The organism is Paraburkholderia sp. DD10, assembly GCF_049177125.1.
Classification (GTDB): domain Bacteria; phylum Pseudomonadota; class Gammaproteobacteria; order Burkholderiales; family Burkholderiaceae; genus Paraburkholderia; species Paraburkholderia terricola.
The window spans coordinates 2278304-3201049 of the sequence record NZ_CP185392.1; the positions used below are offsets into that span (position 1 = coordinate 2278304).

Sequence of the window (922746 nt, forward strand, 5' to 3'; positions counted from 1 at the left end):
AACGCCTCGACGCCCGCCGCCACGCCGCCCGGATGACCGAAGATGCCGCCGCCCGCCGTATGAATCAGATCCGCGCAGCCGATCGCGGCGTAGGTGTCCGCGGCCTGCAAGCCGGTCTGCCCCGAACTGAACACCGGCATCGCGGACATCGGCGCTTCGGGCATCACCGGCGCGAGCACCGCGCGCGCGGCGGCGATCACGCTGTCGTCGGGCTCGCTGAACTTGTTGCGCAGCCCGTTCACATGCAGATGATCGGCGCCCGCAAGACGCCAGATCATTTGCCACGGCGCGTAGTCCCAACCCAATTCGGCGCAGCGCGACAGATAACCCCAGCCGGCGCGATGCGCGTGAATCGGCAACTGCGCGTGTCGCCGCAATTCATGCATGCCGACCAGACCGATCGAGTTGAGCACCGCCATCACGCAGGTGCCGCCCTCGGCCAGCACGAGATCATGACGACGACGCATCTGATCGAGATCGCCCGTCAGGTTGAACGCGACCATCGCCTTCTTGCCGGTGCGATCCGCTTCCGCGTTGACCACGCGCATCACGGCCCGCACCCGTTCGTCGAACGGACAATGCGGACCGTCGGCCTGCAATTCATCGTCCTTGATGAAGTCGATGCCGCCCGCGACGAGTTCACGCACCTGCTGCGCCGTCTGCTCCGGCGACAAGCCGACGCTCGGTTTGATGATCGTGCCGATCAACGGGCCGCGCGTGACCCCGCTCAGCCGCCGCGTGCCTTCGATACCGAACGCGGGCCCCGGATACGCGGAGGCGAACGACGGCGGCAATGTCAGCCCGGTCAGGCGCAAGCCCGACACCTGCCGCAGTTCGAACAGATTGCCCGCGATGGTCGACAGCAGATTCGGCAAGGACGCACCGAGGTTTTCGATCGGCCACGACAGTTCGAGCGTGCAACGCGTATAGCGCTCCGACACGATTCCGCCGGCGAGGCTCGGCCGGCCGACCGTCTCCAGCACCGTCAAACCTTCGACGCGCGCGCCCGAGCGCGCCTTCAGTTCGGGCGTTTCGTTGGGCAACGCGACAAAGGTGCCGCTCGACTGCTCACCCGCGATCACGTCGGCGGCGCGTTGCGGATCGTCGCCGGTTTCGAGCCAGTAAGTGGCGTGGATGCGTTCGCTCACGATATCAATCCCTGTTTGGCAATCGGCAAGAAGGCACACGTTTTCATGTCAGGTGATCCGGCGAATGCTCTCGGCGATTTCCGCGCGGTCGAACACGTTCTTCCAGTCGTCGCGCATCAGCCGCGGCTTGCCGAATTCGATCGCCTTGTTGCACGCATCGGAGAACGCGCCGGGAATTTCGTTGAAGATTACCGCGCTCAGGATGTTCATGTGCCCGAGCAGAAAATCGCGCGCCGCCTCTTTCGGCACGCCCCGTTTCACGGTCTCGTCCATCGCTTCGCGCATCACGTACAGCAGCGTCGCGCAAATCGTTTCCGACAGGCCGGGTTCGAGCAGCGCCATCTGGTCGACGCTCAAACGATACGAGCGCAGGATCGGCGCGTAGATCACCTTGGCCACGTCTTCACCGAGGTCGAACGCTTCTTCCGGGCCTTGCATCAGCGCGCTGGTGATCGACTGCTTCGCGTATGCGCCGCCGAAGAAATCGCGCCGCGCCTTCGGATCGGCTTCGTCGTTGAAAATCAGCGGATGACACGGATGCGCGACGAAATACGTGAGGTCGTCGCGCTTGGGCAGGTGGCCGGCGAACGGCGCGGCGGCGTCCAGCGTCATCACCATCGTGCCGGCCGGCAGCCTCGGCGCGATCTCGTGACTGAGCTTGCCGATCAGCGTGTCGGGCACCGCGAGGATCACCACCTGCGCGCCGTCGAGCGCGGCATCCGTTGACACGCAGTCGACGTTCAGTTCTTCCTTGAGACGCTTTTGCCCCGCCTCGCTCACCTCGACGTGCGCGACGCGGTAGTCGGACTTCAGCAGATTGCTGGTGAGGCGAAAGCCCATCTTTCCGCCGGCGCCGAACAGTGCGATCTTTTCTTTCATGGTGCGAACTCCTTGCATGGATTCATTGAAAAATTGGTGGCGATCAGCTCGAATGCGATTGCGGCTCGAGCGTGACGGGCGCGATGCCGTCGCCGGGTTTAGGCAGGCGCGCTCTGCTGCAGAACGCGAAGGCAAGCCCTGCGCTCATCAGCATCAGCACGCCGACCACGAACATCGGCGCGTGATACGAGCCGGTCGCATCCTTGACGGCGCCCGTGACATACGGCGCCATGAAGCCGGCCAGATTGCCGATGGTGTTGATCAGCGCGATACCGGCCGCAGCGGCCGCGCCCGAGAGAAAACGCGCGGGCAGCGCCCAGAAATTCGGCAGCGCGGAAAAGATCGCGCATGCGGTGACGGTGATCACGGCGACGGTCGCGGCGGGCGATTGCATGTACAGCGCGACGGGAATGCTCGCCGCGCCGATCAGTGCGGGCACGCCGATGTGCCACGCGCGCACGCCGTGCTTCGTCGCATTGCGGCTCCACAGATACAGTGCAAGCGCGGCGGGCAGATACGGAATCGCGGTGATCAAACCCTTCTGGAACACGTTGAAGTGCGTGCCGAACTGGCCTTCGAAGCCGCCGATGATCGTCGGCAGGAAAAAGGCGAGCGCGTAGAGTCCATAGATCAGGCCGAAGTACATCAGCGCGAACATCCACACGCGGCCGCTTCTGAATGCGGCTCGCGCATGCATCGAATGCTGTGTCGACGCATTGGCGCGGGCCCGTTCTTCCGCTTCGAGTTCGGCGGTGAGCCAGGTTTTCTCGGCGGCGGTCAGCCAGCGCGCCTGTGAGGGCCGGTCGGCGAGATAGAACCACGCCACCACGCCGACCACGATTGCGGGCACCGCGACGCCGAAGAACATCACGCGCCAGCCGGCCAGCCCGAAGAGGCCATGCGCCTCGATCAGCAACGCGGCCACGGGTGCGCCGATCACGATGGTCAGCGGCTGCGCGAGATAGAACAGCGCGAGAATATGGCTGCGATAGCGCGACGGCACCCACATGCTGAGGAACAGAATCGCGCCCGGGAAAAAGCCCGCCTCCGTCACGCCGAGCAGAAAGCGCAGCGTGTACAGGCCGGGAATGCTGCTAACCCACGTGAACAGCAACGCGACGATGCCCCACGACACCATGATGCGAGCGAGCCAACGACGCGCGCCGAACTTGTGCAACGCGAGATTGCTCGGAATCTCCAGCACGATGTAGCCGATGAAGAACACGCCGGCCGCGAGACCGAATTGCGCGGCGCTCAGCGCGAGGTCCTTCGTCATGCCGTTCGGGCCGGCAAACGAGATTGCCGTGCGGTCGAGAAAATTGATGAAGAACATCAGCGCGACGAACGGCACGAGGCGGATCGACACCTTGCGGATAGCCGATCGTTCGATGGGGTCCACGGTTACGGTTTGCATCTCACATCTCCTATCGGTCGCGGGCGGCAGGCATCGGCTGCCCGAAAGGTGTCGGCCCGGAAGCTATCTGCATGCAGGCGAAGGGTTTGAGCGACAACACGCTGTCGCTCACGAGGCTCAGCCGGTCCACTGGAATTCGCCCGCCTTGCGCCGCGTCGAACGACGCTTCGTCGAGCGTGGATAGGCTCATGTCAGCCGCCACGCTGCCGCCGCTGAACGTCAAGCACACCGTGCGTTGATCCGCGGTGAGGTTGGCGACGATCAGGCGCATGCGTCCCTGCGCATCCCGCGCGCCGAAACACGCGACCTCACGAGGACTCGCCGCGCGGCATGGCAAGCGGGTCGCTCCGGCCATCCGCGCCATCGCGGCGGCGACATGAAACATCGGATAGCGCGCTGGAGCGGACGCGGCATCCACCAGGCCGCGCGGCCCCGTCAGCGCGCCGAGGGTCAGGCATTCGAGCGCCGCGCCTTCGAGCGCCGTTGCGTAACCGGCCAGCCACGCTGCGCCGAACAGACCGCGCTGACGCGGGTCGTCGCCGGCCATCGCCACGCGCTCGCCGCGCGGATTCGGCATCACGCGCGAACCGTACGGGTTCTGCCGCATGCCGATCGAGACCGGGCCGATCGCATACGGCTGCGCGCCGATCAGCGCGCGACAGGAACGCGTGATGTGCGGAATCGCTTCGAGCGTTTGCATGACGCTGCGGTCGTCGGCTGCGTGAACGATGGGACAGGTTGCATGCGTGACCCAATCGACCCGTTCCAGCGGCGGGCGCTTGCGATTGAGTTCCGTGAAGTAGCTCAGCATGCCGCCGCCTAGACGCAAGCCGGGAAACGCGCGGCGTGCGGCGCGGTAAACCTCGTCGAGCGGCGGGCACGGCGGGCTGATGCTCCCCGGCGGGTTCGACTGCCGGTGCACGGACGGACTAACGACAATGCCTGTCAACTCGAGTCCGGCTTCCTGAATCCGCGCCGCGATCCATTGCAATTCCTCTTCGGGCGCGGCCACGCCGGGCAGCGCGCATTCGAGCACCGCGGGGAGCGCGGCGCGGCGTTGCAGTTGCGCGAACCGCGCGAGTTCCGCAGGACCGTGACCGGCGACGGGATCGAAGTGCAGCGTCAGACGCTGCGGCGCGAGTTCGGCCAGCAATGACAGATTGGCAAGCGTCGCGTCGATCTCGTCGGGCGCGATCGTCACGCCGAGTTTGGGCATCGGCTCGTCGATGCCGCGCAAGTCGATCAGGATTTCGCCGTGGCGTGGCGACAGCGCCGCTACCGCGTTCAATTCGGGCGGCGCACCGTCCACTTCGACACGTATCGACTGCTCGCTCGTCGAGCCCTTTTCGATCGTGTAGGGCCACGGCAGTTCGAGCGGACGCGAGTAGGTCTTGAACGATGCATCCGACCAGTTGCGTTGGTCCTCCATCTCGAACACGTCGCCGGTGAAAGCGCAGCGCACCGTTGCGCCGGACGCAAGCGCATGCTCGATCGCGCGGATGTGCTTGAACGGTTGCCACGGATCGATCGACGCCGGGAACGACGATGTCTCGATCGTGCCGTCGTCGTGCGTGACGCGCGCCGCCGCGCCCGCGATGCCCTCGATCGGATGCAGAACCACGAAGCCGCAGCGCGCCGCGAGAAAGTCCGTTTGCGCGGTGGCCCGGGCGCTGCATTCGAACGCACCGTCGGCGTCGCATGCGATCAGGACCGTGTAGGTCAGTACATGGCCCTCGGGATTCACGCAGCGCGCGGCGTACGAGACATGGAAGCCCCGCGCACGCGGCTCGATTTCGACGTCGCGAATCTCCGGCCGGCAAGTGCCCCAATCCCGATCGCGCACGAGCCAGCTAATCGCACGAACGACTTCGGTGCCGCCGTGGCGAATCTCGCGCAACGCGCCGTCGATGAAAAGCGCCGACCACGGGCCGGCCGTCAGCGTCTGCGCTGTTGGCTCGATCTGCGAGGTGCCGTAGTAAATATTCGCAAGCGTGCGATCACGGCTATTCATCGCGGCACCGCATCGGAGGAACTGAACGTGAGCGCATGCGCTGCCTCGTCGAGCGAATTCAACGCGACCGTTCGGCCTTCACGCGCGGAAAGGTATGCAGCCTCGACGAGCGCAAGCGTCTTCAGATTGTCGCGGCCGCTCGTTTGCGGTTCGCTTCCGTTGTTAAGGCAAGCGATCCAGTGACGCTGAATGTTCAGCACGCTGCCCTGAATCGCCCCCCACGGCGCGCTGGCCCAGGCCAACGGCGGCGGCGCCACCGTTTCGGTGCGCGTGCCGTCGCGGTTGTGAATGTCCAGCCGGTAGTCCGCCGACAGGCGCAGCGTGCCGTCCGCGCCATCCACTTCGATCAAGGTCTGTGGGAACAGCTCGCGCGCCTGGCGCGACGCGTAGCTGCAATCCACCACGCTCGTCACGCCGCTTTCGTGTGTGAGCAGCATGGTCGCGACGTCTTCACCGGCAATCGCCGGGTTCACGCGCGAGGTCGCCGCGGTGAGACGTGTTGCATCGCCGAACAGAAAGCGCGCGATGTCGAGAATATGAATGCCCAGGTCTTCCACGATGAAGCGTTCGTTTCGCGCGAGATACGGTTGCCCGCTGAATACGTCGAACGCTGAACGAAACGACACCCGGCCCCAGAACGGCGCGCCGATCGCACCGTCGCGCAGCGCGCGGCCCACGGCCTGAATCGCCGGCTGCCAGCGAAAATTTTCGTGGACCATCAGCGGCACGCTAGCGCGCTCGCATGCGGCGACCATCGCGCGGGCATCGGCGAGCGTCAATGCGAACGGCTTCTGGCAGATCGCCGCGACGCCCGCTTGCGCAGCCAACTCGACCAGCGAACGATGACTCGGCGCGGTCGTCGCGATGTCGACGAAATCCAGTTGCTCGGCGCTAAGCATCGCCGCGGCGTCCGTGTATAGACGCTCGATACCGAACGCTTGTCCTGCCGTGTTCAGCCGCTCGCTATCGGCATCGCACAGCGCGACGATCTCCACGCCGTCGATGTCCCGCCATGCATGCAGATGATTGCGCGAGAAGAAGCCGCATCCGATCACCGCCCCTTTGAAGCGCTGTGCCGTTTTGTTCGTTGCGTCCGTTGCACTCATCGCTCACGCTCCCGTCGCCGCCTGCTTCTGCAACGCGAAGCGCTGCTGCACCCGCCGCTGTATCTGATCGACCACCACCGCCGCGACGATCACCACGCCCTTGATGACGGTCTGCCAGAACGAGCTGACGCCCATCATCACGAGCCCGTCGGACAAAATGCCGATCACGAACGCGCCGATAATCGTGCCGCCGATCCTGCCGCGCCCGCCCGACATCGACGTGCCGCCCAGCACGGCGGCGGCGATCGCGTTGAGCTCGAACGTCTCGCCGCTCAACGGATGCGACGCGACCAGTTCCGACGAAATGATCAGCCCGACAATCGCCGCGCAAAAACCCGAGAACATATAGACGAACATCTTCACGCGATTCACGCGCACGCCGGAGAGTTGGGCCGCGCGCTCGTTGCTGCCGATCGCGTAGATCTGCCGCCCGAGCGGCGTGCGTGCCGCGAGATAGGCCGCGAATGCGCCGACCACGACGAGCAGCCAGATCGTGAGAGGCATGCCGAGAAGGGATGAACTGCCGAGAAGCGGAAAGCCGGTGGTGCCGTAATCGGGGTTGCCGGTCAGGTTGGGGAACGTCTCGCCGCCCGACGACAACAAGGCCGCGCCGCGCGCGATATACAACGTGCCGAGTGTGGCGATGAACGGCGCAACGTTCAGCCGCGTAATCAGCAAGCCGTTCACCGCACCGACCGCGACGCCCGACAACAGCGCGACGCCGATCACCTCGGGCACGCTCAGATAGAGCGTGTAGCTGCTGCCGAGCGGAATGCCGTTGAGAATCAGCCCGCCCGCGATCATTCCCGACAGGCCGACGATCGAGCCGACCGACAGATCGATGCCGCCCGCCACGATGACGAAGGTCATGCCGATCGCGAGAAACGCGTTCAGCGCAACGTGACGCGACATGATCAGCAGATTCTCGATGCTCAGAAAGTTGTGCGCCGCGAACGAAAAGAAAATGACGACGGCAAAGAGCGCGATGAACGTGCGCAGCTTGAGCAGCAGTAAAAGCGGCGCTTCACCGAGGGTCGCGCCGGGCGCGGCGCTTTTGATCGCTACGGTCATGAAAAAGGTCTCCAGTCGTTCGGTCGGGCCTGCGTGTCTGGTTTGCATCATCTGCGTCACAATTCGCGTCATGCAGCGGCCAGTTGTCCGCTTGCATGCGCGTCGACGCGGTGTCCAATCGCCGATGCCGCGACGAGCGCATCCTGCGTGGCTTCGCTTGCATCGAATTCGGCCGTGATGCGCCCGTTCGACATCACCAGAATGCGATCGGACAGCGCCATCACTTCTTCGAGGTCGGACGTGACGAACAGAATGCCGAGCCCCTTCACGGCGAGATCGCGCATCACCTTGAAGATGTCCGCCTTCGCACCCACGTCGATGCCGCGGCTCGGCTCGTCCATCAGCAAGACCTTCGGCGCCGTCATCAACGCGCGCGCGATGACGACCTTTTGCTGATTGCCGCCGGAGAGCGAACTGACCGGCAGATGCCAGTCGGCCACCTTGATCGCCAGATCGCGGATGAAACGCGTGACGGCGTTGTGCTCGCGCTGCCGCTCGATGTGAAAACCCCGCGCGAAATCGGCGAGGCTCGACAGCGTCATGTTGCTGCCGATCGACAGGATCGGCAGCAACGCATCGGCCTTGCGGTCCTCGGGAATCAGCGCGAGACCCTGCGCCACGCGCCTGGCTATCGGCTTGCCGTTCAGCGGCTTGCCGGCGAGCACGACATCGCCCGTTGCATGCGGATGACAGCCGAGAATGCATTCGAAGAGTTCGGAGCGCCCCGCCCCCATCAGCCCGTAAATGCCGACGATCTCGCCCGTGTGCAGCGACAGCGAGACGTGATCCACGAGCAGGCCGGCTCCCTTGCGCGGCAGCGATACGTCATGCACGCGCAGCACTTCGGCGCCGCGTTCGTGTCCGATGGGGCGCGAAAAATCCTTCGTCTCGCGGCCGACCATCTGCCGCACGATCCACGGCACGTCCACCTCGTTCATCGGTTGATGACCGGTAATGCGGCCATCGCGCAACACGGTGATGTAGTCGCCGATACGGATCAGCTCTTCGAGCCGGTGCGAGATATAAACAATCGCGACGCCATGCGATTTCAGATCGGCGATCACCTGAAACAGCACCTCGACCTCGGCCGCGCTCAACGCCGAGGTCGGCTCGTCGAGAATCAGAATGCGCGCGTCGTGCGCCAGCGCCTTGGCGATTTCGACGAGCTGCTGCTGACCGATGCGCAGATCCTCGACCAGCGTGTCGGGGCTCACGTCGAGTTCGAGGCGCTCGAGCAGTTCGCTCACTTTGCGGCGCTGCGCGCCGGCGTCGATGTCGATGCCCGCACGCGTGATTTCGTGCGCAATGAAGACGTTCTCCGCGATCGACAGATTCGGGAACAGGTTGAGTTCCTGAAACACGATGCCGATGCCGTGACGCAGCGCATCCGAACTGCTCGCCAGTTCGATCGGCTGGCCGTCGAGAAGCAAGCGCCCCGTGCTGGGTTGCTCCGCGCCGGCAATGATCTTCATCATGGTCGACTTGCCCGCGCCGTTTTCTCCGACGAGCACGTTGACCGCGCCGCGCCGCACGCTGAAGCTCGCTTCCTTCAACGCGACCGTGCCGGGATACACCTTCGTCACTGCCTCGACCTGAAGGATCACGTCGTTGTCCACGGCGGCCGCGCTCATGGCTTGCTCCCGAGCGCGACGGCCAGCGGCACCACTTCCGGCTGCTCGCTCGCGCCGTCGTAGGAGAACGCGCCGGTGACCGTGATCGGCTGCCCTTTCAGGTCGGCGCGCGGCAACGGCTTCATCACATGCGCCGCCGCGTAGGCATTCAGCGCGGTGCCGAACCGCGCGTATTCGATCTGGTTGCGAAAATCCGCGAACGAGACGAAGTCGAGCGAATCGCGCAGCGTCGTACCCAGCACCGTCGGGCCGATATCGACGATCACGTCGGCCTTGCCGTCGCCGTCCGTATCGACGCCCACCGTGCCCTGACTCGAATCCGTATCGACCGACACGATGGTGCCCTGCACCCTGGTCGGGAAATTCCAGGGCGCGCTATCGTCCTTGCCCCGGTAGCCATATTTTTTGCCGGCCGCGTCGGGGTCGGCCTTGATCGCGTCGAGCAGCACCTTGATATCGGTCGCGCGCTTCTCGACGCTCGGCACCACTTTCGTGCTCCACATGGAGGCCACCATCGCGTTCGGATCGTAGCCCGCCGACGCGTAGGCATCGCGCGGCGCCTTCGATGCCTGGGCATCGTGCTTGACGAGTTTGCAGCCGGACAGCGCACCGCCCGCGACCAGCAGAATGGCCGCGTATACAGAAGCTCTCATGGGTGTCCTCATTCCACGCCGGAGGAAAACCGGGGGACGTGTCGCCCCCGGCAACAGGCTTTAGCGCAGCGCGAACATGTCGAGCTTGCCGGCGTTCGCCTTGGTAATCAGCGAGCAGTTGATCAACTGTTTTTCGGGCTTGCCGGTCGAACCGGTCTTCATGAATTTGTCGGCCTGCTCGACGGCTTCCGTCGCGGCCAGCGCCGCCGGTTGCAGCACCGTCGCGCGAATGTCGTTGCGCATGATCGCGTCGCGCACGTCGTTGCTGCCGTCGAAGCCGACCACGATCACGTCGCTGCGTTTGGCCGCCTTCAATGCCGCCGAGGCGCCCATCGCCATCGTATCGTTGCCCGCGATCACGCCTTTGATATCGGGGTGGCTCTGCAAGATGGTCTCCATCACGCGATACGCCTCGGTCTGACTCCAGTTCGCCGACTGCCGCTCGACCATCTTCATGTTCGGGAACTGGTCGATCACATCGTGATAGCCCTTCGAGCGGATGCCCGCGTTGATGTCGGCTTCACGTCCAACGAGTTCGACATAGTTGCCCTTCTCGCCGAGCGCCTTGACGAACGCGCGGCCGCCGAGCTGCGCGCCCTGGTAGTTGTTCGACACGATTTGCGACACGGCGATACCCGTCGCGTTGATTTCGCGGTCGATCAGGAAAGACGGAATGCCCGCGGCCTTCGCCTTGCGCACCGCCGCGATCGACGCCTCTGAACCGGCGTTGTCGAGAATGATCGCCTTCGCGCCGCGGGCGATCGCGGTGTCGATGAGATTGGATTGCTTGTTGGCGTCGTCGTCGTGCACCAGCACGATCGTGTCGTAGCCGAGCGCCTTGGCGCGCGCGTTGGCGGTGTCCGCTTCGGCCTTGAAAAATGGATTGTCGTGCGAGGGGGTAATGATCGCGATCAGGTTGGCCGCGTGTGCGGCGCCCGTCGCGGTGAAGAGCGTAATCGCGGCAGCGGCGAGCGCGACCCAGCGTTTTGAGGCCTTCATCGTCTGTCTCCTTTTATGAACGTCTGTGCACTGCAAAACCAGTCGCGGACGAGGCGTTCTTATCTTTTTCGCGCTCGTCACTTATGCCGTCATGAGGTCATCATACCAGTTAGATTTGCCGATGGAACGATGATCTCGCCAGGGGTTTTCGCCAGGATTTGGGGGGCTTGCGGGGCATGCCGGATCGGGCCGCGGGCGTCCCGGTATGCCGGTGTTTACCCGCTAAACATGCGCGAAGGCTTGCATCTCTTCGTCGGCGCGACTAAAAATGTAAGCGCTATCATTTGTGAATTGGCTCAAAATTCGGCTGCTTAGCGCAGGAAGCAAGCTGCAATCGAGGGCCAAATGTAAGCGCTACCGGCCTGTGCCTCGCCACCGCTTGCGCACACCCGACACCCAGGCAACTTCCCCCGCCCGGCAACGCATCGGCGCGGTCCGCCCTACTTCAACCGAAGACATGAAACGGAGACAAACGGTCATGAGCACACCCCCGAGCCTCGAGCAGGCGCCGCCGACAATCCGCCGCGCGCAGATCGTGGCGCTCACGCTGCTGATGGTGAGCGGCATCGTCAACTATCTGGACCGTGGCACGCTCGCGGTCGCCAATCCGCTGATCCGGCACGACCTCGGTCTCTCGCTCGGACAGATGGGGCTGCTGCTCTCCGCGTTCTCGTGGAGCTATGCGCTGTTCCAGTTGCCGGTGGGCGGTCTGGTCGACCGGATCGGACCGCGCAAGCTGCTCGGCATCGGGCTGATCGTCTGGTCGCTCGCGCAGGCGGCCGGCGGCTTCGTCTCGACCTTCGGCTGGTTCATCCTCGCGCGGATCGCGCTCGGCATCGGCGAGGCGCCGCAGTTTCCGTCGGCGGCACGCGTGGTCAGCAACTGGTTCCCGCTGCGCGCGCGCGGCAAGCCGACCGGCATCTTCAACTCGGCGTCGCCGCTCGGCACGGCGCTCGCGCCGCTCTGCCTGTCGATCCTCGTGGTGCATCTGAACTGGCGTTGGGCCTTCATCGTGACGGGCGTGGCGGGTCTGATCGTGGCGGCCGTATGGCTCGCGGTGTATCGCGACCCGGTCAAGGCCACGATGACCGAAGCCGAACGCCACTACCTCGAAGGCGACGACGCGGACCTCGAACCGGCGCCCGCGCTCACGTTCGCCGACTGGCGCTCGTTGTTCTCGCACGGCACCACGTGGGGCATGCTGATCGGCTTCTTCGGCTCGGTGTATCTGAACTGGGTGTACCTCACATGGCTGCCCGGCTATCTGACGATGGAGCGCCACATGAGCCTGATGCATACGGGCGTCGCGGCATCCATACCGTTTTTCTGCGGCTTTCTGGGCGCGCTCACGGCCGGCTGGTTTTCCGATCTCATCACGAGCCGCAGCGCGAGCCCGGTCGCGAGCCGCCGCAATGCGGTGGTGATCGCGATGCTCGGCATGGTCGCGTTCACCATTCCGGCGGCGCTCGTGCAGAGCAACACCATCGCGATCGTGTGCATCTCGGTGGTGATCTTCCTCGCGAACGCGGCCTCCGCGAGTTCCTGGGCGCTAGCCACCGCCGCCGCGCCGCCCAACCGCGTCGGCTCGCTCGGCGCGATCCAGAATTTCGGCGGCTTTCTGGGCGGCGCGCTCGCGCCGATCCTGACCGGCTACATCGCGCAGACGTGGTCGTTCGTGCCCGCGCTGCTGACCGCCGCCGGCATCGCGTTTATCGGCGCGATGAGCTATCTGCTGTTCGTGCGCAAGCCGATCGAGGACCAGCCCGCTGCCGGCGAAGCCGTGCAAGCGCCTGCATGAACGCGCCTGCCGCTGCCGCTGTCGTTGCCGCTGTCGTTGCCGAATAACCGAATTCTTTCCTGGAGATCAACAGCATGACCAACATCAAGCAGACCACCGCTTCAGTCGAAGGCATCGTCCCCGTGATGCTGACGCCGTTCGACGACGCCGGCGCAATCGACTACACCGGGCTCGAACGTCTGATCGAGTGGTACATCGCGCACGGCTCGGACGCGCTGTTCGCCGTCGCGCAGTCGAGCGAGATGCAGTTTCTGACGCTCGCGGAACGCGGCGCGCTGGGACGCTTCGTCGTCGAGAAAGTCGCGGGCCGCATGCCTGTCGTCGTGTCCGGCCACATCAGCGACGACCCCGACGCGCAGGCCGAGGAACTGAGCGTCGCCGCCTCGACCGGCGCGCAAGGCGTCGTGCTCGTGACGAACCGGCTCGATCCCGATCGCGAGGGAACCCACGCGTTCGCCGCGAACCTCGAACGGCTCCTCGCGCGCCTGCCGTCCGATATGCCGCTCGGTCTGTACGAATGTCCGGCGCCGTATCGGCGTCTGCTTTCCGACGACGAGTTGAAGATGTGCATCGACACCGGCCGCTTCATCATGCTGAAGGACGTGAGCTGCGATCTCGCGACCGTGAAGCGCCGCGTCGCGCTTGCGCAGGGTTCGCCGCTGAAGATCCTGAACGCGAACGCGGCCATCGCATGGGACGCGATGAAGGCGGGCTCCGCGGGTTTCAACGGCGTCTTCACGAACTTTCATCCCGATCTGTACAACTGGCTGCGCAACGATGCGGCGCGAGACCCGGCGCTCGCCGAGGAACTGGCAACGTTTCTCGTACTCGCCGCCGTATCCGAATCGCTCGGCTATCCCGCGCTCGCGAAGATGTACCACCAGCGCATCGGCACCTTCGATTCGATTCGCTGCCGCGTGATCGACTACGACGTGCGCGAACGCTTCTGGGCGCTCGATGCGGTGCTCGACAAGATCGTCGCCGGCACCGAGCATTTCCGTCAGCGGATCGCGGCGCTCAACGAGGGCGAGGTTCGTGGGCTCTAGCCGGCGGAGGTTGCGCAGAACCGCTCGTCATTCCCGGCCACGCTCGCGCACACGCGGCGGTAAGATAGCGCGCGCGCCGACTCACCGTTTTCGATAACCCGATGCCCGACTCCCTCGACTCCCCGACCACCGCCCGCACCCAGACGAACCGCGCCCGCCGCAACACCGGCCGCACGGTGCTGTCCGACGTCGCGAAGCTCGCGGGCGTATCGACGGCGACCGTATCGCGGGTCTACAACGAGCCGGACAAAGTGTCGGCGAACGTGCGCGAACGCGTCGAGCAAGCCGCGCTCGCGCTGAACTGGTTTCCGAACGCGGCGGGCCGCGCGCTTGCGTCCACGCGCAGCCACATTGCCGGCATCATCATTCCGACGCTGGACGATCAGGTGTTCGCCTCGCAGGTGAGCGGCATGCAGGCCGCGTTCGCCGCGCGCGGCATCACGCTCGTGCTCGGCTGCTCGAACTACGATCCCGCGCAGGCGCTCGTGCAGGTGCGCGCGATGCTCGCGCGCGGCGTGGAGGCGATGGCGGTGGTGGGCGAGGCGCATCCGCCGGAACTGTTCGATGCGTTGCGCCTCTACCGCGTGCCGTATGCGGTCACGTATGCGTATCGCGGGGACAGTCCGCACACCTGCATCGGCTTCGACAATCACGCGGCCTACGTGGAGATCGCCGAACATCTGATCGGCCTCGGGCACCGCTCGTTCGCGGTCTGCATTCAGCCGACGCGCGACAACGATCGCGTGCAGGCGCGCGTCGCGGGCATTCGCGCGACGCTCGAACGCCACGGCCTCGCGGTGCGGCCGGAGCACATGCTCGAAGGCGAATCGACGATCGGTTTTGGACGGCGCTGTCTGCGCGCGATCTGGCAAGCGCCCGGCGAACGCCCGAGCGCGATCATCTGCGGCAACGATCACATCGCGATCGGCGTGCTGCGCGAAGCGGAAGACCTGGGCATCGCGATTCCCGATGAATTGTCCGTGACCGGCTTCGACGATCTGGAGATCGCGAAAGAACTGCGCCCCGCGCTCACGACCATGCGTGTCGATACCTACGCGATCGGGCGGCTCACCGCGCAACATCTGCTCGACGTGCTCGACGGCAAGCATCCGCGACACGAACACGCCGGACATGAGGTGCATGCCGAATTGCAGCTTAGGCAGTCGACGGGACCGTGCAGGAGGTAGCCGCGATGCTTCACGATCTCTGCGCGCCGCCTCTCACACTTGCGTCTCCAGCCGCTTCCTGATCACGTCGATCAACGCGCGGACCTTGGCCGTCGGGTAACGGGTGGGCGGAAACACCGCATGGATGCCCTTCGGCCTGCCGGCCCAAGCTGGCAGCAGACGAACCAGCCGGCCCGCCGCCACATCCGCCGTGATGGAAAAGTCGGTCAGCAAGCCAAAGCCGCCGCCCGCGAGCGTCGCCGCGCGCGCGGCATCGGCCGTGTTCACCAGCAGCGCGTTCTCGCAGCGCACGCTTTGCCTCGCGCCGTTCGCGCGCTGCAAATCGAGTGTCAACGGATGCGGCAGCACGGAAAGTGCGACGTGAGGCAAGGCCGCGAGCGCGGCCGGCGTTTTCGGCTTGCCCCATTTCTCGATGAATGCGGGACTGGCGACGACCCATTTGACGAACCCGCCGATCTTCACCGCCCGGTAGCCCGAATCCGCCAATTGCCCCAGACGGATGGCGACGTCGATGCCCTCCGCGATCAGATCGACGTAATGGTCGCTGCACACGAGTTCGATGTCGAGTTGCGGATACGCCGCGCGCATCTCGACCAGCGCGGGCGTCACCACCAATGACCCGTAATCGATCGGCGCGCTCACGCGCAAGGTGCCGCGCAGCGGCGCCGATTCGCCCGACACGGCCGACAGCGCTTCCTCCGCCGCCTGCAGGATCTTGCAGCTCGCATCGTAGAACGCGCGCCCGCTCTCGGTCACGCTGAGCCGCCTCGTCGTGCGGATCAACAGGCCCGCGCCGATCTCGCGTTCGAGCCGCTGTATATGCGTGCTGACCATCGTCTTCGTGAGCCCGAGACGCGCCGCGGCCGCGGTCAAGGAACCCGCCTCGACCACCGCGACGAAAACCGCCAGCCGGTTCAGATTGACATCTCTTAGATCCGCCATGTCGCCGATTGTCCATCTTCGATTGATTATGTTTCCCAGCTTAGCAGTCTTCTGCCCGACGCCGCATGCGGCTAAGCTTGCCTCATTCCCGCCGAACGCCATCGGCCCTTCCGATCAAGGAGCATTGCAATGCCCGCCGACAGACCCGTCCAGCCGATCCGCCTTCACACCACGCAGCGCTCCGGGCACGGGCACCGCGTCAAACTGTTCCTCACACTGCTCGATCTGCCTTTCGAAACGATCGAACTGAACATGCGCGCGGGCGACAATCGCCGTCCTGAGTATCTGCAACTCAACCCGTTCGGCCAGGTGCCGACGATCGAGGACGGCGACACCGTGTTGTTCGATTCGAACGCCATTCTCGTGTACCTGGCGAAACGCTATGGCGACCCGTCATGGCTGCCCGACGACGCCCTCGGCGCCGCGGCGGTGCAACGATGGCTCTCGCTGGCAGCCGGACAGATCGCGTATGGACCGTGCGCGGCCCGGCTCGTCACGGTATTCGGCGCGCCGCTCGATCTGGAAACCGCGCAGAAGATCGCCGTCAAGCTGTTCGACGTGCTCGACGCGGAACTGGCCGGCAAACGCTTCGCGGCGGGAGACAACGTGACCATCGCGGACATCGCCGCCTACACCTACATCGCGCATGCGCCTGAAGGCGGCATATCGCTCGAACCGTATCCGAACCTACGCGGCTGGCTTTCCCGTATCGAAGCGCTGCCGCGCTTCATCGCGATGCCGGCGACGAAAGCCGGCCTGCTCGCCGGCTGAGCGAAAAAACCGCAGGCGCGACCACCACCGGAGTCCGATATGTCCGACGTTTCTTCCCATGCACAGCCAGGGCTGGATCTCGTCGATCCGCCTTTCCATTCCGGCGAACTGGCGGTGCAACGCCGCGCCGGCGTCGCAACGGAGGCGCAAGCGCTCGGCCGTCGCGGCATCCGCCGCTACATGCCGGACCAGCACCGGCAGTTCTTTTCGGCGCAGCCCTTCATGGTGTTCGGCGGTCTCGACGCCGACGGCCAGCCCTGGGCGACGGTGCGCGCGGCGGCGCCGGGCTTCGTGTCGTCGCCCGATGCGCGCACGTTGAGAATCGAGGGCGGGGTGCTATCCGGCGATCCGCTCGCCGGGCGCTGGCAAGCCGGCACGATGATCGGCGGCCTCGCTCTGCAGCCGCAGACGCGGCGGCGTAACCGCGTCAACGGCATCGTGACTTCGGTGACGGGCGATACGGTCATGCTCGAAGTCATGCAGAGCTTCGGCAATTGCGCAAAGTACATTCAGAGCCGCGCGCCGACCTTCGTCGCGCGCGGCGCAGCGGGCGCGGACACTGCCGCGCAGATTGCGACGCAACTGAGCGACGCGGACCGCGCGCTGCTGGCTAACGCGGACACCTTTTTTATCGCCAGCGCGAACGTGGCTGAAGAAGCGGGCCCGGCGCGCGGTGTCGACGTTTCGCATCGCGGCGGCATGCCGGGTTTCGTGCGCGTCGACGACGCCGTCACGCTCACCACGCCCGACTTCAGCGGCAATCGCTTCTTCAATACGCTGGGCAATCTGAGTCACGACCCGCGCGCCGGCTTGCTGTTCATCGACTTCGCGAGCGGCGATTTGCTGTACGTCGCGGCGCGCGCGGAGATCGTCTGGGACGGTTCGGAACTGGCCGATTTTCCGCTCGCGCAACGCCTCGTCCGCTTTCGCATTACCGAGGTGCGGCGCAGTCGCGAGGCGTTGCCGTTTCGCTGGTCGGAGGTCGCGTATGCGCCGCAGTTCCGATCGTCTACTCCCTCCCTGTGATGAGCTTGCGCGAACTCGCAATGGCCGAAGCGGGTTTAGGCAGCGCTTCTCCAAAAGGAACGGTCGAATATCGGGGAGAAGACAAAGACGATTACCAAGCTTGCGGGATAAAAACACCTGCCGCTTTCTATTCGTCGCTGTGAGGGACTTAACCATTTCACCGTGAATGCCGGTTTTCCAACATACCGAAAAACTGACGGCTTGTTATCCTGACCATCCAGGCGTGCAGCGGGAGAACGCTATGTCGGTCTATGTCGATGAAGGATTCAGGCCTTGTGTCACCGAACGCGCAACCGTCGCATTCCGGGTGTGCCGCGACGATCGCGCGCAAGTCTTCGAGATCAGCGCGGAGGCACTGATGGCTTTTTGCGGGGCTGCGAGCAGTCGAAGGAAAGACCTGCTCGTCGCATTCGAACACGCGCAAGGGGAAATCCTGACGGTCGCGGCGCGCAAATGGACGTTCAAGCCAACGGAGCCGGTGCGGCTCGGCCTCGACGAATTCCGAATGATTAGACATTAGCCGTGTCAGAATCGCGCCCATGACCTGGATCGCCGCCCTGCCGATGTACGACGTCACGCCCGCTCTCGCCACCGAATGGCGCGCGTGGCTCGCCGACGTGCTGCGCATGGTCAAGCCGGCGTGCCGCATCGTCGAGCCGGACGAGGAGTTGCACGGCTTCTGGCGGCGTCCCAACCTGCTGATCTCGCAGACCTGCGGCTATCCGCTGATGCACGGCTTGCATGAGCAGGTGCAATTGATCGCGACACCGCGTTTCGACGCACCCGGCTGCGAGGGCGCGCATTATTCGAGCGTGCTGGTAACGCGAGCGGACGCCCAATTCGACACGCTCGCGAATTGCCGCGGTGCGCGCGCCGCCTACAATCAGGACGATTCCAATAGCGGCATGAACGTGTTTCGCCACGCGGTGGCGCCGCTTGCGCGCGACGGCGCGTTTTTCAGCACGGTGATACGCACCGGTTCGCACCTCGGTTCGTTGCGGGCGGTGGCGGAGCATCGCGCGGACGTCGCCGCGATCGACTGCGTGACGTTCGCTTTCGTCTGCGATGAAATGCCGGAGCTTGCCCGGCAGGTTCGCCGGATCGGCATGACGGCGGCAGCGCCGGGTTTGCCGCTGATCGCAGCGGATACCGTGCCGCAAGCCACCATCGAAGCATTGCGCGAGGCGCTGAACGAAGCGCTCACCACGCAGCCCGAGCGCGCGAAACGTCTGCGTTTGCAGGGCTTTTCCGCGCTACCGCTCACGGATTACGAACGGATCGAGCAACTGGAAAACGAAGCGCGCGCCGTCGGCTATACGCGCCTCGCCTGATCCGCTCCACGAGGTCATTGCATGTCGAGAACCAGAAGCTGCGCGCCGTCGGCTACCTGGTCGCCGACCGCATACAACACTTCCGACACCGTACCCGCCGCCGGCGCGCCGATCGTGTGCTCCATTTTCATCGCCTCCATCACGATCAGCGGCGTGCCCTTCTCCACCACCGTGCCCGGTTCCACCAGCACCGCGATCACCTTGCCCGGCATCGGCGCGGTCAAACGGCCTTCGTGGCCTTCGGCGTCCGCGGCATGCGCGAGCAGATTCTGCCACTCGAATGCCAGGGCTTCGCCCAGGCAAAATACATGGAACGTATCGCCGTCGATGAACACGCGGCCCGTCACGCGCGCATCGCCGAGGGTCGCGCGGAACTCGTGCCGGCCCGCACCGCTCGACCATGTGAAGTCTTCACGCACGCCGTCGTGTTCGAGCGTTTGCGTGCCGCCGTTGCGCGCAAAAGTGACGGTGAATGCGCTTTCGTTATCGACATCGCGCCAGCCGAGCGTTTGCGTATAGCCGCCGTTCAGGCGCCAATGCGATAACGCGTCCCACGGCGACGCGCCGTGCGCGGTGCCGCCCTCGCGCGTGAGCAACGCGGCGCAGGCGAGCGCGAGCGCCTCCTTGAACGGCTTTCGCACCGGCGCGAACAACGCATCGTGATGACGCTCGATCAAACCCGTGTCGAGGTCGCCGGTTGCAAACGGCTCGCTCGTGACGATGCGTTGCAGGAACTCGACGTTGGTATGCGGGCCGACCACCTCGCATGCACGCAGCGCGCGATTCAGACGCGCGAGCGCGTCCTCGCGCGTGGCGCCGTGGACGATCAGCTTGGCGATCATCGGATCGTAGAACGGCGTGATGGTGTCGCCTTCGCGCACGCCGCTGTCGATGCGCACCGGCGCCTTGCGGTCCGCTTCGCCCAGCGTGAATTCCACGGCCTCGGGCATGCGCAGATGCTTGAGCGTACCCGTCGACGGCAAGAAGCCGCGCGCCGGATGCTCGGCGTAGATGCGCGCCTCGATTGCGTGACCGTCGATTGTCAACTGCCGCTGCGTGAGCGGCAGCGCTTCGCCGGCGGCAACGCGCAGTTGCCATTCCACGAGATCTTGCCCCGTCACCATCTCCGTGACCGGATGCTCGACCTGTAGGCGCGTGTTCATTTCCATGAAGTAGAAATCGCCCGTGCAGGTCATGATGAACTCGACCGTGCCCGCGCCGACGTAATTCACCGCGCGCGCCGCGGCCACCGCCGCCTCGCCCATTGCGCGCCTCGTTTCAGCGGGCAAGCCGGGCGCGGGCGCTTCTTCCAGCACCTTCTGGTGACGCCGCTGCACCGAACAGTCGCGGTCGAACAGATACACCGCGCCGCCGTGGCGATCGGCGAACACTTGCACTTCCACGTGACGCGGCCGCGTCAGATACTTTTCGATCAGCACGCGATCGTTGCCGAAGCTGCTCGCCGCCTCGCGCTTGCACGAGGCCAGCGCGGCGGCGAAATCCTCGCTGCGCTCGACCACGCGCATGCCCTTGCCGCCACCGCCCGCGCTCGCCTTCAGCAGCACCGGATAACCGATCGCATCCGCCTCGCGATGCAGCAACTGCGCGTCCTGATCGTCGCCGTGATAACCGGGCACGAGCGGCACCGCGGCTGCGTGCATCAGCGCCTTCGCCGCCGCCTTCGAACCCATCGCGGCGATGGCCTCGACCGGCGGGCCGATGAAGACGATGCCGGCTTTTTCGCATGCATAGGCGAAGTCTTCGTTCTCTGAGAGGAAGCCGTAGCCCGGATGCACCGCTTGCGCACCGGTTGCGCGCGCGGCCTCGATGATGCGCTCGATGCGCAGATAGCTCTCCGCCGCCGTCGCGCCGCCGATGTGCACCGCCTCGTCGCACGCGGCCACGTGTTTGGCGTCGGCGTCGGCATCGGAATACACGGCCACGCTCGCGATGCCGAGCCGCTTGCAGGTCGCGGCGACGCGGCACGCAATCTCGCCGCGGTTGGTAATCAGGATCTTGTTGAACATGAAGTGTCTCGATGAAGTGTCGGGTTCGGGGCTGTTGTCGTGATGAACGCCTGCGTTTGCGCCTGGGTGCGTTGCGCTCCGGTTGCGCATTCAGTCACGCCACGCGGGCGAGCGTTTTTCGAGGAACGACGCGACACCTTCGCGGCCCTCCGCGCCGGCGCGAATGCGGGCGATGCGCGTCGCCGTGTCCTCGATCATCGCCTCGTTCAACTCCTGCCCGGCAATGTCCTGCACGAGCTGCTTGCAGGCTCGCACCGCTTGCGGGCCGTTCGCGCAGAGCGTTGCCGCGATTTGCTCGACGGTTGCGTCGAGTTGCTCCGCGCTCACCGCTTCGCTGACGAGACCCAGACGCCACGCCGTCGCGCAATCGAACTGCTCGGCCGTCGTGAAGTAGCGGCGCGACGCCTGCTCGCCCAACGCGCGGATCACATACGGCGCGATGGTCGCCGGAATCAGACCTAGCCGTGCCTCGGACAGACAAAAGCGCGCACTGTCCACCGCCACGACGATATCGCACGCCGCGATCAGCCCCATGCCGCCCGCGTACGCGTCGCCGTTCACCCGCGCGATCACCGGCTTGTTGCAGCGATAGATGGACGACAGCATGTGCGCGAGCCGCATCGCATCGGCGCGGTTCTCGTCGTCCGAGTAGCCGGCCATCTTCTTCATCCAGTTCAGGTCCGCGCCCGCGCAGAACGCCTTGCCGTTCGCGGCGAGCACGACCGCGCGCACGTCGTCGCGATCGTTCAGCGCGGTGAAGGCCGAGGTCAGATCGGCGATCATCGTTTCGTTGAACGCGTTGCGCACGTCCGGGCGATTCAGCGTGACCGTGGCGACCCGGCCGTCGATCCCGAGGTTCAGCGTTTCGTATTGCATCGTTGCCGCTCCCGCGCGTGCCGCGCTATTACATTCTGAACACGCCGAAGCGCGTGTCTTCGATCGGCGCGTTCATCGCGGCCGACAAGCCGAGACCGAGCACGTCGCGCGTTTGCGCCGGATCGATCACGCCGTCGTCCCACAGGCGCGCGCTCGCGTAGTACGGATGACCTTGATGTTCGTATTGCTCGCGGATCGGCTGCTTGAACGCTTCTTCCTCTTCGGCGCTCCACGCGCCGCCCTTGCCTTCGATCCCGTCGCGCTTGACCGTGGCCAGCACCGATGCCGCCTGTTCGCCGCCCATCACCGAAATGCGCGCGTTCGGCCACAACCATAGAAAGCGCGGCGAATAGGCACGGCCGCACATGCCGTAATTGCCCGCACCGAACGAGCCGCCGATGATCACGGTGAACTTCGGCACCTTTGCGGTTGCCACCGCCGTCACCATCTTCGCGCCGTTGCGCGCGATGCCTTCGTTTTCGTACTTGCGGCCCACCATGAAGCCCGTGATGTTCTGCAGGAACACCAGCGGAATCTTGCGCTGGCAGCACAGTTCGATGAAGTGCGTGCCCTTGAGCGCCGACTCCGAAAACAGAATGCCGTTGTTCGCGATGATGCCGACCGGATGCCCCCAGATATGCGCGAAGCCCGTGACGAGCGTGGCGCCGTAACGCGCCTTGAATTCGTCGAACGCGGAATCGTCGACGATGCGCGCGATCACCTCGCGGATATCGAAAGGCTTGCGCGTATCCACCGGAATCACGCCGTACATGCTCTTCACGTCGTAGCGCGGCGGCTTCGGCTCCTGCAACGCGAGCGGCACCTGCTTCGAGCGATTCAGATTGCCGACGATGCTGCGCGCGATCGCCAGCGCATGCGCGTCGTTTTGCGCGAGATGATCCACCACGCCGGAAAGGCGCGTATGCACGTCGCCGCCGCCCAGGTCTTCCGCGCTCACCACTTCGCCGGTTGCCGCTTTCACGAGCGGCGGGCCGCCGAGAAAAATCGTCCCCTGATTCTTGACGATGATCGACTCGTCGCTCATGGCCGGCACGTAGGCGCCGCCCGCCGTGCATGAGCCCATCACGACGGCGATCTGCGGAATGTCCGCCGCCGACAGATTCGCCTGGTTGTAGAAGATGCGGCCGAAGTGATCGCGATCGGGGAACACCTCGTCCTGATTCGGCAGGTTCGCGCCGCCCGAGTCGACGAGATACACGCACGGCAAGCGGTTTTCCGCGGCGATTTCCTGCGCGCGCACATGCTTTTTCACGGTGACCGGATAGTACGTGCCGCCCTTGACCGTCGCGTCGTTGCAGACGATCACGCACTCCTGCCCCGCGATCCGGCCGATGCCGGTGATGACGCCCGCGCCCGGCGCGTCGTCGTTATACATGCCATAGGCCGCGAGTTGCGAGAACTCGAGAAACGGCGTGCCCGGATCGAGCAGTTTTTCGATGCGCTCGCGCGGCAGCAGTTTGCCGCGTCCCGTGTGTTTGTCGCGCGCAGCTTGCCCGCCGCCCAGCGCGAGCGCCTCGATTTTCGCGCGAAGGTCGGCGACCAGCGCTTCGAGCGCCGCCGCGTTGGCGCGAAAGTCGTCCGAGCGCGGATTCAGCTTTGATTCGATGATCGGCATTGCGTGGCTTCTCCCCATGCGAGGTGGTTGCTGTCGCCGCTTTTTTCAGGCGCGCGCTCAATGAGCGGCGCGGTACTTTGGATCAAGCCGTTTCGGCGAACAGTTCGCGGCCGATCAGCATGCGACGGATTTCGCTCGTGCCCGCGCCGATTTCATAGAGCTTCGCATCGCGCCACAAACGGCCGACCGGATATTCGTTGATGTAGCCGTTGCCGCCGAGAATCTGGATCGCTTCGCCGGCCATCCACGTAGCCTTTTCGGCGGTGTAGAGAATGACGCCGGCGCAGTCTTTACGCACCTGGCGAACGTGCTCCTTGCCGAGCGTGTCGAGTTGCCGGCCCACCGCGTACAGATACGCGCGGCACGCTTGCAGCGTGGTGTACATATCGGCGACCTTGCCTTGAATCAGCTGGAATTCACCGATCGGCTGACCGAACTGCTTGCGGTCATGGATATACGGCACGACCGCGTCCATAACCGCGACCATGATGCCAGTGGGGCCGCCCGCGAGTACCGCGCGCTCGTAATCGAGGCCGCTCATCAGCACCTTCGCGCCGCCGTTCAACTGACCGAGGATGTTTTCCTCCGGCACCTCGACGTTCTCGAACACCAGTTCGCCGGTATGCGAGCCGCGCATGCCGAGCTTGTCGAGCTTTTGCGCCACCGAGAAACCCTTCATGCCTTTCTCGACGATAAACGCGGTAATGCCGCGCGAATTCGCTTCGAGATCCGTCTTGGCATAGACAACCAGCGTGTCGCAATCGGGGCCGTTGGTGATCCACATCTTCGTGCCATTGAGCACGTAGTGATCGCCCTTTTTGTCCGCGCGCAGTTTCATGCTGACCACGTCGGAGCCCGCGTTCGGCTCGCTCATCGCGAGTGCGCCGATGTGTTCGCCGGAAACCAGCTTGGGCAGATACTTTTGTTTTTGTGCTTCCGTGCCGTTGCGATGAATCTGGTTGACGCACAGATTCGAATGCGCGCCGTAAGAGAGACCGACCGAAGCCGACGCGCGCGAGATCTCTTCCATCGCGATCATGTGCGCGGTGTAGCCCATGTTCGCGCCGCCGTATTCCTCGGCGACCGTCATGCCGAGCACGCCCAGATCGCCGAACTTGCGCCACAGGTCCATGGGGAATTGATCGGTGCGATCGATTTCCGCCGCGCGTGGGGCGATTTCCTTGGCAGCGAATCCCGCGATGCTGTCGCGCAGCATTTCGATTTCCTCGCCGAGCGGGAATCGCAAACCGGGCAGGTTGCTCATTGCGTTGTCTCCAGAGTTCGTTGGCGGCCGGCCTGCCACGATGGGCGCCGGCGGGTACGAGTGCGGCCCGGCGGAGGGCGATGGCCTTGCGGCCCGCCGTCTCGCCACGCACGAGGCGCGAAACGTTCAAGGCGCATTTCACGCCAGATTTACGTAAGCGTCAATAGGTATTTTTGAGTGTCACTCAGAAATTGAGTTTCGTGGTTTTCGCTCGTGTTCGACGTGATAGGATCGCGGTTATCGGGGCTTGCCGCCTCATCAATCTGAACTTGACTCATATGACGGTTGCCCTGAAGGCCGAGTTACCCGCCTCGCGCCGCCAGCCGGCCGGGCGCAAGTCGCAGCAGCGCGTGAAGGAGATTCTTCAGGCGGGCCGCGACGTGTTCGCCGAGAAAGGCTACGAGCGCGCGACGACGGCGGAGATCGCGCAGCGCCTCGGCATCTCCGAGGCGACGGTGTTCAGTTATTTCCGCGGCAAGCGCGAGCTATGCGCGCGCGTGATCGGCGATTGGTACGACGAGATCATCGAGGCGATCGAGTCGGGCTTGCCGCGCGACGGCACTGTGCGGCAACAGTTTGCGTTCATCGTGCGCACGCATTTGCGCTTGATGCTGGTGAACGGCACCGACCTGTGCGCGCTGGTGCTGTCAGAAGGACGCGCGCGGCATCACGAACTGAGCGAGGCGCTGACGGACCTGCAACGCCGCTATACCGCGCCGTTGATGCGCGTGCTGGCGCAAGGCCAGAAGAGCGGGCAGATTCGCACGGATATGCCGTTGCGGCTATTGCGTTCGATGGTGTTCGGGCCGATGGAACACGTGCTGTGGGATGCCACGCTGGCGAAACGCCGTATCGATATCGACGCGACCGCGGATCAGTTGATCGATGTTCTGTGGGCCGCGCTTACGCCGCCGGATCTGGCGGTTAGTGCGTTGCAGCGGTTCAGGGTGGAGGTGGCCGAGGCTAATCGGCGGTTTGAGGAGGCGGCGGGGGGTGCGGGGGGCGGGCAATAGGATTTTGTGGCGAGTGGCCGACGTTTCTGATCGGCGTCGGCAGCCGCAGTTCGACTGAAGGAGGCTCCCTCGCCTCTGCAAAATGGCTAGAACTTCGTGTCCGATGCTGAGAAGACTGCCTCCCTAGCGCCGAAAAACAGTGTGCGCGGACGCAGATACTGGACCGTAGCCGCCCTGTTTTCGTCTTCAACTGCCGAGCAGTATTTCGCGGCCACCTGGGTGAAATAGTGTCCGCAGGTTTGCGCGGCACCGATCTGGTTCATGGCGACGATTGCCGCATCGGTCGAGTGGTTCCACGCTGCCTGACTGTCATGAATATAGTTGTCGAAGAACGCGGCGACTTCTGGCGCAAGTGGGCTCGGGTCGTTCCATGCCTCCCACACCGCCTTTTCCCACGCAGATGCATAGCCACCAGATACCGTGCGGGACAACGCCTTTGCCTCACCCAATAACGTGCTGTCGGCCTCCTTCGACTGCAGCCTGTCCGTGTCGAGCTGGTTGTTGGTGGCAATCTGCTGGTTCAGCGACGCTTCCTGTGAGGCGTTGGTGTTACGTTGACTGACCGGGTCTCGCGTCAGAGGCAACTCTTCAGCCCGGAATCTGGCCGCCCGAAAATCCTGGTTCCTGAGTGAAGTCAGTCGCTGATACAGTGACGAATTTTCCTGCTTCGCTTGCTGCGACAACGCGGAAAGATGCTGGGCGACCGGTGCCTGCGCGTTGTTCATGCGTAGCTTGCGCCACCGCCAGTAAAGCTTCAGATGGCCGAACATCTGTTCCTCGACCGACGAGCCCGTGGCTTCGAAAGCGCTCATATAGGCTCGGAAGAAAGGCAGTACGTTTGCGTCTACCCTCAGTTGTTCCTTCGCGGCCGTTGGCAACCTATCTACGGGAACAAGCGGCACGCCCGCCATTTGCGCTTCGCGGTACATCATGTTTAACGGCAACTTCGCATAGGCGTTCGACCGTCCTTGTTCGTTTGCCGCGTAACCGCCACCCACGTCCGAGTGGACGCCGGGGTATACATATTCAACCGTGTTCGACGGATAGTGTGCGTCCCGACGAACCGAGTCCAACGGGAAGGCAAACCGCAGTTCGTGTGCTGCCACCATATGCACACACCGCTCGACGATTGCCGGAATACCGAGCTCCTTCGCATAGGTGTTGTGCTCGCGCGGCATGCCCACCGACGCGACCGTATCGAAAACGCCGACGAAGTAAATCCGGAACCGTGCGCCGTCTCGAGTCCATTGGCCGTTCTGTTGTTTTGCCTGCTTCGCGAGGCGATTGACGAACGCCCGCGCGAGCGTCGCACCGCGTGAGAAGCCGAATACTGCGACGTGTACTGTGTTGATCTTCAGGCCATGTGATCTTTGCGTATCGATGGCAAATTTCAGACGCTTTTCGGCCCAATCGATACGTTCCATCCCCATGTAACCCGTCGCGGCGCCTCTGACACCGCCTGCATCACCGATCTGCGGGAATTGGGTGCCGACGCCCTGGAGATATTCCCGGGTAACGCCTTGTGAAGCGCTGGATGGCGTGTGGGCCATAAATAGCCTCGCCACGTTCGAATAGGCTTGTTGGTCGTGCGGTCGCGACTCTTCATCGTACAGGCTGTTGCTTGTTCCGTCGAAGAATGCGCTGAACCACACATCAGTGATGCACGACGCCTGCTTGTGAGGCGGATCTATCGCCGCAGGCGCGATCTGGGCGGCTCGCTTTATCAGGTCCGACGGCGACAGCTTGTCGATCAGCGCGACATCTGGACGAAGTGCGGCGTCGCTCATGGCTGCTCCGTGCGGCCTTCCGGCAGCTTGGTGCGCGGCGGAGACGACCAATGCGTCACGGCTGCCTCGACGTGTCCGTCGGCATAGAAGTGGACCTCGAAGTTTTGCGGGTCAGCAGGAAACGGAGGGTTCACCGATACCCACGCCTGCTTTCGGAGCCCCGGCGCAATGGTGTGTCCGCTTTCGTCGTCAATCCGTCCGATGGTCCAGTCGATCCGTAGCCTGACGGGCTTTTTCATGCTCGGGTCTAACAGGACGCAGCACGTTCCCCCACCCCCTCCCGACGTTGGGGTGCTAAGGAACACGTTTCCTCCCCACGCTCCATTACCTTGCTCATCCGTGACGGTGAAGCTGTCGATGTACCGGGTCGTATAGTTATAGCCTTCGATGGCCAGACTGATCGGCTTCGCCCGGGAGCATCCCGTCGTTGCGACAAGCAGTGAGGCAACGAGAAAGACTTGAAGTAAAAGACGCATAACGTTTCAGGACACCTGTTGTTGGTTCAAACGTTCGTCGATCGCTGTGGCAACGCGATTTAGCGATGCTGCACCGGACATCACCGACTGAAGCAGCGGGACGACCGCTTCGGAGTCGATCCATTGCGCGCCGTGAGCGTAGGAAAGCGTGGCGATGATGAGCAGATCGGCCATCGAGTCGGTGCTCAAGCGAGCGCCGATCTTTATCTGGTCGTCACAGAAGATCTTGCGTTCTGCGACGGACAGCGAGTCGAACACCACCGGTGCGTGCGACTCGATATACCCTTCGAGCGCAATCCGATTGGCCAGATGTTCAAGCCGCTGCTGCTCGCCGCGACTCAGCTTGATCGCCTCCGTCACGCCCATCGGCGATGGTTGTCCAAATGGCCGCGGCAGCCGCTTCAACGCCTCATCGCCGTCGAAATACGCCCACGCTTCAACCGGTGCCATCAGGGCCGCCTGTCGCGCCGGGTCGAAACACGCGATCGTGTCGGCCATGATGCGCGGGTCGTACGGCCGCAGCATTACCGCGGTACCGCCGAACTCCGCGCGGATGAATGCCGCAAGATGCCTTGCAAGATCATCCATGGAAAGAGGCGACCACAACCAGCTAGCGAGGCTGTACCTATCGGCCAGCGCAACAAGCCTGCCTGTCAGTTCGCCGTCCAGATCGGGAAGAGAGACGAGTAGCGGCGAGGCCTCCGTTCGCGTGTCGTCGAACGCGTGAGCGAACAGTGAAGCCATCCTCGCGCCCGGCAACTGCGCTGCCAGATTGCCGTAGAGTCCAACGCCGTCGCTGGCCGTCGCGCCGGCATAGATTGCACTATCGAGCAGCGCATACATCGCATGCCCTTCTGGCTGGCTGGCGGCCAGCGCGCGAAGTTGCGAAAAAAGCTCGTCTGGCGTCGTCATGAACTGCTCGCTGCAAAGGGCATCTTCGCCTGCGCCGCGCGGATCATGCATTCGACGCAGATGCTTTTCGGAAGCTGGGGGATCGGGTAAGGCATCTGTGCAGGTCCGGAGAATGCATGCTGAGCGCCCTTGATATCGATCTTGCCAGGCGCATGAATCTCGATGTTGCCGCCCTTGATGCGGATATAGGCACCGCCCGATGTCAGAAGAATTTCCTGTTTCGCGGCCGCCTCGATCTTCTCTGTTGCCGACAGCAGCTTCATCGTCTTCTGCGCCGTCAGTTCGATGTTGTCCGAGTGCGCCTGAACTTCGACCTTACCCCTGGCCGCGAACAACTTCATCCCCGCGTTCTGCACGAACAGGCTGAGTTTTCCGGCCACGCTCGCGATCAGCGATTTGCCGGTCGCGATGTGCGTGCCCTGACCGCTTACGAAGTTGATGTGTTCGTCCGCCGATACATGGGCCGATTTCTGCGTGGACAACGCGATGCCCGACGGGCTGGCGAACAGCATGACCGGCTCCCTGAACGCATTGGCACTGCCCGTTCCACCGCCCGCCGTCCTGCCACCCGACGACGAACCCGAAACATTGTTCCGCGTAGCATCGGTGAACGACTTCAGTGCCGCGTGTCCGTCCCCGAGGCTTTCAGCCTGATGCGTGGTGCTCGCCGCGGACAGCGCTTCCAGCACGCTTTCCGCATTCACCAGTTGCGAGTTCGCCTCGCGCACGTCGAGTTGCTGGCCCGCTGCCGGTTTCGCATGCGTGGAAACGTACAGGCCCTGGCCGGCGCGCACCGCGCCGTAGGCGTCGGACTTCAGGTCGAAACCGCTGCCCAGATACGCGCCGCGTGTGTTGCCGGTCTGGGCGATCAGGTATCCCAGGTGCAGATGCGCATTCGTGCTGCTGCTATGGAGGTGAACGCGGTTCTGGCCGGTCGCATCGTCCATCACCATCTGGTTGTAGCCGCTGCCCTGATATTCCTTCGACCTGTAGCCCGACAGCAGACCGTTCGAATGCCAGGGCGGTTGCGTCGCGCCGTTATACACCCGGCCCGTGACGAGCGGCCTGTCGCAGTCGCCATCTGTCCAGTTGATCAGCACTTCCTCGCCGATCCTCGGCACATGCACGCCGCCATAGCCGCCGCCCGTATCCGACATCGCGACCCGCAGCCAGCATGATGCCTTCTCGTCGCCGTCGTTGAGCCGGTCCCAGTGGAAGCGCACCTTGATGCGGTTGAGTGCGTCGGTGTAGACCTCCTCGTTCGCCGGGCCGACGACGATTGCCGACTGCAGATGCATCTCCGGCTTGTGATGTTCGAACGGACTGCGGTAGGGCACGGCCTTGCGTTGCGCCTCGATCTCAACGAGGAAGAAGCCTTCGCTGCCATCGGCGTGGGCGACCGTCAACGCACTGGCCATGCCTCCATGATTCGCCCGGACCATCGCCAGTCCGCCTTTCAGGCTATGCGGAAAATCGGCGGCCTGACTCGAAACCGGCAGGTTGTTTTCAATGAACCACGACGTTGCGATCATGGCGAACTGCCGGTTCTGCTCACTGTCGGTAGCGTGCCCGGGGTGATCGTCCAGTTCGAACCAGCGGCCCGCATCGGCCTGTCTCACGCCGCCTGAACCGAAGAAGCGCTTCGCCCGCGACTCCCATTCCTCCATGCGGATCTTCGACAGATGATCGCCCCGGTCCTGGCTGCCGTAGGTGTACGCGCCGGTGTATTCGTAGACTTCGGCCTGCTGGGGCAGGTCGCCCTGTGTGGCAAGCGTCGGCACGGTCGTGCCCTTCGGACTGGCCGACGAACCGGGTGCCTTGTAATCGAAGGTGCGCGTCGTGAGCGTGGTGCTCTGAAGCGTTCTTGTGCCCGACCACTGAACCAGTGCATCGGTTTCGCTGTTCGTACCCGCTCGATAGAACCGGACCGTCTGCGGTGAGAGCGGCCGGAATGTATCCAGGTTGTCTGTCACGACAAGGGTATGTGACTGGCCATCGCCAGCCTGCTCGAAACAGCCGAACAGCCCTTCGCTTTCCATCAGGCGATGCACGAAATTCCAGTCGTCCTCGTATTGCATGCAGAACGAACGCGGGGGCAGGGGCCGGCTCAGCGCAAAGCGGAATGCGCCCTGGGCCTGTGGATGCAGGTTGAAGACATCGGTGAGAATTTCATCGACCGGTTTGTCCTGCCAGATCCGCGCGTCCTTGCGAAAGCGCAGGAAGTGCATCCACGAGGCAAAGCCGAGCTGATAGCTCGTGAGTCCGTTATCCGAGCCGAGGCGTCGCGCGGTATGCACATAGCCGTGATGAGGCAGATAGGATTTGTCGGTCTGCTGGATCCACAGCGTGACGGGCTGGGCGATCAGCGTCTTCAGTTCAATGGCACCGGAAGTGGAAACGACATCGACCGTGAATTCGTAATGGCGGCCAATCCGCGAATGGCCGATAACCCGCTGCGGCAGAAGAACATTACCGCCCAGCGGACTATCCAGTTTCAGCAGACGGTCGCTCTGAGCGAGTCCGCCATTTATTGCCCCGATTATGTCCTGCGCTCCCATACCGCCTCGTCTTGTTGGATCGAGCGACCGCGCTCCGCGCGATTCTACGAAACTTCAGATCAATCAGCCAGTCAACGAACATCAACAATTGCAAACAAGCATTGACTTCCCTGGCTTGCTCATGCACTCCGCATATCAGCAAAACTCGCTTAAGCGGTCTTTCTAATATTTTTCCAACCAGCAATAGCCGCCTTTAGGCAGAACGGTGTATGCGAGCAACGGGCGCGTCAGCAGATAGCCGATTCGGACCCAGCGCAATCAACCGTTGCATAGGCCACCCCAAAAAACCACAATGCGCTAACCTACCCCTCCAACGCGAACTCACCACCGAGGCACCCCCAATGCCATCCTCCAAAAGCAACCGAATCCGAATCGGCATCGGCGGCTGGACCTACGCGCCGTGGCGAGGCGCCTTCTACCCGTCCGACCTCACGCAAAGCCGTGAACTCGAATACGCGAGCCAACATCTCACATCGATAGAAATCAACGGCACGTTCTACGGTTTGCAAAAACCGTCGAGCTACGAGAAGTGGTATCAGGAAACCCCCGACGATTTCGTCTTCTCGCTGAAAGCCCCGCGCTACTCAACCAACCGGAAAGTTCTCGCGGACGCCAACGAAACGATCGAGCGCTTTTTCGCAAGCGGCGTGCTGCTGCTCAAACAGAAGCTCGGGCCGATCAACTGGCAATTCGCGCCGACCAAGAAATTCGACAAGGAAGATTTCGAAGCCTTCCTGAAACTGCTGCCGGCCAGTATCGAAGGCCAGAAGCTGAGGCACGCAATCGAAGTCCGCAACGACACCTTCAAAACGCCGGAATTCATCGCGCTCGCGAGAAAATACAAAGTCGCGGTCGTGCTGGCCGGCGACAGCTATTACCCGCAAATCGCCGACATCACCGCGCCATTCGTGTACGCCCGCATCATGGGCACGACCGACAAACAGGCCAAAGGCTATTCCACCAAGGCGCTCGATGCGTGGGCCGAACGCGCCCGTCAATTCGCGGCGGGCACGACCCCGGACGACCTGGAAACGAGCGCCGCGCCGCCCGCGAAAACCGCGGCACGCGACGTCTATCTGTATGTGATCAGCGGCTTCAAGGAACGCAATCCGGCTGCGGCCATGGCGTTGATCGAACGTCTGTGAGGCGCAGGTAACCCTGGTCCCGGAGCGCGGATGTCATAATCGCGGCAGCTGAAAACGCAGCGACATTCCAACATTCAGGCCGCAAGGCCACTTCATCACCCAGGTTCCGGGAGAACACTTTGAGCGCCATCGACAATCCTTTGCACGATCAGGAAGTCGGCTCGGCCGACGCCACCCAGGACACCACGCGCATCGACGACGTTCGGATCGGCGCGGTGCGTCCGCTGATTTCCCCCGCGCTGCTGCAAGACGAGTTGCCCGTGCCGCTTTCGGTGCAGACGCTCGTCGAGAAAACCCGCGCGGAAATCGCCGACATTCTCCACGGCCGTGACGACCGGCTCGTGATGATCGTCGGCCCGTGTTCGATTCATGACCACGACCAGGCGATCGAATACGCGCGCAAGCTGAAAGTCGCGGCCGACACCTACAGGAACGATCTGCTGATCGTGATGCGGGTCTACTTCGAAAAGCCGCGCACCACCGTGGGCTGGAAGGGCTATATCAACGATCCGCGCCTCGACGGCAGCTACCGCATCAACGAGGGTCTGCGCCTCGCGCGGCAACTGCTGCTCGACATCAACGGTCTGGGCTTGCCCACGGCCACGGAATTTCTCGATCTGCTGAGCCCGCAATACATCGCCGATCTGATCGCGTGGGGCGCGATCGGCGCGCGCACGACCGAGAGCCAGAGTCATCGGCAACTGGCGTCGGGGCTGAGTTGCCCGATCGGTTTCAAGAACGGCACGGACGGCGGCGTGCAAATCGCGGCCGACGCCATCGTCGCCGCGCGCGCGAGCCATGCGTTCATGGGCATGACCAAGATGGGCATGGCCGCGATCTTCGAAACGCGCGGCAACGACGACGCGCACGTGATCCTGCGCGGCGGCAAGCAAGGGCCGAATTACGACAGCGCGTCGGTGGAGGCAAGCTGCGCGGCGCTCAGATCAGCGGGCTTGCGAGAGCAGGTCATGGTCGACTGTTCGCACGCGAACTCGGGCAAATCGCATTTGCGTCAACTGGACGTGGTGCAGGATCTGGCGCGGCAACTCTCGCAGCGCGAGCGCCGCATCATCGGCGTCATGCTGGAAAGTCATCTGAAAGAAGGCCGTCAGGACCTGAAGGCCGGTGTGCCGCTACGTTACGGCGTATCGATCACGGATGCCTGCGTGAGCTGGACGCAGACGGAACCGGTGCTCGACACCCTCGCCGAAGCAAGCCGCAAACGCCGCGCGGGCTGATCTCGCGCCGGCAAATTGCAACCGGGTTGACGACCCGGGTTCGCAACACAGCTTGCAAGCGAAACACACGCGCCGCGCCAGCCGCCGATCCGGCTACATCATCGGGGATGGGCAGCGCGTGATTCCTTACGCCCGAGACATCGTCCGCCGCGCGCTATCGCAGCGCGCGTGGATGCTCCGGCGCGAGGCGCGTTGCATTACGACGCGTTGACGGCTTCCTTGAATGCCTTGCCGGCGGTGAACTTCACCGTCTTGGCTGCGGCGATCTGGATTTCGGCGCCCGTCGACGGATTGCGGCCCACGCGTGCCGCGCGCGCGCCGGTCGAGAAAGAACCGAAACCGACCAGTTGCACCGTATCGCCGCCCACCACTGCCTTGGTTACCGCTTCGACGATCGCGTCGATGGTTTGGCCCGTGGCCGCTTTGCTTTCGCCCGTCGCTGCAGCGACTGCATCAATCAGTTCCTGTTTGTTCATAGCACTTCCCGTATGGTAATCATGGAACCGGCGCCACATCTGTCGCGCCGGGACCGACACACTAACGCATAGGCGCGCATTCGCGCAAACCTTGGTGTAAGCCTTGTATCACCCGCCCAGCGGGAATTTGACGATTTTTTCCCGCAAAGTGCCATAAGAATCGAGCGCTTACGTTTTTCCGGCGCTTCACGGCGGCCCGCGCCATATCACAATCCGTTGCAATTTCAGTGCTTTAGCGCAAGCCTGCGCGGTGCGGACAGGCTTTTTTGCCATGTTATGTTGCACCTCGCGATTTGACGTTCCAGTGGCGCCGCGCCCGGCAATAAAGAATCGGAGAGAAATAAAAAAACGCCGGGTTTCGCCATATTGCAACAGGCGCGGCGCTCGCCGGATCGCCGTAAGCCGCCTCCGCTTGCAACATCACGCGGCACAAATGACGCCAACCGATGGCCGGGAGGTCGTACTTACCGCCCTGCGCCGAGCCCGATCTCAGGCCCGATCTCGAACCCGAAATGCTCTCAAGGTCCCACCGGCACTGCCGATATATAAAGCTGCGTGTGCGGCGCAAACACTAAAGGATGGGAATGGTTCGGCTAGCCAGATTGAAAGAAGCGCTGTCTGTCGCGGAAGGCGACCCCGAACTGGTGCGTTCGCAGCTTCAGGCGTTCGGCCATCAGATACCGTTGCTGTACTTCATGCTGCTCGTCAACACGGTGGCCGTCGCCGTCACGCATCTGAGAAGCGCGCCCGCCTGGTTGTCCATCTACATTCCCGTGTTGCTCTGCGCGGTCTGCGTCATCCGTTGCGTTCGATGGTGGCGCGTGCGGCGCCGGGTTCTCACGCACGACAAGGCCGTGCCTGAACTGCGCAGGCTGATCTGGCTCGCCGGCATCTTCGGCATCGCGTTCAGCGCCTGGTCGCTGCTGCTGTTCCCCTACGGCACCGCTTACGAACAAGCCCAGGTCGCGTTCTATATGGCGACCACCGTGGTGGGCTGCGTGTTCTGCCTGATGCACCTGCGCGCGGCCGCGCTGCTTCTGCTGTCGATCGTCATCCTGAGCTTCGCGACCTTTCTGGTTTTCACCGGCTACCCCGTGTTCATTGCGATGGCGGTCGACATGACGCTGGTCGGCCTCGCGCTCGCCTTCATCATCGAACTGTATTACCGGACCTTCGCCGGCGTGGTTCACGCGCAGCGCGAATTGCAGGCGAGCCAGCAGAATACGCAGCGGCTCAGCGACGACAACTTCCGCCTCGCGAGCATCGACAGCCTCACCGACCTGCCCAACCGGCGCAGCTTCTTCGCGTCGTTGCGCGCGCTGTCCGAACAGGCGCTCGGCAGCGGCGGCGGCTTCAACGTCGGGCTGATCGATCTGGACGGATTCAAGCAGGTCAACGACATCTACGGACACGCGAGCGGCGACCTCGTCCTCCAGGAAGTCGGCTTGCGGCTGCTCGCGCTTGCCGAGCCGGGCATCTTCTTCGCGCGCCTCGGCGGCGACGAATTCGGCGTGCTCGCGCAACACCAGCTTTCGAACGAGACGCTGGTGGCGTTGGGGCAGCGCATCTGCGACGCGCTCAGTCAGCCGTACCAGGTGGCCGGCAATGTCGCCGAATTGTCGGGAACGATCGGCTGGGCCGCGTTTCCCGAGGCGGGCACGACCGTCGCGCAGGTATTCGAACGGGCCGACGCCGCGCTGTACGTGGGCAAGGAAAGCCGCCGCGGCACGCCGGTGATCTTCTCGACCGAACACGAAACGCGGATTCGCCGCTCGAGTCTCGTGACCCAGGAACTGCGCCACGCCGATCTCGAGTCGGAGCTGTTCCTCGAATTCCAGCCGATCCACGACGTGCTCACGCAGCGCACCATCGGCATGGAAGCGCTCGGGCGATGGCATAACGCGCGGCTCGGCGCGGTCAGGCCGGAAGAATTCATTCGGATCGCGGAGCGCACCGAACTGATTCTGCGCATCACTGAAGTGCTGCTGCGCAAGGCGCTCGATGAAGTGTCACGCTGGCCGTCCGAACTGTATCTGTCGTTCAATCTGTCCGCGATCGATATCTCCACCTCGGCGCGCGCCCGCCGCCTGATCGATATCGTGCTGGCGAGCGGCGTGCCGCCGCATCGCGTGTCGTTCGAGATTACGGAGACCGCCGTGACGCGCGACTTCGAGCAGGCCCACAGTGCGCTCACGATGATCAAGCAGGCCGGCTGCCGCGTGTCGCTCGACGACTTCGGCACCGGCTATTCGAGCCTGAGCTACGTGCATCGCCTGCCCTTCGATACCATCAAGATCGACCGCAGCTTCATGACCGACGTCGATTCCAACAGCGCGTCGAAGAAGATCGTCAAGTCGGTGCTCGACCTGTGCGGAAATCTCGGGCTCGAATGCGTCGTGGAAGGGCTCGAAACGTCATCGCAGGCCGAGGTGGTCAAGGCGCTGGGCGCTCGCGCGGTGCAGGGCTATCTGTTCGGCAGACCGATGCGGGCCAGCGCCGTCCGCGCTTATCTGCAAACGGCGCTGGGGCAAAGCTATGCGCTCGGCGCGCGGCCGTAGCGCGAGCGCGCCGCCGCGAAAGCCCGACTAACGCGGCGCGGTTTCGTATTCCAGCTTCGGATACCAGTCCTTGCCGCGGCCCCCGGGCGTCATGTCGAGCACGGTCCAGATCGGCATCACATCAGGAGCGCCGCGCGGGTCCTGGCCGGGGTCCGCTGTCGACGGCCCCATCTCCTCGGCCCAGAAGTGCCGAATCGTGCCGCCGGAACGCGTGAAAACGTTGAACGCGGGATTATCGTCGCCATCGGGATCTTCGGCCGCGTAATCGCGATTGAAGGTATTGCCGGCCGACGAATACAAGCGCAGATGCCGCCAGCCGCGCTCTTTCTTGAACGCGACCAGCTTCTCGATCGGCGAGCGGCCGATCACGGCGAACGCCACGCGTTGCAGGATATCGGGCATTTCGCCGTCGTATGCGCTCAGCAGCGACGTGCACATCGGACAGGGCCGTGCCCGCTTCGGGCCGAACATCCAGTTGTAGGTAACGAGCGTGTCATGCGCGCCGAACATCGCGGATAACGTCACCGGACCTTCCTCGCCCTCGAAGCGATAGTCCTCGGGCACGACGCCGCCGGGCGGCAGCGCGCGGCGCTGCGCGGCGACGCGTTCGATATGGCGGCGCAACTCGATTTCCTCGGCCAGCAACGCGTTGCGCGCGCGGCGATATTCGGTGCTCTCGCCGGGAAAGCGCGGAGGGGAATCGGCCAGCAGGCGGGCCGGCTTCAGTGTCTGTGCGGATGCGTTGGGGTCGGTCATCAGCCATCTCCTCGTATGAAAAGGGATCAAGGGCGACAGCGGCGCGCCGCGACGGCGAGCGATTTGGTGCCCTTCTACGGCTACGACGAATGGCGCGCCGTCAAATCGACAGCGCCGATCAAAAAGTTTATTGCCGCCGTATGCGGTCGCGCTTACTGCGCCGCGCCTTTCGGTACGCGGCCCATCAGATGGAACTCGTCGTTCGGCCGCATTGAAATGACGTTGGCGATCCGGTTCGACAAACCGAAAAACGCGGTAATCGCCGCAATGTCCCAGATGTCCTCGTCGGAAAAACCATGTTTCCGCAGGGTTTGAAAATCGGCGTCATCCACCGTGCCTGATTCGCGGCAGACCTTCAGCGCGAAATCGAGCATCGCCTTCTGACGCGCGGTGATATCCGCCTTGCGATGATTGACGGCCACCTGATCGGCGAGCAACGGCGCCTTTTCGTAAATGCGCAGAATCGCGCCGTGCGCCACCACGCAATACAGGCAATCGTTCACCGCACTCGTGGCGACGACGATCATCTCGCGCTCGCCTTTGGTGAGGCCGCCCTCTTTCAGCATCAACGCATCGTGGTAAGCGAAGAACGCGCGAAATTCATCCGGGCGGTGCGCGAGCGTGAGGAATACATTCGGCACAAAACCGGCTTTCTGCTGGACTTCGAGAATGCGCGCGCGGATGTCGTCCGGCCATTCGCTCGGCTCAGGCACGGGGTAGCGGCTGATCGGCTGAAGGTTTGCCATGCGATGTCTCCGTTGTTTCTACAGGAAGGCCCGTCGGAAAGTCGGCGGCGAACCGGCCGACACGATCTCGCAGACACGCTCCGCACTGGGGTTGTGAAAACGATGCGGCAAACGGCTTTCGAAATAAAAGCTGTCGCCTGGATCGAGCAGCCACGTGGCGCCGTTCACGGTCAACTCGATTTGCCCGCTGACCACCACGCCGCCCTCGTGCCCTTCGTGTTCGAGCATCCGCGACCCGGTATCCGACAGAGGCTGATAAACCTCGCGCCGAATGTCCATGCTGCGGTTTTTCACGCTGGAGCCGGCGAGATAGCACTCGATCGACTGATTGCCGAGATTCGCCATGTCGGCCCGGCGCGACACCACCGAACGCTCCGCGTCCACCTCGAAGGTAAAGAACTCCGCGAGACTCATCGGAATGCATTCGAGCAGTTTCTTCAATGAACCGACCGAAGGACTCACGCGATTCTGCTCGATGAGCGAGATCGTGCCGTTGGTCACGCCCGCCCTTTTTGCCAGTTCACGCTGGGACAAGCCGTGCTTCTTGCGGATGTACTGCAAGCGGGTTGCCACTTCGATGGACATCGCGGTGTTCTCTGGCATTGAAGGCGGAGTGTCGAGAAATGAACTCGGGCAGCGTCTGCTTCCGAGTGTTGAATATTCTAATCATTTTGCGCGTTGCGCCGCCGGGGGAAACCCTGAAGGAACCCGGAAATGCGTGTTACGCAATGAGCATTGGCAGCCATTGCGATCGCATTCCTACCCTCGGGAAAGCCCTTATCAAGCTTTAATAAAAATCAATTGACGGCGTTATTGACTCGTATATGCTGGTTCTCAGGCGATCGCCGCAGCAGCGTCACGAGGCGCTTAAACGTGTTTTGCGGCGCAGCGAATTCACTTCGCATGGGTTCAACGGCGATCATCCCAACGTCCTGCTTCTTTAAACGCCCCGTGCGGATTTCGAGCAGGCCGTTCAATACTTTCAACGTTGCCAGTCGAGTGTAATCGTGAGAGTCCGATGCCCTTTGGTGAGATGGAATCGCAGTCAGCCGAGTTGTCCTCGCGCTGACGGCGCCATCGCCGACGGCAGCAACGGCAGGCTTGCGTTCCGCCGCTTTCTGTCCGTCTTCACGATCCTGTCGCGTCGTTCAGTTCGACGTCACAACTCCATCTCCGCGCGCGCCTTCATTGCAGTGCGCACGGACGAAGTCGCCTCGCTGCTGCCCTAGCGCCTCCCTCCTTTTCGCCATTCGATTCGTCCGTTTGCGTGAGCGCGCTGTTTCGAGCCGCGTGTTTCCGCACGTGCGGTGCCGTCTGTCGCCTGTGCGTTTCATGCACTTCATGCAAGGCAAATCCGTTGCGCGGCGCAGCGAACCGAATCGAACCGCCTACCTGATCGCGACGCGCGGCGCGTTCCGTTGACGACGACCGCCCGCACCCTGCCAGCGGCCGCGCGCCTTGCGCCCGGCAGCGGAATCGTGCCGCGTTGAAGGTTGTTCACGCCGCGTCCGTTGGGTTCGTCGGTCAACGCCCCGAAAGAAGTTCCCTGGGAACACATACGCGTATCAATCATGCAAACGAAGCCACTAGTCGGCATCAGCGCCGACAGAACGATGATCGGAGCGCATCCGTCGCACGTTGCCGGCGAGAAGTACATTGCCGCGATCGTTGACGGCTCGCAGGCGCTGGCAATGTTGCTGCCGGCGCTCGGCGAACGTCAGTCCGTCGATGACGTGTTCGCCACTGTCGACGGCCTGCTGTTTACCGGCAGCTATTCGAACGTCGAGCCGCGGCACTACGGCGGCCATGCCAGCGCGCCGGGCACGCTCCACGACGCCGCACGCGATGCAACCACGCTGCCGCTCCTGCGCGCGGCGATCGCGGCGGGCGTGCCGGTGCTGGCCGTATGCCGGGGCTTTCAGGAAATGAACGTGGCGTTCGGCGGCACGTTGCATCAATGCGTTCACGCGGTGGCGGGTTTGAACGACCACCGCGAGAACAAGCAAGACGAACTCGACGTGCAATACGCACCGTCGCATTCGATCACGCTCACACGAGGCGGCTTGTTGCAGCGCCTCGCGGGCGGCGCGAACGAGGCGCGTGTGAATTCGTTGCACGGCCAGGGCGTCGAGCGGTTGGGCGCGGGCCTCATGACCGAGGCCACCGCGCCGGACGGCTTGATCGAAGCGGCGAGCGTGAAGGACGCGCGCGCTTTCGCGCTGGGCGTGCAGTGGCACCCGGAGTGGCGGCACGCGAGCGACGCGCTTTCCACCGCGATCTTTCGTGCGTTCGGCGAAGCCTGCCGCGATCGAATGCGCACCAGGGCCGGCTATGGCGCGGCATCCGCCGCGACGCAAACCTGAGCCGGCCGCGCACTCAAACAGAGAGAAAAATCATGCATGACATCGACGATTTTCTGAAGAAGAACCACGTCACCGAAATCGAGGCGATCATTCCCGATATGGCCGGAATCGCGCGCGGCAAGATCATTCCGCGCAGCAAGTTCGAATCCGGCGAGTCCATGCGCTTGCCGCAGGCGGTGATGATCCAGACCGTCACAGGCGACTATCCTGACGACGGCACGCTCACCGGCGTCACCGACCCCGACATGGTGTGCGTTCCCGACGCCAGCACCATTCGCATGATTCCGTGGGCCGTCGATCCGACCGCCCAGGTGATTCACGATTGCGTTCACTTCGACGGCACGCCCGTCGCCATCTCGCCGCGCCGCGTGTTGCGCCGCGTGCTCGAACTGTACAAGGCCAAAGGCTGGACCCCCGTGATCGCGCCCGAGCTGGAGTTCTATCTGGTCGACATGAACAAGGACCCGGACTTGCCGCTGCAACCGCCAATCGGCCGTACTGGCCGTCCGGAAACCGGCCGCCAGTCCTATTCGATCGAGGCCGTCAACGAATTCGATCCGCTCTTCGAGGACATCTACGAGTACTGCGAGGTGCAAGAACTCGAAGTGGATACGCTGATTCACGAAGTGGGCGCGGCGCAGATGGAAATCAACTTCATGCACGGCGATCCGTTGAAACTCGCGGACAGCGTGTTCCTGTTCAAGCGCACGGTGCGCGAGGCCGCATTGCGCCACAAGATGTACGCCACGTTCATGGCGAAGCCGATGGAAAGCGAGCCGGGCTCGGCCATGCATATGCACCAAAGCCTCGTCGACGCGGAAAGCGGCCACAACATGTTCACGGGTGCGGACGGCAAGCCGACCTCGCTTTTCACCAGCTATATCGCCGGCTTGCAGAAGTACACGCCCGCGCTGATGCCGATCTTCGCGCCGTACATCAACTCGTATCGGCGTCTGTCGCGCTTCATGGCCGCGCCGATCAATGTGGCGTGGGGTTACGACAACCGCACGGTGGGCTTCCGCATTCCGCATTCGGGCCCCGCTGCGCGCCGCATTGAGAACCGCATTCCCGGCGTGGACTGCAATCCGTATCTGGCGATTGCCGCAACGCTCGCTGCCGGCTATCTCGGCATGACGCAAAAGCTCGAAGCCACGGAGCCGCTTCTTAGCGACGGCTATGAATTGCCGTACCAGTTGCCGCGCAATCTCGAAGAAGGCCTGACGTTGATGGGCGCGTGCGAGCCGATTGCCGAAGTACTCGGCGAGAAGTTCGTCAATGCTTACCTGGCTTTGAAGGAAACCGAATACGAAGCGTTCTTCCGCGTGATCAGTTCGTGGGAACGCCGGCATTTGCTGCTGCACGTCTGAAGCTGTCGCAGAGGTAATGCAAACGCAAAACTACTGGAGTCTGTATGAGCTATAGAACAGAAGAAATCGCTTATGTGCAACCGGCAGTGCAGGCCACACAAGCCACGCAAGCCGCGCAGCGCAGCACCGCCGACTATCGCGCCCTCGACGCCGCGCATCACATCCATCCGTTTTCGGATATGGGAGCGTTGAATCGCAGCGGCAGCCGCGTGATCGTCAAGGCTCACGGCGTGTACCTATGGGATTCGGAAGGCAATAAGATCATCGACGGCATGGCCGGCTTGTGGTGCGTCAACGTCGGTTATGGCCGCAAGGAACTGGCGGATGCGGCGTACAGGCAAATGCTGGAACTGCCCTACTACAACACCTTCTTCAAGACCACGCACCCACCTGTCATCGAACTGTCGGCATTGCTCGCGGAACTGGCGCCCGAACCGTTCAATCACTTCTTCTATTGCAACAGCGGCTCGGAAGGCAACGACACGGTATTGCGCATCGTCCATCAGTATTGGGCGGTGCAAGGCAAGCACGCGAAGAAGTTCGTGATCTCGCGCAAGAACGGTTATCACGGTTCGACGATCGCGGGCGGCACGCTCGGCGGCATGGGCTATATGCACGAGCAGATGCCCTCGAAGGTCGAGAATATCGTGCATATCGACCAGCCGTATTTCTTCGGCGAAGCGCAAGCCGATGTGACGCCGGAGGAATTCGCGCTCGCGCGCGCGCGGCAACTCGAAGCGAAGATCCTCGAAATCGGCGCGGACAAGGTGGCCGCGTTTATCGGTGAGCCTTTCCAGGGAGCGGGCGGCGTGATTTTCCCGGCCTCGACTTATTGGCCGGAAATTCAGCGCATTTGCCGCAAGTACGACATTCTGCTCGTCGCCGACGAAGTGATCGGCGGCTTTGGGCGAACGGGCGAATGGTTCGCGCACCAGCACTTCGGCTTCGAACCGGATGTCATCACGCTGGCCAAGGGCCTCACCAGCGGCTATGTACCGATGGGCGCGGTGGGCCTGCATGACCGCGTGGCGACAGCGATCATCGAGAACGGCGACTTCAATCACGGGCTCACGTACTCGGGGCATCCGGTGGCCGCCGCGGTCGCCGTTGCCAACCTCAAGCTGCTGCGCGACGAGAAGATCGTCGAACGCGTGAAGCGCGAGTCGGGTCCGTATTTCCAGAAGCAATTGCGCGACGCCTTCGCGAATCACCCGATCATCGGCGAGATTTCCGGCGCGGGTCTCGTGGCCGGTTTGCAACTCGCGGAACAGCCGGCAACGCGCAAACGCTTCGCCAACGGCGGCGACGTGGGCACCCTGTGCCGCGATTTCTGCTTCAACGGCAATCTGATCATGCGCGCCACCGGCGACCGGATGTTGCTGTCGCCGCCGCTCGTCATCGACAAGCACGAGATCGACGAAATCGTTTCGAAGGCGAAAAACGCCATCGACGCGACGGCGCAGCAACTCGGCATGGCGTAGCGGGTGTTCGTTCCGGCAAGGGATGATTTGCGGAGATGCCCTCGGCGGTTCATCTCATCTCGTCTCCACCGACACGAAACGGCGCGCGTTATTGCGCTGGATCAGCACCGCAATGGGTTTGCCCGCCTTGACTTCCAGCGTCGCCACTTGCTCCGGCGATTCGAGCAGCGTGCCATTGAACGACAGAACGACATCGCCGGGCTGGATGCCCGCGGCCGCGGCGGGCCCGCGAACCTCGTCCACCATCAGACCGACGCCGAGTCCGCTCGCGCGCCGCTCGCCCTCGCTCAGCGGATGCATGACCAGACCCAGGCGCTCGGTCAAGCTGACATCGTTTTGTCGCGCTTCGTTGGGTCGAACGCTCGGGCTTTCCCCCGCTGCGCCGATCATGACCGCCATGGTCATCGGCCTTCGATTGCGGATCAGCCGGAGTGTGGTTTTCGTGCCGGGCGGCAGCGCGGCGGCGGCATCGAGGAGTTCGGCGGAGCGCTCGATCGGCTTGTCGCCGAATTGCACGATGACGTCGCCGGGCTTGATGCCGATCGCGGCCGCCGTCGTGCCGGGCTCGACCGCATTGACCAACGCGCCTGCCGGCCGCTGCAGGCCGAAGGCCCCCGCCAGCCCCGCGCCGACGTCCTGCACCTCCACGCCCAGACCGCCCGAAGGCGTCTTGCGCTGGGTTTGCAACTGCGATCGCAGCTTGGCCGTCAGATTGATCGGGATCGCAAACGTCAGGCCGGACCGGTCCTGGTCCGGATACACCTGCACGGCGATGCCGACCACCTCGCCCGCACGGTTGAACAGCGGGCCGCCCGAATTGTCCGGGTTGACGGACACGTCCGTCTGAAAGAACGGAAAATTGCTGCCGTCCGGCAGCGTGCGGGACGTGGCGCTGACAATGCCCGCGGTAACGGTATTCTGGAAGCGGTCGGGCGAGCCGATCGTCAGCACGGGTTCGCCGGCGCGCACGCGCGACGAGTCGCCGAGTTTGACCGTCGGCAGCTTGGCGGCGTCGATCTGGATCAAGGCGACGTCGCTCTGGGCGTCGACAAGCAGCACCCTGGCCTTGAACTCGCGCCGGTCGATCAGCGTGACCGTCACTTCGTCGACTTGATCCACCACATGTGCCGTGGTCAGAATGAGGCCGTCGGCGCTAATGATGAACCCGGAACCGACACCCGATATCGCGCTCGGCGGACTGCCCTGAGACTCCTGCGCTTGCAACGGACGCTTGAAGAACGAAGCGAGCGGATCGTCGGGACCAAGCGCGGCGAAGGCCGGCGCCAGCGCTGGTTGGGCCGTCGCGCTGACCGAGCTGATATTCACGACGGCGGGCCCGTACCGCTCCACGAGCGCGGGAAAGTCGAGCGGCGCGGCGGCATTGGCCGGCGCAACCCGCCTCTCCTTCGCGAGCGGCGGCGCCGCGCCCGCGGCCATCGCCGTCGACTTCAGCCCCGGATAGCCGACGAGACACGCGGCTACCACGGCAACGCGGAATACGGTGCGGACAAGGGTCGGGTTAAACACAGCGCATCTCCCAGACGGCCGTCATGCCGGGCGCGTGAAACGCCGTTGGCTAACTGGCTTCGTGGACCCATTATTTCGTCAGCGGCAACCGGCAACTGTGATACAGCGCACCGATGAAATCGAAAACGGGAAAAGCCCAATGGCCGGCGCGCGAGCCGCGGCCACCGCCACGGCCGCGCGGCCTGCGCATGCGGTGCGAATGCCGATTCGCGGCACGCACCGCCACTTTCGAATCAAGCCGCGTGCCTGGTCGCTTCACTCGATCCCTTTACTATTGGCGACCGCCGACACCATACTGTCTTACTTATTCGATTCCGCTTTTGCAGAGGCGCCGATGAACGTCCAACTCACTCCCGACCTTGCGTCCAGATTCGCCAATGTCGCGCTCGCCCACCTCACGCGCGAATACCCCAACAAGCTCACTCATGCGCTGGCCGGTCCGCAAGACGTGCAGAGCCCACGTGCGCTGCATCCGATCTTTTACGGCAGCTACGACTGGCATTCGTGCGTGCACGGCTACTGGCTGATCCTGCATCTGCTCGACCGTTTTCCCGACCTGCCCGAAGCCACGCGCATCGTCGCGGTGGTCGACGAGCACTTCACCGAGGCGAACGTGGCCGGTGAGCTCGCGTATCTCACGCTGCCGCACAACCGCGGTTTCGAGCGGCCGTATGGCTGGGCCTGGCTGCTTGCGCTGAGCGCGCAACTGCACTCGCTGAAGCTCTCCGAAGCCGCGCGCTGGTCCAAGGCCTTCGCGCCGCTCACCCAACTCTTTGTCGAACGCTTCGAGGAGTTTCTGCCGAAAGCGACCTACCCGTTGCGCGTCGGCACGCATTTCAACATGGCGTTCGCGCTGGCGCTCACGCTGGATTTCGCGCGGCAAACCTCGCGTGATTCGCTTGAGGCATTGCTGGTCAATACGGCCGAGCGCTGGTTTCTGAACGATGTCGGCTGCCAGGCATGGGAGCCCGCCGGCGATGAATTTCTGTCGCCTTCGCTGATGGAAGCGGAGTTGATGCGGCGCATCTTGCCGCCCGCGCAATTCGTCGACTGGTTCAGTCGCTTTCTGCCGAACCTCGGCGCAAAGAAGCCCGCGACCTTATTCGAGCCCGTCACCGTGACGGATCGCAGCGACGGCAAGATTGCCCACCTCGACGGCCTCAATCTGAGCCGCGCGTGGTGCCAGCGCTCGCTGGCCCGCGCGCTGCCCGCCGGCGACATACGCCGCACGATCCTGTTCGATGCCGCCGAGCGTCATCTGCAAAGCGCGCTGCCGCACGTAGCCGGCGACTACATGGGTGAGCATTGGCTCGGCACATTCGCCACGCTGGCTTTGGAGGCTTGATCCCGGCCGGCTTCAACAGCCGGAATGATTCACGGTGAATGCAAAAGCGAGCGGCGCTTGCAGCGCGCAAATCGGGTTGCCTACTTGCCGATTCGCGCCGCAAGCGCCGCTTTTCCACTACCGCCTGAACCGCGAGCCGGTCATTCCAGAGGCTCGATGCGTTACTCCCCCGTCAGCTTTTTAGGCTTCGGCGGCGCCTTGACCTTGTTGTACTGGAAGGCGGGCGTGGCCTTCAAAGCGTCTTTGCTCGCGCCGGCCAGATAGAAGTTTCCCGAGCGGATATCGAGCGCGGCGATCGGCACGGCGACGTCATGCGAGGCCACACCGAGGAAGCCGCCAGCGGCGACGATCGCGGCGGACAGTGAGCCATCGGGTGCGACCACCAGATCGCGGATCGAGCCAATCTTCTCGTTCTGATCGTTGTACACCGCCTTGCCGAGAATGCTCTTCTTCACGCTCCAGCCGCTCAACAGCGCGGTGGATTGTTCGACCGTCACGCTCAACGGTTGCGTGCCGGCGACTTGCGCCTGTGCACTCAGGCTGGTTGCCGCCACCGCGACCACAACAACAAGTTTGCTCAACGTCATAGTGTTCTCTCCGTTCTTAATAGACTTGAAGACTTGACCGGCGCAACGATGTGCGCCGAAGGAACCGCTGCAAACGATCATACAGATTACGCAGCGCGCCTGCACCCAGCGTGGCCGAGCATGAACGCCCCGCCGAGCGCGCCATGCCCCGACACGCATGGCGGTAAAATTGCGCAAGGCGATAACGCCCGTTTAGAGGTGGCGGTTTGACTGAGCTTGAACAGGGTTTCATCTTGACCCGGCATTGGCGGGACACGCCCGCCGGCACCGAAGTGGATTTCTGGCTGGCAACGGACGGCGGGCCTCGTCACATCCGCTTGCGCCCGCAGCCTTCGGTGGCGTTCATTCCGGTTGAACATCGCGAGCGCGCGGAAACGGTCCTGCGCCGCGAAGCGCCGCTCGATCTGCGTCCACTCGACTTGCGCGACTTCCAGCATCGGCCGGTCATGGGCCTGTACTGCCCGCAGTATCGGCAATTGACCGGCTTCGAGAAACGCCTGAAGCAAGGCGGCGTCGACGTGTATGAAGCCGACATCTTTCCGCCCGAGCGCTACATGATGGAGCGCTTCATCACCGCGCCGGTATCGTTCGGCGGCGATTCGCAAGCTGGCGGGCTGCTCGTGAACGGCGAATTGAAGCCGGCTACCGGTTATCGCCCGTCCTTGAAGCTGGTCTCGCTCGACATCGAAACCAGTGCGCACGCCGAGCTTTATTCGATCGCGCTCGAAGGTTGCGGGCAGCGCCAGGTGTATATGCTCGGCCCGCCGAACGGCGACGCGAGCGCACTCGACTTCGAACTCGAATACTGCGAAACCCGCGCCCAGTTGCTCGAAAAGCTGAACCTGTGGCTGGAACGGCATGACCCCGATGCGATCATCGGCTGGAACCTCGTGCAGTTCGATCTGCGTGTGTTGCGGCAGCATGCCGAGCAATATGGCGTGCCGCTGCGGCTCGGACGCGGCGGCGCGGTGATGGAATGGCGCGAGCATGGCCTCAGACAAAACCATTTCTTTGCCGGCGCCGCGGGGCGCCTGATCATTGACGGCATCGAGGCGCTGCGCTCCGCAACATGGAGTTTTCCTTCGTTCAGCCTCGAATACGTCGCGCGTTCGGTGCTGGGCGAAGGTAAATCGATCGACAATCCGTATCAGCGCATGGATGAAATCCAGCGCCGTTTCGACGAGGACAAGCCCGCCCTCGCGCGGTACAACCTCAAGGATTGCGAGCTCGTCACGCGCATCTTCGCAAAGACCGAGTTGTTGCCGTTTCTGCTGGAACGGGCAACCGTGACCGGCTTGCCGGCGGATCGCAGCGGCGGATCGGTCGCGGCATTCACGCATCTGTACATGCCGCGCATGCATCGGCAAGGCTATGTCGCGCCGAATCTCGGCGACGTGGCCGGCGCCGCGAGTCCAGGCGGCTTCGTGATGGATTCGCGGCCCGGTCTCTACGATTCGGTGCTGGTGCTCGACTACAAGAGCCTGTATCCGTCCATCATCCGCACGTTTCTGATCGACCCCGTGGGCCTCGTGGAAGGCATGCTCGATCCCGGCGACGATCGCTCGGTGCCGGGCTTTCTCGGTGCGCGTTTTTCGCGCACTCGCCATTGCTTGCCGTCGATCGTCGGTCAAGTCTGGCAAGGGCGCGAAGCCGCCAAGCGCGAGCAGAACAAACCGCTTTCGCAGGCGCTGAAGATCATCATGAACGCCTTTTATGGCGTGCTCGGCTCCACCGGTTGCCGCTTCTTCGATCCGCGCCTCGCGTCGTCGATCACCATGCGCGGCCATGAAATCATGCACGCCACGCGCGAGCTGATTCAGGCCCAAGGCTACGAGGTGATTTACGGCGACACCGATTCCACTTTCGTGTGGTTGAAACACGCGCACAGCGAGGAAGACGCCGGCCGCATCGGCCGCGCGATCGTCGAGCATGTCAACGCGTGGTGGCGGCAGACTCTGCGGGAACGCTTCGGGCTCGACAGCGCGCTCGAACTGCAATTCGAGCGGCACTACAAGCGCTTCTTCATGCCGACGATTCGCGGCGCCGAGGAAGGCAGCAAGAAACGCTATGCGGGGCTGACCGTTGCGCCGGACGGCAGCGAGGACATCGTCTACAAAGGACTCGAAACCGTGCGCACCGACTGGACGCCGCTCGCGCAGCGGTTTCAGCAGGAGCTCTATCGGCGCATTTTCACGCAACAGCCGTATCAGGATTACGTACGCGACTACGTGCGCGATACGCTCGAAGGCAAACTCGACGACCAGCTCGTGTATCGCAAGCAGGTGCGCCGGCCGCTCGGCGATTACGAGCGCAACGTGCCGCCGCACGTGCGCGCGGCGCGCGTGGCCGACGAGTTCAATCGGCGCCAGGGGCGGCCGCTGCAATATCAGAACGGCGGCTGGATCAGCTACGTGATGACGATCGCCGGGCCGGAGCCGCTCGAAACGCTGCGCTCCGCGATCGATTACGAACACTATCTGACGCGGCAATTGCAACCCGTCGCCGATGCGATTCTGCCCCTGCTGCGCGACAACTTCATCACGCTGATGAGCGGTCAGAAACAACTGTTCTGACGTCGAGCTTCACGAAGCCGAATACCCGGGCTCATAAGCGATCGCCATCCTGTCCGGACGCGCCCGTGCACCCGGCGTAGAATCCATGCGGGACTCGTCACCGCTCCAGGCGGCGGCGAGCCCGAACCCCATCAACCACGCATGATCCCCGCGACCCGCGGTTCAAAGCGCGAGGCGTTCATGCTGGCGCGCGCCAGTTCGACTGGTGCGCCAGGAGACATGACCATGGCAAAGCTCGTCGCGCTCTATAAAACTCCGGCCAACGCGGAAGCGTTCGACGCTCACTATTACTCGACCCACGTGCCGCTCGCGAAACAGTTGCCCGGCTTGCGGCGCTATGAAGTCAGCACCGGACCGGTCGGCACGCCGCAGGGCGCTTCGCCCTATCATCTCGCCGCGATCCTGAGCTTCGATTCGCTCGAAGCGTTGAAGCAAGGACTCGGTTCTCCGCAAGGCCAGGCGACGGCGGGAGACCTGGCGAATTTTGCTCAAGCCGGCGTCGAACTGCTGCTTTTCGATACCAAAGAGGTCTGATCCCGCCGCGCGGCACGCGTCGCGCTACGGTCGCGTCCGATTGCTTCAGGTCACTTCGCTTGAGGGAAGCCGAGCGCGTCGGCCTTCGTTCTCAGTTCCGAGAAGCGGCCGCCCGCGGGACTCATTGCCGTATCAGGAGCCGTGCTGGCGCCCGGCGTGACCTGGCTCCTGTCCAGTTGCGCGATGCCCGTCGTGCCCGAACTCGCAATATTCGCGCAAGCCGCGCCGAATGTGCCTTGCGTCACCGCGATCGCCGGCGCGTCGGTGCGCGCCGCGTCCGTCAGATTCAATGCATAAGCGAGGTTGAACGTCGTGGCGTCGCTCGCTCGCACGCCGAGCGGATCGAGGCCGAAGCGCCAGGCGAGCAACTGGTGAATGGAGCTGGGATCGAACGGATAGCGCGAGACGTTGTTCGCGCGCACGCGCGGTCCGAGCAGCATGCACGGCACGCGAAAGCCGAGACGGCCGTCGTTGCCGAGCGCGCGCTCCGCCGCCGACACCGGCTTGACGGGCGGCGCCACATGCTCCATGAAACCGCCCCACTCGTCATAGACGATGATCATGAGCGTCCTGCTCCAGTTCGGGCTCGTGCGCAGCGCGTCGTAGATCTGGCCCAGCAGCACCTGGCCGTTGCGCACGTCGGCATGCGGATGGTCGTCGTTCGAGGTGCCCTGCGCTTCGCCGCCGAACCTCGGATCGACCATGCAGAACGACGGCAACGTGCCCGCGGCGGCGTCGGAGAGAAAGTCGGCGATCAGCTTCGAGCGGCCGACGTAGCGCGTGCCGTACAGCGCGGTGAACGGCACGTCGTGGAAATAGTAGGTGGATGAAACGTTCTTCGCGTCGAGGCGGTCCCAGATGGTCGGCAAGGTTGACGTGTCCTGCGTGTCCGAAAGACGGTCCGTTTCGCCGCTGTGCAGATAGAGGCGGTTCGGAAAGGTATCGCTGAGAATGCCGCTCATGTAGTAGTCGCACACGGTGTATTGCGTCACCGCGCCGCGATAGAAGTCGAGATCCGCCGACTGGAAATAGCCGATCGGCAACAGGTCGCCGCGCGTGAGGCTGGTTGCCGGCGTCAGCAGAAAGCCGTTCATCGCGCCGTTGGCGAGATGCACGCGCCCGGCGTCGTAGGCGTGATTCGGGTCCGCGAATGCGCAGCCCTGGAAGCCATACGCCGGGTTCGCGGTAAGCGCGAACGGCGCATGCGCTTCGCCGAATGCATCGACGAAGGTGCGCCCGGTCTGCGCGCTTTCGGCATTCGGCACCCAACCCATCAGATGGTCGAACGAGCGGTTTTCCATGGTGACGAGCACGACGTGATCGATGCCCGACGTCGCCGGATCCGGCAACGCGGGGCGCGGCAGATTCGCGCGATCCGGCGGAATCGCGCCCACCACGGGAGGGGTTCCCGATCCGGAGCCGCCGCCATGACTGCCCCCTCCGCACGCCGATAGCGCGATGGAACCGGCCAGCGCGGCGAGCATTCTCCGACGCGCCAGGTCGGGCGGATTCGTAGGATGATGAGCCATGATCTTGTCTCCGTTGGTTATTGGAACGAATCCGCCGGGGTCTTGTGCCGCCTGGCGATTCATGCCCCAAGGGAGCAATTAGTGTTCCCCGCCTCGTTCAGCGGCGACGGCGCGGATGCGGCAGCGCGTCGAGCTGACGCAAGATGCGCCCGGGCGCACTCGCGACGCTCCGCATTTGCTGGGGGAAGAAACGGTTTTCTGCTACAACGTCAAAGCACTTTCGCACCGTTCCTGACCAACGCAAATGAACAAACGTCAATTTCTAGCCGGCGCCGCCGTGCTTGGCGCAAGCGCCGCGCCCGCGTTCGGCAACCAGCATGTCCATGACGAAGCATCCGCGGCGTCGCCCGTCATCCTGACGATCAGCGGCGCGATCAAGCGCCACAATCGCGGCGCGCTCGATCCCGCATTCGATCAGTTGCTGGCGAAGCATCAGGTGAAGTTTTCGCAAGCGTACAACGTCGATCTTCCTCTGTTGGCGAGCATGCCGGCCGTGACGATCCAGCCCACCACCGAATACGATGCCCGGCCGCATAGGTTGAGCGGTCCGTTGTTGACCACGTTGCTGGAACACGTCGGCGCGCCCGGCGCGGGTGGAACGCAAATCCTGTTGCATGCGGTGGACGGCTACGCCGTGATGACGACGCTCGATAAAGTGCGCGCTTATCGCTTCGTCGTGGCGACGCATATGGACGGGAAGCCGCTGCCGCTCGGCGGCATGGGGCCGCTCTGGGCCGCCTATGATGCGGATCACATTCCCGAGTTGTCCGGCAAGCCGCTGAAGGAGCGCTTCGAGTTGTCGCCCTGGGGGCTTTATCACGTGCAGGTGATTGCGGGGTGAGGTTCGATTGGGGGATACGGAATCAATCCGCTCGTGCTTTATCGGAACGTTAGCGGAAATATCGAGCTTGGCCGCTATCCCCCATCGGTCTGGACTTCGATCACCCCGCGAGCTAATCACCGAGTGTTGTCCTCGATGGGCGCGTTCGTCCATATCATGCAAAATAGCCGCATTCTAAAATGCTGAGGATGGCTCGTGGGCGTCAACTTCGATCTGAACGATTTGCAGGCGTTTCGAGCCGTCGTGGAGTTGGGCAGCTTCCGCAAGGCAGCGGAGGCGGTCAACATATCGCAGCCGGCGCTGAGCCGGCGCATCGAGAAGCTCGAAGCGGCGCTCGGCGTGCGGCTCTTCGAGCGGACCACTCGCAGCGTGACGCTCACCACCGTAGGTCGCGTGTTCGCCCCAAGCGCGGAACAGCTTCTCGACGATCTCGACGTCGCGTTGCTCGGCATCCGCGACGTGTCTACCAGCCGCCTCGGTCACGTGACCATCGCGTGCGTGCCGTCGGTTGCCTACTATTTCCTGCCGAGCGTCATTGCCGCCTATCACAGCCGCTATCCGCGAATCCGGGTCAAACTGCTCGACTCGAGCGCCAACGAAGTGCTCGGCTCGGTCATCAGCGGTGAAGCCGATTTCGGCGTGAGCTTCATGGGCAGCCAGGAATCCGAGGTCGAGTTCAAGGTCCTGCTGCAGGAACGGTTCGTCGCCGCATGCCGCCGCGATCATCCGCTGGCCCGAAAGACACGTGTGTCCTGGAGCGAGCTTTATGAGCACGAATACGTTTCCGTCGACAAGACTTCCGGCAACCGCCTGCTGCTCGATCAGGCGTTGACCAACGTGGCGCCGGCCGTGCCGAGCGTCTGCGAGACTCGCCACGTCACCACCCTGCTCGGCCTGATCGAAGCGGGACTCGGGGTGGCGGCCGTGCCTTCAATGGCGATGCCCATGCGCGACCATCCGATTCTCACCAGCGTCCCGCTCGTCGATCCGGTCGTGACGAGGCGAGTCGGCATCGTCAGGCGCCGGGGACGCCCCCTCGCGCCGGCCGCGCAGCAGTTCTACCAGACGATCCTCGACACGAAGCGCAGCGGCACGGCCGGTGCGGCGAAGAAGACCCCGAAATGACACTGCCAAGGCCCTTCAGGCTGCTTTATGTTCAGGTTCTGCTTGGAATGGCGCTCGGCATGACTGTCGGCCACTTCTGGCCGCAGGTCGGCGCGTCGCTGAAACCGCTCAGCGACGCGTTCGTCGCGCTGGTGCGCATGATGATCGCGCCAATCGTCTTCTGCACGATCGTCACCGGCATCACGTCGCTTGCGAGCGGCTCGAAGATCGGCCGGACCATCCTGAAAGCGCTGGCGTTGTTCTACTTTCTCACCATCGTTGCACTCGTCCTGGGGCTCGCGACCGCGTTCGCGCTGCGTCCGGGCGCGGGACTGCATATCGACCCACATCATCTGGACACCGCCATCCTCGCGCAATATTCGACTCGCACGCAGTCGCACGGACTCGTCGAATTCGCGCTGCAGGTGATTCCGGAGACGCTCGTCGGCGCCTTCGAGAAAGGCGAGGTGCTGCCGGTCTTGCTGCTCGCCCTTCTGTTCGGCTTCGCATTGAACGCCAGCGGAGACGGCGGCCGACGGGTACAGGAATTCATCGACGGCATCGCCCATGCGCTGTTCCGCATCCTCGCGCTGATCATGCGGCTCGCGCCGGCCGGGGCATTCGGCGCGATGGCGTTCACGGTGGGCCGTTTCGGCATCCGTTCGATTGGCTCGCTCGGCATGCTGATGGTGTCGTTCTATGCGGCGTGCCTGCTGTTCGTCGTGTGCGTGCTCGGTCCGCTCGCACGCCTGCACGGCTTCTCGCTTTGGCGGCTGCTGCGCTACATTCGCGAGGAACTCGTCATCGTGCTCGCGACGTCGTCGACCGAACCGGTGCTGCCGCGCCTCATCGTCAAGCTCGAAGCGCTTGGCTGCAACAAGGGCATCGTGGGTCTCGTGCTGCCGGCCGGCTATTCCTTCAATCTCGACGGCACGGCGATCTACCTGACGCTCGCCTCGATGTTCATCGCGCAAGCGTGCGATGTGCACCTCTCGGGCGGCCAGATCGCGACGATGCTCGCGGTCATGCTGCTCACGTCGAAGGGCGCGGCGGGCGTATCGGGCAGCGGCCTGGTTGCGCTCGTCGCGACGCTCGCCGTCATTCCCGATCTGCCGGTTGCAAGCGTCGCGCTGCTGGTCGGCATCGATCGCTTCATGTCCGAGGCGCGCGCCCTGACGAGCGTGATCAGCAACGCCTGCGCGGTGATCTTCGTATCGATGTGGGAGCGCGCCTGCGACCGAACGCGCCTGAAGAACGCCTTGAGCCTGGCCCATGAGCCAGAAGAACCCTTCGATCAGCCCGCCGACCTGCCGGTTTGAATCGTTGCCTGGGTCTCAATGCGTGGCGACGGAATCGAGCCCGGTCGATGTCACTTCCGGCTGCACGGCGGGCGACGCCAGATAGTCGAGCAGCGCTTTCGCCTCCTTCGGATGCTGCGCGCCGACCGGTATGCCCGCGGCAAAGCGCGTGACGGACTGCATCGACTCCGGAATCTTGCCGACGTACGCCGCGCCCTTCACCGGCAGCAACTCGCTAACCTGCTGAAGACCCACTTCGTAGTCGCCGGTCGCAACCACGGACGCCACCGGAATCTTCGGGATCATCCTCGCCCTGGTTTTCACCTGTTCCTCGATGCCGAGCCGCTTGAACAACTCGCGCTCGACATAGACGCCGCTCGCGCTATCCGAATACGCGATCGACCGGGCATGCAGCAGGGTTTGCCTGAGCGCCGCCCGGACGCATGACCGACCGCACGCGTGAGGCGGCTCTTGCACCGGCCCACCGCACAGGCGTTACGCAAACGGGGCCACGCGAAAAGTGCATTTTTTCCAAGTATTGATGTTCCACCGTTATCAATGCACATGGATGAAAACGTGGCATCACCGGCCACGTTCCTCGCGGCTGCCTGTCGGGGCAATCGAGTCAGCGGTCAAAGCTATGAAGTGACTTCAGTTGATGGTCCGCTGCGGGCGAATCAAGGGACATTCGACGTTTGCCGAAGACCGTCCGTTCAGGGTCGATCGGAATTTTTTTGTATATCGCCTCGATATTGCTTCCAGCTTTTGCCGAACTCGATAGCGCGCATAAGCTGCTCTGGTGGAAGGGTCATAGCGTCTTGGCGATGGGTTGGCTGGGCATATTCAATTTTCAGTTCGCGTGGTTTGGCGATCGGGTAATCGCACCTGGAATTTCGGGCCGCGATGCTTCAGGCTCACAAAACGTGGTGTGCCGTTATTTCGTTCTTGCTTTCCATGACTCCTTACCTTAAAGTAAGGATTATTGGAGGTGTCACCATGACAACAGCAACTCTCACTTCGAAGGGCCAGGTTACGATCCCCGTGGACGTCCGCAATCAGCTTGGCCTGCAGTCGGGAGACCGGATCGAATTCAGCTTCAACGAGGCGACCGGCCGGTACGAGGTCTATCCGGCCACGCGCTCGCTTGCGTCGCTCAAGGGCATCGTGAAGAAGCCTGCTAAACCGGTGTCGGTCGAAGACATGAACCGGGCCATCGCGGAACAGGGAGCATCCGCGCGATGATTGGACTGGATACGAACGTGCTGGTCCGCTACTTCGCCCAGGACGACGCCGTGCACTCGAAGAAGGCGACGGCGCTGATGGAGTCCCTATCGGCCGAGAGGCCGGGGTACGTTTCGCAGGTCGCGCTGGTCGAAGTCGTGTGGGTGCTCGGACGTTGCTACGGCGTCGAGCGCGAGCAGATGAAGGACATCATTGACTCGATGATCGGCACCAAGGAACTGGTCGTTGAAGGCGCTGACACGGTGCGAAAGGCACTTCGCGTTTTCGCCGCATCTGCAAAGTCGGACTTCGCGGACTGCCTGATCGAGCGCTCGGGGTATGTAGCCGGATGCGAATACACGGCTACTTTCGACGTGGCGGCCTCGAAGGTCGCGGGGATGCAGTTGATCAAGTAATCACGGCGCGAACTGATAAACGGGAAAACGTGACGATGGAGCTTCTTGACTTACGCGCGTCGTCGTGAGCTTCGTTGTCGGCTCAAAGACGACTGTTGAGCGCGATTCGTTGGACCTGTCTGCACCCGGCGACTCATACATCATGAGTAAGGAAAAGCCGTCAATGCTCGCAGAACAACGTCAATTCCTTTCTCTCTCATTCATCGAAGGCCTGCGCCGACCATGCGATTGGATGCCAAGGCCGCGCATACAGCGTTCCGCCGCATCGCGCACGGGACGCTATCAAGCCAGCGCCGGATCACGCTCAAGACGCCGTTTCCGCCGCGAGCGCCCGCCCCGATACGCATCGCAAATGCGCTGATCGCCGAGCAGTTCTTTCATGGTGGCGGACACCACCACACGGCCCGTCACAACTAGCGCCGCGCTCGTTTCGTGCGCGCTGTAGTTCGACGTACTTTTTGTGCAGGTTCGCTTCGAGCCGGCTCCACCGGATTCTGCGCCGCGGCCGCCATGATCCACTTTCTGAATGCGATGACTGCGGCATCGTCCGCGCGATCGGTGTTCACGACCAACGTGTAATCGGGTCCGCGCCAGGCCGGCTCTGATATCGGACACACTAGACGCCCTGTTGCGATCTCGCGCTCGATGAGCGGCAGCGACGCCAACGTCACGCCGAGGCCTTCGGCGGCGGCGCCCAGTTGAAGAAAAACATGATCGAAGTCGAGATGGCGGGCGCCGCGCAGGCCCGGTGCGCCGGCCTCCCGCAACCAGTCGGACCAGGCCGTGCGAGTGCTGGTGGAATGAAGGAGCGTGTGATGTCGCAAATCGGCGACCGTCCTGATCGGATGGCTTAGCAGCATCGCCGGGCTACAGGCGGGCAGACGCAAGTCGGGCATCAGCGTCGTTGACACGAGGCCCGCCGCGTCCTCGGGTCCCGAGCGCACGCCGACGTCGAATGCATCACCGACGTAGCGCAACTTGCGTGAGGTTGTAGAGAGCCGCACATCGATGTCCGGGTAGCGGGCCTGAAAATCCGCCAGGCGCGGTATGAGCCAGCACAAAGCGAAGCTCGCCAGCGCATTCACGCGCACGACCCCCGTTATACGACGCGTAATGGATTTGTGACGCAGCCGGGTGACCGAGCTGCCCAGGCGCGCAAATGCACCTTCGACATCATTGAGCAGAGCAGCGCCCTCGTCCGTAGGCACGACGCCACGCGAGCGACGCTCGAAGAGCGGAACGCCGAACCAGTCTTCCAGCAATCGAATCTGTTTGCCGACCGCCCAGTGCGTGACGTGCAGATCGCTCGCCGCAGCCGCGAAACTCCCGAGGCGGGCGACCGCCTCGAAGTGCCGCAACGCATTCAACGGGGGCAACTTGTCCACGTCTTTCCTTGTGCGTTTGTCTGTGTCCATAAGGTGACTTTTTCTCCCGTCTGACTCAATTTTACGTCAGTTGTGGCACGTTCTAGGCGAACCTAGACTATGGGGTGCCCTGTAACAAAACGCTCGAGTTGTCGCCGAGACTCGCGCTTCCGAATTTCGGTTGAACCGTGAGACTTTTCTCTTTCTCCACTCCAACGACGCGCGTCGCCGACGGACCCGATCAATCGACCTCCGTGTCACGCACGCGCGTGTTATGGCTCTCGTGCATGGCGCACGCGCTGCACGACGGGTACACCGACATGATCTACGCCTTGCTGCCTGTCTGGCAGGCGGACTTTGGACTCAATTACGGTGCCCTGGCGATGTTGCGCGCCATCTATGCGGGCACGATGGCAACGCTGCAATTGCCCGCCGGACGCCTGGCGCGCACATTGGGCACCCGCGCGACGCTTGCGTTCGGCACGTTGCTGGCCGCGTTGGGCTATGCCGTCGCAGGCATGTCCGGCACCCTGCTGGGCTTATGCGTCGCGCTCGCCATCTCGGGAAGCGGTTCGAGCACACAGCATCCGCTGGCTTCGGGAGCCGTCTCGCGCGTGTATGGACGCAACGCTCGACGGCCGCTCAGCGTCTACAATTTTTCAGGCGACCTCGGAAAATCCGCGCTTCCGGCGGCTATCTCGCTTCTGATTACCATCATGCCGTGGCGCCATGCGCTTTGGGCCATGTCGACCGTTGGCGTTTTAGTCGCGGCAGTGATTGCACTTTTTCTCCCATCGGTTCCTCGGGACGAGTCTTCCATCGAGGAAGCGTCGAGCCACAACAACAACGGTTCGCGAGCGGGCTTCTCACTGCTGTTCACGATCGGCGTGCTCGACACCGCCGTGCGCATGGGGCTATTGACCTTCCTGCCCTTTCTCCTGAAAACGAAAGGCATCTCGCAACCGATGATGGGCACGGCGCTCGCGCTCGTCTTCATCGGTGGCGCCGCCGGCAAGTTCGTGTGCGGCTGGCTCGGCGCGCGCGTGGGCGTCATCGGAACCGTGCTCGCAACCGAAGGCGGTACGGCGGCGTTGATCCTTGCCGTGATTTGCCTGCCACTGGCGCCCGCTCTGATCGTACTGCCGCTGCTCGGCGTGATGCTCAACGGCACATCGTCCGTGCTTTACGGAACGGTGCCCGAACTGACGTCGGTCGAGCGTACCGAGCGAGCGTTCGCGCTCTTTTACACCGGCACCATCGCTTCGGGGGCACTCGCTCCGGTTGCCTACGGTCTTCTGGGCGACCGCATCGGCGTACTCGGCGCCACGCTTGCGACTGCGGCCACGGCGCTGGCCGTCTTCCCACTGGCGCTTGCGCTTCGTCCGCATCTGCGCAAGACGTGAGCTCGCTCGGGACGCGCTCGTCGGTCATTTAGCCCAGTCAGCACGCATTTCGATAGAGGTCGCCACACGAGTGAAAGCATCGCGCAAGCATCATTGCAGCCTGAATCATCATTTCACCATCACGTGGAGGTTCGCCGGATGAATACTGTTTCGCAGGCCCCGTTGATTCTGATAACCGGGGGAGGCCGTGGCGTGGGCGCGGCGACCGCGCGGCTTGCCGCCGCACACGGTTACGATGTGGCGATAAGCTTCGTCTCCAACGAGTCTGCCGCCCTTGCGGTGGCGGCCGATGTGGAAGCGCTCGGGCGACGGGCTTTACCCATGCGCGCCGACAGCGCGGACCCAGAACAGGTCGCTCAGCTTTTCGCCGCGATCGACCGAACGTTCGGCCGGATCGATGTGCTGGTGAACAACGCCGCGATCATTGCGCGGCAGTCCCGGCTAGAGGATCTCGAATTCGAGCGGATGCAGCGTATCTTCGCGGTCAACTCGATCGGCCCCATTCTCTGTGCGCAGCAGGCGGCAAAGCGCATGTCGTATCGTCACAATGGGCGGGGCGGCTCCGTCATCAACATCTCATCGGCATCGGCCCGGCTCGGTAGCCCGAACGAATACGTCGACTACGCTGCGTCGAAGGGTGCCGTCGAAACCTTCACCACCGGTTTTGCAAAAGAAGTCGCGCGGGATGGGATACGCGTCAACTGCATTCGCCCTGGGCACATCTACACCGACATGCATGCCAGCGGCGGCGAGCCGGGACGGGTGGAGCGCGTCAAGGACTCGATCCCCATGGGAAGAGGCGGTCAACCCGAAGAGGTCGCGCGGGCGATCCTATGGCTGGCAAGCGCCGAGGCTTCCTTCATCACCGGCACGTTCCTCGATGTCACTGGCGGCAAGTGAGCAACAGGGTGCGGCGCCGGGCGCTTCCCTCGGCGAACCGCATGACGCAAATAAAGACAGGCCCGGATAAATCGCCGCGGCTGAACCTGCTAACCTGATTGCCCTGGCCGCGAACCGATAGGCGTCTATGCCCCGTGGCCCTGTCAACCGAACTACCGATGCCGCCACTGTTTCGCCGTCTATTGCTGCTGTTGCACGCGTTGCGTTACGGCGCGCGCCTGCTCTGGCTGGCCGCGCCGTCCGGGCACAAACTGCACTGGCTGATCCAGTTGATCGTCCGCATGCAGGCCTCCGGGCGCCGCGTCGAACGCCTGCACGACGTGCTGCCGGCTCTCGGACCGCTCGCGAGCCGCTTCGCGCGGACGCTGGCCGAACGGCCCGAACTCGCAACGAGCACCTTGCACGACGCCATCGACGCAATCGATCACCTCGAAGCGCCGCTGCCGCCGCCCGAATCGGAACAGGCTTTGACGCGCGCATTCGGCCGTCCGCTCGCCACGCTGTTCAGCGCCGTGGATCTGGTGCCGGTGCGCGGCGGCTTCGCCGAACAGACTCACTTCGCGCGGCTCCTCGCGCCGATCAACGGCCATCGCGAAGTGGCGATCAAGCTGGTGCGCGCCGATCAACTGCAACAGATCGTCGACGAACTCGCGCTGTTGCGCTGGGTCGCGCGCTGGCTGGAGAAGATTTCAGGCAGCGCGCGCCGCCTGCAATTGCGCGCGCTGGCGCAGACGTTCACCGACGACATCCTGCGCCGCTTCGATCTGCGCGCCGAAGCCGCCAATCTGAGTCAGACCGGCCATCATTTCGACGGCGACGCGCGCATCGTCGTGCCGAGCGTCATCTGGGATCTGTGCACGAGCCACACGCTGACGATGCAGCGCATCAGCAGCTTGCCGGCCAGCGACCTGACCGCCCTGCGCGCGCATCACGTCAAGCTCGCGCCGCTGGCCGCGCATATCGTCGAGGTGGTGACGGAGCAGGCGTTCGAGCACGGCTTCTTTCACGCGACGCTCGATGCGCGCCGGGTGCGTGTGAGCATCGAACCGGACACGCTCGGGCGTCTCGTGCTCGCGGAGTTTTCGATCATGTCGAGTCTATCGACCGGTGAGCGCGAGTTCTTCGTGCACGGCGCGACCGCCCTGTTCGACCAGGACTATGGCCGGCTGGCCGAACTGCATCGCGACGCCGGGCACGTTCCCCACGACACGCGCGCGGACCTGCTCGAGGCCGAGTTGCGCACGCGCGCCGAAGCGCATTTCGCCGCCGCGCCGGCAGACCGCTCGGCGGGTTCGCTGTTTCAGCATCTGCTGCACGTCGTACAGCCGTTCGACGGCGTCGTGCCCACGCGTCTCGCCACCGCGCAGCGCTCCTTTCAGCAGGCGGAGACGTTGGCGCGCGCGCTGCATCCGGGCGTCGATAGCTGGAACATCGCACGCGGCGTACTCGCGGACATTGCGCGGCGCGACGTCGATCATCGCGGCTGGATCAAGCGCATCTCGCGCGAGTTGCCGCACCTCGCGCATATGCTGCCGCGCGTGCCGCAACTGGCGGTGCGCTATTTGCAGCATGAACACGACCGCGCGCGCACGCCACGGCAGAACGCTCAATTGATGGCGGATATCGGGCGGGAGTACCGTCGCACGCGGCTGCTGTTGTGGGCGTGTGTGTTGTGCGGCGCCGTGCTCGGCGCGGGCACGGCGTTGCTGGCGTGGTGGTGACGAGGTCGATGTAGATGGGATGAATGTGAGGGGCTGGGGCGGTTGGTGTTCTTCGTGCTTTTCGTGCTGTCGGTGCTGTCGGTGCTGTCGGTGCTGTCGGTGCTGTCGGTGCTGTCGGTGCTGTCGGTGCTGTCGGTGCTGTCGGTGCTGTCGGCGCTGTCGGCGCTGTCGGTGCTCTCGGTGCTCTCGATGCTCCCAGTGCTCGCCGTGCTCCTAGTGTCGCAAGAACCCTGGCCGCCGCGATTGGCGCGAGCGTGGCGAACGCGACCGGTCCCGTAGCGGCTGCCGGTGCTGCAAAAGCTCACCCGCCGTCGAGACGAACAACCGATTGCAGCTTCGAACAAGACACGCGTCACGCATCCCGCGAAGATGGCGGTTTTTCACATCAAGCTTTCCGATGCTCGCTTCCCTGATCGCCGCCGTCTTCGTCGTATTGTGGTCGACCGGTTTCGTGGTCGCGCGGGCGATCACGCCCTACGCCGATCCCAATCTTTTCCTGCTGGCGCGCTTCGGCGGCACCGCGCTGATCTTCGCGCTTGCCGCCGTGGTAGCGCGCGCCGCCTGGCCGACCGGCCGCGATTTCGGCAAGCACCTGGTGGCGGGCGCGCTGCTGCAAGGCGTCTACCTCGGCGCCGGCTACTGGGCCGTCGCGCAGGGTTTGAGCGCCGGCGTGATGGCCTTGCTCGGCGCGCTGCAGCCGCTCGCGACCGCCGCCGTCGCGGCGCCGCTGTTCGGCGAGCGGCTTTCGCGGCGTGGCTGGGCCGGCATGGCGCTCGGTCTTGCCGGGGTGGCGCTGGTTCTCGAACCGAAGCTCGCATCGGCCGCGCCGCCCTCGCCTCATGGCGACGCGCCGCCGTGGCTGGTGGTGCTCATCTCGATCGGCGCGGTCGGCGCGATCACGGCGGGCACCTTGTTTCAGAAGACTTCGCTTGCCAGGGCCGATATTCGCAGTGCGAGCGCGGTGCAGAATTTCGGCGCGGCGCTCGTCGCGGTCGTGCTCGCGCTGACACTCGGCGAGCATCGGTGGATCGCGTCGCCCGTGTTGTGGACCTCGCTCGCCTGGGGGATCGTGATGCTCTCGGGCGTCAGCGTCACTTTGCTGGTGTGGATGGTGAGGCGTGGCGATGCGGCACGCGCCACCGCGCTGCTGTTTCTCGCCCCGCCGCTTGCCGCGCTCGAAGGTTATGCCGGCTTCGGCGAAACGCTGCTGCCGGTGCAGATCGCGGGTTTCGCGGTGGCGTTGCTGGGTGTGTTGCTGGCGCGGTCGTGAGGCGTCGGCTGAGTGCTAGCCGCCGCCGGGGCCGGGGCGCTCGTGAGAGGTCGGACGGAGCGCTCGTCGCGCCAATGCGAGCATGAGTGCGGGTTGCCGCCAGTCGCGTCGACGCGGGCTAAAGCAAAGCGCTAGCCGCAAAGCGAAGCGATCGTGAAAATTCGAGTGGAGCGCCAACGGCACTCGCCCTATCGAGAGAATGCCCGCAGCCTCTTGCCACGCTGACGCGCTGACGAAAGTTCAGGCGCAGCAATGGCCGAAGTTCGAGCGAAGCGCTGGCCGCGCCGTCGCCGGGCACGGGCCAACAATCGTTCAGCGCCTGGCCCGGTTCCAGCCGCCCACGAATATCAATCCGCCGAACTCGCCCCCGCCGGCACCTTGGCGAGTGCCTTGCCGCCCGGCGCCGGCGCCCACGCGGGACGGCTCTCGCGCTGCGAATCCACCACGACGATGTACCGCCCCGCCCACGGCGTCATCTGCCGATTGCTTTTCAGCACCCACAGCGATTTGCCGGATTCGGCCAACGCCGCATATTCGGCGTCGAGAATGCCGTAGTGGTCGAGAAACGTATTGAGCGACGCGGGGATCCGCACGCAACCCTTCGAGTGGCGAATGCCGAGCACCGGCTCGAGCCAGTCGGGGTCGGTGGCGTGCATCTGCAGCCGCATCTCCGAGATGCCGCCCTTGCCCCAGCCGCGCTGGCCCTGCGCCCAGCCGAAGTCGAAAATCCGCATGTCGCGCTGGCCGTAGCCGCGAATATGGTTGTCGTTCTGCGTGCCTTCTGAACGGAAATCCATGTTGGCGGGCGTATGTTCGAACACGCCGAGCGGCGTGATGAAGTGGTCATACTCGCCGGGCCGTCCAGTCGAAACCGGCGACGCACCGATCATCTGCCAGGTGTCGGACGGCGTCGCGCGGAAATAGATGAACAGCGCCTGCACGTTGGCATTGCGATCGACCAGCACGACATACTCGCCCGACAGGCCGCCCAATGTCTGCCCATCGAGCGCCGCTTGCAGACGATCGGCGTAGGCGCGTTGCTCGACGGCCGGCACTTTGAGCCGGCGCGTCACCTGTTGCGCGAACGCGTCCCGCAAGGCAAACGCGCGACGCGGATCGACCACGCCGCCGGCATCGGGCGCCGTGACCGCCGACGCGTCGAAGCGAGGCGCGGGCCGGCTCGCCGGGAGCGGTTTCGATGCGGGCTTGGATCGTGGCGCGGGTGCCGATACGGATACCGGAGCGGACGCCGATGCCGAAGCCGAAGCCGATGCCGATGCCGATGCGGATGCCGATGCCGATGTGGACGCGGACGCGGATGCCGATGCCGATGCCGCGATCGCGACGCCGCACGACAGCGCGCACGCGGTGCACAAACCGGCGACCGACGCACGCGCCAGGCAACGAAGCAAACGACCCGCGCGCATCGCATGCAACACAGACCACAAAGACGCCATACGCCACACTTCACGCCGACGAGCCACCGATACGAAAGTCATGCGGCCGAGTAGAGGCTGGCCAGGCCGATGCGGGTAGTTCATCGCGCAGTTGAGAAAAGCTGATTATTATTGACCGCCCAGTCGTCCACCGGATGGCCGGGTCGCCGGCTCACGCGGCGCCTGCACTTCCACGACGACACGCGGCATGCGCGGGCGTTGCCGTACACGCCGTTCGACTGGCCGACGCAGGCAAGCGGGAAGTGACAGAGGATAGGAAATGCGAGGAAAGAATGTGTGCGCGGACACGCTGATCGAACCGGCGTCTTGCCATGAACCGCATTCGGGAAATTCGCTTTCAGCCGCTCGATGGGCAACCGAATGAGCAACCGAATGAGCAACCGCGTGATCGACTCATTGAGCGGCCGGCGGTTCGTCGGTGAACAGATCCGCGCTGGCTTCGAGCGCCACGCCGCCCAACTGCTTGCCGTGAATCTGCCGCGCGATCACCTCGCCGACATAAGGCACTTGCGCGTCCAGCTCCACCGTGGCGTACGCGCCGGGCTTGCCGGCGTCGACCACCTCGATGTGTTTCGCGTAATGCCCCAACTCGTGCTTGAGGAATTCCCGCACTTCCTGCTCGCTGCACGATTCGGCAATGTTGCGCACGATCAGGTTCATGCAGTTTACCCTCGGCGTGCGCCGCGGCCTGCGCCGCGATCCGCGGTTTGCACGCGCACTGGGCGCAACGCGGCGCGCTGTTTCGCCTGAGCGGCGGCAAGTTCGCGGATCATTGCAGCACCAGCGGCGCCCAAAGCGGCCAATGACAAGTAGAAGGCAATCATGGAAATCTCCCCTGCGAAATTCGTCCTGTTTTCTCAGGATAGCCACAAGCGACCGCAAAAGCGATGCGACGCAGTGTCTGAAACGGACCTGACCATCCCGTCAATGCACTGTACCTGAATAAGCCGCGTCGAAAATAGCAAAACAGCTGTTCATTTAGCGGTCCAGGCGCGGCAAACGCATCGGATGCGACGCTCGACGCCACACCGGTCCGCGGCGCGCATCACGGCGGCATCACTGCGGCATCCGGCGGGACATGCGCGAGAGGCCGCTGACCGTCGAGGTCAGTCCACCGCTTGCACGTTGGCCGCGCTCACCCACCAGGCGTTCTTGCCCTGCGGCAAGCGAACCAGAACCGCGGACGGATCGTCGACGCCGTCGTCGGCGATTTCGCACACCGCGAGGCCGTCGGGCAGACGCTTCACTTCGCCCGCGGCCTGCAACAGCGCGACGCGCTGCGCGGTCAGCGGCAGCAGTTGCGCACGCAGTTGCCGATACACGTCGAAGCTGATTGCCGCGGGCACATCGCCGCGAATTTGCAGCGCGTCGGCGCTGCCGCAGCGGGCGGGCTCCGCGGCAAGCGCGGCAGTGCCAGCGAACAGGCAACCGAATGCAAACGCCACGGCGGCAAAGCGTGAATGGGTCATGATGATTCTCCGGGAATAAGTTGTGGCAGCGGAGCGCGAAGCACGCGAGCCATCGGTTGCGTGAGACGTGGGCATGGGCAGCGAACGGCGCGGGAGAACACGCGCGAACGAACACCCACGACGATGCGGATGAAAGCGCCCGGCTTCATGGCGAGCGGTCGCGCGCGGCGTCCCGCCCATTGTCGCCGCCGGTGGCGACATCGAGCCGGCTCACGTCGCAAGAGGTTTGGCTGAAGCCCGAATAAACCACCGACCACTTGCCGACGATCGCGGCTTGCGCTTCCGCGAGACTCAGTTTGCCTTCGCAGACGCAGCGCTTGAGCATCACCGCCGCGCGCGCCTTGCGGCGCTCACCCTCACGGCCCGCCCACGGCAGGAGATCGAGATTGGCGGGCGCGTCCGGCGAGCCGCCGAGGACGATGGGCACACGTCTGTCGAGTGCGAAATCGGCGCCGTCGTCCGCATCGATACCTCGCGCGGCGAGCATGCGGTCCTTGTGCGCCAGCATTGCTTCGAACGGCGGTGCGACCGTGTGCGCATAGCCGGGCCGGCAGATCGTCTCGCCTACCGATTCCTGCGTGACCCGCTCGTCGAGCATGCCGGCGTCCTGCGCGCGGGCCGCGCCCACGTGCAAGGCGAGCACCGTGGTCAAGCCAAGCAGGAGCGCGACGCGCGTCTTGCGAACGGAATGGGCGGCTTCACGCCGGCGCGCGAGGGTGCGCGCAATCGCCCCGTTTGTGTTCGTCCTATTGGTCAAGTCGCGGAACCGGTTGCCGCGACGTATGTCTGCAATGCCTGGGTTCATTCGTGCACGCGCCGGCAGCGGCGCGCAATAGTTCAATTCGCGGGGCAATTAAAACACATTCAATAGGCAGGCGTGGAAAAGGCCGCGCCTGCGGCGAGGCGCGCGGCACGCCGCCGCATGCCGCCGACGCCACCGCGCCCCCGGCCAGGCGCTACTTCGCCACACGCGCCTGCAACGCGCGAATCCGTCCGAGCGCCTGCGTGTCGGACACCGTCGCCTCGTACATGTTTGCGAGGTCGGCCTTGAGCGCGGTGCGAGAGCCGCCGTCGAGATAGATCATGTGCCCCGACGGATAAAACCGCGCCGACAGATTCTGCCGGACCTGCTGGCTGAGAAGCGGCATTTGCTGTAAATCGAGCACGGTCTGATAGAACGGCGTGACGTAGTCGTAGAAGCCGTTCGCCGACAACACCTTCAAATCGGGGTTGAGCGCCATCACGGCGGCGAGGTCGCCGGCGGTGTAAAGAACGACGTTGCCCTTGGCGTCGACGCCCTTCTGTTCGCCGGTGGGGTCGATGTGACCGAAGTCCCAGTACTGGAAGGCCTGATCGTTCAGGTCGGTGAACGACGAATTCGACGTGTATTTCAACTGCTCGTTCAGATACACGTTCCACATGGTCGTATAGACGCCGCTGACCGCCGTCATGGTCGGATCGTTGCCGCCGGAATTCGGGTCGACCTTGCCGGCAATGCCGGTGTCGATCGCGGTCACGCGGCCGTCGTATGCGCCGAGCGCGAGGCCTTGCGATTTCAGCAGCGTGGTGAGGAAAAGAGAATTGCCGCGGCTGTCGTACGACGTGATGTCGAGGCTCCAGGCCAGCAAGGTGGTTTTGTCGATGCCGGTGTATTCGCTCAGCTTTTCGACGATCGTCGAATCGGTGGTCGGAAATTTGCGCAAGGCCGCCAGATAATCGGTGCGCGCGAATTGCGCCACCTCTTCGGCGAACGCGCCGAGATCGGTCGGCCGTGGCGCGATGCCGAGCTTCTTGTGATACCACGCGTCCGCGGCGGCCGTGGGCAGCGTGCCAACAGGATTGCCGGATTGCGTGTAATCGAGGATCGACGATTGCAGCGTGATGCCGTTCAGGTCGACGCCGTCTTCGTGCAACCGGTAAGCCAGCACGCAACTGCGCGCCGTGCCGTAAGACTCGCCGAACAGATACTTCGGCGAATTCCAGCGGTTGTGCTTGGTGAGAAAACGCTTGATGAACTGCTTGATCGAGTCGGCGTCCTGGTCGACACCCCAAAAGTCGCGGTTCTTCTTCGGCGCGATCGCGGCCGAATAACCGGTGCCGACGGGGTTGATGAACACGAGGTCGCTCTTGTCGAGCAGGCTGTCGGGATTGTCCTCCATCGAGTACGGCGCGGGCGGCGTGAAGCCCGGCATCGACGTCCTGATGCGGCGCGGCGCGAACGATCCGAGCAGCACGAACACCGAGGACGAACCCGGCCCGCCGTTATAGAAGAAAGTCACCGGGCGGGTTTCTTCCTTCTGGTTGTCCTGCGTGAACGCAACGTGGAACATTCTGGCGACGGGCTGCGAGCTGCTCGGGTCGACGATCACCAGGTGCCCCGCCGTTGCCGTGTACTTGATCGTGTTGCCGCCGATGGTGACCGAATGGTGCGTGACAGCCGCGGTCTCGGCGGTTTCGGTGACGGCGTCGTCCGGCCCGTTGCCGTAAGCGATCGGATCGAAGAATGGCTGGTCGCCGCTTTTACGCGACACGCCGGCGGCCGCCGGCGTGCTCAGGCCAAGAGAATCGTGCGACGACTGCGGACTAACGGAAGCCGGCTCGGTATTCGTCATGATCGCTCCAAGGGTTCGTTCACGCTGGTGTCTCGTGTGCTGCTGACTATAGTGCGCCCGCCACCTTCTGACCATTGGGGCTGCCGAGTCCGGTGCAGGCATCCCACCCCTCTGACGCCGCGAAACTGCCGTTGTTGCCTTGCGTGATGTCGTTGCACACGTGCGGCGCCTTGTACAGCTTCGGGTTGATGAAACCGGCCGGCTCGCCCTTCGCCGCATTGATGCGCGCGATCAGCGCCGCCCACAGCGGCGCGACCGCGCTGGTGCCGCCGATCACGGTCTGCTCGCCGCCGATCAGCACCGTATAGCCGGTGATGGGCGATGCGTCGCCGGCCACGTCGGGCACGCCGCGCCCGCCGAGGGCCGTCTTGCCGCCACTCGACAAAGCGGCGGACAAGCCCTTTTGCCATGCCGGCACGGGGAAGGCCCGGCTCACCCCGCCACCGCCCGCGCCACCCTGCGCGCCGTCGTTCCACACCACCTCGCGCGAAATCGACGTGCCCGATGCGGTCAGACTCGTGCCGCCGCACGCCAGCACGTAGGGACTCGACGCGGGAAAGTCCACCTGATCGCCGCCGTTCACGCCATCGCTCGAACCGCTATCGCCCGACGCCGCGCAAACCGTCACGCCGAGCGCCGCCGCCGTCTCCAGCACGCTATTGAACGCCTGCAGCGACTGGCTGGTCCAGCTCGATTCCGGCGCGCCCCAGCTGATCGAAATCACCGAGGGCTTGTTGGCCGTGTCGTGCACCGCGCGGCTTAATGCGTCGATGAAACCGGCGTCGCTGTTCGGCGTGAAATACACCGCGATCGTCGCGCCGGGCGCGATGGCGCCGACCACTTCGATGTCGAGCGTAACCTCGCCGTCCGGGCCGTTCGGGTCGCCGGTCGGCTCATTGCGGGCCTGGTCGACGCTGACCGGCTTCACCGTGGGCGACGCGACACCCAGGCTCGCGAAGTACGCATCGAGATCGCTGCGGGTGTATCCGCCCCCGAGTTCGAGGATGCCGACGCATTGCCCGCTGCCGTCGCCTTGCGGGAACTGGTAGAGCGCCGCGAGTTGCGGAGGGGTGAAGGAAACCTGACGCGCCTTCGCCGGCCTGAAAGGCGGCCGGATGCGAAAGTGCGGCCGCGCCTGGGGCCGGTTGTCGAGCCCGAGCACCGCTTCCACGACGCCGTGCAGATCGTCCGGCACGTTGACCGGGCCGGTGCGGCCGCGGAACTCGCCGGCCGTGCGATGCTGGTAATGCTCGAGCTTGACTCCGAACGCGCCCTGAAACTGCGCGATCGTGCCGCTCAGCAAGACCGAACGCGCCGCCGGGTCCTCGCGCACCACCGTCAAGCCGTGCGCCGCGGCGAAGGCCTTGACCTTGGCGATGTCGTCGGGCGCAGCGCCGTAATCTTTTGCCAGTTCGTCGCGCGACAGCGGTTTCACGTTCGGGTCGCCCGCCTGGATTCTGCTCATCAGCGCATCGAACTGCGCCTGCCGTTGACGGCGCAGCATGACGAAAACCTCGATCCGTTCCGCCGGATCGCATTGACCGACCACTTTCGAACCTTGTTCCACCGTTCGCTCGCTTCCCGGCAGCGGATGCTTTGTGACCATGTGTCGACTCTCCTGTTAGCGCGACGGCGCAGGCCGCAAGCTGAAGCCAGGGCACGGCGCGCATCTGCACAACCTCATCGCCTTACGAGCGCGACAGGTTGCTGTTTTCAAGGACTTCGCCAAATCGTCCGACCCATGCATTCGACCACAGTTCCGGCGCGCGCGGCAGTTGTCCGGATGGCTAACGCCGCACTGTCTCAAGCGCGTCATGCACGGCACGCGCTATGATGCTGCAGCGGCAATCCAGCCGCTACATTGCCTGGCGCGCCGTGCGCGCACGATCAAAGAATCAGAGGAACCCCATGCCAATTTCGATGTATCAAGCATCACTGCCCGTACTGATTCGCGGCCTGACCAATCTGCAAGCCATCCTCGGCAAGGCGCAGGCGCATGCCGCCGCGAAGCAGATCGAGCCGTCGGTGTTCACGAACGCGCGGCTCGCGCCGGACATGCTGCCGCTGGTGCGCCAGATCTATATCGCGAGCGATACCGCGAAGGGATGCGCCGCGCGTCTGGCCGGCGTCGAAGCGCCGAAATTCGAAGACGTCGAACAGACCTTCGACGAACTGCACGCGCGCCTGCAAAAGACGATCGATTATCTGAAGGAGTTCAGCGCGGAGCAGATCGACGGCTCGGAAGAGCGCGCCATCACGCTGAAAATGCGCACCGGCCCGATCGAGTTCACGGGCCTGTCGTATCTGCTCGGTTTCGTGCTGCCCAACTTTTATTTTCACGTCACGACGGCGTACGACATTCTGCGTCACAACGGCGTCGAACTCGGCAAGCTCGACTACCTGGGCGGCATCAGGTAAAGGCGCGCTGCAACGCTTCGCTTGCGTGAGCGTTGCACGAACGACGACGCGCGGCGCGTCGCCCAACGCTTCAAACACGCGGCTGGAAGGCAATGATCGCCATGCCGGCCAGCGTGAAGGCAACGCCCGCCGCATCCCACGGCGTGGGGCGCAGTTTGTCGACGCACCATAGCCAAGCGATCGCCACCGCCACGTACACACCGCCGTAAGCCGCATACACGCGGCCCGCGGCGGTGCCGTGCAGTGTCAGCAGCCAGGCGAACAGCGCGAGGCTGAGCGCGCCGGGCACCAGCAGCCAGATCGAGCCGCCCTGCTTCAGCCAGCGCCACGGCAAGTAGCAACCGACGATCTCGGCAAGGGCGGTCACGACATAAAGCACAAAAGTTTTCATCGACAGAGGGAAGCAAGAGGTTGTGTCGGTTGTGTCGCCGCCTGGTTGTACGCGGCGCGCTATCGGTTCTATTAACACAATCGTTTGGCGCACGGGCAACGCGCGTGCGACAGTCGCCGTTCCTGGTCTCTATCCCTATCCGTCATGAGCATCGCGTCACCCTGCATCGACATCTGCAAATTCGACAGCAAAACCGGCTTTTGCATCGGCTGTTTGCGCACCCGCGACGAATGCAAGAGCTGGAAGAAGATGAAAGACAAGCAGCGCCGGAGAATCGTCGAGGACCGCTCGCATCGCGAGCGCAAACTGGGCAAGTAGGCCGCTTGTGCGGCTAGCTATCCATCGCTAGACCCGTTACGAAGCGGAGCTAAACGCGGAGGTGCGGGATCGCCACCGGACTGCCAACCAGCGCGGCGGCTCGCCCCATCGCGTCAATCGAGCGAGAGCCGCAATGCAAAGCCGATCAGCGCTGCCGAGAACGTCCAGCGCTGCAAGGTTTGCGCAAGCGGATGAGCCCGCATCCAGCCGGCGATCCGCGCGGCGCCGATCGCGTACATCGCGTCGAAACATACGCCGATGGCGAGCAGCACCACACCCAGTTCGACCATCTGCAACGCCACCGGACCCGCCTCCGGGCGCACGAACTGCGGCAATAGCACCGAGCAGAACAGCAGCGCTTTCGGGTTCAGCAGATTGGTGAGCAAGCCTTTGACGAAAGCGGTCCGCAACGGACGCGAGCCGGCTCCCGCCTTGTTTCCGGCACCGATGCCCTCGGTGCCGTCCGCCGCGCCGCGCGCGTCATGTCCGCCGGGCAACGCGAACACCGGCGAACGGAAAATCTGAATGCCGACCCACGCGAGATACACCGCGCCGCCATAACGCACGATGTCGTAGAGCCAGGGCGCGCCGCGCAACAGCGCCGCCGCCCCGCATGCCGAGAGCGTGACGTGGGTCGCACGCGCCACGCCGAGGCCGGCGGCTGCCGCGAAACCGTGGCGCATGCCGCGTCCGATACTGGTTTGCAGAATCAGCGCCATGTCGGGTCCGGGCACGGCATAGACGACGAACAGCGCAGCGATATAGACGGCCAGCAAGTGTGCGGAAATCAAGGAAGCCTCCGGTTTTCAATGGCTCTATGTTGCTATCGTCAGCGGAGGGTTTGCTGGCGAATTTCCGGTCTTCATGGTTACGATTTGGAGGAATACGCTAACATTCCGCCTTCTCTCCATGTTTTCCGCCAACCCGCGGAGATCTCCCGAACCATGACAACCGACCTCGATAAGACAGACCGCGCGATCCTCGCCGCGCTGCAGAAAGACGGCCGCATGTCGAACGCGCGGCTGGCCGAGATGGTCGGCCTCAGCGAAACGCCCTGCGCGCGCCGTCTCAAACGCCTCGAAAATGACGGCTATATCGACCACTACCGCGCGATGCTGTCGCGCTCCGCTCTCGGTTTCGGCGTGGTGGCGTTCGTCTATGTGCGCTTTGCCGTGCATGACCGCGCGGTGGCGACGCGCTTCGAGCGCGAGGTGCAGGCGATTCCGAGAATCCTGTCGTGCCACAACGTGTCGGGCAGCGCCGACTACATCCTGCAAGTGGTGGCGCGCGACCTCGACGACTACGGCACGTTCATGCGCGACGAGATGCGCAGCCTGCCGGGCGTGACGTCGGTGGAATCGGCGCTCTCGCTGCGCGAAGTGAAAGCCAACGGCGGCTTGCCGGTCGCCTGAACGCCAACGTGGCATAGTCACGCATTTGATTCGGCGCGAGCCGAGCGGACGAGTACGGAGATGTCATGGATCAACTGAATCAGGAACAGGCGCGAGCCGAGGAAACGGCCGCGATGGAGCGTGTATTGACCGCCACGCAACGGGTGCAGGCGGCCTTCGCGTCGCTGCAATCGCAGTTTCCGCCGGCGGGCAGCGGCAAGCCTTCGCAGTTCGCGCTGCAAACCTTCGACGCCGCGTTGCAGGAACTCGAAGACGCGCAGGCGGCGTTCGACGAAATGCTCGGCGATCTGCTCGACGGCAATCGTTGAGCGGCCGGCGCGCCGGATTTGCCGAATCGACGAATCGCCGCTGCGCCGCTGCTGCGGAGTCGCGCGGCCGCTGCGTCGTTCGCTAGCGGCAGCGGCCGCATGCGGTTACCGGGCGCTCGTTGAGCCGCTCTCACAGGCTCGACTGAATTCGCGGAACCAGTGAAGCTTTCACCCGGCCCGCGTCTCGATCACCGGCTCGCAGGCAATCGGAAAGTTGACCGAGTTCGCGATATAGCACTTCTCGTGCGCCACGTGATGCAAGCGCTTCGCCAACTCCGCATCGCCGCCCGCGCGAATCACCACGCGCGGGCGCAAAACGATCTCTGAAAAACGTCCCTGCTCCGGGCTGTCGAGCATCGTTCCCTCTGCTTCGTCGCGATACTCGAGCACGACGATGCCGGCGTCCGCGCAAAGATGCAGATACCAGAGCTTGTGGCAGGCGGAAGCCGAGGCGACCAGCAGATCCTCGGGGTTCCAGCGACCGGCGTCGCCGAGAAACGCGGCATCCGACGAACCGGCAATGTCCGGCTTGTTCCCCGCGGCGATGACATGATCGCGGCCGTAATCGCGATACCCCGAGGTGCCGCTGCCGCGGTTGCCCGTCCACCGCACCGATACCTTGTATTTGTGCTCGCCGTATGCCATGCCGATCTCCTTGTCGTTTGAACCCGTCCGAATGGGCGGGATTCGTATTTTAGGGCGCACCGTCGTTCACCCGCGCTGCGAACGTGGCGTTTCGAATGCCAGCGCCGTTGGTTTCTCATTGCCGCTGCTGCTCGCGGAGAACCGGAGCCCACGGCGTCGGCGAGCATGCCTTATCGCGTTGGCGGCACGCGTCCGGTCACGTTCGGCGCTCGCGGATCGGGATTCATGTTCAGGCTCGTGCCGTTTGCCCGCATGTTGTTGAGCAGCGGGCCCGAGCGTGCGCTGGCGGTGCCGCCAATCGCCGCTGAGTTGCCGGGCGTTCTCACGCCAGTCGTCGGTGCTGGACCGACTGCCGTCCCACGACTCGTTCCCGCAGCGCCGCCCGCACTGTCGCCCCGGCCAGCCGACTCGCCGTTCAAACCGCCACTGAGTTGCGTTGACTGCGCATAGGCCGACCCCGCAAACGCGATCACGAATGCGGATAGCACGAACCTGCCTGCGATGACTTTCATAGCCTGCTCCGTCACATTGTCGAATTGCCCGACGCCGCGCCCGCGTTGCGAACCGGTCAAAAAGTATGAGTGCGAGCGGCCCGCTTTGTTCACCACCGAGCCGTCAGAGCCCGCAACATCACGACAGCAGTCGTACAAATGCTTACAAAGGAGCAAGCGTTGTGCGTGCACCGCGCGCCGCCGTGCGGCGTTATTGCTGGGAACCTACCCGCGGAGTCCGCAATGAACACGAACCTCACTTCCAGCAATCCGCAGCGCAGCCGCATTCACCCGTTGGTCGCCGGTGCGGCGGTGTGCGTGATCCTCGCGAGCGCCACCGGCATTGCCGCGATGACCGGCCTGTTGCCGACCTCGCGCGCCGTGACCGGACCCGCCGCGCCGGCCCCGGCAATCGTCGCGACGCAAGCCGCCAGCGCGCCGCTCGCGGCTCCGGTTCAGCAGACCGCGCAGCAAGCCGCGCCCGCCCGCCCGCGCGTGCATCACACGCCGAGCGCCACCGCGACGGACGCACCGAGGTACGCGAACAATCAAGGGGCCCAGGCGGGTTACCAATCGCCGCCGGCGAAACCCGTTGCCGCAGACCCGTATGCAGGCGAAGTCGTCGCCATCAACACGGTGCAAACGCCCGAGCCCACGACGGGGCTCGGCGCGCTCGGCGGAGCGGTCGCGGGCGGCCTCGTCGGCAACCAGATCGGCGGCGGACGCGGCAAGATCCTGACGACCATCGCGGGCGCGGCCGCCGGCGGTCTCGCCGGCAACGGCATCGAGCATGCGGTGCGCAAGCAGACCTCGTATCAGGTGCAGGTGCGCATGCAGGACGGCAGCTACCGCAACTTCAACTATGAGACGCAACCGTCCGTGCAAGTCGGCGAACGCGTGCACGTCTCCGGCGATTCGCTGACGGCTTCGTAACCTTCCCTGCCCGTTGTCACGCCGGGCGGGCTTCGGAAAGGAATGGCGCTCCCGTGCGCGTTATGATCAACCGTTACTCCACAACGGCTGATCGCGCACGATGGAGCATGCCTACGTCCACTTTTTGCACCTGCTGTCCGGTCACCCGGAGTGGATGCTCACGGTTGTGTTCCTTGCGGCTTTTCTCGAAGCCGTTGCCGTCATCGGCACCTTCATTCCTGGCAGCACCGCGATGTTTCTCGCCGGTGCGCTGGCCGGCACCGGCTCGCTGAGTCTCGGCTGGGTGTTCGCCTGGGCGATCATCGGCGCCATCGCCGGGGACGGCATGAGCTTCTGGATCGGCAGCCGTTACCAGCAACGGATCGTTCGGCTCTGGCCGTTCTCGCGGCATCCCGAAGTGCTGGAAGCAGGCTACCGTTTCTTCGACAGGCATGGCGCGAAGAGCGTCGTGCTCGCGCGCTTCATCGGCCCCTTGCGAGCGATCGTGCCGGTGGTGGCCGGCATGTTGCACATGACGCCGGCGCGCTTCTACGCGATGAACGTGCTATCGGCGCTGCTCTGGGCGCCCGCTCACATTCTGCCGGGCGTGGTGTTCGGCGCCTCGGTGCTGCTGGCGGGCGCCGTGTCGTTTCGCCTCGTCGTGATCATCGCGCTGCTCGCCGTCATTCTGTGGCTGAGCTTTCGCGCCGCGGCGTTCCTGCTCTCGCATGCCAATGCGTGGTCGAGCGCGGCCGGCCGCCATCTCGGCAGTTGGGCGTGCCGGCATCCGGGGCCGCTCGGCCGTCTCGCGCGAAAACTGCTCGATCCCGCGCAGCCGGACGCCAGCAGCGTCGTCGTGACGTCGCTGTTCGTGCTGGCCTGCGGGGCGCTCTTTTTCGGGGTGCTCGAAGACGTCGTGAGCGGCGATCCGCTGACGCGCGTCGATCTATCCGTCTATCACTTTCTGCAATCGGTGCGCACGCCCTGGGGCGATACGGTCCTCGCGGGGCTGGCCACGCTCGGCAGCGTCGCCACGCTGACGGCGCTGGTCGTGACGGTCGCCGTGTGGATGCTGTGGGAACGGCGTTGGCGCGCGATCGGCTACTGGCTGGCGGCGGTCGTGTTTTCGCAATTGCTGATCTTCGCGATGCAGTTCGCGATGCACCGCGCGCCGCCCGATCAACTCATGTCGGGCAGCTACGTGTTTCCGAGCGATCACGTCGCCGCGGCCGTCGTCGTGTACGGTTTTCTCGCGTTTCTGCTGGCGCGCCGGGTCGGCATGGTCGAGAGCCTGCTGGTGGCGGCGGCGAGCATGGCCGTGGTGATCGTGGTCGCGCTGGCCGGCCTCTACTTCGGCAGATTCTGGGTCTCCGATGCGATTGGCGGCGCGGCGCTCGCCTATGTCTGGGTGGCGATCGTCGCGTTGACGGCGATGCTGCGGCATCCGCAAACACCGCCGCAGCGCAGGTTCATGCCCGCCGTGGTGCTGGTGGTGATACTCGCGAGCGTGGGCGTGCAATTGCGCATGAGGCCGCCCGCGCCGCCGCCGGACCGCGCGCCGCGCCCGCAGCCCGTGCTGATCACGCAATCGCAATGGACGGCGTCCGTGTGGGAACGGCTGCCGTGTTATCGCTCGGACATGGGGGGCGACCGCAAGGAGCCGCTCACGCTGCAATGGGCGTCGAGTATCGATTCGATCAAGGGACATCTGCGCGCGCAGGGATGGGTCGAGGGCACGGACCTGTCCGCGCGCAGCCTGCTCTCGCTCGCCTCGCCGAACGTCGCGGCGGTGTCGCTGCCGGTGTTGCCGAAGCTCAACGACGGCGTGCCTTCGGCGCTCGTCTTCATGCGTCCCGGCGACACGCGCGACGAACGCGATGTGTTGCGTTTCTGGCCGAGCGGGTATGCGGTGGAGAACGGCACGTCCGCGACGCCGCTGTGGGTCGGCGCTTTCGTGCGCGAACGGCTTTCCCGGCCGTCGTGGCCGCTCAACATTCTGCGGGTCGAGAAACGGGCGGCGTCGTTCCAGGCGCGCGATGCAGCCGATGCCGGTCTCGGCGCGGCGCTTGTTGCGACGGTGAGTTGTCATGGCGTGCCGGTGGCGCTGCTTGCTTCGCCGGTGGAGTGAGCGGTCATAAAATCGAGCGCGGGGACGAGCGGGTGCCCTCGTTGCATCGATTGCGGAAATCGCCATGCGATCAGGTAGTTGGAGAGCATGGCCAGGAGTTGTCCACAAGGATATGAACAATTTCTGTGGGTAACTCTCGAGGCAGATAGCCCAGCGGGCAATCCGCGAGACCTTGCAGATCGACTCGACTCGTCACGCTCGGCGCATCAGCTTCTTCACCCAATCCAGGGCGGTTCAGCCCGATTTTTCAGATGCCGCGATTTTTCTCTTGCGCTGTCCCTTGGGGCCGGCTTTAGAGTCGGCGTATCGGAAACAAATTAAAGGCGGCCCATGAACACCATTCCTGGCACGCTGGCCATTTTGTTGTGATTTTAAACAATGGAGTTTACGACATGAAACTAACGAACCTTGGCAAAAGCGCTCTCAGATCTAAACCGAGTTCTGAAGAGTAACGGGATGGCACGTTCGAATTCGATAAAGCGCGGATAAAATATACCCATCCAGTCTGCAAGACGTAAAGAAAGCCGTCAGTCTGAAAAATTTTCTTTAGAGTGACAGTTTTAATTTACCCAACTTCAAGCGAAAAGGATTAAATCATGAAAAGCACTCCGGATGCACTGTGGACTCTTTCACGAGATGAACTCTCAATGGCGCTGGAGCCGCATTACTTGAACATGCGCGAATTGCTGTCTGATTCAGAAAGAAAGCAAATCACGTTTGACCAGGCAGTGGACAGCGCATATGATCGGCTACGACATGCAGCCGCGCGTAATTTTACCTTCACGCAGGCCTCAGCCCTCGTTAGGAATGACCTCTCGCCATGTGCATTCGCCGTCGCAGTGGTGGTTGCCGACAGTTTTATTATCCTTTTCCAGTTCTGCGGAATCAACCAGGCACAGGCTCGCGCCGCCACCAGAGCGCTGTTGCAAGAGTTGGGAGAGGAGACTCTGCGTGGGCTAAGAGCAAATATCCATGACATTGTGAATGCAACGTCGTCTTACCAGCAAGCAGTTGAAATCTGGAAACTGCTTTCGTCCGTATCTAATGTGATCGGAATTAGCTCTATCGTGACTGCTCTGACTCGCACCATGCATTGGTATGACTGGACAATCTCAGCGATTATTGTTGCGGCACAGTTGACGGCCTGGTTCGCTAGTGACGGCGCCGCCCTTATAGCTGAATTGGCTCTGGAAAGCGTTTACGTCGGGCAACTGGTAGCGGATGCCATTACCGCAGCGGAACAATGCGGCTAGCCTACCGCTTATTCGCACTGCTGTTAGCCCGCATACCGATCTCGAGTATGAGCGAATGCGCGACGGGAAAAATAAGCTGGCTATTTCGTGCGCGATTAAAAACGTCAACGCGTCTGCGCTTTTGACCGTGATTGCTGGGCAGAGGCGAGGACAAACTCATTCCGATCGACATCGGGCGACACCAGACTCATCGTGAGAGCCTCGTAACCCGGCGATCCCGGCTGAGACAACACGCAAATGGGCGAGCTATGGTTGGACGGGCAAAAAATAATCTTCTCATTCGGCCCAACCGCCGCAAGATCAACGATCACCGACGAACACGTGACGAGGAATAAACACGGCCCCCCGCTCTTCGTTAGCGCCAGAAAATGGCGGCGCAACGCCCGTTGAGTGGGCAAATCCAGATCATTCTCCACATCGTCGATGAACACGGGATCGTATCGTGCTTCTATTGCGCGCTCGATACTCTGTACTCGCCTTCGAAGGGCTTCCGATTCCGTGGCACCGTCGGCAATAAGGTTCGCTACGACCGTATCAACGCGCGATTCACTAGGCAGGCAGATCGCCGACGACTCCGGACTCGAGTCGTCATAGCGATAATGCATTGCATGCGAGGCATCTATGAAACAGGCGCGTCCAGATATGCTTAAAAACAATCGACGCGCCAGTTGCGTTTTACCGCTCTCCAGCGAGCCTGTGATGTAATTCAACAACTGAATATCCCGCAGATCGAACCGTTCTCCCTTCCAGGGGCGCGGCAAATTGATGATCGCAGCGTTGGCCGACTGGCTGGTTTTATCCTGACCCCGCCATGAAGTCGGAGCGTCCGAATAAAAATCGAGTGAAGCGAGAGTCTCGTCCATGCGATTGAAAACCCGGCTTATTTGTTTCTCGAGCTTTTCTTTATGTTGCGCATAGATCGACGAGAGATCTTTATATAGTGAAGCGATTGGCGTGTCATCCGGGATTCTATTTTCCGATTCAAGCCGCTCAAAGACCGAGAAATACGATTTAACGCTGTCAAGCGAAAAACCGATTGACTGAAGGTGCCAGGTTTCGAATGCGCGCAGAAGATCGTCTTCCGTATAGACGCGATATCCGGACGCGTTCCGGCCGGGATGCACGAGCCCATGGTCCTCCCACACGCGCAAAGCTTTACGGGTCACCCCTAGCAGTTTGACGACATCCGATACGCTAAAGCATGCGCCCACGAATTCCCCCAGTGCTCGGTTAAAGCGTTGAGTGTCGGGGCGACCCCAGGGGACAAGTCAAGGATCGCTCGCGTTACAGCCTGCGGATTCGCGCAGTCACCAATCCGCCACCTTTTGACGGCGCACGTCCCAAGCAACTCGCCATCGAAGGCGTAACAGGCTCTCGGCCTTGTCAGAGGGAAGGCTCCCGCGCACGGTATCCGCATCCATTGCAAGTCACACGCAACTGTCGTCGTTCCCACACTCGCAAAAACATCGTTTGACAAACTATCTTTAGATATATATCGTACGACACATCTTAAGACACAAAACGGAGTATCCCAAGATGCGTCATCACCGCCGTTTTTCGCGTTGGCCAGGCGCCGACGACTCTTTCCCTGCCGGGCATGGCCGCCCTTCGCTCCACGCGCTCTGGCATGCGTTCGCGCGTCATGACGGCGAGCGCCCCGGCTTCTACGACGGCGAACGCCAAAACCGCCACGGCCACGACCGCTTCTCGCTGCATGCGCTGTGGCATGCGATCGGCCGTCATCACGACCATCGCGGCGGCGGGCGCGGTGGGCGTTTCGGCGGCGGTCCCGGCGGTCCCGGCGGCTTCGGCGGCGATGGCGACGGTTTTCCGCGCGGCCGCAAATTCAGCTCCGAGGATCTGCAACTGCTGCTGCTATCGATGATCGACGCGCAGCCGAGCCACGGCTACGAGCTGATCAAGGCGCTCGAAACGCGCTCGAACGGCTTCTATAGCCCGAGCCCCGGCATGGTTTATCCGGCGCTCACGTATCTGGAAGAGCTCGGCTACGTGACCGTGCAACTCGAAGGCAACCGCAAGCGTTACGAATTATCGGAAACGGGCCGCGAATATCTGAACGCCAATCGCGACCGCGTCGAGTTGATGCTGGCGAAGCTGAACCATATCGCCCGCAAGATGGATTCCGTGCGCCGCGCGTTTGCCGGCGAGGAACCGGCCGACATCAGCGAAGGCGGCTGGCTGCCCGAACTGAACGAAGCGCGCCGCGCGCTGAAGCATGCGCTTTTACGCCGCGATAACGCGCCGGCTGCCGAGCAACGCCGCATCGCCGCGATCCTGATGCGCGCGGCGAAGGAAATCGAAAACGAAAGTGAAGGCAAGCCCGGCGGCGAGCCTGCTGCGTGATCGCGCGCCGTCCCGACCTTGGCCCTGGCGCACCGTTGCGCGCCTGGCTGCGCGACGCGCGCGCCCGCGCGTCAACCGAACCAACAGGAGTGGCATCCCTATGCTGACAAACGACAAACAAGCCGACAAACAAGCCGACAGACCCGATCTGGCAGTGCATCGCGTGCGGCATCCGCTGAAGTTCCGGCTGCTGCAAGTCAAGAAGGTGCATGCGCTGACCCCGCACCTGATCCGCGTCACCTTCACGGGCGAGGATCTGCACGACTTCGTGTCCGCGTCGTTCGACGACCACATCAAGGTGTTCTTCTCCGAACCCGGCGCGGACCAACCCGCGCTGCCGGAAGCCGGCCCCGAGGGTCCGGTGTTTCCCGCCGGCCGGCCGCGTCCGACGGCGCGCGACTTCACGCCGCGCCGCTTCGACCGCGAGGCGCGCGAGCTCGACATCGAATTCGCGTTGCACGAGGCCGGTCCCGCCGCGGCATGGGCCGCGCAAGCCAAGGTCGGCCAGTATCTCGGCGTGGGCGGGCCGCGCGGCTCGCTCGTGATCCCGACCGCGTTCGACTGGCATCTGCTGATCGGCGACGACACCGCGCTGCCGGCGATCGCCCGCCGTCTCGAGGAACTGCCGGCCGGCGCGCGCGCCGCCGCGGTGATCGAGGTAGCCGACCCGTCGGCGCATATCGAGTTCACGACGCGGGCCGAACTGCACCTCGTCTGGTGCTATCGCAGCGAAGCGGCCTATCGCGGCGAAGCCTTGCTGCAAGCCGTCCGCGACACGTATTTGCCCGAGGACGGCGAAGGCTATGTCTGGGCCGCCGGCGAATCCGCGACGATGCGCGCGGTGCGCTACCACCTCTGCACCGAACGTGGCGTCGACAAGTCGCGCATTCGCGCGGCGAGCTACTGGAAACAGGGCGCCGCAGCGGTGCATGAGACGCTCGACGATTGAGCGTTCCCGATCCGCGGTCCTGGCGCGTGCGAATCGCAAGCGCGCGTCGCGCTGGACTGCGTGACTCATGCAAGCAGCGGCGAACTTCGAACAACAATAAGGAATCGACCAATGTACTCAATCAGTACGAAGCACGAGCGCCGTTTGCTATGGCTGCTCGCGCTGACGCAATTCACCGTCATCATGGACTTCATGGTCATGATGCCGCTCGGCCCGCAGATCATGCACGCGTTCAGCATCACGCCGGCGGCGTTCGCCACCGCCGTGTCGGCGTATTCGTGGTGCTCCGGGCTTTCCGGCCTGTTCGCGGCAACCTATATCGACCGCTTCAACCGGCGCCGTCTGCTGCTGACCGTGTATGCGCTGTTCGCGCTATCGAATCTCGCGTGCGCGCTGGCTGACAGCTTCGCGCTGCTGCTGGCCGCGCGCGCTTTCGCGGGCATCACGGGCGGCGTGTTGGGCTCGGTGATCATGGCAATCGTCAGCGACGTGATTCCGGTTGAGCGGCGCGGCGCCGCGACGGGCACCATCATGACCGCTTTCTCCCTCGCGGCGATCGCGGGCGTGCCGGCCGGCGTCATGCTGGGCGCGCATTTCAGTTGGGCCGCGCCGTTCTTCCTGCTGGTGGCGCTGTCGCTCATCGTGTGGTTCGCGGGCCGGCAACTGGTGCCGTCGCTCGCCGAACATTTGAACCGCCGTCAGCCGGCGCTCGGCGAAGTGCTGCCTGATTTGTGGGGGCTCCTCAGCAACCCGCGGCATCTGAATGCCTTCGCGCTGACCTTCATGATGATGGTCGCGAACATGCTGGTGATTCCGTTCATTTCGCCGGTGCTGGTCGCCAACCACGGCGTCGCGCCCGCGCAGCTTTCGTGGCTGTACATGGCCGGCGGCGCGGCGACGTTCTTCACGTCGCGCCGGGTCGGCAGGCTTGCCGATCAGTTCGGCACGCGGCGGGTGTTTCGCATCGCAGTCGTGCTTTCGTTTCTGCCCGTGCTGCTCATGACGCATCTGCCCGACCTGCCGTTTTATGGGCTGCTGCTGCTGTTTCCGTTTTTCATGGTGCTCGTGTCATCGCGGATGGTGCCGATGCAGGCGCTGCTCACCACCGTGCCCGAACCCGCCCATCGAGGCGCGTTTCTCAGCGCGAACAGCGCGCTCCAGGCATTGGGCACGGGATGCGGGGCGTGGCTCGGCGGGCTCATGCTCGGCAGTTCGCCTGGCGGGCAGGTCATCGGATACGGGACCGCCGGATGGGCCGCGGTCGGCGTCGCGTCGTTGGGCGTGTTCTGGATTTCGCGCGTGCGAGGCGTGCAAGGCGATGCGCCGGCCTCGCCCGTGTTGACGTCCGACGCCGTCAGCGAAGCTTGAGCGGCGCCTCGCATTCCTACAAATAAAAAACTAACATTACGTTTATCTTTCACCTATAAAGGCAAGGCAGGCGCGAACAGCCTTGTCCGCCTCATGCCCTCGCCCGCTGGCCTTGCCTGCGGGCTTTTTTTATCGTGGACGCCGATCCGGCTGCGGTCCTTCATTTGTCTTTCATCTGGCAAATGACGTGGTGAAAACCCCAGCCATTCTTTCGCTTGACTTACTTGATATATCACATACTGTATGGGGTAGATCATCGCGCGATTGATCGGCGGGGGAAGAAGCCACTTTGGCGCCCGCAAACATGAGGCAGCCATGCCAAGGAGACAGTAATGGACACGGATCACCAGGGAGGGGCGTCGTCGTGGAGAGCGTCACCGTGGGTGCAACTCGTATTCGGCGTGATTTGCATGGCGATGATTGCCAACATGCAGTACGGCTGGACGTTGTTCGTCAACCCGATCAACGAGAAGTATCAGTGGGGCCGGGCCGCCATTCAGGTGGCATTCACGATCTTCGTGGTGACTGAAACGTGGCTCGTGCCGGTGGAAGGCTATCTCGTCGACAAGTACGGGCCGCGTCCCGTGGTGGTCGCGGGCGGCCTGCTCTGCGGCGTGGCGTGGGCGCTGAACTCGGTGGCGTCGTCGCTGCCGGTGCTGTATATCGCGGCGGCGATAGGCGGCGTCGGCGCGGGCGCGGTGTACGGCACCTGCGTGGGCAATGCGCTGAAGTGGTTCCCCACGCGTCGCGGACTCGCTGCCGGCATCACCGCGGCGGGGTTCGGCGCGGGGTCGGCGGCCACCGTCGTGCCGATTGCCAGCATGATCAAGAGCAGCGGTTACGAAGCCACGTTCCTGTGGTTCGGCCTCGGTCAGGGGATCATCGTTTTCCTGCTCGGTCTCGCGCTGCTCGCGCCGCCGACCAAGCTGCTCGCGACGGCGAAAAGCACCGTGCAGCGCGTGGTCTACAACGCGACGCCACGCGAAGTGGTCAGCTCGCCGGTGTTCTGGGTCATGTACCTGATGTTCATCATGATGGCCGCGGGCGGCTTGATGGCGACCGCGCAGCTCGGACCGATCGCGAAAGACTTCGGTCTGCACGATTCGCCGGTTTCGCTGCTTGGCCTGACCTTGCCCGCACTGACCTTCGCGCTGACCATCGACCGCGTGCTGAACGGTCTGACGCGGCCGTTCTTCGGCTGGATCTCGGATCGTATCGGCCGGGAAAATACGATGTTCATGGCGTTCGCGATCGAAGCGGTCGGCATTCTGGCGCTGTCGAAGTACGGCCACAGTCCGGTCGCGTTTGTCGTGCTGACCGGCATCGTGTTCTTTGCATGGGGCGAAATCTACAGCCTGTTCCCCGCGACCTGCGGCGACACGTACGGACCGAAATACGCCGCCACCAACGCCGGCCTGTTGTACACGGCGAAGGGAACGGCTGCGCTGCTGGTGCCGTTCACGAGCGTCGTCACGGCGATGACGGGCAGTTGGCACGCGGTCTTCATGCTCGCCTCCGGCATGGCCGCGGTGGCCGCCCTGCTCGCGCTGTTCGTGCTGAAGCCGATGCGCCGCGCGTACGCCGAACGGCACGCCGCGCCGGTGCTCGATATGCCGTATAGCCCCGCGTCGCCCTTCGTCAGCGAGTCCGCGCGAATTTCGGCGGACGGCGGTTGATCGGCGCTCAGTGCGTTGACTCGGCCGTTGCGTCGGGTCGAGCGGTTCGGCCGATGGTAAGCGCAAGAAGCGGGGCCGCCATCGCCCCGCTCCTCGTGACGAAGTAGAACAGCACGACGCACAGCCGTTGAACGCGTAGGTGTGGCGAGCGCCATGAACGAACCACGGGGCGCTCGCCGACGCGTTGCATGTCGGGGCAAAACCCATGCTCTCTCGCCCCTGCCGCGCGCTCGCCTCTCTAGCTCTGCTCCCCGGTTCCCGCCTGCGTCACCTGCCAGCGCGGCGCGCGTTTCTCCAGGAACGCGTTCACCCCTTCGCGCTGATCCACACCGTCGAACAGATCGACAAAGCGCTCGCGCTCCACCGCCAACGCCGCCGCACGCGGCACACCGTTGCGGGCCTGATGAATCAGCGTCTTGCTGAAGCCGACCGCTTGCGGACTCAGCGTCGCGACACGCGCCGCCATCGTCAATGCGGCCTCGCGCGCGGCGCCCTTTTCCACCACTTCCTCGACCAGACCGATGCGCAACGCGGTGGCCGCGTCGACGCGCTCGCCGGTGAGAATCATCCGCTTGGCCCAGCCTTCGCCGACCAGCCACGGCAGCGTCTGCGTTCCGCAGCCGCACGGCAGCAGACCGACTGCGGTTTCGGGCAAGGCCAGCAACGCATGCTGCTCGGCGATGCGGATATCGCAGGCCAGCGCGCATTCGAGGCCGCCGCCCATCGCATAGCCGTTGATCGCCGCGATCACCACGGGGCGCGCATTCTGCAACGCCTCGAACGCCGCGCCGAAACGCATGGCCGCCGTGCGCGCGACTTCGCGGTTGCCGTCGGCGAAGGTGTTCAGGTCGGCGCCCGCGCTGAAGAACTTCGGCCCATCTCCGGTGACGACGATGGCCCGCACTTGCGCCTCGCCGTTCAGACGCTCGACCGTTCGTTGCAACAGCAGCAAGCCCTCGGGCGTGAAAGCGTTCGCGGGCGGCCGCTTCAACGTGAGCAGCGCGACGGCGCCCTCGTGCGCGTAGTCGAGTTCGATCATCGCGCGTCTCCGTTCTTGCCGTCGCCAGCGTCGCCGCGATAAAGCTTGATGACGGCGGAAAAGTCGAGACGTCCCGCGCCTTTCGTGCTCATCGTCTGATAAAGCTGTTGAGCCAATGCGCCGAGATACAGCGGTTGACGCGCGGCTTTCGCGGCGTCGGTGGCGAGGCCCAGGTCCTTCAGCATCAGGTCGGTGCCGAAGCCACCGGTATAGCCGCGCGTGGACGGCGCGGTCTCGATCACGCCGGGCATCGGGTTATACGTGTCCGAACTCCAGCAACGCCCCGTCGACGTATTGATGATGCCGCCCAGCACTTTGGTGTCGATGCCGAGCGCCTCGCCCAGCGACATCGCTTCGGCCACGCCCGCCATCGTGATGCCGAGCACGAGGTTGTTGCAGATCTTCGCGACCTGGCCCGTGCCGGTGTCGCCGCAATGGACGATGTTCTTGCCCATCGCCGAAAGCACCGGCTTGACCGCTTCATAGGCGCTTGCGCTGCCGCCGACCATGAAGGTCAGCGTGCCCGCCGCCGCGCCGCCCGTGCCGCCCGAGACGGGCGCGTCGACGAAGGTGTTGCCGCGCTGCTTCGCGAGTTCGGCGAATGCCCTGACGCTGTGCGGGTCGATCGTGCTCGAATCGATGATCGTCACGCCCCTGGCGATGCCGGCGAACACGCCGTCGTCCGCGGTCAGCACGCTGCGCACGTGCGCGGCGGCCGGCAGCATCGTGATCACGCATTCCACGTCCGTCACCGCGTCTTTCGGCGAGCCGGCCGCCTTGGCGCCCGCGTCGACGAGTGCGTGCACGGCTTGCGCATTCAGGTCGAACACGTTGACCGCGTGACCCGCCTTGAGCAGGTTGAGCGCCATCGGCGCGCCCATGTTGCCGAGTCCGATAAAGCCTATTTTCATGATGCCGTCTCCTGTCCCATGCAAAGCAATGAACCCGAGCGATCAGCGCAGGCTGATGGTCGTGTTCACGCCGTCGTTGACCGTGTCGTCGTCGAACCAACGCGCTGTGACGGTCTTGGTCTGCGTATAGAACTGCACGACCTGTTTGCCGTAGGGACCGAGGTCGCCGAGCTTCGAACCGCGCGAGCCGGTAAAGCTGAAGAACGGCACCGGCACGGGAATCGGAATGTTGATGCCGACCTGGCCGACATCGATCTCGCTCTGAAACTTGCGCGCCGCCGCGCCGCTTTGCGTAAAGAGGCCGACGCCGTTGCCGAACGGATTGCGGTTGACGAGTTCGATTGCGTCGTCGAGCGTGGCGGCGTTCAGCACGAGCAGCACCGGCCCGAAAATTTCCGTGCGATAGATTTCCATTGCGGTCGTGACGCCGGTAAAAACCGTCGGGCCGATGAAATTGCCTTCCTCGTAGCCGGGCACCTTCACGCCGCGGCCGTCGAGCGCGAGCGTCGCGCCTTCGTTCACGCCCGCTTCGATCAGGCCGAGAATGCGCTGCTTCGCCGCGCGCGAGACCACCGGGCCGATGTCCGTATTCGGCTCGCTGCCCGCGTTGATCCTGAGCGCTTTCGCCCTGGCGATCAGATCGGGCAACCACTGCTGCGCCGCGCCGACCAGCACCACCACCGAGGTCGCCATGCAGCGCTGCCCCGCCGCGCCGAAGCCCGCGCCGGCCAGCGCATTCAAGGTTTGCTCGCGGTTCGCATCGGGCAGGACGACGGCGTGGTTCTTCGCGCCCATCATCGATTGCACGCGTTTGCCGTGTTCGCTGCCGAGGCGATAGACGTGCGTGCCGACCGCCGTCGAACCGACGAAGGAAATCGCCTTCACCGCTTCGTGCGTGCAGAGCGCGTCGACCACCTCCTTGCCGCCGTGCACGACGTTCAGCACGCCCTTCGGCACGCCCGCTGCGAGCGCGAGTTCAACCAGTTGCATCGTCGACAACGGGTCCTGCTCGGACGGCTTCAGCACGAAGGTATTGCCGCAGACGATCGCCATCGGGAACATCCACAGCGGGATCATCGCGGGGAAGTTGAACGGCGTGATGCCGACGCAGACGCCGAGCGGCTGACGCAACGTGTACGTATCCACGCCGCCCGCCACGTTCTCCGCGAATTCGCCCTGCTGCAAGCTGCCGATCGAGCACGCATGCTCGACCACTTCGAGACCGCGGAAGATATCGCCCTCGGCATCGGGAATCGTCTTGCCCTGCTCGGCGCTCAAGGTCCTGGCGATGCGCGGCATGTGCTCGCGAATCAGCGCCTGGTACTTCAGCATGATGCGCATGCGTGCGCCGATCGGCGTGTCCTTCCAGGTCTTGAACGCGGCATGCGCGGAGCGGATCGCTTCGTTCACTTCGTCGGCGGTGGCGAACGGCACGCGCGCCAGCACTTCTTGCGTGGCGGGATTGACGATGTCGCGCCATTCGATGGTTTTCGATTCGACGAACTCGCCGTTGATCAACAGCTTGACGGTGGCGATGGCGGTTGCGGCGGCATTGGCGGCAACCGCGCGCCCGGCGTTGTTCGAAGCAATTGCGCTCATGCTGGAACTCCTGTGCGATGGCCGCGCGGCGGCCGGACAGTGACTCGATGGAAATGAAAAATCAACGCAGATCCGGGAAGTCTTCTTCCCAGTACTCGCCTGGCAGGCGCGCGGGCTCGGCCTCGCGTTCCATTTCGCGGCGCCGCAATTCGACGCGGCGAATCTTGCCGGAAATGGTTTTCGGCAGTTCGCTGAATTGCAGTCGGCGAATCCGCTTGTATGGCGCGAGCTTTTCGCGCGAGAACGCGAACACGGCGCGCGCCAGTTCGGGCCCGGCTTCGTAGCCCTGGCGCACGGTGACGAACGCTTTGGGCACCGCCAGGCGCAGCGCGTCGGCGCTCGGCACCACCGCGGCTTCACCGATCGCCTCGTGTTCGATCAGCACGCTTTCGAGTTCGAACGGGCTCAGCCGGTAGTCGGACGATTTGAAGACGTCGTCGGCGCGGCCCACGTACACGTAATAACCGTCGTCGCGGCGCAGCGCCACATCGGAGGTGCGATAGAAGCCGTTGCGCATCGCTTGCGCGGTGGCGTTCGCGTTATTCGCGTAGCCCGTCATCAAACCCAGCGGACGCTCGGCCAGCGGCAACGCGATTTCGCCTTCGGTGACGGGTTGATCGTCGGCGTCGAGAAGTTCGATCCTGTAGCCCGGCAGCGGACGTCCCATCGACCCCGGCACGACTGGTTGCCCCGGCGAATTGCCGATCTGGCAGGTGGTTTCGGTCTGGCCGAAGCCGTCACGAATCGTGATGCCCCACGCGTGCCTGACCCGTTCGATGACCTCGGGATTCAACGGCTCGCCCGCGCCGACGATCTCGCGCAGCTTGACCGGATAGTCGGCGAGCGGCTCCTGAACGAGCATGCGCCATACAGTTGGCGGCGCGCACAGCGTGGTGACGTTGAAACGCACCAGCGCGTCGAGCGTATCTTTCGGCACGAAGCGCGCGAAGTTGAACACGAACACGCAAGCCTGCGCATTCCACGGCGCGAAGAAGCAGCTCCACGCGTGCTTGGCCCAGCCCGGCGAACTGATATTCCAATGGACGTCGTTCGGTTGCAGACCGATCCAGTACATCGTCGACAGATGCCCGACGGGATAGCTCTCGTGCGTATGCTCGACCAGCTTGGGCTTCGACGTGGTGCCCGAGGTGAAGTACAGCAGCATCGGATCGCTCGCCCGCGTGACGCCGTCGGGCGTGAATTGCGGCGATGCGTCATAGGCCGCGGCCAGATCGATCCAGCCGTCGCGCGGCGTGCCGACTGAAATGCGCGTGAGCGGCACGTCGAGCGCGTCGAATTTCGCCGACTCGGCGCTATCGACCACCGCGAAATTCGCGCCGCCGATCTGCACGCGGTCGCGCACGTCGTCGGCGGAAAGCTGGGTGGTGGCGGGCAGCACGATTGCGCCGAGCTTCATCGCCGCGAGCATCACGTCCCATAGCTCGACGCGGTTCGGCAGCATCAGCAGCAGACGATCGCCGCGCGCGACACCCACGCCGCGCAGAAAGTTCGCCATGCGCGCGGAACGCTCGGACATCTGCGCGTAGGACAATCGCAGACCGTCGCCGGTGGGATCGTCGACGATCCACAGCGCGGGGTTGTGGTTGTCGCGGGCGATTACGTCGAAGTAATCGAGCGCCCAGTTGAACTCGCCTAATGCGGGCCACGCGAATTCGCGGTATGCGCGGTCGTAGTCGGTTCGATGGCGCAATAGCAGATCGCGCGCGTCGAAAAAGGGTTGCGCCGTGGTCATCGTTGTCTCCTGTCGATCGGAGTTAGCGCTTCAGCGCTTACTCCGGTCCCATGCACCGCTGTCGACCGGAGTTAGCGCTTTAGCGCTTATGTCGATCCGGAGTTAGTGCTTCAGCACTTACTCCGGTCCCACGCAGCGCGCTCCGGTCCCATGAATATGGCGTTAGGTGGCGCGGTATGCGTCCGCTTCTACTTCGCCCCACACTCTCCATCCGCAGCCTATTCTGCTCTCAAACTCCGCCACGATCGCGCTAAACATGCCGCGCGATCACCATGCGCTGCACTTCGCTGGTCCCTTCGTAAATCTGCGTGATGCGGGCGTCGCGGTAGTGGCGCTCCACCGCGTAGTCCTCGAGATAGCCATAGCCGCCGTGAATCTGTATCGCGTTCGAGCAGACCTCCTCGGCCAGTTCCGACGCGAACAGCTTGGCCTGCGACGCCTCCGACAAACACGGCTTGCCCGCCGAGCGCAGCCGCGCCGCGTGATGCACGAGCAGCCGCGCGGCGTTCAGGCGCGTGGCCATGTCGGCGAGCATGTTGGCGATGGTCTGATGATCCTTCAGCGCCTTGCCGAACTGCACGCGCTCGCTCGCATAGCGGCGCGCGGCGTCGAACGCGGCCCGCGCGATGCCGACCGCCTGCGCGGCGATGCCGATGCGCCCGCCTTCCAGATTCGATAGCGCGATGCGCAAGCCTTCGCCCGGTTCGCCGAGCAGATTGGCTTCGGGCACGGCGCAATCGTCGAGGGAAATCGGACAGGTGTCGGAAGCGCGAATGCCGAGCTTGTGCTCCGGCTTGCCGACGTTGAAGCCCGGCGTATCGGTCGGCACGATGAAGGCGGACAGGCCGCGTTTGCCGCGATCGGGATCGGTGACGGCGAACACGATCGCGAGGTCCGCGCGCGCGCCGTTGGTCACGAACTGCTTGCTGCCGTTGAGCAGCCATTTGCCGTCCCGCAGCACGGCGCGCGTGCGCAGATTGTTCGCCTCGGACCCGGCTTGCGGCTCGGTCAGGCAGAACGCGCCGATGCACCGGCCGGTGGCGAGGTCTTGCAGATAGCGGTCTTTTTGCGCGTCGCTGCCGAAGTTGAGGATCGGCCCGCAGCCCACCGAGTTGTGCACGCTCATCAGCGTCGCGCAGGCGGCGCAACCGGCGGCGATCTCTTCGAGCGCGAGCGCATAAGCCACGTAGTCGGTGTACGAGCCGCCCCACTCGGCCGGCACGATCATGCCGAGAAAGCCGAGTTCGCCCATCTGCGTGACGACGTCGGCGGGCAATCGCGCGTCGCGGTCCCACTGCGCCGCGTGTGGCGCGAGGCGCTCGGTCGCGAAGTCGCGAGCGGCGTCGCGGATCATCCGTTGCTCGTCGGTGTAGAAGCTGTCCATGAGGCGCGTGTCCTGTCCTGTGCGGCCGATCGCGTTGCGTGCGGTCGGCTCAGGGCCAGTGTAGGGAAGCCGACAGGCGGGTTCGATGCTCAGCCCGCTCAATCTGGCTGAGCGCATTTGCCATGCTGGTACGATGCCACGAAGATTCGCGCCGTCTTTCAAGGGCTTCTCGAATCGCCACCAGCCAAACGTTGAGCGCATTTGCCAGATACGCATGAAACACCCAAAAAACGATAAAGGCACGATTTCGGTCAGCCTGGTAGAGGAAACCCTGGCACTGGCGCGCGCACGCGGTCTGGATACGCTGCCGCTCGCCGAAGCGGCCGGCATCGCGGCGCCGATGCTCGCATCGCCGAAAAGCCGCGTATCGTCGGCGCAATACGGCGCGCTGTGGGCCGGCATCGCGCGCGCGCTCGACGACGAATTCCTCGGCCAGGATTCACATCGCATGAAAAGCGGCAGCTTCATCGCGATGACGCAAACCGCGCTGACCGCCCGCAACGGCGCGCAAGCGCTCGCGCGCGCGGTCGGCTTCATGCGGCTGGTGCTGGACGACCTCGGCGTGCTGATCGAAACGGACGCCCAACGGGTGCGGCTGCGCTTCACGGAGCGCGAAGGCACGAAGCCGCCGACCATGTTCGCCTATGCAACGTGGTTCATCCTCGTCTACGGCCTGCTGTGCTGGCTGGTCGGGCGGCGCATTCCCTTGATCGAGGCGCGCTTTCGCTGCGCCGAGCCGCCCGCCGCGCACGAATACCGGCTCATGTTCTGCGATCACATGACGTTCGGCCAAGGCGAGTCGTATGTGGACCTCTCGCCCGCGTTTCTCGATCTGCCGGTGATCCAGACGGGCAAGTCGGTCAAACCGTTCCTGCGCGACGCGCCCGGCAGTTTTGTCGTCAAGTACCGCAATCCCGGCTCGCTCGCGGCGCGCGTGCGCAAGCTGCTGCGCGCGCTGCCGATGGCCGGCTGGCCCGCCGCCGACCAGATGGCCGCGCGCCTGCACGTCGCCGAGGCGACCATGCGGCGGCGTCTGAAGCAGGAAGGCTATACGTATCAATCGATCAAGGACGACTTGCGGCGCGACATCGCAATCGGCGAGTTGCAGGATACCGACCGCACCATTGCCGACATCGCCGCCGCGGTGGGTTTCGCGGAACCGAGCGCGTTCCATCGCGCGTTTCGCAAATGGACCGGCATGCGGCCGACCGATTACCGGTTGGCGCGCGCGGACCTCACGCGGCGCGCGGAATCGGACTAAGCTGTTAAAAGCAGGCCAGCCTTCTTCTGGAGGTATCGGCCCGCGCCGGTCGATCGGCCTCGAACATCCTCGATCAGTCTCGACAGACCCGGCGCGGCAGCCGTCAGCGATGAGCACGTATCCGCGTCTCCCGTTCCGGCAATCCGGTCCGCGTCCTTCGCTTATCCGTGGCGGAGCCGTGGGCCGCTTGATGCGCGGCATGACCGCGCTAGCCGCGCTTTTGGCCTTTGGCTTCGCGTCGTTCGAAAGCGCCGCGCCGCCGCTGCGGGCCGCGGCCGCGCCTCATGGCGTCGTGGTGATTCCGGTGAGCGGCGCGATCGGTCCGGCCAGCGCCGACTTCATCGTGCGCAGCCTGCAACGCGCCGCCGACGAGCACGCGCAACTCGCCGTGCTGCAACTCGATACGCCCGGCGGCCTGGATACGTCGATGCGGCAGATCATCAAGGCGATTCTCGGCTCGCCGGTGCCGGTCGCCACCTTCATCGCGCCGAGCGGCGCGCGCGCCGCGAGCGCCGGCACCTACATCGTTTATGCCAGCCACATCGCGGCGATGGCGCCGGGCACCAATCTCGGCGCGGCGACGCCGATCCAGGTAGGCATCGGCGGCACGGAGCCGCCGGGGGGCCGCGGCGCACCGGGCCTGCCCGGCATCGGGGGCGGCGACGGCGCGTCGAAACCCTCGGCGGCGGCCCCTGCCAGCGCCACCAGCGCCGCCAGCGCGGCCAGCGCCGCACTGCCGCTCGACACGCAGTCCACCGAACTGCGCAAGCAGGTCCACGACGCCGCCGCGTACATTCGCGGTCTCGCGCAAATGCGCGGGCGCAACGCCGACTGGGCCGAGCGCGCGGTGCGCGAAGCCGTGAGCCTGTCGGCCGCCGATGCGCTCGCGCAGCACGTGGTCGATCTCAACGCGCGCGACGTACCGGACCTGCTGCGCCAACTGAACGGCCGCACGCTCGTCACGAGCGCCGGCAACGTCACGCTCAGCACCGCCAACGCCGCCGTCGCGACGCTCGAAGCCGACTGGCGCAGCCACTTTCTCGCGGTCATCACCGATCCGAACGTCGCGCTGGTGCTGCTGATGCTCGGCATGTACGGGCTCTTCTTCGAATTCGCCAATCCGGGCTTCGTGCTGCCGGGTGTGGTCGGCGCGATCAGTCTGCTGCTCGGCCTCTTCGCGATGCAGATGCTGCCGGTCAACTACGTCGGCCTGGGCCTGATCTTTCTCGGCATCGCGTTCCTGATCGGCGAGGCATTTCTGCCGACCTTCGGCTCGCTCGGCTTCGGCGGCATCGTCGCGTTCGTGATCGGCGCGCTGATGCTGATCGACACCGACGTGCCCGGCTACGGCATCCCGCTGCCGATGATCGCGGCGGTCGCCGTGTTCAGCCTGCTGTTCGTGCTGGGCGTGTCGCGGCTCGCGTTGCACGCGCGGCGGCGGCCCGTGGTGAGCGGTTCGGAGGCGCTGATCGGCAATATCGGCGTGGTGCTCGACGAGGGTCTGCTGGCGGAGCCCGGCGCGACGCCCGGGACAGGCGGCACGCCGGCCGGTTGGGCGCGCGTGCATGGCGAGCGCTGGCGGGTGTCCAGCACGGCCCCGCTTGCGGCAGGGCAAATGGTGCGCGTCACCGCGCGGCGCGGACTGACGCTGACGGTCGAGCCCGTTGAAACGCTACAACAAGGAGAACGCTCATGATCGGTTTCACATTCGGCTTCAGCAGCATTCTGATTCTGCTGGCGGCCGCGCTGATTGCTTCGTCGATACGGATTTTTCGGGAGTATGAACGCGGCGTCGTGTTCATGCTCGGGCGCTTCTGGAAGGTCAAGGGGCCGGGGCTGGTGCTGATCATTCCGGTGGTGCAGCAGGTGGTGCGCATCGATCTGCGCACCGTCGTGTTCGACGTGCCGCCGCAGGACGTCATCACGCGCGACAACGTCTCGGTGAAGGTCAACGCGGTGGTGTATTTCCGCGTGGTCGATCCCGAGAAAGCGGTGATTCAGGTGGCGCGTTTCTTCGAGGCGACCAGCCAGTTGTCGCAGACCACGCTGCGCGCGGTGCTCGGCAAGCATGAACTCGACGAACTGCTCGCGGAGCGTGAGCAACTGAACACCGACATCCAGAAAGTGCTCGACGCCCAGACCGACGCGTGGGGCATCAAGGTGTCGATCGTCGAAATCAAGCACGTGGATATCAACGAAACGATGATCCGCGCAATTGCCCGCCAGGCGGAAGCCGAGCGTGAGCGGCGCGCCAAGGTGATTCACGCGCAAGGCGAGTTGCAGGCGTCGCAGCATCTGCTGGAGGCGGCGCAGACGCTGTCGCGGCAACCGCAGGCAATGCAGTTGCGCTATCTGCAAACGCTCACGACGATCGCCGCGGATAAGAATTCGACCATTGTGTTTCCGCTGCCGATCGATTTGTTGAGCGCGGTGATGGAGCGGTTTGGGAAGCCGCCGGCGTGATGCCGCGGCTTGCCTTCGAGTATGCGTTGCCGGGCTCCATGACAGCGACAGGCTACGAATCAAATCCGCCGTGGACATGGCGAACGTCTGCTCCGCCAACGCGTCTGTTGCTGTTCACGATCATCGATGAGTCGCCCGCTTCCGGGTAGGTGACAAGAGGTTCGCCGTCGAGACGGTCAACGGAAAAGATGTCCGGCACGCATCCCTCGTCCGCCTCTATGAGGACCGACACACCCTCGTCCATGCCGGCGAGTTCATATCCCAGCCCGCAGTTGCATCCTTCGGGTTTGAGGGCTGCGTTCGCATGACTGAATCGCTATTCGCATCGGCCAGGTGCGAACCCAACGCCTGAAAGTGCTCAGGGCGTAGGCACAAATTCCCCAACCCATCTTCCTGCACGACCTCGCAGCGACCTGCTCGATGAATTCCGAGCAAAAGCGATTTGTTGACAAATATGTCCAACATGTGTTCTTTTTCGCCCGTCATTTAATTTCGACCCATCAGGTGGCGTCGTTGCGACTAAGCTTTTGGGGACTCGTGGGGGAATGCAAGCAATGAACAAGATCGACCGTTACTTTGGCATTACGGAATCCGGCTCGGCCTTACGCACCGAAGTGCTCGCCGGCGTGACCACCTTCCTGACGATGGCCTACATCATCTTCGTCAATCCGGCCATTCTCGGCGACGCCGGCATGCCGAAAGACTCGGTGTTCGTCGCGACCTGCCTCGTGGCCGCGCTCGCCTCGCTGATCATGGGTCTCTACGCGAATTACCCGATCGCGCTCGCGCCCGGCATGGGCCTGAACGCGTACTTCGCGTACACCGTCGTCAAGGGCATGGGCTTTACGTGGCAGGCCGCGCTCGGCGCGGTGTTCATTTCCGGCTGCCTGTTTCTGGTCGTCACGCTGTTTCGCGTGCGCGAAGCGATCGTCACCGGCATTCCGCATTCGATACGCATAGCGATCACCGGCGGCATCGGCCTGTTCCTCGCGATCATTTCGCTGAAGACGGCGGGCGTCGTGGTGGGCAACCCGGCCACGCTCGTCACGCTCGGCGATCTGCACAACCCGCACGTGATTCTCGCGACGGTCGGCTTCTTCGCGATCGTCGCGCTCGACTATCTGCGGGTGCGCGGCGCGATCCTGATCGGCATTGTGGGCGTGACAGTGCTGAGTTTTTTCTTCGGCGGCAACGCGTTCCACGGCATCGTCTCCACGCCGCCGTCCATTTCACCGACGCTGTTCCAGCTCGACATACGCGCCGCGCTCTCCACCGGCGTGCTGAACGTGATCCTGGTGTTCTTCCTTGTCGAACTGTTCGACGCGACCGGCACGCTGATGGGGGTCGCCAACCGCGCGGGGCTGCTCGTGGAAGGCAAGATGCACCGGCTGAACCGCGCGCTGCTCGCGGACAGCACGGCGATTCTGGCTGGCTCGATGCTGGGCACGTCTTCGACCACGGCGTACATCGAAAGCGCGTCGGGCGTGCAAGCGGGCGGCCGCACGGGTGTGACCGCGATCACCGTCGCCGTGCTGTTTCTCGCGGCGTTGTTTTTCGCGCCGCTGGCGAGCGTGGTGCCCGGCTACGCGACCGCACCGGCGTTGCTGTACGTGTCGTGCCTGATGTTGCGGGAAATGCTCGACCTGCCGTGGGACGACGCCACCGAAGTCGTGCCGGCCTCGCTGACTGCGCTGTTGATGCCGTTCACCTATTCGATCGCCAACGGCGTCGCGTTCGGATTCATTTCCTACGCCGGACTGAAACTGCTGACGGGCCAGGCACGCAAGGTAAAGCTGGTGGTGTGGATCATCGCGGCGATTTTTCTGTTCCGCTATTTTTATCTCGGCAGCGAATAAGCGCGCGGTCGGCGAGCGCCGCACGCGCCAACGCCACATCACGAAAGCTGATGACGTGCCGCGCGCCTCGCCATGCCATCAAATCACTGGCGCCTCGCCGAACCAACGGCGAACGCAACGACGCGCCAAGCTCCAGCGCCGAGGCGAAGCGGAGAACCCGCGTCACAAAGCGAAGCCCTGGGTTTTAAGCAGACCGTTCCGGCAAGCACGCAGTGCGAGACGGGAAGCACGACTGCCTTGTCACGAGCGTGGAGTGTGCGAGAGCACCGATTCCAGCGCCGCGCCGAGGCGAAGCGGAGAACCCGCGTCACAAAGCGAAGCCCTGGGTTTTAAGCAGACCGTTCCGGCAAGCACGCAGTGCGAGACGGGAAGCACGACTGCCTTGTCAGAAGCGCGGAGTGTGCGAGAGCACCGATTCCAGCGCCGCGCCGAAGCGGAAAACCCGCGTCACAAAGCGAAGCCCTGGGTTTTAAGCAGACCGTTCCGGCGAGCACGCAGTGCGAGGCGGGAAGCATGACTGCCTTGTCACGCGCGCGGAGTGTGCGAGAACACGGATTCCAGATGCACCACGATCCCCTCCAAGCCAGGAGACCCGCTTAAGAATTAGCGGTGTGAGCCGCTTTCTTTGCCTACTTTCTTTGCGGCGGCAAAGAAAGTAGGTGCCGCCCCGCACAGGGGCAACGCCAATAGACCACTAACAAACCAAGGAAAGGCCAACCCAGCAACGCCACGACTAAAAGCGCCGCGCAGGCAAAAAAACCACCCCAACCCGCCAGCCAAATGAAAGCCAGCCCACGAACTGCAACAATGTTTTGCTCCAGCCAGCCTGCGTCAACAGCCCCGCTTCTGCGATACTGAATCCGTGTTTTGCTTCCCCTGCAAACACATCGCTGTCTTTGGCCCGCCGTCCTGCGGCGGGCTTTTTTAATCAGCCAGAAGAACAGGAAAACCACATGAACGCCTCTCTCGAAACGCTGTTTCCCGATCACGTCCATAGCGACGACAGCATCGTCACCGCGCTGAATCATCAGGACATCGTCGTCGCGTTGTCGGCGGCGCTGAAGACGCAAGACGTGGCGGTGTTGCACATGCTTTATCCGCGCACGGACGCGCGCACCCACCGCAGTCTCGATGCGCTCGTGAACGTGTTGCACGGCCACGGTCTGCATGAAGTGGCGGATCTCATCTCGCAGGAAGCGCACTATCTGCTGTTCAAGGATCCGGTGAAGGCATGGAAAGCCTTCCACGAAATTCGCAACGACTCGCTCGCGATCGGCGTGCACCTGTATTACCACGGGCTCGTCGGCGAAGCAGCGGAAGTGGCGCTCGACAAGGACGCGCATCGCAAGGCTTGAGGTTCGTCAGGAAAGCGCCGAATGTGCTGAGACTCATGGGAAGGTTTCCGCCGCGCCAGCGCGAACCCCGGGCTCCCCCGGCGACATACCTCTCTGTCACCTCCCGCTCATCGCGCGAATGAACTCGTCGACGTAGCGATTGAACGCCGACGGATGCGCGAGGTTCATGCCGTGCGACGCCCCGCGCACTGTTTCGCGACGGGCATCGGGCAGCCAGGATTGCAGCGCGGTCGCGGTACGGCGGAACATGTCGGGACTCTTTTCGCCGTCGATCAGCAGAACCGGGCAGCGCACTTCGGCCGCTTCCTCGGGCACGTAGGCAGGCAACGGATCGCGGAATTGCCGTGCCAGCGTGTGCGCGTTGTCGGTCGCCATGCGGCGAAAGCCCGGCGTGCTCATGGCCCAGAAACCCGGCCGGCTCACCGAGTCGACAAACAGTTGCAAGCCCGCGTCCACCTCGCCCGCGTCGATCAGTTGCGCCGCTTTCGCACGCAATGCGTTGACCGTTTCCGGCAAGCGCGCGGGCGGCCGTCCCGCGATCTGCAGCGGCCCACCAGGATCGGCGAGCGTCAGCGTGCGCACGTGCCGAGCATGCCGCCGCGCGAAATGAAACGCGACGCAGCCGCCGCGCGAATGTCCGACGACGTGCGCCGGTCCCGCGCCGAAACGGTCGATGAACTCGGCCACTTCGTCGGCATGCTCGCTCCAACTGAACGGCAGATCGGGCCCGGTGTCGGTCACCGGCCAGTAATGCGTGAGACTCACCGCGATGCAGCGGTAATGCTTCGACAGTCCCGCGAGTTGCGGCTGCCAGTAGCGGTAGTCGCACAGCGAGCCGTGCACGAACAGCAGCGGTTCGCCCTCGCCGGCTTCCACGTAAGGCATGCGCAAGCCGCTTCGCAGTTCGACGAAAGACGACGATGACGCCGGGGACGAAGCGGGAACAGATGGATTCACGGATGGTTCGCGGACGGCGCGGCAGCGCCTGATTACAGCCGCGCCGACTGGACATGATCTGGAAAGAAAGCGCGCGCGCATTCCTGAAGATGGACGCGACGCGTATTGTCACACGGCCATTAATCCCGGTGGCGGCTCATATCGCGCGCGGATTCCCGCGTTCATGGCTCCTGGCGCCCGTGACGTGAAATGCGCCGCGCCGAATCATTCGTAAGCAAGCTCGTCGAGCAAACCCGCGGCCACCGCCGTGCCGGCGCCGCGCACCGCGCAGGTCAGCGGTTCATCGGCCACGCGCACCTCCAGTCCGATTTCATTGCTCAGGCGACGGCTCAGGTTGCCGAGCAGCGCGCCGCCGCCGGTCAACACGATGCCGTTGTGCGCGATGTCGGTCACCAGTTCGGCCGGCGTCATTTCCAGCCCGCGCTTCACCGCGCCGATCACCTGGCGCAGCGGCCCTTCGATTGCATCGGCGATATCGTGGTTGCTCAACTGGACCGTGCGCGGCAGGCCGTCGTCGACGCTGCGGCCCGTCGCATTCATGTGCTCGAGCCGCACGTCGCGCACGGCCGAACCGATGCTCTTCTTCACGTGCTCCGCCGTCTGCTCGCCGAGCAGCACGCCGTACAGATTGCGCACGTAACTGACGATCGCCATGTCGAAGCTGTCGCCTCCCACGCGAATCGATCCGCTATAGGCCATGCCGCCGAGCGCAATCACGCCGACCTCGGTGGTGCCGCCGCCGATGTCGACCACCATCGACCCGGTCGCCTCCGACACCGGCAAGCCCGCGCCGAGCGCCGACGCGAGCGACTCGCCGATCAGGCTCACCTTCCACGCGCCGGCCGCGACGGCCGCTTCCTTGATCGCGCGCCGCTCGACCTGGGTCGCGCCCGCCGGCACGCACAACGTGAACGCGGCGCGGCGGCTGAAGAGCGGCCGCGGGCGCGCCATGTCGACGAATTGCCGGATCATGTGCTCGGCGGCGGAAAAGTTGGCGATCACGCCGTGGCGCATCGGCCGCACGGCTTCGAGATTGCGCGGCGCGCGGCCGAGTAGCTGGCGCGCCTCGACGCCCACGGCCGCCACGCGCTTTTGCCCGGCAGCGGCCTCTTTCTGAAAACACACGACGGACGGCTGATTCAGCACGATGCCCCCGTCGTCGGTATAGATGAGGGTGTTGGCCGTACCGAGGTCCACCGCCACGGAATGACGGAACAGTCGATCGAAAAGCGGGTAATGCGGCGTCGGTCTGGCCATAGGAAGGCTCTGTTGTGTCGTTATCCGCCCTTGCCGGGCAGTCTGGAAAAATGCGCCCCCGGTCACCCGAGCCGCGTGGCGCCGCGTGGGCGTTGCGCGGTCCGCGCGGCGGGGGTGATTTTCATGCTAATGAGCAGTTAACGACAAGCAGATAAATATCTTGAGGCCTTCTTTCATTCAGGGCCGTGTCAGTCCCGCGACAAAGCGCCCACCGTATGCGCCAGCGCCGCCTGGCCGAGCGCGACACCGTCCGCGTTGATCGTGTGGCCGATGCCGGGCAACGCGTAGGCGTCGACCGTGTAGCCGGCGCCGTGGAATGCGTCGGCGGCGGATTCCAGTTCCTGCACCGGAATCACTTCGTCTTCCTCGCCGTGGATCAGCGTGAGCGGCGTGCCGTTCTGCGCGACGATCACCGAGGCGAGCCGCCCCGAATACGCGACGACGCCGGCCGCGCCCTCGGCGCTGGTCGCCACGTGATGCATCGCCATGATCGAACCTTGCGAAAAGCCGACGAGCGCAAGCCGTCCGAAAGGCAACTGCCAGTGCGCGAGTTCGGCTTCGAGCATGCGGCGCAATGCCGGATAGGCGGCCGCGACGCGCGTCTCGCGATTGCCCTCGTTGATGTCGCGCAGACTGAACCACTGGCGTCCGCCGAAGCCGCCGTCGAACGCGTCGGTGCCGTCGAGCGACGTGAATGCGACATCGGGCAGGCTCTCGCTCCAGATGTCCGCGAGCGGCATCAGATCGCGCGCATTGCTGCCGACGCCGTGCATCAGCACCACCAACGCCTTGGCAGGCGCAGCCGCCGGCGCGCGCCGCCAGCCGTGTTCGAATTGCTCCCAGCTCATATCCGCTCCCTGTTCGTGTCGATTCGTGGTTCGTGATGGTTCTTCGTGTCGCGGCATGCAGCCGCGCGTGCCCGCTTCATGCGGCCCAACCCGCGAGCATACGCTGCCGCGCCGGGTTCCGCCCTCCGGCCTGCCCGCGCCGACGACGCCAAAACCTGAATACAGGTATGCTTTTGCGAGCATTCGACGGACCCGCCGACCGCGCATGCAGCATGCCGTGAGCGGTGAACGGCCCAGTCACGCAGAACATTCGCAGCGTCCCGATCGGAGAAACCGTTTGAGCCAGCCGACTTCCGTGCCCGCCTCCCCACCCCCTGCGCCACCCGCGCCACCGCCGCCGCTCAAGGGCGGGCAACTGGTTCTGGCGACCATCGCCGTGGCGCTCGCCACCTTCATGAACGTGCTCGACACGTCGATCGCGAACGTCGCGATCCCGACCATTTCGGGCAATCTCGGCGTCTCGGTCGACGAAGGCACTTGGGTCATCACCGTGTTCGCCGCCGCCAACGCCGTGTCGATTCCGCTGACCGGCTGGCTCACGCAGCGCGTCGGCCAGGTGAAGCTGTTCGTCGGCGCGATCCTGATGTTCGTGCTGGCTTCGTGGCTGTGCGGCATCGCGCCCACGCTGCCGATCCTGCTGGTCGCGCGGGTATTCCAGGGCGCGGTGGCCGGTCCGCTGATTCCGCTGTCGCAAGCGATTCTGCTCGGCTCGTATCCGAAGGAGAAAGCGTCGACCGCGCTCTCGCTGTGGGCGATGACGGCGACCGTCGGCCCGATCGCTGGGCCCGGCGCTCGGCGGCTGGATCACGGATAGTTATAGCTGGTCGTGGATCTTCTACATCAACATCCCGGTCGGACTGTTCGCGGCGGGCGTCACGTGGATGATCTATCGCACCCGCGAGTCGCCCACCCGCAAGCCGCCCATCGACGTGGTCGGGCTCGGCCTGTTGATTACCTGGGTGGCGTCGCTGCAGATCATGCTCGACAAGGGCAAGGATCTCGACTGGTTCTCGTCGCCGGTAATCGTGATTCTCGGCATCACCGCGCTGATCAGCTTCTCGTTCTTCCTCGTGTGGGAGCTGACCGAGGACCATCCGATCGTCGATTTGCGGCTCTTTCAGCAGCGCAATTTCCTCGGCGGCACGATTGCGATTTCGGTGGCTTACGGCGTGTTCTTCGGCAACCTGGTGCTGCTGCCGCAATGGATGCAGGAGTATCTGAACTACCGGTCGGTGGATGCGGGTCTCGTCACCGCGCCGCTCGGCATCTTCGCGGTGCTGCTCGCGCCGGTGCTGGGCCGCGTGCTGCCGCGCTCGGACGCGCGCGTGATCGCGACGCTCGCGTTCGTCGGTTTCGCGATCGTGTTTTACATGCGCTCGAAGTACGTGATCGAGATCGACACATGGCACCTCGTGATTCCCACGCTGCTGCAAGGCATTCCGATGGCGCTGTTCTTCGTGCCGCTGACCGCGATCATTCTGTCCGGCCAGCCGCCGCACAAGATTCCGGCGGCGGCGGGTCTGTCGAATTTCGTGCGTGTGTTTTGCGGCGCGGTGGGCACCTCGATCGCCGGCAACGAATGGAACAACCGCACGGTGCTGCATCACGCGCGACTCACGGAGCGCGCCACGATCGACAACCCGCTGTTCAACCAGCAGATCGACTCGACGCAGTCGCTGCTGCATCTGAACCCGCAATCGGCGCATGCGCTGTTCGATTTCACCGTGAATACGCAAGCCGCGATGATGGGGCTGAACGACATTTTCTATGTGTCGGCGATCATCTTCATTCTGATCATTCCGCTGATCTGGATCACGCGGCCGGCCAAGGGCGGCGGCGGACCGGATGCGGCGGGCGCGCATTGATGTCGAAGTGTCCGCTCGGGCTCATTTGCGTCGCGTCACCGCTCGCGTGCGGCGTTAAGGGCGTGGTCGCGCTGCGTCAGCGTCAGCGTCAGCGGAAATAGCGCGCGGGTGTGTCGCCGAACGCATCGCGGAACACCGCGATAAACGACGACACGTCGTTGTAGCCGACGTCGAGCGCGACCCGCGTGACGCTCGCGCCCGCGCCGAGGTGCTCCAGCGCAACCAGCAGCCGCAATTGCTGACGCCATTGGCCGAAGGTCTGCCCCGTCTCCTTGACGAACAGACGCGCCGCCGTGCGAGCCGTCACGCCCGCCGCCGCGGCCAGGTCCTCGAGAATCGCGGGCTCGGCCGGGTTGGCGCTCAGCGCATCGGCAATCCGCTGGGTGCGCGGATCGCTCGGCCAGTTCAATCTCAGCGGCGCGGCGCGCAAACGCGGCAGGCGGTCCAGCAACACTTGCACGAGACGCGCGGCCGCTTCGTCGAAGGGTTGATCGTGCGGCAGATCGGCGGCGGCGATCAGCAAGGCTTCCACCAGCCGGTCGGGTACGACCGCATCGCTTTGCGCGGGCAGCGGCGCCGCCTCGGCGTCCGCGTACAGCGAATAGAGCCGCACGGGTCCGACGGCGGACAGGCGGTGCAGCACATTCGCCGCCACCCAGACCGCGTGCCCCGGCGGCACCACCCATCGCCCGGTTTCTGTGTGCGCGGTCAGCACGCCCGCGTTCACATGGATCAGCCGCGCGCGGCGATAGGCGCGCCACGGCTCGTCCAGCGTGTCGTGATTCTGGTCGATCACGAATACCGGATGCTCGACGCCGTCCGGATCAAAAGCTTCCATCATGGTGTCTGTTTTGCCGTGTTGTTGCAGGAAAGGCAGCAAGATTAGCATAGCCGGGGGAACCGCTGCCCGATCCCGCCAAGGCGACGCGAGTCGAACCCTACGCCGCGGCTTGCCAGTAGAATCGCGGCTTCAACGAGCCGAGCCCCATGAACTACGCATCCATCCTCGAACAGATCCACGGCGATCTGCAGCCTTATCTCGGCACCGGCAAGGTCGCCGACTACATTCCCGAACTGGCCAACGTGCCCGCCGACAGTTTCGGCATGGCGATCGTCACCGCGTCGGGCGAAGTATTTCGCACCGGCCAGGCCGACACGCGCTTTTCGATTCAGAGCATTTCGAAGCTGTTCGCCTGCACGATGGCGTTCCGGCTGCTCGGCGACGCGCTATGGCAGCGCGTGGGGCGCGAGCCGTCCGGCAACGCCTTCAATTCGCTGGTCCAGCTCGAAGCCGAACAGGGCAAGCCGCGCAATCCGTTCATCAACGCTGGCGCGCTCGTCGTCACCGACGTGCTGTGCCGCCGCTTCGTGCAAGCCGAGACGGCGCTGGTTGAATTCATGCGGCGGCTGACGGGCGAAACCGGCATCGACTACGACTCGCGCGTCGCGCAGTCGGAGTTGCAGCACGCGCACCGCAACCGCGCGATGGCGCACTTCATGGCGAGCTTCGGCAACATGGAAATGCCGCCGGAAGTGGTCGTCGATGCCTATTGCCGCCAGTGCGCGATCTCGATGAGTTGCGTCGAACTGGCAAAGGCGGCGCTGTTTCTCACCAATCACGGCGTGGTGCCCGCGAGCGGCGAGCGGATTCTCGACACCAGTTCCGCCAAGCGCCTGTCCGCGCTGATGTTGACCTGCGGCACGTATGACGCGGCAGGCGATTTCGTCTACCGCGTGGGCTTGCCCGCGAAAAGCGGCGTGGGCGGCGGGATCGTCGCGGTGCTGCCCGGCGAGATGGCGGTGTGCGTGTGGTCGCCGGGATTGGATAGCAACGGCAATTCGCTGGCGGGAGTGTTGGCGCTGGAGTGGCTGACGACTTATACGGGGCAGTCGATTTTTTGACGGCGAACCGCGCGCGGGGCGCGGATGCGTTGGCGCCCGCAGCCGCGAACCCTTGGCGATGCCGCAAGGCGAGCGCCTTTCCACCGCGCCGCCGAACGTCGGCTCATCCCTCGCTCACTGCGCGCGCTTGACCAGTTCCGCCAGCACGGTCTGATACGCGGTGGTGCCGATCACCCGCTCGTTCACGCCGTCCTCGAAATCGATCCACCCTGAATTGAAGCCGTCGAGCATTTCGATGCGCGGCGCGGGCCACGCCGTGCCCTGCGCCTGGAAGCGCGCTTCCCACTGATCGCGCGGCACCGCCTGAGACTTGACCGAGCGCCCGAGCACGCCGCCCAGCAGCGCGGCGATCTCAAGCTGCGTGTAGCGCTGCGGCCCTTCGATCTCGATCACGCGACGGCCCTGCCACGGCTGCGCGAGCGTATCGGCGATCACGCGGCCGATATCGGCGGTGGCGACCATCGGATACGGGCGATCGAGCGGTTGCAAAAAGCTCGGCATCACGCCCGTTTCGCGCGCCGGCGCGAAGTCCCACAGCGAGTTTTCCATGAACCATGCCGGTCGCAAGATCGCGGTCGGAATCGGCAGATCCGCGAGCGCTTGCTCGAGAATATGGACTTGCGTGATGAGGCCGAGGCCCGACTCGCGCTGCCCGCCAACCGACGACAGCGCTGCGATACGCTGTGGCCGTGCCTTCGTCAGCGCTTCGATCAGCACGGCTGCGGCCGCATGGGCGCTCGGGTAACCCGGCTGCGGCGCGAAGTTGGGCGCCATCATGGCGAAGACGCCCGCCGTACCGCTGAATGCATCGGCGAGCGCGTCGGCGTCCTCGAATGAGGCGATCGCTACTTCGGCGCCTCGCTCCGTCCACTGCGCCGCTTTGTTTTTGTCGCGCAGAACGGCGCGCACCGGATGCCCCGCGTCTAATAAAGCGCGCGCCGCCGCGCCGCCGACTTGCCCTGTTACACCGGTAATTGCAAACATGCTCGCTCTCCTTGAATACGGCTCGATGCCGTCATGGGAGGCATTCTCGGTGTTTTGAACTGGTTTCACGAGAGCATGGGTGTCATTTGTTTAATGCTGTTTTGGCATGGGTTTGTTGGCGGTTTTGGGGTAGGCGTGTGCTGGCGCCGACGTAAACCTGACCTACCCGGGAGACGATGGCGGCTTTTGCCGCCACTGCTGACTCAGGAGCAGGCAGTGAAATCAAGGTATTGGCCAGGCGCGGGACAGCGGTGCGTGAAATAGCGAGTCAAACAGGCTTATCGCGCAACACTCACTATCTGAGGAACAAGCAGGCTAGCCGTTACAGCCAGCGTGAGCCGCGAGCAACGAAGCTCGCCCCGTTCAACGACTATCTGCTGGAGCGCGTCGCCGCCGCGCGGCCGCACTGGATTCCGGCAACGAGTCATGCGCCGTGAGGCAGCTTACGGCGCCAACGAAAAGACAGCATCAACCTACCCCGGCCGGTCCTCGTCATACTCGGTGCGCACGCCTTTGGGCAACCACGGTTCCTTGTGGCAACACCACAATTCATACGTAGGTTCGTAGATACCCACATTGTCGAATGCGCCCAGCGGAAGGTCGAGTTCATCGTGGCCCACATATTCCATGAAGGCCACCGAGCCGCAGACCGGGCAAAAATATCGCCGCCCCAGCTCGGAGCTTTGCCAGGCCTGGGTCTGTCCGGTGAACCGCACGGCGTCGCGCGCAAAAATCGCGTAAGCGCCGAACGCGCTGCCGTGCACGCGCCGGCAGGTCATGCAATGACAGAGGGAAACGCGCGTCGGCGCGGCGCTCACACGAAAACGCACGGCGCCGCACGCGCAGCCGCCGGTTTGTTCCACGGGTTCGGTATCGGCATTCATCGCTCATCCTCGGTTGATCGTTCACACGACAACGCATGACGGCATGCGTCGCCGTCGACGATCGAAGCATGGCACGTTCCCGCACCGCCATGTCGCCGGGCGCGCTAAAGCCCCGCGTCGGAAGCGGAGCTGGCCTTGGCCCCGAGCCGCTCACTGGCCGCCGCCCGCGTGGGAAACGTCGCGAACGCCGAATACTCGCGATCCAGATACGCGGCTGCCTGTTCGAGCAGGAATTGCCGGAACACCTTGCAAGTCGGCGACAACTGCTTGGCCCGCAGATGCACGATCTGCCAGGTGCGTTCGATCGGCGTGCCGTTCACATCCAGCAACGCGATTTCTCCGGTGCGCAATTCCAGCAGCAGCGTGTGCAGCGAAATCAGGCTCACGCCCATCCCCGCCATGACCGCCTGCTTGATGGTTTCGTTGCTGCCGAGCGTGACGACCTTGGCGGGCGTGAACAGATGCTGCCTGAACATTTCCTCCGCGGCCATGCGCGTGCCCGAGCCGGGCTCGCGCAACAGGAACGTGTCGCCGCGCAGTTCCTGCAGATCGAAGCGCCGCGCGCCGCACAGCGGATGCGTCAACGGCGCGATCACCACTTGCGGATGGTAGGCGAGCGGTTCGGTGGTGGTGTCGAGTTCCGGGGGCGGGCGCCCCATGATGGCGAGGTCGATCGCGTTGTCCTGCAACATGCGCAGCAGCGCGTCGCGGTTGCCGACCGAAAAATGCACGTCGACCTTCGGATACAGGTGCGAATACAGCGCCAGCAGCTTCGGCGCGAAGTACGTCGCCGAACTGACGATGCCGACCGCGATCGAGCCGGTGTCGGCCTGCTTCAACGAGGTCATCGCATCCTCGGCATCCTTGATCTCGCCGAGAATCCGGCTCGCGTGATGCGACAGTTTTTCGCCCGCCTCGGTCAGCGTGAGTTTGCGCGCGATGCGCTCGAACAGGCGCATGCCGACCGCTTCCTCCAACTGATGAATCTGCATCGACACCGCCGGCTGCGTCAGATGCAGTTCCTCCGCCGCGCGCGCAAAGCTCGTATAACGGCTCGCGACGACGAAGATCTGCAACTGACGCAAGGTGAGCGAGCGGATGAAATTCACGTTGGCGGGACTCGCTGTGAAATGCGTTGAACGCCGTGCGCAATGCGCCGATGGCAAGGACTAAACCCGAGAACAACCCGAGAACAACGCGCTAGCGGCTCGCCCGCGGCGCGTTGGACGGATTCACCGGCGCGGCCGGCGCACCGGGCGCATGAGGCGCATTGGGCGGCGGTGACAGTTTGCGCAACACCGCCTGAAAGCTCAGCGTCTCCGTCCGCAACGGGTGCGTGAAGTCGTTGTTCGCGCCGGGAATGTCGGTGCGAATCAACGCCACCTGCCCCGGCAGCGAATCGGCGATCAGGAACGTGTAGCGCTTGCCGACGTACTGAGCGAAGCGTTCCGCATTGGGGTCGCCGAGATACGGCTGCACGACGATCTGCTGCGCCTTCACGGGCTTGCCACCGATCTGGCTCGTCACCGTCTCGATGCGCGGGCCCGCCGCGAGCGCGAGCCGCAAACGCTGCTGGAAGTAGCGCCGCTGGCCGCCCGTCAGATGCTGCATCTCGGTGATGTCGCGCTCCAGGAAATAGATGATCACCGGGTTGCACTGCAAGCCGGCGTTCGGCAGCGGCACGCCGCCGCTTTTGTCCGAGACCTGCGCGTCCCCTTTCGCGTTGTCCTTGCTGACCACCAGCACCTTCACGACGTTCGCGCTCTGCGCCGGCTGGTCCGAAGTCAGCACCGTATAGTCGAGCTCGGTCTGCGCCTCGATGCCGCGCAGATGATCCGTCGTGAAGATGAGCTTTTCGGCGGGCGTGATGTCGTCGGTGCCGGCCGCGCGAGCGCCGGCCGGCAGCATGCAGACAACGCACGCGGCGACCATCACGCGTGCCGCGATCGCCCAGGGCCGTGCGCGGCGCAACGGCCGCGGCGCGCCCCTCATGGCGACGCATCCGCGGGCTTGCCCGCGGGCGCGTCGATGGGCTTCAGAAGCGGCACCTGGTAGCTGGTGAGGATCTTGTCGATCTTGTCGTGGTTCGCGCCGATCCATTGATCGACCTTGTCCTTCCACGCCTTCTCGCCATAGCGCACGCCCATCGAGATCGCATAGTCGAAGCGGATGCCGGGCGAGGCCGGGAACGGCACCAGTTTCACCGTGTCGCCGGAGCGCGTCGCGAAGTAGCCCGCGATCGGCCCCCACAGGAACACGACGTCGACATTGCCCGCCTTCAGATCATGTTCGATCATCTGGCCGGGATACTCCTGCGGGTCCCCGCTTTGCACCTTGTAGGAGACCGCCTGATCGATCAGGTTGTGCGCGAGCAGCCAGTCCACCGCGGGTGTCTGCGAGAAAATGCCGAAGCGCAGCTTGTGCAGTTGCTCGGGCGGCAGCTTGAGCAGATCGTCCGGCGTATTGATGCCGGCCAGCTCGGGCCGCTTGGTGAACACCATCGCATACGTGGAGCGCAGATAAGGCTGGGTCGTCGAGGTCATGTCGTAGCCTTTCGGCACGCCGATGATCAGGTCGCATTTGTATTGCTCGGTGTTCGGCACCTTGTCGCGCAGCGTGTGGCGCACGAAACCCATGCGCTGCGGAAAATACGTGTACTCCAGCTTGTAGCCGAAGTCGCTCGCCATCTGGCTCGCGATCCGGTTCTCGTAGCCCTCGCCCTTGCTGTTGGACAGCGGCATGTTGTTGGGGTCCGCGCAGACCCTCAGCACGCCGTCGGCGCCGTCGTTATTGGGTAGCGCGCCGCCCTGCGCCTGCACCGCGGCGCTCGCCAGCGCGGCGGTGCAGAGCGTGGCGGCCGCGAGCACGACGTGAGCGGGCATTCGTTTGCCATGACGCATCGAAAACCTCCGAAGGAATTGCGGCACGGGCATTACTTCGCGTCGATGGCCTGCAGATCGCCCGGCTTGATCTGGCCGTCGGAGCGCCCTTTCAGATAGGCGTAGAGATTCTCCCAATTCTTTTGCATCATCTGGCTGGTACTGAAGTCGGGCATACCCTTGTCCACCCGGCCGCCAAATACAGTGCGATGAAATTCGTTCTTGTCGATGGTCTTGAGCCCCTCGATCAGCGACGGACCCACCATCCCCTCCTGCTTCGCGCCGTGACAGCGTTCACAGGCGAGCGCACGCCACGTCTTCCATCCTTGCAGCGTGTTGCTGTCGACCTTGCTGCCGTCGACCACCTTGTACGCCACCTGGGCAATCGCGGGATTGGTCTGGGCGTACGTCACAGGCAGCACGACGAATAAGGCGGGCACTGCCGCCCGCAACAAGATTGATCGGCCTTTCATGCACATGTCTCCTTGAATAATGGCCGCGCCCCGATGCGTTTCATCGACGCATCCGCGAATGGGCGCGGCTCAGGTCACTCGTAAGACCGAAGCCGCCGCGGTCCGCGCCCTCGTTGCGAGGGCGCGCCGGCCGCGCGCTTCGGTTTGATGCGGCGCGTCAGCCGTTGCCGCCCGGAATGGCGAACACGAACAGCGTGCCGCCCAGCGCCGTGTACTTCGCGAGGTCGCGATAGCCGCCGACCGCGCCCAGCCCTTCGGTGGACTTCTCGAGGCCCGCCGCCATGCCGATGCCGGCCCAGCCGCCAATGCCCGAGTAGACGCCGACGAACTGCTTGCCTTGATACTCGTAGGTGAACACGTTGCCGATGATCCCCGACGGGGTCTTGAAGCGCCACAGTTCCTTGCCGTCCTTGATGCGAACCGCCTTGATGTAGCCTTCGAGCGTGCCGTAGAAGGCAATCCCGCCGGCCGTGGCGAGCGCGCCGGACCACACCGAGAAGCGCTCCGGCTTGGACCAGACGATCTTGCCCTTCGCCGCGTCCCATGCGATGAAGTTGCCCATCGTGTTGCTGCCCTTCGTGCCGGGGTACATCGAGAGCGTGGCGCCCACATACGGCTGACCGGACACGTAGTCCACGTCGAACGGCTCGTAGTCCATGCAGACGTGATTGGTCGGCACGAGGAACAGGCTGGTCGCCGGATCGAACGCCGCGGGTTGCTGGTCCTTCGAGCCGAGCGCCGCCGGGCAGATGCCCTTCACGTTATGATCGGAACCCGCCGCCTGCGTCGAATACGCCGCTGCGCGGATCGGCAGACCGCTCTTGATGTCGACGCGTTCCGCCCAGTTCACCGCCGGGTCGAACTTCTCGGCCACGAGCAGTTGTCCGGTCTCACGGTTCAACGTATAGCCGAAGCCGTTGCGGTCGAAGTGAACGATGGCGGGCACCTTCTTGCCGCCGATCGTCAGATCGGACAGGATCATTTCGTTGACGCCGTCATAGTCCCACTCGTCGTGGGGCGTCATCTGATAGACCCATTTGGCTTCGCCGGTATTCAGGTCGCGCGCGAAGATCGACAGCGACCATTTGTTGTCGCCCGGTCGTTGCGTCGGATTCCACGTGCCCGGATTGCCGGTGCCGTAGTAGACAAGATTGAGCTTCGGGTCCCACGCATACCAGCCCCACGTGGTGCCGCCGCCCAGCTTCCACTGATCCCCCTTCCACGATTTCAGCGACGAGTCCGCGCCCACCGGCACCATCTTGCCGTCGGCATAGGTCATCGTCTTGTCGGGGTTCAGCAGCATTTCCTTGTCGGGACCCGTGCTGTATGCGGTCCAGACCATCTTGCCGCTCTTGATGTCGTAGGCGATCAAACGCCCGCGCACGCCGAACTCGCCGCCCGAAATGCCGGTCAGCACCTTGTCGCCGAATACGTGCGGCGCGTTGGTGTTGGTTTCACCCGCCTTCGGATTGCCGTTCTGCGCGGTCCACACCACGTCGCCGGTCTTGGCGTTCAGCGCGACGAGCTTGGTGTCGGCCTGTTGCAGGAAGATCTTGCCGTCGCCATACGCCAGCCCGCGGTTGACCGTGTCGCAACACATCACGGACACCACCGATTCGTCCTGCTTCGGCTGGTATTGCCAAATGAATGTCTGATCCTTCAGGTTGATTGCGATGACCTTGTTGGGAAACGGCGAATGGATATACATCGTGTCGCCGATGACGAGCGGCGCGCCTTCATGGCCGCGCAGCACGCCGGTGGACATGGTCCATGCGACCTGTAGCTTGCCGACGTTGCTTTCGTTGATCTGCTTGAGCGGACTGTAGCGGTGATTCGAATAATCGCCCGCCTGGGCAGCCCAGTTAGATGGATTTTTGATGAGCCCGTCCAGTTGCGGATCGGCGTGTGCAACGATAGAGCTGAAGGCTGCCGATGCGAGGATCGAGAGCCCAAGAACCATGGTGCGTAAGTTCATGTCTCCTCCAGAATTGTCTTGCTGTTCAACTCACGAATGACCCACGCTACCTCGTCGCACTGCGCGCGCCTTCCTCAATGCGGGTAACGATCAAGCGCCCTTTCCCGATTCGACGTCGGGCTTTGCGGCGCATGAAGCCCCAACGCATATTCCATGCCGGAAGAAAGCGCGCTTCACGGTATTCGCGGCCACAAGCTCGTTGGCATACGCCGCGCGGCGCGCGGGGCTCCTTCGGCGCGCTCGCGGTCACACGCGTCGCGATGCCGCGGTGTCACGGCGTGACCGCCTGTGCCGAACGACGCGGAACATACTGTGTCACTTCCGGGATAGCCGTCGCATGCGTCACCTGCCTGGCGCGCGAATGCGCGGTGAATCGGCCGCGCGCATTTGCCTTGCACGTCTTGCATTGCCGCGCCTGTGCCGTCTTGCGATGGCAACGCGGACGGCAAGGCGAAGCTGGCGCGCAGCTTGCGGCGCTGACTGGTTCCATCACGCGCGGAGCAACGGTCATGGCAAACACGGAAAAGGTCTATTCCGACGACGAGATCCAGCAGCGCCTCGTCGGTCCGCTACAGCACTGGTATCTGGAGGACGGCTGGCTGCGGCGCAAGTATCGGACGGAAGGCTGGAAGGGAACGTTGATGGTGGTGAACGCGGTCGGCCACCTCGCGGAAGCCGCCTGGCATCACCCGGATCTGACGGTTTCCTATGCGTTCGTCATCGTGAAGCTCAAGACCCACTCCGCGAAGGGCATCACGGACAAGGACTTCACACTCGCCGAAAAAATGGAATCGTTCATTCAGTGGCAGCCGCGTCTGGAGGGCGGTGCGCTGGAAGGCACGCCCACCGACGACCAGCGCTTCCGCTATATCAAGTACGACGCGCCGAAACCCGCGCAAGGCGGTTGAGCGCGGCACCCGGCAGCGATGCCACGCGTCGTGCGCCGCCACGGTGACACTGTGCCCCTGTGGCGGCGCAAAGCGCGGCACCTCCCGCCCGGGAAAGGCCGCGCCGTTCTCTCCATGCTTGCGGCGCAAGGCCCGCAGTGAACCTCGTATGCAGCCTTGCCGCCGGCCACCGCATTCGCCTGGTACGGCTTCTGCTTGACGTCACCCGGCACGCCCCGTTCGCCCTATTCGCCTGGTTGCGCGGCCGTCCGCAAGACGGCCACGCAACCAGATCCGCTCAAGCACACACGAGGACATCCGCGATGCAGCTTCAGTTTCGCCGCCTTCCGCCGCAGGCCGTCGTGACGGTCGATGCTCCCGCGCGCCTGCATCTCGGCTTTCTCGATCCGAACGCGTCGCTCGGGCGCGCGTTCGGCAGCGTCGGCCTCGTCATCGACGGACATGGCACGCGGCTCGAAGCGCGCGTCGCGGACCGCGACCGCATCGACGGCGCGGTGACCGAAGCGGAGCGCGAGCGCATCGCGACCTGTCTTGCGCGGCTGCACGCGGCCTACGATCCCACCCCCGTCGCCATCGACGTCGCGCATATTCCGCGCGCGCACACCGGCCTCGGCTCGGGCACCCAACTCGCGATGGCGGTCGGCACGGCCTTCGTTCGCCTGCTCGGCCACAGCGCGACCAGCACCGAGCTCGCGAGCCTGCTCGGGCGCGGCGCGCGCTCCGGCATCGGCATTCTCGGATTCGATTCGGGCGGCCTGCTGGTGGACGGCGGCCCCGCCGGCGAACTGCGCTCCGGTGTGCCGCCGCTGCTCGCGCGCCAGCCGTTTCCCGAGAACTGGCGCGTGCTGCTCGTGAGCGACAACTCGCGCGAAGGTTTGCACGGCGCGGAAGAACGCCGCGGCCTCGCCGCGCTCGCGCCGTTTCCGCAAGAACTCGCCGCGCATCTTTGCCACCTCGTTCTGATGAAGATTCTGCCCGGCGCCGCCGAGCGCAATATCGTGCCGTTCGCGCATGGGCTGACCGAGATGCAGCAGACCATCGGCGAATATTTCGCGCCGGTGCAAGGCGGCGTGTTCGCGAGTCCCGAGGTCGAGCGCGCGTTGCGCGCGGTGGCCGCGCAGCGGACCGCGGGTATCGGTCAGACATCCTGGGGACCGACGGGATTCGCCATCGTCGCGAGCGCGGACGACGCCGAACGCGCGCTCGCCACCGCGCGCGAGGCGACGCGCGGCATGCCGCACATCGAATGCACGATCGTCGCGGGACGCAATCGCGGCGCGACGATCCGCTCCGCCGAAGCGCGCCAGCCGCGCAGCGACGCCGCATGACGCCGCGCGGCCCGATCCGGCTAGCCGCGGCGCGGCTCACTGCAACGCGGCTCACGGCGGCGTGGCCGACCGCGAAGCCCGCGGCGTCCATCGTCTTCGCGCAAGCGACGCCAGGTGACGCTCGATTGCCAGGCCGCATTTGCCCCGCCGCGCTCGCCCCGCCGCAGCGCCACTCACTTATCGACGTCCGCGCAAGTGCCCGCACTGTCGCCTTGCGCCGTCCACGAGATCGCCACTAAAACGAGCCTTCCGCCATGTCCGACACCACCGAAAAGCCCGCAGAAAGGCCCTATATCCTGCACATGTTCACGGCCACGCCGCAGATGAGTCCGTTCGACGTGAACATGGCCGCCGACGCCGGCTACCAGGTCATCGTCCCGTATTGCAGCGTCGATCAGGGGATGATCGCGAACCTCACGCAAGACGCGATCTTTTCGCGCGGCCCGAAGGGCGTGTCGCGCACCGGCATCTTCATCGGCGGGCGCGACGTGATGCTCGCCGCCGACATGCTCGACACCGCGCGCCGCGCGATGGTCCCGCCGTTCGAGGTGTCGGTGTTCGCCGACCCGAGCGGTTCGTACACGACCGCGGCCGCGCTCGTCGCGCTCGTCGAGCGGCATTTGAGCAAGGCCTATGGGATGGAGCTAGGCGGCAAGCGCGTGCTGATTCTCGGCGGCACCGGCGCGGTCGGGCGCGTGGCGGCGGCGATGGCCGCCTCGCTCGGCGCCGACGTGTCGATTGCGAGCCATGCCGAGCAGGCGCGCGCCGTGCGGGTCAGCGACGAAATCAACCAGCGCTTCGGCATCGTCACCAAGGGCATCAGCACGGCCACGCCGGACCAGTTGCACGCGGCGCTGGGCGAGGCCGAGATCGTGCTCGCCACCGCCATCGCGGGCGTTCAGGTGGTGAGCGCCGCCGACCTGGCCCACGCGAAACATCTGCTGATCGCCGCCGACGTGAACGCCGTGCCGCCGGAAGGCATCGCGGGCGTCAACGTGATGAACGACGGCAAGCCGATCGAGGGCGTGCCGAACGCGGACGCCATCGGCATCGGCGCGCTCGCGATCGGCAACGTCAAGTATCAGGTCGAGCACCGGCTCTTCATGCGGATGCGCGCGGGCGGCAAGCCGGTCTACCTGGGTTTCCCCCAAGCGTTCGACGAGGCCCGCGCCGTCGCGGCCGGCCTCGAATGAGCGCGCGCGATGTCACGCCCGGCACGCCGCTCTGCGCCATCATGAACGCGCGCCCGACGCTTGCGCATGCGCCCTTCGTCGCGGTGGCCGGGCTGTCCGCGCGAATGCTCGCGCAGTCCGCCGCGCGCGCGGGGCTGCGCGTCGTCGCGCTCGACGTATTCGGCGACCGCGACACGCGCGAGGCGTCCGAGTTGTGGTTCGACATCGGCGGCGGCCCGCTCACGATCGACGGCGCCAAGCTCGTCGACGCGCTCGTGCGCGTCGCGCGCCTGCCGCACATGCTCGGCTGGATCGACGGCAGCGGACTCGAACCGTTCGTCGCGCAACTGAGCCGCGCGCCCGGCTTGCCCCGCTTCATCGGCAACCCGCTGGAGGCCAGCGTCGCGGTGCGCGAGCCGCAACGGTTCTTCCCGCTGCTCGACGCGCTGCATATTCCGCATCCCGAGGTCTCGTCCACGCGACCGGCCGTCGCGCAAGGCTGGCTGCTCAAGCGCGCGGACGGCTGCGGCGGCACGCACATCGAACCGGCCACGGCCTCGCGCGATGCGCCGGTGCCCGCGCAAGCCTACTTCCAGCGGCGGCGCAACGGCCGCTCGCTGTCGGCGCTGTTCATCGGCGCTCGCGGCGGCGCACGCCTGCTCGGCTTCGCCGAACAATTGACCTGCACGATGGGCGATCTGCCGTTCGTGCATGCGGGCTCGATCGGTCCGATCGATCTGCCGCCGCGCGTCGCGGCGCGCGTGCGCGAAGCCATCGAGGCGCTGTGCGAGCGCACCGGCCTGACGGGCATCAATAGCTGCGATTTCCTGCTCGACGGCGACACCTTCGAACTCCTGGAAATCAACGCCCGCCCCTCGTCCACGATGACGCTGTACGAAACCGCGTCGCCTCACGCGTGGCCGCGCGGGCTGCTCGCCTGTCATATCGACGCCTGCCGCTACGGCCGCCTGCCGCCCGAACCGCTCGCGCCGGCCTCGTGGCGCGCCGGTCAGCAGGTGCTGTTCGCGCCGCATCCGTTCACCGTCTCGCAGGCGTTCAGCGATGCGTGCCTGCACGATCCCGCCTGCCGCGACGTGCCGATGCCCGGCACCTGGATGGAAGCCGGCCAGCCGGTCTGCACACTGCTCGTGCGCGCGGCATCCGTGAGTGGGGTGCGGCAAGCGCTGGAGCGGCAGCGCGCGCTGGTCCTCGAACGAATCGAAACCTGCCATGAACCCGACTATGCCTTCATCCAGTGCCATTCCTGATGCATCGTCGCAGCCCTCCGGCGCGACGGCCGCGCCATTGAGCGTCAACGCGCTGAGCGAGCGGCTCGTCGCACGGCTGGTCGGCGATGCGGCGCGCCTCGGCGTGGCGCTCACGCGTACCGACGACGGCACCGTGCTCGCGGACGCGGGCATCGCCGCGCCGGGCAGCGTCGCCGCGGGCGTGCTGATCGCGCGCATCTGCATGGGCGGTCTCGGGCACGTCGCGGTACGCACGAATTTCGACGCGCATCCGCTCTGGCCCAGCATGATCGACGTGCGCACCTCGTCGCCGGTGCTCGCGTGCCTCGGCAGCCAGTACGCCGGCTGGAGCCTTTCCGCGACCAAGGAGCAGACCGGCGGCAAGAAGTTCTTCTCGCTCGGTTCGGGTCCGGCGCGCGCACTCGCCGTCAAGGAGCCGCTGTTCGCCGAACTCGGCTACAAGGACGCCCACGAGCGCGGCGTGCTGGTGCTCGAAGTCGATCGCTTGCCGCCGCAAGTCGTGATCGACAAGGTGTTGCGCGACTGCGGCCTCGCCCCCGACCGGCTGACGCTCGTCATGACGCCGACCCACTCTGTCGCCGGAACGGTACAGGTGGTGGCGCGCGTGGTGGAGGTTGCATTGCACAAAACGCACGTGCTCGGCGTGCCGCTGGATGAGGTGGTCGAGGCCGGCGGCTCGGCGCCCTTGCCGCCGCCCGCACCGGACGGCATTCAGGCGATGGGCCGCACCAACGACGCGATTCTCTATGGCGGCCGCGTCCATCTGACCGTCAAGCACGATGCGGCGGCGCAGCAGCTCGCCGCCGAATTGCCGGCTTCGAACTCGCGCGATTACGGACGGCCCTTCGCGGACATCTTCACGTCGTTCAACTACGACTTCTATCAGATCGATCCCGCGCTGTTCGCGCCGGCCGAAGTGTGGGTCAGCAGCCTCGAAAGCGGCGCGACGTATCACGGCGGCGCGCTCAACAGCGCGTTGCTGCACGAACAATGGGACGGCCAACCATGACGCTGGCGCTGCCCGATCCGAATCCGGTCAACGCGCACGCGAACCTGCGCATCGCGATCATGTGCGACGAAACGGGCTGGCACACCGGGCGTCTGAAGAAGGCTTTCCGCGCGCGCGGCGCCGAAGCGCGCTGCATCGACCTCGCGGATTGCCGGATCGACACGACGTGGGAGCCGCATGGGCTGGTGCTGCCGGGCTTCGGCCGCACGCTGCCGGATGCGGTGTTCGTGCGCGGCATCGCCGGCGGCACGTTCGAGCAGGTGACGCTGCGTCTCGGCATCCTGCACGCGCTGCGCGAATCGGGCGTGCCCGTCTACAACGACGCGCGCGCGATCGAGCGCAGCGTCGACAAGTCGATGACCAGTTTTCTGCTGCATCGCAACGGCGTGCCGACACCCGCGACATGGGCCGGCGAATCGGCTGCGTTCGCGCAGCGCGTGTTGATGCGCGAAGCGGCCGCGGGCCGCCAGGTCGTGTTGAAGCCGCTGTTCGGCTCGCAGGGCCACGGACTGAAGCGCCTGGGCGCAAGCCGCGCGCGCGGCGGCGCGTTGGCGCCGCTGCCCTCGCTCAAGCCGTATCAGCAGGTGGCTTACCTGCAACGCTACGTCGACGGCGGCCGCAGCGGTTTCGATTGGCGCGTGCTGGTGATCGGCGGGCGCGCGGTGGCGGCGATGCGCCGTATCGGCGGCAAGGGCTGGATTCATAACTTCGCGCAAGGGGCCGAGTGCCAACCCGCCGAACTCGATTTGCCGCTTGCGCAAACGGCGATCCGCGCGACGCATGCGCTGGGGCTCGACTACGCCGGCGTCGACCTGATTCCCGATCCGCGCGATCCGGCCCGGCCGCTCGTGCTCGAAGTCAATGGCGTGGCGGCGTGGCGCGGCTTGCAGTCGGTCACGCCGGTCGACATCGCGGCGGCGCTCGTCGACGATCTGCTCGACCGCAAACTCGCCGACGCGCGCCGCGAGCTGGCGCAAGGCGGCGATTCCGCCGTCGCGACGCTGCCCGGACGCCATGCCTGAGCCGCTTTCCGCGATTCCGCCCGCACGCGTTCGCGCGGCTTTTCTCGCGGCATGCCGGCTCGACGTGGAGACGCCCAAGCCCGGCAACGTCAGCATGCAAAGCGAGGGACATGGGATGAGCGCGGCGCAGTTTCTCACCAGCGCCGAGGTGGCCGCCGACGCGCTGCTCGCGCCGGGCGCGCGAGTCGGCTCGCGCATTCTCGATGCGGTGACGCGCACGCGCGAGGCGGTCGGCTGCAATACGAATCTCGGCATTCTGCTGCTCGTGGCGCCGCTTGCCGCCGCGCTAGAGGAAACCCCGCTGCCGTTGTCCGCGGATGCCTGGCGCGCTGCCACCGAGCGCGTGCTCGCCCGGCTCGATCTCGACGACACACGCCTCGCGTACCGCGCGATCTCGCTCGCCAATCCCGGGGGCCTGGGCGACGCGCCCGAGCAATCGGTTCATGCCGCGCCCACGGTCGGCCTGCGCGACGCGATGGCGCTCGCCGCCGGGCGCGACAGCATCGCGCGTCAGTACGCGAACGGCTTTTGCGACATCTTCGAGACCGGCCTTGCGGCGTGGCGCGACGCGCACGTCGCCAGTGAGACCACCACCCGAACCCCCGCGCAAACCGCCACCCTCAACGTATTCCTCGCCTTCCTCGGCGGCTGGCCCGACTCACACATTGTGCGCAAGCACGGTGTCGCACTGGCGCAGAGTGTCACGCGCGCCGCCCGCGAACGACACACCGAATGGCGGCGAACGCTCGCCCTATCACCGCAAAAAGCGCCCACCCCATCGCTCGATACGTGGGATGCCGAACTGAAGGCCCGAGGAATCAACCCCGGCACCAGCGCGGACCTGACGGTGGCCACGCTCTTCGTCGCCGGCTGCCTCGAAGCTCACCGTGACGCGCCTATCGAGCCGCGCGGACCTCGCACTGGCACGGAACATGTTAGTTAGTGCCACCGTGCATCAACACGCCGCTCGGCGATCGCGGACCAGGATCGTTGCGGCGGCGGACTTCAGCAAGCCCTACCCCACTCATCGGAGGAATAGAATGGCCAAGATCAACCGCGTCCTGATAGGCGAGTCGCTCGTCGGCGATGGCAACGAGGTCGCGCACATAGACTTGCTGATCGGACCGCGAGGTTCGGCTGCAGAAACCGCGTTCTGCAACGCGCTCACCAACAATAAGGATGGCTTCACTTCGCTTCTGGCCGTCGTCGCGCCTAACCTGCTCACCAAACCGAACACGATCCTCTTCAACAAGGTGACGATCAAGGGCGCCAAGCAGGCGGTGCAGATGTTCGGCCCCGCGCAGCACGGCGTCGCGCTCGCGGTCGCGGACAGCGTCGAGGACGGCACGATCCCGCAGGACGAGGCCGACGACCTGTTCCTGTGCGTCGGCGTCTTCATTCACTGGGAGGCGGACGACGACAAGAAGATCCAGCAGTTCAACTACGAGGCGACGCGCGAGGCGATCAAGCGCGCCGTCAACGGCGAACCCAACGCCGCCGAGGTGGTGGCGAAGAAGAGCACCGTCGCGCACCCGTTCGCACCTAACTGAGAATGCGCGGCAGGTTTTGTGTGGAGAGAGCGAAGGCCCGCCCCGCGGGTCTTCGTCACGTTGGAAGGTTCTACCCGAGGCATGAGATGAGCAAACGATGTCGTGCGCTGGTGGCCGGCGCCTGTCTCGCACTCGCGGGACCGCTCGCCTGGGGCGCCGGCGATGCGCCGGGCGCGGCGGCTCCGGCAGGCGGCTTCAATTACCCGACGCAGGGCCGCGTCGAATACGTGCTGAGTTGCATGGACGACAACGGACACGACTTCGCGAACGTCTACAAATGCTCGTGCGTGATCGACAAGATGGCCGCGGCGCTGCCTTACGACGATTTTGTCGATCAGTCCACGTTCTCGAAGTACGCGACGCTGGGCGGCGAAGGCGGTTCGGAGTTTCGCGTCGACCACGCCAAGGCGCAAACGAAGAAATTCCGCGCGCTGCAAGCAGAGGCGTATCGAAGCTGCGGGTTGGCGTCCGACAAGACGGCGGCGTCGAAGTGACGTGAAGGCGTGAGGTCGATGGGCAAGGTCGATGCATGACGTCGATGCGTGACGTCGATGGGCGAGATCAACGCGTGATGTCGATGCGCGAGGTCAACGCGCGAGGTCGATGCGCAACCTCAACGCGTGACGTGACGTGCATAACGCCAACGCCCGACGCGAGCGAATGACGCCCTGTCCGCCAACGCCCTGACCAGCGGCGCACCTACCCGCCCCCTAGACGGCGGCCACGCGATCCGCGCCGCGCGCCGTGCCGCCGCGCCAGCCGTTCAATTCGGAATCAGCCCTTTCCCCAGCGACGCGTAGCTGTCGAGCCCGGAACCCGTCGTCGCCAGATCGCTGCGTTGCCGTTCGATCCGCACGCCGACCGCCGCCACGTCGTCGAACTTCGCCGGCTTGGCGAGCGACACGCGCACCCAGTGCGCGCCGAAGTCGGTAATCAGCAATCGCGCGACCGCTTCGGCAAGCGCCTCCAGCAAGCGCACGCCGTGCGCCGCGAGCAGCGCATGCAGCGCCTCGCGCACCGCCGCGTAATTGATCGTATCTTCGATGCGATCGGTCGTGCAGGCGCGAATGGACGGCACCCCGATCGCGAGATCCATGCGGATCGGCTGCAACACATGCTGCTCGCTGCTGTCGATACCGATGATCGTCTGTCCCACGAAATTTTCGATGAACACGATGTCCATGCGCCCGGACGACGCGCCCGCCGAGGGCGCGTCGCGCCGCGCGGCCGGGCTTGACGCGTCGGCGTCGGCGCGGGCGCCGGAGAAACGGGCGAGACGAACGGTGTCGATACGATCCATGATGTGCTCCGCCGCGGCGCGGCAAGTGGTGGAACAGGTGAAGTCAGGTGTAATGGAACGGAATGCGGGACAGTTCAGCCACGGCGCGAAGCAATCTGCGCCGCGCCTGCAACACGCTCCCGCGTTCGGCTCCGGACGCGGCGCATGAAAAGCGCATGAACGAACGCATAGGCGAACGCACATTCGAACGCATAAGCGAACGCACAGGCACGCCACAAGCAGCCGCACCGAAGCCCTCCCCCGATAAAAGCAAAAATCGGGCGCGCCGTGCACAAGTAATGCGACTCCGTATTGATCGCAAACGTCATCGAGCGTAGAGTTTTAAGACAGCCTGACATCAGGACCGGTTTTCAGTGCGCATGCGGACGTCAGAATTCGCGGCGCAGGGGATGACAGTATCGATAAAAGCGGCGCTCGCGGCACGCTTAGCAAAGTGCCCGAATTGACGCAACGGAGACAAACCCCATGTCGTTGCTTGCTGATAGCAGTCTGCACGTCCGAGAAGTTCTGAACGTAGTCAATCATCAATTGGCGACGCGTCCAACGAGCGAACCCGTCGCTCAATCGTGGGCGCGCTGCATGAACGAGTTTCAGCTCGACCCTTCACGCTTTGTCACGCCCCCCATTCTCACCGAGTACGAACTGAGTGAACGCCGCGAGGCGCTCGGCGATCTGATCGCGTGCTCGAAGCTCGAGATGACCACGCTCTATCAGCAACTGGCCGATCCCGAACTCGCGGTGGTCCTCGTCGACGCCGGCGGCGTGATCGTCCATCAGGTTTCGTCGGTGCCGTTCGCCGAAGCGGTCGCGCCCGACGGCTTTCGCGTGGGCGCCCTGTGGAGCGAGCGCGAGGCGGGCACCAACGGCATGGGCACCTGTCTCGCCGAACGCGACTGCATCGCCGTCTGCCAGCACGAGCATTTCTATCCGCGCTATACGTCGCTCACCTGCTCGGCCGCGCCGATCTTCGACGATAGCGGCGAGATTGCCGGCGTGCTCGACGTGACGAGCCGCTCCAAGCTGTTGCAGCAGCACTCGCTGGTGCTGGTGGGCATGTCGCGGCAAATGATCGAAAACCGCTTGCTGGACTCGCGTTACCGGCATGCCAACATGATTCACTTCCATAGCCGCCCGGAATTCGTCGGCACGCTGCACGGCGGCAAGCTCGCCGTCGCGGACGACAGCACCGTGCTCGCCGCGAACCGCAGCGCGCTGTTCCAGCTCGGCTTTCGCAGCTTGAGCGAATTGCGCGGACGGCGCATCGAGGAAGCCTTCAACGCCTCGCTCGAAGACATGATCGCGCGCAGCATTCGCGGCTCGTTCCATCCGGTCACCGTCTACAGCGCGAACGCGACCAACCGTTTCTTTCTCGTCGCGCAGACGCCGCAGAACCGCGCCGGGCGCGCCACCCGCGTGGCGCTCGCCAGTCCCGTGCCGCGCGCCGCGCCGCCCGAAAAGCGCCCGCCGCCCGCCCGGCTCGACGAAATCGCGCATCTGGAATTCGGCGACCCGCGCATGGCCTCGCAAATCCAGCTGGCCGCGCGCGTCATTCAGCGCAAGATCCCGATCGTGATCAGAGGCCAAACGGGCACCGGCAAGGAAGTGTTCGCCCAGGCATTGCACAGCATCAGCCCGCACTCGGCCGGCCCGTTCGTGCCGGTGAATTGCGCATCGTTGCCGGAGAATCTGATCGAAAGCGAGTTGTTCGGCTATCGCGCCGGCGCGTTTACCGGCGCGCAACGCGAAGGGCGTCGCGGCAAGATCGTGCAGGCGAATACCGGCACGCTGTTTCTCGATGAAATCGGCGACATGCCGCTCGCGTTGCAAGCGCGGCTCTTGCGCGTGATCGAGGAACACGAGGTGACGCCGCTCGGCGCGGAAACGACCGTCAAGGTCAATTTTCAGCTCATCAGCGCGAGTCACCGCAATCTGCTCGAACTCGTGCATGGCGGGCAGTTCCGCGAGGATCTGTATTACCGGCTCAAGGGCGTCGAACTGAACCTGCCGCCGCTTTGCGAGCGGCTCGACAAACTTGCGCTGATCCACCATCTGCTCGAAAACGAATCCGGCGACGACGAACCGCCCGAGTTGACCGCCGAGGCCGAACACGCGCTCCTGACCTATGCGTGGCCCGGCAACATTCGCCAGTTGCGGCACGTGTTGCAAATGGCGATCGCGCTCAGTGACGGACAACCGATCCGCTGCGAGGACCTGCCCGTCGAAATCACGCAGCGCGCGCCGAGCGTCGGCATGCCGTCGGCGCCGAACGTTGCCGCCGCGGAGTTCGAAGCGCACCTGACCGACGACGCGGACCTCTCCGCGCTCAACGCGATCCAGTTGAACGAGCGCGAAACCGTGCTGTCGCTGCTCGACGAGCACCGCTGGAACGTCAGCAACGTCGCGAAGGCGCTCGGCATCAGCCGCAACACCCTGTACCGGAAGATGCGCCGGCTGCATATCCGGCTGTCGCACGACGGCACGCCGCTCGATGGCGCGCCGCCCGACGGGTCGCCCGACGATCCGTCCGATGGCATGCCGTACAACGGATCGTCGCCCGCCGCTGCCGCATGACCCAGGCACCCGCGCGTCACCTCAACGAGTTCAAGCCCGATGCGCGTTTTGCGTGGTGCGTGACCGGCTCCGGCCATATGATCGAGGAGTCCATCGCGCTCGCGCTCGAACTGCCGCGCGTGGACCTCTTTCTGTCCGCGGCCGGCGAGGAAGTGCTACCGCTTTACGGTTGGCCGCTGCCGAAGCTGCGCAAGCATTTCCGCGTGCTGCGCGACAACAGCGCGAGCGGCGTGCCGGTCGGCATGCTGTATCACGGCGTCTATCACACGGTGGTGATCGCGCCCGCCACCAGCAACACCGTCGCCAAATGCGCGTTCGGCATCTCCGATACGCTGCCCACCAACATGTTCGCGCAGGCGGGCAAGCAATGCATTCCGGGCATTGTGTTTGCATGCGACACCGAACCGACCGTGATCACGCAAAGCCCGAACGAATGGGTGGAACTGCGTCCGCGGGCGATCGAACTCGACAACGTCGAGCGCCTGTCGCGCTTCGAATATACGACCCTCGTTCGCTCGCTGGATGAGCTGAAAGCGGCGCTCGGTGAACGCTTGTCGACGCTCGATCTGGTATGAGACGAACCCCACGCTCCCTGCGGTCGCTGCCCGGCGCGTACTTGAAACGACCCCCATGCTCCCTGCGGTCGCTGCCCCCCGAAGGGGCGTCAGCACGCTTGGGGCGGCCCGGCGCGTACTGACCTGACCGACATGGACCACATCGTCTTCCTGACTGGCCGGCTCGCCGAGAAGAGCCTCGCACGCGTGCTCGACAGCATGGCGCCGACGCCGTTCAGTTGGGAGATCCGCGAAATCGGGCTACAGGTGGCCGCGTTGATGACGGCGGACATGATTCGCCGCCGCGTGGCCGCGCCGCTCGCGGCGCAGCGGGTGATCGTGCCGGGACGCTGCCGCGGCGATCTCGACGCGTTGAGCGCGCACTACGGCGTGCCGGTGGAGCGCGGTCCCGAAGAGGTCAAGGATCTGCCGCAGTTCTTCGGCCGCGAGGCCAAGCCGATGGATCTGACGCACTACGAGACCGAGATTTTCGCGGAGATCGTCGATGCGCCGCGCCTCGATCTGGAAGGCATCGCGAAGCGCGCACGCGATTATGCCGCCCAGGGCGCCGACGTGATCGACATCGGCTGCCTGCCCGAAACACCGTTTCCTCATCTCGAAGACGCGGTTCGTCTGCTGAAGGCCGAAGGCTATCGCGTGAGCGTCGATTCGATGCGCAGCGAGGAACTGCTGCGCGGCGGCCGCGCGGGCGCCGACTATCTGATGAGCCTGAACCTCGACACGCTGTGGATCGCCGACGAAGTCCCGTCGACGCCGATTCTGGTCGCGCGCGATCAGCGCGAGCCGGCCTCGCTCGACGCCGCGATCGACCTGCTGTCCGCGCGCGGACGCGCGTTTCTCGCCGACCCGATTCTCGATCCGATCCCGTTCGGGCTCGCCGCGTCGATAGCGCGTTATGTCGGGCTGCGCGAGCGCTATCCCGACATCGCGATCATGATGGGCATCGGCAACGTAACCGAGTTGACCGAAGCCGATACGAGCGGCATCAACGCGGTGCTGCTCGGCATGGCCGCGGAGCTTCGCGTGAGCGCGGTGCTCACGACCGCCGTGAGCCTGCATGCGCGGCGCGCCGTGCGCGAGGCCGACGTCGCGCGCCGCGTGATGCATGCCGCACGCGAAGCGCAAGTGCTGCCGAAAGGCATCAACGGCGATCTCGCCACGGTTCACGCGAAACGCCCGTTTCCCTACAGCGCCGCGGAAATCGACGACTTCGCCCGCGAGGTGCGCGATCCGAATTTCCGCGTACAAGTCAGCGACGACGGCATCCACGTCTACAACCGCGACGGCCATCGCGTGGCGGACGACCCCTTCGCGCTCTATCCGCAACTGAATCTGGAGAGCGACGGCGGCCACGCGTTCTACATGGGCGTGCAACTCGCCCGCGCGGAAATCGCCTGGCGCCTCGGCAAGCGCTTCGACCAGGACCAGCCGCTCGACTGGGGCTGCGCGGTCGACCGGCCCGAACAGGATCTCGCCGCATGGTGCGCACCCGGCGAGACCATGAAGAAACGCTAGCGCCTGCGAGTTGCAGGTAGTCGTGTGAAGTGGCCGCGTGAAGTGCCAGCCTCGACTACCCGCTTCAGTGCGTCACGGCGAGGCCCGCCGCATCGTTCAGATCAACACCCAAGTTGACATTGCCAAGCGCCAGTTCGGCGCGCATCCCGCCGATCGCCTGCGCATAGTTATCCGCGCCGAACACAGCCGAACCCGCAACGAACACATCCGCGCCCGCGGCCGCGATCGCCGCGATGTTCGACGCCTTCACGCCGCCATCCACTTCGATCAGCAACGGCCGTCCGGTGCGCTGCATCGTCGCGTCGACCGACTTGCGCAGGCTGCGCAGCTTCTCCAGCGTTTCGGGAATGAAGGCCTGCCCGCCGAACCCCGGATTCACCGACATCACCACCACCACGTCAAGCATTTCCATCACATGATCGAGCACCGCGAGCGGCGTGGCCGGATTGAGCGCCAGTCCCGCGCGCGCGCCGTTGGCCTTGATCAGTTCGATGGTGCGGTGCACGTGTAGCGACGCTTCGGGATGAAAGCTGATCGTGTTCGCGCCCGCCTCCGCGAACGCGAGCACGAGCGGATCGACGGGCATCGTCATCAGATGCACGTCGATCGGCACCGGCGTATGCGGGCGGATCGCCGCGCACACGAGCGGCCCGACCGTGAGGTTCGGCACGTAGTGGTTGTCCATCACGTCCAGATGGATCCAGTCCGCGCCGGCCGCGCTCACGTCGCGGATCTCGTCGGCGAGACGGGCGAAATCCGCCGACAGCAGCGACGGGGCAATCAGGAAGTCGCGCATGGCCGTTTCCTCTCGATGTGGGTTCAGTGGTAGCGGCGCGCCATCGCCTCGAGCGGCAGCGGCTTGATGCGCGGCGCCTGCCCCGCGCAGCCGAACGCCTCGAAGCGCTCGACGCACACGGCGCTCGCCGCCGCGGTCGCGGCCTTCAACGCGGCGCGCGGATCGAACTCGGAACGCGCATTCGCCATCGACTTGCGCATCGCGCCGCTCATTGCGAGGCGGATGTCCGTGTCGATGTTCACCTTGCGCACGCCATGCGCGATGCCGCGCCGGATCTCCTCGACCGGCACGCCGTAAGTCACCGGAATCTCGCCGCCGTATTCGCGGATGATCGCGAGCCATTCCTGCGGCACCGACGACGAGCCGTGCATCACCAGATGCGTGTTCGGAATCCGCTCATGAATCTCGACGATGCGGTCGATCGCCAGAATGTCGCCGGTCGGCTGGCGGCTGAACTTGTACGCGCCGTGCGAGGTGCCAATCGCAATCGCCAACGCATCGACGCCGGTGGCTTCGACGAAAATCTGCGCCTCGTGCGGATCGGTGAGCAGATCGTCGCGCGAGAGTTTGCCTTGCGCGCCGACGCCGTCCTCCTCGCCCGCCTCGCCGGTTTCGAGCGAACCGAGACAACCCAGCTCGCCCTCCACGGAAACGCCCACCGCATGCGCGGACTCCACCACGCGGCGGCTCACGTCGACGTTGTAGTCGTAGCCGGCCGGCGTTTTCTGGTCGGGCAGCAGCGAGCCGTCCATCATCACCGACGTGAAGCCCGAACGGATCGCCTGCTGGCACACCGCCGGGCTCGCGCCATGATCCTGATGCAGCACGAGCGGAATATCGGGGTGCGCCTCCAGCGCAGCCAGGACGAGATGCCGCAAATACGGTTCGCCCGCATATTTGCGCGCCCCCGCCGACGCCTGCAGGATCACCGGGCTCGCGGTGGCCTCGGCGGCCTGCATGATCGCGTGAATCTGCTCCATGTTGTTGACGTTGAACGCCGGCACGCCGTAGCCGTGCTCGGCCGCGTGGTCCAGTAGTTGCCGCAGTGCTATGAAGGCCATCGCAAACTCCTTGAGCTCTTATCGAATGAAACGGATCATGGCGCGCCATGCGCGACGCGGCGGGCTTCGTCCACCACCGCCTGCGCCGTCAGATTGAAGTGCGTGAACAGCGCGGCGGCGGGCGCCGATTCGCCGAACGAATCGATGCCGACCACGCCGCCCTCCAGCCCGACGTATTGCCGCCAGAACGCGGTCACGCCCGCTTCCACCGCGACCCGCGGCACACCCGGCGGCAACACCGCATCGCGCCATGCGCGCGGCTGCCGGTCGAACACGCTGGTGGACGGCATCGAGACGACCCGCGCGGCGATGCCGGCTTCGGCAAGCGGCGCGACGGCGTCGAGCGCGAGCGCGACTTCCGAACCGGTCGCGATCAGCACGACGCGCGGCTGCGACGCGGACTCGTCCGGCCAGTCGCGCAGCACATAACCGCCTTGCTCGACGGCGTCGATCTGTTCGCCGCTACGCGCCGCGAACGGCAGGTTCTGCCGGCTCAGCAGCAGGCACGACGGCCCGTCGCGTTCGACCGCTTGCGCCCAGGCCTGCGCCGTTTCGACCGTGTCGCACGGACGCCAGATGTCGAGCCCCGGAATCAGTCTGAGGCTCGCCGCATGTTCCACCGCCTGGTGTGTCGGCCCGTCCTCGCCGAGACCGATCGAATCGTGCGTGAACACGAAGATCGCGCGCGTTTTCATCAGCGAGGCCATGCGCAAAGCGTTGCGCGAGTAGTCGGAAAACGTGAGGAACGTGCCGCCGAACGGAACATGCCCGCGATGCAGCGCAATGCCGTTCATCAGCGCGCTCATGCCGAATTCGCGCACGCCGTAGTGCAGATAGTTGCCGCCTTGCAGGCCGCCGTCGTCGGCATGCACGTCGACGGCGCTTTTCCAGTTGGTGAGATTGGAGCCGGTCAGGTCGGCCGAGCCGCCCAGAAACTCGGGGAGGACGCGCGCGAGCACGGCGATGGTCTGCTGCGAGGCCTTGCGCGTCGCAATCGATTCCGCCGCGCAGTCGACGTCGCGCACCATCGCGCGGACCGCGTCGCGCCATTGCGCGGGCAGCGTGCCCTGGGTCCGGCGTTCGAATTCGGCCGCCTCGGCGGGGTAATGCCTGCGATAGGCGTCGAAGCGCTGCGTCCACTCCGCTTGCGCGGCGGCGCCGCGCTCGCTTGCGTCCCATAGCGTGCGGACCTCGCCCGGCATCACGAAGGGCGGATGCGGCCAGCCGAGCGCGCGCCGGGTCGCGCCGATCTCGTCCGCGCCGAGCGGCGCGCCGTGCACGTCGTGGGTGCCGGCTTTCGACGGCGAACCCTTGCCGATCACCGTCTTGCAGCAGATCAGCGTCGGCTTGCCCGCCGCGCGCGCGTCCTGCAAGGCGCGATCGACCGCGTCGACGTCATGGCCGTCCACCGCGCGCACCACGTGCCAGCCATACGCGGCGAAGCGCGCCGGCGTGTCGTCGGCGAACCACTGCTGAACGTGGCCGTCGATCGAAATGCCGTTGTCGTCGTACAGCACCGTGAGCTTGTCGAGCTTCAGCGTGCCCGCGAGCGACGCGGCCTCGTGCGAGATGCCTTCCATCAGACAGCCGTCGCCGGTGAACACGTAGGTGCGGTGATCGACGATCGCATGGCCGGGCCGGTTGAACTCGCGCGCGAGCAGCGCCTCGGCGAGCGCCATGCCGACCGCGTTCGCGAGACCTTGCCCGAGCGGACCCGTGGTGGTTTCGACGCCGGGCGTCACGCCCACTTCGGGATGCCCCGGCGTCTTGCTGTGCAACTGACGAAAGCGCTTCAACTCGTCGATCGGCAAGTCATAGCCGCTCAGATGCAGCAAGCCGTACAACAGCATCGAGCCGTGTCCGTTCGACAACACGAAGCGATCGCGGTCGGGCCACGCCGGATCGCGCGGATTGTGCTTCAGATGCCGGTCCCACAACGCGACGGCAATCTCCGCCATGCCGAGCGGCATGCCCGGATGGCCGGACTTCGCCGCTTCCACCGCATCGATCGCGAGCATGCGCAGCGCGTCGGCCATGAGCCGGGTCGCGGGCGCACCAACAGATTCTGCAACGGCACTCATGAAAGTGTCTCCTTGCACGAAATAGAAAAACGGGTCCCGCCGTGGCTTGCCGATCGCCCCGCGCTCAGGCGCGCGCCTGCCGGTCGATCAGTTGCAGAATCATCGGCGTGAAAATCAGTTGCATCGCGAGGCCCATCTTGCCGCCCGGAACGACGATCACATTGGGGCGCGACATGAACGAGTCGTGCAGCATCGTCAGCAGGTACTGGAAGTCGATGCCCTTCGGCCGCGCGAAACGGATCACGACGAAGCTCTCGTCCGGCGCCGGAATCTCGCGGGCGGTGAAGGGATTCGAGGTATCCACGGTCGGCACGCGCTGAAAGTTGACATGCGTGCGGGAGAATTGCGGACAGATGTAGTTCACGTAATCGGGCATGCGCCGCAGGATCGTATCGACCACCGCTTCGTGCGAGTAACCGCGCATGTTCTGATCGCGGTGCAGCTTCTGAATCCATTCGAGGTTGATGATCGGCACCACGCCGATCAGCAGATCCGCATGCCGCGCGACGTCGATCCTGTCGGTCACCGCCGCGCCGTGCAGCCCCTCGTAGAACATCAGATCGGTGCCGGGCGTCACGTCCTCCCACGGCGTGAAGGTGCCGGCGTCCTGCTTGTAGACCCGCGATTCGCCTTCGTCGTGCACGTAGTGGCGCAACTTGCCCGAGCCGCTTTCGCCGTAACTGGCGAACAGCGTCTCCAGTTCTTCGAGCAGATTCGCCTCGGGTCCGAAATGGCTGAAGTTCGGCGCGCCGTCGCGCTCGTGCTCCTTCATCGCCTCGCGCATGCCGTTGCGGTCGTAACGGTGAAAGGCGTCGCCCTCGACGATCTGCGCGTTGATCTTCTCGCGCCGAAAGATGTGGGTGAAGCTTTTCATGACGGTCGTGGTGCCGGCGCCGCTCGAACCGGTTACCGCGATGATCGGGTGTTTGAGTGACATACGCTTGTCTCCGGAAGGTGATGTTCTTTTCGGCTGCTGGGCTGCGCCGCTGCCGCGCGGATTACGCGCGCACGCGGGTTGCCCGGGTCATGCGAGTCACGCGTGTCACGCCGTGAAGTCGGGCAAAAACAGCGAGCGCCGGTTGAAGAGCGGCGACGAGAACGGCTTGTCCTCGCCACGGTCGTATTCGCCGTGATACCGGCCGATGCGCTCCACCTCGTTCTTCGAACCGAGGATCACGGGCACGCGCCCATGCAGCGTGGCCGGCACGACATCGAGTATCCGTTCGCGTCCGGTGATCGACAGGCCGCCCGCCTGCTCGATCAGAAAACTCATCGGGTTCGCTTCGTAGAGCAGGCGCAGGCGTCCTTCCATCGCCGGCGTCTTGGAGTCGCGCGGGTACATGAACACGCCGCCGCGCATCAGGATCCGATGCACTTCCGCGACCATCGACGCGATCCAGCGCATGTTGAAGTCGCTCGCGCGGCAGCCGCTGCGGCCGTCCTTGCACTCCTGCACGTAGCGGCGCACGGGCGGCTCCCAGAAGCGCTCGTTCGACGCGTTGATCGCGAACTCCACGGTGTCCTCGGGAATGCGGATGTTCGAATGCGTGAGCACGAAATTGCCGATGTCGCGCTCCAGCGTGAAGCCATGCGTGCCGTTGCCGACCGACAGCACGAGCATGGTCGACGGACCATAGACGGCGTAGCCCGCCGCGACCTGCTCGCAACCGGGCCGCAGGAACGCGGCCTCGCCGACCGGCGCGTCCTTGTCGCCGTGATTGCGCAGCACCGAGAAAATCGAGCCCACCACGCCGTTGATGTCGATGTTCGACGAGCCGTCGAGCGGATCGAAGGCGAGCAGATAGTCGCCGCGCGGATAGCCCGGCGGAATCGCGTAGACGGTCTCCATTTCCTCCGACGCCATCGCGGCGAGCAAACCGTCCCACTCGCATTGCTGCACGAAAATCTCGTTGGTCGCGACGTCGAGCTTCTTCTGCTCCTCGCCATGCGTGTTGATGCTTTGCGCCGAACCGTAATTGCCGCCGAGCGCGCCCTTGGTGAGCATCGCCGAGATCGACTTGATCGCCGCGGCCACGTCGATGAGCAGCGCCGAGAGCCCCGCCGTCTCCGTCGTCCCCGCAGGAGAGGGCTGGCGGTCGAGCGTGTCGATCAGGAACTTCGAAAGGGTCGTACGTCCGTCTTGCATGGCGATCTCCTGAAGGATTGTTGTCGTTCAGCCTGGCGGCGCCTGAAAGGCGCGCGGCGCTGGCGGGGATGCGGACGCGGACGCACAAGCGGCGTCGCTCCCGGCCTCGGCGGACGGCTCGTCGAATACGCGGCTCGCGCGCACGTCGGCGGCGCCGATCAACGTGAGCGCGGCGGCGTCGATCGGCGCGCCGCCCTTCATCGCGTTGGCGAACAGGCGGTTCGCCTGGCGCAGCCGCGCGCGGTCGAGCGCATTGCGCACCGAACGGGCGTTGGCGAAATTCGGCTGACGGATCCGCAGCGCGAGGTACTCGGCGAAAGCGCGCCGCGAGTCGGCGTCGAAGCGGTAGTGCATCGTCGCGAGCATGCGCTCGGCGATGTCGAGCAGTTCCGCTTCCTCGTAATCGGGGAACGTGATGTGATGCGCGATCCGGGAACGGAAACCCGGATTGCTTTCGAAGAAGATTTCCATCCGCGACGCGTAGCCCGCGAGAATCACCACCAGATCGTCGCGCTGGTTTTCCATTGTCTGCAGCAGGATTTCGATCGCTTCCTGGCCGTAGTCGCGCTCGTTCTCGGGGCGATACAGGTAATACGCTTCGTCGATGAACAGCACGCCGCCCATCGCGCGCTTCAGCACATCGCGCGTTTTCGGCGCGGTATGGCCGATGTATTGACCGACGAGGTCGTCGCGCGTCACCGAAACCAGATGATTGCGGCGAATGTAGCCGAGCCGGTGCAGCACTTCGGCCATGCGCAGCGCGACCGTGGTCTTGCCCGTGCCGGGATTGCCGGAGAAACACATGTGCAGGGTCGGCGCGCCGCTCGCGAGGCCGAGCGAATCGCGGGCGCGCTCCACCAGCAGATGAGCGGCGACCTCGCGGATGCGGGTCTTGACCGGCACGAGTCCGACCAGGTCGCGGTCGAGTTCGGCGAGCACGTCGCCGATGCCGGAGTCGCGATACAGCGCCGCGAGATCGATATGCGGCGGCTCCTGACGCGAATCCTGCGCGCCGGCTCGTGCAACGGACGGCGCATGCGTGTCCACTACGGCAGCTTCGGTCATTGCATCTCCTTGTTCATACCATTCGCGCGGTGATCGACGCGGTAAGCGATGCGGTGAGCGATACAGCGATTCATGCACCGCACCGCATCCAATTACCGTGCCGGGCCGTAGCGCTCACCCGCGGGCCGGTCGCCCGCATAGCTCGACAGTCCATAGCGCTGCACGCGCCCCGCGCCATCCTGCCGCGTGAGACGGAAACCCGGCTCGTCGTCCGGCCGGTTGACGATGAACGACAGGCGCATCGTCTCGAAGGTGCGCTCCGAATCGAACGCATTGACCTTGATGTAGTGCTGCGGCCACGCCGCGCGGCATGCCCTCACCTCCTGCAACACGCCGGCCGCATCGCGCAGATCGAACATGGGCAAGCCCCACATTTCCCAGTACGTATTGCGCGGATGCGGATCGTCGGTGTATTCCACCGAGCAGGCCCAGCCCTGGCTCAACGCATAGTCGATCTGCAAGCCGATCTCCTCGTCGGTCAATTCCGGCAAGAAGGAAAATGTGCCTTGTGTAATGCGCATGGCGAACCTCGTTGATTGATGTGACGGCCTGAATCGGGTCGACAGTTGTCCAACGCAGTGCGGCGGCACTGCTGTCGTTCCCGCGATAACGATTGCCGTGAATGCGGCGTTTTACGCGACGCTCGGCGTGGCGGCGAAGTCGGGCGTGTCGGTCGATGCGTAGTTGAAGCTCACGTCCCGCCATGTATCGAGCGCCTGCTTGAGCGGCGTGCACCAGCGCGCGGCGGCTTCGAGAATCTCGGGCCCCTCGTTCACGATGTCGCGGCCCTCGTTGCGCGCCTTCACCATCGATTCGAGCGCGACGCGGTTCGCCACGGCGCCCGCCTGAATGCCGGCCGGATGCCCGATCGTGCCGCCGCCGAATTGCAGGATCGCGTCGTCGCCGAACAGATCGAGCAGTTGATGCATCTGTCCCGCGTGAATCCCGCCCGAGGCGACCGGCATGATCTTGCGCAAGCCGGCCCACGGCTGATCGAAGAAAATACCGCGCGACAGGTCCACTTCGTTGTGCGCGTCGCGGCACACGTTGTAATACCCCTGTACCGACAATGGATCACCTTCGAGCTTGCCGACCGCCGTGCCCGCATGCGCATGATCGACGCCCGCCATGCGCAGCCATTTGGCGATCACGCGGAATGAAATGCCGTGATTGCGTTGCCGTGTGTACGTGCTGTGCCCGGCGCGATGCAGATGCAGGATCATGTCGTTCTTGCGCGCCCAACGCGACATCGATTGAATCGCGGTCCAACCGATCACGAGGTCGATCATCACGATGCACGAGCCGAGCTCCTTCGCGAATTCGGCGCGCTCGTACATGTCCTCCATCGTGCCGGCCGTGACGTTCAGATAATGGCCCTTCACCTCCCCCGTTTCCGCTTGCGCGCGGTTCACCGCTTCCATCGAAAACAGAAAGCGGTCGCGCCAGTGCATGAAGGCCTGCGAGTTGATGTTCTCGTCGTCTTTCAGGAAATCGAGTCCGCCTCTGAGCCCCTCGTACACCACGCGGCCATAGTTCTTGCCCGACAAGCCGAGCTTCGGCTTGACCGTCGCGCCGAGCAGCGGCCGACCGTATTTGTCGAGCCGTTCGCGTTCGACGACGATGCCGGTCGGCGGCCCCTGAAAGGTCTTCAGATACGCCACCGGTATGCGCATGTCCTCGAGACGCAGCGCCTTGAGCGGCTTGAAACCGAACACGTTGCCGATGATCGACGCCGTGAGGTTGGCGACCGAGCCCTCCTCGAACAGATCGAGTTCATAGGCGATGTACGCGAAGTACTGCGGTTCGCCGGAGGACGACGACGGCACCGGATCGACGCGGTAAGCCTTGGCGCGATACATGTCGCAAGCGGTGAGGCGGTCGGTCCACACCACGGTCCACGTTGCCGTGGACGATTCGCCGGCCACGGCGGCCGCCGCTTCCTCCGGCTCGACGCCGGGTTGCGGCGTAATGCGAAAGAGCGCGATCACGTCGGTGTCTTTCGGTATGTAATCCGGCTGCCAGTAACCCATTTCGCGGTATTTCATGACACCCGCGGCGTAGCGTTCGCGCGGCTTGCCCGAACTGCCAGGATTGCCCGGTTTTTGCGAATCAAGTGCTGTCTCGATCACCGGTTGACTGAAATCGTTCATGACGTATCCTCGATTGTGGCAAGCGCGCTGCCGGGAGAACGAAGCGCTTGAGTTGCACTGTAGACAAGGGCGTCATCATTGGGAATTCACGATTTAATTTGGCAGAGTTAACCGATCCATTATCAACTGCGCATCACGAAACACGTTTTCATGAAATGCGTTTTCAACCCACGCCGATATTCCACGCGACGATTTCAAATGGCGTGACAGGAGGACAGAAACCTTCGAATCGTAATGGAACACTTTGCTTCGGGATCGGGACACTGCGCGGCCGGCGATTTGCGAACCCGCACGAGCGGCATGCCGATGCAATTCGGCGTATGCTGTATTTCGCGCGAACCGCCTGCCGCCCGCGCGTTGCAGTACAGCGCCCGGCATGGAGTTTGCGTAGTCAGCAACGCCGATGCAGCCCGGCATCACGCTCGGTTCACGGCGCAACGATGTGTCAACCACATGGAGGAACACATATGCAATGGACGACACCTAGCTACACCGATATGCGCTTTGGTTTTGAAATCACGATGTATATCGCGACGCGTTAAGCCCGCACGGGCCGCATGCGCGGCCCTTTCGCGGATCACTTTTTCTTTAGCTGAATCGGCCGGCCTTTCGGCGCTGTCACGACTCACGTTCCCATCATGATCCACGAAACGATCGTCACCACGGCAGCGTGCGATGGCCGTCCTCACATAGCGCCGATGGGGGCGCGTTACGAGGGCGAGTTCGTCATTCTTTCCCCGTTTCGCCCGTCGACCACACTCGACAATATCGTCGCGTCGCGCGCGGCGGTTCTGAATTTCACCACCGACGTCCGCGTTTTCGCGGGCTGCGTCACGCATTGCGCGACCGATTGGCCCACTGTCGCCGCCACTCGCGTCGCGAGTATCCGGCTGGCGGAGTCGCTCGCGCATGCCGAACTCGAACTCGATGAACTGCGCGACGACAACCAGCGCCCGGTGCTGCGCATGAAGTGCGTGCACCGCGAGAATCACGCGCCGTTCGCCGGTTTCAACCGCGCTCAGGCGGCGGTGATCGAAGGCGCGGTGCTGGTGAGCCGGCTCTTCATGCTGCCGGCCGACAAGGTCGACCGCGAAATGGCTTACCTGCAGATCGCCATCGACAAAACCGCGGGCGATGCCGAGCGCACCGCCTGGGGCTGGCTCACCTCCGCGATCGCGCGGCACCGCGCGAGCCTCGATTCCGCCGGCGGTTCGTCCGCCGAACTCGTGTCCCACTAGTCTTTCGGAGAACCCGATGACCGCATTGCTCGCGAGCGTCCGCTCGCACGAGGAGGCGTTCGACGCCGCCCAGGCCGGCGCCGAGCTGATCGACCTGAAGGAACCGAACGCGGGCGCGCTCGGCGGCCTGTCGATCGGCGACATCACGAATATCGCGCGTCATCTACGCGCCCGTTACCCGGTCAAGCCGATCAGCGCGACGATAGGCGACGTGCCGGCCGAAGCGCTCGACGAGATCGCCGCGCGCGTCATCGAGGTCAGCGAGGCGGGCGTCGATTATGTGAAAGTGGGCGTGGCGCCGGGACCGGCCGCGCGGCGTTGCCTCGAACACCTCGCGAATCTGCCGGCGACCGTCGTGCCGGTGCTGCTGTGCGACGGCGGCATGGACGGCGAACTGGTCGCCTACGCGGCCACGCTCGGGTTCGTGGGCGTGATGTTCGACACCGAGGGCAAGGACGGCAACACGCTGTTCGATCACGTGGACAGCGAATCGCTGGGGCAATGGCTGCGGCTGATCCGCGAGCAGGGCGCGATGAGCGGCATCGCCGGTTCGCTCGGCTGGGCGCAGCTCGCGCAGATCAGGGCGCTGGCGCCGGATTTCGCGGGCTTTCGCACGGCCTTGTGCGTGGATGGGCGCCGCTCGCGGCTCGATCCGCAACGGGTCGCCGACCTGGCCGGCGCGCTACACAGTGCAAGCGGTGATAGGGGTCTTGCGGGCGCTACTTCGGGCTCGGGCGTTTCTTCGGACGCGGCCCGTTTGTAGGATTCTTCTCCCGGCGCATGGTGCGGCGCTCGTGCCGCCCATGCTGCTCATCCACGGATGTCAGCTTGCCGACTACGTCACCGGCATGTTCAGCAGCCGGTCGCGCATCAACGCCACGTTGTCCTTGTTAAGCAACTCCACCACGTAATTCGCGTCGTTCACATAGTCGACGAAACGGCGGTCCACCACGCCCGTTGCCGCCAGCGTTTCAAGCCGTTCGTCCTCGAAGATCGGACATGACTTCACCACGATCAGCCGCTCGGCGTTGAGCATCGTCGAGAGCCAGGCGGCGAGGCTGTCGGAGGTCGTGTCCCAGTTGCTCATCGCGTCGGGCGTGTCGCGCATCAGCGCGGTCGGCACCCATACGGCGACATGGCCGTCGCGCAACGCGCGGCGAATCTTGGCCTCGCTCGACGCAAGCACGAGTTCGGGCCGCACGCCTTGCATCATGATTGCGTACTGCGTCATCGCGAGCAGACACATGTTGTGCGCGACGAGATCGTCGAAACGCCACTCGCTCTGATATTGCCGCACCTTGTCGGCGAAATCGCCGCCGCCCGGCACGATCACGACGCGCCCGCCCCCCACCTCGCATAGCTCGTCGAGCCAGTTGCGCAGCGTCGGCTCGTGACTCAGGCTGCCCCCGATCTTGACCACCCACATGACCGTTGTCCTCGTTTCCGATTAACTGCGTTGGTGTGTTCGCTGCATGTTCGTTGCGGGTGCCTTCACCTGCTGATTGGCTCGCGCGTTCGAGCGCTGTCTGACCAAAGCTCGCGTCGTCTTGCTGCTTGTGCCGACGCGCGGCTCATTGCGCTTCGGCTCATGCCGCCTGCGATATCGCGCCCTACCTGTCACACCCAAAAGCTCACGCCGTGCCGTTCCGCGTGCCGTCCATCGCGCGGCTCATCGCGCTTCGGCTCATGCCGCCCGCGATACCGCGCCCTACCTGTCACACCCAAAAGCTCACGCCGTGCCGTTCCGTGTGCCGTCCATCGCGCGGCTCATCGCGCTTCGGCTCATGCCGCCCGCGATACCGCGCCCGCGCCGTCGCGGCCCGCATGCCGGTCGTGCGCGGCCGCGAGCAGCGCCACCGCCACGCTCGGCGCGCAAGTCGCGGCCCACTCCGAGCATGCGTCGGGAACGCCCGCCAGCGCGCCGAAATCGACATAGCCGCGCGCCTCCTCACGCGCCAGCGCCGCCACGAGGAAGCGTCCGCAGCCCGCGCCCACCAGCGGCGCGGCGGCCAGCTCGGGATGCGCCGCCGTCACGCGCGCGAGGTTCACGCCGATCTCGCGCAATTGCAGTTCGCGCCAGCGCAGCGCGAACCGGCGCCATTCGGCGGGCTCCGTTTCGTAGGCGTCGCGGCCGATCATCCGCGCGATCCGCGCACGGCTCGCGGCTTCCGTCTTCGGTCCCTGGTCGGCGCTCGGATAGAGGTCGTAGTGCGGCTCCAGTTCGCCGGTCAGCCGATAGACGTCCGCGCTCGTCGCGAACCATTCGTTCATCACGTTGACGGCCGCGCCCGCGAATTCGATGCGGTGCGCGATCCCGCACAACGGCGTGCGCACGACACCCTGGTAGACCAGTTCGCCGGTCGCGAGCCGCCCGGCATCGGTCGCGGCGCGCGCGACGACGCGCCCGCCAGCGATCGGAATGATGTCGGTGGTCGTGCTGCCGATGTCGATGAGCACCGCGTCGGCTGCGCGCGTGGCGACCCAGTGCGCGGTGGCGAGCCAGTTCGCGGAGGCAACGTCACGCCAGTTGGCGGCGCAGTCTTGCGGCGCGAGCCAGCCGGTTTCGCCTGCATAAAAACGCAACTGTGCGCCCGCTTGTGAGCCTGCTTGTGGGCCTGCCTGTGCGCCTGCCTGTGCGCCTGCTCGTGCATCTGATCGCGAGCCCAACCGCGCGTGCGTTTGCGACTGCAACGGCGCATGCGAGCGCGTCGCGAGCCGCTGCGCGAGCGTGCCGGCAATCGCCCGCACGCCTGCGGCGCGATCGGGGAACAGGTCGACCATTTCGCCCGTCATCGTCACGGCGTGCCGCGCGGCGGCCGTGTTCGCGGCCGGCCAGCGCTCGAACACGAGGTCGATCGTCCGCTCCAGATGTTCGAGTCCCTGCCACAGCGGACACGCCCATTGCGCGACGTCGAGCACCGCGCCGCCGGCATCGGCCATCGACACCTTCACGTGCGCGCCGCCCACATCCCAGCCGAAAATCGCGCCATCGACGCCCGCGTGGCTCGCATGCGCTGCCTGCGCCGCGCTCACGGCCGCGCTCCACAGGCCGTCTCGGAGCCGTGCGGGCGCGCCGCCGCGCTTCTGTCGATGCGCGCCCCATGCGCCGCCAGCAACGCGCGCGCGAGATTGCCGCCGAGCGACGCGGACAGCCCCGCATACGCGACGGTCAACCGCGGATTGACCTCGATCACCACCGGGCCGCGCTCGGGATGCCACACCACGTCGATGCCGGCAAAGCCGCGCAAGCCGGGCAGCGCCGCATACACGCGCTGCGCGAGGTCGCCGAGCACACGGCCCTGGTCGCCGAGACGATCGATCTGGTTCACCATCACGCCGTCGAATTCGACGATCCGCGGTTGCGGTCCGCTTGCGTCGGCTCCGCTCAAACCGATCTGCTGCCGGTTGATGCTGATGAGCTCGGCGCGGTCCTCGTGACAGATCAGCGAGAGACTGAGCGGCTCGCCGTCGACCCATTCCTGAAGCACCGGATTGCGTCCGGCGGCGGCACGTGCATCGTATTCCGCGCAGGCGTCGGCGAAACGGTCGAACACGAACGTGTCGAGACCGCCCGCGCCGTCGTCCGGTTTCACGACCCAGCGGCCGGCGGACGGATGACGCTCCGAACGCGCATCGGCCTGCCCCGGTTCGAGCGCGGGCGTCGTCGCGATGCCATGCGCCGCGAGACACGCGGCGGTCACGCTCTTGCTCGATGCCGCGCGAATCGCTTCCTTCGCGCAACCGAGCCAGCGCGCCGTGCCGACCGCATCGTAAAGATGCAGCAGCAAGCCGTCGCATTCGGGCGCGATGATCCACGCGTAATCGTGTTCGCGCGCCACCCTTGCGACGAAGGCCGTCATCGATTCACCCGGCGCGGCCCTACAATGGGCCAGCGCCGGGTCGACGGTTTCGAAGCGCGAACTGGCGAACGTCACCTGCACGCCGTCGAGTTCGCGCAGATCCGCGACCAGCGCGTCGCGCATCACCCGCCCCTCGACGATCAACGCGCTCAGATCGGCGAGACTACCCGCGCCGGCCAGCGCCGGGTCGATGCCGCCGCCGGTGAGATACTCATAGACAAAGATCTTGGTCAAAGGAGCACGCCCCCAATGCAGGTGATACCGGTTCTCGATCTGCTCGACGGCCACGTGGTGCGCGCGGTGCGCGGCGAGCGGACCGCTTATCTGCCGATCCAGTCGCCGCTCGCCGCCACCAGCGAGCCGCTTCACATCGCCCGTGCGCTCATTGCCGCAAGCGGCGCGCGCACGCTCTATATCGCCGACCTCGGCGCCATCCTTCAACGCGGCGCCCATGTCGCGACGCTCGCCATGCTGCGTGCCGCCCTCCCCGGCATCGACATCTGGCTCGATGCGGGCTATGCCGACTTTGCGTCGATGCGCGCGCTATTCGACAGCATCGAGCGCCTCAATCACATTCAGCACATCGAGCAGAGCGGCCCGGCCCACTCGCACACCGGCGAGCGCAACGCCCCCAACGACCGCACGACTCACGATCTCGCGCCCCTCGTGCCCGTGTTCGGCACCGAGTCGCTGCGCGACCTTCACGCGCTGCAAGCGGCCGAGGCTGCCGGCCTCTCGCCCATTCTTTCGCTCGATCATCGCGCCGGCCAGTTGCTTGCCGACCCTGCGTTCGAACCCACATCGTCATGGTGGCCCGGCCGGGTGATCGCCATGACGCTCGACCAGGTCGGCAGCTACGACGGTCCCGACTTGCGCAGCGTCGAGCGCATCCGCTCGAATGCGCCCGCGGGCACCGCCGTGATCGGCGCGGGCGGCATTCGCGATCGAGCCGATCTGAGCGCGGCGGCGCGGACTGGCGCCACCGCATGGCTGGTGGCGTCCGCACTGCATGATCGCCAGATCGGCCTCCCGCTCTTCGAATCCACGTAGCAGCCTATACAAAATCCATGCCAATCGCGGGACAACGCACGGCGGTAAACAAACAGAAAGCAATGCGGCCGCGTGTGACACTCTGCTCCAGATCGGCACACAACCTGTGCGGCGCACCGGGGTTTCGGCGCCGCCGATGCCACAGCCGCCGACGCACGCAAGCCGCATGCAATGCGAGTGCCACGACCGTCCGATCCTTTTAAGCACACGGCCACATTAGCGGTGCGCGATTCGATCCGCGCGAGCGTCGTTGCACTACCGCGGCCATCGGCATGGAGCTTGCTAAAACGAAGCCATGCACCTTCCACCGACCGATCCGTCGAACACGAGCCCCTCGGGCGCGGCCAACGTGCCCGCCTTGTCGACCACGCGCGACTGGACCTGTCCGTTCTGCCCGCTGCTGTGCGACGACCTGGTCGTCAATGCGCACGACGACGCCACGCTCAGCGTGCCCGACACCGATTGCCCGCGGCTCGCCGGCGCGCTCACGTGCTACGGCGCGAGCGACGCGCAGTGCGCGAGCAGCATCGACGGACAGGACGCCAATCTCGACGACGCGCTCACTCATGCGGCGCGGATGCTGTCGAACGCGCGCCGTCCGCTGTTCGGCGCGCTCGCCACCGACGTCGCCGGCGCACGCGCGTTGTACACGCTCGCGGCCGGTTGCGGCGCGATCCTCGATCATTTGCACGGCGACGCGATGAGCGCCGCGACACTCGCGCTGCAGGACCGCGGCTCGTTCTTCACGACGCTCTCCGAAGTGCGCAGCCGCGCCGACCTGCTGGTGTTTTTCGGCTGCCAGCCGTCGCGGCGCTATCCGCGCTTTTACGCGCGCACGCTGGAGGGCACCGAAGGCGCGCGCGACCTGGTGTTCGTCGGTTGCGAGCCGGACCCTGCCGCGAGCGCGTTCGCGCAAGCGCGCGTCGAAGCGATCCTGCCGGACGCCGATCCGTATCACACGCTCGCGCAATGGTCCGCGTTGAGCGTGGGACGCGAGCCCGGCGCGTTGCCCGATAACGGAACGGGCACGTCGGAGACGCTGGCGACGCTAGCCGCGCTGCAAGCGCGCATTGCCGCCGCGCGCTATACGGTGTTCGTTTATGAGCCCGCCGCGCTGCCCGGTCCGCACGCGGCGCTGTTGATCGAAGCATTGAACCGCATCGTCAAGACGACGAACCTCACGGCTCGCGCGGGCTGTCTCGCGCTCGGCGGCGACGACGGCGCGCTCACGGTCAACCAGACGGTGACGTGGCTCTCGGGCCTGCCGCTGCGCACCCATGTCTCGAAGCCAGGGCGGCTCGCCGGCACCGCGCCGCTCGATCATGATCCGTATCGCTATCGCACCAGCAGGCTGCTCGCCGAGGGTGAAGTCGACGCGCTGTTATGGGTCGCGAGTTTCGGGCCGCACGCGTGGCCGGCCTCGCTCAATCCGGCCGTGCCCGCGGTGGTGCTCGGTCATCCCGCTCTCGCCGAAGCGGCCAGGTCGCGCGGCGCCGCGACGGTTTTCATCCCGGTTGCGACGCCCGGCATCGACAGCGGCGGCCATCTGTTCCGGGTCGACAGTTCGGTCGTGATGCCGCTCGCCGCCGCACGCGGCGCCGCGCTGCCCTCGGTCGAGGCGATCGCCACGCAACTGGCCGCGCGGCTTCATGCGCCCGATGCGCGCCCCGCCGTTCAGGAGCAGCCATGAGCCTCGTCCGGCTGAAAGGCGGCACGATCTACGATCCCACCAACGGCGTGAACGGCGAGCGCCGCGATCTGACGATTCGCGACGGCCGCATCGTCGACGTTGCGGCGAACACGCCGGTCGATCACGAATACGACGCCACCGGCATGATCGTGATGGCGGGCGGCATCGACATGCATTCGCACATCGGCGGCGGCAAGACGAATCTGTCGCGCCTGCTGCTGCCCGAGGATCACCGCGCCGATCCCGTGCGCGATGCGGCCTACGAATCGGTGCAGGACGGCGCGGGGCGTTACTTGCGTCTGCCGTCTTGCGGCGTCTGCGCGCCGGGCACGCTTGCGACCGGCTACCGCTACGCCGAGATGGGCTACACGGCCGCGTTCGAGCCTGCGATGATGCCGTCCAACGCGCGCCATACGCACCTCGAAATGGGCGACACGCCGATCATCGATCACGGCGCCTATGTGATGCTCGGCAACGACGAACTGTTCCTGCAGATGCTCGCCGCGCGCCACGACTTCGAGCGGCTGCGCGATTACGTCGGCTGGACGATTCACGCGAGCAAGGCGCTCGGCGTGAAGGTGGTCAATCCCGGCGGCATCTCCGCGTTCAAGTTCAACCAGCGTTCGCTCAACGTGGACGAGCAGCACAAGCACTACGGCATCACGCCGCGCGAGGTGCTGCATACGCTGTCGCGCGCGTTGACCGAACTGCGCGTGCCGCATCCGCTGCATGTGCACGCGAGCAATCTCGGCGTGCCCGGCAACATCGATTCGACCATCGCGACGATGGACGCCGCCGACGGCCTGCCGATCCATCTCACGCATATCCAGTTTCACAGCTACGGCGTCGAAGGTCCGCAGAAGTTTTCGTCGGGCGCGCGCCATATCGCCGAAGCGGTGAACGCGCGGCCGAACGTGTCGATCGACGTGGGCCAGATCATCTTCGGGCAAACCGTCACCGCCTCGGGTGACACGATGATGCAGTTCCGCAACGCGCCGATGGCGCGGCCGCACAAGTGGGTGGTGGGCGACATCGAATGCGACGCGGGCTGCGGCGTGGTGCCGTTCCGCTATCGCGAGCAAAGCTTCGTGAATGCGCTGCAATGGATCATCGGACTCGAAATCTTTTTGCTGGTCGACGATCCCTGGCGTGTCTCGATGACCACCGATCATCCGAACGGCGGCCCGTTCACCAGCTATCCGCATCTGATCCGCCTGCTGATGGACAAATCGTTTCGCGACGAGCAGATCGCGAAGCTGCATCCCGAAGCGCAAGTGGCGAGCGCGCTGCCGCATTTGAAACGCGAATTCTCGCTGTACGAGATCGCCATCATCACGCGCGCCGGGCCCGCACGCCTGCTCGGCCTGCGCGACCGCGGCCATCTGGGCGAGGGTGCCGCGGCCGACATCGCCGTGTATCGCGACGAGCCGGATCGCGAGCGGATGTTCACCTCGCCCGCGTATGTGTTCAAGGACGGCGAACTGGTCGCGCGCGACGGCACGCTCGTCGCCACGCCCACGGGCGGCATCCATTTCGTGTCGCCCGATTTCGACCGCGGCATCGAAAAAACGCTGCGCGCCTATAGCGACGCCAATCTCGCGAACAACTTCGCGCATGCGGCGATCAGCGACGACGAGATCTGCAATTGCTGCCGCGGCGGCAGGCTGCTGCCGGTCGAATGTTTCTCCAATAATTGATGAACGCGGCCGACAAGCACGGTTGACCAGAACGGTTGATTCACGCCAACACGAACCCCAGACGATGAGCGACCCGGCACCTCTTCAGATCAACGGCACCACGATCGACGCAACCTTCGCGGAAGCCTTTCCGATGAAGGCGACCCGGCTCGTCATCACCGCGCACACGCCGACGTGGGCGCTCAACGCCGCCAACGCGATGACGGGCTTCGCGACCTCGGTGATCGGCTGCGGTTGCGAGGCCGGCATCGAGCGCGAACTCGCGCCGGGCGACACGCCGGATGGGCGGCCCGGGGTCGCGGTCCTGCTGTTCGCGGTGTCGTCGAAGGAATTGGCCAAGCAGATCGAACGGCGCGTGGGCCAATGCGTGCTTACCTGCCCGACCACCGCGATCTATGGCGGCATCGATCCGGCGACGAGCCGCGCGCCGCTCTCCGACGTCGCCTCGCTCGGCCGTGGCTTGCGCTTTTTCGGCGACGGCTGGCAAATCTCGAAGGTGCTCGCCGGCACGCGTTACTGGCGCGTGCCGGTGATGGACGGCGAGTTCGTCTGCGAAGAAACCACGGCGACGGTGAAGGCCGTCGGCGGCGGCAATCTGCTGCTGCTCGCGCGCGACATCGACGCCGCGCTGGCCGCCTCCGAAGCCGCGGTCGCGGCAATGCGCAAGCTGCCGAACGTGATCATGCCGTTTCCTGGCGGCGTCGTCCGCTCGGGATCGAAGGTCGGTTCGAAGTACAAAGGCGCGACCGCGTCGAGCAACGACGCGTTCTGCCCGACGCTGGTCGGCCTCTCGCCGCGCAGCGAACTGGGCGCGGAAGTCGGCTGCGTGCTGGAGATCGTGATCGACGGCCTCACCGACGCGGACGTCGGCCTTGCGATGACGGCGGGCATCGTGGCGGCCACCGCGCGCGGACGCGCGGCGGGCATGCTGCGGATTTCGGCGGGCAACTACGGCGGCAAGCTGGGGCCGTACCACTTCCATTTGCACGAACTGGCCGCCGGCCTCGACGGGAGCCGCGCATGAGCACGACGACCACCTTGCGCGTGAAAGCGCCGCCCGGTTTCCGCGTGGATGCGGGCGCGCTGTTGCCCGCGCCGCTCGCCGAACTGAGCTTGAACGAAATCGAGCGCATCGTGCTGCCCGCGGGCAACGAGCGCTGCGCGGTGGGCGACGTGTTCGAGGTGTCGCGTAGCGAAACAGCGGCGGCGCGTGCGGCGGCGGATGCGCCTCATACACCTCACACGCCTCACGCGCCTCACATCGAGCACGCCGACGCGACGCTCGTGATCGACGGCGCCGAGCCGTGGCTCGACCGCGTGGGCGCGCATATGACGGCGGGCCACCTCGTCGTCCACGGTTCGACGGGCGACTATAGCGGCTTGCACATGGCGGGCGGCGTGCTGCGCATCGACGGCGATGCGGGACACTTCACCGCCTGTGAAATGCGCGGCGGACGCCTGAGCGTGGCCGGCAATAGCGGCGACTTCGCCGCCGGCGCGCTCACCGGCGACATGGAAGGCATGACCGGCGGCACGCTGACGATTCACGGCGACGCGGGCGCGCGGCTCGCCGATCGCATGCGCCGCGGCCTCGTGCTCGTCGGCGGCGATGCGGGCGAATTCGCCGCGTCGCGGCTCGTCGCGGGCACCGTCTGCGTGGCGGGGGAACTCGGCCCGCATTATGCGTACGGTATGAGGCGCGGCACGCTGCTGCTCGCGCAGCGGCCCGTGCAATTGCCGCCGACCTTCACCGAGGGCGGCCGCGGTTTCGACGTATTCTGGGCGCTGCTGGTGCGCAGTCTCGCGCGCGAAATCACGCCCTTCTCGCAGTGGCGCACGATGAAGCTGCCGGCGCGCTACGCCGGCGATCTCGCGGTCGACGGACGGGGCGAAATCCTGATCGCCGGGTAACACCCGAGTGGTGCGCACGCGAGGCTGTATTAGTGTGTTCGATGGACACATCAAACGAAAGGAGACGGAGTGACGACGGTGCATTCGCCTCACGCCACGAAGCCACGCGCCGACGCCAAAGCCGGCGCGCGCGAGCCGCGCTATGCCGGCTCGCTGATCGTGCTGCACTGGGTGATCGCGTTCGGCATCATCGGTCTGCTTGCGCTCGGGCTGTACATGGTCGGGTTGCCGAAGGGGCTGCCTCTCAAGGCGTCGTTGATCACCTTCCACAAGTCACTCGGACTGACGGTTTTCCTGCTGGTGCTTCTCCGTATCATGGTGCGCGCGGTCGTTGGTCGGCCGCCGCTACCGCCGATGCGACCGTGGCAACGCGCCGCCGCGCGCACTACGCAGGGTCTTTTATACGTGGCAATGGTCGTGATGCCGCTCTCCGGCTATCTCGGCTCGTCGTTCAACACGTATGGCACGCGTTTCTGGGGCATCCTGCTGCCGAAGTGGGGCTGGGACGACAAGGAACTGCGCTCGCTGTTCTTCGGCATTCACGAAGCGGCAGCGTATGTGCTGATCGCGCTGATCGTGCTGCATGTGGCGGGGGCGATCAAGCATCAGTTGATCGACCGCGACAACCTGCTGGCGAGGATGCTGCCATGACTAGGCGGGCTGCGCGGGGTGGTTCGTCGCATGGGCCGCAGGTGCTTGAGACGCTTCAGGCGCTTCAGGCGCTTCAAGCGACGAACGCGCTTCATGCACCTCATGCGCCTACCGCCTCGCCGCGCATGATGCGCGGCGCGCTGCCGACGCGTGACGGGCATCGCGTGGCGTATGCGGTGGCGGGCGCTCCCGATGGCGTGCCGGTCGTCGTGTTGCATGGCGGACCGGGCAGCGGCAGCCAGCCGGGCGCGCTGCAATTGTTCGATTTGACGCGTTTCAGAGTCGTGCTGGTCGATCAGCGCGGCACCGGCGCATCGACGCCGCATGGCAGCGTGCGCCATAACCGCACCGCTCATCTGATCGACGATCTCGAAGCGGTGCGCGAGCGGCTCGGCGTCGAGCGCTGGGGCGTGTTCGGCGGATCGTGGGGCGCGGCGCTCGCGCTCGCGTATGCGGGAACGCATCCGCGGTCGGTGACGGGCGTGGTGATGCGCGGGCTGTTTCTCACTTCGGCGCGTGAAGTGCGCGGGCTGTTCGTGTCGTCGCGTGGGCGCGCGCCTCGGGCATGGACGCGGTTGCGGGATGCGGCGCGCGGTGATGAGCGCGGCATGGGCGGCTGCGGCGATGTTAGCGGACACAGCCGCGATGGCGAATACAGCGGCATTGCGAGACACAGCGACGTTGGCGAACACAGCCGCATTGGCAACCACAGCAGCCTTAGCAAGCACCGCAGCGCTAACGAACCCCACACCTTCAGCAACCTCGCCAACCGCCCCGCCGCGCTACTCGCGCGCTGTCACATAACGCTCCACCGCGGAGGTGCCAACGAAGCCCAGCAACATGCCCTCGCGCTGGCATGGCGCGGCTATGAAGACGCGGTGCTCGCAAGCGCCTCGACGCGCCGCGCGCGTTCCACCACCGCACGCGTCTCACGCCGAAACACCCGCAAGCTGATCGGCAAATACCGCATTCAAGCGCACTATCTGATGCATCGCTGCTGGCTCGGCGAAACGCGTCTGCTGTCGCTCGCGCGCCGCGCCGCCGCAGCGGGCGTGCCGCTTGCCGCGGTGCACGGCTCACGCGATCCGGTGTGTCCGCGCGGCAACTTGCGGCGTCTCGCGCGAGCCGTGCCCACGGCGCGCGTCGAATGCGTGCGCGCCGGTCATCTGGCGAGCGATCCCGCGCTGCGCGACAGCGTCATGCGCGCGCTCACCGCCATGTTCATTCCACCCGCTCACGAGGGGCGCGGCATGCGCCACGCGGCATGAAAATCAAGGTACTCGGTTCATCGGCGGGCGGCGGTTTTCCGCAATGGAACTGCAATTGCCGTAATTGCGACGGCGTGCGGCGCGGCACGCTGAAGGCGACGCGCCGCACGCAGTCATCGATCGCGGTCAGCGCGAACGGCGAGGACTGGCTGCTCGTCAACGCGTCGCCCGATCTGCTCGCGCAGATCGCCGCCAACCCGGAGTTGCAGCCGGCCCGCCGCGCGCGCGACAGCGGCATTGCCGCGGTGCTCGTGATCGACGCGCAGATCGACCACGTCACCGGCCTGCTGATGCTGCGCGAACGCGACGCGCCGCTGCCGCTCTACGCGACCGACGCCGTATGGCAAGACCTGTGCACCGGTTTTCCGGTCGGGCCGATCCTCTCGCACTATTGCGGCGTCGAGCACCATCGCATCGCGCTCGACGGCGCGCCGCTCGCGGTGGATGCGCTGCGCGACGTGCGGATCGACGCGCTGCCGCTGTCCAGCAAGGCGCCGCCCTACTCGCCGCATCGCAATGCGCCGGAACGCGGCGACAACATCGGACTGGTGTTCACCAATCTTCAGTCGGGCAAGCGCGTGTTCTACGCGCCGGGACTCGGCGCGATCGAGCCGCACGTGCTCGCCGCGATGCGCGACGCGGATCTGCTGCTGGTCGACGGCACGCTATGGACGGGCGACGAGATGATCCGCCTCGGCTTGTCGAAGAAAACCTCCGCCGATATGGGCCATCTGCAGCAGTCCGGCGAAGGTGGCATGATGGAAGTGCTCGACTCGCTCGACGCCGGCGAGGCACGCGGCGCGCGCAAGGTGCTGATCCACATCAACAACACGAACCCGATCCTCGTCGACGATGGTCCCGAGCGCCGCATCCTGAGCGAACATGGGATCGAAGTGGCGTACGACGGCATGACGTTCGACCTGTGAAGCGCAGGCACGAGCACGAACCACGGAGAAGGCATGAACGCGAACGACACCTTCGGCACGGCGCCGTCCAGCGCGACAGACGCGAACCAACCGGCGTGGACCCGCGAGGAATTCGAGGCGCGGTTGCGCGCCAAAGGCACGGCCTATCACATCCATCATCCGTTCAATGTGAAGATGAATAGCGGCGGCTGCTCGCGCGAACAGATTCGCGGCTGGGTCGCGAACCGCTTCTACTATCAGATCAATATTCCGCTGAAGGATGCGGCGGTGCTGTCGAACTGCCCCGATCGCGACACGCGCCGCCGCTGGGTGCAGCGCATTCTCGATCACGACGGTTATGGCGACCAGGAAGGCGGCATCGAAACGTGGGCGCGCCTGGCCGACGCGGTCGGTCTCTCGCGCGACGATCTGTGGTCGCAGAAAATGGTGACACCCGGCGTGCGCTTCGCCGTCGATGCTTATGTGAATTTCGCGCGCCGCGCGCCGTGGCAGGAAGCGGTGTGTTCGTCGCTCACCGAGATGTTCGCGCCGCAGATTCACCGCGACCGGCTCGCGGGTTGGCCCGAACACTATCCGTGGATCGAGTCCGCCGGCCTCGCCTATTTCCGCTCGCGCATCACGCTCGCGCAGCGCGACGTGCTGCACGGACTCGAAGTCACGCTGAATCATTTCACGCGGCGCGAGCAGCAGGACCGCGCGCTGGATATCCTGCAGTTCAAGCTCGACATTCTGTGGACGATGCTGGATTCGATCGAAAAGGCTTTCCCCCAATGAACGACGCGCCAGGCGCCGGCGGCGCCATGCCAACCGCCGATCGACCGACGATCAACAAGCTGTTTCGCCTGCAATGGGAACCGGCGCAGAACGCTCATGTGCTGCTCTATCCCGAGGGCATGGTGAAGCTCAATCAGAGCGCGGCGGAAATCCTCAAGCGCTGCGACGGCACGCGCGACGTCGACGCGCTCATCGCCGATCTGGAACAGGCGTTCAACACCAGCGGGCTCGGTCCCGAAGTGCGCGCCTTCATCGCCGACGCGCGGGCACGCGGCTGGCTGGGATAGCGTCATGACCGATCTCTCGCAACCCGTTACCGATGCCGAGGCGCATGCCGCCGGAGGCGGCGTCGCGCCGCCGCTGTGGCTGCTCGCGGAACTCACGTACCGTTGTCCGCTGCATTGCGCGTTCTGCTACAACCCGGTCGACTATACGGACCACAGCCGCGAACTGAGCACCGAGCAATGGCTCGGCGTGCTGCGCGAGGCGCGCGCGCTCGGCGCCGCGCAACTCGGTTTTTCGGGCGGCGAACCGCTCATGCGCGACGATCTCGAAGTGCTGGTGGAAGAAGCGCGCAAGCTCGGCTTCTATACGAACCTGATCACCTCCGGCATCGGTCTCACCGACAAACGGCTCGGCGACCTGAAGGCGGCCGGGCTCGATCACATCCAGTTATCGTTCCAGGATTCGACGCAGGAACTGAACGATTTCCTGAGCAGCACGCGCACCTTCGATCTGAAACAGCGCGTGGCCACGTCGATCAAACGGCATGGCTTTCCGATGGTGCTCAACTGCGTGCTGCATCGCTACAACCTGCCGCACGTCGATAAGATCATCGACATGGCACTCGCGATGGGCGCCGAATATCTGGAGCTCGCGAACACGCAGTATTACGGCTGGGCGCATACGAACCAGGCGCAGCTCATGCCGACGCGCGAGCAACTGGAAGAAGCCGAAGCCGTGGTCGAGCGTTACCGCCGCACGCACGGCGAGCGCTGCAAGATCTTCTTCGTCGTGCCGGACTATTTCGAGCGTCGGCCCAAGCGCTGCATGAACGGCTGGGGCGCGGTGTTTCTCGGCGTCGCGCCGGACGGCGCGGCGCTGCCGTGCCACGCCGCGCGCGGCCTGCCCGGCCTCGTGCTGCCGAACGTGAAGGACACGCCGCTGCGCGAGATCTGGTACGAGAGCGATGCGTTCACGCGCTTTCGCGGCCTCGACTGGATGAAAGAGCCCTGCCGCAGTTGCGACGAGAAGGAACACGATCTGGGCGGCTGCCGCTGCCAGGCCTACCTGCTCACCGGCGACGCGGCCAATGCCGATCCCGTCTGCGACAAGTCGCCGTTTCACGAAGCCGTGGTGAAGGTGGTGCGGCGCGCGGCGACGCCCGCAGCACATGAAGCGCCCGAGCCACGCGAGCAGCCCATCCTGTTTCGCAACGACGCGAACTCGCGCAAGCTCGCGGCCGCCGCCTTCGTTGCACCTGATGAGCAAGGCGGTCCCGGAGGCCGCGCATGACAGCCGGCGGCATCTCCGTTCTGCTCGTCGACGATCACGCGGTGGTGCGCGAAGGTTATCGCCGCCTGCTCGAATTGAATGCCGACGTGCACGTGTGCGGAGAAGCGGCGGATGCGGCGCAGGCCTATCAGCGCTTTTGCGCGCTGCGGCCCGACGTGGTGGTGATGGACGTGTCATTGCCGGGCGCGAGCGGCGTCGAGGCAATGCGACGGATGCTCGCCCGCGTGCCCGATGCCCGCGTGCTGATTTTCAGCGTGCACGAAGAAGCGATTTTCGTGCGCCGCGCGCTGGACGCCGGCGCGCTCGGCTACGTGACCAAGGCGAGCGCGCCCGACGTGCTGGTGGAAGCGGTGCGCACGGTCGCGCGGCGCGCGGGCTATCTGAGCCCCGACATCTCGCAGGCGCTCGCGCTGCGCACCGCGTTCAGCGAAGGGCCGCCGGGGCGGCAATTGTCCGCGCGTGAATTCGAGGTGCTGCGCTTGCTGGTGCAGGGTTATACGCTGCCGAGCATCGCCGAGAAACTGGGCTTGAGCCAGAAGACCGTCGCCAACCATCAATCGGTGATCCGGCAAAAATTCGGCGCCGACAACGGCGTGCAGCTCGCGCAAATGGCGAGCCGGCTCGGGCTTCAGTTCACCGGCTCGGGCTCGTCGGCCAGCCCGGCTTGAGCCGGCACGCGCGCGCAGAACAGAAAGCCGCCGTCGGGCTTGCTCGCCACGTGAAATTCGCCGCCTAGCGCCTCGACGCGCTCGCGCATGCCGATCAGCCCGAGTCCGCCGCGCGGCTTCGCGAGGTCGGCGCCGGGGCCGTCGTCGGCCATCGTCACGACGATCTCGTCGATCACCTCATCCTCCTGTCCGGGCCGCCTCTCGCGTGGCGCGCGCACCATGAACACCTCCACGCGCGAGCCGCGGGCGAACTTCGAAACATTGGTGAGCCCTTCCTGCACGAGCCGATAGAGCGTGATGGTCAGCGCGTCGCTCAAACCCGTGAAATCCCCTTCGATCGTCAACGAGAACGAGGCCTCCGGCAAACGCTCGCGCCAGCCGTCGACGCAATGTTCGAGCGCGCTCGGCAAGCCGAATTCGTCGAGGCCGATGGGCCGCAGACGCCGGATCATTCCGCCGATCTGGCGGTACACGTGGCTCGCGCTCTGAATCAAACCGAGCGACACGCGATGAATCTCCGGCTCGCGCGCCGCGGACAGATCGCGGATGCGCGCCGCGTCGAGCGCGATGGCGTTCAGGTACTGGCCGAGTTCGTCGTGCAGTTCGCGTGCGAGATGACGGCGCTCGAACTCCTGCGCCTGCAGGGCCTGGTTGGCGAGACGACGGTTCTCCGCGAGCAGGCGCTCGGCCTGTTCCTCGAGCACGCGGCGGCGGTTCAGTTCGCCACGCGCCTCGCGATAGCGGCGCCAGGCGAACCACGCAAGGCCGACCGAGAGCACGCAGAGCGTGCCCGGCAATTCGTCGAGCTGAAAGCGTTCCACGCCGCGCGTCCAGCGATAGGCGCGTTCGCTGACATCCAGCAGCGCGCCGCATGCGGCCGCCGCGACCGTCACGACGAACACCCATGCAAGGTCGCGCGCCACTGTCGAATGCGGCGAAGCGCGGCGCGTGGGATGCGTGCGATGCGTGGAATCGGAATTCGAGGGATCGTTTGACATCACGTTTGCATTTTACGCAGCCCGCTTGCGCGCGGAGGATTCCGGCGACGCATTTGGGAACGCTTCCCCGCCAGATCGGGAAAAGCTCCCGGGCCCGCGTTGCCCCGGTATGCGAAGCTTTTCTCCACACCATGAGAAAGCGCTACGTGCCCGACGCATCGCCCGCATGAGCGACGCCAATCACGATAGCGCATCGACCCGGCAGGAGACAAATCATGAACATGCCGTTCCATTCGCGCCGCACGGTCCGCTTGCGACGACGCATCGGCCTGACCCTGGGTTTCGGCGGCGCGCTCGCCGGTCTGAGCGTCACCGCGTGGGCGCAGGCGGAGCCTGCCGTGGCGGCCTCCGCCGCCGCGGCCAAGCCGGACCAGGCGAGCGCCGACGTCACGCTCGCGCCTGTGGTCGTGGTGGGCACCACGCCGCTTCTCGGCATCGGCACGCCGCTCTCGCAGGTGCCCGCCAACGTGCAGACGGTCCGCGCGCAGGAGCTCGACCAGCAGCATCGCAGCACGCTCACCGATTACTTCGCGAAGAATCTGCCGAGCGTCGATATCGCGGACGCGCAAGGCAATCCGTATCAGGTGAACATCAACTATCGTGGCTTCACCGCGTCGCCGCTGCTCGGCACGCCGCAGGGTCTCTCTGTGTTCGTCGACGGCGTGCGCGTGAACGAGCCGTTCGGCGACGTGGTGAACTGGGACCTGATTCCGCAGCAGGCGATCGATACGATTCAACTGATTCCCGGCTCGAATCCCACCTATGGATTCAATACGCTCGGCGGCGCCATTTCGATCAGCACGAAGAACGGCAAGACCAGCCCCGGCGGCGAGGCCGAAGTGGCGTTGGGCTCATGGGGCCGCAAGACCGCGCAGATCGAACAGGGCGGCACCCTCGGCGCCAACCTGGACTACTACGTGACGGGCAGCGTGGCGAACGACAACGGCTGGGCCGAACAGAACGCGAGCCGCGTGCGCCAGGCGTTCGGCAAGCTGCGCTACACCGACGCCGACACGACCCTGTCGTTCTCCGCCGGCGGCGCGGACAACGATCTGCACGGCGCGCAAACCATTCCGCGCTCCTTTCTCGGCAACCCGAAGCAGCCTTATACCTACCCCGACCAGAACGTGAACGAGGTCGGCTACGTGACGCTTTCGGGCGATCATTACTTCAACGATCACGTGGAGTTGAGCGGCAACCTCTATTACCGGCACTTCCGCAACAGCAACCTTAGCAGCAACGTGAATAGCGGCTTCGGCTCGGTGGATGACGACGGCAATATCGACACCGTGCAGGCGACCAACGACAAATCATCGGTCACGACGGAAAGCTATGGCGCGAGCCTGCAACTCACGCTGCTCGGCAAGCTGGGCGGCATGGAAAACCAGTTCGTCGCGGGCGTCTCGGCCGATCTTGCCAACTCGCGCTACGTCGCCGCGTCGCAAGAGGCCGCCTTCACCGATTCACGCGCGACGCTCGGCCTCGGCGATTTCACGCAGGAAACCGCGGCGAAAACCCACAACGGCAACTATGGGATCTATCTGCAAGATACGTTGTCGCTGACCAGGCAGTGGTCGCTGACGCTCGCCGGCCGCTATAACTGGGCCGACGCCACCATCGGCGATTCGAGCGGCACGCAGCCGCAACTGAACGGCCACCATACGTTTTCGCGCTTCAATCCGGCCGTGGGCATCAACTGGAATCCGAGCTCCGCGTTCACCGCGTATGCGACCTACAACGAAGGCATGCGCTCGCCCACCGCCATCGAACTGGCCTGCGCCGATCCGGCCGCGCCCTGCTCGCTGCCGAACGACTTCGTGTCGGACCCGTCGCTCGAACCGGTGATCTCCAGGACCTTCGAGATCGGCGCGCGAGGGCGCGTGGGCCAGGCGACGACCTGGAGCGCCGCCGTCTACAGCACCACGCTCGACAACGATATCCAGTTCATCAGCAGCAACGGCGCGTCGAGTACCGAGGGATTTTTTCAGAACGTGGGCCGCACGCGCCGGCAAGGGGCCGAGCTTTCGGGGCACAGCAAGTTCGGGCCGCTCGCCGTTACCGCGAGCTACAGCTACGTCGATGCGACCTACCGGTCGACGTGGACCGAACACAGCCCGAGCAATTCCAGCGCGGACGCGAACGGCAACATCACGGTCAAGTCCGGCAATCACATTCCGGGCATTCCCGCGAACACGATCAAGCTGCAACTCGACTACGCGGCCACGTCCAAATGGAACGTCGGCGCGAACCTGACCTGGCGCGGCGGCATCTATGCGCAGGGCGACGAGAACAATCAGGATGTGAACGGCAAGATCGCGGGCTACCTGCTGATCGATTTGGACACGTCTTACCAGGTGACCAAACAGTTGCAGGTTTTCGCGAGCATCACGAACCTGCTCGACAAGCGCTATGCGAGCTTCGGCACGCTCGGCGAAAATTTCTTCAACGGACCGAACCATACGTTCGACGGCGCGAGCGCGGTCAACGAGCAGTTCGTCGGGCCGGGCGCGCCGCGCGGCGTGTGGATGGGTTTGCGGTATGCGTGGAAATAGCGCTGAGAAATGAGCGTCCGCCGGACGCTCATTGCAGGATTAGCGCTCGCTCATTTCGATTCGATCGAGCCGTCGCCATGCGGATAGGTGACGATACCCCATGCCAGAGGCAACTCGCCGATCTGCTTGATCGGCTGGTAGCTCTGCGCATCGAGCACATAGACCGAATCCGAACGGCCGCACGCCAGCAGCAGTTTCGCGCCGTCGGGCGTGAAGCTGAAATGCCAGCAGCGCTGGCCGACCGGCACGTCGGCCACATGCTCGTAGCTGTGCCCGTCGAAAACCTGCAAGGTCTTGTCGCGCGACGCGGCGACGAAGAGCCGCTTGCCCTCGGGGCCGAACGCCACGCCGTAAGGCCCAAGCTTCGTATCGACCGTCTTGATCACCTTCAGCGTGCGCGCATCGATCACCACCAGCTTGCTCAGCGATTCCAGCGTGACCACGTAGTCCTTGCCGTCAGGCGACAAACGGATGCCGCGCGGACGCCCGCCCGCGGCGAGCTTCACGGTCTTGATCGGCGCGCCGGTGCGGGCGTGGTACACCGATACCGTATCGTCGCCTTCGTTGGTGACGAGTATCGTCTTGCCGTCGCGCGAAAACTCGATGCCCTCGGTTTCGTGGCCGCTCGTCACCGAGCGCACCATGCGCCATGTCTTCATATCGATGATCGCGATTTGCGCGGGCGGCTTGTTGGCGTCGTCGTCGTCGTCGGCGGCGGGCTTGCCTGACGGCTTTTCGCCTGGCGTGCCGGCCGATTTGTCGGCGGGCTTTTCGGCGGGCTTTTCACCCGCCTTGTCGGCCGGCTTCCCGCCTGCCGGCGGGCCGCCCTCTTCGCCCGGCTCATAGGTCACGTACGCATAGCCGTTGTGCACGCGGACGAACTCGGGATTTTTGCCGATCTTCACGCGCCGCACCACCTCGCCCGAGGCCGTGTCGATCACCGCCAGATCGCCGGTGTTCTTGTTGGCCACCAGAAGCCGTGTGCCGTCCGCGTTCAGGCTCAGCCCGCGCGGGCCGTCCGCGCCTACCGGAAAGGTTCGGGTCAGCGTCATCTGGTCCAGATCGATCACGCCGACGCCCGCCTTCTCGCTCGTCACATAGGCGAGCGGCGCGGCATGCGCGATGCTCGCGGCCGCGAGCGCGGCGATGAGAACGAGCGAACGGCGTCGTGGCGTTGTGATGGCAAACCGTGTCTCCAGCATTGTTGTGCTCCGTGGTGAAAGCGCTGCGCCGCGAAAGCCCGCGTCATCCAGGCAAAGTAGCCCATTGTGGGATCGTTTGACAACGGACAAGGGCGGGAGAATTTCCCGAATTGACGCGACGCGGGCGGCGACCCCGCGAAAAGCGCCGCGCGCGTCCACCCAAAGCATGAGTTATCGGAGTTCAAAGAATCTCTGAATTCAAATCGGCATTCGGCTCCGCTATCGTGGTGCGTGTTTCAACGGACTGACGCAGCGGCGCGCTCGGCATGGCACACCGCTGCGCCGGCCCTCGCCCCTCGCTTTCTTCCTCGCGTGATCGGCCGGGCAGTGTCATCGCTGCGCGGTCGCCGGACAAGGACTGAACCATGCAAGCGCTCATCTTCGACGTGGACGGCACGCTCGCCGATACCGAAACCGTTCATCTGCAGGCATTCAATGCGGCGTTCGCGGAGGTGGGTCTCGGCTGGTACTGGGACAAGGCGCTCTATACGCGGCTTCTGCGCGTGGCGGGCGGCAAGGAGCGCCTGATGCACTACTGGCGCGTCGCCGACCTGGAGGAAGCCGACGGCGCCAGGGTGAGGGAAGTGATCGACGCCGTGCACGCGATCAAGACGCGCCATTACGCCGAGCGGGTACGCGACGGCGCGGTGCCGCTGCGGCCGGGCATTGCGCGCCTGATCGACGAGGCCGGCACGGCCGGCATCCCGCTGGCGATCGCGACGACCACCACGTCGGCCAACCTGGACGCGCTGCTGCGCGCGCCCCTGGGAACGGACTGGCGCGCGCGCTTTGCCGCGATTGGCGACGCCGGCACCACGCGGGTGAAGAAGCCCTCGCCCGATGTCTATTTCGACGTGCTGCGGCGCCTTGGTCTGAAGGGCGCGGACTGTATCGCGTTCGAGGACTCCGTCAACGGCCTCACCGCCGCGCGCGCCGCGGGCGTCCCCACCGTGGTGACGCCGAGCGAATACACGTCGCATGAATGCTTCGACGGGGCGCTGACCGTGCTGCCTCATCTGGGCGACCCGCATGCGCCGATTCCGCATCTCGCGCCGGATGAAACGCCGGGCTGGGTCGACCTCGCCACGTTGCGACGCTGGCATCGTCACGCCGTGTCCGAGGCGGCGTGAGATGAGTCCGAGACCTCCGCTGCCGTACATGCCGCTCGGCATGCCAGCGAGCCGCGACGTTTCTTTCCTTGCGCCGACCGCTGCTCAGGCATCGAACACGCTCCATTCACCGCGAGGCGCATAGCGATGACGAACCTGCAACGCAAGGCCGTGCTGGTCGATCTGGACGGCACGATGATCGACACCGCGCCGGACATCGTCGAGGCCGTCAGCCGCATGCTCGGCGAACTCGGCACCGCGCCGTTGCCGTTCGCGACGGTCGTCGGGTTTATCGGCAAGGGCGTGCCCAACCTGGTTCGGCGTTCGCTCGAAGCGGCCGCGTTGGATCAGCGAGTCGCCATCGAGCGGGCGCTTGCGGTATTCCATCGGCACTACGCCGACACCAACGGACGGCACGGCGACGTTTTCCCCGGCGTGGCAGCCGGGCTCCGCGCATTGCGGCAACGCGGCTACCGGCTCGCGTGCGTCACCAACAAGCCGGAAGCGCTCGCTGCGCCGCTGCTGGAGATGACCGGCCTCGCCGGCTATCTGGATGCGCTCGTCGCGGGCGACTCGATCGCGCAGATGAAGCCCGCACCCGAACCGCTGTGGCACGCCTGCCGGCTGCTCGGCGTCGAGCCCGAAGGCGGCGTGCTGATCGGCGATTCGCCTGTCGATGTCGCGGCCGCGCGGGCGGCGGCTCTGCCGGTGTTCATCGTGCGCTACGGATATGCGGGTGCGCAGGGTGTCGGGGCGCTCGCATGCGATGGCTTGATCGATTCGCTGGAAGAAGCGCCCGCGCTGCTTGCCGGCCGAAGCGTGGAGGCAAAGACGGACGCGATCGCATCGCCGTTGCCGTTGCCGTTGCCGGACTCGGCCAACGCGACGTAGCCCGCTAGCCAGCGTTAAAGAAGCGCTTTCCGGCGTGACGCGCGCGAGCAACCGCAAGTCATCGCTAGCGGATACGCTTGCCCGAAGCCTGGTCGAAGAAATAAACCCGCTCGCGGTTCGCGCGCAAGCCGACCTCGGTGCCGATTTCGCCGGCAAACATGTTCGACACCTTCACGACGACCTGTTGCTCGCCCACGTTGACCGTGACGAGCGAATGGTCGCCGATCAACTCGACCGAATAGATGCGGCCACGGAACTCGCCCTCGCCCGCGGCGACGAGCGCGCAGTCTTCCGCGCGCACGCCGAGCACCGCCTCCCCCTGATGGTTCACGTCCGCCGCGATGGCGAGCCCTTCCGACTCGAAGCGGTTGTTCGCCAGCGTGCCGCGCAAGAAGTTCATCGGCGGCGAGCCGATGAAACCCGCCACGAACAGATTGGCCGGGTCCGAATAGATCCGCGCCGGGGCGTCCAGTTGTTGCAGCACGCCCTTGTCGATCAGCGCGACACGGTGTGCCAGCGTCATCGCCTCGATCTGGTCATGCGTGACGTAGATCGTGGTGACGCCGAGTTCGTGCTGCATGTGCTTCAGTTCGGCGCGCATATGGCCGCGCAGTTTCGCATCGAGATTCGACAACGGTTCGTCCATCAGAAACGCCGCCGGGCGGCGCACAATGGCGCGCGCGAGCGCCACGCGCTGGCGCTGCCCGCCCGAGAGCTGGCGCGGATAGCGGTCGAGCTGCGGTTCGAGATGCACGCTCGCCGCGACTTCGCGCACGGCCGCGTCGATCTCGGCCTTCGCGCGCTTTCGCACGATCAGCGGATACGCGATGTTCTCGAACACCGTCTTATGCGGATACAGCGCGTAGGACTGAAACACCATCGCGACGTCGCGATCTCGCGGCAATTGCTGCGACACGTCGTTCTCGCCGACGTAAATGCTCCCCTCGCTCGCCGATTCGAGTCCCGCGACGATGCGCAGCGCCGTCGTCTTGCCGCAGCCGGACTCGCCGAGCAAGACCAGAAACTCGCCGGCGCGCACGTCGAGCGACAAGTCGTGCAGCACGCGCGTGTCGCCGAAAAACTTGCTGACGTTGCGCAGCGAGACGCTTTTCGAATGCTGCCCCGCCGGGTTCGCGTGTTGTGGCGAGCGTGACGCCTGCGTCTGCATATCGTTCATCCTTTCACGGCCCCCACGAGAATGCCTTTGACGATAAAGCGCTGCAGCGTGAGCGTGAGCAGCATCACCGGCAGGATCATGATCAGGATCAGCACCGACATGTTCCACCATTGCGGCCCGCGCGTGGCGTTCTGCGCGGCGACGAGAAGCGGCAGCGTCTGCGCGTTGGCCGTCGAGAGGAAAAGTGCGAACAGGTACTCGTTCCACGAAAGAATCAGCACCAGCAGGCCGGTCGCCACGATGCCCGGCGCGACGAGCGGCACCACGATGCCGAACAGAATGGCGAAGCGCGTCGCGCCGTCGATCTGCGCGCTCTCCTCGATTTCCTTCGGCACGCTGGCGAAAAAATCGAACATCAGCCAGACGACGATCGGCAGATTCGCCGTTGCGTACGTGATGATCAACGCGGTGCGCGTGTCGAGCAGGCCCGCGCTCTTGAAGGTCAGGTAGATCGGAATCACCGTGACGACCGGCGGCAGAATGCGTTGCGAGATCATCCAGAAGATGATGTCGTCGTTGGCGAGATGACGCCTTGCGCGCCGGACAATCGGGCGCAGCAGCAGGAAGAACAGCGCGCCGCACACGGCCACCGCGATACGCAGGTCCACCCCGCCCCAGCCGACGGCGGCCACCACCAGCGCCAGCATGAGAACGGCGAGCCCCACCGCCGCCACCGGCGGTTTGTACTCGATGCGCGCGAGCGCGTAAGCCGCCATCGAGCCGAGAAACACCGCGGCGACCGTGGAAAGCGTGGCGATGACGAGCGAGTTCATGTACGGACGATACGTGTCCGGCCCGAGATCGACAAAGATGTAATGCCACGCATCGAGACTCGGCTTGAAGTCGACGAACGGCACGTAGGCCGGCCCGTTGGAGACGTCGATGGGCAGCTTGAACGACGTGATCGCCATCCAGTACAACGGAAACAATACGACCAGCGTCCATAGACCCAGCAGGCCATAGGCGATCACCCGCGTGCCGATCGGGATTTCATCGAGCCTGGTGGGCACGAACAGGCGCTTGATCATGATTGCCGCCCCCGCGCGCGCCGCACGACGAGTTGAAAGAACGACACGCACGCGATCGTCGACACGAAGAACAACATGTAGGCGACCGCCGACGCGCTGCCGAGATTCAGCGTGCGCCACTCGATGAAAGCGTGCAACGTCATCGATTCCGTCGCGATGCCGGGGCCGCCGTTGGTCAGCACGTTCGGCAGGTCCACCACCTTGAACGCCTCGATCAGGCGAATCAGCACCGCGCTCGCGGCGACCGGCGCGATCGACGGCCAGATCACGTCGCGAAAGATGCGCCAGCTCGACGCGCCGTCGAGTTGCGCGGCCTCGATCTGATCGCGCGACGTGCCTTCCAGCGCGGCCAGCAACACGAGAAACATGAACGGCACCCACTGCCACGTATCGCCGATCACGACCACGATGCGCGCGAGCCACGGGTCCGCCGCCCACGCGATCTGCCCGAGGCCGAGCCATGCCCAGAGCGGCGCGAGCGGGCCGACCGCGGTGTCGGCCATCATGCGGAACATGTAGGCGATGCCGACGGGCGTCACCATCAGCGGCAGAAAGAACAGGATGCGGAAAAACCGGCCGCCCTTGAGCGGCAGCGTGCACAGGTAGGCGAGGCCGAGGCCGAGCAGGAATTGCAGCGCCACGCCGAACACCACGTAAAAGAGCGTCACCATCAAACTGCCCAGCGCGCCGCCGTCGCCAGTGGTATTGGCGGCAAGCCACACGACGGCCAGCAGCGACGCCGCGGCGATCAGCCGGCCAATGCCGCCGATCACCGAGCGCTGCCCGCCGCGCAGATAGCGGACCAGCCACCAGCCGATCGCCAGCGCGGCGGCGGCCATTACCGCGATGCTGATGACGCCCGGCGGCCTGAATACGCCGACGAAGTGAAACTGCTGGCTGCCGCTAAACAGCCTCACGTAGTTGCGCATGCCGACGAACTTCAGTTCGTAGCCGCCCTCGCCGAGCGCGAAGCGCATCAACGACAGATACGCGGACGTGACGAGCGGGAAGATCGAAAAGCCGAGAATCAGCAGCACGGCCGGCAGCACGAATACATAAGGCGCCTGGCGGTCGAGCCAGTTGGCCGCGACCGACCTGCGCGACCCGCGTCGCGATGCAGCCGATGACGAAACGCGCGACGAGGATTGCATGAGTCAATGGGCGCCGATCGACGCCTTGTAGGCTTTCAGTTGGGCGTCCTTGCCGGCGTCGTCGGTGATTTCGTCCCAGCCTGTCTGGATCGCCTTCATGGTGGCGTCGGCGTCGAGTTCGCCCGCGAGAAAACGCGCCACCGCCGTGTCCAGCACCACTTGCTCATAGCGCTGATTCTGCGGAATACGCAGATCGATGACCATGTTCGGGCTTTGCAGGCTGGCCTTGATCGCGCCGAGATAAGAGGCCGCCGCCGCGTCGCTCATGCCCGACTTCTTCCAGATCGACATATCCGTGAACTGCGAACGGCGATACGGATTGAAGCCGGTCGCGCCGATCGTCACATCCACATTGGCTTGCGCGGGCTGGCTCATGTACGAGAGAAACGCGTAGGCGGCGTCCTTCACCTTGGGGCTCGCTTTCGCGTTGATGCCGCCGGACCAGCCGCCGAATGCCGCAAACGGCGCGTGGTTCACGCCCTCCACCGCATACGGGCAGGTGTTCTTGTCGCACGCCACGAGCTTGCCGGTGTCACGGTTCAATACCTTCGTCGAGCCCGGCAGCATGACCGCGCCGACCTTGTCGATCACCTTCGACTGCTTCGGGTCGATCGCCAGCACGCCGATGTCGCCCCAGTCGAGCGTCAGCGCGCAGTGGCCGGAAATGAACGCGCTGCGCGTGTCGCCGACGTCGAGATTGATTTCGTTCGGCGGCCCGTATTGCGTCGATTGCTTATAGACGTTGAGCGCGGCCTTGAATGCGTCGTTGTTGACGAGCGGCTTGAAGTCGCGCGGATCGAAGAACGCCCCTTGCGCCGTGCCTTTCGACTGAATGTAGCCGCCCGCGATCGAGATGATCGCCCAGTACGCCTGCGCGTTGCGCTTCTTCGAAATGCAGGAGCCCGCCACCGGTTTGCCGTCGCCGCCGAATACCTTGCCGTTCGCCGCCTTCGCGATGTCGAGGTACTCGTCCCACGTTTTCGGCGGCTGTTTGCCGAGTTGTTTGAGAATGTCGGTGCGGTAGTAGACCATCTGGAAGTCGCCGTCGAGCGCGATCAGATAGGTCTTGCCGTTGAAGCGCTGCGAAAAATCGCGGAAGAACGGCATGACGTCGTCTTCCTGCAATGCCGAATCGCGAGCGACGCGCGCGGACAGGTCTTCGAGGAAACCGCCCTTCGTGTAGTCGACCATCCACTGCGGCGCGAATACCGCGGCGTTCACCGAGTTCGTACCGGAGGCCCAGTCGGTCAGCAGCTTCTGATACAGGTCGGAGAACGGCACGGTCAGAATGTTGATCTTGGCGCCCGTGAGCTTTTCGAACTCAGGCGCGCGGCGTTGCAGCGGTTCCGCGATTTGCGGCCCCACGAACGTCATGACGTTGACGGTGACGCCCTGGAATTCCCCGGCGGCGAGCGCATGCCCTGCCGCCATGAACCCCGCGACCGCGAAAGCCACGGCCACGCTTGCACGTTTGATGCATTTCATTTTTCGTCTCCTCCATACCGAGTTGACTACGCCACGGCCAAGGTCCGACTAACCGCACACCCCGGCGCGTGCGGACCGCGGCGCTCCGGTGGGCTCTGCGAAATCCGCGCAAGGGCCCGGCTTACGCCTCGAACAAACCGGGGCGTTCGCCGGCAAAGCGCTGCAACTCCGCCACCACTTGATCCAGATGACCGTGCATCGCGCGGGCCGCCGCTTCGGCGTCGCGCGCCGCGATGGCTTCGAAGATGCGCACATGCTCCGCGAGCGTTTGAATCTGACGTTCGGGGCTTCCCAGCAACTGGCGCGCGCGATCGAGCGCGCCGCGCGACGTGGCGACGATTTCCTTGACGCGCGGCAGGTCGATGGCGTCGAGCAGAATCTCGTGGAACGCCAGGTCGAGCAGGTGAAATTCATGGCGCAAGCCGCCGGTCACCGCCTCGCGCTGCTTCTCCAGGTTGGCGGCGAGCGCCGCGAGCGTTGCCTCGGAACAGGTGGACGCGAGGCCGCGCACGGCTTCGACTTCGAGCGCGCTGCGAATGAACAGATGCTGGCGAATATCGTGAATCACGATCGGCTTCACGCGCGTGCCGCGCTGCGGCAATACCTCGACGAGACCGGCGGTTGCCAGCCTGGCGAGCGCCGCCGAAACCGGAAAACGCGACACGCCCATTCGTTCGCAGATCGCCTGCTTGTCGATCATCATTCCCGGCTCCAAAGCCAGCGTGACGATAGCCTCGCGCAATGCCGCCGCCACTGCATCGGTCAAGCTGCTGCGCTCCCCACCCTGCAGTTTTTGCAGTGCGCCATAGGGGTCGGCAGCCGCTGACTTCATGGATCGAAAGGCTCACGGAGGTCGTGATTTGTGACTAACATGCTAGCATGCTAGGAGCCGAAACCGGTGCTGTCAACGCGTGCTAACGCTTGGTATAACCTGGTATGCACCCTGGTCATCGGCATGTCGGCGGCGCTGCGCCGCCAAGGTCTCGCATGCCGTCCAGGCTATCGCACCCGTCACCTTTTTTGGGGGCGTTGAGATGACCACGATCACGAATCTGTCCGTTAGGGATATTCGTTTCCCGACCTCCCGCTCGCTCGACGGCTCCGACGCGATGAATGCCGCGCCCGATTATTCGGCTGCCTACGTCGTGCTCGAAACCGATTCGCCGGAACAGTTCGCGGGGCACGGCCTCACCTTCACTATCGGCCGCGGCAATGAAATTTGCGTGACCGCGGTGAACGCGCTGGCGCCGCTCGTCGTCGGCAAGACACTCGAAGCGATCGTCGCGGACATGGGTTCGTTCTGGCGCGCCTTCACGTCCGATAGTCAATTGCGCTGGATCGGCCCGGACAAAGGCGCGATTCATCTCGCGACCGCCGCGGTCGTGAACGCCGTGTGGGACTTGTGGGCCAAAACGGAACGCAAACCGGTGTGGAAGCTTCTGGTGGACATGAGCCCCGAGGCGCTGGTGCGGTGCCTCGATTTCCGCTATGTGACCGACGCGCTCACGCCGCACGAAGCGCTGGCGATCCTGCGCCGCCATGCGGCCACCAGGGGCGAGCGCGAAGCGCAGATGCTCGCGCACGGCTATCCGGCTTACACCACGTCGGCGGGCTGGCTCGGTTACGACGACGAGAAAATCCGCCGCCTCGCTCGCGAAGGCGTCGCGCAGGGATGGACGCATTTCAAGCAGAAGGTGGGCGGCAATCTCGACGAGGACGTGCGGCGCGCGCGCATTCTGCGCGACGAAATCGGCGCGGATCGCAAGCTGATGATGGACGCGAACCAGGTATGGGAAGTCGACGAAGCGATCGCCAACATGCGCCGTCTCGCGGAGTTCGACCCGTGGTGGATCGAAGAACCGACGAGCCCCGACGATATCCTCGGCCACGCGGCGATCCGCCGCCGCGTCGCGCCGATCGGCGTGGCGACCGGCGAGCACTGCCATAACCGCGTGATGTTCAAGCAGCTATTGCAGGCACAGGCGATCGATTTTTGCCAGGTGGACAGTTGCCGGCTGGGCGGGCTCAACGAGGTGCTCGTGGTGTTGCTGATGGCGGCGAAGTTCGGCGTGCCGGTCTGTCCGCACGCGGGTGGCGTCGGACTATGCGAGTACGTGCAGCACATCTCGCTGTTCGACTACATCTGCGTGTCGGCGTCGCTCGAGAATCGCGTGCTCGAATACGTGGACCATCTGCACGAGCACTTTGTCGATCCCGTCGTGATTCGCAACGGACGCTATATGCCGCCGCAACAACCCGGCTACAGCATCGAGATGCGAGCCGAGTCGCTCGAACAGTTTCACTTTCCGCAGGGCGCCGCGTGGCGGGTCTGATCTTGTCCCTCTTCCTGCGACTCGCAATCTTCCAGCGCCCGCAGAAACGTCGAACTCCACCAGTGCACGTCGAACTTGCGGATTCGCCGAAGCAGGGCTTCATGCCGGTTGATCCGCTCGTCGAGCGACATGGTTAGCGCGCGCTGAATGGCCTGCGCCGTGCCTTGCGTGTCGTACGGATTGACCAGCAGCGCTTCCTTCAATTGCTCCGCGGCGCCGGCAAAGCGCGAGAGCACGAGCATGCCGGGATCGGCGGCGTCTTGCGCGGCGATGAACTCTTTCGCGACCAGATTCATGCCGTCCCGCAACGGCGTGACGAGCGCCACGCGACTCGCGCGATAAAGGCCCGGCAGACGCTTGCGGGCCACGTTGCGATGAATGTAGCGCACCGGCATCCAGTCCAGTTCGCCGAAGTCGCCATTGATCGCGCCGCACAGGCTGTCCATTTGACGCCGCAGATCGTCGTACGCGCCGACGTCCTCGCGGCTCGGCGAAGCGATCTGGATCAGCGTGGCGCTGTCGCGGTTTTCCGGGTAGAAGGTCAGCAGTTCGCGGAAAGCATGAACGCGTTGCGGCAAGCCCTTCGAATAATCCAGGCGGTCGACGCCCACCAGCAGACGACGCCGCGAGTACTCCTCGCGCATGCGCGCGAACATGTCGCGCCCTTCCTTCGAATCGGCGAGACGAATGAAGTCGTCGACGTCGATGCCGATGGGGTACGCGCCGACCCGCAGCGTTCGGCCGAACGCCCGCAGGCGATCGGGACTCAACCGTTGCGCTTGCGCTTCCGATTCGACGTAGTGAGAAAAATGCGTGAGGTCCGCTTCGCTCTGGAAACCCACCAGATCGTAGGCAAACAGCGAACGCATCAGCCATTCGTGCTCGGGAATCGCGGCCATGATCAGCGGCGGCGGCATCGGGATATGCAGGAAAAAGCCGATACGGTTGGTGCATCCCATCGCGCGCAACTCGGCCGCGAGCGGGATCAACTGATAGTCGTGAACCCAGATCAGGTCGTCCGGTTTCAGGAGCGGCAACAACTTCCGCGCGAACAACTGGTTGACCCTGCGATAGCCCGCGGCGAAGCGCGTGTCGAAATTCGCGAGGTCGAGCCGGTAGTGAAACACCGGCCACAACACGTCGTTGGCGTAACCGAGGTAATACGTGTCGTGGTCTTCGCGGCTCAGATCGAGCGTGGCAAGCGTGACGTTGCCGGCCGTTTGAACATGAACGTCGCCCTGCCCCGTTGTCGCGACGTCCGCCGCTTCGTGAATCTTGCCGCTCCAGCCGAACCAGAGTCCGCCCGTTTGTTGCAGGCTCTCCCGTACCGCTACGGCAAGGCCGCCGGCCGCGGGCTTGCGCGGATCGGCGGTGCGATTCGAAACGACGACTAGTCGACTCATGAGGTCCTTATGTTGTTGGGTTCAAATGGCACCCGCCGCCCGCAAGCGAGGGCGCGCCGTCGGTCGATCATGCTGACTGGTCTGCTACGACTCGCCAATGCGGCCTCGGGTTCAACGCTTGGGGCCCTTCATGCCCTCGGTTTCCATCGCGGCATGTCGTTCCTCGCTCGCTTCGATCGGGTCCATCGACTCGTCGATGGAAGCCGTCGCGCGTTCGGTGGCGGCCAACGCTTCATCGACGGTGGTATCGAGTGTTTCGTCCTCGTCTTCGTCGCCCGGCGGCTCCAGCATGTCTCGAAGCATGGCGGCCAGTTCCGGTGTGTCCCACGGCGCCCCATGCTGCTTCTTTTTCTTTATGTAATGCCTGACTTCGGCGTCTTGCTCGGGAGTCAAGGGGAGGCCGCGAAAAGTACTTTTGGGGTCGGCATTGATCATGATTTGCTCCGGGAATTTATCCCGTTTCGAGTTTAGCCCCATTTGGACCGACGATGGGCCGGCAATGGGCCTGCGAGGCCTAAACGCCTTACCCTTCAATTCGCCGACGGCTCGCACCGCCCCACGGTTGTGCGAATCGCATGAAGCTGGGGCAGGCTTCGCTGAAAAGACGCCGGAAAGCGCCCTTCACCACGCCGTTTGATGGGCTCGGAATTTGCTTTGCAATGGCTAGCGTTCTATGAGGGGTCGCAATGAACAGTTGGAGCTTGTGCACGTCCGCCTATGCCACCGAACACCGGGAGCAGATCTGGCGAGATGCGCTGCAAAGGGTATATCTGTCGATGTCCAGCGAAACATTGAGGGACGGCCTGCGCGGCGAGGTGAGCTACAACCGGTCCCCGCTCGGCATGCAGTTCGTCAAACTGGCCGGCTCTCCGCAAGCGATCGCCGGAGATTACCCCGCAAGCGGGACGACCTCCGCCAACCTCTGGATTGCCTTGATCCTGGAAGGAAACGCGGCCTTGCGGATCGGCGGCGAAACGCACGCGCTGGAAGTCGGCGACATCCTGTACGGCGCCGGCGGCGGGGACCGCGTGGAGTTGCTGTTGAGCAGCGACTTCGAGATTCTTACCGTCGAGATGCCTCATGAGGTGTTCTACAAGCGGCTGCTCAATCCGCTCGCGATCCAGGCCGGAACCATTTCCCGCCAGGAAGGCATCAATCACGTCCTGTCCGATTTTCTGTCTTCAGTGGCGGCGCAAATGGAGAGTCTGACGGAGACGTCGTTCCATCCGGTGGAAATGGCGCTCTCCGAATTGCTCACTTACTGCCTCGCAAGACGGCCCGCGCTCAACGGCTTCAAGGATCTCGGTCATGCCAGGCATTTCCAGGAACTCTGCCATTCGATCGATCTGCATCTGGGCGATTGCGATCTGAGTCTCGACAAGGTGGCGCGTCGCAACAACGTATCGCCGCGCTACGTCCAGAAGATTTTCTCGCAGGCCAATTCGAGCTTCAGCCAGTTCGTCCGCAAGCGCAGGCTGGAACAGTGCAGGAAGGATTTGTCGAGCAGGGCGAATGCGTCGCTGTCGATTTCGGAAATCTGCTTTCGTTGGGGGTTCAACGATCTCGCTTACTTCAGCCGGGCGTTTAGCGCCGAATACGGCTGTTCACCCCGCGCATACCGGACACAATTGCTGGAAGAGCAACCGGTATAAAGGCGCCGGTCATGCGGAGAAAGACGCACCGGGCGGCTTTCTCCGTCAACGCCATTCGGCTATGCCCTGAATGCGCCGCGATGGTAGACGAGCGGCGAGCGCGTCGGCTCACGCACGATCCGCTCGGGCTGCCCTGTCAGGATCGCGTGATCGCCCTCGATATAGCTCGCGCCGAGACGGCATTCGATGTTCACGCAGCAATCCGTCAGCAAAGGGCAACCCATGTCCCCTATCTCGTAGTCCACATCCGAGAACTTGTCGCCGTCTTTCGCCCCGAACTTCAGTGCCAGAGACTGCGCACGATCGGAAAGAATATTGACTGCGAACGCGTGCGACTTATTGATCGCCGCGAGCGTATGGCTGCGAAGGTCCATGCATACGAGTAACAGACGCGGACGAAGCGACAGGCTGCAAAACGCGCTCACGGTGCTGCCTAGCGGCCGTCCGTTTTCCATCGCGGTCACGATCGTGACGCCGCTCGGGAAGTCCGCCATGGTCTCGCGCCACTCGGCACTCTGCTCTTTCGAGTTGAACGCGCCTTGCGGCAGGGCGAGCACACTCGACTGGGTCGATGAGTCTTTCATTGTCAGGGTTTCTTACTTTGGATGAGGTGCTATTCCATGCGTCCGCAGATGGCGAGTGCGGCAAGCGCGTAAATCTGCGCGCTTCGGGCGAGGTCCTCGGGTGTGGGCAACACGCGCGGAATGCCGCACGTGACCGCGGGAATCCGGTGCATGTTGAAGACATTGTGGTCGCGCCACATGCTCGAATAGATCGGGTCCGCCCGCGCCAGGGGCTGCCCGCGGACCATCTCGGTCGCGCAGCCAAGCGCGCCGACGAGTGGCGCGACGGCCTCGTCGTCGGCCCGATACCCGTGGCGCACAACGAGGGGACTGATCTCGAACTCGCCGAGATGCAGGGAGCGCAGCAAGCGCTCCAATTCCCGCTGCACTGGCGCGACGGTTTGCCTGGCGGTCAGTCCGACTTCCAGATAGAGCGCGCATACCTCGCTTCCGCTTCCGAACGTATGCGGTACGCCGGCTCGAATCGAATCGATCTGGACCTTGGGAACCGATAGGCCGCCCTCCGTTTCATACCGGTTGCGCACTTCGTAGTCCGCCGTCCATGCGTGCAAGGCTTCGATCAGCTTGCCGGTTCGATAGATGGGGTTCGGATGCGACGCGCAATCCGGGTTGTACGTCAGCGCGGGCGTGAACGCGCTCTCGCCCAGCAAGCGGATACGGAACAACACATAGCCGCAACCCTGCCACGTGATGCCGTAGTCGGTCCCTTCAGCGGCAATCGCATAGTCGGCCGCAACGCCGCCATGATGGAACAGGTAATGCGCGCCGATATCCTTGCCGAGGTAGTCGATACCCTGATATTCCTCGATCGGCTCGGGACCGATCTCACCGGGACAGGCAGTCAGGTAAAGCCTGCCGGACAGTTCGATGCCGGCCTTGCGCAGTGCCTTGGCGGCAATGAGAAAGCAGCTCATCGGCCCGCGGTCGTTCGTGATGGGGTAACCGTGCAGGCGATTGTCCTGCAGCCAGCACTGCGTCCATTCCTTGCGTTGAACGGTTTCCTGACGGTACTTGTAGCCGTCGAGCGCGGCCGAGCCCGCCGGGCTTTCGGTATCCAGATGCGCGGTAAACAGCAGATTGGGCGCATCGCCGCGACCGCCATACTCGCCGACGATGTTCGGACGCGCGGGCGTGGCCCCGACGGCGCGAGGCTTGAGCCCTTCCCGTTGCATCCAGTCGAATACATAGCCCGCCGCCGCGGCCTCCTCGCCGGAACGGCTCGGAATATTGCCGAGTTCGAGCGCCAGTTCGGTCAGTTCAACGGGATCGATGGCGTCCTCGATGCGCGCTTTGTCCTCGGCGGAAATCGGGTGCAACGTTGAAGCGGGCCGCTTGATCATTTTCGAGGTCACACTACGATCCTTTCGTGACGCGGCCGTTCCACATACCGACGATATCGTCCGTATCGAGAACGACCGCAAAGTTCTCCGCCAGCACCTCGAGGGTGTTGTGGTGGAAGTCATCGCGGTAAGCGCCGCAGGCGTCGCCCGCGACAACCACCAGCCAGTCTCGCTGAAACGCATCCCGCACCGTCGAGTCGACGCAACATTCCGTGGTCAACCCGCATATCACCAGCGTGTCGATGCCTTGGGCTCGAAGCCGGCTGTCGAGATCGGTCCCGACAAACGCGCTATAGCGCTGCTTCCATACAATCTGGTCGCCCGCCTCCGGCACGACCTGGTAGAAGGCTTCGCCACCGGAGCCGTCGCGGCATACGGCATAAGCACAAGCGGGATCGACGTTGCGATAGCGCATCCATTTGATCCAGGCTGGCGAATCGGTCGCGGGGTCCGTTTTCAGGCCCGCGAAGATCACCGGGATGCCTGCCTGGCGCGCAAGCGTGGCCAGGCGGCCGGCGTTTTCAATGGCCGGCGCGACGTCCGCGACCGGCACGCCCATCTGCGCGAGCGCACCTTCCGGCGAGCCGAAATCAACCTGGATATCGATGATGCAGAGCGCCACACCGCCTGGCGCCAGCCATTCGTTCATGGAAGGAGCGGTCATGAGAACTCGGCGCGCAAATGCGGAAGAATGTCCTGACCAAAGCGCGTCAGCCCAGTGACGTAATCGGGGAAAATCAACATCACGCCATCCAGTTCGCAATCCCGCAGCAATGCGGATAACTGTGCGTGGCAAGCGGCCGGATTGCCGATCGTCGTATGGGTCATGAATGCATTGCTCGCCCGCTCGACCATTGCGTTGTTCTTGCCGCTGACATCCACGCCGAAGCTGCGCATCATGCCCGTCACGGCCTCGACATCGAGACCCTCCCGATACTGTTGGGCGAGCGCCTCCGCCCGCGCATTCGTGTCCGCGCAAATCACCGTGGACATGCAGTACGTCTTGATCGTGGTGCCGAACTCCTCGGCCAGCGCCTTGGCACGCCGGCTGATAGCGCCGGTCTCGGCGTCGTCCTTGCCACCGATAAAGCAGGCATCGGTGTTGCGAACGCTGAACCGGAGTCCTCGTTCGGACTGTCCGGCACATACCAGGAAAGGACGCGGATTCGCGATGGGCTTGGGCTCCGAGATGCAATCCTTGATGGTGAAGAACTGCCCCTCGTAATCGACGCGTTGATCAGACCATAGCGATTTGATGATGTCGGTCCATTCAGCCGTCATCGCGTAGCGCTGGTCGTGATCGAGCGAGGCGTCCCAGGCGCCCATCTGCTCGAATTCCTCCTTGAACGAGCCCGAGACGATATTGAGTCCGGCTCGCCCTCCGCTGATCTGGTCGAGCGTCGTGATCATCTTCGCGACAACCGCGGGATTGTGCAGGCCGGCATGCATCGTGGCGATAATGCGCGCGCGACGCGTTGCCTCTGCAATCCCCGCCATCATCGTGACCGATTCGAGCGAGACGTCCCAGTGTTGCGTGGCGCCGCCGAAACCTCGCCATTTCGCCATCGACATAATGAAATCCAGACCGATCTCGTCGGCGAGGATGGCGGCCTCGCGATTTTGCCGGTACGAGGCATCCAGCACCGGCGTGCTGCGCGAAATGATCCATCCGCCTTTCGCGATTGGCAGAAAAACGCCGAACTCTTTAGAACATGTCATTAGGCACCTATGATCCACAACTAATAAAACAGCTTCTTCGCTTTACCGACAAACAGCGCCTCAAATACCGGAAGAGGCTTTACGGCTGAATAGCTGCCCCTTCACGGGCGGTCGCATGAGCGTGACCGCGAACGCGATAATTAACGGAATGATCGCGACCAGCAAAAACGCGCCGGTGAAGCTTCCGAGTTCATCTTTCACGCGGCCGGCAACCAACGGACCAAAACAGGCGAGTGTCGAAATAAGATTCGCCACGGAGAAAATCTCCAGGTACGGAAGCCGTCCGTAATAGTTGGACAGAAGAACGCTCGTGGCGAGAAAGGTCATGCCATAGCCCGCGCCGATTCCGATCGAGAAGACGATCAGCATCGGCAATGAAGTCGCCGCGCTGAGCGCGAGTGTGCCGATGACCATCAACAACAGGCTCGCAATCAGCATCTTCTTCGGTTCGATCTTTTCGCCGAACAGGCCCGCGATAAAACGGGAGAAAGAATTGATCAGCGCCTCGGCGCTCAGCAGCGCGGCCGCGGTCTGCGCGCTGAATCCGTGATCCGTGATATGCGCGACGGCAAAGCTATTGGTGGTAATGCCGACCAGCAGGAACGTGGTGTAGGCGGCAGCGATCGCGTAAAACTGCCACGTGCCCATTGCCTCACGCGCCGTCCATGCCTGCTCGGTGTGATAAACCGAGCTGTTCTCTTCCTGACGATGCGCGTTGCCCAACTGTTCGGCGTGCTCGCGCTCCCGGACACCCGAAGGCAGCAATACGGTCGCGAGGAGCCCGAGTACCACCAGGAAGAAGCCGGACAACGCCCAATGCATGCGCCAGTTCCCCAGCACATTCACGGCCAGAACCACGAGCCACGGACCCACGACGCCGCCGAGTCCGCCGACCGTGAAATAGAAGCCAAACGCGAACGCCTGATTCTTGTACATCCGGCCGATAACGTAAGTCCCCGGCACGGTGGCGACGAAGCTGAAGCCGACGCCCAGCAGAATCGCGCCGGCGAAATACAGTGCGAGGCCGTGACAATGCGCGAGAAGCGCGAAAGCCGCGGCGAGGATGACGGTGCCGGCCAGAAACGTCGGCCGCACGCCAACTCGGCGGATGAAGATGGCCGGCAGATAACTCGACAGGCCGCAGGCCAAACCCAGTAACGTGAACCCCAGTCCGGCGCTAGACCAGCTCCATTGCATTTCCTTGATCATGTCCGGCAGTACCACGCCCAACGACGTGAAGGTGGCCGCTGTGATCATGAAATAGATCGCGCTCAATAGCGCAAGTATGGCCCACTGATAACCTCTGCTATAGCTATTCATGCAATGCCTCGCAAGCTGATATTTAATTAAGACCGTTCCGAATCATTCGGGCTTCAATTGAAGCTGTATCTGATCAGCGCGCCATAGCTGAATTGATCGGTGGGGAAGTACTCCGTGCTCTGGATCTTGTACTTGTTCCTGATCGGATTCAGAACGATACCCAGCCACAAATGCCCGCCGGGCTGGCCCAATTCCTTGCCGAGGTCGTAGTGGAGTTCCGGTTTGAAATCGGTCGTCTCGGCCTGGCCGTGCAAACCGAAGGTATGGTCGAAAGTCCCGACAATCCGGAAATCGCCCAGTTTCGTCGAAAACGGGAAACCATAATCTATGTGAAGTCGCCGGTCATTCCAGCCCAGGCCGGGATTTCTTTCCCAGTAATAGATCGTGCGCAGCCAGCCGATCCAAGGAGCCTGCCAATCGATGCCGATGCCGGGAAAGTAGTTATAGCCCTGGTGCTCTGTCTTGGAGATCCATTGGGCAAACGTAATATCCTTGAACGGTCCCAGAGAGATATCCTTGCCCAACAGCTTGCCCAGGCTCAATCTCGGAACGAGCTTGTAATAGTAGGTCGTGGCGCCGCCGGCATAGTCGTTCTGCAGCGAGGTTTCGAAAATAGAATAGGTGTAGAGATCACCAAAGCGATAGTCACCGAACGATTCAAAAATCGGCGAGAAGGTGGTTTTAGGATCGACCTTGTTGCCCCCCTGCAGATAGCCGCTCACGTCGAACGACTGGTAATTCACAAATCCCCCGGAATACGCAAACACAGACTGAGACGAGCCGATCGCCGCGAGAAGCAGACATGCGGTTGCAATAGTTTTAAACATGATAATTAGATCCGTGAAATTCGGATTTATAAGAGATCTTTTCTCAATGATTTGATTAAAGCGAATCCGTGAGAAACATCTGACAAGAACCGCCGGCCCGTTAGTTATTAGTGGTTATGCTCAACACGGCGCAAATGTACCGAGACATAAAAAACCACGCTTGCAAAAATCCGCATAAGGACTTGGACTGGTCACCCGGACCGGTGCGACGCGACACGCCTTTTTTACTTTTTTTGTTGGCGCAATCGGTGGCGCGATCGATTACGTGCAGGCGGGCTGCGCCGGGCGATTTCAGCGCCGCTGTGTGGGCGCCTGCGCGGCTCTGTTCGAATTGGCGTCCGTCAGACGCGCGAAGATCGGCGCGGGCGCGATCATCCGGCCTCGCGCCCGTGTTCCATTGCAATGCCTAACCCTTGACCGCCCCCGCAGTCAATCCGGTGATGATCTGGCGCGCGGCGACGAGCGTGAAAATGAGCGGGGGAATCGCAATCAGGCTTCCGAGCGCCATGATCTTTCCCCAGTCGACGCCTATGTCCGTGATGTAAAGCGACGTTGCAACGGGCAACGTGCGCGTTCCGCGGTCGGTCAGCACGAGTGCAAGGATGAATTCATTCCACGCGATGCGGAAAGTAAAAATGGCGGCGGCGGCAAGACCTGGCCGGATCAGCGGGAGAAATACCTTGTAGAAGACCCCAATCGGCCCGCAACCATCGAGCGCGGCGGCTTCCTCCAGTTCAATCGGAATCTGAATGACGAAACCGTACAGCAGCCAGATAGTGAACGGCAGGTTCACCGCCACATACAACAGGATCAGACCTGAAAGGCTGTTCACCATGTTCCACCGGCTCCAGATCATGAACACCGGCAGTGCCAGTACCGCTAGCGGCACCGTGCGCAGCATCAGCGTCGCGTAGGCAACGGCGGTACGCCCCGGGAAACGGAAACGCGCCAGTCCATAAGCCGCCATGCAGCCGAGCAGAAGCGTAAGCGCCGTCGACACGACACCCACGATCAGGCTGTTTCCGAGGTAACGGGCGAAATTGTCCTCGCCGAGCACCGCGCGGTAGTTCTCCAGCGTCGGCGTGAACAGCAGATTCAAAGGCTCGCCAAATATCTGCGTCTGATTGCGCAGCGACGTGACGAAGATGAGTGCGATCGGCGCCACGCACAGACAGGCCAGGATCACCAGCGCGGTGTAGTGCAGGCCGATGAGCAACGGGGAGCGGCGCATTACATCTTCTCCTGTTTCAGTGGATTCGAAAAGCGCAGCGCCACGCACGACAGGAGTGCGACGACCGCCAGCAACAGCACGGAAATCGCCGCGGCGGAGCCCAGGTTCTGGCTGACGAACGCGGCCTTGTAGATGTGCAGGGAAAGAATTTCCGTCGCATCACCCGGCCCGCCGAAGGTGAGAATGTAGATAACCTCGAGCACACGAAATGCGTCGATCACGCGCATCAACAGCGTGATCGCAATCACGTGAGCGACCATCGGCAGCTTGACCCGCCAGGTCATTTGCCACCACGTGGCGCCGTCGATACGCGACGCTTCGAGTACCGATCCATCGACACTGGCGAGGGCCGCAAGCATCATGATCAACACGAATGGCGTCCATTGCCAGATATCCGACACGACGATTGCAATGAAGGAAAGGCTGGGATCGGCCAGCCACGCATGAGGCGCCATGCCGAAGTGCTGCAGGATCGCATTGACGAAGCCGAACTGCGCGTCGAACAGATATCGCCACGTCAGACCCACGGCAATCGGCGCAATCATCATGGGAAGAATGAACATGCTGCGGAAGAACGCCATTGCGCGCGCGGGCGCTTCGAGCAACAGCGCCAATGCGATGCCGAGGCTCATTTCGGCGGTGACGCAAACAAACGCGAACAGCAGCGTAACCCGCAACGAACTCCAGACGGCAGGGTCCGCAAAGGCTGTCCTGAAGTGACGAAGTCCGACCCAGTGGGCGTCGGCCCACGGCGTTCCCATCGACCAGTCGAAGAAACCTAGCTGAATGCCGGAGATCAAGGGATATAGACAGGCGGCGGCCATGACGGCCGCCGCCGGGCCCACGTAAACCAACGGGACCCAGGAGGGCGTTCTCATGAAAGGAAATTCCGGTGACAGCGGCGCCGGTGATCGCATCCGATCGAAGGCTGCCTCTTGTATGGGATATCTACGTGCTCAGACCTTGTAGCCGGCGCTTCGCATGATCTCCAGTACTTTGGCGATCTCACCGTTCAATGCCGCAGCTGGTGACGAAGCGCCAATCAGCGCGTTCGAAATGCCCACGCCGAGAGCCTGATCGACAATGGCGTCCCAAACGGGAATCATTGGCCGCCAGTCCGGATCGATGTATTTGATCTGTTCCCGCAATACGGCAAATTCGGGAAACTGCCGGGTCATCGCGGGGTCGGCTATCGTCGAGACCCGGCTGGGGCTACCGCCCGCACGGCAAACGGCTTTGTCCTGTTCTTTCGATGTGAGCCATTGAAGAAGAAGGAACGCCGCCTCGGCATTCCTCGAATTTCGCGGGATCGCGAGGCCAAGCCCGCCTGCTTCGCTCGAGTAACGGCTGCCTTTGGGGTGAACCGCATACCCCACCTTGTCGCTGATTCTGGAGCGAGTCTTGTCCCGCACCGGACCGAAAATAGCGGTCGCGTCCAGGTACATCGCCGCCTGCCCTTCCAGGAAAGCGGTCATCATTTCCCCCTGACCGTAGCTCGGGATGCCCACCGGTCCTGTTTGCACGACATCCTGCAGAAACCTCAACGCCTTCACGCCGTTATCGTCGTTGAAGACCGGCGAAAAAACGCCGGAGTTATAGTCAAACACTTTTCCGCCCAGCGGATTGAGGTGCAGCAGCCATGCTTGCAGACATTGGTGTCCAGCCTGTCCGCGCGAGGTCAATGCGCCGATCCGCGCCTTGTCCTTGATGACGTAAAGCAGTTTGTGAAGCTCGTCGTAGGTTTGCGGCACCTTCAGATCATATTGGCTGAAAACGTCACGCCGATAAGCCAAAATGGACGTCTCCGCGCCATAGGGGACGCCGTATAACCTGGCGCCAGGGCCGGACAGATATCCCTTCTCCCCGCCCACGAGTCCGATGTTCTCCACATAGGCCGGCACCATGTCCGCCATGTCGTAACCTGCGTCCGACAACTGTGGGTTCTTGAAGAACGGCGCAAGCTCGCGCAGCAGGTTCTTGTTGACGTACTCGGTTTTCCACGTGGCAATGTAGCTGATCAGATCGTAATCGCCTTGAGGCTTCGACATTTCCAGCAACTGCTTGTCGCGCATGCGCAGCATCTGCATCTTGTCCAGTTCGACCTTGATGCCGGTCAGCGCGGTGAATTGAGGCAACAGCCTGATCATCGCCTCGTAGTGCGGATGCGACGGAATGCTCAGAACGAGCGACGTTCCCTTGTACTTCGCGAACCGATCCTGCGCGTGACTGCTGGAGATCGGAAGCCCTGCCGCGAACACCGAAAGTCCCGCGAGTTTTACGAATTCCCTGCGTTGCACGATTGTCTCCTGAATGGTGCTGGATGCGTTGCCGTCAATGTCCCAGGCGTTGCGTGGTGGCCGTGTCGAATAGATGCAGTGCCTGCGGATCGAAACCGATGCCGACGGTCTGGTGCGCGAGCGCGTGACAATCGCCGGGGGCGACCACGGTGAGCCGCACGCGCGGATCGGTCGCGAGACGGCCAACCAGCACGCTTTCCGTGCCGAGGTACTCGACGACGTCGACGATCAGTCTCAACGAATGCGCGCCACCCGTGAGTTGCAGCGCTTGTGGCCGCAACCCGAGCGTGATGTCGCGCCCCGCTTCCAATGCGGTTTGCAGCCGCGCGGCGGGTACATGAAACTGGAACCCCGTCCCGGCCAGCGTGAGCGCACCGTCATGAACTTCCACGCGCGCGGGAATCAGATTCATCGTCGGCGTGCCGATAAAGCTCGCCACGAACAGATTGGCCGGCTTTGAAAAGACTTCGGCGGGTGTGCCGATCTGCTGAATCCTTCCCTTGTCGAAGATGACGATGCGTGAAGCGAGCGTCATCGCTTCGACCTGGTCGTGCGTCACGTAGACCGTCGTCTTTCCGAGGCGCTCATGCAACAGCGCGAGTTCCGCGCGCATATGGCCGCGCAACTTGGCGTCGAGATTCGAGAGCGGCTCATCGAAGAGAAATACTTCCGGCTCGCGCACGATGGCCCGACCGATCGCCACACGCTGTCGCTGGCCGCCCGATAGCTCCCTGGGTTTGCGTGACAGCAGCTTTTCGATATTCAGTGTTTTGGCAGCGGCATTGACCAGGGTTTCGATGTCCGAGTCGGACCGCCCCGCAAGGCGCAATGCAAACGACAGGTTTTGCGCGACGTCCATGTGCGGGTACAACGCATAGTTCTGAAACACCATGGCAATGTCGCGCTTCGCTGGTGCAACCCGCGTCACATCACGGCCAGCAATGTGGATCTGGCCTTCGGTCACCGACTCGAGACCCGCGATCATGCGCAATGTGGTGGATTTCCCGCAGCCGGATTCGCCCAGCAGCACGACGAACTCGCCTTCGTCGATCCGCAGATCCAGATGCTCGACCACCGTTGTCGCACCAAAGCGCTTGACGACCTGGCGCAGTTCAAGTCCTGACATGAAGTCTCCGTATGTTGATGTCGTTCGGTTCAATCGTGTCGCGGCGTGCGCCAGCGGCGCTCCCATGACCGCGCCGAATAGCGGCGTATGCCCCATCCGATCGATCGGCGCCTGTTTCCTGGATGAATCTCGTCGGGTCCCCAGATCGCCTGGTAGGTATCGATGCATCGGCCTTGCCGCTGCCAGCGAACCGCAAGCGCGCCGAGCAGGCACAACCATGACGCGAGCACGACCGCCATCCAGCGCGGCGCGTCCGCCGCATACAGACCTGTCGCCACCGCGAAGAGCGCAGCCAGAATCGCGCTCGTGCCGAGTATCTTGTGAAGGAGTTCGAACGCGACGCGGCGCGGCGTCATGTCGTAGTGATCGCCTCGAAAGGAATCGCCGGAACGCTGGTTTCCGCGACGCGGATCGTTGGGACCGCCCTTGGTTCCGCGCACTATCCCGCCGGCAATCTGCAGCCAGCCCGCCGCACCGATGCACCATCCCAAGGTTCCATGCGCCCTCGCCAGCCATGAAGCGCCGGGCGCGTTGCGCCATGCGAGGGCGAGGCCAGCGCTCATCAGCAGCACGCCTGCCCACTGAAGCGTCTGGTGCGCGCGCCACCATGTCTTGTTGTCGAGTTCGGCGGGCCACGACTGATGTGGCAGGACTTTGAAATATCGCGCCGCGAGGACACCGGCAGGCAGCAACACCGCCCAACTAAGCACCATCAGTCGTCCATGCCAGGCGAGCCAGGTCGCGACGTGATGTTCGCCGGCGCCTGATAGCGGCATGAGAAGCCAGGTAAAGACACTGTGCATGCTATGCCCTGTAGGCGGGTGCGATGGGTGCGAACGGATTCGCCGTCACCTGCGGCCCTTGCGCGGTTCGCAGAAGTCGTAGCGAGACCGTTCCTTCAAACAGACGGCGCCGACACCGGTTCAATTCCGCAAAGACGCATTCTTGTTCTTGGTTCACGCTCGACGTTCTTCTCTTTATCGTCGCGGCGTGGTCTCGATTGGGTGCAGATTATGGGCACCCACTCGATTGCCAACTATTGAAAGTTATGAATAGGGTGATTGCCGGCGGTTATACGAAGGAAAATGAGAGGTGAAGCGTGTGCAGTTGTAATAAAGCTGAAGCGGCGCGCCGCCTGTTTTCAGTCATTGGAAGCGAACGCGCGCTCGTCGAACCTCACGCCAGATCGCGCCGCATGAACACGCGTTTCGATTCGTCGAGTCCGCGCGCGATATGCGCTTCGCGCCGCGCGATCAGCGCCGCGTCGAGTTCGGCTGACTCGATGTCGCGAAAGCCGAGCCGCCGATAGTACGGCGCATTCCACGGCACCTCGCGATACGTCGACAGCGTGAGTTGCATCGCCCCTCGCGCACGCGCGAGTTGCGCGACCTGCTCGATCAGCGCCGCGCCGATGCGCCGCCCGGCATGCGTGGTGAGCACGTCCAACTCCTGCACGTAGAAGCGCGCGGGCTGCGGCTCGAACATCACGAATCCGACGCATGTTTGATCGGCTTCCACGGCGACGATGATTTCGCGCGCGGCGATCTTGCGCTCGACGAGTTCCAGCGGCATGGGCGGCGCATCGGCAATACCCGTCATGCCGACGCTGACGAAACGCAGACCCGCTTCGAATTCGATCGCACGGATCACGGCCGCATCGTGCGGTTCGGCAAAACGGAAAGTGACGGCGTGGGCGCGTTGCATGAGCGTTTCCTACGTTCGTTTATTCCAGGGCATGCCGCGATATTGACATTGGCCACGCGAAATAAACAAGCGCCCAACGCCGCCACGGCACTAAACTCCTGAGCATCGGTATTTCCCTTTCGAGCCACGATGGACCTGACGCATTTTCTGCAGATCGCCCTGCACTTCGACCAGCACCTGAGCGGCCTGACCGCCGAATACGGCGCCGTCGTTTACGCGATGCTGTTTCTCGTCGTATTCGTGGAGATCGGTTTTCTGCCGCTCTTTTTCCTGCCTGGCGATCCGCTGATTTTCATCTGCGGCGCGCTCGCCGCCACCGGCGCGCTGAACGTCTGGTTCGTGGTTCCGGTGCTGTTCGCCGCCACGGTGGCCGGCAGCATCGTCGACTATGCAATCGGCCGCGCGATCGGCGAAAAGGTCTATACCGCCGACTATCGCTGGCTCGACAAGAATGCGCTGCGCAAGGCGCACGCGTTTTACGAAGCGCGTGGCGGCCTGACGTTTCTGCTGTCGCCGTTCATCGCCGTGGTGCGAACCTTCGCGCCGTTCGTCGCCGGCGTTTCACGCATGACGTTCGCGCGTTTCGTGTCGTTCGTCACCGCCGGAGCGGCGCTGTGGATCGTCTCGCTGGTCGCGGCGGGTTATCTGTTCGGCAACGTGCCGCTGGTGCGCGATCACATGAGTTCGATCGTGCTGCTGGGCGTCTCGCTCGGCGTCGGTTCGTTGCTCGTCAGCGCCGTGTGGCGCTTCGTCAACCGGCGCATGCGCGCTCACTGATTCGCAGGGTCATGACAGCGTTATCCGCCTTGCGGGCTTTCGCGCCGGCGCTGATCGTCGCGGTCGGCACACCCGTCCCCGCATCGCCGCGCGGGTCGCGCGCGTGCTGACCAACGCCACGCCGCGATAAGCCGGGCCGCGCCGTGTCATCGGCGCATGACCGGCTCACCTCTGCTTACACCCAGCCTTCGATCTTCAGGCCGCTCGCGCGCTCGGCTTCCTCGCGCGACACGCTGCGCACCGTTTGGCCGAAGCTCCAGATGTGCCCTTCAGGATCGCGGGCGGCGTAGACGCGGTCGCCGTAAAACTGATCGGCCGGCTCACGCGTAATGATCGCGCCCGCGGCGCGCGCGCTCGCGCAGTGTTCGTCGATGCCCTCGCGCAATTGCACGTGTACCGACTGCGTGTTCTTGCCGCCGATCGAAGCGGGACTGGCCGAGTCGTCGGACCATTCGCCGGCGATCATCACGTAGCTGTCGCCAAAGCGCATCTCCGAATGGGCCAATCGGCCGTCGCTATCCGTGATGACCATCCGGCGCTCGAAGCCGAATGCTTTTTCGAGCCAGTCGAGCGCGGCGAACGGGTCCCGGTAGTACACCGCCGAACCCAGCGACGGACGATGAAGCGAATCGCTCATGCTTGTCTCCTTTGTAAGCCTTCACGTCGATATTTAACACCGCGGTTAAGCGGATCGACAAGGCGGAATGATGTGGCCGCGGCGGCCCCGTTCGGTCCGATCGTTCATCCGCGTACCCACGCAGCCAGGAAGCTGTTTGTCGGCACGACGTTTGCGTAATGAAAGCAACGCGGCATGCCGGCGCTCGGCGCGCGGTGTCGCGGCAGCCTATCGTTCGCATCGGGAGCGCGACATGGACGCATCAGCGGCTTCTGCATTACCCGCGCCACCGCCGGTCCCCATCGTGCTGGTGTACAGCCAGGGCCGCAAAGCGGCGGGCGGCGGTCACGAACTCGACACCCAATGGGAGCTTGCCCGGCAGATCGCCGAACTGAAAGGCGCGCAACTTGCTGGCAACGTCGATGACGCGTGCATCGTTTCGGCGGACCGCTACCTGGTCCCCGACGACACGTTGACCGTGGATGAAGCGCGCAAGCTGGGCGTCGCGTCGGAGCGCGATCTGTACGGCGGCGTGGTGCCGTATCCGTTCGTCGCGACGAAGCTGATCGCGCACGAATTGCCGCCGGGCGCGCGGCATGCGCCGCAAGGCTGGTCGCGTGAATTCAGCGAGCAGGTTCGCGGACTCGTGCTGCCGGGCTACGCGGCGTTCTCGCGGGACGACGCGCTCGACGCCGCCGCGTTGCTGTGGCCGGGCGGGCGGGTGCGCATCAAGCGGCCTTACGGCATCGGCGGCGCGGGGCAAGCGCTCGTGGAAACCGGCGAGCAGCTCGCCGCCGAACTCGACGACATCGGCGACGCTGCGTTGCGGGCCGAGGGCGTCGTCGTCGAACGGCATCTGGAGAACATCGAGACGCTGAGTGTCGGCCGCGTCACGCTCGACGGCCTGGTGGCGAGCTATCACGGCGTGCAGAGACTGACGGTCAACAACCACGGTCATCATGTGTACGGCGGCTCGGACCTCGTCGTCGTGCGCGGCGATTTCGACGCGCTCGCGCGTCTCGACATGGCGGACGACGTTCGAGAGGCCATTGCCCGGGCGCGCGCGTTCGATGCCTGCGTGCAAAAGTACTACGCCGGCTTCTACGCGTCGCGGCGCAACTATGACGTGGGCTGGGGCGCCGACGCGAACGGCACGCACTATTGCGGCGTGCTCGAACAGTCGTGGCGGCTGGGCGGCGCGAGCGGCGCGGAAATCGGCGCGCTGCGCGTGCTCCAGGCGGACCGCAACGCGCACACGGTGCGGGCGTCGACGTGGGAAATCTATGGCGCGCACGCCGAGGTGCCCGCGGACGCGTGCCTGATCTATCACGGCACCGATCCGCAGGCGGGCGAAATCACGAAGTTTTATACGGTAGACGGGAGTAGCGAAACATGACGGCGGACAGATACCGCGTGCAAATACCCATCGAAACCGGTCATCTCGACGCGACCATCCTCGCGCCGAAGACGACCGTGCCAGGCGTGCTCTTCGTGCATGGCTGGGGCGGCAATCAGGACCAGTATCTGGAACGCGCGCGGCAGGCCGCGGCGCTCGGCTGCGTGTGCCTCACGTTCGACCTGACCGGGCACGCGCGCACACGCAGCGAGCAGGAGACGGTCACGCGCGAAACCAACCTCAACGATCTGCTGGCCGCCTACGACACGTTGGCGAAGCATCCGCTGATCGACCGCAATTCGATCGCGGTGATCGGCAGCAGTTACGGCGGCTACCTCGCGAGCATTCTTACCTCGCTGCGGCCGGTGCGCTGGCTCGGCATGCGCGTGCCCGCCCTGTATCTCGACGAAGGCTGGAACATTCCGAAGCGCGCGCTGCACGTCAAGCATGACATCGTCGCTTATAGAAAGCGCATCGTGGCCTCCGGCGAGAATCGCGCGTTGCGCGCCGCGGCGGCATTCAAGGGCGACGTGCTGCTGGTCGAGTCGGAGCGCGATCAGTTCGTGCCGCACACGGTAATCGCCAGCTATCTGCAGGCGTTCCTGAGCGCGCATTCGTTGACCTACCGGATCATCGACGGCGCCGATCATGGACTGAGCGACGAAGGCAGTCAGCGTGCGTACACGGCGCTCGTCGTGACGTGGCTCGGCGAGATGATCGGCGGCTTGCGAGCGGGCAGCCGGGGCGAAGCAGCGAACCCGCCGATTCGGTGAGGCGGCTCGGGCGGCATCGACTTGCCGCGCGGCGAGCCGCTGGCCGCTGGTTCGGTACAGCGCTATGGGCCACTCCAGGCCGCCATGAGTCCGCTATACGCCGCCTTACTTCGCCACCGGCATTGTGAATTCGGCGCCCTTCGCGATGCTGTCCGGCCAGCGCTGCATGATGCTCTTGTAGCGCGTGTAGAAGCGGATGCCTTCTTCGCCGTAAGCGTGGTGGTCGCCGAACAGCGAGCGCTTCCAGCCGCCGAACGAGTGCCAGGCCATCGGCACCGGAATCGGCACGTTGATGCCGACCATGCCCACCTGGATCTGCCGGCCGAACGCACGCGCCACGCCGCCGTCCGACGTGAAAAGCGACACGCCGTTGCCGAACTCGTGCGCGTTGATCAACTCCACCGCGCTCGCGAAATCGGGCACCCGCACCACCGCCAGCACCGGGCCGAAAATCTCTTCCTTGTAGATCTTCATGTGCGTGCCGACCTGGTCGAACAGCGTGCCGCCGATGAAGAAGCCCTCTTCGCTCGCCACCGGATGCGCGCGGCCGTCGACGATCAGCTTCGCCCCTTCGGCCACGCCCGACGCGATATAACCGGCCACCTTGGCCTTATGTTCGGCGGTCACCAACGGCCCCATCTCGGCGTCGAGGTGTTCGCCGTTCTTGATCACCAGCGATTCGACGCGCGGCACCAGCTTCTCGATCAACCGATCGGCGACGTTGCCGACCGCCACCGCCACCGAGATCGCCATGCAGCGCTCGCCCGCCGAACCGTAGGCCGCGCCGATCAACGCATCGACGGCCTGGTCCAGATCGGCGTCCGGCATCACCACCAGATGATTCTTCGCGCCGCCGAGCGCCTGCACGCGCTTGCCGCGCTTCGACGCTTCCGTATGAATATATTCGGCGATCGGCGTCGAGCCGACGAACGACAGCGCGGCGACGTCGGGATGATCGATCAGCGCATCGACGGCCACCTTGTCGCCGTTCACGACGTTGAACACGCCGTCCGGCAAGCCGGCTTCCTTGAGCAATTCGGCGAGGCGCAGCGACGCGGACGGATCGCGCTCCGACGGCTTCAACACGAAGGTGTTGCCGCAGGCGAGCGCGACCGGGAACATCCACATCGGCACCATCACCGGGAAATTGAACGGCGTGATGCCCGCGACCACGCCGAGCGGCTGACGCAGATTCCAGTTGTCGATGCCGCCGCCGATCTGGTCGGTGAAGTCGGTCTTGAGCAGATTCGGAACGCCGCACGCGAACTCGACCACTTCGATGCCGCGCACCACTTCGCCTTGCGCGTCCGTGAACACCTTGCCGTGTTCGCGCGTGATCAGCATCGCCAGTTCGTCGTGATGCTGATTGAGCAATTCCTTGAACCTGAACAGAATGCGGGCGCGCTTGAGCGGCGCGGTTTCGCTCCAGGCCGGAAACGCCGCCCTGGCGGCCTTGACCGCCGCGTCCACTTCCTCGACCGACGCGAGCGCGACCGAGCCGCTCACCTGGCCGGTGGCGGGATTGAACACGTCCTTGAAGCGGCCGCTCGCCGGTGCGGCGGGCGCGCCGCCGATGTAGTGGCCCAACTGCTGCACAGTCAGCTTCGCTTGTTCATTCGCTACATTCATTTCCTTACCTCGTTCGGGATCGACGCGTCAGCACCGCGCCGTAAGCAGGAAGATCGGGCCGCGCCGCACGGCGCGGTATGCAAGGCCGCGCGCTCGCCGGCAGGCTCCGTCAAGACCCGCCAACTGTATCGACGGTGCCGGTCATATTCCCGATACAGCGCAATAAAACCGCGCCTCGCTGTATTGTTTTTCGCCTGACAACTGTATTGGTCGGTGAACCTGGCGCGGCCCGCCTACTCCCCGTAAGTCCTGGCTTGCAAAGTTTCGCTTTAAGGACGCCAATGAAGTCGCCTTGAAAGCTGCTCGAAAACAGTTCCGTTCAGGAGGCAATGATGGAAACGAACGCATCGGCAGACGGCCGCGAGCATCGCTCGCAGACCCGCAAAGCCACCGCCAGCGGCTGGATCGGCTCGGCGCTCGAATACTACGATTTCTTCATCTACGCGCAAGCGGCCGCTCTCATCTTTCCGCAGTTGTTCTTTCCGTCGGGCAATCCAAAGATCGCGATCGTCGCGTCGCTCGCCACCTATGGCGTCGGCTACGTCGCGCGGCCGATCGGCGCGTTCGTGCTCGGGCACTGGGGCGATACCCACGGCCGCAAGAACGTGCTGCTGCTTTGCATGTTCATGATGGGGTTTTCGACCATGGCGGCCGGCCTGCTGCCCACCTATCAGCAGGCCGGCCTGCTGGCGCCCGCGATGCTGGTGGTGCTTCGTCTGATCCAGGGCTTTGCCGTCGCGGGCGAAATCTCCGGCGCGAGTTCGATGATTCTCGAACACGCGCCGTTCGGACGACGCGGCTATTACGCCAGCTTCACGCTGCAGGGCGTGCAGGCCGGCCAGATTCTCGCCGCGGCCGTGTTCCTGCCGCTCGCCTATTACATGGAGGAAAGCTCGTTCAATTCGTGGGGCTGGCGCGTGCCGTTCCTGCTGAGCGCACTGGTGCTGGTTGCCGGCTACATCATTCGCCGCGAGGTGCAGGAAACGCCGGTCTTCAGGAAAGAAGACGCCACCGGCGCCGTGCCCAAGTCGCCGATCGCGGAGGCCTTCCGCTACAACCTGCCGGATATGCTGCGGGTGGTCGGCTGCTCGCTGATGAACGTGATTCCCGTGGTCGCCACCATTTTCGGCGCGGCGTATGCGGTGCAGGCGTCGTACGGCATCGGCTTTTCGAAGAGCGTGTATCTGTGGATTCCGGTGATCGGCAACATCGTCGCGGTGCTGGTGATTCCGTTCGTGGGCAATCTGTCGGACCGGATCGGCCGGCGCTTGCCGATCATCGTCGGGGCGCTCGGCGCCGGACTGCTCTCGTTCGCTTACCTGTACGCGATCAGCATTCGCAACGTGCCGCTGGCGATCGTGATATCGATCCTCATGTGGGGCGTCATTTACCAGGGTTATAACGCCACGTTTCCGAGCTTCTATCCCGAACTGTTCCCGAGCCGTTCACGCGTCTCCGCGATGGCGATCGGCCAGAACATCGGCACGACCATCACCGCGCTGCTGCCGGCGTTGTTCGCTTACGTCGCGCCGCCCGGATCGCACAACATTCCGCTGACCGTCGGCGCGATTACCTTCGGCATCACCATTCTCGCGGCGGCGACGGCATGGAGCGCGCGGGAAAATTATCGCGTCAGGCTGAGCGACCTGGGCGAACCCAACGCGGTGCCGATCGACAAGGAAAGCTATGAACTGCAGCGCGCCCAGACCATCGCCGAAGCGAAGAAAGCGGTTGCCTGACGGCAGCGGGCGGCGATGCATCGCGATGGCCGTCGATGCGTTCGCCGCCTTCGCAGTGTTCGCGGCAAGCAGCTAGCGCCATTGCTCGGTCAGTTCGTTGGCGAGCACCATCTTCTCGCGGATCAGTTCGGCAAAGGGCGTGTCCGCGCCGCCGTGCGTCTTGAGGAATTTCAGCGCGGCGGAGTGCACGGCGCGCATCGAGCGACCGTCGATGCCGGCCATGCGCGGCGCGCTGCGTTTGGTCTCCTCGACCAGATCGCGGGCGCTCGCGAAGTCCGGCGACAAGCCCGTGTGCGCATCGAATTCGGCGCGCAAAGCAGCCGCGTAGTCGCGCGACTGCCCAAGCCGGTCGACGTCGATCAGCAGATCGACACCCTCGGCCATGCGCAGCGCGCAGAGAATCCATAGCGCAATGAAAGCCCGATACGCGTTGTTGCCTTCGGCCGTGCGGGCATATTGCTCGCATGCCATCGCGTAGGCGTCCTCCGATGAGGGCGCGACCGGTGGCAAGCTCACGCCGCAAACCGCGATAGCCTGCCTGACCAACGGCTCCGACTGGTTCAAGCCCAGCACGCGAAACGGCGCGGCCACGAAGAACGGATTGCTCCACTGCTGGTTGAGCAGCCACCCCGAAGCGAACTGCGACGCGGGATTTCGCAACACGCTCACATGGAGCGCCTCGGGAAACGCGCGCTTGAGCCACGGCAAGCGGCCCGATGAACGGCAAAACTTCAAGACCGGCACCTTGCCCTGCTCGACGGAGCGCTCACACAGATTGCGCAAATAGCCTTGCAACGCGGGAAATTCCGCATCCGGCTCGCGGCCGAAACGATCGGTGCCGAAGCGCTTTCTGTATCCGGCGACACCGCGCGCGCCCTCTTGCAGATACGGGCGGTACTCGTCGAAGTATGGCGCGGCGAGCGGCGGATGCCCCGAGGTCAGCGTGGGACGAACAGCGGAAACATCGGCGAAGCTCAGGTCGGCGAGCACATTGCTCAACGGTTCGTAGAAGCCGGTCACCGTCTCGAGCGCGCGCAGACGCGACCAGATCCACGTGCCGGCGCTGCGCCAGCCGGTATGCAGAAATACGCCCTGTTTCAGGGCACTTTCGCTTGCGGTGTCATCCTGGCGTTGCGATGGATCATTCGACATACGGGTCACCTTTTTGCGCGACCGAGAGGCCGCGCAACGGTCGATTTGAAAACGGCATGGGACTTCTCTTCAAGTTAAAGCAACGACTGCCCGCCTCGATGCAGAAGCCCACACTCTAGCGGTTCAGGCTGTCGACTGCGTTACAAAAGCCATCACTTTACCTTGCACCGACGCACCGCATTCATCGACGCGAGCGAGGTGACATACGGTGGACTGGAACCGCGCACCCAAACGCTTTAAGCTCCCAGACTCACGAACTCAAACGCCGCTGACATGAACGATTCGGCTGATATCCGCTTCCTGCTGACGATCCGCGAAAGCGGCAGCCTGATCGCCGCGGCGAGAAAACTGGGGCTGTCGCCCTCGGCGGTGACCCAGCGCCTTCAGCAACTCGAAAAGAAGCTGGGCGCGCAACTCGTGAATCGCACGGCACGCCGCTTGCAGTTCACGGAAGAAGGCGCGCTGCTATGCGAGCGCGGCGCCGAACTCGTCCAGCAGTTCGATTCATTGTTCGAAGACGTGCAGACGCGCCGTGGCGGCCTGGTCGGCACGTTGAAAATCAATGGCCCGCTGGGCTTCGGACGGCGCCACCTCGCACCGGCCATTGCCGACTTCCAGCAGCAGAACCCGGATATCGACGTGGCGCTCACGCTGTCCGATCAGCCTTTGACGGACACCATGGATCGCTTCGACATCGTCGTGCATATCGGCGAGTTGCCGGCCTCCAACCGCGTCGGTTACGCGATTGCCCCGAATGCGCGATTCGTCTGCGCGGCGCCGGCGCTCGTCAAGCGCCTTGGCGCACCGGAATCGCCGGATGAATTGAGCAAGCTGCCCTGCATCGTGCTGCGCGAGAACAACGAGGACGTCTCGCTGTGGCAATTCAGCAAGGGCAGAACGCGCCGCAGCGTGCGCGTGTCCGCGCATTTGAGTTGCAACGACGGCGACGTGATCCGCCAGTGGGCGTGCGAAGGCCGCGGCGTGATTCTGCGCTCGGAATGGGATGTCGCCGACGACATCGCGCGGGGCCGGCTGGTGCGCTTGTTGCCCGGATGGAAGGCGCCGGACGCCAACGTCATGGCGCTCACGCATCAACGGGCGGGGCTGCCGGCGCGTACCCGTCACTTCATGCAGTATTTGCAGGCCAGATTCAGACCGCTGCCGCCGTGGCGGCGATGATATTCATGGGGCACCTCGCATGCAAATTGCTCTATTCAGTTCGATTGAATCTATGAATCAGGCTGGCTGAACGCCGTATCGGCGGTGAAACCCTATAATCGAAGCACCGTCCACCGCCGGTCCAGATCATGACTTCCGCCGCCGTCCCCGCTGCCTATCCCAAGGCTGTCCTGTTCGACCTGCTGACCGCCCTGCTCGATTCATGGTCGTCATGGAATCGCGCCGCGGGTTCCGAGCAGGCGGGTCGCGCGTGGCGCGCGGCGTATTTGCGCCTGACCTATGGCTGCGGCCGCTACATTGCGTATGAACAATTGGTGCGCAACGCGGCCGAAAAAGTCGGCCTGCCGGAATCCGCCGCGTTCGCGCTCGAAGCGGACTGGCTGGAACTCGCGCCGTGGCCTCGCGCCCTGGAAACACTGCAGGCGCTCAAGCCGCATTGCAAACTGGCGGTCGTCACCAACTGCTCCGCGCGCCTCGGCAAGCAGGCGGCCGATCTCTTGCCGATCGGCTGGGACGCAATCGTTACCGCCGAAGAAGCCGGCGTGTACAAACCGAACCCCTTGCCGTACCGGCTCGCGCTCGAAAAACTCGGCGTGCAAGCCCACGAAGCCGCGTTCGTGGCCGGCTCCAGCTACGACATGTTCGGCACCGCCGCCATCGGCTTGCGGACGTATTGGCATAACCACGTCGGTCTGCCGCTCGTGACGGGCGCGCAGTCGCCGGAAATCGAGTCGCCGACGCTCGACTCGCTGGTGCCGTGGCTCAGTCGCTTCGGCGCGCTCTGAAACCCTTCCGTTCTCCGCGAAAGCATGAAACTCGACCATATCGATACCCCAGCCGCGCTAATCGACATCGCCCGCATGCAGAAGAACATTGCGCGGATGCAGGGGCGCATGAACGCCTTGGGCGTCGCGTTCCGTCCGCATGTGAAAACCACCAAATGTATCGACGTGGTGCGCGCGCAGATCGCCGCCGGCGCGCGCGGCATCACGGTCTCGACGCTGAAGGAAGCGGAGGCGTTCTTCGCCGCGGGCGTGGACGACATTCTCTACGCGGTCAGCATCGTCCCTGCAAAGTTGCCGCGAGCGTTGGCGCTGCGTCGCCAGGGCTGCGACCTCAAGCTGGTGGTGGACAACCCCACCGCCGCGGCGGCCGTCGCCGCATTCGGCGACCAGCACGGCGAAACCTTCGAGGTGTGGATCGAGGTGGACACCGACGGGCACCGCTCGGGCATCACGCCGGAACAGGACACGTTGCTCGAAGTCGGCCGGATTCTGCATGACAACGGCGTAACTGTTGGCGGCGTGATGACTCACGCGGGCTCCAGCTACGAACTGCATACGCCGCAGGCGCTCGCCGCGCTCGCGGAGCAGGAACGCGCCGGCTGCGTGCGCGCGGCGCAACGCTTGCGCGATGCGGGCATTCCGTGCCCGGCCGTCAGTGTCGGCTCGACGCCCACCGCGCTCGCGGTCGGGCAACTGGAAGGTGTCACCGAAGTGCGGGCGGGCGTGTACGTGTTCTTCGATCTGGTCATGCACAACGTGGGCGTGTGCGCGCTCGAAGACATCGCGCTCAGCGTGCTCGCCACCGTGATCGGCCACCAGGCGGATAAAGGCTGGGCGATTCTCGACGCGGGCTGGATGGCGATGAGCCGCGATCGCGGCACGTCGAGGCAATCGCACGATTTCGGCTACGGCCAGCCGTGTTTGCTGAATGGCACGCCGCTTGCCGGTTACGTGGTGAGCGGCGCCAATCAGGAGCATGGGATTCTTTCATTAACGTGGGCGACGGGTGACGAAGGCGGCCATGCCGACGACATCGCGCAACGCTTTCCCATCGGCATGAAACTGCGCATTCTGCCGAATCACGCCTGCGCCACCGGCGCGCAATTTCCCGAGTATCACGCCGTTTCGCCGGAAGGCAACAGCGTGGAATGGCGGCGCTTTCAGGGCTGGTGAGCGGCTTCGCCGCCAGGGAACACGCGCTTCCTTAATCCTCTGCCTCCAGGCCGGCCAGCAGATCGTCGACCGCGCGGTACACGCGCTCGACGACCTCCGGCCCGACCTTGCGCTCCAGCGCGCGATAGTGCGCTTCGAGATCCTTCGAAATCACGCGCACCAGGTCCACGCTCGTATCGGTGAGCGACACCAGCACGCGGCGCTGGTCTTCCGCGAAACGCTCCTTCGTGACCAGATCCATGCTCTCCATGCGCGCGAGCACGCCGGCCATGCTCGGGCTCGAAATCGTGCAGATATCGGAAATATGACGCGGCTCCATCGGGCCGTGTTCGTTGAGCGCGCGAATCACGCGCCATTGCTGCTCGGTGAGTCCGTGCGCGGTAATCAATGGACGGAACCGCTCCATCATTTTTTCCCGGGCGCGCAACAGCAGCATCGGCAGATTGCGGTGCAAAACTCGTTTGGAGGCGTGAGCGGACATATCGGAAGATAAGTAAAAGGCAACCGTCGAAGCGCAAGGGAAAACCCGCGATCAGCCGACAGACTATTGACCGTGGATGATATCAAGCGCAATACTACTAGCATGTTAGTAGTTTATCAAAGAGACAGCCGAGTCATGTTCGCACTTGCCGATCATCTGCTGCATCCCGAGGGCACCGCCTTGCCGCGCGACGTGGATGCGAACGCCGTGGCCGCGCTGCTCGCACGCGGCATTGCCTGCCGCGCGCCGGTGAACGGCGCTGTCTACGGAACCTTGCTGAACGACCGTGCCGCGCTGAACGCACTAGGCGACGCGCTGCACGCGCCGCCATATAAAGCGCCGCCGCAAGCGCCCGTTCTGTATCTGAAGCCGCGCAACACGCTCGCCGGGCATCGCGCGCGCGTCGTCGTGCCGGACGATGCACTCGGCGTGGAAGTCGGCGCTTCGCTGGGCATCGTGATCGGCCGCACTGCAACGAGGCTGAGCGTGGAGCGTGCGTTCGATTACATCGCGGGCTATACGCTGGTCGCCGATCTGAGTGTGCCGCATGCCAGCGTGTATCGTCCTTCGGTGCGATTCCGCGCACGCGACGGCTTTTGCGTGATCGGGCCGGCGTTGGTTGCCGCGCGTCATGTTCCCGCGCCCGACGATCTCGCGATCAAGGTTTCGCTCAATGGACGCGAGATCTTCGCGGCGAGCACGGCGTCGTCGGTGCGCAACGTGGCGCAATTGCTCGCGGACGTGACCGATTTCATGACCCTTGGCGCAGGCGATGTCATCACGCTGGGCGTGCCGTATGGATCGCCCGTCGCCCATATCGGCGACACGGCCACGCTGTCCATTGGTACATGGCCGCCCCTCGACGTGTCGTTTATCGACGCACGGGAACAAGCCGGAGAACAGCCATGATGCGCGGCCGCGTCGCATATGCCGGCGCGATTCACGAAGCCTCGCCCGACGCCAACGGCGTGCGCCTCGCCGACGGCCGCGTGCGTCGCGAGGATGAGCTCGTGTGGCTCGCGCCGATCGAAGTCGGCACGATCTTCGCGCTCGGCCTGAACTACGCCGAGCACGCGAAGGAATTGCAGTTCACGAAGCAGGAAGAGCCGCTGGTGTTCCTCAAGGGACCGGGCACGGTGATCGGTCACCGCGGCATCACGCGCCGCCCCGCCGATGTCGCCTTCATGCATTACGAGTGCGAACTCGCCGTCGTGATCGGCCGAACCGCGCAGCACGTCAAGCGCGAAAACGCCATGCGGCACGTGGCCGGCTACATGACCGCGAACGACTACGCGATCCGCGACTACCTGGAAAACTACTACCGCCCCAACCTTCGCGTGAAGAATCGTGACGGCGGCACGGTGCTGGGCCCCTGGTTCGTGGATGCGGCGGATGTCGAGGACGTCACGCAACTGGAATTGCGCACCTTCGTGAACGGCACATTGCAGCAGCGCGGCAATACGCGCGATCTCGTCACGGATATCCCGGCGCTGATCGAATACCTGAGCAGCTTCATGACGCTCGCGCCCGGCGACGTGATCCTGACCGGCACGCCGGAAGGCATCGTCAACGTGAATGCGGGCGATGAAGTGGTCTGCGAGATCGACGGACTGGGCCGTCTCGTCAATACGATTGCATCCGACGCGGACTTCGGCCGCGTTTGATCAAGGCTGAAAAAAGGACAAGGCAATGCGAATCGAACATCTGATCAACGGCAAATCGAGCGTTGCGCGTGACTACTTCGAGACCGTCGATCCGGCCACGCAAGAGGTGCTTGCCGAAGTCGCGCGCGCCGGCGCGGCAGAAGTGGACGCCGCGGTGCGCGCGGCCAAGGATGCGTTTCCCGCGTGGGCCGGCAAGCCCGCGGTTGAGCGCGCCAAGCTGGTGCGCAAGCTCGGCGAACTGATCGCGAAGAACGTGCCGGAGATCTCGGAGACTGAAACGAAGGACACCGGCCAGACCATCTCGCAGACCCGCAAGCAACTCGTGCCGCGCGCCGCCGACAACTTCAGCTACTTCGCCGAGATGTGCACGCGCGTCGACGGCCACACGTATCCCACCGATACGCATCTGAACTACACGCTGTTTCATCCGGTCGGCGTGTGCGCGCTGATTTCGCCGTGGAACGTGCCGTTCATGACGGCCACGTGGAAGGTCGCGCCCTGCCTCGCGTTCGGCAATACGGCCGTGTTGAAGATGAGCGAGCTGTCGCCGCTCACCGCGTCGATGCTCGGCAATCTCGCGCTCGAAGCGGGCATTCCGGCGGGCGTGCTGAATGTCGTGCACGGCTTCGGCAAGGAAACCGGCGAGCCGCTGGTGGCGCATCCCGATGTGCATGCGGTGTCGTTCACCGGATCCACCGCCACCGGCAACCGCATCGTGCAAAGCGCGGGCCTGAAGAAGTTTTCGATGGAACTCGGCGGCAAGTCGCCGTTCGTGATTTTCGACGACGCCGATTTTGAACGCGCGCTCGACGCCGCCGTGTTCATGATCTTCTCGAACAACGGCGAACGCTGCACGGCGGGCTCGCGCATTCTGGTGCAGCGCTCGATTTACGCACGCTTTGCCGCGCGTTTCATCGAACGCGCGAAGCGCCTGGCGGTGGGCGATCCGCTCGCCGACGGCACCATCATCGGACCGATGATCAGCCAGGGGCATCTGGCGAAAGTGCGCAGCTATATCGAACTGGGTCCCAAAGAAGGCGCGACGCTCGCCTGTGGCGGCCTCGATATGCCGGACTTGCCCGAAGCCATGCGCAAGGGCAACTTCGTTGCGCCAACTGTATTCGTCGACGTCGACAACCGCATGCGAATCGCGCAGGAAGAAATCTTCGGCCCGGTCGCCTGCCTGATTCCATTCGACGACGAAGCCGATGCGATCAGGCTCGCCAACGACATCGCCTACGGCCTGTCGAGCTACATCTGGACCGAGAACACGGGCCGCGCGCATCGCGTCGCCGCCGCCGTCGAAGCGGGCATGTGTTTCGTCAACAGTCAGAACGTGCGCGATCTGCGTCAGCCGTTCGGCGGCACGAAGGCATCGGGCGTGGGCCGCGAAGGCGGCACGTGGAGCTACGAAGTGTTCCTCGAACCGAAGAACGTATGCGTGTCGCTCGGCTCGCATCACATTCCGCGTTGGGGCGTCTGAACCGCTGTTCGACGCGCGAGCGCATCTCGCCTCGCGCCACACAAAGAAGGAGACCGCGATGGGCAAACTCGCGTTGGCAGCAAAAGTGACTCACGTCCCGTCGCTGTATCTTTCCGAACTCGACGGTCCGCACCGAGGTTGCCGCCAGGCCGCGATCGACGGTCATCATGAAATCGGCCGGCGTTGCCGCGAACTGGGTGTGGATACGATCGTCGTATTCGACGTGCACTGGCTGGTGAACAGCGAATACCACATCAATTGCGCACCGAAGTTCGAAGGCGTCTACACGAGCAATGAATTGCCGCACTTCATCAAGAACATGGCCTACGCGTATCCCGGCAATGTCGAACTCGGCAATCTGATCGCGGAAGTCGCCAACGAAATCGGCGTGAAAAGCCGCGCGCACAGCGAGACCACGCTCGATCTGGAGTACGGCACGCTGGTGCCGATGCGCTATATGAATGGCGACCAGCACTTCAAGGCAGTCTCGGTGGCGGGCTGGTGCATGTGGCACGACCTCGCGACTAGCGCGCGTTTCGGTCTCGCGGTGCGCAAGGCGATCGAGGAGCGTTACGACGGCACCGTGGCGATTCTGGCGAGCGGTTCGTTGAGCCACCATTTCGCCGACAACGGCACGGCCGAGCAGTTCATGCACAAGGTCTGGAGCCCGTTCCTCGAATTGATGGATCGCAAGGTGGTCGATCTCTGGGAAGCCGGCGACTGGAAGACCTTCTGCGAGATGCTGCCGCTCTACAACGAGAAATGCTGGGGCGAAGGCGGCATGCACGACACCGCGATGCTGCTCGGCGCACTCGGCTGGGACCGTTACGACGGCAAGGTGGAAGTCGTCACGCCGTATTTCGGCAGTTCGGGCACCGGCCAGATCAACGCGATCTTTCCGGTTACGCCCCTGCCCGTCTGAGTTTTGAGGAGTTCAACGTGCCGCATTTGACCTTGGAATACAGCGCCAATCTTGCCGGCGAGGAAAGCATCGGCGAATTATGCAAGACGCTGGCTCACTGCCTGGGCGCCCAGCGCGAGAATGAGCAGCATGTTTATCCGCTCGGCGGTATCCGCGTGCGCGCGTTGCGCTGCGCGCAGTACTGCATCGCCGACGGCCGGCCCGACGCCGCGTTCCTGCACGCGAACCTGAAGATCGCCGCGGGCCGCTCGCAAGCCGTTAAAAAATCGACCGGCGACGCGTTATTCGCGTTGATCAAACAGCACTTCGCCGCCGACTTCGAACAACGGGGCCTCGCGTTATCGCTCGAACTCAATGAATTCAGCGAAGCCGGCACGTGGAAGCACAACAATCTGCACGCGCGGCTCAAGCCATAGCGCCCAGCCCAGCCGATGCAGCGGCTCATGGAGACCTCAACATGCTAGACGAACAGACCATCCGCGAGCTTGCGGCGCAACTCGACAACGCCGAGAAAACCCGCACGCAACTGCGTCACTTCTCCGCCGCGTACCCGCACATGACCGTCGAGGACGGCTACGCGATTCAGCGCGAATGGGTCAAGCTCAAGCTGGCCGAGGGTCACGTAATCAAGGGCCGCAAGATCGGCCTCACGTCGCGCGCCATGCAGCGTTCGTCGCAGATCGACGAACCCGACTATGCGCCGCTGCTCGACAGCATGTTCATCGAAAGCGGCCAGGACATTCGCGCGGACCGCTTCATCGCGCCGCGCGTGGAAGTGGAACTCGCGTTCATCTTGAGCAAGCCGCTGAAGGGCCCCGGCGTCACGCTGTTCGACGTGCTCGACGCCACGGCTTACGTCAGCCCCGCCGTGGAGATCATCGACGCGCGCATCGAACAGTTCGACCGCGAAACGAAAGCGCCGCGCAAGGTCTACGACACGATCTCGGACTTCGCGGCCAATGCGGGCATCGTTCTGGGCGGCCGTCCAGTGCGGCCGCTCGACGTCGATCTGCGCTGGGTCGGCGCGCTGCTGTACAAGAACGGCGCGGTGGAGGAAAGCGGTCTCGCAGCCGCGGTGCTGAATCATCCCGCAACCGGCGTCGCCTGGCTCGCCAACAAGATCGCCCGATACGACGAAGCGCTGAACGCGAACGACGTGATCCTGAGCGGCTCGTTCACGAGCCCGATCCCCGCGCGAGCCGGCGACACGTTTCATGTCGACTACGGTCCATTGGGCGGCATCGGTTTGAATTTCATTTGAGTTGGCCGACATGTCACTTCCGCACAACACCTTCAAACGCGCGTTGATCGAAGGCAAGCCGCAGTTCGGTTTATGGGCCGCGCTCGCCGACGCCTACGTCACCGAGTTGCTCGCCACCGCGGGTTTCGACTGGCTGCTGATCGACAACGAGCATGCGCCGAACGACATACGCAGCACGCTCGCGCAATTGCAGGCGGTCGCCGCGTATGCGTCGCATCCGGTGGTGCGTCCGGTGCGCAGCGACAGCGCGTTGATCAAACAGTTGCTCGACATCGGCGCGCAGACCTTGCTGCTGCCGATGATCGATACCGCCGACCAGGCAATCGATGCCGTCGCGGCGACACGCTATCCGCCGCAAGGAATTCGCGGCGTAGGCAGTGCGTTGGCGCGCGCATCGCGTTGGAACCGGATACCGGATTATCTGCACACAGCGGCACGGGAATTGTGCGTGCTGGTGCAGGTGGAAACGCTGCAAGGCATGCAAAATCTGCCGGCAATCGCGGGCGTGGAAGGGGTCGACGGCGTGTTTTTCGGTCCTGCGGATTTGAGCGCGTCGATGGGCTTGCTTGGCAAGCCGGGCGACGCGCGCGTGCGCGAAGCGATTTGCAACGGCATCGAGACGGTACGCAGCGCCGGCAAGGCGGCGGGCGTATTGGCGCCCGATTCCGCGATTGCCGCTGAGTATCTCGCGGCGGGCGCCACGTTCGTGGCGGTCGGCACGGATACGGGCTTGCTGAGCCGCGCGGCGGCGGACCTGGCCGCGTCGTATAAGCAGACAGCGGAAGCGGCGATGCCGGCGAGAGGCGGGTATTGATCGAACCCGCAAACCGGAAACAGCGAACCGTACACCGCGCTAAACAGGCGGCGCACTCCGCGCCGCCCTTCGTGCATACCGTCGCCGTTCAGCGAAAGCCCCGCCTCCAGTAACGGCAAAAGCGGCTAGAACGCGTGCCGCAACCCCACCATGCCGACGAACTGCGACGGCCCGGACGAAGGCGTGGCGTTCTGCGAGTCGCCGACCACCGCCACCGCGTCGACAATGCTGGTTCCGGTGGAGCCCGCCGCGATCAACGACTTGCCGCGCGCCAGTTGATACGCCTGGATTGCATAAAGCGTGGTGCGGGTTGTCAGGTTGTAGGTCTGTTCGAGCGAAATCTGGTGATAGCGCGCCGGATCGCTCACGCCGTTCGCCTTGCTCGCGCGCGTATAGCTATACCCCGCGCCGACGGTCACCGCCGGCGAGAAGCGATACGTCGAAATCAAACCATACGTGTTGAACACCGCCTCGCTCGCGAACAGCGATCGGGAGCCCGGCGCATATTGCACGTTCGAGTAGTTCACGCCGACCATCAGGTCGTCGTGCGTATAGCGGGCCGCGGCCGCGAGGAGTTGCGCGCTGTGCGCAGTCGCGTAGCCGCTGTTGACCGGCGAATTGATCGCGAAGCTGCCCAACGATTGGCTCGTCGCGATGTCGCGCAGCTTGAGGTAGCCCACGGCGACGGCGAACGGCTTGTAGTCGTAGCGGAACGCCGCGCTGAAATTGCTGCCGCTCGCAACGCTGCCGGGCACGCCGCCCAGCCCGTATTGCGCGCTGAATGCGAGGCCCGCAATAGTGGGCGACGTGTAGGTGACCGAGTTGTTGAAGCGCAGCGTGGTATCGAGCGCATCGAGGTCGCCCGGGTGCGCGCCGGTCGCGCCGGTCAGCACGCCCGTCGGTCCGAGCGCGCCGACCATCTGGAAGTACGGCGTGTACTGGCGGCCGAGCGTCAGCGTGCCGTACCGGTCGTTGCTCAGGCCGGCGTAGGCCTGCCGGTTGAAGATGAGGCCCGCGCTGCTTTGCGCGCCAGTGAGCGAATTGAAGCCGCTTTCCAGCCGGAAAATCGCCTTGGTGCCGCCGCCGATGTCTTCCGCGCCGAGCAGGCCGAACTTGCTCGCCTGCAGATTGCCCTGGCTCATATAAAAGTTCGAATGGCCACGCTGGTTGCTCACGTAGGCGAACGCGTTATCGACAACGCCGTACAACGTCACGCTGCTTTGCGCCGCCGCCTGGGTCGATAGCGCCATGCTCGCGAACGGTACGCATGACAGGGTGAAAACACGGGCGCCGATGCGCTTCATCTGGTTCATTGCTGGTGAGTCTCCGTATGTATGTGTGTGTTCAAGCAAGGCCGTTGATGCCTGCGCTCTCAACCGTGCAGTCGCACCGTCAGATGACGCCAACCGCCTGCCGTCTCGTCGGCGACGAGTGCGCCACTCGTGCAGGTAGCCGCGCGCGTCTCGCTTGCGGGCACCAGCACCTGGACCTCCGTTTGCGCGCGCGGCATGTGGCCTTCGCGCGCTATCGAGACGCGCAGCGCGTCGGTGTCGCTGTCGATCGTGACGCGCCAACGCCCTTGCTCGCCGTTGCGCCACGCCTCGCTCTCGCCGTCGTCTTCCACGCAAGCGCCGCATGCCGTTCCGACGCTCGCGAACGGCAAGGCAATGAACGCACGCGTATCGGCAGGGCGCCCGAAGTGCTGTTCCGCGACGTTCAGCGGAATCACGCCGCCCTCGCGCAGGAGCATCACCGGCTGCTCGAACGGCGCGGGCAAGCTGACCGACTGGCCGCCTTCGAACACCTCGCCGCTCCAGTACGACGCCCAGCGCGCGCCGGCCGGCAGATACACGTCGCGCGTACTCTGCCCCGCTTCCACCACGGGCGCGACGAGCAGCGAAGCGCCGAGCATCATGTCGTCGCCGTCGACGTAGCAGCGCGGATCGTGCGGAAACTCCGCGAACATCGGACGCAGCACCGGCTCGTATGCAGCATGCGATTGCCACAGCAGTTCGTACAGGTAGGGAATCAGCCGGTAGCGCAGCTTGATTAGCGCGGCGATTCGCGGCGTGAGTTCGGCATGCATCCACGGTTCGTTGACGGTGCCGTCGTCGTTCCACGAATGAATGCTGAAACGCGGCAGGAAGATGCCGAACGCGACCCAGCGTGCGAACAGTTCCGGCTCCGGCGCGGGGCCGGAAAAACCGCCGATGTCGTGCCCGCTGTTCGACACGCCCGACATCGCGAGACCGAGGCCCATCTTCAGGTTGTAGCGCAGCGTTTCCCACGACGTGTAGTTGTCGCCCGACCACGTCTGCACATAGCGATGCATGCCGACGCCGCCCGCGCGCGAAACGAGAAAGGGCCGGCGCCCGGGCGCATATTCGCGTTGGGCGTCGCGTGACGCGCGCATCATCAGTTGCGTTTGCAAAACCTTTGCCTGCCACGCCGGAAACGGTTCGCCGAAACCCTGCGCAATCGCGTCAGGCGTCCAGATTTCGAATTCGTTGTTGTCGTTCCACGTGGCGGCCACGCCGTAACGCAACAGGCTGTCCGTCACGCGCGCCTTCCACCAGTCGAGCGTGGCCGGATTCGTGAAGTCCAGATAGGCGCCGACTTCGTCCCAGAACTGCACCCACGCCGGCTCGCCGTCGCGCGACTCGATCAGCAGACCGGCGCGCGCCGCCTCCTCGAACGCGGGATGATCTCGCAGCAAGCAAGGCTTGATGTTCGCGCACAGGCGCACGCCTTCGTCGAGATAGCTTCGGACGAAGCCGTCGATGTCGGGAAACTTCTCGCGGTTCCAGTTGAACACATAACGCTTCGCGCCAATCGACGTATAGCCCGACGACAGATGAAACGAATCGCACAGCACGTCGTGCGCCTTGCATTGGTCGATGAATTCGGCCATGCGGTGCTGCGCATCGGGCGCGTCGGTGTAGCTCATCGTCGAACCGGAATAGCCGAGGCCCCATTTGGGCATCCATGCCGGGCGGCCGGTGAGCCACGTGAAGCGGCGCACCGCATGCAACGGCGTGCCCGCCGACGCGATGAAGTAGTAATCCAGATCGCCGTGTTCCGCGACGAAATGCCGGTAGTGCCCGTGATAGTTATCGAGCTCGCGGCCCATGTCGAAACGGCAATCGGCCAGCGTGTCGTAGAACAGGCCGAAGCCGGTCGCCGTTTCCGGCTGCCACGTCACGTAAAAGGGAATGTGCTTGTACAGGGGGTCGGTGCCGCGCGCGCTATAGCCCATCGCGTCGATGTTGCGCATCTCGTAGCGCTGCCCCGCGCGATCGAGCGAGCCGGCCCGTTCGCCGAGGCCCACGTACATCTCGCCGCGCTGCCGTTCGACGTAGTGATACACGCGCGAATCCCACCAGCCGAAGTTGTACGCCTGGGTCTTGCGATCGCTCATGACGTGGCGCCATGCGCCGTCTTGCCCGCCGTCCCGGATCGCCCACGAGCAGAAGCCGCCGTCGCGCGCCACCGTCAAGCGGATGCAAGCGGTCTCGATCACGACACTGCGCCCGTCGTCGGACACGCTGTGCGGCGTGGCGGCGAAGCCGCTCAGGTCGCGCCGCTCGCGCCCTTCGAGCGGCACGTCCTCCATGCCGGGCGCGATCGCCCACGAGCGCGGGCCATGCAGTTCGCCATCGGGCAAGACGAGCACGCGGACGATGTCGTCGGCGAGCACGAACAGCTCGATCCGGCAGTTGTGCGCCGCCGTCAGAACGATCGTGTTGCCGGTGCGAGCGGATAGCGAGAAATGCGGACGATTTTTCAACGAAGCCATGATGTGTCTTTATCCAAGGTCAGGCGGACGCGCTCGCGCTTTGATCGGTGGGATGCGGCTGCGCGTCGCGCGACACGCCGCGCATCAGGACGATGAGCAAGGTCGCGCCGATCAGGTCGAACGCGCCGAGGGCGGCGAACAGCGGCGTATAGCCGATCGAGCCGGCAAGCTGGCCGACCAGCAGCGAAAAGCCGAGGCCGCCGATCCACGCCGCCATGCCGGCGAAGCCGCTCGCCGTGCCGACCTCGCCGGGTTCGAACACGTCGGCGGCGAGCGTGTTGACGAGCGCCGAGATCATCTGGTGCGCGAAGCCGCCGACGCAGAAGAGCGCGATCGCCTCATACGGCGACGCCACGAGTCCGATGCAGGCCGGCCCGAGCATCATGAACGCGCCGAGCACCACGCCGGCGATGCGCGAGGCGATCATCGGCATGCGGAACCGTTTCATCAGGAACGGTGAGAGATAACCGCCGAACAGGCCGCCCAGGTCGGCGGCGAGAAACGGCAGCCACGCGAACATGGCGATGTGCTTCAGATCCATGTGGCGTTCGGTGGCGAGATAGAGCGGAATCCAGAAACTGAAGGTCTGCCATGCCGGCTCGGCGAAGAAACGCGCCTGCGCGATGGCCCAGAAACGCCGCGTGCCGAGCACCTTGCGCACGCGATGCCCGCCCTCGCCCGACAACGCAACCGGCGGCTGGCCGTCGAGAATCTTGTCGCGTTCTTTCGGCGAAATACGCGGATGATCGGCCGGCGAGCGATACAGCGCGAACCAGACCGCCGCCCACACGAAACCCAACGCACCCGTCACGGCGAAAGCGCTCTGCCAGCCGTAGCGCAACGAGAGGAACACGACGAGCGGCGGTGCGAACAACGAACCCAGCGACGTGCCCGCATTGAAGTAGCCGACCGCCACCGAGCGCTCGCGATTCGGAAACCACTCGGCCACCACTTTCATGCCCGCGGGAATGGCGACCGCTTCCGACAGCCCCATCAGGCCGCGCAGCGCCGCCAGCGACACCCAGCCGGTCGCGAAGCCATGCAGACAGCCGACCAGCGACCACAGACACGCGAACAGCGCGAAGCCGAGCCGCAGACCGATCAGGTCGATGATCAAACCGCACACCGGCTGCATGATCGTGTAGCCGACCTGGAATGCGCCGACGACATACGAGTACTGTTTGGTGTCCATGTGCAGCAGCGTCATCAACTGCGGCGCCATCACGCCGAGCGCGTTGCGCGACAGGTAGTTGACGATCGTGCCGAGGCAAACCAGCGCGATGATCCACCAGCGTAGACCGACGATTTTTCGCAAGATGCTCCTCCATTTGTCTCGGTGCCAAGCAGCGCGCAGCGCGCCGGCAGTGATGTCCTTGTTCGCAAACGAACAATTTTTGTCCTTTTATGGTCGGACATCATATCAATTTGTTCGATCGTTGATACTCGGGTAAACCATGTTTTTCGAACGAAATATGCGGTTTTCAGCGCGTAATACCATATGAGAGCGAGCATTCTGCCTATGTCATCTGACGACTTACGTTAATGTCATCCGCACGCGCATGTTCATTCGAACAAAGGCGTGATCATTGACGAGCGTGGTGGAGGGGAACAACAGAAAAACGGGAGGAAGTCGGGACGCGGCGCTTGAAGCAGCCGGTAGAACGAAGCAGCGGACGGCTCAGTCGCCGGCGGGCCAGGGCAAGCCGAGCGCCGACCAATCCAGTTCCACTCCAATGACGGAGCGCCCGGCGGCGAACTGCACCGCCAGCGTCACCGCGATACACGGCCTGCCGCTCGCGAGGGAAAGATACGGGTTGCTCGCCACGGCAACGCCAGGCAACAGAACCGCATTCCGAAAGTAAGGCCGATGATCCCACCGGGCATCGCGAGGATTGGCCACCGGATGCAGCGAGGCGACCTCGCTACGCCACGCCGGCCCCGGCAGTTCGCGCCCGATCTGCCGGCCGGCATCGTCGAGAATGAAACAGCTCACGCAACGCTCGAACGTGGCGAGCGACGCAAACGCCTCCTCCATCGCGACGCCGCGCAGCAACGCGTCGGCGGCGAGGCGCAACGCGGACCGGTAAGGCTCGACCTCCGACTCGAACAACGCATGCTGATGCGCCCGCCCCTGCGCGATCACGTTGAACGCGTCATCGATGCGCCGGCGCACCGACTCCGGCGGCGCGATCTCCGCGGCCGGCCGGCCGAGCAGGTAGCCTTGCGCGAAATCGACGTTCGACTCCACCGCGAGAATCAGTTCCTCCGTGGTCTCCACGCCCTCGACCACCACCAGCATCCCGGCATGATGCAGCAGCGACACGAGCTTCGGCAGGATCGGCTGCTCGATGCCGTGTCCCGTCGCGCGAATCAGTTCGCCGTCGAGCTTGACGAGGTCCGGCCGGATACGGAACAGACGGTCGAGATTCGATTGACCCGCGCCGAAATCGTCGACGGCGATCAGGAAGCCGTGCGCGCGATACAAGGCCGCCGCCCGCGACATATCGTCGACGCTGCCGCCGTGCGACTCGAGAATCTCGAGAATCACCCGTTCCGGTTCCAGGCCGACCGCGCACACCATTGCCGCGAGCTTGTCGGCATAGCCATCCGCGACGAACGTGGCCGGCAGGATGTTGAGGAAGAGCCACGCCTCGGCGGGCAATCGGGTGCGCGCGTGGGCGAGATGCACCGCGTGGCTCGCGCGGTCGAGCGCGCCTTCGTCGCTGGACGGTCTCGGTGCGAACAGCACCATCGGCGGGACGAGCGTGCCGTCGTCCTGCTCGCCGCGCAGCAACGCCTCGAAGCCCACCTGCTTCTGATGCGACAAGCTATAGAGCGGCTGAAAATGCGAGGCGAGATAGTAATCCTCCCACCGGTAGCGCGCCGCCGCGCCGCCTTGCGCGGATGCCTCGCCGGCAAGCAGTTGCAACGGCTCGAACGGCGGCGCGCGTTCGGCGCACACGCGGTTTCTGCCGGAGTGCTTGGCGCGCAGCAAGGCTTCGTCGGCGCGATCGAGCAGCGCCATGATGGTCTCGCCGCTGCGATGCTCGGCCACGCCGAAGCTCGCGGTCAGATAGCCGTCCGGCCGCTCGATCGCGGCAATCGCGCCGCGCAGCCGCTCGGCCGTCTGGAGCGCGCCCGTGAGACCGTCCTGCAGCAGCACCGCGAACTCCTCGCCGCCGACCCGGCTCACGCTGTCTTCGGCGGCGGTTTCCTCCATCAGCGCCTGGGCGACCTGGTACAGCACCTGGTCGCCGGCAGCATGGCCGAAACGGTCATTCAGCGATTTGAAGTTGTCGATGTCCAGAAAGATCGCGCTAACCCGCGCGCCCGGCTGCGAATTGTCGAGGCGACGCTCGGCCTGCTTGACGAACGAGCGGCGGTTTTGCAAGCCGGTGAGCGGATCGGTCGCGGCGAGCTGCGCGAGCTGGCTCTCGAGCAAGAAGTGATTGCGCCGGAACCGGTAAAAGCCGAAGTGATACACGGCCGACGTCGGCATGCCGATCGCCGCGATCCACATCCACGCGACCACGTCGAGGTCGTGCGTGCGCGGCTCGCCGGACAGCAAGGCGAACGCGGCGGCATAGAACAGCGCGCTGCCGACGAAGTAATGCGTTGGCGTGAGCCACAAAGGCGCGGCGCAGATGGGTATGACCACCATCGCGGGCAGCGCCCATAACAGCGGCTGCTGGACCCCGACGATATTAAGCGCAATGCCCGCCGTCAGCACCAGTGAATACGCGACGCCGATCGCGCCGAACAACCACGTCGACTTTGCGCGCGGGATCGCCAGCACCAGCAGCGCGAGCACCGGCGCGCACGTCAGCCGGTAGGCCAGCGGCACGGCCGGACCGTCGACGAGGTCGCGCGCCGCCACGAAGCAAAGGAACGCGACAACCGTGAAGGCCATCGTCACGGTCGAGAGCGGACGCTGGTGCTCCAGCGATCGCCGGTGAAAGCGTTCGCGCAAGCCTGAATCGGGCGGTTTCTGCGTTGAGGTAAAAGGCATATTGATGAATATCAGGCGGGTCCAGGTCACTCTGCCACTGTATATCGGCAATCGTATGACCAATATTTATGCCTTCACGCAAAAAAAGAACCGGCAGGTTTCGGCAACGACTGGCGAGATTGTTAAAAACGCCGCTTTGTCCGAAGTAGTCGCATGCATGCGCGGGGCGATTCAACAATTCGGTCGCGAAAGTCTTTATGCCATCGAATGAAAAAATTCAAGCCCAATCCGGCCAATAATCTTCATAGCCCTGTACGCACCAATTCCATTTCTCGGTTTTACTTTTCCCTTTGAAATTGATTCTCCATTCACTCTATAGACTATCTCAATAAAATCCCCTGTCGTGCGATAACCAAGCCAAACATAAGAGCATGACAATGAGTGAATTTCAATCTGAATTTTTTAATCGCACCGCACAATAAAAGATGCCATGCCATAGAACGTTTTTTATTACCGATACCCTCTTCCTGTCGTAAATAATTTGGAGTATTTTCGTTTCTTGTCTGCCAAGGACATCCAGTCAGGAGGTATTAAAATGATGAAGTCCCCCCTGCAAGTCACCAAGGTTTTTAGGGCCGTTCTTCCGTGCGGGAAGCAATTCGAGGAATACGTCAACGAAATCGGGCGTCCGCGCTTCGCAATCAGTTGCGCGGGAGACGATCCGGGGGAATCTCGAACCCAACCGGGCGAATGGCTTTTCTCCAACGACATCGAATGCCTGATGCGCGTCTTCCTCGGCTGGGATGAACGCGGTATGCGCATGGAGTTCGGCATGCCCGCCATGCACGAGTCGGAACGAAGCGCCAGTTGGTACGTCGTGGGATTGCCGGAGCATTTCAATCGCGCGGCGGCCAATCTGAACAGCGACCTGCTCGGCGCGATGTGCAAGGCGATGGGCGCCGACGGAGCGCGCCGGGCCTTTCTCGAAGGCGTCTTCAACGACGCGCTCGCTTACGATTTCGTCTCCTTGCGCGCGAGCCGCTACGACAGCTTCATCGAGGAATGGAAAGCCGACGACGACAAGAACGCCCGGCCCGACCACTATCGGGCCGAGAAACACGTGGGCATCATCCTCAACGCGGGCGAGATCGACGTCGGCAGTCAGCCGCTGCAATACTGGGTCTATATCGGCCATACGAGCGGCGGGCTCAGTGCGCAACAACTCAGGGGTGCGGGGCTGAACTACGATGTGCTGCTCGGTCAGGCATGCGTGATCAATGGGCTCGGAGAAGTGGAGCAGATCGGCCAGATCAGGATTCCGCGCCTCGTGCATTGAATCGGCGGCGCTGGCTCACACCCTGCAATCACGTGATGCCGCTTTCCGGCGCGCTGCCTCGACGGTAGCGGCATCACGTGGCGCGTATAACGCGGCGAGTCGCATCTGCAAGCCGCCGTTCACGATCCTCGCCTCAATGCCTTTCGCCATCGAGTCCACCACCGGCAGTTGAAACGCGGCGCGTTGATCGAAGCATTCACGGTGTCCATCGCCGTGGTGAACGGCGACGTGCAATTGAAGATGCCGTCAGCGAGTCCACGAACTCCACGAAAGCGCCGCTAAAACTCGCGACAACGTTCTTCGCACGCTCCATCGATTCAATCCTCGCCTCAACCCCCGGCGCACGGGCCGTGCGCGTCACGAGCCGGGCGTTGTGGCCTACAATTGACGCTGCCGGCAGCGTCGCGCCGGCCCGCTGCCCACGGCGGAAGATTCGCCCCGCTTCCGCTGGGAAGTCGAGCGCATGATGCGCAGCGGTGGAGCGGGCCTCTCATCGACGTGACCTCTGTGGAGCGCAGCATGCCCTTTCCGGCACAAGACCACGGTTGCCCCGGCTGGCGAGGGGAGATGGCGCAGCGCATCAGCGCATTCGACTGGGCCGCCACCGGCCTCGGCGCGATCGAACACTGGCCGCGCAGTCTGACCGCCACCGTTCAACTGCTGCTCGCCTCGCCCGTTCCGCTCGTCCTGCTGTGGGGCAAGCCGGGCTACATGATCTACAACGACGCCTACGCGGTCTTCGCGGGCGGGCGGCATCCGTATCTGCTCGGCTGTCCGGTCGAAATCGGCTGGCCCGAGGTCGCCGAGTTCAATCGTCATGTCATGAGCACCTGTCTCGCGGGCGGCACGCTGTCGTATCGCGACAAGGAACTCGTGCTGCTGCGCGACGGCAACCCCGAAGACGTCTGGATGGACCTCTACTACAGCCCGGTCGCCGACGACAGCGGCGCGCCGGCCGGCGTGCTGGCGGTGGTGGTCGAAACCACCGCGCGGGTGCTCACCGAACGCTGGCGGCAACGCGCCGAGGCCGAACTGCACGAGACCAACGAGCGGCTGCAACTCGCGCTCAACACCGGCGCCGTGCTCGGCACCTGGGTGCTCGACGTGCGCACGGGCAAAGTCACCGGCGACGAACGTTTCGCGCGCACCTTTTCGTTTTCCGTCGAGGAAGCCGTGCAGGGCGTCGAACGCGGGTCCGCCACGCAGGTGATCCATCCCGACGACCAGCCGCTCAACGATCGCCTCACCATCGAGGCGATCCGCACGGGCGAGCCGTTTCGCGCCGAGTACCGGATTCGCCGGCCCGATGGCGAGTACATGTGGGTGCAGGCGAACGGCCAGTGCCAGTTCGACGAGCACGGCCAACCCACGCGTTTTCCCGGCGTGCTGATCGACGTTCACGAGCGCAAGATCGCCGAACAGTCGCTGCGTCAGTTGACGGAAACGCTCGAACAGCGCGTCGCCGATGAAGTCGCGGCGCGCGCGCTGGCCGAGGACCAGTTGCGCCAGGCGCAGAAGATGGAAGCGATCGGCAGCCTCACGGGCGGCGTCGCGCACGACTTCAACAACGTGCTGCAAGTGATCAACGGCAATCTGCAGATGCTTGCCGCCGACGCCGGCGACAATCCGGCCACGCAGCGCCGCTTGTCCGCCGCGACCGAAGCGGTGAAACGCGGCGCGAAACTGGCCGCGCATCTGCTCGCCTTCGCGCGTCGCCAGCCGCTCTCGCCTACCGTGCTGAACCCGCGCCGGCTGCTCGCCGGCATGAGCGAAATGCTGCACCGCGCGCTCGGCGAGACCGTCAAGATCGAAACGGTATTGAGCGACGATCTGTGGCACGTGCAGGCCGACCGCAATCAGCTGGAGAATGCGCTGCTGAATCTCGCGATCAACGCGCGCGACGCGATGCAGGCGGACGGCACGCTCACCGTGCGCGCCGCGAATCGCGTGCTGAACCCCGCGTTTTGCCGCGACAAGCCGGATCTCTCGCCGGGCGAATACGTGGTGTTTTCGGTAACCGATACAGGCGCCGGCATGTCGCCCGACGTGCTGCAACGCGTGTTCGAACCGTTCTTCACGACCAAGCCCGACGGCCACGGCACCGGCCTCGGCCTGAGCATGGTGTTCGGCTTCGTCAGACAAAGCGGCGGGCACACGGTGATCGAGAGCGAGGTGGGAAGCGGCACCACCGTCTCGCTGTTTTTCCCGCGCTGCCGCGAGCCCGAAACAGTCGAAACGGTCGATCAAACGACGGCGCCGGCCGGCGGCGGCGAAACGATTCTGGTGGTCGAGGACGATGCCGACGTGCGTCTCACCGCCGTCGAAATGCTCGCGCAACTCGGCTATAAAGTGCTGACCGCGTCGAGCGGCGACGCGGCGATCGAGTTCATCGAGAGCGACGTGCCGATCGATCTGCTGTTCACCGACGTGGTCATGCCGGGCATCGTGAAAAGCGTGGAACTGGCGCAGCGCGCCGCCGCGCGCAAGCCGCCGGTGCCGACGCTGTTCACCTCCGGCTACACGCGCGACGAAATCGTTCATCACGGCAAGCTCGACGCCGGCATCACGCTGCTGTCCAAACCCTACCGGCGCGACGACCTCGCCCGCAAGGTGCGCCACGTGTTGCGCGCGGGCGTGGCCGGCGCGGCCGCCGCGGCCAGCGTCGCGGATGGTCAGATCGCCGCCTGCGTGCCGCCCGCCGTGTACGGCTGCGGCACACAGTCCAAGGTGGAAACGCATCGGCGTGCGGTCGCGCCGGCTGGCGCCTCGACGCGCGCTGCCCGTTCCACGAGGCACACGGCTCGCGTGCTGCTGGTGGAGGACGACGCGGACTCGCGCGACGCGCTTCGCGAGCTGCTCGCCGCGCTCGGTCTCCACTGCACCGCCGTCGCGAGCGCGGAAGAAGCGCTGACGCTTCTGCCCACGCAACGTTACGAGGTGCTGTTCACCGATCTCACGCTGCCCGGCATGTCCGGCGACAACCTCGCGCGTGCCGTGCTGCGCGAGCAGCCGGAGATTCGCGTGCTGCTGGTGTCGGGGTATGGCGACAGCGCGGAGATCGGCGACACGATCCCCGGCGCGCGTCTGCTCGGCAAACCGGTCGACATCATGCAGTTGCGGCGCGAACTCGCGGAGTGGCTCGATCATACGGCGGCGGCGTCCTAGCGGTCTCGCCGATGTCGCCGCGAGGTCGCCGCGATGTCGTCTCGATGGCGCGCGGCGCGGTATAAAGTGTTAGAAGCCGGCGCGCCCTGGTATGATGCCGGTCGCGCGCCGGGACCGCCGTTCGTTCCGGCGTTGCGCTCTTGCCATTGCTGATCGCCATTGCTGATCGCCGTCGCTTTTGGCGTCGCTTTTGGCGTCGCTTTCGCCATTGCTCATTACCACCGCTTTCGCCGGACTTGCGGCCGTATCTTCCCCGTCACGAGAACCATCATGCCCGCCCAACACGACGACGCCCCCACTGCCAGCACCACGGGCAAGGCAAAGCGCAAGTCCCTCTCCATCGTGGCGCGCAATCTGCTGATGGTTGTCGTCGGCGTGCTGGTCTTCGCGGTCGTCGCGGGTGTCGTGCTGTATGGTCCGATCACCTACGGCGACCCGATCCCGAACTTCGGCATCATCCTCATGCTGACCGTGCCGGTGATCGCGGGCGTGGCTTTCCGCGTGGGCCTGGATGCGTGGCTGGACCGAAGCTGAGCGGCACGGCCAACGCGTAACCGGCGCCGCTTTCTCAAGCGGCCTGGCCGGATAACCGCGGCAACGCCACCCACATTCCAGCCCTCCGCCCGCGCGCGGATGAAACGGCAGCCGCCGCCATGCGCGCGAGCATTGCGCCCGCGCTGAAACGGCGCCTTCAGTTGCTCCGGTTCCTCTGCCGAAAGAACCACGCTGGCGAGCAACTTTTTCATGACTGACTCCCTGGATCGAGCTGTCGAGCGTCGCCTGCTTGTCCCGCGATCCGTTCGATGACAGGCCGGGTTCTTATGGATGCGCTGCCCGAAGGCCATTCCGGAATCGTGTCGCCTATGTCATGGCGCGCTGGGTGCTCTGCGGTCCCGGCGTGGCGGATGCCGCAAAAGCCGTTGCAGCAGCATAGAGCAAGCCGGCGGGCAACACGCCCGGTGGATTTCCCTTGTGCTGAAGAATGCCGCGACGCGCCAGTGGCGGGGCGCAACGGGTCAAGGCCAAATCTCGGGGGAAATCGCGGATCAACAAGGCACGTCAACCCGCGCGCGACCCGCGAACCGCGGAACGCTCCTTGCTGAATCCTCATACCGGCGGGCATGTCCACGGGTCGACCACGTCGGATATGCGCGCCCGACCGCGGGCTTACGCGCCCGCAACCCAGCAATCCAGCCAGCACCAAGGGAGCCGAAACGATGGACCAGGACCTCGAAGCACGAATCCGCACGCGGGCCTACGAGTTGTGGGAACAGGATGCGTCGCCCGAAGGCAAGGCGGACGAATACTGGGAGAAAGCGCTGCGTCAGCTGGAAGCCGAGGGACAGCTCGGCGAGAGTGCGCCGCCGCCCGTGGATCAGTCGGCCAAGCGGCGCACCGCCGATCCGCTGCCAGAGGATGCCCAGGAGGGCGGCCAGCGGGCGCGCTCGTAAGCGAGCCTGTCGATGGCCGCGCCTTCACCGTGACGGACAAGCGCGCAGCGGCGGCGTCGGCACGACGACGCACCGCTTGCCGCATTGCCCAGCCACCTCTTCTTCCGGAACGCCAGATGAGCTATCAGAACGTCGACCAGGAGATCGCCCATCTCGAACACGTATTTGGGCTTATTTCCGCGCAGGACCGCATTCCGCTGTCTTACTGGCGCAATCGCCTGCGCATGTTTGACCAGTCGTCGCTGATGCCCACGCAACGCGCCCGCGTTGCACGGCTAGAGGCGACGCTGCGCGCGATCGAGACGTCGGCGGCGCAAACCGCCCACGCCGAGCCCGTGTTGCGTACGGCGGGCACGCGCTCATGACGCATGGCGCCGCCCTCGCGCAACGCGTGGGCGGCGGTCGCTGAATCGCGGAAACGCTGAATCGCGGAAACGCTGAAACGCTGAAACGCTGAAACGCAGAAACGCAGAAACGCAAAATCGCCGGGCTGCCCGGCGCGCGGCGCTCACCCATGAACCGCCGCGCGCCCCGCCAGCCGCTCAACCCATCAGGATGCGCGCGGCCAGCGCCAGCACGAGCGCCGGCGCCATCACCACCGCGCCCACTTTCAGAAACTTCATGAAGCTCACGTCCTCGCCTTCGCGGCGGATCGCGTTGAGCCAGAGGATCGTCGCGAGCGAGCCGGTGATCGACAGGTTCGGGCCGAGATCGACGCCGATCAGCAGCGCGTCGATCACGCGCTCGGGACTGTGCGCCTGCATCACCGTCGAACTGGCGATCAGGCCCGCCGGCAGATTGTTCATCAGATTGCTGCCGAACGCGATCGCGGCGCCGGCCCAACCGGCTGTCGTCACTTCGTTATGCAGCGCACCCTGCTGCGTGAGCGCGGCCAGCATCGCGATGACGCCGGTGTGATCGAGCATCTCGACCAGCACGAACAAGGCCGCGACGAGCGGCAGCACGCTCCACGAGATTTCGCGGATCATCGGCAGCGGCGACTTGCGCTCCTGAATCAGCACGACCAGCGCCGTCAGCGCGCCGAGGATCGCGGTGGGCAAGCCGAGCGGCACGTCGAACGCGGAGACCGTCAGCAGCACGGCGGCCGTCACCGCGATGCCCGCCAGCGCGACACGCCCGCTCGACGACAATTCGAGCGGTTCGAGATTCGTCTCGCAGATGCCGGCGAGCGCCTTGCGCTGAGTCCAGCGCAACAGCGCGTAAGTCGCGGCGATCGACAACAGCGAGGGCAGCGTGAAGCGCATCAGCCAGGCGCCGAGCGCGGGCGTGTGATTGCCGTACAGCACGATGTTGGCCGGATTCGAGATCGGCAGCACGAAGCTGGCCGCGTTGGCGATGAACGCGCAGACGAACAGCAAGGGCAGCGGATCCGTCTTCGCCTTTTTCGCGGCGGCGAACACGGCGGGGGTGAGGACGACCGCCGTGGCGTCGTTCGAAAGGAAGGCGGTGATGACCACGCCGACCAGATAGACCAGCAGGAACAGCTTACGCGGCGAGCCTTGCGCATGGTTGACCGCGAGCACGGCGACCCAGTCGAACAGCCCCTCGCGGCGGCCGACTTCCGACAGCAGCATCATGCCGAACAGGAACAGGTAGACGTCGGCGCCCTTGCCGACCGCCTCGATCGCCAGATGGGCGGGCAACAGCCCGAGCGACACCAGCAGCAGCGCGCCGGCGACGGCCCACACGGCTTCGGGCCATTTGAACGGCCGGGCGATGACGCCGGCCGTGGCGGCGGCGGCGATACCCCATGAGAGAAAAATAGCGGTCACGACACAGGTCCTGAATTCTTGTTGATCGGCGCGCGAGCGCGGCGTGGCTGCGCGGCATGACCCGCGATCCGGCCCCTGGCTTCGCCGCTACCCGGCCCGGTTCACCGCCGCGATGCAGTCGCGTCCGTTGTCCTTCGCGAGATACAACTGCGAATCCACCAGGTTGACGAAGGCAATCGGATCGGCCGCTTCAGACGGAATCATGGTTCCGACGCCGAAGCTCGCGGTGACGGTTTGCCGGAAGGGCGAGCGCTCGTGCGCGATGTCCGCGGCCGAGATCCGGTCGCGGCAGCGCTCGGCCACCTGCCGCGCGGCCTCGGCGCCGGTGTTCGGCAACACCAGCACGAACTCTTCCCCGCCGAAGCGGCCGACGAAATCCCCCGGCCGCACCGCCGCGCTCAAGACGGCGGCGATCCGCTTCAGGCACGCGTCGCCTTGCACGTGTCCGTAATAGTCGTTGTAGGACTTGAAGAAATCGACGTCGACCATGACCAGCGACAGCGGCGCGCCATGATGCTTGGCCGCGCTCCATTCGCGGTGCAGGACGGCGTCGAACTGGCGGCGGTTGCCCACGCCGGTCAGACCGTCCTGGAACGACAGCGCTTCCAGTTCCCGTTGCAACTCGGCGAGTTTCTCCTCGGTCTTCTTGCGCTCGCTGATGTCGAACATGAAGCCGACCAGCGACTCGACCTCGCCGCGCGCGTCGCGCACCACGTGCACGACGTCGCGCAACCACACGTATTCGCCCTTGCTGGTCAGCGCGCGATAGTCCGCTTCGTGATCGGTGCCCGCCTTCGATTGCGCGACGCAGAAATTCACCACCTTGTCGCGATCGTCGGGATGCATGCGCGCGGCCCAGTCCTGCACGGTCTTCCAGCTCGCGGGCGTCCAGCCCAGCAAGGCTTCGATCTGCGGACCGATATAGGCGAACTGCATCGTCGCCCAATCGATCTTCCACGGAATCGCCTTGGTCGATTCGAGCAAGGTCCGGTAGACCGCCGCATCGTGTTCCAGATAGCCTTCCACGGCAGCCGTGGCCGGCGCCGTGTCGTGCTGCAGAAAGTCCGGGCCTGGCGCGGCGCTGTTTTCGTCGGTGCTGTTCATGGCTTGAAAGTCCTCATGGGGGCTGTCGTGGTGCTTGTGCTTGTGCGGCGCCTGACGTGGCGCGCTGATGGCACGCTGGTGTCACGCGGGTGTCATTTAGCCGGCAAATTAACACAGTGCCCGGTCGCCCCCGCCGGTTCCGGGCCGCCGCACCGCTCGATTCATCCGTATTAGCGTCACGGCTACAACGATCTGTTCCCTTCCGCCCGCCTATTCAGTTTTCGTTGAGATCCCTACTATCCGCATTCACTCGCGACCGTTACGACCATGAGCATCAACGAATGAAATCGCTTTCCTCCGATCCCGTCCGTTACAACGGACCCGCCGTTGCGTTGCACTGGCTGATCGCGGTATGGATCGTCTGCGGCTTTTATCTCGGCTGGATCATGACCGATATCCCCGGCTTCACGCCCGCCAAGCTGAAGTACTTCTCCTGGCACAAGTGGATCGGCGTGACCGTCTTCATGCTCGCCGTCGCCCGCGTGCTGTGGCGCGCCACGCATCGCGCGCCGGCGCTCGACAGCGCCACGCCCGCCTGGCAGAAGGCCGCGGCCCATCTCGTGCACGGCGTGCTCTACCTGCTGATGCTGGCGATTCCGCTCTCCGGCTACTTCTACAGTTCCGCCGCCGGCATTCAGGTGGTGTACCTCGGCATCGTGCCGCTGCCCACCTTCATCGGCCCGGACCAGGCGCTGAAGGCAACGCTGCGCACGGTGCATGTGCTGCTCAATTACACGTTGCTCGCGCTCGTCGCCATGCATGTTCTCGCGGCGCTCAAGCATCAGTTCGTCGATCGCGACGGCTTGCTCGCCCGCATGATTCCGTTTATCAGGTAACAGGCGATTGGCCACGGCCTGTTGGCAATTTAATTCCCGACGGTGTGCAATCAACGCACGCGGGTTCGATAGGATGCGTACCACCATGAAAACCAACTTCTCTCGCCCATTCTTGCGCCCGGCAGTCGCGGTCATCGCCGGCCTTTCCCTTTTCGGCGCGAGCCTCGCGCATGCCGATGTCGACACCAGCAAAAGCAGCGTGATTGCAACGACGAAGCAGATGAACGTGCCGGTCGACGGCAAGTTCAGGAAGTTCTCCGCGCAACTGAATTTCGATCCGGCCAAGCCGACCGCCGGCAGCGCCAACGTGTCGATCGACACCGGCAGCTACGACCTCGGCGCCGACGACTACAACAAGCAGGCCCAAGGCAAGGAATGGTTCGACAGCGCCGCCTATCCGGCCGCGACCTTCGTTTCCAGCGCCATCGCGCCGGCCGGCGGCAACCAGTACAAGATCACCGGCAAGCTCACCATCAAGGGCAAGTCGCAAACCGTGGTGGTGCCGGTCACCATCGCGAGCCAGGGCGCCACGCAGACCTTCGACGGCGCGTTGCCGATCAGGCGCACGCAGTTCGACGTGGGCACCGGCGAATGGAAAGACACGTCGGTGGTCGCGGACGAAGTCGTCATCAAGTTTCACATCGTCGCCTCGAAGAAGTAATTCCAACCCGAATCAAACCCGAAGCATCGCCGTACTTCCCGAAATCTGGAGAACAACTTGAAGAAACAATTTTTGCTCGCCGCGGGCGCGCTCGCCGCAGCCATGTCGTTCAACGCAATGGCTATCGACACGTATCAGCTCGACCCGACGCACACCTACCCGAGCTTCGAAACCGATCACTTCGGCGGCGTGTCGACCTGGCGCGGCAAGTTCACGAAAAGCAGCGGCACCGTGGTGCTGGACCGCGCGGCGAAGACCGGCACGGTGAACGTGACGATCGACATGAGCTCGGCGGACATCGGCAACGACAAGCTCGACGCGGAACTGGCCACCGACAAATTCTTCGACGCCGCGAAGTATCCGACCGCCACCTACAAGGGCACCCAGGTCCGCTTCGACGGCGACAAGCCGGTGGAAGTGATCGGCACGCTGACGATGCACGGCATCACGAAGCCGGTGAATCTGAAGATCGAATCGTTCAAGTGCTTCGTGAACCCGATGCTCAAGCGTGAAGTGTGCGGCACCGAAGCGGCCGCGACGTTCAATCGCGACGATTTCGGCGTCGACTTCGGCAAGGCGTACGGCTTCAAGATGCAGACCGCGCTGCATATCCAGGCCGAAGGCATCAAGCAGTAAGCGTCACGGCAAGCCCTTGCGGCTTGCGTAAAACGGTAGCGGCGGCGGTGGCGGATCGCCCGCGCGCGGCACCTTGCCCAGGCGGAGCAAGGTACTATTACGGCTTGGCATCCGGCGCGCCGCGCGTTCATTGCGCGGCGCGTATCCAGACGCCCGACGCGGCAAGCCACTTCACAGGCAGCACGGCAAGCGCATCGAATCAAACCGGGCCTGCCGCCGTTGCCGTCGTTTCTTGCCGTCTCTTGCCGTCATCCCTTGCCGTCATTCGTTTCCGCCATCCATCCATGAGTTCTGCAAGCCGCCGCATCGCGCACCTGGACATGGACGCGTTCTACGCGTCCGTCGAACTCCTGCGCTATCCGGAACTGCGCGGCAAGGCGGTGGTGATCGGCGGCGGCCGCAACGGCGCGCCGCAAACACTCGAGGACGGCAGCCGGCGCTTCGCGAAGCTGCGCGATTACGCGGGCCGCGGCGTCGTCACCACCTCCACTTACGAAGCCCGCGCGCTCGGCGTGTTCTCCGCGATGGGCATGATGAAGGCCGCCGTGCTCGCGCCCGACGCGGTTCTGCTGCCCACCGACTTCGACTCGTATCGGCACTACTCGCGCCTCTTCAAGTCGGCGGTCGCCACGTTTACCGATCGGATCGAGGACCGCGGCATCGACGAAATCTATATCGATCTGACCGAGGTGCCGGGCGAGCCGCGCGAGATCGCCGCGCGCATCAAGCAGGCGGTCAATCAGGCGACCGGCCTCACCTGCTCCATTTGCGTGGCGCCGAACAAGCTGCTCGCGAAAATCGGCTCGGAACTCGACAAGCCGGACGGCCTCACGATTCTCACGCCGGCGGACGTGCCGTTGCGCGTGTGGCCGTTGCCGGTGCGCAAGGTCAACGGCATCGGGCCGAAGGCGGCGGAAAAACTGACGGCGCTCGGTCTCGCGACGGTCGGCGATCTGGCGGCGGCGGACGCGGGATTGTTGCAGGACCACTTCGGGCGCAGCTACTCCGCGTGGCTGATGCAGATCGCGCAAGGCCACGATGAGCGGCCGGTGGTGGTGGAGTCGGAGCCCAAGTCGATCAGCCGCGAAACGACCTTCGAGCGCGATCTGCATCCGCGTCATGACCGGCCGGCGCTCTCCAGTTCGTTTACCGGCCTGTGCGTGCGGGTCGCGGAAGACCTCGTGCGCAAGGGCTACGTGGGCCGGACGATCGGCATCAAGCTGCGCTACGACGACTTCCGCACGGTCACGCGCGATCTGACGCTGGACGAGCCGACCGCCGACGCCGCCGAGATACGCCGCGCGGCCACCGAATGTCTGCGGCGCGTAGAGTTGAACCGCAAGCTGCGGCTCCTGGGCGTGCGCGTGAGCGCGTTGACGCCGGCCAACGCGCAACCGGTCAGGCAGCGCCGTCCGGTTCAGGCCGACTTGCCCTTTACCAGCGACGAATAAGCGGCCGCCTCGGCAGGCACGCCGGCATTCGCGCGCGCCGCCTGTGGCTCCGTTTCCCTGCGCGCGGCGGCGACCGAGAACGCGAACGTATTGACGCCGCCCGCGCTGTGCGCCGACACGGTGCCGCGATGCATTTCCGCAATCGCCTTCACGATCGCAAGACCGAGTCCGTGGTTTTCGCGGCTATTGGTGCGCGAGACTTCCGCGCGATAGAAGCGGTCGAACAGATGCTCCAGCACGGCCGGCTCGATCGGCTCGCCGGGGTTCGCCACCGCCACGCGCACGTGGTCTTCTTCACGCGCGATCGTCACGCTGATCGCATCGCCCGGCGCGCAGTGCTGGATCGCGTTCATCAACAGATTCGCGCAGGCGCGGCCGAACAGCGAGCGGTTCACGCGCGCCATCGCGTCGCCGTGCAATTGCGCATGCACGCGCGCCTCTTCGAGCGGAATCTCCAGGAACTCCAGCGTATGCGCGACTTCCGCGGCGAGCGACACTTCCACGAGACCCGTCGCGCGCTCGCCCTGATCGGCGCGGGCGAGAAACAGCATGTCGTTGATGATCGCGCGCATGCGCTCGTATTCCTCCAGATTCGATTGCAGCGTATGGCGCAGATCTTCCACGGAACGATTGCGCGTCAACGCCACTTCGGTCTGGCCGATCAGGATCGTGACCGGCGTGCGCAGTTCATGGGCCACGTCCGCGTTGAACGATTCGAGGCGCCCATAGGCGCCGTCGAGGCGTTCCAGCGCGCCGTTGAACGAGTTGGCGAGATCGCTCAGTTCGAGCGGCAGCGACGCGGTGTTCAGCCGCTGCGAGCGGTTGTTCGGGCTCACGGCGGACGCCTCCCGCGTCAAACGCCTGAGCGGCGCGAGGCCGAGCCGCGTCACCGAGTAACTGAGCAGCAGCACGGCGAGACTGCCCAGCGCCGACAGCGCCGCGAGCGCCGCGCCGAAGGCGCGCATCGTGCGGTCGTTGGGAGAACAACTGGCGGCCACCTGCAATTGCACGGGCGGACGCGCGGCATTGGCCGGGATCGCCAGCGTGGCGATGAGCATGTCGTCGCCGCCGCCGGCGGGGGACACGCGCGCGTAGCCCTCGGGCCAGCTTTTCACCACCGTGCCCGCGACCGGCGTGCCGTAGTGGAAATACGGATCGGCGCTCGACACCGCGTACATCGTGCTGCGGTCGTGCGGCATCATGTTGGTGAGTTTTTCACGGGTCATGCGCCACTTTTCCGGCGTCACCGCGTGGTACACCATGAGGCGCGCGACCTGGGCGCGGTCGTCGAGCGACTCGCGCAGGTGGTGTTCGAGCTGCGTGCGCAACACCAGAAACAGGCCCGTGCCGACCAGCGTGAACACCGAGAGCGCGACGAGCGCGAACATCAGCGCGAGGCGGCGGGCGATCGAACGGTTCATGACGGCTCCGCCTCTTCGCGCACTTCGAGCACGTAGCCCATGCCGCGCACGGTGTGCAGCAGCTTCGACGGAAACGGTCCGTCGAGCTTGGCGCGCAAGCGTTTGATCGCGGTTTCGACCACGTTCGTATGGCTGTCGAAATTGACGTCCCACACGAGTTCGGTAATCGCCGTCTTGGAGAGAATGTCGCCTTGACGGCGGGCCAGCACGCTGAGCAGTTGAAACTCTTTCGCGGTCAGGTCGAGACGCACGCCGTCGCGGGTCGCGCGCCGGCCAATCAGATCGACGAACAGATCGCCGATGGCGATCATCGTCGACTCCTGCGAACGCGTGCGGCGCGCGAGCGCATGCAGCCGCTCGACCAGTTCGAGGAAGGAAAACGGTTTGGTGAGGTAGTCGTCGGCGCCTTCGCGCAGGCCGCGCACGCGGTCGTTCACGTGATCGCGCGCGGTGAGCATGATGACCGGCGTGGACTTGCGCATGCGCAGCGCCTTCAGCACGCTGAAACCATCGCGCTTGGGCAGCATCACGTCGAGCACGATCACGTCGTAATCGAATTCGGTGGCCAGATGCATGCCTTCCTCGCCGTCGAGCGCGACGTCGACGACCCAGCCCTGCTCCGTCAAGCCGGAGCGCAGGTAGTCCACCACCTTGTGCTCGTCTTCAACGATCAGCAATTTCATGCGCGTCCCCTTGTGTCGGCATTATACGAAACGCTTTCGCCACGCTCTTGCGTGTCCTGCTGCATCATGGCCGGGCGGCTCATCGCGCGGGAGCCAGCGCCTGCTTCGAATCCGCCTGCTTCGAATCCGCCTGCTTCGAATCCTGTTGCTTCGAATCCTGTCGCGTCGCGTCCTTCGGCGATGACAGGCCCGCCACGTCCGCGCCGGCGTCCCAGCCGCCGCCCAGCGCCTTCACCAGCGACACCGCCAGCGTCATCTGCTGGCCGCGAATCTGCACGTCCTGGCGCTCGCTGTTGAGCAGCGATTGCTGCGCGGTGATCACGTCCAGATAGGCGACGAGGCCGCCCGAATAACGGTCGTTGGCGAGCGCCAGCAGATGCTGCGCGTCGGCCACCGCCGCGTGTGACTCCTTCGCCGCGCCGTCGAGCACCGAGAGTCCGGTGATGCCGTCCTGCACCTGCTGGAATGCGTTGAGCACGGTCTGCCGGTAGGTCGCCTGGGTGGCCTTGTAGCCTTCGCTCGCAAACTGAACGTTGGCCGCGCGCCGGCCGCCGTCGAACAGCACCTGGCCGGCCGCCGCGCCGAGCGTCCACATCAGCGTGGGCGCGCTCAGCAGGCTCGCGAACTGCGTGCTTTCCCAGCCGATGCTGGGCGTGAGCGTCAAGCTCGGAAAAAACGCCGCCGTGGCGACGCCGATCTGCGCATTCGCCGCCGCCATTGCGCGCTCGGCGGACGCCACGTCGGGACGGCGTTGCAGGACGTCGCTGGGCACGCCGAGCGCGATCGCCGGCAGCTTCGCGTCGAGCGCCCTGGGTGCGATCGCGAACTGCGGCGCGGGCACGCCGACCAGCGCGGCGATCGCATGCTCGAACTGCGCGCGCTGGTTCAGCAGCAGTTGCGCCTGCACGCGGGTCGAATCGAGCAGCGACTTCTGCTGCAACACGTCGAGGCCCGACACCGCGCCCAGATCGTGCTGCGATGTCACGTAGTCGAGCGCCTTCTGCTGGAGCTTCACCGACTGATTCAGCACGTCGATCTCGGCGTCGAGTTCGCGCAGCGAGAAATAGCTGGTGGCGAGGTCGGTGGTGAGCACGAGGCGCGCGTTGGCGAGGTCGTCCGCCGATTGCTGCGCGGACGCCGCCGCGCCTTCCACTTGCCGCCGTATCCGGCCGAACAGATCGGTGTCGTAGTTGATCGACGGACCGAGCTGCAGATTGTTCTGCACCGTCGACATCGTCGGCGTGGCGTAATTGGTCTGTGGACGGCTGCGCGAAATCCTGAAACGCGACGCCGATGCATTCAAATCCACTTCGGGCGTCTGCTGCGCGCGGGTAGTCGCGAGCGTCGCCTTGGCCTGCTCGTAGTGCGCGCTGGCGGCGGCGAGCGTCTGATTCTGCGCGAGCGCCTGGGTTTCCAGCGTGTCGAGCGTGGTATCGCCGAACGCCTGCCACCAGTCCGGCGAAATCGGCGCGTGCGAGGGCACCCCCACGCGCCAGTACGAATCGGTTTGCCAGGTGGGCGGCACGTCGGCTTGCGGCCGCTGATAGTCCGGCCCGACCGTGCAGGCGGCGAGCCACGCGGCGCTCGCGGTGACGGCGAGCGCCGCCAGGGTGCGGGAGAGAGTGTGGCAAACGAACGCCCGCCTCACGACGCCCCCTCGCCGTCCTTGCCCGGCTGCGCGATCTGCACGTGATCGCCGTCGGCGATCGAATCGCTCGGGTTGATGATGACCTTGTCGCCCGCCTCGATCCCGCTTTCGATTTCCAACGACTGCCCGAGGTCGCGCGCGATCACGATCTTGCGCAACTGCACGTTGCCCTTCGCGTCCACCACCGCAAGCCGCGGACCTTCCGCGCGAAACAGCAGCGTGTTGCCCGGCACCATCAATTGCGCATGCGCGACGGTCGGCACGGCGACCTGCACATACGCGCCGGGGCGCAGCGTGTCGTCGGGGTTGGGCAGCGTCACTTCCACCTGCAGCGAACGGGTGGGCACGTCGATCGCGCCGGACATGTGCGTGATCGTGCCGTGAAACTGCTGGCCCGGCAGTTCCGCCTGCGTGACCACCACGTTCTGTCCGATCGAAACGTTTTGCGCATACGCCTGCGGCAATTGCACATACACGCGCAGCGGGTCCGACTGCGCGAGCGCGAAGAGCGCGCGGCTCGTGCCGCTACCGGCGTCGATCAGATCGCCGACGTCGACGTTGCGCTGCGTGACCACGCCCGCGAACGGCGCGACGATGCGCTTGAACGATTCGAGCTGGCGCAAGCGCTGCACGTTCGCGTCCGCGGCGGCGAGGTTGGCGAGACCTTGCGTGTAGGTGCTTTGCCGTTCGTCGAGTTCCTGTTGCGAGACCGCATCGCGTTGACGCAATTGCTGCCAGCGTTCCAGCGAGCTTTTGGCGAGGCCGAGGCTCGCGCTGGTTTGCTGGCGCTGCGCCAATGCCTGCGCGAGTTCCTGATCGATTTCGGGCGTGTCCAGATCGGCGAGCAATTGCCCCTGCTTCACGCGCGCGCCGATATCGACGTCCCAGTGCAGCAGATAACCGGTGGCGCGCGCGTAGATCGGCGATTCGACGCTGCCGCGCAAGGTGCCGGGCAACAAGGTGTGGCCGCCGCCGTCGGCCCGCGTCGGGCTCACCACGTGCACGTACTGCACCGCGTTCTGCTTCGTCGTTTCGGCGATCGAGCGGCTTTCCATTACGTTTGCGATCACAGTGCGCAGCGCGCCCACGGCGAGCAGCGCCAGCACGATCCACAGCGTGATTTTGGCGCGCTTCCATTCGCGATGGCGCGGCGGCAACGCGTGGCCGTCTTCGGTCTCGCGCGCGGGAATCGCCAGCGATGCATGAGTTTTTTCGGTCATTTGAGTCAGCTATCTGGTTCAGCCGTCGTTAAGCCTGTCGTTAAACGCTACGCGTGCTTGCCGGCGCCGCCGTGTTCCGGCGCGGGGCCGTCGTCGCTGCCGTTATCTTCGTGGCCCGCGCCGTCGTTACGATGGCGCCGCGCGAGGCGCGTATGAATGCCCGCGAACACCAGCGGCACGAAAAACAGCGTGGACACCGTGGCGAACAGCAAGCCGCCGATCACCGAACGGCCGAGCGGCGCATTCTGCTCGGCGCCTTCGCCCAGACCGAGCGCCATCGGAATCATGCCGATGATCATCGCGAACGCGGTCATCAGCACCGGCCTGATCCGGCTTGCACCGGCTTCGAGCGCGGCGGTGAGCGGCGGTGCGCCGGCCGAGAGCCGCTGGCGCGCGAACGACACCATCAGAATGCTGTTGGCGGTGGCGACGCCCATCGTCATGATCGCGCCGGTCAGCGCGGGCACGCTCAAATGGGTGCCCGTGAGAAACAGCATCCACACGATGCCCGCCAGCGCCGCGGGCAACGCGCTGACGATGATCAGCGGATCGACCCACGACTGGAAATTCACCACGATCAGCAGATACACCAGCACGATCGCCATCGCCACGCCGAGCCCGAGACCGAGGAACGAACTGCGCATGGTCTGCACCTGGCCGCGCACCGTAATCTGACTGCCGCGCGGCAGTTGCGCGCGCGCGTCGTTCACGAGCTTGTCGACCTGATCCGCGACGCTGCCGAGATCGCGCTTGTCCACGCTCACGTACAGGTCGATCACCGGCCTGATGTTGTAGTGCGAGACGATCGCGAACTGGTTCTGCGGCGAGACCCGCACCAGATTGCCGAGCAGTTGCGTCGGACCGGTCGCCGAGCCCGACACCGGCGTGCGCAACAACTCGTCGATGGACGAGATCCGATACTGCGGCGTTTGCACCGCGACGTTGTACTCGACACCGTTGCTGTTGTTGTACCAGAACCCCGGCGAAGTCTGCGAACTGCCCGACAGCGAAATCAGCACGTTCTGCGCGACGTTCGCCGCGCTCAGATTGAGCTGCTGCAAGCGGGTGCGATCCATTTGCAGATTGAGCGCCGGTGCGTCGAGTTTCTGCTGAATGTGCGTGTCGACGGTGCCCGGAATCATGCGCACCTGTTTCAGCAGCTTGCGCGCGACCTCGAAGTTGCCCTGCTGGTCCGCGCCGGCAATCTGCACGTCCACCGCGGCGGGCAGGCCGAAGTTGAGAATCTGCGTGACGATGTCGGCGGGCTGAAAGAAGAACTCGACGCCCGGAAAACGCTGCGGCAGGATCGCGCGCAATCGCTCGATATAGGTTTGCGTCGGCTCGTGGCCGGCCTTCAAAGCCACCTGAATCTCGCCGTCGAGCGTGCCGATCGTGCCCGCGTTGCTGTACGAGAGATTGATGCCGCTATACGGCAAGCCGAGGTTGTCGAGGATCGTGCCGAGTTGTTTCGCCGGCACGACTTCGCGGATCACCTTTTCGACTTCGTCGGCGAGGCGCGCGGTTTCCTCGATGCGCGTGCCGGTCGGCGCGCGCATGTGCAGGCGGATGTTGCCCGCGTCGACGCTCGGAAAAAAATCTTCGCCGAGCACGAAAACGAGGCTCATCGAGAGCACGCAGAAACCGAGGAACAGGCTGCCGAAGCGCGCGCGGCGCACCAGCAGGCTGCTGAGAATCACGATGTAGGCGGCCCGCATGCGCTCGAAGCCGCGATCGAACCGATGATGGAGGCGCATGAACAGATTCGGCGCGGCGCCGGCGCCGGGCTTGTGCGCGTGGCCCATCAGCAGCAACGCCAGGGTCGGCACCAGCGTGCGCGACAGAACGTAGGAGGCGAGCATCGCGAACACCACGGCTTCGGCAAGCGGCACGAACAGGTAACGCGCGACGCCGGTCAGGAAGAACATCGGCACGAACACGATGCAGATGCACAGCGTCGAGACGAGCGCGGGAATCGCGATTTCGCCGGCGCCTTCGAGAATCGCATCGTGCAGATTCGTGCCCATATGCAGATGCCGTTCGATGTTTTCGATCGTCACCGTGGCGTCGTCGACGAGAATCCCGACCGCCAGCGCGAGGCCGCCGAGCGTCATGATGTTGATGGTTTCCCCGAGCGCATGCAGCGCGATCAGCGAGGACAGAATCGACAGCGGAATCGAGATCGCGATGATGCAGGTGCTGCGCCAGTTGCCGAGAAACAGCAGGATCATCGCGGCGGTGAGCGCCGCGGCCACCAGCGCCTCGTGCATCACGCCCTGCACCGCCGCCTTCACGAAGATCGACTGATCGAACAGGGCGGTGATGTTCAGATCGGGCGGCAGCGCCGCGCGCGCGGCCGGCAGCAAGCGATGCAGCGTATCGACGATCGACAGCGTCGACGCGTTGCCGTTCTTCAGCACCGAGATCAGCACGCCGCGGCGGCCGTCCTGCCGCACGACGTTGGTTTGCGGCGAAAAACCGTCGCGCACGTGCGCGACTTCGCGCAGATAGGTCGTCGCGCCATTCACCGTGCGCACCGGAATGTCGTTGAGACCGTCCAGCGTGGCGGGCGAACCGTTCATGTTGATCGTGTATTCCTTCGGCCCGATCTTCGCCGTGCCGGTCGGCAGAATCAGGTTTTGCGCGTTGAACGCGCTCACCACGTCGGAGGGCGTCAGCCCCTTGGCGAGCAACGCGCGCGTGTCGAGATCGACTGAAATCAGGCGCGACTTGCCGCCGTAGGGATACGGCACGGCCGCGCCCGGAATCGTCACGAGTTGCGGGCGCAGGAAATTCAGCGCGGTGTCGTTGAGCGCCTGCTCGGACAGCTTCGGGCTCGACAAGCCGAGTTGAATCACCGGAATGCTGGAAGCGGAGTAGCTGATCACCAGCGGCGGCGTCGCGCCCGGCGGCATCTGCTTGAGTTGCGCCTGTTCGACGGCCACGGTCTGCGCGATCGCGGTCTGGATGTTCGCGTTCGGCTGCAAAAACACCTTCAGGATCGTGATGCCCGCGAGCGATTGCGATTCGATGTGTTCGATGTCGTTGACCGTGGTGGTCAAGCTACGCTCGTTGACCGACGCGATCCGATGGGCCATGTCTTCCGCCGACAAGCCGTTGTAAGTCCAGATGATGCTGACCACCGGAATGTTGATTTCCGGCAGCACGTCGACCGGCGTGGTGAACAGCACGAACGGCGTCGCCAGCACGATCATGATGGCCATCACGATGAACGTGTACGGCCGCTTAAGCGCAACGTTGACGATCCACATGAAACGCGCCTGGGGGATACCTGGTGAGGGATGGAGGGAGAGATCAGCGCTTATGCTAGATCGGTCGCACCAACGCCTGCATGGCGCCAAAATGGCCGGAATGTCAGCAAGGTAAACGTAAGGCTAGACGTGCAGACGTATGCCGCTTCGAAGCAACAAAAAAACCGGCCGACCATCACGGTCGACCGGCTTTCCATTTCCAGCACGCGGGGCTTCGATCGCCGGCTTACTTCGCAAACAGCGACGACATATCCGCGAACGCCTTGAACTCCAGCGCATTGCCCGAGGGATCGAGGAAGAACATCGTCGCCTGTTCGCCGACTTCGCCCTTGAAGCGCACATGCGGCTCGATGATGAAGTCGATGCCGGCTTGTTGCAGCTTGTCGGCCGCGGCCTGCCATTGCTGCATCGACAGCACCGCGCCGAAGTGACGGACCGGCACCGCATCGCCGTCGACCTTGCTGGTGTGACGGTGGCCGATTTCGTCCGGCGCGAGGTGCGCGACGATCTGGTGGCCGTAGAAGTTGAAGTCGACCCACGCTTCGGAACTGCGCCCTTCGGGGCAGCCCAGCAGTTCGCCGTAAAACGCGCGCGCGGCGGCGAGGCTATGGACAGGAAACGCCAGATGAAACGGCGGCAAAACGGTTTCGGCAACGCTCATGATGTAAAAACTCGCTGACTGGAAATGGGAGCCAGTTTAACCATGACTAAAAATGGTGAAAAACGATATATATTTGACCTGACCACCACCAAAATCGATTGATCGACTGATGCTCAGCGAACTCAAAACCTTTATCGCCGTCAGCCAGTACGGCACGTTTTCCGCCGCGGGCGCGCGCATCGGCCTCACGCAGTCGGCGGTGAGCGCGCAGATGCAGCGGCTCGAAGCGGAACTCGGCTTCGCGCTGTTCGACCGCACCGGCCGCTCCGCGACGCTCAACGATGCCGGCCGCGAAACCCTCGCGCTCGCGGAGGAAATGATGACGCTCTACGCGCGGCTCTCCGAACGCGGCGCGGTCGCGGCGGAAAGCGGCATGCTGCGGGTAGGCGCGATCGCGTCCGCGCAAGTGTCGTTTCTCGCCGACGCCCTCGCCCGCTTTCGCGTCGACCGGCCGGGCTGGCGAATTCGCGTCGTGCCCGGCGTGTCGCTGGGTTTGTTGGGCCAGGTGGATTCCGGCGAACTGGATCTCGCCGTCATCATCAAGCCGCCGTTCGCGCTGCCCTCGGAACTCGAATGGCGCACGCTCGTCACCGAGCCGTTCGTGCTGCTCGCGCCCAAGGCGCTGGCGCGCGGCAAGCGGTCCTGGCGCGAACTGCTCAAAAGCGAGCCGTTCATCCGCTACGACCGCACGTCGTTCGGCGGCCGGCTGGTCGATCGGTTTCTGAGGCGCTCGCGCCTGAACGTGCACGACGTGATCGAACTGGATGAGTTGCAGGGGATCATGCAACTGGTGGCGCGCGGCATCGGCGTGGCGCTGATTCCGAATACGGCGGGGCTCGGCAAATGGCCCGCCAACGTCGCCGCGCTCGAACTCGGCGACGCGACGTTTCACCGTGAAATCGGTCTCGTGCAGCGGCCGCGGCATAGCCGGCAGGCGGTGGCGGAAGCGCTGGCCGATTGCATCGGCGCGGCGGCGGGTCACTGAGCCGCGCGGCGCACGCTCGATTGTGCTGTCGCGATGGCCGTCAACTGTACCTGTGAGCTTCGCATGGCGGCGTGCAGAATCGGCGCATGCGCCTTCATTCGCGCTTTTCGGCCCGCCGCCAAGGATCAAGTCCCATGACCGCCAGCACCTTCCTCACCGCCGACGTCCTGATCGCCTATAGCGCCTACTTCGTCGGCACGGCGAGTCCGGGGCCGAGCAATCTCGCGATCATGTCGCTGGCAATGAGCGCCGGCCGCAAATCCGCGCTGACCTTCGCGCTCGGCGTCGTATCCGGCTCGTTCTTCTGGGCGCTGCTGGCTTCGCTGGGTTTGTCGGCGGTGCTCGCCAGCTACTCGGAATGTCTCGTCGCGATCAAGATTGCCGGCGGGCTTTATCTGCTGTGGCTCGGGTTCAAGTCCGCGCGTTCGGCATTCAGCGCCGGCGCGTTGCCTGCGAATACCGTCCGGCAAGATGAACCGCTCGGGCGTCTGTATCTGCGCGGCCTGCTGTTGCATCTCACCAACCCGAAAGCGATCCTCGTCTGGCTGTCGATCGTTTCGCTGGCCATGGCGCCGGGCGACGGCGCATCGCACGTTTCGCATACCGCGCCTGTGGTGCTCGGCTGCATGTGCATCGGGGTATCGGTGTTCAGCAGTTATGCCGTGCTGTTTTCCACCGCGTCCGCACGGCGCGTCTATGTGGCGATCCGGCGCTGGCTCGACGGGTCGCTCGCGATCATGTTCGGCATTGCCGGCATCAAGTTGCTGACGTCGAAAAACTAGCCGCTATTCGCCAACCGCAAACGCTTGCTTGACGTCTTCCAATAGCGTTGGCGTGCGAGCAAAACCGCCGCGCCGCTACGAAGCATCTTTCACGTGCTTGTGCGGCTCCTCCACGCCCGCCGAGCGCAGCGCCTCATGCAGCGTGCCGAAAATACAGCTCGCGCCGACGATCGGCGTGATGCCATGCCGGTCCATATCCGAGCGCAAATAACGGTTCACGCGCGCGAAAATCACGCCGATGCCGCCGTGTTTCAAGCTCTCGCACAATTCGCCCACCGAGCGCGCCGCTGAATAATCGACATCGGTAATCGCGCTCGCGTCGATCACGAACCAGCGCACGGGGCTCGGCGCATCGGCGATCAGGCGACGGGTATCGTCGACGAAAAAGTGATCGTTCGCGTAGAACAGATCGGCGCCGAAGCGATAGACGATCAACCCCGGCGCGGTCTCGATACCGGGCACGGCGGGCACCGGAATCCACACGCCGTCCTGGCCGGGGGCGAGGATCATGGTGTGCGGCCGGTAGCTGTGCCGCACGTGACGCAGCAGCGATAGCGCCACCGCCACGAGAATGCCGTGCTCGACGCCGATCAGCACCACGGCCGCCGCCGTGAACACGGCGAGCGCGAATTCGCCGGGACTTTCGCGGCGAATCGCAAACAGCGTCTTGAGATCGATCAGGCCGATGGCGATCGTCAACACGATGCTGGCGAGAATGCAGTGCGGCAGATACTGCAAAAAGCGGCTGAAAAACAGCAGCACGAGCACCACCACCGCCGCGAACACGAGTTGCGCGACCTGGCTGCGCGTGCCGGCGCGATCGGCCATCGCGGTCTGCGTGGGACTGCCGTTGACCACGAACGCGCCCGACAACGCCGCCGCCGCGTTGGCCGCGGCGATGCCCAGCAAGTCGGCATTGACATTCACGGGCTCGTGATACCGCTCGGCGAACACGCGGCTCGCAGCGGCGCTTTGCGCGACGATCATCACGAAGCAGGACGCCGCGACCGGGAAGAGATCGAGCATCTGCTGCCATGTGACCGACGGCATCGACAGCCCCGGCAATCCGCCCGCTACCGGACCGAGCACGGCGATGCCGTGGGCGGCGAACCCGTAGACGTCGCTCGCCGCGATGCCCGCGACGACCGCGATCAACGGCACGGGCACGCGTGGCAGAAAGCGCTTGCACGCCAGAATGGACACGACCACCAGCAGCGAAATCGCCAGCGTCGGCCAATGGATTTGCGTCGACTCGCGCACTACCAGCGCGAGCTGATCGACGCTGCGCGCGGCATGCCCCGGCACGCCCGACATATCGCCCAGCATGGCGATGCCGACTTGCACGCCGACGCCGGCGAGAAAGCCGACCAGCACCGTGCGCGACAGGAAATCGGCGAGAAAGCCCAGTTTGAAAATGCGCGCGACGAACAGCAAGGCGGCGGTCAGCAACGCGACCATCGCGGCGAGCGACGCATATTCCGCGCTCGAAGCCGGCGCCATCGTGGAGAGCTGGCTCGCGAAAATGGTGGCGGTGGCCGAATCGGCGGCCACGACGAGATGCCGCGATGCGCCGAAAAACGCAAACGCCACAAGCGGCAGAAAGACGGTGTAAAGACCCGCGACGGCCGGCATGCCGGCGATGCGCGCGTAGCCGAGCACTTGCGGAATATCCATCGACGCAAGCTGCACACCGGCTAGCGCGTCGCGGGCGGCGCCGGCGCGGCTCAACGGAAGCACACCTTTCAACACGCCGACGCGGGCGTTGATATACCCCAGAAAATCTCGCATGCGCGATGCTGCCCCGTACTTAGGTTATCGCGCATCGTGCCGTGACTCGGCACTTAAAGGCAAGGTCCGGGTAGCGTCGGACTTCGCGGGTTCAACGCCTGAACTGCCCCGTCAGCGGATCCACATGCCGCGCGAACCCGAACAGCGCGGCGATACAGATTGGACAGGCGATGATAAACACGGTCAACATCTCACACCCCGTAGCAGTAACGTTTTGTTACCGGCAAGTCTAGGCGATCGGCCAGCAAATTAAAGGGAGGAAAACGCAATGCAGTGTTGCCAGTTATTACGCCAGTAAGGAATCTTGGGGGCGGTACTTGCCGTGGTCCGGCGTCCAATATTCCTGACGAAGAGACGGGTTTTGTCTGAAATATCGGACGTCGTCACTTCTCTCCTTATAGACCCCGACCGCTCTCGTCGACGCTAGATGTCCGATATTTTTGACAAAATATGAGTGTTTGCCTAATATATCGGACATGCCTCGCACCTTTCCGCGCCCCTTTCCGTCAGTCGAAAGGCAAATCCATTCGCTCGGCGAACGGCTCAAGCTCGCACGTCTGCGGCGTGAACTCCCAACGGCACTGTTCGCCGAACGGCTGGGCATCTCACGCGATACGCTGAACCGCCTTGAGAAAGGCGATCCGAATATCGCGCTCGGCACCTATATGAGAGCGCTTCGCGTGTTGGGCCTCGACAAGGACATGGATGCCGTCGCCCGCGACGACGAACTTGGTCGCAAGCTCCAGGATCTCAAGCTGCCGGGTCAGCGAAAGCCGCGCCCCAAAGCGCCCGGCGCCGTCCAGATCAAGGCGGAGCGTACAGCAACCCAGAAAACTTCCAAGAAGTCCGATGGTCAGCAATAAGCCCCGTGACACGTACCATGTGTTTCTCGACACGGCCGAACTGGGCAACCTTCAACACGTCGGCACGTTGTATCGCCAGGCTGCGCGCAGCGATTTGCCCGTATCGTTTGCTTATACGAAGAACTGGGTAGAGAGCCGCCATGCGTTCATGCTCGATCCGCGTCTCGAGTTGTGGACCGACGAGCAATACCCGCCCGCCAAGTCCGCGGCATTCGGCGTTTTCATGGACTCAGCGCCGGATCGTTGGGGCCGTGTCCTCATGGAGCGCCGCGAGGCTGGCGCAGCCGATCGCGAAAACCGGCCAATGCGTAATCTGCGGGAGATCGATTTCCTGCTTGGCGTGCACGATCTGACACGCGTCGGTGCGCTGCGCTTCCAGGACATGGACGGCAATTTTCTCGACAACAGCGCCAATGCCGCTCCACCCGTCACCGATCTTGCGACCCTGGCCTATGTCAGCCTGCGTATCGAAGAAGCCGGTGTCGAAAAACTGCCGGAATACGATCAATGGCTTGCGATGCTGATCGCCCCTGGCACATCGCTCGGCGGCGCTCGTCCCAAGGCCAACTTCAGCAGTCTCGGCGACGCTCTCTGGATCGCGAAATTCCCCGCGAAAGACGATCGCTACGACATCGGCGCGTGGGAGTACATCGTTCATCGCCTGGCAAGGAAAGCGGGTATCGAGGTGCCTGCATCCGAACTCAAGTATGTCGGCGCACGTTATGGCACCTTCTGCGTCGAACGGTTCGATCGCAGCGCGGGCAGCCGGCGCATGTACGCATCCGCCATGACCTTGCTTGAACGTCGGGACGGGGATTCGGATGCAAGCTATCTGGACATCGCCGAGTATCTTGCGAGCAACGGCGCGCAAAGCCATATCGACGAAGATCTTGCTCAGCTTTTCAAAAGAGTGGCCTTCAATGTCATTGCAGGAAATCGCGACGATCATCCACGCAATCACGGCTTCATCCGCGAAGCGTCGGGCTGGCGGCTGTCGCCAGCGTTCGATATGAATCCAAACCCGGCCAAGCGCGAACATGCACTTACGCTGGACGGCATGAGCGCATTGCCGGATCTCGAAACAGTGATCGAGACCGCCGGGTTTTATCGGCTGGATCACGCGCAAGCGAGCCGCGTGATAGAGGAGGTAAAAGACGCCGTCAGCACGTGGCGGCAAGAAGCCTCCGCCCTCGATCTGTCCCGCCCCGAGATACAGCGGATGGAGAACGTGTTTCAGGTTTGACGGGCTATCGCGGTGACCGGGCGCACAGCGGCGCGCAGCATTAAAGGCAAGCCCAGCAGACTCCCTTATAATCCGGCATGACCCGAACCCCGCTCCTCCCGCCGCCCACGCGCGCCCACCCAGCCGCAATACGCCGCCGCGCCGCCCACCGCTTCACGGTGGCCGCATGAAAACCCCTAAACGCCTGCTGCCGCTCGTCGAAGAGGGCCTGATCGACGAGGTCATTTCGCAATTGATGAGCGGCAAGGAAGCCACCGTCTACGTGGTGCGCAGCGGCGACTCCACGCGCTGCGCGAAGGTCTATAAAGACGCCAAACAGCGCAGTTTCCGCCAGGCCGCGTCCTATCGCGAAGGCCGCAAGGTCAAGAACAGCCGTCAGCAGCGCGCGATGGAAAAAGGCAGCCGCTACGGCCGCGAAGTGCAGGAACAGGCCTGGCAGAACGCCGAAGTGGATGCGCTGTTCCAGCTCGCCAATGCCGGCGTGCGCGTGCCGCAGCCGTTCATCTGCACCGACGGCGTATTGCTGATGGAACTCGTGACCGACGCCGACGGCAACGTCGCGCCGCGTCTGAACGACGTCGACATGACCGAGGAACGCGCGCTCGAATTGCACGCGCTGCTGCTCGATCAGGTGGTGCGCATGCTGTGCGCCGGCGTGATTCACGGCGACCTGTCCGAATACAACATCCTGCTTGCCGCGGACGGCCCGGTAATCATCGACTTGCCGCAAGCCGTGGATGCCGCCGGTAATCTCGAGGCGCCGGCCATGCTGGAGCGCGACGTGAACAACCTCGCCACCTATTTCGGCCGCTTTGCGCCGGCGTTGCTCGACGCCAGCTACGGCAAGGAAATCTGGGCGCTGTTCGAAGCCGGCGCGCTGCATGTCGACGCGAAGCTGACCGGCCGCGTCGAACTGGACACCACGCCGATCGACCTCGAAGCCGTGCTGCAAGAGCTCGAAGATACGCGGCTCGACGAAGAAGCGCGCCTGCGCTACGAACAGTCGCTGCGCAGCGGCACATGAGCCGTTCGCGCGGCGGCATGTAAACGCCGCCTGAATGCCGTATGAACGCGGCATCAACGTCGCGCCGAATCGGGGCTACGACGCGTTATCGCGGCTAGTCACCTTGCCGCAGCCGGAAGAACCCATAACGCCCGGCGCCGGCCCCACCGATTCGCGCATCGTCACGCTCACCGGAAACTCGCGGAATATCTCCCACGTGGTTCGGTAGCATTGATTGACGAGCCAGCGCACCGCGTTCTGGGTCAATTCCGCCGTCGGAATCCGCACCGAGGTGAGTCCCGGCGCGGCGTAGGCCGCCGAGTAATCGTCGTCATAGCCGATCACCGAGACTTCGTCCGGCACCGAAATGCCGACCTGATGAAAGCGCGCGAGCACGCTCACCGCCATCGTGTCGTTCGCGCAGAACAGGCCGGTGAAACGCCGCTTCGAATCGAGCAGCCTGATGGCGGCGGCGTAGCCGCCTTCCGGCGAGAAGTCCGATTCGATCAGCGTGACGTCGTCGCGCGCGATGCCCGCCCGCGCCAGTTCGGCGAAGAAGCCTTCGAGCCGGATCAGGTTGTCCGACGCGGTGAAAGGCCCCGAAATCACCGCGATGTCCCGATGCCCGTGATCGAGCAGCGTGCGCGCCGCCAGTTCGCCGCCGCGCCGGTGGTCGGCGCAGAACGACGCCTCCGGCAATTGATCGAACGCGCGGTTCAGGAACACCATTTTCGGATGCATCCGGTGCAGCATGATCAGGTCCTCGTCGTGCAGATCGTGGCTGATCACCACCACGCCGTCGCAATCGCGGCCAATCAGAAAACGCACCGCCTCGATGGCCTGTTCGCGCGGCGACACATCTCCGCAGCCGGTCGCCACCACCACGTGACGGTGCACCGCGCGCAGTTCGGTATCCGTCTGCTTGAGGATCGTGCCGTAGTAGGAGCCGAAGAACGTCGGCACGAAAATGCCGATCATGCCGAGCGATTGCGCCGCCATCGCGCGGCCGATCGACGACGGACGGAAGTTCAGCGCTTCGATCGCCGCCTGCACGCGCGCGGCGGCGTCGGCCGAGACGGGCCCCTTGCCGGAAATGGCGCGCGAGGCGGTCGACATGCCCACGCCGGCCAGTGCCGCGACATCCTTGAGTGTTGCCACGCGGTTCTCCGTCGAGCGAGGTGGTTTTCGATGTGGCGTTTAGCGCACCGCGCGCCGGCGCTACAGGCGGGTGCCGTCCGCTTCGTCGAACAGCGAAACATGCGCGCCGTCGAATGAAAACGCCGCGGTGTCGCCGACCGCAACCGGCGTTTTGGTCTGGTCGATCGACGCAATCTGCGCTCCATGATAGTCGAGCCAAATCACGCGGTGGTTGCCCATCGGCTCCACGAGCGAAACTTTTGCGCGCTCGCTCGCGGCCTCGCCCATCCGCACCCGCACGTCCTCGGCGCGCACGCCGAGCACGCACGGCAGCGAATCCGCCGGCGCACTTTTGAACGGATACGCCGACACGTCGAGCCATAAATGCGCGGAGCGGAAATGCGGCGCGCCGTCGCGCGACTCGAGCGTGCCCTTGAGCAGGTTCATCGCCGGCGATCCCAGGAAGGTCGCGACGAACAGATTGCCGGGCCGCGCGTAGACCTCGGCCGGCGTGCCGAACTGCTGGATCACGCCGCCGCGCATCACCGCCATGCGCGTGGCGAGCGTCATCGCTTCGACCTGATCGTGGGTCACGTAGATCATCGTCGCGCCGAGACGCTGATGCAGTTGCTTGAGTTCGCGGCGCAGTTCGGTGCGCAGCTTGGCGTCGAGATTCGACAGCGGCTCGTCGAACAGGAATACGTCGGCCTCACGCACGATCGCCCGCCCGATCGCCACGCGCTGCCGCTGCCCGCCCGAGAGCTGCGCGGGTTTGCGCTTGAGCAGCGGCCCGAGTTGCAGCATCTCGGAAGCGCGCGCCACGCGCCGCGCGATTTCCGCTTTCGGCGTGCCGTTGATGCGCAACGCGAACGACAGGTTGCGCTCCACGCTCATGGTCGGATACAACGCGTACGACTGAAACACCAGCGCGATGCGGCGGTCTTTCGGATCGGCCCACGTCATGTCCTCGCCGGCGATCTCGATGCTGCCGTCCGTCACGTCGATCAAGCCGGCAATGCTGTGCAGCAAGGTGGACTTGCCGCAGCCCGACGGTCCGAGCAGCACGACGAACTCGCCCGCGCGCACGTCGAGGTCGAGATTCTCGATCACGGTATTCGCGCCCAACCGGATCGTCAGATTGCGCACCGCCACGTTGGCCGGATGCGTCAGGCTCGCCGCGTCCGCGACCTCAGGGGCGTTCGCCACGCCCGCCGCCTCGGCCACCGCTGTCATATTTGCCAGGTTCGTCATCGCCTTATCCCTTGACCGCGCCGGACGCAATGCCGCGCACGAACCAGCGGCCTGAAATGAAGTAGACCGCGAGCGGCACCATCGAAGTCAGAATCGTCGCCGCCATGTTCACGTTATAGAGCCGCTCGCCGGTCGTCGTGTTGATGATGTTGTTCAGTTGCACGGTCATCGGCAGGTTTTTCGTGCCGGCGAATACCAGCCCGAGAATGAAGTCGTTCCAGATGCCGGTCACCTGCATGATGATCGCGACGACGATGATCGGCGTGGACATGGGCAGCATCAGTTGCACGAAGATGCGCCAGAAACCGCCGCCGTCCACGCGCGCCGCCTTGAACAGCTCCTGCGGAATCGACGCGTAGTAGTTGCGAAACAGCAGCGTCATCACCGGCATGCCGAAGATCGTGTGAATCACGACGATGCCCGGCAGCGAACTGAACAGATGCACGCTCGCCAGCACGCGCACGAGCGGATACACCATCACCTGCACCGGAATGAACGCGCCCATCAGCAGCACGCCGAACAGCAGGCCCGCGCCGCGCGGCCGCCAGAACGACAGCGCATAGCCGTTCACCGCGCCGATCGCGATCGAGAGCACCGTGCTCGGCACGACGATACGCACCGAGTTCCAGAAGCCGACCTGAATGCCGTTGCAATCGAGGCCCGTGCACGCGGATTGCCATGCGGCGCCCCATGCGTCGAGCGTGAAATGCGCGGGGAGAGCCAGAAGATTGCCGAGACGGATCTCGCTCATCGGTTTGACCGACGTGACGAGCATCACGTAAAGCGGCAGCAGAAAGAACAAGGCGGCCGTCAAGAGAAACGCGTAGACGCCGAGACGCGCCGGTGTGAAGGTCGACCGGCGGCGACGCTGCGTGCCGCCCTTCAGCGTGGAGCCGAGCGCGTTCATCACACCTCCTTGCGCAACGCCGCCCGGCTGCGGGCATAGAAGAACGGCGCGAGAATCGCCAGCACCGTCGTCAGCAACACGATCGAGGCCGCGGATGCCAGGCCGATATTGGCGCGGCCGAACAGGTAGTCCATGATGAACTTCGCCGGCACTTCGCTCGCCGTGCCGGGGCCGCCTTGCGTCATCGCGACCACCGCGTCGTAAAGCTTCACGACCATCACGAACAGCAGCACGAAAGCGGTGGAGATCGAAGGGCCGAGCATCGGCACGACGATGCTCGCATAAACGCGCCAACGCGGAATGCCGTCGATGCGCGCGGCTTTCCACAGTTCGTCGTCGATGCCGCGCAAGCCCGCGAGCAACAAGGCCATCACCAGACCCGACGCCTGCCACACGGTGGCGATGACGATCGTATAGATCACCCGATCCTGATCGACGATCCAGTCGAAGCGCGCATGCGCGAAGCCGAGCGTGTGCAACACGGCCTGCGCGCCGAGCTGCGGATTCAGAATCCATTGCCAGACGAGGCCCGTCGCCACGAACGACATCGCATACGGATACAGAAACACCGTGCGCAACGCGCCCTCGCCGACCACCCGCTGATCGATGAAAATCGCCAGCAGCAAACCGATCACCATGCACGCGACGATGAAGCACGCGCCGTAGATCACGATGTTTTGCAGCGACAGCAGCCAGCGGTCGTTGTTGAAGAGCCGCACGTATTGCGTGAAGCCCGCGAAGTCGCCGGATGGAAAGGTGCGCGAATTGCTGAGCGACACGCGCGCGGTCCAGATCATCGTGCCGAGATAGGCGAACACGACGGTCGCCACCATCGGCAGCAACGCAAGCCACGCCGCGATCGGCCAACGCTTTTTCAGCGGTTTCGTGCGCGGCTTGGCCCGATGCTTCGAACCGGCGGTTTGCAGCTTGAGCGCGTGCATCGCGAGCACCTAGCTCTTCAGCGCATTGGCAAACGCTTTTTGTGCATCGTCGACCGACTGGTTCTTGTTCCAGAAGTTCGTGACGACGTCGATCAACGCGCCCTGCATGTCGGGCGACAGCAGCATCTCGGGATTCGGCAACTGACGCGACTTGTCCTTCATGATCGCCATGCCCTCCTTCGCGCAGATGTCGAGACTGCTCGCATCCGCGTCGGGACGAATCGGAATGGAGCCTTTCCTCGCGCTGAATGCGACTTGCGCGGACGGCGAGGTCATGACCGTCGCGAGCAGGTTCTGCGCCTTGATCGCGCTGGCGTTGTCCGTTTTCGGGAACACGAAGACGTCGCCCGCGACCAGATACGGCGAATGCGGACCGAAGCCGGGGAAGCAGCCGAAGTCTTTTCCGGCGCTTTGCTTCGCAGCCGAGAATTCGCCCTTGGCCCAGTCGCCCATGATCTGCACGCCCGCCTTGCCGGAAATCACGAGCGCGGTCGCATCGTTCCAGTTACGCCCCGGCGAGCCTGGATCGACGAAATCATGCAGGCGCTTGAAGGAAGCGAGCACCTTCCTGAACGCATCGGACTTCACCGCGTTCATGTCGTGATCGCGGTACACCTTCAGATAGAGATCGGGACCGCCCACGTCGGCCAGCACCGCGTCGAAGGTGATTTTTTCCTGCCACGGCTGGCCGCCGAAGGCGAGCGGGATCACGCCCGCGGCTTTCAGCTTGCCCAGATTGGCGATGAATTCATCGAAGCTCTTCGGCTCGGCGGTAATGCCGGCCTTCTGGAACACCGGCTTCGAATAGAAGAACCACGCGGGCATGTGAATGTCGACGGGCGCCGCATAGTAATGGCCCTTCACCTTGATGCTGTCGATGATCGACTGCGGGAACACGCCGTTCCAGTTCTCTTTCGCGGCGACGTCGTCGACATTGTTCAGCAGGCCCTGATCGATCAGGTCGTGAAACTGCTTCGACGTGTTGAACTGCGCGGCCGTGGGCGGATCGCCGCCGACGATCCGGTTGATCGCGGTGGAGCGCGCCTGGTCGGCGCCGGCCACCGCGTTGTCGACCCATTGGCCGCCGGCCTTGTTGTACGCATCGGCGAACTGGCGGATCGCGGCGGACTCGCCGCCCGAGGTCCACCAGTGAATCACGTTGGCTTTCAGGGGCTCCGCGTGCGCGGCCACGCCATATAACGCCAGCGCCGCCACTACATTCGCCACGGCCATTTTTCTGCTGTTCATTCCGTCTTCTCCTGGCTCGACGCCCTGTTTCGGGTCGATATGCGGACCGGCTTCATCCGCTTTATAGACGCGTTTTATAGGCCCGCGTTGTTGACGTGCGCTCGCTCCTTCAGGAACCTGGACACCAGCTCGGCGCTACGTTTAACGGTGCGTTTCTGCGTGGCGTAATCGACGTGCACGATACCGAAGCGCCGCTCGTATCCGAACGCCCATTCGAAGTTGTCCATCAGCGACCACAGAAAATAGCCGCGAATGTCCACGCCGGCCTTGATCGCTTCATCGACCGCGGCGAGATGGCGCTTGAGGAACGAGACGCGCTGCGTGTCATCGACGCGGCCGTCGATCACCTTGTCGTCCGAGGCCATGCCGTTTTCGGTGATGTAGATCGGCGGCAGATTCCGATACGTGCGCCTGAAACCGGTCAGCAGATCGCGCAAGCCGTCGGGATACACCTCCCAGCCCATCTGCGTGCGCTCGACGCCTTCGAGCGGCACCTCCTTGAACCCATGCGCGCCGTCGCTCGCGACATTGGTGCGGAAGTAATAGTTGATGCCGAGAAAATCCAGCGGCGCGGCGATGGTCCGCATGTCGCGGTCCAGCACCAGCGGCTCGGTGCCCGGCCACAACTCGAACAGGTCTTGCGGATACGCGCCCTTGAGCAGCGGATCGAGAATCCAGGCGTTGTGCTGCACTTCGAACAGATGCGCGGCGCGCTGATCGGCGGCGCGCTCGCTGTTGGCCGTGCCTCGTCCGATGTTCGCGACAATGCCCTTTTGCGAGGCCGGATCGTTGACGCGCAGCACAGGTATCGCAAGACCGTGCGCAAGCAGCAGATGATGCATCGCCTGGGTCGCGAAGCGCGGGTTCGCGAGACCCGGCGCGTGGTGGCCGTTGCCGTAGCCGAGATAGGCCGAGCACCACGGCTCGTTGAGCGTTGCCCACGCGTCGACCGTGCCGGCGAGTTCGCGGCTCATCAGGTTGGCGTAATCGGCGAAACGGTAGGCGGTATCGCGATTGAGCCAGCCGCCGCGATCTTCCAGATGCTGCGGCAAGTCCCAGTGATACAGCGTGACGAAGGTCTTGATGCCCTTCTCTTTCAAGCGCCCGAGCAGGCGTTTGTAGAAGTCGAGTCCCTTGCGGTTCGGCGCGCCTGCCGCGTCCATCACGCGCGGCCAGGCAATCGAGAGCCGATAAGCTTCGAGGCCCAGGCTCGCCAGCAGGTCGACATCCGCTTCCCAGCGATGATAGTGATCGCAGGCCACGGCGCCGGTATCGCCCGCGAGCACCTTGCCGGGCGTGGCCGAAAACGTGTCCCAGATGGATGGCAAGCGGCCGTCCTCGTTCACCGCGCCCTCGATCTGATACGACGCGGTGGCGGCGCCGAGCAGAAAATTCTTGCGCCATAGCGACGAGTCCGCAGGCGGCGTAAAGGGATCGGCGAGAGATTGAGGGGAGCGTGCGTCGGATACAGCGAATGCGTCGTTATCCACGGATCCTCCTGATAGGAGTGGAAGCGCTTCCACAAGGACCAGCGAACGATAGCAGCGGCGGATTCCACGCAGCAATCAGGGTATGTCTGGAGCGATGCTGGCATGCGCGGCGCCGGGATGCGCCGTGCATTGCGAGAGGCTTGAACGACGCGCGAATGCGCGAGCGGAACGTGATTCGCCGCCCAGTCGAAAGGCCGCGCGCCGCGTCAGGCGAACAGCGTTGCTGATGAAGTTCAGGCCTTTACCGGCAAGTCGAAAACGCCGCGATCGTAGGCTTCGCTATACGTTTTCCAGTCGGCGGCCACCTGCGCCGCGCATTGCGTCGCAAGTTCGATCAGCGGCGCTTGCCAGTCCCGGCGATTGCCGAAGGCGATCAGGTCATCGGCGATCGACGACTTCTGCCGGCCGCCGCTGCGCAGATGCGCCCACGCGCTCAGTTCGGCCATGCTGTTGATCACCGCCTCCAGCCTGGACAACTTGCCGTCCCAGTCGCTCAAGGCAACGCGGTCCTCGGACGGTTGCAGGCTGCGCAACACATACGATCGCTGATTGAAGTCCACCGCGTGCAGGAACGCCTGCGAAACCGCCTGATTGCGCCGCTGAATGTCGACGACGCGTTCCGCCTCGCTCCGCCACTTCGGCTGCGGCGTGCCCACGTGCGGCGCCACCGAGGAAGGCAGCGCCTCCTTCAGATCGATCAGATAGTTGCCGTCCGGCGAGCCCTTGCCCTCGACGAGAATCACGTAGCGATCCACGCCGAGGCTTCCCGTCCCCGCGATTCGCCGCGCCACGTCGAGAATGCGATAGAAGTCGGGATTGGCCTCACTCGCCGCGAACCGGTTCATGAACCCGGTGACAGCGGCGCGCCGCTCGTCGCTCACCGGCAGCGCTTTCTTGCCGTCCACTTTCAGCATGCGGGCTTTGCTTTTGAGCGTGGTGCGCCGGTCCAGATGCGCGATGCGCGTGCGGCCTGCCAGCCCGTCGAACAGATCGCGCACCATGCCGACCGCGGTTTCGGTTTCGATCCAGCGAGCTTTGCCGAAGGCGAGCGCCGCGCCGTAAGCATCCACCGCGGTGTGGCAAAGCGCGAGCGCCTGCGCGCGGCTCAGCTTCAGAGCGCTTGCGCCGACCAGCACGCTCGTCAACAGTCGCACCAGTTCGTAAAGGCCCGGCGCGAGGCAGGCTTCGTCGAAATCGTTGTTGTCGAAATAGATCAGGCGGTTGTCGGCCTTGTAACTGCCGAAATTTTCCAGATGCATGTCGCCGCAAATCCAAACCGGCGGCGCGTCGTCGAGCACCTTGTCGCGCGGCAGGCGTTCGTAAAACAGATGACAGGTGCCACGCAGAAACACGAACGGCGAGCCGCGCATGGCTTTGTATTTCATCGCGAGTCGTTCGGGGTCGCGGCCGGCATTGAAGGCGGAGATGATCTGCGCGACATCTGGCATAAGTTGTTTCCCCAAAAAAAGGCGGCGTGTCGGCGCTCAGGAACCGGTCGTCCGATAGTCATCCGATAGTAACGCCCGTTGGCGCTCACGTTGAAGCCGAAACCGCATAGCCTCACGGGATCATGCGCGAGCACGTCGATCGTTTCGGGCGCGCTGAGCCGCGATTCGCGCAGGCGCTTGTCGTCGTGTTTGCAAACGGCGACGCGCGCCTGCCGCCCGTGTTTGCGCCGATGCGTTTCTACGCCGGCTCCTGCACGCCGAACTTCTTGCGATATGCACCGGGGCTCGTCAGCGCGATGCGCCGGAAATGCCGCCGCAGCGATTCCTCGGAGCCGAAGCCGGCGAGTTCGGCCACACGCGACATCGCCAACGGGGCCGGTGCTTCGAGCAGTTCGCGGGCCATCGCCACGCGCTCGCGCAGCAGCCATTCGTACGGCGCCATGCCGGTGGCGTCGCGAAACTGCCGTTGCAATGTACGCGGGCTCATCGCGGCCCGTTCTGCCAGCGAGCGCAGTGTATGCGGCAAGGCGGGATGACTGCGCACCCAGTCCATCAGTTTGGCGAGACGTCCGCTTTCGTCTTGCGGCATCGGCCGCGGCACGAACTGCGCCTGGCCGCCCTCGCGATGCGGCGGCACCACGAGCCGCTGCGCGACCCGGTTCGCCACCGCGCTGCCGTGATCGCGCCGCACCAGATGCAGCAGCATGTCGAGTCCGGCCGCCGATCCCGCCGACGTGATGATTTGCCCTTCGTCGACATAGAGCGCGTCCGGCTGCACACGCAGTTGCGGATAGCGCTGCTGCAATCGTTCAGCGTAGCGCCAGTGTGTCGTGACGGTCTTGCCATCGAGCACGCCCGCCGCCGCCAGCACGAACACGCCGGAGCAGATCGAGCAGAGGCGCGCGCCGCGTCGATACGCGGCGCGAATCTTCTTGAGGAGCGGTTCGGGCGGCACTTCGTCCGCATCGCGCCAGCCCGGAATGACGATCGTGTCGGCGCGATCCAGCAACCTGAGCGTGTACGGCGCGGCGATGGTGATGCCGCCCGCCGCGCGAATCGGGCCGGGTTCGCTCGCGCATGCCGCGAAGCGATACCAGTCGACGCCGAGCTCGGGGCGCTCGAGCGCGAACAGCTCGGTCACGCAGCCGAATTCGAATGTGCAAAGCCGGTCGTAAGCCAGCGCGACGACGAGATGATTGTGCATGGCGCGATGTTACCGAAGATCGGCGATTACGCCAGTTATCCAGCGCACCGGATGGAGACACCGCTGTTTCCCGCTCACGATAAAAGACCCGTGGTAATAAGCCGCGCACGACGTGATCAGGTTCCCGTGACAGCGAACCCCTCGTCGAGCCAGCCTGTCATGCCGCCGATCATGATCTTGACCGGGCGGCCGAGCTGGGCGAGCCGGATTGCGGCGCGCGTTGCTCCATTGCAGTGAGGGCCCGCGCAATAGGTGACGAAGAGCGTATCGGGCGGATATCCGGCAAGCTTCGACGCCACGATCTTGCCGTGCGGCAGATTCACTGCGCCTGGCACATGTCCGCGCGAGAAATGCGCGGGACTGCGCACGTCGAGCAGCACGAAATCGACCGACCGCGGGTCATCGCTGCCGAGTGCCGCGTGGACGTCGGCGCAATCGGTTTCGAATGTCAGCGACGCGCTGAAGTGGACGAGCGCCGCGGCGCTGTCGGCAAAGGGAATGGATGAGACAGCGGACATATCAGGCTCCTCGTGCGTGGATCGTTGCAACGCATTGTCCCGTTCCCATGCACGATCGACCAGTGGCGCAATTGACAGATTCCGGTAACATCCCGCCACGCTGCCATGACCGGTTTTGCCGGCAATACGCTCAGAAGCCCTTCTTCCGAATCCGCGCCCAATGTCGCCCGGTGCAATCTCGAGTTCGCCGCCGTCCTTGCGCAGCCAGGCTCGCGTCTCCCCATGCTCCCGCTGCTCACCACTTCTCCGCGAACGGTCGAATCGTATAGTCGAAGGACCATGCGGACGGATGCTGATGCGCGATGTGAAACACCTCGTCCGCAATGGCGTCGGGATGCGCGAAATATTCGTCGCGCGAAAAGGCCCAGTCCGGCGGCGGCTCACCCCATGCGGGCCGCACGCGCCCGTCTTCGCCGAGCCACGCCGCGTCGATTACCGCGTCGATCATCAGGTAACCGACATGCACCCGCTTCGGTCCGAGTTCGCGTGCGAGCGCTTCGGCGAGCACGCGCTGCGCGGCCTTGCTGGGCGCGAACAGCGCGTAGTTCGGCTTGCCGCGCAGCGCCGCCGTATTGCCCGTCACGACGATCGCTCCGCCGCCCGCCAGCACCATGTCCGGCGCGCACGCGCGCGCCAGATGCAGCAGCGCGGTCGTGTTCACGCGAAAGTTGCGCTCGAGCGCTGCCGGGTCGCCGTCGAGAAACGTGGCGAACGTTTCCGAGACCGCATTGTGCACAACGACCGACGGCTTGCCGAGCGTCTCGCGCACCGCCTCGAGCGTGCGCGCCAGCGCGTCGAGATCCGCCACATCGCAGACGAAGGCCGCGCTGTGCGCAATCTCGTGCTCGAGGCGCCGCAGCCGCTCGCCATTGCGCGCCAGCATCGCGATGCGGTAGCCCGCACGGGCAAACCGGCGCGCGATCGACGCGCCGGTTGCCGCTCCCACTCCCGTAATCAGGCATACCGGTTCGCTCATGCCGTCCTCCGTCTGCCGGTTGGGCGTCGCTCGCGTCATGCGGCGAGCGCGACTGTCAAAGCGTGAATCTGGCCGAACTGCGTGCGGATGTCGACCTTCTGCCCGGACTCGAAATCGCCGCGCAGCCGCGCCCGAATGTCCTCGCGCAGCACGTTCGGCCACGCGATGGTCAACTGGTTGACGCCATCGTTCACGATCTCGGCCGGCACCGCCACGCGCAGCGAGAGCCATTCGTCGTTGAGCAACGCGTCGCCCACGCGCCGGCCATTGAGTTCGACCGCGATCGTGCCCGCATCCCGCGCGCCCGGAATGCGCGCGGTCAGTTCTATGGACAGATCGCGCGGCGCATTGCATGAAAACGCATACGCGCTCGTGAGCCCGTAGACGGCGGAGTACGCGCGGCGATACCAGCGGTTGCGGTCGGTGAGTTCGGCCCAATGCGACTCCAGCAGATCGATCCGCGCGACCTCGCCGAGCGAGAGGTCGGGGTCGACCGACTGCGCCGCGAACTCGGGAAACACCGACGCGATCGCGCCCAGCAGCGCCTGCTCCTTGATGATCCCGCGTGCGAGCGGGCTATAACCGACCAGACAGACTTCGGCGATGTCGTTCTTCACGAGCTGGTCGAACGCGGGCAACAGGACGGGCGGCGTCTTGTGCCGGTATGCCTCGTGGACAAGCGCCACGCCGGTGGTCGCGATCGACGGGTCGTATTGCTTCGCGCGTTCGAGGTGATACTTGCAGATCTCGTCGTCCTGGCCCCAGTGCGCGTTGTGAATGCCGGCGAGCAGGTGCGCCCAGGCCTCATGCTGCGGCGCGGGCTTCGAGGCCGCGTCGACGAGATCGTCGAGGTGCGCGTCCTTGCCGAACAGCGCCGGCAGCAGTTTCTGGGCGACCGCCGCCATCGCGACGCGCATGCCTTCCGACGTGTGATGGCAGAAGTCGAGATACAGACGGCGGCCCGGAATTTCGTGCTCGTAGCGATCGCCGAATATCTGCGGCAGATCGACGACCGTCGCGCCGAACGACGGCGCGCGCCGCCGTATCGCCTCGGCCACGTTCACGAAGATGCCGGGAACGACGCGCGTATCGTCGATGATGTCCCGGCTTTCGCGCAGCGTGCGGTAGATCTCCTGACTGCGCTTGTGAAGACCGCGCTGCGCGCGCGCCAGCAAGTCGAGGCTCGCCGACGAGGTGCCGCCGTCGAGCCCGCGCGCGATCAGGATGGCCGCCTCGGCGCCCGCGAAATCGCCGTGCGCGAGCTTGTCCGTCGCGTCCTGCCAGGCGGCAACCCAGGCGCGCGTGTCGTCGGGGGACATGAGCGGCACGTCGAGCGCGCCGGCGGGCGTGCTGCTCCAATCCGCCACGTTGATTTCGGGAATCACGAACGTCACCGGCACATTCAGTGGCGCAAGCGAGGACGTCAGTTGTTCGACCACCTGCCCCGCGAAACGCTCGAGGCTTTCGAGCTGCCGGTCCAGCAGCTTCGAGAAACCGAGATTTTCCTCGATCAGTTCGCCGTCGGCGACGAACGATTCCGTCGACGTGTTGGCGAGCGCACCCACGCGCCAGTTGTTGCCGGCAAACACCACGACCGCGTCCGGCTCCAGCAGATGCACCGAAGCCGCGATACGCGAGAGCCACCACGGATCGCAATTGCTCTGCGCGAGATCGACGACCTCGACCGCCTCGGCGCCAGCCGTGATCTGTTCGCGCAGCACCTTGGCCGGGCTGTACACGGGGTCGAAAAAGAAGCCGCGCGCAACCGACTCGCCCAGCAGCACGATGCGTTTTTTCGCACCCTTTCTGCCGATGCGCTCCACGTCCGCGCAAAAGCGCCACAGGTCGATGTGCTTGCGAGCGCGAACGAACTCGCCGGTGCCCTCTTCCTCCTCCCAGATGCTGACCGAGCGCGTGCGACGCGCCTCGCCCGGTTCCTGCCCTCTGAGACTCGCAAAATCTTCCGCGAGCGCCGCGAACGGGCCGGACCAGTGATCCTGGCCGTGCGTGTCCGCGCGCTGTGTGCTTTCGCTCAGCAATTGCAGCACCGACAGCGCCGCGTTGTCCTGCTTGAGCAACGCGGCAAACCGGTCGCTCAATTCCTGCCGCGTGGCATGGATTGACATTTGGAGATGCTCCTCAAGTGTGTGAGAACAGGTGAACTCGCCTACGTTTCTTCTACGTCGACAACCCGACGAACCGTCGATAAACCAGCGAAGCGGGCGCGCTCACGCGCATGCCGCGAGAACCGGGGCGCGTACCGGACTTGCGCGCGCCTCGTCATGCATGCGTCGCCCGTCAACCAGCGTGGCTGCCGGCGCGCGGCTCGCGAGCAGCGAGAGAAAAGTCGCGCTGCCGCCGCGCTCGTCCGCGCCGTCGCGCTCGAACAGACACAGGTCCGCGCGCATGCCCGGCGCGAGCGTGCCCACGTCGGGCAGACCGAGCGCGGCGGCGGCGTGGCGCGTCAGCGCGTCCGCGTAGTAGTCGGGCTGCTCCGCGCCCGCGTTCGGCGCCAGCCGCCCGTTGGTGCCGTTGGTGCCGTTGGTGCCGTTGGTGCCGTTGGTGCCGTTGATGCCGTTCGTGCCGTTGGTGCCGTTCGCGCCCGCGAACAGCGCGGCGCGGCGCTGCGTGAACAGCGGCGCATGCTGACGCCAGCGGCGGCCCAGGTGCTCGGCGTCCGGCTCGCCCAGCGCGACCGCGCAGAGCGTGCGCGCGAACGCCTGCGCCTCGCGTGCGTCGATGCGCGCCGCGCCGAACACCGTGACGTGCGGCTCTTGCGGCAGCAAATACGAAATCAGCGCGCTTTCCGAGCAGTAGAAGCGGCTGCGAAATTCGCGTGCTTCGTCGGCATCGGCACAGAGCGCGATGCCGATGCGCGTGCCGATCGCGCGGGCGAATTTCGCCGCCTCCATGAGCTCCGTCGCCGACAGCAGGCTGGCGCTCGCGAGCACCGGCAGCACCTTGACCGGATGAGCGCCGCCGCCGTCGAAGCGGTCGCCCCCCGACGCGCCCGACCATTCGAGCAGGCTGTTGACCTCTTCGAGTTGCCTGCCGTCGAACTTCAATAGCGCGACTGCGCGTGGCCCGCCGGCGCGCGCGGGCGGCACATCACGCAAGCGCGCGCACTGCCAGCCCATCGTCGTCACGAACGGCGGCGGCGCGGCGCCGGCTGCCGCCATGCCGACCACGCCCGGCGTACACAGATAACGTTCCCCATCGAACCCCTCGGCGAGCGACGACGCGCCGGCCGGCAAGACCGCCCGGATGCGCGCTCCCGCAATTTCGATGTCGCGGCGTACGAACCGGTGCGTCGTGCTGTCGAAGCACTGCGTTTGCCGAATGGCCCAAGGGCAATCGCCTGGCGGGATCTGAATGGACATGGTGGCCGCTGAAGTGACAGGAGCGCGACGCGCGGGCGAGCCGCCCGCTCACAGGAACGTGTAGACGTTGACCGACTCCGGCGCGACGCGCTTTTTCGCGGCGCGCGCGGTGAAGATTTCCTTCAGCTTGTTCCAGGTCTCGAGTTTGAAGCCGCGATCGACGATGTAATCGCCGATCACGAGTGCGTCGATATCCGACACGACAAAGCACCACACGGCATCCACCGGATCGAGCACGATCGCGTCGCCGCGCATGTTGAACGAGGTGTTCAGCAGGATCGGGCAGCCGGTCAGGCGGTCGAACTCGGCGAGCAGCGCGTGAAAGCGCGGATTGCTCTGTTCGCTGACGGTCTGCACGCGCGCGGAGCCGTCGACATGCGTGATGGCGGGCAGCGAAAGCGGCGAAATGACCTGACACGTTTCGAGCATGAACGGCGACGGATGATCGAGCTCGAAATGCTCGGCGGCCTTGGCTTCGAGCACGGCGGGAGCGAACGGACGGAACGCCTCGCGCATCTTCACGAGCGCGTTGATGCGGTCGCGCATTTCCGGCCGGCGCGGGTCCGCGATGATCGAGCGCGAACCGAGCGCGCGCGGTCCGAACTCCATGCGTCCCTGGAACCAGCCGATCACCTTGCCGTCGGCGAGGCGCTGCGCGGTTTGCGCGATCAGTTCCTCGGGCCGCTCCGTGCAGTCGACGATCGAGGTATCCGGGAAAATCGCGCGGACGGTCTGACGGATCTCGGCATTCGAATAGGCGGGGCCGAGATACACGTGCGGCAGCGCCTTCAACTCGGGACGGCGCCCGGTGAGCCGTGTATGCGCGACGGCCGCGGCGCCGAGCGAGCCGCCCGCGTCGCTCGCGGCCGGTTGCACGAAAAGCCTGGCGAACGGACCTTCGCGCTGAATCCGGCCATTCGCGACGCAATTGAGCGCGACGCCGCCCGCCATGCACAGATTCTCGACGGGCACCGCGTCGTGCAGATAGCGCGCCTTCTCGAGCAGAATGTCTTCGAGCGTGCGCTGCAGGCTCGCGGCGAGATCCTTGTGGAACACGCCGAGTTCCGACTCCGCCTCGCGCGGCGCGGCGCCGAACAGCTCCGGCAAACGCTCGGAATACATGCGCTCGCCATTGAGGAAATCGAAGTACTCCATGTTGAGCCGGTACTGGCCGCGCTCGTTCACGTCGAGCAGACGCCGCATCTGTTCGACATAGAGCGGCCGGCCGTAGGGCGCGAGTCCCATCACCTTGTATTCGGCGTCGTTCACATCGAAGCCGAGGTAGGCCGTGATCGTGCTGTAGAGCAGGCCCAGCGAGTCCGGGAACGACACTTCCTCGAACAGTTCGATGTGCGCGTCGGCGCCGCGGCCGTAGGTGGTGGTCGCCCATTCGCCGACGCCGTCGACGGTCAGCAGCGCCGCGTCGGCGAAACCGGAGTAGAAGAATGCGCTGGCCGCGTGCGACAGATGGTGATCGACATATTCGATCCGGCCGTTGAAGCCGAGGCTCTGGCGAATGTCGCGTTCGGGACGGGCGGGATCGATCCTGAAGCGGCGCTTCGGGTTCTGCAGCAGATCCAGCACGTTGGTCGCGATCTGGCGCGAGGCCTTCTTGTACGGGTCCTCGTAATAGGCGATGCAATCGACGTCGTCGATCGTCGCGTTCGCTTCTCGCAGGCAATAACGGAACGCGCCCGTGGGAATGCTGCTGTCGTGCTTCACCTTCGAAAAACGCTCTTCCTCGGCGGCGGCGATCAGCTTGCCGTCCTTGATGATGCAGCACGCAGCGTCGTGGTAATGCGCGGACACGCCAACAATTATGCTCATGGAGTCACCAGTTTTGGTTGGAATGGAAAGTCGGTTAATCGCGGCGCGGCATTAGCGCCCGGATGCCTCGACGGCATCGAGCGCCTTGCACAGCGAGTCGAAGATGCGCGCAACGTCGGCCTCGCCCGTCCGCCAGTTGGTGAACGCGACGCGTAGTCCCCACGTGCCGGCGTAGACCGTGCTCGTGATGAACACCTCGCCCAGATCGCGCACCGCGCGCACATAGGCGTTGATGCGCGCTTCGTCCGCGTTCGCGGCAAGCGTGAAGCAAACGACGTTCAGCCGCGTCGGCGCCAGCAGGCGAAAACCGCGCTGCCCTTCGAGACGCGCACCGAGAGCCTGCGCGAGCGCGATGTTGCGCGCGACGATCTCCGCGTGCCCCGCGCGGCCATACGCGGCGAGCGAGAACCACGTCGCGAGCGCGCGCAAGCGCCGCGAATTCTCGGGCGTGAGATGAACGAAGTCGGGGTTGTCGGTGGGAATGCCGAGATAGGCGGCGCTGTTCTGGAACACGCGCACCTGCAGGTCGCGGCGCCGCGTGAACTGCACCGCGGCGTCGTAAGGCACGTTCAGCCACTTGTGCAGGTCGATGCAGATCGAGTCCGCCGCATCGAGCCCCGCGACCAGCGGCGCATACGCCGGCGCGAGCGCGGCGAAGGCGCCGAACGCCGCGTCGACGTGGAGCCAGAACGGATAGCGCGCCTTGAGCGCGTGGATCGCCTGCAGATCGTCGAAATCCACCGTGTTGACGGTCCCCGCGCTCGCCACCACGATGACGGGCACGCCCTCGGACTCGGCCAGCGCCGCTTCGAGCGCAACGAGGTCGATCGCTTCGCGGCCCGCGAGCGTCGGCACCTTGCGCACCGCCTGCCGGCCGATGCCGAGCACGGAGAGCGCCTTGTACACGCTCGAATGCGGCGTCGCGGCCAGCACGCGCACCGCGCCGAGCGCGCCCACGCCTTGCTCGGAAACATTCACGCCGTTGCGCTCGCCGAGCCATTCGCGGCCGAGCGCGAGACCCACCAGGTTCGACATCGTCGCGCCCGTGACGAACACGCCCTGCTGCGCCTCGCTCAGACCGAACAGCTCGCGCAACCGCGCAATGGTTTCGCGCTCGAGATCCGGCGCGGCGCTGTCGATGCCGGCGGTCGGATTCTGATCGTAGACGCCGGTGAGCCAGTCGCCCGCGAGCGAGGCCGGTGTGGCGCCGCCCGTCACGAAGCCGAGGTAGCGCGGGCCGGCGCTGCCGGAAAAGCCCGCGCTCCAGCGCGCGACGAATTCTTCCAGCGCGCCCGCCAATCCGGCGCCCTCCTCGGGCAAGGCGCGCAACGTGGCGGGCGGCGGCGCGAGCGCGGCCGGGCGGTCGTCGAGAGAGGCGAGCGCCGCCACGGCATGGCGGCGCGTGCGCTCCAGCAGCGCGTCGAAGTTGGCGAGGTCGGAAGCAAGTGTCGAGTGCATGGAGAGATCGTCGAGGTTGACTGGAAGAAATGCGTGGCGTTCGATCGGGTCAGTGCAGCCGGCGATCCATCACGTCGCGCGCGCCTGCGTAATATTCCTTCTCGATCTGGTAGCGGATCAGGCAGCCTTCGCAGAGATCGCGGATCACGCGTGGGTTGTTGCGCGCGAGCGGCAGCAGCACGCGCTCGACCAGTTGCTTGCCGTGATTGGCGTCCACCGGCACGTGCAGCTCGTGGTAGTAACGGAATTCCCTCGGCACATCGTGACGATGCATGCCGCGCAGCATGCGCGTGAAGCGGTACGGCACGGTCTGCTCGAGCAGCGTCAGCGCGCCGAGCAGGCGCCCCACGTGCTGGCGGCGCAACGCATACAGCAGCAGCAGGTTGCCGTTCTTGAGCGCCGCGACCGGCATTTCCGCCTCCAGGTCGAGCTCGCCCAGTTGGGCGCGAAAGAACGGCGACGCCCGCATGAACGTGCGCGTGTGCATTTCGTCGAGCTTGCCGAGGCCCATTTCATCCCAGTAGTTCTCGGCGAGCGCGAGCTTCATGTCGCCGTCCATGCCGAGTTGCGAGAGCGCGATGATGTCGTCGAAGCGGCCGTCCACCTGCGCTTCGAGGCTCACGAAAAGCGACAACTGCGGCAGCGATGCTTCTTCCGCGAGGAAGTCGAAGAACGGCGCGACTTCCTTGCGATGCGTGTTGCGCAGCGTGACGTACCACTCCTCGAACTGCTCCGCGTTCGCGGGCACGTCGTCGAGCACGATGCGCGCGGCCTCGTAGTCGCTCCAGGCAGTTTCCAAACCGAGGATGCGGGCGTAGTCGGCGGCGAGCGGCACGGTCTCGGGCGCGCTCGGCGGCGCGAGTTCGCGCAGATAGAACGCGTTCAGTTCCATCTGGCCAGCCAGGGAATTCGGATCGGGCGTCACGGGCAATTGCTGTTGCGTGGTCACAGTCGTTTCTCCATTGTGTCGATCGTGGGATGCGCGGACGCCGCGAGGCGCCGCGCGCTCATTGCAGTACGGCGGGTACGGCGTGCGGCCAGGCGCAAACGGGCGGCGCCGGTTCACGCATCTGGGTGGCCGCGGCGAACAGGGCGTCGATCCAGTCGCGCGTACCCTGCCAACTGCCGTACGCCACGATCCCGGCGAGCGGCGCCTCGTTCGCCGAGTAGGTGACTCGCCGCGGCAGCGCGGCGCCCGCGGGCAACTCGAGCCAGCGCACGAGCGCCGGGTCGCCGCGAAACCTCGCAATGCCCCCGATATCCTCGTACGTGGTCCCCGCAAGCGTGTGGCCGGGAAATACGAACCAGCCGTGCCAGCGCGCCTGGGTCCGCGGCTGCGTCGGCGGCAGCGCGCGCGAAGGCTTGCCCTCGAGCAGAATGCGCAGTTCCTCCGACGGCAGATGGACGCCCGTCGCGTATTCGAAAGTCGCCACGACGTCGGCGCCCCCTACCCGATTGCCGACTTCGAGGAACACGAGTTCGTCGCCGTCCTCGATGGCCTCCAGATGAAAGCTGCCCTGACGGATGCCGACCGCCGCGAGCGCGGCCACGACCCAGTCGCGAATCCGTGCCGACACGGGAAAGTGATACGAGCCGAGCGGCTGTCCTTTCGCGTAGCCGAGGCAGGTGCCGATGTAGCGGCTCGCCGTGAGCGTGAGCACCTCGCGATTGGCGACGAGTCCGTCGAAATGCACGATGTCGCCGTCGACGAATTCCTCGACTTCGTAGCCATCGATCGCCGGCTCCGGCGCGTCGAGACGCGCCACGCCGCAGCGGCGCGCGGAGATCGCGGCGGCAGCGGCCGCCGGCGTCTCGAAGATAACGACGTCTTCGCTCGATGCGCCGCTCAACGGCTTGAGCACGGTGCGCGCGCGCCAGGGTGTGCCGGCCGGCTCATGCAGAAACCCAGCTAAGCCGATGAAGCGCGGCACGCGCAGACCCGCCGCGCGCACGGCCTCCTTCATCACCACCTTGTCGCGCACCAGACGCACCTGTTCGAGCGTCGCACCGGGTATGCCGAGCCATTCGCGCAACCGCGCGGCGTCGACCAGGTCGTATTCCGACAGAGCGATCACGCGATCGACCGGACGCGCCGTGCGCGTGATCCACGCGTGCGCCGCCTCGAACGGACCGAGTTCAACGGGACGCTCCACGCGTTCGCAGCGCAGATCGGCGGGCAGCGTCGCGAGCAGATCGGCGACGCCGAGGTAAGTCACGTCGTGCTGTTCGTGATCGATGCCGCGCGCGTATTCGATACGCGGATAGGGCACGCGATGCAGGACAAGAATCTTCATGATCTCTCCGTTCACGCGATGGCGAGCGACGCGGCTGCGTTCGCCGGCTCGAAGATGTGGCACGCCTCGGCGAGCACCGACAACCAGACCGCGCGTACCGTGGCGACCACGCTGCGCATGTCGTGCACGTCGCTTTCCAGCGCGAAGCAGGCCTGTGCGGCGAAGTCCGCGTTATCGCGCGGCAGGGCGGGAATGAAGCGCGCGGTTTCGGAGAGCCAGCCGAACTCGACGCGCCGCAGCGCGTCCGTGCCCAGCAGCGCGGCGGCGCGAGCGAGTGCGCGGTCGAAAAGTTCGGCGCCTTCGTCCGCGTCGGGCGGCGTGAGCCGGCCGTCCGCGGGCACGCCGAGCATGACGGTCGCGGCCTGTCGGCCGGCGCTGACGAGCGCCGGCTCACGCACGACGCCGAAGGCCGCGTCGACCCACAGCGCGTAGAAGTCGATCTCATAGACTTCCCGCGCGATCGTCCAGATCTTCATGCCGGCGGGACGGCGATTCGGTTCGACCACCGCGGCGCGCAAGCCCGTGTCGTCGAGCTTGATCTCGTTGTGAAAGGGGCCGCGCAATTGGCCCACGAGCAGATTCGCGACCCGCCCCGCCCGCACGAGCGTCGCCTGTTCGGCGGCGGTGAGACGCGCGGGCAGGATTTGCGCGACCTCGACCGGATAGCGGCCTTGCGCGCTCACCTTCTCGGTGATGAAGTGCGTGGCGCCCACGCCGTCGAACGAAAACTCACGCGCAAACGAAATGAACGATTCGCAGATCGCGCCGCGCTCCAGGTACGGCGCGACTGCCGCGAACGCGGCGTCGAGGCTGTCGCCCGGCGCCACGATCACGACGCCGCGATTGTTGCCCTCGCACGAAGGCTTGACCACGAAGCCGCCCTCGTGCGCGCTAGCGAAGCGGCCCAGGTCGTCGACGTCGTGCACTTCGACGCAATCGGGCACCAGCATGCCTTGCGCTTCGAGCAGATCGCGCACGCGCGCCTCGCACACCCGGTAATCGCGTTTGCTGTACGCGTTGGCGGCGAGCGCCGCCGAATCGACGACCAGGCCGAGCCGTTCGAGAAGCGCCGCACCGCTTTGCACCGCGTTGTCGGAGAACACCATGCCGGCGCGCAGGCGTTCGCGCCACGACTTCAGATAGTAGAGCGCCTCGTCGACGAAATTCGGTGCGAGCGGATCGAGGTCGATCAGGTATTCGCACAGCAGCGAGTCCCGCTCGGTCGGATTCGCGCGGATCAGCGCGATCTCCGCGCCATACCGCTGGCGTGCGTAAGACGCGATGTGCGCGACATCGGCCACGCGGGTCAGGTTGTAGTCGACGATCAGCAGCAGCGGTCGGTTAGCGTTCACGATCAGGTCTCCAATGCGGGCGTTGTCGTTCTGTAGTGCACGTCGAGCGCGGTGACGGAGGCCGCGAGCAGGTCGGGAAGCGCCGCGTCACGCTCGGCGCGCGTCATGCGCCAAAGCAGTTGACCGAGGAACGCTTCGCGTGGCGTGGCCGGCACGACGTCGCCGGGCTTGAGCAGGATTTGCGCGATCAACGGGCGGCGGCCGTCGGTGCGTGTCTCGATGCGTTCAATCTCGCCGGGCGTCGCAAAGTAGACGCGAAAGAACGTGGCGAACTCGCTCGGCGGCGTGCCGTCGGCGGTGTAGGCGAGGCGTTGCAGGCGTTCGGCAAACGCACGGTGCTGCGTGCCGCCGCTTTGCTCCAGCAGCAGGTCCAGCCAGAGTTCGAGCATGCCGGCTTCCTCGTTGAGCGCCTTCACGCTGTGCGAGATGAGGCTGCCGCCCACCCGGGGATTGATCTCGATGAGATCCCAGCGCGCGCCGTCAAAGCGCGCTTCGACATGAAAGCAGCCACTGCCGAGTTCGAGTTGCTCGAATACGGCGCGCAGCCAGTCGAGGCCGCTCGCGAGATCGCCCGCGGCAAGCGACGCCGGCGGGCTCGTGCAACTGTCTTCGAGCACCGTGCCGTTGGCTTCGGTCAGTTCGCACTTTTCGTGGACGCCGAGCACGAACGGCTTGCCGTGCGAGACCAGCAGTTCGAAGCTGAATTCGGTGCCCGCGAGATAGCCTTCGGCGATGAACTCGACGTGCTCGCCGAGCGCCGAAGCGTAGACCGTGTCGGCCCGCGCATGCTCGCCGATCGCCTCGAGCGTGGCCCATGTGGTGTCAGGCGAGAGCCGGAACGCACCGTAGGACGCGATGCCTCGCACCGGCTTGATGAACCACGCCTGCGCGTCGCGCCGCAATTCATCGAGCACGGCCGGCGTCACGCGCCGCGCCGTGACCCGCGAAAGCCCGGCGTGATGGAGCGCGTTGCGCACGGCATGCTTGTCGCGCAGAAACTCGATCCGCTGCGCGGAAAGATCGCTCACGCCGAGCCGGCTGTTGGCCTCGGCCATGAGCGGACGGTAGCCTTCCCACACGCTGATGCAGGCAAGCACCGTTTGGCCCGCCGCGCGCAACGAGGCGACGGCGTCTTCGACGTCCTCCATCCGCAACACATGCGAATCGGTCGCGAAGACCGCCGCCGCATGATCGCGCAGTGTTTGCAGCCGCTGTTCCCCGTGCTCCGGCACGGGCCGCGAACTCAGCACGAACGGAAGCAGGCCGCGCGCCTTGATCGCCGCGATCAGGTCCTCCGCGAACGAAAAGCCGCAGTGACTCAGAATTAAAACGCCATCGGACGACATCGCCTCGTCTCCCCTGATTGGTCAGGCCGCCGCCTTGAGCGTCGGCAGAATTTTGTCTTCGTAGAGTTCCTTGAAGTAGAGCGCGAGGACGGTCTGGTGCTCGCGCAGGTAGCGCTTGAGCGAGTCGATGTCGTCATCGCTGCGCAGCAGATAGCGGATCGCCTGCCAGACTTCACCGGGATGATCGTCGTTGATGTCGGTATGCGAATGCGCAATCTGGCCCGTGATGTTCGTTTCGCCCACCGACTCCTTGAGCGCCTTGAGCTTGCGCGGCTCGAGCTTCACGTTGACGTACTCGACCAGATACGAATAGGCGATCACGCCGAGCGGGCCCTCGTGATCGAGCAGATACGAGAAGTAGCCGCTGAGCAGCTTGGTCGACAGATACGGTTCGGTCGCGAGAAACTGCTCGCGGGAGACACCGGCGCGTTCGAGGTCCTGAACGAACAGCTCGTCGTGCAACATCTCCTCGCGCTCGTAATTCGCCCAGATTTGCGCCGCCTCCGGGCTCTGCTTGGCGACTTCGGCGAGTGTTTTCGACTCGACCACCCGCAACAGGCGAATCCGCCAGGCGGTTTCGATCAGGTGACGCTGATAATAATCGGAGTCGATTTTCTTTCCTTCCAGATGGGCGGCATACGGCACGGTTTCATACCAGTTCTCGATCTGCCCGTCGATAATGGCATCGATTTGCTTACGCAGCTGGAGTGATCTTTCCGCATTAATGAACGGAATGCGATCTTTTAAGCCGACATTTTTAACGCGATTACTCATGGCTCATTCCTTGAAAGATGATAATGAAATAACTACGCAAAAAGAGGTGTTGCGGGAATGGGTTAAACCTGTGAATCCGCGACTTTGATGATTACCGCTCCGGTGACACGGCACTGACATGCCAATCTGAATATCTCGTCCGGATAACCTAGAGATTCGAGGAAAGTCTTTTCGTCCTTGCCTTTATTGCCGAGATGATCCAGACCTTCCTGCACTTCAATGACACAGGCGCCGCATACGCCGGCTTTACAGCCGAACGGAATAGATTCCTGGCCGTACAACTCGAATTCGAGTTCGGTCAACGGACTCCCCGCCGGCAATGCGACTTCAATGCCCTGAGGCATGAGCTTCACGATGCACATGGCCACCCCGATCTAGTTTGAGCGACAGCAAAACGTTTTATTCAGTTTTAATAACTACGTGCTGGCAACGATCTTCTCCAGGACAACGGTTCACAATATAGATGTTGAGGTTTCAACTTGCAACTATTTTAATCGACGTTCTTGCAAATACCTTTTTATCGAAAACCAGACTTCGATAGCTCCGTTTTTTCGGCTTCTGGTATGTAACTACTTCATAGCGCGGAAATAATATTGAAGCAGCGAATCCGGTGCAATGGCGCCTTTATGCATGCGCGAATACCTGGCTACCCGGCCAGTGCAAAACGAGCGCACGCCGAAAACTCTCACTGGAAGAGTTGGCGTTGCGAATAAATCTTCAAAGGTTGAAACGTCACCTACGCGACCGCAGCTCGTGCAACGCTGTCGGTGCGAGTTCGGACCGTGGTTATCGGCCGGGAACGTTGGGAAGAACTGTCATTCACCCGACGATCGGCGATGACTCGAATGGACATCGCCAAAACCGCAATGAAGCGGATCGTCAGGCTGGATCTTTTTTACGGCGACCGTCGTTGACCTGCTGTGCGGACGACGGCCGGGGCGATGCGCGCAAACCACTGCTGATCTTTCGTACTTCGGCATCCTCCGGGCCCAGCAAACGCCCGTCTTGCGAACGAAGCTCGAGCCGTTTGACAGGCTGACCGAACTTGCGATCGACGAGGCGAACATCGAGTTCGGACGGCTCGAAGAAATGCTCCTCGCCCCACTGACGCAACGCCACCAGCAGTGGAAAGAGACCGAGCCCTTTCTTCGTGAGGACATACTTCTGATAGGCGCTGCCGTCCGAAGCCGGCGCCGTTTCCAGAATGCCGTGCTCAACGAGATTGCGCAGCCGTGTCGTCAGGATGTTCTTTGCAAGACCGAGACTCTTCTGGAATTCACCGAAGCGCTCGTAGCCATCGAAAGCATCGCGGATGATCAGGAGCGACCACCAGTCGCCTATGGCGTCCAGCGGGCGCGCGATGGGACAACCCGTTGCCTTGTGACTCGTTCGCTTCACCATCGCGGCCCTCCAGCTGCCTGACAAACTGGCCCGACCGATTACATAGACCTCAACGGCTACGTTCCCCGTCGAGCAGTCATTTACGCCCGTTAGAAGATGGCGCACGACGCGCGGACCACCCTCTTCGACAAGAACAGCCGTGTGAAACGTCGACACGGCTGGTTCCATTATAAAACTTCTTTTTACCGCCACAAGCGTTATCTAATGCTTCGTGGATAGATTCCCGCCCACGTTCGCTTCGCGATGCGCCTACTCGCGAGCCCGTCAATCGAAGCGAAACTCATCGAAGCGGATCCACACCAACAACTGATTGCGATCCGGCTGGCCGCCCTCACCTCGCGGATACGCACGTCGCTTCGACGGAAAGCGCAGGCCCTCCACTTCGACGAAATCGGACACGTAATGCGCGACCTGCGTGCCTCCCGAGACATCCAGGCGGTAGTCCTGGCGACGCAGCAGGTAGTCGGGTCCGAAGTAAAAGCGCTGAGCCGCACTGTGACTGGCGATCGTTTCCGGCAGCAACACGTCGAGGACGCGCCACACTTCACCGTCTTCGTACGACGGCGCACCCTCGGTGAGCTCGACACCCGGCTGCGCCAGCAGAAACGGTGTGGCGAGATAGGTCCAGAGCGCGTAGCCGTTGAAGTAGGCCTGGCGGGATGCGTCCCAATAGGAATGTGGACCGTAGCCCTTGAAAGCCGCGCGAGGATCGACGAGTTCCTGCACGATCTGTCGATCGCCGTCTTCGATGACGACCCGCTCCGGCACGAACGTCATCGTTCGATCTGGCGCACCGTATGGCGCTATGCGAGTCCATTCGCTCGCCGTGCGAATCGTCACGTTGCCCCAGCCGTGGTTCTCGGCAATACCCTTCGACGGCCAGAACGGTCCGCCCGTCGCGCTCTTTACACTCAACCGCGAATGCGAATGCCAGCGGTCGAGGCCGCCGTAGGCATCCAGCACGTGCTTCAGGAGATCGTTCATCGGCTGCTCCATCGCGTTTTCGTTCGGTTCGCCTTCTTTTTCTCACGCCGCGCCGTGCGACCGGACCGTCTTGCGCGGCGCGGGACCATGCCGTCCGTTTGCCGGTATCAGACGCTCGCGCGTTGCGCCGAGCGCTGCGTGCCGAACAGCACCAGGCTGACCGCGCCCAGCGCCCACACCCCGAGCCCGCCATAGAGCATGACCCAGCCAAAGCCGTGCACCAGTGCGCCGTGCAGGACCGCGCCAGAGGGGTCCGCCTGCACGAGCGCGGGGAAGCGTTCAGTCAGCCCTTCCACGCTGCCGGCCGCGATGTGCTCGGCGAGCGACTGGCGCTGTGCCGCGTCGAACACACTCGGCAGGACGTTCTTGAGGTAATCGCTGATGCCCGCCACCAGCACGAAGCCCATCACCGCGATATTGATGGCGAGACTGATCAACCGTGCGCTGATGTCCATTCCCGAGGCCATGCCGGCACGATTCGACGGCACCGAGCCCGTGGTGGTATTGGTGGTGGGCGTGTTGGTCAGGCCGAGTCCGATGCCCGCGAGCAGCGAGCCCGGCAGCATCGTGAAGCCGCTGGCATGTTCAGCGCTCGCGCCGAAACGCATCAGAATGAATCCGAGGCCGATCGTGAACATGCCGAGAGGAATGATGACGCCCGGCTGATAGCGATGCGATAGCCGCTCGGCGACAGGCGGAATGACGAGCGTCGGCAGTGTATAGGCCAGCAACGAGAGGCCTGCCGCGACGATGTCGTAGTGCAGCGCGCCCTGGTAGAAGATCGGCAGGAAAATAATGAACGGCCAGAAGCTGAAGTTCATGCCGATCGAACCCATGATCGCACCGGAAAACTTGCGGATTCGAAAGACCGAGAAGTCGAACATGGGATGCGCGTTCACTCGCTCGGCCACGAGAAACAGAACGAAGCTCAGGATCGTAGCCGCAATGATGTACAGCGAGCCGCGGCTCGTGAAGCCCTGCTCAGAGCCTTGCGTGATGTACCAGGTGAGCCCGAAGACGGCGAGCGAGAGCGTGACGATGCCGGCGAGGTCGAGCTTGCGCGCGTCCGGATCGCGCGACTCCTCTATGCTACCGATCGCCAGGAAGAACGTCAGAATGGCTAACGGAACGTGGACGAGGAACACCCACTTCCAGCCAGCCAACTCGGCGATCACGCCACCGATGATCGGGCCGAAACCGAGCCCGAAACCGAGAAAAATGCCCCAGATACCGAACGCCTTGATGCGTTCGTGGCCTTCCTTGAACTGGTTGGAAAGAATGGCGATCAGGCATATGAACATCGAGCCGCCGCCCATGCCTTGCACGAAACGGCTCGCGATGAGCAGCGGGGCGCTCTGCGTGAGCCCGCAGATCAGCGACGCCACGCCGAACACCACGAGGCTAGTCATGAAGAGAAGCTTTCTTCCGTAGCGGTCAGCGAGTGTGCCGGCCGCCATCAACACGGTGGTACACGCGATCGTGTACGCGTTCATGATCCACTGAATGTCGCGGAAGTCCGCATGCAGCAGCCTTTCGAGCGTCGGCAGGATAACGGGGACGCTGGAGATTTCCAGCGCGAACATGAGCTGGGCGAGACAAATCGCGGCGAGGGCAATCGTGTTTCGACCAGAGCGGGCGTATGAGATGTCCATTGTCACTCTTCCAAATCCGATGTTTGACGAACGCGCCGCCAGCCGGAGATTTCGGGCAAGAAGAGCCGGCTGGACAGGCGGTTCGAGCGGGAACCAGATGGCGGCATTACCGGCCAAATGGTTTTAATGTGCAACCACTCGGATCGTAGGCAATTTGGTATCGAAATGCAACTAGTTTCGTAAGACTGTCGAAATCGAGGCTCCGCCTCTCCGGCGGGAATGTCATCGGGACACTGACCCGGCATCGATCCGGAGGATTTCTTCCTGCGTCGCTTCGGTGCGGCCTGTGCCGATCACGACGATGTCGACCTTTCTGTCATGCGAGGTCGCTGATGTTCTGGAATGTTCTGGAGGGTGAAGGTGCGCGCGGCTTGCTTGGGCAAACAAGTGGGCAAACAAGGGCGAATGAATGGGTGAATAGCCGGCGAATGCGGCGAAGCGCTCGGCCACGACAACTTCGCGCGACGCCAGTCGCAGCCGGCTCGGTTCCAAGCGCTTCGCGACAGCCAAGCCGTGCGGGCTTGGTTCGAAGCGCCTCACGGCCGCCTAGCCCGCCTTGCGGTCCTCGCGCTCCTCATACGGCGTGTCCGTCACCGCCACCAGCAGCGGCGCCGCATGCGCGGTTTCGCGCTTGGTGAGCTTGCCGTCCACCGAGGCGCCGCAATCCATCCGCAATTGCTGGTAATAGATGTTGCCCGTCACGTGCGCGTTGCTTTGCAACTCGACGAAGTGATCGGCAATCACGTCTCCGACGATCCGGCCGTTGATCACCACGTCATAACCGTGCACGTTGCCCTCGACGGAGCCGCGGTCGCTCAATACCAGCAGCGTCTGACTGCCCGGCTCGCCGCTGACGTTGCCCTTCACGTGACCGTCCATGCGCAGGCCGTCGCTGAACTGCAGGTCGCCCGCGATGCGCACGTCGTGAGCGACCAGGGTGGCGAGTTTGGATTGCTGGATACCGGGGGTTTTTTTCTTGCTGAACATAAAGATCTCTCGGGAATGGAAATGGTTGTCGCGTGATGTCCCACGCGACGAGCGGGGGTGGGCTTGCTTGTCCGGCGCTTGCGTCAGGCGCGGTTGCCGGGTTGCTGCGTGAGCGTGCTCAGCGGCTCGACGCCGTTGCAGAAGCGGCTTTCGTCTTGCCCCGCCCTTGCAGAAACTGCAGTTGGCTGGTCAAACGCGCGACTTCGGCAGCCGCGCTGTCGGCGGTTTTCTGCACGGCGCCGCGCGCCGCTGTTTCCTGTGCCAGCGCAAGGCGTGTGCGCTCGAGTTCCGCCTGCACGACATCCGGCGGGACGGGCGCCGCATGGCACGAGTCCGCAAGCGCTCCGGCGCGCTGCGCTTGCCAGGCCATCAGGGCCGTTGCGCCGATGGCGGCGCTGGCCGCGCACGCGGCTAGCCACAGCATCACGCGAACGCCGAGCGAACGCGCGGGCTGCAATGTATAGGCGCGCTGCGTGAGGCCGATCGCATTACGGGAGAAACGCCGCTCATCCATGACGTGCGGGTGCGAAGAGCGCGAGGTAGGCGGCCGGATCGACGTGCACGCCGTTGACCAGCACCTCGAAGTGCAGATGCGGACCGGTGGAACGCCCGGTCGAACCGACGTCGGCGACATGCTGGCGCGGCAGTACGAGATCGCCTGCATGCACGAGAATGCGCGACGCGTGGCCGTAGCGTGTCATGAAACCATTGCCATGATCGATTTCGACCACCTTGCCATAACCCGACTTTTCGCCGGCGAAGATCACGCGGCCGCCGGCCGCCGCCAGAATCGGCGTACCGGTTGACGCGACCAGATCGATGCCGGAATGAAAGCTCAAACGACGCGTGAACGGATCGGCGCGGTTGCCGAACGGTGAGCCGAAGCGCGCGCCGTCGGCAGGCATGCGGCCGGGAAACGCGTTATAGGCCATCTGGAGGCCGGCGCTCTCCCGTTCCAATGACGACAGCACCGCCGACATGCAGTCCAGTTGTTGCCGGGTGCGCGCGGGGTCGGCGCGATCGCCGGGCTGCGCGCTCACGTCGACGCAGCGGCGCGGCGGCAATAAAGGACCGCCCTCGCTATCGCCAGCCAGGTCTTCAGCGCCAGCCGGCATGGCCGGCGCGCGTGGCGACCGCCTGGGTGTATTCAGACGCGACTCGAAATCGTGCAGCGCGCCGATCTGCGCGGTCAGGCGCGCAATACGCGGTTCGATCTGCGCCACCGACGCGTTCAACTTGCCGAGTTCACCGATCGTATAGTCGCGCTCGACACGGCCCGAGTCGGGATTGCCGGATGCTTCGGCCGGCCAGTGCAAGCCGATCGCGATGCCGGCGGCGAGCGCCAGCGCCGCCGTGCTGAGGGCTGCGCTGGCGGCGATGATCACAGCGGTGCGGCGAGTAACGAAGCTGATAGAGCCGCTGCTCAGGCGGCCGGAAAAAAGGACGGAGGACATCAGCGGCCCCACACGCACGGCGAGCGACGACGCGCGGAGCGCGGATGGCACGAATTGAGCGCTGCTACTAAGTAGGACAAGACATCGGCAAACGGAACTAACAGGGATAACTGCATAAGGCGTGCACCGGACGAACCCGGTGATAATCGTGAAAAAAGTGTCGCAATTATCACCTGGCATGCCGAATGATCATCTCGGAATATTCCGAACCTGCCCAATGTGGTGCAAGCACATGTAAATTCTTCACGCCGAGGTGAGATCACCTTCCAGCGCGAGCAACCGCGCGACCAGCGCGTCGCCAGCGCGCGTCATCGGCATGCGCAATTCGTCGCGTATCAGCCCTTGGGCGGCCAGCAGCGCCTTCACCGGCGCCGGATTCGGTTCCGCGAACAGTGCCTCCATCAGCGGCGCGAGCGCGTGAAAAATGCGCCGCCCTTCATCGAGGCGGCCCGCCGCGAGCGCGCGATACAGCGCGACAAACCGCTCGGGGCGCACATGCGCCGACGCGGCTATCGCCCCGCTGCCGCCCAGACACAAGGTGTTGAAGAGATTCATGTCCTCGCCGGCGAGCACTCGCAAACGGCCGTCGCGAATCAGCGCTAGCGTGGTGTCGAGCGAGCCGGCGCAATCCTTGATTGCGCGAATCCGTGGATGCGCGGCGAGCGTCAGCAGCGTGCCGAGTTCCATGCGCACGCCGGTTCGATAGGGAATGTCGTAGAGCACGACAGGCTTCTCGCTGGCATCGGCAAGCGCCGTGAAATGGCCGACGATGCCCGCCTGCGACGGCCGGATGTAATACGGCGCGGCCATCAGCACGCCGGCAATCGGCAGCGGGTTCAGTTGCTCGATGCGCTCGCGCATGCTCGTCGTGTGATTGCCCGATACGCCAACCAGCACCGGCAGTGCCGGCGCATCGTGCGCGTCGCGGGCGGCGGCGTTCGCTTCGTCGAGAATCGTCGCCAGCACGGCGTCCTGTTCGGCGGCGTCGAGCGCGGCCGGCTCGCCGGTCGTTCCCAGCGCGACCAGCCCGGCGATGCCCGCGTCGGCGTAACGGCGCACCAACGCGCGCAACGCGGCGTGATCGACTTCGCCGTCGGCGAAAGGCGTGATGAGCGGAACCCAGATACCCGAAAAAATAGACATGTCTTTACCTCGATGACGACCGTATCGATTCCGTACAGCGGTGCGAGGGAGGAAAGACAGGAAATGCCGCAGGCGGGCGTTGACCGGCTGTTCCGTCGCACATCTGACGGAACAGCGTGCTCCGGTCAGATGAGCGGCTGTTTTTTGGCTTTGGCGCTAACGCTTGAAAGGCCCGCACGGTTCGCGCGTGCAACCACGGCGCTCGCGAAAGCGGAGCGCGCGGCGATTGACGGACGGAGTCGGAGCGTTTGGCCGGAATGCATGAAGCGCAGTGTAACCGCGTCCGGCGCTGCCTGGCAAAGCCATCGCAAAATGACTTGACTTCTGACGCCGGGAAACTAATATACGCACCGCGTACATCACCCGTACACTTCCTCCCTTCCGACAGGTGCCCGCATGAGCGTCCCGCAACAAGCCTTCCTACGCGATGCGATGCGTCGCCTGAACATGACCCGCGACACCTTCGCCGGCCGCATCGGCGTATCGCGCCGGGCGCTCGACACCTGGCTCCTGCCGGACGACTCGCAGGAATCGCGGGCCATGCCGGAGATCGTGGAGCGCTTCGTGTCCGAGATCGTCGTGCACGGCGAGCCGGGCGAAAAATATACGCAAAGCGTAGACTCACAGTCGCTCGCGAGTCAGATGCTGTTCGAGGGCAAGCCGCAACTGCTGTCGGTCGATCAGTTCTCGCGCGACTCGGTCGAGGCGCTGTTTCGTGTGGCCGACATCATGCAGCCGATCGCGCGGCGCCGAAAAATCTCGCGTGTGCTGGAAGGCGCCGTGCTCGGCAATCTGTTTTTCGAGGCCAGCACGCGCACGCGTGTGAGCTTCGGTGCGGCGTTCTGCCGGCTGGGCGGCTCGGTGTGCGACACGACCGGCTTCACGTTTTCGTCGATGGCCAAGGGCGAATCGATCTACGACACGAGCCGCGTGATGAGCGGCTACGTGGACGCGCTGGTGATCCGCCATCCGGAACAAGGCTCGGTGGCCGAATTCGCGCGCGCCACCAACGTGCCGGTGATCAACGGCGGCGACGGCCCCGGCGAACACCCGAGTCAGGCGCTGCTCGATCTCTACACCATCCAGCGCGAGTTTTCGCGGCTCGGCAAGATCGTAGACGGCGCGCATATCGCGCTGGTGGGCGACCTGAAGTACGGGCGCACGGTGCACTCGCTGGTCAAGCTGCTGGCGCTGTATCGCGGCATCAAGTTCACGCTGGTCTCGCCGCCCATGCTCGAGATGCCGGGCTACATCATCGAGCAGATTTCGCGCAACGGCCACGTGATCGAGCAGACCAGCGATCTGCCCAACGGCTTGCGCGGCGCGGACGTGGTGTACGCCACGCGCATTCAGAAAGAGCGTTTCACCGACGAATCGTTCGAGGGCTATACGCCGGATTTCCAGATCAATCAGGCGCTGGTCGACAGCGTGTGCGGCACCGATACGCTGATCATGCACCCGCTGCCGCGCGACAGCCGGCCGGGCGCGAACGACCTGAGCGTCGATCTGAATCACGATTCACGGCTGGCGATTTTCCGGCAGACCGACAACGGCATTCCGGTGCGGATGGCGATTTTCGCGGTGCTGCTGGGCGTCGAAAAGCTGGTCCAGCATTCGATGCGCGACGCCGCATGGCGCCCGCCCGCGTATCTCGGCCCGGACGACGCCGTGTTTCACGGCATCGATTGATACGGCAGAGCGCATGTCGCAGGCGGCGAGCGTGAACCGCGCATCGCGAACGGTGCGACGCTCCCGTTGCGCTTGAGCGCCCCCGGCAAGAAGCGACACCTGTCACGTTCAGGCGACATGGGCCGCGAAACCGGTCTGTCCCGGCGCAATCTCGTCCCGCAACGTCAGCGCCGGAATCCTGTACGCGCCGCCGTTCTGTGGCCGGAACGGTATCGGCGCGGTTGTGCCCAATGCGTCCAGACGTTGGCCGAGCGCATCGCGCGCTTCTGCGTATTTCGCTTCGTCGATCCGGCTCGTCCGATAGATCACGAATGGCGGCAACACGTCGAAGCCTGGGTAATACAGAATGCCGTGCTGAATCGGAAACAAGATATCGTCGATCGGACCGTTGATGCCGCGCGGACCATAATGCGACTCCCATCCGCCCGTCGTGACGACCAGCATCGCGCGCTTTCCCGCCAGCGTGCCTTCGCCGTAGCGTTCGCCCCAGCGCGTGTCGGAGTGCTCCCCCACCCCATACGCGAAGCCGTATGCATAGACGCGCTCCACCCAGCCCTTGAGAATCGCCGGCATCGAAAACCACCACAGCGGAAACTGCAGGATGACGGCATCGGCCCATCTGAGCTTTTCCTGTTCGAGCGCGATGTCCTGACTCTGCGAGCCATTCTCGAACGCATGCTTCGAGTCGAGCGATGGATCGAAACGTGCGCCGGCCTGCCTGCCGGGAAAATCGTCCGCATCGAGCGACGCTTTCCAGTTCATCGCATACAAATCGGATACCTGCACGACGTGCCCCGCACGCTCGAGACGTTTGACCGAAAAGTCCTTGAGCGACCCATTCAACGATTTGGGTTCGGGGTGAGCGTAGACAATAAGAACGTTCATGATCGTGGCCTTCATTGCTGATCGTGGTGAGAAGCAACACGATAGTTCTCGCTACGGTATATTGGAAATGAATTACCGATATTGCAGGTATTGCAATGAATAATCTCAGAAGGCTCGACCTCAACCTGCTAGTCACGCTCGACGTGTTGCTCTCCGAGCACAACGTCACCCGCGCGGCGGAACGTCTGAACTTCTCGCAGCCGTCGGTCAGCGTGCATCTCGCCAAACTCAGGGATGTCCTCGGCGACCCGCTGTTGCTGCCGGGACCGCGCGGCATGCGGCCCACGGCGCGAGCCGAGGCGCTGCGCGAACCCTTGCGGCAAGCGCTGGAGGCGCTCGAACGCGCGGTGACGCCCGCCAGGCCTTTCGATCCCGCCGGGGCGACCCACACGTGGCGCATCGCCGCCACCGACTACGCCGAATCGACCATCGTCCTGCCCGCGTTGGCCGGCCTGCGGGCGGCCGCTCCCGGCACGCGTCTCGCGATCGTGGAAGCTGTCCCGCCGCGCATCGCGAGGCAAGCGGAACAGGGCGAGATCGACCTCGCATTCCATACGAGCGAAGGATCGCCCGCTGGGCTGCGAAGGCGCGTGCTCTTCGCGGAGCGGTATGTTCTCGCGGGCCGCGCCGGCCACCCGCGCTTGAAGCGCCGGCCGACGCTCGCGCAGTTCCGCAAGCTGGAGCATGTGATCGTGTCGCCGGACGGCGGCGGCTTCGTCGGCATCACGGACCAGGTGCTTGCAAAGGCCGGCCTCACGCGCAAGGTCGTGCTGTCGGTGCCGCATTTCCTGTTCGCGATCTCCGCGCTGGCGAGCACGGACCTCGTGGCGATGGTGCCCGCGCGGCTGGTACGCGGCACCGGCGCGCTGCGAACCGTCGAGCCGCCCGTGGAAGTGCCGGGCTATGAGATGGCGATGCTATGGCATGAGCGCGCGCATCGCGACCCGGCGCATCAATGGCTGCGGGAACACATCGCGGCCTCGGTTTGAGAGCGCGCCACGCACGGCGTGTCAGCCAGCGCGCCGTCCTTCGATCGAATCAACCGGAGTCCATTCCGTGCGTCGGTCGAGCCACGGGCTGCCCCGGCTTGCCGACGGAAAGCGGTGTCATCACCCTCGCGAGGCGCGCCTTGAGGCGCCTGCGCATCGGCTCTTCGTATAGTTTGAAGCAGAGCAGGCTCGCCACGATGCAGAACACGATCACCATCCAGCCGTTCGATGGTCCGAATCCAAGCATCAGCGACCAGAGCGCGAGGGGCATGTGAATGAGATACAGCGAATAGCTCGCGTCGCCCAGCCGAACGAGCGGCCGCCAGTTCAGCAGACCCACGACCGGCCGCTCCAGCAACGCGAGGCCGAGTATCAGCGCGGCGAACAACGGCGCGTCGAGAAAAAATGACGGCGCCACCGGCCGCCATGCGCTGAGCCCCGTCAAGGCAAACGATGCCACGCCGATCAGCACCACGCCTCTAACGTGTTGCGACGTGCCGCTCGCCCGAAGCCGCAAATAGAAAATGGCCGCGGCGATCCCCATGACAAACTCGGAGAGCCGCGACAATGGCATCGAGTAGATCATCGCGCCGCTGCGCGAGATCGGCATATAGGCATGCAGAAGCGCGATCCACACGCCCGTCGCGAGCCACAGCGCGATCGAGACAAGCGCGATCCGCGCTGCGCGCATGCGCGTCATCCGGCGCAGCAGAAACGGGAACAGCAGATAAAAGAACACCTCGCAGGAGACGCTGTCGGACGGCCCGTTCCACGGCTGCTTGATCGCCGAAAATGGAAACCAGCCGTTGATCAACAGTAACTGGCATACGAGGCTAACGACGAGCGCCGGATAGACCGCTTCCTTGATTGCATACCACTCCAGCATCAGGGAGGCGTCGCCGGTATAAAGAAGATAGGCCACCACGGGAACGCACAGCAGCAGACCGAGCAGGATCATCGGATAGATCCGCGCGATCCGCGCTTCGTAGAACGTGCGCACGCCGCCGTGCCCGAGTTTGTCGCGATACGTGAAGGTGAGAATGAAGCCGGACAGCACGAAGAACAACGACACCGCCGAACGGCCGCCGTCGATGAAATCGAATATCGCCGACGGCAACGGCAGCAGATTGTTTTCCGAGTAGTGAGAGACGACGACCGCGAATGCCGCGATGAACCGGATACTCGTCAATGCGGGAAACGCACTGCCCGACTGATTTGAGTCCATCGCCATAGACCTCGTCTCCCGATTGCGCGCAACTCAATTTACCATTCGCAGCCGGGAAAACTCAGGCGCCGCCAAGTCATTCTTGCAGCAATGGCGGTAACGCCTGGTAGTTTGGCGTGACGCGGCTATCGGCGTGCGTCGGACTTCGCGCGGCGCGATTACGCCTTGTGGTCGGCTTTGCCGATTGCATCGAGTTCCGCATACACGTCATCGGTCAAACGCAATTGCGCGGCCTGCAGGTTTTCGCGCAAATGCTGGACTGACGACGTGCCTGGAATCAGCAGAATGTTGGGCGCGCGATGCAGAAGCCATGCGAGCGCGGCCTGCATCGGCGTCGCGCCGATCGCTTGCGCGATGCCGGACAACGCCGACGATTGAATCGGCGTGAAGCCGCCCAGCGGGAAGAACGGCACGTAAGCGATCCCCTTGCCCGCCAGATCGTCGATCAGCGCATCGTCTTCACGATGAACCAGGTTGTACTGGTTCTGCACGCAGACGACCTCCGCGATCCGCCGCGCCTCGTCGATCTGCGCCGCGGTCACGTTGCTCAAACCGATGTGGCGAATGAGCCCCCGCTGTTGAAGCTCGGCGAGCGCCGTCACCTGCTTTTCGATCGAGCCTTCGGCGGGAGCGTGCACGCTGCCCATGATCCGCATATTGACGACGTCGAGCACGTCGAGTCCGAGGTTGCGCAGATTGTCGTGCACCCCGCGCTCGATATCTTGCGGCTCGGACGCCGGCAGCCACGCGCCGTCGCTGCCACGCACCGCGCCCACCTTCGTGACGATCGTCAGGTTGTCCGGGTAGGGATGCAGCGCTTCGCGAATCAACTGGTTGGTGATGTGCGGTCCATAAAAGTCGCTGGTATCGATGTGATCGACGCCCGACGCCACCGCTTCGCGCAGTACCGCGAGCGCCGCGTCGCGATCTTTCGGCGGCCCGAAGACGCCGGGCCCGGCAAGTTGCATCGCGCCGTACCCCATGCGCCGCACGGGTCGGCCGGCAAGCGAAAAGGTGCGGGTGGCGGAAGTGAAATTCGGCATGGCGCTCTCCTTGATGAACGATTGAGCGGCAGTATGAGCCGGTTGCGTTGTTAGATAAATCGGCTTAACGTGCACGGGTTGTTTAAAAATATGCACAATCGCCATGGAACTGAACGACCTTGCCGCCTTCGTTTCAGTCGCCCGCGCCGGCGGCTTTCGGGACGCCGCGCGCAGCAGCGGCGTGTCGGCATCGAGTCTGAGCGTCGCCGTGCGCCGTCTCGAGTCGAAGCTCGGCCTGCGCCTGCTGAACCGCACCACGCGCAGCGTGGCCCCGACCGAAGCCGGCCTTCGTCTCATCGAAAAGCTGACGCCCCTGTTCAGCGAAATGGAAGCCGCGCTCGACGTTCTGAACGGCTTCAGGGACAAGCCCACCGGCACGCTCAAGCTCAACGTTCCGCTGAGCGCGGCGCGCATCGACTTGCCCGAGGTCATCGCGCCGTTCCTGAAGGCGTACCCCGACATCCGCGTGGAAGTCGTGGTGGAAGACGGCTTCGTCGACGTACTGTCGATCGGCTGCGACGCCGGCATTCGCTACGACGAACGGCTCGAACAGGACATGATCGCGGTGCCGATCGGGCCGCGCGCGCAGCGCTTCGCCACCGCCGCCGCGCCGGGCTATCTCGACGCGCACGGCCGGCCCGGGCACCCGCGCGAGCTGCTTTCGCATGCCTGCCTGCGCGTGCAATTCGCGGGAGGCGCCACGCCGGCGTGGTATTTCGAGCGCGACGGCGAAGTGCTGCAGTTGAATCCGTCGGGGCCGCTGCTCGTGCGCCCCAGCGCCGCGATCGATCTGGCGATCGATGCGGCCGTCGCGGGCGTGGGCGTAATTCATCTGTTCGAGCACATGTTGCGCCCGCATCTCGACAGCGGAGCGCTGGAGCCGATTCTCGAGCCCTGGTGGCAACGCTTTTCGGGGCCCTTTCTGTACTATCCGGGGCGCCGTCATCTGCCCGCGCCGTTACGCGCGTTCGTGGATTTTCTAAAGGCGCGTGACGCCGACGCGCACGCGCCCGCGGTGATTCACGCTGCAAGGCGCGCTTAAGCTCGCCCATCGCGGGCGGCGGAGTCGAACCTCATCGCGGTTGCGCCACCGCCACGCGAGCGCTGTTCCGCGAACGCCCATTGCGGCGATAATGACGCCAATCATCGGCGGCGGCGACGCGCTCTCGAACACCGGAGCACAGCGCCCGGCGGCCAGGCGCCCACTCATCCCAGCCGAAAGTGCTTGCTCGCGAGGCGTCATGACCCGCCTTCCGTTCGACGCGTCCGGTGTGGTTCGAGCATAGACAAGTAGTAGAAACCCGATCCCGATGCATCATCATGACCGACACACGCGTTAGCCCGCTGCACCAATTCGCCGACTTCGTTCGCTCGGAGCGGACCCGACTGACCGGGCAATGGATGAAAGCCGTGTTCGGCGACGCCGACCTGGTCGAAGCGGACAAACTCACTTATCAGCAACTTGCGGATCACCTGCCCGACATTCTCGACGGTCTGTGCGCCGCGCTCGACCTCGAGGATCTCGAACGGGTCGAGCCGGCGATCGAACGCAATGCGAGGCAACACGGCAAGGTCCGCTGGCGCCAGGGTTACCGGATCGAGGAACTCGTGCGTGAGCTCGATCTCTTCCACCAGGTGCTCGTGGAAGCGCTCGAACAATTCGCCGAGCGTGACAACACGTTCACGCGCCGCCACGAAAGCCGCGCTCGTCGCCTGATTGCGGAGACGCTCAGCATGGTCACGCTCACGTCGATCCGCGAGGTGGTCAGCGAGCGCGACCGCAAGATCGACGAGTACACCGGCCGGCTCGAACGCGCGAACCACGAACTGACGCTGAAACAGCGGCTCGTCAGCGATCTTTATGAATCGAGGATGCAGATCACGCGTAGCGTCGTGCACGATCTGCGCAACTTCCTGAATGCGTTTTCGATCGCGCTGCAATTGATCGAACGCGCGCCCGCCAAGGCCGACACCGCGTTGGCGCTCGCCAATCGCCTGGCCGCCGACATGAAACAGCTCGTCGACCAGATGGTCGAGTACTCCGTCGTACTCGGCGACGGCGCGCCGCTCACCCTGGAGCAAGTCGAACTGCGCGAGCTTTACGACGAACTCGCCGCCGCATCGCGCCCGGCGATCGAGGCCAAGGGGCTGGTGCTGCGCACATCGTTCGATCCGGCGCTGGGCGCGGTCACGTCCAATCGGCTCAAGCTGAAGCAGATCGCGGTCAACCTGTTGTCGAACGCGACCAAGTACACGACCTCGGGGCAAATCGAATTCAGCTTCGCGCTGGCCGGCGCCGATCACTGGTCGATTCGCGTGTCGGATACCGGCGTGGGCATCGCGCCTTCGGACAAGGACCGCGTATTCGACGAATTCGAACGCGCCGCGGGCGAGGACATTCCCGGCACGGGACTCGGACTCGCGATCGTCAAGGAGCTGTGCCGCGTGCTGAACGGGCAGATCGATTTTGCGTCCCGCCAAGGCGTGGGCACCACGTTCGAAATCCGCTTCCCGTCGATGATCGTCGAGCCGCCGGTGGTGGATGCGCCGGCCGTCGATCCCCGGTAAAACCGCATCGCTGATGCGGCCTGCAAGGTCCGGGATGCGTCGGCAAGTGTAACGTTAGCTTCATGCGGCCCCGCTAGACTGCGCGCTTTCTTGCGCAACCTTACGGACACGGCCACCATGCATTCGTCGCAATTCCTTCGCTTCAGTCTACTGCTCGTCGCCACGAGCTCCGCACTTCTGCTCGGTGCCTGCGGCGGCGACGGCATCGACGACGGCACCCGTTCGGCCGCGACGGTCGCGGCCGTGCCCGCTGCGCCCGCCGATCCCGGCTTTGTCGACAGCGCGCCGGTACAAAGTTCGGTGGCCGCATTCGTCGACAACGCGTTCAGCAACCAGCGCGGCGATGCGCGCTACGCCACGATGGAAACCAACGCGGGCGTGCGCGTGCTCAACAGCTTTCGCACCTTGTGGCAACCGTTGACGGATATCGTCGACGCCGGCGTCAGCGCGCCCGCCGTGGGCAGTTTCCCGGCCGTCGTGGCTTCCGCCTGGACCGGCGTGCCGAGCGACGGCACACCGAACGGCACCGCGTTGAACCCCACGGTGCTGAACGCGAACGTCCAGTATGTGGTCACCGCCACCACGCAGCGCACGGCCGCGCAAGCCGAGGCCGCGTATTACGACGACCGCCGCGGCAAGGGCTACAGCGTCTCCGACGGCATGGGCCCGCTCACCGCCGCATGGCGCAGCGCCGCGCAGCAAACCACCAGCATCACGAGCATTCCGGCGAACGCGACCACCACCGTGTACAACGACAGCGGCAACAATACCGGCGTGAGCGGCACCGCGAATGCGCAGTTCGGCTCGGTCGTCAGCTTCATCAATGCGATCGGCACCAACGGTTCCACGGAACCCGCGAAGCGCTTCTACAAATATGCGCGACCGTACCGCTGGAGCAGCAGCGTGATCGTCGCGCCGACGCTCGTGCCCGCCGAGAGCGCCACGCCGTCGACCGACAGCGGCTTCCCAAGCGGCCATTCCGCCGAAGGCGTGCGCGACGCGCTCGCGATGGCTTACGCGTTGCCCGAGCGCTACCAGGAAATGCTGAGCCGCGGCCTCGAACTGGGCGAGAACCGCATTCTCGCCGGCATGCATTCACCGCTCGACGTGATCGGCGGACGCATCCTCGGCGAAGCGGTGGTCGCCGCGAACCTCGTCGATCCGAACAACGCGACGCTCAAGCAGGCGGCCTTCAGGCAAGCGCATGACACGCTGTACACGCTGACCGGCACGAACGCCGTCACGTTCCGCGCGTTCGCCGAATCGGGCACGCCAGCGAGCGACCGCTTCGCGGATTACGCGGCCAACAAGGCCAACTATCTGCGCCGCCTGACGTTCGGCTTCGCGCCGAGCGCCGCGACCACCATGCCCGCCGTCGTGCCGAAAGGCGCGGAGGTGCTGCTCGAAACGCGCCTGCCGTATCTGAGCGCCGACCAGCGCCGCGTCGTATTGAAGACCACCGCCCTGCCGTCCGGTTTTCCCGCACTCGATGACGCCGAAGGCTGGGGGCGTCTGAACCTGTTCGCCGCCGCCGACGGTTATGGCGCGTTCGCGGGCAACGTCGTCGTGTCGATGGACGCCGCGCAAGGCGGCTTCAACGCGGCCGACACGTGGCGCAACGACATCTCGGGCGCCGGCAAGCTGACCTTCAACGGCACGGGTTCGCTCACGCTCGCGGGCTCGAATACGTATGGCGGCGGCACTCAGGTGCAGGGCGGCGTGCTCGTGGCCGGATCGGCAAACGCATTCGGCACGGGCGACGTGTATGTGAGCGGCGGCACCGTGGCCGTGAACGCAACGTCGCGTGTGAAGATCGGCGGCAAATACACGCAACTGGCGGGCGGCACGCTGGAGATCGATCGCGGTGCGGGTGACCAGGGACGGCTTGCGGTCGGCGGGCAGACGTCGATCGTCGGCGGCACGCTGCATGTGAAGTTCGCCGCCGGCTTCACGCCGAAGGTTGGCGACACGATCGCCCTGCTCGATTGCAACGGTCTGCAAGGCCGCTTTTCGACGGTCACGGTGGACAGCTTCAAGGCCACCGCGCTTTATAGCGCGTCGGGCTTGCGGATTCATCTCGACGCGTGAGCACAAGCATTCGCGGGCAACCCGACTGCACCGCCACATATCCCGACATGGATTGTTGCAAGCCGCGGCGCGCGCCGATGAACGAACTACGGCAATCTGTCATTGACAAGCCATGCGGCAAAACGGCACACTCGTTTTCATGTTGACGCACACCTCCATCGCCGTAGCGATTAAAAACCCAAAGCGAGCCATCATCGGCTGGCCATTGGGAGCATGTGCGCGTTAGCAGTCTGAATCTGCGACACAAGACCCCAAAGGCCCCGCCGGTAACGGAAGGGGCCTTTTGTTTTGTGGGCGCCTCTGTCTGCCGGCTCAATGACGGAGAGCAAGATGGATCAGGCAAGCCCGCAGTGCATGGACGACGATTCGAGTCTGTATGCGTGTCAGCAGGACGAACGTCTGCCGAAAGTGGTGGTGCATTTTTCCGTGATGCCAAGCGCCACGCTGACATGGCGCGTCGACGCCGACAGCACGCTCGCCGTACAGGGCGCGCGCCTCTGGCTCACCCGCGTCAGCTCCCCGTACGATCATTGGCTCGGTCCCGGTGAGGAGTTTCGGCTGCAACGCGGCGAACGCGTTTGGCTCAGCACCGACGGCGAACGCGCCGCGCGCGTCTCGCTCACGAGTGCGCTGCCGGCGAAAACCGGTGCGTTCAGGCGTTGGCTGGGGCGTCTCGCATGGTTGAGCCTGGGCCCGCCCGCGCCGCGTTAGCCTGCCCGGCGCACCGCGAATCGGTGCGCCTTATGGCGGCCCTATGGCGTCTCATTGCGACTTATTTGCGCCTCATTGCGCCGCTTGTTGCGGCGTCACCTGCACGGCCGCAGCCGAGACGAATACCGCGTGTATCGTGTCGCCGGCCTTGATGTCTGCCAGATCGACCTCGGGACTGACTTCGAGCGTTTGCGTCCGGGATGCGCCGCGCAGCGTGACGAGTCGCCTGGTCCGATCGATCTTCTGCACGGTGGCGAGTGTTTCGATCTCGCGCGTCGAATCGAGACCGCCCGAGGCCGGCGCGTACGCCTGCGTATCGACGCGTTCACGACTGCCCTTTCCCTTGCCCTTCGCGGTCACTTTTTCCGCCTTCACGAGCAGCGCATTCTTGTAGAGCACGTCTACCCGATCGCCCACCTTCAGTTGATCGAAAGCGGCGACTTGCTGGCCCACCAGCACGATCACCGTGTTGCCTTGCGGACCCTTGAGCGTGAGCGCACGGCTGCCCGGATCGATGCCGACGATCTCCGCCTTCACGTGCACCGGCTCCACGGCGAGCGCGGGTCCTTGCGCGGCGCTGGCCATCGCATCTTGCGCGCACGCCGGCTGAGCCACCGCGAGCGCCGCCGCTATCAGCGTTGCGGTAATCGTCGCTAGTTTCATTGACGCTCTCCTTGAAAAATCGGTTCGATCCGGCGTGATGGCGATCGTGAATCAAGCATAGATCCATCGAGCCGCGAACCCATGCGCCGCATCAAATGAAACAGCCCCGTCGCATGCGTGACGGGGCTGTTCAATGAGGCTGCGCTTCGGCTCGAATAACGCCTAAACCATCACACGCGTTCAATAGCAATCGCAATGCCCTGTCCGACGCCGATACACATCGTGCACAGCGCGAACCGGCCCTGCGTGCGCTGCAACTGATACATCGCGGTGGTCACCAGACGCGCGCCGCTCATGCCAAGCGGATGGCCGAGCGCGATCGCGCCGCCGTTCGGGTTCACGCGGGCGTCGTCGTCGGCAACGCCGAGCGTGCGCAGCACCGCAATGCCTTGCGAGGCGAATGCCTCGTTCAGCTCGATCACGTCGAACTGGCCAATGCTCATGTTCAACCGCGCGAGCAGCTTTTGCGTGGCGGGCGCCGGACCGATGCCCATCACGCGCGGCGCGACGCCGGCCGTTGCAATGCCCAGCACGCGCGCGCGCGGCGTGAGGCCGAAGCGCCTGGCCGTTGCTTCGTTGGCGAGCAGCAGCGCCGCCGCGCCGTCGTTCACGCCCGACGCATTGCCCGCGGTCACGGTGCCGTCGGCGCGCACCACGCCCTTCAGTTTGCCTAGCGCTTCGAGGCTGGTTTCGCGCGGATGTTCGTCCTGCAACACCGTGATCGGATCGCCCTTCTTCTGCGCGATCGTCACGCCGACGATTTCCTGCGCGAGCGTGCCGTCGCGTTGCGCGCGCGCCGCCTTCTGCTGGCTGCGCAGCGCGAACGCGTCCTGATCGGCGCGGCTGATCTTGTAATCGGTCGCGACGTTTTCGCCGGTCTCCGGCATCGAATCGACGCCGTACATCTGCTTCATCAACAGGTTGACGAAACGCCAGCCGATCGTGGTGTCGTGAATGTCGGCCTGGCGCGAAAACGCGCTGGCCGCCTTGCCCATTACGAACGGCGCGCGGCTCATGCTTTCGACGCCGCCCGCCACCATCAACGCGGCCTCGCCCGACTTGATCGCGCGCGCGGCGATGCCCACCGCGTCCATGCCCGAACCGCACAGGCGGTTCACCGTCGAGCCCGGCACGTCTTGCGGCAAACCGGCCAGCAGCAGCGACATGCGCGCGACGTTGCGGTTGTCTTCACCGGCCTGGTTCGCGCAGCCGTAGATCACGTCGTCGATCGCGCTCCAGTCGACGTTCCGGTTGCGCTCCATCAGCGCCTTGAGCGGCACGGCGCCCAGGTCGTCGGCGCGCACCGACGACAGCGAACCCGCATAGCGGCCGATGGGGGTGCGAATCGCGTCGCACAGGAATGCTTCGGTCATGTGATGTCTCCAGTTGATAGGCTGCGTGCGCCGCGCCGTGATGGACCGCACCCCGGACCCGCACCCCGCGGTGCGAGAGGTAAAGCACGGCGGCGCGGGCGAGATGCGCCGACGTACCGGCTCCGCGAACGCAACGGAAATCGGCTGCGGGGGCAGCGGTGACGTTGGATCAGCTTAGCGCAGGATGGTGGGCGACGCGTTCGGGATTTGCCAGAAAGTTCGTTATATGAACGCAATGGCCGTATATCGAACAACTGGACACGATAATAGGCGCGTGGCCGAAAGCATGTCAAGCGCGGTCAGGCCCGCACCAGGGAATACGTGCGGGCCGTCTATTGTTGTGACGAGAGTCGGAGAAGGATCGGAAGATCGACGCGTTCGCGCCGGCGAAAGTGCGCTCGGGGCCGCCGGCACGAAGCTTTTGAAGTGTTTCAGCGAATCTGAATCTGTTCGTCCGCGATATAGCTGCGGATCACGTCGGCGAAACTGCGCTCGCCGGTGAGGCCCAGGCTTTCGGCGCGCGACGTATCCCACCGCCCCGGCCAGCTGCCGACGATCTTTTCCACGCGCGCATCGCGCTCCCACACGATCCGCTTCACGGCCTCGTCGCCCGCGACCTCGCGCAACGCGGCCACCATCTCGTCGACGCTCACCGAGATGCCCGGCAGGTTCAGCATGCGCTGGTTGCCGAGCAACGCGGCGTCGAGTTCGAGCCCGGCGATCAGGCTCTCGATCGCCTTGCGCGGCGACAGCAGCCACAAGCGCGTCGCGCCCGCCACCGGGCACACGGCCGCCTCGCCGTTCAACGGCTCGCGGATGATGCCGCTCGCAAACGACGACGCCGCCGCGTTCGGCTTGCCCGGCCGCACGCTGATGGTGGGCAGCCGCACCACGCGGCCGTCGACGAAACCGCGCCGCGCGTAATCGTTGAGCAGCAGTTCCGCGATCGCCTTCTGCGCGCCATACGACGACTGCGGCTTCAACGCGGTATCGTCCCGCACCATATCGGGCAACTCGCCGCCATACACCGCCACCGAACTCGTGAAGAGCACGCGCGGTTGGTGCCCGCGTTGCCGGCAAACTTCGAGCAGCAGCCGCGACGCATCCAGATTGATGCGCATGCCGAGATCGAAATCGGCTTCGGCTTGCCCGCTCACGATCGCGGCCAGATGAAAGATCGCCGAGGTCCGCTCGTCGATCACGCGTTCCAGCACGCTGCGCTCGGCGATGTCGCCCACTTCCGCGCGCACGCGGCTGTCGCCGAAATCGCTTGCGCGCACCACGTCGAGCAGCACGAGTTCGGTAATGGCTTGCGGCTTGCCGTCCGCGCCCTTCAACGAACCGCGCGCCAGCAGTTCACGCGCGAGGCGCTGGCCGAGAAAACCCGCGCCGCCGGTAATCAGTACTTTCATGATGTTTTTCGTCTCTCTTAACAGGCGTTATGCAGATACGGCTCCAGCCAGCCGAGGCCCGCTGACGTGCCGGCACGCGGCCGGTATTCGCAACCGATGTAGCCGTCATAGCCGAGCGAGTCGATCAGATCGAACAGGTACGGGTAGTTCAATTCGCCGACGTCGGGCTCGTGCCGCTCCGGCACGCCGGCGATCTGAATGTGGCCGATGCCCGCCATATCGCGTTTGAGTTTCACCGCGAGATCGCCTTCGACGATCTGGCAGTGATAGCAGTCGAACTGCACCTTCAGATTCGGCGCGCCCACTTCCGCGCAAATCGCCTGCGCGTCGTCCTGACGGTTCAGGAAGAAGCCGGGGATATCGCGCGTGTTGATCGGCTCGATCACCACCGTGACGCCGTCGGCTTGCGCGGCCTTCGCGGCATGGGCGAGATTCTTCAGATACACGTCGCGATGCCGGGCGCGCGATTCGTCCGCGCCGATCAGCCCGGCCATCACGTGCAGCTTGCGATTGCCGATGACTCGCGTGTAGTCGAGCGCCGTATCGACGCTGCGGCGAAATTCGTCCTCGCGGCCCGGCAGCGAGGCAATGCCGCGCTCGCCCGCGGCCCAGTCGCCGGGCGGCGCATTGAAGAGGGCCTGAGTCAGATCGTCCGCATCGAGCCGCGCCTTGATTTCGCTGGCGCGGAAATCGTAGGGAAACAGAAACTCGACCGCCTTGAAGCCGTCTTTTGCCGCGGCGGCGAAACGGTCGAGGAAGGCGTGCTCGTTGTACATCATCGTCAGATTGGCGGCGAAGCGAGGCATGACAGCAACTCCTTTGAAACGGATCGGCGCGCGGCAACGAAAACGATCGGTGCGCCGCGCGCGACCCGGTTTAGCGATTGACCAGTTTGGCCGGCGTGAGCCAGGTGGCGATCGCGCCGATCACCAGCATGCCGGCCAGCACATACATGCCGGTTTGCGTGCTATGCGTGAGGTCCTTCAGATAACCGATCATGTAAGGACTCGCAAAACCCGCGAGATTGCCGATCGAATTGATGATCGCGATGCCGGCCGCGGCGGTCGCACCCGACATGAAAGCGGTGGGCAGCGACCAGAACAACGGCGCGCAGGTCAGCACACCGGCGGCGGCAAGCGAGAGAAACGTGATCGACACCACGGTGTTCTCCGCGAACGAAGCGGCCACCGTAAAGCCGATTGCACCGAACAGCGCCGGCACGATCAGATGCCAGCGGCGCTCGCGGCGCTTGTCCGCGCTATGTCCCATCAGATTCATCACGACGATCGCGCACAGGAACGGAATCGCGCTCAGCAGGCCGATATTGAACGCACCGCTCACGCCAGTCGATTTGACGAGCGTCGGCATCCAGAACGTCAGGCCGTATTGCCCCGTGACGAACGCGAAGTAGATCAGCGACATCCACCACGTGCGCGGATCGCGGAACACCGCGCCGAGCGAATGCGCTTGCGTTTTCTCTTGCGGTTGCGCGGCGGCGATTTCATCGGTGAGCAGGCGCTTTTCGCGCTCGCTCAGCCACTTCGCGCTGGCAATGCCGTTGTCGAGATACAGGATCGTGGCGATACCGATGGCGAGCGCGGGCAGCGCTTCGATCAGGAACATCCATTGCCAGCCGGCGAAACCGCTGCTGTTGTGGAAGCGCTGCATGATCCAGCCCGACAGCGGATTGCCGAAAATGCCCGAGACCGGAATCGCCGACATGAACACGGCAATGATCTTCGCGCGCCGATGCGACGGGAACCAGTACGTCAGATACAGGATCACGCCGGGGTAGAAACCCGCTTCGGCGAGACCCAGCAGGAAGCGCAAGGTGTAGAACTGCATCGGCGTTTTCACGAACACGAACAGCGCCGAGAGCAAACCCCAGGTAATCATGATCCGCGCGATCCAGATTCGCGCGCCGATCTTGTGCATCAGAATGTTGCTCGGCAATTCGAACAGGAAGTAGCCGATAAAGAACACGCCGGCGCCGAGACCGAACACGGTCTCGCTGAACGCGAGATCCTGCGACATCTGCAGCTTCGCGAAGCCGACGTTCACGCGGTCCAGATACGCGACCACGTAGCACAGCATCAGAAACGGCACGATGCGCCAGAACACTTTCTTGTAAGTGCGCTCGACTTCGTCAGCGCCGGGTTGCCCCACGGCCGCTGCAAGCGGGCGGCTGGATGCGGACTGATAGGAACTCATGCATTGTCTCCTTCGATGTATTGCCGTGCGCACCGCATCGCGGTGTCGTCCGGCATTGTGTATGTCAGGTTCTTACCAGCGCGCGCCGAACACGGTGCGCAGTTCTTCGAGCGCTGCTTCATCAAGCGGCGCGGGCCGCGGATTCGTCATCAGCCACAGGCGCGCGGTCTCTTCGAGCTCTTCCAGCGCATAGGCGGCGTGCGCCACCGAGCGCTCCCACACCACCGGACCGAGCCGTTCGAGCAGAACCGCGCGCACGGTATCGGCAAGCGCGGCGATCTGTTCGGCCACTTGCGGGTCGCCTGGGCGTCGATAACGAATCAGGGGGACGTGGCCCACTTTCATCACGTAGTACGGCGTGATGGGCGGCAATACGTCGGTGTCGCGCCATACGCCCGCGAGCGTCAACGCGACCAGATGCGTCGAGTGCGTGTGGACGATGCCGCGCGCCTCGCCGTTGCGCGCATAGATGCCGCGATGCAGCGCGAGTGTTTTCGACGGCTTGCCGCCCGACACCGCGTTACCGTTGAAATCGACCTTGGCGATCTCGGCGGGATCGAGCCGGCCGAGACAGGCGTCGGTGGGCGTGATCAGCCAGCCGTCGTTCAGGCGCGCACTGATGTTGCCGGCGGTGCCCACGGTGTAGCCGCGCTGATAAAGACTCGCGCCGCTCACGCAGATTTCCTCGCGGACCCTGGCTTCATCGTTGACGTGCAGTGCGGGCGCGCCGGTCATGGCGTGGCTCCTTCGAGATGACGCAGCGCTTTTTCGAAGAAATCGGTCGTGCCGAAGTTGCCTGATTTCAACGCGAGCGCGAGCGGTTCCGCGCCGGTCGTCGCGGTAGCCGGCACGCCCGGATCGATTTGCGCGCCGATGCGCAGCGTGCGCACGTCAAGCGCCTGCACCACCGCGCCGGATGTTTCGCCGCCCGCCACCACGAACTTGCGCACGCCGCGTTCGCGCAAGCCGCGTGCGATCGACGCCAGCGTCGTTTCCACCAGATGCCCCGCTTCGTTGACGCCGAGTTCGCGCTGAACCGCCTTGACTTCGTCGGGCGTGGCGGTCGCGTAGATCAGCACGGGTTGCGCCTTATCGAAGTGCTCCTGTGCGAACGCCAGCGCCTGTTCGACCACCGGCTCGCCGCGCGCGACCGCTAGCGGATCGATGCGAAACGACGAGCGCGTCTCGCGCCATGCCGCCACTTGCGCGTTGGTCGCCTTGGACGCGCTGCCCGCCAGCACGACCGACCAGCCTTCGACGCGCGGCAATTGCGCGGCGTCGGCCTGTTCCGCGAGCAAGCCGGCACGCCGGAAATTCGCGGGCAAACCCAGCGCGACGCCGGAACCGCCCGTGATCAGCGTGAGGTCGGCGCAGGCTTCGCCGAGCACGTACAGATCCGCGTCGGAGACCGCGTCCGCGATCGCCATCCGCACGCCGTCGCCGCGCAGTGCGCCGAACGCTTCACGTACCTTGGAAACGCCCTGCGCGACGGCGTCATAACGCACGAGACCGACCTTCGATTGCGTCTGCCGTTGCAGCACGCGCACGAGGTTCGCGTCGCGCATCGGCGTGAGCGGATGGTTTTCCATGCCCGATTCGTTCAGCAACGCATCGCCGACGAACAGATGACCGCGATAAATCGTACGGCCGTTCTCGGGGAATGCCGGGCATGCAATCGTAAAGGCCGCGCTTGCCGCGTCGGCGGATAACGCGTCGAGCAACGCATCCGTCACCGCGCCGATATTGCCGGCGTCAGTTGAATCGAACGTCGAGCAGTATTTGAAAAAGAACTGGCGGCAGCCTTGCGCGCGCAGCCAGTGGAGCGCGGCGAGCGATTGCGCGACCGCGTCGGCGGCGGGAATCGTGCGCGATTTCAGCGCGACCACCAGCGCGTCGGCTTCAATGGTTTCATTCGACTCGGGCACGCCGATGGTCTGCACCGTGCGCATGCCGCCGCGCACCAGCATGTTGGCGAGATCGGTGGCGCCGGTGAAATCATCGGCGATGCAGCCCAGAAGCGCGCGTTTCGATGGGGACGTCATGGCTCGCTCCCGTGCTTACTGCGCCGCCGGCACGTCGATGCCGGGGAAAATCTTGATCACCGCGGAGTCGTCCTCGCCGCCGTGGCCGGCGGTCGACGCCATCATGAACATCTGATGCGCGGCCGCCGAAAGCGGCAGCGGGAATTTCGAACGACGCGCGGTATCGAGCACGAGGCCGAGATCCTTGACGAAAATATCGACCGCCGACAGCGGCGTGTAATCGCCCTTCAGAATGTGCGGCACGCGGTTCTCGAACATCCACGAATTGCCTGCGCTGTGCGTGATGACCTCGTACAGCGCGTCGGGATCGACGCCTTCGCGCAAGCCGAGCGCCATCGCCTCGGCGGCCACCGCGATATGCACGCCGGCCAGCAACTGATTGATGATCTTCACTTTCGAGCCGGCGCCATGCGCCGAGCCGAGGCGATACACCTTGCCCGCCATCGCCGCGAGCACGTCCTCGCACGCGGCATAGGCGGCGTCGGGACCGGAGGTCATCATCGTCATCTCGCCCGACGCGGCGCGCGCCGCGCCACCCGAAACCGGCGCGTCGAGCATCTGCAAACCGGCCGCCTCGATGCGCTTGCCGAGTTCGATCGCGAAGTCCGGCGCGACCGTCGCGCTCGAAATCACCACGGCGCCTGGCTTCATCGCCGGGACCGCGCCCTGGTCGCCGAACAGCACCGCCTCGGTTTGCGCGGCATTGACCACGAGCGTGACGACCACTTCGCATTGCGCGCCGAGTTCGGCGGGCGTCGCACAGCCCACACCGCCTTCCGCGACGAACGCCTGCAGGATCTCTCTGCGCAGATCGCATGCGTGAACCCGAAAACCCGCGCGCAGCAGCGAGCGCGCCACACCCAGGCCCATTGCACCAAGACCGATGACACCGACATTTCTGGACATGCTTGACCTCTGAAAATTCGTTAACCGCTGATGCGCCCGCGGCGCCTGGATCGGCTCAGTTCCGCGCTCGGTTCAGCAAATCCCCGCTTCCGCGAGACGCCGCGCCGCGTTGTACATATGCGTGCGCGCCGCGTTGCGCGCCGCCATCGGATCGCCCGCGCGGATCGCGGCGGCGATCGCCGCGTGCTCCTCGCGCACCTGACGCGAAAAGTCCTCGCGCAAGGCTTCGTTACGCCGCGTCACGAACGTGCCGGCTTCGAGGTATTGATTCAGGAACGTGAGCGTCTTGAGGAAATACGGATTGCCTGTTGCCGCCGCGATCGCACGATGGAACGCCACGTCCTCGGCGACGCCCTCCTCGCCCTCGGCCACCGCCTGGTCGATTTTGGCGAGGGCGCTGTCGATCGCCATCATGTCGGCATCGCTGCGGCGCATCGCGGCCTCGGAGGCCACTTCCGCCTCGATCGCGCGCCGCAGCGCGAGGATCTGCACCACCGAGCCGGGCTCGACGGCTTCCGCGTAGTCGATGCGCAGCGGCCGGACCGCGCCGTGCGCCGCGATGAACACGCCGCTGCCCTGGCGCGGCTCGACCACGCCTTCGTTCTTCAGCCGCGAGATCGCCTCGCGAATCACCGTGCGGCTCACGCCGAACTGCTGCGCCAGCACGGCCTCGGTCGGCAGCTTGCCGCCGCGCGGGAACGCGCCTTTGTCGATCTGCTTGAGAAGCTGCTGGGCAACCGTGTCGCTCAGTGCCCGGGCAGGAATCTTGTCGAACATCGATGCCTCGATTTGTCATGTCGTCGGGTCATCATACAAATTTTCGATGCAGCGTGCATCCATGCAAACCCTGAGTGTTTTGAAGTAAGAGCGCGCAAAGTTGGCGAAACGGAAGGCTTAAGCTATCGTCACGCCTTTGCGCCGCATCGCTGCCGGCCGAGTCCGCGCGATGCGCGCGCATTTCCTCGCACGCACTTTCAAGGCCCATGAGCAAAGCCCTGCCGCCGTCTTCCGCCGTTCCCGCCAGCGCCGAACCGGCCCCGGAGAAGCCGGGCGACTCGTATGTGCAGTCGTTCGCGCGCGGCCTCGCCGTGATCCGCGCGTTCGACGCCAGCCGCCCCGAACAGACGCTCACCGACGTCGCGACCGCCACCGGGCTCACGCGCGCGGGCGCCCGCCGCATTCTGTTGACGCTGCAAACGCTCGGTTATGTGGAAGCCGAAGGGCGGCTGTTCCGCCTCACGCCGAAGATTCTCGACCTGGGCTTCGCGTATCTGACCTCGATGCCGTTCTGGAATCTCGCCGAACCGGTGATGGAAGCACTGTCGGCGCGGGTCCACGAAAGCTGCTCGGCGGCCGTGCTCGATCGCACGGAAATCGTCTATGTGCTGCGCGTGCCGACTCACAAGATCATGACCATCAACCTGTCGATCGGCAGCCGCTTGCCGGCGTATTGCACGTCGATGGGCCGCGTGCTGCTGGCCGCGCTCGACGACGAAACGCTCGACGCGACGCTCGGCTCGACGCCGCTCTATGCGCACACGCCGCGCACGGTCACCGATAAAGAAGAGTTGAAGAAGCTGATCGCGCAGGTGCGCCGCCAGGGGTGGGCGATCGTCGATCAGGAACTGGAAGGCGGCTTGATTTCGCTGTCCGCGCCGATTCGCAACCGCCAGGGACGCGTGATCGCGGCGATGAACATCAGCGGCAATGCACAGCGCAATTCGGCCAAACAGATGGTGAAGGCGTTTCTTGAACCGCTGCAGCAGGCGGCGCAGACGGTGTCGGAGATGGTGGCGCGGCGCGGGTGATGGCGATGAAGGCGCGCGTCTCACGCGCGCCGCATGCAGGTCGCCCGTTGCCCTTCATCGACCGAGATACCGCTCCACCAGCCGCGCCCAGAACGCCGCGCCGACCGGCAGGTTACGGTCGTTGAAATCGTAATGCGGGTTGTGCACCATGCAGCCGTCCTCGCCCGCGCCGTTGCCGATGCGCAGGAACGTGCCCGGCCGCTTCTGCAGCATGAAGGCGAAATCCTCGCTGCCCATCAGCATGTCGCTCTGCGCGATCACCTTGTCGTCGCCGACCAGTTCGCGCGCCACCTCCACCGCGAAATCCGTTTCCGCGTCCGAATTGACGACCACCGGATAGCCCTCGATGTACTCCACCACCGCCTTGCCGCCATAGCTCGCGGCCTGGCTTTCGGCGAGTTCGGTGATGCGCTTCTTCAGCAGCGCGCGCACTTCCGGGCTGAACGAACGCACGCTCAGCTCCAGCTTCGCGCTGCTCGAGATCACGTTGTTCGCGGTGCCCGCATGCATCGAGCCGACCGTCACCACGGCCGGCTGCGACGGATCGACGTTGCGCGCGACGATCGTTTGCAGCGCCATCACGATGCTCGCCGCCACCACCACCGGATCGACCGTCAGATGCGGACGCGCCGCGTGGCCGCCGACGCCTTCGATGGTGATGATCGCCTTGTCGCCCGCCGACATGAACGGCCCCTTGCGAAACAGCAGCACGCCCGGCTGTTCGCCCGGATGGTTGTGCACGCCGAACACGGCGTCGCAGGGAAAGCGTTCGAACAAACCGTCGTTGATCATCTTCAGCGCACCGCTGTCGATGCCGCTTTCCTCGGCCGGCTGGAAATACAGATGCACGGTGCCCGAGAAATTGCGCGTGGCGGCGAGATGCTGCGCGGCGCCGAGCAGCATGGCCGTATGGCCGTCGTGGCCGCATGCGTGCATCTTGCCGTGCGTGCCGCTCGCGTACGGCAGGCCGGTTTGCTCGATGATCGGCAGCGCGTCCATGTCGGCGCGAATGCCGATGCTGCGCTTGCCGTCGCCCACCTTCAGCGTGCCCACCACACCCGTTTGGCCGACGCCGCGCGTCACCCGCCAGTCCCATTGTTCGAGCCTCTCCGCCACCAGCGCACCCGTTTGCACTTCCTCGTAAGCCAGTTCCGGATGGTGATGAATGTGGTGGCGAATCTCGCGCAGGCTTTCGGCGGCGGGCATCAGGTCGGACACTTCGGTAAAACGCGCGGCTTCGCTCATCTATTGCTCCAGGGATACACGCCGCATGAGGCGGCTAAACGGTTGACGAAAGGGGTGACAAATCGGCTGACAGGCAGGCAAAAAGCGGGCAAAAGCAGGCAAGCACTATAGCCACGCCATTTTGTTCGAATAAGATGCTGTTTTTTTCACCCCGATAAACACGCTTTATATACGGGCTTACCCTCATGAAGCTCCAGCAGTTGCAAGCGTTCGTCGCCGCCGCCCATCACCGCAGCCTGCGTGCCGCCGCGCGCGAACTCGGCGTGACGCAACCGGCCGTCACGCATACGATCCGCGAGTTGGAGAGCGCGCTGAATGCCGAACTGATGGTGCGCAGCGTGCGCGGCATCGAGTTGACCGCATGCGGGCACGCGCTGTTGCCGCGCGCCGAGCAGTTGCTCGGCGACGTGCGGCGCACGGTTGAAGCGGTCGAACAGGTGAAGGGCGAACTCGCCGGCAAGGTGAGCGTGGGGACCATGCCGTCGATCGCGTTGACGGCGTTGCCGCATGCCGTCTCGAAGTTTCGCCGCGCGATGCCGCTGGTGAATCTGCATCTGGAGGAAGTGACGATACCGGACGCGGTTGCGCGCCTTCGCAACGGCGCACTCGACATCGCGGCGATTCATCACGTGCAGGCGCTCGACAGCGATCTGGTGCAAGCGCCGCTCTACTCGACGCAATTCGTCGTCGCGATGCGGGCCGGGCATCCGCTTGCGAACGTCACGCGTCTTCATGAACTGCTCGACGCGGAGTGGATCGCAACTGTCGGCGCCGATCATTTTCCGCACAGCGTGATGATGGCGATGTTCAACGCGCACGGCTTGCCCGTGCCGAAGCGGCTGCTGCGCGCGCCGTCGTCGTTCGCGGTGACGCTGGGGCTGGTGTCGCAAACCGACGTGATCGGCTGCTTCACGCGGCCGCTCGCGGAAAGGGTCGCGCCGCTCGGCATACGCGTCGCGCAAATCGAAGAGGCACTGCCGAATTACGACCTCAGCATCATTTCGCGGCGCGATCTGCTGCCCACGCCCGCCGTGCTGCAATTCGTATCGTGCTTGCAGGAAGCGACCAGGGAGCGCATGGCGGCCGCGGCGTAACGCGTTTTATCGAACGTCGGCTTCCGACTTGAGAAATGCGATCAGCGCATGCCCCGCTTCCTCGAGCGCGCCGGAATTGTCGATCGTCGTGCAGCGCACGCCGCTGGGCAACGAAAACGGCGCGCGGCGCGCGAGCCGTGCCGCGACCTGTTCCGCCGATTCACGCGCCCGCGCGCCGAGCCGCGCTTCCAGAATATGCGGCGCGGCGTCGACGTGCACGATCTCCGCACGCGGATAGCGCGCCAGCGCATGCGGTACATGCTGCCGCGACCCATTGACGACCACCGTGCAACCGCGCGCGAGCCACGCATCGAGTTCGATGCCGATGCCGTAACGCAACGAGTGACTCGACCATTCGAGCGCGAACAGACCGAGCACGGAGCGCTCGGCGAATTCCTCGATGCTCAGCGCCACATGCTCCTCGCCATTGCCGCTCGGCCGCGTGATATAGCGATGCGCGAACAGAATCGGCTCGCCCATCAAGTGCTTGCGCGCGAAGCTCAGCAACGAATCCTTGCCCGCGCCGGACGGGCCCATCACATAGATCAAACGACCTGTCATTGTTATTTCACCTCGCGGGTCTGAACGGCACGCGCTGCCACAGCACGAACGGCTCGCCTGGCGCCGGTTCGACGAAAAGCGCGGCGTGGTCGATCGAAAGCGGCCCGAGCACCGGCGTTTGCGCCTGCCACCAAGCCACCAGCGTCGCGCGCTCATCGATGTCGGCGAGCGAACCGGATAGCGTCATGTGAAAACGGAATTCGTCCAGCACATACGGATAACCCCATTCGATCAGCAACGCGCGTTGCCGTTCGCTCAACGGCGCGGCGAGCCGGCGCGTAAGATCGGCGGCGGATGATCTCGCGCGCAGTGCGCCGAGCGTGTGCAACGCGCTGGCGGCGACGGCGCGCAGGTTCGCCTCGCCTTGCTGATCGGCGGGACGCAGCGCGACGAAATCGCCGAGCGTCGCCGCTTCCACCGGCAGCATGAAGGGACTTTGCGTCTCGGCCCATGCGCGCGTTGCGTCCAGCACATTGTCTTGCGTGACGCCGTCGGCGAGCCGAAAGGGAGCGACGAGCGTGCCGTGCCAACCATAGCGGCGCGGCGCTTCCGTCAACTCTTGCAGCGGACGCGTCAAGCCTTGCGGCTGCGGCGGCTCGCACGGCTCGCCGCTTTCCGCGTCGCGGCCGAGCCACGTTGAGCCGGCGCGCCACCATGCCGACTCACGCGACGGCGCGTAATACACGGCAAAACGCGCGCCCTTGTTCCACGCCGCGCCGCTCATACGTCGTGCTCCACCAGCAGTTGCACGCGGTCCGCGGCGAAATGCGTGAAGCCGTATTTGACCGGCGTGCCTTGCAGATCCACGTCGACGTTCTCGACCCACAACACCGGCTGCTGCCGGTTGATGTTCAAACGCCGCGCCACCTCTGGATCGGGCAGCACGCTGCCGATACGGCTCCACTTGCGCAGGTAGTCGTTCACGCCGAATTCGGCCATCGACCTGGTGATACTGCCGGTACGTTCGAGCACAGCGGGCAAGTCGGCAAAACGCGTGGCGGGATACCAGTTGCGCGCGAACGTGATCGGCACGCCGTCCGACTCGTGCAGCGATTCGATCCGGTAAACCGGCGCACCGGCGCGCAGGCCCAGCGCCTTCGCGACAGTCGGCTCGGCCTTCACACGCACGGCCGATAACATCTTGCCCGCCGCCGCATGATTCTGCTGACGCAAGTTTTCTGTGAAGCGCGTGCGTCGGCCAATCGAATAGTCGATCGCGCCGGGTTGCACGAAGGTGCCGCGCCCCTGCTCGACGCTGATGAGTCCCGATGCGGCAAGACCCAGCATGGCCCGGCGCACGGTGTGCCGGTTCACGTCGAAGCGTTTCGCCAGTTCCCCCTCGCTCGGCAAGCGCCCTTCTTCTCCGAAACCGCTGGCGGCGATTTCGGCGGCCAGAATCTGCTCGATCTGCCGCCAGACGGCAACGCCCGCGCCGCGTTCGAGCGTCGTGCCCGGCGTCGCGCTGTCGTTCGATGTCATGGTGCTGTCATTCCCCTGGGTTCAAATATTCGCCATGACGTGCATTGTAGTGCGCAAGCGGTGATGGAAATATGAAACGTCGATGTACGCGCATAGACGTCTAGACGTTTAGATGAATAAGTGGTCAAATGAGCACTCGCTGGATCAACAGGACATTCGATGAGCGCCACTTCCGCCTCGCCTTCCTCCGCCATGCGGCGCGCCTGGATGGCCGTGCTGGCCCGCACGCCGCGCGCCGATCTCGAAGCCGCATTCGAGCGCGCGTTGCAAGGCGTGGCCGTCCCCTCGTACGACTGGCTGCGTCCTCCTGAAATCGGCCTCGCGATGGTGCGCGGCCGCGTCGGCGGCAGCGGCGATCCGTTCAATCTCGGCGAAGCCACCGTCACGCGCGCCACGCTGCGTTTGCGCGTGGCGGGCAATGCCGCGCCGGCCGTCGGCGTCGCGTGTCATCTGGGCCGCGACCGCCGCCGCGCCGAACTGGCCGCGCTGGCCGATGCGTTGCTGCAAACGCCCGAGCATCACGCGGCCTTGCATCGGCAGTTGATCGAGCCGTTCGCAGCGCGGCAGGCGGCTCTGCGCGCCGAGCGGCGGCGAGACGCCGCGGCCACGCGCGTGGAATTCTTCACGATGGTCCGGGGCGAATGATGGAAAACTCGCGAATGGCATTGGCCGCCTCATTAGCTGAATTGACGCCGGGTTTCGCGGACCCTGTCCACGATACGCAAGCGGTATTCCGCACGCTGCTCGACGCGTTGTCGCGACCGGGCACGGTCGGTGTCATCGAAAACGTCTTGCCTGACGCGCGGGCGACGCGCGCCGAGTTCGCCGCATTTGCCGCGCTGCTGACGCTATGCGACTACGCCACGCCCGTATGGCTCGCGCAACCGGATGCGGCGCTGGCTTCCGCATTGCGCTTTCATACCGGCGCGCCGCTCGCCGACGAAGCCGCGCAAGCCGCCTTCGCGTATATCCACGACGCCGACACGATGCCGGCGCTCGAACGCTTCGCACTCGGTTCAGCGGAATCGCCTGAACAGTCGGCGACGTTGCTGATCCGCGTGGACGCGCTAACAGACGGAACGCCGATCGTATTGAGCGGCCCCGGCATTCAGCACACGCAGACCATCGCGCCCGTCGGACTACCCGAGCGTTTCTGGCGCGAACGCGCGGCCCTCGCGCCGCTCTTTCCGTGCGGCGTCGATTGCTATCTGCTTTGCGGCGCCGAGTTGATCGGCCTGCCGCGCACAACTCAAGCGAAGGTGAACTGATGTACGTTGCCGTCAAGGGTGGAGAGCGCGCCATTGAAGCGTCGTGGCGTCTGCTCGATAAAGCGCGCCGCGGCGACACGCGGCTCGCCGAACTCAGCGCCGCGCAGATTCGCGAGCAATTGCGCCTCGCCGTCGCGCGCGTGATGACCGAGGGCTCGGTCTACGATGAAGAACTCGCCGCACTCGCGATCAAGCAGGCCGCCGGCGATCTGGTCGAAGCGATCTTCCTGTTGCGCGCCTACCGCACCACGCTGCCGCGTTTCGGCTATACGCAGGCGATCGATACCGAGGCGATGCAGGTGGAGCGCCGCATTTCGGCCACGTTCAAGGACGTCCCCGGCGGCCAGTTGCTGGGCGCGACTTACGATTACACGCAGCGTCTGCTGGATTTCGCGTTGCTCGCCGAAGGCCACGCCGCGACGGATACGGGTTCAAGCCCTGCCTGTTCACTGCAAGCACCACCGCCCGAAACGGAGACGATGCCGCGCGTCGTCACGCTGCTCGACAACGAAGGTCTGATCGAACAGGAACGCCCCACGCCGGACGCGCCGCAACCGCACGATCTGACGCGTGAACCGCTCGCCTTTCCCGCGAGCCGCGCCACGCGCTTGCAGAATCTCGCGCGCGGCGACGAAGGCTTCCTGCTTGCGATGGGTTACGCGACACAGCGCGGCTACGCGAACTCGCATCCGTTTGCGGGCGAGATACGCTTCGGCACGATTGCCGTTGAAATGGAACTCGACGAATTGGGCGAATCGGTTGAGATCGGCGACATCGACATTACCGAATGCCAGATGATCAACCAGTTCGCCGGCAGCAGCGAGGTGCCGCCCACGTTCACGCAAGGTTACGGTCTTGCATTCGGCCACTCGGAGCGCAAGGCGATGGCGATGGCGCTGGTGGATCGCGCGTTGCGTGCCGAGGAACTCGGCGAAACGCTCGGCTCGCCGGCGCAAGACATCGAATTCATGCTCTCGCATAGCGATAACGTCGAGGCGTCCGGCTTCGTTCAGCATCTGAAATTGCCGCACTATGTCGACTTTCAGTCGGAGCTGGAACTCGTGCGGCGCTTGCGAGCGCGGCACGCCACGCGCGATCAGGGTGAAAGCGTGAACGGATCGAACGATCAGGAGCAGGCAGCATGAACGCGCCCGACTCGATTCATGCCACCGCGTCATACGACAGCGCCGCGCACGGCTACAACTTCGCCTACCTCGACGAACAGACCAAGCGCATGCTGCGCCGCGCGTTGCTCAAGGCGGTGGCCGTGCCCGGTTATCAGGTGCCGTTCGCGTCGCGTGAGATGCCGTTGCCGTTCGGCTGGGGCACGGGCGGCATTCAGGTCACTGCGGCGATCATCGGCAGGCGCGATACGCTGAAGGTCATCGACCAGGGCTCCGACGAAACCACCAACGCGGTCAACATCCGCCGTTTCTTCGCTCGCACGACCGGCGTGGCGACCACGCGGCGCACCACCGAAGCGACGATCATCCAGACACGTCACCGCATTCCCGAAGCGCCGCTCACCGACAAGCAGATTCTGGTCTATCAGGTGCCGATGCCCGAACCGCTATTCCGGCTGGAGCCGCGCGTCGCCGAATGCAAGAAGCTGCATGCGCTCGCCGATTACGGCCTGATCAGCGTGAAGCTGTACGAGGACATCGTGCATCACGGCAGCATCGCCACCACCTACGATTACCCGGTGATCGTCAACAACCGCTATCTGACTTCGCCCTCGCCGATCCCGAAGTTCGACAACCCGAAGTTGCATATGAACCCCGCGCTGCAATTGTTCGGCGCCGGCCGCGAACGGCGCATTCATGCCATTCCGCCCTATACGCCGGTGCGCAGTCTCGACTTCGACGATCATCCGTTCGAGGTGCAGCAATGGCAACATGCGTGCGCGCTGTGCGGATCGACGGAAAGTTTCCTCGACGAAATGATCGTCGACGATGCGGGCAAACGCATGTTCGTCTGCTCGGATAGCGACTACTGCCACGAACGCCGCGGCGATCGCGAATTCGCGCTGCCCGCGTCCGAAGCGCCCGAAGCATCTGATGCGCGCGAAGGAGAATCCGCATGACGCCGCTGTTGAGCGCGCGCGCGCTGAGCAAACAATACGGCGGCCGCAACGGTTGCAGGAACGTCAGCTTCGATCTGTATCCGGGCGAGGTGCTGTGCATCGTCGGCGAATCGGGCTCGGGCAAGACCACGCTGCTGAATACGCTCGCATTGAAAACCGCGGCCGATGGCGGCTCGCTCCATTACACCGCCACGCATGGCGAGAAGCTCGATCTGCTGGCTTTGTCGGAACCGCGCCGGCGTCTGCTGATGCGCACCGAGTGGGGCTTCGTCCAGCAGAACCCGCGCGACGGATTGCGCAGCGGCGTCTCAGCCGGCGCGAATATCGGCGAGCCGCTGATGGCCGTGGGCGCGCGCCACTATGGCGATATCCGCCACGCGGCGACGCAATGGATGGAGCGCGTCGAACTCGATGCCTTGCGTATCGACGAATTCCCCGCCGCGTTTTCGGGCGGCATGCAGCAGCGTTTGCGGATCGCGCGCAATCTCGTCACCGCGCCGCGCCTCGTTTTCATGGACGAACCCACGGCGGGGCTCGACGTGTCGGTGCAGGCGCGTCTGCTCGATCTGCTGCGCACGCTCACTTCCACGCTGCATCTGTCGGTGCTGATCGTCACGCATGACATCGGCGTGGCGCGCTTGCTCGCGCATCGTCTGATGGTCATGCAAGGCGGTGAAGTGGTCGAGGCGGGATTGACCGATCAGGTGCTCGACGATCCGCAGCACCCTTACACGCAAACGCTGGTTTCCTCGGTTCTGCCGGTTTGAGGCTCACAATGCGATCCATCGAAACAGGCGCGCACTCGCAGCCATTCATCGACAACCGCGCGTTGATGCTGCGCGCCGTCGGCCTCGGCAAGACCTTCACGCTGCACGGCCAGGGCGGCGTGCGGATCGAAGCGCTCACGGGCGTCTCGCTCGATGTCGAGCGCGGCGAATGCGTGGTGCTGGTCGGACCTTCCGGCGCGGGCAAGAGTACGCTGCTGCGCTGCCTGTACGGCAATTACCTCGCAAGCCGCGGCTCGATTGCGATTCGCGACGCGGCGAACGATGGGCAACCGGTGTCGCTGACCGGCGCTGAACCGCACGACGTATTGCGTCTGCGCCGCGCGGTGGTGGGCTACGTGAGCCAGTTTCTGCGCGTGATTCCGCGCGTGCCGACGCTCACGCTGGTCGCCGAGCCGCTGCTCTCGCGCGGTGTGGCGCAAGACGAGGCGCGGGCGCGCGCCGCTGCGCTGCTCGCCCGGCTGAACGTGCCCGAGCGGTTGTGGACGCTCGCGCCCGCCACCTTCTCGGGCGGCGAGCAACAGCGCGTGAACATTGCGCGCGGCTTGATCGCGGAGCATCCGCTCCTGCTGCTCGATGAACCCACCGCCTCGCTCGACGCGGAGAATCGCGACGTGGTCGCGGATCTGATCGTCGAGGCGCGCGAGCGCGGCGCGGCGATCGTCGGCATCTTTCATGATGAAGATACGCGCCACAAGGTCGCCACGCGCCGTCTCGAACTGAGGCCGCCCCTGCGTCAGTGAGCGGCATCAAACGGTACTACACTGGCATTCAAAACGGACTCACCACGGAGCCACTCGATGTTGATCAGAAACGCTCGCATCGTGACGCGAGATGAAGTTTTCACCGGCATGATCCGCGTCGAGCACGGCGTGATTCGCGGCGTCGAGCGCGGCACGACCGCGGCGCTCGAAGCGGAAGATTGGGACGGCGATTATCTGTTGCCGGGCCTGATCGAATTGCACACGGATAACCTTGAGAAGCATCTCGCGCCGCGTCCAGGCGTGCAATGGAACACCGATGCCGCCTTCGTGATTCACGACGCGCAAGTGGCGGCCGCCGGCATCACCACCGTGTTCGACGCGCTCGCCATCGGTTCGCGTTCGAACGTCGGGCTGCGTGGCCGCGATCTGCAAACGCAATGCGCCGAGGCGCTCACGCGCTTTTCCGAGCGCAATCTGCTGCGCGCCGAACACTTTCTGCATCTGCGCTGTGAAATCGCCACCGCCGACGTGGTCGAAGTATTCGATTCGTTATGCGCGCATCCGCTGCTGCGGCTCGCCTCGGTGATGGATCACACGCCCGGTCAGCGTCAGTGGCATGACCGCGAGCAATGGCGCCGCTTTCAGGAACGCGACGGCAAGCTGAGCGACGAACACGTCGCGACCGCGCTCGCTGAACTGTCGATCGAGCAGGAGCGCTATGCCGACGCGCATCGCCGCGAGATCGTCGCGCGCTGCAAGCAACTCGGCATTCCGGTCGCGAGCCACGACGACACGTTGATCGAGCACGTCGAACAGGCGAGAGCCGAAGGCATCGTGCTCGCCGAATTCCCGACCACGCGCATCGCCGCGCAAGCGGCGCGCGAGCACGGCATTTCGACCATCATGGGCGCGCCGAACATCGTGCGCGGCGGCTCGCATTCGGGCAACGTGTCGGCGCTCGAACTGGCGCGAGCCGGCCTGCTCGACATCCTCTCGTCGGATTACGTGCCGTCCAGTTTGCTGACCGCCGTGTTCGAACTCGTCGACAAGGCCGGCTGGAGTTTGCCGCGCGCGATGGCGACGGTCTCCGCCGAACCGGCGCGCACCGCCGGCTTGCAGGATCGCGGCGCGATCGAACCGGGCTTGCGCGCGGACTTCGTGCGCGTGACGATGCTCGGCGCGTTACCGGTGCCGCGCGCGACTTATCGCGCCGGCGCACGGATCGTTTGACGCGTTGGAGCAGGGAGCGTGGTTTTGCGGCGCGTGGCTTGTCGCCACGCGTTCGATCAGATCGACAGCGGCACGCGCTCCGGCTCATCCGCTTCGAACCACGCGGGGTTGCGCTCGGCAATCGGCCCGAGCGACGTCAGAATCTCGCGCAGATGGCGGCGCATCGCATCTTCAGCCGCGGCCGGATCGTGAGCACGCAGGCCGGCGAGAATCTTCGCGTGCTGCTTGATCAGCAGATCAAGCGGCGACACGTCGGGCAGGCTCAGATAGCGCACCCGGTCCATTTGGGCCTTGATGTCCTGAATCGTCTCCCATGCGGCCGTGCAGTCGATGGCCTGGGCGATCGCGTAATGAAACGCCTCGTCGAGTGCGAGGAATGCGGCGGTATCGTTCGATTTCGCGGCGAGCTTCTGGTCACGGAGGTTGTCGGCAAGCGCCTGCAACTGCGCGTCGGTGATCGAAACGGCCGCCTTGCGCACCACCGCGGTCTCGATCGCCTCGCGAATGAAGCGGCCTTCGCGCACCTGGCGCGGCGAAATGCGCTTAACGAAGGTGCCGCGTTGCGGCAGCACCTGCAACACGCCAGCTTCGACCAGTTTGATGAACGCCTCCCGCACGGGCTGCCGCGACACCTGAAACATGTCGGACACTTCCTTCTCCGAAAGCGGCGTGCCCGGCACCATCTGTCCGACGAAAATCGCCTGCCGCAATGCGCGGAAAATCTGCTTGCCGATCGGCTCGTGCGTATCGAAAGAAACGTTGGCAGTGAGATCGGGCAGGGTGGCACGCGCGCCTGCCTGCACGCTCGACCGGCGTCGTGTGCGAGGCGCGGCGCCAGGCGTTGCATTGGCGGAAACAGAAGGCTTGGCGGCGTGGACGTTCTTGGTCGGCATGTCGAAACAGCGAAAAGCGGCGAGTGATTTCAAGTGGGACGTTGCGCGCCGCGAAAATTCATTCCGTGGTTTCGCGCGAACGTCGCACCATACTACCATGCACTTTTCATGCTCAACGCACCGGCGCGCGGCTCGCGAATCCATACCAGCGAACACAGCGCGCCGAGCACCGCAATCGCGCCCGCCAGCACGAACGCACTGCCATAAGCGCCATGCGTCGCCTCGACGATGAAGCCCGTCACCGCGGGTCCGATCACGCCGGCCAGATTGGCCAGCAGATGCACGAAGCCGCCCGCGCCGCCCACGTGTTCGCGCGGCACGGTGTCCTGAATCACCGCCCAATACACGGCGCCCGTCACATACAGGAAGAAGATCGATACCGACATCAGCGCAACCGCGCTCTGTGTGCTGGCGACACGGCCGGCCAGCGCGACGCATACCGCCGCGGCGCCGAGGCAGGTACTCAGCACGAGCTTGCGCGAGAGCAGCGGCTTGCCCGTTAGGCGCAGGATGAAGTCCGAGATGAAGCCGCCGGACGCGAGCCCCACGCTGCCGAGCACCCAGGGAATCACCGTCGCGATGCTCATGTCGCGCAGGCTCAGGTGATGCGCCTCGGTCAGATACGTGGGAAACCACGACAGAAAGAAGAACAGCACGTAGTTATACGAGAAGAATGCGAAGGCGGTCGCGAGAATGATCGGCTTGCGCAGGAAGTGGCCAAGGCCGAGCTTCGCGCCGTCCGCCGAATGGGCGATCACATGTTCGTCCGCCTGGCCCGCGCGGATGAGTTCCGCCTCGCGCGGCGTCACGCGCGCGTTTTCATGCGGATGTTCGGTGGTCGTCGCGGCCCACACGACGAGCCATACGAGTCCCAGCAGCATGATCGCGACGAAGGCCCAACGCCAGCCGAACTGCACCGCCATGAAACCGACCACCGGCCCCGCCAGCGCGCCGCCGAGCGGCGTGCCGGAACTGATCACGCCGATCGCGCTCGCCACTTCCCTGCGCGGGAACCAGTTGTTGACCATCTTGCTGTTGGACGAGCTGAACGGCCCCTCGCCCATGCCGAACAACACGCGCAGCACGATCAACGAACCGATGCCGGTCGCGAGCGCAGTCGCGCCGCAGAACACCGACCACACGCCCATCGCGGTGCCGAACACGCGTTTCGCACCGATCTTGTCGGACAACACGCCACCGACGAAATTGAACAGCGCATAGCCGACGAAAAAGCTGCTGAACACGATGCCCATTTGCGCATGCGAGAAGTTCAGGTCTTTCTGGATCAACGGCGCCGCGATCGACAACGCGGCGCGGTCGAGATAATTGATGACGCCGGCCAGAAACAGCAGCGCGACGACGAACCAGCGTTGACTCTTGATCATTGGGTGTCTCCTTCAGTTCGCCTCTTCACGGGCGTTTGAACGGCTTGATGATGTGATTCGCCGTGCAAGGCATCGCCAACGCAATGCCTGTGCAAGCGCCGGGACTCAGTCGAAGTTCAGATGCACCTTCATCGACTGCGCGCGGTCGAGCGCCACTTCGAATGCGTGATTCGCCTCGTTCATCGCGAAGGCATGCGTCATCAACGGCCGCAAGTCGATCTTGCCGGAAGCGATTTCGTCGGCGGCAATCGCGTATTCGCCGGTGAAGCGAAACGAGCCTTGATAGCGGAGTTCCTTGGACATCACCAGGTTCGCCGCCACCGGCGATTGACCGGCCGGCAGATTGCCGACCTGAATCACCGTGCCGCCCGCGCGCGCCGAGCGCAGCGCCGTATCGAGACCGGCGGGACTGCCTGACGCTTCGATGACGACGTCGAATGTGCCGCGCTCCGCGGACCAGGGGTCGATCGTGGCGGTGTCCGCGGCGTTCACGGCCTCGTCCGCGCCGAGTTGCCGGGCGACCTGCAAGGCCCGGTCCGACAGATCGAGCGCGACCACGCGGTGCGCGCCGGCGCGGCGCGCGACCGTCAGCAGAATGCCGCCGATCGGACCGCAGCCGACCACGAGCACGCTCGCGCCCACCAGCGAACCGGCCTGCTTCACCGCATGCAGCGCGACGGCGAGCGGTTCGGCCATCGAGGCCTGAGCGAAGTCGACGCCGTCCGGCACGGGCACGCACTGCCGCGCCGCCACGACGATGTATTGACGGAACATGCCCTGCGTGTGCGGAAAGGTCGAGGCGCTGCCCATGAAGCGCATGTTCAGGCAGTGGTTCGGCATCCCGCTCACGCAGAAGCGGCAAGTTCCGCAAGCCAGCCCCGGATTCACGGCGACACGTTGGCCTCGCGTCAAGCGACTCTCCGCGCTCACGCCCTCGCCGAGCGAATCGATCTCGCCCGCTACTTCGTGACCGAGCACGAAGGGCTCGCGCACCGCGAAATCACCGCTCTTGCCTTTGAAGTAGTAGGACAGGTCGGAACCGCAAATGCCGCCGGCGCGCACTCGCACCCGCACCTGGCCTTTGCCGGGTTCGGGCGGATCGACTTCGTCGATGCGGATCAGTTTGGGTTCGTGAAGCACGGCTGCGAGCATGGTGGACTCCGAATCGCAAAAGGTGGCGCGTTCAATACCGCGAGAGAAGAAGATGACGAGGGCGTGAAGGCTATGAGCGGGTTACTCGAACGGGTCGGCTCACCAGTTCCACAACGTCCCGTCCTCGAGACGCGCCACCGGCAGATACGCCGGGTCGTACGGATAACGGGCGGCCACCGCTTCGTCGATGTCGACGCCGTGGCCGGGCGCCTCGCCGGGATGCATCATGCCCTTGTCGAAGCGCCATGCATGCGGGAACACGTCGAGCGCTTCCTTGGGAAAGCCCATGTACTCCTGCACGCCGAAATTCGGCACCCACAGATCGAAATGCAACGCCGCGCCCATGCACACCGGCGACAAATCCGACGGCCCGTGACAACCGGTGCGCACCTGATACAGCGAAGCGAAATCAGCGATACGCCGCAGATGCGTGATGCCGCCCGCGTGCGTCAAGGTCGCGCGAATGTAGTCGATCAACTGCTCCTCGATCAACTGCTTGCAATCCCAGATGCTGTTGAACACCTCGCCCACCGCGATCGGCGTGACCGTGTGCTCGCGAATCAACCGGAAACCGGCCTGATTTTCAGCGGGCGTGGGATCCTCCATCCAGAAGAGGCGATACGGTTCGACCGCTTTGCCGAGGCGCGCGGCTTCGATCGGCGTCAAGCGGTGGTGCACGTCATGCAGCAAATGCGTGTCGAAGCCGAATTTGTCGCGCACGGCCTCGAACAGCTTCGGCACGAAGTCGAGATACTTTTCCGACGACCAGCTCTGCTCCTCGACCGCGCCCTTGGTGGCCGGCTCGTACATGCCGCTGCCTTTCGACACGCCGTACACCGAGCGCATGTTCGGCACGCCGCTTTGAATGCGAATGGCCTGGTAGCCGGCCTCGATATGTTCGGCGTAACGGTCGAGCGCTTCGGGAATGTCGCGGCCGGTGGCATGGCCGTACACCATCACGCCCTCGCGCGACGCGCCGCCGAGCAGCTTGTAGAGCGGCATGCCCGTCACCTTGCCGAGAATGTCCCACAGCGCCATGTCCACCGCGGCGATCGCCGTCATCGTGACGGGACCGCGGCGCCAGTACGCGCCCTTGTAGAGATACTGCCAGGTGTCCTCGATCCGGCCGGGGTCGCGGCCGATCAGAAGCGGGCACACGTGGTCTTTCAGATACGATGCGACCGCCAGTTCGCGGCCGTTCAGCGTGGCGTCGCCGATACCGTGCACGCCTTCGTCCGTGACGATTTTCAGCGTGACGAAATTGCGGCCGGGGCACGTGACGATCACGTCGGCGCGAACGATTTTCATGACATCCTTCCTTGCAGAAACGAGTTGCGAAACGTGCCGGACGTGCTGAACGCACGGCATGCAACTCGCGGTTTTCGTGACGGTTCCGAACAGCGGCCCAGATGAAAAACAACCTTGCCGATGCTGTCCGGCGTCGTTTGAACGATGCTACCATACAAGTATTGCTAATCGTCAAACAGGGTTTTCCCGCTGCACGACGTTATTCCCAGCTTTTTTCACACGACGGATTTCCTTCCATGTCCTCGCCAGCCAACTTGCCTCGCCTCACCCGCTCCGTATTGCCGGCACTGCAAACGCATGTGCTTTCTCCTCGATGGCGCGAGCCGGCAATCGGCATCGTTCATCTGGGCATCGGCAATTTCCATCGCGCGCATCAGGCGCTCTATACGGAAGAAGCGATGCTGGCGGCGGGCGGCGAATGGGGTATTTGCGGCGTGACGCTGCAAGGCGACGTCGGCAAGCGCGACGCGCTGATGGAACAGCAGGGTTTGTACAGCGTCGTCGAACGCGGTCCCGGCGGCGCACGGGTCACGGTCGTGCGCGCCCTGCGCGAGGTGCTGGCGATGCCGCACGATCACGCGGCGCTATTCGGGCGCCTCGCCGATCCATTGGTGCGGATCGTCTCGCTCACCGTCACGGAAAAGGGCTATTGCCGCGACGCGAAAACCGGCGACGTCGCGCTCGACGATCCGGGGGTCGCACACGATCTCGCTCATCCGCTCGCGCCGCGCACAGTGCCCGGCATTCTCGTCGCGGCATTGCGCGCGCGGCGCGACGCCGCCGACGGCCAGCCGTTCACCGTGCTTTCGTGCGACAACCTCGCACACAATGGCGCGGCGCTGCGCCAGGTGGTCTGTTCGTTCGCGCGGCGAGTCGATGCGGCGCTGGCCGACTGGATCGCCGCCGAAGTCGCGTTTCCGTCAACGATGGTCGATCGCATCGTGCCGGCCACCACCGACGCCGAGCGCGCCACCGTCGCCGAGCAACTCGGCTATCGGGACGCGGCGCCCGTACCGTGCGAGCCGTTCAGGCAATGGGTGATCGAGGATCGTTTCCCGGCGGGACGTCCCGCGTGGGACGCTGTCGGCGCGCAACTCGTCGACGACGTCACGCCGTTCGAACTGGCGAAACTGCGCATGCTGAACGGCACGCATTCGACGCTGGCGTATCTCTCGATGCTGGGCGGCTTCGCCACCATCGACGCCGCGATCGTGGACCCCGCCATGCACAAGCTCATTCACGCGATGATGACGCAGGAAATCGCGCCTACACTCACCCTGCCCGCGTCGTTCGATGTCGCCGGCTATCGGGACGCCTTGCTGGCGCGTTACGCCAACCCCGCGCTCAAGCATCGTTGCGCGCAGATTGCAATGGATGGCAGCCAGAAGATTCCGCCGCGCCTGCTCGCCACGATCGAGGCGAGAATCGACGCGGGAGAGCCGTTCGCGCGTCTCGCGCTGGCGGTAGCGGCATGGATGACGTTCTTGCGCGGCCATGCGGACGACGGCACGCGCTACGAGATCGGCGATCCGCTCGCGGATGAATTGAAGGCGCTCGCCGCCTCCGCGCAAGGCGAACCGCAAGCGCTGATGAACGCGGTGCTGTCCGTGCGCGACGTGTTTCCGGCACAGCTCGCCGCGCGCCCCGAGTTCAGAACGGCGCTGCAAGGAGCGTTGCAATTGCTGCGGAAAAACGGAGCGCGTCGCGCCGTTGCCGCCATGCAATGAAGCGCGACCGCGCTCGCCTCATGCCAGCGGCTCGGCCTCGTGCCCTTCTGTGGCCCCTTCGCTCGCCTGCGCCCGCGCCTGTTCGAGTTGTTCGAGCCGGCGCGCTTCGAGCAGATCCTGGTAACGCAAATAGGCGCATCGTCCGCCGGATTTAGCCGCGTACATCGCCGCGTCGGCGTTGAGCAGCAGTTCCTCCGCCGTGCCGCTGTCGTCGGGGAACTGACTGATGCCGATGCTCGCGCCCACCGCCATGTTGTGTCCATCCATCAGCAGTTCCTCGTTCAGCGTGTCCACGATGCGCGAGGCGATTGCCGGCGCCGCTTCCGCGGCACGCGGTCCCTCGATCAGCACGATGAATTCGTCGCCGCCGAGCCGCGCCACCACGTCGGCGGTGCAGAGCACCTGCTTCAGCCGGCGCGCCACGACCACCAGCACCTTGTCGCCGACGGAGTGCCCGAACTGGTCGTTGATCTGCTTGAAACGGTCGAGGTCGACGAACAGCACCGCGAGACTTTCCTGACGCCGCGCCGCTTCCTCGATCGCGTTCTCGAGCTTCTGCATGAACAGCATGCGGTTCGGCAATCCCGTCAGCCCGTCGTGCGTGGCGAGATGCACGAGTTCAGTCTGCTTGTTATGGAGCGTGTCCATTTGCGACTTGATCTCGCGGCGCAGACGATCGAAGCAGCGCGCCAGCACGCCGATCTCGTCGGTACGCTTGAGCGGCAGCGTTTCCATCGCGTGCTCGGCGAACAGATGCGTGGCCGCGTACGCGAGAATGTGCAACGGCTTGGTGAGCGCGCGGGCGAACAGAATCGCGAGCAGCACCGCCAATGCGCTGAACACGAGCACCATGCGAATGATCCGGTTGCCGAGCAGATCGGCGTCGGACAATACGTCCTCGAGCGGCTTGGCGAGACCCAGCACGATGAAGCGGTTGCCCTCGGACGCGCCGAACGGCCTGCGCACGAACGAGAGCACCTGCCCCGCCGCCTGCCGCGGATACGTCAGGCCGTTCACCAGCACTTCGCTTTGCGACTGCTCGAAGAGCGGCTTGGTCACCGAGAAACTGTCCTGCATCAGCACGCGCCGGCCCTTGTCGAAGCCGAAGGTTTTCGAACTGTCGGGATGCACGAGGAAATCGCCCCATTCGTTCGCGAGATACACCTGGTAGTCGCTCGGCAAATCGCTCTGCAAGCGTTTGAGCAAGCCGGCCAGATCGACGTCGATCACGACGACGCCCACCACCTGCCCCCTCCCGTTCGCCACCGGCGTGCCGAGCCGCAGCGTCGGCCTGTTTTCGGCGGCATGGGCGCCGTACTCGTGATTGACCGAGATCGGCGACGCGTACAGGCGGCCGGGCGAGAACGCGAGCGTGTCGAAAACGTAGGCGAACTGGCCTTTTTCCTGCAGCCGGTTGCCCTCGACCCGCACGAGGCCGTCGGCGTCGCGGTCAAAACGGATCAGTTCGAGCCCGTAATGCTGACGGGTAATCAGGCGAATCTGCAGATAGTCGGGATGATGGACCATGAAGCTCGAATACACCTGCGCGAGCCGTTCGCGCGCCGCATTCTCGCCGAGCCCGTCGTCGGTCTGGGCGATCTCCGCCGAGGACGGCATGCCCGCGAGCACCAGCGCGTCGGCGCCGATGTCGTCGATCGCGACGGAAAAGCGCTGCCCCAGCAGTTCCGTCGAGGTCAGCAGGCTGCGCCCGGCTTCGTTCACGAGCATCGCGCGGTTGGCGCGATACGCGTAATAGCCGGTCGCGCCGGACGCGATCACGCCGATGCACGCGAGCAGCACCGATAACTTGAACGTTAAGCCTGGGCGTATCATCAAAAACGCTCCGACCGGTCTCCGGACACGATTCGGGTCCACAGTTCCTCGCGCCGCTGGATATCTTCCACCGGGCCGATCCACATGATGCGTGCGTTAGCGTTGTTGTCCACGGGCGCCGTCAACGTGTTGGCGAGTCCCTGGCGTTGCGGCAGCAACCCGCTGACTTCCGGTTCGAGCATGTAATCGATCCACGCGAGCGCGAGCGTGCGATCCGAGGCCGAGCGCGTCATCGCCCAGCAATCCAGCCACGCAAGCACGCCTTCGTCGGGAATCACATAGCCCACATCCGCGCCCGCGCGGCGCAGCAATTCGACCTGCTGCGTGCCGTAATTGCCGAACATCAACGCGACCTTGTGCTCGATGAAGAACGCGGTCGCCTCTTCCGGCAACGTGTAGTAGGTGAGCAGATTGCGGCGCAGCGCGATGAGCTTCTGGGTAATCACGCGCATCTGCGCGGCGTCGAGCTGAAACGGATGCGCGTAGCCGAGCGCCAATGCGGTAAACGAGAAATTGTGCTGCGCGCTATTGAAGTCCAGCACCTTGCCGCGATAGCGCGGGTTCCACAATTCGAGCATCGAGCGCGGCGCGACGGGGATCTGCTTGCGGTCGTAAATCAGCCCCATCGACGAATACGTGAATGGGATGCCGTACACCTGGCCCGCCGAGGTGAGCCCCTCGATCGACGACAACGCCTGGAAACGCGGCAACTGTCTTTTCGTGTTCGGCAGGCTCGCGAGGTCGAGCGGGGCCAGCAGATTGGCGCGCGTATAGCGCTGGATTTCGGCGGTATTGGCGGCGAGCACGTCGAAAGGCGGCGTGTCTTTCGCGTGCATCTGGGCCCACAGCGCCTCGTCGGAATCCACCATCGTGACTTCCACTTTCGCCTGGTAGCGGGCCTCGAAACCGCGCACCACGTCGGCGTCCGCATAGCCCGGCCAGGCGAGCACGCGCAGCACTCTGTCGCCGGCCGCGACCGGCCCTGCGAGCAGCAGCCCGCAGCAGAAAACCGCCGTGATCAGAAGCGCCGGACCTGCGCGAAAAACGGCTTGGCGAAGCGCGCACGGCATGAGGAGTCGCCCACGAACGGACCGTATGCCGCAGCGCATCTCATCTGCCATCGAAATCATGTGCATATGCAACACCGTTTAGCAGAAGGCCGTTTGGACGAGCGCGGCAGAACCCGCGGCGCTTGGCTGCGGGGCGCGTTGCTCGATGACTTTCTTCAGACAGATGCACTCGTTATGCTGCGTTGTGAGCGCGGGGAGCATCGATGATAGCGCCAAGCAATGCGTTTTTTGGTTTTTGGCGTCGCCGGAGTCCGAAAAACACGTTCCGGCGTGATTTAACAAACGCGCTCATCTGTATTTAACGGCAATCGGTGTGAAATCTTTAATGGCCGGCGGCCGATTAAAACGCGTGCGGCGCTGCAACTCAAGAACCCGCGCGCCGCTGCCGATAACGATGACTTGCCCCGACCCGCCGCCGGCGGCTGTCGGCGGACCGCGAAGCACGGCCTGCCCGGCGGGCAATTGAAGGTGAAACCGATGATGCGCTTGAGGAAAACAGACTGGATGCTGGTGCTCGTCGTGGCCGGATCGATTGCGGGCTTCGGCAACTGGCTCCAGGGCGAAATGAACCGCGCATCACTCGCGCGCGTTCAGCGTCAGGCGCAAGACTCGCGCGGCGTCTGCGCGGGGATGAGCACACGAGACGCGGAGATGATGGACAAGGGCGAACTCTGGTGCGGCAGCATCGACCCCGCACGCGCGGATTCCTTCAGTAAGGAGTAGCCGCGCTGGTTGATCGACTCGTAGCCGGGCCACGGCCGGCGAGCCAATTGCATTACTAACGCATTACAACGCAACGCACAGCGCGGCACGCGGCCGGAGCCGCGATCCAATTCGCTTAAACCACGCACTGCGGCGGCGCCCTCCGCCCACCCCTGCACAACCCGGCTTTAGAAGCTATCCTCGTGCGCCATCCGGTGTTTCACTAGCTACCCAATTTTTTTGAACTGATAAGCTTGGCGCGCGCTGCTGGCCGCCCCGGCCGGCAGACTCAACCCAAGCCCGGTCGTAAGTCGCGCCGGGCGTCCCGCGGCGGCACAACCGCAGGCGGGCGTATTTGAACCACACGAGGAGTTAAACAGTGAAAAAACTGCTAGCGGCTTTGACGGTTGCTCTGCTGGCCACCGTCTCGATCGGCGCACACGCTAAAGATTGGACGACCATCCGTTTCGGCGTCGACGCCAGCTATCCCCCGTTCGAGTCCAAGGGCCCGGATGGCAAGCTCGTTGGCTTCGACATCGACCTCGGCAATGAAATCTGCGCGCGCCTGAAGGCCAAATGCGTGTGGGTCGAAAACGACTTCGACGGCATGATCCCCGCCCTGAAGGCGAAGAAGTTCGACGGCGTGCTGTCGTCGATGTCCATGACGCCGCAACGCGCCGAGCAGATCGCTTTCTCGTCGAAGCTGTTCAACACGCCGACGCGCCTCGTCGCGAAGAAGGGCTCGGGCATCCTGCCGACGGCCGAATCGCTGAAGGGCAAGACGGTTGGCGTCGAGCAAGGCACGATCCAGGAAACCTACGCGAAGACCTACTGGGAAGCGAAGGGCACGAAGGTCGTGCCGTACCAGAACCAGGACCAGGTCTACGCCGACTTGCTGTCGGGCCGTCTGGACGCGGCGTTGCAAGACGCGGTGCAGGCTGAAATCGGCTTCCTGAAGACGCCGCGCGGCGCGGGCTACGACTTCGTCGGCAAGAACCTCGACGATCCGAAGATCCTCGGCAACGGCGCCGGCATCGGCATGCGCAAGGAAGACACCGATCTGAAGGCGAAGGTCGACAAGGCGATCGCCGAGATCATCAAGGACGGCACGTACAAGAAGCTGGAGAAGAAGTACTTCGACTTCGACGTGTACGGCAGCTAAACAGGCAGCCATGCCCGCCGCGCGCATCTGAAGGCGCGCCGGCGGGCTCGCAGGCAACGGGCTCCGCCACACGCGGAGCCCGTTTTGTTTGCGGGCCGCGTAAGACCACGCGGCCCGCCATATCGGCTAAGATCGTGCGATCGAGACGCCGCGAAATACGCCCCGGCCGGCCTGCCATCAACCGGACCAACGGCACGCTTTCCTCCTGTAATCAACGACATAGCGCGGCATGCCCAACTTGCCCGCGGATTTGAAAACCATGCAAACCCAAACCCATCCGCTGATTGCCCCGACGCTCGGCACCGCCCGCAACCTGACGAGTTTTCACTACGGTCCCGGCGGCGGGCAGAAGATTTACATTCAGTCGTCGCTGCATGCCGACGAGTTGCCCGGCATGCTGGTGTCATGGGCGCTGCGCCGCAAGCTGGCCGCGCTGGAGGCCGCCGGCAAGCTGCGCGGCGAAGTCGTGATCGTGCCGGTGGCCAATCCGATCGGCCTGAATCAGCACTTTCTCGGCCACCTGACGGGCCGTTTCGAAACCAACACCGCGCAGAATTTCAACCGCAATTTCCACGACCTGGGGGCGCTGGTGCAGCCGGTTATCGAGGCGCGCCTGAGCGACGACATCGACGCCAATCGCAACGCGATCCGCGCGGCGATGCGCGAGGCGCTCGACGCGGAGAAGCCGCAAACCGAACTGGAATCGCAACGTCTCGCGCTGCAAAAACTTTCCTACGACGCCGACGTCGTGCTCGATCTGCATTGCGACTGGGAAGCCGCGATGCACCTCTATACGAACCCCGACCTGTGGCCCGAAGTCGAGCCGCTGGCCTGCTATCTGCACGCCAGGGCGTCGCTGCTCGCGCTCAATTCGGTGGGCAATCCGTTCGACGAGATCCACAGCTTCTGCTGGTCCGATCTGCGCGGCCGCTACGGCGAGCGCTTCCCGATTCCGAACGGCTCGATCTCGGTCACGATCGAGTTGCGCGGCCAGCGCGAGGTGTCCTACGAGTACGCCGAGCACGACGCGCAAGCCATCATCGAATATCTGACCGTGCGTGGCGTGGTCGACGGCACCCCGGCGCCGTTGCCGCCGCTCGAATTCGCCGCGACCCCCCTTGCCGGCGCCGAACCGCTCGTCGCGCCGATCAGCGGCGTGCTGGTGTACCGCTGTGAAGTCGGCACGTGGGTGGACGCCGGCCACGAGATCGCCGATATCGTCGACCCGTTGACCGATCGCGCGGTCACGGTCAAGAGCAGCGTGGCCGGCGTGCTGTACGCGCGGCATCTGACGCGTTTCGCGACGGCGGGGCTCGAATTCGCGCGCATTGCCGGCGCGAAGGCGTTCAGAAGCGGCTCGCTGCTGAGCAATTGAACGGACAACAACTTAACGCTGGCAACGGCTTCGCAAGGCCGTAGCTTCACCTCCCAACATCGCCCGCTTTTCAGCGGGCGATCTGCTTTGACACGCCGATTGCCGATCCCGCCCGCACGACGCCTTGCGTGATGTCCGCTTGCAAAAGCCACGTAAAGCCACGCGCATGTCGCGCCGGCGCGACAGATTCCAAAAAATTTCGGCCTGTCACATACCTTACTCTGCGGTCCCTTAAATTTCGGGCCATCGCGCGACCTGACCAAAGAGCACGGCGCTGCGATTGCCTAATCTTTATTGGAGAAAGTCTTGAACAAGAAACTATTGACCGCCGCTACCCTCGCCGTTTTCGCAAGCGCCGCCCACGCGCAAAGCAGCGTCACGCTGTATGGCGTGATCGATGCCGGTATCAGCTACGTGAACAACTCGAAGACCGCTACCGGTCACGACAACCTCTTCAAGTACGACGACGGCGTGGCCCAAGGCAGCCGTTGGGGCCTGCGCGGCACCGAAGACCTCGGTGGCGGCCTGAAGGCGCTGTTCGTGTTGGAGAACGGTTTCAACAGCGGCAACGGCACGCTCGGCCAGGGCGGTGCGATGTTCGGCCGTCAGGCGTATGTCGGTCTGTCGAAGAACGACATCGGCTCGCTGACGTTCGGCCGCCAGTACTCGTTTTCGACGGACTATCTCGGCGGCAACTACTCGACCGGCGGCCAGACCGTCGCGGGTAACTACGCTTATCACATCAACGACGTGGATCAACTCACGTCGAGCCGCATCAACAACGCGGTCAAGTTCAGCAGCGCCAACTTCCACGGCTTGACGTTCGGCGCGATGTACGGCTTCTCGAACCAGGCCGGCGCATTCGCGGGCGCGCCGGCAAGCGGCACGACGGCTGCACCGGTTGCAGGTTCGTCGCGTGCGTACAGCTTCGGCCTGAACTACGCGAACGGCCCGTTCGGCATCGGCGCGGCGTACACGGACATCCGTTACCCGAGCCAGTCGACCCCGTCATTCTCGACGACCATCGCCAACGTCGCGACCGGCAACGTCCGCGATCTGCGCACGTTCGGTGTGGGCGGCCGCTATTCGATCGGCGCGGCGACGCTGTGGGCGTTGTACACGAACACGCGCTTCGAGACGATCAGCGGCGGCGCGACGACGTTCGCCGCCTATGAAGCGGGCGCGAAATACGCGTTCACGCCGGCCTTGACGGCAGGTGCGGGCTACACGTACATGCACCTGAGCAATGCGAACCGCGGCCACTGGAATCAGGCTGACCTGAGCATCGACTACGCGCTGAGCAAGCGCACGGACGTGTACGCACTGGGCATCTACCAGATCGCCGCCGGCCGCAACGGCACCCAGGATCTGCAAGCGCAGATCGGTTCGAGCACGAGCTACTTCAACACGTCGGGCACGGGTGCGGACAACCAGCTGGCGTTCCGCGTCGGTCTGCGTCACAAGTTCTAAGCGGGTCTTGCAGGCGAGGAACGCAGGTTCCTTGCCGTCGCGAGGTTGTGAAAAACGCCCCTGCGGGGGCGTTTTCATTATTTGCGCGAGCGCGGAACGGCGGCTGAGCACCCAACGATAAATCGCATACTGAACGATTACATAAGTTCGTCGATGAGCGACTGCGTGTCTCGGATCAGATCGTTTCGCCATGACTGAGTTTGTATCAGCACCATGAAGATCAAATCAGTCAGCGCGTTTTGCGCCGTGCGTGAGGAAATGGCGGAACTGCGCCACTGATCCTCTTCCGCCAACGTGACGAGAGACAAGTCGGCCAGCGCACGAAGAGGATTCTCCACCGGATTGGTCAAGGCGATGACGCGGGCTTTGCGCTGCTGAGCGACGCGTGCGGCGTCGAGAATCTCTTTCCTGCGCCCCGAATAAGAAATCGCCACCTGAATGTCCTGCGGACCCAGCGTATTGGCGATGCTGAGCTGGGCATGGCTATCCGGGTCGATCAGGGCGATCACTCCGATTTTAAGGAGCTTGTGCGCAAAGTCGCTCCCCACTGTCATGGAGCCACCGAGCCCGGTAATGTGCACGAACCGCGCTTCACTCAGCGCCGTCACGATCTTTCCCAGGATCTCGTAATCGACACTACCGGTGGTCTCGACCAGTGCGCGAATCTTCTCCTGCATCAATTTTCGCGCGATCGTGGGCGCGTCGTCGTCGCTGTTGATCGCGTTGTGCAGCGGGAAGTTCGTTGCCACGGGAAGCTGGATGGCTTGCTGGCGACCCGACTCCTCGCTCAGCGCGAGGCGAAAAGCCGTCATGCCCTTGAACCCGATCTTCTGGACGAACTTCACGATGCTGGACTGGCTGACCGCTGCTAACTGAGCAAGCTCACTGGACGAAATTTTGGAAATGCGTTCCTGGTGAGCGAGGATGGTCTCGGCGATCTTCAGTTCGCTGGGTGAAAATTGACTGCGAGACTGGGCGATCTGGTTGATTATCTTCATCGGATCAGGTGCTGGTTGCGCGGGATGCCGCGTGTCGTATTTGTGCTTGCCCTAAGCGACGTTCGATTCGCGTGCTCTGCTGCTGGTGCCTTCAGCGGTAGGGCGATGTTAACACGGCAACCGAGGGGCGCCGGTCCCTATGCATAGCTGGTAGCGGCACGAAAAACAGACAATTGCCGGCGCACGACGCGGCTCTTTTCCTTGCGCCATGAAGCCATGTTCGCGGTGATGCGGTGATGCCGTGACGCGCTGATTGCGAAGCGATGCGCCAGCGCCGAAACGAGATCGTGGCAAGCACTGTGATTGCGCTTCCTCACTGGCGACACCGATCCGCCTCGGCAACGATCTGAAAGACGCAGCTAACTTCAACGCGTTTAAACCTCCCCGCTCCCCACGACCTTGAACGGGTGCCCCGCATGCCTTGCGCGGGAATGCCGCGTCTGCTGCCGGGCGATTTCCATGCTCGCGCCTCGGCGCTCCTGGCATCCCTAACACTCGATCCACACTTTTAATGTTTACCTTGCCCGGCTCAAGGAATAACCTATTCCATATGAACGAATAATGGAATAACAGGACTATGGACACGCCGCGGATTCAACTACATGACTTGATCACAGAACAACGCAATCCAGCCAGCGAGCAGATCGATCGCGTGGATACGCTGGCCATGCTGCGCATCCTCAACCATGAGGACCAGAAGGTCGCACTCGCCGTTGAGGCAGTTCTACCGGCGGTCGCGGCGGCGGTCGATGTCATTACCGAAGCCTTGTCGCACGGCGGCCGCCTGATTTATGTCGGCGCCGGCACGTCGGGACGCCTGGGCATTCTGGATGCCAGCGAATGTCCGCCTACCTTCGGTGTCGCCCCGTCGGTCGTTCAGGGACTGATAGCCGGCGGCACGGCTGCCATGGTGGGCGCCGTCGAGAATGCCGAGGACGATGCCGAAGCGGGCCGGCGTGATCTCGAGCAGATCCGATTTTCTGAGCGAGACATTCTTGTTGGAATCGCGGCGAGCGGACGCACGCCGTATGTCATCGGCGCCATGAAGTGGGCGGCCTCACTGGGCGCCCGCACGATCGCCGTCACTTGCAATCCGACCGGCCCGATGGTCGCGCTGGCGGATATCGCCATCACCCCCGTGGTGGGTCCCGAGGCGGTCACCGGCTCATCCCGCCTGAAGGCCGGAACTGCTCAAAAGCTGGTTTTGAACATGCTGTCGACGGGCGCCATGATCCGATTAGGCAAGGTGTTCGGCAACCTCATGGTGGATGTCGAAGCGACCAATGCAAAGCTGGTCGAGCGACAAATCCAGATTGTCATCGCGGCCTGCGATTGTTCCCGCGAGCGTGCGCGCGAGGCCGTCAATGAGAGCGGCAGACAGTGCAAGACAGCCATCGTGATGATTCGCGCCGGAGTCGATCTCCATGCGGCGAAAGCGGCGCTGGCCCGGACGAAGGGGCACGTTCGAGCCGCCCTGCTGGCCCTCGATGCAAATCGACCACATTCCAAAAGCACAATCCACAGAGAGAAGACCTGACGATGCAAAGCATTAACGAAACAACGGCACAAGAAATATTAGATGCTATTGGTGGGCCTACTAATGTGGTTCGTTGCAGCAATTGCATGACTCGCCTTCGCTTTGTTTTGGGCGGGCAAGACCGCGTTGACACGGCAGCATTAAAACGGGTTGCCTGTGTCCAGGGCGTACTTGCCGCCGCGGATCAATTGCAGGTCGTCATCGGGGCGGGCAAGGTGCAGCGCGCCGCGGACCTGGTCAAGGAACTGCTGGCGAAGCACGAGTCAAGGGCGGCCCCCGAAGCGCCTGTCGACAATGCCGCGGATCAATTGGCCGCGGTCGCGCGCGATAACAAGAAGGCCATGAAAGCGCGCCACGGAACGCGGATTCATCAGTTCCTGAGCAAATTTGCGACTATTTTTACGCCGCTGATCCCCGGCTTTCTTGGTGCGGGGCTGTTGCTAGGGGGCGCGACACTCATCGAACAGGCGATGCTGGCGAATGTCCTCGATCGGAATCCCACGATCGTGCATCTGGTCGCATACATGAACGTATTCGGCAAGGGACTGTTCGGCTTTCTGGGAATTCTGGTCGGCTATAACACCCAGCAGGCCTTTGGCGGTTCAGGGGTAAATGGCGCGATCCTCGCGTCCCTGTTTCTGCTCGATTACGGTTCGACCGGCAGCGGCAGTTTTCACGCGGGAATCCAGGACTTCTTCGGTCTTCAGATCGATCCGCGCGGAAGCATCATCGGCATTCTGATCGCGGGCATAGCGGGTGCATGGATCGAGCAGCAGATAAGGCGGCGAATGCCCGCCAACCTCGACATGATCCTTACCTCGCTGCTCACATTGCTGATTGCCGGGGCGTTGACGTACGTGGTCATCATGCCTGTCGGGGTTCTGCTATTCGACGGCATGTCGTGGTTATTCGGGCATCTGAACGACAATCCGATTGGTGCCGCGTTACTGTCGGGGCTGTTCCTGATTGCGGTGATGTTCGGCGTCCATCAAGGTTTTATCCCGGTGTATTTTGCCTTGGTGCAAAGTCGCGGCTTCAATTCGTTGTTCCCGATTCTGGCGATGGCGGGCGCGGGTCAGGTGGGCGCCGCCATCGCGCTTTATGTGAGAGCGCCGCGAGAATCGGTTTTGCGCAAGCAGATCAAAGGAGCGATCGCGCCTGCATTACTCGGCGTCGGCGAGCCGCTCATTTACGGCGTCACGCTCCCTCGCGTCAAGCCCTTTATTTCCGCCTGCTTTGGCGGTGCGGTTGGCGGCTTTGTAATCGGGTTGTTTGCATGGTTTCATTTCCCGATCGGCCTCAATACGGTATTCGGCCCCTCGGGCCTCGTATCGCTGCCGTTGATCACATCCGATCACGGAGCCCTGCCGGCCATGGCTATTTACCTCGTCGGCATTTTCTCCGCTTACCTCGCCGGATTCGCGTTTACGTACGCGTGGGGATGTCGCGACGTCGACATGACGTGATCGATCGGCCTCCGCACATCGCCCTCGTTTCCTTCCATTGAACGCTTGAATTCATCACCAGGGTGCGGGTGTGATTTCAAGCGGGCTCCTGCTGGCCCGGGCATGTAAATGAATTGGGCTCGCCCTGCAAATACAAACAAATTAAATCTGGAGATAGTTTGAAAAAAATAGTGTTCATGGTTGGCATATCGAGTCTGTCGATTCCCGCAATGTCCCAAACCGCACCGAATAGTTCCATGACGTTTTATGGCGTGGCGGAAGCACAGTTTGGAAGCTTTCGGAACCTCGGTGCGGCGCCGGTATCGTCAGCCAATCCGTTCGGGGTGACGGCGTCTCCGACGGCGAGCATCGGTGCGATCCCCTACGGCATCAATGCGTCGAGGTTCGGCATCAAGGGCGTCGAGAATCTCGGCAACGGAATGTCCGCCACGTTTGTGCTCGAAACACAGAACTCGCTCGCGGACGGCTCCATGCCTGCGCGTCTTTTTCATCGGCAAGCCAATATCGGACTCACGGGGGGCTTCGGTCAGATTCGTCTGGGTCGCATCTACTCCGCCTGGAATGACGTCGCATCCAACGCGGCGCCTGGTTATGGCGACACATACGATCCATTCGTGCGCGTATGGCGAATCGCGGGGCCGGTTCCGCTGGGTTCACCGGTTCCGAGCGCCAGCGGGCAAGTCACGGGGTTATCAGGGGCCGTTGGCGCCAACAACGTTGTTGGAGACCCAAACAATTGGTCGCATGTGCGGATAGATAACTCCGTTCGCTACGATTCACCGAACATGGGTGGGGTGACTTTATCCGCGCAGGTCGGCATGAATGATCCGAGGAAAACAATTACCGCAAGCACCTTTGCCATCATCTATGCGCGCGACCGGATCCGCGCCGGCCTCGGCTATTTTCGCCAGTCGACCGCGAGCAATTACGACCCCGCCACGCAACGCTACGATCCAAACCGGTTGAAGACGGGAAATCTGACAACGCTTACCGGTGCGTTCAACTACGACTTTGGCGCCTTCACATTGATGACGATGGCAGGGCAGTCCCGATACGACCTGTACTCCCTGGGCGAGCGGGTTTCGTCTACGGAGTGGTCGATTGGGGCGAGTGTTCCACTCGGTCAGTGGGTATTGAAACCGAGCGTGGCGGGCAGTAACAGCAAGCGTCTTCCGAAGAGCGACATCGGGGCGGGAATGGAGGCCATCTATAACCTGTCAAAACGCACGTCGCTCTACGCTGCCTATAGTTATAGCTATTACGGCGAACTGCTTCATGGACAGCCCGTGAAGTCCAGCTATATTTTCGCAACGGGTGTCCGTCACTTCTTCTGAGCGGCGCCTTGCCGGTTAGCGTTGCGGGTCGGGCCATCTGTCCCACCATGCCTCGCGCATCGCGCGTTCGAGGTCGTCCACGTAGTCGGTCACCACCTTTTCGTATTCCGCGGTGTTCGCTTCGCAGTCGGACGGATTGCGTTTGCCCTGCGCCTTGCGAATAGCGGAAACGCTCGTGTGCAGCACCGTCATCTCGTCCCACATCGCGCGGGAACGGCGGGTGTCGTCGTCGTTCATCATGGCTGATCCATCTGGAAGCGCGGCATGCCGGGCCGCTGCGTTAAAACGGGCAATGCGTCATCAACTCAGCCTGATCTTCGGCTGAACCAGTGCGTTGATCTGCTCGGCGGTCCACATTAGGCCCGCTCTGCCGAAACCGTGAAGCGCCTGCTGATGACGTCGATAGAGCATGGCATGGCTCAATTGCGCGAACCGCCCGCGAATGAAGCCGCCGGGGAAGAAGCCGAACCGTCCGAGTGTGCCGAAGGCGCCGTAATCGCTTAGCGACACGAGCGAGCCGAAGTCCCGAAAAGCGAACTCCGGCATCGGCGCGCCCGCCAGCCATCCAGGCAGATGACGAGCCAGATGCCCCGCCTGCTGCGTGGCCACCTGGGCGGTGGGCGGCAACGGCCGCTCATGGTTCTCCGGCGTCAAGCTCGCGCAATCGCCGAGCGCGAACACGTGGTCGTCGCGGGCGGACTGAAGCGTTGCGCCGATCACGATCTGATTCGAGCGGTTGGTTTCCAGCCCGGCCAGTTCGCTCAGGAAGTCCGGCGCCTTGACGCCCGCCGCCCACACCATTAGATCGGCTTTCACCAGACGATCGTCGCCGTGACGGAATCCGTCCTCCTGCGCCGCCGTGACGCGCACCGAGGTCAGCACGCGAAAGCCGATGTGTTCGAGCTGCTGCTGGGTCGATGCGGAAATCGCCGGCGGAAACGAGGCGAGCACGCGCGGGCCGCTTTCGAGCAGCGTGAGACTCAACCGGCTGCGCAGCGTGGGATCGCCGTAGCCTTGTGCGATTTCGAGCACCCGGCTCAGCTCGGCGGCAAGCTCGACGCCGGTGGCTCCGGCGCCGACGATCGCCACGCGCAGTCTTTCGTCGCGCACCACCGCGCGCAACATGCGCGCGCGCAACACGCCGTTGAAGCCTTCGGCCTGCTGCTGGCTGTCGATGAAATGACAGTGCTGCCTCACGCCCGGCACCCCGAAGTCGTTTGCCCGGCTGCCTAGCGACAGCACCAGCACGTCGTACGGAACCGCTCGCGCCTCCAGCACCAGTTCGCCTTCGGGCGTCCTGACTTCGTTGAGCAGGACTTCCTTGCGTTGCCGGTCGAGTCCGCACATCTCGCCCGGCTGCCAGGCGAAGCGGTGCGCGCTCGCATGCGCGAGGTAGCTCACCTGCTGTTGCTTCACATCGCGCGTGCCGGCCGCGATGGTGTGCAGCATCGGCTTCCAGATATGCGTGTGGCTGCTGTCGATCAGCGTCACGGACGCCTCGTGCGAATGCGCGAAATGATTGCCGAGCCGCGTGGCGAGCAGAATGCCGGCGATGCCGCCGCCGACGATGACAATGCGTGTTGCGTTGGACATAACCGTTCCGTGTTGATTACGACTCGCGAATTCCGCGCGAGGGCGAAAGACGCATGCCGCTTCGGTGCAGCTTCGGTGTGCAGCTTCAGTGCGCAACTTCAATGCGCCTGCGACGTATCCGCGACCCGCGTCGGTTTCGGCGCGAGCCACACCGCCAGCGCGGCGAAAATGAAACATGCGCCTGCAATCGTGAAGAGCTGATTGGTCGCGAGCATCACGGCCTGCGACTGCACCACGTCGCTGATCTGCGCCTGCGCCTGACCCGCGCTCCAGCCCGAATTCGTCAGCATGGTCGAGAAGTGGCCGGCCTGATCGACGAGTCCCGACAACTCCGCCCGGTCATACTTCGTGCGGTCTTCCCACCCGGTATTGACCAGCGACGTCGCAATCGCGCCGCCGAAGGTCCGGCAGAAATTCATGAGCCCCGCCGCCGATGCCGTTTCGGGTTCCTCCACGCTGCTCAGCGCGAGCCCCGTGAGCGGCACAAAGAAGAACGGCAAGCCGACGCCTTGCAGCAGCAGCGGCAACGCCACTTGCCAGAACGTCATGTCGGTGTTCGCGTGCGTGCGCCACAGCGTGACCGCGCCGAGCCACATCACGCCTGCGAACACCAGCCAGCGTCCGTCGAACCGGGACGACAGGTTGGCCGCGAGCGGCGCCGAGAGCACGGCGAGGATGCCGGTCATCGCCGTGGCGCACCCCGCCCACGTCGCCGTGTAGCCCATGTAGCTCTGTAGCCACAGCGGCGTCAGCACGGTCGCGCCGAAAAACGCGCCGAACGCCAGCGTGATCGTGATTACGCTCGCACTAAAGCCGCGATGACGAAACACCCGCAGGTCGACCACGGGATGACGGTCCGTCAGCTCCCAGATCAGGAACGACGCAAAGCCGATCGCCGCGATGATTGCGAGCACGCGGATTTCCGTCGACGCGAACCAGTCGTGATCCTTGCCTTCATCGAGCAGGATTTGCAGCGCGCCGACCCATACGACGAGCAGCGCGAGACCCACGGCGTCGATTGGAACGCGCATCAGGCTCGTCTCGTAGCGCTTGAGCAAACGCCAGCCGAGATACCCGCAGATCAGCGCGACCGGAACGTTGATGTAGAAGATGTACGCCCAGTGCATGCGGTCGCAGATCACGCCGCCCAAGATCGGGCCCAGCACCGGCGCGACCAGCGTCGTCATGCTCCACAAGCCGATCGCCGCGGCCGCTTTCTCTTTCGGGAAAATGCGCAGCAGCAGCGTCTGCGACAGCGGCATCAGCGGCCCGCCGGCGAGTCCCTGAAACACGCGGAACAGCACCAGCATTTCGAGCGAAGTCGCCATGCCGCACAGCGCCGAACACAGGCCGAACATGATCAGCGACGTGATGAACACGCGCACCGTGCCGAAGCGGTTTGCCAGCCAGCCGGTCAGCGGCACGGTAATCGCCTCGGCCACCGCGTAGGACGTGATGACGTAGGTGCCCTGGCTGGACGACGCGCCGAGCGCGCCGGAAATGGTCGGCACCGACACGTTCGCGATCGTCGTGTCCAGCACCGCGACGAAGTTGGCGGCGGCCAGCAGCAACGCCGCGCCGATCAGCATGCCGCCGCTGAGCGGCGGCAACGGGATGTCCCGCGTTTGATGCGTTTGACTGGATGACATGGTCGGCGCGGCCTCAGCTTGCGGGCGTCGCGTTGTTGTCGCCGCCGTCGCGCGTATCCACGGTCGCTTCCATCGACAAGCCGACGCCCAGCGGATGCGCGCGCAGATCGGCCGGGTCGATCGCGACCCGCACCGGTAGCCGCTGGACCACCTTGATCCAGTTGCCGGTCGCGTTCTGCGCGGGAATCATCGCGAACGCGGAACCCGCGCCGCCGGCCAGTCCGGCGACCTTGCCGTGATAGACGACCTTGCCGCCGTACAGGTCGGACGTCAGTTCCACCGGCTGACCGATGCGCACCTTGTCGAGCTGAACTTCCTTGAAATTCGCGTCGACGTGCAGCGAATCCACCGGCACGACGGACAGCAGCGACGCGCCCGGCTCGACCCGCTGACCCACCTGCACCTGGCGGCGCGCGACGACGCCGTCGACCGGCGCACGCAACACCGTGCGTTGCAGATCGACGCGCGCCTGGTCCCGCTTGGCGCGTGCGAGCAGCACTTCGGGATTGGTGTCGACGGTGGTGTCGGCGAACAGCACCTTGTTGGCGTCCTGTGAACCGATGGCCGCCGCACGGCTCGCCTGCGCCTGCAAGGCGTTGGCGCGGGCCGCCATCAGCGCCGCCTGGGCGCTCGCGAACGAGGTCTGCGCGTTGCTGAGTTCCTCCCCGGACACCGAGCCGGAATGCGCGAGCGCTTCGCGGCGCTTCAGATCGATCGCCGCGCGGTCGAAGTCGGCCTTGGCCGACGCGATTTGCGCGTTCATGCGCGCTTCGTCGGCGGCGCGCGCCGCCACCTGGGCGGCGAGCCCGGCGTCGGTCGCGAGGTAGCCGCGCACCTTGCGCTCGGCGCGCCCCACTTCGGCTTCGGCCTGTTCGAGCGCGAGCTTCGCATCGGTGTCGTCGATCACGACGAGCACGTCGCCCTTGCGGACATGCTGCGTGTCGACCGCGGCGACGCGCTGCACGATGCCGCTCACCGACGGCGTAATCGACGCGATTTCGGCCGCGGTGTACGCGTTGTCGGTCGACACGTAACGCGAGCCGATGAAGTACCAGTAGCCGCCATAAGCGAGACCGGCCAGCACGATGACCGCGCCCAGCAAGGCGAACAGCTTCTGGCGGCGAGCGACGGGCGCGGCGGCCGTCGCGGTCTTCTCGCCGGCATAGGTCGAATGGTCGGCGCTCGGCATGGACGGCGCGTCGGCCGCGGGGGAATGGCTTTGAGACATGTTCTGGTCCTTGGGATCAGCTTTGATTTTTCGGATTCGCTTGGGGGTTCGTTGCGGCGGCGGACGGCGCGGTGGTTGGTGCATTGGCCGGTGCGTTGGCCTGCGCGTCAACCTGATAACCGCCGCCGAGCGCGCGCACGAGCGAAACGTCGAGCGTGAAGGTGCGCGAGCGCATGTCGGCGAGCTGGCGCTCCGCGCTCACCAGCGTGTCGGCGGCGCTCAGCACGTCGAGATAGCCGGACAGTCCGCCCTGATAGCGCTCGAGCGCCACGCGATGCGATTGCGCGGCCGCGTCGTACGACGCTTGCGTCGCCTGCAACCGGTCGGTGAGCGCGCGTTTGCTGACGGCGACATCGGCGACGTCGCGCAGCGCCTTGGTCAGCGTTTCGTCGTAGTTGGCGACGGCTTCCTCGTAATTCGCGCGCGCGCCGCGCAACTCGCCGCGCAAGCGGCCGCCGTTGAAGATGGGCAGCGTGACGGCCGGGCCGACATTGCCGACCGCCGATCCCGCGCGCGTCAGCATGTTCAGGCCGAGCGACTGGAAGCCGATCATCGCGGAGAGGTTCACGTTCGGATAGAAGCCGGCCTTGGCGACGTCGATCCGCTTGCTCGCCGCTTCCGCGCGCAAGCGGGCGATCACGACGTCGGGACGGCGGCCCAGCAGGCCGAGCGCGAGGTCGGCGGGCATGCCGGCCGGCTGCGCCAGATCCACCGCCGGACGGCCGATGGCGAGGCCACGGTCGGGACCGTCGCCCATCAGCGCGGCAATCCGGTTGCGGGTGAGCGCGATCGATTCGTCGAGTTCGAAAAGATCGGCGCGCGCGCTTTGCTGCTTCGATTCCGCCTGCTTGACGCCGGCCTGCGTCTCCAGTCCGTTGGCAAAGCGTTCGGCGAACAGTTGCGCGGACTGCGTGCGTACCTTGACCGCCGCTTCCGCGCTGTCGCGTTCGGCGAACTGGCGCGCGAGATCCGCATACGCATCGGCAATCGACGCCGCCAGCACCATGCGAGCCTGGGCGGCATCGGCGCGCGCCGCGTCGAGCTCCGACGTGGCGGCGGCAAGCGACGCGCGATTCTTACCCCAGAAGTCGATCTCGTAGCTGAAGTTGAGTTCGGCAGAGCCGTATGGACGCCAGCCGCGCGGCACGAAGGCGGGCGGCACGCCGTTGTTGTAACTCTGCTTCTGCTTTTCGACCGACCCTTGCGCGCTGACTTCAGGCAACAGCGCGGCGCCCGCTTCCTGCGCCGACGCTTCTGCATTGTGCAGACGCGCCTGCGCGGTCGCCAGGGTCGGCTCGCCCTTTAACGCTTCGGCGATCAGCGCGTTCAACTGCGCATCGTTGTAGCGCAGCCACCACTGTTCCGTGGGCCATGTGGATGGCGCGCGCTCGCCCGCGCCCGTGCCGAAACTGCGCGCGCTCTCGTAGCGGCCCGCATCCTTTGGCGACGGCTTTGGCGGCATGTCGGGAAATTGCGCGCATGCGCTCGCCAGCACGCTGACGACAAGCGCCGCGACAAGCGTCATGACCGGCTTCGTGGTTCGTGCCGAACGCGCCCTCTCTCCGATTACCGCAGTTTCTTTCACGATCTCAGTCTCATCTTAAACAATACCGTGCAGTTTAGTTATGCGGATGTTGGCGTGTCAACTAAAATAAACTGACCGGTTCAGTTTTGAGGGGCGAAGTCCGGCAACGGCCTTTGGTAACATCACGCACGGACAGATTTCATGAACCTTCCGGCAAAGCACAGGAAAGCCTCGGGAATGAGAAAGAAAACGGAAGAAAAGCGGCAGGCGATCGTCGACGCCGCATTTGAGGTGTTCAGCGAAACAAGCTTCGAGCAGGCGTCGATGTCCGACATCGCGGCGCGGGCCGGCGCGTCCAAGGCGACGCTGTACGGCTATTTCCAGTCGAAGGAAGAGATGTTCTTCGAAGTGATGCACGAGTGCGCCGCGCACGAAATCAAAGGGGCGTTCGCGCTGCTCAAGACATCGGTGCCGATCCGCGAGGCGCTGACGAGCTTCGGCAAGCACTATCTGATCGCCATCCTCAAGCCGCAGTTGCTCGCGGTACGGCGCCTCGCCATTCATGAAGGCGGCCGCTCGCATGTGGGCGCGCTGTTTTACGAACGCGGACCGAAACTCGGCTGGCAAACGGTGGCGAACTTCCTGCAGCAGTCGTGCGAAGCGGGCCACTTGCGCAAATGCAATGTCACGGTCGCGACGGCGCATCTTCGCGCGCTATTCGAAGCCGAGCTGGCCGAGCTATGTCTTCTCGGCGTGCCGACGGACACGTCGGCACGCAACATTACGCAAGTGGTGAACCGGGCGCTGGACGTTTTCATGGCTGCCTATGGCGGCAGCACCGAAAAAAGCCGCTAGGCCCGGTCCTCCGAAACCCGGCATCCTGATGGGCTCTTCCTGCCGTTCGGCCGGTAGCGGCGGCGAGAAAGTCGCACGATTTCCGGCGTTCAAAGTCTGGTACGCTGCGCCCTTCGCAACTGCTTGCATCGAACTCGATGGAAACTCCCTTCAATGATCGTGGCGTGTCGGTCACGCGCAACGCACTCTCGTCCGCCGGTCAGGTTTTTCCGCTGCGCGACATCGTGAGCGTGCAGGTCGTCACCGTGCAGAAGAACAAGGTCTTGCCGCGCGCGATCTCGCTCGTCGGTGTCGTCGGCGCGCTTGCCGGCGGGATTCTGAACTCGCCGGCGGGCATGGTCTGCGGCACGATGCTGATCGTGGTGGGCTGGCTCACGTGGCTGACCCAGGACGTCACGCATCGTCTGATGGTGCAAACCGCCAACGGCGAGCGTGAGGCGCTGTCGAGCACCGATCGCGAGTTCGTCGAGCGCGTCGGCGCGGCCGTGGACGAAGCAAAGGCAGAGGCAACGCCTAACGCTTGAGTCGTCGTCCACGGGATGCTTGACCTGGATCAATGTTTGCGCAGGCGCGTCGCCAGCCGCGCGGCTCAGCCGCAAGCGTCGACACATCTTTGCAATTGAGCTTGGGTGGCCGTGTAGAGTCGCCGCTCCTCTCATCGCGTGTTCCCGCCCCGCAGGCCCCGCAAGCGTCCCGGTTTCCCCGCTTGACACTGCGGCAATCCATCGAGATTGCCGCCCGTGCTGTCTCAGTGCCGTCTACCGGTCAGCTCACGATGCATCGCCTTCGCCAGGGACCCGCATTTTTGCAAAGCGTGATCCTATGTCCCTGTCGTCTCCCGATGCCGCACGCCGGCACCCGCTTCATCGTTTCCGTCATCTGGGCGCCGCGGCGCTCGCCGTCACCGGCGCGCTCGTCGCGCTGAGCGGCTGCTCCACGACGTTCCCGGTTCCCACCCCGCCCGCCTCGACTGCCGCGCTGATCAACAACGGCAACGACGGCCTGCTGATTCCGCTGCAAGTGGAACGCGCCGATCAGGGTCACGCACGCCTCGGCCTGCCTGTCCAGATCGACGGCAAGCCGGTGTATCTGGCGCTCGATACCGGCACACAAGGCGTGCGCGTGTTGAAGTCGGTCCTGCCCGGCAGGAGCTATCCGAATGCCGGCCCGGCGAGTTCGCTGCCGCTCACGAACGGCGCGCAGATTTCCGGCGCGGCGGTCAAGGTGCCATTCAGCATCGCGGGTACGAAGCCGGCGCAGATCGACGCGCAGGCGGTCGACCAGGTGAAGTGCCAGGAAAACGCGCGGCGCTGCGTGGGAATGGACGGCTACACCGCCGAATTCGGCTGGGCGTTCTCGGGCCTGTTCGGCGTCGGCGCGGCTCAAGCGGACGACAACTGCTGCACGCAACCGCTGCGCGCATTGCCCGGCAACATCGGTCAGCGGTACCTGGTGCATGCGAACTTCACCAAGCCGTATCTGGTGCTGAGTCCGTCGAACGCGCTCACGAAGGACTACACGATGGTGCCGATGACGGTCTCGAAAGACGGCACGGCGCAATGGCCGCGAGCCTGCGTGAACGTCGGCGACAAGATGACCTTTTGCGCGCCGCTGGTGTTCGCCACCGCCAGCACGCAGATGATCCGCGTCGAAATGGACAAGGCGCCGAACTGGACCGGTGACGACGAAGTGGGCAAGGTGCTCAATCAGGGCAACTACAACGTGGCGCTCGGCACGGGCAAATGGCTGCATCGCTATCAGGACGCGCAAGTCGAGATCGTCAAGGCAAAGCCGGGCGCCAACCGTATCGTGATCGGCCTGATGGGCATGCAGAACATCGACGTGCTGTTCGATTTCCCGCGCGGGCAGTTGGGCCTGTATGCCGCGAGCGAGACCGAGACGCTCGTGCAGTGACATTCGGTCAACGCTCGGCGATATTCGGCGAGCGATAAAGAACAAAGGCCGTGCGCAAAATCGCACGGCCTTTGTTTTTCATGCGAGCGCGCGGAACACAATCCGCGCAACCCTGCCTTCAAATCACGCCATGTCGAGCGGACTCACCCGCCAGATATCGCGCGCATATTCGCCGATCGTGCGGTCCGACGAAAACTGCCCCATGCCCGCGACGTTCTCGATCGCGCTTTCAGTCCACGCGCGTTTGTCGACGAAGCGCGCATCCACTTCGCGCTGAGCCTTGGCGAAGGCGGCGAAGTCGGCGAGCACCATGTAGTGATCGCCCCAGTCGACCAGCGTGTGAAAGATGTCCGAAAAGCGCAGCGGATCGTCAGGCGAGAAAAAACCCGTGCGGATCTGGTCGAGCGCCATGCGTAGCTCGGGATTTTCCTCGTAGAGTTGCCGCGGCCGGTAGCCGGTGGCGCGCAGACTGTCCACTTCGTCGGCGGTGTGGCCGAAGATGAAGATGTTCTCGCGCCCCACGGCGTCGCAGATTTCGATGTTCGCGCCGTCCATCGTGCCGATCGTCAACGCGCCGTTGAGCGCCAGTTTCATGTTGCCGGTGCCCGACGCTTCCGTGCCGGCCATCGAAATCTGCTCCGACAGATCGGCCGCCGGAATGATCAGCTCCGCCACGCTCACGCCGTAGTTCGGCACGAACACCACCTTCAGGCGGTCGCCCACCAGCGGGTCGTGATTGATCGTCTGCCCCACGTCGCCGATCAGCTTGATGATCGTCTTCGCCATCCGGTACGCGGACGCCGCCTTGCCCGCGAACATCACCACGCGCGGCACCCAGTCGCGCTCGGGGTTCGCGCGAATCTGGTTGTAGCGCACGATCACGTGCAGCACGTTCAGCAGTTGCCGCTTGTATTCGTGAATGCGCTTGACCTGCAGATCGAACAGCGCGTCGGGATCGAAATGCAGCTTCGTGTGATGCGCGAGCCGCTGCACGAGCCGCAGCTTGTTCTGCCGCTTCGCCTCGCGGAAAGCCTCGACGAACGCGCTGTCGCCGCGCAGCTCGCGCAGTTGTTCGAGGTCGAACAGATTGCTGCGCCAATGCCGGCCGATCTGCTGATCGATCAGCGACGACAGCGACGGACTCGCTTGCGCGAGCCAGCGGCGCGGCGTGATGCCGTTGGTCACGTTGGTGAAGCGGTCCGGATAGATGCGCGCGAAGTCGGCGAAGATGTCGCGCGTCATCAGTTGCGAATGCAGCTTGGAGACGCCGTTCACCTTGTGGCTCGCGACGATCGCCAGATAGGCCATTCGCACGCGCCGCTGCCCATATTCGTCGACGAGCGAAATGCGGCGGATCATCTCGGCGTCATGCCCCGACTGCTCGCTCACATGCTTGAGAAAGCCGGCGTTGATCTCGAAGATGATCTCCAGATGTCGCGGCAACAGACGCGCGAGCATCTCGACGTCCCATGTTTCGAGCGCCTCGGGCATCAGCGTGTGGTTCGTGTACGAGAAGATCTTCGTGACGTGATGCCACGCCTTGTCCCACGGCAGGTGATGAACGTCCACGAGCAAACGCATCAGTTCGGGAATCGCGAGCACCGGGTGCGTATCGTTCAGATGCACCGCGACCTTTTCGGAGAAGCGCCCGAAGGTGCTGTGCGTGCGCTGATAGCGGCGAATCAGATCCTGCATGGTCGCCGAGACGAAAAAATATTCCTGGCGCAGCCGCAGTTCGCGGCCCGCGGGCGTCGAGTCGTCGGGATAGAGCAGGCGCGAGACGTTCTCCGACATGTTCTTCGTGTCGACCGCATTGCGGTAGTCGCCGCGATTGAACGCGCCGAGGTCGAGCTCGTCGGTCGCGCGCGCCGACCACAGGCGCAGCGTATTGGTCGCGTCCGTCGCATAACCGGGGATGACGGTGTCGTAGGCGGTCGCGTTCACGTGCTCGGTGTCGATCCATTCCACGTGTTCGCCACGCTGCACGGTGCGCCCGCCGAAGTGCACCATGTACTTGATCTCGGGCCGCGGAAACTCCCACGGATTGCCCGCGCGCAGCCAGTAGTCCGGCGCCTCGACCTGCTCGCCGTTGACGATTTCCTGACGGAACATGCCGTACTCGTAACGGATGCCGTAGCCGAAGCCCGGAATGCCGAGCGTCGCCATCGAATCGAGGAAGCAGGCCGCGAGCCGGCCCAGGCCGCCGTTGCCGAGCGCGGCGTCCGGCTCGATATCGGTGAGCGCTTCCATGTCCACGCCGAGACTCGCGAGCGCTTCCTTCATCTGATCGTGGATGCCGAGCGCGAGCAGCGCGTTCGTGAAGGTCCGGCCGATCAGGAATTCCATCGACAGGTAGTAGACGCGTTTCACGTCCTGTTCGTATTGCAGGCGCGTGGTTTTCATCCAGCGCGCGACCAGCCGGTCGCGCACGGCGAGCGCGGCGGCATGCAGCCAGTCATGCGGATGGGCGGTGACGGCGTCCTTGCCGACGCCATACATCATGCGATTGGAAATTGAGCGCCGTAGCGCGTCGACGGTACTGTTGAGCTGGTCGAATTCCAGATCGACGGCTGTCATCGAAGCCTCCGGTAAAAAGACGCGGCATGCGCGGACCGCACAGATGACGGGCGGGAGGCGCGTGCCGGTCAGGCGGGTTAAAAAAGAGAGTAGGACATTTTACGGCTCGCGGACACCGGCAAGCGCGAGCGCGTGTTCACGCACATGCCATGCCCGCCGTCATCCGCCGGCGCGCGGGTTTTGCGCACGCAGGCGGTGCAAGCGGCACGGGCGCAGCACTGCGCACGTGCATCGGCCCGCAAAGCAGGCAAACGATTGCGGGCGGTCAAGGGCGCATGGGGCGCATGGGGCGCATAGGGCGCAACGCAGTTCGATTATTTTCCGCATGGGTGACGCGGGGATGAATGAGCCGATCGCCGCAAGCCGTGCTCGAATCGGGCTGTCATCGTTGAGTGACAGGTTGTGCCAAAGCGGCTTGCGATGGCGCGGCGCGCGCGCCGATTCGCGGACGCGAGGCGGGCCTGGCCGTTAGTTGCAACAGCGCAAGGCGCAACCGCGCGCCGCCCACTTCCTCCACTCCCCATCTCCCCATCTCCCCATCTCCCCATCTCCCCATCTCCCCATCTCCCCATCTCCCCATCTCCCAGCACGATTTCCACGACTCTGTAACAATCGCTACATTCGCCGCGCGGCTCGCCTCGAACGCTGCACCTGGGTCATGCGCGCGCCTCTCCACGTAACCCTGCCACCTGCGCGCCGCATCCTCGACCATGCCGCGCATCGGCATGCCTACCCGCCGAGCCACGCCTTGTCAGAGAACAGCGCCACCGCCGTCCCAATCCTTCCGGCAGACGGCCCCATGTCCGCCGCCAACCGCCGCGCGATGGCCGCGATCATGCTCGCGGTCGCGCTCGCCACGCTCGACACCGCGATCGCCAACACCGCCTTGCCCGCCATCGCGGCGGACTTGCACGCCGCGCCCGCGGCGTCGGTGTGGATCATCAACGCGTATCAGCTCGCGATGGTCGCGACGCTGTTGCCGCTCGCGGCGCTCGGCGACATCGTCGGGCATCGGCGGATTTATATCGGCGGCATCGCGCTGTTCACGCTGGCGTCGCTCGTCTGCTCGCTCGCCTCGACGCTGCCGATGCTCACCGCCGCGCGCGTGCTGCAAGGGCTCGGCGCGAGCGCGATCATGAGCGTCAACACCGCGCTGATCCGCTATCTTTATCCGCCGCATCGGCTCGGGCGCGGCCTCGGCACCAACGCGCTGATCGTCGGCGTGTCGTTCGCGGTCGGGCCGACGGTGGCATCGCTGATTCTTTCTGTGGCCGCATGGCCGTGGCTGTTCGCGGTCAACGTGCCGCTCGGCCTACTGGCGTTGGGCTTCGCGTGGCCCGCGTTGCCGCACACGGAACGCGGCACGCACAACTTCGACCCGGTCGCGGCGCTGCTCAACGTCATCACCTTTGCCGCGCTGATCTTCGCGCTCGGCGAGGCGGCCCAGCGCGCGCCGGCGCAAGTCGTGCTGAGCGCGGCGGCGGTCGCCGTGATATTCGGGCTGTTGCTGATCCGGCGTGAAACGGGTCATCCGGCGCCGATGCTGCCCGTCGATCTGTTCAAGCGGCCGGTGTTCGCGTTGTCCGCGCTGACCGCCGTGTGCTCGTTCGCCGCGCAAGGGCTCGCGTTCGTCTCGCTGCCCTTTTACTTCGAGGACGTGCTGCATCGCAGCCAGGTCGAGACTGGTTTCCTGATGACGCCGTGGCCGGTGGTGGTGGCGTTGGCCGCGCCGCTGGCGGGCGGTCTGTCCGACCGCTATCCGCCCGGACTGCTAGGCGCGATCGGCCTCGCGGTGATGTCGGCGGGAATGGCGTCGCTCGCGCTCTTGCCGGTGCATCCGCACGTGCTCGACATCGGCATCCGCATGGCGATCTGCGGCGCGGGCTTCGGCTTCTTTCAATCGCCGAACCTGAAGGCGTTGATGGCGAGCGCGCCGCCCGAGCGCAGCGGCGGCGCCAGCGGAATCGTCGCGACCGCGCGGCTGCTCGGGCAAACCACCGGCGCGGCGCTCGTCGCGTTGAGCTTCGGTATCGCCGGACGGCATGGTCCGACGCTCGCGCTGGCGGCCGGCGCCTTCTTCGCCGGCGCGGCGAGCCTCGCGAGCGGACTGCGGCTGCTGGCGCCGTCGCATCGCGCGGGGGCGCATGTGCAAGCGTCGGCGAAATAAGAAAAAGCGGGCGTACTGCTGTGACAGTGCGCCCGCTTTTGAATGCTCATGCTCTCGTTCGGATAACGGTTCCTCCCGGCGGACTTTTCAGATCCCGGCCTCGAGAAGCATGCGTCTCTTCGCTCACCGCGCCGCGAAATACCCCTTCACCGCGGCGACAAACGTATCGATATCGGCACGCGACACATCCTTGTGCGTGACGAATCGCGACGCGTACAGCATCTGCGTGAGAATGCCGCGCTCCTTCAGCCACGCTTCGAGCGGCGCGCAATGCTGCTGCGGAAACTGCGCGAACACCATGTTGGTCGCGACCGACTGCACCTTGACCGGCTCGATCGCTTCGAGCCCGGCCGCCAGGTGGGCGGCGTTCGCGTGGTCGTCGGCGAGACGCTCGACGTTGTGATCCAGCGCGTACAGGCACGCCGCCGCCAGCACGCCGGCCTGGCGCATGCCGCCGCCCAGCACCTTGCGCCAGCGGTGCGCCACCTCGATCAGCGCGTGGCTGCCGACCAGCACCGAGCCCACCGGCGCGCCGAGCCCCTTCGAGAAACAGATCGAGACCGAATCGAACGGCTCGCACAGCGCCGCGACCGGCTTGCCCGACGCGACCGCCGCGTTGTAGACGCGCGCGCCGTCGAGGTGGGCCGACAGGCCGCGTTGACGCGCGAGTTGCACCGCCTCGGCGACATACCCCTCGGGCAGCACCTTGCCGCCGATGGTGTTCTCCAGCGCCAGCAGGCGCGTGCGCGCGAAGTGGTTGTCGATCGGCTTGATCGCGGCGGCGATCTTGTCGAGCGGGATCGAACCGTCGGCGGCGTTTTCGAGCGGCTGCGGCTGGATGCTGCCGAGGACCGCCGCGCCGCCGCCCTCGTACTTATAGGTGTGCGCCAGTTGCCCGACGATGTATTCGTCGCCGCGCGCGCAGTGCGCCATCAACGCCGCCAGATTGCTTTGCGTGCCGCTCGGGAAGAACAGCCCCGCCTCCTTGCCGGCGCGCTCCGCGACGCTTGCCTGCAGGCGCAGCACGGTGGGGTCGTCGCCCCAGACGTCGTCGCCCACTTCGGCAGCCGACATGGCCGCGAGCATGGCCGGGGTCGGACGGGTTACGGTATCGCTGCGCAAATCGATCATGGTGAATTCCTGTGCGTCTATCTAGGGATGACAGCCGATCGCAGCCGGCGCGCCGGCTGCGAAGCCACACAGTGTATTCAAATTATTTAAGCGACGCAGCGCCTGGACTCACGCTGAAGGGGTGACGCATGGCGCAAGTTCTCGCGTGCCGCACGCTCATGCCGCCCTCACCCTCGCCCTCGCCCTCGCCCTGGCCCAGCCGGGCTCGGGCGAGCAGAACCTTGCACTTCGCTTACCCGCCCGACCTCGGCAGCCACGCCAGCGGATCGACGGGTTGGCCGTTCTGGCGGACCTCGAACTGGATCGACGCCACGCCGCGGCCGTCCACCCCGACTTCGCCGATGGTTTGCCCTTGCGCGACCGCGTCGCCTTCCTTGACGAGCAGCGTGCTGTTCTGCCCGTAGGCGGTGATCAGGGAGTCGTCGTGCTTGATGATGATGAGCGGACCGTACGCTTCGATGCCCGTGCCCGCATAGACCACGCGGCCGGTGGCGGCCGCCTTGACCGGATCGCCGGGACGGCCGCCGATCACGATGCCGTTCGATCTGCCGGGCGCGAACGTTTTCAGCACCGGTCCACGCAGCGGCCACAGCAGCACGCCTTGTTGCGGCGCGCCGGAAGCCGTGGGGCCGGCCGGCGCGGCCGGCGCATTCGGACCGGCGACGCCGACAGGCGGCGTCACGACACTGCCGGACGCCATCGGCGGAGACACGCGCAGCACCTGGCCCGGATTGACGATGGCGTTCGCGGCGAGCCCGTTCCACGCGGCGATATCCTGCGGCTTATGCCCATACGCCGAGGCGATGCCCGCCAGCGTATCGCCCGGATTGACGCGATAGAAACCGGCCGGCACCGGGACCGTGTTGAGGGTGGTCGGGCGGGCGGGCGCATTGCCATAGAACGGCGTGCTGTCCCACGGCATGCTCGTACAGCCCGTGAACATCGCGCCGAGCGCGACCACGGTCAGCATTCGGGTCCCCGTCAATCGCCAGTGTCCTGTCATGTGATGTCCTCGACATGTTGATTCAATCGGATTCAATCAGCCCAGCATTTGCCGTGCCGCCCGGCGCGCGGGCGTGGGCGCGGGCGTGAGCGGCAACCCGCCATTATGCCGCCGGCTACGTTTGCAACCGCGGCGACACGGCGTCGCCGCATGGGCGCTCACACGCTGCCCTCCGCCTCCACCACCAGAATGCGCGCCGCGCCGAGCGGATGCGCCACGTGCTCCGTACCCACCGACGCGTAGAACACATCGCCGGTTTCCAGCACGGTCGACTGCTCGACGCCGCCTTCCCGGTAGCGCATCTCCACGCGACCGTCGAGCACGGCGAACACTTCCTCGCCGTCGTTGACGTGCCACTTGTACGGCTGGTCGGTCCAGTGCAGGCGCGTCGTGATGCCGCCCATGTTGGCGATATCGAGCGCGCCCCAGGCGCGCGTCGCGGTGAAGCTCTTGCTGCGAATGATCTTCATGGCAATGGATGCTCGAAAAAATGCAACGCCGTGGTTCATCATGCGGCGGGCATGACGGGCGGCCCGCCCCGCCGCGATCCGGCGTTTCTGCTGGCCCCATTATAAGGTCCAGGGATTGGCGCGCCCGGCCAGGCGGGCTTCATTCCTGTGAGCATTGAATCATCCGGACCCTCGCCTATACTCAGTCAAATATGCAAGACGCCTGCCGGCGAACCACGAATCTCGCGAGGAATTTGAGGATGAACAACGCCACCTTTCTGGCCGTGCAGCTCAACGTCGACGATGTGACGTCATCGCCCGGTTTGGTCGAGTTGCTGAACACGCACCTGGTTTTTGCCGCGGACGTGGCCGAGGCCGCCGACGCGCTGGTGCAGTTGGCGAGCATCGCGAGGTTGTCGAGCGGCGTGCAGGCGAGCGTCGAGATTCCCGCCGTCGCGATCGAGCGGCTGCGCGAGGCGCTCGACAATCTGAGCGGCTACGACGAGTCCTGGCTGCTTGCCCTGGAGCCGAGCGACGCGCTGTTCGAGGACATCGCCCGCCGGCAACGTACGCTGCATTAGGCCCGCGCTCGCGGCTCGCATCCGCGCTGCCCGCGCACGGCCGGCGTCCCGCCGACAACGTCGCCGGTCCGCCAGATTTCGCTCACCGCTCGCACCGCGGAGCAGCCGGCAGTTTCACCGTCGGCGCCATTCGCGGGTTGTAGCGAGTCAACCGGAGGAACCGCCGTGAAAACTTTCCTGAACCGCCGCAGCGTGCTGACAGGCCCATCGCATCTCGTGCAGATCGAGCGGGAAAACACCGCCGCCCGCGTCTCGCCCGACGACAGGGAAGAAGCGGCGCTGGCCGCGGCGGCCGGCGTCACGCCCGGGGCACCGCCGACGCCCACGCCCATGCGTCCGGTGACGACCTTGCGGCAAGTGCAGGTGGTGCCGTCGCAGGTCAGCGCGCGCGGCGTGCAGATCGCCGATACGGCAGACATCGAATGGCTCGCCGAGGAGGAAGCGCTGACGCCGTTCCGGGTTTTCCGCAGCTTCGACTACTCGGTCAGCCTGCTGTTCCACGCGAAGGAGCTGACGTACTACGTCGCGCTGTATCAGGACGGCTCGCTGTGGCGCGCGCTCAAGGCCGCCGATCTCGAAGCCGCCGAAACCGCCTTCCTTCATTTCGAGGAACAGGCGACGCGGCTCTCGGAAGGCGAAACGCGCCGCGCGCAACTGGAAGCGCAGAACGAACAGTTGGCGCGCCTGATCGCTCGCTCCGAGGCGCAGGCCGAAAGGCTGCGCAACGATCTTCAGCGACGCGGCGCGCAGGAGCATGCGGTGTCGAACCGGCAGCATCAGGTACACAAGGAAGTGTCGCAACTCGAGGCGCAGCGCGTGGCCGCGCAGGCGCATCTGAACAAGGCGCACCGGCAGATTCACCAGCTCAGCCTGACGAGCAATGAAGCGATTCCGCATCTGCCGAATCGCTGAACCGGCGCTTGAAACCGGTGCTTGAAACCGACTGCGGGACTCGGCGTTGACGAGCGCTGCAAACGACAAAAAGCAAAACGCCGGCCGGCAAAACCGGTCGGCGTTTTTATTAACGCGCACCGCCTGTTGACGGCGGTGTTTCTACAAGTCTCTTCAGCGCGAATCAGTTGCCGAAGTAGACCGAGTTACGGTCGTTGCCGCTCACCGGACGGCCGGCTTGCGAGCTGCCGGCGATCGGCGCGCCGTAGCCGCTGTTGACCGCTTGAGTGGTGCCGTTTTGCGCATCGACACGTGCTTGCGCGGCTTGCAGGTTAGCCGGGTAGTCGATGTGATCGCCCGTGGGGTTGTAGCCGGCCTTTTCGAGTTGCACCAGTTCGGCGCGGACTTGAGCGCGCGTGACCGGCTGATTCGATTGAGCAAACGATGCGACAGGAGCGGCCAGGGCGGCGGCGACGACAACGGCGGAAATGAGCGTCTTCATGATGTAAACCTCCAGAACTTGTTTTGAATCGCTTTGGGCTTGTTATCCCGTAGCGCTTGAGAAGAAGTTTAGGAGGGTCGACATCTAGGGGAAACCCCTTAAACGACGAAACTCAATTTCGATTATTGCAACAGTAGCGGCCGAGTCCGGCAGTTCCGCTATCTGGCCGGCAAGGTTGGGCAACAATCGGCACCCGATCTGAACCGCTCGCGCGGCCCGGCGCGCCCTTATCGCAAGCGCCCGCCGGTCCCCTGCTCGAACCCTCAGTTCCAGTTCGCGTGGAAGCTGCCCGGCTTGTCGGTGCGCTCGAACGTGTGCGCGCCGAAGAAATCGCGCTGTGCCTGCACCAGATTCGCCGGCAGGCGCTCCGAGCGATACGCGTCGAAATACGCCACCGCCGACGCGAAAGCCGGCACCGGCACGCCCGCATTGATCGCGGCCACCACGACCTCGCGCAACGCCGACTGATAGTTCTTCGCGATGTCGCGGAAGTACGGATCGAGCAGCAGGTTGGCGATCGCCTTGTCTTTCGCATAGGCGTCCGTGATCTTCTGCAGGAAGCGGGCGCGGATGATACAGCCGGCGCGGAAAATCTTCGCGATCGTGCCGAAGTCCAGATCCCACTTGTACTCTTGCGACGCCGCGCGCAGTTGCGCGAAACCTTGCGCGTAGGAAATCACCTTGCTGAAATACAGCGCGCGGCGCACCGATTCGACGAACGCGTCGCGCTCGACGCCGAGCGGCTTCGCCGCCGGCCCTTCCAGCAGCTTGCTCGCGGCGACGCGCTGATCTTTCAGCGACGACAGCACGCGCGCGAACACAGCCTCCGTGATCAGCGGCAGCGGTGCGCCGAGGTCGAGCGCATTCTGGCTGGTCCACTTGCCGGTGCCCTTCTGCGCGGCGCGGTCGAGGATCACGTCCACCAGGTCCTTGCCGGTTTCCTCGTCTTTCTTGCTGAAAATCTTCGAGGTGATTTCGATCAGATAGCTGTCGAGCTCGCCCTGATTCCACTCGGTATAGACCTTGCCGAGTTCTTCGTTCGAGAGACCGACCACCTGCTTGAGCACCGCATAGCTTTCGGCGATCAGTTGCATGTCGCCGTATTCGATGCCGTTGTGCACCATCTTCACGAAGTGGCCCGCGCCGTCCGGTCCCATGTAGGCGACGCACGGCTCGCCGTCCGGCGCCTTGGCGGCGATTTCGGTGAGGATCGGCGCCACCAGATCGTAGGCGTCGCGCTGGCCGCCCGGCATGATCGACGGGCCTTTCAACGCGCCCTCCTCGCCGCCCGACACGCCCGTGCCGATGAAGTGCAGGCCGGCCTTCGCCAGTTCCTGATTGCGGCGGATCGTGTCGGTGAAATGCGTGTTGCCGCCGTCGATCAGAATGTCGCCCTTGTCCAGCAGCGGTTTGAGCTGGGCGATGGTGGCGTCGGTGGGCTCGCCTGCCTTGACCATCAGCAGAATGCGGCGCGGTTTTTCGAGCGACTCCACGAACTCTTCCGGCGTGAAGGCCGGCACCAGTTTCTTGCCCGGATATTCGGCGATGAGTTCGTCGGTTTTCTCGCGGCTACGGTTGTAGACCGACACCGCGTGGCCGCGGCTCTCGATGTTGAGCGCCAGATTGCGGCCCATGACCGCCAGCCCCACCACGCCGATTGCCTGTTTGCCCATGTGAATTCTCCAGAGTCCAAAAAATGTCGTGACGCCGCGCCGGAATGAACATCGGCGGAGCGTCGAGGGTGAAAGCATAAAAGAAATGCCGGCTTGCCGCTTGATGGCGGGCAGCGGACGGAAGTTTTTTTGCCGAGTGCGGTGTTTGTTGCGGTTGGTTGTTGCGGTTCGCCTTTCGCGATTGCTTGCGGAAGCGGGCCATTGCGGCGGTGCTTCTTGCAGCACCCTTGCCGTGCGTCCGCATTGCCGCATGAGTTCGTGCCCGACACGAGCCAGCGCAAGACGCAACGTGCGCATGCCCGCCAACGAACGTATCTCAGCCCCGCACCGCGCCCCGCCGTCTTCTGAACACCAGACTGAAGTTATTGGCCGGCATCGCGATCGGCTCGTCGCACTCGAGTCCCGCCGCGGCGCCCAACGCGATCACCGCTTCCATGTCGCGCACGCCCCACGCGGGGTCGCGGCTGCGCAATTGCCGGTCGAACGCGTCGTTGCTCGGCGAGGTATGCGCGCCGCCGCGCTTGTAAGGGCCGTACAGATACAGCACGCCGCCGTCCACGAGCCGATTGCCCGCGCCCGCGAAAAGCGCCTGCGCCGCGCTCCACGGCGAGATATGAATCATGTTGATGCAGACCACGGCGTCGAGCGCGTCCACGCCCCAATCCGGCTGATGCACGTCGAGCGCGAGCGGCGCGCGCACGTTCGCCAGCCCCGCGTGCGCCACCCACGCGGCAATCGACGCCCGTGCTTGCGCATCGAGATCGCTCGGCTGCCAGTCGAGGCCCGGCAAGGCGCCGGCGAAGCAGACCGCGTGCTGCCCCGTGCCGCTCGCGATTTCGAGCACGCGGCCGGTGGCCGGCAGCACCGTGCGCAGCACGGCGAGGATCGGTTCGCGGTTGCGTTCCGCGGAAGGCGAATGTTGCCGCAGCGCCGCTTGGGGATTCGTCATGTTCAGGCTTTGGGTTCAGTACAACGACGTGCGCACTCTTTCGGCGAGTTCGCGGTCGTAAGTGGCGGCGTCGAAATTCGCGCCGCTGACGCGCCGGAGAATTTCACCCGCGCTCGGCAGCCGGGACCGTTCGACATGATGCGCCGGGTCCCATAGTTTCGAGCGCACCAGCGCCTTCGAGCAATGAAAATACACCGCGTCGACGTCGATCAGCAGCACGGTGCGCGGCAGTTTACCCTCGACGGCGAAACTGTTCAGCATGGCCGGATCGTCGGAAATGCGACCGCGGCCATTCACGCGCAAACTTTCGCCGACGCCCGGAATGATGAACAACAGCGCCAGATGCGGATTGACGATGATGTTGCGCAGACTGTCGATACGATTGTTGCCGATGCGATCCGGCAGCGCGAGCGTGCGTCCGTCGACGATACGCACGAAACCCGGCGTGTCGCCGCGCGGCGAACAATCGAGGCCGTCCGGTCCCGCGGTGGCCAGCACGACGAACGGCGCGACCTCGATAAAGGCGCGATAGTCTTCATTGACGTAGGCGATCTCCTTGCGCACGGAGCGTTCATTCGGCTGGCCGTAGCGCGCTTCGAGCTGTTCAATCGTGGTCAACATCTGCGTTCCTTTGATGGCGGTTGTTCTTCGTTCGGACGGCCCGGTCAATCCAGCGCAAGGCGACCGGCCAGCGCGGTCAAGGCATCGGCGCACGGCGCCGCGATTTTCAGCGACAGCAGCGAATCGGCGCGCGTGCGCCCGAGATTGATCGCGACGATCGGCTTGCCCTGCTTCTGCGCCCACACGCAGAAGCGATAGCCCGAGTAGACCATCAGCGAGGAGCCGACCACCAGCAGCGCATCCGCCGCGTCGAGCGCCTGCGAGGCCGCGTCGACCCGCTCGCGCGGCACGCTTTCGCCGAAGAACACCACCGAGGGTTTCAGCAAGCCGCCGCAGTTCGAACACGCCGGAATGCGGAACGCTTCGAGATCGTGCCATTCGAGATGCGCGTCGCCGTCGGCGGCGGTTTCGGCGGTAATGTTCAGGAGCGCGGGATTGTCGGCTTCGAGCGTCTGCTGAATCGACGCGCGCGCGTGCCGCATGCCGCAGTCCAGACACGTTACGCCGTCGATGCCGCCGTGCAGTTCGATCACCTCGCGGCTGCCCGCCCGCTGATGCAGGCCGTCGACGTTCTGCGTGACCAGCGCCCGCACGCGGCCCGCCGCTTCGAGGCGGGCCAGCGCGGTATGCGCGGCATTCGGCTGCGCCTCTGCGACCACCGGCCAGCCGACCATGCTGCGCGCCCAGTAGCGCTGGCGCATGCCGGCCGTGCCGAGAAATTCCTGCAACGTGATCGGCGGCGAGCGCTTCCATTCGCCGTTGTCGTCGCGATAGCCGGGAATGCCGGAGTCGGTGCTGATGCCCGCGCCGGTCAGCACGAACAGACGCGGATAACGCTGCACGAAGTCATGCAGATCGTCGAGCGTATGCGATGCGTTGATGGTTTCGATGTGTGCGGGCTGAAGTTCGCTCATGACGGGACGTGGTAGGACTGCGGCCTTCGCGTGGAACCGGAACGCTGACTAACGGCGCGGCGCGCGCGGCTTGCCCTGTCTTGCTTGCGCCGCTTTGCTTGCCTGCCGTGCTTGCCGCGCCTGCCATTCGGCAAGCGCGGCCTGATAGCGTTCGAGCGCTTCATCGTAGAGATCGAAGACACACGGATTGCAGCCGCTGTGACAACAATCGTCGAGATCGGGCCGCACGGGCGGCACCGGCGGCGGGTCGTCCCTGGGTGTGGCTCGGGGCACGGCGAATCGCTTTCCGAAGTGGCGGGAAGCAGTCAGTATAAGTTGATCCGCCGCGCCGCGCTTTCAGCCCGCGGTCGTCAAGACAGCCGTCAGCCCCGGCCCACGAACGGCATCTTGCTCGCCATGATGGTCATGAACTGCACGTTCGCCGACAGCGGCAATTGCGCCATATGCAGCACCGCGTCGGCGACGTGCTGAACGTCCATCAGCGGCTCGACCGCGATTTCGCCGTTCGCCTGCACGATGCCGCGCGCCATCCGCTCGGCCATCTCGGTGGCCGCGTTGCCGATGTCGATCTGCCCGCACACGATGTCGTATTTGCGGCCGTCGAGCGAGACGGCTTTCGTGAGGCCGGTGATCGCGTGCTTGGTGGCCGTGTACGCGATGCTGTTCGGCCGCGGCGCATGCGCCGAGATCGAGCCGTTGTTGATGATGCGCCCGCCGCGCGGGCTCTGTGTCTTCATCAGACCGAACGCCGCGCGCGTGCAGAGAAACACGCCGGTGAGGTTGGTGTCGACCACGGAGCGCCATTCGTCGATATCGAGTTCGTCGATATCGACGGGCGAACCGCTGCGGCCCGCGTTGTTGAACAGCACGTCGAGCCGCCCATGCCGTTCGCGGATCGTATCGAACAGCGCGGCGACGTTCGCGGCGTCGGTCACGTCGCACGCCACGGCCAGCGCCTCGCCGCCGAGCGGCCGTGCTGCCTCGACGACAGCATCGAGCAGCGCCTGACGACGCCCCGCCAGCACGACGCTATAGCCGTGCTCCACCAGCCGCAGCGCGCACGCGCGGCCGATGCCGCTGCCCGCGCCCGTCACCAGTGCGACTTTTTTGCTTCCCGTTCCCGTCACAGCACGTCTCCTTTGCTTGCAGATTCGATTGGCCAACTCGCCGCACGCGAACCTGCCGGCCTCGACGCCCCGGCTTCGTCGAGCGTTCGCTCGACGAGCGGTCAATCCAGCGCGCGGTCGTTCGGGTTCGCGAACAGCGACTTCATATCCGCGGAGAGCGGATAGTTGAGGTTGATGCCCTTGGGCGGAATCGGCTGCGTGAACCACTTCTGGTACATAGCCGCCGCCTCGCCCGAGGTTTGCAGCCGCGCGATCACGCCGTCGGCGAGCTTCTTGAAGCCGGGGTCGTCCTTGCGGAACATGCAGCCATACACCTCGGACATCGGCGAGTTGCCGGTGATCAGGTAGTCGTTCGCGTCCGCCTCCTTGGCCTTAGCACCATACAGCAGCGGATCGTCCATCACAAATGCCACGGCGCGGCCGGTCTTTACATTGAGAAAGGATTCGGCATGATCTTTCGCGCTGATGAGGCGCATGTTCATGCCCTTCTCGTTGTTCATCTGCCGCAGCAGGCGTTCTTCCGACGTGCCCGCCGTGGTCACCACGGTCTTGCCCGCGAGGTCGGGAAAGTCCTTCACGCCCGAGCTTTTCTTCACGATCATCCGCACGCCGTACTGGAAGAAGCTGTTCGAAAACGCCGCCTGGTTGTCGCGCTCCTTCGTGTGCGTGGTCGAACCGCATTCGATGTCGATGGTGCCGTTCTGCACCAGCGGAATCCGGTTCTGCGACGTGATCGGCACTTCCTTCACCTTGAGGTTCGGCAGGTTCAGTTCCTTCTTCACCTCGTCGACGATCTTCAGCGCGATCGCCTGCGAATAGCCGATCACTTGCTGCTGTTCATCGTAGTAAGAAAACGGCACCGACGATTCGCGTACGCCAAGCGAAATCACGCCGGTGTCGCGGATCTTTTTCAGTGTGGCGCTCGGTTCCTCGGCGCGCGCGGTGCCGGCGAAGCTCGTGGCGATGGCGATCGTGGTGAGTGCTGCTGCAAGTTTCATGGCATCTCCTTGGGTTGTGCCGAAGCGGCGTGTGGCGGTTGTGTGGCGGTTGTGTGGCGGTTATGCGGCGGTTGTATGGGTGCAGCCGGATCGTTGCAATCGAAACATGATGCGAGGTATGCCGCGCTCAGCGTGGCCATGCATAAGCGCCGGGTTCGAGCGGCGGCGCGCGGCCCGCGATCGCATCCGCGATCAGGCGCGCACTGCCGCACGCCAGCGTGAAGCCGAGCGCGCCGTGGCCGGTGTTCAGCCACAGGTTGCGATACGGCGTGGGACCGATGAGCGGCTTGCTGTCGGGCGTGGCCGGACGGTGGCCGCACCACGTCTGCGCCGCGGCGTAGTTGCCGGCAGCGGGGAAAATTTCCTGCGCCTGGCGCTTGAGCAGGTCGAGGCGCCGGTCGCGCCGCGTCACATCCATGCCGGCGATTTCGACCATGCCCGCAATCCGCAAGCGCTCGCCGAGCGGCGCATACACCACCTTGCGATGCAGATCGGTCACGCTCACGCGCGGCGCGTGGCCGGGCGCGACGGGTATCGTCAGGCTGTAGCCGGTGAGCGGATACATCGGCAGACGCATGCCGAGCGCATGCAGCAACGGCGCGCTGCCGTTGCCCAACGCGACCACGAATGCATCGGCGCGAATCTCGCCGCGCGGCGTGCGCACGGCAAGCGCCGCGCCGCGCTCGGTGACGAACGAATGAACCGGCGTCTCGTAGTGAATCGCCACGCCGTATCGCGTGTTCAGCACGCCGGCGAGCGCCACGCTGAACCGATGACAATCGCCGGCCTCTTCCGAGGGCGTGTGAATACCGCCCGCCAGCAAGGGCCGCGCGTGTTCCAATGCGGGTTCGAGCGCCACGCAAGCGGCGGCGTCGAGGGCGCGCTGTTCGGAACCGGCCGCTTGCAGAAAATCCATCTTGCGGCGCGCCGCGTCGAATGCATTCGCATCCCGATAGACGACGAGCTTGCCGTTGCGCACGTAATTGAAATCGATCGACTCGCGCTGCACGAGTTCGTGCAACGCCTCGCGGCTCAACGCGCCCAATCGCAGCATTTCCACGGCCGTTTGGCGCGCGCGGCCGCCGCGGCATGCGAGCAGAAACGACAGGCACCAGCGCCATTGCCGAGGATCGAGGCGCGGCACGAAACGCAACGCGGAATCGCCTTGCAACAGCCACGCGGGCAGATGCGGCAACACCGAAGGATCGGCAAGCGGCGCGACGTAGCTATAGCTCAACTGGCCGCCGTTCGCGAAGCTCGCTTCGAGCGCGGCGCCGTCGCGGCCTTCCAGAATCGTCACGTCATGACCGTCGCGCGCCAATTGATAGGCGCTCGTCAAACCCACCACGCCCGCACCGAGTACACACACGCGCATAGCAACCACACCTTCGAGGAATCCGTTCACCGCGAGTGTGGCGCGACGAAATACGCGCATCAAATGAGCAGATGCACGGCTCCATAACCCAGGGTTAAGACGTCGGCGGGAGGTTCGCGCAGGCTCATGCGGAGTTCACGCGAAATGCGCGCGCAACACGTCGAGAAACGCGTTGCCCGCCTGCGAGTCCATCCCGCCGTCGCGCCAGAGCGCGAACACGCCGGCCGACAGCGCGGGCGTGACCGGCCGGATCGCAACCGGCTCGGCACCGCAATGCGCCGTCAGTTCGTCGAGCAGCGCATAGCCAACGCCGCGCGCGGCCAGGGCGCGCGCCACGTACCAGGTCTGCGCCTCGACGGCGGCGACGCTTTCGTCCAGCTCCTGCGCGTCGAGCGCATTGCCGATCAGCTCGCCGAGCGGATCGCTGTTGCCGATGCTGATCCATTCCCGTGCGAGGAACGCCGGCAGGTCGATTGGCCGTTGCGCGTCGGGATCGTCGGGCGGGCACACGCAGACAATCGCCGTGCGCCCCAGCTCGACCGCCGTGATGCCCGGCCGCGCCGGCGGATTCAGCGCGACCGCGAGATCGAGGTCGCGCGTGAGCAGCGCGTTCAGCAACTCCTCCGTGTGCCGCGTCTGCACCTTCAGCGACACGCGCGGATAGCCGCGCCGGAACGCTTGCACCGCCGGCGGAATCAGGCTCAAGCCGAGGCTCGGCAAACAGCCGATACGCAGATGCCCTTCCGGTTGCAACGCGAGGTTGCGCGCCAGATGGCGAATGCCGTCGAGATTCGCTTGCAGCTTCTGCGATTCGGAGAACAGCAGTTCCGCCTCGCGCGTCGGCTGCAACCGGCCATGCACGCGATTGAACAGCGCGAAGCCGAGGCTGCGCTCCGCCTGCGCGAGCGTCTTGCTCACGGCGGGCTGCGACACGCACAACAGTTCGGCCGCTTTCGACAGCGACCCCGTGCGCATGATGGCGTGAAAAATTTCGATGTGGCGCAAACGCATGGACGCATGACCGGCACGGACCGGCGAAATAAGCACAAATGGATAGACATGGACGAGCCGCCGTCGACGTCGAGCGCGAACCCGGCGGCCGTCGCGAAGCATAACGTCTTTCAGCATGCTTTCATTATTTGCCGTTCCTGTCCGCGCCCGTATCGGACGGCGCATCAATGGTATCTTTCGCCGTTGCGCGTCACGCGCGCGATTCAAGGCCTTCCGAGGATGGAAGAAGGAAGACAGGAAGCACGCTTCATGAAAGACCTATCGACACCGCCGCCTGCCGGAGAGGCCACGCCGCCGCGCCGCTGGCCGAACACCGGCTATCCCGCGATGCTCACGGCCACCGCCGCATGGCATGTGTTCGTGCTGGCCGGATGGCTGCTCGCGCCTGCCGCGTGGCCGTGGTGGCTGGCCGCGATCTTCGTCAACCACGCGATTTTCACGGTGGCCGGCTTGCTGCCGCGCACCTCGCTGCTGGGCCCGAACTGGACGCGCCTGCCCGCCGACGCACGCAACGCGGACGCGATCGCACTGACCATCGACGACGGCCCCGATCCCGCCGTCACGCCGCAAGTGCTCGATCTGCTCGACACGTTCGGCGTGCGCGCCACGTTCTTCTGCATCGGCGAGAACGCGCGGCGCCATCCCGAACTCACGCGCGAGATCGTCGCGCGCGGCCATGCGCTGGAGAACCATTCGCAGGTTCACGTACACACGTTTTCGGTGACGTTGCCGGGCGCGCTCACGCGTGAAATCGACGCCGCGCAGCGTACCCTGGAGGAACTGGGCGGCGCGCGGCCGATGTTCTTCCGCGCGCCGGCCGGCTTGCGCAACATCTTTCTCGAACCCGTGTTGCGCAAGCTCGATCTGCGGCTCGCCTCATGGACGCGGCGCGGCTACGACACGCGCGAGCGCGATCCGCAAGTAGTGACGCGGCGGCTCATCGACGGCCTTGCGCCACGCGACATCCTGCTGCTGCACGACGGCAACGCCGCGCTCACCGTCGAGGGCAAGCCGCTGATTCTCGCGGTGCTGCCGCGTGTGATCGACGCGGCCCGCAAGCAAGGTCTGCGCTTCGTCACATTGCGCGAGGCGCGCATCGACGGCTGATCGTGCCTCGCGCGGGCTTCAACCGCTCGAGCCTCGACCGGCGGTTCGAAAAATCGCGCCGCGCGCCTCACGCCCACGCCCACGCCCACGCCCACGCCCACGCCCACGCCCACGCCGTCACCAACGGTAGCCCACTCCGCCGAAAATCACATCCGAGTCGCGGTCGTAACGGGTCAGCACGCGATTCCAGGCGAGCCGTGCCTCCCAGTGATCGGTCAGACGATACGCGCCCGCGACCGTCACGAGGCCGGAGAACGTGCCGGCCCCCGAGCCCGAGTCCAGGCTGTGCTCGTTCGCATTGCCGTTGATCGCGTAGTACACGCCGAGGCCGGCCGCCAGCGTGACCTTGTCGTCGAGGAATGCGCGGGTGGCCCACAACTGGCTCGTCATGCCGTCGCGGCGCGTCTCCCGGCTGCTGCCTTCGTGAAGATAGCCGACCGTCACGTCGAGATACTTCGCGAGGCCGCGCCGGTATTCGATCGCGCCGCCCAGCGCGGTCGGCGAATCGCTCGAGTTGATGATGGTTTGGCCCAGGTAGACGGCCACTTCGTTATGCGTGACCGGGTGGGCGCTGTCGCTTGCCCCGTCGCTTGCCCTCTCGCGCGGACCGGGCGTGGCCGGCGCATCGAGCTGATAGCCGACGCCCATCATCACGCCGGCCGAGTCCGGCCCGCGCTGCACGTGCACGCGATTCAACTGAAGTTGCGTGATCCACCGGTTCGACGCGTAGTACGCGGCGCGCACGCTATACACGACGCCCCAGCCGTGCGTGTCGGCATAATTTCCGCCTTGCTCGGCGGTGGTCGTATCGAAGTAACGGTAGGGGCCGATGCCCGCCTGCAGCACGAATCGCGGGCTGCCCACGGGAATGCGCCCCCATAGCTGGATGGTCTGGCCGTCGCGGTGATGGCCTGGGATGTGGCCTTCGTTGAGCCATGTGAAGCTGGCGGCGAAGTAGCGCCCCAAGCCTTCCTGATAGTTCAGCGCCCAGGTGTAGGTGTTGGTGCTGCCCGCGCGCGAGCCGCCGCCGAACAGCGAGAATTCCTGCGCGAGACCGACCGTGGATACGGACAACAACAGGAAACCGGCAATGGAGCGCGCTGCGTTGAACCCGCGCCTACAGTGAACAGCGCGATTGAGATGTCGCATGCTGCCTGCCTCTGTGGGTAAGCCCTTTATCGCCACAGGCCGTGTATGGCTGCCGGCCTTTTATTCGACAACTCACCGGTGTGCCGCCCGAGTGCGGACACCGGCCGGAACCGGCCATCGTTGAACACTGCCTGTCATGCTAGCAGACCTGCCGCGGCAACGTTGCAGCCGCAACGACGGCATCGCAACGGGCAAAGCACACGGGCAAAATTACCGGCAGCCGGTTCAAAAGCCAATCGTCCGGCGAATTTCTTCTTTCGTTCACGCCCGCACTTCAGCCGGCGCGAATCCCGCCGTTTACCAATACATACGGAACCTTACGACGCACCGGCCAACCCTCGAAAAAAGGGGTGCGCCATTCGACGTGCGTCGCCCAAGTCAAACGGAGAGAGTATGTTCGTCGCAATCGGCTGGATCCTCGTGCTGGGGTCCGTCCTGGGCAGTTTTCTAGGCGTGGGCGGGCATTTGCCGGCGCTCATTCAGCCGTTCGAATTGCTCTGCATTTTCGGCGCGGCGATCGGTGCGTTCGTCGTGAGCAATCCGACTTCCACGCTGAAGAAAACCCTCAAGGCGATCCCTTCATGCTTCAAGGGCGGCGGCTATACCAAGGCGAAATACCTTGAACTGATCGCGCTGCTCTACGAACTGCTTCAGAAGGCGCGCAAGGAGGGCATGATGTCGCTCGAAGCCGACGTCAACGCCCCGGAAGAAAGCGTGATCTTCCAGAAGTATCCGCAGATTCTCGGCGACCATCATCTGCTCGACTTCATCGTCGACTATCTGCGCATGATGTCCGGCGGCAACGTCAACGTGCTCGAAGTGCAGGACCTGATCGACGAGGAACTGGCCACGCATCACGCGGAAGCGTCGATCGCGGCCAACGCGATCCAGAAAATGGCCGACGGCCTGCCCGCCTTCGGCATCGTCGCCGCGGTCATGGGCGTGGTTCACACGATGGGTTCGGTCGGCGCGCCGCCCGCCGTGCTCGGCGAAATGATCGCCGGCGCATTGGTCGGCACGTTTCTCGGCATTCTTCTCGCGTATGGCTTCATCGGCCCGCTCGCCGACCTGCTCAATGCGAAGGCCCGCGCGGAAGCCAAACCGTATCAGTGCGTGAAGGCCGTGCTGCTCGCGTCGCTCTCGGGCTACGCGCCGCCGGTGGCCGTCGAATTCGGCCGCAAGGTGCTGTTCACCGCGGACCGTCCGAGCTTCCAGGAACTCGACGACGCCGTGCGCGCCACCAAGACGCCGAAGCCGGCATCGGCCTCGGCCTGACCGGAGCGGCATGATGAGCGACAGAAAATCGCGCGGCTCGCAGGGCGAGACGCCGGCCCCGGTGATCGTGCGCCGCTCGAGGAAAGGCGGCGACCACGGCGCGCATCACGGCGGCGCATGGAAAATCGCCTACGCCGACTTCGTCACCGCGATGATGGCGTTCTTTCTGCTGATGTGGCTGCTCGGCTCCACGTCGAAGTACGACAAGCAGGGCATCGAGGATTACTTCAACACCCCGCTGTCGGCCATGCTCGGCGGCAACGACAGCACGGCCGCGGCGCGTCCCAGCGTGGTGCAAGGCGGCGGCCGCGACGTCTCCGATACGCGGCCCGGCGACGGCAAGAAAAGCCAGATCGAGCCGCCGGCCACGGCCGCGCCGACCGTGTCGCCCGCCGACGCGGCCCGCCTGCAGCAACTGAAGGCGAAGCTCACCGCGTTGATCGAGCAGAGCCCCACGCTGAAGTCGTTCAAGGACCAGATCCGCATTTCGATCACGAACGAAGGGCTGCGCATCGAGATCGTCGATTCGCAGAACCGGCCGATGTTTCCGTCCGGCAGTTCGAAGCTGCAACCGTACGCGGTGACGATCCTCACGCAGATCGGCGCGGCGCTCAACGACGTGGAGAACCGCGTTTCGATTGCCGGCCATACGGACGCGGTGATGTTCGCCGCGGGCCCGGAAGGCTATTCGAACTGGGAGTTGTCGTCCGAACGCGCGAACGCCGCGCGCCGCGCGCTGGTGGCCGGCGGCATGCATGCGGACAAGGTGCTGCAAGTGCGCGGGCTGGCGGACGTGCTGCCGCTGAATAGCCGCGTCACGGACGAACCGACTAACCGGCGCATCAGCATCCTCGTGCTGAACAAGGCCGCGGAGCTGGCGTTCTTCCACGACGGCGGACGCACCGCGATCGACGACAGCGTGCCGGCGAGTTCAGCCATTCCCACGGTGGCCGGGCGCTTGCAGCCGGTGAGCTTCACCCGCCGCTCGCCGTAGTCTTTTGCCGGCGTCCAGTTGTTCGCGGCTCCTCGGGCGCGCTTCTTGCGCCCTGTCCGGTGGACGTAAGCCGCCCTTTTTGCCGGGCGGCCTGCGCGAACCTTGGTGTGGCGGCGTTGCAATTGCGACGAGTTCACACGTAAATATGACAACGGGAGCAAACGTATGGACACCAATTCAGCACAAGGCGCGGTGAAGGAAGCCGCGGGCAAGGTTCAAGGCGCGGCCGGCGAGATGCTCGGCGACACACGCGAGCAGATGGCGGGCAAGGCCCGCGAATTGAGCGGCAAGGCGCAGCAGCTTTGCGCGAATACCACCAGTCTGTTACGCGAAACCACGGCTGAAAGCCCGTTCACCACGCTCGCGGTGGTCGCGCTCGCCGGTTTCGTGGCCGGCGCGCTGTGGTCGCACGGCGGCTCGCGGCGCGACTATTAGTCTCCTGGTCTCGCCGCTATTCGGCGGCTTCGATGAACGCCGGGCGGTCCGCCGTGAGCGATCGCCCGTCAGCCGTTTTTCCTGCGGCGCGCCGCGCCCATCTCCAGTTCCACCCACGCCGGCGCATGATCGCTCGCATGCGGCTCGCCGCGCACCCAGCGGTCGACGCCCGCATCGCGCAAACGCGGCGCGAGGTCCGCGCTCAGCAGAATGTGGTCGATCCGCAAGCCGGAGTTGGTGTCCCAATGACGGCGGAAATAATCCCAGAAGGTGTAGACGCGCTCGTCGCCGAAATGCGTGCGCAGCGCGTCGGTCCAGCCTTGCGCGAGCAGGCGCCGATAACGCTCGCGGCTTTCGGGTTGCAGCAGCGCATCCTTCAGCCATGAACGCGGATTGTAGATGTCCTCGTCGGTGGGCACGACGTTGAAGTCGCCGGCCAGCACCACCGGATGGCCGCTCCTGAACAGCTTCGCCGCATGCGCGATCAGATGGTCGAACCATGCGAGCTTGTAGTCGAACTTGGGGCCCGGTTGCGGATTGCCGTTCGGCAGATACAGGCAGCACACCAGCACGCCGCCCACGGCCGCTTCCAGATAGCGGCTGTGCGTGTCCTCCTCGAAACCGGGCAGGCCGCGGCGGCTTTCATGCGGGGCCTCTCCCTTCGACAGAATCGCCACGCCGTTCCACGCGCTCTGTCCTTGCCAGATGGCGCTATAGCCCGCTTCGCGCAGCGGCTCGACGGGAAACGCGCTGTCGAGCGCCTTGAGTTCCTGCAGGCACACGATGTCGGGTGCCTCCCGCTCGAGCCATTGCAATAGCGCCGGCAAGCGCGAACGGATTCCGTTGATGTTGAAAGTTGCAATTCGGAGCTTCGCCACGGCGTGTTCTCCCTGCAAGGCGATCTAGGCTGCCGCCGTATCGCACCACTCCATCGCCCATGACTTCGCGCAGGAAATGGCATCGGCTTCGTTCGAAAAGGCGTCGATGTCGCCGGAATCGTGCGAGCGGCAATGCCCGTTATCTTGCGGAACGTGCGTGATGCGGGCTCTCGCGTAGTAGTAGCCGTCTTCCGCATGGCGGGCGCGGCAGTCGATGTGGAAATGCCGGTAGTCGAACTGCATTCGCTCTCCTCTGAACGCGCTTGACCTCGTCAGCGGTAGCATCGCTTGTTCCTGGCCGTGCCTGGTCGTGCCTGAGCGGCCCGCGTCTCGCGCGCTGAAAGCGCGCCGCCGCGGGCCTCGCCCACTCAGTTCGGCACGTTCACCGCGCCATTGGCGACCGTGATCGCATTGGCGGCCGGGGTGGCCGCGATCGCCGGCAAGTTGGCCGTGGTGAGCGGCGGCGCGGCGCCGGCGGTGCCGCCGCGCGGCACCGTGTGAATCACCTGCGACGGCGGCAGCGGCGTGCCGCTCTTCAGATGACTCCACATCAGATTGAGCGCCTGAATATCGTAGTAGTGCAGCGGCACGAAGCGCGTATCGAAGCCGGCCACGCCGAGAAACGCATCGAAATGCTGGGCGTTCGTCACTTCATAGAACGACAGCTTGCTTGCGCCGCCCTCGGTCAACTGATTGAGCCCGAGGTACGGACGCGATGCGTGGTTGATCGGCACGAGCGCATCGGCGCGACCCTGCACGATGATCGCGGGCTTGCCGTGCAGATTGGCGTTGACGCGCACCGCCTCCACGCTGTTGGTCAACGTGCCGTTGGTCCACAGCGTACGCAGGCAGGCCGCGCCGGCGTAGCTGGCGTCGGCGGTCGCGAGCCGATGATCCGCGGCTCCCGTCGCCCCCGCGTTGAAGACGAGATTGACGCCGTTGGTGGGCGGCACGCCGTTGCCGTTGCCGAATACCGTGAGCATCGGCGAGACCGCCGGCGTCACGCCGGCCGCACCCGTCGAACTGGTGGTGCCTAAGCTGAAGTTGCAGAGGTTGTCCGTGACGCTCGAACGCGCGTACGCGTTCGCATAGGTCACGGCGACGGCCGGCACCGCTTGCGAATCCCACATCGGCGCTTGCAGCACATCGGAGTCGGTCTGATAGCCGTTCTGATGCAGCAGCGCGAGCGCGTTGGTCGCCTGGGTCGCCACGTCGCCGCCGGTGATGATGCCGGCGCTCGCCAGCGACGCGCATCGCGCGCTGCGAATCGCATTGGTCGTGGCCAGCGGCAGCGCGCTCAGATAGGGCGCGCCGGTTGCGGCCGGCGCGAGCGCCGCGCACGGCTGCAAGGTGTTGGCGAGCGTGGTGTAGTCGGCGAGCGGCTTGCCGATCGCCCCGACCGGCGCGCCGCCCTGCGTGACCGACACCGAGGCGGGCAGTCGCAAGTTGATCTGCGGTTCGCCGACCACGACCGCGGTGATCAGGCCGGACGTATCCTGCTCGGCCGCCGCGAGCGACGCGCCCCCGCCATTGCTCACCGACGCCGCGATGGTCGTGATGCTGCCGCTCGCATAACGCACCGTGTGCGCCGAGCCGTTGAGCGGACCATACGAATCGTTGAGCGCCCAATAGGCGAACTGGATGGCTTGCAGCGTGTTCTTGCCCCAGTCCTGCTCCGGGTTCTGCTGCGAATGCGCATGCTTGAACGCATAGCGATTCGGGAACTGGCTATTGAACGTGGCCAGATCGACATTGCCGAGGTTCGCCGTGAAGAGGCTCGCCTTGCCCGCGGCGCCCGCGTCCGCGAGCGTGCCGTCGATCAAGGTGACGCGGTTGGTCGACAGTTCATGCGCGCCGTTGCCGCCGCCCTTGTCGGTGTAGGCCACCGCGCAGCCGCGCTTGAGGCCCCACTCGCCGGCCGCGGAAATCGCGCCGTATACGCCCCGCGAACCGGATGACGTCGCCGTGACGATGCACGGCTGATCCGCATTGAAGCTCGCCGGTATCTGCACGAGCATGCTGACGTTCTGCTTGCCGCTGCCGTCGTCGGCGAATGCGAGGTATTCCTTGCCGGCGATCTTGCCTTCGCCCAGCGTGTCGTTGCCGTTCAGGTCGACATTGGGTCCCCAGAAGCGTCCATAACCGCCGTTCGCCGTCATGTCGACGAGCGCGCGATAGTTCGACCAGATCGCAAGCCGCCGCAGCTCGGCGGCGCTCGGCTGCGCCGGGTTGGCGATGGCCGGCGCGGTGGCCGACGCGAGGCCGGTCTTGCCGAGGCCCGCTGTCAGCAGATCGTCGGCGTTGCCGTCGTAGGATTGGGTTTTCACCGCGCTCTTGATGAAGCTCGGCAAGACGTTGGCTTGCGGAGGCTTGACGTCGTCGTCACCGCTGTGGCAAGCGGTCAGAACGATAACGGCCGCCACGCCCGTGGCGATCGCCCGCGCCGGTGAGCCGGACTGTAGCGCCGGCGTGACTCTTTTTCGTGAAGTCATCTTTGCTGTCTCCGTGATTTTTTCATACGGTTGAAGACGCAACGGCACCGAACATGCTACCTGCCGTGTGTCGGATCGCGCGCGTCGGATACCGGCGCATCGCCAGCGTGCATGCACCTTTGAATGGAGTCAACTGAACGTCATGTCTTCGAATAAGGAATGTCAGGATTCGGGCGACAAGAACGCCACCCCACGTCGACCCGCGCGACGCCGCTTTCTGCAATCGGCTGCCGCGGCCGCCACGGTCGGTGCGGCGCCGCACCTTCGCGCGCAAGATCAATCGCCGTCCGCACCGCCCGCGCAAGCTCGCGACGCCGTACCGCCGCGCCCGGTCACGTTGACGATCAACGGCCGCGCTTATGCGCTACGACTCGAACCGCGCGTGACCCTGCTCGATGCGCTGCGCGAATACGCGGGGCTGATGGGCACCAAGAAAGGTTGCGACCGCGGGCAGTGCGGCGCCTGCACCGTGCTCGCCGACGGCCGCCGCATCAACTCGTGCCTGACGCTCGCCGTCATGCATGAAGGCGAGCACATCACGACGGTCGAGGGGCTCGCCGCCAACGGCGCGCTGAGTCCGATGCAGCGCGCCTTCATCGAACACGATGCTTTCCAGTGCGGTTACTGCACACCGGGTCAGTTATGTTCCGCGACGGCCCTGCTGAGCGAATTCCGCGACGGCGCGGCCAGCACCGTGACGGCCGATGTGCGCCGCCGCCCTGCTCAATTTTCCGACGACGAGATTCGCGAGCGCATGAGCGGCAATATTTGCCGTTGCGGCGCCTACGCGAACATCGTCGCCGCGGTGCGCGCGGTGCATGAAGGCGGTAGCCAGAGCGGCAGCGCCGCGAGCGATGGCAACGGCACCGGCAACGCCTGACGGAGCGACCAGCATGGATGCAATCTCTTACGAACGCGCCGGCGATATCGCCGGCGCGGTGCGCGCGGTTCAGCAACCCGGCGCGGTGTTCATCGGCGGCGGCACGAATCTGCTCGATCTGATGAAGGGCGGCGTGACGCGGCCCGTGCGGCTCATCGATATCACGCATATTCGCGGACTCGATACGATCACGACGCTCCCCGACGGCGGCATCCGCATCGGCGCGCTCGTGCGCAACAGCGATGCGGCGAATCATGCGCTGGTGCGCGAGCAATACCCGCTGTTGTCGCAAGCATTTCTGGCGGGCGCATCGGCGCAACTGCGCAATATGGCGACGGTCGGCGGGAATCTGCTGCAACGAACCCGCTGCGGCTACTTTTACGACACCGCCTTCACGCAATGCAATAAACGCACGCCCGGCAGCGGGTGCGCCGCGCTCGACGGCCACAATCGCACGCACGCGATTCTCGGCGCGAGTGCGCAATGCATCGCCGTGAACCCGTCGGATATGAGCGTGGCGCTTGCCGCGCTCGATGCGGTGGTGCGCGTGAGCGGCCCGGCAGGCGAGCGGACCATTGCGTTCGCCGATTTTCACCGGCTCCCCGGCGATCGGCCCGAGCTCGACACCACCTTGCAGCCCGGTGAATTGATTACCGCGGTGGATCTGCCGCCAGCGCTCTTCAGCGCGCGTTCGCATTACCTGAAAGTGCGCGACCGGGCCAGTTATGCGTTCGCGCTCGTCTCGGTCGCCGCCGCCTTGCAGATGGACGGCGAGCGCGTGAAGACCGCGCGTATCGCCTTGGGCGGCGTCGCGCATAAACCGTGGCGCGCGAGCGCCGCCGAACAGATGCTCGACGGCCGGCCGCTCACGCAAGCGACGCTGCGAGACGCCGCCGCCGCCGCGCTGCGCGATGCGCGGCCCCAACACGACAACCGTTTCAAGGTGCAGCTCGCGCAACGCGCGATCGTGCGCGCGGTGAACCAGGCCGCTGGCCGTGCCGGAGGTGTCGCATGAATCTGATCGGACAACCGTTCGACCGCACCGACGGTCTGCTCAAGGTAACCGGCGAGGCGCGCTATGCCGGCGAGTTTCCCGAGGCGCGTCTCGCGCATGCGGTGCTCGTCACCAGCACGATCGCGTGCGGCACGATTGCGTCGATCGACGCGGCCCGCGCGCAGGCGCTGCCCGGCGTGCTGCTCGTGATGACGTATCAGAACGCGCCGCGCCTGCCGAACGGCGGCAAGCCCGCGTTGGCGCCGCCGGCCGGCCGCCGCCTCTCGCTGCTGCAGGACAACGAGGTTCACTACAACAACGAGCCAGTCGCGGTGGTGGTCGCGGACACGCTCGAACAGGCGACCGACGCCGCGCGTCAGTTGCGCATCGCTTACCAGGCGAGCCCGGCGATGCTCGATTTCACGCGGGCCAAGTCGAACAGCCATGCGCCGGACAAGCCGCAAGGCCGGCAGACCGATACGCGGCGCGGCAGCTTCGAGGACGGCATGCGCGGCGCGGCGGTGCACGTCGACGTGACCTACACCACGCCGATCGAGCATCACAATCCGATGGAACCGCACGCGACGATGGCGCGCTGGGACGGCCCGCAACTCACGCTCTACGATTCGACGCAAGGCGTGAGCGGCGCGGCGCAGGCGGTCGCCAAAACGTTCGGCATCGCGCCCGGCGACGTGCGCGTGATCTCGCCGTTCGTCGGCGGCGGGTTCGGTTGCAAGGGCTCGTCGTGGTCGCATGTGTCGTTGTGCGCGATGGCGGCGAAGCAGACGGGACGCCCGGTGCGGCTCGTGCTGCAACGGCCGCAGATGTTCGGCCCGGTCGGCGCGCGTCCGCGAACCGAGCAGCACCTGCTGCTCGCCGCGCGGCGCGACGGCACGCTGACCGCGATGCGCCACGACAGCATCTCGAACACGTCGACGATCGAGGATTGGACCGAGACCTGCTGCATGGTCACGCGCATGCTGTACGCGGTGCCTAATCAGATCACCACGCACCGGCTCGTGCAGTTGAACCTCGGCACGCCGACCTTCATGCGCGCCCCCGGCGAAACGACCGGCTCGTTCGCGCTCGAATCGGCCATGGACGAACTCGCGGCGGCGTTGAACATGGACCCGCTCGCGCTGCGCATGAAGAATCACGCCGACGCCGATCCGCAGGAAAACAAGCCGTGGTCGGGCAAATCCTTGCGCGAGTGTTACCAGATCGGCGCGCAGAAGTTCGGCTGGTCGCGGCGCAGCGGCGCGCCCCGCTCGATGCGTAACGGCAATACGCTGATCGGCATGGGCATGGCGACCGCCACGTATCCGGCCAACCGCAGCGAAGCCGCGGCGATTGCGCGGATTCTGCCGGACGGCACCGCGATGGTCGCCTCCGGCACGCAGGACATCGGCACCGGCACCTACACCGTGATGACCCAGGTGGCCGCCGACGCGCTCGGCTTCGCGCCCGAAAGCATCCGCTTCGCGCTCGGCGATTCGTCGCTGCCTCGCGCGCCGGTGTCGGGCGGCTCGCAATCGGCGGCGAGCGTATCGCCGGCCGTGCGCGACGCCGCGAGCCAGGCGCGCAGCCAGTTGATCGCACTGGCGCTCGCGGATCAGGCCTCGCCCGTGCACGGCCTCGCGCTCGACGACGTCACCGTGGAAAACGGCTGGGTGATGAGCCGCTCACAGCCGGCGAAGCGCGATCCGGCGGCGGCGATCATCGCGCGCTCGGGCGGCAAGCCGATCGAGGCGGCCTCGAGCGTCAAGCCCGGCGACGAGAAGCAGAAGTACTCGTTTCACTCGTTCGGCGCGGTATTCGTCGAGGTTCACGTCGACGCGGATCTCGGCACGATCCGCGTGCCGCGGGTCGTCGCCGTCTACGACGTGGGCCGCGTGCTCAACGAGAAGACCGCGCGCAGCCAGATGCTGGGCGGCATCGTGTGGGGCGTGGGGGCCGCGTTGCAGGAGGAAAGCTCGCTCGATACGCGCACTGGACGCTTCACCAACGCGAATCTCGCGGAGTACCACGTGCCGGTGAACGCGGATATCGGCTCCCTCGACATTACCTTCATTGACCGGCCGGATCCGTATATCAACTCGCTCGGCGTGCGCGGCATCGGTGAGATCGGCATTACGGGCGTGCCGGCGGCGATTGCGAATGCGGTGTTTCACGCGACCGGCGTGCGCGTGCGCGATTTGCCGATCACGCTCGATAAGGTGATGGGGCAGGTGCGGGTTTGAAGGGATGCTTTCGCGCTTGCCTCGTCATGCGTTGCAACGCACAATCGGTTTCATCCTTTCTCCCGGTGCCCGCTCATGGCCTATGCCTCGCTCGCCACTGGCGTGTTGCTCGCCGCCGGTCTCGGCTCGCGCTTCGACCCGGACGGCATGCACAACAAGCTGCTCGCGCGCATGCGCGACGGCACGCCGGTCGCGCATGAAGCCGCGCATCGGCTGCTCGCGGTCGTGCCGCGCGTGGTGGCCGTGGTGCGGCCCGGCTCGGACGCCCTTGCGCGCCTGCTGAACGACGCCGGCTGCGAGGTGGTGTTCGCCCCGGCCGCCGAGCGCGGCATGGGCGCGAGCCTCGCCGCGGGCATCGAGGCGAGCGACGACGCCGAAGGCTGGATCGTCGCGCTCGCCGACATGCCGCGCATCGCCGTGACGACGATCGAAGCGCTCGCGCGTGCGCTGGATGGCGGCGCGTCGCTGGTCGCGCCGTTTTACGAGGGGCAACGCGGGCATCCGGTCGGCTTCGGCGTCGCGCACCGCGATGCGCTGCTGAAGCTCGACGGCGACGCGGGCGCGCGCTCCCTGTTGATGTCGCAGCATGTCACGCGGCTGGACGTCGACGATCCGGGCATCTTGCGCGATGTCGATACGCCGGAAGATTTGCGCAACGTGTAGGCGGCGTGGCCGCGATGCTGGTGCGCAGACGACTGCCGGCAGCCCGGCGCGCCCAGGCATGCGCCTTGCGCTCATCAGATGTTGCGCAAGCCGTCCCGATTCCGCCTAAGCTGAGGTGACATCGCGATTTGCGCCCACGCTTACGCCTCGAATGCGGCCCCGCGCGTTCGACACCACCACACGTCCATGAGCGAAACCAGCCGACGCCTCTTCATCGTCTCGCCCCATTTCGACGACGCCGTCTTCAGTTGCGGCGCGTTGCTCGCCGCGCATCCCGACGCGGCGGTCTGCACGGTGTTCGCCGCGCCGCCCGAGCAGCAGATGCATACCGAATGGGATGAAAAGTCGGGCTTCGCGAACGCGCATCAGGCCATTCACGAACGCACGCTCGAAGACAACCGCGCGCTCGAGCTACTCGACGCGATTCCGTTGCGCATGCCGTTTCGCGACGCCCAGTATTCGGACTCGCCGTCGATCAGCAGGATGGCGGCGGCGCTGGAGGAAACCATCTATCGCTCGACCGCGAACACCTTGCTGATGCCGCTCGGCCTGTATCACGACGACCACGTGCGGGTGTTCGAAGCCTGCTGCGAAATCCTGCCGCGCCTGTCGCATCTGACGTGGTTCGGCTATGAGGAAGCGATTCACCGGCGCACGCCCGGCGTCGTGCAGGCGCGGCTCGCCGATCTCGCGCAGCGCGGCATCGTCGCGACGCCGGCGCATCCGAGCGCGGGGCACACCATCGACGTTCAGCGCCGCGCGCTGCTCAAACGCGAAGCGGTGCTCGCCTACGAAAGCCAGTTGCGTGCGTTCGGCGCGGGCAATTACGACGACGTGTTCGCCACCGAGCGTTACTGGCAGTTGAGCGTGGGCCGCCGCTTGAAAAAGTAGGCGGCGCCATGCACGCCGGATCGCCTACGATTGAAGGAAATGGCCGGCGCGCATTTCATCGCCGGCCACGCCTTCTTTTCCACTCACAGGTGGTGCAATGAGCTACGACATGCATACCAGCCCGATTCCCGATCCCAACGCCGATCCGACCCGCGACCCGGAAGCCGATCCGCTCGTGCCGCCGTCGCCGGGGCATCACACCGATGAGCCGCAGCAGCCCGAGGGACCGCCGGACAAAGACCCGGTATGAGGATTGGCGCCGCGGTGGGCTTGACGCATGAATTGGCGCGAGGCCGAAGCGTGAATCGGCGCCGAGCCGAAAGCGGCCCGGCGCCTGAACCCGAGCCGCCCCCGATCAGCGCATGAGATCGGTAAAGCCCTGCAACAGCCGGTCGATGTCGGCGGCGTGGAGGTTGCCCATCGTCGAGATGCGGAACAGTTCCGCCGACAGCCCGCCCTGCCCCGCATAGATGACGAAGCCGCGCGCCTTGAGCGCGTCGTGCAGTTGCGGATACGACACGCCGGCCGGCAAGCGATACGCGCGCAGCACCACCGACGATTGCTCCGCCGGCAACACGCTGCCGATACCCCGCTCGGCGAGACCCGCGCGCGTCTGCTCGGCGAGCGCGGCATAGCGCGCGTGACGCGCGTGCCAGCCGCCTTCGTCGGCCAGTTCGCGCAACGCCTCGACGAGCGCGTAGTACGCATGCACCGACGGCGTGAACGGCGTGTTGCGCTGATCCTGCAAACGCGCGAGACGCCCGAGGTCCAGGTAGTACGTGCGGCTCGCCGCCTGCGCAAGCGCGGCGCGCCGCACCAGCACGAACGACGCGCCCGGCACGCCGTGCAGGCATTTGTTCGCCGTCGCCGCGACCGCGTCGAGGCTCACGTCCGCGAAATCGATCGCTTCCGCGCCGAAGCTGCTGACGCCGTCCACCAGCAAACGCAGACCGCGTGCGCGGCACAGCGCGGCGAGCGCCGGCAGATCGTTCAGGCGGCCGGTGGTGGTTTCGTGATGGATCACGGCGAGGTGCGTGAACGCCTTGTCGGCGTCGAGCCGTTCGGCGATTTTCGCGAGATCCGGCGCCTGCATCCAGTCGTGCTTCAGCGATTCATGCGCGATGCCGTATTGCGTGGCGATCTGCGCAATGCGTTCGCCGTACACGCCGTTTTCCACCACCAGCAGCTTGCCGTTTTGCGGCACCAGCGCGGCGGTCATGCTCTCGACGGCGGCCGTGCCGGAGCCGGTCATCAACACCGCCTGCCATTCGCTCGCGTTCAGACCGTACAGATCGACCAGACGCGTGCGGGCTTCTTCCTGCAAGTCGAAAAACTCGCTTTCGCGGTGGCACAGGTCTGTCTGCAGCAGGCTGTTGCGAACGCGTTCGGTGAGCGTCACCGGGCCGGGATTGAGCAGCAGCATTCGCGGACTCCTTAAGCGGCGCCGATGTGGCGCATCAGGCGCGTTTTCACATCGGGCGGGGTGATGGTGGGACGCGGCAGGCCGTCGGGCGTGCCGCGGCGAATCGCGAGACGCGCGAAGCGCGGGCCGTGCGGCGCCGGTGCCGCGTCGAACAACTCGTCGATCACGCTCGGGTCGTCGCTTTCAATCGCCGACGCATAACCGCACGCCGCCGCCACTCCCGCAAACGAAACTTGCGACGATACCGTCGCCTGACCGCCGGTCGAGTCGTGCGCGCCGTTGTCGAGCAGCACGTGCGTGAGATTCGACGGGCCGTACGCGCCGAGCGTCGCGAACGCGCCCATGCGCATGAGCGCCGCGCCGTCGCCGTCGAGCGCGACCACGTGCAGGTCGGGACGCGCGAGCGCGAGGCCCAGCGCGAACGGCGTCACGCAGCCCATCGAGCCGACCATGTACAACTGGTTCGGACGGTCGTCGATCGCATACAGCTCGCGGCCGCAAAAGCCGGTCGACGCCAGCACCACCGTCGATTCGAGCGGCGTATGCGCGATAACCTTCTTCAACGCCTCGTGACGTGAAGCCAATTCGCTCGCGGCCACGTTCCTGAACTGCGAACGCGCCGCCGCCGGCACGCGGCGCGCGCCCGCGCCAGCGTCTTTCAACTCGTACGGCGCCACGCTGCCCTTTTGCATGACGAGCGCGTACGGGCGGCCGGTTTCATTCATATGCGCGATGGCGCGATCGAGCGCCGGGCCGATCGCGTCGGCCTCGGTCGGGAACGTCTCCCAGGGAATCTCCATCGTCTCCAGCATCGCGGGCGTGACCGGGCCCATCAGCGCGTGCTGCGGTTCGTCGGCGACGCCGGGCTGGCCGCGCCACGTGACGATCAGCAATTGCGGCAAACGGAAGGTCCAAGTGAGCGAGGTCAACGGGCTCACCGCGTTGCCGAGCCCGGAGTTCTGCATCATCGTGATGCCGCGCCGGCCGTTGCGTGCGCCGAGCGTGACGCCCGCGATCAGCGCGACCGCGTCGCCCTCGTTCGCCGCCGACACGTAGTGCAGCGATTCGTCCTGCAACACGTAATTGATGAACGGCGTCAGATACGAACACGGCACGCCCGCATACCAGTCGAAGCCGCGTTCGCGCGCCGCCTCGACGAACTGTGCCGCCTCGATCATTGCGCGGCTCCGCCGGTTGCGTCCGCGGCCTTGTTGCCCGCCGTTGCCGCGAACGGCGCTTGCGCATGCGCGAAATCGCCGGCGCGACGGAAGTCTTCCAGGTCGTTCACACCGCGCCAGTGGCCGTGCACGTATTGCACTTCGATCGATTCACCGGCTTCGATCAGCGCGTTCAGCAGCGCGGGCATGTCGAGCGAATCGAAATCCGGACGCGCCTGCAACTGGCCGAGCACCGCTTGCAGACGCTCGCGCCCTTCGCCGCGCACGTTCAGCAAACCCACCCAGCGGCCGTGCGGCGTTTGCGAGGCGATCGCGGACGAAGCCTCCTGCCCGCTCGACACATGACGCAGCGTGACCTTGTTGCCGAACAGGCCGCGGTCGTCGGCCGCCGAGCACCATGCAAAATCGCGCACGCTGGCGTTTTCCGCGTCGGTCAGCGACGAATCCACCACCACGCTGAACGCCGCTTCGCTCTCCACGAGGTCGCGCAGGATATAGCTGCGGAACAGCAGGTCGCCGTAGGAGATCACGGTGTCGCCCGCGAGTTTGTCGCCCTGGACCGCGCAAGCGAGCGACGCCAGTTCGCCGGTTTGCGCATGCCGTTCGTTGACGACCAGCTTGATGCCCGCCGTGTCGATCGCGTCCGCGCGATAACCGCCGACCACCGTGATGTCGTTTACACCCTGCTTCTTGAACGCATCGACGAGCCAGCGCAGCAGCGGTTTGCCGGCGATCGGCAGCATGACCTTCGGACGGTCCTCGGTGACGGCTTCGAGGCCCGCGCCGCGGCTCGCCGCGAGCACCACCGCCGAACCGGCCGCGCGGCCGCTCGTCAGATAGCGGTCTTCGGCTTCCGAGTATTCGTCGGCGTCTTGCAGGCGGAAAATTTCGTTGACGGCGGCAATGCTGTCCTCGACGTTCACGAGCGTCTGGCTCGAATGAATTTCCTTGGCGACGGCCTGCATTGCCGAGGTGGCCGCGCGAATCAGGTGATTCGCCCAGATCACGGTGCTGATGCCGGCTTCGCGGAATACCTCGGTGGGCGTGCTGTAGTACTTGGTCGGCACGATCACGAGCGGACCGCGGCCGGCCCATTCGCGCGCGAACTCCAGGATTTCGTCGGGACGCGAGAGCTTGCTGTGAATCAGGATCGCGTCCGCGCCGGCGCGGCGATAGGCTTCCGCGCGACGCAGCGCTTCGTCCATGCCCCAACCGGCGATCAACGCCTCGACGCGCGCGACGATCGAAAAGTTTTCGTCCGACTGCGAGTCCTTGCCGGCCTTGATCTTGCCGCAGAACTCGTCCATGTCGGCGAGCGGCTGCGCTTCGCCGTTGATGAAGCTATTGGTCTTGGGAAATTGCTTGTCCTCGATACACACGCCGGCGATGCCGCGCTGTTCGAGTTTGCGCACCAGACGGCGCACGTTGTTGAAGTTGCCGTAGCCGGTGTCGCCGTCGAGCAGAATCGGCAGGTCGCTGGCGTCGGCCATGAATTCGAGGTTGTCGACGACTTGCGTCCAGCTTGCTTCGTTATTGTCGCGTACGCCGAATTGCGCGGAGATGGCGAGGCCGGAGCCCCAGATGGCTTTAAAGCCGGCTTCGCGGACAATGCGCGCGGAGAGGCCGTTGTGCGCCTCCATCATGAATTCGAGTTCGTTGCTGACCAGCATCTGGCGCAGGCGCGCGCTGCGGGAAGCGGAAACGAATGCGGGTTCGCGGGCGTTCATGTTCTGTTCTCTCCTGTGGCGGGCTTATTGGTGCTGTTTTTTGCCCGGCTGTCGGCCGGAAAATGGCGACTATAGCGGAATTTTTATTTATTTGTCTTTTTGATGACAGAGCGCATGTTCCGTTGCGCTTACGTGGAAAACTGTGTCGTTTTTTGCGCCCGTGCGGTGACCCGGACGGTGCCCCGGACTTTGGGTTTTGTTGGCGTTTTGTGGAGACTTGATGCAAGCCGCGCCAGTCCTCCGATTAAGGGTTTGTCCATTCATCCTTTTTTGGCGGGCGAATTATTCGCCCATTTCCAATATCGCATTTAATTCGCGGTTTTCATTAACTTTTCAATGCGCTGGCGCCCGTGACTTGAAACTCGAAAATACCCGGAGCAACCCGCTCCAAGCGGAAAAAACGTATAACCGCCAATGCGTTCAATGCCGTAAAAGCGCCAATTTATTCAGACGAATAAAAACGCGAAACAGCGGGTTTCCCCTCACTGCGGATAGCAGGCCATTACGCCGTAAACAGAGTGAGCGACAAACCATCCGCGGCCAGCGAACACGCGGAGCCGACCTCTGACCGACCACTGTGCGAAAGCAAAACCCATCGCTATGACTCTGAACAAAAAACTCGCTTCCATGATCGCCATCCTCTGGATCGGCCTGATTCTGATCGGCGGCTTCGGCGCATGGCAAAGCCGCGCCTCGATGATCGCGGACCGCCGCGATCAGTTGACCGCGTTGATCGACCAGGCCAACCACATCGTGGCCCGCTACCACACGCTCGCCCAACAGCACGCGATGTCGGAGGAAGACGCGAAAAAACAGGCGCTCGAAACACTCGCGTCGATGCGCTACGGCAAGGACGGCTACATCTCCATCAACGACTCGCAGCCCGTCATGCTGATGCACCCGTTCAAGAAGGAGATGATCGGCAAGAACCTCGCGCAATTCGCCGATCCGGCGGGCAACCATCTGTTCGTCGACATCGTCAAGGCGGGCAATCACGATGGCGGCGGCTTCGTCGATTACCTGTGGTCGAAGCCGGGCAGCGACCAGCCGGTGGCGAAAACCAGCTACTCGTTGCATTTCACGCCGTGGGACTGGTATCTCGTCACCGGCATGTACATGGACGACGTGCAGCGCGCGTTTTATGCGAATCTGCTGCGCTGGCTTCTCATCACCGTCACGCTCGGCGCGATCGCCACCGCCGCGATGCTGCTGGTGTTGCGCAGCATCCGCCGCTCGCTCGGCGGCGATCTCGAAGTCGCCGTGGAAGCCGCGCAACTGATGGCGCGCGGCAATCTCGCCGCACGCGTGCCGGTCGCGCCGGGCGACACGCAAAGTCTGCTGCATGCGCTGAGCACGATGCAGGCCGGTCTGGTCGACACCGTTTCGCGCGTGCGCCTGGGCACGGAAAACATCAACATCGGCGCGACCGAAATCGCCGCCGGCAACACCGATCTCTCGCAACGCACCGAGGAACAGGCGGCCGCGCTCGTCCAAACCGCGTCGAGCATGGACCAGATGACGGTCAACGTGAAGCAGAACGCGGACAGCGCGCAGCAAGCGTCGCAGCTCGCCGGTCAGGCCGCCGATGTCGCCACGCGCGGCAGCCGCGTGGTCGACGACGTGGTCCGCACGATGGGCGAGATCACCAGCAGCTCGCGGCAGATCGGCGACATCATCGGCGTGATCGACGGCATCGCCTTCCAGACCAACATTCTCGCGCTCAACGCGGCCGTGGAAGCGGCGCGCGCGGGCGAACAGGGGCGCGGCTTCGCCGTGGTCGCCGCCGAAGTGCGCAGCCTCGCGCAGCGCTCGGCCACGGCGGCGAAGGAAATCAAGGCGTTGATCGAGACCTCGACGCATACCGTGGAGGCCGGCGCGTCGCTGGTGTCCAACGCCGGCTCGACGATGGGCGAGATCGTGCAGTCGGTGCGCCGCGTCAACGAAATCCTCGAGGAAATCAGCAACGCGTCGCGCGAGCAGAGCGCGGGCATCGAACAGGTCAATCGCGCCGTCGGCGAAATGGATCAGGTCACCCAGCAGAATGCCGCGCTGGTCGAGCAGGCCGCCGCCGCGGCTCATTCGCTGAAGGATCAGGTGGGCGTGCTGCGCGAGGCGATTTCGAGCTTTGCGCTGCCGGCTTGAGGATAAATTTGGACGCTGACGGAGGTTAGCGGAAGCGCAAAGAAAGAAGGCGCTCGACAGCAGGGAGCGCCTCTTTAACACGCCGCGTCGGAGTTGACGCATTAATCGAACGAACGAGCCGCGCGGATTTTCAAGTCCGCGCGGCTTTTTTCATGCTGCTTGGGCGTGCGCGACGTGCCGCGCATCCACGATCGGCTTGCGGAGGCCTCGCATACAGATTACGTTCTGATTACAATCGGAGCGGCGGCGCCGGTTCGGGCGGCGCCGGTTCAGGCGGCGCTGGCCGATCCGCTGTTCATTGCTGTTTGTCTTTCAAAGATGCAAAGCCCATGACCCAGAAGAGGAAGTCCGAGCACGCACCCTACGCGCCCGTCGCGAAGAACCAGTTGCTGACCGCACGCCTGCCGATGTGGCGCTCGAAGCTCATCGTCCTGCTGGTGTTCGCGGCGTTCGCCTCGCTGGCGGGCCGCGCGTTCTGGGTGCAGGTGATGAACCAGGACTTCTACGTCGATCAAGGGCAAAAGCGCTATCAGCGCACCATCGAACTCGATGCGACACGCGGGCGCATTGTCGACCGCAATGGTTCGATGCTCGCGGTCAGTCTCGCGACCTATGAGATCTGGGCCTCGCCCAAACAGCTCGACGAGGCCGCGCTGCCGCCGCTCTCGAAGCTGCTCGATCTGCCGCTCGCGGAATTGCGCCGGCGTCTGAACGGCGACAAGAGCTTCGTGCTGCTCAAGCGCCAGGTGGATGCCGACACCGCCGGTCATCTGAACAAGCTGGGGCTTGCGGGCATCACGCAGATCGCGGATTCGAAGCGCTTTTATCCCGAAGGCGAGTCGGCGGCGCACGTGGTCGGCTTCACCGATATCGAGGACAACGGCCAGGAAGGCGTCGAACTCGCCGCCAACGAGCAGTTGCTCGGCGTGCCCGGTCATCGCGAGGTGATCCGCGACCGGCTCGGCCGCGTGGTGTCCGAGACCCGGCCGCTGGTGCCCGCGCAAAACGGCGCGACCATCCACCTGACGATCGACCGGCGCATTCAGCAACTCGCCTATGCGCAACTGAAGGAAGCCATTGCCAAACACCACGCCGAAGCCGGCAGCGTGGTCGTGCTCGATGCGCGCAACGGCGAGATCCTGGCGCTCGCGAACTATCCGAGCTTCGATCCGAACGACCGCGCCCGGCTGACCGGGCGGCAACTGCGCAATCGCGCGGTGGTCGACACTTTCGAGCCCGGCTCGACCATCAAGCCGCTGGTCGTCGCGCTGTCGATCGACGAGGGCAAGGTGCGGCCGCAAAGCGTCATCAATACCGCCCCTGGCTGGTACAAGATCGGCCCGGCGGTGATTCACGACACCTCGAACCACGGCATGATGACGGTCGCCGAAGCGGTGCAGAAGTCGAGCAATATCGCGCTCGCCAAGCTCGCGCTGAATCTGCCGGCCGAAAAGATCTGGACCAAATATCAGGAATACGGGCTCGGCTCGCGGCCCGATCTGACTTTTCCGGGCGTGGCGTCCGGCAAGGTGCGGCCGTACAAACGCTGGCGTCCGATCGAACAGGCGACGATGGCCTACGGCTACGGGTTGTCCGCTTCGCTGCTGCAGATGGCGCAGGTCTACACCGCCTATGCCGGCGACGGCACGATGCATCGCGTGAGTCTGGTGCGCGACGGCGCGGGTGCGGTCATGCAATCAGCGCAAACCGGCCATGCGGTCACGACGCCGGCTACCGCGCGCGCGATTCGCTCGATGCTGGAAATGGCCACCGGCGAAGGCGGCACCGGGCGCGCCGCGGCGGTGCCCGGCTACCGGATCGGCGGCAAGACCGGCACGGCGCGCAAGCAGGTGGGCGCGACTTACGCGAAAAACCGCTATCGCGCGCTTTTCGTCGGCATGGCGCCGATGAGCGACCCGCGGCTGATCGTCGCCGTGATGATCGACGACCCGGCGGGCAAGGCGTTCTATGGGGGCACGGTGGCGGGGCCGGTGTTCAGCGGAGTGACGGGCGGCGCGCTGCAGTTGCTCGGGGTGCCGCCGGATGCGCCGGGCGTTTGACAGATTCGTTAGCAATGATTTGACGGGGAAGCACGATACACGCACTGCCAATGCGCCCGACGTAATGTAACCGCCTCGATTTAGATCTCTTAACAACGTTTTATTGCGTGGCGCGGCAGAAGCATTGCTAGACTGGGCCGCGCGCCGGACATCCGGCAATCCGGCGCGCCATTGCGCATCGATCGCCACGCAAGCGGTCGATGCATTCTCCCCCGCCCAGGCAAGCAAAGGAAACGCCATGACGAATCGAATCTTGACGACCGCCGCCGGTGCGCCGGTCGGCGATAACCAGAACTCCGAAACCGCCGGCCCGCGCGGCCCGATCACGCTGCAAGATTTCTGGCTGCTCGAAAAGCTCGCGCACTTCGACCGCGAAGTCATTCCAGAACGCCGTGTTCATGCCAAAGGCTCCGGCGCATTCGGCACGCTCACCGTCACGCACGACATCAGCCGGTACAGCAAAGCGAAGGTGTTCGAAGTCGGCAAGGTCACGCCGACGTTCATGCGCTTTTCCACCGTGGCGGGCGAGCGCGGCGCGGCCGATGCGGAGCGGGACGTGCGCGGTTTCTCGGTGAAGTTCTATACCGAAGAAGGCAATTGGGACATTGTCGGCAATAACACGCCGGTGTTTTTCATTCGCGATCCGCTCAAGTTCCCCGACTTCATTCACACGCAAAAGCGCAATCCGCAAACCAATTTGCGCGACGCCAACATGGTGTGGGATTTCTGGTCGCGCAATCCGGAATCGCTGCATCAAGTCACGATCTTGATGAGCGACCGCGGCATCCCGAAGAACTACCGGCAGATGCACGGCTTCGGTTCGCATACGTTCTCGCTGATCAATGCGCAAAACGAGCGCTTCTATGTGAAGTTCCATTTCAAGTCGAAACAGGGCATCGAAAACTATACGAATGCCGAGGCCGCCGAGCTGATCGGCCGCGATCGGGAAAGCGCGCAGCGCGATCTGTTCGAGCAGATCGACAAGAAGAACTTCCCGCAATGGCGCTTCTGCATTCAGGTGATGACGGAAGCCGACGCGCATGCGCGCGCGGAAAATCCGTTCGACATCACCAAGGTGTGGTCGCACAAGGAGTTTCCGCTGATCGACGTCGGCGTGCTCGAACTGAACAGGAATCCGGACAACTATTTCGCCGATGTCGAGCAGGCCGCTTTCACGCCCGCCAATATCGTGCCGGGCATCGGCTTCTCGCCGGATCGCCTGTTGCAGGGACGGCTCTTCTCATATGGCGACACGCAGCGCTATCGGCTCGGCATCAACCATCATCAGATTCCGGTGAATGCGCCGCGCACGGCGAACCTGAATTCCTATCATCGCGACGGCGGCATGCGCACGGACGGCAATCTCGGCAACACGCCGAACTATGAGCCGAATCGGTTCGGGGCATTCCCGCAGGACGCCTCGGTGAACGAGCCGCCGCTCGCCGTGGATGGCGCGATCCAGCGCTATGACCATCGCGAGGACGACGACTACTACAGCCATCCGCGCGCGTTGTACAAGCTGTTCGACGCGCCGCAGCGCGAGCGTTTTTTCCGCAATATCGCCGAAGCGATGGCGGGCGTCGCGCCGGACATCGTCAACCGGCAATTGGCGCTGTTCGACAAGGTCGACCCCGGTTACGCCGAAGGCGTGAAGAAGGAACTCGGCAGGACGAAGCCGGTTTCGGAAACGGCGTTGCCGTAAAACAGTTGGGACGGCTGGGCGCTGGCGCATGCGCTTTTATCCGATCTTAAGTCTGGCTTAATTCTTCCCTGCAACCATGGCGCTCACCATCCCCCTGTTGAGCCGCCAGAGCATCGGCGGCGCTTTTTTTAAGGGGTGTCGCCGACGCGCCGAAAGATGGGCTGCATGCCTGCGAAGAAGGAGTCAAACCATGGTTGAAGATACGGTATTTGCGCATCTGCGCGCCATGCCCGGCAACGAATGGGTGCGCCAGATCCACACGTGCAAGGTCTCGGACCCGCTGCAGCATCCTTGGGGACGTTCGTATCGCCTCGTCGAATGGACGATGAAGCACACGCCCGAATCCAGCCGCCGCGTGGTGCCCGCGGAAAGCACGCCGTTCGAAATCGCCCAGGCCGTGGTATCGCACATACCGGGCCGCCGCTTCTGCCAGCATGGCGACGAATAACGCCTGCTCGCACTTCGCCGCAACTGAAATTTTCATTATCTGGCGCGCGCGTGGCGTTCTAATGCGGAACGCTCACGCGCTATGCCAGCGCGCCGTTTTCCTACCCAACCAATCGCGTTCGCGATAGGCCCGCATCTGGCAATGCTTGACAGTCACGTGGAACGATCACGCCTATGATCGGCGCTTCATTCGCCACGTTTGACGGTCATGCCATGAACTATCCGTACGATCTCCTTACCGCGACCTGCCTGTTCATCATTGCGGTTTCGACCTCGATCATGATCGCGTTGTGCTAACAGCCCGAAGTTCTTTTCGCAGGCGCGATGCGCGGGCAAACCGCGCGGGCGGGTCAAGTCAACGCGTTTGCGTGGCCACACGCAGGCCGAGCGAAATGAACAGCACGCCGATGATCTTGTTTTGCCAGCGAGTCAGCCATGTCAGACGCTTGACGAGCCTGCCCAGCGGCCGGATGGTCAACACGATCAGCGTCGTATAAAGCGCGCTCATGCCAACGAAGATAAGTCCAAGCGTCGCGAATTGAAGGAACGAAGAGCCGTGCTCCGGGCGCACGAACTGCGGCAGGAACGCGAGGAAAAAAAGCGCGGTCTTGGGATTCAATACTTCGGCGGGAATCGCCTGAAAGAAGGCTTTGGAAGCGGACACCGACGCGACGGCCGGCCTTTGCGCGTTCGCCTGCTTTTCGCGCAAGGCGCGAATGCCCAGATAGACGAGGTACGCCGCGCCGACGAATTTCACGGCGTTGAACGCAAGCGCCGAGGTCATCAGCAAGGCCGACAGGCCTACCGCCGCTCCCAGCGTATGAACGAAATCGCCCACGGCGACACCGAGGCCGGTGAGAATGCCGGCCTTGCGGCCACCGTGCACGGTACGCGTTAAAACCAGCAGCACGGCTGGACCCGGAATCAGAAAGAGTCCAAGTACGACGGCGATGAAGGTTCCCAAGGTGGAAAGATCGAGCATGTTGTCTCCTTTGACGCGCTGGGTTTCATGGACGGGATGCGCGTTCAGTGAGGGATTGTAGTCGAAGGTGCCGGGTTTCATCGGCGTGCAGCGTAGCGTGGTAGACAGGCGCGCAAAGTGCGCGGGATGCGCCGTTTTCCAAGCCGCCAGTGGATGCGGAGAACGGCGACGCCATCTTACATCCGCGTTTTGCCGGTTCGCCGGCTGCGATCCGTTACCATTGCGCTCACGGAGCCACGTGTGTCCGCAATTTTCCTTCACCGAAGTCCTTGCCTTGCCCACCTATACCTTGCCTGCGGCGCTGACCGCGGAACTCGAAATCCGCAAGAGCCGTTTCATCGCGCACGCGATACCGGTTGCCGACCGCGACGCGGCGATGGCCGAGTTGCGTCGTCTGCGCGACGAGCATCCTGCCGCGACGCATGTGTGCTGGGCGCTGCTGGCGGGCGGCCAGTCCGGCATGTCCGACGACGGCGAGCCCTCCGGCACCGCGGGACGGCCGATTCTCGAAGTGCTGCGGCATCATGATCTGGACGGCGTGCTGGCCGCCGTCGTTCGGTATTACGGCGGCGTGAAGCTCGGCGCCGGTGGCCTGGTGCGGGCGTATACCGATGCGATTGCTTCCGCCTTACTGAATGCGCCGCGGATCGAGAGAATTGCTCAGGTCTCGTTGACTGTCGAGGTCAGCTACGCCGATGAAGCGAAAGTGCGGAGATGGCTCGAAGCCGAGGAATATGCGCTTGTCGATAGCGCGTACGGGATGCTCGTGAGGATGACGATCCGCTTGCCGGTCACCGCGATGGACGACGCCAGGCGAGCGCTCGTGGATATGACGCAGGGAAAAGCCGGGTTCTTCTGAAACGGCTTCGCGGTTTTCAGCGTGCTCGTCTGCCGGCACGCCGCGCGCTGATTAACAAGACGCGCTTGCGCGGCCCGCTGTTACCATGCTGCCCTCCACCGCGATGATTCATTAAAAAGGTGCTCCTCTGACCTCGACCGCCGCTTCTTCCCGCACAGCGCCTGAGTCGCAGCAACGAATCCAGTCGCTGCGGCAGACCTTCAGTCCTTCCTGCCTCGCATTGACACGCACCGTGCTCAAGGGCTGCGGCGCCGTCGCGCTACCCTTGATGCTGTCCGCCTGCTCATGGTCGTGGTTCGGCCTGAATGCCGCGTCCGCGCCTCACCCAGTTGCGCATTCGCAGCCCACGGGACGGCTCATCGTCGCCCCCGCGCGCGACTTTGCCTACCTACCCGCTCGCACCGGACGCGTCTCGCCGAACCGCATCGAAAACACGGCAATGACCAGCATCGTGCTAAAAGGCGACATCAACGAAGCGGTGCGCAACGGCATCGCGAACAGCTTGCAGGTCGCCGGCTTTCATCTGAACGACGACAGGAAGGTGCTGAGCGGCAGCATCGAGAAATTCACCGTGGACGACGCGCGGTCGCCGGCATTCTGGACGTTGAAGATGCGCTATGTGGTGACCGATGCCGCGACTCGTAAGGTCGTGTTCTCAACCTCGAAAACGGTCAGCCGGAAGTCGCCTAAATTCACCAGCAGTCCCATCGCTATCGAGGATACGGTGAAGCTGAGCGTTGACGCGTTGATTAGTGATCCGGGGTTTGTTAAGTCGGTGAATTGAGGCGTCGTTGCATGGATGCAAGTCGGTTTCGCTACAATCATCCAGGAGTGTCGCGAGAGCCTGCCGTTGCGCCGCGCGATGCGTCGAAATGCCTGTTCATCGTGCGAGCCTGTCATGTCCATCACCGCCTGGCTATTTTTTCTGCCCGCCTGCTTCGCGATCAACCTCGCGCCCGGACCGAACAATCTACTGTCGATTAACGTGGCCGCGCGTCACGGTTTCATAACCGCTTTCGTTGGCGGCACTGGCCGGCTTGTTGCGTTCGCATTGATGCTGGTGCTTGCCGCAACGGGACTCGCTGTTGTGCTACATGCATCCGAGTGGTTCTTTCTCGCCATCAAACTGGTTGGCGCCGCTTATCTGATCTGGTTGGCGATTCAACTGTGGCGCAGCGACGCCCCTGCCATCGACTCGACACAGCAGGACGAGGCATCGCTCGGACGGACTGCACGTCGTGAGTTTTTCGTGGCCGCCGGCAATCCGAAGGCGATTCTCGTGTTTACCGCGTTCCTACCGCAATTCGTCGATATCGCGAAGCCGATACTGCCGCAGTTCGCCGTGCTGGGCGCGAGCTTTCTCGTGCTCGAGTGGGTCGCGATCGCGCTGTATTCGTGGGCCGGGATGTATCTTGGGAAATGGCTGGTACGGGTTACGGTTCGTCGGTGGTTTAATCGTTGCTGCGGAGCGTTTCTGGCGGGGGTTGGGGTGAGTTTTTTGTTGGTTCGGCGGGGGTGAGGCGTTGAAGGGGCGCAGGTTTGTCTTAAATCACCGTTACGCGGGATAATAAAGTCCTTGCCAAACAACGCTCCGAACGAATGAACCGGATTAAACGTTACATCGCTACGGCACTCGCCTTCGCTCTTGGCGAGACGCTGGTCTGCGTCATGTTATTGACCGCGCTCGCATGCAAGCTGACCGGAAGCATCAGAAAATCGCAGCCGCCGCGTTAAGCCTCCGTCATTGCTTGCCAAAGACAGTCAACGCCGCGCGTAGCGCCGGTTTTTGGGTATCGGACGCATCCACCAAGCCAAAATTGCGCTCGCGTGCATTTTTGCCATGCGCTGTATCCTGCCATTCGTAGATTGAAATCAGCGGCGTCCTCATCGAATTGCGCTTTAGGAGAAACGACTTGATGTCTGCCGCCTGACCGGCGATACCCCCATTGCGCCCGGAGGAAACGCCCCACTCTGTGATAACCGCCGGTAGTCCATATCGGGAACGCACGTACACGGATGCTTCTCGAATCTGCGATTCGCTCATGCCGTACGCGTGATATGAAACCGCGTCGATGCAATGGCTCGACGGCGATTGAATGCTTTGCAATAGCTTATCGGAGTGGGACCCGGAGGCAGGAACCGTCGCAAAACCGAATCCGATGACAGGAGTCGTGCCGAGAACGGCCCTCAACCCGCTGCACACCGCCTGCATATAAACTGGAAATGTGGAATCGACATCGCCAGTTGGCCAGAACGTGGGCAACTCCGGTTCGTTCCAGAGTTCAACGGCGAGCAGATCGCTACCATTTGCGCCAGCCAGGCTGCCCACTACGTTGATCAGTTGCTTCGCTGAGTCGCGCAGTTGCGCATTGCGCGCCGCCTCATCGTTCGAAGACCTCGCGAGCGGGATCGTCGAACGCACCGTCAGAAGGACGGGTAAATCTGCCGCTTGAGCAGCGTTAAACGCGTCAGTCACCTTCTTTTGGTATTCCGCTGTCTGCATTGAATTCGTCCACACCCCAAAGCGAACGAAGCTAAATCCGGTGGCTTTGATCTGTTTCGCCGTGGTCGGCGTAAACCGCTCGATCTTTACCTGAACGCCAACCTTGGAGGCGCCTTCGTGATCTGAAATCCAGTCTTGCTTCTTCGCCTGCACTTGCATGGCGGCGCTGCACATGCAAAACGCGATCACGCCTACTTTCGATAAACGTTGAAATGAAATCACCTGATAGTCACTCCAAGAGGTTCCCGTCGTCCAAACCAGCGATTCAGCCACGCAAGCACGGGTTTCTCAATCCGACGGTGACACACGTTACTGGCCGCGCACACCACAGCGATCACGATGAAGACCGTCGCCGCGCCATTCCACGAGTTCAGATTCGTCTGCATCGTCAACACCTTTCGCAGAAAGCCGACGACATAGGGATGCAACAGATAGATCGCGTAGCTGGCAGCCCCAAGGCGAGCAACAAGCCTGCTCCGCGTGCTCCAGCCTCCCGTTTCCATTGCGATCAGGGACGTGATGAACGCGAACGCCGGCACGCCATACACCGCCGTGCGCATAAATCCGCTTGGTGCGCCATACAACATGAAATACGCAGGCATCGCTGCAAGGCTCGCTACAGCGCTGACCAGCCAGAACCACCGCGAAATACGCTCGACTCTCGCCAATTGCACGGTCCAGTACGCGAGGACCCCTAGGCAGAATTCCAGCAGAAATGGTTGCCCGAGGTAGTCGACGATGAGATTCGATGGTTTGACCAGCGCATTGAGCAAGCTATATAAAGCAAGCGCGGCAGCTGCAACCGCCGTAGCGAAGCGCGGACGTACCACGCTGATCGCGACTGCGATGACAAGATAGAAAAGCAGCTCGTATTCGAGCGTCCACCCATTGAGGTTGAGCGGTCCCCAATGACCGTTGTCCTTTACGTAAGGGATGAATAGGAGCGACTTCACTAGGTATATGGCGTCTGCAGTCGTCGTGTTCAACCAGTGCGGCCTGATCGTTGCAATGATGTATACGCCGATAGTCGACAGCCAATAGAGCGGCAGAATGCGGATGAGGCGCTTGCGCAGAAAGTCGCGCCCCTCGCCCGGCGCGACGAGCGACATGATGAAGCCACTGATTACGAAGAATATGTCGACGCCGCATTGTCCGAACGGCAATACACCGAGGTGATAGGCGACGACTACAAGCGCGGCGAGCGCGCGTGCGCCCTGCACGTTGTCATAAACTCGCGGCCGGTCAATTATCGTGCTCATGGGTTAAACGCCTCTTCGGTTGAGCCATATCGCTGTTGAGCTGCCGATGACTGTGGTTGAGAATCGACCGGCGGATAACCCGCCGGCGTTTGGCCATTCGGGGCCCGCGAGCGGACAGCCAGAGCGCTGAGCCGCCATGCACAAAAGAGCGCGACGCTGGAAAGGTGCCGTGTGTAGCTACCCAGATCCGGCTCGAACAGCATCGATACGGCCATGTGCCCGATGACAAGGCTGGCGAGCACATCCATCGCGCGTGTGTCGATGCCCGCCGCGAGGCCGCTCTTGCGGCCGAACACGGCGCCGATTGCGATCCATACGAAGATCAGCATCACGAACTCCTTGGGCTCAGGGGAAAACAGCACGGGAACGTTCAGTCTGAGGATCGCGTAGAAATAGTCTGCGCAGAATGCTGCGAACGAGGTCGGCTCCAGCAGGTTGTAGAAGCCGGTGCGCGCGCCGTAGGGCGAGCCCGCGACCAGATAGTCGACTGCCATATCGCGCGGATGCAACAGTACGTAGTAGGTGGCATCCGGCAGCAGGTACAGCCCCGCCACGCCCGCGAGAACCAGAAACGTCTTTAGTCGCAGCGATGCTGAGCGGAATATCCATGCGCCCGCGGCAACCGCGAGAATCATCACGAAATAGATACGAACCGTTAACGCGTATCCGAGATAAAGCACCGCTGCGGCGAGCGCGACATGCACCACACTCCACCTTCGGGCGATCAGAACCAGCACCACCGATATCAGGACGACGAGCGTGTCCTTGCTGGCCACGAACAGATTGAAGAACACGCATGGCGCGATCAGCACCATATTCATCAGCAGGCCGCCGAGGCGCTTCGAGCTTCCAACCATCAGCCAGATAAATAGCGCACCGATACTCACCACAAAGACATTGGTACCGAGATCACCGAGCGAAGCATAAAACTTCGCAACTGCGTCGAAAGACGTATCTTGATACGTGTTCGAGCCACCGATCTGCGACTGGATCTTCTCCGAATCGCGGAACACGAACTCGGGCAAAAACACGCCCGCCTTCGCGTACATCATCAGATACAGCAGGATGGATAGACTGGCGATGAGCCGGATGACACCCACGCTGAGCCGCGGACCGGCGTTAAGTGCCTTACGAAACATAAAACGCTTCCTTATTGCTGTCCACGACGACGGGAGTCTCGCGGGCACGCATGACGATCAGCACCAGTATCGCCACGATCCCCACACTCGCCGTCAGGTGCGCCAATGCCGCGCCGATTGCGCCCAGCCGCGTGACCAGCATCCATTCGAGCGGAATACTTACGACCGCCACAACCGAAATCGCAATGACAACCGGCTTCCCGAGGCGCAGCGCGACCGCGCCACTCCAGAAAACGTCCGCGATGGACCTCAGAACGAACGAGACGAGCAGCGTGAGCAGCATCATGAGTGCCGGGCCGTCAGCGGGTTCGCCAGCGAGCCGAAAGATCGGCTGGCTGGCGAATAGAATCCCAGCGACGGCAAGGATCGAAATGCAGGCGCTCGATCGCGCCGAGGCTCGCAGCACCGTCCAGAAGTCACCGTCGACCGCACTCAGCGCGCGCACCAGCCGTGGTCCCGCCGTCACGACGATCGTCGCGTAGGCGATCGTCTGGATCGAGTTTGCGATCGACCACGCGAAAACATAACGCCCGAGTTTGTCCGCCGTCACGACACCACTCGCGAGAAACCGCTCACCGTATTGCAGACCGGATAGCACGGTCGTCGCGACGAAAAATGGCAAACCGGCGATCCACACCGAGCGGACGCTTCGCGCGCCGTCGGTGGCAGGTGTTTCCCGCTGCAATCCCGCCTCGTGCCCTGCATGCCCTGAACGCCACACGCACCAGCACGCCGCGACCGCGGCGATGACGTTCGTCCCGCACCACAATGTGAAAATCATCTCGACGGAACGGACCCCGCCGGCGAGCAGGCCGACAATCGCCACACCCGCCCATGCGCCGGTACGGATGAAAAGCAGCGCCGACCCCAGCCTCGGGCGATGCAGCGAAAAGACGTACGAGGTCGTCTCAAGCCCCAGATGCTCGGAGAACGCCACGAGCACCACGCCCCAGAGAATGCCAGGCGTGATGCGATGAAATACATCCAAACCCGCGCTGTCGTACAGAAACGCGACGATGGCGGCAATCACCGCGTACACGACGCAATAGAGCAGGAGCAAACGGCGCGCGTCGCGGATCGCGCCCACCGGGTTCACGCTGCTCAGTCGCCGGTTGATCTCGGTGCTGAATCCCAGACCGAGTAATTTGGACGATACGACCGATACGGCGAGCGCCAGACCATAATCGGCCACGGCTGCGAATCCGAGCGTGCGTGCGACGACGATCGTCAGCACGAATTTCAGCGCCAGCGATGCGATGCGAAGCGTCAGGCGAATGAGCAGGTGCATGACAATACCGCGCTATGCGTTTCTCGCGGTGCGCAGCGCGGCGAGAATGCTGTCCCGTCCGCTGCGGATCCGCTCGAAACCCGACGAGGCGTTCGCCCAGAAAGCGCGAATCGCATCCGGCGCCATGATCGTCGCGGCAACCTTCCCGGCATCGAAGTCGGCCGCGTTGGCCACCCAGTCGTGCAAACCGAGATCAGCATACGCACCGAAACCCTTGCGCTCATAGCTGAGGTGATAGGACGGCACGCCATTCAGCACCGACTCGAGAGCGCCATGCAGGCGCACCGATACCACGACGTCTGGCGTGTCCTTCACGAGCAAGTCTTTCAGCGTCGTCGGTTCGCCGTCGATGCCGATGCTTCGGTAGTATGCAAGGTCGTCGTTGCCGCGGCCCCTACTTTGCACGGCAAAGCTGATCCGGCACGTTTCGCCCAGCTGATGGATCAACGTTCGCGTGGCGCTCTCGTAGCGCCCGCGCTGCTGCGCACTCCAACTCGGCGCCCGCCGTAGCACGAACGCTACATGGCTGACGGCAGGACGGGCCTTCCGTGCGCGCGTCATGATCTGCTCGCTGCGCCGTTCGAAATCGAGCACCGCGAGATCGGGAGCCCGCAGGGTGTTCGCATTGCGCTCGAGAAAGGCCAATGAGCGGTTGTCGCGAACGAACACGGATGAAAACCCGCTGAGCATGCCCGACAGATGCGAGCGCAGCGGTTCCGCTGGCATAGTCGGTCCGATGCTTTGCGGCAGATACACGGTCGGTTTGTCAGCGAGACGTGCCGCGCGCATCTGCAGCAGATGGCCCGCTTCGAGCTTGAGCGCCTCGATACAGTTGCGCGCGCGCAGGTATCCGCCTCCCACGCCGACGACGAGATCGGCCGACTTCAGAAGCTGCAACAACGCGCGCATCCGGCCGTTGCTGTCAATGGGAAACATAAGACCGGCCGCGCCGGCCCCAAGACGGGTCATGCCACTGTCCGCAAGAACTGGCGCCGGATAGACATCGGGGTACTGGGGGAACGAACCGGGATCGGCCGCGACGATCGATACGCGCGTCCCCTCGCCCAAAGCCTCGTTCAGCAGAGTGACCGAGAGGTCGACGAGCAGTCCATCGCCCGAATTCCTTGAGCTGTAAGCGTGAAGGAGAACCACGTGCGTTTGGGTTGCCATCAATTGCTCTCCTTGAGCAAACGCCTGTAGAGGTCCACCGTGCGATCGATCATGGCGTTAGCGGAAAAACGCTCAACGGCCCGTTCGCAATTGCGGCCCATGTGTTCGCGCATCATCGGATCTTGGGCGAGCGCGGCTATGGCGTCCGTGAACACCGTCATGTCGTCTGCATTGGGAACCACGAATCCCATCTGTTCCGCGTCAACCAGTTCGGCCGCGCCGGAGACCCGCGTGGCAACGATTGGGACGTGCGCTGCCATTGCCTCGAGGACGACATAAGGGAAGCCTTCATAACGGCTGGATAGTGCGAAGATGTCGAAGGCGGAGAAGTAGCGACGCGCCTCCGGGAACAGCCCCAACACACGCATGTTGCGCGGAATGGCGTCGGCGCTCACACCCGACGCGGCAACGAAGTCCCCCGGCCCCATCACCGCGAAAATGACGTTATCGATTCCACGGTCGAGCAGGCTTTGGGCAACCCGTACCAGCCGGTCGACACCCTTCTGGAAATCCAGCCGCCCCACGAATCCGACAACGACCGCGTTGCTCGGCAAGTCCAACGCCGCGCGGGCTTCGACGGCTGGAAGCAGCATAGGGGTTGGTACGCCGTTGAAGATCGTCTCGATCTTGTCCGCGGGTATGCGCAATACCTGCCGCAAATGTTCCGCTTCATCGAGCGAAACAGCGATAATTCGGTCGCTGCGCATGCGACCGAGAAATCCTTCGACCAGTCCATAGAAACGGCGTTGCGCACGCGGCAGATACGGATTGAGCGTGTAAACGGCATGTGGGGTGTAGACCTGTTTCCACGGGCCTAAGCACAGACGGGCGAGCGCACCCGCCTTTGAGCTGTGACTGTGAACGATGTCTGGCTTGATCTTTTGCAGACATTTGAATAAATGAGCGAAGGCGATCGTATCGGAACTGCTGATCGAGCGGACCATCGGCAGCCGATGAACCGTATCACACTGTGCGAGAACATCGTCCGCCAGAATTACGCCGTCAAAACGAGCTCCGATGGGAATCACCAGGTGAACCTCGAAGCCCCCGCGGGCGCGCAAGCCGCGTACCATATCAGCGATATGGACGGCTACGCCGCCACCCGCCGCTTCGACCACGAGCGCCACACGTAATGCGGGCTCCCGCGAGTTCCGACGATCTCGCAGGGCAGTCCGACTACCGTGGGCGACAACTGATTGCGATCGTTCAGCGGCAACTGCTGTATTGACTCGCATCACCGCCCCAGTCCAAGACGCACCAATATCTGACGCCAGCGAGATACTAGTGCCGGCTGCGCCTCTTCGTACCGGTACTGCACGTACCGATAGGCTCCGGTCTTTCGGCCGTAGCTTCGCCTTCCGGATTTTGGATCGAGGCCGTTAAGAAGTGCACCAGCCACTGAAATACCAGAGTGCGCAAATCGCTTGACCGATTCCGAGAGTTCCGCCACGCGAGTGCGGCCGGCTCGTGCAACGAGCAACACCGTCGCGCAGTGGTCTGCCAATACCATCGCGTCGGTTACGGCCAGAACCGGCGGCGAGTCGACGAGCACTACGTCGTAGTTACGTGCGCTCGCATCGAGAATCTGCCCCACGCGTTCCTGGATGAGCACCTCCGCTGCGCTACCTGGCAGCCCGCCCGTGGCAATAAAGTCCAGATGCGGGACCACGTCGCGATGAATGACCTGATCCAGCGCAAGCTTCCCTGCAACGACGTCCGTAAAGCCACGCTCGCGCTGCCGACCGAAGTATTGATGGAGATGGCCCCTGCGAATATCCCCGTCGATGACCAATACGCGCTTGCCACTTGCGGCCAGCAGCGCTGCGAAATTCGCCGACACGAATGATTTCCCAACGTCGGGCGTAGGGCCGGAAATGAGGACCACGTTATTTTTCGCGTTCAGCATCGCGAACTGAAGTGCCGTTCGCAAGCTTCGAAGACTTTCGACCGCAGGTTCGTGCGGATAGGCTTGCACCAGCAGACGGACGTCCAACGGGTGAGTGTTACGCTCCTTATTGAGTTGCTGTTGATAGCGCGACTCCGGAATCGTTGCATACACGGTCAGGCCGGCGTGGCTCTCGATCTCCTCCGCCTCGGCAATTCCGGCGAACAGGTAGTTGTGAACAAAAGCAAAACCAACACCCAGTAACAGCCCGAGCAACGTGCCGATAGCGATCGTCACCGGGCGGTTAGGAAAGGCGATTTTTTCAGGAACTACCGGTGAATCGACGAGGCGCACGCTTCCTGTCTTGCCCGCCTTGACCAGTTTCAGTTGCTGAACGTTATTCAGCAGCGCCGCGTAGAGATCCGTATTGACTTTTACATCCAGCATCAGACGCACAGCATCCTGCTGAACATCGGGCAAGCGCTCTATCTGCTGGGCGAATACGCTCTCCTGGGCGCGAAGTGTGGCGATCTGCGCGTTGAGCGCAATCACTTCAGGATGTGAACCGGTAAACCGGGAGGAGAGTTCGTCGCGCTTCTGTTGCAGTTCGAGCATGCGCGTCTTTGCATCCGCCGTCTGCTGAAGTGCGATTTTGGCTTCCTCCGTCAAATCGACGGACCCCCGCTTATTACGCAACAGCGTGTAGCGGACCTCGGCATCCTCAAGTTGCTTCTTGAGCACCGGGACTTGCGCATCCAGAAATGCTAGAGATTGCGCAGCGTCGGCCACCTTGCGTTCGATGTTCTGCTTCAGGTAGTAACGGCCGACCGCCTGCATCTGGTCCCGAATCATGACGGGATCAGTTCCCCTCAGGGTTGCAATGAGCACGCCCGACGATTTGATCTTCTCCTTGACGTCAAGACGGCTCTGCATTTCCGTGATTGTGCCAAGGCGAGATTTCCGGGACAGTTCGAACTTGGTGCCTGGTGCCGCATTGAACGACCTCACGAACAGCGTCATCGGCCCATGGCTGGTCTGAATCACCTCGACCCGGCCAGCCCGGCCAACAAACGGATTCTCAAGAATCCGACCGGATAGGCTATAGCGGCCCGTAGAAAGCACGGTAAGCGAGAATCGGTCACCCTCCACGCGCGTCGGGACGTCGAACTGAATAATGTCGGCGTGTTCCGCGCCCCACGCCCAGCCACCGATACCAAAAATACCTGGGCGCATTGCCGTGTCACTGACGCGTGCCACAAAATCGCCGATCAGCGGGAAACGGCTCGGGTGCACCGTGATATAGCTATGCAGTTCGTCGACAACGCTGGTCACGACGAGCCGCGAGGCCATGATCTGCTGCTCGGCGGAAGTCGGCGAGTTGTAGTTGAACAGCGACGACACGTCGCCCAGCAGGCTCTGGGCAGCAGCCATACCGTTGCCGTCCTGAGCTAAAGTCGGAACTGGTGTACGGGGGAGTTAAGGCGGGAGATTGAAGGCGGTGGAGGTTTCAGCTGAGAATCTGATTGTCGAAGTCGGAAACCAGCAAACAACAAACCATCCACCATGAACAAGTTTACGGAAAAAGAAGTCGTCGGTCTATCGGCGGCCGGTCTGGGTCTGGACGAACTGGTGCGGCAGGGAGCGCGGCAGGTGATTCAGCAGGCCATCGAGGCGGAGCTGTCGGCGCTATTGGAACGGTTCGAGAACGTCAAGACCCTGCACGGCCAGCGTGCCGTGGTACGCAACGGCTATTTGCCGGAGCGCGAGGTGCTGACAGCAGCCGGCCCCATTCCGGTGAAGGTGCCGAAGGTTCGGGATCGATCAGGATCAGGTGTGAAGTTCAATTCGTCGATCGTGCCGCCGTACGTGAGGAAATCGCCGCGCGTGAGTGCCGCGTTGCCGTGGCTGTATCTGAAAGGCATCTCGACGGGCGACATGAGCGAGGCGCTGAGCGTGCTGCTGGGAGATGACGCCAAAGGCCTGTCGGCCAACGTGGTGAGCCGGCTGAAGGCGCAGTGGGCCGATGAGCATGCCAACTGGAGCCGGCGTGATCTGTCGAAGTCGCGCTACGTCTATTGGTGGATCGACGGCATTCATACCGGCCTGCGTAGTGAGAACTCGGACGGCCAGTGCCTGCTGGTGATCATCGGCGTCAGGCCGGATGGGCGCAAGGAGCGTGTCGCGATCGGGGACGGGTATCGCGAGTCGAAGGCGTCATGGCAGGAGCTGCTGCTCGATCTGAAATCGCGTGGCCTGCAGACCGGACCACTCCTGGCAGTTGGGGACGGCGCAATGGGCTTCTGGGCGGCGCTGGAAGAAGTGTTTCCTGCGACACGCGGCCAGCGCTGCTGGTTTCACAAAATGGGCAACGTGCTCAATGCACTGCCGAAGTCGCAGCAAGGCCGCGCGAAGGCGGATCTGCAGGCAATCTGGATGGCCGCGACGCGCGCCGACGCGTATGTCGCGTTCGATCGTTTCGTGACGGTCTATGCGGCGAAATACCCGAAGGCGACTGAGACGCTGAAGAAGGACCGGGAGAGTCTGCTGGCCTTTTACGACTTTCCGGCCGAACACTGGCAGCACCTGCGCACGACGAATGCGATTGAGTCGACGTTCGCGACCGTGCGTCATCGCACCACGCGCACGCGCAACTGCGTGTCGCGACCGACCTTCCTCGGTCTGGCATTCAAGCTGATCGAGGAAGCCGAGAAAACCTGGCGCCGCATCAACGGCCCTGAGCAGATCAAGCTGTTGCTGGAGGGCATTGCCTTCAGGGACGGCGAGCCGGTGCAAGGCGATCAACCGGTTCAGCAGAAACTCGCCGCTTGACGTCGCCGGCCATTAACCGCCCATACACCAGACTTGACCTTATCTCTGCCGTCCTCAACCTGAACCGAAATGTCCGCCTGATAGCGTGGCGGAAACAGAAAAGCGAAAGCGGTCGCAAGTGCGGCGCAAGTGAGGCAAATCTTGAGAATGGCACTTCGGTACTCGACCAGGACGTCCAGTACCCCGATGAGATCTAGCTCATCGTCATTTTTTAACGCCTCGTTCTCAGGCGACTGCAACGATTTCATTGTGAACAAAGGTGGGTGTTTTGAGGGAGTGTCAAGGCAAAGTCTTGTCGGTACGCGAAACCGGCATAACGGCTGTACCGGATACGCCCGCGATGCGGAGGGACCAGCCTTCGACGCCGGCCTCGATGAGGCTCAGACTTTCTTCGAATGTCGCCCGGTCCCTGCCGTATGGGTCCGGAATGTCGAATCCTGCCAGGGAATCCCCCGGGGGATTCGAGAAGTCGCCGAGTCGATATACGCGTCCAGACAAAAACGGGAATCGACGCTCGAGGTACTGCCTCTGCCGATGGCTCATGACAAGGACAAGATCGGCGGATGCCGCCATCCACCCCACCAACTGCCGGGCACGGTGCGCACGGATATCGAGACGGTGTTCGCGCATCAGGCTTATGGCATGAGGATCCGCTTCACGGCCGATCAGCGCCGTAATACCGGCGGACTCCACAGTTACGGACTTAAGGCGCCGCGAGAGGAGAGCCGCCGCCATAGGACTGCGGCAGATATTGCCGGCGCATACGGCCAGCACGCGTTCAATCATTTCGCAATAACTCCCGCGGTCAACCCCGTGCTAATCAACGGCATCAACAGACTCAGCACACGATTGAAGCGAACGAGACCGCTGCCATCCACATACACGACGTCTTTCGGTTGCAGATCGAAATCCTTGGCCAGCAGCATCGCGACCGGCGAGCGGCCATCGAGGTGAAATACTTCGGGCGTCCCGCTCAACGAACCACGAACCACGAACATCTGCGCGGCATCGGCAGTCGATGCGTTGACGCTACCGGCCTGCGACAATGCGTCCGCGAGCGTGATGCGTCCGGTTCGACGCGGAATCGCTGATACGGGTTTGTTCACCTCGCCCATCACGTACACATCGTTTTCGTCTCGGGACACGACACGCAGCAAATCACCGTGTTTCAGATAAAGTCGTGACGGGCTCACTCCTTGGGCCAGCAATTGCGTCATGTTGAGGCGATGCGATTGGCCGTCGCGTACCAGCACGAGGTCACTCTGATCAGCGTTTTCATTGAAGCCGCCGGCACGACCGATTGCTTCATAAAGCGTCATGGGCACGTCATTGACAGCCAGCGCGCCGGGGCTATGCACCTCTCCGTCGACATAGATCTGACGCGCACGGTAAGAAGCCATTCGCACAGTGACCTGTGGTTTGACGAAGTACTTCGCGAGCGCCGCGGTCAGGCGCCGTTGTATCTCCTCGGTACGCAGCCCTGCCACATCCAACGTGCCTGCATACGGAAAAGTCAGAGTGCCGTTCTGATCGATAATGAAACCGGCAAGAGGATCACCAGGTCGCGGCGAGGACTGCGTTTGCGAAGTACCGAGCGCGGCTGCGAATTCGGGGTGATCCCAGACAACGATCTGCAGCACATCACCGGGCCCGACGGCATAGGCCTGCGGCGCTTCCGAAAGTAGCTGCGAAAGCTCCAGTTGCTGTTGCTTGCGGGTTTGAGCGAGGCTCGAGATGAGCGCTGCATCAACCTTAGTGATCGCGATGTCAGGCGTGCCTGGCGTCGCATTGGCTTTTTCCTGAATCACGTCTGCGCCGGCGGCATTCGAATTGCTCGATGCATCCTGCACTCGGGAGGTTTCCATCCGCATACCCGGCGCCACCGCGCACGCGCTGGTCAGCAGCGTGACGGCCGCCATAAGTGCCCCAAGCCGATACACCGGCCGCGACTGAATTACCGCTAACATCGTGTTCAACCTATTCAAGCGAGCAAGCCGTAGCTTTGCCCTCGCTGCCCGAGTTCGGGCAGACGTCATTCGTGTTTCATTGAGATACACATCGCCGGACGCGTCACCGCACGCCGGAGAAAATGCGCGGACATCAATACGCATTCCGATGCACCAACCCCTTCACCACCGTCGCAAGAACGATGCGCATATCCAACCCGAACGACCAGTTCCGCAGGTAATACAGATCGTGTTCCACACGCCCCTGCATCTTTTCTATCCGGTCGGTTTCTCCGCGAAATCCGTTCACTTGAGCCCACCCGGTGATGCCCGGCTTAATCCTGTAACGATGGATATAGCCGTCGACGATGGACCGGTATTGGTCGTCGTGTTCTATTGCGTGCGGCCTGGGTCCGACCACCGACATTTCGCCACGCAGCACATTCAAGAATTGCGGCAACTCGTCAAGACTCGTACGGCGCAAGAAAGCGCCGACGCGAGTGATGCGCGGATCTCCGCGTGTAGCCTGACGAACCACGCCGGGCTGCTCCGCATGCGCGCTCATCGAACGGAACTTGTAGATGCGAAAGACACGCCCGTCCGCCCCCTTGCGCCGCTGGGTAAACAGAACCGGTCCTTTCGATGTCGACTTGACGGCCACCGCAATCGCCGACATCAGCGGTAACAATGCAATCAGGACCGCCGCGGCAAACAGCCGATCGAAAATCGCTTTCTGAATCAGGGCGTAGGGAGTCATCGGCGAGGCCATCAAATTGATAGCAGGCGCGCCGATCAGGTCCACGACGTTCCGGTCGAACATCGCAAGGCCGCGTACGTCGGGAATAAAGCGCAAATTGACGAGGTCGCCGCTGAACTCGTCGATGATCCGCAATACGGTGCGCTCTTCGGACATCGGCAGCGCAATCCATACTTCCTCGATCCTTTCGCGGCGCACCCAATCCGCGAATTCACGCAAGTGCGCAAACGACGGCAAGCCCGGAACGTCCGGCTCGCTACCCCGTCGCGTGTTGAACGCCCCGACCGCTCGGAAACCCGCGCCAGGCGACTTCACAATGTTGGCGATCACGCTGTCGCGATGCGCGCCCGCGCCGACCACGGCGACCGTGCGCAAATAGCGCCCGGCGCGCCTCATTCGCTGAAGCACTGCATGCACGAGCAGCCGCGACGCCACCAGACCCGTTGCCGTCATCACGGTCCAACTCACGCACCAGATTCGCGAGATCGATGCTGTGCGATGAAGCAGAAACATCAAGGCAAGGCCGCAGACCTGCACGATGATCCAGCCGAACACAATGTTCAGACTCAGATGCCATTTGGAGCGGCCGCGCCATGAGTCGTAAACACCGAACAACGGCAAGAGCAGAATGCCGAGCGCCATATCGAATGCGACAAACGCACCCTCGACAATCAAGTGCCCCGAGTCCGGCATGAAGAAATGCGACGCCAGAGCCGCGCCCAGCGGGATCAGCATCACATCGAGCAGGCGCGCCAGCACGCCCTCTTTATCGACGAAGTTACGCGTACCGGCTTGACGAATCACGATCGGCATCGTGCTTGGCTCTAGCATCCAGCCAGGCAGCAACGCCGAGAACCGGTTTCGACACGCGGCAAACCTCGCACCGGTACGAGAGACGGCAATTCAGCCAAACGCGCCAAATCAACGTTCTTATTCGCGGCATCACTTGCAGCGTGTTTGTTCACGGTTCCGCCTCAATGGGTCAATTCTTAAAGAAGGCGCATTCTGCTCTGGCTGGCATCGCCGTAGAGTGCGAAATTTCCCAAATGGCCGCCGCTTTAGCCGGTCCAATGGATCGCTTTCCAATCCGCGTCCGATGAATTCGGCATCTCTTGAGAGCGGTTTGCGCCGCCTCCTTTCATAATCAATTGCTAATGCATCGATCGAGAAACTTTAACTATCTGTGATTGCGCCGCGCCCGTATGCTCGATTAGTGGCCCGCCGCCTTGCACCGGTGAAAGGTGGCATCGGGCAAAAGATTTACATAGTCACAGGAGACGGCATCATGAAGATTTGCATCTTCGGAGCGGGAGCGATTGGCGGCATGATGGGCGTGCAGTTGGCACGCGCCGGCGCTGACGTGAGTTTCATCGCGCGCGGCGCGCATCTCGCGGCAATGCGCGAACACGGCGCGCGTCTGATCATGGATGGCGAAACGTTCAGCGCGCCCGTACGCTGCACGTCCGATCCACGCGAACTCGGCGTGCAGGACTTCGTGATCATCACGCTGAAAGCGCACTCGCTGCCCGGCGTGGTCGACGCAATGCAGCCGCTACTGGGCAAGCACACGGCGATCGTCACCGGCGTAAACGGCATTCCGTATTGGTACTTCCATCAGCACGGCGGCAAGTTCGCCGGCACGCGCCTCGCGAGCATCGATCCGGACGGCGCGCAATGGACCAAGCTCGGCCCCGAACGCGCGATCGGCTGTGTGCTGTATCCCGCCGCGGAGATCGTCGAACCCGGCGTGATCAAGCACGTGTACGGCAAGAAATTCCCGATCGGCGAGCCGAGCGGCGAGCGCACGCCGCGCATTCAGCAGTTGCACGAAATCATGCAGGCGGCCGGTTTCGACGCGCCGGTTCGTGACAATATCCGCGACGAAATCTGGCTCAAGTTGTGGGGCAACCTGTGCTTCAATCCGATTAGCGCATTGACTCACGCCACGCTCGATATCCTCACGAGCGACCCCGGCACGCGCGCGGTATCACGCACGATGATGCTCGAGGCCAAGCGCATCGCGGATCAATTCGGCGTGCATTTTCGCGTTGATGTGGAAAAACGCATCGACGGTGCGGGTGCGGTCGGCGCGCATAAAACCTCCACGCTGGTCGATCTGGAGAATCGGAGACCCATGGAAATCGATCCGCTTCTGACGGTGGTGCAGGAGATGGGTCGTCTCGTCGGCGAACCCACGCCGACCATCGACGTGGTGCTGGCGCTTGTCAAACTGCGCGAGAAGATGGCATTGCAGGGCGATTGAAGGCCACCGCTTAGCTCTTGAAGCTGATGAGGAAAAGGATCGGACGCGCAATGCGTCCGATCCTTTTTTGACGCCGCGATACTCCGGTCAATTGATCGATTGCAACTACACCGCCTTCAACCGGGTGAACTTTCAATCGCGACGATCTCGCCAGGGACGAAGCCATTGGCTGCGGTCTGCGCTTCGCGATGCCAAGCCTAAGGCTCATGCAGTACGGCACCGCTTCGCGCCACCGCCGGCCACACGAGTCCGTGAGAACAAGCGGAGGGCGCCGCCTCAACGGCCGCCAAAGGCATCGTGGCCAGCGCCGCGAACTGCGCCCAGGCCGCCGCGGCGTTCGGTCTGAGCGAGCGGTTACGACGATGCACGAGCAGCGTCGCGAGATTCATCTCGGGCAAGAGCGGCCGGCTCACTAGCGATGCGGCCAACGGCGGCCAATGCGCGTCGACGGGTAACACGCCGACGCCAAGCCCGAGTTCGACCATGCGCAATACCGCCGCGACGTGTCCGAATTCCTGCACCGTGCGCCGTTTCAGTCCATTCGCGCTGAAAGCGAGTTCAACCGCCGCGCGCACGCCCGCATCCGCATTCAACGTGACGAGCGCCCATTCCTGCAACGCGCTCCACGCAACGCTCGTCTCGCACGCCAGCGGATGCGTGGGCGGCATGACCGCATGCAGCGGCGTCGTGAAGACCACTTGCGCGTGCAACAAATCACCCGCGAGAGGTTCAGCCGTGGAGACGACGCCGAAATCCGCCTCGCCTTGCTCGACACTCGCGAGCACGCCGCTTTGCGGCTGGTCCTCCACGGATACGATCAGTTCGGGAAAAGCCGCCGTGCAACGCGCGAGTCCCTGCGCGACCCAACTCGACGACAACACCGGATTGCTGGCCAGCGCCACGACGCCGGTATGGCCATCGTAAGCGGCGCGTTCCTCACGCAATGTCAGCTCGATTTCGTCGAGCAGGCGGCCGATTCTTCGCTCGAGACTGGCGCCCGCATTCGTCAGTGCCACCTGACGCGTAGTGCGGTCGAATAGTTTCAGTTCGAGCGAGTCCTCGAGCTCGCGTACACAGCGGCTCACCGCCGATTGCGTCAGATCGAATTGACGCGCGGCGCGCGTGAAACTGCGCTCACGGGCGACGGCGACGAATACCTTGAGCTGCTGCAGCGAGACGTTCATGACTTACCTGCGGCGCGGCGCTTCATGCTATTCCCCGTTTGCTCGGGCCAGCGGCTAAGCCGCGAGGATCTGATGTCGTGCATTCATCGGTGTGACGAACAGCGTCCATGCGTATCGCGGATTCGCCACCAATGCCATGCACACCATGCCGATGACGAGCTGCCACCAACGGTTCGCTCAAAACGCCCTGGCCGTCTTCCGGCGAGTGATGTTGTCCATGTGCCTTGTCTCCGCTATTTATCTGGTTCAGCCGGCCCAGCGTGCCGTGTCCTGTCCACCTTATCGTTACGACCCGAAAGCTTGTTTTTCGGGGAAGAACTTCGGCGCTTAATCGTCGTGGTTGTAAGCTTACTTATCCCGATCGATTAACATCCGCGCTGCAACACAAACCTTCGCCGCTTCGTGCGCCTAGCCACCAACTCCAAGCGTTAACCCGAGTACAGCAGCGGGCCATTCCACTTCGATGTGAGAGCCATGCTAGGGTGATTGCTGAATTACTAATAATTAAAGTTTGTTATTATGTTGATTCACATTTGCTTATACATCGGTCATGACGATGCGCAATGCCACGCTGCGGCAATTGAAGGTTTTCGAAACGGTGGCGCGCCATCTGAGCTTCTCGCGTGCGGCGGAGGAATTGCATCTCACACAGCCCGCCGTCTCCACGCAAGTGCGCCAACTCGAGGAGCACGCGGGGCTGCCGCTGTTCGAACAACTCGGCAAAAAGATCTACCTGACGCCGGCCGGCACCGAAATGCTCCACTACAGCCGCGCGATCATTCAGCAGTTCCACGAAGTCGACGAAGCCATGGGGCAACTCAAGGGCGTTTCGGGCGGCAAGCTGAATGTCGCGGTGATCAGTGCGGGCGATTACTTCTTTCCGCGCGTGCTGGCCGAATTCACGCGCCGCTACTCCGGCGTCGTGCTCAATCTCGCGGTGCACAATCGCGACGAATTGCTGCATCAGCTCGCGAGCAACCAAACCGACCTCGCGGTAATGGTGCGCCCTCCGCATGAAACGGACGCGACCAACGAGCCGTTCGCGCCTCACCCGTATGTGATCGTGGCCGCGCCCACGCATCCGCTCGCCAACAAACGCAACATCAAGATGAGCCAATTGGCGAGCGAGGCCTTCATCGTGCGCGAGCGCGGCTCGGATACCTGGAATTCGATGGAAGAAGGCTTCGCCGGACGTCTCGCCAATCTCAAGATCGCCATGGAGATCAAAAGCACCGAGACGATCAAGCAGGCCGTGATTGCCGGCATGGGAATCGCATTCCTGTCCGCACATACGATCAGCCTCGAATTGCAATTGGGCCACCTCGTCGTGCTCGACGTCGAGAGCTTTCCTCTGATGTTGAACTGGTACGTCGTGCATCGGAAGAACAAACGCCTGCCGCCGGTCGCGGTCGCCTTCAAACGTTTTCTGATGGAAGAAGGCGCGAACCTGATCGAAAAGATCACGCGAGTGCGGGAACTGAGCGTATATAAACGCTAGGCTATGGGTACCCAATAAAACTTTAACTATTGGAAATTCGTCGGCGCTTTTATGCTGCGAGCTGGTTTGATTACTCGTCAGCCCAGGAGGCCGATCATGACCTACGCTTCGGTTGAGTCTTTCGCCAGCACGCGTACTGGCCGTACTGCCGCCGGCAGTTCCGACGACGCGCATCTGAGCGCCTACAACGCCGCCTTCAGCGATCTCGGTCTGCGCTTTCGCTGGGACCATGCGATGCTCGAGGTGCTCAAGGAATTCAACGGTGAAGCGGCGCGTATCACCGCCTATATCGAGCGCTTTCACGCCCATCTCCATCGCGCGTACGATGCCGACTTTCTTGCGCAACTGATCCTGCAAAGGAAGGCCCATTACTACAGCGAGTTCGCATCGGCGGGCGACTGAGGGCTTTGGCGGGATCGCAATCTCGCCAGGCGCGCCGCCATTGCCGCAAAAAAAGACGCGCCTTCATATTTGACGGCGCATCGCGGAATGACTGCCCGAATCGCGGACACAGCGCCGCTTTTGCCCATCCAGATTCCTGCTGTCATGCCAACCGCGACGGTGCCTGGATGCCACACGCACCCTGCCCGGCGCGATCTCTCGCCACGCCCAGGCCTGCTCTTCGCCACCGCGCCATTCGATGCGCGCCAGCAGCCCTGACCGTCCCGCGATGAGCCCATCGCGACGGGCAGCGAACGCATGTGCATGCGAGCCGTGATTACTCGCGTGATCGTTTGAGTATTCGTGGCTCGTCATCAGATGCACGCCCATCGCACAAGCCAGCGCGCTCATCGCGAGCAGCGCGGCGAAACCGAACGGCTGCGCCTGCTCGGTGACGAAGCCATAGCCGAGCCATCCGCATAGCAACAGCGCAAACAGATTGACGATGCGGTGACCCGGACGCGCCGCCGCGCTCGCCTGCAACACACCGAGCAGTTTGCAGAATGCGATCGCCGACGCGGCGAAGATCAACGCACCCATGAATACCGCGGCATAAAGTTCGATACGTTCGATACGCTCGGCATTCGCCTGCGCGGCGGAGAACAGATAGCGCGCGAATCCGCCCGTCATGACAGCGAGTCCCGTGGCGATGCCGGCCAACGCGACGAGCAGCGGCCGCCGTGTCAGATCGCGTTTGCGCACGCGCCATGCGCCGAACGCGGCGCCCACTACGGCGGCAGCGACCACACTACAGCCACCGCCAGTGCCCGCCGCGAAAAGCGCCACCTGTACCGCGGCCAATGCGCCAGCGCGCCACGCAGGCTGACGTCGCGATCGCCACGCAAGCGGCAGTTGTCCGAGCGCGGCAAGCGCAACACCCAGCAGAATGCCGAGCACAGCGGCAAGCAAACACGACATGTCGAGCCATTCGGCACTGTCGGAAGGTTGCGGCATGTGTGCTCCTCCGTGTTGCGCTTTCATCGCGTCAGGCAGAGGGACCAGAAGCGGGTCCGCCCGTCAGGCGATGCTTGTCGTCGCTAATCGAACGCTTCCCACTAGCTCCGCCCCGCGAGCCGGGGCGGCACGCACCCAGACCTCGGTAGGCCTAGATCGCCCCGACCGCACGTAACGCGCTGATCTGCTCGCGCGAATAGCCGAGCTCGGTCATGACCTCGTCGGTGTGTTCGCCAAGCAGCGGCGAGCGCTGCACTTCGGTCGGGCTATCGGACAGTTTGATGGGATTGCCAACCGTCAAATACTTGCCGCGCGTCGGATGATCCACTTCGACGATCGTGCCCGTTTCGCGCAACGAGGGCTCCTCGGCGATTTCCTTCATCGACAGAATCGGCCCGCACGGAATGTCGTACCGGTTGAGGATTTCCATCGCCTCGAACTTGGTCTTCGTCATGGTCCAGCGCTCGATCTCGGCGAAGATTTCCTTCAGGCGCGGCAGGCGTGCGGCGGGCGTCGCATAGTCGGGATCGGTGGCCCACTCCTCCTTGCCGATCACGTTGCAGATCTTCACCCACACCGGCGCCTGCGTGATGAAATAGATGTATGCGTTCGGGTCGGTCTCCCATCCCTTGCATTTGAGAATCCAGCCCGGCTGGCCGCCGCCCGATGCGTTGCCCGCACGCGGCACCGCTTCACCGAACGTACTGTTCGGATATTGCGGATACTCCTTCATGACCCCGGTGCGTTCGAGCCGCTGCTGGTCGCGCAGCTTCACGCGGCACAGGTTGAGCACGCTGTCCTGCATCGCTGCAAGCACCTTTTGGCCGCGCCCGGTGTGCGTGCGCTGGTAGAGCGCGGTGACAATGCCCAGCGCCAGATGCAAACCCGTGCCGCTGTCGCCGATCTGCGCGCCGCTTACGACCGGCGGGCCGTCGTCGAAACCGGTGGTTGAAGCCGCACCGCCCGCGCATTGCGCGACGTTCTCATAGACCTTGCAATGCTCATAGGGCCCAGGGCCGAAGCCCTTCACCGAAGCGACGATCATGCGCGGATTCAGCTCCTGAATTCGCTCCCACGTGAAGCCCATCCGGTCGAGCGCGCCCGGAGCGAAGTTCTCCACCAGGACGTCGCATGTCTGAATCAGCGCCTCGAGAACCTGCTTGCCTTCCGGGTTCTTCGTATCGATGGTGACCGAGCGCTTGTTGTGATTGAGCATCGTGAAGTACAAGCTGTCCGCGTCGGGAATGTCTCGCAGCTGTTCGCGCGTGATATCGCCGACGCCGGCCCTCTCCACCTTGATCACGTCCGCGCCGAACCATGCGAGCAACTGGGTGCAGGTCGGTCCCGATTGCACGTGCGTGAAATCGAGAATGCGCACGCCGTCGAGTGCTTTGCCCATGTTGTCTCCTGAGTACCCGTCCTGCTTTTCGCCTGGCCAAGAATGCGCTCGCGATATTTGATATATCACATACCGAATTCGAGTTTGCGTCAACCGAGGTTTTATACCGAACGCCTCGGCGGGACAGTCATGCTAAAAGGTAGGGAATGCAACGGATGAAGGCGGGAATCATGGGCCTAGGCACGGTGGCGACAACCGGGCTGGCTTAGCCGGGCGGCACTGAGGCAGGCGTGTGGGCGGCGAAGGGTCATGAGCCGCGGATGAAGGCGCAGCCAAACGAAAAAGTCCGCGGTGTTTTGATCACCACGGACTTTTTATTCGCTACGCCATTGGAGCGCTCGAGCGCGCATCAATCCAGAAAGTCGCAATTCGCTTCGACAAACGCAGCGAGATCGAGCGAATGCTGACGCGTGAGCCGCTCGGCCAGTTCGGTATCGCGCTGTTCAAGCGCCTCGATAATGCGCAGATGGTCGACGATCGAGCGCGACGCGCGGTCGCTCTGTGAAATGGTCATGCGCCGGATCGCGCGCACGTGGATGAAGATGTTCTTGATCGTGTCGAGAATGATCCGCGACTTCGACAATTCGACGATCGCCTGGTGAAACGCGATATTCGCATCCGAGTATTCGGCGATGTGCTCAGCCGGCGTGGCGTCGCGGAAATGGTCGAACATGTGGCGCAGCCGGGCGATTTCCTCGTCCGTGGCGTGCAGCGTCGCAAGGCGCGCGGCCATGCTTTCGAGCGCGGCCCACATCTGGATCATTTCGACGATTTCGCGCTTGCTCTTGCGCACGATATAAATGCCGCGCCGCGGCACCATGCGCAGAAAACCTTCCTGCTCCAATAGCGTCATCGCCTCGCGGACCGGCGTGCGGCTCACGCCGAGCGACTCGCTCAGCACGCGCTCGTCGAGACGGATTTCCTCGCGGGACTGGTAGATGTCCGCGTCGGCAATCGCCTGGCGGAGCATCGCATACGCCTGATCGCGCAAGCTCGCGCTTGCGCCGATCGGCTGTAATGACAACGTCAATGGTGTTGACACTGCTTCAGTTTGAAGTTCTGACGACATTCATCGCCTCATGTTGAACATGTGAACGATATCGTGCTGCCGCTACCCCGACGCGCTGTTCGCCCAAGCCCACGAATCGGCCATGTTGCGCTGCGAGTTGCGCGACCGGCTGGGGAATCCAGCGAGTCAACAGGACAGTGGCGGCAGACCCTAAGCCTACGAAGGCAACGGCGAGCAGGGCGAGAGGAACAAGTTCCATTTGTAACTCCGAATGATTGAGTGAAGGAATGACTCAATCATATGCTGCAACGCCGCATAAGTCAATATTCTGTATTCAGTATATCAGTACTTGTTGTTTTTCAGACGACGTCACCAAGGTAGCACGGGCGCGCTCCGGACGCTTCCCCCGTCGCGGAAATGCGGCAGCGCTCGGTGTAAACGCGCAAAACGCGCGCTATTCGCGCAGTCACGTCCGATTATCGCGCAGTTTCGCCCGAATGCGGATTGTGCGATCCGTCTCCTCTCACTAACCTTCCGGAAATCCTGCAAGGGGCCGGCGACGGCCAGTGCGCCGGAATCGACCACCCGAGCCACCCAGCAGCCAAAGGTTAAAAGGAGACACCGTCATGAGCACCACCATCCAGCCATCCGCAATGGCCGACAACCGCAAGACGCGCAGCCAGGCACGCAAGGCGGCGCTCGGCAGCTTCGTCGGCGCGGTAGTCGACTGGTATGACTTTCTGCTGTACGGCATCGTCGCCGCGCTCGTGTTCAACTCGGAGTTTTTCCCGAAGGTCAGCCCGGCGATGGGCACGCTCGCGGCGTTCGCCACCTTCGGCGTCGGCTTTCTGTTCAGGCCGCTTGGCGGCTTCGTGTTCGGACATTACGGCGACCGCCTCGGACGCAAGCGCATGCTGGTCCTCACGGTGATGATGATGGGCCTCTCGACCGCCGCGATCGGTCTGCTGCCGGCCTTTGCCACCATCGGCTGGTGGGCGCCGGTGCTGCTCGTGACGTTGCGCGCGATCCAGGGCTTCGCGGTCGGCGGCGAATGGGGCGGCGCGGCTTTGATGGCGGTCGAAAGCGCGCCGGAGAAGAAAAAAGCGTTCTATAGCAGCGGCGTGCAGGTCGGCTACGGCGTGGGCCTGGTATTGTCGACGGGGCTCGTCACGCTGATTAGCCGTTCGATGGACAACGCGTCGTTCCTGAGCTGGGGCTGGCGTCTGCCCTTCCTGTTCAGCGTGGTGCTGGTGCTGATCGCGCTGTGGATCCGCTCGAGCATGGAGGAGTCGACGGAATTCGTCGAAAAAGTCGGCGAGCATGGCGAGCGCAGCGTGCGCCTGCCGATCGTGGAAGCACTGCTGCGGCATCCGAAGGCGTTCCTGCTGATCATCGCGCTGCGGCTCGCCGAACTGTTCACCATGTACATCGTGACGGCGTTCGCGCTGAACTACTCGACGGCCAATCTGCACATGCCGCGCGAGTTCTTTCTTACGATCGGCTTGCTGGTGGGCGGCGTGAGTTGCGTGACGATTCCGTGCTTTGCCTGGCTCGCGGACCGCTTCGGCCGCCGCCGCGTGTACATCGTCGGCGCGCTGGTCGGCATGTTCAGCGCGGTGCCCTTCTTTCTCGCGCTCGAAGCACGCTCCACCGTATGGATCGTGGTCTTCGCGGTGATGCTCGCCAATATCGCGCACGACATGGTGGTGAGCGTTCAGCAGCCGATGTTCACCGAACTGTTCGGCACCGAGTATCGCTATAGCGGCGCGGGGGTGGGCTATCAGGTGGCGAGCGTGGTCGGCGGCGGTTTCACGCCGTTTATCGCGGTGGCGCTGGTCAGCCTTGCCGGCGGCTCGTGGCACCCGGTCGCCGCTTATCTGGCGATCGGCTGCCTGATCTCCGTGCTCGTGGCGGCAAAGATGAAAACCGGGCGCACGATCGCCTGATTCTCCGGCAAACCCTCGTTGACGACGACGGGCCGGCCGTGGCGAAGCTGCCACGGCCGGCCCGTTTTGTTTGGGCGCGGCGTTTCTTTTTCTTACCGCTTCGCCCCAATTCGATCCGTCCGGCGACGTTTCGTCAGGTCAATACCTTATGCATTTCCATCTCATATTGCCAAGGCCAACCGCGCGCCCTATCGTTCGACCCTGCAGGTCTCAGCCCGAGTCCGCGCCCGCGATATGAAACAAAAAAACATATATCAGCGGCGCGCAAACCTGCCGGTTTTTAGGCATGGCCCCTAAAGCATTTGCGCTAAACGCCGATAACAAAGCATTTGTCACACCGGAGACCGACCAATGAGCAGCATCACCGAGCCGAGCGGGAATTCAGGCTCCGCATCCTTCTTTTCCAAAGAAGCCACCGTTGCCAAGCCGGGCTTTTCACGCTGGATGGTTCCGCCCGCGGCCCTCGCCGTCCACCTCTGTATCGGCCAGGCGTACGCGTTCTCCGTATTCAACGGCCCGCTGACCAAGGTTATCGGCATCACGCAATCCGCCGCTGACGACTGGTCGCTCACTTCCCTCGGCTGGATCTTTTCGCTGGCGATCGTGTTCCTGGGCTTGTCGGCGGCCTTTGCCGGCAAGTGGCTCGAGCACGTCGGCCCGCGCCGCACGATGTTCACCGCGGCATGCTGCTTCGGCGGCGGCTTTCTGATTTCCGCGCTCGGGGTGTATCTGCATCAGATCGTGCTGCTATATCTCGGCTATGGCGTGATCGGCGGAATCGGACTCGGCCTCGGCTATGTATCGCCGGTGTCGACGCTGATCCGCTGGTTCCCGGATCGCCGCGGCATGGCGACCGGCATGGCGATCATGGGCTTCGGCGGCGGCGCGATGATTGCCGCGCCTTTGTCGGTGGCCCTGATGAACCATTTCCGCAGCGCAACGAGCATCGGCGTGGCCGAGACGTTCATCGTGCTCGGCATTGCGTATTTCATCTCGATGTCGATCGGTGCGCTCGCGATCCGCGTGCCGCCCGCCGACTGGAAGCCGGCCGGCTGGACGCCGCCCGCGGCCCAGCAGAAGAAGATGATTTCGCACAACCACGTGCATATCGATCAGGCGTTGAAGACGCCGCAGTTCTATCTGATCTGGCTCGTGCTGTTCCTGAACGTGACGGCCGGCATCGGCATTCTCGGCCAGGCTTCGGTGATGATCCAGGAGAGCTTCAAGGACACGGTGACGCCGGCCGCGGCAGCCGGTTTCGTCGGTCTGCTCTCGCTGTTCAACATGGGCGGCCGTTTCGTGTGGGCCTCCGCTTCCGACTGGATCGGCCGCAAGAACACCTACTTCATCTTCTTCGCGCTCGGCGCCGTGCTGTACTACCTCGTGCCCGGCTTCGCGGCTTCAGGCCAGATCGCCCTCTTCGTGCTCGCCTACTGCGTGATCCTGTCGATGTACGGCGGCGGGTTCTCGACCGTGCCCGCCTATCTCGCGGACATGTTCGGCACCGCGTTCGTCGGCGGCATTCACGGCCGTCTGTTGACCGCATGGGCCGCGGCGGGCGTTGCCGGGCCGGTGCTGGTGAATTACATCCGCGCGTACCAGGTGTCGCAGGGCGTGGCGAAGGCGGACGCCTACACGATGACGATTCACATCATGGTCGTGCTGCTGGTGATCGGCTTCGTCTGCAATCTGCTGGTCAAGCGGGTGGACGACAAGCATCACATGACCGACGCTCAACTCGCCAAAGGCGCCTAAGGAGACCCGCATGTCGACGATTCAAGCCGTGCATCCGACCAACAAGGTCAAGCTCGCCGTCTTCTGGCTGTATGTGACGCTCCCGTTGGCGTGGGGCGTGTTCAATACGCTTTCACAAGCGATGAAGCTGTTCAGGTAAGTGCGGTAGCACCCCGCGCGTGGTGAAAACGCGCGGGGTGCCGGCGGGAGTTTGACTCGCCGCCGGCCCGGCTTGCTGCCGCTGAGTCGCTCACGCTGACTCACTGCCGCTGACTCATTGCCGCTGACTCACTGCGGCGCTGACTCACTGCGGATCACCCGCGCCGGTCAAGGCGCGTCCGACTTCCGCCTCTCTCCTACCACTGATACGCCGCACCGGCGCCGACGGTTGTCGCGGCTGAACTGATGCCCGCGCCGAGTTTCAGCTTCAGACTCTGCGTGACGCGCGCCGACAAGCCAACCGCCACCGCCTGATAGCCTTTGTAGCCGGCCGTGCCGACACCGACCGCGAGGTTCTTGTTCGCGTCGACTTCGGGGACCATGCCCAGCGCGATAGCCGACGCCGTTCCCGAATACGCGTTACGCGCCATGTCGCTCATGCTGCCCTGGAACTGCTGCATGTTCACGGCGTCGGTGGGCGCCTGTCCCGCCGCGACGTTGGTGATGCGGCGCTCGTTACCGGCTGAACCTATCGACACCGTGTTCGTCTGATCGGCCACCGAACCCTCGCCGATCGCCACTGCGTTGGGCGCCGATGCTATCGCGCCTCCGCCGATCGCCGCCGAACCGTTGCCGATCGCCTGCGCCGCGTTACCGGAGCTATTGGTGGCGAGATAGGCGCTGCCGTTCTGCTGGCTATTCCGCACCGTCTGATCGAGATTGCCGATCCGCTGGTTGGTGCTCCAGAGCTGCGCACCCGTCACCGCATCGCTGCTCGTGGCCGATATATCGCCGTCCTTCAGGTTGGTTAGCTGGACCTTCTGCGCGTCGGCAGCGGTGCCTCCGAGCGTGACCTTGTCATGAGCCGAACTGTCGTACTGCACCGCATTCGCCACCGTCCCGCTGATGCTGCCGACGGAGGTTTGCAGATTCATGATGTCGCTGCTGTTCTGCGTCACGCGGCCGTCCAGGTTGGTGATGGCGCTGCCCACATTGCTCACGACCGCACCGCCCACGCTGTACGACGGCGCCGTCACCGATCCATCCTCATTCACGGTTGCGCCGCCGCCGAGCGCGACAGCCGTACTCGCTGCCTGCGCGTGCAGTTGCGAACCGTTGACCGCATCGTTGCTGCTCGCGCTGACCGCGCCTCGCGCTACGCCGGTGACGACCCGATTGCCTGCCGTGCCGGCCATGTCGATCAGATTGCCGTCGGTCGTCGCGCCGACGTTGATCACGCGCGACAGACTATCTTGCGTGACGATGCCGATGCCGCCGGTCTCCATGTTCTGCCGCAACGTGGTGAGGCTGGTGTCGAGCGAGCCGAGCGCGTCGCCGACGGTGGTTTGCGTGGCGCCCTGAACCTGGTACGTGGGGCCGGTCACCGAACCGTCGGCGTTGATCTGCGCGCCGCCGCCAAGCGCGGTCACCATCGGCTTGAACTGGCCCAGATTGATCGCCGACGTATCCGTGGTGCCCGCCGCAATCCCGATCAACTCCCGGGAGCCGGCAGTGCCGCCGAAGTCGACGCGAGCGCCGTCCGTGTCTTTCGCGACGGTGAGATCGCGCGACTCCTGATCCTGCCGCAAGAGCCCGAGCTCACCGTTCGTGATCTGGTTCGCGATGTGGCTCACATTCCCTTCGATCGTCGTGGTGCGCGCGTCGAGGTGGGTGATATTCGTGGTGTTGTCGGTGACGCGCTGGCCGAGGTTCGTGATGCCATCCGTGTTCCGCGCGACGGCCTCGTTGGTCTCGTACAGTTGCGCGCCGTTGACGGCATCGAGACTGGCTGCGTCGAGCGTGGCGGCGCGCACGTTCGTCACCTGTACCGGCGCAGTGCCGCCCAATGTCACCGAAGCGTGCTCGGCCGAATCGTATCGAACGGCATCGGCTCCAGCCTCCGTGCTGCCCGAGACCACCGCCGCAAGTGCGGCACCCACGTCGCCGTATGTCTTTCCGCCGATGTCGTAGACGGGGCGCGTGACCGTTCCGTCCGCGGCGACGCGGGCGCCGCCGCCCAGCGCCGCAGCCGTGCTCGCGGTGTTCGCCTGAAGCTGCGCGCCGTTCACCGCTTCGCTGCTGGCGTCGTTGACCGCGCCGGCCGCGACGCCGTCCAACACGCGGGTGCCGCTCGCGCCGGCGAAGTCGACGCGGGTTCCGAACATGGCCGCGCCAACCAGAATGTCGCGAGTACTCGGATTGTGCGTGACCAGACCGACGGTGCCGCTATTGATTCGGGTTTCCAGCGACGTCAGGCCCGTGTCGAGCGAGCTGAGCGCGCCGCCCACCGTGGTTTGCGTGCCGGCTTGCACGTGATACGTCGGGCCGGTTACCGAACCGCTGGCACTGACGGTTGCGCCGCCGCCAAGCGATGCGACAGCCGGGCTGAGCTGGCCCAGATTGATCGCGGAGCTTGCGGTCGTACCCGCGGCCACGCCGAGCAGTTCACGCGGCCCCGCGGTGCCCGTGAAGTCGACGCGCTTGCTGGCCGTGTCCTTTGCGACGGTCAGGTCGCGCGAGGTCGGATTTTGCCGCAGCAGGCCAGCGCTACCGTTACTGATGTTGGTGATGTCGGCGGTATTTTGCGCGACTGCCTGATTGGTGCCGTAAAGCTGCGCGCCGGTGACGGCGTCGGAACTATCCGCGTTCAGCGCGGCGTCCGCGACGTTCGTCAGTTTGACGGGCATGCCGGGGTTGCCCAGCGTCGCCACGTCATGGTTCGCGGTGTCGTAGCGCAGCGAATCCGCGCTTTCGAGCGCGTTGCCCGATGCGACCGCCGCCAGGGCGGCGCCGACATCGTTGTAGGTCGCGCCGCCGATCGTATAGACCGGTGCGACGACCGCGCCGTTTGCCGGGTCGATGACCGCGCCGCCGCCGAGCGCCCCGGTCACGCCCGAGAGTTGGCCGACGTTGGCGGCATCCGTAGGCAACGTGCCTGCCGCGACATAGGCGATCTGCCGGCCTTGCGCGAGGTTGCCCACGGACACCACGTTGACGCGGTCTGCCACCGCGCCCGTGCCGAGCGCCACCGAACCCGTTGCGGTGGCCGAGGAATAGGAACCCAGCACCACTGAATCCGCCCCGGAAGACGGGATAAATGTTTTGTAGCCGATGGCCACGGCACCGTTTGCGGCGGCGCTAGCGAAGGAGCCAATGGACGTCGCATTGACCTTGCTCGAACGGGATGAGTACCCGATCGACACCGAATTATCCGCGTTGGCTGCCACCGACGAATACGCACCGATCACGGTCGCGTTCGCCGACACCGCGAATGCGCCCGAGCCCACCGCCGTGGTCCCGTCCTTGGCGGCGCCGGAACCGGCGCCGACTGTCAGCGCGTTGATGCCGCTCGCCGCCGCGGCGGGCCCGATCGCCATTGCGTTCAGCGAGCTCGTCGTGCTGGTGCTGGTGCCACCGACCACATTCGGGCTGACGGCAATATAGTCGGTCACCGGCGCGCTTGCGAGCGGCGCGGGCATGGCAGCCAGGCTCGACGCGGCAACCGCCGGCTGGGTGGCCGGCGCAACGATCGGATTGCTGGCGAATACGCTTGCGTTATTGATCGCGGCAGTCAACTCCGCGGGGGTGGCCGCATCGTTGGCGGGCGGCGTGACCCCGTCTCCGGTTTGAGCCGCAAGCGCCTCCGCGGCGCTCGAACAGTACTGCGCCGGCGACTCGCATTCCGCGGCGCCGGCCGGCAGCGAGAACGCCAACGCGCTCAAAAGCCCTCCACCAGCGGCCATCAGTGTCGTGCATGCGGACGCGCCTTTCGCGCCCCTGCTCTTCGTCATTTCAGAAGCCGCGACGTAGGTGCGAGTGGCGCTATTCCATACGGTTTTATAAGTCCGGTTCAACATTCCTCCCAATCTTTTAATCGAAAGTTCATTTACCGAGATTTTTCTTATGCAATCTCAATTCCACGCTATAAAACAAAAGGAAACCAAGATCGCATCGCGCTTTCACTCGGCCGATAAAGGCGATGGAGGCAGTCTGCCGTCACGGCGCAATATCGCGAATACGATTAATCCTAAAAGCTAATTTTTAGCTTTAATTAGCAAAAACGGCATAATGGATTTAAGACGGAAAATGCCAAACCTCTTAATTCAAACTAAATGCAATTAGGCAAATACAAGAGAAAGCTTAATTTGTCTCAAATGACAACCGCAGAAAGCGCCAATTCGCGCGCGGTGAAATTCTTTAACGTAAGCGCAGCCGTCACGGTCACCCCCGAGGGCCCGTCACTCGCGCTCAGGGAGAAGTTGTTCGTGGTGGGAACGGAGTCAGATCGTCAGCCGTTTTCTCGACGGCGAGATGGGAGCAGCGCCCGGACCGGGCGGAGGGCGAGACCAACGCGAGCGGATGTTTTGCCGCCCAGGCGCCATCGAGTATTCGAACAGGTCGTCGACCCGCGCTTTCATACCGGCGGCCCGACGGTTCGCGAGCGCGGTCTCGATGCCGCCCGCGCCCGCCGACGCCGCCAGCGTTTTAGATCTTTTCGAACACCACGTCCTGCGCGCCTTCCCACAACACCTTGGTGCCGAGTTCGCGCAGCTTGTCCTTACCCTCGACGATGGTCAGAAAGTGATTGCCCGCGAGTTGCCCCATCTTGCTCGCGAAGCAGCACGATCCGTACGCAATCAAAATCTCGGTTTCGCTGAAGCCGCCCGGATAAAACAGAATGTCACCAACCGACGGATGGCTCGTGTGATTCTCGAAGCCGACCGCGGCGCCGTCGTTCTCGAGCTTGAAGTCGCCGAGCGGCACCCAGCAGCCTTCGCCGCTCCAGCGCACGTGAATGATCTTCTGACGGTACGGCAGCAGCTTCAGAAAGGCGGCCACGGTTTGCGGCGCGTCGGGATGCGTTTCGGCGATAAACACATAACCGCAGGAAGTGATTCGGAGTCGGGGCATCGCTAGATATCCGGGTGTGGCGGCGTGGCCGTGGAACGGAATGATCGGAAAGACGCCCGTTGGAACCTGCCGCGCCCGCGTGCCATGCGCTTTGGGGCAAGCCCGCTATTCTGTCGTCCGATGCAAGGCTTCGACAGATACAGTTCCCGTCCATGCCGTCAGGCCAGTTGCACCAGGCAGCAAGGCCACGCGCGAAAGACGGCCGTAACCCCGGCACGGCACGGCCATGCCAGGTCCGGCCGCGGCACTGTCACGAAAGTTCGTAGTTTGCAAGCCGCGCAATGCGCAGCACACTGTGCAACGTACGTGGTTCCCAGCAAGGCGGCGCGTTGCACTTTGCGCGCTTTGCGCCTTGCTGGCAAAACATAGCCGGCCACCAGCCGCAGCGCCTGCGGTGGGGTCGTGCGGCCGAGCAGCGTCGCCGGCCCTGGAAAAAGACATTGGCGGGGTCCATGTCCCGCACCCACCGGCGGCTCGCCGCTCAGACATCGCCGCCGGGCAACCGGCCACTTCCAGCCGCGCAATCCGTACTTCAGCCGCGCAGCCGGTAGGCAAGCGGCGTCACGCCGTAGCCACGCTTGAACTGCACGGAGAAATGACTGGCACTCTCGAAACCAACTGCAATCGCAATCTGCAGCACCGTCTGCCCGGTGGCGCGCAAAAGCCTCGCTGCTTGCTCGAGCCTCAAGCGCGTGACGAACTGATGGGGCGTTTCCCCGGTCTCGCGGCGAAACACGCGCGCAAAATGAAAACTGCTTAACCCGGCCTGCGCGGCCAGTTCGCTGATCGCCAGATCGGCGGCCAGATTCGCGCGGATATAGTCGGTCACGCGGCGGATGCGGCGCGGCACCAGCCTGTCGGGCCGCTGTGCAGGCATGGCACCCCGCGCTTGCCGGCCGCGCGAGTAATGCTGCAGAAGATGCGCGGCGAGCGCGTGAACCAGCGCGTCCACATAGAGACGCGAGTCGGCCGGATCGGCCGCGGCGCGGTGCAACGCGTCGATCATCGCGGCGACCAGCGGATCCTTGAACTGCATCGCGTCGCCAAGCGACAGCTCGCGCGAGCCGTCGAGTTCCATCTGATCGGCGACGCTGTCGATCAGGCCACGCTCGATATGCAAATGGACGGTCGACAGCGGCTCATCGCTGGTCGACCGCCAGCGCCACGAGATCGGCGCGGGCGGCACGAACCACACGTCGCCCACGCGCAGCTCGGCGCTCTCCCAGCGCCCGTTCAGGTTGCGCTCGAGATGTTCGGCGCCGCTGCCGAGCGTCATCAGCGTGAGGTCCTGCAAGCCGGGCGCCTCCAGCAGTTCCTGCTCGACCGGTTCGAGATAGGAGCGCAGTACCAGGTGCCGCCACGGGCGCTCCACGCTCGACACCAGTTTCTGGCCCGCCATGTAGCGGTCGTAGGCGAGCGTCGTTGTCAGCTTCGGAATTCGTGCCATCACGTCGTCCATTACGAGGGAGGTGCCGTATGCAGATGAGAAAACCTGTCACAGCCGCATTGCCGGCCTGCTGTCAGCGCAAGATCCCAAAAATGATAGCAAGGAACCGGCTACCGTAATTTTTGGAAATAGCTAATCATTCAGCTTGTCTTCCTTCATGCGTTCTGAACGCCGGAGCTACCGTTTCATGGAACACGAATGCGATACGCTGCCGCACTGGCTGACCGGCTCGCCGCAAGGCGAAGCCGGGCAGGCATCGGCGGCATACAACTCGGCGCTGACCGCGCAACCGGCTTACCCGGCCGGCACGCGGCCACGCGAGAAATCGGCCCACGCGGCTGAAGCATCCAGAACACCCAACCGCACCGCAGGCATGGCGCCCGCGGGTTTTCTGACGCTCTTCACCGAAGAGGAGATCGGCACGCCGTCGCTCGCTCCCTCGCCCGCCGCGCGGCGGGCGCCGGTCATCAGTCCGCTGGTGCGTTTCGGCAGCGCGCAGGACCGCATCGAGTTCGTGCGGCGGCGCATCAAGCAGCTCGGCTTCGAGTCGTTCAGCTATTCGGCCACGCGCACCACCGCGCATCACAAGACGATGTTCGTGCTGACCAGCTACGAGTCGCAGGCATGGCTCACGCGTTATTTCCGCGAGCGTTATTTCGAGCTCGACCCGCGCGTGGCGCTCGCCTCCCCGACCGGCATGCCGCTTCTGTGGAGCACGGCCGACATGCGTGCCGACCTGCCGCGCGCGCAACTGCGCAGCGAGCGGCTCGGCGGCCTGATCGACATGCTGGAGGCGAACGGGCGCAAGAGCGGGATCCTCACGCAGATGCCGCTGCCCGAGCCGGAACTGAGCGCAAGCCTGTGCTTCAACTCGGAAATCGGCAATCCGCGCTGGATGACCGAATCGATCGTTGCCGAAACATTGATGTTCGCGCACACGATTCACGAATTCATCTGGACGCACGCGAGGAGCGTGATCGGCATCGCGCCGGCGCAGCCGCCGCGCGTCGCGCTGAGCGACTTGCAGCATGCGGTGCTGAAGGCGGTCGTACAGGGCCAGCGCGACAAGGAAATCGCCTATTTCCTCGGCTTGTCGCCGCATAACGTCGACTACCATCTGCGGCGTTTGCGGCAACTGTTCAAGGTGCGCAACCGCGTGCAGTTGATCAACGTCGCGCAGGCCTACGTGTCATAGCCGATGGACGTGACGCGAAGTGACGCGAAGTGACGTGACGGCAAGCGCCGTCACGTCCGCCCGCTCCCACGTCAACTCTTGAGCCGATAACCGGTCTTGAAGATCCACGCGACGATCGCCAGAAACACCGCCAGAAACAGCGCGGTCATGCCGAGACTCACCTCGACGTTCACATCGGCGAGTCCATAGAAGCTCCAGCGAAATCCGCTCACCAGATAAACGATCGGATTGAGCAACGTCACGGCGCGCCAGAACGGCGGCAGCATATTGACCGCATAGAAACTGCCGCCGAGAAACGTGAGCGGCGTGATGATCAGCAGCGGCACGAGTTGCAGCTTCTCGAAGCTGTCCGCCCAGATGCCGATGATGAAGCCGAGCAGACTGAACGTGACCGCGGTGAGCACCAGGAAGAGGATCATCCAGAACGGGTGCTGCACTTGCAGCGGCACGAACAGACCCGCGGTAGCGAGAATGATCAGCCCGAGCAGAATCGACTTGGTGGCCGCCGCGCCCACGTAGCTCACGACGATCTCCAGATACGAGACCGGCGCCGACAACAACTCGTAGATCGTGCCGGTAAAGCGCGGAAAGTAAATCCCGAACGACGCGTTCGAAATGCTTTGCGACAGCAGCGACAACATGATCAAGCCCGGCACGATGAACGCGCCGTAGCTGATGCCGTCCACTTCCTTGATGCGCGAGCCGATCGCCGCGCCGAACACGACGAAGTAAAGCGACGTGGAAATCACCGGCGCGATGATGCTCTGCATCAGCGTGCGCCAGGTGCGCGCCATTTCGAACTTGTAGATCGCGCGAATTGCATGAATGTTCATTGATTACCCCGGAGCAGACTGACGAAGATGTCTTCGAGCGAGCTTTGCGTCGTATGCAGGTCCTTGAAGCGGATGCGGGCGTCGTCGAGCGCCTTGAGCAGCGCGATGATGTCGGTGCGCCCGCCATCGCCCTCGTAGGTGTAGATCAGCTCGTTGCCGCCCTTCGCGACATCGAGCCCGTAGCCGGCCAGCGCGGGCGGCAACTCGTGGAGCGGACTCTCGAGTTGCAGCGTGAGCTGCTTCTTGCCGAGCTTGCGCATCAACTCCGTCTTTTCCTCGACCAGCATGATCTCGCCCGCGTTGATCACGCCGATGCGGTCGGCCATCTCCTCCGCTTCGTCGATGTAGTGCGTGGTGAGGATGATCGTCACGCCGCTCGCGGCGAGCGAGCGCACCAGCTTCCACATATCGCGCCGCAACTCCACGTCCACGCCGGCGGTGGGTTCGTCGAGGAACAGCACGCGCGGTTCGTGCGAGAGCGCCTTGGCGATCAGCACGCGGCGCTTCATGCCGCCCGACAGCGTGATGATCTTGCTATCGCGCTTTTCCCACAGCGACAGGTCGCGCAACACCTTCTCGATGTGAGCGGGGTTTTTCGGCTTGCCGAACAGGCCGCGGCTGAACGAGACGGTGGCCCAGACGGTTTCGAACGAGTCGGTGGTGAGTTCCTGCGGCACGAGGCCGATCAGCGAACGCGCGCCGCGATAGTCCGCCGCGATGTCGCGGCCGTCCACCGTCACGCGGCCTTCGCTCGCATTCACGATGCCGCAGATGATGCTGATGAGCGTGGTTTTGCCCGCGCCGTTCGGCCCGAGCAAGGCGAAAATTTCCCCTCGGTTGATGGCCAGATTGATGTTCTTCAGTGCATGAAAACCGCTGGCATAGGTTTTCGACAGATTGGTGACCGAGACGATTGGCTGCATGGATTCGATGATGGCAGACACCGTAATTTGATTGGAAACAGCGTCGCGAGCGCGCGACCGCACCCGCAATGTAATGGAAAGTGGCAAAGCGTGCAGCGCGACGTCGCGGCGCGCCCGAAAAGCGCTCTCTGGTGCCGGAACACGTCGCCGCCACGCGCCTGCCCACAGCGGTTCAATGGCTTCCGAAGCACCGTTTCGGGAACGCGCCATGCTCGATTCAAGACACGCTGCCGCGCAGCCCCGGATTCGATTCGAACCCGCGCAAGCGGCGCGTGCGGGGCCGCGCCGCCGCGTTGTCCGCGACGCACCGTTCGGTCCGGGGCACATCGCTTGCGGCAGTTCGTCCATGCGAGCGACATGCGCTTGCGTGGCATCAATCCGACTCCATGGAGGTGAACCATGAAACACATGACCAGGACAATCCTTGCTTCAGCGCTCGTGATGGCGCTGTCGGGCGGCGTGTATGCACAGGCCGGCGGCGGTGCGGGCGGGACCGGCAGCGGCGGCACCGGCGTGGGCGCGGGCGGCGGCACGACGGGCGGAGCGGGCGGCACCGCGACACCTGGCGTCGGCCCCGGCACGATGAAGAGCCCGAGCGATTCGGGCTATGGCTCGCCGGGCGTGACCGGCACCGGCGGCGGCATGGGCACCGGCACCGGCGCCACGCCCAACAGCCTGCCGACGGACCGTTCGAACAGCGGCATGCACAAAGGCATGAAGAACGGTACGCGCAGCGGCACCAGCGACGACATGAATCGCGGGACGAGCGGCGCGACGCAAGGCAGCCAGTAACCGCAAGCGACGCTCTATCGAGCCGATCCCGTGCAACCGGGGCGGCGGCGCCTAAAACGGGCGTCGCCGCCCTCTTTCGTCGAGGCGCAAACGAACGGTCGGCGCCGGCAACCGCGACGGGTTTTCCCTTTCAACGCCCTTGTGGTTTTTTCAAGCACTACGCGTGAGACGCATCACGGTTCCGCGCACACGAAACTGGCGGCGAGATTCACGTTGCCCTTGCCGGCGTAGCGCGGAAACAGCGGATAGCGGCACAACGGACGCGAGCGTCCATTGGTGGCCGCGGCGATGTCGGTCGCCGTCAAGGTTTCGGGCGCCGCGCCGCGCGTGACCCAATTGTCGAGCGCGCCCAACAGATCCACCGAGGGAATGAACGCGCCGCCGCCGTGCTGAAAACCCGGCACCATGTAGAGCCGCATGAACCCGTTGACCTGGTCGATGCCGAAGCGCTCGACCAATGCGTCGTAGTAGGCAATCGTCTGATTGGGGCTGATGACTTCGTCGGCGAGGCCTTGCAGCGTGATGAGCTTGCCGCCGCGCGCAATGTAGCGGGCGAGGTCGTGGTTCATCGAACCGATGGTCTGCGACAAGGCGACCAGTTGCTGGCGATATTTGCCCGGAGCTTGCGGATCGAACCTGAGTGAATCGAAGCCCGCGTCCCGCGCGACGAAATAGCGGACGTAGCCGTCGCCTTGCGCGAACAGGTAGCCGTTGGCGAGGAACGTCGGCACCGGCAAACGCGCCGCCTGATGTCCGAGCCCGAGCGTGCCGTTCAAACGCGTGCCCTGAAAAATGTTGTAGCCGCGATAGCCGGTCACGTCCCACGCCAGCCGGTACGGCAGCGAAAGGCCGTCGCGCATCACGAGCAAGGTGGCGAGTTGCGCGTCCGTGAGGCATTCGTCGGTCGCCGGCGCGCGGCCCGCGCAGCGCAACGACGCGATGATCTCCGCTTCGTGCGCGCGGCAAGCGGCGACGTCGCTGACGATGGCGTCCGCCGCGCCGTCGAGCCGGTCGCAAGCCGCGATCGTTCGTTGATACACGCGTTCGAGCAGCAACGGTGGAACGAAGCCGCCCGGCGTCGCGTATTCCGCATGGCCGAGCTTCACGCCGAGCAGCCGCACGCCGGAAAAATTGAGCGCGGGTGAATTGGCGATCACCCCGTCGTAGTCGTCGGGAAAGCGCTGCATGACCGTGTAGCCTTCGCGTCCGCCGGTCGAGCCGCCCGCGAAGTACATGCGCTGCGGCGGCTGACCGTACGCGCGCGCGATCAATGCGACCGCCACGTCGTGCGTTTTCTTCAGGTGTGCGTAGCCGAAGTTCGTCACGGCTTCGTCGACGAGGCCGAACACCGCGAGCGACGAATCGCCGACGTGCCCCGAGTCATCGCCGAACGTCGCATAGCCTTGCGCGAGCGGCGCGCGATCCGGCGAAAACGGCATCACGCCGGTGCCGCTCACCACTACGCCGTTGTAGCCGCCGCCGCCGATTTGCAGCGCGCGGCCGTTCCAGCGGCGCGGCAGATTCAGATCGAAACGGATATCGGGCGTGTCGGCCTTCAGCGCCTTGATGCGGCCGGTGATGCGGCAAAATTCGCCGCCTTGCTGATTGCCGGGCGCGGTGGCGCCGACCATCACCGCGCTCTCGATCAGCGCGCCGGCGGTCGGCAACGCGATCAGTTCAGCCGGCAGCACCGCGCCCGCGAATCCGGCGCAACGCAGCGCGAGCGGCGCTTCCGTCGGCGCGGCCAGCGCGGGCCCCACGCCCAGGCTCAAGCTCAAGCTCAAGCCCAGGCCCAGGCCCAGGCTCAGCCACGACAGCGCGCCGACGGCCCAGCGGGCCGTGCGCGAATCCCGCCTACCGCGCGCACCGCGCCGACACGCCCTCATCCGCAACCCGCGCCGCTCGCGACCGCGCGCGCATGCTGCCCTTTCCAGCCGCTCCAGCCACGCGCGATCATCAGGAGTGCGCCGATCGCGACCAGATCGCCGCCGAGTCCGATCAGCACGCCGCGAAAACCGTGCAACGCATGCGGCGTGGCCGTATCGACGATCAACGACACCAGCGTGCCCATGACGAAACACACGAGCCCGGTGCGGCCGACCGCCACCACGGCGGGCAGCCGCCGTGCGAGCCGCGCGATGCTGCCCATGCGCACGAACTGCGCGGCAAGCCAGGCAATGACGATGAAGTTGATCACGCGGTAGATGGAGAGGTTCTGTTTAAAGGCGCCGGGCAGCGGTTGCGTCAGCACGAAGAGTTGGATGATAGCGAACGCCAGCACCGCGATCACCGCGACGCGCGTGAACCAGCGCGCGGTGCCGCCTGCGTGAAAGCGCTCGCTGATCGGCTGCACGCGGCACAGGATTCCGAGTACGAACACCAACTGCCACGCAAACGGATTAAAAGCCCACTCGGCCATGTCGTCAATGGCGAAGAGCGCGGCGAGCGGCCGTGCGAGCGCCCAGATCGCCGCGCTCAAGGCCAGCGCCAGGAGCGCGGAGCGGCGCGCGAGCGGCACCGCGAACGGCACGCAGAGCGCGTAGAGCATATACATGGGCAACACGCTCGACAGATACGGCTGACGCCGCAGCAACGCGATATCGAACGCTTCGCGCAGCGGCTGGGCCGCGAACGGCTGCCAATGGGTGAGCTCGACCATCGGTTGATTCAGGCGCAGCAGCGCGAGCACCGCGCCGGAGAGCAGCGTCAATACCGCCGTCAACAGATAGGCGCGATAGATTTCCCAGCAGCGTTTGACGAAGCGCATTCTCGCCGCGCTCTCGCCACGACCCGCGAGCACCGCCGTATACGCCGCCGCCGATGCATAGCCGCCGAGAAACACGAACACTTCGGCGGAGTCGCACAACGCGTAGGCGTGCAACATCAGATGCGACAGCGTGCTGCCGGGAATGTGATCCAGCACGATCACGAGCAGGACGATGCCGCGGAAGAAATCCACTTCGATCGAACGTCCCGTTCGGGGACTTCCTTCGGGGCGCCCGTGGCGTGTTTCCATTCGGGTTCTCGCTGGATCGCGCGCGCATGCGGCGCGCGGTGAGAGCCGCACATGTCGCTCGCTGTTTGTCATACGAAGCGACCAGAATAGAACGTTTCCGCCGGCGCCGTGCAGCGTCGCGGCGCTCGCTGACAACTCGCCTGACACATCGAACCGCGTGGCGGCGAGTTGAAATTCAACTGTCGGCGTGCGGTAAGAGTGGGGCTTCACGCACCCGGTTTGCGGAAAGATTTGCGGCTTTCGACGTTCAAAACGCCAATGCCGCCGCTAATAGCCGCAAAAAAAAATCCCTGAACCGCCTATGCGATTTTTTTCGCTTTTTTTCATCGTAGGATGAATTCACGCACGCCCGTCGGACATCGCGCAGTGCGAGCGATGCCACCCTTCGACGGCGGCCACTCATGTGGACCGGACACGCTGCCGCTGATCCGCGATCAGCCGGCTCGCCGAGCGTCATTGCGACGCCTTCTATTCGCCGCCGCTGACTTTGCCGTCACCGATGCGCGCCGGTCCTTCCACTACCGCCCTGAAGCGCAGCGCCGCGCGCGCCGCCTTCGCTCTGGAAGAAGACCACATGAACAACAGAATTGCCGGCTTCGACGGACTGCGCGCAATCGCGGTCCTGATGGTATTTTTTCAGCACCGCCTGTTCGGCGACATCGGCGAGATCGGCCATCTCGGCGTATGGATCTTCTTTGCGCTGAGCGGTTTTCTGATCATCGGCATCCTCTCCGCACAGCGCGCGCGCATCGAGAAAAACGCCAGCCGGTTCGGCGCCGAGCTCAAGCGTTTCCTGTTCCGCCGCACGCTGCGCATCTTTCCGATTTACTACCTGATGCTGATCGTGATGTGCGTGCTAATGGCGTTCGGCATCGCGAGTCCCGAACTGGCGAGCGGCATGCCGTTTCACTTCGCGTATCTGTCGAACTTCTGGATCGGCTCCGTGCTGCATTACTGGCCGGGGCGTTACTCGCACTTGTGGAGTCTCGCGATCGAGGAGCAGTTCTATCTCGTGTTCGCGCCGCTATTGCTGCTGCTCGCGGCGCGGCGGCATCGCGCGGTGTGCCTCGCGATCGTCGCGGCCGGACTGGTGTCGCTCTTCGCGATGCGCGCGGCGCACTGGCAGGAAATCACGATCTACACGCACCCGTTGACCAATTTCTGGCTGCTGGCGCTGGGCGGCATCGGCGGCTTGATGATCGCGGGCAACGCGAGCCGCTTGCGCGCCTGGCTCGGTCACGGCGCGACGCTGTTCGTGTTGAGTCTGTGCCTCGTGGGTTTTTGCGCGACCGAACCGGCGTGGAGCGAGTTCGACAGTTCATTCGCCTTCACCGCCGTGAGCGCGTTATACGGCCTCTGCATTGCCGCGCTGGTCTGTTCGATTGCGTGCTGCCGCAACGCGGTGGTGATCGGCTTGCTCGAAACCGGCTGGCTGGTGAGCTTCGGGCGTGTCAGCTACGGTTTTTATCTTTATCACAACCTGATTCCCGACCTGACCCGCAACCATCATGCGGTGGCGTTCTTCGGCGGCGCGGTGCCGATGTGGGCGCATGTCGCGGGCATCATCGCGTCGTTTGCGATTTCGCTGGCGATAGCGCTGCTGTCGTGGCGGCTGATCGAAGAGCCGATCCTTCGCCTGAAGACGCGGCGTGCGCCGGCTGACGCGACAAATCCCGCTGCGGCGCAAGCACCTATCGCGCGCGCGGCTCGCAATGAGCCCACGTTGAGGGAGGACGGCGCCGCTTCGGACGCCGTTTGATAAAACCGCCTATGCGGCGAGGGTGGCACAGGCGTTGCTGACGAATGAGGGCATCACATCAACCGGAGATTCGTCATGGCAAACATGCCCAATCCCCCGAACGAACAGGAGCAGAAGCCTGATGAAGACCCCGGCGGCCCGCCCACCGAGGTCTCCAAGCCCGTTGGCGACGCATTTCCCACGCCAGTCGAGCCGGGCCTCGATCAGCCGTTGCCGGAAAAAGGCGAAACCCCGCCGCACGACGACGAGGCCAAACACAACCCGTTAGGCGAAACCGAAACGCCGCCGGGCGTGCCGCCGCCCGGCCCTTCCGACTTCGCGTGAGTGAGACCCGCGCGCTACAAAATCCGCTTCAGGCGGCGGCCGGCTCGTGGACGATCTTGAGCGAGTTCTTGTGTTCCCGGATCAACCGATAGACCGTTTCTCCGGGCACCGTTTCCTGTTCGAGCAATTCGTCCGCGATGGCCCGCAGCACCGGTTCGTAAGCGTGCAGCAGACCGTAGCAGAGTTCGTTCAACTCCTTGAGCAGCACGTTCGCGTGCTCGATGGCGCTCTTCATCTGCAGACCCGCGTACTGCGAGGGCAGCGCCGCGAGGCTGAACAGGTCGCCGTCGCTGTTGAAACCGAATTTCGACACCATGTCGAGGCTGATGCGCGACGCCTCCTGCAAATCCGACGCGGCGCCGCTCGATGCCTCGGAGAAGGTGAGGATCTCGGCATTGCGCCCGCCGAGCAACACCTGGATTTCGTTGCGAATCTCGGTCTCGCGGTACAGATGCTTGTCCTGCGCCTTGGTGATGAGCGCCACGCCCAATGCGCCGCCGCGCGGCAGAATCGTGACCTCTTCCAGCACGCCGGTGCCGAGCAGCGCCGCGACGAGACCGTGCCCTGCTTCGTGCACGGCGATGCGCGTGCGTTCATCCTCGCTCAGTGCGCGCTCGGCGCCGCTCACGTCGCCGATGCGCGCGATCTTGATCGCTTCCATGAAGTGCTTCGAGGCGATCTCCGTGTCGCCGGCCTTGCGCGCGACGAGCCCCGCCTGATTCACCACCATCGCGACCGTCGCCGGAGACAGACCCGTGGTGAGGCGAGCGAGTTGATCGTAGTCGATGTCGGCGGATTTCGACTTCAGCTTTTCCGCGTAGAAGCGGAAGATCTTCGCGCGGTCCTCGCGGTCGGGCAAACGAACCTGCACGGTGCGATCGAAACGGCCCGGCCGGCGCAATGCTTCATCCAGATTGTCGGGGTGGTTGGTCGCCGCGACGATGATGACGCCTTCGTTCGAAGCAAAGCCGTCCATTTCCGCGAGCAGCTGATTGATGATGCGATTGCTCTCGGCCTCCACCGGACCGCCGCCGGTATCCGTGCGCTTGGCGAGACCGTCGGCCTCGTCGATGAAGATCACCGTGGGCGCGTTCTTGCGCGCGAGTTCGAACAGATTCTTGACCTTCTGAATGCCGACGCCGTAGTACTTCGCGCTGAAGTAGCTGCCCGTGATCGAGATGAAGCTCGCGCCGCACTCGCCCGCGAGCGCCTGCGCGAGCCGCGTCTTGCCGACGCCCGGACCGCCCACCATCAGAATGCCGCACGGCGCGCGCACGCCCATCGACGTGAATTGCTTCGGGTCCGACAAATAGCCGCGAATATCCGCGAGCGCGGCCTTCGCTTCGCCCGCGCCGATCACGTCGTCGAAACGCAGCGTGGGCGCCTTGCTGAGCAACTGCGCGCCGCCTCGCATCTCGCGGCGCATGAACCACACCATGCCGCCGATCAGCAGCAGCGGCAGCAGCACGCTGATCGCGTCGCGGGTCTGCTCGAATACGCGAATCCAGGTGGCGCCGCCGGTGCGGATATCCGCATCGGGAAGCCAGACGAGTTGATACGGCGCGGCCTCGCCGGACTTGGGTTCGTCGAGCAGCAGCGCATGCGAGAACGCCGCATTGTTATCGGTGACGAAGTACTTCGAGCCGTCGCGCCTCGACACCAGGATCGCGTTCGGACTCACGCCGATCGCCGCGACGTTGGCGCCGCGCACATCACGCATCATTTGCGACGCGTCTTTCTCTTCGCGCGTCCACGCCGACGGATCGTGGCGCATGTCCTGTGCGACGCCGGTCAGCGCCGGTGCGGCTTGCGCGTTGCGCTGCTGGTGATGCCAGAAGCTGAATGCGAGCAACGCGGCGATGAGCGCCGCACCTACCGCAATCGCGAGTTTGCGTGCGCGTCTTTTCCCAAGCGAGTTCTTTCCCGGCTTCATGAGTCACTTCCAAAAACGGGCTCAAAGCGAGCCCCAATACTTGTAAAAGTCAGAGGAGTAGAGATGTGTGGGGATCGACTGCTGCGACACCCTGCAGCCTGAAGAGCGCCCCAGGCCTGCGCGCTTTTAGCGGCACTCATGCAGGTGAGTATGCCGTGGCGCCGCTCTTTCCAAATCACGGAAAAAGCCCATTTCCACCGTCTATCCGGGGATTTGCGCCCGCCGGAATTTTTAGGGAACGAGCGATCGGTTGAAATACGAGATACGCTGCTCCGGGCACAGTTTAGCAGCCCTCTATTCGCTGTGTACTTTGGATACCTACAATTAGCCGCGCCCTATTTAAAAGCGGTCAGATTTACGGCACATAGACTCGATTGGAGTCGATTGGGATCGAGGAAAACGGCTGCTTGGCCGCGCTCGCGAAGCCGCTTTATTCGAAGGCGTGCGTTCGACGCCCGCACCAATGAGCGACGGGCCTCTTCGGGCCCGTTCGCATCATCGCCGCTTCTCTCCCAGGCTCTTCGTTTTTATTTTCGATGCAGGCCGGCATCGATCTGGTCTCGCGCTGTCAATCTGCTGTTCAACCTTCGCGTCCACGGTTCGCGACCGGCGCTTCGTTGCCCAGTCTCGTCAGAAGTCTGGTGAGACGTTGCCGCTGGCTGCCAATCAGCTCATGCGTCTCTTCGAGCGCGCGGATGCGCTTTTCCCAGTAGTCCTGGCCGAGCGGATGCGTCACGCCGGCGCCGCCCTCGCGCGACAGGTACTCGACCATGTTCTCCAGATGCTCCAACTGTATGTCCGCCAGGCTCGCCGGATACCGCCCGCCCGGTTGCCGCTTCGTGCCGTTCATCGTTCCATGCCCCGGTGAGTTGCCAGATTGGCCGAGCGTGGACCTCGCCCCCGCGCCGCGGCGAACCAACGCTCTGTGAGCGCGCAGTTGCGATTTCACGTGACCGGGCAGTGGATTTCGGCCGCGCCGTCGGCGAAAACGATCTGCATCTAATCGTGTGACATTAACGTAGGTTTTTTGTTAGGCTTTACCATCCGTCTCAAATTCCGGCGACGGCAGCCGAAATACGGCCCGCCGCCGCATCCCCCGCTTGCCGCATCGGACCCATGAACCAGCGCACCTTGCCGCCACATCTGGCCGCGGCCGCCACGGCCGATTCGCGCTCCATCGTCTCGGTGAACCGTTTCAGCACGCACGAACTCGCGCCCGGCGAGCAATTTCTGGCCTGGCGCCAGCGCGTGGGCCATGTGGTCGACGCCCCGCCGTCGAAAGAGCAGATCGCCGGGGGATTTCGCGGTGAAATCGATTTGTATGCGGTCGGCGGCATCGTGTTTACCGACTGCCGCACCGACCCGATGCTGCTCGAACGCTCGGTGGCCCGCGTCTCCACCGACGCGCGGCGCGATTACGTCTTCCAGCTCTTTCTCGAAGGAGAAATCGGCCACGTCAAGGGCATGCACAGGAAGCGCAGTGCGCCGGGCTCCGTGCAAGGCATCGTCGCGTTCGATCTGAACCAGCCGTTTCGCGTCGAACGCCCCCGGTGCCGCCTGCTGAGCGTGTTCGTACCGGCCGCGATGATCCACCAGGAATTGCGCGACGGCGCGGCGCTTCACGGCCGCATCGTTCAGCAAGGCTCGCCGCTCGCCGGCCTCGCGCTGGATCATCTGGCCGCGCTTGCCAGGGAAATCCCCAGGCTCGACGCGGGTAGCGCGAGCGAGGCCCTGCACGCCGGCGCGCAGTTGCTGACCGCCGTGTTTCGCCAGGAGGCGCGCCTGACGGGCGCGGACCGCGCCGCGCTACAGGCGGCGTTGATGGGCCGCGTGCGCCGCTACGTCGAAGCCAATCTGCACGACGGCGAACTCACGCCCACACGTGTGGTTCAGGCGTTGCAACTGAAACGCGCGACGATCTATCGCTGGTTCGAGCACGAGGGCGGACTCGGCGCCTATATCCGCAATCGCCGGCTGCGGGAAGCCGCGGACGAACTGGTTCGCTTCCCGCAGTTGCAGGTGGCGGAAATCGCCTATGGGTTGGGTTTTCACAGCGCGTCCGACTTTACGCGCGCGTTCCGGCGCGCCTTCGACATGAGTCCGCAGGACATGCGCGGGCGCGCACTCGCCCTGCAAGCAGGCACCCCGGCGTAGCAATCAGAGCGGCGGCCGGGGCACGGCGCAGGCGGTGCGCGCCTGCGGCGCCGCGCTCTCGGGGAACTGCTTCAGCGCGGCCAGCGCGAGTGCCGTCGCGCCCATCAGATACCACGCCGGAATCATCGGATCGCCCGTCAGATTGATGAGCCACGTCACGAGGAACGGCAAAAATCCGCCGAACAGCACGACGCCGAAGCTGTAGATCACCGACACGCCGCTAGCGCGCCGATGCGCGGGAAACGCCTCCATCATCAGCACCGAACTCGCGCCCGCGTTGTTGACCGCCAGCGCGACGTAGGCCGTGATGATGACCAGCGCGGCGAGATCGCTCACGCCGTGAGTCAGCGCCCAGAACACCGGCCAGGCCGCGATGAGCGACGCCGCCAGCGACACGTATTGCAGCGTCTTGCGGCTCGCGAGCCGGTCGGCCGCGCGTGCGACGAGCGGTGTCGCCACGAGAATCGCGACGCCCGACAGGCACGCCGTCAGCAGGCTGACCACCGGCGGCCGATGCAGCGTGCGAACGAGGTAGGCCGGCATATAGAACACGGTGAGGTAGATGCTCACCGAGGGCGCCGCCATCATCAGAATTCCGCAGACGAGCGGGCGCGTGTGCTCGGCGAACATGCGCCGCGGATTCAGCCGTGCGCGGCGCGGCGGCGCGCCGGCCGGCATGCGGCGGCGCAAATACCAGCCCACCGGACCGATCAGCCCGCCCAGCACGAACGGAATGCGCCATCCCCAGTCGTGCATGGCGGCGGGCGACAGCAGCGCGGTGGTGCCGGCGCCGACCAGCGCGGCGGCGAAGGCGGCCGCCCCCTGGCTGGCCCCGCGCCAGCTCGCCATGAAGCAGCGGCGCCCACGGCCCGCCGACTCCATCAGCGAGGCCGACGCCGGGCCGATCTCGCCGCCCGCCGCGAGCCCCTGCATCAGGCGCGCGAGCACCATCAGCACGCTCGCGGCGGGGCCGATCGACGCATAGCCGGGCAGGCACGCGATCAGCCATGTGCCGAGCGTCATCAGCGCGAGCGAGACGGTGAGGCCGGCCTTGCGGCCGTGGCTGTCGGCAATGTGACCGATCATCAGCGCGCCGAGCGGGCGCATCACGAAGCCCGCGCCGAAGGTGGCGAGCGAGAGCAGCAGCGACGAGCCGGGATCGTCCGACGGAAAGAACAGATTGCCGATGATGACGGCCGAAAAGCTGTAGACGGTGAAGTCGTAGGCGACGAAGCCGTTGCCGATCACGATCGCCGTGACGATACGTCGAAGTTCGGCGCGGGACGGCGTAGCCGTGTTTCCGGCGGCAGTGTGCATGAGGGGCGCTTGAAGCGTCTGTCGAAGGGTTCGGGAAGATGACGGAAGAGACCCGGCTTCCGTGCCGGCCTCTCCGCATTAACGGTCTTGAAACACGCGACTTTAGCCGCCCTTGGATCGGCCCGATCCGCAGGCGAAAAACTCGCGCTGCTACACTGCGCACCATCGCAATTCTTCGCCGAGCCCGCTCCAACCCATGCTTCGATTCGACAACCTCAGCAAGCGCTATGGCGATCGCATCCTCTTCGAAGGACTGCGCTACGACAGCACGTCCGGCTGCGTGGCCCTCGACGACGAATCGGGCAGCGGCAAATCCACCTTGCTCGGCATTATCGCCGGCACGATCGAGCCCGACGCGGGCGAAGTCTGGATCGGCGGGCATTCGCTGCGCACCGCGCCGGCCGCGGCGAAATCGTTGCTGACGTATGTGCCGGAAGACTGCATGACGTACCCCGATCAAACCGGTCGCGCGTATCTGAACGCGGTGGCTTCGGCGAGAAACGCGGCGGTCGGCGGCGATATCCTGGCGCTGGCCGAGCGCTTCGGTCTCACGCCGCATCTCGACAAACGCTTCGAACAGATGTCGTTCGGCACGAGAAAAAAGATGTTCCTCACGGCAGCCGCGCTCGGCGAGACCAGGGTGCTCATCGCGGACGAACCGGTCGGCGGGCTCGACGCCGCCGCGCGCGCCGCGCTGGTCGATCTGTTCAGGATGCTCGCCCGAACGCGCACGGTGTTTTTCTCGAGCTACGACGCGGTGTTCACCCAGGCTTGCGAAGCGAGGAGCGTCGATTTCGCGGGGCTTGGCCAGCGCGGTTAGAAAGCCGGGCCGCCTTCGCGCGCCGTCCCGACATCGACCGTCCTGGCCCCCCGCCACTACCCGAGGTTCTTCAACACCAGCCGCGCTTCCAGCCCGCCGCCCGGACGATTGTGCAAGGTCAGCGTCGCATCCATCGCCAGCGCGAGTTGGCGGGCAATCGCAAGGCCGAGCCCGGTGCCGCCCGTGTGCCGGTTACGCGACCCTTCGAGCCGGTAGAACGGTTCGAACACCGCCTCCAGCGATTCAGCCGGTATGCCCGGCCCGCGGTCGAGCACCGACACGGTGACCTGCCCGTTCCCCGCCGCGGCCAGCCCGATCTCGGCCGCGCCGCCGAACTTCAGCGCGTTGTCGACCAGGTTGCCGACGATCCGGCGCAGCGCCTGCGGCCGCGTGACCAGCGCGGTCGAAATGCGGCCGTTCAGCGACACGTCCTGCCCCGCGTCGACGTAATCGCACACGAGGCTGTCGAACAGCGCGTCGGGGTCGATCCGGCAAGGCACCTCGGTCGCGCCGTGCAGCGTGCGCGCGTAGGTCACGCCCTCCTTCACCAGCGTTTCCATCTCCTGCAAATCCTGCTGCAGTCTCGCGCCCTCTGCGCTGTTGTCCATCACGTCGACCCGCAAACGCATGCGCGTGATCGGCGTTTGCAGATCGTGCGAGATCGCCGCGAGAATCTGCATGCGTTCGGTCATGTAGGTCGCCACGCGGTCCTGCATCGCATTGAACGCCCTTGCCGCGCGCGCCACTTCGTCCGGTCCGTTCTCCGGCAGGCGCTCCGCTTTCAGGTCGGGGCCCAGCGTATCGGCCGCCCGCGCCAGCCGTTCGAGCGGACGCGTGGCGAGCCGCACCGCCAGCCAGCAGCACGCGGCGAGCACCGCCAGTTGCAGCGCCAGCACCAGCGGCAGCCAGCGCGACAAAGGCGCGCCGGACATCGGGTGCATGTCGATGGTGAGCGGCGCGCCGTCGCTCAGCTTCAGGTGCACCTGCAGATGCTCGGCCTCGCCGGGCACGGCGTTGGCCGTCAACGCATAGCGCTTGCCGATGCCTTCGGCGATCGATTCCGCCGCGCGCGCCGACAGCCGCGCATCGGGCGGGCCGCCGCCCACGCCCGGCTCGAGCATGAAGCTGTAACTGCGCCGCGCGAGCCGCGGCAACCAGGCGTCGCGCTCGGCGGGCGGCAAATGATCGAGCAGCGCGACCGAACTGGCGACCTCGCGTTCGATATAGCCCATCATCACATTGGTCATGGTCTGATCGCGCTCGGTCATGGTCAACCAGAACGACAGCGTCTGCGCGAGCGCGAGGCCGACGAACAGGATCAGCGCGAGCCTCGCGAACAGGCTGCGCGGCCAGCGCAACAGCGAACGCGCGTTCATTGCGGGCCTTCGATATGCGTCACGGCGGCGCTGAACACATAGCCTTCGCTGCGCAGCGTCTTGATGTAGCGCGGCTCGCGCGCCACGTCCCGCAAACGCTGACGCAGCCGGCTCACCAGCAGGTCGATGGAGCGGTCGAAGGCATCGGCCTGGCGGCCTTGCGTGAGATTGAGCAGCTGATCGCGCGTGAGCACGCGCTGCGGATGATCGAGGAACACGCGCAGCAGACGGTACTCCGCGCCGCTCAACGCGACCATCGTGTTCTCGGCGTCGAGCAGATGGCGCGCGGTGGTGTCGAGCCGCCAGTCGCCGAAAGCGAGCATCTGCGCCGATTCCGTGACCTCCATGCCGGGCGGCAGCATGCGCGCGCGGCGCAGCACCGCGCGAATCCGCGCCAGCAGTTCGCGCACGGCGAAGGGCTTGGGCAGATAGTCGTCCGCGCCCATTTCGAGCCCGACGATACGGTCCGCCTCCTCGTTGCGCGCCGTGAGCATCAGCACCGGCACCGCGCGGAACTTGCCCGCGCGCAGTTCGCGGCACAGCACGAGGCCATCCTCGCCTGGCATCATGAGGTCGAGCACGATCAGATCGGGCGCGCCGTGCTCCAGCACGGCGCGCATCTGCCGGCCGTTGGCGGCCAGCGAAACGCGCATGCCGTTCTTCTCCAGATAGCCCGCGAGCAGTTCGCGGATGCCGCGATCGTCGTCGACGATCAGCACGTGGTCGGTGGTTTCCATCGACAGCTCATTGCCTCCTGCGTTTCATCTGCACCCGGCTCGCATTGACCAGTTCGCACTGCACGGGGTGCGCCATTTCCGCCGCGACGCCGCCCGCGAGGAAGGCGAGGATCGCAAGCAGCCGCTTCATGCGTCCTCCACGACGGACAGACTCGCACCGTCGTTGACGCCGGCATCCAGCGTATACGGATCGACGCCTTCAAGGCAACCGATGTTCGCACGCCACAGGTGCGGGTCCTTGCGCGTCTGATGAAACGGATAGATGCCGCAATGCTTGCAGAAGTAATGCCGGGCGACGCGCGTATTGAACTGATACAGCGTGAGCGCGTCCTCACCGCTCAGGATGTTCAGCGCGCCCGCCGCGAACGGCGGCGTCATCAGCGCGCCCTTGCGCCGGCACAGGCTGCAATTGCAGCGGGCGGCAGGCGTGACGGCGGTGCGCACTTCGAATCGGACGGCGCCGCAATGACAGGCTCCCTTCAGCGGTTCGTGGCTTTCGTGACTCATACGGCTCCCCTCGATAAGCGATGACTGCGTTATAGCGGAGCGTCACGCGCGAATTGTGTCCCAATGTATCCGGCCTGCCGCGCTACACAAAACATTGCACAGGCGGGGTTTCGCCGACACAAGCCGGATACGTGCGGGCGTTTCAATAGCAGCCATGCCACTCCCTTCGACCCTTGCGCACTTTAAGGACTTTGATATGGTCACCACGCTCAAGACATTGACCGCCGCCGCCGTGTTGGCCGCCGCCGCGGCCAGCAGCGGCGCCGCGCTGGCCGACACGCCCGCCACGAGCCTCCCCGCGCCGGAATTCACCGGCATCGACACATGGCTCAACAGCGAGCCGCTGACCTTGCAGCAGTTGCGCGGCAAGGTCGTGCTCGTCGACTTCTGGACTTACACCTGCATCAACTGCATTCACACGCTGCCTTACGTCAAAAGCTGGAATCAGAAATACAAGGATCAGGGTCTTGCGGTGATCGGCGTGCATACGCCCGAGTATCCGTTCGAGCGCAGCACGGAAAACGTCAAGACCGCCATCAAGCGCTTCGGCATTACGTACCCGGTCGCGCAGGACAACGAGTACGCGACGTGGAGCGCCTATCACAACCAGTATTGGCCCGCGCTCTACCTGATCGACAAGAAAGGACGGGTGGTCTACACACACTTCGGCGAAGGCGATTACGCCGAAACCGAGTCGGCGATCAAGGCATTGCTGGCGCAAAAGTGACCGCGCGTGCGCGGTTCGAGCGCGGATTCGTATCGCAACGTATCGGCGGGTTGTACGGACACAGAACCTTGCAATAGTCCGTTATGCCGACACGAGCCGGCCGACACGAGCCGGATACCTCGGCGCGCTTTAATCAGGCAACGGCGGATAGCAGACGAACGCCACGCGCGGCGCGGCTATCCGGGCGTTTTATTTCCGTTTTTTTGTCAGTCCGTTCAGGGACTGTCGCCCCTCAACTTCACGAAGGCATCGTCATGACGCAAGAAAAAGTGCTGTACACAGGCAAGACCCACACGACCGGCGGCCGGGACGGCGCATCGCGCAGTTCCGACGGCCGTCTCGACATCAAGCTCACGAGTCCGGGCGCGTCGGGCGCCGGCACCAATCCCGAGCAGTTGTTCGCGGCGGGCTGGTCCGCCTGCTTCCTCGGCGCGATCGGATTGGCCGCTGCGCGAATGAAAGTCGCCGTTCCCGCGGACACCGCCGTCGACACCGAAGTGGATCTCGTCGTGGCGGACAACGCCTACTTCCTGCGGGCGCGCTTGAACGTCAGCCTGCCGGGTCTGGACCGCGAGGTCGCGCAAGCGCTCGCGAACACCGCGCATCAAACGTGTCCGTATTCGAAGGCGACGCGCGGCAATATCGACGTGGTCATCAACGTGATTTGAGCGGGACAGTGCGTGCCCCACGCGACGGCGAATCGTGTCGTCGCGGCCGGCTTGCACCTGCTGGCCGGTGCAAGCCGGCTCAGTTGCGGCGTCGCGTGTCCGTCAAGCCGGCGGGGGCACGCGCACCCACCCTTCCATCAGCACCCGCGCGCTACGGCTCATGATGGCCTTGGTGACGGTCCACTCGTCGCCGTTGCGGCTCGCTTGCGCTCCCACGCGCAACGTGCCGGACGGATGCCCGAAGCGCACCGCCTCGCGCGCGCCGCCGCCGGCGGCGAGATTCACGAGCGTGCCCGGAATCGCGGCCGCCGTGCCGATCGCCACCGCGGCCGTGCCCATCATCGCGTGATGCAGCTTGCCCATCGACATCGCCCGCACCAGCAGATCCACATCGCCCGCGCCGATGCGCTTGCCGCTCGACGCCACGTAGTCGGCGGGCTTGGCGACGAAGGCGATTTTCGGCGTGTGCTGACGCGTCGCGATCTCATCGAGATGCTCGATGAGGCCCATGCGCAGCGCGCCGTGCGCGCGGATCGTCTCGAACATCGCCAGCGCTTTTTCGTCGCTGTTGATGGCGTCCTGCAACTCGGTGCCCCGATAGCCGATCGCTGCCGCCTCCACGAAGATGGTGGGAATGCCGGCGTTGATCATCGTCGCCTTCAGCGTGCCGACGCCCGGCACTTCGAGGTCGTCGACCAGATTGCCGGTCGGGAACATCGAGCCGCCCGCGCCTTCTTCTTCCGCGGCCGGGTCCATGAATTCGAGTTGCACCTCGGCGGCGGGAAACGTGACGCCGTCGAGTTCGAAGTCGCCGGTTTCCTGCACCGCGCCGTCGGTCATCGGCACGTGGCCGATGATCGTCTTGCCGATATTCGCCTGCCAGATGCGCACGACCGCCACGCCGTCGCGCGGAACGCGGCTCGGGTCGACGAGGCCCGCGCCGATCGCGAACGGTCCCACGGCGGCCGAGAGATTGCCGCAGTTGCCGCTCCAGTCGACGAACGCCTTGTCGATCGAGACCTGGCCGAACAGGTAATCCACGTCGTGATCGGGCTTGCTGCTTTTGGCGATGATCACCGTCTTGCTGGTGCTCGACGTCGCGCCGCCCATGCCGTCGATCTGCTTGCCGTACGGGTCGGGGCTGCCGATCACGCGCAGCAGCAGCGCGTCGCGCGCCGCGCCCGGCGCTTGCGCGGCTTCGGGCAAATCCTGCAGGCGAAAGAACACGCCTTTACTGGTGCCGCCACGCATGTAGGTGGCCGGAATCTTGATCTGAGGCTGGTGGGCCATGTTGATGGTGTCCTGGTTGGCGTCTTGTTGATCAAGCCGCCGCTTTCGACGATTCGAGAAAGTCCTGCGCGAAGCGCTGCAACACGCCGCCGGCTTCGTAAATAGAGACTTCCTCGGCGGTATCGAGCCGGCACGTCACCGGCACATCCACGCGCTCCCCGTTCCTGCGATGAATCACCAGCGTGAGGTCGGCGCGCGGCTTGCGCTCGCCGATCACGTCGAAGGTTTCCGTGCCGTCGATGGCGAGCGTGATGCGGTTCACGCCGGGCTTGAACTCCAGCGGCAACACGCCCATGCCCACCAGATTCGTGCGGTGAATGCGCTCGAAGCCTTCCGCGACGATCGCTTCCGCGCCGGCAAGACGCACGCCCTTGGCCGCCCAGTCGCGCGACGAACCCTGGCCGTAGTCGGCCCCGGCGATCACGATCAGCGGCTGCTTGCGCTCCATGTAGGTTTCAATCGCTTCCCACATGCGCGTGACCTTGCCCTCCGGTTCGATGCGAGCCAGCGAGCCGGCCTTCACCTTGCCGTCTTCCAGCACCATCTCGTTCTTCAGCGTCGGGTTCGCGAAGGTGGCGCGCTGCGCGGTGAGGTGGTCGCCACGATGCGTCGCGTACGAATTGAAGTCCTCTTCCGGCAAGCCCATTTTTGCGAGGTATTCGCCCGAGGCGCTGTCCGCCAGGATCGCGTTGGACGGCGACAGGTGGTCGGTGGTGATGTTGTCGCCGAGCACCGCGAGCGGGCGCATGCCCTTAAGCGTGCGCTCGCCGGCGAGCGCGCCTTCCCAGTACGGCGGACGGCGAATGTAGGTGCTCATCGGCCGCCAGTCGTAGAGCGGATTCGCTTTCTCGCCGGTGTCGACGGAAACCGCGAACATCGGCTCGTACACCTTGCGGAACTGTTCCGGCTTCACGCTCGACGCGACCACCGCGTCGATCTCCTCATCCGACGGCCAGATGTCCTTCAGCGTGACGGCATGGCCGTCGGCGTCGATACCGAGCACGTCCTTTTCGATGTCGAAGCGGATCGTCCCCGCGATCGCATACGCCACCACCAGCGGCGGCGAAGCCAGAAACGCCTGCTTCGCATACGGATGAATACGGCCGTCGAAGTTGCGGTTGCCGGACAGCACGGCGGTCGCATACAGATCGCGCTCGACGATTTCTTTCTGGATCGCCGGGTCCAGCGCGCCCGACATGCCGTTGCACGACGTGCACGCATACGCGACCACGCCGAAGCCGAGTTGCTCCAGTTCCGGCAGCAGCCCCGCTTCTTCCAGATACAGCGTGACCGCCTTCGAGCCCGGCGCGAGCGAAGTCTTCGCCCACGGCTTGCGCGTGAGTCCGCGCCGGTTCGCGTTGCGCGCCAGCAGCCCGGCGGCGATCATGTTGCGCGGGTTGTTGGTATTCGTGCAACTCGTGATCGCGGCGATGATCACCGCGCCGTCCGGCATCAGGCCCGGCTCGTTCTCCACCTTGCCGCTGATGCCGCGCGCGGCGAGTTCGGACACCGGCAAGCGGCGATGCGGATTCGACGGACCGGCCAGCGTGCGCACCACGCTGGAGAGATCGAACTTCAGCACGCGCTCGTAGTCGGCGTTCTTCAGGCTATCCGCCCACAGGCCGGTTTCCTTCGCGTAAGTCTCGACCAGCTTGACCAGTTCGTCGTCGCGGCCCGTGAGCTTGAGGTACTTGATGGTCTGCCCGTCGATGTAGAACATCGCGGCGGTGGCGCCGAATTCGGGCGCCATGTTGGCGATGGTCGCGCGGTCGCCCAAGGTCAGCCGCGCCGTGCCTTCGCCGAAGAACTCCAGATACGCGCCGACCACTTTTTCGTTGCGCAGGAATTCGGTCAACGAGAGCACCACGTCGGTCGCCGTGATGCCCTCGCCCGGCTTGCCCGTCAGTTCCACGCCGACGATGTCCGGCAGGCGCATATACGACGCGCGGCCCAGCATCACGCTTTCGGCTTCGAGACCGCCCACGCCGATCGCGATCACGCCGAGCGCGTCGACCATCGGCGTATGCGAATCGGTGCCCACCAGCGTATCGGGAAAGGCCACGCCGTCGCTCACCTGCACCACCGGGCTCATGCGCTCCAGATTGATCTGATGCAGGATGCCGTTGCCCGGCGGAATCACGTCGACGTTCCTGAACGCGCGCTTGGTCCAGTTGATGAAATCGAAGCGGTCTTCATTGCGACGGTCTTCGATCGCGCGGTTCTTCGCGAACGCGTCGGGATCGAAGCCGCCGCACTCGACGGCGAGCGAATGATCCACCACGAGTTGCGTGGGGACCACCGGGTTGACCAGCGCCGGATCGCCGCCTTGCGCGGCGATTGCGTCGCGCAGACCGGCGAGGTCGACCAGCGCGGTCTGACCGAGAATGTCATGACACACCACGCGCGCCGGAAACCACGGGAAATCCAGCTCGCGCTTGCGTTCGATGATCTGCTTGAGCGACGCGACGAGCGTCACCGGATCGCAGCGGCGCACCAGGTTTTCGGCCAGCACGCGGGACGTGTACGGCAGCGTGTCGTAAGCGCCGGGCTGGATCGCGTCGACGGCGGCGCGCGTGTCGAAGAAATCGAGCCGGGTGCCGGGAAGGCGTTTGCGGTTTGCAGTATTCATGGCTTGAGAAAAACAGTATCGATTCGGGGACGGTGGCGGCGGCCGTGGGTCACGATCCGCCACGCCTTTTCAACGCGGCGCTTCGCTGGCGGGTCGGTCAAACAGTAAGTGGAGTGTAGCTCGCGTAGCGTGCAGGTTTGCGGGCGGCTTCGTGAACGCGCTGCAAAAAACAGCCTTGGCTCGGGGTATGGGCGAACCAAGGCTTAACTTCATCGCGTCGCGCTCTTTGGACGCAATGGAGGAGCAAAGCTGGCAGCCAGGCTTTCACGCGTTCAACGTTCGCGGCTTGCGCGTTTTTCAAACGCCCTTAAACCCGCTTCGCCAACGGCACGAACGGCAAATCGTCCGGTCCGGTGTAATTCGCGCTCGGCCGGATGATCTTGTTGTCGATGCGCTGCTCGATGATGTGCGCGCTCCAGCCTGCCGTGCGCGAGATCACGAAGAGCGGCGTGAACATCGCCGTCGGCACGCCCATCATGTGGTACGAAACCGCGCTGAACCAGTCGAGATTTGGAAACATCTTTTTCACTTCAGCCATCACTGTTTCAAGTCGCTCCGCGATGCTGAACAGCTTGGTGTTGCCCGCTTCCTTCGAGAGTTTTCGCGCGACTTCCTTGATCACCTTGTTGCGCGGATCGGAGATCGTGTACACCGGGTGGCCGAAGCCGATCACCACTTCCTTGTTCTCCACGCGACGGCGGATGTCCGCCTCGGCTTCGTCGGGTGTCGGGTAGCGCGACTGGATCTCGAACGCGGCTTCGTTCGCGCCGCCGTGCTTCGGGCCGCGCAGCGCGCCGATCGCGCCGGTGATCGCCGAATAGATGTCCGAGCCCGTGCCCGCGATCACGCGGCCGGCGAAGGTCGACGCGTTGAACTCATGCTCCGCGTACAGGTTCAGCGACACATGCATCGCGTCGACCCACGACTTCGACGGCGCCACGCCATGCAGCAGATGCAGGAAATGGCCGCCGATCGAGTCGTCGTCGGTTTCGACCTCGATGCGCCTGCCGTTGTGCGAGTAGTGATACCAGTAGAGCAGCATCGAGCCGAGCGAGGCCATCAGTTTGTCGGCGATGTCGCGCGCGCCCGGCAGGTTGTGATCGTCCTTTTCCGGGAGCACGGTGCCGAGCACCGAGACGCCCGTGCGCATCACGTCCATCGGATGCGCGGCGGCGGGAATCCATTCGAGCGCGGCCTTCACGTTCGCGGGCAGGCCGCGCAGCGCCTTGAGCTTCGTCTTGTAGGCGCCCAGTTCGGCCTGGGTCGGCAGTTTCTCGTGGACCAGCAGGTACGCGATCTCCTCGAATTCGCACGCGCCGGCGAGGTCGAGAATGTCGTAACCCCGGTAGTGCAGGTCGTTGCCGGTCTTGCCGACCGTGCACAGCGCCGTATTCCCCGCGGTCACGCCGGACAGCGCCACGGACTTTTTCGGTTTGAACGCGCCCGCGTTCGGCGTGCTGTTGTCTGCTTCGCTCATGAGTTCGTCTCCAGATGCATGGGGGAAGTTTTGGATGGAAGTCCAAATTGCAAAGAACGGGCCAGGCGGCGCCGAGCGGGCTAAGTGCCTGATTTCTCAAAAAAGAGCAGGCCGCCGCGCGCCGCGCCGAATTTCACAAATGAAATTCAAATTTCAAATCAGAAACCGATGCGCGCATAATGACGGCACCCGTAAGCAGCCTCGCAGGAGCCGTCCGACCTTGAGCACGCCCCATTTCGACTCTCCCCAGCGCCCGCGCATCTGGGCCGTCAGCATCAGCCGCTTGCGCGATCTGTTTTTCGACATCGCCGGCGAATATGTCGAAATCGCGGACCTGCGCATCGTCGCGCAGGGCTTCGAGGATGCGGTGCGCGAAATCGACGCCGCGGGCGCGGGCCGTCCCGATGTCGTGATCGCCGGCGGCTCCAGCGGCGCGTATCTGAAAACGCGTGTCGCGGTTCCCGTCGTGCTGATCAACCCGACCGGCTTCGACGTGATGCATGCGCTCGCGCGGGCCCGCCGCGACGGCGCGCGGGTCGCGCTCGTCACGCACGGCGACACGCCCGACGAAGTGCGCCGCTTCACGGCCGCTTACGAACTCGACGTGACGTTCGCCTCCTATGAGTCGGCGCAGGACGCCGAGAGCGTCGTGCTCGATCTGCGCGATCGCGGCATCGACGTGGTGGTCGGCCCCGGACTCGTGACCGATCTCGCCGCAAGCGCCGGCATGGGCGCGGTGTTTCTCTATTCGCGCGCGTCGGTGCGCGCCGCATTCGATACCGCGCTCGAAGTCGCGCAGGCCACTCGCCGCGAAACGCTTCGCCGTCAACGGCTCGACAATCTGCTGCAACATCTGCGCGACGGCGTGGTCGCGCTCGATGCGCAAGGCCGCGTCGAAGCGATGAATCAACGCCTCGCCGACGTCCTCGGCCTCGACGCGGCAAAGGCGGCGGGCCGCCCGCTACGGGAACTCGCGCCCGACCTGGCGGGCAGCTTGCCGGACTCGGACGGCGACTCCTTCTGCACGGTGCGCGGCGCGAGCTACGTCGTGCATCGCGGACCGCTGGCGAGCAGCGGCGCGGCGGCGGGCACCGTGCTGACGTTTCAGGAATCGCGCGCCGTCGAAAAACTCGACCGCACGCTGCGCTCGCGGCAACGCGTGCAGCAGTTCAGCGCGCGCTACCGGCTCGACGACATCGTCGGCGCATCCGCATCGATCGAACGGGTGCGCTCGCTCGTGCGGCGCTATGCGCGATCGGACGCCACCGTGCTGATTCTCGGCGAGAGCGGCACCGGCAAGGAAATGGTCGCGCAGAGCATGCATCGACTGAGCGCGCGGCGCGACTTCGCGTTCGTCGCGATCAATTGCGGCGCGTTTCCCGAGGCCTTGCTGGAAAGCGAATTGTTCGGCTACGAGGAAGGCGCGTTCACCGGCGCGCGCAAGGGCGGCAAGGCGGGACTGATCGAAGTCGCGCATCGCGGCACGCTGTTTCTCGATGAAATCGGCGAGATGCCGTTGTCGTTGCAAAGCCGGCTGCTGCGCGTGCTGCAGGAACGCGAAGTCGTGCGGCTCGGTTCGACGGAGCCGACGCGCGTCGACATTCGCGTGGTCGCGGCGACGCATCGCGCGTTGACCGAGGGCATCGCGGCGGGCCGTTTTCGCGCGGACCTGTACTACCGGCTCAACATTCTGAGCATCGCGCTGCCGCCGCTGCGCGAGCGGCCCACCGACCTGCTGCCGCTCGCCGCCGAACTGCTGCTGCAAGCCGCGGCGCGCGAACCGAGGCTCGCGGCGCGCCTGCCCGATACGGAGGCCGCTCGACGCACGCTTGCGGAGCTTGCCGAGCCATTGCGCCGTTACGCATGGCCGGGCAACGTGCGTGAATTGCAGAACGTGACCGAACGGATCGCGGTCGAACTGGCGGACGCGGACACCGGCCCCGACACCCACGCGGCAACGGATGCCGATGCCAAATCCATCCTCACACGCGACATGCTGCGCACCGTCGCGCCAGAAATCTTCGAGCCGCACGCACGCGCGAAAAAAACCGCGCTCACGCTACGCGAGCGCAGCCGTCACGTGGAAGCCGACGAGATCCGCGCCGCGCTCGCCGCGCACGACGGCGATCGCGACGCGGTGTGCGAGGCGCTCGGCATCAGCAAGACGACGTTATGGCGGAAGCTGAACGCGACACAGTAGACATCGCGTCGCCCTGTTTGGTCGCATGGGTCGCATGGGTCGCATGGGTCGCATGGGTCGCCTTGGCCCCCGCGCGCGCGATGAACATGCTCGGCGTCATCCCGCAGCACCGCTTGAAATGCCGCCCGAAATGGCTCTGATCGAAGAAACCAACCTCCGTCGCGACGACCGACCCCGGCACGCCTGCGAGCAACAGCGTCTGCGCGCGCTGAATCCGCAGCCCGCACAGATAGCGATATGGCGATGAACCGTATTGCTGCCGGAACACCGTCGCGAAGCGCGACACGCTCAACGCGGACAACGCGGCCAGTTGCGCGAGCGTCACCGGTTCGTCGAAATGCGCTTCGATGAACGCCCGCGCGGCATTCAGGCTGATCGACTGTTTCATGACGCCGCGACCGTCGAGCTGGCCGCCGGCTGCTTCGCGAACCGCGCGATGGAAAACACGTCGAGGGGAATCGCGGCGTTGCCGGTGCCGAGCAGTTCGGCCATCGTCTCGCCGACGCCGGGGCCGATCTGAAAGCCCGCGCCGTTGAAGCCGAACGCATAGAAGAGGCCGTCGACCTTGCTGCTCGGACCGATCACCGGTTCGCCGTCGGGCAGATAACTTTCGACGCCGCTCCACACGCGAATCACATTGAGCGGCGCCAATGCGGGTACTAGCCGCCGCATTTGCGCGAGCTGGCGCACGGTGTTGATCGGCAGCACCGACGCGCGGCACGTCAGCGCATCCGCGGGACCTGGCGGCCCGCCGCCCACGATGATGTTGCCGCGCGGAATCTGCCGGAAATAGATGCTCTCTTCCTTGATCGACGTGAACACGCCCATCGACGATTTGAAGACATACGGCACCGGTTCGGTCACGCACATTTGCGGCCCGTGCGTGGTGAGCGGGGCCGCTTCGCCGAACTGCTCGCTCAGACGGCTCGCCCAGGCGCCGGCGCAAATCACGAGCTGCGCGGCCCAATACACGTCGCCGCGCGCGCTCTGCACGCGAAACCGGCCAGCCTCTTTTTCGACGCGCACGATTTCCGTGTTCTCGACCACGCGCGCGCCGAGCCGTGCGGCGGCCCGGCCGAACGCGGGCGCGGCGAGGCGCGGATTCGCATGACCGTCGAACGGCGAAATGGAGGCGGCCAGCACCTCGCGGCCGAGAAACGGGAAACGCCGGAACAGCGCTTCGCCGTGCAGCACTTCGAGGTCGAGACCGTAGGCGCGCGCGTCGATCGCGTACTGATCGAAGTTCTCGACGTCCTTCTGGTGGTAGCACACGCGCGTATGGCCCACCGGCAGAAACTCGATGTCCTCGCCGAGCAGTTCCGCCGAGCGTTGCCATGTGCGCAGCGCGCGGTTCGCCATCGCCAGTTGCGGCAGCGCGCGCCCCTGGCGGCGAATCCCGCCGAAGTTCACGCCGCTCGCCTGCTGGCCCGTGAGTCCGCGTTCGAGCAGGATCACCGAGCGCTTGCGCCGACGCAGGAAGAACGCGGTCGTCGTGCCCATGATGCCGCCGCCGATCACGATCACATCGGCTTCGTTATGGGTCGCCGCGCTCATTCGCTTATCTCCGCGCTTGCTTCGGTGCTGGCCGCTTCGATTGAAGCTTCGGTCAACGCGACAGGCAGCGGCTTGACAGGCGCCTGCCCGCGCAAGCGCCCCACCGAAGCCAAGGGCACGGACGCCGCCGCCGCGATGATCTCCGCGCCCGCGTGGCCGCAATAGCGTCCCTGGCAGCGTCCCATGCCGACGCGCGAAAACGCCTTCGCGCGATTGGCTTCCTGCGCGCCGGTCGCGCGCACGACGCGGCGCAATTCGCCCGCCGTGATCGCTTCGCAACGGCAGACGATGGTTTCATCCGGCAGCGACGCGGCGAATTTCGCCGGCCACGGAAAGGCCGCGCGCAAGCCCGCGGCAAAGCGCGTGAAGCGCGCGAGTTCGCGACGCAAGCGCTCCATCCCCTCGACGTGCATGCCGTGATCGTGCAGAACCGCGAGCGCCGCGAGGCGTCCCGAACGTTCCGCCGCGTCCGCGCCGCGCACCCTTGCGCCGTCGCCGGCCAGATAGACGCCTTTGACGCTGCCGCGGCCGTCGTCGTCGATTTGCGGGAGCCACTGCTGTGTATCGGCGTCGAACAGGAAGCGGCAACCCGCGAGGTCCGCGAGTTGCGTCTCCGGGCGCAAGTGATAACCGAGCGCCACGGCGTCGCACGCAATCTCGATCCGCTCGCCGCCGGGCAACGCCACCTCGACGCCGCTCACGCCGTCGTGCGGCGAGCCCTTGATTTCGACAGGCTGCACGCCGCGATGAACAGGCACGCGCGCTTGCGTCAGCACGCGCGTCAATGCGATGCCTTTCTTCAAAGCGGCGGGAATCGCCAGCAAACGCGGCAACGCGGCCACGCGCTGCATGAGCGTCGACGTATCGAGCACCGCGGCCACCTGTGCGCCCGCCTTCACGTATTGCGCCGCGACGAGGTACAACAGCGGACCGCTGCCCATCATCACGATGCGCGAGCCGATCGCGCAGCCCTGCGATTTCAGCGCGACTTGCGCGCCGCCGAGGCTATAGGCGCCCGCCTGGTGCCAGCCCTTGACCGGCATCAGCCGATCGGTCGCGCCGCTGCACACGATCAGCGAATCGAACGCGAGCGTGCGATAACGCGTGCCGCTCACCAGATGCACGGCGTTCGGCGAGATATTCCACACGAGCGTTTCCGGCAGATAGTCGATCATGCTTTTCAGCGCATCGAAACTCGCGTGCAGCGAAGCGGCGCGTTCCGCCTCGGTGCCGTAAAGCGTGTCGTAGCTGCGCGAAAACCCTTCCGGTTGCCGCCGATAGATCTGCCCGCCATCGCGCCGCCCTTCGTCGATGACCGTGGGCCGCAGCCCCGCCTCCACCAGCGCCTGCGCGGCGCGCACGCCCGCCGGCCCGCTCCCGATGACGACTACGCGCGGGGCCATACGCCCTCCCCGGCTTCGGCGAGTTTCGTCACGATCGACATGCCGGGCGCCGCCGGCGTGCTGCACGCGCGCACGCGCTCGCCCGCCGCCGTCCATACCCAACAGTCCTGGCACGCGCCCATCAAACAGAAACCGGCGCGGCGGCCGTCGCCGAATTCGGAATCGCGCAACGTGTTCATGCCGGTCAGCAGCGCGACCATCAGCGTGTCGCCCTCGGCGGCTTCGCGCACGACGCCGTCCACCGTGATCGCAAAAGTCTTGCGGCCCTGCTCCGCAAGCCGTACGAATCGTCCGTTCATGCCGGAATGGCCTCCAGGGTCTGCAGGCGATTCAGCTCGGATGTCGAATGATGGCAAAGGATTTCCGCGCCCGAAGGCAGCTTCTTGAGCGAAGGCGGCGTCATGTTGCACATGCCGTCGATGCGCACCGGGCAGCGCGCGCGGAACGCGCACAACTCGGGAATCCCGGCGCTCTCGCCGAGCGGCGGCAACGCGGCGGCGTTGATCTCGCGGCGCGCGTCGAGCCAGCCGGGTTTCAACGCGGGCACCGAGTCCACCAGCAAGCCCGTGTACGGGTGATACGGCGGCGCGGCGAGCACGTCGCGCTGCCCGGCTTCCACGCGATGCCCTGCGTACAGCACGATCACTTCGTCGCAGATCGCGCGCACCGTGGAAATGTCGTGGCTGATGAACATGTACGACACGCCCAGTTCGCGCCGCAATTCGGCCAGCAGATCGAGGATCGCCGCGCCGACCACCGTGTCGAGCGCGGACGTCACTTCGTCGCAGAGAATCAACGCGGGATCGGCGGCGAGCGCGCGCGCCAGGTTCACGCGCTGCTTCTGGCCGCCGGAAAGTCCGGCCGGCGTGCGCGTGGCGATCGAGGCCGGCAGCTTGACCAGATCGAGCAGCGCCAGCATCCGCTTCTTCGCCGCCGAGCCGCGCAGATGGTGATAGAACGCGAGCGGCCGCGCGAGGATATCGGCGATCGAATGGCTCGGGTTCAGCGCGGTATCGGCGTTCTGAAACACGATCTGAATCTGCCGGTATTGCTCCGGCGTGCGGCGCGAGAGTTGCGCGGGCAACGCCTCGCCGTTGAACAGCACCTCGCCGCGCGCCCGGTCGACCAGCCCCGCCACCACGCGCGCGAGCGTCGTCTTGCCGGAACCCGATTCGCCGATCACGCCGAGCGTGCTGCCGCGCGCGATCGACAGGCTGACGTCGTCGAGCACGCGCACGGCCGGCGCGCCGAAGCGGTCGAGGCGGCCATAGCCGGCCGCGAGTCCGCGAATCTCGAGCAGCGGCGGCACGTGTTTTCCGGACTGCGGCGGCGTTTCCAACGCGGCTTCCGGGCGGCGCGTGGCGGCCAGCAACTGGCGCGTGTAGGCGTCGACGGGCGCGTCGAGCACTTGCGCGACCGCGCCGTTTTCCTTCACCGCGCCGCCGTTCAACACGACGATGCGGTCGGCCATCTGCGCAACCACAGCCAGGTCGTGCGACACGTACACCGCCGTCGTGCCGAGTTCGCGGATCACCTTCTTGAAGGCCGCGAGCACTTCGATCTGCGTGGTGACGTCGAGCGCGGTGGTCGGTTCGTCGAATACGACGACGGCCGGATCGGTGATCAGCGCCATCGCGGCCATCAAGCGCTGCAACTGCCCGCCCGACACCTGATGCGGATAGCGCTCGCCGAGCGTTTCCGGCGCGGGCAACGCAAGCGAGCGGAACAGGCCGATCGCCTTGGCGCGCGCGGCGTCTTTCGTCATCAACTGATGCAGCAGCGCCGGCTCGGTGACCTGATCCATGATCGTGCGCGCGGGATTGAAACCCGCCGACGCGCTCTGCGCCACATAGGCCACCGTGCGCGCTCGCAACGCGCGGCGGCCCTTCGCGTCGAGCGACAGCACATCCACGTCGCCGATGCGCACCGACCCGCCGCTAATCGCGCAGCCCGCGCGCGCATAGCCGAGCAGCGACAGCGCGATGGTCGTCTTGCCCGAGCCCGACTCGCCGATCAGCGCGAGCACCTCGCCCTTCCTCACCGAAAAATCGACGCCCTTGACGATCTCCGTCACGGCTGCCGGCGCGGCGCCCGCGACCACGCGCAGGCCCTTCACTTCGATCATGTCCCGTTCAGCCATCACGCGCCTCCGTGGCTGCGGCCGCGACGCCGCAAATTGTCGATCAGCAGATTCATGCCGATGGTCAGCGTCGCGATGGCGACGGCCGGCATCAGCACCGCGGGCGCGCCCTCCGACAAGCCGCCGATGTTCTCGCGCACGAGCGAGCCCCAGTCGGCATTCGGCGGCTGCACGCCGAGGCCGAGAAAACTCAGCCCGCTCAGCAGCAGCACGATGAACACGAAACGCAGGCCGAAATCGGCGAGCATCGGATGAATCATGTTCGGCAGCACCTCGACCCGCGCGATATAGAAGATGCCCTCGCCGCGCGCGCGGGCCACCTGCACGTATTCGAGGCTCATCACGTTCATCGCGAGCGAGCGCGAAATGCGGAACGCGCCGGGGATATACGCCGCGGCGGCCACGGTCGTCAGCATCGTGATCGACGAACCGAACGCGGCGATCACGACGAGCGCGAGCACCTTGCTCGGAATCGAAATGATCGCGTCGAACAGACGGCTCAGAATCTCGTCGACCCAGCGCCCGGACACCGCGGCGAGCAGGCCGAAGAACGTGCCGATCAAACTCGCGAGCAGCGCCGCCGCCAGCGCGAGGCCGACCGTGTAGCGCGCGCCGTAGAGAATGCGGCTCAGCATGTCGCGGCCGAGATAGTCGGTGCCGAGCGGATGGGCCGCGCCATAGCTGCCGAAAATTTCCGTCGAGGTGAGCGCGCCGCCTTTGTACGGTGCGATGAGCGGACCGACGAATGCGATCAGCAGCCAGAACGCCACCAGCAGCAGGCCGATCAGTCCGAGCACCGAGAAGCGGTGCACGAGGCGTTTCAACACACCGGTTTTCGGCGCGGGGGTCGGCTCGCCCGGCGGCGCCGAATCAGCGACGAGTTCATCGCGGCTCACGTCGTACAGTTCCGTGCCGGCGTGGGGAACATGGGGGTTGGTCGGTTGGCTCATCATCGGCGCAGCCTCGGGTTGGAGACGATTTGACACAGGTCGGCGATCAGCACGAGCGCGAGATACGCCGCGCAGAACACCATCACGCAGCCTTGCACGAGCGGCATGTCGCGGTTCGTCACGGCATCCACCATCAGGCTCGCGAGACCGGGATAGTTGAAGATCGATTCGACGATCACCACGCCGCCGAACAGATATGACAGGCTCAGCGCCACCGCGTTGGCAATCGGACCGATGGTGTTCGGCAACACGTGCCGCCACACCACGCGCACGGGCGAGGCGCCCTTGAGTATCGCCATCTCGACATACGAGGAATTGAGCTGATCGAGCACCGCGGCGCGCGTCATGCGCGCCATCTGCGCGACGATCACGCAGCACAGCGTCATCACGGGCATCGCGTAGATGCGCAGCAGCGCGCCGAACGAATGCACTTCCGACAGGTACGACAGCGCGGGCAGCCAGCGCAGCTTGACCGCGAAGATCAGCACCGCGATGGTGGCGACCAGGAATTCCGGCACCGCCACCGTGGAAAGCGTGAGCACGTTGAGCGTGCGGTCGAGCAGCGAGCCGCGGAACATCGCCGACGAAATGCCGATCAGCAACGCGATCGGCACCGAGACGAGCGACGTGAGACCGGCCAGCACCAGCGAGTTCGGCAGGCGCGTGGCGATCAATTCGCTGACCGGCAGATTGTTTGACATCGAAGTGCCAAAGTTGCCGGTGACAATATGCATGAGCCACTCGACGTAGCGTTGCAGCGCCGGCTGGTCGAGGCCGAATTGATGCCGCAATGCCGCGACGGCTTCGGGGGTGGCCGCCTGGCCGAGCGCCTGCTGTGCGGCATCGCCGGGAAGCAGGCCGGTGATGGCGAACACCACCGCCGAAACCAGCAGCAGCGTCAGCAGCGCAAGGCCGAGGCGCGCGGCGATGAGTCGTTGCGCGTGTGCTTTCATCGAGAGTCGCCTTTAGGTTGAAGCCGCACGCCGCGAAAACGAAAACGCGCGGCGTGCGTATGACCGACCCTGGCTTTCCGGTTCGTCAGACCGGCGGGCCGAACTTGCAGCGATACGAAAATGCGAAAGCGTTCAGGCGTCGAGCCAGACGTTTTCCGCGAACATGAAGCCCATCAGGCCGGCCAGCGGAATCGAGCCGAGGCCCTTGAGCTTCGTCGTGTAAGCATCCAGCGAACTCTGGAACAGCGGAATGCCGATGCCGCCCGTTTCATGCACCAGCACCTGCATGTCGCCGTAGATCTTCTTGCGCTTGTCGTCGTCCGGCTCGCCGCGCGCCGCGACCAGCATCTGGTCGAACTTCGGGCTCTTCCAGTTCGCCTCGTTCCACGGCGCGTCGGACTTGAAGAACTGCGTGAACAGCACGTCGGCGCTCGGCCGCGCATTCACCGAACCGTACACGAGCGGATGCTTCATCCAGTGGTTCGACCAGAAGCCGTCCGCCGGCACGCGCGACACCTGCAGGTTGAGCCCCGCTTGCGGCGCGACCTGCTGAAGCAGCATCGCCATTTCCACCGAGCCTTCGGCTGCCGGCGACGCGAAAATCTGGATCGGCGCGCTGCCGACTTTCGCCTTCTGGAAGTGGAACTTCGCCTTGTCCAGATCGACGGTGCGCTGCGGCAGACCGGCCAGGTAATACTTGTTGGTCGGATCGATCGGCTGATCGTTGCCGATCGCGCCGTAGCCCTGGAAGATCGCGCGGCGAATCTGCTCGCGGTCCATCAGATACATCATGCCTCGCCGGAAATCGTCGTTGCCGGTAATTCCGCCTTCGTCGCGAACGATCAGGTCGGTGTACTGGCCGGTCTTGGTTTCGAGCACGGAGAAGCCGCCCGCGTTCTTGATCTGCGTGGTGGAGCGCGGGCTCACCGCGTTGATCAGTTGCACGTCGCCGGACAGCAGCGCGTTCACGCGCGCCGATTCGTCGCCGATGCCGATCAGCTCCACTTCGTCCAGATGCGGCATGCCCGGCTTCCAGTACTTGTCGTTCTTCACGCCGACCGTGCGCACGCCCGGCGCGAATTCCTTGACCTTGAACGGGCCGGTGCCGACCGCCGTTTTGAATTCCTTGGTGCCGTCCTTGATGATGAGGAAATGCGAGGTGGCGAGAATCACGGGCAGATCGGCGTTCGGGCCTTCCAGCGTGATCGTCACTTCGTTCGGGCCGGTGGCCTTCACTTCCTTGATCTGGTCGGCGAGCGTCTTCGCTTTCGACGCCGTGGCCGGATCTTTGTGACGCATGATCGAGTAGACCACGTCCGCGGGCGCGAGCGACTTGCCGTCGTGGAACTGCACGCCGGGGCGCAGCTTCGCGACCCACACGATGGCGTCCTTCGTCTCCAGCGAAGTGGCGAGCGCCATCTTCGCGCCGAGGTGCGAATCGAGTTCGGTCAGGCCGTTGTAGAACATGTTGCAACGCACGTAGTCGGTGCCGAGCGCGCCCTTCGCGGGGTCGAGCGTGTCGGCTGCGGACGCCGACTGCGTCGCCACGCGAATCTTGCCGCCCTGCTTCGGCTTGGCTTGCGCAAAGGCCGCGCCGCTCGCGGTGAGGAGGCCCGCGCCCGTCACCGACATCATGCCGGCCGCGGCCATCGCACGCAGCACGTCGCGCCGCGAGGCGCCCTTGGCTGTCAATCGCTCCAACCCGTTGTCGAGTTCAAAAGCGCCGTATTGCGAGTTTTCCTTATTCATCGAACTTCTCCGCGAGGATTGCAGGGATGGCTGCGTGGTTTTAATTGGCTAATGGAACTACGGGAACTCAATAAAAAATGTCCTTGATACGGTAATACGTCCCCACGAGCGGCAGGAACCAGGGCTTGCCGGTGTGGCCCGGAATCGCGGGCCATTCCGACTCGCGCCACGGATTGCGCGCTTCGCGCCCGTCCATCACGTCGGCCATCACCTGGCCCATGTGCGTCGACATTTGCGTGCCGTGGCCGCTATAACCCATCGAAAAATAAACGCCGTCGTGTTGCCCCGCGTGCGGCAGACGGTCGGCGCTCATGTCCACCAGACCGCCCCAGCAATAGTCGATGCGGGCATTCGCAAGCGCCGGGAACATCGCGGCGAGACCTTCTTGCAGAATGCGCCCGCTCTTCGCATCGGACGGACGCTCCGAGGCCGTGAAGCGCGCGCGGCCACCGAACAGCAAGCGCGCGTCGGGCGTCACGCGGAAGTAGTTGTGCATCAGGCGCGTGGTGGTATACGCGCGCCGCTTGGGCAACACCCGCGCCAGCAGTTCCGGCGCAAGCGGCTCCGTCACGACGATGAACGAGCCGACCGGCGCGAGACGCCGCCGATACCAGCCGAACGGACCATGCCGCGACGGACCGGTCGCGATCAGCACCTGCCTCGCGCGCACTTCGCCGCGCGTCGTGGTGATCCTGTAGCCCGCGCCGTCTTTCACGATTGCGGAAACGGCCGCGTGTTCGTACAGCTTCGCGCCGTGGCGCACGGCCGCATCCGCGAGACCGACCGTGAACTTGCCCATGTGCATCTGGCCGCCGTGGCGTTGCAGCAAGCCGCCGTAAAAGCTCTCCGACTGCACTTCATCGCGAATCCGTTCACGGTCGAGCAGTTCGATATTCGTATCGACTTCGCGCCGGATCAGCGCCGCCGTTTTCTCCAGATGCGCAACGTGATGCGGTTTGGACGCCAGCTTCAGCTTGCCGGTGGCGAGGTAATCGCAGTCGATGTTCTCCTCGCGAATCAGGCGCTCGACGGTATCGACCGCATCGGCGAACGCGCGGTAGCAGGCGCGCGCCCGCTCCATGCCGAGTTGCGCGGCCAGCGCGACGAAATCCTGCGCGACGCCGGTATTGACCTGGCCGCCGTTGCGCCCGGATGCGCCGCCGCCGATGCGCCCGGCGTCGAGCACCGTCACCGACGCGCCGCGCTTGCCCAACGCCTGCGCCGCCGAGAGTCCGGTGAAGCCGGCGCCGATCACCACCACGTCGGCGCCGCCGTCGACCGGGCCTTCACACGCCGAGAGGAGCGGCGGCGCGGTGTCGAGCCAATAGGAATCGAGCTTCATCCAGACTGTCCTTGAATTGCGCAATGAGCCGCTTACAGGCCGAGTTCCGAGGCCAGGTGCGGAATGTCCTTGACCTCGTAGTACTGGTAGTACGGGGTCGACGGTTCATGGCCGCGGTTGACGAACGCCTTGTGCTTGATGCCCAGGTCGTGCGCGGTCATCAGGTCGTAGCGCAGGCTCGACGAAACGTGCAGCACGTCTTCGGGATTGCAGTTCAGTTGATCGAACATGTACTCGAAGCCTTGCATGCGCGGCTTGTACGACTGCGCCTGCTCCGCCGTGAACACCGCATGAAACGGCGCGCCGAGCTTGTCGACGTTGCTCTGAATCTGGTTGTTCGACGCGTTCGACAGAATCACCAGCTTGTACTTCTTCGCGAGACGCGCGAGGCCTTCCGGCACGTCCGCGTGCGGACCCCAGGTCGGCACCGCGGTATAGATCTTCTCCGCACCCGCTTCGTCGAACTCGACGTTCAGGCGCTTGCAGGCGCGGCGCAGCGCGTTCACGACCACGTCGCGGTACGGCTTCCATGCGCCGAGCACTTCGTCGCGGCGATAGCCCGAGTAGAACGCGACGAGCTTCTCCAGGTCCTCGGCGTTCAGCAGGTGGCCGTACATTTCGCGCGTCATCTCGGCCATGCGGAATCTGGTGAGCGTGCCGTAGCAATCGAAGGTGATGTACTTCGGTTCGAAATCGATCATGGTGCAGTCCTTTCGTTGGGGTGAACTTGCAGCGAGCCCGATGGGTGGAACAGCAACCATCCTGCTCAGTCCTGTAAAAGATTTAATCAGCGCAAAAACATAGATGTTCCTGATTCGCGCGCTGCCGGTGACACAAACCATGCGTTTTGGGGCCGTCGCGCAGCACAGTGTGCCGTGCTCTCCTGCAAGCCCCGTGGCTGTTGGGTTGCGGCCGATTTGGCATCGGGTTTACCACCGGTTTCATCGCCCGGTTTACCGCCGTTATGCAGCGCTGCGAAAGGCGACGCGATGCAAGACGAGACGCCCGGCGTTCGCCGTCATACCCGCAAATCGATCAGCACGCTCTTGAAGCGCAGGTTCGCCTCGTAGGCCTGGCGGCCGAGGTCCTTGCCGATGCCGGAACGCTTATAGCCGCCCGTCGGGATCATGAAGTCGGACGTGCGGCCGTAGCGGTTGACCCACACCGTGCCCGCTTCGAGACCGCGCACGAAGCGCAGCGCCCGGCCCAGGTCGGCGGTATGCACGCCGGCCGCGAGCCCGTACTCGGGATGCTGGGCGAGCGCGAGCGCTTCCTCCTCGGTGTCGAAGGTTTGCAGCGTCAGCACCGGGCCGAAGACTTCCTCGCGCACCGCCTCCGATCGAGCCGTGACGTCCGTCAGCAACGTAGGCGTATAGAAAGCGCCGTGCGCGCCGCCGTCGGCTCGCACGCCGCCGTAGCGCAAGGTCGCGCCCGCTTCGAGCGTGCGCCCCACGATTGCCTCGATGCGCGCCGCCTGCGGCGCCGAGATGATCGGCGAGAGCGTGGTGCCCGCGGCCCACGTCGCGCCCGCTTTCGACTCGGCGAAGATCCTGCCGATGCGCTCGGCGAGCGGTTCCGCCAGCGAGCGCTCGACCAGCAGACGCGAGCCCGCCACGCACACCTGGCCGGCATTGCCGGTGATCGCGCCGGCAATGCGCCGCGCGACGTCGTCCAGACGCGGCGCATCCGCGAAGACGATTTGCGGGCTCTTGCCGCCGAGTTCGAGCGTGACCGGCTTGGTGCCGCTATTCGCGCAAGCCGCCATGATCGACGCGCCCGTGCGCGTGGAGCCGGTGAAGGTCACCTTGCTGATCCTCGGATGACGCACCAGCTCGTCGCCGGTCACGCGTCCGTCGCCTTGAATCACGTTGAAGATGCCCGCGGGCACGCCCGCCTGCACGGCGAGTTCGGCGAGCCGCAACACCGAGAACGGCGTCATCTCCGAGGGCTTGAGCACCACCGCGTTGCCCGCCGCGAGCGCGGGCGCGATCTTCCACGACGCCATCACCAGCGGGAAATTCCACGGCGCGATCGCTCCGATCACGCCATACGGCTCGGCGATCGTCATGCCGAGATGATCGTGATCGGTGGCGGCCACGTCGCCGCCGAGCTTGTCGGCGAACTCGGCATAGAAGCGGATGCCCTCGGCGGTGAACGGCACGTCCCAGCCGATGGCCTGCGCGATCGGACGCGTCGAGCCGAGCGCTTCGAGGCGGCCCAGCGTGGGCGCATCGGCATCGACCAGGTCGGCGAAACGCCGCAGGATCCTGGCGCGTTCACGCGGCGCCATGCGCGCCCAGCCGCTCGTTCTGAACGCCTGCCACGCATTCTCGACCGCGCGGTCCACCATCTCCGCGTCGGCGAACGGCACCGAGGCGTAGACCACGCCGTCCGAGGGACGCGCCACCTCGATGCGGCGCTCGCCTACGTCCACGAATTCGCCGCCGATGAAATGCCCGCTGCGAACCGCGACGTCGTCTGGGTTGAAGCTGTCCATGAGAAGAGTGTCCTGTGTGGCTGCCTGGTGGTCCCGTGCGGCGCGTCGTCACGACTGCGCCGCGATGACAAAATCGTAGAGCCACGGCCCCGGCATATGTCGCCGACAAAAATCGCCGTGCAGCACAACATGCTTGTAATGCATGCCCAGACTGGGCGTTTTGCATCGATTTTCTCCACGGCCTTGACAGGCGGCCCGGATAAAAAGATCGTCCTAGTCACGCCGCACACTGAATGACACAGTGACGGCGTAAGTCTTCAGTCAACTATCTTGCATGGACAGGAGCCGGTGCCTTGCACCCGCTCCGAACGACAGGGAGTACCGCGTGTCCGCTTCGATCAACGATTCGATTAGCTACAGAGGCTTCACCCAGGACGACATCGCCGCCGCGCACGCGCTCACGGTCGAACTCAAATGGCCGCATCGCGCGGACGACTGGCGATTCGTGGAGCAACTGGGCGTGGGCTTCGTCGCGGAAGACGCCAGCGGCGTGATCGGCACCGCGCTGTGCTGGAAGTACGGCGCCGAGCGCGCCTCGCTCGGCATGGTGATCGTGTCGCCCGCGCACCAGGGGCGCGGCATTGGCAGAAAGTTGATGGAACTGGCGCTGGAGGAACTCGGCGGCCGCGTCACCTTCCTGCACGCGACGCCCGCCGGCCAGCCGCTCTATGAAAAGCTCGGCTTTCGCGCGATCGGCACGCTCGATCAGCATCAGGGCGCGGCATTCCAGCCGCCGCTGGTGTCGCTGCCGGCGGGCGAGCGTTTGCGTCCGCTGGGATCGAGCGATACGGCGCGGCTGATCGAGCTGGCTTCGCAGGCGAGCGGCATGGATCGCGGCGAAGTCTTGCCCGCGCTGCTGAGCGCCGCCGACGGCATCGCGCTCGACCGCGACGGCGAACTGATCGGCTTCGCGCTGTTCCGCCGCTTCGGCCGGGGCTTCGCAATCGGACCGGTGGTCGCGCCCGCGTCGGAGGATTCGAGCCGCGCGAAGGCGCTCATCAGTCATTGGCTGGCGCTCAACGAAGGCGTGTTCGTGCGAGTCGATACGCCCGGCGAGAGCGGGCTCACCGACTGGCTGGAACAGTTGGGGCTGCCGCGCGTGGATACCGTCGTGCGGATGGTTCGCAACGCGACGCCGGCCGAACTCGCGAACGGCGGCGCAAGCACGGCGGCCGGCAAGGACACGCGCTATCTGCAATACGGCATCATCAATCAGGCGATTTTCTGACGCATGGCCTTCCTCTATAAAGCCGATCCGGCGCGCGGCGCGCAATGGGCGAAACTCTTTGCGCAAAAGGCGCCGGACTTGCCGTTTCACGTCTGGCCCGAAGTCGGCGATCCCGCCGCGATCCGCTACCTCGCCGCCTGGCAGCCGCCTGACGATCCCACGCGCACCTTTCCCAACCTCGAAGTCGTGTTCTCGGTGGGCGCGGGCATCGACCAGTTCGATCTGTCGCGCGTGCCAGCGCACGTGCCGGTGGTGCGGATGATCGAGCCGGGCATCGTGGAAGGCATGGTCGAATACGTCACGCAGGCCGTGCTGACGATTCATCGCAATCTGTTCGACTACGCGTTGCAGCAGCAGCAACAGGTATGGCGCGAACTGCCGCCAGGGCCCGCCGGCCAACGCCGGATCGGCGTGCTCGGACTCGGCGTGCTGGGCACCGCGGTGCTGGAACGGCTGCGTCTGTTCGGTTTTGCATGCGCGGGTTGGAGCCGTTCGCCGCGCGAGATCGAGGGCGTCGACTGTCATGCGGGCGAAGGCGCGCTCGATGCGTTTCTCGCGCGCACCGACATTCTGATCTGCCTGTTGCCGCTCACGCCGGCCACGCGCGGGCTGCTCGACGCCAGGCTGTTCGCGAAGCTGCCGCGCGGCGCGTCGTTGATTCAAACGGGGCGCGGTCCGCATCTGAATCAGCCGGACCTGCTCGCCGCGCTGGAAAGCGGCCAACTCGGCAACGCGATTCTCGACGTGACCGATCCCGAGCCCTTGCCCGCGGGGCATCCGTTGTGGACGCATCCGCGCGTGCGCATCACGCCGCATATCGCCAGTTCGACGCGGCCGGACACCGCCGTCGACGTGGTGCTCGACAATCTGCGCCGTCATCGCGAAGGCTTGCCGATGCTCGGCCTGGTCGACCGCACGCGCGGCTACTGAACCCGGCGCGCTGTATCGAACGCACTGCAACACCCTCGCGCCGCCGCTTTTCAGCGTCCGCAGCAGAAAATGCTAAGGCCGCGCATCAAAACGCGGCGCGCGCGCTTTTCAGGCAATTGTTTAGCCAAGCGGGCGATAGTCGCGGATCAGTAGTATGGAACGGTCAACAGCCCCTTCCCGCGACGAGAAACCATCATGCCGATTCAAGCGCTCATTGAAGCCGACCGCAAACACCTGATTCACCCCGTCATCAACTACCGCGCGCACGAAGCGCGCGGCGTCACGATTCTCGAATCGGCCAGCGGCGCGTTTCTACGCGACGCAGCCGGCAACGAGTTGCTCGACGCATTCTCGGGCCTGTGGTGCGTGAACGTGGGCTACGGCCAGCAGAGCATTGTCGACGCCGCCACCGAGCAGATGAAGAAACTGCCCTACGCCACCGGCTATTTTCATTTCGGCTCGGAACCCGCGATCGAACTGGCGCGGAAACTGGTCGAGGTGTCTCCTGCCTCGTTGCAGCATGTGTACTTCACGCTCGGCGGGTCCGACGCGGTGGATTCGGCCATCCGCTTCATCACGCATTACTTCAATGCGACGGGCCGTCCCACGAAGAAGCACATCATCGCGTTGCAGCGCGGCTACCACGGCTCGTCGACGATGGGCGCGGGGCTCACCGCGTTGCCCGCGTTCCATCGCAACTTCGACCTGCCGCTGCCGAACCAGCATCATCTGCCGTCGCCCTACGCGTACCGCAACGATTTCGCCGACGACGCCGCGCTGATCGCCGCCTCGGTGGCCGCGCTCGAAGCGAAGGTGGCCGAACTCGGCGCGGACCACGTCGCCGCGTTTTTCTGCGAGCCGATTCAGGGCTCGGGCGGCGTGGTCGTGCCGCCGGTCGGCTGGCTGAAAGCCATGCGTGAAAGCTGCCGCAAGCTCGGCATCCTGTTCGTCGCGGATGAAGTGATCACCGGGTTCGGCCGCACCGGTCCGCTCTTCGCCTGCCAGGGTGAAAACGTCGAACCGGATCTGATGACGGTGGCGAAAGGTTTGACCGCGGGCTATGCGCCGATGGGCGCGGTGCTCATGTCGGATGAAATCTATCAAGGCATTGCGAGCGGCGACGCCGAAGCGGTCGTCGGCCACGGTCATACTTATTCCGCGCACCCGGTCAGCGCGGCGATCGGCCTCGAAGTGCTGCGCCTCTATCACGAGGGTGGCTTGCTCGCGAACGGCGTGGCGCGCGGGCCGCGTTTCGCGCGAGGGCTCGATGCGCTGCTCGCGCATCCGCTGGTGGGCGACTCGCGCCATCGCGGCCTGCTCGGCGCGCTCGAACTCGTCGCGGACAAGGACACCAAGGCGGGCTTCGACCCGGCGTTGAAACTGTCGGAACGGATCGCCGCCGCCGCGTATGAAAACCGCCTGATTTTCCGCGCATTCGGCGACAACATTCTCGGCTTTGCACCGGCGCTCTCGTACACCGAAGCGGACTTCGACCTGATGTTCGAGCGGCTCGAAAAGACACTCGACGACGTTCTCGCGCAGGCCGATGTCCGGGCCGCGCTGAAGGTCAAAATTCATGCCACTGCATGCTAGAGTAGAGGGCACCCCGAGCCCCTTACTCCCTTACCCGATCGCCAGAGCGACAACGTTACGATGAGCAGCGACTGCAAGCTGGACCGGATTGATCTGCGCATACTTTCACAGTTGCAGAAGAAAGGCCGCATAACCAACGTCGAGCTTGCCGACGCGGTCGGCCTTTCGCCCAGCCCTTGCCTGATCCGGGTCAAGCGTCTGGAGAAAGCCGGCTACATCATCGGCTACGGTGCGCAGATTCAGTTGGAAAAGCTCGGCGACGTGCAGATCGTCTTCACCGAGGTCACGCTCGCCGACCATCGGCGTGAAGACTTCATCAAGTTCGTCAATGCGATTCGCGACGTGGATGAAATCGTGGAGTGCCATCTGGCGAGCGGCGGCTATGACTATTTGCTGAAGTTCGTCACGCGCAGCGTGAGCCACTATCAAAGCATCGTGGAGGGCTTGCTCGAACGCAATATCGGCATCGAGAAGTACTTCAGCTACGTGATCATCAAGTCGCCGTTCGTGAAAAGCCACTATCCGCTCGAAACCTTGTTCTCGCAGAATCATCACTAGCCGGCGGTTTCGGGGGGACTCCATTGCGCGAACTCCTCGCTCAGAAAGTCCACGCACACCCGCACCTTCGCCGACTGCGCGAGCCGCGCCGGATACACCGCCCACAGGTTCGCCGGTTGCGTGACCTCGGGCAGCACCTGCTGCAACTGGCCGCTCTCCAGCAGCGGCCGCACGTCCCACATGGAACGCAGCACGATGCCGCGTCCGGCCAGCGCCCATTGCACCGCCACTTCGCCGTGATTGGTCGACAACGGTCCCGTCACCTTGATCGACGCCGTTTCGCCGCGCACCGTCAAACGCCAGAGACCGAATGGATGGTCGCGCTCCTTGATCGCGAGACACGCATGCGAGGACAGATCGGCGAGTTGCCGCGGCATGCCGTGCCGCGCGAGATAGCCGGGCGACGCGCACAGCACGCGATGATTCGACGCGAGCCGCCGCGCGATCAGATGCGGCGCGATTTCGTCGCCGATGCGAATGTCGAGGTCGAAGCCCTCGCCGGCCACGTCGACGAGCCGGTCGAACAGATCGAGCCGCACGCTCAGTTGCGGATAGCGCTCGGAGAAAGTTGCCAGCGCCGGCGCGACGAAGCGGCGGCCAAAGCCGAAGCTGCTGGAAATGCGCAGCTTGCCGCCCGGAATGCGGCGCGTGGTGGAGACGTCTTCCACCAGTTGCTCGACGTCGTCGAGAATCTTTTCAGCCCATGTGTAGACGCGCTCGCCGGCTTCGGTAATCGCGACGCGGCGCGTCGAGCGGTGCAACAAACGCGTGCCGAGCGTAGTCTCCAGCACGTTGATCCGCTTGCTCACGTAGGCCGCGGATACCGACAAGGCCTCCGCCGCCGCGCTGAAACTGGACTTGCGCGCCACTTCGCAGAACACGCGCAAATCGCCGAGATCGGGTGACGGGATGGCATTCATAGGTGGTTGAAAGGTACGTGATCATGCCTGTGACGAGGCGAATGCGTTTGTGCACGAATCGTGCACAGTGGCTTAACTAAAGCGATCATTTTAGGCTCAAACAGCAGGAATAAAATAGCCGGAATCGAAAACCCAACGGAGGAGCAGAACATGTCGAACACCTATCGGATCGCGGTCATTCCCGGCGACGGCATCGGCGTCGAAGTCATGCCGGAAGCCATTCGCGTGCTGGAGGCGGTGAAGGCGCGCTTCGGCATCGAGCTGGAGTATCAGCACATCGAATGGGCGAGCTGCGACTACTACGCGAAGCACGGCAAGATGATGCCGGACGACTGGAAAGCGCAACTGCAATCGGCGGATGCGATTCTGTTCGGCGCGGTGGGCTGGCCCGACACGGTGCCCGACCACATCTCCCTGTGGGGCTCGCTGCTGAAATTCCGCCGCGAGTTCGATCAATACATCAACCTGCGCCCGGCGCGGCTCTTTGCCGGCGTGCCTTCGCCGCTCGCGGGCCGCAAGGCTGGCGACATCGATTTCTGGATCGTGCGCGAAAACACCGAGGGCGAATATTCGTCGGTGGGCGGCGTGATGTTCGAAGGCACCGAGCGCGAATTCGTGTTGCAGGAATCCGTCTTCACGCGCCACGGCAGCGAGCGCGTGCTGAAGTTCGCGTTCGACCTCGCGCAGCGGCGCGAGCGCAAGAAGATCACGGTGGCCACCAAGAGCAACGGCATCGCGATCAGCATGCCGTGGTGGGACAAATGCGCGGCCGGCATCGCGGCGCAGTATCCCGACGTGACGTGGGACAAGCAGCACATCGACATCTTGTGCGCGCGCTTCGTGCTGAACCCGGACCGCTTCGACGTGGTGGTCGCCACCAATCTGTTCGGCGACATCCTCTCCGATCTCGGCCCGGCCTGCACCGGCACGATCGGTCTCGCACCGTCGGGCAACCTGAACCCCGACCGCAAGTTTCCCTCGCTGTTCGAGCCGGTGCACGGCTCGGCGCCCGACATCGCCGGCAAGAACATCGCCAATCCGATCGCGATGATCTGGTCGGCGGCGATGATGCTCGACTTCCTCGGCAATCACGCGGGCAAGGAACGCGAGGCGCACGACGCGATTCTCGCGGCGATCGAGGCAACGCTGGTCGAAGGCCCGCATACCGGCGACCTGGGCGGCAAGGCGAACACCACCGAAGTGGGCGAGGCGATCGCGGCAAGGCTTGCTTGAGAGTTTCGATTACTTATCTACGCCAGGACACGCGCATGAGCATGGAAGCCTATCCCATCGAGGTCGAATTCCCCGATATTTCGAAGCATGAACAGTCGCCGTCCGGCATTACCTATGTGCACACGTTCGACTCGGGCGTGCCGGGACCGCACGTGATGATCAACGCGCTCACGCACGGCAACGAGGTGTGCGGCGCAATCGTCGTGGACGACTTGCTGCGCCGCGCGTTGCGGCCGCGGCGCGGGCGCCTCACGCTGGCGTTCGCGAACGTCGCCGCGTACCGGCGCTTCGATCCCGCGAAGCCCGACGCGGCACGTTTCGTCGATCAGGATTTCAACCGCGTCTGGACCGCCGCCGTGCTCGACGACACGTCGCGCACGTCCAGCGAACTGGCGCGCGCGAGAGAGATGCGGCCGGTGATCGATACGGTCGACGCGCTGCTCGATCTGCATTCGATGCATGAAAAGAGCAAGCCGCTGATCGTGGCGGGACCGCTGCAAAAAGGCATCGACCTCGCGGTGCAACTCGGCACGCCCGCCACCGTGATCTGCGACGAAGGGCATCCCGAAGGCCGCCGCATGCGCGACTACGCAGGCTTCGGCATGGCGGACAGTCCGAAGAACGCGTTGCTGATCGAATGCGGACAACACTGGGAACAAAGCGCGGTCGCCGTGGCGCGCGACACCACCGCCCGCTTCCTGTTGCTGGCGGGCGTGGTCGATGCAACGGATTTGCCGGCCGATTGGCTCGCGCCCTTGCCGCCCGTCCAGCACATCGTTCGCGTGACGCAGCCGGTGGTGGCGAGCAGCATGGACTTTCGCTTCGCGGCGCCGTACACCGGCCTTGAGATATTCGACAAAGCCGGCGCGGTGATCGGCTGGTCGAACGGCGAAGCGGTCGCCACGCCTTACGACAACTGCATGCTCGTCATGCCCTCGCTGCGGCAACTGCGTCCGGGCGTGACCGTCGTGCGGCTGGGCAAGATCGAGCAAACCATCGCCAACACCGGCCGATGACCCGGCTCGTGCACATTCAAAAGGCAGCGTGAAGATGAAGGTTCAACACATCGAGCAGAGCGTGAATCTGACCAATCTCGAGGATTGGGGCACCGCGGGCCTGCCCGGCACGACGCCGGCCCAGGTGTCGGGCGTGCAGCGCGTGATCAAGGGCAGCGAATCCGTCGACGCCGGCATTTTCGAATGCACGGCGGGCACCTACCGGCGCTCGGTCAAACAGGCCGAAGTGATGCACTTTCTCGCGGGGCGCGGACGCTTCACGCCCGACAACGAAGAAACGATCCATTTCGCGAGCGGCGATACGCTCTTTTTCGAAGCCAACACTGAAGGGCTGTGGGAAGTCGAGGAAACCATCCGCAAGGTTTATGTGATCTTCTGAACCGCTTGCTTGCATGAAGCGCCGCGCCGTCTTCAACCCGTGGACGCGGCGCTTGAAATCCCCCTCCCATTTCGTCCTCTCCCGGCGCCTGCCGTCACATCGACGCGCGCCGCGGCATCCCCAGCGGTTCGCGCTGCCTGATCCATTCTTGCAAACGATGTCGGGTAATCCCGCGTTGACCCGTTCTCGTCAAACTCACTACAGTCGCACTTGTTCATATAAAGAATCACGGTTCTATATCCGAACAAACTAGCCAGCAAATATCGACAGCGGTCGTAAAATAAGAAGAGGCTCGCCATGAACGAGCCTTTTCGCAGTCAGGAGACCCACCATGAACCGCAGCACCGCTGTGAACGTTCAAACCTTCCTCAACGAACAGCCCTTCTCGCCGTTCCAGTGGCTGATCTTTTGCATGTGCTTCGTCATCGTCCTGCTGGACGGTTTCGACACGGCCGCGATCGGCTTCATCGCGCCTTCGCTGATCGTCCAGTGGGGCATCACGAAACCGGCGCTCGCGCCGGTGCTGAGCGCGGCGCTGTTCGGTCTCGCGTGCGGCGCGCTGGGCTCCGGGCCGCTGTCGGACCGGCTCGGGCGGCGCTCCATGCTGCTCGGCTCGGTGCTGCTGTTCGGCGTGGCCTGCCTCGGCTCGGCGTTCTCGAACAGCATCGAGCAATTGACCGTGCTGCGCTTCATCACCGGCGTCGGTCTCGGCGCGGCCATGCCGAACGCCGTGACGATGATGGGCGAGTACTGCCCGGACCGCCGCCGCGCGACCCTCATCAATCTGATGTTTTGCGGCTTCCCGCTCGGCGCCGCCTTCGGCGGTTTTCTCGCCGCGTGGATGATTCCGCACTTCGGCTGGCGCAGCGTGCTGGTGCTCGGCGGCGTCGCGCCGCTTCTGCTGCTGATCGTGCTGGTGTTGCAAATGCCGGAATCGGTCCGCTACATGGTGGCCAACAACAAGCCGGTCGAACGGATTCGCGCGGCGCTCGCGCGCATTTCGAGCGAAGCGGCGCAAGCCGGCACCTTCGTGATGACCGAAACCGCGCCGCAAACCGGCGGCAAGGGTCTCGCCGTGGTGCTGTCGCGCTCGTACATCATCGGCTCAGTGATGCTGTGGATCACCTACTTCATGGGCCTCGTGATCTTTTACGCGTCGATCAACTGGATGCCGATCTTGCTGAAGGACGCCGGACTCACGCCGCAACGCGCGACGCTGATCTCCGCGCTGTTCCCGCTCGGCGGCGTGGGCGCGGTGTTGTGCGGCATGCTGATGGACCGCTTTAACGCGAACCGCATCATCGCGGCCTGCTATGCGCTCACCGCGATCAGCGTGTACTTCATCGGCCAGGCGGTCGGCAACGTGGGCGTGCTGGTGTTCATCGTGTTCGTCGCGGGCGTGCTGATGAATACGGCGCAATCGTCGATGCCGGCGCTCGCCGCCGCGTTTTATCCGACCGAAGGGCGCGGCACGGGCGTGGCGTGGATGCTCGGCATCGGACGCTTCGGCGGGATCGCGGGCTCGTTCCTCGTGGCCGAACTGGCGCGCCGGCATTTCTCGTTCGCCGGTATCTTCGCGACGATCGCGGTGGCCGGCGTGATTTCGTGCGTGGCGCTCCTGATCAAGCAGGCGGTGCGGCCGCACACGGCCGCGGCGAATGCGCCGAAAGCGGAGTCGTTCGGGCATTGATGCGGGCATTGATGTGGACAAGGAAGCAGGCGCCGGGACGCTGGCGCCTGCTATCGCACGAAGATTTCGCCGCTTCTAGCGCTTGCGGAACGCGTCCAGCGAACTCAGCACGTTGCCCTTGAAATCGAACAACGTATTGTTGTCCCACTGATCGCCGGCGCCGACTTTCCATCCCACGTTCGGCGTCGGTATCCACTCGGGTTCCCACCAGAACACGCCCTTGCCGTGGCCGCCGGGGATCGCCTTCACGATATCCGTCACCGCGCCGAGAAACTGCGCCTGGCCGGCAGGCGTCTGCGGGAAAGCCGTCGACCCGGTGTTGGTCATCGCGTTCGGCTCCGAATCACCGTCGCTGGTGGTCCACGGATAAGCGGTCTCGACGACCATCACGTCCTTGCCGTAGCGCGTCGCCAGATCGTTCGCGTTGTTTTGCAGATCGCTTAGCGACCCCTGCCATTGCGGGTAATACGACAGGCCGATCACATCGAACGTGACGCCGCGCTGTATCGCGCTGTCGTACCACCAACGGCTCGTCGCGTTGTTGCCGCCGCTGTCGATATGCAGCATGACCTGGATGCGCTCGTCGACCGATTTGACCGCGTCGTGCCCCGCCTTCAGCAACTGCGCGAGGTTGTCCCACTGATCGTACTTGCCCAGCGGCCACAGCATGCCGCCGGTGATTTCGTTGCCGACCTGAACCCACTCGGGACGCACCCCGTCGCGCTCGAGCATCCTGAGAACGTTCGACGTGTATTCCGACAACAGCGCGCAAGTTTGCGCGATGTCCTTGCCCGCCCATGCATGCGGCGGATACTGCTTGCCCGGATCGGCCCACCAGTCGCTGTAGTGGAAGTCGATCAGCACGCGCATGCCGAGCGCGGCGGCTCGCCGCGCCAGCACGCGCACATGTTCGGCGTTGTTGTAGCCGGCTGCGGGGCTTTGGTCGGCGGGGAAAAAATCCGGATTGCCGGGATCGTTCCAGACCTTGATGCGGATCGAGTCGACGCCGTGCTTCTTCAGGAGCAGCAGACAGTCGAGCGGCACGCCCTGCTCGTAGAACTTCGCGCCGTTCGCCTCCAGTTCCAGCAGCGTAGAGACGTCCGCGCCCATTGCAAACCGCTTGCCGCGGCCGGCCAATGCCAAATCGGCAGCAAGAGCCGGCGTGCCGACCGTCGCCCCGACGCCGGCCGCGGCCGCGGCGGAAGCGAGCCATCCCAGCATTTCTCTTCGGTTCATCTGTCATCCTCCATGTTGAATGGCGGCTTTTTGGAAGGCCGCCTGTTCGGGGTTGAAGCGCCTGCGATGCCTTCTTTCGACTTGATCCACGTCTGGCCGAATGCCGGTTCAAGCGTCCTGCCATGCGCAGACATCGCCGGTTTTCAGCAGCGCATCGCCGAGCACGAATGTGGCGTTGGCCGGCGCGGGCGCTTGCACCGGCTGCGCGCCGAAATTGAACGCGAAGGTCAAACCGCCGCGGCGGCGAATGCGCAAGCCGTCGGCGAGCTGTTGCGTTTCGATGCCGGCCTCGTTCGCCGCCTGCTGCAAGACCGCGCGATGCAACGCATGCGATAGCCACGCCGCCACGTAACGCACCTTGCCGCGCGAAAGAATCGCGGGCCACGCGTCGTCGAATTGGGCGTCGATGCGGGTCTCGCCATTGGCGCGAACATGCTCGCGCCAATGGATCGCCACGCCTTGCGCGTCGCCGATGGAAATCGCGGGCGCAAGCGTCGGACGCAGCGTTTCGACTTCGAGCACCTGCATCGGCAGGACGCTTTGCAACGCGCCAGGCGGCAGGCTCGAAGGAATCGCGAAGGTGGTGGTTTTCGAACCGCTTCGCGGACCGAAAACCCAGTGCGCGCTGCCGCGCTCGATCTGCTCGACGAGCGCAGCGTCGATCACCGCGATGCTCGGCACGACCACGAGGCGATATGACGAAAGGTCGGCCTTGCTCGAAACGATATCGACGTCGAGCCCGAGTTCGCGCAGCGACGCGTAATAGTCGAACACCAGCGTCTGATAATCGAAGCTCTTGCCGTGGCGCTGAATCTCGAACATCCATTGCGTCTCGTAGTCGAACACGACCGCAACGGACGCGCGCGCGGGCGCGCCGAGTCCCGTCAATGCCGGCGACCGCGCAATCTCGCGCGCCGCCTGTTGCACTTCCAGACCGCCCGGCGAGAGTTCGTTGTTCGGCAGATTCAGCCCGGAATGCATCTGCTCCTGCGCATACGGGCACTGACGCCAGCGGAAATACGACACCAGCTCCGCGCCGTGCGCGAACGCCTCGTAAGCCCAGAGGCGGACCATGCCCCTGGCCGGCACCGGATTCCACGGCGCCCAATTCACCGGTCCGGCTTGCTGCTCCATCACCCAGAAACGGCCGCGACCGATCGCCCGATAGCGGTCGTGATCGAATGCGGAAACATCGGGATGCGCGGTGCGCGCGTAACGCGCCTTCTGCTCTTCCGGCAACGCGATCGATTCGGTGCGCGCGATCGGATAGCTGTCCCACGCGGCCACATCGAGCGCGTTGTCGTCGGCAAAGCGGTAGTGGTCGAAGGTCGTGAAGAAACCCATGAAGTTATGCAGCAGATCGGCGGCCGGCGCATGCTCGTGCAATACCTCGATCTGCTCGCGATGAAAGCTCGCCACTTCGTCCGACATGAAGCGGCGAAAGTCGAGCAGATGAATCGGATTGGCGTCGGTGGGCGTGAGATTCGGCAAGCCGATTGCGTCGAAGGACGGATACTCCATGCTCCAGAACACGTTGCCCCACGCGTCGTTCAGCGCGTCAATGCGCTCGTAGCGCTGCCGCAGCCACGCCTGAAAGCGCGCCCGTGCCGCGTCGGAATAGCTCGGCACGGTATCGTGGCAACCGAGTTCGTTATCGGTCTGCCACGCGACGATAGACGGATGCCGTCCGTAGCGCTCGGCCATTGCCGTGACGATGCGCCGGCACTCGCGGCGATAGACTTCGCTTGAAATGTCGTAGTGGCGGCGCGAACCGAAATTCCAGCGCGTGCCGTCGGCGCGCACCGGCAACACGTCCGGATGCGCGTCCATCAGCCACTTCGGCGGCGACGCGGTCGGCGTGCCCAGCACGAGTTTCAGTCCCGCATTGGCGAGCGTGGCGACGGCTTCATCGAGCCATTCCCACGCGAATTCGCCGGCGCGCGGCTCCATCCGGCTCCACGCGAATTCCGCGATCCGCACGTGCGTGATGCCGAGTTCGACCATCCGCTTTGCGTCGTCGGCCCACATCGATCGCGGCCATTGTTCAGGGTAGTAACACACGCCAAGTTGCATGAGAGAGTCTCGTGGGTAGATGAATTCGAACGGGCGCTCAGCCCTTGCTTGCGCCAAAAGTCAGGCCGGCGACGAAATGCTTTTGCATCGCGAAGAACATCAGCACCGAAGGCAACGCGGCCAGCACGGAGCCCGCCGCCACCAGGTTCCATGCGGTTGTCCACTGACCCTTGAGCGCCGCGACGCCGACGGTGATCGGCGCGGCCTCGTCGCCTTGCGTGAGACACAGCGCCCAGAAGTAGTCGTTCCAGACGAACGTGAACACCAGAATGCCGAGCGCGGCGAGCGCGGGACGGATCAGCGGCAACACGATGCGCCAGTAGATGGTCCATTCGCTCGCGCCTTCCACGCGCGCGGCCTCGATCATTTCGAACGGCAACTGCTTGATGAAATTGCGCAGGAACAGCGTGCAAAAGCCGGTCTGAAACGACACGTGAAAAATCACCAGCGCCCACACGGTATTGAAGAGCCCGACTTTCAGCGCCATGTCGCGCACGGGAATCATCAGGATCTGGATCGGCACGAAATTGCCGGCGACAAACGCGAACAGCACCGCCGTATTGCCGGGAAACCGATAGGTCGCCAGCGCGAAGCCCGCCATCGACGCCAGCACGATCGCGCCGAGCACGGACGGCACGGTAATCAGCACACTATTGGCGAAGTAATGCAGCATCGGCGTTTGCGTGAGCGCGGTGCCGTAGTTCTCGATCAACGCGAAGTGCTGGGGCCAGCCCCAGTAATCGCCGCGAGAAAGCTCATCGGAAGAACGGATCGACGTGACCAGCACCGCCAGCATCGGCAGCAGCCACACGAGCAGCGCGATCGGCAGCGACGCTTTGTATAGCGTGCGATTGAGCGGTTTCCAGCGTTCGACGGGAAGCGGATACATGACGCGTGACTCCTGGAAATCAACGTTCCTCGCGCAGCATGCGGCGCAGATGGAACACGATGTAGACGAGCATGATGGCGAACAGCACGACGGCAATCGCCGCGGAATAGCCTTCGCGGTAGTACTTGATGGCCTGGTCGTACATGTAATAGGCGAGCACGGTGGAACTGTCGAACGGACCGCCGCCGCTCATCACGGCAATCAGGTCGAAGCTGCGCAGCGCGCCGATCACGGTCAGCACGACGGCCATGAACGTGGCGGGCCGCAGTTGCGGAAGAATCACGTGCCACAGGAGACGCAAACCCTTCGCGCCCTCCATGCGCGCCGCCTCGACCACTTCGGGGTTGATGCCCGTGAGGCCGGTGAGATACAGCACCATGCAGAACGGCGTCTGCGGCCATAGCGCGGCGAAGATAATGCCGAACGTCGCCGTGCCGGGATCGCCGAGCACCGGAATGCCGTGGCCGACGATCAGGCGCAGCAAGCCGAAGCCGGGGTCGTAGAACCAGCTGAACACGAGACCGACCACCACGCCCGAGAGCACGAACGGCGCGAAGAACAGCGACTTCACCACGCGCATGCCGCGCACATGCTGGTTCAGATACAACGCGAACAGCAGACCGAGCGGCGGCGCCAGCAGGAACAGCGCGAGCCAGATCAGGTTGTTCCTGAGCGCCGTATAGAAGGTGTCCGCATGAAACAGCTCGATGTAATTATCGAAGCCCGCGAACGTCTTCGGCGTCATGCCGTCCCAGTGATAGAAGCTGAGCGAGATGCTGCTCACGATCGGGTAAATCACGCACAGGCAGAACAACGCGCAACCCGGCAGCAGGAAGAAAAACGCGGCGCGGTGCTGGTGACGGCGCGTCGTCGAGACGTGACGGTACCGGGCCGCGGGCAGGCGGCTCGCTGCGGAATCAGACATGGATCGGGCCTCGTCGAAAATCGAAGGCGAGCGCCGGCCGTGGCTAGGCCGCCGGCGCTCCGGGACTTACTTCTTGTAGATGCGCTTGCGCGTCGTTTCGAGGCGCGCGAGCAGCGCGTCGAGTTGCGACGGATCGCTGTAGAACTGCTGCATGGCTTTCATGCCTTCGTCGGCCATTTCCTTCTGCATGTCGCGATCGTAGAACTGCGCGATGCCGCCCTTGGTGTTCGCGAGCGTCTGGAAACCGACCTTCGAAATCGGATCGTCCGGTTCGGCGGCCAGGCTGTTCGACGGCAGCGTTCCCCAGCCCTTCGCGAGATCGGCGTTGATCTCCGGCCGCTCCATGAAGGCCAGCAGCCTGCGGGCGTCGGCCTTGTTCCTTGCCTTCGCCGGAATCAGCAGCACGTTGACCGGACCGTCCTCGGCCATCGGCACGTTCGCGTCGATCACGGGAAAGCGGAAGAAACCGGTTTGCGGTTTGAGCGGCGCCGGAATGCTCGCCGAGAAGAACGTGCCCATCAGCATCATCGAGGCCTTGCCGTTCACGAGAAACGGCGCGATCGAATCGAGGTCGTATGAAAGCGCGTTGTCGATGTAGTAGTGATCGTCGATCAGCGTTTTCCACGCGGTGTAGACCTTCTTCACGCGCGCATCGGTGTACGGCACTTCGCCGGCCATCAATTGCTGATGGAAAGCGTTGCCGTTGATGCGCAGGTCGAGATAGTCGAACCATGCGGCCAGTGTCCAGCTATCGCGCGCGGCGACGGCGATCGGCGCAACGCCGCTGGCTTTCAGCTTCTTGCAGGCGTCGAGAAATTCATCCCATGTTTTCGGCTCGCTCCTGATGCCGGCCTTCTCGAACAGATCCTTGCGATAGAAGAAGCCGTAGGCGTCGTAGCCGAGCGGCGCCGCGTACTGCTTGCCCTTATACGTCGACGCTTCCTTCACCGATGCGTACTGCTGCGACCAGCCGTTCTTGCTCCAGTCCGGCGAGAGATCTTCGAGCAGGCCGCGTTGCGCGTAATACGCCATGCGCTCGCCGTCGTGCCACGACACGACATCGGGCGGATCGGTGGCGAGCCAGCCGCCCATTTGCACCTTGTACGCTTCCTCGGTGATGTAAGTCACCTTGAGGTCGACGTCGGGATTGGCTTTTTTGAACTTGTCGAACGCGTCCTGCCACGTCGAACGCTGGTTGCCGCGCGCCGCTACGTTGACGGTGAGCGTGGCGGCGTCGGCGACGGCATGGCACAGCGAGCCGGCAACCAGCGCGGCTGCAATCGACGCATGGGCAAGACGGCGAAGGCGAAGAGCAATCATCTTTTGTCTCCTTGACTACCTTGTTGGCTGACAGCGAATGGCTGGCAGACGGTGTAACCCGCTCTGTGGCGGAATTCGGTTGGGTGAAGCTCGAGCACGCGTTACGTCGTGCCTCAAGCGGCCACGCGCTCGGGCTCGAACGTGCTGCGCCGCAAAGCCACGCCGTCCGCGTCGAACAGATGGCATGCGGAAGGCGACACATGAATGCGAATGCGCTCGCCGGATTCGATCGGCGTATCGCCCGGTGCCTTGGCGACGAGCGAGCCGGCCGCGTGATCCGCGTGAATGTAGCTATGCTCGCCGAGCCGTTCCGACAGCACCGTCACGCATTGAATGAACTGCCCGTCGCCATCGAGCCGCAGATGTTCCGGCCGCACGCCGAGCGTGACCGCCTGGCCGCGCTGCAAGCGTTGGCCGTCGACATGTACGCTCAGGCGCTCGCCGCCTTGAGCGAGCGTGAGCGCCACTCTGCCCGGCTCGATCGAGTCGACAACGGCATCCACGAAATTCATGCGCGGCGAGCCGATGAACCCCGCCACGAAGCGCGACTTCGGATGGTGATACAGCTCCAGCGGCGCGCCCGTTTGCGCGATGCTGCCGAAGCGTTCGGCATCGGCGCCCGCATGCAGCAGCACGATTCTGTCGGCGAGCGTCATGGCTTCGACCTGATCGTGAGTCACGTAGACCACGCTCGCATTCGCGAACCGTTGATGCAGCCGCGCGATTTCGACACGCGTCTGGCCGCGCAGCGCGGCGTCGAGATTCGACAGCGGTTCGTCAAAGAGGAACACGCCGGGTTCGCGCACGATGGCCCGGCCGATCGCGACACGCTGCCGCTGTCCGCCCGAGAGCGCTTTCGGGTAGCGCTGTAGAAAGTCCTCGAGTTGCAGAATGCGAGCGGCTTCGCGCACCTTGCTCTCGATAACGTCTTTCGGTTGCTTCGCGAGCTTCAGGCCGAACGCCATGTTGTCGAACACGGTCATGTGCGGAAACAGCGCGTAGCTCTGGAACACCATCGCCACGCCGCGCTTTGCGGAGGGCACGTCGTTCATCAGGCGCCCACCGATGTGCAATTCGCCTTCGCTCAAGTCTTCGAGACCGGCGATCATTCGCAGCAAGGTCGACTTGCCGCAGCCCGAGGGCCCCAGAAACACGCAGAACTCATGCTGCGCGATGTCGAGATTCACTCGCCGGATCACCGGCGGATGGTCGCCGTATGACTTCTGCACATTCGTGAGACGGATCGTCGCCATGCTGCCTCCACGCGGATTTAACCGCTTAAATTTCGTGAAAAAAGAAATCGGCGGGCCTTGTGCGGCAGGCGTTTAATCGCTTAAATTCGAGGGCGGGGAAAGAATTCATGATGGCTCGTCTCCTTGTGTCTTGCTGCGTTTTCGAGAAAGTATCAACCTCGCCCGCCGCTTGCAACATTTGAATCACATTCCCTGAATCTGGGATCAACAAACCATGGTCACCCTATCCGAAGTGGCGAAGCGCGCGCACGTCACCGCCGCCACCGTTTCCAACGTGTTGCGCAACCGCGAGAAGGTCCGCCCGGAAACCGCCGAACGCGTGCTGAAGGCGATCGCCGATCTCGGCTACCGGCCCAATCTGAACGCGCGCGCGCTGGCCGAGGGCCGTTCGTCGACGCTCGCGTTGATGCTCTCGAACATCTCGAACCCCTTCTACCCCGAGTTCGTGCTGGCCGCCGAGCGCGCGGCGCGCAAAGCCGGCCGCTTCCTGATGGTTTGCAACACCGACGACGACGCCGAAATCGGCCGCGCGTATCTGAACCAGATCGCGGGCACGCTGGCGGACGGCGTGCTCGTCATGAACACGGACATCGAGATCAACGATCTGTGCGCGTCGGCGAGACATAGCGCGCCGATTCTGCTCGCCATGTGGGAGCACCCGGAGACACCGCCCGCGCTGCCCTGCATCGCCGTGGATTTTGCGCGCGCGGGCGCGCTCGCCGCGCGGCATCTGCTGGAACTCGGGCATCGCGAGATCGGGCTTTTGATCGGCGATGGTTGCGGCGGCTTGCAGGATGCGCGCTCGAACGGCTTTCGCGCGGTGATGCGCGAAGCCGGCATCGAAACCGACGCCGCCGCCGTGCTGCAGATTCGCGATTCGATCGACGCCGGCTACGCCGCCTGCATGCAGTTGATGACGAACCGGCCGCATTTGACCGCCATCTTCGCGACCAACGATCTGCTCGCGATCGGCGCGGCGCAAGCGTTGATCACGCTGGGCCGCGCGGTGCCGGACGATGTGTCGGTGATCGGCATTACCGACATTCAGCTCGCGCACCAGGTGCACCCCGCGCTGACCACGGTCGCGATTCAAACCGCGGCGATCGCGGAATTGGCGATCGAAAGTTTGATCCGGTTGATCGAGACGCCGGAACGGCAGCCGTCGATGGTGCTGGCCGCGCCGCCGGAACTGGTCGTGCGCGCGTCGACGGGGGTGCGGAGGAGGGAATAAGCGGGTTTTCACTGTTGGGTGGGATGCGGGTGCACCGTCGAGCTATCAGCTACCGATCGGGACAAAAAAGCTCTTATAAGAAGCGTATAAGCCGTTCCTCACCGTACCGTGCTACATTTATGCGGCATTAGGAGTGACCTCAATCAGGCGCGCAATACGACAGTGCGACGTGCTCGCGGCGCTACCTGTACCCGCTCACGAGCGCCGCATGCTCGTCGAGGCATTGAGCCGCTTTGCCGCGCGGGTCGAACGCCTGCCCGGCATCATGCAAGCGCAGGGCGTCGATCACGACATCATCGAGTTCCTGACGCAGCACATCGATACGCAGGTTCGACAACTCAAAGCCCTTCAACCACCACAAGCTGACCATGCCGCGCCGGAACCGACCTACCCGTGAAGAGCAGAACGCGCTGCGCCGCGCTTTCTACGAAAGGATCGACGCGGGCGACATGACCATTCCCGAGGCCCTTAGAGCGATGCGCGCGATGACCGGCCTCACCCAGGCGGAATTCGCCGCGCATCGGGGCGTGAGCCGCCGGGTGATCCAGGACATCGAGCGCGGGACCGGCAATCCGACCGTCGACTCGCTCAATAGCGTGGCGAAGCTCTTCGGCCTGAGGGTCGGCTTCGTCCCGATCAGGCGAAAGGAACCCGCTGCGCCGACTTCGAGCTAACAGCCATTTCAGCAGCAGGAACACCCCGCAGCATAAAATGCTGCGCCAGCCCCAAAAAAACCTCGCGCACACCGTGAAAGCCCCGGCCAGGCGGTTTCATTGACTGCGCCGCACGCGTAGCATCGATCCATCACCCGACCCAAAATAAGCGGCCGCGCCGCCGCATTGAAGGAGCATTCGCATGTCTCTCGCCTTGACGCGCAACGAACTGATCCGCCCGCTCAATCTGATCGACGGCACATGGACCGGCGCCGCCGACGGCGCCCGCTTCGCCGTCACCAACCCAGCCACCGGCGAGACGATCGCCGAAGTCGCGAACAGCAGCGCGGCGGATGCCCGCGCCGCCACCGACGCCGCCGCCCGCGCGTTCCCCGCATGGCGCGACAAGCTGCCGCGCGAGCGCGCCGAGATCTTGCGCCGCTGGCACGCGCTGATCGTCGCCAATACCGACGACCTCGCGAAACTCATGTCGACGGAACAAGGCAAGCCGCTCGCGGAGAGCCGCGGCGAAGTGGCATACGGTGCGTCCTACGTCGCGTGGTTCGCCGACGAGGCGACGCGCATCTACGGCGACCTGATTCCGCAGCAGCAGCGCGGCAAGCGCATGAGCGCGGTGAAGGAACCGGTCGGCGTGGTCGCGGCGATCACGCCGTGGAATTTCCCGCTGGCGATGATCGCGCGCAAGATCGCGCCCGCGCTCGCGGCCGGTTGCACCGTGATCGCCAAGCCCGCCGAGGATACGCCGCTCACCGCGCTCGCGTTGGCCGCGCTCGCGCAGGAAGCCGGCTTGCCGAACGGCGTGCTGAACATGCTGTCGGCTTCGCGTGAGAACGGCATCGCGGCGGTCGCCGATTGGCTCGCCGACGCGCACGTGCGCAAGATCACCTTCACCGGCTCGACGCCGGTCGGCAAGCATCTCGCGCGCGAATCCGCGGCCACGCTGAAAAAACTGTCGCTCGAATTGGGCGGCAACGCGCCCTTCATCGTATTCGACGACGCCGATCTCGACGCGGCGGTCACGGGCCTGATGGCGGCCAAGTTCCGCAACGGCGGCCAGACCTGCGTGTGCCCGAACCGCGTGTATGTGCAAGCCGGCGTCTATGCGCGTTTCGCCGACCTGCTCGCGACACGCGTCGCCGCCCTGAAGGTCGCGCCGGCCACCGACCCGCAAGCGCAGATCGGTCCGATGATCAACACCCGCGCGATCGACAAGATCGCGAGCCACGTGGAAGACGCCGTCAAACAAGGGGCAAAAGTGCTCACGGGCGGCAGGCGCCTGACCGAACTCGGCCCGAACTACTATGCGCCGACGGTGCTCACCGACACGCGCGACGGCATGCTCGTTTGCTGCGAGGAAACCTTTGGCCCGGTGGCGCCGCTGTTCCGCTTCGACGACGAAGCCGAAGCGATCCGCCTCGCCAACGACACGCCGTTCGGACTCGCCGCCTACTTCTACACGCAGGACGTGCGGCGCATCCACCGCGTGGCCGGCCAGCTCGAAGCGGGCGTGATCGGCATCAACGAGGGCGCGGTGTCGAGCGAAGCGGCGCCGTTCGGCGGCGTGAAGGAATCGGGCTATGGCCGCGAAGGCTCGAAGTACGGCCTCGACGATTACCTGTCGATCAAGTATCTGTGCCAGGGCGGGCTCGATTGATACGCCGCCGTGCTTGCTGAATTCCGCTGCCGCCGACACGCCATCGCGCCGTCTGCAACAATGCGCCGAGGCGGCAGCCTCTGCTTCGAGCACTACCCTCGCTGCAAAGCTTCCTGATGCGCTTTCACGAGATCGGCCATGCTGTTGAAGCGGAAGTCGATCCTCGGCTGTGAACCGGGGTCCATCGTCGCGCCGAAGCCCTGCTTCGCATGACGTCGATAAATCCAGCACGACGCGAGACCGAATGCGTTCGCCGGTTTATGGTCGTGAAACAGGCTCTCGGCCGTATGAAGAATCGTCTCTTTCGAGATTCCGCGCTCGCCCAGTTTCTCCAGCATGTACTCGAAATTACGCGGTGACGGCTTGTATGAACCGACGTCTTCGGCCGTGATGATCGCGTCGAACTCCACCTGCAATTTCGCGTTGCTATACGCAAAGCTTTCGTTGTCCACGTTCGAGAGGATGACGAGCTTGTAGTGCTTTTTCAAATACCGCAGCGCTTGTGCCGAGTCGTCGAACGCCGGCCAGTTGCGAATGGACTCGCCATAGGCCACGCAGTCCGCGAGCGTGAACGGCACGCGCCATTCTTCCGCGAGACGCTTGTAGACGATCGGCAGCAGTTCCCGATAACGCCGCGCGGGCGTGTACCGCTGTTGCGACGACTCATGCCGCGCGTGAGCTTCGAGCACCTGGTCACGCGTCAGCGGCTGCGCGACGCGTTCGAGCAGCGGCCGCAAGCCCTCGAAAATGCCCGTTTCCCAATCGATCAAGGTGCCGTAGCAATCGAACGTCAGCGTATCGAAGTCGGTCAGTTGCATGCCATTGCCTCAGTGGTTCGCGGATTGAAGCCACAGTGTAGAGGCTTCCAGCCGCGGCCGTTACGGCAATCACATCTCGTCTCACTGGCCCGGACGCTCGGCGAATCTCAGATCATTGCCACCACTCGTATCGGCCGGCGCGCTCGCCGTGTCGAGCGGAATATCCGGCCGCATGAAGAACGTCGCGACGATCCCCACGGCGAGCAGCCCGAGCGAACCGGCGAACGGCAGCGTCCAACTGCCCGTGCGATCGACCACGAGACCGAACACGATAGGCGTGAAAATGCCCGCCACCGCCGAGCCGGCATTCACCAGCCCGCTCGCCACGCCGACGTGTTTGGGCGTGATATCCATCGGCACGGCCCAGACCGGTCCGATCGTCATTTCGAGGAAGAAGAACGAAAGGCTCATGCACGCCGCCATGACCGGCAAGGATTTCACGACCATCACCGGCGCAAGGAACACCAGCGCGCCGAGGAACGCGCCGATAATCACGTTGCGCCGCGCGGCGACCACGTTGCGCGTGCGCTTCAGCACGCGATCGCTGAGCACGCCGCCCGCCGTATTGCCGACCACGCCGGACAGAAACACGCCGGCCGAAAACATCGCAGAGCTTTTCAGATCGAGCCCGCGCCCGTGCATGAAGAAGGTCGGCAGCCACGTGAAGAAGAGCCAGCCGGTCCAGCCATAGCAGAAGTACACGAGCATGGTCGGCCCGATGCGTTTGATGAGACGCCGCCACGGCGTCGGCTCACTCGTTTTTTCGATGGCGACCCTGCCCGCGGGCGGCAATTCCGCTTCTTCCTGCGCCGTCATATGGCGATGCTTGCGCGGATTGTCGGTGAAATACCATGCGTAGACCAGCACCCATGCCAGCGTCAATGCGCCGACCACGAAGAACGACGCGCGCCACGACGAGAACGCGACGAGCAAGGCGACAAACGGCGGCGTAATGGCGTTGCCGAGCCGCGAAAAAGAATGGGTGAGACCCTGCACGAAGCCGCGCTTGCTGGACGGAAACCAGTTGGTCAGGGCACGCGCCTGCGCGGGCAAGGCCGCGCCTTCGCCGACGCCGAGCAACATGCGCGCGCAGAACAGCGACACGACGCCGCCCGCCAGCCCCGTGGCGACGGTGGCGACGATCCAGATGCTCGCGCAGACGACCAGCGTCAGCTTCGCGCCGAAGCGGTCGCTGACCCAGCCGCCGATCACCTGACAGATTGCATACGTGTAGGCGAACGCCGCGAAGACGAGGCCCACGTTGGTATTGCTCAGATGCAGATCATCGCGGATCAGGCCCGCGGCCGCCGAGAGATTGACGCGATCGAGATACATGATGAACGACATCCCGCACATGATCGCGAGAATCGCTCGACTGACTCTGGGTCGATGAAACATTGTCTCCTCCGTTTTTTTTCACGACGCCGCGTAGGGCGCGTGCCGGCAGGCTTGATGCGTTCGAGCCGGTATGCGCCCAGTTTTGTGGGACATTAGGTGAACGCCGGATGGTTGACCAATGAATTGTTTCGATACGGCGATCACCCGCGGTTATCGCGCGCGCCTCGTGGCGACGATGAGGAGTTCGTCGTGCAGGTGCCGATCGAACTTGTGCTTGCCGTAGCGGGCGGTGGCAAGACACGCGCCGTCGAGCGCGCCGTCCCGCCAGCACGTTGCTTCCGGCTCGTTCTCATGCGTTGTGCGGCACCTCGATGCGCTCCCGTCAATGACTGACTGCGCCTGGCATACTCAGTCTTTTAAGAGGCTGTCCTGGTTAAAAATGCCCTGCGCCGCGAGCGAACCGGCTCGGCGGTCAAGGCAAAACCGGGTGCTCGGCCACCGGCAGCGTAAATCCGAACACCGTCCCCGTCGGCTCGCCCGGCGTGGCGGTCAACGTGCCGCCATGCGCCTCGATGATCGACTTGCAGATCGCGAGCCCCATCCCCATGCCGGTTTCCTTCGTCGTAAAGAACGCGTCGAAAATGCGCGGCGCGATCTCGGCGCTGATGCCGCAGCCGTTGTCCTGCACCGACACCGTCACCGAACCCTGGCCGTTGACCGCCGTGGCGACGCTCAGCAAGCGCTGCCGCGCGTCGAGATGGCTCATCGCATCCGCGGCGTTCATGACGAGGTTGAACAGCACCTGCTGCAATTGCACGCGATCGGCCAGCACCGCGCAGCGCGACGCCAGATCGAGCCTGACGTTCACGCCCTTCTGCTCGATTTCGGCGGCCGCCAGCGCGAACACCTCGCGCACCACGCTGTCGACGAAGGTCGGCACCGGGCTCGGCTTCGCTTCCTTGGCGAGCGATTGCAGCGAGCGGATGATGTCGCCGGCGCGCTTGCCGTCCTTGACGATATCGCGCAAGCCGGCCAGCGCCTCGTGCATGTCGGGCTCCGGGCGGTTCAGCCAGCGCACGCCCGCGCTCGCGTTCGAGACGATGGACGCGAGCGGCTGATTGATCTCATGCGCGACCGAAGCCGCTAGCTCGCCCATCGTGGTCGCGCGCGAGGCGCGCGCTAGTTCGATCTTGGCGTTTTGCAGCGCGAGTTCGGTCATGTGACGCTCGGTGTAATCCGTCACCACGCCGACGAAGTTGCTCACGCCCGAAGGCTCGCCGAGCGCTTCCAGGTGCCGGACCGCGCCGCCGGGCACGCGCACGCGGAATTTCATGCGGAACGGCGTGCGCTCGCGCGTGGCGCGCTCCACCGCTTCGCGGTATGCGTCCACGTCCTCGGGATGAATGCGTTCGATGATCGCCTCGTCGCTCGGGCTGCCCCTCTCCATCGGCCAGCCGAACACGTTGTAAAGCTCATCGGACCAGTAGCGTTCGCCGCTCAGACTGTTCCAGATGTAGCTGCCCGACCGGCCGATCTTCTGCCCCAGCGCAAGCGCCTCCTCGCTCATCCGCAACGCCGACTCGGTCTGCTTTCTGCGCTTGTTTTCCTCGACGAGTTCCGCATAGAGGCGCGCCGTCTCCAGCGAAATCGCCGCCTGTGACGCCAGCAATTCGAGCACCGACGTGCGGCTCGCGGTGAAAACGCCGGCCGTCAGGTCGTTCTCCAGGTACAACGCGCCGATCGCGTTGCCCTGCTTGACGAGCGGCAGGCACAGCACCGAACGCACGGACCGTTCCGCAAGCGACGTATCGAACGAAAAGCGCGCATCGCGCCGCGCGTCTTCCACCACCACGGGCTTGCGCGTGCGCAGCGCCGTATAGAACACCGACAGCGGAATGTACGAGCCCTCGGCGCGTTCGCCGGATAGCGTCACCTGAACGCCGCCCGGCTCCTCCTGCCCATGCGCCTCGATAACCGGCACATCGTCCTTCAGCAGCATCAGCGCGCCGCGCTGCGCGCCCGCGTGGACGATCGCCAACGTCACGAGCGTTCTGACCAGCTTGTCGAGCACGATCTCCTCGGACAAGGCCTGCGACGATTTGAGCGCGGACACCAGATCGAACTGCTCCTGCGCGTCGGCGATTTCGACCGCGGCGCGCGCCGCGCCAGGCCGCTCGAACGCATGATGCAGCGGACGTTCGGCGCGTTCGAGCTGCTCGACCTTGAGAAGCGCGCCCCAGCGGGTATAGCCCTCGATCGCGCAGCGGTGATGATGGCGCGCCGCGGTGAAAAGCCCGTTCGACTTGCAGCACAGCGACGCGAGTTCATGAGCGAGCGCGTGGCTGTGCGTGAAACCGTTCTCCGCCGCCGCGCCCGCCGCCTGCTCGTAGAAGGCCAGCGCCTCGAGCGGCGAGCCCTTGAGCCGCGCGACCTCGGCCTCGACGATCAGCAGCTTGTCCTTGAAGGTGGCCGGATTGATCCGCGCCCAGTGCCTCAGCTTCGCCAGATGCGGCTCGATCTTCTCGACGGCCTCGTTGTGATCGGCGCAGGTTTTCGCAAGGTTGAGGGCTTGATAAAAGTGATAGTCCAGCAGATGAATATGCGCGGGCGTCGCCCACTTCAACTCGCCGGCCACGCTCAGGCAATACGCCGCGTTGTGATGGTCGCCGTGGAAATAGCAGGAGACGCCCTTGAACAGCCAGATCCAGAAACGCAGGGTGGTCATCTGCGTGTCGAGCAGCGCGGGGTCGAAGGTCATTCGCCCATCGACCACCATGCCGAAATTGCCCGGCAGGCCAGGCCCGCCGCTCAGGCTATGCACGAAGCGCTTTTGCAGTTCGAGAATGTGCTCGACGTCCTTGAAACGCACGCGCCGCGCGAACGAAAGGCCCACGTCGATTTCCTTGTCGACCTGATCCAACGGCACGCCCTGGGTCAGCAGGTCCGACACGATGTGATTGCACGCGTAGCAGCTCATCGTCAGATCGCCGCTCGGACGCGCCGATTCGAACGCGCCGCGCGCGCATTCCAGCACGTAGGGCAGCGGCTGCGTCCACACGCTCACCTGGTCGAGCGCAACGAGCGTGCTGGTCACCGCCGACTGGTAGCCGCGTTGCTCGGTCAGCCTGCGGCCGAGCCGCGAATATTCGAAGCCTTCCTCGTAGCGGCCGAAGAACTCGGCCACATAGACGCCGAACCAGGCGAAACAATGCGCCGACGCCGCCGTGACGCCATGATCGATCGTCAACTGCGCCATGTGACACAGGTGCAGGAAACCGAGCCGTTCGTTCACGAACGAGGCCGGCGCATAGACGCTCGCCAGCAGATTCAATTCCGATTCGATCGCCTCGTTTTGCAAGGCCGGCAATTCGGCCAGCGAGGCGATGCTGCGCGTGCGCAGCGATTCGTTCAGGCGGTTATACGCGGCGTCGACATCCGCCGCTTCGGGATAACGCGGCATGTCGCGGCCGAATAGCTTGATGCCTTCCAGCGCCGTCTCGATCGCGGCCTCGTAGTCCGACAGATGCTGCTGCATGTCGACCTTGAGCTTGTACACCGAGGCGCGCGCGATCACCGGCAAGTCCTGGCGCAGCAGCGTCTCGATCCGCGCGCCCGCCGCCTCGAAGTCGGCGTTCAGAATATGACACTGCACGCGCAACAGGCCGACCTCGAAGCCGAGCGAGCGCGAATAGTCGTCGCCGCTCGCGTCGAGCAGATTTTGCGCGACGTCCAGGTAGTTCAGCGCCGATTGAATCGCGATCGCTTCCTTCGCGTGGCGGGCCGCTTGCAGACAGATCTTGCTGAACACGCGCGTTTCGTCGGCATCGAGCGAATGAAACGCGCCGGCCGCCTGCGCCAGTTGAATGTGATGCGCGATTTCAAAGGCCGACTTGCGGACCTCGCGCACGTTGAACTCCTCGAACAGCACGCGCGCGATGCGCGCATGTTCGGCCGCGCGGTCGCGCACATCGGTCAGCGCATACGCCGCTTCCTGCACGCGGTCGTGCGCGAAGGCGAAGCCGGTTCTGTCCGACAGCACGAGCCCCGCTTCGACGGCGGGACGCAGGCGCCGCTCCAGTTCGGCATCGGCGTCACGGTCGATCCGCAACAGCGTGGTCTTGTCCACCCGCCGCCCCATGAACGCCAGCAGCCGCAGAACGGCCTGCGCGTCGGCGGGCAAGCGGGCCACGCGCGTGACCATCAGGTCGACCACGTTGTCGGAATACTGATGCTCGCGGATGCGTTCGAGCTCCCACGTCCAGCGGCCCACGATCCCGTCGTAACGGATCAGCTGATTGTCGGCCAAGGCCAGCAGCAGTTGCTTGACGAAGAACGGATTGCCGCCTGTCTTGTCGTGAACCACCTGCGCGAGCGCCAAGACCTGCGCGGGCGCGCAATGCAGCGCGTCGGCCAGCAACGCGGCGACGTTGGCGGGATCGAGCGGCGCGACCGCGAGCCGCGTGACGCGTGCCGCGCCGCCCGGCAGCGCGTCGAGGAAAGCCTTGAACTTCGGCGAACGCTCGACCTCGTTGTCGCGATACGCGCAGATCAGCAGCACATGCCTGATCTCCGGATTCGTGACGAAGCCCGCGATGAAATTCAACGTGGCGTCGTCGAACCAGTGAACGTCGTCGAAGAACAGGATCAACGGATGCTGCGCGGTGGCGAACACGGAAATGAGCCGCGTGAGCAACGCCCGGAAACGAAGCTGCGCCTCCACCGGCGGCAGATCCGGCACGTCCGGCTGCGCGCCCAGCACCAGTTCGAGTTCGGGAATGAAACTGGCGAGCAGTTTGCCCTGCCATTGCAGCGCCTCGCGCAGCACGTTGCGCCAGCGTTGCAGATCGGCTTCGGCTTCGCCGAGAATGCGCTGGAACAGCGAGCGCACGGCCTGCATCAACGGCGCGTAGGGCGCGTTCTGTCCGTATTGTTCGAGCTTGCCCGAAGCGAACAGCGTGGGCGACTGAGCCGTGGCGCGGTGCGCGCTTCGCACCAGTTCCGATTTGCCCGCGCCCGAATAGCCGGACACGAGGATCAGTTCGGGGCTGCCTTGCCGCGCGTTGCGCCGGAACGCCTCCAGCAGCGTGTCATGTTCGTTCGCCCTTCCGAACAGACGATGCGTCACCGCGAGGTGCCTCACGTTGTCCTCGGCCGCGGGTTCGAACGGCACGACGTGCTGCATTTCGTTCCAGTCCGCGAGACAGCGGCGCAAATCCGCTTCGAGACTCGACGCGCTCTGATACCGCTCGTCGGGATTCTTGGCGAGCAACTTCAGAATGATCGCGCCGAGCACCTCGGGAATCGCGTGGCGAAATTGCAGCGGATTCGCGGGCTGACGCGCGACGTGGTTGTAGACCCACTCGACCGCGTCGTTCGCTTCGAATGGCAGCCGCCCGGTGAGCAGTTCGTAGAGCGTCACGCCGAGCGAATAGAGATCGCTGCGCTCGTCCGCGTGACGCTCGGCGCGGCGCGCCTGTTCGGGCGACATGTAGGCGAGCGTGCCGTATAGCGTGTCGTGCGCTTCCGCAGCCGGCTCACCGGCGGCGCTGGACGCGTCGCGCACGCCCAGCAGCCGCACCGTGCCGTCCGCGCCTTCCAGCAGATTCGCCGGCTTGAGGTCGCGATGAAGCACGCCGCGCGAATGCGCATGCCGCAACGCGCGGGCCGCGCCCACCGACAGTCGCAGGAAACGGCCGGGCGCGATGGTTCCGTCCGCCGCGAGGTGAATCAGCGCGCCGCCGCCATCCTCGCACACGAGAACCGGGCTCTCGGCTAGCCGCAAGAGCGCGACGGGCCGCACGGCCCACGTCGATTCGAGTCTGGAGGCGGCGGCGAACTCCTGCTGCAAACGGCGGAAAACGGCTTCCGACGGAACGTCGGTGGCCGCCGCGATCAGCCACGACTGCAATCCGTCAGACGACCTCGCGCGATACCGCACGATGTTGCCGTCGATCAGCAGCGGTTCGAGCAGGAGCTGATCGAACCACGCCTGATCGAAGTGGATGACGACGGCGGATTCGCCGGGGCCGGGACCGGGGCTCTCGATGATCGCGTCCGTGCTCAATTCGCCGCCCCTTTGCGTCCGATCGCAAGCTCGATCGAATCGAGCAGCATTTCTTCCGCAAAGGGCTTGCGCAGAAAGCCGACCGCGCCCTGGCGCATGGCGCGCTGCACGGTGTCATCGTCGCCGTGCGCCGACATGAACACGATGGGAACCCGCCGATGCTCCGCGTTCAGTCGACGCTGCACGTCGAGCCCCTGCATGCCCTGCATCCGCACGTCGAGCAACACGCACAACGCATCGTCGACGACGGGCGAGGCAAGGAAGTCCTCGCCCGATGAAAAGGACACGGTCGTATAGCCCACGGCCTTCAGGAGATTCCCGAGACCGCTCCGTACCGAAGCGTCATCGTCGACGATGCAAACAAAACTCATGGCTGCCTGTACTCCAGGGGCGCGCGAGGCGCGCCCACATCATGCGTGTAGATCATATTCGGCGCGATTGCCGCGGCGGCCGGGGTGCGCAGGGGTTCGGCGCGGGTTCGCCGAGGATTGCGCGCCGTTCATCCCGGCGCGATCGAACTCAGCGCACGCTCGCGGCCGGGCGCGCCCGCAACGACGCCGCGCGTGTAACGCTGCTCGTACGCCGGCTCCAGATAATCGGCGCCGCGCGCGTGGACCTCGTCCGCCTCGCCCGATTCGTATAGCTTGCACAGCGCGTATTCACGCGTCGTTTCAAGCAGGAAATACGCCTTGACCGTGCTGTCGAAGGTTGTCATGACGAGGCACTTCGACGCAAGCCCCACCATCGCCTCGGTCACCTCGTTGCGCGACAGACGCTCGCACGTTGCGATCGCGCAGGCCGCGTCCAGCGAAAAACGCGCCGGAAACACGCCGAGCCGGTGCAGCACGAGTCGTTCCGTCTCGTCGAGCAGACGGTAGCTCCAGTCGAGCGCCGCGGCCAATGTCTGCTGCCGCGCCGGCGCGGTGCGCCGCCCGCCGGTCAGACAGCGGAAACGGTCGTCCATCTCGGACAACAGCTTGCGAATCCCGAACACGCCCGCGCGCGCCGCCGCGAGTTCGAGCGCGAGCGGCACGCCGTCGAGCCGACGGCAAATCGTCGCGATCATGTCGAGGCTGTCGCGCTCGCTCGTGAAATCGGCATTGAACGCATCGAGCCGCGCAAGAAACAGTCTGACCGAAGCGCAGGCGAGAATGCGCTGCGAGGACGCGTCGAGATCCGGCGTGTCGAGCGGCGGCACCCAGTAGAACTTTTCGTCGCGGGTGCGCAGGGGTTCGCGGCTCGTCGCGAGAATGCGGACCTCGGCGCTCGCCTGAACGAGCAGTTCGCACACCGTTGCCGCCGACTCGATCACGTGCTCGCAGTTATCCAGCAGGATCAGCAGCTTGCGCCCCGCGATCGCGGCGACGAGGGTTTCGGGCGTGAGCGCGCCATCGGCATCGTCCGCGCCATCGCCGCGCCGAACGCCCAGCGCTTCGGCGAGCGTGCCGACGATGCACTGCCCGCGCTCCACCGAAGCCAGCGCGACGAAGCACACTTCGACGTCCGCGGTCGCCGCGCTCGCCGCGACTGCCGCAACTGCGATAGCGAGCTGCGTCTTGCCAATGCCGCCCGGCCCGAGCAAGGTGACGATCGGCGTGCCCGTCAGCGCGCCGCCGATCTCGGCGATCGCCGCATCGCGCCCGATCAGCGGCGCATGGCACACCGGCAGGCCGCTCAGTTTTCCGGGTTCCGTGCGGCCGGCATGGATGGCGCCGGCGTCGGCCATGCCGAGCGTCGCGCTTTCCTCGACCGGCGCGGCCAGGCGATAGCCGCGCCCGGATATCGTGCGGATCACGTCCTTGTCCGCGCCGAAAATCTTCCTGAGCGCCGATAACTGCACGTGAATATTGTTTTCCTCGACCACCGACTTCGGCCACACCTCACGCAAAATCTCGTCCTTGGTCACGGTCTTTCCTCTCGCGTTGATCAGCAGTTCGAGGATGTCGAACGCGCGTGAACCCACCTGAACCAGTTGACCGTCCAGGTAAATCTCGCGCATTTCCAGTGATACGGTAACTCGACCGATCTTTATCATGCTGCACTCACGCCTGGTTGGTTAGCGGAACGGGCACGTTCGAAGACGCCGCCCCGTGCACCCCGTGTCGGGGGCGAAGCGCTTGTCGTCAGAAGCATGGTAGGGGGGAATCTCCTCTGAAACCATTATCCATAGGGATATGACGCCGGCGCTTGCCGCACGCTTGTGCCCGCGCTTGTTCCCACTCTCGCCCGCGGCGTACCGCAAACGGCGCGGATCGCGAGCCGGCAAGCCCTGGCGGCTCGGGCATGCAACGCGGGCCGCGGCATCACGGCCTGGCATTCACACCTTGGTATAACCCGATGCGCGCGGGCAGCGGCACGCGTCACAGCTCACGCCTCGTCGGGATAGATGCCGGCCGACACGAGGCAAACGAACGCGCTCGCCTTCAACACACATTCCACCGAAGATAGAACGAAGCCCAGCGGGAACACCCGGTATTCGGCAGGCAGGCCGAACGCCACCGCCATCAATCCGATCGTGCACAGAAACGCGTAGACGATCCGCGCCGTGCGGTTTCCGGCCAGAACGAAACCGACCAGCGCCACCCACAGCAGCTTGGCGACGATGCACGCGGCCGCCTCGCTCGCCGAGCGGCTCGCCCAGACTTCGAACGGCAACTCGCACAGCGACCACACGCCCGTCGCGATCACGACGAAGCGGGTCCAGCGTCCGAGAGCCGGTTGCGGAGCCGGCATGTTGTGCGCGTGCGAATCGTGCAGCGCGGCGCGGTTCGTCCGCGTCCAATATCCCAACTCGCCGCCGTTCATCTCATGGTGTGACTCGTTCACATATCGCATCGTCGTTCTCCGGTTTTCTTGCGGACGGGTCTTCGTGCGTTCGCGCAGCGGCCCACGTTCGACACCATTATTCGGCGACGCGACTCGCCGGGCTTTCGAATCGTCCGCGAGGTTTCGTAAATGCACGGCGCGCCGCCACGCGCATGGCGCAGCATGCGCGTCCGCCAGCGTGCGAATCGGCAACAGCGGGGCATTTGAACAAGTGCCGCGCGCGACCCGAACCCATGCTTGAGCCTCATGTCGAACGCCGGAGCCCACCATGCATGTCAGTGACGTACTCGATCTGTCGCGCGCGCAGTTCGCGATGACGGCGATCTTCCACATCCTGTGGCCGATTCTGACGATCAGTCTGTCGGCCTTTCTCGTGCTGATCGAAGTGCTGTGGCTCAGAACCGGCAACGTCGTCTATTACCGGCATGCGCGCTTCTGGAGCAAGCTGCTGGTGCTGAATTTCGCGGTCGGCGTGGTGAGCGGCATTCCGATGGAATTTCAGTTCGGCACCAACTGGGCCGGCTTTTCGCGCTACAGCGGGCAGTTCTTCGGCAACATTCTCGGCTTCGAAGGGGCGATGGCCTTCATGCTGGAGGCGGGCTTCATCGGCGTGATGCTGCTCGGCTGGGACGCGTGCCGCGCGGCGTGCATCTGTTCGCCACCTCGATGGTCGCGCTCGGCTCCAGCATCTCCGCGTTCTGGATCATGGTCGCCAATTCGTGGATGCAGACGCCCGCCGGCGTCACGGTGCAAAACGGCAAGCTCGTCGTGACGGATTACGTGGCGGCGATCTTCAATCCCGACATGGTGTGGGGCGTCACGCACATGTGGGTGGCCGCGATCGAAACCGGCATGTTCGTGATCGCGGGCATCTCGGCGTGGCATCTGTTCAGGCGGCGTCATCCCGAGTTCTTCGCGCGCTCGTTCAGGCTCGCGCTGACGGTGCTGGTGTTCGCCGCGCCGCTGCAGATCTGGCTCGGCGACGCGAGCGGCGGCAGCGTGTTCAGGACACAGCCGGCCAAGGGCGCGGCGATCGAGGGGCATTGGATCACCAACGCGCCGGGCACCGGCGCGTCGTGGTCGCTGCTCGCGTGGCCGAATCAGCACGCGCAGCGCAACGACTGGTCGCTCGAAGTGCCCGGCATGCTGAGCGTGCTCGGCACTCATACGCTGCACGGCCAGGTGAAAGGGCTCACCGATTTCGCGCGCGCCGATCAGCCGCCGATGATTCCGCTCCTCTATTACGCATTCCGCGTGATGGCGGGCATCGGTTTTCTTTTCATGCTGCTGGCGTTCTGGACCGTCTGGGTCTTGCGACGGACGCGCGGCAGTCTCGAAGCGTTGCTCGCGCAACGCAAGCTGCTGCTCGCGTGGGTGCTGTGCATTCCGCTGCCCTACGTCGCCGTGGAGGCCGGCTGGATCGTGCGCGAGGTGGGACGCCAGCCCTGGGTGGTGTACGGGCTGCTGCGCACGCAAGACGCGGCGTCCGCCGTCGCCGCCTCGTCGGTCACGCTGAGCATGGCGATGTTCGTTGCCTTTTACGTCGTGCTGCTCGTCACGTTCTTCGTGCTGGCGCGCAACTGGCTGAAGACCGGCCCGGACCTCACGTTGAACCCGCCCGCTCCTCTCAACGCCGAGGCGGCGGTCAAGCTCACCGAGTACTAAAACATTTTCGTCGCGAGGATATCTCATGGACAGCTCCACTCACACGATGCTCGCCGTCACCTGGTTCGGCCTGATCGGACTCATGCTGGCGTTCTACGTGATCACCGACGGCTTCGATCTCGGCATCGGCATACTCAGCCTGTTGCGCAAACGCCGCGAGGATCACGACGTCATGGTGCGAACCATCGGCCACGTTTGGGACGCCAACGAAACGTGGCTCGTGGTGGTGGGCGGCGCGCTCTTCGGCGCGTTTCCCGACGCGTATGCGCTGCTTCTGCAAGACCTGTATCTGCCGGTGATGGCGCTGATCGCGGGGCTCATCATGCGCGGCGCGGCGATCGAGTTCCGTCATGGCGTGGCGCACGGTCCGCTGTGGGACAAGGTGTTCGGCATCGGCAGCCTGGTCGCCGCCCTCGCGCAGGGCATCGTGCTCGGCAAGGTCATCACCGGATTCGTTCCCGGCGCGCGTGGCGACGTGTTCGTCGCCGTGTCGGCGCTCGGCGTGGTGGCCGGCTATTCGCTGCTCGGCGCGACGTATCTGGTCAAGAAAACCGTGGGCACGCTCGAACAATGGGCGCGCCGCCTTGCGTTGCTCTGCGCGCCGATCACCGTCGCGGCCGCCGTGCTGCTGACCGCCGCCACCTGGTTCCTCAGCGAGGTCGGCCACGAGCGCTGGACTCAGCCCGGCGTGTTCCATCTGCTGCTGGCGCTCGGCGCCGCCGCCGCGCTCGCCTTCGCGGCGATCATGGCGTCGCTCTATCTCGGCAGCGCCGGCGTGCCGTTTCGCGCGTCGGTGACGCTTTTCGTGCTCTCGTTCGCCGGGCTCGCGATCAGCCTCTTTCCCGACTTCGTTCCGGGCAAGCTGGGCATCGTCGAAGCGGCGTCCGATTCGGCGACCCTCGTCTTCATGCTGATCGGCATCGGCCTGATCTTCCCGGTGATGATCGGCTACAACCTCTACCAGTACTACATTTTTCGCGGCAAGGTGGTGGGCGGCTCGGAGGCGGGCGAATGAGGGAAGCAGGCGCGGCGGCAAATAAAAATACGCCGGCCGTCGATGCGATTTTGCATGGACGGCCGGCGCGGGTAGCGTGAGCGCCGATGTCGCGGCGCTCGAGCGGGCAAGTTCAGAGCGTGTCGGCTTCGTGCAGCACGGAGCGCAGAATCATCGCGCCGGTGTTCAACGGCGCGGGACGGCACGGACGCGGCTTGTAGATCGCATCGCCCGGCCGGATCGCACGGCCGCTCATCGCGCACACGCCGGCCATGCGCGCGCGGCAGGCGTGCCACACCTGGTCGCCATAGGAGCAATGGGTGGAGTCGCGCCATGCGATTGTCGCGGTGGATTGCGAAGGCCGGTCGATCAGTTGCACCTGAACGTCGCTGCGCGCGCTCATGAACGGCGGCATCGCGCCTTTGCGTGGGCGCCCCGCCGCCAGCGCGGCGATTTCGGCCATGCCGGAATCAGGCGCCCCGGACAAGACCGACAACAGACCGATGGTTCGCATCCACGGATCGTCGCTGCATTTCGCATTCGCCTGCATGTTCGCTCTCCAGTTTCCAGAAATCGGGTTGATGGTCGAGGCCGTCGCGCGACGCCGCGTCATCGGACTGCCGCAAGAAGGTTTCGCTGACCGCGAGAAACGCATGAATCCGCTCACCGATCGACATGGATCCGGGTCCTCCAGCAATACGGCGTATCGCCGACCAGGCGCTTGAACACCGTCGTAAAGTGAGCCTGGGTGCGAAAGCCGCAACTCAAGGCGACGTCGAGCACTTTGTGTTTCGGTTCGAGCAACAGGCGCTGGGCGTGTTCGATGCGCCGGCGCACCAGATATTCGTGCGGACGCATGCCCGTCGCGACGCGAAACTGCGAAGCGAAATGCATTCGCGTGAGTCCCGCGCTGTGCGCGATATCCTCGAGTCCAATCGGCTCGGCGAGATGCGCGTCGATGAATTCGACGGCGCGGTTCAGCCGCCATGAAGGCAACGCGAGGGCCGCGCGGGTCTCACGCCTCGCCTCGCCGAAGTGGCGCGCCACCACGCGCGAGACGATCGCGAGGCCGACGCTCTCGGCGAACACCTTGCCGAGCACGGCGTCATCCGACTGCGACACGGCGAGCGCCTGCCCCAGCCGTTCCAGCGCCGGATCGCGCACGAGCCGCGGCTCGTCGATACGTATTTCATCGGCATGCGGACGACCGAAGCGGTCTTCGTAACACTCGGCGAGCACCTGTTGCGAGACGAACAGATGCAGCACGTCGGCGGGCGATTCGAACACGGCGCTGCACGGCACCCTGGGCGCGGTGATCTGCGCGGCCCCCGCGCCGAGCCGGCCGTGAACCAGCGTGCGGCCGGCATGGGCAAAGGTCAGCGAGGTGCACTTGAGGTTCACCGCGATGCAGTGATGCGCCGCGCTGCCGGCGCTGGCGACCGCGAGCGGAGCGCAATCGTTGTGAATCCAGCGCGACACGACGAGATCGCGCGGCGGCGCGCCGGTGTCGGCATGCGCGGGAGAGCGCCATTGACGCTCGATGCCGATCGGGCTTGCCCGGTCGTCGTGAACGGCATGCGAGGCGGGTTCGGCATACAAAGGCAGCGGGCTGAGCATGGTTTAGCCATCCGATACAGTGGTGATGCAACGCCCCGAAAAACAGGCGCCGCGATGACTCCACGGTAACGCACCGCAAACCCGTCAACCAGCCTACATACGGTTGCCCGAAACGACCAATGGTAGGGCCGACTCATATCTAGGTTTAATCATGCCGCCGGGCGTGACACGGCACGCCGCAGCCTGCCGGCCACGGGCATGGAGAAAGTGAAATGCGTGAGCGGTGCTGCTTCGATCTGGAGCGAAGGCGCGGGTCGGCGGCGCGTCGTCGTAAGCCATTCTGCGCAAGCCATGCGGCGCAAGCGGATGAAACGCGGGGGGTCACTGCCGCGCTATCCGGCGAGCCGCGCACTCGACTGCGTGGCGAACTGCGTGGTGAACTGCATGGCGACGGCGTGGCGAACTGCGCGCTGACGGCGCGCTCAGCCGCGCGCGGCGCGCGCCACAGGCACCGAGGTGATGCCCAATGCCTCGGCCTTCAGCACGAAGTCGGCGAGCGAGCGCGCGCCCATCTTCCTCATGGCCTGCCCGCGATGGATCTTCACGGTGATTTCGCTGAGGTTCATCTCGGCCGCGATCTGCTTGTTCATCAACCCCGTCACGACGAAGCCCATGACCTCGCGTTCGCGCGGCGTCAGCGATTCGTAGCAGCGGCGCAGATCCGCGACCGAGCGGCTCGCCTCGCGCCGCGCCGCGTCCGTGGCGAGCGCCTGCTCGACCGCGTCGAGCATGTCCTGGTCGCGAAACGGCTTGGCCAGGAAATCCTGCGCGCCCGCCTTCATCGCCTTCACGGTCATCGCGATGTCGCCATGCCCGGTCATGAAAACGATCGGCAAGCCGAGCCGCGCCGCCGTGACCTGTTCCTGCACGACAAGGCCGCTTTGTCCTTTCAGGCGAACGTCGAGCACGAGGCAGCTCGGCACGTCGGGCATCTCGAACGCGAGAAACTCCTGCGCGGAAGCAAAGATCTCGACCTTCAGCCCGACCGAGCGCAACAGCCGGCGCAAGGATTCGCGCATCGACTCGTCGTCGTCCACCACGTAGACCACGGCATCGCCATTATCGGTTTCGTTGCTTTCCACCTCGTTCCTCATACGGTCGCTGTCGTTGGACGGACAGGTAAAACGCGGCACGCGTTCTCGGGATCGCTCGTGACCATGAACGGCGGCGATCCCAAGCCGCGCGCGACGAGCGCCGGCGTACAAAAACGGAACGAAGCGGCGCGGACCTGATGTGATGCACATCATGCGCGAGCCCGCGTCGATGCGGTACTTAACTTATCTTAATCGCACAAACGCACCCGCCCCTGCTTGTCTAGACAGGCAGGGGCCGATGCTTTCCTGAACCACGGGCTCGCGCGGCAAGCCCGTGGCGCGGTCATCGCTTCAATGGTGGCCGAAGTCCTTGCGTGCGATCGGAACGGTGCGCACCTTCGTATACCTGAACGCCGGAATCGACTTGAGCGCGTCGCGCGTGGCGCCGGCCCAGACGAGCTTGCCGCTCACATAATCGAGTTGCGACATCGGCACCGCCACGTCGTGCTGCGAGACGCCGAGAAACTGATGGGCCGCCACGATGGCGAACGACACGGCGTTATCCGGCGCGATGATGATGTCGTGCAGCACGCCGACCTTCTCGCCGCTGTCGTTATAGATCGCCTTGCCGAGCAGGCTTTTCTTCGCGCTCCAGCCTTCGACGATCAGTTGATCCTGTTCGACCGACACGCCGATGGTCTGCGCACCCGCCACCTGCGCGCTGGCCGGCTGGCAGAGCGCACCGAACGCCGACGCCGCCAGAAATACGATTGCCCACTTTGCCTTCATGATGTTCTTCTCCAGATGAGTTGATTCGAACCGATGGTCGGCAACACGGTGACGGCGCGGCCGGCGTGATCCGCCGATATCTGCCGATATCTGCCTACGCGCCCTGCCTGTGTCGCGCTGTTGAACACTGTGGGCCAGTTCGCGGCGCGCCGTTTTCCAATTCGCACGATCGCAGCGCGTGCCGGTTCACGACGCCGCGCCTTTGCTCTCGACAGCAGCGGATTGACCGGCCCGCGGCTTCAAGGTCACCGTGCAGGTCATGCCGGTCGCGAGCTTGATGCCGGCCGGAATCCGGTCCAGATGCACCCGCACCGGCACCCGTTGAGCCAGCCGCACCCACGTGAAAATCGGGTTGACGTCCGCGAGCAGATCGCCGTTGCTGGTCGGGTTGTCGCGATCGGCGATGCCGCTCGCGAGACTGTCGACGTGCCCGTGAATCTCCTCGCCGCTCGACAGCAGCCGCACCACGGCCTGATCGCCGACCTGCACGTTGGGCAGCTTGGTCTCCTCGAAATACGCATAGACCCAGAACGAGTGCGAGTCGATCAGCGCCATGCGCGCGACGCCCGCCGTGGCGAAATCGCCGGGATACAGGTTCAGGTTGGTGATGAAGCCGTCGGCGGGCGCGCGCACTTCGCTGCGCGCGAGGTTGAGCGCCGCCGTCTGTTGCGCGACCACGGCGGCTTTGTACATGGCTTCGGCGGCGCTGTAGGCAGCCACGTCGGCGGCATACGCGGACTGCGACTGCCGCGCGAGCGACGCCGCATCGGCACGGCTTTCGTCGGAGATCACGTCGCCGCCCAGATTCGCCCGGCGCGCCGCCTGCGCGCGCTTCATCGCGAAGTCGGTTTCGCTGCCCGCCACGCGCGCCCGCGCCTGCGCCATTTGCGCCCGCGCCCGCTCGAGGTCCGCGTCGGCTTGCGCCACCGCATAGCGGAAACGGGCCGGGTCGAGCACGAACAGGATGTCGCCCTGGCGAACCCGTTGGTTGTCTTTCACGCGCACTTCGCTGACGAGGCCCGACACGTCGGTCGCGACCTGCACCACGTTCGCGCGGACGCGGCCGTCGCGGGTCCACGGCGCGTACATATAGTCGAGCCACAGCAGGCGCACCAGCACGATCGCCACCAGCAAAAGCGTGAGGGTGACAAGCGCGCGCAGGAGGGATTGCGTTTTCATCTTCTATGCTTGAGCGTTAAGTGCGGTGAGCCTTCGGAGCGTTGCTGGGAGCGCTGCTTTGGCAAGCGTGCAGGCGCGCGGGATTCATGGCCGCAACAGCAGCAGTGAAGCGCCGCTGAACATCGCGGCGAACAGCGCGACGCGAAAGAGCCCGGGGTGCCACGCGTAGCGATACACACCGACGCGCGCCAGCAGCAGATCGACGACGACGAAAACCGCCACGCAGCCCACGAGGATCGGCAGCAGCCCTGGCACCAGCAGCGAGAACAGTTCAATTTCACCGGGCATCGTCGGCTCCTTGCGACGCATGTTCGGACGAGGCGGATGGCGTGGACGGAGCGGACGGCGGCCCATAACCGCCGCCCAGTTCCTTCATCAACAAGGCCCACGCGTCGAGGCGCTGCGCCTGCACCGTCGCGAGACTTTCCGCCTGTTGCAGTTGTGCGTTCTGCGCGGCCAGCACGTTGAGAAACTCGGTGATGCCGCTGCGATAACCGGCATCGGCGAGCCGGAACGAACGGCGCGCGGCATCGAGCGTGGTTTCAATCGACGCCTGCTGCTCATCGAGCGAGCGCAGCGAGACCACCTGCGCCGCGACGGCCTGCATCGCGTTCACCACGCTCTGGTTGTACGCGTCCACCGCCGCATCCCGCGACGCGACCGCCACGCCGTAACGGCCGCGGCGGCGGCCGCCGTCGAAGATCGGCAGCGAGATCGCCGCGCCCACCCCGTGACCCATGCCGTCGCTGTTCAGGAAGTTCAGGAACCCGCCGAAGGTCGCCGCCGAACCGAACGACGCGGTCGCCAGCAAATCGATGTCGGGATAGAAATCGGCGTGCGCGGCGTCGATGCCCTTGTCCGCTTCCAGCACGCGCCAGCGCCCCGCCACCACGTCCGGCCGATGGCCGACGAGTTCGGCGGGCAAGCGCGCGGGCAGCGCCACCGGCACGCTCAACGCAAGGCTCGGCCGGCGCAGCGAATCGCCGAAACCCGGTCCCTTGCCCGCGAGAGCCGCGATGCTGAGCCGGCTCAACGCGAGTTGCTGCTGGGCCTGCTGCGCGCGCGTCGTGCTCATCGCGTATTGCGTCGACGCCTGGCTCACCTCCAACTGACTGCCGACACCCGCGCGCCAGCGGCGCGTCGCGATGTCGAGCGTGCGCTGCTGCTGGTCCTGCATCGCGCGGTAGACATCGAGCAATGCGTATTGCAGCGAGAAGCGCACATAGCCGCGGACCATCGCGGTCTGCAATTCGAGTTGCGCGAAGCGGGCGTCGGCGGCGGCCGCATGCAGGTTGTCGAGCGCGCCCTCGCGAAGCGCGCGCGCCTTGCCCCACAGGTCGAGGTCATAGGAGAGATCCGCTGTGACGCTGTTGCTCCACACCGTCGTGCCGCCCGGCGGCGCGGGCGTGGTGTAGCCGGCGTAGCGCCGGCGCTGGAAGTCGCCGACGGCGTTCAGTTGCGGCAACGTGTCCGCGCCGGCGATGCTGGCCTGGAATGCCGCGGCGTCCACGCGCGCTTCGACGGCGCGCAAGCCTGGGTTGCCCGCGGTCGCGTCGCGCACCAGCGTGTCGAGCTGCGGATCGTTCCATTGACGCCACCAGCCGTCGTCGGGCCACTTCGCGTCCGCTTGCGTGTCGCGCAGCGCGACGCCGGGGTCGAGCGTCGCGGGATCGAGCAGCGATTCGCGCGGACGGATGCCGCCGCTGTCGATGCACGCGCACAGCATGAGCGCGGCGGCGAGCGCCGGCGCGAGGGAGCGAAGCGGTTGCATCGGCGGGCGCGCCCGCATTCTCGCCCTCGCGAACGTGCGAGTCCACGCGCTGACAAGCAGCCCGCGGACAACCGCCATCACGCGCGGCATGGCAAGCGTCCTCATACGGCCGCCTTCGCCGCGCGCCACAGCGGCAAGCTCTCGTCCTGCAACGTGAGTTCGGTGAAGTGCAGCAGCGCCCGCATCCGGCAGCGCGCGAGCAGCATCGGGCCGACCGCTGGGTCCTGCGCGAACGGCAGCACGACCAGGGCGCGCCGGGTCGCGGCAACGGCGTTTTCGCCGGCCTGCGGCGTCATGACGGTGAACACCTCGGCCAGCGCCGCGAGCCACGCGCGCTGCACCTCCGGCCAGCTTGCCGGCAGCGTGTCGCCGAGTTGTTCGGTGTCGAGCCGCATCTGGATCATCGCCCGGCCGAGTTCCAGCGCGGCGAACGCCCAGCCGATCAGGCCATTGCGGTCCACGCGCGCATCCGCCGGCGCCGACGCGATCTGAATGATGAAATCGCGCAGATGCGCCTCGAACGACAACAGCAGTTCATCGTCGAGTTCGGCGTCGGGCGCGGTGTGCGCCACGAGCGCGCGAATCTGCTTCAGGTATTGCGCGGTGATCCAGTCGCCCGCGCGCGGCACGATGACCGAAAAAGCAACCGCGGCGGCCGCGATGCCGAACAGCAAGGCGAAACCCGTGTCGAGATAGGCGCTCGGGTTGTACACGGTCGGATTCGAAATGCCGACGATAAAGCAGAAATAGATGCTGAAACCCAGCCCGAGAACCGCTGTTTTCGCGAACGTATTGATGTAGCTGCCGGCCATCACGAAGATCGCCATCGACGACGCCAGCAACACGAAACCGTCGAGGCGCGGCAGCAGGAAGAAATTGAACGCGAAACCCGCGAGCCAGCCGGCGAGGCAACCGCAGAAGATCTGCCAGCTCGCGACGGCGGGGTTCGGCGCGAGCGCGAACAGTGCGCTGGTAATCGCCACCGCGACGATCGCGCTCGCCCCGCCGACCCAACCGGACGCGAGCCACGCCGCGCCGACCAGCGACACGGCGACGGCCGCGCGCATGCCGGCGATCGTTGCTGCCGTGCGATTGGCCGTCGCGCGCGTGGTGCCGATGCGGCCGATGCGGCCGAGCGCCTGAAGCACCGATTGCGACCACGGGCGCCGGTCGGCGCTGCGCGCTTCGACGTAGCTGCTGCACAGCACGCGCAGATCCGCGATCGAAAAAAACAGCGCCGCGCCGGTGGTCGCGACGAACTGGCGCTGACGCGGCGACAGGTCCGCGAGCGAATCGAGCAGCGTGCCCAGTCGCGCGGGCAACGCCTGTTCGAACGCGGCAAGCCGGCCCGGCAAGGTCTCGATCTGTTCCAGCGTGAGCGCCCCGGCCGGCGAGCCGCGCGGCACGATCGCGAGCAACCCGCCGATCAGCGCGTCGACGGCGGCTTGCGCGCGCGGCTCGGCTTCGGCGGCCACGCGCGCCTTCAATTGATGCAGCGCGTGCAGCCACGCGACGCTGTCGAGAAAACTTCTGTCGAGATCGAGAAACACGTGGCCGTGCAGGCGGATCGACGGGTCCTCGAACACCGCGCCGCTGCGCAGGCTTTCCACGCCCGCGCGCTCGCGGATCAGGCCGAGAAAAGTATCGAAGCCGGCCGCGGCGGACCCGCGTTCGAGCATGGCATGCAGCGCATCCAGCAGGTTCGCGAAGTTCTTCTGGCTCGACGCATACAGCGCCGGCGCGACCCGCCGCGGCCACACCAGCGCGCTGACCAGACTTGCGCAGACCACGCCGATCACCACCTCGCTGACCGTGTACACCACGTTGTCGAACACGCCATACGGATCGGGCCAGGCCGGTATCGCCGTGATGGCCGTGCCGTAGCCGGTCAGCACGAAGCCGTATGACTGGAAATTGCGGTAGTACGACGCGCCGAACACGCACGCGCCGATCCACGCCGCCAGCGCGATGAAGAACAGCAGCGGCTGCTGCGCGAACCATGCGATCAGCGCGAGCCCGGCCAGGCTGCCGCACACCATGCCCAAGCCGCGATAGAAGCCGCGCGCGATCACCATGCCGCTTTGCTGATGCATCATCACGATGACGACGGACACCATCGCGGTGCCGGGCGAGCGCAGTTCCAGACGCATGCACAGCCCCATCGCGAGGGCGGCCGCGAGCGCCACCTTCGCCATGTGAAGGAAGCGCGGCGCGTCGTCGCTCCAGTACGTCTTGAGCTCGTCGCGTAGTCGCGGCCACGCCGCGCCGCCGGCATGCGGGGTCATCGCCGGGTCTATCGCAGGTTGGTGCGCGCGAGTTCGACGATCTCGTCGCCGCGCCCGCTCAGGATCGCCCGCATCATGTAGAGGCTGAAGCCCTTGGCTTGCGCAAGCTCGATCTTCGGCGGCATCGCGAGTTCGTGTTTCGACGTGACGACGTCCACGAGCGCGGGGCCCGGATGCGCGAACGCCTGCTTCAGCGCGCCCGCCACGTCTTCCGATTCCTCGACGCGAACGCTGAAAATGCCCGCGCCTTTCGCGATCGCCGCGAAGTCGGTCTTGCTGAGGTCGACGTTGGTATCGAGGTAACCGCCCGCCTTCAATTCCATCGACACGAAGCCGAGCAGGCTGTTGTTGAACACGACGATCTTGATCGGCAAATCGAGCTGCCGCGCGGTGAGCAGATCGCCGAGCATCATCGACAAACCGCCGTCGCCCGACAAGGACACCACCTGCCGGCCCGGATGCGCGCCTTGCGCGCCGAGCGCCTGCGGCATCGCGTTCGCCATCGAACCGTGGTTGAACGAGCCGTGCAGTTGGCGCTTGCCGTTCATCGTCAGATAGCGGGCGGCCCAGACGGTCGGCGTGCCGACGTCGGCGGTGAAAATGGCGTCGTCGTCCGCGGCTTCGTCGATCAGCCTCGCCAGATATTGCGGATGAATCGGGCGGCCCGCGCCGGAAGGCGTCGCCAGATCGTCCAGCCCCTTGCGGGCCGACGCATAGTGCTTGCGCGCGTTGTCGACGAAGCCGCGGTCGGTCTTGCGATCGAGCCTCGGCAGCGTGGCCGCGATCGTTTCCTTGACCGTGCCGACCAGCCCCAGCGCGAGCGGCGCGCGGTGGCCGAGCTTCGAGCCCTTCCAGTCGATCTGGATGATCCTGGCATCGGCCGGATAGAACGGGCGATAAGGAAAGTCGCAGCCGAGCAGCAGCAGCGTGTCGCACGACATCATCGCGTGATAGCCCGAACTGAAGCCGATCAGCCCGGTCATGCCGACGTCGTAGGGGTTGTCGTATTCGATGAACGGCTTGCCGCGCAGCGCGTGGACCACCGGCGCGCCGAGCGTGTCGGCGAGCGCCACCACTTCGTCGTGCGCGCCCTGCACGCCGCTGCCGCACATGATCGTCACCGCGTCCGACTCGTTGAGCATGGCCGCGAGGCGATCGAGGTCGGCCTCGGCGGGCATGATCGTCGGCGGCGCGCTGTGCGTCCACGACGGCAGTTCGGCGGGTCCCTCCGACAACGCGACGTCGCCCGGCAACACGATCACCGCGACGCCGCGCTCCTCGATCGCGGTGCGCATCGCGCGCGCCAGCACGCGCGGAAACTGCGACGCGGACGACACCAGCTCGACGTAATGGCTGCACTCCTTGAACAGTTCCTGCGGATGCGTTTCCTGAAAGTAGCCGAGCCCGATTTCCGTCGACGGAATATGCGCGGCGATGGCCAGCACCGGCTGATGATTGCGATGGCAATCGAACAAGCCGTTGATCAGATGCAGGTTGCCCGGTCCGCAACTGCCCGCGCACACGGCGAGGCGTCCGGTGGAAGCCGCGTCGGCGCCGGCGGCGAACGCGGCGGCTTCCTCGTGGCGCGTGTGCATCCAGCGGATCGATCCGGCTTGATCGAGGGCGTAGGCGAGTCCGTTCAGGCTGTCGCCCGTCACGCCCCAGATCCGTTCGACGCCCGCCGCGGCGAGCGTGCCCGCGAGATATCCGGCAATGGTGCTGTTGGCCATGCTTGACTCCTTGTCACGGAAATTGAAGATCAGCCGGGCGCCGGCGCACATCGCGGCGGCGCCCTGACTGATCTGAAGAATACTCGCCGCCGCCGTGCGCGGCCTGTGCGAGTCGAGTCAGCTAAATCGAGTCAGCTAAAGCTAGGGGAAGGCGGAGTAAATGTCCTGAAACCAGGCTGAAAACACCTGAATCGATCTGCTCGACGCGGCGCACGGCATGCGGCCGGCACGGAGCCGGCCATGGCGCCGGGCACGGCGGGCGCGCTGAAATCCAGTATCCTGAACGTCCCGCCGACACCCCCGACAATCCGCCTCCTCGTCATGAACCTATCCTTTGAAGTCCTCCAGGCGCTCGATGCGATCGATCGAACCGGCACCTTTGCAAGCGCCGCGGAAACGCTTCACAGGGTGCCCTCGTCGCTCTCCTACCTGGTTCAGAAGCTCGAACTCGATCTCGGCGTCAAGCTGTTCGACCGCACGGGCCGGCGCGCGACGCTCACGCACGCGGGGCGCGTGGTGGTCGAGGAAGGGCGGCGGCTGCTGGAAGCGGCGGAAGACCTCGAATGCAAGGCGAGAAGAATCCAGCACGGCTGGGAATCCGAGTTGCGCATCGCCGTCGATGAAATCATTCCGTTCGACCTGATCTGGCCGCACGTCAGCGAGTTTTACAAGCTGAAGCTGGACACGCGGCTGCATCTGTCGACCGAAGTGCTGGGCGGTTCGTGGGACGCGCTGTTGACGCGCCGCGCGGATCTGATCGTCGGCGCGGCGGGCGATCCGCCGCAGATTCCTCATCTGGTCGCGAAGCCGATCGGCTCGCTGCGGCATGTGTTCGTGGTGGCGCCCGATCATCCGCTCGCAGTGATGCCGGAGCCGCTCACGCTGGACGTCGTCGCGCGCCATCGCGCGGTCGCGATCGGCGATACGTCGCGCAAGCTCGCGCCGCGCACGATCGCGCTCGCCGCCAATCAGGAGGTGCTGACGGTGCCGACGCTCGAAGCCAAGCTCGCCGCGCAGATCAAGGGGCTGGCCGCGGGCACGATTCCCGAATGCCTTGCGATCGAGCCGATGAACCGGGGCGAACTGGTGAAGAAAGAAGTGCTCGGCATGCGCGAGCTCACGCATTTCTATCTCGCATGGCGCGACGATGAAAGCGGCAAGGCGCTGCAATGGTGGGTCGAGCAGTTGGACCGGCCGGACCTGATCGACGACGTGGCGCGACAGCGGGCACTGCAAGGCTGAGCGACGTTCTAGCCGGTTCTTCTAGCCGGGTTCGTTGATCTCGCCCGACGGCGGTTCGTCGAACGGGCGGGCCGCAATGTCTGCATCTACGTCCGCGTCCGCGCCCACATCCGGGTCCGCTCGTGACGCAGCGCCGCGCGCTTCATCGACAAGCCGCAGCAACGCGATCGCCTCGTTGAAGTCATCGAGATCGAGCCCTTCGGTGAGCCGCGCGCAGGCGGACTTCAGCAACTGCCCGGCTTCGCCGTTGCGGCCCTGAGCATGCCAAAGCCGGCTCAGGCTGGTCGCCGCCCGCAATTGCAGCGAGCGGCAGCCTTGCGCCAACGATTCGTCGAGCGCCGCGCTCAGGCACGCTTCGGCGTCGGTCGCCGTGTCGCCATAGGGCGGCTCGCCGGCATACGCCATCAGCAGCAACTCGCCATGCACGCGCCTGAGTTCGACCGTGTACCAGTGATCGCCGCTTTCGTCGCATTGCGCGAGCGCCTCCACCACCGCGGCGATGCCCTCGTCGCGCCGCCCCGCGCGGCCCAGCGCGAGGCTGTATTGCGCGGCGAGCAGCGCGCGCGGCGCGCCGTATTCGAGCGCGTCCATCTCGTCCAGCGCCGCGCCGAACGCCTGCAAATGCGGCGGCGTGGCTTCGTCCAGCGAGCGCAGGTAGGCGTCGAAACAGCGGCAGCACACTTGCGACACGCTCAGGCCCGCGCGCGCCGACACCTCGCGCAGCAACGCTATCGCCTCGGCGGCCCGCTCGCGCAGGCCCGCCAGCAGCGCGAGCGGCACCTCGGCCTCGACCAGCACGTAGCACGTGACGATGGACTGTTCCTGCCCGCAGGCATCGGCCACGCACTCCGCCGCCATGCCGAGCGCCTGATCGCGCAAGCCCTGGAGCCATAGCACGCGCGCCAGCGTCGCGCGGCCCACCACGCGCTGATCGACGGACTGCCCGAGCGGCAGCCGATGCCGCAAGCTGCCGGTGTGCTGTAGAAACTGTTCCAGCGACGCCCGCGCCTGCTGCTGATCGCCCGCATGATGCGAGGCGATGCCGAGCAGCCGGTACGCGAGGATCGCGTTGCTCGCGTCGCCCGTCTCGGCGGCGAGCGAGCCGAAGCGCTGCGCGAACGCGAGCGCATTGCGCGCCGCGCCGGACGACTGACTTGCGTTCCACATGCCCCACAACGCGCGCGCTTCGAAGCGCTGCTCGCCCAGCGCGATGGCCAGCGCCAGCACCTCGGCCCAGATGCCGAGGGTCTCGCGGTTCGGTCCGCTGACATAGACGAGCGCCGCGGCGAGCGCGGCCAGCAGTTGCATGCGCACGCGCAGATGCCGGCTCGCGCGCGAGCCCTGATGCGCGGCGGCCACCGTGTCGAGCGCGCGCCGCGCCCACGCGCAGCATTCGTCGACCAGCGAAAGCTCGTACAGCAACGATACGACCTTCACCGCGAGCGCTTCGCCCAGCGCCTGGTCGCCCTTCGGCGAGAGCGCCCAGGCCAGCGCGGCGCGCAGGTCGTCGAGCAGATCGCGCATCTGCTGCTGCCATGCGTCCGCGTAAGCGCTCGCCGGATTCCTGCCGGCCGATGCTTCGCGTTCGAGCAGGCTCGCGAAGTAGCGCGCGTGATGCAGCGTGACGAGACGCCGCTCGCCGTTGTCGTCCAGCTTTTGCAGCGCATAGGCGCGCGTGGTTTCCAGCAGGCGATAGCCGGTTTTGCCGCGCACCACGCAGGTCACCACCAGCGATTTCTCGACCAGGCCGGAGAGCGCGGCGACCACTTCGGCGTCGCTCGATGCGCCGTCTCCGGCGACCGCGATCGCCGCTTCCAGCGTGAAGCTGTTGACGAAGATGCCGAGCCTGCGAAGCGTGGCGCGCCCGGTTTCGTCGAGCAGCGCATGGCTCCAGTCGAGCGTCGCCTTCAGGGTCTGGTGGCGCGGCAATGCCGTGCGGTTGCCGCCCGTCAGCATGTTGAAGCGGTCGTCGAGATGATCGGCGAGCGTTTCGATGCCGAGTATCGCGGCGCGCGCCGCCGCAAGTTCGATCGCGAGCGGAATGCCGTCGAGCCGGCGGCACACGGTGCCGGTCAGATGGATGCTGCGCTCGTCGGACGAAAACCGCGCGTCCATCGCGCGGGCGCGCGACAGGAACAGCTTGACCGCGCTGCGTTGCAGAACGTCCTCGCTCTGATCGTCCTGGCCGGGCACCTCCAGCGACGCGACCCAGTACAGGTGCTCATCGGCGACGCGCAACGGCTCGCGGCTGGTGGCGAGAATGCGGGTGGCCGCGCTTACGCTCAACAACGTCTCGGCCAGTTCGGCGGCGGGGCCGAGCACGTGCTCGCAATTGTCGAGCACGAACAGCACGCGCCGTCCGCCCAGCTCCTTGCTGACCCGCGCGAGCGTGAGCGGGCCGGCCGCCGCCTTCACGCCGATGCTGTTGGCGAACATGGCGAGCACGCTGTTCGAATCCGACGTGGACGCGAGCGATACCAGATAGACGCCGTCGGGAAAGTCCGCGAGCAGGCTGCGCGCGACCTCGATCGCGAGCCGCGTCTTGCCGATGCCGCCCGAGCCGACGAGCGTGACGGTGCGCGCGGAGGCGAGCGCGAGCGCAACGTTCTCGATGGCTTGCTCGCGGCCGATCAGCGCCGACAAACTCGCGGGCAGATTATTGGGCACCGTGAGCGCGGGCGCGGCGCGCTCCGCGGCGTCGGGCTTGCCGGCCAGGATCGCGGACGGGTCTCTCAGCACCAGCCGGTAGCCTCGCCCGGAGACGGTCTGTATCAGGCCGCGGCTCTCGCCCAGCACTTTGCGCAGCGCGGACATATGCACCTGAAGATTGTTCTCTTCAACGATCGTGTCGGGCCATACCTGCTTGAGAATGTCGTTCTTCGATACGAGCGCGCCATTGGCGGCGATCAACACGGCGAGGATGTCGAACGCACGGCTGCCGATGCGCACAGGCTGTCCGTCGAGAAACAGCTCTCGACTGGCAAGGTCCACCTGAAGGGGGCCGATGCGGATCATTGCGGGAATATCCAGGACTTGCGGGGAAAAGAACCACCGCCGACGGACCGGTCGGCGTTGTGCCCCGAAGTCTAGACCAAGGCCGGGTGCCCATGCGCGGAAAAAAATGAACCTATCGTTCGAATTTTTTGTACTGTGAGAGCGCGCACGGAGCGACGCAATGCGGCCGCGATGTAGTTGCCGAACCACCGACGCGCTAGCGCGCGTCGCCCTTCATTCCCATGCACGGCATGCATGCGATCACGGAAGCGAGAATCATCGCTCCGGCATTCACCGGGACCGCGCTGCGCACCCTCGGCTTGTAGATCGGATCATTACGGCGGATGATCGCGCCGCTCAGCGCGCAGCGTCCCTTGAGACGCGCACGGCAGGCGATCCACACCTGGTCCGCGTAACGGCAGCGGGTGGCGTCCTGCCAGAGCACGGCGATCGACGTGTCGGACAAACGCTCGATCACCTCGACCTGGACGTGCCGCGACGGCGCGTTCAAGGCGGCGCGATCGATCCGCGGCCTGAGAAGATACGCCTCGCCTTCGGCTTCGCTGCGATAGCCGGCGAGCAGCCGGCTGATCACGTGATCCCACACGGGGGCGCGCGCATCGCGGCCGGCGTCGCATGATGCCGCCGGGTTCTCGGCGGCCGCGCAACAGCCTTCACGGCGGCTGCCCGCTTCCGGTCGAAGCGCATCCGTGCGTGGCTTCAAGGGGCTTTCGATCTGCATCGCGCTTCTCCCTAGCGTGTTACTCGCTTCGTTCCATCGAGCCGCGGCGTTCGCGCCGGCCGGTCGCAGGCGAGACCAGCGGGCATGCCGTTCGTGAAGTGCAATGAGGTGCAATGAAGCGCGATGAACCGCGATGAACTTCAGCACGCTCACGCCCGCCGCCCGCTCAGGCACCGGTCCAGTCGCGCAAGAAATCCACCAGCAGTTCATTGACCCGCTCCGGCTGTTCCTCTTGCGGCAAGTGTCCGCAACGCGCGATCGGCTCGGCGCGCAGATCGGTCGCCATGCTTTCCCACACCGCCTTCATGTCGAACATGCCGCCCACCGCGTAGAAGTCCTCGCCCCATAGCGCCATGGTCGGACACGCGATTTTCGTGTCGGCATCGACGAGATCCTGCGCGACGTCTTCCGCGTTCGCGCGGTAATCGGCCATCGCGCCGCGCACCGCGCCGGGGCGCTTATACGCCTTCACATAAGTCTCGAAGTCCGCGCCTTCGATGGTGTGCGGGTTGTAGCACCAGTCCGCGAAGAAGTGATGCAGCCACTCGGCTTCCTTGCCCGCGATCAGCGTTTCCGGCAGGTCCGCCACCAGATGGAACAGGAAGAACCAGTAGGCGCGCGCGGTCTGCGGATTCATGTTTTGCGCGACCACCCGCGTCGGCACGTTATCCATCACGACGAGCCGGTCGACCCGCTCGGGGTGATCCTTGGTGAGACGCGTCGCCACGCGCGCGCCGCGGTCGTGCCCGACGAGCGCGACCTTGCCGATGCCGAGTTCGTCGAGCAGACGGACGATATCGAGCGCCATGTTGCGCTTGTCGTAGCCCGAACCGGGCTTGTCGGTCTCGCCATAACCGCGCAGATCCGGCGCGATGACGCGATAGTGGCGAGCCAGCACCGGAATCTGATGGCGCCACGCAAAGCTCGTTTCCGGAAAGCCATGCAGCAGCACGACCACCGGACCGCTACCGGCATCGAGGTAGTGCTGCCGGATGCCGTTCGCACGGCGCGTGTGATGCGTGATGTCGATCGCTTGGCTTTCCATTTCCGTATTCATCTCGTGTTCCTCGAAGTAATGAGCGCGCGAGGCGCCGGTGCTACTGACCGGGCGCCGCCTCGTAATTGACCGGCACCCAGTCATACGTGCGCCCGTTTTTCCTGACGTGTCCGAGGCCGGGGAACGCGATATGCGCCGCGCCGATCAGATAGCGCTGCTTCGCGGCGAGTTCGAGCACCGCGCGGCGCGAGCGCCGCGCGTCGGCCGCGTCGGTGTCGTATTCGACGGAAGCGGCCGGGTTTTGCAACTGGATCGACGCGACGTGGATGATGTCGCCCCACACCAGCAGATCCTTCGAATCGCTTTGCACGAGATAGCCGGTGTGGCCCGGCGTATGGCCCGGCAATGCGATCGAGCGGATGCCCGCGTCGAGTTCCGCGTCGCCGCTGAACGGCTTGAAGCGTCCGGCTGCCGCATAAGGCGCGACGGAGGCGATGGCGGCGTCGAAGAACGTGCTGAGAAAAGCCGGCGCTTTCGACTTGTTGGCCGGATTCAGCCAGTAATCCGCTTCGGTCTGGCTCACCCGCACGAGCGCATTCGGAAACGCCATCGCGCCGTTCGACACGACACCGCCGACGTGATCCTTATGCAGATGCGTGAGCAACACTTCGTCGACCTGCCCCGGTTGATAGCCCGCCGCGCGCAGGTTGGCGAGCAGCTTGCCGCAGCAATCGCCGTACAGCACGCCCGCGCCGGAATCGATCAGGATCAGCTTCGAACCGGTATTGATCAGAAACGCGTTGATCGAGCCTTGAACCGGCGGCTGCAAAAAATCGCGTGCGAGATCGCGGGCGATTTCATTCTTCGGCACGCCTTCCACTACCGTGTCGATCGGAAACGGATGCGTGCCGTCGAGCAGCGCCGTGACTTCGAACGCGCCGAGCATGATCCGGTAGAAGCCCGGCCCCTGGGTCTTGACCTGGGGCGCGGCGGCGAACGCGGTACCGCTCGCGACGACGCTCAGCATCAGCACGCACCAGGTGCCCACCTGCATCGCCCAAACGCGCTGAAGCCGCTTCATCATTCGATCCCTGTTTGCCGTGTGCATGAGAAAAGCATAACGACCGCGCGCTCCACGCAGTCGCTAATTTTTATTAAACGTGCTGAACCGGCGACGCCGCCCGTTGGCTCAGATACGCGTGAATCTGCGCGACGACCGCCGCGCCGTCGCCCACCGCCGCGGCCACCCGTTTCGCGGATTCCGAGCGCACGTCGCCGACCGCGAACATGCCCGGCACGCTCGTTTCGAGCGGATAGCGCGCGCTGGCCTCGGACAATCCATGCTCGCTGCGCGCAAAGCCGGTCACGACGAAGCCGCGGTTATCGAGCTCCACGCCGCTCGACGCGAGCCAATCCGTTTTCGGGTCCGCGCCGATGAAGAGAAACAGATGGCGCGACGCGAGCACTTCGTCGCTGCCGTCGTCCTCATGACGCACGCGAAGATGCGTGAGGCCCGCTTCGTCGCCTTCAAGCGAATGCAGCGTGCAGCCGGTGCATAGCGAGACGTTCGGCAGCGAGCCGATGCGGTCGATCAGATACTTCGACATGCTCGCGTTGAGGTCCCTGCCGCGAATCAGCATGCGGATGCTGCGCGCGAAGTTGGCGAGGAACACCACCGCTTGCCCCGCGGAATTGCCGCCGCCGATCAGCACGATGTCCTGGCCTTTCACCAGCTTCGCTTCGATCGTCGAGGCCCAGTAATACGTGCCGCGCCCCTCGAAGCGTTCGAAGTCCGGCACCGTCGGCTTGCGATAGGCGGCGCCGCTCGCGACCACCACCGTGCGCGCGCTGATGCGCTGGCCGTCGAGCAGCGTCAGCAGAAAGATGCCCTCCTGCCGGCTCACGTCGACGACCTTGCCGGGAATCGCCAGATGCGCGCCGAACTTCAACGCCTGCTGGAACGCGCGCGCGGCGAGCGCCTGGCCGGAAATGCCGGTGGGAAAGCCCAGATAGTTTTCGATGCGCGAACTCGCGCCGGCCTGGCCGCCTGGCGCGCGCTGATCGAACACGGCGACCGACAGGCCTTCCGTCGCGGCATAAACGGACGCCGCGAGTCCCGCCGGGCCCGCGCCGACGATCGCGACGTCGTACACGTGCGATGGCTCGAAGATCGGCACGAGGCCGAGGCACGACGCGAGTTGCGCTTCGTCCGGCGCGCGCAGCACGTTGCCGTTCGCGCAGAACACCAGCGGGAAATCGCCGGGACCGGTCGTCATGCCGCCCAGCAACGTGACCGCTTCGGGATCGCTGCGCGCGTCGATCACCGTCGCGGGGTACGCATTGCGGCGCAGGAAGCCTTGCAGGCGAACCAGCCGCGCGTCGTCGCCGTTGCCGACGATGATCGGCCCTAAACCCTGCTCGATGAGACCGAGCCGCCGCAAGATCAAGGCACGCATGATGTGCTCGCCGAGTTGCGCATCGGCGACGATCAGCGCGCGCAGGCGGTCGGGGTCGATCACGAGCGTCTCGACATCCGTCAACGCGACGCCGTCGATCAACGCGGGCTTGCCGGAGAGTTGCGCCATCTCCGCCATGAAGTGGCCGTCGTCGTGTTCGGTGACGAGCGTGGAGCGCCCGAAGCTGTCGCGCGAATAGATGCGCACGCGCCCATGCAGCAACACGAAGAGGCCGAGCGCGACATGCCCGGTTTCGAAGATCAGTTCACCGGCCTTGAACGACATCGGCTTCGCGAAGCGCCGCAGACTTTGAATCTCCGCCGGCGAAAGACGCGGAAACATCTGATGCCGCCTATATTCCAGCGACGAATACGGAATCTCGAGTTCCGACGGTACGGACGCGTCGATCGGTAGATCGGGGGTGCTCATGACAATGGACCTCTCTCGGGCCTCGTCGAACCGACGACGTCCCGCAAAATGACGGCGTTGCGCTTACCAGCCGAACTTCAATTCGGCCCCTACGTAGTCGGCATTGCGCGCGCCCAGTTCGCGCAGCGACGGGCCGACCTGGAAATGCACGGCTTCGAGCGCGGCGGCGAGATTCGCGGTAACCGCCCAGTCAGCGCGCAACTGCGTGTAGAAACCGGTCCAGCGTCCGCCGTGTCCCGCCGTGCCCGGCACCACCGAGGAGCCCTGTCCGTACACCGCGTCCGCGGTGGTCTGCCGCCATTGCAGGCCCACGCCCGCCAGCAGCGTGAGCTTGCTGTTCGGCTTGACGATCAGCGACGGCTTGACGTGAATCAGGTTGGTGTAGCCGGTGTAGCCCGCGAGCGCGAAGTAGTAGCCGTTCGGAAACAGCGGATTGAACGTGCCGACGCGGCCGTCTCCCGGATGACGGTCGCCGGATGCGGCGTCGACCTGAATGCCGACACGCGGCGTCCACGGCACCGAGGCCAGCGTATAGCCCGCGAGCGAGCCCACCGCCCACGCGCCGATGGTCTTGTTGCCCACGTGCCCCGACTGATACATCGCTTCCACGTCCCAGTCGATCTGCGCGACCTTGCCGGCATAGCGCGCGTCGAATACGTCGCGATGCTCGTCGCCGGCCGCGTCGAGAAAGCGCGCATTGCTGCGGTTGTAGCGCGAGTAGTACGCGGACAGATCGCCCGGACCGACGCCCTGGCGCTCCACGCGCACGCCGCTGAAGGTGAGGTGACGGTTGGACACGTCGTCGAAATCCGAGTTGTCGCGGTACTGCACCGGCTGCGTCGCGTAGGCGATCCAGCGCCACGGGCCGGTTTCATAGTCGGCCCAGATCGCGTCGAAGGCCTGGCGCACGTTCGGGCCGTCGCGCACGGAGATGAAGCGCTGCAAGTCGAACGCCATTTCCTGCCGCCCGACGCGGACCTTCACGGTGCCGGGACCCAGCGGCTCGGTGATCGCGACGAACGCCTGGCGCAAGTCGAGCGGGTTCTTGTCGACCGGCGAAACGTTGTCCTTGCCATAGGGACGCGCATCCTCGAATTGCGTGAAGAACTGCACGTGCGGGCCGAGCCGCACATCCGCATGAACTTCGAGACGTTGCAGCAGATAGGTATCGTCGCGCCCGGAGCCGAGGCCGAACAGCGGCGCGTCGTTGACTTCCAGCCGCTCGCGCAACACCACGCCGAGCGAGATATACGCGTCGGGATTGCCGAACAGCGGAATGTACTTCAGCGAATCGAAAGGCCGTTTCGGCACGCACGGATTGGCGAGCGCCGACCAGTTTTCCTGCCAGCGATTGAACATGACCACCGGACGCGCGCACGAAGCGCTAGCCGCCGTGCTGGTCGCGGCGGTATCGTCGGCGCTGCCGAGCGCGGTGTCCGCCGCCGAGGCCGGCAGCGCCGCCGCCAGCCCCGTGCTGACCAGCAGCGCGCGCGCGGCGCGCAGCGCCCGCCGGGCGCGCGCGTTGTGCGCCTTCGTTGCGCTCGCTTTAGCGGCCATCGTGCACTTCAGCGATGTAGCCGCCGGGGAATTCCAGCACCGCCGTCTTGCCCGATGCGCTGCCATACGGCGCGTACAGCACCTTCGCGCCGGCCGCCTGCGCGCGCTGCAACGTCTGCGCCAGATCGTCGACGGCATAGCCGGTCGTTTCGCGTCCGAACGGGAACGGCAACTTGCCGTCCGTGACGAACACCACCATGCGGCCAAAGCCCGATTCGAGACGAATCTCGCGGATGGTCTCGCCCGGCCGGCCAATCACGCCCGCGTCGGCGCGCGGAGTGTCCGACACCACCTTGCCGTGCGAAAAATGCAGCCAGCGGCGCACGAAGTTGTCGGCTTCGTAGCGCGACACATACACGCGGTTATCCGGCACGCTGTGCAAGGGCGCGTAGCTGGGCGCCTTGGTGTGCCAGTAGAGTTGCATCGTCAGGCCGCCCGGCCATTGAATGATCGCGTCCTTGCCGATCGGATCGTCGAAGCTATCCACGAGCACGTCGGCGCCCGCCGCGCGCGCCGCCTTCAACGCCTGATCGATGTTCGTCACCAGATAGCCGGTGCGCTCGTTGCCGAACGGATAGGGAATCGGCGTTTCGAAGCCGAATACCGACAGCATGCCGACCGGCGTCTGCACGTACTGCGAGGCCGTCTTGCTCGGCGTCGGCGTGACCGTGAACACCGCGCGCGGCGAAGCCTTGCCGCCGAACGTCGCGACAAAGCTCGTGACGAACGCGTCGAGATCGGCGGAGGCGACATAGACGTGCGTGGTGTCGTATTGCGGACCCACGGAAACGTCGGCATGTTTCGCGGCGAGCGCGGTCTTGCCGTTCGATACTTCAGGCGGCCCCGCATCGGCGAATGCGGACGAGACCGGCGCCAAGCCGATCAGCAGCGCGGCGCAGACAAGCGCGACGGGACGAAAGCGTTTCAGCGATGTGAACATGTGTTGTAACCCGATTGTGTTGGCAATAGTGAATAGCTTGAATAGCGTGATTAGCCGGCCCCCTGCGAGGCCGCGTGAGTTATCCGTGGAAACCGCGCGCGCGTTCAAGCGACGGCGACGTATCGTCGTGACCTAATGGCTCGCGGGCGCCGCCCTTCTGTTCCATGCGAGAGCAAGCAGCACGGCCACCGGTAGCGCAATCGCGACGAACGAAAACTGCATATAAGCGAGCGCGCCGAGGATCGCGCCGGCCGCGAATCCGCACATGGCCGCCAAGGTCCATTTGAGTCGTTCGCTAACCTGCTGGCCATGTCCGCCCGCCGCGCCCCGGTGAATCAGCTCGATCACATCCAGCACGATCTGCGTGACGTTGCCGGTCATCACCGTATTCGGCAGGCCGCTCACCTGAAGCAGCTTGCCGCGCGCATTCTGTACGCCCATCCCCATCGTTCCGAGCACGCCGCACAGCAGCACCATCGAGGCGTCCGAACCCATCGCGGGCGTGATCAGCATGCCCGTGACGAGGAACGAAACGAGCAGCGCCGCCTGCAACAGATAGAGCACGCTCGCGGCATTCGGCGACTGATGCCGCTCCGTGAACTTGAAAATCACGCTGCCCAACGCAATGCCCACGATGAAGGACGGAAACGCCAGCAGCTTGAGCAACGCGCCCTGGCCCACGCCCGCCACTTCCGCGCCGAGCAGCACGAAGTTGCCGGTCACATGCGCGGTGAACAGGCCGAACAATGCGATGAAGCCAACCGTGTCCACATAGCCGGCGATCATCGCGAGAATCGTGTCTTCGTGCTTGTTCACGGACGATTTCCTCGACGAGAAAAGACGCGTGCCGACGGCATCAACCGCCCTCTTTCGCCGCGCCGGGCGCGTTCGGCTTTTGCAGCGCCGAAGCCGCCGGGGCGGTCCCGGCTGGCGGCGCGGCCTGAACCGTCGGCGTCTGCGCGAACAACTGCGCCTTGACGACCGGTATCGCGTGCTCGCCCAGCACCATGCCGAGCAGACCTGCCAGCGCGATCAACGGCGGCGCCGGCGACTGCACCTTGAGCAGCCAGTAAAGCAGTCCGACGCCGAAGCCGACTCCCAGTGAAATGACGTAGCCCATTGCGTTTTCCTTTCCTTTCGATACCTGCAAATGCCTTAATTCGGCCAGTCCGAACCCAGCACCAGACCGCAGAAATTCAGCCGGCGATAGTTCGGGTCCCAGCGGTCCAGCACGTCCGCGTTCACCGTGCCGAACGTCGTCTCGGGACGATGCTCCATGCCGCGCGCGTAGGCTTCGATGATCTTCTTCTTGAAGTCCAGTTCGCGCGGACACGCCTGCATGATTTCGTCGCGCTGCTGCGCGGTGAATTCGTCGTAACCGTCGCCGCACACATCCATCTGCACGCCGGCGCGGGTCAGCGCGACGAGCGGCGACATATGCTCCGCAATGCCGGGCGTGGTGTGCAACGCGATCGCCGTCCATGCTTCGTGGATATCGCTTTGCGCCGCGCCGTGCTGCCGCATGAACGCGCGCGCCGCATTCGCGCCATCCACTTCGAATCGGTAAGGCGAGTGCCGGTACTGCGCATTCAAACCGGCGTTGTGAAACAGCGCGGCCACGTAAAGCAATTCCGCGTCGAAACTCAGGTTCTTGCGATAGCCGGTCAGCGCACCGAACAGAAAGACCCGCAACGCATGCTGAAACATCAACTCGGATTCCGTGGCGCGCATCTGGGCGGTTGCCGCCCCAGCCATCGCACCATCGGGAATCTCGACTCCCGCAATCATTTTCTTCATGTCACCTCCTCCCTATCGCCCATCCTCGCTCCTCGGTCGCTCCGCCGCGCGATGCTTGCCCACTGTCCGATGCAGCGTAGCGAATTAATCCAATAAAGACTTTGGCCGTTCCTTAAAAAGACTTAATTCGCGCGGCGCTTTTTGCGGGCCCGCTCAAATCGCCAGTTCATGAAAGCGCCGCAGACCGTCGCGTATCCACTGCAGCAAGCCGCCGGCGTGCTGACCGGCATGCTCGGGCGACGCGAGCAGCATCTTCTCGGTTTCATGGTGTTCCGTGAGCAGCCGGCACATCTCTTTCGCCACCTCGGGCCGCCGCGCGAGGATCGGCGTCAACGCGCTCTTGTCGAGGCGAAACACCGTGGCGCGCGTAAGCGCTCGCACGATCACGCCGGACCTCACGCCCGCCAGGATGCCCGACTGGCCGATCGAATCGCCCGGCGCGAGCCGTCGCAATTCGATCTCGCCGCCGCCCTTCGGCACGCTCACGCTCGCGACGCCGCGCGCGAGAATGTGCAGTTCGTGGCCGCTTTCGTCGGCGGCGGCGTAGATCGTGTCGGCGGTGTCGAATTCGTGTTTCGTCAGCTTCGCCGCGAGTTCGGCTATTTCGCCGTCGTCGAGCGTCTGGAAGATCAATACGTTGCAGAGCAGCCGGTGCTTTTCGTCCGTCGCCTCGGCGGCAGGCTCGGGCACCGACAACGGCCGCAACACCACGCCGCGCGACAGCAAATGCCGGTGCGCCAGATCGAACAGATCGTTGCGCACGTCGATCTTCTTGCTCAGGGTATCGACGTAGCAGACGATCTCGTACTCGATCGCGTCGTTGGTCGCGCGGCGCACGCTGACAATCGGCTTGGGGTCGGCGAGCACCGCGTCGGAACTGGCGGCGGCGTCGGCCAGCGCCTGCAACACCGTGGCCGGCCGGATCGTCGGCTTGACCGGCAGCACCACGCTGATGCCGTGCGTATGCGAGGGCTGGTTCGCGTTGACGATGTTGGTGCGCGCCGCCACGCTGTTCGGAATCACGACGATATTGCCCTGCCCGTTCAGCAGGCTGGTCGCGCGCCAGTTGCTCTCCACCACCTTGCCTTCCACGTCGCCGATCGTCACCCAGTCGCCGATGTGAAACGGCTGCGTGGCGTTCAGCACCACCCCGGAAAACACGTCGTTGAGCGTGCTCTGAATCGCGAGGCCGAGCACCACCGCGAGCGCGCCGGAGGTCGCGAGCAAACCGCGCACCGGCAGTTGCAACACGAACGCGATCGCGCCCACCGCCGCCGCGAGAAACACCAGCGCGCCGAACACGTCCTGAAACAGACGCTCCTTGTGCCACGACTCGGGCAACACGGTGCGATCCAGCACGATCGTCACGAGACGCGCGCCTTGCAGCCACCACACCACTTCGAGCATCTGCGCGAGCAGATGGCGCAGCGGCTGATCCTCCCATGGCGCGGCGCGCAGCGGATTCATGCCTGACCTGAACAGCACGTAGGTCGATAGCCCGAACATCAGCGCGCGCAAGGCGAGACGCGCCTGCTCGCGCCTGATCGCGACGAAACGCCAGGCGAGGAAATCGAGGACCAGGATGCCTAGCCCGTACAGCACGCCGTCGGTCAGGGTCGGCATGAAGGTCCTCGCTCGCGTGGCGGCATGAAACCGTGGCTATCGGAACAACCGGAACAATCGAACGATCAGAACGCGAAGCAGCTACAGCCCAGCGCGCCCCAGAAGCCGTTCGAATCGCTGACGGGCACGTTCTTGCGCCAGGCCCAGCCGTGCGCATGCGCATGCACGCCGCACAGATTCACGCAGCCGTCCACGCACGCCACCGCGGTCGGCTTGTACCGGCTGTAGCCGCCGAACTCCGCGACCGGCGACCACGACGGGCTGACCGGCAAATCGGGCGGCGCGAGCGGCGCGAAGTCGTCGGCTGCGTAGACCACCTTGCCGCCCACCACCGTCATCACCGATTCGAGATACTTGATATGGCTTTCGTCGACCGTGAAATAGTCGTCGCTGAGCACCGCGAAGTCCGCGAACTGGCCGGGCACGAGCGCACCCTTGCGGTCGTCCTCATTCGAGAACCACGCGCTGCCGACCGTATAGCGGCGCAGCGCTTCCATGCGGTCGAGCCGGTTCTCGCTCGTGTACATCGCCGTGCCGCCGACCGTCTTGCCCGACACCATCCAGTACAGCGACACGAACGGGTTGAAGCTCGCGACGCGCGTGGCGTCCGTGCCCGCGCCCACCGGCAGGCCCGCATCGAGCATGTGGCGGATCGGCGGCGTGCGCTTCACGGCTTCCTCACCGTATTGCTGAATGAAGTACTCGCCCTGGTAAGCCATGCGGTGCTGAATCGCAATGCCGCCGCCGAGCGCGCGCACGCGGTCGATATTCTTTTGCGTGATGGTCTCGCAATGGTCGAAGAACCAGCGCAGGCCGTTGAACGGAATGTCGGCGTTCACGCGTTCGAATACGTTCAGGAAGCGCTCGATCGATTCGTTATAGGTTGCGTGCAGACGGAACGGCCAGCGGTTCGCCACCAGCAGCCTGACGACACCTTCGAGTTCCGCTTCGAGCGTGTCCGGCAAATCGGGGCGCGGCTCCAGGAAGTCCTCGAAGTCGGCGGCGGAGAACACCAGCATTTCGCCCGCGCCGTTCACGCGCAGAAAGTCGTCGCCCTCGCCGGGCTTCGTCATCTTCACCCACTTGGCGAAGTCCTCGATTTCCTGCTTGGCGTTTTGCGTGAACAGGTTGTACGCGATCCGCACGGTCAGTTCATTGTGCTTCGCCATGTCCATGATGACGGCGTAGTCGTCGGGATAGGCCTGGTAGCCGCCGCCCGCGTCGATCGCGCTCGTCACGCCGAGGCGGTTCAGTTCGCGCATGAAATGGCGCGTGGAATTGCGCTGATCCTCCGGCGCGAGCTTCGGACCTTTTGCCAGCGTCGCGTATAGCAGGCCCGCATTCGGCCGTGCGATCAGCATGCCCGTCGGATTGCCGCGCTTGTCGCGCTGAATCTCGCCGCCGGGCGGATTGGGGGTGTCTTTCGTATAGCCGACCGCGCGCAAGGCAGCGCCATTCAGGAGCGCGCTGTCGTACAGGTGCAGGATGAACACCGGCGTATCCGGCGCGATCGCGTTGATCTCTTCGAGCGTCGGTCCGCGCCGCTCGGCGAACTGGAATTCGTTCCAGCCGCCCACCACGCGCACCCACTGCGGCGCGGGCGTGCGGGCCACCTGCTTGCGCAGCATGTCGAGCGCATCCGCGAGCGACGGCACGCCGTCCCAGCGCAGTTCCATGTTGAAGTTCAGGCCGCCGCGAATCACGTGCAGGTGCGAATCGTTGAGACCGGGAATGACCGTGCGGCCTTTCAGGTCGACGTGGCGCGTGTTGTCGTTGACGTGGCGCATCACGGTGTCGCGCGAGCCGGCCGCGATCACGCGGCCGTTCGCGACGGCGAGCGCGTCCGCGAACGAGCGTTTGTCGTCCTGCGTGGCGATCTTGCCGTTGAAGAAGACGACTTCGGCCGGCGTCGGCGCGGAAGTGGTGGAAGTCATGGCGATCCTCATAGGGAGCGCTCCGCGTTTCACGCGCGGAGCGATTCATGGAAAACGGGCGCTCGTGACGCCCGCTTCCATGAAGCATTCAGAAACCAGCCGGCAAGCGGAATCCAGAGCGTCGGTAGACGCTCGAATTCCGCGCGACGGCGTGACGCGACGTAACGCGACGTGACGCGACCGTTACTTGCGTGCCGGCACCGGCGCCAGCACTTCGTGCGTTCCCACCGCACGCTGGGCGGCCTTGTGGACCATCGTGTACGCGTAGTCCACGCCCATGCCGTAGGCACCCGAATGCTCCTTGGCGATGGCCATGACCGCGTCGTAAGTCTCCTTGTGCGCCCAGTCGCGTTGCCATTCGAGCAGCACCTGTTGCCACGTGACGGGCACCACGCCGGCCTGGATCATGCGCTGCATCGAATACTCATGCGCTTCCTTCGACGTGCCGCCCGATGCGTCGGCGACCATGTAGATTTCGTAGTCGCCTTCGTCCATCGCGCACAACGAAAACGTGTTGTTGCACACCTCGGTCCACAAGCCCGCCACCACGACTTTCTTCCGGCCGTTCGCGGCGAGCGAGTCACGCACCTTCTGGTCGTCCCACGAATTCATGGACGTGCGTTCGAGCACCTTGTGTCCCGGGAATACGTCCAGCAGTTCGGGGTAGGTGTAGCCCGAGAAACTTTCCGACTCCACCGTCGTGATGGTGGTGGGGATGTTGAACACGCGCGCGGCCTTCGCGAGTCCGACCACGTTGTTCTTCAGTACCTGACGGTCGATGGACTGAACGCCAAACGCCATTTGCGGCTGTTGGTCGATGAAAATGATCTGCGAGTTTGCAGGCGTCAGAACTTCGAGTTTGGGGTTTGACATGGCTGTGTAGATCCTGAAAGGGTTTGATGGACATGCCGCACTGCGTTGAAGTGCGCGAAAAACTGAGGCCAGTCTATCGACGGCCATTGGCCAAGTCCTTGGCAAAGCCCTTAATCGTTCTTAATTGAGAGTTCTGGAGAAATGAGCCCGCAACGGAAATCGCGCGCGCCCGATCCTGGTTGCCGCCTCGAAAGCCGCTCTACAAGCCGCTTCAAGCCGCTTCAGAAAAATTCATGTTTTGTGCAGGACTTTACGTGCGCGCCGTTTCACACTTCAGTTGCCGGATTCAGGACCTTCGGCCGCACTTATCGACATCTAAAAGGAACCGCCATGAAAGACGCACAGACCGCAGCCGCGCATCGCGCCGCGCCGCTCAAGACACCGACCAGCCTCGGCGAAGACGCGACGCGCGACATCGCCGCCGCGTTGACGACCCTGCTGGCCGACGTGTTCGCGCTCTATCTGAAGACCAAGAATTTCCACTGGCATATGTCGGGGCCGTACTTCCGCGACTACCACCTGCTGCTCGACGACCAGTCCGATCAGATCTACGCGACCACCGACCCGATCGCGGAACGCGCGCGCAAGATCGGCGGCAAGACGCTGCGCTCGGCGGGGCAGATCACGAAGCTGCAACGCATCGCCGATAACGACGCGGAGTTCGTCACGCCCAGCGACATGCTCGCGGAATTGCGCGAAGACAACCTGGCGCTGGCGGGCTACATGCGCGAAACGCATGCGCTATGCGACGAATACGGCGACGTCGCCACGGCGAGCCTGCTGGAAAACTGGATCGACGAAGCGGAGCAGCGCGTGTGGTTCCTGTTCGAATCGGGACGCCATTCGTAAGCACGCGCGCGGTGCGTCAGCCTTCCAGCGCGGACTGAAGCCGCGCTCCGAGAAACTGAAGGAACGCGCGCACCTTGCTGGAATGGCGGCGATTGGGCAGATACGCCGCATAGACCACGGCGTCGCCATTGTGCGGCGTCGCCTCGAACTGCTCGAACAGCCGCATCAGGCGTCCCGCGCGAATCTCCGCGGCGACGAGCCATTCCGGCAGCAACGCAATGCCGCGTCCGGCGAGAACGGCTTCGAGCAGGATGTCGATGCTGTTCGACAGCAGATGCCCGCGCACTTCGACGCGCTCTTCCGCGCCGTCGCGGCGGAAGCTCCAGACCTGGCGCGTGCGGTAACCGCCGCCATAGGCGACGCGCAGGCACTCGTGGGAATCGAGCGCCTGCGGCGTAGGCGGTGTGCCGCTGCGTTCGAGATAGTCGTGGCTCGCCACGACATAGCGCGGATTGTCCGCGAGCTTTCTGACGACCAGATTCGCGTCGCGATCGGGCAGGCCGATGCGGATCGCGATATCGATTCTGTCGAGCGCGAGGTCGGCGTAGTGATCGGCCACGACGACGTCGAGAAACACGCGCGGATGCTCGGCGAGAAAGGCGGCGAGGTGCGGCGCGAGCCGCAGACGGCTGAACGCGGAGGGCACCGCGATGCGCAGCGCGCCGACCGGCGACGCGCCGCTGTCGAACACGCTTTCGTCCGCCTCGGCCAGATCGTCGAGCACCTTGCCGACCTGTTCGACGTAGGCAATGCCGGCGTCGGTGAGGCTGACCTTTCTCGGCGTACGGGTCAGCAGCGCGGTGCCGAGCGAGGTTTCGAGTGCATCCATCAGACGCGTGACCGACGAGGTCGCCACGCCGAGACGTTGCGCGGCCTTCGAAAAGCCGCCGGCGTCGGCCACTTCGAGCAAGGTATTCAGGGCCAGGAGTTTGTCCATGCACGGCCTCAATGCGGGTTTGGTTGCGTCACACGCAACGGGGGATTGCATTCTAGACGTATTCACTCAATGGCGCGCAACGAATAACCTGTCGTCGTTACTTAGCGAGAGGTGCAGCATGCAAACCATTCAGGTCGAGGTCCATTACGACTTCATTTGTCCGTGGTGCTGGATCGGCCAGCGGAATCTCGCCGCGGCGCTCGCGGAGTCGGGCGCCGAGGCGCGCGTGGCGATCCGCTATGTGCCGTTCGAGTTGAATCCGGCGATGCCCGCCGAAGGCATGAACCGGCGCGACTATCGCACCCGCAAGTTCGGCAGTTGGGCGCGCTCGCAAGGCATGGACGCGCAGGTTGCCGCGGCGGGTCTCGCGGCGGGCGCGCAGTTCAATTACGACAAGGTGCTGCGCACGCCGAACACGCGGCTCGCGCATCGTCTGATGCAGTTCGCGCAAGCGCTCAATCGAGCCCGGCAGACCGCCGCGCTATATCAAGCCATCTATGCCGCCTACTTTTCGGAAGGCCGCGACATCGGCTCGCTGGACACGCTGGTCGACATCGCCGCCGAACACGCATTCGATGCCGATGAAGTTCGCGCTTATCTGCTCGCCGCTTCCGGCACGCCGCACATCGAGGCCGCACGCGACGAGGCGGAGCGCCTCGGCATTCATTCGGTGCCGACGATCTCGATTGCCGGCGAATTGATCAGCGGCGCGCAACCGGGCGCCGTGTTCGCGAACGCGCTGCGTGCCGCCATGCAACGGAGCGCGGCATGAACGCGCTCGACGCACCGCGCGCCGTGGTGATCGGCGGCTCGCTCGGCGGACTGTTCTCGGCCACCACCTTGCGCGCGGCCGGCTGGGACGTGGACGTGTTCGAGACCTCGCCCAATCAGCTCGACAGCCGCGGCGGCGGCATCGTGCTGCAACCGGACGTGCTGGACGCGCTGCATTTCGCGGGCGTCGCCCTGCCCGATCCGCCGGGCGTGGCGTCGGGCGAACGCATCTATCTGGATCGCGAGGACAGGCGCGTCGAGCAACTGTTCATGCCGCAAATGCAGACTTCATGGAGCCTGCTGTACAGCGCCATGAGAAACGCGCTGCCCGCGGCGCGCCTGCATACCGGCGAGACCTTTAGCGACTTCCGCATGGACGGCGAGCAGATCGTCGCGCGCTTCGAAAGCGGCCGCAGCGAGCGCGCCGATCTGCTGATCGGCGCGGACGGCATCCGCTCGACGCTCAGGCGCCGCCTGCTGCCCGAGATCGTGCCGGCCTACGCGGGCTATGCGGCATGGCGTGGACTCGTCGCCGAACCCGATCTGCCGCTCTTCGCCGCGGACATCTTGCGCGAGCGCTTTACGTTCCAGCAAGGCGACGAACACTCGGCACTCGCCTATCTGATTCCCGGCGAAAACGACTCGACCGCGGCCGGCGAGCGTCGCTGGAACTGGGTGTGGTATCGCAAGTACGACCGCGCCCGGCTCAATGAACTGCTGGTGGACCGTCACGGCGCGGCGCGCGCTTTCTCGCTGCCGCCGGGCACGGCCAAGCACGCCGATGTCGAGCAGCTTCGGCTCGATGCAAAAGCCTTGCTCGGGCCGACGTTTCGCGCGCTGGTCGATGCAACCGGCGAGCCGTTCATGCAGCCGATCGTCGACCTGCGCACCCCCAGGATGGTGTTCGGACGTGTGGTGCTGATCGGCGACGCCGCATCGGTGCCGCGTCCCCATACGGCGGGCAGCACCGCCAAGGCCGCGGCCAACGCGCATGCGCTCGCGCTCGCGCTGGCGGGTGCGAGGCAAGCCGACACGAGCATCGATGCGTTGCTCACGCGTTGGGAGAGCCAGCAGTTGCAACGCGGCAAGCGCATGACCGATCTGGGCATTTCGCTCGGCGACCGTTTGATGAATATCGCCGGTTAGATCCGAGGCTCTTTCCGCCGCTTTTTCCGCTTTCCCGCTCTTTCCGCTTTCCCGCTCTTTCCGCTTTCCCGCTTTTTCATTTCAGGAGTTGCTCATGTCGACCGACGCATCCATCACCGCCGCAAGCCCAGGCCCCGTCAAACTGACGCGCGGCCTGATCGCGCTATTCGCCTTCTGCTGCGGCGCGATCGTCGCGAATCTCTACTACGCGCAGCCGATCACCGAACTGATCGCGCCGGACATTCACATGTCCGGCGGCACCGCGAGCCTGATCGTTTCGCTCACGCAAATCGGCTATGCGCTCGGGCTGTTCTTTCTCGTGCCGCTCGGCGATCTGCTGGAAAACCGCAAGCTGATGATCGCCACCGCGCTGGTATCGATCGTGAGTCTCGCCGCCGCCGCGTTCGCGCACCAGCCAGACGGGTTGCTCGCAATTTCGCTGCTGATCGGCTTCAGTTCCGTGGCCGTGCAGATCCTGATTCCGCTCGCCGCCCATCTCGCGCCGGACGAATCGCGCGGCAAGGTGGTCGGCACCATCATGAGCGGACTGCTGCTCGGCATTCTGCTGGCGCGCCCGATCTCCAGCGTGGTGGCCGGGCACTTCGGCTGGCGCGCGGTATTCGCCGCGGCGGCGGTGTTGATGGCGATCGTCACCAGCGTGCTCGCGCTCACTATTCCGCGCCGCCAGCCGGATCACCAGGCCACGTACTTCCAGTTGATCGCCTCGCTCGGTCATCTGATCCGCACGATGCCGGTGCTGCGCCACCGCTCGTTGTATCAGGCGCTGATGTTCGCTTCGTTCAGCCTCTTCTGGACCGCGATCCCGATCGAGTTGACCCGGCAGTTCGGACTCTCGCAAACCGCGATCGGCATCTTCGCGCTGGTCGGCGCGATCGGCGCGACCTCGGCGCCGGTTGCGGGACGTCTCGCCGACGCGGGCCACACGGTGCGCGCGACGTTGATCGCGCTGGTGGTGGGCGCGCTCGCCTATACGCCTGCGTTGATCCATCCCGCGTGGGGCGTGGTGGGGCTGGTCGCGACCGGCATCGTGCTCGACTTCGCCGTGCAGATGAACATGGTGCTCGGCCAGCGCGAAATCTATGCGCTGCATGCCGCGAGCCGAAACCGTCTGAATGCGCTGTACATGACGAGCATTTTTGTCGGCGGCGCGTTCGGCTCGGCGCTCGCGAGTCCCCTCTATGAGCACGGCGGATGGACGCTGGTCGCCGGCGTCGCCACGGCATTCCCGCTCGTCGCGCTGATTCACTACCTGGCGATCGGCCGTCCGCATGCGGCGCGGCACAGCGCGTGAGCGGAACCGGTCACGGTACGGTTTCACAACGTTTAAGCGTGGCTTTAAGGAATTCGCGTGACGGCGGCGATACGCTGCTCGAGATACTTCATTGACAGGTGCCTGATGACTCGCAAGCCAATCTTGCTAGCGGCAACCGGCGCGCTGATCGTCGCCGCGCTGATCGTCGCCGTGTGGTCGATGTGGAAGCCCGCAATCGCGCCGCTCAGTGCGCCGCCGGCTTCATCGTTCGATTCGCAGACGAGGCTCGCGGGCGCGCGCGTCGTCGCGCTGGGCGACTGCATCGTGTGCCACACGGCCAAGGGCGGCAAGCCGTTCGCGGGCGGCCTGCCGCTCGCCACGCCGTTCGGCACGATCTACGCCACCAACATCACACCGGACGTGCAGACCGGCATCGGCAACTGGTCGCTCGAAGCGTTCACGCGCGCCGTGCGTCACGGCGTGGCGCGCGACGGGCACCTGTTGTATCCCGCGTTTCCGTACATCCACTTCACGCGCATGTCCGATCCCGACATTGCCGCGGCATACGCGTATCTGATGACGCGCGAACCGGTCAGCGCTAGCGCGCCGCCTAACGACCTGATCTTCCCGCTGAACTTCCGGCCCTTGCTGGCATTCTGGAACGTGTTGTTCCTGCGTGCCGGCGAGCGTCCCGCGGAGACGTCGAAAGACGCCGAATGGAATCGCGGCAAGCTGCTGGTGGATGGCCTCGGCCATTGCGCCTCGTGCCATTCGCCGCTCGACGCGATCGGCGGCGAGAAGTCGGGCCACGCGTTCGACGGCGGGATGGTCGACGGTTGGGAAGCGCCCGCGCTCAATGCGCTCGGCGGCGCGCCGAAACCGTGGACGAAAGAGCAGCTCGTCGCCTATTTGCGCAGCGGCCGCGCGAGCGAACACGGCGCGGCGGCCGGCCCGATGCTGCCCGTCACGCGCGATCTCGCCAGCGTGCCCGAGCAGGACGTGGAGGCCATCGCCACCTACATCCTGTCGCTTCAGAAGCCGCGGCCCGCTGTCGCGAACGTATCGGCACAGGCTGCTGAGCAAGGCGAAACGCAAGGCAGAACGCAAGCCGAAACGTCCGCGTCGGCGCAGCGCGGCGCGATCCTGTTCGGCGCGTCATGCGCGCAATGCCACGGACCCGCCGCGCCGATGCAGGCAATCGGCGAGCGCCCCACCCTCGCGTACAGCACCGCGGTGAATGCCGCCACGCCGCGCAACGCGATCCAGATGATGCTCGGCGGCATCGGCTGGCACGGCGCGGACACGATGAACTACATGCCGGCCTTCGGCGAGATTTATAGCGACCGGCAAATCGCCGATCTCGCCGCCTACATTCGCGCCGCGTATTCGCAGCGCGGCCCGTGGAACGACGTCGAAGCCACCGTGGCGAAAGTCAGAAAGGAGAACAACGCGCGATGATCACGCTTACCGTGAATGGCGTGCAGCACGCCCTCGATATCGACCCGTCCACGCCGCTGCTTTATGCGTTGCGCGACGGTCTGCACCTGCACGGCGCGAAGTTCGGCTGCGGTCTCGGGCAATGCGGCGCATGCACCGTGATCGTCGGCGGGGAAGCGGTTTTCTCGTGCCTGGTGCCGGTTTCGTCGATCGGCGCGCGGCCCGTGCGCACCGTGGAAAGTCTCGGCACCGCGGAGCATCCCGGTCCGTTGCAGAAGTCGTTCATCGAGCATCAGGCCGCGCAGTGCGGCTATTGCATCGCCGGCATGATCATGCGCGCGCAGGCGCTGCTGGATCGCAATCCGCATCCGACGGAAAGCGAATTGCGCGAGCATATGGAGCCGAACCTGTGCCGCTGCGGCACGCATATGCGCATTCTCGCGGCGATCCGCGAGGTTGCGCATCTGCCGGCCGGCGACGGCGTGCCCGCCGCGAAGCCACCACGCACGGCGAACCACGGAGGCACGCAATGAGCGTCCACGACAAGATCGACAGGATCGACGACATCAACGGCATCGACGAAGGACGCCGCCGTTTCATGATGTCCGGCGCGCTAGCGGTGAGCTTCAGCCTGTTCCCCGGCGCGAAGGCGCTCGCGCAGCAAGTGATCGCCGACGAAGGCGCCGCCGTGCACATCGCGAAAGCCACCGAGAAGCTGGCGGGCAGCCTGAAAACCAATCCCTATCTCGACGCGTGGATCAAGATCGATCCCGCCGGCAGGGTGACCGTTTATACCGGCAAGGTGGAACTCGGCACGGGCGTGCGCACCGCGCTGCTCCAGGTCGCGGCCGAGGAACTGAGCATGGCGCCGTCGCTGATCACCTTCCTGACCGCGGACACCGGCGCGTCGCCCGACGAAGGACTCACTGCGGGCAGCCACACCATCGCCGATAGCGGCAGCGCGCTGCTGAACGCGGCGGCGCAGGTCCGCGGGCTGCTCGTCGGCGCGGCGGCCAAACACTTCGGCGTGAGCGGCAGCGCGTTGAGCGCGCACGACGCGATCATCAAGGCGCCCGATGGAAGATCGATGACCTATGGCGAAGCCGTCGGCCTGGTCGACCTGCATCGCGTAGCCACACCCGAGTCGCCGCTGAAAGATCCCGCGACCTTCAGCGTGATCGGCACCTCGTTGCCGCGTCTCGACATACCGGGCAAGGTGACGGGCGGCCCGAGCTACGTGCAGGACATGGTCATGCCGGACATGCTGCATGCGCGCGTGGTGCTGCCGCCGGTGTACGGCGCGCAACTGCTGCGCACCAACACGCCCGATGTCCTGAAGATGCCGGGCGTGGTCGACGTGATCCGCGACGGCAGCATGCTGGCCGTGGTCGCCAGCGGCGAATGGCAGGCGGTGCAGGCGCAACGCGCGCTCGCGGCGGGCAGCCAGTGGAGCGCGGGGCACGCGCTGCCCGATCCCGCCACCGTGCACCGCGATCTCAAACAGATTTCCACCGAACACATCGAGATCGCCAACACGCATGGCCCGGCGGGCGCGCCGCTCAAAACGCTGAGCGCGACCTACACCAAGCGCTACATGCTGCACGGCTCGATCGGACCGTCGTGCTCGGTCGCGCAGTTCAAGGACGGCCACATGACCGTGTGGACGCACTCGCAAGGCGTCTATCCGCTGCGCGACGCGCTGGCCGAAATGCTCGCGCTGCCGAAAGAGAACGTGCGCTGCGTCCACGTCGAAGGCTCGGGCTGCTACGGCCACAACGGCGCGGACGACGTCGCCGCGCACGCCGCGCTGATCGCGCGCGACATGGCCGGCCGCCCGGTTCGCGTGCAATGGATGCGCGAACAGGAACACACGTGGGACCACTACACGCCCGCGATGGTCACGCAAGCGAAGGCCTCGCTCGACGCCGGCGGCGGCATCGTCGACTGGGATTACGCGCTGTGGAGCAGCTCGCACAACGAGCGGATCGTCAACGCCGGCCGGCTGATTCCGGCGCAGTTGCTGGAGAAGCCGTTCACGCCGGCGCCCTCGGTGCCGATGGTGCAGCCCGAAGGCGGCGGCGACCGCAACGCGATTCCGCTGTACACGTTTCCGAACCTGCGCGTGATGAACCATTTCTCGCCGACCATGCCGCTGCATACCTCGGCGATGCGCTCGCTCGGCGCGCACATGAACGTGTTCACGATCGAGTCCTTCATGGACGAACTCAGCGCCGCGGCGGGCGCCGATCCGGTCGCGTTCCGTCTGAAGCATCTGCATGACCCGCGCGCACGCGACGTGATCCGCCTCGCCGCCGAGAAATTCGGCTGGCCGCGCGCGCCGCGCAAGGCCAATCACGGCGTCGGCTTCGCGTTCGGCAAGTACAAGAACCTGATGGCGTACGTGGCGATCGCCGTCGAGGTTGCCGTCGTGCGCGAGACCGGTCAGGTGACGCTCGAACACGCGGAAGTGGCGGTGGACTCCGGGCAGATCGTCAACCCCGACGGCATCCGCAACCAGATCGAAGGCGGTGTGATCCAGTCGGCGAGCTGGACCCTCTACGAGGCCTTGAAGTTCGACACGCGGCGCATCCGCAGCTTCGACTGGAGCAGCTATCCGATCCTGCGGTTCTCCGCCGTGCCGCGCAGCCTGAACGTGCACCTGCTCGACCGCCCCGGCGCACCGTTTCTGGGCGCGGCCGAAGCGTCGATGGGGCCGACCGCCGGCGCGCTCGGCAATGCGTTGTTCGACGCGACCGGCCAGCGCCTGCGCGACATGCCGCTCGCCGGAGACGGCCTGCGCCGCCGGATCGACGCCTGACGGCATGCCCGTTAAGAAGATTTAAGCAATCTGAAGTTCAATACAGTGCGCGCAGTCTTACGATTGAAACCTGCGATGTCGCATCATGCATCGTCAAGAACAGCGATTCATCAACGTCAAGACTGGAGAGAAATTTGGCTAACCCATCCGCAATCCCCTCGGCGAATCGTCGGCAACTGCTGGTTGCGGGCGCTGGCGCGGCCGGCGCGGCAGTCGCCGCCATGGCCGCGCCGGGCGTCGCGATGGCCGCCGCGGCGGCCGGCGGCAATCCGCACGCAGGCAGTGCATCCCACTCACAGCATGGAGAGCGACACACGATGAACACGGTAACCACAAAAGACGGCACGCGGATCTTCTTCAAGGACTGGGGCGCCGGCAAGCCCGTGGTGTTCTCGCACGGCTGGCCGCTCGACGCCGACGCGTGGGACGCGCAAATGCTCTTCCTCGTGCAGAAGGGCTATCGGGTCATCGCCCACGACCGCCGCGGCCACGGCCGCTCCGATCAGCCGTCCCACGGCAACGACATGGATACCTACGCCGACGACCTGGCCGCGGTGATCAACGCGCTCGACCTGAAGGGCGCGACGCTCGTCGGCCATTCGACGGGCGGCGGCGAAGTCGCGCATTACATCGGCCGCCACGGCACCTCGCGGGTCGCCAAGGCCGTGCTGATCGGCGCCGTGCCGCCGATCATGGTCAAGACCGAGAGCAACCCGAACGGCCTGCCGATGTCCGTGTTCGACGGCATTCGCGCGAACGTGGCGGCGAACCGCTCGCAGTTCTACAAGGACCTGGCCATGCCGTTCTACGGCTTCAACCGGCCCAACGCGAAGACCTCGCAAGGCACGATCGACGAGTTCTGGCGCGAAGGCATGCTCGGCTCGATACTCGGCCAGTACGAATGCGTGAAGCAGTTCTCCGAGGTGGACTACACCGCCGACCTGAAGAAGATCGACGTCCCCACGCTGATCCTGCACGGCGACGACGACCAGATCGTGCCGATCGACGACTCGGCGCGCCTCTCGGCGAAGCTGGTGAAGAACGCCACGCTGAAGGTTTATCCGGGCGCGCCGCACGGCATGTGCACGACGCTGGCGGATAAGGTCAACGCCGATCTGCTGGAGTTCTTGCAAAGCTGATGCCGAAGCCCGGGCGCTGATCCCGGGATGAATCGGGGCAACGCTCGTTGCCCATGCGCGGCGCGTTTTCCTGGCGAACCTGGCTCGCCGGAAAAACGCGCCGCGCGTGCGTTGGAGATTGAACTCGTCATTCGACCGATTGCGACCGGTAAGCCATAATGACGAGTAATTACATTTCGTTATTTTCGGATAAATTACCGAGGTAGCGGGACCGCTGCGCGACGAATCGAGGTGACGATCCATGCTTGACGATACTCAGACATCCGCCGCCACGGCCGCACGCCCGAAGGACTCGCTCGGCTGCCTGTCGAGCCACCTGTACCGCGATCTCGAACTCGACACCGGCGAGTTCAGGTTCCATCGCAAATGCACGCGCGACAACAAGGCCAGCGCCGTTGCCATGCACGGTTCGGAGCGCGGCTTTCTGATTGGCGTGTCGCTGAAAACCGGGCATCGCCGGCGTATTTTCTCGGGCCACCGCTGGACCTCGCACGACTTCGAACAGGACAGCATCTACATTCGCGACTTCGCGGACGACTATAAAGCCGACTTGCAAAGCGGCTTCGATTTCGTGCTGATCGAACTGTCGCGCGCTTTCATGGCGAACGCCTGCTATGAGCGAAGCGGCGCGAGCGTGCCGCGGCTCGCGCCGCTGGCCGGGCACAAGGACCCGGTGCTCGGCCATCTCGCCCAGGTGCTGGCGCTCACGCTCGACCGGCAGAGCGAGGCCAGCCCGCTCTTCGTCGAACAATTGGGCGTCACCATCGGAACCCATCTGCTCGATCGGTACGGCAACGCGCCGCCGCAATCGGAGAAGAAAAGCCGCCGCCTCTCCAGTTTGCAGGAAGCACGCGCCAAGGACATGCTGCTCGCAAAGTCGCAAGGCAACGTTTCGATCGAGGAAATCGCAAGCGCGTGCAATCTGTCACGCAGCTACTTCATTCGCGCGTTTCGCGAGACCACGCATCGCACGCCGCATCAATGGCTGCTCGAACGGCGTATCGACCGCGCCCGCGACCTGCTGAAGCATTCGGACTATTCCCTGTCGGAAATCGCCATCGCCTGCGGCTTCTCCGATCAGAGTCATTTCACGCGAATATTCTCGCAATGGGTCGGCGTGCCGCCCGGCGCGTGGCGCCGGCAAGCCTGCAACTGACCCGCTTGCAACGCATGCGTCGAGCCGGCGCCGATTGAACGATCGAGCGCCGCCGTTGTTTCATGCCAATGGACTTTCATACAAAGCATCGCACTAACCGACAAGACACGCGCGATTCGCCAAGGTACTTTCGATCACGTCGACGATGGCCGTTCGAGCGCGCCTCGCCGGATGGAAATCATGCAAAGGCGGGTGACGCCACGATCGAGCCGCACCGTTGCCTTATCACGCTCATTGCCCGGAACCTGAAAACGACATGATCGAATTAGGCCGCTTTCACATCGATCTGGAGATGCGCACGTTGCGCAAGGACGGCGAACCGGTGCATCTCGGCTCCCGTGCGTTCGATATCCTCGCGGTGGTCGCATCGGCGGGCGGGCGCCTCGTTACGAAAGACGAGTTGATGAACGCGGTCTGGCCCAACACCATAGTCGAAGAAAACAACATTCAGGTACACCTCTCCGCGCTGCGAAAAATACTCGGCGCGGACCGCGATCTGATTCTCACCGTGCCCGGCCGCGGTTATCAACTGGTGCGCCGATCGAACCGGTCGGCGCCCGGGCAATCCTTCGCGCCCGCGCCTGCCGCGTGCCCGTTGCCGCCGCCCAAGACGCACCTGGTGGGCCGCGAGGCGGCGGTTCGGCAAATCCGCGCGATGCTCGCGCACGCGCACGTGCTGACGCTGGTGGGCGCCGGCGGCATCGGCAAAACCAGTCTCGCGATCGAAGCGGCCCGTCACGCCGCCGCGGACTTCGTCGAAGTGTGCTTCGTGGAACTCGCCGCGCTCACCGCGCACGGCGGCGTGCTCGCCGCCATCGCCGAAGGCTGCGGCCTGGCTGGGGCAGACGCCGCGCCGGGGGTCACGCCGGGTGTTGCACAAATGGCCGCCGCGCTCGCGCAAAAACGCCGGCTGCTGGTGCTCGACAACGCCGAGCACCTGGTGGACGAGGTGGCGGAAGTCGTCGAGGCGCTGGTCGCGGAATGCGCTTCGCTGCGCGTGCTCGTCACGAGCAGGGAGCCGCTGCGCATCATGCCCGAAGCGATTTTCCGGGTGGACCCGCTCGACGTGCCGCAACCGGATTCGAGCGACGCGGAGATCTTGCAGCAGTCGGCCGTGAATCTGTTTCTGCTGCGCGCCAACTCGTTGCAACGCAAGGTGGGCGCGGAGCGTGCGGAACTGCGGCTGGTCGGCGAGATATGCCGGCGGCTCGACGGCATTCCGCTCGCGCTCGAACTGGCCGCGGCCCGCGTCGTGGCGCTCGGCGTGGAAGGCGTGTATCAGCGGCTGGACGATCGCATGGCGATTCTCGCGGGCGGCTATCGGACCGCGCTGCCGCGCCATCAAACCTTGCGCGCGACCTTCGACTGGAGCTTCGCGCTGCTCGACGCCGGCGCGCAGTCGCTGTTCAGACGAATCGCGGTGTTCGGCGGCCTGTTCACGTTCGAGGCCATGTGCGCGGTCGTGTGCGACGCCGGCTTGACGGTCGCGAGCGCGATCAACGGCATCAGCGAACTGCTCGCCAAATCGCTGGTGAATGTCGAATTCGACGGTCCGGTGGCGCGGTATCGCCTCTCCGAATCGACGCGCGCCTATGCGCTCGAAAAGCTCCAGGCGGAAGGCGAGCGGCAGGATCTGGCCGCGCGCCATGCGCGCTATCTCGCCTGCTGCTTGCAGGCTCGCCCGGCGCGGACGGCTGCCGGCGCGGCGACCAGCACCGACTCGAGCGCCGCCGATCACGCGGCGGTTTTCCAGCATTCGCTCGACGACGCGTGCAGCGCCCTGGATTGGGCGTTCTCCCCGGAGGGCGACGTGCGGCTCGGCGTCGAACTCGCGTCAAATCTGGCCGGCGCGCTGCTCGACGCCGGCATGATCGCGGAGTGCTGCGCGCGCACCGGGCAAGCGGTCGACGCGCTCGACAAGCTCCCCGCCGCATCGGTCGCCGCCGTCAGCGAAATGCGCGTGCGCGCGGCGTTGGCGTCGGCCTTGCCCTACATTCACGGCGCGGTTGGGCGGTCGGCGGAATTGTGGCGCGACGTGCTCGCGCTCGCGCTGGCGTGCGGCGACGAAGCGTTTCATGCCCGCGCGCTATGGGGCCTCTGGAACACGATGATGTCCGGCGGAAACATCCACGAATCGATGAAGTACGCGAAGCGGTTCCAGCAATTCACGCAGGCACAAGCACAAGCACAAGAGAACCCGTGGCAACAGATCCTGGCGGATCAACTGGTGGCCATTTCGCTGCATTGTCTCGGCCGGCATGGCGAAGCCCGGCAGGCGCTGCTCGACGTCAGGCAACGTATCGTCTCGCTCGACGGCAAAGCGCAGCGGGTGGGCAGCTTCGCCGTCGATCCGCTCGTCTATTGCAACGGCACGCTCGCGCGAATCGCGTGGCTCGAAGGGAATGTCGGCGAGGCCCTGGCGCTCGTCGATCAACTCGTGAGCCTGGTGCGCCCCCATACGATGGAACCGTCGCTCACGCATGTGCTCGGCGCGGCGGCGGCGCCGCTGGCGTTGTTGTCGGGCGATCTGAGCGGCGGCGCGGCCTATCTGGAGATCATGCGCTCGCAAGCCGCGCTGCATCGCTCCGAGGTGTGGCTGGATTACTGCGACTGCCTGTCCGCGTATCGCGACATTCTCGACGGACACGCGCAGCGGGCGCTGCCGGTTCTCGCGCAGGCGCTCGACGCGTTGATCGCGCGCGGCTTCCGGCGTTTGATCACGCTGTTCATCGTCGCCTACGCCGAGGCGCTCGTCACGGCCGGGCAGATCCACGAAGCCCGCAGCCGATTGAACGAAGCGCTGGCATTCTGCGAAAGCAACGGCGAGCTGATTTTCCTGCCGGAAATCTGGCGCGTGCTGGGGCTTGCGGCACACGCCGAAGCGCGCGCGCAGGCCTATGCGGGGAATGCGTCCAACGCGCGGCGCAGTGACGCGTCGGCATGCTTCGCGAAGGCGATCGAACTGTCCCGCACGCAGGGCGCGAGGATGTGGGAACTGCGCGCCTCGATGGCGCTCGCCGCGCTGCTGCGCGACGAAGGCCGAACCGAGGCGGCGCTTGAACTGCTCGAACGAATCGCGCTCTGTTTCGACGCGGCATCCGGCAGCGCCGACGTCGATGCGTTGTTCGAGACCATCGGGACGCTGCGCTCGCGCTCAGGCAAACCGCTTCGCCGGGCGGCGTTCGACACCATGCCGCCGCTCGACACGCGCGCGGCTTTGGCGGCTCCCGCTAGCGCCGGCTAGATAGCGGTGGCCGTTGCGCTCGCCGGCCGGCTCACGTGCAACCGGCCACACCCGGCGCGTGAACGCGAACGCGCTCAGCCACAGTTCACACGTTCGCGATGTGCGTGTCCGCAATCGCGCGCACGTCGATGCGGCGCGGCAGGATCGCGTCGCGGTTCGCGCTGTCCGCCACCTTTTGCAGCGCGGCAATATCCGCCTCGGTGATGAAGTGCTGTTTCAGCGACGCGCGTTGCGTGATCCGCTTCGCGGCATCGAGCGGCGAGCGCGTCAGCGTCGCGTAGATTTGCGCGTAGGCGTCGGGGTTCGCCAGCGCCCAATCGCCCGCGCGTTGCAGCCTGAGCAGGACGTCCGCGATCGCCGCGCGTTTGCGCGTGTCCGCGAGCGCGGCCCCGGAGGCGGTGATGAAACCGAGACCGCTGTTGATGCCGGTGCCGTCGCGCAAAATCCGCGCGCCGCGTTGCACCGCGATGCCGTAGTACGGATCGAACGTCGCCCATGCTTCAATCGATCCCGATGCGAACGCGGCAAATGCATCGACCGGCAAGATGAAACGCACGCTGACGTCTTCTTTCGAGAGCCCCGCTTCAGCCAGCGCGCCGTATAACTGAAACTGCGAAATGCTGCCGCGCGCCGAGGAGACGAACACGGTGCGCCCCTTCAGATCCGCGACCGTGCGAATCTTCGAATCCGCCGCGACCAGAATGCCGAGTTGCGCGCCGGAGCCCACGCGCGTCGCGACGATCTTCAAGCTCGGATCGCCCACCGCCGCCGCGAGCACCGGCAAGTCGCCCGCCGGCGCGAGATCGACCGCGCCCGCGCGTTGCGCTTCGAAGAGCGGCGCGGCGCCCTGGAAGTTGGCCCAGCGAAAAGCGTAGGGCGCGCCGTCGAGCACTTTCGCCGCTTCCGCCAGCGCGCGCGTGCCGCCGGCCTGGTCGCCGAGAACGAGCGTGATGGAAGTGGCGGCGGCTTCGGCGGCCTGCGCGCCGTGCGCGTGCAACGCGCCGGTCACGGCGAAGACGCTCAGTGCGGGCGCCGCGCCTAATAGCTTCAGCGTGCGCCGTCGCGTGGAAAACGATGTGGGAACAGAAGCGGCCATACGCCCTCGCTTTGCAATAGTTCGCCAAGCGTAACGAGCGAAGCGGGCCTTGAGAATGATTCGATTCCGATAACGTTATCTCGAACCGCTATTTGGCTCTGGATGCCGCGGGCGTTCGCCGAGCGGGCATGGTCCGGCCGTATTGGGGCGCCAGGCCGGGAAGGCCTGGCGCCGGTGGCCGCGCCGCCACTGTGGAGAACGGCGCTTCGTCTTAACCGCGAGGTGCGCTAACGCGCGCCGGTTTCACTTCGGCTGCTCGACGTAACGCAGATACGGCTTCACCGTCTTGAAGCCTTGCGGGTATTTCTTCGCTGCGTCGTCGTTCGAAACGGAGGTCGGGATGATGACGTCCTCCCCCGGTTTCCAGTTCACCGGCGTCGCCACCGTGTGTTTCGCGTTGAGCTGCAGCGCATCGAGCAGACGCAGCACTTCGTCGAAATTGCGGCCCGCGCTCATCGGATACACGAGCATCGCCTTGACCTTCTTGTCGGGGCCGATCAGAAACACCGAGCGCACCGTTGCGTTATCCACGGCGGTGCGCGGGCCGCCGCTCGCACTCGGATGGATCATGTCGTAGGCCTTCGCGACGCTCAGGTCGGCGTCGCCGATCAGCGGGTAGTTGATCGCGTGACCCTGCGTCTCCTCGATATCCTTGACCCATTTCTCGTGATCGCTGACGGGATCGATGCTAAGACCGATGATCTTCGTGTTGCGCTTATCGAATTCCGGCTTCAGCCGGGCCATGTATCCGAGTTCGGTGGTGCAAACCGGCGTGAAATCCTTAGGATGAGAAAACAGGATCGCCCAATGGTCGCCGATCCATTCGTGAAAATGGATCGTCCCTTCGGTGGTTTCCGCGGTGAAATCCGGAGCTTCTTCGCCTAGTCGAATCGACATCGTCATCCTCCATGAAGCGTGCTGCCGGGGTACACCGTCGGCGGCCCCGGCTGGTTGGTTGGCAATCAGGCGAGCAGCCTGACTGACGATCGGGCTCCCGCTAATCGAACGGCATGGCGCAGGAGCCCGTTAGCGGGCGCAGCGCGTGCGGCGGCTCCCTGAAAGAAACCCGCCGCGGGGTGTGACGAACCTCGGCCGAACCTCGGGACGAACGCCAGGACGCGCTGCGCGTCGCGCTTATAGCGTAGAACAAAAAGGACGGATATCGCGGCTGTTATGCAGAGCGGAACCGCCATTATGGTGACGGATCCGCTCATCGACGATGCGTGGCGCTGGCTTCAGCCTTGCGGAAAACCGGCGCGCGGCAAAACGCCGGGGCGCTTGCCGTGCCCTGGCTCAACGCTCGTCGTCGCCGTCGCGACCGCAAGCCTGAGCCGAATGACCATGACCGTCGCCGCGACGATCGTCGTCCGCGCCCGGCAGCGTCTGCGGCACGTAGGCGGGCAACTCGCTCGCATCCCATGCGAACACGAAGAACTGGTTCGGGTTCGCGATGCCGGCCGGATGATTCGTATCGGTGACCGTGCCGAGGAAGTCGTTATCGTTGGCGATGAACAGCGTGTGCTTCTTCACGCCGCCGACCACCACGTCGGGGCCGAACGCCAGGCCTTCCAGTTTCGCCGGAATGTCGTTCGCGTTGTAGCCGTGCGCGGTCAACGACGCGACCACGTCGAGGAACAAGGCTTTGCGCACCGCATACGGCGCGAGACCGGCCTCGCTGCTCGCGTTGCTCACGTCCTGCGCGCCTGTCAGGTCGATGTGAAACACCTTCTTGAAGGCCGCCGTGGAGTTGTCGCCGAGTCCCTTGCCGTCGCGCTCGTCGACCAGCAATTCATGGTCGTTGACGGCCACCACGTCGCTGATGGTCGGATACTTCGGCTTCGCCGCCGTACCGATGTTCGTCAGCGGATAGGCAAACTGCGTGGTCTTGCCGCTGCGTAAATCAATCCTGACGATGCGCGTATACCCGCCACTGGTGCCGCCGTCCTGAATCAGCGGGCTTTGCATCGCGCCGAACAGCGTCTTGCCGTCCGGCGAGATCGCGAGACCTTCCATCCCCTTGTTCGCCACGCGGCCCGAAGTGTTCTGCGAGATTTCGTCGCTGCCGACGGCGGCGAGCGTCGACACCGCGAACGTATCGGGCAGCTTGTAGCTATCGGTGCGGCGGCCGCTGCGGCGATCGAAGCGATAGACGTAGGGACCGTATTCGTCGGAGATAAAGACGCTTTCGCCGTCGCTGCTCACACGCACGCTTTCGGGATCGAAGCGTGCGTCGAGATCGTTGGTCGACAGGCGCGTCGGGTCGAAGTTGTCGGAGCGGCCGGTGAAGTAGTGAGTGCGGTTGCGGCGGTTCAGCGCGGGCGCGCCGTTGGGCACGCCGGCCGCGGCGCCCGTTCCGTAGACGAGCGTTTCAGACGCGTGAAGCAGCGTCGTGCCGATGAGTTTCGGCGTCAGCGTGTACGGCAGCGCAGCGCCCGCCGCACCCGGTTTCAGGCGCAGGCGCAAGGTCTGAAAGCGGTTGATGTACGACGCGGTGTCGTCGATGGCCGCGTTGTACGGCACGGCATTCGGGCCGCGGTCCGGCACCGCGACAAACGTATGGCATCCCGCGTAGGCGATGCCCGAACCCAGGCCGCCCAGCAGATTGCCCGCCGCGCCGTTCTCCAGCGGCGCCGCCGTTTCCTTCGACAAATCGCCGCTCAAGCCGCTCAACTGACCGACCGCGATGAGGTCCACGGCTGCATGCGCCGCCGTGGCGAACAGGAGCGACGAGGCGATCGCCGTCAGGGCAAGAAGTCTTGAACGAGACACGATGATGTTCCTTGAAGGGAATGCTTGTTTTGGACGTGTCTGGCGCTAAGCGTCGCCCATGCGTGCGTGGCTCGCGTGGATCTTCGGGGGTGGTCAGGGAGGGCCAGCGCGCAGCTCGGTGGGCCGTTGAAGGCCGGCGGTAATAGTGCGTGAGGTTTGTGACTGAATAATGACCGTTATGCGTGACCGGGCCAGCGGCGCGAACCGGTCGAGCCGAATCGGCGAATCACCGCTTTGCGCGGGCGTGGTGAACGGACATATCAGCAGGCTGACGAAACGTGCGTGCGGCAATGGCCGATTCAATCGGCCATTGCTTCGGGTCTTTCACTTTTGCGCACTTTTGGCCCGAGCAGGCGCGTTCTTCTTCAAGCTGGTGTGATTGAAATCGATAGCGGCGCGCACGAGATTTTTCAGCGCGCGCGCATTGATCTTGTCGCCCTCGAAAAAGTCGATTGCGCGTCTCGCGTTGCCTTCGAGTCCCGCGTTGAAGAGTTGGTCGGGATCGGGAAGATTCGCACCGTGGGCAAAGGTCAGCTTCACCTTGCCTTTATGCGCGTTGGCGACCGCGATCATGCCGTCGCGGGACCATACCGGGCTTCCCATCCACTTCCATTCCTCGATGATCTGCGGGTCGGCCTGGAGAATGCTCTTGCGGATGCCGGCAAACGTTTCGCCGCGCCAGTCCGTGAGTTCCGCGATCATCTGGTCGATGCGTTCCGATGGGTTCATGGTTCTTCTCACCTCGAAATCCGTGTCATGGGACCACGATAGTAATACGCCGGCGACACCGCTTGCGAGCACGCGCGCTGAATGTCCCCGGCCCCAGCGCTTCAGCTACGCATGGATCATTTTTCAGTCGTCGAATGTGCCGCGATATTCCGGCGCGGCGTCGCGGCGCGTGTTGATTTCGAACATCACGCCGCCCGGCGCGCGGCAAAAGAAGCGCGAACCGCGGCCATTGTTGAAGACTTCGGTCTCCATCTCGACACCCTCCGTCTTGAAGCGCTCATACAACGCGTGAACGGCATCGAGGCTCGGCAATTCGAAGCCGACATGGAAAGCCTTGGGCCATGCCGGCGCATCGCCGCTCGCGTGATCGATCACCACGTCGAAGCCGGGGCGCTTGAGAATGTACGATTGGTCCCAGGTTCCCGCGATAGTGAAACCCAGGTGCTGTTCAAAGAACCTGGCGGTCGCGGGGGTGTCGGCTGAGGGGAAGCTCAAGTGGTTGAGTTTCATGCTGTCGATAAAGGCGGTCATCATCGGTCTCTCGTTCATTGGCGGCGGCCCTATGCCAGCGCCGATGACGTCAGAATATAAGCGGAAGCTCGCATTCAACAACTCGCATTGAGCGCATGCGCCGATGGGTCGTGAAGCCCGCATGAAGCCGCGGCTTCGACGAGAAACGGAGACCGTAGCGGCTTCGGTTGCTCACATTCACGAATGTTCCGGCGAACGCGCGGATGATGCGCGGTCTGCGCTCGCATGGGTTAGCGCGGGGGTGCGGAACCGCCGTTGCGATGCCGCGAAGGGCGCGCCGTCAGTCTTTCTTTTTGTGCGGCAGCGCCGCGTTCAGAAGCGGGTTGAAGCGGGTCGAGTCGGCGGCGGCCTTGGCCTTGCCCTCGGCCTTACGCTTACCCCTTGGCGCGTTACCCGACAATTGGGCGAGTAGTTCTTCCGAACTTGCGTCGTTGTTGTCGCTGTCCTCGTCGCTGCTCCCGGCTTCGTCTGATCGAGCCGATTTCTTTGGTTTGCCGCGCGACGGTTCACGCTCTTCTGAGGTTGCCTGCGTGTCGTCCTCGGATACTTTTGCTCCGGCGATGTGCCCGATCACGGCCGCAAACGAACTCGACGCCGATTTTGGCGCATCGCCCGGAAGCATCGTCTGAGCAACGATGTCGCGCAGCGTGCGGCCGTCGACGGAGCGCGCGGTCGGGGTCGTGCGCCAGTCGATGTCGGTCTGGGCGAACGCGCCAATCACACGCTCAAGCACCGCGGGCGACAGCACGCCGCCGTCATACAGGCTGATCACCGCGCGCTCGAAGACCGGAAACAGCGTGGATGCGGATGTCCTGGACACGGGTTTTCCCTCCTTGGACTGCTTGTCGATCGCGGTTTCGCGCCGGCATTGCGCTAACGATCGGCCTCTGACCATTGAACGATTGAGCGATTGGATGAACGGCGGCCGCGGCCGCTCCGCGCATTCACTCCTCGCACTTCACGTCTTGCCTCGGCACGACGATGATCACCGGATACGTTCCCCTGTCCAGTTCCACGCGCGCCACCACGGTCATTGTCGCGTCGTCGCTGTCGTCGTACACGCTCACCCTCTCGTGCCGAAGGCTGGTGACGCCGACGCAGCCGGACGCGCGGCCCTCATCGGAGAGTTTGCACTGAATCGGATTCTCGGCCAGATAGCGATACCGGTTCGAACTCGACAGGTATTCGCGAAGGCTTTGCGCCGTCCCGCCAATGCCGGTCACGTAGGCAATCGCGCACTGCTGTTTCGGCGTTTCATTGCCGGTCGACGTTTCGGCGTTCGCGTGCGCGCTCATCGCGGCGATGCCTGCGATAAGCGACGATGCGATGATGGACTTCATGGCGCGGTTCCCGTTTTGTGGATCTAAGCGCAGGATTGTAAAGTCATCGCGACCAGCCGGCAGCCCTGCCGAAGCGTTGGCTTGAGCGCCGGCCGTCGCGCGGAAAAAACGCAGGTGTCGAAACTAGTATATGATGACCATCATGAAGAAGCCCCCAGTCAAGCGGAATACCGCCAGCCGCAAGGAACTCACACACGAGCGCATCGTCGAGGTGGCCGCCCGCGCGATCCGGCGCAGCGGCTACGCCGGCACGGGCGTGGCCGACATCATGAAGGAGGCCGGCCTGACGCATGGCGGCTTTTATGCCCACTTTCCGTCGCGCGAAGTGCTGCTTGCCGAAGCGGCCGACCGCGCCGGCGCCGAAGCCGTGGCCATATCCGAACATATCGCGGCCTCCGTGGCGCCCGACCAGGCGTTGCCGGCGATCGTGCGCGCGTATCTGTCGAAAGAGCATTGCCAAAGCGTGGAAACGGGCTGTCCGGTCTCCGCGCTCGGCTCGGAGATGCCGCGCCAGGCGCCCGTCGTGCGGCGCGCGGCCACCCGCCGCATCAAGGAAATGATCGATGTCGTCGCGCGCCAATTGCCCGACTGGGGCCAACCGGGCGCACACGAACAGGCGCTGATGACGGTCGCCACGATGGTCGGCACCCTGATGCTGGCGCGCGCCGTCGACGATCCGAAGCTCACGGATAGTTTTCTTGAAACCGCATTGAAAAAACTCGCGCCCACTGATGTGTGAATCCGCCCGGCCCGGCGCCGGTTTTCGCTGCACCTGAAATATGATGACAATCATACAAATGGCAGGATGAAAGCCCCGCCGCCCACGTATCGGACATCGCTCACATCGCTCACTATCGGAAGAACATCATGGAAACCAGAATAGCGCTCGTTACCGGCGCGTCGTCGGGAATCGGCGAAGCCACGGCCGAGCGGCTCGCGCAGGCCGGATACACGGTCTACGGCACGAGCCGGCGCGGTGCGCAAGGCGGCCAACGGACCTTCGAGATGCTGCCGCTCGACGTGACGAGCGAGGAATCGGTGGAAGCGGCGGTCAGCGAAGTCCTGCGCCTGCACGGCCGCATCGACCTGCTGGTGAACAACGCGGGCTTCGGCGTCGCCCCGGCCGCCGCGGAAGAGAGTTCGATCGATCAGGCCCGAGCGATCTTCGATACGAACTTCTTCGGGATCGTCCGCATGACGCGCGCCGTGGTGCCCCATATGCGCCGACACGGCAGCGGCCGCATCATCAACATCGGCTCCGTGCTGGGTTTTCTGCCGATGCCCTATATGGCGCTGTATTCCGCCACCAAGCACGCGGTCGCGGGTTACTCGGAGTCGCTCGACCACGAGTTGCGTACCAAGGGCATTCGGGTTTCGGTCATCGAGCCCGCCTACGTCAAGACGGCCTTCGACGCGAACTTCATGGCGCCCGACGCCCCGCTCGACGAATATCGCGAGGTGCGCTCGGCCGTCGACAAGCGGGTGAAAGAGGTGGTCGAGAATGCCGACGGTCCCGAGGTCGTGGCCGAAACCGTACTGCGGGCCGCCAGCGCGGCTCGCCCGAAGCTGCGCTATACGGCCGGCGGACTCGCCGGCCGTCTGCAATTGCTACGCAGGTTCGCGCCTGCAGGCCTGGTGGACGCCGGCGTTCGCAAGGATTTGCGGCTGGCAACGTAGGCCGCGTGACTGTCTCTCCCGTTTTAAAGCCGCAACCCGCGAAACAATGTGATGCAATGAGCAATAAGGAACTGTGATGAAGGCATTCGTCGTCGATCGATATGGACGCAAGAATGGCGTACGGGCCGGCGATATGCCGGTTCCCGAACTGCGCGAGGACGACGTATTGATCCAGATTCACGCCGCCGGCGTGAACCCGCTCGATTCGAAGATCAGAGACGGGGAATTCAAGCTCCTCCTGCCTTATCGTTTGCCATTGATTTTAGGCCACGACCTGGCGGGAGTGGTGGTCCGCGTCGGACCGCACGTGCGGCGATTCAAGCCGGGCGATGAAGTCTTTGCGCGACCGCATAAGGACCGCATCGGCACTTTCGCGGAATTCATCGCGGTCAAGGAAGACGGCGTGGCGCTCAAGCCCACGTCACTCAGCATGGAAGAAGCGGCTTCAATGCCCTTGGTGGGATTGACCGCCTGGCAGGCGCTGATCGAAAAAGGCCAACTCGCGAAAGGGCAGAAAGTACTCATCCATGCGGGCTCGGGCGGCGTCGGCACCTTCGCGATTCAACTGGCGAAGCATGTGGGCGCGACTGTCGCAACGACGGCGAGCGCGGCGAATGCCGAGTGGTTGAAGCAACTCGGCGCGGATGTCGTCATCGATTACAAGAAAGACGACTTTGCGGCCATTCTGAAAGACTACGACGTGGTGCTGGACACACAAGGCGGAAACACGCTCGAGAAGTCGCTGCGAGTGCTCAAGCCGGGGGGCAAACTCATTGGAATCGCGGGTCCGCCTGATCCTGATTTCGCCAAAGAGATAGGTGCCTCGTTGTTCCTGAAAACGGCGATGCGCTTTCTGAGCTACCGCATTAGAAAGGCGGCGAAACGTCATCACGTCAGCTATTCGTTTCTTTTCATGCGTGCGAATGGGGAGCAACTCGGTCAGATCGCCGCGCTCGTCGACGCAGGTGCGATAAAGCCCGTGATCGATCGGGTTTTCCCGTTCGAGTCGACCAACGAGGCGCTGGCTTATGTCGAGAGAGGACGCGTGAAGGGAAAGGTGGTCGTCAAGATGTAGCACTCGGGTTGATCAGCGACGTGAGTACATGGTCGGCCCACGCGCCGTTGATCTTCAGATACGCTCGCGCGAGTCCCTCGCGTTCGAACCCTAGCCGCTTCAGCAATTGCCCGCTGCGTATGTTCTCAGGCCGATAGTTCGCCATGATGCGATGCAATCCGACGTCATTGAACACATGCGGTATCGCTACCGTAAGGGCTTCTTGCATCAGCCCTTGACCTTGCGCATGTTTCGCGAGAGAAAAGCCGAGATGACATGCCTGGAATGGACCACGGACGATATTCGTGAAGTGGCATTCGCCGATCACTTCCGCCGAGTCCCTACGCGTTAGCAACCAATGAACGGCATTGCCCAAGGCATTGTCACGACTCATCGCGCCCAGTCGGTTCTTGACGGCCTCGAGTTCGAAAAAGGAATCCGGGCGTGCGGGCTCCCAAGGCTGCAAGTGCTCGCGATTGCGAAGGGAGTAATCACGAAGCTCCGGCGCGAACGCGGCTTCCGCCCGCACGAGTTTCAAGCGCGCGGAAGTCAGGCCATCTTTCAAGGCATTACTCGATATTTCGGCCACTCATTGGCTCCTTTGCAATGTGTCCACCCTCACCCAACACAAGTAGATCAATCCCCGACAGTTCGCTATCATGCCCCTGACCCAGTGCTTCTGAGGTCCGATGACTGTCGCCGGGATGCTGCTTCATGCCTGGGCCGTCGGGCAACCACCTAACAGGAGATAAGCAATGAAGAAATCGCGCATGCTTCTCGCGTCGCTGATAGTCACGGGCATGCTGGCATCGTCGCTCGCGAGCGCACAACCGCCGCACGACAAGTCCGGCCACGGCAACTCGGGTAAAGGCGATCATGGTCATGGATCGAAGGGGCACGGCCCGAAAGACGCGCCGCCCGGACACGGCGCCGACGGTCCAGGCAATTCGGCGAACGCGCCCGGGCACTGGCGCAAGGGCGATCGCCTGCCTCCGGAATACCGCGATCGCCAGTACGTGATCGACAACTGGCGCGACTACCACCTTGCTCCGCCTCCACGCGGCTATTCGTGGGTCGGCATTGGCGGCGACTATCTGATGGTGCAGATTTCGTCCGGCGTGATTCTGCGGGTCGGCCCGTGATCTAGCGCATCGGTAGGCCCGCCGCGGCCTACCGCAACTCGCCTCACCTCACCTCATCTGCCAGCCGCGCCGCCGCCGCTTCTTCGGCGCGGCGCGGAATCGAACCACGCGGCCCGCATCAAGACCCGATCGCGAGCCCCGCGTCACCCAGCAACCCGCGCAACCCGAGCTTCGGATATCGGCTATCCACCGCGCGCACGTCGGCGCGCGTCTCGCCGATGATCCAGTCGCGCACCTCCGCCGCGACCGGCCGCAACGGCCGGCCCTCCGGCCACACCAGGCAGCAGCGCCGGTTGGTGACGATCACCTGTTCTTCGGCCGGCAACAGCGCGCCTTCCAGCAGCCAGTGCGACACCACGTTGAGCCAGCCTAGCGCCACACCCTGCCCGAGCAACGCGGCCTGCACGACGATCGCGTAATCGTTGAAGCTCAGCATGCTCGCCGGATGCCGCCCGTGCGCCGCGAACTCGCCGAAGCGCTCATGCCAGCCGCGCTCGCCGTCGTCCATCACGATCACCGTATCGCCGTGCTCGCGGCCCGCCTCGGTCGACGCCGTCTCATGGTAGCGATGGTTGCACACCGGCAGCAGCGTCTCCGGCATCACGAGCACGCTGTTCTCGCCGATCTCGTCCTCGCGCAGAAAGCGCATGCCGAGATCGACGTCGATGAGCGGCCCGCCGATGCGCCCTGAAATCAGTTGAAAGCGCAGATCGACGTTCGGAAACGCCTGGTTCAGCCGGTTCATGCGCGGCATCAGCCAGTGCGTGGTGAAGGCCGTGGAGACGGACAACGTGACCGACTCCACGCCGGTCGCCCTCGCCTCGATCTCGCGGATCGCGCCTTCTATGCCGTTGAAGCCCTCGGAAATTTTCCGGTAAAGAATCCTGCCGTTCTCGGTCAGCTCGATGCCGCCGCGCACGCGCTCGAACAGGCGCACGCCGAGATGGTCCTCCATGCGCGCGAGCATTCGGCTCACCGCGGGCTGGCTGACATACAGTTCCTGTGCCGCGCGCGTGAAGTTGCCGCAGCGGGCGGCGGCTTCGAACACGAACAGCGCATTGGCGCTCGGCAGTTTTTTACGCAGGTTAGGCATGACCTCATGTTATGCCTTCTCCAACAATTTGGGAATTGCCGCCAAAATAGACGCGGCCTATATTTTCCCTAACGCAGGCTTCTTCAGCGAGACAGAACGCAATGGACGCACGAGCGAAAACAGGTGTTTCGATCCGATCGGCAGCGAAGCGTTATGGCCCGGTAGTGGCCCTCGACGACGTTTCGCTGGAGATCGCCCCCGGCGAATTCGTCTCGCTGCTGGGCCCCTCGGGCTCGGGCAAGACCACGCTGCTCGGCATTCTCGGCGGCTTCGTGCAGCCGAGCTCGGGGGCGGTCTGGGTCGGCGAGCGCGACATTACATTTGCGCCGCCGCATAAACGCGACATCGGCATCGTGTTTCAGAACTACGCGCTGTTTCCGCACATGAGCGTCGGCGAGAACGTCGCGTTTCCGCTGCGCGCGCGCCGTCAGCCGAAAAACACATGGGCGAGGAAAGTGGCCGACGCCCTCGCGATGGTCGAACTCTCCGGCTACGAGAACCGCGGCATCGGCCAGCTTTCGGGCGGCCAGCGCCAGCGCGTGGCGCTCGCCCGCGCGATGGTGTTCGAGCCGCAACTGATCCTGATGGACGAGCCGCTTTCCGCGCTCGACAAGCAACTGCGCGAAACCATGCAGATCGAATTGCGGCGGCTGCATCGCAAGCTCGGCGCGACGATCGTCTACGTGACGCACGACCAGCGCGAGGCGCTCACGATGAGCGACCGCGTCGCGGTGCTGAAGAACGGCCGGCTCGTGCAGATTGATACGCCCGAGCGGCTCTATGACCGTCCGTGCGATGCGTTCGTCGCGAGTTTCATCGGCGAGGCGACGCTGCTCGACGTCACGCGCGCGGGCGACGACGCCGTGCGCCTCGGCGAGACGGTGCTGCGCACCGCGCACCCGCTGCCGCGCGGCGACAAGCTGCTGCTCGCGGTGCAAACCGAAAAGCTCGTGATCGACAACGGCGACGCGCGCGACGGCGTGAACCGCCTGTCGTGCCGCGTCACCGAGGTGCTTTATCAAGGCGAAAGCCTGCGTGTGTTCGCGGCGCTCGCCGACGGCACCGCCATCAGTCTCCGGCAGCCGGGCGGCCACGATGCGCGCCGCCGCATTCCGCAGCCGGGCGCGCACATGAGCGTCACGCTCGATCCGCAAGACACGATCGTGGTGCCCGCCTGAACCAACGCCTACACGCCTGCACGCTTATGCGCCAATCCAACCTTTCCAGCCGCCCGTGCGCGGGCCTTTCCCTCTCCGCATCACAGCAAACCGCAAAAGGATGATTTCATGAAGCTCACCGATTTCAAGGTCCTGACGTTCGACGTCGTCGGCACACTCATCGACTTCGAGCGCGGCGTGCTCGCCTCCGTGCGGCGCCTCGGCGGCGCGGCGGCGAAGGACCTCAGCGACGATCAGATCTTCGAGCCGTACATGCGCGGCCGCGCGGCGTTCCCCGGACGTTCGAGCCACGAAATGGCGAACGTGTATCTGTCGCTGGCGAAGGAACTCAATTTGCCCGACGACCCGCAATCGGCCGCCGCGTTCCAGCGCGACGTGCTCGAATGGCCCGCGTTCGCGGATTCGGTCGCGGCGCTCAAGCGCTTGCGCAAGCACTACCGCCTCGTCGCGATGACGAACGCGGACCGCGTCGCATTGTCGGCGTATGCGCACACGCTCGGCGATCCGTTCGACGACACCGTGTGCTGCGACGAAACCGGCGTCGCCAAGCCGGACCCGCAGTTCTTCGCGTACAACCGCGGCCGCCAGGCGGCCTTCGGCTACAAGTTCAGCGAAATCCTGCACACCGCGCAGAGCCAGTACCACGATATCGGCGTCGCCACGCAGCTCGGCTACGCGACCTGCTGGATCGAGCGCCGTCAGGGCAGCAAGGGCTTCGGCGCGACGCCGGTGCCCGAGGCCGTCACCACGCCGACGTTCAGGTTCGCGACGCTCGCCGCGCTCGCGGACGCCGTCGAAGCCGAAGCGCGCCTCGCCGCGTAACGCCATGCCCGCGCCGACGACATCGCGCCTCATGCCCGCGCCGCATAACCAGCCGGACAAGCAGCCGCATAACCAGCCGGACTCGCTCTGGCGCGCGCTCGCCGCCACATCGCCCGACGAAAGCGCGGCGCTCGGCACGCCGCTGACGCGCGATCTCGACGTCGAAGTCGCGGTGATCGGCGCGGGCTATTCGGGCCTCGCGGCCGCCTATGCGCTGCAAAAGCGCGGCGTCGAATGCGTGGTGCTCGATGCGAACCCGGTCGGCTGGGGCGCGAGCGGGCGCAATGGCGGCGTGGTGTCGTCGAAGTTCAGGCTGTCGTTTCCGGCGATCCACGCGCTGCACGGCCTCGACACCGCGAAGCGCATGCACCGGCTCGCGCACGAAGGCGTGCGCGTCGTCGAATCGCTGGTCGACGAGTTCGGGCTCGAACGCGCCCGCTTCGAGCACACCGGCAGCCTGCGCTGCGCGCACACCGAGCGCGCGTTCGCGTCGATCCGCGCCGAGGCCGACTGGGTGCGCACGACCCTCGGCGATACCTCGATGACCGTGCAATCGCGCGATGAAGTCACGCGCGAGACGGGTTCCAAGGGCTTTGTCGGCGGCGTGCTGAGCGCGGACGCCGGCACGATCCTGCCGCTCGAATACGTGCGCGGCCTCGCGCGCGGCATCGCGCGGCGCGGCGTGCCGATCCACGAATCGACGCCGGTGCTGGAGATGCGCCGCGCGCCCGGCGACACGCGCGTCACGCTGCGCACGCCCGGCGGCACGGTGCGCGCGAAACAGGTGATCGTCGCGACCAATGCCTACTCCGACCTCACGCCCGCGACCTCGCCCTATCAGCGCGAACTGGTGCCGTTTCGCAGCGCGATGATCGCCACCGCCCGCCTTCCCGCCGAACTCGACGCGCGCCTGATGGTCGAGCGCCGCAGCTACACCGAAACGCGGCGCATGATGAAGTGGTTCCGCAAGGTGGACGGCCGCATACTGTTCGGCGGACGCGACGCGTTCGGCAAGGAAGGCCAAACGACCGGCTTCGACGCGTTGCAGCGCGCGATGATCGCGCTCTTTCCCGAACTCGCGGACCTGCGCGTGGCGTATCGCTGGTCGGGCTATGTGGGCATGACGTTCAACTCGCTGCCGCACGTTGGCCGCAGCGACGACGCCACGACCTTTTGTCTGGGGTATAACGGAGCAGGCGTCGCGATGGCGAGTCTGCTCGGACAACACGCCGCCGCGCTCGCGCTCGGCGAAACGCCCGAGCTTTCGCTGCTCGCCGCGCCCGGCCTGCGCCCCGTGCCCTTTCATTCGCTGCGCGCGCCGGGCGTGAGGCTCGTCGCCGCGTGGTATCAGTTTCTCGACGCTGTAGGTGCATGATGACAACCGCCAAGCGGATGCTCCAGGAACCCACCTTGATCCAGGCCACCGAGTCCGATCCCGCCACGCGCCACCAGCGGCGCGAGGATCGCACGATGCTTCTGCTGATGACGCCCGCGCTCCTCGTGATCGTGGTGCTGCTCGTCGTGCCGCTCGCGTGGCTGTCGTGGCAATCCATCTGGCACGACGGCTTCACGCTCGACAACTATCGGCGCATGTTCACGGGCGCCTACGTCGACACGTTCCTGCTCACGTTCAAGCTGAGTATCGTCGTGACCGTCATCACGCTGGCGCTCGGCTATCCGGTTGCGTATCTCGCGGCCTCGCTGCCGCCGAAACTCAGCGCGCTCGTGCTCGGCATGGTGATCCTGCCGTTCTGGACCAGCGTGCTCGTGCGCACTTATGCGTGGCTCGTGCTGTTGCAGCGCACGGGGCTCGTCAACAAGGCGCTGATCGCCTCGGGCCTGATCGACCGGCCCGTGCAACTCGCATACAACCAGTTCGGCACGATCCTCGCGATGGTTCATATCCTGCTGCCGTTCATGGTGCTGCCGCTCTATTCGGCGATGCAGAAAATCCCGCCGAATCTCTCGCAAGCGGGCGCGAGCCTGGGCGGCTCGCCGCTGCACGTATTCCTGCGCGTGTTCCTGCCGCTCTCGATGAGCGGCGTATTCGCCGGCGTCACCCTCGTATTCGTGCTGTGCCTCGGCTTCTACATCACGCCCGAACTGATGGGCGGCGGCAAGTCGATCATGGTGTCGATGGTGGTGAGCCGCAACGTCGAGATCTACAACAGTTGGGGCGCGGCGAGCGCGGTGAGCGTCGTGCTGCTCGTCTGCGTGGGCGCGATCTTCTATGCCGCGAGCCGCGTCGTGCCGCTCGAAAAAACCCTGGGGGCGAAATGAACAGGCTCTCGTTCGGACGCATCGTGCTCGGCGCGACGGTCGTGCTGATCCTGCTGTTCCTGATGGTGCCGGTGCTGATCGTCGTGCCGCTGTCGTTTTCCGACACGCGCTTCATGACCTTCCCGCCGCCCGCCTACTCGCTGCGCTGGTATCACTCGTTCTTCGACAACCCCGCGTGGATCGACGCCGCGCGCACCACGCTCATCGCATCGAGCGCCGCCGCGCTGATCGCCACGCCGCTCGGCGTGTGCGCCGCCTACGCGATCCAGAACGGCACGCACTGGATCATGCGCTATCTGCGCACGCTGCTGATGCTGCCGTTGATGGTGCCGATCATCATCGTCGCAGTGGGCGTGTTTTTCGTCTACTCGCAGGCGGGCTATGTGAATACGCTCGGCGGCCTGATTCTCGCCGACACGATGCTCGGGCTGCCGTATGTGCTGATTTCGGTCGGCGCGGATCTGCGCACCTTCGACCGCACGCAGGAGATGGTCGCGCGCAGCCTCGGCATGAACCGCTTTCGCAGCTTCATGGCGGTGACGCTGCCGCAGATCAAGGCGAGCGTGATTTCCGGCGCGGTGTTCGTGTTCATCCAGGCGCTCGACGAAACCGTGGTCGCGCTGTTCGTGTCGGGCGGCACCAACCAGACGCTCACGCGCCGCATGTTCGTCACCTTGCGCGACGAGATCGACCCCACCATCGCCGCGATCAGCACGATGCTTACCGCGCTGACGCTGTGCCTCGTGATGATCGTCGTGGTGAGCCGCCGCTCCAGCGCGGCGCGCGCCTGAGCCCATCCTTCAAAAACCCTCTACGCCATGACCAATGCACTGAAGTTCTATATCGACGGCAAATGGGTCGAGCCGTCGGGCGCCGCTCGCCTGCCCGTCATCGATCCCTGCACCGAGGAAGCGATTGCCGAAGTGGCGATGGGCACGCCCGCCGACATCGATCGCGCGGTGGCGGCGGCCAAACATGCGTTCACCTCGTTCTCGCAAACCACGCCCGCCGAGCGCCTCGCGCTGATCCGCCGCATTCTCGACGTGTTTCTCGAACGCCACGACGAAATGGGCGAGACGATTTCGCGCGAGTTGGGCGCGCCGCGCGCGATGGCGCATGCGTGGCAGGCGGGGATCGGCCGGCGGCATCTGGAAGAACTGATCCGCACTTGCGAGAGCTTCGCCTGGCAGCGCAGGAAAGGCACCACGCTCATCAATCACGAGCCGGTGGGCGTGGTCGCGCTCATCACGCCGTGGAACTGGCCGATCAATCAGATCGTCTGCAAGGCCGCGCCCGCGATTGCGGCCGGCTGCACGATGGTGCTCAAGCCGAGCGAAGTCACGCCGTTGAACGCGCTGCTGTTCGCGGAGATCCTGGACGCCGCGGGCGTGCCGCCCGGCGTCTTCAATCTCGTCAACGGCGACGGGCCGAGCGTCGGCGCGGCGCTTGCCGCGCATCCCGACGTGGACATGGTGTCGTTCACCGGCTCGACGCGCGCGGGCATCGAGATCGCGAAGCTTGCCGCGCCGACCGTCAAGCGCGTGCACCAGGAACTCGGCGGCAAGTCGGCCAACATCCTGCTGGACGACGTGGATTTCGAAGCGGCCGTGACCGCGGGCGTCAACGCGTGCTTCGGCAACAGCGGTCAGTCGTGCAACGCGCCGACGCGCATGCTCGTGCCCGCGGCGCGTCACGACGAAGCGGCGCAGATCGCACGGCGCGCGGCTAAGGCGCAGTGCGTCGGCCCCGCCGACCACGAACGCACGACCATGGGGCCGGTGGTCAGCAGCGTGCAGTTCGAGCGCGTGGAGCGGCTGATCGCGGCCGGCATCGAGGAAGGCGCGCGCGTCGTGGCGGGTGGCCTCGGCCGTCCGCCGGGTCTCGAACGCGGCTATTACGTGCAGCCGACCGTGTTCGCGAACGTGCGCCCCTCGATGACGATCGCGCGCGAGGAAATCTTCGGGCCGGTGCTCGCGATCATGCCGTATCGCGACGAAGAAGAGGCGATTGCCATGGCCAACGACAGCCCTTTCGGCCTCGCGGCCTATGTTCAATCCGCCGACCTGGAACGCGCGCGGCGCGTGGCGTTCAGGTTGCGCGCGGGCAGCGTATACCTGAACTATCCGTCGTGGGATGCGGGCTCGCCTTTCGGCGGATACAAGCAGTCGGGCAATGGGCGCGAATACGCCGAGTGGGGCCTGGAGGCGTTTCTCGAAGTGAAGGGAATCGTGGGGTTTGGCGATTGAGTGCAACTTAAGCGAAGGCGCGCGAGGCGATCAGCGCCCTCGCAGCCCATCCGCGATGCGCTCCGCGATCATGATGGTCGGCACATTCGTGTTGGCGCAAGGTATCGACGGCATCAGCGACGCATCGCACACATAGAGCCCGTCGACGCCGTACACCGCGCCGCGCGCATCGCACACGGCGAGCGGATCGTCGGCGGCGCCCATCCGGCAGGTTCCCGACGGATGCCACGTGCCGCCCACCGAACGCGTGACGAAACGCGTGAGCGCGTGATCGTCGGCGAGCAGATCGTCGAGCGTCACGCCTTGGGTGACCACGCGCCGCACGAGCCACCCGCGCAGCGGACCGGCGATATCCAGCAGCGCGCTCAGCGTGCCGCGCTGCAACGCGTTCCATGCACCCGGCACGGCCACGCTCGCGACGCGCGGCGAATAGCTCGAAGGCAACAGCGTGGCGCGATGTTGCGCCATCATCGGATCGGCCAGCGTGGTTGCGCCGAAGCGCAGCGCGAGCTTCAGCCGTTCGAGATCGCGTGGATCGGACAGCATGTTGAAGTCGACGGCGGGCTCGCCATGCGGGTCCGCCGACGTGAGCGTGACGCGCCCACGCGAGTACGACTTGTTCACCCAGAAGAAGATCGTGCCGAGCCGATAACCGACCGAATGCCAGCCCGAACGCGAGAGGATCGCGCCGTGCATGTCGCCGGGCACCGTATCGCGCACGCCTGACGAAAAGCGCACGATGGCCTGCTCGTGATGTTCATCGGGAAACGGCGTGCGGGCCGCGCGCGGCAAGACGGCGGAGACCGCGATCGACGGATGCTCCATCAGATTGCCGCCGACGCCCGGCCGATCCGCGCGCACTTCGATGCCGAGCGCCGCGAGGTCGGCGGCGGGTCCGATGCCGCTTCGCATCAGGAGCGCGGGACTGTGGATCGCGCCCGAGCAAACGATCACCTGCGCGGCCAGCACATCCTCGGCCGCGCCGTCGTTCGCTTCGCCGCCGACGATGCGCGCACCCACCGCGCGCTTGCCGTCGAACAGCACACGCTCGACCACCCTGCCCGTGCGGATCGTGAGATTGGGCCGCGCCCGCACGGCGTCGTCGAGATAACAGACCGAAGTCGGAATGCGCTCGCCCGCCTCGCTCACCGCGATCGCCCCGATGAACGTGCCGTCCTCCCACGCCCCGTTCTGATCGTCGCGCCGCACGTGGCCGCGTGCGTCGAGCGTGGCGAGCACCGCGCGCACGAAAGGCGAGATGCGTGCCCACTTCGCGCGCTGAATGCGAAGCGGACCGCTCGCGCCATGCAGTTCGCCGCCGAAGTCGCAATCGTGTTCGAGCTTGCGGAAATACGGCAGGCACGCGCTCCAGGTCCAGCCGTGCGCGCCGAGCGCGTGCCATTCGTCGTAGTCGGCGGGAGCGCCGCGATTGGCCATGAGCGCATTGATCGCCGAGCCGCCGCCGAGCAAACGCGCCTGTTCGTAGCGGCGTGTCGTCGCCGACGCGCTCATGCGCGCCTTCAGGCGTCGCCAGATGTTCGCCGTGTCGAGATAAGCGCGGCCCGGATAGCGGCTGCGCACCGCCGCGGGCATGTCCGTACGCGAGATATTGCGGCCCGCCTCGATGAGGCAAACCGTCTTGCCGGGGTCTTCGGACAGGCGCGCGGCCAGCACGCAGCCGGCCGAGCCGCCGCCGAGAATCAGATAGTCGATCACGTTCGATGAATGCGCGGGCGATGGAAGCTGCGACAGGAAACGACCTTGCGCGCGAGCCGCTGGGTTCAGCGGCCCGCGCGCCGGTCAATGCGTTAGACCCGCCTCACTGCATGAACTTGAGCCAGCGCGCCTTCGCCTGGATGCCCGCGTCCGAGGCCCACCAATCTTCCGACATGAGCGCCTGCTTCGCCGCGTTCTCCGGCGAACTCGGCAGTTCGCTCGCGCGCTTCGCGTCGATCTTGCCCGTTTTGAAGGCGGCCGGATTGCCCGGACCGTAGTCGATATAACGCGGCAGATTCGCCTGCAATTCCGGCGAGACGGCGGCGTTGACGAACCTGATCGCGTCGGCGAGATTCGGCGCGTTCTTCAGCACGCACAACTGCGTGTTCTGGAGAATGCCGTCGTTGAAGGTGAAGTCGACATCGGGATTGTCCTTGCGCACGGCGCTCGCGCGGCCGTTCCAGATCATCGTCATGTCCACTTCGCCGTCGTGCAGCAATTGCGCGGACTGCCCGCCCGAGGTCCACCACACGGTCACGTCCGGCTTGATCTGCTGAAGCTTCCTGAACGCGCGATCGACGTCGAGCGGATAGAGCTTGTCGCGCGGCACGCCGTCGGCGAGCAGCGCGGCTTCGAGCACCGTCTGCGGATCGTTGCGCAGCGCGCGCGAGCCGGGAAACGCCTTCACGTTCCAGAAATCGGCCCAGCTTTGCGGCACCTTCTTCAACGTCTTCTTGTTGTAGCCGATCACCGTCGAATAGAACTCATAGGCGACCGAGTACGGCGTGCGGTATTTCTCCGGCATCGCGGCGCCGTTCGGGATCTTCGAGAAATCGAGCTTTTCCAGCAGACCCTCGCGGCCGCCGCGCAGACAGTTGGATGTCGGCGTATCCACCACGTCCCAGATCGGCTTGCCGGTGGCGGCCTGCGCCTTGATTTGCGGCCACGCGTCCGGAATGCTGTCCTGGTTGACGGTGATGTTCAGCAGCTTCGCCGCCGGGTCGAGAATCGCCTTGGTCTGCGCTTCCTGATACGTGCCGCCTTGCGAGACGAACGTGATTTTTCCCGCGGCGAAGGCGGGCGTCGGACACACAGTCGCGAGACTCGCGACCCCAAGGATCAGAACAGCGACAAGCGGGCGCAACGTTGGCTTCTTGATCACGACTTTGTCCTCGATACGGGTGAGCGGGTGAGCGAAAAATATCGTCTATGTAATGCGGCTTTCGTCGGCGCCTCGCGCCGGCGGCGAAAACGGCGGCGATGCGGGAAACGCAAAGGGGAGCGGGCCTTATACCGCGCGTTTGATCAAAATATAGTGAGTCTAATTTGCCGCGACAACGCCGGAATTGTTTGAGGGTCCATGACGTCACGTTATGACGATCGAATGACCCGTAGCCTGCTAAGCAGGAGCGGGGATCGTGCGACGCATGCCTGGGCCAGGTTGGCCGATGAGCCCAGCGGCGCTGGGGAAAGTACCAATAAAAACGCGCGGCCGTTCAGGCGCCGCGCGCGACTCATGGTGCGCCCGCTACGGCGCACCGCTCATTTCCCCGTTGGACTCAAGGCTGCCGCTGGCCGCCCTGGTGCTGCGGCGCTTTCTGCTGGTTCTGTTGCTGCTGGGCCTTTTCCTTGGCCGGCTCCTTCGGGTTGGCCGGCTGGGTGTTGGACTGCTTGGTATTGCTCATAACGACTCCCGTGTTGAGGATGACGCGCGAGCGGCGGCACTCACTTGCCGCTCTTCTTCGGGATCTTCGCGCCCGACTTGCGCGCCTGATTCAACGCAATGGCGACCGCCTGCTTTTGCGACTTGCCATGCTTGGTTTCCGTCTTGACGTTGTGCGAGACGGTCTCTCTTGAAGTTCCTCTCTTTAACGGCATGATGACCTCCAGTTGAGTTCGTCAAACTGCGCGCTTCACGATGCCGGCCGGCACCTGTTCGTCGGGCGCGCGAGGCACGCTCGATCGCTCGACATGTCACGCCTGTTGACGAGCAATGCGCGTGCCAAATGCGCGGGATGCGCCGCGTGGGAACAGTCGATGCTGCTTGCCTGCAACGGGCATCCGGCGAGGAATCGGCCGCGTGGGTCGATACGCCACATCGATCGCGCGTCTGTGATTTCAAAGCGCGGTCAAATATTCAACCGCCCGGGAAGTACTTACAACGCTCGCGGCCCCGCGCCGCCAAACCCTAGGAGAGTCGACCATGAACGACGCCGACCGCTGCATCGAAGCACTCGACAAGTGCGCCAGGGCGTGCGAGAACTGCGCTTCGGCGTGCATCGCCGAAGGCGCGCTGCCCGAGATGGAAAAGTGCATCCGGCTGGATCTGGACTGCGCATCGCTGTGCCGGTTCACGTCGGCGGCGCTCGCGCGCGACACCGAATTCATGCGTGATTTCTGCGACCTGTGCGCGCGAATCTGCGATTCATGCGCGGACGAATGCGGCCGTCATCCTCCGGCGCATTGCCAGGCATGCAGCGACGCCTGCCGTGCGTGCGCGGAAGCGTGCCGCGCGCTGTGAGCGCCGCCGCGTCGCTGTGAGCGCATGCTGCGCCTTGTCCTGCTGGCATTGACCGGCGCCGCGCTCGTGGGAGCGTGGCTCGTCGCCACTCAGCGCGTATCGATTCCCGAGCGCTGGAATCCGTTTGCACCGTTGAACGTTCAGGCGCCGCCAGGCCCGCTGACTTCGTGGAAGCTCTGGCGCGCGACGCGCGATCCGCAGGCCTGCCGCGCCGCGTTGAACACCTCGCATCTGACGTATGCGCCGGTCGCCGATCAGGCCACGCCCGAAGGTTGCGCGCTGCATGACGCGCTGCGCGTCGAGCGCCTCGACGAAGCGCGGGTGAGCAGCCGTTTTCTCGCCACCTGTCCGCTCGCACTCGGCCTTGCGATGTACGACCGCCACTACTTGCAGCCGGCCGCGCGCGCGGTGTATGGCGAGGACGTGCGGCAGATCCTGCACGTGGGCAGTTACGCGTGCAGGAACGTCGCCCGTGCCGCGCAAGGCTCGCTCAGCCAGCATGCGTTCGCCAATGCGATCGATATCGAGGGCTTCGTTGCTGACCGACGGCACGCGGATCACGGTCGCCCGCGACTGGGCGAGCGACACGCGCGCGGGCGCGTTCGTCAAGCTTGCGCACGACGGCGCTTGCAGCGTGTTCAATGCCGTGCTCGGCCCCGACTACGACGCGTTGCACCGCGCGCATTTCCATCTGGACATGGGCGCCTATCGGCTATGCAGCTAGCGCGCTTCGCTATGCGCCGACCGGACGGTCCAGCTCCGCGTCCCAATGTTCGTCGAGCCACGCGACGGCGCGCTCGTGCGCGAATTCGATCGCCTCGTGTTCATCGAGGAAATCGCGGTGGAACTCCATCTCATGGGTATCGTCGGCCGGGCAATCGTCCGCTGACGGCATATAGATTCGCGCATTGGCGACGATCGCGTCGCCGTCGAGGCTCGCGGTCGCGTGAATCGTGCAGGACTTGTACTTGAACTCCATGACGGTCTCCTTGATGCGAACCCGCAAGCATCGCAAGATGCGCCGGCGCGGGAAGGGTGGGCGATCCGCTTTGCCGCGGACGCTGTTTATTCTTTGCGGCGAAGCGCGGCCGCCGCGAAACCGGCCGCAAGCGCGGCGTAGATCAGAAACATCGAACGCCCTGACAGGTGCGCCTCGAAACCGGGCGTGAGCCGCTTCGGCACCGCGTGATAGTCGACCACGTAAGCCACTGCCGCCGTGGTGCCGGCCGCCGCCGCGATCGCCGCGGCGCCGGGACGCGCGCCGTGCGTGTTTTGCCGGCGCGCCAGCAGGGCTTCGAACAGCAGGCCCCAGAACACCGCCGCGGCCTGGTGAATCGCGAGGCCGGTCAACGTGAAACGCGCGCTCGGCCCAGTCTCGCTGAAGGCCCGCCGCGGCCACAAGCTGTGCGTCACCGCGTTGATCGGCGCGTAAGGCGTGCTGCCCTCGGCGGGCGCGCGCGCCGCGGCGGCGACGGCGGCGGCGCTGCCCGCCGCGCTGCCCGACACGAGCGCGCGGCGCATGATGCTGGCGAGAAGAGTCATTGCCTGGCCTCCCAATCGAGCACGTCACGGTCCGGGCCGCTGTCGCGCAGGCATCGGTCTATCAGGAAACAGGCGCGTTCGACACCCGCGCGCAACGCTTCCTCGCGCGTCAGCCATTCAGGCGTGATGGGCTGCGCGTCGGGCAACGCGAACGGCTTGCCCGCTTGCGACGCGACGATCACGTCCACCCATGCGCCCTGCGGGTTCTGCCGCGCGCTCACCGTCGCGTCGACGCCCCGATGCGTCAGATGCATCGTTCCACCGGCTTCGCCGGGGACGGCCGGCCCGACAGACGGGTCTTCGTTCGCGCGCGGGCTGTCGTGCGTCGCGGGCCCATTCACGGAGGGTCCGTTCGCGGCGTCGATGGGCGGCGCGCCATCTTGCGTGCGGGACGGGTCCCCGTGTGCCATGCGCATCTCCACATTGCGGTCGCTTCATCCGCCGTGGAGCAACGCTTGTGCCGCGAAGCCGAGATGGCCCGAAAGCGACCCGTCGATCGGCCGTGAGCCGCTCCACCAGCCTCTTCATCGCCACCGGGTAAGGTTTGCAAAGTGCCGGCAAGCCGCAGTCGTCTGCGCGCATGGCCGGCGCGTGCCGCGGCGGGCTGCATCTCCCCGCTTTCAGGCGCTGCCAGGCCTTGCCGACGGCGTTCATACTTGGCGGATCGAAAATTGCGAGTCATCGGTTCAAAGGTGACGAACATAAGGCCGACATGACTGCAAAAAGAGTCGTCGTCGTCGGAGCCTCCGTTGGAGGTCTCGCGGCGCTGAAAACGCTGGTGGGATCCTTGCCGCCCGACATGGACGCGGCCGTGCTGATCGTGATGCACATCGGCAGTTGGGACAGCGTGCTGCCTCAACTGTTGCAGAGGGAGACCGCGTTGCGCGTCGCCGATACGCGCGATGGCGAGGCGGTGCTGCCGTCGACGGTCTACGTCGCGCCGCCCGACCGTCATATGCTGATTCATCAGACCCGCGTGCGGCTCTCGCACGGCCCCAAGGAAAACTTCGCCCGGCCGGCGATCGACCCGCTGTTCCGCTCGGCCGCCGTCGAATACCGCTCGCGCGCGATCGGCGTCGTGCTCACCGGCGATCTGGACGACGGCGCAGCCGGCTTGCGCGCGATCACGGCCGCCGGCGGCGTCGCGATGGTTCAGGATCCGGCTGACTGCGTCGCCCCGTCGATGCCGCGCAGCGCATTACGGGCCACCCGCGTCGACGTCATCGCGCCGATCGACAAGCTCGGCGATGCGATCGTTGCCGCGGTGAAGGCCCCCGCACCCGAGAACCCGACGATGGAACACTCGACCGACAAAGCCGCGCTGGAAAGCCGCATCGCGCTGGGCCTGCGCTCCGAGCCCGCCGATCTCGATGCGATCGGCAAACGCAGCGCGCTCACCTGTCCGGAATGCGGCGGCATCCTGTGGCGGCTCGACGACGGCGAGCCGCTGCGCTTCCGGTGCCATACGGGCCACGCCTTCTCCGAACTCTCGCTGGCTCATGCGCAGAAAGACGGCACGGAAGACGCGCTGTGGGCGTCGATACGCCGCTTGCAGGAACGCGTGGTTCTGCTGCGCGAGGCGCTCGCTCACAGCGAGAAGCACGGCGACGGCAGCGTCGCGCCGCTGCGCGCGAGTCTGCAGCGGCTGGAGTCGGCGGTGAGCGCCGTGCGCAGCATCGCGCAGACGGCGGCCGAAATCGATTGAGCGCGCTTCTCCTGCCGCGCGCTTTGGCAGCGCTGCCGCGGTGCTATCGCGCTACCGTGCTGTCGCGAGATGCGCGTTGACCCGGATCGGCTGCGCGTTGTCGAAAGGCGGTTGCACGACGAAGCTGCGGATCACGTCCGGTTCGAATATCAGGCAGTAGGTCGAGCCGCCATACTGGAAGAAGCCCAGTTCCTCGCCCTTGCTCACGTGCTGGCCGGGGAACACGTCGATCATGCACGACGACACCTCGGCCATGCCGACGAAAACGCAGCCCACCTGCCCGATCGCCGGATCGTCGCAGTCGATCACGATCACGGCGCGCGCGGCGACCGCCGTGGTGTAGCCCTGCGAATCGTTCAGCCCGCCGGGGTCCTCGCCTTCCGACTCCGCGTCCGAATAGTAGGTCCCATCCACCTGGTACGCTTCACGAATCGTTCCGGCAACGGGCGCATGCCAACGGTGATAGTTGAATGCGCTGAGGAAAGCCTGATAGATCGAGCCGCCGACGAAGCGCTCGGCGAGTTCGCGCGGGCTGCGTTCGAGAATTTCCCTGACCGAGTACGGCTGCGACTTCAGCCAGAAACTGTCCTCGAACCTGATGCCGTGCCGCACTTCATACGGCGATGCCTCGCAGGCGCTCACGATGATCTTGTTATCCCCCGCTTCGGCGAGCGGGCGCGCGCCGGGCTTGAACTGGCGGGTAAAAAAGCTGTTCCATGAGGCAAAGCCCCAATGCGGTTCGTGCGGATCGCACAGGAACTGCGAGATGCCCAGCCGCTGTTGCGCCTCCTCGCAGAACCATCCGTCCGGCGAGCCGTTCAGATGCATTCTCGAATGCGGCCCGCTCAGGAAACCGCACCACACATTGAGAACGCGCTTGAGTCGCGCGTTGAACGCCGGGTCGCGAAACACGGCATACCCCGAGGGCATGCACATCGGCCAGTCGAGCAGCGCGTTGAGCGGACAGTGAATCAGGCTCGACTCGCTGAAGGGCGGCGCATACGTCGTCACGTAGTCGATGATGTCGATCAGCTCGCCGATCGTCGAATAGCCGAGTTCGTAGCCGGCCGACTGCGCCTGGTCGATCGCCCGGCTCAGATTCATTCGCAGCACCGTGTCGCCTTCGATCAACGCACGCAGTTCATCGACCACGTGGGTGCGCGGCGCGCTGGCCGCGCGTTGCCGCGCCCGCCGCGCGAGTTCCTTCCTGAACGCGACGAGTTCGGCTTCCTTATCGGGCAGCCATCCGCCGAGGCGGCGCCGTTGTTCGAGCGGTTTCTTCGATTCACTGGTCATCGGGTGGCTCCGGCAATGAGATTGCCGAGGCGCTGCAAAATCCATTCCCCGCATGGCGATGCGCTTGCGGCTGAGCGCTGAAATCTATCGGCGCGTTTGTCTATTCGCCCGCCGCCTGTCCCGTTTGCGTCGAACTGGACAGTATGGCCGGCAGCGACGGATTTTCCGGCTGCGTATAGCGCGCCTGCACGGCGGTTCGAATCAGGTCGAGGCTCTCCGCCGGGCTGAGGTGACGATCCCGTTCGATCTGCCGCGCCTCCTGCGCCAATTCGGCATCGCCGATTTCGTTCTCGAACCAGCGGGAATAATCGCCGCGCTCCAGATGGAATTGCCACGTCGCCGGGTCGACGCCCTCGGCGATCTCGAGGAACAGAATCAGATTGTGCGCACGCAGATTCAGCGCGCCTTGCGGGCCGCGAAAGTAAAAGCTGCGTTCGGGAATCAACATCCCCTCGGCATACTTGCGGCGATGTCTGCGGCGATGCTCGTTGCCCGGTTCGAGCAGAACGACGCAAGGCGGCTGCGCCTCGTCGTCGACGCGCCAAAACAACGCTTCGCCGGGTTTGGACGGCAACGCCGCGGACGTCGGCGCGGGACGGCCGACCGCCGCCGCGAATTGCGCCAATGCGGCGCGAGCGTCGCGCCCCATCGCGAGCACCGTGTTCACCTGGCGCAGGAACGCGGGCGACACCTGATCGGGCGACACCGTGATCGCGAGCGCGGTTTCGAGCGCCTCGGGAATCGTCTGCGCGACGCCCGCCCAGTCCGCGGGAAACAGATGATGCGCTTCCTCGAACACTAGCCAATGCGGGCGGCCGGTTTGCAGACGCAATTGCTGGATGTGCAGCAACAGGGCCGCGCAAAAGCCCGGCCGCTCATCCAGCGGCACCCGCAGCAAGTTGGCCGCGACAACCGGCACGCCGGGCCGCCGCAAGAGTTGCAATACCTCGTCGAGCGGCGGCGCGGTGTGCGCGTCGCCCACGGCGATGATGCTGTCGTCGCCGCCGTAGTCGCCCTCGGGATCGATGATGCACAACTGGCAGCCGGCGGCGGTCAACCGTTCGAGCAAGCCGGCGGTCGCGGTGGACTTGCCGCAACCCGACTCGCCCACCAGCAACGCCATCGTGCCGTGCGCCGGGAAGCCGAGCGGCGCTTCGTCGGGCGCGTCGCGGCGCTGGCCGAGCGTCACCTGATTGCGCATCGCGGGGCTCGCATGGCTGCGCAGATCGTCGGCGACGAGCGCATCGACCAACTCGGCGACACCCGCGCCGGCCGCCTGGCGCGTGACCCAGACCGCGTGTTCCTTCAGGGCCGGCAAGGCGTTCGCCACGGCCACCGGAAAACCGCACGCAGCGAGTAATGCATGGTCGTTCTCGGCGTCGCCGATCGCGACCACGTTGAACGGCGACAGCGCGAGATCGTTCAACGCCGCTTGCAATCCGCTCGCCTTCGAGACGCCCGGCGCGACGATCATCACCGCGTCGCCGTTGAAAACGATCTGCAATTCGAGGCCGAGATCGCGAATGGCCGCGAGCGCGGTTTGTTCGTTGGGCCGCATCATCGCAACCAGCGTTTCGCTGACGCTGAAATCGCCCAGGCCGCGCTTGCGCAATTCTTCCGCGAAGCGCGGAGGCGGCGCGGGGGCGAGCAGGCGGCGTTCGCCGCTCGACGGGTCGTACAGTACGCCGCCGTTTTCCGCGACGACGCGCGAGAACACGTCGAGCCGCGGGCAGATATTCAGAAGATCATCCAGTTCCCGTCCGCTGACGAGAATGGCTTGCCGCCCCGAGGCCCGCAGCCGGTCGAGCGCGGCCCAGGCCGCGTCGCCGACCCGGCCGTTGGAAGCGAGCGTGTTGTCGTAGTCGGTCGCAACGGCGAAAAATCGCATCCTCTTTCCTCCTTCGATTGACTCATTCGGTTCACTCATTCGACTCACTCATTCGACTTACTTAGGCGCAGCAGCGGCTTGCATCGGCGCGGGCATGTCCGCCTCGCGCGTACCCCGGGACTCGCCGGCTCTGCGCGCGTTGCGGAGTTCTTCATAGACGCCGAGGTATGCGTCGACCATTCGCTGAACCGTGAAGCGCCGCTCGAATTCCTCGCGGCAACGCACGCGGCTCAACATGCCGACACGCTTCACCGCCGCGACGGCTTCTTCGACCGAATCGACGATGAAGCCGGTCACGCCGTCCTCGATGATTTCCGTCACCGAGCCGTTGCCGAACGCGATCACCGGCGTGCCGCATGCCAGCGCCTCGATCATCACAAGACCGAACGGCTCGGGCCAATCGATCGGGAACAGCAACGCGCGCGCGCCGCCGAGCAAGTCGCTCTTGCCCGCGTCGTCGAGTTCGCCGCGAAAGCGCACGTGCGGCATGTCGAACAGGCGTGCGATGCGCTTCTCGTAGTAGTCGCGGTCGCCGTTGTCGATTTTCGCGGCGATCTCGATCGGCACACCGGCGCGCGCGGCAATCTCGATCGCCAGGTCGGGCCGCTTGGCCGGCGCGATACGGCCGAGGAATGCAACATGGCCGCCCGCTTCGGCGCGAAAGCGATACAGCCGCTCGGGCAAGCCATGACCGATGGTCGCGCGCCAGTTCGCCCACGGCACCGGCGCGCGCTGCGCGTTCGAGATGGAGACCAGCGGTATGTCGGCGAATTGGCGGTACAGGTCGGCCAGGCCGGGCACGTCCATGCGCCAGTGCAAGGTCGTCACGCTCGGGCAAACCAGCCGGCGCGCGAACGGGAAGCCGAGGTAATCGGTGTGGAAATGCACGATGTCGAACTCGGCGGAGCGCCGCACGACCTCTTCCAGCATCGCGAAGTGAAACGCCTGCGCGTCGGCGCTGTTCTCGATCAACCGCACGGCGCACGCGCTGCCGGGCACGAGGTGCGCAGCGGTGGACGAGTCGCCGCTGGCGAACAGCGTCACGTCGTGGCCGCGTTCGACGAGGCCGTCGGTCAGCCAGCCGACCACGCGCTCGGTTCCGCCATAGGCCAGCGGCGGCACGCGCTCGTACAACGGAGAAACCTGTGCGACTCGCATTCCGATTCCTTGCTGAAGGCCACCCATGCCGGCAACCGCGCATGGCGTGTGCCAGCGACGCGGGCGGTGCGATGCCCCGAGCGAAGCGCGGATGCCGCGAGTCGGTGGAAAAAGATACGCGTCAGCGGTGAAGAGCCGTGACGGGCGCAACGTTTGCTGCGCCAACACGTATCGCAACAGCACGGCGGGGAAATAATGGAATTCGACTACAAGGATTTTCATATCGACGCCACGCCGTTGAGCGAAGGCGGCCACTACTTCGCACGCGCGAAACTGTTGCGCCGCTCCGCCGACGGCACGCAACTGGTCGAGCAGAAATGGTCAGGCGACCTGGGGCAGTTTCCTTCGGAACGCGATGCGATGGAATACGCGCGGCGCTGGGCAATCGAATGGGTCGATGAAAACGGTTGAGCGCGGGTTAGGCGCGGGTTAAGCGGTAGCGCGCAATGAAGCCCTACTGATCGCGATTGCCGATGAACCCCGGCAGCGCTCGCGCCGCGTCGCTGCGCGCGGCTTTTATCGAGGCTAGAAGCGCGCTGGTGAAAGCAACGGTGTCGCTTCCCTCCAGTTGCACGGCGCCGCGGATGAAGTCCGTCCAGATGAAACTGCTGCACGTCGCGTGAGCTTTGCGATAGGCGCCGGCGCGTCTCGTCAACGCCGCAAGACTTTGATACGGATCGTCGCGCATCAGTCCGACCGTGACGGGAAGCTCGCTGGCGTCGCGACGCCGCCCGAATTCGTCATAGGGATGCAGCCAGCTTCTTTCAGCGAGCGCGGTCCAGATGCCGTTTGAGCAATCCGTGGGCAAGTGCGCCACGATCTCGACGGGAACCTTCTCGATGCCGCAGTCATGCCAGGCTCGCGCCCAATGATGATGATCGACGATATGCAAGGAGCCGTCCGCGGCGCGCGCGCATTTGATCGCGTGCTTTTCCATGAAACGCTTGCGCGCGCCGTCCTCCATCCGCCGCATGATGTCGATCTTGACGGCGACGTAGATCAGACCCACCGTTATCTGCGTCGGTCTTAAGAGGATCAATGGTAGCCAGAGCATCGCGGGTTTCATTCGTGTTACGCCGTGATCTATCGCCTGTCATGCAAGCAACGTTTGGCCGATGCCGGGTTTCCCGCCCGACGCCATGCAGCGCGAGCGACGGCGCGCCCGGCCGTCACCCGTGAGCGCTGCCCGTTACCTTGCCGGGAGGTTTTTTCGCATTCCGTCGATCGTCGCGAGGGTCGCGGCGCTCGCCCATCGCGGCGGCTATCTCCGCGCCGAGCAGGAATACGGCCGCCGAAAAGTAAAGCCACATCATCAAGACCGCAAGCGAGCCCGCCGCGCCGAATGAGTTCGCCGTGCCGGCATAAGCCAGATAGATGCCGAAGAGCCGCCGTCCCACGGTGAAGAGAACCGCCGATACCGCCGCGCCGCTCAATGCCTGAGTCCACCGCACGCGCGTATCCGGAAGCCAGCGCAATAGCGCGGCGAAAGCGGCCCATAGTACGAGCAAGCCGAACACGGTCTGCGCGATCTGCGCCGCGACGGCCAGCGGCGAGTCACCGAGTATTCGATGTCCGACGTAAGCGATCGCCGCATCGAGCACGAGCGAGACGACCAGCAGAAAGCCGACGCCGAGCACCAGGCCCACTGAGATGAGCCGCGCCCGCACGAGCAGCGCGAGCCCCGCCATGCCCGAGCGCTGTCGCGCTGAAAAAACGACATCCAATGCGGTGTTCAGCGAACTGAAGGTGGCCGACGCGCCGACGATCAGCAGCCCCGTCGACACAAGCGCGGCGAGACCGCCGCCGCTCGCGCGATGAGCATGTTCGACAATGGTTTGCATCGCCATTGCCGCGTCCTTGCCCATGACGTCGCGCACTTGTGCGAACAGCCTGCCGCTTGCGGCCGACTCGCCGAAAAACCAGCCGGCCACCGTCAGCACGATCAGCAGCGTCGGCGCGAGCGAGAAAGCCGAATAGAAGCCGATGCTCGCGGCGAGTGTCGTGCAGCGGTCCGATGAAAAGCGTTTGAGCGCCGTTAGGGCGACGCCCCGCAAATTGCGTGTGCCTCCTGGCTTGTGCGCGAATTGCAGCGGTCTCGAAGTCATGGCGCGGCTCACTGTCTAGCGGTGGAAAGGGCGAGCCGCCTGGCATCCCCGCGCACCGCTCGCCCGCATCATGACGGATACGATCGCTCCGGGGCCGCGCCTCGCCTCCACCTGGCTGGCAGGCGAGCATCCCGCATGCCCGCCGCGCGAAGCCGGCGCTGAAGACCAACGAGATAAGCGCGCGCCGCCGCGCGCTAGCGATACGTCCAGCGGCGGTGCGTGAGAAAGGAAAGCGGCGTGACCGCGCAAACCACGAGAGCAATCCCGATCCACGGCCCCGCTCCCGCAACTTGCGCGAGCGTCGATACAAGGCCGGTCAAAGCCGCACCGCCGAGCGACACGGCGATGAATCGCCAAACGTTGCGCACGCGAAGCGACGACGAAAAGCTCCACAGCGTATTCACCAGATACGACCAACAGGTCGCGCAGGCGAACGCGACCGTGTTGGCGAGCGTCGGCGAGACACCGGCGCGCGAGATCAACACCACGGCAATCGCGATATGCAGGCCTGTCGCCGAGAGTCCGCATACGCCGAAGCGCATCAGCCGTATCAACTCCGTGCGCTTCGTCATGGGTGCTTCACCCTGTGCGTCACTTCGCGCTCAGCACGGCGAGCAGCGACACGCCGCACGGCAATGCGCCGCGTGAAACCCAGTGACGCTCGGCGCTGAAGATCCGGTAAAGCAGCGCGTTCAGCGCACTGGACGGCACGGCGTCCCCGCTCGACTCGCCGCGTCTGAACAGGCGATCGGCAAAACGCACGGCGATCGCGAGCGGAAGCAGCAGCGTGTTGAAGTACGTGATGCGCTCGATGCGATACCCCGCTTTTGCGGCGCACGCCGCCAGCGTCGCCCGGCTGTAGCGCCGATGGTGATGGAGATGCACGTCGTGCGCGCTCCACAGCCATTGATAGGCCGGCACCGTCACCACGACCTTTCCGCCCACGGCCAGCACGTCCCGCATGCGTTCGAGCGAAGCGACGTCGTCGGCGATGTGTTCGAGGCAATCGAAAAAGCAGATCAGATCGAAGCGTTCGCCATGGAACGGCAGATCGTCCGGGCATCGCCCGGCGCGGATGTCGAAACGCGCACCGGTGCTTTGCGCGGTCAGCCTGCGCGCCGTTTCGTCCATTTCCATTCCGCTCACGCTGCCGAATCCGGCCAGCATGTCGAGGTTGCCGCCGGTGCCCGAACCCACTTCGAGCACGCGCGCACGCGACGGCAACGCGAGGCGACGCAACACCGAACGCAACACGTCGCGCCGGCCGCGAAACCACCAATGTTCGGACTCGGTCTCGGCCATCTGAAGATAAGCGTCGGGGGACATGATTCGCGCCTCCGTTCAGCGGCTCGCGAAGCGCACGCGCTTGCGTGCCGCGTCGATCCGTACCATGTTCGACGCGCGCGAACCGTTGCGCCCGACCGGCAGCGTGCTGATCTTGCTGTTCTCCTGATAGCGGCGGCGCACGAGATAGACCGGCCGCCCCTTCGTCTCGTAGTAGATGCGGCCAATGTATTCGCCGACCACGCCGATGCCGATCAACTCGATGCCGCCCATGAACAGCATCACGGAAAGCAATGACGCATAACCCGGCACGGGATTGCCGAGCCACAGCGTGCGGCCGATGATGAAGCCGCCGTACACGAAAGCCACGGTCGCGATCGCGAGACCGATATAGGTCCAACTGCGCAGCGGCACGGTGCTGAAACTCGTGATGCCTTCGAGCGCGAAATTCCACAAGCGCCATCCGGAGAATTTCGAACGGCCCGCGCTGCGCGGTTCGCGTTGATACTCGACGATCACGGTGCGATAGCCGACCCATGCGAAGAGCCCCTTCATGAAGCGCCGCCGCTCCGGCAAATTGCGCAGCGCGTTGACCACCTGGCGGTCCATCAAACGGAAATCGCCGACGTTTTCCGGCAGCTTCACTTCGGAGAGCGCATTGTGAACGCGATAGTAGATCGAGGCGGCGGTGCGCTTCGCGAACGTATCGCATGCGCGGTTGGCCCGCTTGGCGGCCACCACTTCCGCGCCTGCGCGCCAGTGTTCGATCATCACCGGAATCAGGCTCGGCGGATCCTGCAAATCCGCGTCGATGGGAATCACCGCGTCCCCCCACGCTTCGTCGATGCCGGCCGTCAGCGCGGCCTCCTTGCCGAAGTTGCGCGTGAGGTCGATCACGCGTATGCGCGGGTCGCGCACGCTGGCGGCGATGAGCTTGTCGAGCGTGCCGTCGTTGCTGCCGTCGTTGATGCAGACGATTTCGAAGCGCGTCGATTCGATGCCTTCGAGCACCGGAACGATCTCGCTAAAGAAATGGCCGACTGCCTCGCCTTCGTTGTAGAACGGCACCACCAGTGAAATCAATGGAATATTGTTATGTTCAGACATGATGACCTCCCCGTAATTCTGATTTGACGCCTCGTGCGGATGAGCCGTTACTCGTCTCTCATTCGTCCACGTAAGCTTGCAAGACCGGCGCCGCGCGCCGTTCGACCGCGATGCGCCCGACCAGCATCGCGAGCGTGGTGAGCGAAATCAACGGCATGAACTGGAACGGCCCCATGGCGACGATCAGCATGCCGGCAAGCGGCGCGATCCACAGGACCACCAGCCATTCGCGTTCGCCGCGCCGCCAGCCTTCGGCCAGCGCATGCCGGCAATACCACGCGATCAACACGCCATACCAGGCGAGGTCGTAGTCGTAAAGATAGGGGCTCACGAACAGGCTCGCGCAGACCAGCGTGGCGGCGCGCAGCGCGTGCGAGCTTTCGCGTCCCCATGCGTAGCAGACCGCCGCCGCGGCGAGCAGCGCACACGCGCCCTGCGCCGCATAAGCGAGCAGCGCGGGCGCGTGCAGCAGCGTCGCGAGCGCGAAGAGGGTCGGCATGCGCGCGAGCGTCGCGTGCGCCGATTCGATGCTGTAGGTGGCGATCCCCGTGTTATGCAGGAACGCGCCCAGCGTGCCGGTGCCGAATGCGAGCAGCGAGAAGCCGAGTGTGGCCCCCGCCGTCACCACCATCGCGGCCAGCGCGCGCCACGAACGAGAGCACAGCAGCGCCAGCGGAAACAGCACCACCAGTTGCGGCTTCATGCACAAGAGGCCGAAGCAGATGCCCGCCGCGACCGGGCGGCGACGCAGCCACACGAGGCCGCATCCGGCGAGCGCGGCCGTCAGCAAACCGTTTTGCCCGACGGTGATGACGAACAGCGCGCCCGGAAAGAACAGCGCGGGCAGAAGGGCATGCCGGTCCGGCAAGATCGTGCGAATCGTCTTGACGAATAGCAGATACGCGCCGCCGAGCCACACCGCCGCCGCCAGCTTATAAGGAAGCAGCGCGAGCGGAACGATCATGAGCAGCGCATTGGGCGGGTACAGCCACGGCAGGATGCCGTCGACCGTGGCGAAATGCGGCATCGCGCCGATCTCGATCAGCGAAAGCGCGTGCACGTTATAGGCGTCGACCGCATGCCCCTGCAGAGCCATGACCGCCGCGCTCCAGAACGGCAGGAAGTCCACCATGAGCGGACTGATCCCGCTCTGCGTGTTCAGGCGGAACAGATAGATCGCAACGAACAATGCGAAGCAGGCGAACACGACGAGCGGATAGAGCCGCAGCCGGTTTGCATTGAGCCAATGCGGACGCCGCCGCGGACCCGCCACCTGCAACGCGGGCAAAGGCCGTGACTTCGACGGCGCATGACGGAACGCGTGCGGATTCATGCCGTCACCTCTGTGTCGAGCCGCGCGCGCCGCACGATGACGAGCAGCACCAGCAGCAGCACCATCGGTCCGATTTGGGGCAAGTGAGTCAGGCGATTGAACAGTTCGTATACCGGCAGCAGCCACGCAAGCACCAGAACAGTCTGCTCGCCGCGCCGCCAGCCTCTTTCAAGGCCACACGCAGCAAGACAGGCAAGCGCAACACCGAGCCAGGTCAGTTCGTAAAACCATACGTACGGATTGGCTAGCAGCGTCGCCACTGCAATCACCGCGGCGCGCATTCTCAGATCGTCTGTGCATCGCCACACATAGCACGCTGCCGTAGCAGCGATCAAGGCGACAGCGCCTTGCGCCGCATAAGCCATGCCGGCAGACGCATCTGCGAGACGCAGGGCCGCAAACGGCGTCGGAGACGAAGGCCAGTACAGGACGCGATTCTCGAGCACCAACTCTCGCGCCAGGCTGGTGCCGACTATAAACGCGCGGAGTGATTGCGTGCCGCACACGAGCACACTGATTCCAACAAACCCCGCAGCGCTGATTGCCGCAGCCCACATGGTTTTCCATGCACGCGCCGCTATCAGCACAACCGGAAATAACACGGCTAATTGTGGTTTGGTTGCCAGCAAACCGATACAGATTCCCGCTCGTATGGGATATCGTTCCGTCCAGCGAACGGCGAACGCCATTAGCGCGGCGGTAATCAACGCATTCTGCCCAACGATTGCTGCAGCAAAGACGCCTGGATACGCAAGCACAACGAGGGCAGCAAATTTCCGTTGCCGGAACTGAGCAGCGAATCCGGTAACGCCCAGCGTGCCAGCCGCAAACAGCCGCGCGCCGACGCAGACAAACATCAAATAGCAGAGGGGGTACGGCAAAAGGGAAAGCGGCGCGACGAGCAGCAGCAATGTGGGCGGATAAAGCCACGGCAAGAAACCGTGCAAACCGAATAGCGCTGCCTCGGCGCGCGCAAACGTCGGATAGTCGTAGACCGCCGCCGGCGTAGCGTGCAGCATCACGTGCGACGCAGTCCAGAACACCGAAAAATCGACGCCGGGTCGGGTAACGTCAGTTGCCATGAAACCGCCGCTAGTCCAGCCCCATGCCGCCAGCATGATGGCGCAAAGCACGAGCATCGTGCAGCTATAAAGCAGCACCCGTTCGCGCGTCAGCCAGCTATGGATGCGATGTTCCGCACCAAGCGTTCCCCGATCCCAAAGATACATGATCCCCGCCTCACATGAGGTCCGAATGTTTTTCTACTCATCCGGTCGATTCGTTTTTTCTTTCTATTCCTAAGCTAGCGAAGTGAACGTCGCGCGCTTACGGTCGATTCATTGTTGTAGGAAATATTCAGACTTTCAACCCATCGTTTTCCTGCCCAGCCGAGGCAGGTCCGAAATCAACCCCTCGAAGCGGAAATTCGGCGCGATTTCGAGCGTGCCGAAGAGGTCATGTTTCACGCATGCAACGGTTTGGGCTGGCAAGCCGATTGAAAACCTCCCGATATCGACCGCCGAGGCGTTGAACTGGTCCCAGGGTAAATCGCTAGAAATTTTGCGCAGCGCCTTGATTGGCGGGCCTCCGCGGGTTTTTCAGCGTGGCCGGCCGGCACCCGAAAACGTCGCAGATCGGAGACAACCTGTGCTTCAGGAACGCAACCGAAGTGCGGACGAATCGGCGTCAACGCCGTCTTTCCTGGCATTTGGGGTCGCTGGCCTGGAGCTTGCAAAGGGGAAAGCGCGGAAGTCGACGACGTGACGACCGATGCGATTCAGGCAGCAGCGACAAGCGAGAGCCTGAACCGCGACGGAAGTCAGCCACGGGGAAGTTCGTCCGCATGCGCTGCTGCAAGAACATCACAGCGCGTGTGGATGGAACAGAGGGTGGTCGCCGACTGACTAGCGGGCTCCAGCTCACACCGGAAGCCAATAACGAGCAACGAAGCAGAGGACCACGAGATGAAGAACCATCAAACCAAGCGGCGGACCCACCGCCGCAACAGCGACTCGAACGCTACGTTCCCTGCTGCCATTGCATCGATCGTCCGCGGCGCGCACCAACGCGCTGAAGGTGATCTTCATGGACCGTGCGCCCGGCCGATCGCCGCGCTCACGCTCCCCTATCCGTTTCCTCGCAAGGAATCCCCGGCCCCGACCGGTTTGCACGCTCTTGCGCGCGCACCAACACGTCAGGTCTAGATTCGACGCCGGTTTTTTCCGTAGTGCCCTGTAGTTCCTTTGTAGTTCCTTCCCTCAGCCTGTTCAGGTCAAGGGCTTATTGTTGCCATCCAAAGGAGTTAGCCATGCAAAACATCATCGCCCAAGCCAAGCGTTTCGTTCGTGACGAAGATGGTGTCACCGCCATTGAATACGGACTTATCGCCGCGCTGATCGCGGTCGTCATCATCGGTGCGGTCAAGACCGTTGGCGAAAAGCTGGACTCAGTGTTCACCACGATCGGCTCGGAACTGTAGAGACGGGATTGACGGGTGAGCGGTTTTTCCGTCTCTCCCGTCTTCCTTAAGATCGTTGCGGGCCCGTTGCCAAACGGGACCCGGCAACGAACCCATTCAGGAGATCGTCATGCATGCATGGAGCGACGTAGTGAAGCAGCTTCTGCGAGACGAAGGCGGCGTGACTTCGATCGAGTACGCGTTGATCGCGTCGCTGATCGCGGTGACGGTCCTCGGCGCCGTCGCTTCACTGGGCAGCTCCGTGAGCGATCTCTATCAGCGCATCGCGACGAAGGTCGCGGCGGCGCTCGCATGAACGCAGAAGAACGAGACCGGACACGTCATGTTACTGCCGCCCCAACCCATTCCCGCATGCGTGATCGCGCTGGCCATCGTGACCGCCAGCACGGACATCACCAGCCGGCGCATTCCGAACCGGATCATCGCGCTCGGCCTCGCCGCCGCGCTGGTGGTGCAGGTGTGGCTGCAAGGCCCGCTTGCGGGCGGCGCGGACTGGTTGATGGGCGCGTTGACCGGCTTCGCGGTCCTGCTGCCGTTCTATCTGCTGCGCGGCATGGCGGCCGGCGACGTCAAGCTGCTGCTGACGATCGGCGCCTGGGTCGGACCGGCGCTGACCGTGCGCATCGCACTGGCGACGTTCGTCATCGGCGGAATCTGGTCGCTGTGGGTCGCCTTGCATCAAGGCCGCATGCGGCAGTTGCTCGTGAATCTCTGGTGCATGACGACGAGCGCGTGGCGCCCCGCACAACGGGCGAGGAATCGTGAGCATCTGCAGGTCGAATCGGTTGGATCACTGCCCTACGGCGTCGCCATTGCCGCCGGGACATTAGGTGTGTTGTTCGCATCGGCTGCGTAGCCGAGCAATCCGGGGTTGCCTTCGATACGAGGCAGCTAACAGCGGTACAGCCTGTAGCGCCAGTGGCAAACGGCGCTGGAGAAAAGAGCGATGAACCAGCACAACATCGAAAGCGCGACGCTTGCCCAGGTGACGCGCCTTCCCGAGCCGGCGCCCTCGCATGGGCGTCGCGCGGAGGAATCCGCCGTGTCGCTGCGTGCGCCGCGCACGCTGGCCGAAACGGGCTTGCCTCTGGAATTCGTGAGCCGCCTCGTGCTCAAGTCCGCGCTGCTGCACGGCAAGTCGAGCTTCGCCGAACTCGCCGAGCGGCACCGCTTGTCCATCGGCGTGCTCGATGAAGTGCTGGCCTTTCTCGTGCGCGAGCATCTTCTGGAGATCACGCACCGCGGCGCGACCGACATGGACGTGCAGGTTCGTCTCACGGACAGCGGCCGCACGCTCGCGCAGGACGACATGGCGCGCTGCCGCTATTGCGGCCCCGCACCCGTCGTCTTCGAAAGCTATGTGCAAAGCGTGCGCGAACATTCGGTGCGCTGGCTGCGCATCACGCAAGCGGAGGTGCGGGCGGCGTTCCACGGCGTGGTCATCGATCCGGCGCTGCTCGACGCCGCCGCCGCCTCGCTCAATGCGGGACGGCCCTTGCTGCTGCACGGCCTCGCGGGCAGCGGCAAGACCTTTCTCGCGGAGCGGCTCGGCCTGCTGTTGCGCGGCAACGTGCCGATTCCTTACGCGCTCTTCGTAGGCGGCGAAATCATTCAGCTTTACGACCCGCTCGTGCACCGCGACGCGCCCGAGCAGGAGCCGGCGTCGACCGCCGACCGGCGCTGGCGCATGTGCCGCCGCCCGGTGGTGATCTCCGGCGGCGAACTGACGCTCGAGGGGCTCGACCTGCGCTACGACGCCGCGGCCGGTTTCTATCAGGCGCCGCCGCACATGAAGGCGAGCATGGGTCTTTATATCGTCGACGACCTCGGCCGCCAGCGCATCGCGCCGCATGAACTGCTCAATCGCTGGCTGATGCCGCTCGATCGTGGCGTCGATCAATTCACGCTGCAATCCGGCTCGCGCTTCATGGCGCCGTTCGACGTCTGGCCGGTGTTCTCCAGCAACCTCACGCCGAGCGAATTCGACGACGCCTTCCTGCGCCGGCTCGGTTCGAAGCTGTACGTCGGCCCGTTATCGGTCGACGACTACCACGCGGTCTTCAACGCCCGCTGCGCGGCGCTCGAACTCACCTCGAGCCAGGCCGTATTCGATTACCTGTTGCACAACCTGCACTTCCCGAGCGGCAGACCGTTCCTCGCCTGCTATCCCGGCGACCTGCTCGATCTGTTTTCCGCCGCGGCGCACTACCGGGGCGCGGCGCGCGAAGTGACGGAAGAAGGACTGCGCGACGCCTGGCATAACTACTTCGGCATCGCGACCGACCACGACGCCTCTTACCCACCCACGGCCGACCGGCCGGGCCGACAGTTGGCCGCCGGTTGACCGGCAAGTGTCCAACGACCTACGCAGGAGTATCACCATGAAAAACAGTCGCGCTTTAGTCATGCTGGCCATCGCCGTCCTGGCGGGTCTCGCTGCCGTGGTCTTCGCCTCGCGGTGGCTGATGCAAACCTCGTCGAGCGCCATCACGCCGATCGCGGTCGCCGCGGGTGACGTCAATCTCGGCGAGCCGCTCAACGCCGGCCTGATCCGCACCGTCAACTGGCCGACGGGCAGCGTGCCGCCCGGTGCGTTCACCGATCCGAAAGCGCTGGAGGGCCGCGTCGTGCGCACGAGTCTCGGCCGCGGCGAGCCGGTGATCGAGTCGAAGCTCGCGCCGATCGGCACCAAGGGCGGCCTGTCGGCCGTGATCGGCGAAGGCAACCGCGCGATCACGGTGCGCGTGAACGACGTGGTCGGCGTCGCGGGCTTCGCGCTGCCGGGCAACTACGTCGACGTGATCGTGAACACGCAGGAGCCGGGCAAGGCCGATCAGCAAAGCATCTCGAAGATCGTGCTGGAAAAGATCCTGGTGCTCGCGGTGGCGCAGCAAGTGAATCGCGACGATACCGCGCCGAAGGTCGTCAACGCCGTCACGCTCGAAGTCTCGCCCGTGCAGGCGGAAAAACTCGATCTGGCGCGCAGCGTCGGCACGCTCTCGCTCGTGCTGCGCAATCAGATCGACAAGGCCACGCTGCCGACCGTCGGCGCCACCAAATTCACCTTGCTCGGCACCTCTGCCGCCGTGCCCGCCTCGGCGCCGGCCGCCTTGCCGGTTCAGCCGGCGAAGGTGCGTTACGCCGCCCGGCCGGCCGTCAAGCGCGATTGCGTCGGCGTGCTCTCGGGTGTGCTGGGCAGTGTCGAATGTTTCTAAACCGGACGCGGCGGCATCCGCGAAGACGGAACGCCGCAGCTGACACCAAAGCAAAGATCAGAAATCTCGATTCACAAAGATGTCGGGAATGGGGGATGAAGAAATGAAAACAAAACTGGGGTTCTCATCCGGCGGCGCAAAGCGTGGCCGCTCGCTGGGTGGCGTCGTAGTCGCCTCGGCACTGTGCGCCGGACTAATGGTTGCGCAAGGCAGCGTGGCGCAGGAAGCATTCGAGGGTCCGGCGCTCGCGAAAGCGCGGCCGAACACGCCCTTGCCCGGCGGCCGCGTGCCGGGGCAGATGATGCTCGCCGCGGCGCCGACGCCGGCCGGCGGATCGGCCGCGCCGCTGCGCGGCCCGGACTGCACCGGCGCGGTCCATGAGCAAACCAGCGTCGTCGTGCCGGTCGGCAAGTCGGCCCTGCTGCCGCTCGCCGAACCGGTCCGCAACCGCACGCTCGGCAATCCGACGATCGTGCAGGCGACGCTGGTATCGCCCCGCACGCTGTACCTCGTCGGCATGGCGGTCGGCACGACCAACATGATCGTGCAGGGACGCAGCGGCAGTTGCCAGATCATCGACGTGATCGTCAACATCGACGCCAACGGCGTGCAGCAATCGCTCGGCCAACTGTTGCCCGCGGAGCGCGGCATCCGCGTGTCGACCGCGGCGGGCAACCTGGTGCTCGGCGGCCACGTGTCGAGTTCGCCGGCTGCCCAGCAGGCGATGGAAATCGCCAAGGCTCACGCGAGCGCCCAGCCCACGCAGCAATCGCAAAGCGGCACCGGCACGATGGGCAACGGCAACAATGTGGCCCAGCAAAGCTCGAGCACCAGCAAACCCGCCGACGTCATCAACATGATGGTGGTGGATGCGCCGCAACAGGTGATGCTCGAAGTGAAGGTCGCCGAGGTGTCGAAGACGCTCATCAATCAGATGGGCGCCGCATTCAACATTCAGGGCGGCTTCGGTTCATGGAGCGGCGCGCTCGTGAGCAACCTGCTGGCCGGCGTAACCAGCTTCGCCGCGGGCAACAAGGCGAACAACCGGCCGTTCGGCTTCGCGGTCGACGCGCAGAAGACCGACGACCTCGTGAAAATTCTGGCCGAGCCGAATCTGGTCGCGATCAGCGGACAGGAAGCCACCTTCCTCGCGGGCGGCAAGATCTTCATTCCGGTGCCGCAGAGCAGCAGCACGGGCGCGACGACCATCACGCTGCAGGAAGAAGAGTTCGGCGTGGGCCTGAAGTTCACGCCGACGGTGCTCGCCAATGGCCGCATCAGCCTGAAGGTCGCGCCCGAAGTCTCCGAACTCTCGCCGACCGGCATCACGCTCAGCGCGACCAACGTGAGCGGCGTCTCGATCCTGCCGCTCATCACGACACGCCGCGCGTCCACGGTCGTGCAGATGAGCGACGGCGAATCGTTCGCAATCGGCGGGCTCATGAAGAGCAACGTCACCGGCGCGCTGAAGGCGGTGCCCGGCATCGGCGAAATTCCAGTGCTCGGTGCGCTGGCCCGCAGCACGTCGTTCCAGCAGGACCTGACCGAGCTGGTGTTCATCATCACGCCGCACCTCGTCAAGCCGCTGCAGACCGCAGACTATCCGCTGCCGACCGACAGCTTCTCGCCGGCCAATGCGGTCGATGTCTACGCCACCGGCAACATGGAAGGCCGTCATCCGAAGCTGAAAGCGCCGGCAGCGACCGCCGCGCCCAGCGCCGCGACGCCGGAGATCGCAGCGCCTGGCAATGTCACACCTGCCGCATCCGCCGCCGCGCCTGCCAACGCCACACCCGCCGCCGCGCCTGCTACTGCACCCGCTACCGCGCCGGCTTCCGTGAAGCCGCAAGCACCGCAGCCCACGCCCACGCCGGCGCGTCAGGAACCGACGGAAACCGTGCTGCGGCAGCCCGACGCGCCACCGGTCACGTCGGCCGCGGTGCCGGCGACGACGGTCACCGTGGAACCGCTGGCGGAGACGCCGACGCCATCCGCCGACTCCGCGCAGGCCGCTCGCGCCGCCCGTATCGAAAGCGCGGCGGCACGGATCGCCGCGCGCACGGCGAAGCAGGAAGTCGCGAAAGCGGACGCTTCGAGCACCGCGCTCCAACATTGATGTGATGCCAAGGGGAATCTCATGAAACACCAACACTTTGCTTTCGCACGCTGGACCGCGCTCATCGTGCCGGTCTGCGCGGCGCTCGGCGGTTGCATGACCAGCACGCCGATCTGGGATGCGCATATCGGCGAGGCGCTGAAAAGCGTCACCCAGGCGCAGATCATCGATCCGCACGCGGCGGAACACGCGCAAGCGGCACAGGGCGTGGACGGCAAGGCCGCGGCCTCGGCGATGAACACCTACGACAAGTCGTTTCAACAACCCGTGCCGACACCGAATGCATTCGTCATCGGCGTCGGCAGCGGGGGCGGCAGCCAGTAACGACACCATGCACCGGGGGGCGTCATGTATCGCGTAAAACAATCAGGGGGATACCGCGCGGCTCGCCGCGGCGAACGCGGCGCGGTATCGATCATCGTCGCGGTGTCGCTGGTGGCGTTGATCGGCTTCGTGGGTCTCGCACTCGATCTCGGCAAGCTGTACGTCGCCAAGAGCGAGTTGCAGAACAGCGCCGATGCCTGCGCGCTGGCGGCCGCGCGCGATCTCACCGGCGCCACCGTCAATCTGTCCGTGCCCGAGGCCGCCGGCATCACGGCCGGCCACCTCAACTACGCGCTGTTTCAAAGCGGCGCGGTGCAACTGACGACCGACAGCAGCGTGCTGTTCAGCGATTCGCTGAGCAACCCGTTCCTGCCGAAGAGCGCCGTCGCCAGCCCGGCGAGCATGAAGTACGCCAAATGCACGACGTCGAAGTCGAACATCGCGCACTGGTTCATCCAGGTGCTCGGCGCATTCACCGGCGCGACCATCGCCAACGCGACGGTTTCCGCTTCGGCGGTCGCGACCGTCGGCGCGGCGCAAACCACCTGCGCGATTCCGGTCTTCATCTGCAAGCCGGGAACGGAGGTCACGCCGCCCATCGTGGGCGCGAGCTATACGATCGGGCAGTGGATCGCGTCGAAAAGCGGCTCCTCGCCGGCCAGCGGCCCCGGCAACTTTGGCTGGGCCGCCCTCGACGGCAGCAGCAATGCGGTCGCGATCAAGAACGAATTGACGGGGAATTTTTGCAGCCTGCCCGCGGTCGGCGCGAGCATCGGTTCGACCGGCAACAAGGTCGCCGACGCGGGCGCATGGAATACGCGCTTCGGGATCTACGGCACCTCGTTCAAGGGACCTCAGGACGGCGCGCCGGATTTCACGGGATATGCGTACACGGAGACCACCTTTAGCTCAAAGTTCAACGCCTATAGCGACTTCGTCAGCAAGCGCAACACGTTTCAGAGCTATCAGGGCGACACGCTCTCCGGCGTCGACACCAAGGGCTCGTTCAGCGCCGGCAACTATCCGCTCGGCGCCGACCGGCGTCTCGCGCTCGCCCCCGAACTGGATTGCGGCACGCTGGCAAGCGCCCACAGCGCCCCGGTCGTGACGTGGGATTGCGTGCTGATGCTCGATCCGATGGGCTCCACCGGCACCGCCGGGCCGGTCCATCTCGAGTACCGCGGTTCGTCGTCGATGGCGGGAAGCCCGTGCGCGACCCAGGGCGTGCCGGGCTCCGGCAGCTCGGTCGGACCGCAAGTTCCCGTGCTGTTGCAATAGGGGCCGTCATGAAAAAACACTCTTCCCGTTTGGCGCGCATGCACGGCGCGGCCGCGGTGGAATTCGCCATCGTGCTGATTCCGCTCGTCACGCTCGTGGCCGGCGTGGCCGAATTCGGTCACGCGATCTACCAGTACGAAGCGCTCACCAAGGCGACGCGCGACGCGGCCCGCTATCTGTCCACCTACCTGCCGACCGATAGCGCCTACCCGCTCGCGCAGGCTCAGTGCCTCGCCGTCTACGGCAGCACGACGTGCCCCTCGTCGGGCAGCGGAACCGAACTCGTGTCGGGCCTGACGACTTCGATGGTGGTCGTATGCGACAGCGCGCACACGAGCGGCTGCACCGATCCGTCCGACCCGCCGCAGTTCGCCAACGTCCCGACCTACGACAACGACAACGGCGTCGGCCCCTCGAACGCCGCCGGCAGCATCAACCTGGTCGAAGTGAAGATCGCCGGGTATCCGTACTCGCCGCTCCTCACCTACTTCAACCTGGTGGGCCTGACGTTCGGCAACATCGTTACCGTGATGAGGCAAGTGTCATGAAGAACCCGCTACCGTTATCCGTATCGAGGCGGCTGCGCAAGCAGCGCGGCGCCGCCGTCGTGGAGTTCGCACTGGTTGCCGGCATTCTCTGCACGGTGCTGATCGGCATCTGCGAATTCAGCCGCGTGCTGTTTTACTGGAACACCGCGAGCGAGGCCGTGCGTCTCGGCGCGCGCACCGCCGTGGTGTGCGATGCCAACGCGGCGGTGATCAAGAGCAAGATGACCAGCCTATTGCCCCTGCTCGCCTCGTCCAACGTGAACGTCGCGTACACGCCGACCGGCTGCGACGCGGACCCCGCGACGGCGCGCAACACATGCCGGCTCGTTACCGTCAGCATCAGCAACGTCAGCGTGCAAACCATGATTCCGTTCGTGCCGCTCACGCTCACGATGCCGCCGCTCACCACCACGCTGCCGCGCGAAAGCCTCGCGACGTCGACCGGCGGCACCGTCTGTCAATAACTTCCTATAACCAGGCCACCACGATCATGATCAACATTCTCATCACTTCGGAAGACGCCACGCGGCTCGCGCAAATCGTGCGTCTGATCGGCGAGTGCGGCAACTATCGCACCACGCGCGTGGCAGGCAGGCCGTCGTTGCTGATCGAGCGCGGCGACAGCCTGGACGCGTTCGACGTGCTGATCGTCGACGCCGCGTCGCTCGATGCCGCGGAGCTGCCGGTCGTCGCGAGGCTCTGCAGCGGGCGCACCCACGTCACCAGCATTCTGCTGATTCCCGACGCGTCGCCGCAGACGCTGATCGAAGCTATGCGCGCGGGCTTTCGCGACGTGCTGGGCTGGCCGCTCAATCGCGCCTCGCTCGGCGACGCGCTCTCGCGCATCGAGAGCCAGCGGGCGCTCAATGGCGCGCACGAGACGCAGATCGTTTCGTTCCTGTCCTGCAAGGGCGGCGCGGGAACCAGCTTCATTGCCAGCAACGTCGCGCATGCGATCTCCGAAACGCAAAAAAAGCGCGTGCTGCTGATCGACCTCAATCAGCTTTTCGGCGACGCCGCGTTTCTCGTGACCGAGGAAAAAGCGCCCTCCACGCTGCCGCAAATGTGTGCGCAGGTCGAGCGCATGGACGCGGCTTTCTTCGACGCCTGCCTCGTGCACGTGAGCGACACGTTCCACATCCTCGCCGGCGCGGGCGATCCGATCAAGGCGTCGGAGATCAAGGAAGAAAGGCTCGAATGGATCCTGGGCGTGGCCGTTCCGCGCTACGACATGGTGATCTTCGACCTCGGCCAGTCCGTGAACGCGCTGTCCATCCTCGCGCTCGATCGCAGCGACCAGATTCATCTCGTGCTGCAGGCAAGCATGCCGCACGTGCGAGCCGGCCGGCGTTTGCAGGAAATCCTCGCGTCGCTCGCCTATCCGGCCGACCGCACGCGGCTGCTGCTGAACCGCTACACGCGCCACGGCGAACGCGCGCGCGCCGCGCTCGAAGAAGTGCTCGGCATGCGGCCGTATCAGGTGATCCCGGAGGATACCGACACGGTATTGGAATCGGTGAATCACGGCGTGCCGATCACCAAGGTGAGCCGCACTAGCAGCGTGTCGCGCAGCCTGCTCGCGCTCGCCGGCAACATCGTCAGCCTCTCGGCGGGACCCGAAGGCAGCCGCGTCAAAAGCGAGCCGCTGCTGAGCCGCTTCTTCGGCCGCCAGCCGGCGCCGAAACTCAAGGCTATGTGATACACAACAGGGAGACACACCATGTCGCTGCGTGAACAGATTTCCGCTCAACGCGTGCAGCCGTTCGCCGAGCGCGAAAGCAGCCACCATTCGTCGAATCAGATGGCGCGGGGCGCTTACCAGAAGCTCAAACGCGAAATACATCAGTGCGTGCTCGAACGCGTCGAACTCGAACGTCTCGCGCGCCTGCCGACCGATCAGGTCCGCCAGGAGATCGGCACGCTCATCACGCGCATTCTCGAAGAAGAGAAAGCGCCGGCCAACGATTTTGAACGCCGCCAGCTGGTGATCGACGTGTACGACGAGATGTTCGGCTTCGGTCCGCTGGAAAGCCTGCTGCGCGATCCGACCGTGTCGGACATTCTGGTCAACACGTACCAGCACACTTACGTCGAACGCAAGGGTCGGCTCGAACTGACCGACGTGACGTTCTACGACGACACGCATCTGATGAAGGTGATCGAGAAGATCGTGTCGCGCGTCGGGCGCCGCATCGACGAATCGAGCCCGATGGTCGACGCGCGTCTGCCGGACGGCTCGCGCGTGAACGCGATCATTCCGCCCTCGGCGGTGGATGGACCGCTGCTCTCGATCCGGCGCTTCGCGGTCAATCCGTTGCAGGTCTCCGACATGATCGAGTTGCAAAGCCTGACGCCGCCGATGGCCGAGGTGCTCGATGCGCTGGCGCGCGCGAAGGTCAACGTGCTGGTGTCGGGCGGCACCGGCAGCGGCAAGACCACGCTGCTCAACGTGCTGTCGGGCTTTATTCCCGACGACGAACGCATCGTCACGATCGAGGACGCCGCCGAACTGCAGATGCGCCAGCAGCACGTACTGCGGCTCGAGACACGCCCGCCGAACATCGAGGGGCGCGGCGAGATCACGCAGCGCACGCTGGTGCGCAACGCGCTGCGGATGCGGCCTGACCGCATCATTCTCGGCGAAGTGCGCGGGCCGGAAGCGCTCGACATGCTCAACGCGATGAACACGGGTCACGAAGGATCGCTCGCCACGATCCACGCGAATACGCCGCGCGATGCGCTCACGCGCCTCGAAAACATGATCAACCTGGGCGGCCTGTCGCTGCCGACCAAAACCATGCGCCAGCAGATTTCGTCGGCTATCTCGGTGGTGGTGCAGGCGGCCCGCCTGACCGACGGACGCCGCAAGATCGTCAGCATTCAGGAGATCACCGGCATGGAAGGCGACATCGTCAACATGCAGGAAATCTTCACGTTCAAGCGGACCGGCATCGACGAAAACGGTTCGGTGCGCGGGTACTTTTGCGCGACCGGCGTGCGGCCCAAATTCGCCGAGCGCCTGCAGGCGTTCGGCATCAACCTGCCCGATCAGACCTACGATCCGGGACGGCACTTCGAAACCCGGTGATCCGGCGAGGCCGATCCGCTCATTGACTCGTCGCGGTCTCAGGAGACCTGCATGAACCCGATCTTCTACGCATTCGCCATCTTGCTGTTCCTCGCTGTCGTGCTTGCGCTCGAGGGCGGCTACCAGTGGTGGAACAATCGTCACGGCCCTTCCGCGCGCCGGATCGAATCGCGAATCCGCGCGTTGTCCGCCGGCGGCCAGGTGCATAAGGATCGCCTCACGATCCTGAAGAACCGCATGCTGAGCGAGTCCCAAACGCTCGACAAACTGCTGATGCGGCTGCCGCGCATCCAGACGCTCGACCTGTGGATCCAGCAGTCGGGGCTCAAGTGGTCGATCGCGCGGCTGTTCGGCGCGAGCCTCGTGCTGCCGGCCGCCGTGCTCGGGGCGGCCACGTTCGCACCGGTGCCGACGCTGTTCGCCGCGCTCGGCGCGCTCACCACCTCGGCGATTCCGTTCCTGTACGTGAGCCGGCGGCGCAGCAAGCGGCTGCGTCAACTCGAACGCCAGTTGCCCGACGTCGCCGACATGATCAGCCGCGCGCTGCGCGCGGGGCATGCGTTCTCGGGCGCGATCGGCATGGTGAGCACCGAGTTCGCCGAGCCGATGGGCGGCGAATTCCGCATCACGTTCGACGAGATCAACTACGGCGTCTCGCTGAACGAAGCCCTGTTGAATCTGGCGACGCGCGTGCCGGTTCGCGATCTGCGCTACTTCGTGATCGCCGTGCTGATCCAGCGGGAAACGGGCGGCAATCTCGCCGAGGTGCTGGACGGCATCGCGACGCTGATCCGCGAGCGCCTCAAGCTGTTCGACAAGATCCGCGTGCTGTCGGCCGAGGGCAAGCTGTCGGCGTGGATCCTCGGCCTGCTGCCGTTCGTCACCGCCGGCTTCATGATGGTCCTGAACCCCAGCTTTCTCGACGTGCTGTGGCAGGACCCGGCCGGCATCAAGATGCTGCAGACGCTGGCCTTCTCCATGCTGTTCGGCGTGATGTGGATGCGGCGCATCGTGAAGATTCGCGTCTGACGCGCCCGCCTCGCAGGCGTGTCGCGTAACAAGATACCAGGGAGTTGTCATGCAAACGCTCGACTCGATGCATATGCTGTTGCTAGCCGGTCTTTTCGCCGTGGTGTTCGGCGCGGCATTCGCCGCGATGCTGCTGCTCTCGCCACGCGATATGCGCCGGCGCATCGAGCAGGCGGGCGGCGCGAACCTGCCGATGTCCGAACCCGGCAGTACGTCGACCGGGTCGGCCTGGCTCGAAAAGCTCGCGGAGATTTCGCAGCCGATCTCGAAGCTGTCGATCCCGGCCGAAGGCTGGGAAAACTCGGCGCTGCGCGTGCAAATGATGAACGCGGGCTGGCGCACGCAGGGAGCCGCCGCGCTTTATTTCGCCGCCAAGACCATCCTTGCGCTCGTGCTGCCGCTGATCGCGCTCGCGTTGCTCTCCAATACGTCGTTCTTCGCGCAACAGTACATGTTCATGGGCACGCTCGCGCTGCTCGCCGCGTTCGGCTACTACCTGCCGAACGTGGTGCTGACGCGGCGCATCGCGTGGCGCAAGCGGACCATCTTCGAGGACTTCCCCGACGCGCTCGATCTGCTGACCGTGTGCGTCGAAGCGGGTCTCAGCCTCGACGCGGGCTTGATGAAAGTGGCGGGAGAAATCGAATTGCGCAGCCCGGTGGTCGCGAGCGAACTGCAACTCATGCTGCTCGAAATGCGCTCCGGCTTTACCAAGGAAAAGGCGCTACGCAATCTCTCGCTGCGCACGGGCGTCGAGGACGTCGATTCGTTTTGCGCGATGCTGGTGCAGGCCGAACGGTTCGGCACCAGTATCGGCTCGTCGTTGCGCGTGCTGTCGGACACGCTGCGCACGCGCCGGCGCATGCGCGCCGAGGAACAGGCGGCGAAGATCGCGCTGAAATTGCTGTTTCCGCTGATCTTCTGCATCTTTCCCGCGCTGCTCACGGTTCTGCTCGGGCCCGCGTTCATCCATATCTACCGGGTGTTGCTGCCCACGTTGAGCGGCGGCGGTTAGGAGGTGCTCGAACCGGCGGGTGTGCATCGGGTGTTCGTGCATCGCAGGTCGCCGGGAAAGTACCGATACGTCCAGGGCGAATCCGGACGTTATTGCTGAGGGGGCGTTTCACGCTCCTCGCGGCAACAGGTGTGCGGGCGCGCACCGACGCAAGAATGAAGGGGGAAGTACCGTGCGAAAGTCATCCGAGCGCGCTGCAACGGTCGTCTGCGCGACGGCCGGTCCGGCTGAGTCGGCTCCCGCGCGCCTGCCCGACACTCGGCGCCGTCTGATCTGCGTTGCTCGCACGCCGGACGACGCGCTTCTCGCGGACCTGCGCGCGGCCGGCTGGGACGTGGTCGTGGCGAAGACCCCCGCCAGCGCCGAGGCCGCGACGAGGAAGACCGGCGTCGCCGCGGGGCTCATCGATTTCGACGGCTTCACGCTGCGCGACTTTTCCGTGCTCAAGGCCTGCCTGAGCCAAACCGCGATCGGCTGGGTGGCGGTCACGGCCGATGGCCAGGCGGCCAGCAAGCCGGTGCGCGAGCTGATCCGCAATTACTGTTTCGACTACGTCACGCTGCCGTTGCCGCGCGAATCGATCGCGCGCGTGCTCGGGCACGCTCGGGGCATGGCGGCATTGGATTACCTCGACACCGCCGCCGGAACCCCGCTCGCGGACGACGACGAGATGGTGGGCAATTGCGAGGCCATGCGGCAGCTTTTCAGCACCATCCGCAAGGTCGCCAACACGAACGCCAGCGTGTTCATTTCCGGGCAGTCCGGCACCGGCAAGGAACTCACCGCGCTCGCGATCCACCGTCGTTCGCCGCGCCGCAAGGCGCCGTTCGTGGCGATCAATTGCGGCGCGATCGCCCATAATCTTCTCCAGTCAGAGTTGTTCGGTTACGAACGCGGCGCGTTCACGGGGGCGGACCGGCGCAAGATAGGCCGCATCGAATCGGCCAACGGCGGCACGCTGTTTCTCGACGAAATCGGCGACATGCCGCTCGAAGCGCAAGCGAGCCTGCTGCGCTTCCTGCAGGAAGGCAAGATCGAGCGGCTCGGCGGCAATGAGCCGATTGCGGTCGACATCCGCATCATTTCAGCGACTCACGTCGACCTCGAAGCGGCGATAGAAGACGGACGCTTTCGCGCCGACCTGTTCCATCGCCTGTGCGTGCTGCGCGTGGACGAACCGCCGCTGAACCAGCGCGGCGCGGATATCGAAGTGCTCGCGCACCACGTTCTGCAGAAGTACAAGACCGACAGCACGCACAAGATTCATGGCTTCACGCCGTCGGCGATCGAGGCCATGCGCCACTATCACTGGCCCGGCAACGTGCGCGAGTTGATCAATCGCGTGCGCCATGCGCTCGTGATGGCCGAAGGCCGGCTGCTGACGCCGCACGACCTCGATCTCGAATCGCCTGCCGACAGGAGAACCGCGACGCTCGACCATATCCGCGAAACGGCCGAGCGCGGCGCGATCGAAACCGCCTTGCGGCGCTACAACAACCGGCTGGGCGAAGCCGCGACGGCGCTCGGCATCTCGCGCGTCACGCTGTATCGGCTGATGACCGCGTATGGCATGCGCGATGCGGCGGGCGCGGCGGTGGACCATGCGGATGACGAGTCCGATGGGAAGATGTCCGCGTGAATGGTTGCTGGTTGGTTGCTCGCTGGTGCGCAAGTGCTTCAGAAATTCATGACGGCATGAGCGATTGCGCCGCCACCGCGACGTCTCTCGCCACCGACGCGAGCGCTCGACTGTGCGCCTCGATCAGCGCGTCATAGCCTGGCGCGCTTGCCGCCTCGCGCACGAGCGAGCGTCCATTCACTCTCCGTGCTCCCTTCGGCGCACGCACTGACCACATCACGGCCAGCGTTACCGTGCCGTCCGCCAAGGAATCGAAGCTCTGCACGTCGATCGACACGCGGTAGGCGTCATCGTCCACGCGCTGCGGATAGGTGGAGATCATCGCGCCCGGCATGAGCCGCGTGAGATCCACGGCGAGCACGCGCGGAATCTGACTCTTCAATGGCTCGGCCCAGCGGGCGAACTCGTTTATCGACACGCGGTTCGCATCCAGCCTCGAAACGATTTGCGGCCGGTCGACCAGGTCGGGCACTGTAACCGGGTCGATAGCAATCTGAATCGCGATCGCATTGGCGCCTTGCGGCGGCGCGACAGCCTGAACCGGACTCAAGGTATAGAACCTCGACGCCGGCGAACTCGCGCATCCCGCCAGAAGCATCGGCACGAACACGCCCAGCAGTAGCGTTGCATATCGACGCATTACTTGTCCTCGACCTTGCCGCGCAGCAGCGCTTCCGGATGGCGTTGCAGGTACTCCGCCAGCGAGCGGAACGAGGCCGCGGTGCGCGACAACTCGCGCATGGTCTCGGCGCTGCTCTGCTGCAACGGCGAGTCGCTTTGCAACGCGCGATTCGCCGACGTGAGTGCTTCGCGCGCCGCGCTCAGCGTCGCCTTGGCGTCGGGCGCGAGATCGGTGCTGATCGTATTCATCAGCGCGTCCGCGTCAGTGAGCGTTTTGCGCAGATCGTGGCTGATGCCCTCGAATGGAATCCTGTTCAACGTCGCCACGAGCGTGGTGATCGAGTCTTGCAAACTCTGCAAGTTGCCCGGCACGGTCGGCAATTGGGGCGTCTTTTTGCTCCAGTCCATGCTCGCCTTCGGTGAAGCGGGGAAGAAATCGATCGCGACATACAGTTGGCCCGTCAGCAGGCTCGCTGTTCTCAGTTGCGCACGCATTCCTTTTGTCACCAGATAGTCCGCAAACGCCTTGCGCTCCGACGGTATTCGCCCGACGGCGCTTCCTGCGTCATCGCGAGAAATCAAACGCTCGGGGAAAATGCTGACTTCCACCGGGATATCGAACGCCTTTGTCGCCGGATCAAAATGCGAGCTGATCGCCGACACCTCGCCGATGACGATGCCGCGGAAATCGACCGGCGCGCCGAGGGTCAAGCCGCGCACGGATTCCTTGAAGTTCAGCACGTATTTATCGACGATTGCGTCGTGCCGTTTCATCGCCTCGGCACGGTCGGCGAAAAGTTTGTACTCGTGCCGCGCTTCTGCTTCGATTCGGAGCGTCGCGTCAGGCGGAGTCTCGAATGCGAGGCCGCCAATCAGAAGCGACACCATCGATTCGGTGTTGATCTTCACGCCGCTCGCATCCAGCGTCATATCCACGCCGCTGGCGTGCCAGAAGCGGCTGTCGCTGGTGACGTACTTGTCGTAGGGCGCATTGATGAAAACGTGCAGCGTCATGCCGACGCCGTCCGCGTCGAGCGCGTATGAAACGATCTGCCCGACCTGAAGGCGCCGGAAAAAAACCGGCGAGCCGATATCGAGTGAACCGAGGTTCTCGCTCTTCAGCACGAACTCCCGTCCCGGCGTGCCCGATGCGAGAGCCGGTGGCGACTCCAGTCCGACGAAATCGCCACGCGCTGTTTTCGAAGTGCCGATATCCATGCCGATGTGAGAGCCGGTCAATATCGTTCCGATACCCGATACCGTACCGCCGGCAATGCGCGGCCGGACAACCCAGAACCGCGTATCGTCGACGAGCATGCTGGAAGCGTTGCGCGACATCTCCGCGCTGGCCAGCACGGTTTTGTGGTCGTCGGAAAGCTCGACGCTTTTGATGATGCCCACGTCGACGTTCTTGAACTTGATCCTGGTCTTGCCGGCCTCGATGCCCTCACCGGTGGAAAAGCGGATCGTGACGGTCGGGCCCGTTTGCATCACGGAACGCACCATCAGCCAACCGGCAACGAGTACGGCGATCAGCGGCACCAGCCAGATCAGTTGAATGCGCCACTTCGGTGGTTCAATCGCGACGGCTTCGGGAATAGCGGTTCCGTTCTGCGCTGACGATCTATTCACCTTCCGGCTCCACGGCGTCCCATATCAGCCGGGGATCGAACGACAGCGCGGCGAACATGGTGAGCACCACGACCGCGCCGAATGCAATGGCGCCAGGACCCGCATCGACCGAGGCAACCGTACCGAATTGCACGAACGCAACCAGAATGGTAATGACGTAAATATCGAGCATCGACCAGCGGCCGACCCTCTCCACGGCGCGATAAATACGCGTTCGCGTGTGTGGAATCAGCGGAGAGCGCAACTGGGTGCTCCACGCGAGGTAGATCAACGACAGAATCTTGAGCATGGGCACCACGATGCTTGCGACAAAAACGATAGCGGCAAGCGGCCACGACCCCGAGGTCCAGAGATAAACAATGCCGCTCAGGATGGTGTCCGATTGCGCACCGAACAGCGTACTGGTGACCATGACCGGCAACAGAATGGCCGGGATGTAAAGGATCATGGCGGCAAACAGAAATGCCCAGGTGCGCAAAAGACTATTGGGCTTGCGCAAATGCAGCGCCGCGCTGCAACGCGGGCAGGTTCCGACGTGACCGTGAACGAGCGGCTTCGACAGCAAGCCGCAATCGTGGCACACGAACAGACCCGCACGCGCGGCGGTCACTTGTGTGGCGTGGGAAGCGAGCGCAGGCGGCATGCCGCGGCCTTGCACCGCATCGAGGCGCGCCCATATATCGCGCGGATTGAATGTCACGGCCGCTGCCGCGAGCAGCACCATGACCGCGCCGAATGCCCAGATCGCGACGCCGGGCACTACCGAGGCAATGTGCTGCAGTTTGACGAGCGCGACCAGCATGCCGAGCATGAGCACTTCGATCATTCCCCACGGCGCAACATGGCGGAGCACGCGAAGCACGATCTCGGAACGTTGAGGCAGGCCGCCGATATGCAACGGTATGAGCACATAGATCACAGACGCGATGTTCAACGCCGGCATCAGAAGCGTTGTCACGAACACGAGGCCGGCAATCGGCCACATGCCGTCCAGGTACAGCGAATAAGCCGCCCCGAAAAGCGTGGTTTCGACCAGCACGCCATTGACCCACAGGCCGACGATCGGAAAGCAGTTCGCCACCACGAACAGCACGGCGGCAGCCAGGGTGAGGGCGAGCGCGCGATCATAGGTTGCCGGCAAGCAGCGGTAGAGCGTTGCATTGCATCGCTGGCATCGCGCGACACCGTTCTCGACGAGCGGCGTCTCCCACTGGAGAAAGTCGCATTCGTGACATGCAATCAATTTGGCTTTTTTCATTTTTTGCATTCGCTAGCGGCCGCACGCTCCGGGAAGCGCGCGCCTTATACCCGGCCGGCGCGGCCACGTTCATGCAGCGCCGTGGAGACCGGTCAATGCCGCGCGAGCCGGCCGCCTCGGCCGGTTATGTCGCGTGGCAAACCTGGTTCATTTGAATTGCGCGACGAGCGCGTCGGCCCCTTTATCGATGCCGGTTTTCGACGCGCTGAGCGATCCGAAACTCGCGCCCAGGTTGTACGGATTGGGGTATTGCTTCGTTACGTAGGCATTGAGCAGGCGGTTGGTCGAGGCGTCGTAGATTTCGACCGCATAGCTGACGGAGCCTGTGAAAGCGCCCTCTTTGCCACGGGCCGTTTGAACGACGTTGTAAATGCCGCCCGCAATGTCGAAGCGCGAAAAAGTACTGATCACCGGCGTCGTGGTGGCCGCGCCCGTCAGCGTCAGCTTCAGGCGCAGCGTGCTCAGGCCCGGCTCGTTCGCCAGTTCGAAACGCGTGCGCAGCTTTTCGGCAAACGTTGTTTGCATGTAACCGGCGAGGGCCGCTTTATCCTTGTCTTGCATGTCGCCGAACTGATTGTCGGCGCCACGGTAGATCACGACCGGATCGATGATCACCCGGCCGTACTTGCGCCAATCCACCTGAGTCGCAAAGCGATAAGGCACTCGCCCGGACTCATCCTGCTGATTCGGTTGCAACGAGGACGACGACGCGATCCCCGAATACGCAACGGGCTTCACGCTCGAACAGCCGATCAAGGCGGTGCAAATGGCGGCAATCAGCAGATGCCGCGGCTTCATTGACTTATACATTCAGATCTCCAGTTTCGATTCCCTGTGGGGTACGGCAAATTACTTCGTTAAAACCAGCTATACGGTTTGTTTTGTATCTGAAGCTTGGGATTTGCCCGTGGCTGATGCCCGGCGACGCCTGAGTCAGAAGTTTTTAACGCTCAACAATCAATTCGCGTTCGTTTGGCGAAGTGCTGGAACGGCGCGATACAGGTACGGCGCGTGGCCCGCCTTTGACGTGAGCAATAGCCGACCACTGGCGTTCATCCAGCAGGCGATCGAACAACCGCGCACGCTCCTTTACCGAAAACGGACAAAGCCCCAGCAGAGCCGTCAATGCGAGGCCATTGGCCGCGGCCCAGCGCAGCAGCGCCAGGTCGGGATCGGCTGCCTCGCTCCTGATGCGTTTGACCTTCGCCGCATTGCCCTTGCGAACGGGAGACAAAAGCGTCGGATCTTCCACGAGCGCGGCAAGTACGGCTAGGGCGACGGAGTGCGGCTGGGTAACCGTTTCACGCAATGTCGCGATCTGTGCCAATAGGTCGGCTTCGCGCGTGGCCGAACCGAGCGCAGCCAGATAGTCCCGGGAGAATTGCTCGAAGTGCTCGGTCTGGTGGTCGAGCAACGCTTTCAGCACCTCGCTCTTGGTGCGGAACTGATGCATCAATCCACCCTTGCTCATGCCGCTTTCGCGCGCGATAGCGTCAAACGTCAGACGTCCCGGACCGTCGCGAGCGACGATGGTGAGCGCCGCCTGAATGGCCGCGTGGCGAGAACGTTCTGAGCGGGTGGGGTTGTCCATTATTCCTCTGGGAGCGCGATTGCAGGTTCACGCAGCCGCGCCAAAACATGCGCGAGCATCGAGGACGCAGACTAACATCGGCGACCCCCCGTGTAAACCGTCCAGATGGTTTGTTTTATTGCTGAGGACGTGAACGAGGTCCGCTTAACGGCGCCGCGGCGGTCGTCAATGGCCTGCATCGCCTCTTCGATTCGTCAATTCAAGAACTCTTGAAATGACGAAACAAATGGCTTATCGTGGCGGGCATGGACTCGAACCTCGTCGTCCGCGCCCTCGGCGCCCTCGCCCATGACTCGCGCCTCGCGATCTTTCGCCTGCTGGTGGTCGCCGGCCCAGGCGGCATGGCCGCCGGCGAGATTGCGCAGCAAGTCGGCCTTTCTCCATCGAGCCTGTCGTTTCACCTGAAAGATCTGTCTCACGCAGACCTGGTGAAGCCGCGGCAAGAGGGGCGGTTCGTTATTTATACGGCGAACTTCGACGCGATGACGGGGCTGATCGGCTTTCTCACCGACAACTGCTGCGCCGGCGCGACCTGCGCCGCGAGCGATTTGTCCGATTGCTGCGCCATCGGCGAAAAACCCGCAAAGGAACCCAATGAGCAGCACTGAAACGGCGAACGCCAGCGCTCGGCCGGCGATCGGTTTTTTCGAGCGCTATTTGACGGTGTGGGTGGCGCTGTGCATCGTCGGCGGCATCGCGCTCGGGCAAATGCTCCCGCAACTCTTTCAGGCGCTCGGCCGCATGGAAGTGGCGCAGGTCAATCTGCCGGTCGGCGTGCTGATCTGGGTGATGATCATTCCGATGCTCGTCAAGATCGACTTTGCCGCGATGACGCAGGTGAGAAGCCAGTGGCGCGGTATCGGCGTCACGCTGTTCGTGAACTGGTTCGTCAAGCCGTTCTCGATGGCGCTGCTCGGCTGGATCTTCATCCGCCATGTGTTCGCGCCGTGGCTCCCCGCCGATCAGCTCGACAGCTACATCGCCGGCCTGATCCTGCTGGCGGCCGCGCCCTGCACGGCGATGGTGTTTGTCTGGTCGCAACTCTGCAAGGGCGATCCGTATTTCACGCTTTCGCAAGTGGCGTTGAACGACTCCATCATGATCGTGGCCTTCGCGCCGCTCGTCGCGCTGCTGCTCGGGCTGTCCGCCATTACGGTGCCGTGGGACACGCTGATCATTTCGGTGGCGCTGTACATCATCATTCCGGTCGTGCTCGCGCAATGGCTGCGCCGGCATCTGCTCGCGAAAGGCGAGGCGCATTTCCGGCGGACCGTCGCGCGCCTCGGCCCGTATTCGATCAGCGCGCTGCTCGCGACGCTCGTGCTGCTGTTCGCTTTTCAAGGACAGGCGATCGTCGATGAGCCGCTCGTCATCGCCATGCTCGCGGTGCCGATCCTGATCCAGGTGTTCTTCAATTCAGGCCTCGCCTATCTGCTCAATCGCCGGCTCGGCGTCGCGCATTGCGTCGCGGGTCCATCCAGTTTGATCGGCGCGAGCAATTTCTTCGAGCTTGCGGTGGCCACGGCCATCAGCCTGTTCGGCTTTCATTCGGGTGCGGCGCTGGCGACGGTGGTCGGCGTGCTGATCGAGGTGCCGGTCATGCTGCTGGTGGTCAGCGTCGTCAACCGTTCGCAGCACTGGTACGAAGCTAAACTCGGCAACAAGGGACAACCGCTATGAGCGTCACGATTTATCACAACCCGAATTGCGGCACGTCGCGCAATACGCTGGCCATGATCCGCAACGCCGGCATCGAGCCGGAAATCATCGAGTACCTGAAAACGCCGCCGAATCGCGAGACGCTGAAGGATCTGATCGCCCGCGCCGGCCTCACGGTACGCGCCGCGCTGCGTGAAAAGGGCACGCCCTACGCGGAACTGGGACTCGACGATGCGTCGTTGACCGACGAGCAACTACTCGACGCGATGCTGGCGCATCCCATCCTGATCAATCGCCCGTTCGTCGCGACGCCGCTCGGCGCGCGTCTGTGCCGGCCGTCCGAAATCGTGCTCGACATTTTGCCGGCCGCGCAAAAGGGTTCCTTCACGAAGGAAGACAGCGAACAGGTCATCGATAGCGAAGGTCGGAGAACCCGCTCATGACGCGAGATCTTCCCAACGTCAGCGCCCCGCACCTCGACAAGCCGGACTTGCAAAAGCTCGAAGCGCCCGTGGTTTCGCAACACGCGCCGCGGATTCTGCTGCTCTACGGCTCGCTGCGCCCCACGTCATACAGCCGGCTGCTCACGCTCGAAGCCGAACGCATTCTGCGTCATTTCAGCGCCGACACGCGCGTGTTCGATCCGCATGATCTGCCGATCGTGGACAGCGTGACAGCCGATCATCCGAAGGTGGTGGCGTTGCGCAAGCTCTCCGAGTGGTCGGAAGGACAGGTATGGTGCAGCCCCGAGCGTCACGGCACGCTAACGGCCGTCTTCAAGAACCAGATCGACTGGCTGCCGCTCGAAAGCGGCGGCGTGCGTCCCACGCAAGGCCGCACGCTCGCGGTGATGCAGGTGTGCGGCGGCTCGCAATCGTTCAACGCGGTCAATGCGCTGCGGGTTCTGGGCCGCTGGATGCGCATGGTGACGATCCCCAATCAGTCGTCGGTGGCGAAGGCGTGGCAGGAGTTCGACGGCAACGGCCGAATGAAACCCTCGGCTTACTACGATCGCGTGGTCGACGTGATGGAAGAGCTGTACAAGTTCACGCTGCTGGTGCGCGACCGTTCCGACTACCTGACCGATCGCTACAGCGAGCGGAAAGAGGCGCATCCCGAGCTTGCAACGACACTCGCGGCCGCGGCAATGAATCAGGAGTCGGTCAGCGCCAATGCGGACACCGACGACAGCGAAACGGAGTAACAGCGCTCGCTGCGGTGCAACCAGTCCGCTAGCGATACGTCTCGCCTCACGCAAGAAATTGAGCGACCATCGAATCAATTTCGAGTGAGAGGGTTTTCATGAAACCTGACACCGGCGAGCCCGAGCGGCCGCCGAGCCGTACCGGGCGTATCGTCTCGCGCTGGGTCAACGGGCTGGCGGTGGCGCGCGGCTACCGGCTTGCATGGCTGCCGCACGACGCGATCGCGGGCCTCAGTCTCAGCGCCGTGCTGGTGCCCGCCGGCATGGCTTACGCGGAAGCCGCCGGCCTGCCCGTCGTCTCGGGACTCTACGCGTCGCTCGCGGCGCTGCTCGCCTACGCGCTGTTCGGCCCGAGCCGGATTCTCGTGCTCGGTCCCGACTCGGCGCTGGTCGCGTTGATCGCGGCGAGCGTCGCGCCCTTGGCGCACGGCAACACGGAACACGCGATCGCGCTCGCCGGCGGCCTCGCGCTACTCTCCGGCGCGATCTGCCTGGCGGTCGGCATGCTGAAGCTGGGCTTCGTCACCGAACTGCTGTCGCTGCCGATTCGCTACGGCTACCTCAACGGCATCATGCTGACCATCGTCGTCGGACAAATACCCAAGCTGCTGGGCTTCCAGGTGCAGGGCGCGTCGTTCCTCGCACAAGTGCGCGAGCTGGCGAGCGGCGTGGCCGCGGGCAAGATCAACGGCATGGCGCTGACGATCGGCGTTGCGGCGCTGGCCGTGATCCTCGGCTGCAAGCGCTACTGGCCGAAGGTGCCCGGCGTGCTCGTCGCGGTCGCGGGCGCGACGCTTGCGGTCGCCGCGCTGGGCCTCGCGCCGCGCTTCGGGCTGGCGGTGATCGGCAACATGCCGCAAGGCCTGCCGGCGCTGCACATTCCCGCGCTTTCCCTCGATGAATGGACGACGCTCGCCGGCGGCGCGGCCGCGATCGCGTTGGTCTCGTTCACCGACATCAGCATCCTGTCGCGGACCTACGAGGCGCGCAGCGGCGAAGCCGTCGACCGCAATCAGGAGTTCGTCGCGCTCGGGCTCGCCAACATCGCGGCGGGCGTCGCGCATGGCTTCGCCGTGAGCGCGAGCGGCTCGCGCACGCCGGTCGCGGAAGCAGCCGGCGCAAAAACCCAGGCGACCGGCGTGGTCGCCGCGCTGGTCGTCGCGGGACTGCTGCTGTTCGCGCCGCGGGCGCTGCGCGACACACCGCAGGCGGCGCTTGCCGCGGTCGTGATCGCCGCGTGCCTCGGGCTGCTGGAAGTGCGCGGCGTGTGGCGGCTTTACCGGCTCAGACCGAGCGAGTTCGTGCAATCCATCGCGTGCCTCGCCGGCGTCGCGCTGCTCGGCGTCGTGAACGGCATCGGCATTGCGCTGGCGCTCGCGATTCTCGGGTTCCTGTGGCGCGGCTGGCGTCCGTATTCCGCCGTGCTCGGCCGCGTCGACCGGATCAAGGGCTATCACGACCTCGCCCGGCATCCGGAGGCCCGCCGCATTCCGGGGCTCGTGCTGTTGCGATGGGACGCGCCGCTTTTCTTCGCCAACGCGGAGATTTTTCGCGAGCGCATGCTACAGGCGGTTCGCGAGGCGCCGACTCAGACCGCGTGGATCGTGATCGCCGCCGAACCGGTGACGGACGTCGACCTCACCGCCGCCGACACGCTCGCGCGGCTTCGCGACGAACTGCTCGCGTTGAACGTGACGCTCTGCTTCGCGGAGATGAAGGGGCCCGTGAAGGACAGCCTGAAACACTATGGCCTGTTCGACGCAATCGGCGACCAGCACTTTTTCCCGACCGTCGGACAAGCCGTGAACGGCTACCTCGAGACGCACGACGTCGAATGGCGCGATTGGGAAGATGAAGCGTAGACGCTGTCGCGCCGCCGAGCTTACGTGGCACGTGGCTTGCGCTTCGTGCTTCAAATGCGGCGGCGGCGTTCGCAACTCATGCGCCCAGCCAGTCATATCGCGGAGGCAACATGGCACCTGAGCGGATCATCTTCATTCGGCACGCGGAAAAGCCGGGCGCCGACGAAGGCATCGGCGTCGAAACGGACGGTACGTCGGACGAGGAAAGCCTCGCGGTTCGCGGCTGGCAGCGTGCCGGCGCCTTGGCGCGCTTTTTCTGTCCGATCGACGAGGCGCGTGCGGCGCGACTGACGCCGGCCGCCGTGTTTGCTCCGGGAACCGGCCCGGCGAGCAAGAGCAAGCGCGCGATGCAGACCGTCGCGCCGCTGGTTGCGCTGCTGCGGGCAACCTCGCGCGTGAAGTACGTCACGGCGCATCAGAAGGACGACGGGCCAGCGCTCATGAGGGACGTGCTGGCTCAACCGGGTATCGTGCTGATCGCGTGGGAGCATAAAGTGCTGCCGTCGCTGATCGAACACCTGCCCAGAGCGCCCGCGGTTCCCGCCATCTGGCCCAGCGACCGGTTCGACATGATCTGGATACTCGATCGCCTGCCGGACGGATGGTCGTTCTCGCAAGTCCCGCAATTGCTGCTTCCCGGCGATAGCGCGGAGCCGATCGCCGGATGACTGCGGCGCGGCGCGTGCGCCGTCGATCAGCAACACGGAACGCGGGCCTGGCTCATGTCCTCACACCTCGCCCACGTACTCACCGCGAGCCGGGTAGTCGTTCTTGATGATGAAATCGAGCGCCTGCAATAGCTCGCTGAAATTGGGTCGCACGAACGGCATCGACTGGATCGAGAGGTAGTAGACCGTCTGATCCGGCTTCAACAGAAACACGCCGGGCTCCGAGAACAGCGCGGGCTCCTCGATGCCGATCGAGGTTTTGCCTCGCGACGTCGATAGATACAAGCCCCATTGGCGGGCGTCGGCGAGCGGCAGTCCAAAGCCAATACGCAAATGGCTTGCGCCAATTTTGTCGGCCATCGCCGTCGCGCGGTCTCTGTCGTCCGAACTGATCGCAATCGTTGCGACGCCCCGTTCGGCGAAGCTGGGCGTCAGACGCTCCAGTTCTTTCAGATAGGTCGCACAGATGGGGCAATGCAGGCCCCGATAGAAACAGATCAGCGTCATGCGTTCCGGCTTCTCGGCGGCGAGACGGAACGGACCGTGGGCCAGCGTCTCGACAGTGAGTTCGGGGGCTTTCTGACGGGGAATCAGCATGGAGAATCTCCTTCGACAGTGGGTGGCGGGCGCGCGCCGGATCGGCGCCTGAGTTAGACTTTCTCACACTCAAACGCATGAAAAATCCACATTACATGATCGAACGTCCCAGCCCGACACCCAAAGTCGATCGTCTGTCGGCTTTCTTCCGCGCTTTCGATCTCTCCGTTCAGTTATCGGAATCCCGCGAGCCGGATGCCGATGCCCTGCTGCTCGTTCTCGGCGACTCGCATCGGCAAGCCGAACAGGTCGCGCTTCTTACCGGTGAACGGGCGGTCCAGGCGTCGCCATCCAACGTGCTCGTGGCCGCGTCCGTGTACTTCGGCGGCGCGGTCAATCCGATCGTTTCGGCAATGCCTGAAGACATTCAGGTAGGCCTGAGCGAAGCGCCAACGCTTCGGGCGATTACCGACGCTTTTGTGGAAGAGGCGCTGGACGCGCGCTGCGGACGAACGGCCGCGCTTGGACGTTTATGCGAGGTGATCGTGTTGATGATCCTCAGACGCGCGATCGACAATGGCGCGACGCAACCGGGACTCCTCGCGGGACTCTCGCATCCTGCGCTTCATCGGGCGCTGGTCGCCCTGCATGACGCGCCCGCGCGCATCTGGCGGATCGAGGAACTCGCGGAGATCGCGGGTATGTCCCGCAGCCGCTTCATGGTTTCGTTCCGTGAAACCGTGGGGACGACGCCCGCCGCTTATCTGAGCGCGTGGCGTTTGAAGCTCGCGCATCGGGCGCTCGCGGAAGGCGCCCGCGTCAAGTCGGTGGCTCTGCGTGTGGGATTTGGCAGCGCGGCGGCGTTCTCGCGAGCGTATTCGCGCGAGTTCGGTTACCCACCGGCGGGAGCGCGTCACGAATGAGCGCGGTTCATCAGGAATGCGGCCATTTCGCTGGCCGGTCTTTCAGTTAAGCGGCGGGCGTCCATCCATTGATGCACGCCCGCCGCCGCGTTCGATCCGTCACCTGCTATCGAGCGCAATGCCGCCGTTAGCGATCCAACTGCTGGATGCCGGCCAGTCGCCACGCCTGGTCGCCATGCGTGCCGCGAACAATGTTCCAAACCTCCTGGAACGGCTCGGCGTTCTGAGCGCCGTCTTCGCGCATCTGGCCGTGAAAGCGCACGCTGACCAAAGTCTCATCCGCATTGTTCTCCACACCCAGCACTTCGGCGTCGAGTTGCGGCACCTCGGTACGGTTCGGCTGGCTACCGCGGCTTTCCAGATCCTGCTTGATTCGCGCGAACATCTCCGGCGTGGTCAGCTCGAACAGATCGCCCTGCTCGTTGCGGTCCCATGCGCTTTGCAGGCGCATGAACATGGTCTTTGCCGAAACCAGCAACTCGGCCTGGTCCAACGGGAGCGAATTCGCCGGCGCATTCACCGCGCCCGCCATTCCGATCGCTCCCGTCGAGGCGCGCTGCGAACCGAAAAAGTTCGTATCGGGCCGCGTCTCACCGGTTCGATTCAGAAACGGCGAGCCGTTGGTCTGCTGCCGATTCGCGGCGCTTTGCCCTGCGCCATGTCCCGCGCCGTGCCCATACGCCAGATCCGGACGACGCCGATTGGCGATGAAGCGGAACAGCATGACGCCGGCGAAAATCACCGCGCCGATCAGCAACGCATTCGACAGCATTTGCGCGAGCCCCTCACCGAGACCGAGCGACGACAGCAGCGCGGCAATGCCCAAGCCGGCGGCGAGGCCGGCGAGCGGGCCCATCCAGCGATTACGCGCCGGCGCGGCGGCAGGCGCCTGCGCCGCGGACTGCTGCGCCGGTTGAGCCTGCTGGCTTCGTTGCGATTGACCAGACGGCGACGCCATTTGCGACTGGCGCCCGATACTTTGGCTTCCGCCCACTCGCTTCGCTTCGGCGTCGTTCGACGCCACCGCGCCGAGTGCGAGCACGCCCGCGAGACCGAGCGCCGCGGTCCCGCGCGTCACCTTACTGGCAACTCGTCGCAGTTGATCGATGGTATGCGTGTACATATAAAACCTCTCTTGATGTGCCTGTGGGCTGCCCGCATTGCGCGTCATCCTTCCTCGCGACGACCTTACGGACAGTAATATTTTTTCGGTCGTTAAACTTGCAGCCGGTTGGCCTGCAATCCGCCATGCGCGGCCTGCAAACCATTGCCGTGGATGTAATGCTCCAGTTCCCGGATCGTGTGTTCCTGTTCCGACATCTGGTTCTTGATCAGGTCGCCGATCGACACCATGCCGATCACCTGCCCCGCCGCGATCACCGGCAAATAACGTATGCGGTGCGCCGTCATGAGCGCCATGCATTCCTCCGTTGTCTGCTCCGGGCTGACGTAGCGCACCGCCGTCGACATGATGTCGCGCACCGGCGTATTGCGCGATGAACGGTCCATCAGCACGATTTTTCGCGCGTAGTCCCGCTCCGTGACGATGCCGGCTATGCGCCCCTCGTGCGCCACGATGAGCGCGCCGACCTGGCGGTGAGCCATGATCGCTATCGCGTCGTACACCGACGCCGATGCCTGGGTCGACCACACGGTCTGGGAAGCCTTCGACCGCAGAAATTGTGCAACCGATGCCATATGTCACCTCTGTCATCTGTCATTAGCCGCCCGCTGACGCCTCGGGGCGAGGCTTGAATCTAACCGAATCCGAGACAACGGAAAATTCGTATTTTTGTTGCTGATGCTTCGAGAAAAACGTAACGTGGCGTGGTCAAGGGAGGCACGTGTGAACTTCAAGCATCTGTATTACTTCTGGGTCGCGGCGCATGCGGGCGGAATCGTCCGCGCCGGCGAGCAGTTGCACATCACGCCGCAGACGCTTAGCGGCCAGATCAAGCTGCTCGAGGAAGCGCTGGATAAAAAGCTCTTCAAGAAGAGCGGCCGCTCGATCGAACTCACCGACGCGGGCCGGCTGGCGCTCGATTACGCCGATGAGATCTTCTCGCTGGGCTCGGAACTCGAAAGCGCGGTGCGGCGCGAAAAGGAGGTCGGCACGCAATCGCGGTTCCGCGTCGGCATCGCGGATTCGGTGCCGAAGGCGATCGCCTACCGGCTGCTGGAGCCGGCGTTGAGCGCGCCCGCTTCGCTGCGTGTGATCTGCCACGAAGGCAAATTGCATGCGCTGCTCGCGCAACTGGCCGTGCACCGCCTCGACCTGATCATCGCGGACGCGCCCATTCCCGCCGACGTCAACATCAAGGCGTTCAATCACCGGCTCGGCCGTTCGACGCTTAGCTGCTTCGGCGCCAAGGCGCTGTTGCAAGGCGGCCGCAAACGCTTTCCGATGTCGCTCGGCCAGTTGCCGCTGCTGCTGCCCGGCACGGAATCGGCGGTGCGCCGCAAGCTGGATCACTGGCTGGCGTCGCGCGCGATTTCGCCGCGCATCGTCGGCGAATTCGACGACGGCGCAATGGCGATGGCGTTCGGCCGCGAGGGCCGCGGCCTGCTGTTCGCGCCAACCGTGCTGGAGAACCAGTTACAGGCGGAACATAAGCTGACGATGGTCGGGCAGATCAACACCATCGTCGAGGAATTCTTTGCGATCTCGATCGAGCGCCGCATCAGTCATCCGGCGGTCGCGATGATCATCGACGCGGCGCGCAGCGAATTGTTCAACGCTTGAATCGTCCCTGAGCGTCGCCCCTTCCCCGCCCACTGTCATTACGATAACCTTTCATCAACGACATCGAAGAAATGGGATGCCGCTCGATTTGCGGCTGCTCGTTGCCGGACACAGGTTCGCTCTCATCCGCACGTGATGAGAACGGACACACAGCAAAGGCGTTTCATGGACGAAAGTTATCCGATGCCGCTGGTCAAGCGCATCATCCTCGCGTTTCTTCTCGGCGGGCTCGTGGTGTTGAGCTACGTGGTGCTGCACCTGTTCCTCGTGCCCGCCGCATGGGCCACCATTCTGGCCTACGTGACCTGGCCCGCCTATCGCCGCTTGCGCTCGCTGATGCGCGGCAACGCCAACGCCAGCGCGCTGCTGATGACCGTCGTGCTCACGGCGGCGTGCGTCGTGCCGTTGATCTGGCTGATCGTGCTGTTGCGAGGCGAACTGGTCGCCGCCTATCAGGCCGTCGCGGTATTCCTCGCTCACGGTCCGCACCAACTGCCGGAACTGATTGCTCGCATTCCGTGGCTCGGGCAGTGGCTCCAGGAACTACTGAACCAGGTATCGACCGATCCTGCGGCGTTTCGCGCGCAAGTCGCGGAGTGGGCCGGGCAGTGGACCGGCGAGGCCGGCCAACTGGTCGGCGGCGTGGGCCGCAATGCGACCAAATTGGGCTTTGCCCTGTTGACACTGTTTTTCATGTATCGGGACGGCGAAAGCGCATTGGACCAGGTGCGCCGCGTATTACGGCATTTTCTCGGCAATCGTCTCGACGCCTACCTCGCCTCCATCGGCGGCACGACCAAGGCGGTTGTCTACGGGCTCGTGCTGACGGCATTGGCGCAGGGCGCGCTTGCCGGCCTCGGCTACTGGGTTGCCGGGATGGAGGCGCCGGTGTTGCTGGCCGCGTTTACCGTGCTGATCGCGTTGATACCGTTCGGCACGCCGTTCGTCTGGGGGGCGATCGGCGTATGGCTCCTCGTCACCGGAAAAACAATCGCCGGCGTGGGCCTTTTGCTGTGGGGCGCGCTGGTGGTGAGCTGGGTGGACAACCTGATCCGTCCGCTCGTAATCAGCAGCGCGACCCAGATTCCGTTTCTGCTGGTCGTGTTCGGCGTACTGGGCGGGCTTGCGGCCTTCGGCCTGGTCGGCCTGTTCATGGGGCCTGTCATCCTGGCGGTTCTGATGGCCGTGTGGCACGAGTGGCTGGAGGAGCAGGCAAGCGCGAATGCCGGGCCGCGAGTCCAGTCGAACGGGAACCCATGAGCGTGCCGTCCCGCCGTCAATCGTCGCGGCGGGGAATGAAAACGGTGCGCCGCAGACTGTCGATATCCGTCCAATAAGCGCCCACCTCCGCGAGCGCGACGGCCTCTGTCGCGATCCGCAACCCGGCGGGCACGGCGGCCGGCAGCGGGATATCGGCGCCGGCATGCTCGCAAACGAACAAACGGACGCACAGCAGCGGATTTCTCTAAAGTTGAAGGAGCGCCGGTCCATCTTGACCGGCGCCGCTGCGCTGATTTTCCAGCGCGAGTTCAACCCACGGGAAAACCAAATGAGAACTTCTCTTTACAAAGAAGCGCCGACCGATTTCGCTCAACGGGCCGGCTCCGATCCGCACTCGAGTAGTGCACCGCTGGCGCTGAAACGCGTCATTCGCCCGGAAGAGATACGAGAGAATCTGCCGGCCGGACAAGGCGGCGTCGGGTTTCTATTTCACGCTACAGACTGGGATACGCTGTCGTTTTCATTTCACAACGTAAAACACCGAAACGCGTCGTTCGAAGAAGAGCTTTGGAGAACCGAGCCTTTTATTGCATCGCCCATCTATTCGGCATCGCAAGTCATAGGGGCGAATATTGCGTGCCCGGTTCCACTCGAGTTGTGGCTTGGAAGCCCGCGCGGCATCAAGCGGTTTCGGGAGACGCAATTTTTTCCGGCTCTGGAACTGGCGAAGCAGGCGGGATTGAACATGGTGGCGATGGGCGCCTCCACGCCTTATGCCTGCAACTACGGCGCGCTTCCCCGCCATACCAAGCCGCCTCACATCACGACGGGCCATGCGGCCACCGCGGCGATGCTGAAAGACTGGGCGGTTCACTGCTGCAATGAACTCGACCTCGAATTCGGCAAAACGAAGCTCGCGCTATTCGGCGCGGCCGGGCGGCTCGGCACTACCGTGGCCAAATACATGCTTTACAAGGACGCGCCGAAAGAACTCGTTCTGATCGACTTGCCGGACAAGGCGAACCTGCTCACGGAACAAGCCAGGGAGCTGCTGGCAGCGGATCTGCTCGGTAAAACCCGGGTTTCGGTGCACACCTTCAGTCCCGACACTCCGTTGCCGCATTTCGACGGCGCGATCCTCGCCAGCAGTACCAGCGTGCCCTACCTCACCGCCGCCGATCTCAAGCGGGCGCAGTTCTGGATCGACGATTCGCATCCGCGGGCCGCGAGCGTCGAAGCGGAACTCGCGTCACGCGACCATACGCTATATATTGAGTGCTTCGCGCGTGGCCCCGCCGGACTCGACACCACGTTCCCGTTCAGACTGCCGACCACCCGCGATTGCTACACCTGTTTCGCCGAAGGCTACGCCGCCTGGCAGGAAGGCATCGCTTCCGATTTCATTATCGGCAGCCCTCCCGTGTGGTCGGTTTCCTATACGCACGGTCTTCTGAAGAAGTACGGGTTTTCGGTCGGGCCTTTTCACGGCAAAGACGGGTCGCCGATCGTCCTGGACGCCCAGCATCGCGGCAAGCATGAACTGATGGGATCGTGAGTGTCATTGGAGGCCTGATGGTGATATCGCGCGAGAGCATGCGGGATGTGCTGGAACGAAGCCGGTTTGCAATTCGATGGGGCGGCGCACTGGGCCTCCTGTGCCATCCCATCTATTACCTCGTCTGGACCTATGTCCTGCCGCAGCCTTACGACAACCTCTTCCTTCGACTAAGCGCGGCGCTCATCTGCATTCCCTTGATTTTCCAGGCGCATTGGCCGAGGCGGTTCAACCACTACCTGCTGATCTATTGGCATTGCTGTCTGATCTACGTCCTGCCATTCGTTTGCACGTTCCTCGCGATCCGAAACTCATTCTCCACCATGTGGATGATGACCGAGGTCATGATGATCTTCATCATGGCGCTGTGCATCGATAGCCCATTTTTGCTGATGGCCTGCATCGGCATAGGCGTATTTGCCGGCTCGCTCGCCGCGGTGCTCACCTCTCCCGCGCCGATCGTTCTCACCGCGGCCAATCAGTCGGACCTCGCACTGCTTCCGGTTGTGGTCTTGTGCAGCATGGCCTTCAGTCATGCGATCAGCAAGGGACGCATCTTTGTCGAAAAGAACCGGGCATTGCAGACCCTCGCGGGCTCGATTGCCCATGAAATGCGCAATCCCCTCAGCCAGTTGAGGCACGTTCTGGATCGCGTGGAAGAGGCGCTGCCCGCGGCGACCGAGTCCAACCACTCGCCGGTGTCGTCGCAAGACAATGCGGCCGCGCTTTATCGTCATCTGGCTCACGGCCAATTGTCGATCGAGCGGGGCCTGCGCATTATCGCGATGACGCTGGACGAAGTCAGCGCAAAACCCATCCGCTCGGATCACCTCACCTATTTGAGCGCGGCGGCCACGACACGTAAAGCGCTGGACGAATATGGTTTCGGCGATGACAAGGAGCGCCGCAAGGTCAGGCTCGTGGTGCTGGAGGACTTCACCTTCAAGGTCGATGAAACCGTTTATCTGTTCACGCTGTTCAATCTGATCAAGAACGCCCTGCATCACATCGCCACGCATCCAACGGCCACGCTCACGCTGACGGTCGACAGGCAGACGGTCATGGTTCGCGACACGGGCCCCGGCATTTCGCCCGAGATCATGCCGCATCTTTTCGAGCCTTTCCGCACCGCGGGCAATTCCGCGGGGACGGGGTTGGGACTCGCCTATTGTCAGCGGGCGATGCGCGCTTTCGGCGGCTCGATCGGTTGCCGGTCCGAAGTCGGGGAATTCACCGAATTCACGCTGCGATTTCCCGTCGTCTCCGAGAGCGAAGTCGCGGAGTACGAGCGCAAGATCTTTGAACGCGCCGAGCCGGTGTTTACCGGCAAGCGCATTCTGGTCGTGGACGACGACGCCGCCCAGCGGGCGAAAACCGCGCGCGCATTGTCGAAAGTGGGCGCCCATGTGAGCGAGGCCGAAAGCGGTGAAGCGGCATTGACCACGCTTCGGCAGCCCTCGCACTACGACCTCGTGTTGATGGATATCAACATGCCGGTTCCGGATGGCTACACGACCACCGAGAAGATTCGCGCCGGGCATGCGTATCCGAACTGGAATGTGCTGATCGCCGCCTATACGGCCGAGCCCGGAAACGTGGCACGGGCCCTCGCCCGCCGAGCGGGCATGGACGAAGTCATCAGCAAATCCAGCAGCGTGCCCGAACTGATCACCTCCTTGCACACGCTGTTGGAAAACGGCAGTCGAAAGTACCCGTTGAGCCAGCGCTTCGACGGCTTCGCCGGCAAGTCGATCCTGGTGGCGGACGACGACACCTACAGCAGGCTCGTTGCCAAAGCGTATCTGGAGCGATGCGGCGCGACCGTCGTCGAAGCCGAACATGGACAGGCCGTGCTGGCTCGATTGCAGCAGCACAGCAGCATCGACGCCATCGTGATGGATATGAACATGCCGGGAATGGGCGGCGTGGAAACCACCGCGCTGATTCGCGTTCGCGCCGACTCGTATGCCGACGTTCCCATCATCGCGTTGACCAGCCAATCGGATATCGAAGCCGTGCAGACATGCCTCGCCGCGGGCATGAACGAGGTCATGGTCAAGCCCGTGCAGGTCGGTTCCCTGTATGCCTCGCTTGCAAGGCAGTTTGCCCGGCAACGCGCATTGAAGGCGCCGACGCGGGCTGATCCTTCACAGCCGCCAACCATGCCGATCGGCAAGCACGAGACAATCGCGGACAGCGCGCTGCTCGACGAGAAACACCTCGACGAACTGGTGGCGCTCGATTTGCTGGATCAAACCTTCGTCAACGGCATCGAACAGATTCGCCTGCTGGTGGCGCGGCTTGCCACGAGCGCCGCGGCCCACGATCTCAAATCGACACACGAAGCCTTGCATCTTCTTCTTGGCGTCAGCGGCAATATCGGCGCAAAGGCGCTGCACCAATTCGCGCGGCAGATTTATCCGAGGATGATTGAAGGCGAATGGCCCGTCGAGGCCGACTGGCTCGCGCGGATTTCGATGTTGGGCGAGCGCTCGGCCGACGCGCTGCATGCGTATTTCGTTTCGGCGAGAGCACGCGGCGGTCAGCGCGACGTGTTGAGCGACAGATAGCTGATGTCCGTCACTTCGATCTCATGGTGACGCAATCTCGCTGCCGGAGGATTGCTTTTCGTCAGTGGCCCGCGCCCGGCTTTTCGAAGCGGGAAAAACCATCGTGACCGTGGTGCCCGCGCCCAAGGTGGATTCGATTCGCAGACTGCCGCCGAAGGATCGCATGATGCGGTTGCAAAAGATCATGCCCATGCCGTGCCCGCCGGCTCCGGCATACGTCGTGACGGGGTCCAGCAGAAGACGCGCCTTGATTTCCGGTGCGATTCCCGGCCCATTGTCGCGAATGCGGATCTCCGGTTCGGGGCTCGCCACGACTTCGAGGCGCAACGAAGCCGCGCTCGTACCGTCGAGCGCGCGCAGCGCGTTGGACAACAGCGAGGAGAGCACGAGCGCCACGCAGTTGGGCATCGCGTGCACGACGAAATCGCCTTGCACGTCGACCTGTACCCACTCCCGCTGCGACGCGACGAACGGATAGGTATCGAGCAAGGTGGCGATCAATCGCGTCGCTTTCACCTCGCGGACACCACCGCCCGCCGAGGACTGCTGGCCGCCGCTTTTATGCACCGTCGCCCAGAAAGACGAGATCAGCGTGAGGCAGTACTGCGCGTTGCTGAGCATCGATCTCGCCGCGTGGGCGATTTCTTTTTGCCGTTCCGGGTCGTACTGCTCGGCAACATCGGCTTCGACGGCGCGCGCAAAAAGCGAGATCGTCGCCAACGGCGTATTCAGTTCGTGGGCGAGGAAGGCAAGCGTCTCGTCCATCGCCGATAGCCGCTGTTGACGCGTTTCGCGCTCGGTGTAGCGCGCCATTGCCAATTGCAGGACCTCGCACACGGTTTCCGTTCGCAGCGGCTTTTCGAGAATGCGGAATACATCGCCGCTGTTGACCGTCTGCAACAACATGTGCTTGTCGGCGTAGGCGGTCACGAGTATGCGCACGATTTGCGGATAGTCCTGCGCCACCTGCCGCAGCAGATCGTCGCCGTCGCGGCCCGGCATGCGGAAGTCGGTGACCAATACCGCAATCTCCGCCGCGTGCTCTTTCAGCACCGCCATCGCCTCGTCGGCGCCACGGGCGATATGCACGCGATAGTCTTCGCTCACCGCGCGGGTGAAGTGCTGGCGCGACATCTCATCGTCGTCCACGAAGAGAACGGCAAACGGCGCTTGCAGGGTGTCACTCATCGCATTCCTGGCGGGTCGCGGCAAGTCGAATGGGAAGAGAATTCCTCTCGCGAGTGATCGGCGGAGTGGGACATGATTCTATCATCCGGGCCTGGCTAGGGATCTTGCCAAACATCCCGCTAAAGGGGTCGAGGCTGCCCGGTGGTCTCGCGGTTCTGCGTGAGCGGAAGCCACACCGTGAAGCACGCCCCCTCCCCCGGCTTGCTTTCAACGGCGATCCTGCCGCCGTGCTTTTCCACGATGCCATACGAAACGGAGAGACCGAGCCCGGTGCCCTGTCCAACCGGTTTGGTGGTGAAGAACGGATCGAATATTTTGGCCTGCACTTCGGCGGACATGCCTATGCCGGTATCCGCGATGGCAATCGACACACCGTCGCCATCGCGACGCGTGCGGATCATGATGGTGCCGCGCTCGGAAATCGCCTGCGTCGCATTGACGAGCAGGTTCATCAGCACCTGGTTGATCTGCGAGGGCATGCATTCGATCGAAGGCAAGTCCCCATAATCCTTGACGACCTCCGCCTTGTACTTCATCTCGTTGCGCACGACATTCAACGTCGCTTCCAGACCCGCATGCAAGTCGACGACGCACCAGTCCTCGCTGCCCGCCCTGGAAAAATCGCGCAGATCCTGCACGATCCGCCTCACGCGCGAGGTGCCCTCGATCGATTCATCGATCAACACGCTGATGTCCTCGATCAGGTACTCGAGATCGGCATCCTTGCGCGCTTTATCGAGGCGAGCCCGGCTCTCGGGATCGAGCCCGGTCAGCAGCGAATCTTGCAGCGCCATGACGTCGAGCAGACTGCGCACCCACTTCTTCAACGTTCCAAGATTCGAATCGACAAAGCCGATCGGATTGTTGATTTCATGCGCGACGCCGGCTGCGAGCTGTCCGATCGACGCCAGCTTCTCCGATTGCAGCAATTTGACATGCGCGTCGGCCAACTGGTCGATCAGGCGCCGTTGCGCCTCTTTTTCCCGCTCCAGTTCGACCTGGCCGCGCCGGCGTTCCTCGATTTCCTGCTTCATCAGAAGCTGGGTGCGTTCCAGCGCATGCGTGATCTTCTTGTTGTCGCGCAGGGCGTCCTCGAGTTCGCGGGTGCGATGCCGGACCTGGTCCTCGAGCGTGACGGCCATCTGGAACAGGCTGAAGTCCGAGCCGCAAACAATCGTGCTGCGCTCCGCGCGGTCCATCAACGATCGGACCATTTTGTTCAAGCGCACGATTTCCGCTTGCAGGGCAACGCATTCATCCGATACGGCAGCGACAGCCGAGGCGTCAGGCACGTTCAACCTCCCCTCCGCCACCGAACGCGATGCCCGTCAAGGTCTGGTTGACGTGCACGCCGCCGTATTGCTCGCCATACGTGCTGAAGCCCACCGATCGATTCTCCTGGAACAAACGCCCGGCCACATCGCGCGTACCCTGTTGCACCATTTCCAGGTGCCGCAGAATGCAGTCCCACGCGAGCACGAGTTGAGGCTCGCCGAGTTCGCTGCGAAGCCCCGAGAACATGGTGCGCAGATTTTCCGTGAGATCGAGCCCACGAGCGACGCGCAGGACGAGACCTTCTTCGATCGCGCAATAGAAAGTGAGGCTGCCGTCGGCGTTCAGTTTCTGGATCGAACGCACATAGTCGGTTCCGTCGATCAACACGACAACGGGCGCCGCCGCGAAGTGGCCGGGGCAAAGATCCTCCACGCGCGCGCCGATCAGCCGCGCGTATTCCGCCGCGGCCGGCAGTCCGTTGATTTCGCTCACGGTGCGCAACTCCGCATTCGCGCCCGTCACGACGAGCCGTTCATCGCCGGAGCGGAAATGCTGCGTCTTGAAGATCCTGAACGGCAGCGGCGTCGACCCGAGAACCAGCACCGCGCAGTCGCGATGGAACCGCCCGTCGTGGAATATCCGCGTTTGTTCGAACTTCAGATCGTCGCCCGCCGAGCCGCCGACCAGCGGAATATCGCCCAACGCGCTTTGCAGCGTGCGCGTCACCGGTTCTTCCCGCACGGAAAGCCCATCGATCAGCAGTAGCGCGAACGTATTGGTGCTGTCGGCTTCGGGCGCCCGGCCTTCGAGGTCATGCAGCGCGTCGAGCGCGCAGGCCTGGCCGCGTGCGATCGTGAAGTCGCGCAGATTATCCAGACGCCCGGTCACGGCGGTGAACGAGGCGCGCGGCAACACGGCCGCGACGAGACTGTGGTCGAGATAACCGGCCGGGCCGATTTCTCCGGCCGTCATGCAACCGATGACCTCGGTGCCTTCGAAACAATGGCCGATTTCATCCGCGAGCGATTCGAGGTCGAAATGACTCGAGCAGAAGAATAAAACCAAGGCGCCCTCGCACGCATTGAGCGCGGCATGTACTTCCCGAACGGCTTCACGCGCATCGGAATGGGTCGACTGAGCGACGGCGGCGGTACGAACGGGCAAGCTCATGACATCTCTCCTGGTGCTGCGCGCGGGCACATCCGATATCTGGCCGGCCCTACGCATACTTCGGTTAACGACGCGTTGGGCGGCTCACGCGATAAGCGGAAACCCCTAGTCGAAAGCGTGGGGTTCCATCCTCATGACCTATGCGAATCGGATGCCGCGCGAGCGCACGGGCACGCCGTTATACTGCCGTCGGCCTGGAGCGCCTCCAGGAGAAGATGCAAATGACCGCCACGCAGCGAACGACGAACATGAACCTACAGACTGATCGCGAATTTTTTAGCCTGCTTTCCCATAGCTACGCACGCCTCCTCGGCAAGCCGCTTGTTCCCGCGCACGTGCCGATCGAAGACGCGGCCCGATGGCTTTACGAAAGTGCGCCATTCGGCGTGCTCGCGCACAACACGGAAGCGGACCCGGTGTTCGTGTACGGCAATCTGACGGCTCAGAAACTGTTCGAATACCAGTGGGACGAATTGACGGCGCTGCCGTCGCGCTTATCGGCGGAAGCACCCGATCGCGACGAACGTCAAGCCTTTCTCGAACAGGTGCAACGCGATGGATTCGTCGCCGCCTATCGCGGCATGCGCGTGACCAGGTCGGGCAAGCGCTTCTGGATCGAAAACGCCGTGGTCTGGCAACTGCGCGATGAGACCGGCGCGCATCGCGGCCAGGCCGCCCTGATTCCGGCAACGTCGACCGTGTGAGTTCGCAGCGAGCTTACTTCGGCTTCGGCATCGCGCCATGAACCGATGCGAGGGCGCGGCGAACGTTCCCGCTGCGCCGGCAGCATCGCGCGGGCCCTGTGTCTGCGCTTCACGCCTTCCCCACTGCGAGGCAAGCCAAACCGCCGTGACACACGCTTCGATTGCCTAAAATCAGGTTACGCGCGGAACGCTTTCGAGTATGACGATCGGGCGTGCCTGCGCGTATGAATCCCGACTCGTACTAATCGTAAGGGGAATCGTCATGGCAACGTATGTGGTTCTTGCACAGTTCACCGATCAGGGTATCCGCACCATCAAGAACAGCCCGCAGCGCGCCGGCCAGGTGGCGGAGCTGGCCAGGAGCTTTGGCTGCGAAATGAAAGAGGTCTTCTGGACGCTGGGGCAATACGACATTGTCACCATCGTCGAGGCACAGGATGAGCAAAACTTCGCCGCGTTCGGCTTCGCGCTCGGCTCCGCGGGCAACGTCCGCACGCAAACGCTGCGTGCCTTCACGAAGAGCGAAATCGGCGCGGTTATCGGCAAACTCCCGTAAATCCAGCGGGCACACGTTGCGAGAGCCGCTTTCGTTGCGCGGCTCTTGCTCAGGAGCTCACCATGAAAATGAAGGCAAACGACAGCAAGCACGTGCGTGCTTTCGTGCAAACGGCCGAGCAATCCGGCGCCTATGTGTGGGTCATCACACTGGTCGACTTCGGCGCCGAACAGGTCAAGCGTTCGCTGGTGTCGGACGAGACCTACGCGATGCGCGCTGCTGCTCAGGACGCCGGCGACGCCTATCTGAAAGCGCTCGAGCACGACCGTTAGCGAGCGCGCACGCCGCCTTGTTTTCGCGCGCGGACGAACTACAGTTGAAGCACACGCCGGGGCCGGAAACACGCTGTCAATGCGAAGGGTCCAGGCGCGGGGAGAAAACGTATGTTCAAGCATCTGCTGGTGCCGACCGACGGCTCGGCGCTCTCCGAGGCCGCCATTCGCATGGCGGTATCGCTCGCCGTGGAAAATGGAGCCAAGCTCACGGGGCTTCATGTCATTCCTGAATTTCACGTCCTCGCCTACGGCACCGAAATGATCGCCGACAACGAGGAACGCATCATTCAGATCGCCCGGCAGCAGGCGGACGGCTACCTCGCGGTCGTCGCGGAAGCGGCTGCGCATGCCGGCGTCGAGTGCGATACCGTGGCGATGAACCGCGCGCATCCCTACGAGGGAATCATCAGCGTTGCAGCGCGGCAAAACTGCGATCTCATCGTCATGGCGTCCCACGGTCGAAGCGGCATGCGCGCGTTCCTGCTCGGCAGCGAGACGCAGAAGGTCCTGACGCACAGTCAGATCCCGGTGCTCGTCGTCCGGCAGCCGGCGCAAACCGGCGTACCGCCAGCACGAAAACCCGCTTGAAATTCGAGGTTTGATCGCCCCGCCGGAACGGCATGCCGCGACGGATCGACACCGCCGGCGGAGCCGGCCGCGTCAATCGGCGGATCAAGGAAGCGGCCCGGCTTGAGCCGGCCTCCTCCTCAACCCGCGCTTGCGTGACTTCCCTACGGAGCGGCTGCCGGTATCGGCGCCGCGTCAAACCTGCGGAAGATCGTCGATGGACTTTTCGATGCTCCCATCGGGGACCTCGGTGTCGATCCCGTCAGGGCCGTTGGTATGCGCGACGATCTTGATCTTGGGACCCAGAAATCTCGCGCCGCCGAGCGTGAAAAGGGACCAGCAAATGTTCCCCGCCTGAATCGCCCTGACCACCTCAGCCACCTCGACCACCGCGCTCGGAGATAGCGAGTCGTGCGTCTTCAGGTCGATGGGAGCCCAGCGCACGTGTGTGACACGGTCGGTTGCAGGGTTGATGCGCACGCCGTCGATAGCAAACGTAGCCATATGTGCCTCCACCTCTCCAAAGAAAGGAATCTCTGCATTATGCGCGCATCGTGGCGCGGTTCCGCGCCCCGTTCCGATCGTTCGAGCCGTCGTCGCGCGAAAAATTTCGCTTCAAAAACATGCTGGATTTATTAGTATGTACAAAGGTATCGCAGCCACGGATCGCAGCAGCCAGGAACCCTTCCTGACGTCCACGCGGATACCGCCCAGGACGGAGTGAAACATGACGACGGTGCTATTGGTCGACGACGAACCCGAGACGCTGGCAGCCTGGGAAATCTGCTGCGAGCATGACGGATTCGATGTGAAAGCCGCGCCGGACGGCAGGGCCGCGCTCGATATCCTGCGCTCGGCCAGCGTCGATGTCGTCGTAGCCGATTGGCGCATGCCCGTGATGTCCGGCAGTGCGCTGTGCCAGCAAATCCGCAACACGCCCGGTCTCGCCGACACGGTGTTTATCCTGGTGTCGGCCGAGCCGAGCCCGCCCGCGTTCGTGCGGTACGACGGCTTTCTGCGCAAGCCCGTCGAGGTGCCGGAACTGCTGGCGACCATGCGCCGCCTGCTCGCGGAACATGCCGCCGACCATGCCGCCGCGCTGGGGCACATCTGGACGCATTGAGTCCGGCGCGCGACCTCGATCCGCGCTACACCGCCTTCACGCCGGCGCTCACATGAACGAGAGGTTTGCGCTCGCGCGGGTCGCAGCGTCAAATTAATACCTTTTTCGACCTAATCGCCCCCGAAAAAGATATTGGACGTCTTAACGGTACTCTCGCACTATTCGTACTTTCCCAACGCACGCCCCGCACGCCGTTCCGGGCCGCGAGCCCTCGGCAGCGCTCAAAACGGCGCGTTGGCTGAGTCGACTGCGATACCCATTCCAATCACCCCAATACGCGAGAACCTGGATGCCTGATTACCGATCACGAACTTCGACGCATGGCCGCAACATGGCCGGCGCCCGCGCCTTGTGGCGCGCCACCGGCATGAAGGACGGCGATTTCGGCAAGCCCATCATCGCGGTGGTGAACTCGTTCACCCAGTTCGTGCCGGGCCATGTGCATCTGCGCGACCTGGGCGCGCTGGTGGCGAAGGAGATCGAAGCGGCCGGCGGCGTCGCCAAGGAATTCAACACCATCGCAGTGGACGACGGCATCGCCATGGGTCACGGCGGCATGCTGTATTCGCTGCCCTCGCGCGAGTTGATCGCCGACTCGGTCGAATACATGGTCAACGCGCACTGCGCCGACGCGATGGTCTGCATCTCCAACTGCGACAAGATCACGCCGGGCATGCTGATGGCGGCCATGCGCCTGAACATCCCCGTCGTGTTCGTCTCCGGCGGTCCGATGGAAGCGGGCAAGGTCAAATCGCCGACCGACGGCCAGGTGATCGCCAAGATCGACCTGATCGACGCGATGATCAAGGCGGCCGACCCGAGGATCAGCGACGCCGAAGTGGCCGAAGTCGAGCGCAGCGCGTGCCCCACCTGCGGCTCCTGCTCGGGCATGTTCACCGCGAACTCGATGAACTGCCTGACCGAAGCGATCGGCCTGGCGCTGCCCGGCAACGGCACGATCGTCGCCACGCATGCATGGCGCAAGGGCCTGTTCGAACAGGCCGGCCGCCTGGTGGTGGACCTGTGCCGCCGCTACTATCAGGAAGAAGACCGCTCGGTGCTGCCGCGCAGCATCGCCAGCAAGCAGGCCTTCGAGAACGCGATGGCGCTCGACGTGGCGATGGGCGGCTCGACCAATACCGTGCTGCATCTGCTGGCGGCGGCGCAGGAAGCCAGCGTCGATTTCACGATGTCCGACATCGACCGCATCTCGCGCAAAGTGCCGTGCTTGTGTAAAGCGGCGCCCGCTACCGACAAATACCATATCGAGGACGTGCATCGCGCCGGCGGCATTCTCGGCATTCTCGGCGAACTCGCACGCGCGGATCTGCTCGATCTGTCGTGCGGCAACGTGCATAGCGGCACGCTGGGCAACGCCATCGCCAAATGGGACGTCGCCGGCGACGCGAGCGACGAAGCGCGGACCTTTTTCCGCGCGGCGCCGGGCGGCATTCCGACCACGGTCGCGTTCAGCCAGGAAGCCACCTTCGCGTCGCTCGATACCGACCGCAAGAGCGGCTGCATCCGCAGCAAGCAGAACGCCTATTCGAAAGACGGCGGCCTCGCCGTGCTCTACGGCAACCTCGCGGAGAAGGGCTGCATCGTCAAGACCGCGGGTGTCGACGAATCGCAATGGATTTTCTCCGGACGCGCGCGCGTGTTCGAGAGCCAGGACGACGCCGTCGAAGCCATTCTCGGCGACAAGGTGGTGGCGGGCGACGTGGTCGTGATCCGTTACGAGGGCCCCAAGGGCGGCCCCGGCATGCAGGAGATGCTGTATCCCACGTCGTATCTGAAATCCAAGGGCCTGGGCAAGACCTGCGCGCTGTTTACCGACGGCCGTTTCTCGGGCGGGTCGTCGGGGCTCGTGATCGGGCATGCGTCGCCGGAAGCAGCCGAAGGCGGCACGATCGGTCTGGTGGAAGACGGCGATGTGATCGAGATCGACATTCCCAGCCGCAAGATGCACCTCGCGGTGCCGGACGAGGAATTGGTGCGCCGCCGGCAAGCCATGGAGGCACGCGGCGACCAGGCCTGGCTGCCGCTGAACCGTGAGCGCGTGGTGTCGCAGGCGTTGCAGGCCTACGCCGCGCTGGCGACTTCGGCCGACCGCGGCGCGGTGCGGGATCTCTCGCAACTCAAGCGCAAGTAAGATCGCGCGCGGGCGGCGGCGTCATGTCCGCTGTCCGCTCCGCGCGACCGGTATGCCATGTGTTGCATCGCAGCGCCGAGGTCGCCTGGCGGCGCCTGCGGGTTTCTCCCGATCTCGATCCATGTCGATATCGGTGTAGATGAATCGTCGTAGGAGTGTGTCCAACTTCTCCAGTGAAAGGCGATCTCACCATGACTACCGGAACCATCCATCTGCACCGCGTCTTACGCGCCACTCCCGAACGCATCTATCGGGCCTTTCTCGAACCCGATGCGATAGCGAAGTGGCTGCCTCCCTATGGGTTCACCTGTCAGGTCCATCACATGGATGCGCGCGTGGGCGGCACGCACAAGATGTCCTTCCGTAACTTCAGCACCGGCCACGGCCACTCGTTCGGCGGCGAGTACCTCGAACTGGTGCCGTTCGAGAAAATCCGCTACTCGGACCGCTTCGACGACGCGAACCTGCCCGGCCAGATGCAGGTCACCGTTTCATTGCGGCAGGTGTCGTGCGGCACCGACCTGACCATCGTGCAGGAGGGCGTGCCCGAGGTCATTCCCGTGGAGATGTGCTACCTCGGCTGGCAGGAGTCGCTGGTTCAGTTGGCAAGACTGGTCGAGCCCGAGATTCCCGACTGACCACCACGCCGCCACGCGCGCGCAAAGCCGTTGCTCCGGCATGCCTTCGTCGGCGAAGCGATTGCGCGCCGTGGGATCTTCCACGCACGCCAGCCAGTAGAAAATGCCGGCCGCCATCGAGGCGCGCCGGGCATATGTTCAGTCACACCCATCGTATTTCACCACGTCGCAGCGAACCCGCCTCCGACACGCGTAAATGCGACATGAAAAGGCGCGAAACGTTGTGGTTCAGTTGGTTCGGTTCGTGAGCGCATCTGTTACGCTAAGTCCGCATGTGTCACGCAATTTCGCGTGAATGCGTGACCCCTCTGGCGGCATTCGATTGCCGTCCGCGACGCGTGACCGTGGGTCGTCCCGGTCAACCCATCGTTACTCGCGGGGCGCCAGCTTCCGAATAAATCGGCTTGTACGAATTCCTCTTTTAACCAACAAGGCGGAGTACGACATGTTGGCAGGGCTGGGTTCACGATTCCTCGCTATCGGCGTCTTCCTGATACTGACGGCTTGCGGCGGCGGTGGCGGCGGCGGCGCGAGCAGTACGACGGGCGCGGCCGCTCCCGCCTCAGGCGCATCCAGCCCCGGCACTAGCCAGCCGAAGCTGGCCGCCGCCACTCCGGTGATCGACGGCACGACGCTCGGCGACGCCTTCTGGCCTTCGGGGTCCACGTCATCGGGCGGACTCGGCCAAAGCGTGAGCGGACTCAACTGCGCCCTGCCCGGCAACGCCTATACGTACACGCATCTGTCCATCTATCAGAACGGCCGCCTGCTCGCGCTGCCGGCCAACATCGGCGTGGTGAAGCCGACCATGTCGGCGCAGACGGGCTGCGTGTATCCGCTGCACACGGACGATTCGAGCGGCAAGATTCGCATGGACCCAAGCGGCGGCGCATCGTACACGCTCGGTCAGTTCTTCTCGATCTGGGGCGAAACGCTCGGCACGTCCGACGTTGCCGGAGTAAGCGGCTCGCCCGTCACGGTCCATGTGAACGATGGCGGCACCCTCACGCAATACACGGGCGACCTCGCCGGCCTCGTGCTACCCGCGCATGGCGAAGTGACCATTGAAATCGGCACGCCGTTGACGCAGATTCCCACCTACGCATGGACCGATCCGCCGCCGATCGATCCGAAGCCGATCACGCTCGCCTTCGGGGGTGTATTGGGCGACGCCTTCTGGCCGAACGGCAATACGTCGACGGGCGGCACGGGAGCGCCGGTGGATGGTCTGACCTGCGCGCCCAACATGAGCGCGCTGTATCACGTGCATGCTCATCTCGCGATCTTCAAGGACGGCAAGTGGCTCGCCTTGCCCATGAACGTGGGCGTCCTGTCGCAGTGCAACTATGAGATGCATACGCACGACCAGACCGGCATCATCCATATCGAAACGCCCACTTTCAAGACCTTCACGCTCGGCCAGTTCTTCGACATCTGGGGCCAGCCGCTGACCAGCACGAACGTGGCGGGCGTGAGCGGAACGGTGGTCGCCTATATCAACGACAATGGCGACTCGCGCCGCTACATGGGCGACGTGCGCGACATCGAGTTGACCTCGCTGCGCGACGTCACCTTGCAGATCGGCACGCCGGTTAGCACACTGGCTACCTATTCCTGGTACGAGAAGCAGTGATCGAGCGCAATGCCCGGCTGCCGGCGTCGATGTGCCGCCGGCAGCCGCGTGCCGTTCGACCACGCGCCGCTATTGCACGGTGATCGTCTCTTTCATATTCGGGTGTATGCCGCAAAACACCTTGTACACACCTGGCTTATCGAACTTGAACTGATACGTGTCGTCCTGATCGAGCGCGGCGGAACGGAAGATGCCGGCATCGTTGACCACCGTATGCGGTTCGCCATCGAGATTTTTCCAGGTCACCGTCGACCCCGCCTTGACCGTGATCGACATCGGCGAAAACATGAAATTCTTGATGACCACGGTATCGGTGTTTTGGGCTTGCGCGGCAGTGAAGCCGAAAGCCAGCCCCGCGATGAGCACCGCAATCCCGGGCACGGCCACGGCCACGGCGGCGCGGTGAAAGATAGTCTTGAACATGAGCGAATCCTGTCAGCGAGGTATCGGGAATCAGACGAGCGTCGTATCGGCGAGCGCGGCCTTGAGCGGATGACGCGTGATCCTGATGCTGGTCACGCCGAGCATCCTGGGAAGCTGATCGCTCGGCACGGTCAGCGGCATGGGTCCGGGGCCGTTGCCGGCGGTGGGTTGCGGAAAGGCCGTCGAACGCGCGGTATGGAAAGTGATATTGCCTTCCACCTTCGAAACGATCTGGTGAATATGGCCGTTCAGCACCGTGACCGAACCGAAGCGCTTCAGGTAGCTCATCGCCTCGCCGGCATCGCCGGTGCCCCACCCCCACGGCTCGTAGATCGTCCACATCGGCATGTGCGCGAAGACCACAACCGGCGTGCTGGACGAGCGGCCCTTCAGATCGTTTTCCAGCCAGGCGAGTTGGTCGCCGCCGAGCCCGCCCAGACCGTTAGGCTTGAAATGCATCACGTTGACGAGACCGACGAAGTGCACGCCCTGGTGGTCGAAGCTGTAATAACCCTTGTTGTCGGACGCTTGACCGAAACGCTTGAAGTATTCGGTCCCGGGGCCGTCGGTGACATCGTGCTCGCCCGGCACCGTATGCAACTCCGTGATATTCAAACCCGCTAGCAACTGGGCCGCCAGGTCGAACTCCTCGGGCCTGGAAAGATGCGTGATGTCGCCGGTGTGAATCGTCAGCGCCGGCTTCACCGGCATCGCGTTGACGAAGTCGATCGTCTGCCTGAGCGTGCCGGCAACGTCAGGATTCGCTTCCTTCCTGAAGCCTATGTGCGTGTCGCTGATTTGCAGAAACAGCGGAACGCCCGAAGCGGCGGGCGAATCCTTCGCGCCCGCGGCGAGCGCTAGCTCGACCGGCGTGAGCACACCGCCGGCTAAAACAAACAGCGTGCCCACGCCACCGAAGGCGAGGCATTTCAACGCGCCGCGGCGCGATGGATCGAACGGCGAATCTGACGACATGATGTCCTCCTGGCTGAAAGTCAGGAGGTTGACCGCCGGATCATCCAACGGCACTTCCTGTCTGCTTGCAAGAGGTAGACTGCCGCCTCGTTCGTTTTATTCCGCGACCGGGAAGCACGCCGGATGCAACGGCTACGAAGCAGGATGCGCACGCAAGTCGGTGACGAAGCCGTTCAGTTCCGCGTCGCCGGCGTCGGTAATCGCCCAGTAATTCATGCCCGCCGCGCTCCAGTGCGCGAGATGATAGCCCCGCTGCTGGTAGACGCGAGGCGCCGTGCCCGCGTCGTTGCCCGGCCACACATAAAGATTGATCGGATGCAGCTTGTAGCGATAGACCATCACCGCGACCGGCCGCCCGTTCAGATAATCGAGCCGCCCACCGACGAGCGGATACCCTTGCTGCGCCAGATCGACGACAGGCGGCGCAAAATCCAGCTTGCCGTCGAACCACGGCTTGACGGTATGCCGGTCGGTTGAAATCACATCGGAGAGATGGTCGAACTGAAGCGAGCGAATATGGTTGTCCACGAGTTCCTGGGTAAAACGCGTCTCGCCCGAGGGCACCGAAAGATACAAACCCGCGCTCCAGCTCAACGCGATCAGACTGATCGCCATCGCGCCGAGCGGCGCCCATTGCACGGCGCCATCGCCACTGCGCCAACCGAAACGCTCAACCAGCCTTTGCCACGGCGTCGGCCGTCCCGGCAACGACGCCTTGACGCGCTTGACCAGTTCCGCCGGCGCCTCGACGCGCAAGTCGGCCTGCCTGAGTCGCGCACTCACCTGACGGTGACGTTCACATTCCCGTTGACACTGTTCGCAGCCGGCCAGATGACGCTCGAATTCGAGCGCTTCCGAGAGGCTCAATTCCTGATCGAGATAGCCGGGCAGCAGTTCGAACGCCTGTTCGTGATCCATCACGCCTCCTGGTCCGTCGGCGCGAGCAGCGCCGCGAGTTGCTGACGGCCGCGCCCGAGGCGAGACATCACCGTCCCCATCGGGATGCCCACGATGGTGGCGATCTCCTTGTACGACAATTCTTCCAGCTCCCGCAACACGATCACCTCACGGTATTCCAGACGCAAGCCCCGCAGCGCCTGATGCACGCGCTTCTGACTCTGGCTGCGTATCAGCATGGCTTCGGGGCCGTCGTCGTGGTTGGCCGTGCCGGCCTCGAGGCTGTGCATGTCTTCCTCGAACTCCAGCGTGTCCGGCGCATGACCCCGGTTCTGCTGATACCACGTGTAGAAGGTGTTGCGCACGATGCTCAACAGCCATGCGCGGGCATCGTCGCCGCGGAATCCGCCGAAAAACCTGAACGCGCGCAGATACGCCTCCTGGACCACGTCCTGAGCGTCCTGGTCGTCATGCGTCAGCCATCGCGCGACGTTGAAGGCCGAATTCATATGAGGCAATACGAGCGTCTCGAAGCGCTTCGCGATGAGGGGATCGGCCATTGTGAAATGAATTCCCGCAGTAACCGCAATCCGTGACCGACAGTGACTACAACCGCCGGCATGTGATTTTTATTCCCGGACGGTCGCGTGAAGGCATCGCGTGTTAACCCGATACGCCATTCGACGCATTGTTGCGCACTGTCCTATGTCCTCGGCGAGCGACGAGGAGGACTGAACTCAGGCGCATTGTAGCCGCGTCCAGACCCGATGGAATTCGGTTCATGCGCGGCGTAAGCGGCGGCGGCATCGGCCTTTGCCCTCGCTCGGGAGAAGCCCGAACGGTGAACCCAGCCGCTCGATCAACGCTGGCGTCATGATTGGCCGGCGTCGTCCGGCTGCGCGAGCGCGACGACATTCTCGATTCCCTGGCGCGCCATCTTGGTGTAAGGGCAAAAGCGTTCGGTGTTGCGCACCAGTTCCTCCGCGACGGCGCGCTCGACACCGGGCAGGCGAATCAAGGTGCGCGCGGTCAGGATGAACAGGCCGTCCATCGGATCGCGGCCGAAATCGACGGTGACGTCCACCGAGGCGTCGGGAACCGGAATACCCGCCCGCGCGGCCAGCAAGCTCAGCGCGCCGTGAAAGCAGGCGGCGTAACCCGCCGCGAACAGTTGCTCGGGATTGGTGCCGCCGCCAGGCCCGCCCAGCGCCCTCGGCAATCGCAAGTGGACGGCGAGATTGCCGTCGTCGGAACGGGCGATGCCCGACGCGCGCCCGTGACCCGCGTCGCCGCCCGTCACGGTGACCGTGGTCGAATAAAGCGTTTGCGTGTCTTGCCCGTGATATTTGTCTAGCAGCGACAGCGGCGGTGGACGCAAGGTGGTCATGGCGCGCCTCGTCGGCTCATGGCTTATTGCGTGGCTTGCGTCTCTTTGAACCACGCGTCGAAATTCAGCTTGCCGAGACGCGGGTCGGCGCCTGGCACGAGCGAGTCGTCCTGCAACTCCGCGCCGAAATAACGGGCGTGCGCATCGGCGACGACCTTGCGCGAATCGTGCGTCGCCGAAAGAAAACGCTGCACCATGTCGGCCATTCGAGCGCGTTCCGGGCCGGCGATCTCCGCGATGCCGTTGCGCGGTTCGCCGGCGGCGAAGTCCGCGACGGCCGCGGCCACGTCGTCCGATGCGATCGGCTGAAACAAGGCGGACGACAGCCGTATGGTCTCGCCCTCGCTGCCCGCTTGCGCGATGCCGCCAAGGAATTCGAAGAACTGGGTTGAACGGACGATCGTATAGGGCACGCCCGATTCGCGGACCAGCGTTTCCTGAGCGACCTTGGCGCGCATATAGCCGCTTTGCGGCAGCTCGTCCGCGCCGACGATCGAGAGTGCGACGTGGTGCTGTACGCCCGCGGCAAGTTCCGCCGCAAACAGATTGCGCCCGGAAGTCTCGAAGAATTCGAGCACGGCGGCATCTTCGAACGACGGCGAATTGGCCAGATCGACCACCACATTCGCGCCGCTCAACGCCTCGCTCAGACCTTCGCCAGTGATGGTGTTCACGCCCGATGCGGGCGACGCCGCGACGACGGTATGACCGCGCGCGCGAAGGTTCTTGACGACTTTGCTGCCGATGAGCCCGGTTCCACCGATCACGACGATCTTCATGATGCTTCTCCATGCGCTTGCGCGCGGCTCTTGCGCCGCCCGTCAACTTGTCGACTCCGGCTTCGCGGCGCCTTACGCGATGCGCCTGCCGGTGCTTTGCCGGATGGTCTGCGACGCGCGTCTCATCCGTACATCAAGCATCGTAGGCATGTATTGCGTCATGCGGTAGCGCCGCCGAGGCACGCACCGTGTTGCATCAGGCGCATCAATCCAGGCATAGCGGGCGAGGCGCCGTCATTCGACCGTCGATAACGTGGTTGTGGTTGCCGTTGTCATTGCCATCGTCGTCAGGCACTGCAAATCGAGCGCTCGCGTGTGTTCCGTCATGTAGTCGATGAACACGCGAACGCGCGCCGGAAGCTGCTTTCGGCTGAGATAGCAGAGGTAATGTCCGCCGTCGTCCGGCGCATGCTGCGCGAGACAGCTAAGCAACTGTCCGTCGCGCAGCAGGTCGCACACCTGATACGCGGGCAACTGCGCGATGCCCAGTCCATCCAGCACCGCCTGCACGATCAGATCCGGGTCGTTGAACGTGTGCTGCGCGGCGAGCTGGCGCCGCTGCGACAGGCCGTCGACCTTGAACGCCCATTCCCTGATACGACCGGACGCGGCCCGGAAATTGATGCAACGATGCTTGTCCAGTTCGTCGATATGCCGCGGCAAGCCGTGTACGCGTGCATAAGCGGGCGACGCGCAGACGAGCATCTGCATCGGAATCAACTGGCGCGCGACGATTCCGCTGTCTTCCATGCGCCCGTCGCGAAACGACACGTCGACGCGATCGGCGGTGAAGTCGGCGGGCCGATCGTTGAGCAGCAATTCCAGCGCGATCTCGGGATAGCCCGCATGAAAGCCCCGCAACAGCGGCGCGACGATCTTGCGGCCGAAGCCCGGCGTCGAGGCGATCCGCAGATGGCCGCGCGGCGGCCCGTTGCGCAGTTCGCGCATGTCCTCCAGCGCTTGTGCGATGCGCGCTATACCTGGCTGACAGTTCTCGTAGAACAGTTCGCCCTCGCGCGTCAGCGACGTGCTGCGCGTGGTGCGCAGAAAAAGGCGCGCGTCGAGCTGGGCCTCGAGTTTCTGCACGTTGCGGCTAACCGACGAGCGGCCGATGCCGAGCCGATCGCCCGCGCGGGCGAAGCTGCCTTCGTTGGCAACGGCCAGGAAGGAAACGACGCCGGCATAGCTGGTCGCGAAGCTGCTTGCGAACGGGTCGTCGGCGCCGACCAGGGGGCGGCGTGGTGATTGATCTGGCATGGGAGCGCGAGTCGTGAAGTCCATAGCGACTAGACGTACCAGCGCTACTGTTTGTGACAGACCCGGTGAAAAACGCCGCCGGTTTTAATGCGGCTTGCCGATGTGCTCACTTTTCGGGAACGAGGATAGGCGCGCCCTTGTCCTTGAGCAGCACGACGACGAATTTGGCCGGCTGTGTCGCGCTTGCGTTGCGTCCGACCGTGTGCACGTCGTTCGGACCTTCATAGAAGGTCTGGCCGGGCGTCAGCGTGACTTCCTTGCCGCCCTTCACCTGCATCACGATCGATCCTTCCAGGACGTAGACGAAGGCGTGCGCATGATGCCGATGAACCGGGTCCACGGAACCCGGCGGATATTCGACGGTGATCATCGTGACTTCCTTGCCCGGATAGTCGGCAAGCGGCTGCGTCGTCAACGGCGTGACGATTGCGTGGGGCGCCTCGGCGCGGGCCACGCCCATCGACAAGCCCGCGACGACGAGCGCTGCCAGAGCGGTATGTTTCAAATTTCGCATGATGGTTGTTCCTGAACGACGCGGCCCGCCCATGCGGGCCTGGGGGCCTGAACCAGGGAAAGAGCGGCGGAGACGGCGAAGCGCGTCCGCTCAGGCGAGATTCGCCTTGTCCAGACCGAGGAGCTTGTCGGACGAACCCGGCACCGTCCTGAACGCGACATTGGCGCGGTTCCAGCCGTTGATCGCCATCACTTCGAACGTCAGGTCCGAGAGTTCCTTTTCGGAAAACTGGGTGCGCACGCGCTCGTAGACTTCGTCGGGCACGCCGTGTTCGGGCAGCCTGGTCAGCACCTCCGTCCACGCGAGCGCGGCGCGTTCGCGCGGTGCGAAAAGCGTGGACTCGCGCCACGCCGCGATGTGATGGATGCGCAGTTCGCGCTCGCCGTGGATATGCGCTTCCTTCACGTGCATGTCGAGGCAAAAGGCGCAGCCATTGAGTTGCGATGCGCGGATCGATACCAGATCGCGGATCGATTCCTCGATCGCGCAATCTTTGAGCAGATTGCTAAGTTCGAAAAACTTCTTGAACAGTTCGGGCGATTGCTGAATATAGTTGAGGCGCTGCGACATGATTTTCTCCCGGCGACGATGAGCGAACACCCTGCATGGCGGGTGACCTGAGCGGCGATGAGCCGCACGAGGTCATCGTAGGTGGCCGCGGGGCATCGCGGTAGGCGGGCGGGCGGGCTCACAGTGTTGTCCGCCAGGCACCAATATCGACGTAAACGCGCGTTCACCGGAGGCCCGGCGCTCAGCCGCCGGCGTGGACCGCCGCGATGCGCGCGAGCTTCTCGGGGTTGCGCTGCACGTCGATGCGAACGATGCGCTCGCCGTCCGTTTCGAACGACTGTGCCGATTCGAGTTGGCCTTCGATAAAGCGCAGCAGCGCCCATTGGCCGTTGAGCACCACGAGCTTGACGCTCAGTTCGCTGCCATAACGCCGCGACGACGCGTAGAAAAGCTGCGCGATGCGCCGGCCGCCCGCCAGCGGTTTCGGGAAACTCTGGACTTTGCCGCCGCCGTCGCCGAACAGCGTCGCGTCCTCGGCCAGCAATGCGTTGATCGCCGGAAACTCGCCGCGCTCCAGCGCCTGCGCGAACATGCGCAACAGGCGAAGATGCGTTTCGCGCGGCACCATGTGACGCGGGCGTTCGTCGCGCAGTTGCGCCTTGGCACGGCTCACCAGTTGACGGCACGCCGCCTCCGTTTTGCCGATGGCTTGCGCGACTTCGTCGTAGTCGGCGTCGAAAACCTCGCGCAGCAGAAAGGCCGCCCGTGCTTCCGGCGTCAGCCGCTCGAGCAGCGCGAGAAAAGCCACGGAGACCTCGTCGGCGCGCTCGGTGGCTTCCTCGGGCGTAGCCGGGGAGTCGGTCAACAGCGGCTCGGGCAACCAGATGCCCGTGTAGTGTTCGCGCTGAATCTTCGCCGCGCGCAGCCGGTCGATGGACATGCGCGTGGTGACGGCGACCAGCCACGCTTCCGCGTTTTCGATATGTTCTCGCGCCGCGGCATGCCAACGCAGCCAGACGTCCTGCACGATATCCTCGGCCTCGGCGACCGACCCCAGCATTCGATACGCAATCTTTTGCAGTCGCGGGCGCAGCCCGTTAAAGGCATGTGCGTCGTTGTCCATGAACGGATGTCCTCTTGCATGAAAACCAGCGCAGCCTGCGCGCGCGAATCGACACTGGCGGCGACGTGTCGCCGAAGGGAGCCTGTATGCTTCAGCCGGAATGCTGCACTATTATTGGCGCAAACGGTTACCCACGGAGCCCATCATGCGAATTCAGACATCGTTTCTGTTCGATCTCGACGGAACGCTCGTCGATAGTGTTTATCAGCACGTGCTGGCCTGGAAGGAAGCACTCGACAGCGAAGGCATTCCGCTGTCCGTGTGGCGGATTCATCGCAAGATCGGCATGAGCGGCGGCCTCTTCACCAACCAGCTCTTGCGGGAAACGCACCATGAAATCAGCGCCGAACTGGGCGAACGGCTGCGCCGCGCTCACGCCGACGCCTATCAACGGCTGCGCGCCCAGGTGTGCCCGCTGCCGGGCGCGCGCGAGCTGCTCGCCGCGCTGACGCAGGCCGGCACGCCGTGGGCCGTGGCGACCAGCGGCCGCATGGAAACCGCGGCGATCAATCTGGAAGCGCTGGGCGTCGATCCGGCGAAGGCGGTTGTCGTCACGCGCGACGACGTCAAATACGCGAAGCCGGACCCGGACCTGTTCATCGCCGCCGCGGCGCGCCTCGGCGTACCGATCGAGCAAGCGGTGGTGGTGGGCGACAGCATCTGGGACATGCTCGCCGCCCAGCGGTGCCGCGCGCTAGGCGTCGGATTGCTGTCGGGCGGATACGGCACCGATGAACTGGAGCGCGCCGGCGCGCTGCGCGTCTATGACGACCCCGCCGATTTGCTGGAGCACCTGGACGAAGTTGCCGCGCGGCCGTGAAGGCGCGGCGCGGCGGTGATGCCGCTGACGAGCTACCAGATGATGGCTATCACGATCGCCGCGCCCAGACACCACTTGATGGCGTAATAAGCCATCCGATTCCAGGCTTTTATCCGCTTGCCGAGCAGCCGCACGGAATAAACATAACGAAATAGCCGATTGATGCCGCCCGTGCGGTCGCCGACATCGTTCGGCGACGCCGCGGCGCGTAACAGAGCGTCGCCAATCGCCCGGATGATTGCCTGCGCCCAGGCGAACTTCATGGGTCGTTCAACGTCGCAAAAGAGAATGATGCGATCTTCCTCCGTGCGATTCTCGGCGTGGTGCAAATAGGTTTCGTCGAAAACCACGTCTTCCCCGTCCCGCCAGGAATAAGGAATGCCGTCGACGACAATCGCGCAGCGGTCGTCGTTCGGCGTGATCAGGCCCAGGTGATAGCGGAGCGAGCCCGCGTAGGGATCGCGATGCGGATTGAGCGAGCCGCCGGCCGGCAGCATGGCGAACATCGCGGCCTTGACCGACGGAATGCGTTGCAGAATCTCGACAGTGCGAGGGCAAAGCGCTTGCGCCGACGGATGCGGACTGCCGTACCATTTCAGATAAAACCGCTTCCAGCCAGTGCGGAAAAACGAATTGAACCCGACGTCGTTATACGTACTGGCCGCCCGAATGCGGCTTGCTTCGACCAACGCAAGCGCCTCTTCACGGAATACACGCCATTCACGCTTTAGTAACGCGAGTTCCGGCAGCAGTTGCGGCGAGATATACGGCGTATTGGGCACCGACGAAAAAAGATACGCAAAACAGTTGAGCGGCGCGGTGAACGTGGAATGATCGGTCAACTGCCTGAAGAAACTACCGTGACGAACTTTCCCGCGCCAGTGCGTGAAACTCGCGCACAAAAAGAATAGGAAAAGAAAAGCCAAGCGCATCGCTCAAAGAACCTCTCCGGAATTTTGACGATGACAAGATTACACAACTTCGAAAAAATTCGTCGTCTGCGTGCACGTGTTCCATTGCCACGGCGGCATGCCATGAACCGCATTCTTGTACGCATCCAGCGATCGACGTCGACAAGACGTCGACAGGACGATCAGGCCTGCGCCCTTCACTCACTCGGCGGGCTCGGCATCCGAATCGCTGTCCGTGTCGTGTTCGAAGGTCAGCCGGCCGTTGCGCGCAAGCGTGATCGACGTGCCCGCGCCTGCCTGCGCGTCACGCGCCATCGCTTCGTCGCTCGACGTGCCGGCCCGAGCGGAGCGGTTCATCCAGTACGGCCCGCGATGAACCTCCGGCGCGGCGCCCAGTTCGTCCGCGCAACTGCCGCAAGGCCGCATGGTGCCCGCCAGCCGCTTCAGGTCGACCGACTCCTGAAACGTTTTGCCAAGCTCGTTCTGAATGCGCCGCTCGGCGTGCAGATTGACCGACATGCCGTTGAATACTTCGCCGCGTAACGGCACATGGAAATGGCGGGCCGCGATCGCCGCGAAAACTTCGTCGGATTCCGGCGTGGGATGCGGGTCCGCCGCCGGATTGATACGGGTCGCGAGCTTCGTGCCATGACGCCATCCGCGATCCGTCTGATCCGCGGGACCGTGCGCGCCTGCTTCGTCGAGCAGCACCTCCAGATCCTCGCTTTGGAGAAAGGCCTGAAGCCGCTCATTGACCTCCCGCACATTCGACGACACGACGATCGTCCCCGGCCCGCTCCCGGTGGCGGGCCGGAAAAAACACTGGATCTCGTGACCTTCGGGGAATCTCCGCTTGAGTACCGTGCTGAGCCAACGCAACACCTGGGGAACGCGCTCGCCTTCATAGCTGCGCTGTGCCTGGATCAAGCCAGGGTTCGCCGCGTAGATTCCCCTGAGCCGGGCGCGCGAGCCGGCCGTCGGCTGAGTGGTCTCGCGGTCCACGATCAGCATGCGATCCGGCGCATTGCCCCAGGCCGTGAGCAGGACAGGCTTCATCGGCGCATGCTGGGCCGGGGACGCCGCGGCGGCAGGCGCGATCGCCGCGGCGAGCCGGTCGAGCAGACGGTTAAGACGCATGCGCGTGCCGGCGTCGGCGCCCGTCAGCATCGGCTCGATATGGGCGACCTCACGCACCATCCCCTGTTCGTCGAGCAGGATGCGCGCGAGCGGCCTGACGCTGCCGCCCGCGCGCGTGATGTCTTCCAACGGCTTGCCGGATTCGGCGCGCAGCGCTCGCGCGACGTCCACGACGTCGTGCAGACGCGCGTCGGCCACGCCGAGCAGTTCGTGCGCGGACATGCCGGAAGAACCCGCGACGTCGGCGACTCTTCGCGGCGTGGGCAAGGCGGCCGCCACTTCCGGGCGGCCGAGCCGCAGCAGGCCGTCGCGAAGCGCTCCCACGTTGGACGCGTAGTCCGGCATATCGGCGATCTGCTCGAGCGGCATCGGAGCGCCGTCGATGCCGAGGTAACGGACCAGTTGCGTATAGGTAATGCCCAGCGTCAGTTCGAGGGCCTTCATCGATATGCCGGGGTTGTCGGCCAGTGCCGCCAGTCCCTCCACGATCTTCGAAGCGCACATGCGTTGCCGCTGTCCCGCCCCTTCGGGCAGCGCCGTGACGAGGTCGGCGTGGCCCAGTTCGGTCAACAATTGGCGAATCCGGGCGCTGGCCTGCTCGTAGCCCGGCAGTTGCGACACGCTGGACGCCGGTCGGCGCAACCGGCCTTCGGAGGTGATCCAGTTGAACACGGTGTCCGTGTCGAGGCCGAGACTGTCGCGCAGATGCTGCTTCCACGCCGGCAGACGAGGCCCGCCTCCGGCTGCCGCCTGCCTGCGTTCCAGCACGAGACGCAGCGCGCGGACCAGTTGATCCGCGCCGAACCCTCGCCGGGCTTTGGCCGCGGGTTCGGGCAGTTGATGGTCGGCGGGCAGGATGCCCAGGGCCCGCGCGCAAGCCTGAATTTGCTCGCGCCACTCGGGGTAGTCGGCTGTTTTCGCAAGGCGATCGGCGAGATTGCGCTGCTGCCAGCCTTCCACCGTGACCCATTCGCGCATCGTGCCGGCCGGTTTGCGGCCGCCGTCGCGCTGCGAGGCCGACAAGGCGTCGAACACCATTTGCGCGGTAACCGGCTTGCGCTCACGGCCCCGGCCTTCCGTTGCGGGTTCGGCCGCGAGCGCTTCGGCGTCCTCGGGACGACCCATGCGCCGCAACGAATCCTGGATCGACGCGGCGTACTCCGGATAGTCGGGAAATGCCTGAAACACTTCGGGACCCTTTCTCAGCCCGTCGCGTCCGACGTAACGCGCGATGAAATTAGCCGGCACTTCGAGTTGTTTCGCGACCTTGGCCAGTCCGTTCAGCGGATTGTCGGCCAGCATCTTGAGCGACGCGGCAAGCACGTCGCAGCCCATGCGGCGGCGCGTCTTCGCGGCAGCGGGCCCCGAACCGCTCGCGCCCGCCCCGGCGTCGAGCCCGCTTTCGTCGCGGCTGCGTTTTGCGGGCGCACGTCCGCGCGGCGGCAGGTTCGCCGTTGCAGGCTGCGACGCGCCGGCCTGCGCGCGCGCGACACGCCTCGCGGGTAAAGCGGACGACGCGGCGGACGCGAGCCTGCGAGAACCCGAGGCGGACGTCGACTGCGGCCGCTGTTCGTCGCGGGAGGAAGCGGGTCCATGCGGAGGGCCGCCAGTGCCGGAGATTCGCGTCATAGCCGGGGAATCCAGGAAAGACCCCACGCTATCAGCGTGCCGCGTGGCTCACCGCGGATGCCGACGAAACATTAAGCGCGCAAGCGAAAACAGAAGCAGCAGTACGCGACGACAGGCGCACATCATTGCAACGGGCAAAGACAGGCCCGCAATCAGCGCAGGCTTTTCCGTGATGTGGCTCGTCACCACGGAACGGTTCTCCCGAGGTAGTCGAGGTAATGCAAGCCGGAGCGCCCTTCATAGGCCTCGATCGTATTGACCAGGTTCGGAATGCTTTCCTCGATGGTCAAGCGCGCGGTCGGACCACCCATATCCGTCTGGACCCATCCGGGCGCCATGATCAGAAGGCTGCGCGAATAGCTGGCGCTGCGAGCCGCGAAGGTGCGCATGAACATATTGAGCGCGGCCTTGCTCCCTCGGTAGACTTCGTAATTCGCGTTGGCGGCATTGGTGATACTGCCCTGCCCCGACGACATCACGCCGATGGTTCCAGTCGGCGGAACGAGGTCTTGAAACGCCTCGATCACGCGCATCGGACTCAGCGCGTTCGTTACCATCACCCGGATGAATTCTTCCGTCGAGACGCCCGCTATCATTTCGCGATCGTCGTTCTTGACGCCCGCGTTCACAAACAGCACGTCGATGCGCCGATTCGCAAGGCGGGCGCGCAAAGCGGCGACCTGCTCGGGAATCGTGATATCGACGGTGTCCACTTCGAGCGCGCCGGCGGAGGCTTCCGCGCTATGCCGAAGCTTTTCCGTGGACGCGGCTCGCCCGGTGGCGATGACCCGGTAGCCGCGCTTCAAATATTCCTGAACCATCGCCAATCCAAGGCCGCGGGAAGCGCCGATCAGAAGAACGGTTTTCCGTGAAAGTGTGTTTTGCATGGGAGCCTCTTGAGCAAATCGTCAAAGCCAATGTAGCGGTACATGAGCAATGGCGGAAGCCGCGCCGAATGCAACTAAGATATGCATCGGACGCCCTATCTCCCCTCGGCTTACTACGATCAACCCATGCCTGAACCGGACCTCAATCTGCTTTTCGCGCTCGATGCGTTGCTCAGCGAAAAAAACGTGACACGTGCCGCACGGTCGTTGCATTTGAGTGCGTCAGCCATGAGTCGCACGCTGACTCGACTTCGCGCTGTAACCGGCGATCCGTTATTGGTCCGCGCCGGACGCCAGATGGTGCTGACGCCGTATGCCGAGGAGATTCGCGAGCGAACCGAAAACATGGTTCGTGAGGCGCGTGCCCTGCTCCGTCCTTCGCCGGTTGCGCCGGACTTTTCAACGTTGCGCAGAACACTGGCGATTCGCGCCAATGAAGCTTTCGTGGAAGCCTTAGGTGCGCCATTGATCGCCGAAGTGACCGCCATTGCGCCGCTCGTGCGCTTGCACTTTTCATCGCGATGGGAAAGAAACGCGGAGTATCTGCGCAACGGTTCCGCCGATCTCGAGATTGGCGTGCTGGAGGACGCCGGGCCTGAAATACGCGTTCAGGCATTGTTTCGCGACCGCTACCTGGGGGTGGTCAGAAAGGGGCATCCGCTCGAAGCGAAACGACACGTGACCCCGCGGCAATACGCGGCGTTCGGCCACGTAGTCGCGCCGCACGGTCGCCAGGTCATCGATTCTCTCGACGCCGCGATTGCCCGGCTAGGGTTGGAACGAACCACCGTGGCGATCGTGCCGAGCTTTCCGGCCGCGTTGACGGTGGCTCGCGCGTCCGATCTGGTGGCGCTCCTGCCCGCCTCCTTCATGAACAGGCAACACGCGGCATCCGTCGACACGTATTCGTTCGAGCTTCCGGTGGCGACCGACGGTTTCACGATTTACCAGATGTGGCATCCGCGTTTGGAGAATGACCCCGTGCATCGTTGGCTTCGGCAGTTGGTTCTCGGCGTGTGTCGTCAGCAGGTGCCCTTGGTGTGACGGCGGGTGGACTTTTGCCGCGCACCAACTAGTATTCTTCAGGGCAATACGATCCGCTGGTGAGTGACTTGAGGAGCCGAGTCAATGGGAAGCATCGATGCAGTGGTCGCGGCGGCAGCCGCCTTCGTCGGCAGTCACCTGGTCTTATCGCATCTGCTGCGCCGGCGGCTGGTCGATGCCGTTGGCGAAGCGCCGTTCCAGGGCGTCTATTCGGTGGTTGCACTTCTGACGTTCGCCTGGCTGGTCGTGGCCTATCGAAAGGCGCCGCTCACGGCGCCGCTTTGGCCGGTCGGAGACGGTCTGTGGGCGGTCGTGACCGTGGTCATGCTGATCGCCTCGATCCTGCTCATGGGCTCTTTTATCCGCAACCCGGCGTTTCCCACCGGCGGCCGGCCCGGTTCGTTTCCTGACGCGGCGCGCGGCGTGTACGCGGTGACGCGCCATCCGATGATGTGGTCGTTCGCGCTCTGGGGCCTGTGTCACGTCGCGGTGTTCCCGGTCGCGAAGAACATCGTCGTCGCCGTGGCGATCGTCGTGCTCGCGCTCGTCGGCTCGGCATTACAGGACCGCAAGAAGCAGCGGCTCCAGCCCGATCTTTGGCCGGCGTGGGAAGCGAAAACGAGCTATCTGCCGTTCGCGGCGATCGCTGCCGGCCGCGCGCGGTTAGGCGGGTTTGGTTCGCACGCGCTGTTAGGCGGCCTCGTTGTCTGGCTCGCGGCGAGCTGGGCTCACCTTCCACTTTCAGGCTGGCCCGCGGGCATCTGGCGCTGGCTGTAGCTGCAATCTCGCTGTCGAAGATCCGACTAGCCGCGACCGGTTCGCGAGTGGCGAGCCGATCGTCGGTTTGCGCTCATTCCTCCTTCCTCTCCATCTCGCGAGCGATAACCTCCGCGACTATCTCGATCCAAATTATTCAGTGGTCGCTCATTGCGAAACTGGCGATACTTTGCCTGCATCCATTACCCCCGCCGTATGCCCTCATTGAACAGGCAACGCAAGAGGGGTGAGAAATACGCGCAACGTCAGGAGACAGGCATGCCGCACACACTCACCGCCGTTCTGGTGGAGAAATTCGGCCACGCGTTCAGTGGCTACGACCTTACAACAGGCGAACAGCGGTTCAGCGTCGCGCTTCCCGAGTATCCCCATGAATTCGTCGTCGATCGTGAAGGACGTTTCGGCTACGTCGGGCACTATGGCGTGCAGACATTCGCGCATCCGGGCCGCGGCGGGCATCAGGTATTCGTGATCGACATTCAACGCGGCGAGCATGTGCTGACACTCGATTGCGAACCGTACTCGCGAATTCACGGCTTGCAGATCGACAGCCGCGACCGCGTCTACGCGTTGAGCGAGCACGACAATATGCTGCTGGTGTTCGCCGATCCGCACGCACGCCAGGTGCCCGACCGCGCTGTGCCGAGCGGCGGCGTGAAGAGTCACCTGTTCGTCGTGTCGCGCGATGGGGAACGGGCCTACATCAGCAACCTGCTGTCGCACACGGTGACGCGCGTGCATCCCTACGACGCCAGCCTGCCGCCGCTCGCGGTCAATGCGGGCGGCCGTCCCGAAGGATGCTGTCTCAGCCGCGATGAAACCGTGCTGTTCGTCGCCAGCCGCGACGATCACACGCTCTCGATGATCGACGCCGCGACCATGAAGGTCACGCGCACCGTGGCAACCGGCGAAGACCCGACCCGCCTCTATCTCACTCGGGATGGACGCTTGCTGGTCGTCAACTACGGCGAGCGCAGCATCCGCGTGTTCGATCCCGAATCGCTGGAGGCGCTGGGCCGCGTCGACACGGTGGCCAAGCCGATCGCCGTCTCGTTTCATCCGGACGGCGGGCTCGCCTACGTCGCGTTCAACGATAACAGCGTAGGCGTGCTGGATCTCGCCACGCTGACGCTGCGTCATGGTTTCGCGGTCGGCAAGGAACCGGACGGACTCGCGATACTCGCGCTGTAAAAACCCTAACCAGCGCCGCGGATATCAAATCACGACGGCGCGCAGGAGGAGACAACATGGACGCTTTCAGCAGCGCAGTACCGATGGAACACGCGCAGGCCATTCCAAGCAGGCGCTGGGCACGGATCATTCCACCGATCCTGATGGCCTGCATCATTTCCTATATGGACCGCGTCAATATCGGCTTCGCGATGCCGGGCGGCATGAGCGCCGAACTCGGCATCAGCGCGAGCATGGTCGGCATGGCGGGCGGCATTTTCTTTCTCGGCTATCTGTTCCTGCAGATTCCCGGAGGCCGGCTGGCGGTGCACGGCAGCGGCAAGAAATTCATCGCGTGGTCGCTGGTGTCGTGGGCGGTGATTTCCGTGCTCACGGGTTTCGTGCGCAGCAATACCGAGCTTCTGATTTTGCGCTTTCTACTCGGCGTGGCCGAAGGCGGCATGCTGCCGGTCGTGCTGACGATGGTCAGCAACTGGTTCCCGGACAAGGAACGCGGACGCGCCAACGCCCTCGTGATCCTGTTCGTGCCGATAGCGGGCATCGTGACCGCGCCGCTCTCCGGCATGCTGATCGCAACGTTGAACTGGCGTTACCTGTTCATCGTGGAAGGCATTCTGTCGCTGCTGTTTCTGTTCGTGTGGTGGGCCTTCGCAAGCGACCGCCCCGCCGACGCCAAGTGGATTTCCGAGGCGGAGCGCGCGTACATTCTCGGCGAATTGCGCGCGGAGCAGGAACGCACCGCGGGCCACGCGGCAAAGAGCGCGTCATTGCGCCAGGTTCTCGCGGACGGCGTGATGTGGCGGCTCATCGGCTTGAATTTCTTCTACCAGATGGGTATCTACGGTTACACGCTCTGGCTGCCCACGATCCTCAAAAATCTCACGCACGGCAGCATGACGAAGGTCGGCTTGCTGGCGATCCTGCCTTACGTCGGCACGATGATCGGCATGCTGGCGATCTCGAATCTGTCCGACCGCCTGGGCAAGCGGAAACTGTTCGTCGCCTTGCCGATCGTCGCGTTCGCGCTGTGCATGTTCGGTTCCGTCTGGTTTCAGGGCACGCCCTGGGTCTCGTACGCGTTCCTGATCGGCAGCGGTGTTTGCCTTCAGGCCGCGGCCGGCGTGTTCTGGACCATTCCACCCCGACTGTTCAGCGCCGAGGTGGCCGGCGGCGCGCGCGGCGTGATCAATGCACTCGGCAATCTGGGCGGCTTCTGCGGACCCTACCTCGTCGGCGTGCTGATACAGAAGTACAACGCGAGCATCGGCGTCTACAGTCTCGCGGCGGCGCTGGTGTTGGCAGGATTGATTGCCGCAACGCTGCCCGCGAAGTGCGACGAGTAGATCGGAGCCCGAACCCGGCGCGCGAAAGCGCGCCGAATGCGTCAACAGCAAGCCAACCCCAGCCCAACCCGTTTCGATTCAGTCGGCTCCCGTCATGTCAACGCAACCCTCGCATCGCGCCGGAACGCAACTGGCTATCGTCGATGCCCATCACCATCTCTGGGATCTCGCAAGCGGCCACTATCCCTGGCTGCAGGACGCCTATCACGGTCCGGCATTCTTTCTCGGCGAATACGAGAAGCTGCGCCGCGACTATCTCGCGGACGACTACCAGCGCGACACGTACCCGTACCGCGTCGTCGCCAGCGTGCATATCGAGGCGGAACGCTCGCGCATGCAGCAGGTCGACGAAACGCGCTGGCTGCACGAGGTGCATGAGCGCAGCAGAACGCCCTCGGTCGTCGTGCCGCATGTGTCGTTCGTGCAGCCCGATCGTGACGAGGTGCTGGCCGCTCACATGGCCTGGCCGCAAGTGCGCGGCATCCGTTCGAAGCCCGTGACCGCGCGTTCGCCGCAAGAGCGCGTGACGGGACAAGCGGGCACGATGCAGGACCCGCGCTGGCTCGACGGACTCGCCGCGCTGGAACGGTACGACCTGTCGTGGGATTTGCGCGTACCGTTCTGGCATCTCGCGCAAGCCGCGGAAGTCGCGGCGGCGTTTCCACGCATCCGCATGGCGGTCAATCACACCGGCTTGCCATTGGATCGATCGGAAGCGGGGCTGGCGGAGTGGCGTCGCGGTCTCGAAGCACTCGCGGCCAACCCCAACGTCTACGTCAAGCTGTCGGAGTTTGGCCTCGCGGGCGGACGATGGGACGCCGACAGCAACCGCCGCGTGATTCGCGACGCTGTCGCGATCTTCGGCCCCGAGCGTGCCATGTTCGCGAGCAACCTGCCCGTGTCGTCGCTCAGCGCGAGCTTTCCGACTATCGTGGAGGCCGTGCTCGAAGCACTGGCCGACTATGACGATGCGGCGATCGCAAGGATCTTCGCTCACAATGCGATCGCCTTCTATCGGATCGGCGACTGATCCGCTCGCGGGTCCGATCGGCAATCGTGGGAACAACGGGGACGAGCGTCCCCGAGCACATCAAAGACGTTGCGAAGCCATCCTGCAGGCGATATCGAACGCCTTCTGCGTCGCGCCGACATTGGCGCGCCCCTGACCGTGGATGTCGAACGCCGTACCGTGCGCCGGCGTCGTGATCGGCACCGGCAAGCCGCCATGAACCGTCACGCCGCGCCAGAATCCCATCAGCTTCATCGCGATCTGTCCTTGGTCGTGATACATCGTCACCACGCCGTCGAACGCTTGCTGCTCGAACGCACGCACGAAGATCGTGTCCGCCGGGTACGGGCCCTCGGCCGCGTAACCGCGCATGCGTGCCAACTCCACGGCCGGCGCGATCACGTCCAGTTCCTCGCGTCCGAACGCGCCGTTGTCGCCGTTGTGCGGATTGAAGCCGCACACGGCGATTCTCGGACGCGCGATGCCCGCGCCCTTGAGCCCGCCGTCGATCAGATCGATCGCCTCGACGATGCGCTCGACCGACAGCCTCGCGCTGACGTCCTTGAGCGCCATGTGCGACGTCACGCGGGAAGTCCATAGCTCGTCGATCACATTGAACTCGCAATACCTGCCGCGATACGCCAACTGATGCGCGAACCACTCCAGTTCGTCGCTCTCCCGCATGCCGCCAAGATGCAACGAGGTCTTGTTGAGCGGCGCGAACAGCACGGCCTGCGTGACGTTCCGCTGCGTCAGCGCGAGCGCCAGCTTGAACGCCTCCAGACAGTAGCGGCCGCCGCGCTCGCTCGCTTCGGCCCGCGCGTACGGTACGTCGTCGGGCAGACGGAAATCGATCAGCGCGGGCACGCCCTCGGCGAAGCGCGCGCTTTGCGCATCCGCGGCCACCGTGTACGGGAATTCGACGCCGGCGATGCGCATGCCTTCGTCCAGCTCGCGCCGGTCCGCGATCAGCAGCAGTTCGGCGCGCTCGCGATTGTCGGGCTGCGCCAGCAGCCTGGCGATCAGTTCCGGTCCGATGCCGGCCGGGTCTCCCAGCAGCACTGCAATGCGTGGTTTCATTTCAAGCTCCTTCGAACGGTATTGCGTTATTTGATTGGCGCTTGCGTCGGCACGCCGTCGACGCGGCGCGGCAGGCCCAGCGGGTTGGCATCGTGCAACGCATCGGGCAATAAGCGCTGCGGCAGGTTCTGATAACAGACGGGCCGCAGGAACCGCTCGATGGCCGCGGTGCCGACCGACGTCGAGCGGCCATCCGACGTCGCGGGAAACGGACCGCCGTGCACCATTGCGTCGCACACTTCCACGCCGGTCGGCCAGCCGTTTCCAACGATGCGGCCGGCCTTGCGCTCCAATACCGGCAGCAGCGTTTGCGCGGCATCGTGATCGGCGGCGTCGAATTGCAGCGTCGCGGTGAGTTGTCCTTCCAGGCGCTCGGCGACTTCACGCATCTGCGCGAGATCCCGGCACGCGACCAGAAGCGAGCACGGCCCGAATACTTCCTCGGCAAGCGATGCATCGGCGAGCAGCGCGTCGGCGTCGACCGCATACAGCGCCGCCTGCGCCCGGCTGCCCGCGGCGCCCTCGCCCTCGGCTTCGCCATGCCCTGCCACGCGCACGGCCGGATGCTCGTGCAGACGCTCGACGCCGCTTGCATACGCAGCCGCAATGCCCGGCGTCAGCATCACGCCCGCGTGCCTCGCGGCCAGCAGCGCGACCGCGGTGTTCTTGAACTGCTCGAACGCGACGCCGGCCACGGCCAGCACGACACCCGGATTGGTGCAAAGTTGTCCGACGCCTAGCGTGAGCGATTCGACAAAGCCGGTCGCCAATGCCTTGCCGCGCGCGGCCAATGCGGCCGGCAACAGAAACACCGGATTGACGCTGCTCATCTCCGCATAGACGGGAATCGGCTCCGCGCGTGCGGCGGCGATTTTCATCAGCGCGACGCCGCCGCGCCGCGAACCGGTAAAGCCGACGGCCTTGATCGCGGGATGCGCGACGAGCGCGGCGCCGGCGGCGAAGCCGTCGTCGAACAGCAGCGAGAACACGCCCTCGGGCAAGCCGTTCGCGAGCACGGCCGCCTGCACTGCCCGGCCGACGAGTTCGGAAATACCCGGATGCGCGGCATGCGCCTTCACCACCACCGGACATCCGGCCGCGAGCGCGGAAGCGGTATCGCCGCCGGCCACGGAAAACGCCAACGGAAAGTTGCTCGCCCCGAACACCGCGACGGGTCCGAGCGGAATGCGCTGCATGCGGATATCCACGCGCGGCAGCGGCTTGCGCTCCGGCAGCGCGCCGTCGATGCGCGCATCGATCCCGTCGCCTTCACGCGCTCGCGCCGCGAACAGGCGCAACTGCGCAACCGTGCGCCCGCGTTCGCTTTCGATGCGCGCGCGCGGCAGGCCGGTTTCCGCACAGGCGCGCTCTATGAGCACATCGCCCAACGCGAGCATGTTGGCGGCAATCGTTTCGAGGAAAGCCGCCCGTATGCCGGGCGGCGTGCGGCGATACGCGTCGAACGCCGCGTGAGCCGACTCGCACGCGCGCGCCACGTCGGCTTCTGTCGCGCAGCCGAACGCCGGTTCGAGCATCGCGCCGGTGGCCGGATCGAGCGCGCGGAAACATCCGGCTTCCCCTCGCACCCTGCGTGCGCCGATCGGCATCTCGCCGGTGATCGTGGTCGGGTCGGTCATATCAATAGGCACGGGCGCCGGCTCATTCAATGATGTTGAAGTCGTTCAGGTACTTGTCGCTCAGGCGCAAACCGAGCCCCGGCGTCTCGTCCGACAATTGGAGGAAGCTTTGCTGCGGCTGCGGTTCGCCTTCGAAAATGTAATAGAACAGCTCGTTGCCCACCTCGACGTCGAATACGGGAAAGTACTCGGCCATCGGGCTCGCCGTGCTTGCCATCGTCAGATGGTAGTTGTGCATCTGGCCCGCGTGCGGAATCACCGGTACGGACCACGCCTCGGCCATTGCGTTGATCTTGCGCGCCGCCGTGATGCCGCCGACCCGGTTGGTATCGTACTGGATCACGTCGACCGCGCGCCGCTCCAGCAGATCCTTGAAGCCGTACACGGTGAACTCGTGTTCGCCGCCCGAGATCGGGATGATGTTCATCTTCTTCAGTTCCTGGTAACCCTCGACATCGTCGGCGATCACGGTCTCCTCGATCCAGCGCGGATTGAATTCCGCGAGGCGCGGCAACATGCGCCGGGCGTATTCGAGCGTCCAGCCCATGTAGCACTCGAGCATGATGTCGACTTCGTCGCCCACCAGTTCGCGCAGCAAGCGCACCTGTTCGAGGTTCTTCGCGATGCCCTTGGGGCCGTCTTTCGGCCCATAGCCGAAGCGCATCTTCATGGCCGTGAAGCCCTCGTCGAGGTAGCCCTGTGCCTCGCCGAGGAAGGCGTCGCGGTCGTCGTTGTTGTACAGCTTCGACGCGTAGCACCAGATCTTTTCCTTGGTCCGTCCGCCGAGCAGCTTGAACACCGGCTTGCCGACCACCTTGCCCATGATGTCCCACAAGGCGATGTCGACGGCGGAGATCGCCGCCATGCCGATGCCCTTGCGGCCCCACGCGAGCGTGCGGCGATACATTTTCTGCCAGATGTATTCCGTATCGAACGGGTCTTCGCCGAGCGCGATCGGCGCGAGGTATTCGTCGATGATCTGCTTGGCGATGCGCGGCGCGAGCGCGCAATTGCCGATGCCGACGACACCCGTATCCGTCTCGATCTCGACCACCAGCCAGCCGTGAAAGCGGAACGAGCCCATCGCGTCGCCGCGCTCATACAGGATGTCGACCGCATTGGTGCAGAAATGCGCCTGCGGCGGCACGACCTTGCCTTTCCATTCGAATACGCGAGTGCGGATATGTTTGATTTTCATGCGAAGTCTCCGGGGTTCGAGGAACCGGGTTGGATAGCGGCTGCATGCTCGTGAGAGCGCATGCTGGCGGGCGCTTACGGGTTGTCCCCTGTGGCGCCATCTTCGTAGTGTGCGAGAATGCCCAATAACTTACCAATGAAACAATGCTATATACCGATTCATGCCAGTTATCGCTCCATGATTCCAGCCACCGCCAGTATTCGAACCCGGCTGCGCCTGCGCCACCTTCAACTGATTCTCGCGGTATGGGAGCACGGGTCGCTGCGCCGCGCCTCGGACGAGATCGGCATGACCCAGCCGGCCGCCACCAAGGCCCTGCACGAACTCGAGGATCTGCTGGGCGTGACCCTGTTCGAGCGGCACGCCCGGGGCATCGATCCGACCATCTTCGGTGAAGCGGTCATCCGCTATGCGCGGGTGGTGTTCGCCGACCTCGGCACCTTGCGCGAGGAACTGGTGGCGATCGAGTCGGGCAATGTCGGCGCGGTCCGCCTCGGCGCGGTGATGGCGCCGTCGCCCGATCTGTTGACCACCACGATCGTGGCGTTGAAAGAAGCGCACCCAAAGCTGCATATCACCGTGCAGATCGATACGAGCGACGTGCTGGTGCAGGCGCTACAGGAAGATCAACTGGATCTGGTGGTCGGGCGCGTTCCCAACGGCTGGCCGGCGGACGACCTGACGTTCGAGACCCTGGGGGAAGAGCCGCTGTCGCTCGTCACGCGGCCGCGGCATCCGGTGTGCGGGAGAACGCCGCCGGTTCGGCTCGGCGAGCTGGCGGAGTACCCGTGGATCATTCAGCCGCATCCGAGCCCGATGCGCGAGATCATCGATCAAACCTTTCGTCATAGCCGCGTCGCGCTGCCCGAAAACACGATCGAAACCTCATCGATTCTCACCACCTTGTCGCTGTTGCTCGCGGCGGACATGATCGCCGTGTTGCCGACATCGGTGGCCCGCTACTATCAGGAGCAAGGCACGCTGGCGGTCGTTCCCGCACGCTTTCGCGGACGCCTCGCGCCGTATGGCCTGATCTTGCGGTCCAATCGCCGCGCCACGCCCGCCACGCAAATCGTCATCGACGCGATCCGCGCCGCCGCCAAGGCCGGTTTTTGACCGGTTGCTGGTCGGTTGCCCGATCGGTTGCAACGCGCGCCGGCGGCCTCGAATGCGGGCCGGCGATCCGCAGGTCTGCGCTAACTACCTAGAGCGCCGTGCGCACGACCTTCGAGACGTCCGGTTCACGCTGCGTCGCGATATACCGTTCGAAGCGTCGCGCATGCATGTTGAACACGCCGACGCGATCGTCGTCCTGCGAGACGAATGCGACACCTCTTTCGAAATCGAACGACAGCGCAATCGCGCGCGCTTGCAGGGGAATGTGATCGATCTCCGCAAGCGTCGTCGGATCGACGATCGACAGGCTGCGTTCTCCGTAGTTGGTCACGACGAGACACGTATCGCTCCAACGGTAAATGCGTGTGGGGTCGTCGCGCGACGGCGCCGAGCGCACCACTTGCATCGTCTCCGTATCGATCGCCGTTAGCGAACGGCTCCAGCGGTTGCTCACATACAGCGTGCGTTCATCGCCGCTCAGGCAGTAACCCTCAGGCTTTTGTCCGGGATGACAGGCGAGCGGAACGGCCAGCGGGTCCCACGGCTTGACCTTCGTGACCGTATGCGAGAGCAGATTCATGCAATAGGCCGTCCGGCCGTCGCGCGTGAGTGCGAACAGATGGCTCTTGATGCCGCCCGAGGGCACGGCTCGCCGCGGCGCCTCGTCCGTGGCCGGGTGATCGAGCACGACGAGCGCGGCCTTCTCCTCGCTCAGCGCATAAAGGCGGTCCGCCTCGTCCATCTGCAAGCCGTGAATGCGATTGAACGGCGACAGGTCGATGGTGCGCACCTGCTTGCCCGCGGCAATGTCGATCTGCAGCAACGCGTGGCCTCCAGGGCCCGCATGGCCGGACGTCTCCACGCCGTAGTGCCCGACCCAGGCGTGGCGATTGTCGCGGTCGGTGACGAATTCGTGCGGGAAATCGGGCAGCGCCACCGAATGCACACGGCGGCCGGATTCGATGTCGTACCAGCTAATGCAATGACTGCATTTTTCCACCAGCAGCAGGGTGTTATTGGTACTCACGTCGCTCCTCGCGTGTTCAGGCGTATGCGGTATAGGGAAGTGGATGCGCAGATATAAAGCGCGTTGCCGTTTGCTCCGCCGAACGTGAGATTCGCCACTTTCTCCGGCACGCCGATGCGCGCGAGCCTCGTGCCGTCGGGATGATAGACCTGCACGCTGTCGGCGCTGCTTGTAAAGATCCAGCCGTTTTCGTCGACGCGGAAACCGTCGGCAAGGCCGGGCGTCACCACCGCGACAATCCGTGGATGGTGAAGCGTGCATCCATCGACGACGTCGAACGCGACAATGTGATGGTGGCCGCCGCCGTCGCTTCTGAGCGCCGCCGAAGTATCCGAGACGTACAGCACCGTTTCATCGGGCGAGAACGCGAGGCCGTTGGGCTCCTCGATGAAATCCGTCGCAATCGTCAGTTCGCGGGTGCGCGGATCGAACCGGAACACGTAGTTGTCGCCCAGCTCCGACTCGGCCCGATGTCCCTCGCGGTCCGATACGATGCCATACGGCGGATCGCTGAACCAGATCGTGCCGTCGCGCTTGACCACCACGTCGTTCGGCGAATTCAGCCGCTTGCCCATGTAGCGGTCCACCACGATCTCGTCGAGCGGATTCGACAGGCCGGCGCCGAAACGCGTGCGCACGATCGCCCGCTGTCCATGCGAACAATGCAGGATCGAGCCGTCCTGCTCGCGAACATGGCCGTTGGTGAATTCCGCGTTATCGCGCCATACCGTCATGCCGTCAGCCTCGTTCCAACGCAGGATGCGGTTGTTCGGAATGTCGCTCCACAGCACCGAGGCGTCCTCGTGCAGCCATACCGGCCCCTCGCTCCATTGCGCGCCGGTGCAAAGCCGTTCCAACGCCGCGCCCGCCGGCACGAGGCCGGTTGCGCGTGCATCGTGGATCGTTATGTCATCGTGCATTGCGCTTCTCGCTGTGTGCTCGCTGTGTGCTCGCTGTGTGTCTCGCGGCGTCATGCGCGAACCCCGCCGAAGCTATTCATGCCCGCTTTTTTGTTCACGATGTCTCCGCCGTCTTTGCTCGTGTGCCGAATTTCGCAAGTGTGAGCGACGAAGACTTACCGCGCCAATCAAAAGATGGCATGGGGTGATAGCCAGCGGTCATAGGTCGGGAGTCGACCGGTCGACCCGCGGCGTGATCAGGTTCGCGGCGCGCGCGGGCTATGCGAACGGTGTTCGTGCAGGAAACGCAATACATGGTCGCGGCCGCCGCGCTCCCATGCGTCGACATGGTTTGCGTCGTCGAGCATCACGAACCGGCCTGGCGCTTCGAGCGCCGCGTGCAGCCGCGAGAAATGGGCGGGGGGAATCACACCGTCCGCGCTCCCTCCGTAGATCAGTACCGGTGCCCGCACCGCGCCGATCTTCGACAGACTGTCGTACCGGTCGCGCACGAGGCGCCGAACCGGCAGCCAGCGAAACCACGTCGCCGCGACATCGGCGATGCTGGTGAACGGCGCCTCCAGAATCAGCGCCGTAAGCGCGTATTCGATCGCGATCTGCACCGCCACGCCCGTGCCGAGCGAATACCCGTGCACGACGACGCGGCGCGCGCGTTGCGCGGCGAACTCCAGCGCGGCACGCCCGTCCGCGTACAAACCCGCCTCGTGCGGCCGCCCCGCCGAGCCGCCGTAGCCGCGGTATTCGGCAAGCAGAACGCCGTATCCGGCATCGAGCAGATCATGGGCAATGTGCTCGCGCTGCCAGATATCCTCGCCGTTGCCATGAAACAGAACGACGATGGCGGAATCCGCGTGCGCCGGCGCTGCGTAGCCGCACATCAACTCGACACCGTCGACGGTTCGCAAGCGGACGTTGCCGATGCGTCCATCGCCCTGCGGCGCACCCGAGGGGCGGCGCACTCGCTCGGGCGGATAAATCAGGCGCCCTTGCAGCCAGAACAGAAGCACGATCGCGACGCCATACGCGATCAACCCGGCAAGCGGTACGGCGAGCAGCCACATGTAGATCGGCGCGCTCATCGCATCCGCGCCCGGCCGACAGCGCGAGGCGGCAGGCGAGTGAGACGGACTATCGAGCGGGGAATGCGGAAACGAGCCTTCATGTGCGGACCTACCTATCGGCGACCTGCCGATTATCCGGCACTTGTATCGACGTCAGAAGCAGATGATTCACCGGCGTCGGAATGCAGAGCGCGCTCTTCCGGCGCGGTGTCGATCGTTGACGCCTCGCTACGGCAATCTCGCCGCGCTTATTGCGCGGCTTTCGCAGCGGCAATGATCGTGTCGGCGACTGCCTTCGGCTGGCTGACCATCGCGACGTGGCTCGCATCGACCATCGTGACGTGCGCGCCGATGGTCTTCGCCATGCTCCGTTGCAGGTTCGGATCGATCATCCGGTCCTGACCGGCCACCACGAAGTAGGACGGCTTGTCGTGCCACGCCGCCGTCGTGACCTTCTGGCCGATACATGCGGAAGCCCACGGCCCTTGCGTTGCCGCAATCACACGCCGTTGCGGCAAAGGCACGTCCTGAGCGAAATCTTCCAGCACCGCCTTGGTCGACAGCGTCAGATTGCCGGCCGAGTCCTTCTGCAATTCGCTGGCCCATGCGGGCGCCGGCTTGCCTTTCGTCACGTCGTCGATGGATTGGCCGCTGTCGGGCGCGAACGCGGCTACATAGACGAGGTTCCTCACCTTGTCGTCGTTGCCGGCTTCGCTGATCACGACGCCCGCCCACGAGTGGCCGACCAGAACGACCGGGCCAGTCTGCTGGTCGATCACGCGTTTCGTCGCGGCAACGTCGTCGGCCAGCGAACTCAGCGGGTTTTGAACCGCCACCACGTGAAGGCCGCGCGCTTCGAGCAACGGAATCACTTTCTCCCAACTGGAACCGTCGGCAAATGCGCCGTGCACCAGCACGACGTTCTTGCCCTTCAAATCCTGCGGCGGCGCCGCGTGCGAAGCCTGCAATGCGAACAGTCCACCGAGCAACAGCGCGGAACCGAGGCATTTCTTGAGAAGCGTGGTCATGGGTATTTTTCGACTGAGTTTGAATGGGTTTTGAATCGACCATCCCCATGACGGCGCACTCGAACGCGCGCCGTCGTCATGGAGATTACGAGTGCGCATAGATCGAACCGAGACCGACAACGGCTTGCTCCGGTGCCGACGTGTGGGTCATTGTCGAGCGCGCGCCCGCAGCCGAGCTGCCTTGTTCGGCGCCGCCATATGCCGCTGTCGCCGAATCTTTCTGCGCATTGATACGCGCCTCGGCGGCTTCGATGTTCTGAGGATATTGGGTGTTGTCGCTGGCCGGGTTGTAGCCGGCCTTCTGAAGCTGGACCAGTTCCGCGCGCACGTCGGCACGCGTCAACGCGTGATTCGACTGGGCGAACGAAGCGACAGGAACGGCAACGAGCGCTGCCACCAACAGGGATTGAACGAGCTTCATGAGTTTTCTCCAGAAAACGACGGCATTCAAAGGTCGGAAGTTCGGATGACAAGCGCGGAAGCCGAAACCTGCGCGCCGCCGTGTCACCGGACTCGAACGCAGTGTTGCGAATCAACCTTGCGTGTAGACATTTGAACCTGCCGACGTATCTGGAATGTTTTCGCCGACGCCTCCAATGCAAGCGTGTTTATCCCGGTACGGCCTGGATACATTGCGGTACAAATCGGCCGCCATGCAGCGGACGATTGCCGACCCCAGCGCGTCGCATGTGAATCAACCGGCTACCGGGCTCAACTCGCTGAACGACGGCCCCAGCGGCCGGACGCGCATGGACGGATCGAGACGTTCCCAAGGAAGATCGGCCGGATCGGCGGCCATCGGTCCGGGCGCTTTCGCCACCAGAATGGCCTCGGCGATAGCCTCGAAGTCCGCGCGAAAATGCACCGAACTCTTGTTCACGAGAATCTTCATGCGTTCGGGTTCGATGCCGGCCACGCGGAACAGATTGCGATCGAACACCTGCATCTTCACCGAGCTCACGGCAATCCTCACGCCCTCGACGCGCAAACAGGCGACCGGTCCCAACTCGCCTTCCATCCCGTTGAGCATGGGGCCGTCGAAACGGAAGCGGCCGTCCGACAGGTGTTCGACTTCGAACAGCGCCTCCAGCGGCGAATCGCCCGCGACACCCGACCGACCGCCGAGGCGCAGCGCAATGCGCGCGCCCACGCCGGCCCGATGCGCGGCGGCCGCGGCCTCGGCGTCCCAGATCACACCCACCGCCGCGTCCGTCGCGCCGTTGCGCAACAACGCCCGCACCATCCCCATCGTGTTCGAATCGCCGCCCACGCCGGGGTTGTCCTGCGTGTCCGCGATGATGACCGGTCGCGATGCGGACGCGCTCAGCCGGATCGCTTCGAGCGCGGCTTCGTCGGGCGCGAGAAACGGCACCTCCCAGCGCGACTCCTCGCCGACGATCTTCGCGAGCAGCGCGTCGGCGGCTCGCTCGGCGACTTCTTCCTCGAACGAATAGGCCCAGATGGTCGGACCGCATTCGGGAAAATCGGCCGCCGGAAAGCCCGGCGCGAACGACACCGATACGACCGGCCGCGTCTCCAGATCCGCCAGCATGCCAACCATCCCCCTTGCGGGCTCGACCAGCGTGCACATGCCGTTCACCGGAATGAGGAAGGGCACGCGACGCATCGCGCGATGCAACGGGCGCTGCTCCCACATCAGATCCTCGAGAATCCGCGCGGCACGTTCGCCGGTTTCCGCCATATCGACGTGCGGATAGGTCCGGTAAGCCACGAGCGCGCTGGCATGCGCGAACATGCGCGCGGTGACGTTGGCGTGCAGGTCCAGCGACACGACCACCGGCATGCGATCGCCGACGATCCGCCGCACGCGTTCGAGCAACTCGCCTTCGCCGTCGTCGTGCTGCTCGGTCACCATCGCGCCGTGCAGGTCGAGATAGATCGCATCGAAACCGCCTTGCTCGACGGCGGCGATGATCTCGCCGCCAATCCGCTCGAACGCATCCGTCGTGACGTGCGCCGACGCGCTCGCGCCGGCCCAGATCACCGGTTTCAGTTCGCGTCCATGCGCTTGCATGACCTTGATGAATCCGCCGATCGGCACGTTGACGTCGCGCAGCCCGAGTACGTCGGCGCCACGAACCATCGGCGGAAAGCCCTCGCCTTGAACGAAGCTCTCGTAAGACGCCTTGGTGGGCGCGAAGGTATTGGTTTCATGCTGGAAACCCGCGATCAGGATTTTCATGTGTTCACCTCTTGCTCGAATGCACTGTGTGGCAAAACCGGCTGTTCCCGCCTGAGCGTCAACTTGAACTTCAGTATCAGAATGGCTGCCAGCGCGGCGGCGCAGGCCATGACCAGCAGACCGGCATGCATGCTGCCCGTGCCGGCCTTGGTCCAGCCGACCACCGCCGGCCCCCAGAATCCGCCGGACAATCCCACGGTATTGATGAGCGCGATGCCGCCGGCCGCGGCCGTCCCCTCGACGAGCTGGGCCGGTATCGCCCAGAAAACCGTGTAGGCCATCCACAGACATGCGGTTCCCACGGTCAGCGCGAGGAGCGTGAGCATCGCGCTTCCATCGGCGAAAACAGCGGCGATCATGCAGAGCGCCGCGCCGAGCGCGGGAATCGCGCAGTGGTAGCGCCGCTCGCCCGCCCGGTCGGAACTGCGGCCTGCGGCATACATGCAGACCGCGGCCGCCACGTAGGGAATCGCCGTGTACCAGCCGAGGCGAATGGTGTCCTTGACGCCCTGCTCCTTGAGCAGTGTCGGCAGCCAGAAGCTGATCGCGTAGATCGGAAAAATGATGCTGAAGTAGGCGAGCGCGAGTACATAGATCCGGGGGTTCTTCAGCACCGCCCTGAACGAATCCGTGCCATGCCGGGTCGGTGCGGTTTCGCGCTCGAGCAGGCCTTTTTCGTGGTCGGTCAGCCAGCGCGCGTCCGCGGGCCGGTCGGACAGCACCCGCAGCGTCAGCACGCCGAGCACGATGCACGGCAGACCTTCGACGAGAAACATCCACTGCCAGCCGGCAAGACCGCCGACCCCGGCAAGACTCGTCATGAGCCACGCCGAGACAGGGCCGCCGACAATGCCGCCGAGCGGTCCGGCCACGAACACCAGCGCAATGGCGCGCGCCATGCGGGCAGGCCCGTACCAGCGCGACAGGTAATAGATCATGCCCGGCGCGAAGCCCGCCTCGAATATGCCGAGCAGGAAGCGCATGGCGTAAAACGCCGGCACGCTTCGCACGAACAGCATGCAGGCCGACGTGATGCCCCACAGCACGAGAATGCGGCTGAAGGTCTTGCGGGCGCCGACTTTCGGCAACATCAGATTGCTCGGCAATTCGAACAGCACATAGCCGATGAAGAAAATCCCCGCGCCCACACCGTAAGCGGCATCGGAAAAGCCGAGGTCCGTTTGCATCTGCAATTTGGCGAACCCGACGTTGACGCGGTCCAGGTACGCGAACATGTAGCAGGTCACCAGAAACGGCAGAAGCCGCCAGTTGAGCTTGCTATAGAGCGCTGAGGCGGGATCGCCGGCGGTCGATGGATGGATTGCTGACATAGGTGTCTCCCGATTGCCTCACTGGACCCGTCGCAGGGGTTGAGTCGATGGTGGCAGCGCAAAACGGGACTAGCAAGAGCAACTAAGTTCACGTATCGTTGCCTTCTGAGCAACGCTTGGCCGTCACTCGGCCCATGCCTTGGACCCTGAAAATTCCGGCGTCGGAGCAATCAAATGCGCGAGATCAACCAGCAGCGCCTGCGGTATTTCCACGAGGTGCTCACCCACGGCACCATCCGCGGCGCGGCGGAGCACATCAACACGTCGCCGTCGGTCATCACGCGGCAGATCAAACTGCTCGAAGACGAACTGGGCGCGGTGCTGTTCGAACGCGAGGCGCGCGGAGTCCGGCCGACGGAAGCCGCCATTCACCTGCTCGAATTCTGGCGCGGCTACCGCTCGCAGCAGGAGAAGCTCGAAGACCAGCTACATGCGTTGAAAGGTCTTCAAACCGGGCAGATTCAACTGGCTGTGAGCGAAGGCTTCGTCGATACCTTCGTCGACGACGTGCTGGCGCCGTTCTGCACGCGCTATCCCGGTCTGGAAATCGGCATGACCATGCTGGCGGTGGACGCCTTGCTGGACGAAGTGGCGGAAAACCGGGCGCACATCGGCCTCGCCTTTAATCCGCCGCCTCATGCGCGAATCGCGTATCGGGCCAGCTCGCGACAGCCGGTTGTGCTGCTGCTGAGAAAAGATCATCCTCTTGCCAGGCGCAGTGGTCCGGCAAGCCTCGACGATCTGCAAAGCTATCCGCTGGCGCTCATGCCATCCACATTCGGCATCGGCCATGTCGTGGCAATGGCGGAGCTGACCGAGAACGTGAAGATTCGCCCCACCCTCACGACCAACTCGCTGAGCGCGCTGAAGCGCTTCGTGACAGCGGAAAATTTCATGACGCTGATCGGGGAATTCGCCGCGTACCGTGAACTCGCAAACAACGAACTGACCACCGTGCCGATTGCACATCCCCTGTTCGACAGCGCGCAGGCCAGGGTGCTGGTCAAGACCGACCGGCCGCTTGCCGCCGGGCCGCTCGAATTGCTGAAGTGGATTCAGGAGCGCATGCCGATGTTCGCCAGTGCGCGAGCGCAAGGATCGCGCAAGCGGAAAGCGCCGCGCCTATAATTTCCGTTTATTGACTGCATCGTCCACAAGTATCGGGCTTGATAAATGGTGAGACCACGTGAATTCGATCGAGACGAAGCCCTGGATCGCGCCATGCGCGTGTTCTGGTCCAAGGGTTATTCGGCAGCGTCCACGGACGAGCTGCTCGCGGCCATGCAAATTGGCCGGCAGAGTCTTTACAACGCGTTCGGCGACAAGCGCAAGCTGTACCTTGAAGCGCTCGATCGTTATCAGCAGCACAGCGTCGCCGCCCACATCGAACGGTTGACGCGCAGTTCGTCCGCGCTGGCCGGCATCAAGTCGCTTTTGCTGGGCGTGATACCGGCCGACGCCGCCGAGCGCGCGAACGGCTGCATGGGCGTCAATAGCGCCGCTGAATTCGGCGCATCGGATGCCGAGGTCAACGCAATCCGGGCTGCGGGCGCGAAGCGGCTGAGGGAGCCTCTTCTGGCTCGCATCGGAGAGGCGCAGCGCAACGGCGAGATCGATCCGCACATGGACGCGGAAGACGTGGCGCTGTTCATCGGCAGCACCCTGCAGGGCATTCAGTTGAATGCCCGCGCAGGCATGTCGCCGGCCGCGCTTCGGCGCATAGCGAAATTCGCGCTCGAGCGGCTGGTCGCGCGCTCGTAGTGCGCTTGTAATGCGTTCGTCGCGCACTTCGCGCACCTCGCGTTCCTGAGCGGTGCGAGCCTGACGACCGGCGGCGGCTTGTCGCTGCATGCCGCCGCTTTCCCGCCGCTGCGGCTACGGTGCAAAGCGTGTGAACACGTAGTCGCGGTCCTTCACCCTGGCCGCATGGCACGCGAAGCAGGTTTGATGTTGCGCGGCGTCGACCGGTTGTCCGTTGACGAACCGGCCGAAGCCCCAGCCGCCTGTCGACGCATAACGACGCGAGTCTTTCACCATCACCTGCACCGTGGTGGGCGCCCCGGGAATCGTTGCCGATGGGAACTCGGGCGACTGCTTGCGCTTGTACGCGAGTTTCACCAGGATGGTCCCGTCAGGGTACGGCAGCGTCGAGTTCTCGATGGCCTTGATCGCGGCCGGGTTGCCGAGCACCACGCGTAGCTCGTCGAGCGGCGCGGCTTCCTCGGCCGGCGCGATCATTTGCCACTTGCGGTAACCCTCGGGAATCGTCACGCCATAGATCGGCGAAGGCGCCGATTTCGCGGGTTCGGCCACGGCGTGATTCGCCACGGCGCCAAGCAGAAGCGCCGCGTTGAGCGCGACATGCGCAGTCCGGATTCTTCGCATTTGTCGGTCTCCCGTTCGCTGCTCAGAAACGGGCGACGTCGATGACGGCGTCGGCGAATGCTTTCGGCGCTTCTTGCGGCAGGTTATGCCCGACGCCGCCGCCGATGTTCCGGTGCGCGTACTTGCCGGTGAATTTTTTCGCATAGGCCGACGGCTCGGGATGCGGCGCGCCGTTGGCGTCGCCTTCCATCGTGATGGTCGGCACCGAGATGGTCGGCCCGGTCGCGAGACGCTTTTCGAGCTCGTCGTATTTCGCCTCGCCCGTCGCCAGCCCCAGACGCCACCGGTAGTTGTGGATCACGATCGCGACATGGTCCGGGTTATCGAACGATGCAGCCGAGCGCCCGTAGGTCGCTTCGTCGAAGTCCCATTTCGGCGAAGCGGTATGCCAGATCAGCTTGTTGAAATCGCGGCGGTTCGCATCGTAGCCGGCGTAGCCGCGCTCGGTGGCGAAGTAGAACTGATACCACCATGCCAGTTCCGCTTTCGGCGGTAACGGTCCCTTGTTGGCGGCCTGGCTGCCGATCAGATAACCGCTCACCGACACCATCGCCTTGCAGCGCTCCGGCCACAGCGCGGCGATGATATTCACCGTCCGCGCGCCCCAGTCGAAGCCGCCGAAGATCGCCTTGTCGATCTTCAGCGCGTCCATCAGGTTGATGATGTCGACCGCGATAACCGCCTGCTGGCCGTTGCGCGGCGTGTCCGCGGAAAGAATCCGCGTGCTGCCGTAGCCCCGCAGATACGGCACGATGACCCGATAGCCGGCGGCGACCAGCAACGGCGTGACTTCGGCGTAGCTATAGATATCGTACGGCCAGCCGTGCAGCAGAATCACGACGGGCCCGTTGCGCGGACCCGCTTCCGCATAGCCCACGTTGAGCGTGCCGGCGTTGATCTGCCGCAGGTCGTCGAACGAAGCGGCGCTCGCCCCGGACTTCGTGCCGCTGGACTGCGCCTGCGCGAGTCCGCTCAATCCCAGCTCCATCAGGCCGACGCCCGCAACCGTCGTGCCGAGGAGACGCCGTCTCCGGGTATTGATCTGTTCAGACATGGTTTATTTCCCCTTATGTACGAGAGCTTCGAAAAGCCTGCATGGACTTGAGAGAGACCCGCTGCCCCTGCCCGATGCCACCAAAGCGGTGAAGCAAGCCGATGGTCGAATCAAGTACAAGCGGGCGAAAGAATATGAACGGTGTCGGCGCGGCGCGCCGGCGTTTGAACCCGAGGCTTGCCGTTATGGCCTGGCGTAAATCGGGCCGGCAACAGCCGCGGCGACGATAAGCGATTGAATGACTTTCATGATGTCCGCCTCAAGAGAAGTTCTTTTCACGCAAACGCCCGTTTGCGTTTCGGGTCAGCCAGGCCAGATCAACTGGCATGGATGGATTAAACCCGGCGGACGTATCTGGCTTATGTCCGCAATGCGCGCCGGTGCAACGTTATGTAACGCGCCGGTGCTCAGATACATTGGGATACAAACGCGGCCGTTCGAACTTCGTTCAACGCGCCGCCGAATATTTATTCCCGATCTATTCGCCCCTCGGCAATCACCCGATTTGTTTCTCAATGTGTACGACGTTCGAACCGATACACAGCATTGCAATAGCCCGTTCTCACGACACAAGCCAGATACGTCGCCTGGTTCTAATGCTTCCAACGACGGAATCTGATCAAGGCGCAAGCAGACATCACCGCATGCCGCCGCTTCCCAGATGCCCGGGCGGATCTTCCCACTTGATTTGCTTCAGGAGAATGACATGAAAGTATCGATGATCGTTTTGGCTTTTGCCGCTTTCGCCACGACCGCCTCCGCTTATGCGGCTAATTCCGTCGACGTGAATGCCGGCGCGAACGACGTTCAACAAGTTCATCAATGGGCGCCGGTTCAGAGCGCTCAAAAAGTAAAGACGCGTGCGGAGGTTCGTCAGGAACTGGTGCGCGCCGAGAAAGACGGACAACTCGCGGCGCTCAACAAGCTCTATCAAGGCAGTTGAGTCGCGCCCCGTCAGGCGGATTCATTCACGATCGGCAGTGTCTTTTCAACCTTGTCCGATCCCATCACCAAGCACTTCTCTTTCGATTCGATTCGTGGAGGTTTCATCATGATCAAGCGTCTCGTTCTCGCCGCGGTTCTCTCCGCCGGCGCTGCAATCGTCTCCCCCGCTTTCGCCAGCAGCGGCTACGGTCCCGCCCCTCACTACGATCCGCTCGTCGGCGCACCTGCGTCGCAGCGCGGCCAAAGCGCGCTGACCGTCCGCGCCGAACAGGCCGAGTCGATGGCCAGTGCGGACGCCGCCGCGCAATCTTATGGCGGCATGCACGACACCACGTCGCAATCGGGTGCGCGCATCGGGCCCGACGCGTCGCTCTCGCCGTATGCGCATCACTGATCGTCGATCGCCGGTCGTTCGTCACGGTCGGCCGATACGTCTGTTGCCTGACTAGCGCTCCACGCCGGCCGGACCATCGGCAAGCCCGGCAGTGGGGCGCTCTCCTCGTGAACATCACGGCGCGTCGCGATCGGTGCGCCGGCTCCTTCATAGCGCCAGGATTTCAAACATGTCATCAACACCGTTTTTTCCAACTCGACGTCACGTTCTCGCCGCTTCGGTCGCAGTCGGCGCGATGGGACTGATTCCGGGCTCCTTGTTCGCCGCCGCCGGCGACAGCACGATCCGCCCGTTCAAGGTCAACGTGCCCGAAGCCGACCTCGTCGATTTGCGCCGCCGTATCGCGGCCACGCGCTGGCCCGGCAAGGAGACCGTCAACGATGAGTCGCAAGGCGTGCGGCTCGCCAGAATGCAGGCGCTCGCGAAGTATTGGGGCACCGACTACGATTGGCGCAAGGGCGAAGCGAAACTGAACGCGCTGCCGATGTTCATGACGCAAATCGACGGCCTCGACGTGCAGTTCATTCACGTGCGTTCCCGTCATGAGCACGCTCTGCCGCTGATCATGACGCACGGCTGGCCCGGCTCGATTTTCGAACTGATCAAGGTCATTGCGCCGCTGACCGATCCCACTGCCTACGGCGGAAGCGCCGACGACGCGTTTCACATCGTCGTGCCGTCGCTACCCGGCTTCGGTTTCACCGAACAGCCGAAGACCACCGGCTGGGATTCGAACCATATCGCGCGCGCATGGGGCGAACTGATGGCGCGACTCGGCTATACGCGCTTCGTCTCGCAAGGCGGCGATTGCGGCTCGGTGATTTCGCACCGCATGGCCATGCAGAAGGTGAAAGGCCTGATCGGCATTCATGTCAACATGCCCGCGACCGTGCCACCGGATATCGCGACCTTGCTGGCTCTCGGAGAACCCGCGCCGCGCAATCTGTCGCCGAAAGAGAAGGCCGCCTATGACTCGCTGAACGTCTTCTATCGCGACAATTGCGGCTATTCCGCGATGATGGTGACGCGGCCGCAGACCGTCGGCTACGCGCTCGCCGATTCGCCCGTGGGCCAGGCCGCATGGATGTACGACAAGATTTCCCAATGGACTTATAGCGGCGGCGTACCGGAACGCTCACTCACGCGCGACGAGATTCTGGACGACATCTCGCTCTACTGGCTGACGGACAGCGCCACCTCCGCGGCGCAAATCTATTGGGAAGATCATTCCAACAACTTCAATGCCGTGGACATCTCCATGCCGGCTGCCGTGACGATCTTCCCCGGAGAGATCTATCAGGCGCCGCGCAGTTGGACGGAGCGCGCGTATCACAACCTCATCTATTTCAACGAGGTCAACAAGGGCGGCCACTTCGCGGCGTGGGAAGAGCCGCAGTTGTTCGCCACCGAAGTGCGCTCGGCATTCCGCACGCTGCGCTAGGCCGGCAGCCGGTCGCGACGATCGCCGCGACCGGCGCTGGAGTGAGCGCTCCGGTTCATGAAGGAGTCGGCTACCATCGCACGACCGTCTTGCCGCATGGCAACACGGCGCGGATCGATCAATAGCGCTTAATCAATCTCGGGACGTTTTTTCAAATGGCCGCATTGCCGTGGATTGCCGTGTTTCTTGCCGCTTTCGCGGCGGTTTTTCAAGCGCCTCGCTCACTGACGATGGGTCTTCTGGCAATCGGCTACGGACTCGCCTTCGCCTTGGGACAGTTGCAGGTACTCGCGGTTATTCCTCTCGTGCTTCTGGTTGGCACGGGCGTCCTGCTGCGGCGCAATCCATCGCCGGTCGGCAGGTTGCTCTGCAACGCCGTTTTTGTCGTTGTTGCAATCGGTCTGTTTCAACATGGGCTGCCGGGCTTTCATAACCTGAAAGTCATCGACGCCGCGCGTTTCACGCCGGATGCCGCGCCTTATACGATGTACCTGAACTTCGACAAGCCGCTGATCGGGTTCTGGCTGCTGCTGACCTATCCGTGGGTGCAGTCGAGAAGACCACTTTCCGTTATGGCGATGTCGGCGATCGTTGCCTGCGCCGTCACTTCGGCTGTCTGCCTCTCCATCGCGTTTTACGCCGTATCGATTGCGTGGGCGCCGAAGTGGCCGCATCTCGCGTGGCTGTGGGCACTCAACAATTTGCTGCTGGTTGCCTTTGCCGAAGAAGCTTTTTTCCGCGGCTATATCCAGGAAGGCATAACCCGCCTGATGAAGTCGCGACGCCATGCCCAGTGGTTCGGGCTCGTCGCCGGCGCGGTTCTATTCGGTCTCGCGCACTATCAGGGCGGCGCTCAACTGGTTCTGCTGGCAGGCCTGTCGGGCATCGGCTACGGGTTGGCCTATCGCGCCGGCGGGTTGCAATCCGCGATGCTCACGCACTTCGGACTGAACCTGCTTCAGTTCGGCTTGTTCACCTATCCCTTCCTCGCGCACGCCTGAGCGCGGCGGATGGGAACGCGGCAATCGCGGCCAGGCAGGATAGCGCGCCCCACTCGCCTGAACTCATGGACACTCACCCGGTATTGCAACCGGTCCCAATGCGTCGAAGCTCAAAGCCGACGCCGGGCCCGCAACATGAATCAAGCCGACAGCGGCGCTTTCGCCTCATGGACAGGCGTATCTCCGCAGAGCCGATGAACGCCGGCTGCCCTGCATCGGACGGGGGCCAACGTCGATGACCGCAGCCGACCTGTCCGCCATGCTTCCGTCGATGCTCCCGCGTCTTTGGGCCTTTGCGCTGCGCATTTCGGGCGACCGTCACGACGCTGAGGATCTCGTGCAACGCGCCTGCGTGCGCGCGCTCGAACGCGCACATCAATTGCAACCCGGCACCGCGCCGCTTAGCTGGATGTTCTCGATCGTGCAGTCCACCTGGATCAACGAATTGCGCGCGCGTAGCGTGCGTAGCCGCTCGGGCATGGATTGGGACGACGACTTCCTCGAAACGGTCGCCGATCCGGCTGCGCGGACGCCGGAACAGCAGGCCATGCATGGGCAGATCGTCAAGGCGGTGCAGCAATTGCCCGAAGCGCAGCGCGTGGTGATGCTGCTGGTGGGCGTGGAGGGACTCAGCTACAACGAGGCGGCCGAAGCGCTCGACGTGCCGATCGGCACGATCATGAGCCGGCTTTCGCGGGCTCGCCAGGCCATCGGCGCCGTGTTCAGCGATCAAAAAGAACAACGCGTGCAAAGCGCGGCGGATAGCGAGGACCAAGGGGCATGAAAATGGACGACATGGTGCTCATGGCCTATGTGGACGGCAAACTTACGTCGCGGGAGTGCGAGGAAGTCGAAAAGGGGATGAGTACATCGGCTGATATTGCGGAACGCGTTGCGTTGCTCGAAGCGTCGGTGCTGCCGTATCAACGCGCGTTTCAACATCAGGCATTGCCGCCGGTTCGGGATAGCCTTGCGCGCAAGATCGACGAACTCGCACAGGCGCACACCGTGCGTTCGAACCGCTCGCGCCTTCGCACCGCGGCGCCGTGGCTCGCGGTGGCATTCATGGCGGGCGGGCTCTGCGGCGGGGCTTCGGTCAGTCGGGAATAAATCCATTGGATCACGTGTTTTGTGTCAGCCACCGCGCGCTTTGCGCTGGCAAAAAAATCGGGCTCCGGCCAGATCTCGGCCCCAACCTGCAATAGACACAGAACATGTCACCCTTTTCGAAAATGCTACTCGTGTACGACGGAACAGAAGAAGCGCAAGCCGCGTTGACACGCTGCTCGGAGCTATCCCTGGCGTTGTCGGCACGGGTCGACGTCGTGTCGGTCGTCGATTCGGTCAGCGCGAACGCGCATTCCGCGGGCATGCTCGGCGAGCTTGCCTATAGTCGCCTGGAGGAACTCGCCCGCCATACCCTGGGAACCGCGATCTGCAAGCTGGCCGACAACGGCATTACCGCGCATGGGCACATCGTTTTCGGACGAACCGTCGACGCGGTTTCCCGGCATGCGGCGAGCTTCAATTCGGACATCGTCGTAGTCGGACATCGCACGCAGAAAGGACTGGCCCGCTGGTGGAGAGAACGGCCGATTCATCTCGATCTGGCCGAACGTCTGTGCGGATCGACCATCATCACGGTGACGCTGCCATTGGCGTAGCGTCGCGCCGAAGCGGTCTGCCCGCCGAGCCGCGCACATAGATCATCGGGCGTCAGTTCGCAGCGAGCCGCCACGCGCCGCCAACGATCCGCACCATCACGCGGGCTCGCTCGTCGAGGCCGGAATGATCGGCCGCGGTCATATTCACGACGCCCTGCGATGTATGGAGATCGGTGGTGTTTTCAAGCGCCGAGCGCAGCGCCTCGCGGAATGCCTCGCTACCGGGTTGGCCTTTCTTGAGCGCCTGCGGTATGGCATGTTGCAGCAGCAAGCCCGCGTCCCATGCATTGCCGCCGAACGTCGATACCGTGTTGGCGCCGTATGCCGTGTCGTATGCCTGCCGGTAGGCAAGCGCGCTGCGCTTCACGGGATTCGAATCCGACAGTTGATCGGAGACCAGCAGCGGGCCGGCCGGCAGCAACGTGCCGTCGCAATCCTTGCCGCAAACCCGCAGGAAATCGTTATTGGCGATGCCGTGCGTCTGGTAATAGACGCCTTTATAGCCGCGCTCTTGCAGCGTCTTCTGCGGCAGCGCGGCGGGTGTGCCGGCAGCGGCGATCAGCACGGCGTCCGGGTTCTGCGAGACGATCTTCAGCACCTGTCCCGTTACCGACGTGTCGTTGCGCGCGAAGCGCTCGCTTGCGACAAGCTTGATGTTGGCCTTTTCAGCGTCCTTTCTGAATTCAGTGAGCCAGCTTTCGCCATACGCATCCGCAAAACCAATGAAGCCCACGGTCTTTACGTGATGCGCCACCATGTTCTGCACGATCGCGCCGGCCATGAGCGCGTCGTTCTGCGGGGTTTTGAAGACCCACGCACGCTTCGCATCCATCGGCTCGACGATCGATGCAGCGGCGGCCAATGCGATCATCGGCGTCTCACTCCGCGCCGCGACGTCGATCATCGCCAGCGAATTGGGCACGATGGTCGAGCCGATCAATGCGTCGACGTGATCCTCGCTAGTGAGCTTGCGGGTGTTCTTGACCGCGAGGGTAGGATCGGAAGCGTCGTCCAGCACGATGTAGTCGATCTTTTGCCCGTCGATTTCTTTTGGCAGCAAGGCGATCGTGTTCTTCTGCGCAATGCCGAGCGACGCAGCCGGCCCTGTAGCCGACACGGTTACGCCGATTTTCACTTCGGCATGCGCCTGAAGACTCCAGACGCCGGCGATCAGACAAGCGGCGTGGAGCGGCTTGAGCACGGACGAAAAAAACGAATTCATGTTGATTGCTCTCATTTGAATAGACAGTCCCGTGTCGCGAAAGCGCGGATCGAGCCTCGTATAACAATCGAGCGTATCGGTTTATTCCATCGTGGCACCTCGATTGCCAGGCTGCCGCATGATCAACCGAATGTGAAGCTGAACACCTGCACGCCTGGATCGAGAAATTCGATCTGGAACGTGCGGTCATTCACCGGACCCGGCTGACGCACGAGCTGATACAGACGCGCGCTCGTCACCACACCCGTACCGTCGCTGGCGACATCGGCACCGTGCGCCGCGCCGGGCGCCGCTCCGTCGACGGTGATCCGGAAGCGCACGGGCTTGCCATCCGCGTTCGGCGCCAGCACCAGGTGCAGGTCGCGCGCATGGAAGCGATAAGCGATGCGCCCTTGCCGCGCGGTCGGCACGGCGGACTCCGCGCCGATGTTCCACTCGCCCGCCAGCCCCCAGTTGTTGAGCGGCAGTTGCGCGGGCAGCGTATAGGCGAACGCGGCATCGCGCTTCACGCGCTGTGGCGATGCGAAGCCCTGCGCCTCCCGGTAACCCACGTAGGTCTCGCCCGAGCCGACATCCGCCGGGTCCGCGGCGGCTTGCGCGCCAGTTGCCTGCACCGGCTGCCGGGCCGCGGCGGGCAGCGAACCGCCGTGGTCGGCCAGCAGTTGCCGGATGGCCTGTTCCGCTTCGTCATAGCCGCCTTCGCCGAAGTGGTGATAGCGGATGCGGCCCTGCGCATCGACGATATAAAACGCCGGCCAGTACTGGTTGCCGAACGCCTGCCAGATGCGGTAGCCGTTATCGATCGCCACCGGGTAGTGGATGTTCAGGTCGCCCAGCGCGCGTTCGACGTTGCCCGCGTCGTGCTCGAAGCCGAACTCCGGCGTGTGCACGCCGATCGCGACGAGGCCGTCGTCGTGATAGCGCTGCGCCCACGTCTTCAGATACGGCAAGGTCCGCAAACAGTTGATGCACGAGTAGGTCCAGAAGTTGACCACGACAACCTTGCCGCGCAACGCGTCGCTCGAAAGCGGCGCGCTGTTCAGCCACGAGGTCGCGCCGTCGAGCGAGGGCAGGCGGCCCTGCACGGGCAGAGCGGCAGGCGTCGAGGCGCTCGCCACGTTCGACACGTTCGACACGTTCGACGTACTCGACACGCGCACGATGCGGTCCGCTTGCGCGGCTGCGGGCACCGGCTTTTTCGTTGCGAGCAGATTGAGCAGCCTGCTCTCGATAGCGTTGGTCGGAGCCGACGGAACGTACGCGAGAATCCGCGTGTCGATGCCCAGCGCGATCGCTCCCACGGTGAGCAGCACCAGTGCGCCCATTGCACGGCGCAATCCCTCGCCGAGGCCGAAAGAACGCTTGAGCAGATCCAGCGAGCGCTTGCCCAGCCCGGACACGACCGCCAGCGAGCACGCTGCGCCGCCGGCGTAGGCGGCGAGCGCCGCCCCGGTTTGCCAGCTCGCGCCATGCAGCGCGGCGCCGGTCAGGATCAGGCCGAGAATGGGTCCCGCGCACGGCGCCCACAGCAGGCCAGTCGCCGCGCCGAGCAACACCGCCGAGCCGATCCGGCGCGTCGCGCCCTGGCCTTGCGAACTCGCGACGAAGCGGTCGGCGAGACCGGAAAGCGGGCGCGACAGGCGCGACGCAATCTCCGGGAACAGCAGCGCCGCGCCGAATACCGCGAAAAGTGCGAGCGATATCCAGCGCCCGTACTCGCTCAGTTGCGCCGCGCCGCTCAGACCGGCCGTGCCGAGCCCGGTCACCAGCGCAAAGGTGCCCGCGAGGCCGACAAGAAGAGGCAGGCGGTCCGTCACGAACGGCTGGTCGGAGCGTGCGAACACGAACGGCACGACGGGCAGAATGCAGGGGCTCAGGATAGTGAACACGCCCGCGAGGAATGCGATGACGATGAGTAACATGAGATCGGTATCCAGACAGTAGGCAATTGGACGGACCGGCATCGAACGCCGCGTGAAACGGCGTAACGGGCCATGAGCCGTATTCCACCGCTCTCATGTATCGGGAGGATTTCAGCAAACGGGCAACGCGCAACGCCATGTATCGATTGCGGCCCGCGATACATGGCGATACAAAGCGCCGCCATCCGGCCGCGGGCCGCCGTCCTCGTTGTATCCGAACGTATCTGGCCGCGCTGGCGACACGAAGAATTTCACACCGGCCCGCGGCGGACACAAGCCAGATACTTCCATGCGCTCCAATACGCTCAGGTACTGACTCATTGGAGATTCTTCATGTTCGATCGTCTCAAGATGGCCGCCATCGTCGCGGGCGTGGCCGGCGCAGCCTTGCTCGCCGGCTTCGCCTATACCGGCGGCGCGACCGGCCAGACGTCCTCGCTGCAAACCGGAGCGTCCGCGCCGGCTTTCACGGGCATTGGCACCTGGATCAACAGTGCGCCGCTCGACCAGGCGCAATTGCGCGGCAAGGTTGTGCTCGTCGACTTCTGGACATTCGATTGCATCAACTGCGCGCACACGCTCCCGCACGTCAAGGACTGGTACGCCCACTATCACGACAAGGGACTGGTGGTCGTCGGCGTGCATACGCCCGAATACTCGTTCGAGCGCGACACCGGCAATCTGAAGAATGCGGTGAAACGCTTCGGCATCGAGTACCCGGTCGCGCAGGACAACCAGTACGCGACATGGGATGCGTACGGCAATCAATACTGGCCCGCGCTGTATCTCTTCGACCAGAACGGCAAACTGGTGTACAGCCATTTCGGCGAGGGCCGCTATGCGGAAACGGAAGGCAAGATCCGCGGCTTGCTCGGCCTCGACGGAAAACAAGGCTGATTTCGCGGCGGTTTTGAATCGAACCGATGAAGGCGCACGAAGCGCCTCCGCCAGCGGCGTGAGGCGTGCGCGTCAGAACAGCTTGCTGATCGCCGGCACGCTTAGCACGGCGGCGTAGTAGCCCATGAACTGGACGCCGGTATTAAACGCAAACAGCCGGGCGAGCAATCCGCCAAAAAGGCCGACGGTGAGAATCACGGCAAGCCCGAGCAACTGTCCTTCCCAGAGACCGATCACCGCGATCAGGCCGGAAAACGTCGCGATTATCGCCTCATGACTCAGCTTGCGCGCGACGAAGGAAGCCGCGCGGTGCGCATGGTTCATGGCGAGCGGATAAGCGATCAATGCCGCCAGAAGAACCGACAGCAAGCCGAACACCAGAAACTGCCACGTCGACATCAGCGTATGCAGGTTGTCGATGTGGCCGGTCGCTTCATTCACAGTAAAGCGCGGAGGCGCATTGAAGAGCGGCGCGGCGGGCCCCGCCGCCACCGGGCTGAGCGGCAAGCCGAACGCGATGAGCGGAATCAGCGCCTCGGCAATATAAGTGGCTTCGGTCACGCCGTTCCGCACGGCGATAACGGTGGTCAGACGCTGGTACGCGTGCCGGATTCGCGCGCCGACGACTTCGCCCATGAGCACCGTCATTGCGACCGGGCTGAAAACAAACGTTGCACTCGACACTGCTGCCGTCGCCACGGTATAGGCAATCTGCTGCCGGTCGAGCACCTTGAGCGGATTGGGAAAGTACCCGCGCCAACCCTTGAGGTCCGGTGCCAGCGCGAATCTCGACATGCTATCGCGACGCATGCGCCGCCTTTCCGCCGGCGAGAGTATCGAGAACAGGTCGGTAATCAAGGGACCAATGGCAATGCCGAGAAAATAGCTCACGCTCAGGTTGACCCCATGACTGCGCGTCAGCGCCTGAAGCCCGACGATCAGCAAGACAAACGGAATCAGCAACAGCACCGAAGCCCATCGACCCATCGAACAATAGGCGATGCACACTGCCGCGAACAGGAACACCCACGGCGCGGCGCTCGCGATCACCCCGCCGAAGGGCGCGAGCATGACCGCGAACAGCACGGCGAAAGGCACCGCGACCAAGGCCGCCACGATCGCGCCCGATATCATCTTGCGCAAGGCGATATGCGGCACGCCCAGCGAGCGCAGCATCGCGGCTTGCTGCAGAAGCGGCGCAGCCATCGTGTCGCCCGGAATGCCCAGCAACGCGGTGGGAATGGCGTGCGTCATATGCTTGGCTATCGCGCCCGACATGAAAAATGTGAATACCCCGGCCGGCGGCACGCCGAGCAAGGCCACGAGCAAGGTCAGGGGCGCGATGGTCGTGGTTTCGTCAGTGCCTGAGACGAGGCCGATCGCGGCGAACACGACAGCGCCGATCAGTCCCATTGCGAGAGCCACGGGTAGCGCGTGAAGCAGCGAGTCCATCAGCGCTTCCCCTCGTGCCCGGCTACTCGGGAAGCCTCGTAGGCGGCAAACGGATCGTACAGCCCCAGCTCCCTCAATTCGGCCACGGCGCTGGCCGGAAGATCGGAGAGCGATCCGATGCCGCCGCATTCTTCACCGAGTTGATCGAGCACCCGCAGCCGGTCCGATTCGTCGACCGTGTGTTCGATCACGACGCGCTTTGGCGGGAAGAAAACGGCACTGAGCGCGCCCGCCGCCACGCATCCGCCGAGTCCGATCAGCATGGCATAGGCACGCACGATTGCCGGATCGCGCGCAGCCGAGGACAACACCGCTTGACCGGCCTCGAACGCCGCGACACTCAGGGCTACACCCAGTACCACGGACCACGCCAGATGCCGGAGGTCGACCGTGTCGCCCCATACTTCGGCGAGCACGAAAGCCGATGCGTCGGCGCGCGCGCGAATGCCGGAACCGTCTCTCGCGGCCGGCGTTGCACTGGCACTGGGTTGTTCCAATTGTCTCTCTCCTGATCGAAGTGTTTATTCAAAGCGTACGCATTCTTCGCGGAGACGGACAAACACTTCGCTACATTGCTCTCCGGTTCCTGCTGAATACAACACCATCGGAAATCGTGATGGGTGACGAACGCGACCCATGCGTTGGCCGCGCCCGCTTGCCGGAGACCGCCCATTGCGGACCCCGGCAAATCGAGCCCTCGAAAATGTCATGCATCGCGTGGACCGTTGAGTACTTCTTTTGCGAAGTCGGTGCGAAAGTCCATTGAAGTTATCATTTTCTGGACTATCCAGTCAACATCCTCACCCGTCGCGCCCGCGCCCAAGGCGATATTGCGCGCATGCAATGTCATATGACCGCGTTGAATGCCCTCGGTCGCCAGTGCACGCAAGGCTCCCATGTTTTGGGCCAGGCCGACGGCGACCGCAATCTCCGCGAGTTCCTGCGCGGAGTCGACGTCCATTATCCTGAGCGCGAGACGCGCGAGCGGATGCGTCTTCGTTGCACCGCCAACCAGCCCGACCGCCATCGGCATCTCGATCGTCCCGACGAGATCGCCGTTCTCCGCTTTCTCCCATATCGTGAGCGATGAATAACGGCCGCTCCTGGCCGCATAGGCGTGAGCCCCCGCTTCCACCGCGCGCCAGTCGTTCCCGGTCGCGACGATCACCGGATCGATGCCGTTCATGATGCCTTTGTTATGCGTCGCCGCGCGATAGGGATCGATGGCGGCCAGCAGATACGCTTCGATCACGCCGTCGATGACTTCTTCGCCTGAATACTCTTTCGTGGCGAGCGTGTCCGGCGAATACCGCACATAGGCGCGCGCGAGTCGCAAGTCGGCGAGATTGGAGAGAATGCGCAAGCGCACCTTGCCACCGGTGATGATCTCGACGCGCTCGGCGACCGACTCCGCCATCGTGTTGACCGTGTTGGCGCCCATCGCATCGCGCACGTCGACAATCAGATGCGCGACGATCATCGGGCCGCGCGGCGTATCCGGAAAGACCTGTACCTCGATGTCGCGACAGCCGCCGCCCAAACCGAGCAGTACTTTGTCGCGGCTATTCGCGAGGCCGATCAGTTCGTTCTTGCGTTGGAGAATCGCGAGTCGCGCGCCATGCGGGTCACTTACGCCGACCACCTGTACCTGTGCGCGCATCAGTGGTCCCGTACTCGAGGTATGGAAGCCGCCGCCCACTCGCGCGAGCTTCGCCATGAATGAAGCAGCGGCGACGATGGAAGGTTCCTCGACCACCATCGGCACGATCACGTCTTTTCCGTTGATCTGGAAATAGCCGGCTACCGCCATGGGCAACTGGAAAGTGCCGATGACGTTTTCGATCATTCCGTTGGCCGTTTCGAGTGAAAGCGCACCCGGCCCGGCCAATTGCGCGTGCTGCGAAGCGTCGAGACCGGCCGCCTTGCAGACCTGCACAAGACGTTCTTCGGGACTGAGTGAGCGGAAATTCGGAAGCGTCGAATCGATTGCCATTAATTGTCCTCCGGTGACGGTCGCTGAATTGATTCGCGCTTGCGACCATGAATTAAAGGATCAATAATAGGCAGACCGTACCCCTTTTAAAGGTACAGTTTGAGCTTACAGTTCCAGCGCCATACCCATAACACTTTCCATTTCCCGCGGAGCGACGATGAGCCTGCGCGCCAATGTCAGCCTATCCGGTTCCATCGCAGACAATCTCGCCAAACAGATTGAAGAAGGCGTTATTCCCACCGGCGCCAAGCTACCCTCGATCAGGGAATATGCCGACGCATCGGGGTGCTCCAAGAACACCGTCATCAGCGCATTCGAAATGCTCACGGCAAGGGGTTTGATAGAACCGCGTCGCGGCTCGGGTTTCTATGTCGCGCGGCGAGTGAAGGCCGCCACCGAGGCCGATGAAACAGGCGTGCTCGACCGGGCAATGGATACCGTCTGGTTAATGCGCGAACAACTGCAGGTCAAGCCCGAGGTGCTCAATCTTGGCGAAGGCTTCCCGCCTATCGAATGGCTGGAAGCGACCCGTCTCGATCAGTACCATCAACGGGTGGTACGCACCGGCGTCGCGTCGCTCTTTCGATACGGGAGCCGCTACGGCTATCTGCCGCTGCGCCAGTCGTTGCAACAGAAATTGTCGGGATACGAAATCGAGGCCCCGCCTTCGCAGATCGTCCTCACTCATGGCGCGAATCAGGCAATGGACCTCGTATTGCGCTACTTCGTGCGGCCTGGCGACGCGGTGCTGGTGGACGATCCCGGTTACTACCCGCTCTTCGGCAAACTGAAATTGAGCGGCGCCAACATCATCGGCGTGCCGCGCGAAGTCGACGGCCCCAACCTCGCCGAGCTCGAGCGCTGCATGATCGAATATCGGCCGAAGCTGTTCTTCACGCAATCGGTGGGACACAATCCCACGGCTACGGATACGAGCGCGGCAAAGGCATATCGCATTCTGCAACTCGCCGAAATGCACGACACCGTGATTGTGGAGAACGACGCGTTCGCCGATCTGAAACCGCGCGCATTGACGCGCATCGCCACACTCGACCAGTTACGCCGCACCATTTACATCGGCAGCTTTTCGAAGTCGGTCTCCGCCGCGTTGCGCGTCGGCTTTCTGGCATGCAATGCGGCACTCGCGAGCGATCTTGCCGACGTGAAAATGCTGATTCACGTGAGCAGTTCCGAATACAGCGAGCGAACCCTGGCCGCTATCGTCAGCGACGGCCATTTCCTGCGGCACACGAATCAGCTTCAGGAAAAGCTGCGGCGCGCGACAGCGAGCGCGAAGAATTCATTGAAGAAACTGGGCGCGGAGATCTTCAAGGAAAGCGAGCAAAGCATGTACTTGTGGGCGTCCTTGCCCGAATGGCCCGACTCGATGAAGCTCGCGAAGGCCATGCTCGAACGGGGCGTGATCCTCGCGCCCGGCGCCGTTTTTTCGCCGGCATCGGATCAGGTGTCGGCATATTGCAGATTCAACGTCAGCTATCTCGCCGACGAACGATTCGTCAACGCTCTGCGTGCGGTGGCGCCGTAAACGGCGCAACGCGATATCCGCAATTGCAGTTGCGGATATCGCGTATCGGTGACGCCGCTACCGCCGCGGCTACCGTTTAACCGCCGCCTTGCTCGCGCAGCGTCAGTTTGCTGCTAACCGAGCTAACGCCCTGCACTTTCCTGGCGGCATCCACAGCCAGCGCGTCCTGATCCTCGCTTGAGATCTGACCGGCCAGCGTCACGTGCCCGGTTTTTGCATTGCCGAACACGGCGATCGTCGTGTCCTGCAGACCCGCGGTTTTGAAAATAGCCTTCTGGACCGTTTTGGAAAATGCGCGATTGGCCGCGCGAACCGACTTCCTGGTCGGCGTTGCCTGCGTGCCGGCCGCGACGGTGGTATCCGATGCGGCAGCCGCCGCGTCCGCCGCGAATGCCGGCGTGTACGCGAAAGCCGCGACAGCGATAGCAAGGCCGCTGCTCATGGCGAGTAGTCTGAGCTTCATGATTTCATGATCCTTTATTCGAGGTATGAGAAAAAGTCGTTCGAGTTCCGGTACACCATTGCCACCAGCAAATCATCCGGCCAGCTTCATTCAGCGTGAACCGGCGGATACGCAACCGATTCGCTCACTTCGCGCCATTGGGCGTCTTCTTCCGCGCGGAATCTTGCCGCTTCGCCGGCAGCCGCGACGGCGTCGCTGCCCATCAGCAATCGCAACGGCGCCGTCGGCGAGCCGGCAATGTCGAGCAGCACCCGGGCAATCCGCGCGGGATCGCCGGGCTGATTTCCGTCGATGCGGCGCAGCCGTGCGGCAACCGGTTCGATGACCGGCTTGTACGCGTCGCTGATCGGCGCAATGCTCATCGACGAACCGGCCCACTGGGTTCGCATCGAACCTGGCTCGACGATCGTCACCTTGATGCCGAAATCGCGTACCTCTTTGGCCAGCACTTCGGAGAAACCGCCCACTGCCCATTTGGCTGCCTGATAGGCGGCGAGTCCGGGACCCGCCACTCGCCCGCCGACCGAGGAGATCTGCATGATGTGGCCGGCTCGTTGCTGGCGCATGATCGGCAGCGCCGCGCGGCTGACATTGCACACGCCGAAGAAGTTGACCTCCATCTGGTCGCGCAGCGCCTTGTCGCTGACATCTTCTATCGACGCAAGATCGGCGTAGCCCGCGTTGTTCACCAGCACGTCGAGGCGGCCGAAGTGCTCCACGGCGACATTAAGAGCACCGCGCGCCGCGGCGGGATCGGTGACATCCAATGGAATCACGCGAACCCGATCGCCATATGTGTCCACCAGACTATTCAGATGCGCCACGTCCCTCGCCGTTGCCACCAGCGTGTGACCGCTAGCGAGTACGGCCTCGGCAAGCTGACGACCCAAGCCGCCTGAGCAGCCGGTGATGAACCAGGTTTTGCTGCCACTCATGTTTACGCTCCCTTATCTGTTCCGATCGATATTGCTGAGAATGCGCGGAGCCGTTGTCGATCTGGCTAAACCGACGCCATGTAGCCATTAGAAGTAGGTCATGTATCTCGTGTATGTCCGCGGCGTATCGAAACGTATCGCGTGACAAAGCAGGATAAAAAAAATTGAAGCGAGCGCACTCAGGCGGCGACCAGCGGCAAGGTGAGCCGCGCTTCGAGACCTCCCGTGCGCCGGTTTTCCAGTTGAAGCTCGCCGCGCATCGCCAGCGTCAGACGCCGTGCGATAGCCAGCCCCAATCCCGAACCCGGCGCACGCGCGGCGGTCTCCGGCGACCTGTACCACGGCGCGAACACCGCATCCATCTGCGCGGGGACGATACCGGGTCCCGAGTCCACCACGGCCAGCACCAGCCGGCGCGCTTCGACCCGGACGCACAGGCGCGCGTCGCCGCCGTAGCGCAGCGCGTTGTCGATCAGATTCATGAGCACACGGCGCAACGCATGCGGGCAGGTGACGACCGGACGCCCCACGCGTCCCTCCAGCGCAACCGGGCGGCCCGCGTCCTGGTAGTCGCCGATCAGTGCGCCCAGCAGATCGTCCGCGTCGACGCGCTGGGTCTTTTCTCCAGCGCTGCACTGCATCCGCGCGCAGGAGAGGCTGGCCTCGACCAGTTCGGCCATCTCCGCGAGATCGCGTTGCAAGGCTTCGCGCGCCGCCGGGTCGTCGAGCAGTTCGCAGCGCATGCCCATCCGCGTCAGCGGTGTGCGCTGATCGTGCGCATAGGCGGCAAGCACCTGAAGCAATTCCGCCTGTCGCCCCGCGCGATGACGTGCGGAGCGGTTGATCGCGCGAGCCAGATCCGCAACGGCCCGCGGACCGTGTTCGGATAGCGCCGCCCCTGTACCCTCGCCATCCTCCGCCTCGATTGCGGCGGTGAGCTGCTTCAGACAGTCCAGAAGCTCGGACACCTTCAGGCTCGCCAGGGTGGCAACGCTCATTGCGAGAACAGTCATCACGATGAGCGGCAGGGCAATGCTCGCCCGCACCGGCCACGCGGACACTTCCTCCAGACGCACGCAATAGACGCCCATGCCGGCCACCAACAGTACCGCGCACACGCCCCATACCCGCACCGGCAGCCTTCGCGGAAGGCGAGCCGAACTGGCGCGATCCCGCTCGAATGATTCCAACAGCGCGTCACATGGATGGGTCGGATACGCGATCATCTTCGTTCTCCTGGTGCTCTCGTTCTGCCGGAAGTGGATGCGCGAATAATAGGTGGTTTGTACCCTTTTGAAAGGTACAGTTAGCGACTACAGACAGCCAACTGTACCTGTGACAGTTCACGACCTGGCCATGCAGCGCAGGTAAACCTTGGATTCCGGGGCATGCCGTTCGCATTGGCCGCGGACAGTTCCAGTGCGCAGTCCGTTATTCGGTGCTGGTGCGGACGCGGTACGGCTGCGCTGTCGGCAAAGATGCCGCCCGATGCTCGCCTCGGCAGTTCGCCACCGTCGCCGCCTGTTCGCCGCCTCTTCGTTGCTTGCGGAATACCGGCCATCACAATGGGCGCGTCATAGGCTCATGCGTCGCGGATATCTCTGCTTTCGGGCGGCAGCATCGGTGAGCCGCCGCCCGACGAAAGGATGCATATGGTTCAGCCGATTCGATCACCGCAACGACCTCACGAAGTGCCGGAGCAAGAAGCCGCGACGAGCGGAGCACAACCCGGCGCACGGCAGCCCACGCCACGGGGACGCGGCCTGCGCGCCGGCGCGAACCCGCTCATCGCCGGCTTGCCGGCGCGTGCGCCGGCGGCTGAAGGCGCGTCGTCATCGTCCTCGATCGACGCGACGCCCCTCGCGCAGCAAGCGCCGGAGCCTGCGAGCCGTGCGACCGTGCTCGCGGCGAGGCAACGCGATATCGACGCGGTGCTGGCACTCGCCAACGAAATCCGCGAAGCCGAGGCTCAATTGCTCGCTTTGAAGGCGCCGCCTCAGGCCGATGCGGCCGATGCGCCCGATGCGCCCGAGATGTCGCAAGCCGACGTGCAGCAGGCCATCACGCGGCTCGAAGCCCGCCGCGACATTGCGCGGCGCACGGTCGACACGCTCGGCAAACAGTGCGAACACGCGCGTGCGGCCGTCGAAAAACTGAACGCGTCACTCGAGGAAAAGTCGAGCCGCCTCGAACAATTGCATGAAGCCCGTACCGCCGACGCGCCCACCGCACCTCGTCCGTCGCCAGTCGCCACGAGCCGCGCCGATCTGCGCGCCGCGCACGAGCAACGCATCGCCGCACTGGGACAACAGGCCCAACTCCTGAAGAGCAGCCGCGGCAAGGCGGCGCATGAAGTGCAAGCCGTCGCGAGCCGCGACGCGCTGCGCGCATTGGCGGACGTCGGCGCCTTCGAAATGATCGATACCGTGAGTCCCGAACTTGCGGGCAAGGTCACCGAATGGCTGCACGCTCTGCAGCCCGCGCAAGGCCGAAGGTCGCGCCGTCCGGTGGATCTCGAGCGCCAGTTCGAGGAGTCTTTCGCCACCGCGCTCGATCGCATCGCGCAAAGCGGTGCTGCGCAACCGCAAGTCGACGCGGAACAAGCGTTGCAGGCGTTCATGGCGCTCGTGTTGCATCCGCGGCTCAAGCCGTTGTATCCCGTCGTCGAGGCTTTACTGGTGGAGGACTTCGCCCGTTGCTTGCGTGTAGCGACGGTTGCGCGGCGGCAAGGCAAGACAATGGACTACATGAATGGGTTTCGCCGCTGGCTGGGCGTGACACCCGCGCAAATCGCGACACGCGAGGTACTTCGCTCGTTCAGGAACGCGCAGCAGAACCTTCAGGCCGCGGTGCAACGTCAATCGCCCGGCGTGACGTTCGGTGAGTTGCGCCTGATCGGTCCGGACATCGCGCTCGCGGCGGAGCAGGTCGAGAGAGTGACCGCCGCGCTCACCGCGAATCGCCCGGCGTTTCAGGCGATGATCGAGGCGGTGGAGAAACGCTTCGCGGGGATCATCGACATCGACGACATTGAAGCGCTGGGCCAGCGCGTGGCGCCCCGGCTCGACGCCTACTACAAAGACAAGATCAACGAAGTGAACGCAGAGCGCAACAGGCTCACGCGCGAGGGCGCGCCGAAGCCGAAGACAGATGAGCTCGATACGGTTGGAGCAGGTCCAAGCCTTGTCGATATCGATCAGTTGGAAATCCGCATCGGGCGTCTGCAAGGCGAAATACTTCAATACGCGGAGCAGCACAAGAAAGAGTTCGAGCATTACGCAAAGCTCAGCGCACGCCATATGACCGTATCCGATGAAGTGGAGGATATCGGTCAGCAACTGTCGGCTCACCACCAGACACTGAAGCATCTGCGTGAAGGAAGCAAGACACAAATACGCGAGCGCGCTGCCCGGAGCAATCAGAGCGAACAGCTCGAAAACCGCCTCGGTCGACTCTGGGACAAAGCCACACGCGAGCCGGCGCTATTGCAGGTGATCTCACGCGGCGCGCTTGAACGCGTGGTCAAGGTGCACGTCGGGCAGACAACCGAACAGATGCACACGCGGATGAACAAGGTGATGCGCACGGGCACCTTCGTTTCACGCGCCGGGGTCCTGCGCGTCATTGCCGAAGTCGCGCGTCACGAGATCGAACAGCCCCGCTCGGCGCTGCTTGCGCAAGACCGTGCGGCATTCGAGCAGATTGCGCAAGGCTATCCGGGCGGGCGCATCGACGCGCTGTGCCATCACGGCCGAACCATCGGCCACGGCGTGCGCAACAGCACGCGCGGCGTCGAGGAATCGCGCACCGGCACGAGCCAGTACGCACTCGAATGGGTGCGCGGCCAAGGCGCGCGTATCAGCCATTTGCATCCGTGGATATCGCCGTACTGACCTGCGCCGTTGTTTTGCGGCGACGCCGCGCGGATAAACATTGCGTGTGTCCGCGCGGCTCTGATTTTTACTTATGCTCCAAGGTCGATCTTGCCCGCACCCGACTGAGCCAACACGATTGCCGCAACGTCGTTCGTGGGATCGAGATGCGCGATCGAGCCGGCGCCCGGGCCGCTTCCAGTCGGCGAAGACGACAGATCGACGGACCGGCCATTCACCAGCGAACCTGAATCGGTCAGATGGCCCGAGGCGCCAAAGCGCTTCACGAGATTTTCCTCATTGACGCCGTTCGTTTCGAACGCATTGTTCTGCGACGTGATCTTCGACTCGACACCGACGCCCAGGTTGTACTGGAAGCGATTCGCTTGCGATGAGCTGTCCTGGTAGAGATTGTTGGCGACCTCGACGTTGCCGAAGCGCACGCGGGGGTCGCGCTGCGATACGCCGGCGAACAGGTTGTGATCGATGGTGACGTTGAGTTTGCCGCGGTCGCTCGTCATGCCGTCGCTCGATCCGATCAGGATTGATTTGTTATGGCTCTGGAACTGGTTGTAGGAGACCGTTGCATAGTTCGCGCCGTCCGTAAAATCCAGTTGATCTCCGCTGATGGCGCCCGATGGCGTCGCGCCGTCCTTGAACGTGTTGTGGTCGACCCACAGGTTCTGCGTGCCCTTCGCCTCGATGCTGTAGACGCGCCCATGCGGATTGCCTTCAGCGTCCTTGCCGGGGAAGAAATCGAATGGCGAGGTCATCGCCAGATTGCGCACGATGATGTTGTGCTGATTGCTCAGATTGAATCCGCCGCCGCTGATGCCCGCGTTGGCGCCCAGGCCGATGATCGTGGTGTTGGAGCCCACGTTCAGCATGTCGTGTGCCAATTGCGCTTTCTCGTTCGCGAAATCGCCCTTAGCCAATTCCTTGCCGTTGCTGTCGACGTTCAGATCGATGTTGCCTTTGATCTGGATGATCTTGGGTGTGGCGTTGGAGCCGTTCGTCGCATTGTTTCCACCGAGCGCGGCAAGCAGTTGCTCACGCGTCGACACCGTGTACACGTGCGCTGCATCGGCCTTCGACCCGCCCGTGACGCCACCATTCTGTGCGCCCCAGCCGTGCCCCGCCGCCAGGGTTTCGCGCGAATGATCGCCCGAGCTTGCCGCCGTGGAGGACGGCGTGGCTTGCGGCCCGGAAGCCACGTATTGCGGCGCGGCGGTGCTGGTCGTGGGAGTGGCGGACACTCGCCGGTCGTTCGCGCCCGAGTTCTTGTTGCCGTGCGCGTTGTCGGTTGGTGAGGCTGACGATTTGCTCGAATGGGTGTTCGGATCATTCGCGGCGCCGTTATTCGCGGACGTCCGATTGCCGTTGTCGCCCGAGCTTGCGTCGTCCTGATTGGCATCGCGAGCATGTTTGTGTTCGTGGTGCGATGCGTGCGAATGATGCCCCTTGCTTCCGCCTCCATTGGATTCGCCCGACTGGGTGCCACCATTCTGATTCGATGCCAATTGCTGGAGAAGGCGCAAAATTTTCTGGAGGATCGCTTCGATTCCCTGATTACCGGTGCCACCGGATCTCGAAGCACTGGAATGCCAGTTCTCCGATGTGGGGACGACCTTGGTCGGACTGATTTGCAGACTCATCATTCACCTCGTTAGGCAGTAGTTGGGATTCGGGACCCTTACTCTGCCTCGAGTGTCGGTAGCGTCGGGGTTCCGCCGGGGCTGAGCGGACGCCCAGCCTTTTTCGTCTGATGATGACAATGACGGACGGGTCTTTCCTTTTCCGCTCGCGCGACGAAGAGTTGGCGAAGGTAGCGAAACGCTACGCCGGCACCGCCGCGCGAAGCCTGATCAGAAGCGTGTCCGAACCCCCGTGGTCAACTCAACCTGGTTCGACGCGCCGAACGTGCCGCCGACCGTATAGCCGCCATGCAGCCTCATATAGTCGCCGGCCAGGTACACTTCCGTGCGCCTGGACAGATGATAGAACGCGGACCAGTACAGCGTTTCCTTGTAACCGTTATGCAAGCCCGAACTCGGGTCGAAGGCGCCGATGTTCGCGTTCGGAATATCGCCGTCGGCGTTGTACGCGGCGTTTTTCACGCGCATCTGCTGATAGCCGAGTTCGTAATCGAGCGGCCCCTTCGGCGACAGCTTGAGCGAGGCGGTCCATGCGTTGTCCTGACGCTGACCCAGCGCGGCCTGATTGCCGAGATAGCGGAAGTAGCCGGCATTGGCGCGCAGAATACCGAACGTGTAGTTGCCGCCCACCGAAAACGACTGGTTCGTTATGCCGGCACGGTTCACGTGACTGTAGAAGCCCGATACGTTGAACGGGCCGCCGTTGTAACCCAGCGCCGCCTGATAGTTGGAATTCGCGCCGAAGCTGGTCGAATTGCCGAACGCGTAACCGGCGCTCGCAAAAATGCCATTGCCGAAGAGCTTTTTCCACGCCACGCCGTTGTTATAGCGCGTGCCGGTCGCGCTGGCCGCGTAGAAAATCATCTGCTTGAAGTTGTTGGCGTTCGTCCAGCCGCCCTCTTCCGTCGTCAACTGCGCGCTGCCGTACGGGTCGCCATAGATCGCGGCTGCGTCGCGCGCGATGCTGTTCTGGAAGCCTGCCGTAATCTTGCCGAGCGTGTCGTTTTCAATGCCGACCCATGCGTCGCGATCGAAAATCTGGCCGGGGTCTTCCATTTCGCCATTGGCCACGACGTATTCGCTTTCCAGACGGAAGACGATCCTGGTGCCGCCGCCGATATCCTCCGCGCCCTTGAGGCCCCAACGGCTGCCGCTGAACCACGGTTCGCCGCCGATACCCATGCCGATGACATGATTGCCGTTCGCGTCCGCATGCGACTGGTAAGTCGGCACGCTCAGGTCCATCAGACCATAGAGCTGGACGCTCGATTGAGCGTACGCGCCGCTCGCCCCGAATACGGTGGCCGCGACAGCCAGCGTGAAGTATGTTTTCCTCAAGTCCGTCTCCTCGAATTGCTGCGTTGAAAGCCTGCTCTTTTTATTCAGGCCTCTGCGTGTGGCCGCTCCGCTGACAGCCGGCTCGGCATCGCAGTGCGCAATCCTAAATAGGCCAACCCTTCACCCGCCTTTCCCGCGCCGTTTGTATCGCTCGGTGATTTCACTGATAGACGTGACAAGGCTCTGGTTGCGTCGCAACGGCAGCATTAATTCCAATTACTAAATGAAAGAAACCGCGTCATGGAAATCCCGTACGAAAAGCGTTGCCATGCGAAAGCATCGAGAAGGGTTCGGCCTCATAGAATCGCGCCATGGACGCGAGGCATGCGATCTTCAGCGATCAAGGTCGAGAAATGAAACGAAGATTTGGATTGACGCTGAGCTTGCGCGCGCGATCGACTCGGGCGGCATGGCGCCATTGAGGACATCGCGATGAAACTATTGCTCGTGGAAGATAACGCCGAACTCGCACATTGGATCGTCAAACTGTTGCGTGCGGAGAACTTCGTGATGGACAGCGTGCCCGATGCCGAGCGAGCCGAGGCGATATTGGCCAACCAGAGCTACGACGTCGTGCTGCTCGACATGCGCTTGCCCGCCATGAGCGGAAAGGACTTGCTCACCCGTTTGCGACGGCGCGGCGATAATGTCCCTGTACTGATGCTGACGGCGCATGGATCGATAGACGACAAGGTCGACTGCTTTGGAGCCGGTGCGGACGACTATGTCGTCAAGCCGTTCGATGCCCGCGAGCTCGTTGCGCGCATCAAGGCGCTGGTGCGAAGGCAGTGTTCCGAAAGACACGTGTCGCTCGTTTGCGGCGATTTGCACTATCAATTCAATAGCCGCGAATTCCGTCATAACGACGCACCGCTGCCATTACGCCGCCGGGAACATGCGATTCTCGAAACGCTGATGCTGAGACATGGGAAAACCGTATCCAAGGCGACGCTAATGGAGAACGTATTCAGTCTCGACGATGAGCCGAGCGTCGACGCAATCGACGTTTATATTCACCGCCTGCGCAAGCATCTGTCCGCTTCGACCGCGCAGATCATGACCTTGCGAGGATTGGGCTATATCTTGCGAACGCGCGATGCCTGATCAGCAGGCCACGGTCGCGGCCATCGGCGCATAAGTGCCGTAATAGACCGCGTGATCGGCGTCCGGGGTATAGAAGACCCGGCATGCCGCATTGGTCGAGACGGGCCTCACGCCGTCCTTTTTCATTTCGAAGTCGACGAAAAACTCGTCGTCCCAGACGCCCAGTTCGAGTGGCGTACGCGTCGTGTCCACAGGCTGCGCAAGCATCATCCTGAACGTATACACGAGTTTGCCGTCGTGCATCGCAACGCTGAAGCGTTGCGGCTCGCCAAGCGCAACCGGGCGTCCTTGCACATAGGCATGCGTGAAATAGCCAACGTTCTTGAGCGACTGGAATGCCGAAGCGCGCAGCGATTCGATGTCCTTCGCCGATAGCACGCCGTTCTTCGGATAGCGGGAGAGATCGATCGGCAGCAGCGCCTGGAAGCCGTTCGTAAACGTCCATTCCACGTCGATCGCGCTCACGGAACCGCGGTTCATCTGCAGGTTCAGCGCATACAGCACCCAGACGTGAGGATGCGCTTCTGCCTCGACCGGGCCCAGCATCATCGCCGACGCAGTCAAGATAGCCAGCACGATCGACGGTAGCAGTTTCCGCAAGATTTCCTCCGCTTAGAGGTCCGGGATTTTACCGGGGGTGCGCTGCAAGCGCTGCGGATTTTCAGGCGAGCGCAGCCAGTTGTAAGCCGGACAGCAACGCGAACACCTGCCATGCAGCGAACAGCGTAATGATCAGTGCGCCCGCGAGCGCGAAGCGCGTGCGGATCGTTTCCAGTACCTGCCTGCGAGCAAGGCTACGGCTGGACACCGCCCGGTTGATGCCGAGGCTTGCCAGGCCCACGGCCAATACCGTTAGCGAAACCCCCGCGGCCATGGCGAGCGCCGACAACACGCCCACCATGAAAATGCCGTTGGCGAGCGCCGCAATGACTACAAAGATCGCGCCGACACAGGGCCGCACGCCCACCGCCAGTCCCGTCATGACAATCTGCCGCACGATCCAGACGTTGCCCGCGTTTTCGTTGACATTCGTCCAGGCTTGCGCGCGCCGGCCCGTCAGTGAACTTGCACCAAGGTAACGGCCATGCTGAAGATTGCGATCGTCGCGCCTGTTGGCAAACAGGCCCGCGCGACGTTTGGGGATCAGCGTGATGCGCCGCTCGTCGCAGCAGTCGCGACGCGTGACGATTGACCAGACAGTGATAAGGCCGACGCAAAGCAGCGAGACATAGCTGACGAGATCCAGCGCCGCCGCTCGCGTCAGCACGCCGCCCACGCCCTCGCGCGCGAGCCACGCCGCACCGCCGACCAGGCAAATCGCGGAGATCGCCTGCACGCAGGCGCTCCATACACTTAGCGCGATGGCATGCCCAACGCGAGCGCGATGCGACATCAGATACGCGCTCACGACTATCTTCCCATGCCCCGGTCCGAGCGCATGCAGGACGCCGTAGCCGAACGACAGCAGCATGAGGGCCCACGCGGCCAGCATGCTCGCGCCATTGCGCTGCTCGACGAGTTGCTCCTGAAGCTGGGCGTTCAGGCGGCCTTGCAGCGCGACACTTGCCGCAATCGCGCGTCGCACGGGCTCCGGCATCGCGACAGGCTGCTCAGCGCCTCTGTGCGACATCGGCGCCGGTACATTGGCGGCGCCTGGCGCCCCTGACGATGTCCTGCCAAATACATCGACTGTCTCAGCACTCGCGGTCTGCACGACCGTGATCATGAGGAACATGAGCGCGAACGCACCACGGCGAATACCGCGGCGCCCGTCAGGGATCAGCATGAAAGCCTCGTGGAAAGCGGAGAAATCGCGCCGCCGAATAGCGTGTGAACCTTGTCTTCGAACGGTTGCGCGGTGCAGTTCTTTTGCGCTGTCGCATCGAAGACGACGGGCGCCCCGTTTCTGGACGGCGCCTGAAAATCGACGAAGAAAGTTTCGTCCCATGTGCCGAGTTGCACCTGAGCGAATTTCACGTCGACCTTATCCGCGAGCGGCAACACAAACGTGTAAACAATCCGTCCGCCTTCGATAGAGACGGCGAAGTCGCGGACCTCGCCGAAACGCGCGGCCTTGCCGTCGATAAAGACATGCACGAAATAGTCGGCCCCCTTCAGCGAATCAAACGCCTGCTGCCTGAAGATACGGATGTACTTCGGGCCGAGCGGTCCCGATTTCGGCATATCTTTCAGATCGCCGACGATCGATACCGGAAACCCTTGCGAGAAGGTCCATTTCTCCTGCACGGCGTCCAGTGATGAGCCATTCATCCGCGCGACGCTCTCGTAAGTGATCCACACATGCGGGTGAGCGGCAAGCGGCGCCGCGGCAGCCGCGCAGCATGCAGCGGCAATCGCATGGATCAAAGGAAGCACTCGCTCACGCAGAGAGCGGGCAACACGGTTGCGCATGAACATCCGTCGGAACGTTATGTGTCGTCGAAGGGATGACGAAGTAATAGCGCGGCACTGTAGCAGCATTTTTCCACTGGCAGTGCACGCATAGGTAGGGAACCGCGATTTTGATTGCTACCTGGCGCGCCACGTTACAACTCGACCCCGCACATCAGTGTGAATGAAGTCACGCGTTTGATAGAAACCCACGCCACCCTGTTGCGAAAGGTAAGCCAGCCGCCCCATGTATTCGCTCGGCGCCGCGGGCGTGCTGAAGTCGCCTGCGCGAAAAACCATATTCCTGTCAGGCAGATGGAAGGATGCCCGCTTACCCTCGAAATAAGTATTCGTGGCCGGTGTCCGCAGGCCCGAATGGACGTCGAATCGCGCATGATGGCCATACGCGGCGAGCCAGGCCTGCATCCATGACCACTGCTGCAAAAGCCTCCAGTCCGGATTGCCGACCACGTTGGCTTTCACATCCCGCATCAACCAGGAAACCGCGCGATATCCCTCGGCGGTCGAATAGTCGATCTGCCGTTCCTCGCTACCCCGCCTCAGCCAGAGAAGAGTCGGCACAGCATTCGTCGCATTAGCCGCATTGTCGGCTCGCGCATCGAAGGGCGCCAAAGCTGGCGCCGCGCAGGCCGCCAAGGCGAACTTCCTGACAAATTCCCGCCGCGAAATCACTTTATTCTGCTCGCCGATCTACTGATCGACGCCTCCGTGTTATTGAACAGGGTGTCGAGGCTTCCAACCGTATCGCGCGCAATGCGCTGTGCGAAACGGACGGGCGAATTTTGTGTGCTTGCCGCGAAGATTAGGCGTGTCGGTTTGCTTATGCAAAACAGCTCAGATCCGGCCGGCGCCCGCACTGCGACGCCGAGACCGGCTGCCAGGTTCTAACCTTGAACCCGATGCTTGCGAGCGTTACTGATCGACGTCGAGTCGTCCGTAAGCGCCGTTGCTGCCGCTATTGGGACCGGCGGCAAAAAACAGCGTATTGGTGGGTTGAGCGTTCAATCCGTTGCCGAAGGCGATGCCCCACAGACCCGCAATCGTGATCGGCGCCCCGCTCCTTTGCGTCAACGCGCCTGCTGCCGCACCGGTCTGCGGATCGAAGGCATGGAGCGTGCCGTCACCGAAATTGCCGACGATCAGCTTGTTGCTGAACGGCCCGAAGTTCGACGGCGCGATCGTGATGCCCCACGGTGCGTTCAGATCGCCACCCGTTGCGAAACGTTTCTGCAACGCGCCGCTCATGTCATATACATCGATCACGCCTTGACCCGCCGCGTGCACGGACCTCCTGGCGCTGCTGTCCTGCTTCGCGTATGCAACGAAGAGACTGTTGCCGATGGCCTGAATGCCGAACGGTGCGAAACCGGCGGGCAACGATGGGTCGACGAAGCGGCCGCTCGTCGTGAGCTTGTTGAACGCGCTGTCGAACACGTCGATCTTGTTGTTGTGAAAATCGGCAGCGTAGAGACGGCCGGCGCCGTTGTCGGCGCCGATCGCGAGACCGGTGTACTCGGCTGCGCCGGCCGCGTCATCGTAGACGGTGACTGCCGACGTGAGATTGACTGTCGGAGACCACGCGGCGATCGTGCCCGCGAGCGTCGCGAAGACAAATGCGCTCGTTCCCGACACGCCGTTCTGGCTCACCGCGAAGTTGTTCGCCCCGCTGAACACGATTCCCGTCGGTCCTGCCGGGCCGTTCGTTCCCGCCGGGATCGAAACGACCAGTTGTTGCGGAACGCCGTTGCCGTCATACAGCGTGGACTTTTGCGAGCCCGCGTCGGCGACCCACACGAAGCCTTGCGGGTTGAACGCGATCCCCCAGCCGTCCTTGAGGTTCGCGTCGGTGTTCGAAGCGGGAACACCGCCGTCCGATACCACGACGCTCGACTTGTAGCCGACCGGTTGAACGGAATTGCCGTCGCCGCCGCAGCCGGCGAGGCTTGCAGCGAGCGCGGCGGATAGGGTCAATTTGAATAGCGTCGAACGCACGAGAGCCATGAGTTTTTCCTTTTTAATAAGTTGTCGCGTGCGTAAGTACCGCCCAACTTACTAAAAGTTACGTCAGCAAGGAAAAATGCTCGAACGCTGCCGCCGCCGATGGCACGTCACTCCGGCGGAATCTCGAGCGGCACGACAAACAGGCCCGGCATGTACGCCATATGGAAATAGCCGCAGCGTGCGTAAGCGGCGATGCGTTCGAGGCGCTCGGGCCGCTCGGGCCGCTCGGGCAATTGGCAACGATAGGCCGCGGCTGTCACGTCGGAAGATGATTCAGACTTGGCAACCGTATAGGCCGCTCGCTTCGGCCAGTGCTTCGCGAGGCTTCGCACAGGATGTCGAAGCGCGCCCCAGATAAGCGTCGCTGAAAGTGCGGTCACGGCGGCCTCCGTCGATTCATTGCCATGCGAACGAATCTAGCCAGCCGGAAACGCGAGCGCAAACAAGCTTTTGTGGATTGTTATTCGGAGAACCTGTCGAACGCTAATCGCGCCGGATGCTTGACGACGCGGCACACTCCACCGCTCCATCGCTCCATCGCTCGGCGTGCGATGCGCCTCAGCGCATCGCGTGCGCCATGTTCCCTCGCCGTTCTATCCGCCGGAAGCGGTGACCGCGGCGCCCGCCGCTTCGGCCCGCTTGGTGGTGAAGTTCCAGCGCAGCGCCGTGGCCGTCTCGACCGGTGCCGGCAAGAGCCCCGCTCGATAAAAGGTGTCGGCGATCTTTTGCTGCTCACCGAAATTCCGCGTGTCCACCGCACGCACCGCATAACTGCGGCGTCCATTCGCACGCTCGATCGTCGCCGCGTCCAGGCCCCAGATGGGCGCGAGCAGCTTCGCCGCATCCTCGGGATGGCTGCGAACCCAGGCTCCCGCCGACGACAACTGCGCGAACACGGTGCTGATCACCTCGGGGTGTGCCGCGGCAAAGCTGCTGGACGCGAGGTAGTACCGCTGATACGACGCGAGCCCGCCGCCGTTTGCGAGAATGCGCACGTCCGGCGTTTTATCGACCGCCGCGACATACGGGTCCCAGGTGACCCACGCTTCCACGCTGCCGCGCTCGAACGCGGCGCGTCCGTCGGCGGGCGTCAGATAGCTGATGCGCGCGTCAGCGGGTGCGAGACCCGCCTTGGCGAGCGCGGCGAGCAGCAGGTAGTGGCTGCCCGCGGCCTTGGTCACCGCGATGCGCCGGCCCTTGAGATCGGCAAGCGTATGCAGCGGCCCGTCACGCTTCACGATGATGGCCTGCGCGCCGGGCGACGGCGCTTCCTGCGCGACGTACACGAAGCTTGCATGAGCGGCCTGAGCGAACACCGGGACCGTATCGGCCACGTCGGCGCTGAAGTCGACCGCGTCCGCGTTGAGCGCCTCGGTCAGCGGCAAGCCGCTCGCGAACTCGTTCCAGCTAATGCTCACGCCCAGCGGCGCGAGCGCCTGCTCCAGCGAGCCGCGCGCCTTGAGGATGGTGATGAGCGTCGAAGACTTCTGATAGCCGATCCGCAGCTTGACCGGCGTTGCGGCAGTGCCGGCGGTTTGCGCATGGGCGGCGCCCACGACGAGCAGCGAAATCAGCGCCGCTCGCGCGAGCAATCGAAAGATGGAAAATGTCACGGCTCGAAATTCCGCTCTGATGGGTACGATGAAGCTGCGATCGTAGCAATGCCGGGCCGCGCGGATAAGCGAGCGTTTCAACTATGCTTAGCAGGGGAACGCATAACGTCAAACAGCGGCATATGAAACATGCCGCTCGAAACGCGACGCTACGCCAGCACGTTCGAGAACACCCGCTCCGCCAGATGATTCGAATCCGTTCCGCTGTTGAGCACGCCGACCGCCTTCAGATCGTCGGCATAGAGCGAGATTTCCTTCTTGAACGCATCGCCTACCGGATGATGGCGATCGGTGTGGCTCTTCAACATCGCAGCCAATTGCCCGACATCGGCGGACGGCGTGTAGGCCGAAAAGATCGCGGCTGCGTCGTCCGGATGATTGGCGGTCCACTCGGTGGCTTCGAGCAACGCCTGCGTCAACGACTGCGCGGTGGCGCGATCCTTGCGCACCAGCGAACCGCGCACGCCGAGCACGCAGCACGAGCGCGTCTGATATTCGCCGCACAGATTGTTCGACACCTCATGCAGATGATCGGATTCGCGGATCGTCCAGATGGTCGGATCGCCGTCCGCGATGGCCTGTACTTCGCCTTTCTTCAGCGCCTCGCCCAGCAGATTCGCCGGATACTGACGCCAGTTCACGTCGCGCTCGGGATCGACGCCGAGCTTCTTCAACACGATCGCGAAGAAGTTCTTGGTCGGGCTCGCCATGTCGCTGACGCCGATCGTGCGGCCCTTCAAGCCCGCGAGATCCACGATGCCCGACGCGCGCGTCGCCAGCAAACGCATGCAGCCGCCATGAATCCCGGCCGTGAGTTTCACGTCGAAGCCCTGCTCCAGCGGCTTGATCCAGCGCAGCGCCATGCCGACGCCCGCGTCGGACTTGCCCGTCGCGATTGCCTCGAGCAACTGGTCGGTGGAACCCGAGAAGTTCACGAGTTCGACCTGCAAGCCGTGCCGCTCGAAAAAGCCCTGCTTCACCGCGACGGCCACCGGCGCGGTGCAGATCGCGCCGGCATTCCAGGAGAGCTTGAGCGGCTTGAGCGGAGCCCGCGGCGTTTGCGCCAGCGCAAGCGGGTTCGACAGGCTCAGCGACGCGCCGCCGAGCGCCGCCGCGCCCGCGCGCCAGGCCGTCGTGCGCAACCATGCGCGGCGAGCCGGACTGAGCGGAGATCGATCGTAGGGGTGGTTCATGGTCGGGTTGTTCCTCTGGTCGTTTATCGATTGTGGTAGCCGTTCAGGTGTCGAGCCCGAGTTGCGCGAGCACCTCGCGGCGCAGCGCCACCAGTTTCGGATCGTCGCGGTGGCGCGGATACGGCGCGTCGTTGCGCACTTCGGCAATCACACGCGCCGGCCGCTCGCTGAAGACGATCACGCGAGCGGCGAGCAGCAGCGCTTCTTCCACGTCGTGCGTCACCAGCAGCACGGAAAAACGAGCGTCCTGCCAGAGCCGCGCCAGTTCACCTTGCATGCGGATGCGCGTGAGAGAGTCGAGCTTGCCGAACGGCTCGTCCAGCACCAGCAGCGCCGGATCGTTGACGAGCGCGCGCGCCAGCGCGACCCGCTGCGCCATGCCGCCCGACAGTTGATGCGGAAACGCCTCGGCGAAATCGCTGAGACCGACCAGTTCGAGCGCGGCGTCGATGCGCCGTTGCGCCTGTTCTTCCTGCGCGCCGCCGCGCCATGCAAAGCGTGCGCGTTGTGCCTGCGGACCGATCCCCACGTTGCCGCGTACCGTGCGCCACGGGTACAACGTGGGGTCCTGGAACGCCACCACACGCGACGGATCGGGTCCCGTGATCGCCGCGCCGTCGGCCTGCACGCTGCCCTGGGTCGGCGTATCGAGTCCGGCCACGAGCCGCAGCAAGGTGGACTTGCCGCAGCCGCTCGGGCCGAGCAGCGCGACGAACTCGCCCGGCTCCACGGTGAAGCTGACGTCGTGCAGCACCGGCAACGCCGCGCCGCGCAACGCGAATTGATGACTGACGTGGCGCACGTCGATGCGCGCGCCGCCGGAGAGCGGGGCCGCGACAGCGGCGGACCGATTCAATGTTTCGGCTACGGCTACCATTTGAGCAATCCTTTTTGCCAGGCCAGCAAGCGGTCACGCAGACGGAACAGCAACGTGATCAGGCCGGAACACATCAGCGCCATCACCAGTAGCGCGGCATACATATTCGAATACGCGGCCCAGCCCTGAGCCCACTGCAAATACCAGCCGAGCCCGGCTTTCACGCCCATCATTTCCGCGACGATGAGCACCGAGAACGACGCGCCCAGCCCCATGAACAGACCGACGAACACCGATGGCAACGCGGCCGGAATCGCCACGCGCAGAATCAGAAAAGCGGGTCTCGCGCCGAGCGTGCGCGCGATGTCGTAATAAGCCGGATTCACCCCGGCCACGCCCGACCAGGTCAGCACCGCGACCGGGAACGCGGTCGCCAGCGCGATCAGGAACACGCTCGCGCTAAAGCTCGACGGAAAGAAGAAGAACGCCAGCGGCAGCCATGCGGTGGCCGGCAACGGACCGATCAGACGCAGCACCGGATGCACCCAGTAACTCACCGCCTGCGACCAGCCGATGCTCACGCCCGTCACGAAGCCCGCGGCCGCGCCGAGCACGTAGCCGTAGGCGAGCAAACCGAACGAATGCACCACGCTCGTGCCGAGCCGCGGATAGTCCTCGGCATACACGCCGATCAGCGCTTGCGGCGGCGCGAAGAACGGCCGCGGCAGCCATTCGAGTTGCGCCGTGACGGCTTCCCATGCGCTCACGCCGAGCGCCAGCGCGAGCAGCCACGGCATCGCGCGAAGCCATGCGCCGATGCGCGCGGGCGTGGCCGACGTTGCGGAAGGACCGCGCCATCCCGCGATCGCGGTTGCCGCCGCGAATGCCGCGAGCAGCAGTTTGAGCGCGATGAATTCGTTCGTGTACGGCCAGTCGTCGAGACTCGGCCACCACTCGGTCAGCGCCGCGCTGGTCAACCAGGCTAACGCGGCGAGCCCAGCTATCAGGGTGGCGCGGATGACGTCGCGTGAAGCCGTATCGCCGGCCTCGCCTCGCGCCGCGATCGAATCGAACTGGGTGGACATAAAAGGCTGCGGCCTCCTTGCCGGTTTGGCTGAAGCCTTGCATGGTAGCCACGCCGTTCCTGTGTGCAAAACGACGAATTCGACTATGCAAATCGGCAATCGCGCTTGCGCGTTTTTCGCGCTGCGCGAGCAGCAGAAATCGAACGTCCGCTGATTTTCTTATGTGCAATGATTGGTTGGATTCGAGCACCGGCGAACTTAACGTGAGAGCCGACGGCCTGTGAGCCGGCGGCATACGTCTCGTTGAGTGCTTCGGTCGGCACGCGCAGCCGTTATTACGCGACGTGCGTTTGCGATTGCCCGCCTGGATTTCCAGCAACCGGCCATGCACGCCGACATGTAGTCCAGGATTCAAGGCATGTTGGCGCGTGCAACTCGGGCGGAGATCGACGGCCTGAAGCTGATTACCTACAACCCATTTCTACGACGCAAGTAGCCGCTCGAAGCGGGGTTTCCGCTTTACCGCACACCTGCAGGCCGTTCTAACGGAGCGCGGCTGAGCGACCACGGCTGCCGACTTGCGACCGCGCGCTAGGGTTTCTTCGGCGCGCACAGGCGCGAAAGCGCTGCTGACTGACAGGCATCGAGAATTTCGTCCGCCAGAGGCGAGTCATCGGGACAGGCTCGTGAGAGCATGACCGCGCCCACGACCTGCGCAATCGCGTCGATTGCTCTCGCTCGCGCTTCTCGCCGAGCCGCCACCTTCCTGGCGCCATGTTCGTTTTCAAAACTCGCCAGCAGCCGTTCAATACCATCGGCAAAGGCTTGCTTGACCTGCTTCGGCTGACGCGCGGCGTCCGCGGATAACGCCGCCATCGTGCAGCCGGTGCCAGCATCGTCACGGTGCTCTCGCGACAAATACTGCTTGATGAACGCGGCAATGTCGGCGCCCGCGGTTTTGGCCGCCGACTGCGAAAAACCACAGGCCGCGGCCTCCGCCATCAGGTCGGCCTTGGAGCCGAAGTGCTTATAGAAGCCGCCGTGGGTGAAGCCGGCGGCCGCCATCAAATCCGCCACGCCCACCCCGTCGTAGCCCCGCTCACGAAACAGCGTCGAAGCGGTCTCGACGATGTGCGCCCGGTTCGCCTGCGCCTGCGCTTTAGTGACCTTCATGTCCAGGGCCTCTCTCTTCGGCTAACGCCACGCTAAAGTCCTCACTATACATTGATGTCGCTCATCATCAAAGACGTTGACATTTTTGATTACGAGCATCATCATTAAGCGAATCGCATCGGAATGGCGATGCATTTGTTGATCGGCGCCGGAAGAACGACTCCGGCGCTCACATGTGCGCGCATCCCGCGCCCCGGGTTCTCCAGACATCCACGCTATAGGCACGACATGACCCACAAGTCGCTCTTCGATTCCTGCACTCTCGGTGCGCTGACGCTGTCCAACCGTATCGTCATGGCCCCGTTGACGCGCAATCGTGCGGGCCAGGGGCTGGTGCCCACCGATCTGACCGCCACCTACTATGCCCAGCGCGCCTCGGCGGGCCTGATCATCACCGAGGCCACCCAAGTCTCCGCTCAGGCCCAGGGCTATCAGGACACCCCAGGCCTGTACACCCAGCATCAGATCGACGGCTGGCGCAAGGTCACCGATGCGGTCCACGCCCAGGGCGGCCGCATCTTCGTGCAGTTGTGGCATGTCGGCCGTATCTCGCACGTCGATCTGCAGCCGGATGGCGCCGCGCCGGTCGCGCCCTCGGCCATCCGCGCCGAGACCAAGACCTTCGTCAATAACGGCTTTGCCGATGTTTCCGAGCCGCGGGCGCTGCAACTGGACGAACTGCCAGGCATCGTGAACGACTTTCGCCAGGCTGCGGCCAACGCGATCGAGGCGGGCTTCGACGGCGTCGAGATCCACGGCGCCAACGGCTATCTGCTGGAGCAGTTCATCAAGGACGGGGCGAATCACCGCACCGACGCATACGGCGGTTCCATCGAGAACCGTGCGCGCCTTCTATTGGAAGTCACTGCCGCGGTCGTTCAGCAAATCGGTGCCGACCGCACGGGCGTGCGCATCTCGCCGGTGTCGCCAGCCAACGGCATCGCCTGCAGTGACCCGCAGCCACAGTACGACTACATCGTCGAGCAGCTCAGCGCGCTCGGCGTCGTCTACCTGCATGTCGTCGAGGGGGCCACCGGCGGCCCACGCGACGTGGCGCCGTTCGACTACGCCGCACTGCGCAGCCGCTTCAAGCAGACTTATCTCGCCAACAACGGCTACGACCTCGGCCTCGCCACCGCCAGCCTCAATGACGGCAAGGCCGATCTGTTCGCCTTTGGCCGCCCGTTCATCGGTAATCCGGATCTGGTGGGGCGCCTGAAAGCCGGCGCGCCGCTGGCGACGTTGAACCCGGCCACACTCTACGGCGGCGGCGCCGAAGGCTATATCGACTACCCCACGCTGGCCGAAGCCAGCACTAGTTAATCAACCGGCACGGCCGCCCCGATTGCTGGGCGGCGACGGTCCACACCCAACCCACGGAACCGACAAGATGAACACCCTCCCCACTGTCCTCATTACCGGCGCCTCCTCCGGCATCGGCGCGATCTATGCCGAGCGCCTCGCGCGCCGCGGCCATCCTCTCGTTCTCGTCGCGCGCGACAAGGCGCGGCTGGATGCACTGGCTGCCCGCCTGCGCGACGAAACGAAAATCGACGTCGAGGTGCTCCGGGCCGACCTGACGCAGCCGTCCGATCTGGCTGCGGTCGAATCCCGTCTGCGCGAAGACGCCGGTATCCGCATCCTGATCAACAATGCCGGCCTCGCTCAATCAGGCGGCTTCGTCGAGCAGACCGCCGACGCCATCGACCGTCTGGTGACGCTCAATATCACCGCCCTGACGCGGCTTGCGGCCGCCATCGCCCCGCGCCTCGCGCAGGCCGGCGAAGGCGCGATCGTCAACATCGGCTCGGTGGTCGGTCTCGCGCCGGAGTTCGGCATGTCGGTCTACGGCGCGACCAAGGCGTACGTGCTGTTCCTGTCGCAGGGCATGAGCCTGGAACTGGCGCCCAAGGGCGTTTATGTTCAAGCCGTGTTGCCGGCGGCCACGCGCACCGAGATATGGGAGCGCGCCGGCATCGACATCAACACGCTGCCCGAAGTCATGGAAGTGGGTGAACTGGTCGACGCGGCGTTGGTCGGCTTCGACCGCCGCGAATTAGTCACGATACCGCCGCTTCACGTCGCCGAGCGTTGGGACGCGCTCGACTCCGCACGCCAGGTTTTGCTCTCCGACATCCGGCAGGGAGAGGCTGCGGAGCGTTATCGGGCAACTCACTGATGCTGTCCGCCGATAGGGCGATGAATCATCCCGGCCCCCGTTCGGTTCAGGTCACTGGCGCTCGGTGAACAAACCCCCGGCATCGAGCGGCATGCGTCAGCCAGCGTCGCTCGCACCGACGGCCGCGCCGGGAAGCACGACGATTTTCCCGCGCCTGCCGCGGTCGAATGTTGCCAGCACAGCGTCTCTTGCATTTGCGAGATCGAAAGTGATGGTCGCAGGCGGCCGAAGGTGGCTGCGGGCAACCATCGAGAACAGCGCGGTGCGTACACGCCGCGCCTGTTCCGGCCGGTTGGCCAGGAAGTACCGTATATCGACGCCATGCAAGGTCGCGTTCTTGAGAAGCGCCAGATTGACCGGAAGCGACGGAATGGCGCCACCCGCAAACCCGATCACGAGATAGCGGCCGCCTTTGGCCAGGGAGCGGAACGCCGGCTCCAGCATGTTTGCGCCGACCGGGTCGAGCACGACATCGACGCCTTCCGGCGCGACTCGCTTGAGCGCCTCCCGCCAATCCGGAAGGCTGTAGTCGATCGCAGCCACTGCACCCAGCTCGCATGCGGCTTGACGCTTGAACTCGCTCGACGCCGCCGCGATCACGCGCGCCCCGGCATGCACGGCAAGCTGAATCGCGGCGGACGACACCGCACCACCCGCGCCAAGCACGAGCAACGTATCGGCGGCCGTCAACCGTCCCTGATCGAACAACGCATAGTGTGCCGTCTGATAGTCCACCAGCATGGCTGCGGCAACGGGCATCGGCAGCTCGCCGGGGACAACGTCCACGTCGGCGGCGTCGACCACCACGTATTCCGCCAGGCCTCCGCCAAGCTGCCACGTGACGACGCGATCACCGACAAGTTGCCCCGTCACGCCCGAACCGACGGCGTCGACCACGCCGGCAATTTCTCCGCCCGGCACGTAAGGCAAGCGCGGCTTGATCTGATAGCGGCCTTGCATCATCAGCCCGTCGACGAAACCAAGAGCCGTTGCTTCGATGCGAATCCGCAGTTGGCCGTGTTCGGGCTCTGGCAACGGCTCATCGACCAACGCATAGGAGCCGAGATCGAACGCTGTTCCTGAGAAGCTTTGCACGCTTTACCTCCCTCTCGAACATCATGACCAGCGCGCGCACCAATACGCCGCACCAATACGCCGCACCGATACGCGCGAATACGGCCGCACTCGACCGACCGTAGTCGCACTTTACAGCGCATGGCGCGCTCAGCGGACCCACAGCTTCATCCCGCCAGCCTCGTGATCGCTACCCGGCTGCCCGCTTGCTCGCGCAGACGAAACTTCTGGATCTTCCCGGTAGCGGTCTTGGGCAATTCCCCGAAAATCACGCGACGCGGGCATTTGAAATGCGCCAGTCGCTCCCTGCAGAACAAGATGACATCCTGCTCCGTGATGTGGGAGGCATCCGGCTTCAGTTCGATAAACGCACAAGGCGTCTCGCCCCATTTGTCATCCGGCTGCGCGACCACGGCCGCGTTCAGAACGCCCGACATGCGATAAATGACCTCCTCCACCTCGACGGACGAAATGTTCTCTCCGCCCGAGATGATGACGTCCTTGGAGCGGTCGGTGATCTGGATATAGCCATCGGAATGAACGACGGCAAGATCGCCGGTATGGAACCAACCGCCGGCGAAAGCTTTCGCCGTTGCGTCGGCATTCTTGAAGTATCCCATCATCACCGTATTCCCGCGGACCAGAACCTCACCGCATGACTTGCTATCGGCGGGCACCGGTTCGAGCGTCGCGAGATCGGCGACCGACATTTTCTCGAACGCCGCCGCGCGTACCCCTTGCCGCGCTTTCAGTTTCCCTTGTTGCTCCGGCGACAACGTATCCCACTCGTCGTGCCAGGCACAGCTGATGGGCGTGCCGGAGATCTCGGTAATTCCAAAGACATGGTCGACGTCGAATCCCATCGCGCCCACGGCCTCCAGAACCGCTGCCGGCGCCGGCGAGCCGGCGGTAAGGACGCGCACCCGACGCGGCAGCGGCTGCCGTTCCGATTGAGGCATGCTCGCGATGCCTGAGAGCACGATCGGCGCCGCACAAAAATGATCGACCCCGTGCTCGGCGATGGCGGTGAGAATATTCGCGGCATTCACCTTGCGCAAACAGACGTGCGTTCCCGCCGCCGCAGTAATCGCCCATGTGAAGCACCAGCCGTTCGCGTGAAACATGGGAAGCGTCCACAGGTAAATCGGCGCACGCGGGAGCGGCCAGTTCGTCATCTGCAACAGGCTCATCAGATAGGTGCCGCGGTGGCTCGGAACGACGCCCTTCGGATCGCCGGTCGTACCCGAGGTGTAGTTCAATGCGATGGGCGTCCACTCGTCGAGCGGACGGCGGCCCGCAAATGCCGGATCACCGCTCGCCAGCAGCGACTCATAATCAGTTTCCCCGATGGCGGGGCCGTCAGGCGCTTCGTGATCGTTGATGTCGATCACACGCGGCGGATTGGGAACCGACTGCAATGCTTTCTCGACCAGCGGAGCCAGTTCGCGGTCCACCAGCAGGAGCTTGCATTCTCCGTGGCGCAGAATGAATGCAACACCGTCGGCATCGAGGCGGCAATTGATGGCATTGAGCACAGCCCCCGAGAGAGGCACGCCGAAGTGCGCCTCGAGCATGGCCGGCGTGTTCGGCGCGATGATCGACACCGTATCGCCCGGTTCGATCCCCAACTGAACGAGCGCCGACGCGAGGCGATAGCAACGCTCGCGCGTTCTCGCCCACGTCTGCCGGAAGCCGCCATGAACGATCGCGGTTCGATCCGGATAGACGTCGGCGGTTCGATCGAGGAAGGTCAGTGGCGTCAATGGAACGTGGTTTGCCGCGTTCTTCTCGAGTCCCCGAGAATAGGCCGTTGCACTCATGACTTTGTCTCCATTCATTCTTGGTGGAAAGTAGTGAAATCGCCGACCGGACTGCGCTCCGTGACGAGAGAGTTCTCGATGCAGTTGTGATCTGCATAACCCAGGCTCATTCCGCACACCAACATGTGGTTGTCGGGAATGGACAGTTCGTTGGCGATGACACGGTGGAACTTGTTGAAAGCCGCCTGCGGGCAGGTGTCGAGGCCTCGCGCGCGGGCCGCAATCATGACGCTTTGCAGGAACATGCCCGTGTCCAGCAGACTGCCTTCACGCATGACCCGGTCGACCGTGAAGAACAGGCCGACGGGTGCATCGAAGAAGCGGTAGTTGCGGCCGTGCTGCACATGCATCCGCTCCTTGTCGCCCTTCTCGATGCCCAGCAGGCCATACAGGTTCCAACCGACCGCACGCCGGCGATCCACATACGGTGCGATCCATTCGCGCGGGTAGTAATCGTAGGGCTCGTCCAGGTCGGAACTGCGGGCAGGATCGTCATTGATCTCATTGATGGCGGCAGACAGGCGCGACTTCATCGCGCCTGTCACGACATGCACATGCCAGGGCTGGATGTTCACGCCGGTCGCGCTGAAACGGGCAACATCGAGGATGGACTCGATTTGCCCGCGAGAAACCGGTGTGGGCAGGAAAGCACGGACGCTGCGCCGCGTGACGAGTGCCCAATCGACGGCCCGGTTCACGTCGGCAAGCGAGCTCAAGGGAGAAGGAGATAGACGGTCCATTTCGATGCCGGCATTGAAAGTTGATCTGCACTGAGCCATGTCGTGTTTGTCGAGGGTAGAGCCCATACGAGCCGCGTTGTTCGCACGCATCCCGGCCATGAAGCGGCATAGGACGGAAACGTCAGCGCCCCGCGCTACCCTGAACCGCGACAACGGGCACGCTGTTCGAGCGATGCGAGTCGGCACGTGTCTGGTTGATCAGCGTCACCGCCGCCGCACCAATGAGGCCAGCCACGCCGATTGCCATGAAATTCTGTTCGAGCGGCAGCTTCAAGGAGACGAGCCAACCAATGAGCACCGGAGCCACGATGGCGCCGACCCGGCCCACGCCGGAAGCAAAGCCGACACCGGTAGAGCGGATCGCATGAGGATAGAAGTCGCCCGCATAAGCATAGGCCAGCAATTGCGTACCGAGCGTCGATGCGCCGACGACGAATACAACGGCAAACAACGACACGGTCGACTTCGTGTAGCCCATCAGTGACAGCGCAACCGCCCCGACGACGTAAAACGCAATCAGCACCCGCTTGATGTTGACCTTGTCGCTGAGCCAACCGCCGAAGATCGCGCCGGCAATCGCACCGACGTTGAAGACGATCACGAAATTCAAAGCCGAACCCAGGCTATATCCCGCCATGGCCATCAGCTTGGTCAACCACGAACTGAGCGCGTAGACCATGAAGAGGCCCGTCATGAACGCGACCCAGATCATCGTGGTACTGAAGCCGCGTCCATCCTGGAAGAGCCGTCGCACCGAAGCGTCCTTGCTTTTGTCCGACGAAGACCCTGCAAACTGCTCCTGACCGCTCAACGGATAGTCGGGCACCAACCGCTTCATCACCGCACGCAGTTCGTCGCGCCGGCCGCTTTTGACCAGGAAGGTCATCGAGTGCGGCATCGTTTTGATGATGAACGGGATCAGCAGCACAGGCAGGCCCGCGGCAAAAAAGACGGATTGCCAGCCATAGCTGCCGATAAGCTGCTTTGCGGTCAGCGCCACCAGAATCCCGCCAATGGAATATCCCGCGAACACCAGCGTCACCAAGCGCGTACGCAGCGCGTTAGGCGAGAACTCCGCCATCTGCGCGGTGACGATCGGCAAGACTCCGCCAATGCCCAGGCCGGCGATGAATCGCGTGACGCTGAAACTGATGGGATCGCTCGTCAACCCGGCGGCCGCGGTGAAAAGACTGAACAGGGCCACGCACACGCACATCATCATGGGTCGACCGAAACAGTCAGCCAGCGTGCCAAGGAAAATGGCCCCGAGCATGACGCCGAAAAGCGTCGAGCCGGCCATGACGCCGGCGCTGGTCGCGTCGATGCGCATGTCCTTCATGATCGACGGCAGCGCCGCACCCACGACGGCAAGATCGTAGCCGTCGAGTATCAGCATCAACACACACCAGAACAGGACAAGGGTATGAAAGCCATTGAATCTGGCCTGACCCGCGAGTGAGTGCACGTCTATCTGGTTCATGTTGTCTCCTTCGGTTTAATGTCGTGGATGAAGTCCACGCGGGCTCCAACGGCGCCCTCGATGGAGCGGCCTTGTCGCGGCTCGGATCGGCCGTTGGTACCCTGCTGTAATCAGTGTGAGATGGACGCGGCTGGCAGTCCATGTCCATCAACTTCAATCTGAATGAGGTCGCCGAACACCCGCGTTGCCGGCGTTCACCCGTGACGAATGGATATGGCCGTCGTTGCGACCGCCTGCGGCGACCTGGCTGCTAATCCGGCGATACGCACGTAAAACTGGACGCTGCGTTCGGATCGCCGGACCCGTTGTACGCCGGGTACCGCGGATACCTGCAGAGCGGCCGCTCCATTCCTTTCCCGGGATCGACGCTGCGCGTGGCGACGATCTTGCGGCTGGATGGCTTGACTCCCTTCTCGATCCACTCGAACATCGGATTCACGAGATCGACCATGTCGGGTCCACGGCCACCGTTGGGCGTGGCGGCACAATGATCATTCCCCGGAAGCACGTAGTACTCGACGAACTGATCCGCCGCGGATTGCCCGCCCGCCGAAACAACGAGCTTGTTGTAGTAGTCGGTGGTGTTATTCAGGGTGATCAGCCAGTCCGTCGTTCCGTGAAAGAGCATCAGTTTTCCGTTGCGAGCCCTGAAGCCGCCGAGATCGGGGTTGACCGCATCGATCAGGTTCGCGAGATAGTCGAGCCGCGTGGCGTATGCCTGGGGCTCCACGAGCAGTGGATCGACCGAAGGATCCTGCGCAACGAAATACCGCATGTAGTCCCCACCCAGGATCTGATAGGTGGTTCCGCCCACGGCTTGCCATGAAGCGTCGTCAGCGGTCTCCCCGCCTCCTTGGGGGAAAGCGGGCCACGTGTATCGCCCGCCCGCGACGCTTGTCGGCTCGTACAACGTTCTGGCGGACTCGAGTTGCGCGTCGGTGAGACAGGCGTCCGAGTCGGCGGCATTGCACCTCAGTGCCGTCAGGTCGACCTTGCAGGCCTCCGGCCTGCTGATGATGTTGTCCTTCAGTCCATCCAGTTCGTCGCACCGGGATTGCATGAAGTTGGCGATAGTCCGCACCTTGCCGACGCTCAAGGCGGCGCCCGGCTTTGCAAGCTGCCTGAGGATCTTTTGGTACCAGAGAAATTGACCTGTGTACGCATTTGCAGGGGCTCTGGCGATGATGCCGTCGAACAGATCGGGGTGGCGTTGAGCCTGAATCAAAGCCTGCCGCCCGCCGCCCGAGCATCCCTCATAGACGAACCTGGTGTTGTCGAGAGAACCGCCATAGCGCTTGTGCAGAATTGCCTTGGCGGAGGCGAGCACTTTTGGCACGGCAGCGTAGGCATAGTCCTCCAACATCTGCGCGTCGAGCGCGAAGGAGCCTTGGGGATGTTTCGCCGCATCGTGCCCGTGGTTCGTCGCGATGGTGGCGTAGCCCTTCTCAGCGACGCCGGGGCTATATGCCGTCTCGTAGATGATGCCGTCGAAACCGCCGCCGCCCATGAAAAGCACACGGTTGTTCCATGTCGTAGGCATTCGGACTTCGAAGGCGAGTTCCTTGGGCAGTTCACCGCGAACAACGCAGGCTTCGGGCACGGAGCCGGCCGCGGGAACCAGGGCGGCCTTCGTGATCGTGGCTCCTTCAAACTGCTTGTTCAGAAGCGCGTTGCAGGCGGCTTCGGCAGTCGTTGCCGACTCCCCGGTTGCCAGGTCGTTACCGCCACAGGACGCGAGTACCAGGCAAGCCGCAGCCGGAATGAGACGGGAACGAACGAAAGCCCTCGGGCCAACGCTGTGTGCGCCTTTATGTACCAGGCCTGCCGAACTGGTGGAAGTCGTGCTGATAAGAGTCATGTTGTCTCCGTGCGTGACGCTCGTTATGTCGCGTTCTTCGCAGCGGCAACCGCTGAATCCTCAGCAATAAGTCGTTGTTGGCTGGACCGTTGGCACCGTTGCAACCGCAGTGTCAGCCTGGTTGGTCTCGCGATCCATGTCCGCGGACTTCAGCTTGAATGAGGTCTCTGGACATGCCGCGTTAATCGGGCGAAACCGCCCTGCCGTGGCGGTACATTCCGGGGCTGGCCCCGGTCCACTTCCTGAAAGCCCGGTGAAATGCACTGGTTTCCTGAAATCCGGTGCGCGCGGCGACTTCGGCGACCGTGAGAGAACTGCTGGAAAACAGCTCGATGGCGATGTCGCGGCGCAATTCGTCTTTCAGTTGCCGGTAGCTCGTGCCTTCGGCCAGCAGGCGGCGTTGCAGCGTGGCCGAGGACAGATTCAGCAACTGCGATAGCGCGTCGAGGTCGGGCCACTCGTCGGGGACCTGGTTTCGCAAACGGCGCCTTACCACGGCAGTCGTGCTGGATTCGTTGCGATATTTAACCAGGATATTGGCCGGTGCGTTCTGCAGGAATGCATGCAGGCTCGTTTCCGTCCCGGACAGTTTGAGATCGAGGAAACTGCGATCGAACCGGATCAGGGTTTCGTCGGCGGAGAATGTCACGTCCTCGCAGAAGCGCATGCGGTAGTCGCTGTCATCGATTGGCGCACAAGCACGAAACCTCATCTCGATCAGCGGAATCCGTCTGCGTGCCAGCCAACACGCAAGCCCGTGCACGAGGATGAACCACGTACCGTAGGCAAACAGGCGGCGCGTCAGGCCGTCGTCATGCAGGATGATCAGCGCGTGCTCGCCCTCGCAGCGTAGCTCCCCATGAATGTCGTCGAGAACCGCACGCAGAAACTTCAGCATGCGACGCAACGCGTGTTCCAGGTTCTCGGCATGCAGAACCGCGTGGCACATCAGCGCGTAACTGCCCCGGCGCAGTGGATGGCTGTCCAGACCGAAAAACTCGTCGTCCATCAAGTCGGCCAGCGCCGCCCATAGGCGCGAAAAAGCTAACGCGGGCACGCGGGCTCTCGGGGCATTCAACAATTCCGCCGCGATGCCGGCGTGCTGCAGTGCGGCCGGCACATCCAGATTACGTTGCGTGGCGACCAGAATCGCTTCACGCACCAGGCCGATAGACGTTGTGCCCTTGTCTTGAGCGTCATTCATGGTCAGGTTCCACCCACAGAAGTGCACTGATGTTAATCGCTGCCGGGCGCCAGCGAAACCTGCCACGACTGGGCGCCACCGGTCATCGGCCGACGAGCATCGCGGCAATCGAATCCCCACGACATGTCCGAAAGGCTCATGCATGAAGAGGTCCATGGGCATGGGCTTACTCTCGCCCGACGCTTAGCATCACCAGCCAGTAGATCGTCGCGAACGTGTGCTCATTCCCGGGAGACAGAAGTGCGGATTCAACATAAAGGTTTCGTCGTCACAGGCGGCGGCTCAGGGCTCGGCGCCGCCACGGCGCGCCGTCTGGTGGCGGGCGGCGCCCGCGTGCTGCTCGTGGACCTGAACCACGACGCCGGTACAGCGCTGGCGGCGGAACTGGGCAGCCATGCTCACTTCGCCAGGGCCGACCTATCCGACGCAGCCAGCGCGGAGAGTGCGTTGGCCGCATTCCGCGACACCTTCGGCACGCTGCATGGCCTGATCAATTGCGCAGGCGTCGCACCCGCCGAGAAAGTGCTCGGACGTGAAGGCCCGCACGCGCTAGAAAGTTTCGCGCGCACCGTTCAGATCAACCTGATCGGCGCCTTCAACATGGTGCGGCTGGCCGCGGCCTGCATGGCCGGGAACATGCCGGAGACCGATGGCGAGCGCGGGGTCATCATCAATACCGCTTCAGTCGCGGCCTTCGATGGTCAGATCGGGCAAGCGGGCTACGCCGCCTCCAAAGGCGGCGTCGTGGCGATGACGCTGCCTATCGCGCGCGAGTTGGCCCGCCATGGCATTCGGGTGGTCACCATCGCGCCCGGCATCATGGAGACGCCGATGCTCAAAGGCATGCCCACGGAGGTACAAGACGCCCTCGGCAAGATGGTCCCCTTTCCCGCGCGCCTTGGACGGCCGGATGAGTTTGCGGGCCTTGTGCTGCACATCCTCGACAACACCTACCTCAATGGCGAGGTGATTCGCCTTGACGGCGCGATTCGCATGGCGGCCAGATGAATTCAGCCTCTGGCGTACGCATGACGATTGCTGCTGCCGCCTTGCTTCCGTTGGCTTCGGTTGGCTTCGGTCGGCTCCAGTTAGCCCGACTCGCCGAATCCGGATTGGGTCAGTTGATTCATCGACCACCAAACTTTCCTCACCCCTTGCAACGCCGCCATCGAGCGGCGCATGGAGACTCGCATGCCTGCCTTTTCGACTTCCCATGATCCCGTCGTCATCGTCGCCGCCGCCCGCACGCCGCTGGGTGGTTTCCAGGGCAACTTCGCCTCGCTGACAGCGCCCCAACTGGGCGCCAACGCCATCCGTGCCGCCGTGCATCGGGCCGGGCTCCAGCCGGAGGCCGTGGACGAGGTGCTCATGGGCTGCGTGCTGCCCGCCGGCCTCGGCCAGGCGCCCGCCCGTCAAGCGGCGCTGGCGGCGGGCTTGCCGGTCTCAGCGGGCTGCACCACGATCAACAAGGTCTGCGGCTCGGGGATGAAGGCAACCATGCTGGCGCACGACCTGCTGCTGGGAGGGAGTCAAGAACTGATCGTGGCCGGCGGCATGGAATCCATGAGCAACGCGCCCTACCTGTTGCCCAAGGCCCGCTCGGGCCAGCGCCTGGGGCACGGCCAGATGCTGGACCACATGTTCTTCGACGGCCTGGAGGATCACTACGGCGCCGCCTCCGACGGCCGCCTGATGGGCACCTTCGCCGAGGACTGCGCGCGCCATTTCGGTTTCACGCGTGAGGAGCAGGACGCCTATGCTTCCACCTCCACGCTGCGCGCGCAGCAGGCGCAGCGCGACGGCCTGTTCCGCTGGGAAATCACGCCGGTGACCGTGCCGGGTCGCAGCGGCGAGAAACGCATCGATGACGACGAGGCGCCCGCGAAGGCGCAACTGGACAAGATCCCCACCCTCAAGCCCGCCTTCGCCAGGGACGGCACGGTCACGGCGGCGAACTCCAGTTCGATCGCGGATGGCGCGGCGGCCCTGGTGCTGATGCGCCAGTCCACCGCGCGCGAGCGTGGTTTGGCACCGCTGGCGCTCATCCATGGGCACGCCACACAGTCACAGGAGCCGGCCTGGTTCACCACTGCGCCCGTGGGCGCGATTCAGAAGTTGCTCGCCAAGGTGGGGTGGCAGGTGGACGACGTAGACCTGTGGGAAATCAACGAGGCATTCGCCGTGGTCGTCATGGCCGCGATGCGTGAGCTGTCGCTGCCGCACGAGCGCGTGAACGTGCATGGCGGCGCCTGCGCGCTGGGTCATCCGATCGGCGCAACGGGCGCGCGCCTCATCGTGACGCTGCTGGGCGCGCTTCGCCAGCGCGGCGCGAGGCGCGGCGTGGCGAGCCTGTGCATCGGTGGCGGCGAGGCCACGGCGCTGGCGCTTGAGATCGTCTGAGCAACATCGTTTCATTTCCAGCGCACGGGCCGTGGCATCACGATGCGATCTCGAACCGCAATCGTCGCGGCTCTCAGGACTTCACCGTCGACGGATGTTCGACCCGGCTCACGAGATAGTCAACCATGCGCTGCGCGGCCGGCTGCAACGCATCGAAACTCTTGAAGCACACGACGAAACGGCGATGTGCCCAGGCATCGGTGAGAGGAATGATCCTGATTCCAAGCGCCGGCCGATACGTCTCGGCCACTTCCACCGGCACGACGCTGATCCCGAGCCCGGCCGCGACCACGCGAAACGCCGCATCGAAGCTCGATACGATCACCCGGTAGGACACGGTCGTGCCCGCGCTCGCCGCCGCGCGCTGCAGCATCGTATGAACGGCCGTCGACGGCAGCAATCCGACATGCTCGTACCGCAAGGTCTGATCGAAGCGCAGCGACGCCTCGCCAGCGAGCGGATGATCGCGGTGGACCGCGAGCGCGAGCCGGTCCTGCCGATACGGACGATGCTGAAGCCCTTGCAGGTCGACGTTATCCCAGCACACGCCGATGCTCGCCGCGCCTTCGCGTAACTGCCGCACGAGATCGGACGACAGTCGTTCCTCGACATCGACCCGGATGTTCTGATACTCGGGCTCGCGCATGAATGAAGCGATGTCGTCGAGCAGCGCCTCCGCGATCGCGGAGGCCGACGCGCACACGCTCACGCGCCCTTTCAACCCGCCGCCGAACGCGGCGACGTCGCTTGCGATGCGCTCCATCGTGAAGAGCACGTTGCGCGCGTGTTCGAGCAAGGCGATGCCCGCCGCCGTTGGCTGGACGCCGCGCCGCGAGCGCGACAGCAGCGGCACGCCCAGTTCGCTCTCAAGTTGCGCGATGCGCTTGCTGATCGCGGACGGCTCGATGTGCGCCTCCTCCGCCGCCCGCGCGATATTGCGGTGATCGCACACGGCCACGAAAAGCCGCAGCGTCTTGAGGTCGATGTCGCGCATTCGCAGTCTCCAGGTCGCTCGCTCAGACATTCCCGATTGGAACGCCAACCGTTCCAAAATACCGCTTCAAGGTTTCGTTGGAATGTCTAAAGTTAGCACAACGCCGGCAACCCGACGACCGGCACGAGACAAACGGAGACAGCACTCAATGCCCTCGTTCCCCATGAACGTCGTCATTCGCGAAGTCGGTCTGCGCGACGGCCTGCAAAGCATCCAGACGATGCTTCCCACGAAACACAAGATCGAATGGATCGGCGATGCCTACGCCGCCGGCCAGCGCGAAATCGAAGTCGGCTCGTTCGTGCCGGCGCGGCTTTTGCCGCAACTCGCCGACACCGCTGAACTCGTCGCCTACGCGAAGACGCTGCCGGGCCTCGTAGTCTCGGTGCTCGTGCCGAACCTCAAGGGCGCCGAGCGCGCCATCGATAGCGAAGCCGACGTGCTGCTCGTGCCGCTCTCCGCGAGCCACGAGCACAGCCTCGCCAATCTGCGCAAGACACCCGATGAAGTCGTTGCCGAAGTGGCGCGCATCCGGGCCGCACGCGATGCCGCCGGTTCGAAGACGCTGATCGAAGGCGGCATCGGCACGGCGTTCGGCTGCACGATCCAGGGCCGCGTCGATCAGGCCGAGGTGCTGCGCTGCATGCAGGCCTTGCTCGATGCAGGCGCGGATCGCGTGAGCATCGCCGATACGGTCGGCTACGCCGGCCCCGCCGCCGTGCGCGATCTGTTCGAGAAGGCCCGCGAGATTGCGGGCGAGCGCTTCTGGTGCGGCCACTTCCACGACACGCGCGGCCTCGCGCTCGCCAACGTGTACGCGGCGCTCGAAACCGGCGTCGCACGCTTCGATGCGACGCTCGCCGGCATCGGCGGTTGTCCGCATGCGCCGGGCGCGAGCGGCAACGCGTCGAGCGAGGACGTGGCGTTCATGCTCGCCGACATGGGCATCGAAACCGGCATCGATATTCCCGCCTTGCTGGCACTGCGCGCGAAGGTCGCCCGGTGGCTCGAAGGCGAAACGCTTCACGGCGCGTTGTGGCTCGCCGGACTGCCCAAAACCTTCGCGGTTCCGGCTGCGCTCAACGCTTGAGGACATCATGAGCAACGACACCCGACTTCCCCTCGACGGCGTGCGCGTCATCGAATTCACGCACATGGTCATGGGGCCGACGTGCGGCATGATCCTCGCCGATCTCGGCGCCGAGGTCATCAAGATCGAGCCGCCCGGCGGCGACAAGACCCGCAAGCTGCCGGGTCTGGGGATCGGCTTCTTTCGCTCGTTCAACCGCAACAAGAAGAGCGTCGTGCTCGACATCAATACGCCGGAGGGCAAGGAAGCGGCGGTGGAACTGATCGGCACCTGCGACGTGATGCTCGAAAACTTCCGCCCCGGTCTGATGGCAAAGCTGGGCCTCGACTACGACACGCTGTCGAAGCCATACCCCGGCCTCATCTACGTGTCGCACAAGGGCTTTCTGCCAGGGCCGTACGAGAAGCGCCTCGCGCTCGATGAAGTCGTGCAGATGATGGGCGGCCTGTCCTACATGACGGGCCCGATCGGTCGGCCGCTGCGCGCGGGGACGTCGGTAAACGACATCATGGGCGGCATGTTCGGCGCGATCGGCGTGCTCGCCGCGTTGCGCGAGCGCGAACGCACCGGCCAAGGCCAGGAAGTGCAGAGCGCACTCTTCGAGAACTGCGTGTTCCTCTGCGCGCAGCACATGCAGCAATACGCGATGACGCGCGAGCCGCCGCCGCCGATGCCCGCGCGCGTGTCGGCGTGGAGCGTCTACGACGTATTCACGCTGGCGGACGGCGAGCAGCTTTTCATCGGCGCGGTGAGCGACAAGCAGTTCATCACGCTGTGCGACGTGCTCGGCCGCCCGGATCTGCCAGCCGAACCGCGCTTCGCAACCAATGCGTTGCGCGTCGCGATCCGCCCCGAGTTGCTCGACGTTCTCGGCGTCATTCTCAAGGATCATCGCGTTGAAGAACTGTCGCCGAAGCTCGAAGCGGCCGGCATTCCGTATGCGCCGATCGTGCGCCCCGAGCAACTGCTCGACGACCCGCATCTGAAGGCGAGCGGCGGCCTCGTGCCGATGGAAACCGACGACGGCGGCATGACCGAAGTCGTGCTTCTGCCGCTGACGATGGGCGGCCGGCGGCCGGGCGTGCGCCAGGCGCTCGCGCGCGTCGGCGAGCACACGCAGGAAGTGCTGTCGCGTCTGAAGAGCCGGGTGAGCGCATGAGCTTGCGCACTGAACGCGCATCGAATCACGGAGCGGACTAAACGGCAGATCGCTTGGGCCGTGCGCGAGCAGCGTGCGGCCCATCACCTTCATACCGGCAGGCGTGCACACAAAAGAATGCCGCCGGTGCACAAAGCAGGAGACAAACATGCAGCAGACCGTCACCGCGGGCAGCCCCCCGCTTGCGTCGCCGAACGTTCGCATCGGCATCGACCCCGGCGCGGAAATCTCCGCGCGCATGGATCGACTGCCCATCACGCGGCATCTCTGGATGCTCGTGTTCCTCATTTCGCTCGGCGGCTTCTTCGAGGTCTACGACCTGATCTTCACCGGCTATATCGCGCCGGGCATGGCGAAGAGCGGTCTGCTCAAGACCACGACGAGCGCGTTCTTCGGCTTCACCGGCATCGCCGGCTTCATCGCCGCGACGTTCGCGGGGCTCTTCGTCGGCACCTTCGGGTTCGGCTGGCTGCCGGACCGCTACGGGCGCCGCGCCGTGTTCACCTTTTCGCTGCTGTGGTACTCGGTCGGCTCGGCGATCATGGCCTTCCAGACGACGCCCGAAGGCGTGATCCTGTGGCGCTTCATCACGGGCATCGGCGTGGGCGTGGAGATCATCACGATCGACAGCTACGTCACCGAACTGGTCCCGCAACACATGCGCGGCCGCGCGATGGCGTTCAACCAGATGGTGATGTTCGCGGCCGCGCCGGTCGCGGCGATCCTCTCGTACTGGCTCGTGCCGACGACGGTGTTCGGCATCGACGGATGGCGTGTCGTGGTGCTCGCGGGATCGATCGGCGCGGTGCTCGTGTGGTTCATCCGCCGCGCCGTGCCGGAAAGCCCGCGCTGGCTCGCGACGCATGGCCACGTGGAGAAGGGCGAGCGGGTCGTGGCGAAGATCGAGGCGATCGTCGCGCGCGAGACAGGCCAGCCGCTGCCGCCTCCGCTACCGGTGATCGAGCAGCCCGCGCATCGGCGCGCGTCGTTTGCGGAGCTGTTGCAGCCGCCGTACCGCTCGCGCTTCATCATGCTGATCGTCTTCAACTTGTGCCAGGCGATCGGCTATTACGGCTTCGCCAACTGGGTGCCGACGCTTCTGATCGGCCAGGGCATCACCGTGACGAAGAGCCTGCTGTATTCGTTCATCATCGCGTTCGCGATGCCGGCGGGCCCGATGCTCGCGATGCTCTACGCCGACAGGATCCAGCGCAAATGGCTGATCGTCGGCGGGGCGTTTGCGGTGATCGTTTGCGGCCTGGCATTCGGGCAGGTGAAGGAAGCCGTGCCGCTCATCATTCTCGGCGTGCTGATCAGTCTCGCCGGGCAGACCATTTCCGTATCCTTCCACGCGTACCAGGCCGAACTCTTTCCGACCGCGGTGCGCTGCCGTGCGAGCGGTATCGTGTATTCGGTCAGCCGCATCGGGGCGATGATGTCGGGGTTCTTCATCGCCTTCCTGTTACGCGATTTCGGCGTCGCGGGTGTGTTCACCGGCATTACCGGCTGCATGCTGGTCGTTGCCGTGGCGATCGGCGTGTTCGGACCCAGGACCAACGGCGTTCGACTCGAGGAGCTGAATCGGTGAGTTCCATGGCGCGCTCAGTTCCGCTTTCGAGCTCACGTTGCAGATGCGGTTTTCATACCGATGTCGGCAATTCCGACTTGCGCACCGTGTGCCTTTCCTTGCTGCGCCGGATCGCCGTCATGACCAGCAAGACGACGGGGGCAATCAACAATCCTTCCGCCAGTTCCGGATCGAGAGGGAAATGCAGTGTATGAAGCGCCTTGAATCCGGCCGACGCCAGCGAGAGCACGTAATAGGAGATCGCGGCCACGGACAGACCCTCGACCGCGTGTTGCAGCCTCAACTGGCTGCGCGCGGTCTGATTCATGCCTTCCAGTAAGCGGGTCGTGTCCTCTTCCTGCGCGAGGTTGACGCGCGTGCGCAGCAGATCGACGGCTCTCGCCACCCGTCCAGCGAATTGTTCGTGGCGCGCCCAGACCGTCTTGCACGTCTCCATCGCCGGAGCGAAGCGCCGCTCCATGAATTCGGCGATCGTCGGCATCCCTTCAATGCGTTCTTCGCGCAGCTCGTGAATGCGCGCAAGCACGAGTTTTTCGTAAGCACGCGACGCGCTGAAGCGCCCGCTCGACCCCGCCAGTGACTCGATGCGCACGGCAAGATGCGTGAGACGCACCAGCAGTTCCGCATCGTTGCGGCGCCCCTGGCTCGTGTCCATGCTGTGCATCAACGGCTGAAGCGCCGACTGCAATTCGTCGAGACTTCTGCCCAGTTCGCGGGCGACCGGCAGCGCCAGCAGGGCCATCATCCTGTATGTCTCGATCTCGTAGAGGCGCTGCAGGAGACGTCCGCCCTGCTCTTCCCGGAAGCCATCGTCGATCACGAGAAATCGCGAGAAGCCGTCGGACCGGATGGTCCAGTCGCAGTAAACCTGTCCGCCGCCCAGCACCGTGCTGCCCACCAGAATGGCGCCGTCGATCCACTGACGCACGCTCTGACGTGCTGCGCCGGCTGCATCGCCCGACACGAGTTCCATCCGGGCGGCGACGAACCGCTTGCCTTCAAAACCGTGAAACCATTCAGAGGGAACATGTTCCTCCGCCAGATCGGAAAAGTAGTCCGCGTCATGGCGTTGCGCGACGAATGTGAAGGTGGAGAATTCGGTGTGCCTCTCCCATTTCAATTGCTTCTCGTCATTCCACCGTGCCGAGTAATGCGTCGTTCCCTCGGCGGGAATCGCGAGGCCGGTCAGTCTGCACAGCGATCGGAGCAGTGCTTCGTGAACGGAAGGGTCGCCGTCGGCATAGATGGCAAAGTGGGTAAGCGCCACTGATCCGCCGATCCGGAGAAACGGCCGCGCATGCAACTCGCGCGCGAGGCTGGCGCGCAGAAAATGGTCCATGGCTGATCTTCTTTCTGATGGTCATGCGCGTCGCCGCGCGATCGGGACCAACCGGCGCTAACCGGTACTAACCTGTACTGTCAGGCGCTCACGAAGGCGTGGATGAGCCGGTTGAATACCGCTGGTTTCGCGACGTTCATTCCATGCGACGCCCCGGAAATGGTTTGTTTGTCCGCGTAATCGATCCAGTCGGCGAGCTTTTCAACGTTGTTGCGAAACATGCGAGGGCTCTTTTCGCCCTCGATCAGCAACGTCCTGCACTTCACGTCACGCGCCGCGTCATGTGAGTACGCGGGCAACGGATCTCTAAACTGCTTCGGCAACGTGGCGGCGTTGTCGATCGCCATGGTGCGAAAGCTCGCGGGACTCTTGCGCCAGAAGCCGGGCATGCTCACCGAGTCGACGAACAGTTCCAGTCCCGCGTCGATCGCACCGCTCTCGATCAGATCGGCAACCTTGGCGCGAAGCACATTGGTCGCGGGCGGCAGCGCTGCTTCCGGCGCCCGATCGATTTGCAACGGGCCGCCCGGATCAGCAAGCGTCAGCGTTTTAACCAACCGCGGATACTCGCGCGCCACGTGGAAGGCGACGCAGCCACCCCGCGAGTGCCCCACCAGATGAACCGGCCCGAGGTTCATTGCGGCAATGAACTCGGCAAGCTCCGCGACGTGCGTCTTCCAGCCGAATTCCCCTTGAATGCAGGCATCGGAAGCCGGCCAGTAATGGCTGAGACTGACCGAAACGCAGAGGAAATGCTTCGAGAGAAAATCCGTTTGACCGCTCCAGTAGCGGTAATCGCAAAGCGATCCATGCACGAACACCAGTGGCGCTCCCGAACCGCTGACCACATAGGGCACGCAAATGCCGGAGGGGACGGTGGCAAAGCACAACTCCGGGACAGCAAGTATTGAAGGGTCGGTTCGCGCGTTCATGCATGGGCTCCTTTCACCGCACTATGCACGACGCAATAACCTAAGAAAATCGCGTAATATTGATGGCATCTATCGATTTATCTGATACCAATGAAAGCACTCGATCTGGACGTTCTGACAATGATCGTCGCCGTCGCCGACACGGGGAACATCAGCCGGGCGGCGGACGTCGTGCATCGCTCGCAATCGGCGGTGAGCATGCAGATCAAGACGCTCGAAACCGCGCTCGGCAAGCCGCTTTTCGTGCGCAAGCCGAGAAGCGTGATCCCCACGCAAGACGGCGAGGTCCTGCTGACGTTCGCGCGGCGCATGCTCGCGCTGCGCGATGAAGCATGGGCGGCGGTGGTCCGGCCCGACGTCACCGGCCGGGTCGTCATCGGTGTGCCGGACGACTACGCGTCGTCACTGTTGCCGTCGATTCTGAAGAAATTTTCTGCCCAATACCCGAAGGTCGAGATTCAGGTCGTCGGACTGCCGAGCGTGGCGCTCGCGCCGATGGTGAAGGACGGCTCGGTCGACCTGGTCTGCGGAACCCGCGTGAAGGGCCTATCGGGCGAGTTCATCCGGCACGAACCGATGGTCTGGGCCGCGGCGCCGAGTTCGCATGACATCTGGCGCGAGCGGCCGCTGCCGATTGCCGTGTTCCTGCCGGGTAGCGTCGCCCGCGAAAACGCGATCCGCAGCCTAGAGCGGGCCAGGATCACCTATCGGACCTCCTATGAGAGCCCGAGCCTGCTCGGCCTGCTCAGCATGGTCGAGGCGGGACTCGCAGTGGCGCCGCTCGCGCAATGCGCGGTGCCTGCTCATCTGAGCTTGCTCGGCCACGCACACGGCTTGCCCGAGATCGCTGCGCTGGAGCTCATACTTGCGCGGAGTGCCAAATCGAAGCGCCCGCCATGCGACTTTCTCGCCGAAAAGATCATGTCGGAACTGCGGCGTTAATCACACAGGTGTTCGCAACGGGCCTCGCTTCAGCGCAATCGATGACGATGCGAACAGGGCGTCTCGGCGTGCGACTGCCCCATGTTCGCACCAGGGTTGCGGGTGCGGCGCCGTGCGCGTTCATGCCGCCCGCGTTCGCCCGGCTGTGAGGAGCGCAGGCTCGCCGTATGCCGCAGGTGTGGCTCGCCGATACTCCCTGAGCCTGCGGGCGTGAGTTCGCCGTCGTCATGGCGACCCGGAAAATTATTACCGGGCTTGATCGCGGCCATCAGGGTTTTGAGTCTCTTCATCATGATCAGACGGTGCTCAACCGTGCAAGCTCGGTGTCGACCAGCAGCTTCTTCAGTTCAGGCACGCACGACCCGCAGTTACCACCGGCCTTCAGGCACGCGGTAATCTCCGCCGCGGTCTTGAGCCCTTGCTCGCGGATCGCCGCGCAGATCGTGTTGCGTCCGACACCGAAACACGAGCAGACCGTCGGCCCCGTATCGACGCCCTTGCCGATCGGCAGTCCTGCCAGCAGGCCGGCACGATCCGCTTCATCGAGCCTGTCCTTGGCGAACAGGCCCGCGAGCCACGTACGCGACGGCAACTGCGATTGCGGACGCGCCGAGACGAAGATGCAACTCTCGATACGCTCGTCCACCAGGTGCACGGCGCGATAGACGCCCGCCGTGCGGTCCTCGTACTCGAGCCAGTCGGCGTGCGGATCGTCGATACCGAACAGCGCTTGCGCCCAGCCGCCGTGATCGGCGAGCGGCTTGCGCCCCGCGAGTTCATAGCGCACGAACTGCGCGCCGTGGACGCGCGTCCAGTACGTCACGTCATCCAGCACCGGGGCGCGACGGCTCAGCGAGAAGCCGTGCCAGGCGACGTCGAACCTGTCGACGCGCACCGGCGTGTGTTTGAACTCGGGCTCCCCGGAAACCGGATCGACCACGGGATTCACCACCGCGCCGATGCGCGCGTCGGACGCGACCTGATCGTTCCAGTGGATCGGCACGAACACGCTGCCGCGCGACATGCCGCCACCATGCTGCACGCGCGCGACCATCGTGCCCCAGCGGCTCGACACGCGCGCGAGTTCGCCTTCGCGCACGCCGCACGACAGCGCGTCCTGCGGATGCAGATCGACGAAGGCTTCCGTTACGTGACCGGCGAGTTTCTCCGACTTACCGGTGCGGGTCATCGTGTGCCATTGGTCGCGCACGCGGCCGGTATTCAGCGTCAGCGGATAGTCGTCGTCCGGCGCGTGGATCGGATCGCGCGGCGGCGTCGCGACGAAACGCGCCTTGCCGTCCGCGTGGGCATAGCGGCGATCACCGAACAGACGCGCGGTGCCGTGCGGCGCCGCGCCGCTCGCCGCCGGCACCGGCACCGGCCACTGGATCGGCTGCAGCGCATCGTAACGCTCGCGGCCGAGCGCGACGAGCCCGCCCAGATTGAACACGCGCGGCACGTTACCATCGGTTTGTGTTTCGCTTGCGGCCTCATGGCTGTCAGCGGTCTCGCCACCGTTGCCGGGGTCGTTGCCGGGGTCGTTGCGATAGGCACTCAGCCGCGCATGCTCGTCGAAGATTTCATGCGCATCCGAGAAATCGAAGCCGGCATACCCCATGCGCTGCGCGACGTCGCAGATGATGCGCCAGTCGGCGCGCGCTTCGCCCGGCGCCGGCAGGAACGCGCGCTGGCGCGAGATCCTGCGCTCGGAGTTGGTGACGGTGCCGTCCTTCTCGCCCCAGCCGAGCGCCGGCAGCAGGACGTGAGCGAACGCATTGGTGTCCGTGTTCTCGACGATGTCGGAGCTGACGACGAGCTCGCAGCGCGCCAGCGCGCGCTTCGCCTGATCGCCGTCGGGCAGGCTCACGACCGGATTCGTGCCCATGATCCAGACGGCCTTGATCTGGCCGCGCTCGATCGCCTCGAACAGTTCGACCGCCTTGAGTCCCGGACGCTGCGCGATGGCGGGCGAATCCCAGAACGTCCGCACGAGTTCTCGATGACGCGGATTGTCGAGCTCCAGATGGGCCGCCAGCATGTTCGCGAGGCCGCCCACTTCACGTCCGCCCATCGCGTTCGGCTGGCCGGTAAACGAGAACGGGCCCATTCCCGGCTTGCCGATGCGACCGGTCAGCAGATGGCAATTGATGATGCTGTTGACCTTGTCGGTGCCGGAACTCGACTGGTTCACGCCTTGCGAATAGACCGTCACCACCCGCTCGGTTCGCGCGAAAAGCCGATAGAACTCGAGCAGATCGTGCGGGTCGAGCTTGCAGGCCTTCGCGCATTGCGCGAGGTCGAAGCCGTTCGTCACGTCGGTCGAAGCGGCATCGAGCGCCTGTGCGTAGCCGGTCGTATGCGCATCGACGAAGCCCGCATCCGTCGTGTCATGTTCCGCCAGAAAACTGAGCAGCCCGTTGAACAGCCGGACATCGGTGCCCGCCTTCAGCGGCAGGTGGAGGTCGGCCATTTCGCAGGTCGCGGTATAGCGCGGGTCGATCACGACGACCTTCATATCGGGTCGCGTTTCCTTGATCTTGACGATCCGCTGGAACAGGATCGGATGGCACCACGCGGTATTCGATCCGACCAGCACGACCAGGTCCGCGAGTTCGAGGTCTTCGTAGCACACCGGCACGAGGTCCTCGCCGAACGCACGCTTGTGCCCCGCCACCGACGAGGACATGCACAGGCGTGAATTGGTGTCGATGTTCGCGCTGCCGATATACCCCTTCACCAGCTTGTTGGCGACGTAGTAGTCCTCCGTCAGCAGTTGTCCCGAGACGTAGAGCGCGACCGCCTGCGGGCCGTGCCGATCGATGATGCGGCGCAAGCCGCCGGCGACCGTGTCGAGCGCATCGCTCCACGACGCGGCGCGCAAGGCGCCGCTGCCGGGCTCGCGCAGCTTCGGCTGCAGCAGGCGGCCGTCGAGTCCGACCGTCTCGCCGAGCGCCGAGCCCTTCACGCACAGGCGGCCGGCGTTTGCCGGATGGCGTTCGTCGCCGGCAATCTCGGGCGGGCCGTCCGGGCGCGGGGTCGCGCGTACGCCACAGCCTACGCCGCAGTACGGACAAGTGGTCCTGACAGCGTCGCGGCTGCCATCGGACGCGCTGGAAATAGCGATGGGAAAACTCACGTTGCGTTCCGGTTCAGGCGGGCTGCGTCTCGCAGAGGGCTTTGCCGAACAGCAACTGGCTGCGCAGCGATGAAATGTCGGTCCGGTTCTGGATCAGCTCGAAATACCACGCGCCTTCCTTGACGTCGCCATAGAGCACGGCGCCGACCACCCGGTTGTCCTCGATCACGAGGCGCTTGTAGACGCCGCGTCGCGGATCGCGCAGCACGAGGTCCTCGGAATCCGGGCCGCCGATGAAGTCGCCGGCCGAATACAGTTCGACGCCGGTCACTTTCAGCTTGGTCGCGGTCGCGCGCTGCACGTAACGGCGGTGGCCCGCGCCGGCGAGATGTGCGCCGCAAACGCGCGCCTGATCCCAGATCGGCGCGACGAGGCCGAAGGTCGCCGTGCGGTGCTGCACGCATTCGCCGACGGCGTAGACGCGCGGATCGTAGGTCTGCAGGGTGTCGTCGACGACGATCGCGCGCTCGCAGTGCAGACCCGCCTGTTTCGCGAGGTCGATGTTCGGGCGCACACCGGCCGTCATCACGACGAGGTCCGCGGGAATCTCCGTGCCGTCGTCGAAACGCACGGCGGTGACGCGCTCCGGTCCGACGATTTCCGCGGTGTTGGCCCGCAGCAGGAAACGCAAGCCCTTGCGTTCCAGCGCCTGCTGCAACAAGGCCGACGCGCTCCTGTCGAGCTGGCGCTCCATCAGGCTGTCCATGACGTGCACGACCGTGACCGACATGCCCTGGCGCATGAGTCCGTTCGCCGCCTCCAACCCGAGCAGTCCACCGCCGATCACCACGGCGTGACGATGACTGCGCGCCGCGGCGAGCATCGTTTCGACGTCCTGGATATCGCGGAACGCGATCACGCCCGGCAGGTCGTGGCCCGGCACGGGAATCAGGAAAGGCTTCGAGCCGGTCGCGAGCAGCAGCCGGTCATAGCCCACCTCGACGCCGCTTTGCGAACGCACGATGCGGCGTCTGCGGTCGATCGCAATCACCGGATCGCCGGCATGCAGCCGGATACCGTTCTGCGCATACCAGTCGCGCGTATTGAGGATGATGTCGTCGACCGTCTTCTCGCCGGCCAGCACCGGCGAAAGCAGGATGCGGTTGTAGTTGCCGTACGGCTCGGCGCCGAATACGGTGATGTCGTAAAGATCCGGCGCGAGCTTCAGCAATTCCTCGACGGTGCGCATGCCCGCCATGCCGTTGCCGATCACGACGAGGCGCGGGCGGGAAGGCGCGCCGGGCGATGCGCCTCCCGAGGTCTGCGCGTCGACTTCATGTTTCATGCCGCGACCCACACCGTGCCGCTCTGCACGCGCACGGGGTATGCGCTGACGGAGTTCTCGGGCGCTTCCAGGCACTCGCCGGTGCGCAGATCGAAGTGATGCTTGTAGATCGGCGAGGCGACCACGATGCGTTCGCCGAGGCTGCCGATCAGGCCGCGCGAGAGCACCGCGGCGCGCGAACCCGGATCGAAATTGTGGATCGCGAACACGCCGCCCTCGCCGTCCGCGACGTGAAATACCGCGACCTGTTCGCCGTTGACCAGCGCGCAGACGCCCGTATTCGGAACGATGTCGTCGAGCGCGCACACGGGCGTCCAGGATTGTGAAGTCAGATTGTTGCTCATGCTGGGTTCCTCACGTCGGGTGGATGAACGATCAGGCGGGTTCGGCGACAACAGGTATCGGGAACTGCTTCGCTTGCCGTTCGACCGGCGTCGCGGGACGGATCTGTCCGCGCTCCTCGACGAACGTCACGGTGTTATCGGCCTGATCGCTGTTGACGAAATGGCGGAAGCGCTTGCGCGTTTCAGGATCGGTCACGGCCTTCTTCCATTCGCATTCGTAGGTCTCGACCACGTGCCGCATGTCCGATTCCAGTTCCGCCGCCACGCCCAGGTGATCGTTGACCACCACGTCGATCAGATAATCGAGGCCGCCTTCGAGGCTCTCGCGCCACACGCTGGTGCGTTGCAGACGGTCGGCGGTGCGCACGTAGAACATCAGGAAGCGGTCGATGTAGCGCACCAGCGTTTCGCGATCGAGGTCCGACGCGAGCAGTTCCGCGTGGCGCGGCTTCATGCCGCCGTTGCCGCACACGTAGAGGTTCCAGCCCTTCTCGGTGGCGATCACGCCGACGTCCTTGCCCTGCGCTTCCGCGCATTCGCGGGTGCAGCCCGACACGCCGAACTTGATCTTGTGCGGCGTGCGCAGGCCCTTGTAGCGGTTCTCCAGTTCGACCGCGAGACCCACCGAATCGCCGACGCCATAACGGCACCACGTCGAACCGACGCACGACTTCACGGTGCGCAGCGCCTTGCCGTACGCATGGCCCGATTCGAAACCGGCGGCGATCAGTTCTTCCCAGATGAACGGCAACTGTTCGACGCGCGCGCCGAACAGATCGACCCGCTGGCCGCCGGTGATCTTCGTGTAGAGGCCGTATTTCTTCGCCACCTGGCCGACCGCGATCAGGCCGTCCGGCGTCACCTCGCCGCCCGCCATGCGCGGCACGACCGAGTAGGTGCCGTCGCGCTGGATGTTGGCGAGGTAGTAGTCGTTGGTGTCCTGCAGCGACGCGTGCTCCTTCTTCAGCACGAACTCGTTCCAGCACGACGCGAGAATGCTCGCCACCGTCGGCTTGCAGATGTCGCAGCCGAGCCCGCGGCCGTGCTTCGCGAGCAGTTCGCCGAAGCTGCGCACGCCCTCGACGCGCACGATGTGATACAGCTCCTGGCGCGAGAACGGGAAGTGCTCGCAGACGTGGTTGTTGACCGCGAGGCCCTGCTTCTTCATCTCGGCCTTCATCACCTGCGTGACGAGCGGCACGCAGCCGCCGCACGAGGTGCCGGCGCTGGTCGCGCATTTGAGCGCGCCGATGTCGGTCGCGCCCGCGCAGACGGCCGCGCACAGATCGCCCTTCGAGACGTTGTTGCACGAGCAGATCTGCGCGGCCGCGGGCAGCGCGTCGACGCCGAGTCCCGGCTTCGCCTTGCCGTCGCTCTGCGGCAGGATCAGGAATTCGGGCGCTTCCGGCAGTTCGATGCGGTTCAGCATCATCTGCAGCAGCGTGCCGTATTCGCTGGCGTCGCCGACCATCACGCCGCCCAGCAGATACTTGCCGCATTCCGACACCACCAGCTTCTTGTAGACCTGCTTGCGCTCGTCGCTGAACTGGTAGGCGCGGCTGCCCGGCGTGGTGCCATGCGCATCGCCGATGCTCGCGACGTCCACGCCCATCAGCTTGAGCTTCGTGCTCATGTCGGCGCCGGCGAATTCGGCCGGCTCGCCGAGCAACTGCTTCGCCACCGTGCGCGCCATGTCGTACCCCGGCGCGACGAGGCCGAACAGTTGACCGTTCCACAGCGCGCATTCGCCGATCGCGTAGATGTGCGGATCGCTCGTGCGGCAGGCGTTGTCGATCACGATGCCGCCGCGCGCGCCGAGCGTCAGGCCGCTGTCGCGCGCGAGGTCGTCGCGCGGACGGATGCCGGCGGAGAACACGATCATGTCCGTGTCGAGGTGCGTGCCGTCGGCGAACTGCATGCGGTGCGTGCCGTTTTCGCCATCGACGATCGCCGTGGTGTTCTTCTGCGTGTGCACCGTCACGCCGAGTTCCTCGATCCTGGTGCGCAGCACGCGGCCGCCGCCTTCGTCGACCTGCACGGCCATCAGGCGCGGCGCGAATTCCACCACGTGCGTCTGCAGGCCCATGTCGCGCAACGCCTTCGCGCATTCGAGACCGAGCAGCCCGCCGCCGACCACCGTGCCCGTCTTCGAGCGCGCGCCGCATTCCTGCATCGCTTCCAGATCGTCGATGGTGCGGTAGACGAAGCAGTCGGCGCGCTCGCGGCCTTCAACCGGCGGCACGAACGGATAGGAACCGGTGGCGAACACCAGCCTGTCGTACGGCAGCGTCTCGCCGGTCGATACCGTCACCGCGCGCGCGGCGCGGTCGATCGCGACGGCCTTCGCGTTCAGCTTCAGCAGCACGTTCTGGCGTTCGAAGAAACCGGGTTCGACCAGCGACAGGTCGTCCGCGCTCTTGCCCGAAAAGAATTCGGACAGATGCACGCGGTCGTAGGCGGGACGCGGTTCCTCGCACAGCACCGTGATGTCGAGGCCGTGCGCCGCGTCCTGCGCGAGGCATTCGACCAGTTTGTGACCGACCATCCCGTGACCGATAACGATGATTTTCATGACCGCGCTTTCCTCAATGTGCTGGGCTGGATTCGCCGCCGCGTGGCAGATGGCGAAAGTGATTCGGAAAATAAAAACGGCGTCCCGCGGATGCAATCGCCTGTGCGACTGAATTCGTGGGACGCCGTTGTCCAAAAACAGTGATCTGGGGAGAAACCTATTGCTGCAAGCTGGCCGGATCGCCCTTGATCCGCCGCCTCTTCAACGCAAAGCCCATGCCATACGACGAAAAACCGCGCCGCCGCCCCGCCCGGTGGGCTCGCGACACATATCGCAACGCGCGACCGGTCAGCAGGAGTTGACGCATTCCGATGCACGAAGGCGCAATGATGGTGCGGCGCAGCACCTTCTCCGTGCAGCACGCCACTTCAGACGCGGCGCGCTTCACGCCGCGAGTCGTCCGCGAAAGTCGGTGGGGCGCTCGTCCTCGCGACTTGTCGCGGCTTCATCGGTGAAGGCTCGCCCGCACGCACCGGCTCGCGCGAGAGGGCGAGTCCGTCAACTGGCAACGCCTTGCGTGCTGGCGGCGGCCAGCGCGCGCTCTCTGAGCGCCGCCTCGCGTGCCGTGTGTTCGCTGCTGAACCGCACTGCCAGCGCGCACAAAGCGGACAACGTGACCAGGACACCCAGCATCGCCAGCGTCTGCTGGACACTGCCGATGCCTTTCATCAGGAAACCGGCGGCCAACGCGCCGACGTTGCCACCGGCGCCGATCACGCCCGCCACGCCGCCCAACGCCTTGCGGTCGATGAACGGCACCAGCGCGTAGGTCGCGCCGCAAGCCATGTGCGTGAACAGACCGAACACCAGCATGGCGATCACGGCGAGGGCGATGCCGTCCGCGTGCGCGAAGGCCACGAGGCCCACGCCTTCGCCGACCATCAGCCCGAACAGCAAGGTTGAACGGACGCCGAGACCTCGATGCGTGGCAACCTTGTCCGACAGCCAGCCACCCAGTGCGCGGGCAAACAGCGCCAGCAGGCCGAAGCTGCCGGCAGCCATGCCCGCGGCCTTCAGCGACAGATGGAAATGATCGACGTAATAGATCGCCGCGACGTTGTGAATGAAAACCTCGACGCCGAAACAGGCTGCGTAGGTGATGAACAGCATCCACACGCGATAGTTCCCGCAGGCCGCGCGAAAGCTCGCCCAACCGCCCTTCTTGCCGCCCTCGATCGGAATGCCGCGCGCTCGCAATTGCGCGAAGTTTCCTTGCGGGCAATCCTGCGTGAAGCGCCAGTAACACACCGCCATGACCGGCATCGCGAGGGCCGGCACCACCAGCGCGAGGCGCCATGCCGAGGCGTGCTCCACACCGAGCGCCATGATCGCCGCCAGCAGCAAGGGCACGAGTGCTTGCGCCGCGCCCGCGCCGGTATTGCCCCATCCGGCGGTCGCCGCGTTGGCGGTGCCGACCACGTTCGGCGCGAACATCATGGACGTGTGGTACTGGCTAATGACGAAGCAGGCGCCGATCGCGCCGATGCACAGACGGCACAGCAGGAAGCTTTCGTAGCCGGTGGAAAGCGCGGCGCCGAGCAGCGGAAATACACCCGCGAGCATCAGCCCGCAATAGACCTTGCGCGGGCCGTAGCGATCGCATAGCGGACCCACCACGAGGCGCACGAGGATCGTGACGGCGACCGCCGCGATGCTGATATTGGCGACCTGATCGACGGAAAGCCCGAACTCGCGCTTGATGAGCGGCATCAATGGCGCACAGGCGAACCATGCAAAGAAGCAGACGAAAAACGCCATCCAGGTGAGATGGAAAGCGCGCATCGGTGGCGTGCGCAGGCTGAAGAGTTCGATGCGAGTTGCTTTGTCCGTCATCGTCGTTCCACAAAAAGAAAAAGCGTCCCGCGAGCCCGGTCAGATGACCGGGTTCGGGGGACGCCGTTGTCCAAAATGCCGTAGGGGTTGTTGCGTGTACTTCGAATGAAGCTAGATCGACTTTGATCCTATGCGGCTCTGTATGCACATGCCGTGCCACATAGGAAAACTCAGTGCCTGGCTTCCGCGAAGCGGGAGAAAGCGATGCGCCGTGGCGGATTCTCTCGGCGGCACGACGCTTTTTTTAGCGTCGTCGCGCACAGTCGAGGTGCAAGGCGGCACTATTCGCGTGCGGTGATGCAGGCGGCGATAGTCGCGAACGCGTCCATGACGCGACCTAGAAATCTGCGACCTTGCCCCATGCGGAGCCGCTGAATCGGCTGGGCCGATACGGTATGGGATCCACGATCGGTTCGGCGCCGGTGGCAAGGTCGGCGATCAGGTGGCCCGCGCCGGGACCGATGCCGAAACCGTGTCCGGAAAAGCCTGCTGCCAGAATCAATCCCGGCATGTCCGGCACTTCGCCAATACCGGGAACGCCGTCCGGCGTGCTGTCGACGAAGCCGGCCCACGCGTGCGTGATCTTTGCCTCGCCAAGTTCGGGCAGCAGTTCGACGGCGCGGCGGTAGGTTTCCCTCACCGTCGGCAGATCGGGCTTCGGGTCCAGAATGCGCACCCGCTCCATGGGAGTCGGCGCATCGAGCCGCCACCGCTTCAGCGTTTCGTGGCCGCCACGAATGCCTTCCAGGCCGCCCGGAAGAAGGTTGCGCCAGCGCTTGGCGAACATCGGCACGAACTGTGGGGCGAAGCGCATGAACTGTGGCGTCACGTCCACGCGCGCGCGTCCGCTGATGGCCAGTGCGTAGCGTCCGTCGTTGCGGCGCGTCACGGACACGCCGGAGGTGAACAGCGCATCCGGCAAGCGATTTTCCACGGGGGACACGCTAAGGATGGATTGGCGGATCGAGGCCTGGGGGAAACGGATGCCGAGCTGGCGGCAGAACGAGGACGCCCAGGCGCCACCGGCGAGCACAGCCGTCCTCGTCTTGATGACCCCGGCTTCCGTGACGACGCCGCTGACCCGCCCGCCCTCCAGCTCGATGCCGCGGGCCGCGCAGTGCTGGTGGACGCTGCCGCCGAGCTTCATGAGCGCACGTGCCACGGCCGGCGCAGCCTTGCCGGGATCGGCGGTGCCATCGCTGGGCGAGAAGACGCCGCCTTTCCAGGCGCGGCCGGTCGCCTGCCCGCGCTGGGCGGCTTGGCGGCTGTCGAGCATGTAGGTCGTCACTCCGGCGGTCTTCGCGAAGGCGCGCCAACTGGACCAACGGGACAGCTCGGCCTCGTCGTTACTCAGATACAACAGCCCGCAGCGATGAAAGCCGGTGTCTTCACCGGTTTCGGCGGCAAAGCGTTCCCAGAGATCGAGGCTCTTGCTCGCCATCGGCAATTCGCGGGCGTCGCGGTTCTGCTGCCGGCACCAGCCCCAATTGCGGCTCGACTGTTCGGCGCCGATCCTGCCCTTCTCGACCAGGGCGACTGAAAGCCCGCGCTGCGCCAGGTAGTAGGCAGTGAAGACGCCGATGATGCCGCCCCCGATCACGACCACGTCGGCCGCGGCCGGCAACGTGGGCGAAGTCTCGATGTGGTTCAGCGGAGGGGACATGATTAATCTCGCTCGATTGAAGCCTGGACGTTTTGAACAACGTAGAACTTCGCCACCCGATCGCGGCTTTCCCACCCGACCGGTGCGCCCCGGGGCACGAAAAGCGCGTCGCCGGCGCGGAGCGACAGCACGCTGCCATCCGGCGCCGCGAACCGCACGCTGCCGGCCAGGAGGTGCATGAACTCGTTCACGCGATGCGGGCGAACAACCCGGTGGTAGGGCGTCGAATCCCACGTGCCCGCGAGGTACTCCGCGGCGTCGTCGGTGAAGACATTGTCGCTACGGCATTGCGGGGCCGGGCCCAGCAGCACCTCCGCAGGTAGCGAAGCGGACGGCTTGAAGTCGGCGTCGGCGCGCAGGGGGATGAGCCCGCGCTTCGTCGGTTTCTCGCAAGCGGCCGCGCAAAACACGAAACGCACGCGGGATTCGGCCCGGACGCGAAGCGCCGTACCGCCCCCGATGACCGCACCCGTTTGCGGACCGAGCACCAACGGGGCCGCTCCGGCCGCTTCCAGCGTGAGCTCTCCTTCGACCACGACGATGGTTTCAAGGTGGGGAAAGCTCGCGACGTTGAGCTCGCCAATGAGGCTGGCGCGACCCGCGATCATCGAGTCCGGTCCTTCCCACGCGATTTCGCGGATTCGCCCAAAGGGGTCGTCCTTGCCGAACGCCGCCCTGCGGAACGAGGTTGAAAGCGGTGCGCCGTCGGCGCGATGCAGCACGAAGGCCACGGTCATTGTTTGCTCCTGCGCATTGCACGATGATTTCACTGAAGACCTGGAAGGCAGTACTGGGGACGAGCCGCCGGAGCTGCGCGATCCCTCTTCATGTCGAGTATTTGACCAGCGCAAAAAGTCAGGGTGGCGCTGATTTGCGCGGGAAAAAAACACAATCCGCCCGTTGTTGGTAATGCTGGCGGCACAGTCTGCGGTGAATGGCCCAAGACGGTTGCTGTGTCGGGTTTTTACGTTAGTCTCCGCTGAACCCACTATCGAACTTGGGTTCCAGCGGAAGGTGCTGGCTGGTCATGCGTCGCGGGATCGAATGTGCCGAGGTCATCACGTCGTAGCTCGACGAGACGCGCGGAGTTTCGTGAGGCTGCGCATCAAAGCTTCTTGAACATGTATTCGAAGGCGCGCTAGTTCGGATCGAGAAGCCCGGTGAGTTGCTGATAGTGTCGATCAAGATCACGCTCGCGGATCATCGTCGCGAGGACTTCGTGCGCTTCATCGCCCCGAGCGGAGTGCCAGCCGCGTCCGCGACGCATGCGTCCGGCAGCACTCGCCCGGATCGCGTTTGGCACCCTTCCCCGCAACCTCAGAAAATCTGGGTCCACGCCAGCGCGGTCGAGGGCGGCACCGGGCCGGCGACTGCATCGTGGTGTCCGAGCAGTTGCACCCCATGCCACACCTGGTTATGCGTCGCCGCAAGACGGACCCTTGCCGTAAAGATGGCAAGGCCCGTGCCGCATGTGGACAAATACACACGCGCCGGTGCCGCGTTCGCAGCCATGCACGCATGCACCGTGGCGAGAAAGACAGATTCATTGATATCCACCGTGCCGGGAGCCGCGTTCCCGATCTCGGTGTCGTTGCCATGCGCCACGACGATGATCGTCGAGCCAGCGGGGATATTGAGCCCCCCGTGGCTCACCTGCGCCCATGAATATCGGGTGACCGCATTCCCCCACGCCGCATCAAGCTGCGTTTGACGAATATCGGCATCGGTAGACATTTCGAGTACGTACACCATGATTGCGTACCTCACTGTTGAACTGGGTGTGATTCGGAACAACCTGAGTCTTCGAGACTCGAGGTCATCCTAGGTTCGCAAGCAATCGAAAACGATAGGTCAAACGTCATGAATGGAGCCACGTGTCTTTTGGGGCAACGCGGACTGAGCTTCGGCGTGGGACGTGTCGCCGAAATACATCTGATAGAGAATCGGAAAGGTGATGAATGCAGCTCCGTATATCCCGCCGCCGGCACGACGGAAGTGAAACGCTTTCGTCGCCATACCTATGAAAGCGTTTGATGAGCGGATGCCAACCATCGAACGTGCGATCAACCGCACGAGAACATCGCCTACCCCCAATGGCTGCAATTTGCCCACCTGCACGGATCTCATCTCTGGAATCGCCGGGCTGGTCTGTATAGAAGTAGCTGGCGGCTATGCTTGCGGCGCCTCGTTTACATCGGTCGAATGCGCCAGTTCCTTCTGGGCCTCGAGCATGGCGAGACGCTCGGTCAGGGCTTCGTGAACGAGTGCGTATGCGTCACTGCCCAGCGTGAGCCGCTTCGGCGCAGGCTGCAGGTCCGCCGACGCGATTATCGCCGCCGCAACCTTGCGCGGATCGCCCGGAAACATCGCGAGGCCGGCTGTCGCGGCCATGCGGCGAAATTCGCCCGCAGGCGTCTTGTCATATACGTCCAATGCCTGCGCCATGTCCGCGCTCGATGAGGCAAAGCTCGTGCGCGATGCGCCAGGCTCAACGAGCGTTACCTCTATGCCGAACGGCGCGATCTCCGGCATCGTGCCTTCGAAGAAACCCTCGATGCCCCATTTTGTCGCGGCGTAAACACCCATCGTCGGGTACGCCGCCTGGCCGACCGACGACGAGATCTGGATGATTCGACCGCCACCTTGCCGCCGCAGATTCGGGATCGCCGCACGCGCGACCTGAATCGAACCGAGCAGATTCGTATCGATCTGCCGCTCGATCTGCGCGTCGCCGACTTCTTCCGCCGCGCCGAAGAGCGCATAGCCCGCGTTGCTTACGACGACGTCGATACTCTGCAGTTCCGAAAACGCGCGGTCGATGACCTTACGCACCGCTGAGCTGTCCGTGACGTCAAGTATGGCGACCCAAAGACGTTCGCCATACTGGGCGGCAAGGTCGTTGAGAGCATCGGGCTTACGAACCGTCGCTGCGACGCGGTCGCCGCGCTGGAGAAGAAGCTCTGCAAGCTCCCGGCCAAAACCGCTACCTGCACCTGTGATGAACCATGTCTTCGACATTTCATTACCTCTGTATGGTCAAGCCGTTCGCGCGGTCAGTCTGCCGTTTGCAAAGCTGACTTATCGCAAGGCTACGTTTGGGATCGCAACGCAAGGTACGGCCGATGCGAACTGCACAGTCGACGAAACAAACAGAGAGGCGATCATTCGACGGAAGAAGCCGCCCCATTGTCGACCTTCATCCGCGAAAGATTGCGGCGTAGCGAGGCCACATTTTTGGGCCCGTTCATGATGCTGAACTGATGCTGCGCTTCAAGCCAGAGCGGCGCCGCCCGTTCAAAAAGTTCAGTTCCCTCCGGGGTGAGTTCGACGATACGGATGCGACCGTCCGTGGGAGACGGCCGCATCGTCACGAAACCATCGCGCTCCAGAAAGCCAATCATCTTTCCCATGGCTGTCCGTTCGATGTCGAGTCGCTCGGCGAGCGCATTGACCGAAGCGCTCTGCTGCTCATTCAGGGTCGCCAGGATGAGAAACTGCGTGATGCGAAGGCCGGACGGCTGGAGAAAAGCGTCGTAAAGGCGCGAGATCTGACGGGCGGCCTTCCTCACCGTAAAGCAGTTGCATTGATCGATCCCGATGGGTTGGTTTTCCGGCAGCATCTCGTGTCTTCCTCAACGTTGGTTAAATTGCCCAGGCGCCTCGCGCGTTCGTCAGGCAAACGCGCTCCGGTATTTTCCGATGAACGCCGGGACCGAAAGCGCCGGCGTGCCGGTGATTTTCTCGACGGCATCGTTAGTACCCTGGAACACCCCTTCACGATAGTGCTGCGCGACTTCAACGAGGTGCTGCACAAGGAACGGAGGGAACTTGTACACCTGCTCCATCTGTTGCTTGAAATCCTCGATCGAAGTCGGGGCGTATTCGATCGTCGCGCCGAGCACCTCACTCATGGCTGCGGCGATTTCCGTGTGGTTCATCTCGACCGGGCCGTGGAGCGTGTAGGTCTTGCCGCCATGCTCTGCCGGATTCGCCAGAATGTGAGCGATGACCCTGCCCTGGTCGTCCGAGCTGATTGGAGCGTGGCGACCGTTTTCGAACGGAAAATCGATTTTCTTCCGGGCCCAGATTTGCTTTGCAAAATGCGGATAGACGAGCCAATCCGCAAAGAATGTGGGGCGCAGATGCGTGGTAGGCACACCGGACCAGTCGAAGACCCGCTCGGAAATCCAGTGGTCCTGCGCGGCATGGCTGGTCGACTCGCGCCGCGCTGAAATCTGCGACATGTTGACGATCGCAGCGACGCCGGCTTCCTTCGCGGCCAGCGCGAAATAGGCTGCCGCTCCGACAATCCCCGGTGCGATCGGGTGAAGGAAGTAGGCGGAGCTGACACCCTCCATGGCTGCGCGGATGTCGTCGATGTCGGTGAAATCCCCGACGGCGATGTCAACGCCGCGCGCCCGCAGCGCCGCTGCGCGTTCATCATCCGAGCGCACGTAAGCGCGGACGCGCTTACCCATCCGCAGCAATTCGTCGAGGGCTGCACCGCCGGTACGGCCGGTTGCGCCGCTTACAAGAATGGTCGATTCGTTCATGGCTTTGATCCTCCGAAGGGTTAAGAGCATTGGCTCATGTGAGGCACTATAGAAGCATATGCTCCTATATGCAAGTTTTTTTTGCGGACAGCTTTTGTTCGCCTTGAGCGAAACACCTCGCCTCTCACGGAGCCTGGAAGAAGGCCGCGCTAAAAAGCTGCCATGCCGCGAACGACGCCTGGCCGCGCACTGATCCTTGCGTACCAGGCGCGAGCAGAGGGAGTTCGGACCAATCGAGGTCCTGCCTCACAGCAAAGGCACACGTATAGGCCGCGATGTCTGCGAGTGTGAACCTATCACCGGCGATATAGGGGGCGTCGACCAAGAATGGTTCGGCCTGAACGAGCGCCTCGATGGAACGAGCAGCAAGAAATTGAGCGCCCGGTTCGTTGCCTTGTTGCGTAAGCGCGAAAGCACTGCCGTTCGGCGCAATCACTTCGGTAATGAAATAGAACAGACGATCGAAAAACAAGGCTACCTCCTGGCCCGGATCGGGCGTTAGCCTCTCCCGCGATCGACTCGCCGCATAGAACATGATCGCGTTCGATTGGGTAACGACGAGGCCTGTCCCTGCCTTGCCTTCTTCGACCATGATCGGGACAAGGCCACGCGGATTAAGCTCCCGGAACGCAGCAGTCTTGTGTTCCCCGGCCCTCAAATCCACCCGGCTGACGGAATACGAAATGCCAGCCTCTTCCAGGGCGATGGCCGCTCTTCGGCTGTTGCCTGTTTGTGCTCCGTAAAGACGGATTGCCATGAGCGCATCTCCTCTTGACCTTCGGGACCCCAACCGCGGTGATCCATAGCTACCGACCGATATCGGCCCGCCAGGTCACGGAACACGGCATCCCAGCTTCGGCTTGACCCGCCTTAGTAATGCAGAAACAGGAGCGCGGCCGCCCTGGCGGAGAGCGCGCCAGCGGTGCGCTACCTCAGCTTTCAAACGGTGCATCATTAATCAGGTCGCACACGTTCGGAATCTCGAAACCGTGTACATGGCGACGGCCGATATCGGCGATCCCGGTACCGACGGTCGTATGGGGTTTTCTTCTGGCGACTTCAGCCAGCGCTTCGGTAAACGCCGCTTTAAATCCAACGCGCGGATAGAGCGCGAGCGTGTCATCGATCAGCGACGGCGTGACTTCGTCCAGAAACAGTCCGAAGACGTCGAGATGTGCGCCCATATAGACGAGAGCGATTTCCGGCTGCTTGCGGTCGGCGAGGCCGCCAGCGGAGTGAAGCGCGATGGCGTCCCACACGAGTTGCGTTTTCGCTTCCGGGTAGTCATGGGCCAGCAAAAGGCGGCTGGCCGCGTCGGCACCATCCACCTCAAAGCGTTGGTCGGCAGAAAATTCATCCGTAAGGCCAAGGTCGTGAAGCAGCGATGCGAGATACACCACTTCCCTATCGTATTTCAAACCTCGCTTCCTACCCAGGAATTCGGCGAACCACCATGTCCGATGCACGTGATGCATCATCGCTCTGGAATGGACGCGCTCGACGAGCAAAGCCGCCTTCGTGGCGATCTCCGAATCTGGAGCACTCACCTCCCCCACAATCACACGTTGACGCATTGCATACCCTCCGGGTCATGCGAACTTACAGAGCGATCCAGTGTAGGCGGTTCGTCAATAGCTCAATTGACAGATCGCGGACGATTTCTGCCACAATCGTTCTCCCTATGTCCCGATACGCAGCGCCTCTTTCAATGAGAAAACGGACGAAACCGGTCGCCCCGCCTGCAGAGCCGGGACAGAAGCGCGTCGTCATATTGGGTCTGCCACCGGTGGATGCGCTCGACGTGATCGGTCCAGCGGAAGTATTCGCCTGGGCGAATCAACTGCACGGCGGTGAATCTGCCCCATACGTGCTGGAACTGGTTTGCTCAGCGGTTGATGTGCACCTGGACAGCGAAACAGGTATTGGCCTCAAAGGCCATAGCACGCTCGAGCAGGAGGGTCATGCGAACAAGCCGATTGATACCTTACTCGTGACTGCGGGCTCCAGGACGTTCGAACAGATCGATCAGGCAGCGATAGACTGGATCCGGACCCGCTCACCGACAGTACGTCGCGTGTGCTCCATATGTGTTGGAGCATTCGCCCTGGCTGCCGCAGGCCTGCTGGACGGACGCAGGGCGACGACGCATTGGGGCGTGGCACGGCGCCTGGCGGAGCGCTATCCCAAGGTACGGGTCGACCCGGCTCCTATCTGGGTGAAAGACGGCAATGTGTACACGTCGGCCGGCATATCGTCTGGAATCGACCTCGCGCTCTCGCTGGTCAGCGAAGATCTGGGAAATGACTTCGCCTTGGAGATTGCGAAGAATCTGGTCCTGTTCTTCCGTCGCCCCGGCGGACAGGCGCAGTTCAGCTTCGCACTTCAGTCACAGAGCGCGCACAGCCCAGGTCTCGGCGAGTTATGCCTCTGGATCGGTGAGCATCTGCATATGGATCTCACAGTCGAGGTCATGGCAGCCAGAGCTTCAACGAGCGTCAGAACGTTGATACGCATGTTTCAACGAGAATTGCAGACCACGCCCGCAAGATATGTCGAAAACGTCCGGCTGGAATCCGTTTGCCGTTCACTTGCGCTTGGCGAGCGATCGATGCACGACGTCTGTCGTCGGAACGGTTACCACAGCGTCGACGTGCTAAGGAAGGCATTCACACGCCGCTTCGGCGTGAGCCCCACAGAGTACGCTCGGCGCTTCGGCAAAAGCGCCGAGCCGATGCAGTCCGGTTGACATTAGCTGCTTATCCTGCACTGCCGGTGCGATACCCGCGCGCGTGCTTCGATGGCAGAAGACGAGCAGATTCAAGAAAAGTATCAGGCGATACGCCCGGTACCGTCGCGAGACGGCACGTCGCGCACGACCTCGATCAACTCACCGCTGTTGATCTCGTAGAAAAAGCCATACAGCTTGATATGTTTCGGCACGGCAGGGCTGTCGCGAAGCAGCTTCACGTCGTGCCTGAGCGATTCCTCATAGTTCATGATCGCGAGACTATCGTGATCGAACATCGTCGAGATGTCGGTGTGATGGCAGTCGTGGTACTTCCCGATGAGCTGGTCAGGCCTGAAGGCCGTGGCGCCGCAGAATGAGTGGTGGACGACGACGATGTTCTGCACGCTGAACAGGTAGTCCATCGTTGCGGCCGACTGCAAACCTGACGCGGCACGACCTGCCGCGCAGTAAACAGCAAACAGCGTCCGGGTATGTCCGATCTTGTTGCCACGTTCGTCAAGAATGTTCTCGCCCGGGTAAATCTCATTACCGAAATGTTTGGCGACCACCTGGGGTACTTCCGACGCTCGCGGATCGAAACAGCAGATGATCATCGTCTTCATCGGGATGACTTCGTTGAAGCCCTGAAAATTATCCTGGTCAAACCAGGGTTGCGTCCTGAATTCAAATTCGCTGTACTTCATCGTCATTTTCCTGCTCCAAAATGATGTGTGACTGCAAAGTAAGAGCGCTGTGACTTTGACACGCGGTCGCTGCCGACACTGCGTTCGTCCTTCAGCGCGAATGAAGTTGTGCTCTCGATACCCGCCAAGTTATCGTGGTTCAAACGAAGCGCAGTTGCCTGCGATCAGTTCCCCTGGCATATACTGGCAAACATCATGGGATTTTTGAGCAGCGGCGCCGTCGCGGGCGACACCGCAATCCAGATTCCCATTGCCCAGAGAAAGCTGGCGATTGGAATTGCCAGCTTCTCGCCCTTGGGCAAAACCTTCTCAGCGAACATAAACAGTGTCAGCAATGCCATCCAGGTGAGGCTCATGACGCCGACCGCGAACATCACTGCCATCAAAGCCCAGCAGCAGCCGACGCATACCAGGCCGTGCCGGACACCCATGGCAACGGCGCCCGCGCTACCTTCCCGCCAGTAGCGCCCAAAAAACGAAAGAGGCGTGCGGCATCCCGTCAGGCACACATGCTTCAGGGACGAGATCTGATAGACACCAGCGATGACCAACACCGTCCCGGCAATGTACGGACCCGCGCGATTCCACGCGATCATTTCCGGGCTGATAGTTCGAACCAGCAAATCCAGGAGGTATGCGGCAAGGCCGTAGGCGATCCACGCGACGCCGTAGCCTGCAATGAAGCTGGCGACGAGACGCACAGGCGCGACCGATACCCCGTTACGCGACCTGAGCACTGCCGCGAATGCCGCGACGTAATTCAATTCCGACGGCAGCATCATCGCGGTCAGCATGACTACCCAGCCGACGAGAAAGGCCGGCAAGTTGTGTAGCGGCGTTCCCGGTCCCTCGTCCATGCCGGCCATGAATACCAGTACGCCGAGCCAGGCTGCGAGGCTGGCTAGCAGGACGACCATCGTCCAGCCGAGTACGGGTTGGCCCCGGCCTAACGCGGACACCGCTGATCGCGATAAGGAAGGAACGGCCCTCATGGCGCGTCCGGACCATGCCAGTCGAACGGGATATGCTTGCTCGCCTGACCCGCCGGGATGTTCTGGTCAAAGCCGAATCCTTTCCAACGGCCATTCACGCTCTTGCCCCACGTCACGGCTCCGTCGGTCGGACCGACTTCGCTGCCCGGCGGGTTGAAGCTTTGCAGCCGTTTCGTCGGATCCGAGGTTGGCCCGCTCAGCGCGACGCCGCTCGCATCCACCTTGTCGCCCACCGTCACGCTCCAGTGTTCCAGCGAGCCGTCGATCTCTACCGAGATGTTGGCGAACTCCACGCCCCGCACCGCGCTTACCTTGGCCGGCACGAACTGTGTCATCCAACCTCCAGCCTGGCCCGTGAAGATCGCCACGAGCGCCCGCCTCTGATCCTCGTTCGCGGCTTCGTCAAAGAACACCCCTGTCTCGAGCTTGGCGCCATCCCAAAGATTTCCGGTAAAGCCGGAAAGGAGGACCACCTTCAGGCCCGCCATCGGCGTCTTGCCGTAGTAGCCTTCATTGATTCTGTACGCCCATAGCACTTCACAGTGATTGCCGGTCGGAGCTTGCGCGAAGGTGCAGGGACAGGGTGTGTTACACGAGCACACGTCTAACCACTCGCCGGCGATCCGCCACTCCGGAATCGCCATCACGCTTTCAGCTACCTGATCTGCCATTGCACGCCCCTCTGGTTGACGACGGAAAAGTCTGGACATCATGAGGCTCGCGCAGGATCATCACCAGTGTCGAAATCGACATTAAACGTGGCAATACCGACACATGGCTTTACATCCGACAATCGAAATTGGCATCGTCCACTATCCGGGCGCGCAACTCGCGGCGATACATGGTCTGAGTGACCTGTTCGAAGTCGCGAATGGCTTCGTCGCGCAACGTCACAGTGAGGGATCGGCCCTTCTGCTGGTCAGTCAGTGGCGAACCCGTACACGCGGCAAGGCACCTGTCAGAGACTCTGGCAAGGGCGAAAATGCAGACAGGTCACCTGCAGTCATTCTGTTGCCGCCAAGCCTTGGCGGACAGATCAGTCACGACGACGCGGCGCCATTCGTTGACTGGTTAGTCGAACATCATCAGACGGGGACGACGCTCGGCTCCATGTGCGGAGGCGCTTTCCTGCTGGCTGAAACAGGGCTTCTCAACGGACGGACGGCGACGACGCACTGGGCTCACGCCGACATCTTCCGCACGCGGTTTCCAGATGTGCGCCTCGATATCGACAGGCTCATCATCGATGATGGCGATATTATCTGCGCCGGCGGTTTGATGGCATGGATCGACCTGGGTCTGAAGCTGGTCGACCGTTTTCTGGGGCCGACCATCATGGCCGAGACGGCTCGGTTTCTTCTGGTGGATCCTCCCGGGCGCGAGCAACGCTATTACAGCGCTTTCTCCCCGAACCTGACCCACGGCGACGCCGCCGTGCTGAAAGCGCAGCATTGGCTCCAGGCTACCGGGGCCAAAGAAATCACTCTTGCGTCGCTCGCCTCATCTGCCGGACTCGAAGAGCGAACCTTCCTGCGACGATTCAGGAAGGCAACGGGGCTGACGGCCATCGACTACTGTCAGCAGTTGCGCGTCGGCAAAGCGCGCGAAAGGCTGCAGTTCACGACGTCGAGCATCGAGACGATTGCATGGGAAGTGGGCTACGGAGACGCCGGCGCGTTTCGCAAGATTTTCATCAGAGTCACGGGGCTCACCCCCGGTGAGTTTCGCCGACGGTTCAGCGTCACTCGGCGCTAGAACGGCCGCGGCGTGCGCCCAAAAGCAGAGCAAACGACCAGACTTTAGGCCCCCCCGATCCGGCGAACGAACACGTCTTCGCGATCCGTCAGTAATCACTGCCGCATCTCCGAAAATCGAGGCGGATGTTCGCGTCTTGATCTTCACGCGTGCGAATTTGCATGAAGTCAGCCATGTCGGAGTTGCGTCGTCTTCAAACGCGAGTTATGCAACAACGCTTTCGCTCATCGCTTCTGATAGGTGCCGATCAGTTCGGCGTGCGCCAGTAAGTGCCCCTGCATGGCCTTTTCGAGCGCCGCCTTGCTGGGGCTTTTCAAATCGGGCAGCACGGTGTCGAGCGCATACAGCTTGTGGAAATAGCGGTGGCGTCCCACTGGCGGGCACGGGCCGCCGTAAGCAGCGCGTTTGAAGTCATTGGTGCCTTCGAGCGTGCCGCGCGGCAATCCGCCCGCAGCAGCGCCCTCGGATAGCCCGATGGCCGTCGGCGGGATGTTGTAAAGCACCCAATGTACCCAAGTCATTTTCGGCGCGGCCGGGTCCGGCGCATCGGGGTCGTCGACGATCAGCGCCAGGCTTTTTGCGTTCGAAGGCACGCCGGACCACGTGAGCGGCGGGGAAACATCGGCGCCCTGGCAGGTATTGTGTGGGGGAATCTCCCCGTTCTGCTGGAAGGCTTGCGACGTCAGCGTGAGAGTCATGGCGCGCTCCTCGGCGGCAACAGTGGATGCCGGGCCCGGTGGGAAGATCAAGGTGATGAGCAAGAGTGCCAACAGGCCACGCGGGGCCGAAGTCCAAGCCGCCTTGTTCAAAGCTCTCGAGGTGGTGTTCAGCACGTTGAAGTCGCTCATCGCCACGCTTCGTACCTTGTCCGTGACCGCAGCCGTTCGTCGGTGCGCGCTCTGCGCGAGTCTTGACGGAAATCGAAGCGAGACTTTTATCGTGACATAAGTTCCGCGCGAACAAAAGTGGCGGTGCGAGGCGATTGCCGTGTATCGGTCCCGGTATCGGTTATGGCAGGCATCCGCGGAGCCGCAATACACACACCGGGCACACTCAATCGATGGCGCGTGCCATTCATCCGATGATGCAACGCGGCAATCGTGCATTGGGGTCGGTTCGTATGCCCGGCTCACTTGCTGCCTGTGAATAACGAGGCGAGCCCGTAGCCCCCTTGTGCACGCCGGCATCGTCCAGAATCGGGTTCGCACGCGCTGCGGTTCGAGTGCGCAAGGCAGCCGTGTTCGTGCGGTAGCGCTCATGCACGTGAACTCCGGCACGGATACGATATCTGAATGAACATGGAGGGCGGTCATGACCGCGACTGCCAGTTTTCATATCGGCTACACGCAATACCTTGGCCCCGACGGTGAGCCTGTCCAGCCGTTGCCTGCGTTCGCACAGGACCCGACGGCGCTGATTCCCCTTTATCGCGCGATGGTGCTGACACGGGCGTTCGACACGAAGGCGGTTGCGCTTCAGCGTACCGGCAAGCTCGGCACCTTCGCATCGTCAGTCGGCCAGGAGGCGATTGGTGTCGGCGTCGCCAGCGCAATGCAGCCTGACGACGTGCTGTTTCCTTCGTATCGCGATCACGCGGCGCAATTGCTGCGCGGCGTCACCATGACGGAAAGTCTGCTGTATTGGGGCGGCGACGAACGCGGCAGCGACTTCAGCGTGCCCCGCCACGATTTCCCGAACTGTGTGCCGATCGGCACGCAGGTATGCCATGCCGCCGGCGCGGCCTACGCGTTCCAGTTGCGTCGCGAACCGCGCGTCGCGGTGTCGATATTCGGCGACGGCGGCACGTCCAAGGGCGACTTCTACGAGGCAATGAACATGGCCGGTGTCTGGCAGGCTCCGCTCGTTCTCGTGGTCAATAACAACCAGTGGGCGATCTCCGTGCCACGCAGCCGCCAGAGCGCCGCGCAAACGCTCGCGCAAAAAGCGATTGCTGCGGGAATCGATGGGCTGCAGGTCGACGGCAACGACGTGATCGCGGTGCATCAGATGGTCCACGCGGCGCTCGCCAAGGCTCGCCGCGGCGATGGCCCGACGCTGATCGAAGCGCTCAGCTATCGCCTTGGCGATCACACGACAGCCGACGACGCGACACGCTATCGCGACGCCGAGGACCTCAGCAAGCAATGGACGTACGAACCGTTGCTGCGCTTGCGAACTTACCTGATGCGCGCGAACGTCTGGGACAAGGCGCAGGACGAGCAACTCGGCCGCGCGTGTCTTGCGCAGGTCGAGCAGGCCGTCGACGCGTATCTGGCGCAACCACCGCCGGACACCTCCGCCATGTTCGATCATCTGTATGAGACCTTGCCGTTGGCGATGCGTGAGCAACTGGCGATGGCGCAGCGATTCGCGCCTTCCGCGGGGAACCGCCATGGCTGATCTGAACATGGTCGAAGCGCTGAATCAGGCGCTCGCCTACGAACTGGCGCACGATCCAGACGTCGTGCTGCTCGGCGAGGATATCGGCGTGAACGGCGGCGTGTTCCGCGCGACGATCGGCTTACAGGCGCGATTCGGTGCGCAGCGGGTGATCGATACGCCCTTGGCTGAAACCGGCATCGCCGGCACCGCGATCGGCATGGCGGCGATGGGCTTGAAGCCGGTCGCGGAGATCCAGTTCAGCGGGTTCATCTATCCGGTCATCGATCATGTTCTGAATCACGCGTCGCGTCTGCGGCACCGAACCCGCGGACGGCTGACGTGCCCGCTCGTGATTCGTGCGCCGTGCGGCGCGGGGATTCACGCGCCGGAGCATCATTCCGAAAACCCTGAAGCATTGTTCGCCCACATCCCCGGAGTGCGCGTCGTGACACCGTCGTCTCCTGCACGCGCGTATGGTTTGCTGCTCGCGTCGATCCGCGACCCGGATCCGGTGATCTTCTTCGAGCCGACGCGGCTCTACCGGCTCTTCAGGCAGCCAGTCGAGGATAACGGCGAAGCGTTGCCGCTCGATAGCTGCCTGACGTTGCGCGTTGGGTCGGATCTCACCATGGTGAGCTGGGGGGGCGCATTGCAGGAAGTGCAGGCCGCCGCCGATCTGCTTGCGCAGGAAGGTGTGACGGTCGAGGTGATCGACGTGGCGACGCTCAAACCGCTCGACATGAACACCATTCTCGCGTCGGTGGCGAAAACCGGACGCTGTGTGATCGTGCACGAAGGCTCGCGAGCCGGAGGGGTCGGCGCGGAAATTGCCGCCAATATCGCCGAGCGCGGACTGTACTCGCTGCTCGCGCCGGTGCAGCGCGTCACCGGATACGACGTGGTGGTGCCGCTGTACAGACTCGAGAATCAATATATGCCAGGCACGGAGCGGATCGTCGCCGCGGCCAGGCAGACTCTGGAGGCGTCGTGAAGCCATGAAAGTCTTCAAACTGCCCGATCTCGGAGAAGGCTTGCAGGAAGCGGAGATCGTCGAGTGGCACGTCACGAGCGGCGACGAGGTTCGCGCGGATCAACCCCTGTTGTCGGTCGAAACGGCGAAAGCGATCGTCGAGATTCCATCGCCTCAATCCGGCCGTATCGCGAAGCTGTTCGGCCAGCCGGGCGACGTCGTGCATCTGGGCGCGCCGCTCGCCGCATTCGAAGGAGAAAGCGACGAAGCCGATGCCGGCACCGTGGTCGGCCACATGGAGGTCGGCCAGCATGTGGTGCGCGAAGCGCCGGCGGCGCCTGGCGGCGGCACGGGTGCGGGTGCCGGCGTGATCAAGGCGGTCCCGGCGGCGCGAGCGCTCGCGCGCAAGCTCGATATCGATCTGGCGATGGTGACGCCATCGGGGCCGGACGGTGTCGTCACGGCGGCTGACGTGCAGCGCGTCGAGAAGGTTCTCGCCGCGCTCGGGCCACCCGAAGTGCTGCGCGGCGTGCGGCGCGCGATGGCGCAGAACATGGCGCGCGCGCAGAGCGAAGTGGCGGCGGCGACCGTCATCGACGACGCCGACATCGAGGCATGGCCGCCGCATACCGATGTCACGATCCGGCTGATCCGTGCGCTCGTGGCCGGATGCCGCGCCGAGCCGGGGCTCAACGCATGGTTCGAGGGACACACGGGGCGGCGCCACGTGCTGGAGAAGATCGATCTCGGCATCGCGGTCGATCTGCCGGATGGCCTCTTCGTGCCGGTGTTGCGCGACGTCGCGCATCGCGACGCAGCGGATCTGCGCGGCGGGCTCGACCGGATGCGAGCCGACATCCGGGCACGCAGGATCCCACCGGAAGAACTGCGCGGCAATACGATCACGCTATCGAACTTCGGCATGATCGCCGGTAAATATGCGGCTCCAATTGTCGTGCCGCCCACGGTCGCGATTCTCGGAGCCGGCCGCATTCACGAGCAGGTCGTGGCGGTAGCCGGCGTTCCCGCCGTGCATCGGATCTTGCCGCTGAGTCTGACATTCGACCATCGGGTCGTCACGGGTGGCGAGGCGGCGCGTTTTCTTGCGGCGACGATGGCGGATCTGCGGATGGCGCAGTAGCCGTGCTCGCGTGTTTGGATGCTCTCGCATCGGCGGCTTCATGGCTGATGATCCGCTGTCTCAGTGCGTCCCCTGCCGGTCAATTCCACCGCGATAAAGCGGGAAAAGACTCAACCATTCGAAAATGCGTTCGCGCGCTTCTGATCAGCGCATGAGACGCCGACGAAGGAGCGCGGTCGAGAGGAGAAACGCGCACAGCGCGTACACACAGAGCGACCCCGCGTGCCACCAGCCCTCATCGGGGAGACGTCCGAGCATGAGCGGACGGATGAGCGCTACCGCATGAGTGAGCGGGAGCAGATCCGCGACCTGCCGAAAACCATGCGGCAATCGAGCGATTGGAAACACGCCGCCGCAGAAGAACAACATCGGCGTCAATACGAGCGTTTGATAAAAGACGAAGTAGTCGTAGCTCGGCGAGACCGCAACCACGATCATCGCGAGGGCCGCGAAAGCCAGGCCGGTAATGGCAATGATGGGCAAGGAGAAGAGCATTGCGGGCCACGCGGAGTAACCCATGACTGCCGAAACCAGCATGATTGCGGTGCCGGACAACAGCGCCTTGCTACCGGCCCACACGACTTCGCCCAGCACGACGTCGCCGAGTGTCAACCGGGTGTGCAGGATCGCGTCCCAGTTGCGCTGAACGTGCATGCGAGAGAAGCTCGCGTAGATCGTTTCGAAGCTTGCCGTCAGCATCGCGCTCGATGCGACCATGCCGCCTGCGAGAAACGCGATATACGACGTGCCGTCGACGCGCCCGACCATGGCTCCAAGGCCCAGGCCGAGCCCGAAAAGATACATCATCGGATCGGCGAGACTGCCGACCATGGAGGCGAATGCCAGCCTCTTCCAGGCCAGGAAGTTTCGGCGCCAAACGGCGCCCCAGTTCCAGGCATTCCTTGGCCACACGGGCAGGCGCGAATCGCTCATGGGTTCAGTCCCGCAGTTCCCGGCCCGTCAGACGCAGGAAGACGTCTTCGAGATTGGCGGGCCGCTGTGCGAATCGCAGTCCGGCACAGCCGCGTAGTTCGCGTCGAACCGCCTCGACGTCGGGTGCGTAGCAAAACAGCGTGGTTCCAGCGGATTCGATATGCGCCGCGTGGGGAGCGATTCGTGCGCGCAGTCCAGGCGGCGTCGGGCCGTATATCTCGATGACATCGGCGCCGATCTGCTCCGCGATCAGGATGCTCGGTCTTCCTTCTGCGATCTTTCGCCCCTTTTCGAGCACACACAGGGCATCGCACATCCTCTCGGCTTCCTCCATGAAGTGCGTGGTCAAAAAAATTGTCTTGCCGCGTGCCACCAGTTCACGCAAGCGCCCCCAGATGAGGTGCCGCGTCTGCGGATCGAGCCCCGTCGTCGGCTCGTCGAGGACCAGCAAATCCGGATCGTTGACCAAGGCGCGCACGAGCGTGAGACGTCGCTTCATGCCCCCCGACAGCTCGGCAACCCGGGCGTCGGCCTTGCTTTCGAGGCACGCGAATTCCAGCAGCTCAGGGATCACCGACGCGATTTTTCGTGCGCTCATGCCGAAATAGCGGCCAAACACGAGCAGATTCTCCCGCACCGAAAGCTCGAGATCGAGATTGTCGAATTGCGGCACCACGCCAACGCGTGTCCTCGTCAGATCTGCGTACGCGGGAATCCGGCTGCCGAGCACGGCGATCGTGCCCGCATCCGCAGGGGCCATCCCCAGCAGCATGCGCATCGTCGTGGTCTTGCCCGCCCCGTTCGGTCCGAGAAGTCCAAAGCATTGTCCCCGCGGCACCGTCAGCGACAGCGCATCGACAACCGTCTTGCCGCCATACGTCTTGACGACTCTATTTAGCTCGATCGCAGGTGAGACCATGGTGTCGATAAAAAAGGCGTGAGCAGGTCGGGCGACACATGAAGACCGGATGGCCCTCTGGCTTCATCACATGGGCTCCGTCGACTCGGCCTGCGAGCAGACAACGATTTCCCCGTCGTAAGCGGCATCCGGCATTTGCGCTTTGTGCTCGTCGCGCGCAGTCGCACGTGTCGTGCGCGACAGCCAATTGCTGTTGTCGAGCGTCAACAGCGCCCATGCCTTTACCGGCAGCAGCATGAAAATGTTGACGAAGGTATGCACCGTAAAGCCCAAAAATCTCAGTTGCCGGGCGCGCCATGCGACAACGCCGCAGCGCAGGACGGTCATCGCGGTGAGGACGACGATCGCACACCACGGAATAGTCGCGCTCAACGCAATTTGCGCGAATGCCGTCAGCACCGAGAACGCCAGCAACAGCGGGCCGAGTTGCAGGCCAATCGTGTCGACGGTGATGTAGCGATCGAGGCGTGGCAGCAGGCGCCGCGCAAGCAGCGAGTCGCGGTAGGTGCTGCGCGCCCAGCGAAGCTGTTGCAGCAGATAAGGCCCAAATCGCTCCGGCACCACGGTCGCCGCTATCGCATCGGGAACATACACCGTGCGCAGTCCCGCCATCAGCATGAGAATCGTCAGATGGCGGTCCTCGCCGAAATCGCTCCGTCTTCCGCGGAAATACTGCGTCTCGTATTGCTCGAGTACGCTGGCGATGGCGGACCGGCGGTAGATGGCGCATGGGCCGCAGCAACACATGACGGCGCCCAAATGGGCCTGCGCCGTGCGCTCCTCGTTGCATGCGATCCAGTACTCCATGTCGATCAGCCGCGTGAGCCAGGTGGCGCTCCGGTTTTGCGCGACCAGTTGACCCATGGCGGCACCGACGGTGGGATCGGCCATCGCGTCGACCAACTTGCGCACGACATCCGGGGCGATGACGGTGTCCGAGTCGACGTTTATCACCAGTTCGCCGGTCGAGCGATGTATCGCGGCGATCTGGGCCTTGCGCTTGCCGACATTGCGCGGAAGCAGAACGAAGGTGAACCTTGGGTCGCCGGCCCATGTTTCGTGCACTGGCACGACGACATCCCGATTGCTGGAACCATCGTCCACGAGATAGACGCGCAACGTGCCCGGGTAGTCCTGCGCCGCCAGCGAACGCAAACACGCCGCGAGGATGGCCGGGGCCTCGTTGTAGCACGGGACAATCACGTCGACACTCGGCCAGCTTGCGCGCGGTGCCGCGCACCGCGCGCGCGTCGAACGCCCGGCCCGCAGAATGTATAGCGCCTGCATGCCTTTGTAGCCGATGGCGAGCGCCGCATACGATAGGACAGCGATCGCGCCGACGATAGCGAGCGTGCTCATGGCATGTCAATGTGGGTATTGCGAGGTGATATCGCGCAGCGACAGGGGAGCGGCGCAAATACGAAGCCGCGATCATGCAACGCCGGAATCAGGCGGCGGACCGCCATGATGGTCTGGTCACGCAAGCCGCGATGACCGTCCGGCGGCAGTTCGTCCGGCGGGCAACCGTCGTGCAGCAGAATGACGGCGCCGGGGCAGGCAGCGTCCAGTACGGCCTGTTCGATTGCGTCGACGCCAGGGCATGACCAGTCGCATGGATCTATGGTCCAGGTCAGCGGTTCGAGTTCCAGCCTCGCCGATGCAGCCCGCGCTTGCGCTGTCCAGATTCCGTACGGCGCGCGCACGTAATGTAGGGATGCCTGCGGGCAGATCGACGCGATGACTTCGTTCGCCCCGCCAATCTGCCGGTCGATCTCGTCCGGTGTGCATTCAGAGAAGTCCGGATGCGTCATGGTGTGATTGACCAGCCCGTGGCCTTCCGCAACGATCCTGCGGATCAGGTCGGGATATTCGGCTGCGTAAGCGCCAATGATGCAGAAGGTAGCGGTGACCTCGTGCTCCGCGAGCACGTCGAGCAAATCGGGCGTGGAAAACGGATTGGGCCCGTCATCGAACGTCAGGAAAATCGCCTGCTCCCGTTCCCTGGCTTCTGTACTGTCCAGTTCAAACGCAGCCGATGCGCAGCACGAGGAGCGTCGTCCGCGGATGCGCGTCATAGCTCCGGCCCGTTGCGGTCGATGAGCGTGCCAGCAGGCCAATCGTCCATCGAGCATTCGATCGGAATGACAGCAACCAGCACGTCTTCAACCCGCATCTGCGGGGTTTCGAACGCCACTTGCGGGGCCGTGGATCGCACGCGCATGCCCGACAGAACACGCCCGTGCCCATGTCGTCCCATTCGTTCGAGATGCCGTCTCAACTCATGACGTACCGTCCCGAACCCGAAAGGAACCTTCAGCATTCGTAGCGTCGGATAGACGACGTTCATTGCGGCGTGGCGACTGACTCCGGAACCTTCGAGATCGGAGCGAACCGCGTACAGCCCCACTTCGGCAACGAACTGATCGACCGTGCCGAGTCTGATGAACCTGCGCAGCACGCCGTAATGGGCGGCGACTCCGCGCGCGTCGTAACCGATGATTCGCAGTTCGGGCCGCGCCCCGGCCCAACTGCGGTTGCCTTCGAAAATTCGCGCGTTCGACCGGTTCACGGCCCCGTAAACAACTCGAAAGAACTCAGCGAGTTGCGCATGATCGTCCGGCCGTAATTCGTTCTCCCAGTATGTTTTCCAATGCAGGGGCGGCCTCTCGCAATGGTCCTTATCTTCTATGGGGTTGCGCTCATTGAACGGCGACATGCGTCTTGTCCTCGGAAATCTGTTTGAGTTTCGCTAACGAGGCGTCTTCTTGATATCGGGGAACGCGGATGACGACTATTTCGATTACTACTGGCGGCGCTTTGTCAGTTTGAAAAGGAAGCTATCAACACGGAGCTTGTTCATTTTTGAAACGGGAGTGGTGCCGGATTCCGCTTCTTTTCCTGGCTGATAGTTAGAACTAGCGAACGTCAACGTTGATTTGGCACGCGTGCTTGACCTCGCTCGAGATTAGTCCGCAGTTGATGGTCACCATGCACCGCTCGATGCGCAGTTGCGTTGCGCCAGATAAATGCCGCGTCGCCGCTATATAGGTAGCCGGCGAGGTCATACTTCGTGTCATTGGCATTGAGCATTGCGCGTAGTCGCATTTTTTTCGTACACATAGGGGACCATCGTGGCACTCGAAAGCAAGTCGATGGATGCGTGTCCCATCGTATGTGGACGGTTATCGCGGCGCTGTCAGGGCATGAAGAAAAAAGATCAAGGCGATGCTGATCTTGCGGTAGGGAAACCCTTAAACGCGGCTTCGACCGGTGCGGCCGTCTCGCGCCAACTGACGCCGTTGAATTGGCCACCTCGGGAAACGATCAGGTTGCCGCGGAATTGATCTCTGGTCTGCTCGCCCGCGCTGACATCTCCGTAACGCGGCGCGAGCGACCGTCACGTGCGCGCAATATCCTTGATTTTTCGGGCCGGCACGCCGCCGACGAGCGTATAGGCCGGCACATTCTTCGTGACCACGGCACCGGCTGCAACCACCGCTGCCTCGTGAATCGTCACTCCGGGCAGGATCGTCGCCCCCGCACCGATCCACACCTTGTTTTCGACGCGAATCTCATGGTGATCTAGCCTCCGCCCGAGTTTGGGGACAAACACGATATCGTGCGTCGCCGTCTCGAACGATACGTTCGGCCCGATCAGCACGTCGATGCCGATCGAGATCCGGCTGTTGCGACAGGCCAGGCGCGTATCAGCGTTGAGATACGTCCGGTCTCCGATCGAGATGCCGCGAATTGCTTCCTCGTTCAAGCTCCGCTCTACGGTCAACGGCCCGACGATCGTCACGTTTTTGCCAATAGACATGCCGGCCTTGCGGTATAGCGAAGCACGGATGTGATTGAAAGGGTCGTACCTGGGCAGCGCGTTGCCTAAGCTCACGAAAAGGTGTCGTTTCAGTGCCATCACTAACTTCATGGGGTTGTGTCGCTGCAAGAGATGGACGGTAGGCCGGTACGAGATTGCCGATGTGGGAATCGACGAGCGGTTGGAGAAAGCTGAGCGTGAATTTTTACCATAGAGCCGGATGTAAAGCTCTACGATTCCACTGCAACTCTCATCCTCTCAGATGTAACTGGACAGAGCGCTGCAGAGCGATGGAATGATTTCGCCATTTACTCGCAATGCCACTTCTTGTCGAACAAAAGGTGCTTGCGGCGGTACATCCCGAGTTCGCCGCTTGCCAGGATATTGAGGACGCACTGGCGACCGACGAGCTTTGGTTGCGTCGAAGCGAGCTCCTTCTATCTCTGCGACCGATGGACAGCGGAGGTCGGGTTCGCGCTAGTCAGCGTCATGAATATCCGCAAGTTCGAACCGGTACTGGTCGGAATCGATGATGGTGTATAGGTGAACTGACTCGGCACCTGACCCGGCGAGGCAATGTTGTAGTTCGCAAGGATGTAGGACTGCAACTGCGGATCGGTCTGTACCGTCGCTTGCGTCAGGATCGGTTTGCGGTCCGCCATAGTTCCCGACGGAATCCAGCGTGCGCAACTAAAGACACAGTCCCTGCTGAACTTTGCCGCTGGCCTAAAACCCGAACTGTGTATCGCCGTCGACGCGATGTTCTCCCGGCAATGCGAGTGCAGCGCTTTTTCGCAGCTTCGGATCGAATGCAAATTGATTATTCGGACAGTTTCGACATCGAATCGATTGAGCCACTTGCAAGCGCGAGAGCTGCCGCTGCCGACAACGCACCGCTGTAACTGTCGGTATCTGCGTTTCTGGCTGCCAGCAGTTGATTCTGCGCGAGCAGAGCATCCGTGATTGAACCGACGCCGTGCCGGTACGCGCCAAACGCGGCGGCGTAGGTCGTCTGTGCGGCGGCGAGCAGTTCATTGGCGGCCGCGTTCGCACTCAGGCTGGTCTGAAGTGCGTTCTGCGCGGCGACGATTTGGCGAACGGCCCCTTCACGGCTCCGCGCGAGGCGGGTGGATGCGCTGTCGGCATCATTACGAGCCTGCGCGAGCACCGCCGAGCGAAAACCACCGTCGTAGATTGGGATCGTGACGCCAACGATCACGCTGCCACCGTAATGGCCACCGCTCAGGTTCACCGTCGGCAGTTGCTGTCCCACGGCGGGCACGGCCGAAATCGAGCTACTCCCTTTGTTATACGCCCCCGTCGCAGAGACAAAAATCTTCGGCATGAATTCCGACTCGGCGACCTTGACTCTTGCCAGATTGACCCGTTCGGCCGCATATGCGCTCACTACGTCGGGGCGCTGTGCAATCGCGGACGACACGATCCGGTCGACTGAGTCGTTTACCTCTTTCGGCAGTGCATGCGCCTGCATTTCGGCGATCTTCGGTTTCGATAGCGGGGAGATGCCCATCGCGGAGATCAGCGTCAGATAGCCGTTGCTTTCCGCGCCCTGCGCCTCGACGAGCGCGAGCTTTGCCTGCGCTCGGTTCTGGGTGGCCTGGGCCACTTCGATGACGGTGCCGACACCATGCCGATAGCGCGACCGTGCCGCGGTCAGGATCGCATCGGCATTGTCGAGACCATGCCGCGTCGTCGTGAGTCGGGCACGCGCGGCCTGGTACGTGTAAAACGCGACGCTGACGTCGAAGATCACCTGCTGGTGCGCCGCCGTGAAGCCGACGTTGGCGATCACCGAGATCTGCGACGCAGCCTCGACGCGCGCGGCACGTCCGCCGAAATCGAATAGCAGCCACTGCAGCGCCAATACCGCGGTCGCCCCATGTCCCGATGCGCTCGCCGACGAATTGCCGAACGCGGTTGTATTGGCGTCGTGAAAGCCCGTGTACTGGCCCAACGCTGCGGCGGACAGTTGTGGTAGATAGGCGCTCTTCGCGATCCCAGCCGCGAGCGCCGCATTGCGTGCGTCGTTCCATGCGATGCGTGTCAGCGGGTTTGCCGATTCCGCCAGATCGATCAGTTCCGGCAGCCCGTAGGCGTGCGCATCGTCTAGCGCCGGGGGAGGCGGCACGGCGGCGAGTACCGAATTTGCGGGCAACGTATAGCCCTGCGGCGATGCGCCCGAGGCGGGCCGCCCCGGCACGATGGCACCGGTCGCATCGGTTTGCGGCTGCCACGGCTGGTCAGGACGCTCCGGCGCCATATCCAGCGACGACGTGGCGCATCCGGTCAAAACCGCCGCGGCCAGGATCGCGAGTGCGAATGGAGCGTTAAGCCGGCGCATGAGTCGTGGAGTCCTTCGACGCGTCGGCCGACGCGGCATGTTCGAGTTGAGCGAGGCGGCCATCGCCGAGTGTCAGCAATGCGGTGCGCATGTCGGTGGTTGCGGGATCCGGTTGAACGGGCGATTGGTGCGGAGCGGGTTGCGCAGCCGTTGCCGTGCCGCTCGCCACTGAAGCTGGCAACGGGCCGCCATTGAACCGCGAGAGCCAGCCGTCGATCGTGCGGTCGCCGGGGCCGTGTTCGGCGAGCAGGAACATTGGTCCCTCTATTGCGTGGAGCGCGGCCAGCCAGGCGCGGCGCTCAGCGATCCACTGTGGCTCCGGATGTACCCATGCCGGCTCGTAACGCATCAGCCCGAGATCGTTTTCGAGCGCGCCGCGCCGGGCCATGGCGGCCGCCGCCTGCGCGCGGCGCGTGCCGCTGTGTGCAAGCCCGGCCAGATGCTCCCACTGCTGCCGCAGCATGGTCAGCGCCGCGTCGACTTGCGCGGCGACGCTCACCGGCCAAACACGGGTGAAGATCAGGTACACAACTACATTGCCGAGCAGAATTCCGATCGTGCGGTCGCGCGCGAGCGTCAGATCGAAGGCGGGAGCCGCGCCCTGGATCACACACAGGAAAAACGCGAAGGCGACCTGAAATCCGGCATAGGAAATACGGGGCGAACCAAACGCGATCCACGCCGACATCGATGCGCCGATCAACACGAGCGCCATTAATTCGAAAACGGAGGTGAGCATGGGCGTTACGAACACGATCGCCGCTGTGCCAATGAGCGCGCCCAGCAGACATCCCGCGATCCGCAGCGTCATCTTTTCGACAGTCTCGGCGCTGGTGCCGAGCGACACCACGTACACGGTGATGAAGCAGGTGTGGATGCCGGGCCAGTCGAGTTGCGAATAGAGCAGGTAGCAAAACATCGCCGCCGAGGTGGTCTTCAGCGCGTAGCGGACATGCTCCTGATCCGAGAAAGCGTCCGGCAGGAAGAAGCCGCCGGGTTGGGCCGTAGGCGGCGAAGCTTCGGTATCCACAGGGACCACGGCGAAGCGGGTGATCGCGTCGTGCAGATTGCCGAGAACGACTTGCGCGAGCGCAGTTAGTCCCGTGGCGGCGGCCGGGTCGAGCTTGATGTCGACTGGATATCCGCCTGCGTCGAGCATCCGGGCCATGGTCTCCAGCGTCCCGGCGACCGGCTCGGCAAGCGCTGCCGGCAGGCGGGCCGAAGGTTCGCGCGCTGCCAGATCGGCCGCGACCAGAATCGCGAACGTCGATGAAACGGCTTGCCGCAGCGCGGGTACGTCCGCACGGGCCGACGATCCGTCGAGAACGGAAAGTTTGAGCCAGGAGTCGATCTGTCCGTCACCTTCCCTCAGGCAGCCGCCAAGTGCGTCACGCGTCGCGTCGGGCTCGCTCAGGCTGCGCGCGGCGACCCGCAGGCGCCTCGCTAACTCGCGACCGGCCAGCCGGCGCGGCGACGGCCCGAGCAATGCGTTTACGCATATCGACACCCCCACCGGAATCGCGACCATTAGCCACGCGTAGAACAGGGCGCGCGTCGCCACTTCGCCAAATGGCACGCTGCCCAACTTGTCGAGCGCATAGCCGACGATCAACGCGATGGTCGCGCCCACCGGCCGCAACTTGCTGGCCGACGTCAGGAACAGCAGTCCGAAGGACAGCATGGCGATGCACGACACCCGCCAGATGGGCTCGTCCAGCGCGAACAGGGCGACGACGAAAACGAGCCCGATAATCACGGTGATCAGCAACAGCAGCACCGAGCTGACAATCACGCTGAGCACCCGGTCAGGCCGGTTCAGGAAGAACACGACGTAGGCCGAAAGGGCCGCGTCCGGCGTGCCGTAAGCGCTCGTTACCAGCACCGTCAGCGCGCAGATCAGCGCGACGCGTAACGCCATCGCCGCGCGCCCGGGAGAGGGCGCGAGCAGCTTCAGGAGTTCGGCGGCGCCCGGACGGGCGAGATCACCGGCAGGCTGGGCCATGCCGGACCTCGACGATAGCGCTCGCGCCGACTCGAACGAGCCGGCTGGCTGGCTCGTCGAGACGTATACGCACGGGAAAGCGTTGGGCGACCCGCACCCAGTTCACGGATTGCTGCACGATCGGCAGCGCGCGGGGCAGATTGACCCGATCCGAATCGGACACGCCTGCGCCGATGCCGACCACGTTGCCGCGAATCGCCTGGCTACGGTCGATCATCGAATAGACCGTCGCGCAATCACCGGCTTCGATGCGCGCGAGTGCCCCCTCACGGAAGTTCGCGACGGCGAACCATTCGCCAGCGTTGACGAGCGTAAAGATCGACTGATTCGGCGCGACGGTTTCGCCGGCCAGCACCGACAGACCCGTAACGTAGCCACTTTGCGACGCGCGCACGACAGTGTCGTCGAGCCCATGTTGCGCGAGCGCGAGCGCGGCTTCGCGCGCATGCACCAGCGCGACGGCGTCTGCTTCGTCGCCGATTGTCTGCGCGCTCGCGCGCTTCTGCTCCTGCGCCTGCCTGAGCGACAAACCGGCGTCATGCTGGGCGACCTGCGCCTGATCAAGTTGCTGCACCGGGACATAACCTTGCGCCGCGAGCGGCGCGAGCCGCTGCACATTGCGCGCGGCCAGCTCGTAGTTGTGCGCCGCCTTGCCGGTCTGATCCCCGGCAATCACCGCATTCGCGCGTTCGCCGACGATCGTCTTCCTGCGCGTGTCGAGCGCCGCGTGCGCCATTTCAAGATCAGCCTGGGCTTGTGCTAGCGCGAGACGATAAGGAACCGGGTCAATCTCGAAGAGCACGTCGCCTCTTGCGACTCGCTGATTTTCCTGCACCGCGAGCCTGACGATCCGGCCGCCCACGCTGGCCGCCACGTGGACGACGTCGGCATCGATCGTGGCGTCATCGGTCGATGGAAAGCTGGTCGTCCGGTCGTAGGCGTAGACCGCCGCCGCGACGCCGATTGCGATGATCACGCAGGCAATCACGCGGCCCTTCGAAGACGCTGCGCGCAAACCGGCGATTTTCATAAAAGCTGCCCCGTTCCCGCAAGCCAGAAGAGTACGGCGACCGTCAGACCGGCCGCCACGCAGACGAAGAGCTGAAGCGGGACGACCCGTGTCCATCCGGTGGCGAGGAAAACCCGATGAACGATCAGAGCGCCGGCGAGGCCGACTATCGCGCTAACTAGCCAGAGTGGGAAATAACCGCCAAAGATTTCGTACGAAGGCGCGCCTCGTAGCGTGCAACCCTGTAAGGACACGCCTAGCGTAGCGATCGCAGACACGTGCCGCTCAGGGCGACCCATCGAACCGCACACGATTCTTTGAATGTTTTTGCAAGGCATTGCGGCTTGATGATCTCAATAAATCGACGAAAGAAACAACGAAACCAACGGTACTGTGTCAACATAACAAAGTCGCTCGCTGTTGGCCCCATCGACCGGAAAGCGAGGTGAGTCTCCCGTTCTGCATACATATCTGTCCGACCGAACAGGGCAGCTCGAACAACGAGCCTGCATGACGTTTGCTGAACAGATGCGTTCGCTTTTGCAACGAATGTGAGAAAAAGTCTGAAAACGACCTGCAAGGTGCGTGCGTACTCCGCCGTGATCATTCACGTCGGGACGGCCTGCATACAAGCTTCGGTCTATGAGTTCGCGCATTGCGTGATGACGGCCTTCTCCAAAACAGTTGCCAGGATCATTGCGCCGGCGTTGCAGGGTTTGGGTAGTGTTCTTTCTGCCGGCGCATAGACAAGAGACCCGCGGACAATTCGAGCGCCACTTAACGAGCATCTTCCTGGTTTGCGTGATGACCGCCGCAGCCAACGCTGTTCCTGATAGCAACCCGTCAATGAGTCACGCCAACTTATCGTCACAACGTTTTCACTGATCCGTTCAACAATCGAAATTGTCTTCGGGCAGTTCATCGGTGGTGCGCCATCCGCTATCTGTCGGCAGTTCGCGTCGAGTTCAGGCATTTCGCGTCCGTCAAACGATATGCTGCGGTCCTCGGGCAAACCCGAAAGAGTGTGTAGAAGCGCGAGCGTTGCGTGCCAGACCAACATGGACGGGCACTCGATGGGCTCTGAAGCACCATCCGGAGTTATCAGGTCATCGGCCATATCCAACCGCACACAGAATTAGGGATGCGCCAGCCCGTTGCTGCCATCCGTCAAACATCCAAACCTACCGATGTAACAGGCCGGCCCGTTGCGCAGCCGCCTGAATACCGTAGACAGCGGAAGCCGTTACCACGCCCGTCATTAACACGCCGAGCAACCCAAGCGAGACCGCGACGATCCGACCCGGCATCGTGGTCGGTATCACGTCGCCGTAACCGATGGTGAGCGCCGTGACTGCACAAAAGTAGAAAGTTTCACCTGGCGATGATTGTGTTCGCGTGGTTGCATCGACTGCGCCCCCTAAGTAATACATCGACGCCGACAAAATGAGGAAAATAATCAGTAGGATTGCCAGAATGCCTCGCAGGAGCCAGAGGATCCTGGCAATCTCGGCAACCGCGTGGCGCGGTTGAATCTGGGCGCGAACACCGTTGCGGGATGCATCGTTCAAATCATGGACCTCATAGTTTCTCAAGCCCCCTTCTTTCCGGGACCACCGCCTCACGGATATCCGTGCGGTACAACATTCTTTACGTCGACATCGCGCAAATCACGGCACTGCGCGCCAGAACAGAACTGGACAGATTGCATGAATCCTTGCATTGCCAGTTCGTCCGCGGTCTGCCCCATATCGCATTCACTCCGAAAATTTCCTGCAGGTCGACCATAACTCGTGCTGCCTGAGCGCTGAACCTGCCACGTAAGCCGAAAATGTACCGTCGGTCCGTAATTGTGGTGAATTCACTCATGCTGTTTTCCGGAACCTGGCGTTGCGAGGTGTGGCGCCCTCTTGCCAAGATGCAGCGTCAATCGGCCATAAATGCGAATATGTCTGAGCTGACGTGATCGGGCATCGTCGCGCAGAGGCCGTGCGATGCGCCCGGATAGACCTTCACGATCGAGTTCTTGACAAGCTTTGAACCGATAAGCGCGGAATCAGAAATCGGTACGATCTGGTCGTCGTCACCGTGGATAAAGAAAGTCGGTACATCGAACCGCTTAAGATCGTGAGTGAAATCGGTTTCTGAAAACGCCCGGATGCACTCGTATTCGCCAAGGATTGCGCCCCTCATGGCGATGGCAGAAAACGTATCGATCAGACCCTGGGAAGCCTTGACATTCGGCCGGTTGTATCCATAAAAGACGACGGCGAGTTCTTTGAAGAACCTCGCACGGTTGGTAGTTATGTTTCGGCGGATGCCATCAAATACCTCCATAGGCGTCCCGCCGGGGTTGGCGTCGGTCTTTAGCATGAGCGGCGGCACAGCGCCGATCAGGATGACTTTGGAGACACGTCTGGTGCCATGCCGCCCAATGTAGCGCGCAACTTCGCCCCCGCCGGTCGCATGTCCAACGAGCGTGGCATCCTCGATGTCCAGAAAATCCATCAGTGTGGCCAGGTCATCCGAGTAAGTATCCATATCGTGACCGTCGCCTGCCTGCGTCGATCGGCCATGTGCGCGGCGGTCGTGTGCGATGACGCGATAGCCACGTTGCAGCAGAAACATCATTTGCGCGTCCCACGCGTCCGCATCGAGTGGCCAGCCGTGCGAGAAGATAACCGGCGGGCCCTTGCCCCAGTCCTTGTAGAAGATTTCAGTGCCATCTTTCATCGTCACGTATGTCACGTTGCTTGCTCCTGCCCACCAAGTAGGAAGATTGCGCAGATTTAATGGATCAGGCGGCCTCACCAATCTGTAGCGTAGTGACGGCTCCGGCGAGTATCCTCTCGAGGATATTCAAAGGCGGCCGCGCACGGGTGCCCGCGGCTTAAAAACTGGATCGCCGCGATGGATGCGGCGGCCGGTGAGTGCACGGTAGCCATCGTTGCACGCGGTCACGCCGATCCACACCTGGTCGATGTAACGGCATCTCGTCGGATCGCACCACGACACCAATGCCACTAATTCACTCTGCAATTCGATCGCGCTAATCATGGAGACGTTTCTCCGGGTTGCGGCCGGCTTGCGTGATGACGGCGCCCGCCGATCCTCCCACGGCAGGCCACAAGCTCGTTGGGACACTGACGATTCCGGATTGGAAACATAGGCGATTGCGTCAACGATCCGCTGCCACAACGCTGTTTCGTACTGCGTATCCGGTTGCATGATTTCTCCAATGGCAAACCCCAAAAATGCACGGTTCGACACTTTGGCTACGCTACGCCCCACGTGAGCGAAGCGATGGCGGTCATGGCGTTACATCCAGCAGCGTAAGGCGCCGCGCGGTGGCACCGGCAGAAGTGCGGCAACGGAGATGCCACGCTGTCGCCCCCTCTTCGGTGCCACGGAGTCACTGTCGCCTTAGGACTTAAAGAATGCCAGGAGATCAGCGTTGATCGTATCCGCTTCGGTCGTAGGCATGCCGTGGGGGAAGCCTTTGTAGGTCTTCAGCGTCCCGTTGCGCAACAGTTTGGCGCTCAACGGTCCGGAATCTGCGTACGGCACGATCTGGTCATCGTCGCCGTGCATCACGAGAGTCGGCACGGATATCTTCTTCAGGTCTTCCGTAAAATCGGTCTGGGAGAAGGCGACGATGCCGTCGTAATGCGCCTTGGCGCCCCCTGCCATGCCTTGGCGCCACCAATTCTGGATGACCCCTTCGGACACTTTGGCGCCTGGCCGGTTATAACCGTAGAAGGGACCGGAAGGGACGTCGCGATAGAACTGTGCCCGGTTGTTGGCGACCTGCGCCTGGAACTCATCAAAGACCTGCTTGGGAAGCCCGCCCGGATTCGCGTCCGTCTTCACCATCAGTGGCGGCACGGCGCTGATCAGCACGGCCTTGTTCACGCGACTCTCGCCGTGACGTGCCAGATAGCGCACGACCTCTCCCCCGCCGGTGGAATGGCCAACGTGGATGGCACTTTTCAGATCGAGATGCGCGGTAACCGCCGCGAGATCGTCCGCATAATGATCCATATCGTGACCATTGGCTGTCTGGGTCGAACGGCCGTGGCCCCGGCGATCATGCGCAATGACGCGATAGCCGTGCCGCAGGAAAAACATCATCTGCGCATCCCAGTCGTCAGCGCTCAGCGGCCATCCGTGCGAGAAGACGATGGGCTGCCCGGTGCCCCAGTCCTTGTAAAAAATCTCGATACCGTCTTTTGTGGTCACATATTTCATGGTGCTCGCCTCTGTGTGATTGTGGAAGGAAGTTCCGGGTTGAGACGCATGGGCAGATTCAGGCCGGGCGAGAGGCAGCATGCCTATACAGGCGGCGGCAATAGCCCCGGAGCCAGTGCCCAGCAGTTTGCGACGCGACTCGGAGGACACGGATAAAGGGTTAGTCGATTTCAAATTATTCTCTGGGATGAAGGAAGACATTTGCACCCAGAAGGGTGACCGGGGATTGAAACGCTGCGGAGCCAAGATAGCCGCCTACCCGGCATCGGTCCTTGTGAGAACCTGATACGACCTGAAATTTTCTGGCGAGCCACGGTGGAAGGACGCGGGCGTGTCCAGTGATGAAGCCAGCCTTCGGACGCGGCGATGGGGTGATATCCGCGTTGTCCGGAGACCCCCGGCTCAATATTTACGGGAACGACGCGATCAGCGTCCGCGCGGCAACCAGATCGGCCGTGCCCCAGCCCTCGGAAAAGCGGGAGTAGACACCCTGCAGTAGTTCGCGCGCTTCCTGACTTTTTCCATGCGAGTGCCAGAGACGGGCAAGGCTAATGGCGCAGCGCAACTCCCAGGTGAGAAAACGCCTCTGGTGCGCGATGCATTGCGCCTCGGCCAGGACTTTTTCGGCGTCGGACACGGTAGCTGGCGACTTCATGAGCAGCATGAGCTCGCCTTTTGCGCGCATCAGTTCAGCCAGCGAGCATTCGTCGCCGCTCTGCTGCGCTCGCTCGATCGCCGGAATGACTAATGCCATGCCTTCGACCACCCTTCCTTGGGCGCCAAGCACCTGGCTGACTGCTGACAGGAAAGGGCTGAGCGTGACGAAAAAGCGGGCAATGCCGATTTCTTCAAGGGCTGGCTTGATCACGCGCTCGAAAACTTCCGAGTTACCCGATCGCAATTGAAGAAACGCCTCCCACATGCGTGCACGCGCTTTCCACGTCGAAACGCCGTGACGGCGCGTCGCGTGAGCAAGTTCAGCAACGGCGGTCTCCAGTACCGTGTCGGAGCCGGTCGTCAAGGCCGCGGTGCAAACCGCCTCGCTCAAAGCGAAGCACAACGAAGGCAAGTGATCAAGTTCGCGTGCGCTCTCAAACGCCTGCTCGGCGACTCGCATCGCCTGATCGGGGAACCCCTGAAAAAGCATCGTATGCGATAGCGATGAGCTCACCAGCATCTTTTCGTCGTATAAAAATCGCATTCGGTGAACGCGACTGGAACTGGCGTGGCGCTCGAGCGTTCGTTCGAGGTACATGCGGGCGTCGTCGAGTTCGCCGAGAAAGAGATGGGCGATTCCGATCAGACGGTTTGCGACAAGGTCATCGGATTTATGCGGAGACGCCGATGCCAGCTTTCCGAACCGGTAGGCAAACGCAAGCGTGTCTGCATAGAGGCCATTCAGGTACGAATAGCTCCAGCACCCCCAGATCCCACGCATTTGATATTCGGCGTCGCCGAGGGCTTCGGCGATTGCCAGCGCGGCCTTGAAGGCGAGGCCAGTTTCCTTTCCCGCACTCTGGTACAGCAAGCACGCGCCACGCGCCGCATAAAGCTTCATGCGGCGCTCATCCGCATTGATGGGCTGTTTATCCAGCCAGCCAAGCGACGCGTTGACCCGCGCCAGACACTCTTCGAGCAGCGCAAGCCGCATCGACAAGGGCACGCTGGCGATCGTAAGGTCGACGGCGACCTGCGCATCGCCCTCGTCAGTTAGCCCCCAACTGACCGCGGCGCGCAGATCTTCCAGATGGGGGCCATACGTAGCGCTCCAGTCGACATCCGCCCGAAACTCTGCCTCGCTTTCCGATTGCTGGAAAACAGCCAGGTAGTGCCGCGCATGCCTGTATGAAAGCTCACGCAGGTCCCCCCCTGCGAGCAGCTTATCTCGAGCATAGGCGCGCGTCGTTTCCAGCAGGCGATAACGCATGCGGCCGGCTACGTTGATGGCCGAAACGAGCGACTTATTAATCAACCCGATGACGCAGCCGGCGACATTGTCCGACGCCATGTCTGCAAAGCTGAGAACGGCCTGGGCCGATTCTAGCGAAAAGCTGTCGGCGAAGACACTCAAGCGAGCCAACACGATCTGCTCCGGCCTAGATAGTAGCGCGTAGCTCCAATCGAGCGTTGCACGGAGCGTCTGCTGCCGGGGCAGCGCCGTGCGCATTCCCTGAGTCAGCAACTGGAAGCGGTCTGTCAGCCGGTCAGCTACGCCTCGCAATCCGAACACAGACACACACGCCGCCGCCAGTTCGATTGCCAGCGGAATGCCGTCAAGCTGTCGGCAGATACGTGCCTCAAGTGCAAGCGAATGATCCGAGCTACGGAAACAGACTATTTCCGAACCGACCCGCGCGCGAAACAGTTGAACTGCGCCATACTGCTCCGGACCCTCAGTGAAATCGTCGGGAGGTACATCAAGGGATGCCACCCGATAGACGTACTCGCCCGTGATACGCAGAGCTTCGCGACTCGTCGCGATGACCGTGGCACCCGGCAACGCTCTCAGAAGGTTCTCCGTAATCCGCGCCGCAGCTTCAACAAGATGCTCGCAATTATCGAGCACGAGCAAAATCTGCTTATCCTGAATGTTCGCCGCGATGCGATCAAATGAAGGCGTGCCCTCGCCGGGCGGAAACCCCAACGCCCGTGCAATGGTCATGGGCAAAAATTCACTGGACGTGGTCGACGCGAGTTCCGCAAGGCAAACCCGCTCCGGAAAACGCGATGCGAGTTGCCTTGCCGACTCGATAGCGAGGCGTGTCTTGCCGATCCCGCCCGCGCCGACCAGTGTAACCAAGCGATGTGAAGCCGCAAGCTCGGTGATCTCCCGCAGCGCCGTATCGCGGCCGACCAGTGCAGACAGGCTAGCCGGGAGGTCGACGCACAGTACTCTCGACTGTTGCGACGACAACAACGGCGGCCGCACGCCACCCTTGAGATCACCGACGAATTGATAGCCCCTGCCTGAGACCGTGCGTATCGCCTTTCTGTCGTCGCCGAGCGCACGACGCAGAATCGAGATCTGACTTTCTAGCGTATTCTCTTCCACGATCCGTCCAGACCATACCAGCGCCATTAAACGGTCTTTGCTGATCGCTGAGCCGCGCCCCTCGATCAGAGCAAGCAGGAGGTCGAAAGCACGATCACCTATTTCGACAATCGCGTTGTCGTATGACAATTCGCGACGTCGCGGCAACACCGCACTTCGCCCGAAACAAAACCTTTCAATCGTCTGATCTGTCATTTCAGGTCTCTGAGGCAGCTATCTGGCGCTCTCCGGCGAGCAGGTGGGGCCGAGTGGCCAGTTAGTCCGCGTCACATCTCTTGCCGACAGAAGACAGGACGCGTAAATCTGGGTGGCGGTTCGCGAGTGAGCGCTTTCGCCTAATCCGGCAAACACGCCAAAGGGCGGTTGATCGGAGGGTGCCTGCGGGACCGGTGCCCCGACTGTCAACGATTGATGCGCAACCGGACCCGCCGCTCATGGCCGGGCCAAGGCTATCGAGACCGCGTCGACGGGTCGATGGCACGCGACAACCTGGAGTTAGACCATCAGACCTGTCGATCTACATGAAGGTAGCGGCCCAGGGTCGACTGCCTGAGCCAAATCTACCTTATATAGTGCCTTGCAATCCAGCTTTCCCGATCTTGAGGCGCTTTCCCGGTGGACGAGTTCGCGCCGCGCGGGTGATACGGTCCTTTTACCAAGGATGAGACACGACCTGTCGGATATTGCATGACCATGCTGGCAATCTCCGTTATGAGCATCAGTCCTGGGGTTGCAGCGCACGGCCGATGGCGGGGCAATCATCCGGATACGCGTAGCATTTTCCAGGCAGATAGGCCTGAGTGCAGGGCCGAACATCGACTAAGCTGGCCGATCCAGACGATGTATGTCATGCGTCACGAAACCTGCATCGTTCACCGGCATATCGAGCCACCGGTCCTGAGCGAGCGTTTTGCGGACATCGTTAAGGCCGTTCGCCCAGTGATCACGCATGGTCGACACTCCGAACTGGTAATCCTTGTAGTGCTCTTCATATGTTTTCACCTTATAGATGAGGTGCAGTATGTTGTATCGCTTGCTGCAAGCCAAAGACTGCGCTTCCCGGCACCACCGGTTGTCCTTTCGCACATCTTCCGGCACAGTCTCGAGCACGTGCTTCAGCATGTTCCGGAACAGTTGGTTGCGGTGCATCATGTCCGTCACGAAGCGCGTCCGGCTCGAATACTGGATATCCTTTAGCCGGGCCGCGACTTCGTTTAGATCCTTCGGCACCAGCCCTTGCGCGGTCCACAAGTCCACCTGAAATATCAGTGAATCTTTCTGTGGGGTAGCGCGTAGCACTTCATGAAGCGGCGTGTTCGACACCACCCCTCCGTCCCAGAAATATTCGCCGTCGATCTCGACAGGTGCAAACGCAGGCGGTAACGCACCTGAAGCCATGAAATGCTCGGGGCCTAGTCGGGTCTTCGTGTTGTCGAAATAGGCAAAATTGCCGGTTGCGACGTTGACCGCGCCGACGGACACATGGATATCGCCATCGTTAATTCGATCGAAATCGCATAGCCGTAACAATGTCGACTTCAGTTGCGACGTGTCGTACAAGCTGGCTTGCTCCGGACGCCTTTCGGCCCACGGGAAAAGCGGAGGAAGCCTCGGCACAAAGAATCCGTCCTGTCCCTGAACAATCGCACCCATCGCCTGAAAGTTGGTGAACGAGCGTCTCAGGTACTCGTGAGAGTTGAACAGCATGTTCTCAACGCTCGAAGGTACCGGCGGAGAATATGCTGGACGGCAAATAGTTTCCCAGAACTCGCGAAGCTTGCCGAGCCGGCTCTCAGGTGGATTGCCTGCAATGATTGCAGTATTGAGCGCTCCAATCGATATGCCGGCAATCCAGTTAGGGTGGATGTTGGCCTCGTGCAGCCCCTCAAACACACCTGCTTGATATGCACCGAGTGCGCCGCCTCCCTGAAGCACTAACGCCACGGTTTCGTACGAAGGCAGTTGTGTTCGCGTTGTTGAGATTGCTGCTCCGTGCAGATCCGCAGTGTCTTTGATTCGCCTGTCGACCGGTCCATGAGCTTTCATTGCATGAACCAACCATGGCTCACAACGAAGGACTGCCCAGTCAGTGCGGCCGACGGAAACGCGGACAGGAAGAGTACTGTTTGTGCGACGTCCTCGACGGTGGTGAATACGCCGTCCACCGTTCCGCCCAACATGACGCTTTTCACCACCTCGTCCTCACTGATGCCAAGTTCCTTCGCCTGCTCCGGGATTTGCTTGTCGACGAGGGGCGTACGGACGAAACCCGGACATACAACGTGTGAACGGACGTTATGTTTCGCTCCTTCCTTCGCAAGCACCCTCGCCAAACCAAGCAGCGCGTGCTTGGCCGTCACGTACGCCGACTTCAGTGGGGAGGCCTCGTGGGAGTGTACCGATCCCATATAAATGACAACCCCGCCTTTGTCTCCTTTATACATATGCCTGAGCGCAGCCTTAGTGGTGAGAAAGGCGCCATCTACGTGTATCGCTTGCATCTTTCGCCAATCCGGAAACGCGTAACTTTCGATGGGGTTCACGATCTGGATGCCAGCGTTCGACACGAGAATGTCCAGCGAGCCGAGTTCGGCCACGGCAAGATCGATACCGCCGTTCACTGCCTCCTCGTTCGTCACGTCCATTGCGACACCTATCGCTTTCCCGCCGCTGCGGATAACCTCGTTCGCAACCGCGTTTGCTCCCGCTTCGTTGAGGTCGGCGATCGCAACCGCGGCTCCCGCGCGCGATAGCGTTAAGGCGATTTCACGCCCAATACCGCTGGCGGCACCGGTGACTAACGCGACTTTCCCGGTAAGGGTTGATCCAGTGGAAAACATATGGCGACTCCTTCGAATAAGCGTGTTGTTGAAGTCAGCGTTGCGCGAGGTAATCAAAGACAACCTCGCCTAGTCCAAGCGTGAGATCGGCGATGACGTGCCGTGCCTCCACGATCTCTAACACGGGCAGTTCGGCCACCGGAGCAAGCGCATGCTGCGCCAACTCCAGCGATGCCGGCCCGGTCCAGGCCCCTTTCATGTGAATGTCCTCGAGGTAGTAGCGCACAAGTTCGCAAACTCTTGCGTTACCGTCGACGTGGGGAATGATCTTAAGCAGAAAATTCGGGCCCGCCAGACGATCTTTTTGCACGGCGACATCGAGAGCCCGGTGCTTGTATCCCATGGTGCCGGTCGCTACACGCACCGGTCCGTAGTTCAACGTGCCGATCAGAGTGTCGGTATGAACTTTCAGTGTTGGTTGCGCGAGCTTCTTGGGGAACCCCCACAATTCCCGCCCGCCCGCAATGGGCGGATGGTCGTCGAGGTACATTTGCAATGTATAGCTACCGCGAACTCCATTAAAAGACACTGGAATTACCTGTCCGCTTTCCGTGTAGTCTCCGAAGCCAGTCGAGTCCTGCATCCGGATAAACTCATAATGTACCAACGGTTCTTCAACTTGCAACGGTTCGGGTACGATTTCTCTTAGACGGTCCATGTCTGTGCGATAGGTGATGATCAGGAATTCCCTATCGCAAAACCTGTACGGTCCCATCGGAAATGCTGGACTCGTCAGCGGCATCGCAAATGCATTTTTACCAACACTCTTGATATCCATATCATAACCCCGGTTGGTTGCTGAACAGCGCGCTTTCGCTTTCAGCGAAACGGTGAAAGAAAAATCAGAGAAGGCTTGCAAAACCCGTTTTCGTTCCACGATCTTTTTGCGCCCGACCGGATCCACTTCGAAACTTCGATTTACGTTCGGCCGATATCTAATGGAGGTCTTGTCTAGTGCGGCTGTCAGGATTATGGTGCCAGCGTTACACCCCTTGTGAGTGCTCCCTCGTGCGGACGAATACACCGTGGAACCGCGTACCATTGGTGCGCCAGTCGGCGAGCGCGTTCCCTTATTGCGCGAGATACGGCGTCGCCAATGGTCGATCGACATGAAACCAGCTTTAAAGCACGATCCGTGACACTTACATTACCCGCCATAACCAGTTCTTAATCGCACGTTGTTTTTTAAACTGCAATTTCCCGCCGTCCGGTTCACGAAGGTAGGAGCGAAAGCGTAACGAAAAATTGAAATGTGATTCGATAACGTGAAGCAGATTGCCGACAAAGACTCCATGCCGAATGCGTAATCACCCCACCTGAAATCCCGCCGGATTCGTCATAATTCGTCTTCTGATGAGAAAGCAGAGAATTATTACCTTGCCGGAATTATTCCAGGTCGTGAAATGCCTCGCTCAGACAAAAGACGATGTTAGCAAAGATGAATTGAGAGCGGCTTGTGAAGAAAACCATAAAATTTGTGGTTTAGCACAGCGCCGCTTACATTTCGTTATCTAGAGTGACGGAAAATGCGTCATGAAACGGCTGAGCCGATCCCCTCGATCGTCCTGCGCGATGAAGGCTGAATAGACGCTCGCCTGTGAGTTCGGACGATCAGGTTCAGCTAAAGACCACGAAGGCGTACCACCATAGCAAGACGCGCGACCCAGTTCGCGTCGCTCAATGTGGCTCCCAGAATCTCCTCAATCCTCGTTAGTCGATAGTTGAGCGTATTAGGGTGCACCTTCAGCGCCGCCGACGCACGTTTCTGATGCTGGCCGTGCTCGAAGTACGCCGCCAGCGTTTGAAGAAGATAGGGCTCATGCGCGAGGCGCTCGATGATCGAGTCAAGGTAACGCAGCGCGTTGCCGGACTTCAGAACGCTCTCGTAAAGGGCGACGTCCGAATACATGAAACATGCGTCGCATCCCTTCGTGGAGTGACCGCTATCGAGCGCCTTGAAGCCCTCTTCCATGGATGCTGCCCATCCGGCGGCGCCAGTATTTGCAAGGCCCACACCAATTCTGCTGATTCCGGGTATGAATCTGATCAATGCCTGAGCGCGCGTTTGCATCAGTCCGTCCGTAATCAAAACGGAGTCGCCGCGAGTGGAAGGAATCCACACCACCAGATGACCACGATGAATGGTCCTGACGAGAACCTTGACATCCGCTTTTATGCTGTGGGCAATAGCGAGCAGCAACTGGTCAAATTCGTGTTCGATGCGGTCTGGTGGGACCTCCGGCATGCTGACATCCATGACAGCCGCAACATAAGAGGCTGTGGGATCGATGCTCAGGGCCTCGCATGTCTTGCGAAACCGTGTCTCATCGTCGGGGAATCTGAAGACCAGAGTGATCAGCTCGTATCTCAAGGCTTCTTTCCACCGGGCTCGCTGGTATTGTTCGTCCAGATACGCAGCAGATGTGCCTTGCGCCAGTTTGTCGAAGTGTTGCAGGAGATACGGCGAAACGGCGAACAGAAGGCCGTCCCTCACTTCGCGATCCTCGCCCGCCCCTCGCAGAAAGGCGCGCCACATACATAGACAGCCTATTCTGAATCCACGTAAAACGGAACTCAAAGGAATGCCCTGGTTCGCACGGCGCCGCCCGACCTCCTGGATGGTCGCGAAATCTTTCGGTGTCAAATCCTCGCCCGTGAGTAAAGTACGAAACCATAGCTCTCCCGTGAACGTTATATGCTCCCGAATATCATGCGCGGTTGCGGTTGGGAGATGCGCATAAGCATCATCCGATTCAACCGTCGATGCGAGGACTTCATCGACGATATCTGTCAACTCTGCTGACACGCGCAAGGTCACGTCATATAGTTTGCCCTCCAACTTCGGAATCCCATTCGATAAGAGCGATACCTTGCCTGCCTTCATTGCTACACCGTCATGCATGTCGCTTCTCCAGGAGTTCCGACACATCCTTATCGTAGCCGCCGTTTGTGTCGTGCCGAGCTGAGCGAATGATCGCATATCGCAGGCCGAAGGAGGTCCATCGAGTTTGCCGCGAGACCGGAAAAACGCTGTCATCGGAAGGCCGCGGGTTCTGCGGCAATAAGGCGGTCCGCTATGATGTACGGGACGACACGACTGAAAGGGCGTTGTCAAGTTGGCGGCTGTAGGCCAAATGTGCGGCGCACGCGTAGCAATCCTTATCCGATAGCTGTCTCGATTGCGGCTGAGACAGTCCAACCATGCCACGCGGCGAGACGTTCTATTAGTATGACGCGATGACATGCGGCGTTCATCCGATGTCTGTGCAACGCGAAGTGCTGACGGATCGGGCCGAAGCATGAAAGAAAAGCCTGCGTGCGACGCGCATCGCGAAAGCCACACATCTGGCGTTCGCGCCTACGGGTTGGCTGGTGACTGTTCTCGGCGCGGTTGTTTAAGCAGGTCATCATCGAAGCGCAAGCGCGCCAGAAACCGATTCAGCTCCTGTATTCGGCGGCCTGATCGCCGATCAGGCGCAACGCCGCTTGCCATCCGAGTTCGATTACCTCGCGCTCGCCAGGAGACTCGAACTGCCGCGCGGTTTTCTCGCGCACGGCCGGACTCGGCATGCGCAAGCGCGCATTGCCCGACATTGCGCCAACCTGGATCCTGCACGCCTGCTCGAGGAAATAGACCAGGCTGAACGCCTCCGCGGCACTCGGCGCGCCCACCAGAATCCCGTGATTGCGCAAAATCATCGCCTGATGCTTGCCGAGATCGCGGATCAGGCGCTCACGCTCTTCAGTATCGATCGCGATGCCCTCATAGTCGTGGTAAGCAAGCCGCTCATAGAAACGTAGCGCGTGCTGGCTGATCGGCAGCAGCCCGTCTTCCTGCGCCGACACCGCGCTGCTCGCGGCCGTATGCACGTGGATCACCCAGTGCATGTCCTCGCGTGCAGAATGCACGGCCGAATGAATGACGAAGCCCGCGACGTTCACCCGATGTCTGACCGGATCCGGATCGCGCTCAACAACGCAGCCCTGCGCATCGATCTTCACCAGGTCCGAGGCTTTCATTTCATTGAACAACACACCGTACCGGTTGATCAGAAAGTGATCCTGCTCGCCGGGAACCCGTGCAGTGATGTGCGTATCGATCAGATCGGTCATCTTCAGATGCGCCATCAGCCGGTACAGTGCGGCCAGTTCGCAGCGAACTGCCCATTCCGTTGTACCTGTCGTCACTTCGGTGCCTCCATGGCGTTGATCGTGGCCTTCGTGATTGCGCTGGTCGGCGACAGGCCCCACTTCTTCTGCAGCTTCGCATCTGAATCGTCGTCCTCTCATGGTAGCGGGCAGTTCGATGACGCCGTCGGTGCCGTCGGCCAGCAGATGACGATAGAGCTCCAGCATCTTCGGCGCCAACACGCGCTTCATAACCGCCGTACGACATGGTGGGTGACGGGGCGCTTGTAATGCTCAGGGTCCTTCGCGGTCCACGCGGCCCCTGCATCGACGTCGACAGCCAGGAACAGGGCGCTCTGGCTGCGGCCGTGCCTGCCGTCGGGCCACGGATAGACCGGTGCGAGCGGCGCAGCGTTCGCCGGCCGCAAGGGAATGCGGTTCATCGGGGAATTCTCCACTTGAAATCGACCGTCCCACCTTCTTCAACCGGATGCTACGCTACAGGCGGCAATGGAGCCGGTTACCGCTGCGTGAATGCCAACCAGAAAAATTCCACAGAATTCGCGCCGCCGCATAACGACAATATCAATCGCCAGTTCATGTATGGAATAGGCCAATATTGGTCCGCCATAGCGTTACTGCATGACTGCCTTTTACTTCCCGGCGTTGACGAGCGCCTTCGGCACTGCGTGTTGCTGCAAACCCCATTTCGCGAGAATCTTCTGGTACGTTCCGTCTGCGACCAGCTGATTGAACGCGGTAGTCAGCGCAGTGTTCAGCGCCGTATTGTCTTTCGACATGCCGATCGCGGTGTACTGAGACAGGAACGGCTGGCCAATCGGCGCATACGCGTTCTGCTCCACCGAGTTCTGGTAGGGCAAGGTTTCGCCGCCCTGCACCGCCGCATCGATCCGGTTCTGCCGCAATTGCATGCGCGCATCCGAGGAACCGTCCGTACCCACGACTTTGACCGGCGGCTTGCCTGCCTTCACGCAATGCTCGCCACTCCAATTAGCAATGTCGTTCGGAAACGACGTACGCCGACTCGCGCCGACCGCCTTGCCACACAGCGCGTCCATCGAAGCGAATTCGCCGGCGCGGGCTTTCACCGTGTAGAACTGCGGGCCGGTAGTGATGTAATCGAGGAAGTTCACCGATTCGCGGCGTGCGGGCAGATCGGTCATGCCCGACAGGATCACGTCGACGCGATGCGTGGTCAGCGCGCTCATCATCTGGTCGAAACTGGTTTCCTGCCATTCCAGCTTGACGCCGAGTTTCGCGGCGAGGGCTTCGCCGAGGTCGACGTCGAATCCCATCAGCTTGTCGGTGGTCGGATCCTTGTACTCGAACGGCGGATAGTTCGGCACGATCGCGGCCACGAGCGTGCTTTTGCCAATCGACGTTGCAGCACTTTGTGCATGGGACAGCGGGGTGTGCAGAGCAACGATGCCAACTACCAGCGTGACTAGCTCACGCAAACGACGGTGTGCGTTCATGGACAACTCGCTTCAAAAAATGAAAGTGGAGGCAGGTCCCCGCCGGGGACCCGCCGATAGGATCACGACAACACTGCGGAAATGAAATTTCTTGTGCGGGCCTGCCGCGGTTGCGACAGCACCTGCCCGGGCGTACCCGTCTCGACCACCTGCCCCTGATCCATGAAGACCACCCGGTTGGCCACTTCGCGGGCAAAGCCCAGTTCGTGCGTCACCACGATCATCGTCATGCCGCTCTTCGCCAGATCCCGCATCACCGCCAGCACCTCCCCCACCAGTTCCGGGTCCAGCGCCGAGGTCGGCTCGTCGAACAGCATCAGCTGCGGATGCATCGCCAGCGCCCGCGCGATCGCCACCCGCTGCTGCTGGCCTCCAGAAAGCTCCACCGGAAACGCATCGCACCTGTGGCCCAGCCCCACCCGCGCCAGCAACGCGCGCGCCTCTTCTTCCGCGTCCTTGCGCCTGCGTTTGAGCACCTGCACCGGCCCCTCGATCACGTTCTCCAGCGCCGTCTTGTGCGGAAACAGATTAAAGCGCTGGAACACCATGCTCGTCGCCAGCCGCTGGCGCGCCACCTGCCGCTCCGACAGCTCGTACAGCCGGTGGCCCACCCTGCGGTAGCCCACCAGTTCGCCATTCACCCACAGCGCCCCGTCGTTGATCCGCTCCAGCTGGTTGATGCAGCGCAGGAACGTGCTCTTGCCCGAGCCCGACGGACCGATCACGCACAGCACCTCGCCTTGCGTGACATCCAGCGTGATGCCCTGCAGCGCCCTGAAATCCCCATACGACTTGCGCACGTCCACCGCGCGCACGACTGAATTCATCCCGGCTCCTTGTCCTGCGGTCGCTGGCGTGTTCATTTGCGCCCCGATGCGCGGCCCGCCCCGCGTGCATAGTGCCGCTCCACCCGCGACTGCGCGAACGACAGCACCGTCACCACCACCAGATACCAGATCCCCGCCACCATCAGCAGCTCGATCACCCGCGCATTCGCGTAGTAGATGTTCTCCGCGTTGTGCAGCATCTCCGCGTACTGGATCACGCTCGCCAGCGACGTCAGCTTCACCATCCCCACCAGCTCGTTGCCGATCGGCGGCACGATCACCCGCATCGCCTGCGGCAGGATCACCCGGCGCAGCGCCTGCAGCCGCGGCATGCCGATCGACTTGGCCGCTTCATACTGGCCGGTATCCACCGACAGCAGCCCTGCACGCACCACCTCCGATGTGTACGCTCCCTGGTTGATCCCCAGACCCAGCAGCGCCGCGAGAAACGGGGTCATCACGTCCACCGTGCGCAATTCGAACAGCCCCGGAATGCCCATCGACGGGAACACCAGCGCCAGGTTGAACCACAGCAGCAGTTGCAGGATCACCGGCGTGCCACGAAACAGCCACACGTAGCCCTGCGCCACCGCCTGCAGCACCGGGTTCGACGACAGCCGCATGATCGCCGTGATGACGCCGAGCACGATGCCCAGCGCCATCGCCAGCACCGTCATCACGATCGTGTTCACCAGTCCCGTGAGAATCGGGCGCGCCGTCAGGAAGCGCCCCACGTAGCGCCATTCGATCTGCCCATGCGCGAACGCCAGCACCACATACGCGACCAGCGCGAGGATCGCCGCCGAGGCCACGTAGCGCCCCCAGTAACGTCGCTTCACGTGCTCCAGGTGCGAAATGCTGCCGAAGTCGGCAGCCATCTCCGCCGCCTGCTGCTGGGCCGGAGCGGACAGCGCCGCCTGTTCGTTGGATACACTTACCATGATGGTCCCTTGTAGTCGGCCGCCCACGCGGCCTGCCTGGCGAGCGCCTCACGCAACCGTGCGATCTGCTCCTCGACCCGCGCGGGCGCCGTGCCGCCATAACCGCTGCGCGCGGCCACCGCCGCCTCGAGCGTCACATGATCCAGCACCGACGCTTCCAGCCGCGCATCCACCTGCGCCAGTGTCGCCACCGACACCTCGCCCAGCTCGATGCCCTGCTCTTCACAAGCACGCACCAGCGCTCCAGTGATCTCGTGCGCCTCGCTGAACGGCACACCGCGCAGCGCCAGCCAGTCCGCCACTTCCGTCGCCAGAGTAAAACCGAGCGGCGCCTGACGGCGCATTTCGTCGACGTTCACGTGCATCGTGCGGATCATGCCCGCCATCGCCGGCAGCACCAGTTCGAGTGTGTCGATACTATCGAACGCGGCGATCTTGTCTTCCGCGAGATCGCGATTGTAGGCAAGCGGCAGCGACTTCAGCGTCGCGAGCAGACCGCTCAGGTTGCCGATCAGCCGGCCCGCCTTACCGCGTGTGAGTTCCGCGATGTCCGAGTTCTTCTTCTGCGGCATGATGGAACTGCCGGTCGCGTAGCCGTCGTCCAGCACCACCCAGCCGAACTGGCGCGTTGTCCACAGAATCACTTCTTCCGAGAGCCGCGACAGGTTCACCGACAGCATGCTCGCGACGAATACGAACTCCGCGACGTGATCGCGCGAGGCGACCGCGTCGATCGAGTTCTCGCACGGTGCGTCATAGCCTAGTTCGGTAGCGGACAGCTCCGGGCTGAGGCAGATCGCCGAACCCGCCAGCGCCGCCGCGCCGAGCGGCGAACGCGCGCTGCGCCGGTCCCAATCGAGCAGGCGGTCGACGTCACGATAGATCGACTGCGCATGAGCCAGCAGGTGATGTGCGAACACGACCGGCTGGGCCGGCTGCAGGTGGGTAAAGCCCGCGGTCACACTGCGCGTATGCACGCGCGCCTGTTCGATCAATGCGTTTTGCAGATCGATCACCGCACGGGTCAGCGTACGCGCCTTGTCGCGCAGGAACAGGCGCAGGTCGTTGGCCGCCTGGTCGTTGCGCGAACGGCCGGCGCGCAACTTGCCGCCAGTCGCGCCCAAACGCTGTGTGAGTTCGCGCTCGAGGAACGTGTGCACGTCCTCGTCATCCTCGGACGGTCCGACTTCGCCAGCCAGATACTGCGCTTGCAGCCGGTTCATCTCGGCCAGCAACTGCTGCAATTCTCCCTCGGTCAGGATCTGCGCACGGCGCAATTCCCGGGCATGCGCGCGCGAACCCGCCAGATCGTACGGTGCGAGGCGAAAGAAGCTCGCGTCCGAGCGCGACAGCGCCCTCAGCGCGACCGACGGGCCAGACTTGAAACGGCCGCCCCACAAACGCTCGATCGGTTCGGTAATGTTCATGCCTGCACGTCCTTTCAGTTGAGTTGAGTCGAATTCACTCCACTGTACGTATCCAGTTTTTCTTCTTGTAGCGAGAATTAAATTCGGTTCAAATGAAATTTTTCTCAGCATCTCGTCACGCTTTATGAGAAACCGTCTGCCGCCGCTTAATCCGCTACGGGCGTTCGAGGCCGCCGCCCGACGCTCGAGCGTGGCAGGGGCCGCACAGGAATTGCATGTGACCGCGAGCGCGGTCAGCCACCAGATCCGCATTCTCGAAGCGACGCTCGGCGTCGCCCTGTTCGTCCGATCAAAGGCGCGTGTGAAGCTGACACGCGAAGGCGAGGCGCTATTGCAACCGGTCAAGGGCGCATTCGACATGATCGCCAATGCGGTGGTGAAGCTAGGCTCGCCGGAAATGGCGGGCGACCTCGTGGTGTCCACGCCGCTGCTGTTCACATCGCGCTGGCTCGCGCGGCATATCGGCGAATTTCTCGATCATCACCCCGGAATCAACCTGAAGGTCATCCCGTCCAACGACGATCGCGAGGTCTATTCACCCGACGTCGACGTGTGCGTGCGCTACGGCGAGGGCCGCTGGCGCGATCGTCACGTCACGCTGATCACGCACCCCTCGCTGTTTCCAGTGGCCAGCCCCGCATTGATGAACGGCCCGAACGCGATCCGCAAGATCGAAGACCTCGCGGGTAGAGCGCTATTCTGTGAACACTCGGGATCGTGGATGCGATGGCTCGCTCACGCGTCGGCCGACAAGCTGGAAGGTATCCGGATTCTGGAGATCGGCAATGCGCACATCGGCATCGAAGCAGCCGTGCACGGCCAGGGCGTGGCGCTCGGCGACAGCTTCTCCGTACGCGACGACCTGGTGGACGGAACGCTGATCCGGCCGTTCAGCATTACCGTGCCGTCGCGGCACGCCTACTACCTGGTCACCCCGCGCGAGTTATCCGACAGCCCGCTGGTGTCGGCGTTCGCGATGTGGCTGAACGACAAGGTGGGGTGAGCCGGCGCTTCAATGGTCCTTCGAGCCGTTCATCGTGACCTGATGGACCGCGCTCGATTGCAACCCCCATTTCGCAACGATCGCGGCATAGGTGCCGTTGGCGATCAGCTTGTCCAGCGCCGCCCGCACCGCATCGCGCAACTTCGTGTTGGCCTTCGAAAAGGCGATCCCCTCCGGCGAGGTCGCGAACGGCTCGCCGATCGGCTTGTAGGTATTCGCTTCGAGTTTCATCGCGTACGGCAGCGTTTCACTGCCCTGCACACCCGCCACGATGCGCCCCTGCTTCAGTTGCATGCGGGCGGACGACGTATCTTCCGTACCCACCACGTTAATGGGCGCCTTGCCGGCGCAGTTCTTCCCACTCCATGCGGCTGTGTCGGCCGGGAACGAAGTGCTGCGGCTCGTGCCGACCGGTTTTCCGCACAGATCCACCGGCTGTTTGATCTCGTTGCCGCGCGCGGACAGGATATAGAACTGCGCGCCGGAATTCAGGTAGTCGAGAAAGTCCGCCGCATCGCGGCGGCCCGGCACATCGCTCAGGCCGCTCAACACCATGTCCACTCGTCCGGTTGCCAGCGACGGCAGCAACTGTTCAAACGCCGACTCCTGCCAGTCGAGCTTCACGCCGAGTTCCTTTGCAATCGCGTTGCCGAGATCGACATCGAAGCCGACCAGCTCGCCGCTTTCGGGGTCTTTGTATTCCATCGGCGGATAGATCGAGTTGACCGCGACCTTGATGACTTTGGACCGGGCGATCGCGTCGGGCAAAGTTTGCGCATGGGCGACCGCGCCGCAGAACAAAGTCGACAGACAGATCGCCATCAAACGGGCCACGCCGCGCGCCGGGTTCAGCTTGTACATGAAAGACATACCTTTAGAGGATTGAGTTTGTTGTAATCGAAACCATTGCATTTGAGCCACTGCCGATCGCCTAACGCAACGTGGACCTCGCATCGGCGTCACCGGAGAGCCAGGGTAGAAGCGTGCGCGCGTCGGCGAGTTTGTCCAGCTCGAGTACCGCGTCCGCAAGCGCGTTCGCCGATGTATCGTCGAGCGCGATCGCGGTGAGTGAGCGGTACTTCGACAGCAGGTCCGCATCGGACAACGGATTGCGCGGATCACCGAGCGGCGTGAGCACCTGACGCGAACGCGGTGCGTCACCGCGCATCGTGAGTGTGACGACGGGTTCGTCCAGATCGGACATAGCCGGGTCGACTTCGAGCGTGATGCGTTCCATCGCTGTTGCCATACGGGGATCGAGCCGCGCAGTCTCGAGATAGGCCTCGATGCCGGCATGCCCGTACACCAGTACCGACGCAACGGCATACGGCAGACTCATCTGCGAGGAAGCCAGATTGCGCAGATCGCGGCCGCCGCACATGCGTTCAACGAAAGCACTCAACCTGACGTGCACGCCGCGCAGCTGGTCTGGTTCGCACGGCTTGTCGCGAATGAGATCGAGCATTGCATCCACGGCGGCATGGGCACTGCGGCACGATGCATGCGGCTTGATCGAGCAGCGCATGATCTTCCACGTCTCCCCCAGTTCGTGCAGCAGCGCTTGCGGTTCGCGCGTGTCAGGCGCGAACGCATTGAAGAAGCCGCCCCACACGTCGGCGAAAACCTGGGTGGGACCGCTGACGTTCTCGCGCGCCAGCAACGCCGCCAGCAGTCCGCCTTCTGCCGCGCGGCCCGTATGCATGCGTTTGGTTTGCGACGCATCGTGGATGAACCCCCACAGGCCGCCGCTCAGGCTGCCCGCATGGCCCAACGCGGCGCCCGTCTGTGCCGCGTCGAGCCCGAGAAGCCGCGCGCTGGCCGCGGTCGCACCGAACACGCCGCAGGTCATCGTCGAATGCCAGCCGCGTGCGTTGTGCGACGAGTATCCGCCGCACGCTTCGAGCACACGCCGGCCCACGTCGTAACCGAGCACCACCGAGGTAATCAGCTCACGTCCCGATACCGGTCGCGGCGAGCACGCCAGCGCGGCGAAAGCGGCCGGCAGCACCACGGCGCCGGAATGGTCGCAGCCGCCCGAGTCGTCCAGCTCCAACGCGTGCGCGGCGACACCGTTGACGAATGCCGCGTTGCGCGCACCGAGCGATTGCCGCGTGCCCCACACCTGACCGACACCTTGGCCATCCGCAGACATGACCGCGCGGGCGCTGCGCGATTCCACAGCCGCCGCGCCGGCCAATGCCGCGCCGAGCGTGTCGAGGATATGCCGCTTGGTCCGATGGACGACGGCGGCGGGAAGTGAATCGTCGGCGAAGCCTGCGACGAAAACCGCCAGTTGTTCCGACAACGACAGATCGCGCGCGCTCATCGGGCGGTCTCCCTATGCCGGGCGTAGATCTCGACTGGATGCCCCGGCTCATTGCCGTCGATATTTTCACGCCACCATTGCGCGACTTCTGCGCCCGTCGCGAACCACACGTCGTCATGCGCGCGCATTTCCGCGAGCAGACCGCGCAGCACGTCGATACGTCCCGCCGTGCCGATCAGCTCCGGATGCAGCCTCAATACAAAACACAATCCGAAGCGCCGGAACGCCGCAAAGTCGTGTTTCCAGTTCGCCAGTACTTCGCGATACGACGGAATGCGCGGCTGTCCGACCGGCACGGCAGGCGACAGGTTGTAGACGAAGTAGGGTTCGTCTTCGAGTTCGTAGTGCAGGGGCAATTCGACCAGCGGCGGCACATTCACCTTCGCGTTCGCATGCGCATCCGGCAGATGAAAATACGGTAGATCGTCGCCACGCCATGACGACGACCACGTCACGCCTTCATCGCGCAAAAAGTCCGCGAAGCCTGGGGCCCAGTTACCGTAGAACGAGCGAAACCCCTTGGCGCGACGCCCAAGCGTATCCACGAGCGCGTGTTGTCCGGCATGAAAGGCGTCCTTCTGCGCATCGAGCGTCAGCGTATCGAAGTTCTCGCAGCGAAAACCGCTCGTACCGATCTCGTGTTGCTGCGCATCGATACGCTTCAGCAATTCAGTGTGCGTTTGTGCGACGCGGCCAGGCAGGAACCAGCTCGAACGCACGTCGAACTCGTCGAAGGCATCGAGCACGCGATCCACGCCGCGTTTCGCGCCGTAGCGCCATACGGAAAGCGATTTCTCGCGACCGGCGATGCGGGGCTCCTGCGTCAGAATGCCGTGCTCGTCATTGAAGTCGACCGTGATGGCCACCGCGCATTGCGCGTTGCTGGGCCAGCGGATTGCATTCATGCGGTCAGCTCCAGCGATTGCCCCGAAGCGTGGCTATCGAGCCACCATTGCGCCACGTCGCGGCACGCCGCGAACCACACGTTGCCCTGCGTGTGCATGTGATCGATCAATTGTTCGAGCAACGCGATACGACCCGGCTTGCCCGACACCTTCGGATGAAACAGCGTGGTCAGGCAGAGACCGTCGCGATGCGAGCCGTCGAATTCGCGACGCCAGTTATCGAGCGTCGTGTCGTAGCTCGCAATACGATCGAGGCTTGCCGGAAAATCGGGGTTGCGGTGATACGCCAACGACGCGTAGTCGTCGAGCTCCCAGCGCCCGGGAATCTCGACCATCGGCTCGGCAATTCCCTCTGCGTGCAGCAGGTAGGGACGGTCATCGCCACGCATCGAACTCGAATAGCGAACGCCTGCTTCCATCAGCACGCGAATCGTGTCGGGCCCCCAATCGCCCGACGGAGTGCGGAATCCGACCGGGCGGATGTCCAGGTATCGGGCGAAGACGTCGGCGGAACGCTCCATCACTGCGCGCTGACCGTCACCGTCGAGCGTCCAGAACGCTTCGTGCCGATAGCCGTGATACGCGATCTCGTGGCCGCCTTCGATGATCGCCGCACACTGCTTCGGCCAGTTTTCGACCACCCAGGCCGGGGCGAAGAACGTGGCCGGCACACCGCGCTCGCGCAGCAAATCGAGCAGACGGCCCAACGCGCGCCACGGGCCATAACTGCCCAGCGTGAAGTACGACGGGTTGTGCCAGATCGAACCGTTCAGCATGGCGTCGCCAGTGGGACCGTCGAGATCGAAGGCGAGCGCCACGCACGAACGGTAGCCCTCAGGCCAGCGTGGAGCGAGCGCTTTCGCCGGAGGTTGACTAATTGCCGGCATCGATCACCGCCGTCAGAACAGGCGTGACAACTCCACGCAAACGAAAAGATGCGTTCATTGAAACTCGCTTCAAATGAAAGTTAAGCGGTGCCTCGGCCGTGTGTGACCGAGGCCATTCGGGCTATGAGAGCACTGCGGAAATGAAATTTCTTGTGCGGGCCTGCCGCGGTTGCGACAGCACCTGCCCGGGCGTACCCGTCTCGACCACCTGCCCCTGATCCATGAAGACCACCCGGTTGGCCACTTCGCGGGCAAAGCCCAGTTCGTGCGTCACCACGATCATCGTCATGCCGCTCTTCGCCAGATCCCGCATCACCGCCAGCACCTCCCCCACCAGTTCCGGGTCCAGCGCCGAGGTCGGCTCGTCGAACAGCATCAGCTGCGGATGCATCGCCAGCGCCCGCGCGATCGCCACCCGCTGCTGCTGGCCTCCAGAAAGCTCCACCGGAAACGCATCGCACCTGTGGCCCAGCCCCACCCGCGCCAGCAACGCGCGCGCCTCTTCTTCCGCGTCCTTGCGCCTGCGTTTGAGCACCTGCACCGGCCCCTCGATCACGTTCTCCAGCGCCGTCTTGTGCGGAAACAGATTAAAGCGCTGGAACACCATGCTCGTCGCCAGCCGCTGGCGCGCCACCTGCCGCTCCGACAGCTCGTACAGCCGGTGGCCCACCCTGCGGTAGCCCACCAGTTCGCCATTCACCCACAGCGCCCCGTCGTTGATCCGCTCCAGCTGGTTGATGCAGCGCAGGAACGTGCTCTTGCCCGAGCCCGACGGACCGATCACGCACAGCACCTCGCCTTGCGTGACATCCAGCGTGATGCCCTGCAGCGCCCTGAAATCCCCATACGACTTGCGCACGTCCACCGCGCGCACGACTGAATTCATCCCGGCTCCTTGTCCTGCGGTCGCTGGCGTGTTCATTTGCGCCCCGATGCGCGGCCCGCCCCGCGTGCATAGTGCCGCTCCACCCGCGACTGCGCGAACGACAGCACCGTCACCACCACCAGATACCAGATCCCCGCCACCATCAGCAGCTCGATCACCCGCGCATTCGCGTAGTAGATGTTCTCCGCGTTGTGCAGCATCTCCGCGTACTGGATCACGCTCGCCAGCGACGTCAGCTTCACCATCCCCACCAGCTCGTTGCCGATCGGCGGCACGATCACCCGCATCGCCTGCGGCAGGATCACCCGGCGCAGCGCCTGCAGCCGCGGCATGCCGATCGACTTGGCCGCTTCATACTGGCCGGTATCCACCGACAGCAGCCCTGCACGCACCACCTCCGATGTGTACGCTCCCTGGTTGATCCCCAGACCCAGCAGCGCCGCGAGAAACGGGGTCATCACGTCCACCGTGCGCAATTCGAACAGCCCCGGAATGCCCATCGACGGGAACACCAGCGCCAGGTTGAACCACAGCAGCAGTTGCAGGATCACCGGCGTGCCACGAAACAGCCACACGTAGCCCTGCGCCACCGCCTGCAGCACCGGGTTCGACGACAGCCGCATGATCGCCGTGATGACGCCGAGCACGATGCCCAGCGCCATCGCCAGCACCGTCATCACGATCGTGTTCACCAGTCCCGTGAGAATCGGGCGCGCCGTCAGGAAGCGCCCCACGTAGCGCCATTCGATCTGCCCATGCGCGAACGCCAGCACCACATACGCGACCAGCGCGAGGATCGCCGCCGAGGCCACGTAGCGCCCCCAGTAACGTCGCTTCACGTGCTCCAGGTGCGAAATGCTGCCCAGCTCTTCCGGCGCGTTTGCAGCCAATGCATGGTTCGGCGATCCGGGCTCGCCCGGTGATGTAGCCGGCAGAACGGTAGGTTGGGCCATGCAAGAGCTCCCTTGAACTCACTCACAAAAACGGCTGCGATCCAGACTGGGCGCACGCTCCAGCGCTTTTCGCCAGTCAGCTCGCGGCCTCCGGCGAGGCGCTCGCGCAGCGCAGTCGGGACCCGTTGAGTGAATTTAAGAACGCCAATTTTCCGGCGGCAAACGGTAAAATCTCATGGTTACCATGCATGATGTGCATAAATGAAAATCGAGCGCTATCCTCCCTTCAACGTGCTGCAAACCTTGCTGGTAGTTGCCCGCTGCGGGAATTTCACGGCTGCGTCGCAGCAACTGTTTCTCAGCCAGAGCGCAGTGAGCCGACATATCCAGCAGATGGAGGAGTATTTCGGCTGTGCAATGTTCGTCCGGCATACACGCATGGTGGTGCCGACGGCGGAGTGCCAGCGACTGGTGCCGATCGTCGAAGAATTGCTGGCGACCGCTCGCCGCTCCTTGCACATCGCGAACACCGGCGGTCAGACCATCACCCTGCGCGTCACACCTACGCTCGCCGCCCGCTGGCTGCTGCCGCGCCTGACCGACTTCTACGCCCAGGCGCCCGGCACGCAGCTAAACATCGACACAGCATGGTTCCTGCCGACGAACTTTGGCGAAGGAACACTCGACGCTGCAATCCTGTTTGGTACCGGGAATTGGGAAGGCCTGGAAGCGACCTGTCTGATGCGGGAGAAATTGACGCCGGTCTGCGCACCGCAGATCGCGAGCGGCGCGCCGCCGCTCATCGAACCCGACGATTTGAAGCAGCACACGCTGCTGCACTCGAGCTTCGGCCGACGTGGCTGGATTCTCTGGCTACAGCAGGAGGGTGATCTGGCGGCGCATACGTTTCGGGAGCAGGTCTTCGACACGTTAGATCTCGCGTTCAGCGCCGCTACTCGCGGGTTGGGCGTGGCGCTAGGCGATCTGAACCTGGTTGAGGAGAATCTGGCGAACGGCTCGCTGGTGACGCCGTTTGAGCGAGTGGTAGAGACCGGCGCCGGATACTACCTCGTGCATCCGCCGCGCAATGAATATCGTGAAAAGTTGAAGCCGCTTCTGAAGTGGCTACTCGCCAGCGTTGCAGCGTAAGAGCCGGGCAAGCCGAGCCGGAAATAGACCTGATAACTCGAGCGCTGAAATCCTGTCTGAGCCGGAATGCCGGATGGACCGGTTCCACGCGACCCACTCAGGCCCGAGTCAGCAATTTAAGGATTCGGTCGTCGTGCTTTACATGGAGTGCGTCGAGAATGCGCACCGCGTCAGCAGCGGGATGGGCTGGGTTGAAAAGGAAGTTGTGAGCGAACGGAACGACCGCGCTCGGTACCTTCAACACGGCGCTCGTTTCTGTCTGCAGCCACTCCGTGCCCGCGCCGCGTGACCAGTCGGGATCTTGCCGCCAGTCGTCCGGGACATCGGCGTCCGCAATCTCAGCGACTGGAACGTCGTCGCTGACATCAACGCGCAACAACTGATAGCCGTCAGGCAACTGGCCGACGCTGGCGATCTCCATGTGGACAAGAATCTCAAGGAGCGCCAGCGCCGGGTGTTCGGCCAGGTAGACGATGGGCCGTCCCGCGAAATGCCATCGCCCCGGCGCGCGGAGCCCACCGATACCTCTCAGATCAGCATAATTGCTTATTCTCCAGAGGATCATCAGGCGAAGTAACCTTCGTCTATCTGGACAAGGGCTTCCTCTACGAGACGTGCGCCATGCTCGGTACTAGCCATATCGAGTGCCGTCTTTCCACCAAAACGCGTCTGACCACTCCTGAGCCAGGTCATTGCTTTGTCCGGGTCACCGAAGGTCGACGTGGCTTGGGCGAGAATCTTCGCGAGCCGGATCGCCTTGTCAGACTCGTCGATTGAAAGTCGCTCGTGATGCTGGCGCCGATGTGTCAGCGTGCGTCGCGGGATGATGAAGGAAAGCTCGTCGACCTTCAGGCCGCGCTCGGACAGCCGGTCGAGCACCGTAACGTTCACACGGGATCTCGCTATCTCCGCGAGATCTGCACCGGAGTGAATCCGGGCGTCGAGCAGTTGCTCCAGCATGTTGAGTTCGGCCCGTCGCGGATCGGCCGCGCCAGTCGGTTTAAAGGAAACGATTGCCATGGAGCCTCCTCGGGCAATATGCCCTTACATTATAGGCATTTTGCCGAATCATGGGTATGTCGTCACGAACGGGAAATCGCCTATCTGGCTCGGCTGGACGGTTCGCACCGAAGCGCCTTTAGACCGGGCGCAAGCGCCTCCAGGTCCACAATCAGTGTCATGTCGAATTGGGAGGAATGAAACGGAATGCAACCGGTGAGACACCGGTTGCACGCAGAAGCGACGAAAGCTCAGATGTGGAAGAGCTGCGCGACCAGTGCCGCGCCGATGAACGTGCCGGCATTCGCGATGAACGACACCAGCACGATGCGCCAGCCGAGCCGGCGGAACGCTGGGATGTCCTTTGCGATCGACAGGCCTGCGAAGGTCAGCATCGGCGTGACGACACCCAGGAAATCGTTCTTCGCGCTCATCGCGGCGATTTGCGACGCCCACGGGCACAACGGCGAAGTCATGAACATCGCGACGATCGACACCCAGCACACCGCCGGAATCTTGCGCCGCGTGGCAGTCGCCAAGGCATCGCCGATCAACGTGGCGAGCACCATGAAGCACATGCCCGCCAGACCTTGCAGCGGCGTAGTGCCGTGTGTAATCCAGTCGCATACGAGCGCGAACACAGCTGTCAGCATCCATGCCGCGATCTTGCCTGAATAACTCAGCGAAGGCGCTTCGGTCTGGATGTCGCTGAGCTTCGGACGTGCTGCATCGACAGCTTCGGATGCGCCCGACGCCTTCGTCGTACGGCCGATGAGCGGTTCGAGCAGGCGATAGCCGAACACCGCGAGCGGCAACGAGATGAACAGCGTGAAGTACGTGCCGATGGTCGTCGTGATCAGGTTGCTCGCCGCGGCAAATGTCAGCACATCCTTCGCGACTTCGGGCGACTGTTGCGCCGCCGCGATCGCGCCCGACGCGGCCGCCATCATACTGCCTGAGCCGACGCCCGCGCCCATCGCCAACGCAAGCGGATGGAAGATGTTCAAGCTGGCGACGAAGCCCGCGAAGATGGCAATAAACACGGCCCCGAACACCGTGCCGGTCAGATATTCGGCCAGCACGCCGCGGCCTTCCGCCGAGTTCATCCCGTACTTTTCGCCGATGATCGCGAGACTCGGTTCCCGGCCCACCGAGAACGTCGCACCGATGGCTTCGCGCTTGATGCCGAGCAGCAGCGCAAGCGGCAAGCCCAGCAGAATCGTGCCAACGAAGTGACCGAGTTCCTGGAAGGCAAGCGCCCAGCCCGCTGCGGCGAGCTTCGGCAATGCGCTGCCCACCATCAGACCGAGCTTCGATACGAACAGCAGCAACGCCGGTTGCAGCACGGCGGCGGCGAGAAACTGCGTTTTCACATCCAGCCGCATGCCGCTACGCCAGCGTTCAGACACTAGCCCCAGCGCACCACCCATCAACAAGGCCCAGATCATCGGCAACAGTACGACCTTCCCAGGTCCTACGCTGAACGTGAACGCGCCGATGAATTGGGCGATCAACAGGATCGCCGCCGCATAAATCAGCAGTTTTGCGCCAGTGAAACCGTCGCTCGATGCGTCGGCCGTCGTTATCGTTTGTTCCATGCTGCTCTCCCCCCGAGGCAGAGTGGCCCCGTATCAAGGTTATCAACGCTTGCCTTCGTCCTGGTCGAACCATTCAATTGCTACTACGCGCAAACCGCCCGCGACGCCATTCGTCGCAGGCGAACCTTCGCTTACAGATAACCAAATGCGGTCGACGGCGCTTTTGCCGTTTCGACCCACACACTCTTGGTCTGCGTGTACTCGTACAGCGCCTCGACGCCGCTCGAACGGCCATAACCGCTCATGCCGTAGCCGCCGAACGGCGAGGCCACGTTGATCGTCTTGTAGCCATTCACCCAGAACGTGCCTGCATCGATCTGTGCGGCCACGCGATGCGCGCGTGCGACGTCGTTGGTCCATACCGCGCCGGCCAGACCGAACTCCGTGTCGTTGGCAATCGCGATCGCTTCTTCCTCTGTATCGAACGGAATCGCGACCACCACGGGCCGAAAATCTCGGTGCGCGCCACATCCATCTGGTTGTTCACATTCGCGAGCACGGTCGGCGCAACGAAATAACCGCCGTCCGACTTTTCCGCCGATCCGGCCACGAGCGTCGCGCCCGCTTCCACTCCGCTCGCGATCATCTTCATCACGTGCTCGTACTGGGTGCGATTGCAGATCGGGCCGACTTCCGTTGCGTCGTCGGTGGGCGCGCCGACCTTGAGCTTCTTCGCACCCGTCGCCAGCATTGAGACGAACTGCTCGTAAATCGAACGCTGCACCAGAAGACGCGAGCCCGCCACGCAACTCTGACCCGCGCCCGCGAAGATCGCGGCCTGCGCGGTGAGCGCCGCGCGCTTGAGTTCCGCATCCTCGAATATGATGTTGGCCGACTTGCCGCCCAGTTCCAGCACGCAAGGCAGCACGCGCTTCGCCGCGGCTTCGGCGATCCGCGCACCGGTCGCCGGCGAACCGACGAAGACCACCTTTCTGATGACCTTGTGTGCAATCGCAGCCTGCGCGATGGTGTGCCCATAGCCTGCGAGCACATTGATCAGCCCTTTCGGCACGCCGGCAGCCTCTGCGAGCATGCCGATCACGAGCGAGCTGAACGGCGTGAGTTCCGACGGCTTGAGCAGCACCGCGTTGCCCATCGAAATGGCCGGAGCAAGTTGCCAGCCGCAGGTGAACACCGGCGCATTCCACGGCGTGATCTGCAGCACTGTGCCCGCCGGCTCGCGGCGTGTGTAGTTAAGATGCGAGGTCGGCACCGGAATCACTTCCCCGTAAAACTTGTCCGCCCAGCCGCCGTAGTACTCGAACATTTCGGCAACCTTCGCCACTTCGCCGCGGCAATCGCGGATCGGCTTGCCCGAGCCCAGTGACTCGAGGCGCGCGAGCGGCTCAGCATGCTGACGAAGTTCACGCGCCACCTCGAACATCGTGCGGCCGCGCGCGGCGTGCGTCAGCGACCACCATCGCGTTTGCGCGGTCTGCGCCGCCGACGCCGCGAGCGCGACGACTTCCGCTCCGCCATCACGGTAGGCGATACTCTTTTCGCCGGTCGCCGCGTCGTATAACTGAATAGTCTCGCGCTGTCCTTCGACCAGTTCGCCGTTCACGTAGGAACCAATGGTTTGCGCAGCCGGGAAGAAGTGCTGAAATGCCTTGAGAAGATTGTCTGCGATGCTGTGTTCCATGACTTGTCCTCGTTGTATTGCGTGAGCGCTCACTGCTTGTCGACGAACTGAACGATGCGGTTGAAATCTTCGGCATCGCCGATGGATTCCTCGCTTTCCGCCCAGAGGCGGCCCGCTTCCTTCGCGACCGGCGCGCTAATGTTCTGGCATTGCAGCAGTTCGAGCGCGAGCCGCATGTCCTTGCGCATCAGTTTCATCGTGAATCCCGAGTCGAATTTCTCGTTGAGAATCCACGTCGGGTAATTGGTCAGCGTGGCGCTGTTCTTGCCCGAACCGCCGCTCAGGGCTTCGATCAGCCGCGTCTTGTCGACGCCCGCCGATTCCGCTGCCCTGACCGCTTCGCTCGTCGCCAGCAGATGAACGCCAGTCAGCAGATTGTTGATGAGTTTGGTCACATGACCGGCGCCCGCCGGACCGACGTGAACCTGCTTCGCGCTGATCGCGGAGAGAACCGGCCGCACGGCGGCGATATGTTCGTCGGCGCCGCCCAGCACCATCGTCATCGTGGCGGTCGCGGCGCCCTTCGGCCCGCCGCTCACCGGTCCGTCGATGAACGCGACGCCGCATTCCCGAAGCGCCGCTGCAACCTTGCGCGTGCTGTTCGGATCGGCAGTAGTTGTGTCGATGACGATCAGGCCGTGTTTGGCATTCGATGCGACGCCGCCGTCACCGAGCACAACCTGCTCGACGATCGCCGACGTCGGCAGCGAGAGAATCAGGACGTCGACCGCGCCGGCGATTTCCGCGATCGATCCGCACGCCCGCACGCCCTGTTCGCCTAACTTTTCCGCGCTGTCCTGACTGGCATCGAAACCCAGCACGTCGAACCCTGCCCGCTTCAGCGACAAGGCCATCCCGCGTCCCATGTTTCCGAGTCCGATGACACCTACCGTTTTCATACTGCGCTCCTGATCAGTGCATTGAGATGCCCGGGCGGAACGCATAGTCCGCTCCGGTTATCGTCGATATTCGGTGCCTTGACCATTTCAACCAATAAGTGCCAATATTTAGACCGTTCTAATAATTCGAACAGTTCCCATGGCAAACGCCCTGACCGAAAGCCGGATCGCTTATTTTTTTGAAGCGGTGCGATGCGGCACGATCCGCGCCGCTGCCGACTGGCTCGACGTCGCGCCCTCCGCCGTGAGCCGCCAGATCACCTTGCTGGAAGAGGAACTGGACGCCCCGCTGATCGAACGTCACGCCCGTGGCGTCACGCCAACCGAAGCCGGACAGTTCGTCATCCAATACTTTCGGGAGCAGCGCGCGCACCGCGACGACCTGCTGTCCCGTTTGCAGGAACTGCGGGGCCTGCGTATCGGCCGCGTCAGCGTGGTGCTTGGGGAAGGGTTCGTGTCGGACATGCTGTCGGGACCGATGGAGCATTTCTGCAAGCAGTACCCGAACATCAGAATCAATCTCGACCTGGGCAGCACGAACGACGTGGTGACGAAGATCACAGAAGACGAGGGAGACATTGGCCTCGTCTACAACCCGCCGAACGAACCGCGTATCGTGTCACGCGCATTCCGCCGGCAGCCAATGATGGCGATCGTCGGCGTCAGGATGGCGCGCACGATCAAGCGCAAGACGCTGACCGTACAGGAACTGGCGTCCTACCCGATCGCCGCGACCCATGCCACTTACGGCACGCGGCAAATGCTGCAGGCTGTGGAGTTCGCCGAGAAGATCAGTCTGGAGCCGGCCGTCACGACCAACTCTATCAACATCATGAAACAGTTTGCCCGTTCGGAACTGGGAATCGTCGTGCTGCCCGCTTTCGCCGTCACGAGTGAACTCAAGGCTGGCGAACTGAAGGCCATTCCCATCGAACATCCGATTCTCCAGAACGCCGAAGCGCATCTCGTGACGCGCGTGGGACGCAAGTTATCCGTCGCGTCGAACAAGATGCTGCAGATGATGTCGCAAATGAGCGCGTTTCGGTAGCGGTGAGCGGCCAGCTTGGTTTGCAAGGAAGTTCCGCGCGGGAGCGTCAACCGGCCGGCGGACTGTTATCTCATTCGGTGCCCGCTATAGCGCCCGTTGGCTCTCACAAACTTACGGCAGGTCTTAGGGGTGAATCGGCCGTTGGAACGGCGACTCTCTGTGGCGCAAACGTCAACTATTGGCCGAACCCGGTCTGACGCGGACCTCGATCGGTCGCTGATCGCAGCCGCTGTCCGAAAGACATAAACCGACCCGCTCAGCCAAACCACGGCGGCATATCGTGTTTTACCCGAGAGTTGACACGGGATCGCCAGCATCTACCATGTCCGTAAAGGGACGTGTGCAGGAGGTGTGCGCATGGATGCACCGAACCAGGAATTCGTGCGTGTGGGCAGCCTTGAAGAGCTGAAGGCGGAAGGGCGGCTGGTTGTGCAAGGTGGTCATCGTCCGATCCTCGTCATCTACGACCGAGGGCGCGTCTTCGCCCTCGACAATCGTTGCCCGCACATGGGCTTCCCGCTCGAGCGCGGCAGCGTCGAGGACGGCATCTTGACCTGTCATTGGCACCACGCCCGCTTCGATCTTGAAAGCGGCTGCACCTTCGACCTATGGGCGGACGATATACCCACCTGCGCGGTCGAGGTACGCAATGGCGACGTTTGGGTAACGACCACGTTCGGTCATCCCGATCCCGCGGCGCACTGGCGTCAGCGGCTTGCGGACGGCCTCGCACATGACCTCGATCTCGTCATCGCCAAGGCCGTGCAGGGTCAGCTCGCGGCCAATGTGCCGATGGCCGGGACTGTGCGGCAGGTGGCGCTGTTTGGGGCGCAGAACCGCGACGGCTGGGGCGTCGGTCTCACGATACTGACAGCGCTGGCCAATCTCTTGCCCTTCTTGCCAGAGGACGAGGCCTATCTTGCCCTGTTTCATGGTGCACGCCGCGTGGCGGCGGACTGCGCCGGCGAGGCGCCGCGGCGGGAACGTGCGCCGCTTGGAAGCCGGCCGGAGCCGGCCGCGCTCAAGCGCTGGCTGCGTCTTTGGACAAGTGTGCGCCATCGCGAAGCGGGCGAGCGCACCCTGCTGACGGCGATTGCGGCCGGTGTCTCACCAGCTGTGCTTGCCGATGCCCTGCTCTCGGCCGCGACCGAAAGGGTCTTTGCCGACACCGGTCATTCGCTCGACTTCATCAACAAAGCCCTCGAGTGCCTCGACCTGATCGGCTGGGACCACGCGCCAGCTTTGCTGCCTACTATCGTCGGCCAGATGGTGGCCGCCCGTGGCGCGCAGGAATCGACCGCCTGGCGCCAGCCCGTTGATCTTGTTGCGCTATGTGAGGAATCAGCCCGCCAGATGCCGGAACTGTTTGCTGCCGCGCGCACCTTGCGTGGATGGTCGCACCACGCGGCGCTCGCCCGGGAGCTGCTCGGAGACGATCCAGCAAAGATAATTGATGCGCTGAAGGCGGCGATCCGCGCAGGCGCAACTCCTGTTGACCTGGGACGATCGCTCGCTTACGGAGCGGTGCTGCGGGTGGCCCGCTTCGGCAATGCCAACGAGCACGCCGACTGGGAGACGGCGCACCACGTCTTTACCTACGCTAATGCCGTCCACCAGATGCTCAGGCGGATCGGGACTGCCGACATCGACGGTTACGTCACGGCCGTGCGCGCCGTAATGCACGGAGCCATGGCGCTCTACCTTGCCCGCTATCTGAATGTGCCGCCGGCCCGCATCCCAGGTGAGGACAGCGAGCAACTCGACGACCTCCCTGCCGATGTTGAGACGATCCGCGCCGCGTTGCTCGATGCCTTCGACAGGCAGCGACAGGTTGATCTTGCCGCAAGGCTGGTGGCGCGACATCTCACGCTCGGCCATTCGCCACAGGCGCTGATCGCCACGCTTGCGCTTGCTGTGCTGCGCGAAGATGCTGGCTTCCATGCCTATCAGATGCTGGAGGCCGGAGTCCGGCAGTTCACCGCGTGGGGTAATACTGGCGAGGGCCGGCACGTCCTCATTGCGGTCGCCCGCTATCTCGCCGCCCATTCACCGACCGAACGCGGGGCGCTGCAGACGGCGGACATCGCCCGGCGCTTGATGCGGGGTGTCGCGATCCACGAGGGGGCTGGGGCGTCGTGACGACGCGTGCCGGTGATCGATGCCTGCAACGGATCCGGGTACAGCGAACCGGCGGTATCGGCCCGTTGGCGTCACCTGCCGAACGCCCGCGGCGGCTGTACAACATAGCTTGTGGCGGGTTCCTCCCGGTGGTGACGTCATTTTCCAGCCGCTCCTCCCGCTGCTGTCGCGCTTCTTTCTCAGCAGCGGGAGACAGCCAAGTTACTTACCAGCGGGAACCGGCGTCAGCGCCTGCTCCAACCGAGCCGTGACCCGAAACAGCGGTCGTGATCGAGCCCTTGACCATCCACTTTTGGTAAGCGGCTCGGTCTGACCGTTTCCCGAGGCGACCCGGCATGGGTACTTCGGGCGCTAGAGCCGACAGTAGCATCGGAAGCAATGAGCAGCAGCATACCGATGCCGACGCCCGTGTGCGAGATCGAGGTGCAAATCGACAAGCGGCGCGCGAAGATTCGCGGCCTGTCTGCCGAGCGCACCAAAGCGCTCCTGCAGGAATGCCTGAAGTGATCGCGCTGCCGGCAGGCACGCGCATCTGGCTTGCGGCTGGCATGACCGACATGCGTTGCAGGTTCCAGGGGCTTGCCGCGAAGGTGCAGACAGCGCTCGAAGAGAATCCGCTGGGCGGTCATGTGTTTATCTTCCGTGGCCGCCGGGGCGATCTCGTGAAGCTTTTGTGGGCGACCGACGACGGGGCTGCGGAATCGTCACGATAGCAAAAACACGATCGCGGTCACCGCTAGAGAGAATGGACATGCCGCGCATCATGTTCGTCATGACACGATCGTTCTCTCTCACGAAAGCGGCGCTGCGTTCACGGAAACCTGCCGGCAGCTCGATATGGGCATCGACGGAAACCGCTTCTTTCAACTGTCGAATGACAGGTTCAGAGAGCGCCAGCCAGCCACAGCGCGAGATTGACAGAGTAGCGGTGGACGTCCCGCAGGGCTTGCTGCTCGGTCTGCATTCCGGTTCCAGGAGGCTCACTCACAAAGCTCGGACAACCGAGTCGCGCGTCCCAGTTGTAGTCGGCAAAATGATGAAAAGTACTTTGAGCGACGGCGGGACCTCCCCGGACAGAAGGGTCGAATGCGACCGCAAGGTTGAAACTCTTTCCTGTTACTTTGCTTTTGCCTCGTGCGATCACTCTAGCCGGTTCGTCGTCAGGAACGTCGACGGCGCCTTCATGGGGATGTGCTGGCAGGAACCGGATTGCGCCGCCAGGAGCATCGGGGTCCGCCAATACTGGATGTATGGGGCCAACGATCGTGACTTCCTGAAAGTCTCCGTTTCTGCCCGAGTGAAAATTGGGCCAGGAGATGTGGGTTGAGAACGGGTCGTCGGCCACGCGCCGGGAGTGGTCGGGATCCTGATTGCGCGTGTGAAAGCGGTGCGCCTTGCCAACTCCGCCTAAAGTGCACAGTGAACTCCCCACATCCATGTGATCCCTCGTGACCAACAGGCCGCGACCCGCGCGCCGGAATCGCGTGATTCCCTCGCAATCCGCCGAGGTCAGACCGTCGCCTTCGTCAACGGCAAATAACCACAACTCGTCGAACCCGGTCTCATCGAGACGAGAAAGAATCGGGTCCGGCTGCCCGAGCTGCTCGCGGTCCCGAGCAACGACATTGAACGTCACGCGCCCTTTGGGATCTTGATACGTCCGCAGTAATTCCGCCAGGCGGCTGAATCGCGCAATCGACCAGTCGTCGTTGCAGGGCAGGATGGTCGTTTGAAGCAGGATCTGAATGGTACGCATGATGGTTAGTGAGTCGCGGCGACCAATCACGGGACGGAACTGGCCGCCTGGAAGGCGTTAGACCAAGGCGAATCCGCGATGCGAGCGCCCGGGCGTGACTGGACGCGGGCGCCCGTGATGTTCTCAGGCTCCCGCCTGCGAGTGGCGCAGCCATTCGTCGAGACCGATGCGGCCTAGACGCGCCTCGCCCAACGGCACGAGCGACTGCTCCTCGACCAGCCCGCCGAAATACCGGGCCTTGGGGTCTCTCACGACCTCGCGCGGATCGCCGGCCGCCTTCAGATAGCGGGCGATGATTTCGTTGAACGGCGCTCTTTCCGGGCCGGCGATCTCGACGATATCGTTTCGCGGCGCCGCGAGTGCCACGTCGGCAACGATCGCCGCAACGTCGTCGGCCGCGATGGGCTGGAACAGGCCCGGCGAAACCCTGATTACGTTTCCGTCCGCACTTGACGCGGCGATGCCGCCGAGGAACTCCAGGAACTGTGTGGAGCGGATGATGGTGTAGTGAATGCCGGAGGTTTCGATCAGCTTCTCCTGCGCGACTTTGGCGCGGAAATAACCGTTAGCGGGCGTCCGGTCGATTCCGACGATGGATAGCGCGACATGATGCCGGACGCCCGCTGCGGCCTCAGCCGCGAGAAGGTTGCGGCTGGAAGCTTCGAAGAATTCCAGCACCGCCTTGTCTTCAAACGATGGTGAATTGGCGAGATCGATCACCACCTGCGCACCGGCCACGGCTTCCTTGAGCCCCTCTCCAGTGATGCTGTTGATACCGCTCCTGGGCGAGGCAGCGACGACCTCGTGGCCGTTCTGGCGCAGAATGGCGACGGCCTTCGAGCCGATAAGGCCGGTGCCGCCGATGACGACGATTTTCATGATTTGCTGTCCTTTATCGACCACTCGAGGCGCCATTCGGGCTCGAATGCAGTTGAGGAAAGATCAGGGATTTCTGGCTGCCCCGAGCATGCGCTACGCTCGTGAAAGCACGTCACGATCATAGGCGGGTGCCACCTGTTGCGGTAGACACGCAACCAGACACACGGCGTTGCCCGCCCGGCACCAATCAAAGAGATGAGGTCGCTACCTCAGGACGAGATTGGTCCTGACCTCGGTCCCAATCCCCGGCCGTACGTATCTGAAGCCTTCGACTCGCTGGGCGTCGAGGCCGTACCTGGATCTGGCGTGGTGTCGGTGCCTAGACCTTGGCGAATGGGCTGCTGTTTACCCGGAAGGCTGGGATCGACAGATCAAACTGCCGCACGAAGAGCGTTGACTCAGTCGACAACGGTCACGATATTGACAGTCCCTTGCCGAGCCATCTTTGCATACGGACATAGGCGTTCCGCTGTTCGGACCATCTCTTCCGCCATGCGTCGGTCAACGCCCGGCATCTTGACACGGAGGTCAATGACCAATGCATAACCGCCATCCATGGGATCACGACCGAACGTAACCTGTACCTCCACCACGATGTCGTTGATCTCCATTCCCGCGCGTTTTGCGATCAGGTTGAGCGCCCCGTGAAAACACGCAGCAAACCCCGCCGCGAACAACTGCTCGGGATTGGTCCCATTACCGGGTCCGCCGAACTCGGTAGGGAGCCGCAGTTCGACGACGAGATTTCCGTCATCCGAACGGGCGACGCCAGATGCGCGACCGTGTCCCGTCTCGCCGCCCGAAACGGTGACACTCGTTGTATACAGCGGATGAAAATCCCGGCCCCGATACCTGTCGAGGAGGGAAAGCGGGGGAGCTTGCAGCTTCTTGTCGTCCATGGTGCGGTCTCGAATTTGGTGATGCGCGTTCCGGCTCTCGGTCGTCAATCCGCCGAAGCCTGCCATATGAAGCGCGCTGCACCTGCGGGATCAAGCACCGTCTGCCAGGGCGGGACGAGCTGCATGGAACGAACGATCGTATAGTAAATCAGTCGAGCGTCCTGCCACCTGTTTTCCCTTACGCGACGGTACAATCGCGCACTATGGTAAATGAGCGTGGATGGTAACGGTAGCGTCGCACGAGGAGACATGATGTTTCCGTTTCGGCGACAATCCAAATGGCCGCGTGAAACGGGAGCGCACCGTCACGCACTCGAAGCGGTTGACTAGACGAGACCGCCTCCATTCGGCAATTGGTTGCAACAGGCAAGTGCTAGACTTTAGCGTGACCGCGCCGCATGCGGAATGCGGCCATTCCGCCAGGTGATAGTCGGGCATCCGGTTTCCGTGGCTGCACGAAGATCGGGGTGAGACTGAGCGGAAGGAAAGCGTCGATCCCGGTCACTTCATCGCTGCAACAGGAGAGTCGTTGTCCGCGCCAGAACGCATTACCGGCGCTTCGAACGGCTTACCCGTTCATGTGTCAGTAGTGGGGCCATCAATGGATCAATCGGATACATCGCAGCGAGGCTTCCGCGTTGGCTTACCCAACAACGCTGATGCGCTCTCTACCTGTTTCGCGACGAGCTACGCAGGGATCATCGCGTTCATGGCGGTCGCGACCGAGGGAAGCTTCGCGAAAGCCGGTGAACGATTGGGGATCGGACGCTCGGCCGTCTGTCGAAATGTTCAAAAGCTCGAAACGCAGCTAAGCACCCGTCTGTTTCTCCGAACGACAAGGACCACAAACCTGACGCAGGAGGGCGAAAGGTTCTTCGAGAACTGCAACCAGGGCGTGACCCATATCGTCGAGGCAATGAATGACATGTTGGACCTTCGCCAGGGTCCGCCTCGTGGCTTCATTCGAATTCGCTCGACAGTTGGATTTGGACGCAAGGTGGTTGCTCCGCTGCTTTTCAAGTTTTCCGAGCTCTACCCGGATATCGCGGTAGATCTGAGCCTTGATGACAGGCCAGCCGATTTCGCTGCTGAACAGATCGACGTTGCGTTTCGCGATGGACGCATCGAGGACTCAAGCATCATTGCGAAACAGTTGATTCCAATGCAGATGGTACTCTGCGCTTCCCGCGCCTATGCCGAAGAGCGCGGGCTGCCATCTATGCTGGAAGATCTGGCGCAGCACGACTGCATCAATCTGCGATTGAGCGGTCGCGTCTTCGAGTGGGATTTCAAGGTCGACGGTCGCATGCGAAAGTATTTGCCAACCGCCAGATTGACTTTCAACGACGCGGACCTGGTATTGCAGGCAGTCCTGGAAGGTCGCGGAATCGCCCAGATGCCGGGATATCAGATACGCGATTACATCACGCGCAATGAACTCGTCGTGGCCTTGAGGCACAACGTGCCGGACGATCGGGGCCACTACATCTGCTATCTCTGCCGACAGAATTTGCCGTCACGCATTCGCGTGTTTGTCGATTTCATGACTGAGCAGATTCGGGCGCTCAACTCGCTTTGTCTGGGAGAATTCAATCCAGACTATCTGGAACGCGAGCATCAGGCGTGAAGCTATTCATGCACCGCCATAAGCGGTGCGATCGCATTGTGGATGTGCTTCGCGGTCGCAAACGCCACCCACGTCGAACGAAAATATTGACGGCGATGATGGCCGCCTGAAGGCTTCAACAACCTTCGTCCACGAAGAATCCTGATAGTCGACGAAATACCCATTGCAGTCCACCTTGAACCCTTGCGCCTTCAAACATTGCGTTGAAGGCCACCGTGCGTCCGTATCGCGGCGCTGCCTCAATCATCCGCCTGGCCGCCAGTTTCCACCAAGGTGCCGCTCAGCCTCGCCGACCCAGGGCAACACCGCGGCTTCCGCGGCCGCACCTATTGGTGTCTACGCGGCAACAGTGAGTGGTCTGGTGCGTATCTACCGCGACGCGGACGCGGCACCTACCATTCCGACATGGCTTCGTGATCGATTGAGTTGACGATCGTTGAGATCGTTAGTGGAGGGCGCCATGTTTCATCCCGGACCCCTGTCGGTGTTTGTAGGCTGGATCATGCTTTCCGCGGTCAGTGTCGGGCTCGCAATTGCTGTCTCGTTCAGCGGCATTTTCTGAAGTCTCATACAGGCCTTCCAGATCCGATCGTCTGTCTCCAGCGAGGCACGAGGTCTGAATGATGCGGCTGGCAAGCCGACCATCCAACTTGACTGGCGATTCGCGGAATGTGCTCGAGGGTGGCCGCACGCCCCGATCTTCCTGACCGCCGATTTGTCGGCGGCGAGTGAATGTCAATCCACCGTGATGAGGCGATCACTTTTCCTGAGGCTAGTCTCCTCGGAAAGACTCGCTTTGTCTTCGGTCCGGGGAAGGTACTGAATTCATCACGGATATGACATCGGTGGCACGCCATGGAAACTCCACATGTCGATTGGCTCGTAACTTCCCCTGAGCTGACCAGCACAGAACGCGCTATCGCGGTGGGTACGCATCTTATTAGTGAGCGCGAAGGCTACACACACCACGGAATTTATGCGGGGAATGGACTGGTTATTCACTACGGAGGCTTTCATCATTCCGCGAAACGGCGCCCCATTGAATATATTCCGTTGCGCGCCTTTGCAGCAGGAAAAGGGATCAAGGTTCAGTCAGAACCAGACGCCATTTATACCGGATTTGATGCGGTGGAGAGGGCCAGGTCCCGCCTCGGCGAAGACCGGTATCGATTGCTGACCAATAACTGCGAACACTTCTGCACATGGTGTGTTCTAGGTGTCGGGCGGAGTGAGCAGGTACGCCAATGCCTAAGGAATCCATGGACCGGTATCAAGATGCTCGTCGCGCTTGCGAGAGCGGAATGCATGCCTTTCGTGACCGCGCGAAGCCGGCTCGCCGGGACCGTCGCGGTTTAGGTCGTACCGCGTGTCGTCGATGTCGCACCGGACGTGTACCCCGATTCTCTACGGAGAACGCTTTTACTCAACGATCTGATAGGCCAGAAAATGAGCATTCAGTCAAACACCGAACGGCGCGCTTCACGCGCACTGAAAGCGGGCGTATCGGTGCTGGTTGCCGCGGTGCTGTCAGCCTGTGCGAACTATGCGGGAATCCATGGCGACGCAAAGACGGCCGATCCGCAGCAATATGCAACGCAGCAAAGCATTCCTGCCGAACAGGGCCATTGGCCCGCAGCCAACTGGGCGGATCAGTTCGGCGATGCGCAACTGAAGGCGCTGATCGACGAAGCGCTGACGAGCAGCCCGACGCTCGATCAGGCGCGTTCACGCGTGGCAGCCGCCTCCGCATATAGCGAAACGGCGAGAGCCGGCACGATGCCGCGTATCGACGCGAACTATTCGCTCACGCGCCAGCAGTACTCGGGCACGGCGCTCGTGCCGCCTCCGAATGGCGGCTCGTGGCAGACGGAGAACAAGGGCCTGTTGACTGCTTCCTACGATCTCGATCTGTGGGGCAAGAACCGCGAAGCGCTGAAGGCAGCGATCTCGCAACTTCAGGCAAGCCGGGCCGATGCTGAAGTCGTCAAGCTGACGCTGACGACATCGCTTGCCCGCGCGTACAACCAGCTCGCACGCCTGTATGTCTTGCGCGACATCGCGCAACAGGAAGTCACGCATCGCGAGCAGATCGAGCGCATCACTGCAGGGCGCATTGCGACGGGACTGGATACGGAAGTCGAACGCAAGACCGCGCAAGCCAATCTCGCGACGAGTCGCGCCGCGCTGACGTCGCTCGACGGACAGGTCCTCACGACGCGCTATCAGATCGCCGCGCTGCTCGGCGCCGGTCCCGATCGCGGACTGCGGATCGCCCGGCCGACGCTCGGCATCGGCGACGAAGTGAAGCTCCCCGACAACCTGCCCGCCGATCTCGTAAGCCGCCGCCCGGACATCGCGGCCGCGCGGTGGCGCGTCGACGGGATGACGCACGACGTGAAGGAAGCGAAGGCCGAGTTCTATCCGGACATCAATCTGAGCGCTGCGATCGGGCTCGACGCATTCGGCTTCGGCCGCTTCCTGACGGCGGCGAGCCGCACGGCATCCGTCGGCCCCGCCATCCATCTGCCGATCTTCGACGCAGGTGAGTTGCGCGCCAGGCTCAAGGGCCGCTATGCCGATTTCGACCATGCCGTCGCGACCTACAACCAGGCGCTCGTGACCGCGCTGAGCGAAGTGGCGACGCAATTGGCCGACGTGCGCTCGACCGACGCACAGCTTGTCGATGCGCAGGCGGCACAGGACGCCGCGCGCCAGGCCTACAAGCTCGCACTAGTGCAATACAAGGCGGGCCTGACGAATCAATTGACCGTATTGAACGCCGACGTCAACGCGCTTTCCGCCGATCAGGCCGTTGCGAATCTGCGCATGAGCCGCCGTGACCAGCAGATCGCGCTGGCTTCCGCGCTGGGCGGCGGTTTCGTCGACACGTCGAACGCGAACTCCGCGGCGCCACCGCGCGCCGATGCGTCCGCATCCAACACGCCTGTCGTTGCCGCGCGCTGAGCGGCTGCCCACCCAATCTGCCGGAGACCTGAAATGAGCGAAATCAACGCAACGGAGCGCCAAAAGACGCAAGCAACGGGCGCTAAATATGACGCGACACCGACGAAAGATTCCGTTGCAAACGAACCTGACACAGGCAAGCGCAAAACGCTGCTCGCGCTGCTGGGCATGGCTGTCGTCGTGTCGGCGGCGGCTTATGGCGCTTACTACATGACCTATGCGCGCTACCACGAATCGACCGACGATGCGTACGTCAGCGGCAACCTCGTGCAACTGACGCCCCAGGTGGCCGGCACCGTCGTCGCCGTGAATGCCGACGACACGCAGATCGTAAAGGCGGGCGACCCGGTCGTGACGCTCGACAGCGCCGATGCGAAAGTCGCGCTCGGCAATGCCGAAGCGACGCTCGGGCAGACCGTGCGTCAGGTGAGCAGCCTGTACGTGAACAATGATTTCTATCGAGCGAACGTCGCGCAGAAGCAGTCCGATCTGGCCCGCGCGCAGGACGATTTGCGCCGCCGCAAGGCCGTCGCCGATACGGGCGCCGTTTCGGCCGAGGACATCGCGCACGCGCGCGACACCGTGACGGCCGCGCGGGCCGCGCTAGACGCCGCGCGTCAACAGGCGGAAGCCAATCGCGCGCTGACCGACCGCACGACGATCGAACAGCACCCGAACGTGCAAGCCGCCGCGTCGAAAGTACGCGACGCTTACCTCGCGTATGCGCGCAACACATTGCCCGCGCCCGTCACCGGCTATGTCGCGAAGCGCTCGGTGCAGGTCGGCCAGCGCGTGTCGCCGGGCACGCCGTTGATGGCGATCGTGCCGCTCGACGGCGTGTGGGTCGATGCGAACTACAAGGAAAGCCAGTTGCGCAACATGCGCATCGGTCAACCCGTCACGCTGACGGCCGATGTGTATGGCGGCAAGGTCGAGTACCACGGCCGCGTCGTCGGCTTCTCGGCGGGCACAGGCAGCGCTTTTGCGACGTTGCCCGCGCAGAACGCGACGGGCAACTGGATCAAGATCGTCCAGCGTCTGCCCGCGCGCATCCAGCTCGATCAGAAGGAACTCGAAGCGCATCCGCTGCGCATCGGTCTGTCGATGGATGTCGATGTGGATACGCGCGGCAACACGGGACGGCAACTCGGCGCGGCCATGAACACGTCATATCGCACGGATGTCTTTACCGAATACGGCGCGCAGGCCGATGCCGAGATCGAGAAGGTCATCGCGCGGAACATCGTCCCTTTGCATGCAGGGTCCACGGGCAACGTCGTATTGTCGACGCCTCCCGCAAAGCGCGATGCAAGCGACCAGAGCGGCACTAAACAGCACGCCGGCTAGATCGCATCCCGGAGCGCACCGGGCAGTCGCGTTCCGGTTCATTCAATCGTCTGACAGGCCAGATAGACACGCCGGACCTGTCGAAAACTTCAGACTGGAAGCAAGATGAATCCTTCGACGCAACTTGCACCGCCGCCGCTCACAGGCGCAAAGCTGGTTCTTGCGACAATCGCCGTCGCGCTCGCGACGTTCATGAACGTGCTCGATTCATCCATTGCCAATGTTGCGATTCCAACCATCTCGGGGAATCTCGGCGTATCCGTCGACGAAGGCACGTGGGTCATCACGCTGTTCTCCGCGGCCAATGCCGTCGCGATTCCGCTGACGGGCTGGCTCACGCAACGCGTCGGCCAGATCAGGCTGTTCGTGGCCGCCATCGTGCTGTTCGTGTTTTCGTCGTGGCTGTGCGGCGTCGCGCCGAATCTGATCGTGCTGCTCGCCTCACGCGTGTTGCAGGGCGCCGTGGCGGGTCCGCTGATTCCGCTTTCGCAGGCAATTCTGCTCGGCTCATATCCGAAGGAAAAAAGCGCGACGGCGCTGTCGCTGTGGGCGATGACGGCCACGGTCGGGCCGATTGCGGGTCCTGCGCTGGGCGGCTGGATCACCGATAGCTATAGCTGGTCGTGGATTTTCTATATCAACATTCCCGTTGGCCTGTTCGCCGCCGCCGTGACGTGGATCATCTATCGCGACCGCGAGACGCCGACGCGCAAGCTTCCCATCGACAAGGTCGGCCTGCTGTCGCTGATCGCATGGGTGGCGTCGCTGCAGATCATGCTCGACAAGGGCAAGGATCTCGACTGGTTCAGCTCACCTGTGATCTGCATTCTCGCGGTCGTCGCGGCGGTCAGCTTTCTGTTTTTCCTGATCTGGGAATTCACGGAGAAGAACCCGATCGTCGATCTTCGCCTCTTCGCAATGCGCAATTTCCGCGGCGGCACGATTGCGATTTCGGTCGCGTATGCGGTGTTCTTCTCGAATCTCGTGATTTTGCCGCAATGGATTCAGGGCTATCTGGGCTATCGTTCGGTGGATGCCGGTCTCGTGACGGCGCCACTCGGGATCTTCGCCGTGCTGCTTGCACCGGTGATGGCGAAGATCATGCCGAAGTCCGATGCACGGGTGCTCGCGACGCTGGCCTTCCTCGGCTTTGCGGGCGTGTTCTTCATGCGCTCACATTACACGGCGAGCGTCGACCCCTATAGCCTGGTGCTGCCGACGCTGCTGCAAGGCATTCCGATGGCGCTGTTTTTTACGCCGCTTACCGCGATCATCCTGTCCGGGCTGTCACCCGACAAGATTCCGGCGGCCGCCGGCCTGTCCAACTTTGTGCGCGTGTTCGCGGGCGGCGTCGGCACGTCGTTGATCTCCACGGGCTGGAACGATCGCACGATCCTGCACCATGCACGACTCGCCGAACAGTCGAGCGTGAACAACCCCGACTATATGAGCGCCATCGCGAACCTCCACACGACGCTCGGCGGCGGCCTGGATCAGGCGGCGGCGCTTTTCGAATATTTGCTGAATGCCCAGGCCGCGATGCTCGGACTGAACGATATCTTCTGGCTCTCGTCGATGATCTTCATCGTGATCATTCCGCTGGTCTGGCTCACCAAGCCCGGCAAGGGTGGCGGCGGGGCGGCCGGCGCTCACTGAGCAGGACCGCCTCGCATACCCGGGGAAGCTGATCTGCTGTCTTTTGTCTGCCGGAGGTTCGTGCTCAACGCCTCCGGCTGTACCGGTGGAGACCTGTCAGCCGCACTTGCTTGCGGCACTGGACGGTCCACAACATTCCCGCAGCCGCCGCACAACTGCCCCAAGGCGACGGCAACGCTCCGTCCCGTTTGCCCATCGGCGTCAATTCCCGCACGAACACTTCCAGGACACCGGCGCGACAGGAGCTGACGGCAACCATGGAGGTCCCTGCCCCCCGGTGGGCGATAAGCCGCATCGTTATAGTGGACGAAACCGACCGTGCCCTGTCGCCGTGACGGCGGGGCGCTCCTCGCGAGCGCGTCATACACAGTCGCACGAGCGCTTCAGTCGCGCAGGTCGGTTAGCTCACGTCGCGAATCGCCTTACTGTCATCATTCGCCCGCCGATAACGTCGTTCTCGTCGTCAGACACACCAGACCGAGTGCTCTCGTGTGCTCTGTCATGTAGTCGTTGAACGTATGCAGCGCGACGGGCTGGCGCCGCTGGGCGAGACCGTCTACCTTGAAATCCCGCGTGCGGACGCGGGCTGACAGCCTTATTTTTTCGGTTCGCGGGGTGGCCAAAGTTTTCGACACCCGCTGGAATCAATGCGCGAAAAGTTTTGTCTCTTCTTCGCTGATTGCAGCGTCGCTCACCGCTATTATCGGCTCGACGTCGAAGCCCGCCAGGCGCCACGCATCGATACCGCCGGTAAGCGGCAATGCAAGCTTGACACCGGCCTGTCGCAACCGCCCGGCCATCCATGCGGCAGAGACTTCGTTTGGACACGAACAGTAGATGACGAGTGTCCGGTTCGCTCCATAGCGCTCCACGATCTGCCGCGGTTTTTGTTCATCGGCAAACTCTGCGCCTGGAATGACAAATGGATCGAGCATTCGCCGCTCGGCGGAGCGAATATCCAAAAGGATTGGCCGCGGATTGTTCGCGAGCAATGCATGCAATTCGGCCACGCTGATCCGAGCCTTCTCGAGGGCTTTCGCCAGCATGATTCTCCGGCAGTATCGATACAGCACGTAAAGCATCAGCGCGGTAGCGATCACGATCAACGCCTGCCAGCCAAGACGTGAGATGAGTACGAAAACCACATCGATCTGCGACGCGAATAGCGCACCGATCGCCAGTCCGACGAATGCCCACAGCGCAACGCCCACGCAATCATGCAAGACAAAGGAACGCAATCTGACGGCCATCGCACCGCACAGCGGTACGGCAACGAGCGACAAGCCAGGTACGAAGCGCGCCACGATCAGCACGCGAACGCCCCAGCGTCCAAAGAAGCGCTCCGTTTTCCTGACGCACGTTTCGCGCGAGAGCGACAGTTTGCAAACCGTATGGAGCGTGCGCTCGCCGTATCGCTTGCCGCCCTGGAACCAGACCAGGTCGCCCAGCACACCGCCGATCACAGCGGAGCCTAGTATCGTCGCGAAATTAAGGTACGTGGATGACGCAAGGTTCATGGCGAGCGCAGTGCTGGCTCCAACGGTGATCAATGTCGGTAAGACAGGCAACGGCAGGCCGAGCGAGGAGCCAAGCACATTCAGAAATACGACTAAGATTCCGTACCGCGCGATCAATTCATGCGACATCATGGTGCTCTCCTTGTGGCTTGCATGTACCCGTCTTGAAGATCGTTCATCGCGCCACCTGAACCAGCAATGCGGCAAACCGCATGTCGCCGCAGTGGACTTGCTCGGGCACACTACGCCAGGAGCGAACTGCCGGACCATAGCCGCAAGGAGGGAGTCGATAACCGCTACTTTGCGCCGGACAGTTCTTCTTCCGACGCGCGTTTCGATGGCGGCAACGCCTGCTTGCCCTGTCCGGCGATTTCGTTGACCTCCTGCCGATAGCGGTGCACGTCCCGCGTGACGAAGCCGATTTCGCGGCTCGGGATATCGAACCACTCGGGGTGTCCGAATGAACGGCGAATATCCTCGAGACCGCTCGCCCAATGCTCGCGCATCGTATCCTTGCTGAATTCATAGTCCTTGTAGTGCCCCTCGAACGATTTGTTCTTGTAGATCAGGTGCACGACATTCACCGCACTGCCGTCCGCTGTTTTCTGCGCCTCCCGCAACAGCGGGTGCGCAAGCCGCACCTTTTCAGGAATATGCTCGAGCAGCGCCTTGATCATCTGCGCGTGCTTCTGGTTTTGCGACATGAACGCGGTGATCGCTCGTGTACGGCTTGAATATTGAATGTCCTTGGTGCGCTCGCTGACGTCGAGGAAGTCGCCTGGCAGCTTGCCTCGCGAGCTCCACAGATCGACCTGGAATACGAGTGTGTCTTTATGCTGGCTTTCCCTGATGATCTCGGTGAGTGGCGTGTTCGAAACCAGCCCCCCGTCCCAGTAGAACTCTCCGTCGATCTCGACGGCCGGAAAGCCCGGCGGCAGCGCGCCGGACGCGATGAAGTGCTCCGGTGCCAGGCGCATTTTCGAATTATCGAAGTAGACGAGATTGCCCGTTCGGACGTTGACCGCGCCAACGGATACGCGAATGTTCCCGTCATTGATGCGATCGAAGTCTGCGTACCGCAAAAGCGTTTCACGCAACGCCGAGGTGTCGTAATAGCTGACCTGGTCAGGACGTTTCCTGCCGAGCCCTGCGAAAGGCACATGCATGCGCGGGGAGAAGAATCCGTTTTGACCTTCCACCAGCGTACGCGTCGCGGCCCATGCGCTCGACCACCTGCGCCCCATGTCTGCAAGCCCCGGCCACGCCGGAATGCGCGCGCCGAGATGTGAGAAAACATCCGCCGGCTGACTGATGGTGTTCCAGAAGCCGCGCAGCGCCTCCGCTCGACTCGCGGGCGCATTGCCGGCGATGATCGCCGTATTCAGCGCACCGATGGATACCCCGGATATTCGCGTCGGCTCCACGCCGACCTCGGCCATACCTTCATATACGCCGGCCTGATACGAGCCCAGTGCGCCGCCGCCCTGCAGCACGAGTCCGATTTCGTCATAGGCGGGAAGCTTGATGCGATGGGGCCCCTGCAGCTTGTTACGCTGGCTCGAATTCATGGCTGTCTCCTTACTGCATGAACCAGCCGTGGCTGACCACAATCGATTGCCCGGTGAGCGCGTTCGACTCGAAGCCGGCGAGGAATGCAACCGTGTTCGCGACATCGGCTAGCGACGTGAATTCGCCGTCGACCGTCTCCTTCAACATCACGTCCTTCACGACCTGCTGCTCGGAGATTCCCAGGGCTTTCGCCTGCTCGGGGATCTGCTTGTCGACCAGCGGGGTTCTGACGAAGCCCGGACACACGACATTGGCGCGCACGCCACGCGGTCCGCCTTCTTTCGCGACAACCCGAGCGAGACCGAGCAGCCCGTGCTTCGCGGCCACATAAGCCGACTTCAGTTGCGACGCCTCGTGCGAGTGTACCGAGCCCATGTAGATCACAGCGCCGCCTTTGTTCGACGCGTACATATGCCTGATGGCGGCCCTGGTCGTGAGGAACGCACCGTCGAGGTGAATCGCCAGCATCTTCTTCCAGTCGGAAAATGCGTAGTCCTCGATCCGGTTGACGATCTGGATGCCCGCGTTCGACACGAGCACGTCGATGCCGCCCAGCCGGTTCACCGTTTCGGCCACACCCGCATCGACCGCTTCCTCGCTGGTTACGTCCATTGCAACGGCGATCGCTTTGCCGCCGTGAGCAACGATATCTTCAGCGGCCTTTTGAGCGTTCGCGAGATTCAGATCCGCAATCACGACCGTCGCGCCGTCCGACGCGAGCTTACGCGCGCACGCTTCGCCGATACCGCTTGCTGCGCCCGTAATGAGCGCGACCTTATCATTCAATGCCATACGTCCTCCGAGCGCTTACTGGTTGACCGCGAGTTTCAACGACTCGGCGGGGGCCAGATAGTCATAAACCACTTCGCCGACGTCGAGCGTGAGATTTGCAATGACGTGACGTGCGCCAATCACCTTGCGAACCGGCAGATCGGCAACCGATGCGAGCGCGTGCGCATGCAACTCGAGCGCCGCGGGCCCCTCCCACGCGCCGATCACATCGACGTCGCGCAGGAAAAAGCGCACCAGTTCGCAAATGCGTACGGAGCCATCGACGTGCGGAATGACCTTGAGCAGATAGTTGGGGGTGTCGGCGAGCTTGCGGCGCTCGGCCGCCCTCTCGAGCTCGCGATATTTGTAGCCCATCGTTCCGGTGGCGACGCGCTGCGTTCCGTAGTCGAGCGTGCCGAGCAGCGTGTCCTTGCCATCGACGCAGAGCTTCGGTGAAGCCAGCTTCTTGGGAAATCCCCAGATTTCGCGTCCGCCTGCGATCGGGCCTTCGTCGTCCAGATACATCGCGTGCGTGAAGTTGGCTCGATTGCCGTCCTCATCCAGCACGGAAATCACCTGGCCGCTTTCCGTGTAGTCACCGAACCCCGATGAATCAGGCATGCGGATGAATTCGTAATGGACGATTGCGCTGTCGACCGTTAGCGGTTCTGGAACGACGGCCTTAAGCGCATCCATGTCCGTTTCATACGAGATGATGAAGTACTCCCGATTGAGAAAGCGGAAGGGTGGGCGCGGATACGCCGGATTGTGCACGGGCATCGCAAAAGCGTTGTTGCGGATATCTTCTTCTGTCACGGATCGTTCCTCGGTTGGTGAGGTGCTGCGTAACACGCATCGCGACAGCTTTCGCTGTCGCGGCCAATGGCGTGCGTGCACAAGGCAGCGAAGACGTGCTAGGTGTGTTTGGACGCTTCTTTTGCAGTGTTGCGTTTCACGGCTTGCATCAGACAGCGTGCCCCGTCACCGTGGAACCAAGCGTAAGCGTGGTCGTCTTGCGGCGGAAGTCCTGCGAAGGAACTCACGGTGTTGTCTCTGCGACAACAGTCAATGGCAGATGGACGGGTGCATGGTATGTCGCCCCCGGCGGTGACAGAGGTGGGCACCTTGCCTGGAGGCATACATCGATGTCATCGCTTCCCGGTTTACCGCAACTCGCGTTGGGCTTTTCGATCAATTATTGTCATGGTCTCACGCGCGGCGGGCCCCTCGAGTTCCACATCCCGCCACAGCGTCCGGATCCAGTCGCGCAGCAACAGCGACTCCGCCCACCGGTCACTTATGTCGTTGCCGTCGCGGCCGATGATCGCGTAAGGTTTGGGCCCCAGTTCGCAGGTGAAGGCAAGCGTGTCGTGCTCCCCTGCCCGCCGACGCCACGATGTGAAGCCGTAGCGCCACCAGTCGAGAAAAAGGTCGACCCACATCCGGTGCGGCTCAAATGAAAGCTCGACCTGTACCTGCTCACGACTCGCGACGCGGCCGTGAAACGCCCACGACTGATCGAGTATCCGGTGCATGAGGCTGTGGTTTTCGTCGGACACCGGCCAGGCGAATTCGCGTCCAACCAGATAATGCGAAATGTCGCCGAGCAATCTCAGCTCGGGGCGTGCATCGAGCAGATCAAGCGTGAAGTAGAGATCCGTGGTCATGCGGTCGCGATGCGTCTCGATGTAGACCGGCACGTCCACCTGTTCGGCGAGCCGCTGCCAGCCGTCGATCAGCGCAACACATTCCGCGACGGTGCGAGGACGCACGTCAGGTTGCAGATCGATGTGATGAGCACCGAATTCGACCGCATTCTCGAGCACCGGCTGCAGATCGTCGACCGTGCGTGGAAAGCATTGGCCTTCTACGTCGAGTCCATGGTCTGCGCGCAATTGCGCCAGTCGCCGGACCGCCGTGCGGTCTGTGTAATGTGCGCTCAGGCCATCGAAGCCCGCGCCGGCGATCATCCGCACATTCTGTTCTAGCGAACGTTCGCGGCCGTCGGTGTGTCGCCGCTCCATCGCCCACAGCGACTGGAACACCAGCAGGCGCTGACTCATTGCGCCTCCGCGACCAGCAGCGAACGCAGCTTCGTGTCGCGATCGGCAAGCAGCGCCGGATCGATGCACGCACGTTGCTCAATGAGCGACTGCGCAATGCGCACGTCGCGCGCAATCTCGCCTGCCCGTCCCACTCCGCTTGCACTGACCAGCGTGCCGCCGGCATCGAGCATGAAAAAAATTCGCGATGCCACGCCGGTTTCCCGCACCACCGTGGTCGTGCCGTATGCGGGAATCCCGGCGATCTGAATCGTCATGTCGTACTGATCGGACCAGAACCACGGTACGGCCGAATAAATGTCGAGATGCCCGAGCATGTTGCGTGCGGCAGCGCGCGCCTGGTCCTCGGCGTTCTTCCAGCATTCGAGCCGGATCCGCTGACCTGTATGTGGATGCGGGAAGGAACAGACGTCCCCGGCCGCGTAGATATGCCGGTCGCTGGTGCGCAACGTGCCGTCGACGGCGATGCCATTGTCGATGTCGAGGCCCGCCGCCTGCGCGAGCGCGATACGCGGGCTCGCTCCCACACCGACCACGATTGCATCGCACGGAACGATGCTGCCGTCAGCGAGTTGCACGCCTGTGACCCCTGCTTGACCGGTCAAGCAGGCAACCTGTATGCCGAAGCGAACCTCCACGCCTCTCTGTCGGTGACAGTCAATCAGACACGCCGCAACGGCCTCGGGCACAGCCCGCATCAACGCGCGCGGCGCCGCCTCGAGCACGGTCACTTCGCAACCGCGCGTCACGGCAGCCGCGGCGATTTCGAGACCAATGAAGCCGGCACCGATCACGGCAATCCGTCGGCCCTGCGTCAGTTCGCCGGCGATCGCGTGCGCGTCGGGCACCGCGCGCAGTGCATGCACGCCCGGCAGCGTTGAGCCAGGCACGTCGAACCGCCGCGGTTCGGCGCCAGTTGCGATCAATAGCCGGTGATAGCTGATCGCTTCGCCGCTGGCGAGAACTACCTTGCGCTGCGCACAATCTATGGCCGCTGCCGGCACATCGACGCGCAGTTCGATGCGCTGCTCGCGATAGAAGGCCTCGTCGTAGATCGCGCACTGGGCGGCCGTCTTCTGGCCGAGCAGCAGGGACTTCGACAATGGCGGCCGTTCGTATGGCAAGCGTCCTTCGTCGCCAAGCAACGTGATCGCGCCGTCCCAGCCGTTTTCACGCAGCGCATGCGCGGCGCGCGCACCGCACTGCCCGCCGCCGACGATCACCATCGGATCGGATGAACTCATCTCACGCTCCCCGGCGCCATTACCGATATTGGCCAGCCAGCGCCGACACCTGACTGATGTTCTGTTGCGTGATGAAGCCGGGTCCGGAACTGATATTGCGCGCCTCATAGACAGGCTTGAGGCCATAGTCCTGCAGACGCTTCATGAACTTTGAATTCTTCTCCAGTTCACCGCGCGCCTGCAGCACGTCCGTGTTGTGATTCTTGTGCATGATCGCCAGCATCGCGATGGGAATATAGCCCTGCAGATACGGTTGCTGGTCTGTGCAGAACCTGATCGTGCCATTCTTGATCGCCTTCGCGACATCGGAATCAATGTCGAAGGTCGCGAACCAGATCTTGCCGGCGAGCCCCATTTTGGTCACTGCACGAATAGTCGGATCGGCGGAAGTCGGGCCGAGCGTCAGCACGGCCTGGGTATTCGGATGCGTGCGCAAAAACGCACTCACCTTCGCCTCGATGCCGGTGGGATCCGTGCCCGCGTCGAGCACCGAGGTCTTCATATCCGCGCCGACGGCATCCGCAAAGCCGCGGCAACGCTCGAACGACAATGGGTTCGTCGCGTAGTGGTTCACGCATAGAAAACTCTTGATGCCGTCGGCCTTCGCGCGCAACCCCGCTTCCTTGCCGGCCAGGTATTCGGGCTGGCCGACATGCAGCAATGCCCCGAGGTCGGCGCTCTGCTTTTCCGTACCGGTATTGGCTGTGATGAACGGTATGTTCTTTGCCTTGAGCTTCGGAAACGCGCTCTTCAGCAGATCGTAGTCGGCGATTGTCGAAACGACACCGTCATAGTTGCGCGCGGCTGCCTGATTGACCAGTTGGACCATGTCCGCGATATCGCCATTCGGCGGGTTGCGGTAATCGGTCTGCACGTTGAAATCCTCGTCGGCCTGCTTGATGCCGTTCTTGACCGTATTCCACCAGGCATCCGAATCCGGCGCGTGCGAGATGAAGTCAAAACGGGCGGCGGGCTCGGCAAAAGCGCCGGCGCACAGTCCGAGACCCAATACGACGGCAGCGAGGCGAAACGCCCGGCGGCTGGATAGTTTCATGGCTGTCTCCTTGTTTATGATTGATCTGCCGACGTTGTGCATCGGCCCATCTCGCGTTGCCCGAGTAACGTGAATCACATAATCAAGGGCGTTGCGTCAATCGTCGGCGAGACCGATGAAGACCTTGCCGTCCTCGATCCTGACAGGGTGCGTGACGAGGTTCACGCAAACGGGCGCGCCTTTCGCCGCGCCGGTGGGAATATGAAAGCGCCCCATGTGCATCGGACACTCGATCACCTCGCCAAACACGAGGCCTTCGGTGAGCCGTGCGGTCTCATGCGTGCAAAGACCCGCCGATGCGTAAAAACCGCTAGGCGTGTGATAGATCGCGTAGAGCTTGCCGCCGTGCTCGAACTCGACGACGTCTTCTTCGTCGACGTCATCGCATGCGCAGACTTGATGCCATTGAAGCATGTTCATGGTGTGCCTCTTCGCCTAGCGCGTCTGTGCTACGAACGGCTGATCGCCGACAGATTCCGGGTCGTGCGCCGCCGCATTTCCCGGCACGCGCGGCGTCACCATGTAATCGGCGTCGTGCCGCTGCATTCTGAACACGTGAACGATTTCTCCCCATGCGCTGAACAGGCCGTCGTACGCGGGCGGCAAATCCGCTTCGATCGCCTTGCGCAGTTGCGGCAGCGCATGAAACGGCACGTTCGGAAACATGTGATGCTCGACGTGATAGTTCATGTTCCAGTAGAGGAACTGCAGGAAACGGTTCAGCCTGAGGGTTCGCGTCGAGAAGCGGTGATCGAGTTCGTTCTCACGCAGCCCGGTGTGCTGCGTGAGCGCTAGAAATTCGTGCAGCCAGGCGCCATACGAACGCGGCAGGAGCAGAAAGACCACCGGCAGCCAGCTATGCACGACGATCGCCCACGCAATCACGACGGCATAGAGTGCGAGAATCACGCGCGAGTTGCGGCACATCGCGCGAAATTCGGTGGGCGGCACCACCGCCTTCGCCTTGTTCGACACGATGCCGAAGCTGTGCAGCACGATGTTGCCCAGATGATGAATGCCGTGCGAGATGCGCAGGAAATCGGTGGCGAGCTTCAGGTAGTTCGGCGGCCGCTTCACCGCCAGTTCGACGTCGGATGGCACCGTCGCCGTCAGATGGGTGTAAGTGTGATGTTGGGCGTGCGACCAGCGGCTGTACACCTGTTCACGCCACGTCATGAAACAGATCAGCCAATGGACCGACTCGTTCAACCATTCGCTCCGGAATGGCGTGCGATGGCGCAACTCGTGTTCGATCGCTTCGGCGAACGCGTAGATCGTTCCGTACAGCAGGAATGCCGGCACGCACCACAGCGTGCCGAGCGACAGCCATGCGAGCACGCCGCTTGCCACGACCAGAGAAATGAAACCGCTGAAATGCAATAGCGCATCGCGATCGTTGCGCCGCGTGACTGCCTTGAGCACCTTCCGGTCGAGGCGACATTTGTACCAGTCGTCCATGGTGATCGTTTTCGTGTTGTCTTGCGGTACGGACATGAGCTGCACTCCAGTGCTTTGATGTTTGACCGAGCGATGAACCAAACTAAGCATTGATCATCGCTGAGCCGATTAAAGACTCTTAATGAGCATCGGTCAAAGATTAAAATGACTCATTCTGAGGTATCGAGGGTATTCCAGAGGATGCGGCGGTGCATTCTCTACGCCCTAAACATGAAAAAGCCTCGATTGCCTCAATTTGAGGCAAAATAACGGACATGCGGGCACCTCGGCCCGCATGCAAGTCTGGGGATGCGTATGAAAGAGAAGCCGACGCTCAAACAACTGATGGAGATCACGCAGCTCAGCAGGGCGACGATTGATCGCGCACTGAACGATCGGCCCGGCGTGCATCCGCGCACGCGAAGCGCCGTTGAAGCGGCATTGAGGCAATTGGGCTCGAACTCGCCGACACGATCGTCGCCCCGCGCAAAGCACCGTACTTACGACTTCAGATTGCTGGCCCAGGCAGGTGACGCATTCACGGACGAACTCACACGAACCGCGGCTGAGCTCGAACCAGAATTTGCCGCAACCGGGGCGAATCTCGCAGTCGTACGGTGCGTCGGCGCCTCCGACGACGAGGTTGCCGCCAGAGTCCGCGAGGCGGCCGACGCCGCCGACGGCATCGGCATCATCTGCACGAACACCGCGACGACGACCGCCGCACTACGCGAATGCATGGCGGCAGGCAAGCCGGTTGTTGCGCTCATTACCGACGTCGATGCCGACGCACGTCATACGTATATTGGGGTGAATAACCGGGCAGCCGGACAGTCGGCTGCATTTCTCATTGGACGGCATCTGCAGGCGCATGCTTGCCCCGACGTGGCGGTGGTCGTTGCTACGTTCTCTTATACCTGTCACGAAGACCGCGAGATCGGGTTCCGCTCACTGCTAAGACAGCGCTTCCCCAATGTGAACCTCATCGAAGTCATCAAGGGCGCCGATTCCGGTGCCGCGACCTATGAAGCGACCATGCGTTTTCTGGACGAGCACGAGAAGCTCGATGGCGTTTACAACGTGGCGGGCGGAAACGAAGGTCTGGCTGCGGCGCTGCGCGAATCCAACCTGACGGGCCGAACGATCTACGTGACCCACGAAGTCAACCGGATAACGGAACCGCTCCTGCGTTCCGACGCAATCGACTATCTACTGACACAGGACCTTCGACTGCTGCTACGTACGGCTGTCGTGCATTTGAAGTCCGTGCGCGAGGGACGAGGCGTTCCCGCGCAAACGATCATCCCGATAGAGATGCATTCCCGTTATTCGCTGTATTAGGCTTGCATGGACGAAGCGCGAGTCTCAAGGTCTCGATCGCCCGTTTCGGGCCGGCACCCGCCGTCGCTTCTCGTCAGGTAAACGGACGGTCACGTGAATCCGCTGAAAGGCCGAAGCCGGAAGTACGATATTCGAAGGCAGCGCCTCGAGGCTTGAAGTAGCGATCCTGCCGACAGACGCCCGCCCGAACATGCCTTTGTCGTTCACAGACGTGTACGGTCGCACAGAAGGCCACCGTCGAAGAACGAACAGTCGCGGACCTGTTCGGGGTAGCCGCGTCACTACCCCGATGACGGACACCAGGCAGTCAATTCATCCGTACAACGTTCCAGGCAATCCGCTGTTTTCGCACAGCGGATTGCCTCGGCCGCCGAGCGCAGGCATCGCCCCATGGAGCGGCTTGACGAAGCTGACCGCTGTCCACCGGCGGCCGCCCGATGTTAGCGCCGCTGTCCGTTTTTGTATAGCTCCCAGAGCGGACAGTTCGCTTGCGATAGTGCCAAACGTAAGCTTCTCGCGTGGGATAGATGCGACATGAGTTTCGTCACTGCTGCGGGTCACGGTGATTACAGCGCGCACCATGCCACGCCCCAATCGCCGGCTGCGCGATGACGCGATCCGCCGTCACTGTCCAGCAAGGCACGCCCAACTGAGAGGACCGAGATGCAACAGCCATTTACGCATGACGATCTTTATGCTTTGCTGCAGCGCGCTGCCACGGATGCCACCGCGGTGCAGTCCAGCGGCGCACAGGCCGTGGTGGACAGGATGCGGCAATTCATGACCGCGCAACTGGCAGAGACGCTGCCACAGTACGACGTCTTTATCCATATCTCCGTCTCGCCCTACAGCTTCGACGTCGGCAGTTGGATGAACAAGGTGAAGACCGATTCCACGGGACAGATCGAAGCGTGCACGGTGACATGGGCGGGCGCTCCCGGCGTGCTTCCGGCGGGAGCGTCTAACCTCGGCATCGGCTGCGTGGTCACCTACTTTGCGAAGGCCACGTCGCAAGTGCAACCGGAGCCGGCTTCTGGCGGCGAGCGGGACGGTGTGTTTAGCCTGCCGCCGAATATCGCATTCGGCGTGACCTCGCTCGTCAATTCGGCTGCCGAACAGACGATAAACGTCTACATCGACGACAATCAGAACCCCGCAGCGACATTCCAGGGAAACGGCACGCAAGACAAAAATCTGCAGACGCAAGTTCTGAACTCCGGTAAGGGCAAAGTACGGGTCGTCGTATCAGCGAACGGCAAAACATCGAAAGTCGGCTCGAGGCAGGTCGACATATTCAAGAAAACCTACTTCGGCCTGGTCGGATCGGAAGACGGTACGGATAATGACTACAACGACAGCCTTGTTGTGTTGAACTGGCCGTTGGGCTGACCGGTCCGGCATTCCGGCAAGATGCGGTGGACTACGCCGCCGCATCTTGCCGCTCGAACCGTAGAATGCGGCCGGCGCGGCTGCCCGTTTTGAATCGTCGACCGCACAGGTCAACGACATGCTGTGCAGGCTGATGGAAGATGGGATGGTCCGAGTCGACAGCCCTTCGATGGGTCTCCACATGATTTTTTTGCAGACGTTACGTCGTCATGCGGCATAAAAAAAACGTCGCCAACGCGAGCGGCGACGGTGAAACCAGGCACTCACGAAGCTACGTGCCGGGCTGAAAGACTGGTTTCAAGGACCGCTCTCAACACTGCCACATTTCGAGTTGACGGAACGCTTCTGGTCGCCGCCAACCGATCGACACTGGTTCAGATAATCACCACGCGCGTTCGAAGTGGCCCTCAGGTGCGCGGGTGCCATCGCCACTACGCCTGTGAGAATCGCGCCGGCGGATCAATAAGCCTGTCACTCGCCTTGCCTCTCATCGCCTGTCCGTCGTCGATTGTTGCCCTTCGGACAACATGGTGTACGCATTCGCGATGCTACTGCCGTTCGCCCCGCTGACTACAATCGGTCACACGCTCGGTCGAACCGCGAGCCAAACCAAGCGCGCGAAATTCGTGCTCGTGAACCGCACCACGCAGTGCGGCTTACCCCCACCTAATCAACAGGACTATCGAAAATGAGCCAAACAACCCGCAATGTGCAGCCGGTTATCGCCAACCTTGGCAAAGAAGGTTCAGGCGAACTCGTGCCTTCACGCTACGCCGTGCGCGTGGGCGACGTCGACGTCGTGCTGATCAGCGATGGCGTTCTACCCCTGCCGACCTCCACCATGTCCACGAACGTGAGCGAAGCGGACCGCAACGAATGGTTCGATGGTCGTTTCCTGCAACGTGACATGTTCGATTGGGCGTTGAATATCGCGCTCGTGCGGAGCGGCGAACGCCTGATCCTGATCGACTCGGGCGTGGGCGACGGTTTCGAATACTTCACGCGCGCCGGTCAGTCGGTGATGCGCCTGGAATCGGCGGGCATCGACCTGGCTGCGATCACCGATATCGTGGTTACGCATATGCACATGGACCACGTCGGCGGGCTGAACGTCGATGGCGTCAAGGCCAAGCTGAGCCCGGACGTGCGCATTCACGTGTCGGCCAGGGAAGTAGCGTTCTGGAAAAATCCGGACTTCAGCAAGACGGTGATGCCGGAAACGGTTCCTCCCGCGCTCCGCAAGGCTGCTGAAACGTTCGTGAAACTCTACAGCGAAAACATCGTGCAGTTCGATCAGACCGTGGAAGTTGCCCAGGGCGTGTCGGCTCGCGTGACGGGTGGGCACACGCCGGGGCACTGCGTCGTGGACGTCGCATCGAACGGCGAAAAACTGACGTTCGTGGGCGACGCGATTTTCGAAGTCAACTTCGACCATCCCGAATGGCAAAATGGTTTCGAGCACGAGCCTGAAGTCGCTGCGGACGTGCGTATCGCGCTGCTCAACGAAGCCGCTGAAACCGGCGCCCTGCTGGCCGCGGCGCATGTCGCGTTCCCCTCCATCGGTCACATTGCAAAGAACGGTGGAGGCTTCCGTTTCGTGCCGGTGCTGTGGGACTATTGATTGATGCTCGGCTATCAGCCATCGTCGTATAGATCGCACTGACGATTGCCAGAAAACCGCCGGGAGGGCGCAAGACTCGCGGCGGTTTTTTGCAAACGATCACTTGCCCGCGCCACCGGCATTCGATGAGATCGGTACGTGCGAAGACCTCATCCTGACCGCCCGCCTGACACGCGAGTTCGGTGGACCGACTCTCCAGGTCATCGAGCTTCGCAGTGCGCGCGACTGTAGCAGTCGCACCATCGTTCCCGAATCCGCCTTCCCGGACGAATCGCCGAACGCTGCCGTTGATACCGGTTGTGCGCATCTTTCATCCTTCAAAGGAGCACATCATGAGATTGAGGACCTGTTTGCCCGCGATGTTATGCGCGTCAATGGCGCTGGCGCTGGCGCTCATTCCGGCGATAGCCAGCGCGGAGCCGTTCACGATCAAAGTCGACGATCTGCGTAACGGGCGCTTTTCGAACGAGCAGGTGTACGGAGGCTTTGGCTGTCACGGTAACAACATCTCGCCGCGCATTTCATGGACTCACGTTCCGCGCGGCACGAAGAGCATTGTCGTGACGATTTTCGACCCGGATGCGCCGACCGGAGGGCTCGGCTGGACGCACTGGGAAATCGCGAATATTCCACCTTCTGAATCGTCGCTCGAAAGAGGAGCTTCCGGCAATCCAAAGCTCTTGCCGGCAGGCGCGGTTGAGACGTTGACGGACTTTGGCGAATCCAGATACGGTGGCCCCTGTCCTCCCCAGGGGGAGTCGCATCGATATGTGGTGACGGCCTCCGCGCTCGACGTGGCGCAAATCGACGTGGCTCCTGCCGCGAGCCCCGCAGTCGTCGCCTATCAGATGCATGGGAAAGTCATTGCTCAGGCGAAGTATGTCGCCAGATATCGTCGCCCATTGACTAACGATTGACGGGCGCCAGAACTGGGATATCGGCAACCGTTCCCGGCAGATCGGCTGCCGGTAGAACGATTCACGTATTCGCGTTGTCCCGTTAAACGGTCACGAATCACGCCAACGACATTCCGCCATCGACGTGCAGATTGACACCGGTAACGAAGCTGCTTTCGTCACTAACAAGAAAGAGCGCGGCATGGGCCAGCTCTTCCGCGCGGCCCAGCCGGCCCAGCGGAATCTTCTCCGCAACGGCGGTCTCGAATGCCGGGCGATCGGCAACGGCGATACCCAGTTTCGAAAGAATGGGTGTGTCCACGGGGCCTGGGCTGATCACGTTGACCCTGATGCGGCGCTCTTTGAATTCGAGCGCCCAACTGCGGGCGAAAGCTTCGATTGCCGCTTTACTGCCCGCATACGCCGCGTGGCCTTCGAATACTTTCGAACTCGCGATCGAACTCGTCAACAGAATGGCGCCTCCGTTGCGAAGTTGAGGCGCGACTTTCTGAACGCCGAAGAAAACCGACCGCGTGTTGGTAGCGAATTGTGCATCGTACGCTTCGAGACTCACCTGATCCGAGCGGGCGATCGTGTTTACGCCAGCGTTGGCGACATAAATGTCCAGGCCGCCGAACCGTTCTTCAACCAATGACGCGACGCGGTCATGCGTTGCGGGATCGGCGAGGTCGCCGGTCAGGCCCGTTGCCCGATCCCCAAGTTCGGACACTGCGGCATTCACCGCGGCCAGACGCCGTCCGACGATCAGCACATGTGCACCCTCGGCCACAAACACCCTTGCCATCGCAAAGCCAATGCCGCTATTGCCGCCGGTGATGACGGCGACTTTATTTGTGAGTCTGTTCATTTGAATCTCCGTTGTTCCACGCGAACGTCGCGTTGAACGCTAATTTAGCTATAGGTGAGACGACAGCCCAGTTCTCCAGCGGAGCTATCAGTTTTGCCGAAGGGTCACTAATGTCGGTTGAGAACCTGAACGGCTTATCTGCCTTTGTTCGAGCGGTCGAGGCCGGTTCGTTCACCGGAGCGGCGCGCTTGCTCGGCACGACGCCGTCCGCTGTGTCGAGAAGCGTTGGAAGATTGGAGAGGCGTCTCGGCATCAGGCTTTTCCGGCGCTCGACAAGGGCGACCGTCCTGACAATAGAGGGGCGCACCTACTACGAGCGCATCGCGCCGCTCATACGTGGCATCGAGGAGGCAGGCAACGCGTTGACTACGCCGCTGGCCGCGGTCGGCAAACTGCGTATCAGTGTGCCCGGCGCGTTAGCGCGCATTCTGCTCGACCCGCTCACCCGGCACTTGATGGCGCATCATCCAGGCCTGCTGTTCGATGTGAACGTGAGCGACCATCATGTCGACGTCATCCGCGAGGGTTTCGATCTGGTCATCAGAGCGGGAGAGGTCATCGACAGCGCTTTGCATGCGCGGAAATTGGGCCATTTGCCGCTGGCGCTCGTGGCCTCCCCCGACTACCTGAACCGCCACGGCGTGCCGGAATCGATATCCGATCTCGGTACGCATCGCCATGTTCGTTACAGACTTGCCGGACGCGTGGTGCCCGTCACGTTTGCTGACGGTGTCAGCGTGCAGCCGGAAGGAGCATTCGATACCGACAGCGGTGAGGCCATGAGACTGGCGACATTGAATGGACTCGGTATCGCACAGGTTCTGAAAGCAATGGTTCAGGAAGATGTCGACGCAGGACGTTTGTGTCGCGTCTTGCCGGAGTTGGCGCTGAGACCCGTTCCTCTTCATGTCCTGCACGGATTCGGAAGGAACATGCCACCGCGCACGAAGATATTTATCGATTTTGCGGAGAAGCAATTCGCGCAGTTAATGAAATGATCTTTCTCGCTACACGCCCGCGTTTGTAGCTCAAAGCGTCACTGGGGACACGGCGCAGCCGAATTTCAGATGAAAATCCCTTGCAGGCCGTTCAGTTGGACGACGCTCCGCTTATCGAGCGTAGTTTGTTTGAGTTGTTCCCGTGCATAGATCCTTTCGGAAACCGGGAGCCGATAGCGAGGCAAGTCGTCGTCTCCAAGCTGGACCTGCAGCATGTGCTTTGCAACCAACCCTTCAATTACGGCGATCGCATTCGAAAGATCGCCCGTTCCGTTTGCCACCGCCGCAAGGACGGCCTCGAGCGTTGCGGGCTGTTCAAACGACGACAGGCGACGGAAAGCGGACCTCTCCTGCTCCGACAGCAGCGCGTAACTCCATCCAATGGATGCCTCGAGACTCCGATGCCTCGCAGGGGCGTTGCGGCATCCCTGCCATTGAAGGCGTGAGCGGGTTCCGAGCAGCGCCATGGTGCCGGCCAGTCCAAATGTCGCGACGCGCGCCGCGGCAAACTCGATCGCAAGCGCGACGCCTTCCAGTTCGCGGCAAATCTTCGCAATGGCTGCATAGCTCTTGCTTGTCTGCGGAAACCTGGCGCCCGCTTCCAGTGCGCGTTGAATGAATACCTGCACGGCTGGATAAGTATGCGCGTGTTCAATCGAAATCGCCTCCGGTCCTGGAGGGACGTCGAGCGCAGACAGGCGGCAGACGTATTCGTATCTGACACGTAGCGCCTCGCGGCTTGTCAGAACGAAATAGGTCGCGGATGAGACCGCGAGGATCTGCGTTGTAAGCGACGTCACCTCGTCGATGACATGCTCGCAGTTATCCAGGATGATCAGCGCGCGCCTGGCCGAAAGATAATTCGTGATGCACGTGACGGGCATGTCGTGAAAATCGCCCAACCCGAGCAGACGAGCCAGCGTAAGCGCTACCGTGTCGCCATCAGCAACTTCGCCGAGGTCGGCGAGGTGAATCTCCGAAGGAAACACGCCGGACAGTCTCTTCGCGAGAGCAATGGCCACTGTTGTCTTGCCGATGCCTCCGGGTCCTACGATAGACATAAGCCGATGTCTGCCCAAGTCGGACGCAAGAGTCCGCAAGACCTCGTCGCGACCTTGCGGGCAGGCCGCTCCCGTTGCGAAGCAGCCAGAATGTGCTAAAGCAGACGGTTTAGCACATTGGAAACTGGATTCGACAACCACGCGTTCACGGGTAAGCTGTCCAACGAAACAGTAGCCGATACCCGGGACGTTTTTCACGTAGCGCACACCGCCCTCTCCGTCACCTAGTGCTTTGCGCAGTCCCGCAATGTTGACGCGCAGGTTGCTTTCGTCCACGACGATATTCCTCCACGCGCGCGACATCAACATGCGCCGGTCCACGACCTGTCCGGCGTGCTGGATAAGCGCGATAAGAATATCCAGTGCGCGGCTGCCTAGTGGCACGAATGAACCTGATCGTTCGAGGCGTCTCTCTTCAGGAAAAAGTGTGAACGGACCAAACGATACCGCTTCGCGGCACGCGTGCCGGTCGGTATTTGCCATCACGCCGGAGCGCAAGACATTTTCCTCAGCATTCATCTTCACAGCAGACTCCGAATTCCCGGATTCAGGTGCGTATTGGAATAGACCGATTGCCTCGATCTCTCCACGGCGAAACATTACGTCACGAGCAATCGTAGTTGCGTCACCCCGAACATGGAAGACTCCAACGGGATATCACGGTGTTGCTGCCAGGACAACATCAAGACCATCGAGTCATTGGCGTACAAACCGGTTCACCCCACCTCTTCTGCAGGAGCGGTCGATTGGGCATAGAGTGCCAGCGAGACCTGGTCTCGAACCAGGTCCGCACCGCCGGGTGTGGTCTGTTGATGAGGCGAGAAGAGTTGATGCGGAAAAAAGCGATAAACAACCTCCAACTGTGAGACATTTCCATGACAAAGATATCGGTTCCCATTGTCTGCCTAGAATGCAACCCGGACGGAGGTTCCGTAGGGAATTCCGTTCTTTCTTCTGTTTTGCTGGATCTTCGACCCGACGGCGACGGAAGGTATATGTCGGAATGCTCGCGCGGCCATCAGCGAATCGTGGCGTTGCGCCAGCAGAAGTTCGAGATTCTTTTCGAACTTGCCGCTTGCGCGATACGGGACGGACACTATCGACACTCGGTCTCGTCCTGCACCGCCAGTCTCGAAGACTTTCACGAATTTTTTCTGCGCGCGATGGCGTACCAGAACGGAATAAAGAAAGAGCGTTTCGATGCCGCCTGGAAGCTGTTGGGGATCAATCCACGAAATCGCCACGAAGCCTACTTACTGAACTACCGGAACTTCTGCGCCCGACCTCCCGTTCTCCTCACCCCCGATCAGAACGACTGGAAAGACTCGGTGATGCAAAAAGGAAAAATACCGAGGCGCGAAGAATGTGTGACCTTTGGCCAAGCCGTATTGCACGTATTGCAGACGGCGGTCGAAGACGCGAGGAATGCCTTTCCCGATGGAGTAAAGCAGGCAATGGAGGAACAGGTGACTGCGGCTCAACAATACGCTTGCACATCAGAAGGGCCATGGAGCATTCGCACAATCGTGAATCTTGCCTTCGAAGGTGACAAACATTCCTGGCCGACGCTCGAAGATGCGCTCGCCAGGATTGTTTGACGACGTTTAAGCCCGTCGATTGTTGTCGCCGGGACAACACAATGATCTCCTTTGAGTGCCTACTGCCATTCGCAGACGAAGTCTACGATTTGTCGTGAGGCGGGCGGCAGATGGGTCGGCCGCCGCGATCGTCAGCGATCGTCGCGCAGTGCAACAGGGCTCGGTTTGTCGTGGGTTCCGGCGCACATCGTCAACTGGGTAATTTGAAAACTTAAGGCAAGAATCATGTCGCAGAAGATCTTGATTGTGGGTGCCGGCTTTGCCGGAGTGTGGGGCGCACTCGGGGCGGCTCGCGTGCGCGACCGCGCCGGCGCAACGGCTAGCGACATCGACATTACGCTTATCTCACCGAAACCCGAGTTGCAGATCCGGCCACGGATGTACGAAAGCGAGCCGCATTTGATGTTCGCGCCGCTTTTGCCCCTGCTTGACGCCGTCGGTGTGAACTACGTCGAGGGGAGTGTCGACGAAATCGCTGTTCGCGACAAGACCGTGCGTGTGACGGCCGCGAGCGGCGAAACCCGCTCGCTCGGTTACGACCGGTTGCTCTTGACGAGCGGCAGCAAGCTGAGCCGGCCGCCGATTCCAGGGCTCGCCGAGTATGCGTTCTCGGTCGATTGCATGGAGGACGCATCGGCACTTGAAGAGCATCTCAGGAAGCTCGCGAAGCTTCCCGATTCAAGCGCCCGAAATACCGTTGCCGTGGTGGGATGTGGCTTTACCGGCATCGAGATCGCAACCGAATTGCCTAAACGGATGCGCGCGCTATTCGGCCCCGATGCGGCGATCAAAGTGGTCGTCGTAGGGTCGCAGGCTGAGATCGGTCCCGATCTCGGGCCTAATCCGCGGCCTTTCGTCGCCGAGGCATTCGATTCGCTCGGCATCGAAGCGGTATTGGGATCCGGTGTCGTATCGGTCGACGCGAGTGGAGTCCGAACTGCTTCAGGTGCGCATATCGAAGCGCACACGGTGGTATGGGCGGGCGGGATGCGAGCGAGTACGCTTGCAGCACAGGTTTCGTCGCGTCTGGACCCGCTTGGCCGTGTCGAAATCGCCCCCGATCTGCGTGTGGAAGAGGCGCCCGGCGTGTTTGTGGCAGGCGATGTGGCGCGAGTGCGCAGCGACGATGAAGGGCACTACGCGTTGATGTCTTGTCAGCACGCAATGGTGATGGGGAAATTCGGCGGCCACAACGTGGCCGCCGACCTGATCGGCGCATCGACGCTGGCGTATAGCCAGCCGTTTTATGCCACCTGTCTGGATCTCGGCGAATGGGGAGCGGTCTATTCGGAAGGCTGGGATCGCCAGATAAAGCTGACGCACGCGGAAGGAAAAGCGCGCAAGCAGATGATCAATACGCAGTGGATCTATCCACCGGCGCCGAATCGCGCCGATGCATTGGCGGCAGGCGACCCGCTGGCGTCATTTGGCTAGTGTGTCAGCCAGCCTCGGGCATCGCGGTTAGCCGTTCACAATGGCTCCGGCGGGAGCGGCATGAGTACCCGCCAGGCGCGTTCTTCCCCTCGGAGCCTCCGTGAGCGATTCCCTGGTGTTCGGTTATGCCGTCGTCCTGATCGACGTGGCGCTGTGGCGTTTCAAAGTGCCGAAGCAAGACGTTTCACGTCTCTTGCTCCGGCTCACGATTTTCGCCGTGTTCACGGGGAGCATTTTCACCGCGGGCCTCAGCCCCTTCAGACAGGCTACGCATTTTGAAGCGTCGCTGTTTCACGAAGCGGCGCAGGCACTGAAGATATTCTGGTGGCTGACAGGTGCCCGCCTGCTCACTCTTGCTCTCGACACACTTCTCCTGCCACAGACGTGGCGCAAGCAAAGACTCTTTCAGGACGTGTTCGGTGCTGTAGTGTTTCTTGCCGCGGCGGTAGCCGCGACCGGGTTTGTTCTGGAAATACCCGTTCGCGGCCTGATCGCGACGTCGGGGACATTGGCCGTTATTCTCGGTTTAGCTATTCAAAGCACTTTGCACGATGTCTTTGCAGGGATCGTGCTGAATTCCACAGAGCCGTACCGCGTGGGTGACTGGATCTCGATTGATGGCGCGGAAGGCAAGGTGATCGAGATGAATTGGAGAGCAACGCATCTGCTCAATTCGCACGGCAATGTGACTATCATTCCCAATGCTGCGGCGGCAAAGGCAAATATCACCAATACCAACCGGCCGCACGCTTTGCATGGCGTGACTGTCTCTCTGGAAATCTCGCCGGACGAGCGGCCCGCAACGGTGATTGCCGCGCTTGAATGCGCGCTGGCTGGAGCTCGTTCGATCCTGACGGCGCCGGCTCCCTTCGTGCAGGCAAGAAAATCCACCCTGCATTCCATCCAGTACGAAGCGACGGCCTTCGTCGACGACACGGCAAAAAAAACGCCATTGACAAACGAGCTGTACGACCTCTGTTATCGACACCTTATCGCCGCGGGGGTCGATCTCCAACCACGAGGCGTGCCATCGGTCACGGCCATCGTGGCAAAAGCAGAGGAGCGCCTGCTTAGACGCATCGAACTATTCGCCGCCATCGGCGACGAGGAGTTGAAGTTGCTGTCCAGTTGCATGGTGCGGCATGAATACGACGCCGGGCAGGTGATTTTCACGCCGGAAGTGGTGCCCGACAGTCTCGCAATCGTCGGCTCGGGCGTGCTCAGTGTTTCAACGGAGCAACCTGCCGGGGCGGTCGAAGTGGTGCGTCTCGGGCCCGGCGATACGATGGGGGAGACCGGGCTACTCGCGGGTTTGCCGGTTCAGGTGAAGATCGTGACGCTCACGAGGAGCGTCATTTACAGATTGAACAAGGACGATGTAACACCTCTATTGAGGGATAGCCAGGAGGTGACTCATCGAATGTGCCGGCTACTTTCACAACGGCAAGACATGTTGCATAAAATGGCGATGAAAAACGCCGCGCCTGGAGCCGATGAGCACGCTAGCTTCCACTGGCTTCTGGACAAGATTCATCAGTTGCATGCGCTGAAGTTCTGATCTTGCGGTTACGGATTGGTTACTCCTCATATGCTCCCGTTCACCCTCTGCCTTTGCCAAACATAATTAGCTAGCGTAGATGTTAAGCGCCGTTAAATAACCGCGATCTTCTAATAAAGTGAACGTAGAGCAATCAACGGCGTTTTGCATCGCTTAACTAGGCCAATGACTGCTTCGTGGTTATTGTGATGACTCGACCGGTAAGCAAGCCAATTCCCCCATCTCCCGGTCGAATAATTCCTGGACTTGAGCCATGACTAAAAACCTGGGACATGTTTCCCCCGATGCAAAACGCCGAAACCTGCTGATTGGCGGGATCGCCGCAACGTTGACGACAACTGTGGCATCGGCTGCCAGCAAGCAGTCAGGACCCGGCACGACCGGGCAGATGTCGTCCGCAGGTCATACCGGTGACGTTATCCGTACCCGAGACGGAGTGAGCCTGTACTTCAAGGATTGGGGCGCGAAAGACGGTCCCGTCGTAACGCTGAGCCATGGTTGGCCGCTCAGCTCGGATAGCTGGGAAAACCAGGCTTTCTTTCTGGCATCCCACGGGTTTCGAGTCATTACACATGATCGCCGCGGGCACGGTCGCTCGAGCCAACCGTGGGACGGCAACGACATGGACCACTACGCGGACGATCTCGCGACAGTCATCCAGACGCTCGGTCTGCGCGATGTTGCCGTTATCGGGTTTTCGACCGGAGGGGGCGAAGTCGCGCGTTACGTGGGCCGGCACGGTACGTCCCGCGTGTCGAAGATCGGGCTGATTTCAGCCGTGCCGCCGTTGATGGTAAAAACGCCAGGCAATCCATCTGGGGTACCTATTGAATCGTTCGATAGCGTTCGGGCTGCAATAATCGCCAATCGCTCCCAATTGTTCAAGGACATCCCCGCAGGCCCGTTCTACGGCTTTAACCGACCGGGCGCCAAGGTGTCGCAAGGTCTGATCGACGCATGGTGGCGCCAGGGAATGACCGGTGGTTTAAAGAACGTCTACGAATCGGTCAAAGCCTATTCCGAAACGGATTTCACGGCGGATCTGTTGAAGTTCGACAGACCGACACTGATCATTCACGGCGACGACGACCAGGTCGTTCCCGTGGATATTGGCGCCCGTTCGAGTAAGAAACTCGTCCCTCACGCGATCCTGAAGATTTATCCCGGCGCGCCGCATGGATTGACGGATACCCACAAGGATCAGCTTAATGAGGATCTTTTGTCTTTCCTGCGCAGCTAGCTTGCGAAGAGCGTGATCGTGACGCCCCCTATTCAGAGTGGCCCGCTCGACGCGGGCCTGATCGCGCTTCTCGATCTGCGCGCATCGCAAATCAACGGCTGTCTGTTGTGCGTTCAGTATGGCCTTCGCTTGGCGCTTCATGCTGCCGTGCCCACATCGAAGATTGAGCATATCGGAAGCTGGCGGTGCGCCGATGTTTTCTGTAGTGCGGAGAAGGCCGCGTTGGCCTGGATGGAACACCTTTCGGGTGTCAGTGAACAATCGGCGTCCGATGAAATCTGGGCGCGTATGCGGAAGTACTTCAACGAGACGCAAATTTCAGAGCTGTTCAAGTACTGGAGCAGCAGCGCATTGTGGTCGACCGACGAGGTCATCCGTTGTTGCACTGCCGGCAAGACGGTCAACCCGGCTGTCGATTGGCACGCCCAATAGGCCCCGCCCGCTCTGGGGCTCACAAGGCAACGTGTTTTCCCATGAACTCATCGCGCAAGATGGCGCGCTGGTCGTATTCCTGAGTGTGCCTGGCGCGTCGCTCGTTCTACCTGTGCCGCTATGCCCACGTGTTCATCGACTACATGGCTGAACGAACGCGCGCGCTCGACCTGCAATGCCTGACCACCATGACGTCGGCGCCGGCGCTCTGATTGGTGCTTTGGAAGCAACACGGTGCGTCGCCGCGCAAGCCTTCCCGACGGGCCGCCGCGCACCTACGATGCACCCATGCGTTGACGGCGCATCGAGGCCGGCCCGGCGCACTATCCGCGGAGAACAATCACGACGATCATTGCTATCGAAGGTGGCCATCGTACTCGACGACCGTGACCGCCACGGGCGGCGATGCAGGCCATGGTCCAGCATCAGGCGTAGTCCGATCGGACGACGGCCAATTCGATCTCGACCTGCGCTTGCCTGCACCGCTCGGCGGTCCGTGCGGCGGGACGAATCCCGAGCAGTTGTTTGCTGCCGCCTATGCCGCCCGCTTTCACAGTGCCTTGAGCCTGCTCGCCGCAAAGGCGGAGATAGCGTGCCAAAGCTGTAAGCCGGCATGCGCATTTCATGCGAACGATCGAGCCGTTAGCGACGGCAACTTGACCCGGTAATGTTCGTGTGAGCCCCGCAGCCATGAGACTTTAAACCCAGAGGCGCTGCACTTTGCATGCGATCGCCGCTGGAAGTCGCAGGAGAACCGGAGATGTGTGGACTCGACCCATGGTCGCAGATTATCGGACGGCTGAACGCGCATTGGCATGAGACTGCATCGGCGGTTTACCAGGCTTCGCGGCGCCGCGAGCGACCCAGCCGCACGGTGGTTGCGCATGCGGCGCTTAGGGACTCTACGATTCGAAGCATCGAATGGCAAACCGACACGACCGTGCTCGTTTCCTGGAGCGACGCTACGCGCGGCAGCTATCTTGATCAGACCTGGCGCGCCGGCTATGCCCGCGTCAGGGGTGTTTGCGCGCTCAGCGGCATGTCGGTCAAACGGGGCGACGTGGTGTTCCGGCCGTTCCACCGCGGCGCCGCAGCGCCGTCGAACGCGTTCGACATGATCCTTGCTTCTGTGCTGACAAGATATTCAGAGGGCCAGCTCGTGCCGGCCTGATGTGTGGCGAAGATCGTTTGCACTCCACCCGCGATACGGCGCCATCTGGCCGAACCGCCGATGGCACGCGGGCCGTCCTTGCAGGCATCCACTTCGCACATTGGCCAAGCACCGCTTGTAGAAAGATGGATTCGCGCGGCGATACCGTGACTCATCCGACTCCGGCGATGCTCGCGGCCGTGTCGGTCGCAGAAGTCTACCCATAGAGCTAACGCTTCTACGTTTCGAGCCGCCCCGCTTGGGCGTGTTCGAGTTCGAGCTGCTGACGCGAACCCACTCGAACTTGTCTACCGGTTTCTGGAGCGCATCTTGGTCGAGCCGGCAGGAAGCACGCAATCGCCGCTTCAAACAATGCCAACAGGATAATCAGCACTCGTCGTGCTCAATGCATTGGAGCTTGCGCATTCATTGCGTTTAATCGCCAATCGTTTTAACGGATAGCCTTCATTCGGCATAAAAACGCGTCGTATCGGTAAAAGTACTGATGCTGTAGTCAGACTACATTCTTAAATTGTTGAGTACGGAGAGTCGCTACAGTCCATCCGATGGTCCCGATTCCGTCCGGGCAGGCAAACGTTTGCGCAGCTACCCTGCGTCGCCAGCCTTCGTGTCCGGCGTGAACCTGCCGGACTCGCTCCGCTTCCGCATTCCAACAAAAGCAGAATCCCCGGAGAGACAGATATGCAGAAGAAACTATGGCTGGCGGCCGCTTTAGCGGCGGCCGTGTGCGCCGCTGCGCGTGCGGATGTACCCGACTTTCCACTCGATTTCCTACCCACTTCAATTGCGATGAACGCGTTCGGATCGGCGGCCGCGCATCGGCGCGCCGATACCCTCGTCAGCAGGATGACGCTCGACGAAAAGCTCCAGTTCATTCATTCGAAATACGCAATGTCGGCCGTGCCGGGAGGTGGCGCGGGCTACATTCAGGGCGTACCGCGTCTCGGCATTCCTGATCTGAACATGGTCGACTCCGCGACAGGCTCCGGCAGCACATCGCAGGCCAGCACGACCTTCCCGGCAACGATCGCGCTTGCGGCAAGCTGGGATCGCCGCCTGTCTTCCGATTTCGGCAAACAGGTGGCGATACAACTGCGCGCCCAGGGCTTCGGGATGGGACTCGGTGGCGGAACCAATCTCGCGCGCGAGCCGCGCGGCGGCCGGCTGTTCGAGTATCTCGGCGAAGATCCGCTGCTCGCCGGGGAGATGCTCGCCGAGCGCACCGACGGCACGCAGCGCCAGAAGGTCATCGCCACGATCAAGCACTACGCCGGCAACGAGCAGGAACATAACCGGGGGGGCGGCAACAGCCAGATCGACGAGCGCACACTGCGCGAGCTGTATCTGTTGCCGTTTGAAATCGCCGCAAGGCGCGCACAGCCGGGCAGCGTGATGTGCAGCTACAACCGGCTCAATGGCGACTATGCGTGCGAGAACGCGCATCTGCTCAACGACGTGCTCAAGAACGAATGGCGCTTTGAAGGGCAGGTGCAATCGGATTGGGGGGCGACGCACAGCACGGCGAAAGCGATCAACGCCGGTCTCGACGAGGAAGAGGATGTCGGCTCGACCGTTTATCTGACGCCGGACGCGGTTCGGCAGGCGATTGCGAACGGCTCGGTTTCGACCGCGCGACTCGATGACATGGTGCGACGCAAGCTGTACGTGATGATCCGCACGGGCGTGATGGACGATCCTCCAAAGGGGGGCGCCGCCATCGACTTCGCTGGCGCGAATGCATTCGTGCAGGCGGTTGCTGAGCAGTCGATGGTGCTGCTCAAGAACGACAACAACCAGTTGCCGCTCTCCGCAGCCTCGCTCTCACGGATCGCGGTGATTGGGGGACACGCTGATGCAGCCGTGCTGACCGGCGGCGGGTCAGGCAATACACGTGATCCGGTCACCGGGGCATTCGCGGGTTGCGGCGGCTTGACGTTCGGCACATCGACCGGGTGCAGTTGGTGGACCAATCCGTGGCTGAACTTGAACACGCCCATTGTTGCAGCGATTCGCGCGCTCGCGCCGTCGGCGCAGGTGAGCTTTGCCGGCAACAGCGATCAGCAGACGCCGTTTCGCGCGTACACGCAACAGGAGATCGATCAGGCGGCGGCGCTCGCAGCCCGCTCGGATGTCGCAATTGTCGTCGTCGCGCAGCCGGCGGGTGAAGATTTTGGCGATTTGCAAAGCCTGAGCCTTGCGAATCCGTCGAACCAGGATGCACTCGTCGACGCGGTCGCGCACGCCAATCCCCGCACGATCGTCGTCGTGGAAAGCGGTAACCCGGTGCTGATGCCGTGGAAGCATCGCGTGGCGGCAATCGTGGAGGCCTGGTATCCGGGTGAAGGCGGCGGCAATGCGATCGCGAACGTGCTGTTCGGCAAGGTCAATCCTTCCGGCAAGCTGCCCGTCACCTTCCCGGTGCGTGATCAGGATACGCCGACGTGGGGGCAAAGCGGCGCGTTCGAGCCGGATCCCGTCTACGCAGAGAAGCTGAACATGGGCTACCGCTGGTACGACGCGAAAAACATCACGCCGATGTTCGAGTTCGGATACGGGCTGTCGTACACGCATTTCTCGTATTCGGGGCTTTCGGTCAAACATCGCCCTGACGGCGCGATCGACGTGTCGTTTACGGTGCGCAACGATGGCCGTATGGCGGGCGCGGAAGTGCCGCAGGTGTATCTCGGCGTGCCCTACCGCGACGAGCCGCCGCGACGTCTGGTCGGCTGGGAGAAGATCGGCCTGAATCCCGGCGAGGCACGCCACGTTCGCATCACGGTCACGCCGCGGATGCAGAGCGTGTGGGACACGTCGCGCAATGGCTGGCGATATGTGCCTGGCGGGACGGTGTATGTCGGAGCGTCGTCGCGTGACATCCGGTTGCAAGGGAGCTGAACCTCGTACTCCCGTCACGCACCCGGGCGCGGGATGTTCTGCGCCCGGCGCATCGGGTTGAACCGCTTGCCGACAGGATATGGCGAGCGGCGAGCGCCGCGGGCCATCGACGATTTGGCTCACACTGCCAAACGACCGTTCATGGCCGGAGCGTGCCCCAGGTCGTTGTCACGACCTTGACGAGCGCACTCTGCTGACGGCGCTTGCGAGGTATTGCCGGGGGTTCTAGTTAACCCCGCCGTAAACGGGATCATCTCTTGCTGCGCAGTTCGTGCAAGGGAGATGATCATGCTCAGACTTTTCGGCATCCTGGCGATGGTGGCGGCCGTCTCGGGATGTGTTGCTGCCCCGCCGTACGGTTACAGCGATCCTGCGTATGGGCCTGGCTACTACCCGCCGGGCCCCAGCATAGGCGTGGGCGTGGGAGGCGGCAGCCTCGGCGGTGGGGTAGGCGTCGGCGTAGGTGTGGGGTTCTGAGCAACTGCGCGCGCGGCCGGCCCGGTTGCCCGGACCGCTTCCATTTTCCGCGCAACCGCGGACGGCCGCCGTAGCACGCCAATGGCGCATAGCCGACATATTGCGACGATGTGGCGCTTCCGGGAAAGTGTGGAAATACCCGGGAAATTTGACTGGCGGAAGGCAGCCGGAGTCGAACCGACCTGAGAGCGGCTGACGCCCTCAACTGGGTTTGAAGCCCAGCCGCACCACCGGATACGAATGCCTTCCTACGGTGATTGAACTGCCATGACAATGCCTGGCTACTAGCAGCGACATCGACGCCGACTGGCATCGTCACAGCCGCGCAAATTATATTCGCTTCGAACCACTCCGTGCTCGCTCGCGCGCACCACCTGACCGTCTCACGGACAGGCGTTCAGCCAACCAGCCAACGGCTATCGGTGCGCATCAAATGCAGCCCACGGTGAAAGCGCGTATACCCAACGCGGTCGAAGAACTCCAGTAGTTGGATCGCACGTTTCCGGCCAAGACCGGTCACGTCGCGAAAAGGCCCGGCGGCAACCGTACCCGCGTTTTTCCGCGCTTCGTCCGCCGCGATCGAAGCCAGTTCACGAATCACGTCAGCGTGATAAAAGAGATCGCGCACGACCTGAAAAAGCTCGCCCCGCCGCGCAAGCTTGCGCATCAACTGACGCATGCGGTCCTCCGTGACCCCATGTGCGCTCGCCAGATCGCGCACCCACGGCGGATCGAAGCGCCCTGCTTTCACCGCCGGCAGCACCGCCGCCGCGAGCGCGCGATCGGCGTCGTCGAGCGTCACCGCGTGATCCGGCAGATGCAGCCACGGCCCCTGCTTCACGACCTCGCCGCGCGCCGCCGCGTCGTCCACCAGCGCGCGCCACAACGCGTCGCTCGCGAGCGGCGCAGCGATGCGCCGCAGACGCGACACGTCCGGGCCCAGTTCATCCGGCGAGCGCTCGTGGTACTGCGCGAGCGTGGCAATCAGCCGCGACGCCAACGCCCGCCACGCCGCATCGGCGACCAGCAAGGCGTCATGGCCGGGCAATTCCACCGCGTGCGTATCCGGCGGCAATTCAAGCGCGGCCGCCGGCATGCCGGTCAGCCGTTCCAGCAACGAGCGCGACAATCCATGCGGCGCCCTCGCGAGCAGCGCATCCAGCGTACCCGTGTCGAGCATGCCTTGAATCGCGTCCAGCCATGCCAGCCGCTCCGCCGAGCGACGCTTGCGGGAAGGCGCAAACGGATCGAGCACGTGTCCGCCGCCGACCGTGCGATTCGCCTGCGCGTTACGCACGACAAAACGGTCGCCGGGAAGCGCGCACACCGGCCGCTCGAACACCAGTTGCACGCGCGCGCGCTGACCGGCTGCTAGCGTGTCGCCGTCGAGCAGCGCGACATGCGCAACCTGATGCTGGGTGCCGAGATGCACGTGCAGCGGCGCCCAATGTTCCAGCGTGAGCGGTGCATCGGCGAGCAGCGTCAGCATGACGTCGAGACGTTCCGACGCTTGCGACAAGCGCGGATCGACGACCCAGTCGCCGCGATCGATCGCGCTTTTCTCGATGCCCGCGAGATTCAGCGCGCAGCGCTCCCCTGCGCGTCCGCTCGTAGCGGGCCGGTTCTGCGCATGAATGCCGCGCACGCGCACGGGTAGGTTCTTCGGCGCGAGCAGCATCGTATCGCCGACATCCACCCTGCCGGACACCACCGTTCCCGTCACGATCGTGCCTTGCCCCGCCAGCGTGAAAACCCGGTCGACCGCAAGACGGAACAGGCCGTCGTCGCGCTTCATACGCCACGCTGCCGCCGCTGCATGCAGATGCGCTTTCAATGCGGCCACGCCGGGATCGTCGGCACAGGTCGCGCAGGTATCGAACACGGGTGCGTCCTGCAATACGCCGCCGTTCAGAAACGCCGCCACCTCGGCGCGCGCTTCCCGCAGACGTTGCGCATCCACGCGGTCTATCTTCGTCAACGCGACGGCGCCCCGCTCGATGCCGAGCAGTTCAACAATCGCCAGATGCTCGCGCGTTTGCGGCATCACGCCGTCGTCGGCGGCGATCACGAGCAGCGCGAAATCGATGCCGCTCGCGCCCGCCGTCATGGTGTGGACCAGCTTTTCGTGTCCCGGCACGTCGATCATGCCGAGCACGTCGCCGTTCTCGAGCGGTACGTATGCGTAGCCCAACTCGATCGAAATGCCGCGCGCCTTTTCTTCCTTGAGACGATCGGTATCGACGCCCGACAGCGCTCTCACGAGACTCGTCTTGCCGTGATCGATGTGCCCCGCCGTGCCGACGATCATGCGTGCGTGCCCTTCAGTTGCTCGACCAACTGTGCTTCGTCGGCGGCTTCGAGACAACGCAGGTCGAGGCGCAACGCATCGTCCGCGATACGGCCGATCACCGGCCGCGCCATCTCGCGCAACAGCTTTTCGAGCGCGATCAACTGACGGCCGCCGCGCTTGCCGTCAGCCGTTCTGATCACGAGGCCGTAGCTCGGCAACACATCCACGGGCAATGCGCCGCTGCCGATCTGGCTGAACATCGGCTCCGTCGCCACGGCGTAGCGTTCGCCGATCGCGCGCTGCAGGAACGGCTGCACGCGCTCGGCGGCCAAGCGGATTTCGTCGGCGGGACGCGTGAGCAAGCGCAGCGTGGTCAGCCGCTCGACCAGTTTTTCCGGCGCGCGGTAAAGCTGCAACACGGGTTCGAGCGCCCCGAGCGTCAGCTTGCCGACGCGCAGCGCACGCTTGAGCGGATGCTTCTTGATTCTGGCGATCAGATTGCGCCGGCCGACGATCAATCCGGCCTGCGGACCGCCAAGCAACTTGTCGCCGCTGAATGTGACGAGATCGGCGCCGGCTTCCACGGTTTCACGCACCGTCGCTTCGTGCGGCAGCCCCCACTGGCTCAGATCGACCAGCGTGCCGCTGCCGAGATCGACGGCAACCGGCAGGCCATGCGAATGCGCGAGCGGCGCGATGGCGCCGACCCCGACCTCCTTGGTGAAGCCGTGGATCGCGTAGTTGCTCGTGTGCACCTTCATCAGCAGCGCGGTTTGCGGGCCGATGGCTTCCGCATAGTCTTTCAGATGCGTGCGATTCGTGGTGCCGACCTCGCGCAGCTTCGCGCCCGCGCGGCTCATGATGTCGGGAATGCGAAACGCGCCGCCGATTTCGACCAGTTCGCCGCGCGACACGATGACGTCTTTCCTCGCAGCCAGCGCGGACAGCGTGAGCAGCACCGCGGCGGCATTGTTATTGACCACCGTGGCCGCTTCCGCGCCGGTCAGTTCGCAGATCAGTTCGTCGATCAAATCGTCTCGGTCGCCACGCTTGCCCGTGCCAAGATCGAATTCCAGGTTGGCGGGCTGCGTGAGCGCCTTCACAACGGCTTGCACCGCTTCGTCCGGCAACAACGCGCGGCCGAGATTCGTATGCAGCACCGTGCCGGTCAGATTGAAGACGCTGCGCAAGCGGGACTGGTTGCGCCGGCGCAGCGTGGCTTCCACCGATGCCTGAAGTTGCGCGGCGTCGAGCGCGCTCACGGACGCGCTGCCCGATTGCGCGCTCACGCGCCACTGATCGAGCGCCTCGCGCAGCGCGGTCAACACCTGGGTGCGGCCGAATTCGTTCAGGAGCGCGGCGAATTCCGCCGACGCCATGACCTTTTCCACCGACGGCACGCGCGCCATCAGCGCCCGCAATTCAGAGCCGCTTACATCGCTCACGAGGCAATCCCTTCCAGTCGTTTCAGTCGCTTTTAAGCGGATTCGCCGGAAGGCTCAGCCGAGGCGTCGGCCTGCTCCGGCCACAGCCACGGATGCGGCGACGCACGCCGGTATCCCTCCGCCCCCATCAGCAGGTCCAGCGTGAGGCTGGCGAGATCGTCCGCGAACGGATCGAAATCGTAGTCTTTCGACTGAATGCCGATCTTCCGATAAGTATGGCATTCGTCGCACGACTCCGCCTTTAACGCCGCGTTCCGCGATTCCGCTTCCCGCGTGGCGTCGTCGACGTCCGGCGAGCCGACCGAGTGATAGGCGATGCCCTTGGTCGAATCGCAGTTCGAGCATTTCGAGCGCACCATGTGCCACTCGGTCGCGCACAAGCCGCATTGCAGGTAGCGGTAATTGTCATACACACCGCCCACGCGCACCGTGCTCGCCACCGGGTGAGAGCCGCATACGGGGCATAGGCCGAGCGTTTCGAGGTACGGCACCTCGCGCTTGTCGATATCGGCGGCGAGATCGGTCCACACCACTTGCAGCGCGGCCACGATGAACGGCGCGCTCGCCGGGTCCACCTCGCCGAAGCGCTGCGCGAAGATCGCGTCGGCCTGCGATTCGAGCGCGGCGGTGTCGAGCGTGCGCAACCGGCCGATGAGCGCTTCGAGCGGCGGCGTGAGCGGCCCCGCGGCTTCGACCTTGTCGAGCAACTGACGCAAGACATCGCGCCACGCCGGATCGCGCGCGCCCGACAGCGCGGGAATCAGCGGCATGGAATGCTGTTGCGCGCTCGCGATCAATTCGGGGCTGGGCGGCTTCGCCTTGAAGCCCGCCATCACCGCTTGCTGCGCGTCGGCCAGCACGGCCATCAGGCGCAAATAGCCGGCGATCGGATTGTCGAGCGCCGCCAACTGACGCAGCCGCGCGGCACGCGGCGCGAACACCGCGAGCCGTTCAGGCGTGCGGATGCGGGGAATCGCCGAGTGATCGAGCGACTCGATATCGCCGGCTTCAAGAATGCGTTGAACCAAGGTATCGACCTCTGACAATTGCGCTGCCATTGCGCTAAAACTGAAGAGCCGCCGCGGTTCCATGAACAAGAGCGGCGGCTCGGGTGCGGTGCGCTAAAAGCCGTACCGCTTGTTTGCTTCTTATTTGCCTCTCACTTGCCGATGGTTTCCTTGAACCAGTTCGGATGATGCTTTCTCGCCCAGCCGTAAGTCACCGTGCCGCGCGTCATCGCGCCGATCGATCCCTTGACCCACAGCGCCGCATAGATATGCACGATGATGCCGACGATCAGCACGAACGCCGTTACCGCATGCACGACCGCCGCAAGCCGGATGATCTCGATCGGGAAATAGAACGAGAAATAACGCCGCCAGATCACGATGCCGCTGAGCAGCAACAGCACGAGGCAAATCACCATCGTGAAAAATAGCAGCTTTTGACCGGCGTTGTACTTTCCGATCGGCGGCAGTTTGTCCTCGCGATTGTTGAGCACGTCGTCGAACTGCCTCATCCACTGCATGTCGGCCTTGTCGAGATAATTGTGATGCCAGAAGCGCAACGCAAGAATCAGGAACGAGACGAACATCACGCAGCCGATGAACGGATGCAGAATCCGCGTCCACTGCCCGCCGCCTAAAAGCGCATAGAGCCACGCCATGGCGGGATGAAACATGGCGAGACCGGAGAGCGCCAGCAGGACGAACGTAATGGCGGTGATCCAGTGATTCGTGCGCTCGTTCGGCGTGTAGCGCACGATCAGGCCGTTGCCCTTCACGTCTCTCAGCGTGGTGTGTTCAGGGTGTTTCATCGGATGCCTCCCGCGAACGGCGTACTTCGTCGACTTCACGCTGGGCTTCGAGTTCTTCCGCCTCCGTCACCTCGTTGGGGCCAACGCGTGTGTAATGGAAGAAACCCGCCACCGCCGCGAACGCGATACCGGCCAGCGCCAGCGGCTTCGAGAGGCCCTTCCACAGAGAAACCATCGCGCTGATCTTCGGATCCTGCGGCAAGCCGTGGTACAGATTGGCCTTGTCGGCGTGATGCAGCACGTACATCACATGCGTGCCGCCCACGCCGGCGGGATCGTACAAGCCGGCGTTCTGAAAACCGCGCTCCTTCAGATCCACGACCCGCTCCGCCGCCTGCTGCTTCATGTCCTCCTTGGTGCCGAACATGATCGCGCCGGTCGGGCAGGTCTTGACGCAAGCGGGTTCCTGACCGACGGCCACACGGTCCGAGCACAGCGTGCACTTGTACGCGCGGTTGTCCTTCTTCGAAATGCGCGGCACGTTGAACGGGCAACCGGTCACGCAATAGCCGCAGCCGATGCAGTTTTCCTCGTGAAAATCCACGATACCGTTCGTGTACTGCACGATCGCGCCCGGCGCCGGGCAGGCCTTCAGACAGCCGGGGTCCTCGCAGTGCATGCAGCCGTCCTTGCGGATCAGCCATTCGAGATCGCCTTCGGTGTTCTCGTACTCCGAGAAGCGCATGACGGTCCATGAATGCTCGGTCAGATCGCGCGGGTTGTCGTAGACGCCGGTGGTGTCGCCGACCTCGTCGCGCAAGTCGTTCCATTCCATGCAGGCCGTCTGACACGCCTTGCAGCCGATGCACTTGGAGACGTCGATGAGCTTGGCGACCGTTCCCGTGGCCGGCTCGCGAATCTGCGGCTCCGGCAGCGTGGTGGCGGAGAGGCGTTTGATATCGAGTGATTGCAGTGCCATCTCAGCTCCTTATGCCTTTTCGACCTTGACGAGGAACGACTTGAATTCCGGTGTTTGCGAATTCCCGTCGCCCACGGAAGGCGTCAGCGTATTGATGAGATAACCCGGCTTCGTGAGCCCCTTGAAGCCCCAATGCAACGGCAACCCGACTGTCTGCACCTTTTTCCCCTCGATCATCAGCGGTTTGATCCGCTTGGTGACGAGCGCCACCGCAACGATATGACCACGATTGGACGACACCTTGACGCGATCGCCCGCGACCACGCCCACTTCCTTCGCCAGATCCTCGCCGATCTCCACGAACTGTTGCGGCTGCACGATCGCGTTCAGGCGCGCGTGCTTGGTCCAGTAGTGGAAGTGTTCGGTCAGACGATAGGTGGTCGCCGTATGCGGAAACTTGTCGTGCGTGCCGAACGCGGCGCGGTCGTCCGGGAACACGCGCGCCGCCGGATTGCTGACGACCGCCTTGTTGTTCGGATGCAGCGGGTTGTAGCCGATCGGCGTTTCAAACGGTTCGTAATGCTCGGGGAACGGTCCTTCCACCAGACCGTCGCGCGAGAAGAAGCGCGCGACGCCCTCCGGATTCATGATGAACGGATTCATGCCGTTTTCGGGCGGTTCGTCCGCCTTGAAGTCGGGAATGTCCGCGCCGCTCCATGTCTTGCCGTTCCACGCGATCAGCTTGCGCGTGGGGTCGAACGGCTTGCCGCTGACGTCGCATGAAGCACGGTTGTACAGAATCCGCCGGTTCGCGGGCCACGCCCACGCCCAGTTCAGCGTATTGCCGATGCCGGTCGGGTCGGCGTTGTCGCGGCGGCCCATCTGGTTGCCGGCCTGGGTCCACGAGCCGCAAAAAATCCAGCAACCGCTCGCGGTGCTGCCGTCGTCGCGCAGTTGCGCGAAGCTGGCCAGTTGCTCGCCCTTCTTCGCGAGCACCTTGGTTTTGTCGGTGGGATCGGTGACGTCGGCGAGCGCCTTTCCGTTGAACTCCATCGCGAGTTCTTCAGGCGTGGGGCTTTCCGGGTCGGCGTACGGCCAGCTCATGTTGAGAATCGGATCGGGATACTTGCCGCCGTTCTCCTTGTAGGCCTTGCGGATGCGCAGCCACAGCCCCGACATGATCTCGAGATCGCTCTTCGCTTCACCGGGGCCGTTCGCGCCCTGCCAGTGCCACTGCAGGACCCGGCTCGAACTGACCAGCGAGCCGCGTTCTTCCGCGAAACAGGTGGTCGGCAGACGGAACACCTCGGTCTGGATCGCCGACGCATCGACGTCGTTGAATTCGCCGTGGTTTTTCCAGAACTCGGAGGTCTCGGTGGCGAGCGGGTCCATGATGACGAGCCACTTCAGCTTGGCGAGACTCGCGCCGATCTTCGCCTTGTTCGGCGCCGCGGCAAGCGGGTTGAAGCCCTGCGCGATGTAGCCGGTCATCTTGCCCTGATTCATCAGTTCGAAGACCTGCAGCATGTCGTACGGCTTGTCGAGCTTCGGCAGATAGTCGAAGCCGAAGTTGTTCCCGGCGTTCGCGTTATCGCCCCACCACGACTTCATGAAGCTGACGTGGAAAGCGCGGTAATTGCGCCAGTAGCTGAGTTGATTGGGCCGCAGCGGCTGGGTGGCGCGCTTCGTGATGTACGCCTCGTAGTCCTGCTCGGCCTCCATGGGCAGCGTCATGTAGCCGGGCAGCAGATTCGACATCAGGCCGAGGTCCGTCAAGCCCTGAATGTTCGAGTGGCCGCGCAACGCGTTCATGCCGCCGCCGGCAACGCCGATGTTGCCCAGCAGCAGTTGCACCATCGCGCCGGTGCGGATCATTTGCGAGCCGACCGAGTGATGGGTCCAGCCGAGCGCGTACAGGATCGTGCCGGCGCGCCCCGGCACCGCCGTCGACGCGAGCATCTCGCACACCTTGAGGAATTTCTCTTTCGGCGTGCCGCAAATCTTCTCGACCTGCTCGGGCGTGTAGCGCGAGTAGTGCTGCTTCATGAGCTGATAGACGCAGCGCGGGTCCTGCAGCGTCGGGTCCACTTTCGCGAAACCGTCGTCGCCGCGTTCGTAGTCCCACGTGCTCTTGTCGTAGCTGCGCTTGTCGGCGTTGTAACCGGAATACAGACCGTCGGTAAATGAAAAATCCTCACGGACGATGAACGGCATGTCCGTGTAATTCTTCACATATTCGTGCTGGATCTTGTCGTTGGTGAGCAAATAGTTGATCACCCCGCCGAGGAACACGATGTCCGAGCCGGTTCGAATCTGCGCGTAATAGTCCGCGACCGAGGCCGTGCGCGTGAAGCGCGGATCGACCACGATCAACCTTGCCTTGCGATGCGCCTTGGCTTCCGTGACCCATTTGAAGCCGCACGGGTGCGCCTCGGCCGCATTGCCGCCCATCACGAGAATCACATCCGCGTTCTTGATGTCGACCCAATGGTTCGTCATCGCTCCACGGCCAAACGTCGGGGCAAGACCTGCCACCGTCGGGCCATGTCAGACACGCGCCTGATTGTCGAACGCGAGCATGCCAAGACTGCGGACAGTCTTGTGCGTCAGATAACCCACTTCGTTGCTGCCGGCCGAGGCCGCCAGCATGCCCGTGGTCAGCCAGCGGTTGACCTTCTTGCCGTCCGGCGTGGCCTCGACGAAATTGGCGTCGCGGTCTTCCTTCATCAGCTTGGCGATGCGGTCGAGCGCATCTTCCCAGGAAATCCGCGTCCATTCATTCGATCCGGCCGCGCGATGCTCGGGATGCTTCAGACGGCTCGGGCTATGAATGAAGTCGATCAGGCTCGCGCCCTTCGGGCACAACGTGCCGCGATTCACTGGATGATCGGGATCGCCTTCGATGTGGATGATGCTGGACTTGGCGTTCTTGGCGTTGTCGCCGAGTCCGTACATCAGGATGCCGCAGCCTACGGAGCAGTACGGGCAGGTATTGCGGGTTTCAGTGGTACGCGACAACTTGTACTGACGGACTTCCGCTAGCGCGGGAGCCGGGGAGAAGCCCATGAGGGCGAGACTCGATCCGGCAAGCGTGGTGGCGGAGACCTTCAGAAATTGTCGCCGGGACATATGCGGCATTTAATGGCCTCGGCTCTTGTGGGGTACTGATATTGATTATAGAGGTCAGTATCAAGTCCTGCAGCGAGACTGTACCTCCTCGCCCGCGCGGGCAAATATGAAACACCGCAGCCGGTGAGCGGGAAGCGGGCATCGTTCCTGCTGCATTTGTTCTGCGTGAATCCCGCTCACTCCCTGATCATTAGGCTGACTTATGACTCCCCGACTTCTTGCCCATTCGCGTCCATCCAGATTCATCGTCTCGCTCGCTTTCGGCAGCGGGGTACTGGTTGCGAGCCCATGCGGCTTCGCGCAGACCACCCAGGGCAGCGGCTCGGAGCAACAGGAAAATCGCGCCTCCGCGATGGGTTCGGCGCCCGATCCGGCGGCCTCCGCCGTGCATGAGTCGCACAAGCCGCAAACCAGGGACGGCGGCTCGGCCACTTCGCGTGGCAAAAGCGTTAGCAAAGGTCGCACAGCCAAGGGAAACGGTGGCTTCGACAACGGGCTGTACGGCACGGGAGCCGGCAGCAACAAATAAGCGCCGGTCATAAGACGTGACCGGCCGTGGCCTTCGCTGGGCTCGACGCCTTGGCGCCCGGGTTGCGCCGGCCGGTCGCTGCGCCGCGCCCGAACAACCCGCATAATGCGGTCATTCGAAGCCTCAGATCCGCGCCACGATGACCGACACCCACGCCACCACGAGCCAAACCGCAAGCGAAACCCCAACCGCGTCGCCCCGCCTCACCAGCCTGTCGCATGGCGGCGGCTGCGGCTGCAAGATCGCGCCCGGCCTGCTCGCCGACCTGCTCAAACGCAGCGCGCCGCTGCCGCTCTTTCCCGACTTGCTGGTCGGCAACGATACCGCCGACGACGCCGCCGTCTACAAACTGAACGACGCGCAGGCGATCGTCGCCACCACCGACTTCTTCATGCCGATCGTCGACGACCCGTTCGACTTCGGCCGCATCGCCGCGACCAATGCGCTGTCCGACGTCTATGCGATGGGCGGCAAACCGATCATGGCGCTGGCGATCGTCGGCATGCCGATCAACGTGCTGCCGCACGACGTGATCGCGGCCGTGCTCAAAGGCGGCGAATCCGTCTGCGCCGAAGCCGGCATTCCGCTCGCGGGCGGCCATTCGATCGATTCCGTGGAGCCCATTTACGGCCTGGTCGCGATCGGCGTGGTCGATCCGAAGCGCGTGAAGCGCAATGCGGGCGCGCAGGCCGGCGACGTGCTGATTCTCGGCAAGCCGCTCGGCGTCGGCATTCTCTCGGCGGCGCTGAAGAAAAACCGCCTCGACGCCGCCGGCTACGCCGCGATGATCGGCGCGACCACCAAGCTCAACCGCCCCGGCGCGGAACTGGCCAGGCTGGACGGCGTGCACGCGCTGACCGACATCACCGGTTTCGGCCTGCTGGGCCACACGCTGGAATTGGCGCGCGGCTCGAATCTCACCGCCCGCGTGCGCTATGCGGACCTGCCGTGGCTGCCGGACGTGATCGGGCTGGCGGAGGCCGGCATTTTCACCGGCGCGTCCGGGCGCAACTGGGACGCTTACGGCAAGGACGTCGTGCTGCCGTCCTTTTTGCCGTCGACCGCGCGCACGCTGCTCACCGACCCGCAAACCTCGGGCGGTCTGCTGGTGTCGTGCGCGCCAGAGGCCGTCGACGAAGTGCTCGCCCTATTCCACGCCGACGGTTTCGGCGAGGCGCGCGTGATCGGCGAGATGGTGAGCGGCGAAAGACGCGTCGAAGTCGTCTGACGCTTCGGCGGAGCGAGGCACGAGCGAGGACGCAGGCGAGGGCGCAACAGAGACGACACCAGGCAGAGCCGGAAGCTCGAAAGCGGCGCTGGGAGCCTCGGCGGCCGGCGTTTGCGGCGCATGCGATAATTTCACCCTTCCCCGCCGGTCCGTTTTGTCCGTAACCCTTGAAAAATCTACTCGTCAGACTCGATCAAGCCGCTGATTTCGACGAAATCATCGACGTACGCACGCCCCTCGAGTTTGCCGAGGACCACATTCCGGGCGCGCTGAACGCCCCCGTGCTCAGCAACGAGGAGCGGGTGCTGGTCGGCACGACGTACAAGCAGGTATCGCCGTTCGAGGGCACCCGCATCGGCGCGGCGCTGGTCGCGCGCAACATCGCGCACCATCTGGAAACGACTTTCGCCGACCGGCCGCGCAACTGGCGTCCGCTGATTTATTGCTGGCGCGGCGGCAAGCGTTCAGGCTCGGTTACGACGCTCTTCAATATGATCGGCTGGCAGGCGCGGCAGCTCGAAGGCGGCTACAAAAGCTATCGGCACACAACGCTCGAAACGCTCGGTTCCTTGCCGAAGCAGTTCGACTACATCGCGCTGGTGGGCCCGACCGGCAGCGGCAAGACGCGCCTGCTCGCGGCCTTGAGCGAGGCGGGCGCGCAGACGCTCGACCTCGAGGCGCTGGCTTCGCACCGCGGCTCGCTGCTCGGCGCCTGGGCCGGCGTGCCGCAGCCGTCGCAAAAGCGTTTCGACACGCTGCTGGTTTGCGCGCTGCGCGCGCTCGATCCCGCGCGGCCGGTGTTCGTGGAAGCGGAAAGCCGACGCATCGGCTCGGTCTCGCTGCCGCTTTCGCTGCTCGAAACGTTCCATCGCGGCGCCTGCGTCGAGGTGCAGTCGAGCCGCGAGGATCGCGCGGCGTTCCTGCTGCACGACTATGCGCATCTGTTCGACGATCCGGCTTCGCTCAAGGGGCAACTGGAACGAATGATCGGTTTGCATAGCCGCGAACGTGTCACCGGCTGGCAACGGCTCGTCGACGAAAACCGGCGCGCGGAACTCGCAAACGAACTGATCGAGCGGCACTACGATCCGGCGTATGCGCGCAGCAGCCATCAGCATTTCGTCCAGTTGCCTCACGCATTGCAACTGCATTTCCGGCCCAACGACGCGGATGTCGTCGACCAGGCGAAAACCCTGCTGGCGCGGCTCGACAAGCGCGCGCTCGCTGTCATCTGACCAAAAAGAAACGTTTAAAAACCATCATGCAATCAACCCTCAGGCAACCCCGTGTCGCCCTTGGCTGGATCGTGTTTCTGCTGATCGCCGTCGTCGGACTCTTCTATGTGAAGTGGTTTCCCTACTACAACCGCGCCTTCGTCGCCGCGAGCCAGCATTCCATCGGCAAGTCGATCCTGATGGGCACCTCGGCGAGCGCGCCGGCGCCGTCATGGCAAGCGGCGATCGATTACGCGCTCGCCTACGGCAAGGCGATCTGGCAGGCCATGGTGCTCGGCCTGCTGCTCGGCTCGGCGGTGCAGGCGCTGATTCCGCCGCAGTGGGTCGCGCGCGCGCTCGGCCGGACCGATTTCAGCAGCGTGGTGAAGGGCGGCCTGATGTCGCTGCCCGGCATGATGTGCACCTGCTGCGCGGCGCCGGTCGTCGCCGGCTTGCGCGCCCGCCAGGCCGCGCCGGGCGCGGCGATCGCGTTCTGGCTCGGCAATACCGCGCTCAATCCGGCCACGCTGATCTTCATGGGCTTCGTGCTCGGCTGGCAATGGATGGGCCTGCGGCTCGCGTTGGGGATCGTGATGGTGTTCGGCCTCGGCTATCTGGTGAACCGGATGGTTACGCCCAAGGAAGCCGAAGCCTCGCGCGAGGCCATGGCGCAACTGGTCGCCGCCGACGTGCCGGGCACCGCGTTCGCACGCTGGGTAAAAATTCTCGGCACGATGACGCTGCGCCTGATTCCCGAATACATCGTGCTGGTGCTGGCGCTCGGCGCGGCGCGCGCATGGCTGTTTCCGCACATTGGGCCGGGCATCGACAACAGCCTGCTGTGGATCATCGCGCTGTCGATCGCGGGAACCTTGTTCGTCATTCCCACCGCGGGTGAAGTGCCGATCATTCAGGCGATGCTTGCCTTCGGCATGGCCGCCGGTCCGGCCGGCGCCCTGCTGATGACGCTGCCGCTGATCAGCGTGCCGTCGATGGCGATGCTCGGGCGTTCCTTCCCCCGGCGCGTGCTGACGATGGTGGCGCTGGCGGTGGTGGCGTGCGGCGTGGTGAGCGGGTTGCTGGCCGCGGCATTGGGGTTCTGAATTTTTGAGGTTTGAAGCATGAAACGTGTCGCGGCATTTTCCGTGGCGAGCTGGTCGGCCGCCGCCCTGCTCTACTTCGGACAGCACTCGGTATCGCTGATCGTGGTTAGCGGCGTCGTCGTGCTGGCCGGCTTCGATCTGCTTCGTCCTTGACGGCGGAGTAGGTCTGTAGCCGCGAGGCGATCAGATCGAACGGACCGGCGCGGACTCCAGCGTCATCCTGCGACGCGCGCCGATGAGCGCGGCGACACCGGTGCCGACGCCCAACGCAAGCAGACACGCTGTGGGCACCAGCATCGGCGCGACATGGCTCTGCGCCGCCTTGCCGACATAGGGCATCAGATTCTGTCCGGCGAATCCGCCCAGATTGCCGATCGCGTTGATCGCCGCCACGCTGGCCGCCGCTCTCGCGCCCGTGAAGAAGCGCGGCGGAAGCGACCAGAAGCACGGATACAGCAGCGGAATGCACGCCCCGCCCACACACAGCGCGGCAAACCGCAGCGACGCGGTCGGCAATACGAGGCTCGACGCGAAACACATCACGCCGATACCCGCTACCACACTCATCGCCTTGAGCACCACGCGCTCGCGCTTGAGCTTGCCCGGCAGCCACAGCAGAAGCAGCGTCGCCAGCGCCCACGGAATCATGTTCAGCACGCCGTTCACCGACGAGGACACACCGTAGCTTTTCACGAGCGTCGGCATCCAGTACGTGACGCCGTACAGCGAAGTCGACATCAGCATGTAGGTCAGCGCGAACATCAGCACCTTCGGGTCGAGCAGCGCGCCCCAGGGCCGTGTCGCCTTGGCTTCATCCGATGCTTCGCGCTTGAGCGCGGCGATCACCACGTCCTTCTCCTGCTGCGAGAGAAACGGCGCTTCCTTGACCGAATTCGGCAGGAATTTGAGCGCGACGAACGCAACCAGAATGGCCGGGATACCGGTGGCGATGAACACCCACTGCCATCCCGCGAATCCCCAGGTGCCGCCGAGCGTCAGCAGCAGGCCGCCGACCAGCGAGCCCAGCATATTGGCAAGCGAACTGCCCAGCGTGAAGAACCCGAGTACCCTGGTGCGATAGCTCTGGGGGAACCACTGCGTGAGGTAATAGATGACGCCGGGATAAAAACCCGCTTCAGCGACGCCCAACGCGAAACGGAACGAATAGAACACCGGCAGCGAGCGCGTGAACGCCATCAAAACCGTCACCACGCCCCATGTGAGCATGATGCGCGCGAGCCAGGTCCGCGCGCCGAAGCGATGAAGCGCCAACGTGCTCGGCACCTCGAAGAGCAGGTAGCCGATGAAGAACAACGATGCGCCAAGGCCGTAGGAGGCTTCCGTCATGCCGAGATCGTGCACCATCTCCAGCTTGGCGAAGCCGACGTTCTGCCGGTCGATAAACGCGATGAGAAACATGACGATCAGAAGCGGCATCAGCCGCCACGCCATTTTCTTCATTACCTGCTGCTCAAATCCTGTCTGCGTGGACATGTCCGCTCCGTTTCCGCGCCGGCCGTCCTCGATATTCGACGGGTGGCGCGGCGGCCGCTACGTCGATAGCAACGGCCGAATTGATGTAGTCATATATATGTTTGTACGAATCGGCGATGCGCGCCATGAGGTGATACCCGGATAGGAGCAGTTAGCGTCTATCCGGTTTGTCGATGCGGTATGCGGTAGGGTGAGCAGCAGGGCGATGCCGGCGCTGAGGGGCGCAAGCGGACGGTTCAGCGAATTTCCACCTGGTATTGAAACGTGGTGGCAGCCCCACGCGTGCTGCGCCATTCGAACGGCGTGCCCGCGAAGTCCGACGCGACACGATGCACCAGAATGACGGGACTTCCGGGCGCTAGACCGAGGACCGAGGCGTCATCAGGCGTGGCTTGCTCGACTCTTAGAATTTCGGTGGCGGACGCCACGATTTGCCGGCAAAGACGCTCGTACAGCGGGTAAAGTAAATCTTCGAAATCATCGAGCGGCAGCGTGGCCAACGGCTCGAAACGCGCGCGCGGCAGCCAGATTTCTTCGGAGAGCACCGCCTGCCCTTCTATCAGACGCACGCGCGAAAGGTGAATCGCCTTCTCGGTGGCTTTCATCTTCAGGGCGGCGCGGATTTCCGCGCTGGGCTTCACGATTTCGCGCTTGAGCACGCGCGCGGTGGGGCGCACGGGTTGTCCGTCGCGCGACTTGAAACGAAAGAAGCGAAACAGCGAGGAATCGAAACGGGGCCGGCGGATGAACGTCCCTCTGCCCTGACTGCGTGTGAGCACACCGTCGGCCACCAACAGGTCGATCGCCTTGCGAACGGTGCCCGTGGAGACGTTGTAGAACTGTCCCAGTTCCGCCTCGGTGGCGATCGCTTGCGTCGGCGTCCATTCGCCCGCGGCAATGCGGCTAAGCAGGTCGTCACGCAATTGATGATAACGGGGCAATCGGTCGTCCAGCTTGAAAGAGGCCGTGTCCATGGCATTCATACAGTTGTTCAGAGGAGTAACTACTGTACCGCATCGAAGAGGGCCACCGTGAGCGAGGGTTTTTACCCACTGACTTTTAGCGGCATTGCCTCGATCATTCATTCATTCATATATATGACTGAATGAATTGCAAGGGAACGGAGACGGCTATGTTCACGTGGTACAAGCAAGGCTCGCAACTCGAACGCAACACCTTCTGGGGCTGCTTTGCGGGTTGGGGGCTCGACGCGCTCGACGTGCAGATGTTCACCCTCGCCATCCCTGCGATCATCGCGGCGTATGGCATCGACCATACGCAGGCGGGTGCGATCAGCGGCGTGACGCTCGTTTCGTCCGCGCTCGGCGGCTGGATTGCCGGGGCGTTATCGGACCGCTTCGGCCGTGTCCGAACGCTGCAAATGACGATCCTCTGGTTCGCCGGCTTCACGTTTCTTTGCGCGTTCGCGCAAAACTTCCCGCAACTGCTGGTGCTCAAGGCGCTTCAAGGCTTCGGATTCGGCGGCGAATGGGCGGCCGGCGCGGTGCTGATGGCGGAAACCATCCGTACCGAACACCGCGGCAAGGCGATGGGCGCCGTGCAAAGCGCGTGGGCGGTTGGATGGGGCGCGGCCGTGCTGGTGTATGCCGCGGCGTTCTCGTGGTTGCCATCGGACACCGCATGGCGCGTGATGTTCGCCGTCGGCCTGTTGCCGGCCGCCCTTGTCCTGTTCGTACGACGCAATCTGAAGGAACCGGCCCGCATCGCGCCGGCCAGCGCCGCGCCCAAGGTCTCCGCGCTCGGGCAAATCATGCAGGTCTTCCAGCCGCGCGTGCTCCGCACGACCATTATCGGCGCGGTGCTGGGCACCGGCGCTCATGGCGGCTACTACGCGATCATGACGTGGCTACCCACCTTTCTTGCGAAAGAGCGGCACCTGTCGGTTCTACATACGGGCGGCTATCTGGCCGTGGTGATCGTGGCCTTCTGGTGCGGCTGCATGTTGAGCGCGTACCTGCTCGACCGCATCGGCCGCCGGCGCAACATTGCGTTGTTCGCGTTCTGTTGCGTCGTCACGGTTCTCGCCTACGTCATGCTGCCGCTGACCAACACGCAAATGCTCGTGCTGGGCTTCCCGCTCGGACTGTTCGCAGCCGGTATTCCGGCGAGCCTCGGGCCGCTTTTCAATGAACTGTATCCGGCGGATATGCGCGGTACGGGCGTCGGCTTCTGCTACAACTTTGGACGCATTGCGTCAGCGAGTTTCCCGGTTCTCGTGGGCTACATGAGTCATTCGATGTCGCTCGGCATCGCGATCGGCATCGACGCGGCCATTGCCTACGGACTCGCGATGATCGCCGTGTTGCTGCTGCCCGAAACGCGTGGCAAACGTCTGCGTGGCGTGGTGGCGTCCGAATCGGCGAACGACAGCGGCGACGCTGCGCGCTTGACGCTGAATCCGCCGCGGAGCTGAACCATGATTGCGCCGGCATCGCCCGTTCAGTCCCGCTCGCGTTGCGTCGATACCCATGCGCACGTCTTCGAGCAAGGCTTGCCGTTGGTGGATGGCAGGCGTTACTCGCCTGGCTACGATGCAACGCTCGACACGTATCTGCAATTGCTCGACGCACACGGCATCGGGCGCGCGGTTCTCGTGCAGCCGAGTTTTCTTGGCACGGACAATCGCTATCTGTTGCAGGCGCTGTCGCGCGACACGCACCGCTTGAGAGGTGTCGCGGTAATCGCGCCCGATGCTTCCGACGAATCGCTCGCCGAGATGCAGGGCCGAGGCGTAACCGGCATACGGCTGAACCTGATCGAACAGGCGCTGCCGGATCTGCGAGCGAAATCGTGGACGCTTCTGCTCGATCGGCTCTCGCAACTGAGTTGGCATGTCGAACTGCACCGCGCTGCGCGCGACCTTGCGCCCATGCTCGACCGGCTGCTGGAGGCCGGCGTACCAGTCGTCGTCGATCATTTTGGAAGACCCGACCCGGACCAAGGCATCGGAGACCCCGGCTTCGAGGCATTGCTGCGTTATGGCAAGAGCGGCCGCATTTGGGTCAAGCTATCGGCCGCGTACCGTTGCGCGGCTGGCGATTCAAGCTTTGTCCGCGAGGCGACGAAGCAATTGCTCGAACATTTCGGCGCTGGGCGTCTGATGTGGGGCAGCGACTGGCCTCATACGCAGCATGAACGGATGACGGACTACGGCCAGTCGCTGTCGATGCTAATGGAACTCGGCCTCGATGCAGCGGCAATCGACGCGATCCTGTGCACGACTCCGCAGTCGTTCTATGGTTTTGAAGACGAGTTACCCGACCGCGGGGCCTCGTCGGCAACGGCATCGGCAGTTACCTGAACTGAGGGCGTTGCGGGTGGATTCGAGAGGTGATGCGAGAACATGACGGTGGACGAAAGCGGAGCCGCTTTCGTCCACGCCACTTTTGCGTTGGTAGGCTCGATTGGATTCGAACCAACGACCCCCACCATGTCAAGGTGGTGCTCTAACCAACTGAGCTACGAGCCTTTAGAGGCGCGAATTATAAAGACTCCACCCGCGCAGCACAAGCCTCGGACGACACCTCGATTCATCAACACCTTTCCTTCAGTTCGCGGACGTCCACTCCGTCCGCGTATCCAGCGGATAAACCGGCCGCTTCACATGCTCGAATTTGAATAGCGCGTAGTCGGAGCTCGTTACGCCGCGGCTATCGCATTCCACCAGCCCCGCGGCGATCGGCACGAAAACCGGCCGGCAGTACATGCGCGATTTGAGCAGCAGGAACCGCGCGCGTCGTGGATCGATGCCCACGCTTTCGAACACGCCGAGGTCCCACGGTTCGTGCGTGTGCTCGGTCATCACGAGTTTCACCGCGCCTGTGTCGAGCACCGCGGCGCGTCCCATGAAGGCGCGCTGGCCGGTGTAGGTCGGGCCGCTGATCACGTACTCGCCGTCGGTCAGCGCGCGCACGACGCCGGTCACCGCGACGGGCGGCCGCGGCGTCACCGCATTGCTTGCAACCTTGTTGCCGATGGTCACCGTCACCGTGCTGCCGACGCCCGCCGCCATCAACGCCGCCACGGCTTGCGGGTCGCACAGCGGCCCGCTCACGATGCCGTCGAGCTTCTGCGTGAGCGCTTCCTCGAGCAGATCCATCGTGTCGCAGGTGCCGCCCGACATGCAGTTATCGCCGTGATCGAGCAGCAGCACCGGCTTGTCGGCGCCCTGCGCGAGCGCGGCCGCCTGCGCGACCGATTCAGCCAGCGGCGCGCTGCGATAGACGAAATCCTCGCGCTCGCTCCAGATCTGCCGCGCGATGCGCTCGGCCACCGCCTCGGCTTGCGCGCGCTCGCCATTGCCCACCACGACGACGCTGATGCACGGCGCCTCGATATCGGCGAGCGAAAAGCCGGACAGCACCGATACCGCGAGCATGCCGTCGGCCTCGGCCGCGCGCGCGGCATCCACGGCGCGTTTCATCGCGCCCTCGGCGGTCGCGCTGCGCAACGTGTGCGTGAGCAGCGGCGGCTGGCGCCACGCGATCACCGGCCTGGCCTTGCCGTGCACGAGATCGAACAGCAGGCGCGCCGCGTGCGCGCCGGTCTCGTACATATCGACGTGCGGATAGGTTTTGAAACTGACGATCACGTCGGCGTTGTCGATCATCTTTTGCGTGACGTTGCCGTGCAGATCGAGCGCGACCGCGATCGGTGCATGCGGCAGCGCCGCGCGCACGCGTTCGAGCAGATCGCCTTCGCCGTCATCCGAATTCTCGGCGACCATTGCGCCGTGCAGATCAAGCATCACCGCATCGCAACCCGGTGCCGCTGCAACGATCGCCTCGCAGATCGCGTCATAGGCCGCGGCATCGACCGGTCCGCTCGGATTCGCGGATGCGGAAATCGGCGTGACGATCTCCGCATGCTCACGCTCGGCTGCGTCGATGAACGCGGCCATCGCCGTCTGCATGCCCTTGTTCGCGTTGAACGCGTCTTCGCCGCGGCTCGGACCGTTGCGGCCGAACGCCGCGAGCGGCGTGGGCACCGGCGAAAACGTGTTCGTCTCGTGGTTCATCCTTGCAATCAGGATCTTCATGATTCGATGCTCCCTGCCGGCCGCGCGGCGGCGTTCAGCATCGCCTGCAACAGCACGTTGCAACCGGCTTCCAGATGGTCCGCGCGCGCATCCTCGATTTCGTTGTGACTGATGCCGTCCTTGCACGGCACGAAGATCATCGCGGCGGGCGCGACTCGCGCGAGATAGACGGCATCGTGGCCCGCGCCGCTGATCACGTCCATCGATGAAAAACCCAGCGTGTCCGCGCCCCGCTTCACGGCTGCAACCAGGTCGGCGGCGAACGGTTGAGGCGGGAAGTACACCACTTGCTCGACATCCACGGCGATGCCGGCTTTCCCGGCCGCGTTCGAGCATGCGGCGCGCAACGCGGTATCCATCGCCGTGAGCGTCGCGTCGTCCGCCGCGCGCAGATCGACCGTGAGCGTCACGCGGCCCGGAATGACGTTGCGCGAATTCGGATGCACGTCGAGCCAGCCCACCGTGCCGCGTCCATGCGGCGCGTGGTCCAACGCGATGCGATTGACGGCGTGAATCAGATCGGCTGCCACGAGCAGCGCGTCGCGGCGCAGTTCCATCGGCGTGGGCCCCGCATGCGCCTCCATGCCGTGCACCGTCACGTCGTACCAGCGTTGACCCAGCGCGCCTTGCACCACGCCGATCGTCTTGTCGTGCGCTTCCAGTACCGGCCCTTGTTCGATATGCGCTTCGAAATAGGCGCCGACGGCGTGCGGCTTCTCATGCTCGCCGGCATAACCGATCGCCGTGAGCGCGTCGCGCACCGAGACGCCATCGCGATCGCGTTGTTCCAACGCATGCTCCAGCGTGAACGCGCCCGAGAACACGCCGGAGCCCATCATCACAGGCACGAAGCGTGAGCCCTCCTCGTTGGTCCACACCGCGACCTCCAGCGGAGCGAGCGTCTGCACGTTGACCTCCGCCAGCGTGCGCAATACTTCGAGGCCCGCCAGCACGCCGTAATTGCCGTCGAACTTGCCGCCCGTGGGTTGCGTGTCGATGTGGCTGCCGGTCATCACCGGCGGCAAATCATCACGCAGACCCGCGCGACGCGCGAAGATATTGCCGATCGCGTCGACCCGCACGCTGCAGCCGATTTCCTTTGCCCAAGCGATGAAAAGATCGCGCGCTTTCCGGTCCAACTCGGTCAGGGCGAGCCGGCACACACCGCCTTTCTCGGTCGCGCCAATGCGCGCGAGTTGCATGAGACTGTCCCAAAGGCGCGCGCCGTCCACGCGCAGATCGGCGGGCGTCGCGATGGTCGTTGATTCGTGAGCTTGCATCGATGCTTCCTCGTGTTGAAGACAAAGCGCGCGTCAGATGACGCCGACGCCGAGATAGCGGTCCTTGATCGACTCGTCCGCGGCGAACGACGCGTTGTCGTTCGAATAGACGATGACGCCCTGCTCGATGATGTAGTGACGATCCGCGAGTTGCGTGCAGACTTCGAGGTTCTGCTCGACCAGCAGAATCGCAACGCCCGCTGCGCGAATCAGCTTGAGCTGCGCGACGATCTCTTCGACGATCACCGGCGCGAGTCCCTCGACCGGTTCGTCGAGCATCAAGAGCCGCGGATGGTTCATCAACGCGCGGCCAATCGCGAGCATTTGCTGCTCGCCACCCGATAATTGCCCGCCACCGTTGGTGCGCCGTTCTTTCAGACGCGGAAAGATGCGGTAGATATCGTCGAGCTGCCACGGCGAATCCTTGCGCGCGCCAAGCCGCAAGTTTTCCTCGACGCTCAGCAGACGAAAGACGCCGCGATGCTCGGGCACGAAGCACACGCCGCGTGCGGCGATCTTGTGCGCCGGCATGCCGCCTATCTCGGCGCCGTTGAACGTCACGCTGCCGCGCCGTGGCGCGACGACGCCGGCAATCGCCTTGAGGGTGGTCGATTTGCCCGCGCCGTTGCGGCCCAATAGTGTGACCGTTTCGCCGTCGTCGACTTGCAGCGTGACGCCTTGCAGGATGTGACTCTTGCCATAGAAACCGTGAATCTGCTGCACGTCGAGAATCATGCGCGGCCTCCGGTGATCATGTTGCCGAGATAGGCGCTGCGCACCCGCTCGTCGCCGCGAATGTCGTCCGGCCGCCCTTCCACCAGCACGCGCCCTTGTTGCATGACGGTGATCGTGTCGGAGATGTCCATCACGATGCCCATGTTGTGTTCGATCAGCACGACGGTGTAATCGTCGCGCAGGCCGCGGATCAGTTGCTTCATGTCGTCGAGGTCGTCGATACCCATGCCGGAAGTCGGCTCATCGAGAAAGATCGCCTTGGGTCGCGCAGCAAGCGCCATGCCGACTTCGAGCCGCCGCTGCTGACCATGCGACAGCGCGCCTGCCGACACTTCGCTAAAGCGCTGTAGCGCGAGGCGTTCGAGCACGCTGTCGACGGTGTCGGCATGCGTGAGCGCGCCGCGCGGCGGGGTCCACGCGTTCAGTGCGCGAACCGCGTCGACACCTTGCGCGGCGAGCCGCAGGTTTTCACGCACGCTCAGATTGGCGAACAGGCTCGTCACCTGAAACGAGCGCGCGACGCCACGGCGTACGCGCTTATGGTCCGGCTCATGCGTGACGTCGTGACCGTCGAATACGATCGTTCCCGCCGTAAGCGGCACGGTGCCGGTCAGCACATGAAACAACGTCGTCTTGCCCGCGCCGTTTGGGCCGATCACCGAATGCACGGTGCGCGGCATGATGCGCAGATTGACTTCGGAGAGCGCCGTGAATTTGCCGTAGCGCTTTACTACGCCGCTTGCGCGCAGAATGGGCTCGCTCATATCGGCTCCTTGCCTGCGTCGTTGTCCGTGTCGTTGTCTGCCTCGGCGGAAGGCTTGCGGCGCAGCGATTGCCCGATGCGTTCGCCCAGGCCCCACAGTCCGCGCTGCATGAACAGGCTGCCGGCGATCAGCACGATGCCGAGCAGCAGCAGCCAGCGCGGCCACAGCGTCGAGAGCCAATCGGCGAACAGCACGTAAAACGCGGCGCCCAATACCGAGGCGAACAGATTGCCCGTGCCGCCGATCACCGTCATCACGAGGATCATCTCGCTCGTGTGGTAGTCGATGTTGGAGAGCGGCGCAATGCCGGTCATCAGCGCATGCAGCGCGCCGGCAAGACCCGTCACCGCGCCGGAGATCACGAACGCCATCAGCTTGAAGCGTTTGACGTCGTAGCCGACCGCGGCCGCGCGTGCCTCGTTGTCGCGAATCGCAAGCAACGTACGGCCGAATACCGAATGGGACACGCGCATCAGGAGCCAGAACACAACGAGGAACAGCACCGCGACGAAGCCGTAGTATTGCCACGGCGAGGTCAACGGCAGCAGCGCTTTGCCGAACAGGCCGAGCGCGGGACGCGGAATGTCGAGCAGGCCGTTGTCGCCGCCGGTCAGATCGGGCGTGGTGTAGGCGAGAAAATAGAATAGCTGGCCGAATGCCAGCGTCAACATCACGAAGTACGTGCCGCGCTGACGGATCGAAAACCAGCCGACCAGCGCAGCAGCCGCCGCGCCGATTACGATCGACGCGAGCAGCGCGACCGGCAGGGGCAATGCGGTTTTAGTCAGGACGAGGCCAGCGCAATAGCTGCCGAGCCCGAAGAAAATGCCCTGCCCGAAGGACAACAGGCCCGTGTGTCCGAGCAGCAGATTGCAGCCGAGTGCAGCGAGAGCGAATACCAGCACCTCGGTGGCGAGTGAGCCTGAGCGCAACGTCAACGGCAATACGCTTACGACCAGCAATGCCAGCAGCAGAAAACGGTAGCGATGCAACGAGTGCTGTGCGCCCGATCGGGTCGCCGTGGAAGCAGCGCGCCGCACGATTGGCTTTGACGTGTCGATCATGACGCCCTCCCGAGCAAACCGTTCGGTCGCAGCAACAGAACGGCGGCCATCGCGACGTAGATCATCAATCGCGCGCCTTCGGGCCACAACGTGCTCATCACGCTTTGCACGATGCCGACCAGCAGTCCACCTACCAGCGCGCCGAGAAAATTGCCCATCCCGCCGACCACCACCACGACGAACGCGACGCTCAATGCCTCGATGCCCATGAAGGGATCGACGCCGCGAATCGGCGCGGCGAGTACGCCGGCCAATGCGGCCGTTGCCGCGCCGAGCGCGAAAACGAGGCTGAAAACACGCAATACGTTGATGCCGAGCAGCGACACCATCTCGGTCGATTCGCTGCCGGCGCGCACCGCGCTGCCGAGCCGCGTGCCCTCCAACACCCACCACAGAAGCGCGGCCAATACCGCTGTGAAGCCGATCACGAACAACCGATACTTCGGATACACGAAGCTGCCCCAGATCACCACGCCGTTGAGCAAGTCGGGAACCGGCACGTTATCGCCGAGCGGACCCCACACGAGAATCGCGCATTCCTGCACGACGAGTGCAAGACCCACCGTCGCGAGAATATGAAACTCGTGTTGTTGCGCGTAGACGTGCCGCAAAATCAGTTTCTCGACGACCCATGCAAGCGCGCCGACCACGATCGGCACGACTACGAGCGCGGCCCAGAAACTCATCGACCACTGCATCGCCTGATAGCAGAAGTAGGCACCGAGCAGATAGAACGCGCCGTGCGCGAAATTCACGAAGCGCAGCAGGCCAAACACGATCGACAAACCAACCGCGAGCAGGAAATACAGCATCCCTACTCCGATGCCGTTGACGATCTGCAGGAGATAAACGTTCATGGCGTCCGTTTAAAGGTGTGCCGAGGAGGCGCTATGCGAGCGCCGTGCCATGCCGCACGCGCTCGCCGCGCGGCGTTTGAGGCGTCAAGCCATCTTGCAGCCGGTCTTGTCGAGCGGCAGGAAGGATTGGCCTGAACTGACGATATCGGCGTAATCGTCGGCGTTTTTCATCTTGTTCTTCGCCTTGCCCTTCAGCAGATAGTAGTTCTTCAGCACCTGATGATCGCCCTTGCGGACTTCCTCCGGGCCCGTCAACCCGTCGTACTTCATGCCTTCGAGCGCCGCGACCACTTTCTTCGGATCGACGTTGCCCGCTTTGACGATGCCGTCGAGCAGGATCTTCGTGCAGATATAGGAACCCGCGAGGCTGTAGTTGGGATTGGTCTTGAATGCCGCTTTGGTCCGTTTGACGAGATCGCGATTGAGCGGCGAATCGATGTCGTGCCAATACTGCGCGCCGAAATAGACGCCTTCGCACAGATCCGCGCCGAGCGCTTCGAATTGCTCGAGGCCGGATGCCCACGCCAACAGGATCGTGCAATTGTTCTTCATGCCGAAGCTCACGGCCTGGCGCAGCGTATCCGACGATTGCGAACCGAAGTTCAGGATCAGCAGGACGTCGGGCTTGGCGGCGACTGCGTTCGTCAAATAGCCGCTGAACTCCTTCTCATTGAGCGAGTGGTAGCTGTTGCCCACATGCTCGATGCCCTTCTCCTTGAATATCGCCTTGGCCGCGGTCAACAAGCCCTCGCCGAAAACGTATTGCGGCGTGATGGTGTACCAGCGTTTTGCTTTCGGCAGCATCTGCGTCAACGGGCGCACCGTCTGCTCGATCGCACCGTAAGTCGGCACCGACCAACGGAACGTCGCGTCATTGCAGTCCTTGCCCGTGATTTCATCGGCGCCGGCCGTCGTGATGAAAACGCCGTCGGCCTTCTGGACTTCCTTGCCCATCGCCAATGCTTCGGAAGACAGAATGCCTCCCGCGAAGAAGCGCGCATTCTTCTGCTGCGCGATTTCCTGCACACGACGCACTGCCGTCGCCGGCTTGCCTTCCGTATCGAGCACGGTATACGCGAGCGGTTCGCCGAGGACCTTGCCGTATTGTTCGATCGCGAGCTTCATGCCGAGGTCGGCATATTTGCCGTTCGCGGCGAACGGCCCCGACATCGGCACCGGACAAGCGAACTGCAAGGTGCCGGCCTGCGCGAACGCGCTGCGCGCGACCAGCGCGCCCAACGTCCCCGGAACAGCCGACAACGCGGCCAGCTTCAACATATTTCGGCGATTCAAAATGACGCTCCTTAAGAAAGAGACACGCACTGACCGACTGCGAAACTGACCGCACCGCGCACACGAGTACGCCAGTTGCTGGTCGCCGCGAAGTTTTTTCACCTCGCCGGCTTTGTTCTATTTATCATGATAAATAGACTGGATTGGATCGTATGTACAATAAATTCGAGTGTCAATAAGGCAAAATTCCTGGCAGCATCGAGGGCGATCTCGCTAGCCGTGATAGAACGAGCGGACCGATGAAAGATCGTGCAGGGACAAACTAGGAGCATCGAATATGGCCATGGACCGCGCCAAGGCGGGCGCCGCGATTGAGATCAAACAGCAGAAACGTGGCGATCTGGTCGCGGAGGAAATCAAGCGGCTCATCACGGAGAAGGACCTGAAACCGGGCGACCGGCTGCCGCGCGAGGTTGAACTGCAACAGCTTTTTTCGGTGAGCAAGAGCACGATCAGGGAAGCACTGAAGTCCCTGGAGGTGCAAGGCCTGATCAAGGTGACGACCGGCCCGAGCGGCGGCGGCATGGTGGTGGAAGTGCCGCTCGACCGCACGTTGCAGTTGTTGCAGAACTATCTGTTCTTCAAGGACGTGTCGATCGACGATATTTACACCGTGCGCAAATTGCTGGAACCGGAACTGGCGGCGGGAGCGGTGCCGCATCTGACGGAGCAGGACTTCGAGGCGCTCGAAGCGAACATTGCGTGCTGCGATCGGCCGGGTTCATCGCACGGGGGTCACGACATCGTTCGGCAACGACAGGAAGACGTCAACTTTCACGACATCCTCGCGGCGGCGAATCCGAATCCGTTCCTGCGTTTCAGTTGCGAGCTCATCAACGAAATGATCAGGCAACTGATCGAGTTTCGTAACGACACGCCGCAAGCCGAACACGAACGGTTCGGTCAGGCTAACGTGAAAATACATAAGGCGATTACGAAAGCGGCGCGCGAGCGTAACGTCGAGAAGGTACGTGAATTGATGGTGATCCACATGACCGAAGCGCCACGCTACGTGAAGCGGATGAAGGGAAAACTGCGCGGGCGTCTGATTCTGGATTCGGAGATCCGGCGACGCGTCAGGGCGCGCAGTGTCGCGCCATCGGATGAAGCGGAGCAAACGTGAGCGCCATGCGTGTCACGGGTCGTATGGATGGCTCGATGTCCGGACACGCGGGATGGGTACGCGTGGCGCGCTTGCGATCCAACGCGGGGCAACGATGGGGCAGGCTGTTGGCGAGACGACCGAGGGCATAAAGCGAATCGAAGGCGCAATCGCACGAGTTGCACAGGGTGCGCTGCAGGATCATGACGATTGGCGTGTAGCCGCCCCGACTGCGTTTGAGCCGGCCGGCTGCGGCGCATGCATAGCGAGGGCTCAACCTTTTGCGGCTCGCGCCGTTATTGCATCTGCATAGGCATAAACATTGGACCGTCATGGCACAACCGATTCCGTTTTCCCGGCACACTGGCGCTGCGCGTGCGCGGCATGCCAAAACCATGCTGCTGCCGATGGCCCGGCAGACCGCCGATGAGCTGGCGTTGCGGGTGCATCTGGCGCTCGACGCCTTGCGCCGCGGCACCGGCAGCATGACCGACGCCCAGACACTTACACAGATTATGCTGTTGACCGGCTTCCTGGCGGAGTCGGGCTTCGGCTCGGCGACCGGCGAGCAACTCGGTGCGGCGGAGCGCGCGGTGTCGGCGGTGTTCGATATCGGAAGGGAAACCGGCGAATGGGGATTGGATAGCGCAGGGTTCGCGCTTTTTGCCGCAATCGCAACGAATTACGACAAGCTGTTGCACAGCGCGCCTCTTTGGGCGGTCACCGATGCTAGCGAACGACTCGACCGGTTTACCGCAGGTATGTCGTATCAGACGCCGGTGCGGAAGCGGGCCTGACGGATTGGATCGCGCAGGCGGCGAGGGAAAGCTTTCCGATTTCTCCGGGAGTTACCGGCTGTGAGGATGGACGTATTTCGCGCGGTAGCAAACCGTTCCTTGGTGGTGCGGTTACTAGTCTCTGTTGGCTTGCTTTCGATGGCGCGTAAACGCACAAACCCCACCGGTGTGGGGTGGGGTCTGTGTTTCTGCATGGGAGCCTGACGATTACCTACTTTCACACGGGCAATCCGCACTATCATCGGCGTGGAGTCGTTTCACGGTCCTGTTCGGGATGGGAAGGGGTGGTACCGACTCGCTATGGTCATCAGGCATGACTTGTTGTCAGGTTGACGCGGGGGTCAACACGACCAATCTGGAAGAAGTAGTGTCTGGTGCATCGCACCAGGGGGAATGGGGTGGTGAGTGTATCGGGCACAACGCGGATCTCAACCGTGCGGGGCGACGCGGGGAGGCGCCACCGGAAACACACTGGTTATAGGATCAAGCCTTACGGGCAATTAGTATCAGTTAGCTCAACGCATTACTGCGCTTACACACCTGACCTATCAACGTCCTGGTCTTGAACGACCCTTCAAGGGGCTCGAAGCCCCGGGGATATCTCATCTTAAGGCGAGTTTCCCGCTTAGATGCTTTCAGCGGTTATCTCTTCCGAACATAGCTACCCGGCGATGCCACTGGCGTGACAACCGGTACACCAGAGGTTCGTCCACTCCGGTCCTCTCGTACTAGGAGCAGCCCCCTTCAAATATCCAGCGCCCACGGCAGATAGGGACCAAACTGTCTCACGACGTTTTAAACCCAGCTCACGTACCTCTTTAAATGGCGAACAGCCATACCCTTGGGACCGGCTACAGCCCCAGGATGAGATGAGCCGACATCGAGGTGCCAAACACCGCCGTCGATATGAACTCTTGGGCGGTATCAGCCTGTTATCCCCAGAGTACCTTTTATCCGTTGAGCGATGGCCCTTCCATACAGAACCACCGGATCACTATGACCTGCTTTCGCACCTGCTCGACTTGTCGGTCTCGCAGTCAAGCACGCTTATGCCATTGCACTATCAGCACGATTTCCGACCGTACCTAGCGTACCTTCGTACTCCTCCGTTACACTTTGGGAGGAGACCGCCCCAGTCAAACTGCCTACCATGCACTGTCCCCGGTCCGGATTCACGGACCAGGGTTAGAACCTCAAACAGATCAGGGTGGTATTTCAAGGATGGCTCCACGCAAACTGGCGTTCACGCTTCAAAGCCTCCCACCTATCCTACACAGACCGGTTCAAAGTCCAATGCAAAGCTACAGTAAAGGTTCATGGGGTCTTTCCGTCTAGCCGCGGGGAGATTGCATCATCACAAACACTTCAACTTCGCTGAGTCTCGGGAGGAGACAGTGTGGCCATCGTTACGCCATTCGTGCAGGTCGGAACTTACCCGACAAGGAATTTCGCTACCTTAGGACCGTTATAGTTACGGCCGCCGTTTACCGGGACTTCAATCAGGAGCTTGCACCCCATCATTTAATCTTCCGGCACCGGGCAGGCGTCACACCCTATACGTCCACTTTCGTGTTTGCAGAGTGCTGTGTTTTTATTAAACAGTCGCAGCCACCAGTTTATTGCAACCCCTTCACCCTTTGCGCGCAGGCGCATCAAGCTACAGGGGCGTACCTTATCCCGAAGTTACGGTACCAATTTGCCGAGTTCCTTCTCCCGAGTTCTCTCAAGCGCCTTAGAATACTCATCTCGCCCACCTGTGTCGGTTTGCGGTACGGTCTTGTTGAACTGAAGCTTAGAGGCTTTTCCTGGAACCACTTCCGATTGCTTCGTCACCGAAGTGACTGGCCTCACACCCTTGAATTACGCGCCCGGATTTGCCAAAGCGCCTTCTCCAATGCAAGGACCGGGACTTCCAACACCCGGACAACCTTCCGCGATCCGTCCCCCCATCGCATTCAACAATGGTGCAGGAATATTAACCTGCTTCCCATCAGCTACGCATTTCTGCCTCGCCTTAGGGGCCGACTCACCCTACGCCGATGAACGTTGCGTAGGAAACCTTGGGCTTACGGCGAGGGGGCCTTTCACCCCCTTTATCGCTACTCATGTCAGCATTCGCACTTCCGATACCTCCAGCACACTTTCCAGTGCACCTTCGCAGGCTTACGGAACGCTCTCCTACCATGCATATAAATATGCATCCGCAGCTTCGGTATATTGCTTAGCCCCGTTACATCTTCCGCGCAGGACGACTCGATCAGTGAGCTATTACGCTTTCTTTAAAGGATGGCTGCTTCTAAGCCAACCTCCTGACTGTTTTAGCCTTCCCACTTCGTTTCCCACTTAGCAATATTTGGGGACCTTAGCTGGCGGTCTGGGTTGTTTCCCTCTTGACACCGGACGTTAGCACCCGATGTCTGTCTCCCGTGATTGCACTCTTCGGTATTCGGAGTTTGCTATGGCGTAGTAATCCGCAATGGACCCCACAACCATGACAGTGCTCTACCCCCGAAGGTGATACACGAGGCACTACCTAAATAGTTTTCGGAGAGAACCAGCTATTTCCAGGTTTGTTTAGCCTTTCACCCCTATCCACAGCTCATCCCCTAACTTTTCAACGTTAGTGGGTTCGGACCTCCAGTACGTGTTACCGCACCTTCATCCTGGCCATGGATAGATCACCTGGTTTCGGGTCTACACCCAGCGACTGAATCGCCCTGTTCGGACTCGCTTTCGCTACGCCTGCCCTAATCGGTTAAGCTTGCCACTGAATGTAAGTCGCTGACCCATTATACAAAAGGTACGCCGTCACCCCTTGCGAGGCTCCGACTGTTTGTATGCATGCGGTTTCAGGATCTGTTTCACTCCCCTCCCGGGGTTCTTTTCGCCTTTCCCTCACGGTACTGGTTCACTATCGGTCGATCACGAGTATTTAGCCTTGGAGGATGGTCCCCCCATCTTCAGACAGGATTTCACGTGTCCCGCCCTACTTGTCGTACACCTAGTTCTTCCTCGCTGTTTTCGTCTACAGGGCTATCACCTGCTATGGCCGCACTTTCCAGAGCGTTCGACTAACAATGAAGATAAAGAGTACAGGCTGCTCCCATTTCGCTCGCCACTACTCTGGGAATCTCGGTTGATTTCTTTTCCTGCGGTTACTTAGATGTTTCAGTTCACCGCGTTCGCTTCACGTAGCCTATGTATTCAGCTACGGATACTCCATAAGGAGTGGGTTTCCCCATTCGGATATCGGTGGATCAAAGCTCGTTTGCCAGCTCCCCACCGCTTTTCGCAGGCTACCGCGTCCTTCATCGCCTGTGATCGCCAAGGCATCCACCACATGCACTTGTTCGCTTGACCCTATAACGAGTGTGTCTCCCGGTCCTTGCGGATCCGTTGAGCTCGCTACAGGTTGAGTATTCGTGTTGCGCCGTATTCCAGGGCAATCTTCCGATTCCCCTTTCATACATTGATACAATCACAACCCTGATTCACCTACTCGGACACCCATCTCGAGGTACCCTTTCGTGAATCTCTTTACTACTTCTTCCTGATTGTTAAAGAACGACAGCCGATATCGCAGTTGCCATAACCGCGTATCACTCTGACTGGCTCAATCGCCAATGCAAAACGCTCTGTGCCGTACACAGAACACTGCGCATTGAGGATTGGTGGAGGATGACGGGATCGAACCGACGACCCCCTGCTTGCAAAGCAGGTGCTCTCCCAGCTGAGCTAATCCCCCGGGATCATGCAGATGCGCCAGAGGGGTTGCATTCAGCACACCAGACAAGACAATGGTGGGTCTGGATGGGTTCGAACCATCGACCCCCGCCTTATCAAGACGGTGCTCTAACCAGCTGAGCTACAGACCCCTGAGTCTGCCTGATTTCACAGCCGATAAGCGTGAGCGCTCAACACTTGGACGCGTTAGCTCGAGAAAGGAGGTGATCCAGCCGCACCTTCCGATACGGCTACCTTGTTACGACTTCACCCCAGTCATGAATCCTACCGTGGTGACCGTCCTCCTTGCGGTTAGACTAGCCACTTCTGGTAAAACCCACTCCCATGGTGTGACGGGCGGTGTGTACAAGACCCGGGAACGTATTCACCGCGGCATGCTGATCCGCGATTACTAGCGATTCCAGCTTCACGCACTCGAGTTGCAGAGTGCGATCCGGACTACGATCGGTTTTCTGGGATTGGCTCCACCTCGCGGCTTGGCGACCCTCTGTTCCGACCATTGTATGACGTGTGAAGCCCTACCCATAAGGGCCATGAGGACTTGACGTCATCCCCACCTTCCTCCGGTTTGTCACCGGCAGTCTCCCTGGAGTGCTCTTGCGTAGCAACTAGGGACAAGGGTTGCGCTCGTTGCGGGACTTAACCCAACATCTCACGACACGAGCTGACGACAGCCATGCAGCACCTGTGTTACGGCTCCCTTTCGGGCACTCCCACCTCTCAGCAGGATTCCGTACATGTCAAGGGTAGGTAAGGTTTTTCGCGTTGCATCGAATTAATCCACATCATCCACCGCTTGTGCGGGTCCCCGTCAATTCCTTTGAGTTTTAATCTTGCGACCGTACTCCCCAGGCGGTCAACTTCACGCGTTAGCTACGTTACCAAGCCAATGAAGGCCCGACAACTAGTTGACATCGTTTAGGGCGTGGACTACCAGGGTATCTAATCCTGTTTGCTCCCCACGCTTTCGTGCATGAGCGTCAGTATTGGCCCAGGGGGCTGCCTTCGCCATCGGTATTCCTCCACATCTCTACGCATTTCACTGCTACACGTGGAATTCTACCCCCCTCTGCCATACTCTAGCCCGCCAGTCACAAATGCAGTTCCCAGGTTAAGCCCGGGGATTTCACATCTGTCTTAGCGGACCGCCTGCGCACGCTTTACGCCCAGTAATTCCGATTAACGCTTGCACCCTACGTATTACCGCGGCTGCTGGCACGTAGTTAGCCGGTGCTTATTCTTCCGGTACCGTCATCCCCCCGCCGTATTAGGGCTGAGGTTTTCTTTCCGGACAAAAGTGCTTTACAACCCGAAGGCCTTCTTCACACACGCGGCATTGCTGGATCAGGCTTGCGCCCATTGTCCAAAATTCCCCACTGCTGCCTCCCGTAGGAGTCTGGGCCGTGTCTCAGTCCCAGTGTGGCTGGTCGTCCTCTCAGACCAGCTACAGATCGTCGCCTTGGTAGGCCTTTACCCCACCAACTAGCTAATCTGCCATCGGCCGCCCCTGTAGCGCGAGGTCCCGAAGGAGCCCCCGCTTTCCTCCGCAGAGCGTATGCGGTATTAATCCGGCTTTCGCCGGGCTATCCCCCACTACAGGACACGTTCCGATGTATTACTCACCCGTTCGCCACTCGCCACCAGGGTTGCCCCCGTGCTGCCGTTCGACTTGCATGTGTAAGGCATGCCGCCAGCGTTCAATCTGAGCCAGGATCAAACTCTTCAGTTCAATGCCTGTTACTGTTTTTCGGTTGTTTTACCAACCGGTCGCTCACTCAACGTACTGACGAATGATCATCCTGTCTTTCAACAGGAAAACCTTCCTTTCATTACTGTGTGAGACTTGATACTTTCGCTTCCGGCAGACTCCGAAGAATCCACCGCGCGCCGCGCATCAAGCGCCCACACTTATCGGCTGTTAGTTTTTAAAGATCGATTGCGCATTCACCACCGTCACGACGCCCACTTCAACCACCCGGCACCGCTTCGTTCTGCGTCGCTGCATCTGCAGCAGAGAAACGAGATTATGGAGAACGACTGACACGTCGTCAACCCCCTTTGGTGAATTTTCTTTCCGGCAAGCGCCAATCGTCGCCACAAACACACCTCGTCTATATGTAGCGAGATCGCGGAAACGACTCTGTCGCATGTGAGGACGAACGACTTCGTCTATAGTGAGAGACTCGCCCTTGACCACGGCGCGCCGATCATCATCAAAAACCCACACACGCAACTGCCCGCGTAGCCGGCGGGCCAGAAAACGGGCCTGCGACAAACGTGCACGACAAATTGACCTGCGCACAACGCGCGCGAAGGCGCAAGCTCGTATATAATGCGAGCCGCGCGAATTTCGCACATGTCTATCGGCCCGCTTCGAGCGGGCTCATCTTTTTTGCTCCCCAGAGCACACCCAAACAACCGCGTTGAGTCACTCAGGTGATGTTGAGCCATGCTCGAAACGCCTGACGGTAGCGTCTTGCGTCTCATAGCGAAGCCTCTAGAGGAGAATACGTGAACCCTTTTGATCGCGAAGATTCGCAACACGAAGCCGCCAGCTACACGCCCAAGGCGCCCTCGGGCCGCACGGCCAAGGGCAAGGGCGCGGGCAAAGCGATCCCCGTGGCGGCAGAATTGCCGCCGCAGCAGGCTGAAGAACGTCAGCGCCAGATGCGTGCGCTCATCCAGTTGGGCAAGGAGCAAGGCTACCTGACCCACGCGCAGATCAACGACCACCTGCCCGACAACTTCACGCAAACGGCGGCGATCGACAGCATCGTCAGCGCGTTCAACGACATGGGCGTGCAGGTCTACGAGCAGGCCCCGGACGCGGAAACGCTGCTGCTCAACTCGAACACCCCTGCCGTGGTGTCGGACGATCAGGCAGACGAGGAAACCGAAGTCGCGTTGTCGACGGTCGATTCGGAATTCGGCCGCACGACGGACCCCGTGCGCATGTACATGCGCGAAATGGGCGCAACCGAACTGTTGACCCGCGCCGGCGAAATCGCGATTGCCAAGCGCATCGAAGACGGTCTGCACGAAATGGTGCAGGCGATCGCCGCTTGCCCGCTCGCGATCTCCGCGATTCTGGCGAGCGCGCAGCAGGTTGCCGACGGCGAGTTGCGCATCGACGAACTGGTCGACGGTCTGAATGAAGACACGCTCGCGGCCGAAGAAGACAACGCCGCCCCGGACGCAGCAGCGGACGTCGACACGGACACGAGCGACGATGACGACAGCGATAACGACGACGACATCGCCCCGGCCGATTCCTCGGCTGCCGACGAAGCACGCCTGAAGCAACTCACGAGCGACTGCCTCGAGATCTTCGCTCAGGTCGGCATGCTGTCCGACCAGATGAACGCCTCGCACACGCGCGGCGACGTCAGCTCGAAAGCCTATCAGCGCGCACGCGAGGAGATCCAGCAGCACCTCGCGAAGATCCGCTTCACGGCGCGCACCATCGACCGCCTGTGTGGCGACGTGCAACACCAGGTCGCGCAGGTTCGCGCGATCGAGCGCAACATTCTGCAAATCGCGGTGACGAAGAGCGGCATGCCGCGCGAGAAGTTCATCGAATCGTTTGGCGGTCACGAAGCCGATCTCGGCTGGACGGAACGCGCGGCGCGCGGCGCGTCGGCATACGGTGCGGCGCTGGAGCGCCATCTGCCGGCGATCCAGGCGGAACAGCAAAAGCTGATCGACATCGAGGCAACCGTCTCCCTGCCGCTCAAGCATCTGAAAGAGATCAACCGCCAGATGGTCGCGGCCGAATCGAAGATGCGCAAGGCCAAGAGCGAGATGATCGAGGCAAATTTGCGTCTCGTGATCTCGATCGCGAAGAAATACGTGAACCGCGGCATGCTATTCCTCGATCTGATCCAGGAAGGCAACATCGGCTTGATGAAAGCCGTGGACAAGTTCGAATACCGGCGCGGCTGGAAATTCTCCACGTATGCAACGTGGTGGGTTCGTCAGGCCGTCACGCGTTCGCTCGCCGACCAGGCCCGCACGATCCGCGTGCCGGTGCACATGATCGAGACGATCAACAAGCTCAACCGCATCTCGCGCGAGATCCTCCAGCAAACCGGTCAGGAAGCGCATCCTTCCGTGCTGGCCGAACGCATGGAGCTGTCGGAAGAGAAAGTGCGCGGCATTCTGAAGATCGCCAAGCAGCCGGTGTCGATGGAAACGCCGGTGGGCGACGACGGCGACGCCACGCTCGGCGACATGATCGAGGATTCGGCGGCGTCATCGCCGGCCGACGCGGCCATGCAAGCCGATTTGCGCGCCGCCATCGACGACGCGCTCGACTCGCTGTCGCCGCGCGAAGCGAAGGTGCTGCGCATGCGTTATGGCATCAACACGAAGTCGGACCATACGCTTGAAGAAGTGGGCAAGCAGTTCGACGTCACGCGCGAGCGGATTCGTCAGATCGAGAGCAAGGCCATGCGCAAGCTGATGCACCCGAGCCGCGCCGATCGACTGAAGTCGTTCCTCGACCGCTAAGAAACAGCGCTTGCCGTGCCTCACGCACGGCAAGCGCCCCCTCCGCCTCAAACCCGCCTCGACACCCATTCAAACCAGCAGCGAGATGATCCCGCCGATGGTGATTCCCGCTGCCAGCCAACGACCCGCCGTATAAAACGCGTTGTGTTCCTCATGAGGCTCGTCCGGACGCTCGAGACCGAGCGTGCCGTATGCAAACGACTGAACCGCCGAAACATTGGGCGCCGCGGCATCTTCTGCCGCTGAATCGCCTGCTGCGTCGTCGTTGACCGCCTTCCCCTCTTGTGCCGCCGTTGCCGCGCCCTCCGCAGAGATATGGACGGCCTCGTCCTGCGCGGACGTTTCAGCCGTCGCCCTGGTTTGAACCGCCGCATCGTCGGCCGCGCGCGAGTTTTTCATCGCCGCGCGTCCCGGTTCCGGCAGTGTGGACGACAACGCACTGTCGATTTGCATAGCAATCTCCGTTCATTTCGCTCAAGGCATGCATTGCCCAACCCGTCGCGGAAGTTCAACAGCACGGCGGGTTACAAGTTCTATCGACGCCCACGGCGCGAATCTTGAGCAACAGTAAGGAACAGTAAGCGCGAGCACCGGCCGCACCTCGCCGACGGTTGCGTAATTTCGACCAGTAACGGTTGCCGAGATTACCGGCGCGATCGCCGACGCGCATGGGGCATACTCCTTGCGCGCTCTGTGCCCAGGTTTCTCCCAGGAGCACACCATGACCACGCTCGATCCCAAGGAACCGGCACCCGCGGCAGCCAGGCAAGGTGCAAAGATCGTTGGAACCGGCATCGGCGAAGGTCCCGGTCCGGATGTGATGGCCGCTTCCACGCTAGATGGAAACAAGGTGATGTCATCGGACGGCGAATATATCGGCAAGATCTCCGACATCATGCTCGACGTCCGCGGCGGACGTATCGCTTATGCGGTGCTCTCGAGCGGCGGCTTTCTCGGCGTGGGCGACACGCTCCATGCAATACCCTGGAACGCGCTCACGCTCGACACCGACGACAAATGCTTCGTGCTCGACGCACCCGCCGAGCGCATCGGAAGCGCGCCGGGCTTCGATAGGGACAACTGGCCGGCGATGACGGATACGCAATGGGGCACGTCCCTACACGCGTACTACAACCGGGCACCGTATTGGACTTGCGACGCCTGACGTCGTGGAAAAACGCGAGCGGGGATCACAAACTTCATACGAACGCAGGCACTGCTCTAAAAAACGCAGTGCCTGTCCCAACGCGACATCCGGCAAGGGAAATCTTGCGGACCCGCTTACGTCTTATCGCCAACGGAGCGGCTGCCCGCTGCATCGAGCTTGCTCTGCAAGGCTTCCTTGCGCGCGGCGATCTTCTTGCCGAGCGCGACCAGATCGCACTTCGTGCGCCGCAACTCCGGAAACAGTTCGCCTTCTTCTTCCTCGACGTGATGCAGCACCATCTCCGACATCACCTTGAAGGTCGCATTGAATCCCTTGTCACCGGCTTTCAGCGTCTCGAACTTCGTGATGAGTGTCTTGACCAGAAAGTGTTCGACATAAGCTTCCTCGACATCGAGCTTGCCGTCCTCCGGCAGTGCTGCTTGCGCCGCCGGGTACAGCAGTTCTTCCTCGATGATCGTGTGCACGGTCAATTCCTCGCACGCACGTTGGGCCAGCGTCGCTTTCTCTTCCAGATCGTCGCCCGCCTTTTCGAATGCCTCGAAAAGCTTCTCGACTGCGCGATGGTCCGCTTCGAGCAGCGCCAGCGCATCTTGCTCGCCCGGCGGTTGAGTAGCGGACTTCGTAGTGGTTTCAGCTTGTGCCATGTCGGTTCTCCCGTTAGAACAGCAGCACTTCTGCCACAGCATCGGCCATGCCCGAAGCGAGGAGTCGTGTGGCCGCGCGCACGCCGACGATTGCCCCCGCCCGTTTGCATTCCCGGACTATCGGCAGCGGGACCGGCCATGTCGGTTTGTCCACAGAAACCGTGCGCAAGCCTGTGGATATCCTGGGCAAGACTTGCGCAAGTCATTGAGCGAATTGAGATTCGAGCCGCTGACCGCACCGGGGTCTCGAGCGGCAAACACACGCCGCCTCACGGCATGACAAAGGTTTTCACGAGCGTCAATTCGCCGGCCTTTCGCAGCGGCACCCGCATCGTTTCGCTCTTTTCGTTCGGCGTATTTTCATTCGTGATGATGCTCACCTGGGCGACGGTCATGTCGCTGCCGCTGTTGCCGCTGCCGTAGTAATTCACGAACACCAGATACGTGCCCTTCAGCGGCGCGGCGGACGAATAAATCTCCGGCCCATAGCCGGTCGTCACGTCGACGTCGAGCGCGCCGCCGTTCGGCGCGACGCGTTCCCCGTACCAGGTATGCGCGCCGTCGGGCGACACGACGTGCAGATCCAGATCGGTGCCGTCGGTGTCCCACGCGAGCACCACGCGCAGCTTCGGCTGGGTCTTGCCGCTGTAGGCGTCGTAGAACTGCACGCGCTTGCGGCTGCCGTCCGGCGCGCGCAGTTCGACGCCGTTGCTGCCGGAAGGAAACGCGTAGGGCCGCGAGAACCTGCCATCTTCCTCCACGCGCTGCGGCAACGGCGTGCCGTCGACCACCAGCGTCGCCACCATGTTGCCCTTCTTCTTCGGCGCGTTGCGGATGTGTCCTTCGATCAGCGCGAATTTCGACTGGCCTTCCGGCGTCGACACGGATACCGCGGGGTAGTGCACGTCCTGCGTATAACGCTCGTTGTCGCCGCCCGTGTTGCGCCAGCCGTTCAACGGCGCGGCGAAGTCGACATCGCTCGCGTGCGCCGCCGGCACGGCCTGCAAACACGCAACGACGAGCACCCTGCAGCCGCCCTTCACCCACCCTGTCGTCTTGACCTTCATCGTTACCGCTCCTGTCCCGCTGTCATGCCGTTCGTCCGGCGTGTTTTGATTGAAACGCGTCCAGCACGACATGACTGAAAAAGAACGCATGTCGTGATTCATTGGATCGGATTGTCGGTACGGATCAGCGTGCGAGCGGTACGCTCGACGAACGTCTCATCGACGCCACGCGGATGATGCTGGAACGCGAGGTGAACATACTCGTGCGCCAGCGCGATACGGTCTTCCTCCGTCTGCAAGCGATACACGTACACGCGATTGCGCTGCGCGTCCGCATACGGCCGCCCTTCGCGCACGGCGCACACGGCGGGCAGATCGGGCGTCTCGTAGCCCGCCGCGCCGTCCATGCGCCGCGCCCACGACGGCGCATTGCGCCGCAGCCATTGCTGCGCGCCGGCCACCGCGATGCAATCGCCGGACAGCGGACTCTGGAACGCAGTCAACGTCGCCTGCGGCCAGGTGCGCGCGAGAATCGCGTCGAACGTGAGGCCGCCTTGCGCGGACGCCTTCGCGGCGAGCCAACTCATCTGCCCCGCTGCCGCCTTGTCGTGGTGATACTGAACCGGCACGCCGGTCAGCACGAGCGCGTCCGTCAGATCGGCGGCACGGCGCGCGGCGGCGCCTGGCGCGCGCGGTAGAACGCGCTGCGTGCCGCTGCTGTCGTCGATACGCAAGCAACCGTGATCGTGACTGCCGTGCTGCACCACGTAGGTACGCGCCGCCACCGCCAGTGCCTTGGCCGCTTCCGGCTGGCTCGTGTCGCCCTCCCGCTCGACCACGCGAGCAACGTAATCGTTCATGCCGAAGCGGCCGACAATTTGCGGCGCTCCGGTTGCGCTGCGATCGAGCCGCAATTCGCCGCGGCTTTGCACGCGCGCCCAATTGCCGTTGACGAAGCCCACGCGGAACTCGCCCCGCAGCGGACCGTCCGGCGCCGCCGCCGGCCCGCGGTCGCCGAGCACTTCACGAATCGGATAACGGCTGAAAAAATCGACCAGCACGCAGGCGCCGTCATCCGGCACGGTGACTTGCGTGAGCAGCGGCGCGATGCGCGGCGCGGCGGCGGCGAGCACGCGCGCGCTGCCGCCCGGGCCGCCCAGCCACACCGGCGTGCCGTCGACGAGCCAGCCCGCCGCGCCGCCGATGGATGCGCCGGGCCGCGCCGGGTCCGGCATCGTCCACGTCTTGGCGCGCAATACGCTGCCGTACAGCGACACCGTGCCCTCGCCGCGTCCGCTCGTCAGCACCGATACCAGCGTGCTCGCCGCCGCTTCGCGCGGCCGCGCGGGCATGGCTTGCAAGGCGGCGAGCAGATCGATCACCGGGACGCGCTGCGTCGGCGTCATTGCATGGAGGTTGCGCAGCCACGCGGGTGCGTGCGCGGCCGTCCAATACTTGCGCCAGTCGGCTGCATCGAGTTGCAGGCGCGCGGGTTCGAAAAAACGTCCGCACGATTGCACCAGTGCATGTTCGCGGTCGATGCGGCCGCCCGTCATGCAGCAATACGCTTCTTCGGGATCGCCGCCGCTGCACGTGTAATCCGGCGTGGCGATGTTGCGGTCCACGAGATAGCCGTAGACGAACAGCTTCCACACGCTGCCGAGCGGCGTTTCGAGCGTCGCCGGCAAGGGGCGCGCGGACTGCGCCGAAACGGCGACGCCGGCGCTCCCCGCATCGACTTGCCAAAGCTGACTCTCGCCGTCGCGCAACCACGCGAAGCGCAGCCTCCGCGCCGAAGCGACAACAGGCGTTTCAACCGACGATGCCGCCGCATACGCCTTCACGCCATCGACGCAGGCACAGCCCACGCTCAGGGCGAGCGCGATCCGCAGCGCCGCCGCCAGGCGATCACGCGTGTGCCGAAGCGCGCTGAACATGGCGGCCTCGCTACTGGATGCGCAGCGTCGTCACGCGATCGCTCTTGCCGCCTTCGAACGCCTTCGCGTCCGGCTGATACATGCGGAAGTAGCGCGCGGGCGGCAACGCGAACGTACCCGGCAATGCGAAGCGCACCAGTTGCCGCAGCGTCACGGGTCGATCGAGCAACGGTACGGGCTGGTGATACGCCAGTTCACCCATCTCATACGAAGCGACGCGCTGGAACGGCTGCGGACCGCTGCCGCCTTCCTTCGCGCCAGGCAAGCCGTCGATCGACACGCCCCAGCTGGTCGCCTCGACATTGCCGCCCGGCGGCAGCGGCACGTCGAGCAGACCGTAGTGGTAGGCGTTGCCCGAGCGCGGCGTGAGCGTGACTTCGTCCACATACAGCGCGTTGCTGTCGATCGCATCGCCCTGCTTCATCAGACGCGCGGTGAACGCGGCGCGTCCCAACTGGCTTTCAGGCGCGGCTTGCTTCTTCGGATCAGGCTTCACGTCGAGCGGTTCCAGCTTGTAGAACCGCCGTTCGACGGTGATGTTCAACCGGCTGTCCTCGCTCGTATGACTGCGGAACGACACGAGTGCGTTGACGTCGGTGCGAGTGGCGCCGGCATCGAGTGTGGCGGGTAGTCCCCCAACGGGATTTCCTTCGGGGCGTGCTGTGCCGGTCCACTTCCAGAGCGGTGCGCCGGTCGGCGTCGCGGTGCGCGTCCAGCCCACTCCTTGCAACGACGGCGGCGAAGCCGGCGCCGCCTCGCCGCCGAGCGCCTTGCGCAGCCACAGCAGCGTCAATGCGCGATCGAGCGTCGGGTAATCGGCGCTGCTTTTCGCGAGCAACGTCGATGCATCGATCGCGGCGCCGCCATCGCCCGTCAGGTAAAGCAGACTTTGCACGAGCGGCGCGGGATCGTTGCTCAACGCGCTGCGTGCGGCGCTCGCGGCTGCGTCGAAAGCTTCCGGCAGTTGAGCGCCCGTGCCGCGCGCCATGCCGGCCACCAGCAGCGTCGCCATCTGCTTGCCGCGCGGCGAATCGGCTTGTGCGAACACGATGCTGTCCGACGCGCCATACGCGCCGCTGCGCGCGGGCGCCTTGCCCGCGTTGTTCGCGTTGCCCGACATCGCAGCCGCATCGCTCAGCAAATCGGCGGCGACGCCCGACACGGGCGTAGCCACCGGCAAGCCCATCTGCTGCATGAACCACAACGCCAGCGCGCGATGCAGCAGCGGTTCCTTCGCGCCGGCATCGCGATAGACGTCCATCGCGTGCTGCCAGTTGCCCGCGGGCAGGCCGATGCCGAGGCTGCGGCTCGCGAGCCAGTCCGCGTAATACGCGTAAGCGGTCATCAGCGCGCTGCCGCCGGTTGTGTCGCCCCACCAGCCGAACGTGCCGCCGACGCCCGCCAGCATCGCAAGACGCTGCCGCTGATTGCGCAGCAGCGCGTCGAGCCCTTGCGTCGAACTCGCGTTGTCGCCACGGCCGAGCGCATCGTGAGCGAGCGCGAGCGGAATCAGGCGGCTCGAAGTCTGTTCGGCGCAACCGTACGGATAGTCGATCAGATCGTCGGCGACGCGCGCGAATTGACTCGCCGCGTTGCCGATGAACCGCACGCTCACATCCTGAGCGTCGGTTGGCAGATTGAGCGGCTTGTTCGAACCGTCGAGCGCCACGGTGTTCTGATGCAGATCGAGCCAGCCGCCCGCATCGAGATTGATGGTGGTCTGCAAGCGGTCCACGTCTTTATCCGCACGCCGCAACGTCGCATTGATCACGCCGGCCTTCAGCGCGCCGCCCGGCAGCCGCAGATAGTTCGCACCGCGCTTGAGCGTGACTTTCTGATTCAACGAGAGACCGCCGCCGTCGACCAGCCATTGCGCGTCCATCTCCGTGTCGGTCTGGTTGAACGCGATCATGTCGATGGCCGGCTGATCGTTGACGCGAAAATGCGTCGGCCCGCTCCACTTCAGATACAGCGCCTTGTCCGAGCGCACGTAAGCGGTGCGTTGACCCACCATGCCGTTCGGCGCCGCCGCGCGCACGGTGATGCGCCAGCGCGCCAGCGAGTCGGGCATCTTGAAGGTCATGGCGGCATGACCGTTGGCGTCGGTTTTCAGATTGCCTTCCCACGCCGCCGTGTCCTGATCGTCGCGGCGCGGCCGCTCCAGCACCTTCACGCCGCGCTCGTTGTAGTTCGCGCGTTGCGGGCCGCCCGGCGCGCCCTTCAACGGCGAACGCGCGAGGTCATACGTGATGAACGACAGGCTCGACGAAGTGCGCACGTTGTTGCGGCGCGGATGATAGAAAAAGTCGACGATGTTCGGCGCGATTTCCGGCTGCAGAACGTACACCATTTCATCGACCACGCTCACGGTCAGGTTCGCCGCTTCCGGCTTGCCGTTCAGTGTGCTGTCGAAGTTCAGCGTCACCGTATCGCCGGGGCCGTACACCGGCTTGTCGCTTCTCACGTTCAGTTCGATTTGCGGCTGCGCGACCACGATGCCCGCGTTTTGAAACACGTACTCGCCCGCATGCACGTAGAGCACCGAGAAGGTCATGTTCGGCGCGAACTCGTCGCTCACCTTGATGCGCGCTTTCCATTGCGACGGCGCCACGCGTTGAAGTTGCAGCCAGTCGCCGCCCGCCGTCAACAACGCGCGGCGCTCGACGTTGTCGCGTTCGAGCGTCAGCAACGCATCGTCGACGGGCATCGGGAACGTGATCAGCGCTTCGGCGGTGTCGCCGATCTTGTACCTGTCGCGATCGAACACGATCTCGACGCTGCCCGGAATCGCCTTCAGGCCATCGCCCGCGACCCAGTGGCTCGCGGCGGCGAGCAGATTGCCGGTGTCGTCCTTGACCGACAGCATGTATGAACCCGGTTGGTCGAATTGCACCGGGAACGAGAGCTTGCCGCTTGCCGCCCCGCTCTTCAACGCGCCTTCGCCGTGCGTCTGCGATTCGAGGCGCGTCCATTCCCATCTTGCCGGCGCATGCGACGACGGATCGAGCGCACCGAGCGCTTGCAATTCGAAGCTGACCGCTTCCTTCGGCTGCGAGAACGACTTCGCCGTCGACAGACGATACGGCGTCGCGCCGCGCGCGATCAGCACTTCACGTGTCACGCGCACCTTGTACGCCGCGCCGTCTTGCGCGAACAGCGTCAACGCGTAACGGCTCGGCTCTTTCGCCGCCGGCAGCGTGAGACTTGCGTTGCCCTCGCTATCGGTTTTCAACTCCTGCTGTTCGAGCTTGACCGGGAACAAGCCGGCGTACCGCAATTCGCCGTCGACGATCGTCACTTTCTGCGCGCGCAGCGTGAGCGAAATCTTGCTGTCGCGCACCGGCTTGCCGTCCGGATAGCGCAACTGGATCTTGCCCTTCAGCGGCTCGCCGGTGGCGTAATCGGCTTTGTCCATCGACAGGTTCACGTCGAAATGCGGCTTCACATAGTCGGCGACGCGAAACGCGCTGCCGTACACATCGCCGTTGTAATCGAAGCGCAGCGTGTAGCCGCCGGCGGTGGCATCGGCGGGCAGCGTGAACGACGCCTCCGCGCCCGTCGCGGACGCGAAATGCACCTTGCTGGTCGCCACCGGCGCGCCGTTCGGATCGAGCACGTCGAGTTTGACGTCGGCCTCGGCGGGCGCGGACGACTGCGTCGCGTTCTGGAACGTGCGGCCGATGAACTTCACATGCACCGGATCGCCGGGCCGGTACATTGGACGGTCGGTCACCGCGTAGATCTTGGTGTTGTAGATCTCGCTGTCGTAGTAGAAATTCTCGGAGACGAACACGCCGCCCCGCGGATCGGTGCCGAGCACATAGCTGCGCTCGGGGCTCACGTGTTGCAGCATGAGCGCACCGTCGCCGCCGGTCGCGCCGCTTTGCAATACGCCGACGCCATCGGTCCAGCTCACCTCGGTATTGGCAACCGGCTTGCCGTTATCGCGCCGCGCGGTCCACACCAGCATGCCGCTCGATGCCGCCTTCACGACCGCGACCGTGTCCGACACGAACAGCAGCGTATGCGCGCGATAGTTGCCGATCACCGCCTCGACGATATACAGCCCCGGCGGCAGCTTGCCGACAGGGATCATCACGTTGCCCGAACTGGCTTCAATGAAGTTACTGCTGCTGCCTTCGAGGTTCACGCCCTTCGGCGGCTGGATGACCTTCGCGTCCCAGATCGGATAACGGAAACGCGCGACCATGTCATAGCCTTGCAGCGGCGCGAACTGCGAGTTTTGCTCGAACTGCGTCGGCTTGCCCGTCTGTTCGCCGAGCTTGAATTGCGGCGCGGCTTCGGTCGCCTTGCTGCGCGTCGCGAACGACAACACGCGCTGCCATGCGCGGCGCGCTTCGCTGAACCAGCGGTCCCATAGATACGCGAGCGTGTTCGCCAGTCCTTCGCCCTGATAATTCGGCGCGACGTTCAGCCGGTGCAGATTCTTTTGCGCCTTCAGGAAGTCGAGCGGTTTGGGCACGCGATACACGACGATGTCCGCGCCGCCATACGCTTGCAGCGCGTCCTTGAAATCGCGGCCCGGCGCTTCGAGACGCACCTGCGCCAGTTGATCGCTGCCGAAACTCGCGTCCGAGAGCAGAAAGAACGGCTGGCCGTCCACCTTCTGCGAGGCGAAGTTGCTCGACGGCGTTGGATGCAGCGTCGGGTTCGCGGCGATGTTGGACTCGGCTGCGTCGTCCGCATACGCTGCCGGTGCGATGGCGAGCGTCATGAACGCGAGCAGCGCGGCCAACGTGAATGCCATGCGCCGCCGCGCGTTGCCAAACCAGCCGCTCGACGCGGTGACGGAATTCATTCGGGTCATGGTGTCAGAAAGTCCAAACGAAACACGCCGACGAAATTCGGATTGCCGTCGCGCGGCTGCCAGCGGGAATCTTTCCATTGCATCAGGTCGGAGACGGCCACGGCGCGCAGACCGGTATCGGTCGGCGTAACGGTGCCAGTGTGATAAGCGATGTAGCGATCCAGCCAGATCATCAGATGCTGGTCGTCGCCCTGGTCGAAGAACAGCAGGTCGCCGGGCAGCGCCTGGTTCACGTCCTTCGAAACAAAACGGCTGTTGCGTTGAATCAGTGCGATCGCCGACGCGTAGGCGCCGGTTGAACCGTCGAGCTGGGTCCAGCGATTGGCGATCGTGCGCTGCGACGCGGACAGTTGCAGTTCGGGCGGCATGCTGCTCGTGTCCGCGAGGCTGGTCATGCCGTTTGCACGCAGCCATTTGCCGTCGTGCAGCTTGAGCGTCTCGCCGACAGCGAAACGCACGAGGCCCGCGCAATCGCGCTGCGTCCAGCGTGGCGTGGGGCCGCGCCGCAGTTGCTGGTCGACGATGCGCGCGAACCATGCGCGAAAGGCGGCGGACTGCCGGGGCGAGAGGCTGTCGGGGTCGGGCGTGGCGGCGGTGCCGGTGAGTGCGTGGGCGTGGTGCGCCAGGGTCGCTAATGCGAATGCAGAGGCAGTGCGTGCCAGCCAGAGTCGGCGTGCGATGGCACGTGTGTCGTGGGCGGGTGTTTGCGCCACGGGGGTTTGCGCCACGGGGGTTTGCGCCACGGGGGTTTGCGCCACGGGGGTTTGCGCTGAGGCCGCGTGCGCCGCGACCGCACGCGCCGCGACGAAGCGCCGAGGCCCGCCCGCCTTCATCGCGAACGCCACGCCGGGGAAACGAAAGCGACGCACTTAATCGCCCTCGGTGCCAGGCTGATCGGCGGGCGTCTCGACAACGCCCGCCGCATCCGAACCCGCACCGGCCTTCGCGCGATCGAACCACCACTCCACCGGCACCCAGCCGGTCGAGCCCGGCAAATTCTGCGGCAGCGTCAACGACACCGCGGGATAGCGCGCAAAAGCGTGCAGCTTCGGCGCGAGATGGGTGCGCGACGCGTTGCGGAACACCGCCTCCTGATCCGCCGGCAACGCCGCGCCCGCTTCGCGTTCGATCAACGCGGCGGCCGACGAAGGCGTCAGCGTCAGAATCGTGCGCGGCAGACGCTGCGGCGCGAGCGTATCGGCGAGCGCCGGATAGCGCTTGTCGAGCACGGCGAGCGTATCGTCGACGAGACGCGCATCCGGCGAGAAGATCAGATAGCCGTGCGCCAAGGCGAGCGTGACCGGAAAATAGCGTTCCGCCGAAAGCTGCGACGCGAATGCCGCCTTGCTCGTCAACGCGGTTCCCGAGCGCGCGCTAACCGGACGTTGCCACACGGTCACGTCGGCGCCCTGATCGCGCGTGGTGACCGGCAAGCGGCGATAGCTCGCAGTATCGCCATCGGCTTTCGCGGCCTTCGCTTCATACGCGCCGATCACGTCGCCGAAGGTCTTGCCGAGCGCGGCCTTCAACGCGGCGGTGCGCGCCGCGTCCCGCGTCTTCAGGCGAGCGACGAACACCGGCGCGACCAGCGTCGACTTCGCATACCAGCAGACAGCCGCGGGGCCGGCAAGCTGATCGCCGATCGCGGCGGCGTTGTCCGCGCCGCCGTCGGCCACCTTGCCGAGCAGCGCGGACGCCGCTTTCCAGTCCGCCGGCAAGCTCGTGCACGCCGCCGGATTGGCCGGCAGCGCGCGCCACAGGTCGGCGCTGTTCCACTGCTGCGGCAGCTTGCCCGGCTCGATGAGCGCCGAGGTCTGCCAGTTCGCAGCGGCGCCGCCGTTCGGCGAGAAATCGAAGCGCAGCGCGTCGATACCGGAGAAAAACGCTTGATAACCGAACGAGAGGTAATTGGCCGACACCACCAGACGGTGGCCCTTCGGCGCATCGCCCCCTGCATCCGGGCCGGCATCGAGGCCGGCATCCAGGCGATAAGCGCGCGCCGCGTCGTCATGGCCTGAGGCGAGCATGTCGGAAACCGCGTCAGCGCGTTCGCTCAGCAAGCCGCCGTTCGCGTCGAGCAGCACGCCGGGCGCGGATAGCACCACGAGGCGATCGTCTTTCGCCGCGAACAACAGCGTGCGACCCACCGCCAGCTTCAACGCGTACACCGGCACGTCGCCGGAAAGCTTGCCGACCTGGCTCAGTTGCGCGTCGCTCGCCGCGACGTTGCCCAAGCCTTGCAGCAGTTTGGCTAGGCCGTTGCGGCGCATCGACATCGCCCAGTAGCCGAGCCGGCCATCCGGCGAGCGCCACAGCAGCACGTGCGCGGGTTCGTCGAACACGCGGCGGATCAACTCGTCGCGCCAATCGAGTTGATGTTCGAAGGCGAGACGCCGCAGTGCGCCTTCCGCGGAAAGGCGCGCATTGCCCGATTCGTAATAGTCGACGAAGTCTTGAGTCAGCAGGTCGTGCAGCAGCGGCACGCGCAACATGTCGCGCGGCAAGCGCGAGAGCGCTTCGCTGTCGATCACGGCGTCCGGGTGGTGAATATCGAGAATGATTTCGCCGCTTTCGGCGGCTTTGCGATGTGCGAAAGGTCGCCACACCGCCTGAATGACGACGCCGGCCACGACCAGAAAACCGACTACCAGGATTGCAATGTTTCTTCGCGACATCTTCATCTGATTTTCTTCTGGTTCGATGCGACGGCATTAAGTTGACATTCGGCGAATAATCCCTCGGGCCATTCTTCGAATGGCAGCGATGATAACCGATATGCCTGGCCTGATACCAGTGACTCTCCGCATTTAACGATCCGGCATGCCTCTGATTAAAAATATTAGAAACCAGGTTTCATTTTTGAGAGGCGGGCTTGAGTCAAACGGGAATCTGAATAGCGCGGAGTTTATCCGCGGCATTACCGGATCGAGGCTTTATGCCAAATCATCACGTTTCTTCTATCGACATAAAAAAGAACCCGGCCGAGCCGCATTGGCTGGCCGGGTTCTTTCAGACACGCTCTTAGGGTTTAAGGCAAATACCGCCCTGGCCGCTCTCCAGGAAGCTAGCCGCAAATATCACATTGTGTTCAATACAAACGCGCAAACGCGCAAATGATCGGGAGCATGTTGGCCGCCGCTCAATCGCAGCCGATATTCCATGCACTACATGTTGCATTAATCCGCATCGCCGCCGCGCACGCTAGACCACGTTCTTCTCCACGATCGGCCGGTTCTCGAGCACGCGAGCGAAGCTCAACGAACCGAGATCGAGCGTCGTATAGCGCCCGTTCAGAATCAGTTCGCTAACGCCGCGGCCCGTTGCCGGCCCTTGTTGCAAACCATGCCCGCTAAAGCCATTGGCAAAGACGCAGTTGTCGACGTCGGGGTGATAACCAATGATCGCGTTCTGATCCAGCACGTTGTATTCGTAATAGCCGGACCAGCAGTTCTGCACGCGCAGCGCTTCGAATTGCGGCACGCGGTGCGCGAGCGTCGGCCAGATCACGTCGTCGAACAGTGTGTGATCGACTTCGTCGAGCGGCAGATCGTCGGGGTCGTTGTCCGCGGAAGGCGATGTGCCGCAAATGAACGATTGGCCCTCGGGCCGGAAATACACGCCGCTTGGATCGATCAGCAACGGGCAGCGTTCGAGCCGCGCCGGCGACGTGACATTGAAAATACTGCGACGCCGCGCGTGGACCGGAAGGTCGATGCCGATCATTTGCGCGACCTTGCGCGACCAGGCGCCCGCCGCGTTCACGACCACGTCGCACGCATGGGTCTCGCCGTTCGCGGTTTGCACTTGCGTGACACGGCTGCCGTCGCGATGCAGCGCGGTAACGTCGGCGGCGACATAATGCGCGCCGAGCGCCCGCGCTTTCTTGCGCAGCGCCTGCACGAGACCATAGCCGTCGAACCAGCCTTCCCCGCTTTCGCCGAATGTACCGGCGACGAGGTCCTCCGCATTGAGCCAGGGAAAGCGCGCTTGCAACGCGTTTCTGTCGAGCAGGCTAATATCGGCGCCAAGGCTTGTTTGCAGCGCGTGATTCTCACGCAGCGTCGTCTCGCCGACAGGCGTCGCGAGAAAGAGATAACCGCCTTCGTGCAGATCGATCGACGGTTTCACGCCGTCGACGCACAGCCGCTCGCCGATCGAGCGCAGAAACTCGATACCGAACAGCGACATCTGAATGGAAAGCGGTGTGGAGAATTGCTGACGGATCGACGCCGCCGAGAGCGCCGACGACGAGCGCGCATAAGTCGGATCGCGTTCGATCACGGTGACGCCGACTGTCGGATCGGCGAGCCGCAGAAAATACGCAATCGAACTGCCGATCACCCCACCGCCGACGATCACGACCTTGGAACTCACGTCTTACCCCACGAGTAGCGTGGCCGCTCTTGAAACGGCGGGCGGCGCAAACGGATTGCTGAAAAAATGCGAACAGCGGCGCGTGAATGCGCCGCTGCTTTGTGCTTTTTACTGAATGCGCTACCCGTCTGCCGGGCTTAGCCGATATTGAAGTCGATGCCCTGCGCGAGCGGCAATGCCGACGAGTAGTTGACCGTGTTGGTGGCGCGGCGCATGTACGCCTTCCACGCGTCCGATCCCGACTCGCGGCCGCCGCCGGTTTCCTTCTCGCCGCCGAACGCGCCGCCGATTTCCGCGCCGCTCGGCCCGATGTTCACGTTCGCGATGCCGCAATCGCTGCCCGCGTCGGACAGGAAGCGCTCCGCTTCGCGCAGATCGGTTGTGAATACGCACGACGACAAACCGTGAACCGCCGCATTGTTCGCCTCGACCGCCTCGGCGAAATCCGCATAGCGCAGCACGTAGAGAATCGGCGCGAACGTTTCCTTCAGAACCACCGGCGTTTGCGACGGCATTTCGACGATGGCCGGCCGCACGTAGTAACCGCCTTCATGACCCTTCACCTCGACGCGCTCACCGCCGAACACCCTGCCGCCTTCCGCAGTGGCCTGCTGCAACGCTTCCTGCATGCGGGCATACGCTTGCTTGTCGATCAGCGGACCCATCAGCGTGCCCTTTTCGAGCGGATTGCCGATCGGCACCTTGCTGTACAACTGCTTCAGACGCTCGATGGTCTTGTCGTACACGCTCTCATGCACGAACAGACGCCGCAGCGACGTGCAGCGTTGCCCCGCCGTGCCCACCGCCGAAAACAGAATGCCGCGCATCGCGAGTTCGTGATCCGCCGTTTGCGTGACGATGCCCGCGTTGTTGCCGCCGAGTTCGAGCAGCGAGCGGCCGAAGCGCTTCGCCACTTCCACGCCCACCGTGCGGCCCATTTCCGTGCTGCCCGTCGCGCTGACGATCGACGCGCGCGGGTCGGCCACCAGCTTCGCGCCCACCTCGCGGCCGCCGTTGATCAACGCGGTCAGGCCGGCCGGCGCGTCGCCGAATTCCTGCAACGCCTCGTTGAGAATCTGATTGACGGCGAGCGCGGTCAACGGCGTTTTCTCCGACGGCTTCCAGATCACCGCGTTGCCGCACACCAGCGCGAGCGCCGCATTCCACGACCACACGGCCGCCGGAAAATTGAACGCCGAGATCACGACGCAGGTGCCCATCGGGTGCCAGGTCTCGGCCATGCGATGGCCCGGTCGCTCGGACGCGATCGTGAGGCCATACAGTTGACGCGACAGACCGACCGCGAAATCGCAGATGTCGATCATCTCCTGCACCTCGCCCATGCCTTCCTGGAGGATCTTGCCGGTTTCAAGCGTGATGATGCTGCCGAGCGCCTGCTTCTTTTCGCGCAGACGGTTGCCGAGCAAACGCACCAGTTCGCCACGGCGCGGCGCCGGGACGTCGCGCCAGGCGGTGTACGCCTGTTTCGCCTGGGCCAGGGCCGAATCGACTTCCGCCACCGTGTTGCTGGCCACGCGGCCAATGAGTTCGCCGGTGATGGGCGAATGAACCGCGATGTCGCCGGCCTGCGCCGCGTGGGCGATGCCGAGGTCGGCGAGGATGGTGGAAGCGTTCATGTGAATCCCTTTAATTTCCGATGCGAAACAAGAGTAAGTTAGGAAACTATACACGCGGGCTTTCATGGCGGCAAGGGCGTTTGCCCGGAAGTGACGCGCGGGAACCGTCGCGTGCGCTTGCTGGGCTTGAATAGCGGACCGAATCCATCGTGGCGCACGAATGCCGCCGATGCCCGCGCATGCTCTTGCGACGGCAGGCGCGCATTGCCCCTATTCGTTTCTTATTGGAAATACGAGTTGCCGACAGCCGCAATGATCCGGCACGCGACTGCGCGCTTGCCCGAACGCAGACGAGCGAGGAATTGGACAGCAAGAGTCGGAGTGCGCGGCGTGGGGCGCCTGCTTACACTTGATGATGACTCGATGATCGCTTGACGGAGACGGCTCATGAGCACAATTGCGAAGGATCGACACCCGGATGCACAGCCGGATGCGCAGTCGGCGGAATCGGCGTTGGCAATGCGGCCAAAACCTGAACGCGCCGCCGCGCCCGATGCAAATTCCTCTATTGGCTCGCTTGCGCAACGCATCGACCAGATCGACTGGTTCGACGCCGAGGAAGAACTGAACGCGTATGGCTGCGCGATGCTGCGCAATCTGCTCACCGCGCAGGCATGCGATGCACTGACTGCGCTGTATCCGCGCGATGCATTGTTTCGCAGCCGCGTGGTGATGGCGCGGCATGGTTTCGGCCGAGGCGAATACAAGTACTTTGCTTACCCGCTCCCGCCGCTCGTCGCGGCGTTGCGCAGCGAGCTTTACCCGCGTCTCGCGCCGGTGGCGAATCGCTGGAACGGGGCGATGGGAATCGACGTCCGTTATCCGGCCGCGCATGCGGAATTCATCGAGCGATGCCATGCCGCCGGGCAGACGCGCCCCACTCCATTGATGCTGCAATACGCCACGGATGACTACAACTGCCTGCATCAAGACCTCTATGGCGAACACGTGTTTCCGCTTCAGGTTGCGATTCTGTTGTCCGAGCCGGGGGAGGATTTCACCGGCGGCGAGTTCGTCATGACCGAGCAGCGTCCGCGGATGCAGTCGCGCACGGAAGTCGTGCCGCTCGGCAAGGGCGACGCCGTCGTGTTCGCGGTGCATCATCGGCCGGTGCAAGGCACGCGTGGAGCGTACCGCGTGAACTTGCGGCATGGCGTGAGCCGTTTGCGGTCGGGACAGCGGCACACGCTCGGCGTGATTTTTCACGACGCGACGTGATGCGGGCGCGCGCAGCGCCGAATGCGCCGCTGCGCCGCCGCGAAAACCCGACTCCTGCAATTTTGGCTAGATATCATCCGGGAAAACCCGAATCCACCGGACGCGCAGCGCCACCTTCAGCCGCGCGTCCGGTCTGTCGCAATCGGCCACAAGCCGGTCGCGACCATTTAGCCTGGATATCATCGATCATGATTGCTGCCGCGTTTTCGCGCGTCGCCGACCGCCTGCTCGCCGCGGACCCGGGACTCGTGCGTCTCCATACCGCGCTGCGTGTCGCGCTCGCCTGCCTGCTCACCGGCATGGCCAGCATCGCGTGGACGGTCTTCCATCATCAACCGATCACCCTTGCCGCGCCCGGCGTCCTGTTCGCGATGGTCGCGCCGCTGTTCGTGCGCGATGCAAGGCGGTCCGCATGGTTCGGCTCGCTCTTCTCTCTGTATCTGTGCGCCTGCGTGTGCTTCGCCGCGGCGAGCGTGCTGAGTCCTTATCCGGTCGCCGGAGATGCCGGCTTTCTCGTCGTGATGTTCGCCGGCATGCTCTGCCAGGCCTGTGGTCCGCGTGCGCTCGGTTGCGCGCTGCTCGGCGTGGTGTGCTTTTATCTTGGGTTGTATCTGCACCCTTCGCGGCTACACCTCGTGCAATCGCTGTTGCTCTCCGCTTTCGGCCCGTTGATGGTCGCGCTGGTCGGCCGCGCGATCGTGCCGACGCGACCCGCCGCCAGTTTCCGGCTTGCGATTCATGCGGTGACGCTGCGCGCGTCGCGCGTGCTGCATGCGCCGGATGCGGCACGACTCTCGGTGTTGAACGAAGCCGCGCTCGCGCTCGAAGAGCAACTGGCGTTGCTGAACCCACCCGACGCCGACACGATTCGCGAGCGCATCGTCGAAGTGGAAGTCGCGGCGGGACAGCATGCGTTGGTGTCGGCGTCTGCGTATGGCCGCGGGCAAGCGAATGCGGACGTGCTGCGTCAAGCGATCGAACGGCTCGAGGAGATCGCGCACTGTCGAGAGCGGCGGCGCTTTGAGCCTGCGTCCGGCGACGCTCCGGCTTCAGCCGTGCAACGATTCGCGGACCTGCGCGCCAGGCTCTGCTGGTTGCCCGCCACCCGCGCCACGACAGCCGCGTTTCTCGCGATGCTGATCGGCCACTCGCTGTCTCCCGAGCGCTGGTTCTGGGCGGTCATCACGACGTTCGTGGTATTTCTCGGCACACGCTCACGCGCGGACACGATTTATCGCGGTGCGCAGCGACTGGCGGGAACGCTGGCCGGCGCGCTCGCCAGCGTGTTGCTCGTCGCGCCGCTGCACGATTCGCCGATGCTGCTCGTGGCCGCCATGGTGCTCTGCGTGTTCGGCTGGGCTTATTACATCCTGAGCGCGTATGTGCCGGGCGTGTTCTTCATTACCGTGCTCGTCGGACTGGTGTATGGCGAGTTGGGCTTCGCAATGGGGCCGTTGGTCGAATTGCGGATCGAGGAAGTGCTGGTGGGTTGTCTCGTGTCGTTCGCGGTGGCGGTCCTGATGATGCCGCTCGCGGCGAGCCGTCATGTGGAGATGAGGCTTGCGGCTGTGCTGGGTGCGTTGCGCGAGGTGGTGCGGCTGGGCGGGTCCGCTGCGCTGGCGGCGGATGCGGCTGTCGCCATGCGCAAGCTCGACCGCGGTTGGCATGAGTTGCGAATCGCGCTGAAGCCGCTGCAAATGCAGCGCGTGGTGGCGTGGAATTCTGGTGTCGAGTTGGCCACCGGATCGCTGCTGTGCTGTTTGCACTGGGCGCGGGTGTTGAGTGATTCTGCTCGGCGCGGGGTGTCGGGTGAAGTGGCGCTCAATGCCGCGAATGTGCGGGCGGCGCATGTGGAATCGATCGTGGCGCGGCTTGATTCGTTGATCGCGCGTTATAGCGGTGCGGCTACTGGTTCTGTGGATGGCGGGTTGGATGAGCGCGTGTCGGTATTGCCGGTTTTCGATTTGGAGGCGGCGGCTCAGGCGCCAGTGCTTGCGCAACTCGATGGCGCCGTTGCGCAATTGTTTGAGCGGCTGACCCAGCCGGTCGGGGAAAGGCGCGGGGTGTTCGATTGGGTGTTACGGGTTGGAGCGCGTAGGGCGTACGCTGTGGCGTCGAACAGCCCTCGAAGCCCTGGCGACTAGTTCAGCGAAGCTGCGAGGACGGCGGTAACCAGTTGGCCCATGCGGGCAATAAAAAGCCCGCACGAGGCGGGCTACAGGCATACGTCAACCGGGCCCGGTAGACGGAGCCCACACTCTTCACCAACAGAAAACGATCAAACGGACTTCACCGCCGCCCGCCCCGCGCCTACCCGCGTCAATCCGCTGTGCTCCACCAGCGCGCCGAACAGCAGTCCGATCGTCGTCCACATGATCACCTGCATGCCGATCGCCGCGACGCGGAACTTCCACAGCAGCACGGCCGGGAAAGCCGCCGGCACTTCGTTGATCGTCGGCATCGACAATTGCACGGCAGCGATGATCGCGACGAACACCACGCCGCCCACGATCGAGCCATTCCACGCGCCCAGTTTCATCACCGCGCGACGCCGCACCTTCAGCGAAAACACCATCGCGGTCAGCGAGATCGCGATCATCAGGAAGAACAAGCCGGTGCGCGTTCCGATCGTGTCGGGGTCGCCCACCGCCGGCGGATTCGCGGGGTACTTGATGTTCGGGACGATCACCAGCGCGATGAACGCGCCGAGCGCAAGCCATGCCGACAACGCACGCGCGCTCAATGCGCCCACCCGTCCATAGGCGTAGGCGAATACGAGCGCGAACAATCCGCCGAACGCCGCGCCATACGTGACCACGCCGGTCAACAGCCCCAGGCCCGCCTGCGTATCGCGGCTAACGAGGTCTTCGTGTTCATGCGCCTCGCCGCCCTCGGCCGCCGCCGCGGCCTTTTCCTCGAAGGATATCGCCTGATCGACCTGCGGCTCGCCCGCGAGCCGGGCGAAGCCGAACGTGAGCAGTCCCGCGGCGATGCCTGCGAGCATCCCGCGCAATAACAACTTACCAACCATGTCGAACTCCGTTAGTGGCAGGGAAAGCCGAGCAGATGGCGACCGTCGTGCACGAACTCATGCACGTACATGCCGGGCACCAGCGACGTGGCGCCCTGTTCCGCCCCAACGAAGTAAAGCGCGAGCAACAGCAGCAAGCCGCCGAACACGACCCAAGGCAACAACTCGCGCAGCGGAATCGGCGTGGGTTGAGCAGCGGGCGGGTTGGCGGGATCGAAAACAGCTTCGGTCATGATGGACATCTCCTGGGGGTAGCGCGCCCCGATAGTCGATTGCAAAGGAAGGCTGCGAAGCTCAGGTCTGGCTTTCGGCTCGTGATGCCGATTACAGTGGCGCGACCGCGCCGGGCTCTCACCGGCTTCCGCACTTCGCAGTGCCGCTATTCTACGCGCTAAACTCCGGCACTCGGTAGCGCAACGCGTCCATGCGGGCGTTCTGCCTTGGCGTACCTCTATGGAAGTCATCGAATGGACACAAGGCTGTTACTGGTCAGCCACGCATCGACCCCCGCCATGCGCGCGGGCCGCTTTCCCGCCGACGATCCGCTCGACGCTCGCGGCCTCGCCGAAGCCCAGGCCGCACGCCAGCGCCTGGCGATTGCCGACGCCGCCGCGGTCTTCGTCAGCCCCGCAGTTTGCGCGCGCGATACGGCGCTGGCGTTGGGCCTCGCCGCAACGGTCCACACAGCGTTGGGGGAGATCGACTACGGCGATTGGCAGGGACGCCGCCTCGCCGATCTCGCGAATGAAGCGCCGCAGCACCTCGCTGCCTGGCTGCGCGATCCCGACTTCGCGGCGCACGGCGGCGAGTCGTTCAGTCAACTCGTGAAGCGCCTGGGAGAATGGCTCGATGCGCTGGACGGCGCGATCAGCGAAGGAACGACCGGTACAACAAGCGCCCCGCGTCAAAACCCGCGCAACGTGGTCGCCATTACGCACGCGCCGGTGATTCGCGCGGCGCTCGTTCACGCACTCGGAGCATCGCCCGCCGTATTTCCACGCATCGAAATCGCCCCGCTGTCGGCGGTCGAATTACGGCGTTCATCGCGCGGCTGGACATGGTGGCTCGCGTCGCACTGACAACACCAGCGCGACGCCCGCCGTCGGATTTGAAATCCACGCATATCGGCCCGCTTGCCGCTCATTGACCCGACACCACCAGGCGCAGCCTCGCTGAACCCGCCGGCGCCAGCGTGATTTCGGTCCGCTTACCCGGCGCGCCCGAATAAAAGTGCTGACGTCCCGGCGAATTCTGATCGTGGGTCGCTTCGGGCAGACACGACGCGATATCCGCCGCGACGGCCTGCAGCGCGTCCGCGCTCGACCCGGCGTCATGATGCGGCGTCCACGTGCATTGGTAGCTGCCCCCGCTCGCCGAGCATTGCGCATCGTCGCCGTAAGGTTGCGCGACGCCCTTGCCGTCGTCGGGCGTCAACGAGGCCAAGCCGCCTGGCGCAGCCGCCACGATGCGTTTGAGCGATGCGCACGGACTGGGCGCATCGTCGGCACTCGCGCTGCCGGGCAGCACGGCGCCTAGCGACGCGGCGGCAAACGTGGCGGCGAGGAAGCGGGCGGGGTTCATGTCGGCGCGATCCCTGAAAGCGGTCGACAGGCTGACAGCACTGTCCGTACCCGTGGCGCTCGGACCGAGGCACGCGAGGGTTGGGCACGCATCTTGCGCGCCCGCCGTACCGGCCCACCAACTGCCGCCACTCAATCGACGTGAATCGCCAAGCCATGTCAACGAAACCTGTCACCGACACGCCGGCCCGCCTTTCATCAGGGATCGAAGGGGTCGACAACATCCTGGGCGGCGGCTTCACGCCCCGCCGCATGTATCTCATCGAGGGCGCGCCCGGCACAGGTAAAACTACCCTAGCCTTGCAGTTTTTACTCAAGGGTGTCGACGAAGGGCAAGCCGGCCTCTACATCACGCTCTCCGAGACCCGCTCCGAACTGATCTCGGTGGCGGACAGCCACGGCTGGGATCTCAGCCGCTTCTCGATTCTCGAATTGCTCTCCGACGAGGGCCTCGACCCGCAATACGAGCAATCCGTGCTGCACCCGGCCGAAGTCGAACTCGGCGAGACCGTGCGCAACGTCATTCAACAGGTCAATGATGTCAAGCCCACGCGCATCGTGCTCGACAGTCTCTCGGAACTGCGTCTGCTGTCGCAGAACCCGCTGCGCTACCGGCGGCAGATTCTCGCGCTCAAGCGCTTTTTCGCGACCCGCGAATGCACGGTGCTGCTGCTCGACGACAACACCTCCGACACCGGCGACGTGCAGTTGCACAGCATCGCGCACGGCGTGATCAGCCTCGACAACATCGTGCACGACTACGGCGGCAACCGGCGGCGGCTGCGCATCGCCAAGATGCGCGGCATCAAGTTCCGCGAGGGGTATCACGACTTCACGCTCGACACCGGCGGCATTCGTGTGTATCCGCGCCTCGTCGCCGCGGAACATCACGCGGAATTCGACCCGAACCCGCTCAGCACGGGCACGCCGGGCCTCGACGCGCTGCTGGGCGGCGGCCTGATCCCCGGCACCAATGCGCTGATGATCGGACCGTCCGGCGTGGGCAAGACCACCACCGTCGTGTCGTGCCTGCTGAGGGCGCTCGAACGCGGCCAGCGCTGCGTCTACTACGTGTTCGACGAAACGCTCACCACGCTGATGATCCGCTGCGCGGCGCTCGGCATGGATCTGGCGCCGCACGTCGAAAGCGGCCTGCTTACGCTGCGCCAGATCGATCCGGCGGAAATCTCGCCCGGCGAATTCGCGACCGACGTGCGCCAGTCGGTCGAAAACAAGGGCGCCCGGTATGTCGCGATCGACAGCCTGAACGCCTATCTCCAGGCGATGCCCGGCGAGCGCTACCTGCTGCTGCAAATGCATGAGCTGCTCGGCTACCTGAACCAGCAGGGCATCATCACGATGCTGGTGCTGGGCCAGCACGGCATCATCGGCGAAATTCAGAGCGATATCGACATCAGCTATCTTAGCGACGTGGTCGTGCTGTTCCGCTACTTCGAGCATCACGGCGAAGTGTTGACGGCCGTCACCGCCGTCAAGAGCCGCGCCAACGAACACCAGCGCTCGATCCGCCAGTTCCGGCTCGCGCACGGCGGCGTGGAAGTCGGCGAGGCGCTGCGCGACTTCGAGGGCGTGCTCTCCGGCCTGCCGGCATACCGTGGCACCACGGCCCTGCTCGGCGCGCGGGATCACCTCATCGACACGTCCGGGCAGTGAGGTCATGGAGCAGCGCGTTCTCATCCTGGCGCCGTTCGGCCGCGACGCCGAGGTGATCGCCGAAGTCCTGCATAAAGACGAGCGCGCCTGCGTCGTCTGCCGCGATGCCGACGCGCTGACCGAAGCGCTGGACGCCGGCGCGGGCAGCGCGTTGATTGCCGAGGAAGCACTCGCGGACGGCCACGCCTCGCATCTGTTCGGTTGGCTCGCACGGCAGCCGGCATGGTCCGACTTGCCCTTCATCCTGCTCGCCGCGAATCGCGTCGGGCATCGCTCCGCTCGCGGACTCGAAGTGCTCGAGCGGCTCGGCAACGTGGTGGTGCTCGAACGTCCGCTGAATTCGGAAACGCTGCGGCGCGCGGTCGCGTCCTCGCTGCGGGCGCGCGCACGGCAATACGAGTCGCGCCGGCATCTGGCCGAACGCATGGAAGCGCAAGAGGCGCTGGTGCATCTGAACGATTCGCTGGAAGGCCGCATCGCCGAGCGCACCCACGAGCTCGCCTCCGCCAACAACCGGCTGATGACGGAGATACACGAGCGTGCCAAGGTGCAGGCGGTGCTGGTCCAATCGCAGAAGATGGAAGCGCTCGGGCAACTCACCGGCGGCATCGCGCACGACTTCAATAATCTGCTGAACGTCATCATGGTCAACGCGGAGTTGATCGGGCGGGTCGCCAACGACGAGCGCATTCGCGCGATGGCCGCCACCGTCAGGCGCGCGACCGAACGCGGCGCGAAGCTGACGGGCCAGTTGCTGGCCTTCTCGCGCAACAGCAACCTCGATCTGAAAGCGGTGGACGTGGTGGCCTTGCTGCAAGGCATGCGCGACATCATTACCGTCTCGCTCGGTTCCGGCATCCACTACGCCACCGAGTTCCACGGCGACGAGATGTGGACCCAGGCCGACGCGAATCAGCTCGAACTGGCGATCCTCAATCTCGCGATCAACGCGCGCGATGCGATGCCGGGCGGCGGCCAGCTCAGCATTCGCGTGAAGGAACGCGCGGCGCCCGATCCGACACTCGGGGAAGGCCGTTATGTGGTGGTCGAAGTGGTCGATACCGGTTTGGGCATTCCCGCCGACGTCGTCTCGCGCGTGTTCGATCCGTTCTTCACCACCAAGCCGATCGGCAAGGGCACCGGACTCGGCTTGAGCCAGGTCTACGGCATCGCGAGACAGGCCGGCGGCACCGCGCGTCTCTTCAGCGAGGAAGGCGTCGGCACGACCGTGGAAGTGTGGCTGCCGCTGCGCGAACGCGTGGACTCGCGGGCCGAAGCGGTAGCCGATGCGGAAGCGAACGCTGTCGGCGAAAAACGCGTGCTGGTGGTCGAGGACGACGGCGAGGTCCGCGCGATGCTGGTCGAGTCGCTGCGAATGCTCGGCTATACCGTGACCGAAGCCGCGGACGGACCCGCCGGCCTGAACCGCTTGCAGGACGACAAGCCCGACTTGCTGATGGTCGACTTCGCGATGCCGGGCATGAACGGCATCGACGTGATCGCCGCGGCGCGCAAGATGCACGAGGATCTGCCGGTGATCCTCGCAACCGGCTATGCGGACGTGGATATCTCCGGCCTGGCCGTGAAGCGCTGCACGATCCTGCGCAAGCCCTTCCAACTCGACGACCTGGCGCGGACCGTGCGGCTCGGGCTCGCGGCCTGAGCGATCCACGCGATCACGCTGCGCTCCGCGGCCAAGCCCTCGGCGCTCGGCGCTCGCCAAAGCCGTTCCGACCGCAGCGACCAGCGCGCTCCTGGAAGCTTACGATTTATTTTTGACAAGCTTTCTTTTGCCTTTCACTTACGGTTAAATACGTGCCTCAACTACACGTTACGGGGTCACGTATGTCCAACTTCATGCAGGGCGCGGCTACATTGGGCGGATGCATCGGCATTTTCACGGTGGTGGTCGCCGTGGTGGAAATGCTGACGAACTGAGCCCGCGTGGCCTCAAGCGAGCCGGCGCTTCGCCGCCTGGTGAATCGCCGCCCGCACCCGCGGATATGTGCCGCAACGGCACACGATGTTGGACATGGCCGCGTCGATGTCCGCATCGGTGGGACTGGGTTTCTGCTTGAGCAACGCGCAGGCCGCCATCAATTGCGCGCTCTGACAATAGCCGCACTGCACCACGTCGAGATCGATCCACGCCGCCTTTAGCGCTTGCGCTTCCTTGCCCTGCACGCCTTCAATCGTCGTGATCTTCTGCGTCTGCAAACCTGCCATGAGCGTCTGACACGAGAGCGACGCCTTGCCGTCCAGGTGAACCGTGCACGCGCCGCAAATACCCACGCCGCAACCGAACTTCGTGCCCGTCAACCCGAGTTCGCAACGCAGCACCCACAGCAACGGCATGTCCGGCTCCGCGTGCACCGCCACCGCGCGGCCGTTGATGTTCAGCGATGTCATGCTTTTCCCCCTGAGTCCGATGGGCTTCACGCGAATCTCACGCGAGCTTGAGCGGCAACGCGCGCAAGCGCTTGCCGGTCAGAGCGAACACCGCGTTGGCCACCGCCGGCGCGATGGGCGGCACGCCCGGTTCGCCGACGCCTTGCGGATGTAGTTGGCTCGGCATGATGTCGGTTTCGATCACCGGGCAATCGTTCATCCGCACGACCGGGAAATCCACGAAGTTCTCCTGCTTCACCTTGCCTTCCTCGATGGTGATCTCGTTCTGCAACGCGCTCGACAGGCCGAACACGATGCCGCTCTCCATCTGCTGACGGATCAGGTTCGGATTGACCGGCAAGCCGCAATCGATCACGCAGACCACCCGATGCACGCGAATCTGCTGGTTCGGCCCGAGCGACACCTCCGCCACCTGCGCGACCACGCTGCCGAACGCCTCATGCAACGCGACGCCGCGCGCGCGAGGCGCGCCGTCAGCGGCATGCGTCAACGGATGCCCCCACTCCGACAACGCCGCGACGCGCTTTAACACCGCAAGATGCCGCGGATGCCGCGCGAGCAGCGCGGCGCGAAACGCAATCGGATCCTGGCCCGTGGCGGCGGCGATCTCGTCGGTGAAACTTTCGGTGAAGAAAGCCTGATGCGAATGGCCGACCGAGCGCCAGAACCCGACCGGCACCGGCAGCTCGACGATCTTGTGCGCCACGCGCGCGGCCGGCCATTCGTAGGGCTGGTCGAACGCGCCTTCGCTGGTGGTTTTGTCGATGGGAATGCGCGGCACGCCGTAGTAGCGCGCGAGCGATTCCGGCACGATCGCCTGACTCGCCGACGTGCTCTGCCAGGCGACGAGTTTGCCGTCCTTGTCGAGACCGGCTTTGAGCCGCGACACGCACGCCGGACGATAGAAATCGTGCGTGAAGTCCTGCGCCCGCGACCAGAGCGTTTGCACCGGACGGCCGCCGCCCTCGCGCGCGATCGCCGCGGCCTGCGCGACGAAGTCGAGCTCCAGCCGCCGGCCGAACGCGCCGCCGAGCAGCAGCGTGTGCATGTCGACCTTGTCGGCGTCGAGGTCCAGCACCTTGGCGACGTGCTGGCGCGCGAGCGCGGGCACTTGCGTGGAGACCCAGGCGGTGGCAGCGCCATCCGAGACCTGCACCGTGCAATTGACCGGTTCGACCGCGCCATGCGCGAGACACGGCGCGCGATACTCGGCGGTGAGGGTTCGCGCCGCGCCGTGCAACGCGGCATCCACGTCGCCGCGATGGTAGTAGGCGTGGCCGTCGCTGTCGTCCAATGCTTGCGCGAGCCGGCTGTTCACGCTCGCGCTCGACACCTTGGACGCCGCGCCCTCATGCCAATCCACCTTGATCGCTTTGACCGCGTTCATTGCGCGGAACGGGTTGTCGGCGATCACCGCGACCGCGCCGCTGCCGCCGTTGTACGGCGCGACCGCGAACGCCTTGATGAAGCCCGGCATGTTCGCGGCGGACGTGGCGTCGAAATTCGCCACCCTGCCGCCGAGCGTGGGACACATCGTGACGCTGGCGTACAACAGGCCGTCCGGCAATGCGTCGATACCGAAGCGCGCCGTGCCGTTGATTTTCGACGCGGCTTCGACGCGGCGCACCGGTTTGCCGATGAGTTTGAATTCGCCCGGGTCCTTCAGCGCGACCTTGCGCGGCAGCGGCTGCTGCGCGGCCAGCGCGGACAATTCGCCAAAACTCGCCTTACGCCCCGACGGGTGCAGCACCTGACCGCTTTCCGTACGGCATTCGCCGGGCGGCACTTTCCATTGCGCGGCGGCCGCGCCGATCAGCATCGCGCGCGCCGACGCGCCCGCTTCGCGCATCGGCAGCCATAGATCGTTGATGCTCGATGAACCGCCCGTCATCATCGTGCCGGCCTCGCGCACCAGTTTGCGGGTGATCCAGACCGTGGCGCGCTTCACGGCGCTGTCGTCGTCGGGACGGAACGGCAAGTCGTCGACGACGGTTTGCAGGCTGTTGTAGATCTTGTCGATCGGCGAGTCCTCGACCCGCACCTGCGACCAGTCGGCATCCAGTTCCTCGGCCAGCAGCATCGCGAGGCCGGTGTGGATGCCCTGCCCCATTTCCGCCTTGCACATCATGATCGTCACGCTGTTGTCGGCGGCGATCTTGACCCAGCCGTTGAGCGCCACCTGCGAGCCTTGTATGCGCAGCGGCGCGGCGGTGGTCAGACGCTGGCCCGGCGGCAGCACCGACCAGCCGACCAGCAACGCGCCGACAGCGCCGGCGCCGCCGAGCAGGAAGGTTCTGCGCTTTAACATGACATGGTCGATCGGCCTGGCGGTGGCTGGGAAGCGGCGAAAGGCGCTGGCGGGCGCCTCGGGGTTTGTTCTTCTGGACAGCAATAAGACGGGAAAGTGGGTGGTGGACTGAAAGGCGCGTTCTGCAGCGAGCGCGATGGTGGGTGCGTGGGCGCTGCGCTCAAGCCCGTCTGTCAGTTCATTAAATGTTATTCGCGGGGCGGCGGCACGCTGCAGTGCAGCGGGGGTGAGCAGTCAGGGCAGTGAAGTGAGGCCGATTTTGCGGAATGGCAGGTGGATCGTTTACATGAAACCTCGTACGACGTCGTTTCGATCGATTGCCGCAACATACAAACCTTTATATAATTTCACGTATGATCGATGCAAAGCCACTAACGTTCTGCGGTAGTTCATTAGACGACTTGCGCGAGTTTCCACTCTCGGCGCGGCGTGACGCCGGTTATCAACTCGATCAAGTCCAGCGTGGCCGCGACCCGGACGACTGGAAGCCAATGAACACGATAGGCCAAGGGGTACGGGAAATACGGATTCGGGACGCAAATGGGGCATTCCGGATCATTTACCTGGCCAAGTTAGCCGATGCGGTTTACGTGCTTCATTGCTTCCAGAAGAAGACCCCGAAAACCAGCAAAGCCGATCTGGATCTTGCCACCAAGCGCTATCGCGAATTGAAAGAGGTCAAGCCATGAGCAATCAAAAATTTCTGAGCGTCTGGGATGCCATCGAAGATACGCCGGAACAGGCGGAGAACATGAAACTTCGGTCGGTGTTGATGATGGCGCTCAAAGACCATATCACCCGCACCGGCATGAGCCAGGCAGAGGCCGCCAGGCATTTCGGCGTCACGCAACCACGCGTGTCCGATCTTATGCGCGGCAAGATCAATCTGTTCGCGCTCGATGCATTGGTCAATATGGCGGTAGCGGCAAACATGCGTGTGGAGATGCGCGTGTCGGATGCGCCAGTGAAACGGCGTGCTGCAAATGCGAACCTCAAGTCGACCACGCCCAAGCAGCCCGCAGCACCTGCAAAAAAACCTGCGGCAACGAAGAAGCCGACCGCAAAGGCATCAGTGCGACGCAGCAAGGGCGGTACCGCGGTTCTCGCGCATGCTCGCTGAGCCGCCATTTCCGCGCGGCACCGCAAGCACTTCAGCCGATGCACCGCACGGTGCGTCGGCGCTCGCCTGACGCACCCCCCAACACCTCAGCGCCGGTTCGACCCCGACACCACATCGATCCACACGGCCAGCACGAGAATGCTGCCCTTCACGATCATCTGCCAATAGGCGTCGACGTCGAGCATCGACATGCCGTTATCGAGGCTCGCCATCACCAGTGCCCCGATCAATGCGCCGTAGACCGTGCCGGAGCCGCCGCGCATCGACGTCCCGCCGATAAAGCACGCGGCGATTGCATCGAGTTCGCCCATCGAGCCCGCCGACGGCGAACCCGCGGCGAGGCGCGCCGTATTCACGATGCCGCCGAATGCGCACATCAGCCCCATCAGCGCGAAGATCGCGAGCTTCACGCGATTTGTGTTCACACCTGAGAGACGCGTCGCTTCGAGATTGGAGCCCACGGCATAGATGCGCCGCCCGAATACCGTCTGCGTGGCGATCCACGTGAAGATGCCGAGCAGCGCAAGCAGCAGCAGAACCGGCACCGGAATGCCGCCGTAACGGTCGAGCGTGGCGACGAAGCCGGCCAGAATCACGCCCGCGCCGACCACCTTCACGACATCCTGCCAAACCGGCACGACGGTCAGTTGATAGCGCTCGCGGTTGCGCCGCTGCCGCACCGTCAGAAACGCCAACAGCAGAAACAGCACCACGGCGAGCGTGTCGCCCGCGAGCCTGGGTAAATACCCCTGGCCGACAAAAACAAAACTATCGGAGACCGGCGCGATCGTCGAACCGCCCGTGACGCCCAGCAGAATGCCGCGATACGCGAGCATGCCGCCCAGCCCGACAATGAACGAAGGCACGCGCAGGTAGGTCGACCACCATCCATTGAACATGCCGACAAGCACGCCGAGCAACATCACCACCGGCAAGGTGACGCCGATCGGCCAATGCCGGTTCACGTCGAGTATCGCCGCCACGCCGCCGAGCAAGCCGAGCAGCGAGCCGACCGACAGATCGATTTCGCCGGCGATGATCACGAACACCATGCCGCACGCGAGCATGCCGGTAATCGACATCTGCCGCAGCAGATTCGACAGATTGCGCGGCGTGACAAATGCGCCGTGCGTGAGCAACGAAAAGAAAATCCAGATCGCGGCCACGGCGATCAGCAACGCGAGAATCTTGTAGCGCGAGAACAATTGCTGAATACGCTGGGGACCGCCGAAAGCGCCTCGCGGCGCTGAATCGTCGGCGCGTTGGGAAGTAACGTCGGGCGTCATGCGGCACTCGCTGCGGTTGGGTTCGGGGATCGCTGCACGGGACGGATCGCGGCGCTGAGAATGTCCTCTTGCGTCAGACCGTCGTTGACGAAGTCGCCTCGCAATTCGCCCTCGCCGATCACCAATACGCGGTCGCTAATGCCGAGTACTTCGGGCAATTCGGAGGACACCATCACGATCGACATGCCGCGCTGCGCCAGTTGAAAAATCAGTTTGTAGATTTCGAACTTCGCGCCGACGTCGACACCGCGCGTCGGCTCGTCGAGAATCAGCACCTTCGGGTCGGTGAGCAACATGCGCGTCAGCACGGCCTTCTGCTGATTGCCGCCCGACAAGCTCGCAATGGAGAGCATCGGATGCGCGGCGCGCACCGAAAGCCGCTTCATCTCCGTGTGAATCGTGTCGAGTTCCGCGGCGGAGTCGATCCGGCCGCCCGATGCGAAGCGTTGCAACACCGCGAGGGTGATGTTGTGACCCACGCTCAAGCCCGGCACGATGCCATGACGCTTGCGATCTTCCGGCACCATGCCGATGCCCGCGCGAATCGCCTCGACGGGCGCGCGAATCTTCAACGGCTTGCCGTTCATCACCACCGTCGCTTCGCTCACGCCGGGATACGCGCCGAAAATCGCCTGCATCAACTCCGTGCGCCCCGCGCCCACCAAACCCGCAACACCGAGAATCTCGCCCCGCCGCAGCGAAAACGACACGTCGTTCACCCGCTTGCGGCGCGGATTGGTGACGTCGAAACAGGTCACGTGGCGCGCTTCGAAAATCACGTCGCCGATCGGATGCGGCTCGCGCGGAAAGAGGTTCTTGATTTCACGGCCCACCATCAGGGAGATGATGCGATCCGTGGTGAGCGCGTGCATCGGTTCGGTCGCGACGTGTCGGCCATCGCGAATCACGCTGATCGTGTCGCACACCGCCGCCACTTCGTCGAGCTTGTGCGAGATGTACACGCAGGCAACGCCGCGTCGTTTCAGATCGCGCACGATGTCCAGCAGAATGCGTATTTCCGATGAGGTCAGCGACGACGACGGTTCGTCCAGAATCAACAGCTTCGCGCGCTTGTTCAGCGCCTTCGCGATTTCGATCAACTGCTGATGGCCGCCGCCATAGTTCATTACCGGCTGCGCGGCATTGATTCCGCTAATGCCGAGTTCGCGCAGCAATTCATCGGCGCGCTGGTACATCGCGGCGTAATTCATCCGGCCGCCGGGCAGCGTGATTTCGTTGCCGAGAAAGATGTTCTCGGCAACGGATAGCTCGGGCACCAGCATCAACTCCTGGTGAATGATGATGATGCCGGCGCGTTCGGTGTCGCGCACGTTCGCGGCCTTCAGCGGCTCGCCTTCCCAGATGATTTCGCCGTCCCACGTGCCGTGCGGATAGACACCGGACAGCACTTTCATCAGCGTCGATTTGCCCGCGCCGTTCTCGCCGCACAAGCCGACGCACTCGCCCGGAGAGACCGTCAGGTCGATGCCGTCGAGCGCCTTCACGCCGGAAAACGCCTTGACGATGCCGCGCATCGTCAGCAATGGTTGCGTCATTCGCTATGCCTCGCTGCAAGGCGCGCGGCTGCGCCGATGCGCATCCTGCCCATCGGCGCAAACCGCGCACTCGTTACGCTCATTGGCTCGCGAGCTGGGCCTGGGTGTAGAAGCCGTCCTTGACGACCACATCGACATTGCTCCTGGTAAGCAACGTGGGTTGCAGAAGAACCGTATCGACCTTCTTCTTGCCGTTGTCATACTGCGCGTTATAGGCAGGCTTCTGGCCCTTCGCGAGCGCAACGGAAAGTTTCGCCGCTTCGCCCGCGATCAGTTTCAGCGGCTTGTAGACGGTCATGGTTTGCGTGCCGGCGATCACGCGTTTCACCGCGGCGAGGTCCGCGTCCTGGCCCGAAACCGGCACCTTGCCCGCCATGTGTTGCGCGGCCAGCGCCTGAATCGCGCCGCCCGCCGTGCCGTCGTTCGAAGCGACGATTGCGTCGATCTTGTTGTTGTTCGCCGTCAACGCATCCTCGACGATGCGCAGCGCCGTCGACGCGCTCCACTCCGGCACCCACTGCTGACCGACGACCTTGATATCGCCCTTGTCGATTGCGGGCTTCAGTACCTTGAGCTGGCCTTCGCGCAGCATCTTCGCGTTGTTGTCGGTGGGCGCGCCGCCTAGCAGGAAGTAGTTGCCCTTCGGCTGCGCGTTGTAGACGCCTTGTGCTTGCAGTTCGCCGACCTTCTCGTTGTCGAACGAGATATAGCCGTCCACATCGGCATCGAGAATCAGCCGGTCATACGAGACGACCTTGATGCCCGCTTTCTTCGCCTCGGCGACCACATTGCCGAGCGTTTTCGAATTGAACGGCACGATGACGATCACATCCACGCCGCGCGAAATCAGGTTTTCGATCTGCGAGATTTGTCGCGCTTCGCTCGCATCGGCGGATTGCACCGAGACTTTTGCGCCGAGCTTTTCCGCTGCCGCGACGAAATAGTCGCGATCGCGCGACCAGCGCTCAACGCGCAGATCGTCGATACAGAAACCAATCTCGGGATGATCCTTGCTTGCGTGCGCGAGTGGCGCGACAAGCGACAGGCTGGCGAGTACCGCTCCACATACGAGCGAACTCAGTAGGGTACGACGCATTGCGAATTTCATGTCTCTCTCCTTCTTCTGATAGCCGGAATACCGGATTGGACGGCCTGCGCTGCGAGCCGCAAGACCGGACAAGCGACAACCCAAAGCTTCTATTTCGCGCGGTCGACGTGGCCGCGCGATTTTTATTCACGCCAGCTGTTTTCGCGGGCTTTGCCTCTTTGCGTGCGCCTGATTAGCGCCCGCTGTAAATCGCCTGATTCACGACGTTTTCCAGATGCTCCTGACGGCCACTTGCGTGTTGCGGATTCAGATCGTGCTGTAGCGCATCCGAGGCCAGCGTCGACAGCGAATAGTCGCCCGACAGGATCTTGCGGCCTAGCTCGGAGTTCCAGCCCGCGTAACGCTGACGCTTGAATTGTTCGAGACGGTCGTTTTCGATCAGCGTGGCTGCACGCTCGACGGCGAGCGCGAGGTTATCGATTGCGCCGACGTGGCCGTGGAAAAGATCTTCCGCATCCACACTTTGCCGCCGCACCTTCGAGTCGAAATTCATTCCGCCCGTGGTAAAGCCGCCATGCTTGAGAATCTCGTAGAAGGCCAGCGTCAGTTCCTCCACGCTATTCGGAAACTGATCCGTATCCCAACCGTTTTGCGGATCACCGCGATTCGCATCGACGCTGCCGAAAATGCCGAGCGCGTAAGCCGTTGCGATCTCGTGGTGAAACGAGTGCCCCGCGAGCGTTGCGTGATTCGCCTCGATGTTCACGCGAATCTCTTTCTCCAGCCCGTATTGCAGCAGGAAGCCGTGCACGCTCGCGACGTCGTAATCGTATTGATGCTTGGTCGGCTCTTGCGGCTTCGGTTCGATCAGCAGTGCGCCTTTGAAACCCACCTTGTGTTTATGGTCGACCACCATGTGGAGAAAACGCGCGAGTTGATCGCGTTCACGCACTAGGTCCGTATTGAGCAGCGTATCGTAACCTTCGCGGCCGCCCCACAACACATAATTCTCGCCACCCAACCGTTGGGTTGCGTCGAGCGCATGACGGACCTGCGTCGCGGCAAACGCGAAAATCTCAGGATTTGGGCTGGTCGCCGCGCCGGCCGCATAACGCGGATGCGAAAACAGATTGGCCGTGCCCCACAGCAATTTGATGCCGGTATCCTGTTGCTTGCGCGCCAGATAGTCCGCAATGCGCGTGAAGTTCTCGCTGTATTCCTTCAGGCTCTCGCCTTCCGGCGCCACGTCCGTATCGTGAAAGGTGTAGTACGGCGTACCGAGCCTGGAGAAGAACTCGAAGGCGGCATCGGCCTTTTGTTGCGCGCGTTCCATTGCATTGCCGGCTTGCTGCCAGGGGCGCTGAAACGTCCCTTGCCCGAAGATGTCGACGCCGGGCCACACGAACGTATGCCAGTAGCACACGGCAATGCGCAGATGTTCTTCGAGTGTCTTGCCGAGCACGCGTTTACTCTTGTCGTAATGGCGGTACGCAAGCGGGTTATCCGATTGCGGACCTTCGTAGCGGATCTCGGGAATGTGTTCGAAGTAGGACATCAGCGTCTCCTGTTTTATGCTGCACTGCAACCGCGCGACGTTGCCGCTCCGGTCGACAAGGTGACGCCATGCTGCCGCTTGCCTGATGCATCGGCAATTGCGAAATTGCGCAGCGTGCTTGATGTTTCTTACCGCCCACGCGTTTGTTTCGCACCGTCGCGAGATTCGCGGCCTAGAATAACCGGACGCTTAAAACAGCGCGGCCTGCAAGGCGCGCCCAACAGGAGACGATGGCGTTGCGAGTCCCGCCGATTTGCACGCCGCCCATTGCCATGACCCGTCCGCAAACACCACAGACGACCCATCGGATCGCGCTGCTGTTCAACGCGAACAAGGTCTACGACCGCGAGATCATTACCGGCATCGGCAATTACCTGCTGTCCACGCGCGTGGCATGGGATCTCTTTCTCGAAGAAGACTTTCGCTGCCGGCTGACCGGCATCGAGCGTTTCGACGGCGACGGCATCATCGCGGATTTCGACGACCCCGCCGTGGGCGAAGCGCTGCGCGATTGTCCGTTGCCGGTCGTCGCGGTGGGGTCATCGTTTGAAGACCCGGCGCACTATCCCCCGGACTTACCCTATATCGCCACCGATAACAGCAAGCTCGTCTCGCTCGCGTATACGCATCTGATCGGCGCGGGACTCGAACACTTCGCGCTGTATAGCCTGCCGCAAGCGCAGGAAAACCGCTGGGCGCAGCAGCGCGAATTGGCATTCGAGCATTTGCGTCACGCGGACGGCCACGGCGACGAGCAAATCCGCAGCGAGATTTATCGCGGCCTGTCGACCAGCGCGCCGTCATGGAACCAGGCGACCGAGCAGCTCACCGCATGGCTGCGCCAACTGCCGAAGCCGGTCGGCATCATCGCCGTGACTGACGCGCGCGCGCGGCATTTGCTGCAAGCGTGTTTGATCGCGGGTATTCCAGTGCCGGAAGAAGTGGCGATCATCGGCATCGACAACGATCCGTTGACGCGCACGTTGACGCGCATTCCGCTTTCCTCGGTGATTCAAGGCACCGAGGAAATGGGACGCACCGCCGCTCACTTATTGCACCAAATGCTGCGCGGCGCGCGTTTTCCGGGGCGGCGCATTCTCGTGCCGCCGGTCGGCATCAACGTACTCGAATCGACGAAGCATCAGCCGCTCGCGAGCCCACATGTGATGCGCGCGCGGCATTTCATTCGCCAGTACGCGTGCCAGGGCATTCGCACCGAACAGGTTGCCGATTATGTGGGCGTGTCGCGTTCGTCGCTAGAAGAGTACTTTCGGCGCGAGCGGCAGTGCACCGTGCATCAGGAAATCTTGCGTCATAAACTCGATGTCGCGAAAGCGCTGCTGGCGAAGCGCGATGCGTCGAGCGCGGAGGTAGCGATTCGTTGCGGCTTCACGTCGCTGCAATACATGTACGCGGTGTTTCGTCGTGAACTCGGTTGCACGCCGCGTGAATATCAGGAACGCGCCAATGCAACGGTCGCGCCTGGCTGAGCATGCCTTTTTACTTTCTTTTCCACCGACGACATGATCAGCATTGAACAACTCTCCTCTGAGCCGTGGGGCACGCTGCCCGGCGGCGATCCGGTGCGGCTCTTTACGCTGCGCAACGCACACGGCATGAAAATCGCCATCAGCGACCTGGGCGCGACGCTGGTCTCGTGGCATGCGCCGGATCGCGCGGGACGTCTCGGCGATATTCTGCTCGGCCATGACACGCCCGCTGAATACGTGGCGGCCACCACCTACATGGGCGGATTGATCGGCCGATGGGCGAACCGCATTGCCGATGCGCGCTTCACGCTCGACGGCATCGAGTACACGCTCGACCGCAATGAAGGCGCGAATCTATTGCACGGCGGCACGCAGGGTTTTCATCGCGCGCTGTGGGACGTGAGCGAGGACAATGGCGCGCTGATCATGCGCCTCGAGTCGCCCGAAGGCGACGCCGGTTTTCCCGGCAACGTGACGACGCAAGTGCGTTACTCGCTCGACGACGACGGCACGCTGACCATCGACTATGAAGCGATCACCGATGCGGCGACGCCGCTGAATCTGACGAGTCATCCGTATTTCAATCTGACGGGGCGGCCGGGCGCGGATATTCGCGGACATGTGTTGTCGATCGATGCGGACCGGTTCTTTGAAGTCGACGCGGCGCTGATTCCCACCAGACTCGCCGAAGTGGCGGGCAATGCGTTCGACTTCCGGCAAAGCGCGCCGATTGGCGCACGGTTGGATTGGCCGCATGCGCAGCTTGCGCGGGCGGGCGGATTCGATCATTGCTATGTGTTGGGGGAGGCGAGCGCGCCGGGGATACGCGAGGTTGCTTGTGCGTATGACCCTGGCAGTGGACGTGAACTGACTGTGTTCACCGATCAGCGCGGCTTGCAGTTTTATAGCGGCAACGCGCTGAATGGCAACAAGGGACGCGGCGGCATTGCGTATCAACCGCATGCGGGGCTTTGCCTCGAAGCGGGCGGCTTTCCGAATCAGGTGAATATGGCTGATGAGCAGGATGCGGTGATCGTGCAGGCCGGCGATACGTATCGGCAAGTGACTCGGTATCGGGTCGGCGTGCGCAGCGGCGTTTGAGCCGTTTCGTTTGTTCAGGGTTTCGGCGTGCGTTTCTTACGATTCCGACTTATCGTTTTCTGCAAGACTGAATTACGGGATCAGGGCTTACCCCTAGGTTTTTCGCTTCCTAGAATCTGTTCATTGGTTGCCGCACGCTTGCTGCGGCACCTTACAGACAGTTTTCGGAGGGAAGCATCATGAAATCGCTGATCAAGGTTGTAACGCTCGCCGTGGTTTTCGCTGCGCCGGTGGCTTCGTTCGCACAGGCGCAGCCGCTTACGCGCGCGCAGGTGAAGGCGGAATTGCGGCAGATTGAACAGGCTGGATATAACCCGGCTGCCGCTGTCGATGCGAATTATCCGGCGGATATTCAGGCTGCGGAAGCAAGGATCGCTGCGCAGAATGCTACGGCTCAAGCGGATGTGACCGGGTATGGTTCTTCGGGTGGGGGGTCGTCGCAGACGTCGCAGACTGGCGGGAATACGGCGGTTTTGAATCCGTATCCGCAGCCTTTGGGTGGGGAGTGAGGCGCTTTTGGTGGTGTTTTTTGGGGGTTGTGGGTTATGGGTTTGTTCGGGCGTGCGCTGGGTTGAGGGTTCGGCTGGATGAGCGGGAATGCTTTGATTGAGCAGAGGCGCTGATGCGCCTCTCTTTGTTGTTGGCGCGGCGTATTGTATTGCGCCGCTATCGAGTGGTTTAGTGCCGCACGATAATTGGATGACGTGCGCTTGTTTTTGTTCTTGCTCTGGTCTCTTTGATAGGAAAGAAAGGCGAAGGCTTTGGAGACGCCGATCTGATTATCGAAACAGGCACAGTCGTCGCATTATGCGAATTCCCTTTTTCATCTTCTTTATCGAATAGCTGCTGCTTAGAGAGCGCACCGCCGAAAAATTATTCAATGCGGTTCTGACGGGCATACGTAGGAACCGGTACATGCGATCCGTTTTTTGACTACGCGTATTTTCAGTGCGCGTGAGCTTTTGTCCTTGAACTCGGCAAGCGTCGCGGCCCAAACGCCTAATGGGCGATGGTCACGAAGAACCGACGCACTGCACATGCGAGTATTTGCCGCAAAAGGCGAGCAAACGCCATCCGCGTTGTCGGCGGGCGCTGCATCCAGCGTAATCAGGTTCTACTTTGCAGTTCCGGCTACGCGCTTTTTGTCATCGTCGCTCCAGAGCCAGGCTCGACTCTCAACACGTCGCGGCTTCACGACGCGCTACGTGAACGCGAGCACAAAACCGAATCGGGCCGACTTTTGCTCGCCGTCAGTTGCCAAGACCACGATAGGTTTTACCGATATCCAAAGCGCATAATTGAAATTCGGAAATTAATGCCGTCTCACATTGACTGACATTCAAGTTCTGGTCGATTCGTCTGAAGTTCCGTAAAATCGCGCGGAGCGCGGTCAATCAGTCGGCTAACAAGAAGAGGCGGCAATGGGAGCGCAGGACATAATCGGGGCAATAAATGGCGGACTCGCTCAAAGCGACCGTCTGCTGAAACTGGATAGTTTGCTGGGCGGTAATGTTCTTCTGCCGCAGCGGGTTATTGGCCATTCACGGATTGGCCGCCATTACGAATTCACGGTGGATATCGTTTCCACTTCCGGTGCCATTGAACTCAAGACGCTGATTGCGCAGCCCGTCACGCTGTGGATCCAGCAGACCGACAAATCCTATCTGCCTCATCACGGCTATGTGCATACCGCGCGACGCCTCGGCTCGGATAACGGACTCACGAGCTATCAGCTCGGCTTTGCCTCATGGATGCACTTCCTGCGCTTTCGCAAGGACGCGCGGATCTGGCAGGACAAACCCGCCGACGAAATCCTCACCGATGTCTTCAACCTGCACCCACAGGCCCAGGGTGCATTCCGCTTTGCGCTGAGCCGACCCCTGCCCCCGCGTTCGTTCTGCATGCAATACGAGGACGACTGGAACTTCGTGCATCGCCTGATGGAAAGCGAAGGGCTGTTCGGCTGCTTCGAGCAGGCTGGCGACGGCCAGTCACATACGCTCATCGTCACGGACAACCTCGACGCGTTCCGGCCGCTTTCACCCAAGACGGTCCGTTTCTATCGAGCGGGTACGAACAGCGAAACCGATGCACTGGTTCAGTGGTCGGGCACAAGAACGCTTCAGAGCACCACGCTCACGACGCGCACCTTCGACTACAAGGCACCGGGTTCGTCCGCCAGTCCGAAGGGCACGACCGTGCCGACGCTTGCCACACAGGGCGACCTGCCGCAGCAAACCGAAGTCTACGAATACACCGGCGCCTACACCTACGGCAGCCAGGACCGGGGCGATCACCTGTCGAAGATCCGCATGGAGGAATGGGAGTCGCGGGCGAAGCGCTTCTTCGGTTCAGGCGGCGTGAGGCAGGCCGATGCCGGCCGCTGGTTCGAACTGGACGATCACCCCGGGCACGCTACCGACAGTGACCAGAACCGGCAGTTCGCCCTGATCGGAACATCGTGGTTCATTGAGAACAACCTGCCGGTTGCCAGTCAGGCCGCCGATTTCCCGCATAGCCTGAAAGGCGAGCTGGCGATGGTCCGGGCGAATCACGCCACGTCGTCGAACGCACTGACGGTCGCCCACGCCGATGGCAGCGAAGGCTTCTTCCTCGTTGAGATCGAGGCGCAACGCAAGGCCGTGCCCTACCGCAGCCCGTTCGAACATCACAAGCCGGAGATGCATCTGCAGTCGGCAATCGTCGTCGGCCCGGCGAACGAGGAGGTCTACACCGACGCGCTCAACCGCATCAAGGTGCGCTTCCACTGGGACCGGCTCAACGACGGCGACGAGAAGGCGTCATGCTGGCTGCGGGTCGCGATGTCGGATACGGGCGGCGGCTATGGCGGCGTGCATGTGCCGAGGATCGGCGAGGAAGTGCTGATCGAATGGGTGGATGGCGACTGCGACAGGCCGCTCGTCACGGGCCGCGTGTATAACGGCGCGACGCAACCGCCCTGGCATTCGAACGGTCTGCTGTCGGGCTACAGGTCGAAGGAATATCAGGGCCGCGGCTACAACCAGATGGTGATGGACGATGCGACCGGCCAGAACCGCGTTCACCTCTATAGCAGCAGCACGAATGCGCATCTGCATCTGGGTTATCTGATCGCGCAGACCGGCAACACACGCGGCGCGTATCTGGGCAGCGGTTTCGACCTGAAGTCCGACGCCTACGGCGCGGTGCGCGCCGGCCAGGGCCTGTACGTCTCCACGCATGCGAAACCGGCAGCGGGCCAGCAACTCGACGTGCGCGAGGCGAACTCGCAACTGGTGAATGCGGAAAGCGTGCTGGAGGCGCTGTCCGGGGCGAGCACCACGCATCAGGCTGAAAGCCTCGGGGACGGACACATTGCACTGAAGTCGTTCACCGATGCTACCCGGAACAATGTTGCGGGTTCGTCGTCGGGTGGCAGGACCGCGGGCGGTGGCGCGGGCAGTGCCAATGCGTTCAGGGAGCCTGTCATGCTGTTCGCCAGCCCGTCCGGCATCGCGTTGTCCACGCAGAAATCGGCCCATGTATCGGCGGACGAGCACATCAACTTCGTAAGCGGTCAGGGCACGCACATCGCGACCGGCAAATCGCTGATTGCGAGCGTGGCCGGAAAACTCAGCCTGTTCGTGCAGAACGCGGGGATGAAGCTGTTCGCGGGCAAGGGTAAGGTCGAAGTTCAGGCGCACTCGGACAACATCGAACTGACGGCGCAGAAGACGATGAAGCTGCTGTCGGCAACAGAGAAGATCGAGGCGGCCGCGAAGCAGGAAATTCTTCTGACATCGGGCGGTGCGTATATCCGCATGACGGGCGGCAACATCGAAATTCACGCGCCCGGAAAGGTAGATTTCAAGGGCAGCCAACATAGTTTCAATGGACCGGCCAGTCAACCCTATCCGCTACCGCAATTCCAGCCGTCCTATCAGGCGCAGTACGTTTTGCAAAACGAAGCTGACGGGACGCCGATGATCCAGCACGCCTACGAACTGAAATTACCCTCCGGGCGTACCTTGCTCGGCCACACGAACGACTTCGGCGAAACGGTACGGGTTTTTACGCCCAGCGCGCAGGATGTGAATCTGCGGGCGTTCAAACAAGACAAGATGGAAGTCAAGCCGTGGAAGTTTGCAGGCGGCGGGCAACCCGACATCCGCGCCGATTATCTCGACGACGCCGACGAAGCTTGAGCACCAAAGGAGTTTGACGGAATGGGATCGACACTTCAACCGGCGGGCTCGACCTGCACGATAATCAACGAAGAACCGACGTATGCAATGTTGCCGCCGTTCTCGAAGGGTTACTTGCAAGAGAAAATCGAATACGCGTTAAAGATGCCGAAGATCGTTTCCGTCCTCTTGCCCGACGGCTCGACGATTGTCAGATTGCTGAAACAGCTCGCGATGACCTCAGCGATTCGCGTCGACGAGAAAGTCGCGAATTACTTCTGGCAGTACAAGGCGGAGGTGAGCTTCGATATGTGGCCGAGTTCCATATCGCGTGGGCTCGAAGCACCCATTCCATTCCTGAGCGCCGATAAATCTCAAGGACCAGGACGACGTCATAGCCTGAATCCGTTCCCACCTGGCATGAAGCCCGGGTTCCTACGACGTCCAGATGTAATTATCGTAAAGAACGCCGCGACTCGTTGGCCCGGTCGCGGTACGATCGATCGTGACGGCGCACCCCATGCCGACAATATGCTGCGGCTGGTCGAAGTGAAGTTTCCCGGTGATGACTGGGGACCGGGTCAGGAGAATGCGTATCAAACGATTGCTGGTGACTATAAAAACCGCATGACAGTCATTGACGTAAGCGACTGCAACGGAGAACTCAAAAAAGTACCGGTGCCGGTACCTCTACCAGCACCAAAGACTGATGATGAAAAGCAACGGCAGCGAGCGCCCATTCGTACAGTTAAGCCGATCCCAGAGCCCGCCTGGTACGAGGAGTGGTGGTCGTGGGCTGAACGGCACGGCGAAGAAGCCGCCGAAGCCGTCGCACCCGTATGGGATGCGATTCACCGTGGCTATTCCTACGTGTCCGCCGAAACTAGCGCATTTCTCCATCAGCACGCGCCCTGGATATTTACCGCTGGTCGCTGGATTGCGGATAAGGCGAGCGACGCGTGGATATGGGTCGACGAGAAGGGAAAAGAGCTTTATCGCTACACAACTGCGCAGCTCAAGGCCGGTTGGGATGAGATCGTTCGCCAAACCGATATGACGTGGGAACTACTCAAACAGATTGACTGGGCTCAGGTAGGCATGACTATCGTGAAAGCATTGGCTGTGATTGTCGTCGTGGTCGCCGCCGTTGCAATCATTATTGTATTGGCCGAAGCGTTAGTCGCGATTCTTGCCGCGCTGATTGCAATCATTGCGACGGCTGGTGCAGAAGCGCTGGCAGGGTTGGCGCTGGCACTCGGCGTGACGGCAGTAGCATCGGCCGGCTAATCTTCCAATTTGAATTGTTCCGATAGATCGATAGATCAACAGACGCAGAACAGAATATGACGCTTCGTGATTCAAAAACCATCTTGACGCCCGCGCAAGCACTCGCACGCTACAAGGAAGATTTGAGCGTGCGGCTTGCCGACAACCGCATGGGCGTGCTACCGGGCGTGATTGGGACGGTGTACTTTGAACGCGGCTCTCAACCCGAAGTGCGTCAAGGCATCCTCGACTGCTTCGATCGCTTCGACGAGTTGTTCGGCGAGCATCTCAAAGGAGGCAAAGACACCGACCTGGGCAAGTTCACCAAGCGGACCCCGGCAGGTGTGGAGAAGATACGACGAGCTATTGTCGATACACCGTCATATCTCGAAGTGAGCGTGATTCGTTCCAGTTCTACCGACCAGGACACAGCTGCGGAATACAGCATCCAGACGCTAACCGGAATCGCAGCAGACGAGGACTATGTTTCGCCAAAAGGTTGGAAGGCGTACAAGGGTCAGGAATCCGGCCTGTCGTACCTGAAATTCAACGTGCCGATGGACCTGATTGCGACTGACGATGGTATCGCGCAGTACGAGAACTTCCTGCGTTACGTGTGCGGAAAACTCGTGGTGCAGGGCGGCTATGGAGGCTTGTCTCCGGTCCTTGCCTACAGCTATCACCGTTACATGCCGCAGGAATGGGCGCTTGCTGAGCGCTTTAGCGGATTGGAAATAGATAGCACCGCGCACCTGCAATCCAAAGAATACGACCCCGTCTCATACGAAGGCGAGTCTGTTGACCACATGACGGCGTTTTATCCGGGCTTACATCCCGGCGCAAAAGTCGGTCGATGGGGTTTCATCAAGGGCGTGAACTGGTACACGATCCTGGGCGAGTTATTCGTCGACCGCCTGGGTGGAGAGGCTGCCATACGCGAAGCGCTGAATCGTCCTGACATTCACATCGAACGCATCGGCTCGTGCCTGCTGATCCGCGCCGGGGAATTCCCGCGTCTCGGCGCCCCCGAGGAAGGTCTACCCGAACCCTACGTGTTCGTGAACAGCGTATTGCGCGTGCTACGCGATCCAGGGCCCGACGCCTTGCATACCTATATCCCGGACTTGCCGAGCGCGGATACGAAGAACGCGCGCGCGTGGGCAGCGCGCTTTGACCTGCCCGACGCCGCACCGATTCCCGAGCCCCCGACTGTCGTACCGCAGCCGGTGAAACGTGAGCCCGTCCGTCTCAATGTCCGCGGCGGTAGCCCTTGCCCGGAAGCGGGCTGGTGGCATACGCCAGCGAAAGCGGGGAGCCGTCGCTATTTCGAAGCGGGCGAAATCATGCCCGCGATCGAAGGAAGCCCGTGGGGTGAGACATACTGGCATTGGTCGCCAAGCGGGAGCTAGCAGCTTTGTTTGTGACCCCGGTGACGACCACCTTGACGCCCGCACAAGCGCTCGCACGGTACAAGGAAGATCTGAGTGTGCGGCTTGCCGATAACCGCATGGGCGTGCTACCGGGTGTCATTGGTACGATTTTTTTTGAGCGTGGTGGAAATCCAGAAGGTCGGCAACGCATCCTCGATTGCTTCGACCGCTTCGAACAGCTGTTCGGCGAACATCTAAACGGAGGCAAGGACACCGATCTCGGTAAGTTTTCGAAGCGTACTGGTATTGAGAAGATCCGGCGAGCCATTGTTGAAACGCCGTCACATCTTCAAGTCGGAGTGGTGCGTTCCAGCGCCACCGATCAAGACACCGCCGCAGAGTACAACATTAAGACGTTAACGAATATTGTTGTACCGGAGGACTACACCGCACCTACTGGATGGACCGTATCAAAGGGTAGGGAGGCAGGCCTGTCATATTTGAAATTTAACGTCCCAATGGAGTTGGTCACAACGACCGATGGCATCGCGCAATACGAAAGCATTTTGCGTTACGTTTGCCAACGATTGATCGTGCGTGGTGGTTATGGCGGTTTATCGCCCATTCTCCCCCATAGCTATCACCGTTACATGCCGCAGGAATGGGCGCTTGCTGAGCGCTTTAGCGGGTTGGAGATCGATAGCACCGCGCATTTACTCAAAGATGACTTCGACCCGGTTTCCTATGAGGGACCATCTTCGTCGGAGATGACAGCCTTTTACGATCATCTTCATCCCGGCGCAAAAGTCGGCCGATGGGGTTTCATCAAGGGCGTGAACTGGTACACGATCCTGGGCGAGTTATTCGTCGACCGCCTGGGTGGAGAGGCTGCCATACGCGAAGCACTGAATCGTCCTGACATTCACATCGAACGCATCGGCTCGTGCCTGCTGATCCGCGCCGGGGATTTCCCGCGTCTCGGCGCCCCCGAGGAAGGTCTACCCGAACCCTACGTGTTCGTGAACAGCGTATTGCGCGTGCTACGCGATCCAGGGCCCGACGCCTTGCATACCTATATCCCGGACTTGCCGAGCGCGGATATGAAGAACGCGCGCGCGTGGGCAGCACGCTTTGACCTGCCCGACGCCGCACCGATTCCCGAGCCCCCGACTGTCGTACCGCAGCCGGTGAAACGTGAACCCGTCCGTCTCAATGTCCGCGGCGGTAGCCCTTGCCCGGAAGCGGGCTGGTGGCATACGCCAGCGAAAGCGGGGAGCCGTCGCTATTTCGAAGCGGGCGAAATCATGCCCGCGATCGAAGGAAGCCCGTGGGGTGAGACATACTGGCATTGGTCGCCAAGCGGGAGTTAGCAGCTTTGCCTTGTTGCGAATCCAGCAACGCGCCTTAAGCATGCATTCGAATGAAACTTGCGCCTGCGCCTGCATGGTAAAAACCGAACGCCTAACTCACCTATCTCCCCGATTTGCTTAGTGCGGATATCGAGCACGCGCATCCATGGCCGGCACGCTTTATCCACCCCAGCACGCGATGTTTCTGATGAGAAAAGTTATCGAACTCCAGGCAGCGCGTCCGCCATGCGGCATTAGCTCTACAGCGGATTCCGAAGACCCCCCCACCCCTTCACCCAATGTTATTATCGGAAACACGACCCGCCCGCCCGAGGCGCGCAACAAACCCGCTGGCCCCATGGACACCCACCTCACCAAACCCGCCGACGCATCCACCACCGACCTCGGCCGGCGCGTGCGCGCCGCGCGCCAGGCGCAGGACCTGACGTTGGAAACCGCGAGCCGTCTCTGCGGCGTCTCCCGCTCGACGCTCTCCAAAGTCGAAAACGGCCTGATGTCCCCCACATTCGACGTGCTGCAGAAAATCGTCGTCGGTTTGAAAATCGAAATCGGCGAGTTGTTCGGCTCGACGCCCAAAGTCAGCGCCAACGGCCGTCGCGCATTGACCCGCAAAAACGAAGGCCAGCGTCACGCCTATCGCGGCTACCAGATGGAACTGCTCGCCACCGACCTCGCGCACAAAGCGATGCTGCCGTTTCGCATCCGCATCTCCGCGCACACGCTCGACGCGTTCGACGACTGGGGCCGTCACGAAGGCGAAGAATTCCTGTACGTCATCAGCGGCAGCGTGTGCCTCTATTCCGAGTTGTACGCGCCGACGCATCTGAACGCCGGCGACAGCCTGTACTTCGACAGCCGCACCGGCCACGCCGCGGTGTCCACCAGCGAAGAAGACGCCGAGGTGTTGTGGATGGCGACCAGCGCCGACATCCCGCAAGCACCGGCAACCGTACCGCTCGCCGAATCGGGCAAGAAATAACGAAAGCGCCTTGACGACGCGCCGCCAACGTCCGCGGCACTCGCCTGGCGACGATACGTCAAGCCGCCTGGTTCGCGGTCATCTTGAAGATGCCCTGTGCGTTGCCCGCGTCGAAACGCAGATCCGTTTGCCAGCGGCGCGCGTCCTGATCGAAGGTCCGCTTGCGCGTGATGAACTCGTAGAACGAGCCCGGCACGTCGCGCGTCACGATGCTGCCGTCGGCCGCGCGGAATTCGCGCCGCACGATGTCCGCGCGATACGCCGTCTGGAACACGCGGCCCGAACGCGAACGCTCCACTTCCGGCTTCATCGGACGACCCTTGGCTTTTTCGTCGTCGGCGAGTTTGAACACGTCCGCGACGCGATCGGTGGCGTGATTGAAGGCGTTGCCTTCGGTCGCGATCCACGCCATTTCCGCCGACTCCTTCAACAACACGTCGTAATCGGCCTCGCATGGCGTCTCGTGCTGACGCGCGAACGCGCCGACGATCACCGGTAGCAACGCATGCGCCGCCTCCAGCGGCAGCACGCCTTCGCGTTCGAGCTCCCATAAATGGCCGACGGCTTGCGGCGTCAGCGGATCGCGCGACGCGCCGATCACATTCGTCACCGCCTGCTGGAATTCCGCCGAGAAACGCTCGGGATGCAATTCGCTGACGAAGAATTGCGCGATCTCATCGGGCGCGTCGTCGTGCGCCCACGCGCGGCCGGTCATGCCGAGACGGTCGAGCGGATAGCGTCCGTTGATGCTGAAGCCGAGCGGACGCAGAATGCGCGCGAACGCGGCTTCGCCCGGCGGCAGCGCGCCGTTCTCATGCCAGCGCACGGTGCGCAATGCGCCGTGGTCGAAGTACACGCCGCCGCCCGCGGCGATCGTCTCCTGCGTGTACTCGCGGCCATTCGCGGAGCGCGCCAGCAGGTCGTCGAACAACGCCATGTTCAGCGCTTGGGCGAGTTCGGCACGCGTCACGGTGCCTTCTTCGCATTCGCTAAGGATTCGCGGATGGTTCAGCGTGGCGAACAGCCGCGCGGTTTGGTCGACGCCGAGCAATTTCAGCAGCAGTCGTTCGACATTCGCATTCTTGATGTTTCGCATATCGGTTCCGGGCGGCGTGCGGTGAGACGCGTTCGTGTATTTGGAGGACGGCATTCCGGCGTGGCTTCGAGGCCTACGCGCGGCATCGCCGAAGGCGAGATTATTCAGAGCCGCGGCGACGCCGTAAAGCGAGATAAAATCGCCACTTGATGCGTTCTCGGAATCAACGTGCGAAAGTTCAAGATCCCCAACATGGGCGCGCTGCTCGCTTTCGAAGCCGCCGCGCGACACGAGAGCTTCACGCATGCGGCGCGTGAGTTGTTCCTCACCGAAAGCGCGGTGTCCCGGCAGATCAATACGTTGGAGAGCAATCTCGGCGTGCGGCTGTTCGCGCGCGCCAAACAGCGCGTGGTGCTGACGAAGGCGGGCAAGGTGTATAGCGCGCAGGTGCGGCGCGCGCTGGAGCAACTGGATCGCGACACGCTGTCGATCATCGCGCATGGCAGCGGCGGCGGTTATCTGGAACTGGCGGTGCTGCCGACTTTCGCGTCGCAATGGTTGATTCCACGGCTCGCGGCATTCAACGAACGGTATCCCGATGTACGCGTCAATATGGGCGTGCGCACGGGCACGTTTCCGTTCGGCGATACGCATTTCGAAGCCGCGATTCACTACGGCAAACCGACATGGCCGGGCACGTCGGCGGATTTCCTGTTCAGTGAGGAAGTCGTGCCGGTGTGCGCGGCGAGTCTGCTGACGCGGCCTGTTCGCAAGGCCGCCGATCTGCTGGATTACCCGTTGCTGCATTCCACCACGCGCCCCGATGGCTGGGCGGCATGGTTCGCCCACCTCGGCGTCGACGATAACCGGACGATGCAAGGCGTGCGCTACGAACTTCATACGATGCTGATCAGCGCGGCCGCGGCGGGTCTCGGCATTGCGCTGGTGCCACGCTTTTTCGTCGATGCGCAGCTCGAACAGCTTGGACTAGCGATACCGCTCGACGCGCCCGCAGTTGCCGACTCGGCGTACTACCTCGTCTATCCGACCGAGTTGAGTCACGGCAAGCCGCTCGCCAGCTTCCGCGAATGGCTGCTGGGGGAAGCGGCTGCGTATGGCGCGGTCAATCCGGGCTTGGCCGGCAATCCCGATACCGATTGATCAAGCGCCAAGCCTTGGAGCGTTACGCGCCCGTTTGCTCACGCGCCTGCGCGAGCGCGCTGAGATTGCCTTCGCCAAAACCGTGATGCCCTTGCCGCTGAACGATCTCGAAGAAGATCTCGCCGGCGTTACGTCGCACGAAAGTCTGAAAGAACAGCAGCGGCACGCCGTCCGCGCCGATCTCGCCGTCCACCAGCACATGCGTACGCTTGAGCCGCTCGACATCGAGCCCATGGCCCGGTAGCCGTGTGTCCAGTTGCTCGTAGTAGCGCGGCGGCGGCTCGACAAATTCAACGCCGTTTGCCAGCAGTTGCTCGACGCACGCGAAGATATCGTCGGTGGCGAGCGCGATGTGCTGCACGCCCTCGCCCGGATGATCGGGCAGATACTCGTGCATCAGATTGGTCCGGCGCGTGCCCTCTTCATACAAGGGGACGCGGATCGCGCCGCATGGCGACACCATCACGCGCGATTCCGCCGACACATGCCAGTTCGCGTGCAGTTCGTGAATCTCGCGGAAGTTGAGCAGGTCGCGATAGAAGTCGAGCCATTCCTGCATGCGGCCCTCGCCTACCGTCTGCGTGAGATGGTCGACCGCGACGAGGCCGGTGCCCACGTGACTCAAATCGGCGTGCGCGGTGTCGATCTCGATGGGCCGGAAGTCGATGTCGAAGATCGAAATGTCGCCGAGGCCGCCGCGCTGACCGCCGCGGCCGCGCCAACGGTCGACGAAATAGATGTGCGAGTCGCCAATGCCCTGGATCGCCGGAATCAGCAGTTCGCCCGCGCCGAGGCGCTCGCCTTCGAACGCCCACGCGCCGAGTTCGATCGCGCGATCGAACGCGCGCTGCGCGTCGGCCACGCGAATACCGATCGCGCAGATGCCCGCGCCGTATTCCTCGGCGTAGCGCGCGGCGAACGAATCGGGTTCGGCGTTGATCAGGAAATGCATCTCGCCCTGGCGATACAGCGTGACGTCCTTGCTGATGTGGCGCGCAATCGCCTTGAAGCCGAGTTTCGTGAAGGTCTCGCCGAGCGCCTTCGGCTCGCGTGCGGCGAACTCGACGAATTCGAGGCCGGCTGTGCCGAGCGGATTGTGCTCAGGCGCCGACACGGCGCGCAGCGCGGCGTCTGGAGTGGGCAAGTCGCTGGGCATGGCAATCTCCTTGTGCAGTCTTTCGACGCTTTTTTCCGATGTTCGGTGCGAGCCGTCGCGCATCCGCAGTACGGCAACGCGGTCGGCGACGGTTTTTGCACCGTGTTTGTACACCGGCTAATAGAGCGTTCGCAACCTTCATTTTGTACCGGACGGTTCACTTGCAGCGAATCGACGGGCCGTGCATGGCCACGAGCGCGGCGGGTCAGGTCTTCAGCGTGCCGTGGGCGTTGCGGTTCCACGTGTACGATTCGCCTTTTTTGCCTTTGTCGCGGGCTTTGGCTTGCCTTCGGCGGCGGCGGCCATGCGCAATTGCGCGACTTCACGCACGGCGTCGATTAGCGCGCGCCCCACCGGCGACGGCTGCGTGTCCGAGCGCCGGATCAGTCCAACCGGCTCGTCGGTGCCGGCGAACGGCAACGGCAAACGCACCAGCATGCCGTGCGCCAGTTCGTACTCCACCGCGCTCAGCGGCACGAACCAGACCGCGTCGTTTTCGAGCGTCAACGCGCGGCCCGTCGATACCGACAGCACCTCGACAAACGCCGACAGCGGCGGCACGCCCCACGCGCTCAACAAGCTTTCCGCCGATTGCCGGATGAGCGTGCCGAACGGCGGCAGGACCACCGGAAAATCTTCCAGCGAGGTGGCTGGCAAACCGGCGCCCAATGCCAGCGGATGCCCGGCCCGCACCACCGCGATCAACGGCTCGCTGAACAGCTGTTCGAAGCTGAGACCGACCATTCGCTCCGGGTCCGCGAGACGCCCAATCGCAAATTCGATCGTGCCTGCTTTCAGACGTTCGAGCAATTCGGGGTTGGCGCCGGTCGCGAGGCGCACGATCACGCGCGGCCATAGCGCGGCGAACCGCTTGAGCACCGGCGGAATAAGCGCGGCGGCGACGGTCGGCAGGACGCCGATTTCCAGCGTGGCCGCGGCCGCGCCTTCCGGGCGCGCCAGCAAGTCGACGCCCTGCCGCAGCGCACTGACGCAGGCGCTCGCATGCGGCATGAAGAGCTGGCCCTCGCGGGTCGGCACCGCGCCGTGGCGGCCGCGCTCGAACAGCTTCACGCCGAGAATCGCCTCGAGTTCGGCGACGGTCTTGGATACCGCCGGCTGCGTGATCGAAAGACTTTCGGCGGCCCGCTGCACGCTGCCGAACTGCGCGACGGCGAGAAAGCACTGGAGATGACGGAATTTGACGCGGCTGTCCGCGAGGCTTCGTTGCATAACGAAAAGTTATACGAAAAGGGCGAAAACGTCACTTTGCATAACCGAGCCGGTTAGATAAAGTCGCTCCATAAGTTGCACCCACAATTCCTCGAAGGAGACACTCATGGATGAGTCCTTTCTCACCGCGCGCGATTTCGCGTCCCATCCCGGGTACATCTATCCCGGCTACGGCTCATCGGTCAAACGTGGCCCGACGCGTCCGCTCATTCCGCTGAAGGAAAAGCTGCGCGACCAGCGCGTGCCCGTCTACGGCACCGAAGACCTCGGCGCCCTCGACCACGATCTGACGCGCAATGCGGTGCGCAACGGCGAGCCGCTCGGCGAGCGCATCATCGTGACGGGGCGTGTGCTCGACGAGGGCGGCCGTCCGGTGCGCCATACGCTAGTGGAAATCTGGCAAGCCAATGCCGCTGGCCGCTACGTGCACAAGAACGATCAGCACGACGCGCCGCTCGATCCGAATTTTCTCGGCGCCGGCCGCTGCCTCACCGACAACGAAGGCCGTTATCGCTTTCTCACCATCAAGCCGGGCGCTTATCCGTGGGGCAATCATCCGAACGCATGGCGTCCGAACCACATTCATTTCTCGCTATTCGGCGAGCATTTCGGCTCGCGTCTCGTCACGCAGATGTATTTTCCCGGCGACCCGCTGCTGGCCTTCGATCCGATTTTTCAGGGCACGCCGGAGCATGCGCGTGACCGCCTGATTGCGAACTTCTCGCTCGACACCACGCAGGAAGCCTACGCGCTCGGCTACGACTTCGACATCGTGCTGCGCGGCCGCAACGAAACGCCGATGGAGCGTTAAACCATGACCACTCTCAAGCAAACGCCTTCGCAAACGGTTGGGCCGTACTTCGCTTACGGTCTGTGCCCGCAGCAATACGATTTCGACTTCAGGAGCTTGTTCACGCCCGTTCTGGCCGACCGTGAAGCGGCCGGCGAGCACGTCACGATCGTCGGCCAGGTGTTCGATGGCGACGGCAAGGTGATCGGCGACGCGATGCTGGAAATGTCGCAAGTGGATGCCGACGGCCGCTTTCCGGAATCGCGCGAGGAAATCCTGAAGACCGGTTTTCGCGGCTTCGCACGCGTCGGCACGGGTACGGATCCGCAGCAGCGCTTTATCGTGGAAACGGTGAAACCGGGCCGCGTGAGCCCGGATCAAGCGCCGCATCTGAATGTGATCGTGACGATGCGAGGCATGCTGCTGCACACGTTTACCCGCATCTATTTCGAGGACGAAGCCGAGGCAAACGAGCACGATGCCGTGTTGGCAGCGGTTCCGGCGGACCGGCGCGGCACGCTGATCGCGCGCCGCGAACCGAACATGGCCAACGTGTACCGGTTCGACATCCATATGCAGGGCGATCGGGAAACCGTATTTTTCGACCTGTGAAGCAGAATTTCTATACTTTCAGATTGCTTTCACCTACACTGACGTTGATCCGTCTGGCGACTGGATCACGAAACTCCGAGTAGTTAAGCCCGCCTCGCGCGGGCTTTTTTTTTGCGCCCGTCGAGAGCAGTTACTTCAACGAGCACCGCAGCCAGCGGCTGATTCTCGCGACGTCGGCAATGTGATCGCGCGCGCCGGACGCACCCAACACCACGATATCGACGGGCCGGCCATGCACGATCATCCGCACGACGACACAGTGCCCCGCCTCGTTGATGAAGAGATAAGGTCAAGTCTGGTGTATGGGCGGTTAATGGCCGGCGACGTCAAGCGGCGAGTTTCTGCTGAACCGGTTGATCGCCTTGCACCGGCTCGCCGTCCCTGAAGGCAATGCCCTCCAGCAACAGCTTGATCTGCTCAGGGCCGTTGATGCGGCGCCAGGTTTTCTCGGCTTCCTCGATCAGCTTGAATGCCAGACCGAGGAAGGTCGGTCGCGACACGCAGTTGCGCGTGCGCGTGGTGCGATGACGCACGGTCGCGAACGTCGACTCAATCGCATTCGTCGTGCGCAGGTGCTGCCAGTGTTCGGCCGGAAAGTCGTAAAAGGCCAGCAGACTCTCCCGGTCCTTCTTCAGCGTCTCAGTCGCCTTCGGGTATTTCGCCGCATAGACCGTCACGAAACGATCGAACGCGACATACGCGTCGGCGCGCGTCGCGGCCATCCAGATTGCCTGCAGATCCGCCTTCGCGCGGCCTTGCTGCGACTTCGGCAGTGCATTGAGCACGTTGCCCATTTTGTGAAACCAGCAGCGCTGGCCGCGTGTCGCAGGAAACACTTCTTCCAGCGCCGCCCAGAAGCCCATTGCGCCGTCCCCAACTGCCAGGAGTGGTCCGGTCTGCAGGCCACGCGATTTCAGATCGAGCAGCAGCTCCTGCCATGACGCCTTCGACTCGCGATACCCGTCCCCGATCGCGACACGCTCCTTGCGCCCATCCGGCCTGACGCCGATGATCACCAGCAGGCACTGGCCGTCCGAGTTCTCACTACGCAGGCCGGTATGAATGCCGTCGATCCACCAATAGACGTAGCGCGACTTCGACAGATCACGCCGGCTCCAGTTGGCATGCTCATCGGCCCACTGCGCCTTCAGCCGGCTCACCACGTTGGCCGACAGGCCTTTGGCGTCATCTCCCAGCAGCACGCTCAGCGCCTCGCTCATGTCGCCCGTCGAGATGCCTTTCAGATACAGCCACGGCAACGCGGCACTCACGCGCGGCGATTTCCTCACGTACGGCGGCACGATCGACGAATTGAACTTCACACCTGATCCTGATCGATCCCGAACCTTCGGCACCTTCACCGGAATGGGGCCGGCTGCTGTCAGCACCTCGCGCTCCGGCAAATAGCCGTTGCGTACCACGGCACGCTGGCCGTGCAGGGTCTTGACGTTCTCGAACCGTTCCAATAGCGCCGACAGCTCCGCCTCGATGGCCTGCTGAATCACCTGCCGCGCTCCCTGCCGCACCAGTTCGTCCAGACCCAGACCGGCCGCCGATAGACCGACGACTTCTTTTTCCGTAAACTTGTTCATGGTGGATGGTTTGTTGTTTGCTGGTTTCCGACTTCGACAATCAGATTCTCAGCTGAAACCTCCACCGCCTTCAATCTCCCGCCTTAACTCCCCCGTACACCAGTTCCGACTTTAGCTCGTTGATGAAACCGGTTTTCTGCAACACGATCGACCGGTCACCGCCTCGCACCAGCGCATTCGAGTTGTGATAACTCAGCCGCGCGCGGCCGCTGCCGGGCAAGACGATTTGCTCGCGATCAGTGGAGTAAGCGCGAATCAACGGATAACGGCTCGCCGCCTCGACCAGCAATGACAAGTCCCGCGCGGTAGAAACGTTCTGCGGCGACAAGCCCGTACCGTTCACAAACGACGTATGCCGCATGCCCAGCGCGCGAGCCTTCGCGTTCATCGCGGCGACGAAACCCGGCCGGCCGCCGGCGTAATCGCGGCTGAGCGCAGCCGCGGCGCGGTTCTCCGACGACATCAACGCAATGTGCAACATGTCATGCCGCGACAAGGTCGAACCGACGCCCAGGCGTGAGCCGGTGAACTTGTCGAAATCCTGATCCTGGACCGTGACGTTGAGCGGCGCGTTCAGCTTGTGCCTTGCATCGAGTGACACCACGGCCGTCATCAGCTTGGATATCGAAGCAATCGGCATGACTCGGTCGGCCTGCTTTTCGGCGAGAACGGTATGCGTTCGCTCGTCCACGACATAGACAGCCTTTGCATGAAGCAACGCTCGCGAATTAGGCGTGTAGCCGCAGCGCGCCAATAGACGCAGCGACGCATGCGAAGTGCCGCGCGGCGCTGACGCAGGCTGCCGCGCATCGCGCTGTTCCGCTGTCGCTTGTGGGCGCCTCGCGGCGCGCGGCTCTCGCGCAATACGTGCAATACGTGCAATACGCGCAGCCTGCCGGCGATGCTTGAGCGCGAGCTTGCCGACGTGCATCGGCCGCTGCGCGCTCGCCGCAGGCTTGCGCTTGTGCACGATACGTCGCCGCGCTTTGCGGACGGTTGGCTTCCTGGCTTTGGCTGAAGTTCTGGTTTGTGCTTTCGACGCGTGCCCGATGGACGGTGCAAGCTGCCGGCTCACGCCAACGGAGGTATGCCGCGCAGGCTCGTGGCCCGCCGCAAACGACCAGCCGATGTTCAGCCACAACAGGCCGAACAACGCGACGTAGCGGAACCACGCGGGAAAACGATAGACAGGAAATTCGAATGAAGGAGTTCGACGATCGTACGGCATGCAGCTTCCGGTTCTGTGCCGTGTGAGCCCGAATCGATTGGGTGCGGAGTCGGCAACGAGCCGCCGATCTTAAGGCAGTTCACGCACCCGATCAACGGCGAAGGCATATGCCGGCTGATTCATCGCCGTTATGCGAGCGCCGAAACGCAGACCTCAACAACGGAAGTGATCGATGTCCTGCCCAGCGTAAATCGCACGCGCGAGCCAGTCCGGCTTGTCGCCGTGACCGTCCCACGTATTGCCGAAGGCGTCGCGATACATCACGGCTCGCGTCTTGGCTGCGTCGGCCTCGATCGCCTCGGCTAGCGCTTCCGTCGTAATGCCGTATTCGTCCATGCGTCGGCGTATCCACAGGATCAAGCGCTCACGCGCATTCCCGTCGAGGTCGAACAGCCTTTGTTCTTCTCGCTCTTTCATAACGTACCGGTTTCGCGGCTGATAATGCTCGCGTTGGATATACAAAGAGTTCGCTAAAACAACGCGAAGCTTATGCGTGATTCAGATAGGCACGTGCGAATCGAACTCGCGACGCCTCTCCCGATGCGGGGAAACTCGCACCTGGGAAATCATGCCCAACAAATCCTGGATTTCGGGGAATTGGCCGGCAAACGGCTCGAATTCGGCCCACGACTTGCCTCAGTGTTCCGAGGCTGCTTCAGCGTATGGAAGGCAATTCTAGCATCCAATTTCTTATGTTTGCAGCAAGGGTTTGCTTTACCTGCGATGTGGGGGTTTTCAAATTCTTATTGGGTTATTAGGGTCGCCCGCGCAGGCGCGCAGTTAATTAACCTTGAGACAGCAAGGATAGATACTGGCGCAAAGCTAAACACAATCCGCACGGAAAAACGCAAATGCAAGACCTCACCCACTCATGCTATGTTTCATTGATTAACATCCGAGCGTACAGGAGACACACAACATGCCCGCATCGACCGCTATCGTCACGATTCTCGCCGCGCTGCTGCTCGGTGCGATGAGTCCCGGCCCGAGCTTTGTCATCGTGGCCCGCAATGCCATCGGACTATCGCGCGGCGACGGTCTCGCCACCGCGCTCGGCATGGGCATCGGCGGCGTGTTCTTTAGCGGCGTGGCGTTGCTCGGCCTATACACGTTGCTCGCCACCGTCGAATGGCTGTACATCGGCCTGAAAGTGGCGGGCGGTCTCTACCTGATCTACCTGGCGTCGAAAATCTGGCGCGGCGCGGCCAAACCGCTCGCATTCGATGCAGCCCAAGCCGCCCCGGCCAATGTGCGCAAATCTTTCTGGATCGGCCTGAGCACGCAACTCAGCAATCCGAAAACAGCCGTCTACTACGGCAGTATCTTCGCGGCTCTGCTTCCGCAACATCCGCCGCTGTGGTCCTACTTCGCATTGCCGCCCGCGATCTTCGCTATCGAAGCCGGCTGGTACACGATCGTCGCGCTGTGCTTTTCGAGCAAGCGGCCGCGCGAAGTCTATTTGCGGTGGAAAGCGTGGATCGATCGCGTCGCGGCGGGCGCGGTTGCGGCGCTTGGACTGCGCCTCGTTTTGACGGCACATAAAGTCGGCATCTGAAACCTCGCTTGCCGTGGTTCGGCTTGGCGCGCTGAGCCGCTTATGGCGCCGGATCGCGCGACACGCCGAACCACGGCCGCAAGGTATGCCCGGGCGAGGAGCAATAGGCCTTTTCCGAAACAGTTACAAGTTAAGTGTTGACGCTGGCATGCCCCGGCGGTTACTGTGGCGATCGAAGTTCAAGAAGTTCGATTGCTGTTCATCAATGTTCGCTCCTCAGCGGTATTCGTTGTCCTCTCCCTCCTTGACGCTTCAAGCGCTCCTCAACAGAGCAAATCTTCTATTTTTTCCTCAAGGATTCTTCATGGATACCGGTACCGTTAAGTGGTTCAACGACAGCAAGGGCTTTGGCTTCATCACCCCGGACAAGGGCGGCGACGACCTGTTCGCGCACTTCTCCGAAATCAGCGGCGACGGTTTCAAGACGCTCGCTGAAAACCAGAAGGTGAGCTTCGAAACGAAGCAAGGCCCGAAGGGTCTGCAAGCGGCTAACATCAAGCCGCTGTAAGTTTGAAGGGCTCGGTGTCCGGCAACGGGCATCGGGCTGCAGCGACATCCTCGCGGAGCTTCGTCTCCCACAGTTGGCGCGATCGCTTTTAGCTGCACGTGTTTTTCGCAGCAAGCCCAAAGCGCCAAACGCCTCGTTGCACCTCTCATTCTCCCTCTGGCTTCAACGCCCTTTTTTCGCTTTCCGACTGCGTCGTGATTCGGCTTGCAATGGCTTGAATCGGCTCGTCCGCGTGACTCGTACAACGGTCCGCCCGGCAGGCACGCACTCGTACATCATTAAAATAAAATGACAAACAAACATAGGCATCACTACAACGGCTATGCCGTCCAACCCTCGGCGCATCGTTTGCCCGACGGCAGCTTTTCATCCAACCTGTTGCTCGAACGCGCTGACAGCGCGCGTGCCGAAGGGCGCTACCAGTTCTATTCGCTCGATTACTTCACGAACGAAGAACAGGCTTTGCAGCACTCGGCAAGCTGGGCACGCAACTGGGTCGACACGCGCGGTTAAGCGCGCGGCCCACGGCTCTACGCGATGACGCGCGCATGATTTGCGCGCGCATCTCGCGACATGACGTAGTGCGCCATGCGACACGCTTTGCAACCGCAAGTGGCCTTACTCGCCCTGCTCCGCCTTGATCCGCGCGCGCAGTTCAAACTTCTGAATTTTTCCCGTCGACGTCTTCGGCAATTCGCCGAAGCGCACCGCTTTCGGCAACTTGTATCCCGCAAGAAAGAGCCGGCAGTGCGCGATGATCTCTTCCGCGCTCACCTGAGCGCCTTCCTTGAGTTCGACGAATGCGCACGGCACCTCGCCCCATTTCGGATCGGCCATCGCCACCACGGCGGCAACCGATACCGCGGGGTGACGGTACAGCGTGTCCTCGACCTCGATGCTCGAAATGTTCTCGCCGCCTGAAATGATGATGTCCTTGCTGCGATCGCGAATGCGAATGTAGCCATCGGGCATCCGCACGCCCAGGTCGCCGGTGTGGAACCAGCCGCCGCTGAAGGTGGCCTCGGTGGCGCGCTCGTTCTTCAGATAGCCCTTCATGCAGATGTTGCCGCGGAACATGATCTCGCCGATCGTCTCGCCGTCGTCAGGCACGGGCGCGAGCGTGTCCGGGTCGAGCACCGTCACGGCCGCTTGCAAGTGGTAGCGCACACCTTGCCGCGCGTTCAGTTCGGCGCGTTCGCTGTCGTCGAGCGCTTCCCACTCCTCCTGTTTCGCACAGACGGCGGCCGGCCCATAGGTCTCGGTGAGTCCGTACACGTGCGTCAGATCGAAACCGATTTCCTTCATCTTCGCGATCACGGCCGGTGGCGGGGCCGCGCCGGCCACCATGGTCGACACGCGATGCTCGATGCCGTCTCGCCATTCGGCCGGCGCATTCGCCAGTGCGCTCTGCACGATCGGCGCGCCGCAATAATGCGTGACGCGTTCGCGGCGGATCAGGTCGAACACCGTCTTCGCGTCGAACTTGCGCAGACAGACGTTGACGCCGGCGCGCGCCGCCACCGTCCACGGAAAACACCAGCCGTTGCAGTGGAAAAGCGGCAAGGTCCACAGGTAAATTGCATGCCTGGGCATATCCCATTCGAGGATATTGCTGAGCGCGTTCAGATAAGCGCCGCGATGGTGGTAGACCACGCCTTTGGGATCGCCGGTCGTGCCCGACGTGTAATTCAGCGCGATGGCGTCCCACTCGTCGGCCGGCATGGTCCACGCGAATTGCGGATCGCCTGATTGCAGCAACGCTTCGTAGTCGGTCGCGCGGATGAACTTACCTGGATCGGCGGGCATCGCGTCCGCCACGCTGATGACGTGAAGATCGGGGAACTCCAGCGCGGCGCGATGCGCGAATTCGCCGTACTCGGTATCGACGATCAGCGCCTTCGCCTCGCCGTGACGCAACATGAACAGCAGCGACGGCACGTCGAGCCGCGTATTCAGCGTGTTGAGCACGGCGCCGGCCATCGGCACGCCGAAGTGCGCTTCTATCATCGGAGGAATGTTGGGCAGCAAGGCGGCGACCGTGTCACCGCGTTCTATGCCGGCCCGCCGCAACGCGCTGGCAAGACGCCGCGCGCGCTCATAGGTCTCGCGCCAGTTGCGGCGAATCTCCCCGTGGACGACCGCCGGCCGCTCACCGTAGACTTCGGCTGCGCGTACGATGAAATCGATGGGCGTCAGCGGGACATAATTGGCCTCGCGCCGCTCGAGGCCTTCTTCGAACATGTGCTTCATCACGTCGTCTCCTGGGGCGCGGGCCGCGCCGTCGATTGTTTTGATTGATGATTCAAGCCTAGCAACTGTCATGGTGAACTGTCTGTCATTCAAATGACAGAGTAGCGCGCGCCGGCTTTTGTGAATCGGCTTTGCCGGCATACGTATCCTTAACCGCTCATGAACGACGCTCCTCTCACCGCCCCGTCGGACGCTCGCTCGCACCGGCCGGCGCGGGTAGCGTGCGCCGACCTGCCGCGGCTATTCGCCACCTGCGCCTGGTTTCGCGCGCTCGCCGCCGAGCACCAGGCCATGGTGCTCTCCAGCGCGCACGCGGAGCACCTGGAAGGCGGCGCGTGGATCGCGCGCCGCCAGGAACCGTCGGACTACTGGATCGGCGTGCATTCCGGCCTCATCAAGCTCGCGATCTACAACGCTTCGGGCCGCAGTTGCACGCTCTCCGGCGTGCCGCCCGGCGGCTGGTTCGGCGAAGGCAGCGTGATCAAGCGCGAATTGCGCAAATACGATGTGGCTGCGATTCAGCCTTCGCTCGCGATGTTCGTGCCGTCCGACACCTTCCATGCGCTTCTGGAATCGAGTCTGCCGTTCACCGGCTTCGTGATCCGGCAACTGAACAACCGCATGGGCGAATTCATCGCCTCGATCCAGAACAGCCGGTTGCTAGACGTGGATGCGCGCGTCGCGCAGTCGCTCGCGCAATTATTCAATCCCGATCTCTATCCTGATACGCGCCGAACGCTCGCCATTTCGCAGGAAGAAGTCGGCCTGTTGGCGGGCGTATCGCGCCAGCGGATCAATCAGGCGCTGCAAAACCTCGAAAAGCTGCGGATTCTGCGCCTCTCGTACAACCAGATCGACGTGCTCGATCTCGAACGCCTGTACGCGTTCGGCCGTGAACAGATCTAGCGCTTACGCGCATTTTCCATGCACGGTTTCGCCGCGCGTTCAGCGGCGACCCGCCTTGTATCAGCCCACATTTTGAGCATCAGGATAAAGAAAGCGCCGCAAAAGCCGTTATGCGAGCTATGCAGCGCAGATTGCAGCCCTTCCCCATTCCGAGCTCAACGTCCTGGCCAAGCTGATAATGAACCGTCTGACACTCAAACAGAAGTTGTGGGTCCCGTTGCTGCTTTGCTGGGTGGCGCTCCTGATCGTGACCGTTGTGAACGCGTTGGAAGCGCGTAGCGCTCAAATGGACGCGCGGCGCGCGGATCTGGCCGACGTCACCGACATGGCGGTGTCGATCGTCGCCGACTACGCGAAGCAGGCCGACGCCGGCAAGCTCTCCGTCGACGACGCGAAACAGCAGGCCATCGCCCGCATCAATGCGCAGCGCTATGGCACGTCCGGCTACGTGACGATCGTGCGCGGTGATTCGGTGATGATCACGCATCCGATGAGCCCGAAGCTGAACGGCAAGGACATGAGCGCCTTTCGCGACGCCAAGGGCAACGCGCTGTATCAGGACATCGCCCAGGCCGGCGGCTCGGCGGCGGGCGCCGGATATCTGCGCTACTGGTGGCCTAAACCCGGCGCAACGGCGCCGAGCGAAAAAATCGGCTACGTGAAGCGCTTCGCTCCGTGGAATTGGGATTTCATCGCCGGCGCCTATATGGACGACATCCAGGCGCAGTTCTATGCAACCCTCGGGCGTTCGGCCGGCATGCTCGTGCTGCTGGGCGTGCTGGTGTCGTTCGTGGCGTCGCGCGTGGTGCGCAATGTGTCGCGCTCGATCGGCGGCGAGCCTTCCAGCGCGGCGGCCATCGCCATGCAGATCGCCCAAGGCGATCTCGCCACGCACATCGACCTGCGCCGCGACGACACGTCGAGCCTGTTGTTCTCGCTGCGTGAGATGCGCAATCAGCTTGCCGCCACGGTCGCGCGAATCAAGACCTCCGCCGAGACGATCACCGTCGCCTCGAAGGAGATTGCGGCAGGCAACCTCGATCTGTCGAGCCGCACCGAGGAACAGGCGGCTTCGTTGCAGCAAACGGCCGCCAGCATGGACGAACTGACGAAGACCGTCACACAGAATGCCGACAATGCGGCGACCGCGTCCGAACTGGCGACCGATGCATCGAATATCGCCGCGCGCGGCGGTCAGGTGGTCAACGACGTGGTCGAGAAAATGGCGGGCATCACCGAGGGTTCGCGCAAGATCGGCGAGATCATCAGCGTGATCGAAGGCATCGCGTTCCAGACCAACATCCTCGCGCTGAACGCCGCGGTGGAAGCGGCGCGCGCCGGCGAAGAGGGCCGCGGCTTCGCGGTGGTCGCGGGCGAGGTGCGCAATCTCGCTCAGCGCAGCGCGACGGCGGCCAAGGAGATCAAGGTGCTGATCGACCAGTCGGTGGCGCAAGTCGGCGAGGGCTCGACGCTGGCCGGGAGGGCGGGCAGCACGATCGGGGAGGTGGTCGACGCGGTACACCGCGTGACGGCGATCATCAACGCGATTTCGGCGGCTTCGAAGGAACAGAGTTCGGGCATCGGCGAGATCAATCTCGCGATCCGTCAAATGGACGACGTGACGCAGCGTAACGCGGCGCTCGTCGAGCAGGCCGCGGCCGCAGCCGGTTCGCTCGATGAACAGACGGAACGGCTCCGGCATGCCGTTGCCGTGTTCAAGGTCGAGCAACATGCCTGATTGAGCGGGGCACTTTCCGCTTCGATTGAAAAAGGCCGTCACGGGCTGATCCGGTGACGGCCTTTGTTTTTGCGCTTTTCTGCGCGGTGAGGGAGGCTAATCGATGCGAACGGTGCGGGTGTCAGCCATCGGTCAAAACCGCGCGTCCATAAAAAAAGGTGCCGCGAACGGCACCTTTTCGTACGACAACCAGCTTCTGCTGAAGCTTAGAAGCGGTGACGCAGACCGACCGTAGCAGCCGTCTGGTTCTTCGACGACGACGGCAGTTGCGACACGTCGCCGCTGTAGATCGACGCGACACCGCCGTCGCCCATTGCGTGCTGGTACACGGCTTGAGCGTAGACGTCCGTACGACGCGACAGCGAGTAGTCGGCTTGCAGGCCGATCTGGTGGTAACGGGTCTTCAGATCGTTGCCGTCCGCGTTGGTACCGTAACCGCGTGCGTCCGTGAACGTGTAAGCGATGCCCAGGCCCAGAGCCGGCGTCACGTTGTACTTGCCGTTGACTTCGTAGTTGTTCGAGCGGCCTTGGCGTTGGCCCACTGCGGCGCCGACGAGGTTGTCCACGCGCGATTGCGTCCATGCGAGACCGACGGTAGCCGGGCCGAATGCGTATGAAGCAGCTGCGCCGAACTCACGTTGACGGAAGTTGCCGGTAATGACGCCGGAGTTGTTCGCCAGTACGCCGTCCGAAGCACCGGTGGCGTTTGCCGCCGGATTGTTTTGCTGTGCGTAAGCCGCGCCCAAACGCAGACCTTGGAACTGGTATGCAGCACCAACGCTGTATTCACGGTTGTTCGCGAATGCGCCAGCCTGGTTCGAGAAACCGTACGTGCCGCCGAACGTGAAGCCAGCGTAGTTAGCGCTCGAGTACTTGATCGAGTTGTTGACGGAGTAGCCGCCGTTCGTGTTCAGGTTGTCGTTGTTGAACGGATGCGCGAAGTACGTGCCGCCCCAGCTGCCCGTTGCGGTCAGCGGTGCCAGGTAGTCTTGCGCAGCATCGTATTGACGACCCAGCGTGACCGAACCGAACTGGTCGCTCGCCAGACCGACGAACGCCTGACGGTTGAACATACCGTTGTTGTTAGCGAACTTGCCGTTGTTGATGTTGAAGCCGCTTTCCAACGTGAAGATTGCCTTCAGACCGCCGCCCAGGTCTTCCGAGCCGCGCAGACCGAACATGCTTTGATTGATGCCACCGCTGCCAGCGGCCCACTTCGAACTGTGGTTGACGTTGCTGGTGTAGGTCAGGCCGGCATCCAGCAGACCATACAGGGTCACGCTGCTTTGTGCGTGAGCGACGGAAGCGAACGATGCGGCAACCGCAACGACGATGAGACTCTTTTTCATGCGTGGGACTCCAGGTTCGATAATTTACGCGGGGAGCGGGACCTGCCTCAACGGCGCCTGCATCACACGCCGCCGCCCCGTTTGCTGAACCGCTTCGGATCAGCCAGGCACCCTCTGAAACGAAGCGTGAGTGTAGGTGGACACCCTGGTATCGACGCCTGCAATTCGCACAACATGATTTTTCCGAATCAGCAACAATCAGCCCGCAATAAGTAATAGTCCTTGTATTTCAGCCATTTAGCGCAAGACACAACATGTCTCGCGTCTGCCTGAGACGTAAATTATCCGCAACCAATCAATATAAAAGTTGTGCGTCTGCAACAGCGTTTTAACACTCCAGACTTAATCGGGCCGAAGTAAGAAGTTTGATTCGCTAAAGAACATCGCCAATTGCTCTGCCGTTCGAATGCGGCATAAATTTATTTTAGAAACTTTGGAACTTAATAGATTTAAGACAGTCGCCCATCTCTGGATAAAGAAAGGGCGCGATCTTATCGCCGTGGATTGCCTTGCAATCATTTTTTGATTGAATTCCGGCTCTTCTTCTAAGACCGACAATTTGATCTTAGCAGGCTGCTGAAATACAGTCCGACAGAAGCAGCCTTTCTGCACTTACGCGGCTCTCGCCACAAGGTTTATCGCATTGTGCAATTTCAACGTGAATTCCACGCTTGTTCGGCAGTTTGAGGCCAATTTCTGGCTTCATTGCCGCGTTTTTCGCTGCTACAGACGGACTTGTGTCAGTGAGCGCATGCGCACGAGGTTGTAGGCAGCCATGTTCAACACGAACATCTGGTCCACTTTCTTCAACCCGCGCACCACCACCTGGCGCATGCGCCCCACGGTCTTGGCCCACCCGAAGCCTTGTTCGATCAACTTGCGCTTTTGCTGCGAAATGGCGTAGCCCACGCTCGAGGCAATGGTATCGGGCACGGATGAACGCCGCCCCGAGGTGTTTTGCGCAACGTGCGGTGTGACCTTCATCTGCTGGCACGCCTCGATGAATTCCTGTGCGTCGTAACCCTTGTCTGCGCCCAGCGTGATTTCTGCGCTCGCATCTTCTGCCGCTTGCCGCGCGTCGTTGATCATGACCTTGGCCGCTTCGCGCTCGGCGTGCCCGTCAGCGCGCGTCACGCACGCGTTGACCACCAGACCATGTCGATTGTCGGTCAGCGTGTGGCCCATGTAACGCAATTCGCTGGCCGTATTGCCTTTGCGATAGAGCCGTGCATCGGGATCGGTCCGGGACTCATGCGTCTCGTTGCTGCGCTTCTCGCCTTTAAAGTCGCCTGCGTTGCCGCCGTCGCTGTCCTGATCGTCACTGTCCTTGGGCACGAAGCTCTTGTGCCCCGCCCACGCCTGGATCAGCGTGCCGTCCACGCTGAAGTGCTCTCCCGAGAGCAGGCACTTCTTCTCAGCGATCGCCACCACTTCGTTGAAGAATTCGATCACCGCATCATGCTTGATCAGGCGTTCGCGGTTCTTCGTGAAGACCGTCGGTACCCAAACCTCGTCATCCATCGCCAGGCCGATGAACCAGCGAAACAGCAGGTTGTATTGCACCTGATCCATCAATTGGCGCTCCGAGCGGATGCTGTAGAGCACCTGGATCAGCATGGCTCGCAGCAACTTCTCCGGCGCGATGCTCGGCCGCCCACCCTTGAGGTCGGCCTCGTACATCCCGGCAAACAACCGATCCATCTTCACCAGTGCTTCGTTCGCCATCACCCGGATCGAACGCAACGGATGCGACTTCGGAACGAAGTCGTCCAGCTTGCGCATGGAAAACAAACTCTCGGTGAATGTGTCGGCGCCGCGCATGATCTCCAAGGGGCAAGTGGGGGTCTTCCATCAACGCTTCAGGGGCCTTCAGCGATGACATTACCGCCGATACTTCAGCAGCCTGTTAGCCGCTCGGCAGCCTGTGGACCGGGCCCCGGTGGCGGTCGCCGCCGCACGTGGGGCGGCGCGGATAAGAACCGCCGTTTTAGGCGGTCACGCATTCCTGAGCTAAAGCGGCCATCACTTTGCTTGGAAAAAGCCAATGCGCTGAAAGAGGGAAGCCTTCAGCACGGGCGTTGCCCGGAGGTGAATTGCGGCGCCGGCCGCCGCGTGACAAAACCCGTGCTGAGAGCGGACGGCAAACATCTAACAGCCTTCCTGATTTACTTAACGGCGCTGCCGTACCCTTTTTTACACGGAGTTTCCCTACTTTCAGGCTGGCCAGCCTTATGGCCGGTCTCGCGATCGGCCAAGCGTCTCTTCGTCTTCGGGCGAACTGCCTGGTGCGAGCGGATCGGTTTCCGGCTGCGTGTCCGGTCTGTCTGGCGACGGACGCGGTTGCTCATCTGGCTCATCGAGCGGCTGGCCGGCGGGATCGGCGATGGGATCAATGGTGGGATCGGTTTGCATGACGGGAACGTCCTCCTGGATGGGAATGCCTTCCGCCATTCAACGCGCAACGAATATTCCCGGAACCGGGCAGCGGTTGCGAAGAATCTTGAGCGGGCAGTAGGACGACGCAGTCGGGAATCAAATCAGCGGCAATTCGCGGTGTCGGTGAGAAGACGACGGATAAAGACCGCCTTCTAAATAACCGAAGCAAATTGCTCAACTCGATTAACACCGCAATAGAAGTGGCATATTGCCGCGCTTGATAGCCGGCTTCATGCGATAAAAAAGGGCTCCGAAATCTCGGAACCCTTCTTTTACATCCTTGGTGGGCCGGGTCGGAGTCGAACCGACGATGTCCTTTCGGAGGCGGATTATGAGTCCGCTGCCTGCAACCAGCACGGCGTCCGGCCCAAGAAAAAGACCCGGTCTCAAGGCCGGGCCTATTCGCTGATTGGCCGACATACTACACGAAAAAGGGGTCTGCGCAACCGCTTCGCCGGCGCGAAACAACCGCAACAGCCCCTTCACAGCGCTAGATCGCCAGCCGCACGTCGCGCGCTTCGGTCAATTCCCTTCGAGGAACGACTTCAGCTTGTCCGAGCGGCTCGGATGACGCAGCTTGCGCAGCGCCTTTGCCTCGATCTGACGGATCCGTTCACGCGTCACGTCGAACTGCTTGCCGACTTCCTCGAGCGTGTGATCGGTGCTCATTTCGATACCGAAACGCATGCGCAGCACTTTCGCTTCGCGCGGCGTCAGCGAGTCGAGCACGTCTTTCACGACGTCGCGCATGCTGGCGTGCAACGCCGCATCCGCCGGCGCGACCGTGTTCGTATCCTCGATGAAGTCGCCCAGATGCGAATCGTCGTCGTCGCCGATCGGCGTTTCCATCGAGATCGGCTCTTTCGCGATCTTCATGATCTTGCGGATCTTGTCTTCCGGCATTTCCATCTTTTCCGCCAGCGTTGCCGGATCCGGCTCGAGACCGGTTTCCTGCAAAATCTGACGCGAAATGCGGTTCATCTTGTTGATCGTTTCGATCATGTGAACCGGAATCCGGATCGTACGCGCCTGGTCCGCAATCGAACGCGTGATGGCCTGGCGAATCCACCACGTTGCGTACGTGGAGAACTTGTAGCCGCGGCGATATTCGAACTTGTCCACCGCCTTCATCAGACCGATGTTGCCTTCCTGAATCAGGTCGAGGAATTGCAAACCACGGTTCGTGTACTTCTTCGCGATCGAGATCACGAGACGCAAGTTCGCCTCGGTCATCTCGCGCTTCGCCTGCCGCGCCTTCAACTCGCCCGCCGCCATCTGACGGTTGGTTTCTTTCAGGTCCTTCAGCGGCAGCACCACGCGTGCTTGCAAATCCAGCAGACGTTGCTGCTGTTCGCGGATCGCCGGAATGTTACGCGTGAGGATCGCGCTGTACGCGTGACCTTCGGCAACGATCTTGTCGGCCCATTCGAGATCCGTTTCGCTGCCGGGGAAGCGTGCGATGAACTCGGCGCGCGGCATGCCGCACTTGTCGACCACCGTATGCAGAATCTGACGCTCGACCTGACGCACTTCGTCCACCTGCGCGCGCAGCGTGTCGCACAGACGCTCGACGGTACGCGCGGTGAAGCGGATCGTCATCAGTTCGTTCTGGATCGTTTCCTGCGCCTTCAGGTAAGACTTGGACTTGTAGCCTTCCTTCTCGAACGCGCGGCGCATCTTGTCGAACCATTCGCTGATGAGGGCGAATTTTTCGAGCGACGCACGCCTGAGCGCTTCCATCTGCGCCGCGTTGGCCGTGGCTTGCGCCGTGCCGTCGTCTTCTTCCTCGTCCTCTTCGGCTTCTTCCTCGACTTCCTCGTCCTCGCTCTCGATCGCCTCGGCCTCTTGCGCGGAGAAGCCGTCCGCATCTTCCGCGTTGGCGTCGATCAGACCGTCGACCAGTTCGTCGATACGGATTTCCTCGTTCGCGACGCGTTCAGCCATCGCCAGAATGTCGGCGATCGTGGTCGGACACGCGGAGATCGCCATGACCATGTGCTTCAGGCCGTCTTCGATCCGCTTGGCGATTTCGATTTCGCCTTCACGCGTAAGCAGTTCGACCGTACCCATTTCACGCATATACATGCGGACCGGGTCGGTGGTGCGGCCGAATTCCGAGTCGACGGTGGAAAGCGCGACTTCCGCTTCCTCTTCCACTTCGTCGTCCGACGAAGCTGCCGGCGCGTTGTCGTTCAGCAGCAGCGTTTCAGCGTCCGGCGCCTGCTCGTACACCGCCACGCCCATGTCGTTGAACGTGCTGATGATGCCTTCGATCGCCTCGGTTTCCGTGAAGTTGTCCGGGAGGTGATCGTTGATTTCAGCGTAGGTCAGGAAACCACGCTCCTTGCCGAGCTTGATCAGCGCGCGCAGTTTGGAGCGGCGCTCCTCGATTTCCTCGACCGTGCCGGGCTGCGACGACGCGAACGCGTCTTTCAGCAGCGCTTTTTCCTTGGCACGGCGATCGCGAGCCTTGACCTTTTCCACCTTGCCGGGAACGGCTGCAGGGGTTTCTTCGCTCTGGGTTGCGTCGTCATCGACGGGTACTTCATTCAGCTTTTTCGTCATGGAGTTCGCCGTACCGGCTGTAGTCTCGACTCGCGGCTGGTGGACAACAGCCGGTTGAACCGTGGATACTGGAGTCTCGCGCACTACCGCATCGTCCTTCGCGGCAGCCGCTTCCCTTGCGCTTCTGACACCCGGCCGCCTGGCCACGGGTGATACAGCTTTCGCCGCCCTGACCGGCTCCGCTCGCGCAGCTGAAGTGGTCGAGGATTTCTTCCCCGCAGCCGGCGCAACGCTGACGGCAGACGCCTTCTTGGCGGAAGAAGCTAACTTGGCTTCGGTGACCTTTCCGGTCCGCTCCCTGGAGCGCGTGCCTGCCGCTTTCTTTCCGCCCGTGGTCCCGTCTGAAGTCTTTGCCATCGCATCGCCTTTTCGCCTTTGCTAGGAAAACCCTTTGAAAAACAAACCGCTGGAAACCTTTAATTATACCACCCAGGTTTCCGGCGTTCCGCCTACAACCCAAGCTGACGCTTCATGTCAGCCCGCTTCCGATTCAGCTCCGAGAGTTCCGCGAACTCCTCCGGCGTATGCCGGGATTGCCGCGAAAGCTGCTCGAGACGATCGCAGTAAGCGTCGTAACGCATCTTCAGAATCGCCGCCTTCAGTTCTTCGCCAACGATCCGTTCCTGCTCGCGCCGTTCCTCGATGACGGTCGCATCTTCCGGGTCCTTCAGCAGCAAATCCCGGACGTTTTCATCATAGTCTAGAATTTTGCGAAAGATTTCCTCGAAAGTTGGGGCGTTTGCGCCGTTGCGCAACAGATCCGACAACAATTGAAATTCCGCCGAATCGCCCAGCGCGCGTGCATGCGTCGTCACTTCCTCGAACAGCTCTCCGTGCCGGGTGACGCTCAGAAGCGCCTGTTCCGACTCTTCGTCGAGCACCGCCACCGTGCGCGGGTACATCACCAGATTGCGCAGCGTTTTCTCTTCGATCCCGGTCACGCTGCGCCGGTCCTTGCGTGCCGGGGCCGAACGGGCCGCCGCCGCGATGCGTGAATCGACCTCGCACAGCGCCGCCACTTCGTCGAACGGCACGTCCAGCCGGTCGGCGAACATATGCATGATCTGGGCGCGCAACGCGTTGGCCGGCAGCGCCTGCAGCAGGGGCTTGGCGTCGAATAGCGCGCGGGCGCGGCCTTCCGGCTGGTCCAGTTCCTTGCCTGTCAGTACTTCGTTCAGCATGAACTGCGAGAGCGGCATGGCGCGCTCGACCTGCTCGGCGAACGCCTCGGTGCCGAATTCACGCACGTAGCTGTCCGGATCGTGCTCGGACGGTAAAAAAAGGAACCGGATCGTCCGGTTGTCCGCCGCATGCGGCAGACAGGCATCGAGCGCACGGCGCGCCGCGCGCCGTCCCGCCGAATCGCCGTCGAAACTGAAGATGACCGTGTCGGTCTGGCGCATCAGTTTCTGGACATGAATCGGCGTGCAAGCCGTGCCGAGCGTGGCGACCGCGTTCTGGAACCCTAGCTGGGCCAGCGCAACCACGTCCATATAACCTTCAACCACGAGCACGTAATGCTGCTCGCGAATTGCCAGGCGCGCCTCGAATAGCCCGTACAGCTCGCTGCCCTTGTTAAATAGAGGCGTTTCCGGGGAATTCAAATATTTCGGCTCGCCACCGTCCAGCACGCGGCCGCCGAAGCCGATCACCTGCCCCTTCACATTGCGTATCGGGAACATGATCCGTTCGCGAAAGCGGTCGTATCGACGGTTCTGACCCTGTGCGTCGGACTTTTCGCTGACGATTACAAGGCCGGACTCGACCAGCGCGTCGTCACGGTAGTTCGGGAAAGCGGCTTCGAGGTTCTGCCAGCCGTCCGGCGCGTAGCCGAGCCCGAAGCGGGCCGCGATCTCGCCCGTCAGGCCGCGCTTCTTCAGATACTGGATGGCGACCGGCGCGCCGCGCAATTGCTTGCGGTAAAAGTCGCAGGCGGTCTGCATGACCTCGGAGAGCGCCGTGGTCACCGCCTTTGACGCCGCCGGCGCATAACCGCCGGAACCCCCACCGCCGCCGCCATACCCCGGCGAAGGCTCATTCGGCACGGTCAGACCCACCGACTGCGCGAGTTCGTTGACCGCCTCGGGAAACGACGAGCCCACATGCTCCATCAGGAAACCAATGGCCGTACCATGCGCGCCGCAGCCGAAGCAGTGATAGAACTGCTTGGTCGGGCTAACGGTAAACGAAGGGCTCTTCTCGTTGTGAAACGGGCACAGCCCCATGAAGTTCGCGCCGCCCTTTTTCAACTGCACATACCGGCCGACCACGTCGACGATATCGACGCGGTTCAGCAGGTCCTGCAGGAATGACGGTGGAATCACAGTAAATGACGCTGCCTGAAAAGCTCGAGGCCGCGCGAGCCGAGCCGCCGAGCGGCGGCAGGCGCGGACTGGAAATAGGGAATTACTTCGCGAGCGCGGCTTTGACTTGCGCCGAGACGGCGGTCATGTCGGCACGGCCGGCGAGTTTCGGCTTGAGCACGCCCATGACCTTGCCCATGTCCTGCGGGCCGGCCGCGCCGGTTTGCGCGACGGCGGCCTGGACTTCGGCGACGATCTCCGCCTCGGACATCTGCTCCGGCATGTAAGCGGACAGGATGGCCAGTTCGGCCTTTTCCTTGTCGGCGAGATCCGTGCGGCCGGCCGCTTCGAACTGGCTGATCGAGTCCTTGCGCTGCTTGATCATCTTGTCGATGACAGCGGTGATGGCAGCGTCGTCGAGCGTGACGCGCTCATCGACTTCACGCTGCTTGATCGCGGCCAGCAGCAGACGGATCGTGCCGAGACGCTCGGTCTCGCGCGCCCGCATGGCGGCCTTCATATCGTCGTTGATCTGGTCTTTGAGACTCATCACTCACCTGAATGCGTTGGAATTGAAAAACCGGCCGCGCCGCCAATTGCATCAACACAGATACCCGCTTGGGACTGCTTCCTCAAGCGGGTTGGCGCAATGTGCGTAGTGGATGCGACCCTGCCGGCTGGCCCGAAGGGCCGTGTTTTCCGTGATGGCGCCAGTTGCGCCTTCACCGTTGGATGTCGCCGCTCCGTTCGACAGGAACCGCGGCAACGCCAGAATCAGTAGAACTTCCTTGGCAGCATCTGGCTCCGCAGACGCTTGAAATGACGCTTCACCGCAGCCGCCTTCTTGCGCTTGCGCTCAGCCGTAGGCTTTTCGTAAAACTCGCGGGCGCGAAGTTCCGTCAACAAGCCGGCTTTCTCCATGGTGCGCTTGAAACGGCGCATGGCAACTTCAAACGGCTCGTTGTCTTTTACGCGGATGGTCGTCATTTTTCAATAACGGAACTTTGTAAAGGTTCAGGAGTATAGCAGAGCTTTCTCATAAAGCCATGGCGCCGTCAAGCCCCGCGGACGTACTCCGCGGCCGCCTGGCCGGCCGCCACGCCCGACGCCCACGCCCATTGAAAGTTGTAGCCGCCGAGCCAGCCGGTCACGTCCACCGCTTCGCCGATGAAGTACAGACCGGGCGCGCGGGCGCTCATCATCGTCGACGACGACAGGTCGCGCGTGTCGACGCCGCCGCGCGTCACTTCGGCCTTGCGGTAGCCTTCGGTGCCGTTCGGGGTGAGCGTCCAGCGCGACAAAGCCTCGCCGATGCGGCGCAGGGTCTTGTCGGGCAAGTCGGCGACGCGCGCTTCGGCGGGTATCTGGTGGGTCTCCAGCCACACATGAGCGAGCCGCTGCGGCACCCAGTCCGACAACAGATTCGCAATCTGACGCTTCGTGCCGGTTTTCGCTTCGAGCAATGCCGTCACGGCCTGCTGCTCCGGCAGCAGGTCGATGTGAATCGGCTCGCCGGGCTGCCAGTAGCTCGAGATTTGCAGAACGCCGGGGCCGGACAGGCCGCGGTGCGTCAACAGCAGGTCTTCGTTGAATTCGGCGCCGGTCTTTTTATCGCCGGTCGCCAGCCGCACTTCCAGCGACACCCCGGAAAGCGCCGCGAACGGCTCCCAGTCGGCGGGCGCGAAGGTCAGCGGAACCAGTGCTGGGCGCGTGTCGATCAGTTTGTGGCCGAATTGCTTGGCGAGACGGTAGGCGAAATCGGTGGCGCCGATCTTCGGAATCGACAAACCGCCGGTCGCGATCACGAGGGCGCGCGCCATGATCGGACCCGAGTGCGTGTCCAGCGTGAACCGTCCTTCGGCATCCTGCCGCACCTGTTCGACCGACAGCGGGGCGCGCCATGCAATGCCGCCCGCGTCGCACTCGTTCTTCAGCACATTGATGACGGCGTCACTCGTCTGGTCGCAGAACAGTTGCCCCTTGTGCTTCTCATGCCATGTCACGTGATGGCGCTTGAGCAGCGCCATGAAGTCGCGCGGCGTGTAGCGCGCCAGTGCCGAGCGGCAAAAATGCGGATTCGCCGACAGATAATTGGCCGGCCCGGCATACAGATTCGTGAAGTTGCAGCGGCCGCCGCCGGAGATCCGGATTTTTTCCGCGAGACGCTGCGAGTGGTCGATCAGCACCACGCGGCGGCCGAGTTGCCCGGCCACGGCCGCGCACATCATCCCGGCCGCGCCCGCGCCGATCACTGCGATATCGAAGGATTCCATGGGGCCGCATTGTACCTGCGCGTCCGCGGCCGCCTGCCCGCGCTGCTATACTTTCAGGCTTGCTTTTTCACTTGCGGACGCCTGCCGCGCGTCCTTTCAGGTTCACCTCACCATGCTCGTTCTCGGCATCGAAAGCTCCTGCGACGAAACCGGTCTCGCGCTCTACGACACGGAGCGCGGCCTGCTCGCGCACGCGCTGCATTCGCAGATCGCGATGCATCGGGAGTACGGCGGCGTGGTGCCGGAACTGGCGTCGCGCGACCATATCCGGCGCGCGCTGCCCCTGCTCGAAGAGGTGATGGAGCGTGCGGGCGCGGCGCGTGGCGACATCGACGCGATCGCTTATACCCAGGGCCCCGGCCTCGCGGGCGCGCTGCTGGTGGGCGCGAGCATCGCCAATTCGCTGGCGATGGCATGGGACAAGCCGACCATCGGCATTCACCATCTTGAAGGGCACTTGCTGTCGCCGCTGCTGGTGGATGAACCGCCGCCGTTTCCGTTCGTCGCGCTGCTGGTGTCCGGCGGTCATACGCAGTTGATGCGCGTGACGGACGTGGGCGTCTACGAAACGCTCGGCGAAACGCTCGACGACGCCGCCGGCGAAGCCTTCGACAAAACCGCCAAGCTGCTTGGTCTCGGTTATCCGGGCGGCCCGGAAGTCTCGCGCATGGCGGAGTTCGGCACGCCCGGCGCCGTGGTCCTGCCGCGCCCGATGCTGCATTCCGGCGACCTCGATTTCAGCTTTAGCGGCCTGAAGACCGCCGTGCTTACGCACGCAAAAAAACTTGGCGGCGCGAACATCTGCGAGCAGGCGAAGGCCGACCTGGCGCGCGCTTTCGTCGACGCGGCGGTCGAGGTGCTGGCGTCCAAGTCGCTGGCCGCGCTCAAGCGGACCAGGCTCAACCGGCTGGTCGTGGCGGGCGGCGTGGGCGCGAACCGGCAGTTGCGCGAGGCGCTTTCCGCTGCCGCGAAGAAGCGCAATTTCTATGTGCACTACCCGGACTTGTCGCTGTGCACGGACAACGGCGCGATGATCGCGCTCGCCGGCGCACTGAGGCTGCAACGCTGGCCCGATCAATCGGGAAAAGACTACGCGTTCACCGTCAAGCCGCGTTGGGACCTGACTTCCTTGGCGCGCTAATGCCGCGGCAAAACCGCGACACCATTAAAAAAGCCGCTTCTGACAGCGGCTTTTCGTTGAATCCGGCGAGCGGCTAGCCGAACTCGTGCATCAAGGCACGCGCTTATCCCGCTCGATCACCGCATACGCGCTGTGATTGTGAATCGACTCGAAGTTCTCCGCTTCGAGCACATACGCGACGATCCGCTCATCGGCATTCAGACGCTGCGCGACGTCGCGCACCAGGTCTTCAACGAACTTCGGGTTTTCATACGCACGCTCGGTGACGAACTTCTCGTCCGGACGCTTGAGCAAGCCCCACAATTCGCACGACGCCTCTTCCTCCGCGATACGGATCAGGTCTTCCACCGCCACCTCGCCCGCCAGTTCGGCGTTGATCGTGACGTGCGAGCGCTGGTTATGCGCGCCGTACTGCGAGATCTTCTTCGAGCACGGGCACAGGCTCGTGACCGGCACCAATACCTTGATGAACAGACGCGTCGCGCCATTACGAATCTCGCCCGTCAACGTGACTTCGTAGTCGAGCAGGCTTTGCACGCCGGAGACCGGCGCGGTCTTGTTCACGAAGTAAGGAAACGACACCTCGATGCGGCCCGCCTCGGCTTCGAGCTTTTCGAGCATCGCGGCAAGCATGGTGCGGAACGTGGCCGCCTCGAGCGGCGCCTTGTTCTCTTCGAGCAGCGCCACGAAACGCGACATATGCGTGCCCTTCTGATCGGCCGGCAGATGCACATCGAGATTCCACATACCGACCGTCGGCTGTACCTCGCCGTCTTGCGTACGCACCGTCAGCGGATGACGCACCGCCTTGACGCCGACCCGCTGAATGGGAATCTGACGGGTATCGGGCGTGCTTTGCACATCGGGCATCACGAAGGCGGGATTCATCTGATTCATCTTTTTGTCCTCACATGCCATGCGGATCTCGACGCGCAATGGCGAACGCCGGCTCCTGCCGGCGTTGGGTGATGGGCCCGATGGCCCATCGATTCAAGTTGGAGATTGCTTGGGCCGCTATCGCCGCGGCATAGCGCACCGCAGGACGGACGAGCGACGCAACCAGCGACTCAACCAGGCTAAGCGACCCGCTTCACCGATGATTGACCGGCCATCGCGCCGCTGGAAAGAAAGCGCTCGCGAATCGACCTGGCGATGCCCGCGCCGTCAAGACCGCACGCCGCCAGCAGCTTGGCCGGATCCCCATGATCGATGAAGCGATCCGGGAGGCCCAATTGTAGTACGGGCCGCATAACCCCACTCGCGAGCAGGGCTTCGACGCAAGCCGAGCCCGCCCCGCCCATCACGCAGCCTTCCTCGACCGTGACGATAGCGTCGTGCGTGTCGGCCAGTTCACGGACCAGGTCGGCGTCCAACGGCTTCACGAAGCGCATGTTCGCGACCGTGGCGTCGAGTTGTTCGGCGGCGGCAAGCGACGGCGCCACCATCGTGCCGAACGCCAGAATCGCAATGCGCTTGCCGGCCGGCTGCGACGTCTCGCGACGAATCTCGCCCTTGCCGAGTGGCAGGGCGGCCATCTGCTTGATGGTCGCCACACCCGTGCCGGCGCCGCGCGGATAGCGCACCGCCGTCGGGTTCGGCTGCTGGAGTGCCGTGTACAGCATCTGCCGGCATTCGTTTTCGTCGGATGCGGCCATCACCGTCATGTTCGGGATGCAGCGCAGGAACGCGAGATCGTAAGCGCCCGCGTGCGTGGCGCCGTCCGCGCCGACGAGACCCGCGCGGTCGATCGCGAAGACCACCGGCAGGTTCTGCAGCGCGACGTCGTGGATCAGCTGGTCGTAAGCGCGTTGCAGGAAGGTCGAGTAGATCGCGACCACCGGCTTCATGCCGTCCGCGGCCAGGCCGCCGGCGAACGTCACCGCGTGCTGTTCGGCGATACCGACGTCGAAGTAGCGGTCCGGGAAGCGCTTCTCGAACTCGACCATGCCGGAGCCTTCACGCATGGCCGGCGTGATGCCGATCACGCGCGCGTCCAGTTCGGCCGCGTCGCACAGCCATTCGCCGAACACCTGCGTGTAGGTTTTCTTCGACGGCGTGGTGGCGGGCTTGATGCCCTCAGCCGGATTGAACTTGCCCGGGCCGTGGTACAGCACGGGATCGGCTTCGGCCAGCTTGTAGCCTTGGCCCTTCTTCGTGACGACGTGCAGGAATTGCGGACCGCGCAATTCCTTGATGTTCTGCAGCGTGGGGATCAGCGAATCGAGGTCGTGACCGTCGATCGGGCCGATGTAGTTGAAGCCGAACTCCTCGAACAGCGTGGCCGGCACGATCATGCCCTTCGCGTGCTCCTCGAGCTTGCGAGCAAGATCGAGCATGGGCGGCGCGACGCGCAGCACGCGCTCCACGCCCGCACGCGCGGCCGCATAGAAGCGGCCCGACATCAGACGCGCCAGATGGCGATTCAGCGCGCCGACCGGCGGCGAGATCGACATATCGTTGTCGTTGAGGATGACGAGCAGCGGCACGTCGTCTTCGACGCCGGCGTTGTTCATCGCCTCGAAGGCCATGCCGGCCGTCATCGCGCCATCGCCGATCACGGCGATGCCCATGCGGTTGTCGCCTTGCAGCTTGCTCGCGATCGCCATGCCGAGCGCGGCCGAGATCGAGGTGCTGGAGTGAGCGGTGCCGAAGGTGTCGTATGCCGACTCGTCGCGCTTCGGGAAGCCCGAGATGCCGCCCAACTGGCGCAGCGTGTGCATCTGGTCGCGGCGGCCCGTCAGGATCTTGTGCGGATACGTTTGATGGCCGACGTCCCACACGATGCGGTCATGCGGCGTATCGAACACGTAGTGCAGAGCAATGGTCAACTCGACCGTGCCGAGGTTGGACGAAAGATGGCCGCCCGTCTGCGATACGCTGTCGAGCACAAAGGCGCGCAACTCGTCTGCAAGCGGTTGCAATTGGCGGCGATCGAGGCGGCGCAGGGCTGCCGGGTCGTCGATGGTTTTCAGCAAGTCGTACATCGTCGTTCCATTGTAGGAAAACTTACGCGCCCGCACTTCATACATGCACCCCGTAGCAAAGGTGCGCGGCGGCGGGCTTTCGCGCTCAGCTAACCCGGTTCACCACCAGGTCGGCCAATTCGGCAAGACGCCGTGCGCGCGCGCCAAACGGCGCGAGGGCAGCATGGGCGTCGCTGCGCAGCTGTGCTGCGAGCGATCGCGACGCGTCGAGGCCAATAATCGACACGTAGGTCGGCTTGCCGTCCTTCGCGTCTTTACCTGCGGTCTTGCCGAGCGTCGCGGAATCGGTCGTCACGTCGAGAATGTCGTCGACGACCTGGAACGCGAGGCCCACGGCGGCTGCATAGGCATCGAGCGAACGCATCGCCTCGGCGCCCGGCGTTTCGCCGGCGAGCGCGCCCATGCGCACCGAGGCGCGCAGCAGCGCGCCGGTCTTCATCCGGTGCATGGTTTCCAGTTGCGCGCGCGTGAGCGTATGACCGACGCTTGCGAGGTCGATCGCCTGACCGCCGCACATGCCGATCGAGCCGCTCGCCAACGCCAGTTCGCGCACGAGCGATGCCTGCTGCGCGGGCGGCAGAACGTCCGATGTCAGCGCAACGAAAGCCTGCGATTGCAGTGCGTCGCCGACCAGCAATGCCGTTGCTTCGTCATATTTGACGTGTACCGTGGGCTTGCCGCGACGCAATGCGTCGTCGTCCATGCAGGGCATGTCGTCATGCACGAGCGAGTACACATGGATCATTTCCAGCGCCGCCGCCGCCGCGCCGAGGCACTCGGCGCGCGCGCCGGTCAGTTCGCCCGCCGCGTGGCACAGCAGCGGACGAACCCGCTTGCCGCCGCCCAGCACCGCATAACGCATCGCTTCGTGCAGCCTGGCGGGCTCGGTTGCCTCGGTGGGCAGGTAGTGTTCCAGTGCCGTTTCGACGCGCTCGAGCACCGAGCGGGTCCATTGTTCGAATGTCATAGGTCGTCCCCGCTTTCAGCAGCGGCTGTGCCTGCGTTATTCATAGGCAGCGGCTTGAGCGTCTCGCCGTCGAGCACGCGCACCTGCTGCTCGACCTTTTCGAGCTGCTGCTGGCAAAACGCCACCAGCGCCGCGCCGCGCCGATAAGCGGCGAGCGATTCCTCGAGGCTGAGATTGCCGCCTTCCATGCGCGCGACAAGCCCTTCCAGTTCGGCCTGCGCAGCCTCGTAATTCCCAGGCAGCGGCGTGGTGTCGACGCCCTCGGCAGGCGCGGCAGCAGGATCGTTCGACGCGGTCTTCGCCATGAATAATCGCAAAATTAAAACAAGTCGGACATTCTACGGCAAAAGCGCAATTTCCGATCCGCTCGC

812 protein-coding genes, 5 tRNA genes, 3 rRNA genes, 13 pseudogenes and 1 riboswitch (2 of these 834 only partly in view) are annotated in these 922746 nt (G+C 63.8%); of the genes and pseudogenes, 343 read left to right on the forward strand and 490 right to left on the reverse strand.

The genetic code is table 11. The features are described 5' to 3' along the window. The 9 genes from ACOCG7_RS10390 to ACOCG7_RS10430 all read right to left on the reverse strand — a co-directional run. Positions 1 to 1148: the 5' portion of a ribulose-bisphosphate carboxylase large subunit family protein gene (locus ACOCG7_RS10390; protein ID WP_073429208.1), read on the reverse strand. 97 nt of this gene lie to the left of the window's left edge; 1148 of the gene's 1245 nt are visible here — the first part of the coding sequence; its start codon is at positions 1146 to 1148; its stop codon lies beyond the left edge, outside the window. Between the two features lie 48 nt (positions 1149 to 1196). Beyond that, positions 1197 to 2027: a phosphogluconate dehydrogenase C-terminal domain-containing protein gene (locus tag ACOCG7_RS10395; RefSeq protein ID WP_421375375.1), complete on the reverse strand. Its 831-nt coding sequence runs from the start codon at positions 2025 to 2027 to the stop codon at positions 1197 to 1199. A gap of 43 nt (positions 2028 to 2070) precedes the next feature. Continuing rightward, positions 2071 to 3441: an MFS transporter gene (locus ACOCG7_RS10400; RefSeq protein ID WP_073429210.1), complete on the reverse strand. Its 1371-nt coding sequence runs from the start codon at positions 3439 to 3441 to the stop codon at positions 2071 to 2073. A 10-nt stretch (positions 3442 to 3451) separates the two neighbouring features. After that, positions 3452 to 5452: a D-apionate lactonase gene (gene apnL, locus ACOCG7_RS10405; RefSeq protein WP_083080949.1), complete on the reverse strand. Its 2001-nt coding sequence runs from the start codon at positions 5450 to 5452 to the stop codon at positions 3452 to 3454. After that, entirely contained in the window at positions 5449 to 6558 is a 1110-nt protein-coding gene (locus tag ACOCG7_RS10410; RefSeq protein ID WP_083080950.1) for a Gfo/Idh/MocA family protein, read from the reverse strand. Before ACOCG7_RS10410 ends, apnL begins: the two co-directional genes overlap by 4 nt. Positions 6559 to 6561: 3 nt before the next feature. After that, positions 6562 to 7629: an ABC transporter permease gene (locus ACOCG7_RS10415; protein ID WP_083082903.1), complete on the reverse strand. Its 1068-nt coding sequence runs from the start codon at positions 7627 to 7629 to the stop codon at positions 6562 to 6564. Positions 7630 to 7697: 68 nt separating this feature from the next. Further along, positions 7698 to 9260 carry a sugar ABC transporter ATP-binding protein gene (locus ACOCG7_RS10420; RefSeq protein ID WP_073429213.1) on the reverse strand — a complete coding sequence of 521 codons (1563 nt, stop codon included), beginning with the start codon at positions 9258 to 9260 and terminating at the stop codon, positions 7698 to 7700. Beyond that, positions 9257 to 9913, reverse strand: a complete 657-nt coding sequence (locus tag ACOCG7_RS10425) for a DUF2291 family protein (protein ID WP_244745304.1) — start codon at positions 9911 to 9913, stop codon at positions 9257 to 9259. Before ACOCG7_RS10425 ends, ACOCG7_RS10420 begins: the two co-directional genes overlap by 4 nt. A gap of 60 nt (positions 9914 to 9973) precedes the next feature. Further along, entirely contained in the window at positions 9974 to 10912 is a 939-nt protein-coding gene (locus tag ACOCG7_RS10430) for a D-ribose ABC transporter substrate-binding protein (protein ID WP_083080953.1), read from the reverse strand. A 478-nt stretch (positions 10913 to 11390) separates the two neighbouring features. Between ACOCG7_RS10430 and ACOCG7_RS10435 the strand changes: the two genes are divergently transcribed. The 3 genes from ACOCG7_RS10435 (at position 11391) to ACOCG7_RS10445 (ending at position 14943) form a co-directional block, all read left to right on the forward strand. Then, positions 11391 to 12710, forward strand: coding sequence for an MFS transporter (locus ACOCG7_RS10435; RefSeq protein WP_244745305.1), 1320 nt, complete (start codon positions 11391 to 11393; stop codon positions 12708 to 12710). Between the two features lie 74 nt (positions 12711 to 12784). Next, positions 12785 to 13756 (forward strand): dihydrodipicolinate synthase family protein, encoded by a 972-nt coding sequence (locus ACOCG7_RS10440; protein WP_083080956.1) that lies wholly within the window; start codon positions 12785 to 12787, stop codon positions 13754 to 13756. 101 nt (positions 13757 to 13857) lie between these two features. After that, positions 13858 to 14943: a LacI family DNA-binding transcriptional regulator gene (locus ACOCG7_RS10445; RefSeq protein ID WP_244745307.1), complete on the forward strand. Its 1086-nt coding sequence runs from the start codon at positions 13858 to 13860 to the stop codon at positions 14941 to 14943. 33 nt (positions 14944 to 14976) lie between these two features. Here ACOCG7_RS10445 and ACOCG7_RS10450 read toward each other — a convergent pair whose 3' ends face one another. After that, positions 14977 to 15885: a LysR family transcriptional regulator gene (locus tag ACOCG7_RS10450; RefSeq protein WP_244745308.1), complete on the reverse strand. Its 909-nt coding sequence runs from the start codon at positions 15883 to 15885 to the stop codon at positions 14977 to 14979. Positions 15886 to 16014: 129 nt separating this feature from the next. On the opposite strand from ACOCG7_RS10450, the gene ACOCG7_RS10455 reads away from it, so the two are divergent. The 4 genes and pseudogenes from ACOCG7_RS10455 (at position 16015) to ACOCG7_RS10470 (ending at position 19013) form a co-directional block, all read left to right on the forward strand. Continuing rightward, complete coding sequence (locus ACOCG7_RS10455) at positions 16015 to 16656, forward strand: glutathione S-transferase family protein (protein ID WP_154872665.1); 642 nt, start codon at positions 16015 to 16017, stop codon at positions 16654 to 16656. Next, a pseudogene (locus ACOCG7_RS10460) lies at positions 16581 to 17658 on the forward strand (pyridoxamine 5'-phosphate oxidase family protein); the annotation flags it as partial. The gene ACOCG7_RS10455 and the pseudogene ACOCG7_RS10460, both read left to right, overlap by 76 nt. Positions 17659 to 17923: 265 nt before the next feature. After that, complete coding sequence (locus ACOCG7_RS10465) at positions 17924 to 18202, forward strand: DUF1488 family protein (RefSeq protein ID WP_073429221.1); 279 nt, start codon at positions 17924 to 17926, stop codon at positions 18200 to 18202. A 19-nt stretch (positions 18203 to 18221) separates the two neighbouring features. Next, positions 18222 to 19013, forward strand: a complete 792-nt coding sequence (locus ACOCG7_RS10470; RefSeq protein WP_083080962.1) for a phosphate/phosphite/phosphonate ABC transporter substrate-binding protein — start codon at positions 18222 to 18224, stop codon at positions 19011 to 19013. Positions 19014 to 19027: 14 nt separating this feature from the next. Here the strand turns inward: ACOCG7_RS10470 and ACOCG7_RS10475 are convergent, their stop codons facing one another. The 4 genes from ACOCG7_RS10475 to ACOCG7_RS10490 form a co-directional block, all read right to left on the reverse strand. Further along, entirely contained in the window at positions 19028 to 21040 is a 2013-nt protein-coding gene (locus ACOCG7_RS10475) for an acetyl/propionyl/methylcrotonyl-CoA carboxylase subunit alpha (RefSeq protein ID WP_421375382.1), read from the reverse strand. 90 nt (positions 21041 to 21130) lie between these two features. Next, the gene (locus tag ACOCG7_RS10480; RefSeq protein ID WP_421375384.1) at positions 21131 to 21916 is read right to left on the reverse strand and encodes an enoyl-CoA hydratase/isomerase family protein; all 786 of its coding nucleotides are present in this window, start codon (positions 21914 to 21916) and stop codon (positions 21131 to 21133) included. A 28-nt stretch (positions 21917 to 21944) separates the two neighbouring features. Further along, positions 21945 to 23552, reverse strand: a complete 1608-nt coding sequence (locus ACOCG7_RS10485; RefSeq protein ID WP_421375386.1) for a carboxyl transferase domain-containing protein — start codon at positions 23550 to 23552, stop codon at positions 21945 to 21947. 82 nt (positions 23553 to 23634) lie between these two features. Further along, entirely contained in the window at positions 23635 to 24816 is a 1182-nt protein-coding gene (locus tag ACOCG7_RS10490; RefSeq protein ID WP_421375388.1) for an isovaleryl-CoA dehydrogenase, read from the reverse strand. Between the two features lie 278 nt (positions 24817 to 25094). Here ACOCG7_RS10490 and ACOCG7_RS10495 point away from each other — a divergent pair, with 278 nt between their 5' ends. Next, positions 25095 to 25829, forward strand: a complete 735-nt coding sequence (locus ACOCG7_RS10495) for a TetR/AcrR family transcriptional regulator (protein WP_421375390.1) — start codon at positions 25095 to 25097, stop codon at positions 25827 to 25829. A gap of 86 nt (positions 25830 to 25915) precedes the next feature. Here the strand turns inward: ACOCG7_RS10495 and ACOCG7_RS10500 are convergent, their stop codons facing one another. From ACOCG7_RS10500 to ACOCG7_RS10515, 4 genes are read right to left on the reverse strand one after another with little or no spacing between them, the layout of a single operon-like run. Then, complete coding sequence (locus tag ACOCG7_RS10500; RefSeq protein ID WP_421375392.1) at positions 25916 to 27616, reverse strand: phospholipase effector Tle1 domain-containing protein; 1701 nt, start codon at positions 27614 to 27616, stop codon at positions 25916 to 25918. Further along, positions 27613 to 28092 carry a DUF3304 domain-containing protein gene (locus tag ACOCG7_RS10505; protein ID WP_421375394.1) on the reverse strand — a complete coding sequence of 160 codons (480 nt, stop codon included), beginning with the start codon at positions 28090 to 28092 and terminating at the stop codon, positions 27613 to 27615. Before ACOCG7_RS10505 ends, ACOCG7_RS10500 begins: the two co-directional genes overlap by 4 nt. 6 nt (positions 28093 to 28098) lie before the next feature. Continuing rightward, a complete protein-coding gene (locus ACOCG7_RS10510) occupies positions 28099 to 29004 on the reverse strand; it encodes a DUF4123 domain-containing protein (RefSeq protein ID WP_421375396.1) in 906 nt (301 codons plus the stop codon). Then, positions 29001 to 31562, reverse strand: a complete 2562-nt coding sequence (locus ACOCG7_RS10515) for a type VI secretion system Vgr family protein (RefSeq protein ID WP_421375398.1) — start codon at positions 31560 to 31562, stop codon at positions 29001 to 29003. Before ACOCG7_RS10515 ends, ACOCG7_RS10510 begins: the two co-directional genes overlap by 4 nt. A gap of 341 nt (positions 31563 to 31903) precedes the next feature. On the opposite strand from ACOCG7_RS10515, the gene ACOCG7_RS10520 reads away from it, so the two are divergent. Both ACOCG7_RS10520 and ACOCG7_RS10525 read left to right on the forward strand, forming a co-directional pair. Further along, positions 31904 to 32707, forward strand: coding sequence for a DUF72 domain-containing protein (locus tag ACOCG7_RS10520; RefSeq protein ID WP_421375400.1), 804 nt, complete (start codon positions 31904 to 31906; stop codon positions 32705 to 32707). A gap of 119 nt (positions 32708 to 32826) precedes the next feature. Beyond that, complete coding sequence (locus tag ACOCG7_RS10525) at positions 32827 to 33945, forward strand: 3-deoxy-7-phosphoheptulonate synthase (RefSeq protein WP_421375402.1); 1119 nt, start codon at positions 32827 to 32829, stop codon at positions 33943 to 33945. A 197-nt stretch (positions 33946 to 34142) separates the two neighbouring features. Here ACOCG7_RS10525 and ACOCG7_RS10530 read toward each other — a convergent pair whose 3' ends face one another. Then, entirely contained in the window at positions 34143 to 34421 is a 279-nt protein-coding gene (locus ACOCG7_RS10530; RefSeq protein WP_006049832.1) for an HU family DNA-binding protein, read from the reverse strand. A 584-nt stretch (positions 34422 to 35005) separates the two neighbouring features. Here ACOCG7_RS10530 and ACOCG7_RS10535 point away from each other — a divergent pair. Further along, complete coding sequence (locus ACOCG7_RS10535) at positions 35006 to 36979, forward strand: putative bifunctional diguanylate cyclase/phosphodiesterase (RefSeq protein WP_421375407.1); 1974 nt, start codon at positions 35006 to 35008, stop codon at positions 36977 to 36979. A 27-nt stretch (positions 36980 to 37006) separates the two neighbouring features. On the opposite strand, the gene ACOCG7_RS10540 is transcribed toward ACOCG7_RS10535, so the two are convergent. From ACOCG7_RS10540 to ACOCG7_RS10555, 4 genes are all read right to left on the reverse strand, one after another. Further along, the gene (locus ACOCG7_RS10540; RefSeq protein ID WP_310117762.1) at positions 37007 to 37735 is read right to left on the reverse strand and encodes a DUF899 family protein; all 729 of its coding nucleotides are present in this window, start codon (positions 37733 to 37735) and stop codon (positions 37007 to 37009) included. A gap of 152 nt (positions 37736 to 37887) precedes the next feature. Continuing rightward, on the reverse strand, positions 37888 to 38481 hold the full coding sequence (locus tag ACOCG7_RS10545) for a peroxidase-related enzyme (RefSeq protein ID WP_421375409.1): 594 nt from the start codon (positions 38479 to 38481) through the stop codon (positions 37888 to 37890). An 18-nt stretch (positions 38482 to 38499) separates the two neighbouring features. Beyond that, positions 38500 to 39066, reverse strand: coding sequence for a cupin domain-containing protein (locus tag ACOCG7_RS10550; protein WP_421375411.1), 567 nt, complete (start codon positions 39064 to 39066; stop codon positions 38500 to 38502). A 212-nt stretch (positions 39067 to 39278) separates the two neighbouring features. Beyond that, positions 39279 to 39467 carry a hypothetical protein gene (locus tag ACOCG7_RS10555; RefSeq protein WP_143326516.1) on the reverse strand — a complete coding sequence of 63 codons (189 nt, stop codon included), beginning with the start codon at positions 39465 to 39467 and terminating at the stop codon, positions 39279 to 39281. A 21-nt stretch (positions 39468 to 39488) separates the two neighbouring features. Between ACOCG7_RS10555 and ACOCG7_RS10560 the strand changes: the two genes are divergently transcribed. From ACOCG7_RS10560 to ACOCG7_RS10575, 4 genes are all read left to right on the forward strand, one after another. Beyond that, the gene (locus ACOCG7_RS10560) at positions 39489 to 39710 is read left to right on the forward strand and encodes a hypothetical protein (RefSeq protein WP_227470429.1); all 222 of its coding nucleotides are present in this window, start codon (positions 39489 to 39491) and stop codon (positions 39708 to 39710) included. Between the two features lie 342 nt (positions 39711 to 40052). After that, positions 40053 to 40844: a gamma-glutamyl-gamma-aminobutyrate hydrolase family protein gene (locus ACOCG7_RS10565; protein ID WP_421375413.1), complete on the forward strand. Its 792-nt coding sequence runs from the start codon at positions 40053 to 40055 to the stop codon at positions 40842 to 40844. Positions 40845 to 40876: 32 nt separating this feature from the next. After that, positions 40877 to 42211, forward strand: coding sequence for a glutamine synthetase family protein (locus tag ACOCG7_RS10570; RefSeq protein WP_073429235.1), 1335 nt, complete (start codon positions 40877 to 40879; stop codon positions 42209 to 42211). A gap of 44 nt (positions 42212 to 42255) precedes the next feature. Continuing rightward, complete coding sequence (locus ACOCG7_RS10575; protein WP_421375416.1) at positions 42256 to 43692, forward strand: aspartate aminotransferase family protein; 1437 nt, start codon at positions 42256 to 42258, stop codon at positions 43690 to 43692. A 54-nt stretch (positions 43693 to 43746) separates the two neighbouring features. Here ACOCG7_RS10575 and ACOCG7_RS10580 read toward each other — a convergent pair whose 3' ends face one another. Then, the gene (locus ACOCG7_RS10580) at positions 43747 to 45219 is read right to left on the reverse strand and encodes a trypsin-like peptidase domain-containing protein (RefSeq protein ID WP_374709828.1); all 1473 of its coding nucleotides are present in this window, start codon (positions 45217 to 45219) and stop codon (positions 43747 to 43749) included. Positions 45220 to 45553: 334 nt separating this feature from the next. Here ACOCG7_RS10580 and ACOCG7_RS10585 point away from each other — a divergent pair, with 334 nt between their 5' ends. Then, positions 45554 to 46564, forward strand: coding sequence for a DUF2891 domain-containing protein (locus ACOCG7_RS10585; protein ID WP_083080989.1), 1011 nt, complete (start codon positions 45554 to 45556; stop codon positions 46562 to 46564). A gap of 161 nt (positions 46565 to 46725) precedes the next feature. Here ACOCG7_RS10585 and ACOCG7_RS10590 read toward each other — a convergent pair whose 3' ends face one another. Next, positions 46726 to 47151, reverse strand: a complete 426-nt coding sequence (locus ACOCG7_RS10590) for a PRC-barrel domain-containing protein (protein ID WP_073429238.1) — start codon at positions 47149 to 47151, stop codon at positions 46726 to 46728. Positions 47152 to 47357: 206 nt separating this feature from the next. Between ACOCG7_RS10590 and ACOCG7_RS10595 the strand changes: the two genes are divergently transcribed. Together ACOCG7_RS10595 and ACOCG7_RS10600 are read left to right on the forward strand one after the other, a co-directional pair. Beyond that, on the forward strand, positions 47358 to 49724 hold the full coding sequence (locus tag ACOCG7_RS10595) for a DNA polymerase II (protein ID WP_073429239.1): 2367 nt from the start codon (positions 47358 to 47360) through the stop codon (positions 49722 to 49724). Between the two features lie 225 nt (positions 49725 to 49949). Then, entirely contained in the window at positions 49950 to 50258 is a 309-nt protein-coding gene (locus tag ACOCG7_RS10600; protein WP_073429240.1) for an EthD family reductase, read from the forward strand. A gap of 50 nt (positions 50259 to 50308) precedes the next feature. On the opposite strand, the gene ACOCG7_RS10605 is transcribed toward ACOCG7_RS10600, so the two are convergent. Then, positions 50309 to 51787, reverse strand: coding sequence for an alkaline phosphatase family protein (locus ACOCG7_RS10605; protein ID WP_073429241.1), 1479 nt, complete (start codon positions 51785 to 51787; stop codon positions 50309 to 50311). A gap of 244 nt (positions 51788 to 52031) precedes the next feature. Between ACOCG7_RS10605 and ACOCG7_RS10610 the strand changes: the two genes are divergently transcribed. From ACOCG7_RS10610 to dctA, 3 genes are all read left to right on the forward strand, one after another. Next, entirely contained in the window at positions 52032 to 52628 is a 597-nt protein-coding gene (locus ACOCG7_RS10610; protein ID WP_073429242.1) for a molybdopterin-dependent oxidoreductase, read from the forward strand. 195 nt (positions 52629 to 52823) lie between these two features. Next, complete coding sequence (locus ACOCG7_RS10615) at positions 52824 to 53753, forward strand: LysR family transcriptional regulator (RefSeq protein WP_073429243.1); 930 nt, start codon at positions 52824 to 52826, stop codon at positions 53751 to 53753. After that, complete coding sequence (gene dctA, locus ACOCG7_RS10620) at positions 53750 to 55051, forward strand: C4-dicarboxylate transporter DctA (protein ID WP_073429244.1); 1302 nt, start codon at positions 53750 to 53752, stop codon at positions 55049 to 55051. The genes ACOCG7_RS10615 and dctA overlap by 4 nt, the downstream gene beginning before the upstream one ends. A 15-nt stretch (positions 55052 to 55066) precedes the next feature. Here dctA and ACOCG7_RS10625 read toward each other — a convergent pair. Continuing rightward, a pseudogene (locus ACOCG7_RS10625) lies at positions 55067 to 55459 on the reverse strand (substrate-binding domain-containing protein); the annotation flags it as partial. 266 nt (positions 55460 to 55725) lie between these two features. On the opposite strand from ACOCG7_RS10625, the gene ACOCG7_RS10630 reads away from it, so the two are divergent. From ACOCG7_RS10630 to ACOCG7_RS10645, 4 genes are all read left to right on the forward strand, one after another. Then, positions 55726 to 56001: a hypothetical protein gene (locus tag ACOCG7_RS10630; protein ID WP_421375420.1), complete on the forward strand. Its 276-nt coding sequence runs from the start codon at positions 55726 to 55728 to the stop codon at positions 55999 to 56001. A 25-nt stretch (positions 56002 to 56026) separates the two neighbouring features. Continuing rightward, on the forward strand, positions 56027 to 56272 hold the full coding sequence (locus ACOCG7_RS10635; protein ID WP_073429293.1) for an AbrB/MazE/SpoVT family DNA-binding domain-containing protein: 246 nt from the start codon (positions 56027 to 56029) through the stop codon (positions 56270 to 56272). Next, entirely contained in the window at positions 56269 to 56667 is a 399-nt protein-coding gene (locus tag ACOCG7_RS10640) for a PIN domain-containing protein (RefSeq protein ID WP_073429245.1), read from the forward strand. Before ACOCG7_RS10635 ends, ACOCG7_RS10640 begins: the two co-directional genes overlap by 4 nt. Before the next feature lie 222 nt (positions 56668 to 56889). Further along, a complete protein-coding gene (locus tag ACOCG7_RS10645; protein WP_083080992.1) occupies positions 56890 to 57084 on the forward strand; it encodes a hypothetical protein in 195 nt (64 codons plus the stop codon). Here ACOCG7_RS10645 and ACOCG7_RS10650 read toward each other — a convergent pair. Continuing rightward, the gene (locus ACOCG7_RS10650) at positions 57081 to 58082 is read right to left on the reverse strand and encodes a LysR substrate-binding domain-containing protein (protein WP_073429247.1); all 1002 of its coding nucleotides are present in this window, start codon (positions 58080 to 58082) and stop codon (positions 57081 to 57083) included. The genes ACOCG7_RS10645 and ACOCG7_RS10650 overlap by 4 nt on opposite strands. Positions 58083 to 58219: 137 nt before the next feature. On the opposite strand from ACOCG7_RS10650, the gene ACOCG7_RS10655 reads away from it, so the two are divergent. From ACOCG7_RS10655 to ACOCG7_RS10675, 5 genes are all read left to right on the forward strand, one after another. Further along, complete coding sequence (locus ACOCG7_RS10655) at positions 58220 to 59434, forward strand: MFS transporter (protein WP_421375424.1); 1215 nt, start codon at positions 58220 to 58222, stop codon at positions 59432 to 59434. Positions 59435 to 59572: 138 nt separating this feature from the next. Further along, on the forward strand, positions 59573 to 60334 hold the full coding sequence (locus ACOCG7_RS10660; protein ID WP_083080993.1) for an SDR family oxidoreductase: 762 nt from the start codon (positions 59573 to 59575) through the stop codon (positions 60332 to 60334). A 158-nt stretch (positions 60335 to 60492) separates the two neighbouring features. Further along, the gene (locus ACOCG7_RS10665; protein ID WP_421375426.1) at positions 60493 to 62055 is read left to right on the forward strand and encodes an ABC1 kinase family protein; all 1563 of its coding nucleotides are present in this window, start codon (positions 60493 to 60495) and stop codon (positions 62053 to 62055) included. A 45-nt stretch (positions 62056 to 62100) separates the two neighbouring features. Continuing rightward, the gene (locus tag ACOCG7_RS10670; RefSeq protein ID WP_421375428.1) at positions 62101 to 62334 is read left to right on the forward strand and encodes a hypothetical protein; all 234 of its coding nucleotides are present in this window, start codon (positions 62101 to 62103) and stop codon (positions 62332 to 62334) included. 118 nt (positions 62335 to 62452) lie between these two features. Further along, on the forward strand, positions 62453 to 63325 hold the full coding sequence (locus ACOCG7_RS10675; protein WP_073429251.1) for a DMT family transporter: 873 nt from the start codon (positions 62453 to 62455) through the stop codon (positions 63323 to 63325). A gap of 347 nt (positions 63326 to 63672) precedes the next feature. Here ACOCG7_RS10675 and ACOCG7_RS10680 read toward each other — a convergent pair whose 3' ends face one another. The 6 genes from ACOCG7_RS10680 to ACOCG7_RS10705 form a co-directional block, all read right to left on the reverse strand. Then, the gene (locus ACOCG7_RS10680) at positions 63673 to 64752 is read right to left on the reverse strand and encodes a L,D-transpeptidase (protein ID WP_421377605.1); all 1080 of its coding nucleotides are present in this window, start codon (positions 64750 to 64752) and stop codon (positions 63673 to 63675) included. Positions 64753 to 65175: 423 nt separating this feature from the next. Continuing rightward, entirely contained in the window at positions 65176 to 65442 is a 267-nt protein-coding gene (locus ACOCG7_RS10685) for a hypothetical protein (protein ID WP_073429252.1), read from the reverse strand. Between the two features lie 446 nt (positions 65443 to 65888). Further along, positions 65889 to 66251, reverse strand: coding sequence for a hypothetical protein (locus tag ACOCG7_RS10690; RefSeq protein WP_421375430.1), 363 nt, complete (start codon positions 66249 to 66251; stop codon positions 65889 to 65891). 145 nt (positions 66252 to 66396) lie between these two features. Next, positions 66397 to 67056 (reverse strand): hypothetical protein, encoded by a 660-nt coding sequence (locus ACOCG7_RS10695; RefSeq protein ID WP_421375432.1) that lies wholly within the window; start codon positions 67054 to 67056, stop codon positions 66397 to 66399. Positions 67057 to 67207: 151 nt separating this feature from the next. Next, positions 67208 to 68863 carry a S10 family peptidase gene (locus tag ACOCG7_RS10700; protein ID WP_421375434.1) on the reverse strand — a complete coding sequence of 552 codons (1656 nt, stop codon included), beginning with the start codon at positions 68861 to 68863 and terminating at the stop codon, positions 67208 to 67210. Positions 68864 to 68909: 46 nt separating this feature from the next. After that, the gene (locus tag ACOCG7_RS10705; protein WP_421375436.1) at positions 68910 to 70469 is read right to left on the reverse strand and encodes a S53 family peptidase; all 1560 of its coding nucleotides are present in this window, start codon (positions 70467 to 70469) and stop codon (positions 68910 to 68912) included. Positions 70470 to 70771: 302 nt separating this feature from the next. Here ACOCG7_RS10705 and ACOCG7_RS10710 point away from each other — a divergent pair, with 302 nt between their 5' ends. Then, entirely contained in the window at positions 70772 to 71281 is a 510-nt protein-coding gene (locus ACOCG7_RS10710) for a DUF1993 domain-containing protein (protein ID WP_114164721.1), read from the forward strand. A gap of 70 nt (positions 71282 to 71351) precedes the next feature. Here ACOCG7_RS10710 and ACOCG7_RS10715 read toward each other — a convergent pair whose 3' ends face one another. Next, positions 71352 to 71672, reverse strand: a complete 321-nt coding sequence (locus tag ACOCG7_RS10715) for a YnfA family protein (protein ID WP_073429257.1) — start codon at positions 71670 to 71672, stop codon at positions 71352 to 71354. A 144-nt stretch (positions 71673 to 71816) separates the two neighbouring features. On the opposite strand from ACOCG7_RS10715, the gene ACOCG7_RS10720 reads away from it, so the two are divergent. Further along, a complete protein-coding gene (locus ACOCG7_RS10720; protein WP_073429258.1) occupies positions 71817 to 71990 on the forward strand; it encodes a DUF1289 domain-containing protein in 174 nt (57 codons plus the stop codon). Positions 71991 to 72103: 113 nt separating this feature from the next. On the opposite strand, the gene ACOCG7_RS10725 is transcribed toward ACOCG7_RS10720, so the two are convergent. Beyond that, on the reverse strand, positions 72104 to 72781 hold the full coding sequence (locus tag ACOCG7_RS10725; protein WP_073429259.1) for a LysE family translocator: 678 nt from the start codon (positions 72779 to 72781) through the stop codon (positions 72104 to 72106). A gap of 153 nt (positions 72782 to 72934) precedes the next feature. Here ACOCG7_RS10725 and ACOCG7_RS10730 point away from each other — a divergent pair, with 153 nt between their 5' ends. Together ACOCG7_RS10730 and ACOCG7_RS10735 are read left to right on the forward strand one after the other, a co-directional pair. Beyond that, on the forward strand, positions 72935 to 73402 hold the full coding sequence (locus tag ACOCG7_RS10730) for an Lrp/AsnC family transcriptional regulator (protein WP_421375440.1): 468 nt from the start codon (positions 72935 to 72937) through the stop codon (positions 73400 to 73402). A gap of 74 nt (positions 73403 to 73476) precedes the next feature. Then, positions 73477 to 73710: a hypothetical protein gene (locus tag ACOCG7_RS10735; protein ID WP_083082911.1), complete on the forward strand. Its 234-nt coding sequence runs from the start codon at positions 73477 to 73479 to the stop codon at positions 73708 to 73710. Between the two features lie 168 nt (positions 73711 to 73878). Here the strand turns inward: ACOCG7_RS10735 and ACOCG7_RS10740 are convergent, their stop codons facing one another. Then, positions 73879 to 74355, reverse strand: coding sequence for an OsmC family protein (locus ACOCG7_RS10740; RefSeq protein ID WP_073429262.1), 477 nt, complete (start codon positions 74353 to 74355; stop codon positions 73879 to 73881). A 170-nt stretch (positions 74356 to 74525) separates the two neighbouring features. Further along, positions 74526 to 74867 (reverse strand): hypothetical protein, encoded by a 342-nt coding sequence (locus tag ACOCG7_RS10745; protein WP_421375443.1) that lies wholly within the window; start codon positions 74865 to 74867, stop codon positions 74526 to 74528. A gap of 222 nt (positions 74868 to 75089) precedes the next feature. On the opposite strand from ACOCG7_RS10745, the gene ACOCG7_RS10750 reads away from it, so the two are divergent. The 3 genes from ACOCG7_RS10750 (at position 75090) to ACOCG7_RS10760 (ending at position 79139) form a co-directional block, all read left to right on the forward strand. After that, complete coding sequence (locus tag ACOCG7_RS10750; protein WP_421375445.1) at positions 75090 to 75779, forward strand: glycine zipper 2TM domain-containing protein; 690 nt, start codon at positions 75090 to 75092, stop codon at positions 75777 to 75779. A 100-nt stretch (positions 75780 to 75879) separates the two neighbouring features. After that, positions 75880 to 77886, forward strand: coding sequence for a bifunctional DedA family/phosphatase PAP2 family protein (locus tag ACOCG7_RS10755; RefSeq protein ID WP_073429264.1), 2007 nt, complete (start codon positions 75880 to 75882; stop codon positions 77884 to 77886). A gap of 596 nt (positions 77887 to 78482) precedes the next feature. Continuing rightward, positions 78483 to 79139 carry a hypothetical protein gene (locus ACOCG7_RS10760; RefSeq protein ID WP_227470432.1) on the forward strand — a complete coding sequence of 219 codons (657 nt, stop codon included), beginning with the start codon at positions 78483 to 78485 and terminating at the stop codon, positions 79137 to 79139. Between the two features lie 104 nt (positions 79140 to 79243). On the opposite strand, the gene ACOCG7_RS10765 is transcribed toward ACOCG7_RS10760, so the two are convergent. Beyond that, positions 79244 to 80350 (reverse strand): MerR family transcriptional regulator, encoded by a 1107-nt coding sequence (locus tag ACOCG7_RS10765; RefSeq protein WP_073429265.1) that lies wholly within the window; start codon positions 80348 to 80350, stop codon positions 79244 to 79246. 325 nt (positions 80351 to 80675) lie between these two features. On the opposite strand from ACOCG7_RS10765, the gene ACOCG7_RS10770 reads away from it, so the two are divergent. The 4 genes from ACOCG7_RS10770 (at position 80676) to oxlT (ending at position 85496) form a co-directional block, all read left to right on the forward strand. Next, a complete protein-coding gene (locus ACOCG7_RS10770; RefSeq protein WP_154872640.1) occupies positions 80676 to 81503 on the forward strand; it encodes a helix-turn-helix transcriptional regulator in 828 nt (275 codons plus the stop codon). A gap of 100 nt (positions 81504 to 81603) precedes the next feature. Next, the gene (locus ACOCG7_RS10775) at positions 81604 to 82452 is read left to right on the forward strand and encodes a siderophore-interacting protein (RefSeq protein ID WP_073429267.1); all 849 of its coding nucleotides are present in this window, start codon (positions 81604 to 81606) and stop codon (positions 82450 to 82452) included. A 111-nt stretch (positions 82453 to 82563) separates the two neighbouring features. Beyond that, the gene (locus ACOCG7_RS10780) at positions 82564 to 83820 is read left to right on the forward strand and encodes an MFS transporter (protein WP_073429268.1); all 1257 of its coding nucleotides are present in this window, start codon (positions 82564 to 82566) and stop codon (positions 83818 to 83820) included. Positions 83821 to 84152: 332 nt separating this feature from the next. Further along, complete coding sequence (oxlT, locus tag ACOCG7_RS10785; protein WP_073429269.1) at positions 84153 to 85496, forward strand: oxalate/formate MFS antiporter; 1344 nt, start codon at positions 84153 to 84155, stop codon at positions 85494 to 85496. 238 nt (positions 85497 to 85734) lie between these two features. Here the strand turns inward: oxlT and ACOCG7_RS10790 are convergent, their stop codons facing one another. The 5 genes from ACOCG7_RS10790 to ACOCG7_RS10810 all read right to left on the reverse strand — a co-directional run bounded on the left by ACOCG7_RS10790 (position 85735) and on the right by ACOCG7_RS10810 (position 92182). Then, positions 85735 to 86535 carry an enoyl-CoA hydratase gene (locus ACOCG7_RS10790; protein WP_154872636.1) on the reverse strand — a complete coding sequence of 267 codons (801 nt, stop codon included), beginning with the start codon at positions 86533 to 86535 and terminating at the stop codon, positions 85735 to 85737. Beyond that, positions 86532 to 87446 (reverse strand): 3-hydroxyisobutyrate dehydrogenase, encoded by a 915-nt coding sequence (mmsB, locus tag ACOCG7_RS10795; RefSeq protein WP_421375449.1) that lies wholly within the window; start codon positions 87444 to 87446, stop codon positions 86532 to 86534. Before mmsB ends, ACOCG7_RS10790 begins: the two co-directional genes overlap by 4 nt. A 42-nt stretch (positions 87447 to 87488) precedes the next feature. Further along, the gene (locus ACOCG7_RS10800; protein WP_073429272.1) at positions 87489 to 89045 is read right to left on the reverse strand and encodes a CoA-acylating methylmalonate-semialdehyde dehydrogenase; all 1557 of its coding nucleotides are present in this window, start codon (positions 89043 to 89045) and stop codon (positions 87489 to 87491) included. Between the two features lie 61 nt (positions 89046 to 89106). Next, positions 89107 to 90798 (reverse strand): AMP-binding protein, encoded by a 1692-nt coding sequence (locus ACOCG7_RS10805; RefSeq protein ID WP_073429273.1) that lies wholly within the window; start codon positions 90796 to 90798, stop codon positions 89107 to 89109. A 250-nt stretch (positions 90799 to 91048) separates the two neighbouring features. Continuing rightward, entirely contained in the window at positions 91049 to 92182 is a 1134-nt protein-coding gene (locus ACOCG7_RS10810) for an acyl-CoA dehydrogenase family protein (RefSeq protein ID WP_073429274.1), read from the reverse strand. Positions 92183 to 92267: 85 nt separating this feature from the next. On the opposite strand from ACOCG7_RS10810, the gene ACOCG7_RS10815 reads away from it, so the two are divergent. The 5 genes from ACOCG7_RS10815 to ACOCG7_RS10835 all read left to right on the forward strand — a co-directional run bounded on the left by ACOCG7_RS10815 (position 92268) and on the right by ACOCG7_RS10835 (position 99117). Further along, on the forward strand, positions 92268 to 93443 hold the full coding sequence (locus ACOCG7_RS10815; protein WP_374710249.1) for an AraC family transcriptional regulator: 1176 nt from the start codon (positions 92268 to 92270) through the stop codon (positions 93441 to 93443). A gap of 109 nt (positions 93444 to 93552) precedes the next feature. Then, entirely contained in the window at positions 93553 to 95139 is a 1587-nt protein-coding gene (locus tag ACOCG7_RS10820; RefSeq protein ID WP_421375452.1) for an NfeD family protein, read from the forward strand. After that, a complete protein-coding gene (locus ACOCG7_RS10825; RefSeq protein ID WP_073429277.1) occupies positions 95136 to 95906 on the forward strand; it encodes a slipin family protein in 771 nt (256 codons plus the stop codon). Before ACOCG7_RS10820 ends, ACOCG7_RS10825 begins: the two co-directional genes overlap by 4 nt. 554 nt (positions 95907 to 96460) lie before the next feature. Next, on the forward strand, positions 96461 to 97762 hold the full coding sequence (locus tag ACOCG7_RS10830; protein WP_421375455.1) for an NCS2 family permease: 1302 nt from the start codon (positions 96461 to 96463) through the stop codon (positions 97760 to 97762). Between the two features lie 953 nt (positions 97763 to 98715). Next, positions 98716 to 99117 (forward strand): hypothetical protein, encoded by a 402-nt coding sequence (locus tag ACOCG7_RS10835; protein WP_073427460.1) that lies wholly within the window; start codon positions 98716 to 98718, stop codon positions 99115 to 99117. 96 nt (positions 99118 to 99213) lie between these two features. Here ACOCG7_RS10835 and ACOCG7_RS10840 read toward each other — a convergent pair whose 3' ends face one another. The 3 genes from ACOCG7_RS10840 to ACOCG7_RS10850 form a co-directional block, all read right to left on the reverse strand. Continuing rightward, positions 99214 to 100002, reverse strand: a complete 789-nt coding sequence (locus tag ACOCG7_RS10840; protein ID WP_073427459.1) for an alpha/beta fold hydrolase — start codon at positions 100000 to 100002, stop codon at positions 99214 to 99216. Positions 100003 to 100278: 276 nt separating this feature from the next. Beyond that, positions 100279 to 101331: a rod shape-determining protein gene (locus ACOCG7_RS10845; protein WP_073427458.1), complete on the reverse strand. Its 1053-nt coding sequence runs from the start codon at positions 101329 to 101331 to the stop codon at positions 100279 to 100281. 188 nt (positions 101332 to 101519) lie between these two features. After that, complete coding sequence (locus ACOCG7_RS10850) at positions 101520 to 102179, reverse strand: alpha/beta hydrolase (protein ID WP_073427457.1); 660 nt, start codon at positions 102177 to 102179, stop codon at positions 101520 to 101522. 277 nt (positions 102180 to 102456) lie between these two features. On the opposite strand from ACOCG7_RS10850, the pseudogene ACOCG7_RS10855 reads away from it, so the two are divergent. Continuing rightward, positions 102457 to 104044: pseudogene (locus ACOCG7_RS10855) on the forward strand (DHA2 family efflux MFS transporter permease subunit). An 88-nt stretch (positions 104045 to 104132) separates the two neighbouring features. On the opposite strand, the gene ACOCG7_RS10860 reads toward ACOCG7_RS10855, so the two are convergent. Beyond that, positions 104133 to 104885, reverse strand: a complete 753-nt coding sequence (locus ACOCG7_RS10860; protein ID WP_073427487.1) for an AraC family transcriptional regulator — start codon at positions 104883 to 104885, stop codon at positions 104133 to 104135. A 146-nt stretch (positions 104886 to 105031) separates the two neighbouring features. On the opposite strand from ACOCG7_RS10860, the gene ACOCG7_RS10865 reads away from it, so the two are divergent. After that, the gene (locus tag ACOCG7_RS10865) at positions 105032 to 105946 is read left to right on the forward strand and encodes a glutaminase (protein WP_073427455.1); all 915 of its coding nucleotides are present in this window, start codon (positions 105032 to 105034) and stop codon (positions 105944 to 105946) included. Between the two features lie 114 nt (positions 105947 to 106060). On the opposite strand, the gene ACOCG7_RS10870 is transcribed toward ACOCG7_RS10865, so the two are convergent. After that, the gene (locus ACOCG7_RS10870) at positions 106061 to 106930 is read right to left on the reverse strand and encodes an NmrA family NAD(P)-binding protein (protein WP_421375459.1); all 870 of its coding nucleotides are present in this window, start codon (positions 106928 to 106930) and stop codon (positions 106061 to 106063) included. Between the two features lie 195 nt (positions 106931 to 107125). Here ACOCG7_RS10870 and ACOCG7_RS10875 point away from each other — a divergent pair. Beyond that, positions 107126 to 107352: pseudogene (locus ACOCG7_RS10875) on the forward strand (IS21 family transposase); the annotation flags it as partial. 51 nt (positions 107353 to 107403) lie between these two features. Here ACOCG7_RS10875 and ACOCG7_RS10880 read toward each other — a convergent pair. The 6 genes from ACOCG7_RS10880 to ACOCG7_RS10905 form a co-directional block, all read right to left on the reverse strand. Next, positions 107404 to 107814, reverse strand: a complete 411-nt coding sequence (locus ACOCG7_RS10880; protein ID WP_083081019.1) for a GFA family protein — start codon at positions 107812 to 107814, stop codon at positions 107404 to 107406. A gap of 104 nt (positions 107815 to 107918) precedes the next feature. Then, on the reverse strand, positions 107919 to 108923 hold the full coding sequence (locus tag ACOCG7_RS10885) for a LysR family transcriptional regulator (RefSeq protein WP_073427452.1): 1005 nt from the start codon (positions 108921 to 108923) through the stop codon (positions 107919 to 107921). 91 nt (positions 108924 to 109014) lie between these two features. Then, positions 109015 to 109806: a hypothetical protein gene (locus tag ACOCG7_RS10890; RefSeq protein WP_374709831.1), complete on the reverse strand. Its 792-nt coding sequence runs from the start codon at positions 109804 to 109806 to the stop codon at positions 109015 to 109017. After that, positions 109803 to 110714 carry a quinoprotein dehydrogenase-associated putative ABC transporter substrate-binding protein gene (locus tag ACOCG7_RS10895; RefSeq protein ID WP_186814035.1) on the reverse strand — a complete coding sequence of 304 codons (912 nt, stop codon included), beginning with the start codon at positions 110712 to 110714 and terminating at the stop codon, positions 109803 to 109805. Before ACOCG7_RS10895 ends, ACOCG7_RS10890 begins: the two co-directional genes overlap by 4 nt. A 32-nt stretch (positions 110715 to 110746) precedes the next feature. Continuing rightward, the gene (locus tag ACOCG7_RS10900; RefSeq protein WP_073427451.1) at positions 110747 to 111166 is read right to left on the reverse strand and encodes a c-type cytochrome; all 420 of its coding nucleotides are present in this window, start codon (positions 111164 to 111166) and stop codon (positions 110747 to 110749) included. 157 nt (positions 111167 to 111323) lie between these two features. Continuing rightward, on the reverse strand, positions 111324 to 113126 hold the full coding sequence (locus ACOCG7_RS10905; protein ID WP_227470583.1) for a methanol/ethanol family PQQ-dependent dehydrogenase: 1803 nt from the start codon (positions 113124 to 113126) through the stop codon (positions 111324 to 111326). 524 nt (positions 113127 to 113650) lie between these two features. On the opposite strand from ACOCG7_RS10905, the gene ACOCG7_RS10910 reads away from it, so the two are divergent. The 9 genes from ACOCG7_RS10910 to ACOCG7_RS10950 all read left to right on the forward strand — a co-directional run bounded on the left by ACOCG7_RS10910 (position 113651) and on the right by ACOCG7_RS10950 (position 121892). Further along, positions 113651 to 114049, forward strand: coding sequence for a 4a-hydroxytetrahydrobiopterin dehydratase (locus ACOCG7_RS10910; RefSeq protein ID WP_073427448.1), 399 nt, complete (start codon positions 113651 to 113653; stop codon positions 114047 to 114049). A 302-nt stretch (positions 114050 to 114351) separates the two neighbouring features. Beyond that, on the forward strand, positions 114352 to 115377 hold the full coding sequence (locus tag ACOCG7_RS10915; protein ID WP_421375463.1) for a beta-ribofuranosylaminobenzene 5'-phosphate synthase family protein: 1026 nt from the start codon (positions 114352 to 114354) through the stop codon (positions 115375 to 115377). A 254-nt stretch (positions 115378 to 115631) separates the two neighbouring features. Next, the gene (locus ACOCG7_RS10920; protein WP_073427446.1) at positions 115632 to 116570 is read left to right on the forward strand and encodes an NAD(P)-dependent methylenetetrahydromethanopterin dehydrogenase; all 939 of its coding nucleotides are present in this window, start codon (positions 115632 to 115634) and stop codon (positions 116568 to 116570) included. Between the two features lie 41 nt (positions 116571 to 116611). After that, positions 116612 to 117817 carry an ATP-grasp domain-containing protein gene (locus ACOCG7_RS10925; protein WP_154872702.1) on the forward strand — a complete coding sequence of 402 codons (1206 nt, stop codon included), beginning with the start codon at positions 116612 to 116614 and terminating at the stop codon, positions 117815 to 117817. Then, positions 117780 to 118826 (forward strand): methenyltetrahydromethanopterin cyclohydrolase, encoded by a 1047-nt coding sequence (gene mch, locus ACOCG7_RS10930; RefSeq protein ID WP_416448058.1) that lies wholly within the window; start codon positions 117780 to 117782, stop codon positions 118824 to 118826. The genes ACOCG7_RS10925 and mch overlap by 38 nt, the downstream gene beginning before the upstream one ends. After that, a complete protein-coding gene (locus tag ACOCG7_RS10935) occupies positions 118823 to 119848 on the forward strand; it encodes an ATP-grasp domain-containing protein (protein WP_421375466.1) in 1026 nt (341 codons plus the stop codon). The genes mch and ACOCG7_RS10935 overlap by 4 nt, the downstream gene beginning before the upstream one ends. Beyond that, positions 119841 to 120791 carry a triphosphoribosyl-dephospho-CoA synthase gene (locus tag ACOCG7_RS10940; RefSeq protein WP_421375468.1) on the forward strand — a complete coding sequence of 317 codons (951 nt, stop codon included), beginning with the start codon at positions 119841 to 119843 and terminating at the stop codon, positions 120789 to 120791. Before ACOCG7_RS10935 ends, ACOCG7_RS10940 begins: the two co-directional genes overlap by 8 nt. Before the next feature lie 97 nt (positions 120792 to 120888). After that, a complete protein-coding gene (gene fae, locus ACOCG7_RS10945; RefSeq protein ID WP_073427442.1) occupies positions 120889 to 121398 on the forward strand; it encodes a formaldehyde-activating enzyme in 510 nt (169 codons plus the stop codon). Positions 121399 to 121484: 86 nt separating this feature from the next. After that, entirely contained in the window at positions 121485 to 121892 is a 408-nt protein-coding gene (locus ACOCG7_RS10950) for a hypothetical protein (protein WP_073427441.1), read from the forward strand. 269 nt (positions 121893 to 122161) lie between these two features. Here ACOCG7_RS10950 and ACOCG7_RS10955 read toward each other — a convergent pair whose 3' ends face one another. Then, positions 122162 to 122698 (reverse strand): dihydroneopterin aldolase, encoded by a 537-nt coding sequence (locus tag ACOCG7_RS10955; RefSeq protein ID WP_073427440.1) that lies wholly within the window; start codon positions 122696 to 122698, stop codon positions 122162 to 122164. Between the two features lie 465 nt (positions 122699 to 123163). Between ACOCG7_RS10955 and ACOCG7_RS10960 the strand changes: the two genes are divergently transcribed. From ACOCG7_RS10960 to ACOCG7_RS10970, 3 genes are all read left to right on the forward strand, one after another. Next, positions 123164 to 125269 (forward strand): sigma-54-dependent Fis family transcriptional regulator, encoded by a 2106-nt coding sequence (locus tag ACOCG7_RS10960; RefSeq protein ID WP_073427439.1) that lies wholly within the window; start codon positions 123164 to 123166, stop codon positions 125267 to 125269. Continuing rightward, a complete protein-coding gene (locus ACOCG7_RS10965; RefSeq protein WP_073427438.1) occupies positions 125266 to 125844 on the forward strand; it encodes a flavoprotein in 579 nt (192 codons plus the stop codon). Before ACOCG7_RS10960 ends, ACOCG7_RS10965 begins: the two co-directional genes overlap by 4 nt. 132 nt (positions 125845 to 125976) lie before the next feature. Continuing rightward, the gene (locus tag ACOCG7_RS10970) at positions 125977 to 127359 is read left to right on the forward strand and encodes a DUF6513 domain-containing protein (RefSeq protein WP_073427437.1); all 1383 of its coding nucleotides are present in this window, start codon (positions 125977 to 125979) and stop codon (positions 127357 to 127359) included. Positions 127360 to 127423: 64 nt separating this feature from the next. Here ACOCG7_RS10970 and rpe read toward each other — a convergent pair whose 3' ends face one another. The 8 genes from rpe to ACOCG7_RS11010 all read right to left on the reverse strand — a co-directional run bounded on the left by rpe (position 127424) and on the right by ACOCG7_RS11010 (position 136658). Continuing rightward, the gene (gene rpe / locus ACOCG7_RS10975) at positions 127424 to 128155 is read right to left on the reverse strand and encodes a ribulose-phosphate 3-epimerase (RefSeq protein ID WP_073427436.1); all 732 of its coding nucleotides are present in this window, start codon (positions 128153 to 128155) and stop codon (positions 127424 to 127426) included. A 23-nt stretch (positions 128156 to 128178) separates the two neighbouring features. Beyond that, on the reverse strand, positions 128179 to 129216 hold the full coding sequence (gene fba, locus ACOCG7_RS10980; protein WP_083081042.1) for a class II fructose-bisphosphate aldolase: 1038 nt from the start codon (positions 129214 to 129216) through the stop codon (positions 128179 to 128181). A 35-nt stretch (positions 129217 to 129251) separates the two neighbouring features. Next, positions 129252 to 131297 carry a transketolase gene (tkt, locus tag ACOCG7_RS10985; RefSeq protein WP_073427434.1) on the reverse strand — a complete coding sequence of 682 codons (2046 nt, stop codon included), beginning with the start codon at positions 131295 to 131297 and terminating at the stop codon, positions 129252 to 129254. 64 nt (positions 131298 to 131361) lie between these two features. Continuing rightward, on the reverse strand, positions 131362 to 132234 hold the full coding sequence (locus tag ACOCG7_RS10990; protein ID WP_244745345.1) for a phosphoribulokinase: 873 nt from the start codon (positions 132232 to 132234) through the stop codon (positions 131362 to 131364). Positions 132235 to 132339: 105 nt separating this feature from the next. Beyond that, positions 132340 to 133443, reverse strand: a complete 1104-nt coding sequence (locus ACOCG7_RS10995; RefSeq protein WP_073427432.1) for a class 1 fructose-bisphosphatase — start codon at positions 133441 to 133443, stop codon at positions 132340 to 132342. A 27-nt stretch (positions 133444 to 133470) separates the two neighbouring features. Next, positions 133471 to 134508 carry a CbbX protein gene (gene cbbX, locus ACOCG7_RS11000; protein WP_073427431.1) on the reverse strand — a complete coding sequence of 346 codons (1038 nt, stop codon included), beginning with the start codon at positions 134506 to 134508 and terminating at the stop codon, positions 133471 to 133473. A gap of 92 nt (positions 134509 to 134600) precedes the next feature. Beyond that, on the reverse strand, positions 134601 to 135029 hold the full coding sequence (locus ACOCG7_RS11005; RefSeq protein ID WP_073427430.1) for a ribulose bisphosphate carboxylase small subunit: 429 nt from the start codon (positions 135027 to 135029) through the stop codon (positions 134601 to 134603). 111 nt (positions 135030 to 135140) lie between these two features. After that, the gene (locus ACOCG7_RS11010) at positions 135141 to 136658 is read right to left on the reverse strand and encodes a ribulose-bisphosphate carboxylase large subunit (RefSeq protein WP_073427429.1); all 1518 of its coding nucleotides are present in this window, start codon (positions 136656 to 136658) and stop codon (positions 135141 to 135143) included. A 467-nt stretch (positions 136659 to 137125) separates the two neighbouring features. Between ACOCG7_RS11010 and pqqA the strand changes: the two genes are divergently transcribed. The 3 genes from pqqA to ACOCG7_RS11025 all read left to right on the forward strand — a co-directional run bounded on the left by pqqA (position 137126) and on the right by ACOCG7_RS11025 (position 138659). Further along, a complete protein-coding gene (gene pqqA, locus ACOCG7_RS11015) occupies positions 137126 to 137200 on the forward strand; it encodes a pyrroloquinoline quinone precursor peptide PqqA (RefSeq protein ID WP_013342881.1) in 75 nt (24 codons plus the stop codon). A gap of 96 nt (positions 137201 to 137296) precedes the next feature. Next, positions 137297 to 137896 carry a DUF447 domain-containing protein gene (locus ACOCG7_RS11020; protein ID WP_083082916.1) on the forward strand — a complete coding sequence of 200 codons (600 nt, stop codon included), beginning with the start codon at positions 137297 to 137299 and terminating at the stop codon, positions 137894 to 137896. Between the two features lie 16 nt (positions 137897 to 137912). Further along, the gene (locus tag ACOCG7_RS11025) at positions 137913 to 138659 is read left to right on the forward strand and encodes a (5-formylfuran-3-yl)methyl phosphate synthase (protein WP_154872615.1); all 747 of its coding nucleotides are present in this window, start codon (positions 137913 to 137915) and stop codon (positions 138657 to 138659) included. A gap of 72 nt (positions 138660 to 138731) precedes the next feature. Here the strand turns inward: ACOCG7_RS11025 and ACOCG7_RS11030 are convergent, their stop codons facing one another. The 3 genes from ACOCG7_RS11030 to ACOCG7_RS11040 form a co-directional block, all read right to left on the reverse strand. After that, a complete protein-coding gene (locus tag ACOCG7_RS11030) occupies positions 138732 to 139322 on the reverse strand; it encodes an aspartate kinase (protein ID WP_073427426.1) in 591 nt (196 codons plus the stop codon). A gap of 356 nt (positions 139323 to 139678) precedes the next feature. Next, positions 139679 to 140929, reverse strand: coding sequence for a hydantoinase/oxoprolinase family protein (locus ACOCG7_RS11035; RefSeq protein ID WP_421375475.1), 1251 nt, complete (start codon positions 140927 to 140929; stop codon positions 139679 to 139681). Further along, on the reverse strand, positions 140926 to 141990 hold the full coding sequence (locus ACOCG7_RS11040; protein ID WP_114164310.1) for an ATP-grasp domain-containing protein: 1065 nt from the start codon (positions 141988 to 141990) through the stop codon (positions 140926 to 140928). Before ACOCG7_RS11040 ends, ACOCG7_RS11035 begins: the two co-directional genes overlap by 4 nt. A 15-nt stretch (positions 141991 to 142005) precedes the next feature. On the opposite strand from ACOCG7_RS11040, the gene ACOCG7_RS11045 reads away from it, so the two are divergent. The 12 genes from ACOCG7_RS11045 to ACOCG7_RS11100 all read left to right on the forward strand — a co-directional run bounded on the left by ACOCG7_RS11045 (position 142006) and on the right by ACOCG7_RS11100 (position 153906). Then, positions 142006 to 142806, forward strand: a complete 801-nt coding sequence (locus tag ACOCG7_RS11045; protein WP_073427424.1) for a HisA/HisF-related TIM barrel protein — start codon at positions 142006 to 142008, stop codon at positions 142804 to 142806. Positions 142807 to 143101: 295 nt separating this feature from the next. After that, complete coding sequence (locus ACOCG7_RS11050) at positions 143102 to 144496, forward strand: formylmethanofuran dehydrogenase (protein ID WP_114164308.1); 1395 nt, start codon at positions 143102 to 143104, stop codon at positions 144494 to 144496. Beyond that, positions 144493 to 146193, forward strand: a complete 1701-nt coding sequence (locus ACOCG7_RS11055) for a formylmethanofuran dehydrogenase subunit A (protein ID WP_114164307.1) — start codon at positions 144493 to 144495, stop codon at positions 146191 to 146193. Before ACOCG7_RS11050 ends, ACOCG7_RS11055 begins: the two co-directional genes overlap by 4 nt. Before the next feature lie 64 nt (positions 146194 to 146257). Then, the gene (gene fhcD, locus ACOCG7_RS11060; protein ID WP_073427421.1) at positions 146258 to 147217 is read left to right on the forward strand and encodes a formylmethanofuran--tetrahydromethanopterin N-formyltransferase; all 960 of its coding nucleotides are present in this window, start codon (positions 146258 to 146260) and stop codon (positions 147215 to 147217) included. Next, a complete protein-coding gene (locus ACOCG7_RS11065) occupies positions 147214 to 148104 on the forward strand; it encodes a formylmethanofuran dehydrogenase subunit C (RefSeq protein WP_073427420.1) in 891 nt (296 codons plus the stop codon). The genes fhcD and ACOCG7_RS11065 overlap by 4 nt, the downstream gene beginning before the upstream one ends. A 69-nt stretch (positions 148105 to 148173) precedes the next feature. After that, positions 148174 to 148755 carry a cytochrome b gene (locus ACOCG7_RS11070; protein WP_073427419.1) on the forward strand — a complete coding sequence of 194 codons (582 nt, stop codon included), beginning with the start codon at positions 148174 to 148176 and terminating at the stop codon, positions 148753 to 148755. A 125-nt stretch (positions 148756 to 148880) separates the two neighbouring features. Continuing rightward, positions 148881 to 150023: an alpha/beta fold hydrolase gene (locus ACOCG7_RS11075; RefSeq protein ID WP_421377609.1), complete on the forward strand. Its 1143-nt coding sequence runs from the start codon at positions 148881 to 148883 to the stop codon at positions 150021 to 150023. Continuing rightward, positions 150020 to 150949 carry a pyrroloquinoline quinone biosynthesis protein PqqB gene (gene pqqB / locus ACOCG7_RS11080; RefSeq protein ID WP_114164306.1) on the forward strand — a complete coding sequence of 310 codons (930 nt, stop codon included), beginning with the start codon at positions 150020 to 150022 and terminating at the stop codon, positions 150947 to 150949. Before ACOCG7_RS11075 ends, pqqB begins: the two co-directional genes overlap by 4 nt. 33 nt (positions 150950 to 150982) lie before the next feature. Next, positions 150983 to 151723 (forward strand): pyrroloquinoline-quinone synthase PqqC, encoded by a 741-nt coding sequence (gene pqqC / locus ACOCG7_RS11085; protein ID WP_073427417.1) that lies wholly within the window; start codon positions 150983 to 150985, stop codon positions 151721 to 151723. Further along, positions 151720 to 152010, forward strand: a complete 291-nt coding sequence (gene pqqD, locus ACOCG7_RS11090) for a pyrroloquinoline quinone biosynthesis peptide chaperone PqqD (RefSeq protein ID WP_073427416.1) — start codon at positions 151720 to 151722, stop codon at positions 152008 to 152010. Before pqqC ends, pqqD begins: the two co-directional genes overlap by 4 nt. A 4-nt stretch (positions 152011 to 152014) precedes the next feature. Further along, positions 152015 to 153238 carry a pyrroloquinoline quinone biosynthesis protein PqqE gene (gene pqqE / locus ACOCG7_RS11095; protein ID WP_114164305.1) on the forward strand — a complete coding sequence of 408 codons (1224 nt, stop codon included), beginning with the start codon at positions 152015 to 152017 and terminating at the stop codon, positions 153236 to 153238. Continuing rightward, positions 153235 to 153906 (forward strand): response regulator, encoded by a 672-nt coding sequence (locus tag ACOCG7_RS11100; protein WP_073427414.1) that lies wholly within the window; start codon positions 153235 to 153237, stop codon positions 153904 to 153906. The genes pqqE and ACOCG7_RS11100 overlap by 4 nt, the downstream gene beginning before the upstream one ends. Here ACOCG7_RS11100 and ACOCG7_RS11105 read toward each other — a convergent pair. After that, positions 153867 to 154904: a histidine kinase gene (locus tag ACOCG7_RS11105; RefSeq protein ID WP_073427413.1), complete on the reverse strand. Its 1038-nt coding sequence runs from the start codon at positions 154902 to 154904 to the stop codon at positions 153867 to 153869. The two genes, ACOCG7_RS11100 and ACOCG7_RS11105, sit on opposite strands and share 40 nt — an antisense overlap. Positions 154905 to 155119: 215 nt before the next feature. Here ACOCG7_RS11105 and ACOCG7_RS11110 point away from each other — a divergent pair, with 215 nt between their 5' ends. Then, a complete protein-coding gene (locus ACOCG7_RS11110; RefSeq protein ID WP_073427412.1) occupies positions 155120 to 157456 on the forward strand; it encodes a TonB-dependent receptor in 2337 nt (778 codons plus the stop codon). Between the two features lie 50 nt (positions 157457 to 157506). On the opposite strand, the gene ACOCG7_RS11115 is transcribed toward ACOCG7_RS11110, so the two are convergent. Further along, positions 157507 to 158658: a beta-propeller fold lactonase family protein gene (locus ACOCG7_RS11115; RefSeq protein ID WP_073427411.1), complete on the reverse strand. Its 1152-nt coding sequence runs from the start codon at positions 158656 to 158658 to the stop codon at positions 157507 to 157509. A 365-nt stretch (positions 158659 to 159023) separates the two neighbouring features. Here ACOCG7_RS11115 and ACOCG7_RS11120 point away from each other — a divergent pair, with 365 nt between their 5' ends. Both ACOCG7_RS11120 and gph read left to right on the forward strand, forming a co-directional pair. Then, positions 159024 to 159788 carry an HAD family hydrolase gene (locus ACOCG7_RS11120; RefSeq protein ID WP_073427410.1) on the forward strand — a complete coding sequence of 255 codons (765 nt, stop codon included), beginning with the start codon at positions 159024 to 159026 and terminating at the stop codon, positions 159786 to 159788. A 126-nt stretch (positions 159789 to 159914) separates the two neighbouring features. Further along, positions 159915 to 160658, forward strand: a complete 744-nt coding sequence (gph, locus tag ACOCG7_RS11125; RefSeq protein WP_421375485.1) for a phosphoglycolate phosphatase — start codon at positions 159915 to 159917, stop codon at positions 160656 to 160658. A 64-nt stretch (positions 160659 to 160722) separates the two neighbouring features. Here gph and ACOCG7_RS11130 read toward each other — a convergent pair whose 3' ends face one another. From ACOCG7_RS11130 to ACOCG7_RS11150, 5 genes are all read right to left on the reverse strand, one after another. Next, positions 160723 to 161826 (reverse strand): ABC transporter ATP-binding protein, encoded by a 1104-nt coding sequence (locus ACOCG7_RS11130; protein ID WP_073427483.1) that lies wholly within the window; start codon positions 161824 to 161826, stop codon positions 160723 to 160725. A 5-nt stretch (positions 161827 to 161831) separates the two neighbouring features. Continuing rightward, positions 161832 to 162863 (reverse strand): carbohydrate ABC transporter permease, encoded by a 1032-nt coding sequence (locus ACOCG7_RS11135; protein WP_073427408.1) that lies wholly within the window; start codon positions 162861 to 162863, stop codon positions 161832 to 161834. Next, positions 162860 to 164014, reverse strand: a complete 1155-nt coding sequence (locus ACOCG7_RS11140; protein ID WP_073427407.1) for a carbohydrate ABC transporter permease — start codon at positions 164012 to 164014, stop codon at positions 162860 to 162862. The genes ACOCG7_RS11135 and ACOCG7_RS11140 overlap by 4 nt, the downstream gene beginning before the upstream one ends. A 3-nt stretch (positions 164015 to 164017) precedes the next feature. Continuing rightward, positions 164018 to 165499 carry an extracellular solute-binding protein gene (locus ACOCG7_RS11145; RefSeq protein ID WP_073427406.1) on the reverse strand — a complete coding sequence of 494 codons (1482 nt, stop codon included), beginning with the start codon at positions 165497 to 165499 and terminating at the stop codon, positions 164018 to 164020. A 121-nt stretch (positions 165500 to 165620) separates the two neighbouring features. Continuing rightward, a complete protein-coding gene (locus ACOCG7_RS11150) occupies positions 165621 to 166331 on the reverse strand; it encodes a GntR family transcriptional regulator (RefSeq protein WP_073427405.1) in 711 nt (236 codons plus the stop codon). Between the two features lie 202 nt (positions 166332 to 166533). Here ACOCG7_RS11150 and ACOCG7_RS11155 point away from each other — a divergent pair, with 202 nt between their 5' ends. Then, the gene (locus ACOCG7_RS11155; RefSeq protein ID WP_073427404.1) at positions 166534 to 167832 is read left to right on the forward strand and encodes an L-fuconate dehydratase; all 1299 of its coding nucleotides are present in this window, start codon (positions 166534 to 166536) and stop codon (positions 167830 to 167832) included. Here ACOCG7_RS11155 and otsA read toward each other — a convergent pair. After that, positions 167799 to 169235, reverse strand: a complete 1437-nt coding sequence (gene otsA / locus ACOCG7_RS11160) for an alpha,alpha-trehalose-phosphate synthase (UDP-forming) (RefSeq protein ID WP_083081075.1) — start codon at positions 169233 to 169235, stop codon at positions 167799 to 167801. The two genes, ACOCG7_RS11155 and otsA, sit on opposite strands and share 34 nt — an antisense overlap. A 111-nt stretch (positions 169236 to 169346) precedes the next feature. Beyond that, the gene (locus ACOCG7_RS11165; protein WP_073427482.1) at positions 169347 to 169670 is read right to left on the reverse strand and encodes a hypothetical protein; all 324 of its coding nucleotides are present in this window, start codon (positions 169668 to 169670) and stop codon (positions 169347 to 169349) included. Positions 169671 to 169921: 251 nt separating this feature from the next. On the opposite strand from ACOCG7_RS11165, the gene ACOCG7_RS11170 reads away from it, so the two are divergent. Then, positions 169922 to 170887, forward strand: coding sequence for an AraC family transcriptional regulator (locus ACOCG7_RS11170; RefSeq protein WP_073427402.1), 966 nt, complete (start codon positions 169922 to 169924; stop codon positions 170885 to 170887). Positions 170888 to 170946: 59 nt separating this feature from the next. Here ACOCG7_RS11170 and ACOCG7_RS11175 read toward each other — a convergent pair whose 3' ends face one another. From ACOCG7_RS11175 to ACOCG7_RS11230, 12 genes are all read right to left on the reverse strand, one after another. Continuing rightward, a complete protein-coding gene (locus ACOCG7_RS11175; protein WP_083081077.1) occupies positions 170947 to 171471 on the reverse strand; it encodes a flavin reductase family protein in 525 nt (174 codons plus the stop codon). 29 nt (positions 171472 to 171500) lie between these two features. Further along, a complete protein-coding gene (locus ACOCG7_RS11180) occupies positions 171501 to 172823 on the reverse strand; it encodes a hypothetical protein (RefSeq protein WP_200799503.1) in 1323 nt (440 codons plus the stop codon). Between the two features lies 1 nt (position 172824). Continuing rightward, positions 172825 to 173475 carry a cysteine hydrolase family protein gene (locus ACOCG7_RS11185; protein WP_073427401.1) on the reverse strand — a complete coding sequence of 217 codons (651 nt, stop codon included), beginning with the start codon at positions 173473 to 173475 and terminating at the stop codon, positions 172825 to 172827. Then, complete coding sequence (locus ACOCG7_RS11190) at positions 173472 to 174530, reverse strand: LLM class flavin-dependent oxidoreductase (protein WP_073427400.1); 1059 nt, start codon at positions 174528 to 174530, stop codon at positions 173472 to 173474. Before ACOCG7_RS11190 ends, ACOCG7_RS11185 begins: the two co-directional genes overlap by 4 nt. Before the next feature lie 60 nt (positions 174531 to 174590). After that, on the reverse strand, positions 174591 to 175850 hold the full coding sequence (locus ACOCG7_RS11195) for a CynX/NimT family MFS transporter (protein ID WP_114164297.1): 1260 nt from the start codon (positions 175848 to 175850) through the stop codon (positions 174591 to 174593). Between the two features lie 53 nt (positions 175851 to 175903). After that, entirely contained in the window at positions 175904 to 176677 is a 774-nt protein-coding gene (locus ACOCG7_RS11200; RefSeq protein WP_073427398.1) for an outer membrane protein OmpK, read from the reverse strand. A gap of 406 nt (positions 176678 to 177083) precedes the next feature. Continuing rightward, positions 177084 to 177908, reverse strand: a complete 825-nt coding sequence (locus ACOCG7_RS11205; RefSeq protein ID WP_073427397.1) for a carbohydrate ABC transporter permease — start codon at positions 177906 to 177908, stop codon at positions 177084 to 177086. Then, positions 177908 to 178786 carry a carbohydrate ABC transporter permease gene (locus tag ACOCG7_RS11210; protein WP_073427396.1) on the reverse strand — a complete coding sequence of 293 codons (879 nt, stop codon included), beginning with the start codon at positions 178784 to 178786 and terminating at the stop codon, positions 177908 to 177910. Before ACOCG7_RS11210 ends, ACOCG7_RS11205 begins: the two co-directional genes overlap by 1 nt. A gap of 78 nt (positions 178787 to 178864) precedes the next feature. Continuing rightward, entirely contained in the window at positions 178865 to 180205 is a 1341-nt protein-coding gene (locus ACOCG7_RS11215; RefSeq protein ID WP_073427395.1) for an ABC transporter substrate-binding protein, read from the reverse strand. Positions 180206 to 180239: 34 nt separating this feature from the next. After that, complete coding sequence (locus ACOCG7_RS11220) at positions 180240 to 181331, reverse strand: ABC transporter ATP-binding protein (RefSeq protein WP_073427394.1); 1092 nt, start codon at positions 181329 to 181331, stop codon at positions 180240 to 180242. A gap of 29 nt (positions 181332 to 181360) precedes the next feature. After that, positions 181361 to 182107 (reverse strand): cytochrome b561 domain-containing protein, encoded by a 747-nt coding sequence (locus ACOCG7_RS11225; protein ID WP_235004799.1) that lies wholly within the window; start codon positions 182105 to 182107, stop codon positions 181361 to 181363. A gap of 400 nt (positions 182108 to 182507) precedes the next feature. Next, a complete protein-coding gene (locus ACOCG7_RS11230; protein WP_073427393.1) occupies positions 182508 to 183035 on the reverse strand; it encodes a GNAT family N-acetyltransferase in 528 nt (175 codons plus the stop codon). 129 nt (positions 183036 to 183164) lie between these two features. On the opposite strand from ACOCG7_RS11230, the gene ACOCG7_RS11235 reads away from it, so the two are divergent. Beyond that, on the forward strand, positions 183165 to 183812 hold the full coding sequence (locus ACOCG7_RS11235) for a VTT domain-containing protein (protein WP_073427392.1): 648 nt from the start codon (positions 183165 to 183167) through the stop codon (positions 183810 to 183812). A 175-nt stretch (positions 183813 to 183987) separates the two neighbouring features. Here ACOCG7_RS11235 and ACOCG7_RS11240 read toward each other — a convergent pair whose 3' ends face one another. Beyond that, positions 183988 to 184449: a VOC family protein gene (locus ACOCG7_RS11240; protein WP_073427391.1), complete on the reverse strand. Its 462-nt coding sequence runs from the start codon at positions 184447 to 184449 to the stop codon at positions 183988 to 183990. Positions 184450 to 184681: 232 nt separating this feature from the next. Between ACOCG7_RS11240 and ACOCG7_RS11245 the strand changes: the two genes are divergently transcribed. Further along, positions 184682 to 185824: a DUF3182 family protein gene (locus tag ACOCG7_RS11245; protein WP_073427478.1), complete on the forward strand. Its 1143-nt coding sequence runs from the start codon at positions 184682 to 184684 to the stop codon at positions 185822 to 185824. Further along, the gene (locus ACOCG7_RS11250) at positions 185821 to 186597 is read left to right on the forward strand and encodes an alpha/beta hydrolase family protein (protein ID WP_073427390.1); all 777 of its coding nucleotides are present in this window, start codon (positions 185821 to 185823) and stop codon (positions 186595 to 186597) included. Before ACOCG7_RS11245 ends, ACOCG7_RS11250 begins: the two co-directional genes overlap by 4 nt. A 105-nt stretch (positions 186598 to 186702) precedes the next feature. On the opposite strand, the gene ACOCG7_RS11255 is transcribed toward ACOCG7_RS11250, so the two are convergent. Beyond that, the gene (locus ACOCG7_RS11255; RefSeq protein ID WP_073427389.1) at positions 186703 to 188226 is read right to left on the reverse strand and encodes a CoA-acylating methylmalonate-semialdehyde dehydrogenase; all 1524 of its coding nucleotides are present in this window, start codon (positions 188224 to 188226) and stop codon (positions 186703 to 186705) included. A 332-nt stretch (positions 188227 to 188558) separates the two neighbouring features. On the opposite strand from ACOCG7_RS11255, the gene ACOCG7_RS11260 reads away from it, so the two are divergent. Next, on the forward strand, positions 188559 to 189965 hold the full coding sequence (locus ACOCG7_RS11260) for an MFS transporter (RefSeq protein WP_421375496.1): 1407 nt from the start codon (positions 188559 to 188561) through the stop codon (positions 189963 to 189965). Between the two features lie 72 nt (positions 189966 to 190037). Here ACOCG7_RS11260 and ACOCG7_RS11265 read toward each other — a convergent pair whose 3' ends face one another. Further along, complete coding sequence (locus ACOCG7_RS11265; RefSeq protein ID WP_073427387.1) at positions 190038 to 191117, reverse strand: hypothetical protein; 1080 nt, start codon at positions 191115 to 191117, stop codon at positions 190038 to 190040. A gap of 273 nt (positions 191118 to 191390) precedes the next feature. On the opposite strand from ACOCG7_RS11265, the gene ACOCG7_RS11270 reads away from it, so the two are divergent. The 3 genes from ACOCG7_RS11270 to ACOCG7_RS11280 all read left to right on the forward strand — a co-directional run bounded on the left by ACOCG7_RS11270 (position 191391) and on the right by ACOCG7_RS11280 (position 194254). Beyond that, positions 191391 to 192296, forward strand: a complete 906-nt coding sequence (locus tag ACOCG7_RS11270; protein WP_073427386.1) for a LysR family transcriptional regulator — start codon at positions 191391 to 191393, stop codon at positions 192294 to 192296. Positions 192297 to 192424: 128 nt separating this feature from the next. Then, complete coding sequence (locus ACOCG7_RS11275; RefSeq protein ID WP_073427385.1) at positions 192425 to 193081, forward strand: HAD family hydrolase; 657 nt, start codon at positions 192425 to 192427, stop codon at positions 193079 to 193081. 24 nt (positions 193082 to 193105) lie between these two features. After that, entirely contained in the window at positions 193106 to 194254 is a 1149-nt protein-coding gene (locus ACOCG7_RS11280; RefSeq protein ID WP_073427384.1) for a DSD1 family PLP-dependent enzyme, read from the forward strand. A gap of 31 nt (positions 194255 to 194285) precedes the next feature. Here ACOCG7_RS11280 and hpaR read toward each other — a convergent pair whose 3' ends face one another. Continuing rightward, positions 194286 to 194690 carry a homoprotocatechuate degradation operon regulator HpaR gene (gene hpaR / locus ACOCG7_RS11285; RefSeq protein ID WP_073427477.1) on the reverse strand — a complete coding sequence of 135 codons (405 nt, stop codon included), beginning with the start codon at positions 194688 to 194690 and terminating at the stop codon, positions 194286 to 194288. Between the two features lie 180 nt (positions 194691 to 194870). On the opposite strand from hpaR, the gene ACOCG7_RS11290 reads away from it, so the two are divergent. Genes ACOCG7_RS11290 through hpaI form a run of 7 tightly spaced genes read left to right on the forward strand, consistent with a single transcriptional unit; the run spans position 194871 to position 200879 of the window. After that, positions 194871 to 195644, forward strand: a complete 774-nt coding sequence (locus tag ACOCG7_RS11290; protein WP_073427383.1) for a fumarylacetoacetate hydrolase family protein — start codon at positions 194871 to 194873, stop codon at positions 195642 to 195644. Continuing rightward, the gene (locus ACOCG7_RS11295; RefSeq protein ID WP_073427382.1) at positions 195641 to 196399 is read left to right on the forward strand and encodes a fumarylacetoacetate hydrolase family protein; all 759 of its coding nucleotides are present in this window, start codon (positions 195641 to 195643) and stop codon (positions 196397 to 196399) included. Before ACOCG7_RS11290 ends, ACOCG7_RS11295 begins: the two co-directional genes overlap by 4 nt. Before the next feature lie 25 nt (positions 196400 to 196424). Further along, on the forward strand, positions 196425 to 197882 hold the full coding sequence (hpaE, locus tag ACOCG7_RS11300; protein ID WP_073427381.1) for a 5-carboxymethyl-2-hydroxymuconate semialdehyde dehydrogenase: 1458 nt from the start codon (positions 196425 to 196427) through the stop codon (positions 197880 to 197882). 58 nt (positions 197883 to 197940) lie between these two features. Next, entirely contained in the window at positions 197941 to 198804 is an 864-nt protein-coding gene (hpaD, locus tag ACOCG7_RS11305) for a 3,4-dihydroxyphenylacetate 2,3-dioxygenase (protein ID WP_073427380.1), read from the forward strand. A gap of 17 nt (positions 198805 to 198821) precedes the next feature. Beyond that, positions 198822 to 199220 (forward strand): 5-carboxymethyl-2-hydroxymuconate Delta-isomerase, encoded by a 399-nt coding sequence (locus tag ACOCG7_RS11310; protein ID WP_073427379.1) that lies wholly within the window; start codon positions 198822 to 198824, stop codon positions 199218 to 199220. Positions 199221 to 199261: 41 nt separating this feature from the next. Beyond that, positions 199262 to 200065, forward strand: coding sequence for a 2-oxo-hept-4-ene-1,7-dioate hydratase (hpaH, locus tag ACOCG7_RS11315; RefSeq protein WP_073427378.1), 804 nt, complete (start codon positions 199262 to 199264; stop codon positions 200063 to 200065). 10 nt (positions 200066 to 200075) lie between these two features. Beyond that, positions 200076 to 200879: a 4-hydroxy-2-oxoheptanedioate aldolase gene (gene hpaI, locus ACOCG7_RS11320; protein WP_073427476.1), complete on the forward strand. Its 804-nt coding sequence runs from the start codon at positions 200076 to 200078 to the stop codon at positions 200877 to 200879. A 125-nt stretch (positions 200880 to 201004) separates the two neighbouring features. On the opposite strand, the gene ACOCG7_RS11325 is transcribed toward hpaI, so the two are convergent. The 4 genes from ACOCG7_RS11325 to ACOCG7_RS11340 form a co-directional block, all read right to left on the reverse strand. Next, positions 201005 to 202192 carry a porin gene (locus tag ACOCG7_RS11325; RefSeq protein WP_073427377.1) on the reverse strand — a complete coding sequence of 396 codons (1188 nt, stop codon included), beginning with the start codon at positions 202190 to 202192 and terminating at the stop codon, positions 201005 to 201007. A 59-nt stretch (positions 202193 to 202251) separates the two neighbouring features. Then, positions 202252 to 204675: a TIM-barrel domain-containing protein gene (locus tag ACOCG7_RS11330; protein ID WP_073427376.1), complete on the reverse strand. Its 2424-nt coding sequence runs from the start codon at positions 204673 to 204675 to the stop codon at positions 202252 to 202254. Between the two features lie 19 nt (positions 204676 to 204694). After that, entirely contained in the window at positions 204695 to 205990 is a 1296-nt protein-coding gene (locus ACOCG7_RS11335; RefSeq protein WP_421375503.1) for an MFS transporter, read from the reverse strand. A gap of 363 nt (positions 205991 to 206353) precedes the next feature. After that, complete coding sequence (locus ACOCG7_RS11340) at positions 206354 to 208684, reverse strand: bifunctional diguanylate cyclase/phosphodiesterase (protein WP_073427374.1); 2331 nt, start codon at positions 208682 to 208684, stop codon at positions 206354 to 206356. Between the two features lie 55 nt (positions 208685 to 208739). On the opposite strand from ACOCG7_RS11340, the gene ACOCG7_RS11345 reads away from it, so the two are divergent. The 4 genes from ACOCG7_RS11345 to ACOCG7_RS11360 all read left to right on the forward strand — a co-directional run bounded on the left by ACOCG7_RS11345 (position 208740) and on the right by ACOCG7_RS11360 (position 213659). Beyond that, a complete protein-coding gene (locus ACOCG7_RS11345) occupies positions 208740 to 208895 on the forward strand; it encodes a hypothetical protein (RefSeq protein ID WP_159442542.1) in 156 nt (51 codons plus the stop codon). Between the two features lie 324 nt (positions 208896 to 209219). Continuing rightward, the gene (locus ACOCG7_RS11350; protein WP_421375506.1) at positions 209220 to 209960 is read left to right on the forward strand and encodes a hypothetical protein; all 741 of its coding nucleotides are present in this window, start codon (positions 209220 to 209222) and stop codon (positions 209958 to 209960) included. Positions 209961 to 210479: 519 nt separating this feature from the next. Further along, positions 210480 to 213125, forward strand: coding sequence for a response regulator (locus ACOCG7_RS11355; RefSeq protein ID WP_421375508.1), 2646 nt, complete (start codon positions 210480 to 210482; stop codon positions 213123 to 213125). Positions 213126 to 213395: 270 nt separating this feature from the next. Further along, positions 213396 to 213659, forward strand: a complete 264-nt coding sequence (locus ACOCG7_RS11360) for a hypothetical protein (RefSeq protein ID WP_073427368.1) — start codon at positions 213396 to 213398, stop codon at positions 213657 to 213659. A gap of 34 nt (positions 213660 to 213693) precedes the next feature. On the opposite strand, the pseudogene ACOCG7_RS11365 reads toward ACOCG7_RS11360, so the two are convergent. Continuing rightward, positions 213694 to 213844, reverse strand: a pseudogene (locus ACOCG7_RS11365) (two-component sensor histidine kinase); the annotation flags it as partial. A gap of 498 nt (positions 213845 to 214342) precedes the next feature. On the opposite strand from ACOCG7_RS11365, the gene ACOCG7_RS11370 reads away from it, so the two are divergent. Further along, the gene (locus ACOCG7_RS11370) at positions 214343 to 214576 is read left to right on the forward strand and encodes a DUF2934 domain-containing protein (protein ID WP_073427367.1); all 234 of its coding nucleotides are present in this window, start codon (positions 214343 to 214345) and stop codon (positions 214574 to 214576) included. A gap of 116 nt (positions 214577 to 214692) precedes the next feature. Further along, the gene (locus tag ACOCG7_RS11375; protein ID WP_073427366.1) at positions 214693 to 214941 is read left to right on the forward strand and encodes a hypothetical protein; all 249 of its coding nucleotides are present in this window, start codon (positions 214693 to 214695) and stop codon (positions 214939 to 214941) included. A gap of 177 nt (positions 214942 to 215118) precedes the next feature. Here the strand turns inward: ACOCG7_RS11375 and ACOCG7_RS11380 are convergent, their stop codons facing one another. Both ACOCG7_RS11380 and ACOCG7_RS11385 read right to left on the reverse strand, forming a co-directional pair. After that, the gene (locus ACOCG7_RS11380; RefSeq protein ID WP_073427365.1) at positions 215119 to 216369 is read right to left on the reverse strand and encodes an arsenic transporter; all 1251 of its coding nucleotides are present in this window, start codon (positions 216367 to 216369) and stop codon (positions 215119 to 215121) included. Positions 216370 to 216456: 87 nt separating this feature from the next. Continuing rightward, entirely contained in the window at positions 216457 to 217473 is a 1017-nt protein-coding gene (locus ACOCG7_RS11385) for a sensor domain-containing diguanylate cyclase (RefSeq protein WP_073427364.1), read from the reverse strand. A 281-nt stretch (positions 217474 to 217754) separates the two neighbouring features. Between ACOCG7_RS11385 and ACOCG7_RS11390 the strand changes: the two genes are divergently transcribed. The 4 genes from ACOCG7_RS11390 to dinB all read left to right on the forward strand — a co-directional run bounded on the left by ACOCG7_RS11390 (position 217755) and on the right by dinB (position 221057). Next, a complete protein-coding gene (locus tag ACOCG7_RS11390; protein ID WP_073427363.1) occupies positions 217755 to 218309 on the forward strand; it encodes a cytochrome b in 555 nt (184 codons plus the stop codon). A 73-nt stretch (positions 218310 to 218382) separates the two neighbouring features. Continuing rightward, positions 218383 to 218970, forward strand: a complete 588-nt coding sequence (locus ACOCG7_RS11395) for a YceI family protein (RefSeq protein ID WP_412534841.1) — start codon at positions 218383 to 218385, stop codon at positions 218968 to 218970. 57 nt (positions 218971 to 219027) lie between these two features. Further along, positions 219028 to 219606, forward strand: a complete 579-nt coding sequence (locus tag ACOCG7_RS11400; RefSeq protein ID WP_073427361.1) for a YceI family protein — start codon at positions 219028 to 219030, stop codon at positions 219604 to 219606. Between the two features lie 284 nt (positions 219607 to 219890). Then, the gene (gene dinB, locus ACOCG7_RS11405; protein ID WP_073427360.1) at positions 219891 to 221057 is read left to right on the forward strand and encodes a DNA polymerase IV; all 1167 of its coding nucleotides are present in this window, start codon (positions 219891 to 219893) and stop codon (positions 221055 to 221057) included. On the opposite strand, the gene ACOCG7_RS11410 is transcribed toward dinB, so the two are convergent. From ACOCG7_RS11410 to ACOCG7_RS11435, 6 genes are all read right to left on the reverse strand, one after another. After that, the gene (locus ACOCG7_RS11410) at positions 221024 to 222478 is read right to left on the reverse strand and encodes a heavy metal sensor histidine kinase (protein WP_083081125.1); all 1455 of its coding nucleotides are present in this window, start codon (positions 222476 to 222478) and stop codon (positions 221024 to 221026) included. The genes dinB and ACOCG7_RS11410 overlap by 34 nt on opposite strands. After that, positions 222475 to 223161, reverse strand: a complete 687-nt coding sequence (locus tag ACOCG7_RS11415) for a heavy metal response regulator transcription factor (protein WP_073427358.1) — start codon at positions 223159 to 223161, stop codon at positions 222475 to 222477. The genes ACOCG7_RS11410 and ACOCG7_RS11415 overlap by 4 nt, the downstream gene beginning before the upstream one ends. Positions 223162 to 223240: 79 nt before the next feature. Then, positions 223241 to 224809 (reverse strand): efflux transporter outer membrane subunit, encoded by a 1569-nt coding sequence (locus tag ACOCG7_RS11420; RefSeq protein ID WP_421375514.1) that lies wholly within the window; start codon positions 224807 to 224809, stop codon positions 223241 to 223243. Further along, the gene (locus ACOCG7_RS11425) at positions 224806 to 226029 is read right to left on the reverse strand and encodes an efflux RND transporter periplasmic adaptor subunit (RefSeq protein ID WP_421375516.1); all 1224 of its coding nucleotides are present in this window, start codon (positions 226027 to 226029) and stop codon (positions 224806 to 224808) included. Before ACOCG7_RS11425 ends, ACOCG7_RS11420 begins: the two co-directional genes overlap by 4 nt. A gap of 47 nt (positions 226030 to 226076) precedes the next feature. Next, the gene (locus ACOCG7_RS11430) at positions 226077 to 229298 is read right to left on the reverse strand and encodes an efflux RND transporter permease subunit (RefSeq protein ID WP_244745404.1); all 3222 of its coding nucleotides are present in this window, start codon (positions 229296 to 229298) and stop codon (positions 226077 to 226079) included. Between the two features lie 226 nt (positions 229299 to 229524). Continuing rightward, complete coding sequence (locus ACOCG7_RS11435) at positions 229525 to 229959, reverse strand: VOC family protein (protein ID WP_073427354.1); 435 nt, start codon at positions 229957 to 229959, stop codon at positions 229525 to 229527. A gap of 109 nt (positions 229960 to 230068) precedes the next feature. Here ACOCG7_RS11435 and ACOCG7_RS11440 point away from each other — a divergent pair, with 109 nt between their 5' ends. Together ACOCG7_RS11440 and ACOCG7_RS11445 are read left to right on the forward strand one after the other, a co-directional pair. Next, entirely contained in the window at positions 230069 to 230944 is an 876-nt protein-coding gene (locus tag ACOCG7_RS11440; RefSeq protein WP_073427353.1) for a LysR family transcriptional regulator, read from the forward strand. 134 nt (positions 230945 to 231078) lie between these two features. Continuing rightward, the gene (locus ACOCG7_RS11445; RefSeq protein WP_073427352.1) at positions 231079 to 231726 is read left to right on the forward strand and encodes a LysE family translocator; all 648 of its coding nucleotides are present in this window, start codon (positions 231079 to 231081) and stop codon (positions 231724 to 231726) included. Between the two features lie 75 nt (positions 231727 to 231801). Here ACOCG7_RS11445 and ACOCG7_RS11450 read toward each other — a convergent pair whose 3' ends face one another. Beyond that, on the reverse strand, positions 231802 to 233514 hold the full coding sequence (locus ACOCG7_RS11450; RefSeq protein ID WP_073427351.1) for a SulP family inorganic anion transporter: 1713 nt from the start codon (positions 233512 to 233514) through the stop codon (positions 231802 to 231804). Between the two features lie 476 nt (positions 233515 to 233990). On the opposite strand from ACOCG7_RS11450, the gene ACOCG7_RS11455 reads away from it, so the two are divergent. The 3 genes from ACOCG7_RS11455 to ACOCG7_RS11465 all read left to right on the forward strand — a co-directional run bounded on the left by ACOCG7_RS11455 (position 233991) and on the right by ACOCG7_RS11465 (position 236644). Then, complete coding sequence (locus ACOCG7_RS11455) at positions 233991 to 234377, forward strand: helix-turn-helix transcriptional regulator (RefSeq protein WP_421375520.1); 387 nt, start codon at positions 233991 to 233993, stop codon at positions 234375 to 234377. A 19-nt stretch (positions 234378 to 234396) separates the two neighbouring features. Next, positions 234397 to 235620, forward strand: coding sequence for a type II toxin-antitoxin system HipA family toxin (locus ACOCG7_RS11460; protein WP_421375522.1), 1224 nt, complete (start codon positions 234397 to 234399; stop codon positions 235618 to 235620). Positions 235621 to 235786: 166 nt separating this feature from the next. Further along, positions 235787 to 236644 carry a PA4780 family RIO1-like protein kinase gene (locus tag ACOCG7_RS11465; RefSeq protein ID WP_073427348.1) on the forward strand — a complete coding sequence of 286 codons (858 nt, stop codon included), beginning with the start codon at positions 235787 to 235789 and terminating at the stop codon, positions 236642 to 236644. A 75-nt stretch (positions 236645 to 236719) separates the two neighbouring features. Here ACOCG7_RS11465 and ACOCG7_RS11470 read toward each other — a convergent pair whose 3' ends face one another. From ACOCG7_RS11470 to dapA, 28 genes are all read right to left on the reverse strand, one after another. After that, a complete protein-coding gene (locus ACOCG7_RS11470) occupies positions 236720 to 237781 on the reverse strand; it encodes a substrate-binding domain-containing protein (protein WP_073427347.1) in 1062 nt (353 codons plus the stop codon). Between the two features lie 60 nt (positions 237782 to 237841). Continuing rightward, complete coding sequence (locus ACOCG7_RS11475) at positions 237842 to 239011, reverse strand: ABC transporter ATP-binding protein (protein ID WP_421375525.1); 1170 nt, start codon at positions 239009 to 239011, stop codon at positions 237842 to 237844. A 4-nt stretch (positions 239012 to 239015) separates the two neighbouring features. Further along, complete coding sequence (locus ACOCG7_RS11480) at positions 239016 to 239918, reverse strand: carbohydrate ABC transporter permease (protein ID WP_073427346.1); 903 nt, start codon at positions 239916 to 239918, stop codon at positions 239016 to 239018. Beyond that, positions 239918 to 240859 (reverse strand): carbohydrate ABC transporter permease, encoded by a 942-nt coding sequence (locus ACOCG7_RS11485; protein ID WP_073427474.1) that lies wholly within the window; start codon positions 240857 to 240859, stop codon positions 239918 to 239920. The genes ACOCG7_RS11480 and ACOCG7_RS11485 overlap by 1 nt, the downstream gene beginning before the upstream one ends. A gap of 9 nt (positions 240860 to 240868) precedes the next feature. Then, complete coding sequence (locus ACOCG7_RS11490; protein ID WP_310118004.1) at positions 240869 to 242107, reverse strand: ABC transporter substrate-binding protein; 1239 nt, start codon at positions 242105 to 242107, stop codon at positions 240869 to 240871. A gap of 74 nt (positions 242108 to 242181) precedes the next feature. Further along, positions 242182 to 243597, reverse strand: a complete 1416-nt coding sequence (locus tag ACOCG7_RS11495) for a GH1 family beta-glucosidase (protein WP_073427344.1) — start codon at positions 243595 to 243597, stop codon at positions 242182 to 242184. A 233-nt stretch (positions 243598 to 243830) separates the two neighbouring features. Further along, a complete protein-coding gene (locus ACOCG7_RS11500; RefSeq protein ID WP_421375529.1) occupies positions 243831 to 245045 on the reverse strand; it encodes a DUF2252 domain-containing protein in 1215 nt (404 codons plus the stop codon). A 238-nt stretch (positions 245046 to 245283) separates the two neighbouring features. Continuing rightward, the gene (ftrA, locus tag ACOCG7_RS11505; RefSeq protein ID WP_073427342.1) at positions 245284 to 246249 is read right to left on the reverse strand and encodes a transcriptional regulator FtrA; all 966 of its coding nucleotides are present in this window, start codon (positions 246247 to 246249) and stop codon (positions 245284 to 245286) included. Positions 246250 to 246365: 116 nt separating this feature from the next. Next, on the reverse strand, positions 246366 to 246767 hold the full coding sequence (locus ACOCG7_RS11510; RefSeq protein ID WP_421375531.1) for a rhodanese-like domain-containing protein: 402 nt from the start codon (positions 246765 to 246767) through the stop codon (positions 246366 to 246368). A gap of 235 nt (positions 246768 to 247002) precedes the next feature. Then, entirely contained in the window at positions 247003 to 247743 is a 741-nt protein-coding gene (locus tag ACOCG7_RS11515) for an SDR family NAD(P)-dependent oxidoreductase (RefSeq protein ID WP_073427340.1), read from the reverse strand. A 35-nt stretch (positions 247744 to 247778) separates the two neighbouring features. Continuing rightward, entirely contained in the window at positions 247779 to 249869 is a 2091-nt protein-coding gene (locus tag ACOCG7_RS11520; protein WP_083081151.1) for a hypothetical protein, read from the reverse strand. Positions 249870 to 249971: 102 nt separating this feature from the next. Further along, entirely contained in the window at positions 249972 to 251123 is a 1152-nt protein-coding gene (locus tag ACOCG7_RS11525; protein WP_421375534.1) for a hypothetical protein, read from the reverse strand. 48 nt (positions 251124 to 251171) lie between these two features. Continuing rightward, positions 251172 to 252950: a carbamoyltransferase gene (locus ACOCG7_RS11530; protein WP_154872595.1), complete on the reverse strand. Its 1779-nt coding sequence runs from the start codon at positions 252948 to 252950 to the stop codon at positions 251172 to 251174. A gap of 51 nt (positions 252951 to 253001) precedes the next feature. Further along, complete coding sequence (locus ACOCG7_RS11535; RefSeq protein ID WP_073427336.1) at positions 253002 to 254408, reverse strand: pyridoxal phosphate-dependent decarboxylase family protein; 1407 nt, start codon at positions 254406 to 254408, stop codon at positions 253002 to 253004. A gap of 49 nt (positions 254409 to 254457) precedes the next feature. After that, positions 254458 to 255357 carry an iron-containing redox enzyme family protein gene (locus ACOCG7_RS11540; protein WP_073427335.1) on the reverse strand — a complete coding sequence of 300 codons (900 nt, stop codon included), beginning with the start codon at positions 255355 to 255357 and terminating at the stop codon, positions 254458 to 254460. Between the two features lie 58 nt (positions 255358 to 255415). After that, positions 255416 to 256702 carry an ATP-grasp domain-containing protein gene (locus ACOCG7_RS11545; protein WP_073427334.1) on the reverse strand — a complete coding sequence of 429 codons (1287 nt, stop codon included), beginning with the start codon at positions 256700 to 256702 and terminating at the stop codon, positions 255416 to 255418. An 11-nt stretch (positions 256703 to 256713) separates the two neighbouring features. After that, a complete protein-coding gene (locus tag ACOCG7_RS11550) occupies positions 256714 to 258054 on the reverse strand; it encodes an ATP-grasp domain-containing protein (protein ID WP_154872593.1) in 1341 nt (446 codons plus the stop codon). Between the two features lie 2 nt (positions 258055 to 258056). Then, on the reverse strand, positions 258057 to 259400 hold the full coding sequence (locus ACOCG7_RS11555) for an ATP-grasp domain-containing protein (RefSeq protein ID WP_154872592.1): 1344 nt from the start codon (positions 259398 to 259400) through the stop codon (positions 258057 to 258059). Positions 259401 to 259421: 21 nt separating this feature from the next. Then, a complete protein-coding gene (locus ACOCG7_RS11560) occupies positions 259422 to 260174 on the reverse strand; it encodes an iron-containing redox enzyme family protein (RefSeq protein WP_073427331.1) in 753 nt (250 codons plus the stop codon). Positions 260175 to 260236: 62 nt separating this feature from the next. Continuing rightward, on the reverse strand, positions 260237 to 260518 hold the full coding sequence (locus tag ACOCG7_RS11565) for a 2Fe-2S iron-sulfur cluster-binding protein (RefSeq protein ID WP_235004798.1): 282 nt from the start codon (positions 260516 to 260518) through the stop codon (positions 260237 to 260239). A gap of 535 nt (positions 260519 to 261053) precedes the next feature. After that, on the reverse strand, positions 261054 to 261575 hold the full coding sequence (locus ACOCG7_RS11570; RefSeq protein WP_083081176.1) for a winged helix-turn-helix transcriptional regulator: 522 nt from the start codon (positions 261573 to 261575) through the stop codon (positions 261054 to 261056). Positions 261576 to 261839: 264 nt separating this feature from the next. Continuing rightward, positions 261840 to 262559 carry a hypothetical protein gene (locus ACOCG7_RS11575; RefSeq protein WP_073427472.1) on the reverse strand — a complete coding sequence of 240 codons (720 nt, stop codon included), beginning with the start codon at positions 262557 to 262559 and terminating at the stop codon, positions 261840 to 261842. A gap of 107 nt (positions 262560 to 262666) precedes the next feature. Then, a complete protein-coding gene (locus ACOCG7_RS11580) occupies positions 262667 to 264211 on the reverse strand; it encodes an MFS transporter (RefSeq protein WP_073427330.1) in 1545 nt (514 codons plus the stop codon). Between the two features lie 222 nt (positions 264212 to 264433). Further along, positions 264434 to 264661 carry a hypothetical protein gene (locus tag ACOCG7_RS11585; protein ID WP_143031901.1) on the reverse strand — a complete coding sequence of 76 codons (228 nt, stop codon included), beginning with the start codon at positions 264659 to 264661 and terminating at the stop codon, positions 264434 to 264436. A gap of 96 nt (positions 264662 to 264757) precedes the next feature. Next, the gene (locus ACOCG7_RS11590; protein ID WP_073427329.1) at positions 264758 to 265198 is read right to left on the reverse strand and encodes a bactofilin family protein; all 441 of its coding nucleotides are present in this window, start codon (positions 265196 to 265198) and stop codon (positions 264758 to 264760) included. A gap of 118 nt (positions 265199 to 265316) precedes the next feature. Then, entirely contained in the window at positions 265317 to 265712 is a 396-nt protein-coding gene (locus ACOCG7_RS11595) for a hypothetical protein (RefSeq protein ID WP_083081178.1), read from the reverse strand. Further along, on the reverse strand, positions 265705 to 266652 hold the full coding sequence (locus tag ACOCG7_RS11600; protein ID WP_073427471.1) for a M23 family metallopeptidase: 948 nt from the start codon (positions 266650 to 266652) through the stop codon (positions 265705 to 265707). The genes ACOCG7_RS11595 and ACOCG7_RS11600 overlap by 8 nt, the downstream gene beginning before the upstream one ends. Positions 266653 to 266895: 243 nt before the next feature. Next, a complete protein-coding gene (gene dapA / locus ACOCG7_RS11605; RefSeq protein WP_421375541.1) occupies positions 266896 to 267795 on the reverse strand; it encodes a 4-hydroxy-tetrahydrodipicolinate synthase in 900 nt (299 codons plus the stop codon). 396 nt (positions 267796 to 268191) lie between these two features. On the opposite strand from dapA, the gene ACOCG7_RS11610 reads away from it, so the two are divergent. After that, on the forward strand, positions 268192 to 269484 hold the full coding sequence (locus ACOCG7_RS11610; RefSeq protein WP_073427326.1) for an aspartate carbamoyltransferase: 1293 nt from the start codon (positions 268192 to 268194) through the stop codon (positions 269482 to 269484). Positions 269485 to 269592: 108 nt separating this feature from the next. Here the strand turns inward: ACOCG7_RS11610 and ACOCG7_RS11615 are convergent, their stop codons facing one another. Then, complete coding sequence (locus tag ACOCG7_RS11615) at positions 269593 to 270369, reverse strand: NAD(P)H-dependent oxidoreductase (protein ID WP_073427470.1); 777 nt, start codon at positions 270367 to 270369, stop codon at positions 269593 to 269595. 80 nt (positions 270370 to 270449) lie between these two features. On the opposite strand from ACOCG7_RS11615, the gene ACOCG7_RS11620 reads away from it, so the two are divergent. Continuing rightward, complete coding sequence (locus ACOCG7_RS11620) at positions 270450 to 271358, forward strand: LysR family transcriptional regulator (protein WP_073427325.1); 909 nt, start codon at positions 270450 to 270452, stop codon at positions 271356 to 271358. 49 nt (positions 271359 to 271407) lie between these two features. Here ACOCG7_RS11620 and ACOCG7_RS11625 read toward each other — a convergent pair whose 3' ends face one another. Then, a complete protein-coding gene (locus ACOCG7_RS11625) occupies positions 271408 to 272589 on the reverse strand; it encodes an acyltransferase family protein (RefSeq protein ID WP_073427324.1) in 1182 nt (393 codons plus the stop codon). A 152-nt stretch (positions 272590 to 272741) separates the two neighbouring features. Continuing rightward, positions 272742 to 273626 (reverse strand): aldo/keto reductase family oxidoreductase, encoded by an 885-nt coding sequence (locus ACOCG7_RS11630; RefSeq protein WP_073427469.1) that lies wholly within the window; start codon positions 273624 to 273626, stop codon positions 272742 to 272744. A gap of 103 nt (positions 273627 to 273729) precedes the next feature. Here ACOCG7_RS11630 and ACOCG7_RS11635 point away from each other — a divergent pair, with 103 nt between their 5' ends. The 4 genes from ACOCG7_RS11635 to ACOCG7_RS11650 all read left to right on the forward strand — a co-directional run bounded on the left by ACOCG7_RS11635 (position 273730) and on the right by ACOCG7_RS11650 (position 278993). After that, positions 273730 to 274668 carry a LysR family transcriptional regulator gene (locus ACOCG7_RS11635; RefSeq protein ID WP_073427323.1) on the forward strand — a complete coding sequence of 313 codons (939 nt, stop codon included), beginning with the start codon at positions 273730 to 273732 and terminating at the stop codon, positions 274666 to 274668. A gap of 278 nt (positions 274669 to 274946) precedes the next feature. Next, on the forward strand, positions 274947 to 276194 hold the full coding sequence (locus tag ACOCG7_RS11640; protein WP_421375544.1) for a sensor histidine kinase: 1248 nt from the start codon (positions 274947 to 274949) through the stop codon (positions 276192 to 276194). Positions 276195 to 276311: 117 nt separating this feature from the next. Next, the gene (locus ACOCG7_RS11645; protein WP_073427321.1) at positions 276312 to 278282 is read left to right on the forward strand and encodes an acid phosphatase; all 1971 of its coding nucleotides are present in this window, start codon (positions 276312 to 276314) and stop codon (positions 278280 to 278282) included. A gap of 330 nt (positions 278283 to 278612) precedes the next feature. Further along, complete coding sequence (locus ACOCG7_RS11650; RefSeq protein ID WP_347142764.1) at positions 278613 to 278993, forward strand: DUF2917 domain-containing protein; 381 nt, start codon at positions 278613 to 278615, stop codon at positions 278991 to 278993. Positions 278994 to 279065: 72 nt separating this feature from the next. Here the strand turns inward: ACOCG7_RS11650 and ACOCG7_RS11655 are convergent, their stop codons facing one another. From ACOCG7_RS11655 to ACOCG7_RS11695, 9 genes are all read right to left on the reverse strand, one after another. Next, complete coding sequence (locus ACOCG7_RS11655; RefSeq protein WP_073427319.1) at positions 279066 to 279656, reverse strand: hypothetical protein; 591 nt, start codon at positions 279654 to 279656, stop codon at positions 279066 to 279068. Positions 279657 to 279826: 170 nt separating this feature from the next. Further along, complete coding sequence (pcaF, locus tag ACOCG7_RS11660) at positions 279827 to 281029, reverse strand: 3-oxoadipyl-CoA thiolase (protein WP_421375547.1); 1203 nt, start codon at positions 281027 to 281029, stop codon at positions 279827 to 279829. Between the two features lie 431 nt (positions 281030 to 281460). After that, positions 281461 to 282441, reverse strand: coding sequence for a D-erythronate dehydrogenase (denD, locus tag ACOCG7_RS11665; protein WP_421375549.1), 981 nt, complete (start codon positions 282439 to 282441; stop codon positions 281461 to 281463). A 17-nt stretch (positions 282442 to 282458) separates the two neighbouring features. Continuing rightward, positions 282459 to 283247 carry a 2-oxo-tetronate isomerase gene (otnI, locus tag ACOCG7_RS11670; RefSeq protein ID WP_073427316.1) on the reverse strand — a complete coding sequence of 263 codons (789 nt, stop codon included), beginning with the start codon at positions 283245 to 283247 and terminating at the stop codon, positions 282459 to 282461. 70 nt (positions 283248 to 283317) lie between these two features. Continuing rightward, a complete protein-coding gene (locus ACOCG7_RS11675; RefSeq protein ID WP_073427315.1) occupies positions 283318 to 284652 on the reverse strand; it encodes an MFS transporter in 1335 nt (444 codons plus the stop codon). A 72-nt stretch (positions 284653 to 284724) separates the two neighbouring features. Next, positions 284725 to 285387, reverse strand: a complete 663-nt coding sequence (locus tag ACOCG7_RS11680) for an aldolase (RefSeq protein WP_083081215.1) — start codon at positions 285385 to 285387, stop codon at positions 284725 to 284727. Beyond that, positions 285384 to 286694, reverse strand: coding sequence for a 3-oxo-tetronate kinase (otnK, locus tag ACOCG7_RS11685; protein ID WP_421375552.1), 1311 nt, complete (start codon positions 286692 to 286694; stop codon positions 285384 to 285386). Before otnK ends, ACOCG7_RS11680 begins: the two co-directional genes overlap by 4 nt. A 15-nt stretch (positions 286695 to 286709) precedes the next feature. Continuing rightward, on the reverse strand, positions 286710 to 287651 hold the full coding sequence (gene ltnD, locus ACOCG7_RS11690; RefSeq protein WP_421377613.1) for an L-threonate dehydrogenase: 942 nt from the start codon (positions 287649 to 287651) through the stop codon (positions 286710 to 286712). A 21-nt stretch (positions 287652 to 287672) separates the two neighbouring features. Then, positions 287673 to 288377 (reverse strand): FadR/GntR family transcriptional regulator, encoded by a 705-nt coding sequence (locus tag ACOCG7_RS11695; RefSeq protein ID WP_083081219.1) that lies wholly within the window; start codon positions 288375 to 288377, stop codon positions 287673 to 287675. Between the two features lie 206 nt (positions 288378 to 288583). On the opposite strand from ACOCG7_RS11695, the gene ACOCG7_RS11700 reads away from it, so the two are divergent. Further along, complete coding sequence (locus ACOCG7_RS11700) at positions 288584 to 289408, forward strand: IclR family transcriptional regulator (protein ID WP_073427310.1); 825 nt, start codon at positions 288584 to 288586, stop codon at positions 289406 to 289408. Between the two features lie 54 nt (positions 289409 to 289462). Here ACOCG7_RS11700 and ACOCG7_RS11705 read toward each other — a convergent pair whose 3' ends face one another. Next, a complete protein-coding gene (locus ACOCG7_RS11705) occupies positions 289463 to 290653 on the reverse strand; it encodes a M20 aminoacylase family protein (RefSeq protein ID WP_083081221.1) in 1191 nt (396 codons plus the stop codon). A gap of 185 nt (positions 290654 to 290838) precedes the next feature. Between ACOCG7_RS11705 and ACOCG7_RS11710 the strand changes: the two genes are divergently transcribed. Continuing rightward, positions 290839 to 291747, forward strand: coding sequence for a LysR family transcriptional regulator (locus tag ACOCG7_RS11710; RefSeq protein ID WP_073427308.1), 909 nt, complete (start codon positions 290839 to 290841; stop codon positions 291745 to 291747). Positions 291748 to 291753: 6 nt separating this feature from the next. Here the strand turns inward: ACOCG7_RS11710 and phnN are convergent, their stop codons facing one another. Genes phnN through phnF form a run of 3 tightly spaced genes read right to left on the reverse strand, consistent with a single transcriptional unit; the run spans position 291754 to position 293787 of the window. Further along, a complete protein-coding gene (phnN, locus tag ACOCG7_RS11715) occupies positions 291754 to 292308 on the reverse strand; it encodes a phosphonate metabolism protein/1,5-bisphosphokinase (PRPP-forming) PhnN (protein WP_073427307.1) in 555 nt (184 codons plus the stop codon). Positions 292309 to 292315: 7 nt separating this feature from the next. Beyond that, the gene (locus tag ACOCG7_RS11720) at positions 292316 to 293032 is read right to left on the reverse strand and encodes a DUF1045 domain-containing protein (RefSeq protein ID WP_083081225.1); all 717 of its coding nucleotides are present in this window, start codon (positions 293030 to 293032) and stop codon (positions 292316 to 292318) included. Further along, a complete protein-coding gene (gene phnF, locus ACOCG7_RS11725; protein WP_073427305.1) occupies positions 293029 to 293787 on the reverse strand; it encodes a phosphonate metabolism transcriptional regulator PhnF in 759 nt (252 codons plus the stop codon). Before phnF ends, ACOCG7_RS11720 begins: the two co-directional genes overlap by 4 nt. A 159-nt stretch (positions 293788 to 293946) precedes the next feature. Between phnF and phnG the strand changes: the two genes are divergently transcribed. From phnG to ACOCG7_RS11760, 7 genes are read left to right on the forward strand one after another with little or no spacing between them, the layout of a single operon-like run. Continuing rightward, positions 293947 to 294432, forward strand: coding sequence for a phosphonate C-P lyase system protein PhnG (gene phnG, locus ACOCG7_RS11730; RefSeq protein ID WP_073427304.1), 486 nt, complete (start codon positions 293947 to 293949; stop codon positions 294430 to 294432). Continuing rightward, positions 294432 to 295055: a phosphonate C-P lyase system protein PhnH gene (phnH, locus tag ACOCG7_RS11735; protein ID WP_073427303.1), complete on the forward strand. Its 624-nt coding sequence runs from the start codon at positions 294432 to 294434 to the stop codon at positions 295053 to 295055. The genes phnG and phnH overlap by 1 nt, the downstream gene beginning before the upstream one ends. Beyond that, positions 295055 to 296200 carry a carbon-phosphorus lyase complex subunit PhnI gene (locus ACOCG7_RS11740; protein ID WP_421375557.1) on the forward strand — a complete coding sequence of 382 codons (1146 nt, stop codon included), beginning with the start codon at positions 295055 to 295057 and terminating at the stop codon, positions 296198 to 296200. Before phnH ends, ACOCG7_RS11740 begins: the two co-directional genes overlap by 1 nt. Beyond that, positions 296197 to 297138 carry an alpha-D-ribose 1-methylphosphonate 5-phosphate C-P-lyase PhnJ gene (locus ACOCG7_RS11745; RefSeq protein WP_083081243.1) on the forward strand — a complete coding sequence of 314 codons (942 nt, stop codon included), beginning with the start codon at positions 296197 to 296199 and terminating at the stop codon, positions 297136 to 297138. The genes ACOCG7_RS11740 and ACOCG7_RS11745 overlap by 4 nt, the downstream gene beginning before the upstream one ends. Then, a complete protein-coding gene (gene phnK / locus ACOCG7_RS11750; protein WP_421375559.1) occupies positions 297135 to 297905 on the forward strand; it encodes a phosphonate C-P lyase system protein PhnK in 771 nt (256 codons plus the stop codon). Before ACOCG7_RS11745 ends, phnK begins: the two co-directional genes overlap by 4 nt. An 8-nt stretch (positions 297906 to 297913) precedes the next feature. Then, the gene (gene phnL / locus ACOCG7_RS11755; protein WP_083081247.1) at positions 297914 to 298666 is read left to right on the forward strand and encodes a phosphonate C-P lyase system protein PhnL; all 753 of its coding nucleotides are present in this window, start codon (positions 297914 to 297916) and stop codon (positions 298664 to 298666) included. A 57-nt stretch (positions 298667 to 298723) separates the two neighbouring features. After that, positions 298724 to 299857: an alpha-D-ribose 1-methylphosphonate 5-triphosphate diphosphatase gene (locus ACOCG7_RS11760; RefSeq protein ID WP_421375562.1), complete on the forward strand. Its 1134-nt coding sequence runs from the start codon at positions 298724 to 298726 to the stop codon at positions 299855 to 299857. A gap of 56 nt (positions 299858 to 299913) precedes the next feature. Here ACOCG7_RS11760 and ACOCG7_RS11765 read toward each other — a convergent pair whose 3' ends face one another. From ACOCG7_RS11765 to manD, 4 genes are all read right to left on the reverse strand, one after another. Further along, a complete protein-coding gene (locus tag ACOCG7_RS11765) occupies positions 299914 to 300750 on the reverse strand; it encodes a GntR family transcriptional regulator (RefSeq protein ID WP_083082934.1) in 837 nt (278 codons plus the stop codon). Between the two features lie 92 nt (positions 300751 to 300842). Then, positions 300843 to 302135, reverse strand: coding sequence for an MFS transporter (locus ACOCG7_RS11770; RefSeq protein WP_073427297.1), 1293 nt, complete (start codon positions 302133 to 302135; stop codon positions 300843 to 300845). 105 nt (positions 302136 to 302240) lie between these two features. Continuing rightward, positions 302241 to 303287, reverse strand: a complete 1047-nt coding sequence (locus ACOCG7_RS11775; protein WP_073427296.1) for an L-idonate 5-dehydrogenase — start codon at positions 303285 to 303287, stop codon at positions 302241 to 302243. A 99-nt stretch (positions 303288 to 303386) separates the two neighbouring features. After that, positions 303387 to 304595: a D-mannonate dehydratase ManD gene (gene manD / locus ACOCG7_RS11780; protein ID WP_073427295.1), complete on the reverse strand. Its 1209-nt coding sequence runs from the start codon at positions 304593 to 304595 to the stop codon at positions 303387 to 303389. Between the two features lie 236 nt (positions 304596 to 304831). On the opposite strand from manD, the gene ACOCG7_RS11785 reads away from it, so the two are divergent. Then, positions 304832 to 306322 carry a mannitol dehydrogenase family protein gene (locus ACOCG7_RS11785; RefSeq protein WP_421375565.1) on the forward strand — a complete coding sequence of 497 codons (1491 nt, stop codon included), beginning with the start codon at positions 304832 to 304834 and terminating at the stop codon, positions 306320 to 306322. Positions 306323 to 306340: 18 nt separating this feature from the next. Here the strand turns inward: ACOCG7_RS11785 and ACOCG7_RS11790 are convergent, their stop codons facing one another. Continuing rightward, positions 306341 to 308155, reverse strand: a complete 1815-nt coding sequence (locus ACOCG7_RS11790; protein ID WP_073427293.1) for a GGDEF domain-containing protein — start codon at positions 308153 to 308155, stop codon at positions 306341 to 306343. After that, positions 308155 to 309225, reverse strand: a complete 1071-nt coding sequence (locus tag ACOCG7_RS11795) for an extracellular solute-binding protein (protein WP_412534840.1) — start codon at positions 309223 to 309225, stop codon at positions 308155 to 308157. The genes ACOCG7_RS11790 and ACOCG7_RS11795 overlap by 1 nt, the downstream gene beginning before the upstream one ends. A 504-nt stretch (positions 309226 to 309729) precedes the next feature. On the opposite strand from ACOCG7_RS11795, the gene ACOCG7_RS11800 reads away from it, so the two are divergent. The 4 genes from ACOCG7_RS11800 (at position 309730) to ACOCG7_RS11815 (ending at position 313934) form a co-directional block, all read left to right on the forward strand. Beyond that, positions 309730 to 309948, forward strand: coding sequence for a hypothetical protein (locus ACOCG7_RS11800; protein ID WP_421375568.1), 219 nt, complete (start codon positions 309730 to 309732; stop codon positions 309946 to 309948). Between the two features lie 358 nt (positions 309949 to 310306). Further along, complete coding sequence (locus tag ACOCG7_RS11805; RefSeq protein WP_073427291.1) at positions 310307 to 311089, forward strand: ABC transporter substrate-binding protein; 783 nt, start codon at positions 310307 to 310309, stop codon at positions 311087 to 311089. 259 nt (positions 311090 to 311348) lie between these two features. Further along, positions 311349 to 312464, forward strand: coding sequence for a succinylglutamate desuccinylase/aspartoacylase family protein (locus ACOCG7_RS11810; RefSeq protein ID WP_083082937.1), 1116 nt, complete (start codon positions 311349 to 311351; stop codon positions 312462 to 312464). Between the two features lie 306 nt (positions 312465 to 312770). Then, on the forward strand, positions 312771 to 313934 hold the full coding sequence (locus ACOCG7_RS11815) for a porin (protein WP_073427290.1): 1164 nt from the start codon (positions 312771 to 312773) through the stop codon (positions 313932 to 313934). Positions 313935 to 314071: 137 nt separating this feature from the next. Here the strand turns inward: ACOCG7_RS11815 and ACOCG7_RS11820 are convergent, their stop codons facing one another. After that, positions 314072 to 314932 carry an SIS domain-containing protein gene (locus ACOCG7_RS11820; protein ID WP_083081259.1) on the reverse strand — a complete coding sequence of 287 codons (861 nt, stop codon included), beginning with the start codon at positions 314930 to 314932 and terminating at the stop codon, positions 314072 to 314074. Between the two features lie 577 nt (positions 314933 to 315509). Between ACOCG7_RS11820 and murQ the strand changes: the two genes are divergently transcribed. The 3 genes from murQ (at position 315510) to ACOCG7_RS11835 (ending at position 319269) form a co-directional block, all read left to right on the forward strand. Next, on the forward strand, positions 315510 to 316469 hold the full coding sequence (murQ, locus tag ACOCG7_RS11825) for an N-acetylmuramic acid 6-phosphate etherase (RefSeq protein WP_421375572.1): 960 nt from the start codon (positions 315510 to 315512) through the stop codon (positions 316467 to 316469). A gap of 2 nt (positions 316470 to 316471) precedes the next feature. Next, entirely contained in the window at positions 316472 to 317935 is a 1464-nt protein-coding gene (murP, locus tag ACOCG7_RS11830) for a PTS N-acetylmuramic acid transporter subunit IIBC (RefSeq protein ID WP_421375574.1), read from the forward strand. A 158-nt stretch (positions 317936 to 318093) separates the two neighbouring features. Further along, a complete protein-coding gene (locus tag ACOCG7_RS11835) occupies positions 318094 to 319269 on the forward strand; it encodes a porin (protein ID WP_421375576.1) in 1176 nt (391 codons plus the stop codon). Between the two features lie 15 nt (positions 319270 to 319284). Here the strand turns inward: ACOCG7_RS11835 and ACOCG7_RS11840 are convergent, their stop codons facing one another. The 5 genes from ACOCG7_RS11840 to ACOCG7_RS11860 all read right to left on the reverse strand — a co-directional run bounded on the left by ACOCG7_RS11840 (position 319285) and on the right by ACOCG7_RS11860 (position 325264). Then, complete coding sequence (locus ACOCG7_RS11840) at positions 319285 to 319509, reverse strand: hypothetical protein (RefSeq protein WP_073427285.1); 225 nt, start codon at positions 319507 to 319509, stop codon at positions 319285 to 319287. A 60-nt stretch (positions 319510 to 319569) separates the two neighbouring features. Next, positions 319570 to 320862 (reverse strand): NAD(P)/FAD-dependent oxidoreductase, encoded by a 1293-nt coding sequence (locus ACOCG7_RS11845; protein ID WP_421375578.1) that lies wholly within the window; start codon positions 320860 to 320862, stop codon positions 319570 to 319572. Positions 320863 to 320960: 98 nt separating this feature from the next. Then, a complete protein-coding gene (locus ACOCG7_RS11850; RefSeq protein ID WP_421375580.1) occupies positions 320961 to 322511 on the reverse strand; it encodes a DHA2 family efflux MFS transporter permease subunit in 1551 nt (516 codons plus the stop codon). A 13-nt stretch (positions 322512 to 322524) separates the two neighbouring features. Then, positions 322525 to 323739, reverse strand: a complete 1215-nt coding sequence (locus tag ACOCG7_RS11855; RefSeq protein ID WP_421375582.1) for an HlyD family efflux transporter periplasmic adaptor subunit — start codon at positions 323737 to 323739, stop codon at positions 322525 to 322527. 16 nt (positions 323740 to 323755) lie between these two features. Further along, the gene (locus ACOCG7_RS11860; RefSeq protein ID WP_421375584.1) at positions 323756 to 325264 is read right to left on the reverse strand and encodes an efflux transporter outer membrane subunit; all 1509 of its coding nucleotides are present in this window, start codon (positions 325262 to 325264) and stop codon (positions 323756 to 323758) included. Positions 325265 to 325501: 237 nt separating this feature from the next. On the opposite strand from ACOCG7_RS11860, the gene ACOCG7_RS11865 reads away from it, so the two are divergent. The 3 genes from ACOCG7_RS11865 (at position 325502) to ACOCG7_RS11875 (ending at position 328033) form a co-directional block, all read left to right on the forward strand. Next, complete coding sequence (locus tag ACOCG7_RS11865; protein ID WP_073427280.1) at positions 325502 to 326119, forward strand: TetR/AcrR family transcriptional regulator; 618 nt, start codon at positions 325502 to 325504, stop codon at positions 326117 to 326119. A 137-nt stretch (positions 326120 to 326256) separates the two neighbouring features. After that, on the forward strand, positions 326257 to 326643 hold the full coding sequence (locus ACOCG7_RS11870) for a DUF6232 family protein (protein WP_421375586.1): 387 nt from the start codon (positions 326257 to 326259) through the stop codon (positions 326641 to 326643). Between the two features lie 298 nt (positions 326644 to 326941). Then, positions 326942 to 328033: a hypothetical protein gene (locus ACOCG7_RS11875; RefSeq protein WP_421375588.1), complete on the forward strand. Its 1092-nt coding sequence runs from the start codon at positions 326942 to 326944 to the stop codon at positions 328031 to 328033. 123 nt (positions 328034 to 328156) lie between these two features. Here ACOCG7_RS11875 and ACOCG7_RS11880 read toward each other — a convergent pair whose 3' ends face one another. Continuing rightward, the gene (locus ACOCG7_RS11880) at positions 328157 to 330610 is read right to left on the reverse strand and encodes a glycogen/starch/alpha-glucan phosphorylase (RefSeq protein ID WP_073427277.1); all 2454 of its coding nucleotides are present in this window, start codon (positions 330608 to 330610) and stop codon (positions 328157 to 328159) included. A 799-nt stretch (positions 330611 to 331409) separates the two neighbouring features. Between ACOCG7_RS11880 and ACOCG7_RS11885 the strand changes: the two genes are divergently transcribed. Further along, entirely contained in the window at positions 331410 to 332777 is a 1368-nt protein-coding gene (locus tag ACOCG7_RS11885; RefSeq protein ID WP_083081273.1) for an MFS transporter, read from the forward strand. A 123-nt stretch (positions 332778 to 332900) separates the two neighbouring features. On the opposite strand, the gene ltaE is transcribed toward ACOCG7_RS11885, so the two are convergent. The 3 genes from ltaE to ACOCG7_RS11900 form a co-directional block, all read right to left on the reverse strand. Further along, positions 332901 to 333908 (reverse strand): low-specificity L-threonine aldolase, encoded by a 1008-nt coding sequence (gene ltaE / locus ACOCG7_RS11890; protein WP_154872584.1) that lies wholly within the window; start codon positions 333906 to 333908, stop codon positions 332901 to 332903. A 232-nt stretch (positions 333909 to 334140) separates the two neighbouring features. Continuing rightward, on the reverse strand, positions 334141 to 334911 hold the full coding sequence (locus tag ACOCG7_RS11895; protein WP_154872583.1) for a peptidoglycan DD-metalloendopeptidase family protein: 771 nt from the start codon (positions 334909 to 334911) through the stop codon (positions 334141 to 334143). Between the two features lie 158 nt (positions 334912 to 335069). Beyond that, positions 335070 to 335381, reverse strand: coding sequence for a cupin domain-containing protein (locus tag ACOCG7_RS11900; protein ID WP_073427273.1), 312 nt, complete (start codon positions 335379 to 335381; stop codon positions 335070 to 335072). A 239-nt stretch (positions 335382 to 335620) separates the two neighbouring features. On the opposite strand from ACOCG7_RS11900, the gene ACOCG7_RS11905 reads away from it, so the two are divergent. Both ACOCG7_RS11905 and ACOCG7_RS11910 read left to right on the forward strand, forming a co-directional pair. Continuing rightward, on the forward strand, positions 335621 to 335941 hold the full coding sequence (locus tag ACOCG7_RS11905) for a hypothetical protein (RefSeq protein ID WP_073427272.1): 321 nt from the start codon (positions 335621 to 335623) through the stop codon (positions 335939 to 335941). A 165-nt stretch (positions 335942 to 336106) separates the two neighbouring features. Beyond that, positions 336107 to 336853: a DUF2968 domain-containing protein gene (locus ACOCG7_RS11910; RefSeq protein ID WP_154872582.1), complete on the forward strand. Its 747-nt coding sequence runs from the start codon at positions 336107 to 336109 to the stop codon at positions 336851 to 336853. Between the two features lie 163 nt (positions 336854 to 337016). Here ACOCG7_RS11910 and ACOCG7_RS11915 read toward each other — a convergent pair whose 3' ends face one another. The 10 genes from ACOCG7_RS11915 to ACOCG7_RS11960 all read right to left on the reverse strand — a co-directional run bounded on the left by ACOCG7_RS11915 (position 337017) and on the right by ACOCG7_RS11960 (position 346002). After that, on the reverse strand, positions 337017 to 337334 hold the full coding sequence (locus ACOCG7_RS11915) for a DUF4148 domain-containing protein (RefSeq protein ID WP_073427270.1): 318 nt from the start codon (positions 337332 to 337334) through the stop codon (positions 337017 to 337019). Between the two features lie 263 nt (positions 337335 to 337597). After that, entirely contained in the window at positions 337598 to 339007 is a 1410-nt protein-coding gene (gene gndA, locus ACOCG7_RS11920; protein WP_154872581.1) for an NADP-dependent phosphogluconate dehydrogenase, read from the reverse strand. A gap of 316 nt (positions 339008 to 339323) precedes the next feature. Then, the gene (locus ACOCG7_RS11925; protein WP_310313870.1) at positions 339324 to 339956 is read right to left on the reverse strand and encodes a DUF938 domain-containing protein; all 633 of its coding nucleotides are present in this window, start codon (positions 339954 to 339956) and stop codon (positions 339324 to 339326) included. Positions 339957 to 339971: 15 nt separating this feature from the next. After that, a complete protein-coding gene (locus ACOCG7_RS11930) occupies positions 339972 to 340577 on the reverse strand; it encodes a pyridoxamine 5'-phosphate oxidase family protein (RefSeq protein WP_421375591.1) in 606 nt (201 codons plus the stop codon). A gap of 44 nt (positions 340578 to 340621) precedes the next feature. After that, positions 340622 to 341491: an NAD-dependent protein deacetylase gene (locus ACOCG7_RS11935; RefSeq protein WP_310313867.1), complete on the reverse strand. Its 870-nt coding sequence runs from the start codon at positions 341489 to 341491 to the stop codon at positions 340622 to 340624. Between the two features lie 48 nt (positions 341492 to 341539). Next, a complete protein-coding gene (locus ACOCG7_RS11940) occupies positions 341540 to 341764 on the reverse strand; it encodes an oxidoreductase-like domain-containing protein (RefSeq protein ID WP_310128322.1) in 225 nt (74 codons plus the stop codon). A gap of 89 nt (positions 341765 to 341853) precedes the next feature. Beyond that, a complete protein-coding gene (locus tag ACOCG7_RS11945) occupies positions 341854 to 342618 on the reverse strand; it encodes an SDR family oxidoreductase (protein WP_310313863.1) in 765 nt (254 codons plus the stop codon). A gap of 101 nt (positions 342619 to 342719) precedes the next feature. Then, positions 342720 to 343616, reverse strand: a complete 897-nt coding sequence (locus ACOCG7_RS11950; RefSeq protein ID WP_073427263.1) for a glutamate/aspartate ABC transporter substrate-binding protein — start codon at positions 343614 to 343616, stop codon at positions 342720 to 342722. A gap of 127 nt (positions 343617 to 343743) precedes the next feature. Beyond that, complete coding sequence (locus ACOCG7_RS11955) at positions 343744 to 345051, reverse strand: D-amino acid dehydrogenase (protein WP_114164254.1); 1308 nt, start codon at positions 345049 to 345051, stop codon at positions 343744 to 343746. Positions 345052 to 345126: 75 nt separating this feature from the next. Continuing rightward, positions 345127 to 346002: a LysR family transcriptional regulator gene (locus tag ACOCG7_RS11960; protein ID WP_310128328.1), complete on the reverse strand. Its 876-nt coding sequence runs from the start codon at positions 346000 to 346002 to the stop codon at positions 345127 to 345129. Between the two features lie 249 nt (positions 346003 to 346251). On the opposite strand from ACOCG7_RS11960, the gene ACOCG7_RS11965 reads away from it, so the two are divergent. Continuing rightward, on the forward strand, positions 346252 to 347109 hold the full coding sequence (locus tag ACOCG7_RS11965) for a polysaccharide deacetylase family protein (protein WP_083082940.1): 858 nt from the start codon (positions 346252 to 346254) through the stop codon (positions 347107 to 347109). A gap of 117 nt (positions 347110 to 347226) precedes the next feature. Here the strand turns inward: ACOCG7_RS11965 and ACOCG7_RS11970 are convergent, their stop codons facing one another. After that, positions 347227 to 348258: a hypothetical protein gene (locus tag ACOCG7_RS11970; protein ID WP_114164253.1), complete on the reverse strand. Its 1032-nt coding sequence runs from the start codon at positions 348256 to 348258 to the stop codon at positions 347227 to 347229. A gap of 393 nt (positions 348259 to 348651) precedes the next feature. Between ACOCG7_RS11970 and motA the strand changes: the two genes are divergently transcribed. The 3 genes from motA (at position 348652) to ACOCG7_RS11985 (ending at position 350962) form a co-directional block, all read left to right on the forward strand. Continuing rightward, positions 348652 to 349533, forward strand: a complete 882-nt coding sequence (motA, locus tag ACOCG7_RS11975) for a flagellar motor stator protein MotA (RefSeq protein ID WP_073427260.1) — start codon at positions 348652 to 348654, stop codon at positions 349531 to 349533. Between the two features lie 13 nt (positions 349534 to 349546). Beyond that, positions 349547 to 350527 carry a flagellar motor protein MotB gene (motB, locus tag ACOCG7_RS11980; RefSeq protein WP_083082942.1) on the forward strand — a complete coding sequence of 327 codons (981 nt, stop codon included), beginning with the start codon at positions 349547 to 349549 and terminating at the stop codon, positions 350525 to 350527. A gap of 165 nt (positions 350528 to 350692) precedes the next feature. Next, positions 350693 to 350962 carry a CsbD family protein gene (locus ACOCG7_RS11985; RefSeq protein ID WP_073427258.1) on the forward strand — a complete coding sequence of 90 codons (270 nt, stop codon included), beginning with the start codon at positions 350693 to 350695 and terminating at the stop codon, positions 350960 to 350962. A gap of 68 nt (positions 350963 to 351030) precedes the next feature. Here the strand turns inward: ACOCG7_RS11985 and ACOCG7_RS11990 are convergent, their stop codons facing one another. From ACOCG7_RS11990 to ACOCG7_RS12000, 3 genes are all read right to left on the reverse strand, one after another. After that, the gene (locus ACOCG7_RS11990) at positions 351031 to 351840 is read right to left on the reverse strand and encodes an exodeoxyribonuclease III (RefSeq protein WP_083082943.1); all 810 of its coding nucleotides are present in this window, start codon (positions 351838 to 351840) and stop codon (positions 351031 to 351033) included. A 24-nt stretch (positions 351841 to 351864) separates the two neighbouring features. Beyond that, entirely contained in the window at positions 351865 to 352083 is a 219-nt protein-coding gene (locus ACOCG7_RS11995; protein ID WP_073427257.1) for a hypothetical protein, read from the reverse strand. Positions 352084 to 352208: 125 nt separating this feature from the next. Continuing rightward, positions 352209 to 354332: a D-(-)-3-hydroxybutyrate oligomer hydrolase gene (locus ACOCG7_RS12000; RefSeq protein WP_421375597.1), complete on the reverse strand. Its 2124-nt coding sequence runs from the start codon at positions 354330 to 354332 to the stop codon at positions 352209 to 352211. A gap of 142 nt (positions 354333 to 354474) precedes the next feature. Here ACOCG7_RS12000 and ACOCG7_RS12005 point away from each other — a divergent pair, with 142 nt between their 5' ends. The 6 genes from ACOCG7_RS12005 to ACOCG7_RS12030 all read left to right on the forward strand — a co-directional run bounded on the left by ACOCG7_RS12005 (position 354475) and on the right by ACOCG7_RS12030 (position 360250). Next, positions 354475 to 355212: a 2Fe-2S iron-sulfur cluster-binding protein gene (locus ACOCG7_RS12005; protein WP_154872578.1), complete on the forward strand. Its 738-nt coding sequence runs from the start codon at positions 354475 to 354477 to the stop codon at positions 355210 to 355212. 13 nt (positions 355213 to 355225) lie between these two features. Continuing rightward, positions 355226 to 356227, forward strand: a complete 1002-nt coding sequence (locus ACOCG7_RS12010; protein WP_073427254.1) for an FAD binding domain-containing protein — start codon at positions 355226 to 355228, stop codon at positions 356225 to 356227. After that, positions 356224 to 358446 carry a xanthine dehydrogenase family protein molybdopterin-binding subunit gene (locus ACOCG7_RS12015; protein WP_421375600.1) on the forward strand — a complete coding sequence of 741 codons (2223 nt, stop codon included), beginning with the start codon at positions 356224 to 356226 and terminating at the stop codon, positions 358444 to 358446. Before ACOCG7_RS12010 ends, ACOCG7_RS12015 begins: the two co-directional genes overlap by 4 nt. A 75-nt stretch (positions 358447 to 358521) precedes the next feature. Next, entirely contained in the window at positions 358522 to 359109 is a 588-nt protein-coding gene (locus tag ACOCG7_RS12020; protein WP_073427252.1) for a nucleotidyltransferase family protein, read from the forward strand. Positions 359110 to 359295: 186 nt separating this feature from the next. Continuing rightward, complete coding sequence (locus ACOCG7_RS12025) at positions 359296 to 360000, forward strand: PIG-L family deacetylase (RefSeq protein ID WP_073427251.1); 705 nt, start codon at positions 359296 to 359298, stop codon at positions 359998 to 360000. 97 nt (positions 360001 to 360097) lie between these two features. Beyond that, positions 360098 to 360250, forward strand: a complete 153-nt coding sequence (locus tag ACOCG7_RS12030; protein WP_167363266.1) for a hypothetical protein — start codon at positions 360098 to 360100, stop codon at positions 360248 to 360250. A gap of 105 nt (positions 360251 to 360355) precedes the next feature. Here the strand turns inward: ACOCG7_RS12030 and ACOCG7_RS12035 are convergent, their stop codons facing one another. Genes ACOCG7_RS12035 through aepX form a run of 3 tightly spaced genes read right to left on the reverse strand, consistent with a single transcriptional unit; the run spans position 360356 to position 364328 of the window. Then, complete coding sequence (locus ACOCG7_RS12035; protein ID WP_073427250.1) at positions 360356 to 361423, reverse strand: 2-aminoethylphosphonate aminotransferase; 1068 nt, start codon at positions 361421 to 361423, stop codon at positions 360356 to 360358. Between the two features lie 11 nt (positions 361424 to 361434). Beyond that, a complete protein-coding gene (gene aepY / locus ACOCG7_RS12040; protein ID WP_073427249.1) occupies positions 361435 to 362601 on the reverse strand; it encodes a phosphonopyruvate decarboxylase in 1167 nt (388 codons plus the stop codon). Next, positions 362598 to 364328, reverse strand: coding sequence for a phosphoenolpyruvate mutase (gene aepX, locus ACOCG7_RS12045; RefSeq protein ID WP_083081290.1), 1731 nt, complete (start codon positions 364326 to 364328; stop codon positions 362598 to 362600). The genes aepY and aepX overlap by 4 nt, the downstream gene beginning before the upstream one ends. Before the next feature lie 600 nt (positions 364329 to 364928). On the opposite strand from aepX, the gene ACOCG7_RS12050 reads away from it, so the two are divergent. The 5 genes from ACOCG7_RS12050 to ACOCG7_RS12070 all read left to right on the forward strand — a co-directional run bounded on the left by ACOCG7_RS12050 (position 364929) and on the right by ACOCG7_RS12070 (position 370976). Then, on the forward strand, positions 364929 to 366470 hold the full coding sequence (locus ACOCG7_RS12050) for a methyl-accepting chemotaxis protein (RefSeq protein WP_114164250.1): 1542 nt from the start codon (positions 364929 to 364931) through the stop codon (positions 366468 to 366470). Positions 366471 to 366799: 329 nt separating this feature from the next. Next, positions 366800 to 368530 (forward strand): peptidoglycan D,D-transpeptidase FtsI family protein, encoded by a 1731-nt coding sequence (locus ACOCG7_RS12055; protein WP_421375605.1) that lies wholly within the window; start codon positions 366800 to 366802, stop codon positions 368528 to 368530. 238 nt (positions 368531 to 368768) lie between these two features. After that, positions 368769 to 370232 (forward strand): catalase, encoded by a 1464-nt coding sequence (locus ACOCG7_RS12060; RefSeq protein WP_154872576.1) that lies wholly within the window; start codon positions 368769 to 368771, stop codon positions 370230 to 370232. Between the two features lie 190 nt (positions 370233 to 370422). Next, the gene (locus ACOCG7_RS12065; protein ID WP_073427244.1) at positions 370423 to 370680 is read left to right on the forward strand and encodes a DUF2866 domain-containing protein; all 258 of its coding nucleotides are present in this window, start codon (positions 370423 to 370425) and stop codon (positions 370678 to 370680) included. Between the two features lie 173 nt (positions 370681 to 370853). Then, the gene (locus ACOCG7_RS12070; protein ID WP_268802016.1) at positions 370854 to 370976 is read left to right on the forward strand and encodes a hypothetical protein; all 123 of its coding nucleotides are present in this window, start codon (positions 370854 to 370856) and stop codon (positions 370974 to 370976) included. 58 nt (positions 370977 to 371034) lie between these two features. Here the strand turns inward: ACOCG7_RS12070 and ACOCG7_RS12075 are convergent, their stop codons facing one another. Continuing rightward, positions 371035 to 371661, reverse strand: coding sequence for a LysE family translocator (locus ACOCG7_RS12075; protein WP_073432968.1), 627 nt, complete (start codon positions 371659 to 371661; stop codon positions 371035 to 371037). A 238-nt stretch (positions 371662 to 371899) separates the two neighbouring features. Between ACOCG7_RS12075 and ACOCG7_RS12080 the strand changes: the two genes are divergently transcribed. The 3 genes from ACOCG7_RS12080 to ACOCG7_RS12090 all read left to right on the forward strand — a co-directional run bounded on the left by ACOCG7_RS12080 (position 371900) and on the right by ACOCG7_RS12090 (position 374039). Continuing rightward, positions 371900 to 372520: an IMPACT family protein gene (locus ACOCG7_RS12080; RefSeq protein WP_374709812.1), complete on the forward strand. Its 621-nt coding sequence runs from the start codon at positions 371900 to 371902 to the stop codon at positions 372518 to 372520. A 232-nt stretch (positions 372521 to 372752) separates the two neighbouring features. Next, a complete protein-coding gene (locus ACOCG7_RS12085; RefSeq protein ID WP_073432966.1) occupies positions 372753 to 373304 on the forward strand; it encodes a hypothetical protein in 552 nt (183 codons plus the stop codon). A gap of 114 nt (positions 373305 to 373418) precedes the next feature. Next, on the forward strand, positions 373419 to 374039 hold the full coding sequence (locus ACOCG7_RS12090; RefSeq protein WP_083081302.1) for a LysE family translocator: 621 nt from the start codon (positions 373419 to 373421) through the stop codon (positions 374037 to 374039). 222 nt (positions 374040 to 374261) lie between these two features. On the opposite strand, the gene ACOCG7_RS12095 is transcribed toward ACOCG7_RS12090, so the two are convergent. From ACOCG7_RS12095 to ACOCG7_RS12125, 7 genes are all read right to left on the reverse strand, one after another. Continuing rightward, the gene (locus tag ACOCG7_RS12095; RefSeq protein ID WP_152035383.1) at positions 374262 to 375245 is read right to left on the reverse strand and encodes a cellulase family glycosylhydrolase; all 984 of its coding nucleotides are present in this window, start codon (positions 375243 to 375245) and stop codon (positions 374262 to 374264) included. Beyond that, on the reverse strand, positions 375242 to 376282 hold the full coding sequence (locus ACOCG7_RS12100; RefSeq protein ID WP_421375610.1) for an acyltransferase family protein: 1041 nt from the start codon (positions 376280 to 376282) through the stop codon (positions 375242 to 375244). Before ACOCG7_RS12100 ends, ACOCG7_RS12095 begins: the two co-directional genes overlap by 4 nt. Next, positions 376279 to 377421, reverse strand: coding sequence for a hypothetical protein (locus ACOCG7_RS12105; protein WP_073428497.1), 1143 nt, complete (start codon positions 377419 to 377421; stop codon positions 376279 to 376281). The genes ACOCG7_RS12100 and ACOCG7_RS12105 overlap by 4 nt, the downstream gene beginning before the upstream one ends. Next, positions 377411 to 378709, reverse strand: coding sequence for a lipopolysaccharide biosynthesis protein (locus tag ACOCG7_RS12110; protein WP_083081308.1), 1299 nt, complete (start codon positions 378707 to 378709; stop codon positions 377411 to 377413). Before ACOCG7_RS12110 ends, ACOCG7_RS12105 begins: the two co-directional genes overlap by 11 nt. A 12-nt stretch (positions 378710 to 378721) precedes the next feature. Continuing rightward, positions 378722 to 379879, reverse strand: coding sequence for a polysaccharide pyruvyl transferase family protein (locus ACOCG7_RS12115; RefSeq protein ID WP_083081310.1), 1158 nt, complete (start codon positions 379877 to 379879; stop codon positions 378722 to 378724). After that, positions 379879 to 381006, reverse strand: coding sequence for a glycosyltransferase (locus ACOCG7_RS12120; protein ID WP_186814032.1), 1128 nt, complete (start codon positions 381004 to 381006; stop codon positions 379879 to 379881). The genes ACOCG7_RS12115 and ACOCG7_RS12120 overlap by 1 nt, the downstream gene beginning before the upstream one ends. Before the next feature lie 107 nt (positions 381007 to 381113). Continuing rightward, positions 381114 to 383195, reverse strand: a complete 2082-nt coding sequence (locus ACOCG7_RS12125) for a polysaccharide biosynthesis tyrosine autokinase (protein ID WP_421375614.1) — start codon at positions 383193 to 383195, stop codon at positions 381114 to 381116. Between the two features lie 132 nt (positions 383196 to 383327). Here ACOCG7_RS12125 and ACOCG7_RS12130 point away from each other — a divergent pair, with 132 nt between their 5' ends. Further along, the gene (locus ACOCG7_RS12130) at positions 383328 to 384593 is read left to right on the forward strand and encodes an IS256 family transposase (RefSeq protein WP_421375170.1); all 1266 of its coding nucleotides are present in this window, start codon (positions 383328 to 383330) and stop codon (positions 384591 to 384593) included. Here ACOCG7_RS12130 and ACOCG7_RS12135 read toward each other — a convergent pair. The 4 genes from ACOCG7_RS12135 to ACOCG7_RS12150 all read right to left on the reverse strand — a co-directional run bounded on the left by ACOCG7_RS12135 (position 384572) and on the right by ACOCG7_RS12150 (position 388109). Next, on the reverse strand, positions 384572 to 384841 hold the full coding sequence (locus tag ACOCG7_RS12135) for a Wzz/FepE/Etk N-terminal domain-containing protein (RefSeq protein ID WP_421375616.1): 270 nt from the start codon (positions 384839 to 384841) through the stop codon (positions 384572 to 384574). The genes ACOCG7_RS12130 and ACOCG7_RS12135 overlap by 22 nt on opposite strands. A gap of 31 nt (positions 384842 to 384872) precedes the next feature. Further along, positions 384873 to 385379 carry a low molecular weight protein-tyrosine-phosphatase gene (locus ACOCG7_RS12140; RefSeq protein ID WP_073428501.1) on the reverse strand — a complete coding sequence of 169 codons (507 nt, stop codon included), beginning with the start codon at positions 385377 to 385379 and terminating at the stop codon, positions 384873 to 384875. Continuing rightward, positions 385376 to 386512, reverse strand: coding sequence for a polysaccharide biosynthesis/export family protein (locus ACOCG7_RS12145; RefSeq protein WP_421375618.1), 1137 nt, complete (start codon positions 386510 to 386512; stop codon positions 385376 to 385378). Before ACOCG7_RS12145 ends, ACOCG7_RS12140 begins: the two co-directional genes overlap by 4 nt. 181 nt (positions 386513 to 386693) lie before the next feature. Continuing rightward, positions 386694 to 388109, reverse strand: a complete 1416-nt coding sequence (locus ACOCG7_RS12150; protein WP_421375620.1) for an undecaprenyl-phosphate glucose phosphotransferase — start codon at positions 388107 to 388109, stop codon at positions 386694 to 386696. 472 nt (positions 388110 to 388581) lie between these two features. On the opposite strand from ACOCG7_RS12150, the gene ACOCG7_RS12155 reads away from it, so the two are divergent. Next, positions 388582 to 389559: a 2-dehydropantoate 2-reductase gene (locus tag ACOCG7_RS12155; protein ID WP_083081318.1), complete on the forward strand. Its 978-nt coding sequence runs from the start codon at positions 388582 to 388584 to the stop codon at positions 389557 to 389559. Between the two features lie 197 nt (positions 389560 to 389756). Here ACOCG7_RS12155 and ACOCG7_RS12160 read toward each other — a convergent pair whose 3' ends face one another. After that, entirely contained in the window at positions 389757 to 390743 is a 987-nt protein-coding gene (locus tag ACOCG7_RS12160) for a LysR family transcriptional regulator (protein ID WP_083081320.1), read from the reverse strand. 72 nt (positions 390744 to 390815) lie between these two features. Continuing rightward, a pseudogene (locus ACOCG7_RS12165) lies at positions 390816 to 390962 on the reverse strand (oxalate/formate MFS antiporter); the annotation flags it as partial. A 331-nt stretch (positions 390963 to 391293) separates the two neighbouring features. On the opposite strand from ACOCG7_RS12165, the gene ACOCG7_RS12170 reads away from it, so the two are divergent. Continuing rightward, positions 391294 to 392241 carry a LysR family transcriptional regulator gene (locus ACOCG7_RS12170; RefSeq protein WP_073428505.1) on the forward strand — a complete coding sequence of 316 codons (948 nt, stop codon included), beginning with the start codon at positions 391294 to 391296 and terminating at the stop codon, positions 392239 to 392241. Between the two features lie 96 nt (positions 392242 to 392337). Continuing rightward, on the forward strand, positions 392338 to 392643 hold the full coding sequence (locus tag ACOCG7_RS12175; RefSeq protein ID WP_073428506.1) for a hypothetical protein: 306 nt from the start codon (positions 392338 to 392340) through the stop codon (positions 392641 to 392643). A 63-nt stretch (positions 392644 to 392706) separates the two neighbouring features. Here ACOCG7_RS12175 and ACOCG7_RS12180 read toward each other — a convergent pair whose 3' ends face one another. The 4 genes from ACOCG7_RS12180 to ACOCG7_RS12195 all read right to left on the reverse strand — a co-directional run bounded on the left by ACOCG7_RS12180 (position 392707) and on the right by ACOCG7_RS12195 (position 396303). Next, positions 392707 to 393636 (reverse strand): NAD(P)(+) transhydrogenase (Re/Si-specific) subunit beta, encoded by a 930-nt coding sequence (locus ACOCG7_RS12180; RefSeq protein WP_421375624.1) that lies wholly within the window; start codon positions 393634 to 393636, stop codon positions 392707 to 392709. Positions 393637 to 393787: 151 nt separating this feature from the next. Next, on the reverse strand, positions 393788 to 395035 hold the full coding sequence (gene frc / locus ACOCG7_RS12185) for a formyl-CoA transferase (RefSeq protein ID WP_310118206.1): 1248 nt from the start codon (positions 395033 to 395035) through the stop codon (positions 393788 to 393790). 349 nt (positions 395036 to 395384) lie between these two features. Then, complete coding sequence (locus ACOCG7_RS12190; protein ID WP_073428509.1) at positions 395385 to 396104, reverse strand: GntR family transcriptional regulator; 720 nt, start codon at positions 396102 to 396104, stop codon at positions 395385 to 395387. Then, a complete protein-coding gene (locus ACOCG7_RS12195) occupies positions 396082 to 396303 on the reverse strand; it encodes a hypothetical protein (protein ID WP_083081326.1) in 222 nt (73 codons plus the stop codon). The genes ACOCG7_RS12190 and ACOCG7_RS12195 overlap by 23 nt, the downstream gene beginning before the upstream one ends. A gap of 367 nt (positions 396304 to 396670) precedes the next feature. On the opposite strand from ACOCG7_RS12195, the gene shiA reads away from it, so the two are divergent. The 3 genes from shiA (at position 396671) to ACOCG7_RS12210 (ending at position 399884) form a co-directional block, all read left to right on the forward strand. Further along, positions 396671 to 397990, forward strand: a complete 1320-nt coding sequence (gene shiA, locus ACOCG7_RS12200) for a shikimate transporter (protein ID WP_073428511.1) — start codon at positions 396671 to 396673, stop codon at positions 397988 to 397990. A 351-nt stretch (positions 397991 to 398341) separates the two neighbouring features. Beyond that, positions 398342 to 399745 carry an L-lactate MFS transporter gene (locus tag ACOCG7_RS12205; RefSeq protein ID WP_073428512.1) on the forward strand — a complete coding sequence of 468 codons (1404 nt, stop codon included), beginning with the start codon at positions 398342 to 398344 and terminating at the stop codon, positions 399743 to 399745. 10 nt (positions 399746 to 399755) lie between these two features. Continuing rightward, entirely contained in the window at positions 399756 to 399884 is a 129-nt protein-coding gene (locus ACOCG7_RS12210) for an MFS transporter small subunit (protein WP_073428513.1), read from the forward strand. Between the two features lie 196 nt (positions 399885 to 400080). Here the strand turns inward: ACOCG7_RS12210 and ACOCG7_RS12215 are convergent, their stop codons facing one another. The 3 genes from ACOCG7_RS12215 to ACOCG7_RS12225 form a co-directional block, all read right to left on the reverse strand. After that, the gene (locus ACOCG7_RS12215; protein WP_347142778.1) at positions 400081 to 403740 is read right to left on the reverse strand and encodes a YadA-like family protein; all 3660 of its coding nucleotides are present in this window, start codon (positions 403738 to 403740) and stop codon (positions 400081 to 400083) included. A 628-nt stretch (positions 403741 to 404368) separates the two neighbouring features. Next, positions 404369 to 404794 (reverse strand): DUF3830 family protein, encoded by a 426-nt coding sequence (locus ACOCG7_RS12220; protein WP_073428514.1) that lies wholly within the window; start codon positions 404792 to 404794, stop codon positions 404369 to 404371. 532 nt (positions 404795 to 405326) lie between these two features. Further along, complete coding sequence (locus ACOCG7_RS12225) at positions 405327 to 406241, reverse strand: helix-turn-helix domain-containing protein (RefSeq protein WP_114164704.1); 915 nt, start codon at positions 406239 to 406241, stop codon at positions 405327 to 405329. A gap of 187 nt (positions 406242 to 406428) precedes the next feature. Between ACOCG7_RS12225 and ACOCG7_RS12230 the strand changes: the two genes are divergently transcribed. Further along, complete coding sequence (locus ACOCG7_RS12230) at positions 406429 to 407436, forward strand: helix-turn-helix transcriptional regulator (RefSeq protein ID WP_083081331.1); 1008 nt, start codon at positions 406429 to 406431, stop codon at positions 407434 to 407436. Between the two features lie 71 nt (positions 407437 to 407507). Here ACOCG7_RS12230 and ACOCG7_RS12235 read toward each other — a convergent pair whose 3' ends face one another. Next, the gene (locus tag ACOCG7_RS12235; RefSeq protein ID WP_073428516.1) at positions 407508 to 408269 is read right to left on the reverse strand and encodes an ABC transporter permease; all 762 of its coding nucleotides are present in this window, start codon (positions 408267 to 408269) and stop codon (positions 407508 to 407510) included. Then, a complete protein-coding gene (locus ACOCG7_RS12240) occupies positions 408266 to 409192 on the reverse strand; it encodes an ABC transporter ATP-binding protein (RefSeq protein WP_114164240.1) in 927 nt (308 codons plus the stop codon). The genes ACOCG7_RS12235 and ACOCG7_RS12240 overlap by 4 nt, the downstream gene beginning before the upstream one ends. A gap of 399 nt (positions 409193 to 409591) precedes the next feature. On the opposite strand from ACOCG7_RS12240, the gene ACOCG7_RS12245 reads away from it, so the two are divergent. Then, on the forward strand, positions 409592 to 409984 hold the full coding sequence (locus tag ACOCG7_RS12245; protein WP_073428518.1) for a hypothetical protein: 393 nt from the start codon (positions 409592 to 409594) through the stop codon (positions 409982 to 409984). 173 nt (positions 409985 to 410157) lie between these two features. On the opposite strand, the gene ACOCG7_RS12250 is transcribed toward ACOCG7_RS12245, so the two are convergent. Then, a complete protein-coding gene (locus ACOCG7_RS12250) occupies positions 410158 to 411870 on the reverse strand; it encodes a tannase/feruloyl esterase family alpha/beta hydrolase (RefSeq protein ID WP_421375631.1) in 1713 nt (570 codons plus the stop codon). Next, positions 411867 to 413000, reverse strand: coding sequence for an OpgC domain-containing protein (locus ACOCG7_RS12255; protein ID WP_154875235.1), 1134 nt, complete (start codon positions 412998 to 413000; stop codon positions 411867 to 411869). Before ACOCG7_RS12255 ends, ACOCG7_RS12250 begins: the two co-directional genes overlap by 4 nt. Before the next feature lie 574 nt (positions 413001 to 413574). Between ACOCG7_RS12255 and ACOCG7_RS12260 the strand changes: the two genes are divergently transcribed. Together ACOCG7_RS12260 and ACOCG7_RS12265 are read left to right on the forward strand one after the other, a co-directional pair. Next, positions 413575 to 414759, forward strand: a complete 1185-nt coding sequence (locus ACOCG7_RS12260; protein WP_073428651.1) for an acyltransferase family protein — start codon at positions 413575 to 413577, stop codon at positions 414757 to 414759. 75 nt (positions 414760 to 414834) lie between these two features. Further along, on the forward strand, positions 414835 to 415083 hold the full coding sequence (locus ACOCG7_RS12265) for a hypothetical protein (RefSeq protein WP_073428521.1): 249 nt from the start codon (positions 414835 to 414837) through the stop codon (positions 415081 to 415083). A gap of 28 nt (positions 415084 to 415111) precedes the next feature. On the opposite strand, the gene ACOCG7_RS12270 is transcribed toward ACOCG7_RS12265, so the two are convergent. Together ACOCG7_RS12270 and ACOCG7_RS12275 are read right to left on the reverse strand one after the other, a co-directional pair. After that, a complete protein-coding gene (locus tag ACOCG7_RS12270; protein ID WP_073428522.1) occupies positions 415112 to 417016 on the reverse strand; it encodes an ATP-dependent metallopeptidase FtsH/Yme1/Tma family protein in 1905 nt (634 codons plus the stop codon). Positions 417017 to 417596: 580 nt separating this feature from the next. Next, positions 417597 to 417866, reverse strand: a complete 270-nt coding sequence (locus ACOCG7_RS12275; RefSeq protein WP_073428523.1) for a hypothetical protein — start codon at positions 417864 to 417866, stop codon at positions 417597 to 417599. A gap of 266 nt (positions 417867 to 418132) precedes the next feature. Between ACOCG7_RS12275 and ACOCG7_RS12280 the strand changes: the two genes are divergently transcribed. Continuing rightward, positions 418133 to 419170: a helix-turn-helix transcriptional regulator gene (locus ACOCG7_RS12280; protein WP_073428524.1), complete on the forward strand. Its 1038-nt coding sequence runs from the start codon at positions 418133 to 418135 to the stop codon at positions 419168 to 419170. Positions 419171 to 419173: 3 nt separating this feature from the next. Here ACOCG7_RS12280 and ACOCG7_RS12285 read toward each other — a convergent pair whose 3' ends face one another. Beyond that, positions 419174 to 420487, reverse strand: coding sequence for an MFS transporter (locus ACOCG7_RS12285; RefSeq protein ID WP_421375635.1), 1314 nt, complete (start codon positions 420485 to 420487; stop codon positions 419174 to 419176). A 196-nt stretch (positions 420488 to 420683) separates the two neighbouring features. On the opposite strand from ACOCG7_RS12285, the gene ACOCG7_RS12290 reads away from it, so the two are divergent. Then, positions 420684 to 421307 carry an ABC transporter ATP-binding protein gene (locus ACOCG7_RS12290; RefSeq protein WP_073428652.1) on the forward strand — a complete coding sequence of 208 codons (624 nt, stop codon included), beginning with the start codon at positions 420684 to 420686 and terminating at the stop codon, positions 421305 to 421307. A gap of 56 nt (positions 421308 to 421363) precedes the next feature. On the opposite strand, the gene ACOCG7_RS12295 is transcribed toward ACOCG7_RS12290, so the two are convergent. From ACOCG7_RS12295 to ACOCG7_RS12310, 4 genes are read right to left on the reverse strand one after another with little or no spacing between them, the layout of a single operon-like run. Beyond that, positions 421364 to 422683, reverse strand: coding sequence for a sensor histidine kinase (locus tag ACOCG7_RS12295; protein WP_073428526.1), 1320 nt, complete (start codon positions 422681 to 422683; stop codon positions 421364 to 421366). Next, a complete protein-coding gene (locus tag ACOCG7_RS12300; protein WP_073428527.1) occupies positions 422680 to 423420 on the reverse strand; it encodes a response regulator in 741 nt (246 codons plus the stop codon). Before ACOCG7_RS12300 ends, ACOCG7_RS12295 begins: the two co-directional genes overlap by 4 nt. A 7-nt stretch (positions 423421 to 423427) precedes the next feature. Further along, positions 423428 to 423550 carry a hypothetical protein gene (locus ACOCG7_RS12305; protein WP_268801990.1) on the reverse strand — a complete coding sequence of 41 codons (123 nt, stop codon included), beginning with the start codon at positions 423548 to 423550 and terminating at the stop codon, positions 423428 to 423430. Continuing rightward, a complete protein-coding gene (locus tag ACOCG7_RS12310) occupies positions 423547 to 423927 on the reverse strand; it encodes a GFA family protein (protein ID WP_073428528.1) in 381 nt (126 codons plus the stop codon). Before ACOCG7_RS12310 ends, ACOCG7_RS12305 begins: the two co-directional genes overlap by 4 nt. 196 nt (positions 423928 to 424123) lie before the next feature. Here ACOCG7_RS12310 and ACOCG7_RS12315 point away from each other — a divergent pair, with 196 nt between their 5' ends. Together ACOCG7_RS12315 and ACOCG7_RS12320 are read left to right on the forward strand one after the other, a co-directional pair. Next, positions 424124 to 424654 (forward strand): thioredoxin family protein, encoded by a 531-nt coding sequence (locus ACOCG7_RS12315; protein WP_073428529.1) that lies wholly within the window; start codon positions 424124 to 424126, stop codon positions 424652 to 424654. Between the two features lie 254 nt (positions 424655 to 424908). Next, complete coding sequence (locus ACOCG7_RS12320) at positions 424909 to 425322, forward strand: organic hydroperoxide resistance protein (protein ID WP_073428530.1); 414 nt, start codon at positions 424909 to 424911, stop codon at positions 425320 to 425322. A gap of 102 nt (positions 425323 to 425424) precedes the next feature. Here ACOCG7_RS12320 and prpF read toward each other — a convergent pair whose 3' ends face one another. The 3 genes from prpF to prpC all read right to left on the reverse strand — a co-directional run bounded on the left by prpF (position 425425) and on the right by prpC (position 430718). After that, the gene (gene prpF, locus ACOCG7_RS12325) at positions 425425 to 426612 is read right to left on the reverse strand and encodes a 2-methylaconitate cis-trans isomerase PrpF (RefSeq protein ID WP_073428531.1); all 1188 of its coding nucleotides are present in this window, start codon (positions 426610 to 426612) and stop codon (positions 425425 to 425427) included. A 31-nt stretch (positions 426613 to 426643) separates the two neighbouring features. After that, positions 426644 to 429241, reverse strand: coding sequence for a Fe/S-dependent 2-methylisocitrate dehydratase AcnD (acnD, locus tag ACOCG7_RS12330; protein WP_073428532.1), 2598 nt, complete (start codon positions 429239 to 429241; stop codon positions 426644 to 426646). Between the two features lie 307 nt (positions 429242 to 429548). Continuing rightward, the gene (prpC, locus tag ACOCG7_RS12335; RefSeq protein WP_073428533.1) at positions 429549 to 430718 is read right to left on the reverse strand and encodes a bifunctional 2-methylcitrate synthase/citrate synthase; all 1170 of its coding nucleotides are present in this window, start codon (positions 430716 to 430718) and stop codon (positions 429549 to 429551) included. A 220-nt stretch (positions 430719 to 430938) separates the two neighbouring features. Here prpC and prpR point away from each other — a divergent pair, with 220 nt between their 5' ends. Next, on the forward strand, positions 430939 to 432918 hold the full coding sequence (gene prpR, locus ACOCG7_RS12340) for a propionate catabolism operon regulatory protein PrpR (RefSeq protein ID WP_073428534.1): 1980 nt from the start codon (positions 430939 to 430941) through the stop codon (positions 432916 to 432918). Here the strand turns inward: prpR and ACOCG7_RS12345 are convergent. The 11 genes from ACOCG7_RS12345 to ACOCG7_RS12395 all read right to left on the reverse strand — a co-directional run bounded on the left by ACOCG7_RS12345 (position 432875) and on the right by ACOCG7_RS12395 (position 445506). Next, on the reverse strand, positions 432875 to 433306 hold the full coding sequence (locus tag ACOCG7_RS12345; RefSeq protein ID WP_421375641.1) for a helix-turn-helix domain-containing protein: 432 nt from the start codon (positions 433304 to 433306) through the stop codon (positions 432875 to 432877). The genes prpR and ACOCG7_RS12345 overlap by 44 nt on opposite strands. Then, entirely contained in the window at positions 433303 to 434472 is a 1170-nt protein-coding gene (locus tag ACOCG7_RS12350; RefSeq protein WP_073428536.1) for an NAD(P)/FAD-dependent oxidoreductase, read from the reverse strand. Before ACOCG7_RS12350 ends, ACOCG7_RS12345 begins: the two co-directional genes overlap by 4 nt. Next, positions 434469 to 435875: an NAD(P)/FAD-dependent oxidoreductase gene (locus tag ACOCG7_RS12355; protein ID WP_073428537.1), complete on the reverse strand. Its 1407-nt coding sequence runs from the start codon at positions 435873 to 435875 to the stop codon at positions 434469 to 434471. Before ACOCG7_RS12355 ends, ACOCG7_RS12350 begins: the two co-directional genes overlap by 4 nt. Further along, positions 435860 to 436174, reverse strand: a complete 315-nt coding sequence (locus tag ACOCG7_RS12360; RefSeq protein ID WP_073428538.1) for a (2Fe-2S)-binding protein — start codon at positions 436172 to 436174, stop codon at positions 435860 to 435862. Before ACOCG7_RS12360 ends, ACOCG7_RS12355 begins: the two co-directional genes overlap by 16 nt. Continuing rightward, positions 436171 to 438015: an ABC transporter ATP-binding protein gene (locus tag ACOCG7_RS12365; RefSeq protein WP_073428539.1), complete on the reverse strand. Its 1845-nt coding sequence runs from the start codon at positions 438013 to 438015 to the stop codon at positions 436171 to 436173. Before ACOCG7_RS12365 ends, ACOCG7_RS12360 begins: the two co-directional genes overlap by 4 nt. After that, positions 438015 to 438968: an ABC transporter permease gene (locus ACOCG7_RS12370; protein ID WP_073428540.1), complete on the reverse strand. Its 954-nt coding sequence runs from the start codon at positions 438966 to 438968 to the stop codon at positions 438015 to 438017. The genes ACOCG7_RS12365 and ACOCG7_RS12370 overlap by 1 nt, the downstream gene beginning before the upstream one ends. Beyond that, positions 438965 to 439918, reverse strand: a complete 954-nt coding sequence (locus tag ACOCG7_RS12375) for an ABC transporter permease (RefSeq protein WP_073428541.1) — start codon at positions 439916 to 439918, stop codon at positions 438965 to 438967. The genes ACOCG7_RS12370 and ACOCG7_RS12375 overlap by 4 nt, the downstream gene beginning before the upstream one ends. 132 nt (positions 439919 to 440050) lie before the next feature. Continuing rightward, on the reverse strand, positions 440051 to 441667 hold the full coding sequence (locus ACOCG7_RS12380) for an ABC transporter substrate-binding protein (protein ID WP_073428542.1): 1617 nt from the start codon (positions 441665 to 441667) through the stop codon (positions 440051 to 440053). Between the two features lie 67 nt (positions 441668 to 441734). Further along, a complete protein-coding gene (locus tag ACOCG7_RS12385; protein WP_073428543.1) occupies positions 441735 to 443009 on the reverse strand; it encodes an NAD(P)/FAD-dependent oxidoreductase in 1275 nt (424 codons plus the stop codon). A gap of 32 nt (positions 443010 to 443041) precedes the next feature. Continuing rightward, a complete protein-coding gene (locus ACOCG7_RS12390; protein WP_073428544.1) occupies positions 443042 to 443710 on the reverse strand; it encodes a haloacid dehalogenase type II in 669 nt (222 codons plus the stop codon). Between the two features lie 317 nt (positions 443711 to 444027). Further along, positions 444028 to 445506, reverse strand: coding sequence for an aldehyde dehydrogenase family protein (locus ACOCG7_RS12395; RefSeq protein WP_073428545.1), 1479 nt, complete (start codon positions 445504 to 445506; stop codon positions 444028 to 444030). Positions 445507 to 445843: 337 nt separating this feature from the next. On the opposite strand from ACOCG7_RS12395, the gene ACOCG7_RS12400 reads away from it, so the two are divergent. The 4 genes from ACOCG7_RS12400 to ACOCG7_RS12415 all read left to right on the forward strand — a co-directional run bounded on the left by ACOCG7_RS12400 (position 445844) and on the right by ACOCG7_RS12415 (position 449815). After that, positions 445844 to 446734: a GNAT family N-acetyltransferase gene (locus tag ACOCG7_RS12400; RefSeq protein WP_073428653.1), complete on the forward strand. Its 891-nt coding sequence runs from the start codon at positions 445844 to 445846 to the stop codon at positions 446732 to 446734. A 3-nt stretch (positions 446735 to 446737) separates the two neighbouring features. Beyond that, a complete protein-coding gene (locus ACOCG7_RS12405; protein WP_073428546.1) occupies positions 446738 to 447664 on the forward strand; it encodes a 2-hydroxyacid dehydrogenase in 927 nt (308 codons plus the stop codon). Positions 447665 to 447859: 195 nt separating this feature from the next. Continuing rightward, positions 447860 to 449257, forward strand: a complete 1398-nt coding sequence (locus ACOCG7_RS12410) for an aspartate aminotransferase family protein (protein ID WP_073428547.1) — start codon at positions 447860 to 447862, stop codon at positions 449255 to 449257. 60 nt (positions 449258 to 449317) lie between these two features. Further along, positions 449318 to 449815 (forward strand): Lrp/AsnC family transcriptional regulator, encoded by a 498-nt coding sequence (locus tag ACOCG7_RS12415; protein WP_073428548.1) that lies wholly within the window; start codon positions 449318 to 449320, stop codon positions 449813 to 449815. Here the strand turns inward: ACOCG7_RS12415 and ACOCG7_RS12420 are convergent. Then, positions 449812 to 450735: a LysR substrate-binding domain-containing protein gene (locus ACOCG7_RS12420; protein ID WP_073428549.1), complete on the reverse strand. Its 924-nt coding sequence runs from the start codon at positions 450733 to 450735 to the stop codon at positions 449812 to 449814. The two genes, ACOCG7_RS12415 and ACOCG7_RS12420, sit on opposite strands and share 4 nt — an antisense overlap. 150 nt (positions 450736 to 450885) lie before the next feature. Between ACOCG7_RS12420 and ACOCG7_RS12425 the strand changes: the two genes are divergently transcribed. The 4 genes from ACOCG7_RS12425 to ACOCG7_RS12440 all read left to right on the forward strand — a co-directional run bounded on the left by ACOCG7_RS12425 (position 450886) and on the right by ACOCG7_RS12440 (position 455053). Next, the gene (locus tag ACOCG7_RS12425) at positions 450886 to 451968 is read left to right on the forward strand and encodes a tartrate dehydrogenase (protein WP_073428550.1); all 1083 of its coding nucleotides are present in this window, start codon (positions 450886 to 450888) and stop codon (positions 451966 to 451968) included. Positions 451969 to 452003: 35 nt separating this feature from the next. Beyond that, a complete protein-coding gene (locus ACOCG7_RS12430) occupies positions 452004 to 452984 on the forward strand; it encodes a succinylglutamate desuccinylase/aspartoacylase domain-containing protein (protein ID WP_073428551.1) in 981 nt (326 codons plus the stop codon). A 34-nt stretch (positions 452985 to 453018) separates the two neighbouring features. After that, positions 453019 to 453363, forward strand: a complete 345-nt coding sequence (locus ACOCG7_RS12435) for a cupin domain-containing protein (RefSeq protein ID WP_073428552.1) — start codon at positions 453019 to 453021, stop codon at positions 453361 to 453363. 331 nt (positions 453364 to 453694) lie between these two features. After that, positions 453695 to 455053 (forward strand): MFS transporter, encoded by a 1359-nt coding sequence (locus ACOCG7_RS12440; protein ID WP_073428553.1) that lies wholly within the window; start codon positions 453695 to 453697, stop codon positions 455051 to 455053. Between the two features lie 75 nt (positions 455054 to 455128). Here ACOCG7_RS12440 and ACOCG7_RS12445 read toward each other — a convergent pair whose 3' ends face one another. From ACOCG7_RS12445 to ACOCG7_RS12470, 6 genes are all read right to left on the reverse strand, one after another. Next, the gene (locus ACOCG7_RS12445; RefSeq protein WP_073428554.1) at positions 455129 to 456289 is read right to left on the reverse strand and encodes a glycoside hydrolase family 53 protein; all 1161 of its coding nucleotides are present in this window, start codon (positions 456287 to 456289) and stop codon (positions 455129 to 455131) included. 108 nt (positions 456290 to 456397) lie between these two features. Continuing rightward, the gene (locus ACOCG7_RS12450; RefSeq protein ID WP_073428555.1) at positions 456398 to 458362 is read right to left on the reverse strand and encodes a beta-galactosidase; all 1965 of its coding nucleotides are present in this window, start codon (positions 458360 to 458362) and stop codon (positions 456398 to 456400) included. Between the two features lie 37 nt (positions 458363 to 458399). After that, entirely contained in the window at positions 458400 to 459251 is an 852-nt protein-coding gene (locus ACOCG7_RS12455; protein ID WP_073428556.1) for a carbohydrate ABC transporter permease, read from the reverse strand. A gap of 19 nt (positions 459252 to 459270) precedes the next feature. Next, positions 459271 to 460176: a carbohydrate ABC transporter permease gene (locus ACOCG7_RS12460; protein ID WP_073428557.1), complete on the reverse strand. Its 906-nt coding sequence runs from the start codon at positions 460174 to 460176 to the stop codon at positions 459271 to 459273. 66 nt (positions 460177 to 460242) lie between these two features. Continuing rightward, on the reverse strand, positions 460243 to 461496 hold the full coding sequence (locus ACOCG7_RS12465) for an ABC transporter substrate-binding protein (RefSeq protein ID WP_083081356.1): 1254 nt from the start codon (positions 461494 to 461496) through the stop codon (positions 460243 to 460245). A gap of 113 nt (positions 461497 to 461609) precedes the next feature. Beyond that, positions 461610 to 462749, reverse strand: a complete 1140-nt coding sequence (locus ACOCG7_RS12470; protein ID WP_073428558.1) for an ABC transporter ATP-binding protein — start codon at positions 462747 to 462749, stop codon at positions 461610 to 461612. A gap of 214 nt (positions 462750 to 462963) precedes the next feature. Between ACOCG7_RS12470 and ACOCG7_RS12475 the strand changes: the two genes are divergently transcribed. The 4 genes from ACOCG7_RS12475 to ACOCG7_RS12490 all read left to right on the forward strand — a co-directional run bounded on the left by ACOCG7_RS12475 (position 462964) and on the right by ACOCG7_RS12490 (position 466308). Next, positions 462964 to 463980 (forward strand): LacI family DNA-binding transcriptional regulator, encoded by a 1017-nt coding sequence (locus tag ACOCG7_RS12475; protein WP_073428559.1) that lies wholly within the window; start codon positions 462964 to 462966, stop codon positions 463978 to 463980. Between the two features lie 208 nt (positions 463981 to 464188). After that, a complete protein-coding gene (locus ACOCG7_RS12480) occupies positions 464189 to 464377 on the forward strand; it encodes a hypothetical protein (RefSeq protein ID WP_143031962.1) in 189 nt (62 codons plus the stop codon). After that, complete coding sequence (locus ACOCG7_RS12485; RefSeq protein ID WP_073428561.1) at positions 464349 to 464654, forward strand: helix-turn-helix domain-containing protein; 306 nt, start codon at positions 464349 to 464351, stop codon at positions 464652 to 464654. Before ACOCG7_RS12480 ends, ACOCG7_RS12485 begins: the two co-directional genes overlap by 29 nt. Positions 464655 to 464835: 181 nt before the next feature. Next, complete coding sequence (locus tag ACOCG7_RS12490; protein ID WP_421375652.1) at positions 464836 to 466308, forward strand: NAD-dependent succinate-semialdehyde dehydrogenase; 1473 nt, start codon at positions 464836 to 464838, stop codon at positions 466306 to 466308. 92 nt (positions 466309 to 466400) lie between these two features. Here ACOCG7_RS12490 and ACOCG7_RS12495 read toward each other — a convergent pair whose 3' ends face one another. From ACOCG7_RS12495 to ACOCG7_RS12520, 6 genes are all read right to left on the reverse strand, one after another. Then, the gene (locus ACOCG7_RS12495) at positions 466401 to 467126 is read right to left on the reverse strand and encodes a haloacid dehalogenase type II (protein WP_073428563.1); all 726 of its coding nucleotides are present in this window, start codon (positions 467124 to 467126) and stop codon (positions 466401 to 466403) included. An 81-nt stretch (positions 467127 to 467207) separates the two neighbouring features. Continuing rightward, positions 467208 to 468524, reverse strand: a complete 1317-nt coding sequence (locus tag ACOCG7_RS12500; protein ID WP_073428564.1) for an MFS transporter — start codon at positions 468522 to 468524, stop codon at positions 467208 to 467210. Between the two features lie 412 nt (positions 468525 to 468936). Continuing rightward, positions 468937 to 474528 (reverse strand): AAA family ATPase, encoded by a 5592-nt coding sequence (locus tag ACOCG7_RS12505; protein WP_421375655.1) that lies wholly within the window; start codon positions 474526 to 474528, stop codon positions 468937 to 468939. Further along, positions 474525 to 474899, reverse strand: a complete 375-nt coding sequence (locus ACOCG7_RS12510; protein WP_073432282.1) for a response regulator transcription factor — start codon at positions 474897 to 474899, stop codon at positions 474525 to 474527. The genes ACOCG7_RS12505 and ACOCG7_RS12510 overlap by 4 nt, the downstream gene beginning before the upstream one ends. 128 nt (positions 474900 to 475027) lie before the next feature. Beyond that, positions 475028 to 476563 (reverse strand): ATP-binding protein, encoded by a 1536-nt coding sequence (locus ACOCG7_RS12515; RefSeq protein WP_421375657.1) that lies wholly within the window; start codon positions 476561 to 476563, stop codon positions 475028 to 475030. 332 nt (positions 476564 to 476895) lie between these two features. Further along, the gene (locus ACOCG7_RS12520) at positions 476896 to 477363 is read right to left on the reverse strand and encodes a hypothetical protein (protein WP_421375659.1); all 468 of its coding nucleotides are present in this window, start codon (positions 477361 to 477363) and stop codon (positions 476896 to 476898) included. Positions 477364 to 477622: 259 nt separating this feature from the next. Here ACOCG7_RS12520 and ACOCG7_RS12525 point away from each other — a divergent pair. Together ACOCG7_RS12525 and ACOCG7_RS12530 are read left to right on the forward strand one after the other, a co-directional pair. Beyond that, positions 477623 to 479019: pseudogene (locus tag ACOCG7_RS12525) on the forward strand (cytochrome ubiquinol oxidase subunit I). Positions 479020 to 479044: 25 nt separating this feature from the next. After that, positions 479045 to 480034, forward strand: a complete 990-nt coding sequence (locus ACOCG7_RS12530; protein WP_421375661.1) for a cytochrome d ubiquinol oxidase subunit II — start codon at positions 479045 to 479047, stop codon at positions 480032 to 480034. 112 nt (positions 480035 to 480146) lie between these two features. On the opposite strand, the gene ACOCG7_RS12535 is transcribed toward ACOCG7_RS12530, so the two are convergent. The 10 genes from ACOCG7_RS12535 to poxB all read right to left on the reverse strand — a co-directional run bounded on the left by ACOCG7_RS12535 (position 480147) and on the right by poxB (position 490418). Continuing rightward, on the reverse strand, positions 480147 to 480563 hold the full coding sequence (locus ACOCG7_RS12535; RefSeq protein ID WP_114164203.1) for a DUF3331 domain-containing protein: 417 nt from the start codon (positions 480561 to 480563) through the stop codon (positions 480147 to 480149). Next, the gene (locus ACOCG7_RS12540) at positions 480484 to 480690 is read right to left on the reverse strand and encodes a hypothetical protein (protein WP_167449679.1); all 207 of its coding nucleotides are present in this window, start codon (positions 480688 to 480690) and stop codon (positions 480484 to 480486) included. Before ACOCG7_RS12540 ends, ACOCG7_RS12535 begins: the two co-directional genes overlap by 80 nt. Further along, on the reverse strand, positions 480677 to 481630 hold the full coding sequence (locus ACOCG7_RS12545) for a helix-turn-helix transcriptional regulator (protein ID WP_421375664.1): 954 nt from the start codon (positions 481628 to 481630) through the stop codon (positions 480677 to 480679). The genes ACOCG7_RS12540 and ACOCG7_RS12545 overlap by 14 nt, the downstream gene beginning before the upstream one ends. Before the next feature lie 422 nt (positions 481631 to 482052). Then, positions 482053 to 482724 carry a response regulator transcription factor gene (locus tag ACOCG7_RS12550; protein WP_090518861.1) on the reverse strand — a complete coding sequence of 224 codons (672 nt, stop codon included), beginning with the start codon at positions 482722 to 482724 and terminating at the stop codon, positions 482053 to 482055. 291 nt (positions 482725 to 483015) lie between these two features. Beyond that, the gene (locus ACOCG7_RS12555; RefSeq protein ID WP_073432285.1) at positions 483016 to 483453 is read right to left on the reverse strand and encodes a PRC-barrel domain-containing protein; all 438 of its coding nucleotides are present in this window, start codon (positions 483451 to 483453) and stop codon (positions 483016 to 483018) included. A 186-nt stretch (positions 483454 to 483639) separates the two neighbouring features. Continuing rightward, entirely contained in the window at positions 483640 to 484632 is a 993-nt protein-coding gene (locus ACOCG7_RS12560) for a biotin/lipoyl-binding protein (protein WP_421375667.1), read from the reverse strand. A gap of 84 nt (positions 484633 to 484716) precedes the next feature. Further along, positions 484717 to 484920, reverse strand: a complete 204-nt coding sequence (locus ACOCG7_RS12565; RefSeq protein ID WP_083081366.1) for a DUF1656 domain-containing protein — start codon at positions 484918 to 484920, stop codon at positions 484717 to 484719. Beyond that, positions 484910 to 486403, reverse strand: a complete 1494-nt coding sequence (locus ACOCG7_RS12570; RefSeq protein ID WP_421375669.1) for an efflux transporter outer membrane subunit — start codon at positions 486401 to 486403, stop codon at positions 484910 to 484912. Before ACOCG7_RS12570 ends, ACOCG7_RS12565 begins: the two co-directional genes overlap by 11 nt. 101 nt (positions 486404 to 486504) lie before the next feature. Beyond that, a complete protein-coding gene (locus ACOCG7_RS12575) occupies positions 486505 to 488688 on the reverse strand; it encodes an FUSC family protein (protein WP_421375671.1) in 2184 nt (727 codons plus the stop codon). Between the two features lie 8 nt (positions 488689 to 488696). Next, on the reverse strand, positions 488697 to 490418 hold the full coding sequence (poxB, locus tag ACOCG7_RS12580) for a ubiquinone-dependent pyruvate dehydrogenase (protein ID WP_421375673.1): 1722 nt from the start codon (positions 490416 to 490418) through the stop codon (positions 488697 to 488699). A gap of 321 nt (positions 490419 to 490739) precedes the next feature. On the opposite strand from poxB, the gene ACOCG7_RS12585 reads away from it, so the two are divergent. Next, on the forward strand, positions 490740 to 491660 hold the full coding sequence (locus tag ACOCG7_RS12585) for a LysR family transcriptional regulator (protein ID WP_073432290.1): 921 nt from the start codon (positions 490740 to 490742) through the stop codon (positions 491658 to 491660). 21 nt (positions 491661 to 491681) lie between these two features. On the opposite strand, the gene ACOCG7_RS12590 is transcribed toward ACOCG7_RS12585, so the two are convergent. From ACOCG7_RS12590 to ACOCG7_RS12650, 13 genes are all read right to left on the reverse strand, one after another. Further along, the gene (locus ACOCG7_RS12590) at positions 491682 to 494675 is read right to left on the reverse strand and encodes a winged helix-turn-helix domain-containing protein (RefSeq protein WP_421375676.1); all 2994 of its coding nucleotides are present in this window, start codon (positions 494673 to 494675) and stop codon (positions 491682 to 491684) included. 196 nt (positions 494676 to 494871) lie between these two features. Next, on the reverse strand, positions 494872 to 495396 hold the full coding sequence (locus ACOCG7_RS12595) for a DUF3331 domain-containing protein (protein WP_083081374.1): 525 nt from the start codon (positions 495394 to 495396) through the stop codon (positions 494872 to 494874). Positions 495397 to 495562: 166 nt separating this feature from the next. Beyond that, complete coding sequence (locus ACOCG7_RS12600; RefSeq protein ID WP_421375678.1) at positions 495563 to 496453, reverse strand: alpha/beta fold hydrolase; 891 nt, start codon at positions 496451 to 496453, stop codon at positions 495563 to 495565. A 40-nt stretch (positions 496454 to 496493) separates the two neighbouring features. Then, entirely contained in the window at positions 496494 to 497474 is a 981-nt protein-coding gene (locus tag ACOCG7_RS12605) for an MBL fold metallo-hydrolase (protein WP_421375680.1), read from the reverse strand. A 73-nt stretch (positions 497475 to 497547) separates the two neighbouring features. Further along, a complete protein-coding gene (locus tag ACOCG7_RS12610; RefSeq protein ID WP_421375682.1) occupies positions 497548 to 499278 on the reverse strand; it encodes an FAD-dependent oxidoreductase in 1731 nt (576 codons plus the stop codon). A 63-nt stretch (positions 499279 to 499341) separates the two neighbouring features. Then, positions 499342 to 500835, reverse strand: a complete 1494-nt coding sequence (locus ACOCG7_RS12615; protein WP_310118325.1) for an alginate export family protein — start codon at positions 500833 to 500835, stop codon at positions 499342 to 499344. Next, a complete protein-coding gene (locus ACOCG7_RS12620; protein WP_421375684.1) occupies positions 500825 to 501775 on the reverse strand; it encodes a VOC family protein in 951 nt (316 codons plus the stop codon). The genes ACOCG7_RS12615 and ACOCG7_RS12620 overlap by 11 nt, the downstream gene beginning before the upstream one ends. A 132-nt stretch (positions 501776 to 501907) precedes the next feature. Then, positions 501908 to 502591, reverse strand: coding sequence for a YoaK family protein (locus tag ACOCG7_RS12625; protein ID WP_244220038.1), 684 nt, complete (start codon positions 502589 to 502591; stop codon positions 501908 to 501910). Positions 502592 to 502631: 40 nt separating this feature from the next. Next, positions 502632 to 502895: a DUF1427 family protein gene (locus tag ACOCG7_RS12630; protein WP_073432297.1), complete on the reverse strand. Its 264-nt coding sequence runs from the start codon at positions 502893 to 502895 to the stop codon at positions 502632 to 502634. 35 nt (positions 502896 to 502930) lie between these two features. Continuing rightward, on the reverse strand, positions 502931 to 503572 hold the full coding sequence (locus tag ACOCG7_RS12635) for an HD domain-containing protein (RefSeq protein WP_421375687.1): 642 nt from the start codon (positions 503570 to 503572) through the stop codon (positions 502931 to 502933). 153 nt (positions 503573 to 503725) lie between these two features. Continuing rightward, complete coding sequence (locus tag ACOCG7_RS12640; protein ID WP_421375689.1) at positions 503726 to 505195, reverse strand: mechanosensitive ion channel family protein; 1470 nt, start codon at positions 505193 to 505195, stop codon at positions 503726 to 503728. Between the two features lie 65 nt (positions 505196 to 505260). Next, positions 505261 to 507129, reverse strand: coding sequence for an amidohydrolase (locus ACOCG7_RS12645; protein WP_073432300.1), 1869 nt, complete (start codon positions 507127 to 507129; stop codon positions 505261 to 505263). A gap of 183 nt (positions 507130 to 507312) precedes the next feature. Continuing rightward, positions 507313 to 508002: a hydrolase gene (locus ACOCG7_RS12650; protein WP_154873074.1), complete on the reverse strand. Its 690-nt coding sequence runs from the start codon at positions 508000 to 508002 to the stop codon at positions 507313 to 507315. Between the two features lie 330 nt (positions 508003 to 508332). Here ACOCG7_RS12650 and ACOCG7_RS12655 point away from each other — a divergent pair, with 330 nt between their 5' ends. Continuing rightward, positions 508333 to 508851: a Dps family protein gene (locus ACOCG7_RS12655; RefSeq protein ID WP_073428831.1), complete on the forward strand. Its 519-nt coding sequence runs from the start codon at positions 508333 to 508335 to the stop codon at positions 508849 to 508851. A 16-nt stretch (positions 508852 to 508867) separates the two neighbouring features. Here ACOCG7_RS12655 and ACOCG7_RS12660 read toward each other — a convergent pair whose 3' ends face one another. Then, positions 508868 to 509788 carry a LysR family transcriptional regulator gene (locus ACOCG7_RS12660; RefSeq protein WP_090518752.1) on the reverse strand — a complete coding sequence of 307 codons (921 nt, stop codon included), beginning with the start codon at positions 509786 to 509788 and terminating at the stop codon, positions 508868 to 508870. A 118-nt stretch (positions 509789 to 509906) separates the two neighbouring features. Between ACOCG7_RS12660 and ACOCG7_RS12665 the strand changes: the two genes are divergently transcribed. From ACOCG7_RS12665 to ACOCG7_RS12705, 9 genes are all read left to right on the forward strand, one after another. Further along, the gene (locus tag ACOCG7_RS12665) at positions 509907 to 510560 is read left to right on the forward strand and encodes a DsbA family oxidoreductase (RefSeq protein WP_421375692.1); all 654 of its coding nucleotides are present in this window, start codon (positions 509907 to 509909) and stop codon (positions 510558 to 510560) included. Further along, entirely contained in the window at positions 510557 to 511705 is a 1149-nt protein-coding gene (locus ACOCG7_RS12670) for an FAD binding domain-containing protein (RefSeq protein ID WP_073428834.1), read from the forward strand. Before ACOCG7_RS12665 ends, ACOCG7_RS12670 begins: the two co-directional genes overlap by 4 nt. Positions 511706 to 511799: 94 nt before the next feature. Then, positions 511800 to 513017, forward strand: coding sequence for an MFS transporter (locus tag ACOCG7_RS12675; protein WP_073428835.1), 1218 nt, complete (start codon positions 511800 to 511802; stop codon positions 513015 to 513017). Between the two features lie 105 nt (positions 513018 to 513122). Beyond that, on the forward strand, positions 513123 to 514436 hold the full coding sequence (locus ACOCG7_RS12680) for a c-type cytochrome (RefSeq protein WP_073428836.1): 1314 nt from the start codon (positions 513123 to 513125) through the stop codon (positions 514434 to 514436). Beyond that, complete coding sequence (locus ACOCG7_RS12685; RefSeq protein ID WP_073428837.1) at positions 514433 to 514948, forward strand: (2Fe-2S)-binding protein; 516 nt, start codon at positions 514433 to 514435, stop codon at positions 514946 to 514948. The genes ACOCG7_RS12680 and ACOCG7_RS12685 overlap by 4 nt, the downstream gene beginning before the upstream one ends. After that, positions 514945 to 517233 carry a xanthine dehydrogenase family protein molybdopterin-binding subunit gene (locus tag ACOCG7_RS12690; RefSeq protein ID WP_073428838.1) on the forward strand — a complete coding sequence of 763 codons (2289 nt, stop codon included), beginning with the start codon at positions 514945 to 514947 and terminating at the stop codon, positions 517231 to 517233. Before ACOCG7_RS12685 ends, ACOCG7_RS12690 begins: the two co-directional genes overlap by 4 nt. 317 nt (positions 517234 to 517550) lie before the next feature. Beyond that, entirely contained in the window at positions 517551 to 518372 is an 822-nt protein-coding gene (locus tag ACOCG7_RS12695) for an alpha/beta fold hydrolase (RefSeq protein WP_083082953.1), read from the forward strand. A gap of 241 nt (positions 518373 to 518613) precedes the next feature. Further along, positions 518614 to 519528, forward strand: coding sequence for a helix-turn-helix transcriptional regulator (locus tag ACOCG7_RS12700; protein WP_083081391.1), 915 nt, complete (start codon positions 518614 to 518616; stop codon positions 519526 to 519528). 256 nt (positions 519529 to 519784) lie between these two features. Then, positions 519785 to 522772: a winged helix-turn-helix domain-containing protein gene (locus ACOCG7_RS12705; RefSeq protein ID WP_083081393.1), complete on the forward strand. Its 2988-nt coding sequence runs from the start codon at positions 519785 to 519787 to the stop codon at positions 522770 to 522772. An 85-nt stretch (positions 522773 to 522857) separates the two neighbouring features. Here ACOCG7_RS12705 and ACOCG7_RS12710 read toward each other — a convergent pair whose 3' ends face one another. The 7 genes from ACOCG7_RS12710 to ACOCG7_RS12740 form a co-directional block, all read right to left on the reverse strand. Further along, on the reverse strand, positions 522858 to 523868 hold the full coding sequence (locus tag ACOCG7_RS12710; RefSeq protein ID WP_083081395.1) for an ABC transporter substrate-binding protein: 1011 nt from the start codon (positions 523866 to 523868) through the stop codon (positions 522858 to 522860). Between the two features lie 243 nt (positions 523869 to 524111). After that, entirely contained in the window at positions 524112 to 524765 is a 654-nt protein-coding gene (locus ACOCG7_RS12715; RefSeq protein WP_073428989.1) for a peroxiredoxin, read from the reverse strand. A 396-nt stretch (positions 524766 to 525161) separates the two neighbouring features. Then, entirely contained in the window at positions 525162 to 526637 is a 1476-nt protein-coding gene (locus ACOCG7_RS12720) for an esterase-like activity of phytase family protein (protein ID WP_073428843.1), read from the reverse strand. A 324-nt stretch (positions 526638 to 526961) separates the two neighbouring features. Beyond that, complete coding sequence (locus ACOCG7_RS12725; protein ID WP_073428844.1) at positions 526962 to 527366, reverse strand: DUF1801 domain-containing protein; 405 nt, start codon at positions 527364 to 527366, stop codon at positions 526962 to 526964. 123 nt (positions 527367 to 527489) lie between these two features. After that, positions 527490 to 527876, reverse strand: coding sequence for a VOC family protein (locus ACOCG7_RS12730; RefSeq protein WP_073428990.1), 387 nt, complete (start codon positions 527874 to 527876; stop codon positions 527490 to 527492). 301 nt (positions 527877 to 528177) lie between these two features. After that, entirely contained in the window at positions 528178 to 528669 is a 492-nt protein-coding gene (locus ACOCG7_RS12735) for a hypothetical protein (RefSeq protein ID WP_318268165.1), read from the reverse strand. 172 nt (positions 528670 to 528841) lie between these two features. Continuing rightward, entirely contained in the window at positions 528842 to 529237 is a 396-nt protein-coding gene (locus tag ACOCG7_RS12740) for a hypothetical protein (protein WP_073428845.1), read from the reverse strand. Between the two features lie 130 nt (positions 529238 to 529367). Between ACOCG7_RS12740 and ACOCG7_RS12745 the strand changes: the two genes are divergently transcribed. The 3 genes from ACOCG7_RS12745 (at position 529368) to ACOCG7_RS12755 (ending at position 531989) form a co-directional block, all read left to right on the forward strand. After that, positions 529368 to 529976, forward strand: coding sequence for a TetR/AcrR family transcriptional regulator (locus ACOCG7_RS12745; protein WP_073428846.1), 609 nt, complete (start codon positions 529368 to 529370; stop codon positions 529974 to 529976). Positions 529977 to 530104: 128 nt separating this feature from the next. Next, complete coding sequence (locus ACOCG7_RS12750) at positions 530105 to 530914, forward strand: oxidoreductase (protein WP_073428847.1); 810 nt, start codon at positions 530105 to 530107, stop codon at positions 530912 to 530914. Between the two features lie 76 nt (positions 530915 to 530990). After that, entirely contained in the window at positions 530991 to 531989 is a 999-nt protein-coding gene (locus ACOCG7_RS12755) for an NADP-dependent oxidoreductase (RefSeq protein ID WP_073428848.1), read from the forward strand. Here ACOCG7_RS12755 and ACOCG7_RS12760 read toward each other — a convergent pair. Next, entirely contained in the window at positions 531979 to 532557 is a 579-nt protein-coding gene (locus ACOCG7_RS12760) for a GNAT family N-acetyltransferase (protein ID WP_073428849.1), read from the reverse strand. The genes ACOCG7_RS12755 and ACOCG7_RS12760 overlap by 11 nt on opposite strands. A gap of 166 nt (positions 532558 to 532723) precedes the next feature. Between ACOCG7_RS12760 and ACOCG7_RS12765 the strand changes: the two genes are divergently transcribed. Next, positions 532724 to 533110 (forward strand): RcnB family protein, encoded by a 387-nt coding sequence (locus ACOCG7_RS12765; RefSeq protein ID WP_421375700.1) that lies wholly within the window; start codon positions 532724 to 532726, stop codon positions 533108 to 533110. Positions 533111 to 533228: 118 nt separating this feature from the next. On the opposite strand, the gene ACOCG7_RS12770 is transcribed toward ACOCG7_RS12765, so the two are convergent. After that, positions 533229 to 534203 carry a LysR family transcriptional regulator gene (locus ACOCG7_RS12770; RefSeq protein WP_073428851.1) on the reverse strand — a complete coding sequence of 325 codons (975 nt, stop codon included), beginning with the start codon at positions 534201 to 534203 and terminating at the stop codon, positions 533229 to 533231. A 101-nt stretch (positions 534204 to 534304) separates the two neighbouring features. Between ACOCG7_RS12770 and ACOCG7_RS12775 the strand changes: the two genes are divergently transcribed. From ACOCG7_RS12775 to ACOCG7_RS12800, 6 genes are all read left to right on the forward strand, one after another. Further along, positions 534305 to 535381 carry an ABC transporter ATP-binding protein gene (locus tag ACOCG7_RS12775; protein ID WP_073428852.1) on the forward strand — a complete coding sequence of 359 codons (1077 nt, stop codon included), beginning with the start codon at positions 534305 to 534307 and terminating at the stop codon, positions 535379 to 535381. A 108-nt stretch (positions 535382 to 535489) separates the two neighbouring features. Continuing rightward, on the forward strand, positions 535490 to 536203 hold the full coding sequence (locus tag ACOCG7_RS12780) for an HAD-IA family hydrolase (RefSeq protein ID WP_083081401.1): 714 nt from the start codon (positions 535490 to 535492) through the stop codon (positions 536201 to 536203). A 31-nt stretch (positions 536204 to 536234) separates the two neighbouring features. Continuing rightward, complete coding sequence (locus tag ACOCG7_RS12785) at positions 536235 to 537578, forward strand: NAD(P)/FAD-dependent oxidoreductase (protein WP_421375703.1); 1344 nt, start codon at positions 536235 to 536237, stop codon at positions 537576 to 537578. Next, positions 537575 to 538483 (forward strand): ABC transporter permease, encoded by a 909-nt coding sequence (locus tag ACOCG7_RS12790; RefSeq protein WP_073428854.1) that lies wholly within the window; start codon positions 537575 to 537577, stop codon positions 538481 to 538483. Before ACOCG7_RS12785 ends, ACOCG7_RS12790 begins: the two co-directional genes overlap by 4 nt. Beyond that, positions 538480 to 539274, forward strand: a complete 795-nt coding sequence (locus ACOCG7_RS12795) for an ABC transporter permease (protein ID WP_073428855.1) — start codon at positions 538480 to 538482, stop codon at positions 539272 to 539274. Before ACOCG7_RS12790 ends, ACOCG7_RS12795 begins: the two co-directional genes overlap by 4 nt. Positions 539275 to 539301: 27 nt before the next feature. Continuing rightward, complete coding sequence (locus ACOCG7_RS12800; protein ID WP_421375706.1) at positions 539302 to 540729, forward strand: aldehyde dehydrogenase family protein; 1428 nt, start codon at positions 539302 to 539304, stop codon at positions 540727 to 540729. 30 nt (positions 540730 to 540759) lie between these two features. Here ACOCG7_RS12800 and ACOCG7_RS12805 read toward each other — a convergent pair whose 3' ends face one another. The 4 genes from ACOCG7_RS12805 to ACOCG7_RS12820 all read right to left on the reverse strand — a co-directional run bounded on the left by ACOCG7_RS12805 (position 540760) and on the right by ACOCG7_RS12820 (position 544323). Then, a complete protein-coding gene (locus ACOCG7_RS12805) occupies positions 540760 to 542445 on the reverse strand; it encodes a GMC family oxidoreductase (RefSeq protein WP_421375708.1) in 1686 nt (561 codons plus the stop codon). Positions 542446 to 542548: 103 nt separating this feature from the next. Next, a complete protein-coding gene (locus ACOCG7_RS12810; protein ID WP_073428858.1) occupies positions 542549 to 543607 on the reverse strand; it encodes an ABC transporter substrate-binding protein in 1059 nt (352 codons plus the stop codon). 397 nt (positions 543608 to 544004) lie between these two features. Beyond that, the gene (locus ACOCG7_RS12815; RefSeq protein WP_268801993.1) at positions 544005 to 544130 is read right to left on the reverse strand and encodes a hypothetical protein; all 126 of its coding nucleotides are present in this window, start codon (positions 544128 to 544130) and stop codon (positions 544005 to 544007) included. A gap of 40 nt (positions 544131 to 544170) precedes the next feature. Continuing rightward, positions 544171 to 544323, reverse strand: coding sequence for a DUF6496 domain-containing protein (locus ACOCG7_RS12820; RefSeq protein ID WP_167363281.1), 153 nt, complete (start codon positions 544321 to 544323; stop codon positions 544171 to 544173). A gap of 325 nt (positions 544324 to 544648) precedes the next feature. On the opposite strand from ACOCG7_RS12820, the gene ACOCG7_RS12825 reads away from it, so the two are divergent. From ACOCG7_RS12825 to ACOCG7_RS12835, 3 genes and pseudogenes are all read left to right on the forward strand, one after another. Next, positions 544649 to 544966, forward strand: coding sequence for a four-helix bundle copper-binding protein (locus ACOCG7_RS12825; protein WP_073428859.1), 318 nt, complete (start codon positions 544649 to 544651; stop codon positions 544964 to 544966). Positions 544967 to 544990: 24 nt separating this feature from the next. After that, positions 544991 to 545440 (forward strand): annotated as a pseudogene (locus ACOCG7_RS12830) (extensin family protein); the annotation flags it as partial. A gap of 37 nt (positions 545441 to 545477) precedes the next feature. Continuing rightward, entirely contained in the window at positions 545478 to 545690 is a 213-nt protein-coding gene (locus ACOCG7_RS12835; RefSeq protein WP_421375711.1) for an extensin family protein, read from the forward strand. A 9-nt stretch (positions 545691 to 545699) separates the two neighbouring features. Here the strand turns inward: ACOCG7_RS12835 and ACOCG7_RS12840 are convergent, their stop codons facing one another. The 3 genes from ACOCG7_RS12840 to ACOCG7_RS12850 form a co-directional block, all read right to left on the reverse strand. Then, positions 545700 to 545945 (reverse strand): hypothetical protein, encoded by a 246-nt coding sequence (locus ACOCG7_RS12840; RefSeq protein WP_083081416.1) that lies wholly within the window; start codon positions 545943 to 545945, stop codon positions 545700 to 545702. An 86-nt stretch (positions 545946 to 546031) separates the two neighbouring features. After that, complete coding sequence (locus ACOCG7_RS12845) at positions 546032 to 546508, reverse strand: hypothetical protein (RefSeq protein ID WP_421375714.1); 477 nt, start codon at positions 546506 to 546508, stop codon at positions 546032 to 546034. Beyond that, positions 546505 to 546918 carry a DUF6566 family protein gene (locus tag ACOCG7_RS12850; protein ID WP_421375716.1) on the reverse strand — a complete coding sequence of 138 codons (414 nt, stop codon included), beginning with the start codon at positions 546916 to 546918 and terminating at the stop codon, positions 546505 to 546507. Before ACOCG7_RS12850 ends, ACOCG7_RS12845 begins: the two co-directional genes overlap by 4 nt. 302 nt (positions 546919 to 547220) lie before the next feature. Here ACOCG7_RS12850 and ACOCG7_RS12855 point away from each other — a divergent pair, with 302 nt between their 5' ends. Then, a complete protein-coding gene (locus ACOCG7_RS12855) occupies positions 547221 to 548213 on the forward strand; it encodes a chemotaxis protein CheB (RefSeq protein WP_421375718.1) in 993 nt (330 codons plus the stop codon). A gap of 51 nt (positions 548214 to 548264) precedes the next feature. Here ACOCG7_RS12855 and ACOCG7_RS12860 read toward each other — a convergent pair whose 3' ends face one another. From ACOCG7_RS12860 to ACOCG7_RS12870, 3 genes are all read right to left on the reverse strand, one after another. Beyond that, positions 548265 to 549509: a phosphatidylserine decarboxylase family protein gene (locus ACOCG7_RS12860; protein ID WP_421375720.1), complete on the reverse strand. Its 1245-nt coding sequence runs from the start codon at positions 549507 to 549509 to the stop codon at positions 548265 to 548267. Between the two features lie 100 nt (positions 549510 to 549609). Next, positions 549610 to 551397, reverse strand: coding sequence for an HAD hydrolase family protein (locus ACOCG7_RS12865; protein WP_421375722.1), 1788 nt, complete (start codon positions 551395 to 551397; stop codon positions 549610 to 549612). 57 nt (positions 551398 to 551454) lie between these two features. Then, complete coding sequence (locus ACOCG7_RS12870; RefSeq protein WP_421375724.1) at positions 551455 to 552555, reverse strand: glycosyltransferase family 4 protein; 1101 nt, start codon at positions 552553 to 552555, stop codon at positions 551455 to 551457. 195 nt (positions 552556 to 552750) lie between these two features. On the opposite strand from ACOCG7_RS12870, the gene ACOCG7_RS12875 reads away from it, so the two are divergent. Continuing rightward, positions 552751 to 552966 (forward strand): HlyU family transcriptional regulator, encoded by a 216-nt coding sequence (locus ACOCG7_RS12875; RefSeq protein ID WP_154873042.1) that lies wholly within the window; start codon positions 552751 to 552753, stop codon positions 552964 to 552966. A 43-nt stretch (positions 552967 to 553009) separates the two neighbouring features. Here ACOCG7_RS12875 and ACOCG7_RS12880 read toward each other — a convergent pair whose 3' ends face one another. The 7 genes from ACOCG7_RS12880 to ACOCG7_RS12910 form a co-directional block, all read right to left on the reverse strand. Continuing rightward, a complete protein-coding gene (locus ACOCG7_RS12880) occupies positions 553010 to 553621 on the reverse strand; it encodes a ParB/Srx family N-terminal domain-containing protein (RefSeq protein WP_154873041.1) in 612 nt (203 codons plus the stop codon). A 103-nt stretch (positions 553622 to 553724) separates the two neighbouring features. Further along, entirely contained in the window at positions 553725 to 554660 is a 936-nt protein-coding gene (locus ACOCG7_RS12885) for a YihY/virulence factor BrkB family protein (RefSeq protein ID WP_310118410.1), read from the reverse strand. A gap of 194 nt (positions 554661 to 554854) precedes the next feature. Beyond that, entirely contained in the window at positions 554855 to 555232 is a 378-nt protein-coding gene (locus ACOCG7_RS12890; protein WP_073428869.1) for a GtrA family protein, read from the reverse strand. A 19-nt stretch (positions 555233 to 555251) separates the two neighbouring features. Then, positions 555252 to 555986: a class I SAM-dependent methyltransferase gene (locus ACOCG7_RS12895; RefSeq protein ID WP_421375727.1), complete on the reverse strand. Its 735-nt coding sequence runs from the start codon at positions 555984 to 555986 to the stop codon at positions 555252 to 555254. 15 nt (positions 555987 to 556001) lie between these two features. Continuing rightward, positions 556002 to 557051, reverse strand: a complete 1050-nt coding sequence (locus ACOCG7_RS12900; protein WP_154873038.1) for a glycosyltransferase — start codon at positions 557049 to 557051, stop codon at positions 556002 to 556004. Between the two features lie 58 nt (positions 557052 to 557109). Continuing rightward, on the reverse strand, positions 557110 to 558384 hold the full coding sequence (locus tag ACOCG7_RS12905) for a glycosyltransferase family 87 protein (protein WP_421375730.1): 1275 nt from the start codon (positions 558382 to 558384) through the stop codon (positions 557110 to 557112). Next, positions 558381 to 559613: a glycosyltransferase family 87 protein gene (locus tag ACOCG7_RS12910; protein WP_421375732.1), complete on the reverse strand. Its 1233-nt coding sequence runs from the start codon at positions 559611 to 559613 to the stop codon at positions 558381 to 558383. Before ACOCG7_RS12910 ends, ACOCG7_RS12905 begins: the two co-directional genes overlap by 4 nt. 1079 nt (positions 559614 to 560692) lie before the next feature. Between ACOCG7_RS12910 and ACOCG7_RS12915 the strand changes: the two genes are divergently transcribed. The 15 genes from ACOCG7_RS12915 to ACOCG7_RS12985 all read left to right on the forward strand — a co-directional run bounded on the left by ACOCG7_RS12915 (position 560693) and on the right by ACOCG7_RS12985 (position 575115). Further along, a complete protein-coding gene (locus ACOCG7_RS12915) occupies positions 560693 to 560863 on the forward strand; it encodes a Flp family type IVb pilin (RefSeq protein WP_114164180.1) in 171 nt (56 codons plus the stop codon). A gap of 109 nt (positions 560864 to 560972) precedes the next feature. Next, on the forward strand, positions 560973 to 561158 hold the full coding sequence (locus ACOCG7_RS12920) for a Flp family type IVb pilin (RefSeq protein WP_073428875.1): 186 nt from the start codon (positions 560973 to 560975) through the stop codon (positions 561156 to 561158). 27 nt (positions 561159 to 561185) lie between these two features. Beyond that, positions 561186 to 561719: an A24 family peptidase gene (locus tag ACOCG7_RS12925; protein ID WP_310128591.1), complete on the forward strand. Its 534-nt coding sequence runs from the start codon at positions 561186 to 561188 to the stop codon at positions 561717 to 561719. A gap of 90 nt (positions 561720 to 561809) precedes the next feature. After that, a complete protein-coding gene (locus ACOCG7_RS12930) occupies positions 561810 to 563207 on the forward strand; it encodes an ATP-binding protein (protein WP_421375735.1) in 1398 nt (465 codons plus the stop codon). A 37-nt stretch (positions 563208 to 563244) separates the two neighbouring features. Next, on the forward strand, positions 563245 to 564078 hold the full coding sequence (cpaB, locus tag ACOCG7_RS12935; RefSeq protein WP_073428878.1) for a Flp pilus assembly protein CpaB: 834 nt from the start codon (positions 563245 to 563247) through the stop codon (positions 564076 to 564078). Between the two features lie 103 nt (positions 564079 to 564181). Continuing rightward, entirely contained in the window at positions 564182 to 566194 is a 2013-nt protein-coding gene (locus tag ACOCG7_RS12940) for a type II and III secretion system protein family protein (protein ID WP_421375737.1), read from the forward strand. Between the two features lie 21 nt (positions 566195 to 566215). Next, positions 566216 to 566518, forward strand: coding sequence for a hypothetical protein (locus tag ACOCG7_RS12945; RefSeq protein ID WP_083081436.1), 303 nt, complete (start codon positions 566216 to 566218; stop codon positions 566516 to 566518). Positions 566519 to 566542: 24 nt separating this feature from the next. Further along, positions 566543 to 567796: a pilus assembly protein TadG-related protein gene (locus tag ACOCG7_RS12950; protein ID WP_421375740.1), complete on the forward strand. Its 1254-nt coding sequence runs from the start codon at positions 566543 to 566545 to the stop codon at positions 567794 to 567796. Between the two features lie 38 nt (positions 567797 to 567834). Next, entirely contained in the window at positions 567835 to 568344 is a 510-nt protein-coding gene (locus tag ACOCG7_RS12955; RefSeq protein WP_421377616.1) for a TadE/TadG family type IV pilus assembly protein, read from the forward strand. Beyond that, the gene (locus tag ACOCG7_RS12960; RefSeq protein ID WP_421375742.1) at positions 568341 to 568808 is read left to right on the forward strand and encodes a TadE/TadG family type IV pilus assembly protein; all 468 of its coding nucleotides are present in this window, start codon (positions 568341 to 568343) and stop codon (positions 568806 to 568808) included. Before ACOCG7_RS12955 ends, ACOCG7_RS12960 begins: the two co-directional genes overlap by 4 nt. 26 nt (positions 568809 to 568834) lie before the next feature. Continuing rightward, positions 568835 to 570043, forward strand: coding sequence for an AAA family ATPase (locus ACOCG7_RS12965; RefSeq protein ID WP_083081441.1), 1209 nt, complete (start codon positions 568835 to 568837; stop codon positions 570041 to 570043). Between the two features lie 21 nt (positions 570044 to 570064). After that, the gene (locus ACOCG7_RS12970; RefSeq protein ID WP_073428885.1) at positions 570065 to 571432 is read left to right on the forward strand and encodes a CpaF family protein; all 1368 of its coding nucleotides are present in this window, start codon (positions 570065 to 570067) and stop codon (positions 571430 to 571432) included. A 51-nt stretch (positions 571433 to 571483) separates the two neighbouring features. After that, positions 571484 to 572461, forward strand: a complete 978-nt coding sequence (locus tag ACOCG7_RS12975; protein WP_073428886.1) for a type II secretion system F family protein — start codon at positions 571484 to 571486, stop codon at positions 572459 to 572461. A 49-nt stretch (positions 572462 to 572510) separates the two neighbouring features. Then, positions 572511 to 573476, forward strand: coding sequence for a type II secretion system F family protein (locus ACOCG7_RS12980; protein WP_421375745.1), 966 nt, complete (start codon positions 572511 to 572513; stop codon positions 573474 to 573476). A 247-nt stretch (positions 573477 to 573723) separates the two neighbouring features. Then, positions 573724 to 575115, forward strand: a complete 1392-nt coding sequence (locus tag ACOCG7_RS12985) for a sigma-54 dependent transcriptional regulator (RefSeq protein ID WP_244220126.1) — start codon at positions 573724 to 573726, stop codon at positions 575113 to 575115. A gap of 46 nt (positions 575116 to 575161) precedes the next feature. Here ACOCG7_RS12985 and ACOCG7_RS12990 read toward each other — a convergent pair whose 3' ends face one another. The 5 genes from ACOCG7_RS12990 to ACOCG7_RS13010 form a co-directional block, all read right to left on the reverse strand. After that, entirely contained in the window at positions 575162 to 575755 is a 594-nt protein-coding gene (locus ACOCG7_RS12990) for a PqiC family protein (RefSeq protein ID WP_421375747.1), read from the reverse strand. Continuing rightward, positions 575755 to 577368, reverse strand: a complete 1614-nt coding sequence (locus ACOCG7_RS12995) for an intermembrane transport protein PqiB (protein ID WP_421375749.1) — start codon at positions 577366 to 577368, stop codon at positions 575755 to 575757. The genes ACOCG7_RS12990 and ACOCG7_RS12995 overlap by 1 nt, the downstream gene beginning before the upstream one ends. Continuing rightward, the gene (locus tag ACOCG7_RS13000; RefSeq protein ID WP_421375751.1) at positions 577361 to 578626 is read right to left on the reverse strand and encodes a paraquat-inducible protein A; all 1266 of its coding nucleotides are present in this window, start codon (positions 578624 to 578626) and stop codon (positions 577361 to 577363) included. Before ACOCG7_RS13000 ends, ACOCG7_RS12995 begins: the two co-directional genes overlap by 8 nt. Before the next feature lie 147 nt (positions 578627 to 578773). After that, positions 578774 to 579436 carry a DUF3313 domain-containing protein gene (locus tag ACOCG7_RS13005; RefSeq protein ID WP_421375753.1) on the reverse strand — a complete coding sequence of 221 codons (663 nt, stop codon included), beginning with the start codon at positions 579434 to 579436 and terminating at the stop codon, positions 578774 to 578776. Positions 579437 to 579569: 133 nt separating this feature from the next. Further along, positions 579570 to 580220 carry a TetR/AcrR family transcriptional regulator gene (locus ACOCG7_RS13010; RefSeq protein ID WP_421377618.1) on the reverse strand — a complete coding sequence of 217 codons (651 nt, stop codon included), beginning with the start codon at positions 580218 to 580220 and terminating at the stop codon, positions 579570 to 579572. A gap of 242 nt (positions 580221 to 580462) precedes the next feature. Here ACOCG7_RS13010 and ACOCG7_RS13015 point away from each other — a divergent pair, with 242 nt between their 5' ends. The 6 genes from ACOCG7_RS13015 to ACOCG7_RS13040 all read left to right on the forward strand — a co-directional run bounded on the left by ACOCG7_RS13015 (position 580463) and on the right by ACOCG7_RS13040 (position 585610). Next, the gene (locus ACOCG7_RS13015) at positions 580463 to 580825 is read left to right on the forward strand and encodes an ArsR/SmtB family transcription factor (protein WP_073428891.1); all 363 of its coding nucleotides are present in this window, start codon (positions 580463 to 580465) and stop codon (positions 580823 to 580825) included. Continuing rightward, complete coding sequence (arsB, locus tag ACOCG7_RS13020) at positions 580812 to 581897, forward strand: ACR3 family arsenite efflux transporter (RefSeq protein WP_421375755.1); 1086 nt, start codon at positions 580812 to 580814, stop codon at positions 581895 to 581897. Before ACOCG7_RS13015 ends, arsB begins: the two co-directional genes overlap by 14 nt. Beyond that, positions 581894 to 582319, forward strand: a complete 426-nt coding sequence (arsC, locus tag ACOCG7_RS13025) for an arsenate reductase (glutaredoxin) (RefSeq protein ID WP_421375757.1) — start codon at positions 581894 to 581896, stop codon at positions 582317 to 582319. Before arsB ends, arsC begins: the two co-directional genes overlap by 4 nt. Then, the gene (arsH, locus tag ACOCG7_RS13030; protein WP_421375759.1) at positions 582316 to 583080 is read left to right on the forward strand and encodes an arsenical resistance protein ArsH; all 765 of its coding nucleotides are present in this window, start codon (positions 582316 to 582318) and stop codon (positions 583078 to 583080) included. The genes arsC and arsH overlap by 4 nt, the downstream gene beginning before the upstream one ends. Positions 583081 to 583178: 98 nt before the next feature. After that, positions 583179 to 584942 (forward strand): SulP family inorganic anion transporter, encoded by a 1764-nt coding sequence (locus ACOCG7_RS13035; protein WP_421375761.1) that lies wholly within the window; start codon positions 583179 to 583181, stop codon positions 584940 to 584942. 110 nt (positions 584943 to 585052) lie between these two features. After that, the gene (locus tag ACOCG7_RS13040) at positions 585053 to 585610 is read left to right on the forward strand and encodes a phosphoglycerate mutase family protein (protein ID WP_421375763.1); all 558 of its coding nucleotides are present in this window, start codon (positions 585053 to 585055) and stop codon (positions 585608 to 585610) included. Positions 585611 to 585670: 60 nt separating this feature from the next. Here ACOCG7_RS13040 and ACOCG7_RS13045 read toward each other — a convergent pair whose 3' ends face one another. After that, positions 585671 to 586207 carry a peroxiredoxin-like family protein gene (locus ACOCG7_RS13045; RefSeq protein ID WP_421375765.1) on the reverse strand — a complete coding sequence of 179 codons (537 nt, stop codon included), beginning with the start codon at positions 586205 to 586207 and terminating at the stop codon, positions 585671 to 585673. A 95-nt stretch (positions 586208 to 586302) separates the two neighbouring features. Here ACOCG7_RS13045 and ACOCG7_RS13050 point away from each other — a divergent pair, with 95 nt between their 5' ends. Beyond that, complete coding sequence (locus ACOCG7_RS13050) at positions 586303 to 587070, forward strand: AraC family transcriptional regulator (RefSeq protein WP_083082971.1); 768 nt, start codon at positions 586303 to 586305, stop codon at positions 587068 to 587070. A 127-nt stretch (positions 587071 to 587197) separates the two neighbouring features. Here ACOCG7_RS13050 and ACOCG7_RS13055 read toward each other — a convergent pair whose 3' ends face one another. Continuing rightward, positions 587198 to 588193 (reverse strand): Tim44 domain-containing protein, encoded by a 996-nt coding sequence (locus tag ACOCG7_RS13055; protein ID WP_083081459.1) that lies wholly within the window; start codon positions 588191 to 588193, stop codon positions 587198 to 587200. Positions 588194 to 588285: 92 nt separating this feature from the next. Beyond that, positions 588286 to 588768 (reverse strand): CBS domain-containing protein, encoded by a 483-nt coding sequence (locus ACOCG7_RS13060; protein ID WP_310118467.1) that lies wholly within the window; start codon positions 588766 to 588768, stop codon positions 588286 to 588288. 148 nt (positions 588769 to 588916) lie between these two features. Between ACOCG7_RS13060 and nhaR the strand changes: the two genes are divergently transcribed. From nhaR to ACOCG7_RS13080, 4 genes are all read left to right on the forward strand, one after another. Further along, positions 588917 to 589813 (forward strand): transcriptional activator NhaR, encoded by an 897-nt coding sequence (gene nhaR / locus ACOCG7_RS13065; protein WP_073428901.1) that lies wholly within the window; start codon positions 588917 to 588919, stop codon positions 589811 to 589813. Between the two features lie 165 nt (positions 589814 to 589978). Then, entirely contained in the window at positions 589979 to 591073 is a 1095-nt protein-coding gene (locus ACOCG7_RS13070) for an AI-2E family transporter (protein ID WP_310118470.1), read from the forward strand. Between the two features lie 289 nt (positions 591074 to 591362). Next, a complete protein-coding gene (locus tag ACOCG7_RS13075) occupies positions 591363 to 592589 on the forward strand; it encodes a hypothetical protein (RefSeq protein WP_421377620.1) in 1227 nt (408 codons plus the stop codon). 17 nt (positions 592590 to 592606) lie between these two features. Next, complete coding sequence (locus tag ACOCG7_RS13080) at positions 592607 to 595159, forward strand: hybrid sensor histidine kinase/response regulator (RefSeq protein ID WP_421377622.1); 2553 nt, start codon at positions 592607 to 592609, stop codon at positions 595157 to 595159. A gap of 21 nt (positions 595160 to 595180) precedes the next feature. Here the strand turns inward: ACOCG7_RS13080 and ACOCG7_RS13085 are convergent, their stop codons facing one another. The 3 genes from ACOCG7_RS13085 to nosP form a co-directional block, all read right to left on the reverse strand. Further along, on the reverse strand, positions 595181 to 596347 hold the full coding sequence (locus ACOCG7_RS13085) for an ATP-binding protein (protein WP_421375769.1): 1167 nt from the start codon (positions 596345 to 596347) through the stop codon (positions 595181 to 595183). A gap of 119 nt (positions 596348 to 596466) precedes the next feature. Continuing rightward, complete coding sequence (locus ACOCG7_RS13090) at positions 596467 to 597639, reverse strand: histidine kinase (RefSeq protein WP_421375771.1); 1173 nt, start codon at positions 597637 to 597639, stop codon at positions 596467 to 596469. Then, positions 597632 to 598792 (reverse strand): nitric oxide-sensing protein NosP, encoded by a 1161-nt coding sequence (nosP, locus tag ACOCG7_RS13095; RefSeq protein WP_421375773.1) that lies wholly within the window; start codon positions 598790 to 598792, stop codon positions 597632 to 597634. Before nosP ends, ACOCG7_RS13090 begins: the two co-directional genes overlap by 8 nt. Before the next feature lie 248 nt (positions 598793 to 599040). On the opposite strand from nosP, the gene ACOCG7_RS13100 reads away from it, so the two are divergent. The 4 genes from ACOCG7_RS13100 (at position 599041) to ACOCG7_RS13115 (ending at position 600915) form a co-directional block, all read left to right on the forward strand. Then, complete coding sequence (locus tag ACOCG7_RS13100) at positions 599041 to 599496, forward strand: MEKHLA domain-containing protein (protein ID WP_421375775.1); 456 nt, start codon at positions 599041 to 599043, stop codon at positions 599494 to 599496. Between the two features lie 262 nt (positions 599497 to 599758). Beyond that, complete coding sequence (locus ACOCG7_RS13105) at positions 599759 to 600052, forward strand: GYD domain-containing protein (protein WP_421375777.1); 294 nt, start codon at positions 599759 to 599761, stop codon at positions 600050 to 600052. Positions 600053 to 600120: 68 nt separating this feature from the next. Next, positions 600121 to 600324, forward strand: coding sequence for a hypothetical protein (locus ACOCG7_RS13110; protein ID WP_083082977.1), 204 nt, complete (start codon positions 600121 to 600123; stop codon positions 600322 to 600324). Positions 600325 to 600435: 111 nt separating this feature from the next. Beyond that, complete coding sequence (locus tag ACOCG7_RS13115) at positions 600436 to 600915, forward strand: universal stress protein (RefSeq protein ID WP_073428907.1); 480 nt, start codon at positions 600436 to 600438, stop codon at positions 600913 to 600915. Positions 600916 to 601089: 174 nt separating this feature from the next. Here ACOCG7_RS13115 and ACOCG7_RS13120 read toward each other — a convergent pair whose 3' ends face one another. After that, entirely contained in the window at positions 601090 to 601398 is a 309-nt protein-coding gene (locus tag ACOCG7_RS13120) for a hypothetical protein (RefSeq protein ID WP_073428908.1), read from the reverse strand. Between the two features lie 223 nt (positions 601399 to 601621). On the opposite strand from ACOCG7_RS13120, the gene ACOCG7_RS13125 reads away from it, so the two are divergent. The 4 genes from ACOCG7_RS13125 to ACOCG7_RS13140 all read left to right on the forward strand — a co-directional run bounded on the left by ACOCG7_RS13125 (position 601622) and on the right by ACOCG7_RS13140 (position 606440). After that, positions 601622 to 602017: a response regulator gene (locus ACOCG7_RS13125; RefSeq protein ID WP_154873007.1), complete on the forward strand. Its 396-nt coding sequence runs from the start codon at positions 601622 to 601624 to the stop codon at positions 602015 to 602017. A gap of 289 nt (positions 602018 to 602306) precedes the next feature. After that, positions 602307 to 604169, forward strand: coding sequence for a dihydroxy-acid dehydratase (gene ilvD / locus ACOCG7_RS13130; protein WP_421375780.1), 1863 nt, complete (start codon positions 602307 to 602309; stop codon positions 604167 to 604169). A gap of 191 nt (positions 604170 to 604360) precedes the next feature. After that, positions 604361 to 604807, forward strand: coding sequence for an SRPBCC family protein (locus tag ACOCG7_RS13135; RefSeq protein WP_073429001.1), 447 nt, complete (start codon positions 604361 to 604363; stop codon positions 604805 to 604807). Positions 604808 to 605252: 445 nt separating this feature from the next. After that, the gene (locus ACOCG7_RS13140; RefSeq protein WP_421375782.1) at positions 605253 to 606440 is read left to right on the forward strand and encodes a hypothetical protein; all 1188 of its coding nucleotides are present in this window, start codon (positions 605253 to 605255) and stop codon (positions 606438 to 606440) included. A gap of 69 nt (positions 606441 to 606509) precedes the next feature. Here ACOCG7_RS13140 and ACOCG7_RS13145 read toward each other — a convergent pair whose 3' ends face one another. The 10 genes from ACOCG7_RS13145 to ACOCG7_RS13190 form a co-directional block, all read right to left on the reverse strand. Beyond that, positions 606510 to 606863, reverse strand: coding sequence for a cupredoxin domain-containing protein (locus ACOCG7_RS13145; protein WP_421375784.1), 354 nt, complete (start codon positions 606861 to 606863; stop codon positions 606510 to 606512). Positions 606864 to 606893: 30 nt separating this feature from the next. Further along, positions 606894 to 607838, reverse strand: coding sequence for a metallophosphoesterase family protein (locus tag ACOCG7_RS13150; RefSeq protein WP_421375786.1), 945 nt, complete (start codon positions 607836 to 607838; stop codon positions 606894 to 606896). Positions 607839 to 607970: 132 nt separating this feature from the next. Further along, complete coding sequence (locus ACOCG7_RS13155) at positions 607971 to 608756, reverse strand: anti-sigma factor family protein (RefSeq protein WP_421375788.1); 786 nt, start codon at positions 608754 to 608756, stop codon at positions 607971 to 607973. Next, entirely contained in the window at positions 608756 to 609295 is a 540-nt protein-coding gene (locus ACOCG7_RS13160; RefSeq protein WP_073428913.1) for a sigma-70 family RNA polymerase sigma factor, read from the reverse strand. Before ACOCG7_RS13160 ends, ACOCG7_RS13155 begins: the two co-directional genes overlap by 1 nt. 311 nt (positions 609296 to 609606) lie before the next feature. Further along, positions 609607 to 610122, reverse strand: a complete 516-nt coding sequence (locus ACOCG7_RS13165; protein WP_347143486.1) for an Ohr family peroxiredoxin — start codon at positions 610120 to 610122, stop codon at positions 609607 to 609609. Positions 610123 to 610145: 23 nt separating this feature from the next. After that, positions 610146 to 610901: an SDR family oxidoreductase gene (locus tag ACOCG7_RS13170; RefSeq protein WP_421375790.1), complete on the reverse strand. Its 756-nt coding sequence runs from the start codon at positions 610899 to 610901 to the stop codon at positions 610146 to 610148. Positions 610902 to 611135: 234 nt separating this feature from the next. Next, entirely contained in the window at positions 611136 to 612158 is a 1023-nt protein-coding gene (locus ACOCG7_RS13175; protein ID WP_073428916.1) for a LysR family transcriptional regulator, read from the reverse strand. A gap of 106 nt (positions 612159 to 612264) precedes the next feature. Beyond that, positions 612265 to 612672: a cupin domain-containing protein gene (locus ACOCG7_RS13180; protein ID WP_073428917.1), complete on the reverse strand. Its 408-nt coding sequence runs from the start codon at positions 612670 to 612672 to the stop codon at positions 612265 to 612267. 90 nt (positions 612673 to 612762) lie between these two features. Continuing rightward, positions 612763 to 613242, reverse strand: a complete 480-nt coding sequence (locus ACOCG7_RS13185) for a carboxymuconolactone decarboxylase family protein (RefSeq protein WP_421375793.1) — start codon at positions 613240 to 613242, stop codon at positions 612763 to 612765. 181 nt (positions 613243 to 613423) lie between these two features. Next, positions 613424 to 614305 (reverse strand): RNA polymerase sigma-70 factor, encoded by an 882-nt coding sequence (locus ACOCG7_RS13190; protein ID WP_073428919.1) that lies wholly within the window; start codon positions 614303 to 614305, stop codon positions 613424 to 613426. 145 nt (positions 614306 to 614450) lie between these two features. Here ACOCG7_RS13190 and ACOCG7_RS13195 point away from each other — a divergent pair, with 145 nt between their 5' ends. Further along, on the forward strand, positions 614451 to 615125 hold the full coding sequence (locus ACOCG7_RS13195; protein WP_073428920.1) for an HAD family hydrolase: 675 nt from the start codon (positions 614451 to 614453) through the stop codon (positions 615123 to 615125). A 32-nt stretch (positions 615126 to 615157) separates the two neighbouring features. Here the strand turns inward: ACOCG7_RS13195 and ACOCG7_RS13200 are convergent, their stop codons facing one another. The 3 genes from ACOCG7_RS13200 to ACOCG7_RS13210 form a co-directional block, all read right to left on the reverse strand. Then, the gene (locus ACOCG7_RS13200) at positions 615158 to 616057 is read right to left on the reverse strand and encodes an aspartyl/asparaginyl beta-hydroxylase domain-containing protein (protein WP_421375796.1); all 900 of its coding nucleotides are present in this window, start codon (positions 616055 to 616057) and stop codon (positions 615158 to 615160) included. Between the two features lie 180 nt (positions 616058 to 616237). Beyond that, on the reverse strand, positions 616238 to 618802 hold the full coding sequence (locus ACOCG7_RS13205; RefSeq protein ID WP_421375798.1) for a hypothetical protein: 2565 nt from the start codon (positions 618800 to 618802) through the stop codon (positions 616238 to 616240). A 182-nt stretch (positions 618803 to 618984) separates the two neighbouring features. Further along, positions 618985 to 619689 carry an SDR family NAD(P)-dependent oxidoreductase gene (locus tag ACOCG7_RS13210; protein WP_421375800.1) on the reverse strand — a complete coding sequence of 235 codons (705 nt, stop codon included), beginning with the start codon at positions 619687 to 619689 and terminating at the stop codon, positions 618985 to 618987. Positions 619690 to 619815: 126 nt separating this feature from the next. Here ACOCG7_RS13210 and ACOCG7_RS13215 point away from each other — a divergent pair, with 126 nt between their 5' ends. From ACOCG7_RS13215 to ACOCG7_RS13235, 5 genes are all read left to right on the forward strand, one after another. Further along, positions 619816 to 620733 (forward strand): LysR family transcriptional regulator, encoded by a 918-nt coding sequence (locus ACOCG7_RS13215; protein WP_421375802.1) that lies wholly within the window; start codon positions 619816 to 619818, stop codon positions 620731 to 620733. An 84-nt stretch (positions 620734 to 620817) separates the two neighbouring features. Beyond that, positions 620818 to 621510, forward strand: coding sequence for an NnrU family protein (locus ACOCG7_RS13220; protein ID WP_421375804.1), 693 nt, complete (start codon positions 620818 to 620820; stop codon positions 621508 to 621510). 258 nt (positions 621511 to 621768) lie between these two features. Further along, entirely contained in the window at positions 621769 to 622701 is a 933-nt protein-coding gene (locus ACOCG7_RS13225) for a YncE family protein (RefSeq protein WP_421375806.1), read from the forward strand. A gap of 56 nt (positions 622702 to 622757) precedes the next feature. After that, positions 622758 to 624044 carry an MFS transporter gene (locus ACOCG7_RS13230; RefSeq protein WP_073428926.1) on the forward strand — a complete coding sequence of 429 codons (1287 nt, stop codon included), beginning with the start codon at positions 622758 to 622760 and terminating at the stop codon, positions 624042 to 624044. A gap of 94 nt (positions 624045 to 624138) precedes the next feature. Continuing rightward, a complete protein-coding gene (locus tag ACOCG7_RS13235; protein WP_421375808.1) occupies positions 624139 to 625074 on the forward strand; it encodes an amidohydrolase family protein in 936 nt (311 codons plus the stop codon). 60 nt (positions 625075 to 625134) lie between these two features. Here the strand turns inward: ACOCG7_RS13235 and ACOCG7_RS13240 are convergent, their stop codons facing one another. From ACOCG7_RS13240 to ACOCG7_RS13250, 3 genes are read right to left on the reverse strand one after another with little or no spacing between them, the layout of a single operon-like run. Then, on the reverse strand, positions 625135 to 626133 hold the full coding sequence (locus ACOCG7_RS13240) for a 4-hydroxythreonine-4-phosphate dehydrogenase PdxA (RefSeq protein WP_421375810.1): 999 nt from the start codon (positions 626131 to 626133) through the stop codon (positions 625135 to 625137). 26 nt (positions 626134 to 626159) lie between these two features. After that, on the reverse strand, positions 626160 to 627770 hold the full coding sequence (locus tag ACOCG7_RS13245; RefSeq protein ID WP_421377625.1) for an aldehyde dehydrogenase (NADP(+)): 1611 nt from the start codon (positions 627768 to 627770) through the stop codon (positions 626160 to 626162). Between the two features lie 22 nt (positions 627771 to 627792). Next, entirely contained in the window at positions 627793 to 628968 is a 1176-nt protein-coding gene (locus ACOCG7_RS13250; RefSeq protein WP_421375812.1) for an L-rhamnonate dehydratase, read from the reverse strand. Positions 628969 to 629145: 177 nt separating this feature from the next. On the opposite strand from ACOCG7_RS13250, the gene ACOCG7_RS13255 reads away from it, so the two are divergent. After that, complete coding sequence (locus tag ACOCG7_RS13255) at positions 629146 to 630084, forward strand: LysR substrate-binding domain-containing protein (protein WP_073428931.1); 939 nt, start codon at positions 629146 to 629148, stop codon at positions 630082 to 630084. Between the two features lie 88 nt (positions 630085 to 630172). Here ACOCG7_RS13255 and ACOCG7_RS13260 read toward each other — a convergent pair whose 3' ends face one another. From ACOCG7_RS13260 to ACOCG7_RS13290, 7 genes are all read right to left on the reverse strand, one after another. Next, on the reverse strand, positions 630173 to 631111 hold the full coding sequence (locus ACOCG7_RS13260) for a YncE family protein (RefSeq protein WP_421375814.1): 939 nt from the start codon (positions 631109 to 631111) through the stop codon (positions 630173 to 630175). Beyond that, complete coding sequence (locus ACOCG7_RS13265; protein ID WP_421375816.1) at positions 631108 to 632031, reverse strand: SMP-30/gluconolactonase/LRE family protein; 924 nt, start codon at positions 632029 to 632031, stop codon at positions 631108 to 631110. The genes ACOCG7_RS13260 and ACOCG7_RS13265 overlap by 4 nt, the downstream gene beginning before the upstream one ends. Before the next feature lie 236 nt (positions 632032 to 632267). Continuing rightward, positions 632268 to 633110 (reverse strand): alpha/beta hydrolase, encoded by an 843-nt coding sequence (locus tag ACOCG7_RS13270; protein ID WP_421375818.1) that lies wholly within the window; start codon positions 633108 to 633110, stop codon positions 632268 to 632270. A gap of 230 nt (positions 633111 to 633340) precedes the next feature. Next, a complete protein-coding gene (locus ACOCG7_RS13275; protein WP_154872966.1) occupies positions 633341 to 634120 on the reverse strand; it encodes an alpha/beta hydrolase in 780 nt (259 codons plus the stop codon). An 85-nt stretch (positions 634121 to 634205) separates the two neighbouring features. Next, complete coding sequence (locus ACOCG7_RS13280; protein WP_421375820.1) at positions 634206 to 634541, reverse strand: DUF4148 domain-containing protein; 336 nt, start codon at positions 634539 to 634541, stop codon at positions 634206 to 634208. A gap of 273 nt (positions 634542 to 634814) precedes the next feature. Beyond that, positions 634815 to 636323 carry a M81 family metallopeptidase gene (locus ACOCG7_RS13285; RefSeq protein ID WP_421375823.1) on the reverse strand — a complete coding sequence of 503 codons (1509 nt, stop codon included), beginning with the start codon at positions 636321 to 636323 and terminating at the stop codon, positions 634815 to 634817. Beyond that, a complete protein-coding gene (locus ACOCG7_RS13290) occupies positions 636320 to 637654 on the reverse strand; it encodes an MFS transporter (protein ID WP_421375825.1) in 1335 nt (444 codons plus the stop codon). Before ACOCG7_RS13290 ends, ACOCG7_RS13285 begins: the two co-directional genes overlap by 4 nt. Before the next feature lie 174 nt (positions 637655 to 637828). Here ACOCG7_RS13290 and ACOCG7_RS13295 point away from each other — a divergent pair, with 174 nt between their 5' ends. Together ACOCG7_RS13295 and ACOCG7_RS13300 are read left to right on the forward strand one after the other, a co-directional pair. After that, the gene (locus ACOCG7_RS13295; RefSeq protein ID WP_421375827.1) at positions 637829 to 638782 is read left to right on the forward strand and encodes a LysR family transcriptional regulator; all 954 of its coding nucleotides are present in this window, start codon (positions 637829 to 637831) and stop codon (positions 638780 to 638782) included. 45 nt (positions 638783 to 638827) lie between these two features. After that, positions 638828 to 639415 (forward strand): TetR/AcrR family transcriptional regulator, encoded by a 588-nt coding sequence (locus tag ACOCG7_RS13300; RefSeq protein ID WP_421375829.1) that lies wholly within the window; start codon positions 638828 to 638830, stop codon positions 639413 to 639415. Positions 639416 to 639529: 114 nt separating this feature from the next. On the opposite strand, the gene ACOCG7_RS13305 is transcribed toward ACOCG7_RS13300, so the two are convergent. Together ACOCG7_RS13305 and ACOCG7_RS13310 are read right to left on the reverse strand one after the other, a co-directional pair. Beyond that, the gene (locus ACOCG7_RS13305) at positions 639530 to 640039 is read right to left on the reverse strand and encodes a cytochrome P460 family protein (protein WP_421375831.1); all 510 of its coding nucleotides are present in this window, start codon (positions 640037 to 640039) and stop codon (positions 639530 to 639532) included. Between the two features lie 22 nt (positions 640040 to 640061). Further along, positions 640062 to 641093 carry an alpha/beta fold hydrolase gene (locus ACOCG7_RS13310; RefSeq protein ID WP_421375833.1) on the reverse strand — a complete coding sequence of 344 codons (1032 nt, stop codon included), beginning with the start codon at positions 641091 to 641093 and terminating at the stop codon, positions 640062 to 640064. Positions 641094 to 641799: 706 nt separating this feature from the next. Between ACOCG7_RS13310 and ACOCG7_RS13315 the strand changes: the two genes are divergently transcribed. The 7 genes from ACOCG7_RS13315 to ACOCG7_RS13345 all read left to right on the forward strand — a co-directional run bounded on the left by ACOCG7_RS13315 (position 641800) and on the right by ACOCG7_RS13345 (position 646538). Then, positions 641800 to 642036: a DUF4148 domain-containing protein gene (locus ACOCG7_RS13315; RefSeq protein ID WP_083081511.1), complete on the forward strand. Its 237-nt coding sequence runs from the start codon at positions 641800 to 641802 to the stop codon at positions 642034 to 642036. Between the two features lie 108 nt (positions 642037 to 642144). Further along, a complete protein-coding gene (locus ACOCG7_RS13320) occupies positions 642145 to 642432 on the forward strand; it encodes a hypothetical protein (protein ID WP_154872950.1) in 288 nt (95 codons plus the stop codon). A 169-nt stretch (positions 642433 to 642601) separates the two neighbouring features. Next, entirely contained in the window at positions 642602 to 643873 is a 1272-nt protein-coding gene (locus ACOCG7_RS13325) for an epoxide hydrolase family protein (protein WP_421375836.1), read from the forward strand. 155 nt (positions 643874 to 644028) lie between these two features. Beyond that, on the forward strand, positions 644029 to 644874 hold the full coding sequence (locus ACOCG7_RS13330; RefSeq protein WP_421375838.1) for a CPBP family intramembrane glutamic endopeptidase: 846 nt from the start codon (positions 644029 to 644031) through the stop codon (positions 644872 to 644874). A gap of 235 nt (positions 644875 to 645109) precedes the next feature. Then, on the forward strand, positions 645110 to 645658 hold the full coding sequence (locus tag ACOCG7_RS13335) for an RNA polymerase sigma factor (protein ID WP_421375840.1): 549 nt from the start codon (positions 645110 to 645112) through the stop codon (positions 645656 to 645658). Then, the gene (locus ACOCG7_RS13340; RefSeq protein ID WP_421375842.1) at positions 645655 to 645984 is read left to right on the forward strand and encodes a hypothetical protein; all 330 of its coding nucleotides are present in this window, start codon (positions 645655 to 645657) and stop codon (positions 645982 to 645984) included. Before ACOCG7_RS13335 ends, ACOCG7_RS13340 begins: the two co-directional genes overlap by 4 nt. 104 nt (positions 645985 to 646088) lie before the next feature. Continuing rightward, on the forward strand, positions 646089 to 646538 hold the full coding sequence (locus ACOCG7_RS13345) for a universal stress protein (RefSeq protein WP_421375844.1): 450 nt from the start codon (positions 646089 to 646091) through the stop codon (positions 646536 to 646538). 52 nt (positions 646539 to 646590) lie between these two features. Here ACOCG7_RS13345 and ACOCG7_RS13350 read toward each other — a convergent pair whose 3' ends face one another. Beyond that, positions 646591 to 647760, reverse strand: a complete 1170-nt coding sequence (locus ACOCG7_RS13350; RefSeq protein ID WP_421375846.1) for an ABC transporter substrate-binding protein — start codon at positions 647758 to 647760, stop codon at positions 646591 to 646593. 122 nt (positions 647761 to 647882) lie between these two features. Further along, positions 647883 to 649682 carry a cytochrome c biogenesis protein DipZ gene (locus ACOCG7_RS13355; RefSeq protein ID WP_421375848.1) on the reverse strand — a complete coding sequence of 600 codons (1800 nt, stop codon included), beginning with the start codon at positions 649680 to 649682 and terminating at the stop codon, positions 647883 to 647885. A 333-nt stretch (positions 649683 to 650015) separates the two neighbouring features. Here ACOCG7_RS13355 and ACOCG7_RS13360 point away from each other — a divergent pair, with 333 nt between their 5' ends. Next, positions 650016 to 650579, forward strand: a complete 564-nt coding sequence (locus ACOCG7_RS13360) for a thioredoxin family protein (RefSeq protein ID WP_421375850.1) — start codon at positions 650016 to 650018, stop codon at positions 650577 to 650579. 72 nt (positions 650580 to 650651) lie between these two features. On the opposite strand, the gene ACOCG7_RS13365 is transcribed toward ACOCG7_RS13360, so the two are convergent. The 3 genes from ACOCG7_RS13365 to ACOCG7_RS13375 form a co-directional block, all read right to left on the reverse strand. Next, positions 650652 to 652031: a tripartite tricarboxylate transporter permease gene (locus ACOCG7_RS13365; protein ID WP_083081523.1), complete on the reverse strand. Its 1380-nt coding sequence runs from the start codon at positions 652029 to 652031 to the stop codon at positions 650652 to 650654. After that, positions 652031 to 652528: a hypothetical protein gene (locus ACOCG7_RS13370; protein WP_083081525.1), complete on the reverse strand. Its 498-nt coding sequence runs from the start codon at positions 652526 to 652528 to the stop codon at positions 652031 to 652033. Before ACOCG7_RS13370 ends, ACOCG7_RS13365 begins: the two co-directional genes overlap by 1 nt. Before the next feature lie 209 nt (positions 652529 to 652737). Continuing rightward, a complete protein-coding gene (locus ACOCG7_RS13375; protein ID WP_421375853.1) occupies positions 652738 to 654024 on the reverse strand; it encodes a hydroxymethylglutaryl-CoA reductase, degradative in 1287 nt (428 codons plus the stop codon). A gap of 157 nt (positions 654025 to 654181) precedes the next feature. On the opposite strand from ACOCG7_RS13375, the gene ACOCG7_RS13380 reads away from it, so the two are divergent. Beyond that, positions 654182 to 655570 (forward strand): PLP-dependent aminotransferase family protein, encoded by a 1389-nt coding sequence (locus ACOCG7_RS13380; protein ID WP_073428952.1) that lies wholly within the window; start codon positions 654182 to 654184, stop codon positions 655568 to 655570. 76 nt (positions 655571 to 655646) lie between these two features. Here the strand turns inward: ACOCG7_RS13380 and ACOCG7_RS13385 are convergent, their stop codons facing one another. The 3 genes from ACOCG7_RS13385 to ACOCG7_RS13395 form a co-directional block, all read right to left on the reverse strand. Beyond that, positions 655647 to 656033, reverse strand: a complete 387-nt coding sequence (locus tag ACOCG7_RS13385) for a BON domain-containing protein (RefSeq protein WP_083081529.1) — start codon at positions 656031 to 656033, stop codon at positions 655647 to 655649. An 86-nt stretch (positions 656034 to 656119) separates the two neighbouring features. Then, entirely contained in the window at positions 656120 to 656968 is an 849-nt protein-coding gene (locus ACOCG7_RS13390; RefSeq protein WP_421375855.1) for an oxidoreductase, read from the reverse strand. A 179-nt stretch (positions 656969 to 657147) separates the two neighbouring features. Continuing rightward, positions 657148 to 658194 carry a sensor histidine kinase gene (locus ACOCG7_RS13395; protein WP_421375857.1) on the reverse strand — a complete coding sequence of 349 codons (1047 nt, stop codon included), beginning with the start codon at positions 658192 to 658194 and terminating at the stop codon, positions 657148 to 657150. Between the two features lie 426 nt (positions 658195 to 658620). Here ACOCG7_RS13395 and ACOCG7_RS13400 point away from each other — a divergent pair, with 426 nt between their 5' ends. Continuing rightward, a complete protein-coding gene (locus tag ACOCG7_RS13400) occupies positions 658621 to 660861 on the forward strand; it encodes a hypothetical protein (protein WP_421375859.1) in 2241 nt (746 codons plus the stop codon). Positions 660862 to 660932: 71 nt separating this feature from the next. Here the strand turns inward: ACOCG7_RS13400 and ACOCG7_RS13405 are convergent, their stop codons facing one another. Continuing rightward, entirely contained in the window at positions 660933 to 662096 is a 1164-nt protein-coding gene (locus tag ACOCG7_RS13405; protein WP_421375861.1) for a pectate lyase family protein, read from the reverse strand. A gap of 609 nt (positions 662097 to 662705) precedes the next feature. Next, positions 662706 to 663833 carry a porin gene (locus ACOCG7_RS13410; RefSeq protein WP_073428958.1) on the reverse strand — a complete coding sequence of 376 codons (1128 nt, stop codon included), beginning with the start codon at positions 663831 to 663833 and terminating at the stop codon, positions 662706 to 662708. Between the two features lie 432 nt (positions 663834 to 664265). On the opposite strand from ACOCG7_RS13410, the gene ACOCG7_RS13415 reads away from it, so the two are divergent. Continuing rightward, positions 664266 to 664937: a response regulator gene (locus ACOCG7_RS13415; protein WP_154872921.1), complete on the forward strand. Its 672-nt coding sequence runs from the start codon at positions 664266 to 664268 to the stop codon at positions 664935 to 664937. Here ACOCG7_RS13415 and ACOCG7_RS13420 read toward each other — a convergent pair whose 3' ends face one another. The 11 genes from ACOCG7_RS13420 to ACOCG7_RS13470 all read right to left on the reverse strand — a co-directional run bounded on the left by ACOCG7_RS13420 (position 664938) and on the right by ACOCG7_RS13470 (position 675171). Beyond that, entirely contained in the window at positions 664938 to 665537 is a 600-nt protein-coding gene (locus ACOCG7_RS13420) for a DUF1007 family protein (RefSeq protein WP_310135552.1), read from the reverse strand. A gap of 61 nt (positions 665538 to 665598) precedes the next feature. Then, positions 665599 to 666723 carry a nickel/cobalt transporter gene (locus ACOCG7_RS13425; RefSeq protein ID WP_421375864.1) on the reverse strand — a complete coding sequence of 375 codons (1125 nt, stop codon included), beginning with the start codon at positions 666721 to 666723 and terminating at the stop codon, positions 665599 to 665601. Further along, positions 666717 to 667304: a DUF1007 family protein gene (locus ACOCG7_RS13430; protein WP_159442562.1), complete on the reverse strand. Its 588-nt coding sequence runs from the start codon at positions 667302 to 667304 to the stop codon at positions 666717 to 666719. The genes ACOCG7_RS13425 and ACOCG7_RS13430 overlap by 7 nt, the downstream gene beginning before the upstream one ends. 162 nt (positions 667305 to 667466) lie before the next feature. Then, positions 667467 to 668021, reverse strand: coding sequence for a YcbK family protein (locus ACOCG7_RS13435; RefSeq protein WP_073428963.1), 555 nt, complete (start codon positions 668019 to 668021; stop codon positions 667467 to 667469). 240 nt (positions 668022 to 668261) lie between these two features. Further along, positions 668262 to 669350, reverse strand: coding sequence for a TIGR03118 family protein (locus ACOCG7_RS13440; RefSeq protein ID WP_073428964.1), 1089 nt, complete (start codon positions 669348 to 669350; stop codon positions 668262 to 668264). 107 nt (positions 669351 to 669457) lie between these two features. Next, a complete protein-coding gene (locus tag ACOCG7_RS13445) occupies positions 669458 to 669730 on the reverse strand; it encodes a hypothetical protein (RefSeq protein WP_073428965.1) in 273 nt (90 codons plus the stop codon). 213 nt (positions 669731 to 669943) lie between these two features. Then, positions 669944 to 670951 (reverse strand): aliphatic sulfonate ABC transporter substrate-binding protein, encoded by a 1008-nt coding sequence (locus tag ACOCG7_RS13450; protein ID WP_421377627.1) that lies wholly within the window; start codon positions 670949 to 670951, stop codon positions 669944 to 669946. A 161-nt stretch (positions 670952 to 671112) separates the two neighbouring features. Then, on the reverse strand, positions 671113 to 672156 hold the full coding sequence (locus ACOCG7_RS13455; protein ID WP_310135540.1) for an ABC transporter substrate-binding protein: 1044 nt from the start codon (positions 672154 to 672156) through the stop codon (positions 671113 to 671115). 43 nt (positions 672157 to 672199) lie between these two features. After that, entirely contained in the window at positions 672200 to 673033 is an 834-nt protein-coding gene (locus tag ACOCG7_RS13460; RefSeq protein ID WP_310135538.1) for an ABC transporter ATP-binding protein, read from the reverse strand. Next, on the reverse strand, positions 673027 to 674058 hold the full coding sequence (locus ACOCG7_RS13465) for an ABC transporter permease (protein ID WP_310135536.1): 1032 nt from the start codon (positions 674056 to 674058) through the stop codon (positions 673027 to 673029). The genes ACOCG7_RS13460 and ACOCG7_RS13465 overlap by 7 nt, the downstream gene beginning before the upstream one ends. Before the next feature lie 531 nt (positions 674059 to 674589). Then, a complete protein-coding gene (locus ACOCG7_RS13470) occupies positions 674590 to 675171 on the reverse strand; it encodes a TetR/AcrR family transcriptional regulator (RefSeq protein ID WP_073428969.1) in 582 nt (193 codons plus the stop codon). Between the two features lie 228 nt (positions 675172 to 675399). Here ACOCG7_RS13470 and ACOCG7_RS13475 point away from each other — a divergent pair, with 228 nt between their 5' ends. Both ACOCG7_RS13475 and ACOCG7_RS13480 read left to right on the forward strand, forming a co-directional pair. Beyond that, on the forward strand, positions 675400 to 676494 hold the full coding sequence (locus ACOCG7_RS13475; protein ID WP_073428970.1) for an alkene reductase: 1095 nt from the start codon (positions 675400 to 675402) through the stop codon (positions 676492 to 676494). Positions 676495 to 676561: 67 nt separating this feature from the next. Further along, positions 676562 to 677350, forward strand: a complete 789-nt coding sequence (locus ACOCG7_RS13480) for an SDR family NAD(P)-dependent oxidoreductase (RefSeq protein ID WP_073428971.1) — start codon at positions 676562 to 676564, stop codon at positions 677348 to 677350. Between the two features lie 96 nt (positions 677351 to 677446). Here ACOCG7_RS13480 and ACOCG7_RS13485 read toward each other — a convergent pair whose 3' ends face one another. From ACOCG7_RS13485 to ACOCG7_RS13510, 6 genes are all read right to left on the reverse strand, one after another. Beyond that, positions 677447 to 678445, reverse strand: coding sequence for an NADPH:quinone oxidoreductase family protein (locus tag ACOCG7_RS13485; RefSeq protein ID WP_421375869.1), 999 nt, complete (start codon positions 678443 to 678445; stop codon positions 677447 to 677449). Positions 678446 to 678591: 146 nt separating this feature from the next. Then, a complete protein-coding gene (locus tag ACOCG7_RS13490) occupies positions 678592 to 680244 on the reverse strand; it encodes an AMP-binding protein (protein ID WP_073428973.1) in 1653 nt (550 codons plus the stop codon). A gap of 14 nt (positions 680245 to 680258) precedes the next feature. Beyond that, a complete protein-coding gene (locus tag ACOCG7_RS13495; RefSeq protein WP_421377629.1) occupies positions 680259 to 681023 on the reverse strand; it encodes a nitroreductase in 765 nt (254 codons plus the stop codon). An 82-nt stretch (positions 681024 to 681105) separates the two neighbouring features. Further along, entirely contained in the window at positions 681106 to 682464 is a 1359-nt protein-coding gene (locus ACOCG7_RS13500; RefSeq protein ID WP_421375871.1) for an MFS transporter, read from the reverse strand. 250 nt (positions 682465 to 682714) lie between these two features. Continuing rightward, positions 682715 to 684322 carry a tannase/feruloyl esterase family alpha/beta hydrolase gene (locus tag ACOCG7_RS13505; protein ID WP_073428976.1) on the reverse strand — a complete coding sequence of 536 codons (1608 nt, stop codon included), beginning with the start codon at positions 684320 to 684322 and terminating at the stop codon, positions 682715 to 682717. A 181-nt stretch (positions 684323 to 684503) separates the two neighbouring features. Beyond that, entirely contained in the window at positions 684504 to 685526 is a 1023-nt protein-coding gene (locus tag ACOCG7_RS13510) for an AraC family transcriptional regulator (protein WP_310118555.1), read from the reverse strand. A 240-nt stretch (positions 685527 to 685766) separates the two neighbouring features. Here ACOCG7_RS13510 and ACOCG7_RS13515 point away from each other — a divergent pair, with 240 nt between their 5' ends. After that, positions 685767 to 686534, forward strand: coding sequence for an SDR family NAD(P)-dependent oxidoreductase (locus tag ACOCG7_RS13515; RefSeq protein WP_073428978.1), 768 nt, complete (start codon positions 685767 to 685769; stop codon positions 686532 to 686534). A gap of 183 nt (positions 686535 to 686717) precedes the next feature. Further along, positions 686718 to 687926, forward strand: a complete 1209-nt coding sequence (locus ACOCG7_RS13520; RefSeq protein WP_421375874.1) for an acetyl-CoA C-acetyltransferase — start codon at positions 686718 to 686720, stop codon at positions 687924 to 687926. Between the two features lie 73 nt (positions 687927 to 687999). Here ACOCG7_RS13520 and ACOCG7_RS13525 read toward each other — a convergent pair whose 3' ends face one another. Then, positions 688000 to 688920 carry a LysR family transcriptional regulator gene (locus tag ACOCG7_RS13525; RefSeq protein WP_421375876.1) on the reverse strand — a complete coding sequence of 307 codons (921 nt, stop codon included), beginning with the start codon at positions 688918 to 688920 and terminating at the stop codon, positions 688000 to 688002. A 148-nt stretch (positions 688921 to 689068) separates the two neighbouring features. Here ACOCG7_RS13525 and ACOCG7_RS13530 point away from each other — a divergent pair, with 148 nt between their 5' ends. The 3 genes from ACOCG7_RS13530 (at position 689069) to ACOCG7_RS13540 (ending at position 692757) form a co-directional block, all read left to right on the forward strand. After that, a complete protein-coding gene (locus ACOCG7_RS13530) occupies positions 689069 to 690010 on the forward strand; it encodes a hydroxymethylglutaryl-CoA lyase (protein ID WP_421375878.1) in 942 nt (313 codons plus the stop codon). 7 nt (positions 690011 to 690017) lie between these two features. Next, positions 690018 to 691169 (forward strand): CaiB/BaiF CoA transferase family protein, encoded by a 1152-nt coding sequence (locus tag ACOCG7_RS13535; RefSeq protein WP_421375880.1) that lies wholly within the window; start codon positions 690018 to 690020, stop codon positions 691167 to 691169. A 148-nt stretch (positions 691170 to 691317) separates the two neighbouring features. Beyond that, positions 691318 to 692757 (forward strand): MFS transporter, encoded by a 1440-nt coding sequence (locus ACOCG7_RS13540; RefSeq protein ID WP_421375882.1) that lies wholly within the window; start codon positions 691318 to 691320, stop codon positions 692755 to 692757. 52 nt (positions 692758 to 692809) lie between these two features. On the opposite strand, the gene ACOCG7_RS13545 is transcribed toward ACOCG7_RS13540, so the two are convergent. After that, the gene (locus tag ACOCG7_RS13545) at positions 692810 to 694096 is read right to left on the reverse strand and encodes a DUF3422 family protein (RefSeq protein WP_073428984.1); all 1287 of its coding nucleotides are present in this window, start codon (positions 694094 to 694096) and stop codon (positions 692810 to 692812) included. 80 nt (positions 694097 to 694176) lie between these two features. After that, positions 694177 to 695028 carry an alpha/beta fold hydrolase gene (locus ACOCG7_RS13550; RefSeq protein ID WP_421375885.1) on the reverse strand — a complete coding sequence of 284 codons (852 nt, stop codon included), beginning with the start codon at positions 695026 to 695028 and terminating at the stop codon, positions 694177 to 694179. Positions 695029 to 695118: 90 nt separating this feature from the next. Here ACOCG7_RS13550 and ACOCG7_RS13555 point away from each other — a divergent pair, with 90 nt between their 5' ends. Then, positions 695119 to 695970: a LysR substrate-binding domain-containing protein gene (locus ACOCG7_RS13555; protein ID WP_186814049.1), complete on the forward strand. Its 852-nt coding sequence runs from the start codon at positions 695119 to 695121 to the stop codon at positions 695968 to 695970. Positions 695971 to 696265: 295 nt separating this feature from the next. On the opposite strand, the gene ACOCG7_RS13560 is transcribed toward ACOCG7_RS13555, so the two are convergent. From ACOCG7_RS13560 to nirB, 4 genes are read right to left on the reverse strand one after another with little or no spacing between them, the layout of a single operon-like run. Continuing rightward, entirely contained in the window at positions 696266 to 699106 is a 2841-nt protein-coding gene (locus ACOCG7_RS13560; RefSeq protein WP_421375887.1) for a molybdopterin-dependent oxidoreductase, read from the reverse strand. A gap of 13 nt (positions 699107 to 699119) precedes the next feature. Next, positions 699120 to 700391 (reverse strand): NAD(P)/FAD-dependent oxidoreductase, encoded by a 1272-nt coding sequence (locus tag ACOCG7_RS13565; protein WP_421375889.1) that lies wholly within the window; start codon positions 700389 to 700391, stop codon positions 699120 to 699122. Next, positions 700388 to 700735 (reverse strand): nitrite reductase small subunit NirD, encoded by a 348-nt coding sequence (nirD, locus tag ACOCG7_RS13570; protein WP_421375891.1) that lies wholly within the window; start codon positions 700733 to 700735, stop codon positions 700388 to 700390. Before nirD ends, ACOCG7_RS13565 begins: the two co-directional genes overlap by 4 nt. Positions 700736 to 700766: 31 nt before the next feature. Further along, a complete protein-coding gene (nirB, locus tag ACOCG7_RS13575; RefSeq protein WP_421375893.1) occupies positions 700767 to 703307 on the reverse strand; it encodes a nitrite reductase large subunit NirB in 2541 nt (846 codons plus the stop codon). Between nirB and ACOCG7_RS13580 the strand changes: the two genes are divergently transcribed. Beyond that, positions 703284 to 703451, forward strand: coding sequence for a hypothetical protein (locus tag ACOCG7_RS13580; protein WP_421375895.1), 168 nt, complete (start codon positions 703284 to 703286; stop codon positions 703449 to 703451). The two genes, nirB and ACOCG7_RS13580, sit on opposite strands and share 24 nt — an antisense overlap. A gap of 354 nt (positions 703452 to 703805) precedes the next feature. Here the strand turns inward: ACOCG7_RS13580 and ACOCG7_RS13585 are convergent, their stop codons facing one another. From ACOCG7_RS13585 to ACOCG7_RS13630, 10 genes are all read right to left on the reverse strand, one after another. Next, positions 703806 to 705140, reverse strand: coding sequence for an MFS transporter (locus ACOCG7_RS13585; protein ID WP_421375897.1), 1335 nt, complete (start codon positions 705138 to 705140; stop codon positions 703806 to 703808). A 337-nt stretch (positions 705141 to 705477) separates the two neighbouring features. Beyond that, the gene (locus tag ACOCG7_RS13590) at positions 705478 to 706803 is read right to left on the reverse strand and encodes an NAD(P)/FAD-dependent oxidoreductase (RefSeq protein WP_073430717.1); all 1326 of its coding nucleotides are present in this window, start codon (positions 706801 to 706803) and stop codon (positions 705478 to 705480) included. 2 nt (positions 706804 to 706805) lie between these two features. Further along, positions 706806 to 707540, reverse strand: a complete 735-nt coding sequence (locus tag ACOCG7_RS13595) for a cupin domain-containing protein (protein ID WP_421375900.1) — start codon at positions 707538 to 707540, stop codon at positions 706806 to 706808. A 580-nt stretch (positions 707541 to 708120) separates the two neighbouring features. After that, positions 708121 to 708555, reverse strand: coding sequence for a hypothetical protein (locus ACOCG7_RS13600; protein WP_154872874.1), 435 nt, complete (start codon positions 708553 to 708555; stop codon positions 708121 to 708123). A gap of 99 nt (positions 708556 to 708654) precedes the next feature. After that, positions 708655 to 708930 carry a hypothetical protein gene (locus ACOCG7_RS13605; protein WP_073430714.1) on the reverse strand — a complete coding sequence of 92 codons (276 nt, stop codon included), beginning with the start codon at positions 708928 to 708930 and terminating at the stop codon, positions 708655 to 708657. Positions 708931 to 708972: 42 nt separating this feature from the next. Further along, complete coding sequence (locus ACOCG7_RS13610; protein WP_083081569.1) at positions 708973 to 709821, reverse strand: SDR family oxidoreductase; 849 nt, start codon at positions 709819 to 709821, stop codon at positions 708973 to 708975. 143 nt (positions 709822 to 709964) lie between these two features. After that, positions 709965 to 710423, reverse strand: coding sequence for a MarR family winged helix-turn-helix transcriptional regulator (locus ACOCG7_RS13615; RefSeq protein ID WP_073430712.1), 459 nt, complete (start codon positions 710421 to 710423; stop codon positions 709965 to 709967). A gap of 51 nt (positions 710424 to 710474) precedes the next feature. Beyond that, complete coding sequence (locus tag ACOCG7_RS13620) at positions 710475 to 711356, reverse strand: NmrA family NAD(P)-binding protein (protein ID WP_073430711.1); 882 nt, start codon at positions 711354 to 711356, stop codon at positions 710475 to 710477. Positions 711357 to 711480: 124 nt separating this feature from the next. Then, positions 711481 to 712113: a glutathione S-transferase family protein gene (locus ACOCG7_RS13625; RefSeq protein WP_421375903.1), complete on the reverse strand. Its 633-nt coding sequence runs from the start codon at positions 712111 to 712113 to the stop codon at positions 711481 to 711483. A gap of 175 nt (positions 712114 to 712288) precedes the next feature. Next, positions 712289 to 712930: an HD domain-containing protein gene (locus ACOCG7_RS13630; protein WP_073430709.1), complete on the reverse strand. Its 642-nt coding sequence runs from the start codon at positions 712928 to 712930 to the stop codon at positions 712289 to 712291. A 134-nt stretch (positions 712931 to 713064) separates the two neighbouring features. On the opposite strand from ACOCG7_RS13630, the gene ACOCG7_RS13635 reads away from it, so the two are divergent. Beyond that, positions 713065 to 714102 (forward strand): GlxA family transcriptional regulator, encoded by a 1038-nt coding sequence (locus ACOCG7_RS13635; RefSeq protein WP_073430708.1) that lies wholly within the window; start codon positions 713065 to 713067, stop codon positions 714100 to 714102. An 83-nt stretch (positions 714103 to 714185) separates the two neighbouring features. Here ACOCG7_RS13635 and ACOCG7_RS13640 read toward each other — a convergent pair whose 3' ends face one another. The 3 genes from ACOCG7_RS13640 to ACOCG7_RS13650 form a co-directional block, all read right to left on the reverse strand. Further along, positions 714186 to 714788 (reverse strand): carbonic anhydrase, encoded by a 603-nt coding sequence (locus tag ACOCG7_RS13640; protein WP_421375906.1) that lies wholly within the window; start codon positions 714786 to 714788, stop codon positions 714186 to 714188. 164 nt (positions 714789 to 714952) lie between these two features. Further along, on the reverse strand, positions 714953 to 715705 hold the full coding sequence (locus tag ACOCG7_RS13645; RefSeq protein ID WP_421375908.1) for a DUF2182 domain-containing protein: 753 nt from the start codon (positions 715703 to 715705) through the stop codon (positions 714953 to 714955). A gap of 71 nt (positions 715706 to 715776) precedes the next feature. After that, positions 715777 to 716451: a DUF1326 domain-containing protein gene (locus tag ACOCG7_RS13650; protein ID WP_200799521.1), complete on the reverse strand. Its 675-nt coding sequence runs from the start codon at positions 716449 to 716451 to the stop codon at positions 715777 to 715779. Between the two features lie 103 nt (positions 716452 to 716554). Between ACOCG7_RS13650 and ACOCG7_RS13655 the strand changes: the two genes are divergently transcribed. Continuing rightward, positions 716555 to 717535, forward strand: a complete 981-nt coding sequence (locus tag ACOCG7_RS13655) for a GlxA family transcriptional regulator (protein ID WP_073430704.1) — start codon at positions 716555 to 716557, stop codon at positions 717533 to 717535. Positions 717536 to 717759: 224 nt separating this feature from the next. Here the strand turns inward: ACOCG7_RS13655 and ACOCG7_RS13660 are convergent, their stop codons facing one another. Then, a complete protein-coding gene (locus ACOCG7_RS13660; protein WP_073430703.1) occupies positions 717760 to 718233 on the reverse strand; it encodes a YbhB/YbcL family Raf kinase inhibitor-like protein in 474 nt (157 codons plus the stop codon). Positions 718234 to 718846: 613 nt separating this feature from the next. Here ACOCG7_RS13660 and pdhA point away from each other — a divergent pair. The 3 genes from pdhA to ACOCG7_RS13675 are packed head-to-tail and all read left to right on the forward strand — an operon-like array spanning position 718847 to position 722028. Continuing rightward, positions 718847 to 719935 carry a pyruvate dehydrogenase (acetyl-transferring) E1 component subunit alpha gene (pdhA, locus tag ACOCG7_RS13665; RefSeq protein WP_154872867.1) on the forward strand — a complete coding sequence of 363 codons (1089 nt, stop codon included), beginning with the start codon at positions 718847 to 718849 and terminating at the stop codon, positions 719933 to 719935. After that, entirely contained in the window at positions 719928 to 720908 is a 981-nt protein-coding gene (locus ACOCG7_RS13670; RefSeq protein WP_073430700.1) for an alpha-ketoacid dehydrogenase subunit beta, read from the forward strand. The genes pdhA and ACOCG7_RS13670 overlap by 8 nt, the downstream gene beginning before the upstream one ends. A gap of 4 nt (positions 720909 to 720912) precedes the next feature. Then, positions 720913 to 722028 (forward strand): dihydrolipoamide acetyltransferase family protein, encoded by a 1116-nt coding sequence (locus ACOCG7_RS13675; RefSeq protein WP_073430699.1) that lies wholly within the window; start codon positions 720913 to 720915, stop codon positions 722026 to 722028. A gap of 144 nt (positions 722029 to 722172) precedes the next feature. Here the strand turns inward: ACOCG7_RS13675 and ACOCG7_RS13680 are convergent, their stop codons facing one another. The 27 genes and pseudogenes from ACOCG7_RS13680 to argH form a co-directional block, all read right to left on the reverse strand. Next, on the reverse strand, positions 722173 to 722961 hold the full coding sequence (locus ACOCG7_RS13680) for an ABC transporter permease (RefSeq protein ID WP_154872863.1): 789 nt from the start codon (positions 722959 to 722961) through the stop codon (positions 722173 to 722175). Between the two features lie 4 nt (positions 722962 to 722965). Beyond that, positions 722966 to 723880 carry a nodulation factor ABC transporter ATP-binding protein NodI gene (nodI, locus tag ACOCG7_RS13685; RefSeq protein ID WP_421375912.1) on the reverse strand — a complete coding sequence of 305 codons (915 nt, stop codon included), beginning with the start codon at positions 723878 to 723880 and terminating at the stop codon, positions 722966 to 722968. Between the two features lie 66 nt (positions 723881 to 723946). Beyond that, on the reverse strand, positions 723947 to 725239 hold the full coding sequence (nodC, locus tag ACOCG7_RS13690) for a chitooligosaccharide synthase NodC (protein ID WP_421375914.1): 1293 nt from the start codon (positions 725237 to 725239) through the stop codon (positions 723947 to 723949). Further along, positions 725236 to 725955, reverse strand: a complete 720-nt coding sequence (gene nodB / locus ACOCG7_RS13695; protein ID WP_421375916.1) for a chitooligosaccharide deacetylase NodB — start codon at positions 725953 to 725955, stop codon at positions 725236 to 725238. Before nodB ends, nodC begins: the two co-directional genes overlap by 4 nt. Then, complete coding sequence (locus ACOCG7_RS13700; protein WP_421375918.1) at positions 725952 to 726596, reverse strand: NodA family N-acyltransferase; 645 nt, start codon at positions 726594 to 726596, stop codon at positions 725952 to 725954. The genes nodB and ACOCG7_RS13700 overlap by 4 nt, the downstream gene beginning before the upstream one ends. 681 nt (positions 726597 to 727277) lie before the next feature. Then, positions 727278 to 727799, reverse strand: coding sequence for an acyltransferase (locus ACOCG7_RS13705; RefSeq protein ID WP_421375920.1), 522 nt, complete (start codon positions 727797 to 727799; stop codon positions 727278 to 727280). 721 nt (positions 727800 to 728520) lie between these two features. Next, the gene (locus tag ACOCG7_RS13710) at positions 728521 to 730062 is read right to left on the reverse strand and encodes a TolC family protein (protein ID WP_421375922.1); all 1542 of its coding nucleotides are present in this window, start codon (positions 730060 to 730062) and stop codon (positions 728521 to 728523) included. Continuing rightward, the gene (locus tag ACOCG7_RS13715; RefSeq protein WP_421375924.1) at positions 730049 to 732064 is read right to left on the reverse strand and encodes an FUSC family protein; all 2016 of its coding nucleotides are present in this window, start codon (positions 732062 to 732064) and stop codon (positions 730049 to 730051) included. The genes ACOCG7_RS13710 and ACOCG7_RS13715 overlap by 14 nt, the downstream gene beginning before the upstream one ends. After that, a complete protein-coding gene (gene mdtN / locus ACOCG7_RS13720; RefSeq protein WP_421375926.1) occupies positions 732045 to 733094 on the reverse strand; it encodes a multidrug transporter subunit MdtN in 1050 nt (349 codons plus the stop codon). Before mdtN ends, ACOCG7_RS13715 begins: the two co-directional genes overlap by 20 nt. After that, complete coding sequence (locus tag ACOCG7_RS13725; protein WP_421377632.1) at positions 733091 to 733372, reverse strand: YtcA family lipoprotein; 282 nt, start codon at positions 733370 to 733372, stop codon at positions 733091 to 733093. The genes mdtN and ACOCG7_RS13725 overlap by 4 nt, the downstream gene beginning before the upstream one ends. 341 nt (positions 733373 to 733713) lie before the next feature. Then, positions 733714 to 734190, reverse strand: coding sequence for a DUF3331 domain-containing protein (locus tag ACOCG7_RS13730; protein WP_421375928.1), 477 nt, complete (start codon positions 734188 to 734190; stop codon positions 733714 to 733716). Between the two features lie 64 nt (positions 734191 to 734254). Continuing rightward, positions 734255 to 734665, reverse strand: coding sequence for a potassium channel family protein (locus ACOCG7_RS13735; RefSeq protein WP_421375930.1), 411 nt, complete (start codon positions 734663 to 734665; stop codon positions 734255 to 734257). Positions 734666 to 734996: 331 nt separating this feature from the next. Beyond that, entirely contained in the window at positions 734997 to 735818 is an 822-nt protein-coding gene (locus tag ACOCG7_RS13740; RefSeq protein WP_421375932.1) for an alpha/beta fold hydrolase, read from the reverse strand. 111 nt (positions 735819 to 735929) lie between these two features. Next, positions 735930 to 736298, reverse strand: a complete 369-nt coding sequence (locus tag ACOCG7_RS13745) for a DUF3331 domain-containing protein (RefSeq protein ID WP_421375934.1) — start codon at positions 736296 to 736298, stop codon at positions 735930 to 735932. Between the two features lie 195 nt (positions 736299 to 736493). Further along, positions 736494 to 737318 (reverse strand): alpha/beta fold hydrolase, encoded by an 825-nt coding sequence (locus tag ACOCG7_RS13750; RefSeq protein WP_421375936.1) that lies wholly within the window; start codon positions 737316 to 737318, stop codon positions 736494 to 736496. 409 nt (positions 737319 to 737727) lie between these two features. Beyond that, positions 737728 to 740565, reverse strand: coding sequence for an ATP-binding protein (locus ACOCG7_RS13755; protein WP_421375938.1), 2838 nt, complete (start codon positions 740563 to 740565; stop codon positions 737728 to 737730). Positions 740566 to 741189: 624 nt separating this feature from the next. Further along, positions 741190 to 742416, reverse strand: coding sequence for a DUF3734 domain-containing protein (locus tag ACOCG7_RS13760; RefSeq protein WP_421375940.1), 1227 nt, complete (start codon positions 742414 to 742416; stop codon positions 741190 to 741192). Further along, on the reverse strand, positions 742413 to 743210 hold the full coding sequence (locus ACOCG7_RS13765; RefSeq protein WP_421375942.1) for a 3-hydroxybutyrate dehydrogenase: 798 nt from the start codon (positions 743208 to 743210) through the stop codon (positions 742413 to 742415). The genes ACOCG7_RS13760 and ACOCG7_RS13765 overlap by 4 nt, the downstream gene beginning before the upstream one ends. Positions 743211 to 743244: 34 nt before the next feature. Beyond that, positions 743245 to 743988, reverse strand: a complete 744-nt coding sequence (locus tag ACOCG7_RS13770; RefSeq protein WP_421377634.1) for an acetoacetate decarboxylase — start codon at positions 743986 to 743988, stop codon at positions 743245 to 743247. A gap of 843 nt (positions 743989 to 744831) precedes the next feature. Next, positions 744832 to 746112: a PucR family transcriptional regulator gene (locus ACOCG7_RS13775; RefSeq protein WP_421375944.1), complete on the reverse strand. Its 1281-nt coding sequence runs from the start codon at positions 746110 to 746112 to the stop codon at positions 744832 to 744834. A 257-nt stretch (positions 746113 to 746369) separates the two neighbouring features. Next, positions 746370 to 746609: pseudogene (locus tag ACOCG7_RS13780) on the reverse strand (IS6 family transposase); the annotation flags it as partial. Positions 746610 to 746648: 39 nt separating this feature from the next. Next, positions 746649 to 747590, reverse strand: a complete 942-nt coding sequence (locus ACOCG7_RS13785; protein ID WP_421375946.1) for a class II aldolase/adducin family protein — start codon at positions 747588 to 747590, stop codon at positions 746649 to 746651. Then, the gene (locus tag ACOCG7_RS13790) at positions 747587 to 747781 is read right to left on the reverse strand and encodes a hypothetical protein (RefSeq protein WP_421375948.1); all 195 of its coding nucleotides are present in this window, start codon (positions 747779 to 747781) and stop codon (positions 747587 to 747589) included. The genes ACOCG7_RS13785 and ACOCG7_RS13790 overlap by 4 nt, the downstream gene beginning before the upstream one ends. A 210-nt stretch (positions 747782 to 747991) precedes the next feature. Next, positions 747992 to 748834, reverse strand: a complete 843-nt coding sequence (locus ACOCG7_RS13795; RefSeq protein WP_421375950.1) for an ABC transporter substrate-binding protein — start codon at positions 748832 to 748834, stop codon at positions 747992 to 747994. A gap of 62 nt (positions 748835 to 748896) precedes the next feature. Next, the gene (locus tag ACOCG7_RS13800) at positions 748897 to 749661 is read right to left on the reverse strand and encodes an amino acid ABC transporter ATP-binding protein (protein WP_421375952.1); all 765 of its coding nucleotides are present in this window, start codon (positions 749659 to 749661) and stop codon (positions 748897 to 748899) included. Between the two features lie 32 nt (positions 749662 to 749693). After that, complete coding sequence (locus ACOCG7_RS13805; RefSeq protein WP_421375954.1) at positions 749694 to 750602, reverse strand: amino acid ABC transporter permease; 909 nt, start codon at positions 750600 to 750602, stop codon at positions 749694 to 749696. Continuing rightward, positions 750596 to 752029, reverse strand: a complete 1434-nt coding sequence (argH, locus tag ACOCG7_RS13810; RefSeq protein WP_421375956.1) for an argininosuccinate lyase — start codon at positions 752027 to 752029, stop codon at positions 750596 to 750598. Before argH ends, ACOCG7_RS13805 begins: the two co-directional genes overlap by 7 nt. 124 nt (positions 752030 to 752153) lie before the next feature. On the opposite strand from argH, the gene ACOCG7_RS13815 reads away from it, so the two are divergent. Beyond that, on the forward strand, positions 752154 to 753032 hold the full coding sequence (locus ACOCG7_RS13815; RefSeq protein ID WP_421375958.1) for a LysR substrate-binding domain-containing protein: 879 nt from the start codon (positions 752154 to 752156) through the stop codon (positions 753030 to 753032). A gap of 9 nt (positions 753033 to 753041) precedes the next feature. Here ACOCG7_RS13815 and ACOCG7_RS13820 read toward each other — a convergent pair whose 3' ends face one another. The 6 genes from ACOCG7_RS13820 to ACOCG7_RS13845 all read right to left on the reverse strand — a co-directional run bounded on the left by ACOCG7_RS13820 (position 753042) and on the right by ACOCG7_RS13845 (position 758989). Then, positions 753042 to 753893, reverse strand: coding sequence for an ABC transporter substrate-binding protein (locus tag ACOCG7_RS13820; protein WP_421375960.1), 852 nt, complete (start codon positions 753891 to 753893; stop codon positions 753042 to 753044). Positions 753894 to 753963: 70 nt separating this feature from the next. Further along, positions 753964 to 755358, reverse strand: a complete 1395-nt coding sequence (locus tag ACOCG7_RS13825; protein ID WP_421375962.1) for an MmgE/PrpD family protein — start codon at positions 755356 to 755358, stop codon at positions 753964 to 753966. Continuing rightward, positions 755355 to 756263 carry a polysaccharide deacetylase family protein gene (locus ACOCG7_RS13830; RefSeq protein ID WP_421375964.1) on the reverse strand — a complete coding sequence of 303 codons (909 nt, stop codon included), beginning with the start codon at positions 756261 to 756263 and terminating at the stop codon, positions 755355 to 755357. The genes ACOCG7_RS13825 and ACOCG7_RS13830 overlap by 4 nt, the downstream gene beginning before the upstream one ends. Beyond that, positions 756260 to 757150 (reverse strand): polysaccharide deacetylase family protein, encoded by an 891-nt coding sequence (locus ACOCG7_RS13835; protein ID WP_421375966.1) that lies wholly within the window; start codon positions 757148 to 757150, stop codon positions 756260 to 756262. The genes ACOCG7_RS13830 and ACOCG7_RS13835 overlap by 4 nt, the downstream gene beginning before the upstream one ends. A gap of 121 nt (positions 757151 to 757271) precedes the next feature. Then, a complete protein-coding gene (locus ACOCG7_RS13840; protein WP_421375952.1) occupies positions 757272 to 758036 on the reverse strand; it encodes an amino acid ABC transporter ATP-binding protein in 765 nt (254 codons plus the stop codon). Positions 758037 to 758068: 32 nt separating this feature from the next. Beyond that, positions 758069 to 758989, reverse strand: coding sequence for an amino acid ABC transporter permease (locus ACOCG7_RS13845; RefSeq protein WP_421375968.1), 921 nt, complete (start codon positions 758987 to 758989; stop codon positions 758069 to 758071). A 201-nt stretch (positions 758990 to 759190) separates the two neighbouring features. Between ACOCG7_RS13845 and ACOCG7_RS13850 the strand changes: the two genes are divergently transcribed. Beyond that, positions 759191 to 760078 (forward strand): LysR substrate-binding domain-containing protein, encoded by an 888-nt coding sequence (locus ACOCG7_RS13850; protein ID WP_421375970.1) that lies wholly within the window; start codon positions 759191 to 759193, stop codon positions 760076 to 760078. Between the two features lie 97 nt (positions 760079 to 760175). Here ACOCG7_RS13850 and ACOCG7_RS13855 read toward each other — a convergent pair whose 3' ends face one another. The 5 genes and pseudogenes from ACOCG7_RS13855 to ACOCG7_RS13875 all read right to left on the reverse strand — a co-directional run bounded on the left by ACOCG7_RS13855 (position 760176) and on the right by ACOCG7_RS13875 (position 765261). Continuing rightward, positions 760176 to 760646, reverse strand: coding sequence for an RES family NAD+ phosphorylase (locus ACOCG7_RS13855; protein WP_421377636.1), 471 nt, complete (start codon positions 760644 to 760646; stop codon positions 760176 to 760178). Then, complete coding sequence (parS, locus tag ACOCG7_RS13860; protein WP_421375972.1) at positions 760643 to 761098, reverse strand: type II toxin-antitoxin system Xre/ParS family antitoxin; 456 nt, start codon at positions 761096 to 761098, stop codon at positions 760643 to 760645. Before parS ends, ACOCG7_RS13855 begins: the two co-directional genes overlap by 4 nt. 230 nt (positions 761099 to 761328) lie before the next feature. Next, positions 761329 to 762675, reverse strand: a complete 1347-nt coding sequence (locus ACOCG7_RS13865) for a DUF3100 domain-containing protein (protein ID WP_421375974.1) — start codon at positions 762673 to 762675, stop codon at positions 761329 to 761331. A gap of 131 nt (positions 762676 to 762806) precedes the next feature. Then, positions 762807 to 764317 (reverse strand): annotated as a pseudogene (locus ACOCG7_RS13870) (aldehyde dehydrogenase family protein). Between the two features lie 29 nt (positions 764318 to 764346). Further along, positions 764347 to 765261, reverse strand: a complete 915-nt coding sequence (locus ACOCG7_RS13875; protein WP_421375976.1) for an NAD(P)-dependent oxidoreductase — start codon at positions 765259 to 765261, stop codon at positions 764347 to 764349. A 94-nt stretch (positions 765262 to 765355) separates the two neighbouring features. On the opposite strand from ACOCG7_RS13875, the gene ACOCG7_RS13880 reads away from it, so the two are divergent. The 4 genes from ACOCG7_RS13880 (at position 765356) to tnpB (ending at position 769116) form a co-directional block, all read left to right on the forward strand. Further along, positions 765356 to 766264: a LysR family transcriptional regulator gene (locus tag ACOCG7_RS13880; RefSeq protein WP_421375978.1), complete on the forward strand. Its 909-nt coding sequence runs from the start codon at positions 765356 to 765358 to the stop codon at positions 766262 to 766264. A 357-nt stretch (positions 766265 to 766621) separates the two neighbouring features. Then, positions 766622 to 768403, forward strand: a complete 1782-nt coding sequence (locus ACOCG7_RS13885) for a Rieske 2Fe-2S domain-containing protein (protein WP_421375980.1) — start codon at positions 766622 to 766624, stop codon at positions 768401 to 768403. 378 nt (positions 768404 to 768781) lie between these two features. Continuing rightward, a complete protein-coding gene (locus ACOCG7_RS13890; protein ID WP_421375982.1) occupies positions 768782 to 768910 on the forward strand; it encodes a hypothetical protein in 129 nt (42 codons plus the stop codon). Further along, positions 768907 to 769116, forward strand: a complete 210-nt coding sequence (gene tnpB, locus ACOCG7_RS13895; RefSeq protein WP_421375984.1) for an IS66 family insertion sequence element accessory protein TnpB — start codon at positions 768907 to 768909, stop codon at positions 769114 to 769116. Before ACOCG7_RS13890 ends, tnpB begins: the two co-directional genes overlap by 4 nt. A gap of 170 nt (positions 769117 to 769286) precedes the next feature. Here tnpB and ACOCG7_RS13900 read toward each other — a convergent pair whose 3' ends face one another. The 3 genes from ACOCG7_RS13900 to ACOCG7_RS13910 all read right to left on the reverse strand — a co-directional run bounded on the left by ACOCG7_RS13900 (position 769287) and on the right by ACOCG7_RS13910 (position 771937). Next, the gene (locus tag ACOCG7_RS13900; protein WP_073430728.1) at positions 769287 to 770159 is read right to left on the reverse strand and encodes a hypothetical protein; all 873 of its coding nucleotides are present in this window, start codon (positions 770157 to 770159) and stop codon (positions 769287 to 769289) included. Between the two features lie 123 nt (positions 770160 to 770282). Continuing rightward, on the reverse strand, positions 770283 to 771038 hold the full coding sequence (locus ACOCG7_RS13905; protein ID WP_310135391.1) for an SDR family oxidoreductase: 756 nt from the start codon (positions 771036 to 771038) through the stop codon (positions 770283 to 770285). 398 nt (positions 771039 to 771436) lie between these two features. Next, the gene (locus ACOCG7_RS13910) at positions 771437 to 771937 is read right to left on the reverse strand and encodes an Ohr family peroxiredoxin (protein WP_310319356.1); all 501 of its coding nucleotides are present in this window, start codon (positions 771935 to 771937) and stop codon (positions 771437 to 771439) included. A 601-nt stretch (positions 771938 to 772538) separates the two neighbouring features. On the opposite strand from ACOCG7_RS13910, the gene ACOCG7_RS13915 reads away from it, so the two are divergent. The 5 genes from ACOCG7_RS13915 to ACOCG7_RS13935 all read left to right on the forward strand — a co-directional run bounded on the left by ACOCG7_RS13915 (position 772539) and on the right by ACOCG7_RS13935 (position 779531). Then, the gene (locus ACOCG7_RS13915; RefSeq protein ID WP_154872845.1) at positions 772539 to 773564 is read left to right on the forward strand and encodes a LysR family transcriptional regulator; all 1026 of its coding nucleotides are present in this window, start codon (positions 772539 to 772541) and stop codon (positions 773562 to 773564) included. Positions 773565 to 774419: 855 nt separating this feature from the next. Then, complete coding sequence (locus tag ACOCG7_RS13920; RefSeq protein ID WP_310319359.1) at positions 774420 to 774920, forward strand: lecithin retinol acyltransferase family protein; 501 nt, start codon at positions 774420 to 774422, stop codon at positions 774918 to 774920. A 90-nt stretch (positions 774921 to 775010) separates the two neighbouring features. Further along, positions 775011 to 776528, forward strand: a complete 1518-nt coding sequence (locus tag ACOCG7_RS13925) for an efflux transporter outer membrane subunit (protein ID WP_421375988.1) — start codon at positions 775011 to 775013, stop codon at positions 776526 to 776528. Between the two features lie 33 nt (positions 776529 to 776561). Continuing rightward, positions 776562 to 777875 (forward strand): HlyD family efflux transporter periplasmic adaptor subunit, encoded by a 1314-nt coding sequence (locus tag ACOCG7_RS13930; RefSeq protein ID WP_310319365.1) that lies wholly within the window; start codon positions 776562 to 776564, stop codon positions 777873 to 777875. 105 nt (positions 777876 to 777980) lie between these two features. After that, positions 777981 to 779531 carry a DHA2 family efflux MFS transporter permease subunit gene (locus ACOCG7_RS13935; protein ID WP_421375991.1) on the forward strand — a complete coding sequence of 517 codons (1551 nt, stop codon included), beginning with the start codon at positions 777981 to 777983 and terminating at the stop codon, positions 779529 to 779531. A 644-nt stretch (positions 779532 to 780175) separates the two neighbouring features. Here the strand turns inward: ACOCG7_RS13935 and ACOCG7_RS13940 are convergent. The 9 genes from ACOCG7_RS13940 to ACOCG7_RS13980 all read right to left on the reverse strand — a co-directional run bounded on the left by ACOCG7_RS13940 (position 780176) and on the right by ACOCG7_RS13980 (position 789243). Beyond that, complete coding sequence (locus ACOCG7_RS13940; protein WP_090518810.1) at positions 780176 to 781180, reverse strand: DedA family protein/thiosulfate sulfurtransferase GlpE; 1005 nt, start codon at positions 781178 to 781180, stop codon at positions 780176 to 780178. A 164-nt stretch (positions 781181 to 781344) separates the two neighbouring features. After that, entirely contained in the window at positions 781345 to 782616 is a 1272-nt protein-coding gene (locus tag ACOCG7_RS13945; RefSeq protein WP_114164142.1) for a DUF3734 domain-containing protein, read from the reverse strand. A gap of 10 nt (positions 782617 to 782626) precedes the next feature. After that, positions 782627 to 783409, reverse strand: coding sequence for a 3-hydroxybutyrate dehydrogenase (locus ACOCG7_RS13950; RefSeq protein ID WP_073430684.1), 783 nt, complete (start codon positions 783407 to 783409; stop codon positions 782627 to 782629). 15 nt (positions 783410 to 783424) lie between these two features. After that, positions 783425 to 784204, reverse strand: coding sequence for an acetoacetate decarboxylase (locus ACOCG7_RS13955; RefSeq protein ID WP_073430683.1), 780 nt, complete (start codon positions 784202 to 784204; stop codon positions 783425 to 783427). Between the two features lie 347 nt (positions 784205 to 784551). Beyond that, positions 784552 to 785451 carry a sugar phosphate isomerase/epimerase family protein gene (locus ACOCG7_RS13960; RefSeq protein WP_200799519.1) on the reverse strand — a complete coding sequence of 300 codons (900 nt, stop codon included), beginning with the start codon at positions 785449 to 785451 and terminating at the stop codon, positions 784552 to 784554. Next, positions 785448 to 786695: an NAD(P)/FAD-dependent oxidoreductase gene (locus ACOCG7_RS13965; RefSeq protein ID WP_073430682.1), complete on the reverse strand. Its 1248-nt coding sequence runs from the start codon at positions 786693 to 786695 to the stop codon at positions 785448 to 785450. The genes ACOCG7_RS13960 and ACOCG7_RS13965 overlap by 4 nt, the downstream gene beginning before the upstream one ends. A 19-nt stretch (positions 786696 to 786714) precedes the next feature. Then, positions 786715 to 787749: a sugar ABC transporter substrate-binding protein gene (locus ACOCG7_RS13970; RefSeq protein ID WP_073430681.1), complete on the reverse strand. Its 1035-nt coding sequence runs from the start codon at positions 787747 to 787749 to the stop codon at positions 786715 to 786717. A 96-nt stretch (positions 787750 to 787845) separates the two neighbouring features. Next, on the reverse strand, positions 787846 to 788169 hold the full coding sequence (locus tag ACOCG7_RS13975) for a non-heme iron oxygenase ferredoxin subunit (RefSeq protein ID WP_083081597.1): 324 nt from the start codon (positions 788167 to 788169) through the stop codon (positions 787846 to 787848). Positions 788170 to 788184: 15 nt separating this feature from the next. Next, positions 788185 to 789243: a fatty acid desaturase gene (locus tag ACOCG7_RS13980; protein WP_073430680.1), complete on the reverse strand. Its 1059-nt coding sequence runs from the start codon at positions 789241 to 789243 to the stop codon at positions 788185 to 788187. A gap of 258 nt (positions 789244 to 789501) precedes the next feature. On the opposite strand from ACOCG7_RS13980, the gene ACOCG7_RS13985 reads away from it, so the two are divergent. The 4 genes from ACOCG7_RS13985 to ACOCG7_RS14000 all read left to right on the forward strand — a co-directional run bounded on the left by ACOCG7_RS13985 (position 789502) and on the right by ACOCG7_RS14000 (position 794454). After that, positions 789502 to 790527 carry a LacI family DNA-binding transcriptional regulator gene (locus ACOCG7_RS13985; protein WP_073430724.1) on the forward strand — a complete coding sequence of 342 codons (1026 nt, stop codon included), beginning with the start codon at positions 789502 to 789504 and terminating at the stop codon, positions 790525 to 790527. Between the two features lie 663 nt (positions 790528 to 791190). Continuing rightward, the gene (locus ACOCG7_RS13990) at positions 791191 to 791916 is read left to right on the forward strand and encodes a fucose-binding lectin II (protein ID WP_073430679.1); all 726 of its coding nucleotides are present in this window, start codon (positions 791191 to 791193) and stop codon (positions 791914 to 791916) included. Between the two features lie 688 nt (positions 791917 to 792604). After that, the gene (locus ACOCG7_RS13995; protein ID WP_073430678.1) at positions 792605 to 793537 is read left to right on the forward strand and encodes an MBL fold metallo-hydrolase; all 933 of its coding nucleotides are present in this window, start codon (positions 792605 to 792607) and stop codon (positions 793535 to 793537) included. 332 nt (positions 793538 to 793869) lie between these two features. Then, complete coding sequence (locus ACOCG7_RS14000) at positions 793870 to 794454, forward strand: YbhB/YbcL family Raf kinase inhibitor-like protein (RefSeq protein ID WP_073430677.1); 585 nt, start codon at positions 793870 to 793872, stop codon at positions 794452 to 794454. A gap of 97 nt (positions 794455 to 794551) precedes the next feature. Here ACOCG7_RS14000 and ACOCG7_RS14005 read toward each other — a convergent pair whose 3' ends face one another. Then, positions 794552 to 795301, reverse strand: coding sequence for an SDR family NAD(P)-dependent oxidoreductase (locus ACOCG7_RS14005; RefSeq protein ID WP_073430676.1), 750 nt, complete (start codon positions 795299 to 795301; stop codon positions 794552 to 794554). Positions 795302 to 795411: 110 nt separating this feature from the next. Here ACOCG7_RS14005 and ACOCG7_RS14010 point away from each other — a divergent pair, with 110 nt between their 5' ends. Next, positions 795412 to 796299 (forward strand): LysR family transcriptional regulator, encoded by an 888-nt coding sequence (locus ACOCG7_RS14010; protein WP_073430723.1) that lies wholly within the window; start codon positions 795412 to 795414, stop codon positions 796297 to 796299. 65 nt (positions 796300 to 796364) lie between these two features. On the opposite strand, the gene ACOCG7_RS14015 is transcribed toward ACOCG7_RS14010, so the two are convergent. Beyond that, entirely contained in the window at positions 796365 to 797879 is a 1515-nt protein-coding gene (locus tag ACOCG7_RS14015) for an ATP-binding protein (protein WP_073430722.1), read from the reverse strand. Between the two features lie 356 nt (positions 797880 to 798235). Here ACOCG7_RS14015 and ACOCG7_RS14020 point away from each other — a divergent pair, with 356 nt between their 5' ends. From ACOCG7_RS14020 to ACOCG7_RS14055, 8 genes and pseudogenes are all read left to right on the forward strand, one after another. After that, positions 798236 to 798958, forward strand: coding sequence for a hypothetical protein (locus ACOCG7_RS14020; protein WP_073430675.1), 723 nt, complete (start codon positions 798236 to 798238; stop codon positions 798956 to 798958). A gap of 225 nt (positions 798959 to 799183) precedes the next feature. After that, positions 799184 to 800392 carry an NAD(P)/FAD-dependent oxidoreductase gene (locus ACOCG7_RS14025; protein ID WP_073430674.1) on the forward strand — a complete coding sequence of 403 codons (1209 nt, stop codon included), beginning with the start codon at positions 799184 to 799186 and terminating at the stop codon, positions 800390 to 800392. Between the two features lie 100 nt (positions 800393 to 800492). Next, positions 800493 to 801950, forward strand: coding sequence for a mechanosensitive ion channel domain-containing protein (locus ACOCG7_RS14030; protein WP_073430673.1), 1458 nt, complete (start codon positions 800493 to 800495; stop codon positions 801948 to 801950). A 253-nt stretch (positions 801951 to 802203) separates the two neighbouring features. Then, positions 802204 to 803190 carry an alpha/beta fold hydrolase gene (locus ACOCG7_RS14035; protein ID WP_073430672.1) on the forward strand — a complete coding sequence of 329 codons (987 nt, stop codon included), beginning with the start codon at positions 802204 to 802206 and terminating at the stop codon, positions 803188 to 803190. 18 nt (positions 803191 to 803208) lie between these two features. Then, positions 803209 to 803622, forward strand: coding sequence for a carboxymuconolactone decarboxylase family protein (locus ACOCG7_RS14040; protein WP_159442583.1), 414 nt, complete (start codon positions 803209 to 803211; stop codon positions 803620 to 803622). A 386-nt stretch (positions 803623 to 804008) separates the two neighbouring features. Further along, positions 804009 to 804212: pseudogene (locus tag ACOCG7_RS14045) on the forward strand (peroxiredoxin); the annotation flags it as partial. 170 nt (positions 804213 to 804382) lie between these two features. Next, positions 804383 to 804793 carry a DUF3331 domain-containing protein gene (locus ACOCG7_RS14050; protein WP_073430670.1) on the forward strand — a complete coding sequence of 137 codons (411 nt, stop codon included), beginning with the start codon at positions 804383 to 804385 and terminating at the stop codon, positions 804791 to 804793. A gap of 681 nt (positions 804794 to 805474) precedes the next feature. Beyond that, positions 805475 to 807688, forward strand: coding sequence for a beta-glucosidase (locus ACOCG7_RS14055; RefSeq protein WP_421376000.1), 2214 nt, complete (start codon positions 805475 to 805477; stop codon positions 807686 to 807688). 630 nt (positions 807689 to 808318) lie between these two features. Here the strand turns inward: ACOCG7_RS14055 and ACOCG7_RS14060 are convergent. The 7 genes from ACOCG7_RS14060 to fdnG all read right to left on the reverse strand — a co-directional run bounded on the left by ACOCG7_RS14060 (position 808319) and on the right by fdnG (position 817713). Further along, a tRNA-Sec gene (locus tag ACOCG7_RS14060) sits at positions 808319 to 808414 on the reverse strand. Between the two features lie 148 nt (positions 808415 to 808562). Then, the gene (selB, locus tag ACOCG7_RS14065) at positions 808563 to 810473 is read right to left on the reverse strand and encodes a selenocysteine-specific translation elongation factor (protein ID WP_421376002.1); all 1911 of its coding nucleotides are present in this window, start codon (positions 810471 to 810473) and stop codon (positions 808563 to 808565) included. After that, complete coding sequence (gene selA, locus ACOCG7_RS14070) at positions 810470 to 811900, reverse strand: L-seryl-tRNA(Sec) selenium transferase (protein ID WP_073430667.1); 1431 nt, start codon at positions 811898 to 811900, stop codon at positions 810470 to 810472. The genes selB and selA overlap by 4 nt, the downstream gene beginning before the upstream one ends. Positions 811901 to 811932: 32 nt before the next feature. Continuing rightward, positions 811933 to 812928 carry a formate dehydrogenase accessory protein FdhE gene (gene fdhE, locus ACOCG7_RS14075; protein ID WP_421376004.1) on the reverse strand — a complete coding sequence of 332 codons (996 nt, stop codon included), beginning with the start codon at positions 812926 to 812928 and terminating at the stop codon, positions 811933 to 811935. Between the two features lie 131 nt (positions 812929 to 813059). Next, positions 813060 to 813716, reverse strand: coding sequence for a formate dehydrogenase subunit gamma (locus tag ACOCG7_RS14080; protein WP_073430666.1), 657 nt, complete (start codon positions 813714 to 813716; stop codon positions 813060 to 813062). After that, positions 813703 to 814635: a formate dehydrogenase subunit beta gene (fdxH, locus tag ACOCG7_RS14085; protein ID WP_073430665.1), complete on the reverse strand. Its 933-nt coding sequence runs from the start codon at positions 814633 to 814635 to the stop codon at positions 813703 to 813705. The genes ACOCG7_RS14080 and fdxH overlap by 14 nt, the downstream gene beginning before the upstream one ends. Before the next feature lie 9 nt (positions 814636 to 814644). After that, complete coding sequence (gene fdnG / locus ACOCG7_RS14090) at positions 814645 to 817713, reverse strand: formate dehydrogenase-N subunit alpha (RefSeq protein ID WP_083081618.1); 3069 nt, start codon at positions 817711 to 817713, stop codon at positions 814645 to 814647. A 193-nt stretch (positions 817714 to 817906) separates the two neighbouring features. Between fdnG and ACOCG7_RS14095 the strand changes: the two genes are divergently transcribed. The 5 genes from ACOCG7_RS14095 to ACOCG7_RS14115 all read left to right on the forward strand — a co-directional run bounded on the left by ACOCG7_RS14095 (position 817907) and on the right by ACOCG7_RS14115 (position 821931). Continuing rightward, on the forward strand, positions 817907 to 818233 hold the full coding sequence (locus ACOCG7_RS14095) for a beta-xylosidase (protein ID WP_421376007.1): 327 nt from the start codon (positions 817907 to 817909) through the stop codon (positions 818231 to 818233). Positions 818234 to 818372: 139 nt separating this feature from the next. Continuing rightward, positions 818373 to 819461 carry a selenide, water dikinase SelD gene (gene selD / locus ACOCG7_RS14100; protein WP_421376009.1) on the forward strand — a complete coding sequence of 363 codons (1089 nt, stop codon included), beginning with the start codon at positions 818373 to 818375 and terminating at the stop codon, positions 819459 to 819461. Between the two features lie 167 nt (positions 819462 to 819628). Beyond that, positions 819629 to 820696 (forward strand): tRNA 2-selenouridine(34) synthase MnmH, encoded by a 1068-nt coding sequence (gene mnmH, locus ACOCG7_RS14105; RefSeq protein ID WP_154875149.1) that lies wholly within the window; start codon positions 819629 to 819631, stop codon positions 820694 to 820696. A gap of 26 nt (positions 820697 to 820722) precedes the next feature. Next, positions 820723 to 821778, forward strand: coding sequence for a permease (locus tag ACOCG7_RS14110; RefSeq protein WP_083081626.1), 1056 nt, complete (start codon positions 820723 to 820725; stop codon positions 821776 to 821778). A gap of 18 nt (positions 821779 to 821796) precedes the next feature. Next, entirely contained in the window at positions 821797 to 821931 is a 135-nt protein-coding gene (locus ACOCG7_RS14115) for a hypothetical protein (RefSeq protein WP_268802003.1), read from the forward strand. A gap of 30 nt (positions 821932 to 821961) precedes the next feature. On the opposite strand, the gene ACOCG7_RS14120 is transcribed toward ACOCG7_RS14115, so the two are convergent. Further along, the gene (locus ACOCG7_RS14120; RefSeq protein ID WP_083081628.1) at positions 821962 to 823272 is read right to left on the reverse strand and encodes an MFS transporter; all 1311 of its coding nucleotides are present in this window, start codon (positions 823270 to 823272) and stop codon (positions 821962 to 821964) included. Positions 823273 to 823508: 236 nt separating this feature from the next. Next, positions 823509 to 824246, reverse strand: coding sequence for a GntR family transcriptional regulator (locus tag ACOCG7_RS14125; protein ID WP_083082991.1), 738 nt, complete (start codon positions 824244 to 824246; stop codon positions 823509 to 823511). A 158-nt stretch (positions 824247 to 824404) separates the two neighbouring features. Here ACOCG7_RS14125 and ACOCG7_RS14130 point away from each other — a divergent pair, with 158 nt between their 5' ends. After that, the gene (locus tag ACOCG7_RS14130; RefSeq protein WP_154875147.1) at positions 824405 to 825706 is read left to right on the forward strand and encodes an MFS transporter; all 1302 of its coding nucleotides are present in this window, start codon (positions 824405 to 824407) and stop codon (positions 825704 to 825706) included. Positions 825707 to 825709: 3 nt separating this feature from the next. Continuing rightward, positions 825710 to 826594 (forward strand): amidohydrolase family protein, encoded by an 885-nt coding sequence (locus ACOCG7_RS14135; RefSeq protein WP_073430655.1) that lies wholly within the window; start codon positions 825710 to 825712, stop codon positions 826592 to 826594. A gap of 91 nt (positions 826595 to 826685) precedes the next feature. Here the strand turns inward: ACOCG7_RS14135 and ACOCG7_RS14140 are convergent. The 8 genes from ACOCG7_RS14140 to ACOCG7_RS14175 form a co-directional block, all read right to left on the reverse strand. Next, positions 826686 to 826762, reverse strand: a tRNA-Val gene (locus tag ACOCG7_RS14140). 78 nt (positions 826763 to 826840) lie between these two features. Then, positions 826841 to 828331, reverse strand: coding sequence for a M81 family metallopeptidase (locus ACOCG7_RS14145; RefSeq protein ID WP_421376013.1), 1491 nt, complete (start codon positions 828329 to 828331; stop codon positions 826841 to 826843). Further along, positions 828328 to 829611: a Zn-dependent hydrolase gene (locus tag ACOCG7_RS14150; RefSeq protein ID WP_421376015.1), complete on the reverse strand. Its 1284-nt coding sequence runs from the start codon at positions 829609 to 829611 to the stop codon at positions 828328 to 828330. The genes ACOCG7_RS14145 and ACOCG7_RS14150 overlap by 4 nt, the downstream gene beginning before the upstream one ends. A 33-nt stretch (positions 829612 to 829644) precedes the next feature. Then, positions 829645 to 830346 (reverse strand): ABC transporter ATP-binding protein, encoded by a 702-nt coding sequence (locus ACOCG7_RS14155; protein WP_421376017.1) that lies wholly within the window; start codon positions 830344 to 830346, stop codon positions 829645 to 829647. Beyond that, positions 830343 to 831110: an ABC transporter ATP-binding protein gene (locus tag ACOCG7_RS14160; RefSeq protein ID WP_154875143.1), complete on the reverse strand. Its 768-nt coding sequence runs from the start codon at positions 831108 to 831110 to the stop codon at positions 830343 to 830345. Before ACOCG7_RS14160 ends, ACOCG7_RS14155 begins: the two co-directional genes overlap by 4 nt. Next, positions 831107 to 832174 (reverse strand): branched-chain amino acid ABC transporter permease, encoded by a 1068-nt coding sequence (locus ACOCG7_RS14165; protein WP_421376019.1) that lies wholly within the window; start codon positions 832172 to 832174, stop codon positions 831107 to 831109. The genes ACOCG7_RS14160 and ACOCG7_RS14165 overlap by 4 nt, the downstream gene beginning before the upstream one ends. After that, entirely contained in the window at positions 832171 to 833031 is an 861-nt protein-coding gene (locus ACOCG7_RS14170; RefSeq protein WP_073430649.1) for a branched-chain amino acid ABC transporter permease, read from the reverse strand. The genes ACOCG7_RS14165 and ACOCG7_RS14170 overlap by 4 nt, the downstream gene beginning before the upstream one ends. Positions 833032 to 833115: 84 nt before the next feature. Beyond that, a complete protein-coding gene (locus tag ACOCG7_RS14175; RefSeq protein WP_421376022.1) occupies positions 833116 to 834324 on the reverse strand; it encodes an ABC transporter substrate-binding protein in 1209 nt (402 codons plus the stop codon). Between the two features lie 277 nt (positions 834325 to 834601). Between ACOCG7_RS14175 and ACOCG7_RS14180 the strand changes: the two genes are divergently transcribed. Continuing rightward, on the forward strand, positions 834602 to 835447 hold the full coding sequence (locus tag ACOCG7_RS14180; RefSeq protein ID WP_073430647.1) for a FadR/GntR family transcriptional regulator: 846 nt from the start codon (positions 834602 to 834604) through the stop codon (positions 835445 to 835447). Positions 835448 to 835758: 311 nt separating this feature from the next. Then, positions 835759 to 836223, forward strand: a complete 465-nt coding sequence (locus ACOCG7_RS14185; RefSeq protein ID WP_073430646.1) for a hypothetical protein — start codon at positions 835759 to 835761, stop codon at positions 836221 to 836223. Positions 836224 to 836421: 198 nt separating this feature from the next. Here ACOCG7_RS14185 and rrf read toward each other — a convergent pair. The 5 genes from rrf to ACOCG7_RS14210 all read right to left on the reverse strand — a co-directional run bounded on the left by rrf (position 836422) and on the right by ACOCG7_RS14210 (position 841696). Continuing rightward, positions 836422 to 836535 (reverse strand): 5S ribosomal RNA (gene rrf, locus ACOCG7_RS14190). Positions 836536 to 836702: 167 nt separating this feature from the next. Further along, positions 836703 to 839583: ribosomal RNA gene (locus ACOCG7_RS14195) — 23S ribosomal RNA — on the reverse strand. A 309-nt stretch (positions 839584 to 839892) separates the two neighbouring features. Continuing rightward, positions 839893 to 839968, reverse strand: a tRNA-Ala gene (locus ACOCG7_RS14200). Between the two features lie 53 nt (positions 839969 to 840021). Beyond that, positions 840022 to 840098, reverse strand: a tRNA-Ile gene (locus ACOCG7_RS14205). A 65-nt stretch (positions 840099 to 840163) separates the two neighbouring features. Further along, positions 840164 to 841696: ribosomal RNA gene (locus ACOCG7_RS14210) — 16S ribosomal RNA — on the reverse strand. The 16S, 23S and 5S rRNA genes sit together here with 2 tRNA genes alongside, the layout of an rRNA operon. A gap of 782 nt (positions 841697 to 842478) precedes the next feature. Between ACOCG7_RS14210 and rpoD (ACOCG7_RS14215) the strand changes: the two genes are divergently transcribed. Further along, positions 842479 to 844476, forward strand: coding sequence for an RNA polymerase sigma factor RpoD (gene rpoD, locus ACOCG7_RS14215; RefSeq protein WP_073432046.1), 1998 nt, complete (start codon positions 842479 to 842481; stop codon positions 844474 to 844476). A 69-nt stretch (positions 844477 to 844545) separates the two neighbouring features. Here rpoD (ACOCG7_RS14215) and ACOCG7_RS14220 read toward each other — a convergent pair whose 3' ends face one another. Next, the gene (locus tag ACOCG7_RS14220) at positions 844546 to 844929 is read right to left on the reverse strand and encodes a hypothetical protein (RefSeq protein ID WP_073432045.1); all 384 of its coding nucleotides are present in this window, start codon (positions 844927 to 844929) and stop codon (positions 844546 to 844548) included. A gap of 268 nt (positions 844930 to 845197) precedes the next feature. On the opposite strand from ACOCG7_RS14220, the gene ACOCG7_RS14225 reads away from it, so the two are divergent. Next, on the forward strand, positions 845198 to 845641 hold the full coding sequence (locus ACOCG7_RS14225) for a PRC-barrel domain-containing protein (RefSeq protein ID WP_073432044.1): 444 nt from the start codon (positions 845198 to 845200) through the stop codon (positions 845639 to 845641). A gap of 116 nt (positions 845642 to 845757) precedes the next feature. Here ACOCG7_RS14225 and ACOCG7_RS14230 read toward each other — a convergent pair whose 3' ends face one another. From ACOCG7_RS14230 to ACOCG7_RS14255, 6 genes are all read right to left on the reverse strand, one after another. After that, the gene (locus ACOCG7_RS14230; RefSeq protein WP_073432043.1) at positions 845758 to 846288 is read right to left on the reverse strand and encodes a hemerythrin domain-containing protein; all 531 of its coding nucleotides are present in this window, start codon (positions 846286 to 846288) and stop codon (positions 845758 to 845760) included. Positions 846289 to 846557: 269 nt separating this feature from the next. Then, positions 846558 to 847355, reverse strand: a complete 798-nt coding sequence (locus tag ACOCG7_RS14235; RefSeq protein WP_073432053.1) for a YfaP family protein — start codon at positions 847353 to 847355, stop codon at positions 846558 to 846560. Between the two features lie 98 nt (positions 847356 to 847453). Next, entirely contained in the window at positions 847454 to 849232 is a 1779-nt protein-coding gene (locus ACOCG7_RS14240; RefSeq protein ID WP_421376026.1) for a DUF2300 domain-containing protein, read from the reverse strand. A gap of 10 nt (positions 849233 to 849242) precedes the next feature. Continuing rightward, complete coding sequence (locus ACOCG7_RS14245) at positions 849243 to 854060, reverse strand: alpha-2-macroglobulin family protein (RefSeq protein ID WP_084561514.1); 4818 nt, start codon at positions 854058 to 854060, stop codon at positions 849243 to 849245. Beyond that, on the reverse strand, positions 854057 to 854929 hold the full coding sequence (locus ACOCG7_RS14250; protein WP_421376028.1) for a DUF1175 domain-containing protein: 873 nt from the start codon (positions 854927 to 854929) through the stop codon (positions 854057 to 854059). The genes ACOCG7_RS14245 and ACOCG7_RS14250 overlap by 4 nt, the downstream gene beginning before the upstream one ends. Then, positions 854930 to 856741 carry a DUF2138 domain-containing protein gene (locus ACOCG7_RS14255; protein WP_421376030.1) on the reverse strand — a complete coding sequence of 604 codons (1812 nt, stop codon included), beginning with the start codon at positions 856739 to 856741 and terminating at the stop codon, positions 854930 to 854932. Positions 856742 to 856880: 139 nt separating this feature from the next. Between ACOCG7_RS14255 and ACOCG7_RS14260 the strand changes: the two genes are divergently transcribed. Further along, entirely contained in the window at positions 856881 to 857177 is a 297-nt protein-coding gene (locus ACOCG7_RS14260) for a hypothetical protein (protein ID WP_421376032.1), read from the forward strand. 84 nt (positions 857178 to 857261) lie between these two features. Here the strand turns inward: ACOCG7_RS14260 and ACOCG7_RS14265 are convergent, their stop codons facing one another. Together ACOCG7_RS14265 and ACOCG7_RS14270 are read right to left on the reverse strand one after the other, a co-directional pair. Next, the gene (locus ACOCG7_RS14265) at positions 857262 to 858434 is read right to left on the reverse strand and encodes an NAD(P)/FAD-dependent oxidoreductase (protein WP_421376034.1); all 1173 of its coding nucleotides are present in this window, start codon (positions 858432 to 858434) and stop codon (positions 857262 to 857264) included. Positions 858435 to 858571: 137 nt separating this feature from the next. Next, the gene (locus tag ACOCG7_RS14270) at positions 858572 to 860071 is read right to left on the reverse strand and encodes an aldehyde dehydrogenase family protein (RefSeq protein ID WP_421376036.1); all 1500 of its coding nucleotides are present in this window, start codon (positions 860069 to 860071) and stop codon (positions 858572 to 858574) included. 459 nt (positions 860072 to 860530) lie between these two features. Here ACOCG7_RS14270 and ACOCG7_RS14275 point away from each other — a divergent pair, with 459 nt between their 5' ends. Together ACOCG7_RS14275 and ACOCG7_RS14280 are read left to right on the forward strand one after the other, a co-directional pair. Next, positions 860531 to 861289, forward strand: coding sequence for a 2OG-Fe(II) oxygenase (locus tag ACOCG7_RS14275; protein WP_421377639.1), 759 nt, complete (start codon positions 860531 to 860533; stop codon positions 861287 to 861289). Beyond that, on the forward strand, positions 861289 to 863433 hold the full coding sequence (locus ACOCG7_RS14280; RefSeq protein WP_421376038.1) for an FUSC family protein: 2145 nt from the start codon (positions 861289 to 861291) through the stop codon (positions 863431 to 863433). The genes ACOCG7_RS14275 and ACOCG7_RS14280 overlap by 1 nt, the downstream gene beginning before the upstream one ends. Positions 863434 to 863567: 134 nt before the next feature. Here ACOCG7_RS14280 and ACOCG7_RS14285 read toward each other — a convergent pair whose 3' ends face one another. Together ACOCG7_RS14285 and ACOCG7_RS14290 are read right to left on the reverse strand one after the other, a co-directional pair. Then, positions 863568 to 864320 carry a CbtA family protein gene (locus ACOCG7_RS14285; protein WP_083081662.1) on the reverse strand — a complete coding sequence of 251 codons (753 nt, stop codon included), beginning with the start codon at positions 864318 to 864320 and terminating at the stop codon, positions 863568 to 863570. An 11-nt stretch (positions 864321 to 864331) separates the two neighbouring features. After that, positions 864332 to 864553, reverse strand: coding sequence for a CbtB domain-containing protein (locus ACOCG7_RS14290; RefSeq protein ID WP_073432049.1), 222 nt, complete (start codon positions 864551 to 864553; stop codon positions 864332 to 864334). Between the two features lie 40 nt (positions 864554 to 864593). Further along, positions 864594 to 864736, reverse strand: a riboswitch (cobalamin riboswitch). A 51-nt stretch (positions 864737 to 864787) separates the two neighbouring features. Between ACOCG7_RS14290 and ACOCG7_RS14295 the strand changes: the two genes are divergently transcribed. Beyond that, positions 864788 to 865399, forward strand: a complete 612-nt coding sequence (locus ACOCG7_RS14295; protein WP_244745504.1) for a histidine phosphatase family protein — start codon at positions 864788 to 864790, stop codon at positions 865397 to 865399. A 61-nt stretch (positions 865400 to 865460) separates the two neighbouring features. On the opposite strand, the gene ACOCG7_RS14300 is transcribed toward ACOCG7_RS14295, so the two are convergent. After that, positions 865461 to 865901 carry a hypothetical protein gene (locus ACOCG7_RS14300; RefSeq protein WP_421376041.1) on the reverse strand — a complete coding sequence of 147 codons (441 nt, stop codon included), beginning with the start codon at positions 865899 to 865901 and terminating at the stop codon, positions 865461 to 865463. Between the two features lie 155 nt (positions 865902 to 866056). Between ACOCG7_RS14300 and ACOCG7_RS14305 the strand changes: the two genes are divergently transcribed. Then, a complete protein-coding gene (locus tag ACOCG7_RS14305; RefSeq protein WP_073432048.1) occupies positions 866057 to 867574 on the forward strand; it encodes an ATPase domain-containing protein in 1518 nt (505 codons plus the stop codon). Between the two features lie 4 nt (positions 867575 to 867578). Then, positions 867579 to 869237, forward strand: coding sequence for an ATP-binding protein (locus tag ACOCG7_RS14310; protein WP_073432034.1), 1659 nt, complete (start codon positions 867579 to 867581; stop codon positions 869235 to 869237). Between the two features lie 287 nt (positions 869238 to 869524). On the opposite strand, the gene ACOCG7_RS14315 is transcribed toward ACOCG7_RS14310, so the two are convergent. Further along, complete coding sequence (locus ACOCG7_RS14315; RefSeq protein WP_421376043.1) at positions 869525 to 869983, reverse strand: (2Fe-2S)-binding protein; 459 nt, start codon at positions 869981 to 869983, stop codon at positions 869525 to 869527. 37 nt (positions 869984 to 870020) lie between these two features. Beyond that, positions 870021 to 872291, reverse strand: a complete 2271-nt coding sequence (locus ACOCG7_RS14320; RefSeq protein ID WP_421376045.1) for a molybdopterin cofactor-binding domain-containing protein — start codon at positions 872289 to 872291, stop codon at positions 870021 to 870023. A 353-nt stretch (positions 872292 to 872644) separates the two neighbouring features. On the opposite strand from ACOCG7_RS14320, the gene ACOCG7_RS14325 reads away from it, so the two are divergent. Together ACOCG7_RS14325 and ACOCG7_RS14330 are read left to right on the forward strand one after the other, a co-directional pair. Continuing rightward, complete coding sequence (locus ACOCG7_RS14325) at positions 872645 to 872980, forward strand: type II toxin-antitoxin system RelE/ParE family toxin (RefSeq protein ID WP_073432031.1); 336 nt, start codon at positions 872645 to 872647, stop codon at positions 872978 to 872980. Then, positions 872977 to 873252: pseudogene (locus tag ACOCG7_RS14330) on the forward strand (helix-turn-helix domain-containing protein); the annotation flags it as partial. The gene ACOCG7_RS14325 and the pseudogene ACOCG7_RS14330, both read left to right, overlap by 4 nt. Positions 873253 to 873497: 245 nt before the next feature. Here ACOCG7_RS14330 and ACOCG7_RS14335 read toward each other — a convergent pair. The 4 genes from ACOCG7_RS14335 to xylA form a co-directional block, all read right to left on the reverse strand. Beyond that, the gene (locus tag ACOCG7_RS14335; protein ID WP_073432030.1) at positions 873498 to 874697 is read right to left on the reverse strand and encodes a sugar ABC transporter permease; all 1200 of its coding nucleotides are present in this window, start codon (positions 874695 to 874697) and stop codon (positions 873498 to 873500) included. Next, positions 874694 to 876253: a D-xylose ABC transporter ATP-binding protein gene (gene xylG, locus ACOCG7_RS14340; RefSeq protein ID WP_073432029.1), complete on the reverse strand. Its 1560-nt coding sequence runs from the start codon at positions 876251 to 876253 to the stop codon at positions 874694 to 874696. The genes ACOCG7_RS14335 and xylG overlap by 4 nt, the downstream gene beginning before the upstream one ends. A 79-nt stretch (positions 876254 to 876332) precedes the next feature. Continuing rightward, positions 876333 to 877361 (reverse strand): D-xylose ABC transporter substrate-binding protein, encoded by a 1029-nt coding sequence (gene xylF, locus ACOCG7_RS14345; protein ID WP_073432028.1) that lies wholly within the window; start codon positions 877359 to 877361, stop codon positions 876333 to 876335. A gap of 172 nt (positions 877362 to 877533) precedes the next feature. Beyond that, positions 877534 to 878856, reverse strand: a complete 1323-nt coding sequence (gene xylA, locus ACOCG7_RS14350) for a xylose isomerase (RefSeq protein WP_421376048.1) — start codon at positions 878854 to 878856, stop codon at positions 877534 to 877536. Positions 878857 to 879128: 272 nt separating this feature from the next. Between xylA and ACOCG7_RS14355 the strand changes: the two genes are divergently transcribed. The 8 genes from ACOCG7_RS14355 (at position 879129) to ACOCG7_RS14390 (ending at position 890595) form a co-directional block, all read left to right on the forward strand. Then, a complete protein-coding gene (locus ACOCG7_RS14355; protein WP_083082997.1) occupies positions 879129 to 880346 on the forward strand; it encodes a XylR family transcriptional regulator in 1218 nt (405 codons plus the stop codon). A gap of 33 nt (positions 880347 to 880379) precedes the next feature. Further along, a complete protein-coding gene (locus ACOCG7_RS14360) occupies positions 880380 to 881447 on the forward strand; it encodes an aldose epimerase family protein (RefSeq protein ID WP_083081672.1) in 1068 nt (355 codons plus the stop codon). A gap of 179 nt (positions 881448 to 881626) precedes the next feature. Continuing rightward, positions 881627 to 881956 carry a DUF4148 domain-containing protein gene (locus ACOCG7_RS14365; RefSeq protein WP_073432025.1) on the forward strand — a complete coding sequence of 110 codons (330 nt, stop codon included), beginning with the start codon at positions 881627 to 881629 and terminating at the stop codon, positions 881954 to 881956. A gap of 912 nt (positions 881957 to 882868) precedes the next feature. Beyond that, positions 882869 to 885631, forward strand: a complete 2763-nt coding sequence (locus ACOCG7_RS14370) for a type VI secretion system Vgr family protein (protein WP_421376051.1) — start codon at positions 882869 to 882871, stop codon at positions 885629 to 885631. Positions 885632 to 885652: 21 nt separating this feature from the next. Further along, complete coding sequence (locus tag ACOCG7_RS14375; RefSeq protein ID WP_421376053.1) at positions 885653 to 886897, forward strand: VRR-NUC domain-containing protein; 1245 nt, start codon at positions 885653 to 885655, stop codon at positions 886895 to 886897. 56 nt (positions 886898 to 886953) lie between these two features. Next, positions 886954 to 888285, forward strand: a complete 1332-nt coding sequence (locus tag ACOCG7_RS14380) for a type VI immunity family protein (protein WP_154874599.1) — start codon at positions 886954 to 886956, stop codon at positions 888283 to 888285. Positions 888286 to 888290: 5 nt separating this feature from the next. Beyond that, a complete protein-coding gene (locus ACOCG7_RS14385) occupies positions 888291 to 889616 on the forward strand; it encodes a type VI immunity family protein (protein WP_244745511.1) in 1326 nt (441 codons plus the stop codon). A gap of 337 nt (positions 889617 to 889953) precedes the next feature. Next, positions 889954 to 890595 (forward strand): XRE family transcriptional regulator, encoded by a 642-nt coding sequence (locus ACOCG7_RS14390; protein WP_154874601.1) that lies wholly within the window; start codon positions 889954 to 889956, stop codon positions 890593 to 890595. A 58-nt stretch (positions 890596 to 890653) separates the two neighbouring features. Here the strand turns inward: ACOCG7_RS14390 and ACOCG7_RS14395 are convergent, their stop codons facing one another. Beyond that, positions 890654 to 891691, reverse strand: coding sequence for a DUF1338 domain-containing protein (locus tag ACOCG7_RS14395; RefSeq protein ID WP_154874603.1), 1038 nt, complete (start codon positions 891689 to 891691; stop codon positions 890654 to 890656). A 168-nt stretch (positions 891692 to 891859) separates the two neighbouring features. On the opposite strand from ACOCG7_RS14395, the gene ACOCG7_RS14400 reads away from it, so the two are divergent. Next, on the forward strand, positions 891860 to 892792 hold the full coding sequence (locus ACOCG7_RS14400; protein ID WP_193615211.1) for a LysR substrate-binding domain-containing protein: 933 nt from the start codon (positions 891860 to 891862) through the stop codon (positions 892790 to 892792). A gap of 22 nt (positions 892793 to 892814) precedes the next feature. Here the strand turns inward: ACOCG7_RS14400 and ACOCG7_RS14405 are convergent, their stop codons facing one another. Then, positions 892815 to 893948, reverse strand: coding sequence for a 4-hydroxyphenylpyruvate dioxygenase family protein (locus ACOCG7_RS14405; protein ID WP_073432929.1), 1134 nt, complete (start codon positions 893946 to 893948; stop codon positions 892815 to 892817). Between the two features lie 213 nt (positions 893949 to 894161). Then, positions 894162 to 895178 carry a pca operon transcription factor PcaQ gene (gene pcaQ, locus ACOCG7_RS14410; protein WP_083081684.1) on the reverse strand — a complete coding sequence of 339 codons (1017 nt, stop codon included), beginning with the start codon at positions 895176 to 895178 and terminating at the stop codon, positions 894162 to 894164. A 106-nt stretch (positions 895179 to 895284) separates the two neighbouring features. On the opposite strand from pcaQ, the gene pcaH reads away from it, so the two are divergent. Beyond that, the gene (pcaH, locus tag ACOCG7_RS14415) at positions 895285 to 895989 is read left to right on the forward strand and encodes a protocatechuate 3,4-dioxygenase subunit beta (RefSeq protein WP_421376057.1); all 705 of its coding nucleotides are present in this window, start codon (positions 895285 to 895287) and stop codon (positions 895987 to 895989) included. A 3-nt stretch (positions 895990 to 895992) separates the two neighbouring features. Next, the gene (pcaG, locus tag ACOCG7_RS14420) at positions 895993 to 896580 is read left to right on the forward strand and encodes a protocatechuate 3,4-dioxygenase subunit alpha (protein ID WP_083081685.1); all 588 of its coding nucleotides are present in this window, start codon (positions 895993 to 895995) and stop codon (positions 896578 to 896580) included. Between the two features lie 130 nt (positions 896581 to 896710). On the opposite strand, the pseudogene ACOCG7_RS14425 reads toward pcaG, so the two are convergent. The 4 genes and pseudogenes from ACOCG7_RS14425 to ACOCG7_RS14440 form a co-directional block, all read right to left on the reverse strand. Next, positions 896711 to 896860: pseudogene (locus ACOCG7_RS14425) on the reverse strand (D-alanyl-D-alanine carboxypeptidase); the annotation flags it as partial. Between the two features lie 46 nt (positions 896861 to 896906). Further along, positions 896907 to 898172: an IS256 family transposase gene (locus ACOCG7_RS14430; protein ID WP_421375170.1), complete on the reverse strand. Its 1266-nt coding sequence runs from the start codon at positions 898170 to 898172 to the stop codon at positions 896907 to 896909. Positions 898173 to 898242: 70 nt separating this feature from the next. Next, positions 898243 to 899400, reverse strand: coding sequence for a serine hydrolase (locus tag ACOCG7_RS14435; RefSeq protein ID WP_421376060.1), 1158 nt, complete (start codon positions 899398 to 899400; stop codon positions 898243 to 898245). A 153-nt stretch (positions 899401 to 899553) separates the two neighbouring features. Further along, positions 899554 to 899817 (reverse strand): H-NS family nucleoid-associated regulatory protein, encoded by a 264-nt coding sequence (locus ACOCG7_RS14440; protein ID WP_083081689.1) that lies wholly within the window; start codon positions 899815 to 899817, stop codon positions 899554 to 899556. A gap of 502 nt (positions 899818 to 900319) precedes the next feature. Between ACOCG7_RS14440 and ACOCG7_RS14445 the strand changes: the two genes are divergently transcribed. From ACOCG7_RS14445 to ACOCG7_RS14455, 3 genes are all read left to right on the forward strand, one after another. Continuing rightward, positions 900320 to 900955, forward strand: a complete 636-nt coding sequence (locus tag ACOCG7_RS14445; RefSeq protein ID WP_073428646.1) for a LysE family translocator — start codon at positions 900320 to 900322, stop codon at positions 900953 to 900955. A gap of 304 nt (positions 900956 to 901259) precedes the next feature. Next, positions 901260 to 901463 carry a cold-shock protein gene (locus ACOCG7_RS14450; protein WP_012428559.1) on the forward strand — a complete coding sequence of 68 codons (204 nt, stop codon included), beginning with the start codon at positions 901260 to 901262 and terminating at the stop codon, positions 901461 to 901463. A gap of 288 nt (positions 901464 to 901751) precedes the next feature. Next, a complete protein-coding gene (locus ACOCG7_RS14455; RefSeq protein WP_073428645.1) occupies positions 901752 to 901976 on the forward strand; it encodes a hypothetical protein in 225 nt (74 codons plus the stop codon). Positions 901977 to 902081: 105 nt separating this feature from the next. Here the strand turns inward: ACOCG7_RS14455 and ACOCG7_RS14460 are convergent, their stop codons facing one another. After that, a complete protein-coding gene (locus ACOCG7_RS14460) occupies positions 902082 to 903713 on the reverse strand; it encodes an acyl-CoA synthetase (RefSeq protein ID WP_421376064.1) in 1632 nt (543 codons plus the stop codon). A gap of 159 nt (positions 903714 to 903872) precedes the next feature. Between ACOCG7_RS14460 and ACOCG7_RS14465 the strand changes: the two genes are divergently transcribed. Further along, positions 903873 to 904619: a Crp/Fnr family transcriptional regulator gene (locus ACOCG7_RS14465; protein WP_421376066.1), complete on the forward strand. Its 747-nt coding sequence runs from the start codon at positions 903873 to 903875 to the stop codon at positions 904617 to 904619. Positions 904620 to 904797: 178 nt separating this feature from the next. Next, on the forward strand, positions 904798 to 906357 hold the full coding sequence (locus ACOCG7_RS14470; RefSeq protein ID WP_421376068.1) for a methyl-accepting chemotaxis protein: 1560 nt from the start codon (positions 904798 to 904800) through the stop codon (positions 906355 to 906357). A 206-nt stretch (positions 906358 to 906563) separates the two neighbouring features. On the opposite strand, the gene ACOCG7_RS14475 is transcribed toward ACOCG7_RS14470, so the two are convergent. The 5 genes from ACOCG7_RS14475 to rpoD (ACOCG7_RS14495) form a co-directional block, all read right to left on the reverse strand. Then, complete coding sequence (locus ACOCG7_RS14475; protein ID WP_073428641.1) at positions 906564 to 907706, reverse strand: porin; 1143 nt, start codon at positions 907704 to 907706, stop codon at positions 906564 to 906566. A 723-nt stretch (positions 907707 to 908429) separates the two neighbouring features. Further along, a complete protein-coding gene (locus tag ACOCG7_RS14480; protein WP_073432981.1) occupies positions 908430 to 909527 on the reverse strand; it encodes an IS5 family transposase in 1098 nt (365 codons plus the stop codon). A 408-nt stretch (positions 909528 to 909935) separates the two neighbouring features. Then, on the reverse strand, positions 909936 to 910118 hold the full coding sequence (locus ACOCG7_RS14485) for a hypothetical protein (protein ID WP_421376070.1): 183 nt from the start codon (positions 910116 to 910118) through the stop codon (positions 909936 to 909938). Between the two features lie 305 nt (positions 910119 to 910423). Then, positions 910424 to 910511: transfer RNA gene (locus tag ACOCG7_RS14490), tRNA-Ile, on the reverse strand. Positions 910512 to 910664: 153 nt separating this feature from the next. Next, positions 910665 to 912854, reverse strand: a complete 2190-nt coding sequence (gene rpoD / locus ACOCG7_RS14495) for an RNA polymerase sigma factor RpoD (protein ID WP_310124054.1) — start codon at positions 912852 to 912854, stop codon at positions 910665 to 910667. Between rpoD (ACOCG7_RS14495) and ACOCG7_RS14500 the strand changes: the two genes are divergently transcribed. Continuing rightward, a complete protein-coding gene (locus ACOCG7_RS14500) occupies positions 912769 to 913089 on the forward strand; it encodes a hypothetical protein (RefSeq protein ID WP_421377686.1) in 321 nt (106 codons plus the stop codon). The two genes, rpoD (ACOCG7_RS14495) and ACOCG7_RS14500, sit on opposite strands and share 86 nt — an antisense overlap. Positions 913090 to 913156: 67 nt before the next feature. Here ACOCG7_RS14500 and dnaG read toward each other — a convergent pair whose 3' ends face one another. The 4 genes from dnaG to ACOCG7_RS14520 form a co-directional block, all read right to left on the reverse strand. Beyond that, on the reverse strand, positions 913157 to 915031 hold the full coding sequence (gene dnaG / locus ACOCG7_RS14505; protein ID WP_154874611.1) for a DNA primase: 1875 nt from the start codon (positions 915029 to 915031) through the stop codon (positions 913157 to 913159). An 82-nt stretch (positions 915032 to 915113) separates the two neighbouring features. Continuing rightward, complete coding sequence (locus ACOCG7_RS14510) at positions 915114 to 915560, reverse strand: GatB/YqeY domain-containing protein (protein WP_073428637.1); 447 nt, start codon at positions 915558 to 915560, stop codon at positions 915114 to 915116. 224 nt (positions 915561 to 915784) lie between these two features. Then, positions 915785 to 915997 (reverse strand): 30S ribosomal protein S21, encoded by a 213-nt coding sequence (gene rpsU / locus ACOCG7_RS14515; RefSeq protein WP_073428636.1) that lies wholly within the window; start codon positions 915995 to 915997, stop codon positions 915785 to 915787. Positions 915998 to 916065: 68 nt separating this feature from the next. Then, the gene (locus ACOCG7_RS14520) at positions 916066 to 917283 is read right to left on the reverse strand and encodes an NAD(P)/FAD-dependent oxidoreductase (protein WP_083081700.1); all 1218 of its coding nucleotides are present in this window, start codon (positions 917281 to 917283) and stop codon (positions 916066 to 916068) included. 112 nt (positions 917284 to 917395) lie between these two features. On the opposite strand from ACOCG7_RS14520, the gene tsaD reads away from it, so the two are divergent. Beyond that, positions 917396 to 918424 carry a tRNA (adenosine(37)-N6)-threonylcarbamoyltransferase complex transferase subunit TsaD gene (gene tsaD, locus ACOCG7_RS14525; protein WP_083081702.1) on the forward strand — a complete coding sequence of 343 codons (1029 nt, stop codon included), beginning with the start codon at positions 917396 to 917398 and terminating at the stop codon, positions 918422 to 918424. A gap of 90 nt (positions 918425 to 918514) precedes the next feature. Here the strand turns inward: tsaD and folE2 are convergent, their stop codons facing one another. The 4 genes from folE2 to ACOCG7_RS14545 all read right to left on the reverse strand — a co-directional run bounded on the left by folE2 (position 918515) and on the right by ACOCG7_RS14545 (position 922680). Beyond that, positions 918515 to 919321 (reverse strand): GTP cyclohydrolase FolE2, encoded by an 807-nt coding sequence (gene folE2 / locus ACOCG7_RS14530; RefSeq protein WP_114164692.1) that lies wholly within the window; start codon positions 919319 to 919321, stop codon positions 918515 to 918517. Between the two features lie 179 nt (positions 919322 to 919500). After that, a complete protein-coding gene (gene dxs / locus ACOCG7_RS14535; RefSeq protein WP_073428633.1) occupies positions 919501 to 921408 on the reverse strand; it encodes a 1-deoxy-D-xylulose-5-phosphate synthase in 1908 nt (635 codons plus the stop codon). Positions 921409 to 921493: 85 nt separating this feature from the next. Beyond that, on the reverse strand, positions 921494 to 922375 hold the full coding sequence (locus ACOCG7_RS14540) for a polyprenyl synthetase family protein (protein ID WP_421376074.1): 882 nt from the start codon (positions 922373 to 922375) through the stop codon (positions 921494 to 921496). Continuing rightward, a complete protein-coding gene (locus tag ACOCG7_RS14545; protein WP_073428631.1) occupies positions 922372 to 922680 on the reverse strand; it encodes an exodeoxyribonuclease VII small subunit in 309 nt (102 codons plus the stop codon). The genes ACOCG7_RS14540 and ACOCG7_RS14545 overlap by 4 nt, the downstream gene beginning before the upstream one ends. On the opposite strand from ACOCG7_RS14545, the gene ACOCG7_RS14550 reads away from it, so the two are divergent. Next, positions 922679 to 922746, forward strand: the beginning of a protein-coding gene (locus ACOCG7_RS14550) for a hypothetical protein (protein ID WP_143326527.1). The gene runs 133 nt beyond the window's last position; the window shows 68 of its 201 coding nt (coding positions 1-68); it begins with the start codon at positions 922679 to 922681; its stop codon lies off the right edge, out of view. The genes ACOCG7_RS14545 and ACOCG7_RS14550 overlap by 2 nt on opposite strands.

Bases quoted from the DNA above. Each gene is read 5' to 3' on its own strand.
- ACOCG7_RS10395 (WP_421375375.1), bottom strand. From the start codon at position 2,027: ATGAAAGAAAAGATCGCACTGTTCGGCGCCGGCGGAAAGATGGGCTTT.
- ACOCG7_RS10400 (WP_073429210.1), bottom strand. From the start codon at position 3,441: ATGCAAACCGTAACCGTGGACCCCATCGAACGATCGGCTATCCGCAAG.
- apnL (WP_083080949.1), bottom strand. From the start codon at position 5,452: ATGAATAGCCGTGATCGCACGCTTGCGAATATTTACTACGGCACCTCG.
- ACOCG7_RS10410 (WP_083080950.1), bottom strand. From the start codon at position 6,558: ATGAGTGCAACGGACGCAACGAACAAAACGGCACAGCGCTTCAAAGGG.
- ACOCG7_RS10415 (WP_083082903.1), bottom strand. From the start codon at position 7,629: ATGACCGTAGCGATCAAAAGCGCCGCGCCCGGCGCGACCCTCGGTGAA.
- ACOCG7_RS10420 (WP_073429213.1), bottom strand. From the start codon at position 9,260: ATGAGCGCGGCCGCCGTGGACAACGACGTGATCCTTCAGGTCGAGGCA.
- ACOCG7_RS10425 (WP_244745304.1), bottom strand. From the start codon at position 9,913: ATGAGAGCTTCTGTATACGCGGCCATTCTGCTGGTCGCGGGCGGTGCG.
- ACOCG7_RS10430 (WP_083080953.1), bottom strand. From the start codon at position 10,912: ATGAAGGCCTCAAAACGCTGGGTCGCGCTCGCCGCTGCCGCGATTACG.
- ACOCG7_RS10435 (WP_244745305.1), top strand. From the start codon at position 11,391: ATGAGCACACCCCCGAGCCTCGAGCAGGCGCCGCCGACAATCCGCCGC.
- ACOCG7_RS10440 (WP_083080956.1), top strand. From the start codon at position 12,785: ATGACCAACATCAAGCAGACCACCGCTTCAGTCGAAGGCATCGTCCCC.
- ACOCG7_RS10445 (WP_244745307.1), top strand. From the start codon at position 13,858: ATGCCCGACTCCCTCGACTCCCCGACCACCGCCCGCACCCAGACGAAC.
- ACOCG7_RS10450 (WP_244745308.1), bottom strand. From the start codon at position 15,885: ATGGCGGATCTAAGAGATGTCAATCTGAACCGGCTGGCGGTTTTCGTC.
- ACOCG7_RS10455 (WP_154872665.1), top strand. From the start codon at position 16,015: ATGCCCGCCGACAGACCCGTCCAGCCGATCCGCCTTCACACCACGCAG.
- ACOCG7_RS10465 (WP_073429221.1), top strand. From the start codon at position 17,924: ATGTCGGTCTATGTCGATGAAGGATTCAGGCCTTGTGTCACCGAACGC.
- ACOCG7_RS10470 (WP_083080962.1), top strand. From the start codon at position 18,222: ATGACCTGGATCGCCGCCCTGCCGATGTACGACGTCACGCCCGCTCTC.
- ACOCG7_RS10475 (WP_421375382.1), bottom strand. From the start codon at position 21,040: ATGTTCAACAAGATCCTGATTACCAACCGCGGCGAGATTGCGTGCCGC.
- ACOCG7_RS10480 (WP_421375384.1), bottom strand. From the start codon at position 21,916: ATGCAATACGAAACGCTGAACCTCGGGATCGACGGCCGGGTCGCCACG.
- ACOCG7_RS10485 (WP_421375386.1), bottom strand. From the start codon at position 23,552: ATGCCGATCATCGAATCAAAGCTGAATCCGCGCTCGGACGACTTTCGC.
- ACOCG7_RS10490 (WP_421375388.1), bottom strand. From the start codon at position 24,816: ATGAGCAACCTGCCCGGTTTGCGATTCCCGCTCGGCGAGGAAATCGAA.
- ACOCG7_RS10495 (WP_421375390.1), top strand. From the start codon at position 25,095: ATGACGGTTGCCCTGAAGGCCGAGTTACCCGCCTCGCGCCGCCAGCCG.
- ACOCG7_RS10500 (WP_421375392.1), bottom strand. From the start codon at position 27,616: ATGAGCGACGCCGCACTTCGTCCAGATGTCGCGCTGATCGACAAGCTG.
- ACOCG7_RS10505 (WP_421375394.1), bottom strand. From the start codon at position 28,092: ATGCGTCTTTTACTTCAAGTCTTTCTCGTTGCCTCACTGCTTGTCGCA.
- ACOCG7_RS10510 (WP_421375396.1), bottom strand. From the start codon at position 29,004: ATGACGACGCCAGACGAGCTTTTTTCGCAACTTCGCGCGCTGGCCGCC.
- ACOCG7_RS10515 (WP_421375398.1), bottom strand. From the start codon at position 31,562: ATGGGAGCGCAGGACATAATCGGGGCAATAAATGGCGGACTCGCTCAG.
- ACOCG7_RS10520 (WP_421375400.1), top strand. From the start codon at position 31,904: ATGCCATCCTCCAAAAGCAACCGAATCCGAATCGGCATCGGCGGCTGG.
- ACOCG7_RS10530 (WP_006049832.1), bottom strand. From the start codon at position 34,421: ATGAACAAACAGGAACTGATTGATGCAGTCGCTGCAGCGACGGGCGAA.
- ACOCG7_RS10535 (WP_421375407.1), top strand. From the start codon at position 35,006: ATGGTTCGGCTAGCCAGATTGAAAGAAGCGCTGTCTGTCGCGGAAGGC.
- ACOCG7_RS10540 (WP_310117762.1), bottom strand. From the start codon at position 37,735: ATGACCGACCCCAACGCATCCGCACAGACACTGAAGCCGGCCCGCCTG.
- ACOCG7_RS10545 (WP_421375409.1), bottom strand. From the start codon at position 38,481: ATGGCAAACCTTCAGCCGATCAGCCGCTACCCCGTGCCTGAGCCGAGC.
- ACOCG7_RS10550 (WP_421375411.1), bottom strand. From the start codon at position 39,066: ATGTCCATCGAAGTGGCAACCCGCTTGCAGTACATCCGCAAGAAGCAC.
- ACOCG7_RS10565 (WP_421375413.1), top strand. From the start codon at position 40,053: ATGCAAACGAAGCCACTAGTCGGCATCAGCGCCGACAGAACGATGATC.
- ACOCG7_RS10570 (WP_073429235.1), top strand. From the start codon at position 40,877: ATGCATGACATCGACGATTTTCTGAAGAAGAACCACGTCACCGAAATC.
- ACOCG7_RS10575 (WP_421375416.1), top strand. From the start codon at position 42,256: ATGAGCTATAGAACAGAAGAAATCGCTTATGTGCAACCGGCAGTGCAG.
- ACOCG7_RS10585 (WP_083080989.1), top strand. From the start codon at position 45,554: ATGAACGTCCAACTCACTCCCGACCTTGCGTCCAGATTCGCCAATGTC.
- ACOCG7_RS10590 (WP_073429238.1), bottom strand. From the start codon at position 47,151: ATGACGTTGAGCAAACTTGTTGTTGTGGTCGCGGTGGCGGCAACCAGC.
- ACOCG7_RS10600 (WP_073429240.1), top strand. From the start codon at position 49,950: ATGGCAAAGCTCGTCGCGCTCTATAAAACTCCGGCCAACGCGGAAGCG.
- ACOCG7_RS10605 (WP_073429241.1), bottom strand. From the start codon at position 51,787: ATGGCTCATCATCCTACGAATCCGCCCGACCTGGCGCGTCGGAGAATG.
- ACOCG7_RS10610 (WP_073429242.1), top strand. From the start codon at position 52,032: ATGAACAAACGTCAATTTCTAGCCGGCGCCGCCGTGCTTGGCGCAAGC.
- dctA (WP_073429244.1), top strand. From the start codon at position 53,750: ATGACACTGCCAAGGCCCTTCAGGCTGCTTTATGTTCAGGTTCTGCTT.
- ACOCG7_RS10635 (WP_073429293.1), top strand. From the start codon at position 56,027: ATGACAACAGCAACTCTCACTTCGAAGGGCCAGGTTACGATCCCCGTG.
- ACOCG7_RS10640 (WP_073429245.1), top strand. From the start codon at position 56,269: ATGATTGGACTGGATACGAACGTGCTGGTCCGCTACTTCGCCCAGGAC.
- ACOCG7_RS10645 (WP_083080992.1), top strand. From the start codon at position 56,890: ATGCGATTGGATGCCAAGGCCGCGCATACAGCGTTCCGCCGCATCGCG.
- ACOCG7_RS10650 (WP_073429247.1), bottom strand. From the start codon at position 58,082: ATGGACACAGACAAACGCACAAGGAAAGACGTGGACAAGTTGCCCCCG.
- ACOCG7_RS10660 (WP_083080993.1), top strand. From the start codon at position 59,573: ATGAATACTGTTTCGCAGGCCCCGTTGATTCTGATAACCGGGGGAGGC.
- ACOCG7_RS10665 (WP_421375426.1), top strand. From the start codon at position 60,493: ATGCCGCCACTGTTTCGCCGTCTATTGCTGCTGTTGCACGCGTTGCGT.
- ACOCG7_RS10675 (WP_073429251.1), top strand. From the start codon at position 62,453: ATGCTCGCTTCCCTGATCGCCGCCGTCTTCGTCGTATTGTGGTCGACC.
- ACOCG7_RS10680 (WP_421377605.1), bottom strand. From the start codon at position 64,752: ATGCGCGCGGGTCGTTTGCTTCGTTGCCTGGCGCGTGCGTCGGTCGCC.
- ACOCG7_RS10685 (WP_073429252.1), bottom strand. From the start codon at position 65,442: ATGAACCTGATCGTGCGCAACATTGCCGAATCGTGCAGCGAGCAGGAA.
- ACOCG7_RS10690 (WP_421375430.1), bottom strand. From the start codon at position 66,251: ATGACCCATTCACGCTTTGCCGCCGTGGCGTTTGCATTCGGTTGCCTG.
- ACOCG7_RS10695 (WP_421375432.1), bottom strand. From the start codon at position 67,056: ATGAACCCAGGCATTGCAGACATACGTCGCGGCAACCGGTTCCGCGAC.
- ACOCG7_RS10700 (WP_421375434.1), bottom strand. From the start codon at position 68,863: ATGACGAATACCGAGCCGGCTTCCGTTAGTCCGCAGTCGTCGCACGAT.
- ACOCG7_RS10705 (WP_421375436.1), bottom strand. From the start codon at position 70,469: ATGGTCACAAAGCATCCGCTGCCGGGAAGCGAGCGAACGGTGGAACAA.
- ACOCG7_RS10710 (WP_114164721.1), top strand. From the start codon at position 70,772: ATGCCAATTTCGATGTATCAAGCATCACTGCCCGTACTGATTCGCGGC.
- ACOCG7_RS10715 (WP_073429257.1), bottom strand. From the start codon at position 71,672: ATGAAAACTTTTGTGCTTTATGTCGTGACCGCCCTTGCCGAGATCGTC.
- ACOCG7_RS10720 (WP_073429258.1), top strand. From the start codon at position 71,817: ATGAGCATCGCGTCACCCTGCATCGACATCTGCAAATTCGACAGCAAA.
- ACOCG7_RS10730 (WP_421375440.1), top strand. From the start codon at position 72,935: ATGACAACCGACCTCGATAAGACAGACCGCGCGATCCTCGCCGCGCTG.
- ACOCG7_RS10740 (WP_073429262.1), bottom strand. From the start codon at position 74,355: ATGGCATACGGCGAGCACAAATACAAGGTATCGGTGCGGTGGACGGGC.
- ACOCG7_RS10745 (WP_421375443.1), bottom strand. From the start codon at position 74,867: ATGAAAGTCATCGCAGGCAGGTTCGTGCTATCCGCATTCGTGATCGCG.
- ACOCG7_RS10750 (WP_421375445.1), top strand. From the start codon at position 75,090: ATGAACACGAACCTCACTTCCAGCAATCCGCAGCGCAGCCGCATTCAC.
- ACOCG7_RS10755 (WP_073429264.1), top strand. From the start codon at position 75,880: ATGGAGCATGCCTACGTCCACTTTTTGCACCTGCTGTCCGGTCACCCG.
- ACOCG7_RS10760 (WP_227470432.1), top strand. From the start codon at position 78,483: ATGAAAAGCACTCCGGATGCACTGTGGACTCTTTCACGAGATGAACTC.
- ACOCG7_RS10770 (WP_154872640.1), top strand. From the start codon at position 80,676: ATGCGTCATCACCGCCGTTTTTCGCGTTGGCCAGGCGCCGACGACTCT.
- ACOCG7_RS10775 (WP_073429267.1), top strand. From the start codon at position 81,604: ATGCTGACAAACGACAAACAAGCCGACAAACAAGCCGACAGACCCGAT.
- ACOCG7_RS10780 (WP_073429268.1), top strand. From the start codon at position 82,564: ATGTACTCAATCAGTACGAAGCACGAGCGCCGTTTGCTATGGCTGCTC.
- oxlT (WP_073429269.1), top strand. From the start codon at position 84,153: ATGGACACGGATCACCAGGGAGGGGCGTCGTCGTGGAGAGCGTCACCG.
- ACOCG7_RS10790 (WP_154872636.1), bottom strand. From the start codon at position 86,535: ATGATCGAACTCGACTACGCGCACGAGGGCGCCGTCGCGCTGCTCACG.
- mmsB (WP_421375449.1), bottom strand. From the start codon at position 87,446: ATGAAAATAGGCTTTATCGGACTCGGCAACATGGGCGCGCCGATGGCG.
- ACOCG7_RS10800 (WP_073429272.1), bottom strand. From the start codon at position 89,045: ATGAGCGCAATTGCTTCGAACAACGCCGGGCGCGCGGTTGCCGCCAAT.
- ACOCG7_RS10805 (WP_073429273.1), bottom strand. From the start codon at position 90,798: ATGACCACGGCGCAACCCTTTTTCGACGCGCGCGATCTGCTATTGCGC.
- ACOCG7_RS10810 (WP_073429274.1), bottom strand. From the start codon at position 92,182: ATGGACAGCTTCTACACCGACGAGCAACGGATGATCCGCGACGCCGCT.
- ACOCG7_RS10815 (WP_374710249.1), top strand. From the start codon at position 92,268: ATGCTCAGCCCGCTCAATCTGGCTGAGCGCATTTGCCATGCTGGTACG.
- ACOCG7_RS10820 (WP_421375452.1), top strand. From the start codon at position 93,553: ATGAGCACGTATCCGCGTCTCCCGTTCCGGCAATCCGGTCCGCGTCCT.
- ACOCG7_RS10825 (WP_073429277.1), top strand. From the start codon at position 95,136: ATGATCGGTTTCACATTCGGCTTCAGCAGCATTCTGATTCTGCTGGCG.
- ACOCG7_RS10830 (WP_421375455.1), top strand. From the start codon at position 96,461: ATGAACAAGATCGACCGTTACTTTGGCATTACGGAATCCGGCTCGGCC.
- ACOCG7_RS10835 (WP_073427460.1), top strand. From the start codon at position 98,716: ATGAACGCCTCTCTCGAAACGCTGTTTCCCGATCACGTCCATAGCGAC.
- ACOCG7_RS10840 (WP_073427459.1), bottom strand. From the start codon at position 100,002: ATGCCTTACGTGGAAGCCGGCGAGGGCGAACCGCTGCTGTTCGTGCAC.
- ACOCG7_RS10845 (WP_073427458.1), bottom strand. From the start codon at position 101,331: ATGGCCAGACCGACGCCGCATTACCCGCTTTTCGATCGACTGTTCCGT.
- ACOCG7_RS10850 (WP_073427457.1), bottom strand. From the start codon at position 102,179: ATGAGCTGGGAGCAATTCGAACACGGCTGGCGGCGCGCGCCGGCGGCT.
- ACOCG7_RS10860 (WP_073427487.1), bottom strand. From the start codon at position 104,885: ATGATGGAAGCTTTTGATCCGGACGGCGTCGAGCATCCGGTATTCGTG.
- ACOCG7_RS10865 (WP_073427455.1), top strand. From the start codon at position 105,032: ATGAACTACGCATCCATCCTCGAACAGATCCACGGCGATCTGCAGCCT.
- ACOCG7_RS10870 (WP_421375459.1), bottom strand. From the start codon at position 106,930: ATGTTTGCAATTACCGGTGTAACAGGGCAAGTCGGCGGCGCGGCGGCG.
- ACOCG7_RS10880 (WP_083081019.1), bottom strand. From the start codon at position 107,814: ATGAATGCCGATACCGAACCCGTGGAACAAACCGGCGGCTGCGCGTGC.
- ACOCG7_RS10890 (WP_374709831.1), bottom strand. From the start codon at position 109,806: ATGAGGGGCGCGCCGCGGCCGTTGCGCCGCGCACGGCCCTGGGCGATC.
- ACOCG7_RS10895 (WP_186814035.1), bottom strand. From the start codon at position 110,714: ATGCGTCATGGCAAACGAATGCCCGCTCACGTCGTGCTCGCGGCCGCC.
- ACOCG7_RS10900 (WP_073427451.1), bottom strand. From the start codon at position 111,166: ATGAAAGGCCGATCAATCTTGTTGCGGGCGGCAGTGCCCGCCTTATTC.
- ACOCG7_RS10905 (WP_227470583.1), bottom strand. From the start codon at position 113,126: ATGGTTCTTGGGCTCTCGATCCTCGCATCGGCAGCCTTCAGCTCTATC.
- ACOCG7_RS10910 (WP_073427448.1), top strand. From the start codon at position 113,651: ATGGCAAACACGGAAAAGGTCTATTCCGACGACGAGATCCAGCAGCGC.
- ACOCG7_RS10915 (WP_421375463.1), top strand. From the start codon at position 114,352: ATGCAGCTTCAGTTTCGCCGCCTTCCGCCGCAGGCCGTCGTGACGGTC.
- ACOCG7_RS10920 (WP_073427446.1), top strand. From the start codon at position 115,632: ATGTCCGACACCACCGAAAAGCCCGCAGAAAGGCCCTATATCCTGCAC.
- ACOCG7_RS10925 (WP_154872702.1), top strand. From the start codon at position 116,612: ATGAACGCGCGCCCGACGCTTGCGCATGCGCCCTTCGTCGCGGTGGCC.
- mch (WP_416448058.1), top strand. From the start codon at position 117,780: ATGAACCCGACTATGCCTTCATCCAGTGCCATTCCTGATGCATCGTCG.
- ACOCG7_RS10935 (WP_421375466.1), top strand. From the start codon at position 118,823: ATGACGCTGGCGCTGCCCGATCCGAATCCGGTCAACGCGCACGCGAAC.
- ACOCG7_RS10940 (WP_421375468.1), top strand. From the start codon at position 119,841: ATGCCTGAGCCGCTTTCCGCGATTCCGCCCGCACGCGTTCGCGCGGCT.
- fae (WP_073427442.1), top strand. From the start codon at position 120,889: ATGGCCAAGATCAACCGCGTCCTGATAGGCGAGTCGCTCGTCGGCGAT.
- ACOCG7_RS10950 (WP_073427441.1), top strand. From the start codon at position 121,485: ATGAGCAAACGATGTCGTGCGCTGGTGGCCGGCGCCTGTCTCGCACTC.
- ACOCG7_RS10955 (WP_073427440.1), bottom strand. From the start codon at position 122,698: ATGGATCGTATCGACACCGTTCGTCTCGCCCGTTTCTCCGGCGCCCGC.
- ACOCG7_RS10960 (WP_073427439.1), top strand. From the start codon at position 123,164: ATGTCGTTGCTTGCTGATAGCAGTCTGCACGTCCGAGAAGTTCTGAAC.
- ACOCG7_RS10965 (WP_073427438.1), top strand. From the start codon at position 125,266: ATGACCCAGGCACCCGCGCGTCACCTCAACGAGTTCAAGCCCGATGCG.
- ACOCG7_RS10970 (WP_073427437.1), top strand. From the start codon at position 125,977: ATGGACCACATCGTCTTCCTGACTGGCCGGCTCGCCGAGAAGAGCCTC.
- rpe (WP_073427436.1), bottom strand. From the start codon at position 128,155: ATGCGCGACTTCCTGATTGCCCCGTCGCTGCTGTCGGCGGATTTCGCC.
- fba (WP_083081042.1), bottom strand. From the start codon at position 129,216: ATGGCCTTCATAGCACTGCGGCAACTACTGGACCACGCGGCCGAGCAC.
- tkt (WP_073427434.1), bottom strand. From the start codon at position 131,297: ATGAGTGCCGTTGCAGAATCTGTTGGTGCGCCCGCGACCCGGCTCATG.
- ACOCG7_RS10990 (WP_244745345.1), bottom strand. From the start codon at position 132,234: ATGTCACTCAAACACCCGATCATCGCGGTAACCGGTTCGAGCGGCGCC.
- ACOCG7_RS10995 (WP_073427432.1), bottom strand. From the start codon at position 133,443: ATGCAAGACGGACGTACGACCCTTTCGAAGTTCCTGATCGACACGCTC.
- cbbX (WP_073427431.1), bottom strand. From the start codon at position 134,508: ATGACCGAAGCTGCCGTAGTGGACACGCATGCGCCGTCCGTTGCACGA.
- ACOCG7_RS11005 (WP_073427430.1), bottom strand. From the start codon at position 135,029: ATGCGCATTACACAAGGCACATTTTCCTTCTTGCCGGAATTGACCGAC.
- ACOCG7_RS11010 (WP_073427429.1), bottom strand. From the start codon at position 136,658: ATGAACGATTTCAGTCAACCGGTGATCGAGACAGCACTTGATTCGCAA.
- ACOCG7_RS11020 (WP_083082916.1), top strand. From the start codon at position 137,297: ATGATCCACGAAACGATCGTCACCACGGCAGCGTGCGATGGCCGTCCT.
- ACOCG7_RS11025 (WP_154872615.1), top strand. From the start codon at position 137,913: ATGACCGCATTGCTCGCGAGCGTCCGCTCGCACGAGGAGGCGTTCGAC.
- ACOCG7_RS11030 (WP_073427426.1), bottom strand. From the start codon at position 139,322: ATGTGGGTGGTCAAGATCGGGGGCAGCCTGAGTCACGAGCCGACGCTG.
- ACOCG7_RS11045 (WP_073427424.1), top strand. From the start codon at position 142,006: ATGCAGGTGATACCGGTTCTCGATCTGCTCGACGGCCACGTGGTGCGC.
- ACOCG7_RS11050 (WP_114164308.1), top strand. From the start codon at position 143,102: ATGCACCTTCCACCGACCGATCCGTCGAACACGAGCCCCTCGGGCGCG.
- ACOCG7_RS11055 (WP_114164307.1), top strand. From the start codon at position 144,493: ATGAGCCTCGTCCGGCTGAAAGGCGGCACGATCTACGATCCCACCAAC.
- fhcD (WP_073427421.1), top strand. From the start codon at position 146,258: ATGAGCGACCCGGCACCTCTTCAGATCAACGGCACCACGATCGACGCA.
- ACOCG7_RS11065 (WP_073427420.1), top strand. From the start codon at position 147,214: ATGAGCACGACGACCACCTTGCGCGTGAAAGCGCCGCCCGGTTTCCGC.
- ACOCG7_RS11075 (WP_421377609.1), top strand. From the start codon at position 148,881: ATGATGCGCGGCGCGCTGCCGACGCGTGACGGGCATCGCGTGGCGTAT.
- pqqB (WP_114164306.1), top strand. From the start codon at position 150,020: ATGAAAATCAAGGTACTCGGTTCATCGGCGGGCGGCGGTTTTCCGCAA.
- pqqC (WP_073427417.1), top strand. From the start codon at position 150,983: ATGAACGCGAACGACACCTTCGGCACGGCGCCGTCCAGCGCGACAGAC.
- pqqD (WP_073427416.1), top strand. From the start codon at position 151,720: ATGAACGACGCGCCAGGCGCCGGCGGCGCCATGCCAACCGCCGATCGA.
- pqqE (WP_114164305.1), top strand. From the start codon at position 152,015: ATGACCGATCTCTCGCAACCCGTTACCGATGCCGAGGCGCATGCCGCC.
- ACOCG7_RS11100 (WP_073427414.1), top strand. From the start codon at position 153,235: ATGACAGCCGGCGGCATCTCCGTTCTGCTCGTCGACGATCACGCGGTG.
- ACOCG7_RS11105 (WP_073427413.1), bottom strand. From the start codon at position 154,904: ATGTCAAACGATCCCTCGAATTCCGATTCCACGCATCGCACGCATCCC.
- ACOCG7_RS11110 (WP_073427412.1), top strand. From the start codon at position 155,120: ATGAACATGCCGTTCCATTCGCGCCGCACGGTCCGCTTGCGACGACGC.
- ACOCG7_RS11115 (WP_073427411.1), bottom strand. From the start codon at position 158,658: ATGCTGGAGACACGGTTTGCCATCACAACGCCACGACGCCGTTCGCTC.
- ACOCG7_RS11120 (WP_073427410.1), top strand. From the start codon at position 159,024: ATGCAAGCGCTCATCTTCGACGTGGACGGCACGCTCGCCGATACCGAA.
- gph (WP_421375485.1), top strand. From the start codon at position 159,915: ATGACGAACCTGCAACGCAAGGCCGTGCTGGTCGATCTGGACGGCACG.
- ACOCG7_RS11130 (WP_073427483.1), bottom strand. From the start codon at position 161,826: ATGCAGACGCAGGCGTCACGCTCGCCACAACACGCGAACCCGGCGGGG.
- ACOCG7_RS11135 (WP_073427408.1), bottom strand. From the start codon at position 162,863: ATGATCAAGCGCCTGTTCGTGCCCACCAGGCTCGATGAAATCCCGATC.
- ACOCG7_RS11140 (WP_073427407.1), bottom strand. From the start codon at position 164,014: ATGCAATCCTCGTCGCGCGTTTCGTCATCGGCTGCATCGCGACGCGGG.
- ACOCG7_RS11145 (WP_073427406.1), bottom strand. From the start codon at position 165,499: ATGAAATGCATCAAACGTGCAAGCGTGGCCGTGGCTTTCGCGGTCGCG.
- ACOCG7_RS11150 (WP_073427405.1), bottom strand. From the start codon at position 166,331: ATGAAGTCAGCGGCTGCCGACCCCTATGGCGCACTGCAAAAACTGCAG.
- ACOCG7_RS11155 (WP_073427404.1), top strand. From the start codon at position 166,534: ATGACCACGATCACGAATCTGTCCGTTAGGGATATTCGTTTCCCGACC.
- otsA (WP_083081075.1), bottom strand. From the start codon at position 169,235: ATGAGTCGACTAGTCGTCGTTTCGAATCGCACCGCCGATCCGCGCAAG.
- ACOCG7_RS11165 (WP_073427482.1), bottom strand. From the start codon at position 169,670: ATGATCAATGCCGACCCCAAAAGTACTTTTCGCGGCCTCCCCTTGACT.
- ACOCG7_RS11170 (WP_073427402.1), top strand. From the start codon at position 169,922: ATGAACAGTTGGAGCTTGTGCACGTCCGCCTATGCCACCGAACACCGG.
- ACOCG7_RS11175 (WP_083081077.1), bottom strand. From the start codon at position 171,471: ATGAAAGACTCATCGACCCAGTCGAGTGTGCTCGCCCTGCCGCAAGGC.
- ACOCG7_RS11185 (WP_073427401.1), bottom strand. From the start codon at position 173,475: ATGACCGCTCCTTCCATGAACGAATGGCTGGCGCCAGGCGGTGTGGCG.
- ACOCG7_RS11190 (WP_073427400.1), bottom strand. From the start codon at position 174,530: ATGACATGTTCTAAAGAGTTCGGCGTTTTTCTGCCAATCGCGAAAGGC.
- ACOCG7_RS11195 (WP_114164297.1), bottom strand. From the start codon at position 175,850: ATGAATAGCTATAGCAGAGGTTATCAGTGGGCCATACTTGCGCTATTG.
- ACOCG7_RS11200 (WP_073427398.1), bottom strand. From the start codon at position 176,677: ATGTTTAAAACTATTGCAACCGCATGTCTGCTTCTCGCGGCGATCGGC.
- ACOCG7_RS11205 (WP_073427397.1), bottom strand. From the start codon at position 177,908: ATGCGCCGCTCCCCGTTGCTCATCGGCCTGCACTACACCGCGCTGGTG.
- ACOCG7_RS11210 (WP_073427396.1), bottom strand. From the start codon at position 178,786: ATGAGAACGCCCTCCTGGGTCCCGTTGGTTTACGTGGGCCCGGCGGCG.
- ACOCG7_RS11220 (WP_073427394.1), bottom strand. From the start codon at position 181,331: ATGTCAGGACTTGAACTGCGCCAGGTCGTCAAGCGCTTTGGTGCGACA.
- ACOCG7_RS11225 (WP_235004799.1), bottom strand. From the start codon at position 182,107: ATGCCGCTATCAGGCGCCGGCGAACATCACGTCGCGACCTGGCTCGCC.
- ACOCG7_RS11230 (WP_073427393.1), bottom strand. From the start codon at position 183,035: ATGCAACGCGCCCACGCCGTCACTTTCCGTTTTGCCGAACCGCACGAT.
- ACOCG7_RS11235 (WP_073427392.1), top strand. From the start codon at position 183,165: ATGGACCTGACGCATTTTCTGCAGATCGCCCTGCACTTCGACCAGCAC.
- ACOCG7_RS11240 (WP_073427391.1), bottom strand. From the start codon at position 184,449: ATGAGCGATTCGCTTCATCGTCCGTCGCTGGGTTCGGCGGTGTACTAC.
- ACOCG7_RS11245 (WP_073427478.1), top strand. From the start codon at position 184,682: ATGGACGCATCAGCGGCTTCTGCATTACCCGCGCCACCGCCGGTCCCC.
- ACOCG7_RS11250 (WP_073427390.1), top strand. From the start codon at position 185,821: ATGACGGCGGACAGATACCGCGTGCAAATACCCATCGAAACCGGTCAT.
- ACOCG7_RS11255 (WP_073427389.1), bottom strand. From the start codon at position 188,226: ATGAATGTAGCGAATGAACAAGCGAAGCTGACTGTGCAGCAGTTGGGC.
- ACOCG7_RS11260 (WP_421375496.1), top strand. From the start codon at position 188,559: ATGGAAACGAACGCATCGGCAGACGGCCGCGAGCATCGCTCGCAGACC.
- ACOCG7_RS11265 (WP_073427387.1), bottom strand. From the start codon at position 191,117: ATGTCGAATGATCCATCGCAACGCCAGGATGACACCGCAAGCGAAAGT.
- ACOCG7_RS11270 (WP_073427386.1), top strand. From the start codon at position 191,391: ATGAACGATTCGGCTGATATCCGCTTCCTGCTGACGATCCGCGAAAGC.
- ACOCG7_RS11275 (WP_073427385.1), top strand. From the start codon at position 192,425: ATGACTTCCGCCGCCGTCCCCGCTGCCTATCCCAAGGCTGTCCTGTTC.
- ACOCG7_RS11280 (WP_073427384.1), top strand. From the start codon at position 193,106: ATGAAACTCGACCATATCGATACCCCAGCCGCGCTAATCGACATCGCC.
- hpaR (WP_073427477.1), bottom strand. From the start codon at position 194,690: ATGCTGCTGTTGCGCGCCCGGGAAAAAATGATGGAGCGGTTCCGTCCA.
- ACOCG7_RS11290 (WP_073427383.1), top strand. From the start codon at position 194,871: ATGTTCGCACTTGCCGATCATCTGCTGCATCCCGAGGGCACCGCCTTG.
- ACOCG7_RS11295 (WP_073427382.1), top strand. From the start codon at position 195,641: ATGATGCGCGGCCGCGTCGCATATGCCGGCGCGATTCACGAAGCCTCG.
- hpaE (WP_073427381.1), top strand. From the start codon at position 196,425: ATGCGAATCGAACATCTGATCAACGGCAAATCGAGCGTTGCGCGTGAC.
- hpaD (WP_073427380.1), top strand. From the start codon at position 197,941: ATGGGCAAACTCGCGTTGGCAGCAAAAGTGACTCACGTCCCGTCGCTG.
- hpaH (WP_073427378.1), top strand. From the start codon at position 199,262: ATGCTAGACGAACAGACCATCCGCGAGCTTGCGGCGCAACTCGACAAC.
- hpaI (WP_073427476.1), top strand. From the start codon at position 200,076: ATGTCACTTCCGCACAACACCTTCAAACGCGCGTTGATCGAAGGCAAG.
- ACOCG7_RS11325 (WP_073427377.1), bottom strand. From the start codon at position 202,192: ATGAACCAGATGAAGCGCATCGGCGCCCGTGTTTTCACCCTGTCATGC.
- ACOCG7_RS11330 (WP_073427376.1), bottom strand. From the start codon at position 204,675: ATGGCTTCGTTGAAAAATCGTCCGCATTTCTCGCTATCCGCTCGCACC.
- ACOCG7_RS11340 (WP_073427374.1), bottom strand. From the start codon at position 208,684: ATGCCTTTTACCTCAACGCAGAAACCGCCCGATTCAGGCTTGCGCGAA.
- ACOCG7_RS11345 (WP_159442542.1), top strand. From the start codon at position 208,740: ATGACCAATATTTATGCCTTCACGCAAAAAAAGAACCGGCAGGTTTCG.
- ACOCG7_RS11350 (WP_421375506.1), top strand. From the start codon at position 209,220: ATGATGAAGTCCCCCCTGCAAGTCACCAAGGTTTTTAGGGCCGTTCTT.
- ACOCG7_RS11355 (WP_421375508.1), top strand. From the start codon at position 210,480: ATGCCCTTTCCGGCACAAGACCACGGTTGCCCCGGCTGGCGAGGGGAG.
- ACOCG7_RS11360 (WP_073427368.1), top strand. From the start codon at position 213,396: ATGCCCGCCCAACACGACGACGCCCCCACTGCCAGCACCACGGGCAAG.
- ACOCG7_RS11370 (WP_073427367.1), top strand. From the start codon at position 214,343: ATGGACCAGGACCTCGAAGCACGAATCCGCACGCGGGCCTACGAGTTG.
- ACOCG7_RS11375 (WP_073427366.1), top strand. From the start codon at position 214,693: ATGAGCTATCAGAACGTCGACCAGGAGATCGCCCATCTCGAACACGTA.
- ACOCG7_RS11385 (WP_073427364.1), bottom strand. From the start codon at position 217,473: ATGAACAGCACCGACGAAAACAGCGCCGCGCCAGGCCCGGACTTTCTG.
- ACOCG7_RS11390 (WP_073427363.1), top strand. From the start codon at position 217,755: ATGAAATCGCTTTCCTCCGATCCCGTCCGTTACAACGGACCCGCCGTT.
- ACOCG7_RS11395 (WP_412534841.1), top strand. From the start codon at position 218,383: ATGCGTACCACCATGAAAACCAACTTCTCTCGCCCATTCTTGCGCCCG.
- dinB (WP_073427360.1), top strand. From the start codon at position 219,891: ATGAGTTCTGCAAGCCGCCGCATCGCGCACCTGGACATGGACGCGTTC.
- ACOCG7_RS11410 (WP_083081125.1), bottom strand. From the start codon at position 222,478: ATGAACCGTTCGATCGCCCGCCGCCTCGCGCTGATGTTCGCGCTCGTC.
- ACOCG7_RS11415 (WP_073427358.1), bottom strand. From the start codon at position 223,161: ATGAAATTGCTGATCGTTGAAGACGAGCACAAGGTGGTGGACTACCTG.
- ACOCG7_RS11425 (WP_421375516.1), bottom strand. From the start codon at position 226,029: ATGACCGAAAAAACTCATGCATCGCTGGCGATTCCCGCGCGCGAGACC.
- ACOCG7_RS11430 (WP_244745404.1), bottom strand. From the start codon at position 229,298: ATGTGGATCGTCAACGTTGCGCTTAAGCGGCCGTACACGTTCATCGTG.
- ACOCG7_RS11435 (WP_073427354.1), bottom strand. From the start codon at position 229,959: ATGAGCGTTGCCGAAACCGTTTTGCCGCCGTTTCATCTGGCGTTTCCT.
- ACOCG7_RS11440 (WP_073427353.1), top strand. From the start codon at position 230,069: ATGCTCAGCGAACTCAAAACCTTTATCGCCGTCAGCCAGTACGGCACG.
- ACOCG7_RS11445 (WP_073427352.1), top strand. From the start codon at position 231,079: ATGACCGCCAGCACCTTCCTCACCGCCGACGTCCTGATCGCCTATAGC.
- ACOCG7_RS11450 (WP_073427351.1), bottom strand. From the start codon at position 233,514: ATGCGAGATTTTCTGGGGTATATCAACGCCCGCGTCGGCGTGTTGAAA.
- ACOCG7_RS11455 (WP_421375520.1), top strand. From the start codon at position 233,991: ATGCCTCGCACCTTTCCGCGCCCCTTTCCGTCAGTCGAAAGGCAAATC.
- ACOCG7_RS11465 (WP_073427348.1), top strand. From the start codon at position 235,787: ATGAAAACCCCTAAACGCCTGCTGCCGCTCGTCGAAGAGGGCCTGATC.
- ACOCG7_RS11475 (WP_421375525.1), bottom strand. From the start codon at position 239,011: ATGACGAACCTGGCAAATATGACAGCGGTGGCCGAGGCGGCGGGCGTG.
- ACOCG7_RS11480 (WP_073427346.1), bottom strand. From the start codon at position 239,918: ATGAACGCGCTCGGCTCCACGCTGAAGGGCGGCACGCAGCGTCGCCGC.
- ACOCG7_RS11485 (WP_073427474.1), bottom strand. From the start codon at position 240,859: ATGCACGCGCTCAAGCTGCAAACCGCCGGTTCGAAGCATCGGGCCAAG.
- ACOCG7_RS11490 (WP_310118004.1), bottom strand. From the start codon at position 242,107: ATGAACAGCAGAAAAATGGCCGTGGCGAATGTAGTGGCGGCGCTGGCG.
- ACOCG7_RS11500 (WP_421375529.1), bottom strand. From the start codon at position 245,045: ATGCCAGATGTCGCGCAGATCATCTCCGCCTTCAATGCCGGCCGCGAC.
- ftrA (WP_073427342.1), bottom strand. From the start codon at position 246,249: ATGCACAATCATCTCGTCGTCGCGCTGGCTTACGACCGGCTTTGCACA.
- ACOCG7_RS11510 (WP_421375531.1), bottom strand. From the start codon at position 246,767: ATGTCCGCTGTCTCATCCATTCCCTTTGCCGACAGCGCCGCGGCGCTC.
- ACOCG7_RS11515 (WP_073427340.1), bottom strand. From the start codon at position 247,743: ATGAGCGAACCGGTATGCCTGATTACGGGAGTGGGAGCGGCAACCGGC.
- ACOCG7_RS11520 (WP_083081151.1), bottom strand. From the start codon at position 249,869: ATGTCAATCCATGCCACGCGGCAGGAATTGAGCGACCGGTTTGCCGCG.
- ACOCG7_RS11525 (WP_421375534.1), bottom strand. From the start codon at position 251,123: ATGTCCATTCAGATCCCGCCAGGCGATTGCCCTTGGGCCATTCGGCAA.
- ACOCG7_RS11530 (WP_154872595.1), bottom strand. From the start codon at position 252,950: ATGAGCATAATTGTTGGCGTGTCCGCGCATTACCACGACGCTGCGTGC.
- ACOCG7_RS11535 (WP_073427336.1), bottom strand. From the start codon at position 254,408: ATGCACTCGACACTTGCTTCCGACCTCGCCAACTTCGACGCGCTGCTG.
- ACOCG7_RS11545 (WP_073427334.1), bottom strand. From the start codon at position 256,702: ATGAAGATTCTTGTCCTGCATCGCGTGCCCTATCCGCGTATCGAATAC.
- ACOCG7_RS11555 (WP_154872592.1), bottom strand. From the start codon at position 259,400: ATGTCGTCCGATGGCGTTTTAATTCTGAGTCACTGCGGCTTTTCGTTC.
- ACOCG7_RS11560 (WP_073427331.1), bottom strand. From the start codon at position 260,174: ATGAGTAATCGCGTTAAAAATGTCGGCTTAAAAGATCGCATTCCGTTC.
- ACOCG7_RS11565 (WP_235004798.1), bottom strand. From the start codon at position 260,518: ATGCCTCAGGGCATTGAAGTCGCATTGCCGGCGGGGAGTCCGTTGACC.
- ACOCG7_RS11570 (WP_083081176.1), bottom strand. From the start codon at position 261,575: ATGGTGAAGCGAACGAGTCACAAGGCAACGGGTTGTCCCATCGCGCGC.
- ACOCG7_RS11575 (WP_073427472.1), bottom strand. From the start codon at position 262,559: ATGAACGATCTCCTGAAGCACGTGCTGGATGCCTACGGCGGCCTCGAC.
- ACOCG7_RS11580 (WP_073427330.1), bottom strand. From the start codon at position 264,211: ATGGACATCTCATACGCCCGCTCTGGTCGAAACACGATTGCCCTCGCC.
- ACOCG7_RS11590 (WP_073427329.1), bottom strand. From the start codon at position 265,198: ATGTTCAGCAAGAAAAAAACCCCCGGTATCCAGCAATCCAAACTCGCC.
- ACOCG7_RS11595 (WP_083081178.1), bottom strand. From the start codon at position 265,712: ATGGATGAGCGGCGTTTCTCCCGTAATGCGATCGGCCTCACGCAGCGC.
- ACOCG7_RS11600 (WP_073427471.1), bottom strand. From the start codon at position 266,652: ATGTCCTCCGTCCTTTTTTCCGGCCGCCTGAGCAGCGGCTCTATCAGC.
- dapA (WP_421375541.1), bottom strand. From the start codon at position 267,795: ATGTCTATTTTTTCGGGTATCTGGGTTCCGCTCATCACGCCTTTCGCC.
- ACOCG7_RS11610 (WP_073427326.1), top strand. From the start codon at position 268,192: ATGAGCGTCCCGCAACAAGCCTTCCTACGCGATGCGATGCGTCGCCTG.
- ACOCG7_RS11615 (WP_073427470.1), bottom strand. From the start codon at position 270,369: ATGAACGTTCTTATTGTCTACGCTCACCCCGAACCCAAATCGTTGAAT.
- ACOCG7_RS11625 (WP_073427324.1), bottom strand. From the start codon at position 272,589: ATGGCGATGGACTCAAATCAGTCGGGCAGTGCGTTTCCCGCATTGACG.
- ACOCG7_RS11630 (WP_073427469.1), bottom strand. From the start codon at position 273,626: ATGCCGAATTTCACTTCCGCCACCCGCACCTTTTCGCTTGCCGGCCGA.
- ACOCG7_RS11635 (WP_073427323.1), top strand. From the start codon at position 273,730: ATGGAACTGAACGACCTTGCCGCCTTCGTTTCAGTCGCCCGCGCCGGC.
- ACOCG7_RS11640 (WP_421375544.1), top strand. From the start codon at position 274,947: ATGACCGACACACGCGTTAGCCCGCTGCACCAATTCGCCGACTTCGTT.
- ACOCG7_RS11645 (WP_073427321.1), top strand. From the start codon at position 276,312: ATGCATTCGTCGCAATTCCTTCGCTTCAGTCTACTGCTCGTCGCCACG.
- ACOCG7_RS11650 (WP_347142764.1), top strand. From the start codon at position 278,613: ATGGATCAGGCAAGCCCGCAGTGCATGGACGACGATTCGAGTCTGTAT.
- ACOCG7_RS11655 (WP_073427319.1), bottom strand. From the start codon at position 279,656: ATGAAACTAGCGACGATTACCGCAACGCTGATAGCGGCGGCGCTCGCG.
- pcaF (WP_421375547.1), bottom strand. From the start codon at position 281,029: ATGACCGAAGCATTCCTGTGCGACGCGATTCGCACCCCCATCGGCCGC.
- denD (WP_421375549.1), bottom strand. From the start codon at position 282,441: ATGAAAGTACTGATTACCGGCGGCGCGGGTTTTCTCGGCCAGCGCCTC.
- otnI (WP_073427316.1), bottom strand. From the start codon at position 283,247: ATGCCTCGCTTCGCCGCCAATCTGACGATGATGTACAACGAGCACGCC.
- ACOCG7_RS11675 (WP_073427315.1), bottom strand. From the start codon at position 284,652: ATGAGTTCCTATCAGTCCGCATCCAGCCGCCCGCTTGCAGCGGCCGTG.
- ACOCG7_RS11680 (WP_083081215.1), bottom strand. From the start codon at position 285,387: ATGACCGGCGCGCCCGCACTGCACGTCAACGATGAAGCCAGGGTCCGC.
- otnK (WP_421375552.1), bottom strand. From the start codon at position 286,694: ATGACGTCCCCATCGAAACGCGCGCTTCTGGGCTGCATCGCCGATGAT.
- ACOCG7_RS11695 (WP_083081219.1), bottom strand. From the start codon at position 288,377: ATGTTCGACAAGATTCCTGCCCGGGCACTGAGCGACACGGTTGCCCAG.
- ACOCG7_RS11700 (WP_073427310.1), top strand. From the start codon at position 288,584: ATGAGCAAAGCCCTGCCGCCGTCTTCCGCCGTTCCCGCCAGCGCCGAA.
- ACOCG7_RS11705 (WP_083081221.1), bottom strand. From the start codon at position 290,653: ATGAGCGAAGCCGCGCGTTTTACCGAAGTGTCCGACCTGATGCCCGCC.
- ACOCG7_RS11710 (WP_073427308.1), top strand. From the start codon at position 290,839: ATGAAGCTCCAGCAGTTGCAAGCGTTCGTCGCCGCCGCCCATCACCGC.
- phnN (WP_073427307.1), bottom strand. From the start codon at position 292,308: ATGACAGGTCGTTTGATCTATGTGATGGGCCCGTCCGGCGCGGGCAAG.
- ACOCG7_RS11720 (WP_083081225.1), bottom strand. From the start codon at position 293,032: ATGAGCGGCGCGGCGTGGAACAAGGGCGCGCGTTTTGCCGTGTATTAC.
- phnF (WP_073427305.1), bottom strand. From the start codon at position 293,787: ATGACATCGAACGACAGCGCGACGCCGGGCACGACGCTCGAACGCGGC.
- phnG (WP_073427304.1), top strand. From the start codon at position 293,947: ATGAGCGCCACTTCCGCCTCGCCTTCCTCCGCCATGCGGCGCGCCTGG.
- phnH (WP_073427303.1), top strand. From the start codon at position 294,432: ATGGAAAACTCGCGAATGGCATTGGCCGCCTCATTAGCTGAATTGACG.
- ACOCG7_RS11740 (WP_421375557.1), top strand. From the start codon at position 295,055: ATGTACGTTGCCGTCAAGGGTGGAGAGCGCGCCATTGAAGCGTCGTGG.
- ACOCG7_RS11745 (WP_083081243.1), top strand. From the start codon at position 296,197: ATGAACGCGCCCGACTCGATTCATGCCACCGCGTCATACGACAGCGCC.
- phnK (WP_421375559.1), top strand. From the start codon at position 297,135: ATGACGCCGCTGTTGAGCGCGCGCGCGCTGAGCAAACAATACGGCGGC.
- phnL (WP_083081247.1), top strand. From the start codon at position 297,914: ATGCGATCCATCGAAACAGGCGCGCACTCGCAGCCATTCATCGACAAC.
- ACOCG7_RS11760 (WP_421375562.1), top strand. From the start codon at position 298,724: ATGTTGATCAGAAACGCTCGCATCGTGACGCGAGATGAAGTTTTCACC.
- ACOCG7_RS11765 (WP_083082934.1), bottom strand. From the start codon at position 300,750: ATGCCGACCAAGAACGTCCACGCCGCCAAGCCTTCTGTTTCCGCCAAT.
- ACOCG7_RS11770 (WP_073427297.1), bottom strand. From the start codon at position 302,135: ATGATCAAGAGTCAACGCTGGTTCGTCGTCGCGCTGCTGTTTCTGGCC.
- ACOCG7_RS11775 (WP_073427296.1), bottom strand. From the start codon at position 303,287: ATGCTCGCAGCCGTGCTTCACGAACCCAAACTGATCCGCATCGACGAA.
- manD (WP_073427295.1), bottom strand. From the start codon at position 304,595: ATGAAAATCGTTCGCGCCGACGTGATCGTCACGTGCCCCGGCCGCAAT.
- ACOCG7_RS11785 (WP_421375565.1), top strand. From the start codon at position 304,832: ATGTCCTCGCCAGCCAACTTGCCTCGCCTCACCCGCTCCGTATTGCCG.
- ACOCG7_RS11790 (WP_073427293.1), bottom strand. From the start codon at position 308,155: ATGATACGCCCAGGCTTAACGTTCAAGTTATCGGTGCTGCTCGCGTGC.
- ACOCG7_RS11795 (WP_412534840.1), bottom strand. From the start codon at position 309,225: ATGCCGTGCGCGCTTCGCCAAGCCGTTTTTCGCGCAGGTCCGGCGCTT.
- ACOCG7_RS11800 (WP_421375568.1), top strand. From the start codon at position 309,730: ATGCTGGTGCTCGTCGTGGCCGGATCGATTGCGGGCTTCGGCAACTGG.
- ACOCG7_RS11810 (WP_083082937.1), top strand. From the start codon at position 311,349: ATGCAAACCCAAACCCATCCGCTGATTGCCCCGACGCTCGGCACCGCC.
- ACOCG7_RS11820 (WP_083081259.1), bottom strand. From the start codon at position 314,932: ATGAAGATAATCAACCAGATCGCCCAGTCTCGCAGTCAATTTTCACCC.
- murQ (WP_421375572.1), top strand. From the start codon at position 315,510: ATGGACACGCCGCGGATTCAACTACATGACTTGATCACAGAACAACGC.
- murP (WP_421375574.1), top strand. From the start codon at position 316,472: ATGCAAAGCATTAACGAAACAACGGCACAAGAAATATTAGATGCTATT.
- ACOCG7_RS11840 (WP_073427285.1), bottom strand. From the start codon at position 319,509: ATGATGAACGACGACGACACCCGCCGTTCCCGCGCGATGTGGGACGAG.
- ACOCG7_RS11845 (WP_421375578.1), bottom strand. From the start codon at position 320,862: ATGTCCAACGCAACACGCATTGTCATCGTCGGCGGCGGCATCGCCGGC.
- ACOCG7_RS11850 (WP_421375580.1), bottom strand. From the start codon at position 322,511: ATGTCATCCAGTCAAACGCATCAAACGCGGGACATCCCGTTGCCGCCG.
- ACOCG7_RS11855 (WP_421375582.1), bottom strand. From the start codon at position 323,739: ATGTCTCAAAGCCATTCCCCCGCGGCCGACGCGCCGTCCATGCCGAGC.
- ACOCG7_RS11860 (WP_421375584.1), bottom strand. From the start codon at position 325,264: ATGACGCTTGTCGCGGCGCTTGTCGTCAGCGTGCTGGCGAGCGCATGC.
- ACOCG7_RS11865 (WP_073427280.1), top strand. From the start codon at position 325,502: ATGAGAAAGAAAACGGAAGAAAAGCGGCAGGCGATCGTCGACGCCGCA.
- ACOCG7_RS11870 (WP_421375586.1), top strand. From the start codon at position 326,257: ATGGAAACTCCCTTCAATGATCGTGGCGTGTCGGTCACGCGCAACGCA.
- ACOCG7_RS11875 (WP_421375588.1), top strand. From the start codon at position 326,942: ATGTCCCTGTCGTCTCCCGATGCCGCACGCCGGCACCCGCTTCATCGT.
- ACOCG7_RS11880 (WP_073427277.1), bottom strand. From the start codon at position 330,610: ATGACAGCCGTCGATCTGGAATTCGACCAGCTCAACAGTACCGTCGAC.
- ACOCG7_RS11885 (WP_083081273.1), top strand. From the start codon at position 331,410: ATGTCCGCCGCCAACCGCCGCGCGATGGCCGCGATCATGCTCGCGGTC.
- ltaE (WP_154872584.1), bottom strand. From the start codon at position 333,908: ATGATCGATTTGCGCAGCGATACCGTAACCCGTCCGACCCCGGCCATG.
- ACOCG7_RS11895 (WP_154872583.1), bottom strand. From the start codon at position 334,911: ATGACAGGACACTGGCGATTGACGGGGACCCGAATGCTGACCGTGGTC.
- ACOCG7_RS11900 (WP_073427273.1), bottom strand. From the start codon at position 335,381: ATGAAGATCATTCGCAGCAAGAGCTTCACCGCGACGCGCGCCTGGGGC.
- ACOCG7_RS11905 (WP_073427272.1), top strand. From the start codon at position 335,621: ATGAACAACGCCACCTTTCTGGCCGTGCAGCTCAACGTCGACGATGTG.
- ACOCG7_RS11915 (WP_073427270.1), bottom strand. From the start codon at position 337,334: ATGAAGACGCTCATTTCCGCCGTTGTCGTCGCCGCCGCCCTGGCCGCT.
- gndA (WP_154872581.1), bottom strand. From the start codon at position 339,007: ATGGGCAAACAGGCAATCGGCGTGGTGGGGCTGGCGGTCATGGGCCGC.
- ACOCG7_RS11925 (WP_310313870.1), bottom strand. From the start codon at position 339,956: ATGACGAATCCCCAAGCGGCGCTGCGGCAACATTCGCCTTCCGCGGAA.
- ACOCG7_RS11930 (WP_421375591.1), bottom strand. From the start codon at position 340,577: ATGTTGACCACGATTGAACAGCTCGAAGCGCGCTACGGCCAGCCGAAT.
- ACOCG7_RS11935 (WP_310313867.1), bottom strand. From the start codon at position 341,491: ATGAGCGAACTTCAGCCCGCACACATCGAAACCATCAACGCATCGCAT.
- ACOCG7_RS11950 (WP_073427263.1), bottom strand. From the start codon at position 343,616: ATGAAACTTGCAGCAGCACTCACCACGATCGCCATCGCCACGAGCTTC.
- ACOCG7_RS11955 (WP_114164254.1), bottom strand. From the start codon at position 345,051: ATGCGCGTATTTCGTCGCGCCACACTCGCGGTGAACGGATTCCTCGAA.
- ACOCG7_RS11960 (WP_310128328.1), bottom strand. From the start codon at position 346,002: ATGCGTTTGCGCCACATCGAAATTTTTCACGCCATCATGCGCACGGGG.
- ACOCG7_RS11965 (WP_083082940.1), top strand. From the start codon at position 346,252: ATGAAAGACCTATCGACACCGCCGCCTGCCGGAGAGGCCACGCCGCCG.
- ACOCG7_RS11970 (WP_114164253.1), bottom strand. From the start codon at position 348,258: ATGCGACATCTCAATCGCGCTGTTCACTGTAGGCGCGGGTTCAACGCA.
- motA (WP_073427260.1), top strand. From the start codon at position 348,652: ATGTTCGTCGCAATCGGCTGGATCCTCGTGCTGGGGTCCGTCCTGGGC.
- motB (WP_083082942.1), top strand. From the start codon at position 349,547: ATGAGCGACAGAAAATCGCGCGGCTCGCAGGGCGAGACGCCGGCCCCG.
- ACOCG7_RS11985 (WP_073427258.1), top strand. From the start codon at position 350,693: ATGGACACCAATTCAGCACAAGGCGCGGTGAAGGAAGCCGCGGGCAAG.
- ACOCG7_RS11995 (WP_073427257.1), bottom strand. From the start codon at position 352,083: ATGCAGTTCGACTACCGGCATTTCCACATCGACTGCCGCGCCCGCCAT.
- ACOCG7_RS12000 (WP_421375597.1), bottom strand. From the start codon at position 354,332: ATGACTTCACGAAAAAGAGTCACGCCGGCGCTACAGTCCGGCTCACCG.
- ACOCG7_RS12005 (WP_154872578.1), top strand. From the start codon at position 354,475: ATGTCTTCGAATAAGGAATGTCAGGATTCGGGCGACAAGAACGCCACC.
- ACOCG7_RS12010 (WP_073427254.1), top strand. From the start codon at position 355,226: ATGGATGCAATCTCTTACGAACGCGCCGGCGATATCGCCGGCGCGGTG.
- ACOCG7_RS12015 (WP_421375600.1), top strand. From the start codon at position 356,224: ATGAATCTGATCGGACAACCGTTCGACCGCACCGACGGTCTGCTCAAG.
- ACOCG7_RS12020 (WP_073427252.1), top strand. From the start codon at position 358,522: ATGGCCTATGCCTCGCTCGCCACTGGCGTGTTGCTCGCCGCCGGTCTC.
- ACOCG7_RS12025 (WP_073427251.1), top strand. From the start codon at position 359,296: ATGAGCGAAACCAGCCGACGCCTCTTCATCGTCTCGCCCCATTTCGAC.
- ACOCG7_RS12030 (WP_167363266.1), top strand. From the start codon at position 360,098: ATGAGCTACGACATGCATACCAGCCCGATTCCCGATCCCAACGCCGAT.
- ACOCG7_RS12035 (WP_073427250.1), bottom strand. From the start codon at position 361,423: ATGCTGCTGCTCAATCCCGGCCCGGTGACGCTCACCGAACGCGTTCGC.
- aepY (WP_073427249.1), bottom strand. From the start codon at position 362,601: ATGATCGAGGCGGCACAGTTCGTCGAGGCGGCGCGCGAACGCGGCTTC.
- aepX (WP_083081290.1), bottom strand. From the start codon at position 364,328: ATGAACGCCCGCGAACCCGCATTCGTTTCCGCTTCCCGCAGCGCGCGC.
- ACOCG7_RS12050 (WP_114164250.1), top strand. From the start codon at position 364,929: ATGACTCTGAACAAAAAACTCGCTTCCATGATCGCCATCCTCTGGATC.
- ACOCG7_RS12055 (WP_421375605.1), top strand. From the start codon at position 366,800: ATGACCCAGAAGAGGAAGTCCGAGCACGCACCCTACGCGCCCGTCGCG.
- ACOCG7_RS12060 (WP_154872576.1), top strand. From the start codon at position 368,769: ATGACGAATCGAATCTTGACGACCGCCGCCGGTGCGCCGGTCGGCGAT.
- ACOCG7_RS12065 (WP_073427244.1), top strand. From the start codon at position 370,423: ATGGTTGAAGATACGGTATTTGCGCATCTGCGCGCCATGCCCGGCAAC.
- ACOCG7_RS12070 (WP_268802016.1), top strand. From the start codon at position 370,854: ATGATCGGCGCTTCATTCGCCACGTTTGACGGTCATGCCATGAACTAT.
- ACOCG7_RS12075 (WP_073432968.1), bottom strand. From the start codon at position 371,661: ATGCTCGATCTTTCCACCTTGGGAACCTTCATCGCCGTCGTACTTGGA.
- ACOCG7_RS12090 (WP_083081302.1), top strand. From the start codon at position 373,419: ATGTCCATCACCGCCTGGCTATTTTTTCTGCCCGCCTGCTTCGCGATC.
- ACOCG7_RS12100 (WP_421375610.1), bottom strand. From the start codon at position 376,282: ATGAGCACGATAATTGACCGGCCGCGAGTTTATGACAACGTGCAGGGC.
- ACOCG7_RS12105 (WP_073428497.1), bottom strand. From the start codon at position 377,421: ATGTTTCGTAAGGCACTTAACGCCGGTCCGCGGCTCAGCGTGGGTGTC.
- ACOCG7_RS12110 (WP_083081308.1), bottom strand. From the start codon at position 378,709: ATGCACCTGCTCATTCGCCTGACGCTTCGCATCGCATCGCTGGCGCTG.
- ACOCG7_RS12115 (WP_083081310.1), bottom strand. From the start codon at position 379,879: ATGGCAACCCAAACGCACGTGGTTCTCCTTCACGCTTACAGCTCAAGG.
- ACOCG7_RS12125 (WP_421375614.1), bottom strand. From the start codon at position 383,195: ATGGCTGCTGCCCAGAGCCTGCTGGGCGACGTGTCGTCGCTGTTCAAC.
- ACOCG7_RS12130 (WP_421375170.1), top strand. From the start codon at position 383,328: ATGAACAAGTTTACGGAAAAAGAAGTCGTCGGTCTATCGGCGGCCGGT.
- ACOCG7_RS12135 (WP_421375616.1), bottom strand. From the start codon at position 384,841: ATGAAATCGTTGCAGTCGCCTGAGAACGAGGCGTTAAAAAATGACGAT.
- ACOCG7_RS12140 (WP_073428501.1), bottom strand. From the start codon at position 385,379: ATGATTGAACGCGTGCTGGCCGTATGCGCCGGCAATATCTGCCGCAGT.
- ACOCG7_RS12145 (WP_421375618.1), bottom strand. From the start codon at position 386,512: ATGGCGGCCGTCACGCTGCTGACCAGCGCGTGCGCGGTGGCGCCGGGT.
- ACOCG7_RS12150 (WP_421375620.1), bottom strand. From the start codon at position 388,109: ATGCCGATCGTGATTCGTCAAGCCGGTACGCGTAACTTCGTCGATAAA.
- ACOCG7_RS12155 (WP_083081318.1), top strand. From the start codon at position 388,582: ATGAAGATTTGCATCTTCGGAGCGGGAGCGATTGGCGGCATGATGGGC.
- ACOCG7_RS12160 (WP_083081320.1), bottom strand. From the start codon at position 390,743: ATGAACGTCTCGCTGCAGCAGCTCAAGGTATTCGTCGCCGTCGCCCGT.
- ACOCG7_RS12170 (WP_073428505.1), top strand. From the start codon at position 391,294: ATGACGATGCGCAATGCCACGCTGCGGCAATTGAAGGTTTTCGAAACG.
- ACOCG7_RS12175 (WP_073428506.1), top strand. From the start codon at position 392,338: ATGACCTACGCTTCGGTTGAGTCTTTCGCCAGCACGCGTACTGGCCGT.
- ACOCG7_RS12180 (WP_421375624.1), bottom strand. From the start codon at position 393,636: ATGCCGCAACCTTCCGACAGTGCCGAATGGCTCGACATGTCGTGTTTG.
- frc (WP_310118206.1), bottom strand. From the start codon at position 395,035: ATGGGCAAAGCACTCGACGGCGTGCGCATTCTCGATTTCACGCACGTG.
- ACOCG7_RS12190 (WP_073428509.1), bottom strand. From the start codon at position 396,104: ATGTCGTCAGAACTTCAAACTGAAGCAGTGTCAACACCATTGACGTTG.
- ACOCG7_RS12195 (WP_083081326.1), bottom strand. From the start codon at position 396,303: ATGGAACTTGTTCCTCTCGCCCTGCTCGCCGTTGCCTTCGTAGGCTTA.
- shiA (WP_073428511.1), top strand. From the start codon at position 396,671: ATGAGCACCACCATCCAGCCATCCGCAATGGCCGACAACCGCAAGACG.
- ACOCG7_RS12205 (WP_073428512.1), top strand. From the start codon at position 398,342: ATGAGCAGCATCACCGAGCCGAGCGGGAATTCAGGCTCCGCATCCTTC.
- ACOCG7_RS12210 (WP_073428513.1), top strand. From the start codon at position 399,756: ATGTCGACGATTCAAGCCGTGCATCCGACCAACAAGGTCAAGCTCGCC.
- ACOCG7_RS12215 (WP_347142778.1), bottom strand. From the start codon at position 403,740: ATGTTGAACCGGACTTATAAAACCGTATGGAATAGCGCCACTCGCACC.
- ACOCG7_RS12220 (WP_073428514.1), bottom strand. From the start codon at position 404,794: ATGCCCCGACTCCGAATCACTTCCTGCGGTTATGTGTTTATCGCCGAA.
- ACOCG7_RS12225 (WP_114164704.1), bottom strand. From the start codon at position 406,241: ATGGCACGAATTCCGAAGCTGACAACGACGCTCGCCTACGACCGCTAC.
- ACOCG7_RS12230 (WP_083081331.1), top strand. From the start codon at position 406,429: ATGGAACACGAATGCGATACGCTGCCGCACTGGCTGACCGGCTCGCCG.
- ACOCG7_RS12235 (WP_073428516.1), bottom strand. From the start codon at position 408,269: ATGAACATTCATGCAATTCGCGCGATCTACAAGTTCGAAATGGCGCGC.
- ACOCG7_RS12240 (WP_114164240.1), bottom strand. From the start codon at position 409,192: ATGCAGCCAATCGTCTCGGTCACCAATCTGTCGAAAACCTATGCCAGC.
- ACOCG7_RS12245 (WP_073428518.1), top strand. From the start codon at position 409,592: ATGAAACACATGACCAGGACAATCCTTGCTTCAGCGCTCGTGATGGCG.
- ACOCG7_RS12250 (WP_421375631.1), bottom strand. From the start codon at position 411,870: ATGAGGGCGTGTCGGCGCGGTGCGCGCGGTAGGCGGGATTCGCGCACG.
- ACOCG7_RS12255 (WP_154875235.1), bottom strand. From the start codon at position 413,000: ATGGAAACACGCCACGGGCGCCCCGAAGGAAGTCCCCGAACGGGACGT.
- ACOCG7_RS12260 (WP_073428651.1), top strand. From the start codon at position 413,575: ATGAACAACAGAATTGCCGGCTTCGACGGACTGCGCGCAATCGCGGTC.
- ACOCG7_RS12265 (WP_073428521.1), top strand. From the start codon at position 414,835: ATGGCAAACATGCCCAATCCCCCGAACGAACAGGAGCAGAAGCCTGAT.
- ACOCG7_RS12270 (WP_073428522.1), bottom strand. From the start codon at position 417,016: ATGAAGCCGGGAAAGAACTCGCTTGGGAAAAGACGCGCACGCAAACTC.
- ACOCG7_RS12275 (WP_073428523.1), bottom strand. From the start codon at position 417,866: ATGAACGGCACGAAGCGGCAACCGGGCGGGCGGTATCCGGCGAGCCTG.
- ACOCG7_RS12280 (WP_073428524.1), top strand. From the start codon at position 418,133: ATGAACCAGCGCACCTTGCCGCCACATCTGGCCGCGGCCGCCACGGCC.
- ACOCG7_RS12285 (WP_421375635.1), bottom strand. From the start codon at position 420,487: ATGCACACTGCCGCCGGAAACACGGCTACGCCGTCCCGCGCCGAACTT.
- ACOCG7_RS12290 (WP_073428652.1), top strand. From the start codon at position 420,684: ATGCTTCGATTCGACAACCTCAGCAAGCGCTATGGCGATCGCATCCTC.
- ACOCG7_RS12295 (WP_073428526.1), bottom strand. From the start codon at position 422,683: ATGAACGCGCGTTCGCTGTTGCGCTGGCCGCGCAGCCTGTTCGCGAGG.
- ACOCG7_RS12300 (WP_073428527.1), bottom strand. From the start codon at position 423,420: ATGGAAACCACCGACCACGTGCTGATCGTCGACGACGATCGCGGCATC.
- ACOCG7_RS12305 (WP_268801990.1), bottom strand. From the start codon at position 423,550: ATGAAGCGGCTGCTTGCGATCCTCGCCTTCCTCGCGGGCGGCGTCGCG.
- ACOCG7_RS12310 (WP_073428528.1), bottom strand. From the start codon at position 423,927: ATGAGTCACGAAAGCCACGAACCGCTGAAGGGAGCCTGTCATTGCGGC.
- ACOCG7_RS12315 (WP_073428529.1), top strand. From the start codon at position 424,124: ATGGTCACCACGCTCAAGACATTGACCGCCGCCGCCGTGTTGGCCGCC.
- ACOCG7_RS12320 (WP_073428530.1), top strand. From the start codon at position 424,909: ATGACGCAAGAAAAAGTGCTGTACACAGGCAAGACCCACACGACCGGC.
- prpF (WP_073428531.1), bottom strand. From the start codon at position 426,612: ATGGCCCACCAGCCTCAGATCAAGATTCCGGCCACCTACATGCGTGGC.
- acnD (WP_073428532.1), bottom strand. From the start codon at position 429,241: ATGAATACTGCAAACCGCAAACGCCTTCCCGGCACCCGGCTCGATTTC.
- prpC (WP_073428533.1), bottom strand. From the start codon at position 430,718: ATGAGCGAAGCAGACAACAGCACGCCGAACGCGGGCGCGTTCAAACCG.
- ACOCG7_RS12345 (WP_421375641.1), bottom strand. From the start codon at position 433,306: ATGAAACAGTCGATCAGCCTGAATGCCGCGCGGGCGTTCATCGAAGCG.
- ACOCG7_RS12350 (WP_073428536.1), bottom strand. From the start codon at position 434,472: ATGAGCGCGGCGACCCATAACGAAGCCGATGTGATCGTGATCGGCGGC.
- ACOCG7_RS12355 (WP_073428537.1), bottom strand. From the start codon at position 435,875: ATGGCCCCGCGCGTAGTCGTCATCGGGAGCGGGCCGGCGGGCGTGCGC.
- ACOCG7_RS12360 (WP_073428538.1), bottom strand. From the start codon at position 436,174: ATGAACGGACGATTCGTACGGCTTGCGGAGCAGGGCCGCAAGACTTTT.
- ACOCG7_RS12365 (WP_073428539.1), bottom strand. From the start codon at position 438,015: ATGGCTGAACGGGACATGATCGAAGTGAAGGGCCTGCGCGTGGTCGCG.
- ACOCG7_RS12370 (WP_073428540.1), bottom strand. From the start codon at position 438,968: ATGATGAGCCAACCGACCAACCCCCATGTTCCCCACGCCGGCACGGAA.
- ACOCG7_RS12375 (WP_073428541.1), bottom strand. From the start codon at position 439,918: ATGAAAGCACACGCGCAACGACTCATCGCCGCGCGCCTCGGCCTTGCG.
- ACOCG7_RS12380 (WP_073428542.1), bottom strand. From the start codon at position 441,667: ATGAATAAGGAAAACTCGCAATACGGCGCTTTTGAACTCGACAACGGG.
- ACOCG7_RS12385 (WP_073428543.1), bottom strand. From the start codon at position 443,009: ATGAAGCTCGATTCCTATTGGCTCGACACCGCGCCGCCGCTCCTCTCG.
- ACOCG7_RS12390 (WP_073428544.1), bottom strand. From the start codon at position 443,710: ATGATCGATTTCGAACCGAAGTACATCACCTTCGATTGCTACGGCACG.
- ACOCG7_RS12395 (WP_073428545.1), bottom strand. From the start codon at position 445,506: ATGGACAGCTTCAACCCAGACGACGTCGCGGTTCGCAGCGGGCATTTC.
- ACOCG7_RS12405 (WP_073428546.1), top strand. From the start codon at position 446,738: ATGGCCTTCCTCTATAAAGCCGATCCGGCGCGCGGCGCGCAATGGGCG.
- ACOCG7_RS12410 (WP_073428547.1), top strand. From the start codon at position 447,860: ATGCCGATTCAAGCGCTCATTGAAGCCGACCGCAAACACCTGATTCAC.
- ACOCG7_RS12415 (WP_073428548.1), top strand. From the start codon at position 449,318: ATGAGCAGCGACTGCAAGCTGGACCGGATTGATCTGCGCATACTTTCA.
- ACOCG7_RS12420 (WP_073428549.1), bottom strand. From the start codon at position 450,735: ATGAATGCCATCCCGTCACCCGATCTCGGCGATTTGCGCGTGTTCTGC.
- ACOCG7_RS12425 (WP_073428550.1), top strand. From the start codon at position 450,886: ATGTCGAACACCTATCGGATCGCGGTCATTCCCGGCGACGGCATCGGC.
- ACOCG7_RS12430 (WP_073428551.1), top strand. From the start codon at position 452,004: ATGAGCATGGAAGCCTATCCCATCGAGGTCGAATTCCCCGATATTTCG.
- ACOCG7_RS12435 (WP_073428552.1), top strand. From the start codon at position 453,019: ATGAAGGTTCAACACATCGAGCAGAGCGTGAATCTGACCAATCTCGAG.
- ACOCG7_RS12440 (WP_073428553.1), top strand. From the start codon at position 453,695: ATGAACCGCAGCACCGCTGTGAACGTTCAAACCTTCCTCAACGAACAG.
- ACOCG7_RS12445 (WP_073428554.1), bottom strand. From the start codon at position 456,289: ATGAACCGAAGAGAAATGCTGGGATGGCTCGCTTCCGCCGCGGCCGCG.
- ACOCG7_RS12450 (WP_073428555.1), bottom strand. From the start codon at position 458,362: ATGCAACTTGGCGTGTGTTACTACCCTGAACAATGGCCGCGATCGATG.
- ACOCG7_RS12455 (WP_073428556.1), bottom strand. From the start codon at position 459,251: ATGTATCCGCTTCCCGTCGAACGCTGGAAACCGCTCAATCGCACGCTA.
- ACOCG7_RS12460 (WP_073428557.1), bottom strand. From the start codon at position 460,176: ATGTCTGATTCCGCAGCGAGCCGCCTGCCCGCGGCCCGGTACCGTCAC.
- ACOCG7_RS12465 (WP_083081356.1), bottom strand. From the start codon at position 461,496: ATGATTGCTCTTCGCCTTCGCCGTCTTGCCCATGCGTCGATTGCAGCC.
- ACOCG7_RS12470 (WP_073428558.1), bottom strand. From the start codon at position 462,749: ATGGCGACGATCCGTCTCACGAATGTGCAGAAGTCATACGGCGACCAT.
- ACOCG7_RS12475 (WP_073428559.1), top strand. From the start codon at position 462,964: ATGGTCACCCTATCCGAAGTGGCGAAGCGCGCGCACGTCACCGCCGCC.
- ACOCG7_RS12480 (WP_143031962.1), top strand. From the start codon at position 464,189: ATGCTCGTCGAGGCATTGAGCCGCTTTGCCGCGCGGGTCGAACGCCTG.
- ACOCG7_RS12485 (WP_073428561.1), top strand. From the start codon at position 464,349: ATGCCGCGCCGGAACCGACCTACCCGTGAAGAGCAGAACGCGCTGCGC.
- ACOCG7_RS12490 (WP_421375652.1), top strand. From the start codon at position 464,836: ATGTCTCTCGCCTTGACGCGCAACGAACTGATCCGCCCGCTCAATCTG.
- ACOCG7_RS12495 (WP_073428563.1), bottom strand. From the start codon at position 467,126: ATGCAACTGACCGACTTCGATACGCTGACGTTCGATTGCTACGGCACC.
- ACOCG7_RS12500 (WP_073428564.1), bottom strand. From the start codon at position 468,524: ATGTTTCATCGACCCAGAGTCAGTCGAGCGATTCTCGCGATCATGTGC.
- ACOCG7_RS12510 (WP_073432282.1), bottom strand. From the start codon at position 474,899: ATGAGTTTTGTTTGCATCGTCGACGATGACGCTTCGGTACGGAGCGGT.
- ACOCG7_RS12515 (WP_421375657.1), bottom strand. From the start codon at position 476,563: ATGATAAAGATCGGTCGAGTTACCGTATCACTGGAAATGCGCGAGATT.
- ACOCG7_RS12520 (WP_421375659.1), bottom strand. From the start codon at position 477,363: ATGCGATATGTGAACGAGTCACACCATGAGATGAACGGCGGCGAGTTG.
- ACOCG7_RS12530 (WP_421375661.1), top strand. From the start codon at position 479,045: ATGGACAGCTCCACTCACACGATGCTCGCCGTCACCTGGTTCGGCCTG.
- ACOCG7_RS12535 (WP_114164203.1), bottom strand. From the start codon at position 480,563: ATGCAGGCGAATGCGAAATGCAGCGACGATCCGTGGATGCGAACCATC.
- ACOCG7_RS12540 (WP_167449679.1), bottom strand. From the start codon at position 480,690: ATGTCGATCGGTGAGCGGATTCATGCGTTTCTCGCGGTCAGCGAAACC.
- ACOCG7_RS12545 (WP_421375664.1), bottom strand. From the start codon at position 481,630: ATGCTCAGCCCGCTGCCTTTGTATGCCGAACCCGCCTCGCATGCCGTT.
- ACOCG7_RS12550 (WP_090518861.1), bottom strand. From the start codon at position 482,724: ATGAGGAACGAGGTGGAAAGCAACGAAACCGATAATGGCGATGCCGTG.
- ACOCG7_RS12555 (WP_073432285.1), bottom strand. From the start codon at position 483,453: ATGAAGGCAAAGTGGGCAATCGTATTTCTGGCGGCGTCGGCGTTCGGT.
- ACOCG7_RS12560 (WP_421375667.1), bottom strand. From the start codon at position 484,632: ATGAAAACGCAATCCCTCCTGCGCGCGCTTGTCACCCTCACGCTTTTG.
- ACOCG7_RS12565 (WP_083081366.1), bottom strand. From the start codon at position 484,920: ATGCCCGGTGAAATTGAACTGTTCTCGCTGCTGGTGCCAGGGCTGCTG.
- ACOCG7_RS12570 (WP_421375669.1), bottom strand. From the start codon at position 486,403: ATGCAACCGCTTCGCTCCCTCGCGCCGGCGCTCGCCGCCGCGCTCATG.
- ACOCG7_RS12575 (WP_421375671.1), bottom strand. From the start codon at position 488,688: ATGACCCCGCATGCCGGCGGCGCGGCGTGGCCGCGACTACGCGACGAG.
- poxB (WP_421375673.1), bottom strand. From the start codon at position 490,418: ATGGCCAACAGCACCATTGCCGGATATCTCGCGGGCACGCTCGCCGCG.
- ACOCG7_RS12585 (WP_073432290.1), top strand. From the start codon at position 490,740: ATGAACCTATCCTTTGAAGTCCTCCAGGCGCTCGATGCGATCGATCGA.
- ACOCG7_RS12590 (WP_421375676.1), bottom strand. From the start codon at position 494,675: ATGATCCGCATCGGCCCCCTTCAGGTGGACCTTGCCAGTCGAGAGCTG.
- ACOCG7_RS12595 (WP_083081374.1), bottom strand. From the start codon at position 495,396: ATGCAGATCGAAAGCCCCTTGAAGCCACGCACGGATGCGCTTCGACCG.
- ACOCG7_RS12600 (WP_421375678.1), bottom strand. From the start codon at position 496,453: ATGAATACGGAAATGGAAAGCCAAGCGATCGACATCACGCATCACACG.
- ACOCG7_RS12605 (WP_421375680.1), bottom strand. From the start codon at position 497,474: ATGAAGCGGCTTCAGCGCGTTTGGGCGATGCAGGTGGGCACCTGGTGC.
- ACOCG7_RS12610 (WP_421375682.1), bottom strand. From the start codon at position 499,278: ATGAGCACCCCCGATCTACCGATCGACGCGTCCGTACCGTCGGAACTC.
- ACOCG7_RS12615 (WP_310118325.1), bottom strand. From the start codon at position 500,835: ATGGCCGCTAAAGCGAGCGCAACGAAGGCGCACAACGCGCGCGCCCGG.
- ACOCG7_RS12620 (WP_421375684.1), bottom strand. From the start codon at position 501,775: ATGTTCACATCGCTGAAACGCTTTCGTCCCGTCGCGCTTGTCTGCGCC.
- ACOCG7_RS12630 (WP_073432297.1), bottom strand. From the start codon at position 502,895: ATGGGCTACGTCATTTCACTGGGAGTCGGCTTCGGCGTCGGACTGCTT.
- ACOCG7_RS12635 (WP_421375687.1), bottom strand. From the start codon at position 503,572: ATGAAGAAAATGATTGCGGGAGTCGAGATTCCCGATGGTGCGATGGCT.
- ACOCG7_RS12640 (WP_421375689.1), bottom strand. From the start codon at position 505,195: ATGCCGACCCTGACCGACGGCGTGCTGTACGGGCTAGGCATCCTGGTC.
- ACOCG7_RS12645 (WP_073432300.1), bottom strand. From the start codon at position 507,129: ATGACTTCCACCACTTCCGCGCCGACGCCGGCCGAAGTCGTCTTCTTC.
- ACOCG7_RS12650 (WP_154873074.1), bottom strand. From the start codon at position 508,002: ATGTCAAACCCCAAACTCGAAGTTCTGACGCCTGCAAACTCGCAGATC.
- ACOCG7_RS12655 (WP_073428831.1), top strand. From the start codon at position 508,333: ATGAAAGACGCACAGACCGCAGCCGCGCATCGCGCCGCGCCGCTCAAG.
- ACOCG7_RS12660 (WP_090518752.1), bottom strand. From the start codon at position 509,788: ATGGACAAACTCCTGGCCCTGAATACCTTGCTCGAAGTGGCCGACGCC.
- ACOCG7_RS12665 (WP_421375692.1), top strand. From the start codon at position 509,907: ATGCAAACCATTCAGGTCGAGGTCCATTACGACTTCATTTGTCCGTGG.
- ACOCG7_RS12670 (WP_073428834.1), top strand. From the start codon at position 510,557: ATGAACGCGCTCGACGCACCGCGCGCCGTGGTGATCGGCGGCTCGCTC.
- ACOCG7_RS12675 (WP_073428835.1), top strand. From the start codon at position 511,800: ATGTCGACCGACGCATCCATCACCGCCGCAAGCCCAGGCCCCGTCAAA.
- ACOCG7_RS12680 (WP_073428836.1), top strand. From the start codon at position 513,123: ATGACTCGCAAGCCAATCTTGCTAGCGGCAACCGGCGCGCTGATCGTC.
- ACOCG7_RS12685 (WP_073428837.1), top strand. From the start codon at position 514,433: ATGATCACGCTTACCGTGAATGGCGTGCAGCACGCCCTCGATATCGAC.
- ACOCG7_RS12690 (WP_073428838.1), top strand. From the start codon at position 514,945: ATGAGCGTCCACGACAAGATCGACAGGATCGACGACATCAACGGCATC.
- ACOCG7_RS12695 (WP_083082953.1), top strand. From the start codon at position 517,551: ATGAACACGGTAACCACAAAAGACGGCACGCGGATCTTCTTCAAGGAC.
- ACOCG7_RS12700 (WP_083081391.1), top strand. From the start codon at position 518,614: ATGCTTGACGATACTCAGACATCCGCCGCCACGGCCGCACGCCCGAAG.
- ACOCG7_RS12705 (WP_083081393.1), top strand. From the start codon at position 519,785: ATGATCGAATTAGGCCGCTTTCACATCGATCTGGAGATGCGCACGTTG.
- ACOCG7_RS12710 (WP_083081395.1), bottom strand. From the start codon at position 523,868: ATGGCCGCTTCTGTTCCCACATCGTTTTCCACGCGACGGCGCACGCTG.
- ACOCG7_RS12715 (WP_073428989.1), bottom strand. From the start codon at position 524,765: ATGTCGATTCGACTAGGCGAAGAAGCTCCGGATTTCACCGCGGAAACC.
- ACOCG7_RS12725 (WP_073428844.1), bottom strand. From the start codon at position 527,366: ATGAACCCATCGGAACGCATCGACCAGATGATCGCGGAACTCACGGAC.
- ACOCG7_RS12730 (WP_073428990.1), bottom strand. From the start codon at position 527,876: ATGAAACTCAACCACTTGAGCTTCCCCTCAGCCGACACCCCCGCGACC.
- ACOCG7_RS12740 (WP_073428845.1), bottom strand. From the start codon at position 529,237: ATGAAGTCCATCATCGCATCGTCGCTTATCGCAGGCATCGCCGCGATG.
- ACOCG7_RS12745 (WP_073428846.1), top strand. From the start codon at position 529,368: ATGATGACCATCATGAAGAAGCCCCCAGTCAAGCGGAATACCGCCAGC.
- ACOCG7_RS12750 (WP_073428847.1), top strand. From the start codon at position 530,105: ATGGAAACCAGAATAGCGCTCGTTACCGGCGCGTCGTCGGGAATCGGC.
- ACOCG7_RS12755 (WP_073428848.1), top strand. From the start codon at position 530,991: ATGAAGGCATTCGTCGTCGATCGATATGGACGCAAGAATGGCGTACGG.
- ACOCG7_RS12765 (WP_421375700.1), top strand. From the start codon at position 532,724: ATGAAGAAATCGCGCATGCTTCTCGCGTCGCTGATAGTCACGGGCATG.
- ACOCG7_RS12770 (WP_073428851.1), bottom strand. From the start codon at position 534,203: ATGCCTAACCTGCGTAAAAAACTGCCGAGCGCCAATGCGCTGTTCGTG.
- ACOCG7_RS12775 (WP_073428852.1), top strand. From the start codon at position 534,305: ATGGACGCACGAGCGAAAACAGGTGTTTCGATCCGATCGGCAGCGAAG.
- ACOCG7_RS12780 (WP_083081401.1), top strand. From the start codon at position 535,490: ATGAAGCTCACCGATTTCAAGGTCCTGACGTTCGACGTCGTCGGCACA.
- ACOCG7_RS12785 (WP_421375703.1), top strand. From the start codon at position 536,235: ATGCCCGCGCCGCATAACCAGCCGGACAAGCAGCCGCATAACCAGCCG.
- ACOCG7_RS12790 (WP_073428854.1), top strand. From the start codon at position 537,575: ATGATGACAACCGCCAAGCGGATGCTCCAGGAACCCACCTTGATCCAG.
- ACOCG7_RS12795 (WP_073428855.1), top strand. From the start codon at position 538,480: ATGAACAGGCTCTCGTTCGGACGCATCGTGCTCGGCGCGACGGTCGTG.
- ACOCG7_RS12800 (WP_421375706.1), top strand. From the start codon at position 539,302: ATGACCAATGCACTGAAGTTCTATATCGACGGCAAATGGGTCGAGCCG.
- ACOCG7_RS12815 (WP_268801993.1), bottom strand. From the start codon at position 544,130: ATGAGCAATACCAAGCAGTCCAACACCCAGCCGGCCAACCCGAAGGAG.
- ACOCG7_RS12820 (WP_167363281.1), bottom strand. From the start codon at position 544,323: ATGCCGTTAAAGAGAGGAACTTCAAGAGAGACCGTCTCGCACAACGTC.
- ACOCG7_RS12825 (WP_073428859.1), top strand. From the start codon at position 544,649: ATGAACGACGCCGACCGCTGCATCGAAGCACTCGACAAGTGCGCCAGG.
- ACOCG7_RS12835 (WP_421375711.1), top strand. From the start codon at position 545,478: ATGCGATCGATATCGAGGGCTTCGTTGCTGACCGACGGCACGCGGATC.
- ACOCG7_RS12840 (WP_083081416.1), bottom strand. From the start codon at position 545,945: ATGGAGTTCAAGTACAAGTCCTGCACGATTCACGCGACCGCGAGCCTC.
- ACOCG7_RS12845 (WP_421375714.1), bottom strand. From the start codon at position 546,508: ATGACTCTTCTCGCCAGCATCATGCGCCGCGCGCTCGTGTCGGGCAGC.
- ACOCG7_RS12850 (WP_421375716.1), bottom strand. From the start codon at position 546,918: ATGGCACACGGGGACCCGTCCCGCACGCAAGATGGCGCGCCGCCCATC.
- ACOCG7_RS12855 (WP_421375718.1), top strand. From the start codon at position 547,221: ATGACTGCAAAAAGAGTCGTCGTCGTCGGAGCCTCCGTTGGAGGTCTC.
- ACOCG7_RS12860 (WP_421375720.1), bottom strand. From the start codon at position 549,509: ATGACCAGTGAATCGAAGAAACCGCTCGAACAACGGCGCCGCCTCGGC.
- ACOCG7_RS12865 (WP_421375722.1), bottom strand. From the start codon at position 551,397: ATGCGATTTTTCGCCGTTGCGACCGACTACGACAACACGCTCGCTTCC.
- ACOCG7_RS12870 (WP_421375724.1), bottom strand. From the start codon at position 552,555: ATGCGAGTCGCACAGGTTTCTCCGTTGTACGAGCGCGTGCCGCCGCTG.
- ACOCG7_RS12875 (WP_154873042.1), top strand. From the start codon at position 552,751: ATGGAATTCGACTACAAGGATTTTCATATCGACGCCACGCCGTTGAGC.
- ACOCG7_RS12880 (WP_154873041.1), bottom strand. From the start codon at position 553,621: ATGAAACCCGCGATGCTCTGGCTACCATTGATCCTCTTAAGACCGACG.
- ACOCG7_RS12885 (WP_310118410.1), bottom strand. From the start codon at position 554,660: ATGACTTCGAGACCGCTGCAATTCGCGCACAAGCCAGGAGGCACACGC.
- ACOCG7_RS12890 (WP_073428869.1), bottom strand. From the start codon at position 555,232: ATGACGAAGCGCACGGAGTTGATACGGCTGATGCGCTTCGGCGTATGC.
- ACOCG7_RS12895 (WP_421375727.1), bottom strand. From the start codon at position 555,986: ATGTCCCCCGACGCTTATCTTCAGATGGCCGAGACCGAGTCCGAACAT.
- ACOCG7_RS12900 (WP_154873038.1), bottom strand. From the start codon at position 557,051: ATGTCTGAACATAACAATATTCCATTGATTTCACTGGTGGTGCCGTTC.
- ACOCG7_RS12905 (WP_421375730.1), bottom strand. From the start codon at position 558,384: ATGAATCCGCACGCGTTCCGTCATGCGCCGTCGAAGTCACGGCCTTTG.
- ACOCG7_RS12910 (WP_421375732.1), bottom strand. From the start codon at position 559,613: ATGTATCTTTGGGATCGGGGAACGCTTGGTGCGGAACATCGCATCCAT.
- ACOCG7_RS12915 (WP_114164180.1), top strand. From the start codon at position 560,693: ATGCAAAACATCATCGCCCAAGCCAAGCGTTTCGTTCGTGACGAAGAT.
- ACOCG7_RS12920 (WP_073428875.1), top strand. From the start codon at position 560,973: ATGCATGCATGGAGCGACGTAGTGAAGCAGCTTCTGCGAGACGAAGGC.
- ACOCG7_RS12925 (WP_310128591.1), top strand. From the start codon at position 561,186: ATGTTACTGCCGCCCCAACCCATTCCCGCATGCGTGATCGCGCTGGCC.
- ACOCG7_RS12930 (WP_421375735.1), top strand. From the start codon at position 561,810: ATGAACCAGCACAACATCGAAAGCGCGACGCTTGCCCAGGTGACGCGC.
- cpaB (WP_073428878.1), top strand. From the start codon at position 563,245: ATGAAAAACAGTCGCGCTTTAGTCATGCTGGCCATCGCCGTCCTGGCG.
- ACOCG7_RS12940 (WP_421375737.1), top strand. From the start codon at position 564,182: ATGAAAACAAAACTGGGGTTCTCATCCGGCGGCGCAAAGCGTGGCCGC.
- ACOCG7_RS12945 (WP_083081436.1), top strand. From the start codon at position 566,216: ATGAAACACCAACACTTTGCTTTCGCACGCTGGACCGCGCTCATCGTG.
- ACOCG7_RS12950 (WP_421375740.1), top strand. From the start codon at position 566,543: ATGTATCGCGTAAAACAATCAGGGGGATACCGCGCGGCTCGCCGCGGC.
- ACOCG7_RS12955 (WP_421377616.1), top strand. From the start codon at position 567,835: ATGCACGGCGCGGCCGCGGTGGAATTCGCCATCGTGCTGATTCCGCTC.
- ACOCG7_RS12960 (WP_421375742.1), top strand. From the start codon at position 568,341: ATGAAGAACCCGCTACCGTTATCCGTATCGAGGCGGCTGCGCAAGCAG.
- ACOCG7_RS12965 (WP_083081441.1), top strand. From the start codon at position 568,835: ATGATCAACATTCTCATCACTTCGGAAGACGCCACGCGGCTCGCGCAA.
- ACOCG7_RS12970 (WP_073428885.1), top strand. From the start codon at position 570,065: ATGTCGCTGCGTGAACAGATTTCCGCTCAACGCGTGCAGCCGTTCGCC.
- ACOCG7_RS12975 (WP_073428886.1), top strand. From the start codon at position 571,484: ATGAACCCGATCTTCTACGCATTCGCCATCTTGCTGTTCCTCGCTGTC.
- ACOCG7_RS12980 (WP_421375745.1), top strand. From the start codon at position 572,511: ATGCAAACGCTCGACTCGATGCATATGCTGTTGCTAGCCGGTCTTTTC.
- ACOCG7_RS12990 (WP_421375747.1), bottom strand. From the start codon at position 575,755: ATGCGTCGATATGCAACGCTACTGCTGGGCGTGTTCGTGCCGATGCTT.
- ACOCG7_RS13000 (WP_421375751.1), bottom strand. From the start codon at position 578,626: ATGAAAAAAGCCAAATTGATTGCATGTCACGAATGCGACTTTCTCCAG.
- ACOCG7_RS13005 (WP_421375753.1), bottom strand. From the start codon at position 579,436: ATGTATAAGTCAATGAAGCCGCGGCATCTGCTGATTGCCGCCATTTGC.
- ACOCG7_RS13015 (WP_073428891.1), top strand. From the start codon at position 580,463: ATGGACTCGAACCTCGTCGTCCGCGCCCTCGGCGCCCTCGCCCATGAC.
- arsB (WP_421375755.1), top strand. From the start codon at position 580,812: ATGAGCAGCACTGAAACGGCGAACGCCAGCGCTCGGCCGGCGATCGGT.
- arsC (WP_421375757.1), top strand. From the start codon at position 581,894: ATGAGCGTCACGATTTATCACAACCCGAATTGCGGCACGTCGCGCAAT.
- arsH (WP_421375759.1), top strand. From the start codon at position 582,316: ATGACGCGAGATCTTCCCAACGTCAGCGCCCCGCACCTCGACAAGCCG.
- ACOCG7_RS13035 (WP_421375761.1), top strand. From the start codon at position 583,179: ATGAAACCTGACACCGGCGAGCCCGAGCGGCCGCCGAGCCGTACCGGG.
- ACOCG7_RS13040 (WP_421375763.1), top strand. From the start codon at position 585,053: ATGGCACCTGAGCGGATCATCTTCATTCGGCACGCGGAAAAGCCGGGC.
- ACOCG7_RS13045 (WP_421375765.1), bottom strand. From the start codon at position 586,207: ATGCTGATTCCCCGTCAGAAAGCCCCCGAACTCACTGTCGAGACGCTG.
- ACOCG7_RS13050 (WP_083082971.1), top strand. From the start codon at position 586,303: ATGATCGAACGTCCCAGCCCGACACCCAAAGTCGATCGTCTGTCGGCT.
- ACOCG7_RS13055 (WP_083081459.1), bottom strand. From the start codon at position 588,193: ATGTACACGCATACCATCGATCAACTGCGACGAGTTGCCAGTAAGGTG.
- ACOCG7_RS13060 (WP_310118467.1), bottom strand. From the start codon at position 588,768: ATGGCATCGGTTGCACAATTTCTGCGGTCGAAGGCTTCCCAGACCGTG.
- ACOCG7_RS13070 (WP_310118470.1), top strand. From the start codon at position 589,979: ATGGACGAAAGTTATCCGATGCCGCTGGTCAAGCGCATCATCCTCGCG.
- ACOCG7_RS13075 (WP_421377620.1), top strand. From the start codon at position 591,363: ATGAGAACTTCTCTTTACAAAGAAGCGCCGACCGATTTCGCTCAACGG.
- ACOCG7_RS13080 (WP_421377622.1), top strand. From the start codon at position 592,607: ATGGTGATATCGCGCGAGAGCATGCGGGATGTGCTGGAACGAAGCCGG.
- ACOCG7_RS13085 (WP_421375769.1), bottom strand. From the start codon at position 596,347: ATGAGTGACACCCTGCAAGCGCCGTTTGCCGTTCTCTTCGTGGACGAC.
- nosP (WP_421375773.1), bottom strand. From the start codon at position 598,792: ATGAGCTTGCCCGTTCGTACCGCCGCCGTCGCTCAGTCGACCCATTCC.
- ACOCG7_RS13100 (WP_421375775.1), top strand. From the start codon at position 599,041: ATGAACCTACAGACTGATCGCGAATTTTTTAGCCTGCTTTCCCATAGC.
- ACOCG7_RS13105 (WP_421375777.1), top strand. From the start codon at position 599,759: ATGGCAACGTATGTGGTTCTTGCACAGTTCACCGATCAGGGTATCCGC.
- ACOCG7_RS13110 (WP_083082977.1), top strand. From the start codon at position 600,121: ATGAAGGCAAACGACAGCAAGCACGTGCGTGCTTTCGTGCAAACGGCC.
- ACOCG7_RS13115 (WP_073428907.1), top strand. From the start codon at position 600,436: ATGTTCAAGCATCTGCTGGTGCCGACCGACGGCTCGGCGCTCTCCGAG.
- ACOCG7_RS13120 (WP_073428908.1), bottom strand. From the start codon at position 601,398: ATGGCTACGTTTGCTATCGACGGCGTGCGCATCAACCCTGCAACCGAC.
- ACOCG7_RS13125 (WP_154873007.1), top strand. From the start codon at position 601,622: ATGACGACGGTGCTATTGGTCGACGACGAACCCGAGACGCTGGCAGCC.
- ilvD (WP_421375780.1), top strand. From the start codon at position 602,307: ATGCCTGATTACCGATCACGAACTTCGACGCATGGCCGCAACATGGCC.
- ACOCG7_RS13135 (WP_073429001.1), top strand. From the start codon at position 604,361: ATGACTACCGGAACCATCCATCTGCACCGCGTCTTACGCGCCACTCCC.
- ACOCG7_RS13140 (WP_421375782.1), top strand. From the start codon at position 605,253: ATGTTGGCAGGGCTGGGTTCACGATTCCTCGCTATCGGCGTCTTCCTG.
- ACOCG7_RS13145 (WP_421375784.1), bottom strand. From the start codon at position 606,863: ATGTTCAAGACTATCTTTCACCGCGCCGCCGTGGCCGTGGCCGTGCCC.
- ACOCG7_RS13150 (WP_421375786.1), bottom strand. From the start codon at position 607,838: ATGTCGTCAGATTCGCCGTTCGATCCATCGCGCCGCGGCGCGTTGAAA.
- ACOCG7_RS13155 (WP_421375788.1), bottom strand. From the start codon at position 608,756: ATGGATCACGAACAGGCGTTCGAACTGCTGCCCGGCTATCTCGATCAG.
- ACOCG7_RS13160 (WP_073428913.1), bottom strand. From the start codon at position 609,295: ATGGCCGATCCCCTCATCGCGAAGCGCTTCGAGACGCTCGTATTGCCT.
- ACOCG7_RS13165 (WP_347143486.1), bottom strand. From the start codon at position 610,122: ATGACCACCTTGCGTCCACCGCCGCTGTCGCTGCTAGACAAATATCAC.
- ACOCG7_RS13170 (WP_421375790.1), bottom strand. From the start codon at position 610,901: ATGAAGATCGTCGTGATCGGTGGAACCGGGCTCATCGGCAGCAAAGTC.
- ACOCG7_RS13175 (WP_073428916.1), bottom strand. From the start codon at position 612,158: ATGCCAGATCAATCACCACGCCGCCCCCTGGTCGGCGCCGACGACCCG.
- ACOCG7_RS13180 (WP_073428917.1), bottom strand. From the start codon at position 612,672: ATGCGAAATTTGAAACATACCGCTCTGGCAGCGCTCGTCGTCGCGGGC.
- ACOCG7_RS13185 (WP_421375793.1), bottom strand. From the start codon at position 613,242: ATGTCGCAGCGCCTCAACTATATTCAGCAATCGCCCGAACTGTTCAAG.
- ACOCG7_RS13190 (WP_073428919.1), bottom strand. From the start codon at position 614,305: ATGGACAACGACGCACATGCCTTTAACGGGCTGCGCCCGCGACTGCAA.
- ACOCG7_RS13195 (WP_073428920.1), top strand. From the start codon at position 614,451: ATGCGAATTCAGACATCGTTTCTGTTCGATCTCGACGGAACGCTCGTC.
- ACOCG7_RS13200 (WP_421375796.1), bottom strand. From the start codon at position 616,057: ATGCGCTTGGCTTTTCTTTTCCTATTCTTTTTGTGCGCGAGTTTCACG.
- ACOCG7_RS13205 (WP_421375798.1), bottom strand. From the start codon at position 618,802: ATGACGCGAATCTCCGGCACTGGCGGCCCTCCGCATGGACCCGCTTCC.
- ACOCG7_RS13210 (WP_421375800.1), bottom strand. From the start codon at position 619,689: ATGCAAAACACACTTTCACGGAAAACCGTTCTTCTGATCGGCGCTTCC.
- ACOCG7_RS13215 (WP_421375802.1), top strand. From the start codon at position 619,816: ATGCCTGAACCGGACCTCAATCTGCTTTTCGCGCTCGATGCGTTGCTC.
- ACOCG7_RS13220 (WP_421375804.1), top strand. From the start codon at position 620,818: ATGGGAAGCATCGATGCAGTGGTCGCGGCGGCAGCCGCCTTCGTCGGC.
- ACOCG7_RS13225 (WP_421375806.1), top strand. From the start codon at position 621,769: ATGCCGCACACACTCACCGCCGTTCTGGTGGAGAAATTCGGCCACGCG.
- ACOCG7_RS13230 (WP_073428926.1), top strand. From the start codon at position 622,758: ATGGACGCTTTCAGCAGCGCAGTACCGATGGAACACGCGCAGGCCATT.
- ACOCG7_RS13235 (WP_421375808.1), top strand. From the start codon at position 624,139: ATGTCAACGCAACCCTCGCATCGCGCCGGAACGCAACTGGCTATCGTC.
- ACOCG7_RS13240 (WP_421375810.1), bottom strand. From the start codon at position 626,133: ATGAAACCACGCATTGCAGTGCTGCTGGGAGACCCGGCCGGCATCGGA.
- ACOCG7_RS13245 (WP_421377625.1), bottom strand. From the start codon at position 627,770: ATGACCGACCCGACCACGATCACCGGCGAGATGCCGATCGGCGCACGC.
- ACOCG7_RS13250 (WP_421375812.1), bottom strand. From the start codon at position 628,968: ATGAAAATCAAACATATCCGCACTCGCGTATTCGAATGGAAAGGCAAG.
- ACOCG7_RS13255 (WP_073428931.1), top strand. From the start codon at position 629,146: ATGATTCCAGCCACCGCCAGTATTCGAACCCGGCTGCGCCTGCGCCAC.
- ACOCG7_RS13265 (WP_421375816.1), bottom strand. From the start codon at position 632,031: ATGCACGATGACATAACGATCCACGATGCACGCGCAACCGGCCTCGTG.
- ACOCG7_RS13270 (WP_421375818.1), bottom strand. From the start codon at position 633,110: ATGAGCGCGCCGATCTACATGTGGCTGCTCGCCGTACCGCTTGCCGGG.
- ACOCG7_RS13275 (WP_154872966.1), bottom strand. From the start codon at position 634,120: ATGACCACGCTTCTCAAGAAATGCCTCGGTTCCGCGCTGTTGCTCGGT.
- ACOCG7_RS13280 (WP_421375820.1), bottom strand. From the start codon at position 634,541: ATGAAGCTCGTTCAATCCCTGTTGGTGGCAGCGCTCGTTGCCGTTCCT.
- ACOCG7_RS13285 (WP_421375823.1), bottom strand. From the start codon at position 636,323: ATGAAAATCCTGATCGCGGGTTTCCAGCATGAAACCAATACCTTCGCG.
- ACOCG7_RS13290 (WP_421375825.1), bottom strand. From the start codon at position 637,654: ATGTCAGCAATCCATCCATCGACCGCCGGCGATCCCGCCTCAGCGCTC.
- ACOCG7_RS13295 (WP_421375827.1), top strand. From the start codon at position 637,829: ATGCGCGAGATCAACCAGCAGCGCCTGCGGTATTTCCACGAGGTGCTC.
- ACOCG7_RS13300 (WP_421375829.1), top strand. From the start codon at position 638,828: ATGGTGAGACCACGTGAATTCGATCGAGACGAAGCCCTGGATCGCGCC.
- ACOCG7_RS13305 (WP_421375831.1), bottom strand. From the start codon at position 640,039: ATGCGAAGAATCCGGACTGCGCATGTCGCGCTCAACGCGGCGCTTCTG.
- ACOCG7_RS13310 (WP_421375833.1), bottom strand. From the start codon at position 641,093: ATGTCTGAACAGATCAATACCCGGAGACGGCGTCTCCTCGGCACGACG.
- ACOCG7_RS13315 (WP_083081511.1), top strand. From the start codon at position 641,800: ATGAAAGTATCGATGATCGTTTTGGCTTTTGCCGCTTTCGCCACGACC.
- ACOCG7_RS13320 (WP_154872950.1), top strand. From the start codon at position 642,145: ATGATCAAGCGTCTCGTTCTCGCCGCGGTTCTCTCCGCCGGCGCTGCA.
- ACOCG7_RS13325 (WP_421375836.1), top strand. From the start codon at position 642,602: ATGTCATCAACACCGTTTTTTCCAACTCGACGTCACGTTCTCGCCGCT.
- ACOCG7_RS13330 (WP_421375838.1), top strand. From the start codon at position 644,029: ATGGCCGCATTGCCGTGGATTGCCGTGTTTCTTGCCGCTTTCGCGGCG.
- ACOCG7_RS13335 (WP_421375840.1), top strand. From the start codon at position 645,110: ATGACCGCAGCCGACCTGTCCGCCATGCTTCCGTCGATGCTCCCGCGT.
- ACOCG7_RS13340 (WP_421375842.1), top strand. From the start codon at position 645,655: ATGAAAATGGACGACATGGTGCTCATGGCCTATGTGGACGGCAAACTT.
- ACOCG7_RS13345 (WP_421375844.1), top strand. From the start codon at position 646,089: ATGTCACCCTTTTCGAAAATGCTACTCGTGTACGACGGAACAGAAGAA.
- ACOCG7_RS13350 (WP_421375846.1), bottom strand. From the start codon at position 647,760: ATGAATTCGTTTTTTTCGTCCGTGCTCAAGCCGCTCCACGCCGCTTGT.
- ACOCG7_RS13355 (WP_421375848.1), bottom strand. From the start codon at position 649,682: ATGTTACTCATCGTCATCGCATTCCTCGCGGGCGTGTTCACTATCCTG.
- ACOCG7_RS13360 (WP_421375850.1), top strand. From the start codon at position 650,016: ATGTTCGATCGTCTCAAGATGGCCGCCATCGTCGCGGGCGTGGCCGGC.
- ACOCG7_RS13365 (WP_083081523.1), bottom strand. From the start codon at position 652,031: ATGGACTCGCTGCTTCACGCGCTACCCGTGGCTCTCGCAATGGGACTG.
- ACOCG7_RS13375 (WP_421375853.1), bottom strand. From the start codon at position 654,024: ATGGCAATCGATTCGACGCTTCCGAATTTCCGCTCACTCAGTCCCGAA.
- ACOCG7_RS13380 (WP_073428952.1), top strand. From the start codon at position 654,182: ATGAGCCTGCGCGCCAATGTCAGCCTATCCGGTTCCATCGCAGACAAT.
- ACOCG7_RS13385 (WP_083081529.1), bottom strand. From the start codon at position 656,033: ATGAAGCTCAGACTACTCGCCATGAGCAGCGGCCTTGCTATCGCTGTC.
- ACOCG7_RS13390 (WP_421375855.1), bottom strand. From the start codon at position 656,968: ATGAGTGGCAGCAAAACCTGGTTCATCACCGGCTGCTCAGGCGGCTTG.
- ACOCG7_RS13395 (WP_421375857.1), bottom strand. From the start codon at position 658,194: ATGATCGCGTATCCGACCCATCCATGTGACGCGCTGTTGGAATCATTC.
- ACOCG7_RS13400 (WP_421375859.1), top strand. From the start codon at position 658,621: ATGGTTCAGCCGATTCGATCACCGCAACGACCTCACGAAGTGCCGGAG.
- ACOCG7_RS13415 (WP_154872921.1), top strand. From the start codon at position 664,266: ATGAAACTATTGCTCGTGGAAGATAACGCCGAACTCGCACATTGGATC.
- ACOCG7_RS13425 (WP_421375864.1), bottom strand. From the start codon at position 666,723: ATGCTGATCCCTGACGGGCGCCGCGGTATTCGCCGTGGTGCGTTCGCG.
- ACOCG7_RS13440 (WP_073428964.1), bottom strand. From the start codon at position 669,350: ATGGCTCTCGTGCGTTCGACGCTATTCAAATTGACCCTATCCGCCGCG.
- ACOCG7_RS13455 (WP_310135540.1), bottom strand. From the start codon at position 672,156: ATGAACCACCCCTACGATCGATCTCCGCTCAGTCCGGCTCGCCGCGCA.
- ACOCG7_RS13460 (WP_310135538.1), bottom strand. From the start codon at position 673,033: ATGGTAGCCGTAGCCGAAACATTGAATCGGTCCGCCGCTGTCGCGGCC.
- ACOCG7_RS13465 (WP_310135536.1), bottom strand. From the start codon at position 674,058: ATGTCCACCCAGTTCGATTCGATCGCGGCGCGAGGCGAGGCCGGCGAT.
- ACOCG7_RS13470 (WP_073428969.1), bottom strand. From the start codon at position 675,171: ATGAAGGTCACTAAAGCGCAGGCGCAGGCGAACCGGGCGCACATCGTC.
- ACOCG7_RS13475 (WP_073428970.1), top strand. From the start codon at position 675,400: ATGACCCACAAGTCGCTCTTCGATTCCTGCACTCTCGGTGCGCTGACG.
- ACOCG7_RS13480 (WP_073428971.1), top strand. From the start codon at position 676,562: ATGAACACCCTCCCCACTGTCCTCATTACCGGCGCCTCCTCCGGCATC.
- ACOCG7_RS13490 (WP_073428973.1), bottom strand. From the start codon at position 680,244: ATGAGTGCAACGGCCTATTCTCGGGGACTCGAGAAGAACGCGGCAAAC.
- ACOCG7_RS13495 (WP_421377629.1), bottom strand. From the start codon at position 681,023: ATGGCTCAGTGCAGATCAACTTTCAATGCCGGCATCGAAATGGACCGT.
- ACOCG7_RS13500 (WP_421375871.1), bottom strand. From the start codon at position 682,464: ATGAACCAGATAGACGTGCACTCACTCGCGGGTCAGGCCAGATTCAAT.
- ACOCG7_RS13505 (WP_073428976.1), bottom strand. From the start codon at position 684,322: ATGACTCTTATCAGCACGACTTCCACCAGTTCGGCAGGCCTGGTACAT.
- ACOCG7_RS13510 (WP_310118555.1), bottom strand. From the start codon at position 685,526: ATGAATGACGCTCAAGACAAGGGCACAACGTCTATCGGCCTGGTGCGT.
- ACOCG7_RS13520 (WP_421375874.1), top strand. From the start codon at position 686,718: ATGCCTGCCTTTTCGACTTCCCATGATCCCGTCGTCATCGTCGCCGCC.
- ACOCG7_RS13525 (WP_421375876.1), bottom strand. From the start codon at position 688,920: ATGCGCGACATCGACCTCAAGACGCTGCGGCTTTTCGTGGCCGTGTGC.
- ACOCG7_RS13530 (WP_421375878.1), top strand. From the start codon at position 689,069: ATGCCCTCGTTCCCCATGAACGTCGTCATTCGCGAAGTCGGTCTGCGC.
- ACOCG7_RS13535 (WP_421375880.1), top strand. From the start codon at position 690,018: ATGAGCAACGACACCCGACTTCCCCTCGACGGCGTGCGCGTCATCGAA.
- ACOCG7_RS13540 (WP_421375882.1), top strand. From the start codon at position 691,318: ATGCAGCAGACCGTCACCGCGGGCAGCCCCCCGCTTGCGTCGCCGAAC.
- ACOCG7_RS13545 (WP_073428984.1), bottom strand. From the start codon at position 694,096: ATGGACCATTTTCTGCGCGCCAGCCTCGCGCGCGAGTTGCATGCGCGG.
- ACOCG7_RS13550 (WP_421375885.1), bottom strand. From the start codon at position 695,028: ATGAACGCGCGAACCGACCCTTCAATACTTGCTGTCCCGGAGTTGTGC.
- ACOCG7_RS13555 (WP_186814049.1), top strand. From the start codon at position 695,119: ATGAAAGCACTCGATCTGGACGTTCTGACAATGATCGTCGCCGTCGCC.
- ACOCG7_RS13565 (WP_421375889.1), bottom strand. From the start codon at position 700,391: ATGAAACATGAAGTCGACGCGCAGACCTCGGGAGGCGCATCGCCCGGC.
- nirD (WP_421375891.1), bottom strand. From the start codon at position 700,735: ATGAGCAACAATCTGACTTCACAATCCTGGACGCCCGTGTGCGCGCTC.
- nirB (WP_421375893.1), bottom strand. From the start codon at position 703,307: ATGAAAATCATCGTTATCGGTCACGGGATGGTCGGTCACAAACTGGTC.
- ACOCG7_RS13585 (WP_421375897.1), bottom strand. From the start codon at position 705,140: ATGACGGACAAAGCAACTCGCATCGAACTCTTCAGCCTGCGCACGCCA.
- ACOCG7_RS13590 (WP_073430717.1), bottom strand. From the start codon at position 706,803: ATGTCCCCTCCGCTGAACCACATCGAGACTTCGCCCACGTTGCCGGCC.
- ACOCG7_RS13595 (WP_421375900.1), bottom strand. From the start codon at position 707,540: ATGACCGTGGCCTTCGTGCTGCATCGCGCCGACGGCGCACCGCTTTCA.
- ACOCG7_RS13600 (WP_154872874.1), bottom strand. From the start codon at position 708,555: ATGGTGTACGTACTCGAAATGTCTACCGATGCCGATATTCGTCAAACG.
- ACOCG7_RS13605 (WP_073430714.1), bottom strand. From the start codon at position 708,930: ATGAGATCCGTGCAGGTGGGCAAATTGCAGCCATTGGGGGTAGGCGAT.
- ACOCG7_RS13610 (WP_083081569.1), bottom strand. From the start codon at position 709,821: ATGTCGAAGACATGGTTCATCACAGGTGCAGGTAGCGGTTTTGGCCGG.
- ACOCG7_RS13615 (WP_073430712.1), bottom strand. From the start codon at position 710,423: ATGCTGCCGGAAAACCAACCCATCGGGATCGATCAATGCAACTGCTTT.
- ACOCG7_RS13620 (WP_073430711.1), bottom strand. From the start codon at position 711,356: ATGAACGAATCGACCATTCTTGTAAGCGGCGCAACCGGCCGTACCGGC.
- ACOCG7_RS13625 (WP_421375903.1), bottom strand. From the start codon at position 712,113: ATGGCAATCCGTCTTTACGGAGCACAAACAGGCAACAGCCGAAGAGCG.
- ACOCG7_RS13630 (WP_073430709.1), bottom strand. From the start codon at position 712,930: ATGCGTCAACGTGTGATTGTGGGGGAGGTGAGTGCTCCAGATTCGGAG.
- ACOCG7_RS13635 (WP_073430708.1), top strand. From the start codon at position 713,065: ATGAGAAAACGGACGAAACCGGTCGCCCCGCCTGCAGAGCCGGGACAG.
- ACOCG7_RS13640 (WP_421375906.1), bottom strand. From the start codon at position 714,788: ATGAAGTACAGCGAATTTGAATTCAGGACGCAACCCTGGTTTGACCAG.
- ACOCG7_RS13645 (WP_421375908.1), bottom strand. From the start codon at position 715,705: ATGGTCGTCCTGCTAGCCAGCCTCGCAGCCTGGCTCGGCGTACTGGTA.
- ACOCG7_RS13650 (WP_200799521.1), bottom strand. From the start codon at position 716,451: ATGGCAGATCAGGTAGCTGAAAGCGTGATGGCGATTCCGGAGTGGCGG.
- ACOCG7_RS13655 (WP_073430704.1), top strand. From the start codon at position 716,555: ATGGCTTTACATCCGACAATCGAAATTGGCATCGTCCACTATCCGGGC.
- ACOCG7_RS13660 (WP_073430703.1), bottom strand. From the start codon at position 718,233: ATGACTCTCACGCTGACGTCGCAAGCCTTCCAGCAGAACGGGGAGATT.
- pdhA (WP_154872867.1), top strand. From the start codon at position 718,847: ATGACCGCGACTGCCAGTTTTCATATCGGCTACACGCAATACCTTGGC.
- ACOCG7_RS13670 (WP_073430700.1), top strand. From the start codon at position 719,928: ATGGCTGATCTGAACATGGTCGAAGCGCTGAATCAGGCGCTCGCCTAC.
- ACOCG7_RS13675 (WP_073430699.1), top strand. From the start codon at position 720,913: ATGAAAGTCTTCAAACTGCCCGATCTCGGAGAAGGCTTGCAGGAAGCG.
- ACOCG7_RS13680 (WP_154872863.1), bottom strand. From the start codon at position 722,961: ATGAGCGATTCGCGCCTGCCCGTGTGGCCAAGGAATGCCTGGAACTGG.
- nodI (WP_421375912.1), bottom strand. From the start codon at position 723,880: ATGGTCTCACCTGCGATCGAGCTAAATAGAGTCGTCAAGACGTATGGC.
- nodC (WP_421375914.1), bottom strand. From the start codon at position 725,239: ATGAGCACGCTCGCTATCGTCGGCGCGATCGCTGTCCTATCGTATGCG.
- nodB (WP_421375916.1), bottom strand. From the start codon at position 725,955: ATGACGCGCATCCGCGGACGACGCTCCTCGTGCTGCGCATCGGCTGCG.
- ACOCG7_RS13700 (WP_421375918.1), bottom strand. From the start codon at position 726,596: ATGTCGCCGTTCAATGAGCGCAACCCCATAGAAGATAAGGACCATTGC.
- ACOCG7_RS13705 (WP_421375920.1), bottom strand. From the start codon at position 727,799: ATGGCACTGAAACGACACCTTTTCGTGAGCTTAGGCAACGCGCTGCCC.
- ACOCG7_RS13710 (WP_421375922.1), bottom strand. From the start codon at position 730,062: ATGCGCCGGCTTAACGCTCCATTCGCACTCGCGATCCTGGCCGCGGCG.
- ACOCG7_RS13715 (WP_421375924.1), bottom strand. From the start codon at position 732,064: ATGGCCCAGCCTGCCGGTGATCTCGCCCGTCCGGGCGCCGCCGAACTC.
- mdtN (WP_421375926.1), bottom strand. From the start codon at position 733,094: ATGAAAATCGCCGGTTTGCGCGCAGCGTCTTCGAAGGGCCGCGTGATT.
- ACOCG7_RS13725 (WP_421377632.1), bottom strand. From the start codon at position 733,372: ATGGGTCGCCCTGAGCGGCACGTGTCTGCGATCGCTACGCTAGGCGTG.
- ACOCG7_RS13730 (WP_421375928.1), bottom strand. From the start codon at position 734,190: ATGGCCGATGACCTGATAACTCCGGATGGTGCTTCAGAGCCCATCGAG.
- ACOCG7_RS13745 (WP_421375934.1), bottom strand. From the start codon at position 736,298: ATGCAACCGGATACGCAGTACGAAACAGCGTTGTGGCAGCGGATCGTT.
- ACOCG7_RS13750 (WP_421375936.1), bottom strand. From the start codon at position 737,318: ATGAAATATGTGACCACAAAAGACGGTATCGAGATTTTTTACAAGGAC.
- ACOCG7_RS13755 (WP_421375938.1), bottom strand. From the start codon at position 740,565: ATGACAGATCAGACGATTGAAAGGTTTTGTTTCGGGCGAAGTGCGGTG.
- ACOCG7_RS13760 (WP_421375940.1), bottom strand. From the start codon at position 742,416: ATGAAAGCTCATGGACCGGTCGACAGGCGAATCAAAGACACTGCGGAT.
- ACOCG7_RS13765 (WP_421375942.1), bottom strand. From the start codon at position 743,210: ATGTTTTCCACTGGATCAACCCTTACCGGGAAAGTCGCGTTAGTCACC.
- ACOCG7_RS13770 (WP_421377634.1), bottom strand. From the start codon at position 743,988: ATGGATATCAAGAGTGTTGGTAAAAATGCATTTGCGATGCCGCTGACG.
- ACOCG7_RS13775 (WP_421375944.1), bottom strand. From the start codon at position 746,112: ATGCATGACGGTGTAGCAATGAAGGCAGGCAAGGTATCGCTCTTATCG.
- ACOCG7_RS13785 (WP_421375946.1), bottom strand. From the start codon at position 747,590: ATGAAGCGCGTGTTGGCGCCGAAGATGCTGGAGCTCTATCGTCATCTG.
- ACOCG7_RS13790 (WP_421375948.1), bottom strand. From the start codon at position 747,781: ATGAACCGCATTCCCTTGCGGCCGGCGAACGCTGCGCCGCTCGCACCG.
- ACOCG7_RS13795 (WP_421375950.1), bottom strand. From the start codon at position 748,834: ATGAACGCACACCGTCGTTTGCGTGAGCTAGTCACGCTGGTAGTTGGC.
- ACOCG7_RS13800 (WP_421375952.1), bottom strand. From the start codon at position 749,661: ATGAATTCAGTCGTGCGCGCGGTGGACGTGCGCAAGTCGTATGGGGAT.
- ACOCG7_RS13805 (WP_421375954.1), bottom strand. From the start codon at position 750,602: ATGGTAAGTGTATCCAACGAACAGGCGGCGCTGTCCGCTCCGGCCCAG.
- argH (WP_421375956.1), bottom strand. From the start codon at position 752,029: ATGAACATTACCGAACCGATCGAGCGTTTGTGGGGCGGCCGTTTCAAG.
- ACOCG7_RS13815 (WP_421375958.1), top strand. From the start codon at position 752,154: ATGAGAAACCGTCTGCCGCCGCTTAATCCGCTACGGGCGTTCGAGGCC.
- ACOCG7_RS13820 (WP_421375960.1), bottom strand. From the start codon at position 753,893: ATGTACAAGCTGAACCCGGCGCGCGGCGTGGCCCGTTTGATGGCGATC.
- ACOCG7_RS13825 (WP_421375962.1), bottom strand. From the start codon at position 755,358: ATGAGCGCGCGCGATCTGTCGTTGTCGGAACAACTGGCGGTTTTCGTC.
- ACOCG7_RS13830 (WP_421375964.1), bottom strand. From the start codon at position 756,263: ATGAATGCAATCCGCTGGCCCAGCAACGCGCAATGCGCGGTGGCCATC.
- ACOCG7_RS13835 (WP_421375966.1), bottom strand. From the start codon at position 757,150: ATGCCGGCAATTAGTCAACCTCCGGCGAAAGCGCTCGCTCCACGCTGG.
- ACOCG7_RS13840 (WP_421375952.1), bottom strand. From the start codon at position 758,036: ATGAATTCAGTCGTGCGCGCGGTGGACGTGCGCAAGTCGTATGGGGAT.
- ACOCG7_RS13845 (WP_421375968.1), bottom strand. From the start codon at position 758,989: ATGGCCCAACCTACCGTTCTGCCGGCTACATCACCGGGCGAGCCCGGA.
- ACOCG7_RS13850 (WP_421375970.1), top strand. From the start codon at position 759,191: ATGAAAATCGAGCGCTATCCTCCCTTCAACGTGCTGCAAACCTTGCTG.
- parS (WP_421375972.1), bottom strand. From the start codon at position 761,098: ATGGCAATCGTTTCCTTTAAACCGACTGGCGCGGCCGATCCGCGACGG.
- ACOCG7_RS13865 (WP_421375974.1), bottom strand. From the start codon at position 762,675: ATGGAACAAACGATAACGACGGCCGACGCATCGAGCGACGGTTTCACT.
- ACOCG7_RS13875 (WP_421375976.1), bottom strand. From the start codon at position 765,261: ATGCGTTCCGCCCGGGCATCTCAATGCACTGATCAGGAGCGCAGTATG.
- ACOCG7_RS13880 (WP_421375978.1), top strand. From the start codon at position 765,356: ATGGCAAACGCCCTGACCGAAAGCCGGATCGCTTATTTTTTTGAAGCG.
- ACOCG7_RS13885 (WP_421375980.1), top strand. From the start codon at position 766,622: ATGGATGCACCGAACCAGGAATTCGTGCGTGTGGGCAGCCTTGAAGAG.
- ACOCG7_RS13890 (WP_421375982.1), top strand. From the start codon at position 768,782: ATGAGCAGCAGCATACCGATGCCGACGCCCGTGTGCGAGATCGAGGTG.
- ACOCG7_RS13900 (WP_073430728.1), bottom strand. From the start codon at position 770,159: ATGCGTACCATTCAGATCCTGCTTCAAACGACCATCCTGCCCTGCAAC.
- ACOCG7_RS13905 (WP_310135391.1), bottom strand. From the start codon at position 771,038: ATGAAAATCGTCGTCATCGGCGGCACCGGCCTTATCGGCTCGAAGGCC.
- ACOCG7_RS13910 (WP_310319356.1), bottom strand. From the start codon at position 771,937: ATGGACGACAAGAAGCTGCAAGCTCCCCCGCTTTCCCTCCTCGACAGG.
- ACOCG7_RS13915 (WP_154872845.1), top strand. From the start codon at position 772,539: ATGGATCAATCGGATACATCGCAGCGAGGCTTCCGCGTTGGCTTACCC.
- ACOCG7_RS13920 (WP_310319359.1), top strand. From the start codon at position 774,420: ATGGAAACTCCACATGTCGATTGGCTCGTAACTTCCCCTGAGCTGACC.
- ACOCG7_RS13925 (WP_421375988.1), top strand. From the start codon at position 775,011: ATGAGCATTCAGTCAAACACCGAACGGCGCGCTTCACGCGCACTGAAA.
- ACOCG7_RS13930 (WP_310319365.1), top strand. From the start codon at position 776,562: ATGAGCGAAATCAACGCAACGGAGCGCCAAAAGACGCAAGCAACGGGC.
- ACOCG7_RS13935 (WP_421375991.1), top strand. From the start codon at position 777,981: ATGAATCCTTCGACGCAACTTGCACCGCCGCCGCTCACAGGCGCAAAG.
- ACOCG7_RS13940 (WP_090518810.1), bottom strand. From the start codon at position 781,180: ATGATGTCGCATGAATTGATCGCGCGGTACGGAATCTTAGTCGTATTT.
- ACOCG7_RS13945 (WP_114164142.1), bottom strand. From the start codon at position 782,616: ATGAATTCGAGCCAGCGTAACAAGCTGCAGGGGCCCCATCGCATCAAG.
- ACOCG7_RS13950 (WP_073430684.1), bottom strand. From the start codon at position 783,409: ATGGCATTGAATGATAAGGTCGCGCTCATTACGGGCGCAGCAAGCGGT.
- ACOCG7_RS13960 (WP_200799519.1), bottom strand. From the start codon at position 785,451: ATGAGTCAGCGCCTGCTGGTGTTCCAGTCGCTGTGGGCGATGGAGCGG.
- ACOCG7_RS13965 (WP_073430682.1), bottom strand. From the start codon at position 786,695: ATGAGTTCATCCGATCCGATGGTGATCGTCGGCGGCGGGCAGTGCGGT.
- ACOCG7_RS13970 (WP_073430681.1), bottom strand. From the start codon at position 787,749: ATGAAACTATCCAGCCGCCGGGCGTTTCGCCTCGCTGCCGTCGTATTG.
- ACOCG7_RS13975 (WP_083081597.1), bottom strand. From the start codon at position 788,169: ATGAACATGCTTCAATGGCATCAAGTCTGCGCATGCGATGACGTCGAC.
- ACOCG7_RS13980 (WP_073430680.1), bottom strand. From the start codon at position 789,243: ATGTCCGTACCGCAAGACAACACGAAAACGATCACCATGGACGACTGG.
- ACOCG7_RS13985 (WP_073430724.1), top strand. From the start codon at position 789,502: ATGAAAGAGAAGCCGACGCTCAAACAACTGATGGAGATCACGCAGCTC.
- ACOCG7_RS13990 (WP_073430679.1), top strand. From the start codon at position 791,191: ATGCAACAGCCATTTACGCATGACGATCTTTATGCTTTGCTGCAGCGC.
- ACOCG7_RS13995 (WP_073430678.1), top strand. From the start codon at position 792,605: ATGAGCCAAACAACCCGCAATGTGCAGCCGGTTATCGCCAACCTTGGC.
- ACOCG7_RS14000 (WP_073430677.1), top strand. From the start codon at position 793,870: ATGAGATTGAGGACCTGTTTGCCCGCGATGTTATGCGCGTCAATGGCG.
- ACOCG7_RS14005 (WP_073430676.1), bottom strand. From the start codon at position 795,301: ATGAACAGACTCACAAATAAAGTCGCCGTCATCACCGGCGGCAATAGC.
- ACOCG7_RS14010 (WP_073430723.1), top strand. From the start codon at position 795,412: ATGTCGGTTGAGAACCTGAACGGCTTATCTGCCTTTGTTCGAGCGGTC.
- ACOCG7_RS14015 (WP_073430722.1), bottom strand. From the start codon at position 797,879: ATGAATGCTGAGGAAAATGTCTTGCGCTCCGGCGTGATGGCAAATACC.
- ACOCG7_RS14020 (WP_073430675.1), top strand. From the start codon at position 798,236: ATGACAAAGATATCGGTTCCCATTGTCTGCCTAGAATGCAACCCGGAC.
- ACOCG7_RS14025 (WP_073430674.1), top strand. From the start codon at position 799,184: ATGTCGCAGAAGATCTTGATTGTGGGTGCCGGCTTTGCCGGAGTGTGG.
- ACOCG7_RS14035 (WP_073430672.1), top strand. From the start codon at position 802,204: ATGACTAAAAACCTGGGACATGTTTCCCCCGATGCAAAACGCCGAAAC.
- ACOCG7_RS14050 (WP_073430670.1), top strand. From the start codon at position 804,383: ATGTGTGGACTCGACCCATGGTCGCAGATTATCGGACGGCTGAACGCG.
- ACOCG7_RS14055 (WP_421376000.1), top strand. From the start codon at position 805,475: ATGCAGAAGAAACTATGGCTGGCGGCCGCTTTAGCGGCGGCCGTGTGC.
- selB (WP_421376002.1), bottom strand. From the start codon at position 810,473: ATGATCGTCGGCACGGCGGGGCACATCGATCACGGCAAGACGAGTCTC.
- ACOCG7_RS14080 (WP_073430666.1), bottom strand. From the start codon at position 813,716: ATGAAACACCCTGAACACACCACGCTGAGAGACGTGAAGGGCAACGGC.
- fdxH (WP_073430665.1), bottom strand. From the start codon at position 814,635: ATGGCACTGCAATCACTCGATATCAAACGCCTCTCCGCCACCACGCTG.
- ACOCG7_RS14095 (WP_421376007.1), top strand. From the start codon at position 817,907: ATGACTCCCCGACTTCTTGCCCATTCGCGTCCATCCAGATTCATCGTC.
- selD (WP_421376009.1), top strand. From the start codon at position 818,373: ATGACCGACACCCACGCCACCACGAGCCAAACCGCAAGCGAAACCCCA.
- ACOCG7_RS14110 (WP_083081626.1), top strand. From the start codon at position 820,723: ATGCAATCAACCCTCAGGCAACCCCGTGTCGCCCTTGGCTGGATCGTG.
- ACOCG7_RS14115 (WP_268802003.1), top strand. From the start codon at position 821,797: ATGAAACGTGTCGCGGCATTTTCCGTGGCGAGCTGGTCGGCCGCCGCC.
- ACOCG7_RS14120 (WP_083081628.1), bottom strand. From the start codon at position 823,272: ATGTCCACGCAGACAGGATTTGAGCAGCAGGTAATGAAGAAAATGGCG.
- ACOCG7_RS14125 (WP_083082991.1), bottom strand. From the start codon at position 824,246: ATGGACACGGCCTCTTTCAAGCTGGACGACCGATTGCCCCGTTATCAT.
- ACOCG7_RS14130 (WP_154875147.1), top strand. From the start codon at position 824,405: ATGTTCACGTGGTACAAGCAAGGCTCGCAACTCGAACGCAACACCTTC.
- ACOCG7_RS14135 (WP_073430655.1), top strand. From the start codon at position 825,710: ATGATTGCGCCGGCATCGCCCGTTCAGTCCCGCTCGCGTTGCGTCGAT.
- ACOCG7_RS14145 (WP_421376013.1), bottom strand. From the start codon at position 828,331: ATGAAGATCCTGATTGCAAGGATGAACCACGAGACGAACACGTTTTCG.
- ACOCG7_RS14150 (WP_421376015.1), bottom strand. From the start codon at position 829,611: ATGCAAGCTCACGAATCAACGACCATCGCGACGCCCGCCGATCTGCGC.
- ACOCG7_RS14155 (WP_421376017.1), bottom strand. From the start codon at position 830,346: ATGATTCTCGACGTGCAGCAGATTCACGGTTTCTATGGCAAGAGTCAC.
- ACOCG7_RS14160 (WP_154875143.1), bottom strand. From the start codon at position 831,110: ATGAGCGAGCCCATTCTGCGCGCAAGCGGCGTAGTAAAGCGCTACGGC.
- ACOCG7_RS14165 (WP_421376019.1), bottom strand. From the start codon at position 832,174: ATGATCGACACGTCAAAGCCAATCGTGCGGCGCGCTGCTTCCACGGCG.
- ACOCG7_RS14170 (WP_073430649.1), bottom strand. From the start codon at position 833,031: ATGAACGTTTATCTCCTGCAGATCGTCAACGGCATCGGAGTAGGGATG.
- ACOCG7_RS14180 (WP_073430647.1), top strand. From the start codon at position 834,602: ATGGCCATGGACCGCGCCAAGGCGGGCGCCGCGATTGAGATCAAACAG.
- ACOCG7_RS14185 (WP_073430646.1), top strand. From the start codon at position 835,759: ATGGCACAACCGATTCCGTTTTCCCGGCACACTGGCGCTGCGCGTGCG.
- ACOCG7_RS14220 (WP_073432045.1), bottom strand. From the start codon at position 844,929: ATGCAAATCGACAGTGCGTTGTCGTCCACACTGCCGGAACCGGGACGC.
- ACOCG7_RS14225 (WP_073432044.1), top strand. From the start codon at position 845,198: ATGACCACGCTCGATCCCAAGGAACCGGCACCCGCGGCAGCCAGGCAA.
- ACOCG7_RS14230 (WP_073432043.1), bottom strand. From the start codon at position 846,288: ATGGCACAAGCTGAAACCACTACGAAGTCCGCTACTCAACCGCCGGGC.
- ACOCG7_RS14235 (WP_073432053.1), bottom strand. From the start codon at position 847,355: ATGAAGGTCAAGACGACAGGGTGGGTGAAGGGCGGCTGCAGGGTGCTC.
- ACOCG7_RS14240 (WP_421376026.1), bottom strand. From the start codon at position 849,232: ATGTTCAGCGCGCTTCGGCACACGCGTGATCGCCTGGCGGCGGCGCTG.
- ACOCG7_RS14245 (WP_084561514.1), bottom strand. From the start codon at position 854,060: ATGACCCGAATGAATTCCGTCACCGCGTCGAGCGGCTGGTTTGGCAAC.
- ACOCG7_RS14255 (WP_421376030.1), bottom strand. From the start codon at position 856,741: ATGAAGATGTCGCGAAGAAACATTGCAATCCTGGTAGTCGGTTTTCTG.
- ACOCG7_RS14260 (WP_421376032.1), top strand. From the start codon at position 856,881: ATGCCTCTGATTAAAAATATTAGAAACCAGGTTTCATTTTTGAGAGGC.
- ACOCG7_RS14270 (WP_421376036.1), bottom strand. From the start codon at position 860,071: ATGAACGCTTCCACCATCCTCGCCGACCTCGGCATCGCCCACGCGGCG.
- ACOCG7_RS14275 (WP_421377639.1), top strand. From the start codon at position 860,531: ATGCGGCCAAAACCTGAACGCGCCGCCGCGCCCGATGCAAATTCCTCT.
- ACOCG7_RS14280 (WP_421376038.1), top strand. From the start codon at position 861,289: ATGCGGGCGCGCGCAGCGCCGAATGCGCCGCTGCGCCGCCGCGAAAAC.
- ACOCG7_RS14285 (WP_083081662.1), bottom strand. From the start codon at position 864,320: ATGGTTGGTAAGTTGTTATTGCGCGGGATGCTCGCAGGCATCGCCGCG.
- ACOCG7_RS14290 (WP_073432049.1), bottom strand. From the start codon at position 864,553: ATGACCGAAGCTGTTTTCGATCCCGCCAACCCGCCCGCTGCTCAACCC.
- ACOCG7_RS14295 (WP_244745504.1), top strand. From the start codon at position 864,788: ATGGACACAAGGCTGTTACTGGTCAGCCACGCATCGACCCCCGCCATG.
- ACOCG7_RS14300 (WP_421376041.1), bottom strand. From the start codon at position 865,901: ATGAACCCCGCCCGCTTCCTCGCCGCCACGTTTGCCGCCGCGTCGCTA.
- ACOCG7_RS14305 (WP_073432048.1), top strand. From the start codon at position 866,057: ATGTCAACGAAACCTGTCACCGACACGCCGGCCCGCCTTTCATCAGGG.
- ACOCG7_RS14310 (WP_073432034.1), top strand. From the start codon at position 867,579: ATGGAGCAGCGCGTTCTCATCCTGGCGCCGTTCGGCCGCGACGCCGAG.
- ACOCG7_RS14315 (WP_421376043.1), bottom strand. From the start codon at position 869,983: ATGACATCGCTGAACATCAACGGCCGCGCGGTGGCGGTGCACGCGGAG.
- ACOCG7_RS14320 (WP_421376045.1), bottom strand. From the start codon at position 872,291: ATGTTAAAGCGCAGAACCTTCCTGCTCGGCGGCGCCGGCGCTGTCGGC.
- ACOCG7_RS14325 (WP_073432031.1), top strand. From the start codon at position 872,645: ATGATCGATGCAAAGCCACTAACGTTCTGCGGTAGTTCATTAGACGAC.
- ACOCG7_RS14335 (WP_073432030.1), bottom strand. From the start codon at position 874,697: ATGACGCCCGACGTTACTTCCCAACGCGCCGACGATTCAGCGCCGCGA.
- xylG (WP_073432029.1), bottom strand. From the start codon at position 876,253: ATGACGCAACCATTGCTGACGATGCGCGGCATCGTCAAGGCGTTTTCC.
- xylF (WP_073432028.1), bottom strand. From the start codon at position 877,361: ATGAAATTCGCAATGCGTCGTACCCTACTGAGTTCGCTCGTATGTGGA.
- xylA (WP_421376048.1), bottom strand. From the start codon at position 878,856: ATGTCCTACTTCGAACACATTCCCGAGATCCGCTACGAAGGTCCGCAA.
- ACOCG7_RS14355 (WP_083082997.1), top strand. From the start codon at position 879,129: ATGACCCGTCCGCAAACACCACAGACGACCCATCGGATCGCGCTGCTG.
- ACOCG7_RS14360 (WP_083081672.1), top strand. From the start codon at position 880,380: ATGATCAGCATTGAACAACTCTCCTCTGAGCCGTGGGGCACGCTGCCC.
- ACOCG7_RS14365 (WP_073432025.1), top strand. From the start codon at position 881,627: ATGAAATCGCTGATCAAGGTTGTAACGCTCGCCGTGGTTTTCGCTGCG.
- ACOCG7_RS14370 (WP_421376051.1), top strand. From the start codon at position 882,869: ATGGGAGCGCAGGACATAATCGGGGCAATAAATGGCGGACTCGCTCAA.
- ACOCG7_RS14375 (WP_421376053.1), top strand. From the start codon at position 885,653: ATGGGATCGACACTTCAACCGGCGGGCTCGACCTGCACGATAATCAAC.
- ACOCG7_RS14380 (WP_154874599.1), top strand. From the start codon at position 886,954: ATGACGCTTCGTGATTCAAAAACCATCTTGACGCCCGCGCAAGCACTC.
- ACOCG7_RS14390 (WP_154874601.1), top strand. From the start codon at position 889,954: ATGGACACCCACCTCACCAAACCCGCCGACGCATCCACCACCGACCTC.
- ACOCG7_RS14395 (WP_154874603.1), bottom strand. From the start codon at position 891,691: ATGCGAAACATCAAGAATGCGAATGTCGAACGACTGCTGCTGAAATTG.
- ACOCG7_RS14405 (WP_073432929.1), bottom strand. From the start codon at position 893,948: ATGCCCAGCGACTTGCCCACTCCAGACGCCGCGCTGCGCGCCGTGTCG.
- pcaQ (WP_083081684.1), bottom strand. From the start codon at position 895,178: ATGCAACGAAGCCTCGCGGACAGCCGCGTCAAATTCCGTCATCTCCAG.
- pcaH (WP_421376057.1), top strand. From the start codon at position 895,285: ATGGATGAGTCCTTTCTCACCGCGCGCGATTTCGCGTCCCATCCCGGG.
- pcaG (WP_083081685.1), top strand. From the start codon at position 895,993: ATGACCACTCTCAAGCAAACGCCTTCGCAAACGGTTGGGCCGTACTTC.
- ACOCG7_RS14430 (WP_421375170.1), bottom strand. From the start codon at position 898,172: ATGAACAAGTTTACGGAAAAAGAAGTCGTCGGTCTATCGGCGGCCGGT.
- ACOCG7_RS14435 (WP_421376060.1), bottom strand. From the start codon at position 899,400: ATGCCGTACGATCGTCGAACTCCTTCATTCGAATTTCCTGTCTATCGT.
- ACOCG7_RS14440 (WP_083081689.1), bottom strand. From the start codon at position 899,817: ATGAAAGAGCGAGAAGAACAAAGGCTGTTCGACCTCGACGGGAATGCG.
- ACOCG7_RS14445 (WP_073428646.1), top strand. From the start codon at position 900,320: ATGCCCGCATCGACCGCTATCGTCACGATTCTCGCCGCGCTGCTGCTC.
- ACOCG7_RS14450 (WP_012428559.1), top strand. From the start codon at position 901,260: ATGGATACCGGTACCGTTAAGTGGTTCAACGACAGCAAGGGCTTTGGC.
- ACOCG7_RS14455 (WP_073428645.1), top strand. From the start codon at position 901,752: ATGACAAACAAACATAGGCATCACTACAACGGCTATGCCGTCCAACCC.
- ACOCG7_RS14460 (WP_421376064.1), bottom strand. From the start codon at position 903,713: ATGAAGCACATGTTCGAAGAAGGCCTCGAGCGGCGCGAGGCCAATTAT.
- ACOCG7_RS14465 (WP_421376066.1), top strand. From the start codon at position 903,873: ATGAACGACGCTCCTCTCACCGCCCCGTCGGACGCTCGCTCGCACCGG.
- ACOCG7_RS14470 (WP_421376068.1), top strand. From the start codon at position 904,798: ATGAACCGTCTGACACTCAAACAGAAGTTGTGGGTCCCGTTGCTGCTT.
- ACOCG7_RS14475 (WP_073428641.1), bottom strand. From the start codon at position 907,706: ATGAAAAAGAGTCTCATCGTCGTTGCGGTTGCCGCATCGTTCGCTTCC.
- ACOCG7_RS14480 (WP_073432981.1), bottom strand. From the start codon at position 909,527: ATGCGCGGCGCCGACACATTCACCGAGAGTTTGTTTTCCATGCGCAAG.
- ACOCG7_RS14485 (WP_421376070.1), bottom strand. From the start codon at position 910,118: ATGCAAACCGATCCCACCATTGATCCCATCGCCGATCCCGCCGGCCAG.
- ACOCG7_RS14510 (WP_073428637.1), bottom strand. From the start codon at position 915,560: ATGAGTCTCAAAGACCAGATCAACGACGATATGAAGGCCGCCATGCGG.
- rpsU (WP_073428636.1), bottom strand. From the start codon at position 915,997: ATGACGACCATCCGCGTAAAAGACAACGAGCCGTTTGAAGTTGCCATG.
- ACOCG7_RS14520 (WP_083081700.1), bottom strand. From the start codon at position 917,283: ATGGAATCCTTCGATATCGCAGTGATCGGCGCGGGCGCGGCCGGGATG.
- tsaD (WP_083081702.1), top strand. From the start codon at position 917,396: ATGCTCGTTCTCGGCATCGAAAGCTCCTGCGACGAAACCGGTCTCGCG.
- folE2 (WP_114164692.1), bottom strand. From the start codon at position 919,321: ATGAATCAGATGAATCCCGCCTTCGTGATGCCCGATGTGCAAAGCACG.
- dxs (WP_073428633.1), bottom strand. From the start codon at position 921,408: ATGTACGACTTGCTGAAAACCATCGACGACCCGGCAGCCCTGCGCCGC.
- ACOCG7_RS14540 (WP_421376074.1), bottom strand. From the start codon at position 922,375: ATGACATTCGAACAATGGACCCGCTCGGTGCTCGAGCGCGTCGAAACG.
- ACOCG7_RS14545 (WP_073428631.1), bottom strand. From the start codon at position 922,680: ATGGCGAAGACCGCGTCGAACGATCCTGCTGCCGCGCCTGCCGAGGGC.